The organism is Sutcliffiella halmapala (genome assembly GCF_002019665.1).
In the GTDB taxonomy this organism is placed as follows: Bacteria; Bacillota; Bacilli; order Bacillales; family Bacillaceae_I; genus Sutcliffiella_A; species Sutcliffiella_A halmapala.
Window position 1 is genome coordinate 63,561 of the sequence record NZ_KV917375.1, and the last position, 922,746, is coordinate 986,306.

Sequence of the window (922,746 nt, forward strand, 5' to 3'; positions counted from 1 at the left end):
CTCCACCGAAGCTAGCGCTCCGGCTTCTCAGGCTCCTACCTATCCTGTACAAGCTGTACCAAAATTCAATATCAGGCTACAGTAAAGCTCCACGGGGTCTTTCCGTCCTGTCGCGGGTAACCTGCATCTTCACAGGTACTATAATTTCACCGAGTCTCTGGTTGAGACAGTGCCCAGATCGTTACGCCTTTCGTGCGGGTCGGAACTTACCCGACAAGGAATTTCGCTACCTTAGGACCGTTATAGTTACGGCCGCCGTTTACTGGGGCTTCGGTTCAAAGCTTCGCTTGCGCTAACCTCTCCCCTTAACCTTCCAGCACCGGGCAGGCGTCAGCCCCTATACTTCGCCTTACGGCTTCGCAGAGACCTGTGTTTTTGCTAAACAGTCGCCTGGGCCTATTCACTGCGGCTCTCTCGGGCTTTAACACCCTAACAGAGCACCCCTTCTCCCGAAGTTACGGGGTCATTTTGCCGAGTTCCTTAACCAGAGTTCTCTCGCTCACCTTAGGATTCTCTCCTCGCCTACCTGTGTCGGTTTGCGGTACGGGCACCATACTCCTCGCTAGAGGCTTTTCTTGGCAGTGTGAAATCAGGAACTTCGGTACTATATTTCCCTCGCCATCACAGCTCAGCCTTATATGAGAAGCGGATTTGCCTACTTCTCAGCCTTGCTGCTTGGACGCGCATATCCAACAGCGCGCTTACCCTATCCTTCTGCGTCCCCCCATTGCTCAAACGGAGTGGAGGTGGTACAGGAATATCAACCTGTTATCCATCGCCTACGCCTTTCGGCCTCGGCTTAGGTCCCGACTAACCCTGAGCGGACGAGCCTTCCTCAGGAAACCTTAGGCATTCGGTGGAAGGGATTCTCACCCTTCTTTCGCTACTCATACCGGCATTCTCACTTCTAAGCGCTCCACCAGTCCTTCCGGTCTAGCTTCAACGCCCTTAGAACGCTCTCCTACCACTGTTCAAAGAACAGTCCGCAGCTTCGGTGATACGTTTAGCCCCGGTACATTTTCGGCGCAGAGTCACTCGACCAGTGAGCTATTACGCACTCTTTAAATGGTGGCTGCTTCTAAGCCAACATCCTGGTTGTCTAAGCAACTCCACATCCTTTTCCACTTAACGTATACTTTGGGACCTTAGCTGGCGGTCTGGGCTGTTTCCCTCTTGACTACGGATCTTATCACTCGCAGTCTGACTCCCATAGATAAGTCTTTGGCATTCGGAGTTTGACTGAATTCGGTAATCCGATGAGGACCCCTAGTCCAATCAGTGCTCTACCTCCAAGACTCTAACATATGAGGCTAGCCCTAAAGCTATTTCGGAGAGAACCAGCTATCTCCAGGTTCGATTGGCATTTCACCCCTACCCACACCTCATCCGCTCACTTTTCAACGTGAGTCGGTTCGGGCCTCCATTCAGTGTTACCTGAACTTCACCCTGGACATGGGTAGATCACCTGGTTTCGGGTCTACGACCACGTACTCATTCGCCCTATTCAGACTCGCTTTCGCTACGGCTCCGTCTCATCGACTTAACCTTGCACGGGATCGTAACTCGCCGGTTCATTCTACAAAAGGCACGCTATCACCCATTAACGGGCTCTAACTACTTGTAGGCACACGGTTTCAGGATCTATTTCACTCCCCTTCCGGGGTGCTTTTCACCTTTCCCTCACGGTACTGGTTCACTATCGGTCACTAGGGAGTATTTAGCCTTGGGAGATGGTCCTCCCTGCTTCCGACGGGATTTCTCGTGTCCCGCCGTACTCAGGATCCACTCAGGAGGGAACGAAGTTTCAACTACAGGGTTTTTACCTTCTACGACGGACCTTTCCAGGTCGCTTCATTTACCCCGTTCCTTTGTAACTCCATGTTGAGTGTCCTACAACCCCAAGAGGCAAGCCTCTTGGTTTGGGCTAATTCCGTTTCGCTCGCCGCTACTCAGGAAATCGCATTTGCTTTCTCTTCCTCCGGGTACTAAGATGTTTCAGTTCCCCGGGTCTGCCTTCAGTACCCTATGTATTCAGGTAAAGATACTACTCCATTACGAGTAGTGGGTTTCCCCATTCGGAAATCTCCGGATCAAAGCTTACTTACAGCTCCCCGAAGCATATCGGTGTTAGTCCCGTCCTTCATCGGCTCCTAGTGCCAAGGCATCCACCGTGCGCCCTTAATAACTTAACCGTTGACAAACTTAATTGTCGTGTTTTTCGATAACAGCGATGTTATCTAAAAGAAAATTACTAAGATGAACGATACTTGTGAATGTATCTTGATATTACTTACGTTATCTAGTTTTCAAAGAACATACATAGCGACTGATTTCCATCATATTAAGGAGGAATTTCAGTGCGTATATAATCATTTGAGAGAATGCTCTCTCAAAACTAAACAAAACAAACAGCGTCTTTTTCCTTAGAAAGGAGGTGATCCAGCCGCACCTTCCGATACGGCTACCTTGTTACGACTTCACCCCAATCATCTGTCCCACCTTAGGCGGCTGGCTCCAAAAGGTTACCCCACCGACTTCGGGTGTTACAAACTCTCGTGGTGTGACGGGCGGTGTGTACAAGGCCCGGGAACGTATTCACCGCGGCATGCTGATCCGCGATTACTAGCGATTCCGGCTTCATGCAGGCGAGTTGCAGCCTGCAATCCGAACTGAGAACGGTTTTCTGGGATTGGCTCGACCTCGCGGTTTTGCTGCCCTTTGTACCGTCCATTGTAGCACGTGTGTAGCCCAGGTCATAAGGGGCATGATGATTTGACGTCATCCCCACCTTCCTCCGGTTTGTCACCGGCAGTCACCTTAGAGTGCCCAACTGAATGCTGGCAACTAAGATCAAGGGTTGCGCTCGTTGCGGGACTTAACCCAACATCTCACGACACGAGCTGACGACAACCATGCACCACCTGTCACTCTGTCCCCCGAAGGGGAACGCCCTATCTCTAGGGTTGGCAGAGGATGTCAAGACCTGGTAAGGTTCTTCGCGTTGCTTCGAATTAAACCACATGCTCCACCGCTTGTGCGGGCCCCCGTCAATTCCTTTGAGTTTCAGTCTTGCGACCGTACTCCCCAGGCGGAGTGCTTAATGCGTTAGCTGCAGCACTAAAGGGCGGAAACCCTCTAACACTTAGCACTCATCGTTTACGGCGTGGACTACCAGGGTATCTAATCCTGTTTGCTCCCCACGCTTTCGCGCCTCAGTGTCAGTTACAGACCAGAAAGTCGCCTTCGCCACTGGTGTTCCTCCAAATCTCTACGCATTTCACCGCTACACTTGGAATTCCACTTTCCTCTTCTGCACTCAAGTTCCCCAGTTTCCAATGACCCTCCACGGTTGAGCCGTGGGCTTTCACATCAGACTTAAGAAACCACCTGCGCGCGCTTTACGCCCAATAATTCCGGACAACGCTTGCCACCTACGTATTACCGCGGCTGCTGGCACGTAGTTAGCCGTGGCTTTCTGGTTAGGTACCGTCAAGGTGCGAGCAGTTACTCTCGCACTTGTTCTTCCCTAACAACAGAGCTTTACGACCCGAAGGCCTTCATCACTCACGCGGCGTTGCTCCATCAGACTTTCGTCCATTGTGGAAGATTCCCTACTGCTGCCTCCCGTAGGAGTCTGGGCCGTGTCTCAGTCCCAGTGTGGCCGATCACCCTCTCAGGTCGGCTACGCATCGTTGCCTTGGTGAGCCGTTACCTCACCAACTAGCTAATGCGCCGCGGGCCCATCCATAAGCGATAGCCGAAACCATCTTTCAATAAAGAACCAGGAGGTTCTTTATATTATCCGGTATTAGCTCCGGTTTCCCGAAGTTATCCCAGTCTTAAGGGCAGGTTGCCCACGTGTTACTCACCCGTCCGCCGCTAACTTACAAAAGCAAGCTTTTGTAAGTCCGCTCGACTTGCATGTATTAGGCACGCCGCCAGCGTTCGTCCTGAGCCAGGATCAAACTCTCCAATAAAGAGTTTGAGCATTTGCTCAAAATTTAACTAGCTTGTGTTACTTTTTCGTTCTTTGTTAATCATTATAGATTAACGTGGACGCTGTTGTTTTGTTTAGTTTTCAAAGAACTTTTTTCGTCGTTCTCTCGAAGCGACTTTCTTATAATATCACAGCAACCGAAGCGAGTCAACAACTTTTTTTAATTAAGTTTGTTTTGTTTGTTTCGTTTGCGACAACGTAGACTAATATACCATGTTATTTATAGCTAAGTCAATATAAATAATAAAAAAAATCCCTCTTTTTTCAGAGGAACCTTTTTTGATGAATAAGAAAGTATAAAAACGCACGGTGGATGGTGTGTAAAGTAAGGGTATTGACGTCCAGCTCCACCGCCTAGCCCCTCGAGGTCATAAGTCATTTTTCTACGGAGGTCAAAAAGCAACCTCCTTCGAAAACTATCTTATGCTGGTCGGGACTGAACGAGACGCTTGCGCTTTTGTTCTATTAAATAATGTACATTTGAATGATCACCAGAGCTGCTACTCCAGGGATTCCAAGCACACCGGAAACGGCTGATGTGGCAAAATTTATTGGAATATGGATACCGATAGAATTACCGAAAGCATTTAAGAAAAATAAGAATAACGCACCAATCATAATTTTGACTGCTGTTTGTCCAATAAAGCGAAATGGCTTAAAAGGAGTTCCTACTATTAAAACTAAAAGAATTAATGCTCCTATTACTCCAATAACTATTAACGGCTGCACTTTTACTCCCTCCTCATCTAGCTTGTACCTATTGTAATTGTATGTAGTTTTAACTATTTAAGAACTAGAACTATCCCTATGGCAATATGATGAGAAATAAAAAAAGCAACGCAAGGAAATCCCCCACGCTACTTTACCACCATTCTAGTTCGAACTTCTCTTAATAAGAAGAGATATTTAGCTTCAGCCATTTTCAACTGGCAGATCACTTCTTCTGAAGGTTCTACACTTTTTTCTACAAGATTTTTTTGTTTGGACCAACGATCCTTACACGACTCAGTGATTTCCATAAGTTTGGCATCAAACTGTTTTTTCAAACGGTCTTTTTTACGAAAAAACATAGGTAGAGATAGCCCCTTTTATTAATTATAGTTGGTTAGATTTCTCTTCTTCCTTCAAGTGCTCTAGAAAGAGTTACTTCATCTGCATACTCTAAGTCGCCACCAACAGGAAGACCATGCGCGATACGCGTTATTTTTATTCCTGTTGGTTTCAGGAGTCTTGAGATATACATTGCTGTTGCTTCTCCCTCGATGTTAGGGTTAGTTGCCAGAATAATTTCTTGGACAACACCATCCTGTAATCGTTTAATTAATTCAGGGATTTTGATATCTTCAGGACCGATGCCATCCATTGGAGAGATTGCTCCATGTAAAACATGATAAAGTCCGTTATAATCTTTCATTTTCTCCATAGCAATAACATCTTTTGTTTCTTGAACTACACAAATAACAGTGCGGTCCCTTCGATCATCCTCGCAAACATAGCAAGGATCTTTATCTGTTATATGTCCGCAGACCGAACAGTAAGATAAATTTCTTTTCGCATTAACCAACGCTTTTGCGAAATCCAAAACCGTGTCTTCCTTCATATTTAATATGAAAAATGCCAGACGAGCGGCCGTTTTTGGGCCGATACCTGGCAATTTCATAAAGCTGTCGATCAGCTTTGATATAGGCTCAGGATAGTGCATAAAGGTCCTCCTAGAAAAGTCCTGGCATGTTTAACCCTTTAGTGAATTGACCCATTGTATCGTTCGTTAACTCTTCCATTTTCTTTAGTGCATCGTTAGTTGCAGCAAGTACTAGATCTTGTAACATTTCAATATCTTCTGGATCCACTACTTCTTCTTTAATTTTTACATCAATTATTTCTTTTTGTCCGTTTACGACAACAGTAACCATGCCACCGCCAGCTGAACCTTCAATTGTTTTTTCAGCTAACTCTTCTTGAGCCTTAGCCATATCCTTTTGCATTTTTTGCATTTGTTTCATCATTTTTTGCATGTTACCCATTCCGCCACCACGCATCATAACTCATTCCTCCTAAATTAGATATCCAATTTTTATTCTTTAATTTCTATTAATTCGGGGCCTACCAGTTTCTTCGCTTCTTCTATTAAAGGGTCTTCTTCTTTCTGTTCCCCTTCGTTTTCGTCTTTCTGTCCACGAATGAAATCTTCTCGGATTTGTTGCCATTCTTGATCTGGAACTGCCAGCATATCAAAGGATTTCCCGGTAAGCTCTAGCAAAATTTGCTCCAAATTCTGTTTTACTTGGTCATCTGAAGCCATTTTACAATGAATTTCATACTTAAACTTTAACACAAAAGCTTGATTAGAAGCAGCTACTGGTTCACTATCTGTTAATAACGCGGCATGAGATACTCTATTTTGCGTTCGTAACGTCTCTAATAATTGAGCCCAGCTGCTCTTTATGCTTTCTAAATCTCCTCTTGTCGCTTGCTTAAGTACTTCTTGGATTCGTCCAACAGCTGTTTTAAAACCGTTGCGAGACCCTCCAGTAGAACGAGCAGGGGCTTTAGTTGCAGAGGTTGCCCTACTTCCATCATTCATGTTCCCAGATGATAATTCTTTTACCTTGTTTTCAAGTAAAGTGATTTTTTTCATTAAGATATTTACTTGATCTTGATTAGCCGCTTCTTTAGAAGACCCCTCTAGTTGACAAAGCTTTACAATTGCTACTTCTAAATAGATTCGTGGATGGTTTGTCCACTTCATCTCTTGTTGGCTTTTATTAAGAATATCAATTGTTTCATAAATCGTCTCTGTTGGAATTTCTTCTGCGAACGTTTTAAAGTCTTTATCTACCTGCACTCGATCTAAAATTTTCTCAAGATTTGGTGCAGTTTTGAAAAGCAACATGTCGCGGTAATAGAAAATTAAGTCTTCTAAAAATCTTGCTGGATCTTTTCCGGACTGAAAGACATCATTCAAGGAGTCTAGTGCTTCAGAAACATTTTTGTGATGCAAAGCTTTTACTAAATCTGTCATAAACACTTGCGAGACAGAACCTGTAATAGATAGTGCGTCTTGAATAGTAAGTAGACCGTCACTAAAGGAAATGGCCTGATCCATTAAGCTTAACGCATCACGCATTCCACCCTCTGCCGCTCTTGCAATTACTGCTAATGCCTGTGATTCACTTTCAATACCTTGCGCATGAAGTACGGTCTCTAGTCTACCGACAATTGATTCTGCAGTAATTCTTCTAAAATCAAAACGCTGACAACGCGATATGATAGTAAGTGGAATCTTATGCGGCTCCGTTGTTGCTAAAATAAAGATTACATGTTTTGGAGGCTCTTCTAACGTCTTTAATAACGCATTAAAAGCTCCGATAGAAAGCATATGTACTTCATCTATGATATATACTTTATACTTTACTACGCTTGGTGCATATTTCACCTTGTCGCGAATATCACGAATTTCATCTACCCCATTGTTCGAGGCAGCGTCTATTTCGATTACATCGGAAATAGAACCATCCGTTATACCTTTACAAGATGGACACTCGTTACATGGCTCTGCAACAGGAGCATGTTCACAGTTCACTGTTTTGGCTAATATCTTTGCCGCACTTGTTTTTCCAGTTCCTCTAGGGCCCGAAAACAAATAGGCATGGGAAAACTTCTGTTGAAGTAGGGCGTTTTGTAAGGTTTTGGTTATATGCTCTTGTCCCACAACATCTGCAAATAGCTGCGGTCGAAAAACACGATATAAAGCTTGATATGCCACCAATATGCCCTCCTTCTATCTTATCCTTTCCATTATACCGTAAGAAAGGAGCTAATTTCAAAAGCAAACATAAAAAGCTTGTATTTTATTTTACATGGCTTTTCGTTACATTTTTCTACACAACAAAAAACTCACCCTATCAACTAGAGTGAGTTTGATTGACTATTTATAAACTGCCGTGCACCTTCTGTCGATTAGTAGCCATAAGCGTTACTTAAGCAGTTAGCTCGACCCAGGCAACCCTGCGGCACATGAGAGAGTCCGCTTAATGCTGCTTCCTTCCGGACCTGACATGGTTCACGGGTTCCCATTGCGCAGGACCCAGGTGTCAACACCACTTACTTAAGGCAGACCCTACAGCTTGCTAACCTCGAGAAGGGATTCAGTCTCGCTAGAGCGGATTGCGAGTTCAGGGCACCGCTACCTCCCCACCTAGCACGACAAAATTAAAACCAAATGTTAGGCGTCTTTCATCGACGCATAATTTAGTATACTGGGTAAATGGAAAAATTGCAACCGAAAAACACTGTAAAATTTTAGGGTTCTAACTTAAGTTGTTGTTTACGTTCTTTCTTTTTTTGACGAAGGTTTTTAAAAAAGTCTGTTAGCAAAGCCCCACATTCTTCTTCTAGTACTCCACTCTCAACTTCAGTCTGGTGATTAAAGCGGGAATCATCTAATAAATTCATGAGCGTACCCGCACAACCCGCTTTTGGATCCTTTGCCCCGTATACAACTCGCTGAACACGAGATAAAATAATTGCGCCAGCACACATCGGACAGGGCTCTAACGTGACATATAGAGTTGTATCCTCTAGCCGCCACGTACCTAATTTCTCACACGCCTCATCTATTACTAAAATTTCTGCGTGTGTGATTGATCTTTGTGTCGTCTCTCTCAAATTATGACCCCTTGCAATTACTGCACCATCTTTTACTAAGACTGCCCCAATAGGAACTTCTGCTAAAGCCTCGGCTTTTTTGGCTTCCTCTATTGCTTGTATCATAAACATTTCGTCAGTCGTCGTTTCCATAAAAAAATCCCTTTCCTCTGTATGCTATCTATATTCTAGTCGATAATTCCATACACTAATCTGCATGAGGTGAAAAACAATGGAGCATACTGCATTACTTATTATAGATATTATCAATGATTTTCAATTTAAGCACGGAGAAACATTAGCCCAAAAAACCGCTATTATTTCATCAAATATTTTAAAGTGGAAGAAATATATGCAGAGCAAGAACCTTCCAATCATTTATGTGAATGACCATTATAAACTATGGCAAGCAGATTATAATAAAATTATTGAGAAATGTAATAATCCTTTAAGTGAAAAGATTATTAGGGAGCTCCGCCCGGAAATGGATGATTATTTCCTAATCAAACCGAAACATTCCGCTTTCTTTGGAACAGCCCTTCATACATTACTATCTCAGCTTGAAGTAAAAAATCTAGTTCTCACGGGAATCGCAGGAAATATCTGTGTTCTTTTTACAGCGAATGATGCCTATATGCGAGAACTCCAACTAATTATTCCTAGAGATGCCATCGCTTCTACCGATGAAGAGGATAATGAGTATGCAATTACCATGATGCAGAATGTATTAAAGGCATCCATTGTAACTACAGATGAGTACCTGAACGAGCTATAAGATCCTTGCATGATTCTCCCTCCCTTCTCATACATTTATAAAGGAAATAAATTAGGAGGGACTTTCAATGCAAATTCATGTTGTACAAGAAGGACAAACTATTTATGGGATTGCACAAGCATATGCAACAACCCCTGATGAAATTATAGAAGCAAATGCTTTACCTAATCCAGATGCATTAGTGGTTGGGCAAGCACTTGTTATACCGATAGTTGGCCGATTCTATTATGTCCAACAAGGTGACAGCCTTTGGTCTATAGCAAGAAGGTTTAACACGACCCCTCAAAGACTAGTAGAAATTAATCAACTTAATGTAAATCAACCTTTGCAAATAGGACTAAGACTATATATTCCTCCTCAGCCGAAATATGATGCAGAAATCAATGCTTATATCGAACCTAGAGGCAATGAGGTATCTCCGCAACTCGAACAAAGCGCAAGAAACACAGCACCTTATCTCACCTATTTAGCACCATTTAATTTTCAAATATTAAGGGATGGATCTCTAAAAGAGCCACCTTTAGATACGCTCCCTCAAATCGCCGAGCAGAATGAAGTAACATTAATGATGGTACTTACCAACTTAGAAGATGACGCATTTAGCGACGAGCTCGGCAGAATTATTTTAACGGACATGACGGTTCAAAATAAACTTCTCGATAATATTGTCGCCACAGCTAGAAAGTATAACTTTAAAGATATCCATTTTGACTTAGAGTATTTACGACCAGTGGATAAAGAAGCTTACAACACCTTCTTAAGAAAAGCTCGCGATCGCTTCAAACAAGAAGGTTGGCTTATATCTACAGCCCTCGCACCTAAAACATCCGCTGATCAAGAAGGCAAATGGTATGAAGCTCATGATTACCGAGCTCATGGTGAAATCGTCGACTTTGTCATTATAATGACCTATGAATGGGGATACAGTGGAGGTCCACCAATGGCCGTCTCCCCTATTGGACCTGTAAGAGAAGTGTTGGAATATGCATTAACAGAAATGCCTAGTAACAAAATAATGATGGGGCAAAATCTATATGGATATGACTGGACTCTCCCCTTCACTCCAGGTGGAGAATACGCAAAAGCTATCAGTCCTCAAGCTGCTATCACATTGGCAAGTGACAATAATGTTGCCATTCAATATGATACACAAGCACAAGCTCCTCACTTTGATTACGTCGATGATCAAGGGAAGAGCCATAAAGTTTGGTTTGAAGATGCAAGATCGATTCAAGCTAAATTCGATCTACTAAAAGAATTGAATTTAAGAGGTATTAGTTATTGGAAGCTAGGACTCCCCTTTCCGCAAAACTGGTTACTAATTTATGACAATTTCAACGTAGTCAAAAACCCTACACAACGCATACTAAGAAGGTATTTTTAATTCTTCATGGGGACTGAATTGAATCAGTCTCTTTTTGCTTTAGTAGGATGGAATATACTTTCAAAATTTCTTAAGACACACTTACTTTATCTATGATAAAATGGATATTGTCTGTCAAAAATTAATGATTGCTTCGGTTTAGTAAAGGGGGGCATTTAGATGCAAGCAACGCCATTTATTACAGTGGAAGGTCCAATTGGTGTTGGGAAAACCTCACTTGCAAAGAAAATTGCAGAGGAATTTCACTATCAATTACTGAAAGAAATAGTAGACGAAAATCCTTTCCTCGGAAAATTCTATGAAGATATTGATGAATGGAGTTTTCAAACGGAAATGTTTTTCCTATGTAATAGATACAAACAGCTAGAAGATATAGATCGTCATCACTTACAACACACCACTCCTGTTGTAGCGGATTATCATATTATGAAGAATCTTATCTTCGCTAAGCGTACCTTAAGGGATAAGCAATATGATAAATATTTACAAATATACAACATTCTAACGGCTGATATGCCAAAACCAAATGTCATTATCTATTTACATGCTAGTCTCGATACGTTGTTAAGTAGAATTGAAATGCGTGGAAGAGACATCGAAAAGAAAATCGATCCGCTTTATTTACAGCAGCTCTGTCTCGATTATGAAACAGAAATGGATCGCTTAGAAGCTCAATATCCCGCTTTACCTATATTACGTTTCAATGGAGACGAATTTGATTTTATTCAACGAGAAGATGATCTACAACATATCTTTCAACAATTAAAAGATACATTAAAAAAAGGAGTAATCATTTAATGAATTTACGTGAAAAATACGGCATCCCATCCAATGCAGTCATTACGATTGCAGGAACAGTTGGTGTCGGAAAATCAACTATGACCAACGCATTAGCAACTGCATTAGGTTTTCGTACTTCTTTTGAAAAAGTAGATACAAACCCTTATTTAGATAAATTCTATGCTGATTTTGAAAGATGGAGTTTTCATTTACAAATTTATTTTTTAGCGGAACGCTTTAAAGATCAAAAGAAAATTTTTGAATATGGCGGAGGATTTATTCAAGATCGTTCGATTTACGAGGATACTGGAATCTTTGCCAACATGCACTATGAAAAAGGTACAATGACAAAGGTAGATTATGAAACATATACGAGTTTATTTGAAGCAATGGTAATGACTCCATACTTCCCTCACCCTGACTTGCTCATTTATTTAGAGGGTAGCTTGGATGATATTCTTGGCAGAATTCAAGAACGAGGACGTCCGATGGAGCAGCAAACCCCTATCACCTACTGGGAAGAGATGCACGAGCGTTATGAAAAGTGGATTAATAACTTCCACGCTTGTCCGGTTTTACGTTTAAACATTAATGAATACGATGTTTTGAAGAACTCTGATTCCGTAGAACCTATTATTGAAAAAATATCTCATCATATGAAACAGTCATTATTGCTAAAAAAATAAGCCGCCTATGATAGGCGGCTTATTTATTGTACAGATGACGTCGCTTCATCTATGACAATAAAAAATTCGTTACCTTCTCCAATGTAACGAACAAACTCCAATTTATGCGCTAAAGGTACAATACCTTTTCAGTAATCAATGGAGGAGGAAGAGGGATTCGAACCCCCGCGGGCTTTGACACCCCTGTCGGTTTTCAAGACCGATCCCTTCAGCCAGACTTGGGTATTCCTCCGTATCGACAAAAAATAATATATCATATATCCAAAGAACCTGTCAACGAAATATAAGATAAGGATGGAGGTTTTTTTCTCCACCCTTCTTTTGTTCACTATTTTGTCATACTTTCTTTATTCCCCATATAAGGACGTAACACTTCAGGGATTATAACAGAGCCATCGGCTTGCTGATAGTTTTCAATAATAGCAGCAACTGTTCGACCAATTGCAAGGCCAGATCCATTTAATGTATGCACATGTTCCGGTTTTCCTTTTGGTTCACGACGGAAGCGAATATTGGCACGACGCGCTTGAAAACTCTCAAAATTACTACAAGAAGAAATTTCACGATACGTTTCCGCACTAGGAATCCACACTTCGATATCGAATTTCTTAGCAGCTGTAAAGCCAAGATCTGCAGTACACATGCTAAGAACTCGATAAGGTAAACCAAGCAGTTGAAGAACCTTTTCCGCATTCGCTGTCAGCTTTTCTAGCTCTTCATAAGAATCTTCTGGTTTCACAAATTTCACTAGTTCTACTTTGTTAAACTGATGCTGACGAATTAATCCGCGTGTATCACGTCCAGCAGATCCTGCCTCAGAGCGGAAACATGCGCTAAACGCTGCATAATTAATTGGCAATTGATCTAGACTCAAAATCTCATCTCGGTGCATATTTGTAATCGGAACCTCGGCTGTCGGCACTAAGAAATAATCCTCTTTTTCAATAAGGAACGCATCCTCTTCAAACTTAGGTAACTGTCCAGTTCCAATCATGCTTGCACGATTTACTAAATAAGGTGGTAATACTTCTGTATACCCATGCTCATCTACATGCAAATCTAACATGAAGTTAAATAACGCTCTTTCTAATCGAGCACCTAAACCACGATAGAATACAAAACGGCTTCCTGTTACCTTTCCTGCACGTTCAAAATCTAATATCCCTAACTCATCTGCTAAATCCCAATGAGGTTTTGCCTCAAATTCAAACGTTGGTACTTCTCCCCATTTGCGGATTTCCACGTTATCGTCTTCCGTTTCACCAACAGGAACACTTTCATGAGGAATGTTTGGAATGGATAACAGTAAAAGCTCCAGCTTTTCCTCTACTTCTCTTAATTCATCATCTAACGTCTTTACTTCATCCCCAACTTCTCGCATTTCTTTAATTAACTGATCTGCGTCTTGCTTTTCACGCTTTAATATAGCAATCTGTTGTGATACTTCATTCCGCTTGCTCTTTAATTGCTCTGTTTGTACTAAAAGTTCTCTTCTTCTTGTATCTAGTTCCTCAAAAAGATTAAGATCGGTTAAGTCTTCGCCTCTATGCTGCAGCTTTCCTTTTATTTCTTCAAAATTAGCACGTAATAGTTTTAAATCTAACATCCTGTATTACCTCCTTTTTTTTGAAAACACAAAAAACCCCCGTCCCCTAATAGGGACGAGAGTTAGTATCCCGTGTTGCCACCCTTGTTGAAAAAGACATAGATTGCCTCTTCCCACTTCATTCGATAACGGTAATAATTTTACCGATTTTGACTTACTATACCCATAAAGGTAATTAGGTCAATTGCTCAAGGATGGATTCGCAAGTGCCATACATCGGTTTGCACCAACCACCGATTCTCTGTTAGTATATGCTACCTGTTACTATTTCCCGTCAACGCTTTAGCTATATTTTCTTATTATGCAATAATTTACTACAAGTTTCTCTCACTTGCAATAGTTTTATACACAATTTTATTTAGATTCTTTCACCATATTCACAAAATACTGCGTAATACGATGATCTTCTGTTAATTCTGGATGGAAAGAGCAACCAAGGAATTGGCCTTGTCTTGCCGCTACAATTCGACCGTTGTGCTTGCAAAGTACTTCCACGTCTTCTCCAACTTCCACAATATGTGGAGCACGAATAAAGACACCTACAAAATCATTTGCAATTCCGGCAATCGTTAGCTCAGCTTCAAAGCTATCTACTTGTCTACCGAATGAGTTACGCTCTACCGTTGCATCCATTAATCCTAAATGTGGTTCATCATAGCCTACAATTTGCTTAGCGATTAAAATAAGTCCTGCACAAGTCCCGAAAACAGGTTTGCCACTTGCTCCAAACTCACGTAATGGCTCCATAAAGGAATACTTATCAATCAAACGGCGCATTGTGGTGCTTTCCCCACCAGGAATAATTAATCCATCAATCTCAGCAAGCTGTTCTGCTTTTTTCACTACTATTGCCTCTGCTCCAGATGCTTCAATGGATTTCACATGCTCCCGAACTGCACCTTGAAGTCCCAAGACTCCAACCTTCACCATGATTCAAAACTCCTTTACTTACCAACCACGATCTTGCATGCGATTTTCAGGTAATAATGTAGAAATTTCAATACCTTTCATAGCAGAACCTAATCCTTTAGAAAGGCTAGCAATTAACTCATAATCTTGATAGTGAGTTGTTGCTTCTACAATTGCACGAGCGAATTTAGCAGGGTTATCGGATTTGAAAATACCAGATCCTACGAATACCCCATCAGAACCTAATTGCATCATTAACGCTGCATCTGCAGGAGTTGCTACTCCACCAGCGGCGAAGTTAACTACTGGAAGACGACCAAGACGCTTGATTTCAAGAAGTAATTCGAAAGGAGCTCCGAGTAACTTCGCTTCTGTCATTAATTCATCTTCGTTCATACCTACTACTTTACGAACTTGAGCATTTACTTTACGAATGTGACGAACTGCTTCTACGATATTCCCTGTACCTGGCTCACCTTTTGTACGAAGCATAGAAGCACCTTCACCGATACGACGAGCCGCTTCACCAAGGTCACGACACCCACAAACGAATGGTACTTTATATTGACGTTTGTCTAAATGATATTCTTCATCAGCTGGTGTTAATACTTCACTCTCATCAATATAATCAACACCCATAGCTTCTAGAATACGAGCTTCTACAATATGTCCAATACGAGCTTTTGCCATGACTGGAATAGTAACAGCCTTCATTACTTCTTCCGTGATAGTAGGATCAGCCATACGAGCAACTCCACCCGCTGCACGAATATCAGCAGGAACACGCTCTAAAGCCATTACTGCAACCGCACCAGCTTCCTCTGCGATCTTTGCTTGCTCTGCATTTACAACGTCCATAATGACGCCGCCTTTTTGCATTTCTGCCATTCCGCGTTTTACACGATCAGTACCTGTTAGTGTCATCGAGAATTCCCCCTGTATGTAGACTATTAGAAACACTTAAATAAATGGACCTTAGTCCTTTATGATTTACTTACACGTTCTTTATTTTACATCAATTCCAAAAAAAATCCTAATAAATTTCATTAGATATTATAAAAGTAAAATCATTATACTCCATTACATGCCTACCTTATAATTTTCCGCCAACAAAAGCGCTAGCGCCTCGTTCAGCCCCGACCAGCACAAGGCAAGCACGGCTAGAGGTTGCTTGTTAACCTCTAGATGGGCATGACTTGTGACCTCGAGGGGCAAGGCGCTAGAGCTGGGCGTCACTCCCCTTACTAAAAACACATTCACCGCACGTTTTTATACTTCTTATTCTAAAAAAAGTGCCGAAAGACCCCATATAAAGTTGTCTTTCAAGCACTTATTGTTTACTTCTATGAAAATAATCCTTTTACTGCACTAGATACAGTTGACCATAAATCTGCAAAAAAGCCGCCGATACCACGCATGGTTAAGATAAACCAGTTCGCTTTTTCTACACCCTCTTTTGTAACAAGGTCAGCCTGAGCACCATCTACTTCTTGATCAAACAAGTAGCCAAAATCTTCATTATCTCCAGTGTAATTCACTGTCATATATCCTACTTTTATTCCTTCTTCAAAAGGAGCCGTGATTTCTTTGTCTTCACTTACAATTTTTTCATCAAACACATATAATGGCTCGAAATTCTCTTCCTCACCACGTTTTACTAATACCTTTAATGCTTCATCTGTTTCGACATCTACACTTTTGTCTTTCCCTTTTAATACCTTCAAATTAGAGTTTTCATCAATCTGGTATTTAGCAGGGAAGATTTCTTTCACGGCGTAGTTAGCATAACCATAATCGAATAACTTCCTGGTTTCGTCAAAACGGGCCTCAACATCTGGGTTGCCATTTTCATTTTTCGCATTCATTACCACGGAAATAAAACGCATTCCTTCTCTTTCCACTGTTCCAGTAAAAGAATATCCGGCAAAATCAGTAAAACCTGTTTTGATTCCGTCTACCCCTTCATAGCCTTTAATAAGTGAAGGGACCATCCAGTTCCAGTTAGACATGTCAATTTGATCTTCTGTGCCTTCTCTAAAGGACTTCTTAGGGATACTGGATGTCTCAAGTAGCTCTGGGAAGTCTTTTAATAAGTGATACGCTAATTGTGCTGTCGCACGAGCTGACATCACATTTTCTTCATCCTTTGCCGTACCATCTGGATGCATACCATATAAATCACTGTTATTTAAACCTGTCGAATTTACAAATTTATAATCTTTTAGTCCTAACTCTTCTGCCTTTGCATTCATCATGGAAACGAAGCTTGATTCTGAACCTGCTACCATCTCAGCTAATGCAATCGTCGCTCCATTTGCTGAATAAATTGCCATTGCTTCATAAAGCTCTTTTGCATTATACGTACCATCTCTTCGTAGATGAACATTAGATAAGCTTGTATCCTGAGAAACAGTATGCACATATTCAGTCACATTGTACTGATCATCCCACTCTAATTTACCTTCACTTACAGCTTCAAGGATTAAGTATTCTGACATCATTTTAGTCATACTAGCGATTCCTAATACTGTATCAATATTTTTCTGATAGATGATTTTCCCTGTACTTTGTTCAAGTAATAAGGCTGCTTCCGCATTTATATTTAAATGATCCTTTTCCTCTGCTTGTACATCTTGTATGGAAAAAATCGTAGTTACTAATGTAATGGCTAATAAACTAGCAATAAAACGTTGAATATTTTTTTTGGTCACGATAAATTACCCTCCAGAAACTTTTTCACATAGTCGTTATTTTAACACACTATATACAAAAAAAATAGACAGAGAAAGACTTGTTCTTTCTCTGTCACATCTATGACTAAGCAACTAGAAGATTGTTATGAAATGGAATAGTTGGGAGATTCTTTTGTGATTTGAACATCATGTGGATGACTCTCACGTAGACCCGCACCAGTCATTTTAATAAACTGAGCATTTTCTCTTAAGCTTAATAAATCTTTTGTCCCACAATACCCCATACCAGAACGAAGTCCACCTACAAGTTGATAAATCGTATCCGATACCGGTCCTTTATAAGGAATACGTCCCTCAATACCTTCGGGAACAAATTTCTTATTATCCTCTTGGAAATAACGATCCTTACTTCCTTTTTCCATTGCTCCAACAGAACCCATACCACGATATACTTTAAATCTTCTACCTTGGAATATTTCTGTTTCCCCAGGACTCTCTGTCACACCGCCTAACATGCTTCCAAGCATTACTGCATGTCCACCTGCTGCAATTGCTTTTACGATATCTCCTGAATATTTAATTCCGCCATCTGCAATAATAGAAACACCATGCTTGCGAGCTTCTGTTGCACAATCGTATACCGCTGTTATTTGAGGTACTCCAACCCCTGCTACAACTCGAGTCGTACAAATTGAACCAGGCCCGATTCCCACCTTTACTACATTCGCTCCTGCTTCGATAAGATCTCTTGTCGCTTCAGCAGTAGCAACATTTCCAGCAATAATATTTAACTTAGGGTATAAGCTTCTTAGTTTCTTTACTGTATCCAATACTCCTTGTGAATGGCCATGTGCTGTATCTACGACAATCGCATCCACGCTAGCTCCTACCAACTTCTCTACACGAAGCATGGTATCTCCAGTTACGCCAACAGCCGCTCCTACTAACAATCGGCCTTGTTCATCTTTAGAGGAATTTGGAAACTCAATAACTTTTTCAATATCTTTTATCGTAATTAGACCTTTTAATATGCCTTCATCATCAACTAGAGGGAGTTTTTCAATTTTGTATTTTTGTAATATGCTTTCTGCATCAGCTAAAGTTGTACCAACAGCTGCAGTTACTAAATTGTCTTTTGTCATGACATCGGAAATAGGGATAGAGAAATCCTGAATAAAACGTAAATCGCGGTTAGTAAGAATTCCGACAAGCTTTTGTTCTTCTTTGCTGTTCACAATTGGCACACCTGAAATTCTATACTTGCCCATTAAATGTTCCGCATCAAATACTTGATGCTCTGGTGTTAGGAAAAATGGGTCTGTAATTACGCCTCTCTCAGAACGCTTTACTTTATCCACCTGCTCAGCTTGCTGCTCAATAGACATATTTTTATGGATAATACCTAATCCACCTTGTCTCGCCATTGCAATTGCCATTTCCGCTTCTGTTACAGTATCCATCCCCGCACTGATAATCGGAATGTTTAATTGCAACGTCTCCGTAAGCTTAACCTTTAAATCCACATCTCTCGGTAACACTTCAGATTTAGCTGGTACCAATAATACATCATCAAATGTTAATCCTTCTTTTGCAAATTTACTTTCCCACATGACAAAAATTTCCCCCTTAGATTTCTCGAATATATTTATAGTAGATTATCAACTGGACAAAATACTGTCAAGGATACTTATATAAGTTGGACTTTTCTAAAAATTTAGTTATTAACTAATTCACACAAGGAAGTGGAAGAATACATGACACACTCCAACCTAGAACGATTCCATCCTTTTCAATCTGTAGAAACAGCCCAAAAATTACTAAAAAGCAGTTACCAAAAATTAAATATCAATAATTCCGAACAAAAAAGCTACAATAACGCCTATAGCTTCATTTATTTTATCGAACATGGCCTAACCTACTTACAACAAGCTAAAAAATCACCTCTCTCTATTAAACCTGTCCTTTTATTTTATGGAATGGTTCAATTACTTAAAGCTTGTTTACTCACCGTAGATCCTTTGTATCCTGAATCAACAGCAGTACTTGCACACGGAGTATCAACAAGAAAAAGAAAAAAACAAAGCTATGAATTCATCCAAGACGAAGTGAAAATCCAGAAAAATGGACTATTTTCGCATGTTAGCGACAAAATGTTTCATGTGAAACAAATAGAAGGCACTAAGTATTCCATGCAAGATCTTCTCTTTTCCATCCCAGAGCTTGAACAAAGTATTAAAATAACCAAAAATAAAGTACCTTTTTTTCAAGTTGGACTGACAACTGATTTAATTATTGATATCCCTTATTCTATTTTAGATGACTATAAAATGACAAAGGATAGATTTATCCAATATTTCCAATCTCATACTTCTTACACATATGTAGCAACAAATGACAAACCCCAACACATAACGTTTAGTGGTACAAAGAACAATCATTCCTTAAGTTACTCGCCACTTCTCTATAACCATCAAAATTCTTCACTATCTTTACCAAGAAAAAAGGAATACCTAACTTTCTTACCTGAAATACTAGTGCATTACTTACTGCTTTACAACTTAAGTATGATCTGTCGCTATGAAACTGAATGGTGGGGAGAGCTCCTACATACATTCAATAGCAGCGACCTATCGCTCATAACCGAATTTTTAAATATATCCTCTGAAAAGATTGCTTATTATTTAAATACATTTTTATTGTCGGCTTTTGATTTGGATTAAAGTAAGGAAGAAAATAATTCAAATTCTTATTTAAGAGGGCTGGGTATTGATCATGCCGCTTGTAGTCCTCTTAACCTCCTTATGCCCCGTGTTCCCGGTATCCCCCCCCTTAACCTATGATAGCGTGAAATTCTCTAAAGAAAATCGCCTAATTTCATAGATAGGTTAGACTTAGGCTTTTCTAAAAATGTACTTCTATAATCTACTCCTTAAGTCTTTACTGTCTCTGCAAATCCATGTTTACCTTTCGACTTTGCCCTCACGCCAACACAAAAAAAGACTAGCAGCTTATCAGCACTAATCTTTTCCCTACTCGCCTGGCAACGTCCTACTCTCACACAAGGGGGTAACGCTCAACTATCATCAACTTGTGGAACCCCTGATAAGCCCTCTTCGTCAGCCCGGCCTTGTCCGTTCCTCGTGTACTAGAAGGACGTTTCCGATGGCATGTTCAGTCTGCTATTCATTATTAGAGTCTATTTTTTACTAAAAGCTCTTTTAACAAATTCTCTATCATCTCCTCCTAGCTTCACCTCAATCTTTTTTATTCATCGTTTCCTCATTCCGAACTTCTAATCACCACTGCAACATCCAGACAACACAAAAAAAGACTAGCGCCTCATCAGCACTAATCTTTTCTCTATTTGCCTGGCAACGTCCTACTCTCACAGGGGGACAGCCCCCAACTACCATCGGCGCTGAAGAGCTTAACTTCCGTGTTCGGTATGGGAACGGGTGTGGCCTCTTCGCCATCATTACCAGACATATTAAGTTGAAGGATGTTCCTTCAAAACTAGATAACGTATTTTCATATCAAGATTCACTAGTATCGTTCATTGTTTTTGGGTTAAGTCCTCGATCGATTAGTATTCGTCAGCTGCACATGTCGCCACGCTTCCACCTCGAACCTATCTACCTGATCATCTTTCAGGGATCTTACTAGCCGAAGCTAAAGGAAATCTCATCTTGAGGGGGGCTTCATGCTTAGATGCTTTCAGCACTTATCCCGTCCGCACGTAGCTACCCAGCTATGCCTTTGGCAAGACAACTGGTACACCAGAGGTGCGTCCATCCCGGTCCTCTCGTACTAAGGACAGCTCCTCTCAAATTTCCTGCGCCCACGACGGATAGGGACCGAACTGTCTCACGACGTTCTGAACCCAGCTCGCGTACCGCTTTAATGGGCGAACAGCCCAACCCTTGGGACCGACTACAGCCCCAGGATGCGATGAGCCGACATCGAGGTGCCAAACCTCCCCGTCGATGTGGACTCTTGGGGGAGATAAGCCTGTTATCCCCGGGGTAGCTTTTATCCGTTGAGCGATGGCCCTTCCATGCGGAACCACCGGATCACTAAGCCCGACTTTCGTCCCTGCTCGACTTGTAGGTCTCGCAGTCAAGCTCCCTTGTGCCTTTACACTCTACGAATGATTTCCAACCATTCTGAGGGAACCTTTGGGCGCCTCCGTTACTCTTTAGGAGGCGACCGCCCCAGTCAAACTGCCCACCTGACACTGTCTCCCAGCCCGATAAGGGCTGCGGGTTAGAATTTCAATACAGCCAGGGTAGTATCCCACCGACGCCTCCACCGAAGCTAGCGCTCCGGCTTCTCAGGCTCCTACCTATCCTGTACAAGCTGTACCAAAATTCAATATCAGGCTACAGTAAAGCTCCACGGGGTCTTTCCGTCCTGTCGCGGGTAACCTGCATCTTCACAGGTACTATAATTTCACCGAGTCTCTGGTTGAGACAGTGCCCAGATCGTTACGCCTTTCGTGCGGGTCGGAACTTACCCGACAAGGAATTTCGCTACCTTAGGACCGTTATAGTTACGGCCGCCGTTTACTGGGGCTTCGGTTCAAAGCTTCGCTTGCGCTAACCTCTCCCCTTAACCTTCCAGCACCGGGCAGGCGTCAGCCCCTATACTTCGCCTTACGGCTTCGCAGAGACCTGTGTTTTTGCTAAACAGTCGCCTGGGCCTATTCACTGCGGCTCTCTCGGGCTTTAACACCCTAACAGAGCACCCCTTCTCCCGAAGTTACGGGGTCATTTTGCCGAGTTCCTTAACCAGAGTTCTCTCGCTCACCTTAGGATTCTCTCCTCGCCTACCTGTGTCGGTTTGCGGTACGGGCACCATACTCCTCGCTAGAGGCTTTTCTTGGCAGTGTGAAATCAGGAACTTCGGTACTATATTTCCCTCGCCATCACAGCTCAGCCTTATATGAGAAGCGGATTTGCCTACTTCTCAGCCTTGCTGCTTGGACGCGCATATCCAACAGCGCGCTTACCCTATCCTTCTGCGTCCCCCCATTGCTCAAACGGAGTGGAGGTGGTACAGGAATATCAACCTGTTATCCATCGCCTACGCCTTTCGGCCTCGGCTTAGGTCCCGACTAACCCTGAGCGGACGAGCCTTCCTCAGGAAACCTTAGGCATTCGGTGGAAGGGATTCTCACCCTTCTTTCGCTACTCATACCGGCATTCTCACTTCTAAGCGCTCCACCAGTCCTTCCGGTCTAGCTTCAACGCCCTTAGAACGCTCTCCTACCACTGTTCAAAGAACAGTCCGCAGCTTCGGTGATACGTTTAGCCCCGGTACATTTTCGGCGCAGAGTCACTCGACCAGTGAGCTATTACGCACTCTTTAAATGGTGGCTGCTTCTAAGCCAACATCCTGGTTGTCTAAGCAACTCCACATCCTTTTCCACTTAACGTATACTTTGGGACCTTAGCTGGCGGTCTGGGCTGTTTCCCTCTTGACTACGGATCTTATCACTCGCAGTCTGACTCCCATAGATAAGTCTTTGGCATTCGGAGTTTGACTGAATTCGGTAATCCGATGAGGACCCCTAGTCCAATCAGTGCTCTACCTCCAAGACTCTAACATATGAGGCTAGCCCTAAAGCTATTTCGGAGAGAACCAGCTATCTCCAGGTTCGATTGGCATTTCACCCCTACCCACACCTCATCCGCTCACTTTTCAACGTGAGTCGGTTCGGGCCTCCATTCAGTGTTACCTGAACTTCACCCTGGACATGGGTAGATCACCTGGTTTCGGGTCTACGACCACGTACTCATTCGCCCTATTCAGACTCGCTTTCGCTACGGCTCCGTCTCATCGACTTAACCTTGCACGGGATCGTAACTCGCCGGTTCATTCTACAAAAGGCACGCTATCACCCATTAACGGGCTCTAACTACTTGTAGGCACACGGTTTCAGGATCTATTTCACTCCCCTTCCGGGGTGCTTTTCACCTTTCCCTCACGGTACTGGTTCACTATCGGTCACTAGGGAGTATTTAGCCTTGGGAGATGGTCCTCCCTGCTTCCGACGGGATTTCTCGTGTCCCGCCGTACTCAGGATCCACTCAGGAGGGAACGAAGTTTCAACTACAGGGTTTTTACCTTCTACGACGGACCTTTCCAGGTCGCTTCATTTACCCCGTTCCTTTGTAACTCCATGTTGAGTGTCCTACAACCCCAAGAGGCAAGCCTCTTGGTTTGGGCTAATTCCGTTTCGCTCGCCGCTACTCAGGAAATCGCATTTGCTTTCTCTTCCTCCGGGTACTAAGATGTTTCAGTTCCCCGGGTCTGCCTTCAGTACCCTATGTATTCAGGTAAAGATACTACTCCATTACGAGTAGTGGGTTTCCCCATTCGGAAATCTCCGGATCAAAGCTTACTTACAGCTCCCCGAAGCATATCGGTGTTAGTCCCGTCCTTCATCGGCTCCTAGTGCCAAGGCATCCACCGTGCGCCCTTAATAACTTAACCGTTGACAAACTTAATTGTCGTGTTTTTCGATAACAGCGATGTTATCTAAAAGAAAATTACTAAGATGAACGATACTTGTGAATGTATCTTGATATTACTTACGTTATCTAGTTTTCAAAGAACATACATAGCGACTGATTTCCATCATATTAAGGAGGAATTTCAGTGCGTATATAATCATTTGAGAGAATGCTCTCTCAAAACTAAACAAAACAAACAGCGTCTTTTTCCTTAGAAAGGAGGTGATCCAGCCGCACCTTCCGATACGGCTACCTTGTTACGACTTCACCCCAATCATCTGTCCCACCTTAGGCGGCTGGCTCCAAAAGGTTACCCCACCGACTTCGGGTGTTACAAACTCTCGTGGTGTGACGGGCGGTGTGTACAAGGCCCGGGAACGTATTCACCGCGGCATGCTGATCCGCGATTACTAGCGATTCCGGCTTCATGCAGGCGAGTTGCAGCCTGCAATCCGAACTGAGAACGGTTTTCTGGGATTGGCTCGACCTCGCGGTTTTGCTGCCCTTTGTACCGTCCATTGTAGCACGTGTGTAGCCCAGGTCATAAGGGGCATGATGATTTGACGTCATCCCCACCTTCCTCCGGTTTGTCACCGGCAGTCACCTTAGAGTGCCCAACTGAATGCTGGCAACTAAGATCAAGGGTTGCGCTCGTTGCGGGACTTAACCCAACATCTCACGACACGAGCTGACGACAACCATGCACCACCTGTCACTCTGTCCCCCGAAGGGGAACGCCCTATCTCTAGGGTTGGCAGAGGATGTCAAGACCTGGTAAGGTTCTTCGCGTTGCTTCGAATTAAACCACATGCTCCACCGCTTGTGCGGGCCCCCGTCAATTCCTTTGAGTTTCAGTCTTGCGACCGTACTCCCCAGGCGGAGTGCTTAATGCGTTAGCTGCAGCACTAAAGGGCGGAAACCCTCTAACACTTAGCACTCATCGTTTACGGCGTGGACTACCAGGGTATCTAATCCTGTTTGCTCCCCACGCTTTCGCGCCTCAGTGTCAGTTACAGACCAGAAAGTCGCCTTCGCCACTGGTGTTCCTCCAAATCTCTACGCATTTCACCGCTACACTTGGAATTCCACTTTCCTCTTCTGCACTCAAGTTCCCCAGTTTCCAATGACCCTCCACGGTTGAGCCGTGGGCTTTCACATCAGACTTAAGAAACCACCTGCGCGCGCTTTACGCCCAATAATTCCGGACAACGCTTGCCACCTACGTATTACCGCGGCTGCTGGCACGTAGTTAGCCGTGGCTTTCTGGTTAGGTACCGTCAAGGTGCGAGCAGTTACTCTCGCACTTGTTCTTCCCTAACAACAGAGCTTTACGACCCGAAGGCCTTCATCACTCACGCGGCGTTGCTCCATCAGACTTTCGTCCATTGTGGAAGATTCCCTACTGCTGCCTCCCGTAGGAGTCTGGGCCGTGTCTCAGTCCCAGTGTGGCCGATCACCCTCTCAGGTCGGCTACGCATCGTTGCCTTGGTGAGCCGTTACCTCACCAACTAGCTAATGCGCCGCGGGCCCATCCATAAGCGATAGCCGAAACCATCTTTCAATAAAGAACCAGGAGGTTCTTTATATTATCCGGTATTAGCTCCGGTTTCCCGAAGTTATCCCAGTCTTAAGGGCAGGTTGCCCACGTGTTACTCACCCGTCCGCCGCTAACTTACAAAAGCAAGCTTTTGTAAGTCCGCTCGACTTGCATGTATTAGGCACGCCGCCAGCGTTCGTCCTGAGCCAGGATCAAACTCTCCAATAAAGAGTTTGAGCATTTGCTCAAAATTTAACTAGCTTGTGTTACTTTTTCGTTCTTTGTTAATCATTATAGATTAACGTGGACGCTGTTGTTTTGTTTAGTTTTCAAAGAACTTTTTATTTGAGTTTCGCTAAAAGCGACCTCTTCAATATACCATTATTCATCATTCCGTGTCAACATCTTTTTTAAATTCTTTTTTCGAAGAATGTTAATGTTTTGTTGCTCTTGCTGCTGACTTGATTGATTATAGCACGGGGTTTGTCCCGATGCAATTACTTTTTTAATATATTTTAAAGTTTCTTTTATGTAGGTTTTTTTGGAGGAAACAAAAGGGATTAGAGGACGTATTACGGATGGTGGATCAAGGTCAAGCTACTAAAGTGTTATCTCTTATAAAAACGCCCCCAAGATTAACAGTACCAATCCTAATAGCGACTCCCTCCATTTTAACCCGTCTTCCGAGCAAATTGTGGTGCAAGGTGTGAGACTCCTGCTAAAAGAAGCGTGGTTAGGGATACTCATATAAGCTCCTTGACTACCTTCTTTCTTTTTCCTTTGCTGAGGTCATGCTTTTCCTTTCTTTTAAAATCTATGGCCTCAGACACTCACTCTGAGGTCTTACTTTTCCTTCCTGTCATAGTCATAATCCATGCCCTCAGTCAGACACTCACAAACACCTACACCAGATCTACTAGGAGTAGAAATAGGTAACCTACTCTATTTTCAGGATTCCCTTCAAAATAAAAAAGGTCAGTTACACAAGCTGGTAACATGACCTTTTTTAAATCATATTTAGAAATGCACTTGGTGGAAGAGACTATTTTATAATCTCTTCCACATATAAATCTACTTCTTGGTTTAGCGTAATAAATTGCTCAGTATCCACTATTCTCACCATTGGTCTAGTTGGAGTTCTGGAATCTATGAAGACTACCTCTGCGATTTTTCTATTAGATAATCTCAATTTAGCTCCTACGCTAAATTTACAAACACTATTTGTTAGAGCTTGCACAACCGCTAAGTCATATTTACCGAAAGTTTCATGCTTTAATTGTTCTATTACTTTGAAAGGAGATTGTTTACTACGATATTTTCTTGGAGAAGTCATCGCATGAAAAACATCTGCAACTGCAAGGATCTTTGTATAGTGGTGTATTTTATCTTCAGACAATCCAAAAGGATAGCCACTTTTATCGTATCGTTCGTGATGCTGTAGCACTGCAAGTTTTATTTCATCCTGTATAACTGGCTGTTTACTGACCATCTGGTAACTATAGATAGGATGTTCTTTTATTTGATCGAACTCTTCCTTTTTTAGTACCGCAACATTCTTTATGATTTTCTGATCAATTCGAGACATTCCACAATCCATTAGAAAGCCAGCTATTCCTACTTGAATAATGTCTTTCTTTTTATATCCCAATGACTTAGCGATAGATGCTGCGATGATGGATACGGCTACAGAATGATGGAAGATATACTCTTCTTCATTTGTATAATGATAAACAGTAAATACTTCTTCGGGATAGAGCAGCGATTTTTCAATCATTGGTATGATAGAGTTACGAACTTCTGCATAATCAATTGGTGCTCCAGATAGCCAAGTACGATAGAGCTTTTTATAACTTTGAGTTGCTTTAAAGTACATTTGCAAAAAGGAGTCCTCTCTTCGATTCTCCTCCTTAATAGGTAGAAGTTGCGGATTGAATGGCTGACCATTTGAAAGGAAAGCTTCTATTTCGACTTCATCTATTAAAAAAAGCTCTAAAATTTCTATATGTTGACTAGTAAGGACTGTTCGTTTTGTCATGATTGGTTTAGTAGTAATAGATTTAACTTCCTTCGCTAAAATACACCCTTCCACCAGCTGCTCAGTTTTCACTAACATAAACGCTTTCCTCTCCTTAGTTCTTAATACACAAAGAGGAACACATAGAGTGTTCCTCTTTGAACGTAGACTATTTGTACTTCTTATTCTTCGACCTCATCATTCGAAATTCCTTCTTCTAAATTAGGATCTTCTAATTCTAAGTCGTCTGTTCCTTCTTCTTCTTTATCAACTCTTGCCACTGTAGTTACAAATTCAGTGTCTGCTAAACGAATTAATTTAACACCTTGCGTGTTACGTCCCATTTGCGAAATTCCATCTACAGACATACGAATTAATACACCACTAGCTGTGATAAGCATTAAATCTTCATCTGTTGTGACAGTTTTCACCGCTACAAGTTCTCCGTTTCGCTCGGTGATATTACATGTTTTTATTCCTTTACCACCACGACTTTGAATGCGATATTCCTCAGCAGGAGTTCGTTTGCCATAACCGTTTTTCGTAACAACTAATACATCCAAATCTTCTTCGAGTAATTCCATTCCAACAACTTCATCGTTTTCAGAAATGGTAATTCCTTTTACACCTGTTGCGGTTCTACCCATTGAACGTACATCAGTTTCATGGAAACGAATGAGCATTCCTTTTTTCGTACCAATAATCATTTCCTTTGTTCCATCCGTCATTTTAACGGAGATTAACTCATCGTTATCACGGAGTCCAAGTGCGATTAGACCACCTTTTCGGATGTTTGCAAATTGAGATAATGGTGAACGTTTTGAAATACCATGTTTTGTTGTAAAGAATAAGTACCAATCATCTACAAATTCTTCCACAGGAATAATGGCATTTATCCATTCTCCTTTTTCAACTTCAAGAAGGTTAATAATTGGAATCCCTTTTGCTGTACGACTGTATTCTGGAATTTCATAACCTTTTGCACGGTATACTTTTCCTTTGTTTGTAAAGAATAAAAGCGTATCGTGAGTAGAAGTTGTTAAGAGATGCTCTACAAAATCGTTTTCATTCGTACCCATCCCTTGTACACCACGTCCTCCTCTTCTCTGACTACGGTATGTAGAGAGTGGCAGACGTTTAATGTATCCATTATGCGTTAAGGTAATAACAACGTTTTGGCGCGGAATTAGATCCTCATCCTCGATTGCTTCTAAACCTCCAACCATAATTTCTGTACGACGGTTATCATTAAAGCGTTCTTTAACTTCGATTAACTCTTCACGGATAATTTCTAGTACCTTTTCTTCATCAGCAAGTATTGCTTTTAATTCGGCAATTATCTGCATAAGCCCTTGGTACTCTTCTTCAATTTTCTCACGCTCTAAACCAGTTAAACGCTGTAGGCGCATATCTAAAATGGCCTGAGCTTGTTTTTCTGATAAAGTAAATTCTGTCATTAAACCTTCTCTAGCTATTTCTGCAGTTTGGGAGCTACGGATTAATGTAATAACTGCATCCAAATGATCGAGAGCAATACGTAAGCCTTCTAAAATATGCGCTCTCGCTTCAGCTTTACGCAGCTCAAAAGCAGTACGACGCTTAATTACTATTTTTTGATGCTCTAAGTAATGATATAAACATTGTTTTAGGTTTAAAACTTTTGGCTCGCCGTTCACCAAAGCTAACATATTAATTCCGAAGCTAGTTTGTAAGGATGTTTGTTTGTATAGATTGTTTAATAAGACATTAGCATTGGCATCTTTTTTCACTTCTATCACGATGCGCATTCCATTACGGTCAGACTCATCACGTAGATCCGAGATACCCTCTATTTTCTTATCACGAACAAGATCAGCAATTTTTTCAATTAGTCTTGCTTTATTGACCTGGTATGGTAATTCATGAACAAGGATAACCTCTCTACCATTTGGTTTTTGCTCAATCTCTACAAGGGCACGTATTGTAATGGAACCTCGTCCTGTTTCATATGCACGGCGAATACCACTTCTACCTAGAATTTGCCCTGCTGTTGGAAAGTCTGGACCTGGTATGATTTCCATAAGCTCTGGAATCGTAATATCAGGATCTTTACTTACAGCTAGAACTCCATCAATAATTTCCCCTAGCTGATGGGGTGGAATGTTGGTTGCCATCCCTACAGCGATACCAGAAGCACCATTTACAAGAAGGTTTGGGAATCTCGCCGGAAGCACAACTGGTTCTCTTTCAGAACCATCATAGTTATCTTGATAGTCAATAGTGTCTTTATTAATATCACGTAAAATCTCCATTGAGATCTTGGACATTCTTGCCTCTGTGTAACGCATGGCTGCCGCTGCATCTCCATCGACTGAACCAAAGTTCCCGTGACCATCAATTAGCATGTAACGGAAGTTGAAATCTTGCGCCATACGAACCATCGTGTCATACACCGCTGAATCACCATGTGGGTGATACTTACCGATAACTTCTCCAACGATACGGGCAGACTTTTTATAGGCTTTATCGGCAGTCATTCCTAAATCATTCATCGCATATAGAATACGACGATGAACTGGCTTTAAACCATCACGAACATCTGGAAGTGCACGAGATACGATAACGCTCATTGCATAATCTAGGAAAGACGTTTTCATTTCCTGACTAATATTAATTTCTTTAACTTGAGAGGACCTCTCTGACATAAATATGAACCTCCTTGCGAAATTCAGTTTCTTACTGAATTCGCTCTATGTAACCCACAGGATAAACAAACTACCCAGGCAAACGCGCGACATACAAAAGCTGCTCCCCCTTGGTTAATTACTTCCAAGGGTTAGCATTTCTTTTGATATGTGTTTTAAAAATCATGATTTATATGATCGAATACTATTAAATATCTAGGTTTTTCACATAACGGGCATTATCTTGAATAAAGTTTCTTCTTGGCTCTACTTTATCCCCCATTAGGATTTCGAATGTTTCATCTGCTTCTATCGCATCTTGCAGACTTACCTGAAGCAAAGTTCTTGTTCCTGGATCCATCGTTGTTTCCCATAGCTGCCCAGGATTCATCTCTCCAAGTCCTTTATAACGCTGAATGCCAGCTTTGGGTTGCTCGGACATGGTAGCTAGTACTTCTTCTAATTGACGATCATTGTATGCATATTCTATCTTCTTGCCCTGCTGAACTTTATATAATGGTGGTTGAGCAATATAAATATAGCCATGTTCAATAATTTGACGCATGTAACGATAAAAGAACGTTAATAGGAGTGTACGGATGTGGGCGCCATCGACATCCGCATCTGTCATAATAACAATTTTATGGTAACGGGCTCTGGAGATATCAAATTCTTCACCTATTCCGGTACCTAGCGCCGTTATAATCGCACGAATCTCATTGTTAGAAAGAATTTTATCTAATCTTGCCTTTTCTACATTTATAATTTTTCCACGTAGCGGTAGAATAGCTTGGAAATGGCGGTCACGTCCTTGCTTTGCAGATCCACCAGCCGAGTCTCCCTCTACCACATATAATTCGCTTATAGCCGGATCTTTAGAGGAACAGTCCGCTAATTTCCCAGGTAAACCTGAGATTTCAAGAGCACTTTTTCTTCTAGTTAACTCTCTCGCCTTTTTTGCTGCCATTCTAGCGCGAGAAGCCATTAGACCTTTATCAACGATTTTTCTTGCAGCAGATGGGTTTTCGAGTAAGAAACCTTCGAATTTTTCTGTAAAAACAGAATCGGTAACCGTTCTAGCTTCACTGTTTCCTAGCTTTGTTTTCGTTTGTCCTTCAAATTGAGGATCTGGATGTTTAATAGACACAATCGCAGTTAATCCTTCACGAACATCTTCGCCCGTTAAATTACTATCTGCATCTTTAAATATATTATTTTTCCGTGCATAGTCGTTAATTACTCTCGTAAGGGCTGTTTTGAATCCTGATTCATGTGTTCCACCTTCGTAGGTGCTTATGTTATTTGCAAAAGAGTAAAGGTTGCTTGTATAGCTTTCATTGTACTGTAAAGCTACTTCGATGGAGATTCCATCTCTTTCTCCTTCTACAAACACTACTTCCTCATGAATCACTTCTTTAGTTCGGTTTAAATGCTCTACATATGAAGCAATTCCACCTTCATAATAGTACTCATTTTTCTTACCTTCTTCTCTTTTATCATCAATCGTAATGCGGATACCTCTGTTAAGGAATGCTAATTCACGAAGACGGTGTGCTAATGTGTCGTAATCATATTCTGTAACTTCTGTAAAAATTTCTGTATCCGGTACGAAATGAATGGTGGTTCCTGTAACTTCTGTTTCCCCAATAATTTTCAGGTCTTCTTTCGGAACACCTTTATTAAACTCTTGATAATGAATGCTACCATCACGGTGAACGAAAATTTCAAGTTTTGAGGAAAGTGCGTTTACAACAGAAGCACCTACTCCATGGAGGCCTCCAGAAACTTTATATCCTCCACCGCCAAATTTTCCTCCGGCATGAAGAACTGTCATAATAACCTCTACTGCTGGACGTCCCATTTTCTCATGAATCCCTACTGGAATCCCACGTCCATTGTCTTTAACAGTAATACTATTATCTTGTTCAACAATGACATTGATTTCCGAACAATATCCTGCCAATGCCTCATCGATACTATTATCGACAATTTCCCAAACTAAATGGTGGAGGCCTTTCGCACTTGTAGAGCCAATGTACATACCTGGTCTTTTCCGAACAGCTTCTAATCCTTCGAGTACTTGTATCTGGCTCTCATCATACGTATTTTCTTGCATTTCTTTTTGATCCATCGCCATATCTATCACCTTCACTTTTTATTTCAAAACAGCATTTTCTGCTACAGAGCGATCATCTTAATGCCCTTTCGCTATATCTTAAGAAAAATTTCCTCCAATGAGGTATCCATTCTTTTCTTTAAGGTGGTGGAGGCTAGAGGAGAAAAATATATAATCTCATCTGTGATTACAACTGATTTCACATCATGCTTACTAATGTTTTTGATAGTATTAGTTGCAGCTGTGGGCAAGTTGCTTTGCCAATTTGACTTCAATAACCTTCTGTCTAAGATGGCAATAATATTAGAAGCTCGTACCATGACCTCTTCTCCAATATGCAAATACATGTCATTCACCTCAGTTCAATTTCTTTAAAGAACCAGAGACAACCTCATACGTAGCTGCTTGCTTAAGCGTTTCGTGGTCTATACCATCAACACTTGTTGTTGTTACGAATGTTTGTACTTTGCCTTGTATCGTATTTAACAAGTGGGATTGTCTATAATCATCTAATTCTGATAATACATCATCTAGTAATAAAATGGGGTATTCTCCAATCACCGAATAGATAAGGTCTATTTCTGCCAACTTTAAAGAAAGAGCTGTTGTTCTTTGTTGACCTTGAGATCCAAATGTTTGCACTTCTTTTCCGTTCACTAGAAAGAGTAAGTCATCGCGATGTGGGCCAAATAATGTGACGCCTCTTTCAATTTCTCTATCTTTTATTTTATCAAATTTGTCGTTAAATGCTTCTACCATTTTCGACAAATTTGAGAGTTCTGATACATGCTCAACAGATGGTTTATATATAATAGTCAATTCTTCTAACCCTCTACTAATGCTTTTATGTATCGGCTGCGCCCATTTTTGTAATAATTGTACAAACTCAAGACGTTTTATTGTCACTTTAGCTGCTAATTCTATTAACTGTTCTGTTAACACAAAGAGCATCGTTTCATCTTTTTGTTTTCGAGTTTGAAGTTGTTTTAAATAATGGTTACGCTGTTGCAATACTTTTTGATAACGCGCTAGATCATGCATGTAAATAGGGGAAACTTGACCAAGTTCCATATCAATAAACCGCCTTCTTACTTGAGGACTGCCTTTTACAAGTGTTAAATCCTCTGGAGCAAACATGACGATATTCATATTCCCAATATATTGACTTAGTTTTGATTGTTCTAAATGATTGCTCTTTGCTTTTTTTCCTTTTTTCGAAATAACGAGCTGTAATGGTAACGGTCCTGTTCTCTTATGTATCCTACCTTCTATTTTAGCATACTCTTCCTCCCAACTGATAAGATCTTTATCGTTAGAAGTACGATGAGACTTTGCCATAGCTAGTACATATATGGATTCCATCACATTAGTCTTTCCTTGTGCATTTTCACCCAATATGACATTTACCCCGTTTTCAAAAGTAGTTTCTAAGCTTTGATAGTTGCGGTAATGCCTTAGAGACAACTTTTCAATATACAATACAATTCACCAACTTTAAGAAGAGACAATGATAAAACTACCAAAGCCATCAATTTCAATCACATCTTGATCTCTTAACTTTCTTCCTCTTCTTGAATCGAGCTCACCGTTCACTTTTACCTCATATTCTTGAAGAAACCATTTTGCCATTCCACCTGACTGTATAACATCGGCAAGTTTCAAGAACTGACCGAGCGTAATTATTTCCGTAGAAATTTGAATTTCCTTCATCATGTCTCGCTCACTTTCGTGTAGTCTTTTTTCTTATTGTACTAAAACTTGTTCATATAGAAAAGAAAGCTACCGCGCTATGACGCTAGTAGCTTTCTGAATGAATTGTTGTTCAGGCCATCTATAGTATCGAAAATAATGGTGATTTCTAAATTAATAAGTTCTTACAGGTAAAATTAACTGTAACATAGAATCATCGTGAATGGTGCGTATTAAAAACGGTCTCATAGCTCCAGTAAAGTTTATCAAAATTTCATTACCTTCTAAAGCTTTTAAAGCATCCATCATATATTTTGCACTAAAGGAAATTTTTAATTCCTCTCCCTCTATCGTGTTTCCTTGGACTTGCTCTACTACTTTCCCTACTTCAGGAGAATTGGATGAGATTTCAAGAGAACTTTCTTCTAATGTTGCTAGTTTTACGACATTATTTCTTCCTTCACGTGCAAGTAAAGATGCACGGTCAATAGCTTGTAAAAATTCCTTTGTAGAAACGGTTATTTCTGTTTTACTCTCTGAAGGTATTAAACGAGATGTGTCAGGGTAATTCCCATCAAGTAAACGAGAGAAAAATAAAATGTTTTTGGCTTTAAATAATACTTGGTTTTCCGTGATAACGATGTCTAGCACTTCATTGGAATCATCCAATATTTTGTTTAACTCATTTAAGCTTTTCCCTGGAATTACGACATTACAGGCTAAATTGTTTTCCGCATCAATTTTTGCTTTTCTTAACGCAAGTCTATGACTATCTGTTGCAATACAGATTAATTCATGGTTTTCAAGCTTCCAGTTTACACCTGTCAAGATAGGTCGTGTTTCTGAGGTGGACACCGCAAATACTGTTTGTCGAATAATATTTTTCAATAGGTCTGTTGGCATTCTAAATACACTATCTTCTTCAATTTGTGGAAGATGAGGGTATTCAGCTGCATCTAAGCCATTAAGATTAAATTCTGATTTACCAGAACGAATAAGCGTAACAAACTGATTTTGAACGTCGATTTCCACGGTATCCATTGGTAATTTTTTTATGATCTCACTAAAGAAACGTGCTTGAAGAACAACACTTCCTGGTGATAGTATTTGTACATTTTCTTTATCTTCTTCTTCACAAGGAATAAAAGATTCAATAGAAATATCTGAATCACTACCAGTTAAGGTTACTCCTTCTTCTGTTGCGACAATTTTTATACCGGTTAATATTGGGATCGTTGTACGTGAAGAGACAGCCTTTAATACATCTTGAACACTTTGAACTAGCTTGTCTCGTTGGATAATAAATTTCATCGTGATCCTCCTTTAATTGCAGGTCTTTTTATATATATTTATTAATAAAAGATAGTAGAAGTACTAGTAGGGGCTGTGAATTTGTGGATAAGTGATATTTATCTATGTGACCGTAGTTATTAACATGTGGACAAACTGTTATTAACCATGGTCTAGTTATACACACTATTCACTGCGCTTGTTTATTAATTTTTCAGTTGTTCTGAGATTGCTTGTATTTGTTTTTGTAAACTTGTGTCTGTTTTTACGAGATTAGAGATTTTTTCATGTGCATGAATAACAGTTGTATGGTCTCTTCCTCCAAATTCTTCTCCGATTTTTGGGAGGGAGAAATCTGTAAGTTCTCGAGATAAATACATCGCTATTTGTCTAGGGAACGCAACAGATTTTGTTCGCTTTTTTGCTTTAAAATCTTCTAATTTTACATTATATTCTTCACCGACAGTACGTTGGATATCATGGATGGTAACTACTCTTGGCTTAGAGCTTGGAATAATATCTTTTAAAGCTTCAGCAGCAAGGTCTGCATTGATATCTTTGTTAATTAATGACGAATAGGCTACAACTCGAATAAGCGCACCCTCTAGTTCTCTAATATTGGAATCTATTTGATTCGCGATGTATAGCATTACTTCATTTGGGATATCTAGACCTTCTGCTTTTGCTTTTTTACGTAAAATTGCTATACGTGTTTCCAAGTCAGGAGGTGTAATGTCAGTAATAAGTCCCCATTCAAATCGGGAACGTAAACGATCCTCTAGTGTTGGTATCTCTTTTGGTGGTCGATCACTGGAAATAACAATTTGTTTACTCTCTTCATGTAACGTATTAAATGTATGGAAGAACTCTTCTTGCGTTTGTTCTTTTCCAGCAAGAAATTGAATATCATCGATTAGTAGGACATCTACACTGCGATATTTATTTCGGAAATTTACGGCTTTATTGTCCCTGATGGAATTAATAAATTCGTTCGTAAATTTTTCAGATGACAAATAAACAACTTTTGCTCCAGGATTATGTTCGATTACATAATGGCCAATCGCATGCATTAAGTGAGTTTTTCCTAGTCCAACTCCCCCATATATAAAAAGCGGGTTGTATGCTTTAGCAGGCGCTTCTGCAACAGCTAAAGAAGCCGCATGAGCAAATCTGTTTCCAGAACCGATAACAAACGTATCAAATGTATATTTAGGGTTTAACATATTTTGTGGTATCTCAATTGAATCATCATCTTTTCTGATCTTAGCTGGAGGAGTTTTTAACTCTAAATCCTCATCCGATTGATTTTGAGGAATAATAAATTTAATAGTTAGCTCTTCTCCTGTTATATCAGTAATGGTTTCTCCAATTAAATTGGAATACCTAGATTCAAGCCAGTCTCGAGCAAATTCATTTGGTGCTGTAATAACAAGGTTGTCACCTTGAAGAGAATGGGCTTTTGTAGATTTTAACCATGTTTCAAAGCTAGGTTTACTGATTTTTTTCTCAATTTCATTTAATGCTTTTAGCCACAAATCCGAAATATTTTTCAACTTTTATCCCCCTTTCTCTTTTTCAGGCTATTTTCTTTAATACTTTTGTTATGAGCTATAACGAATGTACCTATTCGATAAATTCCTGAAAAATTATCCTTAATAATTAGAAAAAATGCTATGAAGCAATAAAACTTTGTGTATGAATCACGTACGAAAAACAACATTCAATGGTAAATATTCTTTGAGAAAATAAATAAAGGTGCTTATCTGTACAAGTTTTGTTTAACAAACCTTCTTTAGAAAAACACCTGATGTATGTTTATTCATTCGTATACTGTGCATAACATATAATATAGTAGAAAAGTAGTTTTCGACACATTTTTCAATCTGTGGACAAATACTTACACACAACCTTGAATAACTATCCACATCTTATCCACAATCTGTGGACAACTGTTTTTGTGTTGATAATTAATAAGAGTGAAAACACAACTATAATATCAAATAAAACCTTATGTTGCAATGTATTTTTTAGATTATCCACAATCGACACATCTTGTGGAGAAAAGTTTTCCACAACACAATATACTGTGTAAACCCTGTCGATAACTGTTGTGGATGACGAAAAAACTCGAAAAAAGTTATCAACAATGTACAAAAATTACTAAAAGTGCGTATTCAAAAGAAAAAGAAATCCAAAATTGTCGTTTTCAAAGTTTTGAACTTCCTCTAGAATAAATAGTTAATAACGATAAATTTGCACAAACTACAATAAACCGACTTAGCTACTAATTACTTTGAATGGACAAGCAGATCAACTAATATTTAGAAGCGTATTATATGGAGTAGCGTATTAGTGGGAAGATTAGCTTATTATAGAAGGAGTAAAATACAAACTGTAATTGTAGATTAATTTTCTTGTTAGTTTTTGCTAATAAAAAAGAAAAGGTTGCTTTCAGCGCCAATGGAATTTATACTAACTATTGGGAAGTTGACATTTCGATGGTATATTCTCTATAATTGATAAGACTGTCTGTTAAAAATTTATATTATAGGAAAGCAAGACTTTCCAACGAGAGAAGAAAAACGGCTAGTATGGTCTTTTGGATCCTAGTAGTATAAATTGTTTTTCTATAATTTGAAGGTAATCCTCAGGGAGGTGTCATAGTAATGAAAAGAACGTTTCAACCAAATAAACGTAAACGTAGTAAAGTACACGGTTTCCGCGAGCGTATGAGTTCTGCTAACGGACGTAAAGTACTTGCGCGCCGTCGTCGTAAGGGAAGAAAAGTATTATCCGCATAAGGCCACTGACTGTCAGTGGTCTTTTTTACTATTTTGAACAAGAAAAATTTAGATTTTTGTTATGTTTTCACATTAAATTAGAAAGAATGTGAAAAGGCTCCATTTAGGAAATTGCTGCGATAGGGGGAAACACATGGTGAGAAAAGAACAAAGAATAAAAAAAAATAAAGAGTTTCAACATGTGTTCCAAGGCGGAAAATCTATGGCAAATCGACAATTTGTGATCTACGCACTTGAAAAAAAAGAGCAGCCTCAATTTCGAATTGGGTTGTCTGTAAGTAAAAAGATTGGAAACGCTGTAACTAGGAATCGAATTAAGCGTTTAGTTCGCCAAGCTTTTCTAGAAATGAAAGAGCAGTTACCTGGGTACGTGGATATTGTAGTGATTGCACGGAAGCCGACAGCGGAAATGACATATGAAGAAGTTGAGAAGAGCCTCCATCATGTTATTCGAAAAATTCCAGTCCTTTCGAAAACAAGAGGTAATTAAAGTACTCTCATATACTAGGGATAAAAGTGTAAAAATTTTGTCAGAGTCCTGTCATTTATTCTATTATTAGATTAAAAGTGGTAGGATGTAATAGGAATTATTTTTTTTGTGTAAAAAGGAGGAAAAAGAGGTTGAAAAAACGAATATGGCTACTATTGGGCCTTGTTGGACTTGTAGTCTTACTAACAGGCTGTACGGAAATTAATCAGCCAATTACAAAAGATAGCGAAGGGTTTTGGAATGAGTATATCGTTTACCCACTATCGTGGTTAATTACGTATTTTGCAACATTACTAAATAATGGGTATGGTTTATCCATCATTATTGTAACTTTGCTAATAAGATTTGCTATCTTACCTTTAATGATTAAACAAACTAAGAATACTAAGGCAATGCAAGCAATACAACCAGAAATGAAAGCACTTCGTGAAAAATATAGCTCTAAAGACCAAAAAACACAGCAAAAGCTTCAACAAGAAACAATGGGATTATTCCAAAAGCATGGTGTAAATCCACTAGCAGGATGTTTTCCTTTATTGGTTCAAATGCCAATCTTAATTGGATTTTTCCATGCGATTACTCGTACACGTGAAATTGCAGAACATAATTTCTTATGGTTTGACCTAGGTGAACCAGATCAATTCTTTATTTTACCAGTTGTAGCTGGAATCACGACATTTATTCAGCAAAAGATTATGATGGCAGGGATGGAAAATAACCCTCAAATGGTAATGATGCTTTGGATTATGCCAATCATGATCGTGGTATTTGCGATTAACTTCCCAGCAGCACTTTCTTTATACTGGGTAGTAGGTAATATCTTCATGATTGTTCAAACGTACTTTATTAAAGGACCAGATCTCAGAAAAGCAGCTGCTACTGAATCTGCAGGAGGAACGAAAAAGTGAGAGAAATAACTGCAACTGGTCCATCAGTCGAGGAAGCTGTCCAAACTGCTTTAGCTCAACTAAACACATCAAGAGACCGTGCAGAAATTACTATCGTTGAGGAAGGCAAAAAAGGATTATTCGGACTGTTTGGTGCCAAGCCAAGTATTGTATCAGTCAAGATAAAATATGATCCCATCGAAGAATCGACGAATTTCTTAAAAAAAGTTCTGACAGAAATGAATATTATCGCCGAATTAGAAACAAAAGTGGACGGTAGAAATATTTCTATATCCATTAGCGGAGAGAAAACAGCTTTAATCATTGGAAAAAGAGGACAAACCCTCAACTCTCTTCAATATTTAACGCAAATTGTGGCGAATCGCTATTCCAATCAATATCTTTCCGTAGTAGTAGATGCTGAAGGATATAGAGAAAAAAGGCGTGAAACGCTAGAACAATTGGCGGAAAGATTAGCACAAAAAGCGTTACTAACAAAGCAGGATGTTCATTTGGAGCCGATGCCATCCTTTGAACGAAAAGTGATGCATTCGATAATTTCTGGATACCCAGAAGTTGAAACGTATTCTGTTGGTAAGGAACCGAATCGTTCACTAGTTATTACACCAAAAAAGAAAAAAGTAACGAAATAAGTAAAGAGCATGAAAGCTGTCTTCCAGAAATGGGAGCCAGCTTTTTTTTGCGTAGAGTAAGAACATATAAAAAACGCACGGTGGGTTGTGTGTTTAGTAAGGGGAGTGACGTCCAGCTCCAGCGCTTTTGTTCTATTCAGAAGAAAATTATTTACTTTAAAGGAGATATGTTTCAAAATGCCATGAAGGGAAATGATGAAGAAGAGGTTCAAAGTTTTGTTTGTTGTTATTCACATGTGGATAAGTTAAAATTAAAGGTGGATGTTTAACATTCTGGGAAATTTTTGTGGATAACTGTCGAACGTGAATACTTTAAAAGTCATATAAATTATGCTAACCTTAATTAGTTAATCAATTAGAAAAAATAAGTATAAGTTCGAGAACAAGGGAATTACTTGAAGAGAGATAAGGAAACAACTTTACTTTCTTATATATAGATATTTAATAACCCAAACAGGTGTTGGAGCGAAGCCTACTCATGGAAAGCGAACACCTGGCCCGGAGATCATCAGGGAGTTTGAAAGTGACACTGCATTTTCAAGGTAGACACCAATGCAATGTAAAGAAAAATTACACCATTGATGATGGAAAAGTGGTCCGTCCAGTATCCCCGTCTCTCCTAATGATTGGAGTGCAAGGCGTGAGACTCCTGCGGGAATGCGAGTCGAAGGGAGACCCCACAGGCGTTTTTCGCCGAGGAGGCTCCCGAGGCCGCCCGCGGAAAGCGAACGCCTGGCACGGAAATCATCAGGGAGTTTAACAGGTAACCTTCCTGTTTTCAGGCTAGCCAATGATAAAAAAGAAATGAGGTGAATGACATGTATGAGTTAGATACAATCGCCGCAATCTCAACTCCAATGGGAGAGGGAGCAATTGCTATCGTTCGTTTAAGTGGAGAGGAATCCTTCCAAATTATTGACGAAATATTTGTAAGTGCCTCTAACAAAAAAATGAATGATGTGGCATCTCATACCATTCACTACGGTCATATCGTCGATCCAAAGACGAAGTTAACGGTAGAAGAAGTAATGGTATCTGTTATGAGAGGTCCAAAAACTTTTACAAGAGAAGATGTTATCGAAATAAATTGTCATGGTGGATTAGTTTCAGTGAACAAACTTCTTCAACTTGTATTAAGTAGAGGTGCAAGATTAGCAGAACCAGGTGAGTTTACAAAGCGAGCGTTTCTAAATGGGAGAATTGATCTATCCCAAGCAGAAGCGGTAATGGACTTAATTCGAGCAAAAACAGATCGCGCCATGAACGTAGCACTGGGTCAAATGGAAGGACGCTTATCGAAGTTAATTCAGAAGCTACGTCAAGAAATATTAGAAACGTTAGCACATGTAGAAGTGAATATTGATTATCCAGAATACGATGATGTAGAAGAAATGACACATAAACTTCTTTTAGAAAAAGCATCTTATGTTAAAGAGGAACTAGAAAAACTGTTGCAAACCTCTCATCAAGGAAAAATTCTTAGAGAAGGTTTATCCACTGTCATTATCGGTAGGCCCAATGTTGGGAAGTCCTCCCTATTAAATAGTCTGGTACATGAAAATAAAGCAATTGTGACAGATATTCCAGGGACTACGAGGGATGTTATTGAAGAATATGTGAATGTTCGCGGCGTTCCTTTACGTTTAGTCGATACGGCAGGTATAAGAGAGACGGAGGATATTGTAGAGCGAATCGGGGTGGAACGATCTCGAGAAGTTCTAAAAAAAGCGGATTTAATTCTCCTTGTACTAAATTATAACGAAGTATTATCTCATGAGGATGAGAAATTATTTGATGCAGTGAATGGAATGGATGTCATTGTCATCGTAAATAAGACTGATTTATCACAGCAGATAGATCTTCAAAGAGTACAAGCATTCGCCAAGAATCAACCTGTTATTACAACCTCCTTGAAAGAAGATGAAGGGGTTGATCAGTTAGAAGAAGCCATTTCATCGATGTTTTTCCAAGGGAATTTAGAAGCAGGCGATTTAACGTACGTGTCCAACTCGCGACATATTGGCTTACTAGCTCAAGCACAAAAGACATTAGAAGATGCAATAGAAGGGGTAGAAAGTGGAATACCCATAGATATTGTTCAAATAGATTTAACAAGAACCTGGGAATTACTCGGTGAAATTATCGGAGATGCGGTTCACGAAAGTTTGATTGATCAGTTATTTTCACAATTTTGTTTAGGTAAATAAGATAGGAGGGAACACCATGGAATATCATGCAGGTTCCTATGATGTAATCGTAATCGGTGCGGGTCATGCTGGAGTAGAAGCAGGACTTGCCTCCGCTCGATTAGGAGCAAAGACGCTCATGATCACCATTAATTTAGATATGGTTGCTTTTATGCCATGTAACCCATCTGTAGGTGGGCCGGCAAAAGGTATTGTAGTACGTGAAATTGATGCACTAGGTGGAGAAATGGGAAAAAATATTGATAAAACCCATATCCAAATGCGGATGTTGAATACTGGGAAAGGCCCAGCTGTACGTGCATTACGTGCCCAAGCAGATAAATTTCTTTATCAGCACGAAATGAAGAAAACGATTGAAAATGAACCCAATATCACTTTGCTACAAGGGATGGTCGAAAAATTAATCGTAGAAGACGGTGTCTGTAAAGGCGTTATTACACAAACAGGCGCAATTTATGAGTCGAAAACTGTTGTAATCACAACTGGGACCTTCCTTCGCGGAAGAATTATCATGGGGGATCTTCAATATTTAAGCGGCCCTAACAATCAGCAACCTTCCATTAAGCTGTCTGAGCACTTGGAGGAGTTGGGATTTGATTTAGTTCGCTTTAAAACAGGAACACCACCACGTGTAAATAGTTCCTCAATCGATTACAGCAAGACAGAAATTCAGCCTGGTGATGACACTCCACGGGCATTTTCTTACGAGACAACAGAATATATCACAGACCAATTACCATGTTGGTTAACATATACAAGTCCTGAAACACATGCATTAATTGACGAAAACCTACATCGCTCTCCTATGTATTCTGGGATGATAAAAGGAACAGGACCAAGATATTGTCCTTCTATAGAAGATAAGATCGTTCGTTTTAATGATAAGCCGCGTCATCAAATTTTCTTAGAGCCAGAAGGAAGAAATACACAAGAAGTCTATGTTCAAGGACTTTCGACAAGTTTGCCAGAGGATGTACAGAGAAAAATTCTTTCCACAATACCTGGCTTAGAAAATGTTCAAATGATGAGAGCTGGATATGCCATTGAATATGATGCCATTGTCCCAACTCAGCTCTGGCCGACACTTGAAACAAAGAAAATTCAGAACCTTTATACAGCTGGTCAAATTAATGGTACTTCTGGATATGAAGAGGCAGCTGGTCAGGGAATATTGGCTGGAATTAACGCAGGAAGGCGTGCAACTGGTGAAGATGATCTAATCTTAAGTCGTTCTGATGCTTATATTGGTGTTCTTGTTGATGATCTTGTGACAAAAGGAACGAATGAGCCTTACCGTTTACTAACATCTCGTGCGGAATATCGCTTATTATTGCGTCACGATAATGCAGATCTTCGTTTAACGGACATCGGTTATAAGATTGGATTGATCTCTGAAGAGCGTAATGAAAACTTCCAAAAGAAAAAGCAGAATATCGATGCGGAGAAAGAAAGACTACAAACCATTATCATTAAGCCTACTACTCTTGTGCAAGAAACGATTAAAAATGCAGGTGGAAGTGAATTAAAGGATGGAATTAGAGCGGCTGATTTATTAAAGCGCCCTGAAATGACCTATGACCATATTAGAATTCTTGTTCCAGCTGAACAGGAAATTAGTCCAGATGTTGCAGAACAAGTAGAAATTCAAGTTAAATACGAAGGATATATTCAAAAGTCTTTACAGCAAGTAGATCGTTTGAAAAAAATGGAAAATAAAAAAGTCCCAGAAAACATCGATTACGATGCTATTCATGGATTAGCGAATGAAGCACGTCAAAAGTTGAAGGAAGTTCGCCCTCTATCTGTTGCACAAGCTTCCCGGATTTCTGGTGTAAATCCAGCTGATATTTCTATTCTACTTGTTTACCTTGAGCAGGGGCGTATTGCTAGAGTATCTAATGAGTAAATCGAGAAGATTCAGAAAGGATACGAGCGAATAATGAATAAAGAGCAATTTATTAAACTGTTAGAGGAGAAGGGTATTACCCTTACTCCTTTACAGCTTTCTCAATTTGATACATATTATCGAATGCTAGTAGAGTGGAATGAAAAAATGAATCTCACTGCTATTACAGACGAAGAAGAAGTCTATTTGAAGCATTTTTATGACTCAATTACTGCCTCCTTTTATGTGGATGTGAATAAGGAATTAACACTATGTGATGTTGGAGCGGGTGCCGGCTTCCCTAGCATTCCTCTTAAAATATGCTTTCCAACATTAAAAGTTACAATTGTAGATTCACTTAATAAACGAATTACTTTTCTTCAAGAGCTTGCTAAAGCATTAGAGCTTAAAGAGGTAAATTTTGTCCATGATCGTGCAGAGACATTTGGTCAAAAGGTTGATTATCGAGAAAAGTTTGATTTAGTAACGGCAAGAGCGGTGGCTAGATTATCCGTACTAAGTGAACTCTGCTTACCTTTGGTCAAAGAAGGTGGGTATTTCGTCCCAATGAAAGCTGCCGCTGCCAATGATGAGGTAGAAAAAGGGAAAAAAGCATTACAAATTCTAGGTGGAAAAATAGTAGAAATACATTCATTTCAACTCCCATTAGAAGAAAGTGAAAGAAATATTTTGATTATCCAAAAAGTAAAACCTACACCGAAGAAATACCCGCGTAAACCTGGTACTCCTAATAAATTACCACTCGAATAGGAATGTTTCATGTGAAACATTTTATTGGTTTGAGAAGGATTTAAAGATGTAAACAGCGAAATTAGTTTAAGGGATTCTATCCGTAAGGTGGTGGAACTATGAAATCTCCGTTCTCTCGTTTTTTTGGAATTGGTGAAAAAGAAGAACAGGATTTAGTAGAAAAGTCGAATCATGAAGAGATTAAGCAATTACCAGTACAGGACATTGTTCCTAATAGATATCAACCTCGTACCGTATTTGTAGATGAAAGAATTGAAGAATTATCCTTAACTATTCGAACTCACGGTATTATTCAACCAATCGTCGTTCGCCAGTTTGAGGAAAATAAATTTGAAATTATCGCTGGAGAACGTCGTTGGAGAGCTGTTCAAAAACTTGGATGGGATACAATTCCAGCTATCGTGAAGAACTTCAACGATGCTGAGACCGCGTCAGTTGCTTTAATCGAGAATTTACAAAGAGAAGAGTTATCGGCTATCGAAGAAGCGATTGCTTATTCAAAGCTGTTAGAACTTCATAATTTGACTCAAGAAGCATTAGCACAACGACTTGGAAAAGGGCAATCGACGGTAGCTAATAAGCTACGTTTATTAAAATTGCCATCTGAAATTCAAGATGCTCTACTTCAAAAGAAAATAACGGAGCGCCATGCACGTGCACTTATTCCATTAAAGTTGCCTGAAAAGCAAATGGCTTTATTAGAAGAAATACTTGAAAAGCAACTAAATGTTAAACAAACAGAAGAACGAGTTGTGAGACTACTCGAACAATCTGTTGCAAGACCTAAACCAAAACGCAAAGCATTTAGCAAAGACATGCGGATTGCGATGAACACCATCCGTCAATCACTCACAATGGTAAATGATAGTGGAATCAAACTTGACTCCCAAGAAGAAGAAACCGAAGAATACTATCAATTTACAATTAGAATACCAAAAAAATAAACCAGCAATACCTACCTAAAAGGACTAATCTCGCCACATAACCAATATGGCAGGCTAGTCTTTTTTTCTGATGGCTATCTTTAAACAGGCAGTTTAACTAGTAACCTACTATCCAGTCCAAACTCTGCAGCCAACTCTTTCTACATTATTATCAAAAACAAGTTAACTTTCTGTAAATTCATGATAAAATAAGTGAGAAACGAATAAAAAAGTATGTTCTTTTCTGAAGGCAGGTGACAGCATGGGCAGAATTATTGCTATTGCTAACCAAAAAGGTGGAGTAGGTAAAACAACAACATCTGTTAATTTAGGAGCTTGTTTAGCCTACATTGGTAAAAAGGTACTGCTTGTCGATGTGGATCCACAAGGCAATGCAACAAGTGGAGTAGGCATTGCTAAAGCAGAGGTCGAGCAATGTATTTATGATATTTTAGTAGAAGACGTGGAAGCGAAAAAAGTTATTCTACCAACTAAAGTAGAAAATCTCTCTATTATACCAGCTACGATTCAATTAGCAGGTGCTGAAATAGAGTTAGTTCCTACTATTTCACGGGAAGTTAGACTGAAAAGAGCATTGGATGATGTGAAAAATATGTATGATTACATAATCATAGATTGTCCTCCATCTTTAGGTCTATTAACAATTAATGCATTAACTGCTTCAGACGCTGTCGTTATTCCAGTTCAATGTGAATACTACGCGTTGGAAGGATTAAGTCAGCTATTAAATACCGTAAGATTAGTACAAAAGCACTTGAATACAGAATTAATGATAGATGGCGTTCTTTTAACAATGTTAGATGCTAGAACAAATCTTGGTATTCAAGTAATAGAGGAAGTTAAGAAATACTTCCAAGATAAAGTGTACCGAACAATTATTCCTCGTAATATTCGGTTAAGCGAAGCTCCTAGTCACGGAGAGCCTATTATTATTTATGATCCAAAATCTCGTGGAGCTGAAGTTTATTTAGATTTAGCAAAGGAAGTGGTTACACATGGGTAAAGGATTAGGTAAAGGCATAAACGCTTTGTTTCCTTCCATAGAAGCTTCCAAGGAAGAGATCGTGCAAGAAATTAGTATCAAAGAAATACGTCCAAATCCATATCAGCCTCGCAAATTTTTTGAAAAAGATGCAATAGAGGAACTAAGAGATTCGATTCTTCAGCATGGGATTTTGCAACCAATAATTGTACGAAAAAGTATTAAAGGTTTTGAAATTGTAGTTGGCGAACGTCGCTATCGTGCTGCGAAAGAAGCAAAATTATCTAAGGTTCCAGTTGTAGTACGTGAGTTATCCGAGCAACAAATGATGGAACTAGCTTTACTTGAAAATTTACAGAGGGAAGATCTAACGCCAATTGAAGAAGCGGCTGCATATCAATCCTTAATGGCTAAGCTAGACCTTACTCAAGAACAGCTTGCAAGTAGATTAGGTAAAAGTAGACCACATATTGCGAATCACGTACGCTTACTATCCCTTCCGAAATATATCCAGGAATTGATGAATGAAGGAAAAATTTCGATGGGGCATGGACGAGCTTTACTAGGCTTAAAGAGAAAAGAAAAGCTTAAAGCAGTGATGGAAAAAGTGTTAAACGAACATTTAAATGTTCGTCAATTAGAACAATTTATTCAACATATAAATGAAAATGTTTCACGTGAAACGAAAAAAGAAACTGGGGAAACGGATATCTTTTTAAAAGATCAAGAATCCCATTTAAGAGAAAAATTTGGCACCTCAGTGTTCATTAAGCGTTCTAAAAATAAAGGGAAAATTGAAATAGAGTTTTTCTCTGACGACGATTTAAATAGACTGTTAGAATTGCTAGCTCAATCAGAATGAAAAAAGCAAACCATCCAAATAATTAGATGGTTTGCTTTTTTGAATAAGGAGAAATGAGGACTTTAGGATGGTATTATTAGGGACCCTTGTTAATGGTATATGTATCATTATAGGGACGTTATTAGGGAAGCTTTTTACAAGAATCCCGGAGAAAACCAAGGAAACTGTGATGAAGGTTATTGGATTGGCAGTGTTCTTACTTGGCATACAAATGGGATTTAAGAGTAATGAGTTTTTAATTGTCATTATTAGTTTAGTTTTTGGAGCAGTAATTGGAGAATGGATTGATTTAGATAAAAAGTTAAATAATATCGGCTTGTGGATAGAAAAAAAGGTGGGAACAGGACAACATGGCTCCGTTTCTAGAGGTTTTGTCACAGCGACACTTATTTTTGTGATTGGTGCCATGGCAGTTGTAGGTTCTTTAGATAGTGGTCTTAGAGGTGATCATCAAGTACTTTATACCAAATCTATTATTGATGGTTTTACAAGTATTGTGCTTGCAACCACTTTAGGTATAGGTGTTCTATTTTCAGCGATTCCAGTGATTTTATACCAAGGATCGATTGCTTTATTTGCAACACAAATCGATTCATTTGTTCCTGCTGAATTACTTGAGTTGTTTATATTTGAAATAACCGCAACTGGTGGAGTGATGATTATGGCGATAGGACTAAATATTATAGGAATTACGTCCATACGTGTTGCGAACTTGTTACCAGGATTAATGGTAGCGGCATCATTAGTACTTCTACACTACCTATATTTTTAAAATGGGATTATCCAAATTAATGATTACTGAGTTATCTCTAAAATAGAAAAAAGCGAAAGGACTGAGGAAAAGCATCAGTTCTTTTTTATTTACATTTATTGTAAGTTATTCTTGTGTATGAAGCATGGTGGAATTGTCATTTTCTGCAGATGTGGTTGCCAGAAAATTTTTGCGCTCTAGCGCTAAGTCTAGATCTTTAATAGCATTTGCAACTACATTTGCCATTTTCATTACAAGACTAAGCCTTGTATTTTGGAGAACAAAAAATTCCATAAACCCACTTACATTCACGATACCGGTAAGATGAATATCGCCAACTGGTGGTAAATCCTTCTTTACCCCAGCTCCAGGCATCACTGGACCATTTGCTACGGTTAGTTGCCCCACGCTCTTTAACCTACCTAAACAAGCATCGATTGCAATGATAAACGGATTAAAATGACTGGATTGAATCATGGCTATTTTTTCCGCTAAGTTAACTGCGTGAATAGGCTCATCCAATGTGCCATATACATGAATATGATGAAGCTTCTGATCTTGTAGTTTTGATCCAACTAGCGGCCCTAAAGAATCTCCAGTAGAGCGATCAGTTCCTATACAAACAAACACAATAGGGCGAAATAATGAACTAGAAGGGAGGTTGGATTGTATAGTAAGTGCAATATCCTTATAAGCATTTACCTCATCATGAGCAATGCGAATATTGCCTCCTTTCTTCTCAAAAAAGTTAGATTTAAGATTCATAGGTTCCACTCCTTCTTAATAGTAGTAACAGTATACGACCATTTATTAGAAACTATACGTCCACTTTGCGGTTTATTGATGGTAGGAGGAAAAATGTATGTGGAAAAGCGGATTTCGTTGGATGTTCTTAATATTAGGTACAGTAATTGGAGCAGGTTATGCATCAGGGCGTGAACTTTGGCAATTTTTTGGCGCAGAAAGCGGACTAGCCATTTTATTGTTTACGGTTTTCTTTATAGTTGCCTGTTATGTAATTTTGCAGATTAGCCGAAACGTAAAATCAGAGCATTTCTTTCCAGTTTTAGAGAAGTTAGTAGGCCTTAAAGTTGCTAAAATTTACAACGTAGTGATGATTTTTTATTTATTTACTACGACTGCAATTATGTTGGCCGGAGGAGGAGCTGCCTTACAGATTTTTTCCATTCCCTACTGGGCGGGTATCGCGCTTATTTGTATTTTGTTAATTGTATTGTTCCTCTATGATGTGGAGGGAATGATTACAGTAAATGCCATAATTATTCCTGTAATTGTCCTTGTGCTCGCAGTTGTATTATTCCGAACGGTTCTAATGGATCCTGAATCCATGCCTATAACGAGTCTTCACCAAAGCAATTGGCCAGCAGCTTTCACTTTTACAGCACTAAATATACTTCCGCTTGTTGCTGTTCTTTCCGCAATTGGAAAAGAAGTGAAAACTAAAGGAGAGGTTTTGATAGCAAGTATTGGAAGTGGAGGAATATTAGGAGTCGTGTCGCTTTTTTATAATCAAACGCTTCTAATGGTAGAAAGTAAAATTGAATTCTTTGAAATCCCGCTGTTTGCTATTATCCAAAGTTACCCCTACTATATGATTTTCATCATGACACTCCTTCTTTGGGTTGCTATTTATACGACTGCAGCATCTGGTCTGCTTGGACTTGTCACAAGGTTCAGAGCTAAGGTACGTATCCCGCTATGGGGAGTTTGTACCCTTATGTTACTCTGTATGATTCCATTTACTCTATTTGGTTTCTCGGTTCTTGTAGCAATACTTTACCCGCTATTTGGTCTAATCAATCTATATCTTCTCGTTTGTATTCTTCTATATCCAATAACTAATCGTGAAGGCTGGTAAGAAAAGCGACCGTGTATTACTGTAATAGAAGACAGATAGTGGTAGGGGACGCATTTATGAGGAGAAAAAGGTGTTAGAAATGGAAAAAAAAAATGGAAGATGAGATAATTGCATATATTTCCAAATGACAATATGATAAAGTTGTTAACAAGCTTTTTCTTATTATATTGTGATCATTCCTTGTAAAAGTAAGTGTATATTTCCCGTAAAATAACGCAAAAGGTAAAATTCGTTTAGTTTATATTCCCGGGCCGCCTGCGGAAATCTACAGGGCGTTCAAAGGGGTCACCTTATATTTTCAGGATAGTCAATATTTAAAATAAATTTTCGTGAAAATGGTTCACAAGTTCCTTGCCTACAGATAAAATTTTGATAGATGGGAGTGTACATAATGAGTGATAAAATTTTTGGTTTAAACGATATAGTTGAAATGAAGAAAGGACATCCTTGTGGAGCGAATCAGTGGAAGGTCGTTCGAATGGGCATGGATATTCGGATTAAATGTGAAGGCTGTCAGCACTCAGTGATGATGCCGAGAAAGGAATTTACAAGAAAGATTAAGAAGATTTTGGTAAGAAGTGTAGAAGAATAGTTTCACGTGGAACAGGGAGACAGCTACTATTAGTGGCTGTTTTTTTGTTGGGGATTTTGGATGTCTGTGTAGGAGTTGGAAGGTGAGCGTGGAGAGGCGCTTAAGATTATAGCTAGAGCCAAGTAGTGTTGATGACTCTTTGACTTGGAGGTAGAGCATGGTAATAGTGGGACTTGTCTTTTTTGTGGGTTGTATCTATAATTGTGGGAGATTGAAATATGTGTTAGCGGAAAGTTAGGAGTGGATAAAATGGCTTTAACAGCAGGTATCGTTGGTCTTCCAAACGTAGGGAAATCAACGCTTTTTAATGCGATTACACAAGCGGGGGCAGAGTCTGCCAATTACCCTTTTTGTACGATAGATCCAAATGTAGGGATTGTAGATGTTCCCGATGAGCGTTTGCAGAAATTAACAGAACTAGTAAAACCGAAGAAAACAGTTCCGACTCATTTTGAGTTTACGGATATTGCCGGAATTGTAAAGGGTGCAAGTAAAGGAGAAGGACTTGGTAATAAGTTCTTGTCTCATATTCGTCAAGTAGATGCTATTTGTCATGTAGTGCGTTGTTTTGAAGACGACAATATTACACACGTTTCTGGAAGTGTAAATCCAATTTCAGATATCGAAACAATCAATCTAGAGCTTATTTTAGCCGATTTAGAATCCGTGGATAAGCGTTTAGAGCGTGTAACGAAATTAGCAAAGCAAAAAGATAAAGAAGCAGTTATCGAGCACGAAGTATTAGTAAAAGTGAAAGAAGCGCTTGAGCAAGAGTTACCTGCTCGTACGGTGGAAGTAACAGATGAGCAAGTGAAGTATTTAAAAGGGATGCATTTATTAACAAGTAAGCCGGTATTATATGTTGCGAATGTTGGAGAAGATGATGTTGCGGATACTTCTGACAACGAATTTGTAAAGCAAGTTCGTGAATTTGCTACAAAAGATAATGCTGAGGTTATTACGGTTTGTGCAAAAATTGAGTCTGAAATTGTTGAATTAGATGCAGATGAAAAAGCGATGTTTTTAGAAGAGCTTGGAATTAAAGAGTCTGGATTAGATCAACTTATCCGTACAGCTTATAATCTATTGGGATTAGCGACTTATTTTACAGCTGGAGTGCAAGAAGTACGTGCTTGGACGTTTAAAACCGGCATGAAGGCTCCCCAGTGTGCTGGAGTTATTCATACTGATTTCGAGCGTGGTTTTATCCGAGCGGAAACCGTTTCTTATGAAGATTTATTAACGGCGGGTACGATGGGTGCTGCCAAAGAAGCTGGAAAAGTGCGTTTAGAAGGAAAAGAGTATTTTGTTAAAGATGGAGATGTCATTCATTTCCGTTTTAATGTTTAAGGCTTTGTTGCAAACTGACAAGTATTCTGATATAATCTAAATTTGTGAGTAATGATTATTTATAATTGATTGCTCCTTGCCCATAGAGGGCCGTTTAGACCAAAAGGAGGTGACTGTGATGAACAAGTACGAAATCATGTATATCATCCGTCCAAACATTGAGGAAGACGCAAAGAAAGCTCTTGTAGAACGATTTAACACGATCTTAGCTGATAACGGTGCAGATCTTTCAGAATCAAAAGAGTGGGGCAAACGCCGCTTAGCTTACGAAATCAATGATTTCCGTGACGGTTACTATATGTTAGTAAACGTGGCTTCTGAGCCAGCTGCAGTTCAAGAGTTTGATCGTCTAGCTAAAATTAGCGAAGACATCATCCGTCATATTGTTGTTAAAAAAGAAGAAAAATAATAGTTGTCCTCTTCACGGACGTCGTCTCAAGGAGGAGTGGTTCTGATGTTAAATCGCGTAGTATTAGTTGGTCGCTTAACGAAAGACCCTGAGTTACGCTATACCCCAAGTGGAGTGGCGGTTGCTACTTTTACATTAGCAGTTAATCGTACGTTCCAAAATCAGCAAGGCGAACGCGAAGCTGATTTTATAAACTGTGTTGTTTGGAGAAAACAAGCTGAAAACGCAGCGAACTTCTTGAAAAAAGGAAGCTTAGCAGGTGTGGATGGCAGGTTACAAACGCGCAATTATGAAGGCCAAGATGGAAAACGTGTATACGTAACGGAAGTAGTGGCAGAGGGTGTTCAATTCTTAGAGCCTAAAGGATCAGGTGGTTCTGGCGGATCTGGAAACACGGCTCGTCCTAATCCAAATCAAAATCAAGGCTATGGTTCATCTCCGTTTGGGTACGATCAGAACCAACAACAACGTAGTAATAACAACAACCAAGGTTATACTCGTGTTGATGACGATCCATTCGCGAATGATGGTCAACCTATCGATATTTCAGACGACGATCTTCCGTTCTAATAAGATTGTTGTTTAAAAAATAGGTAAAAAACTATTTTTACTAGCCTTTTGAACACCTTCTAGAAGGAATCGTTTTGATAAAAAACAAAAAATCTATTGCAAAGGAGTGAATAAAATGGCAGGAGGACGTAGAGGTGGACGCAACAAACGTCGTAAGGTTTGTTTCTTCACAGCAAACGGTATCACTAATATCGATTACAAAGAAATCGATGTACTGAAAAAGTTCGTTTCCGAGCGTGGTAAAATTTTACCTCGTCGTGTAACAGGAACTAGTGCGAAATACCAACGTAAATTAACGATCGCTATCAAACGCGCTCGTCAAATGGCATTACTACCATACGTATCTGGTGAGTAATTTCGCTCATATATAATAAAAAAGGAAGGCAGTGAGAGAATATCTTGCTGCCTTCCTTTTTGCTAGTAAAGGAACTAAAAAAACCTTAAGATTTGATTGTAATAGAATCTTAAGGATAAACTATACATATTGTTAAAAAAGTTTTTTTCTGATTGAACGTCACCTATCGTACAACCAGAAGAAGAATATATATAATCATGATATCTTTTCTTATTTAAACGTTTCTTTATAATAGACACTCCTGTTAGTAACAAACCCATGACAGATGCAAATAGACTAAGGTTAATTAATCTTACTATTTTCAGGATAGACACCCATGGAATACAAAGAAAAATTGCACCAGGGTTGATGAAAAAGGGGAATGTTAAGTTTCCTCGTCTCCCCCTGTAGATTGAAGTAGAAGGTGTGAGACTCCTGCGGGAAGTAGCGTTTTGTGGAGACCCCGCAGGCCTAGAAGCCGAGGAGGCTCCACAAGCGCCCCGCGGAAAGCGAACGCCTGGCACGGAAATTTACAGGGCGTTCAAAGGGGACACCTTACTATTTTCAGGGTAGCTTTTAAGAAACGAACTATTACTAAAGTTTTTGTGGAGGTTTGAACCCTTGAAAACCAAAAATATTACAGAAGGAGCAGTATTGCTCGGTGTTTTCATCCTGCTTCTTCTGGTAACACTGTTTATTCCATTTGTAGGACTAGTCACTCTTTGTGGGTTGATTATTCCTTTTGTTATCTATACTATTCGAAATGGCTGGAAATCAGGTCTTTGGTTTATAGTGATAGCAAATTTATTAAGTATGCTTTTTTTTACTCCCGTAATCTTGTTGCTTTGCATACCTGTGAGCACAGCTGGTGTGGTAATGGGATACTTCTTTTCCAAGAATAGCAATCGCTATGCCGTATTAGGTGCAGGTACAGGTGTATACTTACTAAATCTACTATTAGGCTATATAGTAACAATCGTTATATTTAACATTGATATTATGGAAATGGTAAAAGAATCTGCTGAACAGTCCGTAATTTCTGCAGAGTTATTGGCTTCTACCTTAGGGAAACAAAATGCAGAGGAAGCGATGGAGCAAGTACAACAAACTATGGATGGTTTTATTTATTTAATGCCTTCCTTTTTGGTTACGATTGCCTTTGTTTTTGCTTTTATCTCCCAATGGGTATCAGTGATTGTATTAAAAAGATTAAAGATAGAAGTGAATGCTTTCCCTCCATTCCGCGAATTAGTGTTACCAAAGAGTCTATTGTGGTATTACCTAATAGTACTTCTTTTATCGCTTAGTCTTCCGGAAGAAGGAACGACTCTTTATCTTGCTATCGTCAATCTTTCCTTCATTCTCATGCTACTCATGACGATTCAGGGACTATCCTTTCTTTTCTTTATTTGTTATGAGAAAAAGATTCCAAAGGCTATCCCAATCATGGTGTTAATTTTCTCCTTCCTTCTCTCACCATTGCTCTATATAATAAGAATGATAGGAATAATAGATATAGGGTTTAATTTAAGAAAGAGGATAAACAGTAAAAAGTAAATTATTAATTAGGAGCTGAAAAATTTATGCCTAATTATTTTGAAAAACTAAATTTCCGATACCCCTTTTACACTTTATTAGTTATTGCGTTTATTCAGTTTGGGGTTATTATGTTTTTCCAATGGCAAATAGGGCTAGTTAGTTTTCTGCTCCTTGGTGTAGTCGTTTACTTCTATATGAAAGTAGAACAAATAGCTAAGAAGGAAATGGAAGCGTACATATCGACCTTATCGTATCGATTAAAAAAAGTTGGCGAAGAGGCATTAATGGAAATGCCGATTGGAATTATGCTTTATAATGATGAATATCAAATTGAGTGGACCAATCCATTTCTTGCTTCCTGCTTTCACGAGGAGACTTTAGTAGGAAGGTCACTTTATGATGTTGGCGAAAACTTAATTCCGTTGCTTAAACAAGATGTCGAAACTGAGATGATCCCCCTTTACGATAGAAAATATAAAGTGGTCATTAAAAAAGCAGAGCGATTAATTTACTTTTTCGACATTACCGAACAAACACAAATCGAGAAATTATATGAAGATGAGCGCACCGTGCTCGGTATCATCTTTTTAGATAATTATGATGAAGTAACACAAGGAATGGATGACCAAACAAAAAGTACTATTAATAGCCAAGTTACTTCAATCATCAATAAATGGGCGATGGAAAATGGTGTATTCCTAAAGCGAACGTCCATGGAACGATTTATTGTGGTGTTAAATGAGCATATTTTAATACAGCTAGAGAAAAACAAATTCACGTTACTAGATGAAGTTCGTGAACAAACTGCCAAACAGAGTATGCCATTAACTTTAAGTGTCGGAATTGGAACAGGGGTACCTTCACTACCTGAACTCGGACAAATGGCACAATCAAGCTTAGATTTAGCCCTGGGTCGTGGTGGAGATCAAGTGGCAATAAAACAAACAAATGGAAAAGTTCGTTTTTACGGTGGAAAAACCAATCCAATGGAAAAACGTACAAGAGTAAGAGCACGTGTTATTTCTCATGCGTTAAAAGAGCTGATTCACGAAAGTGATAAGGTCATAATTATGGGACATAAATATCCAGATATGGATGCAATCGGAGCTGCTATTGGAATTGCAAAAGTGGCTGAATTAAATCAAAAAGAATCTTATATTGTATTGAATCAAAATGAGATAGATGCTAGTATTCATCGCTTATTAAATGAACTGAAAAGTCATGACGAGCTTTGGGAAAAATTCGTTAGTCCAGAAGAAGCGTATGATATGGCAACAAATGATACATTACTAGTTATCGTAGACACACATAAGCCTTCGCTTGTAATAGAGGAAAAGCTTCTAAATAAGCTAGAAAATGTAGTAGTTATCGATCATCATCGTCGTGGAGAAGATTTTATTGATGATCCTTTATTGGTATACATGGAGCCATATGCTTCTTCTACAGCGGAGCTTGTAACAGAACTCTTACAATACCAGCCTAAGCGTATTAAAATCACTATGCTTGAAGCAACCGCCCTACTTGCTGGTATAATAGTAGATACAAAAAGCTTTACTGTCCGAACAGGGTCGCGGACATTTGATGCGGCATCTTTTCTACGTTCACAGGGAGCGGACACGATTTTAGTGCAAAAGCTTTTAAAAGAAAATCTTGATCGCTTTGTAAAACGAGCAAAACTGATAGAAAGTGCTTATTTGTATCAAGATGGAATTGTCATCGCAAAAGGAAATCCTGAAGATGCATTTGATCAAGTTATGATTGCGCAGGCTGCTGACACATTACTCGCGATGAGTGATATCAATACTTCTTTTGTGATCGCACATAGAAATGGTGATCAGGTAAGCATAAGTGCACGTTCACTAGGAGATATAAATGTTCAAGTAGTGATGGAAAAACTGGGCGGTGGCGGACACTTGACGAATGCCGCGACGCAACTTACGATGACAATAGATGAAGCAGAGAGTAGTCTGAAAGAAATAATAAATGAATACCTAGAGGGAGGTTCCAAAGAATGAGAGTAATATTCTTAAAAGACGTAAAAGGAAAAGGGAAAAAAGGGGAAGTAAAAAACGTAGCAGACGGTTATGCCCATAATTTTCTACTAAAACAAGGCTTGGCGATGGAAGCTTCAAATGGTAACCTTAAGTCATTAGAAGCACAAAAAAATAAAGAAGTAAAAGAAGCAGAGCAAGAGTTAGAGAATGCGAAACAATTAAAAGAAACCTTAGAGAACTTAACAATAGAATTCCAAACAAAGGCTGGAGAAGGTGGTCGTTTGTTTGGTTCCATCACAACGAAACAAGTGGCGGAAGAACTTCAAAAAAAGCATAAAATCAAAATCGATAAACGAAAAATGGAACTGAACGATGCGATTCGTGCTTTAGGCTATACGAATGTACCAGTTAAGTTACATTCAGAGGTAACAGCAACCTTAAAAGTACATGTGACTGAACAAAAATAACACCGTTGCTCGGCATTTGCCGAGTTTTCTTTATGAAGTAAGAATGCTGTGCCCATAGGCTCTGTTAAAGTACAGTTTTGATTAGTGGGTACTTAGCTGTTGATTGGAGCACGAGGTGAAGACTCCTGTGGGAGATAGCGTTTTGTGGAGACCCCGGAGGCGAAGCCGAGGAGGCTCCACAAGCGCCCTCTGGATAAGCGAAGCCTCGTGCGGAAATCAACAGCGGTGTTTAACAAAACCTTTCCATTAAGGTTGTTGCCTTGCTAAGAAAAATCTGTTTTGAATTTTTTGGGTAGGTTATAACTATCTATTTGAAAAAAACTAAAGATAATAGTGTGAAAAAAGCACGTAAGTACAATAAGAAAGAGAGGAGGAAATGTATGAGTGATCTTTTTGCTGACCGTATACCCCCACAAAATATAGATGCAGAACAAGCTGTGTTAGGAGCTATCTTCCTAGAACCCTCGGCTTTAACAACCGCTTCAGAGCTAGTGCTTCCAGACGATTTTTATCGAGCGGCACATCAGAAGATATTTGACTGTATGTTAAATCTTTCCGATCGTGGGGAGCCGGTGGATCTAGTAACTGTTACATCGGAACTTGCTAATCAGAAAATATTAGAGGAAGTCGGCGGTGTCTCCTATTTAAGTGATTTGGCTGGGTCTGTTCCGACCGCTGCAAATATTGAATATTATGCAAAGATAGTAGAAGAAAAATCAATTCTTCGTCGACTCATTCGAACAGCAACAAATATTGCCCAAGATGGCTATTCTAGAGAAGATGAAGTAGCTGGACTTTTGAATGAAGCAGAAAAACAAATCCTTGAAGTGTCCCAACGGAAAAACTCTGGTGTATTTCAAAATATCAAGGATGTATTAGTGAAAACCTATGATAACATCGAAACCCTTCATAATCGTAAAGGGGAAATCACAGGTATTGAAACAGGTTTCACCGAGCTAGATCGTATGACGGCAGGATTTCAGCGAAATGATCTTATCATTATTGCTGCTCGTCCTTCTGTTGGAAAAACGGCCTTTGCTTTAAATATCGCTCAAAATGTTGCGACAAAAGCACGTGAAAATGTTGCTATCTTCAGTTTAGAGATGGGTGCAGAGCAGCTTGTAATGAGGATGTTGTGTGCAGAAGGCAATATTAATGCCCAAAACCTCAGAACAGGTCAGCTAACAGCAGAAGACTGGAGCAAGCTAACAATGGCAATGGGAAGTCTATCTAACGCTGGGATTTACATCGATGACACGCCAGGTATTCGTGTAAGTGAAATACGCTCAAAATGTCGTCGACTAAGACAAGAGAGCGGCCTTGGAATGATTTTGATTGACTATCTACAGCTTATTCAAGGAAGCGGAAGAAATGGCGGAGAGAACCGTCAGCAGGAAGTTTCAGAAATCTCTCGTTCCTTAAAAGCCTTAGCAAGGGAATTGCAAGTGCCAGTTATCGCCCTTTCTCAGCTTTCCCGTGGGGTAGAGCAACGTCAAGACAAACGACCAATGATGTCAGATATTCGTGAATCTGGAAGTATTGAGCAAGATGCAGATATTGTTGGGTTCTTATATCGTGATGATTATTATGACAAGGAAAGTGAAAACAAAAACATTATTGAAATTATTTTAGCCAAGCAACGTAACGGTCCGGTTGGTACTGTTTCACTAGCATTTGTAAAGGAATATAATAAATTTGTGAACTTGGAGCGCAGATTTGATGATGAATCTGTCCCTCCAGGGGCATAATAAAAGGCATCTACGTTGGTAGATGCCTTTGTATGTGGTTTTAGGGTAGTCCGAAACAAAGTGGTACTAGAAATGTTATAGAACAAATATATGAGTGAAAAATCTGTAATATTTACGAACAAATACATTTAGTTTTTGAAAAAACGTTCGTGTTTTGATTGACTTTCTATGCTTCAACTGATAAACTAACTTTGGTTGAAAATAGTAAATAAAAAAGTCTACATATTTAAGTGGAGGTGTACGATCTATGGCATCAGTAGTCGTAGTAGGAACACAATGGGGCGATGAAGGAAAAGGTAAAATTACAGACTTTCTTTCTGAAAACGCAGAATTAATCGCGCGTTACCAAGGTGGAAATAATGCAGGACATACAATTAAATTTAACGGTGAAACTTATAAATTACACTTAATCCCTTCTGGAATTTTCTATAGCGATAAGATTTGTGTGATCGGTAACGGTATGGTTGTTGATCCAAAAGCTTTAATTACCGAGTTAAAATATTTACATGATCGTGGAATTAGCACAGACAATCTACGTATCAGTAATCGTGCTCACGTAATCTTACCTTATCACCTTAAATTAGATGAGGTAGAAGAAGAGCGTAAAGGTGCAAACAAAATAGGTACTACGAAAAAGGGGATCGGTCCAGCATACATGGATAAGGCAGCACGTGTAGGTATTCGTATTGCTGATTTATTGGATCGTGAGCTCTTTGAAGAAAAATTAACACATAACTTAGCAGAGAAAAATCGTCTATTAGAAAAAATGTACGAAGTAGAAGGCTTTAAAATAGAAGATATTTTAGACGAGTACTATGAATATGGTCAACAATTTGCTAAATATGTAACAGATACATCAGTTGTATTAAATGATGCATTAGACGATGGTCGTAGAGTTTTATTTGAAGGTGCACAAGGCGTTATGTTAGATATTGACCAAGGTACGTATCCATTTGTTACATCTTCTAACCCAGTTGCAGGTGGAGTAACAATTGGTTCTGGTGTAGGTCCTTCAAAAATCGATCATGTTGTAGGAGTAGCAAAAGCTTATACTACTCGTGTAGGTGACGGTCCATTCCCAACGGAACTTGATAATGAAATTGGTCATCAAATCCGTGAAGTTGGTAGAGAGTACGGAACAACAACAGGTAGACCACGTCGTGTTGGTTGGTTTGATAGCGTTGTAGTACGTCATGCTCGCCGTGTAAGTGGATTAACAGATCTATCTTTAAACTCTATTGATGTACTTACTGGAATTGAATCGTTAAAAATTTGTGTCGCATATAAATATAAAGGCGAAGTAATGGAAGCATTCCCAGCTAGCCTAAAGGTTCTTGCTGAGTGTGAACCAGTATTCGAAGAAATGCCAGGTTGGACAGAAGACATCACAGGTGTAACAAGCTTAGATGAGTTACCAGAAAATGCACGTCACTACATTGAGCGTGTATCCCAACTTACAGGTATTCCACTATCTATCTTCTCTGTAGGACCAGATCGTTCTCAGACGAACGTAGTAAGAAGCGTATACGCATCCAAATAAAAAAAAACGGGGCTTGTAAGGTGCGATATATTCCATCATATTGCAATGGCCCCTCTACAACTAAAATGGCTTGTTAATATAATAGCAAGCCATTTTTTTATTTTTTGCTGATCGATCGAGATTAGATTAAGGGAGTTACTGGCGGATGGAGAGTATCACCATCTATGGAACCATTCGTTTATTAAAAATGTTGAATAAAGATAAGAGCAATCATCGTAAAGTAAAAGACTCAAAAAAATAAGATGAATTTTATTAAAAAGCTATTGCAAATATATTATATAGTATGCTATTATTAAAAACGTCGTCAAAATAGAATTGCTTCTTCTAATGAAGTAAAGTATAAAGATGCTACAAACTTAATGAAATACTTAAAAATAAGTGCCATTAGCTCAGTAGGTAGAGCATCTGACTTTTAATCAGAGGGTCGAAGGTTCGAATCCTTCATGGCACACCATTTAAGGCCCATTGGTCAAGCGGTTAAGACACCGCCCTTTCACGGCGGTAACACGGGTTCGAATCCCGTATGGGTCACCATTTATCTTAATAAAATATACATAAATATTAGGTCCCGTGGTGTAGCGGTTAACATGCCTGCCTGTCACGCAGGAGATCGCCGGTTCGATCCCGGTCGGGACCGCCATTTATATATATTCTATACTCCTTCATTAGGGATTGGAAAAGAAAAACAATACATACAATGTGGCTCGGTAGCTCAGTTGGTAGAGCACGATCGAGTACGCTACGAAGCGAAACCACAGCGCACAAATTTCGCCTTTTAAAATTTGGGTGATGATGCAAAGAACACAAAAGATTATTATAATAACTAAAATTATGGCTCGGTAGCTCAGTTGGTAGAGCAATGGACTGAAAATCCATGTGTCGGCGGTTCGATTCCGTCCCGAGCCATCCCAAAAGCATCCTACTTTTCAAAAATGAAAAGTAGGATGCTTTTTTCCTGTTATAGAAAGTATAATTTTCACAAAGTTTTTTAACGTTTCCTCGATCCAGTGACTAGTCTCTTAGTTTCTTAACTACAACATCTTCCAGAAAACGGTCTGTTTCTGTACAGGTTTATGCTAACCAACACGAAAAAAACAGAATCAAGTCGAAAAACATAGGAATAATTACCCATCAACCTAACTAAATAAGGAAAATATACTATAATACGCCTAAATATGACAAGAATAATACAATTATGTTACATCTTTTGCTCTAGTATTCTATTTATTTGTAGATATATGGTATGGTATAGGAGTCGAAAAATTTGAGAGAGTATCAATTTACTAGAAGATGATTTAGAAATTGTTCTTTTTCGGGAATGGAATCAGGGGGATATAACCATGATCAGCCAATTAAAGACTATGTATAATACATACACAAAAAAACTAAATATTAAACATAAATTTCAAGATAATCGTTTTTCTGCGTTTGCAAAAAAAGCGCTAATTACAACATTTGTTTCTGGATCGTTATCATTTGGTGCTGTTGCTGCACAGGCAAGTGAAAACTCTTTGTTAGGCACGATCTACCATGTTTACCTAAATGGAGAACGTGTAGGAGCAATAGATGATAAAGATGCTTTAGACAAGGCAATTGCCGCTAAAGTTGAGGCTGTCCAGAAAGACTTTAAAGATTTAGAACTCTCGGTAGGAAATGAGTTATCTGTTTTGCCTGAAAAGGTATTTAGACCTTCCTCTCAAAACAAGGATACAATAGATAAAGTTGTAGATAATCTAGAAGTAAAAGCTAGTGCTTCAGTAATAACTATTAATGGAGAAGCCCTGGTTTTACTAAAAAATGAAGAAGATGCAGAAAAAGTAATAAAGCAACTAACGTTAGAGTTCGTTTCTGAAACGCAGTTGAAAGAATTTGAGCAAAGAAAGCAAATGGATAATGAACCTGAAGCGATTAAAGTTGATCAGTCTCGTATATTAGACGTAAAACTTAAAGAAAAAGTTTCATATTCCGAAAAAAATGTTAACCCTGAGGAAGTAATTTCTGTAAAAGAGGCAGTTAGCCTTTTGAAAAAAGGTGTTAAATCTACAAAAAAATATACAGTTGCTGAAGGAGACGTTCTAGGTGGTATAGCAGAGGCGTATGATTTAACCTCTACTGAACTGTTATCTTTGAACCCTGACCTAGAGGAAGCTTCTTTATTGAAAATCGGAACTACTTTAAATGTTACAGCTCTTAAACCTTTTGTACATGTAATAGTAGAAGAGGAATCTTCTCGAAATGAAGAAGTACCTTTTGCCCAAGAGGTAGAAGAAGATAGAGATTTGCCTAAGGGTGAAACAAAGATTAAGCAACAAGGTGTAAATGGAGAGAAAAATATTCAATCCATTGTGACTAAGGAAAATGGTGTTACTGTGAAAACGGAAGTAACACATGAAGAAGTGGTGAAAGAGCCTGTTGCACACATTGTTGTAAAAGGAACAAAAGTTATCGCTTCTCGAGGAAGTGGGTCTCTTGCATGGCCAGCTGTTGGTGGGTATGTTTCAAGTAAAATGGGACATCGCTGGGGGAAAATGCACAAAGGGATCGATATCGCAAGACCAAGTGATCGTACGATTAAAGCTGCAGATAACGGAGAAATAGAGTTTGCAGGTTGGGATGGCGGATACGGTAACAAAATCATCATCAACCACCAAAATGGGATGAAAACAACCTATGCACACTTAGCTTCAATTGATGTATCTGTTGGTCAAACAGTAGCGCGTGGCTCCAAAATAGGTGTAATGGGAACAACAGGTCAATCCACAGGAATTCACTTACACTTTGAAGTATATCAAAATGGTCAATTAAAAGATCCGATGCAATATCTAAACTAATGATGTTAATCAAACAATCAATGAGAACCTCTAGCACACCTAATAGTAGCTAGAGGTTTTTATTTTTGATGATCTTGGAATTTTTGCTCTGCCTGGGCTGAACAACCGGCGAGCACTTTTCCTATATTAGATGCTTTACTACTCTTTACGTGGTAAAGTATTTAGTATAATGGATTCAGAAAAATTAAATGATACTAATAGATAGCAGTGATAAGGAGCGATTTGAGATGGAAAAGAAAATACTGGTTGTTGATGACGAGAAACCAATTGCAGATATATTAAAATTCAATCTACAAAAAGAGGGTTACGACGTTTATTGTGCTTATGATGGAGAAGAAGCACTAAACAAGGTTGAAGAAGTTCGCCCAGATTTAATTCTATTAGATATCATGCTCCCGCAAAGAGATGGCATGGAGGTTTGTCGTGAGGTTAGAAAGAAATACGAGATGCCGATTATTATGCTAACTGCGAAGGATTCGGAAATAGATAAAGTATTAGGCCTAGAGCTAGGTGCTGATGACTATGTGACAAAACCATTTAGTACACGTGAATTAATTGCGCGAGTAAAGGCTAATTTACGTAGACATCAACAAAAAGGAAATGAAGTAGAGGAATCTTCGGAAATTTCCATTGGAACCTTAGTTATTCATCCTGATGCATATATGGTGACAAAACGAGGAGATATGATTGAGTTAACGCATCGTGAATTTGAATTACTTCATTATTTAGCCAAACACATTGGACAAGTTATGACACGTGAACACTTGCTACAAACTGTGTGGGGCTATGATTATTTTGGTGATGTAAGAACAGTAGATGTGACTGTTCGTCGTCTTCGTGAGAAAATTGAAGACAATCCTAGCCATCCATCTTGGATTGTAACGAGAAGAGGAGTTGGCTATTACCTGCGACAATCTGAGCAGGAATAATACTCATGAAAAAAGTAGGATTCTTTCGATCGATTCACTTAAAGTTTGTATTGATTTATGTCTTATTGATTTTGATTGCGATGCAAATAATTGGTGTGTATTTTGTTAGTAAATTGGAGAGTCAATTAGATAGAAATTTTAAGAGCTCCCTAGAAGAACGAATAAATTTGCTCGCTTATAGCATAGAACAGGAAATGAAGAAGCAACGTGATGATACGACACCAAAAATAGAGGAGGATATCCGAACAGTCTTACAAGACGTTAAGATGGAGGATATTTCCGAGGTCAGAGTAATCAATAGTAAAAGTATGGTGTTAGGAACATCAAACCCTTATAACCAAGCAAGAATGGTGGGAAAAAGGACGACATCTTTGCTAATAAAACGAGCACTTGCCGTCGGTTCCCCCTCAGATAAGATAGAGCTTGATCGAAATACGAGACATCGAATGCGTATAATGGTTGCACCTATAAAAACGAATAATCAAGAAATCATTGGGGCCATTTATTTGGAAGCCTCCATGGAAAACCTCTACAATCAAATGAAACAAATAAACGGGATATTTATGACTGGAACTATTCTTGCATTAGTTGTTACGGCAGTGCTTGGGGTACTACTTGCTCAAACGATTACACGACCAATGTCAGATATGAGAAAACAAGCACTAGAGATGGCAAGGGGTAATTTTTCTCGAAAGGTTAATATTTATGGCGATGATGAAATAGGTCAGTTGGCACTCTCCTTTAATAATCTAACGAAGAAATTGCAGGAAGCACAGGCTACAACAGAAGGAGAACGGAGAAAATTGAGTTCTGTCCTTTCTCATATGACGGATGGGGTTATTGCCACTGATCGAAAAGGCCGTGTTATTCTAATTAATGAACCAGCACTAGGAATGTTGAATGTTTCACGTGAAACAGTCCTACAAAACCCTATTGTGGAGGTTTTAGATATAGGTGAGACCCACACATTTGATAGTTTAATATCGGAGCAAGAGTCGCTAATTTTAGATTTTAGTACTGAAAATAAACCATTAATATTGAGGGCAAGTAACTCTATTATCCAAAAGGAAACAGGATTTATTAATGGGTTAATTACGGTTTTACACGATATTACGGAACTAGAAAAAATAGATCAAGAGAGACGAGAATTTGTTGCCAATGTTTCTCATGAATTAAGAACACCATTAACGACAATGAGAAGTTACTTAGAGGCTTTAGCTGATGGAGCATGGAAAGATGATGATATAGCTCCAAAATTTTTGGATGTTACGCAGACAGAAACAGAGCGAATGATTCGTTTAGTCAATGACTTGCTTCAGCTTTCAAAGATGGATGCGAAGGATTATCGCTTTTATAAAACATCTGTTGATTTTATCGGATTTTTTAATCGAATTATCGATCGATTTGAATTATCTAAATCGCAAAAGGTTATCTTTGTTCGAGATCTACCTAATCAAGAGGTATTCGTTTCCTTAGATGAAGATAAGATTACACAAGTATTAGATAACATTATTTCAAATGCAATGAAATATTCCCCAGAAGGTGGCACTATTACTTTTGCAGTTCACATAGAGGATGCTGCCAAGCAAGTTTTAGTCAGTATTAGTGATGAAGGAGTCGGCATTCCTAAGGCTGATGTCTCGAAAGTATTTGACCGTTTCTATCGAGTAGATAAAGCTCGTACACGAATGCTTGGTGGAACTGGTTTAGGATTGGCCATAGCAAAAGAGATGATTAATGCCCATAATGGGGATATTTGGGCTTCTAGTCAGGAAGGAAAGGGAACGAAAATTTTCTTTACACTTCCAATTACGCAAGATGAACAAGAGGATGAATGGTCATGAAATATGAAAATATAAAATCCTTAATATTAACGATACTCGTCCTAACTAGTTTAGTACTTACATGGAACTTATGGACCTATCAGCCGGCGTTTGACTATACGGGAAATGAAAAGCTACTCAAAGAGGTAAAGATTAGTTCAAAGCAAGAAGTGGGGAATATTATTCGTCCTGCTCAAATGATTTTTCATTATGAAGAAATTCATTATGGTACCACAGATTCGCAGGAAATTTCTCGCTTAGCAAAAGAAATGGAAAAATGGAGTATCTATGATGTGAATGCTACTTCCATGTATATTGAGGAGAAGGATTTTACCTCCTTTATGCATGGAGTAGGGAAAATGGAAATAATATTTCCAGATAAAATTCCACTGCCAACATTACGTTATTTAACAGATTTTAGCGACGAAGAAATTCCTAACCTCACCATTGATCGAATGATGATTGATCTGAATAGTGAAGCAGATAGAGCTGAACCGATTATTTATTTAGTTAATTATCAGGATCGAAGAGTGTATAGTGCAAAAGTTCATAGTATGTCTATTGCCACTTTGAAAAATGTTTTTTACCAAACAGCAGTACGATACAGTGAATACGCTGCAATTAAGGCGGAAGAAAGTCGCTTCATCTTTGTTCCAAAAGATCCGGTAGAAATGATGAAAATGCATTATCTTTCCGATACTATTAATCCAGAGGATTTTAAAGATGCTCTATTCGATGTTCCAAGTGTTGTAACAAAGGATCAAATGACGTCTGGAGAAGTGTATACAGACAGTTCTAGGATAATGAGTGTTGATCGATCGTATTCTCTTTTACAATTTGTAAATACAATAGCGGCCGATATGTCAAATGCAGCGGATTTTAATGTCATCGAACGTAGTATTGAGTTTGTAAATGAACATAGCGGTTGGACAAAAGATAAATTTCTCTTCGCCCATTGGAATCAATCAGAAAGTGCTCATGAATCCGCTATATTTCGATTATATGTAGGAGATTATCCAGTCTTTAATCGAGAGGGATTGACAGAAATAACACAGGTATGGCGGAATAATGAGATGTATAGCTATTCTCGCCCTATTTTTGAATTAGGGGTTCCTATCTATAATGTTCAGCAAAACGTGCTATTACCATCTGCCTCAGAAACAGAACAAGAGTTATTAGCTCTTCCTAACTTTGATATTAAGAAACTCCGAGATATTAAGATTGGGTACGAGTTGAAGAGAGATTTGGCAAATCCCAACCAAGTCGTGTTTATTCTAGAGCCAATCTGGGTTTATCAATACGGTGATAGCTGGAATAAAGTGATATTTTCAGAGAAAGATGAATTAGGGGGAATGTAGGATGGATTGGAGGAAAACAAAAACCATTTTCATTATTACGTTTCTCGTATTAAATATTTTCTTAGGGTACCAAATATACGAAAAAAGTGTAGAAGCTCCTTTAGATTTAATTGCAGAGCCTAAGATAGAAGAGCAATTTGAGGCTGATGAAATAACATACGATAAATTGCCAAAGGAACCAATCAAAGAAAGCTATATAAGTGGGAAAAGTTACAAGTTTACAGTAGAAAACTTAGAGGACTTAGAGAACAAGAATCAAGATGTAGAGATTGTAGATGAAACGATTTTAGTGGGTGCATTTGAGGAGCCAATCGTTATCCCAGAAAATAATACCTCCTCTCGTTTTGCGCAATTTTTAAAAGATCAGATTCTCTTTGGTGATAAATACGAGTTTTGGGGATATAGCGAAGAGGCAAATGAAGTCATTTTTCTACAAAAACATAAAAATAGTCTTATCTATAACAGTAGTAATAGTGGGATGCTGAATTTGATATTAGATGATAAAAATAATATTGTTTCCTACAGACAAACCTTTATTACCGATTTAGAGGACATGGATGAGGCGCAAGAACTAATTAATGCTTTTGAAGCATTAGAAAACATGTATAATATGAATGAGCTAAAGCCTGGTAGTCACGTAACAAAAGTAGAGTTTGGTTATTATACACTTGTGCAGTATACAAACTCACATGTATTAACTCCAACTTGGCATATTGTAGTGAACGGGGAACAAGATTACTTTGTCAATGCATTTGAAGGACAAGTTATAACGAGAAAAGATAACAGAGCAATGGAGTGAAGTGACATGAGCCTGCATTTTAGTGTGCTTGCTAGTGGTAGCACTGGGAATGCAATTTATGTCGCGACAGAGGAGCATTCTTTATTAATTGATGCTGGTTTGAGCGGCAAAAAAATGCAAGAGTTATTTAGTAAAATAGATAAAAAAATAGAACATCTTTCTGGCATCCTTGTAACACACGAGCATAGTGACCATATAAAAGGCCTAGGAGTGTTAGCACGAAAATATAAATTGCCTATATATGCGAATGAAAAAACCTGGAAGGCGATGGATGGGCTGGTTGGTGCCATTCCTACCGATTTGAAATTCACATTTGAAACAGGGTGTGTGAAATCATTTGGTGGACTCGATGTAGAATCGTTCGGGGTTTCTCATGATGCAGCAGAGCCAATGTTTTACGCATTTCACCAAGGGGATAAAAAACTAGTAGTTATAACGGATACTGGGTATGTAAGCGATCGGATGAAGGGCGTTATCTCTAATGCGAATGCCTATGTATTTGAGAGTAATCATGACGTTCAGATGTTGCAAATGGGACATTATCCTTGGAGTATAAAACGGCGAATTTTAAGTGATGTTGGACATGTTTCCAATGAAGATGCTGCCCTTGCAATGGCAGATGTCATGGGAGATCAAACAAAGCGTATTTATTTGGCGCATTTAAGTCAAGATAATAACATGAAAGATTTAGCGAGAATGTCTGTACAACAAACACTTGCGACACGGGGAATTATAACCGGAGAGCAGGTGGAGCTATATGATACAGATCCTAAAGCTCCAACAGCGCTAGCTTTCGTGTAACTATCTTAGGCTTCTAGCGCCTTTCTTTTTGTCTTTTTTGAGGAAAATGCGGTAGTTTGGGTTTGTAGCTTAAGTTGTTCCACGGAAAACAGCCTTTTTGGAAGGAAAGCTTTTTCTAGAAAGGAAGGAAATAAAGTGGGATACTACGACCAGCACGATCAATCAAAAAATTCGCAGCAAAAAAGAAACCGAGGAAAATATTTCTTACCTAGCCTTGTAGGGTTAATACTTGGTGCCTTTCTTATTGTGGTCGCCTTTCCAGCTCTTACAAGAAATGCGGTACCAGATGTCAGTCAACCTACTAATGAACAACGCGAGTTAATTCCCGAACCAGGAGAAGCAGGAACTGCAGAAGTACGCAATATTTCGGTAAATGTTATCTCTGGAGTAACAGAAGCAGTGGATGCAGTAGCAGAAGCGGTTGTTGGTGTTATTAATCTACAACAATCATCATTTTGGAATAATGGTAATGTAGAAACAGATTCAGATGGGGAAGCAGGCACTGGTTCTGGTGTTATTTATAAAAAAGAAAATGGCAAGGCTTACGTAGTCACAAATTTCCACGTAATTGAAGGAGCAAATCAAGTGGAGTTGAGTTTAATTGATGGAACTAGGGTACCAGCAGAGGTACTAGGTGAAGATCCTTTGACCGATTTAGCTGTCCTTGAAATGGAAGATGAACTGGTCACGAAGGTAGCGAACTTTGGCAATTCGGATAATGTTCGGACAGGTGAACCAGTTATTGCGATTGGAAACCCACTGGGGCTTCAATTTTCTGGTTCTGTCACTCAAGGAATTATTTCAGGTACTGACAGAAGTATTCCGGTTGATATTGATCGGGATGGGGTCTTTGACTGGCATGCAGATGTTATGCAAACAGATGCTGCAATAAACCCTGGAAATAGTGGAGGGGCCTTAATCAATATCCAAGGTAAACTAATAGGCATTAATTCGATGAAAATTGCCCAGCAAGAGGTAGAAGGAATTGGACTAGCAATTCCCAGTAATACAGTAATTCCTATCATTAATGACCTTGAGCATTACGGGGAGGTAAGAAGACCATATTTCGGTGTAAGTATTGGTTCTTTATCAGATGTTTCAAGTTATCATTGGCAAGAAACATTAAAACTTCCGGCTAAAGTGAAGGCTGGAGTCTACATCACTGGAGTAACGCCAAACTCCCCTGCTGCAAATGCTGGCTTAAAGGAATACGATGTGATTGTCGAATTAGATGGAGAGCCAATACAAGATGTCATTGAGTTGAGAAAGCATCTTTATAATGAAAAAGAAATTCAAGATAAGATGGAAGTGACATTTTATCGAGGCAAAGACCTAAAGAAGGTTATCGTTACTTTAACAGGAGAATCATCGTAAGTGGGGGAGAAATCTCCCTTTTTTTCTTTGTTGATTTATTAACCTGTGGATAAATGGTATCCTTGTAAGGAAAACATGTGTTTGAAAGGATTGTGGATAGTTTGAAATGTTGTTTAGAGCATATAGAATTAGCAATGGAAATGTACATAGATGAACATGAAGAGGCTCCAATATTAGAAGAAGTACCAGAGGAAGAAAAGTTATCAACAACCTGTGAATTCTGTTCTGAATCCGCAATATATATGGTGGGGAACTAATATTCGCATACTAAATGTGGATAGAAAATGTGGATATGTGGATAACTTTTGTGGATAAACTGTTTGCAAAGCGGGGATTACTGTGAATATCTCAATAATCACAATAGGAAAACTAAAAGAAAAGTACTTAAAGCAAGGAATCGACGAATATTTAAAAAGGCTCAGTGCATATGCCAAGATCGAAGTAATCGAGCTAGCCGATGAAAAAGCACCTGAACAACTTAGTGATGCGGAAATGGAACAAGTGAAGCAAAAAGAAGGCGAACGCATTCTTGCGAAAATTTCTGATGATACGCATGTTATTGCATTAGCTATTGAAGGCAAGCAGCGTTCTTCGGAAGAGTTAGCAAAAGAAATAGATAAGCTTGCTACGTATGGGAAAAGTAAAATTGCCTATGTAATAGGAGGATCGCTTGGATTGAGTAATGAGGTAATGAAGCGCTCGAATGATACCTTGTCCTTTTCGAAGATGACATTTCCCCATCAGCTGATGCGGTTGATTTTGTTGGAGCAGGTGTATCGGGCGTTTCGGATTAATCGGGGGGAACCGTATCATAAGTAAGTGAGGTTTTTGAATAATAAATTACAAGCCAAAGAGTCAGGAATTGTAATAGGCCACCTAATAAAGGTGGTCTTAATTACTTATTTAGCTTGATATTCTTCTAAATTTCAGTTCTATATTTTCCTCCTGAAGGATAATCAACCTGCCCAACTGAAAGGGCTTGGTAATTCCAAAGAATATTAGTAATATGTTGTGCCTGTTCTTTATTACATTGAATTAGAACTGTGACTTCATGGTTTGTACGCTTTTTTTGTGTTTTTACTTTTTTGACTAAATAATATGCGCTTAATCCTATACCAAATCCAATAAACGCACCAATAAGCCCCCAAATAATAGGCCCCCAAGTCAACACAAAACCACTTGATGCTCCAATAACTGAACAGCCAGTTGCCATGGAAATTCCTATTTCAAAAGCACGAGGACTATGCTCTCGAAAATTGTTTTTCTTTGGGTCGTTATCCATGAAAGTGACGAGAATATGCTCTCTTGGGATCGCACTTTTTTCTATTTCTGCTAATGCTTGCTCTAATTCGATTGATTGTTCAAATATGCCGATAATCAACATTGTACGAGCACCTCTTAGGAGAAAATTCGAATTTTACTGTTCTGGTAACGGGCTGAGAGATGCTGTCGCTGTTCGATCCGAAAAAGTTGATTATGTTCAACAGTTGTACGATAGGCATGATAAATGGATCCACCCATAACAGAAGGCATAAATAGCAACCAGTGTGGATGAAGCATAGAAATGGAATCATAGAGGCGGCCATGTAATAGACTTAAGAAAGATTCGTGCATTCTTGACAAGGATAGGTAGACCCACCACCAAAACATTGCATAGAAACCTAGACCAAACCGATGATTGTACAATTGACCTAAACCAGGAAAGAAAAAAGAGTATATCGCTCCTGTAATTGGACTTTTTTTCTCGAGATATTGTATTTCAGATGTGGAAATTTTTAAGCTAATGATGGGCTTATTGTCAGCTCTGGCTAAATGCCAAAGTTTATTTTGGTATAATGCTGACCGGAAACTATCCGCTATCGCAATTAAATAGATAGCAAGATACCCAAAAGCCCATTTAGGTTCCAATACTAATTTAGCTAGTTCAAACTTTCCGCAGAAGGAATAAATCATTGCTTCGTTTATACGAGCTAAAGTATTTATTACTACTTCAAATAATGTTAACAAAGTTGCTCTAATATATTGATTTAGTAAATAATGCCCAAAGCCTGGAAAAATAGCAGACCAACAAGCGACCATATAGGGATTTTGTTGTTTCAGATGTGTAATGCCAAACATATTAATATTTGCAAGTGGACGTCGAACGTGAATAGCCATATTAATACCTTCTTAATAGAGTTTTTCATCTTAGTTTGTTATCCAACATTATTTTTATACAAAGATTAACTAAAATAGGTTAAAGGTACCTATCAACAATCCAGTCGATTTAGGTTTTTCGTACTTCTTGTAAGGCAGTCGCAATCAGACAATAATCAATCGTACTAACTAATGCTAGATTATATACCCAGATAATGATGACAGGAGGAAGGTACTTTCGAATGAATATAAACAATAATAAAAATGTAGAAGATGATAAAATACTAAACCATTCATTCCAATCGAAAGTAACATGGATATCGTTTCGTTTTAGGGAATATCTAGAGGAAAGGAGATGAAAAAGCTGTGTATCATATATTATCATGTTTAATTTCAGGAGAAGCCTCGTCGATGCCAACAGATTGTTCAGGAAGTGATTGGCCGATGGCTGGGTGATGAACTGGACCAGACATCTCTGTCCTTTCTCGAAAAGGAAGCGCTTCGGCTAGCGATTCGAAAAGGAGAAGCCATAACCCCTATAGAAGTCGAGAAGTATTTGAAGCTAAGTGACAAGACGGTAAAAAAAGTAATATCTCAACTAGTCGATAAAAAGATGTTGATTCCCCCATCTGGGATCAAGAGGGTTCGCTCTTATCGGTTGAGAGATCAGATTAAGCGCCCGCTCTAATAAATAGACGGAAAAATTTCGCTTAATTAGTAAATAAAATAAAAAATAGCTTAAATAGACGGAGAGATTCCGCCTATCCATTCGAAAAACGTGAAAATGGGGGATTTTGCTTTGCATAATCGGAAAACCTCCTCTTATTTCCCCTGAAACAAGCTCCATTCTGCATATAACCGAAAAATCTCCGCTTATTTTACTTTCGCTAGTTACTTATTTAAGGATTAGAATTCTTATTGAAAAGAAGTGAGATGGATGGGTTTCATTCTTTTAATTATTCTCAAAAAAATCCAAGAGAACCGTATCATAAATTCTTTAAGTAGAATAGCATTTCTATTACAATTTATTTATAAGCACATATTCTTAAATGAACAAATAATGATATTCTTAATAGGTTGAATGGAATTACTTACAAAAAAATTGTAGATGGTGGCTTTAATGAAAATGGAATCTAGAAATGCATATATATATAATTCACACCAAAGATGTCTTAATAACAAAATGAATCCTTATAATTTTTCGGCTCCTAAAGCAAAATTGCCTAAAAGTGAGTTGGAACAAAAGAAGAAGATGCTTGATGATACCATTTCTGTAGCAAGAACATTTATGACGAAGTTAATAGCTGAATTAGATGGGATAGCTGTTTTAATCGTTATCACTGATCATGAAGGATATATTATAGAGTTGTACGGAGATGAAATGATTAAGGGGCAAATTGAATCATTAGGTTTATCGACCGGAATCAGATTAAAGGAAGAAGAGGCGGGAACGAATAGTATTGAAATGGCATTAAAAATGGGACAATCTGTCCAACTCATTGGGCCAGACCATTTTTTTCATTGTTTACATGAAAGTGCTTGTTTCTCTGTACCCTTTTATTCATTAGGTAAGATAAGCGGGACCATTTCGGTGATGATGGCCGCTCATCATGCAAGCTCTTTCCATTCAGGATTACTCCATTCTGCTGTAGATTCTATCGAACGAGAGGTTAGAGTAAAGCAGCAGAATAAGAAATTACTAGTCTTGAATCAAGTGCTAATGGAAAACAGTCGAAACGGGGTCATTTTGGCCAATGAGGACGGAAAAATAGTTGAAATAAATCCTTTTGCTGAGAAAGTATTATCTTGCAATAAAGAAGAAATATGTAATCGTCAAATTACTGAAGTAGCAGTTATCGGAGGATACATGGGAAATGTTTTGAGAGGTAGTAAAAAGTACGAAGATATAGAAATATCCATATCAAACAAAACGTATTTATTTGACTCATTTCCAATTTATAATGAATCCAACCAAATAAATGGAGTATTTGGCCAGTTTAGAGATATTACAGAAAGACTCGTTTTAGAAAGACAACTTATGCTAAGTGAGAAATTGTCAGCAATAGGAAAAATAAGTGCCGGACTTGCTCATGAGATTAGAAATCCACTTACCTCAATCATAGGTTTATTAGAAGTCTTTAAGGGAAATTTAAGAACAGATAATGACAAGCAAAAAGAATATTTTAGAATCATCTTCAGTGAATTAGAAAGAATAAAAAATCTTGTTCAGCAATTTGTGATGATGGCTAAACCTGATGCAAAAGAAGTCTCAAAATCTAGAGTGAGCATACATGAACTTATTGAAGATATTTTGACGTTAATGGAAAATGATTTTAGAAATAAAAACATAAAGCTTCATTATCAAGTTTTTTATAAAGATAAGATTAATGTAGATAAGGATAAAATCAAGCAAGTTTTTCTAAACATTCTACAAAACTCCTATGATGCCATCGATTTTGATGGCATCATATCCATTGATATCCATCAGAGTCAATCTGATAATGGGATTGAAATTACAATCCAAGATGATGGGTCTGGAATGGATAAAGATACTTTCGAAAAATTATCTACTCCTTTTCATTCAACGAAAAAAAACGGGTTAGGTCTAGGATTATCGATGAGCTATCATATTATTGAGTTGCATAAAGGAAGAATAAAAGTAAAAAGTGAGAAGGGGAAAGGGACAATCTTTACAATATGGTTGCCACAAACTTAAAAATTCAATAAATATGACTTTTTTTATTTTCCAAACATCATTTTTCAAACCCTGTTATTATATGGAAAGGAGTTAACTTTATCACTCCCCTCCTACTTTTTATTTAACAAAAGGGCAGTCATAAATAAAAATTAAATGTAAAGGGAATCCAACATTAAATGAAGGATTCCCTTTTACTATTTAGCGCCTATATTTTTCGATAAAGTACAATAATGAGGTTTTCCGTTTCGTGTTCAACTTCCTTTTAGAGATCGGCAAGAATGGTAAGTTTACGAGTCCAGGTGTCTATTTCAGGGTCCACATTCACTTTTCTATCTCTACGACAACCTCTAGAACTGGAATATAAGTAGTGTCTTTTTGCTTAGTTAAATAGATGATTGAATATCCTAAGAATCCTTCCTTCCATATGTTTCTACAGCTTATACATAATATTATAAATGAAAACCATTCTCATTGTTACTATAATTAGTTATAATGATGATTGTAAATAAGCTAGTTTCAAAGTTTGTAAGGAGAGGACTCGAATAGAATGAAGCGGATTTTATTTATAGAAGATGAGCGACATCTATCGCGGTTTGTCGAGATGGAACTGCGACGTGATGCGATAGATGTGGTTTTGGCATATGATGGGGCGACAGGGCTACATCTTGCACTTGCCGAAGAGTGGGATATTATCTTGCTAGATCTGATGCTACCGAAAATGGATGGGATGGAAGTATGTCGGCAAATTCGTACAGCTAAAAAAACGCCAGTCATTATGCTAACTGCCAGAGATAGCATTAAGGACCGTGTCGCTGGTCTTGATTGCGGTGCAGACGATTATATGCCCAAGCCATTTTCAATTGAAGAACTAAGGGCTCGGATGAGGGTTATTTTTAGAAGAGAAGCAACAGAATCGTCCCAAACCATTCTGACATTTCGAGATTTGTCCCTCAATTTTGATTTGAGAATTGTCAAAAGAGGGGACGAAGAGATTGGGTTAACTAAGCGAGAATTTGATCTGTTGGCAGCACTTATGGAGCATGCTAATCGCATTATGAGTAGAGAGATGCTTCTTGATATAGTTTGGGGCTTTGAAGCAGTAGTTGATACGAATGTTGTGGATGTTTATATTAGATATTTGCGTAATAAAATTGATGAACAGGGAAAAGCCAGCTATATCCAAACTGTACGTGGTATCGGTTATATGATGAAAGCATGATAACTTATACCATGAAGCGGAAATTGTCACGCATACCAATTAAATGGATGCTAACCTTATGGTCGGCTTTCCTCATTTTTGTACTATTTATAGCCTATAATGCGGTGCAATATATTTTTGTTGAGAACTGGATGATTGGCCAAGAGAAAAAGCAGGTGGAACAAAAAATGAATGACATCTTGAATGGGATGTTGGAAAGGGAGGCTGGATTTACCGAAGATGAGTTTCCAAAAATTCGCAGCTATTTAGATAAGCGAAATCAGAATGATCAGATGATTCGTATCATCGATCAACACGGGAATAAGATGATCACAGTATCAGAAGACATCCCTGAAGAGTGGGTTCAACCTGTACATAAAACGAAGACGGAAATTGTTATTGCTGAGGAAGACGGACGCACCCTACTTGTGATGAGGAGCCCGATTACAATCCATACATTTGATGGAACAATAGAGATCGTGAAAAATATGGATCAATTCCAAAAGATGACAGAAGCTTTATTTCGTGTATTCGTCCTTTCCGGAATTGGAGTTGTTGTCCTAAGTGGTTTTGGCGGTGGATTACTCGCATGGCAATTACTAAAGCCTCTTCAGTCAATGGCTAAGACGATGAAGAATGTCGAACGAAAAGGACTGCAAGAACGGATGATAGTCCCTGATAAAGAGGATGAAATCACCACCATAATGAGAATTTTTAACGGCATGATGGATCAAGTTGAGCTTTCTTTTTCTCGACAAAGCCAATTTGTAGAGGATGCTTCGCATGAATTACGGACACCCATAGCCATTATGGATGGACATATGTCCCTTTTACTTAGTTGGGGAAAGGATGATCCTGAAGCATTAGTAGAATCCTTAAACATTTCTTATTATGAGTTAACCCGACTAAAATCACTCGTTCAAGATCTCCTTACTCTCACAAAAATGGAGAAGGATTCGGATGAACCTGATGAGGTTACGTTAAGAGCAGATCGGACGATTCTCCATTTAATTGGACAATGTGAGCAACTTCATCCTCAATTTACGTTTGAAACGGCTTTTATAGGGTTTAAAGATCAGGAGGTATTAATTTCTGAGAGGCATTTGGAGCAACTAATGTTGATTTTGTTGGACAATGCAGTGAAGTATTCTACAATTGGCTCTCCTATACGTGTTACAGGTTCTTTACAAAAAGATAAAGCGGTTTTTGAGGTTACAGATTGGGGAATTGGCATTCCTGAAAAGGACTTGCCATATGTAATGGACCGTTTCTATCGGGTGGAAAAGACGCGTAGTCGAGAGTTGGGTGGAACTGGACTTGGATTAGCAATTGCCAAACGGCTAGTCGATCGCTACAAAGGCTGTATGACTATCCAAAGCAAGGAGGGAGAAGGGACTACAGTGACCATTTCATTTACAAGTCGTCTTCACATTAATAAGCGGGAGGTTGAATCTAATGAAACAGTGGATTAAGAGGGTCTTTCTGGTGGTGATTTCCTCAATCTTATTCCTAATGGTTTATTTATTCTACGAAATGAATCGTGGGGAGAGCTCTGAAGATAAGCAACAAGTTGTCAATGTGTTCACTGCAAGGCACTATCAGATAGACAACGAAATTTTTCGGGAATTTACAAAACAAACAGGCATTCAGGTTAATGAAGTTAAGGGAACAGCAGAAGAACTTGTAGAACGAATGAAGCGGGAAGGGAAAGGTTCGTCTGCAGATCTGTTTATTGCTGTTGACGGAGGTGCGCTTAATTTCGCAAAGCAAAGCGGTGTGCTTCAACCGATCACATCGGAAATTTTTCTACGGAATGTTCCTGAGGAGTGGCGAGACCCAGATAACTATTGGGCAGGTATTGCTACTCGTTCCAGAGTTATCGTGTATGCCAAAGATCGCGTCAACCCAGACCAACTTTCAACTTATGAAGACTTGACAAGTGAGCTGTGGAAAGGAAAGGTTCTTGTTCGTTCTGCCTCGAGCTTATACAATCAGTCTTTGTTAGCCTCATTTATAGAACTATACGGAGAGTCGGAAGCGGAGAAGTGGGCAGAGGGCATTGCTCGTAATCTTTCCCGCGATCCGGAAGGGGGAGATAGGGCACAAGCCAAGGCTATTGCAGCGAAGGTTGGGGATGTTGCAATTATGAATACATACTACATCGGTCAAATGTCGGCTTCACCTGATCCAGAGGAGCGAGAGATTGTGGAGAATCTCGGCGTTTTATTTCCAAATCAGCAGACGACAGGGGCTCATATGAACATTAGTGGGATTGGATTGGCTAAGCATACTCCAAATAAGGATAATGCACTTAAGCTGGCTGAATTTTTAACAAGTAGCGAGGGGCAAACCATGCTCACTCAAGGAAGTTACGAGTTTCCAGTGAATGGTGAAGCCAATATGCCTGAAATGTTGAAGAACTGGAAAAATTTCAAGCAACAGCCAGTTGATATTGCTAGTCTCGGTCGTTTTCACAAGCAGACGAAGGAAATTTTTGAAAGGGTTGGGTGGAAGTAGTAGTTCATTACGTTTTTCAAATAAATTTTATTTTCACATCATTTTCTCATTTTTTGCTGTTAAGATATTTTATAGGTAATAGAAATAATAATGATTCTCATTTTCAACACTCAATGCAAGTATTATTTTTTTGTTTATGATTGAGAATGAAAATTATTATCATATGAAATAACTGAGGAGGAAATGAAAAATGTTCAACAAATGCAGTTCATACTTATTAACTATTTCGCTTTTAATTATAGCGATTCTAGCAGGATGTAGCTCTGGAACTTCGACAACTAGTAATACTGAAGGTGCTAAACCGGAGAAAACCACAGAAACGGCTGAATCTAAACCTACTGAAACTGGCGGAGAGGTTAATATTTATACAGCTCGCCACTACGATGTAGATCAGGAACTGTACGATATGTTTACAGAGGAAACTGGTATTAAGGTAAATGTAGTGGAGGGGAAAGCGCCAGAATTAATTGAGCGCATGAAGCGTGAAGGCGAAAGTACGCCTGCAGACTTGTTCATTACTGTAGATGGCGGTATCTTGAATACAGCTAAAACAGAGGAAATCTTGCAACCAATTGTATCTGAAGTTGTGGACAAACAAGTTCCTACTGAACTGCGAGATAAGGAAAATCAATGGGTTGGGTTATCTACACGTGCTCGTGTAATCGTATACGCTAAGGATCGAGTAGACCCAAGCGAGCTTTCTACTTACGAAGACTTGGCTACAGATAAATGGAAAGGTAAGGTTGCAGTTAGGTCATCAACGAACCTGTACAACCAGTCACTACTTGCTTCGTTTATAGACATCATGGGTGAACAAGAGGCGGAAGTTTGGGCAGAAGCCCTTACTGCAAACCTAGCTCGCGAACCAGAGGGTGGCGATCGAGACCAAGCGAAAGCTATCGCATCAGGTGTAGGTGATGTTGCGCTCATGAATACTTACTATGTTGGGCAACTAGCAACTTCTGCTGAAGCCGAAGAAGTAAAGGTAGCAGAAGGAATTGGTGTGTTTTTCCCAAATCAACAAACGAGTGGCACCCATATCAATATCAGTGGAGCGGGACTCGTCAAGCATAGCCAAAACAAAGATAATGCTATCAAACTGCTGGAGTTTTTAACGGCGGCAAAAGCGCAAACGAAAATTTCACAGGCTAATTTCGAATACCCGGTGAACAGTGATGCGACGCTTCCGGAGTTGTTGGAAAGCTGGGGTACGTTCAAGAGCCAGAACATTGATTTTGCAAAATACGGTGAACTGAATCCGAAAGCCGTGGAAATTGCAAATAAGGTCGGCTGGAAATAGTAGATGAAAATCACTCTGCTTCCAAGGTCAACCAGGAGGCACATTAATGGATGGACAATAACAAGTGTAATTGGGGCAGCAGTTGTATTGCTGCCTATCTTTTATGTGCTTTCAGGTTTGTTCAGTTCTCCTACTGAAAATTGGGCTAATGTCAAACAGTTCTTACTAACCGATTATGTCTTAGGCTCGGCAAAACTAGTGCTTTTCACTGGTTTTTTTGCTGGATCGATCGGAGTAGTGCTTGCTTGGCTTGTTGTAGGTTATACCTTTCCGCTTCGAAACATTTACAAGTGGGCACTTGCCCTTCCGCTTGCCATTCCACCCTATATAGCAGCCTATACTTATAGTTCGATGACGGGATATACCGGCATTATTCAAGCGACACTGCGCAATAAGTTTGATATCGTGTTACCACCGGGTACCATCGAGGTCATGTCGGATCGCGGAGCCATTTTCGTTCTGACTTTATTTTTATTTCCGTACGTTTTCATGCTGACACGTGTTTTTCTAGAGCGTCAAAGTGCATCATTTATTGAAAATGCAAGGCTGCTGGGACATAAGCCTATCTCTGTATTTTTTAGAGTGGTCATTCCTCTTGCTAGACCTGCTATTATAGCTGGTTTCATGTTGGTTGTCTTCGAGGTATTAAGCGATTATGGGGTAGCAAATTATTTTGGTGTGCAGACGGTAACAACTGCCATCTTTCAGATCTGGTTTGGAATGTATGATGTGCAATCGGCTATGAAATTAGCAGCTTGGCTTATGCTCGGCGTTATGGGACTTTTTATACTTGAACGTCTGCTGCGACGAAGCCGGCGGTATGGGAGTACAACAAGAAGAAGCAATATACTTAAGCCACAGCCGCTGAAGGGGGTTGCAGCATGGGGAGCAACCTTTTTTTGTACGATCATTTTTGTGCTTGCTTTCCTTGCTCCAATCATACAATTGATTACGTGGTCAATTCAGCATGGTAGTAACGTATGGCATTCCAACTTTGCTGACTTGATCGTGAATACGTTAAAAGGAGCGGGGATAGGAACTGCAATAATTCTTTTGATCGCACTTTTTTCCTCTAGGGCAGCTCGAATGTTCGACTCTCCTTTTATGCAAGCTCTGACGCGTCTTTTATCGGCTGGATACTCCGTGCCAGGTTCGATTGTGGCGATTGGAGTGTTGGCTGTTTTTATTGCATTGGACGAATGGCTTTCCCCACTTTATAAATTGATGGGCAAAGCAGAAGGTGCTCTTGTGCTCAGTTTGTCTTTAGTGATGTTGATTACCGGCTATTTGATTCGTTTTATGGCTACGGGATATACAGCATTAGAAGCTGGGTACGAAAAAACGCCGCGAGCCTATTCAGAGGTATCTAGAACACTTGGAAGAAGTAGCTTCGTTACTTTCTTCCGGATAGAACTTCCACTAATAAAAGGATCGCTGCTTAGCGGGTTTGTCCTAACCTTTGTGGAAATCATCAAGGAGTTGCCGCTTACTTTGCTGCTTAGGCCTTTTAACTACAACACGTTAGCGACTCAGGCTTATCAATATGCAACGGACGAACGCATATTTGATGCCGCACTTCCATCATTGTTGCTAATACTGATTGGACTAGTTTCTGTATTATTCATACTAAAACCTGAAAGGATATGAGCCTATGTCTTATGTAGTAGTAGATCAATTAACCTTCCGTTTCGCCGGAGGACAGCCAGCAGTGATTGATAAGCTATCATTTACGATATCACGAGGCGAGATTATCGGAGTTCTAGGAGAAAGTGGAAGTGGGAAAAGCACGCTTCTCAGGCTTATAGCAGGACTTGAAATGCCAGAAACCGGAAGCATTGCTATCAATGGCAGCATTTTGGTTGATGATCGCACCTTCATAGAGCCTGAAAAACGAGGTGTTGGTATGGTTTTTCAGGACTATGCTTTATTCCCGAACATGACTATCGCAGATAATATCGTCTTCGGGCTCCATAAATACAAGAAATCTGTGCGTCGCATACGTCTGGAGCAGATGCTGGATCTTGTGCAAATGAGTGAATATGTAAAACGCTATCCACATGAACTAAGCGGCGGACAACAACAACGAGTGGCACTGGCTAGGGCTCTTGCCCCGGAGCCATCTGTGCTTCTAATGGATGAACCATTTAGCAGCTTGGATGCTCACTTGAAAGCGACAATCCGTAGTGAACTTAGACAGATTTTGCAGAAAGCGAATATTACTTGCCTGCTCGTTTCCCATGATCCAGCGGATATTAAGGCGATATGTGATCGTGTCATACATATTAAGGATGATGCGAAGGAAAATTCTATAAAAATGCTAAGTTAAGGTAGGATCTGATCGTTATGTTGAGATTGCAAGCAAGAAACAAAAGCTTATAAAATTCGTGGTAAAGAGCTGGTATTATATCAGCTTTTTTGCTTTTTCCAACCTAAAATAGCAGAAGCAAAAACCTCTTCTCCAAATATTTTCCCTTCCATTAAGCCTTCTAATCTACCTGATCGATTCCGTCTGAAGCGTCCTTTTCTCGATTTTTAATGAAGTTTGAACATTCTCCTATTTTGATTCAGTGTTTCATAAATGGCATTCATTACAAATAATTCTTGTGTGTTCAAATGGGTAATTTGTCGTATAATGTCTATAGTTGTACACCTTCAGTCTTTTTTTGGGTCTATTGTTCTGCTACCATTACACTAGGTTTTTGGGTACTTACTTTTTATGCCTCCAATTAATGAGAATAAATTAATTTTACATACTTTCCCTATTGCACGGGGATGGAGTGAGTGAAATATGTTTTTTCAGTATGATAGTTTAATAGATTAATGAAGAGGATAATAAGCCAAAATTTGAAAAGGGTTGGTTTACAGATGATTCTGAAGTTTAATTACACAGTTATGGGAGGATCTATGTGAAAGTATTGATTCGAATTCTAGCCGTTGCTCTCATAATTATAGTATGCAGTCTTTTTCCCAAGCTTGGGTTTGCCGAAGAGAATGGTCCTCGGGAAGCGAGTGTCGGTCTTTATTTGCTGAATATGGGAAAGTTGGATACGATGAGTGGCACGTTTGATGTTGATTTTTACATTACCATTAAAGACAGTCAGCCAATTAAAGATGATAGCTTTGAATTAATGAACGGCAGAATTTTGCGGTTTGACTTAAATGATGAGTATGTAGAAGATGATGGGACGTATGTGAAAATTTATCGCATCATTGCAGCTCTAACAACAAAAATTGATCTTAAAAATTTTCCATTTGATAAACAAAAATTAGGTATCATGATTGAAAGTACCATTGAGAATACGGAAGATCTTATTTATGTGCCGATCGAGAATGAGACAGGAATGGATGAGTATAATCGGTTCCCAGGATGGAAAATACTTGGGTGGGATACGGAAGTTAATAATCATCATTATGATGTGTTTGACGAAAGTTATTCCCAGTATGTTTTCAATGTAAGTATTTCAAAGATGTGGTTTAACTCCTTTATGAAAACGTTTCTTCCTGTTTTATTTACCGTTTTAATAACATTAGTTATTTTTATCATTGCTCCTGATAAGGTGACGACACGATTGGAAATAATTTGTTCACTTTTGATTGCAATTGCGATGTTTCACATTTCTATTTTCAGCCAACTTCCACCGGTCAGCTATTTGACCGTTGCGGACAAGTTTATGTTTTTAACATACTTTTTTCTATTAATATGTATTTGTGTCAATGTGTATATTTATAAATTGAATAGTAACAAAGAAAACAAGAACGTTATCGCCATTGATAAAAAAATAAGATATGCGCTGTTTGGTCTAGTTCCTCTCACTTATCTATTGTTTTTTGTATTTTTCATCGAGTAGACCAAAACGTTACCAAATGAGGGGTTCTAGTGAAATTTATTATAAGAACGGTTTTATGTGTTTTATTTATGTTTATCTTCCCTTCTATTGTACTTGCAGTGGACCAACAAGAAAGTCCGCGAGAAGTCGGAGTTGGGATATACATTATTAACTATAGTGATGTAGATATTACACAAGGTTACTTTACCGCAGACTTTTATTTAACGCTGAAGGATAAACTACCGATTGAAGATGATAGCTTTGAATTAATGAATGCAGCTGCAATGAGATATGGAGCGCAAAAACAAATTACGTTGATTGAAGATTATCAAGATGATGAGGGAATGTACGTTAAAATTTATCGAATCGTTTCTATTTTTCGATTCACAATGGACCTTACCAAATATCCCTTTGATAGCCAACAGCTTGAAATTCAATTGGAAAGTAAAAAAGAGCCGATTGAGCAAATGATATATGTTCCATTAAAAGAAGAGATAGGAATTGATTCTGATATAAATTTGACAGGCTGGTTAATTCAAGAATGGATGTCTAATGTATTCGTTCATGATTATCCTGTTTTTAATGAACAGTATTCTCAATTTTCACTGACGACTGTTGTTCATAAAAACATGATTAATGCTTTTGTGCGAACGTTTAGCTCTGTCATGTTTATCATTATAGTTTGTTTAGCTAGTTTTTTTCTTGGACCCGAAAAGCTGCATATTCGCTCCAAAATAACGAACGTTGCCCTGATTGTGACTGGAATGTTTTCAAAAAAACTGACAGATCGTATTCCGACTACAGGCTATTTGACTTTTGTAGATAAATATATCCTACTCACTTGTTTTATTTTAATCATTTATATATTTGTGAATGTTTATGTCATGCATTTGCAAAATATCAAAAATCATCAGCGAATTGCTTTAATGCAGGTATATAGCTTACCAGTTCTGTTGATTGTGACCTTGCTTTTATATGCCGGATTATTTTTCTGGTTTTTGTAGCAAATTTTGAGTTGTGAAACTGGCAGAAATGAACGAGGTATCATAAAAAGAATATCAAACCAAAATTCTCAAAAAAAACTTGGCTAATAGAAAGTTGGCCAGGTTTTTTTGAATTCTATTTTCATTTGGAAGGGCATAAAAAAAGAAATAGAAGAGAGACCCTTCTATTTCGCAAACGGAACATTCAATAACTCAGGAACAGTGACAAACTCGTAGCCTTGTTCTTGTAGTGTTGGAATAATTTGGTGGAGTGATTCGATGGTATTTGTACGATCTCCATCCCAATCCGCACCGTCATGCATGAGAATGATCGCTCCTGGATGAACGATGTCTAACACATTTGAAGCGATAACTTCTGGTGGGTCTTCCTGCCAATCCAAAGAATCTACCGACCAGCCAATTACTAAATATTGCATCTCTGCAAGCTTTTCGACTAATTCATTGTATAAGAAACCATATGGGGGTCTGAATAAATGTGTCCGGTAACCAATAATGTCATAAAGAGCATCTTCCGTTCTAGTGACTTCCCGCTCAAGCGTATTGAGGTCAGATTCATCTACCAGGTTAGGGTGGAAGTATGTATGGTTTCCAATCACATGCCCTTCATTTTGAATCCGCGTGACAATTTCAGGATAAGCAACAGCTCTTGAACCTAATAAGAAAAACGTTGCCGGTACATTGTATTCGTTTAATACATCTAATACGTCATTTGTAAAACGTTGGTCTGGACCATCATCAAAAGTTAAAGCAACTCGTTTTTGATCTGTCGAACCTTGTAGGAAAAATACATCTGGATACCGTTGCTGTAAGAGTCTCATATCAACAGGCTGCTGCCGTGATCGCTCTGGATTTTCTGGTCCTCCTCTAAGTTCAGGAAAACCTTTCTTAGGATTATCCCGTTTGTCCTTTTTCCACCATTGCTGCGAGACATCACCTAAGGAAGCATCATTCGCAGAAACAGCCACGATATCTGTCATTTGAAAGCAAAACAAAAGTCCAACCACCAGCGTCCACTTGACTATTCGCCCTTTCATCTATTCATCTCCTTTTTATTTAAAACACATTGTTATTTTTGATAAAAAAGGATAGTTTATTCAAAAAGAAAGAAAATAACCTTCCTTTTTTCCTATACGATTTATGAGGATCTAAGTTCTGAAAAGTAAAGAATTGCTTTCATAATGATTTCACACAAGAGTGACTGAGTGACGTGATCTTTTGCCTCTGTTATGATTCATGTGAGAAAGGGAATAATTACATGTGAAGATTGAAACGTATAAAACAATAGAATTAGAGTAGGTGAAAAGGTTTGACTATGTTAATTATTGCAATCATTTTATTATTCATCGCCTCCAGTTATTTTTCAGGTAGTGAAACAGCGTTGACGGCAACAAATGAGATGAAGCTGCAACTGAAAGCAGCTAATGGGGATAAAAAGGCAGCACGCTTACTCAAGTTAGTTAACAACACGGATGATTTCATTCCAGGTATTTTAATTGCAAACAATGTGCCTAATATTGTGCTTCCTTCATTAGTGACGATTATTGCCCTTGAATATGGTTGGCATATTGGTATCACTACAGCTGTGTTAACGGTTTTAATTATTGTTTTTGCGGAAGTGATGCCTAAGTCGATTGCAGCGGCATTTCCTGAAAGAATTGCTCATCTCGTTTATTATCCAACAGTGATTATTCTCATTATCTTGAAGCCATTCATCTATTTATTAAATCTGTTGACGAGAACAGTTATTAAACTTTTAGGACAAGACCCAGATAATCAAATAACGATTTCTAAGGCAGAGATGAGAGCAATGGTGGATATTGCACATACAGAGGGGACGTTTAAAAATGATGAGATGTACCGCTTAAAGTCGGTCTTAGATTTCAAAAATTTAAATGTAGCTGACGTGTTAAAAACACATCGTGTAGAGATGAAAGCAATCTCGATTGATACGCCTTTTGAGGAAGCACGTGAGTTTTTATTAGCGAATCAGTTCACACGCTACCCTATTTATGATGGGGACGTGGACCATATTGTTGGAGTTTTTCATTCGAAATTTATGTTAACATGGGCAGTTAACCAGGAGAGAAGTATTCAAGACTATGCAGACTTGGACCCATTGTATTTCTACGAATTTAATCCAATTGATGTAGTATTTAAAGAAATGATGAAAGAAAAGAAACATATTGCAATTGTTTTAGATGAACATGGGGGAACAGAAGGCTTAATTACCCATGAGGATTTAATAGAAACAATGATTGGGCAAGATATTGAGGATGAGACAGATATAGGTGATTCATTAATCCACAGTCAGACAGAGACACAAATTATTTGTGATGCAAAGCTGTCATTACATCGATTAAATAATGTCTTTCAAACGGACATTCCAGATGAAGCCGATAATTTGGCAGCGTTTATCATCAACCTGCTAAGTTACTTACCAAAAGCCGGTGAGACGTTTACCTATGAAAACCTAGAATTTAAAGTGCTTGAAATAAATGAAAGAAGAGTCAATCGTGTTGAAATTAATAAGAGGAAGAATTGAATATACAAAAGGGGCTACTCATACAGAATGAGTAGCCCCTTTTAGTGAAGGACAGTAGGAATGTGGTTTATCCACCTATACGAATTTCCACCGTTGTACCGATAGCAACTTTACTAGACAATATAACTCTTCCTCCATGAGCTTCGATGATATCCCTTGAAATTGCCATGCCAAGGCCTGTACCTCGAATGTTATCGGTATTTGTACCCCTGTAGTAGCGTTCGAAGATTTGTTCTAGGTCGTGTGCTGCAATACCTTTTCCATTATCCTCAATTAATATGCTATCTAATGTGACCCGAATAGTTACAGCAATGTTCGCATCATTATGAATGAGCGCATTGTAAACAAAATTTAAAATGGCGCGTTTCATCAGGTGGCGGTCGATATTCCACTTTAAATTCTGGGAAGCACTAATAAAGGAGATTTCATATTTGCCAAATTGAGGATCATTTAATAAGTCAATTACAATTTCTCGTACAAAGCTTTCTAATCGTGTTTCCTGCAATTTTAAGGGCATTTCCTGATTACGTAAGCGGATGGTTAAATTAAAATCATCAAGCAAGTCCTTCATATAAATGGATTGCCGTTCGATGACTTCGGCGTATTCTAAGCGCTCCATTTGTGATACGTCTTGGTCGCATAATAATTCTGCATATCCTTGAATTGAAGCTAGTGGTGTTTTTAAATCATGAGATACATTGCTAATCCATTCGTCCCGCATTTTCTCAAGCTTTAATCGGTCCTTTTCATGTTCCTGCAGTGTTTGGGAGACATCATTTAAATTGGCAAAAACAGGCTTGTAAATGCCTGGTCTTTTCGTTTCCTGTACAGTGAAATTTCGTGTTTTGAGCTGTGTGATTCGGTCAATCAAATTGGAAACTGGTCTTGTCAAGACGGTGCTAAAAAGTAAACCAACAAGCATCGCAATGAGTAAATCAACGATAATGATTGCGAATAAAGACTTGGTTATGTAAGAAAAAATCGATTCGGCATTCAACATGAATACTACACGTTCTTCTTTGGAATCAGGAACGCCGATTAAATAGCTATATGGCTCAAACTCCCCAACAAAATAGGTTACAAACTGATCATCCATATATTTATATTTGTGAACGAGTTCAATTGGACTATAGTGGGTCGACGCATCATTTGGTGCAAGGGCAGATGAAACAACCTGTCCGTTGCTATCTAAAATTTGGATCCACGCACCGAATGATTGTAGTGCTTTAATGCCTTCAGTTGAGACGGAAGGCAGTTCGTTTTCAATTGTTAAATACTTGTGGAAATGGCGGGTAAAGCTCTCACCTGAGTCACTTGATACCTCATCGATTCCACGTGTCTGCTGGTAAAATAGCATGCCAATAAGTATGAAAGTATTGATAAAAATGACAATGAAGACAATGATGAGCACCGATATTAAGTAGCGGGCTGTTAATTTCCATTTCAAATGAATCACCTACCTCGTTATAAATCGATAGCCGAGCCCTTTGACTGTTGTGATAAAGGTTGGTTTGGAAGGGGTATCCTCAATCTTTTCTCGGAGCCGTCTGATATGAACCATTAAAGTATTATCTGCACCATAAAAATCCTCCCCCCAAACCCTCTCAAATAGTGTTTCCTTACTTAAAATACGGTTTGGGTTGCGCATGAAGCACGCCATTAAGCCAACTTCTTTTGCTGTTAGTTCGAGGATCTCCCCATTCTTCATGACTTCGGTTTCTTCATCATTCATTGAAAATGGACCGACTGCTATCGTTTTGGAGGCAATTGTTTGGACAGGTATTTCCATCGTGTAATAGCCAGCGCGCCTAAGTTGGGCTTTAACACGAAAGGCCAATTCTTTTGGGCTGAATGGTTTCGTAATATAGTCGTCACCCCCGATTGCCAATCCTAAGATTTTATCAATCTCATCCGATTTGGCTGATAAAAACATCACAGGAACACGTGATACCTCACGAATCTTCTTGCATAAATCGTAACCCTCGCCATCTGGAAGCATCACATCTAAAATAACGATATTTGGTGAAAATGCTTCAAATTTATCCCATCCTTCCTTTATAGAACCCGCTATCTCTATCTCAGAAAATCCTTCCTTCGTGAGTGCTGTTTTTATTAAATAGCATAAGTCGCTCTCATCATCGACGATTAAAATACATGGCTTGTCCATCTTTCACACATCTTTCCTTTCTCATCTAAGTAGTAGTAGTGCCGCATGTAAATGCACGTTTCTATCAGTATAAAGCAATTGGTAAGAAGTGTTGAACCAAAAATGTCTTTTTAGTATGTCCTCATGTAATAATATTTCGCATTTAAGGATTTTGTAAGATAGGCGTGATTTTGGCGTAAGGTTTGCCCGTTATAGTAAGGACATAAGAAAGAGGTGCTTATGGATGGAACCATTATTAGTTGTAAGAGACGTAGAAAAAATATATGGAAAAGGCTCGAATACGTTTAAGGCGCTCGAACATATTTCATTTGACATTGATCATGGAGAATTTGTTGGTGTCATGGGACCCTCGGGGGCAGGGAAATCGACCTTGTTAAATGTCCTGGCAACCATAGATTCACCGACGAAAGGTGATATTTTAATTGGAAATGATAATATTGCGAAAATGAAGGAGGAGTCACTTTCGGATTTCCGTCGTGATCATCTCGGCTTTATTTTCCAAGACTATAATTTGCTGGATTCATTAACTGTACGTGAAAATATATTATTGCCATTAGCGATAGCGAAAAAGCCTGCAGCTGAAATTAAGGAACAAGTAGAAACTATCGCCCGAACATTTGGTATTTCACCATTGTTAGATAAATATCCATACCAGATATCCGGTGGTCAAAAGCAGCGCACTGCCGCAAGCCGGGCGTTAATTTCAAATCCAAAACTTATTTTTGCGGATGAGCCTACTGGTGCATTAGATTCGAAATCAGCAACTGATTTGCTGGAAAGCCTAAGTAAGTTAAATGAAGAGCATGAAACAACCATCATGATGGTTACGCACGATGCATACGCTGCGAGTTTCTGCCGTCGGATTTTATTTATTAAAGATGGTCAATTATCAAAGGAAATATTCCGCGCAACTAAATCACGCAAGGAATTTTTCAAAATGATTTTAGATGAACTGGCACAAATAGGCGGTGACGTGCATGACGTTATTTGATTTAGCACTGAAAAACATTCGCCGTAACTTAAAAAGCTATTCACTCTATATCGGTACGACGATTTTTTCAATCGTTATTTATTTCACATTTGTGACGTTGAAATATAGTGAGGATATTAGTGCGCTAGCAGAAGCATCAAAACAAATCAGTGGCATAATGAGTGCTTCTTCCTTTGTATTAATGATTTTCGTGGCGATTTTTATTACCTACTCTAATTCATTCTTTATGAAAAAGAGAAAAAAAGAAGTCGCGCTTTATTCTTTGTTAGGTGTTCGCAAACGTTCTATTGGCTTTCTGCTATTTTTTGAAAATATGGTAATCGGATTATTTTCACTAATTGTTGGAGTAGGCCTTGGTTTTTTGTTATCACGAGTTTTATTGACGATTTTAGTGAAATTAATGGGCCTGGACGTTGTTATAGGATTCGCATTTTCAATGGATGCTGTGATCAATACTTTCATGGTTTTCTTTATCATTTTCCTATTCACATCGCTGCAAGGATATCGAGTTATTTATCGGTTCAAGTTAATCGATTTATTCCATGCTGAGAAAAAAGGCGAGGGATTGCCAAGGGCACGTATGATTACCGCCATTTTAGGTGTGACAACTTTAGTAGGTGCCTACTGGCTAGCTTTACAAGACTTATTGACATCAGAAATCTGGCGCATGCTTGGTTTGGCTACGCCGATAGTGATTATTGCACTAACCGTTATTGGCTCAGCATTATTATTCCATAGTGTCCTTGTATACGTTTTATCAGTGATGAAAAAGAAGCAGTTTTGGGCTTGGAAAGGGCTTAACCTACTGACTGCTTCCCAGCTGTTATACCGTATTCGTGGCAATGCTAAAACGCTGACAATCATCGCTATTTTGAGTGCAACAACGATTACAGCAGGTGGTGCTGTATTTGGAGTTTATTATAATGCTGAAAAAAATGTACAAGCATATGCCCCTCACACTTTTATGTGGGAAGGCGCTCCGCAAGACATTAACCCGGATATGATAGAACACGAAGAATCAATAACGAGTAAGATGCTGCGTATTACAGAAGACACTCATGAAATGGAATATGCAGTCATTAACCAATCAACATTTGAGAAACTGGCGAAAAAACTGGAATGGTCGGATATACAAGCTATCAAAGACGGTGAAGTATTGATAATGGATACATTTTATGATGAGCGTTGGTCACAGAAAAAGGAATCTGTAACGATTGCAGATGTTGAATATGAGGTGACGAAATTATATGACAAATCCGTATTTAATACGTTCACACTTGGTGCAAGTGCCATAGTCGTAACGGATGACTTATATAGCAAAATCACAGCAGATGAAAAAATGTATCAAGCTGTTCAAGTAAAAGATTACAAAAATCAACTGGCCTTATCAGAGGAATTAGCGGCTTCAACTTCAATAGACAATTTCTCAAGTGCTACGAAAGACTATAAGGATTCTATCGAGGCTTACGGTTCACTGCTATTTGTCGGAAGCTTTTTAGGGTTAGTCTTTCTAGTGGCAACGGGGAGCATCATCTTCTTCAAAATGATGACAGAAGCAGAGGAAGATAAAGCAAAATATACCGTGCTTCGTAAGATTGGTGTTTCCAAACGAGAAATGAAGCGAACGGTCCGAAATCAAGTTGCAGTAATTTTTACAGCACCACTCGTTTTAGGACTTTTTCACGGAACAGTTGCATTAACAGCTTTCTCTAATTTATTTATGATGGACTTTCTAATTCCAGTCATTCTTTGGATGCTGGCCTATACCGTCATTTACACGATTTATTATTTCATCACAGTACGAAGCTTTAACAAAACAATTAATCAAGATTATCTGGAGGGGTAAATATGAAAAAGTTCTTTATTTTAATAAGCAGTGCCGCAGTTTTATTAGTTGCTGCTATTACTATTTTAGCAACAGTAGATTTTAACCGACTTGGAAAAGACAATGCCTATGTGCAAATTACAACTGAGGGATCAGTGGAAGAGACCAAATTGGATTCTGGTGAAATATTGACACGCTACTGGTACACGTTACCGGCGTATAATGAAGATGGAAGCATAGTTGAAGTTGAGTTTTCTGGCGCAAAAGAGTTGCGCCAAGGTGCATATTTAATGCTCTATTTAAAAAATGGCAATGACGTAACATCGTATGACGAAGTACATTTGAACGATATCCCTAAAAAAGCAAAAGAGAAGATTGAAGAATAGATAGTTGTCCCCATTTCGGCAAAAATCTGTGGTTCATTAATATAGTAACTCTTTAACCTATCCTCTGATTTAGAGAAAAATTGATACAGTAATAATAATACTAGGGAGATATTCAAAACCCTTCATCAAAAGTAGAAGTTGAAAGTAAACTGGCAGAATAGTGTTCAGATGATGTTCCTATTTATTTATTCGTATTTCATCAAACAAAAAAATCCCTACAAGATAAAGTATCTTGTAGGGACTTTTATTAGTTTTCTGCTACTTCTTTACGGTTTTTCTTAAATACCTTCGATAAAACTTCATAAACGATTGGTACAATAACTAATGTCAATAATGTCGAACTAGTTAACCCACCGATTACGGAGATACCAAGACCTTTAGAGATCAAACCGCCTCCGCCTGTACCGATTGCTAATGGCAATAACGCACCGATTGTAGCAATTGCTGTCATTAAGATTGGACGTAAACGGGTAGCACCAGCTTCTAGAATTGCATCACGTAAGCTTAAACCGTCGCGTTCCATATGAATAATACGGTCTACGAGTACGATTGCATTCGTTACGACTATCCCGATTAACATTAATATCCCCATCATAACGGATACAGAGATTGTTTCACCAGCAATTAATAGCCCAACGAACGAACCAATTACTGCAAATGGTAAGGAGAATAGAATGGCAAATGGTGCAACACCTTCACCGAATGTTACAACTAGGATGAAATACACAATGGCAATTGCCGCTAGCATTGCTAAGCCTAATTGTGTAAAAGTTTCAGCCATATCTGCAGCAGCACCAGCAATGTCGATCGTTACACCTGTTGGTAAATCCAATTGATCAATTGCTTTATCTACTTCAGAAGTTGCTTTTGAAATGTCATCATCAATGACTGTTCCTGAAACAGTTGCATAGTATTCACCTTTACTACGTGCAAGTGTATTTAATGTTGTACCTTCTTCAACTGTTACAAGTTCAGAAAGTGGTAATGTTGTACCAAGCGCAGTCGGTACTTGTGTGTTTAAAATATCATCAATAGACTTTGGTTGTTCTGCTTTTTCTTGTTGAACAATTACTTCTAAAGTATTGCCGTCCTTTTCAACTGTGGTTAATACTTCTTGTGTTGTTGTTGGCATTAACATCATGACGATTTGTCCTGTGGTTAAACCATGTTGCATTAATTCATCTTGTTCTACTTTGAATGTGTACTCTACATAAGCATCTTCTGCACTGGAAGAAACGTCTTTTAAACCGTCATTATCGTTCATAACGTTTTCTACCATTTTTACAGTGTCATTTAGTTTATCTAAATCTTCACTGTAGAAGGTGTAGCTAATTTGATCGGTAGCCATCGACATAGAGGAGAAGTTTTGGCTCTTCCATTCACCTGATTGCCCAATATTGAATACGTACTCTTCAATTTCGTCACGAGCTTCTGAGAAATTATCCATTTCAGGGTCAAAGATTAGGTACATTAATGCACCGCCTGCTCCGCCACCCATCATTGCTGACATGGCATCTCCACTGTCTGTAACCGATAATTGAACAATATCGATATCATCATGTTGTAATAACTCTTCTTCTACAACCGCGATGTTTTCTAAAGTTTCTTCATTTAGCTCACCAGCTGCAGGTGTGTACGTTAAGTACATCACTTTTTCTTCTTCACTACCCATGAAACTAAATCCGATTAGTGGTGTTAAGGCCAAACTACCTACTAATAAAGCAACCGAAACGAGGGAAGTGATAATTTTATGGTTAAGGGTCCATTCAAGAATGCCTTTGTACCAGTTGGATAATTTACCAACTTCTTTATGGCTGCTTTCCGTCTTTTCGCCATATAATTTTTTCTTAAATAGGTAGTGAGATAATGCCGGAACGATTGTAACGGCAACAATTAATGAAGCTCCAAGAGCAAACGTCATCGTTAATGCGAATGGCATGAATAGTTCGCCGACCATTCCACCTACGAAGATAAGTGGTGCGAAAACCGCAACCGTTACTAACGTAGACGATAAGATTGGTTTGAACATTTCAATTGTTGCTTCACGAACAAGGGCACGACCTGTTAATTTCTCTTCTTTTAAATGTAGACGTCGATATATATTTTCCACTACTACGATAGAGTCATCAATTACACGCCCTATAGCAACTGTAATCGCACCAAGGGTCATAATATTTAACGTAATATCCATCCAATTTAATAAAAGTAAAGCCATAAAAATCGAAACTGGAATGGAGACTATAGAGATAATCGTTGATTTAATGTCGCGTAAGAATAATAGAATAATTAATATAGCCATTAATCCACCAAATAACGCTTTTTCAATCATCGTTGTAACCGATTGTTCAATAGGTAAACCTTGGTCAAGGGAAATATCGATGATAAGGCCATCAATACTTGCTTTTTCATCCTCAACTAGCTTTTTCACACTATTTACAACATCAACCGTGTTTGCTTGTTGTGCTTTAACAATTTGAATAGCAATAGCGTTTTCACCGTTCGTACGTGAAACCGATTGTACTTTACCAGCTACTTCAACTGTAGCGATCTCGCTAAGTTTCACGAACGGAACTGGATTGTTTTCAGATGGTGTAACAGGGATAAGCATTTCTTTTAGTTCATTAGCTGTCATGAATTTCCCATCAATTGCTACAGCTTGCTCCCCTTCTTCAAACTCATAAAGACCTAATGAAACAGCTAGGTCACTCGCTTGAATCATTTGTTTCACCGTATCTTCTGTTAAACCAAGTTCAGCCATTTTTGCATCATTATAAGTAAGTTGCACTTCTTCAATATGCTGACCTGTGATGGTTGCAGAAGCAATGCCATCAATTTTTTCGATTTTCGGAAGCAAAATTTCCTCGACAGTGGACGTTAATTCCACAATGTCTTCCGTAGTACTACTTACACTAAGTGCAACAACCGGCATCATATTCATGCTGATGGCAGTAATCGTCGGTTCGTGTGCGCCTTCAGGTAATGTCACGCTATCAAGCGCGGATTGTAGCTCACGCTTTGCTTCGGCCATATCGACCCCGTAGTCATATTCGACTTGTAGGCTTGCCATATTCGAATAGGAATTCGAATATACAGATTTAACGCCTTCAAGATTTTCAGCTGCTCTCTCTAGAGGCATGGATACATCTTCCATTACTTGCTCAGGAGTTGCTCCAGGATATACGTCCATTACCATTAAGTAAGGAATTGAAATCTCTGGAATTGTTTCCATATTCATTCTTGTTCCAGAATAAATACCAGAAACGGTGATAATAATTGTTAGCAGCCAGACTGCTAGTTTATTTTTCAAAACAAAATTGACTAAACCCTTCACTATGACACCTTCCTTTATTTGACTAATCAAGTTCATTTCCTTATAATAATGACTACTAGGTCATTTGTCAACGATTTTGCTAGGAGAGGTTATATATGTTAAAAAAGAAAATGATAATGGAAAAAGCGCTAGACTTGTTTGCTAAGCAGGGTTTTGAAGCAACTTCTGTTCAACAAATAACAGATTATTGCGGTATTTCTAAAGGCGCATTCTACTTATCCTTTAAGTCAAAAGATGAATTAATTTTAGGAATAATTGACTATTTCATGGAACAGATAACCTCGGACATTGACTACATAGTCAAAGGCACAAGCGACGAGGAAGATATTTTATATTTGTATTATCACGCGATGTTTGATTCTTTTTATAAACATTCCGATTTTGCTAAGATATTTATCAAAGAGCAAATGCAATCCGTTAATAAGGAACTCATTGGAAAATTTCATTATTATGATAGTTTAATGGATAAAAGCATCTTGGCATTGATTGAACGTTTATATGGTGAAGAGGTTGAGCATATAAAATATGATTTGGTTTATTGTGTTAAAGGATTAGCCAATGTCTATTCAACTTTATTTTTGTTCAATGATGTACCGTTAGATGTGAACTTACTGTCTCGGTCCCTTGTTGAGAAAACAAATATATTAGCAAAGCACACTACCGTCCCATTTGTTTCGCAAGAACATCTCCAAATGTTTCATCAACCAATGACTGAAGAAGTAACAAAAGAAAGCATACTTGAAATGCTAGAACAAATAATTGATGAAATGGAAGAGTCCATTGAAAAAGAATCATTAATCCTCCTAAAAGAGCAGCTACTAGAACGAACCTTAAGTCCTGCCATTGTAAGAGGGTTACTAGAAAATATTAGGAATCACTCTCATTGTAAATGGATTTCTTATTTGTTACGTCAACATTTTGAGATTTAGCAATTGAGTTTCTTGCCAGACTGCCGTGGAAAGCGAACATTTGGCACGGAAATCAACAGGGTGTTTAAAGGTGACACTGTACTTTCAGGGTAACCACTAGCCATGCAATGCAAACCTAGATGATGAAAAAGTGGAGCAGTATCAAGTATCCCCGTCTCCCCTGATGATTGTAGTGCTAGGTGTGAGATACTCGCTTAAAGAAGCGTAGTTCGGGATGCTCATAAAAGCTCCTTGACTACCTTCTTACTTTTTCCTTTGCTAAGGTCATGCTTTTCCTTTCAGTCAAAATCTAAGACCTCGAACACTCACTAACACACCTACACGGGAGACATACGGAGAGTAGAAACAGGTAACCTACTGTATTTTCAGGGTAGCCAATACATATAGAAACTAGATAAATATTCTTTATAGCACGTAGTTAACAAACGTATTAAATTTAAGAAACGAAAAAAAGGCAAGCAAGTACAAAACCTGCTCACCTTTCTTAATTGAAATTATAATAGTGGACGGCTAATCCTTAATAAACCTTATCTCCATTAAAGATAGAGTTTTTCACAATCACATAATCTACATTACGGATAGACTCTAACTTGTTTCCGCCAGCATAAGAAATAGAGGATTGAAGGTCTTGCTCCATTTCAGTCAAAGTGTCTTGTAGGGCACCTTTGTGCTCAACAAACATTTTTTTACCTTCCACATTCTTCTTTTCGCCTTTTTGGAATTCAGAAGCAGAACCAAAGTATTCTTTGTAAAGCTTTCCATCCTTCTCAATGGTTTCGCCAGGAGATTCTTCATGGCCGGCAAATAAAGATCCGATCATCACCATGGAAGCGCCGAAACGAACCGATTTTGCAATGTCACCATTTGTACGGATACCACCATCAGCAATGATTGGCTTGCTAGCTGCTTTGGCACACCAGCGTAGTGCTGCCAATTGCCAGCCACCAGTACCGAAACCTGTTTTAATTTTTGTGATGCATACTTTACCAGGTCCAATTCCTACTTTTGTAGCGTCAGCACCAGCGTGCTCTAATTCTCTTACTGCTTCTGGAGTTCCGACATTGCCGGCAATCACAAAGCTCTCTGGCAAGTGTTGTTTAATATGCTGAATCATCTTGATTACAGCATTAGAATGACCATGAGCAATATCAATCGTAATATAGTCAGGTACAAGCCCCTCTTCTGCTAAATGATGAATAAAGCCATACTCTTCTTCTTTTACTCCAACACTGATGGAGGCAATCAAACCACGAGAATGCATATCTTTTATGAAAGAAATACGTTTCTCAGGTTCAAAGCGATGCATGATATAGAAATAATTATTTTCTGCTAAATAAGTAGCGATATTTTCGTCTATAATTGTTTGCATATTTGCAGGTACTACAGGTAATTTAAATGTATGTTTACCAAATGTTATAGTTGTATCACATTCAGAACGGCTATCTACGATACATTTGGCGGGAATTAATTGAATATCTTCATAATCAAACACGTTATCCAAGGATCAACACTCCTAAAAACGAATATTGTAGTAATTTAATATTAAAAACGTTCGTACATAAGGTAATTTACATTATTTTTATCAGTATGTCAAAGTTTTTTCTATTTATGTGGAAAATTAGTGTGGATTTTTGTTATTTAGGAATAGAGGCTACAGACTATGTTGACATTACTAGAAAATTTTAATAAAATGAATGATATTCAGTCAGTTCGGTAGGAGGTCGTTATCATAGATAAAAAGGAAAAGATTATTCAAGCGGCGATTGAGGTTTTTAAGGAAAAGGGAATTGAAAAAACAAAGATTTCCGATGTCGTTAAAAAAGCCGAGATTGCTCAAGGGACATTTTATTTATATTTTCCCTCTAAATTATCTGTCATGCCTGCAATTGCGGAAAAGATTGTTGTTCAATTTATAAGAAAAATAGAAGAAACTGTAAATGATGAAGGTTCATTAAGCGAACAATTGGTTCAACTAATAGATGCTATTTTTCATGTTACAGGCGAATTTCGCGATGTTTCAGCGCTTGTTTATGCGGGTTTATCATCAACTGAGCATATGAATGAGTGGGAAAAAATTTACCGCCCTCTTTATGAATTAACACAGGGATTACTAGATCAACAAAAAAAACGGGAATTAATTCGCGCTACAGTAGATTCGAATCGAACGGCTAAAATAGTAATTGGTCTTATTGAATCTGCAGCAGAACAAGTATATTTATATGATGCATACGATGCAGAAAACGAGAAACAACAAAAAACGGAATTGTTAACATTTCTAGAGCATGCTTTGCGTTTGTAGAGTATGTTATTTTTAGTAAAAAATGACTGAATGTCAGTCAAAAGGTGGAAGAGTAGAATGAATAAATATTGGATGTATGTAATGCTTACTTGTATATTTGAGATGTTATGGGTTTTTGGTTTTAGTACAGCTGAATCTATTTGGCAGTGGGTGCTTGTCATTTGTGTGATTTTGATTGATTTCTATTTCTTATCCAAAGCCTGTGAAGGATTGCCGACTGGAACGGTTTACGCTATTTTTGCTGCGTTCGGCTCCATTGGTACAGTACTCATGGACTACTTTTTATTTGCTGGAACGATTAACCTTCTTAAATTACTATTTATTGGCGTACTTGTGACTGGAGTGATTGGTTTAAAGATTGCCGATAATCATCAAGAAGAAGGAGTGAAAGCATAATGGGTTGGCTATTTGTTGGGTTAGCAGCTATGAGCGAAATAGTTGGGGTTATCGGCCTAAAGCTGTTTAGTAATGTGAAAAACTTCAGGAATATCGTATTATTTCTCGGCGGCTTTGCTTTGTCATTTGTCTTGCTCTACCAATCCTTTCACTACTTACAATTAAGTGTGGCTTATGCGGTATGGATAGGCTTAGGAACGGCAGGAGCGGTGTTAATCAATATGATGTTCTTTGGCGAATCAAAAAGTATCGGAAGAATAGCAAGCTTAATTCTAATAATTATTGGGGTTGTTGGCTTGAAATCAATCGCATAGCTTTAGTCGAAAGCAAGTGAGGTTGCTAAAAAGTCTAACTTCCCATAACAAGAAAACGCTAGCCGTGTTGCTAGCGTTTTCTTAGAAAAATAGGGAAGTACTTTTCGCTGGTTAAGACAAACTTATTTCTCGCGGTGTATTTCCTTTATCTTTTTTATTGGAGATTAACTGTATGATCAACATTGCTACAAATCCTACAAGTCCAATTGTATCCGTTAGTGTTTCTGGATAGATTAGTAATAAACCTGATAGAACAATAATGATTCTTTCCAGCCAATGAAGTTTTCTATACCAGTACCCAATTAGGCCAGCCCCGATGGCAATCATCCCGATAATGGAAGTGATTAATATCCAAGAGATCTCAGGAATGGTTGTATCAATCATTAATAATTGAGGCTGGAACACAAACATATAAGGAATAATAAACGCAGCAATTGCTAGTTTAGATGCGTTTAACCCTGTTTTGATTGGGTCACCTTTAGATATTCCTGTTGCAGCAAAGGCGGCAAGCGCTACTGGTGGGGTGATATCTGCTACAATTCCGAAGTAAAATACAAACATATGTGCAGCTAAAATCGGAACCGCCACTTCCAGCTGTGAATTTAAAGCAATAATCGCTGGTAGTGCAATCGTTGACGTAATAATGTAATTTGCGGTAGTAGGCGAGCCCATCCCTAAAATAATTGATGCAATCATTGTAAAGAAAAGTGTAAGTAATAATTGGAAATTTGGTGTAGAAGCGATGGAGCTTGCTAAACTGACAAGTCCATTCCCCATCTTTAGCCCTAATCCAGTTTTTGTTACGACACCAACGATGATACCTGCACAGGCTGTAGCAGCAGCGACCCCCAATGCAGTACGAGCACCCGATGTTAAAGCAAAAATAAATTTGCTTGGCGTAATCCTTGTATCTTTTCTAAATAAACTAACGATTACGGTACTTAAAATACCAAGTAGTGCTGTTCTTTCGATACTTACACCTTGAAATAGTAATACTACTATTATCACAATAGGTAGTAATAAATGTATTTTTTTCAGAACATCTCTTTTTCTTGGAATTTCTTCTTTAGGTAATCCTAACAACCCCATTTTCTTCGCTTCAAAATGTGTCATAATCCAAATTCCTGAGAAATAAAGGATCGCTGGAATAGTGGCAGCTTTTGCAATGTCCCAATAAGGGACCCCTGCAAATTCAATCATAAGGAACGCTGCTGCTCCCATGATAGGTGGCATAATTTGACCACCAGTGGAGGCTGCTGCTTCCACCGCACCAGCAAAGTTTCGGTGATAGCCAAGTCTTTTCATTAAAGGAATCGTATAAGATCCAGTTGTTACGGTATTCGCAACGGAGCTCCCTGAAATTGTACCTTGTAAAGCACTTGAAAATATTGCTACCTTTGCTGGTCCACCAATCCGTCTTCCAGCAATGGAGATAGCTAAGTCATTAAAATAGTTTCCGACCCCAGTTTGTACAAGGAAGGCACCAAATAATAGGAACAAGAAAATATATGTAGAAGATACCTGCAATGGTGTACCAAGTATTCCTTCTGTTGTAAAGAACATGGATTGAATCAATTGATTCAAACTAAGCCCTCTGTGTGCCAACATTCCTGGCATATAAGGGCCAAATAAGGCATATCCCATGAAGACCGCTGCGATAATCGTAATAGGGAGACCTACCGCACGTCTAGCAGCCTCTAAAACTAATAGAATGGCCAATCCTCCTATAATTGCTTGTTCTGGAGTGATTCTACCAATTTGCTGTACCATAGTGTCATAGAATACTGGCCAATATCCGCAGACAACGACTGTTAGTAATACAAGAATATAGTCATACCAAGCTATTTTTGTTTTCTTTGTTCCCTTACGAGCGGGAAATAAAAGAAAAATGAGTGTTAAGGCAAAACCTAAATGAACGGTCCTTTGGATATAGGCAGTATATTGGCCAAACATTCCTGTATATAGCTGAAACAAGGAAAATGCTAGTAATAAAACGAAGACTACTTTCGCAGAATATCCAGCTAATTTACGTGTATTGGATTCGGCATCATATTTTTGTAAAAGCTTTTCTTGTTCTTCTGGTGTTAGTTCTTTATGATCCTTTGTGTCACTCATGAATTTTCATTCCTTTCATATATTGCCATAGTGATAGCTTTTCTACTTTAACCTTGTACCAAGATCCTGGTGTAAAATAATCATTAAACGAAATGATTTTTTCTCCCCTTGTTCCCCATAAAAGACGATGTTCGGAGACCGTTTTCCCATTTCGTATATTTATATAGGGGAAAATATTTTGTAAATGCTTAATATGATATTTTCCATCTTCATATACAAATTCAGCGCCTTCTTCCGCGTTAGAAGGCATTCCGATTCCGAACTCTTCATAAATAATTTCATATTGTAAGATTTCATGAGTGTTCAGCACTTGATATTTCTCCACCACATCTGTTAAATGAATGGAATGTTTAAAGATGATTTGGAAATGATCTTCTTCATCTATTGGGAGAAATGCATGGATCTGATTCGTGTTTTTAACATAAAACACTAATGCTGTTTGTATTGGGACAAATAATAGAACGAATAATAGTAAAGTTGAGCAAGAAGCTAAAAGGACTTTCATTCTTCTTTTGGAAATATCGTTCATTTAAATCACCTAAAAACTATCTTTCTATTAAAGGGTTATTAGCAATTGAAAAAGAATGACCGACAGCAATTTTTGATTGACAGTCGGCCCTTCTTCCTACTTATATTAATGCTTTAATCCGTTAGAACGCCTGCTTCTTTAAAGAATTTAGCTGCTCCAGGATGTAAGTCGATACCAATTCCATCTAATGCGGATTCAAGAGTGATATATTCACCCTTAGCATGTGCAATTTTATCCGTATTTTCATAAATAGCTTTTGTGATGTTATAGACTAAATCTTCAGAAAGGCTATCAGTTACGGCTAACATTGCCAGCACAGCAACAGTATGCACTTCATTATCCATTCCATATGTTCCAGCAGCAATGATATCGGAAGCATAGTAAGGATATTTAGCTATTAGAGCATCTACTTTATCTTGAGAAATAGGAACGATACTAACATCAGTCGTAGCGGATAGACCTTCTACTGCTCCCGTAGGTGTACCTGATGTAATAAATGCAGCATCGATATTTCCATCTTGAATGCCACCTGTAGATTCACCAAAATCTAAGTATTGCGCATTAATGTCATCCATCGACATTCCATGAATTTCTAGTATCTGTTCTGCGTTAATATAAGTCCCAGAACCCGGTGCTCCTACAGATACCTTTTTCCCTCTTAAATCTTCCACACTAGTAATTCCAGTTTTTGTTGCTGTAACAATTTGAACAGTTTCTGGATAGAGTGAACCAATTGCCAGCACATTATCTACTTTCTTTCCTTCAAAAGCATTTACACCATCAACTGCATTTGCGATGACATCTGTTTGAACAAATGCGAGTTCAGCATCTCCTTCTTTTAAGGCGATAACATTATCAGCGGATGCATTGGAAGAAATGGCATCTGTGTTAACATCTGCTTCATCGGAAATAATTTGTGCCATGGCACCACCAAGTGGATAATAAGTACCACTTGTCCCACCAGTAAGCATAATTAGGTGTTCAGGATCATCACTACTATTTCCTGAAGTTCCACTGTTTCCACATGCTGCTAGGAACATAGACAATACTAGTAACATGGAAATAGTTAATAAAAAGTTTTGCTTCTTCATCAAATTCCCCCTGTATAAAAAAGTTTGGTTCATTTCCTTATTTTACATATATAAAATTGAATTATCAAATAATTTGTAATTTTAATTCAATTAAACAATTGCAAATGACTAGTTTAAATACGAATATTAAATAATATAAATATCCAAATATTACAATAAAGTAAGAGGTTTCCTTATTTTAGCTCTATTAATTCGTTTGTACGTTCGTGATTCACTCGGAAATCTGTATGTAGAAATTCATTTAATTAATAGGTGAAAAATTTAACTATGTGAAAAACTGTATTTTTTATTGTATAGCGTACGTATGTTTTTTGATGGATACATTCTATTAGTAATCAAACTTAAACAATACCGAATATGTGTAGATAGTGTGGGAGACATCCTAGGCGATTTAGCCAACGAGGACGTAAATTTCATTAATTATTCGAAGTATTTATGGAAAAAAGAAAAAAATCACCTTTTTATAGGTAAATCAGACTGATTTCGACGATTTAATGTGTTAAAGTGAATTTCTATATTATTTAGAAATAACAAATATGATAAGATAACTGATAAATGGTGAAAAGAGGGATGGGCTACAATGGAATTGTTTGCAGAATTAGTAGATGATATAGGTGGAATTGTTTGGGGTCCGTTTACCTTAATTTTAATTGTAGGAACAGGGGTATTTTTAACGTTAAGATTAGGTTTCCTTCAGTTCCGTGATTTACCTTATGCACTTAAATTGACCTTTAGTAAAAGTGATAAAAACAACAAAAATGAAGGGGATATTTCTCACTTCCAATCCTTAATGACTGCAATGGCAGCGACACTTGGAATAGGGAATATGACTGGAGTAGCCTCTGCTATCTTGATGGGAGGAGTAGGGGCCATTTTCTGGATGTGGGTAGCAGCGATTTTTGGGATGGCAACGAAGTATGGAGAAGCGGTTTTAGCTGTTAAATATAGAGTTGTTAATCATAAAGGTGAAATCTCTGGTGGACCGATGTATTACATAGAAAAAGGGCTTGGCTGGAAATGGCTTGCCATATTATTCGCCCTTTTTGGCTTTTTAGCATCGTTTGGAATCGGTAATATGACGCAAGCAAATACGGTGGCAGGCGCGCTCCATGCTAATTTTGAAATCAATCCTTGGTTAACTGGTTTTATCCTTATGGTGCTAACTGGTATTGTTTTACTCGGTGGGATTAAGGCAATTGGACGAGTTACTGCAATCTTTGTACCGTTCATGGCCCTGTTTTATTTAGCAGGTGGTTTTTTAATTATTCTTTTGAATTTAAGTGAAGTTCCGGCAGCTTTTGCTTTAATAGTGAAGGAAGCTTTTAATCCAACAGCTGCTGCTGGTGGAGCGATTGGGATGGCGATTCGATATGGGGTAGCAAGGGGAGTATTCTCTAATGAAGCTGGACTTGGATCAGCGCCTATCGCTGCTGCCGCTGCTAAGACGGATTATCCTAGTAGACAAGCACTTGTATCGATGACTGGTACATTCCTTGACACCATTATTGTTTGTACAGTAACAGGTCTTGCGATTGTGATGAGTGGCATCTATACAAATCACGGAAATGCATCCAGTTTAACTGGAGCTGCATTTGAATCTTTTCTACCTGGAGTCGGGAATTTTATTGTGGTATTTGGGATTATCTTCTTTGCCTATTCCACGATAATTGGTTGGTCTTATTATGGGGAGAAATGCTTCGGTTATATATTCGGAGACAATCGAACGTATATTTTTAAAATTATATTCGTTATGGTAGTTATGGTTGGTGCAGGACTAGAGCTAGAGCTTGTATGGGGAATTGCTGACATTTTTAATGCTTTAATGGCACTGCCTAACTTAATAGCGCTTCTCTTCTTATCCGGTGTGATTGTATCGGAGACGAAGAGATTTAGAGAGGTTCGTAGAAGAGAAATACAAGAAAAGCAACAGCAAAGAGCTAGTTAATTTAATCAAGAAAAACCCCCTTGAGAGATTCACAAGGGGGTTTTTAAATAATAGATTAGTTACCTAAAAATGATTCGATAAAGAACGAAAGCTGAGCTTCGACTGTAATAGGGTCACTGAAGGTAGCAGATCTTGCATCCATTTCGAACACACGACCATTTTTAATAGCAGGTATATTTTTGTATGTTTGCGTTTCTTGGAAAGAGTTATCAGCATCAGGGTATTTACTAAAAATGAGATAATCTCCAGTGAATTCAGGAAGAACCTCTGTCGATATTGCATAGTATCCAGCTTCTAGAGCCATTTCTTCCACTTTTTCAGGCATTTTTAAGCCCATAGCTTGATACAAGACTTCTGTTCCACGTGCCCAGTTATTTCCGAATACATAAATGTCTTTTTCAAAGCTTTCGATAACAGATACCGTAGCATCCTCGCCAATTTTCGCACGAATTTCCTCACCAGCAGCTTCCGCACGGCTTTGGAAATCTTCCACCCAATCTGTCGCTTCTTTTTCTTTATTTAGTAGCTTACCTAATTCAATATGTTGCTCTAAATAATCTAATTTCCCCCATGTGTACGTTACAGTTGGAGCAATTTCTTGCAAACGATCGATATTGTTAATGTTAGATAATCCGATAATTAAATCTGGATCCAATTCAATGATTTTTTCCAGGTTTTCATCGGATACTTCTTCCACATTTGCTAACTCCTGTTCAAAACGAGGATTCATCTTTGACCATACGTCAATCCCCACAATGTTTACTCCTAAATCAATTACGTTTCCAGTAAATCCAGAAAGAAGAATGACGCGTTGTGGATCTGCTGGAACTTCAATAGGTCCAGTTTCAGATTGATAGGTAATAAATTCATCTTTCTTTTCCGTATTACCAGTTGTGTTCTCTTTCTCATTTGTTGCATTGCCGCTACAAGCACTAAGTATAAGGACAAATATAAAAATAAACGGGATAAAGCTTTTTTTCATGATGATTGCTCCTTTAATAGTTATAAAATTGATAATGATTATCATTATTGTCTACATTACTAAATATATGTTTTTCTATCTAGATTGTCAATTGGTTTTTTAGGATGAAAGACATAGAAAAGGCTGACTCTACTTTGTAAAAGTCTCGGTTAAACACTGCTGTTGATTTCCGCGGGGCGCTTGTGGAGCCTTCGCCTAGTGCTCCAATCAACAGCTAGGTACCTAAAAATCAACACTGTACTTTAACAGAGTCTTTATTTTAAACAACATTACAGTAGAAAGAGTTAGCGGGGGGATGACATAGTGTCTTTGAATGATTGACAAATGACATCGTGTCACTTAAGATGAAGGAGAGCCGAAAGTGACACTTTGTCATGGTGTTGTATGAAGCTAGAACACTTAATTTCATATAAAGACCTCTAATAAAAGGAGATTATAAATTAATGAATATGACATTAACAAGTGATGTAAAAGAAATGAAAGCATTGAAAGTGGAGTTAATGCGCTTTATGATGTCTTACAAATTTGCCTTAGATGAAATGAATACGAAGATTGATATATTAAAACAAGAATTTCAATATATTCACGATTATAATCCGATTGAACATGTGAAAAGTCGTCTAAAATCACCAGAAAGCATTTTAAAGAAGGTTCATAATAAAGGATTCGAACTTTCCCTTCCTACAATTAAGGAAAATATTCGGGATATCGCGGGAATCCGAATTAATTGCTCCTTTATTTCAGACATATATGAGCTAAGTAGTATGCTACAAAAGCAGAAAGACATTACAGTAATCGAATGTAAGGATTATATTAAAAATCCGAAACCGAATGGTTACCGCAGTCTTCATTTAATCGTACAAATTCCAGTTTTCTTGTCTGATAGAGAGGATCATATTTATGTAGAAATTCAAATTCGCACGATTGCAATGGATTTCTGGGCTAGCCTAGAACATAAAATCTACTATAAATACAATAAGGAAGTTCCTCAAAAAATGAAAGATGAATTGCTGGAAGCGGCAAACTCGGCAACACTTCTTGATAAGAAAATGGAGGGCATTCATCTTGAAATGAACAAGCTAAAAGAAACGATAAGTATGGAAGAAGACGTACAAGAATTGCTCATTAACAATGAAAGATTTCATCTACCATATGATTTTTTGACCGCAAACTTAGATCCAAATAAAGGGTAGAATTCTATGAAATACAAATAAAAATTGCACCATGGATGATGAAAAAGTGGGTAATGTACGCCTTGTCTCTCCTGTAGATTGAAGTGGAATGTGTGAGACTCCTGAGGGAAGTAGCGTTTTGTGGAGCCCTCCGCAGGAGCGATAGCGATGAGGAGGCTCTCGTAAGGTAAGTCCCGCGGAAAGGGAACACTCTCGCAACGGAAATCAACAGCGGTGTTTAACAGATCAATCCTTTATATTAAGGCTCTCTTTAGGTTAAATTGTTCGTAAATGAAGCTGGGAATTTAATTTATGCCCCAGCCTCTTTACTTCTATGATTTTAACAACCGTTCCGTTCCTTCTTACGTTTCAGGACTCCAAAGCACATCCACAATCTCGCTATTAAAAAGGTTTGTATCAATATTACATGTCTCTGAATCTATGCCATATTGCCAGCCCCAGGCTAACGAGTCTTCTGGTGCCTCCGGTTCGAACTCTGGTGCTTCTGCTTCGGTCGTAATACCGATGTTTGGAGCGGCAGTCCAAATAATATTATTTTCAAGTATCTCGCTATTGTCCTCTGAAGCAGTGATATAAGAATTGGCAAGTTCACTATCAGCGGCAAAAATCCCGTAAATACCCGATTCATACTCTGAGGAAGCCATTGTTTCATACCAACCTAGAATAAATGCCGAATCTACCGGATATTCTGGTTCAATATCAGCAAATATCGCGACACCCTCTGGTATCCCAAGCTCATTAGCAAAACGAATTGCTTCTTCTGCTTGAGCGACACCATTGTCATAGCCTCTTGCATCATTAAAATGATTGTAGATTGGTAAGATATAATCTCCCTCTTCTTGAATTAAGTCGACTTGATTAGATGTAAGGCCATGGGATACACCCTCGCGTTCTCCAAGATAACGACCAAATACAACGGGATCGCCAAAGTTTTCTTTCACACATGCATAGAATTCCTCTGTCGTTTCACTTGCGGAGTCAATTCCCCAAATAATATCGGCTAGGTCATCGGATGAATTACCGTTCTCGTCCTCATTATTTCCGTCGTCATTCCCGTTCCCATTGCCATCGCCATTTTCGTTATTTTGTGTTTCATTTGTCACATTGTTTTGGACATCAATATTGACACTAACACCAAAATTATTGAATAAGTTATTTTCTATACTATGCTTCCCATTGCCGTTCATGTTGTTCTTTATATTATTTTCAAGCTCGCCCGAACTCTCCCCATTCAATTCATTGTCTAATGTATTGGATAGTGTGGTATTGCCATCCCCATCGACATTATTCTCGACAGAGTTGTTAATGTTGCTCGTTGCATCTGATTTAATATCATTGGTGATGGTTGATTCGACTTTGGTCGTGCCGTCTCCATAAATATTGTTTTGAATATTATTTGTTATGTTTATGTTAATGTTGTTGTTACTTTGATTAGAAGCGTTGGTGTTTGCCTCAGTTACAGTATCAGCCTTCGTCAAAGCTGTTTCTGAATTCCCTTCATATAAAAATAGGAAAGAGGTAAAGCCTAAAAGAAGGAAGAGAGAAGCTGCTATTGCGATGAAGGTGTTTTTTCCTAACGTCATTTACTCACACCTTTCATTATTAGATTTTATTTAAAAGGTTTTTTGGAATTCTCGTTATCATATGAGGGAGAGCGGAAATTCGTGACAAAAGAGGGGGATTACTAGAAAGGCATAGGCAGTTCTTGAAAGGAAATATAAAAAGAGCAGGTTCGTAACCTAAGTAGTTCGGTTCAGAGGTAGAAAAATAAAAAGAACAAGTGTTTTAGCATATCAGGTTAAGGATCCCTAGCTGATAAATAGACGGAAAAATTCCGCTTAATTCGTAATTATTATAAAAAAGGCTTAAATAAACGGAGAGATTCCGCCTATTGGCTCGAAAAATGCGAAAATGAGGGATTTTGCGATGCTTAATCGGAAAACCTCCCCTTATTTAGCCCAACACGAGCACTATTCGATATTTAACCGAAAAATCTCCGCCTATTTTACTTCTGTTGGTACCGGCGTTCAAGGACAAGACATCATATTAAAAGGAAGTGAGTTTTCCAAGAACCTCTCCATTTTGATGCACTATAGTTACCCATATCACATATAAGTAAAGTTTTAATCAGGGACGTTCTTAAGTGAAAATTGATTTAGCTTGATATTGACCTTTTGAATTCGGTTTTTCTACTTCACAACCGAACTACTTATTCGTAACCTACTCTTTTTATATAGAAGTCTATGTCAGTGTTAATGCGTTAAGCATTCTTCCGACTTTTTGCATCTAGATACGGTACTAAAACGGCACAGATGATAGAGGTGTAGTAAGGGAGATATTTGATTCCTAACGGCTTTTGGACAAGAATATGTCCTGCTATCCCGATAAAGCTCGATAAGGCAATTCCTAAAATAAATCCAGCGATAATACCTACAATGATTGTAATAAATGTTCTCATATTAATGAGCCCCTTTCATTTTTTTAAGATTTAGTTGTAAGACTTTATATACGTGAAAGCAAGATAACAAGACGAGTAGAACGGCAAGGAGTGGATGAGTAGCCGCTCCCAAAGGTAACTTTCCAGTTATATTTGCGGTAAAATACATAGCGAACATAAGGCTGAGTAATCCAAAGAGATGCCAATATGCCCATCTCGGAAAAGCACCAATCCATGCTAGCAAAAATAATAGTACAGGGATGTTAAATCCAAAATAATGAACAAAATTTACATGGTGTATCCAATGGATTGGCTGGATAAAAAGCGCCATTCCCGCAATAAAAACCTGTGCAATAATACAAAAAGCATAAATACTGGCTAACAGTAGGTAGATACCTCTTGCTAGCGAAATTCGTGAGAAATAATTTTTCATGAAGCTGCCTCCTCTACTTATCTAAAACGTTACCTTTATCATATAGGGGCTTTCTAAATGAACTCTTATGAAATTCTTAAATAATTCTTAAATGGTAAATGGCAAAAAAAATACGAGAGCTCCCATGGCTCTCGTATGATCCTATTTTTTAAAACGATACCCAACACCCCAAATAGTTTCGATGAACGTAGGAGTGGAGGGAGTTTCTTCTATTTTTTCTCGAATCTTTCTAATATGAACGGTAACAGTAGTGACATCTCCAATAGAGTCATATCCCCAAATTCGTTCGAATAGATGGTCCTTACTAAATACTCGGTTAGGGTTCGTGGTTAAAAAAAGGAGTAAATCATATTCTTTTGCCGTAAAAATCTTTTCTTCTCCGTTAAGGAAGACACGTCTAGAATGGCGATCAATCACGAGCCCCTTTATTTGAATTTCCTGTGGTGGTTCACTATCACGATTGATGAGGCGTTGATATCGTGATATATGTGCCTTCACTCGTGCCACTAATTCATTCGGGTTGAAGGGCTTTTCGATATAATCATCAGCCCCTCGGTCAAAGCCGCGAATTTTATCAATATCTTCTTTTCTAGCCGTTACCATTAAAATAGGAATGTCGAGCTCGGCGCGAATTTTCTTACATAGCTCAAACCCATCAATTCCGGGTAGCATTAAATCGAGTAAGATTAAATCATAAGCGTTTGTTAGAGCCTTTTCTAAGCCCTTTTCTCCAGTAGAGGCGATTTCAGCTGTAAAACCATAGACTTCTAAATAGTCCCGTTGTAACTCGGCGATACTTTGTTCATCCTCAATAATTAAGATTTTTTGCATATTATCACCTTTGCCTTATTCTTTTTTTTAGGGTGAAGAAAATACTAGTTCCTTTTCCTAACTCACTTTCAGCCCATATGGAGCCACCGTGTTCTTCAATGATTCGCTTTCCAATGGCTAACCCTAGTCCGCTACCACCAGTTGCCGAATTTCGAGATAAATCCGTTCGATAAAAGCTTTCAAAAATATAAGGCAAAGCCTCTGCTGGGATCCCCTGGCCATTATCTTTTATTTGGACGCAAACCTGATCGGATTCAGCTTTTAAGAAAACATGTATTTCCCGTTGTGATTTGTTCATGTACTTCAAGCTATTTTGCATAATATTGGAGATGACTCGCTTTAACTTTTCACGATCAGCCATGACAATATAAGAATCCTTTTGATCAGCATGGTAGGAAACTTTCCCACCGTCTTCTTCTAAGCTGAAGCTTAATTCTTCGATAAAATCCTGAAAATAAGCGTTTAAATCAACTTCTTCCCATTCAAATGGAACGCGTCCCAAATCTAATTTAGAGTAGAGAAAGAGCTCATCAATTAAATGGTCCATATCGTTCGCTTTTTTATAAATCGTATCCATGTAACGCATTCTTTTTTCAGGGGTATTCGCGATGCCATCTTGGATCCCCTTTACATAACCCTTAATGGAAGTAATGGGTGTTTTAAGGTCGTGGGAGATGCTAGCGATTAATTCCTTCCGATTATCCTCATAATGCCTTTGTAGCTCCCTTGCTTCCTTCAGCTTAAGGCGCATGGCATCAAACGTGTTAGATAGCTGCCCAAGCTCATCCTCTTTTAGCGCTTGGATAGGAGAGTCTAAATTCCCTTCACTAATTTCTTTCGCAGCCTTTGTTAGTTGCTGGACGGGCTTGATGATACTTTTGGAAACGAAGTAGGTAAGCGCACCATTCGTAATCATTAAAGCTAGTAAAAGTATGATGAATCGGATTGTGAGAAACATGTTTAAATCTCGTTCCTCCATATTACCGCCAAATATATGAAAAATAAGAATTCCTAAGAAAATTTCTAACATGAAAAATATAAAAATGGGAATAACAATCATGGCAATATTAGATAAAATTAAACGTTTCTTAATAGACAAGTCTTCACCACCTTTTTTTACTGTATAAATAATTTCTTAAACGAGTCTAAATAAATTATTAACGAATTCTTAAATAAAGACTTTCGTATTTTCTATTAGGTTACACGTTTCCTCAGAAAAATCCAAAAAAGTGAAGGAGAAGAGCCAAGTCTCCATTCGAAAATCACTATTAAAAAAACCCTTGAAGAGACAAAGCCTCTGGCAAGGGTTTTTTATTTTTTTGGCTCTGTTAAAGACCGCTGTTGATTTCCGCACTAGGCTACGCTTTCCGCGGGGCGCTTGTGGAGCCTCCTCGGCTACGCCTGTGGGGTCTCCACAAACCGCTATCTCCCGCAGGAGTCTTCGCCTATTGCTCCAATCAACAGCTAGGTACTTGAAAATCAACGCTGTACTTTAATAGAGCTTATTTCTTTAATAATAAGTAGATAAAGTAAGGGGCGCCGATTAATGCTACCATTATTCCGGCTGCAACTCCTTCTGGCTCCAAAATATTTCTTCCGATCGTATCAGCAACTAGTAGAAGCCATCCACCAATTAAGATGGCGATGGGGATAAAGAGCTGATTTCTTGGCCCTACTAATGCTTTGGCAATATGCGGTGCCATCAATCCGATAAAGGAGATCCCGCCAGTAACAGAAACGGCAGAGGCAGCAAGCGCAACCGCAGTTAACAACAAGGTGAGTCGTTCCCTTTCAATAGACAGCCCGACTCCAACGGATGCTGACTCACTCAGACCAAGAAGGTTTAGACGATTTGCTTTATAGAGTGCAAAAGGAATGAGGAGCACTAACCAAGGGAGGAGCGCCCAAATAAACGGCCAATCTGATCCCCATATATTCCCGGCTAACCATTTGGCGATGAAGTCTACTTTTGCTCGTTCAGCCGACGAAATAAGGACAATCATCAATCCTGATAGGGCCAATGAAAAACCGACCCCAACAAGCACCAATCGAATTGGTTGTAATCCAACTTTTTTATTATAGGAAAATACATATATAAGAATAGCTGTAATTAAAGCACCAATAAAAGCAACAAGTGGGAGCATATAGACAAATGACCCAACTTTAATAGGGAAGTATAGAAAAAATACGGCAATGGCAACCCCTGCTCCAGCGTTAATCCCAATAATACCAGGGTCTGCTAAATCATTTCGCGTAATTCCTTGCAAAATTGCACCAGACAAGGCAAGTGCCATCCCAGCCAATACCGTAATCACGATTCGTGGCAAACGAATGGAAAATAAGACGAATTCTTCTTTGAATGTACCGTGCCCGAATAGGGTAGGTAATAATCGATCATAAGATAAGGAAGAGTAGCCTAGTCCGACACTGATTGTGATAGTAATGAATATGAGTGCTAGTAGTAGACAAAGTATCATGCGTTGTTTTTTTATACGAGCTGGATCGATCATGAGAATGCCTTGCCCCCTTTACGGACGATAATGAGGAAGAACGGTAAACCAATGATCGCCATAATTGCCGCCACAGGTGTTTCATATGGGGCGTTAAGAGTACGGCCAAGTGTATCAGCAAATAACATAAAAGTAGCTCCTACAATAGCAGACATCGGCAAAATAAAACGGTAATCTGTTCCCACAATGGCACGAACGACATGGGGTACCATCAATCCGATAAACGCCATATTTCCTACGAGTGCAACCGATGCACCAGCAAGCAAAATGATCACAACAAATAAAATACTTTTGACGTAGATGGTTTTTTGGCCTAAGCCAACAGCGACCTCTTCACTTAAGCTAAGAATGGTAAGCTGTCTTGATAGATAAAGCGAGATAATAATTCCTACGATAATAAATGGAATGATGATTTGCAATTGTCCCCAGGTTGTCCCTATCATCCCGCCAGCCGTCCACATAGAAACATCCTTAGATATTTTAAAGTAAATCCCCACACCCTCTGCGATTGCAAAAAGGAAGGCAGAGACAGCGGCTCCAGCTAACACGATACGTAGGGGAGAAAATCCGCCCCTTTTCATCGAACCTAACCCAAAAACTAGCGATGCTCCAGCGGCAGCGCCAATAAAGCAAGCAATCATAATACCAAAGTAGTTAATCGAAGGAAGAAACGCCATTGTAATCGCGAGTGCGGCATTAGCCCCAGCAGTTAACCCAAGCAACCCTGGATCTGCTAATGGGTTTCTTGTCATTCCCTGCATAATAGCCCCAGCAACGGATAGAGCAGCTCCTACGAAAATGGCAGCGATTTCACGCGGTAACCGAATTTCACGGATAATATTAATTTTATCACCAGTAGCGTTAGACGTTAAAGCTTGCCATACATCTCGTATCGATGTTTCCGCAGCCCCAAATACCATAGCAACAAAAAACATCCCTAGAAACACAAGGATTCCAGCGCTGAATTTAAATAAAAATGGAACAGTACGTTGAAGATCTTTCGTCATTTGTCTCATCTCTTTTTTCATAGAATAAGAGGGATTCTATGAAAGAATCCCTCGTACATGCATAGAAACGTTGTCTTTCTTCTTTATACATGAGTGCTCCAATTAACTTCTAACTACCTGTAAGTGAATGTATTGGGGAAGGAGTCATCTCTTTTTCATGAGTGTTTTCCCCTTTTAATAAATTATAAGTAATGCACATTGGTTTGTTTGTTCTAGGGTCGCGACCGATTTCCGCATCAATATGAAATACTTGTTTCAATACATCGCGATTGATAACATCCTCACAATCGCCGGCTTTGACAATTTCTCCATCTTTTAATGCGATAATATAATCAGCAAAACGGGCAGCTTGATTTAAATCGTGAAGCACCATCACAATCGTACGCTCTTGCTCTCTATTAAGCTTTTGTAAAAGTTCTAAAACCTCTAGTTGATGGGCCATATCTAAGTATGTAGTAGGCTCATCAAGGAAAATAATTTCTGTTTCCTGTGCTAACGCCATCGCAATCCAGACACGTTGACGTTGACCGCCGGATAAAGCGTCAACAGGACGGAATTTAAAATCCTTTGTCCCTGTTACTTCTAGTGCCCAGTCGATAACTTCATAGTCCTTTTTCGTTAAGCGACCGAAGCCTTTTTGATGGGGGAAACGACCATAGGATACTAATTCTCCAACTGTTAATCCACTTGCACTTTCTGGTGTTTGGGGGAGAATCGCCATTTTCTTAGCGAGAATTTTTGTATTTTCTTTTGATATATCTTGCCCATCAAGCAACACTGAGCCGGATTGATGCGAAATAATACGGGTAATGGCCTTTAATAAAGTGGATTTTCCACAGCCATTCGAACCGATAATAGTAGTAATTTTCTTATCTGGAATTCCGACACTAAGCTCTTTGACTATAAGCTGTTCACCATAGCCGATGTTCAATTCATTAGTATATAGGCGAACCATGTTGTAACCCCCCATTTTTTTCAATAAAAATATATATAAATTAAGTATGATAATGATTATCAGTTTCGCTCCAATTCTACTATAAAACCATCTATTTCTTATGTCAACCATTATTGTGTTGTAAAATTGGCTGAAAAGTCGTATATTTAAGTGAGAATGATAATCACTTGTAACTAATCGACAAGGAGTGGTCGTGAATGGTCGAAAATGAAATTTTGGATGTAACGATAATTGGAGGAGGTCCAGCGGGACTTTACTCTGCTTTTTATAGTGGCTTGCGTGAAATGAAAGCGAAAATTATTGAATTTCAACCACAATTAGGTGGAAAAATACATGTTTACCCAGAGAAAATGATCTGGGATGTTGGTGGGCAAACGCCAATCTCTGGAGCAAAATTAATTGAGCAGCTTGTTCAGCAAGGATTAACGTTCAATCCAGAAGTAGTCCTAAACGAAAAAGTGGAATCGATTACTAAGGGTGAGGATGATATTTTTATTTTACATACCTCTTCTGGACAAAAACATTATTCCAAAACGGTCATTGTAGCAGTAGGAAGTGGCATATTAAATCCGCAAAAGTTAATGATTGAAGGTGCGGAAAGATATGAAGTCTCTAATTTAAACTATACAGTGAAGTCGTTGATGCGATTTAAGGATAAAACGGTCATTATTTCTGGTGGGGGAAATACGGCAATTGATTGGGCAAATGAATTAGAACCGATTGCGAAGAAGGTTTATTTAACTTATCGGAAGGAAGCTTTATCTGGTCACGAAGCTCAAGTTTCTCAGTTGTTAAATAGTTCGGCTGAATGCTTCTTTCAAACATCCATCACAAAATTAATTGCATCATCCAATCAAGAAGTAGTGGAACGGGTGGAGCTTACGAATAATGAAACTGGTGAAGTTCAGCATCTTGAAATAGATGAAGTAATCATCAATCATGGCTATGAACGCGATTCAAGCTTACTTCAACAGAGTAAATTAGATATAGAAATTGAAGAGAATTTTTATATTGCTGGAAATGCGAGCAGTGAGTCGTCGGTCAAAGGATTATACGCTGCTGGGGATATTTTAAAGCATGATGGCAAGCTGCATTTAATAGCAGGAACATTTCAAGATGCAGCCAATGCGGTAAATAAAGCAAAGCAATATATTGAACCGGAAGCGTATAAAATGGGAATGGTATCGTCCCATAACGAAGTCTTTAAAAAGCGTAATCGAGAATTAGTCAAAGAAATGATGAAATAATTATTCCACAGTGGCAAGTTTTTCTGTAATAAAATAAAGGAAAAAAGATGGACCGAAACAATGTGCTTCGGTCCATCTTTTGGAATACTACCATTCTTTCGGTTCATAATTGAGTTCCGAGAATAGCTGTCTTTTTTCTTTTTTGGATAAGTCCCGCCACTGTCCCATTGGCAAGTTGTTGAGCTGAATATTCATGATTCTTGTTCGTTGTAATCGATATACCTCGTAGCCTAGTTCCGCACACATGCGACGAATTTGACGATTTAATCCTTGTGTCAAGGTAATTTGAAAATCAAATTTCGATAGCTGTTCGACTTTACAAGGCAGAGTCTTGGTCCCTAGTATTTTAACCCCTTCTGACATTTGTTTTACAAAATCAGGCGTAATTGGCTTGTCTACTGAGACAATGTACTCTTTCTCATGGTTATGTTCAGGACGTAAAATCTCATTAATAATATCTCCGTCATTTGTAAGTAAAATGAGTCCCTCGGATTCTTTATCTAGTCGCCCGATGTGGGACAAGCGCAAAGGATGATTAACAAGGTCGATAATATTTCCTTTTACACTCTTTTCAGTAGTACTCGTAATGCCTACTGGTTTATTTAAAGCGATATAAACATTATCCCTAGCGATCCGAATCAGTTGACCATTTACAAGCACTTCATCGCCTGGTTCAACTTGACTACCAATTTTCGCAACCCTTCCATTTATCTTTACTCTACCTTCTTCAATCAATTTATCTGCACCACGTCTAGATGCTACTCCGGAATCACTTATAAATTTATTAATTCGCAGCTTAATCACGTCCTTATGGGAATCATTAAATACCACACCAACTTTTAAATTAGAAAAGTTGACTGGGTTATTTGTTTTTATTTTTATATACTAATCATACAATAAATATTTACAAGCTTACAAATAGAGAGGGGAAGGAAAACGAGTGAGTAGTGAGGTAAAGTTATGCTTATTAAAAACAGATGATTTAATAGATAGTTTTCTTCAAAGCTTTAACCGTTATCAGGAGACAAAACATGTATATGTTTATAATGGGAGAAACCTAACCTTACAACAAGAAGAATTTACAGACGAATGGGATGAAGCAAAAAAACGACAAATTGTTGCTCATCTGAGAGAAACAGTGAAGTCTGGGGGAGCAGTTATTAGTGCTAGACAAAATGGAAGGGTAATTGGGTTTTCAGTAATAGAACCTGAGTTTTTTGGTGAAGAAGATGCCTATTTAGAGTTATCCTACCTCCATATATCTGCAGATAATAGAGGACAAGGGATAGGCGAGCAATTATTCAAAAAAACTCTCCAAACCGCAAAGGAAATTGGAGCAATAAAGCTTTACATAGGAGCTCACCCAGCTGTTGAAACGCAAGAATTCTACAAAAAAATGGGTTGCATACCAGCAAAAGAAATAAATAGAATCATCTACAAAAGAGAACCACGCGATATACAATTAGAAGTAACATGTAATGAAATACAGCCATAGAGTCGACAACAACTAAAAACACGTTTAACAGATACCCTGCTATATTCAGTAGAGACATCTGTGCAATGTAAAGAAAATTACAGCTTAGCGGAAGTAAAAAAGAGACTAAGGTTAGGTTCATTAATCGGTATGTTTAACCCGTCTCCCCTGTTGATCGGAGTGCAAGGTGTGAGACTCCTGCGGGAGGAAGGGACAAGGGAGACCCCGCAGGCGAATTTTGCCGAGGAGGCTCCCGGACCGCCCGCGGAAAGCGAACACCTGGCACGGAGATCTACAGGGTGTTTAATGTGCCACCCTTATTTACAGGGTAGTCTTACTATCAGTATGAAAAATCTAGTGAATAGAAATAAAGAAAAACTCATGTAAATTATTCCATAAATTTTGTAGAAACTCAGTATTTATCTACTCTTTTTCGAGCAAAGTAGACACTAGGAAAATATAATCAGGAAAAAATGTTCATCTTTTAAAAACATATATTGAAAATTAAGAGGTTTACGAATATAGTAATGTTAGTAAGGGTTTTCACTTTACTATAAATTATAAAAATTTGGGGGAATAAAGGCATGAAAAAGGGTTTACTTGCTACAATTATTACAGTTATGACTATGATGCTCTTTTTAGTTGGTTGCGGCAGTAACGGCGGCAATGGCGATAAAGCTTCAGATATGAAAATTGGTATGGTTACAGATGCTGGTACAATCGACGATAAATCCTTTAACCAAGGTACTTGGGAAGGTATTTTAGAAGTTAGTGAAGAGCTTGGTCTTGAGAAAAAATACTTAAAGCCAGCTGGAACACTTGAGTCTGATTATATGAAAGAAATTACAAACTTATATGATGCTGATTTCAAATTCATCGTAACACCAGGATTTAAGTTTGAAACTGCAATTTTTGCTGCACAAAGCCAATTTGAAGATGCTAAATTCGTTCTTATTGATGGAACACCACATAATGGAGATTTTAATCCTGTTGTAGGTGAAAACACTGTTTCAATCTTCTTTGCAGAGCATGAGGCTGGCTTCTTAGCTGGTGTCGCAACTGCATTAGAGCTTAAAGATGGTGAAGCTGGATTTATCGGTGGAATGGAAATTCCTCCAGTTCAAAAATTTAACTGGGGCTTCCAACAAGGTCTTGCATATGCAAATGAAAATTTAGGAACAAATGTAACAATGAAAGCTGACAATGTTATTTATCAAGGTACATTTGATGATTTAGCAGCTGGTCAACAAATTGCTGCACAAATGTTTGAGCGTGGAGTAGATGTAATTTTCGCAGCAGCTGGTGGAGTAGGTATTGGTGCTATCAACGAAGCGAAAACTCGTGTAGCTGGTGGAGATAATGTTTGGATCGTTGGAGTAGACGTTGACCAATATGCAGATGGTATTTATGAAGGGGACAAATCAGTAATCCTTACTTCTGCAACTAAGCAAATTGACAAAGCTGCTTCCGATATGGTTAAAGCAGAAAAAGACGGCAAGTTCCCAGGTGGGGACACGTTAATTTTCGATGCGAAAAATGACGGTGTTGGTCTTCCAGAAGAGAACCCGAATCTAAGCGAAGATACAACTGCTAAAGTGAAAGAAATATTTGAACTTATCAAATCTGGAGACGTAACAGTTTCTGGAGAGCAAGGCGATTTAATTAAGTAATTCTGGTTGAAGTGCTGATAACGTAATAAAGAAAAGACGGGTAGTCCCGTCTTTTTTTCTGCCTATTTCAGAGGTCAGTTGTCAGTCTTCTTCACATATAAAGTAACAGCCAATAATTTTGTAAAGGGAGAATCGCTATATGGAATATGTAGTTGAGATGCTCAATATCAGGAAGGAGTTTCCTGGAATAGTTGCTAATGATGATATCACGCTTCGTCTTAAACAAGGTGAGATTCATGCCTTACTTGGGGAGAATGGTGCAGGAAAATCAACACTTATGGCAATCCTTTTCGGTATGTATCAGCCTGATCGAGGCATGATTAAAATTAATGGACAAGAGAAAAAAATTGCCAATCCGAATGTAGCAAATAAGCTTGGAGTAGGCATGGTACATCAGCATTTCAAATTAGTAAGTAATTTTACTGTTACGGAAAACATTGTTCTTGGGATGGAGCAACATAAAAATTATGTACTAGATTTGAAGACAGCTGCAACGAAAATAAAGGACTTATCCAATCAATACGGATTAAACGTAGATCCTTATGCAAAAATCGAGGATATCTCTGTAGGAATGCAACAACGAGTAGAGATTTTAAAGATGCTTTATCGTGATGCAAATGTGCTAATTTTGGACGAACCAACTGCTGTTCTAACACCGCAAGAGATAGATGACCTCGGAAAAATTCTGAAAAATCTAATTGCGGAAGGAAAATCTATAATAATCATTACGCATAAATTAAAAGAAATTAAAGCGATGGCTCATAGATGTACCGTTATTCGTAGAGGAAAAACCATTGGGACTGTAGATGTAGCAGAAACAAGTACAGAAAAAATGGCGGAGATGATGGTAGGAAGAGAAGTTTCCTTTAAGGTGGAGAAGGAAGAAAGTACACCAGGAGATGTCGTGCTAAAACTGGATTCAGTTACGGTGAAGAACGGGAAAGACATTATAGGTTTGAATAATGTGTCTCTTGAACTAAGAGCAGGAGAAATTCTCGGAATTGCTGGAGTCGATGGGAATGGACAATCAGAGCTTGTAGAAAGTATTACAGGACTGCGAAATGTGTATTCAGGGTCTATTATGTTTGAAGGACAAGATATTACTAAATTACCTGTACGTACTAGAATTGCTAAAGGTATTGCCCATATTCCAGAAGACCGTCATAAAAGAGGGTTAGTTCTTGACTACACTATTGAAGAAAATATGGTGCTAGAGTTATATCATCGTAAACCTTTCTCCAAAAATGGTCTCTTGAACTACGCTGCTATTAAAAAGCATGCAGAGAATATTATTAAAAGTTTCGATGTTCGATCTGGAGAGGGTGGCGCATCCATTGCAAGATCTTTATCAGGAGGAAACCAGCAAAAAGCGGTAATTGGACGTGAAATCGAGTTGGATCCAACCTTGCTGATTGCTGTTCAACCTACTCGGGGCCTTGATGTTGGTTCTATTGAATATATTCACAAAAGATTAATTGAACAAAGAGACAAAGGAAAAGCAGTACTTCTTGTTTCTTTAGAATTAGATGAAGTATTAAATGTATCGGATCGCATCGCAATCGTAAACAATGGTGAACTTGTTGGTATCGTAAATGCATCAGAAACCAACGAGAATGAAATTGGGCTTATGATGGCGGGCGTGAAGAAGGAGGAAGAAAAATGAGAAGCGGAATTATCTCGTTACTTGCTGTCCTTTTTGGCTTAATTGCAGGAGCGATATTAATGGCTATCACTGGGAACAACCCGATAGAAGGGTATCGTTATCTTTTTGAAGGTGGATTAAAGAATATTTCACGAACTGGTAACACGCTTGCTACTGCTACACCTTTAATCTTTACAGGACTTTCTGTAGCTTTTGCTTTTAGAACCGGTCTTTTTAATATTGGTGCTGCAGGACAAATGCTTTTTGGTGGTTTTTGTGCGGTTGCAGTTGGCTTAACATTAGATGCGCCTAGACCATTATTACTAACTGTTATGATAATAGTGGCATTTCTTGGTGGAGCACTTTGGGCTTTCGTTCCAGGTCTTTTAAAGGCAAAATTCAATGTGCATGAAGTAGTATCTACTATCATGATGAACTGGATTGCCTATTGGACGGTTTATTATGCGGTACCTGCTTATTTCAAAGGTGAATTTTTGGAAACAGAATCAAAAAAACTTACAGATGCTGCCTCCCTTAGATCGCCTTTTCTTTCAGAGGCATTTGGAGGGTCATATATTAACCTAGGATTATTTGTTGCAGTAATTGCCGTTATTCTTTTTGCGTTCATTATTAATAAAACAACACTTGGTTATGAACTGAAAGCAGTAGGTTTTAACCGTGACGCAGCAGAGTATGCGGGAATTGCGGTAAATCGTAGCATCATTACCTCCATGCTAATTTCAGGTGGTTTAGCAGGTCTTGGTGGGGTTGCTTACTATGCTGGTAATGCAACTAGTATTCAGATTGGTATTTTGCCAACACAAGGTTTTGACGGAATTGCCGTAGCGTTACTAGGAGCAAATACTGGAATTGGTGTACTGTTAGCGGCTGTTTTCTTCGGGCTGTTATATTCAGGTCGCGGCTTTATGAACGCGATGACAGATATTCCACCAGAGATTGCGGATTCTATTATTGCCATTATCATTTACTTTGCTGCTACTAGTATTTTAATTGAGCGTTTAGTACGTTATTTCATTCAAAAAAGAAAAAATAAACAAACCACGATAGCGGAAGATAAGGAGGGGAAATAGTATGTGGACAACGATTCAACAAATAGCGCCGTATGCCATTATTTTTACCATCCCTCTATTAATTACAGCTTTAGGAGCATTATTCAGTGAACGAAGCGGAGTAGTAAACATTGGTTTAGAAGGACTTATGGTAGTAGGTTCTTTTACTGGTGCTCTCGTAATTCTGAAAATGCAGGAATTAATGCCAGGAAATCCAATGGCTATTTGGTTAGGACTTCTTATAGCGATGGTTGCTGGATTATTATTTTCCCTTCTACATGCTTTTGCTAGTATCAACTTAAGTGCGAATCAAATCATTAGTGGTACAGCGATTAATATGATTGCAGGTGCACTTACTGTATTCCTAGCAAGAAACATCACAGGAAGTGGAAATATACGAATTACAAACGGTTTACGACCATTTGATGTACCATTCTTATCGGATATTCCGGTGATTGGGAGTTTGTTATTCACTAGAACATATCCAACTACTTGGCTGATTCTTTTCATTTTAGTAGTTAGTACATTTGTACTTTATAAAACGCCATTTGGTCTACGATTAAGAGCTTGCGGAGAGCATCCACACGCTGCCGAAGCTGCTGGGATTAGTGTAAGAAAGATGCGTTATATTGGGGTTATGATTTCCGGTGCGTTTTCTGGATTAGGTGGTGCGGTTATTATCGTAACATTTGGTGGAGAATTCACAGGTACAGTTGCAGGGTTAGGTTTCTTAGCGCTTGCGTCTTTAATCTTTGGACAGTGGAAACCAATGGGTGTACTTGCTGCGACATTATTCTTCGGTTTTGCAAGTACAATCGCCAATGTATCACAGGTTATTCCTACACTGGCAGTGTTCCCGCCGGTACTCTTAAAGATTTTCCCTTACGTGGTAACTCTAATTGCCTTGATTGTCTTCTCTAAATCATCTCAAGCTCCAAAAGCTGTTGGGGAACCATTTGATTCAGGCAAAAGATAGGTAGCTACTATCATTTAAAAGACATACTTTCATGGTGAAGGTATGTCTTTTTTAGATAGGTGTAAATTCTAAGAATAAGCCTCCTAGGTGCATCAATCATCAGGGGATTCCAAAACATTAAATGATTTATTTTTGGAAAAAACATAAAGTCGAAATCAGTGGTCACGCATTTTAATGTGTACCACTGATTTTTTTATCTCCAAAATAAATGAATGAGGGAATTCTTGAATATATAGTTAATAGTATTAGAAAGGGGGAGTGTTTGATGCCGATTTTAGAAGTTAAGCCAGGTATAGAGCTATATTATGAAGATGAGGGGCAGGGAACACCAGTTATATTTATACACGGGGTATGGATGAGTAGTAAATTTTTCAAGGATCAGATTCCTTATTTTAAAGGTGCACATCGTGCTATCTCGCTGGATTTGAGAGGGCATGGTCGTTCTTCAAAGGTGCAGGAAGGCCATACCATTGAAACATATGCTAGAGACCTACATGCCTTCATAGAGAAGCTAGGTTTAGAGAATGTGATATTAGTTGGATGGTCGATGGGGGCTTTTGTTGTTTGGGAGTACTTGCAGCAGTTTGGAGAGAAAAATGTAAGTGGTACCGTAATTGTGGATGAGTTAGCATCTGATTTTAAGTGGCCAGATTTTCCGATTGGTGCGTTTGATTTAGCAACACTAACCCACTTTATGAGGGAGGTTCAGGTGAACAGAGTGGAATTCTTGAAAGGGTTTCTGCCTCTGATGTTTAAAAATGATTTATCACCGGAAGAGCTACAATGGATGCTAGAAGAAACGACAGGCCTTCCAGTATCAGTAGCTAGTGCGATACTTTTTGATCAATCAGTGGTGGATTACCGGTCGATACTGCCGTCTATCACGGTACCAACCTTACTTTGCTTTGGAAAAGAAGAAAAACTCATTCCAGTTGCAGCGGGCGAACATTTAAGAGACAACATTCCTAACTCAAAGTTAGTACTATTTGAAGATAGCTGTCATTGTCCATTCCTCGAAGAACCACAACGATTCAATCAAGAAGTCAAACGATTTATCGCATCCCTATAATTAATAGAGATAAATAATTCTGCAAAAACCCATTTTCTCTTACAAAGCCTTTGTGAAAAAAGGGCCGGGCACTCAGTCATATTCGTGCCCGGCCCCTACTATTGCTGTTTTAGTACTTTTTCCTTAGAATGAGTATATAAAATATTCTGAAAAGGATGAATTTAATGGATGAACTAAAAGGATTTCCTTATCCATTTAAGGAGGATATTTATCGTTATTCGAATAACTCCACTTTGTTGGGTCAACCAAATTGCATAGAGCTAACAAGCAATTATAGAAAAGAAATACATTTAAAACGGAACCTATTAATTAAACATCCAGAACGCTGTTATCAGTCTCTCCCGCATACAATACCAAGTCAATGGGAAGCAATGTCTTTAATTACGAATCATTTAATTACTTATTTCCCGGAAAAGTTCTCGTTAGTTAAGGATGGAAATAACTGGACCTTCCGTAATTACCCATTAAATGAAGAGTATTGTTTTACCTTTGGTGATAACAAATCTCTTGCAATGGAGCCACTGGATTTCATAGGTAGACATGTACAGGAAGATATAATCATTATGATGCAAAGAGATGGTGATCTCTACTTAGATGCAGGTCAGCTTTGCTTTCCAGCAAATTGGTCTCTAGCCTTTAATTTAGGTATGAACTTCAAGGAGATACATCAGCCAATACCAGGATTTAAAGAAGAAGGATTAGATAATCGAATCCTACAGTTTTTATTACGATTAGAAGACGGTGCTCCTTGGGGAAGAAAAAATTGGTCCCTGATGGCCGGGAGTCGCTTAGATACCTCGTTAGAAACCTTTGATGCTTGGGGCAAGGATAGAAGGAAGGTTACATTCGAAAATGCAGGAGAACTCGTTCGCTTAAGGGTGGAAGTCCAAAAGCTGTTTCGTCTACCTCGGTCAGGATCCATACTATTTACCATTCATACTCATCTACTCCCCTTAGAAAAGTTTGTATTAAACGAAGAGTGGTTAGTGCAGTTTACGAGAATTTTAGAGGAACTCCCCCCTCATATTACAGACTATAAAGGTCTAGCTCTATACAAAAATACAGTATTAGATTACTTGAGAGCTAGATTGAAAGAGAAGGGGATAAAATGATGTTTAGAAAACAAACCGCAACTTACATACCTCATAAACGTCATTATTTATTTTGTCTCGCTAAAAAGAATCAAGAATATTTTGCTGAAATCATTGCCAACGTTAAAGCAAACGAACAAATCTTCGAAACCTTTTATATAAAAGAAAATATTGAAAGCATCTTGGATGTAGAGGACCTAAAAAATTGGTTGGGGAAACAAAAGATGGGTACGTATCTTTACATAGCTGCTTCATGGAATGTACTCAAAGGTTATAAAGATATAGTTGAATCAGTTGGTTTTTCTGATGAAGAAGCACAATATATTGCTGTGGGGAGTACAAACAGGAAAGTATTCTGTTGTCGATGTCATGGCGTTATGGAACTTAAGGTGGAAGAGTTGATTGAAATAAATAATCAAATCACTTGTACTCAATGCGAGCTGAATTTATCTGTTTCTGACCATTATTCAAAACTAAGAGACGCTTACTTAGGGTACCCCACATTTATCTAGGGCGAGGTGGACAGTATTGTTGCAAGAGCAAAGGATTCCAGTAGTAATAAAAGCAATTAGGACAGAATCACCTAAGGTAAAAAGAATAACTTTCACTTCTTTTAATGGCTCTTCTCTACCTGTGTTCAGTGCGGGAGCACATATTAAAACGTTTATAAAGCATAAAGAATCCACATTAGAGAGGTATTATTCTTTAACCAATCATCCAGAAGATACGAGGACGTACGAAATCGCTGTCCGTATAAGCGATGAATCAAATGGAGGATCTTCCTACTGGCATCATACAGCAAGGGAAGGGGAGGTGATAGAAATAGGCTACCCTAAAAACCACTTTCCTTTAAGCTTTAAGGCTAAACATCATGTTTTTTATGGGGCTGGAATAGGTATTACACCGTTCTTATCAATGATGGTGGATTTAATAAAGAGTAGGGGAGGGTCGTTTGAGCTTCATTATGCCGCGAGAAATAAGGAGATGTGTCCTTTCTATTCTTTTATTAAAAAGCAATATCAGAAACAGTGCCACTTTTATTTCTCAGAGGAAGGAAATCGATTACAGAAGGAAACATTATTGGAACATCGAATAGGTACACATGTTTACTTCTGTGGACCTCATACGTTCATTCATGATTTTACAAATGCAGCAAAGAAATATGGCTATCCTCAAACTAGCATTCATAGTGAGCTATTTACTCCTCCTAAGCCGCAAAAAGCAGCAGGTTTTCAGGTGACACTTAGAGACAGTGGTAGGTCTGTTTTAGTTGAAAAGGAAGAAAGTTTATTGGATGTCTTACTATCATTGGGGTTAAACGTCCCCTACTCATGCAAGATAGGTCGTTGCGGTACTTGTGAACTAAACGTGCTGGAAGGAAAAGTAGAACACTATGACCATTTCCTTAGTGAAGAACAGCAGGCATCGCACAAGATTATTTTGTCCTGTGTGTCTCGAGCTAAGGGAGAAAAGCTAGTATTAGATTGTTAGTTATCTTTTTTATAAAAAACTATACTTAAAAGAGGGGAGGAGAGAACCTAAATAACATCCAATTAATTGAAGTTTACAAATCTGTATACAAGTAAACATATTCGTAAACAATTGTATACAATACAGTAAACAAGTATACAAACTCGTTTACAAGTCGCTACATCAACGTGTAAACGAGTTTGTGTTTGTTGTATACAGAAGTGTATACAACGAGTGTAAGTTTACAAAAACGTGTACAATGTTTACACTTTCATTACTTTTTACGAGAAGCATTGAATAGTAGACAATCATTCTGTACTCTTAGAATATACTTACTAGATTTTTTTACTATCTCTGGAAAGAATTCAATGAACAAGGAAAAGAAAGGAAGATGAACATATGACATACTCAAGAATTGCAGCAGTTGACGTTGGTAATGATTCTATTAAAGCTATTTTTGGTCATTTAGACTCGGAACTTAATATCCCAAACGTAGTAGCGAGAGATGTTGAGGACAGACCTGTTATTGGGATTGAAGAGCTTGATAACAAAGAACCATTAGACGGCCTACATGTTCGTCTACATTCTCCCGCACTTAAAGATAATAATGCAATCTATCGAATTGGTAATCTAGCAACAAAGAGTAATAATGCTACTGAGCTAGACCCAGGTAGTAGTAAATCAGAAGAAGATCAGACGCTTGTTATGCTTTTTGCAACATTAGCATTAGATGCAGTTCATGCAAGGAATGAAAAGCACTTTCCACGCAACAAAAATGTTATTGATGCGAATTACACATTAGGAACAGGTTTACCTTTGAGAGAAGTGAAAGAAGGAAAAGACGCTGGCTATCGTTCCAAGTTAATTGGTTCTGTCCATCAAGTAGAATTCTTAATTACACCTAAATACCAAGGGTTAAAAGTAAATATTAAATTTGATGAGGTAAAAGTTTATCCAGAGGGCTTCGCTGCATATATCAATTTAGTGATGGATAATAATGCGAATATCATTAATAAGGATTTAATTGATAAGCGTATTTTAATTCAAGATATTGGCGGTCTATCTACAGATATTGCGGTTATTAAGAATCGTAATGTCGATGATGATAAGGCTCAAGGCTTTAACCTCGGAGTTTCAGAGGCATTAGAACAAATTAGAGAAGAAATTCGCTCTAAACATGGTGTAGAGTTAGATAGTCGTAGGGATGTTGTTGAAATTATTACAAAGAAAAATGATCGCAATCATATTATGGTTCGTGGTAGCAGAACAAGTGTCCATGATATTACGGATCGTATTCTTTTAGACCTTGCGAAAAAGCAGTACCGTCTCTTGAGAAATATTTGGCAGAAAAATTCCCAAACAGAAATTTGCTATTTTGTAGGTGGCGGAGCAACGGTTTTAAAAGACTATTTGAAGACGTTAAACAATAGCTTAGACGGCTACAATATTGATTTCTTTGAGGATGAGAAGGAAAGCATTTGGATGATGGCTAATGCTTACTATAAGTTGATTTCTGACTATAGAAAGAAATCTAGCAAAGAAAAAGAAATGAAAGACCAAAAAGCTGTCAAAGCATAAATAAGGTGATTCTATGAAGAAGACCGGCTCCCTTAATGAGATAAAACGAGGACAAGCCTTATCGTTTCGGATTCCCTCTGATACTCCTGACCACCTGTTAAAGCATTTGCAAAGGTTAAAGGAGACAGAAAGAAGAAATTTCTCTAGTAAAATTGCGGAATTTGTTTTGCAAGGGGTAACGAGCTCAAGTGCTCGGGAAAAAGAAACTATTTCTATACCTTTGCCTAAATCCTTATCCAAAAGTCAAAGAGACTGGTTAAAACATCAACATTCTGAAGCGCTTTTGGGAAGTATTGTCTACCAATTACTCTCGGATCCTGTTCGGGCTACGAGTCTCTTAGCGGCGATGAACAGTAATTCTGTAGATATTGATGAAGCCCTTTACCTCCAAGAAGATATCCCTTCTACTCCAGCCCCAGCTCAACCAGCTGACCAGGCTATATTGGAAGAGGAATCACAGGTAGAGCCCTTCGATGATGACGATCTAGATTCTTTTGACTGGAACAAAGCAGTACAGGAGCAGGCATCAACAGAGGAAGAACCAGAGGAATTAGAAGCAGAAGATGTGGACAAATTGCTCGGAGATTTTTTAGCTCATATGAATAAGTGAAAAAAAGCTGCTATCTAACAGGATAGTAGCTTTTTTAATAATTTCTATTTGTTTTAAACATTATAGTAGTAATAAGCATTCATGCTATAATAAAAAAACAGGAGGTGAAAAACATGGAAGATACGCTAAAATTGATACTTACTGAAATACAGGAACTTCGTGGAGGACAACAAAAACTGGAGAAGAGAATGGGAAATTTAGAAGTAAGCATGGACAATCGAATAGAAACAATGGCAACACAGCAGGAGCGAATGGACAATCAAATGGAAGCATTGGTAAAGGGCCAGGAGCGAATGGACAATCAAATGGACACATTAGTAATGGGACAATGTAGATTGGAAACGAAGTTTGATAACCTAGAAACAAAAATGAGAAGTAGCTTCAAACATCTTGATGAGAAGTTAGATGTACACAAAGAAATAGTTGAAATCGTTTCACAAAAACTACAATAGGTAGATATAAGTATATTAAATAACCTATTTGCTATTTTGACCTCACTCACCAACCCATATGTATGACCCTCAGCATCCATTAAAGAAAATTCATCCAAGTATTGGTATGCGCTTTTTTATACTTCATTCTCCACCATTTCATTATAGACACACATTAAATAACAGTACTAACTTGCGTATATGCCTGTTTCAAATAGGATTATAGGAAGTTTTACTCTGTTACAATCAAAAAACAACATGTATTCTGTAGAAATTAAAAGAAGTTCAATTCGTTTTATGGCCACTAAAATTATGTAATATCCTTATTTCTTTGCATTTCGAATCAATTGTTTAATCTCCAAATAAGATGGTAGTATGAAAAGGATATATATTTTTACGCAAGATAGTTATACCAATATGCAAACGGGTATAAGATAGAATGGACCTAAAAATGAAAAGACCTTCGAACTATATAGCAGAATAGTATATTTTCTATCGAGCGACGATGCTACTAGAACTATTAGATTACTTTTTCTTCTCTTTTACCTTGAGAATTCAGCTATTATCGCTATAGCAAACGGTCATAGGGAAAAATACTCCGATATAATGCCATCCGTGTTTAATTTCGAACGATAAGTAACAATCACAGAGAAAATATAAAATAAGTTGTAATGATTGGTGGGGAAATAATGACAACAGAAAGTAAATTTATAAATAAGTCGTATTTTGAGACGTTTATACTAGATATGGAGACGAAGCATCCAGTTCAAGTACTAGGAGAGGCATTTCTAGCTGAGCAGACAAAAGAGGTTTATGATTTGTCTTTTATTCGCTTTGCACAAGGAGAAGTATATTATCATAGTAAAGACTATGAAAGTGCTATCTTTAAATGGGAAAATATACATAATGAGTTAGAGCCATGGGCGAAAAAAAATATCGCTGATTCCTATTACGAGTTAGGTATGTTAGTAGAGGCAGAGGATATTTACACAAAAATTCAAACGGATAACGATATACTTCGCAGTGAAGTAGCTATGCAGTTATTCTCTCTATACGTGGAAAGAGAAAAACTTGAAAATGCCTATAAAAATCTACGAAAAGCGATTACTATCAACCCTGATTATCCGAATGTAACCGATACAGCTCGTACTTTTTATGAAGAGCAAGAGGACTGGAATCATGCCGTTGAGCTGGCAGTAAATGAAGCGATTCGTACAAAATCACCAGAGTGGTTTGATCGATTAAAGAATTATGTAGAGCAAGAAAGACATACGGAAGGCTTTGCACCAGAGTATTTTGAAGAAGTCCTTATGGTGTTATTAGAGACAGATCAGCATGCATTTGAGGATATTACGGCGGCATTATGGCATAGCTATAGAACGCACCCTCTTTACTTATCTTGGGTTAAGACAATTAATACTGTTTTCTTAACAATGGAGAAAAATAAGTCTGCAGCATGGAACCAAGCCTCAGACCTACATCAGACTACTTATCTTGAGCTAATAGAAGGAAAATATTTAGTAAGAGAATTAGAAGGAATTGTTCCAGATTTATTAAACAACTGGTTAAAGATATCCAATCAATCAAAAGCGCTTTTTGCAGCAGCAGCAGTTATGTCATGGAGTGAGGTATTCCCAACAGCTATCTCAGCAGATACACTTCATGACGCAGAAAATCGAATTTTTCATTATGAACATGACAGTATCCAAGTAAGCTATACAGTTGACTTGTTCAAAACGCTTATTAAATGGGCAAAAAATAATCATTTAGAAGTTTCTCATCAGAAAAAATGGTTATTTTCGCAACTGACTAACCTACATCAAAAACACATTGTCGTTACAGGGACTGCCCAAAACGGTAAAACGTCTTTCCTAAATTCAATATTAGGTGAGAAGTTACTTGGGGAGGAAACTTGTCCTGTTTTCGTTCGTGCTGATGGAGAGTTAATGGAAATGAATGAGATTTCTCATCAAGGAACAAGAGTAATTAATGATCTAACAGACCACCTAGAGGGAGCAATGGTGGAGTTAAAATGGCCATCCGTATTTTTAGAGGACCAACAATACTCGCTCATCAGTACTTCAGAATTTGATGTAACTAAAGTAGAAGGGAATGACACGTTAGATTTTGTTCCATTATCTGATGGGTTACTCTATGTTTTGGACGCCCAAACTCCATTTACAGAAGAAGAGTTACATGTGTTAGTGAAGATAAAAGAGCGTGCTCCAGAAATCCCAGTGCATTTCTTAATAAACAAAATGGATACAGCCTTTCATGCAGCAGAGGCAGAGCAAATTATCGATGAAACGAAAAATAGAATTAATGAATTCTTCCCGGATGCGCGTGTTCATCCATATTCATCTGTACGAGCAGCAAATAAACAACATCCCGGCTTAGCATCGTTTATGGAAGCAAACTTCAAACTACGTAATAAAGCAATTGAAGAGAGACGCACTTCTAAGCTGTTGCAGTTAATCCGCACCACCTTAACCGAATTATTGAATAGCAGAATTGCGATGGAGGATAATTTAGTTGGGAAAGTGACGTTTAACGAAGATATTCAAGGAAGGCTAAACGGATTTATCAACCATCTTCATGACGCTGAGCTTGAGAAAATTCGTGCCATTTCAGAAAACTACCGTGCTGTTACAATCGAAATGAAGCGGGAAGTAAAGAAAATGATTCCGAAGCTCCTTAGAGAGTGCTCTAGTTATGTAAAAGAAGATAGTAATTTTAGTAAGCTTCATCTTGAATTAAATGAAAAAATGAACGAAAAAATAAAAACCTATATGCAGGTTGACCTTCTTCCGAGATTTCGTCAGGAACTTCAGCTATGGATGGACGATTCAAATCGAGAGCTGCTTGATAGCCAGGAATATTTAAAGGAAATGAGTGAAACCTTTAATGCACTCTATCAAGAAGATCGTATGCAATTAGATTGCGACTTTAAAGTAATAGAAGACTGGCGTCGAGATGTAAACCGTATGCTAAGCCGAGCGGAAGTTGAGAAAGAAAATATTCTTAATCGCCCTAATACAACTCAATTCCTACTAAAAAGCGCAGGGCGTCTATTTGGATCTATTCAAACCAATAAGCATGTACTATATAATCAATATAAAAAGTACATTGAAAATGAAAAATTTGAAGATGTAACAGAATCGGTAATAAAAAAGTTTTTCTTAGAATTCAACCTGTTTGAGAAGGCATTAAAAGCGGACATTACGATGTTCTACCAAGCGCCTTTCACAGAATTAAATAAAACGGTAGCAGACACGGAGCTAACCATTCAGCAAGCAAATCAAAAGCTTGACCAAATGAAAACTAGCCCGGAACGCTACTACGACCCGCTCAAATTATTCGAAGTAAGATTACAACAATACGAATTTATGGTAAAAGTGTGCGAAGATAATGCCAACATCCCAACTCACTAAACCATTTTAACCCAATAAAGCAAGCTTCTACCTGATGATTTTCGGTAGAAGCTTTTTTTATAGCTATGTCAAAGCCTATTATTGATTGTAGTAAGGGGGAGATTCCTGCTTAAAGGAGCGTGTTTAGGGATACCCCTAAAAGCCCCTTCACTTCTTTCTTTTTCCTCTGATTGAGCTACTCAGAGGTCATGCTTTTCCTTTCTAACAAAAACCATGATCTCGAACACTCACAAACACCTACAAAGGAGATCTGCGGGGAGTCCACACAGTTAACCTACTCTATTTTCATCGGTGACACCCATGTAAGTCAGATTTACACATGGATAATGAAAAAGTGGAACGTCAAGCATCCCCCGTCTCCCCTGATGATTGTAGTGCAAGGTGTGAGACTCCTGTGGGAAATAGCGTTTTGTGGAGACCCCGCAGGCGCATAGCGCGCCGAGGAGGCTCCACAAGCGCCCCACGGAAAGCGAACGCCTGGCACGGAAATCATCAGGGTGTTCCAAAGGGTTCACCCTATTTCCAGGATAGCCTTATAAATAAAAATACACCTACGTATCCCAAAAACCCATTCAATCTGCACTTCTATAACGTATAAAACCAAACAAAAAAGTAAATGAGTTATAATAAGACAATTAGAAGAAAATAATTTAGTAGAATGGATGAAAATATGCGACAAGAAATCACACTGCGAGTCAAAAATAAATATAGCAAACAATACAAAAATGGCTATCCTTTAATCGTAAAAGAAGCGATAATCAACGGAAAAGACCTAAAAGAAGAAGGTGCACTAGTCAAGTTAGTCGATGAGAAAAATCAATTTCTTGGTAAAGGCTACTATGGGAATCAAAATAAGGGGTATGGCTGGATTGTTACTCAAAAAGAAAAGGAAGACATGGATGTTCCTTTTCTGAAAAATAAGATCCAAAAGGCTATGGAGAAAAGAACCTCACTAATGAAAGATAACGATACAACTGCTTATCGCTTATTTAATGGAGAAGGTGATGGTATCGGTGGATTCACGATTGAATATTTCGAGGGATACCTGGTTATTAACTGGTATAGCAAGGGTATTTATTCCTTTAAAGAAGAGGTATTGGTAGCAATTAGTGAGGCGATAGACTACAAGGGAATATATGAGAAAAAGCGATTTAATACAGATGGGACTTACGTTGATGACAATGATTTTGTAACAGGAGAACAAGCACCCGCTCCTCTATTAATAAAAGAAAATGGAGTGAAATTCGCCGTTTATTTAAATGATGGAGCTATGGTGGGAATTTTCCTTGATCAACGAGAAGTAAGAAAGACGATAAGGGATAAGTATGCAAAAGGAAAAACGGTACTAAATACATTCTCTTATACAGGTGCTTTTTCGGTGTATGCAGCACTGGGTGGGGCTAGTAAAACCACAAGTGTAGACTTGGCAAATCGTAGTCTCCCAAAAACGATCGAGCAGTTTAACGTAAATGGGATTAATGAATTGACTCAATCTATTTTGGTAGAGGAAGTATTCCATTATTTTAAATATGCTAAAAAGAAAAACCTGAAATTTGATATGGTCATCATGGATCCACCAAGCTTTGCGAGATCCAAAAAAGTAACTTTCCGAGCATCTAAGGATTATACAAGTTTAGTCAATGACGCAATCGCAATAACAGAAAAGAACGGCATTATCGTAGCCTCGACCAACTGTAGCACCTTCGGAATGGACAAGTTCAAAGGCTTTATCGACCAAGCGTTCAAAGAAAGCAAACATAAATATAAAATCTTAGAAGAATTCACTTTACCGAGTGACTTTGCTACCATCCCTCAATTTAAAGAAGGCAACTATTTAAAAGTAGTATTCATTCAAAAACTAGGCTAATAGATCAACTAAATCAAAACAAAATTACCCAAGAACCATCCATAAAAAGCAAGGGTCTGGCACCTCACCTCCCCAAACCCAAAAAGAACACTTCTTCCCTAACGAAAGAAGTGTAAAAACAAGGATCTAACCAAGCGGTGCCAGATCCTACTCTCTTGCTCATCTAAGCACTAACTTTCAAATAGTACTTAGGATCCCTTCTGCAAATTATGATACATATACTGATACGATTTCGATTCTTCGATCATTCCCATTTCTAAGTACAGCTTCGTTAACCACTTTATCGAATTAATATTGGTAGGGTTCAACTCTAGCTCCCAGTTAAAACACTCGACTGCATCGTTAAGCTGTTTCATTTGATAATACATTTCTCCAAGTGCATACATTTGATCAGGATCATCTTTAATGGCTGCCATTTTCTTGATTTTTAGCAGGATAGGTGCAGTCGGATACTGTCTGTAGTAGGTTTCCAGCCATTGATGGGTATAGTCTAAGCCTTTTTCTTTTAACAGGATTGGCACGATTACCTGAAACAAAGCTTGAGCTTGTTTAGGAGATATCCCGTCTGATAGGGGAAGATTTAAGGATTCTACGATATTTACATGTGTGGTAAGGTCCATATGAACAACGATTTCCAGAAGATAAGGAAAGTTAGCTATGGAGATTGGTTTCCCATTTTTCGTCAGCAGAAGTAGTGCTTCTTCGTAGCGTTCTTGTTTTTTTAGTAAGGTCAATAGGTCCTTAGATAGTTCATCGTGTTGGGATGTGCGGTGTAAAGCTATATAACTTAAGAAATCCGCTTTTTCGCTATTCGTGTAATCAGTTGGTAAGTGTTCAAGCAATTGTTTATAGTTGGCTTTGTCGTTTGTAGTTGAGTGAATAAGAGCGTGTGTAGATAAACAGAGTAGTTCCGTTATACGCGCTTCTTTGATAAGAATTTTTGAAAGGATGGAGAGGCATTTTTCATCATCTAAATGCTCATAACAATACTGTTCGACATATAAGGGGTCTTTTGTCATAAGAGTAGTGATTTTTGACTGATAAAGAGAATGGTAGGACTGGTACTGAAGCTGTTTAGCCATTTCATTTGCCCATTTGAAAGTAGGATAAAAACGAACAAGTAAGTGAAGAACTTGATAGGTGTGGAGAAGCTGTCCTTCTCGGCGGAATTGGAGTGCGAACTCTTTGATAACCTTCATAATCTTATCTTTCTTCATATAGGAGTCAAAGATGGTCAAGATATTGGCTGCTTCAAGTGGAGAGTATTTCTTTTGTACCTTTTCCCATAGCGGGTTCAGGGACGGGAAGGTGTGTACGCGATTGTTCGTGAGTAAGTGAGATAATAATGGGTGGGTGGGAGTAAGTTTGATCCCTTTTTGCAAAATCGTACTTAATCTAGAGATTCTTTTTATTTTTGTAGTACATTTTCCAGTTAGATAAGAGGTTTTATAAAAAAGTAAATAATAGCATTCTGATAGCTCCGTGTTGAAAGCTTCGATAACCTGAAATCCTTGATATACGTATAGGCTCATCGGTTTTAAGAGTAATTGCTGTTTCTCATGCTGAATGGTTATTATCGTTTCATTTGTCATTTGTTTCCCTCCATTGGTTTAGACCTTGAGTGAGAGATAGCTTCTACCGTAATTGTAACACGAAACGTATCAGAAGGAAAAAGTGAATAATCTTTACAAGGACCAATACGCCAAAATTTTCATATAATAAGGGATGAAACTTGGGTATGTAAGGTGGAATCCGAATGATTAAAGCTCGAATTGGGAGCAAATGGAGGGAATATGAAGGGGAATTGGAAACTTATTTTTCCTCTTTTAGAGATGGAATAATTGGCAATAATCAATTGATGCAAACCCCCTACGGTGAAAAAAAGATTATCTACGCAGACTGGACAGCAAGCGGTCGCTTATATGAGCCAATTGAAAAAAAGATGATAGAGAAAATTGGTCCTTTTATGGCAAATACTCATACAGAATCTAATACAACCAGTTCGTTTATGACGGCAGCCTATAAGAAAGCCAAAGAAATAATTAAACATCATGTTAATGCTAGTCAACAAGATGTCTTAGTAATGGATGGATTTGGTATGACAAGTGTTATGAATAAATTTCAACGTATGCTAGGGTTCCGTGGTCCAGAATCATGGAAAGTAACCTTAAATTTAAATGCAAAAGAGCGTCCGATAGTCTTTATTACACATATGGAGCACCATTCTAATCACACCTCGTGGTTGGAAACAATTGCAGAGGTGGTCATTGTTCCTCCAGATAAAGGAGGATTCGTGAGTCCAAGTAATCTGGAACAACTGTTAAAGAAATTCCATCACAGAAAATGGAAAATCGGCTCATTTACAGCCTGCTCGAATGTAACTGGTATCCTGACGCCATACCATGAATTGGCAAAGATAATGCACCAGCATGGCGGAATTTGTATCGTAGACTTTGCCGCTGCGGCCCCTTATATGACGATTGATATGCATCCAAATAATGACTTGGAAAGATTAGATGCCATCGTCTTTTCCCCGCATAAATTCCTCGGAGGACCAGGCACAAGTGGGGTATTATTATTTGATAGAAATCTATATAAAAATAAGGTGCCAGATCATCCAGGTGGAGGGACCGTTACTTGGACCAATCCCTGGGGCGGGCACGCATATTATGAAGACATCGAAACTCGTGAGGAAGGCGGCACACCGGGTATTCTACAGGCAATCCGCACGGCACTCTGTATAAAAATCAAAGAAAAAATGGGCATTGAGCAAATAATGAAACGAGAAAAGGAGCTAGTTGGCATAATTTTAGAAGAACTTAAGTCTATTCAAAAGGTCCAGGTCTTGGAAGCGGATAAGAAGGAACGGCTAGGAGTGGTCTCCTTTTGTGTGGAAGGGATGCACTATAATTTGGTAGTAAAGTTATTGAATGATCGATATGGCTACCAAGTAAGAGGTGGTTGCTCCTGTGCCGGTACGTATGGGCACTACTTGTTTCATATAAACCAAGAGGGATCTAAGGAAATCACAGACAAAATTTCGGCTGGTGATCTTTCGAAAAAGCCTGGATGGGTAAGGTTCTCTTTGCATCCTACTATGACAAATGCTGAAATATATGACTTTGTCGCTGCGTTGAAGGCGATTGTACTCCATCAAGATAGCTGGAAAAAAGAATATAAGTATTGCGCTAGTTGTAATGATTATTTTTATATAAAACCAGAAGGGCGTAATGTAGATTCCGTGTTTACGGTATAAAAAAGAAGCAGAGGGTAGCTACTGGCTATCCTCTGCTTCCGGTATATTAAGGGGGGGAGTTCACATAGTCTTAATTCCTAAGGAGATTCTAGAGATTAATTAAAAGGCAGTGCTTGCCGTTGTGTCTTTCACAACTAAGATTACCTTACCATGATCAAGCTTTTCTTCAAGCTGCTCTGCTTCAGGGGCAGTAAATCCTAACTCTTCAAATTGGGCACGAAGCTCGTCCCCTTTGCTCCTGAAAACATTCTTTACAAACGTATCTAATCCAACATCGCCAATACCAACTGTGTTAGCATCTGCATTATCTGCTACGCGCTTTGTACGATCAGCATCATGAGCAATGACGTAAATATCATCCTCGTGGACACCTCTAGCTTTTAATTCTTGTACAGCACCTACAGCTTGTTCGTCATTTTGAAATTCTTTATAAATTGGTTTCATCATCTATCGCCTCCTTGGTTATGTAATAAAAATACCCGTATTACAGAAAGTGAAACATACATGGAGAAAAAAATTAAAATTTTTTACCGATCTAGCGAGAGATGCTTTCAGGAGTTTACTCTAAATAATTACTTGGAAATAACAAACACTAGAAAATATCCATCAATAGAAGGAGGACATAGGATGCTTTATGATTGCATGGTAATAGGAGGCGGGATAGCGGGTCTGCAAGCGGCGATACAATTGGGGAGATACCAGTATAAAGTAATTGTGATTGATTCAAATAAGGGCCGCTCCAACCTTTGTCGCTGTTATCATAACCTGCTCGGTTGGCCTGATGGAGTAAGTGGACAAACCTTAAGAGATCTAGGAAAACATCAAGCTGAAAAATTAGGAGTGCTTTTTATTGAGGATACTGTTACTAAAATAAAGCAACAGGATGCATTTTTTTTGGCAAACACTCAAGCATCCAGCATCTATAAAGCAAAGCGTCTCTTACTAGCAACAGGAGTAAAGGACAATATTCCCCCGTTTACCGAACTCTACCCATGTCTTGGGATCAGCATCTTTGTCTGTCCTGACTGCGATGGGTACGAAATAATAAATAAGCATACTTTAGTTATTGGATCAGGAAATGTGGGGGCGAGTATGGCCATTTCTTTAATACACTGGTCTCCAAACATCACATACATAAATCATGGACAGCAATCAATAGATGAGCAGAATCTGGTTCAATTAAAAGAAAAGCAAGTGACTGTTGTTTCAGAAAAGATTAAAAGCGTCCAAGTAGAAGGTTCCAATCTTCATGGAATTACATTAGAAAACGGTCAAACGGTGGAAGCTGCTTTCGGTTTTCTCGCGTTAGGAGGCAACATAGTAAACACGAGTTTAGCCGAACAAATAGGAGTTGAATGTCTACAGAACAAACATATCCAAGTTGATCCCAGAACGAAAATGACAAACATCCCAAACGTGTGGGCAGCAGGGGATATTGTGGCACACTCCGAACAAGTGGCCATTGCGATGGGAGATGGACTCCAAGCAGCAATTTGGATGCATAAAAGCTTGATTGGAGATGGAATCGGGAATTAACTTGAAATAAAAAGGGAAATGGTGCCTGGCACCATTTCCCTTTTTATTACTTTTCTATATTAAGCGTTGTTTTCCGCCCATTCTTCGACGTCCCATACTTTTGTTACCCAGTCTTCGTAGAAGCTTGGTTCGTGGCATACTAGTCCTGTTGTCGAGTAACGCGCTTTATTTTTCGCAATGAAATCCTCTTGCTTTTTAATGAATTCCTTTTGCTTTTCGTACGCATTGATATGCTGCACGAATCGTCTTACCTGGTGTTAAAACGGTATGTTGGTCCAAATATCCGTAATGTACCCCTGAAGTCCATTCCACACGACCAGTATCATACACGATTTCTCCAGTAATAATATTCATTAAGGTTGATTTTCCACCCCCGTTCGTTCCAACTAATCCAACATGTTCCCCTGCAAGTAAAGGCGCAAAGTAACATCTCTAAATAACATACGATCGCCAAAACTATGGCTTAATCCATCTATACTCAATAAACTCATGTAAGTATCCATCCTATCTACTAAAAATATCTATTTTTCATCATACTAAAATATACAAGGAAAGGAAAAGAGAAGTTTCTTCCTGTTTTATTTATTTTTCTAATCTATTTCAACTCTATTTCATATAAAATGGAAAATAGAGAGAAATCGGTGGAGAGGGTGGCGCACCTTTGATGAAAATGAAAAAAGTTACATGGAGTGGATTAATTGTTTTTCTTCTTATAGTCGGTTCGACATTCATCCCAACAGGTTATGACGTGCTGTTCGCTGGAGAACCCATCCCGTTAGATGAAATTGTTCAATATGAGGATGGATATGAATTAGATGGAGAGATTGGAATGACGTATGTTTCTTCTTTAGAAAATGTTGTTTGGCCTTACCTTTTGTTAGGAGTGTTACTTGAAGAGGGGGTGGAAATACAACCTGCCACATCAGAAATCCTTAATATGGACTTAGAAGATTTACATTATCAATATTTAACCATGATGGAACAATCGAAAATTAAGGCTGAATACATAGCGCGCGACTATATGGGAGAAGAACCAGAACTTACGTTAACGGGCTTTTATCCTGTGCATTATATTCCGGATTGGCAATTCAAAGACAAAATAAAGGTAAGTGATATTGTTGTAGGGATAGATGGAATAAAGCTTGAGTCTTTTAATCAAATGGATCAGTTGATTCTAGAAAAGCAACCCAATGAGGAGATTATGTTAACACTGCTTCGAGATGGGAAGGAATTAGATGTATCGGTTCGTACCTATTCTGAAAAAGATTATAACAATAACACCATACTAGGCGTATACCTTGAGCAAGTATTTGAATTAGAAGAAGATGGAAAGATTAAGTTTAATATCGAAGAAGTTGGTGGGCCAAGTGCAGGCTTGATGCTTAGCTTAACTCTGATTGAAAAAATGACAGAGGAATCATTATTAAAAGGTAATAAGGTAGCAGGAACCGGCACGATTGAAATGACGGGAGAAGTAGGTCCCATCGGTGGCGTAAAACAAAAGGTTATAGGGGCAGATAGTGCTGGTTATGATTATTTTCTTGTTCCTGCGGATAATGAATACGGTAATAATGAAGAAATTGCGAAGCGAACAGTGGAAGAGGAAGGACTTTCGATTAAAATTTTCCCGGTTGCTACATTAGATGAGGCAATGGAAATGTTAAAAGGACTGCCTCAGAAGAAATAGGGGAGTTGGGAAGTCGTAACATTTGGCTTCCCAATTTCCATTATTAGGCACTATAAATGGAGGGATAGAATCATTTGTTCTCCAATTTTCCCTACCTTTCTTCTACCCGTATCCTTAAATCCTACCTTCTTATAAAGTCTTTGAGCAGGTTTGTTTTTACCATTTACAGCTAATACAACCTCATTTTTCTCCGGGAAATGTTCGGCAATAAAACCGCTTAACAACTGTAATCCTACCTTAGCATATCCTTTTCCTTGTTCAGAATGATTAATGGAAAAAGCAATTAGTAGCAATGCCTGTTGATTAGGGGTGTATTCAGATACGAGTTCTCCAGTACAAAGAACAAAGAATCCAACAGGCTGAGAATCGTGAGTAATTACGATAGGATTTCGCGAAGTATCTTCCTTTGCCTTACGTACCATTTCATCTGGCATTCCCGTAAATTGGGCTTGCTCCAGAGGTAAAGAAAACTGCATTAAAACAGAATCATAGGATGCATCATATTTATTTAATTTAATTTCACCGATCATCTTCATTCACACCTTTTCCTTAAGCTGATAATGTATTTTTATTTTCCTTGCACATATGACAATAACAGGGAATAAGCTTAATAAACTTATACATATCCAAAATAAATATTGTTGATTTATGGAGATAAAATAATCGAATAAAGCGCCACCGAATATATTCCCTAATGTTCCCCCGATTGCCATTGCTATAGTGGAAAACCCTAAGTAAGCAGCTACTAGGCCGTTAGGGGCGGAACGAACAGATATAGCTTGATAGCTTGGTAATAGTATCATCGTTCCTAGTGAAATACCCATTAAACATAGAAGAATACTGAATAGATTTGGAACGATACTAAGTGGAATAAATAATAGAGCCATACATAAGTACGACAGAAAAAAGATAGACGTGGTTCGTTTCTTCTCTATTAGTTTGATGAAGGGCATTTGAAAAAATATAATCAATATAGTGACAACAGGAAAGATCCAATTGGACGAACCTGTATAGCTATTAGCAACGATTGGTAAGGATAAATATAACTGCTGATGGATGAAATAAAATGGAATCATACCAAAAAAAATGAACATAAACTGCTTATCCTTCATAATGTAAGAGATTTGGGTAAACCATCTGGCATGACCGTCCACTACAGGGATAGAAGGAATCCGTATATAGAATAAACTCATGATCAAAAATAACCCACCTGTTAAGATGGATAAACGATCAAATGGAACGTGATATAAAAACATGCCAAACATAGGTCCTAAAACTGCCCCTGCATTTTCTACCATATTCATGAGACCGTAAGCTTCCTTTTGTTTCTCTGGTGTAGAATAATAGGCAATCGTTGCCCTTAGCGCTGGGCTGAAAAAGGCACCGCCTAACCCACTTAATGCTGCTGAGGCTATTAAAGCTCCTCCATTCGAAGCATATCCCATCCCTATAAAGCCTAGACCTCTTATTACAAAGCCTATAAGAGCCATCGTCTTATACCCTAATCGATCAGCTAATAATCCTCCCCAAATCGCAAGTCCTTGTTGAGCAATTATTCGAATTGCTAGAACTCCACCGATAAAACTAACCGAATATCCCTTTGACTCACTAAAATAGGTAGCTAGATAGGGAATGAATAGATAGAAGGAAAAAGAGGCGATGAAGTCAATGAAAAGGACGCAGTTACGCACATTCCAAAAAGCTAATAATTTTTTAATTGTAAAAGCTACCTCCTTCCGAATAAGCATTACGATTAACTGCCTGTGTACTACTCCCATTCATTCTAAAATAGTTTCATTTATTAATAAAACGAAAAATTATGATATTATTTATTATAAAAATTGATAAATGGGAGAGTGGAGATTTAGTGGAATATGAACAGATGGAAACCTTTTTAACGGTTGCACAAACAAAAAGCTTCTCACGCTCTGCTGAAATCCTTCATGTAGCGCAAACTACTATCTCGGTAAGAATCCAACAACTAGAGCGAAGTGTTGGAAAAAAGCTATTTAATAGAAATACTCGAAGTTTGGAGCTAACAGAGAGTGGTCATGTCCTATTACCGTATGTAGAAAAGGCAATGGAGCTAATAGAAGAAGGAAAAAGTGTCTTAGATTTGGCGAATCGTTTTACAGGGAGACTTCATATTGGGGGATTAAATTCATTATGGAATCAAAGCTTTTCAAAGATTCTTTCAACCTACATAAAAGCTCATCCTGAAGTAGCAATAAAAGTTGTGAACGGTCATACAGATGATATCTACTCCAAACTTAGAGACGGCATCCTCGACATCGGGTTTGTATCCGCACCTCCAACTAACAAATCCTTTGAAGTTATCCCACTATATAGTGAAGGGATTATACTAGCAAAATCTACTTCTTTTGATTTGAAGGGAGAAACGATTAAGTTATCCGCTTGTTCTCATCTTCCATTTATCCACATGGATTGGGGACCACCTTTTTCAGAATGGCTGGAACAAGAAACAGGAGGCATGAAATTTTTAGGAGTAGAGGTGGATTCCTCTAACCTTTTAGTAGAGCTGTTAAAATCAAGTGTAGGTCTTGGATTTGTATTAAAAAGCTTGGCACAAGCATACATCGAGAAAGGAGAATTAGAAGAGGTTCCGTACACAAGTGAACTCCCGTCTCCATTAAAAACTATCTATCTAGCGTATTCTAAACGAAAACAGGATAAGGTAGAAATAGAGCTTTTCGCCACCTTTATGAAAAAAATGCTCCATTATTAGTTGAAACCACCCATTTTTCACGGGTGGTTTCAACATGAATATTATTTATCAAATTTCATTCCTTTTAAAAGGTCCGCAAACGGGTTATTAATAGGTTCCGTTTCTTTTTCTTGTTGTTTTAAATACTTTTGTACTGTACGCTTATCCACTTTTCCACCAGATTCCTTTTTACGTCTCGCTTCAAAAGCAGATAGCTTCTCACGATATCCACATTTACATGTGAAGATTTGACCGTTACCTTCCCCACGAAGCTCCATCTTCTTTTTACATTGAGGGCAGCGGGCGTTAGTGACGCGTGCCACGTTCTTTCTATGACCACATTCACGATCCTGGCAAACAAGCATTTTTCCTTTTTTATTGTTAACCTCAAGCATCGGTTTGCTGCAGTCTGGACAAGATTTCGTCGAGATATTGTCATGTTTATACTTTTTATCACTAGCTTTAATGTCTCGGACAATTTCTTTTGTGTGTTCTTTCATTTCATGAATGAACGCATTTTTATTCAGTTTTCCTTTTGCAATTAACTCGAGCTTTTGCTCCCATTTAGCAGTGGTAACAGGAGACCTTAATTCCTTTGGTACTAAATCTAAAAGTTGTTTCCCTTTAGAGGTGATATAGATTTCCTTCCCACCGCGCTTTTCGATTAAGAAAGAATTAAAGAGCTTATCAATGATATCAGCACGAGTTGCTACTGTACCAAGTCCACCAGTCAATTTTAACGTGTCTACCAGATTTTTATCTGTTGTTTCCATATACTTCGTAGGGTTTTCCATTGCAGATAGTAAAGTAGCCTCTGTAAAGCGTGCAGGTGGCTGTGTTTGTCCGGATGTTTGAACAATTAATTTGGTCTTTAATACATCGCCTTTTTCTAGTTGAGGTAGTAACTGCTCTTTAACATCATCAGTTGAATCCTCATCATCAAAGCGATTATTGTACACTTCTTTCCAACCAGCATGAATAACAGTTTTTCCTTTTGCTACAAACTTTTCGTCCATAATTTTTGCTTGCACGGTTAACTGCTCATATTCAAATGCAGGGAATAGCACTGCTAGGAAACGTTTAACGACAAGGTCATAAATTTTACGTTCTTTATCTGTGAAGGCAGAGATATTTACGTAGCCCTCTGTTGGAATGATGGCATGGTGATCACTTACTTTGCTATCATCTACGAATGCCTTTGAAGCTCTAATAGGCTTATTTAATACTTTATTTGTAAGAGAACGATATTCACCAATACCACACGCTTTTAAACGCTCCGGAAGCGTACTAACGATATCAGTTGATAGATAACGTGAATCTGTTCGAGGATAAGTTAATACTTTATGCTGCTCGTACAGCTTTTGCATAATAGTTAGTGTTTCTTTCGCAGAATAGCCAAAGATTTTATTAGCATCTCGTTGAAGCTCAGTTAAATCGTAAAGGGCAGGTGCAAATGTTTTCTTTGCTTTACGATCAATGGCGATGACGTTTGCATCCTTCCTTCCAAGAGATGAAACAATAGCATCGATTTTTTCTTTATTAAAACTACGACTATTCCCGTTTGAATCTTGCCAAGTTAATTTAAGGCCATCTGTTTGGGCTTCAATGCCATAAAAGGTTTGCGTTTGGAAGCTCTTAATTTCTTCTTCACGTGTTGCAACCATTGCAACTGTTGGGGTTTGAACACGCCCACAATTTAATTGAGCATTAAATTTTGTCGTTAATGCACGAGTTGCATTTAAACCGATATACCAATCTGCCTCCGAACGAGCTACAGCGGAAGCATATAGATTTTCATAAGCTTTACCTGGCTTTAAGTTTTGGAAGCCATCCTTAATAGCTTTATCTGTGACAGAGGAAATCCACAGGCGTTTGATAGGCTTTTGGACGTTTACTTTCTCGATAATCCACCTTGCAACTAACTCGCCCTCTCTCCCTGCATCAGTGGCAATGATGATCTCGTTCACATCACTACGAGTTAACTGTGATTTGACCGCATTAAACTGTTTTCCAGTTTGTTTCATGATAACTAGCTTCATGCGTTCAGGAAGCATAGGTAGGTCTTCAAGATTCCATGTTTTATATTTATGATCATAAACTTCAGGGTCTGCTAAAGTAACTAAATGACCTAGAGCCCATGTAACGATATATTTATCTCCCTCTAAAAAACCATTGCCTTTCTTCGTACACTTCAAAACATTTGCAATGTCCCGTGCAACAGAAGGCTTCTCAGCAAGTACTACACTTTTTGCCATTTGTTCAAACTCCTTTACTAACAATGTACCGTCTAATATACCATAGTTTCCATAGGGAAATTACGTATACTCCGCTATTTTACCAGCTAAACATTTGCCTGATGTCACATTTACAATCTCCCTATTTTTATAAAGACACTCACGAAAAGTAATTTTTTGCACCATGAGAAATGAAATATGAAGCGTTAGATAGTTAACCTTCATTCTCACCGGCTTCCCCTGTAGATTGGAGCTCTATTTTTTCAAAAATCGCGCTAATATGAGAACCTCCTCGATTTACGTGAGAACCTATGTAACTTGTGTGAGAACATCAGCGAGTTTCATGAGAACCTAGCACACTAACGTTAGAACCTCGGGGATCTACATGAGAACCTCGGCTCCTTTCAACCGAAACATTTGTAGGCATTCACCTAAGTCAAACCATCTGCATAGGCTAAAAAGGATAGCTTTATGTTAAATATCCTACCATTGAAGGGGTGTTCTTTTTGGCAGGGAAAGTATTAAATTATTATGCAGGTGGTAATACAGCTCGTGGGTTTTATAGCTTATATGATTCTAATATAGAAGGATTAGATCGAGTTTTTATCTTAAAAGGTGGTCCTGGTACAGGAAAGTCTTCTCTTATTAAGAAGATAGGGAATATCTGGAGTGAAAAGGGCTATGATATTGAGTTTTTACATTGCTCCTCAGATACATCATCAGTAGATGGAGTGATTATTCGTGCTCTTGGAGTAGGGATTGTGGATGGTACAGCACCGCATGTGATTGAACCGAAAGCACCAGGAGCAATTGAGGAATATGTTAATCTAGGTGAAGCGTGGGACTCCGATTTTTTAGCAGAATATAAAGTGGAAATTCTTGAGATGGCAGCGAAAAAAAAGGAAGCGTATCAAGCGGCCTACCACACCTTTGCGAGAGCATTAAAGGTGCATGATGACTGGGAGCGATATTATATCCATAACATGGACTTTGAAGCAGCGAATGAATTAACCAATACACTAATCGATACGTTATTTACAGATAAAAGTGTGAACAGAAAGGCGGATGTACGCCATCGTTTTCTAGGTGCTGCAACGCCAGCTGGTGCAAAGGATTATGTCCCGAATCTGACGGAAGGCTTGACTAATCGCTATTTCATCAAAGGTCGTCCAGGTTCTGGAAAATCAACGATGTTAAAGAAACTAGCAAAAGCATCTGAAGAAAAGGGATTTGACGTAGAGGTTTATCATTGTGGTTTTGATCCTTATAGCTTAGATATGATAATCGTTCGCGAGCTTGGCTTTGCTATTTTCGATAGCACGGCCCCTCATGAATATTTTCCTGACCGTGAAGGGGACGTTATTGTCGATATGTACGAAACTACGATTCGTAGCGGAACGGATGAACGTTATGAAAAAGATATCAAGCTTGTCAAAGAACGCTATACCACTACCATGAAAGATGCAATTGAAAAATTAGCAGAAGCAAAAAACTGGCATGAAAAACTAGAGAAAATCTATGTAAATGCGATGGATTATAGCGTGGTTGATAAATGGGCAGCCACAATTCAAGCAGAAATAGAGAAAATAGCAGAAGCGAAATAAGCTAGGAACACCCAAGCAGCGGAAAAATTGGCTGATTGGGTGTTTTTTATAAATTTTTGGAGAGTAACAGAGAGAGCCTAGCCCGATCAAACAAAAAAGGAGGTGTCCTCATAATAAGGACACCCCAAAGATCCAATATCTACAAATCAACTCGAACCTCTACCCCAAAGTGATCTGACACAATCTCTTTATTTTCCCCGTTAAAAATAACGCGTGATGATGCTACTCTGACAGCCTCACTGCTTAAAATGAGGTCAATGCGTAGGTCCTGTTTATTCTCATCCCAACCGGCAATCTTACCTTTAACCGTTACGCCAGCATCTCTTTCCGTTGCGAGCGTGAAAGTGTCAAAAAGACGTTGCTCCAAAATCAGATATTCGTAGCCTTCCCCACGGATATGAGCGCTATTGTTAAAATCTCCCATTAGAAAATATGGTTCCGATCCTTTCACATGCCTCAGAAGTTGGTCAATCTGATAACGTGCAGGCTCCTCCTCATCGTTCCACCAGCCAAGATGACAAGTATAAAAAGAAAGATCTTTTCCGCCGTACGAAACTGTCACCCCAACAATTTTCCGGGTTTTCCAGTACTCGGTGTCGACACCTTTTGAAACAAAGAAGGAATGAGTTTTTTTAATAGGATGCTTTGTTAAAATAGCAAGTCCCTCTTCATACGTGTCGTACCCCATATGGGCGAAATCCCAGACTAACTGATAGTCTAGGGATCCAAGCTTCTCGAGCTCTTGCTGCAGCACCAAGCCAAAGTTATTCTGCTTTATATTAGCTTGAACGATCCCAGCATTGATGCTTTGACTAACCTCCTGAAGAGCGATGACATCGTATGCTTTTTCCTTGATGGTTTGGGCAAGATGTTGAATTTTCTCCATTTGATTCTCTTCTTGCCAGGAATGGCAATTTAAGGTTAGTAGGTTCATTTTTTACGCTCCTAACAAATCTTGAATATCGGATTTAATGACATCTGCTTTTGGTCCATAAATGGCTTGGACACCTTTATCCTTCACAATTAAGCCAAGTGCCCCATTTTCTTTCCATTTTGCTTCATTCGCAACAAGCGCACGATCTTTCACTGTTACACGAAGACGAGTCATACAAGCATCGACATCCTCAATATTATTCGCTCCACCTAGTAATTCAATAATAGCAGGTGCTAAAGAGTCAGCCTGTACACTTGCAGTAGACCCAGTAGCGCCTTCCTCTTGCTCAATATAATTTCCATTACGACCAGGAGTTGGGAAGTTAAACTTCTTAATCATGAAATTCGCAACAGCAAAGTTTAAACCAAAGAAAACGAGACAAGCAATTACAAAGTTAACAAGGTCTAACCACAATCCAGCTTTTACAATCATTGGTGTCCGAGTCAATAGTTCGATCACACCGAAAGCATGAACACGAATGTCAATCACATCTACAATAGCAAAAGCGAAACCAGTCATAATAGCATAGAGGACATAAAGCACAGGCGCCGCAAACATGAACATGAATTCAATTGGCTCTGTTACCCCTGTTAAAAACACAGCAAGTCCTGCAGATAAAAACATCGATTTGTATTTTTTACGCTTGTCCTTATCGACATTACGGTACATCGCGTAAGCAATCCCAATTAAAGCTGCACATGACAGAATCATTTGTCCTACTTTGAATCGAGCAGGTACGATCTCTTTTAAAAGTGCCTCATAAGATTGAGTATCCCCAGCTGCTAAGAAGTTATTTAAATCCGCAATCCAAGCAAGCCATAACGGATCCTGTCCAGAAACTACCTGTCCTGCACTTCCACCCGTTAAAATTTGATATGTACCACCAAGAGATGTGTAGTTCATTGGTACAGTTAACATATGATGTAAACCAAATGGTAATAATAATCGTTCTAATGCACCGAAAATAAATGGTGCGACAATCGGTGCTGTATCACGAGAAGTCGCAATCCAACGGCCGAAATCATTTAAAAGTCCTTGAATAAAGGGCCATACGAGTGAAAGAACAATCGCAGTGATAACAGACCCACCAATAACCACGAAAGGCACAAAGCGTTTGCCATTAAAGAACGACAAGGAATCAGGTAATTTATTATAGTTGTAAAACTTATTGAAAAGGTTTGCTCCAAGAAAACCAGCGATAATTCCGACAAATACACCCATATTTAACGCAGGGGCACCTAATACGGAAGTGAAATAATCACCAACCACTAGCTCTTGTCCAAATAAAGTAGTGAATGTTGCCTTTGGATCAGCAAGCATCGTATTATTAACACCGAAAATCGCCCCAGTAATGCGATTTATTAATACGAAGGCAATTAACGCAGCAAATGCTCCACCTGCACGTTCCTTTGCCCATGATCCACCAATAGCTACCGCAAATAATATATGAAGATTTGTAATGATGGCCCAACCGATATCTTCCATCACTCTTGCAATCGTTTGCACAAGAACGATATCTCCACCCGTCATGCCAACCAACTTACCTAGAGAAATCATAATACCAGCAGCAGGCATAACAGCCACTACTACTAGCAATGCTTTACCGAATTTTTGCCAGAAATCAAAAGACAAAAAGTTCTTCATTTTAACAACCTTCTTTCTTAATAGTAATCTATAAAACTTGTAAACGAATTCATTTGTATTCGATTTAGTTGCTCAATATGTGCAACCGTTTGCATTTTTCTATTGTATGAGATAATCCTCCACAACGCAAGATAAAAATACACTTTTATATAAAATAAACGCAGTTAACATATTAGTAAAAAGTAGTATATCAAGAAAATTAAATATAGATGAAATAGTCTTACTTTGCTGTATTACCTATACATACCTTGGGAAAAACAGTACACTATGATTCGTACTATTGTATAACAAAGGAGTTTATATATAATGAAAAAATGGATGAGCATATTTATAGCAACTGTACTAAGCATAGGGATATTAACTGGTTGTGGTACAGAAAATAATACTGATACAAAAGATAATGAAACAAACAACGCAAATCAAGAAAATCAAGATATTCCTTTATTGGTTGGATTACAAATGGAAATGATTGATACGATTCGTAAAGATATCAAGCAAGTTACAAACTACGAGGCAACCGGCGATGAAGCATTACAAGAAGAGGCTGTCACAACAAGCAAAAAAATTGCGAATGAGCTCCGTGGAATCGAAATTCCTTCTGAGCTAAGCGATGAATTGCAAGCTGGCATGAAGGATTCTGTAGAACTATTGGCTATCTATTTCGAAGAGCGTGCAGCTGCTTTAACAGCTGATCCAGACTATACAGAAATGGAAGCAGCATTTGCAGCATTTCACAAGAAAATTGGTGCAACATTTGAAAAGGCAGGCTTACATGCACCAAACTTTGAAAAAGATGTTATTTAATAAGGCTCTTTTCGTAAAGATTGTTGTTTTAAGCTGGTAAAAAGTCGGCATTTGGACTTTTTACCGTCATTTTGCTTAGAAAATAGAAGAAAGGCCCTCGATTACATGATGGAAAAGAGCACGATTGCAATGATAATGACGGGTTGATTCTATTTACGAAAAGCAACAAAGTATGCGAAAACTGCCTTTAATAATTATTAGGTTAGAAAGCCACTTACCGAGTTATGGTAGGTGGTTTTTTATTATAGGAAAGTGAATGCAATAATCCGGGAAATAAAAAATGTCAAAGTAGCGGTGTTTAACAGAGTACATAAAAAAAGAAAATACTTAGCAATCCGAAAGACTTGCTGAAATCCAAGTTTCGTGATAGGATTTATCTAAATTAATAGTTAATTTTCTTATCCAGAGAGGTGGAGGGACTGGCCCGATGAAACCCGGCAACCGCACAAATTAGTGTAGGTGCTAACTCCAGCAAGACAAGCGTTCTTGGCAGATAAGCAGATGTTACGGGATACTACTCAAACTTCTTCTTATCGGGGAAGTTTTTTTGTTTATCAGAACAATTCAAAAGAGGGGAAGAATCAGAATGAAGTTTGGTTTTTGGTTACCTATTTTTGGCGGTTGGTTGAGGAATGTTGAGGATGAAAACATGCCCGCAACCTTTGATTATGCAAAAAAAGTGATTCAACAGGCAGAAAAGCTAGGTTATGATACGACATTAATTGCGGAATTATTTTTAAATGATATTAAGGGTCCTGAGGAAGACAGTCTTGATGCTTGGTCGACTGCTGCGGCATTAGCGGCGGTGACAGAGAAAATAGAAATTATGGCGGCGATTCGGCCTGGGTTTCATAATCCGGCGATTGCAGCAAAAGCGGCAGCGAATATCGATCACATTAGTAATGGGCGCTTTACGCTGAATGTGGTTTCTGCTTGGTGGGAAGAAGAGGCAAGACAATATGGCGGAATTTTCACCGAGCATGACGAGCGATATGAGCGAACAAAAGAATTTATTGATGTGCTAAAAGGCCTGTGGAGTGAGGATTCCTTCAGCTATGACGGAAAGTATTATCAGCTAAAGGATACGAAGCTTTTCCCGAAACCAGTGCAACGACCAAATCCAATTCTTTATGCTGGCGGGGAAAGTCCAAAAGGAAAAGAAGTGATTTCTTCCTATTGTGATGCTTATGTCATGCATGGTGGAACAGTAGAAGAGGTATCAGAGAAAATAGCAGATATGAAACAGAGGAGAGTGCAAACAAATAATCCGCCTTTTCAATCCTTTGGGATGGCTGCTTACATCGTTTGTCGTGACTCAGAGGAAGAAGTACAAGAGGAGCTAGCTAGAATTACTAATGTAAAAGAATCAAGTGCATATGCGGGATTCAAGGATTTTACTAGCAAATCGCAGCTGGAGCAACAGATTCAGCTACAAGACTATTCTGTGTCAAATAGAGGACTGCGTCCCAACTTAGTAGGAACTCCGGAAAAGATTGCGGAGAAGATAAAAGAATATGAAGCGGCAGGTGTGGATCTATTGCTTCTCCAATTCTCCCCGCAACTAGAAGAAATGGAGCGTTTTGCAAAGCAAGTTATGCCTCTAGTAAATAGATAGGTGACATGCTTTGCCCACACGTAATGATACATACAAGCATATCCTTTGCTAATAGAGACGCTATAAATGGAGGGAAATCAGATGAAAAAAATATATATCATCCATGAAAATAAAGAGTGGACCACACATTTAACTAATAGATTAGAAGAATTAGAGGTACCTTATGAAGAGTGGCATCTAGACGAAGGAGTGGTGCCTTTATTCGAAGCACCTCCAGAAGGGATTTTTTACAATCGCATGAGTGCCTCATCGCATACAAGAGATCATCGGTTTGCACCTGAGTTGACTGGGGCCGTATTATCATGGCTAGAGTACCATGAACGTAAGGTGTTTAATGGGAGTCGGGCACTTCAATTAGAGCTCAGTAAAGTAAATCAGTATACAGCACTAGAGAAACATGATATCCAAACACCGAAGACTATTGCGGCAGTTGGAAAACCTAATATTCTAGAAGCGGCAAAAAGCTTAGGAGCTAACGCTTTTATTACGAAGCATAATCGTGCAGGAAAAGGATTAGGGGTGCAGCTATTTCATTCGACAGCAAGCTTGGAAGACTATTTATATGGTCCAACCTTTGAAGAGCCGGTGGATGGGATTACTCTTATTCAAGAATATATTGAATCTCCAGAGTCCTATATTACACGATGTGAATTTGTTGGCGGGAAGTTTCTATATGCGGTTCAAGTAGATACATCGGAAGGGTTTGAGCTTTGCCCAGCGGATGCATGTCAAATCGGCGATCTTTTCTGTCCAGTTGGTGAGGAAGTAGCGGAAAAGCCGAAGTTTCAAATTATCGAGGACTTTGCAGATCCAATCATTGAAAAGTACGAAGCCTTCCTTAACACAAACCAAATTCAAGTGGCAGGTATAGAATTTATCCGTAACGCAAAGGGAGAAATCTTCACTTACGACGTAAATACAAACACCAACTACAATGCAGAAGCAGAAAAGCTTGCAGGAAAGTTTGGGATGTTAGAATTGGCGAAGATTTTAAAAAAAGAGTGGAAGAAAGCATAATAAATGGTGCCAGGCCCCGTGAGTGGGGCCTGGCACCATTTGGTATATATTAGAAAAATAAATGCGCCATCATGGCGATAACAGGTAATGTTATTATGGTACGTAAAATAAAGATAATGAACAGATCTTTAAAGGATACAGGTATTTTTGAGCCAAGTAGTACTCCTCCAACTTCGGAAAGGTAGATGAGTTGAGTGACCGATACACTTGCCACTACGAAGCGCGTTAGTTCACTTTCTATTTCAGCACCAATAACAGATGGTAAGAACATATCTGCAAAGCCAACCATTAATGTTTCAGAGGCTTCTTTTGCAAATGGTATTTGTAGTAATTCTAATAATGGAATAAATGGCATTCCGAGCCAAGCGAATAATGGTGTGTTTTCTGCAAGGATTAGTGCAATTGTACCAAAAGCCATAACAATTGGCGCTACTCCCATCCACATATCAAGAACATTCTTTCCACCATCGGTAAAGAACTTTCCTACGTATTTATTTAGTGAAGCACGTTCAATAGCTTTTTTATAGCCCCATCTTAATGGGGAATAACCTTTTGGAACAAGATCTTTATCTTGTTTTTCCTCACCATTAAAATATGTATCGGCCTTCCAGGATAAAGGGGGAATCCTTGGCATAATAATAGCTGCAACCAACCCAGATAATGTGACAGTTGCATAAAATGGTACAAACATTGCTCCTAATCCAACTTGGGAGATAACGATTAGACTAAAGGTAATCGATACAACGGAAAAGGTTGTTCCAATAACAGCGGCTTCTCTCTTTGTATAATATCCTTCTTCATATTGTTTACTAGTTAATAAAACCCCGATGGTCCCGTCCCCAAGCCAAGAAGCTATAGTGTCGATTGAGGATCGACCAGGTAAGGTGAATATAGGTCGCATCACCTTGGTTAGCAAGGCACCAAAAAATTCTAATAATCCAAAGTTTAATAATAAGGGCAAAAATAATCCAGCAAATAAGAATACAGTTAAAAGGATTGGAAGTAGTTCAAATAGTAATAATCCACCAGTAGAATCATCCCAGACGGTTTGTGGGCCTAATTTAAACAAAGTCATAATAGCGAATATCATCGCTAGCACACGAGTAACCGTCCAAAAGAGTGATACATTTAACAAAGAATGGAAAAATCCGCTTTTTGTTGAATGAGCTGGCTTAGCAAGCTTTGTAATTATCGTCGCAATTGCTGTGATGGTTATTATAGCTGTCATGATATAAGGAATACTATTTCCAAGTAACCCTTGCAACGCTTGAGAAAGAATAGCAATAGGAATTGTTATTTCTTCATTATAGGAAATTGGAAACATAAATAAGCCTATCCCAAGTAGAGAGGGAATAATAAATTTTAGTATATCAATCGTACGAAATGATGTCTGAGTTTTCAAAGTAAGATCTCCTTGTGCGTAAATATACAACATTAGTTATTTTAATACAATTCGATTGTTTTTCAAAGGTAGTTATTGGAAAACGAAGATATTCCCTCTTTTTCTTTCCCTAAAACCAGTTAGTTAAAACATAAAAAAGAGATAATAGATTCGCCTCAGTGGGCAAAATCTACTATCTCGATATCTTTACGTTTTCGTAAATCAATATAGTGATCATCGATTCTGATAATAGGTAAGTGTGGTTCATCAGCATGTACAAAAATTATTTCAGCGAGCTGTCCATTATTTAGAATAACCATATCTTGAATATGATTAGAGAGAATACATCGTACAAATGGATAGACAATCGCAGGGTTTAGTCTATTGTAGCTAGCTTCTTGAATTAAAATTTTTGTTGTGACAAATAAATTCTGTTTTGGGCGATAGCTCCTTTCTGAAGAGAGCGCATCATACATATCCGCAACGGAAAGAATTTGGACAAAGTATGGGATTTTTTCATGCTTGAGACGTGTTGGGTACCCACTTCCATCTAATCGTTCATGGTGTAATAAAGCACCTTGGAGGATTAGGGGGTCGATGGATTTATTTATACGTAATAGTTCATAGCCGAATGTCGTGTGTTTCTGGATTTCGTTCCATTCACTCTCCGTCAAGCGGCCAGGCTTGTGTAAGATATTTTTATCAATTAAAAGTTTTCCTACATCATGGAAAAGTCCCATTTGTCCTAGAAGCTTGATTTTCTCTCTATCGAGGCCTAGAATTTTTCCAATGAGAGAGGCATAGAGTCCGACGTTTAAACTATGCGTATAGGTAGAATTATCGTGGTTTTTGACTTGTTGAATATAGCTAATGAAAACAGGATCTTCAAAGAAGCGATCCACCAAGGGAGCGAGCAACTGGTTAATTTCTTCTATAGGCGGTAACTTTTCTTTTTCTAACTTTAAAAAAACAGTTCGAAAAGCATTAACACTGTTTTGGTAGATGGTTTTTACATGCTCAAAATAGTCATTTGAGTGATGAGTAGGTTGTTCGATTAATAACGTGTGGTCAAAGGAATAATTATGTTTTTGCAAACTCTCCACATGTTTTTGAGTTAAAATAGTCCCTTTTTTTAACAAAAGGTTTCCAGATACAGAATAGATGTCGTCTATTAGGATTTTGCCGATATGTCTTGAGGAAATTTTCATAGAGTTCTACCCCGCCTAAACAAAAGTAATGCCTTTATTATAATAGATTGTCCCATTATTTAATAGAAAAATTTACACTTTTCTAAATATTAGCTTAATGTTATCGAGGTATAATAGTTGAAATGGGAAGCAAGATTACTTAGGATAGGGAAAAGAGTTATTTCTACATAAGAGGTGAACGAATTGATAAAGTGTATTGCAATTGATATGGATGGAACGTTGTTAAATAATAATCATGTAGTGAGTGAAGATAATGTAAATGCGCTTAAGATAGCACAAAAAAATGGCGTAGAAGTTGTTATTGCAACAGGGAGATCCTATGCTGAGGCCAAGCCAGTATTAGAAGAAGCGGGGATTGAATGTCCAATTATTTGTGTAAATGGTGCGGAAGTTCGCTCTTTGGAAGGGAAAGTCGTTGCGACCAATCCTTTAAAAAATGAACAGGTGCAGGAGTTAGCTAAAGTTTTAGATAAATATGAGATTTATTTTGAACTTTACACACAAAATGGGACCTTCTCAAAAGATTACGATAAGGCAATAGCGACAATCATGGATATCTTTATGTCAGGAAATCAAAAAAGTGAATACGAGAAAGTGTTAAAGGCTGCCAAAGAAAGAATGGAAGATGGTAGAATTAAGCTAGTGGACAGTTTTGACCACATTTTAAATAATGAAGAAACAGTAGTTTACAAGCTTTTAGCTTTTTCATTAGAAAGTGATAAACTTGAGGCAGCACGAGCAAAATTAGTGGAAATGGGAAATGTTGCCGTTAGTTCTTCGGGAAAAGATAATCTAGAAATTACGAATATAGAAGCGCAAAAGGGAATTGCTCTGACAGTGTTTACAAGTGAGCGAGGTATATCGATGAAAGATACGATGGCCCTTGGCGACAATTATAACGATGTTTCGATGTTTGAACGAGTTGGCAGAGCGGTTGCGATGGGAAATGCATTAGATGGAGTGAAGGCAAAAGCACATCTGGAAACGGACACGAATATCAACAGTGGTGTCGCAAAAGCGGTGTTAGAGGTTTTAAAATAGAGCAAAAAATGAGGTTGCACATGCAGATAGCATACCAAACTGCCAAAACCTTCCAACACTCTCTCGGAAACCAATGATTGAGTAACACATTGTATTTGTTTTATAATAAATTGGTTGTAAGGGAACGGGAAGAAAAGGAGGGCTTATGATGAAGTTTCGTGCTTCTGCAGTGCAATATCAGTTGCATACTATTTCAAGCTTTGAAGAGTTCGCTAATCAAGTAATTCATTATGTGAAGACCGCCGCTGAATTTGATGCGGATTTTGTGTTGTTTCCAGAATTTTTAACGACACAGTTGCTTTCTTTTCCAGTGGATGGAAGGGAGCAGACGATTAAGGATTTACCTTCTTATACTGACCTGTATTATCAGCTATTCAGTGGAATGGCTAGGCAAACAGGGATGCATATTGTTGGTGGAACTCATGTGATAGAACGAGAAGGAAAGCTTTATAATGCCGCACATCTATTTTATCCTGATGGGGCTATTGCAACGCAGACGAAGCTTCATCTAACCCCAACAGAAGTGCAGGAATGGGGCATCACTCCTGGAGAGGACCTGCAGGTTTTTGAAACAGAAAAGGGTACGATTGCCATGCTAACGTGCTATGATATAGAATTTCCGGAAGTAGTCCGACTTGTGAAGGCGATGGGAGCAGATGTGGTATTTTGTCCGTCATGTACCGACGATCGGCATGGCTTTCACCGCGTACGCTATTCCTGTCATGCCAGAACAATCGAAAACCAAGTGTATGTGGTAACTACAGGAACAATAGGATCATTGCCAACCGTGGATTTCATGCGTGGTAACTTTGGTCAGGCTGCAATAATTTCCCCGAACGATGTGCCATTTCCTCCTCGCGGGATTGTGGTAGAAGGGGAACTCAACCAGGATATGATTGTAACGGGTGACCTCGACATTACCTTGTTAGAGAAGGTTCGTCAAAGCGGCTCCGTCACCACTTGGCGAGATCGGCGCTCCGATTTATACCCCGATTGGGAGAAGCTAGTGAAAGAATCAACGAACACAAATCAACGAATGTAAATGGTTTGACAAACACGCTATTCTGATCTACTTTTATAAAAGAAACGATAAAAAATGCAGGATTGTGACTGGTAATGCAGGCAAGACCTAATACGAAACCCAAAACCGGGCGTATTAGGTCTTTTTATTTTTAGCCCATACTAAAACCTATAATTAACAGCAAGTTCAAACAGATCATTCTTATTGTCAGGATTCACACTCTTTTGCAAACCAAATTTGCCATGGATGAGGAAAAAGTGGCCCGTCAAGTATCACTGTCTCCCCTGATGATTGTAGTGAAAGGCGTGAGACTCCTGCGGGAATGCGAGGCTCCCGAGGCCGCCCGCGGAAAGCGAACGCCTGGCACGGAAATCATCAGGGGGTTCGAAGAGGTCACCTTATTTTTCAGGTTAGCTTACAATTAAAACAACTCAAATCTTAGGAGGAAACACATCATGTCATTCTTAAAAAAACTATTCGGAAAAAATGAAACCAAAACAGAAGAGGTATTAGTAGCACCAATCACAGGAAAAGTCATCCCACTAGCAGATGTTCCAGATCCAGTTTTTGCCCAAAAGATGATGGGAGACGGAATTGCAATTGAACCTACAGAAGGAACAGTAGTATCTCCCGTAAATGGAGAAATAGTTCAATTCTTCCCAACAAAACATGCAATTGGAATTAAATCGGAAACAGGTGTAGAAATATTAATTCATGTGGGACTTGAAACAGTTGGCATGAAGGGTGAAGGTTTTGAGGCACTTGTCGAAGTAGGAAACAAAGTGACAGTCGGAACTCCACTTTTAACATTCGATATCGAGCTAATTAAAGAAAAAGCAAAAAGCATTGTGACACCAGTCATTATCACAAATGGTGACATTCTTGAAACCGTGTCAATCCATGAAGTAAGTGACGCGTTCAAAGGTGCTACTGCTCTAGTGAACTGGAAGATTAAAGCTTAATTCATTTCTTCGTTTTTAGTTATGCTTATTATAAGCTTATTCACTTTGTATGGACTTCCATTTTGGTTATAATAAAGGAAACAGTGCGTTATAACTAGGGAGCGACTAGATTGAAAATAAGTAAAGTATTGAATAACAATTCGGTGGTAGTGAAAGAAGATGATCAAGAGAAAATCGTAATGGGGCTTGGTGTCGGCTTTCAAAAAAGGAAAAATGATATGGTAGACCGTAGTAAGATCGAGAAGGTTTTTGTTATGAAGGAAGAGAATGTGAAGTTTCAAGAGCTACTATCCACGCTACCTGAAGCACATATTGAGGTTGCCGAAGAAATTATTAGCTATGCAGAAGGACAACTGAAGGTACCCCTAAGCAATCATATTCATATTTCCTTAACCGACCATTTGAGCTTTGCAATCGAACGTTTGGAGCAAGGCTTTCAGATTCAAAATAAATTGCTCAATGAGATTAGAGTATTATATAAGCCGGAGTTTGAAATTGGACTATGGGCTAAACAACTCATTAAAGAACGTTTAAAGATAGAAATCCCAGATGATGAAGTCGGACACATTGCCTTACATCTACACACAGCTAAAATGGGATCGAAAAGTCTGAAAAATACGATGCAGCTTGCTTCTATTATCAAGGATGCTATCGAAATCATTGAAAGCGAATTTGAGATGAAAATGGAAGAAACAAGCATTTCATATCAGCGACTATTATCTCATCTTAGGTTTGCCGTTAATCATGCTGAACAGGAAGAAGCATTCCACTCGTTGGATCCAGATATGCTACTACTTTTTCAGAAAAAATTCACTCGATCATTCAACTGTGCACAACGAATAGCAGATTACTTATTTACTGAGTACAATATCAAATTTCCAGAATCCGAAGTAGGGTATATAACGCTACATATTCAACGCCTTACTGATAAATAAATTAAGCAAAACAAACCCAAAACTAGAGAGGCCTTAACTCCTCAATTGTTTTGGGTTTTATTATAGATATAATCTAGCCGATGGTTTAAAAGCTAAAGTGAAATCGGCTTAATAAAAAGGCGTATTTAAAGACATACTACAAAAAGAGAAGTCTTCACACTTCTCTTTTTTAAATGGTTTAGGTTGCTTCGTTTTGGGTTGGGAATGTCGAAATTTGTCTAATAGCTACGATTCCTTGGGCGTCCATTTGACCCCAAAAAACACCAATACAGACATTGCTGGTTCTCAAAAACACATCAAGTTTCGTCGTTCTTTCTGGCAAATAAGCCGCAATAATTAGGAGGAAAACAAAGTGGAGGTTGTTATTTTTCTGACACTGACATGGGTGATAGTGGGAACCTTGCTATTTCAGAAAAAAGAATTAGTCTTTATCGAAAATTTAATACTCTTTCTCTTTTTTATGTTTGTAAACAAAAATGTTCTTACGCTGTTAAGCATAAATCTAGAAATGATTGAGTATAGCAAAGAGAAGCACTTATTCATTTGCTTTTTCCTACTGCGAAATATAATTGCTCCCTTTTTAATGCTTATTTTTGTTAATGCGGCTTTTCATAAGTCAATGCTAAGTCGAATAGGCTGGGGCATTTTTATGATAATAGTTGGGCTATTATTTGAAGCACTGGCTATTGAACTAGAAATTCTACATTACAAGAAGTGGTCCTATGGCTGGTCATTTATTCTAGCCATTCTATACTTTGGGACTGCGCTCGGAATTTCAAAGCTTTATCGTCACCTATTACATAAAGAAGGTGTGGTGAAGGTATAAGGATGGAAACCTCTCCAACCATCGTATACGATTACTTTTTTAATGCCAATGAATGGTTTATCCTTATCACTTTAATAGGAGGATTTGGATTAGTTCTCATCTTACCAAAACAATTCCCACTCTCCCACACGCTCCTTTTTTTACTGATTGGGATGAATAGTGGTGTTGTTTTTGATCATACAATAAGCATTCCACCATTTGATTTTTATGATGTGAATGATAGTTCTTACTTTGAACTTTATGACTTTCTCTCGTATATCATGTACGGACCATTTGCTTATTTTTTCTTTTATTTTTATCAGAAATGGAAGATAAAAGGATATTTGACCATGCTGTATATAATCATGTGGTCGATTGTGGCGATGTTTGTCGAGGGGTTAGCTGCTCATTTTGGCGTCTTCCATTACAAAGGCGGCTACATTTTTATTTACTCGTTTCCGTTTTACTTTCTCATACAAAGTCTTACATTATGGCTTTTCACCTATATAATGAAGCAATCGACAGTACCAGCAAAATACTCCTCCTGATTAAAGGAGGAGTATGAATTATTAGAGCAGTAAAAAAGCTAGAGAGATAATAATTCCACTCATAAACAGTACAATCACACAGAAACCCATGATATCCTTTGCTTTTAATCCAGCTATAGCTAAGGCAGGTAATGCCCAGAATGGTTGAATCATATTCGTCCATGCATCGCCCCAAGCAACTGCCATCGCCGTTCTTGCAACTGAAACATCGAGAGCTAGTGCTGCTTCAAGCATTATAGGTGCTTGTACGGCCCATTGACCGCCACCAGAAGGTACAAATATGTTTACGATACCTGCACTAAGAAATGCAAAGAAATGGAAAGTGTGTTCATTAGAAATGTTCACAAAGGCTTCTGACATCACCGCAGCTAAGCCAGAAGCTGTCATCATACCCATGATCCCCGCATAAAACGGAAATTGCACAATAATACCACTAGCTCCCTTCACAGCATTCATCACAGCCTCTAAGAATAGCTTCGGGCGCCAATGGAACAAGATACCTAGAAATAAGAATAAGAAGTTTACAATATCTAAATTTAGTTTAAAGCCGTTATCTGCAAAATAGAAGAATAAAAAGAATAAACCCATACCTGATACAAATAATGATATAATCCAGCTATTTTCTAAGCGCTCAGCTGGAGTTAATGGTGCTTTTTCAATGGTCGCTGCTTGAAAACTAGAAGGGTCCTCTAAAAGAACAGGGTCCACCGTAATGGTCTCGTCCTTTGAGGGCATCATGAAACGATTTAGAAGTGGCAATGTTATAAACAAAGCTGCTATGATAACTACGTTGAATGGTGCAAAGATAGTTTGATCTGTTGGAATAACGCCTATTAAGTTTTCTGTAAAATGGCCATCTGTAGCTATAGTAAGCGGGATGGAACCTGAAAACCCGCCATGCCAAACAACAAACCCGCTGTAAGCGCTTGCAATCAAAAGCCTATAATCGACGTTTTCTACACGTTTTGCTAATTCTTTGGCAAATAACGCCCCAATTACTAATCCAAAGCCCCAGTTAATCCAACTTGCGATAATAGAAACAATAGTTACAATAATAATGGCGGAGCCTGGCGATTTTGCTGTTGATGCAAGCGAACCTAGAAATCTCTTGAAAATTGGACTACTAGCCAGTACGTGACCTGTTACAAGTACAAGTACCATTTGCATGGAGAAAGCTAATAATCCCCAGAATCCGCCACCCCAATACTTGACCATATCTACTGGACCACTGTTTGTAAAAATAAGGCCTAAAGCAAATACAACAAAAGTTAGAATGATGACAAATAAAAATGGGTCAGGTAAATAACGTTGCATGATTCGATTAAAAAAAGAAATAACCTTTTTCATTCACTATACCTCCGTTTACTAATGGTTTGCTAATTCCTTTTCTTTCCTTCAATAGATTTCTCTATCTAACAACCATATTCCTCCTTTCTGATGGCAGACCCCAAAAAATGTACACCTCAAAGTAGGAAGTGCAAAAAAGAGTGAAGCAGTTTGAAGATTTTTATGCGTTTAAAATGGTTCTCTCTGGAAAATTGCGAGCTTACCTGATTTAATAGAAATAAGCATTTCATTTAAGGGGGAATTATTTTGAACACAACGATAGAAACGATTCTAAATCATCGCTCGATCCGTAAATTTGAGGATAAACCTTTATCAAATGAGCAAATAAGAACGATGGTTGAAAGTGCTCAAGCGGCTTCTACTTCTAGCTTTATTCAAGCCTATTCGATTATTGGTGTGAAAGATAAGGATAAGAAGAAAAGGTTAGCAGAGTTGGCTGGTAATCAGTCTTATGTAGAAAACAGTGGTCACTTCTTTATTTTTTGTGCCGATCTTCATCGTCATGCAGTAATCGGAGAGAAAGAACAGACAGATGTAACAATGTCACTTGAAAGTACAGAAAAATTCATTGTTGCTACGATAGATGCAGCCTTGGCCGCTCAAAATGCTTCCATCGCTGCAGAATCCATGGGACTTGGAATTTGTTATATTGGTGGGCTCCGAAACAAAATAGAGGAAGTTACAGAACTATTGGAAATGCCCAAGTACACCATTCCATTGTTTGGACTTGCTGTAGGGTACCCGGCTCAGCAAACAGACATTAAGCCACGATTACCATTCCATCATATATACCATGAAGAGGTATATAACCAGGATCTGGGAAGCTATTCTGAACAGTTAGACGGTTATAACCAAACGATTTCCGATTACTATCAAGCCCGAACGAGCGGAAAACGCACGGACACCTGGACGGGGCAAATGGCAAATATGCTAAAGCAACCAAAACGATTGGGAATGAAAGAATACTTAGAAAATCAAGGCTTGACGAAGAGATAGGACGGCATACAGAGGAAGGACGACCATGTAGTAGTTGTCCTTTTTTAATTTGTATTGGGTGTGGTGGGAGAAGTACGAAGGTCATGAACGAAAAGTCAGAAGCACCATCCCAATCATATTTTTACCCCACTGTCTTATTGAATCGGCCACAAACCAAGCAATGCTGGCTATCTTTTTACTATAATTATCTTTTTAAAAACAGGAGTAAGGGCATAGCCAATCCAAAACCCTAAAGTATTTAACAAGAGGTCATCAATATCCAAGCTACCTCTGCTGGTAATGTATTGTAAAAGCTCAATCGCAGATATCGCAAAGATTGGAACAAGCAAAAGAGACGTGCGACTCTTGGTGCGCCATTTTAGAAGAACACCGAAAGGAATAAATAATCCAATGTTAGCAGCCAAGTTATAAAAGGAAACAAGCCAATTCACCTCGCCAGATAAGAAGAGGGAAATGGTCGAAAAAGGTATGAGGTTGATGGTGTCATATTGCTGCTCATTTGGCCGGAAGAATAGCAAGATTAGCAAAGAGACTGCATAGAGAATCATAAAGATGGAAAGAAGGTTGGCAGAAAGCGTTAAATGATCGTTCCGAATGTATAAATAGATGAGTAAAGTGCAAACGAAAATACACCCAAATAATACAAGTAAAACAATGGGATGGAGATAAGAAGTTAAGGCTTGAAATAAAGGGGTTAATAGTAGAAAGACGAATAGTGAGATAATAGTAGGAACAATAAATTTTTTCATAGTGTTCTCCTTCTTTTGACTAACAAATTGTGTCGATATTCTGGTTGGCTGAGCTGCCAGCAGTACATAAACAAAAAAGCAACCGAGCCATCAGTCAGCTCGGTCACAGAATAATCATTTCTCCTCCGTTGCCTCTAACAAACTCTTCAGCTGCTTTAAGTGCCCGCCGTCCTCTTTTTTGAGGATTTTTCGAATAATCGGCTTCGTAAGCTTCATCACAAGGCCAGTCGTAAAAATATCACCCTTAAACTCTACTGCCGTTCCGCCTTCAACAGCTTGGAAATCATAGTAGTAAACCACCTTCAGTCCGTTCGTTTCACTTTGCACTGCATAGCTTTTATTAGGTGTATACTCTACAAACTCAATAATAGAAGAAGCTTTCCGTCCTCTAATTTCGCGAGTTTCTTTAAAGCGTGATCCCACCTGCGTTGATCCATCTGTGAGCTTTTCAATTTCCACGACATTCTCCATGATCTTTGGAGCGTTCTCCATATTAGCCGTATAAGAGAATACCTCTTCCAGCGGTTTATTAATAATTAATGAATCTTGAATATCTGCCATTGTCTTTTCTCCTTTATCTTAATGGAAGCCTAATTAATTTCTTTAACACCTATTTCAATATCCTATCAAACAATTCCTCTTTTGTAAGTTTAGAAATTCCCAAAACAGGAAATATACACAGTAAGGACAATGAAATCGAAATGGGGAAATGATATGTTAGGATTATTAATTACCATTATTATAGCAATTATAATTGGAATGATCGGAAGTGCGATTGCTCCGGGCGCAATGCCTGGTGGTATTTTAGGAGCTATGGTTGCAGGGTTAGTAGGAGCCTGGATTGGACATGGGCTACTTGGAAAATGGGGACCAGTAATTGCCGACATGGCGATTATCCCAGCGATTATTGGAGCAGCAATCTTCGTATTTTTACTAAGCCTAATTTCAAGAGGAATGAAGAGTGCTACGTAATATCATAAAAATAAAAAGGAGTACGCCTCAATATTAGAGGTGCACTCCTTTTTTATTATTTCGCTTCTAAACGGCGGATACGCTCATTTAAATCTGGGTGAGTAGAGAAGAGGGAGCTCTTTCTTTTACCACTAATTTTGAAAGAAGCGATAGCGGAATCCTGCTCGTCTCTAATTCTGTGTGTATGTGCTTGTAAAGAGCGTAATGCGTGAACCATTTTGTCTTTACCAGCAAGATCTGCGCCACCACGGTCCGCGTGGAACTCACGGTAACGAGAGAAGGCGAACACGACAATACTTCCTAAAATAGAGAACAAAATTTGGAACACAATAATTGCGATGAAGTGAACGATTGGTGCCATTTCTTCTTTTACGAAACGAGAAGCAATAAATGCTGCGATACGTGCTAAGAAGATAACAAATGTATTCACAACACCTTGTAAAAGTGTCATTGTAACCATGTCACCGTTTGCGATATGCGCTACTTCATGGGCGATAACACCCTCAATAGCAGCATCGTCCATTTCTTGTAAAAGTCCAGAAGATACAGCTACTAAAGAGCGGTTCTTAGAAGGACCAGTTGCAAATGCGTTTACTTCTGGAGAATGGTAAATACCAACTTCAGGCATTTTTGTGATACCTGCAGCACGGGACATACGGTGTACCATATCTACGATTTGACGTTCTTGAGAATTCATTGGACCATCTGGATCGATGACTTTCACGTTCATCATTTTCTTTGCCATCCAGCGTGACATTAATAAGGAAATGAAGGAACCAGTGAAACCGATAATAGCACTAAGAAGTAGTAATGGGCCAAACATAATTTGGTCATTTTCAATGTAACCACTAAAGCCGATTAAATTTAAGATGATCGTGATAGTTGTTATAACTAAAATATTCGTTAAAAGAAAAAAGAATATACGCTTTGCCATGTTTCTCCTCCTGATTGTTTTGAGTTCTTATGAACCTATATCTCTTAGTTTTAATTATAGAGGGTTCATTCCCATTTTTCAATGAAAATACCTTGACTATATTTGACGAAAACGAATTTGCATTTTACTATAAGAACATTATTGGACTAGTGATGAGGTGCGATCCTGATGGCAAAAGGGTGGACAAGATTAGAATTAGCGGAGCTTTTAGAAAAATTACTACGGCATGAGATGACCAATGAATGGGAAGAAATTTTGCCTAGAAATTTACAAAATATACATAGGAAAGCTGAATCAGAAGAAGTTGGTTTAACTATGTCTAATATCGTATGGTTCGGAAATCAGCTTGAAAGCGCAGGTTATACAGAGCCTGCATTGAAAAATTGGGTAAAAAGAGAGATTAAAGAATACATTGGTACACCTCAAGTAGGTAAAAAATACTCTATACAGCAGGCCGCCATTCTTTTTATCGTGAAGGACATGAAAGTGTTATTGGACTTTGATGCAATTAGAAGGGTGCTCAAGTCTATTTTTAACAATCCTGTAGATCGAACAGACGATATCATTCATCCATTAAGCTTCTATAAAGCATATGCTTGTCTTTATGAAAACTTGATTGCGCAAACGGAAATGTTATCGGAGGCGCATATAAAGGAAGAAGTGCATGCCTATTTAATGAGTGAATCATCTTTCTCACTCGCAGAAAAACAAAAAATTCTCCGTTCTCTAGTTGTTGCAGTGCTTTCAGTGCGGACCACCTATTTAAAGACATTGGCAAAACGGTATGTGTACGAAGAAAATGGAAAAGACTAAAGAATATTTATCTGTAAGCGCTTCACCTATGGAAGTTAGGTTATAATAGGTTTAAAGCTTGATTCTATCAAGCTTTTTATGGTATTTTCAATTCGAACTATAGCGAACCCAAATCACCTTGAAGAAGGGAAGTTTTTATCATATGGCAAAACAGCAAATCGGTGTAATCGGCCTTGCAGTTATGGGGAAAAACCTTGCAATGAACATTGAAAGCAGAGGCTATTCTATATCTGTATTTAACCGCTCACCAGAGAAAACAGAAGAATTCCTACAAGAAACAGAAGGAAAAAATGTCGTAGGTACATACAGCATTGAAGAATTTGTGCAATCTTTAGAATCACCTCGCAAAATTTTACTAATGGTAAAAGCAGGTGGACCAACAGATGCAACAATTGAATCATTAAAGCCTCATTTAGATAAAGGGGACATCCTAATTGACGGTGGAAATACCCTTTATACAGATACAATTCGACGTAATAAAGAATTGGAAGAGCTTGGCATTCATTTTATTGGAACAGGTGTTTCAGGTGGAGAAGAGGGCGCGTTAAAAGGTCCTTCTATCATGCCAGGTGGTCAGAAAGAAGCTTACGATTTAGTAGAAGATATTTTAAAAGATATCTCTGCAAAAGTAGAAGGCGAACCTTGCTGCACATATATCGGTCCAAATGGTGCGGGTCATTATGTGAAAATGGTACACAACGGCATTGAATATGGGGATATGCAGCTTATTAGTGAAGCATACTTCCTATTGAAAAACGTTCTTGGCTTAACGGCTACAGAATTACATGAAGTATTTGCAGAATGGAACAAAGGCGAGCTAGATAGCTACCTTATCGAAATTACGGCAGATATCTTCACAAAAGTTGATGAAGAAACAGGCAAGCCACTAGTAGACTTAATCCTTGATACAGCTGGACAAAAAGGAACTGGAAAATGGACAAGTAAGAGTGCCTTAGACTTAGGTGTTCCACTTCCAATTATCACGGAATCTGTATTCGCGCGCTTTATTTCTGCAATGAAAGAAGAACGTGTAAAAGCTAGCAGCATGTTAAGTGGACCAGAAGTGAAATTTAACGGTGATAAAGCAGCGTTCATCGAGTCTGTTCGTAAAGGCCTATACATGAGTAAAATCTGCTCGTATGCACAAGGATTTGCGCAACTGAAAGCAGCATCTGAAGACTATAAATGGGATTTAAAATATGGCGAAATCGCGATGATATTCCGTGGAGGATGTATTATCCGTGCCCAATTCCTTCAAAAAATTAAAGAAGCATATGACCGAGAAGCAGGACTATCAAATCTATTATTAGACCCTTACTTCAAGGACATCGTAGAAAACTATCAAGGCGGCCTACGTGAAATCATGACCGTTGCGATTCAAAATGGAGTTCCAGTACCAGCATTCTCAAGCGCCCTAGCTTACTATGACAGCTACCGTTCCGAGACACTACCTGCGAACCTTATCCAAGCACAACGCGACTATTTCGGAGCACACACATACCAACGCACAGACAAAGAAGGCATCTTCCACACAGAATGGATGTCTAAATAAAACCAAAAGCCAATCCAAGGAAAACTTACCTCGGATTGGCTTTTTTGAATTCTCGATAGTCAAAACGTTAAACCATCCACGCTGTTAATTAGAGCAGAAACCTTAACCGAGCAAATCTTGTTAGAGCCTTACAAACAAAATTCGCACAATGGATGATGAAAAAATGGAGCGTCAAGTATCCCCGTCTCCCCTGATGATTGTAGTGCAAGGAGTGAGACTCCTGCGGGAATGCGAGTCGAAGGGAGACCCCACAGGCGATTTTTCGCCGAGGAGGCTCCCGAGGCCGCTCGCGGAAAGCGAACGCCTGGCACGGAAATCATCAGGGTGTTTAAAGGAATCACCTTATTTTGTGGGTAGTCTTAAGCCCCGTCAAAAACATATCTAACTAAACCAAAAATACCAGACTACCCGCAAAATAAAAAGCGAGCAACCTGGTACAATAATTAATTCATATCTAACAAAACAATCCTCGCTGGTGAAGCATCAACGCCAGATAGCTTCAACGGGGCAGCAACCATAATATAGCCGCCTTCCTCAATATCCTTTAAGCGCAAACCCTCAATAATAATAACATTATGACTAAATAAAGTCTTATGTGTCGGATGACCTTCTTGGCTACGCTCAATTCCTAATGCATCAACACCAACCCCACTAATTCCGATTTCCGCTAAGTAAGCTGCCGCATCTTCTGCGACAAAGACAAAGTCAAAGTTGAAATGCTCATCAAAGGAGTTCTTTGTTTTAAATAAGAGAAAGTCATCCTTTTGAATATCAAGATGAGCAATATCCTCTTTTTTAATGCGATCCTCCACAGAAGTTAGGTCGAATACTTTACAAGGTCCAACCAGCTTTTCTAGTGGAAGAGTTTCGATAGTTTCTCCGTTTACAATCATGTGAAGAGGTGCATCCACATGTGTTCCTGTATGAACATCTAGCTCAAGGCGAGTTTCCGTTACATAGCCGTTTGTGTTCGTTGTTAATGCAGGTTGCTTCTCCGGTTTGTCTTTATAAACGGGCATTCCTGTAAAAATAGGGGATGAAATATCATATACTTTCATGTGAAAACTCCTCTCTTATTTCGTTTTATTGTCCAATTTTAGCCGTTAATTCCTTGGTGCTTCAGGTAATCTATTAGTGGGATTTTCTAAAGCAAAAAGAGAAATTAGTTTATACTGGCCACCAATGGAATCCATCTTTTTCAAGCAATTCATCTGCTTTTTTCGGGCCAGTAGATCCGGCTTCGTAGTTCGGGAAGTCGCTTGCTTTCTTGCTTTCCCATGCTTTGGAAACTTGGTCAATAAAGCTCCATGATAGTGCAACCTCATCCCAATGGGTGAAATTCGTCATGTCACCGCGCATAGCATCATAAATGAGACGCTCGTATGCTTCTGGAGTGTTTATGCCATCGATACAATTATTGCTGTAATCAAGTTTGATAGGAGTAGTTGTTATATCTTTACCCGATTTTTTCGCATTTAAATGCAGGGTGATGCCTTCTTCAGGTTGAATATGAATAACAAGAAGGTTCGGGTCGACTTTTTCGCCAAGGTTATAGTAAAGGTTCATTGGAATGTCCTTGAATTGTACGACAATCTTTGTCGACTTAGAGTACATTCTTTTTCCAGTACGGATATAAATCGGAACACCAGCCCAACGGAAGTTGTCGATCACTAGTTTTCCGGCAACAAAGGTTTCAGTATTGGAATCAGGATCCACAGAATTTTCCTCACGATAACCTAAAACAGTATCTTCAGCAATTACGCCTTGACCATATTGGCCACGAACAAAATAGTTCTCTATTTCATCTTGTTCGATTGTGCGTAATGCGCGAAGGACTTTAACTTTTTCGCTTCGAATCTCTTCTGGATTTAGTTTAATCGGTGGTTCCATCGCAAGTAAGGCAACCATTTGTAGCATATGATTTTGTACCATATCACGCAGTGCACCAGAGTTTTCATAATATCGACCGCGATCCTCTACGCCTAATACCTCACTGGATGTAATCTGGATATTAGAGATATAGCGGTTATTCCATAATGGTTCAAAAAGGGCATTAGCAAATCGAATGACTTCGATATTTTGAACCATTTCTTTTCCAAGATAATGATCGATACGATAAATTTCAGACTCATGAAAAGCTTCGCGAATTTCTTCGTTCAATTCTTTTGCAGACGGAAGACTATGTCCAAAAGGTTTTTCGATGACAAGTCGTTTCCAGCCGGCAGTTTCTGTTAGTCCTTCTGCTTTTAAATTGGATGCAATGGTACCGAAGAATTCTGGTGCCATTGCTAAATAGAAGATACGGTTTCCATTAGTTTCATAGTCATGATCCAAGGAACCTAACAAATCTTTCAACTGCTGATAGGAGTTACTGCTTGTCACATCAAATGGGTGATAGTAAAAATGTGAGCTGAACTCCTCGGCATTTCCTTCTCCATTTGCTGCACTACTAACAGATTTAGTGACATTCGCCCGGAATTCTTCATTACTTAGTGGACGGCGTGCGACACCGACGACGGCAAAGTTTTTGGAGATGCTGCCATTTTTATAGAGCCTATAAATGGATGGGTATAGCTTGCGCTGCGCTAAATCTCCTGTTGCTCCAAAAATAACAATTAAGGAAGTTGGATTTTCTTTATTAATCACGGTAAGAACCTCACTTTTATTAACTAGTCTAATCTGATTTGTGTTACAACCAATGGGCTGATTAGGACGAACAATTATGTAAAATAGTAGTATTTTAATTAATAAGTATGGAACATTTAAAAATTAACCTACTCAAGTATTTTATTTTATATAAAAAGACAAAGCATTTCAATGTTTTACGATACCACTATACCATACTAAGTCGGGAAATTTAGAATGTTTGACTCACGGTTAGGGCGAAATATTCGAGGGACAAAAAATTGCTCGTCTGTGTTAAAGTTATGATTGAAATATACGTAGTGGGAGTGGTGTGAAAAATGAACCTGACTTGTGAAACTTGGTCCGCTCTTTTTAAAGCAGAGAGTACCAAGGATTATTTTATAGAATTAAATGAATTTATTCGAAGTGAGTATGCTTCAAAAATAGTATTCCCAGCTAAGGAGGACTTATTTAGTGCTTTTCAAGCAACAGACTATGAAAAGGTCAAGGTAGTCATTCTTGGCCAAGACCCCTATCACGGAGAGGGTCAGGCACATGGGATGAGCTTTTCAGTACAAAAAGGTGTCACGATACCGCCGTCATTAAGAAATATTTATAAAGAATTACATACGGATCTTGGAATAGTTGCTCCAAGCCATGGCTATTTAATGGAATGGGCAAAGGAAGGTGTGCTGTTATTGAATACAGCTTTAACAGTTAGACAAGGGGAACCCAATTCTCATAAAGGAAAGGGTTGGGAGCAGTTTACCGATGCAGTCATCAAAAAATTAAATGAGCGTTCTCAACCTGTAATTTTTATTCTTTGGGGCAAAAATGCAGAACAAAAAGAGCAGCTGATAACCAACTCGCATCATTTTATTTTAAAAAGTCCTCATCCAAGTCCTTTTTCAGCCAATAGAGGTTTTTTCGGAAGCCGACCATTTTCAAAGGTAAATCAAATATTAGCTGATTTAGGCCAGGAAGAAATTAATTGGAAATTAACACCTTAAATGAAGTTTGGGAGTGCACGTCATGAATACATGGAAAAGAAAAATTCATACTATCGTTGAGCATCGCTATTTTGTGAACATAGTAATGAGCGTTATTTTGTTAAACGCAATATTAATTGGAATAGAAACATACCCAGCATTACGAGAAGAGTATTATTCGGTGGTGCACGGGTTTGAAGTGTTCTTTTTATGGTTTTTTACGATTGAAATTATTTTAAGAATGTTGGCTGAAAAGAAGTTTTATCATTTCTTTTATAGTAAGTGGAATCTCTTTGATTTTGTGGTTGTTGGTGGTGTGTTGTTTTTTAGTGGAACGTACTTTATTTCGGCTCTTCGTATATTACGAGTGCTTCGTGTCCTTCGCGCTGTCACGGTTATCCCATCGTTACAACGGTTAGTTACAGCATTTCTGAAGACGATTCCGTCTCTGGGAACAATTATGATGCTGTTAGGATTAGTGTTTTATATTTACGCTGTATTAGGTGTTATGTTCTTTGGTGAGATTTCACCAGAATACTTCGGCTCTTTGCACTTATCGTTTGTAACGCTATTTCAAATCATCACATTAGATTCATGGTCCAGTGGTATATTCCGGCCGATCTTTGCAGAAAGTCCACTATCATGGATTTATTTCATCTCCTTCATTCTAGTAGGAACCTTTATTGTGCTTAACCTAATCGTTGGAGAAATCATCAACAATATCCAAGAAGCAAGAAAAGAAGAACTACAAGAAGAAAAAATAGAAATAACCAAACAAGAGCTATCAAAAATTACCGATGAGATCACCGAACTAAAACAACTGCTCCTCCGTAAAGAAAATCACAAAGGATAACATATTGTAGGTAGATGATTAGAAGAGATTACCAATTGGGGTCAGGCCCCAATTGGTAATCTCTTCATTTTTTTTAGTGTAGTGCTAAAGATACAGGAAATGTTGCCGAAATAATTAAGTAGATAGGAATTTTAAGGGGATTTGTGCAAACGGTTTCACTTATTGGTGTGAATGATGCTTGGGATGATGGAAGGGGTAGAATGATGGGGAGTATGAGAAAAAGATTATTGCTGTTAACCGTATTATTAGCAGTTATCGGGGTAGCTGCTTCATTGGTTATTTGGACGAACAGCATGCAGCTGCAACAAAATGTAAAAGAGATGGATCAAATTTCAGAGCTGAATGAACAGTATTTTGAACTTGTTCAGTCTTACCAGTCGATTTTAACAGATATGTATTTTGTCGTGTCTAATGGCTATTCAAAAAAGCATCTGGAAGTAATCGATCAAAATATACAAGGCACGGAAGAGAAACTGACTAAGTTCGAACCTTATTTTGAAAAACATGAAGAATTAGGTCAGTTAAAACAGTATTTTGTTGTTTCACATGGAACATTGTCGAATCAATATTTACTAATTAGTGATGTATCAAATGCTACCAATATGGATCGGTTAAGGATTCAAACGTCAGAAGAACTAGCTAAGGCTCGCAACCAAATCGAACGAGCAAATGTAGCCGGGATGGAATTTTTACAAGGATTCAATGCCGAAAATAGGCAGGAAGTAAGGAATCAAGTTGCTTCTACTAGCCTTTGGACAGTAGTGGGGCTAATCGTAGTGGTTATTGTTCCAATCATTTCCTTGCTTTTTTTCCGAACGTCCTTTAATCAAGGAGTTAATCAATTGCTAGAACGTGTAGGAGCTTATCAACATGGACAATTTACTTACACAACAAAACGTGCGACAAGAAAAGATGAGTTCGGTCAGGTGGAAAAGGCTCTAACCACAATGGGTCAGAATATCGAGCAACTGATGAACGGTAGCTTAGATGCGAATCAGCGACTACAGGTGGTAATGGAAGACCTGTTGCAAGGGGCCAACCAAAACCTTAATAAATCGGCATTGATCAAAGAGAAATCTATACAGGTTACGGAAAAAGTGGCCATTCAATATGAGGGGACGGCAGCTATTTCTGCAGTTACTGAACAAGCTTCTGCAAGTTCACAAGAAATATACAGTACAGTGGATGAAATGAAGCACAACTTAGCGAATATGGAATCCCTTTCGAAAAAAGGTGCCCACTCCGTTAATCAACTGTTACAAACGATGCAACAATCTTCGAAGGAAACAGAGTCAATTGTTGTTCGTTTTGCGAAAATAAAATCGAGTATCGATGAGGCACAAAGCTTTCTAAAAGGTATAAATGAAATCACAACACAAACAAACTTACTCGCTTTAAATGCCTCAATTGAAGCGGCACGAGCAGGAGAAGCTGGAAAAGGGTTTGCAGTAGTGGCCGATGAAATTCGTAAGCTGTCCGCTCAAACAGATCTATTTTCAAAAGAAATCAATAGTATCACCAGTCTTATTCAAGACGACGCAAATGACGTATTAGTGGAATTTGAAACCTTTAAATCGACCATTGAACAAACAAATGAACAGAATGAGGCTTCTGCCAAGTTATTTCAAGATATTTCCGATAACAGCGGCTCTTTATTAGAACAAGGAACACACATCACTGTGGCTATGCAAGAAATAAGCGGAGGGGTGAATGATATCGTACATGCTGTTAATGAGCTTGTAACCTCATCCTCTGAGCTAACAAAGCAGATGGAAGAAGTAGTGCATGCCGCTGATCACCAAGTAGACGTATCCAACAGTATGAAAGATACCGTAGATGTAGTGAAAGAAACGGCAGAGGATTTAGCCTCCACCATTGAAGCAATTAATCATCGATAAACGGACAGAAACCTGTGATGCATATTAGCTTCACAGGTTTTTTATTTTACCTGAGTCAAGAAGATGGTAAAATAAATGAGGAAAACCGGGAGAGGAAGTGAAAGGATGGAAACAAAGCGGGTTGATTGTATGAAATGTCGTCATTTTTATGTGACATGGGATGCGAAATATCCTAAAGGCTGTCGTGCATTTGGTTTTAAGACAAGTCAGCTCCCATCTTTAGCGGTCTTTCAATCGTCCGGCAGTATTTGTATGAAATTCAGCCAGAAAGCAAAACCGTCTATAAATACAGACAATAAGGGGTACTACTGTTAAGAAGGAGACAATAATGAAAAAGAAGAATTTTTTACCTTGGATTATAGGTATCTCAATACTAGTGAATGCACTTGTTGTGGTTTTATTTTTCCTCCCACAATATGAAGGACTTTCTCATGTGGATCTAACCTTCCTACCAATGATGAATGCAATTTTTAACAGCTTTACCTTTATCTTTTTAGTTTGCGCTCTAATCGCGATATTAAAGAAAAACATCACTATTCACCGCCGCTTTATTTTAGCAGCTTTTACTTCTACAACCTTATTTTTAGTGACGTATGTGACTTACCACTCGTTAACAGAGTCCACTCCTTTTGGAGGAGAAGGCATCATTCGTTCCATTTATTTCTTTATTTTACTCACACACATTGTGTTAGCGGTCGTGATTGTACCCTTAGCACTCTATTCATTGGCAACAGGCTTAAGCATGCAAAAGGAAAAGCATCGCAAAATTGCCCGATGGACGATGCCATTATGGTTATATGTTAGTTTAACGGGCGTTATTGTGTACTTTATGATATCTCCGTATTATTAAGGAGGAAGAAAAGAATGAGCATTACATTAGAGAAAGTTTTGCAACGTTTGCAAGCGGAATTAAATCTTGCACATCAAACAGGAAATCTGCAAAAGAAACGGGAGCATCTGGCTGCGATGAAATCTTTATGTGAGCTAGCGCTAGAAACAGATGACGAATATGAGCAAAAAGCCGTTGCGCCGAGAGTCCAAGCAGCGACTCCTAGCTATCCAATGAACAACTTTGTTCCTCAAGTCCCAATTCAACAACCGATTCAACCAATTACCACGCTCCCCTCTAAGCCAATAAAAGAGGATGAAGCGAACGGCGATTCGATTTTCGACTTCTAGTAGCCAGATCTAATGCTGGATGAGATGGTGAAAAATTGCCCAACAATAATCGAACTTCCGAAAAGTTACCATACTAAATTGTATGATTTGTACTCAAACTAAAAACACCCCAGCAATGGAGGTGTTTTTATATGGTGGGTAGAACAGATGGAACCTTTTTCGGGTTAGTTCCTTTTATAAATGGTCAAATGATTGATACATCGTCAAAGCTAACCCATGATCGCTATGAAGTTTATGTAAATGGTGATTTTGTTGGTCAAAAAACGCTACTAACGACAAGAGAAGACGTCACAAGTGTGAATGAATTTTTGCACACGCAAGGCTATAACGACTTCATTACAAACCTAGATGGCGATCATTATAATATACAAACGACAAAGAAGGAAAGAGAACTTAAGCAAGCGCTCCAAATTTACCTTCATACTCGTTAGAAAAACGCCCAACACCATCGAGGTGGGGCGTTTTTGTGTGATTAATTTCCGGGAAATATAACGTTTCCGAGAACGGGGAAAATATTGCATCACGACTTTTGTGCAACATGGGCTAAGTGTTTTAAGAAAACATGTTGTTCTAACAATGCTTTGTAAGCTTCCTCTAAGTTAACTTCCTTGAAATGAACTATGCCTCCAACTGGAACCTGTACAAGCTTAGAAATATCCGCCGATATCACCGTCCCAATTCTTCGGTAACCACCAGTTGTCTGGCGATCGGCTAATAGCACGATTGGCTGCCCATCATCTGGAACTTGAATACCTCCTAGCGGAATGGCATCGGAGGCAATTCCGTTGCTGTTAGATGCGGAAAGAAATTTTCCACCTTGAAGCCGATATCCCATACGATCGCCTTGGCTAATTTGATAAGGTTGTGAAAAAAAGTATTCTATATCCTTTGGTGTAAAATGCTTTTCATGTGGTCCAGAAATCACGCGAACAGTGACATCTCTTGGATAAGAGAAATTGTGGCGAAGTCCCCTAGAAGAAAGAGGCGCAAATGCGGCTCCAGCAGAAATGATGGTACCCTTTTGAATCCTCTTACCTAGACTTTCCTTGCTATAGAAAGCCTTACTTCCTAATAGAGTCGGCACAGCATAACCGCCTCTTACGGCTAAATAGGCATATACTCCGGCTTTTTGTGCCCCAAATTCAATTTTGTCCCCTTCTTTTACATAGAGTGTTTTCCACATCTCAACTGGTGCTCCATTAATCGTTGGGGAGAGGTCGGCCCCACAAATTGCAATAATCGCGTCTTTTGCGAGGACCGTTAATGAAGGGCCCTGGATAGCAATCTCGATACTAGCTTCTTCTTTTTTATTTCCAACAAGTAGATTGGCAATTTGGCACGCAGAAGAATCCATCGCACCGGAGGCAACAACCCCTTTTGACTGAAAGTGCTTTCGTCCTAAGTCTTGAAAAGAAGTAAGAAGTCCGGTCTTCTCTACTCTAAATAAAGGGAATGTCATAGCGCATACTCCACCTTGGAAATTTGAATTCCTTTATGAAGAAGTTGTCCATGGAGCTGTTGTGCAAAAAGAATCGCTTGTTCATTGTCTCCATGCAGACAAATGGTATCAACATGAAGCTTTACCATTTCTCCGTCAAGTGATGTTACCGTTCCGTGCTCCACCATTTGCAGTACTTGTTGGACCGCTACATCCACATCATGGATAACCGCATTGGGTTGCGTTCTAGCAGTTAACGTTCCATCATTTTGATAAGTACGATCAGCGAATCCTTCAGATGCGGTTTGAAGGCCGAGATCTTCCCCGGCTCGAATGAGCTCACTACCAGCTAATCCGTATAAAATGAGCGAGGGAGCAAAGACTTTGACCGCTCTTGCGATTGCGTAGGCTAAAGTGTAATTAGTCGCAGCCATATTATACATGGCCCCATGTGGCTTTACATGATGAAGTGTTGTCTGATGTGCTTTGCAAAATGCCTCCATTGCCCCAATTTGATAAAGGACAAGGTGAAAGATTTCATCAGGGGTTAGCGGCAGATTTCTCCGGCCGAAACCTTGAATATCTTGAAAGCCAGGATGCGCTCCAATCGCAACTTGGTTTTCTTTAGCAAACTGGACCGTTCGATACATCACCTGTGGATCACCCGCATGAAAACCACAGGCAATATTGGCAGAAGTCAAATAGGGAAGAATCAACTCGTCATTTCCCATCACAAACGACCCAAAACTTTCCCCTAAGTCACAATTCAAATCAATCGTTTTCATCGTTAAAAATCACTTCCTTTTTCCACTCTTGATGACGCTTTATTTTTTCCTGCCACTCGATAAATTCCTGTTCCTTTATTTGTGAAAAGCGAAGCCTATCCCCAGCCTGAAGCAAAAATGGATCTGGGTCCTCATGTGAAAATATAGGGATAGGAGTCCGCCCAATAAGATTCCACCCACCCGGTGATGCAATTGGATAGACACCAGTTTGATCCCCGCCAATACCAACAGCTCCAGCTTCCACCTTACCTCTTGGGGTCGTAAGTCTTGGCGTCTCAAGGGTAGCAGGAAGGCCATTCAAATAAGGGAAGCCTGGCAAAAACCCGAGCATTGTCACCTCATAAGTCCCGCTAGCATGGGTTTTGATAATAGAGTCAATCGTCGTTTTATGTAAATGAGCCATTCGTGAAAGATCAGGACCGTCATACAAGGTTGGCAAAATAACAGTTCTCGAAGAAGTCAGTGTAGGAGCAGTGGACACTTTGGGCAGCAAAGCAAGCAATTGTTTTTTTACAAGAAAATAATTAGTAGTTGGATAATCATAGAAAATGGTAATACTGCTGAGACCAGGTACAATATCTACCACGCCATCGAATAAATGGTCAGACAAAAACGAACAAATAGAACGAATAGCCGGAGCTTCATTCAAAAACTCAATACGTATCGCTTGGTCTCCAAGTGGTTGTAACATATAATTCATAAAGAATCACCCTTACATCAGCTAAATTGTGTTATACATTAAATATGTTCCCGGATTTTTTGAACATTCTTTATAATAAGCTTAAACTAAAGGTTCTGTTAAAGTACAGTGTTGATTTATAGGTACCTAGCTGTTGATTGGAGCACGAGGCGAAGTCCTGCGGGAGGTAGCATTTTGTGGAGACCCCGCAGGCAAAAAAGCCGAGGAGGCTCCACAAGCGCCCCGCGGAAAGCGAAGCCTCGTGCGGAAATCAACAGCGGTGTTTAACAGAGCCAAACTAAAAAAAGAGGATAGGAAAGGTGGATAATGAAATGAATCTTTTTATCATACTAGGAGCAATAAACGCCTTCTTAGCAGTTGCATTAGGGGCATTTGGCGCCCATGGCTTAGAAGGAAAAGTAACAGAAAGAATGCTAGAAATTTGGAAAACAGGAGTCACTTATCAAATGTTCCACGCAGGCGGTCTATTCGTCATCGCCTTCATGATCGATCGCCTCGGCAGCACAGGCCTTCTAACTACAGCCGGCTGGTCCATGTTTATCGGAATCATTTTATTCTCAGGAAGCCTCTACATACTCACCATCTCCGGAGTTAAAATCCTAGGAGCCATCACACCACTAGGTGGATTAGCATTCCTACTTGGGTGGGTATTAGTGATTGTAGCTGCAATTAAAGCATAAGCCATAGCCATATTAAAGCCCATTGATGATGAAAAGGTGGAGTGTTAAGTATCTCCGTCTCCCCCTGTAGATTGAAGTGGAAGGTGTGAGACTCCTGCGGGAGGCTCCACAAGCGCCCCGCGGAAAGCGAACACCTGGCACGGAAATCAACAGGGTGTTCAAAGTTGTTACCGTATTTTCAGGCTAGCTAAACATAAAATAAACACTCCAGAGCGAGGTGAAATGAAAAACTCGCTTTAGAGTGTTTTTTATATAACTAATTAGATACTGAACGAGCCGCTTGCACTTTTCTTGATGTCTAGCACAAGCGGCTAGCTCCTCGAGTCATAAGCCATCTTTTCTGCAGAGGTAAAAATCGACCTCCTCCGAAAAACTTTCTTATGCTTGTCGGAACTGAACGAGCCGCTTCCACTTTTCTCGTTACCTTGGTGAATACTGACTTAACTGTCCTTGCCCTCCAAAATGAGGCTCATAATCTAACTCTTCATCAAATGTCACATAATCAAGATAAACCATTAAAAGTAGATAGCGTTTCCCAGTCTGTGGATCACTCAAAATCAAGTGATCACGTCCTGCCGCCTCAATAATCCCTTTGAAAATCTTCGCATTCCATTCACGATTGTTCTCAAAAGTCATATAGGCTGTTGCTAATTTACCACGGTTTAAACGCAAGATATTTTCTACATAAGATTGCTCTAGCGGTAACATTCCTGGAACATCAGTCGATGGTGTAGCTGCTTGTGTTGGAAAGCTAGGTGTTGGCATACCTGTTTGTTGTCCGGCTACTTGTTGTTGTGGAAATCCCCCAGTAAAACCGTAAGGAAACCCGGCTTGTTGGCCATATGCGCGACTATAGGCTGAGTAAGGATCTCCATACCCCGCAGAATAAGGGTACCCCGTTGCTTGTGAAAATTGTTGACTCATCTGTCATTCCCTCCTCGAAAACGTGTAAGTATTCTTTTTCTCTTTTCTAAAAGGTTCTATAAACCTCTGGACAATTTGCTTCTGTTGGAGAAAAGAAGCAATGTGCTTTAAACTGACCAGAATTTGGCTGATTGTACCACTGTGCCGGGCACGGGCCATCCGGTCGGAAAAACCATAAAGAAAATGTTGCAGGGTCAAAACGCTCCCCCTTAAGAACTCTTCTCGCTAATCTAATTTCTTGCTCTCTTGCACCCTGATAAAAATAACCCTTTTGTGTCGCTTCAAAGCCACCAGGACTTTGATACACCATTCTATCGATACTGGTAATAGTCTTAAAATCTAAGCAATTAGCACGAACACGATTGACTCCAACATTTCCAACCAATAACATACCTAAAACACCTTCGCCCTCAGCCTCAGCTCGCAAAAGCCTAGCTAAAGTCTTTACATCTGCTTCATTGTGCTTTATAACTGCCATTTTCTCACCTCACACCTGCTTTTAAGGCATAGGTCATTCCCTATAGCTACTCACTTATAAGATATTGAGTGGGCAGAAAATGGTGCACCATTTTAACAATAATAATAAATAAATCACACTACTTGATTGTATGAATGTTGGTGGGAGAATATGACTTGGGTTGATTTTGTTTCGGGGTGGTCGGAGGAGGAGGGAATGGCAGTAGGATACAAAATCCCATGAAAAAAGTGCCGACTCCTACTATAAAAGTAGAAATCCGCACCTATAAATGGCTTATTTTAAATTAAACGTATAAGAAAGAGTAAACTTTTTCTTCCTCAAGTAAGTTTCCAACAAAGAATGTACCGAATTCACCAAAACGAGCACTTACTTCGTCAAAACGCATTTCGTATACAAGCTTTTTGAATTGAAGCGCTTCGTCTGCAAATAAAGTAACGCCCCACTCATAATCATCGAATCCAACAGAGCCTGTGATGACTTGTTTTACTTTTCCAGCGTACTGGCGGCCAATCATTCCGTGGCTGCGCATCATGCTGCGACGCTCTTCCATTGGAAGCATATACCAGTTATCCTCACCAACACGACGCTTGTCCATTGGATAGAAACAAACATGCTTCGCTTTTGGTAATTCTGGGTATAGTCTAGCAAGAATTTGCGGATTTTGATATGGATCCTCACCGGCAGGAAGATAGTTGCTTAACTCGACGATGGATACATAAGAATGTACCGGAATCGTGTATTGAGCAAAAGTCGTCTTGTTAAATTCATTTTCAATGTCGTTCAACTCTTCTAAAGTTGGGCGAAGAAGCATCATCATGAAATCTGCTTTTTGACCAACAATCGTGTACAACGCGTGGCTTCCATTCTTCTCTGCTTGCGTGTTGTTCCATTTTTCCACAAGTCCAAGAAATTCATTAATTGCCGTTTGGCGTTCTTCGCTAGAAAGTGTTTTCCAAAGGGACCAGTCTATGGAACGGAAATCATGTAAGCTATACCAACCATCTAATGTTTGAGCTGCTTCACTCATTACAATCACTCCTATATAAGAATTTAATTTATGAATGTACTATGTATTCCTTCTAACTATAACACAGTTTAACCTTATCTTCTTCTTTGTAAAACTGCTAAAATGTGACGAGTTGATGAATAGGATAAGACGGGGCAGATACAATAGTAGGGCTAAGACAGAAGCGCTTTTTTAGAAAATAAAGACTTTTCCTTGAAAGCGATAACAATGACGGGTATTGGTTGCTTTTCATTTTTGTTGAAGTATCCTTATCAGTAGAAGCTAATTAAAGCGAATGAAGGAGAGACTTGCATGAGCGATTTATTTGTAACACTAAAAGAAAAAGTAGCAGGACAAGATATAAAAATAGTTTTCCCAGAAGGAAACGATGAGCGAGTACTAACAGCTGTAGCCCGTTTGGCAGCTGAAAATATGGTGAAGCCAGTTGTTGTGGGAGATCTAGATGAGATAAACGCATTAGCAGACAGCCTACAACTTTCCCTAGATGGCGTGGAAATCTATGATCCAAAAACGTATGAGCACTTGGAAGAGCTAGTAGCATCCTTTGTAGAGCGTCGTAAAGGGAAATCATCTGAAGAGGATGCACGAAAAACTCTGATGAACCCAAACTATTTTGGAACAATGCTTGTGCATGTAAACCGCGCGCAAGGCTTAGTAAGTGGCGCTGCACATTCAACAGCAGATACGGTTCGACCGGCATTACAAATCATTAAAACAAAAGAAGGCGTACGAAAGACTTCTGGAGTATTCATCATGGTCCGTAACGACGAGAAATATGTATTCGCAGATTGCGCAATCAACATTTCTCCTGACAGCAAAGATTTAGCGGAAATTGCTGTGGAAAGTGCAGCAACAGCGAGAATGTTCAACATCGAGCCAAAGGTTGCGATGCTAAGCTTTTCGACAAACGGATCAGCGAAATCTCCTGAAACAGAACGCGTAGTAGAAGCGGCGCGCTTAGCTGCAGAACGTGACCCAGAGCTAGTAGTGGACGGCGAATTCCAATTTGATGCAGCATTTGTTCCATCTGTTGCAGAGAAAAAAGCACCGGATTCCATTATCAAAGGCGACGCAAATGTATTCGTATTCCCAAGCCTAGAAGCAGGAAACATCGGCTACAAAATCGCCCAACGCCTAGGTAACTTCGAAGCAGTAGGACCAATTTTACAAGGCCTCAACAAACCAGTTAATGACCTATCTCGTGGATGTAGCGTAGAAGACGTCTACAAACTAGCCTTAATTACAGCTGGACAAGCGATGAACTAAACCATTATAAGAGGGAAACTACGAGAGATTGATGCGTAGTTTCCTTTTTTGTTTGCTAAGCAACTTTAAGGGGGGAATTAGAGGGCGATTAAGTTGGGGTTATTAGGAAAACCGTGCTAAAAGGAAAATAGTGGACAAATCAAGGCGCCATCGTGCCCTGAAACTTCGAAAAAAGAGAATAGAGGGAACGATCAAGGCGTCATCGTGCCCTGAAACTTCGATAAAATCAAATAGAGGGAACGATCAAGGCGCCATCGTGCCCTGAAACTTCGAAAAAAGAGAATAGAGGGAACGATCAAGGATAAAGTCCATATAATTGTGTAAATAGAAAGGTCACCATCATGACCCGTGGTGTTACAATGTTTTCGACCAAGAAAACTACACGCACGGAGGACATGATGATGACCCAAATCAATATTACTATAAATTTAGAAGATCTCAAAGAGAAAATCGAAAAAAGCGCTTTAGAATCACCTGTAAAAGCATCCCTTTCCCTTATTTTAAATTCTTTGATGGAAAAAGAAAGAGATGAGTACATCAACGCACTCTCTCATGAGAGAACTGAAGAACGCCGATCCTATCGGAATGGGTATTATGAGCGTGAGTTGATTACGGGAGCTGGTTCTCTAAAACTTAGAGTTCCTCGTACACGAGATGGGGAATTTTCTACCACTGTCTTTCAAAAATATGCACGCTGCGAACAGGCTCTTATTCTTTCCATGATTGAAATGGTGGTAAATGGGGTTTCTACACGAAAGGTAACGAAAATTGTAGAAGAGCTGTGTGGGAAAAGTGTGTCTAAATCTCTCGTTTCCAATTTAACCAAAACACTTGATCCTATCATCAACGAATGGAGAAACCGTCCATTAAACACGTTTTACTACCCTTATGTTTACGTGGACGCTCTATATATCAAGGTTCGGGAAAACCAAAAGGTGGTGTCTAAAAGTGTTCATATTGCTTGTGGGGTGAACCAAAACGGGCATAGAGAAATCATTGGCTTGAAAGTTAATCACTCGGAATCCACTGAAAGCTGGTCTAATTTCTTTGAGTACCTAAAATCTAGAGGACTTCAATCTCCTAAAATGGTGATCTCTGATGCCCATGCTGGTTTGGTTTCTTCCATTCAAACATCATTCTTAGGAACCTCTTGGCAGAGATGTGTGGTCCATTTCTTAAGGAACATCATGGACACCCTCCCTAAAAAGACAACAGAAGCTCGACAAGAGCTTAAAGACATGTTTCAGAACTCGGATATCAAACTTGTAAGAGAGATGAAAGCCCGTTTTGTGGAAAAGTACCAAGACACAAAGGGCTTCAGTAAAGCTATTAATAAACTAGAGGATGGGTTTGAGGACGCTATTCAATTTCATTCACAACCAGTTCAACACCATAAGAACCTACGTACCACTAACATGTTAGAACGTGTTAACAGAGAAATACGTAGAAGAGAACGAGTCATTCAGATTTTCCCTAATGAACAATCTGCCAATCGAATCATTGGAGCCGTTTTAATGAATATAGAAGCAGACTGGAATAAGCATAACATCCCCTATCTAAAAGATATCAAGCCTAATTAACCCTAAAAGATAGTGGTTAAGCCTAATTTCAAATTGACATCGAGCCTCTGTGGGCATGATGAAAAGCCAGGAAGCCAGGTTTCTTAAACCTGGCCTGCCCACGCAGGCTATCATGCCCACCTCTCGATGTAAATTCGAAATACGTATCGCTCACCTAATCTTATTTATTGTCTTGTCGAAACTCATTGTTGACACTTTTACACAATAATATGGACTTGACTGATCAAGGCGTCATCGTGCCCTGAAATTTCGATAAAAAGAAATAGAGGGAACGATCAAGGCGTCATCGTGCCCTGAAACTTCGAAAAAAGAGAATAGAGGGAACGATCAAGGCGTCATCGTGCCCTGAAACTTTGATAAAAAGAAATAGAGGGAACGATCAAGGCGTCATCGTTCCCTGAAACTTCGAAAAAAGAAATAGAGGGAACGATCAAGGCGCCATCGTGCCCTGAAACTTCGAAAAAAGAGAATAGAGGGAACGATCAAGGCGCCATCGTGCCCTGAAACTTCGAAAAAAGAGAATAGAGGGAACGATCAAGGCGTCATCGTGCCCTGAAACTTCGATAAAATCAAAAAGAGGGAACGATCGATCCACCATCGTACCCTAAATCAGCAAGAAATAGAAATAGAGGGAAAAATTGAACCGAAACCATGCCCAACCAGCTAAAACCTCACGCCATCCAACAAAGAAACCACTCTATTTACCATTTTTCACAAAAGCAATGTATTTAATTTATTCTAAGCATTCCTCACAACCTTTCCCTCACCCCAAAACTTGTATTATAATGCTTAAAGGAAAAGAAAGTACGGAAACGTAGTAGAGGAGTATGAACGATGACAGAAGCAAATATCGCAGCGGCCAAGCAACTACTGAAACAGCCGAGCTGGCGAATTATAGATCAATCATCCTTAGGGGCAAACTTCCACGCGCTGCAATCCTTTGCGATGGATGATACCTTGTGTACATCTGTTGGAAAAGGAGAGAGCGGTGCGGTATGTCGCACGTGGGTTCATGAGAATACAATCGTGCTTGGCATTCAAGACACGCGTCTCCCACACCTACAAACTGGAATCCAATACCTTGAAAGTGAAGGCTATCAAGTAATTGTCCGGAATTCTGGTGGCTTGGCGGTCGTGCTAGACAATGGCGTGCTCAATGTGTCACTAGTGTTTCCAGAAGGCGAGAAAGCAATCGACATTAATAGAGGTTATGATGCGATGTTTGAATTAACCAAGCATATGTTCAAGGACCTCACAACGGAGATCCAAGCAAAAGAAATAGTGGGTTCTTACTGTCCGGGCAGCTATGACCTTAGCATCGGAGATAAAAAGTTCGCTGGCATTTCACAGCGGAGAATTCGCGGTGGGGTAGCGGTCCAAATTTATCTTTGTATAGATGGAAGCGGTTCCCAGCGTGCCGCGCTGATCGGCGAGTTTTACAAGCGAGCACTTCAAGGGGAACAAACCAAATTTGCCTTTCCAACGATAAACCCAAGTGTCATGGCATCGTTGACAGAACTCACGGGTCAACCCCTAACTATACAAGATGTGATGCTTAGACTTCTGACCTCGCTCAAAGAACTAAGCGGCACCATTTTTGCTAATACCCTCCAAGAGAACGAAAACGAGCTATATTATAACTATTATCAAAGGATAGTAGAGCGAAATGAGAAAGTTTTGTAAAAACAAAGGGTGCCTAACCCCCAGTGTCTAAAGCACTGGGAGTCAGGCACCCCATTATCTATTCCGCCAGCTTCTCCAAATTTCCATTGCGATCCATCATAAACTTAGATGGTACGCGATCTTCCTCATCGAACAGCACGAGCTTACGTGCGCGGTTCATGATTTTCATTAATGTTTCGTAATCTTCTTGAACAGTAAGCTGCTCATCTTGCAGGAGTTGAACACGTTTCTCCAGCTCTTGCGTTTTGCGAGCTAGCTCGGCGTTCTCTTTTACTAATCTCTCATTTTCAAGTTGTAGAGCGCTAGTATGAACGTTTGTGTGTTTCATGGTTTGTAAGAAACCGATAACCTGATCAAGCGATGAAGGGCCGCTAGTAAAGCTAGAATAACTAGGCTGCTTCGCTTTTGTTTCTGCTTCTTTTCGTTCAACTCTTGTTTGTGGTACAGGAGGTTGTTCCTCAATTTGCTCTAGAACATATGGAATGTCCTCTTCCACAATGGATTCCGGTGGACTGTAAAGTAGTTTTTTCGTTGGCTGCCCTAATGCGCGCTGCCTTTGTTTTCTTTGTTTTTTTGCTAGCTGTAGTGCTTTTTCATAATCATGACGGACAACTGCGTTCCAGCGAAATCCACAAGCAGCTGAAGTGCGGTTCAGCTTGTCACCAACCTCTTCAAATGCGTTAAGCTGTGTGCTGCCTTCTCTAACATGTCGCAAAACTGTTTCGGCTAGTAATAAATCATTCTCTTCTGACCATGCGTCTTGACGATATTTCATGGTTAACTCAACTCCCTTTTCTATCTAAGTTCTGTTATTATTTTTGACCAGAAAAAAATATTTATACATATTCATAGAAAAAATTACTAGATTGTTATCTACCGCGATTTAGAGCCACATCATCTAGAAACCAGCTTGCATTGAACAATTTTTACATGTAAAATATCAGTTGCAATTAGAAAAGATAGTGAATGATTTCACGTAAAGTGTCTGTTCAAAAAGGAAAGCATCTTTTGAACACCTCTTACTATAAATTTGACCGCTAGAAAGGGTTGTGTAAGACCATGGCGAATGAATTTCGTATATGCGATGATTGCCAAGCAACCAACATCAAAACGTTAATTCCGAAGCTGAAAAAGGTAGACGAAGAAGCGACGCTGGATGTAGCATGCCAATCATATTGTGGACCAGGGAGAAAGAAGTCGTTTGCCTTCGTAAACAATCGTCCTGTTTCTGCACCAACAGAAGATGAATTAATCGATAAAATAATGAAAAAGCTAAAAAAATAAAAAATCGCCTTCGTATTCGTACAAAGGTGATTTTTTATTCGCCAATTTTACGCTGGGGAAGGCTAAAAGATTAAGAATCTAGACTTTTTACATGAAACCACTCATAAAGAAAAGAAGTTAGGAAAATGGTAGAATGACGAAAAAAAGAGTAGATAGCCATCTGATGGGGTAAAACCAAGATAGACTCGCGATTTTCCAGTACTATCGTCCTTTCCATGTAAAAAAAATACTATATAATAGAATTACTTACAAAATAGTCGAGAGAATAATAAACTACAACGCTTGCTTCAATATTCTTTTTAATAACTGTTTTTCCCATACGCCACATGTAAACGAGGTCAAATAAATATGAGTTATGCTACAGAAAAATTAAGTGAAGAAAAAGTATTTAAAGATCCTGTCCATCGCTATGTGCATGTTCGTGACCGTGTGATATGGGATTTGGTAGGAACGAGAGAGTTCCAACGCTTGCGTAGAATTCGCCAACTAGGTACCACCTATTTAACGTTTCATGGGGCGGAACATAGCCGACTCAATCACTCCTTAGGGGTATATGAAATCGTCCGGAGAATTATTGATGGTGGCTTTGAAGGACGAGCAGATTGGAACCCAAACGACCGCCTGTTATGTTTGTGTGCAGCATTGCTTCACGATCTAGGACACGGGCCTTTTTCCCATTCCTTTGAAAAAGTTTTTCATCTCGATCATGAGGACTTTACACAAGCGATTATTTTAGGTGAAACAGAGGTAAATGCAGTGCTACGTAAAGTGCACAAGGATTTCCCGAAGCATGTTGCTGAAGTGATTGCCAAAACGTATAAAAACAAATTAGTAGTAAGCTTAATCTCTAGCCAAATTGATGCAGATAGAATGGATTATTTGTTACGCGATGCTTATTTTACAGGGGTCAGCTATGGGAATTTTGACATGGAGCGTATCTTGCGAGTGATGCGTCCAAGAGAAGACCAGGTGGTAATTAAATCAAGTGGGATGCATGCGGTCGAGGACTATATTATGAGTCGTTATCAAATGTATTGGCAGGTTTATTTTCACCCTGTAACTCGAAGTGCGGAAGTTATTCTGACGAAAATTCTACACCGCGCAAAGCAACTATACCAAGAAAACTACACATTCAAACATAACCCAATTCACTTTTATTCATTATTTGAAGAGAAGCTTGCGCTTGAAGATTATATAAAATTAGATGAAGCCGTTATTATGTACTACTTCCAAGCATGGGAGGAAGAAGAAGATTCGATATTAAGTGACTTATGTCGACGATTTATGAACAGGAATTTGTTTAAGTATGTCGAATTTAATCCAAATAAGCAGATGATGGACTTATTGGAGTTAATGGGACTATTTAAAAAAGCAGGACTTGATCCAGAGTACTATCTAGTAGTGGATTCCTCCTCTGATCTGCCATACGACTTTTACCGTCCAGGCGAAGAAGAAGAACGACTCCCCATTCATCTATTAATGCCAAATGGGGATATTCGTGAGCTTTCAAGAGAATCAGAGATAGTGGAAGCCATTTCTGGCAAAAGAAGAACGGACCATAAGCTTTATTTTCCACAAGACATCTTAGAGGATCAAACGTCAAAACGATCAATCAAGAAAAAAATTAGAGAGATTTTAGGAATATAGGCAACGGATACACGTTAGGAGATGAAGGGTTTGTTGATCGATCACGCGAAATTAATGAAGGTTTTTGCTTCAGCTGGGGAAGTCATTGGGAGAAAGAAGCTCCAAAAAATGGTGTACATAGCGAAAAAGCTAAACTATCCATTTTATGAAAAGTACAATTTTCACTTTTACGGTCCCTATTCAGAAGAGGTTACCCTGCGAGTAGAAGAGCTTTGCAACCTGGGCTTCTTACATGAACTTAAGGAAAACAAAGGCGGCTACTCCCAATATCGTTACTCCCTCACAGAAACGGGAGCAGAGTTTTTAACCCATTACGATTTAGAGATGCCACACTTGAACGAATGCATGACTGCCATGAACGAACAAAGCTCTCGATTTTTAGAGCTCGTTTCCACCGTATTATTTTTCGATAATCTGCCAAAAGAAGAAGTGCAGGAAAAAGTGTTCACGCTCAAAAGCAAACAGCGTTACACCGAACAAGAAGTGGACGAGGCATACGATTATATTGAAAAGCTGCGTGCGCAGTTAGTGAGCTAGGCCTTGGATGAGGCTTGGCTTTTTTTGTGTGGGGGAATTTCGAGTTCACCAATATCCCATAAAAAAAGTAGCCCCATATTCGGAGCTACCTACCGTTGAATCTTACTGATCACTCAATCGTTTTCCACCAACAGCATAATGGCTTTTTGTCATTTCTTCGATAAAAACGACAATATTGCCTTCAGGAGCACCTGTTGTTTCACTTACGGCAGCTGTAACCTTCTCTACCAATGCTTTCTTTTGTTCTTCTGTGCGACCTTCTAGCATTTTTACAGTAACATATGGCATGTGATGACTCTCCTTTATCTCTTCTAATATTTTCAAAACTCTCATAAGTTATTGTATACTTATTTTAAAAGAACGTATAGAAAAGGGGAAAATGTTTGGAAGGTCTTTTAAGTTTTTTACCTTTTGATTTGGAGCTTGTTCCATATATCGCAATCACACTTATCATTGCTTTTACGCTTCACGAATATGCCCATGCATTTGTAGCGTACAAGTTTGGCGATCCAACCGCTAAAAATCAGGGCAGGTTAACGTTAGCGCCGCATGTACATCTAGATCCGATTGGGACAATCCTTATTTTTATTGCGGGATTTGGGTGGGCTAAACCAGTGCCTGTTAATCGATTTCATTTTAAGCGTCCAAAGCTAGCAGGAATATTGGTATCCTTGGCTGGACCACTTAGCAACTTATTACTTGCCTGCATTGGTTATTTTATCTTCTTTTTTATGTTAGGCTTTGGAATGTTGGATGGATTGTCGGTTACGGTTCGGGAGATAATAGAAACGTTTTTTAGTATATTTACGTATTTAAATGTGTTGCTGTTTATCTTTAATTTACTACCGTTTCCGCCACTTGATGGCTACCGAATTTTAGAGGATCTTGCACCAGCTCATTTTCGGGCAAAAATGACACAACTAGAACCATATGGTGTGTTAATTTTCTTAGTGTTAATTTTTACAAGTCTTGGTGATTATACAATTAGGCCGATTTTGTATGATGTGATACCTTTTGTACAGGGAACACTTATGCAATGGTTTACGGCTCTGTTTTTACATTAAGGTCACTCATTTAAAACCCTGTTGATCTCCGTGCCAGGTGTTCGCTTTCCGCGGGCGGTCCGGGAGCCTCCTCGGCCTAGCGGCCTGCGGGGTCTCCCTTGTCCCTTCCTCCCGCAGGAGTCTCACACCTTGCACTCCGATCAACAGGGGGGACGGGTTTACTATATCGTTAACCAACCTAAGTCTCATTTTCATGATCCACGGTTCAATTTACATATGAATTGCTTGGGGTGGAGATTAACGAATAAGATTAATATGGATTTATGTTAAGTAGTGGCAGGATAATAAGTTATATCTGAAATAGTATTAGATTAAGGGGGAAGTTTTATGGACCAGGAAAAGAAAAAGAAATCTATTGGGTTTAATATTATAAAAAGTGATCCAACAGATGGGCATGGTGGGTTTGGTATTGGGGCGTTAAGTTTGGATAATGTGTCACCTGTATTTGTCGATGTAGAGGGTGGCGAAGCATTTGTTGATATTGGTGCGATGCATGCAAGAAGTTCGGTGGAAAAAGGAATTAAGTTTTTGAAAACTAAAGAGGAAGTACCTAATGGTAAACCATTTTGGCTTGTCTGGGTAACAATCGACCGAAAGCTAGAAGGGCCCTATTATGCAGGGGTGACTGCTTGTGAAATGACAGTGGACCGCTCTATCAGAAGAGGATACAAATCCTTGCCTGAGCATGTGAACAAAATGGACAAATCAATGAAACGTCATATTATGGTAGACCATATGGATGATCGCTCAAAAACTATCTTGCAAAACTATTTAATGACTCATGACAGTGGAATGTGGGAGCGTTCATTAGAAGAATTGAAAAATCAGTTAGCAACGAAATAAAATGTCAATAGGATATCAAAAATAAAGTTGTGACATTTTTTTGAACGTTCCTCGTTACCTACTTGAGTTATTACAGTAAAAAAAGTAAACTTAATCTACATGTGTATAGAACACATGGAAGGCTAGGACACCTTTAACCCCCGAGAGAATTCTTTCGGGGGTTTAAACTTTTTCAGGATATAATTTTTATCACGCTTTATTAGATAAGATTAGTCTTCGCTAGCTTTCCTTTCCTATAACCAAGGTACGATTTTCTTCCACCATTTCTCTACTTTATCCGGAGTAGGTTCTTCCGGCAAACTAGTCTCTTCCTCGACATTTTCTGTATGAGCCATGCAAAATTCTGTTGGTTCGGTTCCTTTTAGATAATACGTCATTCTTGAGACAGGGCAATCTGCAGTTGATAATAAGCCGCTCTGTGGATTCACCTGTACGGCAACGACATTTTCTGTAGGACGAAAGGCAATGACCGATTTATTTTCCAACGCCTTCTCCATAAAGCCTGCCCATATTGTCTTCGCATACTGTTTCTCAGTCCATAATGAAATCGATTGATCGCGATCATAGCCAGTCCAAACAGCACTAACCAACTGGGGAGTGTAGCCGATCATCCAGCTATCAGTCTCCGTCGATCCGGATTTTCCAGCATAAGGACGAGTAAGCTGATCACGAATCGCATTTCCTGTAACAGCCATATAGCCGTTTAACGTAGTATCAAACATGCCAGTCATCATATGGTTCAGTACGAAAGTAACGTCAGGATCTAAAAGCTCCTTGGACTCTCTTTCCCGTTCAAAAAGCACCTCGCCGCGATAATTAACCACCTTTTCGATAAAAACGGGTTTCACTTCGTTTCCACCATTGGCAAAAATACTATAGGCATTCGCCATATCTAGCACGCGAACAGGGGATGTTCCTAATGCAAGCGACGGTACTGGGTTCAGATTTGAAGTAATGCCAAGCTTTTTTGCCTGCTTTGCCAACTCGGTTTTCCCTAATAGTAAATGTGCTTTCACGGCATACACATTATCAGAAAGTGGTAACGCCTGCATCATCGTTAACGTATCGTTCGCATAATAATTGTTAAAATTATGCGGTGTATAGGTAGAACGACCATCGTCTACTTGAAATGTAGTTACCTCACTTCTAAAGCCAGTGGAAGGGGTGAAACCTTGCTCTAATGCACGATAGTATAGAAACGGTTTAAAGGTAGAACCAGGCTGTCTTTCCGCTTGAGTAACGCGATTATAAGGACTTTCTTCATAATTCCGTCCACCTACTAACGCAAGAACCCTTCCAGATTTCGGCTCCATCGACACAAAGCCAACCTGCATGTTGGAGGTAGGGTCGAATGTCGCATCAATTTCTTGTTCAGCAATTGCTTGAAGTTCTGGGTCTAGTGTCGTATAGATGTGCAGCCCACCCATTTCTAACTCTTCCTGTAGCTTTAAGTCATTTTTAATAACAGAACGGACAGCATCTTGGAAGTAAGGGGCCATAAATTCCTTCGGTAAATGCTCGCGGTTGCCATATACTAAGGGGGTTGCTAATGTAAGAGCAACTTCCTCACTCGTAATATTTTTATTGTCCACCATCGACTGAAGTACAGTCTTTTGCCGAGTTAAAGCCCGCTCCTGATCGGCAAAAGGCGAAAAAACACTCGGCCCCTTTGGAATCCCAGCTAACATACTTGCTTCTGCCAAATTTAAATCACGTGCCGGCTTGCCAAAATAATAATAGGACGCGGATTCAACTCCATACGCGCCATGGCCGTAATAAATCGTATTTAAATACCCCTCTAAAATCTCTTCCTTTGTATAATTGGCTTCGATTCGAATAGTGTACAACGCTTCCTCTATTTTTCGCTTCCATGTTTTTTCGTGTTCTAAAAAAAGATTACGGGCATACTGCTGAGAAATGGTACTTGCTCCTTGGACCTTTGCCATCGCCTTAATGTCAGCAAGCAACGCTCCTGCAATCCTTTTCGGATCAAAACCATGGTGTGTAAAAAAGCGCCGATCCTCTACAGCAATCGTTGCATCAATGAGGTGAGGAGAAACATCCTCCACCCCCACCCAATATCGCTTCTCTCCGCTATGTGCCTCCCCGATAATAGACCCATCTTTACTGTAAATGATAGAAGATTGGGTCACGGCAAGAGGAGGCGCCCCTTTTGATTTTGCATAAATCAGCACACCACTAATCACTAGAAACAACAAGATTGCTAGGATAAATAAAATAAAAATAAGCGCACGAACCATTTTTAAAACCTGCTGCAATCTATCATTTGTGATCAATTCCATTTCCACGAGCCCCCTTTATGACAAAAGAATTATATTTAATAGTCCTGAACAATCCATTTTCTATATTTCTACACATACTATTACTTCTCAGTATGAAAACCTTTCCCCCGTTTTAAACATTTTCAAAAAAAATAAAATTTTAACTTGAATTTTTGCTAGATTCATCTATACTTTTTTCTTGTTGTATAAAAATTAATTTATGTTTGCAATTTTTATGGTTAGGGAACGATAAAAGCGAAGATTTAATTGGATAGAAAGCAAAAGGAAGCACTAAATGCAGCCTTACGAATGAGACGAGTTAGGATTTAAAGCAAGAAACTAACAACCTAACGGATCTAATAAAAAACGAAGGGAAGTTGTACAAATGGAATTATGGTACACAGAATATCAAACAAAGAATTTTGGAATTACAGCGAAAATTAAGCGCACTTTACATACAGAACAAACCGAGTTTCAAAAACTAGACATGGTAGAAACAGAAGAATTCGGAAACATGCTCGTATTAGATGGCATGGTTATGACAACACAAAAAGACGAGTTCGTTTACCACGAAATGGTGGCACACGTTCCATTATTCACTCACCCCAACCCAGAGAACGTTTTAGTAGTAGGCGGCGGTGACGGTGGTGTAATTCGTGAAGTATTAAAGCACCCAAGCGTGAAAAAAGCGACACTAGTAGAAATCGATGGCAAAGTAATCGAGTACTCGAAAATCTACCTACCTGAAATCGCAGGCATGCTAGACGACGCACGCGTTGAAGTAAAAGTTGGAGACGGCTTCATGCACATCGCAGAAAGCGAAAACGTATACGACGTAATTATGGTTGACTCCACAGAGCCAGTAGGCCCAGCAGTTAACCTATTCACAAAAGGCTTCTATGCAGGAATCTCAAAAGCGTTAAAAGAAGACGGTGTATTCGTTGCACAAACAGACAATCCTTGGTTCACACCAGAACTAATCACAAACGTACAACGTGACGTACGCGAAATCTTCCCGATTACACGCCTATACATCGCGAACATCCCAACATACCCAAGCGGAATGTGGACATTCACGATCGGATCCAAAAAACACGATCCACTGGAAGTAACAGAAGACCGCTTCCACGAAATCGAAACGAAGTACTACACAAAAGAGCTTCACAAGGCGGCATTTGCATTGCCTAAGTTTGTTGGGGATTTAATTAAGTAAAATAAGTGAAAAAAGCCCAAATGGGGCCTGACCCCATTTGGGTATATATGTAATAAGGGGCCATGCCCCAAAGGAGGAACCTACACATGCGCTTTGACGAAGCATACTCAGGTAACGTATTTATCAAAAGCCATCCAAGCTTTGAAGACAGTCAAGCAGTAATCTATGGAATGCCGATGGATTGGACCGTTAGTTATCGTCCAGGTTCACGTTTCGGTCCTTCTCGTATCCGCGAGGTTTCCATTGGACTTGAGGAATTCAGTCCTTATCTTGATCGTGAGCTGGAAGAAGTGAAATATTTTGATGCTGGAGACATTCCACTACCTTTTGGAAATCCACAAAAAAGCATCGAGATGATCGAGGAGTACATAGATCAGCTTTTAGCGGCAGATAAGTTCCCACTTGGAATGGGTGGCGAACATTTAGTGTCTTGGCCAGTTATTAAAGCGATGCACAAAAAATATCCAGATCTTGCAATTATCCACATGGATGCGCACACAGATCTTCGCGACGATTATGAAGGGGAGCCACTTTCCCACTCCACGCCAATTAAAAAGGCTGCGAACTTAATCGGACCAACTAATGTTTACTCCTTTGGTATCCGCTCTGGAATGAGAGAAGAATTCCAATGGGCCAAGGAAGTAGGCATGCACATTTCGAAATTTGAAGTGCTAGAGCCGTTAAAAGAAATCCTGCCGACACTAGCTGGCCGTCCTGTTTATGTAACAATCGACATCGACGTATTAGATCCAGCACATGCACCTGGTACAGGGACAGTAGATTGCGGAGGCATTACATCTCGTGAGCTTTTAGCTTCTATCCATGAGATTGCACGCTCTGAAGTCAACGTAGTAGGAGCAGATCTAGTAGAAGTAGCACCAATCTATGACCCATCTGAACAAACAGCAAACACAGCAAGCAAACTCATTCGTGAAATGATTCTTGGCTGGGTAAAATAATGACAGAGAGCCTTGTCCATGACGAGTAACAAGTCGTGTGGACGGGGCTCTTTTTAATTATTAGGCTCTGATAAAAGTGAATGTTGATTTTACTGTGTTTGAAAAATAAACGGTAAAATTCCGCTTAAATTTGGAAATACCTATATTTCCTTAAAAATAAAGGAAGTTTTTCCGTTTATATTATCCAAATCCTTGGATTTTATCTTATTTAGAGCAGTTAATCGGAATATCTCCGCTTATATCTGCTTCTTAAGCTTCTCGATATACATTAGTCGGAAATTCTCCGCCTATGAATTCCCATACCTACACGAAAATCAACAATGAACCATAACAGAGGCAATTATTAAGATGAGCGCTTCAATTTCTTCATAAACAAATACCCCTCCTATTGAACTTGCTCCACTACTTGTTTTATACTAGGTAAGTTACAGAAAAGTATAAGCTCGCCAATGGCGTTCACATAAAGGAAGTGTCACGGTTGCATCACAAGCAAAACAACGCGAAAATGCCGATCAAGGTGAAGTTTAAGTCCGAAATTCTTCATGAGCAGGAAACGCAGGTTATGGCTTTTGAATCAAATGGTCAATACTACATAAAAGGTGAAACAGAATACATCGTTTTTTCTGAGGATTATGAAGGCAGAGAAAAGGTCGATGTCATTTATAAAATATCTAATCAAGAGGTTTGGGTCGGTCGTTCTGGCTCAGTGAAAATGAGACAATCATTCCGAGCGGGGGAGCAAACTGCTGGTACCCTTGAGAGTGACTTCGGTAGTTTTCATCTTGACATTGATACTGAAAAAGTTGTGAAAATGCAGGATCCTCAGAAAAACAGAGGCTCCATTCAGCTTCAATATCAACTAAAAGTGCAAGGGCAATTAACCGGGCAATATTTTATTACGATTCACTATGAGGAGGAACAAGCGAAATGAACATAGTAGAACAGGTGCAAGAGCGCTTAAAAACTGAAATTAAAGATGCTGTCATTAAAGCAGGATTGGCAACAGAAGAGCAAATTCCAGATGTAGTGTTAGAAACGCCAAAGGACAAGGCAAATGGGGATTACTCGACAAACATGGCGATGCAATTAGCACGTGTAGCAAAAAAAGCGCCACGAATGATTGCGGAAGAGCTTGTAAAGAATTTTGATCAGTCCAAAGCATCTATTGAAAAAATAGACATCGCTGGACCTGGCTTTATCAACTTTTACATGAACAATTCGTACTTAACAGATTTAATTCCAACTGTTCTTACACAAGGTGCTGATTATGGAAAATCTAATGTGGGTAATGGGGAGAAAATTAACGTCGAGTTTGTATCTGCCAATCCAACAGGAGACTTGCATTTAGGGCATGCCCGTGGAGCTGCAGTAGGTGATTCTCTTTGTAATGTGTTAGAAAAAGCTGGCTATAGTGTGACAAGAGAATACTATATTAATGATGCTGGTAACCAAATAAACAACCTGGCATTATCAGTAGAAGCTCGCTACTTCCAAGCGCTAGGTCAAGAGAAAGCAATGCCAGAAGACGGGTACCATGGAAAAGATATCATTGGAATCGGACAAGCAATTGCCGATGAATATGGCGATCGCTTTGTGCACGAATCAGAAGAGGACCGCCGTAGCTTTTTCCGTGAATACGGTCTTAAATATGAAATGAAAAAGCTTCAACAAGATCTAGAAGAGTTCCGTGTACGTTTTGATGTGTGGTACTCAGAAACATCTTTATACCATAATGGCAAGATTGATGATGCGCTTTCGACGCTTCGTGAAAAAGGCCATATTTATGAAGAAGAAGGTGCGACTTGGTTCCGTTCTATGGAGTTTGGTGATGATAAGAACCGTGTATTAATAAAAAATGATGGCTCTTACACTTATTTAACGCCGGATATTGCTTACCATCAAGATAAGCTAAAGCGCGGGCACGATAAGCTGATCAATATTTGGGGAGCAGACCACCATGGTTATATCCCTCGTATGAAAGCAGCGATCGAGGCGTTAGGCTACGGCAAAGACGCGCTTGAAGTGGAAATAATCCAGCTCGTTCATTTATTCCAAAACGGGGAAAAAATGAAAATGAGTAAGCGTACAGGAAAAGCGGTAACGATGCGTGACCTAATGGAAGAAGTAGGGTTAGATGCTGTTCGTTATTTCTTCGCAATGCGCAGTGGTGACACACACTTAGACTTTGATATGGACTTAGCAGTGTCACAATCTAATGAAAATCCAGTATTCTATGCCCAATACGCACATGCGCGTATTTGCAGCATGCTTCGTCAAGGAGAAGAGCTTGGTTTAACATTAGATGGTGAATTTGCATTAGAGCACATCCATGCAGAAAAAGAAATCGACTTATTGAAAAAACTTGGGGAATACCCACTTGCAGTAGCAGAAGCGGCGCAAAAACGGATTCCACATCGTATCACGAACTATACATTTGAATTATCATCGGCATTACACAGTTTCTACAACGCAGAAAAAGTGTTAGATGCAGACAATATGGAAAAGTCAAAAGCACGTCTCGCACTAATGAAAGCAGTACAAATTACATTGCAGGACGCATTACGCTTAATTGGAGTATCCGCGCCTGAGAAAATGTAATCAGATAGGTTACGATTACCATTTAAGGCTCACTACTTTTATGAGTAGTGAACCTTTTTTTGGTGATACTGAAAAATAAAAGAGATTGAATTCAACAATAAGTGCGTGTTCAAAAATTTATTTTTACCGGACTTTTTGAACATCAGCAACGAAGGAGTTTTTCAACCATGAAAGAAAGTTTATTAGCACTATTAACAGGCCTACTAGTTGGCTTCCTATTTGCCCTATTCCGCCTACCAATCCCAGCACCACCAGTCTTCTCCGGTATCATCGGAATCGTCGGCATCTACCTCGGCTACAGACTATTCATGATCATTTCCCCACTGTTCGGCAGAGCGGTGGAATAAAAGAATGAGGTGCCTGGCCTCAAATGGGTAATTTAACCATTTGGGGCCAGGCACCTTTTCACTTACCATTCAATCATCGCTCCGCCAATGCGCTTTACGCTGCGGAATTTGGCGATTTCTTCGACGAGCTGCAGGGCGGCTTCGTCTTTACGTTTAGCCTCAATCATAAAGTCTACATCTTGCCCAAGACGGACCACGACCTGCAAAAACTCCTGGAGAAACTCCAAGTCCACATAATCGGCATGATGCCTCAGCTTCTTTTCGGAAACAGGGGAGGAGATATGGATTTTTGGAATAATCCCAATCGAGCTCCACGACTCATAAACACGGGGCAATAATTCTTCCCAAGAAGTCTCACTTGGATTAGCAAACTCATGATGGTAGTCAAAAACTAGTGGAATGCCAAGCTTTTCACATAGCGTTAGCGTTTCCTCCGTTGTATATGTCTTATCATCATTCTCCAAAGTCATTCGCTTAAAAACAGGTTCTGGCAATCGCTTAATATTTTCTAAAAAGCGCTCTAACGCCAACTCCTTATTACCATAAGCTCCACCGACATGAATATTAATGGTACTATTCTGTTCTAACTCCATCGCCTTTAACATCTCATAATGATACATCATATTCTCGACTGCATTTTCGGTAATATGCGGCTTATCGCTCGTAAACAAGGTAAACTGATTAGGATGAAAGCTAACCCGCATCCCGTACTGCTTTACCAAATCTCCAATTTCTTTAAATTCCGACCTGAAATGAGAAATAAAATCCCACTTCACCTCAGGATGCGTGGCGAGTGGGACAATGGAAGAGGAGAAGCGAAACACCTTGATATCGTGAGCAATACAATAGTAAATCGTACGCAATGTATTCGTTAAATTTTGCCGAGTGACATCCAGTAGCTTTTCCTGCCTCTCTTCCGTCGATAACTGCTGATAACGCGTAAAGGTGAGCGTTTTGGAAGGAGAAGCATCCCACATATTCCAAACCTGGCCGACAAAGCCAAATCGTATCCTCATCATCGATCCCCCTAGCCTTCAAAATGCTGCTATAAAAGCGGTGAAATTATTTTAGTCAGCTGTTCTTTCCCTTTTTCCAAAAGGGAGCGGTTTTGAATGAACTCCATTGTTAATTTCTCTGAGTTATGAATGTCCTCCATAATTTCTGAGGTAGTCTGTTTAATAAAATTCGTATCAAAAATAAGACAGTTGATTTCATGATTAAGAAAAAGACTGCGCTTATCGAAGTTTGCTGTACCAATATCGCAAACCTTATCATCTATAACAATAACTTTGGCGTGGTAAAAACCTTGATAAAAACGATAGATCTCTGCACCAGCCTCAATCAATGCGGGATAGTAAGGAAAGGCAGCATCGCGAACAAGGGGATGATCTTCTTTTACAGGAACTAAAATCGTTACTTTTATGCCCTTGCTTAGCGTATATAAAAGCTCATCCAACAATTTTTCGCTAGGGATAAAATACGGTGTGCAAATCATAACCGATTTCTGAGCTCTTTTAAGAAGCATTAAAAACGTGTCACTCAAAAACGCTCCGTTTGTAGGAACGATTTGATGTAGACTTTTTCCTTTCGTTAAAGGTGGGAAATACTGAGGTGCAGTGGTAAGGTCTACCCTTGATTCCTCTAACCAATCTTGTAAAAACTGTGATTGAAGATCTTGTACACCTTCACCAAGCATTTTTAAATGGTAATCACGCCATACTCCAAGCTCAGGGTCTTGGCCCAAGTACTCCTTTCCAATATTAAAACCACCAATATAGCCAATTGTCCCATCAACCACGGTTATTTTTCGATGATTCCGTTGATTTAAGCTATAAAAAAAATAGGGAAAAGTAGGAAGATGGCAGTAATAGACCTCGATATTGTTATCTTTTAGCTCCTGAATTTGTTGCTTTTTCACATTTTTCGAGCCCACACGATCTAGAAGCAACCGTACTTCGACACCTTTTCTAGCCTTATCGATGAGAATCGAAAAAAACTCTTTGCTAATATGATCATCCTGCACAATATAAAAGAGAGAATGAATATGATGATCGGCGTTACGCAAATCTTGAAAAAGGTCATTGAAAAGAGCGGAACCATTTGTATATAGAGTCATGTCGCTATGTCTTTTTGGGAATTCTTTTTTGGATACTTTTTTTAAATGATTTTTCCTACCTAACTGAAAGTCAATAATCAGCCAGACAACGATGAGGACAAGCAAAATCCCTATTGATAGTGCAAACGCCATATATACCCCTCCTGCAAAATCTTCCTTCTAGTTTCTACTAAAAATAATTAATTATCCAGACTAAACCAAGAAGCAAGCAGGAGAAAGAGGATAACATGTCTAATAATTGTGAATGGAAGAATTTTTCTAAAAGTTCCGCTTTATTTTTTACAATAGGTGTTGACTGAATGCTCATTCAGAAGATAAGATAGAGTTAAAATAAAGTTCTGAAAATTATATTCTTTCCAAACATTAAAAAGAAGACATGAAAGGAGTGGGGAGATGTGGGGAACGGTTTGTTAATTGCCAACTGGATTTTAACGATAATTGTAACCGCTTACGCAGTATCTTTGTTTGTTTACTTAATCAGAACAAGAATACAATTTATCAAGCTCGGCAAGAAAGTCGAATTTGATAACAAAGTTAAAGAAAGATTAGACAAAGTATGGGTCAACGTGTTTGGCCAGAAGAAACTTTTAAAGGATAAAAAGAGTGGAATCATCCATGTCATGTTTTTCTATGGGTTTTTAATGGTTCAGCTCGGTGCGATTGATTTAATTATTAAAGGGTTATTTCCGAACGCACACTTACCGCTCGGACCGCTCTATCCGGTGTTTACATTTTTTCAAGAGCTTGTAACACTTATGATTTTAGTAGCAGTGGTATGGGCTTTTCACCGCCGTTATGTGGAAAAGCTTGTTCGCCTTAAGAGAGGCTTTAAATCAGGACTTGTCCTCATCTTTATTGGTGGCTTAATGGTTTCTGTATTATTCTCCAACGGGATGGGGTTAATCTGGCATGATCACGGCTTAACCTGGAGTGAGCCAGTTGCTTCGGCAGTTGCTTTCCTTTTCGGCTGGATTAATACAACAGCAGCAATCGTATTGTTCTATATTGGCTGGTGGATTCACTTACTATTCTTACTAGCTTTCTTAGTATATGTACCGCAATCCAAGCATGCCCATTTAATAGCTGGGCCTGCGAATGTATTTTTCCACCGTACAACTAACGCTGGGAAATTAGAAAAGATTGATTTTGAAGATGAAACGCAAGAGTCATTCGGGGTAGGGAAGGTAGAGGATTTCACTCAACTACAGCTGATTGATATGTACGCATGTGTAGAATGTGGTCGTTGTACGAATATGTGTCCAGCAACAGGAACTGGTAAGATGCTGTCGCCAATGGACTTAATTGTGAAAATTCGTGATCACTTAACAGACAAAGGAGCGGCAATCACGTCCAAATCTCCTTGGGTCCCAACCTTCGCCTTTAATAAGACGCAAGGAAATCAGCTTGCATTAGCCGCGGCTGGCAAGGGAGCACAGGAAAGTGCTGCAACCATCGAGTATAGCCCAAGCTTAATTGGCGATGTCATTACGGAAGAGGAAATTTGGGCCTGTACGACCTGTCGTAACTGTGAGGACCAATGCCCAGTAATGAACGAGCATGTCGATAAAATTATTGACCTCCGTCGTTACCTTGTCTTAACAGAAGGGAAAATGGATGCAGATGCGCAGCGTGCGATGACCAACATTGAGCGTCAAGGAAATCCATGGGGCCTAAACCGTAAAGAGCGTGAAAACTGGCGTGAAGTAGCACCAGAAGTGAAAATCCCAACTGTAAAAGAAGTGAAAAAAGCAGGCGAGGAATTTGAATACCTGTTCTGGGTAGGGTCCATGGGATCTTTTGATAATCGCTCACAAAAAATCGCGATATCTTTCGCGAAGCTGTTAAATGAAGCAGGCGTAAAATTTGCGATTTTAGGAAATAAAGAGAAAAACTCTGGCGATACCCCGCGTCGTCTTGGGAATGAATTCCTATTCCAAGAACTTGCCACTTCAAACATTGCGGAATTCGAGAAAAACGAAGTGAAGAAAATAGTGACGATTGATCCGCATGCTTACAATATTTTCAAAAATGAGTATCCAGATTTCGGGTTAGAAGCCGAAGTTCTTCACCATACAGAGCTTTTAGCAGAGCTTGTAAAGACAGGTAAATTAACACCACAACACGAGGTGAACGAAACGATTACCTTCCATGACTCCTGTTATTTAGGAAGATACAACGAAGTATATGAGCCACCGCGTGACATTTTGAAAGCAATACCAGGTGTAACGCTTATCGAAATGAAACGTAACCGTGATACAGGCATGTGCTGTGGAGCGGGTGGAGGACTAATGTGGATGGAAGAGGACACAGGCACACGCGTCAACGTGGCCCGTACCGAACAAGCATTAGAAGTAGCGCCAAGCGTCATCAGCTCTGGCTGTCCATATTGTTTAACAATGCTATCAGACGGCACGAAGGCGAAGGAAGTAGAAGAAGAGGTTGGCACCTACGATGTAGCAGAGCTTCTAGAGAAATCCATCTTTGGTGAAGAAAAGAAAGAATTAGTGTCATAAGAAGATTAGTAGTTTTATAGAAAATAAAGGTGTACGCGATCGAACGACATGATTGCGTACACCAAACTCTTTTAGAAGAACTGAGCGAGCGTTCAGTCACGAAATTGAAAGCGGTTACCTATAAATAAGCGAAAGCTTGCTATAACCCAAATCAAAAGGAGGAATTTTCAAATGGGAAAAACAGTTATCGTCAGCGGAGTTCGTACACCAATTGGTCGTTTTGCTGGGGGATTAAGCACATTAACTGCAGTGGATTTAGGAGCAGTTGCTATTAAAGAAGCATTAACAAGAGCAGATGTTGCAGCTGATTCTGTCGGGGAAGTTATTTTCGGAACAGTGCTTCAAGGTGGTCAAGGGCAAATCCCTTCACGTCAAGCGGCACATAAGGCTGGTCTTCCTTGGAACGTCAAAACAGAAACGATTAATAAAGTATGTGCTTCTGGAATGAGAAGTGTGACCTTAGCAGATATTCTGATCCGTTCTGGTGAAGAGGAAGTGATCGTCGCAGGTGGAATGGAATCGATGAGTAATGCGCCATATATTTTACCAAAAGCAAGATGGGGTTTGCGAATGGGTGATAGCACGGTCAAGGATTTAATGGTTCATGACGGCTTAACATGCACATTTACTGGAGTTCACATGGGAACGTATGGAAATAGCGTGGCGAAGGAAATGGAGATTTCTAGAGAAGATCAGGACGCATGGGCATTTAGAAGTCACCAAAAGGCAATAGAAGCAACAGAAAAAGGAGTTTTTACAGAAGAAATCGTACCAGTAGCGGTGCCTCAACGTAAAGGAGAACCAGTTATCATCAGTAAAGATGAATCACCAAGAAAAGATACAACATTAGAAAAGCTAGCATCCTTAAGACCAGCATTTGATCATGATGGCACGATTACAGCAGGAAATGCCCCTGGAGTTAATGACGGAGCGAGTGCACTTGTTTTAATGAGTGAGGAGCGTGCTAATAAGGAAGGGAAGCAACCAATCGCAACGATTTTAGGTCATGCAACCATTGCGGTAGAAGCAAAGGATTTCCCGAAAACACCAGGGCTTGTAATCACAGAATTGTTAAAGAAAACAGGCACTAAGCTTGAAGATATCGCTCTTTTTGAAATAAATGAGGCATTTGCAGCAGTGGCATTAGCCTCAGCCAATCTTGCAGGACTTGATTTGGAAAAAGTAAATGTGAACGGTGGCGCAGTTGCGTTAGGCCATCCAATTGGCTCGAGTGGTGCACGTATTATCGTATCCTTGATACATGAGCTAAAACGTCGCGGTGGTGGGCTTGGAATAGCCTCGATTTGTAGTGGTGGCGGTCAAGGCGATGCGATTTTAATTCAAGTTTAATAGAGAGAAGAGAAAACAGGAGGACGACATATATGACGATTCAAAAAGTAATGGTAATTGGTGCAGGACAAATGGGATCTGGAATTGCACAGGTTTGTGCAATGGCAGGCTATGACGTATATCTGAACGATTTAAAACAGGAATTCGTCGATCGCGGGATGGCTTCGATTGCAAAAAACTTAACCAGATCCGTTGATAAAGGACGTATGACAGCAGATGAAAAAGAAAAAGTGCTAAGCGGACTTATTGCTACAACTTCTTTAGAGGACGCAAAGCATGTGGACATTGTGATTGAAGCGGCAGTTGAAAATATGGATATTAAGAAAAAAATCTTTGTTGAACTTGATAAATACGCTCCAGAACATGCGATTTTAGCAACGAATACATCCTCTTTACCAATTACAGAAATTGCAGCAGTGACAACAAGACCGGAGAAAGTAATTGGCATGCACTTTATGAATCCAGTCCCTGTTATGAAACTAGTAGAAATTATCCGTGGTCTTCAAACGGCGGATGAAGTATATGGTGCGATTGAAGATATGACGAAAAAATTACAAAAGGTACCAGTAGAAGTAAATGATTTCCCTGGATTTGTTTCAAACCGTGTACTTATGCCAATGATCAATGAAGCGATTTTTACGGTGTATGAGGGAGTGGCAACACCAGAAGCGATTGATGAAGTGATGAAGCTTGGCATGAACCATCCGATGGGGCCATTAACATTAGCTGATTTCATTGGCCTAGATACTTGTCTTTACATTATGGAAACCTTGCATGAAGGCTTTGGAGATGATAAATACCGCCCATGCCCATTGCTTAGAAAATACGTAAAAGCGGGCTGGCTTGGTCGCAAAACCGGCCGTGGATTTTACACATACGAGACATAAATCGACACACAAATGGCAGCACGAAAGGGGTCAACAAAGATGAATTTGCGATTTACAGAAGAACAAGAGATGGTCCGAAAAATGGTTCGAGATTTTGCAGAAACAGAAATTGCACCGTTTGTAGAGAAAATGGAAGAAGAAGGCGTTTTCCCACGGGAGATCTTAACGAAAATGGCAGAGCTCGGGCTAATGGGCATGACGATTCCAGAGGAGTACGGCGGAGCGGGAATGGACTTTCCATCTTATATTATTGCAATTAATGAGCTATCACGAGTAAGTGCAACAGTGGGAGTTATTCTATCTGTTCATACATCGGTTGGAACGAACCCAATTCTTTATTTTGGAACAGAAGAGCAAAAGCAAAAATACGTCACAAAGCTAGCTTCTGGTGAGTACCTAGGTGCTTTCTGTTTAACCGAACCTAGTGCTGGATCTGATGCAGGTAGCTTGAAAACTCGCGCCGTAAAAAAAGACGACCATTACCTGATCAATGGAGCAAAGGTATTTATCACAAATGGTGGCGAAGCAGATACGTATATCGTGTTTGCCTCTACCAATCCTGAGCTTGGAACGAAGGGTGTTTCCGCATTTATCGTAGAAAAGGATACTCCAGGCCTAATTATTGGAAAAGACGAGCACAAAATGGGCTTACACGGCTCTAGAACAGTTCAGTTAACATTTGAAGATGCCAAGGTACCATTTGAAAATCTCCTTGGTCAGGAAGGCGAAGGATTTAAAATTGCGATGGCTAACTTGGATGTTGGTCGGATTGGCATCGCGGCTCAATCACTTGGAATCGCAGAAGCAGCCCTTGGGCATGCGACGGCATATGCCAAGGAACGAGTACAATTTGGCAAGCCAATCGCGCTTCAGCAAGGAGTAGGGTTCAAGCTAGCAGATATGGCGACGGCGGTAGAGGGAGCGAAACTACTAACCTATCGTGCCGCGAACTTACGTGAACTAGGTAAGCCTTGTGGGAAAGAAGCATCGATGGCAAAGCTTTTTGCTTCTCAAACAGCGATGAATGTTGCGATTGAAGCGGTTCAAGTGTTTGGCGGTTATGGCTATACGAAGGACTATCCGGTAGAGCGCTTCTTCCGTGATGCGAAAGTTTGTGAAATTTATGAAGGAACAAGTGAGATACAGCGGGTAGTTATTGGAAAGCATCTATTAAGCAAACATAAATTGGGGGATGGATTAAATGAATTTTTTACTAAGTGAAGAACATGAAATGATCCGTAAAATGGTACGCGATTTTGCCAAGAATGAGGTGGAACCAACAGCAGCAGAGCGTGATGAAGAAGAACGCTTTGATATGGATATCTTTCGCAAAATGGCGGACTTAGGTTTAACAGGTATTCCGTTTCCAGAAGAGTACGGCGGAATCGGCAGTGACTATTTAGCGTATTGTATCGCAGTCGAGGAGCTTTCTCGGGTATGTGCGTCGACAGGTGTAACGTTATCCGCCCATACATCTTTGGCGAGCTGGCCGATCTATAAATACGGAACGGAAGAGCAAAAGCAGAAGTATTTAGTACCACTAGCAAAAGGAACAAGTATTGGTGGTTATGGCTTAACAGAGGCAGGTTCAGGTTCAGATGCAGGCGGAATGAGAACAACAGCGAAGTTAGATGGCGATCATTATGTATTAAATGGGTCCAAGATTTTCATCACAAATGGGGGAATCGCAGACATCTATGTCGTTTTTGCCGTAACTGATCCAGAACATAAGCATAAAGGAACCAGTGCCTTTATCATTGAGAGCAACTTCCCTGGTTTTAGCGTAGGAAAAAAAGAGAAGAAACTAGGCATTCGTTCATCACCTACAACAGAAATCATTTTTGAAGATTGCCGAGTGCCGGTTGAAAACCTACTTGGTGAGGTAGGTGAAGGCTTCAAAGTGGCGATGACCACATTAGATGGCGGTCGTAACGGAATCGCAGCTCAAGCCGTTGGAATTGCTCAAGGTGCCTTAGATGCAGCGGTCGGTTATGCAAAAGAGCGTGTTCAGTTTGGGAAGCCAATTGCTGCGCAACAAGGTGTGAGCTTTAAATTAGCAGATATGGCAACAGCGGTAGAGGCTTCTAGACTTTTAACCTATCAAGCAGCATGGAGAGAGTCAGAGAACTTAAGCTATGGGAAAGAGTCAGCGATGTCGAAGCTTATGGCAGGCGACACTGCAATGAAGGTAACGACCGAGGCTGTGCAAATATTCGGTGGCTATGGCTACACGAAAGATTATCCGGTAGAACGCTATATGAGAGATGCAAAAATTACACAAATTTATGAAGGAACACAAGAAATTCAACGTCTCGTAATCTCCAGAATGCTTACCAAGTAAGTGGGTGGAAAAGGATGAAAAAACGTCAAGTACATGCATCCGTTAAAGATGAAAAGTTAATAGAGAAACGGCGCGATCAAATGATAAAAGGTGCGGTCAGTCTTTTTAAAGAAAAAGGCTTTCACCGCACCACAACCCGTGAAATAGCTAAGGAAGCGGGCTTTAGTATCGGAACACTGTATGAATACATTCGTACGAAAGAAGATGTGCTCTATTTAGTATGTGACCGCATTTATGACCAAGTGGGAGAACGCCTGCAGCAAGAGCTTGATATGAAGCGTGGGAATCTCGAGAGTTTAAAGGCTGCGATTTCCTACTACTTTCGGGTCATGGATGAAATGCAGGATGAAGTATTGGTGATGTATCAGGAGGCAAAATCGCTTTCCAAAGACGCTTTGCCGTATGTGTTAAATAAGGAGTTGGAAATGGTTGCGATGTTTGAGCAAGTTGTTCGCAACTGCCTGGCAGCAGAGGGCATGAAGTTAAAGGAACAAGAAATTCAGCTGATGGCTCATAATATTTTCGTTCAAGGACAAATGTGGGGCTTCCGTCGTTGGGTGCTGCATAAGCACTTTAAGCTGGAGGACTATATCGCAGGCCAGATTGAACTGTTAGTAAACGGACTTACAAAGGGGGAGAACGTGAAGCATGGAAGTAATATATCGTCCAACTAACCATATCCGATTTGTCACAGCTTCAAGTTTATTTGATGGACACGATGCATCCATCAACATCATGAGGCGGATTTTACAAGCAAGTGGAGCAGAGGTTATTCACCTTGGCCATAATCGTTCCGTTGAGGAAATCGTCAATGCAGCTATTCAAGAGGATGTGCAAGGAATTGCCATTTCATCCTACCAAGGCGGGCATGTCGAGTATTTTAAATATATGTTCGATCTTTTAAAAGAAAAGAACGCGTCGCACATTAAGATCTACGGTGGAGGCGGGGGCGTTATCATTCCAAGTGAAATTAAGGAACTTCACGAGTATGGGATTGCTCGCATCTTCTCACCAGAGGACGGACGGGAGCATGGTCTCCAAGGCATGATTAATAGCATGCTCAAGGATTGTGATTTTGTAACTGCCAAAGCCTTGGGCGATGAAGTAGAGCGTTTAACTGCAGATGACCACCAAGCAATTGCCAAGCTCATTACACTTGCTGAGTTACAAGTGACAACGAACGAAGAGGTTGCTGCTACAGCTCTTGCGGCACTTTCAAAGGTAAAAGAAAAGCAAAAAAAGGTACCGGTTCTTGGAATTACAGGTACAGGTGGATCAGGGAAAAGTTCCTTAACAGATGAGTTGATACGCCGCTTTATCAATGAGGTTCCAGATAAAAAGGTAGCAATTCTATCGGTTGACCCAACGAAGCAGAAAACAGGCGGAGCTTTATTAGGTGACCGCATCCGCATGAATGCAATCTTTAATCCAAGAGTGTATATGCGCTCCCTTGCAACGCGTAGTTCTCGCTCAGAACTTTCGTTAGCGATTCAAGATGCCATCGCTGTCGTCAAGGCTGCGGGGTTTGATTTAATTATCGTTGAGACGAGTGGAATAGGGCAGGGGGATGCTGGTATCACGGAAATTTGCGACATCTCGATGTATGTTATGACGAGCGAATTTGGTGCACCGTCCCAGTTAGAAAAAATCGATATGATTGACTATGCTGACCTAATTGTTATCAATAAATACGAGCGAAAAGGCTCAGAAGACGCGAAACGTCAGGTGCAAAAGCAATACCAACGTAGCCGTCTTTTATGGGATATAGAGTTGGATGAGATGCCAGTTTACGGAACGATTGCCAGCCAATTTAATGATTTAGGCACAAACACATTATTTCAAGCGTTATTGGGCTTAATCAACGAAAAAACTGGTGCCAACCATACGACGAACTTGCCAACGACGAAAGATGTCGAAAAGCAAAATGTCATCATCCCGAACGATCGTCGCTACTATTTACGTGAAATAAGTGATACGGTTCGCAACTACCATAAAGATGCGAAAGAGCAGGTGGATCTAGCGCGCAAGCTATTCCAATTAGATGGAGCGATGGAAGCGGCTGCTGGCAAGGAAGAACTTGTTGTCGCTCTTGCGGCTATCCGCCAAGAATATGAAGAAAAGTTAACCAGTGAGTCGCGCAAAATTTTAGCAGGCTGGGCTGAGAAGAGAGAGAAATACTCGGGTGATCAGTTTGTGACGAAAATCCGCGACAAGGAGATCATCACAAAGCTTACAACGAAAAGCTTATCAGGATTGGCGATTCCAAAGGTCGTGCTTCCGAAGTACGTCGATTACGGGGAAATCTTGCAATGGGTGTACAAGGAAAATGTACCTGGAGAGTTCCCATACACAGCAGGGGTCTTTCCATTTAAACGTGAGGGAGAGGATCCAAAGCGTCAATTTGCTGGGGAAGGTACACCAGAAAGAACGAATCGTCGCTTCCACTATTTAAGTAAAGATGATGATGCAAAACGTTTAAGTACCGCCTTTGATTCTGTAACCTTATATGGCGAAGATCCAGCACCACGCCCAGATATTTATGGGAAGGTTGGTAACAGTGGGGTTAGCATTTGTACACTAGATGATATGAAAAAGCTATATGATGGTTTTGATCTTTGTGCACCAAGTACATCGGTGTCCATGACGATCAACGGACCTGCACCTGTTATTTTGGCGATGTTTATGAACACGGCGATTGATCAACAGGTCAAATCGAGAGAAGAAGAGCTTGGTCGTATTTTAACTGTGGAAGAGTACACAGAGGTCCGTGCGAAAACACTGCAAACCGTGCGCGGAACCGTTCAAGCTGATATTTTAAAAGAAGACCAAGGTCAAAACACATGTATCTTCTCAACAGAGTTTGCCCTTCGTGTGATGGGGGATATTCAGCAATATTTTATCGATAAAAAGGTCCGTAACTACTATTCGGTTTCGATTTCTGGCTATCACATTGCAGAAGCTGGCGCAAATCCGATTACACAATTGGCGTTTACACTGGCAAATGGTTTCACTTATGTGGAATACTATTTAAGCCGCGGAATGAACATTGATGATTTTGCACCAAACCTATCCTTCTTCTTCAGCAATGGGTTGGATGCCGAATACACCGTAATTGGCCGTGTAGCAAGACGTATCTGGTCAACGGTCATGAAAAATAAATATAAGGCCAATGAGCGCAGTCAAAAGCTGAAATACCACGTTCAAACGTCAGGTCGCTCTTTGCATGCTCAAGAAATTGACTTTAATGATATTCGTACTACGTTACAAGCATTAATGGCATTACAGGATAACTGTAACTCCTTGCACACGAATGCTTACGACGAGGCGATCACAACACCGACAGAGGAGTCTGTTCGACGCGCTATGGCGATTCAAATGATTATTACAAAAGAACATGGCTTAGCAAAAAATGAAAACCCATTACAGGGCTCATTCATTGCGGAGGAGCTAACAGATCTTGTAGAAGAGGCTGTGCTTCAGGAATTTGAACGCTTAAACGATCGCGGAGGCGTACTAGGTGCGATGGAAACCCAATATCAACGCGGGAAAATCCAAGATGAATCAATGTATTATGAAATGAAAAAGCATACGGGTGAGCTACCAATCATCGGTGTGAACACCTATCAAAATCCAAACCCTCCATCTGAGGATGATCTAAACGACATCGAGCTAGCACGCTCAACAGAAGAGGAAAAAGAAACGCAAATACGTAACCTAACAGCATTCCAAGAGCGCAACAGCGACAAAGTAGAAGAAGCGTTAAACCGCCTAAAGCAAGTTGCCATCAACGGCGAAAACATCTTCGAAGAACTCATGGAAACCGTCAAAATAGCATCACTGGGCCAAATCACCACCGCCCTCTATGAAGTAGGCGGCCAATTCCGCCGTAACATGTAAAGCAACAAACACGACAAAAGGGGCTTGGCCCCTTTTGTTAAAATTAGCCAAAAAACTCCCCGAATCCAAACCACAAAGTATTCGACACCGAACGTTAGATTCCTGCCGGGGCCAGGCACAAAAACGCCCTCATTCAAAAATTTTGTAGAAAGATTTATTTTATGCTGGATTAAACATAGGGGATTTGTTTATAATGAGTGGTATGGATTTTTCTAGAAATCTTTAATATTATTGACTTTTTACATATACAGAAAGGATGTGCAGACCTTGGCATTAGACCATTTAACGGCAGAAGAAGTGAAGGAAATGTCTTTAATTGAAATCACTTATGCATTATTCAAAGACCAAAAACAATCTGTGACATTTGGAGAACTACTTAAGGAAATTAAGAAGCTTACGGGATTTAAAGATGCAGATCTTCGTAGCCAACTATCACAATTTTACACGGACTTAAACATTGACGGCCGTTTTATTTGTATTGGGGAAAACCAATGGGGACTTCGTGCATGGTATCCTTATGATCAAATAGAAGAAGAAACAACTCCTCAGGTGAAAACCAAGAAGAAAAAAGCGAAGAAGGCATCTGATGATGATCTTGACGCAGATGAGTTCGAGGAGCTTGATGAAGAAGAACTTGAGTTTGATGACCTTGACGACTACGAAGAAGATGAAGTTGAGGAAGACGACTTTGACGACGCTGATGAAGACGACGATGAAGATGATGACGAAGAGTTCGAAGAGGATCTTATAGAAGATGAAGACTATGACCTCGAGGATGACGAAGACGAGGACGACGCAGAGGAAGAGGACGACAAGGTTTAAGGTCGCCCACTTTGATTTTTCATTGATGTAAAGAGCCGCTAATCAACGAGCAATTTATAGAAGTGTAGCGAAAAAAGACGCCTTAACCTCCTGTTTCTAGAGGAGAAGGCGTCTTTTTTTGATTTTTACTTTTCGTTATTTTTTCGCTCCTTACCAGCAAGCCTATTGCGCTGATACTATGGGTAAGGGCACTATACTAAACATGCTTCATCGTGTCCTAATTACTTGAAATTAGTGAAAATTGGGTAACGGAAAGCGCCACATCACGCCCTAATAAGCGAACACCTGCAACGGAATTTAACATGCCCCCTACCCATTTTCACGTAGTCATAAAAGACACCTCCCCTAAAAATCCCCCTTGACTTTTTCTCCCCAACTAGGTAGAATCTTTTTTGGGCTCCTTTTAAAAGGACATGAATGATTCGGTATATCAAATACACGCTCCCTTGCTAGAAAACCTAGTAAGAGGAGCGTTTTTTTATTTTATTAGTCATAAAGTAGGCTGAGCCATTACAAAATTTCACGCTGTACCTAAGTTAATTAGGAACAGCTTCATTTTTTAGTAAATGATTTTGGTGTTTTTGACTAATGATAAAAATGTTAAATGCCTCTTAAGAATCAGGGTAGTTATTTAAATAATAGTAAAATACATTAATCGAGGGGGAGACAGCATGACAAAGTATATTTTTGTAACAGGTGGGGTTGTGTCATCTCTAGGTAAAGGGATAACAGCAGCATCATTAGGAAGATTATTAAAAAACCGTGGATTAAACGTGACGATTCAGAAGTTCGATCCATATATTAACGTGGACCCAGGTACGATGAGTCCTTATCAGCATGGGGAAGTATTTGTAACGGACGATGGCGCAGAAACGGATTTAGACTTAGGTCACTACGAGCGTTTCATCGATATCAACCTAAACAAATTCAGCAACGTAACGACTGGAAAAATCTATTCTACAGTTTTGAAAAAAGAGCGTCGTGGTGATTACTTAGGTGGAACAGTTCAAGTAATTCCGCACATCACGAATGAAATTAAAGAACGCGTATTCCGTGCAGGTCGCGAAACAAACGCTGATGTAGTGATCACGGAGATCGGTGGAACAGTAGGGGACATCGAATCTTTACCGTTCTTAGAGGCAATTCGCCAAATCAAGAGTGATATCGGTCGTGACAACGTGATGTATGTACACTGTACGTTAGTACCTTACCTACGTGCGGCTGGTGAGTTGAAAACAAAACCAACACAACATAGTGTAAAAGAGCTTCGTAGCTTAGGTATTCAACCAAACATCATCGTGCTTCGTTCCGAAATGCCGATCTCACAAGACATGAAGGATAAGATTGCTTTATTCTGTGATATCGATGAGAAAGCAGTAATCGAATCCATTGATGCGGATACTTTATATGAAGTTCCTCTAGCTTATCAAGAGCAAAAAATGGACCAAATTGTTTGTGATCATTTGAAGCTTGATACTACAACTGAAGCGGACATGACAGAGTGGACGAAGCTTGTGGATAAAGTGAAAAACCTATCTAACAAAACAACCATTGCATTAGTTGGAAAATATGTAGAGTTACAAGATGCGTACCTTTCCGTAGCAGAAGCGCTTCGCCATGCAGGATATCAGTTTGATTCTGAAATTAAAATCAACTGGGTTAACGCTGAAACGTTAACAGCTGAAAATGTCGACGAGCTTTTAGGTGGTGCAGCTGGAATCATCGTTCCTGGTGGATTCGGTGATCGTGGAGTAGAAGGAAAAATCGAAGCAACTCGCTATGCACGTGTTAACAAAGTTCCATTCTTTGGTATTTGCTTAGGGATGCAACTTGCATCAGTCGAATTTGCGCGTAACGTTCTCGGTTTAGAAGGAGCTCATTCTTCTGAATTAAACCCAGAAACGCCATACCCAATCATCGACTTACTACCAGAACAAAAGGATATTGAAGATTTAGGTGGAACACTTCGCCTTGGTCTATATCCATGTAAATTAATCGACGGTTCTCTTGCTCAAGCAGCATATGAAGAAGGCGTTGTATACGAGCGTCACCGTCACCGTTACGAGTTCAACAACCAATACCGTCAGCAAATGGAAGAGCACGGCTTTATCTTCTCTGGTACAAGCCCAGACGGTCGCTTAATAGAAGTAATCGAGATCAAAGACCATCCTTGGTTCCTAGCATCTCAATTCCACCCGGAGTTCACGTCTAGACCTAACCGTCCACAGCCGTTATTCCGTGACTTCGTACAAGCATCTATAAAGCATGCAGAAGTATTAGCTTAATCTAAAATAAAGAAGGAGCAGACGGTCCGTTTTGATGGACCATTCTACTCCTTCTTTTTCTTTTGGCTCTGTTAAAAAAGTACAGCGGTGTTTAAAAGAGCCATCTCCTCTTATAAAGTCCGGAAGATGCCAAAAGCCGTTTCAGCCATTCGAACTTGTGTGAACTCGCCACTCAAACAAACAATGATCCATCACTATTTTCTGTAAAACAAAGCCATGCTCTTTATAAAAATGAATCAGCTTATCACTTGAAGCAACACAATCTAACCGCATGCATTCAGCATTATCAAGCGACCGAACATGATTTTTTATCCACTCCATGACAAAATCTCCAACACGTTCTCCTTTATGAGTAAGCGAGACGGCGAGCTTATGCAAATAGAATGGAGCACTTCCAACGGTTCCATCGTCCTCTCCCCAAAGCTCAATATCCCACCTATCCTGCTTACTAGAAAGCAGAAAAACGGCAATAATCTCGTCACTGTCTTGAGAAAGTACTTTATAAAATAAGCCAGCCTCTACTTTCGCGACAATTTCGGCGTCTTCCTGTCCGCTTAATAAAAATATCCACTGCTCAGAACCATTTTCCTTTAACCAAAGAGCGCGGTTTTTCAGGATTTTCAAAACAGCAGAACTATCAGAAGCTGTTGCCTGATTAACTCGATATGTTTGAGTAATATCCACTTGAACCTACCTCCAGAAATTATGACTAAAGAGGTGTTTCGACATCCGAAGTGAAAAACCCTCTACAATTCATCCTGTTCTTCTAGAATTTCTTTAATTGTAAAAGCAAGACCGTAATACACATATAAAGCCGTCATGCTGCTTGGGTAGCCAAATCGTACTCCATCATCGCCTGGAATTAACGGCTTTTTCAGCTTCATATCGATATGAACATCTGCTATCGTATCAAGGGACTCAGTCTCATTAGAGCTATCCACCAACGTTGATATGGCGACAATCTCAATGCCAAGCTCCTGCAAAGCTTTCGCTGTACTAACTGCTTCTTCATCGGTCGAAAAACGTGACACAATTAACGCACGATCGATGTTAGTTATGTCATGATAGCTTTCAAGAGAAGAGAGGGGGAGTGCTTTAGGTAGCGGCTCCGCACCTTCCGTCGCTTCCGCTTCTACAGCTTTCATTTCCTTCACGCCATGTATGTAAATCTGACCATCCCCAACAGCGGCCTGGGATAACAAACGAGCACCATCCTCCAACAAAAAATCCTCATTACTCGCTATCCCTTTAAACACACCCTGAAGCTGAGTCGTAAAAATCTTCAACATAACAAAACCTCCTCCATAAAATTACCCTACCATCACTACCATACCCCCAAAAAAAATTCAAATTCGCCACAAAATCGCTCCAACCTCTTGTATAATGGGAGGCATGTACGACATAAGTCGGAAAATTCCTGCGGGGGTCTGGCCCCAAAAAGAAATTTAATTTAAAAATAACCTAAAATTAATAATGGTGAAAAGCAGGAAATAAGACTATTATAGTAGAAATAGGTTGAAGGATGGAAACGGATTTAATTTTTCTATGAAACGAGGTGGAATGATGGGTCAAAAATTGCTAATTGTGGATGACCAGTATGGGATACGCATATTGTTAAATGAGGTATTTCAGAAAGAAGGATATCAGACGTTCCAAGCAGCTAATGGTTACCAAGCATTAGATATTGTAGAAAAACATTCACCTGATTTAGTGCTATTAGACATGAAAATACCTGGTATGGATGGTATTGAAATTTTAAAAAGGTTGAAGGCTATCAACAAAGACATACAAGTCATAATTATGACCGCGTATGGGGAATTGGATATGATTCAGGAATCGAAGGATTTAGGGGCAATCACTCACTTTGCCAAGCCATTCGACATTGATGAAATAAGAGATGCAGTTCGTGAAAATATGCCTCAATCCACCGAAAATTAGTCCAGTTTGTGGCTGGAAATAAAAAATTTATAACTGTTACCGCTTACAATGATAAAGGGGAATACTGGGTAGTTGTAGTTTTCTTTCAGAGTTGGTATGCTAGGTACTGGATAGTATCTTCCGACAAGTTTTACGGTTTGTTTCACTCTCATACATAACTAGTTTTTCAATTGGTCAAGCTAGGTTTGATAAAGGTGAAACTGATACAAAAAGAAGGAATACTCATTAACAGGAACGGAACGTGAAACCTTGCATTCCTCACTCCTTGAGTTTACCATCTTGCAAACGGAAAACTTTTCGGATTTAGTATAATACGGAGGAGGATTTTACAATGCCTTTAGTTTCCATGACAGAAATGTTGAAAAAAGCAAATGCAGAAGGCTATGCAGTAGGTCAGTTTAACTTAAACAACCTAGAATTTACCCAAGCAATTTTACAAGCTGCACAAGCAGAAAATTCACCAGTAATCCTTGGTGTATCAGAAGGCGCAGCTCGTTACATGGGCGGATTCAAAACAATAGTAGCTTTAGTTAAAGCACTAATGGAAGAGTACAAAGTAACAGTACCAGTTGCGATTCACTTAGATCACGGTTCAAGCTTTGAATCTTGTGCAAAAGCGATTCACGCTGGATTTACATCTGTTATGATTGATGCATCTCACCATCCATTTGAGGAGAACATCGAAACGACTACTAAAGTTGTAGAACTAGCACACTTCCACGGAGTTTCTGTTGAAGCAGAACTAGGAGTAGTTGGTGGACAAGAAGACGACGTTATCGCTGACGGCGTAATCTATGCTGACCCTGCTGAGTGTGAAGAGCTTGTTAAACGTACAGGTATTGATTGTCTAGCTCCAGCATTAGGTTCTGTACACGGTCCTTACAAGGGCGAACCGAACCTAGGCTTCAAAGAGATGGAAGACATCAACAACCGTGCTGGCGTTCCTCTAGTACTACACGGTGGAACTGGAATCCCAACGCATGATATCCAAAAAGCAATCTCTTTTGGAACAGCAAAAATTAACGTAAACACAGAAAACCAAATCGCTTCTGCTAGAACAGTTCGCGAAACATTAGCTGCATTACCTGAAGAATACGATCCACGTAAATATTTAGGACCAGCTCGTGACGCGATTAAAGAAACAGTTCAAGGCAAAATGCGTGAATTCGGTTCTTCTAACAAAGCGTAATTAAAATATTTCAACAAGATTTCAACCAACAACAAGGCAACGTTATATGTGCAAAACCGCCAACAAGGGCGGTTTTGTTTATTTACTATATGAAAGCGTAAACACCAAACAATAAGGGAGAGATCACTATGAAATTTTTCATCGACACAGCAAACCTAGAAGAAATCAAAGAAGCGCACGCACTTGGAATCCTTGCGGGAGTAACAACAAACCCAAGTTTAGTAGCAAAAGAAAATATCACATTTGAAGATCGTCTTCGTGAAATCACTTCTTTCGTAACAGGATCCGTAAGTGCGGAAGTAATTGCACTTGATGCAGAAGGAATGATTGAAGAAGGTAAAGCATTAGCTGCCATTGCACCAAACATTACGGTAAAAGTTCCAATGACACCAGATGGTCTAAAAGCAGTAAAAGTATTCTCCGAACTAAACATCAAAACAAATGTTACCCTTATTTTTAATGCAAACCAAGCACTTTTAGCTGCAAGAGCAGGAGCTTCCTACGTATCACCATTCCTAGGTAGACTAGATGATATTGGCCAAAACGGATTAGATTTAGTAGCAACAATTGCTGATATTTTCGCTGTTCACGACATCCCAACAGAAATTATCGCAGCATCAATTCGTCACCCCCTACATATTACAGATGCAGCACTAAAAGGAGCACACATTGCTACAGTTCCTTACAAAGTCATCATGCAACTCTTCGGTCACCCATTAACAGACCAAGGAATCGAAAAATTCCTAGCAGACTGGAACAATCGTCAACAATAAAAAGAGGTATATTTTATAACTTGGCTCTGAAAATTGTTTAACCGTCACCCTGGAAGATGAAAAAAGTATCAAATATGACGATTCCATAAAGAATTTTGCTTTTTCATATAAGTATTCAATAATTTCGTGTAAACTAATAGATAACGAAAATTTTAAGATTGGTAATAATTGTGTATAATGAAAAATAACACACTTGGAAACCAACCTCGCCTTGAAGGGAGACCTATATGGAAAAGTTAAAAATTCTTGGTGGCAATAAATTAAATGGCACAGTACGAGTTAGCGGTGCGAAAAATAGTGCGGTTGCACTTATTCCCGCAACTATTTTAGCAGACTCACCTGTAACAATTGAGGGTTTACCAAAGATATCGGATGTAGAGATTTTAAGCAGTCTACTAGAAGAGATCGGTGGAACGGCATCAATGGACGGGGAAGATTTAACAGTCGACCCTTCTAAAATGATCGCCATGCCTTTACCTAGTGGAAAAGTGAAAATGCTACGAGCTTCCTATTATTTAATGGGAGCGATGCTTGGCAGATTCAAAAAAGCAGTGGTAGGTTTACCAGGTGGATGTCATCTTGGCCCAAGACCAATTGATCAACATATCAAAGGGTTTGAAGCGCTAGGTGCAGAAGTAACAAATGAGCAAGGTGCAATCTATCTGCGCGCAGACGAACTGCGAGGCGCACGTATATATCTAGATGTTGTGAGTGTCGGAGCAACAATCAATATTATGCTTGCAGCAGTTAAAGCAAAAGGTAGAACAATCATTGAAAATGCTGCAAAAGAGCCAGAAATCATTGATGTAGCAACCTTACTAACTAGTATGGGTGCAAAGATTAAAGGTGCAGGTACAGACGTTATTCGAATCGATGGAGTAGATAGCCTTCATGGATGTAAACATACGATTATTCCAGACCGAATCGAAGCGGGTACTTACATGATTATGGCTGCTGCAACTGGTGGCGAAATGATCATCGATAATGTAATCCCGACACACATCGAACCTTTGATCGCAAAGCTTCGTGAAATGGGCGTACGAATTGATATTAATGACAATCAAGATCAAGTGCTTGTAGTTCCAGGAGAAAAGCTGAAAGCAGTGGACGTGAAAACGCTCGTGCATCCAGGCTTCCCAACAGACCTTCAACAGCCAATGACGACCTTACTAACAAAGGCGGAAGGGACAAGCATTGTAACAGATACGATCTACTCAGCACGCTTCAAACACGTTGATGAGCTTCGTCGTATGAATGCCCAAATAAAAGTAGAAGGTCGTTCTGCTATTATTAATGGTCCTGTTCAGCTTCAAGGAGCAAAAGTAAGAGCTAGTGATTTAAGAGCAGGGGCTTCCCTAGTAATTGCAGGTCTCTTAGCGGATGGCCTCACAGAGATTACAGGCCTTGAGCACATAGATAGAGGCTACAGTCATTTAGAAGAAAAACTAAAAGGCTTAGGTGCCACACTATGGCGCGAAGATTTATCAGAAGAAGAAATCGAGCAAATGCAGAACTCCTAACATACGTTTTGAAGTTCCTTTGCTTCGACTTTTCTATAGCTAATTAAGCAGAACTCCTAACAGAGTTCTGTTTTTTTCTATGATTTTTCTTTCACTTTTCGCCAATTGTGATATACTATTAACGAAAAGTATATCACAATGCTACGATTTGCATAAATAAACTTAGCTTATAATAAAAGTGAAAAGTCTTATAGATAGAAAAGGGAGTGGGAGAAATGGAAAGAAGTTTATCCATGGAATTAATTCGAGTAACAGAAGCAGCAGCACTTTCATCAGCACGTTGGATGGGAAGAGGAGACAAAGATAGTGCTGATGGTGCAGCAACCTCTGCGATGCGCGATGTATTTGATACCATCCCGATGAAAGGAACTGTTGTAATCGGAGAAGGTGAAATGGACGAAGCTCCCATGCTCTATATTGGAGAAAAGCTTGGAACTGGCTACGGTCCACGAGTTGACGTGGCAGTTGATCCGCTAGAAGGGACAAGCATTGTTGCATCAGGTGGCTGGAACGCATTGGCCGTTTTAGCTGTAGCAGATCACGGTAACCTTTTACATGCACCAGACATGTATATGGATAAAATCGCTGTAGGTCCAGAAGCTGTTGGCAAAATAGATATCAATGCCTCGGTATTAGATAACTTAAAAGCAGTTGCAGCAGCAAAAAATAAAGATATTGAAGACTTAGTGGCGGTAATTTTAAACAGACCTCGTCATGAGAGAATCATTGCTGAATTAAGAGACGCGGGCGCACGTATTAAGCTAATTGACGATGGAGATGTGGCAGCAGCTATTAATACAGCCTTTGATCACACTGGTGTAGATATTTTATTCGGCTCTGGCGGTGCACCAGAAGGCGTTATCGCAGCAGTTGCTTTAAAATGCTTAGGCGGAGAAATCCAAGGGAAGCTTTTACCTCAAAACGAAGAAGAGCTAATCCGTTGCCGCAAAATGGGAATTGAAAATATTGATGCAGTTCTAAGAATGGAAGACCTTGTTCGTGGTGACGATGCAATTTTTGCTGCTACTGGAGTAACAGATGGTGAGCTACTACGTGGCGTACAATTTAAAGGCACAAATGCTACGACACACTCTGTAGTTATGCGCGCGAAATCCGGTACTGTTCGTTTCATTGATGGACAGCACAATATTAAGAAAAAGCCTAACCTAGTATTTAAACCGTAAACGAAATTTCGTTTACGGTTTTCTAGCATAAGAATCCTTCTTGCTACGTCAAAAAAACTACACGTCCCTCGAATTCTATAGGGAAGGTAACGACATTTCGACAAATAGCGGGGGTATTCTAGAATATTCCCCAGAAAATAAACGCGAAACTCAAAGCTTGTCTATAGAAAAGAGTTGCTTAAAAGCATGAAATGTGGGTAAAATAAAAAATGCTACGCGTATTATGTGTAATTTATCCTTTTCTTCCTAGCGATTCTTCTACAATTTCTTCATAAGGAGAGTTATCCCACAACACAAGGGAGTAAGTCCTCAACCTTCATTCCAATTTATTAGCATTGTAAATAAGGTGTAGGTACTCAACAGCTCCCATCCTTCGAACATAATTTCAGCTTGAATCAGTTTTGGAAGACAAATGAACATTTTTTCTCGAATCACTAAAAATCAGAATAGAGTGGTGTTTTCTTTTTATGGATTTAACAATATCTCACTTAGAAAATTTAAAATTAAAAGAATTATATGAGTTTGCCCGTCAACATAAAGTATCGTACTACAGCAAACTAACAAAAAAAGAACTTATTTTTGCTATTTTAAAAGCACAAGCTGAAAAAGACGGCCTTTTATTCATGGAAGGTGTACTTGAAGTCATTCAATCGGAAGGTTTCGGCTTCTTACGTCCGATCAACTACTCTCCAAGCTCAGAGGATATTTACATTTCAGCATCTCAAATTCGCCGCTTTGACTTAAGAAACGGAGATAAAGTTTCGGGGAAGGTTCGTCCTCCAAAAGAGAACGAGCGTTATTATGGGCTTTTACATGTAGAGGCAGTAAATGGCGATGATCCAGAATCTGCAAAAGAGCGTGTGCATTTCCCAGCTCTAACACCGTTATATCCTGACCGACAAATTGTGCTAGAAACAAAAACCAAAGGTCTTTCTACTCGTATAATGGATTTAATTGCACCAGTTGGATTTGGCCAACGTGGCTTAATTGTTGCTCCTCCAAAAGCTGGTAAAACAATGTTAATAAAAGAAATCGCTAATAGCATTACAACGAACCACCCAGAAGCAGAATTGATTGTTCTTCTAATAGACGAGCGTCCAGAGGAAGTAACTGACATCGAACGTTCTGTTGCAGGAGACGTAGTAAGTTCTACATTTGATGAAGTGCCAGAAAACCACATCAAAGTAGCAGAGCTTGTTTTAGAGCGCGCATTACGTCTTGTAGAGCATAAGCGTGACGTAATCATCTTAATGGATAGTATTACTCGTCTAGCACGTGCCTATAACTTAGTCATTCCACCAAGTGGACGTACCCTTTCTGGTGGTATCGATCCGGCTGCATTCCACCGTCCAAAACGATTCTTTGGTGCTGCGCGTAATATTGAAGAGGGCGGAAGTTTAACAATTCTTGCAACAGCACTTGTTGAGACAGGCTCTCGTATGGATGACGTTATCTATGAAGAGTTCAAAGGTACAGGAAACATGGAATTGCATTTAGACCGTAATTTAGCGGAACGCCGTATCTTCCCAGCAATCGACATCCGTCGCTCAGGTACGCGTAAAGAAGAATTGCTTATTCCTAAGGATCACCTTGATAAGCTATGGGCGATTCGTAAAACGATGTCAGATACGCCAGACTTCGCAGAAAAGCTCTTAAGAAGATTGCGTCAATCAAAATCCAACCAAGAATTCTTTGACATGTTAGACGAAGACCAAAAGGCTGGAACGGGAAAACGATAGGAATTTAAAGGAAAGGACGATGCCGAAATGCGTACCTTCCACTTGTTTTTACACGGTTGGAAATATTTGCGGTAATACTTATTGCAGATAAGCCCAAAAGTAACCTTGCAAAACACGAAATTCCTTGATATAATTTCATCAGTGTGTTTTTATGATAAATGATGTCGAATTTGATTTGGTATCATTTGAATGATAACTCTGTTTCGAAAGACTCAGGGCGAAAAGGAGATGACAAGAATGAAAGCTGGAATTCATCCGGATTATCGTAAAGTTGTATTCATGGACATCAACACTAGTTTCAAATTCATCACAGGTTCTACGATGAAAACAAACGAAACTATCGAATGGGAAGATGGTACTACTTACCCTCTAATCAAAGTTGAGATCTCTTCTGATTCTCACCCATTCTACACTGGACGTCAGAAGCATGCTGCTGCTGATGGACGTGTTGAGCGTTTCAACAAAAAATACGGCCTTAAGTAATAAAGCAAAACAGGCAGGTTATCTTATAGCTTGCCTGTTTTTTTACTTATTTTTACATAAAAGTGCTTATGTTTCCTTCCGAAACTAAGCACTTTTTATACGCTAATAAATAGAAGGGGGAGGCCGTGCATGTACGTAATGAAGCATGCAGGTTGGGTAGAAGCGATTTGTGGCAGCATGTTTTCTGGAAAATCAGAAGAATTAATTCGCCGCATGCGACGCTCCCAATTTGCCAAACAAGCAATTCAAGTATTCAAACCAGCAATTGACAATCGTTACAGCGATGAGGCAGTTGTTTCCCATAATGGTACATCAATCATTGCAGTGCCAGTTCCTACTTCCCAAGCAATCCTCGACCAAGTAGAGGAACAAACAGAAGTGGTAGGCATTGATGAAGTTCAATTTTTCGATGAAAACATTGTAGAAGTGGTTCAAGAGTTGGCAAACAGAGGTTATTGTGTAATTGTAGCAGGACTTGACCAAGATTTTCGCGGAGAGCCATTCGGTAAGATGCCGGAACTACTGGCAATCGCTGAAACGGTAACAAAGCTACAAGCAGTATGTGCTGTTTGTGGATCGCCTGCAAGCCGTACACAACGTTTAATTAACGGTAACCCAGCTTGTTACGATGACCCAATCATTTTAGTCGGCGCTTCTGAATCTTACGAACCTCGCTGTCGTCATCATCATGAAGTCCCTCTAAATGTGTCCGTTTTACAAGAAGTGAAAAAATAACAATCTTTCCTATAATTTGTCCGTAAAAATATAAGCAAAGAGGATACGCTAAAAGCAGGAGGTGTTTGCATGAAACATGCAATCCTGGTTTTAGTAGTATGCTCTTTTTTTGTCTCCGGCTGTACAGCAGAACCTCGTACGAATCAACGTGAAGACATAAATGGGACAAGGCTAATCGGTACACATGGCGATACCGGATTTTACAAGCGCGATTTAGATTCAGAGGACTACAATACAAATCAGAACCCTAATTTCCTCGATTTGACGGAAAATCGCCTCGACTATGGCGATGACCAAGATAAATTCGCCGAAGTAATTACGATGAACAGTGACCTGCAACCTGGCAGGGTTTATATCACAGGCGATACCGCTCGAGTAACCGCCTATCATGACGGCACGCTATCTAAAGAGGAAAAGTCCAAACTTAAAAAGCACTTAGCGAAGAAATTCGTGGACGTCACTCCCCGCTACCGCGTAAAGTTAACAATCAAGGAAAGATAACTTGGTATTGGATTGGCTGGATTTTTTCCAAAGATATAGTTCTGACTAAAAGACGACTTGATTTCCTTTTTGAGGGAGTGAGGCGTCTCTTTTTGATTGAAGTGAGTGTGGGAAATAATAGTCGGGCAATGAAAAATATCAAAAGGTTTGTCAAAAAAGTCAGAAGGTCATCGAAAAACTTTAGAAGGTTGGCGGAAAAAATCAGAAGATCTAGCCAAAAAACTAGAAGCTCGTCCAAAAAAGTCAAAAGCTCCCCCTAATTACCCACCAAAATCCACCAAACTTCCCTCGATTTGATTTTGACGGCTCATCTAACCTATACTATAATTAGAATGTTGTAGGTAGGAACCAAAATATTAGTTGCAGAGTAGTTTTCTGTACACATTACATAGAGGTGAATGCACGTGTTTGATCGTTTGCAGTCTGTAGAGGCACGTTACGATAAATTAACGGAGCTATTGAGTGATCCGGAAGTTATTAGTGATACGAAGAAACTTCGTGAGTATTCGAAGGAACAATCTGATATTCAGGAAACGGTAGAAGTGTATCGTGAATATAAAGATGTAAAAGAGCAATTAGACGGTGCAAAAGCAATGCTTGAGGATAAATTAGATTCGGAAATGCGTGATATGGTGAAAGAGGAAATCTCTGAGCTTGAAACGCAGCAAGAGGAATTGGCAGAGCGTTTACACATTCTTCTTTTACCGAAAGATCCTAATGATGACAAGAACGTTATTATGGAGATTCGTGGAGCAGCTGGTGGAGATGAAGCGGCATTATTTGCGGGTGACTTATATCGAATGTATAGTCGTTATGCGGAATCCCATGGCTGGAAAACGGAAGTGATGGAAGCGGCGTCGACAGGTGTTGGTGGTTATAAGGAAATTATCTTTATGATTACTGGTAAAGGGGCTTATTCTAAGCTGAAGTTTGAAAATGGAGCCCATCGCGTGCAGCGTGTACCAGAAACAGAGTCTGGTGGACGTATCCATACTTCAACTGCAACGGTTGCGGTTTTACCAGAGGCGGAAGAGGTAGAAATTGAAATTCATGATAAAGATATCCGTGTTGATACGTTCGCATCTAGTGGACCAGGTGGACAATCGGTAAATACAACGATGTCGGCGGTTCGTTTAACGCATATTCCAACGAACACGGTAGTATCCTGTCAGGACGAAAAATCTCAAATTAAAAATAAAGAAAAAGCGATGAAGGTTCTTCGCGCACGTGTATATGACAAGTTTCAACGTGAAGTACAAGCTGAGTATGATGCAAATCGTAAGCAAGCTGTTGGTACTGGTGACCGTTCTGAACGTATTCGTACGTACAATTTCCCGCAAAATCGTGTAACGGATCACCGCATTGGCTTAACGATTCAGAAGCTGGACCAGATTTTACAAGGGAAGCTTCAGGAAATCGTGGATGCGTTGATTATGGAAGATCAAGCACTAAGAATGGAACAAATGGAAAAATGATGAAAGCGATGAAAGTATACGAAGCTCTAAACTGGGCTTCGTATTTTTTGAAAAAGAATGAACGTGACGAAAATGCGGGAGAATTATTGTTACGTCATCATATGAAGTTAGACCGTTCACAGCTTTTTAGTAGAATGCAAGAAATGATGCCAATGGATATTCAGAGTTCCTTCGTCTTTAACGTGCATAAGCATGCGGCGGGAATTCCGGTGCAATATATAATGGGAAAAGAAGAGTTTTATGGTCGTAGTTTTTTTGTAAGTGAAGAAGTGCTTATTCCTAGACCGGAAACAGAAGAGTTGGTTGTTGGAGTTCTGGATCGAGTGAAGCGTCACTTTGGTGAGGAACGAACAGAGAAGCTAAGTGTGGTCGATGTTGGGACAGGCAGTGGTGCAATTGCGATTACGTTAGCGTTGGAAAATAAAGACCTCGCTGTGATGGCGACTGATATTGCCGGAGAATCACTAGAGGTTGCGATGGATAATGCGAAGGAACTTGAGGCGGACGTTGAGTTCTTAGAAGGTGATTTGCTGTTGCCTTTTATTGAGCAGGGCATGAAAGTGGATATCGTCGTATCGAACCCACCATATATACCGGAAAAAGACTACGACGATTTGTCCATCGTTGTGAAGGATTTTGAACCGTATCGTGCATTAGTCGGCGGCGTGTCAGGCCTAGAATTTTATGAACGGTTTATGGAAGAGTTGCCGCAAGTGTTAAAAGAACGTGCGCTTGTTGCATTTGAAATCGGAATGGGGCAAGGAGAAGCGGTAAAAGAGTTGCTAGTAAAAACATTTCCTCATGCTAAAGCAGAGGTTGTATTTGATATAAACGGAAAAGATCGTATGGTATTTGCGGAAATTGGGTAAAGATTTATCGGGGGTTGTACAGGTGTTGCCGCTCCATTACCGTGATTAGATAAGAAGCGGCACCTTGCTAGCTGCGACTTTTATCGGAACAAGGTGTTGGAGTGCTGATAATAATCAACTCGAAGATTGAATGCAAGCTTGTTTTTCCAGTGGGTCAGGCGATGGTCAGACCCCTTTTTGTCTTTCCTTCGACATTACGAATAATCGCTTGGCGAATTTTCTCTTGCTGTTCTGTTTTCACTACGTTCATAATTTGAGATAGGTTGGAATCATACGATATTGTGCGGTGATAATGATGGTAAAATACTTTCCCATTCATCCACCTGCCGCCCACTAATATTCCGAAATCAATCGGAATGCTAATATGATTAAAAGCACCCTTGATTTCCCCAATGCGAAATGATTCTATGTTGTACGTAAACGACCTCATATAAGACTTTCTCCCCTTTCCATAAAAATAAAAAAACCGCCTTAATCCAATACCCTCTAAGTTCCAAAAGAAAACCTAAAACTAGTACAATATCAAACTACTAATAAATCACCCAACAACATAATGATGCATCAGCCCGCTTCAACACAAAGTGGAAAACTCCTGCCGGTGCCTGGCCCCAAATTTACGGCACCATCTCTACACAAAACCCGCAATGATATCGAGTACGACGTGAGGTGAGATATTCCTGCTGGAGCCAGGCACCAAAAACAAAAAAACATCTCACTCATATTTTCACTTTTTTTCTCATTTTAGTAGTTTAGGATTTTTGTTTTTTGCCTAGACTGTTTGCTAGAGGGGAGAGTGCTTGGGGATGTTAAAAAAGAATGTAATTAGTTTATATATAGTAGTGATGTTTGTCGGAGCATATATTTCGGTGATTGGGGAACAGGCTTCTGCTGGAGCGGAAGTGAAGAATGGTGCAATGGTGATTCCGGATGAAGCGATTCGCCTTCGAATTCTAGCGAACAGTGATAACGTAGAGGATCAAGAGCTTAAAAGGAAAATTCGTGACAGAGTAAATGAAGAAATAACTGTTTGGGTGGAAGGTCTAACTTCCATGGAAAATGCCCGCGAAGTAATAAAGGGAAATATTGCTGAAATCGAACAAATTGTAGAAGAAGTAATGGTAGAAGAAGGAATCGTTCAAAAGTATAATGTAGACTTTGGGAGAGTAAACTTTCCAACGAAAATGTATGGGAAATTCATCTATCCTGCAGGAGACTATGAAGCAATTTTAATCACTTTAGGAAAAGGAACAGGTGCAAACTGGTGGTGCGTACTTTTCCCGCCACTATGCTTCCTAGACTTCTCAAACGGCGAAGCAACCGCCACACCTTTTGAAGAAGAAGAAGCAGAAACAAAAAAACAAACAAAAACAAATGCATCAGTAAAAACAACAGCAAAAGTCAGTGAATCACCATCAGCAACAGTGCAGGCTCAAGATTTCGTAATTGATGAAGAACCAGAAGAAGTGGAAGTGAAATTCTTTGTAGTAGAGCTTCTATCATCTCTATGGGAAAAAATTGCGAGTTAGTAGTTCTACTTTTTCATCCACCTCAATAGAGTAGTAGTAGAAAAAATACTAGATGAGGTGAAAAAATGAAAAAACTACGCTCCGCCACGAAAGAGGATCTTTGGGCTTTACAGGTCTTTTTAAGACAAGCAAATATTAGTACAATAGGGTTAGAGGAAAAAATAGAGGACTTTATCATCCTTGAAGAAGAGCATGTGGGTATCTGTGGGACAATCGGCATTGAAACAATTGGGCAAGACGGCCTGTTACGCTCCCTTGTGATAGGTCCTTCTGTGAAACAGATGCATCTTCTACAACTGTTCGAACACACGCAGCAACATGCTCGCAGAAAAGAGCTAGATAGATTATATCTCGTTACTAACAAGCATAATTACATACAATTTTTCGAACTTTTAGGATTTCATCCACAAGAGATCCACAATGTACCAACAGAAATTACCGAATCTCCACATTTAAAAGAGATTTTAGCACAGCAGACATGCACATTTATGATTTGCAAGCTATAAAATGTGGATATTAACAAAGTTATCCACCGAACACACAGGCTTTATCCACAATTTGTGGATAAAGCTTGTATAATTTGTACAAGTTCATTATACTTTTGAAAGTAAATCCTTCTATATTCACATGTTAATAGATTTTTAAAAGAGGTAGATAAAATGGAAACGAAAAAGTGGATTGTGGATAACACAGACCCATTCAAAATAAATTATCCACAGCTTAAAGAGGCAGCGGTGCTTTTACACCAGGACCAGGTGGTCGCTTTCCCAACTGAAACGGTCTATGGTTTAGGAGCAAATGCCCTATCGGACCAAGCTGTATTAAGGATTTTTCAAGCAAAGGGACGTCCGAGTGACAACCCCTTAATCGTACATATCACTAAAAAAGAACAACTCACAAGCCTTGTGGATAACTTGCCACAAGCAGCCGAACAGTTAATAGAAGCTTTTTGGCCGGGACCACTTACTCTTGTGCTCCCGAAAAAAGACGGCGTATCTGCATATGTAACCGCAGGCCTTGATACCATTGCGATCCGAATGCCAGATCACCCAGTAGCATTAGCGTTAATGGAGGTAGCTGGCCTTCCACTTGCTGCGCCAAGCGCCAATCTTTCTGGAAAACCAAGCCCTACCACAGCGGCACATGTGGATGAAGATCTAAACGGCAAAATCGCTGGGCTTCTAGATGGCGGATCAACGGGTGTTGGTTTAGAATCAACCGTTGTGGATTGCACCACCAATATACCTGTTATTTTACGTCCAGGTGGTGTGACAAAAGAGCAGCTTGAGGAAGTGGTGGGTCAAGTAGAGGTAGATCCTGCTCTTAAATCGCAAGAGCATGCACCGAAATCTCCTGGTATGAAATATACTCATTACGCGCCGATAGCGCCAGTATTTTTAGTTGATGGTACGATAGACTTTTTCAATGAGATCGTCCATACGGCTAAGAAAGAGCATAAAAAAGTGGGCCTACTCGTGACGGAAGAAACAAAAGCGCTCCTAAATCAGGAAGGTGACGTTGTCCACACCTGTGGAACAAAAAATGATTTATCCACAGTCGCTACCCATTTATATGATGCACTCAGAAGTTTTAACGCAACGGATGTAGATATCATTTATAGTGAAACCTTTCCGAAAGAAGGAGTCGGCGTAGCAATAATGAATCGACTTGAAAAAGCTGCAGGCCATAAAATAATCAAAATGAAGTAAGATTTCCTCGTTTGGAGATCTTGCTTTTTTTGTGTAAGCAAACTAGCTTTTCCCTTCTAATCCCAACTTGTCCTGCATATCTTGAAGTAGACAAGTCCTGGGAGGGGAATGCAGGGATGACGGGGATGCTTGGAGAGTTAATGACGCTTTTATTAATGGCAATTGCACTAGGAATGGATGCTTTTTCTGTAGGACTTGGCATGGGTATGATTAAATTAAGAATGAGGCAAATCTTTTACATAGGAGTAACTATTGGGATTTTTCATGTGTTTATGCCACTAGCTGGGATGCTGATTGGAAAGGCATTGTCCGAACAGTTTGGCTCGATTGCCACATTAGTGGGTGGTCTTTTACTTATCATGCTCGGAGTCCAAATGATGCTATCCTCGTTACAAAAAGAAGAAGGGCCACTCATCACTCCAATCGGTGCTGGTCTTATTGTGTTTGCCCTTAGCGTTAGTTTAGATAGCTTCTCGGTCGGACTTAGCCTTGGGATTTACGGAGCGAAGACACTTTTAACAGTTATCATGTTTGGGGTTGTAAGCATGTTCCTCACCTGGATCGGTTTATTATTTGGGCGAAAACTGCAAGGCTGGTTCGGATCCTATAGCGAAGCACTGGGTGGAAGTATTTTACTCGGATTTGGTTTAAAGCTAATTTTCTTCACTTAAGCAGTGTAGGTATTTTTGCCTAATCGGTTTTTTCTACAAGATGTGTCTATATTTCGTTAAATTTCGGACCTTTTTAAGGTCTTTTTTCATTTAAAAATTAAACCTCACTAAAGGTTGAAGGGAAGTTGCCGAAATAAGAAGAGAAGGCGTTTTTCTTCTCCACCCTTTTGTTTATAATAGGAGAAAAGGAGGAGTTACTGAATGAACATTTTATTTGTATGTACGGGAAATACATGCCGTAGCCCTATGGCAGAAGCAATTTTAATAAGCAAGAAGCTAGCTGGAGTTCAAGTTAGATCTGCAGGTGTGTTTGCAATGTCGGGAAGTGAAGCCTCCTATCAAGCACAAGAAGTGTTAAAAGAAAAAGGAATAATACATGCACATGTTTCCGCTCTGCTCACGGAAGAGTCCGTCGAGTGGGCGAACTATATTTTTACGATGACGAATCAGCATAAGAAATTGGTAGTAGAACGCTATCCGACAGCAGTTGGGAAAACTTTTTCGTTAAAAGAATTCATTGGTGAACACGGCGAGGTGTCAGACCCATTCGGTGGGAGCGTTCATACATACAGAACGACATTTGATGAGCTACAAACCTTGATTGAGTTGGTTGTGAAAAAAATTATATAGAGCAACATATTTTAGGGGGAAGCATGATGGAGGAAAAAAGAAAGTATAAGTTTGGTTTGCGTTTAAAGCTAGTTTTATTTGCCACCATTCTAGCAGCAATCACGTATACAGTAAGTGGATTCTTTATTTATTTTGTCGTGAATTATGTGGAAAGCTTCATGGGTGCTAGTGTATTTACGATACTGACCCTGGTATTAGGAGTAGCATGGTCTGGTATTCTAGCTTTCTTTGCAGCTCGATTTATTACCAAACCTCTTCAACAATTGGAAGTCGCAGCACAAAAAGCCGCAAATGGCGATTTAACAGAAGATTTACCTGTTTCCGAATCACGTGACGAAATTGGTGCTGTTGGTAATGCGTTTAATTTAATGCTACATAATCTACGTGAAATGGTAAAAACCGTGGATCAAAACTTCCAACAAACGAATAAAAAGGTAATGGAAATTTCGGATGTTTCTATGCAGGCATCCTCGCAAGCAGAAAGCATTTCCTTAACGATTGAAGAAATTGCAAAAGGTGCCGAAAGTTCAGCTTCTTCCGTACAAGACACCGCGGAATCTGTAGAAGATGTTATTAAAATTGCCGACGAGGTTCATGAAAAAGCAACGTCCTCCCAAGCACTCTCACAAGAGATGGTCAAAGATCTCGAAGAAAGTAAGGAAGTCATTCACTCCTTGGTATCTGGAATTCAACATCTTGCTGGTGAAAACAAAACATCTCTAGAAGCTGTGGAACGTCTAGAAAAAAATGCAAGAGAAGTAGAAAATATCATTTCACTTGTTGGTGATATCGCAGGCCAAACAAACCTTCTCGCACTTAATGCTTCCATCGAAGCGGCGCGTGCAGGTGAACATGGCCGTGGCTTTGCTGTCGTTGCAGAAGAAGTTCGATCTCTAGCAGACGAAAGTGCCAAAGCGGTAAAGGGTATTTCAGAGCTAATTAAGAATATCCAAGAAGAAGTAAAAAATGTCGTAACGCAAATCACAAGCCAAGTGAAGGCAGCAAATGTGGAAGCTGAAAAAGGAACTGCAACAAACGCGGTAATTGCAGAAATGACCCATTCAGTACTAGAGGTTGCAGAGTCCGTGAAACAAATCGCTAGCCTAGTGGACCGCCAAATGGACAGCATTCGTGTAACAGCTCAACAGTCACAAGAAGTTGCAGCGATAGCCGAAGAAACATCCGCTGGAGCAGAAGAAGTAACCGCAACAACCCAAGAACAAGCAGCCATGATCGCAAATGTGGAAAAAATCTCACTAGAACTAGCGCAACAGGCAAAACAACTGAAAAATACAATATCGAAATTCAAAATCTAATAGAGAAAAAACGATGGAAGCTTGGGAGATGCCGCTCAAGCTTCTATTGCGTTTTTGAGATCCGTATTTTAAAAAAAGCTGAACCTCAAACTAGCTCCTGCCAATGATTTCAACGATTAAACCGAAAATATTACCTAAAAGCTTTTATTTTAATGAGATACCATCTTTTTTTACATGAAAATTTCAAAATCCTCCCGCATAGAGGTTTTGAAAGGGAAATTAGGGTGAAATCGAGGAATTCTAACGCATTTCCGGACTAATCTAGAATCTAAAAGCTTTTAAGTTTATCTAACAGATACCAGAATTTATTTAACACATCCTAAAAGTAATCGAACATTTCCCTATTTTAGTGAGTCATTTCAACCAGCATGCTTAGATTAGAACCTTGTTCGGTGTAAGTAAATAACCAATACGCAAGATTGGATTTTTTTTATGGGCAAGGGTAAGATGTACATATAAGGATATCCAGTTGAAGGGATGAGAAAAATGAGAGTGGCAATTGCATCGGATCACGGTGGAATCAATATCCGTGAGGAAATTAAAGGTTTGTTAAAAGAATTAAATATAGAGTTTGAGGACTTTGGCTGTGAATGTGAAACGTCTGTCGATTACCCAGATTATGCGTTACCAGTGGCAGAGAAGGTTGCTAGTGGCGAGTTCGATCGTGGAATCTTAATTTGCGGAACGGGCATTGGTATGTCGATTGCAGCAAACAAGGTGAACGGCATACGCTGTGCATTGGTTCATGATCTATTCAGCGCAAAAGCAACGCGAGAGCACAATGATAGCAATATCCTAGCGATGGGCGAGCGCGTTATTGGACCGGGCCTAGCGTTAGAAATTGCAAAAGTATGGCTTACCACCGAGTACGAAGGCGGCCGCCATGCAAATCGCGTACAAAAAATTCATGCTATTGAAAAGTAATTAGATGTTAGGGGAGCCCATGGGTGTCAGCGGTAACGAGGACATTTGTGGGTTGCTTTTATATATTCCATCATTTGAAAGGAGAGAGGATTCATGCAGGAAGAATGGAAGGAACAATTAGTACAGGCATTACAGGACCTTCAAGATCAGGCTTCCCTGACAAAAGGTCAACTGTTAGTCATCGGCTGCAGTACAAGCGAAGTAATTGGCGAGAAGATCGGCACAGCGGGAACAGAGGGTGTCGCCGAAACAATGTATTCGGTATTGGCAGATTTCCGGGCACGTACCGGTGTTGAATTAGCGTTCCAATGTTGCGAACACTTGAATCGTGCCCTAGTTGTGGAGCGGGAAACGGCCGAACAGCGCGGCCTTGAACAAGTCACCGTCATCCCTGTTCGGCATGCCGGCGGTGCTATGGCATCCTATGTCTACCATCGGATGAACCAAGCTGTTATGGTCGAGCACATCAGAGCCGACGCTGGCATTGACATCGGCGATACCCTAATCGGCATGCATATCAAACACGTCGCAGTCCCAGTCAGAAGCAAAGTGAAAACCATCGGCGGCGCCCACATCACCATGGCCAAAACAAGACCAAAACTCATCGGCGGCGCAAGAGCCGTATACGAAGCGGTATTTGAAGGGGAATAATAAAAGTGAATTGGTGCCAGTCACCTTTTTAGGCCGTAATCGTGCCCTCTAAACGCAGAAAACGAGTAACGATTAAGCTGTGATCGTGCCCTCTAAACGCCGGAAACGGGAAAACAGGTAACGATCAAGCTGTGATCGTGCCCTCTAAACGTTGAAAACAAGAAAAGAGGTAACGATTAAGCCGTAATCGTGCCCTCTAAACGCCGGAAACGAGAAAACAGGTAACGATCAAGCCGCGATCGTGCCCTCTAAACGCTGAAAACAAGAAAACAGGTAACGATCAAGCCTTGATCGTGCCCTCCAAACGTCCAAAACGAGAAAACAGGTAACGATCAAGCCGCGATTGTGCCCTCTAAACGCCGGAAACGAGAAAACAGGTAACGATCAAGCCGCAATCGTGCCCTCTAAACGCTGAAAACGAGAAAACAGGTAACGATCAAGCCGCGATCGTGCCCTCTAAACGCAGAAAACAAGAAAACAGGTAACGATCAAGCCGCGATCGTGCCCTCTAAACGCCGAAAACAAGAAAACAGGTAACGATCAAGCCCTGATCGTGCCCTCCAAATCCCAAAAACAAGAAAACAGGTAACAATCAAGCCCTGATCGTACCCTCCAACCGCCCTACCGACACACAACCAACCTCCCACCAAAGTCCCGAAAAAATCAAATCCCACTCTCCCCACCACCCCCCTAATCCGAAAGTTTTTCACAGTAAGCGCTACCATTCTTCCTTTTCTGTTTCTATTATGTCGTCTCCATGATAAAATGAATGTGGTAAAGGTTGAAAAGCCGAATGAATAGCAGTTTGATAATAACCATGATGTATATTTCTAAAGGGGGATTCCGAAAGTGAAATTAGCGCAACAGGATCAACTAGTGTTTCAATCAATTCAAGATGAATTAGGTAGACAACGTACAAAAATTGAGCTGATTGCTTCTGAGAACTTTGTAAGCGAAGCCGTTATGGAGGCACAGGGTTCTGTGTTAACAAATAAGTATGCAGAAGGATATCCAGGACGTCGTTATTATGGTGGATGCGAACACGTTGACGTAGCAGAAAACATTGCCCGTGATCGTGCGAAAGAAATTTTCGGAGCCGAGCATGTAAATGTTCAACCACACTCAGGTGCTCAAGCTAATATGGCGGTTTATTTTACTATATTAGAACAAGGTGACACAGTTCTTGGGATGAACCTTTCTCATGGTGGTCATTTAACGCACGGTAGCCCAGTAAACTTTAGTGGAGTTCAATATAATTTCGTTGAGTATGGAGTGGACAAGGACACTCATACTATTAACTATGAAGATGTAGCAGAAAAAGCAAGAACACATAAGCCGAAGCTAATTGTAGCTGGCGCAAGCGCGTACCCACGTGTCATTGATTTTGCGAAATTCCGTGAGATTGCAGACGAAGTTGGCGCGTACTTAATGGTTGACATGGCGCATATCGCTGGATTAGTAGCTGCTGGTTTACATCCAAACCCAGTACCTTATGCTGATTTCGTGACAACTACTACGCATAAGACACTTCGTGGTCCACGTGGTGGAATGATTCTTTGTAAAGAAGAATGGGCGAAGAAGATCGACAAATCTATTTTCCCTGGTATTCAAGGTGGTCCTTTAATGCACGTAATCGCAGCAAAAGCGGTAGCGTTCGGGGAAGCTTTACAACCAGAATTCAATGATTATGCTCAAAAAATCATCGACAACGCACAACGACTTGCAGAAGCATTGAAAAAAGAAGGACTAACACTAGTTTCTGATGGAACGGACAACCATTTACTATTAGTAGATGTGCGCTCTTTATCTATCACAGGTAAAATTGCAGAGAAAGTTCTTGATGAAGTTGGAATCACAGTAAACAAAAATACGATTCCATTTGATCCTGAAAGCCCGTTCGTAACAAGTGGTGTTCGTATTGGAACGGCTGCAGTAACAAGCCGTGGCTTCGGATTAGAGGATATGGATGAGATTGCATCATTAATCGCGTTTACTTTAAAAAACCACGAAGACGAAGTAAAGCTTGAAGAAGCGAAGTCTCGTATCGAAGCACTTTCTGGAAAATATGAATTATATCCGTCTCTTGGATAATGTTTGTGGATGAGGTCTGATGTTAGACCTCTCTTTTTTATGCAAAAAAACATATAATTTACTTGAATCACTTTCGCTTTTTATGTAGAATCAATGGAAGTGTGATTAGGAAGCTAGGTCTTAGTTTTTGGTAAACCAGCTCAAGGCATAACATAAATAAGGATTATAAAGGAGAGATTTCGAATGGCAAAAGTGTACGTATTTGATCATCCATTAATTCAACACAAACTTACATACATCCGAGATAAAAATACTGGTACGAAAGAGTTTCGTGAACTAGTTGATGAAGTAGCAAGTTTAATGGCATTCGAGATTACTCGTGACCTTCCACTTGAGGAAGTAGAAATTGAAACTCCTGTATCAAAGTCAACATCTAATGTACTTGCTGGTAAGAAGCTAGGAATTATCCCAATTCTTCGCGCAGGACTTGGAATGGTAGAGGGGATGCTGAAATTGATTCCAGCTGCAAAAGTTGGACATGTCGGTTTATATCGTGACCCTGAAACATTACAACCAGTTGAATACTATGTAAAATTACCTTCTGACGTAGAAGAAAGAGATTTCATCGTAGTTGATCCAATGCTAGCAACTGGCGGATCCGCAGTAGAAGCAATCAACTCCTTGAAAAAACGTGGGGCAAAAAGTATTAAATTCATGTGCCTTATCGCTTCCCCTGAAGGTGTAGAAGTAGTAAAAGAAGCGCATCCAGACGTAGACATCTACATCGCTGCCCTAGACGAAAAGCTAAACGAAAAAGGCTACATCGTTCCAGGCCTAGGTGACGCTGGCGACCGTCTTTACGGAACTAAATAATAAGGTATTGATGATAGAAGAAGTGCTTTCCAGTTCATGTGGAGAGTGCTTCTTTTTTTGTTGAGGAAATTTTGGTAGATGCATTTTGGTTGGGGCTAGGCACCGATTGGGTATAAATTCCAATCGGTGCCTGGCCCCAAATTCCATTTATAGTAAACCGACAAACCGTGCATATTTCGTTTTGCTTTGTTTAATGCTATTAGGAAGAGGTGAGGGATCGTGAAGTTTGGAAAGGTTTTGATGGTTTTTTGTTTGGTGAGTGGGCTTTATTCCACCACATTATTTACTGTTGCGAGTGCTTCGAAACATTCGAAATTAGATGAGATACATACTTTAGATACTAAATATCCCAAAAGGCCTCCTTTACCTGTTTTTGATTCGCAACAAGGTTCAGACGTCCAGACCGTTATTTTAATAGTGGAAGAATCAGAACAAGAGCGGATCAAGCAAAAAATCCAATCGCATTACCCGACGCTACATATAAAGAGAACGTATACTGCTGTATTTAAGGGGTTTGCCATTAAAGGACCGCTCAAAGATCTCGAAAAGCTCCAACAGGAGGATGGTATCGTAGAAGTTTCACCTGTAACAAGCTACACGCCAACCATTGATGAGAGTGTGCCTTTTATCGGCGGCGAGCAAATGCGAAGCTTCTATGATAACAAGGGAAATCGTCTCACAGGAAAAGGTGTAAAGGTAGGAATCATTGATACAGGGATTGACTACACACATCCGGACCTTAGGAAAAACTATGGGGGCGGTTATGACTTTGTAGATGAAGATGAAGATCCAATGGAGACAAAGAAATCTCAAGGAATGCCGACGCTTCATGGAACCCATGTTGCGGGAATTATCGCAGCAAATGGGCACCTCAAAGGTGTTGCGCCAGAAGCTGAAATCATTGCCTACCGGGTTCTAGGTCCAGGGGGTCATGGGACAAGTGAGCATGTCATTGCAGCAATTGAAAAAGCGATTCATGACAAAGTGGACGTTCTTAACCTTTCGCTTGGTAACACGATAAACGGGCCAGACTGGCCAACAAGTCTTGCGCTCGATAAGGCTGTAGAGCATGGTGTCGTTGCGGTTACCTCCAGTGGGAATTCTGGACCAAATCTCTGGACCGTAGGCTCGCCTGGGACTTCTACACAAGCGATCTCCGTTGGTGCATCCACACCACCACTACACATTGCACATCTTTCGCCAGTCTTGGCCCGGGGTGAAATAGAGATGCTTCCACTCCAAGGGGCGGCACCATGGAAATTTCCCAAAAACAAAGCGATGGAAATGGTATATGTAGGGTTGGGGGAAGATGAAGATTGGCCAGAAGATGTAAAAGGAAAGATTGTCCTTGCGGAACGTGGAAAGATTCCATTTTCTGAAAAAGCTTGGAATGCCAAGGAAAAGGAAGCCGCAGCAGTCGTTATTTACAATAACTTAGCGGGGAATTTTACAGGATCATTAGAAGTAGAAATGGACCTTCCAGTCGTATCTATTTCAAGAGAAGATGGGTTATATTTAAAAAAACAGCTGGATAGAAGATTTTCTCTCGTGCGCACGACCTATATATGGCATAAAGATCTCATCGCAAGCTTTAGTTCAAGGGGGCCAGTCACGCATAATTGGGAAATAAAACCCGATGTGGTTGCTCCAGGTGTAGCCATTGATAGCACGATCCCAAATGGATATTTAGCACTCCAAGGCACAAGTATGGCAGCACCACACGTTGCAGGGGCAAGTGCGCTATTGAAGCAAGCACATCCAGACTGGGCGCCAAATCAAATTAAAGCGGCTCTGATGAATACAACCAAGCCTCTTGTAAACGAAGACGGTGATTCCTATTCTGTATTAGAGCAAGGTACAGGCAGGATTCAGCTCGAAAATGCGGTAAAAACGAATAGTCTCGTTTATCCAGGAACGCTTAACTTTGGAATGCTTGAGAAAAAAGATCCCCGAACCCAAAAAGAAATAGAAGTTGTTGTCGAAAATGTATCGGGCAAAGAAGTGAAATACAAATTTAAAACGCCAAAAGCAAACAAAGGCATTCAATGGAAGGTACCAATTTCCTTCACTCTTTCGCCAAATGAAAAGAAAAAGACAACAATCACACTGGATATTAACCCGAAAATCCAGAAGCCAGGTATGCATGAAGGTAATATAACCGTAGAAGCTGACAACCAAGAGCTCCGATTACCTTTCCTCTATATAATAGAAGAACCCGATTATCCGAGAATTATGGGTTTTCAATTTGGTTATGGTGACCGAGAAGGCGAGTACCAATACGAGGTGTACTTACCTGAGGGGGCAGAGGAATTGGGAATTGCTCTATATGAGGCAGACTCACTCCATTTTATTCAATACTTAGATTGGGAAAGAGACGTTCCACGAGGATTGTTTAAAAAGAAAATTGAAGCCGATAAACTTAAGGTGAAGGGGCTTGTAAAAGCGGTGGTTTTTGCAAAGAAATTGGATAAAGAAGACTCGGTAGAAGCGGACCTTTATTTTGAATAATTTATCGGAATTTGGATGAGTGACAAAAGTCACATAATGTTCACAAAATGCGAACTTTCACCCAATACCATATATGGTAAAATACATGGTATACAACAGTCGAATGAGGAAAACGTTCATCATTTGGCTGTTTTTTTCTGGAGAAAATCTTACCAAGAAAAGTTTGTCGATTTTTTCCGAATAACACATTGACATTGAATAAGTGCTATTGTATGCTTACAAAGGGTATAAAATGATAAGGTTTTCATAAAACTTTTGCAAGTATTTTAACTCATATTTTAGCACCGATTTTTGAGTAAGACCTCAGTATTTTACCGCACGAAAAACGGGGTGTTTTGATGAAAGATAAACGCCGCCCATTCCAAGCAATGGCCTTAATGTCCACGATTCTTTCCTACCTAGTTGGTCCAACCTTAGTCGGATTATTTTCAGGAAGATGGCTGGATGGAAAATTTGGTACTGAACCATTGTTTCTTATCTTAGGACTTCTATTAGGACTAGCATCCGGTGTATACGGAGTATTATACGCAGTCCGCCAATTCTTCTCAGGAGAGTCATAATATGCCTGAATCTAAAGAAATATTCATAAGGCACGCCAAGTACTTCTTGTTTATTAGCGCCTTATCAGTTTTAGGGTGGGGATTAACCCCATTTCCAGAGTGGTTCCTCGGTTATCTAATAGGGATCATCATCAGTTTTTATAATCACTGGCTTTTATATCGAAAAGTCGGAAAGTTTGCCGAAGCAGTCGCCACTGGTGGGCGAGCATATTCGCTAGGTACTTTGTCAAGAATGGCTGCAGCAGTCCTTGGTGTAGTCGTAGCTGTAAGATTTCCAGAGCACGTAAATCTCTACAGTGTCATCATAGGGATTATGACATCCTATATTGTCATTATCATAGATTCATTTGTAATACTCTTTACAAGCAGTGGGGAAGAGAGGTGAGTACTGTTGGATCACAATGCTCCTATAAGGACTATTGAAATATTGGGTGGGAGTTTAAGCTTCAATCTATCTAACATTTTAATGACAATTATTACTGCCATTATTGTGTTCCTGATCGCGGTTTTAGCAACAAAAACGCTTGCAATGAAGCCTACCGGCGCGCAAAACTTCATGGAATGGTTGGTTGATTTCGCAAGAGGAATTATTAGCAGTACAATGGATTTAAAAACAGGCGGAAGATTTCTTGCATTAGCATTAACTCTTTTAATGTATGTGTTCGTTGCAAACATGCTAGGGTTACCTTTCGCAATTGTAGCAGGCGACCATGAATTATGGTGGAAGTCACCTACAGCAGACCCTGTAATTACGTTAAGTCTTGCCGTTATGGTTATTGCCTTAACACATTACTACGGGATTAAGTTAAAAGGCTTCAAAGAATACGGGAAAGATTTCTTCAAACCAATGAGCTTTCTATTCCCACTAAAGATTATAGAAGAATTTGCTAACACTTTAACTCTAGGTCTTCGTTTATATGGAAACATATTTGCGGGTGAGATACTTTTGGGCTTACTTGCTGGACTAGCTGTGAATGGTTATCAAATGGGCTTCTTCTCCGGTATCGTTGGCACGTTAGTAGCCATAGTGCCGATGTTAATATGGCAAGCATTTAGTTTGTTTATCGGAACGATTCAAGCGTTCATTTTTACCATGTTAACAATGGTTTATATGGCACACAAAGTGAGTCATGACCATTAATTTATAAATTTTTAACAAAAAAACAATTTTTTTAATCATAAGGAGGAAACAATCAATGGGTGCATTAGCAGCAGCAATCGCAATTGGTTTAGCAGCATTAGGAGCAGGTTTTGGTAACGGTATGATCGTAAGTAAAACAGTAGAAGGTATCGCTCGTCAACCTGAGCTTAAATCAGCACTTCAAACTACTATGTTCATCGGGGTAGCATTAGTTGAGGCGATTCCTATCATCGCAGTAGTAGTAGCGTTCATGGTAATGGGAACTAACTAATCTATTAGTTATTCAAAAATGGCGAAGTCCGTCTCACTTGAGAACCTTCGCCTTTCCTTTATAAAAAGTATTATTAATAGGTGTAAACAGTATTTACCTTCGTTAATAAATCCAATAAATTATTAGAAAATATCTAGCCGAGGTGCTCCAGATTACTGGAACATCATCTAGCTAGCGCTTTTCTTATGTATTCCTTGAAGGGAGTGAAAGCATTGTATAGCTTAGATCACTTAGTTCTTGGTGCAGGCCTCCTTACTTTAGGAGACGCACTATTCCAAGTTATTACATTCTTAATTTTACTTTTTTTACTTCGAAAATTTGCTTGGGATAAGCTTTTAGGAATAATGAAGCAACGTGAAGATCATATTGCGGGCGAAATCCAATCAGCTGAACGAAGTAATGAAGAAGCAAGAACTCTTGTAGAAGAGCAAAAAGCACTTTTAAAAGAAGCACGTCTTGAAGCACAAGCGCTTGTTGAGGGTGCGAAGAAGATTGCTGAAGATCAAAAAGCAGATATCGTAAGAGCTGCTCAAGAAGAATCAGCACGCTTAAAAGAGTCTGCGAAAAAAGAAATCGTACAAGAAAAAGAACAAGCAGTTGTCGCATTACGCGAGCAAGTTGCATCTCTTTCTGTATTGATCGCTTCTAAAGTAATTGAAAAAGAATTAAACGCACAAGATCAGCAAAAGCTTATCGATGATTATGTGAAACAGGTAGGCGAAGCGCGATGAGCAAAAACGGAGTAGCAAAGCGTTATGCACTCGCTCTTATCGAACTAGCGAAAGAACATAATCTTTATGGTCAATTTGACTTAGAGCTAGCGGAAGTAAGAAAGGTATTCGAAAGCAACCAAGACTTACATCTCGTATTAAGCAATCCGAAAATCCGTAAAGATTCTAAGAAACAAATTATCCAAGAAGCATTTGCAACAGCGTCACCATATATCGTTAATACGCTAAAGCTTTTAATAGATCGTCATCGTCAATCTATCGTACTCGATATGATTGATGAGTATCAAACGCTTTCCAATGAAGCGCGCAACGTGGCAAGCGCTACTGTGTACTCAGTACGTGAGCTATCAGAAGTAGAAAAAAGCACACTTTCATCTGTATTTGCAGCGAAGGTTGGAAAATCTGCTTTAATCATTAACAACTTGGTAGATTCATCTCTAATCGGCGGTGTGAAAATCCGCATCGGTAACCGTATTTTTGATGGTAGTGTTAGTGGGAAATTAGAACGTCTAGGACGTCAACTTACAACGAATAGATAGTAGATAGGGGTGAAATTCATGAGCATCAAAGCTGAAGAAATTAGTGCACTGATAAAAAAGCAAATCGAGAGCTATCAGTCAGAAATCGAAGTTAGCGATGTCGGTACTGTAATCCAAGTTGGGGATGGTATCGCTCGTGCTCATGGTCTCGACAACGTCATGGCTGGAGAGCTAGTTGAATTTTCTAACGGAGTTATGGGTCTTGCTCAAAACTTAGAGGAAAACAACGTCGGTATTATCATTTTAGGACCATACCGTGAAATCCGCGAAGGCGATGAAGTACGTCGTACAGGCCGTATCATGGAGGTACCGGTAGGTGAGCAACTTATCGGTCGTGTAGTAAACCCATTAGGACAACCAGTTGATGGTTTAGGTCCTATTGAAACTGTAAAAACTCGTCCAATCGAAAGTCAAGCTCCTGGTGTAATGGATCGTAAATCCGTTCATGAGCCACTTCAAACAGGTATTAAAGCGATCGATGCGCTTGTACCAATCGGACGTGGACAACGTGAGTTAATCATCGGTGACCGTCAAACAGGTAAAACATCTGTAGCGATTGACACGATTCTTAACCAAAAAGACCAAGACATGGTGTGTATCTATGTTGCAATCGGTCAAAAAGAATCTACTGTTCGTGGAGTAGTAGAAACTTTACGTAAGCATGGTGCACTTGATTACACAATCGTTGTAACAGCATCTGCTTCTCAACCAGCTCCAATGCTATTCTTAGCACCTTACACAGGAGTAACAATGGGTGAGGAATTCATGTATAACGGCAAGCACGTTTTAGTTATCTATGATGACTTAACAAAGCAAGCTTCCGCTTACCGTGAGCTTTCCCTATTACTTAAACGTCCTCCAGGTCGTGAAGCATACCCTGGTGACGTATTCTACCTACACTCTCGTTTACTCGAGCGTGCAGCGAAACTTAGTGATGCAAAAGGCGCAGGATCCCTAACAGCTTTACCTTTCATTGAAACACAAGCTGGTGACGTATCTGCCTACATCCCAACAAACGTAATTTCCATCACTGATGGACAAATATTCTTGCAATCAGATCTATTCTTCTCTGGTGTACGTCCTGCGATCAACGCTGGTTTATCCGTATCCCGTGTAGGTGGATCTGCGCAAACAAAAGCGATGAAGAAGGTATCTGGTACTCTTCGTCTAGACTTAGCATCATACCGTGAGCTAGAGGCGTTCGCGCAATTCGGTTCTGATTTAGATAAAGCAACACAAGCAAAATTAAACCGTGGAGCTCGTACTGTTGAAGTACTAAAGCAAGGTTTAAACAAACCGCTTAAAATGGAAAAACAAGTTGCGATTCTTTATGCACTAACTAAAGGTTACATTGATGATGTACCTGTAGAAGATGTTACTCGCTTTGAAGATGAGTACCTACTTTGGTTAGATCATAACCGCAAAGAACTACTAGAAGAAATCCGCACTACAAACGGATTACCAAGCGACGAGAGCTTCAAAGAAGCAATCCTAGCATTTAAAAAGACTTTCGTAGCTACTGAAAAGTAATAGATTGACACAGCGATAAAGCCGCAGAGAACAGGAGGAACCGGACTAACGTTCGATCCTCCCGTTCGATGGGGCACCTCGCTATGAATAGGGTAAAAAAAGGTGGTGAGAACCTTTGGCATCATTACGCGACATAAAAACGAGAATTACCTCGACGAAGAAAACTAGCCAAATTACAAAAGCAATGCAAATGGTTTCTGCATCGAAACTAAATCGTGCGGAAACAAATGCAAAAGCTTTTGGTCCATATATGGATAAAATTCAAGAGGTTGTTGCAAGTATTGCTTTAGGAAGTACAGATATCACGCATCCAATGCTACAGACCCGTCCGGTTAAACGTACAGGATATATCGTAATCTCTTCTGACCGTGGTCTTGCAGGTGCCTATAACAGTAACATCTTACGTACGGTTCATCAAACCATAAATAAGCGTCACAAGTCTCAGGATGAATACGCAGTAATTGCCATCGGTCGAATTGGCCGCGACTTTTTTAGAAAGCGCAATATCCCTGTGTACTCTGAAATTACTGGCCTCGGAGATCAAGTCTCTTTTTCAGAAATTAAGGACATCGCAAACCGTGCTGTAAGCATGTTTGCTGATGGGACATTTGATGAGCTATACGTGTATTACAACCACTTTGTAAGTGCAATTTCTCAAGAGGTAACAGAAAAGAAACTGCTTCCTCTTACAGACATCGCATCTACATCTAACATTACATCTTATGAGTTTGAGCCTTCCCAAGAAGGTATCTTAGAAGTCTTGCTACCTCAATATGCGGAGAGCTTAATTTACGGAGCATTATTAGATGCAAAAGCAAGTGAGCACGCTGCTCGTATGACAGCGATGCAAAGTGCAACGGACAACGCGAAAGAGCTTATCCGTGGCCTAACACTTTCTTACAACCGTGCTCGTCAAGCAGCGATTACACAAGAAATCACTGAGATCACAGCAGGTGCTTCAGCTCAACAATAGAACGTTATTTGAAAAGTGGATGCGTCTTACTCACCTCGAGGGGGTAAGCGCTGAAACGATTCATATAACCAACATTTAAAATTACAGTTCATGATATAGCAACAAATTAATAGCAAAAGTAAGTTAGGAGGGAATTCGATGAAAGGTCGCGTTACTCAAATCATGGGTCCTGTTGTTGACGTAAAGTTCGACAGTGGACAGCTTCCTGAAATATACAACGCTCTTCATATCAATCATAAAGCGCGTAGCGGAAACGAAGTAGATGTTACTTTAACATTAGAAGTTGCTCTTCACTTAGGAGACAACACAGTTCGTACAATCGCTATGGCTTCTACAGACGGTGTCGTTCGTGGCATGGAAGTAGAAGATTCTGGTCATCCTATTTCTGTACCAGTAGGTGACGTAACACTTGGTCGTGTATTCAACGTATTAGGTGAAAACATTGACTTAGATGCACCAATCCCAGCAGGTTCTCGTCGTGATCCAATTCACAGACAAGCTCCTACATTCGATCAGTTATCTACGGATGTTGAAATCCTTGAAACTGGTATCAAAGTAGTAGACTTACTTGCTCCTTACATCAAGGGGGGTAAGATCGGTCTATTCGGTGGTGCCGGTGTAGGTAAAACGGTATTAATCCAAGAGCTAATCAACAACATCGCACAAGAGCACGGTGGTATCTCCGTATTCGCAGGTGTTGGTGAGCGTACTCGTGAAGGAAATGACCTTTACCACGAGATGACTGACTCTGGTGTTATCAAGAAAACTGCCATGGTATTCGGACAAATGAATGAGCCGCCTGGAGCACGTATGCGTGTTGCCTTAACAGGTCTTACAATGGCTGAATTCTTCCGTGATGACCAAGCACAAGACGTACTATTCTTCATGGACAATATCTTCCGTTTCACACAAGCAGGTTCTGAGGTATCCGCACTATTAGGTCGTATGCCATCTGCCGTTGGTTACCAACCAACACTTGCTACTGAAATGGGTCAATTACAAGAGCGTATCACGTCTACTTCTGTAGGTTCTGTAACATCGATCCAAGCGATCTACGTTCCTGCCGATGACTACACGGATCCAGCTCCAGCAACAACTTTCGCTCACTTAGATGCAACAACTAACCTTGAGCGTAAGCTTTCTGAAATGGGTATTTACCCAGCGGTAGATCCACTAGCTTCTACTTCTCGCGCATTAGCTCCTGAAGTTGTTGGTGACGATCACTACGCAGTAGCTCGTGAAGTACAGGTTACTTTACAACGTTACAAAGAATTACAAGATATCATTGCTATCTTAGGTATGGATGAGTTAACGGATGAAGATAAATTAACAGTTCACCGTGCTCGTCGTATCCAATTCTTCTTATCTCAAAACTTCCACGTAGCGGAGCAGTTCACTGGACAAAAAGGTTCTTACGTTCCTGTTCAAGAAACTGTGAAGGGCTTCAGGGAAATCCTTGATGGCAAATACGACCACCTACCTGAAGATGCATTCCGTCTAGTTGGACGCATCGACGAGGTATTGGAAAAAGCGAAGCAAATGGGTGTAGAAGTTTAATTAAAGGGACCTAGGAGGGAATGAAATGAAGACGTTAAAAGTCAGTGTAGTTACTCCCGATGGCCCGGTTTATGAATCAGACGTAGAGATGGTAGTAGCAAGAGCTCACAGCGGAGAGCTTGGAGTCCTACCTGGACATATTCCTATGGTTGCCCCACTTCAAATCGGTGGCGTTCGCATGAAAAAAAGCGGCGTAACAGAACAAGTGGCTGTCAGTGGAGGATTTCTAGAAGTGCGTCCTGATAAAGTTACGATCCTTGCTCAAACTGCAGAAGCAGCAGAGCGCATCGATCTTACTCGTGCAGAGGAAGCAAAAAAGCGTGCGGAACAAAGACTGCAATCTAAACAAGATGACGTCGACTACCGCCGTGCCGAACTTGCTCTCCAACGTGCAATCAACCGCATCAATGTAGCAAAACGAGGGTAACGCTTACCCATAAATATAGAGAAACCCCTGATCATATATGGTCAGGGGTTTTTTGTATTGTTGTGATGAAAAAGTGATATTTTTAATCAAACCACTATTCTACCGATTTTTTATAACTTTTCCGAGTAATTTTAATCATTTTTTATCTGAAAAGTGATAGTTATGTGCCCTATTTTAAAAATGCTCTTTAACAAATTGGTAGTTAAGTATTTTTCGCTTCTAAAAACAGTCAAGTTACTGGACATTCTCACCGTTCTCGAGTAGGTTCTCACACTTTTCGTTAGTGTTCTCATGTAACTCGGATAGTTTCTCACGCTTCTCCCGAAGGTTCTCACGTAACTCGAATAGGTTCTCATACTTCGCGGATATGATTGGTTTTTATAAATGAAGGTTACAAATCGACAAATAGATCCTTACTTTTATCAAAAAAGTAGTCGTAATAATACTCTTTTATAAAAATGCTCTTTAACAAATTGGTAGTTAAGTACTTTTCACTTCGAAAAACAGCTAAGTTACCGGACGTTCTCACCGTTCTCGAGTAGGTTCTCATGCTTCTCGTCAAGGTTCTCACGCAACTCGGATAGGTTCTCACGGTTCTAGTCAAGGTTCTCACATAACTCGAATAGGTTCTCATACTTCGCAGAAAACATCGGTTTTTATAAATGAAGGCAACAAATCGACAAATAGATCCTTACTTTTATCAAAAAAGTAGTCGTAACAATACTCTTTTATAAAAATGCTCTTTAACAAATTGGTAGTTAAGTACTTTTCACTTCTAAAAACAGCTAAGTTACCGGATGTTCTCACCGTTCTCGAGTAGGTTCTCGTCAAGGTTCTCACGCAACTCGGATAGGTTCTCACGGTTCTAGTCAAGGTTCTCACATAACTCGATTAGGTTCTCATACTTCGCAGAAAACATCGGTTTTTATAAATGAAGGCAACAAATCTACACATAGATCCTTACTTTTATCAAAAAAGTAGTCGTAATAATACTCTTTTATAAAAATGCTCTTTAACAAATTGGTAGTTAAGTACTTTTCACTTCTAAAAACAGCTAAGTTACCGGACGTTCTCACCGTTCTCGAGTAGGTTCTCATGCTTCTCGTCAAGGTTCTCACGCAACTCGGATAGTTTCTCACGCTTCTCCCGAAGGTTCTCACATAACTCGAATAGGTTCTCATATTTCTCCCAAACTGTCTCCTCCAGATCCCGATATCCTCACATACAGCCAAACTATCCATCAACATTAGCGAACCTAACCAAACTCAACCCACCTCCATGACATATTTACCCAACGAATAGTCAGAATAAGGGTTATTGATGTCGACACAGATATTGGTATTTGATATAATTGTTATCGGTTACAAGTTTAAATATTAAGAGCAGTCTGAAAAATATGAGACTTCGGAGGGGGCGGGCATGAATCTACTAAACTTATATCAAAATAACTATTTGATCGTAGTCGTATTCTTAGCTCTAGGGGTTTTACTTCCGGTTGTTGCATTAACAATAGGGAGACTGTTGCGTCCAAACAAACCATCTATTGCAAAGCAAACGACCTATGAAAGTGGTATTGATCCCTTTCATGATTCACGTGTTCAGTTTAATGTACGTTATTACATATTTGCACTGTTATTCGTCATTTTTGATGTAGAAACAGTTTTTCTTTATCCATGGGCAGTGGCATATGAAAAGCTAGGGATTTTTGCATTGGTTGAAATGCTTATTTTCGTAGTGATGCTTCTGATTGGATTAATCTATGCTTGGAAGAAGAAGGTGCTGAAATGGATCTAAATCTAGAGAGTATATCACCAGAAGAAATGGAAGAACTCAAGCAAACGATATTCCTTACAACATTAGAGGAATTAAAAGCATGGGCACGCAGTAACTCTATGTGGCCAATGACTTTTGGACTTGCCTGTTGTGCGATTGAAATGATGGGAGTAGGATCCTCTCATTATGATTTGGATCGTTTTGGTTCCTTTTTCCGTACATCTCCTCGTCAATCCGACTGTATGATCGTTTCAGGAACAGTAACGAAAAAAATGGCACCTGTCTTGAAACGTCTTTATGATCAAATGCCTGAGCCGAAATGGGTTATTGCTATGGGTTCCTGTGCAACCGCGGGTGGACCTTATATCAAATCCTATGCCGTTGTAAAAGGAGTGGACCAGATTGTACCTGTTGATGTGTATATTCCAGGTTGCCCACCAAATCCAGCGGCTCTTATTTATGGAATCAATAAACTAAGAGAAAAAATTCGCCACGAAGCTAAGACAGGGAAGCAGGTGATCTAGTAGTGAGCGAGGAAAAAAGTCTAGAGGAGCAAAAAAGGGAAGCCGCTGCGAAAGCGAAGGCAGCTGCCCTTGCTAAACTAAAAGCGAAGCAAGAACAAGAAGCGACCAAAAACCAAGAAACAAATGGGGAAGCATCTGAAGACGAAGCCAAAGAGTTAGCCAAGAAAAAGGCAGCAGCAGCCGCAAAAGCGAAGGCAGCAGCTCTAGCTAAACTAAAAGCAAAGCAAGAACAAGAAGCGACCACTACTCCAGAAACAAATGGCGAAGCACCCGAAGACGAAGCGAAAGAGCTAGCCAAGAAAAAGGCAGCAGCAGCCGCCAAAGCGAAAGCCGCAGCTCTAGCTAAACAGAAAGCAAAACAGCAACAAGAAGCGACCACTACTTCAGAAACAAATGACGACACAGCCGATGACATGGATTTAGCCAAGAAAAAAGCCGTCGCAGCAGCGAAAGCAAAGGCAGCAGCTGCCGCCAAAGCAAAAGCGGCAGCTCTAGCCAAACAAGGGGAATCCGTCGAAGCTGACACAGGCACTGATGAAAAAGCGAAAGCGATTGCAATCGCCAAGGCGAAAGCCGCGGCCGCAGCAAAGGCAAAAGCAGCAGCCCTAGCCAAACAGAACCGAGACTCGTCAGAACCAACCGCTGGGGACGACGACTTAGCGAAAGAAAAAGCAAAAGCAATTGCCGCCGCGAAAGCGAAAGCCGCAGCTGCAGCAAAGGCAAAAGCCGCCGCAGCATCAAAATCGGGTGGAGCAACAAGTGCCGCAGAAGAAGTTTCAAAAGAGCCTTCACCAAATCAGAAATATTTAGATAAATATGTAAAAGTAATTACGGATCACTTAGGAAAAGACGTCCTAGAAGATTCCTACATTAATAATTTATCCAAAGACGTTCCAACGCTTGTAGCGAAACCAGAGACGTATTTTAAAGTAGCAGAATTCTTGAGATACAATGAACAACTTACCTTTGAATATTTGTCGGAAATGCATGGGACAGATTTTGAGACACATATGGAGATTTATAATCATTTTTACTCCTATAAAAATCGTCAGTCAGTAGCATTGAAGGTGAAAATAGATCGTGATAACCCTGTTATTCCATCGCTACAGCCATTGTGGCAGGGGGCAGATTGGCCGGAGCGTGAGACGTTTGATTTATTGGGAATTCAATTTATCGGACATCCGAATTTAACGCGAATCATGATGCCAGATGATTGGGTTGGATATCCACTGCGAAAAGATTATGAGCCGTACGATGTGGAGGTGTAGCAGATGATTCGCACGGAAGAAATGCTTTTAAATGTAGGACCACAGCATCCTAGTACGCACGGGGTGTTCCGTCTTGTCATTAAGATAGATGGAGAGATTATTAAAGAGGCTACACCTGTCATTGGGTATTTGCATCGTGGAACAGAGAAACTCGCTGAAAACCTGCAATATACACAGATTATTCCGTATACAGACCGGATGGATTATCTTTCTGCGATGACGAATAATTATGTGCTCTGTCATGCAGTAGAAACGATGATGGGCTTAGAGATTCCGGATCGTGCAGAATACCTCAGAATCTTGGCGATGGAGCTTGGACGTGTTGCAAGTCATCTAGTTTGGTATGGTACGTACCTTTTAGATATTGGGGCAGTTAGTCCATTCCTGTATGCGTTTCGTGAGCGTGAAATGATTATTAATCTTTTAAATGAGTTGTCTGGGGCACGCTTAACCTTTAACTATATGCGTGTCGGTGGCGTAAAGTGGGATGCACCAGAGGGCTGGATTGAAAAGGTGGAAGAGTTTGTGCCATATATGCGTGAGCAGCTCAAGGGCTATCACGATCTTGTCACCGGAAACGAAATTTTCATGAGCCGTGTAAAAGGGGTAGGAACTTACACGAAGGAAGATGCTTTAGCCTATTCCTTGAGTGGAGCGAACCTTCGCTGTACCGGTGTAAAATGGGATCTCCGTAAAGATGAGCCATACTCCATCTATGACCGTTTTGACTTTGATGTGCCGACTCGTGAAGGTGGCGATGCTTGGGCCCGCTATCACTGTCGCATGGAGGAGATCGAGGAGTCGCTAAAAATCATTGAACAAGCCGTTGCGCAGTTTCCGAAAGAAGGCGCGATTATGGCGAAGGTGCCAAGAATTATTAAAGCTCCAAAGGGTGAGGCCTATGTTCGAATCGAATCACCACGTGGAGAAATTGGCTGTTATATCGCAAGTGATGGCAAAAAAGAACCGTATCGCTTAAAGTTCCGCCGTCCATCTTTTTATAATCTACAGATCTTACCGAAGCTACTTGAAGGAGAAAACATGGGGAACTTGATTGCTATTTTAGGAGCAATTGATATTGTCCTTGGGGAGGTCGATGGCTAATGATGCAAGATCTATTACATTCGGCACCGTCCTGGACGAATTTTTTCATCTTCTTTGGCTTAGCGACCGCTTTACTTTTAGCCGTCCTAGGCTTCGTAACATACGGAATTCTTGCAGAACGTAAAGTAATGGGTTTCATGCAAGGTCGGATGGGGCCGAACCAGGTTGGGGGTCCATGGGGGCTTTTGCAAACCGTAGCTGACGTACTAAAGCTCTTAATAAAAGAAGATACGATCCCAAAAGAAGCGGATCGACCTTTGTATATTCTTGCACCAGTCATTGCCTTTACACCAGCTTTTTTAGTACTTGCCGTTATCCCGTTTACGGATAAATTCCAGTTTGCCGATATCGGGGTCGGATTATTGTACTACATCGCCATTTCTGGTATTACAACGGTTGGGGTTGTGGCGGCTGGCTGGGCATCCAATAATAAATACTCCCTCTTAGGTGGGATGCGTGCAGCGGCACAGATGATTTCCTATGAAGTACCGCTTGTAATGTCCGTTATCGGGGTCGTCCTGTTAGCAGGAAGCTTAAATCTTAACGATATCGTTGGTGCGCAAGGAGATATCGCTTGGTTTATTTTACTGCAACCTGTTGGATTTATTGTTTTCGTTATCGCATCAGTGGCAGAGTTAAATCGTACGCCATTTGACTTACCAGAAGCTGAGTCAGAACTTGTTGCCGGCTACCATGTTGAATATTCTGGCTTCCGCTGGGCATTTTTCATGCTTGCAGAATACGTGTATCTCTTCGCAATGGCGTCGTTAACAACGGTACTTTTCCTAGGTGGCTGGTTAGCACCGTTTGGATTCCTTGAATTTATCCCAGGAGCCGTTTGGTTCGCCTTGAAATTTAGCGTTGTCGTCTTCGTACTAATCTGGATTCGAGTTACCTTCCCTCGCCTGCGAGCGGACCAACTAATGGAATTCGGCTGGAAAGTACTACTACCAGTAGCACTAGCAAACATCTTCTTCTCAGCAATTATTAAAGAAATCTTCTTTAAATAAAGGCTTTGTTAAACACCGCAGTTGATTTCCGCACAAGGCTTCGCTTTCCGCGGGGCGCTTGTGGAGCCTCCTCGGCTATGCCTGCGGGGTCTCCACAAAACGCTATCTCCCGCAGGAGTCTGCGCCTTGTGCTCCAATCAACAGCTAGGTAACTAAAAATCAACACGGTATTTTAACAGAGAGGCGGTTACACATTTAGAAGAAAAGACTCTGTAAAAGCTTACTGTTGGTCTGAGCTACCCAAGCTGGTAATAAAAGCAGAGAGAAAATCACACCAGTGGCGTTTAAATTAGACACTCATGTAAAGAAATCTTTGCACCATGAAGTATGAAAATGGATCAGTTAAGCATTTGATCTAAACTGGTCCTCATGATGAAAAAGGATCTTCTGTTGAACGTTAAGTTTAACCCGTCCCCCCTGATGATTGGAGTGCAAGGTGTGAGACTCCTGCTTAGAATGCGTGTCGAAGGGAGACCCCGCAGGCGAATTTTTGCCGAGGAGGCTCTCGAGAACCGCCCGCGGAAAGCGAACACCTGGCACGGAAATCATCAGGGAGTTTAACAAGCAACCTACCTATTTTCAAGGTAACCGAAACAAAATGTATCTTAACCAAAAAAATGCCTTTCTTACCTAGCGTAATGGAAGAATAGGGGTGAAGCGAAATGCGCGGTCTTGCAAAAGGTTTGAAATATACCCTACAAAACTTAACAAAGAAAAAAGTAACCTATAACTACCCGAAAGAACCGCTTCCACTGCCGGATCGGTTCCGTGGCATCCAGAAGTTCTACCCGGAAAAGTGTATCGTTTGTAATCAATGTGCCAACATTTGTCCGACAGACTGTATTCAGCTCACAGGGAAAAAACATCCGGATCCTACGAAAAAAGGGAAAATAATTGATACGTATGATATTAACTTTGAGATTTGTATTTTATGTGATTTATGTACAGAGGTTTGTCCGACTGAGGCGATCATTATGACGAATAACTTTGAACTGGCGGAATATAGTAGAGATCGTTTGTTCAAGGATCTGCAGTGGTTGGATGAAAATGATACGAACATCAGAAGGGAGAATAAAGCATGAGTATATCCGGTGAATTTATTGCCTTTTTGGGACTCGCGGTTGCTGCGATTGCCGGTGGCGTGCTCATGCTTAATCTTACAAAGGTCGTGCACATGGTCGTCGCCCTCGTGTTCACCTTTATAAGTATTGCAGGTATTTATGTGATGCTGTCCGCTGAATTCGTTGCTTTTGTGCAAATTCTTATCTACTCGGGTGCGATTACGATCATTATGCTCTTCGGAATTATGCTTACACGTCATAATGATCATTCCGAACCAACAGGCTTGTTAAAAAAGATCCTTGTTGGGTTGGGGGTCGTGGGCTTTGCGGCTGTTGTGTACCTTGGAGTATACAACTTAGATTTAGGGAGCCAGCAAGCAGATTTACATATCAATAATACAGAGCAAATTGGGATAGCGATTTACGCGAAGTATGTGATTCCGTTTGAGTTAACCTCTGTCCTATTACTAGTAGCGCTTGTTGGAGCGATTATTTTAGCAAAACGTGATGATGAAGAAGAGGAGGCGAACAAGGAATGACACAAGTTCCATTATCAGCCTACCTAGTTCTAGCTCTCATTTTATTTTGCATCGGTCTTTATGGGGCACTAACCAAGCGTAATACGGTCATTGTGTTGATCTGTATTGAGCTGATGTTAAATGCAGTGAATATTAACTTAGTTGCTTTTAGTAAATTTGGTATTAACCCGTCGATTACAGGGCAAGTGTTTTCTCTGTTTACCATCACGGTCGCAGCGGCAGAAGCAGCGGTAGGGTTAGCTATTCTGATTGCGCTATATCGCAACCGTCGCACGGTGAATATCGATGAAATGAATTCGTTGAAAAATTAATGTAAATACATGTTCAAAAAGGATTAAAGGGTCTGCGCTGACGAAGAAATTCGCCGACGCTATTATCCCAGACTTTTTGAATATCATCCTAAAAGAATTCACCGGCAACTTGCTTTGACTTTAAACGTGGGTGAAACATGCCACGTAAGAGAAGGGGACTTGATACGATGATGGAAAATGCTTGGATCATCCCGCTTTTTCCGCTGATCTCCTTTATCCTACTTCTGTTAATTGGAAAAAAGTTAAAAGAAACAAGTGCGTATCTCGGGATTGCACTGATCGGATTTTCCTTAATTTTTTCTGTTTTAGCACTGTGGGAACGGTTTTCAGCACCAACCTATAAGGCGACATTCGAATGGCTTCAAATTGGCGATGTTTCCTTAACGGCGGGCTATGAAATAAATCAATTAAATGCCTTGATGCTTGTCGTAGTATCGCTTGTCAGCTTATTAGTACATATTTATTCCAAAGGGTATATGAAATCAGATGAGCGTTTTCACATCTTTTACGCCTACCTTGGGCTCTTTACCTTTGCGATGCTGGCACTTGTGATATCACCGAATCTACTTCAGCTTTATATTTTCTGGGAGCTAGTAGGCGTAGGGTCGTTCTTGCTCATTGGGTTTTATTTTTTCAAAGAAGATGCAAAAGCTGCTGCCAAAAAAGCGTTTATTATGACGCGTATCGGGGATGTCGGATTATTTATCGGGATTATCCTTTTATTTTGGCAGGTTGGAAGCTTTGAATACGATGTGATTTTTGCTGCAGTGGATGAAGGAGTGATTTCCGCGGGCATGCTCACCCTCATTGCCATCCTTATTTTCATTGGAGCGATGGGGAAATCGGGTCAGTTTCCACTTCATTCCTGGTTACCAGATGCAATGGAAGGTCCTACACCAGTTTCTGCCCTCATCCATGCCGCGACAATGGTTGCAGCAGGGGTCTATCTAGTAGCAAGCCTATTCCCGCTATTTAACGCGAGTGAGGCCGCGCTAATGACCGTAGCGATCGTAGGAGCCTTCACGGCAATCTTCGCCGCGTCTATTGGTCTTGTTCAAAAGGATATTAAAAGAATACTAGCCTATTCCACCGTCAGTCAGCTAGGCTTCATGATGCTAGCATTAGGCTCTGCAGGCTATGTTGCAGGGGTGTTTCACTTAACAACACATGCTTTCTTTAAAGCGTTACTATTCCTCGCAGCAGGTAGTGTCATCCATGCCGTTCATAACCAAAATATTGATGAGATGGGCGGACTTTGGAGAAAAATGCGTACAACAGGAATATTGTTCTTAATTGGAACGCTAGCCATTACAGGTGTTCCGTTCTTTTCCGGATTTTTTAGTAAGGAAGAAATTTTAATCGCTGCTTGGGTAAATGGGAATCCATTCTTGTTTGCACTAGCATTAATCGCCGCCTTCTTTACGGCATTCTATATGTTCCGCTTGTTTTTCCTTGTATTCACAGGCGAACCAAGAGGGGATCAGCGTCATGTTCACGAATCATCGTCCTTAATGACGTTACCAATGATCGTACTTGGGGTACTAGCGGTTGTGGCAGGATACATGAACACGCCTTGGTTTGGCCACTTCTTAGGCGACTGGCTAACAGAGGGAACAGAGATGTACGGTCCATCACATATTGAAGGACCAGCGTGGATTATGGTTGCAGCAATCCTAGTATCTGCTGCCGGAATCGGCATTGCCTACTTAATCTACTTCCGCCGTTCCATCGAACGCGAAACCTTCAGCACAGGCGCGCCGCATTTGTATGGCATTTTACGAAACAAATACTTTGTCGATGAGTTTTATAAAATGACCTTTGTCTACGGCTCGCGTGTGATCAGCTTGTTCTTGAAATATATCGAAGAATTTCTCGTACACGGAACGATGAAAGGTGTTGCCTATGCCACACAAACCATCGGTAGATTAGGTGCGAAAATGCAAAACGGACAAACACAAGTATACGGCGCCGTCGCATTTCTTGGTCTAGCAATCTTAATGATTATCTTTGCATTTACAGGGGGGTACTTAGGATGAACAGCTTTTTCTTGTCAATCTTGATTTTCGCCCCTCTATTAGGAATTCTTGCACTACTATTTATCCCAAAAACAAATGAACAGCTGATTAAGCTAGTTGGATTTGTGGCAACACTGCCGTCCTTGATTTTTACGCTTATCGCCTTCTGGCAGTATAAAGCAGGAGCAGGTCTCGAGCAGTTTGCTATAAACGTAGAGTGGATCCGCTTTGGGGGAGAAGCTCCTCTCTTATATGGCACACAGCCATACCAGCCGATTTCCTATGAGCTAGGATTAGATGGTTTCTCGTTAGTAATGATTCTACTAACCGCCGTTCTTTCAACACTAGCGGCAATCGCCTCTATCCATGTAAAAAAAGAATGGAAGGGTTACTTCATCCTTTTCTTACTTTTACAAATTGGAATGCTCGGAGTCTTTGCAGCTGAAAATCTATTACTATTCTTCTTTTTCTTTGAGTTAACACTCATTCCAATGTTCTTCTTAATCGGGAAATGGGGTTATTTTGAAAAAGAAAATGCAGCCTACCGTTTCTTAATCTATAACGGACTTGGCTCAGCAATCTTACTAATTGTATTCGTCATTCTTTTTGCAAAAACAGGAACGATGAACATTGTAGAAATCACGCAACTATTTCAAGCAGGAGACAATGGTCTTTTCCTTGGAGAAATGACAGATGACCTGCGTTTAGGCTTACTTATCGCTCTTTTAGTAGCATTTGGTGTGAAGCTTCCAATCGTACCGCTACATAGCTGGATGCTGAAGGTGCACGTTCAAGCGCCACCATCAATCGTCATGCTACATGCAGGAGTACTTCTGAAAATCGGTGCATACGGGTTAATTCGTTTTGGGGTAGGAATTTTCCCAGAACAATTCGAACAGATGGCCTTCATTCTTGCAATCTTAGGAGTAGTGAACCTTCTATACGGGGCCTTCCTTGCACTAATTCAAACAGATTTCAAAATGGTACTGGCCTACTCCAGTATCTCGCATATGGGAATTGTGCTGATCGGACTTGCTTCCCTAAATGAAGTGGGAATCCAAGGGGCGATTTTCCAAGTTGTCTCACATGGTTTCATCGCGGCATTATTGTTCTTCCTAATCGGCGTGATGTATGAGCGTGTCGGTACAACAGATATCAACAAACTCGGTGGCTTAGCAAAAGTAATGCCATTAACAGCAGGCTTCTTCTTAGTCGGTGCGATGGCGTCCTTAGGCTTACCAGGAATGTCAGGGTTTGTAAGTGAGTTTTTAGCATTTTTAGGATTATTTAAAGAAATGCCGATCGTTGCCGCAGTTGGTACGCTCGGAATTATTTTAACAGCAGCATATCTATTACGAGCTGTGTTAGGCATGACTTTTGGAAAAGTAGCACCATATGGAGAGAAGGTTGTTGATCTTCGCGGTGTTGAATTTATTCCAGTGTTTGCATTGTTGTTCTTTATTGTCTTAATTGGTGTATATCCGAGCGTTCTAGCAGAGCCGCTTCAAGCCACCATCGAAGCCATTATTATAGGGATAGGGGGGTGAAACGGAGATGGATTTAGAAACGCTACTCAGCTTTAAATGGGGGGCTATGGCACCAGAATTCATCATCCTTGGTGTAGCAACCCTTCTCACTCTATTAGATTTATTTTTACCGAAAAAAATAGACCGACGAGTCCTTGGATGGTTCGGTTTTGCAGGAATTCTAGTAGCAATTGGATTTTTAGTCGGCTCATTTTTCGAAGAGGGAGTCACGACGATTCTATACGAAACATACCGACTCGATAGCTTTGCCAAAGCATTTAAACTACTCCTACTAGTCGGAGCGGCCTTTGTCATGCTAATGGCTGTCAGCTATGACCCGAAAGAAAGCTTGAAAGAGTACCGCGGGGAATTTTACTATTTACTTTTAGCGGGACTTCTCGGAACAATGATCATGGCTTCAAGTGGGGATTTAATTACCCTGTTCGTTGGTTTAGAGCTACTTTCGCTATCTTCCTATGTATTAGCAGGATTGCGCAAAAAGAACCAACGCTCCAATGAAGCAGCAATGAAATATGTAATAAATGGTGGGATTGCCACAGCCATTACTTTATTCGGAATGAGTTATGTGTACGGTTTAACCGGCACGACCAACCTAATCGAAATGGCACAAATCCTAAACCAAACACGGGCAAGCGATATGCAGTATCTATTGATGGTAGCCTTCATCATGATGTTCGTCGGGCTTTCCTTTAAGCTCGCAACCGCCCCATTCCATATGTGGGCACCAGACGTCTACCAAGGCGCACCAACACCAGTTACAGCATTCCTAGCAGTTGTGTCGAAAACAGCAGGATTTATCATCGTTGCACGCCTATTCATTACGCTATTCTTAATGACACCGGCACAATCTGGCGAGGTTTCCTTGCTCTTCTCGCTAAAAGAATTCATCGCCATTTTAGCGGTGATATCCATGGTGATCGGAAACACCGTTGCACTGCGCCAGCGTAATGTTAAAAGAATGCTCGCGTATTCTGGGATCGCCCATGCAGGTTACCTACTTGTCGCAATCTCATCGATTAACCTAGTATTTCTATTTGAAACCATGTGGTTCTACTTAGTGGCGTACTTGTTAATGAACATCGGTGCACTAGCGATATTACAAGTTGTGACCAGAAAAAGTGACTCTGAGGATGTCAGCCAGTTTGCAGGTCTGTATCAGCGCTCACCGCTGTTAGCAGTCTTAATGAGCATCTTCCTCCTGTCACTAGCAGGAATTCCAGGAACCGCTGGATTCATCGGGAAATTATCGATCTTTATGGGCGCCATCACAGAGCCATCCAATGCCTACGTCTTGGCATCCGTCCTAATCGCTACAACCGTGATCTCGTATTTCTACTATTTTGGCATCATGACACAAATGTTCTTCCGCCCAGCGGCAGATCAAGAAAAAATCAAAATTCCAGTCGGGATCTGGATTACGATTATTCTATGCGGCGTTGGAACGATTGCATTTGGAATCTTACCTGGCCTTGCAATCGACTTCTTTAACGGACATTTTGATGTGCTATTCGATTTCTTTAACCAGGCAAGTCAATAAAAAGTAACGAATTACGGTTTGTCATGAAAAAGGGGTATATGTTTTAATTAGAAGAAGGAGTTGGGGAGCTCCTTCTTTTTTTTGGTGCTTTTTTGGGGCGAGACCCCCACTACTATAAAGCACTAAAACAATGGTTCCATCAAAGCGAAAATCTTGGGAAAAATCACAGTTGTTATCGTGTCATGAATGAAAAAAATTATACATAAAAAATTTTAAAATGGTTGTGAGAAAGGGGAAAAATATGGTTGATTTTGGTGTACAAGCATTAGTTAGCATCTTGTCCCACCTGCTTTTCATAAGCATTACCTGGTGGGCGCTCCAATGCATTAACTACGAACAATGGATGAAGCCCAACAGAGTCGTGCAAATGCGACTGCTACTCATCCTCGTGACAATAGCAATAGGTGCATCCGTAAGTAATTTCTTTTTAGACTACCTATTCTTGTCACAAAGACTGCCGATGATGTGGTAGAGCTATAAATAGTACTGTGAAACCTGGAAAGGAAGAGCAGTGCATCAGTGGGCTATCTCTGAGGTCATGAAAAACCCGGAAAAGAAAAAGCATGTACCCAGAGTCCACCACTGAGGTCATGAAAAACCAAGAAAAGAAAAAGCACGCACTCGGTCGCCCCGCCTAAGATCATAAAAAAACGAAAACCAAGCTCCCCCTTGCATTTGCTTCATGAAATACTCAAATTCACAAAACAAAAACCAACCTTATTTCGCTATTACCTCTTTTTTTCATATTTATCCAGTATATATATAAACTAGGAAACACCTACAACGAACTACACCCTTCGACAAAAAAGAGAAAAATCCTGCCGGTGCCTGACCCCAAAAAGTGACCCCAAAAATGCAATCCAAATAATGCTAAAAGTAACTCTGAAAACGATAAAATAAGCGCTTTGGCTCGATGAGAAATTTGACGATTATTCCCATGTATGTGAGGCGTGGAGGTGGTAAGAATGGATAGTAAGGAGAGTAGAGCGAAAGGGATGTGGGGGATATGTTTAACGGGAAGGTAATGAGCGGGGAAGCGTGGAGAAAGTACGGACAGAGAGCGGTTTGTGGATTATTCGGTTTGTTAATATGTTTTACAGGGGTAATTCTTGGGAATGAAAGAAGCAGAGCACAATTTCCAAACGAAACTAGTATGGAAATCGTTGATATTGCTCAAGTTTTTCAAGATAAAAAAATTAATATTAAAGAGTGGAAACTTTATTCGAGAAATAACGTCTATAAAATTGGGGATTTAGTAGCTTTTCAAAAAGAGCTAAATGGTTTAAAAAAGAATATGGGCCATTTAAATTGGACTGTGGAAGTGGAAGAGGATCAATGGAAAGCGGTTGGGACTAATTATAACGATTTTCTCAAACAAGAAGAAACACTTCAACTCATCACAACCCACACAAATACTGCCCCAACATCGTACTTATTATATGAGGTCACTGGATATGGTTGGGAAGAAACCTTGGCAAATGAAATTTTAGAGAACTTCCATTCTAATCTTACCAGTATTTCTCAAGGGAACAATGAAATATTTAGTTGTATGATTGGCGAGTTCAGTGATAAAATTGAAGATGGTTTGCAAAATACGACAAATATTTTGTTAAACGCATTTTCAGCACAAGTAATCGAAGAGTTGAATGAAGATACCTTTGTTTCCGTTACAGCATATACTGAAATGTGGAATAATGTTCTTCCGGCACATCATGGAAAGATGAACTTACAAATCGGGTTACGAAAACAAGGATTGGGCGATAAGACTACCGTGATTGTAGGCACCCCAATTATTACTGTTGAATACTAATATATAGAACATAGGACGCGGAGGGGAAAATTTTGGAAAAAATTATCGTCCGCGGCGGACAAAGGTTAAAGGGTACTGTAAAAGTAGAGGGAGCAAAAAATGCAGTACTACCTGTTATCGCCGCAACATTATTAGCTAGCAAAGGCAAATGTGAAATCTTAGATGTACCAGAGCTCTCCGACGTTTATACGATTAATGAGGTTTTGCGTTATTTAAATGCCGATGTTGACTTTGCAAATAATCGTATAATTGTCGATGCAACAAGAGAGCTAAATATAGAAGCACCTTTTGAATATGTAAGAAAAATGCGTGCATCTGTACTTGTAATGGGTTCATTACTTGCACGTAATGGGAAAGCTCAAATTGCTTTACCTGGAGGTTGTGCAATCGGTTCGAGACCAATTGATCAGCATTTAAAAGGCTTTGAAGCAATGGGTGCAAAAGTGAAAGTCGGAAACGGATATATCGATGCTGAGGTAGACGGAAGATTACAAGGCGCGAAGGTATATTTAGATTTCCCAAGTGTTGGAGCTACTGAGAACATTATGATGGCGGCGACGCTAGCAGAAGGAACAACGATTTTAGAGAACGTGGCAAAAGAGCCAGAAATCGTGGATTTAGCGAACTTCTTGAACTCCATGGGAGCAAAGGTTCGTGGAGCGGGTACTGGAACGATTAGAATTGAAGGAGTTTCTGAATTACACGGATCTACGCACAACATTATCCCTGACCGTATTGAAGCAGGTACTTTTATGGTAGCAGCAGCAATCACTGGTGGAGATGTTATTGTTGAAGGTGCAGTGCCAGAACACTCAAGCTCACTTATTGCCAAAATGGAAGAAATGGGCGTTCAATTCCAAGAAGTAGAAAATGGATTACGTGTTATTGGACCAGAAAAGTTAAAGGCAATTGATATTAAAACAATGCCGCACCCTGGATTCCCAACGGATATGCAATCACAGATGATGTCCTTGTTGCTTGCAGCAGAAGGCACTAGTATGATTACGGAAACAGTATTTGAAAACCGCTTCATGCACGTGGAAGAATTCCGTCGTATGAACGGTGACATCAAGATTGAAGGGCGATCCGTTGTGATCAATGGACCATCAAGCCTTCAAGGTGCTGAAGTAGCAGCAACAGACTTACGCGCAGCAGCAGCATTAACCTTAGCGGGATTAATTGCAGACGGCTACACACGCGTAACGGAACTTAAACACTTAGACCGTGGCTACGTCAACTTCCATAACAAACTAGCAGCACTTGGCGCAGACATCGAACGCGTCAACACAGTAGAACAAGAACAAACAGTCATCCTAGAACAAATCAAAGAAGCTTAAACTTCACTATAAAAAGTATTCGACATTGAGGGTCAAACTCCTGCGGGGGTCTGGCCCTTTTTTGACATTTTTTTATGTTTTTTCCCTCCTTTAGTATTATTATATTATTTATTTTTATTCCTATTTTTTTAAGAAAATGTTATTTTTCGTAAATGTAACAGTTTCTAAATAGAAGTAATCTGATAGAAATATTTAATATCTTCTTTAAATGGGGTGCTGAAAAAGGAGCAAGATATTAAGAGGATAACGCTTGAGTTGCCGCAGAAATCCGAGTGGTTTTCCCCCTCCAATTTAAACATCTTCCATATGAATTAACTTCCCAAAACCTGCCCATCTTTTAGTCATAATTGCTTGTCCAGTTCCATAAGAATGAAATAGTAAAGGTATCCAACATCTATTTTATTTTGTTTAATGGAGGCTCGACGCTATGAGAAACTTAAAACCAATCATCGTCCTATCATCTATTCTTTTCGTCATGGTATTAATGGTACCAACATTGTTAGTTATTCCGTTTAGTGATAAATCAAACGGTCAACTAGCGGAAGAACTCCAGAACAAACAGCAGGAACAACCAGACTTGGCGGAATCGCCGATTGATGTGGCGGTGTATCGCACAAAACTAGACTTAGTAGAGAATGTTCCATTAGAGGAATACGTGGTAGGGGTGGTTGCTTCAGAAATGCCAGCAACATTTGAATTAGAGGCATTAAAGGCACAGTCCCTCGCTGCTAGAACTTATATTCTAAGGCATTTATTATCAGAGGAGCGGTTAGGTGCTACAGAAGAATGGGACGTAACTGATACCGTTACGCATCAAGTTTATAAAGGTACGGATGAGCTAAAGGCACAGTGGAAAGAGAATTATGCTAGTAATTTAGCCAAAGTTACTGAAGCGGTAAAAGCAACTGCTGGAAAAGTGCTTACCTATAACAATGAACCGATTGATGCAAGCTTCTTTTCTACAAGCAATGGTAAAACGGAAAACTCTGAAGAATACTGGCAGAATGAAATCCCTTATTTAAGAAGTGTAGAGAGTCCATGGGATATGAACTCAAAAGAATTTCTCGATCATACTTCCTTTACTGTGGGAGCTTTTGAAAGTGAATTAGGGGTAAAACTTGAGGCAAATGGTTCAGTTGGGAAAATAATCTCCCGTACAACTGGTAACCGTGTCGATAAGGTAGAGATAAATGGAAAGCAGCTAACAGGAAGAGAAGTGAGAGATACCTTAAAGCTACGATCAAGTGATTTTACCTGGGAGCGAAAAGGCGACAACATACTTATTACGACAAAAGGCTACGGCCATGGCGTGGGGATGAGCCAATATGGAGCAAATGGAATGGCGCTCGAGGGCAAAAAACACTCCGACATCATCGCTCATTTCTATAAAGACGTACAGATTGGAAATGCAGACCAATATTTAACAAAGCTGACGGCGAAGCAATAGAGTAGATAGAAGCTGGATTCTACAAAAATACCAAAGCTAACGAGAACGAACCAATAAAGCTGCAAACCAAAAAGTTCAAACTCAGATAAAACAAATGAAAGCAGATAGATGAGAGAAAGCCCCACAGTCCATTCGGGATCCGCGAATGAACTGTGGGGCTTCGGTTTTGGGTTGATGTTTTGACAGTGCTTCGACAGCGAATGGAAAACTCCTGCCGGTGCCTGGCCCCAAAATGATCCGCAAAAACCCCCTCACAAAAAATATTTTTCACCCCCATGCATAAAATCCCATCTTTTGAAGGAAAATAAGTTTTTTGAAATTTTTTTCGGAGTTGTGTATATTATTCTCGCTTTCTGTTCAGAATGATTGCTGAGGTGATGATACAATGAGAGAGGAAGAAAAGAAACGGACTTCTCAAAATTCAAATTGGCAGCGTTTAATGAAAAAGCGTTGGGTATTTCCAGCAATCTATCTAGCGAGCGCAGCACTTATTTTGACAGCGGTTTTAATGTTCCAAGCAGGTAATCAAGAAGTAGATCCAATTGATGAAACAGAAGGTCAAGGGCCAACAACGTCTTACAATGATGAAGATGCAGTAGAGGTTAACCGTCCATTAGAAAACTTTAAAATGCCAGTAACAGATGTAAATTCAGTTGTGGTGAAAAAGCAATTCTGGGATGCAGATGCATCGGAGGAAGAGCAAGAGGCTTCATTCGTATACTTCAATGGAATTTACCAACCTAATACAGGTATTGACATTGCAATGAAAAACGAGGAAACGTTTGATGTCGTAGCGGCTCTAAGTGGAACTGTAACTCGTGCTGAAGAAGATTCGCTCTTAGGAAATATCGTAGAAATCGATCATTCAGATGGCGTAAAAACTGTATATCAAGCACTATCTGATGTAACGGTAAAACCTGGTGATGTTGTAGAACAAGGACAAAAAATCGCGAAAGCTGGTACAAGCGAAATGAACAAAGAATTAGTACATGTTCATTTTGAAATTCGTAAAGATTCTGTAGCAGTTAACCCGATTGAGTACTTTAACAAACCAGTGACAGCTCTTCTAGACGAAGAAGGACAAACTTCTGAAGAAAGCAGCAATCCAGCTGGTGAAAAAGAAGAAACTCCAGCTCCAGGTGAAGACAAGCCTGAAGATGGCGAAGAAAAAGAAGACCACGAGGACCACGAAGGTTCTGAAGGGCATGAAGAAGAAAACGTTAGCTATCTAACATAATAGTAAGTTTTAGCAAAATAAAAGAACGACAAATGCTTAATAACTAGAAAAGAGCACCCTCTCAAGACGTAACATAAACCTTGAGAAAGGAGCTCTTTTTTATTTCGCAAAAAAAGCCAGCGACTTCACAAAAAAGCCATAAAAAACATCTGCAAACAGGCATATACCCATGCACAACTGGGTATAATAAAAGTACCGATACAAAGCAACACAACAGCGCAACAAATAGGTGAATGTCTCGACCGCCGAACGAGGGTACCGTTCGGCGGTTTTTTTGTGCCCTTTTATGATGGAGTACGGAAAAAACTTCCTCCACTTCGCTACCAAACCTCGTTAGCCAACCAGATGATCTCCCCAATACAAAAATTCATTTTTCTCCCCATCGTAAGGTCAAATTTTCTATTTTGAAAAAATAAAGAAAATTAAGTATAATAGACAATAATTCGAAATACGAAATAACAGGGGGAACGAATCAAAAATGACTATCGACTATTTAAACAACCCATATCCATCACAACGCAACACCGTTTTCGCAAAAAATGGGATGGTAGCGACTTCTCAGCCACTTGCAGCACAAGCGGGACTCGAAATTCTAAAAAAAGGCGGAAATGCCATCGATGCAGCCATCGCTACGGCAGCCTGCTTGACTGTCGTTGAACCAACATCTAATGGGATTGGTGGAGATGCATTCGCCCTTGTATGGACGAAGGGAGAGCTTCACGGCCTAAACGCAAGCGGCCCAGCCCCACAATCCATTTCTATTGAGGCTGTAAAAGAAAAAGGGCATGATACAATGCCGAAGTTTGGCCTCGTACCAGTAACGGTCCCAGGCGCACCGTCTGCATGGGCAGAGCTCTCCAAAAAGTTTGGTAAACTACCGTTATCGGAAGTTCTTCAGCCTGCCATCGACTATGCAGAAAACGGATATCCAGTGTCCCCAACGCTCGGCAAGTACTGGAAGAATGCCTATAATAGTTATAAAAAATTCTGTACAACAGAAGAATTCACCCACTGGTTTGAAACGTTCGCACCAAACGATCGTGCACCTGAGATCGGAGAAATCTGGTCATCGAAAGGGCATGCAGATACCTTGAGACAAATCGGAGAAACAAATGGGGAAGCCTTTTACAAAGGAGCCATTGCTGAGAAAATTGCCGCATTCAGTAAACAGCATGGCGGGTTTCTTTCTTATGAAGACCTAGCAGCCTACAAAGCCGAATGGGTTCAACCAATCAAGGTCAACTATCGCGGCTATGACGTATGGGAAATCCCACCGAATGGCCAAGGAATCGTCGCCTTGATGGCATTAAATATGCTAAAAGATGACACCTTCACAGAGCGAGATTCACTAGATACCTACCATAAACAAATCGAAGCAATGAAGCTAGCATTTACTGACGCCAAAAAATATGTATCAGATCCAACAACAATGACGCATTCTTCCGAAGAATTACTTTCTGATTCTTTTGCAAAAGAAAGACGGGAACTCATTGGCGAATCAGCACTAACGCCAGAGCCAGGCACTCCACCAAAAGGCGGAACTGTGTATTTAGCAACTGCCGATGGAGAAGGAAACATGGTATCCTTTATTCAGAGTAACTACATGGGCTTCGGTTCAGGTGTCGTTGTCCCAGGAACAGGCATCGGCCTCCAAAACAGAGGACATGACTTCTCGCTAGATCCAGAACACGAAAACGCATTAGCACCAGGGAAGAAAACGTACCATACAATTATCCCTGGCTTCCTAACCAAAGGGACAGAAGCTGTTGGACCATTCGGTGTCATGGGTGGCTACATGCAACCGCAAGGGCATATGCAAGTAGTCATGAACACCATTGACTTCCACCTCAACCCACAAGCCGCACTAGACGCACCAAGGTGGCAGTGGATAGAGGATAAGAAAGTCGTCGTCGAACACCACTTCCCGCAACATCTTGCCCAAGCACTAGCACGAAAAGGACACCAAATCCAAATCACCCTCGACGGAGGCAGCTTTGGTCGTGGCCAAATCATTTGGCGCAACCCCGAAACCGGTGTGTTGAGCGGCGGCACCGAGGCAAGGACTGATGGTGGGATTGCAGCATATTAAGACGGGGAAAATGTATCAAAAGAGGCCTGCCCTCACTGCTAAAAAGTGATGGGGTGAATGAACATAGGGAACACTTTAAATAAAGCTTTAACTATTTACAATGATGAGGATCAGGCCTCCTCATCAAAGGAGGCTACACCATGAAGCAATGGCAACTCTTTTTATCGTTTTTTAGCACAGGCATGCTAGGTTACGGCGGCGGTCCAGCAAGCATCCCCCTTGTACATAAAGAAGTAGTAGTGAAACATAAATGGCTCACAGACGAGGACTTCTCAGATATTCTCGCCTTAGCGAACACCTTGCCAGGGCCAATCAACACGAAGATGGCCGGCTACATCGGCTATCGTGTCGCGGGCTACACCGGGATGCTCAATGCTGTATTGGCATCAATCATCCCAACCATCATTCTAATGATTGTGATACTCACAACCCTCACTAGCTTAAAAGATCAGCCGTGGGTGCAGGGGATGACAAAAGCAGTGTTACCAGTTGTCGGTGTCATGATGGCGGTTCTCACATGGGATTTCATCTCGAAGTCGAAGCAAGGGCTAGGCTGGACAGCGGCAATCATTCTTATCATTGTAAGTCTGCTATTTATCGAATTTTTGAATATCCACCCGGGCATCGTTATCGCTGTTTTACTAGCAGCGGCTATCTTAAAAAAAGATAAACCAAAGCAAGAACAAGAAAAAGGAGGGGGAAAAGCATGATTTACTGGGAGATTTTCCTCGCCTTTTTCATACCAGGTATTCTTGGGTACGGGGGCGGACCCGCGTCCATTCCCCTTGTAGAAAATGAAGTGGTTCATCGTTACAATTGGTTAACCGTTAGCGAGTTTAGTGAAGTCCTGGCACTCGGCAACGCTCTCCCTGGCCCAATTGCAACAAAAATGGCAGGTTATATTGGATATGAGCAAGCAGGTATCCTTGGAGCAGTTGTTGGGGTATTCGCCACTGTAGCTCCATCATTGATTCTGATGATCGGCCTTATGAGCTTATTATACAAATTCCGTAACTCACCAAAAGTAAAGAGAATGTCTAATTACGTTCGTCCAACCATCGCCTTACTACTAGGGGTCATGGCCTATCGCTTCTTCGCCGTATCCTACGAAGGATCAGGAGCCATGCAAACCATCCTATTAATCCTAGCAAGCTACTTCCTCCTAGAAAAATGGAAAATCCACCCCGCCTACGTCATCGGCGGCGCACTAGTCTACGGAGCATTAGTACTGAGTTAACATAACTACAAGGGCCTGGCACTATATGGGAATTAATGCAAATTGGTGCCTGGACCCAAATGTAAATAAACACCAAATGGTGCCAGGCACCACCACCAACCAAAGGAGGCTCCAACAATAATGAAGAAGCTATTATTAACGGGTTTTGTGCCGTTTCTTGAGTTTCCTGTGAATCCGACAGAGGAGATTGTGAAAGAGTTAGAAGGAGAGATTATCGGAGACTACGAAATTATAAGTAGAGTACTTCCTGTAGATTTTCAGGAGTCGGAGCAGCAAATTATCCAACACTTCACGGATATCCAACCGGATGCTGTTATCGCACTTGGACTCGCGGCTGGCCGCACGAACATCACACCCGAGCGCATCGCGATTAACTGCAAAGATGGTGCACCGGACAACAACGGAATCCAATGTGAAGACGAACCTATTGACCAAGAGGGTCCCGACGGTTATTTCTCCACCTTGCCAATCCGTGCAATGGTGAATCTGCTAAACGAACAAGGATACCCGGCGAAAATCTCCAACACCGCTGGTACATACCTATGCAACAACGTCATGTACGCCATCCTGCACACCATCGCGACCCACAAAGACCACAATAAACAAATCAAAGCAGGATTCATCCATATACCAGCTTCCCATTCCTTGGCCATCCAAATGAAAAACAGTCCAGGTAGTTGGTCACAAAAAGACTTAACGGACGCCATACGTCTAGCAATTCAAGCATTATAGCTTTCATCCAATCTATCAACCTAAAATAACGACTTACTTCATTACGTTCTCGCCCAACCATCACCTAAACTCAAGGAGGAAATAATCATGACCTATTCCATCATCGGCTTTGATCCAAAAGAAAAAGAGTGGGGAATTGCGGTTCAATCGAAATTTCTCGGTGTAGGCTCCGTCGTTCCCTGGGCCAAAGCAACAGTAGGAGCAATCGCCACACAATCGTACGCCAACACCACCTATGGCCCACAAGGTCTAAAGCTACTCGAACAAGGAAAATCCGCACAAGAAGTAGTCGACCTGCTTACAGAAGCCGATGAAAACAGAGCTTATCGTCAGTTAGCGGTCATCGATGCAAACGGAAATGCCGCGACCTATACAGGAGAAAAGTGCTATGACTGGGCTGGCGGACAAACCGGGGCATTTTACGCAGCACAAGGAAACATCCTCGTCAGTGAAGATACCGTACTTGCAATGGGAACAACATTTGAAGCGACTGAAGGAACACTCGCCGAACGGCTTCTTCAAGCACTAGCGGCTGGGCAAGAAGCTGGAGGGGATAGCAGAGGACAACAATCTGCAGCCATTTTAGTGGTAAAAGAAAAAGGGGGATACGCCGGCTTTAACGACCGCTATATCGACTTACGTGTAGACGAACACCCACAACCAATCGAAGAACTAATCAGAATCTATCGCCTACAGCAGCTTTATTTTTCCCCCACCAAAAAGGAAAACATCCTTGAAATCACAGGGGAAGTAGAAGATTCCATAAGAATACAACTTATCAAATTAGGCTACTTAACTGAAGCAACAACACTCCACGAAGCACTCACGACCTACCTTCACACAGAAAACTTCGAAGGAAGAGAGCAGGAACAAGGTTACATCGATAAAGAAGTGCTAGCATTCATGACCAAGCAAAAATAGAGCCGGGGAGCGTTTCGTCACAAGGAGCGCTCCATATTTCTTATAATCGAATAAACGCCACAATCAGCTTAACCCAACCAAAAAGCGAAAGCCATAAAGGGACACTTAAAGCTGCTCCACAAACATTTTTTTGCAAATATGTAAGCGATTCGTTCATTTATAAAAAATAGTTCTTCAATATAATCAGAATAAAAATTAGCCCCAAAGAACTAATTATCCCTAATTCAGCAAATCAATTTACATGTAATATTTAGTAAAAACCTATTTAACTAGTAGGAATGCTATTCGATGACACATCTTTTGTACTAGAACAGATTTACTTCCAGCAATGGTTATTAGAAGAAATTAGGTGAATAGAAATAGGAAAAAGTTAGTTGACTTGTACATATACATGTCTCATAATCTAATTATTAGAATTATTATAAAATTCTGTTTTATAACAGAGTAAGTGATTAACAAGAGAGGTCGTGATTTAATTCGCAAAATAAAAGCGCTTACAACACGAAAGAGGTGAAACCCATTGTTCTTCTTTTACGCATTCCTAGTTATCGTAGCTCTATGTATTTTTCTAGCAATCAAAAAACAAAAACCCATCCTACTGTCAGTCCCAATATTCGCACTTGCCATCTACGTCATCATCGAAATCGCCCTAGTCCCAGCACCATTTCTAGACACAGTCAAATTCATCTTCACATTACAATAAAAAACTCGTTAGGTGCCTGACTCCCTTAGGAATCTCGTATCTGGTGTCGAATCCTATCAATTCCTATCCACTAGCACCAAAATTAAAAGGAGGTATCTTCATTTGAGAAAAATCGAAAAATCTGTGGCTGATGTGTATTACCGTGAGAAGACAAGGAATATTATTATCTATCTTGCTATCTGGTTTGTCGTATCCTTTGGGATTGTGCTGTTCGCCGAGTCTTTACAGTTCACAATCTTCGGTGGCTTTCCATTCCACTATTACATGGGAGCTCAAGGATCCATTCTCGTTTTTATCGTTCTATTGTTTGTAAACGCCAAAGTAAGCGATAAAATCGACCAAAAATACGGAATTGACGAAAAAACGAACGAACAATTAAGCTCAGGCAAAACATTGGAGCACTAACCCTAACTCATCGCGAATTTGACGAAGGGGAACAACAGCACTAATAATCATGACGCGTACGACTTAACAGACCATCCTAGCTATCCAACAAAAACCAAACCACACACTCACCCAAGAATCTCAACTTCAAACCATCATGTAATCTCACAAAATTCACAAACAAACCACTCACCCAGACGCAAGGCGCACAACCAAATTAACCTTAGTATCTACACAAAAGGGGGAAGTACAGTTTGGATACACAGTTTCTTGTATCGCTATCATTAATTCTAATCACATTTGCACTATATATCGGAATCGCTATTTTTAACAAAGCGCGTCAAACTTCCGATTTCTATGTAGCGGGACGCGGAGTTCCACCAATTTTCAACGGAATGGCAATCGGAGCGGATTGGATGAGTGCAGCTTCATTCATTGGAATGGCTGGAACAATCATGCTACTTGGCTACGACGGATTAGCCTACATAATGGGCTGGACAGGGGGCTATTTACTCCTAACCTTCCTACTAGCGCCACAACTTCGAAAATCAGGTCGCTATACCGTACCAGAATTTATTGGCGACCGATTCGACAGTCACACTGCACGTGTCATCGCCGCCATCTGTACCATCATCATTAGTTTCACCTACTCCATTGGTCAGCTTTCCGGATCAGGGGTAGTAATCGGCCGCCTTCTTGAAGTAGATGCCAAAATAGGAACCCTTATCGGAGTGGTCCTTATCGCATTCTACGCAGCCTTCGGAGGAATGAAAGGAATCACCTGGACGCAGGTTGCACAATACATAGTATTGATCATTGCCTACCTAATCCCAGTTATCTTCATGTCACTCCAGCTCTCAAACAATCCACTTCCATGGTTATCCTATGGTCAAATTGTTGCCGAGCTAGGGGAGCTCGATCGGCAGTTGGGAGTCTCAGAATATTTCGCACCATTTGAAAACGGCACGAAATGGCAGTTCCTTGCATTAATGTTCACGCTCATGGCCGGAACAGCAGGATTGCCACACGTTATCGTTCGTTTTTACACCGTTTCTACGATGAAAGCAGCACGTTGGTCAGGAGCTTGGGCCCTACTTTTTATCGGCCTTCTATACCTATCAGCACCAGCATACGCAGCGTTCTCCCGCTTTATTTTAATGAAAAATGTAGCAGGTCAACCAATCGATCAGCTACCAGCCTGGACTACTACATGGATTAACACCGGAAAACTCACCATCGCAGATAATAACGGTGACGGCATTCTTCAGTGGAGTGAGCTAATGATTGCAAACGATATTGTCGTAATGGCAACACCGGAAATCGCCAACCTCGGTGCTTTCGTAATCGGTCTAGTAGCAGCAGGGGCGATGGCAGCCGCGCTTTCAACGGCAGGAGGACTCATGATTGCGATTTCTTCCTCCTTTGCCCATGACATTTACTACCGTGTCCTACGTCCGAATTCTACTGACAGCAACCGACTGCTAGTAGGTCGAATTACTATCGTGGCAGCAACCGTACTAGCTGGTATAGTTGCATTGGACCCGCCAGGTGCTATCACCCAAATCGTGGCCTGGGCCTTTGCGCTTGCATCTGGAACGTTTTTCCCGGCTCTTCTATTGGGAGTTTGGTGGAAACGCGCCAACGCACCAGGCGTTATCTCAGGAATGCTAGTTGGTCTCATCGTCACGTTGACCTACATCTTCACGGCAAAATATGGTGGCTTCACGATCTTAGGTATTATTGATACAGGGGCAGGGGTCTTTGGCGCAGCCGCCGCGATCCTAACTATCATCATCGTTTCCCTAAGCACAAAAGCACCATCGCAAAAAATCCAAGATGAAGTTGCCGACCTGCGTTATCCAGAGCAAATGACGTATAAGGATGGGGAAGTTTGGATGAACAAATAATCGATATAACTAGAGGAGTACAAAGTCGGCCAATAGTTATTGTCATTATGCTGAAACGTATGCGAATTGGTCTTCTAATTTGAGCTTAAAAATCAGATAATCGTTGATAGTACAATACAAATAGCAACCCATTCACTATACGAATTAGGTTGCTATTTGTACTCCCAAAAAAAGAGAACCCTTTAACTAAGTAAAGGGTTCCTTTTTAAGCTCGACTAACTAAATAAACCTTTAAAAAACGAGCCGATATTACCAAAAAATCTGCCAATTTTCGTCATGAAAGATTCCTTCGTGCTGTTAGTGTTAACCTCTACTAGTGGTATCTCGGTAGATTCACTGAGGATAACTTCCTCGTTTTCTTCCACTTCCGTATCCACATCTTCAGCCATATCGCTTTTATTTTCTAATAGTAAAGTTAGATGCTCTCGTAATTCATCGAAAAGCTCTGATGCCACTAGCTCTTCATTTTCAAAAAAGAATACTAGCTCTGTGAGAGCGGCTTTACTAAGAAAATCAGGGGAATGGATGGTATCTTCTTCTAAAAACTTCTTTAGGATGTCATAGAGAATAGGGATAGGGAGGTCATTAAACTCCTTTTTCCATTTTAAGAGTACATCCCCATGTTCGTCGATATTAACGATTAACGGTTCGACTTCTATTTCAACTACTTGCTCGACCGGTTCCTCTAGCTCCTCTATTACCTCCACAGGAACTTCAACTGGCGTAGATGGCCTAGGTGGAGTGGGGCTAGGAGTAATAGGTCTATTCGGCTCCGCTGGTGGATTAGGTTTCGGCTCTGCCGGTGGCTGTGGTGTAGGGGGAGGCACAGGTTCAGGCTCGGGCACAGGTTCAGGTTGTGGTTCTGGTTTAGGTTCAGGCGGCTTTGGGGGTTCGGGTGGCTTAGGATTAGCAGGAGGCTCCACTGGCTCATCTTCGTTCATCCAACTGGTTTGTTCCGACTGTGTTACATATGTATGCTCTGGAAGAATGAATCTATCATTATATGTATCATCATATTCCGCTTTTGAATGAAGGGGATGGGCATAAGCTAGTAAACCTATTGTTAAAACTACTGAAATTTTCTTCATCTGCTTCCTCCAAAATTAAGTATTCGCCTTGCAGTTAACTCTATTATATAGATACTTTAGTAAAATTTACATATTTTTTCTAAAAAAATGACAAGAATTACCCAGCCATAAGTACTATTACAGGCTCTTCCTATTTCAATCATTTCAAAAAAATAAGGCAATAGAGAGCCGACATGAACATATACATCTCTCATAATCTAATTGCTGCGATAATCCAAAATGTTATGTAGAAGGTTTACTAAATGAAAAAGAAAGAAGCAATAACATCCTAGTAAGTAAAAGGAGCTATCGTTTCATGCAGCATCCACTTTTTCAGAACCTTGACCCCCTTCAACAAATCGCCATCCTTCAACGTTGTGAGGAGCGTACTTTCGCTCATCATCAAATTCTTTTCAAAGCAAATGAAGCAAGAGTAGGTCTTTATCTGATAAAGTCGGGGACAGTAGAGGTATACCTCCCCAGTAAAACCGCTAATCAGCATGAGGAAGTAATCGAAATCATCAAGCAAGATCAACTTGTCGGTCTCTCCCCTTTCATCGACTTCCTCACGAAGAACCATAATGAAGCAGCCATGGAGGAACCATCCCAACTACAGGTCCGTGCTATTGACGATGTGACCGCGCTTTTCATACCGTTTGAGGTGCTAAAAGAAAGATGGTCGGATCAAACTGTACATGACTACCTGCTCCAAGCCAGTAACATAGGCATGTTCAAAAGTATTAATCTGCTCAACGCAGCCCCCAAGGACAGTTTGTCTAAAATAAAAACCTCTCTCTATTCCACCTTAGACACGATGCTCCAGCAGCAGGTACCAATCCTACTTATTTTAGACGTGATGAACACGTTATTTGACCGATTAATTAAACGTTGCGTTGATCTTGCTATTGAAGAAATGCCTAGCAAACCACCGTCACCATTTTGTTTTTATCTTATGGGTAGTGCCGGGAGAAGGGAGCAGTTTCTCCTCACTGACCAAGATCATTTTCTTGTTTATGAAAAGGGGACAGATCATCAATACTTCAGTGACTTAGCAGATAAAATCGTCACGAACCTAGAACGAGTAGGTTACAAAAAATGCACCGGCAATATGATGGCAAACAACCCTAAATGGCGAGGATCCTTAACAGAATGGGACACCCGTATTAAAGAATGGGCGCTATACACTACTAATGACCGTCTCTTATTAGCGCAAAATTTCTTTTCACATCGTTTGCTATATGGAGACAAAGTAATCCATGAGAGATTCCAAAAAAATATGCAACATTTACTAACTAGAGCGAAAATCCTTCACTTCCGTTTGTCACAACTAGAAAGGGAAAATACCATTCCGACCTTAGAGCAGCCTATTCGCGCCATCTTTCGCCTCCAAAGAAGAACGATTGACATGAAAAAAGAGATCTTATTTCCGTATCATCACAGCCTCCAAATTCTAGCACTAATGAACAACATCATCTATGGCACTCCAATAGAAAAAATCGAGCAACTTTACGCTAAAAAAATCCTTACCAAAAGTTTTCAAAAGGACCTGAAAGCGTCTATTACCACTATTTTAGACTACTATGTGAAAAACCGCTGGAGTCAGTATAAAGCTGGGGAGCCATTAACTTCCACACTTATCCTAACGAACCTTACGACACGCGAAAAGGAAGAGCTTATGTTAAGTGTGCGTCTTATAAAAGAACTACAAAACTATATGCTATCCCACTTTTAGGAGGGAGAGGACATATTTCATTCGCCTTAAACAATATTTCCCGAGCAATTTAGTCGAAAGTCTACCCTTTTCTACATCAATCGACAGATTAGAATTCACCGAAACGATAGGATTCAATATTGCAAAGAGGATAGGCTTCTTGAAATTAGCGTTGTAAAGGTAAAAAAACTTCGAAGTCTATGTCCATCCAAATCGACCTATTTCGCGGGAAATTACCGAGCTAACTAGCCGTCCCGAGCCACCATATCCAACAAGCATCAGAGTTTATCCCAACTTCTTTTGTTTTGAAACCAAGGATCCAGAGGCGCGCTTTATTTTGTCGAGAGAATTATCCTCTAACTTAAACCAGAAGAAAGCTTGAGGGAGTCCCCAAGCTTTCTTCTGGTTTAACCAATTATATAGAAAACGAAAGTTTCTTACGCGCTCCAGGCCAACCACTATCAGCTAACCAAACAGTGACGGTATATTGACCTGGCTTCAAGTCTTTTAACGGAATATCAAAGCTCAACTCATCACCAGCTGCCACCATAATTTCCTCATAAATCATAATAAACATTTTTCCCTCTGAATAATGCTCGACCAACTGCCCATCCCGATACAACACATAATCATAACGCTGCCCGCTACGAAACGTAACCTTCTCAGAAGAAGTCCCCGTATTTTCCACAATAAAATGTAGCATTACCGAATCAGGACCACTACTCGAATAAGAAAGATTAGCCTCCAACCCCATTACATCCCCTCCTATCAAAAAATCTCACCTACCTATCTATATTCCACATAATCAACCAATAACCTTCAATCGTTAAAAACCCCATCCCCAAAACCAAACTTTCCCCACCAGCAAGCCTCGAAAAACAACCAACCTTCATAAACGACCGTTTCTCTTTAGCCACACAAATCACCTAAAAACGATCCTTAACCACCGAAAATTCAAAAAAATACAACAAAACCCTTGTCCCTCTTGACATTTATAGCATAATCCTCGACACAAGCTAATAAACTGATACAAACCAAACATACAAAGAGAGTGTTTGAGGTGAGGGATCGTAGATTGTCTCGAAGAATAAACACCAAACATCCTATTCGTTTTTTATATAGTACAACTGTAGCCACTACGCACTTCGTTACATCGGTTTAAGCGAGTCTCATTTCACACTTCTCAACATCCAATTTAGGGAGGGCGAGTGGTGTGCACGATTACATCAAAGAGAGAACTATCAAGATTGGAAAGTATATCGTGGAGACAAAGAAAACAGTTCGCGTGATAGCGAAGGAATTTGGCGTTTCCAAAAGTACTGTCCATAAAGACCTGACAGAAAGACTTCCGGAGATTAACCCAGACTTAGCAACTGAAGTGAAAACAATCCTTGATTATCATAAATCCATTAGACATTTACGAGGCGGAGAAGCCACGAAAATGAAGTACAAGAAAGAAGAGGAAACTGTAAAATAAACAGGACTATTTGACTCCTTTCATTACTTATGCGACACTTCAATAAATTCGACAAATATATTGAAATTTTGACATGAAATTAATGTTAATTTCACCCTTTATTTTGTAAATTGTGATAGAATAAACAATTAGGACTATAAGTTGTCGGACAACAGTCGCAAAGCATGATGCAAGGAGGAAAAAAGTAAGATGTTTGCTAGGGATATAGGGATTGATTTAGGAACGGCAAACGTTCTCATCCATGTAAAAGGAAAAGGGATCGTTCTAAATGAGCCGTCAGTAGTAGCACTTGACACAAACACTGGAAGAGTATTAGCGGTAGGGGAAGAAGCCCGCAAAATGGTGGGGCGTACTCCAGGGAACATCGTAGCGATGCGACCGCTAAAAGACGGAGTAATCGCAGATTTCGCCGTCACAGAAGCAATGCTTAAACACTTCATCAAGAAACTAAATGTAAGTGGTTTCCTTTCAAAGCCACGCATTCTCATCTGCTGCCCAACGAATATAACATCTGTTGAGCAAAAGGCGATCAGAGAAGCTGCTGAAAAAAGCGGCGGTAAAAAAATCTATTTAGAAGAAGAGCCGAAAGTTGCTGCGATTGGTGCAGGAATGGACATCTTCCAACCAAGTGGAAACATGGTAGTGGATATTGGCGGTGGAACAACCGATGTAGCAGTACTCTCTATGGGAGACATCGTCACCGCCAGCTCCATTAAAATGGCCGGCGACAAATTCGACGCCGAAATTCTTCAGTACATTAAGAAAAAGTACAAGCTATTAATTGGGGAACGCACAGCGGAAAACATCAAAATCTCCATCGCAACCGTTTTCCCAGGCTCACGCAACGAATCAATCGACATTCGCGGACGCGACATGGTAAGTGGACTTCCACAAACCATCACCGTATACTCCGAAGAAATCGAACTAGCATTACGTGAATCCATCCAAGTTATTGTACAAGCAGCAAAAAGCGTCCTAGAACGCACACCACCTGAACTATCAGCTGATATCATCGATCGCGGTGTAATCCTAACAGGCGGTGGCGCACTTCTCCACGGAATGGATCAGCTACTAGCAGAAGAACTTAAAGTTCCTGTACTAATAGCAGAACACCCAATGGACTGCGTAGCAATCGGCACAGGCATTATGCTCGACCACATGGACCGCTTACCAAAAAAAAGCCTAGCTTAACCAAAACAAACAACAAAATTATAAACGTCACACCATACAAAAGAGCGACTCTCCTAAATAATGAGTTGCTCTTTCTTTTACCCAAAAACCAAAATTATTAAACCACCTTTCCATCCCCCACCATAAAAAAGGAATCCCCCATACCCACCGAGAATATAAACAAAGCGCACAACGCACATAAACCGAGAGGAGTCCCCACCATGCTAACAATTAACAACTACCTACAAGACATCACACAAGAACTAACCAACCAAGAACAAACCAACCAAGAACAAACCCTAATTGCCATTCTCAAAACCAAACTGCAACAATCCTTCCATCCAGACGTAAAACAAATCGAATTCACCTTCACCACCGAACCGACTAACCAAGAGCTAACCATCACGCTCTTCAAAATGGATAATGAAGCAAACGAAGTATTTGAAGTAGGAAGTAGTGGCATCGAAGGGGCAGAAGAAATCCTAGAGGATATCTCCTATTACCCCTCACCAGCCGACCAAGAAGAAATCGACCAATTCTACGAACAAAACGACTTGGAACTAGAAGCAAAGGAACAGAAAGCAATCATCACTTGGTTCGAGAAATGCTTTCACAAAGCGGTACCGGTAACATTCACACTACCTGCTTATGCAACTTTTCATGACGCCCAAGAATCACTAAATCTGCATAGTAGCCAATGGATGGATATAGAAGAAAGATGGTCCTTCTAACATACATTCAACAAAAAAAGAGCAACCGGTCGCAATGACCAGTTGCTCTAAATGATTATGCCGAAACAGAAGAAGTAGTAGATGAACTCCTAGTAGTACGAGGCAACTTACCCAAATACAACTTAGATAAAAGCTCGGAATGTCTAATGACCAGACTTACCATCAATGGGATCGTCACACCAATTAACGTATACATAACCAGTCCATATTCTACGTCTATTACTCGTTGCAAAAAGATATTTAAAGGAATATGCAAATACATGATAGTAATGGTGTTCTTTCCTAAATAGCCTATTCTTTCAGAAACCCTTAACTTGGATATCCAATAACATAGTGAACAAATTGTTACAGATATAACGATAGGAATCACCATATCCAATCCGATCTCTCCATACACCTTATATTTCAAATCCTTCTCATGATTAATTATATGGACATAATCTAACCAAACAAAAGCGATAGACAGTGCACCAAATATAATCGGAACATACCAGCGCCTCACCAAGTTAGATAAAAGCCCCTTACTATAGTATCCAATTGCATAATACGATAGAGTAATGAGTGCCACATCAGCATTCCAAGGTACCATTACCCCGTCTAATGCGGTAGCTGCTAAACGATGACCGACTAGATATGCCAATAAAAGAATGATAACTTGAATGCTTAAAGGAAATCGTGAGATAAATCCAAATAGGATTTGTGTAATAAGAAGGCACGTTATAAACCAGAACACGCCGTAAGGTCCAGTAAGAGCTAGACCTCCATAAACAAGCTTCCCTGTATCTGTAAATAAATCGCGAAAACTTAAGCTTAACGCAAATAAGCCAACAGCGATGAGTATACCGTATGAGAAATACGGGACAAGCATAGCCTTCCCCTTCTTCTTCACCCAACCATGAAATTTCTCAGGATGAACAGGCTTAAATAGAAAACCACTTAAAATAAAAAATAGGGGCATGCGAAACCAAGCTAAATAGTCATTAATCACATGGTCGCCTGAATGACCCATTACCACAAAAATAATACTTAATCCCTTTGCGACATCTAGCCAGTTTTCTCTTCGTTGTAGACTCATGATAAATAGCCTCCTTGGTCGCAAGAATCTAAAAGCTATCCTAACACACATCATCAACAGCTAAACCCCAACAAAGAAACTGTAATATAACTTTAAAATACGATTAACATTTGCATTAAAACAGACAACTAGTAACAAGAACAAGTGCAATGATATCCCATTAATAGAAAATATATCCCCTCCCAAAAAAGAGGTGATCTGCTAAGAAATCAACAACTACGTTAGCCAGAGCCATCATCCAAACACAAATCGCACTATGGATAATGAAAAAGTAAAGCGTCGAGTCTCCCCCGTCCCCCCTGTAGATTGTAGTGCAAGGCGTGAGACTCCTGCGGGAATGCGAGTCGAAGGGAGACCCCGCAGGCGCATAGTGCGCCGAGGAGGCTCCCAAGACCGCCCGCGGAAAGCGAACGCCTAGCACGGAAATCTACAGGGTGTTCAAAGGAGTTCCCCTATCTTCAGGATAACCGTCGCAAAAATAAAATCCCTAAAAATTACAACCCAACAAAATACATATATCGACAAATCCAAATTTGTACTATAATAGAAACTAGATAAATATGTACGTAAAACAAACAGAGGTGAAACCTAAATGCTACGTGGACTATACACAGCCACCGCCGGAATGCTATCCCAACAAAGACGCATGGAAATGCTCTCAAACAACCTAGCAAACGCCAACACACCAGGATTCAAAGCAGACCAATCATCCCTTAGAGCGTTCCCAGAACTTCTACTTTCCAGAATGGACCAAACAAGCGTACCGACCAAACAACCACTTAAATTTGCACAAAACCAACAAATAGGTACCTTAAACACAGGCGTTTACCTGCAAGACGTAGCACCTAAATTTACCCAAGGCGACATGCGACCAACAGGGAACGACACAGATCTAGCGATCCTAAACCAAAACCTACCTGAAGGCTCATCCATATTCTTTACCGTGCAACACCCAGATGGCACACCGCGATACACAAGAAACGGTAACTTCACAATGGACCCAGAAGGCTACTTGACGACTAATAACGGACTATATATCTTAGACGAAACCAACAACCGTATCCAAATTAACTCGAACTCATTCAACCTACAACCGGATGGAACGATTCTAGTGAATGAGGTGCCGCAAGCACGTCTAGGCATTACCTTAGCAAACAACGCGAATGATCTAATCCGTGATGGCAACGGTCTATTCCGTGCATCCGAGGGCCAACAATTACAAAACGCCAATGGCAATCCAAACGTAAGCTTCCAAGTCATGCAAGGTCACATTGAACGATCCAATGTCGATACGGCCCAAACGATGAGCGAAATGACTTCTGCTTTCCGTGCTTTCGAAGCTAACCAAAAGATCATCCAAGCCTACGACATGAGCATGCAAAAAGCAGCAAACGAAATTGGTCGAATTAATTAATCTCCCCAAGCGACGGAGGGTAAATAAATGAACAGAATTATGTTAAATGCAACGAACACGATGAACCAACTTCAAAAACAATTAGATCTCATTAGTCATAACGTTGCCAATGTTGATACGATCGGCTATAAAAATCGTTCTGCATCTTTTCAAGAGTTACTTGTCCAACAAGCAAACAACCAACCGTTAAGCCGCTATGAAACGATGCGACAAACACCAGAGGGCATTCGCCTCTCAACCGGTGCGGGATTAAGTCAGACGAAATTGAACTTAACACAAGGTCCTTTAAAGACGACAGAGCGTATGTTAGACTTTGCCCTAACAAAAGAAGATCAGTTTTTTACGGTTCAAGTTACAGAAAATGGGCAAACTAGTACGCAATTCACAAGAAACGGCATATTCTATTTGTCTCCAATCAACAATAATGAAGTGATGCTTGTTACGGGAGAAGGTCATCCTGTCTTAGATGGTAATGGGCAACAAATCATCTTACCCGAGAATATAAAAGACGTGATATTGCAGCCAGGTGGCGTAATTACCGCAGCATTAACCAATGGCAATGCGATTGCACGTGAAATCGGTATTGCCCAAGTAATCCGCCCGCAAATGCTAGAAAGTAGACCAGGCTCCTTATATGCACTGCCAAATGCAGCGGTTGCTAACCCAAATGATATTATAGAGTATGTCCAAGGAGCGAATCGTACATCCGTTGGGATGCAGCAAGGCATGCTTGAGCAATCCAATGTCGATTTATCAGCGGAACTGACAGAATTGACATTAATGCAACGATCATATCAATTCAACGCAAGATCTGTTCAATTTGCCGATCAAATGATGGGGCTCGTGAACGGATTGAAATCATAGGTAAAGGAGAGGTTGCGCAATGGGACAAAAACAGGAAAAACAAGAGAGCTTAACCTTAACAAGGGAAGAATTGCGCAAAGCTCAAAAAAGTAAATTGAAGATAGAAAAAGAGGAAGAGTCAGCAGCCACAAGTGAGGAGAAACCGAAGCGCTTAAAATGGCGTATTCGTTTAATTCCCATTTGGTTACGTTTAATTATTATACTTGCGATTATGGCAGTTGCTTCCCTAGCTGGAGCAATGTTTGGTTACGGCGTTCTTGGTGGCGGTAGCCCGATGGAAGTATTAGATAAGGAAACATGGCAGCATATTTTGGACCTCGTTAAGAAAGACTGAGGAAGTCGACTTGAAGGCTTCCTTTCCAACTGTTGAAAAACGCTCGCATTCTTCGTTACTCGCCATTGTTCAGATGCTCATTCCCACTTAGGTAACTCCGCTCTGCCCAATTGCTCGCGCCTCGACTGACAAACGTTTTCAATCAGTTGGAAAGATTCTTTATAGGATACTTTCCTATAAACGGTTAGGAAGTCATTATATAGGCTTCCTCTTTTTTATGCCTTCATATATAATTGGAAGTAACTATTAGTAGGAGGTCATAAAAATGACATTAGATATTAACCAAATAAAAGAAATTATTCCACATAGATATCCTTTCTTGTTAGTGGACAAGATAATAGAAATTGAAGAAGGACAACGTGCTATTGGAATTAAAAACGTGACAGCTAATGAAGAGTTTTTTCAAGGACACTTCCCAGAGTTTCCTGTTATGCCCGGAGTTCTAATCGTAGAAGCATTAGCGCAAGTTGGAGCAGTTGCGATGCTGAAGAAGGAAGAAAACAAAGGACGTCTTGCTTTTTTTACTGGGATTGATAATTGTCGATTTAAGAAACAAGTCATACCTGGCGACCAATTAAGACTAGAAGTAGAAATGACTCGAGTCCGTGGTAGCATTGGCAAGGGCAAAGGAATTGCAACGGTTGATGGGCAGCTTGTGTGCGAATTAGAAATGATGTTTGCTTTAGGTCAAAAGTCGTAATTTAAAAAAAATTGTTTTTTTATGCAATGTTTCTTGAATAATGGGGAATATAAAAAGGGACCAAGCAAAAAAGTAAAACAAGGTCTTGATTTTTCCCTATTCGAAAGGAGACGGTACGAATGAACAAGTGGTTAATTAGATTATCAGGTACGGCATTAGCAGCAATGTTAATTACAGGTTGTGCAGCAAATGATCAGAATGTTCCTCCACCAGAAGACGAACAGCCTCCGATGGAAGAACCAATGGATCCTGATCTAGAACAAGATGAAAACAATCTTGACCAAGATCTAGAGCAGGATGAGACTGACTTAGAACAAGATGTTGAAGAGGATACTGGAAACGATCAGTAATTATCCTAATAACGGGGGACAGTGTATGCTACTGTCCCTTTTGTTATGCTTCAACCCATTTTAATCCCCAAAGCTTTATGTTTCCTCCATCTGAAGAGAAAACTAAACAAAAAGGAGTTATTTATTATAAGAAGAAACACGTTAACTAATAGGGTGAGAAAATTTTATAGCTGATTTCTTCTTTACTAGGGACTATCCTCATCTTTCTATTGCAATAGTTTTTAAGCTATTGTTTAAAAGATTAGTAGTTTAGAAGTGCAACGCAAAAAAAGAAAGCGCATTCAAAAAAATTCTATGGTCCAAACTATGTGAAAATGTCACAAATTGTAGATATAGCAGGAAATTTTGTATATAATAGGTAATAATGTTTCTGTCAATATTTCTTTATCATTATTTTTGGCTGAATGCAAATATAAGCACAAAGAACTAATCTATTGTAAAAATTTACACTTCATTTCGACTTGATTCGACAAATTCTCCCTGTTACATATCTCAATAGCATATGGTAAGATTGGAAAGGGTTAAAACGTCTTAGAAATGCTACAAAGTTCGACATAGGTAGAAAAACCTATTATCATAAATTTCGACAATTGAAAGCTATGGTTTTAATTATTCGATAAAGGTAAAGTTTCCATACCTTTATAAGGGAACACATAACATAAGTGGGCCCTTTTTGTATGGATTAAAATATCGAAAAAAACTATTAATTATTGGTGGTTAATAATGAAAACACAATTTAATCAATTCCCAAAAACAATAAAGAAAACAATTAGATATATTAATCAAGATGCAACGTATGAACAACTTCAAGCGATAAAGTCTCTTATGGATAAAACCATACAAAATAAATTCCAAAATCTAAAACAAGAAAAAAATTAATGGCAAGGGAGTTGAAAGTATGACCTATAAAAAACGATTGTCCTTCTTAACATTTGTTGATTCACTTATTGTTCTTACCTCAATATATATCGGTTTTTGGATGTTAAATCCTAGCTTTAATGTTTTTCAATCTAAAACATTATTAGCGGCTTCGTTATCACTATTAATCTGGCATCATTTATTTGCCTATATTTATAAGCTTTATAATAAGGCGTGGGAGTATGCTAGTGTAGGAGAGTTACTTTCTATATTAAAAGCCGTTACATATTCTGTTACGATAACAGGACTTCTACAATTAGTAGTGGCTGGAGATATCTTTCTAAGAGTGCTTTTGATTACGTGGATGTTGCACATGCTATTAATAGGTGGTTCTCGGTTTTCTTGGAGATTATATCGTGATACGTTCATGAGACAGAAGAAGGATAAGAAGCGCGCCTTGATTGTTGGGGCAGGTGCTGCCGGAACGATGATTGTTCGCCAGTTGAAGCAGAATACAGAAGCGGATTTAGATCCAATTGCATTTATTGATGATGAACCGAGAAAGCAACGGTTAGATATATATGGCATTCCGGTGTTTGGTGGAAAAGAGGAAATAGTGAATGCAGTGAATACGCTAAAGATAGACAACATTATTATAGCGATTCCTTCTTTAAGCAAAAAAGAACTGAATGAGATTTTTGAAGAATGTAGTAAAACGAAGATTAAACCACATATTATGCCGATGATTGAAGATTTATTAGTTGGGAAATTATCGGTAAATAATTTCCGTGAAGTACAGGTTGAGGATTTATTAGGACGAGAACCTGTTGAACTTGATATGGCAAGTATTTCGGAATCGATTACAGGAAAAACAGTACTAGTGACTGGAGCTGGTGGTTCCATAGGTTCAGAGATTTGCCGTCAAATTTGTAAGTTCTCACCGGAAAAGATTGTACTTGTAGGTCATGGGGAGAACAGTATTTATACGATTGATATGGAATTAAGAAAACAATATAGTGAAGAAATAGAAATTGTTCCTGTAATAGGAGATATTCAAGATCGTGAACGAATGTTTTCTGTAATGGAACAACATCGTCCAGATGTCGTGTATCATGCAGCGGCACATAAACATGTTCCATTAATGGAATATAACCCTGCTGAAGCGGTTAAGAACAATGTAATTGGCACGAGAAATGTAGCAGAAGCTGCTGATACGTTCGGTATTGGAACGTTTGTGTTAGTTTCATCGGATAAGGCTGTTAACCCAACGAATGTAATGGGCTCTACGAAGCGAATCGCGGAAATGGTGATTCAGAATCTCTCAAAACAAAGTAATACAAAGTTTGTTGCGGTTCGATTTGGAAATGTGCTTGGTAGTAGAGGTAGTGTTATTCCTTTGTTTAAAGCACAGATTCAAGCGGGAGGTCCTGTAACGGTTACACATCAAGATATGACTCGTTATTTTATGACAATTCCGGAAGCTTCAAGATTAGTGATTCAAGCTGGAACTCTCGCTAGAGGTGGAGAGATATTTGTGCTTGATATGGGTGAGCCTGTGAAAATTGTCGATCTAGCAAGAAATGTAATTAAGCTTTCTGGTTATTCGGTTAATGAGATTGGAATAGAGTTTTCCGGGATTAGACCTGGTGAAAAGATGTATGAAGAATTGTTGGGCGAGGATGAAGTTCATGGGGAAGCAATATTCCCTAAGATCTTTATTGGGAAGACAACGTTGATTGATATTAATAAGGTAGAACAGTTAGTTAATGCGTATGGGATAATGTCAGCTGATGAAATTCAGGAGTATGTTTTGTCATTAGCTAACAATAGAGAGAAGAAATTATTGCAGGTTGCAAAATAGGATACTTGGAGGAATAAATAGATGAAAAAAGTACGTAAAGCGATTATACCAGCGGCAGGACTAGGAACAAGATTTTTACCAGCAACAAAGGCGATGCCAAAGGAAATGCTTCCGATTGTAGATAAACCAACGATTCAATACATCGTAGAGGAAGCAATTGCCTCTGGTATTGAGGATATAATTATCGTTACTGGTAAAGGGAAAAGAGCGATTGAAGATCATTTTGATAACTCTTTTGAATTAGAGCAAACGTTATTTGAAAAAGAAAAATTTGAACTACTAGAGAAGGTAAAGGAATCTTCAAAAGTAGAAATCCATTATATTCGCCAAAAGGAACCAAAAGGCTTAGGTCATGCAGTATGGTGCGCACGTAAGTTTATTGGGGACGAGCCTTTTGCGGTGCTTTTAGGTGATGATATCGTACAAGCAGACACTCCTTGTTTAAAACAATTAATCAATGAGTACGATAATACCTTATCATCTGTTATCGGAGTTCAAACTGTACCTGATAATGAAACCCATCGTTATGGAATCATTGATCCGTCTCAACAATTTGGTCGCCGTTTCCAAGTAAATCAATTTGTCGAAAAACCGAAGCCAGGTACTGCGCCTTCTAATTTAGCGATTATGGGACGATATGTATTAACTCCTGAAATATTCATGTTTTTAGAGAAGCAAGAAAGAGGTGCTGGTGGAGAGGTTCAGTTGACAGATGCTATTCAAAACCTAAATGAGATTCAGCGTGTGTTCGCTTATGATTTTGAAGGTAAGCGATATGATGTTGGGGAGAAGATTGGATTCGTGAAGACGACGGTGGAGTTTGCGTTGCGAGATGCGGGCCTTAAAGAAGAGTTACTAGGTTTTTTAGAAGAGATGATTAGTGCGAGTAAGGAAAAAGTAGAAGTGTAAAATTAGAAATACAGCATAGCTATTTAATATCCCCGTGAGTATGGAAATGAATGTGTCCTATTCTAGGGGATATCAGCTATTTTGGAGCACTTGAGCTAAAATGGGATTTTGTTTTGATTGTGAGTTTAGTGGATTAGTAGTTTGTTGGATGTACATTTAATTCCAATGAAGTACTAAGCGACTAAAAAATTCTTAATATACTATCAAATTATGAGTTTGTGTAATAAATCAATCTATGGAGTTGGAGTTAATGAATAAAAACTTGCTTATATTTGGTGCTGGTGGCCATGGAAGAGTAGTTAAAGAGACTGCAACTGCTATGGAGTATTTTGATAAAGTTGATTTTCTAGATGATAACTCAGAGTTAGCGATAGGGAAGTGTCAAGATTTTAACAACTATTTGCAAGACTATTCATATGCATTTGTAGCTTTTGGTAACAATGAGCAGCGAATGAAGTGGGCTTTGCAATTAATTCAAGCTGGTTTTCAACTTCCGGTGCTGATTCACCCTGTTGCTTATGTAAGTCCGTTAGCGAAAATAGAAATGGGCTCCATCGTTTGCGCAAAGGCAGTTGTTAATACCAACTCAACCATTGAGAAGTGCTGCATTGTTAGTATAGGTGCATTAGTAGATCACGACAGTTATATTGGTGAAGGCACACATATTAATTCTGGTGCAATTGTAAAAGCGGGAAGCAGTGTTGAAAGACTAAAGAAAGTAGACGCAGGAATGGTCTATTCAAATGAAACAAAATTAAAAGAGTATAGTTTTGAAGTTGGAGTGTGAGAAGAATGTATATGAAGGTAAAAAGGCTAATAGATGTTGTGCTTTCTTTAATAGGGTTGATCGTGCTATCCCCGATTCTTTTAATTCTTATTTTAGGGATTAAAATAGATTCAAGAGGACCTGTGTTGTTTAAGCAAAAGCGTGTTGGTATTAACAAAACACATTTTAATATTTTGAAGTTCCGTACGATGAGAATAGATACGCCAAAGGATACACCAACACATCTATTAGGTAATCCTGAGCAGTATATCACAAAGATGGGTAAGTTTTTGAGAAAGACTTCATTAGATGAACTGCCGCAAATCTGGAACATATTCGTTGGACAGATGAGTATTATTGGCCCAAGACCTGCATTATGGAATCAGTTTGATTTGATTGCAGAACGTGATAAGTTTGGTGCGAATGATGTGCCACCTGGTTTGACTGGTTGGGCGCAGATTAATGGTCGGGATGAACTTCCTATTGAGGTGAAAGCTAAGCTTGATGGGGACTATGTGGAGAAGATTGGTTTAGGAATGGATGTTAAGTGTTTCTTCGGAACTATTGTTAGTGTTGCGAAGAGTGATGGGGTTGTTGAAGGTGGGACAGGTGCAACAGCTGAGAAAGAAATTGCGAGTGGTAAGGAGAATATACCGAAGTGAAAAAAATATTAATCACTGGAATAAACAGCTACGTTGGAAATAGTTTTGGCGAATGGATTAAAAATAATGATAAGTATTCGGTAGATTTTATTAGTTTAAGAGATTGTAAATGGAAAGAAGAGCATTTCGCGGGCTATGATTCTATACTGCATGTTGCTGGAATTGCACATGTCTCATCTGATCCAAAGATGGAAGATTTGTATTATAAAGTGAACCGTGATTTAACAATAGATGTAGCTAAGAAAGCTAAAGCTGAAGGTGTGAAGCAGTTTATTTTCCTAAGTAGTATCATTGTTTACGGTGATAGTAGTAGCGAAAAACGAGTTATTAATAAGGACACTATACCTACACCAAGTAATTTTTATGGAAATAGCAAGCTGCAAGCAGAAGAAGGTATAAAACCTTTAGAAAGTGATGTATTTAAAATAGTTTTAATAAGGCCACCAATGATATATGGAAAGGGTTCTAAAGGCAACTATCAAAAGCTTGCAAAAATAGCAAAGAAAACTCCAGTGTTTCCTGATATTGATAATGAGCGTAGTATGCTTCATATAGACAATTTGTGTGAGTTTATTCGCCTTATGATTGAGAATGAGGAAAGTGGGATGTTTTTTCCGCAAAATAGTGAATATGTGAAGACGAGTGAGATGGTAAGGATGATTGCTGAAGTGCATGGAAAAAAAATGAGGTTTACGAGATTATCTAATGGTATTTTAAAAGTGATGCTAGGAAAAATTGGAATTATTAATAAGGTTTTCGGCAATTTGACTTATGAGATGAGTATAAGTAATTATAGTGAAAAGTATAGAATTAGGGAATTAGAAGAGTCAATTAAGTTGACAGAGGGGAATTAAAGATGTTGGAAGAGAAATACAGTGTACTTATGTCTTTGTATTATAAAGAAAAACCAGATTTCCTGAGATTAAGCATTGATAGCATGCTTTCTCAAACCTTAAAGCCTAATGAAATTATAATTGTAAAAGATGGAAAGTTGACTGAAGAATTAGAAGAAGTAATTGATTTTTATGTTACAAAAGAACCTAACCTATTTACCATTGTGCCTTTAGAAAAGAATATAGGTTTAGGATTAGCACTAAATGAAGGTCTAAAGATTTGTAGAAATGAGTTAGTGGCTAGAATGGATACTGATGATATTTCTCTTGAGAATCGGTGTGAATTACAAGTCAAAGAATTCATGGAAAATGATAAATTATGTATTGTTGGAACTATGACGGATGAATTTTTTGATGATCCAAATAATATTGTCACTTCACGAGTGGTCCCAACAGAACATGAAGATATCTTGAAGTTTTCAAGAAGAAGAAGCCCGTTCAACCACCCTACTGTGATGTACAAGAAATCTGAGGTATTAAGATGCGGTGGATATCATGATGTAAAAAGAAAAGAAGATATCGACTTGTTTGGCAGAATGCTCAATCAAGGATGTATAGCAATGAATATTGACAAGGCACTTTTGCTATTTAGATCGAATGAAGACAATTATTTACGTCGAAAAAGTTGGGACAACTGTAAAAGTTATGTAGCTGTTATATATGATTTTTGGAAAAAGGGGTATTGTGGTACTTTCGACTTATTCGTGGTTGTAATTGGTCAATTAGTTATGTTTTTTTCACCAGTATGGTTTCTAAAATTACTTTCCGATTCCTTTTTGAGAAAAAAAGCAAAATAATAGTTTTGATAGTGTTTGAGAACTAGGTTTTGTGAATGGGTGAATTAGAGATATAGGACTACTAAGTACTAGGTAAAGAGAATAAAAGAGATATCTAAAAGGATGGCTAAAAATGGTTACAAATATGCAAGAAATTCAAGATAAAATCTTAGAGGTAGCGATTTATTTAGATGAATTTTGTAAAGAGCATGAAATAACCTATTATTTAATGGGCGGCTCAGCACTAGGTGCTATACGACACCAAGGTTTTATTCCCTGGGATGATGATTTTGATGTATTTATGACATATGATAACTATAAAAAATTTATAGTTGCGTGTGAAAACTACCTAAATAAGGAACATTATTATTTTCAAAAAGAGAATACTGAAGAATGGCCATTATTTTTTTCGAAAATCAGAATGAATAATACTACTTATATTGAAGAGGATACACAAGGAAGAAATATGCACAAAGGAATTTTTATTGATATTATGTGTCTGAATAATGCCTCTAAGAATGTTATTTATAGGTGCCTTCAGTATGTAGCAGCTAGGTTAATTATAGCAAGAACCTTGGCTATAAGGGGATATACTACAAATAGTAGACTAAAAAAAACAACGATGTTAATTACAAAGTACGTTATAAATAAAACTGTACTGAAGTGGCTATTAAAGATGGTGCGGGGCTTGAATAATAAAGAAACTGGTTTAGTAGGTCACTTTTTTGGTAGGGCAGGATTTAAAAACACATCATTTCGCAAGGAATTTCTAGGGATTCCAAGATATGTTGAATTTTCACAAGAAAAACTTCCAGTCCCTGAAATGGTAGAGGAATATTTAAAAGTGAGATATGGGAATGAATTCATGAGAATGCCTGATCAAAAAACAAGGGATTGTTATCCATCTCATGCGGTTTTTGTAGACACAGAGAAAGATTATAAATACTATGATAGAAGTTATAAAAATAAACTTAAATTATAATGAATATTAATAGAAAAATTTTATGTTAATCATACTATCAAGTTACTTTATTACTATAAGCAATTTTTATCAGAAGGGGTAATGAACTTGAAATTTGAAAATCTAGATATAGAAATAAAAGAAGTTCAAGATATACAACTGGAAATTCTTGTTGAGTTCGACAGAATATGCCGTAAGCACAACATTAATTACCAATTATTCGCTGGTACCCTTTTAGGGTGCATTAGACACAAAGGATTCATACCATGGGATGATGATATTGATATCAGCTTGATGAGGGAAGATTATAATAGGTTTGTAGAAATATGCAAAATTGAGTTAGATTCAAAGTTTTTTATGCAAACTTATGATACAGATAAGAATTATTTTAAACAATCAGGAAAGTTAAGAAAAAATGATACGATTTGTTTGCAAGATACTTATAAAGAATTTGATATGCATCATGGGATTTCTATAAGTTTGATGCCACTAGATAATATTAAACCAGGAACACTTAGTGGCTTTTTTCACAGGAAATTTTTCCAGTTTTTATTTTTCAGTTTAATAAAATTAGACGGTTCAAGATCGTTCAAAAGGTGTATTGGTAGGAAGAGCTATCTAGAAAGAGCTTTAAGAATTAATCTTTTTTTTATGTCAAAGTTAATTTCAAAAAGTTGGACTGATAAATTCCAAACAAGAGTTGCTGGAATGTTTAATAATAAAGAGACAAAGTATGTCACTCATTTAACAAATGGAGCATCTAAAAAAAGGTATAGAGCATATATGATAAAAAAAGATGATTTTAACAAAAGAATAGAAGGTGAGTTTGAAGAGATGTATTTTCCTATACCTCATAATTATGATCAAGTATTATCAAATTTGTATGGTGAATATATGAAGCTTCCCCCAGGTGATCAGCAGAAGCCACATCATGGTGTAATAGAAATTAATCTTGATACGAAAAAAAATTAAAAATCCACATTCCTAAAGACTAAGTAGATAGAATGATTTTCTGAAATATAGGAGGAGTTAAGATGAAAAGACATAAAGTTGGATATACTACAGGTGTTTATGACATGTTTCACGTTGGCCATTTGAATCTATTAAAAAGAGCAAAAGAACAATGCGACTTTTTAATAGTAGGAGTTACATCGGATGAACTAGTATCATATAAAAATAAGAAGGCAATAATACCACATCAAGAAAGAATGGAAATTGTTGAAAGTATTAGTTACGTAGACATGGTTGTACCCCAAATTCATATGGATAAGATGGAAGCTTGGGAAAAGTATAGTTTTGATGTAATGTTTGTTGGTGATGACTGGAAGGGAACAGAAAAGTGGAATAAATTTGAAGATGATTTTCGTAAAGTAGGTGTGGAAATAGTTTATTTCCCATATACTAAAGGGACATCATCTTCAATGTTAAGAGAAGTACTTTCAAAGATTTCAGCTGGAGCAGTTGTTAGTGGTTAATCCTTCAGTAAGTGTAATTCTACCAGTATATAATTCAGCAAAATATTTAGAACGATGTATTTTAAGTGTTTTAAAACAAACATATAAAAATATTGAATTAATAATTATTAATGATGGTTCTACGGATAATAGTGAAAGTATTGCCAAAAAGTATGCTAAACATGACACTAGAGTTAAATATGTTTATCAAGAAAATAGAGGACCGGCATATGCAAGGAATCAAGGGATTTCAATTGCTAGTGGAGAATTTATACAATTTATTGATTCAGATGACTATTTAGAAGAAGGTTCAGTTCAAGCATTGATGGAATATTCAGAGGGTGTAGAACTTGTGATAGCCGGTTACTATAATATTTATAATAGCAATGAAGATAATATAAAGAAGAGTGTATTACCTACTAATATAGGTATATTAACCAAAAAAGAGTTATTAGAATCGTTTGGTGAATTGTTGAAAAAAAAATTATTTCATTATACATGGCATAAACTCTATAAAAAGGATATTTTAAAAAGTGTGAAGTTTAATGAAAAATTAAAAATTGGTGAAGATCTGTTATTAAATCTCGATTATATCAATTTTGTGAATAAAGCATATATAATTAGAGTACCAGTATATAATCATATACGTTTTAATTATACATCTATAACCAAAAGTTACCATAAAAATTTATTTTTAACGAGAAAGCTTATCCATGAAAGATTAGTTTCTTTTCTAAAAAACAATGATATTTACTATGGTAAAAATAAAGATGAGATAGAAGAATTATTTGTTGACAAAATAGTTTCGAGTATTTCAAATTTAAATAAAAAAAGCTCACCATTATCATTTAGAGAAAAATTAGTAGAGATTGATAGTATTATGGATGATACCTCAGTAAGGGAGATTCTATGGCGGTTTAATAAAAGAAGAGTAACCACTAAAATATATGGATACTTATTAGGTAAGAAGATGAGGCTAATACTTCAATACTATTCAATAACTTTATCAAAAATTAATAATTTTCGTTAGAAATTAAAAAGAAACAATGATTGAAAAGAGAGGGAATAGATGAAGAAAATAATGCTTAATGCATACACAAATAGAAATTTAGGTGACGATTTATTTATTAAAGTATTATGTGAGAGATATTTAAATACAGAGTTTGTATTATATGCACCAAAGGAATATAAGGAATTCACTCAAAATTCACCAAATATTAACTTTGTTCGCAGTGATTATAAAATTTATAAAGGAATTAACTTTATTTTAAGAAAGCTTAACGTAAACTACATGTTTACGCGTAACAGTGTTGCTGAAAGGTGTGATGCTGGTATATACATTGGTGGATCGTTATTCATGCAATACAATAATTGGGAAAATAAGTATAAGTTTAAAAAAGGTATGTATATTCCTGGAAAACCATTTTTTCTATTAGGTGCAAATTTTGGACCGTATAAAAGTGATGAATTTTACCTTAAATATAAGTCTCTCTTTTCAAACTTTACAGATATATGTTTTAGGGAGAAATACTCATACAATTTATTCCAAGATTTAGGTAATGTTAGGGTGGCAGACGATATAATATTCCAATTAAAAAAAGACGGAATTGAAGAAAAGAAAAAAGAAAAAAATATTGTAATTTCAGTAATTAAACCCTCCCGAAAGCACATATCTAATCTAGATGAGATATATTATAACAAAATTAAAGATATAGCAATATATTTCATTAATAGAGATTATAATGTGACTCTTATGTCTTTTTGCGAGCCAGAAGGTGATAATGAGGCAGTAGAAAAAATAATAAGTCTCATTCCGTTTGAATATTCAGACAGGATAGCTCGGCATCTGTATGAACTAAATATTGAAGAAACACTAGAAGTTATTTCGAAATCAAGCTTAATAATTGCGACAAGATTTCATGCTATGATATTAGGATGGATTTATAATAGACCTGTGTATCCTATAGCTTATAGTGAAAAAATGACAAATGTGATGGAAGATGTTAATTTTAAAGGTGCGTTTGCAAACCTAGATAATATTTCTGAAACTGATCCAAAAGAGATATTTGAAAGTATGGATAGAAATATAATAGATATTTCAAAACAAATAGTAAACTCAGAAAAACATTTTGCAATATTAGATGAATATCTACTAAATAAGTAAAATAATTAATAGCGATATGGTATGGATCTAGCTAGATTCATGCCATAACGTTTTTAAAGAGTGTATATAAATCATATGTATTTAAATTAGAGCGTATTAAAAATGTTGAGGAGCTTAGATAATTATCGAGACGTTCGATAGAAAAATTTGTGAAAGTTTTTAATATCAAAGAAGGTTATAAAAAATGAAAATAAATCAGCTGAAACTAGGAGTATATTTATCTTATACTTCCATTTTTATTAGTAACATTACAAATTTAGTATTAACTCCATTTATTGTTCGCAATTTAGGCCAATCTGAATATGGTCTTTATGTGTTAATAGGTGCATTTGTAGGTTATATAGCAGTAATGGATTTTGGGTTGGGGAATGCAACAACAAGATTTGTGGCTAAATACAGAGCAGAAAATGACAGTAAATCACAGGAGAATTTCTTAGCATCAACATTTATTATCTATCTATTTATATCAATAATTGTGTTGGGACTTGGGGTAATCCTATATTTAAATTTGGACAATATTTTTGGGGATTCATTAACAATTGATGAAATAAATATTGCAAAAGTGATGTTTATTATATTAATCATTAATTTGGCTTTGACATTGCCAATGAAATCATTTACTGGAATAGTAAATGCCTATGAACATTTTGTTTTCCCTAAATCACTCATAATAACAAGGCTATTAATAAGGGCAATTGTAATAATAATACTATTATCATTAGGTTACAAGGCTATTGCAATTGTTCTTGTAGATGCTATTCTTAATGTAGTAATGATGCTAATTACTATGGCTTATGTTTTTTTTAAGTTAAAAGTCAAAATTTTATTGCACAGTTTAAATTTACAGCTATTTAAAGAAATTACTTCGTATTCTTCTTTAATATTTGTAAGTGTAATCGTAGATCAAATATATTGGAGGATTGGTCATTTAGTACTAGGGATATATGCAGGTACAAGTGAAGTGGCTATCTTTGCAATTGGAATGTTATTTGGTCAGTATTTTATTACTTTTTCTACAGCAATCTCTGGTGTATTCCTACCTAGAATTACAAAAATGGTAGTGAAAAATGCTTCGAGTGAAAAGTTGACTGATTTATTAATAAAAACTGGTAGAATACAATTTTTGGTTTTAGGATTTGCAATTGGAGGTTTCATACTATTTGGGGGAAAATTCATACTATTATGGCTAGGGCCAGGTTATGAATTATCTTGGAGTATTGCCTTAATGGTTGTACTTCCATTAAGTATTGTCCTTACACAAACTATAGGAATCTCAATATTACAAGCTAAAAATATGCATGGTTTTAGAGCGATAACGTATCTATTTATAGCAGTAATCAATTTATTTATTAGTATTTACTTAGCAAAAAGGTTCGGTTCAATTGGAGTTACAGTTGGTACGACATTATCGTTAATATTTGGTAATCTAATAATAATGAATATCTACTACCATTTTAAGGTTAAGTTAAATATTCTGAGGTTTTTCAAAGAATTATTTAATAAGTTATTATTTTCTATTTTACTTTCTATTGTTATAGGAATGCCATTGTTACTACTTACAAGTAATACATGGGGTATACTAATAATTCAAAGTCTAATCTATACAGTAATATATTTTGGTATCATCTGGATTTTTGGAATGAATGATTATGAAAAAAATCTATTTAGGAATGAAGGTATTAAATTAAGAAAAATTGTGTATAGAAGATAATGTAGTTGAGGTAATAATCTTACCGCTAGTATTGTATAGATATAATTTCGTTATTAATAATACTAATAATATTAAATTGTTTTAAAGAAATTTGAAAATGATGAAACTAGATTTTATACTAAAAAACTTACGACGGAATTCATTTTTAAAGTTATTGCTCTATGTGCAGCTGCACGAAACAGAAAGTCTATACGTGCTAAGCGTTTGTTTTTTCGATGACCAAGCTTCACATCGGAAATTTCGTAGTTACAGTCAGTTTTTCACCCTTAATAAGTTAAACCCAGAGATCTTTCAACAGCTATTTCTAGATTTAATCGTTCAAATCCAGATGAAACAAATTATTCAATAATCACTCTATGCCATTAAAAATCATTGGTTCAAGTACTACCTAAACTAAAGAATTGCATATGGGCTGAGTTCCGTTAAACTTAAGCTGGCGTAAAGTTATATTTACACCTAGTATTCATGGAGAAGGAGAAATCTTATTCTGAAAAAGCTGTAGTTACCAATGCGAATGAACATGGTCGATGTCAGTTTGAAATTATGGTAGACGAAAAAGAATGCAAAAACGTTTTTGATCTTGGCAATTAGGGATTCTTTAGTGAGAGCGAATGTGTGATTCATAATCAAATCTTATCTTAATAATCTTGTATTGTTTGTATGTGCTAGTGCAACTTGAATCGAGAAGTTAACACAAAACCTTACAATTTAACCTTTTATAAAAAGCCGCACTTTGGATACCAGTACACATCTAGATTCGAACAATCGAAGGAAAAGCTGTAACATAACGAAGAAACGGTCGTTGTCGTTAAATTTTAAATGTGAATAAAAACCAAATAGACAGAGCAACCTTTATTAGAGGGGTTACTTTTTTGGCTCTGAACCATGAAGGTTAATAGAGTGAATTTTATTTTATATACTCGCGACACTGGTGTATTCTTATAGAGAGTTACAAAATGGTGATTGCTATTTATAATTTATACTTATACTGTTCTACAGATAATACTAATAAAAATTACATTTATGAGAAATTCTTATCTTATAATTGAATACAGATTAATAAAGCGGGAGATTTATAAATGATTCAAAATGATAATATTGATATTGATAATGAAAATCATAGTTATCAAAATATATTAGTTATATTAGTTTTTCTTGCAGGCCTTTTAAATTCTAGGAGTTATTTATTATACATGGGGCTAGGTTCGGTATATAACTTGATAATTCTGTCTTTTTATGTTCTATTGGTTTTTACGGCATTTATATTAACTGTAGATTTTTTAATTAAGAAAAAAGGTCATTCTTATTTAACCTTTCCATACTGGGGAGTTTTAGTTATTGCAGTAATGGTAAAATTCTTAATTCTATTTATTCAGTTTCCCTCTCTGTTTATGCCAGGAAATGTTCATTATGCAGATTTTATGACATTTGCTAGAGGCTTTTTATTGATGATAATTCTAGTTAAAAGTATTAAAAGTATTAAATCTTTAATAAATGTAACTATGGCATTAGGAGTAGGTACATCATTTTCGGTTTTAATACCAATAGTTTTTTTTCCTGAAATGATTGGAACAAGAATTTCAGAGTTAAATGGATTTTTATTTTCGGGTGCATTTTGGAATGCGTCAGTTATTTCTTATATATCAGTTGGATGGTTATTAGTTGCAATATCAGCAATTGAAAAATCAAAGTTAAAAAAACAGATACTTCTAAGTATATTCTTTCTGCTGTTATTTGGAAGTATTTCAGGTCTGTCTCGTGCCGCATTAGTCTCAATAGTAATATCTGCAATAGTTTATTTAATATTAACAAACAAAATTTTTAAATATGTAAAATTCACCGTTGTTATAGCATTAACTTTTTTTGTATTGGCTTATTTTTTTCCAAGCACTCTTGACAACTTAAACTCAAGGCTTGCAGGAGGAGTTAATATAGAAGATGAAGCACGAACCGCTATATGGACAAATTATATAGAAAATATACCTGATTACTGGGTATTTGGACAATTAGAAGGTGATTATAGAAAATACGCTCCGACAGGTCACGGACCACATAATGTGCTTTTAAATTGGCTTGTTCATTTTGGAGTTTTAGCTTTAGTGGGCTTTATAATAATTATAATTGGTATATTGAGAACTATTAAGTCTACTAGGACATATATTTCTAAAACAATGGGCGCAGGTTTATTCGCCTGGTTAATTGCATATTTATCTGTTGCTTTAATAAACGAGACAGGATATGACCAATTAACTGTTTTTGCTACTATCGGAATAATATTATCAATAGATAAGCTGATTAAATTTAAAGGGTTAGATAAAAACCCTTCACAATGTAACTACTAGAGTTTTCAGATAACCTTTAGATTAGAAAAAGTAGAGGTAGGTCAAAAAAAATTAATGGGGTGATTGCTTGAGTAGCTTAAAGAATTTTCAAGAGAAATTTAAAATTTCGGAGATGACGATCTTTGAAACCGAATATTGGATTTGGTCGTTAAGACCGCATCAAGCGACTGTTGGTGCTGGCGTCCTTTCATTAAAAAGGGAGTGTGTAACCTTTGGGGAATTGAAACAAGAAGAGTTTACTGATCTTAGTAATATTATTAAAGTAATAGAAAATACACTCGAGCTAACATTTGGGTATAATGTTATAAATTATTTAATGCTAATGATGGTAGATAAACATGTACATTATCATATTATACCTAGATATGAAAAAGAGATTGAAGTTATAGGTGAGATTTGGCGAGATTTAACTTGGCCGAACTTACCAATTTTGTCTGGGGTTGAATTGGACAAAATTAGAAGTGAAGATTTATTAAGACTTATTAAAGAGAATTTACAAGATGAATAAATTTTAACCTAGATTATTCACTAATCAACACAAAATCCCGCTAAAAAGCTGAATTGTCTGCTTTTTAGCGGGATTCTCTTTTTCACTTAAAAGATGAAAAAGAGAATCCTGCTAAGGTTATTACGACCAATAAGCGGTGGGGACGGTTCTGCTTTCTCATTTTTGCTGGGGGACAGATCACTAGTCCACTTTTATTAGGAGTAAGAAGGAAAAACTTCACCATTCTGTTGAAACTTGTAATTATTCAATAATATTAGTTTATAAATATAGTTAAAATATGGAAGTTGGTAGCTTTAATATAGTAATTGCCGGCACTGGCTATGTTAGTCTATCCAACGCAGTGTTACTAGCACAACATAACGAAATTATCGTCCTTGATCTAATTTAAGAAAAAGTAGATATGATTAATAATAGCAAGGCCCCTATCGTAGATAAGCAGATTGAAGAGTCTTTAGCAACAAAAGAACTAAACTTGTCGGCAAACAACCGATCCTATTAAAGCTTATACAGAAGCTGAGTTTGTTATTATTGCAACACCTACTGATTATGATCCGGAGAAGAACTATTTTAATACGCGTTCGGTAGAAAATGTAATCGATAAGGTTCTTTCTATTAATCCTAATGCGGTAATGGTCATTAAGTCTACTATTCCAGTGGGGTATACGAAAGAGGTAAAAGAAAGGTTCCAAACCGAGAATATCATGTTCTCTCCAGAGTTTTTACGTGAAGGGAAAGCGTTATATGATAATTTATACCCTTCTCGAATCATTGTTGGTGAAAAATCGGAAAGAGCGGAGAAGTTTGCGCAGCTATTAGCTCAGGGGGCCGTGAAAAAGGATATACCTATCCTATTTACCAATTCAACGGAAGCAGAAGCGGTAAAACTGTTTTCAAACACCTACTTAGCAATGCGTGTGGCTTATTTTAATGAATTAGACATGTATGCGGAAATAAACTGTTTGAATACGAAGGATATCATTGAAGGCGTAGGTCTTGATCCTCGAATCGGAGGACATTACAACAATCCATCTTTTGGATACGGCGGCTACTGCCTACCGAAGGACACAAAGCAATTACGCGCGAACTTTGATGGCATCCCCAATAATATTATTGAGTCCATAGTAGTTGCAAACGAAACAAGAAAAGAACACATCACATCCAGAATCATAGCAGCCCAACCCAAAAGAGTAGGAATCTACCGCCTAACCATGAAAACAGACTCCGACAACTTCAGAGCATCCGCCATTCAAGGAATCATGCAAAGGTTAAAGGATGAAGGAGTAAAAGTGGTTATTTATGAACCAGGACTACAAGAAACCCAATTTGATGGGTTTGCTGTAATCCAAGACCTTGCAGAGTTTAAGAAGGCATCAGATTTGATTGTATCTAATAGATTAGATGCTGAGTTAGCTGATGTGGAAGAGAAGGTTTATACGAGGGATTTGTTTAATAGGGATTGATTTGGAATTTATTAAAGCGGCAGGAGAGAATATTCTTCTTGTCGCTTTCTTGTAAAAAAACAAAGTTCAGTAAAGTAGCATGACGGTTCTCACTGCTTCGAAGTGTACAAACTGTCATATATTTTTCCTGAGAGTTTTTAAAGTAGGTGTGGAACTCAAACCTTATCCCTATTGAATTACCTGGTAGTTCGGAAATGCTGAAGATAAAAAATACCTCTCAGAATTATTATTCTGAGAGGCATATTTTATATATAATATTAATTAATCCACAAGTTTACTTGTATTATATTTGTCAGTCTAAGATTGCAGCTAGTACTTCTTGCCAAGAACTTAGCTAAGCTATTACTCGAGAGACTAGCAGTTGTACATAGTTGTCTATAAAAGTCATTTACCATGCAATTTCATTTTGTGGTATTTTGCTTTATCCAACAATTTGTTTTTTAAGTCGTGATCAATACAGTCATTTGCTATCATTAAAAGATAATTCATTCTCCACGCACGAAAGTTCTTAAACATGAGCAAACCACCTTTATAAATTTTTCTATATTGTAGTATATGAATTTTAAGTAGGTGTTAAGAACATATTAAGATTTCACTATGAAAGTTAGTATTGTGTCAGAAAAGAGCCACTGTTCTATTTCTAAAAAACATCCATCGAGGGTTTACCCTCGATGGATGTTTTAGCTATTTGCACCAACCGGTCTTGTATAATTTAAATGCTTCTCCATGCACCGAGTCATCTAGGTCCAAGTCCACATTATCTACTATTTCTAGACAAAAGGTAATCATTTCTCCATGTCATTGTAATGATGAAACTTCTATAGCAGCATACTTTAACCACCAATATTTCAAGGGAGATTTAGTACATATCCCTCGTTAAAATGAAGCTTGTATCTTCCATCCATTGTTGATATAGCTGTTGTCCCAGTTCGTCACGATTGTCATCCATTCCCCCGAAGACTACTTCTTCTATATTGATCATTTTATTTCCAACATCTAGTTTAATATTACTGAAATAGAAACCCCCAACTCCATGTCCCATATAAGCGTATTGATAATAATCCTCGTCCTCAATATATTTAATATTTTCTTTCACAAATACTGTACCGATTTCTTCGCTATTTTTTACCCTAGTAAGCTGCTTATCTTTTATAAAAAAGAGTTCGCCTTTTAATCCGCTCTCATCATCAAGAGAAACTATGCTCAGGATATCTGTTTTTCCATCTAACAGAGTTACAGGATTAAGTGTCATATTAAACATATATGAATCTAATGTGATATTTGTAACCATTACATTTTCCTCATCATTTAGCTGTACAGCTATGCGATAATCGCCAGAGTAGATTTCATCCCCTTGGGTTTCATTTCCCTGAGTCTGGTCAGAAATTCTTTTGTTTTCATTCGAGGAGTAAATAAAAACACGATATTCATCCCCTTTATCAAGTAAAGTATGCTTAAATCTAATGTTTGCGTCTAACTCTTTAACCTTAATGGTCTCATATATTTTTTTATCATTATGCCTTGTTTCTGTCTCACCTGAGTCTGTTATATCTTTAGGTGACATTGCTTCTTCTTGATCTCTAAATTGATCGACTCCTTCATTAAATTTGAATTGGGACTTAATCATCGTTAATGAATTTGTATGTTTTAAAAATATATTTTCTTTTGTTACTTGGAATTGTGAGAAGTCCTTGTTATGTTCATAAGACCATTTTATTTCCTTTGTCTCTTCATCCATCGCTAATATTCTTCTATCGCAATCCTTATAGTAAAGAAGTTTATTTTTAGCATCAAATTGGAAATTTACATACTCTATTGAAGTCTCTTTACTCCAAACTTCCTTTTTCTCATCTAAACTAAATTGATACAGCATGCCATTAACGGAATAATAGAAGGAGTCTTCTGTAAAAGCCGGAGTCGTATAAAACATTCCCTTTAATGGCTCTGACCATAATAAACTGCCACTTTCAGCATGAATAGCTGATAACTTTTTTGCCTCCATATCATCGGTATCACTTAGCAAGTACAATATCCCATCAATTAACTCTATTGTAGATGGCATTGAGGTGATCTGATCAGAAATCCAAACTTCTTCACCAGTCTGTAAATCGATTGCTATGACACGATTCTCTGACCAATCAGTTGCAAACATGATGTTTCCACTCACAATAAAATCAGCTTTGTTTGCATATCCTCTTAGGACATTTAGCGATTCACCTGTTAATGGATTTAAAACATGAAGTTTATTGCTGGGTTCTACAATATATAATTTATCCTCGTGGATAATAGGCTGCGAGGTAGTTGTCTCTTGAGGTCTAAACTTCCAAACCTGGTTCCCCCTTTGGTCTACCCCAAAAACGCCTCCCCCATATGCACCAACGATAATCATATCTTGATAGATGATCGGCTTGTATGGACTCATTGTTCGCGAATCAAAGTTCCATAATGTTTTACCAGTTCCCTGGTCGATTGCATAAAAATACTTATCATCACCACCAAGATATACTGTATGTTCATTAATCAATATCTCTCCTGGATAGCCCTCTAAACCACCATGAAAACTATCCCACTCCCAAACAACCTCTTCATTCTTACATCCCGCTAATAAGAAAAGGAAGAATAAATAATAAGCTATTTTACTAGTAATCCGACATTTTCCCATCTACAAATTATTCCTCTCCACACTCTTTTATTTAACTATAATACTTTGATTTACAAGACTCTAGGGAATTTCCTTTAAAACCTAATTGTGAATTTAAACATTTTTTAGCAGATTAACTTAAGCAAAGAGAGTGCCACAATCCTATTTGATCTAAGCACCGTTTCGTTTTAGAAGTTTCTTTATTTCAAACTATGCAATCTCTTATAATCGTCAACTGATAGGCATTGTATACAAGTACGATTAATACATCCGTTAATAAAGCTTTTATAGTATTAATACCGAATATCCCTTTTACATTTTTAGTATTTATTCTCTTTAAATGGATATATATCCTCCATCTTTATGTAATCTGATCCGTTAAGGTAAATCAATTCAGTAATGGAAGATTATTCACTATTTATAGGTAATTATGGAAGTTTTATGAAATAATTGGTCCTTGTCACCCCTTAGCCCTCTGATAGGTGTTTTTCGGCAAATTCTCTAATTGGTCGAGGTAAGTGAGGAAGGGCGACTTTAACTTGGTGTCCACAGGGACAGGTACCTCGTCCTTTATTTTTAATATTCTCAAAATACCGCTTGTGACGGAAGGAAAGAGCCAGCGGTGCGGAGTTTTGAGTCACCAATTGCGGAAGGAGCGATTTAATTTGGACGGGGGGACTAGTGTGACTACAGCCATACGATTGATCCACCGTTGCCATATTTTTGATTCACGTCTGCCAGGTGTCCACAGCAACCCATTACTCAACGTTTGCGCAGTGGCACTAGAACATGGGAAGATCCACTTTTTCATCGATTTGCCCTCTATAGTGTGTAAAAACAAAATTCCGCACCATAGATAGTTCACGAGAAGTCGGCTCTAGGATTTACTTACCTTAGAGGTGATTTTATGTACAACAATCCAAAGGTGATTGGTCAGAGGGTTCGTCGGGAGCGAAAAACGAAACTAGTAAGACAGCTTGTATTCACTCCTTATCATTCTTCATTAAGGTGTGTTTATGATGAACCAAATTCTATAAAAGTTTCCATTACAATACCCTCGTATCCGCACCAATACCGAATTACTCGAATAGACGAAAACAAAACAGCACGATAGCTGCCTTCTCTCCTACCAGAGTATCCTTTAAAAAATAGTACAATCATGCTTCTCTCACTAATTACTCCTGACGAATTCATCCATGCAAGATCTACTAACTTTGCAAAATGATCTCTTTCATCCATTTATTATCACTTCGAATAATCCACATCGAAAAAAGGAGACCAAAGTCAGGAAATTACCAATGAATACCTTGAATATGCTCCGATTCAAGGTAAATTGAGAAGTTTTATGTTTAAAGTGAATGAAGGCAGTTAGAAGAAAAACAGATCCAGGGAGAATTTCTCCTGAATCTGTTTTCTCTCGTATCTATTTATTTGATAACCTAGTAGCTGATGGTTTGGTTGATTTCTCATTTGATTTACATGTATTTCCATAACGTTTCTGTCCAAAGACTTCCCTCTTTACTGTGGTTGTGCCTCTACCATCCATAGAAGGTGTTCTTGAACCTTTGATATAGCTCTTTTTATTTGTCATACTTTATCTCCTTTTATGGGAAGCGGATATATACCAACTGAAATATTCTTATTTATTTGATTTTCTTGTTTCAGTTCTTCTTTCAATTTTAACATTTCTATTGATTCCTTCGGAAAAAGCATCCCGCTTGACCGTCGTTGTACCTCTTCCAACTAATGAAGGAGGTCTAGTATTTCCTTCCGTGAAGGTGTTTTTTTTACTTGACATATTTAATGACCTCCTCTATAACAAAATAAATAACAAAAATTAAAAATCCCCGTGTTACCAACGTTAAACCTATATCATAAAATTTTGTTTTTTTATCTAAAATAGTTTTGTTTTCATCTACGGCTGACTTATATGTAGCAGCTAGTTCTATTTTGACTGTTTCAACGGGGTCTTGAGCAAAACTTAAAACTACTATATTCGAAAGATCAACTTGCTTATAATCACCACTTTTTATAGCTCTCAAAAAATAGATGATGCCGATTGTAAACAATATAAGGACAGAGAGTCTCAATAAAATAGAATAGATTAGATACCCAGTATCATGAAGAAGCAATTTATTTGATCCTAGGTAAGTCAAATAAGCAACTAAAATCACCCCTCCAAAAGCTAACCCTATATTGGTCTTATTTTCATACTGGATAAAACGGGCTTGTTCTTCAGCATATACTGTTTTAGCTGTATCAAGAATAGCATCACAAGAATCTACATTGTAGTGAGGCTCACTAGGATTAGTCCCATTTTCTATGGGTTGATTCATAATCACACCTACATTTTTACAATTTTTCTTATATTATACTATAAAGTATCACTACTATAAAACAAGAATCAGAAATCTCTGATTCTCTCTATATTTTCAATGTATTCTTTTATTAAGGACCATTCTGTTTGTTCTTGTTTACCCTCAACCTCTGCTCTTTCAATTTCAAAATGAATGGGTAGAAATGTATCTTATTGATGGTAAAAGCAATTACCCAACCTTCATCTCCTTCGTGAAAGTGCTGTATAGAATGACTATCATTTCAGCACTCTACGCTTCTGCTACTCTGTTTTATAGTGTTAAGTTAGAAACTTGTCTTTGCCCATTATCATAAATCATTTCTATCTGAATTTTTTATGTATTATAGATTTGAAGACAAGAGAGTTATCAAAAATATACAACTGAAGAAACTTTTGGTGTCCAAAGGGACAGGCACCGCATCCCTTTATTTATTTAAAGTGTTAAATATTATTTGGAATAAGAAAGCAAGTAAAAACGGATGTGTTGCAATTTCCTCTCATATTTGATTTGCTTTTTTCTCCTCTTTTATTGTAATGTTCCTATCCTGTTTACCGAATCAATGGAAGCAGAAGGGTGTCCACAGGGACATATTCCTCGTCCACTTTTATTAAGGTTAAGAATGAAAAACTTTACCATTCTATTGGAACGTGTACTCATTCAATATTTTTAGTTTAATGAAAAATAGAGTTAAAATAAGGAAGTGGTAGCTTGAAAATAACAATAGCAGGAACTGGCTATGTTGGTCTATCTAACGCAGTGTTACTAGCACAACATAACGAAGTAATCGCCCTTGATCTTATTCAAGAAAAAGTAGATATGATTAATAATAGAAAATCCCCTATCGTGGATAAGGAAATTGAAGAGTTTTTAGCAACCCAAAAACTAAACTTATCGGCAACAACCGATCCGATTATAGGGACACGAGGACAGCACCGTGTCCCTTTATAAAATTAAAGCGTTAAAGGTTATTTAGAATAAGAATGTATTTGGCAATTTAAAAATGCTATAAATGGCAGTATATTTTATGAATGTAAAAAGAGCCAAAATACGCAACAGCAAGAGGTGTAAAACTTGCATATTTTAGGCTCTGAATTTTTATTTTTTATTGTGCTAAAGCCCCCCGTTAGTGTAAGTACAGTTCTTCACAATAAATGTTTAATGTTTATGTCGTGGAATTTCAATGCCTACAATTACTCCTAAAGTGATGACCTGAATGGACCTCGACTAGTCAGTTTTAAAATTGATTAGATACTTATCTTCCTCTTCTAGACCTCTACACATTCTTACTAATCCACGTTTCCAATGAATCTTTTCTTTTTGATACAACATCTATACCTAATAATGAGATATTACTACTAGTACTTTCAGTAATTTTAACAGCTGCCACAGGCTTTCCTAGGCTAATCGCAAATTTGATTTCATCAAGTGCCATTCCAGTATTATTGGCTGGTCGATTTGAACATATAACAACGCTAGCGTATTTAATTTGCTTTTGAATCTGAGGATCAACATTGAATCTCCTATCAACACTATCAAATGGCGAACTACTTGGTACGGAATAATCTCTAACACTGAATTTTGTACGATCTAATAGAGCACTAATATCGCCATAATCATTATTGTTCCAGCGATGTGGAATAAATATATTAATTTTCATTCTTTTCCTCCTCTTATATTCCTAAAATCTAATATCTTTTGATAATTTCCAATAATGTAACCCAAGAGCTGTCAATTTGCAGGCCTTACTCTTCATTGCTGCAAAATACATATGTTCTTCATTTACTGGTTCAACAAGCCCTACACTCTCAAATAGCTGAAGTTCTTTAAACACATTTATATTTTCTTGTTTTGCATGTGGTTCTACAACTTCATGCTCATATTCAAGGCTGTTTGTAAATTCAAATGAAGGATCTAGTTTAAATTCATCACTCGGAGAATCAAAATATTGGCCTAATTTACGTAAACTGCTTTTAGGTACTCTAGGCTCTATATCCCGGACCGAAATAAAATGCGATATATTAGTCTTAAAAACCGGACGTTGTTGCCATGCACCTAAAGATTGATCTATAAATGCATATATCCCAGCTGGTGTAATTTTCCCAGTAATATCAGCTGCACTTCCTCTTAGCCCTTGCAGAAAAAGACTTGTGAAAAGGCCTTGTCCATTGCTTTCCATGGCAACTTCATCTCGCGAACTAGCAGTCATAATCGTAACACCTTCACCCAGTGTAGATTCATTACTTTTTATAACAGGCGACTCACCAAATTTCCCTGAATAACAACAATCTAAAATAATTATCTTATTTTTGCATTTAGAATTATTTGCATACCCTAGAACCTCGCTCATTAGTACACCTAAGTCCTTACCCTTATAATCTGGTGTTACAAGGTGACCATTTTCACTACCATGACCCGAAAAATATAACAACGAAGCATCAGCATCTCCACTAAACAGGCTTTCAAGCAAATCCAAAAACTCAGATTTTGTTTTTACATTAAGTTTCAACGAAACATCAAAATTAGGTGCCCCATCTCCATTTGTTTTTAATAGCTCTGCTAATGCACTAGCATCATTTACACATCCATGTAAAGGTGCATTTGAATATTCGTCAATTCCAATAATCAATGCCTTCTTCAAAATAACACCTCCAATGTATTCTAAAAATAACTTTCCTGATTTTCTTCTGTTAGAGGGGCCGATTAAAACAAATAAATTACCTAATAAGTCTACTAAAGCTCACAAACATAATTATCTTTATCTCTGACCAGTTTAGACTGATATTCTCGATGATCAGCTGGAACGCCATTTGGATATACCTTTCTTAAATCAGTACAATTGGCAAAGAACTCTGCCCCTCCATTAGAAGTAGTCGAACTTGCTTCAGCCCCGCTTTGGCTTCAGCTTCTGCCTTTGCTTTAGCCTCAGCTACACCCTGGTCCTTTTGTTTCTCTTCTTTCTTTGTTTCAGCATTTTCTCTTTGATAGTTGTTTCGTTTGATGAACAAGCTACAAAGAAAACTAATAAAAACGACATAAGTAAGCAAATAGGCTAATTTATTCATAAACTGTCCTCGTTTTGGTGAATATTGTATGAATACCATTACTATTATACTGCTAAAATACTTCGAAAATCTAATAAATTTATATTCTCTATATGATAATCCTTAATGTTATTAACCTAGTTATGGTAAAACTCCTCATTCCATTAATCTGCTTCGTTAGTGCGGGACACGGGGAAAGGCACTACGATCGACCATTTATTGATTTAAAGTAATAAAGTTCATTTGGAAATCATGCAAAGATTAAAGGATGAAGGCATTGAAGTGGTTATTTATGAACCAGGACTACAAGAAGCCAACTTTGATGGATTTGTTGTAATCCAAGACCTTGCCGAATTTAAGAAGGCATCAGATTTGATTGTATCTAATAGATTAGATGCTGAATTGGCTGATGTGGAAGAGAAGGTTTATATGAGGGATTTGTTTAATAGGGATTGATTTAGGAATTATTAAAGTGGCAGGGGGGAGAAGACTATTCTTCTCCCCCCGTGCTTTTCTGTAAATAAACAAAGTCTAGTATGACAGTAAATTTTTATACTACTACTTGATGGTTTATTCTTTAATATTTTTTAACGTTGGAAAGGATAGTGCAGATTAGTTTGATATAAAAAAAATGTGAATTATTGAATTTCAAATAGAAATATATTACTAGGAGTAGACGGTATGGGACTAGGTTTCTTTGATGGATTTAAAATGGGGCTGGACTTACTTTTGTCTATGTTAACAGCTGCAGCGTTATTAACTTTAGGGATAATAATATTTTTTGGTGTTTTCATAATATTTGAATTAATGATGAATGTGCTGAGGAAGCAACAACTCAGAGAGTCAGGTATTTTAGAAGTTGATAAAATGCCAGGCAGGAAGTTTGAAGAATATCTTCAGGCCTTATTAAAAGCAAAAGGCTATTATGTACAATTAACACCAGCAAGTGGCGACTATGGGGCGGACCTAATTTTAACAACAAAAGGTAAGAAAGTTATTATTCAAGCAAAAAGATATAAGAAAAATGTTGGAGTAAAGCTGTACAAGAAATAGCTTCAGAAAAAAGCCATTACAAAGCAGATGAGTGCTGGGTGGTGACTAATAGTTTTTTTACCGAACAAGCTAAAAAACTAGCTAGTTCAAACCAGGTACGGTTGATTGATCGCAAGCATCTAATGAATTGGATGCTAAAGGAAAACAAAGGTGCAAATAAAAAGTTAAGTTAAAAGCTGAAAGAGGAGATGATTATAAGGTTCCACAGAGACAGGTCCCTCGTCCACTTTTAATTATTTTAAGAATGAAAATCCCCCAATGTTGAAAGTTATTATTATTCAATAATATTAGATTAGTAATTATAGAGTGAAAATAAGGAAGTGGGAAATTTGAAAATAGTTATTGCCAACAATGGCCTATTACCCTTCTACATAAAATTAATTACGAGTGGAGAACTGAAAAACAAGTTCAAAACTAAGATATAGGTTTAACATTGGTGAACCCGTATCATAAGTAAATGAGGTTTATAGCCTTAGGCTATTCTTATAGGTGAAAATATCGTATAACAAGTAATGTTGTTTTTATAAAAAATGTCATAATAAAATGATAATTAATTATTAAGTACTGGAAAAATAGTATTTTTTATCGTACTCAAATGAACGAAAAATGCGTGCAAAAAAATATTTTAAAAAGTGAGATAGCGTATGTCATTAGCAAGTGATTTTAATATGTATAAGGATGAAATTGAATTGATACGAGCCCAGAACCTTGTGGAATGTGATTTGTACTCAATAATTGCCTGTATCATCAGAGAAAGAAAACAAGGTAATGAGATTTCTTTAAGAGATGTTTCTGTGCGCAGGAAAACAAATTTTTCTAAACAGTATAGAGGAAAAATGGGATTTCCAGACTTCGTGATACGGACAAGAGATAAAAGCAATGATGCAGATATTCTTGGGGCGGTAGAGGTTAAATATGTGGATGAGGATTTGGATTTAGAAAATCATTTAGAACAGTTAATAGGTCATCTTGATTTCTACAAAAGAGTTATCTACACTAATGGACTCAAATGGCGGTACTGTGTTATAGACGAGTTTCAAGAGAGAAATGTTCTGTGGGAGACTGAGCTTGGAGAAATCCATAATGGAAAAATCTTTTGGAATAAAGACGATAAATGGGCAGAATTATTGGGAAAATTAGATGATATTAAATGGAGTAAGAAAGAGTAGGTTTGTGAATTCCAATTTATATATTACTAAAATAGAGGTTTTTAATAATAAATCACTTTAATGAAAAGATACGGAAAAAATCTATAATAATTAAAGTTTTTTCAAGGTGATTCGTCTCATTTAGATTTATAGAGAGAGAAGTACTAGGAGGATGAAAATGTTTGGTGGTAAGAAAAAGAATATATTAGATGCTAAGTTAAAAGATTCAATCAAAAAAACATTAGAGAAAAAAAGAATTGTTACTAGCGACTGCACATAACAGCCTAGCAGTTCAATCTCATTCAATTTGGAAATCCGGTATTTTAAAATTAATAGCCAAAATAACCAGGTATTCTGGATTAATCCAAACGACCGTTTTGAGATATTTGGAGTCAAAAAAACTTTTCTCGTCTGTAATAATCAAAAATGCAACTATTTACAGAGGGTTTTGTGATACTCATGATAATAATCTCTTTAAAGAGATAGAGAAGGATGAAATTTATGTTGAAAGATCTATTCAAATGTTTTTATATTCGTATAGAGCTTTCTCTTATCAACATGTCCAAGATACTTTGTCATCAGAGGTTTATGAATTATTTGAAGAAGAGGCTACAAAACTATTCAGAATTAAGCAATTGAATGGAAAAGAGATTATAACTATTCGGAAAATGGTTGAAAATACAAAAGAGCATTCAGCAAGAGATAAAAGAATTTTTGATAACACATGTAAAGAATTTCACAATATATTTAGATTGATAGAAGATAAAAAAGACTATACTAATGAGCTAGATATAAAATTTATTTTAAAATCTTACAAAATAAACAAAAAAAATTGAATGTGCATGTTCAGGAATAAGTGCCCCGTTGCTAGATCCTAAGGGAGAAAGAATCATTGGAATTAATACTTGGTTCTTATTTATTAATTTGTTTCCCCAAGATGAGAGCTCTTCATATTTTATATTGGGTTTAATGACGTCTGATGAAAAATATTATTCAGATATTTTGAACTTCTTAGACCAACAATATAAAAATTATGAACTAGAGGAACCGAAAATACATTTTTATTGGCAATGCAAAACTTAGTTGTTAATGGTTCCGAGAATATCGTCTTATCACCTGACCTCTATTATAAGATGAAAAAGGACGATTCTTTAAGTAATCTAGCTAATCAATTCGAAGGAAGTATAGCATCAGATATTAGCAAGCAAAAGTATTATCAAGATATTAGAAAGGATTATGGTTTTTCTTTATTTAGTTGATAAGTAAAGCTTTTGATTAAACCTCATTTAGATACATCACGGTTAACCGTATCACAAGTGATGGTAAATACAAAAAGGGAACTGAAGATAGAGATTGATATAATAAAGAAACTTAGAGGATTCTAATTGATACAATTAAGGCAAGCTTTATTAAAAAGCTTGTTTTTTAATAGTCATTTAGCAACTTTTCCAAATTCTGATTATGATATCATTAAACTTAAGATTTTGTAAATATTGTAGGAGTGAAAAGATGGATAAAACGAAATTACAGTCGGTGTTGAAAGCTTGGCAATTAGTTGAAGCGTTAGCACCAAGTGAAGTTACAGGTAAGGGAGAAGTTCTGGAAAAACGTTACTTCAAAGATAATAAAAATCGAAGCCGAACGCGGTTGGTAGATCTTAATGAAAATCCTTGGAAGATCGATAAAGTAAAAGATAGTAAAAAACATCAAGTTCAATTCCGTTATTACTTAGTGTGTTTCGAGCACCACAAACTTGTCAGTTTTATGCGTGATATTTTTAAAAATCACGATGAGATTATTAATAAGGATAATAAAACTTTATTTGGTCTTTCTTTTTTGGTGGATAGCAATGGGAATTATATAAAAGATTCTATGTTCGTTCCTTTTTTAATGTATGTAATGAAAATCATGGAAGAAACCTCTAATGTACCTTATGGAGAATTAAAGACCCCTTTTTGGAATCAAATGCAATTATTTGAAGAACAAGCACAAACCGTTTTTACTAATGGAGTAACAAAGGAATCATTACTTTTAATTCAACAAGTTTACAAGAATTATTTTCATCAATTAGATAAAACTTCATTAAATTATCTAGAGATTGAAGTAATGAAGGCAGACCAACAATCATTATCAAAGAACTTTAATAGCTTTTATATAAATGACTTAGAACTTATTTTATCAAAAGGAGAGAATGAAACACTCCATCGATTTATCGAAGGAACACCTACTGAAAAATGCTTAGATATAAATGAGAACCGAGAATATATTGAAGAGACTTTACAGCCTATAAACCTACCAGATGGCCGATGGCCGTCACCTGTAGATCACAGATTGTCTTTAATGCAGCAAGTAGCAGTAAATCAAATTTTAAATAAAAATAAAAAAGTTAGTTCTGTGAATGGACCACCAGGAACAGGAAAAACTACGTTATTAAAAGATATTTTTGCAAACATTGTAGTTCAAAGAGCAGAAGAAATGATACAACTTGATAACCCCTCCGAAGCGTTTACAAAAGCAAAAACTATCAATATAGAAGGTTTCTATTATCCGATCTACTTATTGGATTCAAAATTAAGTAGGTATTCAATGGTTGTTGCTTCGAGTAATAATGGTGCAGTAGAAAATATTTCAAAGGATCTTCCTAAATTAGATGAAGTTATTCGACAATCTGATAAAAGTAAGTTTAAAGAATATGAAGAGTTGTATTCTAAAGAGGCAAAGGAATTATCAATGTATCCATCTTCCGCAAAAGATCTTCTAGGTAGCAATGATGATACATGGGGACTTTTTTCAGGAGCTCTTGGAAAATCTGATAATATAGCTACCTATGGTTGGGAATTATATGGTAGTAATAACGATGAAAATGCGTTTCTTAAACAATTGAAACATGACAGTCAACAAGTAAACATAATGGATTGGGAAGATGCAAAAAAGGATTTTAGAGATATTTTAAAAAATGTGCAACAAAAAAAGGAAGATCTTCAAAAATTTCATGATGAATTTAAGAGTATACAAGCTTATACTGATCAACTAAAATCGCTAGAGGATCAATTACTTATACTTAAGCAAGAACAAATAAATGCAGAGAATGAGAAGAAACATTTAGAACACCAAAAGCAATTGACAGAACAACAGATACAATCCCAACCTAAACCATCCGTTTTTGAGAGATTCTTTTGCAAAAAAAACAACAAAAAAAACGAGTTGAAATATGAACTTAATGATATTATCACGCGTTTAAAAGAAGAAGCAAATAAACTACATTTTAAAAGTAAAAATATAAATAAGAATAACAAGACAGTAGAGGAATTAAAAGAGAAAATATCTATTTTTACACAACAGCTAAACTATTATAGTAAGCAAGGACTCATCTTACCCAAGGAAAACTATTGGTCTAATACGAAGCAGGCATACGAGTTTCGGCAATTAAATACTCTTTGGCTTACAGATGAATTAAACTTCAATAGAGGATTATTATTTTTAAAGGCCATGAAAATCCATAAGTTAATTTTGGCCTTTAATTTTGAAGCAATTAAGTCTACTTTGCGCTTATTAATTAACCGTACAAATTTAGATCTTAATGATCAGGATCATAGAGAATATCTAATGAACATGTGGCAAACTATTCATATAATTACCCCTTTGATAAGCACAACCTTTGCAAGCTTTAGTTCTATGTATAAGGGTATAGAGGAAGATTTTATTAATTATTTGTTTATAGATGAGGCAGGACAAGCTAATCCTCAACAATCAGCAGGAGCCATTTGGAGATCTAAAAAAGTGATAGTAGTAGGTGACCCGATTCAAATTGAACCTGTTGTAACAATTGATAAAACAATTTTAGGGGATATTAAGAAGTACTTCAATGTAAATGATAAATATATTGGAATTGGTACTTCAGTTCAAACTTTGGCAGATGCTGCAAATCCATATGGAATGTATAACAGCTATGGTCAAAGAGTTGGAACACCATTATGGGTTCATAGAAGGTGCTTAAATCCAATGTTTTCTATTGCAAACGAAATAGCCTATGATAATAAAATGGTATTAGGCAAAAAGGGACAAGGAAAGGGTGTATGGTTTGACTGTAAAGGTTCAGCTATAAACCGCCAATTTGTTAAAGAGCAAGGAGATTTGGTTGCTGATCATATTATTGAATTATGGAATAAAACTTCAGGTCCACCGAATGCATATATAATCTCTCCTTTTACTGCAGTAAAAGACGGAATTAAAAAGATTCTAAAAGAGAGGTTAAAAAACATGAATATATCTAAAGAAATTATAAATGATTGGCTGAAGAATTCAGTGGGTACTGTTCATACATTTCAAGGAAAAGAAGCTGATATTGTTTATTTAGTAACTGGCACTGATGAAAATAGTGATGGTGCAGCTAACTGGTCTTGTTCTAAGCCCAACTTGATAAATGTAGCTGTTACACGGGCTAAAGAAGAGTTATATGTAATTGGTGATTATAACCGCTTTTCTAAGAAACCTTACTATTCTACTCTTATAGAAAAAATAGTAGAAGTCAAAGATGAAAATGACCGTAAACCTAGTTGTAAATTGAAAGATGAGAATAATAACTCCCTTTTATAATTATAACATTAGCGTATTATGAAAGGTTTTCCATTATTTGAGTTCCCAATTTAAAAACATCATCAAGATATATAATGCTGAACCATACCATACGTAAAAGAGGCTCTAACGAAATATAACAGCACTCTCCAATACGATGGAGAAGTGCTGTTTTGTTATTTGGATGTTTACATGGATGTGTACTGTATGGATTTCGATGATATCGTGTGGAATGGTTATCACTAGAATGCTTATTTTTCCTTTTCTAGATTTTGGGACCTAGTTAGTTCAAAAATTTCCTTTGATTCAAAAAGGTTGATAACCTTGTTCAGCCAAGTGTAGTATTCGATGGCGTATGTGATCTTTTGAAGGTGGTCCTCTGCCTTTTTCACCGTATCTTCATCTTCTGTATTTGAAAGGACTTTTTCAAGATCCCTGAGTGATTTAAGCGAGGCATCAAGGTTCATTTGAGTGCCTTTTCTCCACTGTGTAGAAAAACGGTCAATAAAATTCTGGTACCAATCGTGTTTAACTTGGTACAGGTCTTTCCGTTCTCCCTTTCGCCAGACCTTTTCCACCATATTTAATTCTAATAATGTCCTAACACCAGTGGACATACTAGTTTTGCTCATTTCGAGCTCTTCTTTCAGTTCATCCAATGTCATGGGTCTATTCACAAAATAGAGGGTTCCATAAATGCGCCCGATGGATGGGGAAACTCCGTATAAATGCATGTTTTGCGCCACAGATTCAATGACTCTCTCCCGTGCCTGTGCGACCATTTCTTCGTTATGCATAATACACCTCCATTCTAGTCTCAACAAAAAGAGAACTATGGTAATTCTGTTTTTATTAATCATCTTGATTTATTTTAAGGTTTGAAGTTCTTAAAGTAAAGAGAGTACAAAGTGAGGATATGAGAGCATATCCAATGATATCTAAGAATAAGCTAACATTGAGTGTACAGAATAAACTGTACAGACTGAATTGACTGAATATGAAGGTTTATCCCATTTGTTTCCTACTACTAAAGTCCTGTATGATTTTAGAGTATGTTAGAAAAAACGTTCGGATTCGACAAGAATCGTCATGTGTAAACAAAGTTAGAGGTGGAATTATGGCTGAGAAAAAAATAAGCGTTGAAAACGTTACGAAAGTCTTTGGTAAGTCGCCTCAGCAAGGAGTCAAGCTCCTGAATGAGGGGAAATCAAAGCTAGAGATACTGGAGAAGACCGGGATGACCGTCGGGGTCAATAAAGCGACTTTCGATGTGTACACCGGAGAAATTTTCGTCATCATGGGTTTATCTGGAAGCGGAAAATCCACATTAGTTAGGATGCTAAATCGACTGATCGATCCAACTGATGGGGAAGTCCTCATTAATGGTAAGAACATCGTCAAGCTCAAACCCAATGAGCTGCGGGAAGTTAGAAGGAAGGAATTGAGCATGGTGTTTCAAGGCTTCGCATTATTTCCTCACCGAACTGTTCTCGAAAATACGGAATACGGCCTTGAAATTCAAGGGGCAGAAAAGTCCATAAGAAAGCAGAAGGCAATCGAGTCCTTAGAGCTTGTTGGCCTTAAAGGGTATGAAAATAGCTATCCGAGCGAGCTTAGTGGTGGTATGAAGCAGCGTGTCGGTCTGGCGCGTGCGCTCGCTAACAACCCTGATATTTTGTTGATGGATGAAGCGTTTAGCGCGCTGGATCCATTGATTCGTAAAGATATGCAGAACGAATTGCTTGAGCTTCAGGCAAAGATGGAAAAGACGATCGTATTCATTACCCATGATCTGGATGAGGCGCTGCGAATTGGGGACCGAATTGCCTTGATGAAGGATGGGAACATCGTTCAGATCGGGACACCTGAAGAAATAATGACCAACCCTGCCAATGAATATGTAGAGAGGTTCGTGGAGGATGTCGATCTTTCCAAGGTACTTACTGCAGAACATGTGATGAAACGCCCTGAAATGGTGCGGATCGACCGTGGTCCACGTGTGGCTGTGAAGGTCATGAAAAGTGAAGGGATTTCCCATCTGTTCGTCGTTGATAGCAAGCAAAGGCTTCTTGGCGCTGTCACGATTGAAGGTGCGTCAGCTGCTGTCAAGAACAAGCAGACGCTCGAAGATATCTTGATTACCGAACTAGAAACCTTAAAGCCAGAAACGCTTCTAGTTGATATGTTCGAACAGGTGGCAACAACGACCTTGCCATTACCGGTCGTAACGCAAGAAGGCCGACTTAGGGGAGTTATCGTAAGGGGTGCCGTACTAGGTGCACTTGCAGGACTTGAATCCGGCATGAATGCAAAGGATGAAGGAAATGAGGTGACCAACCTATGACATTTTTTCCGAAACTTCCATTGGCTAATTGGGTGGATAGTGCCGTCAGTTGGATTAAAGGCGTATTTGGCCCATTCTTCGACATAATGTCTGATGCGATAGGCGGAGTTGTTAATTTCTTCGTCATGATTCTAGGATCAATTCCTTCGCTTTTGTTGATTTTAATCTTTGCAGCCTTGGCCTGGTGGATCAGCCGCTGGACAATCGCCGTATTCACAGCTGTTGGTTTATTGTTGATTGATAATCTTGGCTACTGGGATGGAACGATTGATACGCTAGCGCTCGTGTTATCATCCGTCATTATTTCCATTATGATAGGTATTCCAATTGGAATCTGTATTTCACAAAGTGATCGTGCGCAGAAAATCATCACGCCGATCCTTGATTTTATGCAAACGATGCCGGCATTTGTCTATTTGATTCCGGCCATCATCTTCTTTGGAATCGGGGTTGTACCGGGAATTATCGCTTCCGTCATCTTTTCCATGCCTCCGACGATTCGCCTGACAAACCTGGGAATCCGTCAGGTACCGGAAGAGCTTGTTGAAGCTTCCAATGCTTTTGGTTCTACACCAAGCCAAAGATTATTCAAAGTTCAGCTACCATTGGCAACTAACACCATCATGGCTGGAATTAACCAAAGCATCATGCTTGCTTTATCTATGGTTGTTATTGCATCACTTGTAGGTGCACCAGGATTAGGGGCAGATGTATACCGTGCTGTTACCCAATTGAGAGTTGGTGTAGGTTTTGAAGCTGGTCTTGCCATCGTCATCTTGGCAATTATCCTTGACCGGATTTCTCAAAATATAGGAACTAATAAAAAAGCTAATAAAAACTAAGGGGGAAACACAATGAGAAAACTACGTATTGCTGGTTTGGCTTCAATCTTGGCATTATCTGTCGGCTTGGCTGCTTGTGGAAATGATTCAAAGGAGAATGAGACTATCGGTGATGAAGTGGACTACAAAATCACTGGTATCGAGCCTGGTGCCGGTATCATGTCGGCAACCAATACAGCATTAGAAGAGTATGACAATTTGCAGGACTATACACTGGTTGAGTCTTCCTCAGCTGCCATGGCTGCTCAGCTTGATAGTGCCATTCAAAAAGAAGAGCCAATCATCGTAACTGGTTGGACGCCTCACTGGATGTTCGCTAAATATGATCTGAAATACTTAGAAGACCCTAAAGGAATCTTTGGGGAAGCTGAAAAGATTGAAACCTTCACTCGTATTGGATTGAAAGACGATCAGCCAAGTGCATACAAAGTGCTTGATCAATTCCACTGGACCAATGATGATATCGGTGAAGTCATGGTGGCAATCCAAGAAGGAACAGACCCTGCGGAAGCTGCTGAAAAATGGGTGACAGACAATAGTGATAAAGTAGCTGAGTGGACAAAAGATGCAGATCAAGTAAACGATGAAAGTATCTCTCTTTCTTATGTAGCCTGGGATTCTGAAATCGCAAGCACCAATGTTGTTGCAAAAGTATTGGAAAGCATCGGATACAAAGTACAAATGATTCAATTGGATGCGGGTCCAATGTTCACGGCGATTGCAACTGGCGACGCAGATGCAACTGTTGCTGGATGGCTGCCGCTTACCCATAAAGACTATCTTGATCAATACGGAGACGACATGGACCGTCTTGGGCCAAACCTCGAAGGTGCGAAAACAGGACTAGTCGTTCCTTCATATGTAGAAGCGGATTCAATCGAAGATCTAGAGTAACGAGAGCTTGAAGTGTTCATAGGACCTGTCCCTGTGGTCACTAAAAAATCATTATACTATTTTTTAATCTAAGGTGATAAAATGTTACGATTTGATGAAAGAATGCATATGCATGCTGGGTTTTATGAACAAGGTTTAGATTTAGAAGGTGTATTCCTTAAAGTAGATAATAAAGATATTTGGTGTTTATTCTTTAATTTTGAGGATTTCGATATTGTAATAGGTAATAAAAGTAAATATCGTTCAAATAACTGAAGTTGAGCTTACAGATGAAGTTGCTAATAATATTTTTGTTAGTTTTTTAAAATCAGAATCTATTATTTAAAGTAAAGGGGATAACTAGTTTATCCCCTTTACTAGTTTTCTATCGTATATTTTTTATTAGCACTTACCTAACAGGGAGGTGCTCTTTTTTTGTTATCTTAGAAGTAAGGAGCGGGCGGAGGTGAAATCTCATAATCTAGCCCGACCGCAGCTACTGGAATACATTTTATTAATGATACATATAGTGCAATGCTAGTGGAACTCTCTCGTTATCACCTTTATTGCCCCTTTATGATCAATCAAAACTAAAGTGGATATTCTTTATGCAAAAAATAGAATAGATAACAGCTGCTTTGTGAATTTGCTGTTTCATTGTTTGGGAAGAGATCTTTAATTCCAAATGGGTGTAGTTATGGAATTTTAGGATGCAACCATTCTTTTCGTTCGTTTTGATTTTCTTAATATGATGGTAAAAAATCCAAGCACATTCCTCACGATCTGGTGAATGAGTTGGGATGGCGATCATACCGTCCGCTTCAGAAATTAAAATCGGAGTTTTTTGGATATAGTTTAAAAGATATATCGCAGCATCTCGTCGACCGTTATATGATGCACCATAGGTGATACAGCTACGTGAGATAATTTGCTCAGGCCTTTCGCTAGTATAAAAAATACCTTCTTCATCAATAATCATTGTTTGATATTGCGGATGACGATAAGGAACGATGGCGATTGTACTTAAACTAATCATGTAATCATTAATAATATTCATATAATTCTCCTTTGTCTTTCAGAATCTAAATCTCGGATTATTTTTTGTGATGGAACTACTAGATGGTATGTATGGATTGACATAGAGGGTCTGATGCAGAAACAAAGAGCACGCTAATAAAGATGAGAGTTTATTTATTTTCGTCAAGTGCTCAGGATGAGAGGAGCTAAAAATACCATTATCTAGATGTGTATGGATGCTTTTCTACAATTATCTACATTAACAACCCCTTTTTTTATACAATTTATAACAAAAAATGATATAAATTCATTATAATACAAAAATAGGTAAAAAGTAATAAATATTCAGAATTTTTTATAAAAAATACATGTTTTTAAGTTTTTTCTTTTGAAAATGGATATTTTCATTCTATGCTGTTCTTGCAAAGTTTGTTGTTATTGATCATAAAAAAACCAACTTTGCGTGTCGCAGTGTTGGTTTAGCGTTTTATAATTTTATCCAAAAACGGTTTACTACGTTCCCATCTTCTTCTACAAAATCGGAATCGGCTATTCCGATTTTGTAGAAGAATCGTTCGTTTGGAAGCTTCATTTGTATCATCACATATGATGAGAGCTTTATCTATTCCTAGTTTTTTTGCTTCAATCAACGATAGTTCGAGTAATTTCGTTGCATATCCCTTTTTTCTTTCAGATGGTCGAATACCATATCCGATATGACCTCCACTATTCGTTAGTTTTCACACTTACAGTTGTAATAAGATATTAAAAGGCAATCCTTCTTAATAAAAGATTGTTGTAAACGTACTATTATTAATTAGCTTCTTCTATCTGTGCTACTATTACTTTACCATTCTCGTCTAATAAAGGTGTGAGAGCGCATCCTTGCGCACTCCATGAGTATAAATAGTTAACACCTGTTTGACGATCAACCCATATAGATATTAGACTCCCCTGCTGAGAAGTTTGTACCAACTTTTCATCAAACCGTTTATCATTCTTTTTTCTAAACATCATTTATCACTCCTTATGACTACTTTTTCAACTATTTATAACCTAATTTCTCCTACAATCAATAAATAATTCTACTGGTCCATTCATTTCTATCTGTTAGAATTAATTAAGGTATTTTCTTGTTTTTCTCACAGTAGTTAACTATCTAATCCATTTTTCTTGTAAGCATAAACAAAGATAACGAAAGAAACAATCAACCAACCGAAGAGAACACTAATATCAGTTAGGTTCCATTGATATCCAGTCTCAGAATAGATGCTGTTTGCAAAGTTTGTTAACACACCTGTATACGTGTAGTCTAGAATAGCGGACAAATCTTCTTGGAAATGTTTTATTGCAGGTACTGATGTTAAAAGTAATGTAATAGGTAGTGTATATAAAGATGTTTGTGTTTGGTTTTTTGTAAGGATTCCAATAATATAGCCAATTATAAGACTGATCAAGCTAGCTACTGTTGTCATTAACAAGTAACTTCCAAATTGAACCTCTCCAAAAGAGGATCCACTTACAGGAATCATGAGAATATTCACTAGAATCAGGATAAATAATGGAGGAAGAAGAGTCCCAATCAAGTACTCTAAGCCGTTTACAGAAGATGTCATTAGAACTCTTAAAGTGTTTTTTTCCTTTTCTTCTGCTAAAGGTCCACTGCTCATTGAAATACCAGCTATTGCGATGTTAAAAACAATCCCGAAGCTAAGGACAAATGCATTCGTAGAAAAGCTAATTCCTTCCTCATTTACATCTAAATCTGGCATTATATTTTTTATAGCAAATACAAACCCTAATGCAAGAATGGGGCTTAACATCACACTGGTATTACTTAATAACGTCTGAAACTTCATTCCTACGATTGCTTTTATCTTTCTTAATGAAATTTTCAAAGTAATTCCCTCCCCGTCAATTCTATGAAGACTTTTTCTAATGTCGGTTCATTTGAATGAATCGTTACAAGTTCGCCACTCGCCATCCACTGCTTTATTTTTTTTCCTGTTTCATCAGAGTGAGGCAGTGTGAACTCCTTTTCATTCTTTAATAATATCTGATAGCTTTTATTCTGATTATACTTGAGGCTTAATGCTTTAGGAGTTCCATGCTCTACAATGATGCCATCATTTAGTAGAGCCACATGATCACAAAGTTTTGTGGCCTCGTCCATATTATGAGTCGTAAGGAATATAGCTGTGCCACTCTCTTTTAGTTCAGTAAGTAGCTCATGAACGGCTACAGCTGTACTAGGGTCTAAACCGCTAGTAGGCTCATCTAAGAAAAGTACTTTCGGCTGATGCAAAAGAGCTCTTGCTAGTACTAATCGTTGGGTCATTCCCTTCGATAATTTACTGGCAATTTTATCTTTGTGTTCAAATAAACCCACTCTAGTTAGAAGGAAATCGATTCGTTCTTTTCCAATATCTAAAATGTTAGCGAAAAATTTCATATTACTGTAAACGGTCAGCCTTTCATATATTCCGCTATTGTCTGTGACAATTCCCACTTGTTCATAAATACTTTCATTAATTTGTTCAACGGGTTTACCTAAAACCATTGCTCTTCCCGATGTTTGCGCTAATTGTCCAGTCAATATTTTAATGGTCGTTGTTTTTCCTGAACCAGAGGGTCCAAGAAATCCAAATATTTCTCCAGAACGAACTGAAAAGTTAAGATCTTTCAGGGCAGACTCTTTTTTGAACTTCTTCGATAAATGTTCAACGCGAATCACTATTTGCTTTTCCATTTGTTTTTCTCTCCTTATATTTTTAATGAATGTTTAGTTGGACTGAAAAAGTTTGTCTAAGTGTCATTGTCAGTTCATGTTGTCCATCTGTTTTTAGTTTAGAAAAAAACAATAGAAAAGTCGTAAATATCCGGTGAACAGTACTAAAAAAAGCCCAAATGTGAAAAAAAGAGACTGAAATGGACTCATTTCAACCTCAACTGTACCTTAAAACCCTATTAATTGTTTCAATTCTTCCAAACGATTTCGAGAAAGGGGGAGTTTCACATCAGGTTTACCTCTCAAAATTAATGTATAACTATTCTTTGAATAACTAATCAATTCAGACACGCGCTGCAAATTAACTAAATAAGAACGGTGACACCGGAAGAAACCAAACTTTAATAATTTATCTTCTAGCTCATTCATCGTTAAGTCTGTTGGAAAATAATCATCATCTATGCGTATATTACTCACGCTGTTAATACTTTCAATAAAATCAATTTCATCAGGACTGAAAAAAATTGTCTTATCCGCTAGCTTACAAGTCACTTTGAAGACATTGTTTGGCATGAAATTTTCACTCTCATCTTTTTCCTCTGAGGTAGAATCTGTTTCGTTAGTAAGATCTGTTTTTTCTAGTCCACTTAATCGGTTATAGCGATATATCTCGCTGCTTAAAAGTAATAAATCTTCTATCGAATTAGACGTGAATAGTGTGGCAATTTTATTTGTATGAAGATGTTCTACTGCTTTTAAATAAAGTTCAATGCCTTCGCCTGTTAAATTATTGAGTGGATTTTCTATTAATAGAACCTCTGGAGAAAATAGAGACATTCGGAATAAACTAACCCTTTTTTTCTGATCGTCTGTCAAATTCTTGGTTTTGGATCGCCAAACATCCAAAAGAGAAAACGTTGTAATGTAATTTTCTAAAGGGTGAGAAAAACCTGCAATCTTTTTAAAGAAGTTCAAATAGCTTTCAACAGGTAAATTGTCATATAAGCCATCATCTTTAAATTCTGTTACGATCGATTTTGTTTCTCTTTTAATATAACCACTTGAAGGCAGAAGTTCCCCTGATATCAGCTTAAACAGCACTACACTTTCTTCACTAGACATTTTTATCCCAATACGCGATGTATTTTCAATAACTAAATTTATATTTTTCAAAACACTACGATTATCTTCTTGTTTCATCACTTTCTCTAGTGAAATTAATGTCATTCTGCACACACTTTCTTTTTATTATTAAAGTACATTATACGGTGTCCACAGAGACAGGTCCACTGAGCTATTTTTAGGTGTCCACAGTGTCCAGAGGGACAGGTTACCCCGCATTTTAATTTGAATATACTGCAAATTAAACCTGGAGCTTCTTCTGAGCTATGTTCGCGTAATAAATATAGAAAGTCCTGCAAGGCTCACTAACTGTTGGTAATACGATTCATCGTAATCTTTTAAATAAGAGGTCTTGTCCTTTATCGAAGGTACCAGCAAAAGTAAAATAAGCGGAGTTTTTCGGTTAAATGCAGAACGGAGCTTGTTTGGGGATAAATAAGGGGAGTTTTTCCGCTTATGCACAGCAAAATCACCAATTTTTTAATTTTTCGGGTCAATAGACGGAATCTCTCCGTCTATTTTAGCCTTTTTTTATATTAATTACTAATTAAGCGGAATCTTTCCGTCTATTTATCAGTTCAGGTGCTTAATCTGATACCAAGGGGAGACCTCGGGAGACCTCGGGGACAGTCCCTCTGGTATCTTGGGTTATTTTAAAAAATCGTTCGAACCAATAAGACCGTAAACAATCCCTTCATCTCCGACTTCCTGTAAGCTGATCAAGGCTTGAACAGCGGTATTTGCCACTTCTATGTCTTGTAGGCTTGTTCCCCCACTTACACCGATACCTCCGACAATTTTGCCTTCTATGACGAATGGAATTCCTCCGCCCAAGATAGTAATCCTACCTTGATTTGTGGTATTGATACCATATGCATCACCACCCGGAAGCGCAATTTGGGCAATTTGGTTCGTCGGCATCTGCAAAGCGACGCTGGTCCATGCCTTTCCCTGGGATACCTCAATATCGGCAATTCGGGCATTGTCCATTCGATGGAAGGCGATTAAGTTTGCACCTTCATCAACGATTGCGATATCGCAGGAGAGTCCCATATGTCGAGCTTTCTGTTCCGCAATCGAAAGCAATTGTTTGGCTATCTCTAGTGTAAGTTTTACCAATTGATTCACTCCTTGATTTATCAATGCCTCATACTTTCAGATTATCAGGTAACGATTGAACCCCCATTTACGAAAATAACTTGCCCTGACATATATGAAGCATCATCGGAAGCTAGCAGTACATATGCAGGAGCCAATTCAAATGGTTGACCAGGGCGTTTCAATGGCACCTCCGTCCCGAAAGTGGTTACTTCTTCTGCGGTAAATGCAGATGGAATTAACGGAGTCCAGGTCGGCCCAGGGGCTACTGCGTTTACTCGAATACCTTGATCTGCAAGAGAAAGGGATAAAGAACGGGTAAAGGAAACAATAGCTCCTTTGGTAGCAGTATAATCTATCATATTTGCCATACCTGAAAAAGCGGTATCTGAAGTCGTATTAATAATGGAGCCTCCTGCATGAAGATGAGGTAAAGCAGCTTTCGTCATATCAAAAAACGAAATAATATTGGTTTGAAATGTATTCATCAGTTGCTCTCTCGTAATATCCATAATACTTTTTTGATGAAACTGAACACCGTGGTTGTTTACTAGAATATCCAGTCTTCCATAAGCTTTTATCGTTGCCTCTACAACAGCATAGCAGTTTTCTTCCTGTCTTAAATCGATCGAAATAAGTAAACATTGACGACCTAGATTGTTAATGATTTGCTTCGTTTCGGCCGCATCCTGGTGTTCATCAAGATAAGGGATGACCAGGTCGGCGCCTTCCTTGGCAAAAGCTATGGCAACAGCACGACCAATTCCACTGTCTCCGCCGGTAATAATGGCCACCTTATCTTTCAGCTTCTGTCTGCCTACATATGTAGGGTTTTCTGATATAGGACGGGGATTCATTAAATACTCAAAACCTGGATGCCTATTTTGATGCTGCGGTGGAAAGACAACCGGAACATCGTTACACTGCTTCTTCCAACCAATATAAGGATATACGAAATAAGCCATTACAATTTCTCCTCTCAAATTCCATTTCATATTCCAATTTATTCATTTAAAATTGAAAAATACCAAGGGGATACCAAGGATACCACGGGGACAGTCCCTCTGGTATCTAGTGATTAAACTGTTTAGTGAGGAAAAAAGACAATGCGATAAATCGACATTGTCTTTTTATGAGGGAGGGGTGGACTGTGGACTGTCCCTGTGGTCACTCTTTATTTTTAAGTGAGTAACTTACTGCATCGATGATTGTACCCACTAAGATACCTATTGATATCCCCATAGCCAGATTATTAAATGCTGCACCTAATGCAACCCCTAATGTCATTCCTAATGGCAGATAAATTATCTTATATTTATTATTATCATCATTCTTTTGTGACAACTTTAACACCTCTAGTATTTTTTATATTTATGATACCAGGGGGACAGTCCCTCTGGTATCATAGTGAGAAAAAGACAATGCGTTAAATCGACATTGTCTTTTTATGAGGGAGGTGGACCTGTCCCTGTGGTCACCCATTCACAAATCATGTATAACTCGCGGTACTTTAACTCAGCAGTAAGGCTTCCGTTCATTTTTTCCATTAAGCTTTTCGCAATCGGTAAACCTAGACCTGTACCTTTGCCAAAAAGTTAGTAGGACATGGATTTAGAACAATAGCAACAACCTTATTCATTCGGATATAGATTCTGATATGTTTCTACTGTATGTTTAATTAAATCCTTTAAAACATCGGTATCGATATCAGCTAATTTATTAACATAAATACAAGCCTTACTCTTCGTGTGTTTACCAAAGCTTTCTAATAAATTTTCTCTTTCCTCACTTTCTTCGGCCAAATAAAGACTAATTTTCGCCTTTCTTGGTGAAAAACCCACTAAAGGCGCATCTCCTTCATGTCCAGATGCATACTTATAGTGATAGCTACCAAAGCCTATAATACTAGGACCCCACATTTTTGCGTTGTAACCAGTTACCTCTTCAAAAATTTCTAATAACTGATAGGCATCTGCCTTCTTCTTCTCATTTTCCACACTTTCAATAAACTCAATTACACTATTGTCGGTTTCTTTCATCTTCGGTTCATACATATATGTGCACTCCTATTCTCTGATTAACTACATGTTTACATTATTGTCAGCATTCTTACATTCTAGAATAAAAGCCTAATTTCCTGCAAAAGCATCGGGAAGGGTCGAGGGAATCAGACCAAAAATATTCAAACTAGGAAAAAACACCGACTAAATAAATTTAGACGGTGTTTCGTTTTCCATTTACTTGAGCAACTCTTGGGGATTATCTGCAAGGGTCTGAATGGTATTCATAAAAAGAGCTGCATGGTAACCATCACAGACAGCATGATGAACCTGTAATGATAATGGTAAAAATAAATTGTGATTTTCATTAGTAAATTTACCAGCAGTAACTATTGGCAACAAGTAATTTTGGTCATTATTCACGTTTAAGTTAAAACCAGTAAAGGAAGTCCATGGAATCATAGAAATGTTCACTACATTTTCCGGTAGGGGTGTTTTAGGAAACATTTTTCCTGTACCATTGTACAGCTCAGCATCGGAAATATAGTTATCATAAAACTTCTTAAACCCTTCATCTGTATTGGTAGAAATCGCAGAAAACAACTCTGATTTCTGATCAAAGATAGTATACAAAGGAGTTAGCCTATCCCAGTATCCAAACGCTCCATCAGAATTAAAACTCATTCTAAAATTTTTATTTAAATTAACTACACGAGTAACTAAAAAGATGAATACAGGATAGAATTTATATCCTGTTTCTTTTGTCGTATTATATAGTTCAGTAATATCAATGTTTTTGGTGATGCTAAAGCTCGTTTTTTGGTTTAAGAAATGATTAAAAATTTCTTTTCGTTCCCAATTATTTATATCAATTTCATGAAATTCCATCTTCTATACGCCTCCTAAAATTTAAAAACTAGATAATTTCAGGAGGCTAATTTGTCAGCCTTTTTCATGAGTTTCATTCCTTTATTTAGAATAAGGTAATTATAACAAATTAAATACGATTAATACTTATGATTAGATTATTCTATGGGTTCCAGCCAGTGATATTTAAAATAAGAGGAGATTTTCCGGTTAGACTGCAGAATAGAGCACGGTTCGGGGTATATAAGAGGAGATTTTCCGATTAAGTAAAGCAAAAATACCCATTTTCACGTTTTTCGAGTCAATAGTCGGAATCCTTCCGTCTATTTAAGCTATTTTCAGTGCTATTTCTTAATTAAGAGAAATTTCTCCGCTTATTTATCAAACTCGCATTAGCATCTAATGTACTGGTACAACTTAAGGGTGGTTTCATGAAAAAAAGGCTTAGTGATATTTGCATCTCTAAGCCTTTTTGACTGTGAAATATACTGTGAAGTGGTCTGCGATTTACCGTTTTGCACCCCACAAGTAAACCAGTTACTAAAAGAAGAACAGGGTTAACATAAAGTTACTGCTGGATTATCTGAATTAAGTTTCCACATGTATCGTCGAAGACAGCTATTGTATTTTCGCCAATTTTTGTCGGCTCCATAGTAAAGTTCACGCCGTTTTCCGATAATTGTTTGTACTCTTTATGAATATCTGCAACGCCAAACATTGTTGCTGGGATACCCTCAGCAAATATTTTCTTTTGATACTCTTTGGCGGCTGGATGGTTGTTCGGTTCAAGTAAAAGCTCGGTTCCCAATTGATTCTCTGGAGAAACAAGGGCTATCCACCTGAATTCTCCGACGGGAATGTCATGCTTTTTTTCAAAACCCAACTTTTCTGTATAAAACGCCAATGCCTTATCTTGATCTTGTACAAATAAACTGGTTACGATGATTTTCATTCGTTTTTGCCTCCTTCGATATTGATGACGCATGGTACTGTGCTAAAAGTAAAACAACCTACCTATCTGTCAGAAGTTCTGTTCTGATTTTATAAAATTACTCTATCCATCTTTTCAGTAAATTTTTAAGTGGTTCGTTGTTGAAAATAATTACGCGATATTTCCCCTTTCGTTCTGATTTTACGAGTCCCGCATCTTCCAAAATAGCAAGATGTTTAGCTATCGCCTGTCTCGAAATGGAAAGATTGTGATTCATAATAAGACGTGCAGTAAGTTCATACAACGTCATCTCGTTGCGTTCGGATAGTTCGTCTAATATAAGCCGTCGAGTTGAATCGCTAAGTGCTTTAAATATAGTGTCTTTGTCCCAATTCATATATCGAGTATATGCAACTTTTTGGTTGCTGTCAACAATAAGTAACTTTAGGGTTGCTTATTGTTGACAGCTATGGGGACGGTTCTTTTGCTTCTTCAAGAACCATACCTCTTAACGAATTAAAACGAGTCTTACATTGTCCACAGGATAGGTCCACTAAAGAAATGAAAGACCTTCCTAATCGAAGGTCTTTTTGAATATGGGTACTTAATTAATGAAATCAAATATTCCTTGATAACCAAAAGGTAAAACAGAAGCAACTAAAATACCTATAACAATTGAAGAATTTGAAAGAACAATAAATTTCCGAAGTGATAGTTCATTCCTTTTATAAGCGATAATGAAAGCCTTCATCATAAAAAAGACAGTAATAAATATTATAATAGCTGAAAAAATGCTTACTAAAATTACTTCCATTGTGTACCTCCATTCACAAAAATATTTAACTAAATTTTACCACCTAATCGAAATGATAGATACAAAATCTATGAGTATGAGGGACACAGGACTAGGTTCCTCGACCCGTTTTCACAAAGTTATAATGGGAAATTACGAGCTGGGAGGATTTATCGGGCAGAATGAGCGTAGTGGAGGAAGCATATCTTTTGTCAATTTACACAAGTCTTCTGATATTTTGGTGGGATAGAATTTTTAAATTATGCTTAAAAAACAATTTTTAAACAAACGTTTGATTAAATTATATTTTTGTATTGGTTAGGCGAGGTTAAAAGTGGTATGGTAAATATCGACTATTTTCGCACGGTATAGTGAAATAATTATGGGGAAGCAGTTTGGTGGTCAAGTGGTGGAGTTGCATAGACGCTGAAGAAAAGTATTAGCAACTATCTATTAGAACGCAAGGTCCTCCAACTAACTATCAATTGCTTAGCTTGTAGGGAACGGATCGATGATTAACACGAGTCGAGGGACCTGTCCCTGTGACCCTACTCTCAGTTAGAAACGGTTGGTTCCATCACAGTTAATGTATTATTGGTGGCATTCAGATTGACAATCGCTCCTATGGGAATGGCGGCTTTGTATCTGCCGTGTCCGGTAGCAAAGTTGACCATTAGTGGTTTTTCCAACGGCACTAGAAAATAATTAATCAGGTCTGCATATGTGGTGTTATAGGAAACGGGGCAATCTGTACATTGCCCCATGATAATGCCAAGGCTATCATCGAATTTTCCTGCCATGGACAGCTGCGTAAGGTACCGGAGAATCATATTAGTGGGAGCATGGACCTCTTCTAGGAATAGAATTTTTCCTTTTGTATCGATTTCATAAGGGGTACCGAGCGTATTCACGATGGATGTCATATTCCCTCCAACTATTGGACCTGTCACATTTCCAGGCGTGATACCCATGAGCGTTATTTCCGGTGGATTTTGAATGGGCCGTGGTGAAAGGAACGTGGAAGTCGCTGCAAAAAACTGGTTGAAATTATAAGCGGGCGTTTCCAAACGAAAATCAATGAGCATCAGGCTATGAAAAGTAATAAGATCACTAAATTGATACAGGCTGTTCAACAGGACGGTGATGTCACTGTACCCTGAAATGATCTTAGGGTTTTCCCTGATTACATCAAAATCCAAAAAGGGAAGAATGCCCTGAACCCCTGTCCCACCACGTGTCGGTAGAATCATTTTCACATTCGGATTTTCAAACATATCCATGATATCCTCTGCCCTTTTATCTGCAGGTGCAGCCACGATCCCATCAAAAGAATACACATACCTGCCAAAAACAATAGTAAATCCCATGTCTCTCAAAAATTGCACCCTCGCATCTATAATCGTTGCATCAAGAGGACTTCCCGGAGTAACCAAACCAATTGTATCTCCGCTTTGCAGCACTGGTGGTCTATTCGCCATGTTTATTCGCTCCCCCAATTATTCTTCCTGCTTTATTGAATGCATATTATTACTAAATATATGATGGGAAATTTATTTGAGAAGTGTGAGTGACCATAGGGACACTTGTTCTAGGGAACAAACATCTAACATTTCTACAATAGGGTCTCTTATTATTTGGCTGTATTCGCATACTTTGTTGCTTTTCGTAAATAGAATCAACCCGTCATTATCGTTGCAATCGTGCTCTTTTCCATTATGTAATCGAGAGCCTTCTTCTATTTTCTAAGCAAAATGCCGGTAAAAAGTCCAAATGCCGACTTTTCACCAGCTTAAAGCAACAATCTTTACGAAAAGAGCCTATTATTTTTTTCACTGATTTTTGGATAATAATCTATGCTAGTGGGACTGTCACCGTGGCTATCAAACTTCTAATAACCCAAAAGCAACCTACACCATCCTCGGCGGTACAACCGTCGTTAACCAAAAAGTCGCTAACGAAATTGTAAAGTTAATGGAGTAGAAGAAGCAAAGCAGTGGGGGAGGTCCTGTTGCTTTTTGAATTTTTAAAAAATAATAAAATCTATGAAAATAGACTGATTTATTTTTAGGAATATCTGCTATAATATTCTAGTATTTAGCAAATAACCTAAATATAACTAGTTTCGCAATCTTGTATTTTACATGAGAGAAGAGAGGAAGACGTAGGATGCGTTGGAGAAAATGGAGCAAGGCTGTTATACCGTTAGCTATTACAGCAGTAGTAGCAAGCTCACCATTACAAGCACTAGCTTATACTGGAGGAGAAAGAGCTTTAGAAAAGGATTATTTAAGTTTCACCAATCGCTTTAAAAGTATGGCGGAAGAAAACACGAATAAAAACTCCTATCAAAAAGTAAAGGAACAGGCAGCGGTAAGTGACACTACCTATATTGTGAAATATAAGGATAAGGTGTCACCGCAGGAGCATCGAAATGCAGGAGCAACTCTAGTAAAAAGCTATCCGAAACTTGGTTATGATGTTATTAAGGTAAATGCTAAATCGAGCTTATCGAAAACATTAAAAGCATATGAAAAAATGCAGAAGGTTTCGTCTGTTACACCAAGTGTTCTTTATAAAAAGCTAGGGACAGTCGATCCAAAAATAAATGATATGTATCATATTCAACAATTGGATGTGTTAAAAGCACAGAATTTAGTTGGGGACAATAAGGTTCGTGTCGCAGTTATTGATACTGGGATGGACCAAAATCATCCTGAATTAAAGGAGAGAATCATAGATTCAGTAAACATTGTGGATCCGATGAGAAAGCCTGTAGCTGATTTACATGGAACCCATGTAGCCGGGATTATTGCTGCAGAAAAAGGCAATGGAATTGGTGGAGTAGGGATTAACCCTTCAGCAGAAATTATAGCAATCGATGTATTTAACGGGGATATGGGAGCATTTGACTTCGCAATCGCAGAAGGAATTATCTATGCAGTGGATAATGGTGCACAAGTAATTAATATGAGCTTAGGTAGCTTTTATCCTTCCACAATCATTGAAGAAGCAGTAAATTATGCAATTGCCTCTAATGTTGTGGTTGTAGCAGCTGCTGGGAACTCTGGGACAAGCGATAAAGGTTACCCCGCTTCCTATAAAGGAGTAATTAGCGTTGGTGCTACAGATGAAAATAAAGAGCTAACATATTTCTCATCCTACGGTGCTTCGGTGGATATTGTAGCTCCAGGAAGTGACATTTATAACGCAGCTTATACTGGAACGTCTACTTTTATGAACCTGAGTGGAACATCCATGGCTTCTCCGGTGGTCGCTGGTGTCGCTTCTTTATTGTTAGCGAAAAATCCAGATCTTTCACCATATGAAGTAGAATATTTATTGAAAACAACAGCAGATGATCTTGGAGAAAAGGGCTATGATTTAACATACGGGCACGGGTTAGTGAATCCGGTTCAAGCTCTAACAAAGAGTAATACGTCTATCCCTGCTCAGCCTAAGGTAGATGAAGAGGATATCGTAAGTGTTGCAAAAAAATTAACCTTTAATCAAGGGAAAACATCTTCAAGTGGGGCGATTAAACAGCCATACCAACAAGATTTTTATAAGGTTGATGTAAAAGAAGGGGAATTCATCCAAAGTCTCTTAGAGGTTCCAGCTAATTATGATTATGAGCTAGAGTATCGATTCTATCCAACTGGAGAAGCAGATCATGTCGATAACTTCAAGGTGAATTTTGCAGATGTTGGGAATGAAGAAGGATATCTATATGAAGCGTTCATGGATGGAACACTTGTTGTTAGTGTTCAAGATGTAAATGATAACACGGATGTTACACAAAACGCTGATTATACATTATTATTAGAAAAGTTTTCAGAAATTAAGGAAGATACGAACAGCTATGAAAACCCAGTTCAAATCAATACTTTGCCATTCGAATCTAAAGCAAAGGAATTTTTAACGGGAGAATTTGGGGATCAGGATTATTTTGAGTTTGAAGTAGAAGAACTTCAAACTGTCAAAGCAAAGGTTAGTGGAATCCCGAGTGTAGATGTTAGCTTAGCAGTGACGGTTTATGATGAAGAGTACGAAGAAGAATATGTCGTAGATTATAGTAATTTTAATGGACCAGGAAAGGGAGAAACATTAGCTTTTGAAGCGATTCCTGGCTATAAATATAAAGTGGAAGTCGCAAGTTCAATCGGCTATTTTGATGAATTTAGCGGAATATGGTTTGATGGAATAGGTACTCATTCGTCCCATATTGCTTATGACCTTTCCATCGAAGGAAAAGTATTACCAGAAGATTTGGATGGTTTTCCTTATGGGTTGTATGAGTACGAAGAAGAAGTCATAGAAGAAAGACTCAGTTTGAAGGAATATACAACGAAAAGAATGGAACGAAAAGATGCAGAAATAACGCCAATCCTAGAAGATGATTCCGAGGAGTACGAAGAAGATTATTTCTGGGAAACAGCAATACCGTATCAGTTAGGTGATTCTGCTTCAGAATATATTCAATATGGTGATGATATCGATTTATTTAAATTTGAAGTATCAAAAGATGGTATCTATCACCTTGAAGTTTCAGGATCTGACGAAATAACGCCATTTATGGAATTACTGGAATACGATGAATTATTTGGTTGGGCAACTGTTCAGCTTAACTTTGGAATGACGGGCCTAGAGGATTTTATCCAAGCAGGGTTAAAGGGTGGAAAACGTTATATTCTAGCAGTTTATAATGAGCAAATGCGTGCTACATTTGAGCCTTACACTTTACAATCTAAGCTAATCCTTGAAGGTACTCTAGATCAAAATGAATCCAATGATACAGAGGATAGCGCAACTATTCTAAATGGAAATACGATTTCAGGAAATTTTGATATCACCAATGATTTAGATATGTTCTACTTACAACCAGGTGATAAGAATGAGCTATTTGCCTTTTATGTGGATGTAGATAAATCCTTTAAGAAAGATGATTTCCCGAAGGATTATAAGATGACGCCGATTGATCCGATGGTCTACATTGTAGAAGATACAAATGGAGATCAATATTTAGATGAAGAGGAATTCAGCACAATTAGAGTCTTAGATAGAGGCTGGGAGTTTGCAGGGGAGAGTGGTTCCTTCCAGCGTAAGGCAGATGCTGGTTACTTTATCGTTTTAATGAATTATATGTGGGAAATGAATAAAGTACCGGTTTCTACTTATCAATTAATGGCTGGTCCGGTAAATTCAAATGATGAAGATGCTGGAAATGTAGTGAAGAATAATATACCATCTAAGCCACTTTCTCTTACCCAGGTTGGAGATTTTGATTGGGAAGCAACGGGATATCTTAACTATGTAGCAAATGGTCAAGATGTCGATTGGTATCAAATTCCAGCATGGAAGAATAGTGAGCTTGCTATTACATTTAATGTACCTTCAGATATTGATGGGAAAATTCAATTATTTGATAAAAAAGGAAAACTTGTCAAGGAATCTAATTATTACGGACAAGGGGATGCGGAAATTCTCCTCACAACAGGAAAAGAAGCGGGTCCATACTATTTAGCCCTATCAAGTACCGATGGAAATCCAAGCTTAAAGCCCTATCAGGTAGCTATAAAAGCTAAGATGGTACCAGAGAACGGAAAAGTTGAACGAATCTCTGGTTCGACTAGATATGGGACGTCTCTTGCATTCTCTAGTCGTATTCCTGATCAATCATTAGACTATGTATTGCTAGCAAACGGAAATAATTATCCTGATGCATTAGCGGGAGTAGTGTTAAATGATGTATTGAACGGAACTGTATTACTTGTAAGTGATAACGACACCGTTCAAGAAAATGCCCTAAAAGAAGCAAAGCGATTACTTAAGTCAGATGGAAAAATTCTCATCCTTGGTGGCGTTAGTGCGGTTTCCATGAAAGTAGAAAATTCCTTTAAAAAGAACTTTAAAGTAGAGCGAGTTTCAGGGCACAGTAGAACGCACACTTCAATTGAAATAGCGAAAAAAGTATCCAAAAATCCAAAAGAAATTATACTAGTATCAGGATTGAATTTTGCGGATGCATTAACTATTGCACCTTATGCGAGCGATAATCAAATTCCTATTTTGTTGAATTCATCCAGTTCGACATTATCAAAAGAGATAGAAGCATACATTAAGCAGAACAAAGTGAAAAAAGTCACTGTAATTGGTGGAAAAGCAGCAGTTTCTGAGGATGCAGTGAAAAAGTTAAAAGCAGCTGGAGCAACGGATATCACCCGTGTATCTGGACAAACTAGATACTTAACAGCGCTAGAGGTTGCGAAAAAGTACTATCCACAAACATCAGCAGTAGGAATCGCAAATGGAAAAGTGTTCCCTGATGCACTAAGTGGTAGCCATTTCGCAGCCAAAAACAACATGCCAATCGTGTTAGTAGATGGCCAATCCATGGTTAGTGATCTATCAAAATATCTAAAAGAAACAAAAGTACAAAACTACTATATCTATGGAGGACCAAAAGTAGTCGATGGCAATATTGTGAAATAATTATTGGTGGACAGAGGGACTAGGTTCCTCTGTCCACTTTTTGAATTTTCGTAAATCTATGATCTAAACCACCTCTTAAAAAGTTGACGAATTATCAAACATATTTCACGATGCTTTCATTGAGAGCATATCCTTTTTGTGCGTGAGGAGCGTTGAAAGTATTTATTAGGAATCTTTTATCATATACCAGTTAGTCATAAAGATTCTGATCATTTTTTAAAGCACTAATTTTCTTTGTGAGCGGCAGTGCTTTTTTTAGGAAAAATAATCCTATGGTTAGGAGAGCAATATTCATTAATGCACCTGGTAAATTTATATCTACTTTCATAAAAAAACTTGCAATTAGATCTGATAGTAGAAAAAATGCCGGTAAGATAAATATAACTGCTAGTATATACCATATAATGTTAATCCTTTGATAATGCTCTATTTTTGATTTAATATCTGAATAAATAGTAAACTCACCTAGTATGGCTTTTCTTCTAAAATACTGCCATCTGTTAATGGCAGCGATATGTTCAATTTCCATCTCATTCATAAAGCCTAAGTAAGTGTCTTTTTCTGGGATTCTTTCTTCTTTTAAGAATTCAATTCGATATGAAAATTCCCCTGGCTCGCACGCTTTAAAATGATAATAATTATTAGTAATTTCACTAAGTGCATATCCTTGTTTGCACATATTGTTTAGCCAATTCTCTTCCTTTTCATACTCAAGAAAAATATTCTTGAGTATATTACGTTTTACTTTTTTGGTCATCCTTGATCCCCCTCCACCATTTCTAAGCCGTTATAGTATAGTTCTTTCAATCTTTTTATTTCAGATACAAGAGCTTCTTGACCGGCATCCGTTAGAACATATTCTTTTCTTCTAGTGTCATCATTTAAAGAATTGAGTGAAATCCAATTTTTTTTAAGGAGAAGACTAATTGCACCATAAAGCGTTCCAGGGGCAAGGGAAAGTCTGTCATTCGTTAGACTCTTAACATTATTCATAATGCCATAGCCATGAAGTGGTGTTTTTAGGGACAATAAAATATAGTATGTTGATTCTGATAGAGGTGGGTACTGGGAACCTGGCATTAATATCAACTCCAGAATAAAATGATAATAAGTGTATCCCTTGACGTTATATCGATAGACGATATAAGTTGACTATATCCTAAGAGGATATATATTACAATAGGTTAAAATCAGAAAAATAAAAAAACTACCTGTATAGTAAAGTAGCATGCGTTCGCATTATTTTTGAAAAGTCTCTCACTATTGACTTGGGTAACAATGTTTGTGTGCTTGAAAGAATTAAGAGTACTCATCCATTAAGTTCTGCTTTTATCTATTCGTTTGTCTTTTATTTCCGAGCTAAATTATAAATCTTCCATTTCCACATCCTCTGATTGCTTATTCAATAACATATTAGTAAGAAAGATGAATGAAGGAAAAAGATACGAAAACTGTGGAATATTCGATTCTGCAAACTGAAAAGTAACAGCTAAAAATACCATCCCATCCGAAACAGTAAAATTAGTTGATTTCCTCCTCATACCAAATACAATAAACCCTACATATAATAACAAAGCAAGGAGACCATTATAATTTAGCAAACTCAGGAAGGTATTATGTGCCTCGTGATTTTCTGATGGAATCTTCCATATTCCTGAACCAGTGATCAGAGTAGAAAATGATGCTGTACTATTTTCGATATAGGCCAACCAAATTCTGTCTCTAGTTGATAATAGTTCGTATAGTAACGCGTTATCAGCATATGCACTTAGATATATGAAGAGTAATCCGAAGGCAAGTAGTAAGGTGTAAATCATTCTTGGTCGTTTTAATTTCTTAAATAAAAATATAAACAAAGGTAGAGTAGCAAAAGCAGACAAAGTAGTTCTAGCACCGGTTAGATAGAGAAGAATAAATCCTACAATATAGATGAGAGCTTTTGTCATGACTCGCTTCTGTTTTATAAAGAGATAAATGAGAAACGGAGCAACAAATAATCCCCAAGTATTTGAATTTAATACTTCATTTCGTCCAAAATATCCCTTTTCAGTCAAAAACAAAAAGGATATCCCAATAACAAATGCTACAAAGTAATACCGATTTAATACAGTATTTAATACATTGGGTTTTACCAAGAGAAATAGTAAAAGACTTATAATGAAAATTACTAATTGGCTGATGCTTGTCCCCAATACGTAATAATACTTTGGGAGTCCGAAATACATAACCATTAGTAGATTCAATAAAGTAATGGAGAAAATAAAAAGACTGTGCCACTGATTTTTAAAATGCACCTCAATCTTATCCCTAAATAATAATATCCCCATAGCCAAAAAAACAAGATAAAGGACAGGCGAAAGTTTCCAATAAAGTCCCAAAGGGTCACCTGTTACCCCAGTATAGTAGCTGAAAAAAGTAACAGAACTTAATAAAAGCGTTAACAACCAAAGTTTTGCATGTAGATATAGTATTTTATGCATTAATAAACCCTCATTTATTGTAATTAAGTGTACCTCACAACATTTTCTATATAGTATATCCTTCTTAACATTACGAAGCAAAGAACTACATTTTATAACATTTAGTTTATTAAGTAATTATGTTTATATACTAATTGAGAAGATAGGCTATATTTGAATACACTAACCCTTATTAGTTAAATGCCTTGCCCATCGCTAATAAAAGTAAGCTTATCATCTTCTAAATAGTACCCTAATGTATTAAGGCTAAAACTGTAAGGTGGGAAAACACAACCAATTACGCTGATTTTTCATGTGAAAGAACAGACAATGAGATACGCCAGCCAGGAATATATCAAAGTATTGTTGGATCAAGTACCTACCACAACTAAATAAAAGACAAGGCTATCATCTCAACGAAGAGGGGTGATATTTTTTATAGCTAGGTTAATCGAGTAGTAAATCTCTTGAGCCTTCTTATTTGCCTACGTTATTTTCACCAAAAACAGAGTGAAAACAAAAAATAGCTGATGGACTATTAAAGTCAACCAGCTATTTTTTATTTTGGATTAAACCTAGGTGGAGCCCAAATAGCAATTTGATCACCAGGAGCTGCGACTACAAGCCAATCTTCTTCATCAAATTGAACTCCTGCTTGCCAACATTCATAAAAGTCGTGAAAACCATTGACGAAAATTGTGTATCCATTTTCCAAAGTTATAAATAGATACGGAGTTTTTTTATCTAATTTTAAATCTATAAGTTTTTGTCTTCTCATAGTACTTTACAAGGGATAACTAGAAATGGGGGAAGAAAATTGAAGAGTATAAATGTCTTTAAATCAAGAGTAGCATTAATAATAATGATATCTTCGCTTCTCATCACAATTGCCTGTTCAGGCGAATCGGTAAGTTCTTCAGAGGATACCATTAAAATAGGGGTTCTCGCTTCTCTAACTGGACCACTTGAAACCTATGGAAAGCAAACAGTTCTAGGGTTTGAACTTGGACTTCAGTATGCAACAGACGGGACCAATGAAGTTGCTGGAAAAAAGATAGAATTTGTTGTAGAGGATACGGAAACCAAACCTGATGTAGCAGTAAGAAAGGCTATGAAACTATTAGAAGAGGATAAGGTGGATTTTCTAGTCGGATCATCTAGCTCTGGTGATACGCTAGCGGTACTTCCTCTTGCAGAAGAATACGAGAAAATCATGGTAGTGGTGTTTTATGAAGGGGTGGTGGAGAGTGTACCTGTCCCTGTGGTCCCTTGAGCATAAGGGACATGGGACTAGAGGTTCCTCGACCGTTTTCACAAAGTTAAAATGGGAAATTACGCACCGATGAGAAGTTATCGGGGAAGAATGAGTGTAGGACTGGAGCACATTTTTTGTCCTTTTTTCAATTTACACTAGTCTTCTGATATTTTGGTGGTAGGGTGGAATTCTTAAATTATGCTTAAAAAACAATTTTTAAACAAACGTTTGATTAACTTATATTTTTGTATTGGTTAGGCGAGGTTAAAAGTGGTGTGGTAAATATCGACTATTTCCGCATGGTATAGTGAAATAATTACGGGGGAGCAGTTTGGAGGTTTCTTTACGTGCGGAACGAAGCTGCTTTCTTTCTTGTACGTCTTCACATGATTCTATTTTTTGATTCAAGCACTCTATTTTGTCTTCCAACTTTGCGGCAATTTCCGAAAGTTCTTCAGTAGAAAGTGCCTCTGGAGTTTCCCATTTGATTTCGGGGATTTGTTCCACCAAATCGTGGACAGCATAGGCAACATCATTTTCCTGAAGTTTCATTTCTAAATCTAGGGGTAAAATTACTTGATTCATGGTAGAATCTTTAAACATAAGGACACCTCCGTTGGTTATTGTGTGGTAACTTTAATTCTATCAGAGGTTGTCCTTATTTTAATATGTAAAAAGTAACGAAACAAAAAAATATACAAAGAGGCCCGGAAGAACAAGTACTTGTTCTTCCGGGCCTCTTTAGTTTAATTTACTGGGTTTTGTCTTAGCATGTTTTAATCTATTTTTAATTATTAAAAAAGGTTAAATACTCTTGATCGTGACCTACAGTAATATGTGGGATATTATTTTTTTTAAAGTAGTTATAAAAGCTATCTGAATCAATCACTACTTCGTTGAATTCGACATTTTCATTAGTGATAACAAATGGAATTAAATTTGCCCTTTCATAAAACTCGAATGCAAAGTAGAGTTCTTCATCATTAACATAACCATATGTATACTCACTCTTCGGGTAAGAATTTTTATCATCCTCAACTTTTTTTATTGTAACAAACTTTGGAGAAAGTTCCAAAAGGAAATCATTGTAGTATTCTGGAATCAATGCGTATATTATTTTTTTTTCTGGAAATATTCGCTTAATAACTCTTTGGAAATTTTCTTTTGAACAATTTTCTTCCATTTCATATTGATATTGCTTCATAATCCACCTCTATTTAATTGTTTCCCATTTAGGATCAGAAGGATATATTATATGATGCGCTTTGATGTTTGGAATTACATGATAATGAAGTACATCATCTTTGGTACGTTTATTTCCTTCTTTAAATTGATGGTAATCTAGAGCAAAAACGGTTTTATCTTTGCTTTTACTTTTTGTATCAATGATTCCTAAATATCTCCCGTTTTTGGTATTTACGACAAACTTATATCTGTCTAGATCTTTTAATGCCTTATCAACATGTGGTTTAGCGATTTTCCATGCTTTATCAATAGCTTTTGTTCCGACTTTACCTGCTAAAAGTCTAATAGCGGCAGCAGCTAATGGAACCCATTGACCTGTTACTTCATTATCGTCTAGAATAACATCTTGTTCATTAAGAACCAGATACTCCTCCAATTCTCTAAAAACCGGATCATTTAATAGAAACGCATATTCCTCTTCAAAATTTGTTAAATCTACATCAGTAAAATCGGTACCTGACTCTTCAGTTAGTTCTTTTATAAAATGCTCATCTATATCCACATAGTTAACAGACACATCTATATTAGATGCCGATGAATACGAAGGTAAAAGAACTGACAACAACATAATAGAAGCTAAGAAAACACTAAAAAACTTTTTCATATTATTCTCCTTTAATCATATTATTCTAGCATTTTATCTATTTCCAGAACACCACCATTTTGTATTTTATCTAAGTTATAACTATTTTTCAATAGTTTTCCATGAAGTTCTTTCTTTGATAAATCACTATTAAATTCTATAAATAATGCAATAAATCCAGCCATATATGCAGATGCCATAGAGGTTCCACTAGCAATTAAAAAATTACCATCTAATGAATAACTCGAAATTTCCTGTCCTGGTAGTAAAAAGTCTAATTCTTCACCATTGGTAGTACCTTTCCAGATAGCTCCATTCTTATCTATGGCCCCTACTGCTATTACTTTTGAATATTTTGCTGGGTACATAATATCTATGTTATCCTTTAAACCATAGTTACCTACTGATGACACTACAAAAATATTCTTTTTAAGTGCTTTATTAATCGCATTCTCAAGTTTTTTATTTTCTTGAAAGAATCCAAAGGGCATTAGTATAATATCTACGTTCTTTTCAATGGACCAATCAATTGCCTCAATTATATCTTCAATTTTTCCTTTTAAATCTGAAGAAAGTGCTTTTGCTATATAAACATCTGCTTCAGGTGCAATTCCTATATCTTTTCCTGCTATAATCCCATAAATATGAGTACCATGACCATGATCATCTAAATAAGGCTCTTCTGACAATATAAAATTCTTTCCTTCTATTACATTAGTTATTCTGCTATCATCAGATACTCCAGTATCAATAATTGCAATTTTAACACCGTTACCTTTTACCTTGTAGTTTTCATGGATTTTATCAATCTTTAAAAACTCATATCCCCAATTACCATCTAATAATTTTGGCTCTTTAGAGTTCTCTTCATTGATACTTTTACTAAAGAAATAAAATACTATTATTAATAGTATTAAAACAATAATGCCCCACAACCAATATCTCTTCATCATTACCTCCAAAAGCAGTATACTAAATTTTCTCTAAATAATTATATAAAAATTATAGTTAAACAACAATTTTTATATTTTCATTCATTTTCATGGAGTAATTTTATAGTTATTTTATATTTATTAAACATCTTTTTTAAATCTCTATTAAGAACGTAATGAGTTATTTTTTATACTTTATGGTAGTTTCATTATTAAGAGAAGAAAATACTAAGTTAACATACATTTGGAAGAGTTTATTATTCGTTGGATTTTGTGAATTCTAGGGATTTCAACAATTGAAATATTTAACATATTATTACTTAATTTAGCCCTAGCTTTTACTGTATTAGTATTTTTATTTTATTGATATTCTACTTTCTTCAGCGTTCTTAAATAACGAAAGGAAGTAAGGGGATGATTGTATAGATACTTTTTGTTTAATACGTGATTATGTTTTAAGTGAAGATATAGTTTACTATCTGGTTTTTGGTAGTAATGATAACTTAATATGTGAAGAATGTTTAAACACAAAGTAAGTTCTCTGTGCAATAGATGATTGTATGTGTGCAGATACATCTGATGATTTTTTGCCTATGTTACTATGAGTATAATTGTAAGCTAGAATTGAAGGATTAGGATTTTATATATAATCAAAATAGTGATTAGGTTAGGTGACCATATTAGAAACTATCAATTAGAACGCACGGTCTTCCAACTAACTATCATTTGCTTAGCTTGTAGGGAACGGATCGATGTTTAACACGAGTCGAGGAATCTGTCCCTGTGAAGCTGCTCTCAGTTAGAAACGGTAGGTTCCTATTGGTGGCATTCAGATTGACAATCGCTCTTATGGGAATGGCGGTTTTGTATCTGCCGTGTCCAGTAGCAAGGTTGACCATTAGTGGTTTCTCCAACGGCACTAGAAAATAATTAATCAGGTCTGCATAGGTGGTGTTATAAGAAACGGGGCAATCCGTACATTGTCCATGATAATGCCAAGGCTATCATCGAATTTTCCTGCCATAGAAAGCTGCGTAAGGTACCGGAGAATCATATTAGTGGGAGCATGCCTCTTTTAGGAATAGAATTTTTCCTTTTGTATCGATTTCATAAGGGGTACCGAGCGTATTCACGATGGATGTCATATTCCCTCCAACTATGGGACTCGTCACATTTCCAGGAGTGACACCCATGAGCGTCATTTCCGGTGGGTTTTGAATGGGACGTGGTGAAAGGAACGTGGAAGTCGCAGCAAAAAACTGATTGAAATTATAAGCGGGCGTTTCCAACCGAAAATCAATGAGCATCAGGCTATGAAAAGTAATAAGATCACTAAATTGATACAGGCTGTTCAACAGGACGGTGATGTCACTGTACCCTGAAATGATCTTGGGATTTTCCCTGATGACATCAAAATCCAAAAAGGGAAGAATACCCTGAACCCCTGTCCCACCACGTGTCGGTAGAATCATTTTCACATTCGGATTTTCAAACATATCCATGATATCCTCTGCCCTTTTATCTGCAGGTGCAGCCACGATCCCATCAAAAGAATACACATACCTGCCAAAAACAATAGTAAACCCCATGTCTCTCAAAAATTGCACCCTCGCATCTATAATCGTTGCATCAAGAGGACTTCCCGGAGTAACCAAACCAATTGTATCTCCGCTTTGCAGCACTGGTGGTCTATTCGCCATGTTTATTCGCTCCCCCAATTATTCTTCATGCTTTCTTGAACGCACATTATTACTAATATATGATGGGAAATTTATTTGAGAAGTGGAGGGGGGATCCTGTGGTCACTTCATTCTACTATCCTTATAGAAATTTTGATCATATAATTTTCATAGCTATGCACAGATAAGTCGTCTAAAATGCTATCTTCATAGAAATAGTTGTCTAGCATTAAATGGTTTTCTTTAGCATATTCAAGTATTTTTGTGAATAGTGTCCAGAGGTACCTCGTTATTTATTTTAAAAATTCTAAAAATAAAATGTGGAGCTTCTTCTAAGCTGTGGAGCGTAAAGGTGAGTCAGATATCGGATATTCGCTAAACAAAAAAGGACCGGGCGGGGTTTTCCCGGTTTTTCTTATGATTTTTTATAGAAATGATCAAAAATCTTATTTGAGAATGGGATTTTCGAAAGATATTTTTCATTTTTAACTTTATATACGGGAATTCTTAACCGAAATTCGTAATTCACCTTGGATGTGGAGCATTTATTAGATGCTATCTGACACATCTTGAGATTTATCTAACAGATCCTGAATTTTATCTGACGGATCCCGAGATTTATCTAACACTTCCCTGAATTCATCATCTAAGGTGTCCGCAGTGACAGATCCTGTCCCTGATCCTGTGGCTTCTGAAAGATAAAACTCTTTTTCCCGCACAGGATAACATAGATAGACCCCATCATTAAAATCCCAGCCAATATAGTGAAACATAACGTTATAAGGCCGATAGAAACTAAGCCTGTAAAAAAGCCCAGCAACACAATTCTCAACAGAAGGCCGATCGCTCTCAGTAGACCATCCACTCTTCCGATAATTTCATTTGGAATGCGGTCCATCATAAACGCATTTCTGGCCACTCTTGCACCACTATTCCCAATGGCGATAAACAGCATCAGGAATAGATACCCAGGAATCGACATGTAGATGATGAAAGTGATGGCCAGTGTGAAGAGAAGCATGGAGGTTGCAATGATTTTTTCATCCCCGAATTTTCGTGCGGCCATAGGGACAAATACCCCAGCCAGCATGGCACCTAAGCCGTAAATCATCCCTTGGATTCCATAAATATTCCCCTCCACCCTTAAGACATCTGCCAAGTATACCGGGAATAAATAATTCGTAAGCATTACCGTAATAAATGGAAGAGAAGACGCTAGCAGAAAGAGGAACATCGCTGGTTGCTTCATTAAGTAAACGATTGCCGCCGATACTTTTACATTCGATACTTTCGAGGTTCTCGCTACACGATTTCTTGTATAAGGGACTTTTATAAAAAAATAAATGGCAAGTGCATACATACCAACATCCAACAGCAAGATAAAATGCAAATCCCATTTTAACAGGAGGATACTCGCGATTGCTCCGGCAAGCATACTTGATAGCTGCCCCTGAACCTCCATCGTACCATTCAGAACTTTGAACTGATCCCTATGAAACAACTCTTGATTCAGCGCAAACATCGTCGGGAAAAAAATGGTGTAATACAGGCTACCAATCATGTAAATCACAATATAATGCCACAACTCATAGTCCACACCAGTGAAACCGATTATCGAAAAAACGAGCAATACTAGAAGGCTCACCACTTTACTATTTACGATTATTTTCTTACGGGAAAGCTTATCAATCAGGCTTCCTAAATAAGGAGTAAGAATAAAATTGATGATAGTCATGGCGATGGCGACATACCCAAATACCTCATTCCCATTTTGGCTTGATACTAAAAGCCAAGGAATGGCAATCATAGTAATCCCTGTACCTACAGAAGAAGCTATATTTGCAAAAATAATGTAACGAAAACGAGAATCCTTATATAGACTATTCATTTTAGTCTCCCTTTCAACTTTAGATAAACTAATTATAAGTTGAGAGGGAGACAGCTACATTCAGCGAAAGTTTGAACTCTACGTACTTCTTATTAATCAGGGAATTAATGGGGTAACTGCGACGAAAGGTGTATAAGAAACATAGCATCAAGGGCACCAAGGGGACAGTCCCTTTGGTATCATTTCACATCATCCCACTATGTCTCTTGCTCATCGTGACAATCGTTCGAGGTCTTGTTGCTTTGTACCATTGATAACAAAGGATGAAGATAATAACACAGTCAATAGCGTCACCGCCATAGTACATAAGCATCCCACCTATTTCCGCCTGCGGAGTGGGAATACCTGTTGGGGGATGAGTATAAATGTATTTGGATAAAATGCCATGACCGGCTAATGCAAGAGTTAGCACAATTGAACGATAGGCAAAGCTTGTTCGATGTGACACAGGATCGATATAAATCATCGAAAACGTGAAAAGATAACCAGCCAAAAATATATGTAGATGGATTAGTATATGTAAAAGCGCATTTTCATGCATAGCTGCGTACAAGTCCGTCGCATACAGAATCCATAACCCTCCGACATTTAGAACAGAAGCAACAATCGGATCAGTAACAATACGAAAGGGAGTGCTTTTCAACATTCGGGTAAGTCTTCTTGCAAGTGCAACAGGTAGTGTTCGTAATAGAAGCGTGATAGGGGTGGCGAGCACCATGAGAAGTGGAGCAAGCATTCCGAGAAGCAAGTGACTGAACATATGCATGGTGAAATCAGCGTGTGAACGCTGTGCTAAAGGCCCAGCTACTGCCACAATTGCAGCAAAAACCCCCATAATCCAAAAGACTGTGCGGTAATATGGCCAATTTTTGTAGCGACGATTTGAATTAATGACAGCTAGTACATAAAGCACCCGTATGATGACAAATGGCATTGCCAATATGACTTGTGCTCCCATTCCGATAACGTGATGATGTTCATGGTTCATGTGAAACAGGTCCTTCTGCTTGTTGATGTGTCTTTGTTCTAAGGAGAATGATTCCGGCAATAATCATCGCAGCCGCAAGGACATTCCATACGATGTCATATAGCAGAACATTTTCTACATAACGAATCTGATGTAATTGCATAAGCTTATGCTGAATAATTCCATCATATAATTGAAATATACCAGCGCCTAGCAACACACCTCCCCACCATCTCGAAAGGGACCATACATGACGTCTTCTAAGATCTGCTAACATAAACAGTCCGCCAATGGTTGCAAAAAAACTGAATGCGTGAAACAACCCATCAGAGATCAAACCAATGTCCGTTGTGGATTTATCATAAAAATGATGCCAGCGCAAAAACTGATGAAAGACGGTCTCATCCATAAAAGCTATTAACCCAAGCCCGAACAAAATTCCCGACCAGAGATTACGTGTTCTATAATTTGCTTCGTTGTTTCTCTTTTTCATTCTTGGCTCCATGTAACGCTCCCTCTTCATGCGTTTTTCGTTGATTGACATTATTCTCACCAGTAAATTCCATTTTATTCCTTGTGGGGATAGAGGGATCTCGTCCACTTTTTTGATACCAAGATACCAAGGGGACAGTCCCCTTGGTATATAATCCTCACCGAAAAACCCTTGGCACCCTCATAACCCTATAAAACAACGATGCATCTCTACCCATTTGGTTATGTGAGTTGATTTTTGGTAGGAGGCAATTTTGGAATAGTTGGTCGCAGTATCTTGTGGAACCAAATCTCCGATAACATTCGTCATGTGCCTTGCAACAAGCATCTACTTCATTCGTTGGGGCACCTGGCCCCGAACAACCAGGACCACACCATCTATATCCAGGCATGCAGGTACCGGAGTGCGGTCTTCTCGACCTGTTCATCATAATACTTCCTTCTTTCTTGAAATGGATTTACTACTCTTAGATTATGTAATCAAGATAGTAATGGAAGGGCTGCTAACCTAGTAAAAATGCGAAATTATGGAGTGGAGTATATAAAGAAATTAAAGGGTAATGTGGAATGATTAGATTATTGGTAATAAAGGGGATTTTGGATATTTATTTTAACATGATTATAAAGGATAATAGACTAGTAGAAAGCGATTGTTAAAGAAATGATTTTGGTTATGAAGTTTAGGTCAGGAAAAAATGAGAGTAGGGATTATATGTTAATGCATAAAGCAAAAGTCACTTTTAAAAGCCTTATTGTGTATATTGTTTTACTATTTTTATGGCCAATTTTAACTCAGTTGTTAAATGAAAATTTGATGGGAGAGGGACTAATACCAAATGATTACTTCCCTTTTATAATTTGGTTCAGCATATCTGGAGTTCCAATTATTTTAACTACAGCTCTTCCAGTAACCATCTTAGCAGGCTTTGTAACAAAATATCTGGATGGTTTTTTACGTCTTGCTGTTAATTTCCTCATACATATTGGTAGTGCTATTCTTATAAGTCTAGTTCTCTTTAAAGATAATTTGGGATTATTTGCTTTGATAGCAATTGTAGTAGCTGCAATATTTTTTACATTTGATGAATTACCTAATTTTCCTAAAAAGAGAGAGAAGGGCTTATTAATCAGTACACCTTTCATTATTCTTCTCATTATAATGGTGCCAACTTGGATGAATAGCTATCAAGTGTCACAGGAATTAAAAGAAATTGATCAAGATGGATTTCCTATTCCAATAGTGATGATCAATGAGAAAGAAGTGGTCATAGATGATCCTTTAACAGGCTATTCTTCTACAGGAACAGGAGGAGCACATGACATCTTAGAACCTTACATTCTTCCATTGGGAATATTGGAAGATGAGCAGTATGAAGTGTATGACGTTAATGGAGGAGATATCATTTCTCTTTCGTTTGATTCAGAGCCGGATGATTATTCTGCAGAGTTAGTTTACTTAAAGGAAGGAACTATGTTTACAGAAAGAATTTCCGATACTAATAATAAATTTACTGTTCCAGATAACTTGGAGCCACAAGCTATAGCGATTAATATAGTCTGGCCTCGTCATCAAGTATCGTTTCATATAATGGTTAAATGATAGCGATGGATACCAAGGGATACCAAGGGGACAGTCCCCTTGGTATCTTGGTATATGAAGCAGTGGACGGTTCTCACTGCTTCAAAATTCTTCATTAACTAAGTCACTAATGACCCCCATAGTAGCTTTACTACCTTCACGCTGGAAGTATCTTCACTAGTATAAATCCCTTAAATATTTGTCCCTCTCATTTATCTGTTTCAACTTCTCTTATCTTATTCATCACACAAGTATGTCAGCCAAATCACTCTCACCAGACTCCACTGACCTGCATCGCATTACAAAACTATTATATTGACAAACTATTATAAAAAATATACATTTAATGATGTTGATAATCATTATCAAACAAACATCTTATAAGGTAGGGTACACAAATGAATATAAAACGAAAAACCTCATTATTAACGTTAATCATTGCGGCTATGCTTATGCTATCACTAGTTGCTTGTTCGGGTGAGCAATCAAGTTCAACACCCGAATCAACTCCTAATGAAAGTGCTACGGAAAATACCGAAACAACTGATTCACAAGATGAAAATTCTGAATACCCGATCGTGATTAAGCATGCTTTGGGCGAAACGGTAATTGAAAGCAAGCCTGAACGAGTGGCTACCATTCAATGGGCAAATCATGATGTAGTGCTAGCACTTGGTGTTGAGCCTGTAGGCTTCTCAGCGGCAAATTTCGGCGTTCAGGATGACAGTGGACTCCTACCTTGGACAGCGGAAAAGCTTAAGGAACTTGGTATAACGAATCCTAATGTATTCCAAGATACAGACGGCCTTGATTTTGAGGCTATTTCAGATTCAAACCCAGATGTTATTCTTGCAGCATACTCTGGTATCACGCAGGAAGATTACGATATTCTTAGTCAAATTGCTCCAGTTGTGGCTTATCCGACTGCTCCTTGGTCCACGACATGGCGTGAGCAGGTTCTGTTCAATGCAACGGGTATAGGCATGAAAACAGAAGGTGAACAACTTATTAAAGACACGGAGGATATGGTTAACGAAAAGTTAAGTGAATATCCTCAGATTGAAGGGAAAAAAGTAGTTTGGGTTAACTTTTCAGCTAACGATATGTCTCAATTACATATTTATACTCCTATAGACTCTCGCGTCTCTTTCCTACATGAGCTGGGAATGACTTATCCGGAAAGTATTACAGAACAGATTACGGATCCAAACGGTTATTCTTTGAAATTAAGTGCTGAAAATGCTGAGGCTCTAAATGATGCGGATATATTAATTGGCTATGGTAATGATGAGTTGTATCAAGCTATTAAAGCAGATTCATTGCTTGGTAAAATTCCTGCAATCGAAAGAGGTTCTGTTGTATTAATTGACAGCGATACGCCTTTAGTAGCTGCTGGAACTCCAAATCCACTTTCGATTGCTTATACGATTGATGAATACCTGAAATTAATAGGAGAAGCTGCTAACAAAGTAAATGAATAGTACACCGGATTTAAAAAATAAACAGCTAGAGTTGCATATTCCGAAAAACTTTACGAAGGTTCTAGTAATCTGTATTGTTTTGCTCGGAGTATGCATTCTGGCATCTCTTGTTTTAGGCTCTCGTGTGGTGAGTTTAAATGAACTGATAGACGGTTTATTTTACCAAAACGAGGATTCCTACGGTGCAAATGTGGTTCGTAAGAGGATTTCCCGAACGATCTTTAGTCTACTTTGCGGTGCAGCACTCGGAGTAGCTGGAGCACTAATGCAATCTGTCACTCGCAACCCGATTGCAGACCCTAGTATATTAGGAGTTAACACAGGTGCTGCCCTTTTTGTTGTTTGTGGAATTGCATTCTTGAACATAAGCACAGCAACTCAATATATTTGGCTAGCTTTAGCAGGTGCTTCAATTACGGCTGTTTTCGTATTTGGAATAGGTTCGATCGGGCGTGGAGGTGCCACGCCCATTAAGCTTGTGTTGGCAGGGGCCGCCACAACCGCCGCCCTTTCTTCTCTTGTCACGGCAATACTGATTCCACGCGTTTATGTCATGGATCAATTCAGGTTTTGGCAAGTGGGAAGCGTCGGTTCAGCGAGTTGGGAAGCTATTACTCAATTCATCCCTTTTCTGATCGTCGGTATACTGATCGCTTTTGTTACTGCCCCGGCACTTAATGCACTTGCATTAGGAGACGAAGTGGCATCAGGACTTGGTGTTCGAACGGGAGTTCTGAGACTTTTTGCAGCTTTTGGTGGTGTTATCTTGTGCGGAGCGGCTACAGCACTAGCTGGTCCAATTGGATTTGTGGGGCTATTGTCTACTCATGTCATACGTCTTATTCTTGGTCCCGATTTGCGTTTTGTCATCCCTATGTCAGCTATTTCAGGGGCAATCATCTTGACACTATCAGATGTAAGCGGCAGGCTCATCGGTAGCCCTGGAGAACTGGAAGTCGGTGTAGTTACAGCGTTTATCGGAGCTCCAATACTAATCATATTAGCTAAGAAATCGAAAGTGCGGTCATTATGAAAAATCAATCTGTTGAATTTATTATGGCAGGCAGACGTCAAAGGCGCCGGCGTTGGGTAATTATTACCGGCTTACTTACGGTACTTGCTTGCGTTCTTTGCTGTGCCATGCTTTTACTTGGAAGTACCATTTATCCGGTTAAAGAGGTCATCCGAGCACTTTCAGGAGAGCAAATACAAGGTGCCTCTTTTGCGATTAATACGATCCGTCTCCCGAGAATGTTGGCAGGTCTTTTCGCAGGATTTGCTTTCGGTATTGCGGGATACATCTTCCAGACCATGCTGCGTAATCCGCTGGCAAACCCGAACGTAATCGGTATTACTTCTGGTTCAAGTGCTGCAGCAGTTTTTTGCATCACAGTACTTCATGCAAGTGGAGCTGTTGTTTCCATTGCTGCGGTGATTGCTGGGCTTGTTACCGTCGTCATTATGTATATATTGTCCAGGGGCAGGTCATTTTCAATTGGTCGGTTAATCCTGATTGGAATAGGGATACAGGCCATGCTTGACGCAGTCGTATCCTATCTTCTGCTAATGAGTGCTCAACAAGATCTTTCCGCAGCGCTTAGATGGCTGGCGGGTAGTCTCAACGGCTCACAAATGCATGCACTTCCACCTCTTGTTATAACGGTTTTTATCTTTGCACCTATCGTTATCATACTGGGAAGACACCTAAGTATATTGGAGCTTGGAGAACAATCGGCTTCGTCCCTTGGTGTAAGTACGGATAAGACAAGAATTGTGCTTATATTGAGTTCCGTTATCATGATTGCCATTGCCACAGCTACGACGGGCCCAATAGCCTTTGTTTCCTTCCTTGCGGGACCGATTGCGAATAGACTAGTCGGAGTTAGCTTTTCAAACATCATTCCGGCGGGTCTAGTGGGCGTTAACTTGGTTTTAGCGGCAGATTTAATCGGACAATTTGCTTTTGCGTACAGATTCCCTGTGGGTATCATAACTGGATTACTCGGAGCGCCATATCTAATCTACTTGCTAATCCGAATGAATCGAAGGGGAGAATTCTAATGAAACCGACACATACTTTTCAAGCTGACCATGTCGTAACGGGCTATGATAATAATACGGTTATCCAAGGAGTAGACCTTGATATACCTAGTAATAAAATAAGCGTGATTATTGGAGCAAATGGCTGCGGTAAATCTACACTTCTTAAGACTCTATCAAAGCTGATAAAGCCTACATCTGGAATCATCACTCTAGATGGACGGCCGATCAGCAAAATTCCACCAAAGCAATTGGCCCGAGTCTTAGGACTTTTACCGCAATCCCCCATTGTACCAGAAGGAATTACGGTAGCAGATTTAGTTGGACGAGGGAGGTTTCCACATCAATCCTTGCTCAGTGGATGGTCAAAAAAGGATTATGAGGCAGTTGCCGAAGCGATGAGAATTATGGATATAACGGAATTTGCTAACCATAATATTGATGAGCTTTCCGGAGGTCAAAGGCAGCGCGTCTGGATTGCCATGGCTCTGGCACAACAAACCGACATTTTATTCCTCGATGAACCGACAACTTTTCTAGATATCACCTATCAAGTTGAGATTCTTGACTTGCTCACGGACCTTAATCGAAAATACGGTACGACGATTGTCATGGTTCTCCATGATATTAACTTGTCCGCGCGTTATGCTGATCATATTTTTGCGCTTCAAGATGGAAAGCTTGTCGTTGAAGGCGATCCATCAAAGGTTATTACAAGCACAATCGTTAAAGAAATTTTCGGGCTTGATTGTACGGTGATAAAAGATCCAATTTCCGGTTCTCCTTTGGTGATACCGATAGGAAGATATCATAGAGTGGACTGAGGGACATACCTCGTCCACTTTTTTAGGTGTATAGGATATTATATTTGTCTTCGACTTTTGGATATATTTTCAGTACAAGGTTCATTTAAGCCTAGATCCTTAGTTTATATGAAGAGCAAACAATCAGAGTGTAATCGTGCCCTCAAAACCGAAAAATGAGAAAAAGAGGGAACGATCAGAGCGTAATCGTGCCCTCAAAACCGAAAAACGAGAAAAAGAGGGAACGATCAGAGCGTGATCGTGCCCTCAAAACCGAAAAACGAGAAAAAGAGGGAACGATCAGAGCGTAATCGTGCCCTCAAAACCGAAAAACGAGAAAAAGAGGGAACGATCAGAGCGTAATCGTGCCCTCAAAACCGAAAAACGAGAAAGAGAGGGAACGATCAGAGCGTAATCGTGCCCTCGAAAACGAAAAATGAGAAAAAGAGGGAACGATCAAAGCGTAATCTATAAAGGTTAACTCGCGTTCGCGATTTTGTTCTTTTGTTTTAGATTTATTTCCTTAAAAGTAGCTCAAGTAGGCAGATAAGTGCAAATCATCCTCTGCCCGCTCTAATTGATAATTCCACTATTCTGGATTTCCACCTTTACGCTTGGCTCGATTTTTATGGTAGGGTATATTTCCTTCCATGAGACTGATTCTTCCCCTCTGTTTAGGAGTTGCTCCCATGTTTTTGGATGATAGGCGTATAATTTTCTGCCTATGCCAAAACCATCACAGTTGGCCGCTTGGAGTTTTCGAATTATTGTATTTGCCTTCTCTGTAAGATAAATTGATATTTTAGTGTTTAATTCATCCACCTTTTCTTGTGAAAAGATATCATCTTCTGGAAACTCTATCACTCCTACTTGTAGGTTTAAATCCAGATTTACTGTCAGTTCTTCTTCGTCATGAATGGTCATTTTACTTTTGGCATCTAAAACGGCTATGGATATATTATCTTTCACCTCTTGACCATCGTTTAAGACAGGAATGGTATAGAACGTATCCTTTGCTAGCTTATTTATTTGTAAGAGAAACAATGTGGCTTCTTCCGATGTTAATTTTCCACCCATCCTTTTGTCATTGAATAAAGCAAGGCCATCGATATATACTTTATTGTATTTCATCCGAAGTATCGGTACCGTAAAGTCGTATACAGGATCAAATAGGTAGGGTGAAATAACTTGAAGATTCACATCTGGAACAAATGTATTGTCTTCTGCGTTTATAATTAAATCTGAAATGAATTCACCGGTAAGAATATTACCTTTTTTACTCTCGTTGATTATTTCTCCCGCTTCTCCTTCTGTTATCGCAAACTTTGCTACTAATGCAGAAGAAGGATCACGATAAAACACATCTAGGATTGGGTAAATGTCTTTTTTAGCTAAATCTTCGCTTATTAAAACCACTCTATTTTTAGATGCATCCAAATTTTCATGAACACTTCTTTCTATTTTCGTTCTAATATTTCTTGGTGTAGCTCCAACCTCATACAATATCTCCTCGTAAATTTTTTCGGAATCAATGACGGTGAGTGCCAACGTCATTTTCAAGTCCCCTTCATTTGTCTCATCAAATGCAACAGCCTTTATCATAATTCGATCCTTCAGTAATTGCTGATCCCAACAACCAGTTAGTAATAATAATGCTGCAGAAACTGAGATGATGATTAGTTTATAGCTGGCTCTCATTAGATCCCCTCTTCTTACGTTTCATCTTGATGATAGTTAGGATAAAAAAGATGGTAGGTACAGCAGTGACGAACCAAATACTTATTTCTCCCACCAAACTGGACATTTTTGCTATTTTTATTTGATTGGCAGGAATCATTGTTAACAAAAACATGCAAAAACCAACAATCAGAATATAATAGGAGCTCTTTAATTTCTTCCAATGGGAGGATATTAAATGTTCCAGTGTTTCGGCAGCGCAATATAAATAGCTACAAAACGTAGTGATTACCACAATAATCCAAACAGAGAGAAAAAGGAGGTCAACTCGCTCTAACACGATAAACGTATATTCTTTCATCATATATAAAACTGGCTCAGGAACGATCTTCAGTTCCTCTGGACTGTAAAAAACAATATTCGTAATCACGATAAATGTATAGAGCAATGTGACGGTGATATTTGCAAACGTTAAAGTTTTTAACTTTTCTTTACTTGTGCCTTTTGTATAGGAGATAAACATAAAGCATAGTTCAAAACCGAGCATAGCTAAGACGCACTCTTTTGCTCCTTTTACAATCTCCGTTAGGCCATTAATACCGATTGGGAACAAATAAACAAAATGCGCTTCTTTAAAAGCTATTCCCACACAAATGATTAAGACAATAATTAAAATGGATGCTATCACATAGAATTTCGCAACTGCTTGTAAACCGCCTGCAACAAGATAAGAAGATACGAGGATAAATAAACCAATGATGATTAGTTTAGGTGTAAACGTATATACCCACGTTTTCATGACGCTGTTGTATAAGATGAGTATGATCGTACCAATGATAACAAAATAGCCTAAATACAATAATTGTAATAGTGTTCCGAAAAATTTACCGAAATACGACTTTGTTAACACTAAGAGATCGAAGCCATTCGTTAGTTTATCCGTCTTCCATATCAGATACAAAATAACTTGAACAAAAATACCAGCAATAAGGACAGAGATCCAACTATCATTCTTAGAAACAGAATAGACGGAATTTGGTAAGGAAAGGACACCTACTCCAATCTGTGTTTTAACAATTAGAAAATATAATTGGTGGAGGGAAATAGCTTTGTCTTTCACCATCATTTCTCCCTCGATACACTACTAGCTTTTGGGGATTTGTCTCCACCTTTTTTGGAATTATTATGATAGTACATAGGTAGTCGGATAAACGTATCTTTAATTTCTTTTAACTTAAATGGTGCAAATGGGGAGAAATATGGTTTTCCAAATGGCTCTAATCGAACTAAGTGAATGAAAATAACCGCAAAGCCATATATAATTCCCATAAACCCTAAAGTAGCAGCTAGTATCATTAATGGAAAACGGACAACCCTTACTGCCGCACTCATTTCGTGTGTAGGAACAATAAACGACGAGATTGCTGTTAAGGCAACGACAATAATCATTAAATTGGAAACTAGCCCAGCTCTCACAACAGCGTCCCCAATAACAAGCCCCCCAACGATACCGATTGTTTGTCCAATAGGGTTTGGAAGTCGTATACCTGCTTCTCGTAAAAGCTCTAACGTAATTTCTAAAATAAACGCTTCAATGATTGGAGGATAAGGTATTTCCTCGACTGACTTTTTCGCAAGCTGCACTAAGCCTTTCGGTATGACTTCTGCGTGAAAGGAAATGATGGATATATAAATAGCAGGTAAAGAAATGGCGAAAAAAAAGCTTATCAAACGAATAATTCGATAAAAAGACCCTGTTAACCATCTAGAGCTATAATCATCGGGTGACTGATAGAAGGCAAAGAAGGAAACCGGAAGTATAAGTACCCCCGGTGTACCGTTAACCATAACGGCAACCCTTCCATCTAGTATATTTGCTGCAACTCGATCAGGTCTTTCTGTGTGCAAAATTTGAGGAAATGGTGAATAACTGTTCTCCTCCAAAAACTCCTCGATTATTCCAACACTGGTCACATGTTCGATATTTATGTTTTCTATCTTACTTATAACATCCGATAGAAAGTCTTTATCTACTAGATCTCTCATATAGATAATGGCACATTTAGAATTAGATATAGTACCAACACGCCTATACTGGATGGAGAGGTTCGGGTTCGAAATCCGGTTTCTCAATATATTAATATTGCTACTTAAATGTTCGATAAATCCATCATGCGATCCTCTTATTACTCGCTCGTTACTAGGCTCATCTGAACTTCTTGAAATATTCAGCTTTGTATCAAGAATAGATGATTCCTCTAGCCCTGCGATAAATAGGGGAGTATTCCCCTCCATAACTTGTTGAAAAATAGCTTGTTTGTCTACGGTCACATTAAATTCATTTAAAAAATGTAAGGCTTCCCCATTTTCAATATACTCATATAGTTTTAACACCAGTTTATTTAGCTTTTCCTTGTCGACTAGTGGCTCCAAATAGCAAAGAAGCATCCACTTGTTGTGTATTTCCATTTCTTTCACGACAAAATCTTCCGTATGAGAAAATTGACGGAACAATTCCTCCACTAGAGGCGAATACTTCTGAACGTCTATATTCCCTACATCATTTTTAACATTTTCCATATCATTGACCCCAAATAAATAGATTTATAAGGCTCTTTTCGTAAAGCCTGTTGCTTTAAGCTAGTAAAAAGTCGGCATTTGGACTTTTTACCGTCATTTTGCTTCGAAAATAGAAGAAGGTCCTCCATTTCAAAATGGAAAAGAGCACGACTGCAACAATTATGACGGCTTGATTCTATATTACGAAAAGCAACAAAGTATGCGGAGAAGCCATTTATAAATATAGGTTTCATTTATTCAAGGTAAATTATTCATGGTGTCGGTGAAGCAGTGGGGACAGTTCTCGCTGCTTCCAAAGTGTCTGCCATACAGTTCTATTGATAGTGTTTATGTCTTGAGAATCCTTGAGCCACACAGTGGAAAATCCAGTATTAGAAAATAAACTAGCCAAGATTCGCAATTAGCGGATCTTGGCTAGTTTTAAAGGGGCAGCTATTTTTTTGCTTAATGCCCTAATTTCCTTTTCTCTCAATAGTATTCCTCTTGTGCTTTAGGCTTCTCCTTGGACATGAACCAGCCTAGTATACCTATTAATAAAAGGACAGACCAGAATGTGATTTTCCAAAGTGCTCCTTTTGCGAAGCCTTCTGATAGGATGGCCAATTCAGGATGGGCAAGTGCATAAACTCCAAGCTTTACTCCTACCCAACCGACAACGAAGAAAGCGGCAGTTTCTAATCCAGGACGTTTTTCGAGTAATACAACAAAGTATCCTGCAGCGAAACGCATGATCACTAATCCGATAATTCCTCCAGCAAGAATAACGGCGAAGTGTCCACCATCTAAGCCCCCGATTGTCGGTAGGTTTGTGGCGGGAAGCATAACTGCAAGTGCAACAGCTGCTAAAATCGCATCTACAGCAAATGCAATATCAGCAAGCTCTACCTTGATAACGGTCATCCAGAAGCCAGAACCTTTTTTCTCTGTGGCATTTTTCATTAGCTTAGGCTTTAAAACATGCTTTTTCAATAGATGGTACGAAGCAATACCTAATAAATAAAGTGCTCCTATTGCCTGAACCTGCCAAATATGCACAAGATAGGAGATAAGGAATAGAGATCCGAATCGGAACACAAAGGCTCCTGCCAATCCGTAAAATAACGCTTTTTTTCGCTGCTTTTCCGGCAGATGCTTTACCATTGTTGCAATAACGAGGGCGTTATCAGCAGCAAGGATTCCTTCCAAACCAATTAATATAAGTAATACCCAACCGTATTCTAACAATAATCCAATATCCAATTATTTATCTTCCTCCCAATTATTTATGATAATCATGTATTGCTAGATTCATTTAAAATGGTGGTGATGGTAGTTTCAGATTTCTCGGCGGATTGTGGATTTCTAAAGTTGCAATCGACACCACATACAATTTCATGGTCACAAAAAATGTTAACCATACTAATACTTGCTTTCCTAAGAAAAGATCTTTCAATTAAATTCGTTTTCTCCTTTTTAATAAAGTCAAAGTTTAGTAGCTTAAACCAAAATAAGATACATTAGATAACGGTTCTCCTCCTTTAAAATACAAAAAAACCTTTACCAATTTTAGGTAAAGGTTTAGAAATTTAGACATATGTCCCTTTACCATAATGGCAAAGGTCTCGCAAACAACGTGTTAGTTGCCAGTTAAGCCGGTGACAGTAATCATCTATCACGGATTGTCGACATAACTGTAAGCTACTCCCCTTTGGAGTATATAGGCTCATAGTGAGCATAGCATTAACTCTTTTGCTATTGAGAATATCATAATATATTCTATGTTATTCAGCAAGAGAGATGTTTGTTAATTTTTTGTGAACTGGTTGATGATACCAAGGCCAAGGGAGCACCTGTTTACCCGAAATTTGGAAGCAGAGGGAACCTTCCCAGTTGCTTCCTGTTCATAAAATTCCCAAAAAAACAATTCTGAATATTGCGTTTTATTAAAACGTTTTATATAATGAGGTAGAAGTTAATAAAACCGGTTCGATAATAAATGAAATGTTTTGTAAAATAAGTATATTATTACGATTATTCATTGTAGATCCATTTACTTCAGCGTGAATTCTTTGTAATATATAGTAGTAATAGCTTAATATAAACAGGAATAAAAGACTAGGAAATAGAAAATAAAGGTTACAAGTATACTTTTCACTAGGTGTCATCAAACCGGTTCGACACTTAAGGGGAAATCTGGAATAATAATTTCGACCAGTAACTTACGAAAATAGTAGAATTCCATATTTTTAATAGACGGTTAAACCGATTTGATAGAATGTTTCTAAAGGAGAATGGCATGGTCACAATTGATGATGTAGCAAAGCAGGCAGGTGTTTCTAAAAGCACGGTGTCCAATGTATTTAGCAAAAAAAGACCAATAAGCAACGATGTTACAGAGCGCGTTATAAATGTAGCAAAGGAATTGAAATATGTACCGAATCATGTTGCTAGAAGCCTAGCGATGAAAAAAACGATGATTATCGGGCTGAAAATGGCCTCCATCGAAGATTATGAATTGAGTAGCTTTGAAACGAAAGTAATTCAAGGTGTAGTAAAAAAGTGCTCTGAGCATGGATATCGATTATTACTAGATCGCATCTACGAGGATGAAGATTCCTCTCACTTTTCAAAGGAACCCGTCGATGGCGTCATCCTGTTGAATCCAAGGGATGAAGACCCAAGAATTCAGCAGTATAAAAACCTCAATACCCCCTTCGTTTTAATTGGGCGGCCAAATATGGAAGATGTCGATACGAAATATGTTGATAATAACAATATTGATATAGTTAGAGAGGTTGGTGAATTTTTGATTGGCAAGGGTCATCAGCAAATTCTATTCTTAAATGCAGCCCCGGGTATGACTGTTGCGGAGGATAGAAAAGAAGGATTAAGACAGGCTTACGAAAACTATAATCTTGAATTTGTAGAAGAAAATGTTATCTATAACGACATGAAAAAATATAAAAACGCCTCAGAATATGGATATTTAAGCTTGCTTGATGTATATCAGGAAAAGAAATATACAGCTATCATAGCTGACACGGATAGAGTTGCACTTGGGGTAATGCGAGCTGCAAGAGAAAAGGGAATGGATATTCCGAATGATCTTTCTTTAATAGCCTTAAGTAATAATGAAACGTTAGCACTTGATACAACGCCGAAGTTGACTTGTGTGGAACTTTTTCCGGAAAAGCTCGGTGAAGAAGCAGCTGAAGTATTAATTAACACTTTAAAAGACAATCTTGCACCCAGAAAGAGAATGATACCTGCAAAGTTAGTAGTTAGAGATTCGTGTGAAGATATGTAAACCGTCTATTAATAGGTTAGGGGGAATGTATATGGGTAAGCTTATAAATCGTCCTAAGGTAGAGGTGCTAAAAAGAATCATCCAGCAAGAAGAACAGGGACAATATCTTGAGGTTATTTTCCATGTTCCAGACAATACGGAACAAATTAATGTGAAAATGGAAGTGAATAGCGAGGGAAATGCCGCAAACATTATTGATTTAGGGGTGAAGGATCCATTTCGTATTCGTGGCTGGAGTGGTGGAGCTCGTACGGAGTTTTTTATCTCAAAATCAAAAGCGACACCAGGATATTTGCAAGGAGAGATGCCTGTTGGTGAGTGGGCAGTTTTACTAGGCTCTTACCGGGTTGCCCCTGTTGGCTGCGAGGTAACAGTGACGGTGGAATATACACCGCTTACATCTCGTTGGCTGAAGGGTGATCTCCATGTACATAGTGTGCACAGTGACGGAACATATACCCTTAGAGAAAATGCCGCAATTGCTGAAGCTACTGGCTTAGATTTTTTGGGCTTAACAGACCATAATGCATCTAGTCAAAATTATGCCTATCCTCGGGATACAGCTATTCATTTTATTCCAGGGATGGAGTTAACGACTAATAAAGGTCATCTAAACCTGTTTGGCGTAGACGACCCTGTTAAAGATTTTCGAATTACCAATATGGAAGAATTACATAGCTGTTTAAGAGAAACACGTGAGAAGGGTGCCTATATTTCACTAAATCATCCTCACTGTCGAAATACAGGATGGGAGTGGGAATGGGAGTTTGACTATGATTGGGTAGAGGTTTGGAATGGTCCATGGAGAGCTGATAATCAAGATGCTGTAGATTGGTGGCAGGAGCAGCTTGTGAAAGGAAGAAGATTGGTTGCTGTGGGAGGAAGTGATACGCATCGACCAAATCCCCACGTCAAGCATGGTATGCCTACAACTTGGGTGTATGGGAATGAATGTACCACTCCAGGAATATTAGAAGCAATTCACAAGGGACACGTTGTGTTAAGTTATGCTCCTAATGGCCCGTTTATTGAATTAAATTGTGGTACAAGTATGGTTGGGGATGTGTGCAGCGAGAGGGAGCAAGAAGAGGTAACAATGAAGGTAAGTCATACACAGTACGGTGATGTCGTGAAAATCTACTCAAATAAAGGGATTGAACAAGAGCTTTTAATAGAAGAAGGGCAGGATATGTTGGAAGCATCATGGGATATTGCTTCCCGCTCCTTTTACCGAGTTGAGGTATGGCGTTATTTCCATGAAGCGAAGAGTCGTTTAATGGCAGCGCTAAGTAATCCAATCTATTTTAGGTAAATTGAAAGGTTTCGTAGTGCAATCAAGAAGAGGAAGATTACGATGTGAAACCATATGAAGATGTAGGATAAAGTGAGGGAAGGCTTTATGCAATTTGGAGCAATAGAAGCGGGTGGAACAAAGTTTGTTTGTGGAATTGGCGATGAGAATGGAAAGATTTACGAAAGAGTGAGTTTTCCTACAACCACACCTGAAGAAGTGTTGGGGCATGTGACGGAATATTTTAAATCACATGATTTGCAAGCCCTGGGGGTAGGGTCATTCGGACCAATTGATTTAAATCTTCAAAGCCCTAAGTATGGTTATATTACCTCTACGCCCAAGCCATTATGGCAAAATACCAATTTAGTTGGAATGCTACGTGAGCATTTTAATATTCCGATTGGCTTCGATACAGATGTGAATGCTGCTGCTTTAGGTGAATTAAAATGGGGCGCAGCAAGTGGGCTAGATAGCTGTATTTACATGACTGTTGGTACTGGTATTGGAGTTGGCGCAATTGTTGAAGGGAAACGAGTTCATGGGTTAACTCATCCCGAGATGGGGCATATTCTTGTTCGAAAACATCCTAAAGATGAGTTTCTTGGAAATTGCTCATATCATCAAGATTGTCTTGAAGGGATGGCTGCTGGTCCTGCCATTGAAAAAAGATGGGGAAAAAAGGGACAAGAACTAGTAGGTAATGATAGGGTTTGGGAGCTAGAAGGTTACTATCTTGCTCAAGGAATTGCTAACTTCATACTCATTTTATCCCCGCAAAAGGTCATCATTGGCGGGGGAGTAGCAAAACAACTGCAATTATTTCCTCTTATTCGTAATAATGTGCAAGCTGTATTAAATGGTTATATCGAACATCAACAAATACTATCAGCAATAGAAGAGTATATTGTGCCTCCAGGCTTAGGAGATAATGCTGGACTGTGCGGTGCTCTTGCTCTTGCAAATGAAGCCTTTTACCGATCTGATAAATAATCTAATCCTACTAGAGGGTTGATAGTGAAGGTTTGAACTTCAACCCTAGAAGTCTTTTCTATTATTCACAGCTACCCTGTATAAGAATATTGACTATTTTTTGATTATTCAGTATAATTAGTCGCAACATCATGAAACCGGTTCGACGATTGAGTTGAGGTGTTACTGATATTCAAGGCTGGTTTTAAGAGGTATTTACTATAGTCCTATCGGAATTTAGTGTTTTTTTGTAATTTAGGAAAACCGGTTCGATTAAGAGTGACACGGGGACAGTCCCCTTGGTACTCGGTGTTACCAGTTACCAGAGGGACTGTCCCCACGGTAACCCACGGTAACCCACGGTAACCCCCACGGTACCACGAAAGGAGGAGATGCTACCAAAAAGCATCGTGCTACATATTTTCACAATTAAATGTAAGGGGTTACAAAATTTAACGGATAACAAGGGGGATATGATGAAAAAGTTCTTATTTTTACTAATTGCTGCTCTTGTCGTTTTAGCGGGATGTCAATCAAATACTGGAGGATCAGAGAACGAAACAATCGATGTTCAAGCTCCAGATCGTGATTTAGTTGAGGATGGTTTGCCGGCATTTAATGAAAAGGTGGGAGATTTAGCAAAAACTGATTTAGAAATTTGGTTAGCGGCCGATTATGCTAACACTGCACCTATTCAAGATGCTATTAAGGAGTTTCAGGAAGTGTACCCAAATATCTCTGTCAAAACAGTAGGGATTGAGTGGGGAGATATGAGCAACAAAGTGAAATTAGCAGTTTCTAGTGGGGCTGTTCCTGATATGTCCCATGCACATGCGTTTGCAATGGGAGCGCAAGGTCTTGCAGAACCACTTGATGACTTATGGGAAGAGTGGGGCGAAGAGGATCAATTCTTGCCAGGTGGTATAGAGGATACGGTTTGGCAGGGTGTTAAATATGGAATGCCAATCGATATTAATACCACGATCTACTTATATAATAAAAAACTTTTTGAAGAAAACGGGATTTCAGAAGCACCAAAAACGCTAGATGAATTAGTAGAGGTATCCAAAAAGCTGACTGAAAAAGATGGCTCGCGATATGGATTCATTACAAGTGCAAGTGGATGGGGCTTCTTTGGAAATGTCATTGCTGCTGGAACTAACCCATTAAGTTTTGAAGGGGACAATGTTACAGCAAACCTTAATGATCCAAAGATTGTGGAAACGATGAAAAAGTATACAGGCTTAGCAACAGTTGATAAATCATCTCCTGTACCACCACCTCAACAAAGACAGACAGATCATCCTGTAGCGATGTTCGGTTCAGGACGAGCAGCTTCCTTTATTTCTGGTCCATGGGATATTGAAAGAATTAAGAAGGAGTTCCCTGAGGCATACAAGGATTTGGGAACAGCAGTGATGCCTGGTACAGAAAAAGGTTCTGTACTTGGGGGAGGAAGCTTATTCGTGCCGAAGGGCTCTGAAAATAAGGTAGCCTCCTTTGAACTAATGAAATGGTTTGTTTCTGATAAATATGGAATGAGATTGGCGAAGGAGCAAGGTCGCCATCCAGTTAAAGCACATTTATATGAAGATGAATATTATAATGACCCACTACTACAACCATATGTTGAAACGTTAGCAGATGCTGTTCCATACAAGCTAGAAGCATATCCAGAGGCTAACGATGCATGGGGAAAAGCTTTACGTGCCGTGTTTGATGGTGCAGATGCACAAAAAGTTTTAGATGATGCACAAAAGGTTGCGGAAAAGGCAATTGATGCTGCTAATTAATGTTAAGGAAAGAGAATAGTTGAATTTTGAAGGGGTATGTAAGAGGACATACCCTTTCCCTTTAGGGGAGTGAGGATAGTGAAAACAGAAATAGCTACGAGATTTAATCCGCAAAAAAAATCAAATAAAGAGTTACATAAATTAAAAGATTATATAGGGTCTTATCTATTTGTTTTACCCGCACTTAGTTTTTTATTCATATTTTCTATTGCACCTATTATCTATTTAGTCTGGCTAAGCTTTCATGATTATAGTTTACCGAATCCTGCTGTTTTTACAGGTTTAGATAATTTTGCCCGCATGATACAAGACAAGCTATTCATTAAGAGTATTGGAAATACACTTGTCTATACAGTAGGTTCTATGTTTATAGGATTAAGTGGGGCGATTGCGGTCGCCGTACTTCTCAATAGGAAGCTAAAAGGACTGCGATTATTTAAAGTATTTTATTTCTTACCAACTATCACTTCAGAAGTTATTACAGCCATGATATTTTTGTGGGTGTTTGATAATAATTTAGGGATTTTAAACTATTTATTAAAAGTTGCAGGGGTAGTGTCGCCACCGGCTTGGTTGTTACAACCTACTACGGCGATGCTCATACTTATTCTAATCGGAGCATGGAGAGGAACTGCTTATAATATACCGATTTTTCTTGCAGCTCTTCAGGCGGTTCCACAATCCTTATATGAAGCAGCAAGAATAGATGGAGCGAATGGTTGGAAACAATTTATCCACATTACTCTCCCATCAATTACGCATATCTTAGTTTACTGTATGGTCATGTCTGTTATTGGATCGTTTCAGGTAGTAGCTGTTGTAGATATATTAACAAACGGTGGTCCAATGGATAGTACGATGGTAGTTATTAAACACATATGGCAACAGTCATTTGAATTTAACTATGTAGGCTATGGAGCTGCATTATCGCTTGTGTTATTCCCGCTATTGCTAGGTGTAACGTGGCTTCAATTAAGACTATCTAACGGAAAGGACTAACAAGGATGAAAAAGTCTAAAGTCTTAAAAAATTTCATACTATATTTTTTACTATCCTTCGTCTTATTTGTATTTTTAGGTCCCTATGTATGGATGCTAATGACCGCAGTCAAGTCTCAAGGTGAGGTCATGATGTGGCCACCTAAAATAGTTCCCACCGTCTTTCATTGGGAAAACTTTTTAAGAATTTGGCAGGAAACAAATCTACCAAAAGCATTTTTTAATAGTTTTATCGTTTCAACACTAGCAACTATTATCAATGTATTCTTTGCATCTTTAGCAGCCTTTGCCTTTGCTCGCTTAAAGTTTCCAGGCAGAAACAAGTTGTTCTTACTCGTATTAGCAACAATGATGGTTCCATCCGGATTAATGGTTGTTCCGCTATTTTTTATGATGAAAAATGTGCCGTTTGCAGGGCCAGATGGTTGGTTAGATTCCTATGTGGGATTAATACTTCCGTTTGCCGTAACTGGCTTTGCTATTTTCCTAATGAGGCAAAATTTCCTTTCCGTACCGCGGGAGTTAGATGAGCAGGCTACTATTGATGGTTGCTCCAAATTTCAAATTTATTGGAAGGTAATACTTCCGCTTAATAAGCCAGCCATCGCTTTAGTAGCGATTTTTAGCTTTTTAAGTCATTGGAACGAGTATTTATGGCCGCTAACAATTGCAAGATCGCAGGAAATGTACACCATTCAAATTGCCTTAAAGGCGTTCCAAGGGCAATACAATATTGACTGGCCATTAATCATGGCAGGTGCAACGACAGCAGCATTACCAATGATTATTCTGTACTTTATTCTCCAGCCACTCTTTGAACAAGGCTTAGGTGGTCTCGGTTCAGGGGGAAAAGAATCGTAGGGAGCTATTCGTGCAACTTCTATGCAAAAACAAATTATATGTGAGAGGGGATTCTGATGAAATACCATACACTAACTGGATTAATTGACAATAAAATCGTGGAGAAAAAAAGCTCAAGGCTAATCATGGGAACGGCTCATTTAAATCGATTTGAATGCAAAGAGCAACGCTTCGCTATTTTAGATGAATTTATAAAAGTAGGTGGTAATACGTTTGACACGGCCCATCAGTATTTAGATAGTGAAATCTTATTTGGTGAATGGATCGCAGAACGGAATAATCGGAGGAATATTTTAATTCTTTCAAAAGGAGCGCACCCTGATGATGGTGAACCTGGTCCACGCTTAAATCCTTCATCCATAACAAGTGATATTACGGAAAGTCTGATGCGCTTGCGCACAAACTATCTCGATCTCTATGCGCTCCACCGTGATGACGAGAGTGTGGAGGTGGGGCCGATTATTGAAACGTTAAACCAACATATCGAAGCTGGACGAATTCATGCAATTGGGGCATCAAACTGGACACATAAACGAATTCAAGAAGCGAATGATTATGCTGCAAAAGCTGGATTGATTGGATTTACCTTTAATAGTCCGAATTTGAGTCTAGCTTCATGCAATATACCTAGATGGCCAGGTTGTGTATCAGTAGATCGTCCGATGTTGAACTGGCATAAAGGTACACAGTTACCGCTATTATCATGGTCCTCTCAAGCAGGTGGCTTCTTCAGTGGACGTTTTGCACCAGACATACTGGATAACGAAGAGATGGTTAGAGTTTATTATAGTGAAGCAAACTGGGAGCGTTTTGAACGTGCGCGTAAGCTTGCAAAGAAAAAGGGAGCTTCCGCTATTCGAATAGCGTTGGCTTATGTATTAAATCAACCGTTTTTAACTGCAGCAATCATAGGTCCAGAAAAAGTAGAGGAATTGGTTTCATCTGTTGAAGCGTTAAATATTGAACTTACCTCTACTGAAATGAAGTGGCTAAATTTAGAGGATTCTTTTATCGGGAATAAAGCGAGTGAACTCACACCGAATGAAAGGAGCACATAGGGATGAAACATAAATTTGCTGCTCAATTATATACCTTGAGAAATGAAATTAGTACGGACTTTCCAGGGGTATTAAGGGAATTGAAAATAATGGGGTGGGAGGCTGTTCAAATAGATGGACTGTTTGGATATTCTGCCGAAGAAATCGCAGCGGTTCTGCGAGAAACGGGACTCAAAACCGCGGGCATGCATGTTGGCTTAGACAGAATGAATCATGAACTGGACGAGGTATTGCGAGAAAGTAGCCTCTTTCATACAAAGGATATTATTTGTCCTTATCTTGATGAAGATATGAGGAATGTAGAGGGGTACATACAAGCGAAGAGAGACTTAATTGAGATATCTAAGAAAATAACCCCGCAAGGATTCAGAGTTGGGTATCATAATCATGATTTTGAGCTTCTGGAAAAGATAGATGAAGAAATTGCTCTAGATTATATTCTTTCATCTGAATTGGAAGGAACTACCGATATTTATCCTGAAATCGATACCTATTGGGTTAAGAAAGCAGGCATGGATCCTTTAAGCTACATAAGTAAATTTCCCGGCAAAATGCCACTGATCCATTTGAAGGACATGACTAGTGATGGAAAGGAAGATTTCGCTGAAGTAGGCACTGGTTGTATTGATTTTGAACCCATTCTCCAGTGGGGGGAACAAAATGGGGTGGAATGGTATGTGGTGGAACAGGACTTTTGTAAGGGGAACCCATTAGATAGCTTGGAAATTAGTTTAACTAATCTTATTAAAATGACTTCGAAGTAATTTCGTTAAAAAGATATACATTTAAGGGGCGATAACAACATGAAGGAAATAGAAGTGGTCCATGTAATTTTTAAAACCCATCTTGACATCGGTTTTACTGATTTGGCGGAAAATGTGATCAATCAATACATCCATTCTTATATACCAAAGGCCATTGAACTAAGTGAGAAGCTAGCACAGGATGATGGCGACGCGGAATTTGTCTGGACGACAGGATCTTGGTTGATTCATGAATATTTAAAGAGAGCAGATGAAGAACAATCCAAATTAATGGAAGCGGCAATCCACAAAGGATATATCGCATGGCATGGACTGCCTTTCACTACCCATACAGAATTAATGGATAAGAATCTTTTTGATCATGCCTTATCTATCTCTAAAAGGCTTGATGAAAAATACGGCAAAAAGACAATCGCAGCAAAAATGACAGATGTACCAGGGCATACGAAAGCGATGATTCCGCTAATGATGAACAATGGCATCGAATACTTACATTTAGGAGTCAATCCAGCCTCTAAAGTCCCGTCAGTTCCAAGGATTTTTGTTTGGAAAGGTAATGATGGCTCAGAGGTGATTGTTAACTATGCGGATAACTATGGCGATGTCTTAAAGCTAGATGGATTAAATGAGGTAATGGTATTTGCTCATACAGGAGATAATTGTGGCCCGCCATCCATGGAAGATATCATTCAAGAGTTTAATAGTCTAAAAAAACGTTTCCCCAATGCTTTAATTAAAGCTTCTACCATGGATGCTTTTGCGGAAAACCTTTCTTCTATTAAACATACATTACCTGTTGTCTATGAAGAAATTGGGGATACATGGATACACGGGGGCGCAACAGATCCGAAAAAGGTTGCGGAATACCGAGAGCTTTTAAGATTACGTAATAAGTGGATGGACCAAGGTAGATTGGTAGCTTCCAACGAGGAATACCACCAATTTTCCGATTGGTTATTGTTAATTCCAGAACATACATGGGGGCTGGATGAGAAGAAGTATTTAAATGATTATAAGCATTACGCGAAACAGGACCTTAAGGAAGCAAGAACAAGGGACTTCATATCTAGCGACGCCGTTCCAGATAAATATAGTTACATTGGTTCATTTGCAGTTAACGAATTTGACAGCATGTCCGAGCAGTTGTTTTCGACGACTTGGGAGAATCGAAGCTATAGCCTATTCGAAAGCTCCTGGAAAGAACAACGAGGTTATATACAACAGGCCATCGATTCCTTAACAGAAGATAAGCAGCAAGAAGCTAAAGAAGCATTGAAAGCGATAAAGCCAGAAAAAACCGTGGATCGCACTGCAGAAGAAATGAAGGCTGGACTCGCCTATACGCTTGGAAAGTTCCAGATTACCTTTACGAATGACGGCTCTATTATACAAATGGTCGATGAAGATGGAAAAGAGTGGGTAAATCATAAGCGGCCGCTAGGTGTGTTCACCTACGAGTCGTTCGGTATCGAAAATTATCATACATGGTTTGAACAATATGTTGAAAATCTTAGTAGTACGTATCGCTGGTCCGAAGCGGATCAAGGAAAACCGGGGATGGAGCTTCTTCAACCAATTCCAACCCATCAGCAATTTACACCAGCATTACTTTCGTTAAGGAAGCGTTCAAATGATTATTGCGATGCTGTTTATGTGAAGCTACAGCTGCCAAAACATGCCGTAGATACATATGGTGCACCTAGAGAAGTGGAGATCCAATATTCCTTTTATAAAAATCACCCAAGCATCGATGTCGAATTAAATTGGTTTGAAAAGCAAGCTAATCGTCTACCTGAAGCAATTTGGTTTTCCTTTGCGTTAAAGGTAGATAATGCAAACCTTTGGCGGATGGACAAAATGGGAGAAATGATTTCGCCGTTAGAGGTAGTGAAGAATGGGAACCGTAATCTTCATGCCGTTCAATCAGGGCTACATTATCATGGTGCAGATGGAATTGTCGTAATCGAATCAAAGGATGCAGCAATCGTATCCCCTGGGGAGAAACGATTATTACAGCTAGATAATACGTTTGCCTCGCTATCAGAAGGCTTCCACTTTAACTTGTATAACAATGTGTGGGGCACAAACTTCCCGATGTGGTATGAAGACGATGCTAAATTTAGATTCTCGATAAAATTGAATCCTAATAAAAGTGTTTAAGTGATTACTAGAAAGTAAAGGAGAATCCAATATACATGATTACTGTTGGAATGATTGGTGCAGGCAGGATAGGGAAACTACATGTAGATAATTTATTGTTAAATCCTCAAATTAAGATAAAAGCAGTTTCAGATATCGCAACAGAACATTTGAAAACTTGGGCTACAAGTAAATCAATTCCAGTATTAACAACAAACTATGAGGATTTGTTGCAGGACTCGGAAATTGATGCTGTCTTTATTTGTTCACCGACCAATACCCATGCCGAAATCATTGAAAAGGCTGCAATGGCCAAAAAACATATTTTCTGCGAAAAGCCTGTAAGCTTCTCAGTTGAGGAAACGCTAGAAGCATTAAAGGTAGTAGAGGAGGCGGGAGTAAAGCTACAGGTCGGTTTTAACCGTCGTTTTGACCCTAATTTCAAGAAAGTTCAAAATCTTGTTCGGAAAGGGCAAGTGGGTGAGCCTCATATTTTAAAAATAACATCAAGAGATCCTGAGCCACCAAGTTTGGATTATGTACGTTCCTCTGGCGGATTGTTCATGGACATGATGATTCATGATTTTGATATGGCGCGTTATGTGATGGGAAGTGAAATAGTTGAGGTTTCTGCGTATGGCAACGCTCTGATTAATCCAGAGGTTAAAGAGTTGGGAGATATTGATACAGCAATCGTATCCTTGAAATTTGCAAACGGAGCGCTTGGTGTCATTGATAATAGCCGCCAAGCTGTCTATGGCTATGATCAGCGCCTGGAGGTCTTCGGTTCTAAAGGAGTGGTCACTGCTGATAACTGTCGTGCCACAACGGTAGAAGTAGCAACTGTTGAAGGTGTCGTACAGGATAAACCGTTGTATTTTTTCCTAGAACGCTATACACAAGCCTACGCCGAAGAAGTGGCGCAGTTTGTGAGAGCTATACTTGATCATTCTGCTGTCATTTGTAGTGGCAATGATGGCCTTCAGGCAGAACGTATCGCAAGGGCAGCTCAACAATCATATTTAACAGGCAAGCCCGTTAAGATTGAACATGGATTTGTCGTGAATTAGCTTTGTGTGTAAATAGAAGAAATAGGAGGCAGTAACATGAATCCACTTGTATTTAAGGGAAGTCGCTCTATGGATTTTATTGCAATCGGACGTTTATGCATTGATTTAAATGCAAATGAAACGCAACGTCCAATGGAAGAAACGTCTACCTTTACTAAATATGTAGGTGGCTCTCCAGCCAATATCGCAATTGGAGCTTCACGCCTAGGGTTAAAGACTGGGTTTATCGGCAAGGTATCTGATGACCAGATGGGAAGGTTCATTACTAGCTATTTAAAAGAAAATGAGATTAATACAGATAGTATTGTTATTGACCGTACGGGGGCAGTAACAGGTCTAGCTTTTACAGAAATTAAAAGCCCAACGGAATGTAGTATTTTAATGTACCGTGATAATGTAGCTGACTTGAAGCTTGAGCCATCAGAGGTTTCAGAAGATTATATTAAACAATCGAAAGCGCTATTGATTTCTGGAACGGCACTTGCAAAAAGCCCTTCACGGGAAGCGGTATTTTTAACATTGGAGTACGCGAGGAAGCATGATGTCGTTGTGTTTTTTGATTTAGACTATCGCCCGTATACATGGGAAGCTGAAGCAGAAACTGCCGTTTATTATAATCTAGCGGCGGAAAAATCGGATGTCATAATCGGAACGAGAGAAGAGTTCGATATGATGGAGAAATTTTCACCTAGCAACTCTAATGATCAAGTCACAGCGGAAAAATGGTTTTCCTATCATGCCAAAATTGTTGTAATCAAGCATGGTGGCGAAGGTTCCATTGCTTATACGAAAGATGGGGCGTCCCATCGTGGAGGTATTTTTAAATCAAAGGTACTTAAAACCTTTGGAGCGGGTGATTCGTATGCTTCTGCTTTTATTTATGGATTAATGGAAGGGTTAGAGATCTCACAGGCGATGCGCTTAGGTAGTGCTTCTGCTTCTATAGTGATATCTAAGCATAGTTGTTCAGACGCAATGCCTACGATAAATGAAATTCATAGCTTTATGGCAACAGCAGAAGAAATTTTATCAAAAGCTTAATAGATTCATTTCATACAAGCGAACGGAGGAAGTGTGATGAACCATACAACAGTAAAGGTAGTTAAAAATTATATTGGTGGAGAATGGGTAGAGTCCACCTCGACTAAAACAGAGCCTGTCTACAATCCGGCTACAGGTGAAGTGATTGCAGAGGTCGTTCTTTCTACTAAAGAAGATGTGGAAACAGCCGTTCAAATAGCTGAGCAAGCGTTTCACACGTGGTCAAAGGTAGCTGTTCCAAGACGTGCTCGTATTCTCTTTAAATATCAACAATTGCTAGTGGATCATTGGGATGAATTAGCCAAGTTGATAACGATAGAAAATGGGAAGCCTTACAAAGAAGCGTATGGTGAAGTGCAGCGTGGCATTGAGTGTGTGGAATTTGCTGCTGGAGCGCCAACGCTCATGATGGGACGTCAGCTTCCGGATATTGCAACAGATATCGAATCCGGTATGTATCGTTATCCGATTGGAGTGGTGGGAGGTATCACGCCATTCAATTTTCCGATGATGGTACCATGCTGGATGTTCCCGCTTGCGATAGCATGTGGTAATACATTTGTTTTAAAGCCATCAGAACGTACGCCACTATTGGCAGCTCTTCTTGTTGAATTATTTGAAGAAGCTGGCTTGCCTAAAGGAGTACTAAATATTGTGAACGGTGCCCATGAAGTTGTAAATGGACTTATCGAGCATAAGCTGGTAAAGGCGATCTCATTTGTAGGCTCACAACCTGTCGCGGAATATGTTTATAAAAAAGGAGCGGAAAACCTAAAGCGTGTACAAGCATTAGCAGGAGCGAAAAACCACTCCATCGTCTTAAATGATGCGAAGCTTGATGTCGCAGCAACTCAAATTATAGGTGCCGCTTTTGGCTCTGCGGGTGAACGTTGTATGGCAGCATCAGTCGTAACCGTTCAGGAAGAGGTAGCAGATGCCTTAATTGAGAGATTACTAGAAGAAGCAAATAAGCTTCAAATCGGAAATGGGTTAGTAGAAAATGTTTATTTAGGTCCTGTTATCCGTGACGGTCATAAAGAACGCACTCTAGGCTATATCCAACAAGGATTAGAGGAAGGAGCTCGACTAATCCGCGATGGACGTAAGGATGATGCAGTGAATGGCGAAGGGTACTTTGTTGGTCCAACTATTTTTGATGAAGTAACGACAGAGATGAAAATCTGGAAGGATGAAATTTTTGCGCCAGTTTTATCGATTATCCGTGTGAAATCACTAGATGAGGCAATCGATATTGCAAATGAATCTCGTTTTGCGAATGGTGCGTGCATTTATACAGAAAGTGGAGGAAGTGTACGTCAGTTCCGCGAAAACATTCATTCAGGAATGTTAGGCGTAAATGTAGGGGTTCCTGCACCAATGGCCTTTTTCCCATTCTCCGGTTGGAAGGATTCCTTCTACGGTGACCTACATGCAAATGGGATGGACGGAGTAGAATTCTACACAAGAAAGAAAATGCTAACGACACGTTGGTAATAGATGTGGGAAAAAGAGTGGACGGAGTGATATGTGACTGCGCCGTTCCTTCTTTATTTGAAAGGCTTTGTTATTGTTCATTGTTGATTTTCGTGTAGGTATGAGAATACATAGGCGGAGAATTTCCGGCTAATGTATCTAGATGGAGCTTAAGTAGCAGATATAAGCGGAGATATTCCGCTTAAATGCACTAAATAAGAAAAAAACCTAAGATTTGGGTACTAAAAGCGGAAAAAATCCCCTTATTTTTAAAGAAATATGGGTATTTCTCCATTTAAGCGGAATTTCTCCGTTTATTTTCAAACACCATAAAATCAACATTCCGTTATAACAGAGCCATTTGAAAAAACGAGAAAGGTGTGGTTCTATGAAAACCGTAAGAATGACTACTGCGCAAGCTTTAGTGAAATTTTTACATCAACAATATGTAGAATTTGATGGGCAACAGCAAAAGTTTGTTAAAGGTATTTTCACGATATTTGGCCATGGAAATGTAGTAGGGCTTGGTCAAGCGTTAGAGCAAGATACTTTGGACCTTGAAGTATATCAGGGTAGAAGTGAGCAAGGAATGGCCCATGCTGCAGTAGCCTTTGCCAAACAAAAGCATCGCAAACAAATAATGGCTTGTAGCGCTTCCGTTGGTCCTGGCTCTGCCAACATGATAACAGCTGCGGCGACGGCTTCTGCCAATAATATCCCTGTTTTGTTGCTGACTGGTGATGTATTTGCAACAAGACAACCAGATCCGGTGTTACAGCAAATTGAACATACACATAATCTATCAATCTCTACAAATGATGCCTTTCAAGCTGTCAGTAAATATTGGGACCGTATAAATCGTCCGGAGCAGCTTATGACTGCGTTAATCAACGCGTTTCGTGTTTTAACGAACCCAGCAGATACTGGAGCAGTCACGATAGCACTGCCGCAAGATGTACAAGGAGAGGCCTGGGACTTTCCAGATTACTTTTTTAAAAAGCGAGTCCATCGAATTGAGCGGCGATTGCCTACGAGGGAGAGCTTAGCGGAAGCGGCGGCCTTAGTGCAGCGTAAGAAAAAGCCGGTAATCATTTGCGGAGGTGGCGTTCGTTATTCAGAGGCGGCAAAAGCACTGAAGAACTTTTCCGAGGAATTCCATATCCCATTTGGTGAAACGCAGGCTGGAAAAAGTGCCGTGGAATCGCATCATCGTTATAACCTTGGGGGAATTGGTGTAACGGGGAATCTCGCAGCAAATACCATTGCCAAGGATGCTGATCTTGTCATTGGAATTGGAACTCGATTTACCGATTTCACAACAGGCTCTAAGCAATTGTTCCAAAATAAGGATGTCGAGTTTTTAACCATCAATGTTTCCGAATTTCATGCCAATAAACTCGATGCTGTAAGTGTGGTCGCTGATGCAAAGGAAGCATTACAGGCACTTTCTGTTGAATTGAAAAAGGTGGGCTACCAATCAGCTTATACATCTGAAATTGCTGTAGCAAAGGATGCATGGGAAACGGAATTAGCACGCCTACATACTATCTGTTTTACTGAGCAACAAGCTTTCCAGCCAGAAGTGGCAGGTCACCTTGATGAGGTAATACCTGAGTATGTGTCCGCACTTGGCACTCAATTAACACAGACTGAAGTGATTGGAGAAATTAATCATTTACTAGAAGAAGACGCTATTATTATCGGTGCTGCTGGAAGTCTCCCTGGTGATCTTCAACGGATGTGGGTAGCGAAAAGCCCAAATACCTATCACATGGAATATGGTTATTCATGCATGGGTTATGAGGTTTCTGGGGCCCTTGGGGTGAAGCTAGCAGAACCCGACAAAGAAGTATATGCCATGGTTGGGGATGGAAGCTACCAAATGCTCCACTCCGAATTAGTGACAAGTCTTCAAGAGAAAAAGAAAATAAATATCCTCCTTTTTGATAATTCAGGCTTTGGTTGCATTAATAATTTGCAAATGGGAAACGGAATGGGGAGTTTTGGGACGGAATTTCGTTATCGGGACGAAGAAACAGGAAAGATGAATGGGACGATCATGAAAATAGATTATGCCGCTAGTGCAGCTGGTTATGGCGTAAAGACGTATAGCGTCACAACAATTCAGGAACTCCAAGCAGCGATTCAAGACGCTAAAAACCAAACTATTTCCACCTTAATTGATATTAAAGTTTTACCAAAAACGATGACCAATGGCTATGAGTCTTGGTGGCATGTTGGGGTTGCGGAAGTGGCCAACAATCCAAAAGTAAAAGAAGTGTTCGAGGGTAAAGAAAACAATCTTCAAAAGGCAAGACGATACTAACTTTAGTTTACAAAAGGTTTTCAGGCAAGGAATGAGTATAAATTCAGAAAGCTTACTTATTATGTCAAACTATAGAGGGGAGTCGAAGGATGTTTAAGGAAGCTACGATTAAACTTGGTATTGCTCCTATCGCTTGGACAAATGACGATATGCCAGAATTAGGTGGAGAAAATACATTTGAACAATGTATAAGTGAGATGGCATTAGCTGGTTTTTCGGGCAGTGAAGTGGGAAATAAGTATCCTCGCAATATTACTGTTTTAAAAAAGGCTTTGGCACTCAGAAAAATGGAGATTGCAAGCGCATGGTTTAGTACGTATTTGACGACAATGCCTTTGGAAGAGACAGTGGAGCCATTTATTGAGCATCGAGATTTTCTGCACGAAATGGGTGCGAAGGTCATCGTTGTTTCTGAACAAGGACGAAGCATTCAAGGATTAATGGATGTTCCATTATTTAAGAAAAAGCCTGTGTTTTCAGATGCAGAATGGCGAAGACTTGTGGAAGGCTTACACGAACTTGGACAGTTAGCCTTGGAGAAGGACATGGTGATTGTCTACCATCATCATATGGGAACAGGAGTCCAGACAACAGAGGAAATCGAGAAATTAATGGAGCTTAGTGATCCTGCCCTTGTATCCTTGCTCTATGATACTGGTCATCTCGTATTCTCTGGAGAAGATCCAAGCTTTATTTTGAAAAAATACTTACCTCGCATCAAGCATATTCACCTAAAGGATATTCGTAGAGATGTGGTAGAACAAGTTAAAGCGGAAGATCTAAGTTTTTTACAAGCTGTAAAAAGAGGCGCATTTACTGTACCAGGAGATGGTGAAATCGAGTTTGAAGAGGTGTTTACTTTGTTAGCGACCTCTGATTACAAAGGTTGGTTTATAGTGGAGGCGGAGCAGGATCCAGTCCTAGCGAATCCATTTGAATATGCCGTGAAAGCGCGTAGTTATATAAAAGAAAAAAGTGGTCTTTAAATTGCATGCCTTATTAACAATAAGTTTCAATGGGGAGGAAGTACATTGTTTGGTAGATTAGGAGAATTGGAAGAAGGATATAATGTTTTGACGGAAATAAATGGTCCGCACAAAGATATGCTCATGGATATTGGGATTTATAAAATGTCCAGCGGAATCGAAGAAAGCTTACTAGATGGGGAGAAAGAAACAGCTATTCTTTTGTTAGAGGGAAAGGTTCGGTTTGAATGGGAAGGGAATAGTTGCGAGATTGAAAGAAAGTGTGTGTTCAAAGAAGAACCATTCTGCCTACATATCGCGAAAGATGTACATGTGAAAATATTAGCTCTGGATCCTAGTGAAGTACTAATACAAAAAACATATAATGACAACGCGTTTGCCTCGAAGCTCTATACACCTGAAGATAGTCAAAACGTTGTTGCAGGCAAGGACGATTGGGAAGGCACTGCCAAACGTGTGATTCGAACCATTTTCGATTATGAAAATGCGCCATACTCTAACATGGTAATAGGCGAAGTTCTATCCTATCCAGGAAGATGGTCCAGTTATCCACCACATCATCACGAACAACCTGAAGTTTATTACTATCGCTTCGATAAACCTCAAGGGTTTGGATGTGCTATGGTTGGAGAAGACGCACACCGAGTCGTACACAACAGCTACATCACCATCCCTGGTGGCCTCGACCACCCCCAATCAACAGCCCCAGGCTACACCATGTACTTCTGCTGGATGATCCGCCACCATACGCATAACCCCTGGACCGAACGAATAATGGTCGAGGAGCACAAGTGGTTGTTGGGGTGAGTGAGAGGGGGGTGCCTGTCACCACTCGAAATTTGTCGAAAAGGTAGCCACGGGGACTGTCCCCTTGGCTACCACTGTTTTCTTCTCCCCGTTATTTAGGTTATGATAAGCATATAAGTTAGCTATGGAACGGGTGTAAAGAATGAATAGTAGACAAAAAGAATTATTGCGCATATTACTCCTTCATGAGAATGGAGCATTACAAATAAAGGATTTGTCAGAACGGCTGGATTGTGCGGAGAAGACGGTAAGAAATGATTTAGATCGCTTGGAGGAAACGCTCGATCACTATCCGAGTGCTGTCCTTTCGCGCAAGCCAGGCATTGGCATTAACATACAGATTGACGAAGAAGATCGTGAAGCTATTTTTCAAACGCTTTTATCTTCTGAAACGAAGACGACAGAGGAGCGGTTGATTGAAATAGCCTTTCATCTTTTAACGAGCTATAAACCAATTACACTCCAGGATTTTGCAGACCGTTACTATGTGCAAAAAATCGCAATCAAAAAAGATATGGACCTGATTTCGGGATGGCTAGAACGCTTTGAGCTTCAGTTAATCTCAAAACCACGACTAGGTAATGTGATTCAAGGCTCCGAGCTGAAAAAACGGAATGCATTGGCACATTTATCGGACCTTACACGCACAATACCAGCTGAAAGAAATTATGTGCTGGATTTATTTTTGCCGTATGAAATTGCAGCAGTCAGAAAAGCGCTTGTCGAGATGCAGCGGGAATATACAATTTCCTTTACCGATGATGCACTAGAAAGCCTGCTTGTTCATGCACTCATTATGATCAAACGAACAAGGCAGAAGTCCCCGGTATTTGTACATGCCGCCGAACAAGCAAAAGCAAGTGAACGGAAGGAATATACCTACGCAGGTTGGTTCTTTGACCAGATGACAAAGGCCTTTCAGATGAATTTTCCAAGTGAGGAACGAGCTTATTTCACTTGGCATCTCATTAGCGCCAAAAAAACGGAAGAATCTGTGGAGCAGGAGCTCAAGTATGAAGTTGCGGAAACAGACATCGTAAAGTTGCTTGTTAGTAAGCTAGAAAAATTAACGTTATTTCCTTTCCAAACGGATACGATTTTAATTAAGGGACTTGCTATCCATATGCATTCCGTTATCCATCGAATCCAGTATGGGTTTCCTATTAGAAACCCGTTACTTCCTAATATTAAAAAAATGTATCCATACATGTTTAATATGGCGATTTTGACGCTTGAAGAAATAAATTCAACTTTTCATATCGACATTCCAGAGGATGAGGCGGCCTATATCGTACTTCATTTTCAAGCCTCGATTGAAAGATTGGAAAGTAAAAGCAGTGCAAAAAAGAAAGCGCTTATTGTGTGTCATATGGGGATTGGAATGTCGCATCTTCTAGAAGCAAAAATAGAGCAGCAATATCAAGAAATTGATGTAGTAGGCTGTATTGGGAAAGCGGAGATTCCGGACTATGTGAAACAGCATGAGGTGGATTTTATTATCTCAACCGTTCCTCTTGAAAAAGTAAAGCAGGAACATATAGTCGTTTCGCCACTTTTTAGTCAACACGATAAAAAGCAACTGAATTATTTTCTTGAGGAGCTTCAACAAAAAAAGTCGGAATCTTATAATCTAGATCATCTTACTACCTTTCTTCACGAGGAATTTCTCTTTTTCGAAGTGGAAAAAGAACACCGCTATCAAGTCGTCGAAATGCTTGCGATGGCTCTTTATCAAAAGGGCTATGTGGATAAGGAGTTTATCCATAGTGCAGTTAGCAGAGAAAGGTCATCTGCCACAGCGATTGGTGGAAGAGTTGCAATTCCTCACGGGAATCCTGCGATGATTCAAAAGTCTATGATTGCCGTTGCGATGATGAAGGAGCCAATCGAATGGGGGAATGAGCTAGTATCCATTGTTCTCATGCTAGCTATCTCGAAAGAAAATCACCAAAACATGCGAGCGATTATCGGACAAATCGCTAGTCTAAGTGAGTCACCATTCATCGTACAAGACTTACTAGCTAAGAAGAATTTCCAAGACTTTATGCAAGTTTTAACTAAAAAAGGGTAATACATTACGAGTGGGCAGCTAAGCTATAGCTAGCCTGCTCTTTTTTGATTATTGGCTCTGTTAGAGTACCAAGTAAATTTTTTATGTACCTAGCTGTTGATTGGAGCACAAGGCGAAGACTCCTGCGGGAGATAGCGTTTTGTGGAGACCCCGCGGAAAGCGTAGCCTAGTGCGGAAATCAACAGCGGTGTTTGACAGAAGAATCTAATAATCAATTTTTACCGTAACTTCCGGTAAAAGAAAATAATAATAGGGACACCAGGATAGCTTATGATAAAAGAAGAAAGCGTTTACTAAGTAGTTAGGAGGATTTATTTTATGGCAAAGATATTAGCAGTTACTGCTTGCCCGGTAGGTATTGCACATACTTACATGGCTGCTGAAAATTTACAAAAAGCCGCCGAAGCATTAGGCGTCGAAATAAAAGTAGAAACACAAGGCTCGATAGGGGTAGAAAATGGATTAACCGAACAAGACATCGCCGAGGCAGATGGCATCATCATTGCAGCGGACAAAGAAGTTTCGAAAGAACGTTTCGCTGGTAAAAAAGTTATTGTAACTGGTGTTCAAGACGGAATACGTAAGCCGGAAGAATTAATCAAACGTATTCAAAATGGAGATGTTCCTGTTTATAAGGCTGATTCAGCTGCAGCGAGTACTTCAAAAAGTAGTAAGCAAAAAGAAAATCCTATCTATAAGCACTTAATGAGTGGGGTTTCCTATATGGTACCTTTCATCGTCGTAGGGGGATTACTAATAGCGCTCGCGTTAACCCTTGGTGGTGTTCAAACGCCAGGCGGAATTGTTATCCCAGACGATTCCATCTGGAAGCAGGTAGAAAGTCTTGGTGGCACAGCATTCATGTTCATGGTTCCTATATTAGCTGGATTTATTGCGGTTAGTATTGCTGACCGTCCTGGACTTGTACCAGGTATGATCGGTGGATTCATAGCAGCAAATGGTAGCTTTTACGGAAGTGAAGCTGGTGCTGGTTTTATCGGGGGGATAATCGCTGGTTTCTTAGCAGGTTATGTGGCATTAGCGATTAAGAAAATAAAGGTTCCAAAGGCTGTTCAGCCGGTAATGCCGATTATTTTCATTCCAATTTTCTCATCCGTCATTGTTGGACTATTATTCATTTTCGTCATTGGTGCACCAGTTGCACAAGTGTTTGAAACATTAACTGCTTGGCTTGCTGGAATGCAAGGTGGAAGCTCTATCTTCTTAGCGATGATACTTGGAGCTATGATCGCAGTCGACATGGGTGGTCCATTTAATAAAGTAGCCTTTTTATTCGGTTCTGCCATGATTGCAGAAGGAAATTACGCTATCATGGGACCAATCGCTGTTGCAATCTGTATACCTCCAATTGGATTAGGACTTGCAACTTTTATCAACAAACGTAAATTCCGTCAATCAGAGAGAGAAGCTGGAAAAGCATCCTTTACCATGGGGTTATTCGGTATTACAGAAGGAGCTATTCCATTTGCAGCACAAGACCCATTACGTGTTATCCCAAGTATTGTTGTTGGTTCAATGACAGGTTCGGTAATTGCCATGCTAGCAAGTGTAGGCGACAGAGTAGCTCACGGTGGTCCAATCGTTGCGGTGTTAGGTGCAGTGGATAATGTCTTCATGTTCTTTGTAGCTGCTATTATTGGATCTGTCGTGACAGCGTTATTAGTCACTGTTTTGAAAAAAGATGTCGAAGCAGCACCGGTTGCTGTGGGAACTGATGTAAGGGTAGTACCGGAAGCGACAAGCACTATTCAAGATACTACGAAAATAGAAGATGAAACAACCAAAGAAGAAATTACGAAGTTAACGGATATCACAACGGTTGATTTAATGGAAACAAAATTAACTGGTGCGACTAGAGATGAAGTAATCGATGAGCTTATTACAAAACTAGATTCAGCAGGAGTATTAAACTCTAAACAAGAGTTTAAACAAGCGATCCTAAATCGTGAAGGGGAAAGCTCTACTGGTCTTGGGATGAACATCGCAATCCCACATGGAAAGTCAGATGCAGTAAAGCGACCAACAGTAGTGTTCGGAATTAAGCGAGAAGGTGTAGACTGGAAAAGCTTAGACAGATCTTCGGCAAAACTCATTTTCATGATTGCTGTACCAAAACAAGCTGCAGGAGACGCCCACCTCAAAATACTACAAATGCTTTCACGCAAATTAATGGACGAAGACTTTAGAGAAGCATTGTTGAAGGTTAGTACGAGAGAAGAAGCGTTTAGATTGTTGGGTGAGATACGTTAGGGAGAAAAAGTAGCCAGGGAGCCAAGGGGACAGTCCCCTTGGCTACTTTTCTCACAAAATTTCAAATTCAGATCCAGCTATTATTTCATTTAGTATTTCAGCTGGTTGTTTATGGCTAGTGTCGAATAGATGCTTTTCATTACTAGGTGAATGTTCAAGTTGATTTAACAAAAATAATGAACGTTCGATTAAATAGGGGTCTCCTCGCTTATTCAAACGTTCGATTAAGATGTTTGCATCCGCCCGTAAAACGATGTATTTGATCTTGATATTTAAATAGGAAAAATGTTTACAGAACCACTCTAACTCATTTTCTACTACTGTATCGATAATTACATGAAAATCATGCTGAATAAAAGTTTGAGTGAGAGATAGGATGTTCTTCCACATGATTGTTATCTTCTCTTCCCATGGTGGCTCAGACCCATCCTCATACATAGAAAGAAAGTCATCGCCTTTGATGAGGGCGCTTTTCTTAATGCTCCGTGCTAGTTCCTTTGAAAGTGTAGATTTACCGACCCCACAAGGTCCAGAAATGATATATATTGTATTCATGATAATCCCACTACCCCTACTTTCTTTCACTAGTCGACTCTCTTACAATTAACTTCGTAGGCAATAAAATCTCCTGGATCGGGTGATCTTTATTTTCCATTCGCCAACATAGTTGTTCAACGCCTCTTTTACCAAAATAATTTAAATCAATATCCATTGTCGTAATGGTAGGAGTGGAAATTTGAGATAATTGCCCATTGTCAAAGCTACATACGGATACATCTTCTGGTACTTTTATTCCCTTTTGCTGCAATAAAGAAGTTACAAGAAAACCTAGTCCATCATTTACACAAAACCATGCTGTAGGTCGGTTTTGAAGATTATTTAATAGTGAACTAATTTCAGCTTGATTTTCCTGGACATTTGTCTTCATAAAGTCATCCACAGGTTTGAGTTCGTATTTTTTCAAAGCTAGTAAATAACCTTCTAATCTCTCTTGGTAGCTGGGGGAAATGTCCACATCTCCAACGAAAGCTATTTCCTTATGACCTAATTGGATTAAATGTTCCACAGCAGTAAATGCACCGAATCGGTTATTAGTGAGGATAGAATCAGCTTCTAGAGATGGATCATGATGGTCGATTAAAACGGTAGGAATCCCTGTATTAATAACCTTTGATATATATTCCGTACTAATGTGAGATAAGATTAATATCCCATCAATTTCGTGATTTGTTAATAAAGAAGGAAGCGTTAATTTCTCTTTAGTTTCATGATCAATCGATTCAATTAACAAGTTCATCCCACGGTTCCTAAGCTCTTTTTCAACGGTTAAATAGATTTCTCCAAAAAAGCTAGTTAGCGAGAAAGCATAATCTGATGCGATTAATGCGATGTTTCCAGACTGTTTTTTATCTGCTTGTTTTTGGCTTCGGCTATTAGAATAGGAATAACCTAATTCATCGGCTGTGTTTTGTACAAGTCTCCTTGTTTCCTCGCTAACCCCAGGCTTACCCGACAAAGCTTGAGAAACAGAGTTTTTCGAGATAGTTAACCGATCTGCTATATCTTGCATTGTTACTTTCTTTTCCATATTCATTTTCTCCCTCAAACTTTAATTAAATGGTTTATTTAAAAAATGTCGTTTGTCCTTGTTTTGTAATTATATTGTAACGTTACAAATTAAAAAGTACAATAGTGTGTTTGTGTTGAGTATAATATCTAATTTTGAAAATTCCGATTCTAGCGAAATAATGTTTGACTTTACTTTTGTAAGGTGTAATAATTACATTTGTAAGGTAATAAATAACGTTATTAGTTTATTTTTGTAATGTTGTAATGGTATGTATTCATGTTTAAGATTGGAGGTTAGTTAAAAACCAATATTTTAAAACAGAGAATACAAATATTATACTTTTTTTAAAAACTCAATGATAGCGCTATCATCAAGTGGGTATGCTTAGTTGGGACAAATGAAATAGTTGTATAGTTTAAGGATTACTACTTTTATTAAGTTAAATTAGATATTAAACATTGGAGGATTATAAGATGAAATTGAAAAAAGCAGCATCAATCTTATTTGCAGCTTCCCTTACTGTTTCTAGTCTTGCGGCTTGTTCTACTGGTAACAAGGAGCAAACGACTGATACTAAGGATGGAGTAACAACCATTGAATTCTGGGCTGCTCCAAACCCAACTCAACAGGTGTATTGGAAAGAAATAGCGGAAGAGTTTTCGAAAGAAAATCCTGACATCAAAGTTAATGTTAGTCCGATGAAAGAAAGTCCAACATCAGAAGCAGGTATCCAATCTGCGATTGCTGGTGGAAGTGCACCTACAATTTCTGAAAATATTAACCGTGGTTTCGCAGCTCAATTATCTGAAAGCAAAGCACTTGTACCTTTAGATGAGCTAGAGGGCTGGGAAGAAGTAAAACAAAGTCGTAACATGGAAAACACGATGGAAGGTTGGGAATTTGCTGACGGTCATCAATATGTATTACCAATTTACTCTAATGCTATGCTATTTGGTTGGAGATTGGATATTTTAAATGAGCTTGGCTACAATGAACCACCAAAAACATATAGTGAAATGCTTGATGTAGCGAAGAAATTAAAAGCTAAATATCCAGACAAATACTTATGGGCAAAGGCAGATTTGGCAGATCCAACAGCTTGGAAAAGATGGTTCGATTTCTTCATGCTGTATGATGCAGCATCAAGCGGTAACAAGTTTGTAGAAGGAACGGAATTTACGGGAGATCAAAAAGCTGGAGAACAAGTACTTGGACTAATGGATGATCTTCGTAAGGAAAAGGCATTATTAACAAGGGAATCCAAAGATCCATTTGAAAGCGGATTAGGAATCTTTGTCGATGTTGGACCTTGGACAATTCCATACTGGGAAGATAAATTCCCTGAAATGAAATTTAATGAAACTTATGCATTAGCTGTACCGCCGGTTCCAGATGGCATGGATACGGAAAATGTTAACACATTTGCTGATACAAAAGGTTTAGTGGTTTACGCTTCTGCAACGGAAGCACAACAAAATGCAGCGATGGAGTTCATTAAATGGGTGTATGCGAACCCTGATAATGACTTGAAATGGCTTGAAAGAACAAGCTTACCACCTGCGCGTGATGATTTAACAACGAACGATACTTTTAAAGCGTTCTTTGACAATAATCCTGCATTACAGCCATATGCAGCAGCAGTACCAAATGGTATTCCACCAATGGATAATTCAAAATACAATGATATTCAAACCTTTATTGGCCAACATGCTTTCAACCCAGTTGTAAAAGGAGAGAAAGATCCGAAAACTGGATGGAAGGATATGCAAGAAGCGATTGAGGGGGCTCTTAAATAATGAGCACAAAGCAAGAAAGGTTGGGCTGGCTATTTGCCAGTCCTTATCTTATATATGGCATCCTTTTCTTTCTCGTTCCATTAGTTTGGTCGCTGTTTTTATCGGTAACGGACTGGAATCTAATCGCACCAACCTTTACGTTTGTTGGTTTTGAAAATTACATTCAGGCTATCCAAAGCCCGGGTGTACAAAGTGCATTCTTTGTAACTTTTAAATTTATGATTGTATTCATTCCTTTAGTAATTGCATTATCGACTATTGTCGCTTTAATCGTACAAGGATTACCTAGATTTAAGGGTTTGTTTCTAATAGGTTTTTTCCTGCCATATTTAGCATCAGGAGTTGTTTCTTCCCTGATTGTAAAAGGGATTTTATCATACAACAGCCCGATAAATGAGTTCTTGCGTGGCTCCCTTGGTTTGGATATTGATTGGCTAGGAACACCGTTTGCAGCTCTTTTTGTCGTTGCTATGATTATCGCATGGAAGTTCACTGGGTATTATGCGCTAATTCTAACATCAGGTTTTGAAAGCATCAGTAAGGAAGTATATGAAGCCGCGACCATAGATGGAGTGACACCTTGGCAGCGATTTTGGCAGATTACTTTTCCGTTACTTTACCCAGCGTTATTTACTGTATTAATTTTATCAATTGGTGTTACATTTGGGATTTTTACCGAGGTATACCAGTTAACTGGTGGTGGACCGAATTTTGCTACCAATACGTGGCAGATGGAGATTTTCACAAGAGCATTTACGAATCTTCAAGCTGGTTACGCTTCAGCAATAGCTATCATTGCTTCTGTCGTTACATTTATTTCAATTTATATCATCCGAAAACTCTTAGAAATGTGGGGGAAACGAAATGGGTGGAGCTAAGAAAAGCAAATTATTGTTTCGTTACCTAATTGCCGTTGTTCTCTTATTAATCATGATCTTTCCATATATTTATATGGTGCTAAATTCATTTGCTGATTGGGATCAAGTAGATAAAAAGCTAATTCCAACCGCTTACAGCTTGAAATCGTATGAATGGCTGTTAGGTGGAGGAGAAGCACTTATCCCAAGGCCATGGATTAATGCTTTTGTTAACAGCTTTATCGTTTCTGGTGCATCCACCTTTTTAATGATGCTTACAGGGATTATGGTTGCCTATTCGTTGGCGAAAATGCCATTTAAAGGAAAAGATACGGTTAATAACTTTATATTATTTCAAATGTTTTTCCCAGCGATTATTTTATTAATCCCTACATTCCTTATCATTCAAAGAATGGGACTGTATGACACATATTGGGGAATGATCCTACCAAAAGCTCTGAGCTTATGGGCAATATTTATGTATACAAACTTCTTCAAGGCAATACCGGATACCTTTATTGAATCAGCGAGGTTAGACGGAGCGTCAGATTTTCAAATTATGTATAAAATCGTATTGCCGATGTCAAAGTCCATTACGACTGTTATCTTCCTATTCTTATTTATGGAAAGATGGACGGAATTGTTATGGGATATGTTAGTGGTAAATAGTGATGACATGCTGACGCTGAATGTACTATTATCTCAAATGTTCGGCCCTTATGGCGGATACCCAGGACCAATGTACGCAGCATCTGTATTATTAACGCTTCCGATTATTATTATCTTCTTATTTTTTGCGAAGAAATTCCAAGAAGGTATGCAATTTTCACTCAAATAGTTTTCCGAGATTGGAGTTCGTAACCAATGGTTAAATGGTGGAAAGGCTCGACATTTTATGAAATATATATGCCAAGCTTTAAGGATAGTAATGGGGATGGTATTGGTGATTTTTCAGGGATAATCTCTAAACTAGATTATTTAAAAGGCCTTGGAGTTGGTGGAATATGGCTTACTCCGTTTTATCCATCTCCAAAGGTTGATAACGGCTATGACATTTCAAATTATTATGCTATTGATTCTGACTACGGAAAGATGGAGGATTTTGAGTTGTTTATTCGAGAGGCCCATAAGCGTGATCTTCGAGTGATTGCGGATTTGGTCTTGAACCACACATCTTCTGAGCATCCATGGTTCCAACAATCAAAATCTTCAAAGGATAACCCGAAGCGTGATTGGTACATCTGGAGAGACAAGCCGAACAATTGGGAGTCCTTTTTTGGGGGTACTGCCTGGGAATATGATAAAACAACGAATCAATATTATTATCATGCTTTTGCTAAGGAACAGGTCGATTTAAATTGGGCTAATCCAGAAGTAAAATGTGCCATGTTTGATGTAATGAAATTTTGGCTTGAAAAGGGTGTCGATGGCTTTCGGTTAGATGTCATTAATTTTTTAAAAGTCAATGATTTGTTTAGTGATAACCCGTATGAAAACGGGGAACAAACCCATTTATTCGATAAAGACCAAGAAGGCATCTTATCGGTAATTTCGGAAATTGCTGATTTTGTCCATCAGTATCCGGATAAATTTCTTGTAGGAGAAGTCGGTTCTGAGGATTTAGAAATACTTAAGCAATATTCCGGGCTTCGTATGTTAGATGTAGTTTTTAATTTTAATATCGGAAGTATCGGAGAATTTGATGCCAAGACGCTGTTCCAGCAATTAACTGCTACTGAAGATGCTTATAACAAAGAACAAGTTCCTACTCTGTTCTTTTCTAGCCATGATATGTCACGTCATATTTCAAGATTCGGTGGAGATAAGGGACGGGCAAAGCTTATTGCAACTTTGATGCTGATGGCTAAAGGCGTTCCATTCCTCTATTTTGGAGATGAAATTGGAATGCGAGATTGGATAACGGATGATATTTCGAAAATGAAAGACGTACAGGGAATAATGGGTTATCAACTCGCATTACAAGCGGGTAAGTCCCATGAAGAAGCACTTTTATCCGCAAATGAAAAATCAAGAGATAAATCTCGTACACCGATGCAATGGAATGCACAAGCTAATGTCGGTTTCACTGATGGAAAGCCGTGGATCACGATTCCAAAGAATGCAAACCAAGTTACGGTAGAAGAACAGTTGGACAATCCGGCTTCGATGCTTTCCTTTTATAAAAGTCTGCTGAAGCTTAGGAAGAAACACGTAGCTTTACAAGTAGGTAATTACAAATTATTAAGGTTTAAAGATGGAATGATTTATTTCGTACGGACAAACCAAGCTGAAAAAATTGTTGTTGCACTGAATTTTTCAGAACAAGCAGTATCGCTTAAGGTTGAAGAGGGGATGAAACTCCTACTATCGACAAAGCGAACGAGCTTTGAGGGGAAGAATGTGCTTACAGTATTAGCAAATGAAGCAATAATCCTAAAGGGGGATATAAGTAATGACCTTATTAAGGAAGGGTAATACGCAAACATGTGAACAGCTTTTAGCTGAGTTTACGTTGAAGAATAAAACGAGTAATCCTGAAAAAATTGTCTTCTCTGGTTCAGGGGAAAAAGACGTCTATAACATAAGTGCGCCGTTTGAGGATAACGGAGAACTTGTAATTGCCGGCCGTGTAGAATCCCGTGACAGTGAACATTCTAATGTATTCTTTTTTGTAGAGAGAAACGGTGAGTGGTTGCCAAGAGAGGGTGCTCCTGTTCTTGAATTACAGGATCCATTTTTTACTCGAATAGCAGGAGAACTTGTATTAGGAGGAGTTCAAATTTTCCCTCATCCAACTAATGAAGGACAACTTGGCTGGAGAACGGTTTTTTATAAAGGGGAATCGATTTCAGACTTACAGGAGTTTGCGAAAGGTCCTGATGGGATGAAAGATCTTCGTTTAATTGAATTGAAGGATGGCAGTATAGGAGTGTTAACAAGACCCCAAGGGGAAAAAGGTGGAAGAGGAAAAATTGGTTGGACCCGAATTTCCTCGTTATCAGAGCTTACGGTTGATGTGGTCAATGAAGCGCCTATACTTGAAGGCCAGTTCATAGAAGAAGAATGGGGTGGAGCGAATGAGCCCCATCTGTTAGCAAATGGCCTTGTAGGGGTGTTAGGACATGTTGCCTCCTTTGATACGGAAGGTAATCGCCACTACTATCCAATGGTTTTTGCGCTTAATCCTGAAACAGGGAACTTCACTGATATGGAGTTAATTGCAACAAGAAATCAGTTTCTCCCTGGTCCCTCAAAGCGACCTGACTTAGTGGATGTCGTATTCAGTGGTGGGCTACTTCGAAAAATGGATGGCAAAGCAGTTCTATACGCTGGTATTAGCGATGCTGAAGCACAAAAAATTACAATAGAAGATCCGTTTATAAAATATGAAAGAACTAACTTGGAAGAGGAGATAACAGAATGAACGTTTATAGATATGAAGAAAATCCAGTAGTCACTCCTTTTGATGTAAAGCCTCATCGACCTGATTTTGAAGTAATTGGTGCGTTTAATGCCGGAATTGCAAAATATAATAATGAGATTATTATGCTTCTACGTGTTGCGGAACGTCCGCTCAGTGAAGATTCAAATATCGTAAAAGCTCCTATTTATAAGCCAGAAACCAACGAATTAGAGATTTTAGAATTTCGTTTAGATGATCCAATTTATGATTTTGCTGATCCTCGTGTTATCCGAGTTGCTGGTGATCAAAAGGGGTTTAAGTATTTAACTTCTTTATCGTATTTACGAATTGCAAGAAGCAAGGATGGCCATCAGTTTACTATTGATGAAAACCCATTTGTGTACCCTTCAAATGAATTAGAAACCTTTGGGATAGAAGACCCGCGTATTACGCAAATTGAAGATACTTATTACATTTATTTCAGTGCTGTTTCACCAGTTGGGGTTGGGGAATCTATGGTATCTACGAAGGATTTTGTGACAACAGAGCATCATGGCATGATCTTCGCACCTGAAAACAAAGACGTGCTTATCTTCCCAGAAAAAATTAATGGGAAATATTATGCACTTCATCGACCTGTCCCAAAAAGTACTGGTGCACCAGAAATTTGGATTGCAGAATCAACAAACCTCCTACATTGGGGGAATCACAAGCATTTACTAGGATTACGAGAAGGTATGTGGGATAGCGGACGCATGGGCGGGGGCGCTGTACCGATTAAGACCGAAAAAGGTTGGCTAGAGCTTTACCATGGTGCAACTACAGATCACCGATATTGCATGGGAGCAGTGCTGCTAGATTTAGAGGATCCGACAAAAGTGATTGCTCGCTCTGATCAACCTATTCTAGAGCCAGAAGCAGAATATGAAGTAGAAGGTTTCTTTGGGAATGTGGTATTTTCATGCGGAGCTATTGTTGAAGAGGATGTAGTCAAGATGTTTTACGGTGTAGCAGACACATCCATGGCCTGCGCTGAATTAAGCCTAAAAGAAATCTTAGATTCTATGACTTATCTATAAATATAAGGAAAATAAAAGCCAAAATCGTTGTGACTGATTTTGGCCTTTTTTATAGAAATATAGGTTTAGGGAAAACAGTTTTAAAAGGTGGATGACGTTGCGATGAAAATAAATGATAACTGGAAAATCAAACATTTTGATGTGGGGACTACCCCTGACTTAGAGGTGGCAGCTCCAGAATATATTGATTATTTCTGGATGACAGCAACAGTTCCAGGTGATGTTCATTCAAATCTGATTGAACGGAAGTTAATTGAAGATCCCTTTTACGGACACAATGATTTGAAATGTCAGTGGGTAGAAGAGAAGGTATGGTGGTATCGTACCACTTTTGAATTTAATGATGAAGTGACGAAAGACGATAGATATGAGCTAATCTTCGAAGGCTTGGATACGTTTGCTACGGTTTATTTAAATGGGGTGGAGATAGGTTCTACGGAGAACATGTTTATTAGCCACACGTTTGAAGTAGCAAGAGAGTTGAAACAGGGTAAAAATGTTCTAGCGGTTAAGTTTGATCCGGTCCATGTTCATGTGAAGGACAAAGTTCAATACTATTGGTCTGGATTTAGTAAGAAACGAATATGGACTAGGAAGGCTCAAAGTCATTATGGCTGGGATTGGGGGCCACGCTTAGTTGCTTCTGGGATTTGGAAGGATGTTCATCTAGAAAAAAGAACGCTCTCTAAGCGGGATTCTATTTTTGCTAAAACGATATCCATCTCTCCTGAAAAGGCAATGGTTGAGGTCGATGTAGAGACTGTCACATATAGAAAAGAAATGAATTACGAGGCCCGTTTTAATCTTACGGATGGAAGCAAAAGTTTTTCCACTAGTGTAATGGTCCATCAGAATAAAGCGAAAGCCGTATTAGAAGTAGAAGACCCGAAGCTTTGGTGGACACATGATTTAGGTACGCCTCATCTATACCAATTAAGCGTAGAATTATTTGCTGACGGCATGAAGATAGATGAAAAGCAAGAGGATTTTGGGATTAGAACTGTGGAAGTTCAACGCGCTGATGAAGAGGGAAATCACTGTTTTACTTTTGTATTAAATGGAGTAAAGCTGTTTGCAAAAGGTGCTAATTGGATTCCAGTGGATAGTTTTATCGGAGCGGCTCCGGATTCACGTTATAAGCACTTAATTAAGATGTGCAAGGATGCCAATATGAACATGCTTCGTGTATGGGGTGGAGGCATCTATGAAAAAGAGGTCTTTTATGATGAATGTAACAGGCTTGGTATTCTGGTCTGGCAGGATTTCATGTTTTCTTGTGCACTTTATCCAGATTACAACAGGAATTTCATGGCCAATGTCAAAGAAGAGATTATTCATGTTGTAAAAAGGCTACGGAATCACCCTTGCTTGGCTCTTTGGTGTGGAAATAATGAAAATGATTGGTTGTATGAAGCGCTACATTCCTCTGGAGAAATCACCCATCCCTTTTACGGTGAAAAAATCTACCATCAATTAATGCCTGAATTGTTGGAGGAACTCGATCATACTCGTTTGTATTGGCCTAGCTCTCCATTCGGAGGTAATGATCACAACTCAAGAGAAGAGGGAGATTCGCATAATTGGCAGGTTTGGCATGGGAATATAGAGCCGAGATCATTTGGTCAGCCACAAACAGTGAATTATAGCGTAGAAGGTCTTTCTTTTAAAAATTTCAAAAATGACACCACAAAATTCGCGAGTGAATTTGGCATGCATGCTTCTTCAAATCGCTACACATTGGAGAGAAATATTCCAGCGGATCAATTTTTCTGGGGTAGTGAGGAGATGGCATATCGCAATAAAGATATCCATCATCCGAAGGGAATTTTACTAATGCAAGGGTATACAGGTGTTCCGAAGGATTTAAATGAGTACATTGCATTTTCCATGTTAACACAAGCGGAAGGATTGAAATATGGAATAGAGCATTATCGACGTAACAAGCCGCACACAAGTGGTGCTTTGTTTTGGCAGTTAAATGACTGTTGGCCTGGTACAAGCTGGTCTGTCATTGATTATTATTTACTTCCCAAGGCTTCCTATCATTACGCCAAAAAGTTCTTCAGTCCCATTTTACTAACACTTGATCATGATGTTGGAAAAAATATATCTATCTGGGCTGTAAATGATAGATTAGAAGTATATGAAGATGAGATTGAACTAGCTGTTTATCATCTAAATGGCGAAAAAGTATTCTCAAGTTCGTGGAAGGTTTCAATTGAAGCCAATGTATCAAAACAAGTGACAACAGTGTTAGAGCAAGAAGCTCTAGGTGGAGTACAGCCAGATGAAGCAGTAATGGTTATCTGCTCGAAAAATAATAAAACCTATGAAAATTTCTATTATTTCCGCGATCATAAAGATGTAGCATTTGAGGCATGTGAGTTATCGTTCTTGGTAGATAAAGAGAAAAATGAGTTGACCGTATCTACAAATGTACTTGCTCGAATGGTCACGATTGAAATTGATATGGAGCAGCTCGTGCTAGAGGATAATTTCTTTGACTTACTGCCTTCGGAGAGAAAAACTGTTAAATTATATCAAACGGATGGGAAAGAAATCCCTTGGGATACCTTAAGAGTGAAGGCAATTAATAGTCTTGAAGAAAAGGGAGCGATCGCATGAAAGCAGCAGTTTTACAAGGTAAGAAGCATATAGAGGTACTAGAATGGAACACGAATCATCCATCTGCAAAAGAGGTTATTGTTGAGGTGAAGTGTTGTGGGATTTGTGGAACCGATCAGCATATTTACCATGGACAGCCAGGTTCTGCTGAAGTAAGACCGCCGATTGTCCTTGGCCATGAATTGGCTGGAGTAGTTATGGAAGTAGGTTCAGAAGTGTTAACCCTTCAAAAAGGAGATCGGGTATCAATTGATCCTAATATTTACTGCGGGACATGTGAATATTGCCGTAGCAACCGAATGCATTTGTGTAATCACCTTCAAGCTGTTGGGGTAACAAGAGATGGTGGCATGGGTGAACTTTGTTTAGTACCAGAATCAAATTGTTACAAAATTCCAGATGACATGACTTTTGAAGAAGCGGCACTCGTGGAGCCTTTAGGCTGTGTTCTACACGGTATGAGAAAGTTACAATTCTCACCATTAAGTAAAGTGTTGATTATTGGCGGTGGTTTTATCGGACAGTTATTTCTACAATTAGTGAAACAACAAAATGTACATTCTATCATTGTAAGTGAGCCAGCTGAAAATAAGCGAGAGGCTCTATATAAATTAGGTGCTGATGAGGTGATTCAACCGAAATTTGCTGCAAATCTAGTAGCGGATGTTGTGATAGAATGCGTCGGAAGGGAAGAGAGTATGGAACTTGCGATTAAATCAGCAGCAAAGGGCGGACAAGTGTTACTCTTTGGTGTCGCTGCTCCAGAAACTGTAATCTCTGTTTCACCATATGAAATTTTTTTAAAGGAGCTTACCATCAAGGGATCCTTTGTGAATCCATTTACGCACGATGAAGCGATAGCACTAATTTCGAAAAAAGTAATCGATGTCGAATCACTAATATCACATCGATTTACACTCGAGGAACTTCCGAAGGTAATCTCACACTTCCCTGCTCTCAACGTTTCAAAAGCGATTATTAATCATTCGAGAGCTTAGAACAATTTCATGACTTTTACTGGATTACTAGGCTCCTTACTAGCGAAGTGAAATTGAAATATAAGGAGGAAGATGTGCATGCTAGGTGCGATTGAAGCTGGAGGTACTAAATTTGTTTGTGCTGTAGGAGACGAATCAGGAAAGATAATAGAAAAAATTCAAATTCCTACCACAACCCCAAAGGAAACCATGAGCCTGGTAAAAGAATTTTTCATTAAATTCCCGATTAAGGCTATTGGAGTCGGTTCATTTGGTCCTATTGAGGTAAACGAGGAAAGTGCGAAGTATGGATATATTACATCAACACCTAAACCAGGTTGGAGTGATTTTCCAATCGTACAAGAGCTAAAAGCTGCATTTAATGTGCCGGTTGGTTTCAATACAGATGTAAATGCAGCCGCGTTGGGAGAGACAACTTTTGGCGCTGCTAAAGGGTTGGACAGTTGCTTGTATATCACCGTTGGTACAGGCATTGGAGCAGGTGCGATTGTACAAGGAAACTTGCTTCAGGGTCTTTCACATCCAGAAATGGGACATATCCTAGTAAGGAGACATCCAAATGATACGTATGCTGGAAAGTGTCCTTATCATCATGATTGCTTAGAAGGACTTGCTTCGGGCCCCGCAATCGAAGCCCGTTGGGGAGCTAAGGGCGACCAACTTGTAGATAGGGTAGAGGTTTGGGATTTAGAAGGTTACTATCTTGCACAAGCACTAATGCAATATATCTTAATCCTATCTCCCCAAAAAATCATCCTTGGCGGAGGGGTAATGAAACAAAAACAAGTATTTACTGCTATCAACAAATACCTTCCAGAACTACTAAATAAATACGTAACCTTACCCGAACTCACCAATTATATTGTAAGCCCAAAATTAGGCGATAACGCGGGAATCACTGGTGCATTAATGCTTGCTTTAGGTGCCAGTCACTCCTCGTAGTACCATGGTAGTACCATGGGGACAGTCCCTCTGGTAACTTGCCAAGCAAGAGAGCCGCGGGGTCTGTCCCCGTGGCTCTCTTTTTTAATGTAGAAACTAAAGTATTTATGCAAAAAATATAGTACTTCCCAAAGGATAATTGACACGACATATTGCATCATATATGTTTTGTTCATCTGAGGGGTGTTATTTTCGAAAGATTTTGTTATTTTTTGAAAGCGCTTCATTTAAACTCCTGAGATACTATTCGACTTTATGAAATAGAAAGGCGGGTGGGGAAGATACATAGTTTGGCGGTATAGTAGAGCCACGGGGACTGTCCCCATGGTCACTCATGGTCACTAAAAAGTAGGGAGGAAAGCATGTTGAAGAAGAAACGTAATGTATTGTCTCTTTTTATTTTAGCTGTTTTACTTATTTGTATGAATCCCAGTAACGGTTTTGCAGCACAACCGGAATCTTCTTATTGGTATCCAGAAGCTTTATTGAATTGGAGCCCAGAGACTGACCCGCACGCCGAGTTTAATAGAAGCTCTGTTCCACTTGTGGAAAGAGAAGTCCTTTTTAACATAAATGATACGCAACAATCGGAGGCGAAAATTGTTGCATTATCAGCCTTGAATTCTAATACTAGTGGGGTTCCTTCTCAAGGTGGAAGTAACTTTTTTGCTAATACATTTAGCTATTGGCAATACGTAGATATTATGGTGTATTGGGCAGGCTCTGCTGGTGAAGGGATTATTACACCACCAAGTGCAGATGTCATTGATGCTTCCCATAAAAATGGGGTCCCTATTTTAGGGAATGTATTTTTCCCACCAAAAGTTTATGGGGGACAGGATGCTTGGGTCGATCAAATGCTGTCGCAGCGTGATGATGGCTCGTTTCCTGCTGCTGATAAATTGCTTGAAGTAGCAAATTATTATGGATTTGATGGTTGGTTCATTAACCAGGAAACAGAAGGTGGAACAAGGGAAACTGCGGAGAAAATGCAGCAATTTCTCATCTACTTACAAGATAACAAGCCAGAAGGTATGCACATTATGTGGTATGACTCAATGGTTGAGGACGGTAGTATTCGTTGGCAAAACTACTTAACAGACCGCAATAAAATGTTCTTACAAGATGGGGAAACTCGTGTTGCTGACAGCATGTTTTTGAACTTTTGGTGGTGGAATAATAGTCAAGAAAGTTCCCACCAAAAAGCATTAGAGATTAATAGAGATCCATACGATTTATATGCGGGGATCGATATAGAGGCTGAGGGAACAAGTACCAACGTGAGCTGGGACAATTTATTCCCTAAAAATGGTTCTCCGTATACATCATTAGGAATTTATCGTCCAGATTGGGCATTTAAATCTACCGATAACATGGATGATTTTTATAAAAAAGAACAGCAATTGTGGGTAGGGGCTGCCGGGAATCCGAGTAAAACGAATGAGAATCCCGAAAGCTGGAAAGGGATGGCTCACTATTTTACCGAGACCACTGTCATCAATCAGCTCCCATTCGTCACGAATTTCAATACAGGTAGTGGAAAATTCTTTACTATTGACGGACAAGTAAAGTCCACTAACTCTTGGAATAATCGTAGTTTGCAAGATATTCTGCCGACATGGCGTTGGTTAGTAGAAAGTAAAGGCGAGGCACTAAATGTCGATTTCGACTGGGAGGAAGCCTATTATGGCGGTAGTTCGCTAAAGGTTTCAGGTGATCTTTCTAAGAAAAATGCGACTCATGTGAAGCTTTATAAAACGAATCTGCCAATTGATAAAGACACAGAAGTACACGTGACGTATAAAAACTCCGATAAAAATCCCAACATGAAATTAGGAGTTAGCTTTATGGACGACCCAACTTCCTTTGAATTTTTTGATTTGAAGAAAAAAAGTCGAGGGGAATGGACGACAGAAAGCGTTAAGCTAAAGAAATACAAGGGTAAAAATATCGCTACTATTTCGTTATTTTTTGAGAGTGATAAATTAATTGAAGACTACAGCATGCATATTGGAGAGCTAAAAGTTACAAGTAAACATAGTGATAAAAAGTCTCCTAAAAAACCTTCCAATGTAAAGGTGCAAGATATTAGTTTTGATGAGGGGTTATATGCGGATATAGCATTAAAGTGGGATGTTGTAGAAAATGTGAAGCATTATGAAATTTATCGCCATTTAGGAAAAGGTAAAAAGGAATTTGTTGGTGCGATTCCTAATAATGTTTATTACATTTCTGAACTGAGAAGAGACCAAAAAGAGCGTTCAACAAAGCTTGAAGTTGTTTCTGTCAATCATCAACTAGAAAGAAGTAAGACTGGACAAACCGTAACGTTTAACTGGCCTGCTTATCCAAAACCGAAGGCTGATTTTTCAGTGAGCAAGTCTATTGCTGCACCTGGTGAGGAAATTCAATTCTTTAATCAGTCCTCTGAAGCGACGGAAACGGTGGAGTGGCATTTCGAAGGGGCAACACCTTCAACTAGTAAGGAGCTAAACCCTGTTGTTACGTATGAAGAAGAGGGTATATATTCCGTGAAGCTAATTGCCAAAAATAGTGAAGGACAAGATATTCTTCTAAGAGAAGGCTTTATTACTATCTCAGAGGATGCGAGTAATATATCCAATATCGCCTTAAATAAAGCAGCTACAGCTAGTGGGCAATGTGGACCGAGTGAAGCACCGCAATATGCGATAGATGGAAAAGTAACAGATAATAGTAAATGGTGCGCAATTGGAGCGAATAGCTGGCTACAAATTGATTTGGGTGAAGCGTATCAGCTTTCTAGCTTTGTGTTAAAGCATGCCGAAGCAGGGGGAGAGCCTGCAGCGTTTAATACAAGAGCATTTACCATCGAGGTAAGCCAGGATGGAGAGGTATGGGAACCAGCTGTAACAGTTACCAACAATACCGATGCAATCAGTGAACATACCATCCCGTTAACAGAAGCAAGGTATGTGCGCTTAGCTATTCAGCAACCAACCCAAGGTGGAGATCAGGCGACAAGGATATTTGAGTTTGAGGTTTATGGGTTTTAGTTTAGTGTCATTTTTAGTTTCCAGGGGGACAGTCCCTTTGGTAACTTGCCAAGCAAGAGAGCCGCGGGGACTGTCCCCACGGTTCTCTTATTGCCCTTAAACAAAATGATTTTTCTGACTATTAATAATGTTTTATTTTTGATAACATATAAGAAAGCAAGTCCCTCATGTAATAAACCACTTAAAACCTCTGTTTTGTATCTGCATGAACATGCCCATTTCTATGTTTAGTTTCAAAGTAATATTTACTCACTAAATTAGACCAGAGGGACAGTCCCCCTGGCACTGTCACCTCTCTGGCTCGAAAAGGATGATGCTTTTGCCAAGAGAAGCGAGGAAAAAAAGTAGGATGAATACTTATCACTTGATATTTAGAGGAATCAATCGGCAGACGATATTTGAAGAACCGGAGGATGCCTATTTTTTCTTGAGAATCCTTCAATCGTATCAAGAAAAATGCGGATATGAAATTTGGGGATATTGTCTTATGGGAAACCATGTTCATCTTCTTATTAAGGAGGGGGAAGAAGAATGGGGAGTGACGATGAGGCGCATAGGGGCTCGCTTTGTTTATTGGTACAATTTGAAATACGATCGTAGTGGTCATTTATTTCAGGGGAGATTTAAAAGTAAAGCAGTAGAGGATGTGCCGTATTTATTAAATGTACTTAGATATATCCATCAAAATCCGACTGCAGCTGGACTAGTAAAGGAGATATCTCAGTATAAATGGAGTAGCTATTCGGAATACATGAACAAATGTAAGTTGGTAGATAGAGATTTTATTCTAGATATCTTTGATAAGGATCGAGAGAAAGCATTATTTAAATTTATTGAATTTCACCAGAAAAAGAGTGAGGGGGATTTCTTGGAGGCCTATGAAAGAAGAAGGAGGACATCCGATCAAGAAGCTAGAGCTATCATTAAAAGTATTTGTCCTGTTACGTATTGCATTGATCTTCAGAAAATACAAAAGAAAGATGGTCGGGATCAATACTTAAGAGAGTTAAAGCAACAAGGGTTATCTATGAGACAAATTGCAAGACTAACTGGTATAAGTAGGGGTGTGATTACAAAGGCATGAGTGGTGCCCGTTACCCGTTACCACGTTACCAAGGGTTACCAAGGGGGGTTACCAAGGGGACAGTCCCTCTGGTAACTTGCCAAGCAAGAGAGCCACGGGGACTGTCCCCGTGGCATCTATTTGAGTTTGAGGTTTATGGATTTTAATTTAGTGTCATTTTTAAAGTTTTCATGCGTTTATTAAAGGACTTGGGACTAATCTGTTCCAAGTCCTTTTTTTTCTTTATATGATAGAGATAGAGTAAATGTAAGCGATTTCTAAAGATGGAGGAGGACTTACATAATGAATGAATTTCCGAAGGGTTTTTTATGGGGGGCTGCATCTTCTGGGCCACAGCTTGAGGGAGCAGCTGATATCGATGGAAAAGTGAAAACAGTGTGGGATCATTGGTTTGAAACAGAGCCAGATAAATTTTATCAACAGATTGGGCCAAGGGATGTGTCTAATTTTTACTTTCGATATAAAGAAGATATTCAAACAATGAAGGAGCTTGGCTTTAACTCTTATCGAACGTCCATCTCTTGGGCGAGATTATTGCCTGATGGAAAACATGTCAATGAGAAGGCTGTGACCTTTTATCGTGATGTGTTCACTAGGTTAAAAGAAAACGGAGTGAAGCCAATCATTAACCTCTTTCATTTTGATATGCCGTATCATTTTCATGAAAAGGGTGGCTGGGAAAATCGAGATATCATTCATGAGTTTGCTTTTTATGCGAAAACGGCGTTTGACTATTTCGGTGATCTTGTAGAAGAGTGGGTAACCTTCAACGAACCGATTGTGCCGATTGAGATGGGTTTTTTAAACGATAAGCATTTACCAGCAGTAGTTGATATAAAAAGAGCTTTTCAAGCAGGTTTTCATACGATGCTTGCCCATGTTTATGCGGTGAAAGTTTTTAAAGAGAACCAGAATAAAGGGAAAATTGGGATTATTTTAAATTTAACACCTAGCTATCCTCGCAGTGAAAATCCTGCAGATCAAGAGGCGGCTAAATGGGCAGATGTCCTTTTTAACAGGAGCTTTTTAGATCCAGCGGTTCATGGCACCTATCCAAGTGAACTAAAGCAGTTTATCGAAAATGAACAAATCGAGCTTCATTATGAGGATGAAGATTTTGCGTTAATGAAGCAATATACTGTGGATTTTCTAGGGGTTAATTACTACCAGCCTAGAAGAGTGCAAGCAGGTGATAAGGCCTCTAACCAAGATGTATTACAGAAATATTTTATACCGTACCAATGGCCAGAGGCAAAAATGAATCCACATCGCGGCTGGGAGATTTATGAGAAAGGCTTGTACGATATCGCGATTAATATCCGAAATAATTACTCGAATATTCCTTGGTATGTCGCTGAAAATGGCATTGGAGTGGAGGGAGAAGAGCAATTTATTGATAGCTTGGGAGAAGTACAGGATGACTATCGAATTGAGTTCATGACTGATCATCTTCGTTGGCTTCAAAAAGGCATAGCGGAAGGGTCTAATTGTTATGGCTATCATGTATGGACCTTTATCGATAATTGGTCTTGGTTAAATGAATATAAAAACCGATACGGCTTAGTAAGGCTCGATCTAGAGACAATGGAGCGTCATAAAAAGAAAAGCGCGTCTTGGTTTTACGAATTAGCAAAAGGAAATACTCTTCCTGAAAAATGGTGATGGGATGAATTATATTTTAACGATTGATATCGGTGGGACATTTACGAAGCTTGCGTGTATTTCAACATGTGGACAGCTAGTAGAAAAGGAGGAAGCGGATACTCCTCAGCTTTTCGGTGACTTTCTTCAGTTAGTGCAAAGCTTCTATGAAAGGAATTTAACCAACAACCATTGGATTATTGGGATTGCTATCAGTAGCCCTGGAAGTGTAACAAAATCAGGAGAGGTTCTTGGGTATAGCTCTGTCCCATTTATACACGACCAGAATATGAAAGTTTTACTTGAACAACAGTATAAGCTTCCTGTGTTTATCGAGAATGATGCAAACTGTGCGGCACTAGCCGAAATGTGGAATGGGGCAGCAGATGGAATTGATACTTATGCTTGCATCGTTTGTGGGACTGGAATTGGTGGAGCGATTGTTATCAATAAAAAGCTTTATAAAGGTGCAAACCTGCATGGTGGTGAATTTGGTTATGTCATTTTGGGGCATGATTATGGTGGAAAACCAGCGCATTACCAGACATGGAGTGAACTAGGTTCATCGTCCGCTATTACACGAAGATTAAAAGAGGAAGCCCCATATTATGAGAAATGGACTGGTCCGCTAGTGTTTGAAGAGGAAAAAAAAGGTCATCGTGCAGCAGCGAAATCCATTGATACATTTTTTCACACGTTAGCAGTAGGGATATTCAACATTCAATATACGCTTGACCCTGAAAAGATTTTAATCGGTGGGGGAGTAACGAGACAGCCAGCATTTATGGAGGAACTAGCTACTCGATTAGAAGCGATTTATGCTGAAAAACCCTTTGCGACCATTCGACCTAACGTATCGGTATGTCATTATCTCGACCAAGCGCAGTTGTACGGAGCGGCAGTAGGATGGAAGGATCTTTATTGGAAAGGAGAGTCATCATGTTTACCAGAATAGGCAGCTTTTTTACAGAGGCAAGCTTGTGGATTTGGAGAGTTATGCAGCTCAATTTCATCTGGTTGTTTCATATTTTACTAGGAGGAATTGTCCTCGGGCTATTTCCAGCGACAGTTGCGATGTTTGCGACAACGAGAAAATGGCTCAAGGGTGGAATTGACTATCCGATGCTGCAAGAGTATCGGACATATTACAAAGAGAACTTTTGGAAGACCAATGCATTAGGATGGACATATTTATGCATCGGAGGATTTCTAGTCATGGATCTTCTTCTTGTAACCCAAATACAAGGGGTTATTGCACTACTTAGTACGTTTATCCTTGTATTTTTGCTCGTCATCTATGCATTTTCGTTCATGTATTTCTTTTCTTATTACGTACATTTTCAACAGTCCTTCAAGCAGTATCTGATTCAACCATTTATCATTACGCTTATTAGCTTGAAACAAAATCTCTTAATTGCCATTGGTTTACTGATGATAGGTTATTTGATTCAAAAAATGCCAGGTTTAATTCCATTTACGTTAGGGGTCATGCCTGCCTATTGGATAATGAAAATATCAATGAATCGTTATAAAGTGATGCAATATGGCTCAAAGCACGAAATAGTAGGAGGAGAATCATGAAAATAGATAAAACAGCGCATATTATCTCGCACTCTCACTGGGATCGGGAATGGTATATGTCTTTAGAAGAGCATCGGTACTATTTAGTTAAGTTATTTGATGATTTGCTAGAAAAATTAGAAGAGGATCCACATTTTCATAGCTTCCATTTAGATGGTCAAACGATTATGGTAGATGATTATTTACAAGTTCGACCTGAGAAGGAAGAAAAAGTGAAGCAATACATTCGCGAAGGACGCTTAATTGTTGGGCCTTGGTATATTCTACAGGACGCTTTTTTAACAAGCTCTGAGGCAAATGTTAGAAATCTGTTATATGGAATGAAGGATACGAAAAAATTAGGCCAAGACGGGGTAATTGGGTATTTTCCTGATACATTCGGGGTTTATGGGCAAGCTCCACAGCTATTAAAGCAAGCGAATATGGATGTAGCAGCATTCGGTAGAGGGGTTACGCCTACTGGCTTTAACAATCAGGTACATCATAGTGATGACTATTCTTCCCCTTATTCGGAAATGATTTGGGAATCACCTGATGGCTCAAGTGTGCTAGGTATTCTGTTTGCTAACTGGTATTCAAATGGAAACGAAATACCAGAAGACAAGGACGAGGCGAAGCAATTTTGGGAGAAGAAATTAGCAGATGCTGAAAAATTTGCTTCTACATCGCAGTTACTATTTATGAATGGTTGCGATCATCAACCTTTGCAAAAAAACATTGTTGCAGCAATCGAAACAGCGAAGGAAGTATTTCCAAACATTGAGTTTAAACATTCCAGCTTTCAAGAATATATCGAAGAGTTAAAAGCAGAGTTACCAGCGGAGCTTCAAACGATTCGCGGTGAGCTACGTAATCAAAAGACAGATGGCTGGTCAACCCTTGTTAATACAGCGAGTGCTCGTATTTATTTAAAACAGGCGAATGACCGTTGTCAATCGTTGTTAGAGCGTGTGATGGAGCCGATTGGTTTATTAGGAAAGGACCGCAACTTTCATCAAGATTTCTTAGAATATTACTGGAAATTATTAATGGAAAATCACCCACACGATAGTATTTGCGGATGTAGTGTCGATGAAGTGCACCGTGAGATGGAGACAAGGTTTGAGAAAGTAGAAAAAGGTGCAAGGAAATTCATTGAAGAGCAGGCTCGGGAAATAGCACAAACCATTCCTACAAAGCATGAGCAAAGCGATGCTGTCCCTTTAGCAATCTTCCATACTAGCGGGGAAGCTGCTACTCAAGTTATCAAGAAAAAGGTAGCAGTGAAAAAGATTTATTTTAGTGAAATGGACTTTAACGTTATTCCGAACATGTTGAAAAATGAAAACCTGCCACACTTTTATATCGAGCGCCATGACAAAATAAAGCTTTATGCACATGTTAAGGATTTAGGTGTCGCCTTTGGTTATGATTTGCCGAATGATGGGTTTAGAAGACCGTATTATGCGCGAGAAGTAGAAGTCACCTTTTCACTGCAATCGGCAATCCATGTTGGCTATGAAATATGTTACTTAGTTCCAACAAATGAGCCAGCCAGCATCGAGCAGCCAGCCCTAATTTGGAATGAGACGAATGCCAAATTAGAAAATGAAAAAATGACCGTTTCTATTCACGAGAATGGTTCGTATACCATTGTTGATAAACATACTGGAAAAGTATATGACAGCCTTGGAATTTATGAAGATGTAGGGGACATCGGGAATGAATATATGTTCAAAGAAACCGGCGATGGAAAGCGAGAAACGACGGAACACATTTCCTCCTCTTTGAAGCCTATAGAGAATAATGGCTATCGCGCATCGGTAGAAATCTCTTCTTCCTTTTTGGTACCGAAGTCAGCAGATGAGCAACTAAAGGAAGAACGTGAAAATCTCGTCTGGCATCCTAAACGGACGGCAGGAAGAACGGAAGAGAAAGTGCCATTGACGATAAAGACGGTATTAACGTTAGAAAAAGAAGCAAAGGGATTACAAGTAGAAGTTACGATTGAAAATACGGCAAAGGACCATCGACTGCGAGCATTATTTCCTGTAGGTGAAGGAAATACCCAGCACTATGCAGATAGTATCTTTGAAATAGCACAACGATCAAATAAACCAGAACAGCAATGGAAAAACCCAACATTTGATCACCATATGCAGCGATTTGTGAGCCTTGATGATACCGAGTACGGCTTAACAATTGCAACGAAAGGGCTACATGAGTATGAAATCGTTGATAATGGAACGATTGCTATCACCTTGTTAAGAGCCGTCGAAGAACTAGGGGATTGGGGAGTATTCGAAACACCAGAGGCTCAATGCCTAGGAACAAGTAAAGTGCAATTTCTGGTGATTCCTCATAAAGGAAATGTACTAGATTCCAAAGCTTATTTGACAGCCTATCGTTACCCACTAGAACCAACCGTTATCCAAGTAGAACAACACATTGGAAAAGAAGAACAAACGACAAATCTTTTTAGCTGGACTGGCGAAGGACTAGTATTAACAACATCAAAACTAACTCTAGAAGAAAAAGGAATCGCCCTAAGATGGTTTAACCCGACAAAATCAACTATCAAGCTAGAAGTAGAAACAAACGACCAACAAGCTATCTACTTCTCTACCATTCTCGAAGAAAAACGAGAAAAGCTCGGAAAATCAAGCGCAGAACTTATCGTAAAACCAAATGAAATAGTAACACTTCTAATAAAAGAACAAAACTAACTACTAGATAGACTCTATGCAAGGGAATTTGTACCATAAGGAATGAATATTTGCCGCTTTAGCCTATTAACTATTAACCTTAATTATTACCCGCTTCCCCTGTAGATTGGAGTGCAGGGTGTGAGACTCCTGCGGGAGAAGCGTGTTTCGGGAGACCCCACAGGAGCGACAGCGACGAGGAGGCTCCCGGACCGCCCGCGGAAAGCGAACACCCGGAACGGAAATCAACAGGGAGTTTAACAGATAACCAACCTATTTCCTGTGCAGTACAAGACCACCCAAAAAGGAGAATAATCTCATGAGCCAACAATCAAAAGTAATCCCACAATCATTTCAAAAAATCATAAACAAAGTAAAAGAAGCCTATTCCGACGACATAGAAACACAAAAACTATTTGAAAACTGCTTCCTAAACACCTACCAAACAACACTAAAGCAAGATGCAGAAGGAACATTCGTTATCACAGGTGATATCCCTGCCATGTGGCTAAGAGATTCCTCAGCCCAAGTGAGACCGTACTTAATGGTTGCCGCCGAAGATAAAGAAGTAGCACAAATGTTAAAGCAAGTAATCGAGCGTCAATGGAAATATATTTTACTAGACCCTTATGCAAATGCCTTTAACCAAACAGCTAACAACCAAGGTCATCAAAACGATCGAACAGACATGAGCCCTTGGATATGGGAAAGAAAATACGAAATTGATTCTCTCGCATTTCCTATTCAATTAACTTATTTATACTGGAAGGCTACAGGAGATGATTCCATCCTAAATGGCCAGTTAAAAGAAGTGATTGAGACAATTTACCGTGTTTGGCAAGTGGAACAAAACCACGAAGAACAATCTCCGTACTTATTTGAACGTGATGATTGTCGCGTATCGGATACATTACTTCGCGCTGGAAAGGGAGGGTATTCTGTCAAAACGGGAATGACATGGTCCGGATTCCGTCCTAGTGATGATGCATGCTTGTACGGATATTTGATCCCAGCCAATATGTTTGCGGTAGTTGCCTTACAGTATGCCGAAGAAATGCTTGGAAAAATGAATGAGTTAACATTAGCGGAAAAAGTGAAGGAACTTGCGAGTGAAATAAAAGCAGGGATTGAGAAGTACGGAAAAGTGAATCATCCAATCTTTGGTGATATGTATGCATATGAAACAGATGGTGCTGGCAATGTCAATTTGATGGATGATGCGAATGTTCCGAGTCTGTTAGCGATTCCGTATCTTGGATATACAGATGCATCTGACCCTGTCTATGAAAATACGAGAAGTTTTATTTTAAGTCGACATAATCCTTATTACTATGAGGGTGCTGCTGCTGAGGGAATCGGAAGTCCGCACACTCCTGATCACTATATTTGGCATATTGCGCTAGCAATCCAAGGAATGACGGCAACTTCCCAGGAGGAAAAGAAGAAAATCGTAGAGATGTTTAAAAAGACGCATGGTTCTACTTATTACATGCACGAGGGGTTTGATGCAGATCACCCAGAGAACTTTACTCGTTCTTGGTTTGCGTGGGCGAACTCGATGTTTAGTGAGTTTATTTTAAGTGAGATTGGGATGGTTGTACCGGGAAGTCCGTTAGCGCGTTCGTAGATTTTTCTATGAGGGGGAAGGCTAGGTGGTGGCAAAAGATCCACCATCTAGCTGTTTCTGTTTAAAAGTTGAATTAAAGAGGTGGACTATGTTTTATAAAATAGAGAAGATACAAAATCGAATTCACGATTTGGATCGTTTGCGTTATCGTGAGTTACAGCAAGTAGAAGCTTTTCGTATGTATGAGCCAGAAAAAGGCTTGGAGAACAGCCTTCCTGAAATATACTCGGACAAAGTGATGAAGGTGAACGATAATTGGTCTGGAAGAGACCGTTACATGTGGCTTCAGACGACAGTATCTATTCCAAACGAATGGATGGAAAAGAAGGCCGTGTTGTTTTTAGATTTAGGCCGTACCGGTGGTGGGAATAATTCTGGCTTTGAATCTTTATTGTATGTAAATAAGAAGCCTTTTCAGGGAGTCGATTCTAATCACAAAGAGGTTATCCTGCCAACTATTCAAGGAGATTTAGAGATTGATATTCTATTATGGTCAGGTCTTGAGGGGGGAGGAAACCCTTCTGAACAGTATTACCGATTGAAGGAGGCATGGTTTGGCTGGTTGGATGAGGCTGTCGATTCCTTGTATTTTAAAGCTAAAGCAATCTTAGATACGATTAAGAGGCTTGATGTTAATAATCCTAGCTATTCGGAATTAATGGCCGCCATTAACCGAGCTTTTCAAGTGATTGATTGGTCCATACCAGGGAGTGAGGAATTCTACGAATCTACGTATTATGCCCTAGATATACTTGACCAAAACATGAAGGAATTAACGAAAAACACAAGTGTGACGGTTCATACTGTTGGACACTCTCATATTGATTTAGCATGGTTATGGCGTACGAAACATACAAAAGAAAAAGCGAAAAGAACATTCTCAACCGTGTTAAGATTAATGGAATTGTATCCAGATTATATATACTTACAAAGTCAACCACAGCTATATGAGTGGGTGAAGCAAGAAGATCCGGAGTTATTTGAGGCGATAAAGCAAAAAGTGAAGGACGGTCAGTGGGAAGTAGAGGGCTCTATGTGGGTAGAGGCAGATTGTAACATTCCATCAGGAGAATCCTTCGTACGCCAACTATTGTATGGGAAGCAATTTTTTCAAAAGGAATTTAACAAAACAAATCGTACGCTTTGGTTACCAGATGTATTCGGGTATAGCTGGTCACTGCCGCAAATTTTACGTAAATCAGGCATTGATACGTTTATGACGACGAAAATTAGTTGGAACCAATACAATCGTATGCCACATGATACCTTTACATGGCGTGGGATTGACGGGTCGGAAATTTTGACGCATTTTATTACAACACCAGAGCCAGGGAGACCTGAAGATTCATGGTTCTACACCTATAACGGTTTAGTAACTGCTGAAACAGTGAACGGCGTTTGGGAGAAATATCGTGATAAGGATATAAATAAAGATTTGCTATTAGCATACGGATATGGAGATGGTGGTGGAGGTGTTAATAGAGAAATGCTAGAGATGAAACGTCAATTAGACACCATCCCTACATTGCCTAATGTCCAATCTACGAAGGTGGAGGATTATTTCCAGACGTTACATGAGAATGTCAACGAAACGGATCAATATATTCATACTTGGGACGGGGAGCTTTATTTAGAGTATCATCGTGGAACGTATACGAGCCAAGCAAAAATGAAAGAGATGAACAGGAAGCTGGAGTTTGGCTATCATGAAGCGGAATTTGTCTCGTTATGGAATAGTGTCGAAAATGGATGGAGCAACTATCCAGCTGAAGCGATTGAAGAAGGCTGGAAATTAATATTGCTAAACCAATTCCATGATATTATCCCAGGTTCTTCGATAACAGAGGTGTATGAGGATGCCCATAAAGACTATGAAAAAGCGGCGATGATTGGTCAAGAAATCCTACTGAATCAAGAGAAGAAAGTAGTAGAAAACAGTGAGAAGAGTTGGAGTTATGTTTATCCACTTCAATACCAAGCACCGACCATTGTAACCATTCCAGCAGATAAAAGCTCAGTAAATAGCTTCGAGCAAAATGGCAAAGAGCTAATATCTCAGAAAACAGCATCTGGAGACCAACTTATATTAATTGAAGAAACGAAGCCATTCTCCTACGATAGTATTACCTCTTCGTCGGTGGAACGTGGTAATACAAGTGAAGAACTTAGTAATATCGATGTCGATAAACGAATTTGGGAGACACCACATTATTGCTTAAGCTGGAATAGTGAAGGGCAGCTTACGACTATTTTTGATAAAGAAACTGAAAGAGAAGTTTTAAAGCATGGTGCAATTGGAAATGTCTTTAAATTGTATGAAGATAAGCCGCTCGCGCATGATGCTTGGGATATTGATTTATTTTACCAAGAAAAATTCTCTATTATTAATAGCTTAAAAGAATGTAGAATAGTAGATAATGGTCCACTTCGTACAACAGTCCGTTTTACGTGGGATTATCCAAAGGTACAAATTGTTCAAAATGTGCATTGCTATCGTCATACGAAACGAATTGATTTTGAAACAGAAGTAAATTGGGAAGCACGTCAAAAGCTATTAAAAGTTGAATTCCCAGTGGATATTCGTTCGACAGAGGCAATATATGATATTCAATTTGGGAATGTGAAACGTCCAACACATTGGAATACATCGTGGGATATTGCTAGATTTGAATCAGTGGGGCATAAATGGGCAGCTATTACGGAGCCAAATTACGGAATAAGCTTAATGAATAATAGTAAATATGGCTATTCCATAAAAGACAATGTGTTAGCCTTATCATTGCTCAAGGGACCTGTATATCCAGATCCAACTGCAGATATTGGCGTACACCATTTCACTTATTCGATTTATCCATTTAAAGGCACAAGTAAGAAGCATGATGTGGAAAGAGAAGCGACGTACTTGAATGCCCCGATAAGAGTTATTAAAGGAGAAGTAAAAGAGGAATTTAGAACCTCGCTTTTCTCCCTATCCAATGATTGTGTAGTGCTAGATACGGTTAAGAAGGCGGAAGATAGGGATTCAACTATTATTAGACTTCATGAGATGGAAGGTTCTTCAGAGCAAGTAATCATCCAGAGTGCCTACACCATTAAACGTTGGAGAGAAGTTAATTTAATGGAGGATGCAGCGGATCAAGTATTTCACGACACTCCGATAAAGCTTGCCTTTACACCATATGAGATCAAAACATTAGAAATAGAATTTGCTAGATAAACCATGTAACAGGGACAAACGGCTCGTTCGTCTCTGTTACTTTTCCTATATTGGAGTGTGAAAGAAAATGAAAGCGTTTCAAATGCTTAAGAGATTAAGCGGTAAAATGTTTTATCGTGTTTTTTTTACCTACTCAACGATTATTTTTTTAACGATGTCGATTCTTTTTGTCTTTCTATCTGAATACTATTCCAATTTTATTGTTCAAAGAGAGCTGGATAGACAAGAAACAGTCGTGAAAGAAATGCAGTCTGAGATAAAGAAAAAACATCAATTTGTTAATCACGGTGTGCAGCAATTATATCTTGATAAACGCTTAATTGAAGATTTAGCATTTGCGCTTCAGCATGACTATCAAGAATACATCGGATATCGATTAGATAAGTTTTCGAAAAGTGAATCATTTGTCCCATATAATTTTGATCTATTTGTAAAAAATTACTTCTCTAGAGATTCAGAAGTGGTAGCCCTACAAATTCAAAACAATACGATTGGGACAGAATATGTCTTTCTATTTAATCGTAGTCGATGGTACAACAGTAATAATCATCTTTCAAGTAGTGAAACGGAGAACCTTGAAACAGATGAATTTGAGGAAAAAGATTTATATATCGTGGAAGAGAGGATAAATGATCCTGTTTCATTAGAGCGGCTCGGAAATGTATCCGTTTATTTTACCTATGATAATTTAAAACAGTTGCTTTCATTAAGAGAATCGGAAGTGAACGGTTCCTTTCTCATAATGGATGAAAATCTAAATGTATATTTCTCACATGGTGATATCGAAAACGATGTTCTAAAGGAATTAAATTATAGTTCCGTACAAAAAGAGCTTAAGTTAAAGGAACATTACTATGTGCAATCTTCGATAGAGCCTTCGAGTAAATTAATGGTTATAGCAATCATCCCAAAAGGTGAACTAGCACCTTTATTAAAGTATAAATTAACTATTTTTCTCATCATTTTATTTCTAACAACCGTCGCAATTGCTCTTCCTTATTTTTCTTTAAGAGGCTACTCTAAACGTGTAGATGAAATTTTGGAGACGATGAAGGAAGTTCAGGAAGGAAATTTGGAGGCTAGAATTGAAACTTCTAAAATAGGCGATGATTTAACGATTATTTCTACTACTTTTAATGAAACGTTAGAAGAATTAAATGATTATATACATAAAGTCTATCTTTCAAAATTAAAGCAAAAAGAAGCGGAGTTAGCGAATCTTCAAGCCCAAATAAATCCCCATTTTTTGTATAACACTTTAGAAGCAATACGTATGAAATCATTAGCTGAAGGGGGGAGAACATCAGCTAAAATGATTGTTCAGTTAGCTCAACTTTTTCGATATTCCTTGAAGACTGGGGAGCTAGTTACTGTCCAAAATGAATGGAATCATGCTGAGCAGTATATAGAACTATATAAAATAAGATTTCAAAATTATTTAAAGACGGAACTTGTGATGGCTGATAAGCTGCAGCATTATTATGTCCCACCTTTTATACTACAGCCGCTAATCGAAAATTTCTTAATACATGGATTTAAGAGAGATAGTGAGGATAACGAACTTACGGTTTTGGTGTATGAAAAGCAAGAAAAACTTTGGATTGAAATAAAAGATAATGGAAAAGGCATCGAGCGACCACAGTTAGAGGAAATTAAGCAAAGGCTTAGAAAGATGGAAGGCTCCTCTGATTCGATCGGTTTAGGGAATGTTCATCAACGAATTCGGATGAAGTATGGAGAGCCATATGGAGTAGAGATAGAGAGTACACCTGAAATTAACACAACGGTCACCGTTATTCTACCACTTTTGAGTGAGGTGTTATTGGATGATTCGAGTAATGTTAGTAGATGATGAACCGCTTATTTTGGAAGGATTACAATATATCATAGATTGGGAGTCAATCGGTTTTAAGATAGTAGCGACTGCCAAAAATGGATTAGAAGCATTACAACTTGCCCAATCGATTAAATTTGACTTACTTATCACAGATATAAAAATGCCCGAATTAACAGGGCTAGAACTAATCGAGTCTTTAAATAAGTTAGATAAACAGTTTAAATCTATCATTCTTTCTGGTTTTCAAGAGTTTGATCTAATTAAAAAAGGGCTGCAATTAGGGATTGAAAACTACTTATTAAAGCCAATCAATGAGGCGGAGCTTTTATCCTCACTTTTACATGTAAAGGAAAAGATAAATGTTTCAACCTTGCAGGAGGAGTCCTTTTTTGTATTAAGAGACCATTCGATTTGGAGGTGGGTAATGGGGAAGATGGCCTTAGCGGATTTTAAAGAAAGAGTGTCGCTATATCCTCGAACCTCATTGAATCCACCACTATATATGGGTTTATTGAAGCTGGAGCAGGAGGAACAGGATGAATCCTTCCTACATTCGTTACAACAAAAAATAGAAGAAGAAACAAATGTTACTGCTGCTCTTACCCCCTCAGGAGATTTTTTGTTAATGTGGTGCAAGGACTCGCTTCAGGATGATTGGGAAAATGAAAAGGTGCGGTTTCTAGATTTTGTACAGCGTTGTGAATTTCCAGGAGAGCATGTTTGTGTCCTAAGTGATCCTGTGCCATCCTATCATCAAGTAACACGTGTTTACCGAGAGCTAGAGATGACATGTGAGCTTAAATTGTTATTGCCACACAAAGATCATCGAATTGCGGAACAAATGTATCTGAGTAACACTAATTTTAATGAACAAAGTACAGAAACTACTAAATATTTGAATCGCGAATTATTGGAGCTGCTGGCAAATGAACAATACGAAGCCGTAAGAGCGTCTATAAGTAAGATGCTGAGTCAAATCGGGCAGGATAGGCAGATTTTAATCATGAAGGGCGTGTTGTTAGAGTTTTTCTTCCATGTGAAAAATAAATTTTTAATTTTGCTCGATTATCCACAATATGTAGAGATGATCCATCAAATCCTATATATGAGTACTCATGAAGAAGCCATGAACATAGTAGATAAATGTATTGGTATGATAGAAAAAGATTCCAACGATGAAGGTGAGAAATACAGTCCAATCATTTACACTGTATTAAATCATATTCTTAAAAATTATGCGATTGATATGTCTTTAAAAACGTTAGGCCACCAATTTCATATTAACCCTATCTACTTAGGACAATTATTTCAAAAAGAAGTTGGCACCTCCTTTACCAAATATTTAAATAAGCTTAGGATTGATCGGGCAAAAAAACTATTACTCCATTCCCACGAAAAGGCCGGTCATATCGGAAAAAAAGTTGGCTATATCGATGCCACCTATTTTTATAAACAGTTTAAGAAATTTGAAGATATGACTCCATCTGAATGGAGAAAGAATAATAGGCAAGATAGATTGGAAGTCTTCTAAGGAGGGCTTCTTTTTTTAGAATTGAATAGCCCATTTTGGTGATAATCGCGAAAAAGCAGCTATTGCTCATAAAATTGGGATGCTGGCTCAGAAACTGGTCACAACGACTCATTAAATAAGGATACCGGCTCATTAAAAGTCAAATGTCGCTCAGAAACTAGGGGACTCGGCTCATAAACAAAATCTCACTCTAATAAAGAGCTAGAAAACGATGGAATAGTAACAGAAAAGCCCATCATCAAGGGAATAAACGTGCCTGACATTATTTTGTATTTATTTTTACCAGTAAATCTAAGATATCTCAACTATTCCGAATGTAAGGGTTTTCATATAATTGAGTTAAGAGGAAATTGCTTAGGAAGGAGGAAGGGTATGGGACGTATCAAACAATTCGGTAAAAATTTATATGAGAACAGAATATGGCTTCTCATGACATTACCCGGGCTAATTTGGTTAATTGTATTGAAATATATTCCGATGTTTGGCCAAGTTATTGCTTTTAAGGATTTCAGGTTCCATCCTGATGGATTTCTAGCAAGTGTGATTCATAGTGAGTGGATTGGTTTTGAAAACTTTAAATTTTTATTTAGCACAAATGATGCTTTCATTATTACTAGAAATACGGTTTTATACAATCTAGTTTTTATTGTAGTAGGGCTAATTTTAGCGGTAGCAGTAGCGATCATTCTAAGCGAGTTAACAAAACAAAAATTAGCGAAGATTTATCAAACTGGAATGTTATTTCCACACTTTTTATCTTGGGTCGTTGTAAGCTACTTTGTATTTGCGTTTTTAAGTGTAGATAAAGGATTATTTAATAGTGTTTTAGGGCTCTTTGAAATCGACCCTGTTTCATGGTATAACGAACCTGCCTATTGGCCGTACTTCATCGTAGCAGTTAGTCAATGGAAGGGAGTAGGCTTCAGTAGTATTGTTTATTTAGCAGCTATCGTAGGAATTGATCGTACTTATTATGAAGCCGCAATGATTGATGGGGCTAGTAAATGGCAACAAATATGGAATGTTACGATTCCAATGATTATGCCTTTGATTATCATATTAACCATTTTGAATATTGGTAGTATTTTCAGCGCGGATTTCGGCTTATTCTATCAAATCCCGAGAGATTCTGGGCCACTCTATCCTGTTACGAATGTCATTGATACTTATGTGTATCGCGGCCTGATGACGATGGGAGATATTGGGATGAGTACAGCAGCCGGCTTATATCAAGCGACAGTAGGATTTATATTAATTTTAGTAACGAACTATATTGTGAGAAAAATAGATGAAGAAAATGCATTATTTTAATTTTGATTATGGAAGGAGAATAAGGATATGGAAACTCCTCCTAAGGTGGCAGACATCGTCCATGAAAAGCCTATAGGTAAACTAAAAAAGAAAAAAGCGTATAATCCACATGGCTTTTCAGGAAAGACAAGTATATTCATGCACTTTTTATTAGGTACATTTGCCTTTCTATGTATCTTCCCATTTCTCTATGTCATGATCATTTCGCTATCAAGTGAACAGTCATTGTCTTTAAATGGCTATAGTATCATTCCAAGTGAGTGGAGCTTTGAGGCGTATCAATATTTGTGGCAAATGAAATCACAAATCCTACACGCATATGGCGTGACGATTTTTGTAACGGTTGTCGGAACATTTATTAGTGTATCTATTATCGCTATGTACGCTTATGCTATTTCAAGAAAACAATTTAGATATAGAAAACAATTTACCTTTATAGCCTTTTTCACGATGTTATTTAGCGGTGGAATGGTTCCTTTCTATATTGTTATGACACAGTTTCTAGGCTTAAGAAATTCTGTTTGGGCCTTGATCTTACCTTTAGCAGTAAATGCATTTTACATTATCATTATGCGAACATTTTTCCAACGAACCGTACCAGAAGCTATATTAGAATCAGCCCGAATTGATGGTGCTGGGGAGTTAAGAATCTTCTTCACGATTGTCTTACCACTTTCGATTCCTGGAATTGCGACAATCGCGCTTTTTAGTACGTTAGCTTATTGGAATGATTGGTTTAATGCATTATTGTTCATCGATAATCCGAACCTCGTTCCATTACAATCTCTTTTAATGAGAATAGAAAACAACTTAGATTTCATTCGTCAAAATGCAATGTTAACCAACCAAAACAGTTCGATTCTTTCATCAATACCACAAGACTCTGCAAGGATGGCAATGGTCGTAATCGCAACCCTACCCATTGCCTTATCCTATCCATTTTTCCAAAAATACTTCATCAAAGGCCTAACCATCGGCGGAGTAAAAGAATAAACAACTTCTTCAATAAAAGAAAGACCTGTGTAAATGCAGAGGGATTTCTTTTATCATAGGCTCTATTAAAGTACTTAGGTACCTAGCTGTTGATTGGAGCACAAGGCGAAGACTCCTGCGGGAGATAGTGTTTGGTGGAGACCCCCGCAGGCAAAGCCGAGGAGGCTCCACCAACGCCCTCTGGATAAGCGAAGCCTAGTGCGGAAATCAACAGCGGTGTTTAACGGAGTCTTATCATAAAAAACAAAGGGGATGTAACAATGAGAAAGATAGGTTTATTAGCAATTATGATGATGCTCATTGCTTCAGTACTATTAGCGTGCAGTAACGAAAAATCAAGCAATAGTAGTAAATCAAATGACAAGGCAACTACAGATGATCACGTAACATTAGTTTGGTACTTAATCGGTACTCCACAGCAGGATGTTAATGTCGTTATGGAAAAAGTAAATGAGTACACGAAAGAAAAAATTAATACAACAATCGATCTAAGGCTATTAGATTGGGGAGAATTCAATGATAGAATGCAGGTTATCACCACTTCTGGTGAAGAATATGACATTGCGTTCACAAGCTCTTGGGCAAATAATTACTCACTTAATGCAAGAAGGGGAGCATTCCGTGAGTTAAACGATTTAATGGATCAATATGGAAAAGAAATGAAAGAACTAATCGACCCAGCATTTTTAGAAGGTGCTCAAATTGATGGTAAGCTTTTTGCCGTGCCAACCAACAAGGAAGTAGGACAGCAAGCTGTGCTTTCCTTTAACAATGAATTAGTGAAAAAGCATGGATTAGACCTTTCTAAGGTAAATACATTAGAAGATTTAGAACCACTATTAGCTGTCATTAAAGAAAAAGAAGCAAATGTTTCTCCTATCGCAACATTTGATGCATTCTTACCGTTTGATTCTATTTTGCAAGAAGAAATGCCATTTGCTTTCCGACTTGATGGGAATACAGATGAAGTAATTAATAAGTATGAAGAAGAACTAACAATGAAAACGCTTAAAACGATGCATAGCTACTACAAAAAAGGCTATATTCGTCCAGATGCTGCAACAAGTACCGACTCTTGGCCTTTAGAAACAGCGAATTGGTTCGTTCGTAAAGAATTATACCAGCCGTATGCAGAGTCAATCTGGTCTAGATCTGCAGGGTATGAGATCGTGACACGTGCACTTCATGAACCATATGTGTTTAATAACTCTGTAACAGGTTCCATGCAAGCAATTTCAGCAACTTCAAAAAATCCTGAAAGAGCGATGATGTTCTTAAATTTACTGAATTCAGATCCATATTTACGAAATCTAGTGGATAAAGGAATTGAAGACGTTCACTACGAAGAGAATGAAGACGGTACAATTAAAGATCTTCCTGCTCGTGTAGAACAATATAATATGCCAAGCTTTGCTATCGGTAACCAATTAATTTTAAAATTATATGAAGATGATCCAGCAGACAAATGGGATGCTTTCGAAGAATTCAATGAAAGCTCTATCCAATCACCAGTATTAGGGTTCTATTTCGACTCTAACCCAGTTAGAACCGAAATTGCCGCTATTTCTAACGTAACAAGTGAGTTTGGACCAGCATTACTGAAAGGTGCGGTAGATCCAGAAGAATATATACCTGCTTTCAATAAGAAGTTAAAAGAAGCGGGAATGGATAAAGTAATGGAAGAAATGCAAAAGCAATACGATGAGTGGAAAGCAAATCAATAAAGACGTGTAATGTACAAAAAGATTTACAGGGCTACTATCAGAGCTATTGATAGTTAGCAACATCTCAAACTATTTATTTAGAGGGTGCCAAAAAAGGGTTAGCAATCGTCCTTTTAGGACACCCTCTAATTTCATTGGAGGGGCAAGCTTATGCTATACGGTGCAATTGAAGCAGGCGGGACAAAATTTGTTTGTGCAGTAGGAAATAAGGAAGGAAAAATAGTCGACAAAGTTACCATCCCAACTTTAGATCCTGACCAAACAATTCAACAGGTCGATCTATTCTTTAAAAAGTATACATTAAGCTCGCTAGGAATTGGCAGCTTCGGCCCTATCGAGTTAAATGAGAAAAAAGAAACGTATGGTGAAATTTTAAATAGTCCTAAAATATTGTGGAAAAACTTTAACGTCTACCAAGCCTTTAAAGAAAAATATAATATTCCTCTATTTTTAGATACGGATGTTAATGCATCCGCTTTAGGAGAGTATCATTGGGGAGCTGCAAAAGATTCTGAAAGCTGTTTATACATTACAGTAGGTACCGGCATAGGTGCAGGCTATGTGAAAAATGGGGTGACTTTAAAAGGAATGACTCATCCTGAGATGGGGCATATTTACGTACCACGTTATTCACAAGATACTTTTGAAGGCTGTTGCCCCTACCATAAAGGTTGTTTAGAAGGCCTTGCTTCTGGTACGGCAATTGCGGCAAGATACGGCATAAAAGGAAATGAGTTAAAGGATAAGCATGAAGTGTGGGAATTAGAAGCACATTATTTAGCACAGGCGATTGTGAACTACCTATTAATTTTGAGCCCAGAGAAAATTATCCTTGGTGGCGGAGTAATGAAGCAAGACATCCTTTTCCCATTGATTAGAAAGGAAGTTTCTAAGCTATTACAAAACTATATCACAATTGAATCAATGGACGAATATATTGTTCAACCACAGCTAAACGATCAACAAGGGATATTGGGGGCATTGGCTTTGTGTGTTTAGTGGGGTGTCAGTGTTACCAGGGGGACAGTCCCCCTGGTAACTTGCCAAGTAAGATAAGATACCAAGGGGACTGTCCCCTTGGTATAAAATAATGTTTCCATTATCGGAATAAATCTCTCATCCATTGGGATATTAAAATTGGTAACCCAAAATAGGAGATGATGTCCCGTGTATTTTTATAAAGAAGATTTGATTAATATGATTGTCCCTGATAAACCGGACCCGCATGCTGCAAAAGTACTTCAAGAAGCACTAGGTGGTCAGTTTGGCGAAATGCGAACAATGATGCAGTATTCCTTTCAGAGTGCCAATTTTAGAGGGAAAGCCAAACAATATCGCGACCTAATTAGGGGCGTATTTTTGGAAGAACTTAGCCATGTGGAGCTTGTCCAATCAACCATCAATCAGCTACTTAATGATGCTGGTGGAAATATGCCAGGCAACCAAGCAATTGATGGAGCTCCTTTAAATGATGTGATACAAGATGGCGCAAACCCCCATCATTTTATTATTGGAGCGAAAGGATCGCTGCCTGTAGATGCTGGTGGTAATCCTTGGAACGGATCGTGGGTGTATGACCATGGTAATCTTGCTGCAAATCTGTTAAATAACGTGACGCTTGAATCAACAGGCGTATTACAAAAATCGAGAATTTATGAGATGAGCAGTAATAAAGCATTACGTGAAACGATTGCTTTCTTAATGGTCCGTGATAACGCTCATCAAAACGCCTTCGCAAAAGCATTGGAAACATTAGGCGTTAATTGGGGAAAATTATTCCCAATCCCGAATTATGATTTAAATAAATACCCAGAATGCCGCAAATATGTGGATTTGGGCTTTCATAATGCTCAATTCAATTTCAGGCTAGATGACACACGTATAGGTGAAATCTTCCAAGGAACAACACCTAGTAGAAATGGTGGGGAACTATCTGTAACAGAACCACCAAAAGGCTATCCAGTACCAGAAATGCCGGATATGCCTAATGAGCATGCTCCGGGTTTGTATGATTTGGATAATTAGATTTCAATGAAAATTGGTACCAAGGGGGTACCAAGGGGACAGTCCCCTTGGTATCCCCTTGGTATCTTCTTATATTGTTTCGGTGGCAGACCCTCAGTCATCCGATTCCCACTACATAAAATCCTCTAAATGCAAAATGGGAACTTAATGTTCTTAAAAGTAAGCCAAAGGGACTCCTTCATAGTGTGTAGATTACTATTTTCAGAAAATAAAAATGCAAATCATAATGATGTTGATTTAAAGGAAGGTTCGATAAACTCTTTTATAAAGGGATGGGAAGTGCGATTTAATCAAATGTTTGTTTGAAACCTACTAATAATAAATTAGTTTTTTCACTATATTTTTATCTCAAATGAAATGATGCCAAGGGGGCCGTCCCCGCAGCTTTCCTTTTTTGCGTTAATCAAGTAGAATAATAGTAGATAATGAGAATCAATATCAATTAATTCTCTGTTTGAAAGGGAGCTACATGATGATAACTGAAGAAGAGCTAAGCGGATTCAAGGATACGGTGTTTTCATATTCCGATATTACCTATAAGCCTCGTGAGCAAGGGTGGGAAATGACGAGGCGGTATATTGCTGAGCATACGCTTATTTATATAGTAGATGGGAAAGGGAAGTTATGTTGTGATGCAAGAACCTATGTTGTGGAACAAGGGAAGATTTTCTTGTTAGCTCCTGGACAAATAGTAGGTGGAAAAGTGGAGTCTACTGAACCGGTTCGATTTTATATGATTCCCTTTTCCTATCATTCATTAAAAAATGATTCCACAACGTCAAGGGATTTACCTTTTTTAAACGAAGGGGATGTATCGATTAGGGATACGTCACAAATCCTGACTTTGTTAAAACAAATGTATGAAAAGAAGGATAGTCAAGATCCATTGCAACAATGGCATCAACGAATCCTTTTTCAAGAAGTAATCTATACGATCGTATCAGACATCAAAAGGAAAAGAGAAAATGGAGACACTAATTTAGTCATTGAACGTGTTCTGCGATATATTCATGAACATTATATGAAAGAAATTTCGGTCAAAGGGATCGCGGAAATGTTTGGGTTAAGCCCAACGAATTTCTCCAGAATATTTACCAACTATGTGGGTGTCAAACCCACTAATTATATCACTCAGTTACGGATACAAAAGTCAAAGGAATTATTGTATACGAATCAACGTTTAAAAGTCGTCGCTCAAAGTGTAGGTTATCAAGATGAACTTTACTTTAGTCGCATCTTCAAAAAAACGGTCGGTATTTCCCCAACGATTTATGTAAAAAGAACGAATAAAAGAATTGTCACAATAAACCCGAACCTCAATGATTATTTTATTACATTAGGTGTACAACCTGTGGCGACTTATTATTATGAAGGAATAAGCCAAGTAAATGGGCATTTGCCTTATCTGGCAGAGAAAATGGCTGGAACAAAAATCATTGGGAGAGTGGATCAGCCTAATTATGATGCCTTATTAAGGAGCGCTCCAGACTTGATTTTAAATGGCGAAAGACCGACTCATCAGTTGAAAAGTTTAGAGAAGATTGCCCCAACCATCGTCTCGGGTGTAGATGATGATTGGAAATCCTTATTGTTGGAATTCTCACGTTTGATTGATCGAAAGGAACAAGCGTTACTATGGTTAAATGAGTTTGAAGCGAAGGCAAGCAAAGCAAGAAATACATTATCTAAGTTGGTAGAGGACCAAGAAACGGTCATGGTATTGATTGTCACCAAGAAAGGAATACGCATTTATGGTGGGAGAAGACAACTGGGAGTTATTTTATATAAAGAATTAGGTCTAACTCCTCCACCAGGAATACAGTTACATTCTCATTTTGAGTATACAAATCTTGAGCATCTGAAAGCTTTAAATCCGGATCATATTTTCTTATCGACATGGGCAGCGGATTCTTGTGAAGAGGAGATCAAGCTGTTAAAAGCAAGTTACATTTGGAATTGCTTAAAAGCTGTGGAAACGAATCAAGTGTATGAGATTGATCATTGGCTTAATCTACATGCTCCGTTAAAGAACATGATTACAATTGATAGAATAATAGAATGTCTGGGAGAGAGATGAGTTTTGTCCATAAAACGGTAAGATTTTGTCCATTGAGAACGAAAGGGAATCCTATTAAGATAGTAAATGAATATGATTATCAATATCAAGTAAAAAATTTAATAGGATGAACAAAAAGAATCGGGGGTAAAGAGTTTGAAAAAGTGGATGAATATTTTATTGGTTCTGTTCCTTTTGGGTGTGGTCACAGCATGCGGAGCAAAAGATGCAGAACAAGATCAATCAAAAGTAGCAGGGGATGGTGCTTCAGAAGAAAGAGTAGTGCAGCACTTGTTCGGAGAAACGGTTGTTAAAGAAACACCAGAAAAAGTAACTTCCCTTATGCCGGGAATTACCGATTATTTACTTTCGCTTGGCATTACACCATATGCGTCGGTAAGTGCAGGACCAGAAGATGGCGAGTATCCATGGTATTTAAAGGATCGATTACAAGACACTCAAAATATAGGGTGGGCTTTAAATTCCGATATTGAAGTTCTTCTTTCCATTGAACCGGATCTAATTTTAGCTAATGAAGCGTTTGAAAAAGTATATGAAGATTACACGAAAATTGCCCCAACTGTCATTGTAGATGCAAAAGAAGATGAAGAAGGCGTGAAGGATATGCGTCAAACCTTCTTATTTTTAGCGGAAGTATTTGGGGAAAAAGAAAAAGCTCAAGAAATTATTACCGAGTATGATGAGTTAATTGAACAATCGAGAAAAGCGGTTCTTGAATCGATTGGTGAAGAAACGGTGATGTTCTTACGAGTCACATCATCTGAGTTACGTTATTACAGTGCAAAAAATTATGAAGTTCTTTACAAGGATTTGGGCGTACAAGCCCCAGCTCACTTTCCAGACAACGCGTCAACTTTTGAACCACTCTCCTTTGAAATGTTACCGGAGATTGACCCGGATCATATCTTTTTACTAGTAGATAGTGAAGAAAAGTTAGATGAGGTGCAACGAACTCCATTATGGGAACATCTAACGGCTGTTCAAAAGGAACAAGTATATCCAGTTGATTATAGTTTATGGTTCCAAGGGTTTGGACCGATTGCAAATCAATTAATCGTGGAAGATGCCGTCGATAAGTTAACAAAGGATTAGTACTATCCAGTTGGGGATCCTCTAAAATAGTTTTCTGTTCTTACTATCCCGTATCACAAATGGTACGGGATATCTTTTTAGGTCTTTATTAAATGTTAGGGGTGGATGTTGATGGATACGGTGAAAGTTTCGAAGGACTATGCAAGCTTGATTGAAGAAGCGGTAAAATTAGAGGAAGTTCAGGATGTGCAACTATCTCCAGATGGCTCTCAAGTAGCTTTTGTTACGAGCCGTGTCTCACAACGTGCTGGGCATGCATCGAAACATGTGTGGATTGCTAATCGTAATGGAGGAGCCCCTTGTAAAATTGAAACGAGCTTTTCTTTGATACAAGAACCTAGATGGTCACCTGATGGAATGTGTTTAGCGTTACTTGTGAAGGAAAAGGATTGTAAGATTGCTTTTGTTAATAAAGACGGCGAGCAATTGTCTACATTGAAAGTTCCTACAGGGGCAAATAATATAGAATGGTCACCTGATGGTCGCTTCATTAGCTTTCTTTGCTGTGATAGTAAGTTAGAAAACGATACATTTGTGGTAACTAGTCAACGTAAACGCTCGACTCACCTTTATGTGGTAGACAGGGAAACGAATGTTATTCATCAGCTATCAAAAGGAAATAAGCAAATCACTAGATATGCTTGGTCTCCAGATGGCAAGCAGGTCGTCACTTCATCTGTCAGTGAGAATGGAACGAATGCCAAACAGGATTTGACTACTTATCATGTACATAATGGGGAAGAACATTTTCTTGGCAAATCACATGATATGACGATTAAGCTAGCCTGGTCACCGTGTGGGAATTATATTGCTTGGTGTGGACGTGAGCATGAACCAGGTAGTGGGCAACTAGTTATATTCTCCGTTCAAGAAAAAAGACATTTACCTAGAACGATTTGTGCAGACTTTCCAGGAAGTGTGAAATGGATCGACTTTTTACCTGATGGTCGCCTTATTTTTGCTGCCCTTAGCAATTTTCGAGTGGGAATATATACTACAACATTAAGTGGTACTGAAATAGAGGTGCTATTGGATCCGAATGATACAAAGCAAGGCTCCCTTGGAAGTGGAAGCTTCACTACCTTTAACGTTTCATTAAGTGCTGATGGGAGTCAATTTGCGACGTCATGCTCGGGGCCTAAGGAACCTGGGAACGTTGTAGTTGGGGAATTGGGGAAATCTATCAAACGAATCACGGCATTCAATCTACACGTCCAAGACATGGAGCTTGGTGCAACAGAGGAGATTAGTTGGGAAGCGGAAGATGGTTTAACGATGTATGGCCTTTTGATTAAACCAGTTGACTATCGACCAGGAAAAAGTTATCCAACGGTTGTGGAGATTCATGGAGGGCCTCGTCGTTCGTGGTGGGACACATGTTACCTCACGAATTCATGGGCTCAGTTACTGGCTAGTCAAGGCTATATGGTCTTCCTTCCTAATCCAAGAGGAAGCAGTGGTCGAGGGGCAAAATTTGTTCAGGCGAATAATGGGGATTTAGGTGGGAAGGATTTTTCAGATATTATGTCTGGTGTGGATGAAATAATTGCCAAGGGATATGCCGACCCAGACAGGTTAGGAGTAGCTGGTTGGAGTTATGGTGGATATTTAACGTCATGGGCGATCACGCAAACGAATCGCTTTAAGGCAGCGGTGATAGGAGCTGCGATCGTGAATTGGATTAGTTGGAATGGCCAATCCAGTATGGCTCCGTATTGGTCTAGTGTCCACTGGCGTGAACCGTTAATCGCTTATCAAAACGCTGAAAAGCTTATCCAACGGTCACCGATTCATTTTATCGAAAAAGTCCAAACACCTACGCTCATTTTTCACGGAGATAAGGATGGAAAGATACCGAGTACTCAAGCAGATGAATTTTATCAAGGCCTCAAAGCCTTAGGTACACCAGTGGAATATCTCAAATACCCTGGAGAAGGACACGGTATTCACCAGGAACACCATCAAATCGATCAACTAGAACGAATTGTTAAATGGTTCACTCAATATTTATAATAAGATTTTATCAAGTAAAGGAATGGATTTGTTATGAATATAAAAGAAAGTGAAGGGGAAGGTGTGAGGTTTTCAAAAGAGGTGGAGGAAGAGGAGATTACTTCCCGCCCTTTTGTTGCGATACTCATTTTACTTGCTGGAATAGTTGCTCTTATCTTTAGCTTAGGCGCATCGATATCGCTCGGGGCTGCAAATGTTGACCTTAAGACCGTTTGGGATGCCGTCTTTCAATATAATCGCGACCTTTACACCCATCAGATTATCCAAGAGTTACGAATTCCGCGTGCTCTTGCAGCTGGTTTTGTTGGGGCTTTCTTAGCCGTATCTGGTGCGATTATGCAAGGGCTCACACGAAATCCATTGGCATCTCCTTCGATTATGGGCCTTTCCTCAGGCTCTGTTTTTATGATTGTCATCGCGTTTGCTTTTTTTCCACAGACCTCTAATATTGGTCTGATGATATGGTCATTTTTCGGGGCTGGAATGGCTGCAGGTATTGTTTTTATGGTAGGAGCTTTTTCAAAAAGGGGACTATCTCCTGTGAAGCTTGCATTGGCAGGTACAGCAGTTGGGATGATGCTAAGCTCGTTTTCAACGGCGATTTCGATTCATTATAATGTCGCACAAAATGTGAGTTTTTGGTATGCGGGTGGTGTGTCAGGAACCGAGTGGATCAGCATAAAGTTAATCTTTCCGGTTGCGGTGGTCGGGCTTATCATAGCGTTCGTGTTGGCTCCTTCGATTACATTGATGAGTTTAGGAGATGAAGTGGCGAAAGGCTTGGGATTACGGACCGCTTTTGTACGAATAGTCGGGATGCTTGTCGTATTATTATTAACGGGAGCGGCTGTATCTGTTGCAGGAACCATTGGATTTGTTGGACTGGTAATTCCTCATATTTGTCGTTTCTTAGTTGGGGTTGATTACCGTTGGGTTATTCCTTGTTCGGCGGTTTTAGGTGCTCTCTTACTTATTCTCGCTGATATTGGAGCTAGAATGATTAACCCGCCTTTTGAAACGCCAGTCGGTGTGATTACAGCAATGATTGGTGTGCCTTTTTTCCTTTACCTTGCTAGACGTGAAGGGAGAGGTTTGTAATGGAACAACGGAATAAGACAAAGAGAAAACCTTTTATCGTCATGGCTATTCTGTCCATTTTTATTATTTTCGTATTTTTTCTGAGTTTGAATTTGGGCTATATTCGAATGGCTCCTTTAGATGTGATTAGAACGCTTGTTGGTTCAGGAACTGAGCGAGAGTGGTTGATCCTGTTCGACTTTCGATTACCTAGAATGGTGATTGCCTTATTAATTGGAGCAGGCTTGGCGATATCTGGTGCGATTTTGCAAGCAGTCGCGAAAAATGATTTAGCTGATCCCGGAATATTAGGAATCAATACGGGAGCAGGATTTGCAGTTGTATTATTTATCTTTTTCTTTCAAGGCTCAACCGCTTCACTTGGCACATTATCGATTCTCATTATGCCAATGGCGGCTTTTGTAGGAGCGGCTTTTGCGGCTCTTGCCATTTATATCATCGCTTGGAAAAACGGAGTGACACCTGTACGTCTCATTTTAGTCGGAATTGGAGTAAATGCTGCTTTTGGGGCTGCTCTACTCATCTTTCAATTAAAAATGGATCCTCGCGATTTTCTGCAAGCAACGATTTGGCTCTCCGGAAGCATTTGGGGAACGAATTGGAAATTTGTTCTCGCAGTTTTGCCTTGGATTGTCATTCTTATCCCTTATGCTCTATATAAAGCGCGCTATCTAAATGTCTTAAATCTTGGCGACAACGTGGCAGCGGGCTTAGGGTTAGCGGTAGAAAAGGAGCGAAGACGATTATTACTTGTCGCCGTCGCATTAGCAGGTGCCTGTGTCGCCGTTGGTGGTGGAATTGCCTTTTTAGGTCTGGTTGCCCCACACCTAGCTCGCCGAATAGTTGGGTCCAAACACCAAGCTATGTTACCGACAACAGCCTTAATCGGAGCCTTCTTTATGCTATTGGCGGATATGATAGGAAGGAATATCCTTTCCCCCTCTGAAATACCAGTCGGAATTGTTGTCTCCGCGATAGGCGCTCCTTATTTTATTTATTTGTTGATGAAGAGTTAGTGGCGGCAATGGGGAAATCGACTTTCACGCTCAGTGCGTGCGGCACGCTTATCGGCTGGGGGCAATAAATTAAATGAGGTATGCTTGTTTTTTGAAAAAATAGGAATTCTTATTCTTAATTGAATAACCAGTGATAGTTAAAATTAGCGTAGATTTTCCGGTTAAATGCAGAATGGAGCTCGTTTCGGGGTAAATAAGGGGAGGTTTTCCGGTTATGCAAAGTAAAATCTCCCATTTTAGCATTTTTCGAGTTAATAGGCGGAATTTCTCCGTCTATTTAAGCTATTTTTAGTCCTATTTCTTAATTAAGAGAAATTTTTCCGCTTATTTCACTTGTACAATTTACGGGTGGTTTCGTGAAAAAAGAAAGGGCTTAGAGATATGTGCATCTCTAAGCCTTTCTTACGTAAAATATACTGTGAAGTTTCTGTGATTTGGTCTGCGATTTACCGTTTTGCACCTCACAAGTAAACCTGTTAATACTTAGAAAGGTGCTTTTTTTCTTTGTGCAAATTATTTAGCAATTTAAAGTGCGATAGAATCGTGGTCCTATACCTACGTACTTATTAACACTTAGGGAAACTACAACCTACAATTATTAGTAAGATAAACAACACAACGATTAACAAAAAGCCGTGGCCTTGAGAAGGAGCAGGACAACCATATCCATAAGAAGGGGCAGTATAGTAAGGTATTGGGGCATCCATTACACCAGCTACCATAGGTGGTACGTTGGGTGGTACATTTGGGTGTATATTCGGGTGAACATTTACTCCTGCCACCATATTAGGTAGTGCATTAACGTTAGCATACATATTCTCTTTACTTCCTTTCGGTTTGGGATATCTTTATATTGCATTATACTCACCTAGTCGGAAGATGAACCTGTCAACCTAATAAATGGGTTGGTGTCACGGTTTTCGCAAACAATCAATAACGTATTAAATTAACGATAAAATTTATTCAGGTAAAACTGATATTGTGTATTTGATATCGAGCACAAGTTATGATGTACACATATTTTTGGCGTTTTCCCAACGGCGCGACCACTTTGCATCGTTAAGAGCTTATTCAGAGTCGTTGGAGAAACCCTTGTGACGATATTTGATAAGTATGCGGGTTGCCTACTTCCTGGAGACCTTTCTGAATTAAGAAATTCGATGATCTCTTCAGCAGTCATGATGCCAAATCCATGTCCAAAAAACGTCCCATCACTCATAACGACAGCGTTTAATCCTCGAAACCAAGGTTTATTTGGATGAAAGTCAGGATTATTAAAATACACCACATCACCAGATAGATAATGATTTGAATAAAAGGTGTGTAATTGTAGGTCAGGATCCGTATGCCAACTATATAAATAAAGGTTTTGAAACAGGGCATCAAAATAATTTTTTCCAATACTTTTTAACAAGGCATGGTAATAAATGATGACACAAGCTGTTGCACATTCAAATGCATATAGACTGCTGTTCCGATAAATGTCTAAAATGGCATCAGCTGGACTCACATTAGCCTTTAATTGGAACCCTCCAGCATTTGTTAACCTCCAGTATCTATCATTACAACGAGCATACTCGAAGGTCGTAAATTCGGCTTCACTCTCCTCCATCTCCTTTGCGCTTTCCATAATAAATTTCCGAATGGTCAAATCAAATTGAAGTTCATACATAGAAGGAAAGGTAAACAACTCTGCAGAATTGAGCATCTGTCGAAAAACCACATTTTCTTCCCCTCCAAAGTCCATTGAGCTATCCTGTGTAAGAGGCCTTCCAGCTACTTGAATCATGTCATCCCCCGTTTCGTTTTTGGGTCGGAGGGACAGGAACCACGACCCATTTTCTTTCTAACGTTTGGTTGTTACTCTTCGAATCATCAAGCTGATATATGGATCTATATTTATGTATATGAAGGGTAGGGAGGATACTTGCTAGTGGGGTTTGAGGGCAAGGAACTTCGACCCATTTTCTTTTAAGCAAAAATAAAAAAGTGGTTCTCCGATTAGTGATGGAAGTGGAATCTCTCTGCATGGTATGAACCATTATGGGCAAATACATTCATCCTAACTTAGGATGTCCCCTCACAGATATTCTCTTTATGCATTCAATTCCAATAATAGTTCCTACAAGTCCAATTAATGTACTGGCAGATATTATTTTAATTGCATAATAAATCCCTGTGCCAGTAACACAATCAATAACTATAAATTTTTTTATTGTAGATGCCCTGATTGTGTAGAAAACAATTTGATTCTGTTTTCTCCTACTCATATACTCACGCACCTTAGTTTTTTCCTAAATATACGATAATAAAGGATTGTCTTATTCCACTAGCTGAGCAGTTCGTGCCAGTGATGTTCGAGGGACAGAGGGAACCACGTCCCGTATACACTTTAATTGTTAAAGTATGTGTACCCGATTTTTTTTATTTGATAAGAAATGTTTTGCTTCCCCTAAGGATTTCACTTGCATGCTCCCCGCTTTTTTACAGGGAATGGTTAATGGCTTAAAGGTGTTTAAACGAAGAAGCACAAGGTCTCTACCCATCTGCATTTTAAATTAAAGCTCCAAAGCGGGGATAGTTCTGTAATAAGTAAAAAAAGAACGATTTTACAATAAATGCTTTTTTATTAAACACATTATTTCGTAATTTAAAGTGAAAACGGGTAGTGGTTTCTGTCCCCACTACCCGTCCTTTTTCACCAACATATACGCAGTAATCAACGCCGTTACAGGAATGGTTAATGCGACACCAATTCCTGCCACAAGAATGGTTAGCATTTCTGCAACAAAAACTTTAGAATTGATAATCTGTCCAAAGGAGTAGGAGACATCCTTAAACAGGATAAGTAATGCAAGGTATCCACCGAAAAATGCAAAAAATAACGTATTTGTACTCGTTCCTAATATGTCCTTGCCAATACTAATGCCAGAGAGGAATAAATCCTTTCTACTTATGTTTGGATTGTGATAGGATATTTCTCGCATCGGGGACGAAATTGAAATGGCAATATCAACAATGGCACCAATTGTACTTGTGATAATCACTGCAATCGCAAGCTTCATAAAATCGATACCAATATATAGAGAAGAAAACATGCTGAAGTCATCTATCTCTTCTATGCCAAAGCCTTTAATCATCGCACTCTCCGTGACCATCACAATAAAAAATAGTAGAATAACGAAAACTACAATCGTCGAAATAAAGGCGGTTGTCGTTTTTATATTCACTTCGTTTATAAAAAATAAATTAATACAGCTTATCCCTGTACAGGCCAATAAAATTAAAATAATTGGATTGGCATTTGGATCCGTCATAAAAAGAACCGTGAAAAAGAGCACAATAAAGTTGAAAAATAAGGCAATAAAAGACCGTGCTCCTTTTTTTCCACCAATTAGCACCATTAAAATAAATAGGATGATGGTCAACAAAACTAATACATTCATTGTCTAGCCCTCTTCTGATTTATGAAGAAAAGAGTCATATAAATACCGATTGGAATGGTTAATACAATTCCAATTCCTCCTGCAAGAGCACGTGCCAATTCTAATGAAAGATTCATCGTAAACATATAACCCCAGTCCATATCATTTTTCATATACAAAATGATCGTCGGAATGGAACCACTTATATAAACAAAAAACAAAATATTTGTCATCGTTCCCATAATATCTTTTCCAATATCCATGCCTGAAGCCTTAAGTGCTTCAAAGGAAATCTCGTTGTTTTTTTCATATAGTCCGAATATAGAAGATGACATCGTGATCGCAATATCCATAACCGCTCCTAAACTGCCAATCAACACCCCAGCCATAAAAATCGTTTCTGGATTCCGAGTAAGAAACGGCATCTCCTCGTAGCGCAGTCCTTGACTGTCATTTAGCCATATTACTAAATAGGTGATAACTATCAAAACAAACATGGCTAGAAAGGTGGCCGCAATAGCCGCATATGTCTTCTCGTTAAACCCGTTTACTAGCAAAAAGGATATGACGGTAAAGAAAAGAACACTTATCCCGCAGATAAGTACTAAATTCCAATGTGGTCGACTTAAATAAATGTCTAAAGTGTAGGAAATAATCGTAGCGTTAATCCCTAATGTGAGAATCGAATAGAGGCCTTGCCTTCTCCCGACAAGTAGTAGCAATAAAATAAATACCCATGTAACGATCAATATGTACTTATCGCGTTTTACATCTGTTATCGTACCTGTTAATGTGGCATTTTCCTGGTCATTTTGGTGTATTTCTACAAAGATTTCCTGTCCAACCTTAAATGGTTGATCATATGCTCCAGATTTGGAATACTCATTGGTGAAGGTGATAAGACGACCTTTATCTTCCCCATTCATCACTTGGGCTACGATATTCTGTGTGTATAATCTGTCTTCATTCCCATACATGTCTATCGTTTCCTTTGAATCCTTAAGCTCCACTTCCTGAATCTTAGCTATAGGTTGATCATAAAACGAATAATTGTTATATACGAAAACAATTGATGATACGATGCAAATTGCTAAAACAATAAACAACGAAACATTTAAGTATGTGAAATTCCTCTTTTTATTCCTAATAACATTCAAGAAAAAAACCTCCAGGCTAGAAAGGCTAACAGCATTCCTATCCCAATTTATAATCAATGCCTTGCATTTAGCATTAAACCATATGTATGGAATGATTAGCAAGGAGAAGCCTGGGTTCAGTTCAACTCTAATTCCCGCGCTCTAGATTTATCTGTATCCTTTTTTATATAAATTATTTTGTAAAAACATAAATTTAAATCGTATCGATGTCGATTTAAAAACTCTTATCATAAACGCCTATTTTAAAGGATATGAACTTCCATTTAATCAAACGTTTGTTTAAAACATAGCCAAAAATCGATTTTCTACTATATTAATAAGTTGTCCTTCAAGCTCCATAGCAAAAATCCACTGGCATCAACTCGAAGCCAGTGGATTCCTTATATACTAATATCCCTTTTTTGGAAAAATACGAATGTAACCGTCATGAAAATAACGTAATAGACAGCCAAAATGGCTAAAGAAATTGGTAAGGTAATATCCTGCAAGATGGTATCTTGCAGTGCATAAATACCTAAGTCCATATGAGGGAAAATTAAGAACTTTGCCCATGTATATTTTTCAGCTAAAAAGAGGATGATTCCGCCAAGGGTGGAAGAGATAAAAAGGACGAAAATCCCGATTCCTACTGCAAGAGCTTGGCTTTTAAATAAAGTTGATAACATAAAAGCAATTGTCATAGCGATTAATAGGCTTGGGAGAGAGTAAAGCATTTTTAAGAAAAATTGTGTGCCGACAACGGCTTCCTTCTGACCAGTTAGCCCCATCTCGTATATTTTGGCATTGAAATCGCCACTTCCAAACAAAATTAACCCAACAAGATACCCTGAAACGATTAAGACAAGGCAGAGTAACAGAGAATATAAGACTAATGCAATATACTTGGATAGAAGGATTGCCCATCTTTTATGAGGACGGATTAACAATTGTTTAATCGTACCGTCCGAAAACTCCGCTGCTACATTGCCGCTACATATTATAACGGAAAATAACGTAACAAGGACTCCTATCCCAATTACCATACTGTTCATAAAATGCCAGTTGCTTATTGCGCTAGGATTTATATCGTCATTTAAATATTGCTGCTGTTGATCAATCTGACCTTGAATCCAACCTTTTTCTTCTTCGGATACATTTGCTAAATCCTGCTCTAGTCTTTGGATTTCGGCTGTTGTATCCGCGCGCCAATTATCGCTTGGTGCTGGACTTACTTTTTGAAAAATAACTCCTCCAAGGATACAAACTAGTAGGATGATGATCATATAAATCCAGCTAGCTTTTTTGGAGAAAATTTTCATTAATTCATTTTGAACTAACTTAATCATACGCCAACCTCCTTTTTCACGTGATTCGTAATTTCTAAGAAACGGTCTTCGAGAGTAGTTTTTACTAGCGAGATTTCGTATACTAGGATTTCGTTTGTCACGAGTAGTTGATTGGCTCGTGCCACTGCTTCTCGTTCTAGAGCTACACTGAATTGATGTTCATTTAATGCGGTGAAGTTAGCTCCCAATCCATGTTCTTTTAAAATCGTGATTGCAGCTTTTTGATCGTTGACATTAAAAATGACTTCACGAGGCGTATTCTTCGTTTCTGCAACTGTCTCTGTCATTTTTGAAATGTGGATAAGCTTTCCTTTTTCGATAATGGCGAAGCGGTCACACATGAGTTCCATTTCTGAGAGTAAATGGGAAGAAACAAGTACAGAGATTCCTTCTTTTGTAAGTGTGTGAAGATAGTTTCTGAACTCTCTTATTCCTTGTGGGTCAAGACCATTTGTCGGTTCATCTAAAATTAATAAAGACGGCTTATGTAAAAGAGCTTGTGCCACTCCTAAACGCTGGCGCATCCCGAGGGAGTATGTTTTCACCTTTTGGTGAATTGCTTGTTCAAGGTCTACTAGTTTAATGACCTCTTGGACGCGTGAATCGGGTACTTCCTTTGTAGCCATATTGACATAATGCCGTAAATTTTTAAATCCGCTCATATATTTATAGAATTCGGGATTTTCCACAATCGCACCAATTTCACTCATCGCACCTGAAAAATCTTGATCTAGATTGTGTCCGTTAATAATAACCGAACCATTTGTACGATTGATAAGACTGACAATCATTCGGATAATCGTTGTTTTTCCTGCGCCATTTGGACCTAACAACCCAAATATTTCTCCCTTTTCAATGCTAAAGCTGACATTATCTACAATCGTCTTATTTCCGATTTTCTTCGTTAAAGATTGAACCTCAAGAGCATACTGAGACATTAACTTCCCCACCTTCTATATTGATTGATATGGACCACTAAAACTAATACGAATAAGTAGGGAGAAAGTTACAAAAAAAATTGGGTGATGCCTGTCACTCCCACGGGTAGTGGGGACAGGAACCGCGATCCGTGCTGTAAATCTAGAATATCCTAACCGCACGATTTATCTGTATACTTTACACCAATTTCCATAAAATAACCTCAGAGTAAAGAACTAACCAAAACGAAACAATTATTGGAGGCATTTATTTTGGGGCTTTTTAAGGAAACAAAGGAAAACAGCTTAACTTCTGCGGAAGTATCCGCTCTTTGGTTTCAGTATATGGGCGACGGCATGGCAATTTGTGTTTACAAATACTTTCTTAAAATTGTTGAAAAACAAGACATAAAACGCACTTTAGAATTTGCATTACAGTTGGCGGAGAGCCAAATTAAGAAAATCGACGAATTCTTGAAAGCTGCAAATTTCCAAGTCCCAAGAGGGTTTACTGAGAATGATGTAAATCTTCATGCCTCACGTTTGTTTTCTGATCAATTTTTACTTTTTTACTCTAAAATTATGACAATCCATGGATTAACAGCTTATAGCTTAGCTGTTACCAACTCGGAACGAAAAGATATCCAAAATTATTTTTTTGACTGCATGGAAACGGCTAAAGAGTTATTCCAGCAAATAGAAGATTTAGCGAAAAATCAACCAAATTACTCTAGTGTACCAACGATTCCGTCACCTCGCGAGGTGGAGTTTATTGATTCAACGGGAATTATTTCTAATTTAATTGGAGACAAGAGACCACTCAATAGCTCTGAAATCAGCAACCTTTTCTTTAATTCTAAAAAAACGGGATTTATTCGGTCATTAAGCTTGGCGTTTAGTCAGGTGGCTAATCAGGAAGACGTTCGTAATTTTATGTTGAAAAACGTTAAATTAGCAGGGCAAGACGCGGAAAGCTTTGACGCTATACTTGAAGGAGATAATCTACCTATTCCCAAGAGATGGGATGCGGAAATCACCAATTCTACGGTAAGTCCGTTTTCTGACAAATTGATGATGTTTCACGCAGTATTATTAGTAAATGCGGCTCTTTCCTATTATGGTGCAGCATTAGGGTCCAGCTTAAGATCGGACATCATTCTGAACTACTCTAGAGTATTTACCCATGCGATGGAAGCCGGTGCGATTTCTTACAGTATTATGGTGAAACATGGTTGGTTGGAAAAGCAACCGGAAGCGATTGATAGAAAAGCACTGGCGGAGGGTGGAGAAGAATGAGGTGATGGCCAAAGGGACAGGCTTCTTTGGCCAGTGGTGTAGAAAAATTGGGGAAAGTCACGTTTCATAGGTCAAGTTGAGCAGACTTGTTGTCCCTTAATTAATTTTGAGGGGAAGGAGATTGTCATTTTTTTAATAAATTATTTTTAAAAAATATAAAAATAAACCGTAACCATGTCGATTTAAAAACACTCTTCATCAACTCTTACATCAAAGGATGTGAAGTCTATTTTAATCAAACGTTTGTTTAAAGTATATTGAAAAATCGTTTTTCTACTATATGAATAAACCTTAAAATCTACAATATTAATCTCCTATTATAACCCTATGATTATTTTTCCTCGTATCACTTATCCAGAATAGACCAAAAGATGAATCAAGCATTTTATCGTATCCTATAATCGAAAAAGCTTATATAAAGGGTGTGAGAACTCCAGTCTCGTACCCTCAAAATGCAAAAACAGAAATAGAGGGTCTAATTTATAAGTACCATTCCATGAGTGAATACCTTCAATTGAGATGTAATTAAAAGTCACAGTGCTTTTGTTCTTTTTGTCTGAATCATATAAATAAGAAACAAGCATGGAATGTAAACAAATACGAAGTATAAACCTATTTCTGATACGGATGCGCTTAAAAAATCGATTTTTGTTCGATCATCAAATAGAATGCTCGAAATAAGAATGATCGACAGGAGGCCCACAAGAGAAATTCTAGGTTTAATATTAGCTACTTTTTTTAGAATTCTTGTACAGCACCAAATAGGGATACAAGTGGTAGGGATAATTACTAGCAGCCAAATAAAGATAAAAATGAATTCAAATCTTTCGATAAAAGGGATTTCAATGATCTTTGTCATGGTAAGTGTTGGCCAAATGGTGTGCTCTAGCTGACCTTGGCTAAAATATAATATACTACTAATTATGACAAAGAGATATAAAATGGTTGTATATAAGGCAGCCATATTGCTCCAGATAAATGATTTTTTCGGATTTTTAATAAATGGAAAGTAAACTAATATTGCTTCAAAGCCAATAAAGATAATGGAAGACACTTTTGACGATTTTATTATATCGATAAACGAATGATTGAAAACAGGTAGGAGGTAGTTAAACTGGGAGTGTCTAAACGGGTAGTAGAGTGTGAAAAGTAATATGGTAGGTATCACTACTCCAAAAAAACTAAAGCCAGTTATAACTCGAAACCCTCCTGAAACGATATAGTAGATGAGACAAATGAGAACGATGCCTAACTCCCATGTCTTAATGGTAGGGAAAACCCATACTTGCAGAATTTCAATATAGATACGAACCACTGCAGTTGAGAGGATTAAAAAGTATACTACTAAAATGATGGAAAGTGCATTTCCTATGTATGTACCAAAGCAAAACCTATGTATTTCCATTACATCCTTTGTAGGATTACTTAACATCTTATAAAGCATCCATAGAATCACATGAACACTTAATCCAGTTAATAATATGGATATCCATGCGTCTTGTCCTGCATATTTGATTGCGGTTTGCTGGAAATTTAACATGCCTATTCCTTTTTGAGAGGAATGAATCAGAAAGAAGACAAAAAATGAGGAGACTAAATATTGTTCTTGTACTGGTTTTTTCATTAGTTTCCTACTCCTGTCTGAACTATTTTAACACGGACCGATATGTTAAAAGGTAAATTCGGATAGTTTTTGTCAAATTGCTCTTGTGTCCAGTTTCTTTGATTCTCTCGAAAAATTTCTCCTATTCCGACGGGATCTACTTTATTTTCCTGTAATTTTTTTAGCAAGCTATCGAGTTTCTCGGTGAGGTGCTTTTCAATCACGGTTGTCATCACTTGTACATCCTTTTTCTTTGATAAATTGTAACTTTTCGGAAAATCTTTGACTTGTAAATTTACTTCAATATAAAATTCAGCTGTATTATCTTTGAATTTAATCTCATTCTTTCCGTTTAAGATCCTAAAAAATATTTTTTCTTGGTCATCATTTTTTAATTCATACATCCCAGTGACATGTTGATCCTTCAATAGCTTAAAGAATAGCGTTTCTTCGTTAGTTAGCTGTAAAGTTAGCTTGCCATCTTTTAAGATCCCAAGCCCATCCATCGTTATTCTTTCTGGTTCCTCAATCTTTATAATAGGTAAATACACATCCTGGCCTTCCCCATAAAATTGAGATAGCACATAATGAACGTTTGATATAGGAAAATTACCGGTTTCCATATTATTTTCCACTAGGTTAGAGAAGTAATATGGTGGATATTTCATAATTAGAGATAAGACATTCTGAGCATTTTGCCTAGAAATAACTATCCTTGCATTGTTGCTTATAACCGGATCTCTTATTAATGTTCCGATGAGCTCAGATATACCTTGTTTAGCCATATCTTCACTCACTACTAGGGAACGGGTTTGTCCAATTTCTACTGGGATAGTAGATTGGGAGGTAAACTCAAGAAATATGCCATGTGGCGTATCAGACGTAGCTGTAAATAACGATACTGGAGCTTCAGGGGGGACGTCTTGGTATAAATGAAAGGCCGCACTCCCGCTGATTTGATTCCCCTCCACATCATATCCTAGCGATTCAATAAGTTTTATCTCTTCGATACTTCTATCCCGTACGCATCCAGAAAGAACTAATATTGTTGATAATATCCATAGGCAGTATTTCGTCATAGTTTGAGTACCTTCTCACAGAAATTTATTCATTATTATAATCATCTACCACATCTTTATGCTGTTTAACGGTAAATCGCTTTCGAAATAAAGGTCTTAGAAAACTAAATCTGTTATTCGTAATACTTAAGGAGGAACGAATGAAACTATCACTCAAGTTTTCCGCGCGAAAAGGAAAAAGAGGCACTAAATATGGAGTGCCAATCGATTTAAGCCGGAGTAAATGGCTAAGGATAAACGTTACGCCGACCATGATTCCGAATCCACCCCAAAAAGAAGAAAAAAGAATGAGAGGATATCTTACAAAACGAATCGTGCTCGACATCTTGAAAATAGGTGTTGTAAAGGATGCAAGGGCAGAAAGGGAAACAATAATTAATAGAATATTACTAGTAAGAGCTGCTGCTACTGCAGCCTGTCCGATTACAATACCTCCAACTATCCCTAAAGTTTGTCCAATCTTTGTAGGTAACCTGGCACCTGCTTCTCGCAGAAGGTCGATTGTAAATTCCAAAAATAGTGCTTCTATAACAGCTTGAAAGGGCACATTCATTCTCGATTCGATAATAGGCTCCAATAAATCCTTAGGCACCACAGCATAATGATAAGTAATAACAGCCACATAAATAGGAGTCGCTAAAACAGAAAATATCGACCCTACTATTCTAACCAGTCGTAAGAATGACCCTAGAACCCAAGGTAAAAAATAATCCTCAGGTGAAATGAAAAAATCAAATATGTTAGTAGGGCCAGAGATAGCCTGTGGTGAATTATTACTTAAAATAACCACTTTACCGATCGCAAGATTATAAGCAGCCCGATCCACACGCTCCGATGAAGAAAACAAAGGAAAGGGTGTATTGGAATTATCGGTTATAATTTGATCAAGAAACGAACTATCAAATACGACATCAATGTCTAAATCCTGTAATCTTTGCTTAAGCGTATTTATATGTAGTGGATTTGTAATGCCTTCTATGTAAGTAAGCACTACCTTCGTTTTGGATAAAGTTCCGATGGTGAACTCTTCAAAAATTAAATTCTTTGACGTAATTATTTGTCTTAATAAAGAGACGTTTGTATCAATGTCTTCGATAAACCCCATCTTTGAGCCAATAACACTATATTCATTTTCCGCATCATTAAACTCTCGATAACCATTTTTCATTTTTTTTAAATTCACTAAAAGCCCAGCAGCTTTTCTCGTGTTTAGCTGTATAAAGATAAAACCTTGGATGAGATTATCCATAATCTCATCTTGCCTGGCAATCGATTGAACATCCTCAATCGGAATATGTGAAATAAGGCTTGCTAAATCGTTAATATTATTCAAATTCGCTTGAACAGAAGGCAATACATAATCTAGAAATTTTTCATCATCAATGAGGCTTGTATAATACGAAAATTGAATGCAAGTATTTTCATCCTCATTAGATATGGTGAACTGATTAAAATCATAAGACTTCTTTGCTTCGCGAAAAAGCTGACTAAGATCATTTTCTTCTTCTTTAGCATTAACCCTTTGTTCATTCATGACCTAATCACCTACAACTATTATATTTCTCAAGTATTATGAGCTTTACCTAAAAAAGTTATTCTGCTAAAGTGCGGGTGTCTCTAAGAGGACATGTTGGCAATGTTGCCAAGGGGACAGTCCCCGTGGTAACGTGGAACAAGAAACAAGGACCAAGGGGACAGTCCCCGTGGTATCAAAAGGAGCATATCCTATGTTTGAACTTTTAATTACAATGGTAGAGCGATTAGGGGTTATTGTTACGATTGCATTTATTTTAACGAGGCTAACGTTCTTTAGAGGGATGGTGTATCAGGATGAGCTGAATCGTAGGCAGAAGCTGATCGCGATTGTCTTCTTTGGGTTCTTTGGCATTATTGGGACGTATACGGGTCTGAGTATTAGTACCGAGAGCTTGCAGTTTAACCGCTGGGCATCTGACCTTTCAGTGGATGAGGCGATTGCCAATTCACGGGTTATTGGTGTGGTATTAGCGGGGCTTTTGGGTGGCTATAAAGTAGGGATTGGGGCTGGTCTGATAGCCGGCATACATCGCTTTACCTTAGGTGGATTTACAGCCGTTACCTGTGGAGTTGCCTCCATTATCGCGGGTGTGATTGCTGGATTTTTTTATAAAAGAAATAAGCATCTTAACTTGAGGACGGCATTTTTTATTGCAGCACTAGCTGAGGCGGTTCAAATGCTTGTGATATTGTTATTCGCTCGTCCTTTTGATCAAGCGTGGGCATTAGTCAACATTATTGGCATTCCGATGATCGTCGCAAATGGACTTGGATGTGCGCTATTCCTGATGATTATTAAAAGCGTCATTAATGAGGGAGAAAAAGCCGGTGCTGTACAAGCTCAAAAAACACTTCGTATTGCAGATAAGACACTAGCTTATTTACGAAATGGTCTTAATCCAGAGACTGCTAAAGTGGTCTGTTATATTATTCATAATGAGATACACGCCAAAGCTGTTTCAATCACCAATACTAAGGAAATTCTAGCTCATGTTGGACTTGGTTATGACCATCATCGTGCGGAAATGCCGATTCAAACTGAAATTACTTTAGATGCGATTCGTCAGGGAGAAATCATTGTAGCGAATAAAGAATTGATTCATTGTCGAGTCAAGGACTGCCCGCTTGGTGCTGTGGTGATTGCACCGTTAAAGCATAGAGGAGCAACAATCGGAACGTTAAAGTTTTATTATAGTTCTGAAAAGGAAATTACACCGATTGTGATGGAGCTCATCTCTGGCTTAAGTGCTTTATTAAGCAATCAATTAGAAATTGCGGAAGCGGATAAGGCCTATCAGTTGGCTAAAGAAGCAGAAATTAAGGCGCTGCAGGCTCAAATAAGCCCTCATTTTCTTTTTAATACACTGAACACCATTCTTTCTCTAGTTCGCCTCAATCCTGCGAAAGCTAGGAAGCTACTAGTGTCACTATCCCGTTTTTTGCGGCAAAATCTTTCCGTTACAACACAAAGTGTCACGACGCTGGAGCAAGAATTAATGCATGTGAAATCCTATTTAGAAATTGAGGAAACTAGATTTGAAGATAAGCTGAAAATAATTTATCAGATTGATGAAGATACCCTTCTTCAACCGATTCCTCCCCTCACTCTCCAGCCTATCGTAGAAAATGCTGTTAAGCATGGGATGAAGGATAAGGAAGACAATTGCCTTGTGGTCATTTCCATCCGTAAAGAGGGCGATGCAACCTATGTCAAAGTAGAGGATAATGGCACTGGAATGAGTGAGGAGCGTGCGAAGAAAATTAGTATTGCCCCGATTCATTCTGAGATAGGTAGCGGTGTGGCACTTTACAATGTAAATCGTCGACTAACTATTTTATATGGAGAGGAATCAGCTCTACGTATCAAAAGTGAAGTGAATAAAGGAACAGAGATTTCTTTTTCTATTCCAATGATGGAGGTCGGATAAGGTGAAACAGCAAAACAAACAACATCTTAAATGGATGGGTCGTGGTTCCTGTCCCCACGACCCACAGCTGGTGGAGGTCAAAAAATATGGAACAGCCAATTAAAATTCTGGTAGTAGATGATGAGCCATATAGTCGAGATGAACTGAAGCATTTATTAGGATTATTTCCTGCTATTCAAATAGTGGGGGAAGCAGAATCAGGGGAAGCTGCCATTATGAAGGCACTTCAACTTCAGCCAGATGTTGTGTTTCTAGATGTAGAAATGCCGAAAATGGACGGCATGAAAGTGGCAAAAGCATTGATGGAGCTAAAAAAGACACCATTAATTGTGTTTGCGACTGCCTACCCACAATTTGCTTTGGAGGCTTTCCGATATAATGCAACAGACTATTTACTAAAGCCATACGACGAAGAGCAATTACAAGTCACCATCGAACGTATTGAGAAGCATTTCAGTAGTCAAAAGGAACAGAATAGAGGGAATGCAACTGGAAAGCTTGCTGTCGAATGCGATGGAGAGATTATGTATCTTGAACCGAAGGATATTTTTTACATAGTTCGTGAAGATAAGCTTACAAAGCTTGTGACAAAAATGGGGGAGTATGACACGAAAACGATGCTGAAGGAATTAGAAAGCAAGTTAGTAACGTTTGGTTTCTTTCGCATTCATAAAAGCTTTTTGGTCAATCTTCAATATGTCAGCCGCCTCAGCCCTTGGTTCAGTGGAGCTTATAAATTGGAATTGGAAGGAAGAGCAGAAGCGCTTTCCGTGAGTCGAAACTATGTGAAAGAGTTAAGAAGGAAATTAGAGATTTGAAAACATCCACATTCTAATATATCTGTTGCATGTTAGTCCCTATAAAAGGCATCTTAATCTAAAATTTATACCTCTTAGTCTGAAATTCCCCTATGAGACTATTATTTCCTTATACTTGTTTGTAAACGCATACATGTTGATTGAAGAAGGGGGAAAAGAAATGATTACATTTTTATCAGCGATCGTCCTGTTAATTATAGGTTACTTTACGTACGGAAAGTTCGTCGAAAGAGTTTTCGGAGTGAAGGAGGAGCGAGCGACACCAGCTTATGTCAATGCTGATGGTATAGACTATGTGCCAATGAGCACAAAGAAAAACTCGCTCATTCAGTTATTAAATATTGCGGGAACAGGACCAATTTTCGGACCAATTATGGGAGCACTTTACGGGCCTGTTGCCTTTATCTGGATTGTCGTTGGCTGTATTTTTGCTGGTGCTGTTCATGATTACTTAACAGGGATGATCTCCATCCGTAATCGTGGAGCGCATTTACCTGAGCTAGCAACTAAGTTTTTAGGAAAAGCAATGAAGCATGTCGTGAACGCTTTTGCTGTCTTGCTTCTATTATTAGTTGGTACAGTATTTGTATCGACACCTGCAAGTCTTCTTCATGTATTAATGAATGGTAAAGTGGCTTTAGGTATTCTTATTGCTGTTATCTTTATTTATTATATTTTGGCAACGTTATTGCCAGTTGATAAAATAATCGGTCGTCTCTATCCATATTTTGGAGCGATTCTTGTGATTAGTGCTTTAGGAGTAGGAATTGGGTTAATTGTAAAAGGTGCACCGATTCCTGAGCTTTCATTCTCGAATTTCCATCCAGATAATTTACCAATTTTCCCATTAATATTCTTTACGATTACATGTGGAGCACTATCTGGATTTCATGCGACACAAACACCAATCATTTCTCGTACGACTAAAAGCGAAAAGCAAGGACGTAAAATATTCTACGGTATGATGATTGCAGAAGGTATCATTGCCATGATTTGGGCAGCTGCCGCAATGAGTCTTTTCGATGGATATAATGGATTGGGTGATTTACTTGCAGCAGGCGGACCTGGTGCAATTGTGAGCGAAGTTTCTACACTAATGCTTGGAGCAGTTGGCGGAACGCTTGCGGTGCTAGGAGTTGTAGTACTTCCAATTACTTCTGGGGATACAGCTTTCAGAAGTGCACGTATGATCATTGCAGAGTATTTAAACATTGCACAAAAGAAATTTTCAAGTCGTTTATGGATCGCTCTTCCACTATTTGCGATTTCCATAGTGTTAACACAAATCGACTTTAACCTCCTATGGAGATATTTCAGCTGGGCGAACCAAGCAACAGCCGTCATTGCACTATTTGTCGGTGCCATGTATTTATATATTGCAAGAAAGAACTACTGGATTTCACTAGTTCCAGGAACATTCATGCTGTGCATGGTTATCACTTACATTTTAAACGCGCCAATTGGATTCCGTTTACCAATGGATATCGCATGGTACGGCGGATTTATCGGAACTGCCATCCTAGTAGTATTATTCTTCCGAACGGCTAAAAAAGCTCGAGCTAACCAAATTCCACTAGAAGAAGATATCTCTGATTATAATAAAGTAGCTTAATGAAAAACGGGCCGTGGGGCAACCACGACCCGTTTTTTTTTAATATCCGATAAAGCGAAGAGAAGGTTTGGTGTCTATTTTCTCTCCCTACTAATGTAGAAACATTTTACAAAGAGTTTGTAACGATACTAAAAGAGGAATGAAGTAGAGGGGAGTCTGCTTTTTGTAATGAAAAGAAGCCTTTTCTCATCAATGAAATTCGTAATTTACCCTCGATAGGGAGCATTTATTGGTAGTTATATGATGCATACGATTTACCTAACGCATCTTAAATTTCATCTGACAGATCCTGATTTTTACCTAACACATCCCCGAATTCATCTGACTTAATATTAATCTACCTAATAATGAGGTGAAGTAAAATTAAGGAGTCAATCTGCTTGGGTCTGATTATAAATTGAATATTTTAAAAATTTAATATTTTTACAAAGAAAGCGTTTACAAATTAATTCCTATCATTTAACATACTTATTAAGGTCACTAGAAAAAGTAAGTGGAGAATTTATTTGTCACAATACTTAACAACTTGTTTGAATTTAATAAATTTTATGATTATTGTTAGGTGGAAGCTTTAAAAAGCGAATTGGCAGCATGAAAACAGTAGATTTATATAAAAGTTAAGAATCTATCATCATACTTAATAAAGTCACTGGAAAAAGTAAGTTCAGTTTGAGAAAAGAGGTTGTGTAATTATGCAAAAAAAAAGAACAGGAGATCTGAGGTTAATTCAGGAATTAAATCGTTCTATTATTTTGGATACGATCAGGAAGAATGGGCCAATCTCAAGAAGTGAAGTTGCCAAAATAATCAATGTCAGTCCTACAACGGTTACCTCTGCGGTTTCAGAATTAATAAATGAAGGTCTTGTCTTTGAGGATGGGGTAGGCCATTCAAACGGTGGTAGAAAGCCGGTGTTACTCCGCTTTAATCCAAGTTCACATACTATCATAGGTGTTTCCCTTACTAACTCATATATAAAAATCGCCGACATGAATCTTGAGGGAAAGATCCTCAGAAAAGAAATACATCCTACAAATCAGTACCAAGGATATGATATCATTCAGCTCATTTTAGAGAAGGTACAGCTGTTTTTGACAAAAAAACTGGATATCGTGAATTGCCAAGGGATTTCAATTATCACACCAGGTATTGTCGATGCTGAAAAAGGCGTGATTACCTACAATTCCAAATTGAATCTCTATGATATTCCTTTAAAGGAGTTAATGGAAGAAAAAACGAATTTGCCCACCTTTGTAGATAATGACGCCAATGCTTTTGTCTTAGCGGAAAACTATTTCGGTTTGTTTAGCAAATTTAATGACCTAATCTATATCACTATAGGAGATGGTGTTGGCTCTGGATTGATGGTAAATGGCTCTATTTATCGGGGATTTCGCGGTAGCTCTGGGGAACTTGGCCATACGTCCGTTGTTCAAGGTGGCATCAAATGTGAATGTGGAAACAAGGGTTGCCTAGAAAACTATGTGAACTGGCCAGCGATTTATTCAAAGATTGTCTCTGCGATTATGACCAAAGGCAGTGACACTATCATTAAAGATATAGTGTCAAACGATTTAAATAAAATTAAACCAAGCATCTTTGTCCAAGCTGTGAATGAAGGGGATGAATTGGCCCTCGGAATTATGGAAGATGTCGTCAATCATCTAGCTATTGCTATTACGAACACGATGCACTTTTTCAACCCAGAGGTCATTATTTTAAGTGGAGATATTGTCCAAGATAACCCGCTATTTTTAAAGAGTCTGAAAGAACAAGTTACAGAGAAAGTGATAACGGTGTTGAAAGCAGAAGTGAATATTCATAGTACCTCACTTGGATCAGAGTTCGAGCTATTAGGTGCAGCTGCGGGGCTACTTCACTGGAAGTTTAAATTTCAAATAAATTAAAAGAGCTAATATGGATGTTTATGACTTTAAGGGGGGTGAGATTCTGCGTAGAGAAGTCGGAATAATTAAAAAATAATTCTCGTGCAGACACCTAAGATGCTCAATGGAGGATGTGTAGAAGGGTAAGTGTTATACGTTAGTTTCATCACCAATAGGAGGGAAATTATGAAAAAGTTCATTAGTTTTAATGTTATCGTGTTAATGCTTGTATTTTTAGCAGCATGTAGCTCTAGCAGTGGAGGAAGTAAACAGACCCTTGAAGTTGCATTATGGGATGAAAATACGAAAGAAGCAGTAAATGCCTCCATCGCAGCATTTAATGAGAAGCACCCAGACGTTAAGGTCAATGTAACTTACACACCATGGGCGGACTATTGGACAAAGTTGAAAACAAGCATTGGTGGGGGAAGTGGCCCGGATGTCTTTTGGATGAATGGTCCAAACTTTTATCAATATTCTACGCAAGGATTAATTAAAAATCTAGAACCATTTATTGAAGGAGATAATCAATTCTCGAAGGATCTTTATTTTCCAGCGGTCGTCGATCTTTATTCTTTAGACAATAATCTGTATGCGGCACCTTATTTTGTCGACGCAGTTGGTCTTTACTATAATAAGGAATTATTCGATGAAGCTGGTATCCCCTATCCGGATGAAACTTGGACTTGGGAGGATATCGAAAAGGTAGGTTCGCAGCTAACAGATCCTGAAAATGGTGTGTATGGTTATGTGGCGCATGTCGTACAAAGTCAGTCAGGCTATTATAACTTAATGCACCAAGCTGGCGGCTATATTGTTAGTGATGACAAATCAACATCAGGCTTTAATACTCCAGAGGCAAAAGAAGCCTTTACTTTTATTCAAAGCTTAATTGATAAAGGGATTTCTCCATCTGCACAAACGCAAATTGAAACAAAGCCTGAACAGCTATTTATCTCTGGAAAAGTAGCAATGCTACCGAGAATTTCCGTTAGTGCGGCAGAATTTGAAGGAGAATTAGGGGATGCATTAGGAGTTGCATCGTTACCAAAAGGTAAGCAAGACGCGGCCATTGTCCACGGAATTGGATGGGCGATGAACGAAAAGACGAAAGATGAGGATTTAACTTGGGAATTAATTAAAAGTTTGGCGAACGAAGATGGAAATAGAGTCATCGCGGAATCTGGATTCTCTATTCCAGCAATGAAGGAAATAAGTGACGTTTGGAAGGGGTCTCTCCCATCATTAGATTTACAAGTATTTATCGATGCTCAAGAGACAGGGGTTGCCTATCCAGTGTCTAAACGTACTGCAGAGTGGCAGGACGTAGAGATGGCAGAGATTCAACGTGCATTTTTAGGCCAACAGACAATTGATGAAGCCTTGGAGAAGATTGGGACGGCAATGGATAAGATTTTGGAAGAAGAAAAAAATGATTGATTAATAGAGTAATAAGTTATGTCTCTCTCGTTTTCATAAGGCTCTGTTAAAAGACAGCGGTGTTTAACAGAGCCTTTCATCAAGAGGACCGAGCTTTAAAAATACAGCTAATAGAAAGGAGAGGAGCATTTGAATACTGCAGTTACTCCTAAAAGTAGTAAAGCGGTGTTGGTGAAAAGTAAAAAGACACCAAGGCAAAAGGAAGCATTCTGGGCTTATTTATTTATTGCTCCTACCGTTCTCGGACTTTTCGTCTTTTACATGTTTCCGGCAATTGTATCGTTTGCCCTTTCGTTTACAAAATGGAATGGAATTAGTACACCGGAATATGTAGGTCTAGCAAATATTCTTGCTTTGATTCAGGATCCAGACATTATTCGGACCATTATCAATACGGCAGTGTTTACAGCAGTCTCGGTTCCGCTATCCGTTGCTTTAGCGATGCTGATCTCCCTGATGCTTAATCAGAAAATTAAAGGGATGATTGTTTACCGAACACTTTACTTTCTGCCAGTTGTCACGATGCCTGTTGCGGTAGGAATGGTTTGGAAGTGGCTTTACAATACCGAGTACGGTTTAATCAACTATATTTTAGGACTATTTGGACTTCCTCAGCCCTCCTGGTTGTTTAATCCGAATATTGCCTTGATCTCTGTCATTCTCGTATATGTATGGATGACCGTTGGGAATAATGTCATCTTACTCCTTGCGGGGCTTCAAGGTATCTCTCAAACCTATTACGAGGCGGCGCAGATTGATGGCGCTACGAAAATAAAGCAATTTTTCAAAATTACCTTACCTCTTATTACGCCGACTCTGTTCTTCGTTTTTATAACGGGGATGATTAGTTCCTTGCAGGTGTTTGACTTGATTTTCATCATGATTGGGGACAGTACTGCCTTGCTTGAGCCTTTAAGAACGATTGTATATGGGGTATACGAATCAGGCTTCAAGTATTCACAAATGGGAATGGCATCTGCACAAGCTTTCTTACTGTTTCTTGCAATTTTAACCGTCACCATTATGCAGTTCGTTTTTCAGAAAAAGTGGGTTCACTATGACGGTTAAAAAAGGAGTGTTTGAACGATGAAAATAAAAATAGGTAATCATGGTCTACTCATAATCGGAGCTTTTTTAATGGTCGTACCGTTTTTATGGATGGTTTCCACTTCGCTTAAATCATATGGGGAATCGATTCAAGTACCACCAACTATCATTCCTAAGGACTGGAAGTTTGAAAATTATAAGGAAGTATTTGAAAGCGTAAATTTTTTAAAATACTACTTTAATACAATCGCCTTAACGCTTGGTAGAACCTTAGTTCAATTATTTTTATGCTCGCTGGCCGCATTTGCTTTTGCTCGTTTGCGCTTTCCGGGTAAGAACATTATTTTTATCGCGATTTTATCGGTGTTAATGGTTCCGGCTCAAGTTATCTTAATTCCTAACTATGCGATCTTGACTCAACTAGGCTGGATTGATACCTTCTACGCATTAATCGTGCCTGGTATGTTCAGTGCCTTTGGAGTCTTCCTGCTACGACAATTTTTTATGGGGATTCCAAAAGAACTAGACGAGGCGGCAATGATCGATGGTTGTTCTTTCTTTGGAATATATTGGAGAGTTATATTGCCAAATGCAACACCTGCACTAATGGCATTGGGGATCTTCACGATTCTTGCGTCATGGAATGATTTCCTATGGCCGCTTGTAATGACCAATTCAGAGAATATGAGAGTGTTATCTGTTGGAATTGCAGCGTTCCAAGGGCAATACTCCACTAACTATCCATTATTAATGGCTGGAGCTGTCTTGTCTACGATTCCAATGCTCATCATGTTTATCTTTTTACAAAAGCATCTAATTACTGGTATTGCGTTACAAGGTGTTAGACGATAAGGAATTGATGTAGTTTCAACGAATTTCTACGGTGTTTCTTAGGAGGAAATCAAATGACCATTCGACAGGATTTAGCAATCGGTTTGGATTTAGGAGGTACGAAAATACTAGCAGCTCTTATCTCCAGGGACGGCGAAACGGTTAGTGAAATAGAAAATGAGACTTCTAAGCAAAGTAAAGAAGAGGTAACAAATTCTATATTTCACACAATTAATAGATTGCTAGAAAACGCTAAGGTGGATCGAAAGCGAATAAAGGGGATTGGGATTGCTTCAGCAGGTATTATTGACTCGAAGCAAAAAGTCATTAAATTTGCCAGCAATTTAGGGCTAGAAAATTACCCTATCGGAGCATTGCTCGAGTGCCATTACGAGCTTCCTGTTCAATTATGTAATGATGCAAATGCTTCTGCGATAGCCGAGTGGATCTGGGGGGCAGGTAAAGGAAAAGAAAACCTCATTTATATTACGGTAAGCACAGGGGTTGGCGCTGGAATTATCAGTAATGGAAGCTTAGTGACAGGTACGAGCGATAGTGCTGGTGAGTTTGGACATACTTCCATCATGCATCAGGGGATTCGTTGTGAATGTGGGAATCGGGGCTGCTTAGAGAAATATACTTCAGGAACAGCGATTGTTAATACTGCTTATCAGCGCTTATTAACTGGAGAAGAAAGTAGTTTGCAAAAATGGATTTTTGATGGCACTACCATTACAAATAAACACATTGCAGTAGCAGCGTCAGAGGGAGATGCATTTTCTATCAATCTTTTACAGGAAGTTGGCAGAATTCTGGGGACAGGGGTTAACAATTTAATCCATCTATTTAATACAGAAGTCATTGTTTTTGGTGGTGGAGTAATGAATATGTCGTCCTTTATTCTACCGGCTATTAAGGAAACAGTTAGGCAATATGGGATTTTCCACATGGTAAAGGATGTCGCGATTGAGAAAACGATTTTAGGGAAAAGAGGAGGTGTTATGGGAGCTTCTGGTCTATTTTTCACGAATGAATCGACGAAAGAGGATGCTACTACGAATCTTAAGATACTTAGTCATGAAAAATAAACAAAACTAAAGGGAGAGTTGAATGTGATAAATACACTGGTTATTGGTGCTGGAACTATGGGGAGTGTTCATGCGGATGCCTATCAGAAGTTAGAGAATGTCAATTTAGTAGGAATTGTAGATGCGGATTTTGCTAGAGCTTCCACACTTGCAGAAAAAGCAGGAACAAAGGCATTTCACTCGTATGAAGAAGCGGTAGCGGGTCTGGATGTGATTGATGCAGTATCTATTTGCTTACCGACACCTCTTCACAAGGAATTTCTTATTAAAGCAGCTGACGATGGAAAGCATGTGATTTGTGAAAAGCCCCTTGCTCGAACGCTAACGGATGCAAGAGAGATGATTAGCTATTGCCAAGAAAAAAGAGTTAAGCTGTTTGTTGGGCATGTAGTGCGATTCTTCCCAGAATACGTAAAAGCAAAGAAACTAGTAGATGCGGATAAAATAGGAAGCCCTGCTGTCGTTAGAACTTCACGAGGTGGCGCTTTTCCAAATGCGTCAAATGATTGGTACGCTGACTTTCAAACGAGTGGCGGATTAGTTTTAGATTTAATTATTCATGATTTTGATTATTTAAGATGGTGCTTTGGAGATGTGGAGCGCGTTTATGCAAAAAGCAGTAAAGGACGGGTTACCGAGAAAACAGAGTATGCTCTTGTAACGTTACGCTTTAAAAGTGGCGTGATTGCTCATGTTGAAGGAACTTGGGCCCATCAAAGCTTCGCCACCAAATTTGAGTTCGCAGGAAAAGAAGGCATTATTGAATATGATAGTGCGAAAATTAGCCCTGTTGTTTCCAGTCGAAAGCAAAGCGGTGGAGCTGGAGGCGTGGCGGTTCCGGAAAGCCCACTAAAAGAAAGCCCTTATTTAACGGAGCTCAAGCATTTTATCTATTGTATCCAAACCGATGAAAAGCCAATTGTTTCGGCAGAGGATGCCTATAAAGCAATGGAAATTTCGATGGCTGCTTTAGAATCTATTGAAACAGGAAAACCAGTTGTTTTGAATGATAAAAAAGTGAAGGAGGCTATCCAATGAAAGTCGGAATTATAAGTTTTGCTCACGGTCATGCATATGCCTATGCGGAAGCATTAACTAACCTTGCGGGAGTGGAGCTAGTTGGAATTGCAGATGAAGATAAGGCACGAGGTGAGAAGGTAGCTGCTCAATTTAACACGAAGCACTACATAGACTACGAGGCTTTGTTAGATGAGCCCATTGAAGCGGTCGTTATCACCTCGGAAAATAGTAATCATTTTCAGCATGTTGTCGCTGCAGCAAAAAAAGGCAAGCATATTTTATGTGAAAAGCCGATTGCTTCAACTGTCGAGGCGGCTAAAGAGATGATAGCTGTCTGTAAAGAAAACAATGTTCTCTTACAAACCGCTTTTCCGGTTCGCTTCAGTACTCCAGTCATAAAAGCGAAAAAAATAATCGACAGCGGCGAGCTCGGAAATATCATTGCAATTAAAGGAACAAATCGAGGAACCAATCCCGGTGGCTGGTTTGTAGATCGTTCAAAATCTGGCGGTGGAGCCGTTATTGATCATACGGTTCATGTAGTAGATATTATTCGCTGGTATTTGGGAGCGGAGGTAAAGGAAGTATATGCGGAAATCGGCAACCTAACCTCAGACTATGATATTGATGATTGCGGAATTCTTACGATGGAATTTGACAATAATGTCTTCGCAACGCTCGATTGTAGCTGGTCACGTAATCCCAATTATCCAACATGGGGCGATGTTACATTAGAAATCGTCGCGACAAACGGTACCTTAACAGTGGATGCCTTTGCTCAGAAGGTGGATATCTACAATAACGATGGAACGAAGTGGGACTTCTGGGGGGACAACATGAATGACGACCTAGTAGTAGACTTCATTACAAGCGTTCGAGAGGGAAAAACCCCATCCATTACTGGTGAAGACGGCTTAAAAGCACTCGAAGTAGCTATCGCAGCCTATCAGTCCGCAGAAAAGAAGGAACCCGTAGCGACGATTGGGTAGTTTATAAGGGGGACCTGAATAAGAGGGTTTTCTTTTTTAAAAGTTGGCTTTGTTAGTACAACGTTGATTTTTAGTCCCATAAATGTTGATTGGAGGACGAGGCTCCACAAGCGCCTTCTGGATAAGCGGAACCTCGCGCGGAAATCAACAGCGTTGTTCAACAGAACCTAAAAGTAAAAAAGGGGGAAGTCTGTATGTTAAAAGGGATTAACCAATGGTGTTACCCAGTAGGAACGCCTCTGGAAAAAGTATTCGAATATAGCTGTGATGCAGGGTTTGATGCAGTAGAGTTAAACTTAAATCAGGTAGGTGGAATAGGCTTAACAATGGATACAACAGTAGAAGAGGCGAAAAGGATTGTTGAGCTTGCATCCTCCTATCAATTACAGTTGCGGAGCCTTTCCACAGGACTCTTATGGGAGACATCTCTTGTCGATCCAAGTAAAAGTGTACGAGAAAAAGGAAGAAGAGTCGTTGAAAAGCAAATCGAACTAGCTTCTGTAATGGGAATCGATACTATCCTCGTCGTTCCTGGATTAGTTAGTGAAGCTATTTCCTATACGGACTGCTATGAACGAAGTCAGGAGGAATTACGAAAAGTTATTCCTCTTGCGGAAAGATATGATGTTTGTATCGGTATTGAAAATGTCTGGAATAAGTTTCTGCTATCGCCACTCGAAATGGCAAGATATATTGATGAACTACAATCTGAAAAAGTAGGAGCCTATTTTGATGTCGGAAATGTCTTGCAATTCGGCTATCCAGAGCAATGGATTCGTATACTAGGTGATCGAATAAAGAAAGTACATGTAAAAGACTTTAGTACGGCAGTAGGGAATATTAAAGGATTTGTCCCGTTATTAGCCGGTGATGTTAACTGGGTAAAAGTTAATGAAGCACTAGTAGAAATAGGATATGATGACACCCTAACAGCCGAGCTTAGTCCATATGCAATAGATCCGAGAGTGTTGGCAGTGGATACGGCGAGACATTTAGATGTGATAGTGGGGCAGACCCTCGCCGTTGTAAAGGAATAAAGTGAGGGGCTTTTTGCTCCTCGAAGCTTGTCGAAAATAGGTGTGTATGAAGCATTGTGGTTTTCTGTTTTCTGAAGAAAGTATGTACACCGTTCAGCTAGGATTGGCTATGTTGAAGGGGGAGCATTTTATAAATTGGACACAACTTATGTCTTTAACGTTACTGTCAGTCATCCCGATGCTAATTGTCTTTTTATTATTCCAACATTTCTTTATTAAGGGAAGGGAATGGTTAGTTTTCTGAGTCGTGGGTAAGTCATGGGGACAGGAACCATTTAGATAAGTAAAGTGTTTGAAATGAATAACTCAATCGGAAATTTTGCGCGAAACAAAGGCACAACTAGTCGTTAAAACTAGTTGTGTCTTTTTTAATGTTAGAGGTATTCGCTTAACATCTAATCTATTTTATGAGCAAATAAATTAGGTGCGGTTCTTCATTGTGGATGAATAAACAAGATTGTTATATAATGGGATTGTAGTATTTATTTTCATAAATATGGTGTATATTACCTTGGTTCTTCTTTTCTTCTGACTAATGGTATTCTCTTGCAATATAAACAAATGAGAAAATTTTTCTTTTATTTACTTTATTTACGTTTTTTTATTAGCGAACAGGATATATGATAGGTAAATGGATATTTAGAAAACTGTCATTTTTTGTAACGAAAGTTTAATATATTTATTCGAGTTAATTAATTGGAGGAGTTACTTTGAATAGCACTAGAAGTGTCACCATACTAATCCCAGCTTATAATCCAGACAATAAGTTGACAGAATTAGTGAAGAATATCGTAAATGAAGGATTTCAAAAAATACTAATTGTAAATGACGGTAGCAAGCAGGAATGTCAGGATATTTTTGATAGTTTAAAGGATATCAAGGAATGTACCGTTATAGAGCATGAAGTAAATCAGGGGAAAGGCCAGGCGTTAAAAACTGCTTTTTCCTATTTTTTAGATCATTCTGTTGATTCACTTGGGTTAGTAACAGTAGATGCTGATGGACAACATGCCGTTGAGGATATGAAAAAAGTAGCAAAGAGACTGTGTGAACGCCCAGATAGTTTAGTGTTAGGGGTAAGAGACTTTTCTGCAGATGATATACCATTTAGGAGTAGATTTGGGAATATATTAACAAAAGGCGTTGCCCGTTTTGCTTGTGGAATTAACATTTCAGATACACAAACTGGCTTAAGAGGAATTCCTACTCACTTCATCAAAAAGCTGATCCATGTAGGGGGCCAGCGCTATGAATTTGAGATGAATATGTTAATAGAATGTAAGACAAACAATATTAATATTGAAGAAGTAAGTATACAGACTATCTATATTGAAGAGAATGAGTCTTCTCATTTTAATCCAATTATCGATTCTATAAAGATTTATTCTGTATTCTTAAAATTTGCTGTATCTTCTGGTTTGTCCTTTGGATTAGATGTTTTATTATTTGCCTTATTTGTGATGATTCTCAATGGAGTGTTTATTGATACATATATTATATTTGCAACTATCTTCGCCCGAGTGCTATCTGCTTTGTTTAATTTTACAGTCAATCGTAAAGTAGTCTTTAAATCAACCGCACCAAACGCAATAATGAAATATTTCACATTGGCTATTGGACAAATGCTTGCTTCTGCTCTTCTGGTATATCTAACATTTCAATTTATAGGATATGGAGAGGTTGGAATTAAGATTATTGTTGATTTTATGTTGTTTTTAGCAAGTTTTGTCATCCAACGAGAATGGGTGTTTAAGAAAAAGGTAGAGTTAGGTGAAGTACAGTGATTAGTTCACTCTTTTATTTTGGAGTATTATTTCTATCCTTGGCAGGATGGGGAATGCTAGTTTATGAGAGATGGAGAATAAATCCGGCTGTTATCCCAGTATTTGTTTTTTCTGGGATAACTGTCTTCGTTTATGGAGCGGGATTATTAAATATTATGCCATTGATGGTTACACTTATTTTCTTAATAGGATTGCTATTAACCTGCTATTATACTTTTCTTTTTTGGAAGAAGAGGGTGAATTTACTTTCTATTTTTACTCCTTCTACTATAATATTCCTAGCGTCCCTAGTGTTAATCTTGCTATCGTTCCGAGGATTGATTTACTCACATTATGATGATTTTAGTCACTGGGGATTAATAGTAAAAGAAATGTTTCAAGTAAATGGTCTACCCGATGGAAGAACAACTGTGGATTTTAAAAACTATCCTCCTGGTAGTGCTGTGTTTATTTACTTTATACTTTCGATAGTAGGTTATGGAGAAAGCTACGCCTTGATGGCACAAGCATTCTTAATTTCCTCTGCACTCACAGTATTATTTATATTTTCAAAATGGAACAAGATAGGTCATATAGCTATAGCACTTGTGACATCTATAACTCTCTTATCAATTAATGGAATGTACATCTATACGCTCCTTGTCGATGGTTTATTAGGGTTGGTCGCATTAGCAATTACCATCATTGCGTTCTATTATCGTGATGATTGGAGAAAGAGTGTGGCGGTGAACGCCCCAATTCTGATTCTGTTGCTTCTTATAAAGGACAGTGGAAAGTTATTCTTTCTAATTAACATTTGCCTTATTCTTTGGTTTGTTATTAAAAATCAATTCCAGGATAAATCGATTGAGAAAAAACGTTCAAAAGCAATAGCTTTGATATTAATAATTTTAATTATTCTTCCGCTGTCATCCAACTTCCTTTGGGGAAAATACGTGGACAAAGTGTACCAAGAAACTAATTACAATAAATTTGCCATAAACAGTGAGAAACTAATGAATGTTAATAAATCAGAGGAATTTATTCAGAACTTAGGGCCGATGCTGTTGAAATCCTCAACAAATATAGAATCAACAAGCATTAAAAGTTTATTGATCCTTAACGGCTTAGCTTTAGCAACAATCTTATATTTTGCCCTACTACATAGAAAAACTGCGAAGCTACTTATAGCAAGTACGATATTTGTAAATATGTCGTACATTTTCTATATTTTTACGCTTTATTTAATGTATTTATTTTTAATGCCGGAAAATGAAGCAGTGAGATTAGCTGGATTTGGCAGATATCTTGCAACTATTATCATTTACTGTGCAGGTATATTAATGGTAGCCCTTTCTTATGAATGGACAAAAGAAGGTACTACAATGAAAAGAAAGATTGCTCAAGGGATCTGTTTGATTTTATTAGGTTACTTTTTTATCGTTCCTTTAGGCGATAATTTTAAAAATATGATTAGCAATAAACCTAATATGGAAAACTCGATCCGCTGGGGAATTAAAGATCAATATCAACGAATTATTAACGCAAAAGCGAGTGGGTCACATGTTCTTTATTATAGTCCGAAGAGCTTTGACGATAGAGGATATTTAGATTATATTTTAAAATATGAGCAACTAAACAGGCAGTATTCGATTATTCGAAGCATAAACACAGAAGACGAAATTACTGAATTCCAAACAAAATTAGAAGCAGCAGACTACGTAGTAATTGTAAATGAAGACGAACAATCAGAAGTAAATATCTCTGAATATATGTCAGAGAAAAGTAAATATGGTATCTATAAAGTAGTGAAAAATGAAGGGGTAATTAGCTTAGAGGCGTTGGAGTGAGTTGTGGGGACAGGAACCGCAACCCATTTTCAATTTAATTGGATAAAGTGTCTTTTTAAAGAAAACAAAGACGGATTTTTATAGTATTTGGAAAAATATATTTAACAACTTATTTCAAACGGATATGTAGATCGATTTAATCAAACGTTTGTTTAAATTATAGCTCAAAATTGATTTTCTACTATATAAATTAGCCGCGATTCTTGACCCGTGGATGGAAAATTTAGAGAGCGGTTTCCGGTTTGCTTGGGATAGATTGGGAGAATAACTGCTAGTATAGTGCTTCATGATAACGCGCTATGCTCGTGGGGATTAGGGTGGGTAACTATAATGGCTACCCACCTGTCCCAAAATCTATTTTATCTTGAGCTAAGTTGGTAATAAAATTGTTACTTTCATCTAATATACTTCTATGCTACTTGCGAACGCTTGCTGATTGCCTTTAAGATAAACAACTTATCCTGTGAGGTAAGCATTCTCCAACTTTTTACTTTAATCCTCATTACAATCGCTCCTCGATTTTATTTTGTATTTTTTTTGGAATATTTTTAGAAGTAGTTAGTATAAAAATACCTCCACCAACCCCTAAATAAACAACAAAAATTCCAACAATATCCGAGCGTATTTGCAAAGCTTAACAATAAGCAAGTTATTCAACTTTGAGCCAAAAACTGAAAAAGTAAGAAAAATTCGAAAAAAGTCAAAAGGTCAGGGCAGAAACGTTGTAACCCTTTATAAACTCATCAACGATCAAAACTATAGCTGATTTTCTGTTTAGTACAGAAAATAGAATAGATAACGGCTGCTTTTTGGATTTGTTGTCGGATCGTTAGAGAAGAACTCTTCACTTCCAAATCGCTGTAGTTATGAAATTTAATTTGACAGCAAGATTTAGTGGTAGGTTTGATTTCCTTTATATGATGCAATATAATCCAAGTGCAATCATCATGATCCGGTGAATGAGTAGGGATTGCAATGATTCCATCTGCTTCAGAAATTAGGATCGGAGTCTTTTGAATATAGTTTGCAAGATAAATCGCAGCGTCACGTCGTCCATCATACGAAGCACCGTAAGTTAAACAACTCCGAGATATAATCGACCCTGGTTTGTCACTGAAGTAAAAAACACCTTCTAAATCAATAATCATTGTTTGATACTGAGGATGACAATTAGGAACGATGGCAATTGTACTTAAACTAACCGTATAATCATTTAATATATTCATCCGAATTCTCCATCCCTTTTTTGATGTTTTGAAGGGCTCCCCTTCGCCAAGACTTTACCGCTGAAATAGTGGTATTACATTCTATAGCAATTTCCTCCAATCGCTTGCCATAACAAATATAGCCTACGAGCCAAATTTTCTGGTACTTTGTTAGATTTTCCATATAGTACTCTATTTCCTTAAGCTGTTCCTCGATCGAAATTGTAGTATCCGGCAGCGTTTCTTCTAAACCCTCCATCCATGCGAGGTGAGTATTCTGATGTCGACTTTCCTTTTTCAATATATTTAATAGTTTCCCTCTAATTGATGTATAAGCGAAGGCTGTAAAACTACCTTTCTCTTCATTGAATTCCTTCATTGCATGCCATAGTGCAACCGTTGCTTCGTGATAATAGTAGTCGTAGTCATGATAAATATGAAGGGTACGGATAATCTTATGAATCATCGGTTCGTACTGTTGTAGTACTTGTTCATACTCATTCTTCTCAATTTCAATAATCATTTCGCATTTTCCTTAAGAAAGTGCACTTTCCATATTCCGCGGTAAATCCAATGTATATGGAATTTTTGGACATGTCATATAGGTGAATGACTAATACAAGCCAATTGCTAAAGGGGATTTAACCCATTTTTTCTAGTGTAATTAGTAGTTTAGGAGTGGGGCAAGGGGGATAGATACAGTGTTCAGTCTAATTTATCAAAAAGACAAGCAATTGGTCATGAAAAAAACCATCACTTTTTGGTGAGGGCTCTTTTCATGAGTAAGCTATATCTTTTCCAAGGGCAACATTCCACTCGAAAAAGTCAGTTCAGATTTATTTCATTCTCGCCATTTCCTTCAACCAGATCGCTATCTGCAAGGTGATAGCATCGTTTAACTCCTGAGGGTTATAGCCAGTGAGTTCTTTAATCTTTTTGATTCTGTAAACGAGAGAGTTTCGGTGGATATACATTTTTTTTGCACATTCTCCTAAGTTGAGATTGCTGGAGTAAAGTTGCTCAAGTGTTTCAATTAATTTATCTGATAGGTTTCCTAATATTCTTTCGCAAAATAGATGTTTAGTCCGTTCATCGAGTTGGTTTAAAAGTGCTTTTGTTTCTACTTCCGTATAGGTGATGAGTGGTTGTTCATTATTTCCTAAAGATAAGGCGGAGATAGATTCATTATACGAATGGCGAATATGCAATTCTGTTTTAACAACCGATCCTAATCCGATTCGCGGAGATAGTCCTTTTGTTCTCAATTGCTGAAGTACTTTCACTAATTTTTGTTTTGTATTTGTTTCAGAAAGATTAGATGTCAGGATAAATAATTGGTTTACGCTTAAAGAACCAATAAGCTTTTCATTTGGCGTGAAAATATCCTCAACGAGTTGAATTAAATCGCTTTTCTTCAACTCGTTTGCCCCGACTTCCATGATGGATACTTGGAAGGGTGGCTTTAATTTAATGTCGATTAATTCGAGTCTTTGTTCGATTGTTTTAGGATGAATGGTGTCTTTAAGCAAGTCCTCAAAAATTTGGTCTTTTAAACGTTGTTTCCACTCTAACTGCTCCGTTACGAAAGCTTGTTGGATCATCATTTCTGTAATCATTTTTACTAATTCACCGAAGTCCATAATTTCTTTCGGATTTCCGGTAATTCCGATAACACCGATGATTTGTTGTTGAAACTCAATGGGAAGGTTAATGCCTGGAAGCGAGCCGCCCCACTTTTGAGGTTCATTTTCATGAATAATTAAGGTTTTTCCTGTTTTTAATACTTCCATTGCTCCAAAATGTGCTTGGTTGATACGCTTTCGATTTCCAGAAGCAATAATAATTCCTCTTTCATCCATGATGTTTATATTTCGATTAAGCCTTATGGTCGTCTGTTTCACAATCTCTGTTGCCATATGTTGTGTCAGCATATTGGTCACCCTTAATTAGATATATTTATAAGGAGAATGGTGTTCCGTTAATTCAAAACTGAAAAAAGTGCCTATTTGTTAATATTAGACGAAAAATAGACTAAATAATACAGTTATTTTGTTGATTTTGCACGATGAATAAAAATTTCATACTATTATAATGAAGTTTATAAGACAGATTTAAGGTGGGCATATGATGAAAATAGTAATTGCACCAGATTCTTTTAAAGGAAGTTTAACTGCTTTAGAAGTATCTACACTAATCGAATACGGAATAAAGAAAGCGGTTCCAGAGGCAGAGACAGTCTTAGTTCCTGTTGCAGATGGTGGAGAAGGAACAATGGAGAGTTTAGTTGCTGCAACAAACGGTAAAAAAGTGGAAGTGATGGTCAAGGGGCCCTTATTAGAGCCTGTTCAAGCTGCTTATGGAGTGTTAGGTGATGAAGAGACCTGTGTCATTGAAATGGCCAGTGCATCGGGATTAATGTTAGTTGATCTAGAAGAACGAAACCCAATGCTCACTACTACTTTTGGAACAGGGGAATTGCTCAGACAAGCAATGGATGATGGTTACCGAAAATTTATTTTGGCAATAGGTGGAAGCGCTACCAATGATGGTGGTATAGGCATGCTTCAGGCTTTAGGAATGCGCTTTTTAGACTCGAATGGAGCATTAGTTGGGTATGGAGGTGCTGAGGTAGGGCGAATTGTCGAAATAGAAGACGGAGATTTTGATCCGAGGGTTGCAGAGTGTGAATTTTTAATTGCATCGGATGTACAGAATCCATTAATCGGACCTACTGGAGCTTCTTACGTGTTTGGTCCACAAAAAGGTGCAACAACAGAAATGGTTAAACTCCTTGACCAATATTTATCCAATTGGGCGAATTTGGTAGAGAAGAAAACGGGGATTCTTTTACACGATAAGCCAGGCGCAGGTGCGGCAGGAGGAATTGGTGGTGCTTTCCAAGCATTCTTTCCAGCAAGAATGCAAAGAGGGATAGATATTGTCATTGAATATACCGAATTGGAGCAAAAATTAACTGGTGCAACATGTGTCTTTACAGGGGAAGGTCAGATTGATTCTCAAACTGCATCTGGAAAAACACCACTCGGAGTTGCGGAGGCAGCAAAAAAACATGGGATCCCTGTTTTTGTCATTGCTGGTTCTATAGGAGAAGGCATTGATGAGTTGTATAAGCATGGAATAACGAGTGTTCATAGTATTGTAAACGCACCTATGACCCTTCAGCATGCCATAAACAGGTCGAACGAGTTGTTAGAATTTACTGCCGAGCAAGTGATGCGGACGTTTTCAGCAGTGTATCAAAAATAGAAAAAAGGGGGGGATTTTTTGTTATTTTTGATCATAGCAATAGGGGTATTGTTAATTGTTATTGCCACAATGAAATTTAAGGTCCATCCGTTCCTTGCGCTTTTACTAGGAACATTATTTGTTGGATTTGCTTCGGGGATGTCTTATGAGTTAATTGTTGAAAGTATCAATAGCGGATTTGGAAACTTGATGACAAGTATAGGGCTTGTAATCGTCTTCGGTACGATTATTGGTGTCATCTTAGAAAAAGCAGGTGCAGCATACAGGATGGCGGAAGTTGTACTCCGGATTGTTGGACCGAAAAGACCGCAACTCGCAATGAGTTTGATAGGTTATATTGTTTCTATTCCTGTATTCTGTGATTCTGGATTTATCATTTTATCTAGTTTAAGAGAAGCGTTGGCTAAGCGTGCAAAAGTCGCAGTTGCATCGATGTCTGTTGCACTTGCGACCGGTTTGTACGCCACACATACACTTGTTCCACCGACTCCTGGTCCCATTGCGGCTGCAGGGAATATTGGCGCCGATGCATACTTAGGTACGGTTATATTAATTGGTTTAATCGTTGCCATTCCAGCGACAATAGTTGGTTACTTCTGGGCGGTAAAGGTTGCTAGCAAAATTGAAGTGGAAGAGCAGCAAAACGGTGAGAATGATTTTGAATATGATTATGATAAAGTAGTAGCCTCATTTGGTAAAATGCCATCTACGTTCCAAGCTTTTTTACCGATTATTTTACCGATTATGCTCATTGGAATTGGCTCTATTCTTACTGTCTTGGGAGCAGAAGGAAGTATTGCTGCATTTTTCATATTTTTAGGAAAACCTGTTATTGCATTGTTAGTAGGTGTTATTGCTGCACTGCCGTTATTACCTAAATACGATGAAGAAACATTAACGAAATGGATTGGTAAAGCGTTGGCTGATGCGGCACCTATTTTGTTAATTACAGGTGTTGGTGGTTCGTTTGGAACCGTTATTAGAAATTCAGGTGTCGAGGAAATTATTCGAGGCTGGGATATTGGCAGTATCTTCACAGGTGTATTATTCCTACTCGTTCCTTTCATAATAGCCGCAGCATTAAAGACAGCACAAGGCTCTTCAACGACTGCATTAGTTATTACATCATCTTTAATCGCACCAATGCTTCCGGTATTAGGAATTGAAGGAGCTGTTCCTTTAGCTTTAGTTGTAATGGCGATTGGAGCAGGAGCAATGACAGTCAGCCATGTAAATGACAGCTATTTCTGGGTAGTAACACAATTTACTGGAATGAAAGTAACAGATGCTTATAAAGCTCAAACAATGGCTACTTTATTACAAGGGTTAGTTACTATTGTTGTTACGATGATTTTGTGGGTGATTTTGGTTTAGGGATAGATGGGGGTATTCTGAAGGTTTTCCAAGAAATAAAAAGAGCCCGCCCAACACATTTGAATGATGTGTTGGGCGGGCTCTTTGTTAGAAAAATTTAAACTCAATCTAAACTCAAATGCTCCCTTAATACACCTGAAACACGTAAGCGTTCATCTTCTGGTACTTGGAAGTAATAGATTCCACCTATAGTAGCACCTGAACCAGTAATTTGCATGACCTCTAAATCATGTCTCGCTTCTTTATAGTTCTTTTGGATGTCTAACATTTCATTTGTGACCAAGTTTGTTTTAACATTTTCCCCGATAGCACCTAAAATGGAATCAAGGTTTGTTAGTCCAGACAACGATGCACCTTTATTGATAACTGCTTGTACAATCTGTTTTTGACGGTCTGCGCGTCCAAAATCACCTCGTGGATCTTCTTTTCGCATTCTAACAAATGAAAGGGCGGATTTTCCATCTAAAGAGATGTTTCCTTCATTAAAAGTCTGCCCACTTGCTGTAAAAGCAAATTTATTGTTAACTTCTACTCCTCCAACAGCATCTACAATATCTTTAAAGCCCTGCATATTAATTTTCACATAATAGTCAATCGGAATGTCTAGAAAGTTCTCAACCGTAGGAATACTCATTTCAACGCCACCAAAGGCATGTGCGTGATTTATTTTATCTAGGTTTCCACGACCGATAATTTCTGTGCGAGTATCACGTGGAATACTTACCATTTTCATCGATTCTGTATTAGGATTCACTGTTAAAACTATTAAAGAATCAGAGCGACCTCTTTCCGTACTTCCCGTTTCCTTATCGAGTCCAATTAAAAGAACAGAAAATGGCTCCCCATCACTAAATCGTATTTTTTCTGTACGTTTTTCAGAAAAATCACGATCAATAGGTTCATGCATTGTATTCAAGGTTTTATTAACAGAATAAATGGTATAACCAATAAATCCTCCAACTAATAAAAATAAGATAGCAAAAACACTAAGAGTTATCTTGTGCCATTTCTTTAAACGCCTTTTTTCTCTGCTTCGTGTCATTCATATAACTTCCTTTTATTTATAATTTGTTAGAACTTCCTAAATTATATAGTAAATAGGGTGTTAAAACAATTTTTGGGGTAATGAAAAAAAGAATTTCATCCACATGAAGAAATGCAGAAGGATGTTGAAGAGAGGGCAGGTCTTCGGGGGTAAGGGCAGGAAATGATTGAAGAAATTGTGGCAGGTAGAATAAGGAAACTAAAAATAAACAGGGGCTCATCATCCAATCCCCTGTTCAATAGTTACCCCGATTTCCGTCCAAGATAGGCTTCTAAAATTCTCGGATCTTTGATCAATTCTGAAGCTTTACCGTTAGCAATTATTTTACCTGTTTCAAGTACGTATCCATAATCAGCTATTTTTAATGCTTGTCTCGCGTTTTGCTCTACGAGGAGAACCGTTGTGCCTGCTTGATTGATCTCTTTTATGATTTTAAATATGTCTGCAACAATCAGTGGTGCGAGACCCATTGATGGTTCATCTAATAGTAATAGCTTTGGCTTGGAGAGTAATGCTCGTGCGATGGCAAGCATTTGTTGTTGGCCACCGGACAGGGTTCCACCTAACTGTTTGGCTCTTTCTTTTAAAATTGGAAAGCGTTCCATCTCTCGTTCAATATCCGACTGAATTTCCTTATCATTTCTGTGATAGGCACCCATTTCAAGGTTTTCCAGTACGGTCATATTAGCTAAGATCGCTCTGCCCTCTGGAACAAGAGTAATTCCTTTTCTTACAAGCTGGTCTGGTCTAAGTCCTGTCACATCTTCGCCCATAAACTCTACTTTTCCTTGTTTAGGCTTTAGCAAACCAGCGATTGTTTTCATGGTCGTTGTTTTTCCAACTCCATTTGCACCGAGGATCGTCACGATCTTACCTTGCTCTACATGAAGATCGATCTCTTTTACCGCTTGGATTTTTCCGTAATAGGTTGAGACTCCTGATACGTTAAGCATATAAGTCTTCCTCCTCTGAGCCTAGATATGCTTCAATAACTTCAGGGTTGTTCTGAATTTCTTCAGGGGTTCCTTCGGCAATTTTCACACCGAAGTTTAATACAGCGATGCGATCGCAAAGCTTCATGACTAGTGGCATATCATGTTCAATTAACAATACGGTGATCCCTTGGCTTTGAATTTTTTTAATAAGTAAAAACAAATCATTGGTTTCTGTTTCATTCATTCCTGCTGCGGGCTCATCCAAAAGCAAGATTTGCGGGTCACTTGCCAATGCCCTTGCGATTTCTAATCTTCTTTGTTGACCATAGGAGAGATTTTCAGAGGCATATTCACCATAACTCTCTAACCCAACAAACGTGAGTAGTTCCCTAGCCTTTGATTTTATATTTGCTTCTTCCCGCCGCTGTGCTTTCGTTCTAAGAACACTACTCCAAACACCTGCCTTGTTTCGGCAGTGCTCTCCAATCATGACATTTTCAAGTGCAGTTAATTGTGGGAACAGCCTTATATTTTGGAAGGTTCGGCAGATTCCCATTTTGGTAATTATATGTGGTTTAATTCCGTTTAATTTTTCCCCTAAACATACAATGTCACCTGAAGTAGCAGGAAACATCGATGTGATTACATTGAACATCGTTGTTTTTCCGGCCCCATTCGGACCGATTAGTCCAAAAATTTCTCCTTTATTAATGGAAAAGGTAACATCAGATAGGGCTTGAAGTCCTCCAAAACTTTTACATATCTTTGTGATTTGTAGAACCATCTTTCACCCTCCCTTTGATTATTTTTCCTCGTTGCTTGAGCCACGCTAACAGCTTTAAATCTATTAGTCCTTGTGGACGTGTAGCCATCATCACAATCAGGATGAGACCGTAAATCATATAACGATATTCACTGATAAACCTTAAAAACTCTGGCATTGACGTTAAAAATACTGCCCCGAAAATCGGTCCCCAAATGACTTCGCTTCCACCAAACACGGCAAAAATAAGAATTTCAACCGCTCGATGATAGGAAAAATCCGCCGGGCTTATGTAGCCTACTACGTGTGCATACAATGCCCCTGCAAAGCCAGCTAACAAGGCACCTTGGGCAAATGCTAAAATTTTATAATAAGCTACATTAATCCCCATTGATTCTGCAGCCTTTTCATCTAATTTTATGGCAGCAAATGCTCGTCCAACTCGAGAATGATTTTGTCTATGAATAAACCATATGACGATTATCACAATGATTAATAGAAGTAAAAAAATAGACAAGAAAACGAACTGGTTGTTCCTTAATCCGATGCTTGCTGGATTGAAGCCAAGATTCATCAGAGACTGAAGGATTTCTCTCCCTAAATGGGGGATTTGAGATAAACCAACCGCGCCTTTAGTCACTTCTGAATTGATGAAGATGACTCGCAATACCTCACCTAATCCAAGCGTCACAATGGCTAAGTAAACACCCTGTAATCGTAATGTTGGAATCCCTATTAAAATTCCAAATAAACTTGCTAGTAGCGCCCCAGCTATAATCCCAATTAGAATGGGAACATCAAGATTTAGCGTTAAGAGAGACGTGGTATAGGCTCCTATTCCCATAAACCCTGCATTTGCAAGAGAGAGCTGACCTGTTGAAAGGGTGATATAAATACTGATTCCTAGAATGATATTGATGAGTATGAATGAAGCTACTTGTAAGTAATATGGATTGATTAATTCCCCGAGCATGTACTCACCTTCTTACATCCGACATTTTTGAGCCAAAGAGTCCTTGTGGCTTTAATAGAAGAATAATGATAATAGCAATAAATGCAATCGCATCACGGTAACCTGAGTCTCCATATACAACGATAAATGTTTCGGCTAAGCCAAGGATGAGACCTCCTGCCATGGCACCTTTCACATTTCCCATACCGCCAAGAATGATAATAGCTAATCCCTTAAGACCCATGGATAATCCCATTTGAGGAGTTACGGAGTTAAACGCCATGCCGACTAGGATACCAGCGATACCTCCCATTACTGAAGCAATAATGACTGTAGTTGTAATGGTTCTTTTCGTATTTACTCCAAGAATACTTGCTGTTTCTAAGTTTTCTGAAGTAGCACGTAATGCTTTACCTGCTTTAGTTTTTGCTAGCCAAAGCGAGAGTACGATCATCAGTAATACTGAAATGATAAATATCACAATTTGTACCAAATAAACTGTAATCGAGCCTATTTGGATATTGATTTCTGCGAAGGAAGTTCTAAAAGGATGATTTCCTGCACCGAATACGTGATGAGATAAATTTTCTAAAAAGATAGAGACTCCGATCGTACTAATTAATGGAGCTAGATGAGACACGCCCTTCTTATGCCGAAGAGGTCTAAGAGCAAAGCGTTCCAGGAGATAGCCCATTATTGCAGTAACAAGAACCGCGGCTATGAATGCTAGCCAAAGCGGTCCTTTCAAGCTACTTGTAACGAAAACTCCTATAAAAGCTCCAAACATAAATATTTCTCCATGTGCCATGTTAATGATTCCAAGTACCCCAAACACTAATGTAAAGCCAAGGGCAACGATGGCATATATGCTACCAAGTGTTAGACCGTTAATTAATTGTTCAAGAAACAAAACAGCTCACCCACCCTTTTATCTTTCAATTATTTAAATTCCTTGAACTGACCATCCTCAATGACAAGTACAGTCGGTTTCATGACGACATCGCCTTCTTCATCAAATGAAAATTCCCCAAGTACTCCGTCAAAATCCTTGATTTCTGCAAGGGCATCTCGGAGCTTGTCTCGATCGGCTTCGCCTGCATTTTTCAATGCTTCAGCCACTATGTACAAAGCATCATATGCTTGTGCAGCAAATTGGTCAGGCTTTTTACCATAGGCGTTCTCATATTTGCTTACGAAGTCTTTTACTTTAGCGTCATCTTTCTCATCAAACCATGGAGTTGCTACAATAAGACCATTAGAAGCATTACCTGCGATTTTAATAACTTCAGGAGAGTTAAACCCATTCCCGCCTATGAACGGTACATCAATTCCTACTTTTCTTGCCTGATCCATTATGACAGCGCCTTCATTGTATAGAGCAGAGCAAAGAATAAGGTCTGGATTTAATCCTTTAATTTTTGTTAGTACGGCATTGTAGTCAGACTGACCTTTTTGGAACGTCTCAATCGCAACAATTTCAATGCCTTTATCTTCCGCAGTTTTTTTCATCGTATCAAAGCCAGCCTGTGTAAACACATCGTCGTTTCCATAGAGTATAGCTACTTTTTTCGCACTATATTTTGCCACAGCTTTATCAACCGCTTCTGGGATTGCTAAAGATTCTGGAATTGAATTTCTAAACACATATTCTCCAATCTGTGGAATTCCATCAGCGGTTGTGGAAGTCCCGATAATCGGAATACCATTTAAGTCTGATTCAGGTCCAACAACCATCATCTCTGTACTTAAAGTAGGTCCTAAGATTGCTACGATATTCTCTGAGTTCATCAGCTTTTGAGCTGCTGATAAAGCTTGCTCCTGCTTACCAGCTGAATCTTCGATGGAGAGGTTGATTTTAACTTCTCCTTTTTCATTAATCTCTTCTTGTGCAAGCTTAAAGCCATTCGTAATCGCTTCACCGTATGCAGCTCCAGGACCACTGATGTATGAAATAACACCAAGATCAGCGTTAATCACACCATCTTCTCCTACACTATTTTCTTTCGAGGTTCCTGAACTACCACTACAAGCAGATAAAACAAGCAAACTACTTAAGGCTGTCATCCGAAGCATGTTACCTAACTTCTTATTCATTCTCTAACCTCCGTTTTAATTTTTTTTGCTAGTTTACATCCCAAGTATAAGTCGAGCCCCAACCTATTGTAAATATTTTTTACTGAATGTTTAGAATATTAATTCAATAATACGAAATCTACTTTATATACAATAGTGCAATTGTAGGAAAATTCAGTTTTTGTGATTGTGAATCCCCGCTTTACAACTTATAATAAGAAAAAAAGACAAACAGTAATGTCTCCTAATAAACGTTTGTCCATAGAAGGGAAGAAACTATGTCAAATCTACTTTCAAACATTGAAATGCCGTACTCGTATTCTCTACTTGAAAAATTAGCCTCTGAATCTATTGAAATTAATCCTTTTACTTATGTGAATAGCGGTGCAGGTGGTGAGCTTACATTACGAGCAAATGAGAACGCTTTCGAGAACTGGTCTATCGTTCCGACAGTTCTGAATGATGTAAGTGCTCGAGATTCTGCTGTTACTGTTTTAGGGACTGTTTTTCCTTCAGCATTTGGGTTAGCTCCTGTCGGTGTACAGGGAATCTTTCATTCTGAGGGTGAACTTGCATCTGCCCGTGCTGCTGCAAGTCTTGGGGTTCCTTACATAGCAAGTACACTATCAACCTTTTCACTAGAAGAAATTGCAAAAGTATCGGGGGATTCTCCGAAGTGGTTTCAATTATATTGGTCAAAGGATATCGAGATTACATTAAGTATGGTAGATAGAGCGGAGGCCGCTGGTTATTCTGCAATCGTGATAACAGTAGATACGGCACTTTTGGGGAATAGAGAGCGAGATTTGAATAATAACTATTCTCCTTTTATGTTAGGAAAAGGATCGGCTAATTATCTACATGACCCCGTGTTTCAAAGTCGACTTGCCACCGCGACTCATAAGGATGAGTCCGCTACTATTAAGAAAATTATCGATATTATGTTTACGCCTTCCTTATCATGGGATGATCTCCGTACCATAAAAAGTCATACATCTCTTCCTATTTTGATAAAAGGTATCCTTCACGAAGATGATGCTCGCAAAGCACTACATTATGGGGTGGATGGAATCATCGTCTCCAACCATGGAGGGAGACAGCTAGATGGATGTATAGCTTCACTTGAAGCACTGCCCAATGTTGCAGATGCAATCCAAGGTGAGATACCTATATTGATGGATAGTGGGATCAGAAGAGGGGCGGATGTTATAAAAGCAAAAGCGTTAGGAGCCACAGCTGTGCTCATTGGAAGACCGTATATTTACGGGCTAGCAATTGCTGGAGAAAAGGGAGTCAGTCATGTATTAAATAGCTTAAATAAGGATATCGATATTTCTCTAGCACTAACGGGAAAAACGTCCATGGAAATGGTGAATCGCTCAATTTTACGAAGGAACTAGGCGTATGGGGCCAGGCACTGAAGTGCCCCAAAAAACGCCTGATGCTTAGCACTCCTCGAATTTTATCACATGTTAAATGGATAAATAGATTTATTTTAACGTGTAGAGTGATCTTTAAGGATAATATGGTCAAAATACTCTACGGTGCAGCTGATTAAATCATGGCGTTCATTGAAAGAAATGACCACCTGACCTTCAAGTCGGGTGGCTTTTTCATTGGGAATTGACTGCAAAAGAAACGAAATTCTTGAAACGAGTTTAAATAATATTCCCATGAGGTGACAATGTCCGCCAAATCATGTAAAATAATCGGGAGTTTTATCTGGAAGGTGGATGTTTGGCATGTCAACGATTAATAAGATTGCAGAACTAGCAAAAGTATCTCGTACTACGGTGTCCAGAGTGATTAATGATTCTCCGAATGTGAGTGATGCGGCGCGGAGTCGTGTTTTGAAGGTGATTGAGGAGACGGGGTATGTTCCGAGTGAACAGGCAAAATCATTACGTACGAAAAAGACCAAGGTCATCGGTGTCATCCTTCCAAAAATAAGTACGGAAACATCTAGTAAGATAGTGAGTGGGTTGGATGAAGTACTTGCTCCATTTGGCTATCAAATCCTACTAGCTAGTACGAATCTACAAAAAGAAAAAGAAATTGAATTTCTTCATTTATTAAAAGTCCGTCAAGTAGACGGAATCATATTAGTTGCAACCAATGCAGATGAATCACTCGTGAAGGAAATTCTTCAACTAAAGAAGCCGATGGTAGTGATTGGCCAAGAAATTCCCGGGGTTTCGAATGTCCTTTATGGTGACTATCATGCAGCAAGAGACCTCGTTTCGCTGATGATTAATAAAGGTCATAAAAAAATTGCTTTTATTGGTGTGGATGAATCGGATGTTGCTGTTGGAGTAAAGCGAAAAAAAGGCTACTTGGACGTAATGCAAGAAAATAAATTAACCATAGAGGATCAATGGATTCAAAAAGGTATTTTTGATATTGATTCCGGTTATGATGCTATGAAGAAAATTTTGGATAAATCAACGACTATTCCTACTGCAGTGTTTGCTGTAACAGACAGATTAGCGATTGGTGCTATGCAATGTTTGAAAGAAAAGGGCTTTGTTATTCCAGAAGATATTGCAATAACTGGAATCGGTGCTTCAGAACTATCTCAATACGTTACTCCTTCATTAACTACGGTAGATTATTTAAATAAACAGGCTGGACGTGAGGCTGCTAAAATCATTTTGCAGTCAATCCAACAGGAAGAATATAGTATAAATAAAATAAATTTAGAGTATAGACTTATCGAAAGAAATAGTTTATGATGTGAATGTAATCGATTCCAAAGATAGTTTTAAAGAATTGGAATCGATTCCTAATGCATTCTATATTTTTTTATCTTAAAATGTAATCGATTCCAATATTTTTTTATTGAATTTTGGAATCGATTCCGCGAGCAATTTATTTATATAATTCTTAGGAGTGAAATTACATGTCAGAATATCAGAAAATCGCTGAGGATATTATTGATGCTATTGGTGGTAAAGACAATATTTTATCTGCGGCACACTGTGCAACACGTTTACGCATCATGGTCAAAGACAAAGACAAAATTGATCAGGATCGTATAGAAAACATTGAAAAAGTGAAAGGTGCTTTCTTTAACTCAGGCCAATACCAAATCATTTTTGGGACAGGTACGGTTAACCGAGTTTATGAGCAAATTGAAAAGCTTGGAATATCAGCAGTGGCTAAATCGGATCAAGCAAAAGAGGCTGGAAAAAGCGGGAATGCGGTACAACGAGCAATTCGTTCTTTCGGTGACGTCTTCGTTCCAATTATTCCTGTACTAGTTGCGACTGGTTTGTTCATGGGATTACGAGGCCTGGTGATGCAGGAGGAAATTCTTGCTTTCTTTGGAATGACACCAGATGATGTATCACAAAATTTCCTTTTATATACACAAGTTCTTACGGACACCGCGTTTATTTTCTTACCTGCATTAATTGCATGGTCGGCATTTCGTGTATTTGGGGGCACCCCGATTATCGGGCTTATCCTTGGTTTAATGCTTGTTGGACCTGCCCTGCCAAATGCCTGGGGCGTAGCTGGGGGAGAAGTTGATCCCATTATGTTCTTTGGTTTCATCCCAGTTATCGGCTACCAAGGATCTGTAATCCCAGCTTTCATAGCAGGTCTTGTTGGAGCAAAGCTTGAAAAAGCGATCCGTCGCCGTGTTCCAGAAACATTTGATCTAATTTTAACGCCATTTTTAACATTGCTTGTAATGAGTGCTCTTGCACTATTTATGATTGGACCAATCTTCCATATAGTAGAAAATGTGATTTTATCAGGGACGGTAGCCGTTTTGGAATTACCATTGGGAATTAGCGGCCTTCTAATTGGCTTCTTTCATCAAATCATTGTTGTCACTGGAGTTCACCACATTTTCAATCTTCTTGAGATTCAACTTCTTGAAGAGTTTGGCAACAACCCATTTAACGCTATTATTACATGTGCCATTGCCGCTCAAGGTGGAGCAGCTTTAGCTATTGGTTTAAAAACAAAATCGAAAAAATTAAAGGCACTTGCGGTACCATCGGCCTTTTCAGCATTCTTAGGAATAACCGAACCAGCAATTTTCGGGGTAAACTTACGCTATGTAAGACCATTTATAATGGGGCTTATCGGTGGAGCAGCCGGCGGTTTATTCGCTTCTATCGTTGGATTAAAAGCAACAGGAATGGCAATCACGGTTATCCCTGGTACTTTGCTTTACTTAAACGGACAAATCGTTCTTTATCTGTTAGCAAACATCATTTCAATTGGAGTGGCCTTTGCCTTAACTTGGACATTTGGTTATACAAAAAAGCTAAGACAGGAAATTGAGAATAACTAAAAACACAAAACAGGGCAAAGGATTTCTTTGCCTTGTTTTATTCATAAGGAGTTATAACATATGAAAAAAGGAATCATTAGTCTCGGCGAAGCATTAATCGATTTTATTCCGATGGATCAGGAAAACATTGTCTATCAAAAATGCCCTGGAGGAGCACCAGCCAATGTCGCAGTGGGTCTTGCTAAACTAGGAGCAGAATCGATGTTTTTAGGGAAAGTAGGAGAGGACGTTTTAGGTCGGTTTTTAGTTGATACTTTAGCCAGTTATGGTGTCGACCCATCGGCTATCTCCTTAACAAAAGAAGTGAGAACAGGAGCCGTTTTTGTTACCCTTGCAGAAAATGGCGAGCGCAGCTTTGACTTTTATATTAATCCTAGTGCCGACCAATTTTTACAGGAGTCTGAAATCAGGTTTGATTTTTTTGCTGATAAAAAAATACTCCACTTCGGCTCGATTTCGCTAATTAATGAACCGGCTAAAAGTGCAACAAAAAGGGCTGTGAATACAGCAAAAGATATGGGAATGCTAATCTCCTATGATCCGAATTTAAGGCTAAATCTTTGGAAAGATGAGGAAACTGCAAAACGTACAATAATCAGTATGCTGCCGAAAGTGGATGTGCTAAAGGTTTCGGAAGAAGAACTGGAATTCTTGACTGGTGAAAGGGATATGGCGACAGGAATAAGTAATTTAAAGTCATTTAATATTCCTTTAGTAATTGTGACACTTGGTGAGAATGGTAGTATTCTTGCATTTGGAAATGAGACGATTACGGTACCAGCTATGAAGGTCCAAGCGGTCGACACAACTGGGGCGGGTGATGCATACGTTTCGGGGATTCTTTATTGTTTGAACGATTTTACCGAGGATATTTCAAAGCTTTCTATGGAACAAATTCAGTATATGGCGAAGTTCGCTAGTATTGCTGGGGGATTAGCAGCTTCGACAAAAGGTGCAATGAGCGGACTGCCTGACTTGAAAATTGTAACAGAGTATTTGAGCAGAACAGACAACAAGGAGTTGCAGGGATGATGGATTTCCGCACAGACCGTGAAAAGCAATTGATGAAAGAGGCAGAGGCAGTTGTACAAAGGCACTCTCAAGTAGTGAAGGCTGATCCGAATCGGCTTACCTATCATCTTATGCCACCAGTTGGATTACTCAATGATCCAAACGGATTGATTTATTATAAAGGTGTATACCATGTTTTCTTCCAATGGAATCCGTTTGCTACTGAGCATGGGGCGAAATTCTGGGGGCATTACACCACTACTGATTTAGTAACTTGGAAGCTTGAACCGATTGCTCTTGCCCCAAGTGAATGGTTTGAAAAGAATGGCTGCTATTCTGGTAGTGCAATTGAAAAAGATGGGGAAATGTTCCTCTTTTACACCGGAAATGTGAAGGATGAAAATAACAACCGCGAAACCTTTCAGTGTGTTGCTGTTTCAAATGATGGTTTTTCATTTCAGAAAAAAGGACCTGTTGTCACCCTGCCTGAATGTTACACCGCTCATTTTCGAGACCCAAAAGTGTGGGAGAAAAATGGGAAATGGTATATGGTAGTGGGTGCGCAAAGTCTTCATGGAGAAGGTGAAGTGGCGTTGTTTTCTTCATTGGATCTTGAAAACTGGAAATTCCATGGTTCCATAGCTGGATCGAAAATGAATGGTTTGGATGAATTCGGCTATATGTGGGAATGTCCGGATTTATTTTCACTGGATGGAGCGGATGTTCTAATTGTATCTCCGCAAGGACTTAACGCAGATGGTTTTCTTTATAACAATTTATATCAGTCGGGTTACTTTATTGGAAAGTTAGATGAAATAGAAGCGACCTATGAGCATGGCTCATTCACGGAACTAGACCGTGGCTTCGATTTCTATGCCCCACAAACCATGCTAGATGATGAAGGAAGAAGAATTCTAATTGGTTGGATGGGCGTTCCTGAGGAAAATGAGGAAGATCATCCGACAATCCAACACCAGTGGATTCACTGTATGACCTTGCCACGAAAGCTTGAGCTAAAAGAAGGAAAGCTCTATCAGACACCAGTCGAAGAGCTTAAGAAATTACGAAAAGAACAGAGCCTGAATGAAAAAATTGAGGTGTGCTCAGATAAAGTTCAGTTACCCAGCGTAAAGGGAGCAGCTATTGAACTAGTGATTCAGGACATTCAAGGAGAATTCGAAAGCTTTGAAATCTCATTTGGCGATGCATGTCGATTCGTGTACGATGCCAATGAACGTTTGGCAACATTAGAACGAAAGAGGTTTAAGGAAGACTCTTTCGAATCGAGAACATGTAAACTTGACTCTTTAGAAAGCCTGCAAATTTATAAAGACACCTCTTCCATTGAACTATTTTTGAATGAAGGACAGGAAGTATTTAGTGCGAGGGTATTTGGGACTGTAGATGACCAGTCTATTGCCTTTGCTGCTGATGGTGGTGGAAGATTTAAGTTAAGTATTTGGTGCCTGTCTTCCAGCACTATAAAGCGTTAAAGAACTTAATGTCGAAAAGGCCATGCATATTTGTAGGGCCTTTTTGACATGGCAATTTAGAGAAAGTGTAGAGAGTCTATTGTTTCTCTTTAAATAAGCAATTCTTACAATGCTTCTACTTATGTCAGAAAACTGGGACAAGAACCCACCCTCTGCCTTGTTCTAATGGTATACTAGAGATAGAATTATAGATATACGTACATTTCAGCAACATATTGTAGCGAAAGTAGGAGTGACAGGTGACCTTTAAGAAAAAACAATTGATTGGATTAGGAATAACGGTCTTTTTCCTTGTAATATTATTATCTGTGATTCTTTTAATGACCAGTTCCATGAAAGCAAACATGTTGGAAATAGTAGAAGACCGCTACTATAAAGTAAATAAAGCCACAGATATTAGACAGTTATTCTATGAAACGGATAGACAGATATTATTTGTTATTAATAGAAGTGAATCTGATAACATCGAACGAAACCTTGAAAATCTTGAAGAAAATCGCCAGGTAGTTCGAACTCAACTTATTGAGCTTGAGGCAGTATTGGATAAAAATGATACGAAAATACTTATGAGTAAGATGAAGGAAGAATATGCAGCTTATTGGGAAATGGAGCAAGATATCATTACTCAGATTAATGAGGGTGCTACTAATGATCAATTGCAGAGTATCTACTCTAATCATCGGGATAACCGAGAAGCGCTACTTCTGGATATTTCTGAATTTAAATTCTTGCAAGAAAGCTATATGGACGAAATTTTACAAGACGCGAACGAAACCTATCAAAACATGGTTACCTTATTATTTGTGGCTGTAGCTTTCTCCTTGATAGTAATTATTACAACTACACTTTGGGTGGTTCGCAGTACAAACCAACGATTAGACGAAGTGAAAAAAGGTATTACAAATATTGATTATGATAACTTGACTTCCTTACCTAGGTTAAATACTGAAATTAAGGACGAAATAGGCGAGATTTCGAAGGCCTTTAACTCGATGGCTTCCTCTATTGAGTCTTATCATGTGAAAGAAAAGCAGTACACAGAAGAGATTGGAAGACAGAATTGGATCCAGTCGAATTCTGCAGATATTATTAATCTATACCATCGCAACGTTGCGGTCGACTCCCTTGCAGAGAAGTTTATTGCGACCATTGCACCTTTAGTGGATGCAAAGCTTGGAGCATTCTATCTTTTGGATGGAGAAGGAAAAGGTACTTCGTTTAGAAAGATTGCTACTTATGCAGACGGAGCGGAAGATGTGGGTGGAGAAGCGTATAAGCTACGTCAAGGATTAATCGGTCAAAGTGCATGTGATAAAAAATCGATTCTTCTTGAAGATATACCGGATAATTATTCTGTTGTCACAACAGGTCTTGGTACTATTAAACCGAAAAGTATTATTATTGCACCTGTTATCATCAAGGATGAAACTATTGCCGTTATTGAACTGGCAAGTTTAACGACGTTTACGAAAACGCATCTTCAATTGGTAAACAAAGTACTAGAAACACTTGGTATTGCGATTACAAATATTCTTGGCAGGATGGAAGTTGAGAGATTGTTAGCGGAGTCACAGGCTCAAACCGAGGAATTGCAATCACAATCAGAGGAATTACAGGCACAATCGGAAGAACTTCAAACTCAATCTGAAGAATTACGGATGATCAATGAGCAGTTAGAAGAGCGCTCACGTGATGCCGAGCTGAAGTCAGCTGATCTTCAAAAAGCAAAAACAGAACTGGAAGAGAAAGCGAAGCAGCTTCAATTGAGCTCCAAATATAAATCGGAGTTTTTGGCAAATATGTCTCATGAACTTCGTACGCCATTAAATAGTATTCTTTTATTATCAGAAATGCTTGTAGAAGACTCAGAAGATATGCTAACAAAGGAACAAAAGGAATTTGCTCAAGTAATCAATTCTTCTGGACAAGATCTACTAAACTTAATTAATGATATTTTAGATTTATCCAAAGTGGAAGTAAAGAAGCTGGAAGTGATGTTTGGGGAAGTGAACATTGAGGAGTTCGGCAACCGACTAGATCAACAGTTTACTCACATTGCCAAGCATAAAAAGCTTGATTATGAAGTAGTAGTTGGAGAAAATCTTCCAGACGTATTCTATACTGACGAGCAACGCCTGCAACAAATAGTGAAGAATCTCCTATCTAATGCCTTTAAGTTTACGGAACAAGGTACAATTTCTGTAAAGATAGAGAAAGCAGAGAAGAGAGATTTACTAAGGGCGAAACCAGAAGTTCAAGCGGATACTTGGTTGAAAATCTCCGTTTCTGACACTGGAATTGGTATTCCCGATGATAAAATGAGCCTTATTTTTGAAGCGTTCCACCAAGGCGATGGCGCAACCATGCGAAAGTACGGCGGCACTGGCCTCGGATTATCGATTTCCAAGGAATTTTCGCGTTTGTTAGGTGGGGTCGTGCAAGTGGACAGTGAAGAGAAAAAAGGTAGCACCTTTACGTTACTGATTCCAAGTTTACCAAAGGGGATGCCTCAACGCGACGAAGTAGAGGCTGCTTGGCATGAGGTTTCCACCACAAGTGAGAAGAAATTGATGGAAGTAAAAAATAGTGCGTTTGATATTAATCAAACAAAGGAAGTAGCTGCTACAATTCAAACAGAAACTGCCGATATTTCTAATATTCTTAAGGGTAAGACAGTAGTAGTGGTGGATGATGACCATAGAAATGTCTATGCCTTGAATAATGCACTAAATAAAGAAGAGATGAACATTTTGACGGCCGAAAATGGACTGCAATGCTTGGATATTCTACATGAAACAGATCATGTAGACATAATTTTAATGGATATCATGATGCCGATTATGGACGGGTATAAAGCAATAACAACCATACGGAATCTGGAAACACATAAAGATGTTCCAATTATTGCCTTAACTGCCAAAGCAATGAAGGGCGATCGTGAGAAATGTCTGCAAGTTGGAGCGTCTGATTATATCAGCAAACCACTGAAGCTTGATCAGCTTTTATCTGCGATGCGGGTTTGGGTAGCAAATAAATAGGATATACAAGAGAGGGGAACGGTTGCGCATCTATTTATAGAAGTAGCCGTTTCTTTTTGTAATAATAGAGTACACGGAGGACAGGTTATTGTGCACAAGCAAGCAATAGAATTAGAGTTGTTTTTAACGGCAATTTATCGACTATCAGGGTTTGATTTTAGAAAATATATGCAATCATCTATTTTACGACGAGTGGAGAATAGACTCCGTTTGGAAGGATTATCGAATATGAGCCAATTGACGGAAAAAATAATCCATCATGATAGTTATCTTAAGAAGGTTTTAGATGACTTTTCGATAAATGTGACGGAGATGTTCAGAGACCCTTCTTTTTTTCTAACATTCCGCAAGAAGGTTATTCCAAAGTTAAGGGAGTTGCCTGAAATTCGTATCTGGCACGCTGGTTGTTCTTCTGGAGAAGAAGCCTATTCCATGGCGATTCTTTTGGAGGAGGAGGGGCTTGGACATAAAGCGAAAATTTATGCTACTGACATGAATGAGAAGATTTTGGAAAAGGCGGAAAAAGGAATTATCTCGTTTTCCAAAATGCAAGCATATACGACGAATTATATTCAAGCTGGTGGCAAAAATTCATTTTCAGAGTACTATCATACCGACCATCAATTTGCTTATTTTAAAGAAGAACTGTTAAAAAGAATTATTTTTGCCCAGCATAATTTAGTGACAGATCGCTCTTTTAATGAATTCCACGTCATCATTTGTCGAAATGTCCTCATCTACTTTAATATGGATTTGCAAAATAGCGTTTTGAGATTGTTTCAAGAGAGTTTGAGTACGGATGGCTTTTTAGGGCTGGGTAGTAAAGAGGCATTACGTTTAGATGTACATCCTGGAATTGAAGAGTTTGACGGTTGTCAAAAGATTTATCGTAAAAAAGCTGAGATGTAAGGGGTGTAGGTTGCTCCGTTTCTCAGCTTTTTTTTATTTAGAATGCTACCCTGAGTAAAAGGTGATTCCTTTGACACTCTAAAAACGCCAAAACAGGGGAATTGGTGAACGATTAGGAGCTGATCGTGCCCTCAAAACAAGAAAAACGAAAAATCGGGTAACGATGAAGCGCCGATCGTGCCCTCAAAACAAGAAAAACGAAAAATCGGGTAACGATGAAGCGTTGATCGTGCCCTCAAAACAAGAAAAACGAAAAATCGGGTAACGATGAAGCGCCGATCGTGCCCTCAAAACAAGAAAAACGAAAAATCGGGTAACGATGAAGCGTTGATCGTGCCTTCAAAACAAGAAAAACGAAAAATCGGGTAACGATGAAGCGTTGATCGTGCCCTCAAAACAAGAAAAACGAAAAATCGGGTAACGATGAAGCGTTGATCGTGTCCTCAAAACAAGAAAAACGAAAAATCGGATAACGATGAAGCGTTGATCGTGTCCTCAAAACAAGAAAAACGAAAAATCGGATAACGATGAAGCGTTGATCGTGTCCTCAAAACAAGAAAAACGAAAAATCGGGTAACGATGAAGCGTTGATCGTGCCCTCAAAACAAGAAAAACGAAAAATCGGGTAACGATGAAGCGTTGATCGTGCCCTCAAAACAAGAAAAACGAAAAATCGGGTAACAATGAAGCTCCAATCGTACCCCAATAACGCCATAATCGAGAAATTAAGTAAGCAAAACAAGCCCACATACAGGGCTTGTTACTCGCATTACAAAAACAGAAAGGTATTACCCACATTTGTAAGTAGAGCAGGGAGACAAATTGCTAGTTTTCATAACCTACGCACCTGTGGAAATCTCCCTTAACACTATCCTGTTAATCTGGCTTGGCTTGTTCCCCTCAGCCCTCGTCATCTCGCTTGTACAAACACAACACACATATCATCGGCAGCTTCTCCTTGCTGATCAACAGGTAATACAAGATTAATAGGCTCTGGGACGCTTTCGATTTCCCATAGTTTGGATGCGGTCTTAACGAATTGTGGATATTGATTGATGCCAACCTTCTCCATCGTTTCCACGACTCCATCGGTATACAATAGCACCTGCACAGAATTGTTATAGGAAATGGTCGTTTTTTTGATATCTATCTCTTCAAAAAAGCCGACCGCACAAGTACGGTTAGAAAGCTCTATTACCTCTTCTTCATCGACTAAAGCAAAGCCTGCAGGATGCCCGGCATTCACATATTCTAAGGTTTTCTTATCGGTATCTATTACTAGATAGATAGCCGTAAAATAATAGGGAATTTGCTGATTGCGCAGGTTTAGGGTATACATCCAGCGATTCAATTCGCTCATTACTAGCTTAGGATCGGAGCAAGTTCGGATCGAATCTCGGAGTACAGAGGAAATAAACATGCACACTAGGGAAGCGGAAATTCCGTGCCCCATCATATCCAGTAAAATAACCGCATATCTGGAATCATCGATTTTGTACCAATAATACATATCTCCTGCCAATTTATAGGCTGGTATGTAGGAAGCCCTTATCGTCAGGTGATCCTCCTTGATAGGTTCACTTAAAAGGCTGTTTTGAACCTGCATGGAGAGGTCTAATTGATTTCTGATTTTCTCATCATGCTTTTTGTTTTTATCCTTTTCAAGCTTTAGGCGTAATACAACTCTTATACGCGCCAGTAGCTCTGTCTTGTTAATTGGTTTCATTACATAATCGAGCCCACCAGCATCGAGCGCTTCCGCCATTTTGTTGGAATCCTCCAATGCTGTTACAAAAATAATCGGTATGTCTTTTAAGTGAGGAATCCCTTGTAGCATTCTGCAAGCTTCAATTCCGTCGATTTCAGGCATCATGATATCCATTAATATAATATCAACCGGCATCTTTAACGGAACCGGCTTTTCTAAATTCAAGTACTCAAACATCTCTTTCGCAGATGTAAAGGATAAATAATCCTTATAGCCCGCCCTTTTTAAGATATTCTCGATGACAAACAAATTTACTTGATTATCATCCACAATCAAAATGCCCATACATCGTTTCTCCTCTATGTAAACGTAATAATACTGCACGAACTTTATATCCAAGCTTGTTGTAGAACATGCCCTGCTTAAAGGATACATGTAATTATATTGTAGCGTTTTTGGCGATGACTGTCACTTTTCGGAAGTGTATTTCCTCTGCTTCTGAAATAAGGATTAGTGTTTTTTAGCATCCAAACTTTAGGGGATTAGTCTGAAAATAGTTATCCGCTAATGTCTGAACTATGCATTCGACGAAGCAATGTGTTAAAGTTTAGGGGGAATAGAAAAAATATGGTCCGTAATCGGCATACCTACTATTGAAGGGGTGTTGTTTTTGCGTTCAGGAAAAATTTCATTCCGTGTAGCTAGTCGAGAATTGAAAAATTGACTAAGGTTAAAATAGTCTTAATAGAAATAAAAATGGAGATGTGTTTTATCATGAAAATTACAGTTGCAGGTACTGGTTATGTAGGATTATCGAATGCAGTATTATTAGCACAACATAATGAAGTAGTCGCGATCGATATTATTCAAGAAAAAGTAGATATGATCAATAGAAAAGAATCACCAATCGCGGATAAGGAGATAGAGGAATTCTTAACTAAAAAAGAGTTAAATCTTATTGCTACAACAGATAAAAATGTGGCATACCAAGATGCGGAATTTGTTATCATTGCGACACCAACGGATTATGACCCGGAAAAAAATTATTTCAATACAAAATCTGTAGAGAACGTCATTGCGACGGTTTTGGAAATTAAACCAGATGCTGTGATGGTAATTAAATCAACAGTTCCCGTAGGTTTTACAAAAGAGGTCAAAGAAAAATACCAAACAGACAATATTATTTTTTCACCAGAATTTTTGCGTGAAGGACAGGCATTACATGATAACTTATATCCATCAAGAATTATTGTTGGAGAGAGATCCAAGCGTGCGGAAAGGTTTGCTGCTCTTTTAAAAGAAGCTGCCATTAAAAAAGATGTTCCGGTTCTTTTTACTGATTCCACGGAAGCAGAAGCAGTGAAATTATTTTCCAATACTTACTTAGCCCTTCGCGTTGCCTATTTTAATGAGCTTGATACGTATGCTGAATCGAAAGGGCTGGACACCAAACAAATTATTGAAGGTGTAGGTTTAGACCCGCGAATAGGTGACCATTATAATAATCCTTCGTTTGGGTATGGTGGATATTGTCTTCCCAAAGATACGAAACAATTAAGAGCGAACTATGAAGATGTTCCTAATAACATCATTGGAGCAATCGTCGATGCAAATACGACGAGAAAAGATTATATCGCATCCAAAATTTTAGAAAAGAATCCAAAAGTAGTTGGTGTATATCGACTAACGATGAAAACCAATTCTGATAACTTTAGAGCATCATCTATACAGGGTATAATGAAAAGAATTAAATCAAAGGGTGTCGAGGTAGTCATCTATGAACCAGTTCTTCAAGAAGATACTTTTTATAGTTCTAAAGTAATAAAGGATTTAGAGGAATTTAAACGTATTTCCGACATCATCGTTTCCAATAGACTCGATGAAAATTTGGTTGATGTAGAGGATAAGGTGTATACGAGGGATTTGTATAATAGAGATTAAGGTGACAGGCACCACTAGAATTTTGGCTATAGATTCTTTTATTTGAACGTAAAAAAAGCAGGTAGGATGAATGTGTCCTAGCCTGCTCTTTTATTTTAATAACCTTGATTAATTATGGGTGTTTTCATTGGTGTCTTTTTTTCTAAGTTACTTTGTAAAAAGTTGTCTTTTTTGATGACTTCGACGCCGGTAGTCAGTTTGGTTGTATCTGCTAGAAACACCTCTGACAAAATAACCATATCGTTTTTGTTTTGGTGCATAGTTTGAATGTCTCCATGAGTGGATAAGGCACCGATTGGTCTGAAGCTCTGATAATCATATGCAAACATTAACCCGTTTAGTCCAAGGTAAAAGTTCTTAAGAGTATCATCGAATAGCATATCGCTAAACTCGTAGTCTAGTTCGCTATGATAGTTGAGGCTAGACCCTTGGAAAACATAGCCACTATTATTAAAGATATAGTGGCCATCAGGAGAAATTTTGATTTTCGTTCCTAATGGATAATCTCCATGATATGGCGAGTCTCGGTATCCAGTTATGATCCCAGAAGATATTTCATAAAGAAAAATATCCCTTGGAGAGAGCTGGGTGTCAATGGCATAAATTTTATTCTCACTGGAATCTAATTCAATGGAAGTAGACTGATAGATTCCTTTGGATGATAACTCTTTTCCGTTGGAGTTATAGCTTATAAGAGAAGTATGCTGACCAGAACCGCCAGCTACATAGATGAACCCTTCGCTATCGACTACTATATCAAATGGATCCAAGTTAATTTCTAGTTTTTTATCTAGTTTAAATGTGTCGCTATTGATAATGGCAATTGCTCCCTCTTGATACTGATCCCAATAGGAACTATGCTCTCTCTTTAATAATGCAACATATAGCTTATTATTAGCAAAATAGATACTTTCTGGTTTTTCCTTAAATTCTATTGTCTGAACTTTTCCGGTTTCATAATTTAATGCCCGAATTAATTTATCTTTACTATTCGTATAATAAATGATTGGTTTCGTAGGATGAATAGTAGAATCTACAATGTCTTCTTTGATGATTTGACGGAGATCACTATCGACAAAAGCGCTGGAATCCCATACTACATCTGAAGAAACTGCATTTTCCCCACCAATCACAAAAATGTTTTCATAGCGATTTACACTAAAATGCTTTTCCACCTCGGATACTACTTTAGTAGGGTGAGATAAAATGACATTAGCATTTAACACTTTTGATAATCCTGAAGCGGTTACAGCGTCGGGATAATCTTCCTTAGTACTACTAACAGAAGTTCCTCTTACAATAATAGCGCTCTCTGTTAGATTTTTATTCAGTGATTGAATATTAGTATCAAATCTATTTTTTCCGGATATCCGTTTAACTTTAATGCCTTTTTTTGAAAGTTGTGAGGCTACATTATTTCCGATGACCTTATCTCCACCGTAAATGGTCACTTCTTTAATAGTTTTTGGTAATTCTATAGGTATATTTTTATCCGTTGCTAAATAAATTGGAATTCCCTCAATTGCAGAGGTGCTGGAAGCTGAAATAGCGTCTGCAACGGTGTAGCCGTTTACAAGAATTGCTTTTGAATATGTGTCGGTGTTTGCTGTTTTATTGATATTTGCCGCTGTTTCAAATCGGTCTTTACCTGATATCCGTTCTACATTATAACCTTCTTTTTTTATTGATTTTTCAATCTCGATACTAATAGCAGAATTACCACCGAGAAGGAATACTTTACTTACCTCTAATCGTCGCATTTCCCTGATTACATTTTGAGGTAAGGAGTTCGTGTAAGTTAATAGAATAGGGGCTTCTTTTTTTCCAGATAAACTAGCTGCTGCTAATGCATCAGCAGGATTGTCTGCTCTGGCGATAATTAAGGTATCAGATGTATCCCATCCGGCCTCAGAAATCGCAATAGCTGTGGAAATTCTATCATTTCCGGCTATTCGGTAATAATCACTTACTGCCAATGTCTCTTTTGGAAAAAGAAACACTGTAAAAGAAAAGAGCATAACCAACAACATAGACAAAATTTTTCTCATAATTCATTTTTTCCCCCGTTATTCATTTTAAATATATAAGTACTGCTCATAATTATAATCGGGAGGGGAGTGCTTGTCATTACTTTTTGTGACGCTTATAACATGCCGTTAAATGGAAAATGAAAGCGCTCGAAATTTTTAATTTTTCATGTTTTAGGCTCATCTTTGGCTGTTTCTCTCTACTTAATGTTCTTCAGTTATACGCGCCAGAATTGTACTGGTCCATGAGAAATAGTCGTACATATTCACGACATTCTGAAGATAGCGAACTTCTAGATGGGTGAAGTATATCACCGTAAGGCTTATTATTTAAGAATTTAATCACAGCACTAAATGAAGAGTCCGAAATTGCGTCATACCCTGCAATTTCAATGAAGCAAATATTTATTTGGGTCTTTTTAAAATCTACTGTATATACTGAATGAGACATTTGTGCCTGTCACTCCTCGAAGTTTGTACTATTTTGTTGTTAAATACAATTGTACAAAAAAACGTTTCAATATGGAAAGTTAACATAGAAAAGAGACCTTTCCTAATTATAAAATTAGGAAGGTCTCTTCATTAATTGCTCTCAATTAACTAGTACTTTTTGATTACACCTATTAGTTGCTATTATTTTTTCTTTCTCTAGCTGCTTTTTTTCTAGCTTTCTTACTTTGTGTAAGCTCTGTACCAAATTCAGTATCACTACTGGCTTGATTTCCCCCTGTATGAGGTTGATTTCGATTGTTGTTGCGGTTCGTCATTGTGTATCCTCCTTTTATGTAAATGAAAAGTTCCAACAAAATTCGACATTGGAATTCCTTCAAAGTAAGGTTATGTTATTTCTACTTTAAATATTCGCGGGTGCCCGTGATTTGTCGAATTTTGTAATTTTTAAAAAAGGAAAAGCATTTGTAAAAAGGAAATCGAATAATATGTCCTTTTTACCTCCTATCTCAATTATCAAGTATGATGTTCTATTCTTTTTCCATTTGTAGCTCCTGGATACTCCTGGATTTTGTTCATAAAGTGTAATCGTTTTTGTGTCGTATGAATCACTGGATGATTTATCTCAACTTACGCCAAACTTATAGGTACTAGACTCCATCACTCTAACTGTAGCGGTTGCCTCAATCTCTCTAGTTAATGAAGAAGGATTTAAATACGATTACCCCAATAGGGACGAAATGTATCCGTGATTTCCAACACCTATGAATGGAATCTAAAACCAGAGGTCTTGACCCAAATACGAGCATTAAATAAAAATGTCACTCGAATAAGTGGAAGCAACCGTTTTGATACGACTGCTCAAATTATCAACAAGTTCAACATGAACACAGACAGAATTTTCATAGCTAATGGTCATGGCTTTGCTGATGCACTAACAGGCTCCGTCTTAGCAGCAAAAAATAACGCGCCACTGTTACTCGTTAATGGAAACTCTTTGCCAAATGCAACAAGAAGTATAGTGAGACAAAAGCACATCACCAATTACACTATTTTAGGTGGACCAGCAGCAGTAGAACAAAGCGTTATTCAAGAATTAGAAGCAATGTTTAGATAGAAAAATGGGGAGGTGCCTAGCACCTCCTTATTTTTCTAGTTCCATAATCAATTTCGAAGAGGTTCTTCATAGAAGGAGTATTACCAACACATGCGCCCTTGTCAGACTTCTCATTTTGTGAAAGTTTTTATCTTGTGACATAATAAATGTAATTAATGAGGTGAGAGTATGCAGAGGATTATGATTGTGGAGGATGATCCAAAGATTGCGGAGCTATTGCAGTCTTACATAAGTAAATACGGTTTTCAAGTGTCAGTCGTGAAGGATTTTGATAAGGTGATGGACACCTTTTATGAGAATCGACCAGATCTTGTGTTGTTGGATATTAATTTGCCAAGCTATGATGGCTATTATTGGTGCAGACAGATTCGGAAGGAGTCGATTTGTCCGGTTATTTTTATCTCGGCTAGAATTGGCGAGATGGATCAGGTTATGGCTCTCGAAAATGGCGGTGATGACTTTATCACCAAGCCATTTCATGCAGAAATAGTGTTGGCGAAAATTCGGAGTCAGCTGCGGAGAGCATATGGAGAATATGCTACGAAAGCGGAGGAGCGGGTCTTAGAACGTGAAGGACTAAAGCTTTTTCCAGAAAGGCTTGAACTGACCCTTGGCAACAAGATAGCTTCATTATCGAAAAAGGAAGCAGATATCATCGAAAGCTTAATGGAACGCTATCCCAGAGTTGCCGGGCGGGAAGATCTTCTCGAAAAATTGTGGGACGATCAGTCCTATGTAGATGAAAACACATTGAATGTGAATATAACTAGGGTTAGGAAAAAGTTTCAGCAACTTGGCATTTTAAATGCAATAGAAACGGTACGAGGCGCTGGTTATCGATTGCACGTTTCATGGATAAAGGTGGGAGAGGAATGAAGTTATATTTCAAAGAGCATTCCCTATTAATTGCAGTACAGGTGCTGCAATTTTTTGTGATGGTCTCAATTTTCTGGATGGATGGCTATCGCTCTGTTAGTATCGCCCTCTATGCGATATTTCTAGGTATCTTTTTTCTAACCTGCTATCTTTTCTATCACTATTATAGTCGGCGTAAATATTATGAAATGCTAAGCAATCCGCTCGCAAATCTGGATGATTCGTTACAAAAATTGGAGCAAGCCCCTATATCAGAAGCGTTGGACAACCTATTAAAAAGTCAATATAAGCTCTATCAGCAGCAAATTAAAACATTAACGCATCAGCAGGAAGAGCATCTTAAGTTTATGGATCAATGGGTCCATCAGATGAAGACACCACTCTCTGTCATAGAGCTTACGGCACAAAGCTTGGATGAGCCAGATTCCTCTAGTATTCGCGAGGAAACAGAGCGAATGAAGACAGGCTTAAATACGATTCTTTACATGGCGCGCCTTCGTTCCATTGAACAGGATTTTCATATAAAACCAGTTCTTTTAACGAAAATTGTGAATGAAGTTAACGGCGAAAATAAACGTTTTTACATAAGAAATCAAGTGTACCCGAAGCTGGAAGTCGCGAGGGAGAGTATTACGGTGGAAACTGATGAGAAGTGGCTGTTTTTTATGCTTTCCCAGCTCATCAATAATGCGGTTAAGTATTCGAAGGGGAAAAGCAATAACATCATCCTGTCTATTTTTGAACGTGATGGAGAAGCAGTGCTCCAAGTGAAAGACTTTGGAATTGGGATTCCGGAAACCGACAGAAGACGTGTATTTACGCCTTTTTTTACAGGGGGAAATGGTCGGAAATTCCGTGAGTCTACTGGGATGGGACTATACTTGACGAAGGAGGCGGCCAATTATCTCGGGCATAAAGTAGAGCTAGAGTCAGAGGTTGGAGTGGGGACGAGCTTCCGAATCATTTTTTCTCCTACGCAGAACCTTACAACGCTGTAAGGAAAGTGAAAGAATAATCGATAGTTAGCGCTTGAAAGATAAAGGTATACTAATCACAGATCAAATGAATGAAGTTGAAAGGAGATCTTGTGATGTTAAATGTAAAACAGGTGAGTAAAATTTATGAAGGTAAAATTGCATATCGTGCGTTGACAGATATAGATTTAACGATTGAAACGGGTGAATTTGTTGGTATAATGGGGCCGTCTGGAAGTGGAAAAACAACTCTTCTTAATATGATTGCGACGATTGACTCGCCAACTACGGGAGAAATATTAATCAATAACGAAAATCCTCATCGTCTAAAAAAAGATGAATTAGCGAAATTTCGTCGCCGTGAATTAGGCTTTGTTTTTCAGGATTTTAATCTGCTTCATACGTTAACAGTGGAGGAAAATATCGTCCTTCCTTTAACGTTAGACGGAAAAAAAGTAAAGGAAATGAAGGAAAAGGCGAATGCAATCGCGGAGAAGCTAGGGATAACTGAGATTATGCAAAAACGTACGTACGAAATTTCTGGCGGACAGGCCCAACGTGCTGCTGTGGCAAGAGCGATGATTCATACACCGAAGCTGCTGCTTGCTGATGAACCAACAGGAAATCTAGATTCCAAGTCTTCGAAGGATGTAATGGAAATGCTAGAGTCGATTAATCGCAAGGAGCGTACGACGATGATGCTCGTGACGCATGATCCACTAGCGGCAAGCTATTGCAATCGTGTAGTGTTTATCCGAGATGGAAAGTTCTATTCGGAAATTCACCGTGGCGACAATCGACAGGCATTTTTCCAAAAGATAATCGATACACTTTCGTTACTGGGAGGCGATGCACATGACCTTTCGTCAATTCGCGTTTAATAATGTCGTCCGTAACAAAAAGCTATATGCTGCGTATTTTTTAAGCAGTATGTTTACCGTAATGGTGTTTTTTACATTTTCTATTTTTGCTTTTCACCCAGCATTAAGCGGAAGTGAAATGAATCAAAGTGTCGCCCAGGGAATGAATATATCAGCTGGAATCATCTATGTTTTCTCTTTTTTCTTCATTCTCTATTCGATGAGTTCGTTTTTGCAATCTCGAAAAAAAGAATTCGGACTACTGATGATGCAAGGGATGTCGATGCGACAAATTCGTTCGATGGTATTTTTAGAAAATATGATTATTGGCTTTTTCGCGACAATCGGTGGAATTTCTCTTGGCCTCATCTTTGCCAAAGGAATCCTCCTGTTAGCTGAAAATGTACTGATTCTCGATAGTGAGCTCCATTTCTATTTACCGATACAGGCAGTGGGTCTAACCTTTGTTTCTTTTATTGTCCTATTCTTCTTTATATCCTTATTTGTGTCCTATATATTACGCAGTAAAAAGCTGATTGATTTAATGAAGGGGGACAAGAAGTCAAAAGGGGAACCTAAGGCAAATCTCTTCCTCACGCTGACTGCGATTGTTTTGCTTGGTGGGGGTTATGCAGTTGCATTATTGGTTGAGGGAATGGCGGTTCTAGCGGTAATGTTGCCGGTAATTATCGTCGTTACCATTGGAACCTACCTTCTTTTTACACAATTAAGTGTATATATTATCCGCCGTATGAAGGCGAAGGAATCATTCTTCTGGCATAAAACAAATATGATTTTGCTCTCAGATCTTTCATTTCGAATGAAGGATAATGCGCGAACATTTTTCATGGTGGCGATGGTGTCCACGGTTGCTTTTAGTGCAATTGGAACACTTTTTGGGTTTCAAACCTTCCTTACAGCCGGAACTAAAGAGAACAACCCAAACACGTTCACGTACTATGCGTACGATAATGAAGAGCAGGCAGATGTAGCGCTTGTTAATGAAACTTTACAAAAGGAAAATATCAAAGCAAATTCCGAGCAAATGGTCCTTCGTTATTATGAAATTGGACAAGACAGTATTCTCATCGCGAAACAATCGGATTTCAACCGTTTTGCCGAACTTATCGGTGAAGAAAAGGTGGAAGTTGTAGCGGGAGAAGCGAGAGTGGTTGAGTTTGATGGAGTTCCATATGGTCATACGAAGGAGTTAATTGGTCAAACGATCGAGCTTAAGTCTAGTGAAGAATTAAAAGCGAATGACGTGATCTATTCCAAAGCATTGCCAGCAACGGATTCTTATTTTATCGTAGCTGATCAGCATTTTGAAGACCTCCCTGATACAACCTATGAAACAAGCTATCATGCATGGCAGGTTATCGAAGGAAAGGAAAAGGTATTAGAGATTTCAGAAAAGCTGTATGAAGAGCTTGAGTTTAAAATTAGTGCTGTTGAGTATGAGGTATATCAAATTAATAAAGCCTTTGGTGCTATCATGTTTGTCGGGTTATTTATTGGGGTTGTTTTCTTCGTCTCAGCTGGTAGTTTCCTCTATTTCCGACTGTACATGGATTTGGATGAGGACAAGCAGAAATTTAAGTCTATCTCTAAAATGGGCCTTACTACCAAAGAGCTGAAAAAGGTACTCAACAGACAAACCGTGATCCTATTCTTTGCACCAATCATAGTAGCGCTTATCCATGGAGCAGTAGCACTAACCGCCCTCTCCAACATGTTCTACTATGACCTATTCAAAGAATCTGCAATCGTCCTAAGCGTATTCCTTGGGATACAAATTATCTACTTCTTTATTGTGAGGTATTTTTATGGGAAGCAGGTTAGGGAAGCTGTTTAATGGTGACAGGCACTGCTCGAAGTTTGTCGAAACGAATGAAATGACAAGCACCACCTGAGATATGTCGAATGGCATATGGACTCACTGTGTGTTAAGGGTTAGTAACGGGGAGTGTCGGACACTCCCTGTTTTTTGTTAAAATAAGGAGAAAAGCATAGTGGATGGTGTGTATAGTAAGGGTAGTTACGTCCAGCTTCAGTGCCTGAACGATTAGCGCGTAATTGTGCCCTCAACACTGAAAAACGAGAAAAAAGGGAACTATCAGAACGTTATCTATAAGGGTTTCTTGTGAAAATATCATAAAAAATCAAACCTCACGTACTTCAAACCACCTATTACCAATGATAGAATATAACATGATTGAAACGTTTAAATAGACTTAAAACTCATCAAAGAGGGGACGTTAAATGTGGAATAAAAAGCTAGTAATTTATCTATCATGGGGTATAGTTTTTCTCTGGATGGGGACGATTTTTCTTTTGTCAGCTCAACCTGCACAGCAGTCAGCTGGTCTTAGTAATGGGATTACAGCAACTGTTATTGAAACAATCGAAAAAATAATTCCAGATTTATCCGTTAATCAAGATGCATTCAACCATCTAGTTAGAAAGAATGCTCATTTCTTTGCTTATTTTCTTCTCGGTGTTTTAACTTTAAATGCCATACAAAGGAGTGGGATACATGGCTTGAAGAGTGCTTCCTTGGCACTTGGCATTTGTATTCTGTATGCAATTACAGATGAAATTCATCAGCTTTTTGTTCCAGGAAGAAGTGGAGAAATAAGAGATGTGTTGATTGATAGTGCGGGAGCATTTGTTGGGATTGGCGTGTATAGGTTGATAAATTGGAGATGGAGATAAAGTGCCAGGAATACCATTCGAATTTTCGAAATGGTGGCTAAACAACAAATTGGGGTTGTCGGAGTAGGTACAGTGGGGAAGAGTATTCCCCTTAATTTTGAGAGTACAATTGTAGAAGTGATAAATCAGCATAAATGATCCCTTTAATCCCCGTCTTATCAGATGAGGATTATTTTTTTAGATTTATTTATAGTTAATAAGATACTTTTCTTCTATCTACCATCAAGGAAGCTTTATTTTCTGCATTTAATTTACAAACTTACATAATTTTCTTCTCGCAAGCAACAATAATAGCATCTTCTTTAAGGGTGGTCTGTGATATGTTGCATACGAAGGTTTTGTTGACAAGACAAGTGATGCTATTGTTTGTTCTGACAAATGGTTTGTTAAGTCATGTCATGATTATGCCTGCCCTATTAGAGAGTGCAGGAAGGGATTCGTGGGTGAGTGTTCTTTTCTCGGCTATACCATTTACGATTTTTTTGTGGATGATTTATTTTATAAGTAAGAAAACAAACCAGCAAAATATTTATAAATGGTTAAAGGAGAGTATTGGAAAGCCAGCTGCCATCATCATATGTTGGCCGTTGTTACTGTTACTTTTCTTTAATAGCTATGCAACGATGATCGATACGAATATATGGTTAAATTCTTATTTTCTCCCTGATACACCAACCTTAATTACGATTGTGGTTGTACTTGGTGTTTGCCTGATTGCTACACTTGCAGGAATACGCACCCTTAGTATTTTGGCGGGAGTTTTACTGCCACTTGTCATGTTTTTAGGATTTTTCATTATGGGTGCAAATACAGGTGACAAAAATCCTGGATTATTACTTCCGGTGCTAGAGGATGGAATTAAGTATCCATTACAAGGGATGGTGTATGCGTGTAGTGGATTGGTTGAGATTGCGATGCTTCTTTTTGTGCAACACCATTTGGAGGACAAAATAAAGTTCAGAAGCCTTTTACTATTAGGGTTCCTGTTGCTAGGTTTGATGCTCGGTCCATTAACCGGTGCACTAATGGAGTTTGGTCCAATGGAAGCACGCAATCTTAGGTATCCTGCATTTGAGCAGTGGCGCTTGTTGAAATTAGGTGAGTACATTCCTCATTTTGATTTTTTAGGTTTGTTTCAATGGACAAGTGGAGCTCTTATTCGCATTAGTTTTTTTATTTTTATCGTGGCTTCTTTTATAAAAAATAACAAAAAAGTTGTGCTGCTTTTATATGCCATATTGTTTATCGCTGTCCTATATCCACTAAATGGGATTCTGTTTACCCGTTACTTCTTTCAATATTATTTACCTTTCTCACTTGTGATTACGTTTTTACTAATTATGTTATTATTTACACTTGTTTTCTTCCACAATAGAGTAAGGAGTAGAGGAAATGACCAAAAATCGGAGTCGCAAAATAGTTCTAATTCAAGCTAATGCTACCTCATATAAAAAGGTCAAAAAGTCTAAACTAGAAACCATCTACTCTACTGTAAAGGAAAGCGTCGATATTGAGTACAATAGCTTCTTTACAAACCCACTCAAGCGAGTAAAGGTGGAATGGCTTTACTGTAAGACCTTAGTTGACCTGAAATATATTGATGAATTTATTATGCCAAAGGTAAAGAGCGACGATTTTTCACCAACTGAATTTTTAGCAAATGTTCCGTTGTATAAGGAAAAGCTTCAATTCTTTAATGAGGAGACGGTTCTTAGTGAGGTTTTAAACGGAAAGCTTGTGATGGTGGTGAATAACGAGACTTATACACTTCTCATTAGAAAGCTTCCAAACAGAGCACCAGAAGAACCAGTGACAGAACCAACTATTAGAGGACCAAGAGATGGATTTGTAGAGGATGTCTACACGAATATCGCTCTAATTAGAAGACGTTATAAAACAAAAAGCCTGGTCGTAGATACATACGTGCTTGGAAAAAGAAGTAATACGGACGTAGCGATTCTTTACGATAAAGACATTATAAATCCAGAGATTATGAAGGAATTAAAGCGGCGAATAAAAAAAGTAGATGTCGATATTCTTCATACGAATCAATACTTAGAGGAAGCACTTAGCGATCATCCTTTTTCATTACTTCCTTTATTTAATTATACGGCAAGAGCTGATTTTGCAGTGGAATCAATCAATTCGGGCAGATTCGTGATTATAGTTGATGGACTGCCTACAGTATCGATTGCTCCAATTAGTGTTGCACATCTTTTCAAGTCTGCAGAAGATGCTAATATTAATCCCTATTTTGCGACATTTGAGCGGTTGATTAGGTTAGTAGCCTTATTTATTGCAACTTTATTACCTGGATTTTGGTTATCATTGACGGCTTTTAACCTAGATCAAATCCCATACCCTTTTCTAGCCACTATCTCTGTCTCCCGTTACGGTATTCCAATGTCGACCCCGCTTGAGATGTTTATTATGCTCATTTTATTTGAATTATTTAACGAAGCTGGCGTCCGTTTACCAAAGGCAATCGGGCAGACTGTAGCGGTGTTTGGGGGGCTAATTGTAGGGGATGCTGCCATTCGAGCAGGATTGACCTCTCCGACGATGTTGGTCGTTGTTGCGATTACTTTCATTTCCGGCTTTACCTTAGTAAACCAATCTTTTAGTACAGCCATCACCATTATTCGTCTTTCGGTTGTAGCGCTAAGTGCTATATTTGGCATTTTTGGGGTCGTTTTATCATTCTTTCTTATTTCCATCTTCTTAGCAAGTCTTCAATCTTTCGGCGTGCCGTATTTAGCAACTCTCGCTCCGATAAAAAAGAGAGAAGTTCTAAAGTCCTTTTTTCGGCTTCCTTCTCTTTTTTATAACAGCAGGCCTGGTTATCTACAAACAAAGGATTCAACTAGACAGGAGGAATAATCTTGTATTTCAACAAATTAGGAATCATCCTGATTATCACATTTCTCGCCTTTCCTTTATCAGGCTGCTTCGGTTTGAAAAATATTCAAGATTTGACGTACGTTGTGTCGATTGGTGCAGAGTTCTTACCGGAAGAGGAACAATATAAGGTTTATTTACAGGCGCTGGACTTTTCTAATGTAGCCAAACAAGAAGCGGGAAAAGAAACAGGTGAAGCACCAATTTGGCATGGAGAGGCTCAGGGAAACACTTTGAATTTAGCTGTTAGTGACTTGTATCATAGTGCCCAACCACCGCTTTACTTTGGTCATCTCCGTTCCATTATTCTGGGAGATAAGCTTGTGACAACAGACTTAGATAATTTCCTTGCTAACTTAGGAAGAAATAGATCTATCCGGCATAATTCCTATATATTTGCTACACATGATGTCTCGATACACGAGATTTTACAGACGAATGCTCTATTCGAATATCCACCTATTTATACGATTCTCCATAATCCAGAGCAGCTTGGGGACGATAGTCTTTATGTCCATCCGTTTACATTAAGAGAGGTATTGATTAATCTTCGAGAGCCCTATAAAACATTGATGTTGCCCTCCATCGCTATTAATCGGAAGGATTGGCAAAAGAATGATGAAAATTACCCGTTGTTGTATCTGAATGGAGTTTACGTTTTCCATCAAAAAGAATACAAAGGTTATTTACCAGTTGAGGGAATTTCAGGAGTCAGGTGGATTAATGATAGTCACCAAGGTAAGGTTGAACATGTGACAGAGGAAATTAAAGGAGATAAAAAAACACATACCGTTATTCGGACGAACTATCCAGAATTAAAAATTGATGTCGATACATCAGAAGGCTACCCGAAATTTACTTTAACTGCAAAAGCAAAGGTAGAGATACTTGAAGTGTTAAAGGAAATTCCCATTTCTAAGCTTCAAAAACATCTAGAAGAGACCTATCATGACGAGATAATGAATACCTTTAAAAAAGGTCTTGAGCTCGAAGCGGATTTGTACAATCTTGGAACTGAATGGTACCAATACCATCAGGCTCATGTCAAAAAGTTTGAAAAAGAACACGAAAGTAGTTTCTACTTAAATGAGGATTCTATTAAGGAAATAAAGTTTGAAGTGCAGCTGATTCATTCGAATAGCTTGAAGTTTGAGTATTGAAAAAGAGTTATATTCCCGTGAACAATCCATCCTGACTATTTTCATAGTCAGTTTTTTTTTATTTGATAGAAAAAGGACTAATGAATCGCGACATATGTCATGAACTGAAATGACCGAGCATAACTTAAGGATATTAGAACTATTTTAGTCTTTCAAGTAAATATTTTGCGAATTTTTGGTAGGAATTTCAAAAAACAAAAGGAGGAGTAATATGAATATCCGAAAGGCCATCATTCCAGCAGCTGGTTTAGGAACACGTTTTCTTCCAGCAACAAAGGCACAACCTAAAGAAATGTTGCCAATCGTGGACAAGCCTACCATTCAATATATTGTGGAGGAAGCTGTTCAATCTGGAATAGAAGATATCATTATTGTCAGTGGGAGGGGAAAACGAGCAATAGAGGACCATTTTGACAAATCTTATGAACTGGAGGAAACTCTAGCGAAAAAGAGAAAGGTAGCAGAGCTAGAAGCGTTAAAGGAAATTTCCAATCTAGCAAACATTCATTATATTAGACAAGGGGAGCCTTTGGGCTTGGGTCATGCTATCTGGTGTGCTCGGAAATTTATTGGGAATGAGCCGTTTGCAGTCATGCTTGGTGATGACATTGTACATGCAAGTAAGCCGTGCTTAGGGCAAATGATGAATGTTTTTGATAAATATAACGCGTCTGTTGTTGGGGTACAGGGTGTGGCAGAAGCGGAAGTGTCTAAATATGGAATCATTTCTACGAGAGGCTATGATATGGAAAAAAATGTCATGAATGTCGAAGCATTAATTGAGAAACCCAGTATAGAAGCTGCTCCTTCGAAATTCGCCATTATGGGTCGTTATATTTTGCGTCCAGAAATTTTTGCGATTTTGGAAGATTTACCTGCTGGGTCTGGGGGAGAAATACAACTGACAGATGCTATTTCTGTTTTGAGTAGAACGCAAGAAGTATTAGCTTTTCATTTCGAAGGAGATCGATATGACGTTGGAGATAAGTTTGGTTTTATTAAAGCCCAAGTAGATTTTGCTCTGCAGCGGGAAGATTTACGAAAAGAAGTATTAGCTCATTTAAGTGATGTGATGGCACGTTTTGCGGTGAATTGGTAAGGAGCGGTTGTATGGAAGAATACAACTAAAAATAGTATAGAGAAAACGTTGAGGTGGGGGAGACAGTTGACAGTAAAAACTGTAAAGTACAGTAAACTTAAACTCAATATTTCTAGGGATATGGAAATCACAAAAGTATCAAAAGTTAAAAAAACTTATATGCGACCTAGAATTGTGGCGTTTATTCCTGCTCATAATGAAGAGAAATCCATTCGTGATTGTCTAGAGGGATTGAAGGATCAGGTATTACCTGCTGGCGTAGAGATGGATGTTTTTGTTATTGCTGATAACTGTTCAGACCGAACGGAAGAAATAGCGATGATGGCTGGACAGGAGTTAGGATTAATGTTGAAAGTACTTGTCACTAAAAATAACAAGCAAAGAAAGGTAGGGGCTTTAAACAGTGCCTGGAAAACTATTTATGGAGATATACTTAACATTTTTAATTTAGAATTAAGTGAGTATCAACAGATGTATAAAAACTCCGTTAAAGCAATCCTAGGTATGGATGCGGATAGTAGACTCGCTCCCAATGCCTTAAAGGAGCTTTGGGAGGGTTTGATGAGTGCCCGCAACATTGGAGGGGTAATGGCAAAGTATACGATGAGGATGCCGAAAAAGAAAAGCATGCTTTCATTAGATGATCCTCATTATGAAGAAAAAATCGCTAGTGGAGAGTACGGCGGTCCCCTTACACGTTGGTGGACGCATCAACAAAAGCAAGATATGGCAAGCTGGCTACTAAATTTACAGTATCATGGTGGGAGTACGTATGTCCTTGGAGGACAAGCGTCTTTATTTCGACCGGAAGCCATTATGGATATTGTTGAAAAAAATAAATTGGATGCACCTTGGCAAAATGATAGTGATGTAGAGGATATGCTCCTGACATGGCAATTACAAAAAGCTGGCTGGAAAACATTGATTAGTCCAAGTGCGCGTTGCTTTGTTGACGCTATGAGAAATTACCATGCTTTTCGACAACAAAGAAACAAATGGCAAGCAGGCACAGTTGATCTGTTGACTAGTAGAGAGATAGCCATTAAAACGAGACATACTGGCAGGCTTTGGCGATCCCAGCTTAATATGTTTTCTAATTTATCCATACGAATATTTTTTGTCTCGCTTCTTACCCTCTCCTTAGTAACTGCTCAATATAGCTGGTCCTGGATATGGATAACTCCTGTTATTCTAGCATCGATTTTAAATGTCATGTTAGCTGCCAAAACACCCATGCATCGTCCAATCGATGTAATTTTAGCAGCTATATTGATCAGTCCGGAAATATACTTATGGGTCAATCTACGAACCTTTTGTCAAGTTTGGCTGGACAAATTATCTGTTAACAAGAAGGATGGCTGGGCAAACCAGTATAATGCAGAAAGTGGAAAGACCCGTAGTAAATTGGGACTGGGAATCCTTCTTATTTGCTTATCCATCACAACATTAAGTATTATCACTGTCTATCTCAGAGACTACTTTACTAGTCCGGTAGTGCAAGGAGCAGTATTCCCCTATTTAATGATAGGCTGGACAATATTAACCTATCTCACTATCCTTCAATCAATTCAGATGGTGTATCAAATTTGGACACTTCGAGGGAGACATACCGCTTAAGGACAATTTTTATTAAAAAGATAGAATTCCTCTGTATTGGGAGAGATTCTATCTTTTTTGTATGATTCCTTCATTTAATACTATGTCTAATAAATAGACACACTTTCACTTTAAGACTTCTAAGTTAACTTGTTCAGCCGGTAACTAGAATTTTCAGGTGTTTTTCTCCTTTCCAATTATTTCATCTCTAAAAATATTTTTAATGTATTTAGTAGAAATAAATAGAGACATATGTTGAATTGTTCTGTAAAATATTAGTAGTTTGTGAAAAGATGGTATTGATAGAGTGATAACTAGTTTCTTATTTAAATCTAATAATAGCAGAATGATTTTTTTAGCAGATTTACTAATTGTTAAGGAGGAGAAAAGATGAAAAAACGCTTTAGTTATTTTATATTAGTTACTCTTATCATTTTGCTTGGTTTTTCAGAGCAAGTAGAAGCTTCCGAGAGTAGAATTTTAGGTCAAAATCGTTTTGAAACTGCGGTTGAAGTTTCGAAAAAAAGCTGGAATAAAGCAGACACAGTGGTTCTTGCTAGAGGAGATAATTTCGCAGATGCACTAACTAGTTCTCCATTAGCCTTCTCTGTTAATGGGCCGATATTATTAACTAATAGTGAGGCAATTCCATATACAACGCTTCAAGAAATTAAAAGACTACAAGCCAAAAATGTAATTATCGTAGGAGGAACAAATGCTATTACTCCTAAAGTGGAATCCCATTTGAAATCATTAGGAGTAAAGGTAGAGCGTCTTTATGGGAGAGATAGAGTGGAGACGTCTATTGAGGTAGCGAAATACATGAATCCAACACATTCTAATGTGATTGTAGCTAACAAAGATAATTATCCAGATGCATTGGTGATTGCCTCCCATGCAGCTAGAAATACGCTCCCAATTATTTTACTAGATTCTAAGTCAGTAAATAATAAAGATGTCGTAGATTATCTGAAGAGTGTGGAAAATACTTTGGTGATAGGAGGAACGGGCGTATTAGATAATAATGTGCTTAGTAAACTGCCTAACCCTACAAGAATAGCTGGTGCTAGCCGCTATCATACATCGGTAGAAGTTGCAGAACGGTATTTTTCGAATTCTAACGAAATAATGATTGTAACTGGTGAGGATTATGCGGATGCTTTGGCAGGTTCTGTACTTGCAGCGAAGATGAATATTCCTATTATTCTAGTAAAACAAAATAAAGCTGATAATGTAGTAAAGCAATATGTGAAAGAAAAAAAACTGACAAGGTATCTGATAGTTGGTGGAACAAAAGCAGTGGACTCCTCTATATCTAAGAAAATTAATAGCCCTATCATTGATCGTAATAGTGAGTTTATTAGAGTAGTAGATAAGAAAAACCATCTCTCTAAAAACTTTGTACCCAAAAATATGGTCGTACCCAATGTACGTTTCTCTACTACAATTTCAGAACGTAAACACTTGGTAAAAGAAGCTGCAGGGGCTTTGGAAAAAATGTTTAGCGAAGCGGATAAGGCTGGTGTCAAGCTGTACGCACAATCAGGCTATCGTTCCTATTCTACACAAGAATCACTATATCGTAATTATGTTAAACGATATGGAGAGGCAGAGGCTAATCGTTTTAGTGCAAAACCAGGTCAAAGTGAACATCAAACAGCCCTAGCAATGGATGTTACCAGTGCTAGTGTGAATTATGATCTTGTAGAGCGATTTGGTACTACTAAAGAAGGGAAATGGGTTGCAGAACATGCAGCGAGTTTCGGTTTTGTCATCAGCTACCCAAAAGGGAAAGAGCATCTTACAGGTTATATATATGAACCTTGGCATTTGCGTTATGTCGGGGTAGAGCATGCCTTGTTTATGAAAAAAAATGATCTTATTTTGTCACAGTACTTAAATGAATATTAGGACACATGTTTAAGTGGTGTGCAGAAGTAAAAAGGTGTCCATCCATGTTACTAATTAACATGGATGGACACCTTTTTCATTTTGAAACTTTGCTGACTTGCAGCGCAGTATTGTTAGAGAAAACTGTTCCAGAAAAACCCAAAATCATTATAGGAATACTAATAAACGTTTATGCCTAATTTTTTTAACTCTTCTATGGCATGAGTTGCTTTACTTCCAGTTGAAAGATCTAGCTTATTCATAGCGATAAAGAAGTTGATTCCAGGACCAATGGAGCTTCTATTTTGAGCATTTTTCACTAGTGGACTGATATCTTCAATATGATTATAGGTTAAATTTAGTAGACTTAATTTAGTATGGTTTTGTAACACACTAATATCTGTAATACTATCATTTGTCATGCTTAGACGCTCTAAGTTAGTTAATGGTGCTAAAAAGCTAATATCGGATAAACCATTTTGTTGGAAGTGCAGATGTTTTAGCGCACTTAACGTTCCTAACTCTGCAAAACCTTTTTCAAGTGGATTATTATGTAGAGCTAATGATTGTAGATTTTTAAAATTTCCCACAACACTGAAATCCTTAATATTATTGTAACCCAGATTTAAAGATTCTAGTTTTTTAAGCCCTTTTAAGGAACTAATATCACTGATTTCGTTTATATCTACAGATAAATATTCAAGTTTTGATAGGTTGGATAATGGTCGTACATCTGAAATGGAATTTTCCGATAAATCTAAGTCGGAAATATTTACAAGCTTTCCTAAGTTAGAAATATCTTTAATATTTGTATTAGATAAACTCACTGTTTTTAGTTGAGTAAGGTTTTCTAGGAATCTTGTGTTGTTTTTTAAATTAAGATTAGCTAAAAATAGCGTATCTAATTGAGAAAAACTGCTTAATGCTGATAAATCATGTACGTGTTCATGATTATAGTTATAATAAGAACTTAAATCGAGACGTTTAAGCTTCGTTAACCCCTTTAAGGGTGCAAAGTCTGATGCATTTTGTTGTACCTCTAATGAATGTAAATTTTTTGCGTATTGTAGCCCCTCTAAATTTCTTACAAAAAAGTCGTAGTAACGAGTTTGATTTCCGAGGGTCTCCAATTTTAGCATATCTAGACTTGTAATTTCGCGTTCTATATGGACTAACTCAATAGTATCGCCCTTTTCCTTTGCTTCATACGGAATACCGAGTGTATCTGCGACCATCATTTTTAATCCATTATCTTTAAAGTTAACGACGATACCATTTACTTGTTCTATTTTTTCCAGTTCTTTTACTACGGCATTGTTAACTACTGCGTTTCCACCTAGGACAGAAAAAGTAGAAAATTCATTTATAATGGATTGGATAGGAGTAGGAATCCGGTCCGTACTTACTAGGAGGATAGGTGCATTGTTTTTAGCTGCTAATACAGAGCCTGTTAACGCATCAGCGAAATTATTTCCCGTTGCAACATATGCTCTATGATTATCTAGAGGCAGTTTTTCAATAATCGTTTTGGTGGTGGAAAAGCGATCGCTTCCTGCTAATCTAACAGGATTAGCAAACTTTGATGCAACAGTTGAATGAACAACGGCATTCCCGCCAATGATGTATTGCTTTTTACTTTTGTCTGCGATATTCTTTGTAACCGCAGGTAAAGTTTTAACTTCAGTTAGTAGAATAGGAATCCCATTTCGTGAAGCATATGGAGCTACGGCTAGAGCGTCAGGGAAGTTTAAACCATTTGCGATTACCACTTCGTCATGTGGAATTTGCTTTGCAATTAGAGCGGCTGTTTCGTAGCGACCGCTTCCTCCAATACGTTCCACTGATAAATTCATTTTCTTAATTTGCTCAACTACACCCTTTGATATTGCACCTTCTCCTCCAAGGATAATAGCGTGTGTTGCTTTTAATCGTTCTATCTCTTTTTTTGTAACAGCATTTAAACTATTTTTCGATGTTAATAGAATAGGAGCATCATAATAATATGCTAGTGGTCCACCGGCTAATGCATCTGGAAAATTATCTCCACGTGCAATAATGACAGTTTGCGTTACTGCCCAGCCCGCCTTCGAAATTTCCACCGCAGTAGAATAGCGATCTGAACCACTTACTCGTTCGGCAGCTTGAACAAAGGTTGGTATCAACCAAAGTCCGACTAATACAATTAGACTTACCAATACTTTTCTTTTTACCAAGATGTTTCCTCCTCTGTTATAAAAGTCCTATTAAATATTATCATAAATAGGGGAGGTTACCTAGGTGGATTATTGATAGATCGCAGAAAAATTGTTTATAAAATACTGTTCTTGAACTATTTTCTATTTAATATTGCATTATTTTTCACCCATATTACACTTTTAAAATCATTTTACAATTTAAGAGTAAAACCCGTTTATGGCAAATTTGATGTTAGACTGAAACCTGGTAAAAAGGAGGAGCTCATGAGAAATCAGATCACCGAAATTTACTGGATACGGGTGCTTGCTTGTTTAAGTGTAGTATTCATTCATGTGTTGACACGAATTTATAATAATTTCGAACTAAACGAATTTACCAACACCATGTTGAAAACCATCCAAGTATTCTTTATGTTCGCAACGCCAATGTTTGTGATGATATTCGAAGTGGTTTTGGCCAGTGTTTACTCAAAAAACTTACCGAAAAATTTTATTAAAAAACGTTTTCTTTATTTATTGATGCCATTCATAACGGTACCATTTCTATATGGAATCTATTATAAAATTGTTAATCATTTATCTTGGGAAGAATTTAGAATAGCGTTAATAGAAAATATATTACTAGCTACCTGGCATGGATATTTTATTATAATTATTTTGCAGTTTGTAGTGATACATACTGTATATGTTAAATGGCTTCATCATGTTAAAGTTTGGAAAATGCTAGTGATAACATTTATTATAAATGGTGTGTACCTTTATCTAGTGAATTTTCAAATTGAAGCGTTCCCTACTTTTATGCAAAACTGGTTTTCGCTTGTGAGAGTGCCATTTTTCGGGTGGATTTTTTACTTTACTGTTGCTTATTATGTAGGTAGGAACTTGAGGGAAATAAAAAAACACCGTGCATGGGGATTACCATTTTCGGTTATGACGACTATTATTTGTGGTTATACAATATTTCTTGTTTTTAAGACAGGGCTTCTTATAGAGGTGTCTTCTATGAGATTGGATATAATACTTTACACGATTTCATTATTCTTTGTATTTCTGTATACATTTTCTTATATTCAACGAATACCAAAGCTAATCCGCTTTATTAATAATTACTCTTTTCCTATCTATCTATTACATTTCTTAGCATTTAATATTGGTGATTTAATCCTTCCAGAGTTGCCAGTAGGTATATATGGAATTTCTATGTTTATTATGGGGATTTTGTTTTCTGTGTGGATGGCAAAAATCATAAATATCTTACCAATTGGTCAGTTCATTGTTGGTAAGGTGAATAAAGTAGAAAAGGATTGCTTAGGAGAAAAGATAGAGAGACGGCTTCTTAATCGTAGTGCCTGACCCTTACTGCTGTAACGTTTGAAGTCTTGAAAAAATGCTTTGCAGAGGAAAGTCTGCAAAGCATTTTTATGAGATTAGTAATATTAGATTAACAATCTCAAGATAAAACTGTTCTTCTTGAGAAGTAAACACCTACACACCCTAAAATCAATAAAGTGAATCCAATTAGAATATAATTTAAGGTATTTGTGGCAGTAACAGGTAATTTGTTTCCAGTTGTTTTTTTATCAGTAGAGGTCTTATTTTCTTCTGCCTTTTGCTTATCTACTGGTTTCACAGTTGGAGTTTCTTCGCTTTTATTTTCTTCCTCTGTTATATCTTCTTCTCCATCTTCTTCTGGTTTTTCTTTCTCTTCCTCATTTGTATCATAAGCAAGGGTAGTCACACTTATCTCAGTCCAGCCGATCCAAGTGTCTTCCAAATCAAATGCTGCTACTGTAATGTCATAAGTAGTATCGGATGATAAGTAGGAAAATAAATAGTTTTCTTCCTCAATAGTATTTACTAACTCTTGATCTAGAAAGGCGGAGTAATAGGTAACTTCTTCTTCCCCCTCATAAGTCCAATCGATTTCAATGCTATCTTCCGTTACATCAATAACATTTATAGCGATAGGAGAAGAACCATCAAACTCTTCCTGATTTAAAAAGGCATTTACTCCTCTTGCAAGAAGTTGTTCCACAACAGCTAACTCTGAGGTGCCTTCTTCAAATGTTAATCCTTCGATTCCAAAAAGTGAAACCTCGCTAAGGTATTCCAACTTTAGTAGCACTTCAATATCAGTAATTGCTGTGTTATGCAGATATAAATACTCCAAGTCAATCTGTGATTCTAGCGTTGTAATATCAGAGATCGGATTGCCTGACAAGTCTAAATTGTAAATATACATGCCACTGAGAGAATCAATGTTCGTAATACTATTATCTGCAACATTTAAGTAGCCTAAGTACAACAAATCCTTTAAAGGAGATAATTCTTTTACTTGATTTCCAGTTATATCTAGAAATTCTAGATGAGTTGCATGTTCTAGTCCGGTGAGGTCTTTAATATCCATAAATGCTGAAAAGAGAAATTCTAAACGTTCCATATCTGATTGGTAGATAACCCGATCAGGTAAGAATAATGACTGTCTAATCGAGTCTTCTAGCCCAGCATCTGGGATTGAAACTATGTTACCAGATGGAAGAGCTAAGGTAGAGACAGAAGTTGATGCGTCAAAAAGGAACTCTCCTTCTTTACTATACATCTCTACTAAAATTTCATATTCTTTTTCCGCTTCTAAGCCGGAGATAACAAGAAATGTTTCAGTGGTTTCTTCGTATAGCTTGCCATCTAAATATACCTTGTAGTTATACTCTTCTTGACTTTCTTTATTGAACCACCATGATGAAATAATGCTTTCCTCCGAAACACCCTCAGCCCATAGTTCTAAGTATTCTTCGGAAATTTCCCCATCAAAGATATCAATATATACCTCTTTTTCATGCGGTGTATGTAGAACCTGCATGGCAGGAGATCCTTCAGATAGGTCAAGAGGAGATCCAGAAAGGGTAACCTCTATTAAATGAGGTAGTTGTAGTAATCAATATTAGAGATTTGTGTATCATGTAAGTATAAATGTTGCAAATGGTTTAACTGCTCCAAATCCCTTATATTTGTAATTGGATTACTCGATAACCATAGAGTAGATAGGTTACTTAAGCTTTTTAAAGGAGCAATATTAGAAATTTGATTTCCTTCCAAATCTAAATCAGTTAATTTAGTTAGATTAGCTAGTGGCGTGATATCGGTAATCTCATTAAAGTAAAGATAGAGTGTCTCTAAATTCACTGCTCGTTCTAATCCTGCTAAATTTTTGATTTCATAGTCTGCAGCAAACAGAATTGTTAAATTCTTTAAATCACTCTCGTAAAGATCTCTCGTAACACCTAAATGATCTTTAATCGCTTGTGTTAAGTTTGCATCAGGAAATGTTACTATTTATCCAGTTGGGTTAGGAATAGTACTTACCTCTAGAGAACTTTCTAGCAATGGAACATTAGAGGAACTGAATGCTTTTACTGTTACGACATATGTTGTATCGGCATTTAAGTTTGTAAATTTGTAGTCAGCAAATCTTGGTCCACCTGAGGATACTAGGGTTTCATCTAAGTAAAGTTCGTACTTAGCTATTCTTCCTTGAGTTCGATCAACAGAGCCATACCACATAACACTAAAGGGATTTTCACTAATAGACATCGCTTCAAGAATTAAGAGATTCTCCTCAGATTCATCAAGATTTTCCTGAATGAAGCTTTCCTTCTTCACTTCTTGACCGGTTCCACTAGTCTCGATCTTTTCATTTATATCTTCCACTGAAGTAGTTACTTCTTCTACTTGACCGTTCTTTACTAATAAAAAGCTTTGAACCTCATTACTAATTTGAATATCCGTGTTCACTGTTTCCCATAAAAGAGAAACTCCTTCCTCGGTCTGCACTGCTTTCATTAATGATACTACAGCTTGGTCCTTAGAATCTCTGCACACGACACTGGTGGACTTAATAAGGAAAGTAGTAAGGTAGACACAACCACAATATTTAGCCAAAAATGTCTTTTCAAATAAAACCAATCCTCCGATACTATTAAAATGCCTTACCTAACAAGAAGACTATACTCTTAAAGTAGTTTTTAGTGAATTGTCATTATTATAAATATTATATAAAATATGTAAATGTTTTTCTTGACAAAAAAGGTGCCTGTCCCCCGTCGATTTAACGCAACGGGGGGCAGGCACCCTTTAACCTATGCTTCCTTAATTTTGCTTGTCTGGCTTTAACTATTTTTATCAGGTTATTCTTGTATCATTCATAACCATTCGGATTCTCATTTTGCCATTTCCAAGAATCCTTACACATTTCCTCTAATCCTTTTTCTGCAGACCAATTAAGCTCTAACATGGCTTTTTCTGGGGCTGCGTAACATTCTGCGATATCTCCAGGGCGGCGGTCTACAATGCGATAAGGAATCTCTTTGCCAGATGCTTTTTCAAAAGCTTGGACCATTTCCAATACACTGCAGCCTTTACCAGTTCCGAGGTTAAATGCATGAACCCCTGTTGAGGTAGCAGTTTTTTCTAAGGCTTTTAAATGTCCTTTTGCTAAGTCCACTACATGAATATAGTCTCTAACACCTGTCCCATCAATGGTAGCATAATCGTTTCCGAAAACTTGCAGCTGTGGTAGCTTTCCGATTGCTACTTGTGTGATGTAAGGCATCAAGTTGTTCGGTATACCATTTGGATCTTCTCCTATACGACCACTTTCATGGGCTCCAATCGGGTTGAAGTAGCGTAATAATGAAATACTCCATTCCTGATCAGAAATATATAGGTCTCGTAAAATTTCCTCAATCATAAGTTTTGAACGCCCATAAGGATTTGTTGCACTAAGTGGGAATTCTTCTGAAATAGGTACAGTAACAGGCATTCCATAAACAGTAGCAGAAGAACTAAACACGATATTCTTTACACCGTATTTCTTCATTACTTCACAAAGCAACAGAGTACCAGTTATGTTGTTATGATAGTAATATAGCGGCTTTTCAACCGATTCGCCGACTGCCTTCAAGCCAGCAAAATGAATGACAGACTCGATAGAATGTTCGTTAAATACCTTCTCTATCTCCTCTATTTTCAAAAGGTCGGCTTCATAGAATGTAACTTCTTTTCCTGTAATCTCTTGTACTCGTTTTATCGCTTCATATTTACTATTTAAAAAATTATCTAAGACGATGACTTCATAACCTGCATTTAATAACTCTACACAAGTGTGACTGCCAATATAGCCTGCTCCACCAGTAACCAAAATAGCCATAATTATATGGACCTCCTCAATCAAAATACTTCTATATTTTAACATAACTTGATTCTTGATTATAGCCAGCACTATTACTACTTAAATAAGCTCTTTTAAAAAAATGTTGCAGCTATTAATAATAGAAGAGGTCATATTCCTATCACCGTCGAAGGAATATGACCTTTTGTTTTCATGTTGGTGCGGATTTTGAAATTCAATTAATGTAAAATAGTTCCAGTCACCTACTAATAAAGCTTTCCCTGACGATATAGCACAGTCGATAGTTTCATAACCGAATGAATATAGCAGTTCTGCCTGAGTGGCAGAGGATCGCCGAAGTAGGTAGGGAGAATGGTGTCCATGGTTGATTTCATTTTGTTGAGTAGGAGCTGGTACACTTGGTCCTCGGTGTAGAATTGGGTTTCACGCCCCTGCATCCATTCAAAGTAAGAGACGATTACCCCTCCTGCATTTGCAAGTATATCAGGGATGATGATGACTCCTTTGTCGCTTAAATAGCGATCTCCTTCACTAGTGATAGGAGCATTGGCGCCTTCTACAATGATTTTAGCTTTTATTTTATCCATATTATTTTGGTGGATTTGATCTTCCAAAGCTGCAAGGATTAAGACATCCACATCTAGATAAAGGACGTTATTGCGATCTTGTATGACAGCTTTTATGCTGGCTTGTTTAAGTTGTTCCTCCGTCTCTGGGAGATTTCCGTTATTCAGAGCGGTGAAACGTACGAGCCCCGGGATATCTAAACCATCGGAATTATATAAGGTTACGTTACGATCGCTTACGGCAACCACTTTTTTTTGTAGGTGTTGGCACTGGTATGCTTCTAGGGCAGTAACGGAGCCAACGTTTCCGAATCCTTGGATGGCGAGTGTAAGAGGGCGTCCATCGAATTGAAGTGCCGTTTTGGCAAAGGCATTTTCGGTACTTTGAAGGAAGCTTTTTTGTTGTTTAATAAAATCATGAATCATGTAGCGGAAAGTAAAATACACACCTTTTCCTGTCGCATCCCGCCGTCCTAACGAACCACCATTTACTACGCTTTTTCCAGTAAAGCTACCTTTATAAGGCTGACCTGGTCGAATACTTTTATATTCCGCCATCATCCAATCCATCTCACGCTCACCTGAGCCTACATCAGGAGCAGGAATATCTTTATCAGGTCCGATAATGTCACTGAAATATTGCACATATTTTTTACAAATGAGGTGAAGATCTTTGACCGAATAAGAGCGTGGATCGATAATTATTCCACCCTTTCCTCCTCCGTATGGAACGTCATGTAGCGCATTTTTTAATGTCATCAAGGCTGCTAAATTCATTACTTCTTCCTCATTTACGGACTCATGAAATCGAATTCCACCCTTATAAGGTCCTAACGCGTTATTATGCTGGACACGAAAAGCGGGTATTCTAACAACGTTGCCATTTTCTAAGGCAATTCGCAGGAAGGATTTATGAACATGATTTGGGGTGGAAAGAATCGCACCAAGTGAAGTGAAAGCCTGCTCTCTGGCGTCTCCTTGAAGCCCGGGGAGGAAAACGTCATCTTCTAATAAAGCCTTTAATGAATCTTGAACAATTTGTCTCGTTTGATTTGCCATTAGAGGGAACCACTCCGTTTCTATATTTCGCTACTTTGACTGTTTTCTAATAAGTTGAAAATTTTATCTTCTATTATATAGTCTACGTGATTTATGTATAGTCGTGCTTGCGTTCATCTCATTGCATTGGATAGGAAAACAACAATGACGTAGCTATCAAACTATAGAAAGAACCGTATTTTAAAATAGTATAACACACCGAAGTAAGCGTTATCATATCGTAGGATTGTTAACGGCAGAGCAATTTCAAGAAAACCCCAAATGGTACCTGGCACCATTTGGGGTTTTCTTGAAATTTTATTTTATACTACTATTTATATAGTTGATAGTTATTACGGCCACTGTTTTTAACGTTGTAGAGTGCTTGGTCGGCTTTGCGAAAGAGTTCTTTTGTTGTTGTCCCGTTTGTTGGATAGACAGAGATTCCGATGGATGTTGTTGCTTGAAATACATTTCCATCAAGATTGTATGGCTTCTCTAAAGATTCTCGAATCCGGTTGGCAACTTTCAAAACTTGCTCAGTATCTTCCACGTATTTTAGGAGAATAACGAATTCATCTCCACCTAAACGCGCGACAATATCTTCTGATCTCACGCAATCTTTTAATCGATTGGATAAGTGGACTAGCAATAAATCACCAACATCATGGCCAAAGGTGTCATTTATTTCTTTGAACTTGTCACAGTCTAAGAAAAGAAGGGCAAGCTTACCAGTGTCGTTTTGTGCACATGCTATTGCTTTTTCTAGCTCTTGTTCAAGATTACGACGATTAGGTAGATTGGTAAGACTATCATGATAGGCTTGGAAAGTAAGTTTTTCTTGTAGCTGTTTTCTCTCTGAAATAATTCTGCCGGTTAAGATAATCTGATCTAGCGCACCTTCACCTAAAATCGAATTACCATTGACTTCAACCCATATCTCATTTCCAAGATAATCGATATATTTATATTCGATTATCAGTGATTCTTCACTTTTATATAATTGCTCAATAGCTTTTTGTATGAGTTTTTGGTCCTCTTTATGAACGCCATAAACTGGATCTTTGCCTAGGATACTTTCATAGTTTTCACCAAAAATCATACGATAGGAAGGGGAGACATAAGAAATAACGCCGTCCTTATCCAGTACTTTTATTAAATCAGAAGAATGCTCAGTAATTAAACGGAATTTTTCTTCACTATCCTTAAGAGCATGTTCCATCGCTTTTTTCTCGGTAATGTCCTGTGCAATGATATATACTCCAGTTACATCGCCTTTAACAATAATTGGAACTTGTGTGACATAGAAATTTAAAATAGAACCGGAGGCATGAGATACATCCACCTCGTAACTATTTACTTGTCCTTCGATGGCTCGCTGCAGTAGATTATTTTGGAGATCAAGTTGAGCATTCACGAAATCCCCTAAATTTCTTCCGATAATATCTTCTTTTTTAAATCCTGTAAGCGTTTCGCTAGCGTCGTTACATTTTTGGATAACACCATTTGTATCAAGCATCAGTATGGCATTTTTATGGTAAGAGAAGAGTGACTTGTACGCCTCTTTGCTTTCTGCTAATTTTTTTTCTAATTCTACTAAGTGTTCAATATTTCGATAAATCATGGAATGGGCAACAATCTTATTTTGCTCATCGGTAATAGTCGAAAAGCTTACAGATGTGTGAATGGGATCTCCATTTTTTGTTAGCCGAATGGTTTCTAAGTTCGGTATCGTTTTCCCTTGATTTAAAGAAATAAATATCGCATTTGCTTGTGCTTTCAGTTCATTGGGTGTAAATAAAAATTCATACCAATTTCGTCCAACCATTTCTTCATGGGTCCATCCAAAATTAGTGTTAAACGCATCATTTATTTTTAAAATTTTCCCATTTGTATCAAGCACCAACATGGCATCTACAGTGTTAGCCACTAGGGAATGCAGAAAAATGTAATCCTCTGATTTCATCTTAAATTCACTAACATCCCTCGTGATAGCGAGTACGTAGAATTTCTCATCGTCTATTATAGGAGTTAAAGTTGTTTCAGAAGCAGGCATATCAGGTACAAACAGATTTAAATCAATATAATTAATGGATTCCTTTTTTGAGATGCATTCTAGATATTTCATCTCAAGAAGACGGAAGGTAGACTCAGGCAAAACATCTATAAGTTTTTTGCCTACCATTTCTACACCTAATTTTTGCTGTGCAGAACGATTTACCTTTGTATACCATAACGTATTATCTTTCCATTCCACTAAGAATGCCAAATCAACCATTTGTTCAAAGAAAAACTGGAATTTCTCTTCTATCATCATAGGTATCCATCATTTCCTTCTATATTTTTGAAAAATTTGGTGAAATATCTACTATTATTATAAGTTTTTGTTGTAAAATATGCTATAAGAACCATGAAAGAAGATATATTTTCCAATTGCAAAATTTGTAAAAAACTACTATTATAGTACTATTAATTGTAATATTTTAGCGGGAAATAGATTTAATAGGAGGATAGCAGGGTGAAAATACTTAAATGGATAACAAAGGATCAAGCTAAAAAAACTAGTAACCTTGAGCATGAGCATTTACTTGAAGAACATTTTTTTCATTCCATTTTTGATCATCACCCATATCCAGTTGTTTTAATAAATGCAGATGGTGTGATTGTGAGAAGTAATAAACATGTAAAATCACAATATGGTTATAATCAAAAGGAATTACTAGGGGATTTTAAAAAATATATTCCTACTGAAAGTGTAGATCATGTATGGAGTAATTTTCATAAAGTTTTTAAAGGAAAATCCTTAACATTTGAAACGAAAATGATACATAAAAACAAATCAGTCATAGATATTAGCGTTATATGTGTGCCTATTTTAGATAAACATAAAGATTTAGTCGGAATTTATGTGGTTATCCGAAATATCGACAAAGAAATGAAGACAAAGGAAGAATTGAGCTCTGTAAAAACCTATCTAGAATTAATGCAGGAAAGCGCCAAAATAGGTAGTTGGCAATTTGATATTTCTTCAAAAAAGGCATCGTGGTCAAGTGAAGCATTTGATATTCTTGGCATTGAAAATAGTAAACAAAGTTGCTTTAACTTTGAAGCCTTTTTAAGTATGGTACATCCTGATGATGAAGAAATGTTTCGACAACGCCTTAATCAAACTTTTACTAATGCAAAAAATGGTAAGCTAGAACTTCGTTTTATCACCCCAAGTAACAGGATTGTCCATCTTTTCATTTATGCAGATATTGTTTATTCAGATACAGGAGAACCTTCGCACTATCTGGGGACGCTGATGGATATAACGGAAACGAAGAGATTAGAAACGAAACTAAAGGATAAAGAACAAGAAGCGAAGGACGTTTATGATAGCTTAGAACTTGGAATATGGTCCTATAATTATGTTGCCAATGAATTCTTGTTTTTTTCTGATGGTATAGAACGGATAAGTGGTGTGGGGAAAGAAGAGTTTCATCGGAAGGAAAAGGTTTGGAAAGATCTTATTTTAGATGAAGATTTAGCTCAATTTAATGAAAACCAGAAGATAATAGCGAAAGGGAAGCCTGTCGAACAAGAATATCGAATCGTTTCACCTGATGGCGATATTAAATGGGTGAAGGACAGGATTAATCCTATATTCGATGAGAATAATAACGTCATCAGAGTAAATGGATTTGTTACTGATATAACCGAACATAAAATGCTTTTAGAAAAAATAAATTATCTAGCCAACCATGATTATTTAACAGATCTTCCAAACCGGAGAATGTTAAAGGAGGAAATGGACTTTCTAATTCAAAACTATGAAGAAAGTGAACAAAGCTTTGCTGTTCTCTATATTGACTTAGACCGTTTTAAATATATAAATGATACATTGGGTCATCCTGTTGGTGACCTTGTATTAAAGGCAATGGCAGATCGATTATCCTATTATCAGGAAGACGGGCACTTTGTAGCTCGAGTTGGCGGAGATGAATTTATTATTCTCTACCAAGGTGTAGATAAGATTGAAACAATAAAGAGTGTTGCTAAAGAATTGATTCAGCATTTAAGAGAGCCTATTTTTGTGGAGGATTATGAACTATTTCTTACAGCTTGTATTGGCATCAGTGTTTTTCCAATTGATGGTGAAACAGAGGAGACTCTGATGAAGCATGCGGATGTTGCTCTGTATCGTGCAAAAGAGTTAGGGAAAAATTATTTTGAAATATATACTCCTAATATCAATGTAAAAACTTATCAGCAATTTACTATCGAACGAGACATGCACAAGGCATTAAAGGAAAAGCAATTTATTGTTTATTTTCAGCCAAAGGTACATGCTCAAACTTATCAAATTGTTGGTGCAGAAGCGTTAATCCGTTGGGAACATCCGATTTGGGGTCTTCTTTCACCAAGTGAATTCATACCGATTGCAGAAGAAACGGGTATGATTAATGAAATTGGCGATTATGTGATGGAAGTAGTACTAAAACAAATTAACACTTGGACACTAGAAGGCGTGCCACTTGTACCAATATCCATCAATGTATCTCCACAACGATTTTTACGGAAAAATTATTTTCAACAGATAAAGAGAGCGATAGAAAAATATCGGGTAGATCCGACTTTCATTGAGCTAGAAATTACTGAAAGCTCCTTTTTGCATAATCCAGAGTTCGTACTTAGGACGGTAAAGGATCTTAGAAAGCTAGGACTTAAAGTGGCATTAGATGATTTCGGTACTGGCTATTCTTCTATGACAAGACTTGCGGAGCTAGAGATTGACGTATTAAAAGTAGATCGCTCTTTTGTTAAGGATGTAGAGACTAATAGGAAGAATGCAATCATCCTTGAATCCTTATTTATCATCGCAAAAGAGTTAGAAATTGAGGTTGTGGTAGAGGGTGTCGAGACAGAAGGCCAACTCCACTTTATGAAGCAAAAAAATTGTGACATTATTCAAGGGTATATTTTTAGTAAACCAGTGCCAGTCTCCCAATTTACGGATATGCTGGAGATGAGAAAGTTACTGCCTCAGAAAGCGAAGGACATGCGTCCTGCTACTGATCGAAGACAATTCTTTAGAATTGATTTTCCACATCAGCTACGAGGGGAATTAACCATTAAACAAATTAAAGGTAAGGATGTTCAGCTTGGAAAGGCGGGTATCGTGGTGGAGAATATTGGAGTAGGTGGACTACGCTTTATCTCCAACATTCAATTCCCTGTTCGTCCAGACTTAATCATTTCTATTCAAACAACCATCTTGGGAGAAACCAGATCCAATTTAGGAAAAATCGTCTGGAAGGATGAAGGACCTGATGCTTTTTATTACTATGGGGTCGAATTTATCGTAACCGATAATGAACGGGCAGAACTAACTGGTATTCTCAATCGCGTTGCTATTCAGTTGAAGGGTAGCAACATTCTTCCTGGAACTAATGTGGTGAAAGAGGATATGTGGGAGTTTTTAGAGAGATTGAAGGATGAATAGGTGAAAATGGGTGCCCTTGGTAGGGTACCCTTTTTTTGTGTGGAAATTATATAATTCATTTATTTGTGGATAGTTATTCGGTATAAGTTTTTTGAAAGTCTAGTATAGGTCCTTAGTGATATTGGGAACGGGATTTATAGTAGTAATAATTTATAATCGTACCATCAAAGAGCCTGGAAAAAGGGAGAACGATCAGCGTGTAATCGTGCCCTCAAAAACGAAAAAAGAGAAAAAGAGGGAACGATCAGCGTGTGATCGTGCCCTCAAAAATGAAAAAAGAGAAAAAGGGGGAACGATAAGCGTGTAATCGTGCCCTCAAAAACGAAAAAAGAGAAAAAGAGGGAACGATCAACACGTGATCGTGCCCTCAAAAAACGAAAAAAGAGAAAAAGAGGGAACGATCAGCACGTGATCGTGCCCTCAAAAACGAAAAAAGAAAAAAAGAGGTAACGATAAGCGTGTAATCGTGCCCTCAAAAACGAAAAAAGAGAAAAAGAGGTAACGATCAGCGTGTGATCGTTACCTCAAAAACGAATAAAGAGAAAAAGAGGGAACGATCAGCGCGTGATCGTGCCCTCAAAAACGAAAAAAGAGAAAAAGGGGGAACGATCAGGGCGTGATCGTGCCCTCAAAAACGAAAAAAGAGAAAAAGAGGGAACGATCAGCGCGTGATCGTGCCCTCAAAAACGAAAAAAGAGAAAAAGGGGGAACGATCAGGGCGTGATCGTGCCCTCAAAAACGAAAAAAGAGAAAAAGAGGGAACGATCAGCGTGTGATCGTTCCCTCAAAAACGAAAAAAGAGAAAAAGGGGGAACGATCAACACGTGATCGTGCCCTCAAAAAACGAAAAAAGAGAAAAAGAGGTAACGATCAGCACGTGATCGTGCCCTCAAAAACGAAAAAAGAAAAAAAGAGGTAACGATAAGCGTGTAATCGTGCCCTCAAAAACGAAAAAAGAGAAAAATAGGGAACGATCAGCGCGTGATCGTGCCCTCAAAAACGGAAAAAGAGAAAAAGAGGGAACGATCAGGGCGTAATCGTGCCCTCAACACCGAAAAAGAGAGAACGATCAGAACGTAACCTATAAGGATTAACTCGTGCTTGCACTTTTGTTCATGGTGTATTTAAAAAATATTCAGTCAATATAATGCACCTAAACAATCAATTGAGGAGCCCTTAAATAACAAGACGAGCGCATATAATGTAAGAAAGCGGTTACAAAAGGCGGTGGGGATGGGATGGAGACAAAAGTAGAGTCTGGGTTAGGTGAGAGTAATGTGGGCACGAAGGTGAAGATTGTGGATGGCAAGCCTAAGAGAAAGCTGAAGTGGAAGAGTATTTTAGCGTATACTGCGTTTGTTGGACCAGCATTGCTTTTCTTCCTGGTGATTCAGATTGTTCCTTTCCTTATGGGAGTCTACTATTCTTTTACTTCTTGGAATGGTGTTAGCTCTGTAGTGGAATGGGTAGGTTTGGATAACTATAAGAGGATATTTACGAATGATAAGATATTCTATGATTCCTTTTTGTTTACAACAAAATTTATGTTTGCGGCAGTTATTATAAGTAATATTATTGGTTTTGGTTTAGCGTTGTTATTAAACGCAGCATTGAAGACAAAAAATATATTGAGAACGGTATTTTTTATCCCGAATGTTATCGGGGGGTTACTACTAGGGTTTATCTGGCAGTTTATTTTTGTGAGAGGGTTCGCGTCGGTAGGTGAAGCGACGAATCTATCTTTTTTCAAGCTACCATGGCTTGGGGATGAAACAACAGCATTTTGGGGAATTGTGATTGTGTTTGCTTGGCAAATTAGTGGTTATATGATGATCATCTATATTGCTGCGCTACAAGGAGTTGATAACTCCTTACTTGAAGCGGCGAGAATTGATGGCGCTTCCAATTTCACACTTGTCACGAAAATTATTATTCCATTAATTTTACCGGCATTTACGATTTGTTTCTTCTTAACTATATCGATGGCCTTTAAAATATTCGACTTGAACCTTTCGTTAACTGGAGGAGGGCCTTTCAACTCAACACAGTCAGTTGCGATTAATATTTACTCAGAGGCTTTCCAAAATAACCGTTATGGTTTAGGGACAGCGAAGGCGATTATCTTCTTTGTAGTCGTGGCGATATTTACAACGTTCCAAGTAATGGCGACGAAGAAGAGGGAGGTTGAGGCATAATGAATCAAAAATATACGAAGCGGACATTTTTGTTGGAAATTTTCGGAATAGTACTTGGTCTCATTTTCCTCATTCCCTTTTACTTTGTGCTAATTAATTCGGTCAAAAGCTTTAGTGAGATTTTAATTGATGCAGCTGCATTGCCACAGGAGATTCTGTTTGCGAACTACGCAAAGGTGTGGGAAATTATCCAGTTTCCACGAGCATTTTGGAATTCACTCCTGATAACCGTGTTTAGTAATATCGGGATCGTCGTCATTAGCTCGATGGCGGCCTGGAAAATGGTTCGGACACCAGGGAAGTTTAGTAAAATATTATTTATCCTAATCGTTTCTGCAATGGTTATTCCGTTCCAAACGGTAATGATCCCATTGATGAAGCTTGGCGGGACATTAGGTCTGATTAATAGTATTCCTGGGATTGTTATTATGTATTTTGGTTTTGGTGTACCATTATCCTTATTCCTCTACCATGGTTTTGTCAAAACAGTACCACTTGAAATCGAGGAAGCAGCAAGAATTGATGGATGTAGTCAGTTTGGTGTGTTTTGGAGAATAGTTTTTCCATTACTAAAACCAATTACTGTAACAGTTATCATTTTAAACACGCTTTGGATCTGGAATGATTATCTTCTACCATTACTTGTGCTACAAAGTGCGGAATTACGAACAATCCCACTTGCAACAAGCTCATTCTTCGCACAATACACGAAACAGTGGGATATGGGGCTCGCAGCACTTGTATTAGGGATTTCGCCAGTCATTATTTTCTTCTTATTTTTACAAAGGCATATCATTAAGGGGATTGCCGCTGGATCTGTTAAGTAAACTTAGATTCCAAGCTTTACAGAATCAAAAGTTTATATAAAAATTAATCATAATTTCAAGGGGGGCACTACAATGAAACGCTTTATACTTCTTTTACTATCACTGTCACTTGTAGCGGGAATCTTTGCAGGCTGTTCAAGTAATAATTCTTCTAAGGACGACACAGGGAAATCTGGGGATGACGTCGTTACCTTAAACTTTTTCCAATTTAAAGTAGAAATTGCTGATCAATTAGCGGAAATGATTAAAGAATTCGAAGCAGAGCATCCAAACATCAAAGTTAAGCTAGAAACAGTTGGTGGTGGAGCGGATTACGGTGCAGCTTTAAAAGCGAAATTTGCTTCAGGTGAGCATCCGGATATTTTCAACAATGGTGGATTCAAAGAGTTAGAGCTTTGGAAAGAGCATTTAGCTGATCTATCTGATGAGCCTTGGGCAGAGCATGTATTACCAATCGGAAAAGTTCCAATGACAGACGAAGAAGATGGTAAGCTATATGGTATGCCAGTAAACCTTGAGGGTTATGGATTTATTTACAATAAAGACCTTTTCGAACAGGCGGGTATCACAGAGCCTCCAACAACGATTTCTGAATTAAAAGAAGCTGCGAAAAAGCTTGAAGCAGAAGGTATCACGCCATTCTCAGCTGGTTATGGCGAATGGTGGGTTATTGGACAGCATTTACTAAACATCGGGTTTGCTCAGCAGCCTGATCCAGAAGCATTCATCGCTGGTCTTTATGATGGATCTGAAAAAATTGTTGGTAATGCAGAATTAATTAAATTTAAAGAAGTACTAGATACAGAGATTAATTTTGGTAACAGCAATCCATTAACAACGGATTACAATACACAAGTAACACAATTTGCATCAGGAAAAACTGCTATGCTTCAGCAAGGTAACTGGACTGAAAACATGATTTATGAAGTGAACCCTGACATGGACATGGCATTTTTACCGATTCCAATCAGTGATGATGCATCAGCAGATCGCTTACCAGTAGGCGTTCCGAATAACTGGGTATTAAATAAAAACTCCGAGAATTTAGAAGAAGCGAAAACATTCTTAAACTGGATGGTTTCCTCTGAAACTGGACAGCGCTTTATCACAGAAGAGTTCGCCTTCATTCCGGCATTCGATAACATTGAACCAGCTGGCTTAGGTGCACTTGGTCAATCGATTCTTGAATACTCCAAAGAGGACAAAACAATTCCTTGGACTTGGTTCATGTGGCCAGACGGAGCAAATAAAGAATTCGCAGCAACTATCCAAGAATACGCAGCCGGAAGAATCGACTATGACACAGTATTAGAACGATTCCAAAGCACATGGGATAACCTAAAATAACCTCAAAAAAGAAAGCATGTCTATTCATAGGCATGCTTTCTGCTTATACTAAGATTATGTAAAAGCTCATTATTGATTTCGACACGATTGATTGGATTGGAGCGGAAAACGACACCTAAGATTAACAGAAACCCCAATACAAAGAAAAATCGCACCATGGATAATGAAAAAGTGGACCGTCTAGTTTCCCCCGTCTCCCCTGTGGATTGTAGTGCAAGGCGTGAGACTCCTGCGGGAAGTAGCGTTTTGTGGAGACCCCGCAGGCAAAGCCGAGGAGGCTCCACAAGCGCCCCGCGGAAAGCGAACGCCTGGCACGGAAATCCACAGGGCGTTCAAATGGGTCACCTTATATTTTCATGGCAGCTTTACTTACTAAAGATAGATCAAGGCAGAAGGTGGGGGTACAGTATGTTTAAAAAAAGTATTCGAAATAAGCTAATTGTACTACTACTTCTAATCACAATTCTGCCATTTGGCACATCCATCATCATCACCTATTACCATACGAAAGAAGCATTCAAAGACCTAGTCGTACAAGAAAATAGTAATCTCCTTTACCAAGGGAAAATCAATCTTGAAAACTATCTTAATGACCTCAACGGATTAACCCTTTCCCTATATAATAATCCGGATTTTATCAACTTCATGAGATCACCTGATAAAGAAGACAACTATTTAACAATTGGAATCGTAAAAAATGTTCTGCAGTCGATTCTTTATGCTGAAGATAATATCAAGCGGGTCGAAATTTACTTTGCTGAAGATGAACGGAGCATTACGGCTTCAAAACGATCTACTGTTGTATTCTCTAGTCGTATTAATAACTCGGTATTTGAAAATTCTTATCGTCGTGCCCAGCTGAGCCCGTTTAATATGTATTTGGACGGTACTCAAGCACATAAAGGTAAAAATACGTTATATCTCCATCGTGTTTTAACTAATGTCCCTTCCGAAAAAGTGCTAGCTTTTATTACGGTAGAGATAGCATCAGAGCGTATTTTAGAGTTAAGTGAAAACCTCTACAATAAGGAAACAGAGGAATTCTTTATTTTATCCTCCACAGGTGAGTTGGTTTATAGCTCGGATGTGGAAGTGTTTGCCAAGCACGAGCAAGGGGAGCAAAAATGGATAGATGCGGTCATGAAATCTAATGTGGACCATGGTACGATGGAATGGGAGAATGATGAATTTCAAGGAGTTATGATGTACGATCGAACACAGGCTTCCGTTGGGGGCTGGGTGATAGTGAAGCGCGTTCCCTACACGACCTTGTATGAAAATGCCTTTGCTGTAACGAAAATTAATATAATGTTCGGGGTTGTAGGGTTGTGCCTCGTAATCATGGCGACGCTTTTTGTTTCTTTTAAAATAACTTCTCCTATTCGTGTGCTTATGCGGAACATTCAGCAAGTAGAGGAAGGGAATATGAAGGTTCAGTTTCCGTCTCTTGGAACGGATGAAATAGGTATTTTAGGATATCGTTTTAAGCAAATGATGGAGAAAATTAACCAGCTTATTAATCGGGAGTACAAGCTAGAAATTGAAAATAAAACGAACCAATTAAAAGTGCTTCAATCACAGTTAAATCCACATTTTCTCTATAATGCCTTACAGTCGATTGGAACCGTTGCTTTAAAAAATAATGTGCCACAAATTTATACACTTGTGACACATCTTTCGAAAATAATGCGATACGGTATGAATATGGACGAGGATATGGTGCCACTAAAAAAAGAAATTAATTATATGAAAGCCTTTCTTTTACTGCAAAAAGAACGATTTGGCGATCACCTAGAATACGAGTTGGATGTTGAAGATGAGGCGATGAATGTATTAGTGCCAAAAATGATTCTCCAGCCTATTATTGAGAACTACTTTAAGCATGGTTTTGATATCAGAGAAGGAGTAGGAAAACTCAAGGTGGTAGGTAAAATAGAAGAGTCTACGCTTCTTCTTACGATCCGTGATAATGGGGTTGGAGTGACGGATGCACGCTTACGAGAAATTTATCGCTATTTTGAAGAAGGAAATACGCTTAAAGATGAAGAAAGGACTAATATTGGCTTAAAGAATGTCTATGTGCGATTGCAGCTGTACTATGATGGAGCGGCTTCTATGCGATTAGAAAATGATGCAGCTGGTGGGTTCAAGGTTCGGCTCAAGTTACCGATTGGTGCAGGGGGTGAAAGGGATGAAAGCGATCATCATTGACGATGAGAAGCATGTTCGTGAAGGACTGCTCCTCTTGGGTGATTGGAAACAAAATGGAATTGATACCATATTGGAGGCAGAGGATGGAGAAGAAGCCATCGCACTTATCACCGAGCACCGTCCTGAGATTATATTTACCGATATGAGCATGCCAAAGATGGATGGAATTAGTCTTTTAAAGTGGATCGATGCTTCTGGAATAAACAGTATAACTATCGTGGTTAGTGGCTATGATGATTATGCTTTTATGCGCAATGCTATTTATTATAAGAGCTTCGACTATATCTTAAAGCCAATTGATCCTGATATATTGAATGAGACGCTGGAGCGAGCGGTGAATAATTGGAAGGAGTTAGCCCTTGCTAGAAGGTCGTCGGTGGCGTCTGGTGAACCTGGATTGCTATCTTCCCAAAATGAATTGAATAGCATGCAGCAAATTGAAGAATATTTGCGAACCAATTACCAGCAGGAAATCACACTTCAAGAAATTGCGGACCGTTTTTACTTAAGTAGAGAGCATATTTCACGGAAATTCAAACAACAATATCACGAAACCATTACCGACTATATTACGAGAATTCGAATGGAAAAGGCGAAGGAGCTTCTCGCTAAGCCACATGTGAAAATTTACGAAGTAGCCTATCATGTCGGCTATCAAAATGAAAAGTATTTTAGTAAGGTATTTAAAAAATTCACGCGACAGACTCCGAATGAATATCGGAGTACACTCTCAAGATAACGATTAGAAAATGAATAAATGGGGTGCAGGAAGATGGAAAAGTTACGTATGGGGATTATCGGTGTAGGTGGAATTGCGCAAGGTCGTCACATTCCTACTTTTTTAAAATTAGCAGATAAAGTTGTCATCGAAGCGATTAGTGATGTAAATGAAGCAACGGCTAAGCTTGTTGCCGAGAAGTTTGGAATCGAGAAGGTGTATGCACATTATGCGGATATGTTTAGTGAAGTAGACGCAGTCACGATTTGTACACCAAATAAATTTCACGCCGAGATCACGATTGCAGCACTAGATGCGGGCTTACATGTATTTTGCGAAAAACCGATGGCGATGACACCGGATGAATGTGAAAGAATGATTGCTGCTTCTGAAAAGTCAGGCAAGCAATTAGCAATCGCGTATCATTATCGCTTCATGAAGGAATCGATTGCTGCGAAGCGACTGGTCGTGGAAAATGAAATCGGCAAGCCAATCGTCGCTCGTGCGAAAGGAATGCGTCGTCGCAAGGTACCTGGATGGGGCGTATTCACGAACAAAGAACTTCAAGGTGGCGGAAGCTTAATCGATTACGGCTGCCATTTACTAGATTTGTCGTTATGGTTACTTGGAAATCCAAAGCCAATTGAAGTGCTTGGGACTACCTACAACGAGCTAAGCAAGATACCTGGTCAAGTGAATCAATGGGGAAGCTTCGATCATGAGACGTTTGAAGTGGATGACCATGTAACAGCCTACATAAAATTCGAAGGCGGCGCTTCGATGTTATTTGAGACTTCTTGGTCCGCAAACATAAAGGACGACGAGGAAAGTGTTAGTATCTCTGGTATTGACGGGGGTGTCGACCTGTTTCCTTTTAGCTTGAACCAAATGAAACATGGCATGCTATTAAACACAGAAGCAAGTTGGGTTCCAGGCGAAGACGACCCAAGCCTCCCGCAAGCCCTAAACTTCATCAATAGCTGCCTAGGACTAGAAGAACTAATCGTCAAGCCCGAACAAGCCATGCAAGTATCACAAATCATTGATGCTATATACCGTAGTAGTGAAACGGGCGTAAGTATTAAGGTCTAAATTGTGAGTGGTGAGGGAAATGGTGCCAGCACCATTTCTCTTTTTTTAGTAATGAAGCGGGGTAGGGGAGTGTTAGGTTGACATAATGTACGAGGGAGCAGTTAGTTGTTTTGAAATTTTTCATCCTCAGGGTACCACTTAAAGTACTTCGAAATAGTTGCTGTAATATCATGTGTTGGAGGATATTTTATAGGAACAATATTTTCTTGAAAATCCTTTTTTTAAAGTTAATTATTTATAAAAGTATTGAATCACTTATAACTTCTACATTTCCATTTGGGTTTAATCAAACGTTTGTTTAAATTTTGCTATGTTAGTATTTTAATTTTGTGAAAAATGGAGGTTTATGTAAAGGACTTCAATTTTCCAGCGAATTAGCATTATATTCTTTCATGTTCTTGCCTTTAATCTAACAAAAATACTAAACTATAATGCTCAAAGGTTGTCGCGATTTTGATTTTCGAGCTGAATTTATTGATCGTTAATAGTTTCTTGAAAATCCTTTTTTTAAAGTTAATTTTTAAAAAAAGTGCTGAACCACTTGCAACTTCTACATTTCCATTTTGATTTAATCAAACGTTCGTTTAAATTTCGCTATATTAGTATTTTTAATTTGGGGGAGTTGGGGATTTTGTTGAAGAGGTTGATTGTAGGTTTTACTGATACATCTTTATATTCTAGATAGGAATCCCCAAAGGCACTTCTGAGCTGTCTTTTGGGGATTTTTTTACTGAGTAAGAATGTATTTCAGTGTTTCTAGTTGCCATAGCTAGCTTCTTTGGATTTCTTACGCGCTACCCGCATGGAATACGATTGCATTTAGTGCCCGGTCGTTAGCGGATATCTCCATGATATTGGTCTCGCTTGTCTCTATTCGTCTCGCTTTAACCTTATAGGTATATGAACCAGGAGTAAGAATGAAGTCTGTCCATGATAGGTAGACTGTATTCATAAGTGTTTTAATTTCTGTGTCTTGACCTAGTTGTTTTATAGCGGCATAGTTTTCAGTTGTTATTAATGTGTCATTTCTCCATAAGGAAAATTCAGTATGAAAACTATATTCAGAAGCCTCCCCAGTCTTCACAACAGTGCTTATCACGGAATCTAGTTTAACTTTTTCGAGGGGGAGCTTAATCACAACATCTAGTTTCAGCACTTCTACACTAGCATCGGCTGGAATCTCTATGGTTTGTTTTGTTTGGCTAAAATAATATCTAGGCTCCTTACTTTTGGGAGACGTATCACAATTACATGGCACTCGACAGCCGCAACTTTTTCTCCATTCGAAATATAAGGACATGAAAATTCACCTCTTTCTAAATCCTCCATTCACTAAAATATGCAATAAAAAGCTAAGTGTATAGGTTGTCATCCGCAGTTAGCAGGTTAATATAGGGAAAATGGTTCCTAGCCCTATTTTTCAAAATCAGGTGTTTTTCTGTTATACTGTTTTTGATATTATTTGGTTTATTTATTGAATTCGGGGTGGTATATGTGAGTAAGGTTGAGGGTGTAGATGTGATTTTTTTGGAGCCTGTTTTTCAGGAGCGTATTTGGGGAGGAACGAAGCTTGCGACGGAGTTTGGATACGAGATTCCCTCGAATTTGACTGGGGAGTGTTGGGCTGTTTCTGGCCATCCGAATGGACAAAGCATCGTAAAGAATGGTCCATTTGCAGGTAAGTCTCTAGGTGAACTTTATACGGAAAAACATGAGCTTTTCGGTAATCATTCAAGCGATAAGTTTCCGTTATTAACGAAGATTTTAGATGCTAATCAAGATCTTTCTGTACAAGTTCATCCTAACGATGAGTATGCTAATACATATGAGAATGGTGAGCTAGGAAAAACAGAATGTTGGTATGTGATTGATTGTGTAGATGGAGCAGAAATTATTTTTGGGCATACTGCGCAAACGAAAGAAGAGTTTGTCTCGAAGGTTGAAAATGGTGAGTGGGATGAGCTATTAACTCGTGTGAAAGTACAGCCTGGTGATTTCTTTTATGTGCCAAGTGGAACGATTCATGCTTTGTGTGCAGGAGTGTTGATTCTAGAGACGCAGCAAAGCTCGGATACGACATACCGCGTTTATGATTATGATCGTAGAGATAAAGAAGGTAATGAAAGGGAGTTGCATATTGAGAAATCAATTGCTGTATCTACGATTCCTCATGAGAATGTGAATGTTGCTCCAAAAGTAAAGGAATTAGAAGGTGCGACGGTAACAAATTATGTAGAGGAAGAGTATTTCACGGTATATAAATGGAATGTGCAAGCGAATTTTAAAGCGGAACAGAACAAGCATTTCCTCATCGCAAGTGTTATTGAAGGAGAAGGAGAGCTTCTTACGACTGGTGGAAGCTACCAGCTTCAAAAAGGTGATCACTTTATTCTGCCAAGTGGTATTGGGGAATTTGAAGTGAAAGGCAATATTGAAGTAGTGGTGTCTCACCCTTAAAAGTAAATGAGGAAGAAAAAGTAAAACGGGGCCTGGCACCGTTTTACTTTTTTTTCCTTAATTTTTGCATGAGGTAGGATTCGAAGATGATGTCGATTAGAATGAGGAGGGTGGATCTTGCGGTTAGGTCGTAGCCGGCAAATTTTACTCGTTCGACATTGGCACTTAGTGAGGCGCTTACAAGTTTATTTAGCTGGCTGTCTATGGTATTTGTGATGGCTGCTGTGTTGGTGTTATGATATTTTAGTTTTTCGGCAATTTTTAAGATTGTTTGTGTTTCTCCACTCGAAGAAATGAAAATGACGAGATCGTTTCTTCCAACCATATTCGTTAATAGATCGATAATATGTGATTCATATACATAGAAGGTGGGCTTGTTCACTTGCATGAGTAGCTTGCTAAAGTATTCCCCCATCATTTTTGATAATCCGACTGCTACAATAATGACTTTTTCAGCGCGTACGATATGCGAAGTGAGCTCATTAATATCCTCAATCCTCAATTGTCCCAACATCCCATTGATATCTTGGTGGTGACGGCTAATGATATTTTCATCGCTTGGAATATGATCCTCATCCAATGTTTTCAATATGTATTTTAATTCCGTAAATCCTTCGAGACCAAGCTTATGGCACATTCTCACTATGGTAGTGGTACTTACATTGTTCCGTTCAGCAAGCTCTGTTAAAGGCAGATTTTTAGCGGAATCTAAGTGATCTTCAATGTAATAGAGAACGTGCTTTTCAGAGTGGCTTAACGCTGGAACGGAATTGGCAAAACGCTCAATAACTCTTCCCATTATTCTTTCATCCTTTTCTACTAATCGCATTTACTTGCTATTGTACATCAATCCGTACAATTGTACATGGAGTGTACAATAATAGTATGGCTTTGTATGGTAAAACATATATGTAAGCGATTTTAGGAACCGCTTTCAAATTTCCGAGAAGGTGGAATGAGGTGTCATGATGGAACTAAAGATAATGACAGATAAAGATTTGCTCTTTTTTGACAAAGAATGGTCATCAAAAGAACAAGTAATTGAAAGCTTAGTAGATTCTTTATATAAAAATGGCAACATTGATTCGAAAGAAATATTTTTACAGGCAGTATTAGATAGAGAGAAACTTTCTCCTACTGGAATGGAAGCTGGGTTGGCGATTCCTCATGGAAAGTCAAACGTAGTAAAAAAAGCTGCATTTGCAGTAGCGAAGCTGAGAACACCTGTATCCGATTGGGAAAGTATCGATCCTAATAACCAAGTAAAATTAGTATTTTTACTTGCTATTCCTGACACAGAGGCGGGAAGTACCCACTTAAGGTTGTTGTCTGAATTAAGCACTCGTTTAATGAACCCTAATTACTTAAAACGCTTATATGCAGCAGATAATACGGAGAGTTTCCTAGTTGCGCTGGATGAGATAGAGCAGGAAAAAGTATCGGCAACTCCAATTGGGGATGGACCAAAGAAAAAGGTATTAGCGATTACAGCTTGTGCAGCTGGCATTGCCCACACTTATATGGCGGCAGAGGCTTTAGAAAAAGCGGGCCGTGAACTAGGTGTGGAGGTATTAGTGGAAAAGCAAGGCGCGAACGGAATAGAAGATGAGCATTTAGCTGCCCGAATTAAAGAGGCAGACGCTGTAATTTTTGCAACAGATATTGCACCTAAAGGAATGGAGCGCTTCAACGGTTTACCATTTATTCGTACGAAAGTAGCCCAACCATTACGTGAAGCGAAAGCAATGATTACGAAAGTTTTAGAAAATCCAGATGGAACCGTTAACGTAAATGAGGAGGCTTCTGAAACGAAGGAGGAAAAGAAAGGTTTTTTCTCAGAGTTGGCAGCAGCCATTTTGACAGGTATCTCGTATATGATTCCGGTAATCGTTTCTGCAGGGTTGATGATTGGTATTGCAAAATTAGGAGCGATGCCGTTTGGACTAGTCCAAGAAATAAATCAGCTAGAGTATGCCACACACTCTAATCAATTACTCGTGATTCTTCATCATTTAGATAAATTCGGAGGCATGATCTTTAAGTTTATGTATCCAGTGTTTGGTGCCTTTGTCGCGTATGCGTTAGCAAATCGTCCAGGTATAGTGTCAGGTTTTATTGGAGGGGCATTTGCCGCAGGATTACATTTTACCTTCTGGGGTGTCGAAGGTGGAGTAGCTTCTGGCTTTTTAGGAGCGTTAGTTCTAGGTTTAACAGCAGGTTATGTTTCGAAAATAGCAAATGAAAAAATTAAGTTAAATAAAAATTTCCAAGCTATGAAGCCGATGTTACTTATTCCGGCAATTAGTGTGTTGTCCGTATTCTTCATGAACTTTTATTTTGTTGATCCAGTATTTGGGGCTTTAAATGTTTGGTTAACAAATGTAATAGCTGCAGCAGAAAGTTCTGGAGCATTATTCTTATCTTCTATTATTGCAGGAGCAACTGCTTTTGACTTAGGTGGACCAATTAATAAAGCAGCTGGTGCGATTGCAATTGGACTAGCAGCCGATGAAATTTTCCCATTAACCGCACGTGTGCTAGCAATTGTTATCCCACCAATTGGGTTAGGACTAGCAACGGTCATCGATCGTTATGTGGTAGGACGCCGTGTGTTCGAAGCGGATTTACGAGTTGCAGGGAACACTTCTTTGCTTTTAGGATTCATTGCAATTAGTGAAGGTGCGATTCCATTTATGCTTCGTAATCCATTACTAACTATTCCATTAAACATCATGGGAGCAATCTTAGGTGCGTGTACAGCTGTTATCCTTGGGGCAGTTCAATGGTATCCATTACCAGCAATTTGGGGCTGGCCATTAGTAGAAAATGTTTGGGCATATTTAATCGGTTTAGCAGTAGGGGCAGGATTCATTGCTTTCTCTAACATCTTCATCCGTTATGCCTTATTGAAGCGAAAAGAACGAAAAGCAGTAAGCTAAAAGCAATCCAAGTAATTGGAGGGAAACTTCATGACTAAACAAAAGCAAAAGAAAGTATACGTTGTACCACATTCCCACTGGGATCGAGAGTGGTATTTTACCATAGAGGATTCCAATGTACTATTAGTGGAAAATATGGATTATTTAATGGATGTATTAGAAAAAGATGAAGAATATCATGGTTACGTCTTTGATGCTCAAATGTCGATTGTTGATGAGTATTTAAAAATTCGTCCAGAACAGCGCGAGCGTTTACAAAAGCTCGTTGCTGCGAAACGGATTTTTGTTGGGCCTTGGTATACTCAGGCAGATACATTGCTCGTCAATAAAGAGTCTGTGATTCGCAATCTATTGTATGGAACTCGGATGGCAAAAGAAATGGGGCATAGCATGAATGTTGGCTATCTTCCTGATATCTTTGGTCAAAATATGTATCTACCATCAATGTTTGCAGACTTCGGAATTGATTATAGTATTTTACAGCGCGGCATATATACCGACCAGTTGAATGGAGACTTGAATTTCACATGGAAGTCTCCAGATGGAAAAACGGTGAAGGCAAATAATATTTACTTTGGTTATGGTCCTGGGAAGTTCTTGTCCACGGATGAGACATATGTAGAGGAGCGTTTATTGCCTTTGTTAGAGACATTAGGCGATATGAATCAGCGTACAAATAATGTCCTGCTACCAGCTGGTGGAGATCAAGTGTTAGTTCGTGACCATTTTCCTAATACGGTAAAAGAATTAAATGAATTAGATCCGACGCATGAATATGTATTATCTGATTTTGAGGCCTTTATGCAGGAAACGTGGAAAAAGGATGGAGAAGCTTTTGAGAACGTAATAGAAGGTGAGTTAATCGCTTCTCAAAAATCACGTATTCATAATACGATTCGTTCCCAGCGCTACGATTTGAAAAAATTAAACTATGAAGTAGAAAATAAGATTCTATATATTCTAGAACCGTTAGCTGTGCTAGGGAAATCGTTTGGACTGAAATATCCACAAACCTGGCTTGATCAAATGTGGAAAATGCTCTTTGACGTGCATGCCCATGATAGCATCGGTGGTTGTAATTCAGATGATACGAATCGCGACATTATCGTTCGCTTGGAAAAAGTGGAGCGCATAGCCGATGGTTTGATCAACATCATAAAGAAGCAAATGACGAGAGCAATAAGCAAGCAACTCGGTCAAGACAACGTTATTGTATTCTTTAACACAAATGTGAAAGCATACAACGGGTTACTTGAGACGGTTGTGTTCACGAAAGAACCAAGCTTCAGCTTAAGTACAAAAGCGGGTGAAGAACTTGCCTACACCATTCGTTCACAAGAATACCTAAGTGGCGGTAAGCAAATCGTCGTTACAGCGGACGGCGAAAAAGAAGTCGAAGTACCAGGCTATTACCGCACAGAACTCAACGTAAACATCAAAGACCTCCCAGCCATGGGCTACGCTACATTTATTATTGTAGAAAATAGGGGTCAGGCACTGAAGTTATCGTCAACTAGCAACGAGCGTAAGGTTGCTAATGAGTTTTTTGAGGTGAGCTATGAGGGTGGAAAGCTTTTGTTGGATAATAAGGGGGCGATGCAGCGATTGGAAAATTTCTTGCGCTTTGAGAATGTTGCTGATGCAGGGGATTCTTATGATTTTTCGCCATTAAAGGGAGATACTCCGATTTTTATAGAAGAGATGGAGCTTTTGTCTGTTGAGAAGGATAGTCTAGTTGAAAGGATGACTGTGAAATCTACAGTGGAACTTCCTAGTAATTTAGCTTCAAGGACGGTTAACGATACTCCAGAGAGCAATCAAGAAAAATCTAAATTAGAAATCTATACAACCTTTGAACTTCATCAAGGAGAAGCACTTGTGCGTGTGGAACATGAGATCGATAACACATGTGAGGACCATCGAATTCGAGTACTACTAGCTACTGGGATTAAACAAATAGAGCATTCTTATGCGGATCAAGCGTTTAGTATGATTAAGCGCCCTGTCGTGAATCCGTATTTAGAAACTTGGCGTGAAAACAAATTCGCAGAAGCACCAGTACCAATCTATCCATTAGAGAATTTTGTGGCAGTTTCAGAAAAATCAACAACGTTTGCTACTGTTACAAAAGGAATAAAAGAATACGAGGTTCTAACGGAAACGAACGAGCTCGCGCTTACTTTGTTTCGAAGTGTAGGTTTGCTTGGAAAAGATAACCTATTATGGCGACCAGGCCGTGCTTCAGGAATCAATAACAAGGTCGTTCAAACTCCTGATGCGCAATTGAAGAAAAAGATGACGTTTGAGTACGCCATTTCATTGAATGGTGATGCCTTACAAGCAAATGAACTTTTTCAATTAACAGATCAGTATCGAAGCCATTATGACACGTATCAAAATCAAGTTTTAAATACTTTTGAAGAACGATTAGAGCGTTTTGAATTACCACAGCCAATTGAAGAATTACCGGCTTCTACCTCTCTTTTTTCCATTGAACATGAGGAAATATTTGTGAGCACATGTAAGCAGGCATATGAGGGGTCGGGTGTCATCGTGCGCTTTTTTAACCCAACAGAAAAAGAGCAGTATTTTACAGTTATATCTCCCTATTTTAAAGAACAGATTGAAACTAATTTATACGAAGCAGAACTACAAAAGGTAGATGGGGAAATTGCAATTCCAGCCAAAGGATACGTAACCCTTAGACTAGCATAAAGGATGATGTGTTATGACTTTAGAGCGTAATCAGAAAATAGAAGCATTGTTGAAGGAAATTTACGGGGCGAAGTATGAGCAGCAGTATTTACAGGAAATAATCTCGCTAATTGAGACTTGGAAGACGAAGTATTGGAAAACAACCAATCCAGTTTCTGAAGAAAATATCTACCTCATCACATACGGCGATAGCATTTATGAAGCTGGAGTTCCGACCCTTGAAACCTTGCAAAGGTTCTTGAATAACGAGGTTGGGCAAACGATTACAGATGTTCACTTGTTGCCAATGTTCCCGTACACTTCTGATGATGGATTTTCTGTGACTGATTATCGCAAAATTCATCCGGAGTTAGGGGACTGGAACAATCTTAAGACGTTTTCCCGCGATTACCGCTTGATGTACGATTTTGTAGCGAATCACATCTCAAAATCAAGTGATTGGTTTCAGGGGTATTTAGCAGATGAACCCAAATATGCAGAGTATTTTATCCCTCGTGATGACAAATTTGATGCTTCTCAAGTTGTACGACCGCGAACATCTTCACTTTTTCATGAATATGAGAGTGGAAATGGCGTCAAAACTGCTTGGACAACCTTTAGTGAGGATCAAGTAGATGTAAATGTAGCTCATTTTCCTGTACTCAAAGAAATGACGGATATCCTAGTATCCTATGTGTATCAAGGTGGAACAAGCATTCGTTTAGATGCAATTGGGTTTCTATGGAAGGAATCTGGTACCACAAGTATTCACTTGCCGCAAACACATGCGGTGATTAAACTGTGGCGTGTGCTTTTAGAAGAGTTACAACCTCATACGCAAATCATCACGGAAACGAATGTGCCACATCAAGAGAATATTAGTTATTTTGGGGCTGGAACGGATGAAGCGAATATGGTGTATCAATTCTCCCTTCCTCCATTAGTATTGTTTGCTTTTACGACACATGATGCGACGAAGCTCACGAACTGGGCAAAGACAATAGGTAGGGTTTCTGATACTGCGACCTATTTTAATTTCTTGGCTAGTCATGATGGCATCGGAATGCGTCCGACTGAAGGTATATTGTCTGAGGATGAGCGCCAGCTTCTAGCAAATAAGGTGGAAGAAAACGGCGGGAAGATTTCTTACAAAGCTAATCCGGACGGCACACAAACGGTCTATGAGTTGAACATTAATTATTCCGATGCATTGGTGAATAAAGGAGAAGATGTAACAGAGGAGCAGCAAGTTAAAAAGCTACTAGCAGCTCACTCTATCCTATTATCTTGCATGGGTGTACCAGCAATCTACTATCATTCTCTGTTAGGGTCACAGAATGATTATGAAGGCTTAGAGACATCTGGTATTAACCGCCGTATTAATCGTGAAAAGCTAGAGTACAACACGATAGTGGAAGAGTTAAAAACGTGCTCGCGAAGAAGCGCAATTTTCAATGGATTGAAACGGATGATCAATGTAAGGCAGCAGGAGAAAGCATTCTCTCCTTATGCAAACCAAACTGTATTAGAACTTGGTTCGAAAGTATTTGGGCTGAAGCGAGAAAACGAAGAAACCGGTGATACGGTATATTTTGCGGTGAATGTAGACTCACAACCAGTAACAATAAATCTAGGTATAAAAGGAACCAATCTAATAGAAAACAAACAAATCACCGGCGAAATCGAACTCGGCCCATACGAATTTGTTTGGGTGAAATAAGATTAGGGGTCAGTTCTATTTACCTAAAAGTACCAACGGAACTAAAAAAGTTTCGTTGGTATTTTTGTCGTTTCTATTATTCATATAACTCTTTATAAATAATTGCTTTCAAAGCTAATAGTTCTTCTTCTGTTAATTTCTCTTCAAAAGTGCTAGCTAACTCCAATATCTCAGCTTCCGTCATATTGTTTGATGTTTTTGATTGGATAGATTGTATCTCTTGTAAGCTTAATTTTTGGATAATAACTCTTGTAGCTTCTTCACGTGTTTGAAAGGGAAGTTCTTCGAGATTAGCGGTGGCTCCTTCAGATAGATAGGATTTCAATTTAGGGGAGTTGTCAACATATTCTCTTGCTATTGTTAGGTCGTTACTATTAGGTAAGTCTTGTTCAACATACTCAACTGCCTTCTCCTCAATGAATTTAGACACAAGGTAGTAAACACCAGCGCCTAAACCACCAAGAATAATAACAGTGATAAGTAATCTTTTTATCAACTTCATCTCATCACCTTCTCTCTATTAATAACTATATTAAAATAAAACGAGCTGTGCAAATTATAGCCAATATGTTTGCTATTTCGGGTAGAATTATAAATATTGATTTGATATCAGAAAATTCTCTTTAATTTATTTTGTAATTATCCATTAAATCTAGTAAAATTACAAAATACTACTTTTTTCTTGCCATTTTGTAGAAATATAGTAGAATGGATATATAATTTGTAATTAATTAGGCGGTGAATAAAAAGAAAATGAATGATCCTTATAAGAATATCGATAGTCAGGATGAAATCATAAAGGTCCTCCACTATGCTTACCAGCAAGGGATGGAACGTGAGAATATCTCCATGATAGAACTTGTAAACGAAATGAGAGAAAAGCTGCAACAGCTTATAAAATAATAAATAGATTGTCAGAAACGAACGCTTCTAAACTAGTAGGAGTGTTTTTTATGTGTAATTTTTACTAAGTGGTGCCAGGCCAATAATGGGATATAATCCCATTATTGGCCTGGCACCTACATCTTTCGACAATGTATGATAAAATGAGAGTCGCTGCGTTTTTAAGGTACTAATTATGTGTTGGTTTGCAGCTTAGATTATTTAAAAGGTGTAAGGTGATTGGATGATTGGAAGAAATGAGCCGTGTCTTTGTGGAAGCGGTAAGAAATTTAAGAAGTGTTGTGAGAAAAAGCAGGATATGAGTTTTGATCGAGTGTTGGAGTCGGAGTTGTTGGCTCTGCAGATTGATATGATGCGTTTTGCTTATGATAAATATGCTAGAGAGTTAGAAGCGGAATCGACAAAATTCTTACATAAATTTCAACTAGAACAAGAAAAGCAGGAAGCTTATGAAGAGCTTGTTCATTTATGGTATATGTTCACAGTGAAGAGAACGAATAAGTTAACGATTGTAGAAGAGTTTGTGCAAACAAATGAGAGTAAATTCTCTCGACCCCAAGTAAAAGAATGGGCAGAGAAATGGCAATTAGCCTATCCATCAGTTTACAAAGTATCCAATGTTCGTGGAGACTTCTATACGATGGAGGATTATTTTACGAAGGAAAAAGTAAGAATCAAATTTATTGAGCGAGCCGAATCCTTAAGTAAAAATGAATTAGTTGTGGGAATGTTTGTGCCATTCCAGGAAGCAAATGTAGTCTTTATGTCGACATTTGAACGTGGAACACTAGAGGCTATTAAGATTGAAGAGAAGCTCCAGGAGTTATTACAAAATGAACGTATCGCTGCAGATACAGAATACGTGCGTGCCCAGTTCCCGACGCTAGCCGGCGCTGTGATTGAGTTTGAACTAACCGAAAAAGATGTTCAAGAGCTCCCCATGCAAAATGAGGCACAGGAAAAGGTATTAGAGTTATTTGTAAAGGCGGCAGATCAACGTAGGTATCCTGAAAAATTCAAGGAGTTTGCCCATATGCTATGGTCGGTCTACTGTATGAAAGAGAGTCCGGCGATTCGCAATGAGCCTAACTATGCAGCGGCGTTAATTTACTTCTTAGATGTGCATTTTATGCAAGAACAGCTAGAAACCCAAAAAGCACTTGGAGAGGAATTCAATATTTCACCAGGAAGTGTTTCCTCTACCTATCGTAAGCTCGATGAAATATTACAACCAGTCATTCAAACCTTTAAAGAGGACTTTGAAGCGGCATTAAATTAATAAATTATATTAAAGTGCATTGCTAATTTTGGCAAACTATGATGGAGTGGAAATTAACAACCAAAATTAACAGGGGCGCTCTTGTTAGTGATTAATCTTAAAACGGAAGCCATGATTAAAAGTTGCTTCCCCTGTTGATTGGAGTGCAGGGTGTGAGACTCCTGCGGGAATGCGAGTCGAAGGGAGACCCCGCAGGCACCTTTATGCCGAGGGGGCTCCCGAGACCACCCGCGGAAAGCGAACACCTGGCACGGAAATCAACAGGGAGTTTAACAAATAACCCACCTATTTTCAGGCTAACCAACTAATAAGAAAGCTAAAGAGCCCTAAAATACCATTTCGGTATTTTAGGGCTCTTTTTTCTATTTTCTCCTACATATTTCCACTAAAAATTGTCCATGCTAGTAAGAAAAGCAAAGTATCGCTGAGCGACTAGAGAAGGTATGCTTTACTCCTTCAAAAAACATGCTCAAAAACTAGCTATAGAGTATGCAAACTTCAAAAATGTATACTTTCAAAATCAAGTAAAAAGGAATGCGACGAGAAAGAGGAGGCCGTTTTGGATGATGCGTTTTGTTGCAACAATTTGTACGCTAATTTTATTTTTATCAATCATAGGTTCACCGGTAGTGGTGCTTGCTGCTCCCACAGAAAAAGAGGTGGACCAATATTTGAAGGAAATAAGCTGGACAAGACATGATCTCGATACATATTTGAAATTTTACGAGGTAAGTTTGGACGATTTTAAAGATATTGATCATCTTCAGTCGGAGCTAGGTACCCCGATAAATAAGGATAATCTTCATGAAATACTCAATTCTTACAACCTAACGGAAGAGGAACTAGAGATCCTTCTTTCAAGATTTGGTGAAAAGGTACAGGATTATACGTTCTTGGAGGACCTTGAGATTGCAGTTGATTTTTATTTGACACATGAAGATGAAGTAGCGAGAGCAGAGGATTTCCTTGTCTCAGTTGGATTTAAGGCTGAGGAGGCTCGTTTGATTTTTCAGCACATTATCGGCCTTCCGAATGAACATCTTCAAGCAGAGCTTCAATCTTTAGAGCAAAAGCTAGCAGAAGAACCCAACACTGTGGAGAAGATTTTTTCACTTTGGTCTGATTTTATGAATGCTTTTCAAGTTACGGCGAACTTACATATGGAGAATAGGGAGAATAAAGAAACAGTTACCCAAGAACAAATGCTGCAGCCAGGCTGGTTAGAGGGGAAAATCGTCCATCTTGAGCTCTTTAATAATGAAGGGGAACTCTTGGCCACTGCAAAAATGGGTGACCAAATTATCTCGCCTTCCTATGTACAGGAAACCGGTGAAGAGCTCATCAATCTTGGGAAACTAGGAGTAAAATTAAGTAATGAACTTTACCATAATAGAATGCCAAATACAGCATCGATATATGGAATTGGAATGGCTAGCGGTCTGTTTTTAGTAGTGTTAGCTAGTATACTATTTCGGAAAACAGGTGCCTTAAAGAGAGGGTAGTACTATATTATCATGTCTAAATGGAGAATAACATCCATCATCCTTTTTCTGGTCGGGGCCGCTTTGTTTGTCGGAAGCGGTCTTTCTTTTTGGGAAGGATATTCAGCTGTACAAAAATTAGAAAAGAACAAACAACGCTCACAAGAAATCGCTATAGTAGAAAAAGAATTCGAGAGCGGTGATTTAGTTGCAAGTCTATTTATACCAAAGCTAGAAGTGGGCATCCCCATTTATCATGGAGTTTCAGAAGAAGAATTAAAGAAGGGAATTGGCCATGTATCTAACAGTAAATTACCAGGAGAAAAAGGTAATATTGTGCTTTCAGGTCATCGAGATACCGTATTTAAAAGACTTGGAGAACTGGAAATAGGAGATAGTTTGCAAATAGAAATGGCCCAAGAAAGTTATATTTACAAAATAAAAAAAATCAGGATTGTAACAGCAGATGATGATACTGTTCTTGTCCCAAAGCCAAGAGAAACGTTAACGATTACTACTTGTTATCCATTCTGGTTTATCGGCAGTGCACCTGAGCGATATGTCGTGGAGGCAGTACGAATCAATAGTTAAGAGGCTGGGACAAAAGAATATTTGTTAAAGAAAAATCCGAACTATTATGCGAAATTCTAAGTAGAGTTTTGCATTAGTTCGGATTTTTTTGGGGACTCTGTTAAACACCGCTGTTGATTTCCGCCCAAGGCTTCGCTTATCCAGAGGGCGTTTGTGGAGCCTCCTCGGCTTCGCCTGTGGGGTCTCCACAAAACGCTACCTCTAAGCAAGGAGTCTTCGCCTTGTGCTCCAATCAACAGCTAGGTACTCTAAAAATCAAAAGTGTACTTTAAAAGGGCATTTAGATTAAATCGTTCGTAAATAGAGATGGGGATTTAATTAATGTCCCAGCCTCTTACCTTATTTCGACTGTAGGACAGGTTTTTCATTTATTTTTTCTTTAAAAGCTTGAACTAATTCTTCTCCATCATAACCGCTTTGAACGAGACTTTCTAATAGCTTCTCGGGATAGTTGCTATTGCGTCGAAATAGCTCTCCTTCAAAGAGGATGCTCATATGTTCCTCCATAATTGAAACATTCTTAATGATTGCTTGAAAAGAAGCTGGATCATTTGTCGGCTTAGAAATAGTAGCTTGTACATGTACAACCTCTTGATTTTTGTAAATGCCTTCGAATTTTTCTGAATTTGATTTAGGTAAAAGGGCCTCAATCAGCCAATTTTCTTTACCATATTCTCTATTAATAATTAAACCGTCATGTAATTCAAGCTTTTCAACTTTTTCACCGTGTACGATGGATAATGCAACTAGTTTGAACGTTTTCATACATTTTCCTCCAACGGGCATTATTGTTTTGCCTGCATTTATTTTGGTCTTATTATAACATATTGGTCGTGAAAGATACCTCCAATGTTAATCTTTTAAAAATTCTCTGTAAGTATGAAAGTTAGTAATTAACAGTAGAAATTTAATGAAAGTGCCATTTTCTTTTAGGGGAAAAATGGTGTTTTTAGTCGAAAAAGGGTTGTGGAAATTCAATAATCTTCATTTTACCAGTCATTCCAAAACAAGCTATGATAACGATGCAACAAGAAATGGATAAGCAAAGGAGGGAAGAGAAGTGATCAATCAAGTGATTCTAGTGGGACGTTTGACGAAGGATCCAGAGCTAAGGTATACAAGTGAGGGAACAGCACTTGCTAGCTTTCGTTTAGCTGTAAATCGTAACTATAAAAACCAAGACGGTGTTGTGGAAGCTGATTTTGTTTCTTGCACAGTATGGAGAAAGCTTGCGGAAACAACGGCGAATTTTTGTCGAAAAGGAGCGCTTATCGGAATTACAGGAAGAATCCAAACGCGAAAGTATGAAGGGTCAAACGGAGATACCGTCTTTGTAACCGATGTTGTTGCAGATAGTGTGCGGTTTTTAGAAAAGAAGGCTATGGTTGAAAAAGAAAAGTTGCCAGTATAACTGTCTGAACTAGTCCATTATTATTGTGTATGACTTTTATCTAATATGAATTCTTGGTATCAGGTGAAATAAGTAAAGCATTGGGTACCCCTCCCAGCATGCTTTAGACCTTTCTAATAAAAATGGAAACTTGCGAACGGAAACAAGCTACCATTTCTTTTGCTTATCGTGAACGGTAAGCCCTCATAGAATCTTCATAGAGAAAACCAAACCCTCAAAACTCTCCATATTTGGTGCCAGCCTTTTTATGGTTGGCTCTTTTTTTCTGTCTTTTTAGCTTAGTTCGGTAGTGGAGTCACTGAAATCATAAGACGATTTTCCTTCAAAGATATATATCAATCTCTCCCAGAAACTCGTCTTATACCAGTCAGAGCTAAATACATTTTCTCATGCTTTCCCCTTCACTAATAGGCGAAGGACCTCTCCTAATGTCTTCCGTTCTTCTGAATTTAGCTTAGTATACGTATGTAAGCTGCTTTTGAATTTGGGATTTTGCTTAAGGTAATCGACTATCTCCATTAACTCTTCGTCCTGTTCTTGCAAATGATAAAGTCTGTTAAATTCCTTCACATACTCTTCTTGCTCATAATGATTTCCAGTTAAATAGTCGATAGATACTTCGAATATTTTGCAAATGTGTATAAGCGTTTCAATATCAGGGGTTTCCTTCCCGGTTTCCCACTTGCTTATCGTACCTCTTACACGGTTCAATTCATCTGCAAGATCGAGTTGGGTCCAACCTCTTTGCTCACGGAGATATTTTATATTACGAGAAATGATGGATTTCAACATATCATCCTCTCCTTTACTTTTACCGTAAAGGAATAGAAGAGAGTCTTTGGTTCTAAGTAAGAACTATTGAAGTTATGTTCTAAAATAGAACATGTCGAATATTGAAAGAAACAGAGGAAATGGGAGGATAGGAAAGAATACCTATGAATAGTGCTTAGTGATACTTAGTTTCCAAATTTGGAAAAAAATGAAATGGATATTTATACTAGTAAATGAATAAGAGAAAAAAAGGAGTGAGAAGTATGGGAGAATTCCATTTATCTAGTGTTAACTTTCATCCATGTGAATCTGAACAGCAATTAGAAAGGAAGAATTATTTTATTTATATAAAAGAGCCTTCAATTTCTTACTCGAAGAAAGGGTTTGCCTTCTATGATGCATTACAACTAAGTGATAACTCCAAAAAAAGTGATGGAGATTTTTCAGACGTGAAAAGTATTGCAACGAACAATCATCAAGCGATCGAGCTTCACTTCCGTTCAAAGAAGGATAAGCAAATCGTCTCAGTTACTATCCACCTCCCTACCTATCAACTAGAAATAGCCTCCTACATCTGGCAGCATCATCGTAGAGCGTTCCTCAAACTACCTTATCCAGAGCATACGGATGAGCAGCTAGTAATGAATCTCCTACAACGAATCTATATTAAGCACCAAGATAAAATCACCTTTCTATCACTAAATAAAAATAGGTCCTTGGGGGACGGAGCAAAGAAAATGCAGCAAAATAAATAGCGTATAGGATGATTGAAAAAAGGACACACCATTATTACTTAGGTAGAAACGTGGTGATCCTAGATAATGCAAAAAAGAAGAATGTATTATTATTTATTACTAGCAAGTGGATGGACTGTATTATTATTTCATCTATCCTCTATGTCTTATGTGGAACAGGATATAAGACCTTATCTAAAGTTAGTTGTAACCGAAGAAAGCATTCAATCTTGGTTCCGACAAATGGAGTTTTCCTACAATGGGAGTTTGATTAGTGTGGAAAACCTCGGAGGCTTTTCGTTTCTAGAATTTTTGATACGTAAGGGAGCACATCTATTCTTTTATTACATGCTAGGCTTTGTTATTGTTCGATATTTTAGTACTTTCTTAGAAAATAAACCGCTATTAATCTTACTGTTAAGTTGTTCTATGTTGTTGATTATTGCAATGATGGATGAATATTTACAGCATCTTCATCCCGATAGAAGTGGACAATGGATGGATGTTCAGCTTAATTGTTTGGGGGGTGTGATTGGAATAGTGGGTGGTTTTATCACCTCGCTATCCTCTGTCAATACGAAAAAAAGCGCGGACCATTCAATGTGAAAGGTCTCGCGCTTTTAGCGGAGTGTTAATAGCTCCTTTAAATCTTCATTACTTAGTTCGGTAATCCAACCTTCGCTAGTAATTATTTGATTATTCAATGCTTGCTTTGATTCAATCATCGCATCGATTTTTTCTTCCAATGTACCAGTAGCAATAAATTTATGCACATGGACAAAGCGATTTTGGCCGATTCGATAGGCACGGTCTGTCGCTTGATTTTCCACGGCAGGGTTCCACCAACGATCATAGTGAATGACATGATTGGCAGCAGTAAGGTTTAGCCCTGTACCACCGGCTTTTAAAGAAAGTACGAGCACATTAAATTCTCCAGCTTGGAAATCTGTGATGAGCTTATCACGCTCTTTCTTCACAACACTTCCATTTAGAAATCTACCTTTTTCCCCTAAGGATTTTTCAATCGCTTCAATAATCATATTACCCATCGCGATATACTGTGTGAAAATCAGACAGCTTTCATTGCGTAATCGAATTTGTTCAACAAGCTCCACGAGTTTTTCCATTTTTGTTGAACGCATGAGTAAGTTTGGTGGTTCTTCTTCCTTTAAATAAAGGGAAGGATGATCACAAACCTGTTTAAGTTGACCTAGCATTTTCAATACTAAACCTCTTCTTTGGATGCCACCAACTGCCTCTACTTTATCTAAAGTTTCCTTTACAAGCTGCTCATAAATAGACGCCTGCTCTACTGTAAGTGGGCAATATTCCTTTTGTTCCTGCTTCGCTGGTAAATTAAGTGCAACTTGCTCATCTTGTTTCGTCCGACGTAAAAGGAAGGGCTGAATGAGCATTTGTAACTGTTGAATTTTTTGCTTGTCTTGGTCTTTTTCAATCGGCAGGACAAACTGCTTGTGAAAGCCACCTAATGAGCCCAAGTATCCAGGGTTAATAAAATCGAAAAGTGCCCATAGCTCAGAAAGGCGATTTTCCATCGGCGTGCCTGTTAATGCAATATGGTGTTTTCCTTTTAAATTACGAACAGCCTGTGATTGTTTTGTATCTGCATTTTTAATATTTTGTGCTTCATCTAAACAGATGGAACTCCAGTTTATACTAGCTAATTCGTCTTCATCTAAGTGAGAAATTGCATAAGAAGTCAAGACAACATCCGCACCCTTTATAGAATCTCGAAAGTTCTCGCTTTTCGCCCGATTCGATCCGTAGTGGAGCATGACTTGTAAGCTTGGAGCAAATTTCTCGAGCTCCTTTTGCCAGTTACCCAGAACAGATGTCGGACATATAATTAATACCGGTGCACTTTTCGCTTCTCTTTCTTTGCATGCCAAAAAATAGGCAATTAACTGTATCGTTTTTCCGAGCCCCATATCATCGGCAAGACAAGCCCCAAAACCATGCTTACGTAAAAATAGTAGCCACGAAGCTCCCTGCTCTTGATAAGGTCGAAGCTCACCATGAAAGGTAGCGGGAGCTTGAAAAGACGGAAGTGCCTTTCCTTGGTAAAGCTGTTCTAATAAATGCTGTAGTGACCCTGTCAACTCGTAGGTCACGTCACTCATAGAAAAGCTTGAAGTCTCCTCATTCTGCATATCTGAAAAGCTATTTGCAACATTGCTTTTTAATAGGTCTTCCATTCGTATGCCAGTTTCTTCAGCATGCTTCATCATTCGTTTTATTTCTTCGATAAAGCTTGGATCTAAGACAACCCATTCTCCCTTAATTTGAACGAGGCGACGGTTTTGTTCCACCAAAGCTAAAAACTCTTCCTCGGATAGCTCCGTGTTACGAGTGGAAAAACGCCATTCAAAATTAACAAGGGATTGTAAACCAACAAAGGATTGAGCATGCGATCCTTTTTTCGAGCTATTAACTCGCGCTTTTATTTTTAAGCGGGAGTCCTTCACAGCCTGCCACCAGGATGGAAGGTAGATAAAGCTACCAATCTCGAGGAGCTTTTCACTACCATCTACTAAAAAGCGCCATGCGTCTTCTTCCGTTAACGCTTCTCGAATTTGTCCATTAGAAAAGAGCGCAGGAGTTACTTGCTGCCATTTTTTAAAGCTTCGTTCGACTTGGTCATGATACTTTTTATAAGAGGTTGGAAGTTTATCTTTCCCCCAGACATGCAATTTCTCGGACTTTTTATCCTTGAGAAGTGTTTCTAGCTTCCAATCAGCATACTCTTCTTCCGGTTCTAATAACCGTAAACCGACAGTAAATGGTGTGGAGTCTTTCATCCAGCCAATATCCTTTAGCCAATCTTCCTCATCTAAATATATGGAGTGTGAACCTTCATTCGACAGAAGAGTAGGATTATTTGTATAATTCGTCCAATAAGTTCGTAATGTATCTATCTTGTCGTGCTTCATCCAATCCTTGATGATGGAGCTAATCCAATCCTCTATTTTTCCGGTGTAAGAGGGAAGAAGCGGATTTTGCTCAATTAGCTTTACTCCTTCTTCCATTAAAGTAAAAGTAAGTTTACCTTGCTGCCAATCGGCAAAATTAGGCTGAAAAGCTTTTTTATTTAATATAGAAGAAACAGTAGGTGCTAATAGACGATACAGCTCCGATTGGTCACACCATTCTAGCTCTAAAAAAGAATTCTCTGTATTGTTGGCAAATAGCTCTAACGCATCTGCAGGGGATAAAAAAATCCCTGTTTTCCCTTGAAACGAGGCTTCTTGGAAAAAGGAACCGAAAAAAGAGCCTTCATGCCACGTGAATAAAAGCGGAATAAAGCGTGAAGGTGGCAGAACTGATGATTTTAGCTGCACATATAGAAAAAATTGGTTTTGTTCTTTGTCGTATAAAGAATTTGCAGATAATGAATCATTAATCATATGTGAATCTTCCTTTTTTCAGTTCTTCTTGGAAGGAGCGCAATCGCTTTGTACCTTCTTTAATTTGGGTAATATATTGAAGCCAGACATCTTCTAGCTTTTCTTTTTTATATAAAGAATGCAATTTTTTTAAAAGGCTAGTAGCTTCCTTATAAGCCGGTCTGTTTCGCTGTCCGATCGCTTGCTGGATAGCGATATGGTAAAGCGGGAAAAGTGCGTATGGATCGACCTTTTTAATTTCTTTTATTTTATAGGATTCTAATCCGCTCAGCTCAAAGCCCATCCAAAGCTGCAATTCCACCCATTTGCGGAAATTTTTCGTTTCAAACAGATACCATTCATATTCTCCATAGCTATATGGCATTAAATGCTTCATTGCCTCAATATACATCGCATCATGCTTTGTTTCTAACGCATAGTCAGTTAATAGCTTTAATAAGTGCTTCGTAAGCTGACGTTTTCTATCATATGTAGGTTCTGCATGGATATAGTCAGTTACCATGGGCAGGGTAGTTTGAAGCCATATTTCCAGACGATCTTTGGCTTTAGCGCTAGCAAGCGAATGAAGCCAATTAAATACATAAGGAGCATACTGATGCGTGTGATTCTTCACAATTTTTAAGGCCTCATCGTCCTTTTTTTGTAAAAATAGTAAATGTGTTTTGGCCAACTCAGCTTGGAGTGAGCGATTATCTTCTAACTCGATTAGTTCTTTAGACATCCAGTTTCTTCGTTGGAACACATCATTCCAAGTGAACTGATATGCATAAAAAATCTCGCGAATAAATGGCTCTTCTTGCTGCAATAGCATGTTTCGAATTAGTTCTTTGCTTTCCTTCAATAAGGAATCAAGCTGAAAGGCAATCGCACTATGAAACAGTGCTTTAGCTTCCTCCTCGACGATATCGACAAATCGATGAAGCAAATCTACTATATATTGATATGGTTGCGTGGAGTCATAGCTTTTCATAACTTGCTGCATGCAAAAAAGCGAAGCGTGTAATAAGAAAAGCGGACGGACCTCAGCCTTTTTTGGTGCTTGTAAACGTAGCTTCGGAAAAAAGGCGTGTGTAAGCCCAGTTAAATACGTTCTAGTTGACGGAATGCTCCGTTTATATTGGTCATGCTGATATTCAACAAAAGCCAACCAACTAGCAAGGGTAGTATCTGAGTAACTGTCGATTTTTTTATTTTGTAAAAGTAAGGAAGAATCTACACTCGGCTTTGTTGCTTCAGCCTTCCATCTATCAATCAAGGACGCAATTGTCTTCGTTTGTGACCAAAAAGATAAAAAGGTTGCAAGCTGGTGCGTACAAAGGGAAGTAGCACCACATGAACAACGACTTAAATCCTTTAACTCAAGATCAAGTAATATATGACGGTGTCCATTATCCTGAACTTTCCCAGTAATACTAGTACCTTCTACTAAAACATTAATGACATTTCCTTGACGAAAAAGCTGTAATGCTTCTTTTAAGAGCTGACGATTTTTCTCTTCTGACAACGGATATGTATTCACGAGCCAAGTTGCAAACTGTTCCATTATTGTCACCATCCAACATCTGTACTAAACAAATAAAAGGCCTACTTTTCAAATGTAGACCTTGTCATTTACGGTAAAATCTTCTTATTCTATTATAGATTTTTTAACATGGAGTTACAACCTCGCGAACGAATTCGATATTATTCTACATCAAAAGTCTCACGCGCAGATGCCTGAAAATTCTTGTCTGCAAATACAAACTCAATCGTGTACTCTCCAGTGGCAAGTCCAGAAGCCACTTCTTCATAGGAGGCAGAATAAGTGAATTTTTCTCCAGAAGCTAAGACAACCTCTTTTATTGCTTGGGTGTACATCATATCTTCGGAAAGCTTTTTGACCATCTTTCCATTAGAATCGAACACCATGTAATCATATTCTTGACCAGAAGAAAAGGTGATTTCGGCATCTTTTCCAAGGTTATTTTCAACAGTAAAGACAAATTGATTATCGGAGTAATTAATGCTACCAGAAAGATTTTCCTTGTCACTATCTTTTAATTTTTCAATAAGCTCTTTTTTTGCTTTGTCTGCCTCGCTACTATCTTCTTCTATTTCTTCGTCTTCACCACTACCTGTCGTATTTTCTTCTCCATTAGGATTAGTAGTGTTGGAATTATCGGGAGCTGTATTGTTTTGTGTGGTACCACATCCTACTAAAAGAAATAACATTGTGAGTAAAAGTACTATTTGCTTCATTTTTAACCCTCCATATTCATGATTTTGTATAGATAAATTCCTTATTTGTATTCCGCTTATACCTTTGAATGACTAATAGCTTTCTTTGTAAGTATAGACGAAAACTTATATAAAAGGTTACAAGGAGGTATTGAGGGTGGGACAAGTGCCTTATTTTGTAAATTTATGACAGCTTGTGCATATTCTATTAATGTAACGATAAAAAAGAGAATGAGGTGAAATGAATGAAGATTGTGTTAGATGCCGGTCATGGATATAACACATCAGGGAAACGTACACCAGATGGTATGAGAGAATACGAGTTTAATCGAGTAGTGGCCCAATATGCCAGACAAGAACTTTTAAGGTATCAAAATGTGGAAATTTTATTTACCCACTCTGATGATCGAGACGTACCATTACAAGAAAGAACTAATCGAGCTAACAGCTGGGGGGCCAATGCCTTTGTCTCTATTCACGCCAATGCATATGGTGCAGGAGGATGGAATTCCGTACAAGGTATTGAAACGTATACACCAACCGTCGATTCGCCGAATTCCGATCGTCTAGCAAGCTCGGTCCACAGAAAACTGATCCAAGCAACAGGAAGAAGAGATCGTGGTATTAAATCAGAAAACTTCCACGTCCTACGCGAAACCACAATGAGAGCAATCCTCTGTGAATGTGGATTCATGACTCATTACCAAGAAGCACAATTATTAAAAACGGATAGCTACCGTAGAACCTGTGCCCATGCCATTGCAGAAGGAATCGTAGAACATTTTAGCCTAAAGCTAAAACCAACAGCCCCACCGTCTACTGGTATATACAAAGTTCAAGTTGGAGCATTTAAAGCAAAAGAAAATGCCGATAATCTAGCAAAAGAGTTGAATGGAAGAGGGTACAGTACTTTTGTTTACTTGGACCAGGGATTATATAAAGTCCAAGCTGGGGCGTTTGCCCAAAAAGCCAACGCAGATAGCTTAGCTGCTCAACTTCGTAGGCAGGGGTATTCAACATTTATTAATTATGAGTAATGACACATTGGCACCTTTGCAGGGTGCTTTTTTCTTTTATTCCTGAAATATCGACAAAATTTCCATCCTACTAACAAAAAAACAGGAAATTTGTCCTTATTTAGCGAATAGATTAAACACCTGAAGAAATGAATGGAAAGGGAGAAAGTAAAGGTGAAAAAAATCAGTCTTGGACCTAGAACAAAGAGGGTTTTAAATTTTATTTGTTTTGCTTTATCGTTCTTATTATTAATTTATAACATTAGTATTATAGGATTCTTCTATTTAATGGTTACTTATGGTGAGCAAAAGGGTAATTTAATTTATTCTTTAATTAGTGTTTTGGGGATCTTTGTTATTATTATTCCGCTTGTTTTCCGGATGGCTAAACAAAAATTCTATCACTATACTTTAATTGGAACGCATCTAATAGCAGCGTTTTTGCCTTTTGTTATGCAGTTGATGTCTAGGTTGATAGGGAAAGTTCTTTAGTGTAAAACAGGAAATTACTCTTTGTTGAAAAATAATAGGTTGTAGTTTTCTGTTTTTAGGTTAGAATAGTAAGTACGAAACCGTTTGCACTGGAGTTTTTTACATACTTTCTGGTGCAGGCGGTTTTTTTTGTTTTGGGTAACCGTGAAAATAAGGGAAGCACATTAAATTCCCTGTTGATCTCCATGCGAAATATTCACTTTCCAGGGGCTATTGATAGCCTTCTGCGGAAATTCAAGGTTAGGATTAACGGAGATTTGTTTAAAAATTCGGTTCCGTTTGGTGTAAGTCAAAGTAGCGAATGTTAATCTTTCCCTTTATAATAAAAGTTATTAGTGAAAATGGTTAGATAGCATCACCAATACAGACTTTTTCAGCTTCCAATTATGTAAAAGTGGTTAAGATATAAAAGCATGAATAAAGAAATAGAGTTTTCTCCTTCACTTCAGTGTCTTCTTATTAGCTTGCGTCGTAAGACATGGTGTTGGATTAATTTTAAAGGAGAGGTTAAATAGTGAGAAAAGGGATGGTTGTTGCTCTTTTATTTATCCTGGTTGGAGCTTCTTTTATTGGGTATGGTTTGTATGAAAAGTGGACGATGGATCGCAAAACAGAGGCTGCTCTTCAGGATGCGATGGCAATAACAAAAGACAATCAGGATAAAATGGAAAGTCCAAAAAAAGAGCGTCCAACGAAGCCAGAAGATTTTAATCCGGCTATCGGTGATGTTGTGGGAGTTTTACAAATACCTAGATTTGAGGCACAGTTACCTATCGTTGAAGGAACAGATCCAGATGAACTAGAAAAAGGGGTAGGGCACTTTCTTGGTTCCTCTTATCCAGGAGAGCTTGGACAGATTGTATTATCTGGTCATCGTGACACGGTATTCTTGCGCTTAGGTGAGTTAGAATTAGGAGATAAATTTGTTGTATCACTACCATATGGAGACTTTATGTACGAAATATATGATACGAAAATCGTGGACAAGGACGACACTACGATTATTACCTTACAAAAAGAGACCGAAGAATTAATTTTAACTACTTGTTATCCATTTACATTAACTGGTAGAGCGCCTGAGCGATATATAGTGTATGCGAAGCCTGTTTTATAATTACGAAAGGCTGTTTTCGCATACTTGGTTGCTTTTCGTAAATAGAATCAACACGTCATTATCGTTGCAATCGTGCTCTTTTCCATTTTGTAATCGAGGGCCTTCTTCTATTTTCTAAGCAAAATGACGGTAAAAAGTCCAAATACCGACTTTTTACCAGCTTAAAGCAACAATCTTTACGAAAAGACACCTATTTTGGTGTTTTTTTATTGGAATTATAATTCTGTATTTAACAGGTGGCATTTGATAGAAGAAGTGAACAAAAGCTAGATTCGCGAAAATTGGAAAAAGAAACTCCGTATTTTTTGTAAGAAATTGTAGATATATGGGTTTAAGTCTTATATAATATCAATGTATGTCTTTGGAAATAGATATTAAAGTTATTTTAAATAAATTATTTGGAGGTTCAAATGGAAGAGACGATCAGCTTACGAGAGTTATTCCAAACGTTGAAAAAACGTCTTTCTCTCATCATCATTATTACCATAATTGCAACTACTGTTAGTGGAGTAGTAAGTTTTTTCTTACTTACACCAATCTATCAAACATCGACACAGCTTTTAGTTAACCAATCCAGCAATAATGAACAGGCTATGTATAATGTTAATGATATAAGAACAAACCTTGAGTTAATGAATACGTACAATGTCATCATTAAAAGCCCGAGAATTCTTGAGTTAGTACAAGAGGAACTTAATCTAGATCGTTCGGTAAATTCGTTAAATAATCAAATTCAAGTTTCCAGTCAACAGAATTCACAAGTATTATCTATAACAGTACAGGACGAAGAACCAGCGATGGCAGTAAATATTGCGAATACAGTAGCCAATGTATTCCAACGTGAATTGCCTGGAATTATGAACGTAGACAATGTCAGTGTTCTAGCTGCTGCCCAACTTGCAGAAAATCCATCGCCTATTAAACCAAGACCAGCGTTAAATATGGCAATAGCACTAGTCGTTGGATTGATGATGGGTGTAGGATTAGCGTTCCTGTTAGAATATCTAGACAATACGATTAAAACAGAGCAAGATATCGAAAAGTTATTAGAATTACCCGTATTAGGTGCAATTCCTGTTATGACAGATAACGACCAAAAAGGAACAGACATAACAAGAGAAAAGCGCGGTCCTGTAAGGAGTGAGTCAGTTGGCTAAGAAAAAAGCAGCAACATTAATGAGAAGTTTAATTGCGATGACTAATCCGAAATCACCTATTTCGGAACAATATCGTACGATTCGTACAAATATTGAGTTTTCTCAAGTAGATCGCGATATTCGTACACTAATGGTTACGTCAACTGGCCCTGGAGAAGGTAAATCTACAACTGTGGCAAACTTGGCTACAGTATTTGCACAACAAGGGAAACAGGTACTTTTAATTGATGCGGATTTAAGAAAACCTACCGTACATTATACGTTCCGACTACAAAACACAACTGGTCTTACAAATGTTTTAACGAGACAACTTACTCTTAAAGAAGCTATTTTCAAATCAAAGGTTCCTAACTTATATATTCTCCCAAGTGGTCCTATTCCTCCGAATCCGGCTGAATTACTTGGTTCTAAGATGCTCAAGGAACTTTTAGTAGAGTTAAAAGAAGAGTTTGACGTTGTTCTTTTTGATACCCCACCTGTATTAGCAGTAACAGATGCGCAAATTTTGTCTAACCAATGTGATGGGACAATTTTAGTTGTATCTAGCGGGAAAACTGAAAACGAATCAGCATTGAAAGGTAAGGAATTATTAGAGAAAGCGAATGCCAATTTAATTGGGGTTGTTTTAAATAATAAAAAGTTAAAAGAAGGTAATTATTACTACTACTATGGGGAAAAATAGTCGACTTGACTATCTTTCCTTTTTCTTTTTCTATGATACTATTAATATAAAGAAGTTAATAGGTAATATTACCTAAATTTTGGAGGTGTTAGGATGATCGATATTCATTGTCATATTCTGCCTAATTTAGATGATGGGGCAAAGCATTTAACAGAGAGTATAGAAATGGCACATCAAGCTGTATCAGAGGGAATTACCTCCATTATAGCGACTCCTCATCATCAAAATGGAAAATATAATAATACTAAAGAGGAAATCCTGCAATACGTGGAACAGTTAAATGGTATTTTACAAAAAGAAATGATTGATCTTACTATTTTACCAGGACAAGAAACAAGAATATATGGAGAGATATTAGAGGATTATGAACGCGGGGAAATTTTGACCCTTAATAATTCCGACAAATATCTATTTATTGAGTTTCCTTCTAATCATGTTCCAAGGTATACTCAGAAACTACTCTACGATATACAATTACAAGGAATTACGCCCATTATAGTCCATCCAGAGCGAAACAGTGAGATTATCGAAAACCCAGGTATTCTATATGAATTAGTTAAAAAAGGTGCGTGTACTCAAGTTACTGCAACAAGTTTAGTTGGAGGATTTGGGAAGAATATAAAGAAGTTCTCCTTCGAGCTTATTGAGGCAAATTTAACTCATTTCATTGCGTCAGATGCTCATGGATTAAAAACACGTAAATTTAATATGCGGGAAGCATTTGCCTTAGTGGAAAAACAGTTTGGTTTTAATAAGCAATATATGTTCATGGAAAATGCACAGTATCTCGTGAACGGGGAAGGGCTTATGATTGAGCCGCCAGAAAGAATAAAAAAGAAAAAGTTTCTAGGTTTGTTCTAAATAAGTAAAAGGAGGCTACTCGTTATTACTTGTGAGTAGCCTCTTCTTATTTCTTATTTAATGATTGCTAGCAACTGCATCACTATCCATTGCTAAATGCTCTTTAAGCTGATTCGAAAGCTTTAGTCTTTCTTCTTCAGGTACAATATAATAGTAAATGTTTTGTGTGCCATTGCTTATCATTTGTCCAGAACCAGTAATTTGATGCTGGTCGAGTTTATGTCTTGCTTCTTTATAGTTAGATTGAATATCGACCATATCATCAAAACTTAAGTTAGTTCGTACATTATTGCCAAGTATTTGTAGAATATCGTCAAATTTAGTTATAGAAGAGAAGGATGCTCCTTTAGTAATAACGCCTTGGATTATATCTCTCTGACGTTTTTGACGTCCAAAGTCACCACGAGGGTCTTCATAACGCATACGGGAATATGCTAATGCTTTTTTACCGTTGAGGTCTATCATTCCTTTTGTGAAATTGTAACCACCACTACTAAAATCAAGATCATTATCTACGGTTACTCCGCCAACTGCATCTACAATATCTTTGAAACTTTCCATATTTACTTGCAAAAAGTAATCGATTGGAATATCTAAGAAATTTTCTACTGTTGCAATTGACATTTCAGGACCGCCAAAAGCATAGGCGTGGTTTATTTTGTCTTCAAATCCCTTACCAATAATTTCGGTCCTTGTATCGCGAGGGATACTAACCATCTGCATAGACTTATTATTGGGATTGACAGTAAGTACAATCATAGAATCTGAACGACCTCGATCACCAGGTCTCTCATCTACTCCTAGTATCAGGAAAGAAAGCGGGTCTTTTTTCTTGAAATCAATATCTGTAGGACGTTTTTCTGAACTAGTTCGATTTAGAGGGGTATGCATAGATGCGGCAGTATTTTCTAAAGATTTATACACACTAAATGCAAATATCCCGACTCCGATAACGCTAACACTTAAAATAGAAACTAAAATGATAAACCATTTCTTTTTTAACATGAAATCCTCTTCCTTTTTAATTATTGATTTCTATTTATGATTATAGAATTTTATAGGATGTAACACAACAGTTATTAGGTTGTAAAATGTCTGATTTTGTATTTTATATATTTTTTTCACATTTATTTTATGATTATTTTTATGTATTTTTCCGGGGATGTCTTGAAGTTTTGGATAATAATAGTATATTAAATATGAGGTGGTATTAATGAGAATCTTAACGATATTAGTAGCTGTAGGTTGTATTGCAGCTATTATTTACGGAAGCGTGCATTGGCAGCAGAAAATAAAAAATGTTCCATCTGAAGGTGTGATTGCATCTACTAATTTAGAAAGCGATAAAGAGAGGAATGTCGGAGAAACAGTTGCTAGTAGCAAGGGAAATATTGAAGATTATGTAACTTCCTTACCATTAGATATAGCTGAATTCCTAGTAAAAGCTTCTGAAAATCAAGAAAAAGTAGAATTGGTGATAATTGGATCTGGCGCAAGTACTATTGGAGAACGAGTTTGGCCAGCCATTTTTAAAGAAGAAATCGAATCTACATATGGAGAGTTAATCAATGTATCAGTCTATGATATTCCTAATGCAACATCTATAGATGTAATTAACGGGAATTTACATATGGAAGCTATTGATGTAACGCCAGATATTATCATCTTTGAACCATTTATATTAGAAGATAATGGAGTCGTACTTCTTGAGCAAAGGTTGCAACATATTAAGACAATGATTGCAGATATTAAGGAGTTGAATGAAAATGCCTTTTTCTTTCTTCAACCACCACATCCTGTACAAGGGGCAGTCTATTATCCTCTAGAAGTAGAGGAATTGAAAGTTTTAGCTGAGGAAGAAGGTCATACCTTTATTGACCATTGGACTAATTGGCCTGACTATCAAACTGATGAAATAGTAGAATATTTGTTACCTCAAAATAAAGCTCCTAGTGAAAAAGGACATGAGGTATGGGCAGAATATATTGTGAATATATTTATTAATAAAGAAGTAGAATAGGAAAAAAGACTTTCGCACTACTAGTTTTAGTGTGAAAGTCTTTTTTATGTAGGATTTAATATTGAAAAATGCAAATTACCCATGTAAGAAAAACTACTGTGAGTACTCCAATAAAACTGTATGCTGCTATTATTGCTGGTTTAGAGCCATTGGCTAAATATAATAGAAATAATGTTGGTATGAGAAACCAGGGGACTGCTAATAAAATAGCTAATATATAAAATGCAACTATTCCATTATCATATCCAAATTTTATAAGGTAAGCAGGGAGGAACAAAGCTATACTTGAGCAACAAGTAATGATTATTGTTTTAAACCAGTATATTTCAAAGAAGTAAGTATAATTTTCTCTCTTGAAAATAGGTCGTTTTAGTGTAGGAATGAATTTCTTTGCAATTTCCATAATAGATACTCCCCCTAAATATATAATCATTTAATAGTATGCTTAGTAAGATCATCATATTCTACTTTGCTAATACCCGATAATTATTAAATCTAGACTTATATATAATTTTGTATATTTAACTTATAGAGGCTAGCCTTTCTATTTAACTTTTAAGAGGATCTGGTTATTTAACATTTCTGCAATTACTTCCTCTCCGTTTATTAAATATTTCTTTATTACCGGAGAATCATCTAATATAATTCTTAGACTATAGTATTCATTCAAATTAACAATTTGGATGGAAAGTGTGTCACCAGTTTCAGTTATCTCCAGTCGTGGAAAATTGACTTCGCTATGAGGATGAATTGATTGTGCTTTCCAAGCAATAATTGGTGAAGACTGGGATTGGTTACGGTACCAATATAGATGGTATTGCTCGTTAAGTTTTACTATTACGCCATTATCTCCAACTCTTATGGCATCTAAGGTAAGGGCTCCTTCAATGTTGGTAGGGTAGAGGATGTTTGTAAATTGAATCTTCTTCCCCATATATCTCTGTAAAAGCGTGTCTCGTACCATATAGCTATCGTTTGATGGGCCAGGTGTATTAGCAAGAAATAAATCTACTGGTTTTGAAGGTAATCCCAGTATGTTTAACTGCACACCATTATTGTCTTTATTCCAGCTTCCCTTAAACTTTGTTATATAGGGGATTGTTTTTCCATTTGTAAAATAGTCATAATCTATGTCTGCTTTTTTTACTTGATTGGGTGAGTGAAAGGAGAAATTTCCATCGACATGGACAACCCAATCAAATACGTGAGATGGAGAATTCCCTTCTACGTAAAACCAATCTATTGTATAAAGATCGTTTAGCCACAGACTGCGCTCATAAGTTACTCCTGGATAGGCGTCATTAGCAGATGAATGCAGGAGATTAAAATCCTCCGTTTCACTGTAGAGAATTAAATCCCCTGCTGTATCTAATTGGGACTCTCCATTTATAGTGACAGTGTTGTGGCTTATTGTTTGTTTATACCAACTTTCAAATAATGGATGGCTATGTGCAGGCGCCCCGGGATCTGTGGCAAATCTTTCTTCTAGTGCATAAAAGTCAAGATGAAGTTTATCAAAATGACCGTGATAGCCACCATGAAATCCATAATCCATTAATAATGACATCCTAGCATTTCGTAAAATCCCATGACCAAAACTGGAGAAGTTAATAGATTTCTCCATTAAAGGGTTCCTTTCGTATTCAATAGGTCCATAGAACAATCCTGTAAAAGTAGGAGAATCTTGCCTATTTAGAATACTCCCAAATCTAGCATCTTGAAAATAATTACTAGCCAATTCATAAATTTCGACTCCAGATAAAGGTTCTCCGATTAATGTCATTCCATAGATACCACCATTATTATTAGTAGGGACAGTGTGATCAGGATAAGCATATTGAATAGGTGCATCTATCATCTTTTTTAATATTTCACTTTTAAATAATGAATCCTCTGTAAGTCTAGTAGAGTATTCTGCTAACCATGTTAATGGTCGTAAAGCGTATAAATGGTATGCGATAGACCCTTCATGCCAAAAACCGTCCTCTGTTACACTGTTTTCTATGAGGTAGAAAAACCCTTGTTCCCCATTAACTGCATATTCTATCAATTCCTCTTCCTCTAGGAGATAGCCAATCATACCAATAGCTGCAATATGCCATGCTTGCCAATTGGAAGTTCCTTTTTCATTCATCATTAGAGTTTGAGCAGACTCTTTAAAAAATTTGCTTTTTATCATTGTCTTTTCTCGATAGGAAAGAAAGCCACTTTCATTTATAATATCGAAGACTTGAACTAGACTAATTAGGCTGACTGCTTCATCTAGGCTTTGCCAATACAATCTCCCTCCATTACTTTGAAGCGGATATTTGGAATAAACTTCGCTATAACCCACTAATATTTCTCGGGCTTTTTCTCCATATACCGGGTTCTCTGTAATTAAGTATAAATGAGCAAAATTGAAGGCAGCTTGAATAATTTGTTGATGCCTACGATACAACCATCCGTGATCATAGGAATCTCCTATGTAAATATGCTGATCTTGCTCACAAAAATGTTGTTTTGATGAGTTAGGATTATAAAAAAGTGCAGATCCATCCTTGCAAATAAACCAAGAGGGATGGCCACCTCCTTGAGATGGAATGGTAATCTCTTCTGTTAGCCATTTCTCAGCCTGTTCCACTTCCCATTTTAAAAAAGCAGACCATTCTTCATTAGATTTAGCTTTAAGCTGGGCGTTCTTAATTTCCTCTTTATTTAGAATCTTACTAGAAGGTTCAACTTTTCCTAGTGGAGTTTGGTATATGTAATTTATGGAAATGAAGCAACATATTAGGGAAAGTAATATCCCGATTTTTGTAATTTTATTGTATGACGACATTTTAGAAAACCCTCTAATACCATAGATTTATGAGTATTAGTTTACAGAAATTATCTAAATAGAGGAAGAGAAAAAGTATTTTTTTGACAAAAAAATATCTTTTACGCTACTTTGTTACAATATTTTAATATTTATGTCAAGAAATTAGGTGATATAATAGAATTAGAGAAAATTAGACAAAAATATTACATATTACTATGTAACATTTACTAGATTTGGAGTGAAATGGATGTCGAAAAATTTATTATTTTGTAACATAGTAAGAACTATTGTATGTTTAATTCCTGTTTTGTTTTTTTTGCAATTTGCGAATGAGACACTGGCAAGTGAGAAGACAATCAATAGAATCAGTGGAGATAATCGTTATAAAACAGCGGTTGAAGTTTCCAAACAGGGATGGCCTAAGGGAACAAATACGGTTGTAATATCTGTGGGGAACAATTTTCCTGATGCATTAGCAGGAACACCTTTAGCGTACTCTCTCGATGCACCTATTTTGTTAACAGATAGTAATTATGTACCGAAGGAAATTCAAGAAGAAATTAGTAGATTAAAAGCAAGTAAAGCAGTGATTTTAGGTGGAACAGGTGTAGTTACAGAAAAAGTAGAAGTAACACTTGTAACTATGGGATTATCGGTAGAGAGAATTGCTGGAAGAGATCGTTTTGAGACAACTGTTAACATCGCAAATAAATTGCCATCTAAGGATACAGCAATTGTAGCTTATGGAAGAAATTTTCCTGATAGTTTAGCGATCGCATCATATGCAGCTGTAAATGGTTACCCTATTTTCTTAGTAGAGAATAACTCTATCCCACTAGCAGTTAAAAAAGAATTATCTAAGTATTCCAAGACGATAGTCGTTGGAGGAGAAGGGGTTATTAGTAGACAAGTATTTCAACAATTGCCAACCCCAGTTAGAGTTGCCGGTTCTTCTCGTTTTGGAACAGCCGCAACTGTTTCTGAAACACTTCAAAATCCGAAAGATAATGTATACATAGCAACAGGAATGTCATTTGCTGATGCTCTAACAGGTTCAGTGCTGGCAGCAAAGGATAATACATCGATTTTATTAGTAGAGAAAAATTCAGTGCCAAGTGATATTAATAGAGTTATTCAAAATAATACAATCAAGAAATTTGAAATTATAGGTGGCGAAAGTGTTGTATCTGAGAATGTATCAAATGCATTAGTTCGAGATCTCACTAAATTAATTTCCACTGCCAAAAATTATATAGGTACTCCATATGTATGGGGAGGTACAACCCCGAATGGATTTGATTGCAGTGGTTACACGCAATTTGTCTTTAAACAATATGGTATCCATTTACCACGTCAAACATCCGATCAATGGAGCGCTGGAAAATCGATTTCAGCACCGCAAGTTGGGGATCTTGTGTTTTTTGAAACTTATCAAGCTGGCCCATCACATGTAGGTATTTATATTGGGAATAATGAATTTATTCATGCTGGTTCTACTAGAGGTGTAGAAATTACTAGTATGAGTAATAGTTATTGGTCCCCTAGATATTTGGGAGCGAAGAGAGTCATCAATTAATTTCCTTTTATATATAGACGAATTAGTAGACCAAAAAGTTTCAAGGAATCTCATATTTGGGGTTCCTTTTCTTGTTCTATACCCAATATTAAATGAATTTAAACTATACATAACCTTGAATCAATTGTGCTGTGCTAATTTTTAGTAAAACTATTATAGAAGTCATAACAAAAAAGAAGAAAAAAGACTTGAGAAATTGTTCTTTCTCAAGTCTTTTTATCAATCTATTATCTGTTAACTTTAAAGAAATAAGGTGTATCTTCTGAATGAGTATTATATCCTTCTACTCGTATATAGTAGTCGCCTGCAATTAAGTCAATTGTTTGTTCTTTTGTTTCTGCAGCAAATTGACCAGTATCTGTTGAAAAATTCAGAACAGAATTACCACTACTATTATAAATAGTGTATCTCCAAGAAACGTTGTATTGGTTCTTTACCGTAACAGTAACTTGTGATGCGTTATTAAGGCTGAATTTATAATAGTCATGGTCATTATAACTATTTTGAATTGCTCCAGTGTAATTTTGATTCAACACTATTGGAGTAGCTGTTAAAGCAGTGTTATTTAACTCACGTTCAAAGTATTCTCCCATTACGAAGTCGACCGTAAATGTGTAAGGAGTATGATTGGTTTCATTGTTTAGCCCAGAAACTCTTAAATAATATTCACCAGAGGGTAATCCTACTGGAATATTAGTTTCTGAGTTGGAGACACTACTAGTATTAGTGGAGAAATTTTTAATTTCTTGACCATTTGCATTATATAAAATATATCTCCACAATGTATTAGGCTTATTCAATGCTTTAATTTGAATGTTACCTGCCTTTTCAAGTTTGAATTTATAGTAATCTAAATCATCGTATCTATTTTGAATCGATCCCTGATATTTCTTATTAACTGCAATAGTAGTAGCGGTGCCGGTAGAATTATTAAATTCTTTTTCATAAAATTCACTTTCTATAAAACTAGCTTCAAACGAATATTGTTGATGGACAGTGTTATTATTACTAGTATTAATTTTTATATAATAGGTTCCTGCCGGAAGGCCAACATCGACAGTTTGCCAACCTGTAGCATTGGAAGAGGAATCGGTTGACGTCGTTACTAAAGAGTCTCCAGTTTCACTTAAAACGCTAATATTCCAATATGCGTCTGGTTGGTTTTTCATTTTCAATGAAATGTTCCCAGCTTTAGGAAGTGAAAATTTGTAATAATCAAGATCGTTATATCTATTTTGAATACTTCCGTAATTTACTTTGTTCACATTTATCGGTGTTGCAGTAGCTAAAGTATTATTACGTTCCTTTTCATAGTACTCGCTTTTTTCATATTTAACTGAAAATGTGAAAGGGACATTAGTAGAATTACTATTTGCATCTAGTTTGATAAAATATTCTCCTGCTGGAAGTCCGATAGGCACCTCAGTATTCCCGGTAGCATAGGAACTACTATTTGAACTAAAATCTACATAACTAGTCCCATTACGATCAACTAAGGATAAGTTCCAATTTGATCCAGCGATATTACTTAATGAAAGCTTTACGTTTCCAGAATTCGATAAATTGAATTTGTAGAATTTGGAAACACTCCTACTTTCAAAAGAACCTGTATATAATTGGTTCACATTTATAGGTAAAGCATTCTCCAATTTTTCATTTTTAACTAAGCCTTTAATTTCGTTTAATACATTATCGGAAACAGTGGTGGTACCTCCAATTGCTAAAACTTCAGAGAATTTTTTAACGTTTAGTAATTCTTTAATTGGAGTAGGAAGGTTTGTTGGTTCAACTAATAAAATTACTCCATTCTTTTTGGCTGCTAGTACAGATCCAGTCAGCGCATCAGCAAAATTCATACCTGTTGCGGCATAAGCATTGTTTGCATCCATTTGAAATTCTCGAATAACAGCAGCTGCTGTGCTAAAGCGTCCAGAACCAGAAATACGCTTAGCATTTGGCATTTGAGATAAGATTTTATTACTTAATATAGAACTTCCACCTATTACATAGGTCCGTTTCTTACCTTTTAAAGAATCTTTTGTCGAACTAGGAATATCATCTGTACGGCTTAATAAAATTGGTATACCATTTCTAGCTGCATAAGGTGCAATAGCAAGTGCATCAGGGAAATTATGACCGTAGGCTACGATGGCAGTGTCCGTAGTTCCTAATTTTTTTGCAATTTGTGCAGCAGTTTCAAAGCGATCACGACCGCCGATTCTCTCGACTGTTATACCTAAACCTTTAAGTTCATTATCCACTTTAGTGGTGATAACTGCAGTACTTCCAAGAATGACGGCTTTTTTAGCTCCTAAGCGAGTAATCTCCGCCCTAGTCACAGCTCCTAATTCGTCTTTTCTTGATAGTAGAATAGGTGCGTCAAGTTTGTAAGCTAGAGGTCCTCCAGCTAAAGCATCAGGAAAATTTTCTCCTATCGCTAATACAACTGTATCGGCCTTTGACCAACCATTTTTTGAAATTTCAACAGCAGTAGCATACCTATGGCTCCCTGCAATACGATCGGATGCTGCAGATACTTTGGAAAAGTTAAAACTAATTAATAGAAAAAAGATTAAAACAGAAAAAAGTATTTTTTTCAAAAATACCCCTCACTTTCCAAATTTTTATCAAATATAGCATACCGTAACTAAGACTTAATATCTAGTCTTTTTGGCCTACTTTTGACTATGAAACTAAAAAAGTCTAGTTCTATTCTATTGAAATAGAATAGATAGCGATATGTAGCTTAAGAAAAATAACTAGAAAACAATAAATCTAATTTAATGAGAAAGTTCTACTTTGTAACCAAAAGATAATAATTAAAATTTCAAAACATTTAAAAGATACTAAATTGACTTAATTGTTTATTACTTGTAAAATAAGACTGTGTTTTCAATATTTACTAGAAAGAAGGGGGGATAGTAGTTTAGTAGTTTTATGGGCGATACCATTTTCCTATTTATAAATCTGGGGAGGAATTTTTGTTGAGGAATTTACGTAAATTTATGTTTTCTTTCTTTGCGTTCTTACTTGTATTTTCTAATCTACAATTTGTAGTTGGAGCTACTGGTAATGAAGACGCTCAGAGCTCGAACGTTGATCAGGTTCGAGAACTGCTTAAGAAAGAAAGAGAAGCGCAAAAATTTGAGGGATTAGAGCAAGCAACTTTTGCTGCAAATGAGAAAGTAAGAGTAATTGTCGAGGTTTCAGGTGAGACACCTTTAGAGTATGCTACTAAACAAAAAGTATTATATAAAGAATTAGCTGAAAAAACAAAAAAATCCTTATTAAAGGATACTCTTAATAAGCAAAAAAGTGTAAAAGATTCTATTTCTTCTAAAGGAATAAACATTAAATATTTAAACAGCTTTACTACAGCATTTAATGGTTTTTCTGGAGAAGTAGCTTTTGGGGATATTGAAAAAATCGAATCACTATCTGAAGTGACTAGAGTATACTTAGCAAATGAGTATAATCGTCCGGAAGTAGAACCAGACATGGAAACTAGCCATCAGTTTATTCAATCAACAAAGGCTTGGGGCGATGCTCATTTAAAAGGTGAGGGGATGGTTGTATCTGTAATTGATACAGGTGTTGACCCGGATCACCAAGACTTCGTAATAAGTGAAGATACGGAGCCGTACTTAACTGAAAATAATGTAAATTCTATTGTTTCAGAGAATAGTTTAAAGGGGAATTTCTTCACAGAAAAAGTACCTTATGGTTACAACTACTATGATCAAAATAATCAAATCCTAGACTTAGGACCTGGAGCATCCCATCACGGAATGCACGTAGCTGGTACAGTTGCAGCAAATGGTGAGATTTTCGGTGTAGCTCCTGAAGCACAAGTATTAGGAATGAAAGTATTTTCCAATGACCCTAATTATCCTTCCACTTGGTCGGATGTATATTTAGCGGCTATTGATGATTCTATTAAATTAGGCGCTGATGTTCTAAACATGAGTTTAGGCTCAACAGCCTCTTTCTATGACCCAGCAAGTGCTGAGGATCTAGCTATCACACGTGCTGTAGAAAATGGTATTGTGTGTGCCGTATCTGCCGGTAACTCTGGTCACTTTGCATATGGATACAGCAATCCATTCTTCCAAAACCCTGATATCGGTGTTGTGGGAGCACCTGGATTAAACAAAGATACAATCCAAGTTGCAGCTTCTGGTAATGAAGCCTATTTATACGAACATGCTATTTCTTTTGGAGGCCATGACTTCTCCGCTGTTGGTTATGGTATCGATAGTTGGGAAGGCTTAGAAGAAGTAGAATTAGTTAGCCTAGGTAAACTAGGAGGTCCAGAAGATTATGTAGGCGTGGATGTTGAAGGTAAGGTTGTAGTATTACCTCGTGGAACACACACTTTCTTCGATAAAACTAAATTTGCTGCAGAAGCTGGAGCAGCAGGGATTATCGTATATAACCATGATCCAAGTGCACTATTCTTTAATAACCAGGGTGGATGGCATATTCCATTTATGAAAATACAGTATGCTGAAGGTCAAGCTCTTGAGCAAGCTATTGCAGCAGGAAATAATACTTTAAAAGTTGAAGAACTTGAGAGATTTGAAGATATTGAATTTGGTCGTATGACAGATTTCACATCTTGGGGAACAACTCCAAGCTTAGAATTAAAGCCTGAGATTACAGCTCCAGGTGGGAAAATTTATTCTACTCTTCAAAACAACGAGTATGGATTAATGAGTGGTACTTCTATGGCAGCTCCTCATGTTGCTGGGGGTTCTGCATTAGTTCAACAGTACTTATTAAACGATGAAAGATTCGATGAGCTTAATGCAGAAGAAAGAACTAGATTAGCAAAAGTTTTAATAATGAATACTGCAAAAGTAATTGAAGATCTAAATGGGCAACCATTCTCTCCTCGCCGTCAAGGTGCAGGTATGATGCAAATCTTCTCAGCAGTAGATACACCTGTGTATGTTGTGAATAAAGATAATGGGGAAGGTAAAGTAGAATTATTTGATTTTACAAACAAAACATTAAGTTTCACTTTAGTTGCTAATAACCTTACGGATGAAGAAGTAGTATACGAAGTAGATACTTCTGTATTAACGGATACATTCAAAGAAAATGGAGATCTTCCTGAATGGAATGCAGAAATCGCTGGTGATTTTGAAGGTGCAAAAGTTACTGCGCCTGAAACTGTAGCGGTTCCAGCTAATGGAGAAAAGGAATTTACTATAACAGTAGATTTAACAAATGCAAAAATTCCAGGATTTAAAGCAGATGGATCGGAAACAGTGAAAGAATTGGTGGAGAACATCTTCGTAGAAGGTTGGGTAACACTTTCTCATGACATTGAGGCTGATTTAGTAGTTCCATACTTAGGCTTCTATGGAAATTGGGACAACCCAGCAATATTAGATGGACTTTCTGTACTTGATCAAGATAAGTTTTATAATGTTTTACCTGCAGATGCAGTTGATAGTGAAGGGTATTTTGAGACATTCTTCACAGATGAAAATGGTGAAAACTTCTATGCACTAAATCCAGATGGCGATGGTTTGTACGATGGAATCAATCTAGTTCCTGCATTCCTACGTAATGCGCGTGAAATGCAATTTAATGTATTAGATGAAGAAGGAAAAATGCTGCGAAGAATTCTATTACAGAACGATGTTCGTAAAAGCTTCTACAATGCTGGAAGAGGTACTCCTTATTCATACAATGATTCTAGAACATGGGATGGGAAAGTCCGTTCTGAATTAGTAAAAGATGGTAAATATTGGTATGAAATAAAAGCGGTAGTAGATTATGCTAATGCTGATTACCAATCTATCAAGGTTCCAATTTTAGTGGATACTACGGCTCCAGAAGTTTCTGCGACATACGACACAGAAACGGGTAAAGTAGAATGGACTGCGGTAGATGCAGGAATCGGTGTTGAAGAGCTTTATGTATTTGCTAACGATCAGTTAGTTGGTATTTTTGGAGCTGAAGAAACTAGCACTGTTCTAGCTAATCCACCTGCAAAAGCTTTAATTGAAGTATATGCAGTGGACAAAGTATTAAATATCGGTGGGACTACTGTAACAGAAGGCGACACAACAGAGCCTTTACTGTTCATTGGAACTTCTACACCTGAACCATATGGAGCGTATGCTTCTTTACAAGTACCAGTTCAAGGTTATGCTACTGATGATGTAGCTATTGACAAGATTACTATTAACGGTCAAGCTGTACCATTCACATTAAATACTGCAAATAACCGTTATGAGTTCCAAGGTTCTGCAACTTTTGAAAAGGATGGAAAGTTTGATGTAATTGTAACGGCTGTTGATACGGCGGGTAACGAGTTCTCTATCTCTAGAAAAGTATTTATTGATACAACTCACCCTACTATTACAACGGACGTAAAAACTTTTGTTGATCACGATGTTACAGAAGTAGATGCAACATTTACTTTAGCGGATAACTATAGCTATTTATCCTTCTACATCGATGAAACACATGAATACGAATTACCATTTAGAAGTCCAGTAGATATATTAGAACCAGCGTCAGAAATATTTAAGAAGAAATTTAAACTTGAACCTGGTTTAAATAATTTCACATTGAAATTAGAAGATCTTGCTGGAAACACTGTTACGGAAGAACTAAGTATTTACCGTAATGAAGCAGATAGCCGCATTGACCGTTTAGCTGGTCCAGGTCGTTACTCTACTGCAGCAGCGATAAGTCAAGCTGGTTGGGAACAAGCAGATGTTGTAGTTCTTGCTCGTGGTGATAACTATGCAGATGCTTTAGCTGGTATTCCATTAGCTAAGAAGTATGATGCACCATTACTTCTTACAAATACCGATAGCTTAAATGAATATACAAAAGCTGAAATTGAACGTCTAGGTACAAAGAAAGTGGTAATTCTAGGAGCAGAGGCAGCAGTTAATGTTTCTGTAGAAAATGAATTAAAAGATCTTGGCTTAGAAGTACAACGTCTAGCGGGTGCAAGTCGTTATTCTACAGCTGCAGCAATTGCATACGAACTAGCTCCAAATGGTGCTAACGAAGTAGTTGTTGTAAATGGTCAAAACTTCCCTGATGCTTTATCTGTTGCGGCATATGCAGCATCTAAAGGTATGCCAATCTTATTAACAGAATCTAAAGATTTACCAAAAGCTACTAAAGCTGCATTACAAGGTTTAGGGGCAAAGAAATCATTAGTGGTTGGTGGAACTTCTGTTATTACTCCAGATGTAGTAGTAGAATTGCCTAACCCAAGTCGTTTAAATGGTGAGAACCGTTTTGATACGTCAGTAAAAGTAGCAAATCACTTCCACAGTGGCTCTAACCACTATTATGTGGCAACAGGTTATGATTTTGCTGATGCATTAGCTGGTGCAGCACTTGCAGCTAAAAACAATACAGGTATCTTACTAGTAGGTGACCAAGTTCCTTCTTATGTTGAAACATTTGTGAAAGCGAATGTAGATTTAATTACTGTATTTGGTGGAGACAATGCAGTAAGTGCAGAGGTAGTTGCGGGGCTAAATAATCTATTAAAATAAGAAAATATTAAGGAAGGTAGCCGGGTCTAAAATGACTCGGCTACCTTTTTTTATTAGGCTACCCCTTTGAACGCCCTTTTGATCTCCGTGCCAGGTGTGTTTGCTTTCCGGGTTATGGGCTAGTTCCGCTTCTCTATGCAGAGTCTATGGAGTCTATGACTTTCGTTCCAACACATGTTTGGTATAGTCTCAAATATCAGCAATAGGCATAAACAAATCCTTATATAAAAAAATCCCTTCCTCAATAAGAGAAAGGGAAAATTTTTAGTATTTACTCAAAATTATGCTTTGAATGTTGCCTCTGTTTGGTGTAGAAATGATTGTTTCGCCACCGACAAAATAAAATTGTGGAACATTTTTCACATCTTTGGTTAGCCATTGATTAACCGCATGTGGTACATCATCTGTTCTAGTTAAGACGATTGGTGCATTAATTAAAGCGGCGAATGGTGTAGCAGGTAAGGCATCGATGAATTGATGACCATTTGCAAAAACAATTCGCTCAGTTCCAACATTAAAACGTTTAGCTATTTGAATACTTGTTTGGAATCTATCAGTACCAGCTACGCGCTCTACTTGATTCTCTCCTATGCCAAGAGCTTTAAGTTGTTGAACCACTTTAGCTGGTACAGCACTTACATCTCCAATTAAATAGACTTTTGTAATAGAATTCTTATTTTTTTCGAGTACATTTAAACTATGATGTGTTAAACCATCTTTTGCGCTTAATAAAATTGGTGCTTGTTTTGATGCTGCGATCGGACCAACTGATAAAGCATCAGGAGAATTCTCGTCCCCAGTAGCGATAAACACTTCTTTAATTGGACCTATTTCAGTAGCGACTTTAGATGCAGTATCATATCTACCGCTTCCTGAAAGTCTCATAACCTTAGCGCCATTAATAGAACCTAAAGTAGACTCTACTTGTTTAGAAATAGCACTTTCTCCACCAAGAATATAAATAGTGGATGGCTTTAATCGTTTAATATCATTTACTACAGTATCTGGAACTCTATCCCCTAATGTTAATAGTAGGGGGGAATTAAACTTTTTCGCTAGTACACTCCCTGTTAAAGCATCAATAGCGATGTCTCCGCGACCAATAACAACAGTATTAGAAGTTGATGGCCATCCAAAACGAGAGATTGCAGTACTTGTTTGATAACGATCTCCTCCAGCTATATCGTACCGGAAATCATTTAATGCTATTTTCTTTAAATAGCTAGAAGCAACATAAAAAGTTTGTTTGTTGTTATCTAGGAATTGAATAGGGTACCAGCTATGATGAACATTAAAGCTATTTTCAAAGGCTTGGTTCCCAACAACCTTAATGACGTCACCTTTTGATAATCGACTATGTTCAGGACCTCCTGGACTAGTTCTGACTCTCAAATTATCTGTAGTAGATACTAGAATATCCCCATTTTTAAAGTTTTGAAAAGTTCGATGGAACGGACCTGAAACCTGATAATTAGCTTTTCTGAAACGGATAATGTTACTACCTTCATTGTAATAAATATCATTTTTTAATAGATTGATTGGAAATTTTGTAACTGGTACTAAACTTCCTGATGCACCTGATCTATGTTCACCACGGATTATACTTATTATAGTATCTTGGTAAGGCTCAGCTGGCCATGATGGTAAACGATTAGTTATCGTAGGATCATTTACTTTTGAAATACCATTATATGCAAGAATTGCGAAATACCAATGTTCTAGCACTGCTCTATCATATTCATTGATTTTAGGAATTAATAGTGAACTAGAGTTGGCGTAATTCCACTTGCTAACAAGAATTTTTAAGCCCTCTTCAATATTGAATTCAATATCATATTTTAAACGATGTTCTCTTTCAGGAGAAATATTTCTCTCTGATACTTGCATAATACCAATGCCTAGACCGTCATAACCAATTAGAGGTTGACCATTTCTGAATTGAACCCATTTAGATTCTTGCCAAGCAATGGCTTTTACAAGCTCCGGCGGGATATTATATTCTAATGCCTTTTTTGTCAAGATTGCTGCAATATCTTTGTCGGAAGGGTCAGTATTTTGGAACTGAAGAGAATTGTCAGAATCAATGTTCTCATTATCTTTTGTCTCTGACTGTGTTTTCTCTAGTGTATCCTCATTTAGTTTAAAGAAGTCAGTTCCTATTTTTGACGGAATCGCTAGGCTATCTTCTGGAGCATAAATTGGATAGGAGACTTCTATTTTAGCATCTTCGTTAACTAGTAAGCTTCCTTTAACATATTCAATAGATTCATAGATTTTTTCAATAGAATCACCATGAAGTTTTAAAACGAAAAAATTAAGTATATTGTTTGTACCGTCTAATCTTTTTTCCACGATTATATATTGTGCATCTGAATTTGACCAGCTATGGATAGTTGGATAATATCCTGTAAATACTTCATCCTCAAAAAGGACTTGATTGTTCCCTGTAATCTTTAGTGTGGATATTTCAGCATTATTAACTGATAGCTGAAACGAACGTTCTAACTCAATAGAAGTTTCTCCGTTGTCAAATGACTTCGAAAAATGTGTGGATGGGCCATTGGAAAAGGCTGTCGTAGTCATTAAGACTAATAGACAGAAGAGTAAAACACTGTAAAACTTTTTGCTCTTCATTCTGGATAATTTCCTCCTTATAATACTAATTTTTTTTATATGTTAACGTTTCCTTTAAGGAAGCCGTTAATAATGACAATGGTTGTTCGATATGTTTAAATTTTTTTACTAAAAATAGGGTAACTAAAGCTAAAGCAATAGGAGTATTGAAAATCCTTTTAAACATTGGACCTTTTCCAATTATTTGTGCATTCGTTAATCTAGTAGAAACATCAGGCTTTAAGTGATAAACTACTATCTGAGGAAAATAGCTTATTCTATATCCTTGCTTTTTAAGATCGAACAAGAACACATTTTCTTCTCCAGAAGGATATGTAGCCCCAAGACCGAATTTTTCATCAAATTTTATAGCCTCTCTTTTTACTTTCGACAAATTCACAAAGATTTCAATAGAGGACTTGTTAAATAATTTTCTCCAATTAGTTTGGGGAATAGGAGTGTCAGGATATGACTTATAATAATCCTTTTTGGTTGGATCGAAAATTTGAAAACATGTAATATGCTCATTTTTTTTCATCATATAATCATTAACAAATTCAAATGAGTCTTCGGGATACCAACAGTCATCATCTGAGAATGTGACAATGTCGCCTTTTACATATTGCATCCCTACATTTCTGGCAATTGATAATCCCCTTTTATTGATAGGAACGTGGGTATAGGTTAGAGTCGTAGAGGCTAATATAGATTGAATTTTTTCATGGTTGTCTTGGGTTACGACAATTAATTCTACATTTTTATATGTTTGTTTTTCTAAGCTCTCAACTAACCTTTTTATTTCAGCTTCTCTCGTGCCTATGGTTGGAAGTACTACGCTAATCATGTGTTTACCGTCATCCTTACATTAAAGTCTTTTATTTCCATCATATTTATTATAGCATATGGTTGTCGAAAAATAATTAGTTATTATTCCCTGTTTATGAAAAGCATCAGTAATTTTGTAGGAAAAGGTCACATTGTGTTGATTTAATGACACTGTAACATGTGTATAATTACTTTATGGTATAATACAAATGCTTGTTTTGAGGAATAATATACTATTAATGACTAAAAAAAGAGGTGTAGTATCCTATGAAAGTAAAAAAGGCCATTATTCCAGCGGCAGGAATGGGTACCAGGTTTTTGCCTGCTACGAAGGCTCAACCAAAAGAAATGCTACCTATTGTTGATAGACCAACAATTCAATATATTATAGAAGAAGCAATAGACTCAGGAATAGAAGATATTTTAATTGTAACTGGACGTGGTAAAAGAGCGATTGAAGATCATTTTGATAAATCCTTAGAATTAGAAGAGCTATTATTAAAAAAAGGGAAGGAAAAGGAATTAGAGGAAATAAGAAAGATCTCTGAAATGGTGGATATTCACTACATAAGACAAAAAGAGCCAAAAGGTCTGGGTCATGCAATATGGTGTGCAAGAAAATTTATTGGAAATGATCCATTTGCAGTGATGCTGGGCGATGATATTGTTGTATCTGATCCACCCTGTCTCAAGCAATTAATGGATGTCTATGAAGAAAAGAATAGCTCCGTTATTGGTGTACAAGAAGTTAGCGAAGAAGATGTGTCAAAATATGGCGTCATTGACTATTTAGAAAGTGACGTTACTAACGGTCTATACAAAATAAAAAATTTAGTGGAGAAACCACTAAAAGAAGAAGCTCCTTCGAGAATGGCGATAATGGGTAGATATGTATTGTCACCTGCAATCTTAGATATCTTGGGATATATAAAGCCTGGTAGAGGGAATGAAATTCAACTTACAGATGCATTAAGTGAATTAAATAAAATAGAGGCTGTCTATGGCCAGGAGTTCACCGGTAAAAGATATGATATAGGGGATAAATATGGATTCGTACAAGCAACCGTAGAGTTCGCATTAAATCGCGACGATTTAAGTGCCCCATTAAAAAAGTGGTTAAAGGAAATACTAGATGAAAAAAACTAGTATTTTGTAGTAAGAGTAGCGGTATGGAAAGAAAATAAGAGGGGTAGCTTGGTAGGCTTTATCCAATATAATCGATAATCGCTGTATCATCTTAAGAATACTTTAGTGTGCTTAGTTGAAACCTTGTCATTGGCAAGGTTTTGGCTTTTTAATTTAAGTGAATTTTACCTTTGCTTTTAGAAAGGAAGTATTGTCATGTGGCTTGAAATATTATTATGGTTTTTTATTATCTTAACTGTCTACATCTATGTCGGGTACCCGGTATTGTTAAAAATCGTTGCTAAATTTGTGAACAAACCAGTAAAAAGTAATTCAAACTATCTACCCAAGGTAACTTTATTTATTGCTGCTTATAATGAAGAAAAAGTTATTGAGTACAAACTCAAGAACAGTGTTGGACTTGATTATCCAAAGGATCTTTTAGAAATAATCGTTGTATCGGATGATTCAAGTGATCGTACAAATGAAATCGTTCAGAAGTTTGAAGGGAAATATCCCAATATACGACTACATGTTGTTAAGGGGAGAAAAGGCAAAACAGAAGCGCTGAATAAGTCGGTTCCTATTGCAACTGGAGAAATTCTTGTTTTTTCTGATGCTAATTCGATGTACGACAAGGATGCTCTAATGCATCTAATCCCTCATTTTGCTGATGAAGAAATAGGAGGAGTTTGTGGTGAATTAAAGCTTCTAAACTCCGGAGGTTCTGCAATCGGGGAATCGGAGGGAGCGTATTGGAAGTATGAAAAATTCCTTAAAGAAATGGAAACCAAAACAGGTACAGCCATTGTAGCAAATGGATCTATCTATGCATTACGAAAAGAGTTATTCCAGCCGATGAATCCTAATGTGGGAGATGATATGCAAAACCCTTTAATTATCATCAGACAGGGGAAGCGCTTTGTCTATGAGCCACTTGCCATCACAAGAGAGGAAACATCATCTGAAAGTAAGGAAGAATTCGGAAGAAAAGTTCGTATTGTTACGAGAAGCTTTACAGGAATAATGCATTATCGTAAACTTTTAAACCCTTTTATGAATTTTGACTTTTTCTATAAATATATGTCCCATAAATTTTTAAGATGGTTAGTGCCCTATTATCTAATTTTGATTTTACTAATCAACATCTTTTTATTAGATCAACCGCTATATCAAGTATTATTAGGGTTGCAGATTGCATTTTATGGACTTGCCTTTTTAGGTAAGTGGATAAAGTCTAAGATTACTTATATTCCATACTATTTTTGTTTAGTGAATTACGCAGCTTTACTCGGAACATTGCGTGCAATTTCCGGAAAGCGACAAGCTACTTGGAAACCAACTCAACGCTAAAAAAAAAGAAGCCTGCATTTGCAAGTAGTTCGGTTGTGAAGTAGAAAAACCGAATTAACAAGGTCAATATCAAGCTAAATCGCATTCTTTTAGACTAGACACCAATATCACACAGAAAAACGCAGTGGTTTTAGCATCCTCTGCGTTTTTTATCATCTAATGTCCAGTTTTTCAACTAAATTAATTTTTACTTAAGGACATCCCTGTTTAAAACTTTACTTATATGTGATATGGTAACCATCATGCATCAGAATGAGGGTTTCTTGGAAAACTCACTTCTTGTTCTTAATCAAGAACTAACAAGAAGGAAAATAAGGGGAGGTTTTCCGATTAAATACAGAAATGGAGCTCGTTTTGGGGTAAATAAGAGAAGATATTCCGATTAAGCATCGCAAAATCCCCCATTTTCGCATTTTTCGAGTCAATAGGCGGAATTTCTACGTTTATATTAGCGTTTTTGCTTCATAATGACGAATTAAGCGGAAATTTTCCGTCTATTTATCAGCTAGGATCCTTAACCACATCCCCGAACTAACCCTTCATTTCCGTAGATAAATCTACTTATTGATTTCACAATTTGCAACGTTTTTGATAATGCTGACAATAGCTATTGCCCACTTGTTAAAACCTATGCTAAATCTGTTGGTATTTTCCATCCTTGTCCGAACAATAAAAGAAGGAAGCGGATTGATATGCTAATTTGCTTGCTAAAACACTTGTTCTTTTTATTTTTCTACCTCGGAACCTAACTACTTACTGCATTTGCAAGCTTCTTTTTTAGAGCTTTTTAAAGAAGTCTCCCTCTTCAAATGTATGAAGGGGGAAGCTCAACGGTAAGTCGCGGGTAGTTCACTGAATTTCTTTAAGTCTTTCGGCTATTTTGGATGCATTGATTTTCCAAGTATAGTTGTTTTCCATATGAACGCGAGCCTGTCTACCAAGCTCCTGTCGTTTGTTTGGATTTGCTGCAAGCTCTAAGATAGCTTCCTTTAGTTCTTGGTCGCTATTATTTGGGAGTAGTATGCCAGTATCTTCTGTCACTAACTCCTTAATTTGACCATATGGAGGAGCTACAACAGGCTTTCCAGCAGCCATGTATTCAAAAATCTTCAATGGAGAGAAATAGAAATTCTCAATGTTTTTATATGGTGCGATAGTGATATCTAAAAGGTTTAATGCACCAGGGACCTCTTTATGAGGAATAAAGCCAGAAATATGAACAAATTCTTTGATATTTAATGCGTTAATTTCGGCTTCTATTGCTTCGCGCTCATTACCATCACCAATAATAAGTAAACGGATATCTTTATTTTCTTGTAATATTGAAGGTAAGAGTGTAATTAAACGCTGAACACCATGCCAAGATTTTAGACTTCCAAGAAAACCAATAATCGTTTTGTCTTGCCATTTTGAAGCAATCGGCTGGAATCTGTCAGGTGTTTCGATAAATTCCGGATAACGTGTTATATCGACACCATTGGGAATGACTAAGGTTTTTTTGGTATGGTAATCATTTCGATCAAAGTAATCTTTTAATTCTTGTGAAACTACCGTAACCGCGTCTGATTTCTTGAAAATAAGTTTTTCGATAAATCGAGCTAAAGGCTTAATATAGTATTTGTTTTCGATATCTCTCTCGTATACAGCAGAAGCGTTCACTTCATACATAACGGGGATTCGCAGGATTTTTCCAGCAATAATGGCAGAAAAATCATAGATTAAATAACGGTTGATGATAGCATCAGGCTTGTGTTCCTTATAGAGCTTTAATAATCGAATAATACGTAAGATGTTTAATAAAAATGTTTTGAATTCCTTAAGAAAGGCGAATTTGGGCTTTTGAGATGAAATAGAACTAGATTGTATTTTTAAATTCTGTAGTTGTTTTTTTGATTTTAATGAGAGCTCTACTGGTACAATATCATGACCTAATTGTTCCATTGCATGAATAAACTCTTTTGCATGCACTTGAGACCCTTCACCAGAGTTAAACCAAGATAAATATAGTATTTTCATTAAGTTCACTTCTCCTACTATGTGGATGAATGTAGTAAATATATATAAAAGGAAAATGCCTGGTTCCCCTTATAAAATATCCAAATCAAGGTAAGTGTAGGATATTTTACTATAAAAAGAAACCGGGCACAAAATTAAAAGTTACTTCAGGTTTTAATCAGGCAATTTTTTATTAAGCATTAATCCAAATAATACAAACAAGAAGGTCATAGCCTGCAGGTTATACCATACTTCAGATACCATTCCCATTACTAAATATCCAACTAAAATAAGGTTTATTGCTATAGCTAAAGTTTTCCTAGGTCCGGATACAGCAGGTTTTAATAGCATCATTATAGTCTTGAAATAGCCATATAATACAAAGCTTAGAAATACTAACATCCCCACCGCTCCGTATCTAGCAAGAATATACAAATAAGTGTTGTCAGCAAAAGATACAAAATTGCTCCGCATCGGGCCATGACCAATTACTGGTGATTCTAAAAACTCTTCGTAGTTCATAACCCAATAGTCATATCGATTTTTAAAACTGCTGACACTCTCAAGAGATTCCCTAGCTGCATTGTGGCGTTCTTGTTCTTCCATTTCCTCTTTTGAAATATCGGTAGGCTTGTCCTTTGAACGATCTTTTTGATAGGTTGAAAAAATCTGTGTTGCAGCATAATCTAAATAGGCAATTTGAGGAACTAAGGATGCTGCTACTACTAGAAACATAAGTAATACGATTAGACCATTAGCTATTTGTCGTTTCCAAATATGTCGATTTACAATTATGGATAAAATAATCCAGTAGACTACAATTCCACCTACTGCAATAACTGCAGTTCTTGAAGTAGTTAGTAACACGCTAATAAATGTAAGTAATAGCAATGTATAAATGCCAATTCTACGCCATTTTGTTGTCTTCATATAAGTCAAAAGTGCAACCAAAATAGCCGCTACTATAATTAAGAAGGAACCATACATATTAGGATTTAAAAAAGTACTTGGTATACGATGCTGATAAATAATCATATTATAATGGCGCTGACTTATTGTATAGAGTTGACCAATCGTATCATTTACATTGAATAGGTCTAGAAATTGAAGAATTCCGAAAACCTCGAAAGCTGCAACCATCACTAAGAAAGCTTTTAATAGTACTCCCCAAGTTTTTGCTGTAACTTCTTTAGCTAATAGGAAGAAAACAGCATAGCAAGCATAACGATAAAGTTCTAAGAAATCCGTAACTTTCGTTTTGTCAGGAACCGTTATCATTCCGTAAACCGTTGAAATGATAAAAGAAATAGCAGTGATAATTATATACAAAAAAATATAATTGTCTTTCCTTTGTTCTTGCATATAAGAAATGGGATTTTTAATAATTGCAAACTGACTCCATCCAATTAAAAGGAGGGTAGCCAAAAATATTGTAATGAGAGTAAATCCAATAATAGAGTTTTCTCCTAATAATAACCCTGGTGAAGGTTTGAAAATTAAAGCGGCGATAATAACGATAAACCAAATACTTTCTTTCATACCAAATACTTTATTTTCTGTCATAGTAAATCTCCTATGCTTGTCGAATAATGTTTTTCTAAAATCCACCTATATAGGATATCATAAATGTCCTTCCACATAAAGAGGCATAAACCATTAAGTTTTATCTGTCATTCCTACATTTATATTTTAAAATTGATAGATATAGTTGTTTACAGTTTACTAACTAATATTGTAAGTTTATAACAAGAGAAACTAAAATTTGACACGAGGTGAAGGGATGAAAAAATTATCAGGATTAATTAGTATTCTATTGTTTCTTTCTATTCTTCTAAATCCTAGTTTTATTGAGGCGGAAGAAAATAAAGAAAATAAGCGTGTTATTGTAAAATATAACACTTACAAGGACATGCCAAAAGATCTATCGTTTAAAAGTATAAATAAAAACAAGGAAGCGAAAGTTGATGTAATCGAAGTCCCAGCTTCTGAATTGAACGATAGTTTACAAGAATTGGAGAGTCTTCCGCAAGTTGAATATGCAGTAGAAGATATAGAATATGAGTTTTTCGGAGTAAATGATCCATATTATAACGACTATCAGTCAATTGACTTTGATAGGGTGGATGCGAACAAAGCGTGGAATTTATTTAAACCGAAAAAGAGACCTGTAGTTGCTGTGTTAGATTCGGGCGTCCATATTGAACACCCTGATTTAAAAAACCAGATTGTAAAGCCATATAATGTACTACAAAATAATAACAAACCAGTAGATGACGTCGGTCATGGTACACATGTAGCTGGAATAGTAGGGGCTCAAACAAATAATCAGATAGGTATAGCTTCCTTATCAAAAGGTGTGTCTATCATGCCAGTCAAGGTTGGTGATGCCAATCGCTTATGGGCATCTGATATTGCAAAAGGGATCAAGTATGCAGTGGATAACGGGGCGGACATCATTAATCTAAGTTTAGGTGGAGCTTATAACTCCTACGTAGAAGAGATGGTCCAATATGCTTATGATAAAAATGTATTAGTTGTAGCGGCGGCAGGTAACAATGGTTCCTCCTCTTATATGTATCCTGCGGCATATCCAACCGTGTTAAGTGTCGGAGCTATTGATGGATGGACAGATTATCCAGCCCACTTCTCAAACTTCGGTACCTGGGTATCGGTTACAGCTCCAGGGGTGGACATTTTAAGCACATACGGTAAAGATAGATACGAATATATGGATGGAACTAGTATGGCCTCTCCTATGGTAGCTTCATTGGCGGGCTTATTGAAGAATCATGCGCCAGAATTAAATGGCAATCAGCTGCGATATATAACCGAGGTTTCAGCAGAACCGAACCCATTCGACTACGGATGGGAAGTAATTAGTCTGAACGGTCGAATAAACGCAGGATATGCCATGAAAGTTTACAGTGAGGCTGGCCGAATTTTCGGCCCAACATCTGTGGAAACTTCTAATGATATTGCTGGACTCGGGTGGTATAGTGGGGTAAACAATACTACCCTAGAACCAACGGAGAAGCAGTTAAATGATAAAATTATGACTAAGCAGGGTAGCTTTGCTATTCTTGCGAGTAATCAATCATTCCCGGATAGCTTAGCAGCTGGAGCATTGTCCAAGAAACTAGATGCACCAATTGTTTTAACTTTTCCAGATCTACTTAAGGACTCCACAGTAGATACCTTAAGAAAATTCGGTGTATCGAATGTTCTTATTTTAGGAGGAGAAGCAGCAGTATCGAAAAAAGTGTTTGATGGTTTGAGAAGTAAAGGTTTTATGGTAGATCGTTTAAGTGGGACAGATCGTTTCAAGACAGCGGTATCTATTAATGACTATGTAGCTAAAAAAGGAGGAGAAGTTATTGTTGCAAATGCTCGTAACTTCCCTGATGCTTTGTCTGTTTCTAGCTTTGCTGGAAAATATAAAATCCCAGTTGTCTTTGTGGAAAAAGATACGATTCCAACTGATACGAAAAATTTCTTAAAAAAATACAATTTCAGTAAAACAATCATTGTAGGTGGTCCTAATGCGATAACTGAGAAGGTTATGAAGGAACTACCTAATCCTGTACGAGTATCTGGTAATGATCGTTACGATACGAATATTAAAATTATTGAATATTTTAATAAGAATGCTGCAGTTTCTGATTTGATTTTTGCAACAGGAGCAAATTTTCCTGATGCATTAGCAGGAGGTTCTTTAGGTGCAAAGCTTGATTTACCAATAATATTAACTGACAAAACTAAATTGCCAACTGTAACTAAAAATTATATCCAGAAACAAAAAAATAATAGTGAATATTCAACACATATGGTGGTATTAGGTGGAGATGCTGCTATCTCATCACCAGTGTTATGGGAATTAGATGCTTTAGTTTATGATTGGTTTTATCGAGATATTTATTCGAATGGTTATTTTAAGGAATCAAACAAATCTTCCAAGCTTCCTGAAAAACAGGTTGTCGGAGCTCAGTAAACGGAGAGAGATGGGGAGACCCATCTCTTTTTTTTGCCCCATTTTCTAATGGTATTCTCATTTATTTTTTTTCTATTGTGCATTATAGTATATAAGGTATGAGAAGTTATAGGTCAGGAAGGTGTGTTTATATTGTCTGCAATGACAAAACAATTTTTAGGTGGCATGAAATGGACGGGCTTATCCTCCTTAATTGTGACAGTTGTCCAGTTATTACAGTTTGCGATCCTAGCTAGGTTATTATCTCCCACAGACTTTGGTCTTATGGGAATGTTAATGGTCGTTATTATCTTTGCGCAAGTGTTTATGGATATGGGGATAAGTAGTGCACTTGTTTATAAGCAAGAGGTCACTAAAAACCAATTATCGAGCTTATACTGGCTTAATTTACTCGCTGGCGTAGTTGTTTTTATAGTGGTATTAGGGATTTCGCCATTAATTGCTTCTTTTTATAATGAACCGAGATTAACCGAACTTTTAGTATACATAGCGTTTATTTTCTTAATATCTCCTATCGGTCAACAGTTCCAATTTTTACTTCAAAAGGAGCTGAAGTTCAATCAACTGGCAAGAGTAGAAGTATCCTCTATTGTATTTGGAAGCTTTATCGCTGTAGTTTTGGCATTTATGGAATTTGGAGTATGGGCACTAGTTTGGGGACAAATTATTACAGCGATTGTAAAAGCTATCATGTTTTTCATTATAGGGTGGAATACATGGAGACCATCCTTTCATTTTCGTTTTAATGATTTAGACGGCTTTTTGAGTTTTGGGATGTTTCAAATGGGCTCCAGAACAGTTAATTACTTTGCTTCTAATATCGACTATTTGTTAATTGGAAGATTCTTGGGCACGGAAGCGCTAGGTATTTATTCGATAGCTTATCAATTAATCGTCATACCTGTGACGAAGATTAATCCGATAATCACGAAAGTTGCCTTTCCGGTTTTCTCTCTAAACCAGAATGATAATTCGCAAATTGTAAAAGGCTTCTTACAAATGACAAAAATGTTAGCCATTGTGTCTTTCCCGATATTAGTGGGATTAATGGCTACTGCAGAAGTACTAGTACCTGTTGTTTTCGGTGAAAAATGGAATGCTTCCATTCCTGTCATTCAAATCTTATGTATTCTAGGGATACTAAGGGTATTGATGAATCCTAATGGATCAGTTCTGCTTGCTAAGGGAAGGGCGGATTTAGGATTTATATGGGATATGTTTGTTGCCGTCTTTAATGGGATTATAATTTGGTTGGTAGTGAAGGACGGAATTAATGCTGTAGCATTAGCGTACGTAACAGTTAGTTTTGTTAATTTTATACTAGGTAGAAAACTTTTACATTATGTAATTGGATTAACAAATCGTGCGTATTTTGGTACCTTAGCTAAGCCGACTTTAATTAATATTTTGATGGGGTTAATTGTTTATGGAATTTATCGATTAGCTAATATAATGACGATGGATGCAAGTTGGTTTTTATTAGTAGTGTTGGTAGTCTTTGGTATAGGGGTCTATGTAGTTCTGTTTTGGATTATTGACCGTGCAGCAATTACTCAAGTTAAAAATGTTTTACGGAGAAAAAAATAAAAAAGTAGGGTATGGGACAAAACTAAAAAAACTCTTACAAAAGACGAACAATTTAAGTGCCGGCTCTAAAAACCGCTATTGATTTCCGTGCAAGACTTCGCTTTCCGCGGGGTCTCACATTGGCCACTTCTCTAAGCAGGAATCTTCGTCTTGCAATCCAATCAACCGCAGGAGTAGCCTGAAATTTAAACGTATAGTTGAACACATAAAAAAACCCGAACTAATTTGATCTTAAAACTCAAATTAGTTCGGGTTTTTTTTAGACTAAAACTCTTTTGTCCCAGCCTCTTCTTTTTTATATGAAACTCTGAAACTATTTTTTGTTATTGTTATAAAAAGGAACTAACCTAATTACTTGCCTCTAAGTGCTTTTTGAATATATTTTCCTGGAATTGTTCTTCTAATTGCGTTTAATAATGGTTTGCGTTTTCCGATAAGTCCAATAATCTCGGCTGTCAATTGGACTAGGATAAATAGTATCCCGATAATTATTAATGATCCCCATAATGTTGCAGTAGAGAACACGATTGCAGATATACCGAAGATAATACCGATAGCATAGATAATCAATACTGTTGCTCGGTGACTAAATCCCATTGAAAGTAAACAATGGTGTAAATGATGCTTATCTGGAGCAGAAATACTTTGATTGTTGAGCAATCTGCGTATGATTGCAAACAATGTATCAAAGATTGGAATTCCCAAAATTATAATAGGAATTACTAAACTGAATAATGTAACGCTTTTATAAAGACCTAATATAGAAATTACACTAATACAGTAACCTAAGAACAGCGCCCCAGTATCTCCCATAAATATTTTTGCGGGATGGAAGTTAAAGAAAAGAAATCCGAGTGTACTTCCTAATAAAATTACTGTTAAAGCGATAACTAAAACATGATTGTTAATAACTGCCATTGTTAAAATGCTACCTAAAGCAATAGCTGAAACACCACTTGCTAATCCATCAAGTCCATCAATTAAATTAATAGCATTTGTTATACCGACAATCCATAAAATAGCAATGATATATCCGATAAATCCTAACTCCACTCTTTCACTAAAGGGAAGTGTAATGAAATTTATATCAATACCAGAGAATACCACTATACATGCAGCTGCAATTTGGCCAATAAGCTTGGTTTTAGGTGATAAAGCATATTTATCGTCTAATACACCTGTCACGATAATAATTAGCCCACCAATGATGATAGGTAACATATAGGCTGTAGGTGGTTGAAGGTATAATAGACCTGCTACTACTCCTAAAACGATAGCCATACCGCCTAGTCGAGGCATAACTGATTTGTGAACTTTCCTTTTCTCTGGTTGATCAACAAAACCGAATTTAATGGCAAACTTCTTTACAAGAGGAGTGGTAATAATTGTGACGGTAAGTGCAATTATAAACGCGATTATAAAATCTGCTGTTGTGTACATAGTTTCACCTCAAGTGACTAATGTGTATGCTCACTATGTGATAACACATTTTCGTATATTTTCTCTAACTTTTCCGTCTGCTTATCCATGTCAAATAATTCTTGTACTCTACTTATCCCATTAACACTATACTCATGCCAAAGCTGTTCATCACTAAGGAGTCTGTTCATGCTATCGCCTAAATCTTTCCATTCCCCTGGTGTAGATAATAAACCGGATTTCCCATGCTGTATAGCTTCAGGTATGCCACCTGTTTTATAACTTACTACTGGTAAACCCATCGCATTGGCTTCTGCGAATACCATTCCAAAGCCTTCTGATGCACCGGATTCAACTTCAATACTAGGTACACAAAAAATCTTCGCGGCGTTCATCCTTGCTATGACTTCTTCATAAGGAAGCTTGCCTTTAAAACATACATTTTTTATATTAAGTGAAGAAGCTAATGTTTGTAAATGATTTTTTTCTGGACCGTCTCCTACAATTTCTAAATTTACGTTTGGATGTGCATCATTCATTTCGCGAAAAGCACGAAGTAAGTGATCACATCCTTTATTTTTAACCAAACGTCCGACAAAAAGTATGGTATTTTCTCTCTTTATTTTTTCGTTAGGCTGCAGCAAATCCAAATTGATACCAACGTAATGAGTAATTATTTTCTCTTTTGGAAATCCTTTTTGAATAAGTTTTTCCTTGATAAAATCTGATACAGCAATGAATAGGGTGCCTGATTTGATAAGTTGATCCAAGTTACTTGCGTAGAGCCGTGTATTAAATGCCTGTTTCATAAGTTCTTCTCTTTTAATTGTCGCATCGAAACCATGAAAAGTTACAAGTAAAGGGATATTTAATTTTTTTGCAAAGGAACTAGCAATCAATCCGTCTGGTCCAAAATGTGCATGAATAAGGGATGGATTTACCTTTTTCATTCTTGAAACGAGAAAAGGATTCCATCCCCATTTTTTTTGTAAAACTTCACTTATTTTATTTTTAGGATTAGTATCCTTACTGTTTACAATCATTTGTTTCTCTGGTAGAGATAAACCATTTTTAACTTTTTTATACCCAACATAATATGGATTAAACTTCTTCAAACGAAGTGTTTGTTGTTGAATAAATGTCTCGGAAATGGGTAAAAGAGAATCGCGATAAATAATAATATTACTATTGGACATTATATCACCTATTCTGCATTAGTTGAGGTTTAATTATGCTTTAAATGAGCTTTCAGTTCTTGTTGCAGAGCTAACAACTCTTCTTCATCTGGAACAAAATAGTAAATGGAATCATAGTAAGCATCCTCCCCGGTGATGGATAACTTCTCTATTTTAGACGAATTAATGTTAGGATAAGTTCTTTGTAAAGAAAGTCCTCTTGTAAGAGAAATGTTTGTTTCTACGTTTTCACCTACATGTTTCGCAATATCATCTAATTTTAAGAGTGTGGCAGGTGAAACCATGCTATCAATAGCAGCTGTGATAATTTGTTGTTGTCTTTCGTTTCTTCCAAAGTCTCCACGTTTATCTTGTTTACGCATTCGCGCATATGCTAGCGCTTCTTCCCCATTTAATTTCATTTCACCCTCTGTGAAATAAATTCGTTGTCTTGGTCTTCCGTCGCTATCCTCCCAGAAATCAAAGGGCACATCTACCGTAACTCCACCAATTTCGTCTACAATCTTTTTGAAGCCTTCAAAATTAACACTTGCATAATAATCAATTGGAATATCTAAAAAATTCTCTACCGTTTCAATAGTTAAGTCTTTTCCGCCAAAAGCGTAAGCGTGATTAATTTTATCTTCATTTGCTCTGTCAGGAATCTCTACCAACGTATCGCGAGGTATAGACAATAGTTTCATAGATTGATTATCTGGGTTCAATGTCGCTACCATAATGGAATCTGTTCTTCCGATTCCTCCATCAGTGTAGTCTTCAACCCCTGTGATTAAAATAGAAATGGGGTCTTTCGTAATGGTAACTTCTTCATCACGTAGATTTGACTTGTCCCCTCTGTCTAATTCGGTATATGAATGATTAGCCGCTTTTATAGCTGAGAAAAATAAATAGCCTCCATAGCTTAGTCCTAACAGTAAAACTGTTAAGAGAATTACGACAAAAGGTCGGAATCTTCTTTTTTTCTTTTTATATTGTATTCTTGATTTAGTCAATTTTCATTCTCCTTAATATCCCTTTTAAGGGTTTAATAATTCTAGGTATAATGTTTCTCCTTTTTCATTTTTTGATTTTCCGTTGGTTATCTCTACCATCCAAGTGATAAAGGTATCCACCATATTATTTTCTACATATGTTTCAACAATAACTTTATCTAAATAATGGATATTTTTTAATTGGTACTCGGATGCTCTCAATTCATTCTCGACTTTTCCTAATAATGTGTATTCAATAGTAGTATGGATTGTACACATTAATTTCCTTTGGACAATTCCTGTTGAACTTAGTCCATCAGAAGTAGCTTTCCCGTATGCCCTAATTAATCCGCCTGCTCCAAGTTTAATTCCCCCGAAGTAACGGGTAACTACTACTACAGTGTCTTTTAAAGCTTGTTTCTTTAATACCTCAAGCATAGGTACACCAGCAGTACCAGATGGTTCACCGTCGTCATTGGCTTTTTGGATTTGGTCATTTTCTCCTATTATATAGGCAGAACAATTGTGTGTAGCATTCCAGTGTTTCTTTTTGATTTTTTGAATAAAGTCCTGAGCTTCTTCCTCTGTTGTCGCTCTATTTACATAGGTGAGAAACTTTGATTTTTGAATAATTAATTCATGTTCACCGTAACCTTGCACGGTTTTGTATTGAGCTAACAATGAGAAGGACCCCTATCTCTCTAAGTATTTTCTCAATCATTTATAATATAAATGATTGATTTGATATGTGGTCTATCAAAACTATCTTTTTAATTATAAATCGACAAGCTCTTTACATCAAATGTATTTCATTCCAAGTAGAACATTTTAAGAGAAAGTAGTACATTTAAAAGGGATTTAACGGGTTGGTTATACACAACAAGCTTAAATAAGATATAATAAGTAAAGGACAAATTTCGACATTACCCCCACAAAATAAAGGGGGTTTATGAATAATATACCAGATAGTGTCTTGTATATTGTTAGGTATAATGAACTATAACACAAAGAAGTTATACCGATATTCTTTTAAGAATACAAGGTCTTTTGGAGGATGTCCTATGTCTCGGAAAGTTATAAACTCTAAACAATTAGATTTGATAATTGATCAAATGGTGAAAACGGTTCAAGTAAGTAAGGACGAGATTTTTGAAATCGGAGAAAATTCCAGAAAAGAATTTGAATCCCTTGCTGATGAATTAAACACAGTAAAAATCCAAGTTGTGCAACTTATTGAAAAGCAGGATAAACTTGATAAACAAGTTCGAATGGCTAGAAATCGACTATCTGAAGTGAGTAGGCAATTTAAAAAATATTCAGAAGATGAAATAAGAAATGCATATGATCATGCGCATGAATTGCAGCTAGAACTACATACTACCTCGCAAAGTGAAGCACAGTTACGCCATCGGAGGAACGAGATAGAACGAAGGCTGCTCAATCTAGAGGAGACTATTAGCAAGGCTGATAGACTCGCAAGTCAAGTATCTGTCGTATTGAATTATGTGACAAGTGACCTTCAGCAGGTTGGTCAAATGATTGCAGATGCTTCTGAAAAGAGAGAATTTGGATTCAAAATCATGGAAGCGCAAGAAGAGGAACGAAGAAGACTTTCGCGAGAAATACATGATGGTCCGGCTCAAATGTTAGCAAACGTCATGATGCGTTCGGATTTAATTGATCGTACTTTTCGTGAACGTGGTGCAATGGAAGCACTTAGTGAGATTCGTTCCTTAAAGGTAATGGTTCGTTCTGCTCTTTATGAAGTGAGAAGAATTATCTATGATCTTCGGCCTATGGCTCTAGATGATTTAGGATTGATTCCTACTTTAAAAAAATACATCTCGACTATCGAGGAGTACAATAATGGGCAGCCAAGGGTAGAATTTATCCATTTGGGTACGGGGAAAGAACCAAGAATTTCTGCCAACTTAGAAGTAGCTGTATTTCGCTTAGTTCAAGAATCACTACAAAATGCAATTAAACATGCAAAAGCAACACATATCCATGTAAAACTCGAATTAATGCCCACTCATATCACTGTTATCGTTAAAGATGACGGAGTTGGGTTCGATACGACAGAAAAAAAAGAAAAGTCGTTTGGCTTATTAGGAATGAGAGAAAGAGTAGAACTCATTAGTGGCGAATTGAATATACAATCCAAGCCAGGTAATGGCACTACTGTATTTATCAGAATTCCGTTAAGCTAAAGAAGCAATTGGGAGGATGAGAGAAATGGATGTAACAAAAATCGTAATTATTGATGACCATCAGCTTTTCCGTGAAGGAGTAAAACGCATTTTAGATTTTGAAGCTAATTTTCATGTAGTCGCAGAAGGTGACGACGGTGCTGAGGCATTAGCTTTAATGGAAAAACATGATCCAGACGTTTTTATTATGGATATTAATATGCCGAAAATGAATGGGATTGAGGCAACAAGGAAGCTTGTAGAAGCAAATCCGAATGCCAAGGTAATCGTTCTGTCCATCCACGATGATGAGAATTATGTGACCCATGCACTACAAACTGGGGCTTGCGGTTACTTGCTGAAGGAAATGGATGCAGATGCTTTAGTGGAAGCAGTGAAAGTAGTGGCAGAAGGTGGCTCCTATTTACATCCTAAAGTAACGCATAACTTGGTCAGAGAATACCGTCGTCTAACGGAAAGTGGGGCTGGTAATGGTGGTGGTACAGCGACACTTGCTTATAAACAAGTGGAAATACGACGTCCACTTCATCTGTTAACTCGTCGTGAGTGTGAAGTTCTACAGCTTCTAGCAGACGGAAAAAGCAACAAAGCAATTGGGGAAGCGTTGTTTATTAGTGAAAAAACGGTAAAAAACCACGTAAGTAATATCCTTCAAAAAATGAATGTAAATGACCGAACGCAAGCCGTTGTAGTAGCAATTAAAAATGGCTGGGTAGAGGTTCGTTAGTCTTGGAGAGTTTATGGCTCCAAGGCTTTTTCTTTGGCTTTTTGGTGCCAGGCACTAGTCGAATCTTCTCAAATGCCGTCGATTGATTTCTTATTTATTTTTAAACACCGCAGTTGATTTCCGCACGAGGCTTCGCTTTCCGCGGGGCGCTTGTGGAGCCTCCTCGGCTTCGCCTGCGGGGTCTCCACAAAACGCTACCTCCCGCAGGAGTCTTCGCCTCGTGCTCCAATCAACAGCTAGGGGCCAAACCAATACTGTACTTTAACAGAGCCATTTAATAATATTCAAATGGTAATAAAAAGCAAAGAAAGAGTGAAACTTATCACTGTTTCATGTACAATCTAAATAAACGAAGAAATAATTAGTATAAGGATGGTCATAAAAATATGAAAACGGCTATTGTTACAGATAGTACAGCCTACATCTCTGCAGATTTACGCGCAAAGCTTGATATACATATGATTCCTCTGAACGTGATATTCGGAAATGAATCTTACCAAGAAGAGGTTGAAATAAAGATTGATCAGTTTTATGAACAGGTAAAGAATAGCAAGGAATTACCTTCTACTTCACAGCCCGCAATAGGAGAGTTTGTGGAACTATATGAAAAGCTAGCAAAGGATTACGATGCGGTGGTGAGTATTCATCTTTCCAGCGGAATTAGTGGTACTTACCAAGGGGCAGTTGCGGCAGGAGATATGGTCGAAGGAATCGATGTCCATGTTTTTGATTCCGAGATTAGCTGTATGATCCAAGGCTTCTTTGTTTTAGAAGCAGCGGAAATGGCAGCCGAAGGAAAAGGTCCCGAAGAGATTGTATCTCGTTTAATAGAAATCAAGGAATCTGATCGAGCTTACTTTATGGTAGATGATCTTTCGCATCTACAACGTGGTGGTCGTTTAAGCAGTGCCCAAGCTATTATCGGTAGCTTGTTGCAGGTTAAGCCAGTCTTACATTTTGTTGATACAAAAATTGTTCCTTTTGAAAAAATTCGTACCCGCAAAAAAGCGGTGAAACGTATTTTCGATTTGTTTGATGAGGATGCATCGGAACAAGTTGCGATGCGAGCGGTAGTTATTCATGGCAATCGCGAGGCAGAAGCGGCCGAACTAAAGAGAGAGCTAGAATTAAAATATCCACATGTTGAATTTTTCTTGAGCTATTTTGGTCCAGTGATCGGCACACATCTTGGTGAGGGGTCTCTTGGACTTGGATGGTATAAACGTTAATTCATAAACTGAACTTATTTTACTTACTTTTTCAGACACCTTAGGCACTTTTGCTTTTGGTGTCTTTTTTTCATAATTAAAGGAGGTATTTATGCGATTTCAAGAAAAGAACAAGATACTAATTCCAGATATTAAAAGAAAGTTTGATGACTCGCGAAAGATTAGTGATTTTCCGCATTTGCCACATCCATTGATAAAATCTCCTTATTCCTACTCCAGTGAACTGCAACAATTCCTTTCCGGTAAACGGCTTTTACATGATGAATTACCATTTCCTTTTTCCGAAATACAAGAGCATTATGAACAGGGTCATATCTCCTATTCGTATGGTGTGTTAAACGGCCTATGTTATAGATGTGGAAATTCGGCGAAAAGCCTTATGGGGACATTTCAGTGTGCTCGTTGTCAGGGTACTTGTATGTATTGTCGAAAATGTATCATGATGGGGAGAGTGAGTGAATGTACACCACTTATTAGCTGGTGTGGTCCGGAACTTTCCTATGAGAGGAATTCTAATTTGTTGAATTGGAAGGGAACATTATCGAAGGGACAGCAGCAAGCGTCTGATAAAGTCGTCCAATCTGTAAAGGAACGAGCATCCGTCCTAGTATGGGCCGTTTGTGGAGCTGGAAAAACGGAGGTGCTATTTGATGGAATTAGAGCTGCACTCACCGAACGACAACGAGTTTGTATCGCTACTCCTAGAACCGATGTAGTATTAGAACTTTCACCACGACTTCAGCAGGTGTTTCCTTCGACAGAAATTGCGACGCTTTATGGCGGTAGCGAAGACCGCACGAAAAATGCCCCACTTACCATCGCCACCACTCACCAGCTACTTCGTTATTACCACGCCTTTGATACGATTGTTATTGATGAGGTGGATGCCTTCCCATACTCGATGGAGCCGATGCTGCAGCACGCAGCAAATGAAGCGAGGAAAGAAGATGGTACGATTATCTACCTCTCTGCTACCCCCTCTAAAGAAATGCAACGAGATGTCTCTCGCAAAAATCTACCCTGCGTTGTCATCCCAGCTAGATATCATGGAAAGCCCTTGCCTGTACCTACATTTGAATGGTGTGGGAACTGGCGTACGAGCATCACAAAGAATAAGCTCCCGCGAAATGTGAGTGCGTGGATCGCGCGGCATTATAAAGAAAATAAACCGATTTTTCTTTTTGTCCCCAATATTAAGCTGTTAGAAAAAATCGTGGAGTTCTTGAAGATGAGCTATGGTGAGGAGGTGGAGGGTGTGCATTCGAAAGATAAAGAACGAAAAGAGAAAGTCGCTCGTTTCAGAGAAGGAACGGTAAGAATTTTGGTAACGACGACGATTTTAGAGCGTGGCGTCACAGTATCAAATGTACAAGTGGCGGTGCTTGGAGCCGAGGATACGATTTTCACCGAAAGTGCGCTTGTGCAAATTGCCGGAAGAGCGGGAAGAAATGCGAAGTTTGCTACTGGAGAGGTACGGCTTTTTCATTATGGCAAAACCAATGAAATGGTAGCGGCAAGGGATCATATAAAAAGAATGAACTATCGGGCAAAGCATGGAGGATTTTTAAAAGGTGACAGAGATGAATAATTGCTTATTGTGTCATGAGACTATTTCAAACACTTTTGGATGGAGAGAATTTTTAGGGTTGGGGAAAGAAAAGCGGATTTGTACCTCTTGTTCGGTTCAGTTTTCAAGAATAAGTGGTGAAGTTTGCGTAAAGTGTGGTCGTTTGTGGTTGGATGTACCTCTAGAGCATCGACATGATACATCTTGTACAGACTGTGTGAAATGGGAGCAGGATAAAGAGTATAGTGGAGCGCTTAGCTGCAATCGATCTGTTTTTTCATACAACGAGTTCATGAAGGAGGTATTGGCACGTTATAAGTTCCGGGGAGATGCAGTGATTGCCACTATTTTTCAAGATGAGTTACGTCAAGCATTTCAGCATTTTCAAAAAGGGAATTATGTTATTGTTCCAATCCCGTTAAGTGAGGAACGACTCTATGAACGTGGATTTAATCAATCGCTGCTATTGGCCCAACTGCTTCAAGGTGAGATAGTGGAGGTTCTTTGTAAAAAGGAAGCTGAAAAACAATCGAAAAAAGCAAGAATGGAACGAATTGATGCGGAAAATCAATTCTTTGTTTCTAATGAAGAAACCGTGAAAAATAGAAGATTTTTACTCATTGATGATATTTACACAACAGGGACGACGATTAGAATGGCAGCGAAGAGGTTAAAGGAAGCCGGAGCGGGAGAAATATCTTCTTTAACGCTCATACGTAGTTAACATTAGCAGATTTCATACGATATAAAGGATAGAAGATTCAAGTAAAGGGGAGTTTTGTAATGTCTCAACTTGATAATTGCCCAAATTGTGACCAGATTTACATAAGAAATGCATTTCGTGAAGTGTGTGAAAATTGTTATAAACAAGAAGAAAACGATTTTCAACGTGTCTATAAATTTATTCGTCAACGACAAAACAGAACGGCAACGATGGACCAGGTTGTGGAAGGTACTGGAGTGTCTGAAAATCTTATTATAAAGTTTATTCGAAAAAAGCGAATTCAGTTAGCACAATTCCCTCATTTAGGGTATCCCTGTGACAGATGTGGTACATTAATAAGAGAAGAAAAACTCTGTTCAGCTTGTAAAAAAGATATCCAAACTCAACTTTCCAAATTGGACCGTGAAGAGGAAAGACAACGCGCGTTACACGACCAAGCGATAACCTATCACGTTGTAAACAAAAAATTTAAATAAACAATCTGGCATTAGTGCCGATATAACCTATAGAAAATTGATCGAGAAAGAAGGGATAGCAATGAAGATAAATAATATCGGTCCTTCTGGAATAAATCCGTATAAAAACCAAGCGAAACCACCAGTGAAAGCATCGAATGTAGCAAAAGGGGATCAAATTGAGATTTCCAATAAGGCATTAGAGATGCAGGAACGGTCTAAATTTACCGAAATACGTCAAGAAAAGGTAGCCTCACTGAAGATTGCGGTAGAGAATGGAACCTATCAAGTCGATTCCAAAACAACTGCGACAAAGATGATTGATTTTTATTTCAACAAATAAGGAGCGCCTATGTCCATTCCAACTATTATTTCAACCCTTGAACAATTAGCAGCCTTGCACGATTCCTTGTACGAACTAACGACCCGGAAAGCAGAAATCGTGAAAAGCAACAGCATAGAAGATTTACAGGAGCTAACGAAGGAAGAAAAGAAATGCACGACAGCGATCTATCAGCTCGAGCGACAAAGAGCAGAACTTTCTGGCAATAAAACAATTTCTGAGTTGCTCGTGGATGCGAGCGAGAATGAAAAAGCGGCTTTGCTTCAACTTAGAGAACGTTTAACTAATACAATTGAAAGCATTAAGCAGCAAAATGAATTAAATCAACAGCTTTTACAGCAATCACTGCAGTTTGTTTCGATGACGATCAATGCATTAAACCCGGAGCCAAACACAGTGACTTATGAAAAATCAGCGAACATCAAGAAAAATACCAATGCCCCGACGCGATCCATGTTCGATTCAAAGGCTTAGGAGGAAGACCCCATGCGTTCAACATTTCATAGTCTCGAGGTTGCGAGACGAGGTTTAGTAACACAACAAACAGCCCTACAAACAGTCGGCCATAATATCGCAAATGCCAATACTCCTGGATATACAAGACAACGGGTGAATTTTGTACAAACCGAACCGTATCCACCTGCCTCAATGAACCGCCCTCAAATTCCAGGACAGCTCGGAACAGGTGTCCAAGCAGGAAGTATTCAACGTGTGCGGGAGAGCTTTCTAGACATACAATACCGTGGCGAAAACAATAAACTTGGGTATTGGGAATCACGTGCAGATGCGTTGCAAAAGATGGAAGAGATCATGAATGAACCATCTGAAACAGGATTATCGACGACATTAGATCGTTTCTGGCAAGCGTTTCAGGATCTTGCTGTCAACCCAACTAACGCAGGTGCTCGTTCGGTTGTCAGGCAACGTGGACTAGCCGTTGCGGAGACATTTAGCTATTTATCTAATTCGATATCAGCTGTCCAACAAGATATCAAAAATGAGATGAATGTTACGATGAAACAAGTAAATTCACTCACACAGCAAATTAACAACTTGAATAAACAAATCGGCGAAACGGAACCACATGGTTATTTGCCGAATGATTTATATGATGAACGCGACCGCTTAGTTGATGAGCTATCCAAAATTGTCAATATCAAAACCACTCCTGTTGGAAGCGGTGGTAGTTCCCTTGCTATTGCTGATGGAAAAGTGACGATTGATTTAGTGGATCATACTGGTCGTAAAATTGGAACATTAGTAGATGCAACTAGTTTGCGTTCCAATGATATGGCTTTAGAATTTCATCATAATAGCGGTTTAGTCGATGGATTTAAAATCGGGGATGCTAGTTTCGGGATTGATTCGCTGCAGTCATCTGGCAAGTTAAGAGGGTTAATTGATTCTTTTGGATTCATGAACGGACAAAAAGAGATGGGAATCTACCCAGATATGCTTAACCATTTGGATACGATTGCATTTGATTTTATGCAAGAGATTAATCGAGTACACGAATCTGGTTGGAGCATTAGCAGTATGAATGAAGGAGCCCATACCGCATATGAATTTTTCTCATTCACGAATACAGATATAACTTCAGAAAATAAAAAAAATGCCGCAAAGTTTTTTACTGTTTCGCAAGATATTATGCGCTCACTTGATAATATCGCTGCTTCTGGTTATAACCAAGGCATTATCCCGACAGGTAACTTTCAAGGCTATAATGGCAAAGATGCGGTGTCTATTACGCTTCAATCTACAGTAGATGCGAATGGTGTACAGCAATTTACTTACACGGTTTACGATATGACACAATCTCCTAAGCAAGAGATGAAAATGTCAGCTGGCTTTTCGGATCTATCAGAACTAGCGGCTACTCTGTCGGAAGAATTTGTAGACGAAAATGTTAATCCTTCTGTAGCATTTGACATGAAGTTAGTGCGCGTAGCTGACGTTTCTAACGGCAAAACAATTACGATTGATTTTCCTCAAAAAGGGGAAGTAGCAGGTCGAGTTGGAGACGGAAGCAATGCAGTGGCTCTTGCAGAGGTTAAATCTCGTGCCTTGCAACTGAATGGAGTATCGACGACATTCCAAGATTATTATGAAAGTGTTATTGGTGGACTAGCGGTAGATGCTCAGGAGGCAAACCGATTAGCCTATAATAGTGAAACATTAAAATTATCGGTCGATCAACGCCGTCAATCCGTTAGTGGTGTGTCCTTAGATGAAGAAATGACCAATATGATTCAATTCCAGCATGCCTATAATGCCTCAGCGCGAATGATTTCATTAGCTGACGAGCTTTTAGATAAAATTATTAACGGCATGGGCATTGGCGGAAGGTAGGAGAGTTAAATGAGAATTACACAAAGTATGCTAAGTCAAAACTCTTTACGCCATATAAGCAATAGCTACGGCAAAATGGGGAAACTCATGGACCAGCTGGCAACTGGAAAAAAGATTTCCAGACCATCTGACGACCCAGTAGTGGCGATGAAGGGAATGTACTATCGTACAAATCTAACCGAGCTCGAGCAATATAAACGGAATTTAAGCGAATCGTATGCTTGGATGGAGAATTCAGAGGCCTCATTGGATCACGTACAAAGCTTGATGCATCGGGCGAGTGAATTGATGATTCAAGGCTCGAATGATACTGCTTCCCCATCAGACCGTCAAGCTATTGCAAAGGAAATTGAACAGCTCAAGGAAGACTTTGTTCAAGTAGCCAATACGCAAGTTGCTGGTCGGTATATTTTTAATGGAACAGCGATTGATAAGCCCAGAATAACAGACTCCAGTAATCCTGAATCTGTTAGTACGGAAAACTTGCCATTTGAGATAGAAGTATCACGTGGCATAAAGCTTCAGTCCAATATTAATCCAGATAATGTCTTTAGCAAAGAAATGCTGGAGATGTGGAACGGTATTCAAACTGCGTTAGAAACAAGTGATACAGAGAGCTTAAAGGATTTAATGGGGCGGTTTGAGAAACAGGGAGATATTATCTCAGCCGAACGCTCAGAGCTTGGAGCCCGTTATAATCGCTTAGAGTTAGTGGATGATCGTATTGCTTATCAAGAGGTTGTGGCAACACGGATTCTTTCAGATAACGAAGACGCGGATATTGAGCGAGTAATCACGGAGCTAACGAGCCAGGAAAGTGTCCACCGTGCTTCATTAGGAGTAGGGGCACGAATTATCCAACCATCATTATTAGACTTTTTACGCTAAAAGAAACTGTCTTAGAGCTGTCTGTATAACAGACTTTTAAGACAGTTTTTTTCTGAAAAAGGAGAGGATTTAACAATGCTTTTTCCTCAAATTAGATTGGAGTCATCCTTTGCGCAGACGGAATTAACGATAAATAAACCAAAACAGGAAATTAAACAACCGAAAGCGGATTTAGACATTCAGCAGCCAAAGGCAGAACTGGCGATGCAACGCACTCCCGCACGTCTCACAATCGATCAAACGCAAGCTCGAGCGGACATGGATTTAAAGCATATCTCTCGTAGGATAGAGGAAGCAGCTCAGCGTGGATACCAAGACTGGCTGGAAGGGTTAGCTCGAGTTGCGCAAGATGGTAACGAACTGATGCGGATTGAAAACGGTGGCGGAGCAATTACGAGACAGGCAAAGCGCAATAGTGAAGGTCCACCTGATAGCTTTAATATTGGATGGATTCCGTCGCATTTTAGTGTGAAAATTGATTATGAACCAGGTAGAGTCGATATTAATGTGAAAGAAAATATGCCTGTCATTCACGTTCAGCAAAATAAACCTATTCTTGACTATACCCCTGGATCAGCAAAAGTCCAGCTTGCAAAATATCAATCGCTACAAATTGACTTTGAAAACCTCCGTTATGTCGGAGTTGGATATGAACAAAAAATATAAGGGTGTGAAACGATGAAAATTGAAACGAAATATCATGGAGCACTAGTGATAACAGACCAAGATGTAATTTCCTTTCCAAATGGCTTGCCAGGATTTCAAGAGGAAAAACATTTTGTGGTGATTCCCTTTTCAGAGGAAGGCATGTTTCAAATATTGCAAAGCATCAACACTCCGCAGCTAGGATTTGTCATGACAAATCCATTCGCCTTTTTTCCAGATTATGATTTTGAATTGGAGTATCAGGCTATCGAAGTATTAAAAGTAAATACTCCAGAGGATGTCGAAGTGTATTCAATCTTAACGGTTCAAGATCCCTTTAACAAAACAACGGCAAACCTCCAAGCCCCTATAGTGATTAATAAAGCAAGTAAACTTGGGAAACAACTGATTTTAACGGGTACAAGCTATTTAACAAAGCATCAGCTATTCGATAAAGTGGAAGCAAAATAGAAAGGAGGAGACGGAATGTTAGTATTAACGCGTAAAACAGAGGAAGCAATAAAAATTGGCGACGACATCGAAATTAAAGTAATCGCAGTCAGTGGCGATCAAGTTAAGCTAGGCATCGAAGCACCAAAGCATGTGGAAATCCACCGCAAAGAAATCTATCTTTCCATCCAAGAAGAAAACAACGCAGCGTCTCACTCCTCGTTCGATTTGCTTCAAGCACTATCGAATCAACTAAAAAAATAAAAAAAATATAAAATTTCCTCCTTCCCCTATTAAACGTTTGTCGAGACTGGTCGATATAAAAAATGTAAGCAAATAGAAACAAAAGGCGGCCGACTTTTGACCTGTTTGTAAAATCTAATTCCGACCACACAAGGACGTGGGAGTCGGTGACAATTCAAGGAGGAAAATTAAAATGAGAATTAATCACAATATTGCTGCTTTAAACACGCACAGACAATTAAATTCTGCTACTACTGGGCAAGCAAAATCTATGGAGAAATTGGCTTCAGGAATGCGTATTAATAAAGCAGGAGATGACGCTGCTGGATTAGCAATTTCTGAAAAAATGCGTGGGCAAATTCGAGGTTTAGAGCAAGCTTCTAGAAATGCTCAAGATGGTATTTCTTTAATCCAAACAGCTGAAGGCGCATTAAATGAAACACATGATATATTACAACGTATGCGTGAATTGGCAGTACAAGGATCAAACGATACTAATGTTACTAAAGACCGTGATGCAATTGCAGCTGAATTAACACAGTTGCAAACGGAAATTACTCGGATTGCCGATGAAACAGAATTCAATACACAGAAGTTACTTCAAGCGACTGCTTCTTACAATTTTCAAGTAGGTGCAAATTCAGGTCAAACAATTTCTTTGGAAATTAAAACCATGACTTCCACTGCTTTAGGTTTGACAACTACAAATCTTGCAGTAGGTACTACTACAGAAGCAAATAATGCTATTACTAAAATCAATGATGCTATTGAAACTGTTTCGACAGAACGCTCTAAATTAGGTGCGCACCAAAATCGTTTAGAACATACAATAAATAACTTGAACACTGGATCAGAGAATTTAACAGCTGCTGAATCTCGTGTAAGAGATGTTGATATGGCAAAAGAGATGATGACTCAAACTAAAAATTCTATTCTATCTCAAGCTGCTCAAGCTATGCTCGCGCAAGCTAATCAACAGCCTCAAGGAGTTCTTCAACTTCTTCGTTAATTTAATAAAGAAAAAGAGGCAACTTTTAAGTTGTCTTCTTTTTATATAAAGGGATGATATTGTGAATTTACCACGAGATATATTACAACAAGAGATAGTATCTAAGATTGAGATACTATCTTCAAAAGATAATCTTCCAATATTCGAGATAGATGGATATATTACTAATAGTAAGTATAACCCTATTAATGAGGCGATAAAACTAGCGCAATTAAATTTCAAAAAAAATCATATTCATGTTTTATTAGGCATAGGTGCTGGTTATATAGCTAAAGAGTTGTTTTTGAAATTAAGTGAAAATGAAGTTTTGTTAATTATTGAACCTAATGTCGAACTATTTAAAAAGTTGATTAAAGTTCAAGATTTACAATATTTAATCGATGATAAAAAGGTAACCGTGATCACAGGATTGAATTTTGAGTATTTTGAAGAATATTTGAGTGTAAATGTAGTCAAATTCAATAATAGATTACAACTAATTGTATCCCCTAATTACGAAAAAATATATCCATCCTATTCTAAACAAGTTTTGATGACAACTAAAGATATACTACTATTACAAGTTGTAAATAAGAATACTATGAAAAGATTTTTTGGGAGTTGGCAAGAAAATTTTATAGAAAATCTTTATCATGTTTTTACCGCTAACCCTTTTTCACATCTTAGGAAAAGGTTGAATTGTCCAGTTGTTATTACTGCTGGGGGACCTTCCTTGATTAAGCATATGCAATTAATTAAGGAACGTAGAAACCAGATGTTTTTACTTTGTGCAGGATCAACAATTAATTCATTGCTAGCAAATAATATTATCCCAGATGCCATTGTATCTATAGATGGTGGGTATGAAAATTACAAACACTTTGAGAACTTAAGTTACTTGGAGGTTCCTCTACTATTCTCCCCTAAATTACACAAAGATATCTTAAAGATATATAAAGGCAAGAAAATACTTTTTACTGATAAAGCAGAATCACGCAATAACAAACTGATAGATGAAATTGTTGATTATCAAATCGGCGAAGTCTATGGAGGACCTTCCGTTGCTAATTATTGTTTAGATATAGCTGTTCAATTAACGACTGGTCCTATTTGTATGATTGGGCAGGACTTAGCTTATACAAATAATACGACACATGCAGAAGGAAACAAGAACTATTCTGTTATTAATGAACATTCAATTGAAGAGCGAATGCTATTTAAAGTAGCTGGTTATGATGGTGGAGATGTACTAACTGATTATCCTTTATTTTCTATGAAGAAGGCTTTTGAGGAGTACTGTAAGCATGCCTTAAAAGATAGCAATCAGATTTTTAATTGCACCGAAGGTGGTGCGAAAATTGAAGGAATCGAAAATATCTTATTTTCAAACTTTGTGAATAATTATTGTAACAAAGATTTATCAAAAGAAGTTGGTAAGGTATTGAATGAAACTAGAATAGAAAAGACAAAAGAACAATGGGATAATCTTTTTAATGTGATATCAGATGAAAAGAGAAAGAGTAAAAAGGTAATGATACTTTGTAAGGAATCATTGGAGGTATTATCTAAAATAGACAAAGAAACACCGAGTTTTAACTTTAAAATAATTAAACAACTAGATAAATTTGATAGAAAACTTAAAGTACTTCTTAAAAACGAATTCTTATTTTATTTATTCGGAGAAGTTTCTTTTAATATAAATAATTATTATCTTGAGCAAGAGAATGAAACAGAAGAGGAATTACAAAAGAGAATCTATTTAAAATCTTGTGCATTATATGAAGGGATTCATTTTGTCTCCAATGAGTCGATTGCTTGGTTTGAAAAATTATTAGAAAAGATAAGTAGTGAAAAACAAAAGGGTGAATTAAATGAATAAAGAGTTAATAATAGATAATGTGGAATTTCTAAATAATTATATTCCGAAACTAATGAATGCTATTGATGAGGTAGTTGGTTACCTGATAACAAATAATGAGACACAGTCTTTGAAAATACTTCAAAGTTTAATGGAAGGATTGGATTGGACAATTAGATCTATCAGTAGTTTAAGGGAGCTTGGTTATGTTGAGAATTTGAACATAGATGAAATGAATCAATTCCTTATTGAAACGGAACAAGCTTTTAGAAGAAAGGACTATGTTTTATTAGGAGATTTGTTGCAATATGAAATTGCAAGAATTTTGGATAATTGGCTAAAGAAAATAGAAAGTATCGATGGTGATCTGATTTGAATTTTGAGTTAGTAAACACTCGAACGAAACCCACTATTAAAGGTAGGATAGGGAATGAAATTTTTTATTTACACAGTAAATATAATCCGTTAGTTGAAGCAGAAAGATGGGCTAGTGGAATAGATAAGAAAAAAAAACAGGCTGAATTAATGATAATTGGTATGGGAGCTGGTCATCATATAAGGGCCTTATTAAATGAAGTCCAGGTGCAAAAAATTAATATTTATGATTTTAATGATGTTTTTTCAAGTTGGATAAAGAAATCTGGACTTATAGATGATTTAATTTTAAGTGAAAAGGTTGAGTATCATTCGATTAAAACTCCTAAAGATTTGGGGGAATTTGCATTATCTTTAAATGAAAATATGATTGTTTATGAGCCAGCTTTAAAAATATTTTCTGTGGAGTTTGAAGTAATAAAAAATAAAATCGAGAATTATATTATTCAAGAACGAACTATTATAGATCAAAAAGATCAATTTTTTCAAAACTTTGTTTCAAATCTAAAGATAAAAGATCCAGGTATAACAAAATATAGAGGAATAAATAAAACTTCAATGATTTTAGTGTCAGCCGGACCTTCTTTAACGAAGCAATTACCAACATTGAAGAAAGCATATTTAAGCAAACGGTATGTAATTGGTGTAGTTGGTACAGCATTTAAACCTTTAATGAATTATGGTATAGTTCCCAATTTTGTAATGATTTCCGACCCTAAAGATGAAATAGTTGAACAATTCCAAGGGTATGAGACTGAGTCTACAAGTTTATTTTATTTAAGTACAGCTAATCGACATGCTGTTTCAAGTTTCAAAGGGTCACGTTATATTGTATGGCAAGAAGGGTTTCAACTTTCTGAAGAAGAGGCTGCTAAAAGAGGAGAGCCATTAGTAAAAACAGGCGGATCTGTTGCAACGTGTTTATTAGACTTAATGATTGTGTTTGGAGCTAACAAAATTGCGTTAGTTGGTCAAGATTTAGCTTTTACAGATGGAAAAAGTCATGCAGAACATACTCATGCGTTAAGAGATATTACACAACCCGCGTTTCTAAGGGAAATACCAAATTATTATCAAAATGGCTCTGTTTATACCTCAAGGAATTTATCAGTTTATTTAGCTTGGTTTGAAAAATATGTTGCTGGAAAGAATAGTATTGAATTTTGGAATTGCACTGAAGGTGGGGCGTATATAGAGGGCTGGAATCATCGTCCTTTTAATGAATTTTAGAAATGAAATTATTCGTTTGGAAAATCTTATATAATAGGGATGGTATGTAGTGAATTTACAAGGCAAAGTAGTATTAGTTACAGGTGGTACAGGTTCGTTCGGGAAAAAATTCGTATTAAGAGCTCTAGAAAACGGAGTAAAGAAAATTATCATTTTCAGCCGTGATGAGCTTAAGCAATATGAAATGGCACAAGAATACACTGACAAAAGGGTAAGATTTTTTATCGGAGATGTCAGAGATAAAGATCGGCTTTATCGAGCGTTTGATGGTGTAGATATAGTCATTCACGCTGCAGCTATGAAGCATGTTGGTGCATGTGAATATAATCCGTTTGAAGCAGTTAAAACAAATATTAATGGGGCGCAAAATATTATCGAAGCGGCAATTGATCGTAACGTTAAAAGAGTAATTGCTCTTAGCACAGATAAAGCAGCAAGCCCAATCAACCTTTATGGTGCAACAAAACTTGCTTCTGACAAGCTTTTTGTTGCTGCTAACTCGTATGCAGGAGATAAAGAAACAAGATTTTCAGTCGTAAGATACGGTAACGTTGTTGGGAGCCGAGGAAGTGTAGTACCATTCTTTAAAAAGATGAGTGCAACCGGAAAATTACCGATAACAGATGAAAGAATGACAAGATTTTGGATTACTTTAGATCAAGGAGTGAAGTTTGTACTCGATAGTTTAGAGAGAATGCAAGGTGGAGAAATTTTTGTACCAAAAATTCCAAGTATGAGAGTTATAGACTTAGCAGTAGCTATTGCTCCAGAATGTGAAATGGAAAACGTAGGTATTCGTCCGGGAGAAAAACTGCATGAAGCGATGATTACGGAAGATGACGCTAGACGTACATTGGAGTTTGATTCTTATTATGTAATCCAACCAGAATTCCAATGGTGGTCGGATGAACTTAAACATGAAGGAAAAGAATTAGAAGAGGGATTTAAGTATACGAGTGATTTGAATAAAGAGTGGCTAACAGTCGAGGAATTGCGCTTATTAGCAGGAGAAATGTAGTCATTGATTGCATTTCTTTTTTTAGGAGGACAAAATGAAGAAAGAAGATTCAATAGAACAAATAAGAAGTTCTTATTTACCATATGGCAGACAATGGATTGATGAAGAAGATATTGCAGCTGTTATAAAAGCTTTAAAAGGGGATTATTTAACAACTGGTCCTTATATTCAACTTTTTGAGCAAAAAATTGCAGACTATGTTGGTGCACAATATGCTGTATCGTTTTCAAATGGAACGGCAGCTCTTCATGGGGCGTGCTTTGCAGCAGGGATTGGAAAAGGTGATGAGGTTATTACCACACCAATGACATTTGCAGCGAGCGCCAATTGTGTTTTATATCAAGGAGGGAAAGTTGTATTTGCAGATATTGATTACCAAACATATAATATTGATCCAGTAGAAATAGAAAAAAAGATAACAAATAAAACAAAAGCAATTATTCCAGTGAATTTTACAGGACAGCCAGTTGATTTAGATAGAATTTTTAAGGTGGCTGAAAAATATAACCTTATAGTAATTGAAGATGCAGCTCATGCGATTGGTGCAGAATATAAAGGTAAGAAAATTGGTTCATTAAGTGATATGACAATGTTCAGTTTCCATCCAGTTAAGCACATAACTTCAGGTGAGGGAGGGGTAATTACTACTAATAATAAAGAATATTATGATAAACTCATTCAATTCCGTTCACATGGTATTACACGTGAACCTAGTAAGCTAAACGAAAATCATGGTCCATGGTATTACGAAATGCAATTTCTTGGTTATAATTATCGGTTGACAGATATTCAGGCAGCGCTTGGATGCAGTCAAATGAACAAGCTGGATATGTTTGTTGGTAAACGTAATGAAATTGTATCAAAATACAACGAAGCATTTAAGAGTGTACATCAAATTACAATTCCTTTTCAAAGTCCAGAGGTTCAATCAAGTTGGCATTTATATATTATTCGACTACACTTAGATGAAATAAATGTTGGAAGAAAGGAGATTTTTGAATCTCTACAGAAACAAAATATTGGAGTGAATGTTCATTATATTCCAATTCACTTGTTGCCATATTACCAACAGCTCGGATATGAAAAAGGCTCAATGCCAAATGCAGAACAACTTTACGAAGAGATTATTTCATTACCATTATTTCCAGCGATGACAGAGCAGGATGTTAAGGATGTCATAACGATAGTTAAAAGAACTATAGAAAAATATGCAAAATAAAAGAAGGTGATTCGTTGAAAGTAGCAGCTATTATTCAGGCGCGTATGGGATCTTCACGGTTACCGGGGAAAATTTTAAAAACCATTAATGGTAAAACATTGCTTGAATACCAGATAGAGAGGGTAAGACAGGCAAAAGCGATTAATCAAATTATTATTGCAACGACTGTAAAAGAAAGCGAAGAACCAATACTTAAATTGTGTAAAGAAATGAAAATCGAATACTATCGCGGTTCAGAGGAGGATGTCTTATCGCGTTATTATGAAACAGCACAAAAATTTGGAGTAGATGTAATCGTAAGATTAACTTCGGATTGCCCGATCATAGATCCGGAAGTAATTGATAAAGTAGTAAATTATTATATAGACAACCGAAAAGAGGTTGACTACGTTTCAAATACTTTAGAAAGAACATATCCGCGAGGTATGGATACAGAAGTATTTTCTTTTAAAGCCTTAAAAAAAGCCTATAATGAAGCTATTCTCCCTTGGGAAAAGGAACATGTAACAGCTTACTTTTACAACAACCCAAATTTTTTTATTCTTCGAGGGATCAAGAGCGATCAAGACTACCAAAGCTATCGATGGACAGTTGATACGGAAGAAGATTTTCAATTGATTCGAAACATTCTATGTGAACTTTATAATATAAAAAAGCATTTTTTATTAAAGGATATAGTGGATATATTAAGCGACCATCCAGAGTGGAGTAAAATTAATGCCCATATTGAACAAAAGAAGCAGTAAGGTGTGAGTTCAAAATGAATATCATTATTAGGACAGATTCTTCCCTTGAAATCGGAACTGGTCATGTAATGCGTTGTATAACTTTGGCAAAACAACTTAAAAGAGAAAATGCGGATATCACGTTTATATGTAGGGATTTTCCAGGAAGTAGTCATGCATTTATTGAGAGCGAAGGTTTTAATGTCCATACTCTAGTTTCACATGATAATCAAAATCAATTGCAATGGATAAAGGATAATTGGGATCAAGATGCCGAAGAAACCGAAATGCTATTAAATAAAATAAATAAAAAAATTGACTTACTTATTGTCGATCATTACGGAATTGATGTAAGGTGGGAGAGTCGGTTAAGGTCATTTGTTGATAATATTATGGTAATCGATGATCTAGCAGACCGTATTCATGAATGTGATTTAATACTCGATCAAAATAGTAATAAACAGGATCGTTATAACTTATTGGTGCCAAATTCTTGCATTCAATTGTTGGGACTCAACTATGTCCTCTTGAGAGATGAATTTTTAACCATTGATGTACGAAAGATTCAACGTGATGGTAGCATATCTACCATACTGGTTTTTTTCGGTGGAACGGATCCAACGGGGGAAACAATTAAAACGATTCAGTCCATTAAAGAACTGGGTCTTGTTGATATAGAGTTTAATATAGTAGTGGGATCAGCAAATCCCAATAAAGAGCTTATTCAGGAGATGTGCAAAAAAATCCCAAATACATTTTTTTACTGCCAAGTAAATAATATGGCCGATTTGATGGTGAAAGCAGATCTTGCAATTGGAGCAGGAGGAACAGCATCATGGGAACGGTGCTACCTTGGCTTGCCAACTATCATAATATGTGTAGCTCCTAATCAAAAAGAAGTAACAAATGCCATTGAAGCAAAAGGTGCAGCGATTAACTTAGGTACCAGTGAGGAAGTGACAGTTAAGAGAATTAATAAAGCGATTAAAGATTTATATGATAACCCTAAAAATGTTAACAAAATGATCCGAAGTTGTTTGGATATAGTTAGACCAAAAGAAGTAAAAAGAGGAATGGTAGTAAAGACTATTATGGAGTTACTCAAATGAATGTTTTTAAACGGGCAGAGTTAAGAGATATTAGAGAAAATGATTTAGAAAAAATATTACAATGGCGTAATCAGAAATCTATTAGAAAATTTATGTATAATAGTAATATCATTTCAATGGACGAGCATACACAATGGTTTTTAAAGATAAAAAATAGCAAAATTGCACAATCTAAAATCTTTTATTATAACCAAGTCCCATGTGGTATTCTAAATATTATTGAAATTGATTACATTAACAATAAATGTAAATGGGGTTTTTATATTGGACCGAATAATGCCTTAAAGGGGATGGGTACTATTTTGGGTTTTGTATCTTTAAATTATATTTTTAATGAATTATCAATTAGAAAATTGTCAGCTGAAGTTTTAAGTATAAATAAAAAAAGTGCTATCTTTCACCAAAAGTTAGGATTCGTTCGAGAAGGAAAGCTTCGTAAGAATATCATAAAAGACGGTGAATATATAGATGTTTTATTATATGGTTTGCTTGAAGAAGAATGGAAGGAACACTCGGAGAAAATTAAAAAGAGGATTGAAGGAAGGTATATATGAAAACAATTGACATCGGAGGAGTTAAAATTGGCCAGTATAATAAACCATTTATTATTGCTGAAATGTCAGGTAATCATAATCAATCTTTAACTCGAGCATTAGAAATAGTTGAAGCAGTCGCTAAAACAGGTGCAAGTGCACTGAAAATTCAAACCTACACTGCTGATACAATGACTCTAAATATTGAAAACCCTGATTTTAAAATTAATGACGGGAGTAGTTTATGGAATGGAAGAAACCTATACCAATTATACCAACAAGCATATACTCCATGGGAATGGCATAAACCAATTTTTGATAGAACACGAGAGCTTGGTATGATTCCATTTAGTACACCGTTTGATGAAACTGCTGTGGATTTTTTAGAAGAGCTAGATGTACCTCTTTATAAAATTGCTTCATTTGAAAATACTGATATTCCGTTAATTAAGAAAGTAGCTGCGACTGGAAAACCGATGATTATTTCTACAGGGATGGCAACAGTTGCTGAACTAGATGAACTTGTTCGTACTGCTAGAGAAGCAGGATGTGATGATCTAATTCTATTAAAATGTACGAGTACTTATCCGGCTAATCCTGAAAATACTAATATCTCAACTATTCCAAATATGAGAGAGCTTTTTGATGTACAAGTAGGTCTTTCGGATCATACAATGGGGACTGGAGTTGCTGTAGCAAGTGTGGCCTTAGGAGCAACAGTAATTGAAAAACACTTCACTCTTTCACGTGAAGATGGTGGTGTAGATTCTTCCTTTTCGATGGAACCAGACGAAATGCGCTCTCTTGTAATTGAGACAGAGCGCGCTTGGCAAGCAATAGGCAGGATAACGTATGGACCAACTGAAAATGAGAAAGCTTCTATAAAGTTTAGAAGATCAATCTATATAACCAAGAATCTAAGAGCTGGGGAAGAGTTGACAGAAGAAAACATGCGAGTTATTCGACCTGGATACGGTATGAAGCCTAAATACTATGAAGAGTTGCTTGGTAAAAAGGTGAAGGTGAAAGTAAGTGCAGGAACACCAATGACACTGGATTTAATTTAGTTTTATTAATCGTTTTGATGAGAATTCCTTTGGATTTTTGATTTATTAAGGTGCTAGTCTTTAATCAATTCAAATGTGACTATTGTCTATGAGCTTAAGTCAAGGACAACTGAAGCAACAAGCTTCCATTTTAAACGCTAAGTAAGATATGGGAGGATGTGGAATAAAAAGGGGGAACACTTTATAAACTACTAGCTTCCACGAATGTATCAGCCATCCAGTACGGCGCGCAGCCTCATTGGGAGCGTTGATTTTAAATTATAGGTTAAACATTCTGAAGTAGCCAAGTAGAGGCTACTTTTTTCGTTAAAAGCTTTGTTTGAGGGTGGCCCCCTGTTGATTGGAGTGTAAGGTGTTGCGACTACCGCGGAACTGATAGCCTGGAACGGAGCCAATCAGAGAGTGTAGAGACATTTACTATTTTTAGTTACATAAACTATCAACTATTCTAAGTTAGAACAAACTTCTCAAATTTTCCTTCACTTTCCCTTTTTTCCTCCGATAATAATACTAGAATATACATTTGTCGGAGGGGAACCCCATGAACATTTCCCAGGTTGGTACCAACATAGACAATTCAGCTAGAATTAAAGTGAAAAGCACTGAAACAAATAAAGTTGATTACTCTATTGAAGAAGCAAAGCAGTTATCTCCTGTTAAGAGTAAAGAGAGCATTATACGTATTGTAGAAGGGATGAATGAATTGATTACTCCCCTCAATGTCTCTGTAAGATTTGAATTTCATGAGGAATTAAATGAGTATTTCGTCAAAGTTGTGGACGCTTTAACAGACGAGGTCATCCGCGAAGTTCCTCCCAAAAAGTTTTTAGATATGTATGCAGCAATGACAGAGTATATGGGATTATTTGTTGATAAAAAGATTTAGGTGGTGAATCAATTGCGGATAAGTGGTTTTGCAAGTGGTATGGATATAGACAATATGGTGAAGGAATTGATGAAGGCAGAACGGATGCCGATGAATAAATTAACGCAACAGAAGCAATTGCTCGAGTGGAAACGCGATGATTATCGAGATTTAAATAGGTTGTTAACTGATTTTCGAAATCTTTCTTTTGATATGACTCTGCAGAGAACATACTCTCAGAAGAAGGTTAGTTCCACTAATCCAATGGTATCGGCGACTGCCTCTTCTACAGCGGCAAATGCCACATATACGATTTCAGATGTGAAGGTTGCTACTGCTTACTCTATATCTTCAATTGGATTTTCAAAAACGGACGAACAAGATCCTCCGAAGAGTTTACTGGATCCTTCAAAAAGTATATGGGAACAAAAAGACCTTTTTGAAAAATGGGGTACTACACCAGAGGATTCTACATTTACGATAACAACTTATAATGCAAGTGGTCAGCCAATCGAAGATACGTTTACTCTTAATGCAAGTACAACGATGAATGATCTAATGTCGAAGATTAGTTCGTCGAATATAGGTGTCACGGCGTTTTATGATGAAACCACTGGCGAATTAATGCTTACTAGAAAAGAAGCAGGATCATTAGTAGGTGAAGACGGAGCTATAATTAAATTTACAGGACCTTTTTTAACAGATGTGCTGGAGTTGGACAAAGGGAAAGAAGTAGGTGGTTCCCAAGCAGAGCTCACGATCAACGGTGTAACAACGACGCGTCCAACAAATAGCTTCTCTGTCAACGGTGTAAACTTCACATTAAACGGTGACATGGAAGGGCAAACAGCAGTAGTATCCATTGGAGCCGACACGAACAGTACTTTTGACGCAATAAAAAATTATGTAGAAAAATATAACGAGCTCATTACTCGAATTAATGAAAAAACGGCTCAACCGGTTTATCGCGACTTTAAACCATTATCTGTTGAAGAACGTGAATCCCTTTCAGAAAAGCAAATTGAGCAGTGGGAAGAGAAGGCAAGAAGCGGGCTGCTTCGAAATGATTCCATCCTTTCCTCAGGATTAAGTCAAATGCGGATGAACTTTTATGAGCCTGTATCCGGTGGTGGGGCGTTTAATCAGTTAGCCAAGATTGGTATTTCGACAGGAGCCAACTATCTCGATAAAGGAAAGCTCATTATTGATGAGGACAAACTAAGAGATGCGATTGAAAAGGATCCTACATCGGTGATGAATTTATTTACAGCTAATGGTGACGATAAATCTTCGCAAGGATTGGCAAGAAGATTACGTGAATCTATAGGGACGACGATTCAACAAATAGAAGCACGCGCAGGGAATAGTACAAGAACGAATCAGCAATTTACTTTAGGTCGCGAGCTACTGAATATGGATAAGCGAATCTCTACCTTTGAGGTGCGTCTGCAGCAAAAAGAGGCGCGCTACTGGCGTCAATTTACTGCAATGGAGAAGGCAATCAACATCGCTAATCAACAGTCAGTGTCTATAATGAGTCAATTTTATAATAACTAACGTTTATCAATAAAAGGAGTGTCCCATCATGGCAATCTATAACCCCTATCAAGCCTATCAGCAAAATTCGGTTGCAACCGCTTCTCCTGGTGAGCTGACATTAATGCTTTATAATGGATGCTTAAAGTTTATGAGGCTTGCTAAAAAGGGAATCGAAGAGAAAAATGTGGAAGTGAAAAATACAAATCTTCTTAAAGCACAAAAGATCATTCAAGAGCTAATGGTAACGTTAAACACGAATCTTGCCGTTTCGAAGTCAATGTTAGCGATGTACGACTACATGAACCGTCGTTTGATTGATGCGAATATAAAAAACGATGTCTCAATCATTGAAGAAGTGGAAGTCCACATGACAGAATTCCGCGACACATGGAAGCAGGTTATCCAAACGAATAGACAGAAAACATTTTCGCAAGGTGGTCAAGCGTAATGGCAGTTGTTGAGGATTTGCATCGGGTAACGACCCATCTACTTACTATGCTAGAGGAAGAGTTTCCTGCTGAGGACAAGCGCGATCCCTTTATTGAAGAAGTCGAGAAGCTTCTGCAAATTCGCGAATCGTTGCTGCAAAGGCTTGCTCCTCCTTTTACGGAAGCGGAGATAGAGCTTGGTAAAAAGGTAGCGCAGGCAAGCCAACTGATTCCAGTGAAGCTTGAAGCATTTCAAAAGCAATTAAAACAAGAATGGAGTCATATGCAACATTCGAAAAAGACAGCGAAGGCCTACGAAAAGGCTTATGCTGGTGTTTCGATTGATGGGATGTATTATGACAAAAGGAATTAGGTGTTTCGTATCTTGCGTTTAAAAGAAGAAGAGTTTATGGTGTTACAGCAATATAATGATTTGTTAGAGACGTTAGAAGAAGCCTTCACTTACTTGTGTAAGAAGGCGGATGTACATATCGATACAAGCCAACAGGTGAAGCAGGACAGTTATTTAGCGATTGCAAGGCTCGTGGAAACGCATGTGAAGCTGGCTGATTGGTTTCATGATAAGGAAGAAGCGCTACAGATCATCGCAGAGTTTGAACGGATTATCGATGAATTAGAGGTACTGGGTCATTTTGATAAGAGTCATATACCAGAACAGGTTACATTCTCTACTTATGTCTTACCAGTATTTGAAGAATGGAAAATAAATATGCAAAAACAGCTCATGCCTTTTCTGGCACATTAACTCTCTGGGAATTTCGGAGAGTTTTTTTAATTGGAAGAAAGTTTTACCAAAGACATGCATATACTTGTTTCACCCCCACTGCGACGCCTGTTTTAAGTAGTTCACAAATTCTTAACATTTCTTTTACGTTTAAGCAGGAATTGTGTTGGGTATTGTAGAAATATGTTTACATAGCTTTTAAATAAGCTTAACCTTTCTAAAATATAGAAAGGGATTGTAGACCATTGTTTGGAAGCTAGTAATCCAAACAGTAACAAAAGGAGGAGTTCGTTTATGAAGTACAACGTTCGCGGTGAAAACATTGAGGTAACTCCAGCAATTCGAGATTATGTTGAAAATAAACTCGGAAAGATTGAGCGCTATTTTGACTCAACAGAAAATGCAGAATGCAAAGTGAATTTAAAAGTCTACAACAACCAACAAAAAATTGAAGTCACCATTCCCATGACAGGCCTAGTCCTACGTGCAGAGGAAAGTCATGATGACCTATATGCAGCGATAGACCTTGTCTTAGATAAATTAGAGCGACAAATTCGAAAACATAAAACAAAAGTAAACCGCAAATTACGTGATACTGGCTCTCCAAAATACTTATTTAATGAAGTAATCGATAATGTCGCCACTTCCCATGTAGCTGTGGAGGACGAAGAGGATGAAGAAGATTTAGTCAGAACAAAGCGCTATAATCTAAAGCCGATGGACAGTGAAGAAGCGATTCTTCAAATGAATCTATTAGGGCATAACTTCTTCGTATTCCTAAACGCAGCGACAAACGAGACAAATGTCGTGTATAAGCGTAACGATGGAAAATATGGATTGATTGAATCTTATTGAACTGAAGGGACCCTATGATGGGGTCCCTTTTAAAATGTGAAGGATTGACAATCATAATAGTAGGGATAAAGTCGCCCTTCACTTATACCGTAATAAGTTGTACCGCAACCCAATAAGTGTTAAAATTTAAATTATTATTATGTGCTATTAGACTATAGGTACAGAGGAGCGTTCTTATGCTTGGTTTACTAAATAAAGTGTTTGATATGAATAAGCGTCAATTGAAACGTCTAGACAAAATGGCGGATCAAATAGATTCCCTTAGCGCGGATATGGCAAAGCTTTCTGATGAGCAACTACGCGAGAAAACGGAAGAATTCAAAGCTCGCTATCAAAAGGGTGAAAGTGTTGATAGCATGCTGACAGAAGCTTTTGCTGTTGTTCGTGAAGCAGCGAAACGCGTGTTAGGTCTTTATCCTTATAAAGTTCAATTAATGGGTGGTATTTCCTTACATGAGGGGAATATTTCTGAGATGAAAACTGGGGAAGGTAAAACATTAACTTCCACACTTCCAGTTTATTTAAATGCGATTACTGGTAAGGGTGTTCACGTTGTAACCGTGAATGAATACTTAGTAACTCGTGATGCAACCGAAATGGGACAACTTTATGAGTTCCTTGGTTTAACGGTGGGGCTTAACTTAAATGGGCTTTCTCGTGAAGAAAAAATAGAAGCGTATAAAGCAGATATTACATATGGAACGAATAATGAATTTGGTTTTGACTACCTACGAGACAACATGGTGTTATACAAAGAACAAATGACACAACGTCCACTTCACTATGCGGTAATCGATGAAGTTGATTCCATTTTAATCGATGAGGCGCGTACACCACTTATTATTTCTGGAAGTGCGCAGAAATCTGCTTCATTATATATTCAAGCAAATGCCTTTGCTCGCACGCTTGTGCTCGATACCGATTATACCTATGATGTGAAAACGAAGGGTGTTCAATTAACGGAAGATGGGATTACAAGAGCAGAGAAGGCTTTTGGGATTGAGAACCTTTTTGATATTACGCATGTTTCATTAAACCATCATATTAATCAGGCATTAAAAGCACATGTTACGATGCACAATGATGTGGATTATGTAGTGGAAGAAGGCGAAGTTGTCATTGTTGACCAATTTACCGGTCGTCTAATGAAAGGACGTCGTTACTCTGATGGACTTCACCAAGCTATTGAAGCAAAAGAAGGCCTTGATATTCAGAATGAAAGCATGACCCTTGCGACGATTACGTTCCAGAACTATTTCCGGATGTATGAAAAGCTTGCGGGGATGACTGGTACGGCGAAAACGGAGGAAGAGGAATTCCGTAACATCTATAATATGAGTGTTGTTGCAATTCCAACTAACCAAGATATCGTTCGTGATGACCGTGCAGATCTTATTTATAAAAGTATTGAAGGTAAATTCAATGCCGTTGCAGATGATATCACAGAGCGCCATAAGATTGGCCAACCTGTGCTTGTCGGTACGGTTGCAATTGAAACTTCTGAAGTGATTTCCCGTCTTTTAACAAAGCGTGGAATTAAGCATAATGTCTTGAATGCGAAAAACCATGCTCGTGAAGCAGATATTATTTTAGACGCTGGTCAAAAAGGTGCTGTTACGATTGCGACAAACATGGCTGGTCGTGGTACAGATATCAAACTTGGCGAAGGCGTTAAAGAGGTCGGCGGTCTTGCGGTAATCGGTACGGAGCGTCATGAATCTCGTCGTATTGATAATCAGCTTCGTGGACGTTCTGGTCGTCAAGGAGACCCAGGGGTAACGCAATTCTATCTATCCATGGAAGATGAATTAATGCGTCGCTTCGGCTCTGATAATATGAAAAATATGATGGAGCGCCTTGGGATGGATGATACCCAGCCGATCCAAAGTAAAATGGTATCTCGTGCGGTTGAATCTGCTCAAAAACGTGTTGAGGGTAATAACTTTGATGCGCGTAAACAGCTCTTACAGTATGATGATGTGCTTCGTCAACAGCGTGAAGTGATTTACACGCAACGTTTCGAAGTATTGGATTCTGAGAACCTACGTGAAGTAGTAGAGAGAATGTTAACTTCTGCTATTCATCGTCAAGTTGGGTTATATACACCGAAAGAGGACCTTCCAGAAGAATGGAATCTTCAAGGAATCGTCGACTATGTCGAAGCGAATCTTCTTGATGAGGGCGTTGTAACGGTTAATGACTTCCGTGGGAAAGAACCAGAGGAAATGGCCGAGTTAATCATCGGAAAAGCGAAGGTCCGTTATGATGAGAAAGAGCAAGAGCTATCTCCTGAACAAATGCGTGAGTTCGAGAAAGTTGTCGTGCTACGTGCGGTGGATAGTAAGTGGATGGATCATATCGATGCAATGGATCAATTGCGTCAAGGAATCCATTTACGCGCGTATGGTCAAATTGATCCGCTTCGTGAGTATCAATTTGAAGGATTTGCAATGTTTGAAACGATGATCGCTGCGATTGAGGATGATGTAGCGAAATACGTGATGAAGGCGCAAATTCGCAACAACTTACAACGTGAAGAGGTAGCAAAAGGCCAAGCTGTGGTACCAAAAGAAAGCGGCGGCGAGCCACCAAAGAAAAAGCCAGTCAAAAAAGTAATGGAAGTTGGCCGTAATGATGCATGCATTTGCGGTAGTGGAAAAAAATATAAAAATTGCTGCGGAAAATAATTTCTGTACGATTTTGTTAATGGTGGAGCTGAATTTCGGCTCCACTTTTTGTGCGATTAGGGTTATCCTGGTTGCACCTGCTTTTTTATTTTCATAAAATAAGCTAGAATAGACTATTAGTTGCGAAAAAATTATGAGGTGAACTAGATGGAATTAGTAGAAATTCGTCACGAGTTAGAAAAAATGGCTAAGCGATTAGTTGAGTTTAGGGGGTCTCTTTGACTTAGAGGCCAAAGAAAGACGTATTGCTGAATTAGATAACGAAATGGCCAACCCGGAATTTTGGAATGACCAAAATGCGGCACAAGTTGTTATCAATGAGGCGAATACACTGAAAGATCCTGTAGGTCAATTTCATGAACTAAGTGAGAACTATGAAAACCTACAATTGACATACGATTTGTTAAAAGAAGAAGCGGATGCTGAATTACAAGCCGAGCTGGCTGGTGAAGTGAAAAGCGTCACAAATGATTTCAATAATTTTGAACTTCAACTACTACTTAGTGGTGAACACGATAAAAATAATGCGATCCTTGAGCTTCATCCAGGTGCAGGTGGTACGGAATCACAGGACTGGGGTTCCTTGCTATTAAGAATGTACACGCGCTGGGCTGAGCGAAAAGGCTTTAAAGTAGAAACGCTCGATTATTTACCTGGAGATGAAGCTGGGATTAAAAGTGTTACCTTGCTCATTAAAGGCCACAATGCTTATGGGTACTTAAAAGCGGAAAAGGGCGTGCACCGTCTTGTTCGTATTTCCCCATTCGACTCATCCGGCCGTCGTCATACGTCTTTCGTATCATGTGAGATAATGCCAGAATTTGATGATGAGATTGAAATTGACATTCGAACAGAGGATTTGAAAGTCGATACGTACCGTGCAAGTGGAGCGGGTGGTCAGCATATTAACACGACTGATTCCGCTGTACGTATTACACATTTACCAACCAATGTCGTCGTTACATGTCAAACGGAACGTTCGCAAATCAAGAACCGTGACCGTGCCATGAAAATGTTACAAGCAAAGCTTTATCAAAGAAGACTTGATGAGCAGCAAGCAGAACTAGACGAAATCCGTGGCGAGCAAAAAGAAATCGGTTGGGGAAGCCAAATACGTTCCTACGTATTCCACCCATACTCCATGGTGAAAGATCACCGTACCAACACAGAAGTTGGTAACACCCAAGCCGTAATGGATGGCGACCTAGACCCATTCATTGATGCATATTTGCGATCACGATTATAAGAACTGGTTGAAGAGGGGGCCAGGCACCAATTGGAGAATTCGTCCAATTGGTGCCTGGCCTTCGGTGTTTATTGTCTTAAAAGTTTGCTCTTTTTTATTAAATTGTGAAGTCTTAGGTGGGAATCGCTGCATAGCATAATAGGGTTGATTTTTATTCCTAGGGCGGATTTTGCAGGGAAAGTAGGCACTCTCTTGTTCTTGGATTTTGAACTTCTGAAATTTTTGGCAGACCTTTTGAGTTACTTTCGAGAGCTTCTGACATTTTTCGAGAACCTTCTGTTTTTTTTCCGAGAGCTTCTGACATTTTTCACAAACCTTCTGAAATTTTTGATTTCCCCTCTTATTTCCCAAGTTTGATTGACTGACGCATCTTAGCGAATGCGTCAGTCAATCAAACGCTACGCCCCCTCGATTCTAACTTCACCCTAAAAAGAAATAGTGTCTATTGTCCAAAATCACACCCCCTCATAGAATCCCCTCCAATTACAAACACTACCAATATAAAACCATCTATTTAATGCTTTACCACGTTATACCAACGCCATTTACACCGGTACTTGCACATGCTATACTCTTGCTCGTTGTGTAAAATTTTTATATAGGTAAATTCTTGGAGGGACAAGCATTGAAACATAAACATAGGAATGGCTATCAAGTAAATCCAGTGTATCAGCGAGTAAAAGAATATACATATGTCGTGTTAGGGTCAACGATTGTTGCCTTAGCTTTTAATCTATTTTTACTACCAAACCGAGTTGCGTCAGGTGGAGTTAGTGGAATCAGTACCATATTGGACTCTGTTCTTGGTTGGGAACCGGGAATTGTGCAACTATGCTTTAATATTCCCTTATTCTTTCTAGGAGTATTTCTTTTGGGGAAACAGTTCGGGCTCAAAACATTGGTGGGGACGATTACGCTACCGTTAATTGTTTTGTGGACAAGAGATTTTGCTCCGGCAACTGTTAATCCGATGTTAGGAAGTATCTTCGGTGGAATCGGGGTAGGATTAGGTTTGGGATTAGTGTTCCGTGGACGAGCATCTACCGGAGGAACCGATTTAGCAGCGCAAATTATTCATAAATATACCGGTCTTTCATTAGGAACATGTGTAGCACTTATTGATGGATTAATCGTGCTAGCAGCCGCAATCGTTTTTGATTTTGAACTTGGAATGTATGCATTAATTGGTTTATTTGTAACTAGCAAAACGATTGATTATGTGCAAGTAGGTCTTGGATATTCCAAAATGGCGATTGTCATAACCCAGAAAGAAGAAGAAGTAAGGCAAGCAATTCTTACAAAAATTGATCGTGGCGTAACGAAGCTTTCCGCAACAGGTGGTTACACGGAGGATGAACGACCGGTCCTGATGTGTGTGGTCGATCAGACTGAATTCACAAAATTGAAACAAGTGGTTCGAAGCATTGATGCCTCTGCATTTGTGGTTGTAATGAACGCATCAGAGGTTCTCGGTGAGGGTTTTAAAAGAGAATAGAATGGTTATAATAAGGTGGAAGTTGGTATATTTTACTTCTATTTTAGGGGGACTTTAAAATGAAAAAGTATTTAGTTGCATGTCTATTTGGACTATCACTACTAATGTTAGCTGCATGTGGTGGTGGAGAAGAAAATAATACAGCTACGGATGCACCAATCGAGCAAGGTGCAACAGCAGAAGCGGAAAAGCTTTTTAAACAAAGCTGTGCAAGCTGTCATGGCGGTAATCTAGAAGGCGGATTTGGTCCGAAACTTGAACAAGTCGGAAATAAATACTCAGCAGCTGAAATTGAGGATATTATTTTGAACGGTCAAGGAAAGATGCAGGGCGGACTATTAAAAGGTGAAGAAGCATCAACTGTTGCTTCTTGGTTGGCTGAACATAAATAATAAACGAGAGCTCCTGCGGAAATGTGGGAGTTCTTTTATTTTTCTTCCTAAAACGAATAATTATCAACTCCAAATTCAGTGTCAAAACTCCTAAGCGAAATCTCCTCATTTCACAATAACTTTTTAAAAAGTTAATTTGTATAAAAGCTTTTAAAAGTCTCTCTTTTCATCTAGCCTTAATTCCTTTATCGAACTTATTTTTTTCGACAAACGTAGGAAAGGAATCTATTAAAAGGTAATAAATTACTACATTACCAACTGTATCTTCCAATTGAAAAGAAACTGTAATAATTAAAACTCTAATTTTGTCGAAATAGATGGTATAATGAAAAAGTGAATTTATGCGGAAATTTATGATAAATATACATATTTAATGGTGGAAGTAAGTTTCCCCTCGTATTGGAGTTATATTTATTTAAATTTCTTCCTTGCCAATATTCGAATAATGGGAAGGCACTTTATTCAAATATTCTAACCCGCAGGTGATTAAATGATAGAAATGCAAGACGTCTATAAAAAATATCCTAACGGTGTTCAAGCCGTTGATGGAATAAATATAAATATTAAAACAGGTGAATTCGTATATGTAGTAGGACCTAGTGGTGCTGGTAAATCAACGTTTATTAAAATGATGTACCGTGAAGAAAAACCAACAAGCGGTTCGATTATTATAGATGGTATAAATTTATCGAAGTTAAAAGAAAGCAAGGTTCCAATTTTAAGAAGAAACATCGGAGTCGTTTTCCAAGACTTTAAGCTTCTCCCGCAACTAACGGTGTATGAGAATGTAGCATTTGCCTTAGAAGTAATTGAAGAAAATCCTAAAAATATCAAAAAGAGAGTCATGGAAGTTTTAGATTTAGTAAAACTTAAACATAAAGCAAGACATCTTCCTAATGAACTTTCTGGGGGAGAGCAACAGCGAATCTCGATCGCACGTTCCATTGTTAACAACCCGAAAGTAATGATCGCTGATGAGCCAACAGGGAATCTCGACCCAGATACATCTTGGGAGATTATGAGTATTTTCGAAGCGATTAATGAAAAAGGTACAACTATCTTGATGGCGACGCATAACCGTGAAATTGTAAATACGATTAAAAAGAGAGTAATTGCAATTGAGCATGGAAAGATTGTGCGAGACCAAGCAGAGGGGGATTATGGATATGAAGCCTAGAACTCTTTTGCGCCATTTTAGAGAAAGTTTTAAAAGCTTAGCACGAAACGGTTGGATGACCTTTGCATCTGTTAGTGCAGTTACCGTAACATTATTGTTAGTTGGTGTATTCCTTGTCCTGATGATGAACCTCAACAACGTGGCATCAGAAATTGAAAATGATGTCGAAATACGTGTTCATATAGATTTGACAGCGACAGAAGAAGATCAAGCTGTTCTTAGAAAAGAGATTGAAGGCATTCCAGAAGTGCAAACGATTGACTTCTCCTCTAAAGACGCAGAATTAAAAGGTTTAGTAGATAGCTTTGGTGAGGATGGCGGTGCATTTGAGCTGTTTGAACAAAACAATCCACTTTATGATGTGTTTATTGTAAAAACAGCGAATCCAACTGACACGATTAAAACGGCTAAAGCAATAGAAGAGCTAGGGAATGCACATAAGGTAATTTATGGTGCAGAATTAGTAGAGAGATTATTTAAAGTGTTTGAGATTGCTAGAAACGTCGGACTTGCTTTAATACTTGGTTTAGTCTTCACAGCAATGTTCCTTATTTCAAATACCATTAAAATCACTATTTTTGCCAGAAGAAAAGAAATTGAAATTATGAAGTTAGTTGGGGCAACAAACGGATTTGTCCGTTGGCCATTTTTCTTAGAAGGACTTTGGTTAGGCGTGTTAGGTTCACTCGTGCCTATCGGAATAATTCTAACGTCCTACTATTATCTAATAGATTTAGTACAACCGAGGATTCAAGGAACTTTTTATGAATTACTTCCTTTCTATCCATTTGCTTTCCAGGTTATTGGAATATTGATATCAATTGGTGCTTTCATTGGAATGTGGGGAAGCATGATGTCTGTTCGTAAGTTCTTACGAGTTTAATAGAGTACGATATATATAATATCTACCCAAAAAAATGAAAAATATGATAGGGATAAACAGAAAAGTCCCTATCTGTACATAAGAATTTAGGGGGAAACAGGGAATGAGAAGAAAGATTGGTACAGTTGCTATTGCTGCGGTTATAGGATTTTCAGGATTTTTCTCTACTAGTTTTTCAGACACAGCTTCCGCAAATTTGCAGGAAAAACTAAATGAGGTTCAAAATGAAAAATCTTCAAATGAATCAACAAGAAATGAGAAAAAAAATGAAGTGAATAATCTGCAAGCTGAACAAAATAGATTAGCTGCAGAAGTAAAGCAATTAGACTTAGCAGTAGCAGAAACGAAAGCGAAAATCAGCGCTAAAAAAGAAGAAATTGATGGAACAAGACAAGATATCACTAAGCTACAAGAAGAAATAGTGGTATTAAAAGAACGTATTGAAAAAAGAAATGAGCTTCTAAAAGATCGCGCTCGCTCTTTCCAACAAGGTGGAGGAGCTGTTAACTACCTAGATGTATTGCTAGGAGCACAAAGCTTTGGAGATTTCATAGACCGTGTTGGTGCGGTTGCTACGATTGTACAAGCAGACCGTGATATTTTACAAGCTCATCAAGATGACTTACAGCTGTTAGAAGAAAAAGAATTAGAGCTACGTGAAAAACTAGCTTCTCTTGAGCAACAGCTTACAGATTTAGAAGGAATGGAAGTCAAATTAAAGCAACAAATTGCTGAAAAAGATAAACTAATGGCAGAATTAAAGAAAAAAGAGTCTGAAACAATGCATGAAATTCATGAGCTTGAGAATGAAGCTACAGTATTAGCAGCTCAAGAACAAGCAATAAAAGCGGAGATTAAGGCCGCAGAAGAACGAAAGAAACGTGAAGAAGAGGAACGTCGTCAACGTGAGGAAGACGAGCGTCGTAGAGCAGCAGAAGCTAAAGCTGCAGCAGAGGCTGCAAAAGCCGCAGGAAAGCCTGCCCCGCCAACTCATGTAACTTCACCTCCACCACCAGTTTCATCTGGTAACTGGACACGCCCAGCTACTGGAAGTGTAACATCTGGATTCGGAACTCGTTGGGGTTCTAACCACTTTGGTATTGATATTGGTAAAAATGGCAGAACAGGAGATGTTCCTGTTGTAGCCGCTGCTAGTGGAACGGTGTTTCAATCTTTCTATTCTAGCTCTTATGGAAACGTAGTGTTTATCACTCACTATATGGATGGACAAACATGGACTACTGTTTATGCTCATTTAGAGAGAGCTGGAGTTCCAGCTGGTACTTCAGTATCGAAAGGGCAACAAATTGGAATCATGGGTAACACTGGGTTTTCTACTGGACCACATTTACACTTTGAACTACACAGAGGTTCTTGGAACGGTTCTAAATCAAACGCTGTGAATCCAGCTTCTTATATTAATTTCTAAAATAATAATGATGGGATATTAATACACAACCTTTTCCGAGATATGTGAGGGGGTTGTGTTTTTTTGCTTTTTGGTTTTATACGATATGGTGCTATTTAGGGGAGGTTTTGTTTTTCCTAGTGCCCAATTTTATTGAATCGAAAAACTAGGGAACGAAAGGAGCCCTCGATTTCCGCCCCTCCCAAATCCACAACAATATAAACCCCATCCCATCAAACACCCACTCTCCCCCAGAAAAGAACAATTACATCAAATAACAAACTCCTGCTCATACTAACGATGGGAGGAAGAGTGACATATGATAAAAATTTTGTTAGCTAGTCTATTATTATTGGCTCCTCAATCTGTCGAGTCGCCTGACAATTACTTAACGATAACTCAACATGGGCAGAAGATTATCACGATGAACCGTGAGGATTTCATGATGCCACTTCCAGGGACACCGTTGATTAATGAGGAAAAATATGAGCAATTTATTGAAACAATAGATACAAAAGTGTACCAGGAACCTCAAAATGCGATGATAAATGATTTAGGAGGAATCGCTAAAGAACAAGTAGGTTACAGATTAGATAGACAGTTGTTTAGGGAATATTTTTATAAGTATTTTTTTAGTAATGGACCTTCAGAGGTGGAAGCACCACTGATGGAAATATATCCAAAGGTTGATAGTGAGCTGCTTTCTCAAATTCGCGTACAACAAATCGGGCAATATGCCACTTATTTTAATTCTTATAATAAAAGTCGTTCTCATAATATTTTTCTTGCTGCTCAAGCAGTAGATAATCATGTTGTTTTCCCAAATGAGACATTTTCGTTCAACAAAGTTGTTGGCAAAAGGACGACAGAAAGGGGTTATCTGCGGGCTCCAATTATTGTAAGTGGGGAATTAGCGGAAGGTGTCGGCGGAGGGATTTGTCAGGTGTCATCCACATTGTTTAATGCTGTGGATCGTGCAGGGCTGAAAATTGTTGAGCGCTACTCCCATAGTAGGAAGGTTCCATATGTACCACCAAGACGGGATGCTACGGTAAGCTGGTATGGACCTGACTTTCGTTTTCAAAACCAATACAATCAACCGATTTTGATTCGTGCCAAACGATATGGTGGCATGATGGTAGTGAAACTTTATTCCTCTGATGTCATCAATTATGAGCCAAAGGTAGTTCCTAATGCCCCATCGGAGTTACCAAAAGAAATTCATATAGAGCACGAAATACATCGTTCACTAAGAATTGAACCATCATTTTTAAAGTAGCTTGGATGGACTAAAGTATTTATGTATATTCTTTGATAAAAAATGCACATAAAAAGTACAAGCATCACATATACTGTAACTAAACAAAAGGCATTACACTTTCAAAGTGTAATGCCTTTTACTGCAACGTAGCTTACCTTATAGGCGAATGACTACTTCATAACAGTCGACTTACATAAGTGTTTTTATTTCCAACCATGCATGGCTGTGATACAATTGCGTCATATATTATTCGTTCGGTATAGGGTAGATGGATGAGGAGGAGCTTTCATGAATCGCAAAGTCGTCACATTATTAATGATAGTCTCAATTTTAGTTGGTGCAGGGGGCATGTATGCGGGAATACAATGGTTCGGTTCTAGTCAGGCTGCCGCTGTTCCTTCTCAGCAAACGGAAAATGGTGCTATCAAACAACAAGAAACACCGAAAGAAAGCGCAAAAGATATTCAAGCACATATGGACAAAATTCAACAAGCATATGAGTTAATCTCTTCTAGATATGTAGAAGAAATGGTATCAGACAAGCTAATTGAAGGTGCAATCCAAGGTATGGTCAATACATTGGAGGATCCTTATTCAGTTTATATGGATAAAGAAACGGCAGAGCAATTTAATCAATCTTTAGAGTCTTCATTTGAAGGAATTGGTGCAGAGGTTGGGATGCAAAATGGTAAGGTAACGATTGTTTCTCCTTTCCGTGGATCACCTGCAGAAAAAGCTGGTTTGCAACCAAACGATCAAATTTTAAAAGTGGATGAAGAAGATATTGAAGGACTTGATTTATATCAAGCAGTTTTGAAAATTCGCGGTGAAAAAGGCAGTGTCGTAAAGCTACAAATCCAAAGACCAGGGGTACAGGAGCCATTTATGGTAGATGTGACCCGCGACACAATTCCGATTGAAACGGTTTATTCAGAAACGTATGATTTTGAAAATAAGAAAGTCGGATATATTCAAATTACATCTTTCTCACAAGATACCGGTGAGGACTTCAAGAAACAATTAGCAGAGCTTGAAGAACAGAACATTGAAGGTTTAGTAATAGATGTCCGTGGCAATCCTGGTGGACTATTAGAGCAGGTGCAAATGATTTCTTCAGAATTAATTACGAAAGAAAAGCCATATGTTCAAATTGAAGAGCGTAATGGGGAAAAACAACGTTTCTTCTCTTCTATATCGGAGAAAAAACCTTATCCAATCATCACATTGATTGACAAGGGGAGTGCATCTGCCTCAGAAATTTTGGCAGGAGCATTAAAAGAGGCAGGAAATTATGAAGTTGTCGGGGATGCGTCGTTCGGTAAAGGTACCGTGCAACAGGCAGTTCCGATGGGTGACGGTAGTAACTTGAAGCTTACCTTGTATAAATGGTTAACTCCTGATGGAAATTGGATTCATGAAAAAGGAGTAGAACCTACGATTCCAGTGAAACAACCAGATTTCTTCTATGCCAATCCAATTAACCTAGAGGAAAATGAACAGCTCGCTTTTGACACGAATAGTGAAAAAGTAAAAAATGTTCAGCTTATGCTAAAAGGATTAGGCTTTGATCCTGGTCGTGAGGATGGCTACTATAGTAAGGAAACAGAAAATGCCGTGAAGTCTTTCCAAGCAGATAATGATTTATCTGCTACAGGTAAAATTGATGGATCCACTGCAGAACTTATCCAAAGCAAGCTACTTGAGGCAGTACGCTCAGAAAAGAACGACGTACAACTTCAAGAAGCATTGAAAAACCTATTTAAATAAATTTTTCGGGGTCGGCTTCTCATATGGTGAGGGTCGGCCCCTTTGTGTTAAAATAAAGGAAATATGTTTTATTAGATGATAGGCGGTGATTCGATGATAGAATCATGGTTATTGGAGTTACTAAAGGGTGTAGGACGATTATTTATTCATCCCGTTTTTTATGTAACCTTAGCCCTTGCAGTAGTATTAGGATATTTTCGAGTAAAACGAGAACGGCATGATTTTCACATACGAATAGAGTACGGTCTTACAGAGTTTCAAAAAGCATGTAAGACGCTTGTTTTAGGACTAGTATTGTCTTTTGTCACGGTAGGATTAGGACTTATTCTTCCGTTTGGTACGATATTTTTAATTAGTTTAGTGACTGTTTTCTTTGCACTATTTATCAAGCCGCGTTGGCTTTCGACAGGGTATATAGTTGGTTTTTCTCTCCTTCTAGCGGTGCTACTTCCAAAGTGGACAACAGGCATAGAGAGTGTAGATAGTTTATTTAGTAGCATTGGAGAGACTCATTTACCTTCTTTGGCAATATTAATGGGATTATTAATGATCGTGGAAGGGATACTTGTTTCTAAGCAAGCATCCATACAAACGTCTCCTCAGCTAGCAAAAAGCAAAAGAGGTTTACCGGTCGGATCCCATATAGCACAGCGGGTCTGGGTGCTGCCATTATTTTTATTTGTTCCAGGAGAAGGATTAAGCACTACTTTTGAATGGTGGCCTGTCCTCCAAATGGGAGAACAATCTTTATCCTTATGGCTCGTTCCCTTTGGAATGGGATTTTATCAAAGAATCAAAGCAAGCCTACCAAGGGAAACAGTCGCCATTACTGGGCGCCAGCTTTCTGCATTAGGTGCATTGATTCTCTGCCTAGCAATCTCGAGTGTTTGGTGGGAAGTAATTGCGATTATCGCAGCTGTCATCGCCGTATTTGCAAGAGAATGGATCCACTACTTAGTTCGTGTTCATGATGACAAGAATCAACCTATTTTCGTTCAACGTGATGAAGGTCTGATTATTTTAGGTGTTATTCCAGAAAGCCCAGCTGGAAAAATGAATCTTCTAATCGGAGAAATCATTGTAAAAGTAAATGGCCAATCTGTCTCCACAGTAGAAGGCTTCTATGAGGCGCTTCAGCACAATCGTGCGTTCTGTAAACTCCAGGTGGTAGATGATAATGGAGAAGCTCGTTTCGCACAATGCGCCATCTATGAAGGTGATCACCATGAATTAGGACTGTTATTCGTTCAGGACGGGAAGAAATGGAAGCGGACGGTGGCGGGGTAATCTTATGGTACAGATAGAAATGAAGTAAGACTTAAAAGGAAGCACTTTAATTACAACGAGCAGGCGTACTTATTATATAAGTGCGTCTTTTTGCTGTATCTAAGTAGAACCCGATTAGTCAGAACGCATTACCCTTCCTATTTTTCGTTACAAATGTAACTACTAGTCAAGGTTGTGCAGTGTCATAATAAACGCAGATGCTAGTAATGAAAGATACATCGGGAGGAATAAAAATGACCATTGCACATATGGAAAATATAGTGAAGCGATACGGTTCTCAACGAGTTTTAGATCATATTGATCTTACGATTGAACAAGGGGAAATTGTAGGATTATTGGGTCCGAATGGTGCAGGGAAAACGACACTGATCCATTCGTTGGCTGGCCTAATACGTGTCGATTCTGGGGAAATAACTTTATTTAATCAGCAGTTAACAGATCACATACAGGAGATTAAGAAAAATATTGGATTAGTTACTCAAGATATTACGGTGTTTGAGGATTTGACTGCAAGAGAAAACCTGGAGTTCTTTGGCGGGATTTATGGGTTGAAAGGTGCTTTACTGAAACAAAGGGTAGATGAAACGCTGGAGTTTGTCGGACTTAAAGAACAAGCTAAAAAGCTACCTACGAAATTTTCAGGTGGAATGAAGAGACGTTTGAATATTGCATGTGCACTCGTCCATAAACCGAAATTTCTTATTATGGATGAGCCAACTGTAGGGATAGACCCTCAATCAAGGAATCATATTTTGGAATCAGTAAGGGAATTACAGCGCCAAGGAACGACCGTTCTTTATACGACGCATTATATGGAGGAAGTACAGTCCATTGCTTCGCGTGTGGTTATTATGGATCAAGGTCATGTTATTGCCCAAGGGACGCTTGATGAGCTTGTTGAAAATCTCCAGCATGAGGAGAAGATTGTGTTAGAAGTAGCAGCAGAGCCTACAGAAGCGGTTCTTGAGAAGCTACGTAACCTTGATGGGGTAAAAAAGGTTGTGCAGGACGGACTAAAACTGCAAATTATTTCAAGCACGGGAGCGGGTAACCTAGACAGAGTACTTTCTATCGTAAAAGATACCGGTGGTGTTCGTTCTGTTAGTGCAGAAAAGCCTACATTGGAGGATGTTTTCTTAACGCTTACTGGAAAAAGTCTTCGTGACGGGGAGGAGGGCTAGTATGATTAGAGCGCTACGCTTTCCGTTGCTCCGAATGCTTCGCAGCTATTTAGGACTTATTCTTTTGCTTGTGCTGCCCCTTTGTTTGATTTCCGTTTTAGGATTGATATCAAGCCATGTCCCAGGTGAAGGAGGAGGAGAAGCGATATCGGGGATGACTTGGCTTTCGGTTAGCTTTATGATTAGCTTCCAGCTTTTTGGTGGGTCGTATACGATGGCATATATGAAAGAAGATTTTTTTACACCTCGGAAGTGGCGAATGTATTCTCTTCCAATCAAGCCAGTCACGTATGCCTTTACCATATTAGTAGCGAGTGTGTTATTTAATGCAGCACAAGGGATGGTTATCGTGTTTTTTACAAAATTGGTATATGGAGTGAACTGGGGGAATCTTGGTTGGGTGTTGCTCATTATCATTGTTGTGTCCATTTTATCTCAACTAGTTTGCCTCATTTTCGTACTTTCTGTGAAAAATTACAAAATAGCGGAAAGACTATCAGAGGTATATGGCATCGGTTCTATTATTTTGGCAGGGATGATGTTTAGCCTTCCTAAGTCAGGCTTCTTCGATTTCATGTCGACCTATGGCAATCCAGTCTCACTTGGACAAAATGCCATCTTTGGAATGATTAGTGGCGAGGGGATGGACAAAGCTTTTCTTAGTCTAGGGATATTACTGATTGCGACACTTCTAGTAGCCTTCGGGGCAATTTTTGTGGGAAGGAGAAAGCTAGCATGACCATCTTTACTTTTGCGTTAAAGCGTAGTTTTCGAAGTAAAAGCAATCTCATCTTTCTTCTTCTCCTTCCAATCATTTGTATTTTATTGCCTACTCAGGAGTGGCAGCCCCTTCCATTAGGTTTTCAATATTATGGGATCATCCTTTTGTTTAGCGCTTCCAGAGTTGTCGTGTCGATTATGCAAGACCGTGCGACAGGTGTTCTGCTCCGAATTGGCGTGTCTCCCGTTACGCATTTTCACTACCTTTTCCAAAGTCTACTCGCTTATTCCCTCATTTTAATTGGGCAAAGTGCATTAGTGGTTTTTGGAGGAAGGCTCGTGCATGGTGAAGTAATCAAGGAGCCGTTGTTATTATTTGTTGTCTATGCCATTTTTTCATTGACGGCAGTGGCTTTTTGCTTAGCGTGGAATTCTCTCTATCGTAATAAGGAAACTGCTCTTCTTCTTTTAATGAATGTCATTATTCTCATGGCGATGCTTGGTGGAGTGATGTGGCCAATGGAGATTATGCCAGAATTTCTCCAACGAACTGCGATGCTTTTACCAACGTATTGGCTAGTAGAGGCAGTACGTACAATTATCTATGAAGAAGGGACAAGGGCGTTATTGTTTCCAGTAAGTGTTATCCTTTTGTTCACGATTGCTTTTTTATTATTAGGAAGCAAAAGAAGATTAGTATAGAAGAAAAGGTTACGATAAAATAGACGGTAGGTATAGACAGGGAAGAAAGGGAGAGGTGGAGGCGCCGATGAAGGACCATTCGAACGAAATATGGAACCCTAAAACAAGCACACTACTTTGGCGGGTCCTCGGATTACTACTACTCAGCTTATTTTGGCTTACTAGTCAAAGTAGTGAGTTTGGAGTAATCCTTCTCCTATTTTTAGCAGTGATGGCATTGGCGCGCTGGCGCTTTTCCTTGCCAGGATGGACGGTTCTAATTGACCAAGCGGCATGCTTGATGATGCTGTTTTCTTGGGAAGATGCTTGGTTAGCCTTAAGTCTCCCAATTTTTGAAGCCTTTCGTAGTGGCAAGAAAAGGTATCTTATCCCCTCTCTTATCGCGCTTTTATTTTATGCAGAACTCTCGATTGCCCTTATCAGCCTTTCCGTTCTAGCGGCCTTTTCTGGATTAGTCATTCGCAGTTGGGAACAGCAGATGGAGCAATATCGATTAGAAGTAGATCGTGAACGGCGAACTCGTTATGAGCTGGAGGTATTAAAAAGGGAGTTGTTGTTGGCTAACGCAAAAGCGGCACGTACAGCAGAGCTAACGGAACGGAATCGCATCTCTCAGGAATTACACGACCATGTGGGCCATGAATTAACCGGGGCAACGCTTGCACTCCAGGCTTTTGAACAATTATGGGAAGAAAACGATCCTCAGGCAAAAGACTTCTTCGGGCAATTAAAGGAACGGCTTTTTAAAAGTACCCAGGACTTGCGGGAGACCGTGCATAATATGAAGCCAGTGAAGCCGTTGGGAATTGATGTACTAGAAGAGGTTTGTCGTGCCTTTACAGCCTATCCGATTGATTTCAAGGTGTACGGAAATACCGAAAAAATCCCTGTTTATTTATGGAGTATTTTAGAGCCATGTCTGAAAGAAACCCTTACAAATGTAAGTAGGCATGCAAATGCGACTAAAGTAGAGGTATCATTAGATGTGAGCGAAAGTATCGTGCGACTTGCTGTTTATAATGATGGGGAAACAAGCGGGACGCTCACCAGTGGAGGAGTCGGCTTACGAAATTTACGGCAACGAGCAAAATCAGTCGGAGGAAGTGTCGCCTTTCATACAAAGGACGGCTTCCAGTTTGTTTGTGTCCTGCCGATTGAAGATGCAAGGTGATAGGTTAGAATGATTGTATGAGAATAAGAGAGGTGAGTGGACGATGAAAATCCTAATTGTTGATGATGATCCGTTAATATGTCAAAGTCTTCAAGTATTACTCTCTCGTGAAAAGGATATGCTCGTCATTGGAACGGCCAAGAACGGAGCTGAGGCTTTAGAGAAGTGCGAGCAGGAGCTTCCGGACGCCATCCTGATGGATATTCGTATGCCGGTGATGGATGGAATCCAAGCAACGCGCGAAATAAAAAAGCGCTGGCCCCATGTCGGGATTATGATGCTAACGACTTTTGAGGACGAAAAAAATATTCGCTTAGCTCTTTTGGCAGGAGCAAAAGGCTATTTACTGAAATCTGCACAAGTCTCTACGATGGCAGAACATTTACGAGCATTAAATGCAGGTTCCTCCGTATTGGATGCAAATGTCTTAAAAACACTAACCCAACCTGAAAAACAAGATCTCAGTGAATTGACACCTCGAGAAAAAGATATATTGGAATTAGTAGCCCAGGGCTGTTCTAACCGTGAAATAGCTGAACAATTATTTCTCAGTGAGGGGACAATACGTAATACACTTTCCATTATTTTAGAAAAACTTGAGGTGAGAGACCGAACCCAATTAGCGATTTATTACTGGAAAAACAGATAGGATGGCACGAAAAAGCGAGGATGGTGCCCCGAAAATACAAAATGAGGTACTCAATAGAGATTATTGAGTACCTCAAGTCTATTCGTGCTAAATGTTATACTAGCTCAACTAATATGTTTGATAGTTATAAGATTTGCTTTTATATTTACCTCTAAAAACTACTCTTCGAAAAACAACTTTTCTACTTTCTCTTTACCTTAAATCCTTTTCACTGAAATAGCCGCCCGTACTTTTTGTAGTGCTTCTTTTCCGGTTTCCTTTTTTGCCATTAATACATTTACATAAATAGCGTCAATCATGGCTAGCTGTGCAATACGTGATGCTAAGGCTTCTGAACGATAATCGGTTTCTTCCGAGACAGTATAAAGAGGGATATCAACCAGTTGACTTAATGGAGATTTTGCAAAGTTCGTAATCCCGATGGTTGTGACATCGCTTTCTTTTACTACTTCTAAAATATGCATCATATCTTTTGATGCACCAGTGTGCGAAATAATTATGGCTACATCGTCTTTGGTTAATTGGCTAGCTGACATTAGCTGCATATGTGTGTCAGATTGAACACTTACCGAAATCCCCGTTCGAATTAATTTATGGTAAGCATCAAGGGCGATGACATTCGATCCGCCGCTGCCAAATAACTCTACTTTTCTAGCGCCTAAAATTGTCTGTATTCCTCTTTTAAAAGATGGCTCATCTAAGATCTTCAATGTATCTTCTAATGTTTTTATATTGGAACGAAATACTTTCTCTGCAACGGTTTTTTCATTATCATGTTCTAAAATGTTTTCGTGGATATCTTGGATTGGTTCGACGATTTCCCTAGCAAGTGCGATTTTCATGGCTTGGTAGCCTTTAAAGCCAATGCGCTGACAGAAACGAAAAACAGTAGAATCAGCAACTCCAAGATCATCGGCCACTTGGTTTATTGTACTATTCACGATTTTTTGTGGATTATTGAGGATATAGTCTGCTATGACGCTCTCTTTCCCTTTAAACTGTGGGTAGTGAGAACGAATTCGCATCATGCAATATTGTGTTTCCTGAATGTTCATGGTGCGACCTCCGAGTATAAGTCTTCTTAACTATCATAATATGTTTTGAAAAAAAATGAAAATATTTTTTGATAACGCTTGCAAAATGTGAAATATTTTTTCATAATAGGAACATAACAAAAAATATTTTTCTTTTTCTTGGAGGACTTACTATGAAACTAGCAATGATAGGTTTAGGGAAGATGGGATATAATCTTACACTTAATCTGATAGATAATAAACATGAGGTCGTAGCTTTTGATGTAAATGATGAAAACGTACACAAAAGTGAGCAGTATGGTGCAATACCTGCCTATTCGATTGAAGAGGCTATTTCAAAATTAGAATCTCCAAAGGTTATTTGGATGATGGTACCAGCTGGAGAGATTACAGAGCAGGTTTTAAGCGAGATTAGTAGATACGTCACAGAAGGTGACATTGTCATTGATGGTGGGAATTCTAATTATAAAGATACGCTTAAACGTGCTAAATCATTAGAAGTTAAAGGTGTATCCTACCTTGATGTTGGAACAAGTGGTGGAATGGATGGCGCGAGAAACGGTGCATGTACGATGATCGGTGGCAATCCAGAAGCATTTAACCATGTAGAGCAACTTTTCCAAGATATTTGTGTGGAAAACGGTTACCACTATGCTGGAAAATCTGGAAGCGGTCATTTCTTAAAGATGGTACATAATGGCGTGGAATACGGTATGATGCAATCTATTGCAGAAGGCTTTGATATTTTAGATAAAAGTGATTTTGATTTTGACTACGAAAAAGTTGCTAAGGTATGGAATAATGGTTCAGTTGTTCGCTCGTGGTTAATGGAGTTAACAGAGAGTGCTTTTAGTAAAGATGCAAATCTTGAAGCAATTAAAGGCGTGATGCATTCGTCTGGAGAAGGTAAATGGACAGTGGAGACGGCGTTGGATGTACAAGCAGCTGCACCTGTTATCGCATTATCACTTATGATGCGCTATCGTTCTTTAGAGGCTGATACGTTTTCTGGAAAAGTTGTTGCGGCATTACGAAATGAATTCGGTGGCCATGCTGTCGAGAAAAACTAAGAAGGTCTAGAATTAGGAGGAAAACATTATGTCAGCTTCAACATTAATAATTGTTGCGATTGCAGGGATATTTACACTATTATATTTAGTTATTCGCTCTAAGCTTCATGCATTTGTCGCACTTTTACTTGTAAGTTTACTTGTGGGAATTGCCGCAGGGATGCCTTTAAATGATGTTCTGCAATCTGTTCAAAATGGAATGGGTGGAACTCTTGGCTTCGTAGCAGTAGTAGTTGGATTAGGTGCTATGTTTGGTAAAATGTTAGAGGTTTCTGGCGGAGCAGAGCGTCTTGCTCAAACGCTTATGAAAAGATTCGGCGAAGACCGCTCTCAATGGGCTCTTGGTATTACAGGGTTTTTAGTAGCTATTCCCGTCTTCTTTGATGTTGGGTTTATTATTTTAGTTCCAATTATTTATGGATTAGCAAAGAAAACAGGGAAATCCTTACTGCATTATGGGATTCCATTGCTTGCAGGATTAGCGGTAACTCATAGCTTCATACCGCCAACACCAGGACCAATTGCTGTTGCAGAGTTGATTGGGGCGGATCTTGGTTGGGTTATCCTATTTGGTGTTATTGCAGGTATTCCGGCCATGATTATTGCTGGGCCAATTTTCGGTAAATACATCGCCAAAAAAATTCATGTAACAGTACCAGCTTATATGGAATTTGAAGAAAAAGAATATGATAAAGATTTACCTGGTTTTGGTTTGATTTCTGCAATTATTTTAGTACCATTAGTGTTAATTTTGATGAATACGCTCTCGACAGTACTACTTCCCGAAGATAGCTGGATTCGAGCAATTACAACGTTTGTCGGGCATCCATTTGTCGCATTAACGATTGCAACATTATTGACCTTCTTCTTCTTAGGAACAAAACGTGGTTATTCGAAGCAAGAAGTACATGACATCGCAACAAAAGCTTTAGAGCCAGCTGGGATTATTATTCTAGTAACGGGTGCAGGTGGAGTGTTTAAACAAGTACTAATGGATTCTGGTGTTGGAGAAGTATTAGGTGATATGATGGCTACATCTCCACTACCTCCAATCGTGCTTGCCTTTTTAATAGCTGCAATAGTTCGCGTTGCTCAAGGATCTGCAACAGTTGCAATGGTAACTGCAGCAGGACTTATTACCCCAGTAATCGGAATTATGGATTTAGAAGGTCCGATACTTGGATTAATCGTTATTTCAATTGCCTCAGGGGCAACGGTTCTTTCTCACGTGAACGATTCTGGTTTCTGGTTAGTGAACAGATATTTCGGTTTAGACGTAAAAGACACATTAAAATCATGGACAGTAATGGAAACAATTATTGGGCTAGTTGGTTTCACCACAGCTCTTATACTTGCATTAATTATCGGTTAAATGAATTAGAGTGCCTATCACAGGCGCTCTTTCCTTGGTTTCAGTGGCATAAAGGAGGAAAACATATTGACTACATACATGCTAGGCGTTGACATAGGAACAACAAGTACAAAAGCGGTTTTATTTACCAAAAGGGGCCAGGTGCACAGCCAATTTATGGTAGAATACCCTCTGCTTACACCGGTATTAGGGGCAGCGGAACAGGATCCAGAGGAGATTTTTCAGGCGGTTGTGACTTCGATACGTGAAGCCGTTCAGCTTGGTAATATTGAGGTGAAGGATCTGTCGTTAGTGAGCTTTAGTGCAGCGATGCATAGTGTAATTGCGATTGATGAAACAGGAGCTCCGTTAACTAAAAGCATTACATGGGCTGATCAGCGCAGTGAAAAATGGGCAAAGAAATTAAAGGAAGAGTGGAATGGTCATGAGATTTATTTACGTACCGGAACTCCTATCCATCCGATGTCCCCACTTGCAAAGCTCATTTGGTTAAGAAATGAAAATCCAGACGTTTTTGAGAAAGCATCGAAGTTTATTTCTATTAAAGAGTATGTGTTCCACAAGCTTTTTGGAGAATATGTGGTAGATTACTCAATTGCTTCGGCAACAGGGTTGCTTAATCTGGAAAAACTAACATGGGATGAAGAAGCACTAACGATCGCGGGCGTTTCCCCGGATAAACTTTCAAGAATCGTTCCAACGACTGAAATTTTAACAGGCTTGAAGGAGGAATGGGCGCAGAAACTCGGTATTCCAACAGACGTTCCATTTGTCATTGGTGCGAATGATGGCGTGCTTTCGAACCTAGGAGTAAATGCAGTTCAACCTGGAGTTGTCGCTTTAACGATTGGCACAAGCGGCGCAATTAGAACGGTGATTGACAAACCTGTTACCGATCCGAAAGGTCGAACGTTCTGTTATGCGTTGACAGAAAACCATTGGGTAATTGGTGGACCGGTGAACAATGGTGGAATGATCATGCGCTGGCTCCGCGACGAGCTTTGTCAAGAAGAGGTCGAAGAAGCAGGGCTAACTAGTTTAGATCCGTATGATGTTATCACGAACAAAATTTCGCAGGTGAAACCAGGTGCAGAAGGCGTGATTTTCCATCCTTATTTAACTGGGGAACGTGCTCCTATCTGGAACGGCAACGCACGAGGATCCTTCTTCGGTCTCGGAATTCATCATAAAAAAGAACATATGATGCGCGCTGTTTTAGAGGGAATTAACTTAAATCTTTATACGGTTCTCTTAGCATTAGAAGAAATCATTGGGATTCCAGAAAAAATCCACGCAACAGGCGGATTCGCACGCTCGGAAATTTGGTGTCAAATGTTATCCAATATTTTCAATCAAAAGGTAAGTATTCCTGAGAGTGTGGAAAGTTCTTGTTTAGGAGCGGCAGTTTTGGGTTTATATGCCTTAGGAGAAATTGATTCCTTTGACGTTATGGCAGATATGGTTGGTTCGACTAAGAGCTATGCCCCTGAAAGCGATGAAGTCGAGGTATACAGAGAGCTTACTCCTATCTACATTCGATTAAGTCGTCTATTCCAACAAGAATACGACGAAATCGTGAAGTTTCAGCAAAGATAAACGTTGCTAGCGAGCACAAGGATTGGATATTAACCGCGGCATTTAACAGGCTCCAAATAAAAAAACGACATTCTCTCTATCCATACAGTAGTGAGATTGTCGTTCTTTTTTGTGTAATTGATTTAATTTTTCTTTCTTTGTCTTCGTAACTTTTGTTGTTAAATTAGCTAATGCGTATGTGCCACGCCCGTTTTCAGGGTTTCTTTTTCCTTCTCTTGCAAGCTTTTCACGTAACTTTTTTGCCTTACTCTTTGCCATTATTATCACTCCTAACATATATTTACAAAGAGTATACATGATTTATCGCCAATTGGAAATAGGTTTTCGGTGGATTGCTATGTTTTATTCGTACGTCTTTCTGCTATAATATCGTTATTGTGTAATTTTTGAGAGGTAGGGTCCAAAACATTGAAAAATGAACTTTTAAATAAAGAAATAGACCGTAGAAGAACGTTTGCGATTATTTCGCATCCCGATGCCGGGAAAACAACCTTAACGGAGAAGCTACTTTTATTCGGTAATGTTATCCGTTCTGCCGGTACAGTTAAAGGAAAAAAATCCGGAAAATTCGCGACATCGGATTGGATGGAAATTGAGAAAAAGCGTGGAATTTCCGTTACTTCCAGTGTCATGAGCTTTGAATACATGGATAGACATATTAATATTCTCGATACGCCCGGGCATGAAGATTTCAGTGAAGATACGTATCGTACCTTAACAGCTGTAGATAGCGCTGTGATGATTATTGACTGTACAAAAGGGGTAGAGCCTCAGACAATAAAATTATTTAAAGTCTGTCGTATGAGAGGCATTCCGATTTTCACATTTATCAATAAGCTAGATCGTGAAGGAAAAGAGCCATTGGCGTTGCTTGAGGAAATTGAAGAAGTGCTTGGCATTGAATCGTATGCGATGAACTGGCCTGTTGGTATGGGAAAACGCTTCTTAGGTGTATATGACCGTTATAATGAAGTGTTTATCCGCTATCAAGGGAAGGATGAAGAGGACCGCATACCTTTTAAAGAGTTAGAAGGAGTAGAAGAGATTGCGACCCATCCTACTTTTATTCAAGCGAAGGAAGACTTCGAGCTTTTAGAAGAAGCTGGAAATGATTTTTCGATTGAAAAAGTAAAAAATGGTTTACAAACTCCTGTTTTCTTCGGAAGTGCCATCTCCAATTTTGGCGTTGAAATGTTCTTCCGTACTTTCTTAGATTTAGCGAGTGAACCACAGCCAAGGCAAACTGTTGAAGAAAAAATCGAACCACAGGATGCAAAATTCTCTGGATTTATTTTCAAGATTCAAGCTAATATGAATCCTGCACACCGAGATCGCTTAGCTTTCTTACGCATTTGTTCAGGTGTGTTTGAGCGTGGAATGACGGTAACAGTGAGTCGTACGAACAAAGCGATTAAGCTAACTCAATCCCAACAATTTCTTGCTTCTGATCGTGAAACAGTAGACCATGCATATCCTGGAGATATCATTGGGATATATGATCCAGGTGTCTATCAAATTGGGGATTCCTTATATGATGGCAACCAAAAGGTAGAGTTTGATGAAATTCCAACGTTTGCGCCAGAACTTTTTGTAAAAGTTGAGGCCAAGAACGTTATGAAAGGTAAGCAGTTCGGAAAAGGAATCACTCAGCTTGTACAAGAAGGTGCGATCCAGTTATTCCGCCAATATGGCACAGACGCCTACATTCTAGGAGCAGTAGGTCAACTTCAACTAGACGTATTCGAATACCGTATGAAAGGTGAATACAACGTGGAAGTAGTCTACAATATGATTGGCTCGAAAATCCCACGTTGGTTAGAAAGCCAGCAAGTGGACACCAATCTATTCGACTCTCGTAATATGTTAGTAAAAGATCGTAACAATAACTATGTTGCTTTATTCGATAATGATTTCTCTTTACGTTGGTTCCAAGATAAAAATCCGAAAATCGGCTTAATTGATATTATGGCGAACGAGGAATAAACGTAACATTCTGAGCCCATGCAGCAATGCATGGGCTTTTTGGCATAAAAAACTGTAGACAAATTGCTCATTTACCTTAAAATTATCTGGAAATTACCGATAGAAAATAAAAAGGGGTGACAGTTGGGGGGGCAATCAAGTGATTAATTATACATCTATGGGAGAAAAAGCAAAATGGGAAGGTTTATATCAAATTAGACACTATGTTGTAGGCAGCATGACCCTATTAAAGCTTAGTGGTAAAGATGTAAAAACTGGTAGAACACCGATTTACTTGGAGCAGCTAAATGGAGAAAAGCTTCGATTTGTTAGTAGAGTTCTTTTACCAAAAGATAAGGAAATATTGCTAGGATTACGCTTTTCTATTACTGAGAATCTAATGGAATTCAAGGCGCATATAGTCGGTGTGATCTCAAATGAAAAAAAGAAGCAATATACCTATCTTGTAGAATTCGACATTGATAATGAGGAAAAGCGAGTGAATATACTCTCATTTGTGAATAAAATTCAGTTGGCAAATAAGCAGAAGAAATTGAGGAATGTTACTCAGATTGCTATTGAGATTGAATAGGCTGAGAAGCTAATGCCACCTTAAGCGGGTGGTTCTTTTTTGTGTGTGGAGAATGAAGAGATTCGGGGAAAAGTATTCAGCAAGTACCTGAAAATGGGACAGAAATAGATCCAGTAGATTAACCACTAAAAAAACTGCTATACTAAAAGTATATCGAGAGAATTGTGTTTAGATAGGAAAGAGGTTTTAAGATTGTTGGTGAAGCTATTATTAGCGATATTTCTACCTGCACTACTTGTGGTACTGTTCACCCGAGTGACGTATAGCTTGTATGTGGGAACAGGCTTGACTATTGCGTTGTTCATTGGCTCTATCATAAAAGGGTATACCGAAGAATGGTACATTATTTTAATAGATGCTATTTCGATCGGGATAGGTTTTTTATATGCGAGAAGAATGGTGAGGAAATTTCGTTAAGACTAATAAAGTATTAAAAGAAGAGGAGGTAGGCTCTAGTTAGAGTTTACCTCCTTTTTGGCAGTTTTGACTGCTTTACGGTATGTTTCAACCGCTGCTTTTTCCTCTGCTGTTGTTTCTTCTAAATGACCCGGACGCACAACCCATAGTGGATCCTTACCAAAGGTTTCTCCATATCCTATTAAGATACCTGAGAAAGTAATCGTATCTCCTACCTTAATCGGTTCGGAAGGTCCTTCAATGAAGGTCAAGAGGATAGTCGGAAGGAGCGGTTCTTGTAACTCGTACGTTTTATCATCCTCGATTCGAACGACGGTCGCAGTCCAGCGAACAGCCTTGTCTTTGTTTTCCTTAATAAAGTCATGGACATATACCCCATTTATTTCACTGTATGTTAGTTCTTGATCAGGCTTGGTAAGCGCTTCTTCATCTAGATAATCTAAGGAGAGCTGCTCTGTCGGAATAGTACTAGAATTACATCCCACTAAGAGACATACCCCCAAAATAATAGATATTACTGCAAATTTATTCATCATAATCTCCCTCAAACAGGTTTCCAAAACAAACTACATGATAACAATAACATAATAGAACAAACCAATTAGCGCAATAACTGACCAATCGAGGACACTAAAAGACGAAATCCGAGGAGAAATACTAGAAACCAACAAGAGCGGGTATACCCTATTACATGGGGGCAGAAAATCCTTCTGGTGCCTGTCCCCAAAGCGTAATTTAATTTTGCTGTAACAACTATATTATATTACAAAAAAGTCGAATGTAAGTTCGTATTTTTGTTGTTTTAGGTGTTGTTTGTGGTAGAATATTGTTAGATAGAGATGAACGGAAATGGAGGCTTTAGGGAATGGAACAGTTTGAGTTAGTGTCAGGTTATAAGCCTGGCGGGGACCAGCCGGAGGCAATTCGCCAGATAGTGGAAGGGTTGAATGCAGGAAAAAGGCATCAAACACTGCTTGGGGCAACAGGAACAGGAAAAACCTTTACTATTTCTAATGTTATTCAACAAGTTAAAAAACCAACATTAATTATCGCCCATAACAAAACATTAGCAGGGCAATTATATAGTGAGTTTAAAGAATTCTTTCCGAACAATGCTGTTGAATACTTTGTTAGTTACTATGATTACTATCAACCAGAGGCCTATGTTCCTTCTACTGATACGTTCATAGAAAAGGATTCCAGCATAAACGATGAAATTGATAAGCTTCGTCACTCGGCAACAGCATCCCTTTTTGAGCGAGAAGATGTTATTATCATCGCCAGTGTTTCATGTATCTATGGATTAGGTTCTCCAGAAGAATACCGAGACTTGGTCGTTTCCCTCCGTACTGGAATGGAAAAAGAGCGTAATGAATTATTACGTAATCTTGTTGACGTTCAATATGCACGTAATGATATTGATTTCCGTCGTGGAACGTTCCGAGTTCGTGGAGATGTCGTGGAAATTTTCCCTGCCTCTCGTGATGAGCATTGTATCCGCGTGGAGTTCTTTGGTGATGAAATTGATCGTATCCGAGAAGTAGATGCGCTAACTGGTGAAATCCTTCGCGATCGTAATCATGTTTCCATTTTCCCAGCTTCCCACTTCGTTACCCGTGAAGAAAAGATGAAAAAAGCAATCGTAAACATAGAAGCAGAATTGGAAGAGAGACTAGTAGAACTTCGTGAAAATGGAAAGTTACTAGAGGCACAGCGATTAGAACAACGTACACGCTATGACCTGGAAATGATGGCAGAAATGGGCTTTTGCTCAGGTATTGAAAACTACTCCCGCCATTTAACGCTAAGGCCTTCTGGCTCAACTCCATACACATTAATAGATTTCTTTCCAAAGGATTTTTTACTTGTAGTCGATGAGTCCCATGTTACACTCCCGCAAGTAAGGGGGATGTTCAATGGCGACCAAGCAAGAAAGCAAGTGCTTGTGGATCACGGCTTCCGTTTGCCATCATCCAAGGACAATCGTCCGTTAAGATTTGAAGAGTTTGAAGAAAAAACAAGTCAAATTGTCTATGTTTCTGCAACCCCTGGACCTTATGAAATCGAACGTACACCGAAAATGATCGAGCAGATTATCCGTCCGACGGGTCTTCTAGATCCAACGATTGAGGTTCGTCCAATTAAAGGGCAAATCGATGACTTAATTGACGAGATTCATAAACGAGTAGAGGTAAATGAAAGAGTATTAGTAACGACGCTAACGAAAAAAATGTCTGAGGATTTAACGGATTATTTAAAAGAACTCGGCATTAAAGTAGCTTACTTGCATTCTGAAATTAAAACACTAGAGCGAATTGAAATTATTCGGGAGCTTCGTCTAGGAAAGCATGATGTCTTAATTGGGATTAACCTTTTAAGAGAAGGATTAGATATCCCAGAAGTGTCGCTCGTCACGATTTTAGACGCAGACAAGGAAGGCTTTCTTCGTTCAGAGCGCGCTTTAATTCAAACGATTGGTCGTGCAGCGCGTAACTCCAACGGAAAAGTTATTATGTATGCGGATAAAATAACAAAATCAATGGATATTGCCATAAATGAGACGAAACGTCGCCGTGAAATTCAAGAAGCGCATAATCTCCAACATGGAATCACACCAACTACCATCCAAAAGAAGGTTCGAGACGTTATTCGTGCTACTTTTGCTGCGGAAGATCAAGGGGAATATGAGACAAAAACAATTGTAAGACCAAAAACAAAAAAAGAACGAGAAAAGCTCATAGAAGGCATGGAGCAGGAGATGAGGGATGCGGCAAAGGGACTCGATTTCGAGAGAGCAGCCGAGCTTCGTGATCTCATCTTAGAGCTAAAAGCGGAAGGATGACGAAAGAATGGCAATGGACAAGATTGTAGTGAAAGGGGCCAGAGCCCATAATTTAAAAAATATTGATGTGACGATTCCTCGTGATAAATTGGTTGTCTTAACAGGATTATCAGGATCGGGGAAGTCGTCCCTTGCTTTTGATACGATTTATGCAGAAGGACAACGCAGATATGTCGAATCGTTATCTGCATATGCACGTCAATTTTTAGGACAAATGGATAAACCGGATGTAGATGCGATAGAGGGCCTCTCGCCTGCTATCTCCATTGACCAAAAAACAACAAGCCGTAATCCGCGTTCTACCGTTGGAACAGTGACTGAAATTTATGATTATCTTCGGTTACTATTTGCTCGCGTTGGTCGACCAACATGTCCAAAGCATGGCATTGAAATTTCATCACAAACCATTGAGCAAATGGTGGATAGAATCTTAGAGTACCCAGAGCGCACGAAGCTACAGATTCTAGCACCAGTTGTACAAGGACGTAAAGGGACACATGTGAAAACATTAGAGGACATTAAGAAGCAAGGCTATGTCCGTGTTCGAGTGAATGGCGAGATGTTAGAAATTACAGATGAGATTGAACTAGAAAAAAATAAAAAGCATTCCATTGAGGTAGTAATCGATCGAATCGTCGTTAAGGATGGAGTTGCAACGCGCCTATCTGATTCATTGGAAAGTGCATTAAGATTAGGAGACGGTAAGGTAATTGTTGATGTAATGGGAGAAGAGGAATTACTTTTTAGTGAGCATCATGCTTGTCCACAATGTGGATTTTCCATTGGGGAACTAGAGCCGAAAATGTTTTCGTTTAATAGTCCCTACGGTGCCTGCCAAAAATGTGATGGGTTAGGAACAAAGCTAGAGGTGGATATTGATCTGGTCATACCGAACAGACAGCTTTCTTTAAATCAGCATGCACTTGCGCCTTGGGAGCCTTCGAGTTCACAATATTATCCACAGATGCTTAAAGCGGTTTGTAACCATTATGGAATCGATATGGATCTACCAGTAAGTGAGATTTCGCCATCTTTATTAGACAAAATCCTTTATGGAAGCGGCAAGGATGAAATTTACTTCCGTTATGAAAATGACTTTGGGCAGGTTCGTGAAAGTAATATTCGCTTCGAAGGTGTTATTCCTAATGTAGAGCGTCGCTATAAAGAAACGAGTTCTGACTACATTCGAGAGCAAATGGAAAAATATATGGCTCAGCAGCCATGTCCAGCTTGTAAAGGGAATCGCTTAAGAATAGAGAGCTTATCCGTTCTAATCAATAATCGTCATATTGGTATTATCACGAATTTCTCTATTGTAGAGGCATTACAATTCTTTGAAAATATTGACCTAACAGAAAAAGAAACGAAAATCGCCAAGATGATTTTACGTGAAATCATTGAGCGATTAGGGTTCTTAAATAATGTTGGTCTAGATTATCTAACACTTAGTCGTGCGGCCGGAACTCTCTCTGGAGGAGAGGCACAACGTATTCGTCTTGCCACGCAAATAGGTTCTCGTCTGACCGGTGTCCTTTATATCCTAGATGAACCTTCCATCGGTCTGCACCAACGTGACAATGATCGTCTTATTCAGACGTTAAAAAACATGCGGGAGATTGGGAATACACTAATAGTCGTAGAGCATGATGAAGACACGATGATGGCGGCAGATTATTTAATTGATATTGGTCCTGGTGCAGGTGTGCATGGAGGAGAAATCGTTTCAGCTGGTACGCCTGAAGAAGTGATGAACGACCCAGGATCCCTAACAGGACAATATCTTTCTGGGAAAAAGTTCATCCCATTGCCATCGGAAAGAAAAATTGTGAAGGACCGTTTTCTAGAAATAATCGGTGCCAATGAAAACAACTTGAGCAATGTATCAGTAAAAATCCCGCTTGGTTGTTTTGTGGCAGTAACAGGTGTATCTGGATCTGGGAAAAGTACGTTAATAAATGAAATTCTCCATAAAGCTTTGGCACAGCGATTACATAATGCCAAAACAAAGCCAGGAGAGCACAAACAAATTAAAGGAATCGAGCATCTTGATAAGGTAATTGATATAGATCAGTCGCCAATAGGTAGAACACCGCGATCTAATCCGGCAACCTATACAGGGGTGTTTGATGATATTCGTGATGTATTCGCCTCTACTAATGAGGCAAAAGTACGTGGGTATAAGAAGGGACGTTTCAGCTTTAATGTGAAGGGCGGACGTTGTGAAGCTTGTCGCGGAGATGGAATTATTAAAATTGAGATGCATTTTCTACCCGATGTATATGTCCCTTGTGAGATTTGTCATGGGAAGCGCTATAACCGTGAAACATTAGAGATTCAGTATAAAGGGAAAAACATTGCAGATATTTTGGGAATGACGGTTGAAGATGCAGTAAGCTTCTTTGAAAATATTCCTAAAATTAAGCGTAAACTTCAAACGGTGTTTGATGTGGGGCTTGGTTACATCACATTAGGGCAACCAGCTACAACCCTGTCAGGTGGAGAGGCGCAACGTGTAAAGCTAGCTTCTGAGTTACATCGTCGCTCAACCGGCCGATCACTCTATATCCTTGATGAGCCAACAACAGGCTTACATGTAGACGATATTGCAAGACTGCTCAAAGTCTTACAGCGCTTAGTTGAAGAAAACGGAGATACCGTTCTTGTTATTGAACATAATCTTGATGTCATTAAAGCTGTCGATTATATGATTGATTTAGGACCAGAGGGTGGCGATAAAGGCGGATCCATTATTGCAACTGGAACACCTGAAGAGGTTATCGAAGTAGAAGCATCCTATACAGGACAATACCTACGACCGGTACTTCTCCGTGATCGCGACCGAATGGATCAACGAGTGCGTGAAGTAGAAACAGTAAGCAAAGGGTAGACACTCATGCAATGTAAAGAAAATCGCATCATAAGATGATGAAAAAGTGGAGCGTCAAATAATCCCGTCTCCCCTGTAGATTGTAGTGCAAGGCGTGAGACTCCTGCGGGAAGTAGCGTTTTGTGGAGACCCCGCAGGCCTGCCGAGGAGGCTCCACAAGCGCCCCGCGGAAAGCGAACGCCTGGTACGGAAATCTACAGGGCGTTCAAAGGGGTCAACTTATGTATAAAGCCAGATTAAAAATAATAAAAGGGCTGGAAGCTTTAGGATATAACCGTAATCCCGTAGCTTCCAGCCCTTTCTATTTATTTCAAATGCAATTGGACAAGTAGAAAAGTAGGGACATAAAACTATTCCTTCGCCTGCTCTTCCTCTACCTTCTTCTTAATTATACCCTGTAAAAACCGTACATCCATTTCATACGTCTTCTCTTTAAAGCGTATCTCCCCAGTATTTTCATTAAGCTTCCCTTTCAAATGAAAAGAAGCACTCTCTATAATATATTCCTTTGTTGTCTCGTCATAATGAAAATCAGCTTTATCTATCTCTTTTGTGACTACAGGTCTAATTGTATTTTCGACATAGCTAGTAGAGGATTCAGTGAAATCAGGACTGAGTATGCCAAAATACACTAATCCTACTAAAATAATCCCTACAATTACAAGCTTGGAAATTACACTTTTCAAGAAGGGAATCACCACAAATAGCACAACCAACACAATAATAATGGTCAGCAAATGATCCATCAAAAAATCTAACATTCTGCACGCTCCTTCCATCCTACAAACTACCCCTATTATACCACGCCAAAGGTCAGACCCCAAAGACCACCATACTTGTCTTAGCCAACATAAGCCTCAAGACGTATGACATGGATTATAGAAATCATGCTGGGGTCTGACTTCAAAAATAAACTTTTATGTCACAATAGATGTAGAGTTAAGTTTGAGTATTTATTCCAACATAGGTGAAACTTTTTGGGTGGGGTATACGTAGTAGTAGGTAGATCGTTTTTGGTAGGTGGGTTGTTGGAAGAGGAAGGTGGTTGTGGTTATGGGAAAGAATAGTAAGTTGATTTCGGCGATTTGTTATCTTAGTTTGTTTTTTGCGCCGTTTCTACTGCCGCTTGTTGTCTATTTTATTGTAGATGAGGAGGAAGTGAAGCGCCATGCAGCAGCTTCGTTTATATCGCATCTTATTCCGGCGATTGTCGCACCCGTTTTTGCCATCGGACTTGTATTTTTCAATGCTTCGCTACCATGGTTAATTGCTAGTATCATTGTAGGAGTTATTCTTGTCATAGGCACAATTATTTGGAATATTGTTAGAGGAATTCAGTTATTAAGGGAATCATAATGTTTGCATTGGAAAACTATCCAAAACAGCAAATTAATATGGATAAATAATAAGGGGGAAGTGCAATGGTAGAGCGTAAAAGAATTTTAAAGTTAGTGGAAGAAGGCAAACTTACTGCAGAAGAAGCTATTATTTTATTGGAGAGTTTAGAGAAGAATAATCCAGCAAGTGATCTTCAAAAAGATGAAATTGTTTCAGAACTAACAAAAGATGCGAAGGCGTCTCAAGAGGCGGAAGATAATATCTTTGCTGCCCTGTCGACAAAAGTTCTTTCGAAGTCAAATAACCAAGAGCAGGATAAGTGGAAAAAAGACCATTCGCATTCCTATAGCAAACAGGCTTCCTCCTTTAAAAATAATATTTTAGACTTTGTGGGGAGTGCGCTCCAAAAGATTAAGGATTTAGATTTGGACTTTAACTTTGGACCATCCACTTCCATTAATCATATTTTTCAACAATCGGATGTGTATATGAAGGATATTGATTTAGATGTCGCCAATGGTAACGTGAAGATCCTTCCTTGGAAAGAAAATGATGTGAGAATTGAATGTGAAGCAAAGGTGTATGAAGTAAACTCACAAGATGAGGCAAGAAGAGCATTTTTGAACGAGGTGTTATTCTCGATTGATTCTGGAAAGCTACGTTTTTCTGTACAAAAGAAACAAATCAAAGTGAATGCCACAGTTTTCATTCCAGAGGCGGAATACAATAACCTGAATGTTCGCATGTTTAACGGACGTATTGAAGGGGAAGGGTTACATGTAACGACGATGTATATGAAATCGGCAAATGGCTCCATCACGTTACAAAATACATCGAGCTCCCATGTAGAAGTAGAAACAGCAAATGGCCATATTAAGCTACATGATTGCAATAGCAGAGAGTTAGAAGCTGAAACAATCAATGGAATGGTAACAGTTAAAGGCGATATTGAAAAGTTGGATATCCAAAGCTTTAACGGGAATGTTATTGGAGAACTAACCGGAGATTCGGTACGTTCTGTTATGGCGAAAACCAAAACGGGAAGTGTGGATCTATTTTTACCAACTACGAACTCCGTTGAGGCGGAATTAAAAACCAACTTAGGTAGCTTTACTTGTGAGTTGCCGGGTATGGATGTGGTAGAAGAAAAAAATGAAGTAGTACAAAAATCGCTACATTTTAAAGCGAAAAAAGAAGATGCACCACTAACGCATATCTTCGCAGAAACGACAACAGGATCTATTCTAATTAAACCGTACGAGGTGAAATAAATTGAAAAAATTAATCCGTTCAAAAAATGATCGTAAACTTGCAGGGGTCCTTGCAGGGCTAGCGAGTTACATGGGGATTGACGCGACTTTATTGCGTGTTATCTTCATTATTCTTTTGTTCCCAACAGGCTTTGTTCCACTGATCATTACGTACTTTGTTCTTGTATTTGTAATGCCGAATGATGAGAACGAAATCCGATCATGAGATGGGCAGCAAGCATATTAGTAAATGCACTTGTTTTAATTGTAGTTGCTGGTTACTTCGACTCCTTTCAGCTTAGTGGAGTCGGAGCGGCAATTATCGCAAGTCTCATTCTTTCCGTGCTTAATGTTATCGTAAAACCTATTCTCGTTCTGTTAACCTTGCCAGTCACTTTATTGTCGTTAGGGCTGTTTTTGTTCGTCATTAATGCTATAACCTTACAGCTTACTGCATATTTAATGGGAGATGCCTTTAATATAGATGGTTTTGGGACTGCGATTCTAGCAGCAATCGTGATATCGTTGCTAAACCTTCTTATTCAGAAGGCCATTGTGGAACCGTTGCAACAAAAAAAATAATGAAAATAACGAAAGCGCGGGATTCTCTATTCCGTGCTTTTTTATTTGCTTTCGTGTGATAATTCTCCATACTTAATAAAACAGTTAAAAAGTGCTAAAATGAGTACAGGTTGTTTATTACATATGAAAAGTTTGGGTTGTTTACTTATTTAAGGAGGTTTTGGCAATGCCAAAAGTTCGGACGAAAGATTTAATAGAGAAGTTTAATTTTGAGTTAATCGCAGGCGAGGAAGGCGTAAATCGTCCCATCGCAACAAGTGATATATCCCGACCAGGAATAGAAATTGCCGGATATTTTACTTATTATCCTGCAGAAAGAATTCAATTACTAGGAAAAACAGAACTGTCTTTTCTTGAGCGACTTACTCCAGCTGAGAAAAAGGAACGAATGGATCAGCTTTGTACGGATATTACCCCAGGAATTCTTATTTCACGTGAAATGGAGGTTCCACAGGAGTTAATGGAAGCAGCAGAACGAGAAAGTGTGCCACTTATGCGCTCCTCCATGAAAACGACGAGGCTTTCCAGTCGCTTAACGAATTATTTAGAAGGAAAGCTTGCTCCGACAACAGCGGTTCATGGTGTACTTGTGGATATTTATGGATTGGGTGTATTAATCACTGGGAAAAGTGGTGTCGGAAAAAGTGAAACAGCGCTTGAACTTGTAAAAAGAGGACATCGTCTCGTTGCGGATGATTGTGTGGAAATTCGCCAAGAAGATACTGATACACTTATCGGAAATTCTCCGGAATTAATTGAGCATTTATTAGAAATTCGCGGGCTAGGGATTATCAATGTTATGACACTATTCGGAGCCGGTGCAGTAAGAAGCTATAAGCGCATTACCCTCGTAATCAATTTAGAGCTTTGGGACAAAAACAAGCAATATGATCGACTAGGCCTTGAGGAAGAGAAAATGAAAATTATCGATACGGAAGTGACAAAGTTAACCGTTCCGGTTCGTCCAGGGCGAAACTTAGCCGTTATTATTGAAGTAGCAGCCATGAATTACCGCTTGAAAAGAATGGGAATGAATGCGGCCGAGCAGTTTTCTAATCGTTTGTCGGGTGTCATTGATGAAGGGGAACATGAAGATATTTAATAGTGCGGGAGTGTGGAAAACATGTTGATAGGTAACATTCAGCCGTTAAGCCCAATACTAATCGATTGGCCAATCACCATTTACTGGTATGGCGCAATTATTGGTACAGGTGCTTTGCTTGGTCTTTGGATTGCCATGAGAGAATCCGAAAGACGAGGATTGAATAAAGATATATTTGTTGATTTAGTGTTATTTGCGATTCCAATTGCCATCATTTGCGCACGACTCTACTACGTAATCTTTCAATGGGATTACTATGGTGCTAACCCTGGAGAAATCATAAAAATCTGGGAAGGTGGACTGGCAATTCACGGTGGCTTAATTGGAGCCATTACTACTGGAGTAGTATTTGCGAAAATACGAGGAATTTCATTCTGGAAGCTTGCAGATATTGGTGCCCCAAGTATTATTTTAGGTCAGGCGATTGGACGCTGGGGTAATTTTATGAACCAAGAAGCACATGGTGGAGAAGTGACGAGGTCGTTTCTAGAAGGTCTGTACTTACCACAGTTTATCATTGATCAGATGTACATAAATGGAGCGTATTATCATCCAACCTTCCTTTATGAATCGATTTGGAATTTAGTTGGCTTTGGTCTTCTATTATTACTGCGTCGCGTGAATTTACGTCGAGGCGAGCTTTTCTTAAGCTATGTCATCTGGTATTCAGTAGGTCGTTACTTTATCGAAGGCTTACGAACAGATAGTTTAATGATAGCTGATTTATTTCGAGTAGCTCAGGTTATCTCCATCGTGCTAGTACTTTTAGCAATTGTATTAATTGTCGTACGTCGAATGAAGGGGCTTGCTGACAAACGGTATTTAGACACAGCTTCATAAAAATAGAGAAGAAAAACTTGCCTCCGCATAAGGAACGGAAGGGCTTGACAAGAGGAGAGGAGAGCCTTGCTCCAAATACTAAAACGAGGTTTGATGGTAGGTCTACAAACGACCTGGACTTTAGGGAAAGTAATTTTTCCGGTAACACTTATTGTTGGAATTTTGCAGCACACACCTATTTTACAGTACATCATTCAGGCTATTGCTCCGTTAATGGGGATATTCGGACTTTCAGGCGAAGCAGCCATTCCGCTTGTCATTGGGAATTTTTTAAATCTATACGCCGCAATTGGTGCGATACTAACGCTAGATTTAACAGTCAAAGAAGTATTTATTTTAGCGGTGATGCTGTCGTTTTCGCATAATTTATTAGTGGAATCGACGGTTGCGGCAAAAGTAGGATTGAAAATTTGGATTATCCTCCTTGTGCGGTTAGGACTGGCATTTATATCTGGAATTATCATTAACTTAGCGTGGAGCGGCGGTCAGGAAAGTGCACAATATGGCCTGATAACAAAGTCAGATACGATCGTGGAAGGCTTTTTCCCAATCCTACTTGATGCTGTTCAACGTGGACTTATGGGGATTGTACAACTCGCAATCATTGTTATCCCGTTAATGGTGGTCGTGCAGTTTTTAAAGGAGCTTGGTTGGCTTGCAGTCTTTTCAAAATGGATGGCTCCATTTACTAAAGTACTTGGAATGAAGGAAAATACTTCAACGACGATGGCAGCCGGGTTATTATTTGGCCTTGCATATGGGGCGGGTGTTATGATTCAAGCAGTAAAAGAGGATAATGTTAGTAAGAAGGATTTAACATTGGCCTTTATCTTTTTAGTTGCTTGTCACGCAGTCGTAGAGGACACCCTCATCTTTATCCCATTAGGAATTCCGGTGTGGCCATTGCTTTTGATACGACTCTTTACCGCCATATTGTTAACGATTGTAGTTGCCTTCGTATGGAAACGAATCGAAGTTTCAAAGAGAAAGGAAGCATCTTATGAGCATTAATACTTTATTGTTTGATTTAGATGGAACATTAATAGATACGAATGATTTAATTATTGAATCCTTTTTACACACGCTTAATTATTACTACCCTGAGCAATATAAACGAGATGATGTCTTAACATTCATTGGTCCGCCACTTTATGATTCATTTGTAAAGCTGGATAAGGACCGAGTGGAAGAAATGGTGACCCATTATCGTGCCTTTAATATGTCGAAGCATGATGAATTGGTTAGGGAGTTTGAAGGTGTGTATGACACGGTAAAGCTCCTTCATGAAAAGGGAGTAAAGCTAGGGATCGTTACGACTAAAATGCGTCAAACTGTTATCATGGGTCTGCGTTTAACGGGGTTAGATAAATTTTTTGATGTGGTGGTTTGCTTAGATGATGTGAAAAATGCGAAGCCAGATCCTGAACCAGTTCAGCTAGCCCTTCAACAGCTAGGCTCATCCCCTGAGGAAGCAATTATGGTGGGGGATAATTACCACGATATTTTGTCTGGGAAAAATGCTGGCACGAAAACAGCAGCAGTGAGCTGGACGATAAAAGGGGTGGAGTACCTTCAACAGTTTAATCCGGATTATGTGCTTACCCATATGGAAGACCTCCTTCCGTTAGTTGGAGTGAGCAAGGGTGAGTAGGAGGACGACCCGCTTTCCTGTAGAAGGGGCCAACTCCCTTTGGCATGTGTATAAGACAGTGCCTTTTCTAAAAGTTGTGAAGAATTTTGCTGTCATCCAAGTGGCAAGATACACACCATTTCTGGGAATGAAAAATTGGTTATATCGAACTTTCCTACGAATGAAGATAGGGGATCAAACATCCTTTGCTTTGATGGTAATGCTAGATGTGATGTTCCCAGAAAAAATAAGCGTCGGTCGTAATACGGTTATCGGCTACAACACCACGATCCTTGCCCATGAATATTTAGTGAAAGAATACCGTTTAGGCGATGTGGAGATTGGTAGCGAGGTTATGATCGGTGCGAACACCACGATTCTTCCAGGGGTCATCATTGGCGATGGTGCCATTGTTTCAGCCGGTACACTTGTCCACAAAGACGTTCCACCGGGTGTATTTGTCGGTGGGAATCCGATGCGTGTTATCTACACGAAAGAAGAAATGCAAGAGCGAATGAAAATGTAAGCAAGGGACACCTTATCTGAATGGATAGGGTGTCTTTTTTAGTTGAAGTAAATTGATGTAGGGAGTCATTGAAGGTTCAATGGCTTCTAGCCATGGGGTAAATGATTTAGGAAAGTGGCTGGGGCTCAGAAAAGTGGAAACAGGACTCAGAAAATTGCCCCGAGTCTAGAAAAGTGAGAAATCGGCTAGAATCTCGCCCAAATCCCCCACTGATACCTGATTAATTTTAATGAAAACACGTTTGCTCATTTAACTTCTACTTGACCATCCCTACTCAATTTGTTAACATATTACCATATTAGCGAACTAAAGGATTCGGAATTTTTGTTCATTAATTTCAGCAAAAAGGCGGGCTACTATATGGCAAAACTTTTTATGTTTGAAAAACCATTAGGGATGCGGGATACGCTTCCTTCCTTATATGAAGCAAAGAAACAAGTAAAAAATACAATGACGTCGGAAATTAACCAATGGGGCTATCAGTTTATGGAGACGCCAACATTAGAATATTACGAAACGGTGGGCGATGCGTCAGCAATTTTAGATCAACAGCTTTTTAAACTTCTGGATCAGCAAGGGCATACGCTTGTATTACGACCAGATATGACAGCACCAATTGCAAGGGTTGCGGCTTCAAGCTTAGTCGATGATGGCTATCCGAGGCGTCTCGCTTACTCTGCAAATGTATTTCGTGCACAGCAAAATGAAGCCGGACGGCCGGCGGAGTTTGAGCAAATAGGTGTCGAGTGCATTGGCGATCGTTCGATAAGTGCTGATGCTGAGATGATCGCACTGATGGTCTCACTTTTGAAAGAGGTTGGTCTATCCACCTTTACCATTGCGATTGGTCATGTAGGTTTTCTGGAAAAAGTTTTCCTCGATATTGTTGGTAATACAGAACGTGCCGCGATCTTGCGTCGATATTTATATGAAAAAAATTATGTTGGTTACAGAGAGCATGTCAAAAGTTTGTCGTTATCCTCGATTGATAAGAAGCGTTTGCTCACTATTTTAACGTTACGTGGAGATGCTTCTCGGATTCAACTTGCGAAAGAGGTACTGGATGGGGATGCTGGGAAAAAGGCAATTGAGGAGCTTGAGCAGCTTTGGACGATGCTTGAGGCATACGGAGTAGAGGATTTTGTGAAAGTTGATTTCAACATCGTAAGTCATATGAGCTATTATACAGGGATTGTTTTTGAAGCATATGCCGGGAATATTGGGTTTCCGATTGGAAATGGAGGGCGCTATGATCAGTTATTTCAAAAATTTAATCGAGATAAGTCAGCGACAGGATTTGGTATTCATCTAGATCGACTGTTGGAGGCTAAGGAAATAAAAAAGCTAACCGTTCCGATACATGGCGTTCTTTTTAGCCAGGAGCGTAAGGAAGAAGCCATTAGTTTTGCGAGGTTAAAAAGAAAAGACGGGGCAAGAGTTGTGTTGCAGGACATAAGTGGTGTCGAAAATCTTGATGCATGTACAGGCTCCTTTAATGAAGTAACGTTTTTTCTTGGAATGGCTAGAAAGGAGAACGGTTCATGAATGTGTTAACCATTGCGATGCCAAAAGGAAGAATCTTTGAAGAGGCAGCAGCTCTTTTAGTGAAAGCCGGGTACGATATTCCAGCAGATTTAGACGATACGAGAAAACTGATTATCGATGTGCCTTCAGAAAACATGCGCTTTATTTTAGCAAAACCGATGGATGTGACAACTTATGTGGAGCATGGTGTGGCGGATGTCGGGATTGCCGGCAAGGACGTGATGTTAGAAGAAGAACGTGATGTATATGAAGTGCTCGATTTAAAGATAAGTCATTGTTACTTAGCGGTTGCAGGAATACCAGGTTCTGTAATGAAGGATGTATCTCCAAAGATAGCCACGAAATATCCAGGGATTGCCTCGCGGTATTTTCGTGAGCAAGGGGAGCAAGTGGAAATTGTGAAATTGAACGGCTCGATTGAGCTTGCTCCTTTAATTGGCTTATCAGACCGTATTGTGGATATTGTATCCACAGGTAGAACGCTAAAGGAGAACGGACTAGTAGAATTTGAGCGAATTGTGGATATCACGTCTCGTTTAATTGTGAATCCTGTGAGTTATCGTTTGAAGGACCAACAAATTGATGAACTTGTGGATAGATTGGCGGCAGTTGTAGAGGAGTTGTAGGGTGTTGAAAATAATGAAGGTAGAGAACACAGTATCATTGCTGAGATCGCTTGATCAAGGGACCGAAGCCCAACGAGTAGCAGTGGGTGAGGTGCTGGCGGCTGTAAAAAAACAAGGAGATCAAGCGCTATTTAGTTATACAGAAAAGTGGGATGGTGCAAAAATTGCGAATTTACGTGTAACGAAAGAAGAAATCATCGAGGCTTATGAAGAGTTACCTGTTTCAATGATTACGATTATCCAAGAAGCAGCGGCGAATATTCGAGACTATCATGAAAAGCAAGTAAAGCAATCATGGTTATCCACAAGGGAGGATGGCACGATTCTAGGACAAAAAGTAACGGCTCTTGAAGCAGTTGGTGTCTATGTTCCTGGTGGAAAAGCTGCCTATCCGTCCTCTGTTCTGATGAATGTTATCCCGGCTCAGGTGGCTGGTGTGGAGCGTATTGCGATGGTATCGCCACCTGCGAAGGATGGTACATTGCCAGCAGGTGTGCTTGTAGCAGCAGATATTCTTGGCGTGAATGAAATCTATAAAGTAGGTGGAGCGCAGGCAGTTGGTGCACTAGCTTATGGTACGGAAACGATTCAGCCTGTGGATAAGATCGTGGGGCCAGGAAATATTTATGTCGCACTTGCGAAAAAAGATGTGTATGGACTTGTGGATATCGATAGTATTGCTGGACCAAGTGAAATCGTGGTATTGGCGGATGAAACCGCAATTGCAAGTGAAGTTGCAGCTGATTTATTGTCACAAGCCGAGCATGATGAGCGTGCTTCAAGCATCTTGGTCACGACATCGAATGAGCTAGCAGAAGCGGTAGCGATTGAAGTGGAAAAACAGCTAACAGACTTACCGCGAGAAGGAATTGCGCGGGCTTCTATTCAAGAGTATGGTGCCATTTATGTAGCAGATTCTATCGAGGAAGCGTTACGTGTCGTCAATGAGCTTGCTCCAGAACATTTGGAGGTACTAACGAAGGAGCCGATGAGTCTTTTACCTTTTATAAAGCATGCAGGGGCTATTTTCTTAGGTAGATATAGTTCCGAACCTGTTGGGGATTATTTTGCGGGACCTAATCATGTGTTACCCACAAATGGGACTGCACGCTTCTCCAGTGGATTATCTGTGGATGAATTTGTGAAAAAGTCAAGTATTATCATGTATAGTCAACAGGCATTGCAAGAAAATGTGGATAAGATTGCAGCGTTTGCAAGATTAGAAGGGTTAGAAGCACATGCTCGAGCCGTAGAAGCTAGATTTAAAGTAGAGGAGAATTCCAATGACGAGAACAGCAAGTATTGAACGGAATACAAAGGAAACGCAAATACAGTTAGCTTTTACGATAGATGGCGAGGGAGCGGTGACACTTGAAACACCGGTACCTTTTATGACACATATGCTTGATTTATTCACAAAGCATGGTCAATTCAATCTTGATTTGCAAGCAAATGGGGATGTGGATATCGATGACCATCACACAACTGAAGACATTGGAATCTGTCTTGGTCAAGCTCTAAAAGATGCCCTTGGGGATAAAATGGGGATAAAACGTTATGGAAGTGCGTTTGTCCCCATGGATGAGGCACTTGCACAAGTGGTTGTGGATTTGAGCAATCGTCCACATTTAGAAATGAGAGCTGAGTTTCCGAGTCAAAAGGTTGGAACGTTTGATACGGAGTTAGTACATGAGTTTTTATGGAAACTGGCACTCGAAGCTCGAATGAATTTACATGTTATTGTCCATTACGGAAGCAATACGCACCACATTATTGAAGCGATTTTTAAAGCATTAGGCCGCGCCTTAGACGAAGCGACAACGATTGATCAGCGTGTAAAAGGAGTGCCATCCACGAAAGGACTGTTATAGAATGATTGGCATCATCGATTATGGGATGGGGAATTTATATAGTGTGAGTAAAGCGTTAGAACGAATGGGTGTATCGTACATCGTTTCTAATAGTCGTGAGGTTTTAGTTGGGTGTGATGGTTTGATTCTTCCAGGAGTCGGTTCATTCCGAGATGCAATGGCTATTTTAAAAGAAACTGAGCTGGACGTTTTTATAAAAGAAGAAGTGAGTCAAGGGAAGCCGTTGCTTGGGATATGTTTAGGGATGCAGCTATTGTACGAGGAAAGTGACGAGAACGGGGTAACAGAAGGTTTGGCTTTATTGAAAGGAAAAGTGATGCGTTTTTCTGGTATTAAAGAGTCGGGAGAACGCTATAAAGTGCCGCATATGGGCTGGAATAAGCTTAACTTTCATCAGAAATCCTCCTTAGTAGAGGGGTTGGATGAGGATTTCGTTTATTTTGTTCATTCCTATTATGTGACGTCTTTTACAGAAGAAGAGTTGTTGGCTAGTAGTGTCTATGATGTACAAGTGCCTGCGGTTGTCGGAAGAGGAAATGTTTTTGGAACGCAATTTCATCCGGAAAAAAGCAGTGAAGTTGGCATCGCAATCTTACAGAATTTTATCAGCTTAGTAGAAGAAGGGGAGCGATAGTATGGCATTTACCATTTATCCAGCTATTGATATGCGGAACGGCAAATGCGTTCGATTGGTGCAAGGTGATTATAGTAAAGAAACGGTGTATGGTAATTCCCCTTTTGAGATGGCAAAAAGCTTTGCCGAGCAGGGGGCAGAGTGGATACATATGGTTGACCTTGATGGGGCGAAAGCTGGTGCTCCAGTAAATGATTCGTTCGTTTTGCAGGTTGCACAAGAATTGTCAGTAAAAGTGCAAATCGGCGGAGGGATCCGAAGTGCTCAAGATGTGGATTACTATCTATCTCGAGGTGTGGATCGAGTTATTTTGGGAAGTGCAGCAATTAACAATCCTGAGTTTGTGAGGGAGATGCTAAAGCGTTATGGGGAAAAAATTGCGATCGGACTAGATGCTAAGGACGGGTATGTGGCAACAGAGGGTTGGGTCGAAACCTCTACTGTGGAAGCTACGGTATTAGGTCGTGAGCTTGCTGAGGCTGGAGCAAGGACGTTTATTTTTACTGATATCGCTACAGATGGGATGTTGTCAGGTCCGAATGTACAGGCAACGGTGGAATTGGCTCGTGTGACAGGAGCAGCGGTCATTGCATCTGGAGGAGTCAGCTCTATGGAGGATTTGCAGGTGTTACAGGAGTATGCAGGTCAGGGAGTATCCGGGGCGATAGTTGGAAAGGCGATTTATACGGATAAAATATCGCTGGCAAGTGCTTTAAAAGAGGTGAATTAACAAGATGCTGACTAAACGAATTATTCCGTGCTTAGATGTAAAAGAGGGCAGAGTGGTGAAGGGTGTTCAGTTTGTTGAGTTAAAAGATGCTGGGGATCCTGTAGAATTAGCAGCTTTTTATGATGAAGAGGGAGCAGATGAGCTCGTATTTCTTGATATTTCCGCCTCACATGAAGGTCGAGAAACGATGGTTGAGGTGGTCGAGCAGGTTGCCGGAAAGCTCGCGATTCCTTTTACCGTGGGCGGTGGAATTAACACAGTTGAGGATATGAAACGTTTGTTACGTGCAGGTGCAGATAAGGTGTCGTTAAATACAGCAGCATTACTAAACCCTAATTTAGTAAAGGTTGGCGCAGATTATTTCGGCTCGCAATGTATCGTGGTGGCCATTGATGCGAAGTTTGATGCTGAGCTTGGAAGTTGGCGTGTTTATACTCATGGAGGTCGGCGTGAAACGGATTGGGAAGTAGTAGCGTGGGCGAAGGAAGCAGTCCGCCTTGGAGCAGGCGAGATCCTGTTAACAAGTATGGATAGTGACGGGGAGAAAAAGGGCTTTAATCTTGCTTTAACGAAAGCAGTTAGCGCTGCTGTTACCGTTCCTGTTATTGCATCAGGAGGAGCAGGAGAAGCAGCTCACTTTTTGGATGCTTTTGAGGAGGGGAAGGCTGATGCGGCACTTGCAGCATCGATTTTCCATTATAAAGAGACATCGGTAAGGGAAGTTAAATCGTTTTTAAAAGAAAAGGGGGTCCTTGTTCGATGAGTGTTGAGGTTAAGATAGAGTCCGTTCGTTTTGATGAGAAAGGGCTTGTCCCTTGTATTGTACAGGATGTCGCGAGCCGAGAAGTATTAACGCTTGCCTATATGAACGAGGAATCGCTCGTTAAAACGGTGGAAACCCGTGAAACGTGGTTTTGGAGCCGATCGCGTGCAGAGCTTTGGCATAAAGGGGCGACGTCTGGAAATACCCAAAAGGTTGTGGAATTGCGCTATGACTGTGACCAGGATGCATTACTGGTCCTTGTTGAGCCGAGTGGTCCTGCTTGTCATAAAGGAGAAGATACCTGTTTTCATGAGGTCGTGCTTGAAAGTTCAGGCACAAGTAATTTAAGTGAGTCGCCTTTGGAGATTTTGAGTAAGTTAGAACGTTTGATAGAAGCAAGACAAATAGAAATGCCAGAAGGATCTTATACAACATACCTGTTTGAGAAGGGTGTGGATAAGATTTTGAAGAAGATTGGGGAAGAGGCTTCCGAGGTTATTATTGCAGCGAAGAACCGTGATAAAGAAGAACTTACGTGGGAAGTTGCGGATTTATATTTTCATGTGCTGGTACTTTTGCGAGAGCAAGGTGTGAGTTTGGAGGAAGTGCTTGCTGTTTTAGCGGTGCGGCATACGAGGCAGAGGGAAGAATAAGAGGTGAGTGTTTTTCTAGTGGGGTAGTTGTGCTAGGGAGGCACTTTTTTTTGTGGAATTGGGTAATTTGGTTTTTGGTAATTATGTTTTTAGGGGTTTTTATTTCCCATCTGTTCGTGGCAAGTTGAGTTGTGTTATACTACGAACGGTAAGTATGATTTGATGGAGGCTATAATGGGAAAGAATCCGAATTTAAAGAAGGAAGTTACTAAGGTGATCCCATTTGCGCAGAATGGGGATTATTTTTATCAAAAGGGAATCCGCGCTTATCGCAAGCGGGATTTATATAAAGCAAGAAGATGGTTGCAGCGTGCCGAGGAGATGAAGCCGAGTGATGCTTCGATCATGTGCCAGCTTGCGATTGTATTAACAGAGCTTGGGGATTATCAACGTTCGAATGAGTTATTGAAAGAAATCGTTGAGACGCTTGAGCCAGATATGAATGATTGTCATTATTTTTTGGCGAATAACTTTGCCTATCTCGGGCTGTTTCAGGAGTCAAGAAAGCATGCTGAAGAATATTTAACCATGGAGCCTGATGGAGAATTTGTAGAGGATACAGAGGATCTATTAGATTTACTTGAAATAGAAACAGATGATTCTGAGGATTATGCCTTAGGACAGGATCATTTGATTGTAATGCAGGAACAGGCACGGAATTTTCTTGAGGGTGGCCAATTAGATGAAGCATTAGAGCTCTTGGAAGAAATTATTGAGGAGTATCCACAATTTTGGTCTGCTTACAATAATTTAGCTCTTGCTTATTTCTATAAAGGTAATCTTATAAAAGCTCGTGATGTTCTTGAAGAAGTGCTCGATAAAAATCCTGGCAATCTTCACGCGTTATGTAATCTGCTGGTGTTTTACTACTATGAAAATAATCAAGCTGATATGGCTGTGCTTGCAGCAAGGTTGGAAAAAGTAACACCAATCCTCGTTGAACACCGCTATAAGTTAGGTGCAACATTTGGTTTGATTGGTCGTCATGATCTAGCTTATAAATGGTTACGCTCCTTGCAACGGAACGGTTTTCAAGGTGATGGTACTTTCTTTTTCTGGTTAGCGAATGCGGCTTATCGGACAGATCGTCTGACAGTTGCGGAACAGGCTTGGGCGAAAGTGCTGGAAATGAGTCCTGAAAAAGCGGGAACGGAGCCATGGAACCATGCAAATGAAGTGGACGCTGAATTGGAAGAGGCAGACCAGCTTTATAAAATCTTTGGTCTAAGTTTCTCGAAAAAGACGACCATCAAAAATGTGTTGGATCAGCCATATGCTAGTTCAAATGTTCGAGAGTTTGCGATGTTCACCTTGTTAAAGAAAAAAGAGGTTCCACTTAACATTTCAACTGGCTACGATATTGCGTTCCAACTGAAAGAAAAAGCTACAGATCAAGCGGTTAAAGAGTGGTTTGTCCTTTTCTCAAAAGCACTGAAGGAATCGCACATGTTTTCAAATGCATTGGCTTGGGCAGGCGCTTTTGGCTATGTCTGGAGCAAAAACAATGGCTACGCAGTTACACAAAAGACCATAGCAGAACAATACAATATCTCGATGAGTACGCTGCGAAAATATGTGAAACAAGTAGAAGAACTTATGGTAGCTGTGGCTAAACCATAACAAGAAGCTAAGACAAAAACCTGTCTTGGCTTTTTTGTTATGGTTTTTTTACTTTCTTAAGACTGTCCGTGGAAGGCGAAGTTATTGATTTTCCTAATTTAAGATTGCGAAGGCTGCAACACTCACTTTGAGAACATGGATTTCGTAACTATTCAAATCGCTGTCCTCAACCAAGCAATAATTCCATCCATTTGAGCAAAATGTTGGACGAATAACTGGTCTGTTATATAGGATAGTAACTGGGAATACTTTTACTAGATGGATTCCATCATACACAAATCAAAAATCTTAAAACAGGACGAAGATATAATGTCCTTTCATTAAAATAGCGACGGAAAGTCTTTAAAGGAGTGGACAACATGACAGAAGAGAAAATTTATGATGTTGTAATTATCGGAGCAGGACCGGCTGGAATGACGGCAGCGGTGTACACCTCTCGTGCAAATTTAAGTACGTTAATGATTGAGCGTGGAATGCCAGGTGGACAAATGGCGAACACGGAGGAAGTTGAGAACTATCCTGGGTTCGATCACATCTTAGGGCCAGAACTATCAACTAAAATGTTTGATCACGCGAAAAAATTCGGTGCAGAATATGCATACGGAGATGTTAAAGAAATAGTTGATGGCAAAGAATATAAAACAGTGAACGCTGGAAGTAAGTCTTATAAAGCACGTACTGTGATTATTTCAAGTGGAGCAGAATATAAGAAGATTGGTGTACCTGGTGAGAAAGAACTTGGCGGACGTGGTGTTTCTTACTGTGCGGTATGTGATGGAGCATTCTTTAAAGGGAAAGAGTTAGTGGTCGTAGGTGGAGGAGATTCTGCAGTAGAAGAAGGAGTATACTTAACTCGCTTCGCTTCTAAAGTAACAATTGTGCATCGCCGTGATGAACTTCGTGCGCAAAAAATCCTTCAACAACGTGCATTTGACAATGAAAAAATTGATTTCATTTGGAGCCATACTGTAAAAGAAGTTAATGAAAAGGACGGGAAAGTGGGAAGTGTTACGCTAGTTAACACGAAGGATGGAGAAGAAAAAGAATTCCAAGCAGATGGTGTCTTCATTTATGTGGGAATGCTTCCTCTTACAAAACCATTCTTAAGCTTAGGTATTACTAATGATATGGGGTATATTGAAACAAACGAACTTATGGAAACACGTGTACCTGGAATCTTTGCAGCTGGTGATATTCGCGAGAAAACATTACGTCAAATTGTCACAGCTACAGGAGACGGAAGTATTGCTGCACAAAGTGCTCAGCATTATGTGGAAGAGCTAATGGAAGAGTTAAAGGTTCAAGAAGCGGAAAAAATCTAAGAGACTTGTTGAGCTTGTGGGTATTTTGACTTATTTTGTCGAAACATCCTCTTAATCAAATCGTAACTATGCTTTAACGTTGTTGTAACAGCATTGAAATAATAATCAGTTATTATAAAAGTAGTAATTGACCCCCTTTTATAAATATAGTTGACGGCACGGGTTCCCTTTTTCCCGTGTCCTTTTTTTATGCTCTTTTTTAACTGTTTGGCAGGAATTCTTACATGCTTGTTCTATAACGTTATCATGATATGCTATACTACAATTAGTAAAGCGTTTACATATGGATTGTGGAATCGATACCTGTTTTATTTTAGATTACATTTTGCACCTTAGACAAAGTTTTCTAGATAAGTTCAGTAATTTGTAGAACTTTACTGTGTCTTATTCAAGCTTTTTACAGTAGAATAGAAATGATACACTTGGCTAGTTTTATTTTTCGGATAGTTGCAAGACAGCTAAGAGATTGAGGTGGTAATAGTCATGCAAAGGGTAACGAATTGTGTGGTAGTACGTGATAATAAGGTGCTTTTATTACAAAAACCTAGACGTGGCTGGTGGGTAGCACCTGGCGGTAAAATGGAGCACGGGGAATCAGTTAAAGATTCAGTAATCCGAGAATATCGCGAAGAAACAGGCATATATTTAAAAAATCCTACCCTCAAGGGTGTTTTTACATTTGTGATAAAAGAAGGAAATGAGATTGTTTCAGAATGGATGATGTTCACATTTTTGGCTACAGAGTATGATGGTCAAAATGTGAAGGAGTCTGAAGAAGGAACAATTGAATGGCATAAAACCGAAGACATTGCAGGATTGCCAATGGCTCCGGGAGATTTTCATATATTAGATTACTTAATAAAAGGATCTGGAATGATATTCGGTACGTTTACGTATACTCCTGATTTTGAGTTATTATCTTACCGTCTTGATCCTAATTAGCAAAGGAGAAGAAGCGACATGAGTACAGGTACTGGCAGTGATGTGGAATTAGTCATTATTACTGGAATGAGTGGAGCTGGTAAAACAGTTGCCATTCAAAGTTTAGAGGATTTGGGCTTTTTCTGTGTGGACAATCTTCCTCCGACGCTACTTCCTAAGTTTTTAGAGTTGATGGAAGAATCAGGGAACAAGATGAATAAAGTAGCGCTAGTGATGGATTTAAGAGGTCGCGAGTTCTTTGACAGTTTATTTGAGGCGCTTGACGACATATCTGAGTTATCTTGGGTTACGCCGCAAATTTTATTTTTAGATGCTAAAGATACTGTTCTCGTTAGTCGTTATAAAGAAACAAGAAGATCTCATCCATTAGCAAAGACAGGCTTACCACTTGAGGGTATTGAGCATGAGCGTGAGTTGTTAGAAGAGCTAAAAGGACGTGCGCAACTAATTCTTGATACTTCCAACTTAAAGCCGCGAGAGCTAAGAGAGAAAATCCTCAAACAATTTGCAACGCACTCCAAACAAACTTTCAAGGTGAACGTTCTTTCCTTCGGATTTAAGTATGGGATTCCAATTGATGCAGATTTAGTTTTTGATGTACGCTTTTTACCAAACCCGCATTATATAGATCATATGAGACCGATGACTGGTTTAGATGAAGAAGTTTCATCTTATGTGTTAAAATGGTCCGAAACACAGAAATTTGTTGAAAAATTGACTGACTTATTAAGCTTCATGCTTCCTTATTATAAGCGAGAAGGGAAAAGCCAGCTAGTTATTGCGATAGGTTGTACAGGTGGCCAACATCGCTCGGTCACTTTGGCAGAGTACTTTGCAAAGCATTATAAGGATGAATATGACACGCTCATTACACATCGAGATATTGAAAGACGAAAGGATAAGCGCTGATGAAACGTCAAAAACTTCCGAAAATCGTCATTCTCGGTGGGGGAACAGGACTTCCTGTCTTACTCCGAGGCCTAAAACATTATGATGTGGATATAACTGCTATTGTAACAGTAGCGGATGATGGCGGTAGCTCCGGAAGATTACGTGATGAGTTGCACATTCCACCTCCAGGAGATGTTCGCAATGTATTAGCTGCTTTATCTGATGTCGAGCCTTTAATAGAAGATCTTTTTCAGCATCGCTTTAAATCAGGAAATGGCTTATCTGGTCATTCGCTTGGGAATCTATTATTAGCTGCGATGACAACGATAACGGGCGACTTTGTTCATGCGATTCGTGAAATGAGCAAGGTGCTAAATGTGAGAGGGAAGGTATTGCCAGCAGCGAATCAAAGTGTTGTCTTGCATGCTGAAATGGAGGATAGCACCATCATCTCTGGTGAATCGAAAATCCCTATTTACGGAAAGAAAATAAAGCGAGTTTTTCTTTCTCCAGAAAACGTGGAGCCTTTGCAGGAATCAGTAGAAGAAATCAAAAAGGCTGATTTAATTATTGTAGGGCCGGGAAGCTTATATACCAGCATTCTACCCAATCTGTTAGTACCGAAAATTGGAGAAGCTGTTTGTCAATCCAAAGCGAAAAAAGTATATATTTGTAATGTCATGACACAGGCTGGCGAAACCTTGCATTACACCGCAAGTGACCATGTAAGAGCCTTGTATGATCATCTGGATTGTCGCTTTATGGACACGATCTTAGTCAATGAAGAGGACATTCCGGAAGAGATAAAGGTCCGTTACAAAAAAGAATACGCTACTCCTGTTGTATACGATATTGCTGCTTTGTCCGATTTAGGATTAGAGATTGTCCATGACAAAATTATCCGATATGAAGATGGGTATATTAGACATGACACGCAAAAAGTTGCAGCATTGTTGTACTCTATGATAAATATTAAAGACTAGAAAAAATGCAAACGGATGCAAATTTCAGGTGGTTAGAGATGAGGCTTTATTAAAAACTTCTCATCGCTTCCCCATAACATTTCTATTCACTGGGGGGTGATCAATCGTGTCCTATGCTTCCGAAACCAAAAAAGAGTTAACAACGATTGAGATAAAAGATTGTTGTGTCAAAGCTGAACTTGCAGCACTCATTCGAATGAACGGTACCTTATCCTTTTCCAATCGAAAATTGATTCTCGACATTCAAACGGAAAACGCTGCCATAGCAAGAAGAATCTATACGTTAACGAAGAAAATCTATGATGTTCGAGTAGAGCTTTTAGTACGAAAGAAAATGCGTTTGAAAAAAAATAACGTGTACATTGTTCGATATGCCGAGCAAGCACATTATATTTTAGACGAGTTAAAGATTTTAAAGGATGGCTTCACATTTGTGCGGGACATTTCACCTGAACTAATTGCTAAAAAATGTTGTAAACGCTCCTATTTAAGAGGTGCCTTTCTAGCAGGTGGGTCTGTAAACAATCCAGAAACGTCATCCTATCATTTAGAAATTTTTTCGCTCTACCATGAACACAACGAATCTTTATGTGAACTAATGAATATGTTTCACCTAAACAGTAAAACGCTTGAACGTAAGAAAGGGTTTATCACTTATTTAAAAGAGGCTGAAAAGATTGCCGAATTTTTAAGCATTATTGGTGCCCATCAAGCATTATTGAAATTCGAAGATATCCGCATCGTACGAGACATGAGAAATTCCGTTAATCGCCTTGTCAATTGTGAAACAGCGAACTTAAACAAAACAATCGGTGCTGCAATTAGACAGGTCGATAATATTCGTTTTATCGATCGTACAGTGGGGCTTCATATATTACCAGATAAATTAAGAGAAATTGCTGAGCTTCGCGTTAACTACCAAGACGTCACCTTAAAGGAGCTTGGGGAAATGGTTTCAAGCGGCACCATCAGTAAGTCAGGAATTAATCATCGCCTTCGCAAAATTGATGAGATTGCCGATAAGCTGCGTGCAGGAGAAACAGTTCAATAATAATATAGAGAAATAGAGGAGGAATTGTAATGGTACAAAAACAAGTAGATGTTCGATTGAAAACAGGATTACAAGCACGCCCTGCAGCACTATTCGTACAAGAAGCAAACCGCTTCTCAGCCGATGTTTTTCTAGAAAAAGACGGCAAAAAGGTAAATGCTAAAAGTATCATGGGTCTCATGAGCTTAGCGATCGGATCTGGCACAACCATCACCTTAATCGCAGATGGCCACGACGAAAACGACGCAATCGCAGCACTAACCACATACGTCCAACAAGAAAACTAAGGAGAGGGGATGCCACGCTTACAGAGCCGGTATCCTTTTTTTTGTTTATATTGAAATAACAATTTTAAAAGTTAATCCAAAATCAAACTTCGCAAAGCCAAGGTACACCTGAATTATGAAAATACGTTAATCAAACGTTTGTTTAAAAAATACTATATCTAGATATAAAATCACTTAAACCAACTCTCAGCTGAAAACACAAAAATCCCGCCTGACTATTAGTCAGGCGGGATTTTATAAGTGTTCTTAGCTATTTTTAATTACTTTATCAATTAATCCATATTCTAGTGCTCTTTCTGCTGTCATGAAGTTGTCGCGGTCTGTGTCGCGTGCGATTACTTCGATTGGCTGACCAGTGTTTTCAGAAAGGATTGTGTTTAGCTTATCGCGTAAGAATAGGATGCGTTTTGCTGCGATCTCGATTTCTGTCGCTTGTCCTTGCGCTCCACCAAGTGGTTGGTGAATCATGACTTCACTGCTAGGTAAAGCAAAGCGTTTGCCTTTTGCACCTGCAGATAATAGGAATGCTCCCATGGAAGCTGCCATTCCAACACACATTGTACTTACGTTTGGCTTAATGAAATTCATTGTATCGTAGATTGCCATACCTGCTGTAATAGAACCACCTGGGCTATTAATGTAAAGCGAGATATCCTTCTCTGGGTCTTCGGCAGCTAAGAATAGTAGCTGAGCGACAATTGAGTTTGCCACATTATCATCAATTGCACTACCAAGCAAAATAATGCGGTCTTTTAATAATCGGGAATAAATGTCATACGCACGCTCTCCGCGGCTAGTTTGTTCAATAACTGTAGGAATTAAGTTCATCTCACTTTTCCTCCTTATGATTAGGTAATAAATGAAGATAGGTTTTATGTATTAGATTCTGTAACTACTAATGTGTTACAAGTTTCATTATAGACCTATCATCCATTAATAAGTATTTCAAAATCTTTATGTACTTTTATCATACATATAAGGTCAATAATGGTCAAATAAAAACTATCGCAAATAACCCTATTTTTCTCCATGTAATAATCATATCCACTCCTGTGAAAATTAAACTTGTTTTTTTGTTCTTTCTTGTATAAAAAAGAGGCTAGCTTTAAAAGAAGGGTAGTACATTGAACACCCTGTAGATTTCCGTGCCAGGCGTTCGCTTTCCGCGGAGCGCTTGTGGAGCCTCCTCGTCGCTGGCGCTCCTGCGGGGTCTCCCGAAACACGCTTCTCCCGCAGGAGTCTCACACCCTGCACTCCAATCTACAGGGGAGACGAGTTTAACATAGCGTTCAACTTTTTCATTATCCATGGTGCAATTATTCTTTGCATGAAAGGTCAAAAATTAAATTCACTTTGTATATTTTGGAAAACTTTGGCGCAAAGTAACGGGAGTTAATTTTTACCAAAGAAGGGTGTTGTGTTGGATGGAGCAGAATCAAGAACAGAATGAAATGCATGTAGGTACTTCTGTGGAGGGTGCTGGTGGGGCTTTTGATCGGCGTTTTGCTGCAGGGGAAACGGAAGAAACATTAACAACTAGACAGGGGCATCCGGTAACTGATAATCAGAATACGAGAACAGTAGGCAATCGGGGACCAACTGTATTAGAGAACTATGATTTTCTAGAAAAAATTACTCATTTTGATAGGGAGAGAGTGCCGGAGCGGGTGGTTCATGCTAGGGGTGCTGGGGCGCATGGATATTTTGAGGCCTATGGGAAAGCTGGGGATGAACCGGTTGAAAAATATACTAGAGCTAAGGTACTGTCAGGAGCAGGGAAACAAACTCCTGTTTTTGTACGCTTTTCTTCTGTGATTCATGGGGGGCATTCTCCTGAAACTTTACGTGATCCACGTGGGTTTGCGGTTAAATTTTATACGGAAGATGGAAATTGGGATTTGGTTGGGAATAACTTAAAGATTTTTTTTATTCGAGATCCTTTAAAGTTTCCAGACCTTGTCCATGCTTTTAAGCCTGATCCTGTAACTAATCGGCAAGATGGAGAAAGAATCTTTGATTTTATCTCGAATACTCCAGAGGCCATGCATATGATCACTTTTTTATTTTCGCCTTGGGGTATTCCTGCCAACTACCGTGAAATGCAAGGATCTGGCGTTAATACGTATAAATGGGTGAACAAGGATGGGAAAGCATGGTTGGTTAAATATCATTGGGAGCCGAAACAAGGTATCAAAAATTTAACCCAGGCAGATGCAGAAGAAATTCAAGGGAAGAACTTTAATCATGCAACTCAGGATTTGTATGAGGCGATCGAAAAAGAAAATTATCCAGAGTGGGAATTCTGTGTTCAGTTGATGGAGGACGGGGAGCACCCAGAGCTAGATTTCGATCCTTTAGATCCGACAAAATTGTGGCCTGAGGAGCAATTTCCGTTCCTACCAGTAGGTAAAATGGTATTGAATAAAAATCCAGAGAACTATTTTGCAGAGGTAGAACAGGCTGCTTTCGGAACGGGCGTGCTGGTGGACGGCTTAGATTTTTCGGATGACAAGCTGTTACAAGGAAGAACGTTTTCCTATTCTGATACACAACGCCATCGAGTAGGTACCAATTATTTGCAACTTCCGATTAATGCCCCGAAAAAGCATGTAGCGACGAACCAGCGTGACGGACAAATGACGATGCATGTCGATTTAGCGCCAGGACAAAACCCACATGTTAATTATGAGCCATCGACCCTTGGAGGCCTGAAGGAAGCTAAGCCTCAAGGGAAAGAGCATCGACCGCGTGTAGAGGGAGAAGTAACTCGTGAAGCGATTGACCGGAAAAATGATTACCAACAGGCTGGAGAAAGATACCGAATTTTTGAAGATTGGGAGCGCGATGAGCTAATCCGTAATCTTGTGGCAACCTTAAAGCCAGCGGATTCCAGAATTCAGCAAAAAATGGTGGAGCATTTTACAAAATGTGATGAGGAGTATGGGCGTCGTGTTGCAGAGGGATTAGGTATAACTGTAGGAGCAGGTAATACTGAATTTGCAGCCGAGGTTGCACCGAGTTCAGGTGTATTTCCACAAAGTGGTGGGTCGCCGATGGGAAGCGCTAAGGCAGCGGATGCAGTGCAAGAAGCAGAAGAAAAGGGACATGACGCAGACCCGTATTAAATGAAATTAAAGAAAGAACTCCTGACATATTCGGGAGTTCTTTCTAATTGCATAAAAATGTTACTGCTAAACTAAATAATCTAAAACTTGCCCAATTGTAAAAATAAGAAAAACTAAAATTATCGCTAATATAAACCAAGAAAATAAATGTTTTTTCCCACGAATGATGGATATTGAAAAATAGAACAAGACGCTAATAAAGGTAAGGAAGATTAGTACATTGATTAAATAGAAAAAGGCTTCCACCCACTTATGAATTCTATTAGTTTAATCTAATATTAACACAACGATTGGTTAGTATTATAGAATCGTGGAATAAAATGAAAGTATGCATCGTTTCGTATATTACTTGTTTTTTGGCTTGCTTGTATAATTACAACAAGCTATAATAGCGTATGGACACAATAATTTTTCGATTTGCGCTCGTAGCTCAGCGGATAGAGCGGTGGTTTCCGGTACCGCGTCATGCGGGGGTTCGATTCCCTCCGAGCGCGCCAAATTTAAATGATAGTTTTACTAATATACATAATAGGCCTCTTTCTCAATTGAGATTGGGGTCTTTTTTTATTTAAAAAGTTGATTTTTGAAAACGTAATACTTTTGTAACATTTTTTCGTCATTTTTTTGCATTGCCGCCTTAAAGCGGGAGTATATATGTAGGGGGAGGCACCTCTTCCAACATTTTTCGATTTAATAAATCAAGATTCTCATGTACAATAAGGATGCGCTTACATGAGGGTGATTTCGGTTGGCCAGCGAATATTATTTGTATGTATTTGGGTGTTAGCGTCCGGTATCTGACAAGGATAGGTGGGATTACGGACGGTTGCACTCGGATAAATGACCGGAGGGAGAATGAATTATGAAGCAAACTGTTGGTTTGTATCAAGAGCAGACGCTCAAGCTAGCTATGACGCAAGAGTTAAAGCAAGCAATTACATTATTACAGTATTCTTCACTGGAATTAGTCGATTTTTTACAAGAACAATCGTTAGAAAATCCTCTTTTGGAGCTGAAAGAATGGGAAACGCCGAGAGAGCTTGCTTCCTCTCGTGTTCGCCGTTTGAAACAAAGGAAAAATGGATCTAAGCAAGCTATTTCGATCGAAAATTTTAGTAAATACGGAGAAACACTTCACAATCATATTAATCAACAATTAGTAGACAGTTCTTTACCTTTAAAGGAGCAGCAGTTAGTTAAGCGTGTCGTTGATTTTGTGGATGAAAATGGTTATATCCAAGAAGATCTATCCGTTATTTCTGAGCAGCTAAAGGCATCTACCCAGAGAGTAGAAAATGCCCTGAATACTATCCAAAGCTTAGAACCAGCAGGACTCGGTGCAAGAAATTTAAAGGAATGTTTGTTGCTACAATTGAAGCGACTTCCAGAACGCATGCCTTTAGCAGAGAAAATATTGACTGAGGACTTTATACTCTTTGCAGAAAAAGCGTGGAAAACTTTAGCGAAAAAGCATGAAATAAGCTTACAGGATATTCAAGCTGTCCATAATGAGATTGTGAAATTAAACCCACGACCAGGGAGTAAATATGAGACGAGTGAAAAACCAAAATATATTATTCCGGATTTAATCGTGCAACAATTACACAATCAATTTGTCGTTTCCTTAAATGAAGATATTGTGCCACAAATCTCGATAAACAAAGAGTATAAGTTAAAGTTGCAACAAAAAAACGAAGTAGCAGCCTATCTTCAGGACAAATTCCAGCAATGCGAATGGATAGTAAAAAGCATGGAGCACCGAAAACATACGCTTGTGAAGGTGATGGAGGAAATCGTTGCTGCTCAGCAAAGCTTTTTCTTTAATGGTGCCTCATTTTTGAAACCGTTAACACTAAGGGACATTGCAGATCGTCTAAACGTTCACGAGTCAACTGTGAGCCGTGCAACAAAAGAAAAATACGTTCAAACACCATACGGGCTATTTGAATTAAAATACTTTTTTAGTCAAAGCTTGTCAGGAGCATATGACGAGGAAAAATCGACCAAGCAAGTACAACAGCTAGTAGAAGAATTAATTAAAGCGGAGGATAAACAAAAACCTTTATCTGATCAGCAGCTGACAAACCTGTTACAAAAGCAGTATCATATTGCTATCTCAAGAAGAACTGTTGCGAAGTATCGAGATTTATTGAATATTCCAAGTTCTGCAATGAGAAAGCGCTATGACTAGAAAGGTAGATGTAAAGTGAAGCTAGTATTTTACACAAAAGTGGATTGTTCCCTTTGTGAGAAGGCAAAAAAAGTCTTAAACGATCTACAAAATGAGATGGATTTTACCATAGAAGAAGTGGATATTTACCAGGACGATGTACTTTTAGAGAAATATCAGATTATGATTCCGGTAGTGGAACTTGAGGAAGAAATGCTTGGATATGGAATCATACACAAAGAAGAGATAAGAAAACGCTTACTTAAAAAAATCCGCTAAAGCCTAGTTGCATAAGGGTTTCACCTTTGTTACAATCAAATTGTAGCAGGGGTGATTTTTTTTACCGCTACTGGGACATAATATGTCTTAGCGGGACGTATTTAGTCCAATTAGGTAGAATACACCTTGAAGGGGAAGCTATAATGAAGCAGATTATTGAAGTACAAAAGAAATTGTTACCTGATGTTCTCTCCATTATGCAGAAACGATATGAAATATTGAGATACATAAGGTTGATGCAGCCAATTGGAAGAAGAAGCTTGTCAGGTAGTCTTGGTTTAAGTGAACGAGTGCTAAGAAGTGAAGTAGACTTTCTTAAAGTTCAGAACCTGATAAATGTTAGTGTTGCCGGCATGACATTAACCCAAGAAGGTTCCAGTCTTATAAAAAGCCTTGAAGAAATCATGAAAGAAGTTTCAGGTTTAAAGCTACTAGAAGCGGGAATAGAAGAAAAGTTAGGAATAACAAAGGTTGTCGTCGTTCCAGGTGACAGTGACCTATCCCCTTGGGTAAAAAAAGAAATGGGTCGAGCTTGTGTTACTACCATGAGAGAACGATTCCATGACGAAAATATCATTGCAGTTGCTGGCGGAACAACTATTTCCTCGGTTGCTGAAATGATGAAACCGGACGCGAAAAACCGCAAGTTATTATTTGTCCCTGCTCGAGGTGGGCTTGGAGAAAAGGTTCAAAACCAGGCAAACTCCATCTGTGCCACAATGGCCGAGAAGGCAACAGGCAACTATCGATTGCTGCATATCCCGGATCAGCTTAGCCATGAGTCGTACCAATCAATGATTGAAGAACCCTCTATAAAAGAAGTGATCTCGCTAATCAAAAATTCTAGTATGGTTATTCATGGGATTGGAGACGCTAAAACAATGGCAGAGCGCCGTAAAACTGCGCATGAAGATATGTTGAAAATTGAGAATGCAAATGCCGTTGCAGAAGCGTTTGGTTACTATTTTAATCAAGCTGGAGATGTCGTACATAAAGTACAAACCGTCGGAATGCAACTCGCAGATCTGGAAAAAATAGAATCTGTGATTGCAGTAGCTGGTGGTGCATCAAAAGCGAAAGCTATTCGAGCGTATCTAAAGAAAGCCCCCCATACCATCCTCATCACAGATGAAGGGGCAGCAAAAGAGTTAATTAGGGAGTAAAACCCCTTAATAAAAGGCTATGTTAAAGCTTATGGTAGATATTTAACTACCCCAAGCTGTTAATTGGAGCAATAGGCGAAGACTCCTGCGGGAGATAGCGTTTTGTGGAGACCCCGCAGGAGCGTCAGCGACGAGGAGGCTCCACAAGCGCCCCGCGGAAAGCGAAGCCTAGTGCGGAAATCAACAGCGACGTTTAACAGAGCCAATATAATATAAACAAAGTTCTTTTATATACTAAGGAGGAAAAAACAATGGCAGTAAAAATTGGTATTAACGGATTTGGTCGTATTGGACGTAACGTATTTCGTGCAGCTTTAAATAACTCTGAGGTAGAAGTAGTAGCAGTTAACGACTTAACAGACGCTAACATGTTAGCTCACCTTTTAAAGTATGACAGCATTCACGGCAAATTAAATGCAGACGTGAAAGTAGACGGTGACAACCTAGTTGTTGACGGCAAAACAATCAAAGTAACAGCTGAGCGTGACCCAGCGAAATTATCTTGGGGTGAGCTTGGAGCAGAAATAGTAGTTGAGTCTACTGGTTTCTTCACAAAACGTTCTGACGCTGCGAAACACTTAGAAGCTGGAGCGAAAAAAGTAATCATCTCTGCACCTGCATCTGATGAAGATATCACAATCGTAATGGGTGTTAACGAAGACAAGTACGATGCAGCTAACCACAACGTTATCTCTAACGCATCTTGTACAACAAACTGTTTAGCTCCATTTGCAAAAGTATTAAACGACAACTTTGGTATCAAACGTGGAATGATGACAACTGTTCACTCTTACACAAATGACCAACAAATCTTAGACTTACCACATAAAGATTACCGTCGTGCTCGTGCGGCAGCTGAAAACATCATCCCAACTACTACTGGAGCTGCAAAAGCAGTATCTCTAGTATTACCTGAATTAAAAGGTAAATTGAACGGTGGAGCAATGCGTGTTCCAACTCCAAACGTTTCATTAGTAGACTTAGTTGCTGAGCTTGACAAAGACGTAACGGCTGAAGAAGTAAATGCAGCATTCAAAGCAGCTGCTGAAGGTGACTTAAAAGGAATTCTTGGATACTCTGAAGAGCCACTAGTATCGGGTGACTATAATGGTAACCCTGAATCTTCTACAATCGATGCGCTTTCTACAATGGTAATGGAAGGCAGCATGGTAAAAGTAATCTCTTGGTACGATAACGAGAGCGGCTACTCTCACCGTGTAGTAGACCTAGCGAAATTCATCGCTTCTAAAGGGCTATAATAACTATCATTCAATAAGGTTCAAATCCAAGGGATAGCTTGTAGGATTTAACCCACCTTACAATATTACTTTCATTAAACTGACAAGCAATTTATAATAAGGAATGTGAAGTAGAGGGGGATAGGGGAACATACCCCTCCCTCTTTTCTCATGTTTTACAAAAGGATTAGTTTTTCCTAATAAAGGAGGCCGTTTTAAGATGAACAAAAAAAGTATTCGTGACATCGACGTAAAAGGAAAGCGCGTGTTTTGCCGTGTCGACTTCAACGTACCAATGAAAGATGGCGCAGTAACGGACGACACTCGTATTCGTGCTGCATTACCTACGATTCAGCATTTAGTAGATCAAGGTGCCAAGGTGTTACTTGCTAGCCATTTAGGTCGACCAAAAGGCCAAGTAGTAGAAGAGCTACGTTTAAATGCAGTGGCAACTCGCTTACAAGAGCTTTTAGGAAAAACTGTTACAAAAGTAGATGAAGCTTACGGAGATACAGTAAAAACAGCTGTTGCAGAACTAGCTGAAGGCGATGTTCTTTTACTAGAAAATGTTCGCTTCTACCCTGGTGAAGAAAAGAACGATCCAGAGCTTGCGAAAGCATTTGCTGAACTTGCAGATGTGTATGTGAACGACGCTTTTGGTGCTGCTCACCGTGCACATGCTTCAACGGAAGGAATTGCTCAGCACATTCCAGCTGTTGCAGGTCTTTTAATGGAAAAGGAATTAGAAGTATTAGGCAAAGCACTTTCTAACCCTGATCGTCCATTCACAGCAATCATTGGTGGAGCAAAGGTAAAAGATAAAATCGGTGTGATTGAAAATCTATTAAATAAAGTAGATAACATTATCATCGGTGGTGGACTTGCTTACACATTCATCAAGGCAAAAGGCTACGACGTTGGAAAGTCCCTTCTTGAAGAGGATAAAATTGACTTAGCTAAATCGTTTATGGAACAAGCAAAAGAAAAAGGCGTAAACTTCTATGTTCCTGTGGACGTAGTCGTTGCGGATGACTTCTCGAACGATGCAAATACAAAGGTTGTACCTATTGAAGAAATTCCAAGTGACTGGGAAGGCTTAGATGCTGGACCAAAATCACGCGAGATCTATGCGGACGTTATTAAAAACTCCAAGCTTGTTATTTGGAATGGCCCAATGGGAGTATTTGAATTAGATGCATTTGCTGGTGGAACAAAAGCAGTAGGACAAGCATTAGCAGAAGCAACCGATACATACTCTGTCATTGGTGGAGGAGACTCAGCGGCTGCGGTTGAAAAGTTCAATCTGGCAGACAAAATGAGCCATATCTCAACTGGTGGTGGCGCGTCGCTAGAATTCATGGAAGGCAAAGAGCTTCCAGGAGTAGTGGCGTTAAACGATAAGTAAAAATGAAAGTGGCAGTGTCTAATTACATTCCATCTAATTAGGCGCTGGAACTTGAATATATCGACCAATCCTAACTTGAAAGGAAGGATACCATGCGTAAACCAATTATTGCAGGTAACTGGAAAATGCACAAAGTACTTTCTGAAGCAACGAGCTTTGTAGAGGAAGTAAAAGGACTTGTTCCATCAACAGACAAAGTAGATGCAGTAGTATGTGCACCTGCCCTATTTTTAGAGCGACTTGTAACAAATGTGGAAGGCAAAGATTTAAAAATCGGTGCACAAAACATGCACTTTGAAGATAGCGGAGCTTTTACAGGTGAAACAAGCCCTGAAGCGCTAAAAGACTTAGGTGTGACATATGTCGTATTAGGTCACTCTGAGCGTCGTGAAATGTTTGCTGAAACAGACGAAACAGTAAACAAGAAAGTATTAGCTTCCTTCAAACATGGTTTACTTCCAATTGTTTGTTGCGGGGAAACGTTAGAAGAGCGTGAAGCAGGAAGTACTAATGATATCGTTGGCGAGCAAGTGAAAAAAGCTTTAACAGGCTTAACTGCAGACCAAGTGAAAACAGTTGTTGTAGCATATGAGCCAATCTGGGCAATCGGTACAGGTAAATCCTCGACAGCAGAGGATGCAAATGAGACATGCGCGTACATTCGTACTGTTATCGCATCTGAATTTGATCAAGCATCAGCAGACGCTGTTCGTATTCAATATGGTGGTAGCGTAAAACCGACAAACATCGCAGAATACATGGCTCAATCAGATATTGATGGAGCGCTTGTTGGCGGTGCAAGTCTAGAAGCACAATCTTTCCTACAGCTTTTGGAGGCAGGTAAGAATGAGTAAAAAGCCAGTAGCATTAATCATCTTAGACGGTTTTGCATTACGTGGAGAAACAATGGGTAATGCCGTTGCGCAAGCAAAAAAACCAAACTTTGATCATTTTTGGAATTCTTACCCTCATGCGCAACTAGTTGCTAGTGGGGAGCAGGTTGGTCTACCTGAAGGACAAATGGGTAACTCAGAGGTTGGCCATTTGAACATCGGAGCAGGTCGTGTCGTGTATCAAAGCTTAACTCGTGTCAATGTTGCTATTCGTGAAGGCGAATTCTTTGAAAATGAAACCTTTTTAAATGCAATCCATCATGCAAAAGAAAAAGGTACGAATCTTCATATTTTTGGTCTTCTTTCAGACGGTGGCGTTCATAGCCATATTCAACATCTTTTTGCGCTATTAAGACTAGCAAAAAAAGAAGGGCTAGATCGAGTATATATTCATGGCTTCCTAGATGGTCGTGATGTTGGACCACAAACTGCACCTAAGTATGTGGAACAATTAAATGAAGAATTACAAACACTTGGTATTGGTGAAATTGCAACGATTTCTGGTCGTTACTATTCAATGGATCGTGACAAGCGTTGGGACCGTGTTGAAAAATCATACCGTGCGATGGTGTATGGAGAAGGGCCTACTTACTCTAATGCCGTGGAATGTGTAAATGATTCTTATAACAACGGAATCTTTGATGAGTTTGTTCTTCCATCTGTCATGACAAAAGAAGATGGAAGTCCTGTAGCCACTATCCAAGATGAAGATGCGGTTATTTTCTATAATTTCCGCCCAGACCGAGCGATTCAAATATCTAATACGTTCACAAACAAGGATTTCCGTTCCTTTGACCGTGGACCAAAACACCCGAACAATCTACAATTTGTCTGTTTTACACACTTTAGTGAAACAGTCGACGGATATGTTGCATTTAAACCTGTTGGAATGGATAATACTTTAGGTGAAGTACTATCTCAAAACGGCTTAAGGCAATTACGTATTGCCGAAACAGAAAAATATCCACATGTTACCTTCTTTATGAGTGGCGGTCGTGAGGAAGCCTATCCAGGTGAGGAAAGAATTTTAATCAATTCCCCTAAAGTGGCAACCTATGACCTTCAACCAGAAATGAGCGCTTATGAAGTAACAAGTGCACTAGTTGCTGAAATTGAAGCAGAAAAACATGATGCAATTATCTTAAACTTCGCAAACCCTGATATGGTAGGGCACTCCGGAATGCTCGAACCAACAATTAAGGCTGTAGAAGTAACAGACGAATGCTTAGGAAAAGTAGTAAATGCGATTCTTGCAAAAGGTGGAGTAGCCATCATTACAGCAGATCACGGAAATGCCGATGAAGTCGTCACGACAGAAGGTAACCCAATGACTGCCCATACAACAAACCCTGTACCAGTGATCGTAACGCGCAAAGGTGCAGAGCTTCGTCAAGATGGAATACTTGGTGATCTTGCCCCAACAGTGTTAGACTTACTTGGAGTGGACAAACCAATTGAAATGACAGGTACATCTTTAATAAAGGGCTAAGTTAGAGCGCATTATTGATATTTAACTAACCCTAGCTGGTGATTGGAGCACAAGGCGAAGACTCCTGCGGGAGATAGCGTTTTGTGGAGACCCCACACCACAGGAGCGCCAGCGACGAGGAGGCTCCACAAGCGCCCCGCGGAAAGCGAAGCCTTGTGCGGAAATCAACAGCGGCGTATAACAGTGCCGAAAAATAAATTTTTTAAATTAAAAGGAGCGAAATAACCATGCCAATTATCTCTGATATTTATGCACGCGAAGTCTTAGACTCCCGCGGTAACCCAACAATCGAAGTAGAAGTTTACACAGAATCCGGTGCTTTCGGACGCGCTTTAGTTCCAAGTGGCGCATCTACTGGTGAATACGAAGCAGTTGAACTACGTGACGGTGACAAATCTCGTTACTTAGGAAAAGGTGTTCTTACAGCAGTTGACAACGTAAACGAAATCATTGCACCTGAATTAGTAGGTTTATTCGATGTACTTGAGCAAGTAGCAATCGACGAAGCTTTAATCGACCTTGACGGTACAGAAAACAAAGGGAAACTAGGAGCAAACGCAATCCTTGGTGTATCCATGGCAGTAGCTCGTGCAGCAGCTGACTTCCTAGAAGTTCCTTTATACCAATACTTAGGCGGATTCAACGCAAAAACTCTTCCAGTACCAATGATGAACATCATCAACGGTGGAGAGCACGCGGACAACAACGTAGACGTTCAAGAATTCATGGTTATGCCTGTTGGAGCAGAAGACTTCAAAGAAGCACTGCGTATGGGAGCTGAAATTTTCCACGCGTTAAAATCAGTATTAAGTGCAAAAGGCTTAAACACAGCTGTAGGTGACGAAGGCGGATTCGCTCCTAACCTAGGATCTAACGAAGAAGCACTTCAAACAATTATCGAAGCAATCGAAAAAGCTGGCTACACTCCTGGTGAGCAAGTAATGCTTGCAATGGACGTTGCAGCATCTGAGCTTTTCAATAAAGAAGACGGCAAGTACCACCTTTCTGGAGAAGGTAAAGTATTAACTTCTGAAGAAATGGTATCTTTCTACGAAGAGCTTGTATCTAAATACCCAATCATCTCTATTGAAGATGGATTAGACGAAAACGACTGGGATGGCCACAAGCTATTAACAGAGCGTATCGGAGGCAAGGTTCAACTAGTAGGAGACGATCTTTTCGTAACAAACACGAAAAAATTAGCGGAAGGTATCGAACGCAAAATCGGTAACTCCATCCTAATCAAAGTAAACCAAATCGGTACACTTACAGAAACCTTCGAAGCAATCGAAATGGCAAAACGTGCAGGTTACACAGCAGTAATCTCTCATCGTTCTGGTGAAACAGAAGACAGCACAATCGCTGACCTAGCTGTAGCAACAAACGCTGGCCAAATCAAAACAGGTGCACCATCCCGTACAGACCGTGTAGCGAAATACAACCAACTTCTTCGCATCGAAGACCAACTTGGTGATACAGCTCGCTACGACGGCTTACGTTCATTCTACAACCTGAAAAAATAATTTATCAAAAGAACCTAACCGATTAATTTCGGCGGGTTCTTTTTTTCTAAAATACCAAAAAACAACCCCCAAAAACCTACTTCCACCCCCTCAAAAACCCACCACACTCCCTTGCTTTTCCTCTTGTCCACCTTGTCATTTTGTGGTACATTTAATATAATCACATATGTGCGTTTCGCAGGAGGTGTAGTTACATGACATTATTTTTAACTATTCTACTAATTATCGTAGCACTAGCTCTTATTACAGTTGTTTTACTTCAATCAGGTAAAAGTGCAGGTCTTTCAGGAGCAATCTCCGGTGGAGCAGAAACACTTTTCGGAAAACAAAAAGCGCGTGGTCTAGACCTAATTCTACACCGTACAACAGTTGTTCTTTCCGTGTTATTCTTCATCCTAACACTGACTATTGCGTATTTTGCTTAATTAAATAAACCCACTTTCTTAGTTTCGTATCTATGAAGGTGTACGAAAAAACAGTGCAATTCGTCAATGAATTAGCACTGTTTTTTGTTGATTTCCTTATCTTTACAAGCTTAATATTAAAATTTATCCTTCATTAACGGAGATAATAGTGCTGGAACAAGATATTCATCTTCTTTTGCCATTTCTTTTAGACAGCTATTGCAAATCGCCCCACTACCTAAAAAAGGATGACCGTATTTCTTTAAGATATCTTGAGTGAAAATATCATTACTATCCGTCCGAATAATTTCAAATCCCCGCCTTAAAATCGTTGGAATTCCGACTTGGCAACCAATACAAGCCTTTACCAATTTGAGTTTACTCCCCTCATTTATAGTGTACGATCCCCGCTAGGTCAAAACTCATCTTCAACAAAATGCTTCGTTAATTAATTAAGTTTATGTCGTAATAGCAGCACTGTTCACTTAATGAAAATAAAAAATAGTGTAGCATACGAAAGCCCTCGTTAAAGCCCGCTGTTGATTTCCGCATTAGGCTTCGCTTTCCGCGGGGCGCTTGTGGAGCCTCCTCGGCTTTGCCTGTGGGGGTCTCCACAAAACGCTATCTCCCGCAGGAGTCTGCGCCTATTGCTCCAATCAACAGCTAAGGACTTGAAAATTAATTGACTTTAAAAGACCATACGAAAAAAGCCTTGGTTACTCACTAACCAAAGCTGCCTTCCACTATACTTATTTTATGATTGGAAAAGATACTGTCACATCTGTTCCGATTCCTTCTTTACTTTTGAACGAAATCGTTCCCTCGTATTTTTTCACAATATTAAAGCAAATCATTAGTCCTAGACCTGTGCCTTTACTTTTTAAGGAGTAGAAAGGTGTACCAATTGTTTGTAATTGCTCCTCTGTCATTCCTAAACCGTGATCCTTAACTATTATCTTTACATTGTGTTGATCCTTCTTCACTTTAACTTCAATGGTGTCTCCATGCTTGGATGATTCAATAGCATTTTTGAAAATATTTACGAAAAGTTGTTTGAATTCAAGTAAGCTGCATGTTACGGTACAATCTTCTTCCACCACTAAACTGATCTGAATCCTATCCATCAGTGCATACGTATTTAGCAAGTCCATGACAGTATGGAGTGCTTCTTTTACATTTACTACTTCATGTTCAACCTCACTTGGTTTTGCTAACATTAAAAAATCAGAAATTACTCTTTCAGCAGTATTTAATTCTTCTAACATTAAATGATAATGTTTTCTTTTCTCAATAGGCTGATCCTCACTGTAAAGTTGCAAAAATCCTTTGACTACGGTTATAGGGTTTCTAATTTCATGTGCAACTGCCGCCGCAAGCTGTCCGGTAGTCTTCAAACGTTCGCTCTCCTGGATTTGCTTGTAATACAACTTTTGATTCTCAATTCGTTTTTGAAGTTGTAGAAAAATAAATAAGAGCATAACCTGGCAGGCTAAAAAGTTAACCGCATACCCAGGAAGGTCTTTATATAACAAATAAAACTGCGCTCCTTTATCAACGAAAGCTACATAGCCCATAAAGGATAAAACCACTGTAATATTTCCGTATAATGAAAAATAGAACAGTCGTTTATTGAAGAATAGAATCGCAATGCCAGGAATGAAACAAATAATCAATAATGGAGATAAGGAAAATGGGTATAACATAAACATTAGATAAAAATAGAATGCCAACATAATCGTTAAAGTAGTTCGAATGAAAGCAGTCTTCTTATTAGGATAAATCCATATTAATACAGCAATAATTACAAAATTTACTGCGTGTATATAGATGGAAAGCGTTAGTTGTTCTTGGTCTATGAACGAATAAAGCAATCCTAAGAACATTAATAAGATACCGGCACTCGTTACAATGCGATAAAGTTTTATATCTGGTAAATCACTTTTCATTAAACAAACATCCTCGAAAATAAATTATATGTATATAATACTAAATATTAGGGAAGATAGTAATCTATTCTTTTTCCAATACTACCTTGAAAATAATATAGGTTACTTGTTGAACTCCCTGTAGATCTCCGTTGCAGGTGTTCGCTTTCCGCGGGGCGCTTGTGGAGCCTCCTCGTCGCTGACGCTCCTGCGGGGTCTCCACAAAACGCTATATCCCGCAGGAATCTCATACCTTCCACTTCAATCTACAGGGGCGGCGGGGAATATACTATGTTCACTTTTACATTATCCTTATTGCAATTTTCTTTGAATAGAAGTCTATTTGAATACACATAAAAAAGCCTTGGTCATTTGTTGACCAAGGCTAATTCGTTCTCGGATTGTTTTGTTTCTTGGAGGAAGTTCCTAATTTCACTAACAGATATTCCATACTCTCTGGCTTGTTCCATCAATTCTACCCATTCTTGGTCTAGTTCATTGTTCAAGTTCTGCTTCCTCCTTATTTTTCATCGCCTGTTTTTTCTGACCTTGCCATTTCTGAAATTCCATGTACTCCTTAAAATGAATGAAATCTTCCTTACTCATTCCCTCTGCAATAGCCTTTTGTACTAGTCTCTTCCACTCATCATCAAGTGTATGTTTCTGCTGTTTTTTTAATTCTGCAGCGGAAACTCCATTCAATATGTACTCCAAATCTGTTTCAAGTGTAGTGGAGATCTTGTTTAAAAACTGTAAAGAGGGATTGGTCTGAAGATTTCTCTCAAGGTAACTTAAGTAGGACTTAGAAACTCCAGCTAAATCAGCCAACTCACTTAAAGAATACCCCTTATTCAAACGTAATTTCTTCAGCCGCTCACCAAGCATCATCTACCCCTTCTTTTAATATGACATACGTTCATTATATAGCACAATTAATTCTTTATAAAAAACGAAATATTAAGAAAATTGGAGCAAATGGAAGGTTATTCAACATAACTGTTCTTAATTGAGATAATTCGGACTAATTTGCCGTTTTTCAAAGCGCACTAGGTGTTTTATACTACGTATTGTAGAGTTCGTTAAAAAGAACACTCAGAAAACTAAAGGAAAACGGGGAGGAATCAGAAATGAGTCTTAAAAAGAAATTAGGTTTAGGAATTGCATCAGCTGCACTAGGAATATCACTAGTCGCAGGAGGTACATATGCGTACTTTAGTGACACGGCAACACAAGCAAATACGTTTGCATCTGGGACAATTATTTTAGATGTTGACCCAACCGTACAAGTTCCTATGGAGAACTTAAAGCCCGGAGATTGGATGCCAAGATCATTCGAGCTTCAAAATAATGGAACTTTGGATATGAAATATGTGGATCTAACTACAAGCTATACTGTAACAAAGAATGGTGAAAATGTTAGTAATGCTTTAGCTAACAAATATGCAGAACAACTTTATGTTCAGTTCTTAAAGAACACAACTGGGGATGAAGATTACGAAGTATTGTTTGAAGTGTCATTAAAGGATTTACGTGATTTAACTCCAGAAGATTTAGCTACTAAAGTAAATATTGAAGAAATCATGTTACAAGAAGGGTATAGGGACTGGCAGTGGATTATTTGGCCACTATTTGGCTATTGGGTAACGGTAGATCCAGTATTTGGTGAAGTACCAGAAGAAATTACAGGTATTAAAGCTGGTGAAACTGCTGACTTTGCTGTCCAATTCCGATTCAACGACACTGGTTCAGCTCAAAACGACCTTCAAGATTTAGATTTAGATCTTACTTGGACATTCGAAGGATTCCAAACTGATGGTGAAGAAAGATAAGCTAGCTTTTACGGGAAAGGTGAGTATACCTCACCTTTCTTACCATTTTTTATTTCTTATCATGAATCTATAAAGTCAATTGTATATTCATGATAAGAAATAAAAGCTTCAATTAAGGAGGTACAAAATTGAGATATTCTCGTCTAAATAAATTCAGAGAAAAACATAAGAGCTTAGTAATTGTTCTACAGATTTGTGTGATTTATTATGTTTCTTTAATTTCTTTATCATTACTAACTTCTGGTACCTTAGCTTATTTTAGTGATTCTAGTAAAGCGAATACTGTTATTTCAACAGCGCCAGATTGGTGGGATAAAAGTAAACTCGTCTTTCCTGATAAAGGGACACAGGTAGTGCTTAGTTGCCCACCAATTGAAATATCGGTAGGAATAAAAAATGAAGGCTTGTCCATGTCCCAACCTACGGAATATGAAGTGTTTTATGCTAAATTAACTACAAATGGAAATCCAAGTAAGTATGGGGATAAAATTGCAGAAGACCAGATTTATCCTATTAAAGAAGGAAAAACCTCTACTCTTACTTTTAGTGCAGAAGAAGAAGGCTGGTATGTATTTAAAGCTTTACAACGACCGGGTTTTGAGAATGACTATGAAGATCGAAAAGAGATTTGGAGTGAGAAGGTAAAAGTACAATGTAAAGAAGATAAAAAAGTAGAGGAAGAAGTTAAAGGTATTGAAGAGGAAGTAGAAGTGATAGAAGAGGATACAGATAAAGACCAAGGTGAAGTCGATGAAGAAGTAAAAGAGGAGGATGAAGTTGAAGAGCAACCAATTGAGTCAGAACCTCCATCAGATGAAGAACCTATAGAAGAAGATAAAGAAGATGAGAATGCTGAAACGAATGAAATTAACTCAAGTATTAAAACTAAAAAAGAGGATGAAACAGAATCAGAAACTGATGAGGTTGAAAGTTCTCAAGGAGGAGAGTAAGTGATGAAAAAAACATTTAAAACAATTGGAAAGATAGCTAGTGGGGTTATTACGTTTACTCTATTTTTAGCACTTATTTTCATGGTGGTCATTGTTATATCTTCAAAAGCATCAGGTGGAGAACCGCAAGTATTCGGTTATCAATTAAAGACCGTTCTCTCTGGATCAATGGAGCCCGATATTAAAACAGGATCCATTATAGCCGTGAAACCTGGTGGAGATATGACTCGTTTTAAAGAGGGGGATGTCATTACCTTTCAAGAAACGAAAGAAAAATTAATCACACATAGAATTGTTGAAATAATTAACAGTGGGGAGCATGTCATGTATGCAACAAAAGGGGATAATAATGCTTCCGCAGACTCGAGTCCAGTATTGTCTGAAAATGTAGTTGCTCAATATACTGGTTTTACCGTACCATATGCTGGATACTTCACTGATTTCGCTACATCAAAAAATGGAAGTCTACTATTGTTAATCTTACCAGGTATATTACTATTAATTTATTCAGGGTTTACAATATGGAGAGCTTTAGCAGATATTGAAAAAAATATAAAGACCTCTTCACCTACTATTGATGAAACAACTACTCCAATAAAATAAAATAAAATAAAGTGAAGTAAGGATTAACTCTTTACTTTTACCTTCTTAGGAAGGAGGGATAACATGAGGTATAACAAGCTTTTTTTATCGATCACCATTGTGACACTAGTATTTTACTCGGTATTCTTTGTTTCTCTTAATAGCGCTGTAGCATCCACCGAAACTACGAAAGAAATCGATATTATGACGACACCAGAGAGCATCTTGTTTGATGTAACCAATATGAAGCCTGGGGATTGGGCGGAGCGAACGTTAGTCATAACGAATAAAGGAAAGAAAGATATTAGTTATCTTACATCTGCAAAGCTTACTTCAGGTTCTAAAAAGCTATATAATGAACTATCACTCTCAATTTCCGATAAAGACGGAGAAATATTTAATGGTAAACTAGCTGGCTTTAATAAGCTTGCGCCGAGGGAAATAAAAACTTCAGCTCAAGAGGAGCTAATCTTTACTGTGACATTCCCTCCTGAATTAGGTAATGATTTTCAAGGCTTAGCAAGTGAAGTAGAATTTAAATTTTATGCCGAGGGAACCTTAGGAGGACTTATTCCAGCTGAAAATGGAATTAAATTACCTAATACCGCAACTGATACTCTGAATTTTATTATTATTGGCGGGATTTTGCTCATGATTGGAATTATAGTGGTGTTCATTTTCAGGAAGAAAAGAGCAGGAATTGATTAAGTGTTTGAATAGATCCAGATTCATGAAATTCATTTTCTGTGGGATCTATTTTTTTGAAAACAAAATACAATTAATTACCAAGAACGGAATGATTGTTAAGAAAGCTTGTGTAATTTATTTTCTTCAGAAGTGCGCGTTTGATGAATTCACGCTTCTAATCTTTGTAACGGTATTTACCTCAGGAGTAGTTATCTGTCTTGTTTCTCATTTTAATCAGGATAAATTGCTAATAGTGTCTTTGGAGGGATAATCAATGTATAAGAAAATATGTCCAACATGCAGTCAAAAATCTTTTAGTAGTTGTGAGAGATATGACTGGGAATGTCCAGTATGTACGGCGGATTTGTCTTTTCAGAATGCTAGCATATTACAACATAGACATATTGCAAAAGAGTATCCTGCAAAAAGGCAACTTTCTATGTTCCTAAAAGGTTATAAAATAAACCAACAAGCATAAAAAATAAGCGCTGTAGCCCAGCGCTTATTTTTTATTATCTTGATTTATCTTCCACTTATTAAACTCAAGGAATTCTCGGAATTGATCTTTTGTTACTCCAGAATTCATTGCTTCTGTTACTAGTGTAGCCCATTCTCTATCCATATTTTCATTGTTTGTATTTTCGTCTTCATCATGCAGAAGGGTATTCACCGATACACCTAATACAGTAGAAATTTTCTCTAAAAACTGTACTGATGGATTGGATTGAAGGTTGCGTTCGATGGAGCTTAGGTAGGATTTTGCGACTCCGGCCCGCTCTGCTAGTTCTGACATGGATAATTTTCGTTGTTCTCTATATTTTTTAATTCGTTCACCAATCATGGTTTTCACCTTCCTATCATGCATTATTATAGCATATAACGAAGGGTTTGTTTGATATTTAGAACAAAATTACATGATTATTCTATAAATTAGAGATTTTGATGTATGGGCGGTGTAAAACTATGTAGAAATTCTCTAATTTCTTCTGAACTAATCCCCATGTTTAAGGCATCACTAATTAGTTCGACCCACTCTTTGTCTAAATTTTCTGTTAAATTAACTGATACTTTCTCCATCCTTTTCCCTCCTAAAATACTTCGGTATTTCAGGCAGCCCAGCCATCATAATAGTGAAAAGTTTCCTTCATTATTTTAGATCTGTTGACTTTGCGTCCTTGTTTTTCAACAAGTTTGCCTTTGACTGTTGTTCTATACAACTTTGGTATTGCTACCATTGACCTTATTATTACATAATTTATTATAATTTAACTATTAATGAAATGTTGCAGATAAATGTCGAACGTATAAAATTATTTTTATAAAATTTTTTAAGGAATAATTACCTAGTATTAAAAGGAAGAGTACTTTGAATTGATATAATTGAAATAATAAAATGCGAAAAAAAATACTGTATTTTTTTTGTGAGAAATAACTATTTTTGTCGAGTTTTCCTTAAAGAAGCATATTTAATAAAAATAAAACATCGTTATTTAATGAAAAAGATTGAAATATTTTGATTCAGGCCATTCAATCGCAGGAATAAGAGGACAAACAAGCTTTTCTCCCTCCCATTATGGTAAAATGTTCTTTCTAGACCAATTGTAACTGTTTTTTTAATAAGGGATGCATACTATAGATAATAATAGAAGGAAAGGATGTTCTTATGAATGTGAAATTGCCAAAGCCGTTTACGTTTGAAGGGGGAGAGCGTGCGGTTCTGATGTTACATGGATTTACAGGGAATTCTGCGGATGTGCGGATGATGGGACGTTATTTAGAGAAGAGAGGTTATACTTGCCATGCACCACAATATAAAGGACATGGTGTTCCGCCAGAAGAATTAGTACATACGGGTCCTGAAGATTGGTGGAAAGATGTGATGGAGGCTTACCAATTCTTGAAGGATCGTGGTCATGAAAGCATTGCGGTTGTTGGGCTTTCGCTTGGAGGCGTATTTTCTCTGAAATTGGGTTACACTGTTCCTGTCAAGGGTATTGTGCCTATGTGTGCGCCTATGTATATCAAGAGTGAAGAAATTATGTACCGTGGTGTGTTGGAGTATGCAAGAGAATGGAAGAAGCGTGAAGGGAAATCGCCTGATCAAATCGAACAAGAGATGAAAGAGTTCGAAAAATCACCAATGGGAACGTTGAAGGCTCTGCAAGGATTAATCGCTGACGTACGTAATAATGTCGATATGATTTATTCCCCAACGTTTGTGGTACAAGCTAGACATGACAATATGATTAACACAGATAGTGCGAACATTATCTATAATGAAGTCGAATCGGATCAGAAAGAAATTAAGTGGTATGAAGAGTCTGGTCATGTGATTACACTGGATAAAGAGCGGGACCAGCTACATGAAGACGTCCTTGAGTTTTTGGAGTCGTTGGATTGGTAACATACTAAGAAAAAATGAAATAGAGGAGGTATATATATGGAAGAAATAATTCAACAGCATATAGACAAGCTATTGTCTTATATGAAGGAAGAAGCGTATAAGCCGTTGACTACTCAAGAGTTAGAGGCGGCTTTCGGTATCAAGGATTCAGAGGAGTTTAAAGACTTTGTGAAGGCGTTAGTCTCCATGGAGGATCAAGGGTTAGTAGTTCGCACTCGTAGTAATCGCTATGGCCTTCCTGAGAAAATGAATTTAATTAAGGGTAAGGTGATTGGTCATTCCAAGGGATTTGCCTTTGTTATGCCTGAGGAAGCGGATATGGATGATGTTTTCATTCCACCTACTGAGTTAAATAATGCGATGCATGGAGATATCGTGCTAGTGCGGATCAACCGAAGTGCTGAAGGGGGATCTCGTCAAGAAGGAACTATTATTCGGATTGTCGAGCGCGGAGTGAAGGAAATTGTAGGTACATATACCGAGAGCAAAAACTTTGGCTTTGTTATCCCAGATGATAAAAAAGTAGCGAACGACATTTTCATCCCGAAAAGTGCAACGAACGGAGCAGTAGAGGGACATAAAGTAGTCGTGAAGTTAGTAACGTATCCTGAAGGTCGTCTAAGTGCGGAGGGAGAAGTTATTCGCATTCTTGGACATAAAAATGATCCAGGTGTCGACATTCTCTCTGTTATTCATAAGCATGGACTTCCACAAGAGTTTCCAAAGGAAGTGCTGGACCAAGCAAATGCTGCGCCAGATGAAATTGATGAAAAAGACCTTGTTGGAAGGCGCGATCTTCGAGATCAAGTAATTGTTACGATTGATGGAGCAGATGCAAAGGACCTTGATGATGCTGTAACGGTTACGAAGCTAGATAACGGGAACTATAAGCTTGGAGTTCATATTGCAGATGTAACTCATTATGTTACAGAGGGATCACCACTTGATAATGAAGCACAGGATCGTGGGACAAGTGTGTATTTAGTAGATCGAGTTATTCCGATGCTGCCACATCGTTTATCCAATGGGATCTGTTCCTTAAATCCAAAGGTTAATCGGTTAACGATGTCATGTGAGATGGAGTTAAATAACACTGGTGAAGTTGTGAAACACGAAATATTCCATAGTGTAATTAAAACGACGGAACGCATGACGTATACTGATGTAAATAAAATTTTGGTTGATAAGGAAGAGGAACTCCTAAACCGATATGAACCTTTAGTTCCAATGTTTCAGTTAATGGAAGAACTTGCAGCCATCCTTCGTAAAAAGCGGATGACACGTGGAGCGATTGATTTTGATTTTAAAGAGTCCAAGGTTTTAGTAGATGAAGACGGGAAGCCTACTGATGTTGTATTGAGAGAACGTTCCGTTGCCGAGAAACTAATTGAAGAATTCATGTTAGTTGCCAACGAAACAGTTGCTGAGCATTTCCACTGGATGAACGTACCCTTCATTTACCGCGTCCATGAGGATCCAAAGGAAGAGAAGTTACAGCGGTTCTTTGAATTCATCACTAACTTTGGATATGTTGTAAAAGGGAAAGGGAATGAGATTCATCCACGCGCCCTGCAAGAAGTAATTGAGGCGGTTCAAGGTAAGCCAGAGGAAATGGTTGTTTCTACTGTCATGCTTCGTTCGATGAAGCAAGCGAAATATGATGAAGAGAGCTTAGGGCACTTTGGACTTTCTACAGAGTTCTATACGCATTTCACTTCACCAATTCGTCGTTATCCGGATTTAATTGTCCATCGACTCATTCGAACGTATTTGATTCAAAAGAAGATTGACAATGTGACACAGGAAAAATGGAGTGAAAAGCTTCCTGAAATAGCGGAGCATTCCTCGAATATGGAGCGTCGGGCGGTAGATGCTGAACGAGAAACAGATGATCTGAAAAAGTCTGAATACATGCTTGATAAAATTGGCGAAGAATATGATGGGATTATTAGTTCTGTTACTAACTTTGGGATGTTTGTCGAGTTGCCAAATACGATTGAAGGACTTGTGCATGTCAGCTATCTAACAGATGATTATTATCGTTATGATGAGCGGAACTACGCAATGATTGGAGAAAGAACCGCGAAAGTCTACCGTATTGGCGATGAAATTACGGTCCGTGTCGTTAACGTTAATAAAGATGAACGATCGATTGATTTTGAAGTTGTAGGGATGAAAGGTACTCGCCGTCCAGACACGAAAACAGCTCCTCGTGTAATTCAAAGTGATCGAAAAAGACCAGCCAAAGGTCGTAGCCAGAAGCGTAAGCAAGAAAGCGATATTAATGACTATACATTTGAAATCGGTTGGAGCACTCAAGGTAAAAGTAAAGGTGAGGGTGCAAGTACAGGTGCAGGTACAGATAAGAAAAAGAAGAAACCGAAGCAATTTTTTGAGAATGCACCAAAACAGAAACGAACAAAGAAGAAAAAGAAATAACTGCACGAGAAAGAGAGCTACCACATAAGCTCTCTTTTCTTGTAGAAGTCACGTAGATTTGGTAAAATATTCACTACCGCTAAAAGGGGGAGAACGCAATGCCAAAAGGGGAAGGCAAAGTAATCAGCCAAAATAAAAAAGCCAATCATGACTATTCTATTGAACAAACCTATGAAACTGGAATGGTCTTGCAAGGTACAGAAATTAAATCATTGCGAGCAGGACGCGCGAATTTAAAGGATTCTTTTGCACGAGTCCAAAATGGAGAGGTATTTCTTCATAACTTGCATATCAGTCCCTATGAACAAGGAAACCGCTATAACCATGAACCCTTACGTACACGAAAGCTATTACTTCATCGTAAGCAAATTAATCAATTAATCGGCTTAACGAAAGAAGAAGGGTATACGTTAGTTCCACTCAAAATCTACCTTAAAAATGGATATGCGAAGCTTTTAATCGGACTAGGTAAAGGGAAAAAGAAGTATGATAAACGAGAAGATTTGAAAAAGAAAGAAGCAAAACGTGATATTGAACGAGCTTTCCGCGAGCGTCAGAAGGAATAGTTTAGAGTAATTTACAATACCTTACAATTGCAAAGTTGTGTGGATATGCTATAATAAGGTTGTCGCTGAAAGTTAGTGACACTTTGATAATTGAATAGCTAACTTGTTTAGCTCATTATCTTTCCCGTTAACACCTCGATACTTTGTTGATTTAAACTTCAACAAGGTTATGATTTTGGCAAAGGAGAAGCGAAGAGATTCAACGCTTATCATTTGACCTCATTCACCGAGGGGACGTTACGGATTCGACAGGGATAGTTCGAGCTTGGGTTGCGAGTCGAGGGGATCGTCCTCGTTAAAACGTCAAAGCCAATTATAACTGGCAAAGAAAACAACAACTTCGCTTTAGCTGCTTAACAACAGACTATAGCGGTTCCTCCCTCCATCGCCCATGTGGTAGGATCAGGGACTCACTCTAAGTGGGCTACGCTGGAGATCACCGTCTGAGGTCAATGGAAGAGAATAATCAGACTAGCTGCTATGATGCCAGTTGATAGGCGGAATAGTTAGCGAACCACTAATATATCAACTACACTCGTAGACGCTTAAGTGGCGATGTTTCTGGACGTGGGTTCGATTAATTATTAGTCGCCTTGTGTGGTAACATACAAGTGAAAATCTGGCTTTATCGGTGAAACCTAAGTCGCATAATATTGCGATAAGGCAATGCCGAGCGGTATGTGGAGTAATCCAACAGCCGTGTATCGACTCATAGGTTGCCGTGACTTTGCGGTAATACTAGGATGCGGAATTCCTGCCTATTCGGCGGTAAAATAATGTTTCGCATAATACGCCAGAGGACCTTATTGTAAGGTTCAAGATATAGTCAGTGCCATGACGAAAGCATGGAATTGCACGTCCCACCGTCTCCATATTGTATTCCTTTAAAAGACCACATTTTGTGGTCTTTTTTGCATTTAGTTGAAAAATTCCTCCTAAAATACAAAAATAACGCTCGTAGCTGAGCGTTATTTTTCTAAGCAAAGCTTTTACTTCGCCATTGGCAACTCATAGCTTTTTTTTTCTGATTTAGTCCATAGAGTTTCTAATTCCTCCAGCGATCTGCCTTTTGTTTCAGGAATGAATTTCCAGACAAACAGTGCGGAGAGAATACTCATGATTGCATAAAAGGAATAGGTTACTCCTCCGCTATACTCCATCATCATAGGATAGGTTGATGAAATGAAATAGTTAGCTGTCCATTGCGCTGCAACTGCAATTGCTATAGCCTGTCCCCGAATTTTATTTGGAAAGATCTCTGAAAGTAAGACCCAAACAACTGGTCCCCATGACATCATAAAGGAAGCGGTATAGATAATAATGAAAATTAATGTACCGACACCAATCACATTTGAAAAAGCCATGCCTGCTACACCAAACATTCCAATTGCCATTCCTAGGGAACCAATGATTAATAAAGGCTTTCGGCCAAATTTATCAACAGTGAGGATGGCAATAACAGTGAAGATAACATTTACTAATCCCATAATTATCGTTTGGAACATAGAAGCATCTCTTGCTGCACCTAAGCTTTCAAATATACGTGGTGCATAATAGAGTGCGACGTTGATTCCGACAAATTGCTGGAAAATAGACAAGAGAATACCAATAAAGATGATTTTTTTGCCAAATGAAAATAGTTTCCCAGTTCCTTGTCCGTGTTTACCTTGATAGGATTTTTTTATTTCAAGCATGGTAGCTTTAGCGAGTTTTTTATCATAAAGCTTCGAAAGTATATGAAGCGCTTTCTTATCTTGGTTCGTTGATAAAAGATACCTTGGTGTTTCAGGTACCGCAAATAATAAAATTAAGAATAGAAGTGCTGGAATCGCTTCTGATAGGAACATATAGCGCCAGCCAATATCATTGATCCATTCGACTGCTTGTCCTTTTGAAATCCCCCAGTTTACAAAATAAACGACCAGCATTCCAAAGATAATAGCAAATTGATTGAGGGAGACTAAACGTCCTCTTATTGAAGGAGGTGCAATCTCTCCAATATACATAGGGGAAACGGCAGAGGCCAATCCGACGCCAATACCGCCGATAATTCTGTATAGGTTAAATGTAATTAATAATGCAATGGTTGGATCCCCTTTAGTGAAGAATAAAAATTCAGGATAAGCGGAACCGAGAGATGAAACGAAGAAAAGAAGCGCTGCAATTATAAGCGTTGGTTTTCTTCCGAATCTGTTAGAACAATATCCTGATAATAGACCACCTATAATACAACCAATCAAAGCACTTGAAACGGTTAATCCATGTACGAGAGATGAAAGGTTTAAATTATCTGCAAAATAAGCCTGGAGTGCGCCTTCAGCTCCTGATATAACTGCTGTATCATAGCCAAATAATAAACCTCCTAGAGTTGCCACTAATGTAATTAACAAAATGTAAGCTTTATTATTCATCATTATTTTAGAGTAGAGACTTTATCCCTCTCTTTTCACTCTCCTTCCCCTATTTGAAAACGCTTTATTGACATTATACACCCAAAAACTTAGTTAGTACAGTGAACAAACTAAGTTTTTGTTTTTTTGAAATAATTATTTATTAACAGAAAAACTTTCTTTATGAAGAGATATGATTTAAATCTATTAAAAACATGAATCATTTTACCTAATTCTAATTGACAATGATTCTCGATTTGGGGTAAGATTAAACCGTATTAAAGGAAAAGCTTTACAAGTGTCGAGAGGGGGATAAGGTGTGTAGCGTTTTATCCAAATTCAGGTTGACGTCGCAAATTTTCTGTAATGGAAGATTATTTTTTTATCATTCAATTGAGAATGATAATCACATTCATATTTAATGAATGTTTTTATTTTGACTTTAATTGAGAATGATAATCGTTATTTATTTAGTTTGTTATTATCATTATATTTTTTTGACTTTTTTAATTGATAATAATAATCAGTATCGTTATGAGGGAGGAAGTGTAAGTGAAAAAAAAGCTAGGAACCTATTTATTACTTGGAGTCTTATTGGTGAGTTTGTTTAGTTTGACCATTACTCCAAGTGAAGCATATGGATCAACAGAACTTGCGGATGGTACATATACCATTAATTATACAGTGTTGCATTCAGATAATGATTCAGCTTCGATTGCAAATGATTATTGGGAAAAACCTGCAAAGATTACTGTAAATAATGGGAAAATGACGATGCAAATGACAATCAATCATAGCTCTTGGGTGAAAGAATTTAAAGTAGCGAATAATGGTGGATTTTCAGATGTTAGCGTGATTAGTACTGATAGTGCAGCTGATAAACGAGTTGTTCAATTCCCTGTTAGTAATTTAGCTAGCCCACTAGTTTCAAAGATTCATGTAACAGTAGCGGATATTAATTACGATCATGGTTATACGATTCGTTTTTCTTTTGATACCAACAGCATTAAAACAGTAAGTCTTGCTGGGGGTACAACTAATTCTTCTAATGAAAATTCATCGAATGCTACATCATCAAATGGTTCCAATTCATCATCAGACCAACAAACAAGTGGAAATTCTTCCAAAACAACTACTACGGAGAATCCAGAAACAAGTGATACTGCAATGATCTCTGTATTTGTTTTATTACTTGTCGTTTCTGGTGCCTTTTTAGTGAAAAGAATGAAGGTACAAGGTGAATAAGCTTCTAGCAAAATCCGAAAGGGGAAAGAAATTTGTGAAAAAGAAATGGCCAAAAGCACTAACGATTTTATCAATATGGATGATCTTGTTATCTACTTTTCTACCATCTATTGCTGCTGCAAACGAGAATAGTAGTTTAGCAAATGGAGAATATACGATTGGTTTTACTGTGTTAAAGGATGGAACGGAAGATAAATCCGTTATGGATGATTATACAGAAAAGCCAGCAAAGCTTTTTGTTGAAAATGAGAAGCTTTTTGTGGAATTAACGTTGAAAAATAGTGATTGGATAAAAACTTTTCAAACGAAGCAAAATGGAGCTTTTGTAGATGCAACGGTTGTATCAGAGGATACCGCTGCTGATAAACGCGTCGTTCGTTTTCCAGTGGAAGATTTATCTGGAAAACTGGATGCGTATACACATGTTGTCATTCCTATGTTGAATTATGACAGCAAATATACGGTTCAATTTAAATTTCATCCAGAAAGTCTGACAGAGGTTAACGTAGAAGAACCTATTGAGGAACCAACAGAGCCAGAAGAACCGGTAAATCCAGAAGAGCCAACAGAACCAGAAGCACCTGTATTAGGAGATGGTACATACACCATTGGTTTGAACGCGCTTCATGCAACAGAGGATAAGGCATCATCTATGCAGAGTTACTTAGGAAATCCAGCAACATTAGAAGTGAAAGCTGGTAAAACGTATGTACTCTTGCCAATAGTTGAAAAGCCAGGAAACTTTATCACGGATATTCGCTTACAAGACAACGGAGAATTCCATAGTGGAGAAGTCATCAGTGAAGACGAAGCGGCTTTAACTCGTGTCGTGAAATATGAAGTATCTAATATTGCTTCTGTGATCAATGCAGAAGTAGATATGTATGTACCTGCGGCTAACTACCGAAACACGCAAAAATTCCGTATCGCATTTGACGTAGAAAGTATTACAGCGGTTGAGGAAGAGCCAACAGAACCAACCGAGCCAGAAACTCCAGTATTAGAACTAGAAGATGGCTTATATACAATTGAATTGAATGCCCTTCATGCAACTGAAGATAAAGCATCATCTATGCAAGGCTATTTAGGAAATCCGGCAACATTAGAAGTGAAGGATGGCAAAACAAATGTCTCTTTAACAATTAAAGAGAAGGCAGGCCAGTTTATTACGGATTTACGCTTAAAAAACAACGGCGAGTTTGAAAGTGGAGAAGTCATCAGTGAAGATGAGGCTACCCTAACTCGTGTCGTGAAGTATCAAGTATCGGATATTGTATCTGTGATAAATGCAGAAGTAGATATGTATGTCCCAGCAGCTAATTACCGCAACACGCAAAAGTTCCGTATCGCATTTGATATCGAAAGTATTACTGCTGTTGAGGAAGAGCCAACAGAACCAACCGAGCCAGAAACTCCAGTATTAGAACTAGAAGATGGACTATATACAATTGAATTGAATGCCCTACATGCAACAGAAGACAAAGCATCATCTATGCAAGGCTATTTAGGAAATCCGGCAACATTAGAAGTGAAGGATGGCAAAACAAATGTCTCTTTAACAATTAAAGAGAAGGCAGGCCAGTTTATCACGGATGTACGCTTAGAAAACAACGGCGAGTTTGATAGTGGTGAAGTCATCAGCGAAGATGAAGCTGCCCTAACCCGTGTCGTGAAATATGAATTATCGGATATTACTTCTGTTATTAAAGCAGAGGTAGATATGTATGTCCCAGCAGCAAACTATAGCAATACGCAGAAATTCCGTATCGCATTTGATATTGAAAGTATTACTGCAGTTGAGGAAGAGGAAGAACCAACAGAACCAGAAGTGCCCGTTGATCCAGAAGAGCCAACAGAACCTGGGGAAGACCCTGAAATCGCAATTGGTACATACACCATTGATTTCAATGTCTTAAAAGATGGCTCAGCAGATACGTCCGTAATGGATGGGTATACAGCAAAGCCAGCACTTTTAACTGTAGAAGAAGCTGTAAAATATGTGGATCTTACATTAAAAAACAGCGATTGGATTCAACTTTTCCAAACGAAACAAAATGGAGCATTTATTGATGCAGAGGTTGTTTCAGAAGATGCAGAAACAAACACGAAAGTGGTACGTTTCCCAGTAGAAAATATCGAAGCTAAGCTTGATGCGTATACACATGTAGTAATTCCTGCATTAAACTATAACAATTATTATACAGTTCAGCTTTCATTCGATGCTTCAAGCTTAAAAGCGGTGGAAGAGGAGACGGAAGAACCGACATCACCAGAATTAGTGGATGGGATGTATAACATCGAATTTAATGCGTTACATGCTACAGAAGACAAAGCTTCTACTATGCAAGGCTACTTAGGAAATCCTGCATTATTAGAAGTAAAAGAAGGCAAAACATCTGTTTCTCTAACAATAAAAGAGAAAGCAGGCCAATTTTTAACTGATGTTCGTCTAGAAAACGACGGTGAACTCCATAGTGGTGAGGTTATTAGTGAAGATGAAGCAACCCTAACTCGTGTCGTGAAATACGAGGTGTCTAATATTGCTTCAATTATTAATGCTGAAGTAGATATGTATGTTCCAGCTGCGAACTACAGAAATACGCAAAAATTCCGTATCGCCTTTGATGTGGACAGCATTTCAGAGTTGGAGGAGCAACCAGAACAACCAACCGAACCAGAAGTAACTCCACCAACAGTAGTAGAGAAAGACGGTAAGAAATCGCTTGTGATTCAGGATGTAAAGAACTTTACGTACAATGAAGCAAAGAAAACGTATGAGTTAGTCTACTCTGGTGTATCAGCATTCGAAATTAACTCAGATATAATTAAACAGCTTCATACTGATGCGAAATTGTCGCTTTCCATTGGTGAAAATGTAACAGCTATTTTCCCAGTTACTCTATTTAAAGATAAAGTAAAAAGTGGAGAAACTATTACATTTACATTCGATGAAGAAAAGGCAATGGCTGGTGCAATAAGTAAACTTTACGATTTTACTGTGAAAATTGGTGAACAAGAAATAACTGAATTTGCTCAACCGGTAACTTTGGTGTTTGCAGTTGATACACAGCTAGTGAAAAACTGGAAGAATGTAAAGGTTATTTATGTTAATGAGTCCGGTGAGAAAGCAGAAGTTATTAAACCGGGCAACATTAATCAAGATAAAGGTACAGTAACAGCCGATGTTTCGCATTTTAGTGTGTATGGTGTGTTTGAAATCGAAGCAGAGGAAGAAACTCCAGAAAATGGTTTAGCAGATGGTACGTACACCATTGATTTTTCTGTCTTGAAAAATAAGACAAACGAGTTATCAGTGATGGACGACTATACAGAAAAACCAGCAACATTAGTTGTAGAAAACGGAAAACACTACATTGATTTGACACTGAAAAATAGCGATTGGATTAAGCAGTTCCAAGTGGAACAAAATGGAACGCTGATGAATGCGGAAGTCGTTTCAGTTGACGAATCTGCAAACAAACGAGTTGTACGTTTTGAAATGGCTGATTTAGCAACGAAGCTGAATGCTTATACTCATGTGGTGATACCAGCAATCAATTACGACAACTACTATGATGTTCAATTCCAATTTGATTTAGATAGTATTAAGGATCAAGATGGAAATGAGATCCCAAATCCGAATCCAAATCCAAATCCAAATCCGGGAACAGAGCAACCAGATAATGGATCAGATAAAGATAACGACTCTGATAAAAATGAGAATGAAAAGCCAACAGATAAAGAAGATGACTTAAACTATGACCGTGATTCTGACAAGAATGAAAATGACAAGTCATCTACGCCTAAGAAAAATGAAGTAAAGAACGCTAATACTGCCGATACGGCGATGATAGGTCTTTTATTAGCATTGTTAATGGGATCCTCATTATGGTTAATTCGTAAGTACCGTTTTGGAACATTGTAAAGAATAGCTTGATTAAATAGTCTTGATACACGCTTTATAGGTGGTGTATCAAGACTTCCTTTACTTTTTGGAAAAATAGAATGTTAGATTAGTATAGCTGTTAATAGATCGGAAGGAGGCGTTTTCAAGCTCCATGAAAAAATTAATTAGTACACATATTATGGCAATCCTATTTATTCTTTTAGTCGGATGTTCAGCAAATGAAACAAAAAGTGAAAAGAAAGAAGCTGCTGAGCAAAATGAAGTAGCTGTGGAAGAAGAGCTAAGGCTTGTGTCGACAACGGTTGCCGCAACGGAAATTTTTGATGCGCTAGAACTTGACCTTGTTGGGATTCCGACAAGCTATAAGGATATTCCGAAGCGTTATGAAGGAGTACAGGAGGTTGGGAATCCAATGAGTCCTGATATGGAGCTCGTAAAATCACTAGCACCAACTGATGTTTTCTCAGTTACTACCCTACAGACCGATTTAGAGGAAGTGTTTGAGAGAGTTAACCTTGATGCTACGTTTCTTAATTTTCAAAGCTTAGATAGTATGTTAGAAGAGATTCGTAGATTAGGAGAAAACTATGATCGAGAAAAGCTCGCAAATGAGCTTGTTCATTCGATACAATCACAGCTGGAGAAGATAGAATCAGACGTTGCTGAAAGGGGAGCACCTACTGTTTTAATTTTGCTCGGTGTGCCGGGAAGCTATCTTGTTGCGACAGAGCATTCCTATATTGGAGATCTGGTGAAGCGTGCCGGAGGAATCAATATTGTCCAAGGTGAAGAGGTCGAATATTTAGCTTCTAATACAGAATATTTACAGCAAGCAAATCCAGATGTCATTTTAAGAGCTGCCCATGGGATGCCTGAGGACGTTATTAAAATGTTCGACGAAAAGTTCCAAACAAATGATATTTGGAAGCATTTTAATGCAGTTAAAAATGATCGTGTGTACGATTTAGAGGAAGAACTATTCCCCACTACCGGAAATCTGTCTGTTGTGGAAGCAATGGATGAATTGGTGAAAATGCTGTATCCGTAATACCACTATTAACTGAAGGAAAGGTTCATACGATGAAAAAGAAAGTGATTAGTTTTACCGTTGTCATTCTTTTGTTAATCTTTGTTGCAGGGTATTCAGCTGTAACAGGTAGTATAAAAGTAAGTATTGGCGAGCTAATTCAAGGGCTCATAAGTGGAACAAATGAGGAAGTTCAGGTTGTAAAAGACTTACGTTTACCCCGCATCATTATTGCAATGTTTGCTGGAGCTGCGCTTGCTGTCTCTGGTGCCCTATTGCAAGCCGTTATGCGAAATCCATTGGCTGATGCTGGGATTATAGGAATTTCATCCGGTGCTGGCTTTACATCAATTCTGGCTGTTAGTTTCTTCCCGACATTATATTTTTGGTCGCCGTTATTTGCGTTTATTGGGGGCGCAATAGCTTGTTTTCTTGTGTATAGCTTATCTTGGAGATCTGGGTTAAGTCCGATTCGTTTAATATTAGTTGGTGTGGCCATTAATGCTGTATTCAGTGGTTTGAGTGATACATTTAATTATAGAGGAAGTTATACGGTGACAAGTATTAGTCCAACAACGACCTCGACGTTAGCCATGAAAACGTGGCGAGACGTAGAAATCATGACGACATTTGGCTCTATCGGCTTAATTCTCGCCTTCTTGCTTTTTGCATCCTGTAATCTCCTTGTTTTACAAGATAAAACAGCACGAAATTTAGGCGTTTCCGTAGCGCGCTCTCGTTTATTCGTCTCTGCAATAGCAGTGTTATTAGCGGCGGTTTCAACAGCAATTGCCGGATTGATTGCCTTTATCGGGTTACTTATTCCCCATATATCACGGCAACTCGTTGGCTCCGATTATAAAGTGCTACTACCATTCACTGCATTATCGGGTGCATTGTTGCTATTGCTCGCTGATACGCTAGGAAGGTCGATTATTGCCCCAAATGAAATTCCAGCATCGATTATAATGTCCATTATCGGTGGGCCATTTCTCATCTTTTTGTTAAGAAGGAGTGACAAAGTGAATGGAAATTAGTAAGGTAACTTTTTCTTATAATCAAAAGAAGACGCATTTAAAGGAAGTTTCCACGACCATTCAAAATGGAAAGATCACGACGATTATTGGACCAAATGGGTCTGGAAAATCCACCTTATTAAATGTCATGTCAAACAATTTGGTTCCACAAAGTGGCGAAGTTATTATCGATGGAAAAATGATTCAAATGTATTCTGCAAAAGAGTTCGCGAAAAAGCTTGCGGTAGTGCATCAGCACAATGAGGCTCCTTCTGACATGACTGTGGAAAAGCTAATTAGCTATGGGCGGATACCACATAAACGTATATTTAAAGGGAAAAGTGCAGAGGACGAGGCAGCAATTGAATGGGCCATTACCTGTACGAATTTACTCGATAAACGGCATGCTACTTTAGACGAGCTTTCTGGTGGGGAACGACAACGAGTGTGGATTGCCATGTCTCTAGCGCAAAAAACGCCGATTCTCTTTTTAGATGAACCCACTACTTATTTAGATATGTATCATCAATTCGAGATTCTAGAGCTTGTAAAAGGCTTAAATCAACAGCATAATGTGACGATTGTAATGGTATTACATGACTTGAATCAAGCCATTCGCTATAGTGATTATTTACTAGTAATGAAGCAGGGGGAGCTTATTATGGATGGAAGACCAGAGGACATCATCCATGACAAGTCGGTAAAAGAGATCTATGGTGTCAATGTCCTAGTAAAAAAAGAAGAGGCAAGCGGCTTATATGTCGTTCCAGTAGGGATTTAACGGCAAATGATTTGTGAGGATAGGATCTGGTAGAATGAAACCAACAAACGAGAATAATAGAAAAAAAGCGGGAAAAAATCTTGTTTTTCAACGTTTTATGACGATAATTTGTATCGCTGTCTTTAGCTACTCCTCTTATAAGTTAAGTGTCATTTTCTTCGAATACTATGAAAATAGAAAAGTATTGGAGGAAATTCAGGAGGTATACGTTTCAGAAGTAGACGTAATGGACGAAAGCGATCCAGGGAAAGTAAGAGATTCTTTTCAACCATTGCTAGCTATTAATGAGGATATTGTCGCATGGATTACCATTGATGATACTAGAATTGATTATCCCATTTTACAGGCTGAAGATAATGATTACTACTTAACTCTGAACTATCTCCATGAACAATCACGCGCAGGCTCCATATTCATGGATTTTCGGAATGATATATTGAACCGTGATCGACATACGATACTCTATGGTCATCGCATGAAGGATGGCACCATGTTCGGAAATTTGCGCAAGTATCTAACCCAAGACTTTTATGAGGAACATCCAACCTTCTCCTATGATACCCTTTATAAAAGCTATGAAGTAGAGATTTTTTCCGTATATGTAACGACCACAGATTTCTATTATATAGAAACTGAATTTGAACATGATAACGACTATGCGAACTTCATAAAAGAACTACAAGCACGCTCGGTATTCGATTCTCCAGTGTCGGTTTCAGCAGAGGATCAAATCATTACCCTCTCAACCTGCGACTACCAAATAGATCGAAATAAAGGACGCCTTGTCGTCCACGGGAAACTAACGCCGCGCTCTTCTTAACCTATCTAGCCGTATCCACTTAGACATTTGGTGGGAGCGGCTTTTTTTGTTGGGGAGGGAGAGGTGAATTGCTCATAGTTGTAGGGAATACAGCTTTACGAGAGCAAATTGCTGTTAAACGAGGGGGGAAATTGGTTATTCGCGAGTAAATGCTGTAATCAGCAAGTGTCCCGGTCGCTAAATGACTGGAATTCGCCCAAAATGAAGGTGCATTCGTCTGAAATCCGCTAACACTCATCCGAAAAGGAGCTGGATTCGTCTGAAATCAACTAACACACATACGAAATGGAGATGGATATGACCGAAATCCACTAACACTCATCCGAAAAGGAGATGGATTCGTCCAAAATCCGCTAACATTCGTCCAAAATGGAGCTGGATTCGTCCAATATCCAGTAACATTCGTCCGAAAAGGGGATGGATTCGACCGAAATCCACCAACATTCGTCCAAAATGGCAGCACCCCACCCTATAATCATGTAATTAAACTAAAAAAAGCACCTGGCCCCATTTGGTTATTATAACCAAATGGGGCCAGGTACCTAATATTATTGCGCTTGCACCTCAAGGTCTTGTTCTGCAGCTTGTAGCGGGTTTCTTGTTACTAGTACGTCGTAGAAGGCGATTTTGTTGTCGATGATATATTCAGGTATTTCGCGTTTGGAATGTGATGCTTTGAAGGCGTCGCTTTTTGTCCAGTTGGTGAAGTCTTCTTTTGAATTCCAGCGAGTAACGACTGTTACTTCATCGTATTCACGGGTGTTTTGTGTAATCATTACTTCTAGGCCTAGGAAGCCGTCCATGAATTCAACCTTTCCAACTTTGTTGAAACGCTCAATTAATTTTTCCCCATTGCCTTTTGTAATTTTAGAAGTGTTTGTTACGATTACCATCATTTTTTCCCCCTTATAATTTGTTTGTGTTAGTAAAATTTATAAATAAACAGTGTATCTGTGGTGAAATAGGTTATAGTGCTTGCTTATACTTAGAGATAGATCGACTGCGTTTAGCGGGTACAATCAAGGGATAGTCATCCTCGTATATTACTTTTGCTTCAATATGATAGATCTCTTTTAAAAATGAAGCAGTGAGTACTTCTTTAGGAGAACCGGTTGTGACAATTTGCCCGTTTTTCATTGCAATTAAATAATCACAGTAAGCAGCAGCTTGTTGTAGTTCATGTAGAACCATTACAACGGTTATGTCGTGCTGCTGATTAATCTCTTCAAGCAACTCCATCACATCGAGCTGATGGGCGATATCTAAATAAGTAGTTGGTTCATCAAGAAGAAGTATAGTTGATTTTTGTGCAAGGGCTAAGGCAATTCGAACTTTTTGTTGTTCACCTCCTGACAAAGTATAAAACATTCGATTTTCATGTTTTTTCGTTCCTGTTATGCTCATTGCCCAGTCAATCACTTCTTTGTCGTCCATATTTGAACGTGGATCAAATATTTTTTTATAAGGTGCACGACCATAGGATATAAGTTCATGAATCGTCAAGTTGGGAAGAGCTTGTTTGGATTGCGGCATCATTGCTAATGTTTTAGCAATTTCTTTTGGCTTATACTCCTTAGTTGATTTGTTTTCTATACGAACGTCACCTTCGTCTTGTTGGACTAAACGCGAAATGATCTTAAGTAGGGTAGATTTTCCTGATCCATTTGGCCCGACAATGGCTGTTATTTTACCTTTTGGGATATCAACTCCTACATTATTTAAATGAAAGGAGCCAACATGTAAGCTGAGTTGTTCGGTTTCGATTGCATTTACCATCACATCAACCCCCGTTTTTTTATCAAGTAGAGAAAGAATGGTGCACCGAGTACGGCAAGTAAAATACCAACTGGTAGCTCAATAGGGTCAAACCATGAGCGTGCAATTGTATCAGCGAGAACAACTAGAATCGCCCCCCCAATTGCGGATAATGGCAATAGGTACCGATAATCTTCCCCGATTAAAATTCGTATCGCATGTGGGACAACAAGTCCTACAAAGCCGATTAATCCCGCGACACTCACTGCTGTACCAGCTAAAAAAGCGGCGAGTGAAATAAGTAAAAAACGTTGAAGCTCAACTCTTTGACCTAGTAGTTTAGCAGAATCATCTCCTAATAGAAGGAGATTAGCAGGTTTTATGGCAAATAGAGAGAGTAGTAACCCTGCTATGGCATATGGCGCCATAAATTCTAGGTGATACCAACTTCTTCCGTTTAGTCCGCCAGCAAGCCAAGGGATTATAGACTGAACACGATCACTGTAAATGACCATAATCCCACTTTGTATAGCACCTAGCAGGGCATTAATCGCGACTCCAGCTAAAATAATTTTCAGTGGGGAAGCTCCTTTATCCCATGCAAGTATATAAATGATCATTGCTGTTAAAAAAGCACCGATAAATGCGGAAATCGGAAGTAAATAACTAAACTGAGGGAGGATGAGCATTGTTGCACTGGCCATTAATCCCCCACCAGCAGTGACCCCTATAATAGCTGGATCTGCTAATGGATTTTTCATAACACCCTGTAATAATCCCCCAGCAACAGCTAAGCAAGCACCGACTAATAAGCCGATCAGGACACGTGGGAGTCGTAAATCTAAAATGATTGTTTGATAGACGGATTGGTCATGGCCAAAAAGAACTTTCCAAATTTCTTTAAAGGTAATGGGAACAGATCCGTAAGTAATTCCGAAAAAAATTACAAGTAGAAGAAGGATTGGTGACAAAATTATTATCAGCTTTCTTCTTATTGATCGTTGCTCTATATTCATGATTCCTCATTCACCGCTTGAAACAATTCAACCAATAAATCAAGGGCTTCTATTACTTTTGTTCCAGGGTTCGTTCCAAATAAATTAGATGGTAGGACTTCCACACGCCCTTCTTTCACTGCATCCAATTGATTCCAAGCTGCATTTTGTTCCATTTCCTTCATAAATCCGACTTTTACTTCTTCAGGGTTACCATGGCTCATGAGTAATATGTATTGTGGATTGGCTTCCACGATACGTTCTGTGTTCATTTGTGCATATTGTGGGTAAGCTTCTAAACTAGGAAAATTGCTAGCTATGTTTTCAGCCCCAGCCAGTTCTAAAAGATTTCCACTTAAAGAATTTGGTAAGGCAGCCATATAAGTACCTGGTGCTCCGTAGACGAGAAGTACACGGACTTTTTCCTTAGAAGCAGTATTTTTTACATCTGTAATTTTTTGGTCAATTGTTGAGATAATTTCAATAGCTTTATCTTGCTTTTGCAGCATGTTACCAAAGAGTTCAACCTGTGCTTTAATATCCTCAACGGATTGAGCATGTGTTAAAACCATTTGAGATCCAAGACTTTGAATCGTTGGTACATCTTTACTATTCATTTGTACATTACCTAGCACAACATCAGGTCTCACTAATGTAAGCTTCTCTAAATCTATCTCGTGAGTTGTACCAATTTGCTCCACATCTTTGGCTTCTGGAATAGCAATTTCATCTGTTGAGTTTGGTCGACCAACAAGCTCTCCACCTAATGCATAAATAATATCCATATCCCCATTACTTAAGGCAGCAATTCGTTCTGGAACGCTCGGAAACGTAATTATTTGATCAGCTAAGTCAGTAATGGAATAGTGATTCTCACCTTGCTGTTTACCAATATTCTCTACATCAGAGGATGATTCACTACAGCCTGTAATTAATAATAATATTGCAAATATTGTAAGTAGTATTTTCTTCATAAATCCCCCTAATTCACCAACAAACTAAATGATAATGAATATCAATATCATATTAAATGATAATGATTTTCATTATTAAAGTCAAGTAAATATGGAAAAATTTTTTATCAGATTAGACCAAATGTCCCAGGTTGCTATCTTGATAGAAATCGTTGACTATTTCTAACTTCTAATACAAAGATTATGAATCTAACTTTGTATTAGAAATATTGAGGAAGCAGAGAAAAAAATCATGTCTTGATTATTCAATCTCGAACGTGATAGGATTTAAATAGTAAGACAATTCAATAGCATTAACTAGGGGTGTCCAATAAGTTGGGCTGAGAGAAAGACGCGATGAAGTCTTTTAACCCTTCGGACCTGATCTGGCTCATACCAGCGTAGGGAAGTTGACTCTTAAGCAAAGTCTATTTTGACTACTTCTACATAGTATAAGCCGGGCCCATTTTATTTGGACTCGGCTTTTATTTGTACTCCCCTATACTTTTCATGTACCTTGATCTCGTCCTTTATCTATAAAAATTAAAGGAGAGAGAATGATGACTTCAACAATTCAGAAAAACCTATCAATTATGTCAAGCTTTTCAGGTAGTAAGAAAGTCTATATGAAAGGATCTCGCAAGGATCTACAAGTTCCAATGCGAGAAATTAACTTATCTAAAACCACTGGTGTATTTGGAGAAGAAGAAAACGCTCCCGTCCGTGTTTATGATACGAGTGGCCCCTATACAGACCCTAATTACTCAGTCGACTTAACAAAAGGTCTTCCATCAATTCGAGAAAAATGGATTATGGAGCGGAATGATGTAGAGACATATGTTGGTCGTAAAATAAAAGTCGAGGATAATGGTTATAAAGATGATTTGGATCCACGCGTTAAGTATAATGAATTCCCCTATTTAAATCATCAACCGATTCGTGCGAAAAAAGGAAAAAACGTAACACAGCTGCATTATGCAAGAAAAGGAATTATTACTCCTGAAATGGAATTTGTCGCGATCAGAGAGCAGGTTGATCCTGAGTTTGTTCGTAATGAAATTGCTAGTGGACGAGCAATTATTCCTAGCAATATCAACCACCCGGAGACAGAACCCATGATTATCGGACGCAATTTCCATGTGAAAATTAATGCGAATATTGGGAATTCTGCAGTCACTTCATCGATTGAGGATGAAGTGGAGAAGATGACTTGGGCCATACGCTGGGGTGCCGATAATATTATGGACCTCTCTACTGGAAAAGATATTCATAAAACACGTGAATGGATTATTCGCAACTCCCCAGTCCCTGTAGGAACAGTACCAATCTATCAGGCTCTTGAAAAAGTAAATGGAATAGCGGAAGATTTAACCTGGGAAGTTTACCGGGATACGTTGATAGAGCAGGCAGAACAAGGAGTTGATTATTTCACGATCCATGCTGGAGTTCTCATGCGTTATGTTCCGTTAACAGCTAAGCGTGTAACTGGTATTGTATCTCGGGGTGGCTCTATTATGGCACAGTGGTGCTTATATCATCATCAGGAAAATTTTCTCTATACACATTTTGAGGATATATGCGAGATTATGAAAACGTACGATATTTCTTTTTCGTTAGGCGATGGACTGAGACCAGGTTCAATTGCTGATGCTAATGATGAGGCTCAGTTTGCTGAACTAGAAACATTAGGTGAATTAACACAAGTCGCATGGGCGCATGATGTACAAGTGATGGTGGAGGGACCCGGGCATGTACCAATGCATTTAATTAAAGAGAACATGGATAAACAACTCGAGTTATGTAAGGAAGCCCCTTTCTATACACTTGGGCCATTAACAACCGATATTGCACCTGGCTATGATCATATCACCTCTGCCATCGGGGCAGCGATGATTGGCTGGTATGGAACAGCAATGCTTTGCTATGTCACGCCTAAAGAGCATCTTGGCTTACCTAATAAAGAGGATGTACGAACTGGAGTTATTACGTACAAAATTGCTGCTCATGCAGCGGACTTGGCAAAAGGACATCCGGGGGCACAAAAAAGAGATGATGCACTCTCAAAGGCTCGGTTTGAATTTCGTTGGAGGGATCAATTCAATTTATCACTTGATCCTGAACGAGCGATTGCTTACCATGATGAAACCCTTCCTGCTGAGGGAGCGAAGACTGCTCACTTTTGCTCGATGTGTGGTCCGAAGTTTTGTAGCATGAGGATTTCTCAAGATATTCGAGACTATGCAAAAGAGCATAAACTTGATACAAAAGGTGCCATTGAACAAGGGATGAAAGAGAAAGCAAGACAGTTTCAAGATGGCGGTAGTAACCTTTATCGATAATAGAGGAGTGATACCAATGATTGAACAACTTCAGCAAGAAATAAATGAACTTCATGCACGTGTGAAGATACTACAACAACACATTGAAGAACTACAACAAACATGTGACCACCATTTTTGTGGGGACTCCTACTTTGTAAAATGTACAAAATGCCATAAAATCGAAGTACTTTATTATTAGGGGAATAAATGAGTAAATCTAGCATAATTGTTATAGAGTGATTTGTATTGTTATTTTTTCCATTTAAGTATTATATTAAGAAAAATCTCTTGTTTTTCCAAAGAGGGGTATGCTAAAATTTTGAATTGTATGAGAGTTTGCCATTCATATTTTGATAGGAATACTTAAGATTTTATTCTGTGGCATAAACATATAATACGAGGAGGAAATAGTTTGAAACGTACTGGGGAGATAGCTTTAGCAATTATAGGTGTTGTATTAAGTGGGTTCTTTGCAATTGGTGGAGTAATCGTTAATGTATTTATGAGTGATCCAGAAATTCAAGAGGAATTAGGTCAAGAATTAATAAATGATCCTAATATGGCAGATATTGATGCTGGTGCAATTCTGGGATTAATAGAATCCGTAGGACCATTCCTAATAATACTAGGAATTATTACCGTTGTATTAGGACTAGTTGGGATTTTTACTATTAAAGGGAATAAAAAACCAGTCTTAGCTGGAATCATGTTTATTCTTGCAGCTCTAGTTATCGGAGTAGGAACAATTGGATTCGGTTTTCTTCCAGCTATTCTTTTCTTAATTGCTGGAATCATGAGTTTTGTTCGTAAGCCAAAGGTTTCTTCTGAAATCCTATAAAAAATAAATGTAAGTATAAGTCTCCGGACGAATAGTGAATTTGATGGAAGTTGTACCTGAAGAATTAGGTGCAGCTTCTTTTTTGTGGTTGTTAGCCCTTTTAAACACCGCCGTTGATTGGAGTACGAGTCTTCTCCTCGTGCTCCAATCAACAGCTAGGAACCTAAATATTAATCCTACACTTTAACAGGGTCATAAAAACAATACAACTTGAGGCTTAGTGAAAAATATATCCCACGACTATCCAAATTTAACTTGTTTTATGTGATGATAGAGACAGATGTTAGTTGGATGCTCAATAGAGAGAGTACGTTGTTTTTTTTGGAGAGGAGAATTATAAATGGAAGTATATATTATTCTTACTGATACGGGATCCATGCTTACAAGGATGATTAAAATGTTTACAAAGGATTCTTATAATCATGCATCAATCGCTTTTAACAAAGAATTAGACTCACCTTATAGTTTTGGTAGAAAAAAAATGAACAATCCATTTATCGGAGGGTTTGTAAAAGAAAATTTAACAGACAGGATCTTTCAGCAAGCACCATGTGCGATTTATAGCCGAAAGGTTTCAGCGAATGAGTACGAACGTATGCTAGCACTAGTCCAAGCTATTGAAAGCCAGCAGCATACTTATAAATACAATTTCATTGGATTGTTCGGCTTCGTTTTTAATAGGCAGATTGAACGAAAGAACGCTTTTTTCTGCTCGGAATTTGTTGCGACAGTTTTAAATAATGGTGGGATTAAAGTGAATAGGAAGCCAGCTAGTCTAGTAAAACCTACTGAATTAATTGAATGTGAGGAATTTCGTTTAATCTATGAAGGGCAGCTTGATTCTTTCTTAAGCAATCAAGGCAAAATGCAGGAAGTGGTTCATTCAAAAAATAAAGCTATTCGTAATCGATTTCAGCAACTAAATTCTAAGTATTTGAAAAAGGTGATGTCGATAGCGGGGTAAAGTGGATAGACAAATAGCTTAGTGCCTATGGATGGAAAGAATACTGTGTCCCTCTTCGTGAAGTTTTTAAGCCTCTGCACAGATTACAGCCTACCTTTACAAGTCCTCTTACAGAATCCATCGCCTTTTAATACTGCCAAGTAAAAGATAAGTATTTTCCGTGAATGAAAGAACTAATACTAACAAAGGACATGCCAATATAAATCGGCATGTCCTTTGTTTCGATATAAAGGGAAATGTAATGTTATGAAAAAAATATTGATGTTAAGAACATAATACTGTATGATACATAGTATACAACATATAGTAAAAAACAAAGCCAATTTTGTAGTAAATGAGGTGAAAGAATGAGTAATTTACTAAATTCCTTAACGACAGAGTTAAGAAGAGGAACCTTGACCTTAGCTGTACTAAGCCAATTACAATCTCCACAATACGGTTATTCCCTTGTCCAGCGATTAGAAAGCAGTGGCATTACGATTGAACAAAGCACCTTATATCCATTACTTCGTCGGTTGGAAAAACAAGAGCTAGTAACGAGTAGTTGGGATACAACAGAGAGTAGGCCGCGGAAATATTATATATTGAGTGATTACGGTAAAGAAATTTTCGAGAGTTTGAAAGAAGAATGGGAAAAAACTTCCCAAGAACTTAGTTTTTTATTAAAAGGAGGAGATAGTAATGAACCTAATTGAGTTATATATTCAAGAAGTAACAAGAAGGCTTCCAGAAAAAAATCGTGAAGATATAGCACTTGAGCTTCGTTCGACTATTGAAGATATGCTACCAGATGATTATTCGGAGCAAGATGTAAAAACTGCACTTGTGCAACTAGGGAATCCCGCTAGTCTTGCAAGTGGATATCTAGATAAACCAAGATACCTCATCGGCCCTCAATATTTTGATGTGTATGTTAGTCTAATAAAAATGATTTTGCCAATAGCTATGATCATCGCTTTTATTTCTATAGTAGCAGATGCCATTATTACTTATGATGGTGTAGCGATCCTCAATGTTATCTTGCACGCAATTGGTGGAGGAATATGGTGGATGTTGAGTACGATGATTCAAGTTTTATTTTGGATAACCGTGACTTTCGCTATTTTAGAACGAACGGATCAATCTAAAAATCATTTTTCGCCATTACTTGGTTTAAAGGAATGGACTCCAGATGATTTGAAAGAAATTAAATATATTCCAAAGGAAAAGGCAATTCCTAAAGGCGAAGTATTTTTTAGCCTTATATGGACAGCGATATGGGCTACGGTTTATTTTAATGCGGCACATTTAATTGGTGTGTATCAAAAGGGACAAGGAGGACTAGAATTTGTAACTCCAACCTTTAATCAAGAGGTGTTGCATTCTTATTGGCTCTTGGTGGTAATAGTAATTGGGCTTGAGGTAATCACTGCGATTTGTAAGCAGGTAAAAGCTCAATGGACGATGGGAATAGCGATTCTTAATGCTGTCCTGCAAGTAGTATCATCGATTGTTTTTATTGTCATTATTAGTAATGATCAGTTAATCAACGAATCATTTATTAGGTTCCAAAATGAATTGTTTAATACCACATCTGACGCATGGCTTGGTTGGGTATACGCTGTGGCTGTCTTTACTTTCTTATTATTTGCGGTAATAGAAATTTATAGAGGATTCCGTAAAGCCCTTGCTTATAAAGGTTTGAAGTAAGATTGTAGCTTAAGGGTTTTACTTTACTAATATAAGAGGAGAGTTATATGAAATTTAATAATAAAGTGGTAATTGTTACTGGTGCAGCTAATGGAATTGGAAAAGGTATTGCAATGGAATATGCAAGAAGAGGGGCGAAGGTAGTCCTAGCAGATTTAGAGAAATTAACGGGAATAGCAGTTGAGAAAGAAATTGAAGCAATGGGCGGCAAAGCTCTTTTCATTCAAACCGATGTAAGGAAAGAATTAGATATTGTAAATCTGATTAACGAAACGATTCACCAATTTCAAAAGATCGATGTGTTAATTAATAATGCTGGGAAAACTAAATTCACTTCTCTTTATGAACTAACTTTAGAAGACTGGGATGATGTAATTCAAACAAATCTTAGAAGTGTGTTTTTGTGTGCAAGGGAAGCGGCGAAGCATATGAGGCAAAATAAAAATGGTGGCTCTATTGTCAATATTGCTTCGACTCGTGCAGCGATGTCAGAACCTAACTCAGAAGCGTATGCTGCTTCAAAAGGTGGTATTGTCGCACTTACCCATGCACTTGCAGCGTCTCTAAGTGAGGATGAAATAAAGGTTAATGCAATCTCCCCAGGCTGGATTGAAACCGGGGATTACTCAGAATTAAGAGAGCAGGATCATAAACAACATCTCGCAAATAGAGTGGGAAAACCTGCAGATATCGCGAAAGCCTGCTTGTATTTAACGGATAGTGATAATGATTTTGTTACAGGAATTAATCTAGTGGTAGATGGTGGGATGACGAGAAAAATGATATATGAGGAATAGCATGTGGAAAAGAAGCTTACCGAGGTAGTAAAAGGTAGCTTCTTTTTTTATTAATGTTTTCTTATTGGTTTAAATATTTAATTAATAGAAGTTGCAACCGTATACAAAAAGGACTATAATCAAATCATCGAAACGTTTCAATTGGCGTTAATCTTTTTATAGTGTTTATTATCCAAGTGATTTTTCTATGTTTTTTGGTAAAGGATAATAGTAGACAATTCAAAAGAACAGTAGTTCAAAAAAATTAAGGGGGAGATTGTTATTATGAAGAAAACATCTTTAGTATTTCTTATCATTTCAGTATTATCATTTTCTTTACTATTAGCTGGGTGTGGTGGAAGTGACAAGGACACTCTAACAGTATGGGCAATGGGAGAAGAAGGAAAGCGGCTAGCTGAACTAACAAAGAAGTTTGAGGAAGAAAATCCTGATATTAAAGTAAGCGTTCAAGCGATTCCTTGGGATCAAGCACATGATAAGCTATTAACTGCTGTAGCATCTAAAAAAGGTCCTGATGTATTGCAACTTGGGACAACTTGGGTGTCTGAGTTTGCTGACGCAGGAGCATTGCTAGATTTAACACCACATTTAGAAGAATATCCTGATTTTGCTCCTGAGAATTACTTTAGTGGAGCTGCCGATACCATGCAATTTGAAGATAAAATTGTTGGTATTCCTTGGTATGTAGAAACTAGGTTGTTATACTATCGTACAGATTTACTTGAGGAAGTTGGATATAGTGAACCACCTGCAACGTGGGAAGAGTTAACGGATGCTGCGACAAAATTATCTAATCGTGGCGATGAGTATTTTGGTCTTGATATTGATCAAAATGATAAAATTGTTCCATTTATTTTTGCATGGCAAAACGGGTTTGACGTAAATGAAGAGACTGGAGAGCTTAATCTTGATAGTCCAGAATTTACGGAGGCAATTGAGTATTATCATAGCTTTTTCAGAGATGGTTTAAGTACTACACGTAAGGGAATGGACATTGTTCAAACGTTTAAAGACGGTGTAAAGCCAATGTTTTTAAGTGGACCATGGATGATAAATATTCTAAATGATCAAGCACCTGACTTAGATGGTCAATGGTCTGTGGCTGTTTTACCAGGGAAAGAAACGAATACATCTAGTATTGGTGGAGCAACTTTCTCTATTTTCCACAATTCAAGTAAAGTGGACGAAGCACTTGAATTTATCTCCTATATAAATGAAGTAGATACACAATTAGAATGGTTAGAGCTTTCTAACACACTGCCTTCTCGTGTAGAAGCGTGGGAAGACCCAGTGTTAAAAGATAATCCTATGTTAGCTACTTTTGGTGAGCAGTTGGAGAATACTAAGGGTTCACCGCAAATTCCTGAATGGGAAGCAATTGGCCAAGAATTAATCAATTCACTTGAAAGAATTAATGTTGGTGGAGCAGATGTTGATGAAGAATTAGCGGCATTTAGAGAGAAAGTAAAAGGCATTATGGAACAGTAAATTTAATTTCACACAAGTTTAGAATGGAGTGCCAAGTATAGTGAACTAGGGCCTTAGGAAGAACAATTTGGTTCCCATATTCGTTATACTTGTACTCTTTTTTTAAAAATTGATGTGATGCGATTATAGTTAGGTGGGATATTGTGGGCAATGTATTGAGAAGTGCATTAAAAAACAGACATCCATATATGTTTATAGCACCTGCTTTGCTTATTCTAATTGTTTTTAGTATTATTCCTATCTTTATTGCTTTTGGGATAAGCTTTACTAATTTAAATCTAAAGGGATTGGCAGACTGGTCTTCTATTAATTTTATTGGCTTAGATAATTATAGTAAATTGTTGAGTGATACATTATTTCACAAGTCCTTATTTAATACACTTTTTTATGTAGTGTTGGGTGTACCGCTTGTAATCTTCTTTTCCCTTGGTATTGCGCTCCTTTTAAATTATGGGAAAAATAAGATTTTCACAGTCTTTCGTGCTGTTTATTATATGCCATCCATAACTAATATTATTGCGGTTGCAGTTGTTTGGGGCTATTTATACAATACGGAATACGGTTTATTTAATTATCTTTTATCTCTGTTATCGATGGATAAAGTACCATGGCTAGAGGAACCAACCTTGGCGAAGATCTCATTAGTGGTGCTTGCTGTTTGGAAGGGAATCGGTATCAATATGATTATTTTCTTAGCGGCTCTGCAAGGGATTCCGAAATCATATTATGAGGCAGCAGAAATGGATGGAGCAAATAGGTGGCACGTCCTTTTCAATATCACGATACCGTTGCTTAGATATGCAACATTTTTCGTAACAGTCACAACCTTGATTGGTTGGCTTCAGTTCTTCGAGGAGCCGTTTGTTATGACGAATGGTGGTCCATTAGATGGGACTATTTCGATGGCTTTATTTATTTATAAAAATGGATTCCAGAATAGTCAGTTTGGCTATGCAGCAGCAGGATCGTTTGTATTATTTTTGATCATTATTACTGTAACGTTGATTCAATTTAAGCTAAGAAAATCTGATACAGAATACTAATTGTGACCTAATTTAAGAGGTATCGGAGTTGATAAAGATGGCAACAAATACGGCTAAAGCCAAAATAGAGCGATCTATTGTGACTCTATTATTGATAGTAGGTGGAATAATTATTTCCATTCCATTTATCTGGATGATTTCAAGTTCTTTTAAGCCAGAGAGTGAAGTATTAATGGTACCACCTACTCTATTTCCTGAAAATCCAACCTTAGCCAACTTTGTTAAGCTTTTTGAAAGCATGAATTTTGGCATTTACTTACGAAACACAATCATTATTGTTTTATTGTCTTTTGTAGGTCTTTTGTTAAATGCGATGGCAGGCTATGGGTTTGCGAAATTTCAATTTAAGGGAAGAGAGAAATTTTTCTACGTTATTTTAGCTACGATGATGATTCCAGGACAAGTAACGATGATCCCAGTTTATTTATTGCTTAATGAGATGGGATTAACGAATACGATGGCTGGGATTGTGCTTCCAGGACTTGCAGCTGCCTTCAGTATCTTTTTGTTTAGGCAGTTTATGACGACTATACCAACTGATTTGATTGAAGCAGCAAGACTTGATGGAGCAGGAGAATTTTATATCTTCTTCCGCTTAATTATTCCCATTGCGAAGCCAATCTTTGCGGTTCAAGGAATACTTACCTTTATTGGGGCATGGAATAGCTTCCTCTGGCCATTAATCATCGCAAATGACGAAAGTCTTTATACGTTGTCGGTAGGACTAGCGCTCTTACAAGGACAATATGCGAATAACTTTGCCTTACAAATGGCAGGGGCTGCATTTATGGTTGTACCAATCATCATTATCTTTTCACTATTCCAGAAATATATTGTCGAAGGATTTACGATGTCTGGGTTAAAGTAGGCTTATATTTAGGTGTCTCCGAGTTCAAATGGAGGCACCTACTTTGATTTTGTACTGTAATAAGTAAAAAATAAAAAGGGGAGTTTATAATTGGCACTTATACAATGTAACTTTTTCTCAGAGGCGCTACAGTGTTCGACATCCATGACCGTAATTCTGCCACAAACGACCACACATATTGGAGTTGAGTCAAAGTCCTTCGAACAACAAAAGCATCCGACCTTGTATTTATTACATGGACTTTCCGATGATCATACTATTTGGACACGTTTTACTTCTATCGAAAGGTATGTGGCTCCTTTAGGGCTTGCGGTTGTGATGCCATCAGCAGGAAGAAGCTTCTATACAGATATGGAAAATGGCTATGATTATTATACATATGTGAGCGAGGAGCTACCGCAGATTGCTCGTTCATTTTTCCAATTATCCGATAAAAGAGAGGATAATTATGTAGCAGGTTTATCTATGGGAGGTTACGGAGCTTTGAAGGTCGCCATGAGGAATCCCGAAAAATTTGCAGCAGGAGCTAGTCTTTCAGGTTCTGTTGATATTGTAGATAGGATTTCTGCCTTTCCACGAGATTTCCAGCATATCTTTGGCGATAGACCAATTAAGGACAGTGATGATGACCTATTTTATTTAGCAGAAAAGCTAGCGAAGAGTGAGGGGCCAAAGCCGCGGCTCTATCAGTGTTGCGGAACTGAGGATCATAATTATAACGCAAATATTCGTTTCAGAGATCACCTTGCGAAACTATCTTTAGATAGTACCTTTGAGGAGGGGCCGGGTGCCCATGAATGGGGTTATTGGGATCAGCATATTCAACCGGTATTGAAGTTTTTGCATCAACGATAAAAGAAAGAGAGGAATGCTCTAGTAAAACGGAGCATTCCTCTTTTTTCGGTTTGAAAGCTCGAGATGGTATCTATAATCTGAAAGAAACGAAATCTATGCCCTCAGAGTGAGTGTAGAAGCCTTCAAAACCTCTATTTAGGAAAATTAAGGAACCCCCACCCCCATGCCCCACCTTTCCTCCGACAGGAGTCTCAAACCTTGCACCCCGATCCAATCAAAAGCGGGAGCAAGGCAATCATGGCTTAATTAAGTTAATATTAAGCTTGAAATTTTTCAGGGCGATAGCGGCGTTCTAATCGATCGGCTGCAGCATGGCGTTCTTGTTTGCGCAGCTTTGTTAGGTAATTATCTAAGGCGTCGCCACGTGTGTGGAATGGTCCGCCTTCATGGATAACTGCCCACATTGGATCTATTGGTGAATCGGAGGAAATCATCTGCTCGGCTACCCATTGATCCAATAAAAGTAAGCCTTTCGCAACTATTTCTGGTCGGTCCTCTGCAAGGTTAGTCGTTTCGTGTGGATCGTTTTCAATATCAAAAAGCATGAGTTCAGGGTATTCTTTCAGTCCATCATGATAGGTGCGAATTAACATCCAATTATCAAAACGAGCGGAGCGCTGACAACTCCAGGCGTTTTGGCTTACAACTAGATAAGGACGACCGGCAGATTTACCTTCGGTTAAGGCTGGTAGGAAGCTCTTTCCATCCCATTTGTTGCTCGGTTGACTGCCTACTAATTCTGTAAAAGTAGGACCAAAATCAATTTGGTAGTGGAAATCTTCATCTACATGTCCTTGTTTGATTCCAGGACCAGCAATAATACATGGAATTCGACTTGTTATATGATCTGCTGTTTGATGGTCACCGTAAACATTGAGTTCACCTTGGTTTTCGCCGTGATCTGCCGAAATGATAATAATCGTCTCATCTAGGATTCCTTGCTCTTCCAATGTTTGAATGATCTTTCCGACATGATCATCAACATGACGAATCGCCGTGTCATAGCCATCAATCCAATCTTTAAAATCCGCTCGACTCGCAATCTCATGAGGAAGGCCGGCCCATTGATTACCTCTAGGAAGGTCACGGATACTCATCGGTCCATAGCTTTCTCGCTGCTGGGCAATAATTTCCTTCGTTAACCATTCTGGAGCTGGATCGTTCTTGAAAGGATTACCATATTCCTCAGGAGTTCGGTAAGGTGTATGAGGATCCCAGAAATTCAGATATAAGAACCAGTCTTCTTTTTCTTTTCCACGATCTTTAATCCAACGTAAAGCTTCTACTGATACATCACCTGCAGTTTCACCCGCGTGTTTTCCTGTATCATATGTTTCTAAAAAGCCTTGTTGAACATGCCATGCAGCATGACGACCTGGGAAGGGGCTAATCATGGCTGTATGTAATCCTTTAAATCGTAGCTTATCCACCCAAGCTTGATATTCTGTGTGGTGAAAGTTGAAAGGACGATCTGCTCCTATTGGACGCATGTCTGCTTGCACTCCTCCGTGGTTAACTACACCGGTATGAATTCCGTATTTTGAACTAAATAAAGCAGTTCGAGAAGGAGCACATGGAGCATCAGACGCGTAGTAGTTAGTAAAGCGAACACCGCGCTCTGCCAAGCCATCAATATTTGGGGATGTTTCGCGATGGTATCCATAACAGCCTAAGTGATCTGGACGTAAAGAATCGATATCAATATATAAAATTTTCATCTTACTAGCCTGCCTTTCTTAGTGAAGGTAATTGGGTTTTTATATTAATTTAATGTTTTAATTAATTATATATGTATATTTGGCTGGATTCAATGATAATTTAGGAGGAAGGTGTGAGGGTGGGAGCGCTCAAGATTGGAGCCTGACCCTTGCGGAGTGTTGGTTAGGCTAGGAAAAGTAGTGGGGGCGTGCTGTTTTTAGGATGGTGTTGGTTTTATAGGTTTAAGTTGAGAGTTGTTTTGGTAATTAATTTTTTAGTTTTGGAGTTGATATCTTTTGATGTTTCCTATATGTAGTTATGTAGAAAAATAATTCTTGTGTTGTAGAGGGAATAAATTATAATGTTAGATAAATTCAATTAATTAATCAAATTGAATGGTTTGGTAGGGGAATATTTTAATAGGGGATGAGGGAAGTAGATGCCGATTATTGAAACGGTACCGAAGTGCATCGATAAAAGTGAAACGTTTTTATTTTTTGCCAAGGCGGATATCGATGAGGGTGGTAATTTTTCTGAAAGGTGGCTTGCGGTGGTAGAGGATCGAGTATTGGTTTATGGGGATAGTGGTGTGCTTGTGCATGAATTGTTTCTTTATGGGATAACTGGTGCTAGGATTGATTCTTATGTCGGGGGCGGTTCTTTACTTGTAGATACGGTGGATGGTGGGGTTGTGCTTGTTCGTTTTTCTGCTGCGTTAACGAGTAAATTTTCTATTGCTGTGAAGGTGATTGAAAATCTAGTGAAAAATGAGGAATTGCCCGTCTTGTCTAAGAATGATTTGCCAAGACAGTGCCCGAGCTGCCAAAGACCACTTCAGGAGGGGACTAATACTTGCTCTATTTGCGTGGATAAGAAAAAGGTAGTGGGACGTTTGTTATCTTATACACGTCCATATCGGATGAAAATGGTTCTTGCAATGGTAATGTTAATTTTTGCTACTTTGTTAGAGCTTGCACCGCCATACATAACGAAGATTATTGTTGATGATGTGTTAGGACCAAAGGATGTTGGGGGAGCGCTTTTGATTTTAGTTGCTGCTTTGGGGGCAACCAGTATTGTACTAGCGTTGATGCAGATTGTAAGAGGTGTTCTTGGAGTTTGGATTGGAAGTAAAATCATGGCGGATATTCGAAGAGAAACGTATCAATCTTTGATGCGGCTTTCGTTAAGTTATTTTGATCGTCGTCAGACTTCACAATTTATTGGTAGGGTTAATAGCGATGTGGAAGATACGAGGCAGTTTTTGACGGATGGCGTTTTATGGGTGGTAGGTCAAGCGATGATGCTTCTTGCCATTATGGTGATGATGTTTAGTCTTGATTGGAAGTTAACATTGCTTGCTCTTTTGCCGACTCCTTTCATCTTATTATTTTCTGTGATAATTTGGCCAAGGATTCATCAAATGTGGTATAAGCAATGGCAGGCTATTAATCGATTAAATATGACGGTAGGAGATACGCTTCAGGGAATTAGGGTTGTGAAGGCTTTTGGACAGGAAAAGCAGGAACAGTCCCGTTACATGAAGGGCAATCAAACGGTCATGAAGCAAACCATTCGGACAGATGGAATGTGGCAAGGTGTTTTCCCGATTTTTTCTTTTATAACAGGCGCTGGTCTACTGCTTGTTTGGTATTTTGGAGGAATGTCGGTAATTAGTGATGATCTGAGCTTAGGTACACTTATGGCGTTTATTGCATATTTAGGTATGTTCTTTGGACCGTTGCAGTGGTATAACCAAATGATTACTTGGGTGAGCCGCGCGATTGGTTCAGCAAATCGTATTTTTGAAATAATGGATACTCCATCAGAAGTTCCAACTAGCAGCAAGGCGGTAACTATTAAAGATATAAAAGGAAAAGTAGAGTTAAAGAATGTCACGTTTGGATATGAAAAACATAGTCCCGTTATTAAGGATATGAACCTTGTGGTGGAATCAGGTGAGATGATTGGACTAGTTGGGCATTCTGGCGCTGGAAAATCAACCTTGATTAATCTAATAAGCCGTTTTTATGATCCAACAGAAGGTACGATTTCCATAGATGGAATAGATTTGCGGAATCTTAAGCAGGAGGACCTTCATAAACAGATTGGAGTGGTGTTGCAGGAAACATTTTTATTTGATGGAACGATCTCGGAAAATATTGCGTATTCCAATCAAGATGCTACTCCTGACGAAATTATGAGAGCAGCTAAGATTGCAAATGCTCATGAATTTATTGTCAAAATGGTAGATGGCTATGAAACACAGGTAGGAGAGAGAGGTCAACGATTGTCTGGGGGGCAAAAACAACGGATTGCCATTGCACGTGCGATTCTCCATGATCCTCGGATTTTAATTTTAGATGAAGCTACTGCATCTGTGGATACGGAAACGGAGCAAAAAATTCAGGAAGCCGTTAGTAGACTTGTTCAAGGAAGAACGACTTTCGCGATTGCACATCGACTATCAACCTTGCGTAATGCTAATAGATTAGTAGTTGTGGATAAAGGGCAAATTGCTGAAATCGGAACTCATGAAGAATTACTCGTTCAAAAAGGTATTTATTATAAATTGGTAGAGGCCCAAAAAGAGATGTCGCAAATAAAAGGAGTAGATGTAGGGTGAGTGATATTTTTGAGATTACGTATATCAATCCAAAAGAAGCATTCTTTTATCGTACCGAGGGCGGCATGCTGGTAGTAGAAATGGCGCAGGTAAGTTATCCAGAGGTCATCATTCGCCGTACGTATCCGATGTCTAGGCCCTATGAGTATTTATCAGTATGGACGAAAGATGATAAAGAGCTAGGAGTAATTCGACATTTGGATGAACTTGATGAAAGTAGTAAACATGAAATAGCAGTTGAGCTAAAGCTACGCTATGTCATTCCAATTGTTACGCATATTCATTCCATTAAAGAAGAGCCAGGAATTTGGTCCATTAAAGTAAAAACAGATCGTGGGGAGCTTGAACTTCTCATGAGAAACATCCATGAACATATTCAATTAATCGATTCGAATAGAATAATAATCACAGATATGGAAGGCAAGCGTTGTGAAATTGAAGATATTCAATCTCTTGATCAGTCAAGCCAAAAACAATTAAGAAAAATAATCTAGTTAGTCCAACCTGCTGTAAATTATAATCTTTTACTCATTTAAAACTAATTGACAGTAAACTTTTTAGCGGATAATATGTAGACAAAATAAATTTAATGAATTAATCAATCTATTTTTCATTTAGATTAGGAGGCAGTTTTAATGATTACATTGACTGGATTTGCGGATGAAATCTCTCCAGAGTTAGACGTTCAATTAGATGTCCTTGAATCACTTGGTATGAAGCATTTGGAGTTACGTAGTGTGTGGGGGAAAAATGTTGCTCATTTTAATAAGGAGGAACTAAAGCTTATAAAAGAAACCTTAGATGCTAGAGGCTTCTCGGTATCAGCCATTGGTTCACCAATTGGAAAAATTGGAATTCTTGATGATTTTGAGAAACATAAGTTAGATTTTGAGCGGGTTATTAAGACGGCTCATTATCTTAATACTTCTTATATTAGGATTTTTTCTTTCTTTATTCCAGAAGGTGAGAACCCAACGGATTACAGAGAAGAAGTATTGAGCAGAATGAAGGAGCTAGTTAAGGTAGCGGAAGTAGAAAAGGTTGTTCTCTTACATGAAAATGAAAAGGATATCTATGGAGACAATGCAGAGCGTTGTGTAGAAATATTAGAATACTGTGATTCTCCAAATCTACGAGCAGCTTTTGACCCAGCAAATTTTGTGCAATGTGGGGTAAAACCATTTACAGAGGCTTATCCGTTACTTGAAAAATATATTGAATACATGCATGTAAAAGATGCACTCTTTACTGATGGAGAAGTTGTTCCAGCGGGTAATGGGGATGGAGAAATGAAAGAAACTTATCAAGCGTTACGCCTGAAAGAATACAAAGGGTTTGCGTCACTGGAACCTCATTTGGCCGCTGCGGGTCCTTTTTCTGGATTTAGTGGACCAGACCTTTTCGGCCTAGCTTCAAGAAGTTTTAAAGAGTTACTTTCAGAATTGGAAATAAAAGTTAAGTAACGATAATCAAAGGAGGAGATTAGTTATGATAAATGAGTTGCGTTTTGGCATTATCGGTTGTGGTTCCATTAGTCATACACATGCAGAACAAATCGGTTTAATAAATGGGGCGAAATTGGTAGCGGTTGCAGATGTTGAGGAGGATAGAGCGAAAAGTTTAGCGGAGCGATATGAAGCGGATTGGTATGCCGATTATCACGAAATGCTAAAAAGAGAGGATATCGATATCATTAATATTCTTACACCGAGTGGGATGCATGCGGATATGGCAATTGCAGCTGCTCAAGCTGGTAAGCATGTAATTACTGAAAAGCCGATGGATGTTTCTTTAGATAAAGCACATGAAATGATTCAAGTGTGTAAGGATGCAGGGGTGAAGCTCGCTGTTATTTCACAACACCGATTTGATACTTCTACTGTGAAAGTGAAAGAGAAAGTAGAAAGCGGGAAGTTCGGGAACATGATTCTTGGGGAATGTGCTGTAAATTGGTACCGTACGCAGGAATACTATGATAGTGGAGAATGGCGTGGAACGTGGGCGCTTGATGGAGGCGGAGCATTAATGAACCAATCCATTCATACAATCGATTTACTGCAATATTTAATGGGACCAGTAGAAAGTGTATTTGCAAGAAAGGCCACTTTAGCACATGAACGAATGGAAGTGGAAGATGTTGCAGTTGCTACCGTATCTTTTAAAAATGGTGCATTAGGAACAATCGTTGGAACAACAAGTGCTTTTCCTGGATTAAGTTCTAGGCTTGAGGTGTTTGGAACAAAAGGCTCTGCGGTCATCGAAAATGATCAATTAACTCATCACTATGAAAAAACAACAGATAGTAAAGGTGAATGGTATGGCGGAGGTAAGGTAGAGAATTTGGCTAGCCAATCTGAAGAGGCTTCAAATGGAACGGGTTCAAGCGATCCAACCGCAATATTTGGTGGTGCACATCGCATACAAATAGAAGATATGATACAGGCGGTACTAGAAAATAGAGAACCACTTGTAAATGGTGAGGAAGGCCTTAAACCATTAGAAGTTATTTTAGCTATCTATGAATCTGCACGAACTGGAAAGTCTGTTTCGTTATAAGGAGGGGGCTAATCAATGTTGAATTTCGCCATAGTAGGAGCAGGTAGTATTGCTCCTAATTATGCAGAAGCTATTCGCCTTCATAAGGAGACCACTTTGGCCGCTGTTTGTGATAATAATCCAAAGGTGAAAGATGGCTTTGTCAAAACAAATAGTGTGCAGAAGTATTATCAAAACTATCAAGATTTGCTACAAGACTCATCCATCGATGTACTCTGTATTTGTACACCAAGCGGTATGCATGCAGAGATGGCGATCGAAGCAATAAAAGCCGGAAAGCATATAATCATTGAGAAACCTATTGCCTTAACATTAGAGGAGGCAGATAGAGTGATTAATGCTGCCGAAAAATATGGTGTTAAAGCAACTGTTGCTTTTCAAAAGCGTTTCAATCCAGCAGTTATTCAAACAAAACAGAAAGTGGACAATGGAAGCTTTGGGAAAATGATACATGCCAATACAACAGTTCGCTGGTACCGCGATCAAAGCTATTATAATCAGGATCAATGGAGAGGTACTGCCTCGATGGATGGGGGTGCCTTGATGAATCAGTGCATTCATAACATTGATTTACTTAGGTGGATGATGGGGCCAGTCAAAAAGATAGTGGGATTTACTACTACAAGGCGTCATCAAATCGAAATGGAGGATGTAGGTGTTTCCATTCTTGAATTTGAAAGTGGAGCATTGGGAGTGATAGAAGGATCTACAGCCATATATCCTATTGATTTAGAAGCCTCTATCAGTATTTTTGGAGAAAAAGGCACTGCTATTGTTGGTGGGAAGTACGTAAATGAATTAAAGGAATGGCAGTTCAGACATGAGGAAGAAGCACCATTCAAAGAGACAAACAAAACTAACGATTCCCAATCAGAAATGATTCATGGAGAAGGTCATTATCCTATAATACAAGACATGGTTAGTGCTATTAAAGAAGACAAATCACCAGCTATTTCTCTTCAGGATGGGAGAAATGCGCTAGAAATTATTTTAGCAATTTACGAATCCTCGACAACCGGTAATATTATCTATATCAACTAGATTGATGGAAGATATTCTTACAAAAATCGAATCGGTTCTATAAAATGGAAATGCATTATTTTACTTATCCTATATAGAGTTTTCCATATTTATCATGTATATTTCCTATATTATAGAGGTTGAATTGAATTATCTGACAAATTGGCTATAAATATATTTTATTTGAAAAATTAAATTGTAATCGGTTTCACGCTGAAGTATAATAAATTTATTGAAACGTATCAATGAAATAATAGTATTGAAAATATAGTAATCTCATAAAAGAACGAAAGTGTTTTTTATTTTTTGAAGAAAAATTGAAACGTTTCGATTTAATTCGTTAAAGGGGTGATTCTCCTCATTTATTTGTGAATAATTGCTCGAGTCAAGGTAGTTTGCTGGTGTTTTTGGACAAGCTTCGTGAGTTATAAGGTCTAAGGCTCTCTAAAAGAGTTTTAATCTATACAAAAAAATAAGGGGTGTTTTTTATGAAAATGTTAAAGCCTTGGTTAGCTATTTTAACAATTATTGTGTTTCTAATCGGTTGTAGCAAGGATACTGCAACAAATACTTCAAAAGATGAAGTGAAAGAAGAAGGAAATAAAGACGCTGTAACGATTACTTTCGCAAGTTGGGCTCTAGGTACAGAAGAAGAGAGAAACCTAGAAAGAATCATGATCGAAGAATTCCAAGCTCAATACCCACACATTACGGTTGAGATTGATGAGTCTATCTCAGGTGACTGGAATGATGCGTTATCCGCAGCAGCAAGTGCGAATGCAATGCCAGACGTATTTATGCTAGCTCAAATTCCTACTGGTTTAGCGAATGATTGGTTATTAGACCTTAATGAATTAACGGAGAATGACGAAGATTTCGCTCAAATTCCTGAGGTTGTTCGCGATTCTGCAACCTTTGAAGACACTGTGGTTGCTTTACCTAAAGGACAAAACTTCTTAGGTTACTTCGTAAATAAAGACTTATACAACCAAGCGAACTTAAATGTTCCTGAGCATGGTTTTGCAATTGAAGAGTTTGTTAACTCAGTTAGACAAATTACAAACCTTAATAATGGAGTAGTTGGTATCAGTAATCCTCACTCTATTCCAGATTGGTACCCAGCAGCAGCAAATGAAAACATTGGATGGTTTACATTCAGTGATGAAGAATATCACTTAGACAGCAACGAATTTATTAATGGAATTAACTTAGCGAATAATATTGTTTCGAACAACTATTCCTTTGACTCTTTAACGGATGATCAACAAGCTAGCTTCAACGGTGAAAATGACGGCGAAGTTTGGGCAGCTGGTGGAACTGGTTTAAGATGGGATGGAACATGGGCAATCCCGAACTATACGGAAAATCTAGAATTCGATTGGGACTTTATCGGAATTCCTGGTGGAAGAACGGTTATTGTTAATGATTACATGGGAATCTCTAAATCTACGAAACACGCAGAAGAAGCATATCTTTTTGCAAAATATATGTCCTTTGGTAAAGAAGGTTATATGAGACGTTTAGAAGTTGCAGTAGAAGAAGATAAAGTTGTAAACGGTTTACCAGCATCTGCTGATCCAGAAGTATTAGATGCTTACTTTGAAATTCAAGATTTACCAGGATTACGTATCGCGTATGAAAACTTAGAAAATGGTATTATCGAGCCAGTTAAAACAGTTCCTGGTTATGTACAATCTAGATGGGAAGCGCCTACTGGAGTGGCAGTTGGAGAATCTCCAAATGCAAACATCTCTGAATTACTTGGTGCAAGTATTAGAGGCGAAATCAAGATTGAAGATTATATTTCTCAAATCAATGAATTAGCAAACCAAAAGTATCAAGAAGGTAAAGAAGCGATTGGTCAATAATACTAGAAACTGTTGAGGGGGATAAATGATATGAAACGTAAGATTTTGTTCTGGCCGTTATTACTATTTCTATTGATTCCAACCTCTATCGCTTTTGCTGATAAAGAGAATTCTCCTGAGCAAGTGGCCGAACAAGTCATTGAACCAAGCTATCTTTATATCCTAAAACAGTGGAAAGAAGTGGGCATTAACAGCACGTCTCTATTTGAGCGTGCTGTTAATCCCACTGATTTTTTGTCCGTTCCTGAAAATGATTTACTCCCTTTAAATGAAAGTAAAGGGTATGGAGATCAAGTATTCGTTTGGAAAGATCAAAAATCTATCACTATTGAAGTGGATGTAGAAGAAGAAGGGCTCTATGAACTTGGGTTTGATTATTTTCCTTTGGGAGAAGGAATTGTGCCTATTGAAGGCTCTGTTGAAGTAAATGGAAGTTATCAATATTTTGAAAGTCGTCGCATTATTTTTCCAAAAGACTGGAGAAGTGCTACTACGACCTTCGACCAGGATCGTTTTGGGGATGAAATTATCCCAGATCAGATTCCAATTGAAGAATGGCATTATGTGAAAGCAGAAGATTCTAGTTATCTACACAGTCGTCCGTTAAAGTTCCATTTAGAAAAAGGAACAAACACCATTACGCTTTCCAATATAAGAGGAGAAATGCTTCTTGGAAACATTTATGTAAACAGTGTGGGAACGATACCTTCTTATGAAGAATACTTAGAATTAAACAAAGGTAAAAAAATCGAGGATGCACTAGTAACGGTGGAAGCAGAGCATCCGCTAAAGAAAAACAGCTCCTTTATACGACCTGTTAACCAGCAAAATGCCTCTGTTGTCCCATACAAAAGAGATCAACGCCTTTTGAATGTAATTGGTGGAGAATCTTGGGAAACAAGTGGTCAAAGTGCTAGCTGGGAAATAGAGGTAGAAGAAGAGGGTTATTATCAAATCTCCTCAAAAGTCCTACAACAAAAGCAAACTAGTTTTCCAGTATTTAGAACGATTATGGTAAATGGTGCTGTTCCCTTTGAAGAAGTTGAGACGTATACATTTCAACAAGAAAAGAAATGGAAAAACGAAACGTTCAGTGATGAAAGTGGAGAACCATATTTATTCTACTTAAATAAAGGCAGTAACATTCTTACACTTAAGGTGGATGCTTCCCCAGTTAATCGAGTGCTTTTTGAAATAAACGAAGTAATGAAAGGCATCGAACAGCTTTCTTTATCGATTAAGCAATTAACTGGAAATAGCCAAGATCGTTCTCGCGGTTGGAGAATCACTGAATACTTACCAGATATTGAAGAACGATTATTAAATTGGGCTACTACTCTAGAGAAAGAAAGTGATTATTTACTAGAGTTAAGTGATGGGCAGGAAGCGGTCGAAGTAGTTTCCTTGCAGATTGCCGTAGAAAGGCTTCGAAGCTTAGCAGAGTCTCCTGATGAAATACCATCTCGTTTAACGCAATTATCGGAAGGTTCAAGTTCGGTCGCGCAGTTACTTGGAAATGCAACATTAGAATTGAAAAAACAGCCATTATTTATGGATCGAATATATATTCACGGTGACGTTGAGCTACCAGATGCAGAGCTTGGCATTTTCGCCAAAACAAAAGAGTCTGTCCTGAAATTCTTCCACTCCTTTAAATCGAACACACTTGCAACCACAGGTGTAGATGACGATGTAGTGGATGTATGGGTAAACAGACCACGACAATATGTAGAACTGATGCAAAACATGGTCGATCAAAACTTCACTCCGAAAACAGGAATTGAAGTAAGGTTTTCTATTATGCCATCCGAGCAAAAGCTAATCCTTGCGAATGCGGCAAATAGTCAGCCAGATCTTTCACTTGGTATTAGTAACTGGCTTCCATATGAGCTTGCGATTCGAGGAGCTGCTTATGATTTAAGACAGTTTGATGATTTCAATGAGCAAATAAAGCATTTTTCTCCAGGAGCATTTTTACCTTTAATGATTGATGATGAGGTTTATGCGCTACCTGAGACGCAAGATTTCTTTGTTCAATATTATCGTAAAGATATTCTAGGCGCACTAGATATTCCAGTTCCAGATACTTGGGATGATATAGTAAATATTTTACCTGAATTACAGCGATTTGGACTGAACTACTATACACCAATTGCTGGAGCCGTCGCCTTTAAACCATTCCAAGCAACCTCTCCATATATTTATCAACATCAAGGTGATTTATATAAAGAGGATGGAATGGGAACGGTTATTGATAGCGATGAGGCAGTAAAAGGAATTCAGTTTATGACGGATCTCAATACGATTTATAGCACACCGCTTCAAGTGCCAAACTTTTATAACCATTTTAGATACTCCACATTGCCAATTGGTATTTCCAGCTTCCAAACGTATGTTGAGTTGACAGCGGCAGCACCTGAAATTTCAGGCTGGTGGGACATTGCGCTACATCCTGGTGTCCGACAAGAGGATGGTTCTATCTCAAGATGGGCAACTGGTTCTGGACAATCAGGAATGATTTTTAATGGTAGCCAAAATAAAGATGAGGCATGGGAAGTATTAAAGTGGTGGATGTCTACGGAAACACAAACTGATTTTGCCACTACTTTACAAATTATGTATGGTCCATCGTATATGTGGAATACGGCGAATTTGGATTCTTTTGCCAATTTACCTTGGCCAGAAGAGCATAAAGCAATTATTTTAGAGCAATGGGAACAGTTAAGAGAGGTTCCGAAAACACCTTATACCTATATGGTAGAGAGGGAGATTAGTAATGTGTGGAACCGTGTGGTATTTGGCGGGGATAATACACGTTCAGCAATTGACGATGCCGTTATTACGATAGATCGCGAAATGCGACGGAAAATGGAGGAGTTCGGTTACATGAAGGATGGAGTCATGGTGAAACCGTATCGAATTCCTACAATCGAACAAGTGGAAAGTTGGGTTGAAGAAAATGATGAGTAGACTTCAAAAGCATGCAAGTACATCCGTGTTCCTTGCGCCATATATTATCTTTTTCTTTACGTTTATTATCATTCCAGTAGTCGTTGCGATTTTTCTATCCTTTACTTATTTTAACGCGATCGAAATGCCGACCTTTATCGGATTAGCTAACTATGTTAGTGTCCTGACGCAAGATGAGGTATTCATGCAGAAAGTACTACCGAACACCTTAACCTTCGCTGTAATTGTTGGACCAGGAGGCTATATTCTATCCTTTTTACTAGCATGGATGCTAGCGCAAATTTCCAGAGTGCCACGAACTGTTTTAGCCCTTATCATCTATTCACCATCGATGACAGCAGGAATCGCGATGGCGGTTGTTTGGACGATCATCTTTAGTGGAGATCAAACCGGATATTTAAACAGTCTTCTCATTACGATGGGTGTTCTTTTTGAACCAATTCAGTTTCTGCAGTCCCCAGATCACTTAATGGCTATCATGATTGTCGTTACCCTTTGGGGAAGTATGGGTGTTGGATTTTTAGCGATGTTATCTGGTGTACTCAATATTAATAAAGAAATATATGAAGCAGGTTATATCGATGGAATAAAAAATAGATTCCAAGAGATTATCTATATTACGATTCCTTCAATGAAGCCACAAATGTTATTTGGAGCAGTAATGGCGGTTGTTGGTACGTTTCAGGCGGGGGCCATCGGGGTAGCACTTTCAGGTGCCAACCCTACACCTCAATACGCTGGACAATTAATGGTCAACCATTTAGAAGACTATGGTTTTATCCGTTATGAAATGGGATATGCAGCTGCAATTTCTGTTCTATTATTACTTTTTGTCTATATTTTCTCGAAGATTGCTTGGCGTTTATTCGGAGAGAAGGACTAGATTGCCAAACTTACCAAGGCTTTTTTCGCAAAAGATGCTGTGTATTCCATGTATAAGTAGAATTTTAAGGCTATGCCGAACCCGTCCCCCCTGTAGATTGGAGCGGATGGCACTTGACTCCTCTGCGGGAGATAGCGTTTTGTGGAGACCCCGCAGGAGCGCTTCTCGTCGAGGAGGCTCCACAAGCGCCCCGGGGAATCTTGTGCCAGGAGCAGAAATTGAAAGGGAGTTCAACAGTGCTCTATCTTTTTTCAGGTTAGCCATTTTTAAAAATCTGATGAAGCAAATATCTAAACGAAAAAAGCCTCTACTAATCTTCAGATGTAAGGAGTGAACGACGTGTCGGCATTTCATGGATCGAAAATAAATCCAGATCGATTTCACCGGAGCCAGATAAAGTTTTATCTTTTTCTCATTCCGTTAGCTGTCTTTATGGCAATGCCCATAGTATTTGTCTTTTCTCATGCCTTTAAGCCAATAGATGAGCTCTTTGCCTATCCACCTCGCTTCTTCGTGCAAAAGCCAACATTTCAGAACTTTATTGATTTGATGAATAATACGAGTGCCTCGGGTGTACCGATGTCTCGCTACTTATTTAACAGTATTGCGATAACGTTACTTGTGGTGTTGTTAACAGTACTTATTAGTACGATGGCTGGATATGCACTATCAAAGAAACGATTCCGATTAAAGAAAACAATTTTTGAAATCAATACGCTTGCCTTAATGTTTGTGTCAGCAGCAGTAGTAATTCCAAGGTATTTACTTATTGAGAAGGTGGGACTACTTGATACATTTGTCGTACACATATTCCCTTTGATTGCGATGCCAATTGGGTTATTCCTCGTTAAGCAGTTTATTGATCAAATACCGAATGAATTGATTGAAGCAGCACAAATGGATGGCGCAACAGACTATCAGATTTTCGGAAAAATCATTATTCCATTAGTAAAGCCAGCGATAGCGACGATTGCGATTCTGTCCTTCCAGCTTGTGTGGAATAATACCGAAACATCGACCTTATTTGTTAATGATGAGAACTTAAAAACGTTCGCATTCTATATGTCCACGTTGACTGCTACAACTGGCAATACAGTAGCCGGACAAGGGATGGCAGCGGCTGCATCCTTAATTATGTTTATTCCAAACTTAATTATCTTTATTATCTTACAAAGTCAAGTTATGAATACGATGGCTCATTCCGGTATCAAGTAAGAGTTGTTTTCGCATACTTTATTGCTTTTCGCAAATAAAATCTGCCCGTCATAATCGTTGCAATCGTGTTCTTTTCCAGCATGTAATCGACGGCCTTTCTTCTATTTCGTAAGCAAAATGACGATAAAAAGTCCAAATGCCGACTTTTTACCAGCTTAAAGAAACAATTTTAACGAAAAGAGCCTAAGTAAAAGAGGGAGGAAAGAAAATGAAGCGACTCTTCATCGGCTTAATATGTGTTTGGTTACTGATACTATTTCCAGCACAATCCTCTGCTTCGCTTTCTGTTCCTTACAAAACAGAGACGTTATCATCAGATTGGGATATTATTGAAACGCAAACTGCTTATATCCCAGTTGGTCTCTTTGGAAGTAACAGTGAGATCGTAAACCCAGAAGATATTTACATTGATGAAAATAACAATGTGTATGTAGCGGATTCAGGAACGAAAAAAGTCACGAAATTCGATGAAAATGGGAAGAAGCTTTTAGAAGTAGGAGCTGGAGACCTACAGCAGCCTACGGGAGTATTTGTCGATCATAATCAAGAAATATATGTAGCGGATTATGCAAGTGAAAAGGTTTTTCGCTTTTCTCCAACAGGGGAAAAAATCCAAGAATATGGCCGACCAGAATCTCCATTGTTTGGGACAAGATCTCCTTATAAACCACAAAAACTAACGGTAGATAAGCGTGGGAATCTTTATATTATTGGAGAAGGCTCAACAAACGGAATTATTCAAATAGGTCAAGATGGCACATTCTTAGGATTCTTTGGTTCGAATCGCACACAATCCTCACTAATGTCCGTCATCCAAGATGCCCTTACGACTGACAGACAACGAGCTAGCATGTTTTTAAAGGTGCCACCAGCCCCTACAAATATTGCTATTGATAATAAAGGGTTAGTGTATACGATTACTGCAGGAACAAAGTTTGAAGTAATTAGAAAGTTAAATATTGCTGGAAGCAATATTTTATATTCCGGTATATCCGATTCTACTAATTTACGTGATATCACTATTGGGCCACTTGGAAATTTCTTTGTTATCGAAAACAATGGTCGTATTTATGAGTATGATAACTACGGTAACTTAATCTTCGTATTCGGTGGTAGGGATGATGGAACGAACCGCTTAGGTTTATTTCGGGATCCATCCGGTATTAGTGTCGATAATTTAGGGCGTATCTTTGTTTCAGACAGGGAACGAGGTACGATTCAATTACTAGAACCGACTGCTTTTGCGGAAATGATGCACGGTGGGCTTTCCTTATTTGCCGATGGTCATTATGTGGAAAGTGGGAAGTATTGGAGTGAAGTCCTTCGGTTGAATTCGTCGATTGGACTTGCTCATTATGCAATGGGAGAATCGTACTACAAACAACAGGAATATGAAAAGGCACTTAATTCCTTTGAACATGTAGGAGATACGTATGGGTACTCTAACTCGTTCTGGGAAATCCGAAATGTTTGGATGCAAGAAAACTTAAGCTATGTATTTGCCATTCTGATTGGTCTGTTTGCGATTCGCGCTTCTGTGTTGTACGTCGATAAAAAGAAAGGCATCTTACAACCAGCTAGAAACCGTTGGAAGGCCATTAAGGGACGTCAACTAATAAGCGAGCTGCTATTTTTATTTAAATTTTTGAAACAACCAGTAGATAGCTTCTATTATGTAAAGCGAATCAAGAAGGTATCGGTTCTTTCGGCAACCATCCTGTATTTGGTGTTGTTCGTCGAATATATCATCATGAAATACTTTACAGGCTTTATTTTTAGAGGGTTTAATGCAGATCAGATAAATATAGCACTAGAACTAGCGACACTATTTTTACCAATTTTACTCTTTATCATTGCGAACTATTTAGTTAGTACGATCAATGACGGGGAAGGTAAGTTTCAGGATATTTACATTGGTACTATTTACTCGTTAGCACCTTTCTTAGTGTTTATTATACCGATTACGTTATTGTCCAATGTGTTAACGTTAAATGAAGCATTTCTTTACACCTTCTCCATGCAAGTAATGGTTGGTTGGTCGCTCATTATTTTGTTCATCATGGTAAAAGAAATCCATGCATTCGGATTTTTTGAAACGGTTCGAAATGTATTAGTTACGATTTTCTGTATGATTATTATCGTACTAGTTTGCTTTATCATTTACGTGTTATTAGATCAAGTGGTTGACTTTATCACAGCGATCATTCAGGAGGTGATTCTCCGTGTATAAGAAGATATTTTTATTGTTACTTATTGCTCTGCTCCCGATTCATGTTATCGCGGACTCATTAACAGATAGAGACGAGCTTGCCGACATTGAAATAGAGTCAGAACTTGGAGAGGAAACGCTTCGCTTTGATTCCAATCAATTTACGGAAACTGAAAAAGCAAACAAGCCTTTACCAGAGGGGTCGTTTGATGGATTTGAAAAGGTAACAGAAAACGCGGAATTAGCTCTTTATGTAGATAGAGAGTCACTTGCGTTAAAAATTCTTAATAAACACACAGGTTATGTGTGGAATTCAGGGATTGACGAGCCAGAAAATTATCGACTTAATAACTCATGGGTAGAGATGGTGCAATCTGCCATTACGATTGAATATTTAGATCGACGAGGTAATCCTAAAACAGAAAGCATTCTGACGGCAAACTCTACACCAGACATAAAGCTTGAGGAAAACGGCTTTACTGCGAATATTGCGTTTAAGAATTCAAGTATTGACGTACAGTTAACAGTAACGTTAGAAGAAGATGATGTTATCATTCACGTTCCAGAAGCTGGTGTCGAAGATGGGACGTTCAATAAAATTGTCTCGATGAAGGTATATCCATTCCTTGGTGCAGTAAATGAAGCGGATATTAGCGGCTATTTATTTATCCCGGATGGAAGCGGAGCCTTAATGAGATTTGAAAAAAATCCGTTTGTTTCGGATACTCCTTTTATCGGAGCTATATATGGCACGGATGAAGGGTTCACTCGTAATGTGAACAATGAAGATAGCTTTACGTATCCAACACAAGCCATTTCTGTACCAGTGTATGGAGCCGTTCATGGTGTAAAAGAGAATGGTTTTATCACCGCTATTGAAGAAGGGCAAAGCTATGGAACGATTCTTGCTTATCCTTCAGGGGCATCGACAGATTTCTTCTGGGTTACCTCTGAATACCAATATCGCTTTAATTATTATCAGCCAACAAGTAAAACCATGGGTGGCTTTAATGTTTACCAAGAGGAAAAGAACTCCTTTGACATTAAGCAGCGCGTCATGTTCTTAGCGGATGAGGAAGCGGATTATGTTGGAATGGCAAAGCGTTATCAACAATTGCTAGTCGATAATGGCGAGCTTACGAAAACAGAAGATTCCGTAGATGTTCGCTTGGAATTCCTTGGTGGAGAAACAAAAAAGGGATTGTTTTGGGATTCTGTGCTTCCAATGACAGAGGTTAGCCAAATTCCAGGGTATGTAGAAGAATTACAAAAGAACGATGTAGAAAACATGCATGTTGTTTACCGAGGTTACACAAAAGGTGGATTAACAGGCACGTTACCGCAAAAATTTCCGCTCGAAAGGAAATTAGGTAGTAAAGCTGATTATGAGGATACGATGAATCAGCTAGAGGAAAAGGATATCCCATTTTACTTCTACTCTGATTTTACGAAGGCTTATGATGGAGCATCAGGGTTCTCTGGTAGTAAAGACGTTGCGAAGAAGATAAATGCGCAGCCGATGACTAGAAACGAATACGGAAAAATGAGCTATTATTTAAGCCCACAAAAATCGTTAGAATTTGCTAAAAAGGATAGTAAGGACTTTATTAAACACGGAATTTCTAATATCGCTTTAGATACGACGGGTTATAAGTTATTCTCTGATTTTAATAGAGGGATGTCTTCCTCTAGAAATGAAATGACAGAAACATATAAAGAGATCTTCCAGCTATATCAAGACGAAGTAGGAGGTTTATCCTTCTATCGTCCTAATAATTACGCTTGGGAATACATGGATCGTTATCTTGATATGCCGATGTACTCTTCTAACTATATGTTTGTAACAGACACAGTGCCGTTTCTGCAAATTGTGTTAAAAGGATACACGCCATATTATGCGAGCTTTTCTAATTTCTCTCATAACCCGAAAGAAGAAGTGCTACGAATGATCGAATTCGGTGCTTATCCTTCGTTCTATTTAACAACAGAGCCTGCTCAGCTGTTACTTAAGACACCATCAAGAGGGTTGTATACTTCGGAGTTTGATGTGTGGAAGGATGCAATAGCAGGACATTATCAGTCCGTAAAAGAAGGGCTTGGCCAAGTAGAGGGCATGACAATAGAAGATCGCATTGTTCATGCAAAAGGGGTTGTCGAAGTGTTGTATGAAAACGGCGTTTCGATCTTAGTGAATTACACTGAATCCCCATACACTGTTAAAGGTGTGGAAGTACAAGCAACATCATTTGAAGTATTAGAAGGGGGGAGATAAGCATGAAGCAGCTATCCATGAAATCAAAGAATACACTTACAGGCTTAATGTTTGTCTCACCATGGATTGTCGGATTTCTGATTTTCACAGCATACCCCCTGTTCTATTCTTTATACTTGAGCTTTCAACAAGTCAAAATTACGACACAAGGGATTCAAACAAAATTTGTTAAGTTTGATAACTTTGAATATGCGTTTGCAGTGGATGCACTTTTCACTCAAAAGCTTATGACATTTGTACAGGAACTAGTCTTATCGGTCCCAATCATCATTGTATTCTCGTTAATTATTGCGATATTACTGAACCAACCAATTAAATTCAGAAACTTTTTTAGAATGATATTCTTTCTTCCGGTTATCATTGCGAGTGGTCCAGTAATTAATGAATTGATCGCTCAGGGTGTAACGACTATTCCTTCTATTAAAGAATACGCGATTTTTGAATCAATGCTTTCATCCGATGGATTTTTCAGTACGATTTTACTTTATCTCATGGATAATCTCATTATTATCCTTTGGTTTTCTGGTGTACAATTCCTAATCTTTTTAGCAGCCTTACAAAAAATTGATCAACAAGTATATGAGGCTGCAAAAATTGATGGAGCATCAAACTGGGAGTGCTTCTGGAAAGTAACATTACCAAGTATTTTCCCAATGATTGTGGTAAATACCGTATATACAATTGTAATGTTCTCAATCTTTTCGTTAAATCCAGTTATTGGACATATCCAGAGTAATATGTTTCAAATCGATACTGGCTTTGGCTATGCCTCTGCCCTATCATGGATTTATTTCTTACTTATTGCTGTAGCACTCGCAATAACGGTTGGTTTTCTAACGTTTAGAGGTAAGAAAAATTATGCGTAGAGGAGGTTAGATAATGGCTAGCTGGTTGTTTACGAATCGAAAAAAAAGAGGAAATCCTTACGCAACACGGCTCAAAAAAATGGCTTTTGGAGTAAAAGGAAATGATGGCTTCTTATATAAGCTATTTATCTATGGTTTGCTTATTGGTATCGGCTTCGTTTACCTGTATCCGTTGTTATATATGGTGTCCTATAGTTTAAAAAGCTTAGACGATATTTTAAACCCTTTAGTGAATTGGATTCCAACGCAACTGTATCTTGATAACTATGAATCAGCCTATTCAGTGCTCAAGTTTTTCCCGACCTTGCTGCAAACCTTTTATGTGACAGCATTACCGGCTGTTGTACAAACAGCGGTCTGTGCAGTAATTGGTTACGGTTTTGCTCGGTTTGATTTTCCATTTAAAAGAACGATGTTTGTCCTAGTGTTATCAACCTTTATCATACCGCCACAAGTAACGGTCATCCCTCGTTATGTATTTTTTAACGAGTTGGGGATACTAGGTAGCATCCAGTCGTTTTTGTTCCCAGCATTACTAGGTCAAGGGATCAATAGTGCGATATTCATTTTAATCTTTTATCAATTCTTCAAAATGTTACCCAAGGCACTAGAGGAAGCAGCACAATTAGATGGAGCTGGTTATTTACGCATCTTTCTAACGATTGCCCTTCCAATGGCAGCCCCAGCGATTATTATTTCGTTCCTTTTCTCATTCGTGTGGTATTGGAATGAAACGTATTTAGCAGCTATTTATTTTGGAAATTCTCTCACTACATTGCCGTTGGAGTTGCAGAAGTTTGTGGCAACGTATCAGCAAATGTTCCCTCAGAATACGGATGGAGGGGAAATTAACGAAGGGATTAAAATGGCAGGGACTGTTATGACGATTCTACCATTGCTCCTTGTCTATTTAATCACTCAACGTTGGTTTGTTGAAGGTGTAGATCGATCCGGTATTGCCGGAGAGTAACAGAGAGGTTACACGATGCCCTATTTCTGTATGGATAGGGTATCTGTTTAAAATATATAGAAACGTTTCGATAAAGTATGATAAAATTACACATAATGATTAACAAACAAAGGAATTAATCCATAAAAACGTTTCAAGTGGTGTAAATCAAGGAGGGAATCATAATGGAGAAAAATATGAATGCGCTATTAGAACAAATGACTTTAGATGAAAAGATTGCGCAATTGGTTCAATTAGCTACTTTTTTCTATAAAGGTGCAGCAGGAGACGGTGAAATAACTGGCCCGATGGCGGATCTTGGAATTGACCAGGATGTAGTCATCAATAGTGGTTCTGTACTCGGTGCATCCGGTGCGAATGAAGTTCGAAATATCCAAAAAGAGCATTTAGCAGAAAATCGATTAGGTATTCCTTTGCTCATTATGGCTGATATAGTTCACGGTTTTAAAACCATTTTCCCTGTTCCTTTAGCAATCGGTTGCTCATGGGATATGGAGCTAGCGGAAAAAAGTGCAGAAATAGCTGCAAAAGAAGCAGCAGTTTCTGGTGTTCATGTATCTTTCGCTCCAATGGTGGACTTAGTAAGAGACCCACGTTGGGGAAGAGTGATGGAGTCTACGGGGGAAGATCCATATTTAAACAGTCTTTTTGCGAGAGCATTTGTTCGTGGTTTTCAAGGAAATGATCTAACAAATGATCAACACCGTGTTGCTGCTTGTGTAAAGCATTTTGCCGCATATGGTGCTCCAGAAGGCGGAAGAGATTATAACACGGTCAATATGTCAGAAAGACAGCTTAGAGAATCGTATTTGCCAGCCTATAAAGCGGCTCTTGATGAAGGTTGCGAAATGGTGATGACTGCCTTTAATACAGTTGATGGTATTCCTGCAACTGGAAATAAAAAGCTAATGAGAGATCTTTTAAGAGATGAGTGGGGCTTTGACGGCGTTTTAATTTCTGATTGGGGAGCGGTCAAGGAGCAAATCTTTCATGGTGTAGCTGCAGACGAGAGAGAATCGGCATTAAAATCGATAGTAGCTGGAGTCGACATTGAAATGATGACATCTTGCTATCCGAAGCACTTAAAGGAGCTTGTGGAAAGTGGAGAAGTTTCCGAGGAGATTATTGATGAGTCCGTACTCCGCATCTTAGCGTTAAAAGAGAAGCTTGGACTATTTGAAAATCCTTATCGCGGAGCTGATGAGGAATTAGAAAATCAAGTCATTATGTCAGAAGAGCACCGAAAAGCATCTCGTGAGTTAGCTGCAAAATCTTGTGTACTTTTAAAAAATGAGGGTGTCTTGCCGCTTCAAAAAGAACAAAAGGTGGCACTTGTTGGTCCATTTGCAAAGAGTGGAGATATTTTAGGTCCATGGTCTTGGCACGGCTCTAAAGAGGAAGCTGTCCAGCTTCATGAAGGCTTCAAAATGAAAATGGATGCTACGAACTTAACCATTGCGGAAGGCTCAGATATTGAAACAGTAACAGAAGAACAAGTGCAGGAAGCAATGAAGGCTGCAAAAGAAGCGGACGTTATCGTTTTAGCTTTAGGTGAGAGATCGAGTATGAGCGGGGAAGCGTGTTGTCGCGCTGACATTCGATTACCAGAAGCGCAAATCCAATTAATCAGCAAATTAAAAGAGTTACAAAAGCCAATGGTCGCTGTTTTATTTAATGGTAGACCACTTGATTTACATGGTGTTATTGATCAGGTTGACGCTGTTTTAGAAGCTTGGTATCCAGGAACTGAAGGTGGAGCAGCTGTCGCAGATTTATTATTCGGGGATGTTAATCCTTCTGGAAAGTTAACAATGTCCTTCCCATTTTCAGTAGGACAAATACCTGTTTATTACAATAGCTTTAATACCGGAAGACCAAACCGACCTGATGCACCGAACCATTATGTATCTAAATACTTGGATATCCCAAATGAACCACTATTGCCATTTGGCTTTGGACTAAGCTATACAAATTTCACCTATAGTGAGATGACTTTAACTCAAACAATTATAACGCCAAACGAGCCAATTACAGTATCAGTGAAGGTTACCAATGCTGGTGACACGGCAGGAGAAGAGATTGTACAGCTATATATTCATGATATTTCAGGTGAAATTGTTCGCCCTCTAAAAGAACTTAAAGGATATAGTAAGGTTTGGTTACAGCCTGGGGAAACAAAAGAAATATTCTTTACGATAACAGAAGAACAGCTACGTTACTATCATTCGGATTTGCAATTTACAAGTGACAACGGAGAATTCCATGTAATGATAGGGCCAAACAGTAAGGAGCTATCAGCGCTTACATTTGAATTAGCAAAATAGAGAAACCTAGGAGGAAAACCATGCAAACTCAAACAACAAGTACAGCTAAAATAAATATACAAGCAGGAAATTTTCGTTTTACCTTCCTAAACAGCGGAGATATTTTTGAAGCTACACATAAAGAAATCATGATTAATCAGTGGATGTCTAATCCCGTAGATGGCGCACTTAATAATCTATATTTGCGCTTACATCGTCAGGATGGAATAAAGGTATTTCCTCTTTTAGGAGTGCATTCAACTAGCAATGTAAGCCATTCTGATTCTCATATGGTGTGGGAAGGAACTGTTGAGAACGTTTCCTACGAGGTTGTATTTACATTGTCAGAAAAGGGTATCTGGTTCTGGGATGTTACGGTTGATGGACAAGGTGAAGTAGTGGATCTTGTTTATGGTCAAGATGTAGGAATTGGGAGTAAAGGGTTAATTCGTTCCAACGAGTCTTACTTAGCTCAATACATTGATCACACTGTATTTGAAGATGAGAAGAATGGATATATTGTATGTTCTCGTCAAAACCAACCACAACCAGGAGGATTTCCATATTTACAACAAGGTTCTCTAACAAAATCAGTAGGTTATTCTACAGATGGGTACCAATTCTTTGGTTTATCTTATAAAGAAACAAACCAACCTGAAGTATTAACGAAGGAAACACTAGCTAATGAAATCTACCAATACGAATTTGCCTACACTGCATTACAATCAGAACGTGTAGAGTTAACTGGCAAACATCAATTTGTCTTTTACGGTTTATTTAAAGAAAATCAAGCGACTGCCGTTACTACTTTAGAACATACAGAAGAAGTGCAGCAAGCATGGGAACAAGAGATGCCGCATACAGCAACTGCATTACTCTCTTTAGAAAAAGTAAGCATGCATCCTTCTTTCAAAGGAACACTTGCTGGAACATCGATGACGAAAGAGGAGCTTGATTCCTATTTTCCTAACCGTCATCAAGAAGAGTGGGATGGTGATACATTGCTTTCCTTCTTTACCCAAACGCATGAGCATGTTGTGTTAAAAGAAAAAGAGCAGCATGTAGAACGTCCGCATGGTCATATTATTATGACAGGTAACAATGACAAGATGACAGAAAATGTCTTAACATCAACTTCCTATATGTATGGAATTTTCAATTGTCAGCTTGTTGTTGGTAACACGTCTTTCAATAAAATGATAACGAATGCACGTAATGCCTTAAATGTCATGAAAACATCCGGTCAACGGATTTACTTAGAAGTAGACGGGACTTATCAATTGCTAACGATGCCATCTCTATTTGAAATTGGCTTCAATTATGCACGTTGGTTCTACAAGACAGCAGATGATATGATCGTCATTACGAATTATACGGTAGTGAACTCTCCAGAGGTACAATTGCATGTTCGTTCTGATAAAGGAAAACAATATCGTTATCTTGTAACAAACCAAGTTTCCATGAACAATAATGAACTAGAAGTTCCTTTTGTGATGAAAAATGAAGGTAATACGCTATCATTTTTTGCAGACAAAAGTTCTGATAGTGCGAACACGTATCCAGACCTTTCTTATAAAGTCGCTGTTGAAGGTACGTCCTTTACCGTAGATAACGAAACAAAACTCGTTGCAAATGCTACACCAAATTCTGCTTCGTTAGTCGTGTTAGAAATGGGTGCAACTAGCGAGTGGACAATGACGATACAAGGATTGCTTTATGGAGAAGAGATTCCTCTTGTAAAACGTGACGCTGCTACCGAAATAGAGAGCTATCGCGCATTTTTCCAAAATGTAATGAATGGCTTCAAGCTTACGCAAAACAATGAAAGCACCGAAGAGCTAGAGAAAGTAAATGCATTAGCATGGTGGTACACACACAATATGCTTGTTCACTATTCCGTACCACACGGCTTAGAGCAATATGGTGGAGCAGCATGGGGAACGCGTGATGTATGTCAGGGACCAACGGAATATTTCATGGCAACTCAAAAATATGATAGTGTAAAAGAAATTATTAAGAAGGTTTATTCTCACCAATACGAGGATACCGGGAACTGGCCGCAATGGTTCATGTTTGATAAATATTTCCGTATCCAACATGATGAGAGCCATGGTGATATTATCGTTTGGCCATTAAAAGTATTAGGTGATTATTTAACTATTACGAATGACTATAGTATTTTACAAGAAAAAGTACCCTACACTATTCGTGGGGCTTACCAGCTTACCGAAAACACAGCAACTGTTTACGAGCATGCGAAAAAAGAAATCCAATTTATTAAAGATCATTTCTTACACGATACGCACCTTTCTTCTTATGGTGATGGAGATTGGGACGATACGCTTCAGCCTGCAAATGCACAGTTAAAGCAGTACATGGTAAGTAGTTGGACGGTTTCCTTAACGTATCAAGTGTTGAACACTCTATCGAAAGCATTAGAAGAGGTTGATACAAAGGAAGCGGAAGAATTACGCGGCTTAGCAGAAGGAATTGAGAAAGACTTTAATCAATATATGTTAGGTTCTGAAGTAATCCCTGGATTTGTTTACATGGAGGAGCCAGGTAAACCAGAATTAATGGTTCATCCTGAGGACACGAAAACTGGTATTCATTATCGCTTACTTCCAATGACAAGAAGTATGATCAGCGAACTTTTAACACCTGAGCAAGCAGAATCACATTATAATGTCATTAAAGAAAAGCTATTTTGCCCAGATGGAGTAAGACTGATGAACCGTCCAGCAAATTACGCTGGTGGTGTTAGCACTCATTTCAAACGTGCAGAACAAGCAGCTAACTTTGGTCGTGAAATTGGTTTACAATACGTGCATGCACATATCCGTTTCGTTGAAGCAATGGCGAAAATCGGCAAAACAGATGAAGTATGGAATGGTTTAAATGTGATTAATCCAATTGGCATCCAACAAGCAGTACCAAATGCAGAAAGACGCCAAAGCAATGCCTATTTTAGTAGCTCGGACGGGAAATTCAATACCCGCTACGAAGCGCAAGAGCGTTTCGATGAGCTTCGTCAAGGAACAGTGCAGGTTAAAGGCGGATGGAGAATCTATTCAAGCGGTCCTGGAATCTACATGAACCAACTGATATCTAATTGCTTAGGTATTCGCAAACATGGAGGCGATCTAGTCATTGATCCAGTCCTTCCAGAAAAATTAAATGGGCTAACGTTTGAGTTTAATTTTAATGGCCATGACATCAGCTTTGTTTATCACTTAAATCAAGCAGATAAAAAGGTAGAGATTAATGGTCAAGCTGTAGAGGGGACGCCGCTTACTAATAGATATCGTCAAGGTGGTTTTACTATTAGTAAACAGCAGCTGGAGAGCGTGTTAAACGAAGGGAAAAATGTAATCGAAATTTTTATATAAAAAAAGTAAGTGCGGCGATCGATTTGGTCGTCGCATTTATTAATAGGTAGAGGTGTTATAAGCGATGGAAAAAGTAAAAGTAGGAATAATCGGAACAGGAACAATTAGTGGGATCTATTTAGAAGCACCGGAGAAATTTTCTATTTTAGATATCGTAGCAGTAGCAGATATTGATAAAGAAAAAGCTCACGAAAAAGCTGTGCAGTACAAAATTGATAAGGTGTATACTGTTGAAGAAATGCTACAAGATCCAGAGATTGAAATTGTTATAAACTTAACGATTCCCAAAGCTCATGCTGAAGTAACACTTGCTGCGTTGGAAGCTGGCAAACATGTATTTGTAGAAAAGCCATTAACGATTGAAGTGGAAGAGGGAAAAAGAATCCTTGAAAAAGCGCGGGAAAAGGGTCTAAGAGTCGGTTGTGCGCCGGACACATTTCTAGGTGGTGCTCTCCAAACTTGCCGTAAGCTTATTGATGACGGCTGGATTGGGCAACCGATTGCCGCAACTGGTTTTATGTTAGGAGCAGGTCCCGAGGCTTGGCATCCGAACCCTGATTTTTATTATCAAAAAGGTGGAGGACCTATGTTTGATATGGGACCATATTATCTCACAGCATTCATTCATTTAATGGGTCCAATCAAAAAGGTTTCAGGTTCTGCTATTATTCCTTCTCCAGAAAGAATGGTTACAAGAGCAGAAGATTTCGGTCGAATGATTTCAGTTGAAACTCCTACCCATGTTACTGGGATTCTTGATTTTGAAAACGGAGCGGTTGCAACACTCATAACGAGCTTTGATGTAATGGGGGGAACTCAGCTTCCTAGTATGGAGATTTATGGAACTCTTGGGACACTTAGTGTTCCAGACCCAAATTATTTTGGAGGAACTATTTCCATTAGAAGAGCAGGAGATGCAGAGTTTACAACAGTTCCATTAGCATATGGATATAGTGAAAATAGCCGTGGAATAGGTGTAGCAGATATGGCTTATGCAATTAGAAACAATCGTCCACATCGTGCTAGTGGAGAGTTAGCTTTACAGGTTCTTGAAACAATGCACGCCATCCACCGTTCTTCCATTGAAGGAAAACATATTTCTATTGAAAATGCATGCACCCGTCCAGAAGCTTTTCCAATTGGTTTTTCAAAAGAAAGACAAGACCTTCTAAATAATTAACTCAAAAAAAGGAAAAATTGGAATTTGTAAGCATAATTGTTGATTCTTGAAAGTGTTTACATTATGCTAGAATTAGTGCCGTGAAACGTTTCAAATTACCTTTAATGGTGTAGAATAAAGGAAGAAAAACTTTCGTAGTTCCACACTAGTTCCGATTAGTGTGGAACTACGATTTTCTACTAGCTGTGGGTTTATCAATGAAACAGGCTTAATTAGAACAATGGAGATGTGAAAAAGATGGCACCAACTATAAAGGACGTTGCAAAACTTGCAGGTGTGGCAGTTTCGACAGCTTCATATGCACTTAATAATGTGAATAAAGTTAGCCCAGCAACGATGAAAAAAGTGCAAGAGGCTGCCCGTGAACTAAACTATCTAAAGAATGGTTTTGCATCTGATTTAAAACGAACAAAAACCAATACAATAGCTTTAATTTTAAGTGATCTATCTGGTCCCTTTTATTCAGAATTAATTAAAGGGGTACAAGAAGTAACCATGACGAATGGATATGACCTTATTGCATGTAGTTCAGTAGGTGGTGCACAATCAACCGCTGTGAAATTTTTAAAGGAAAAAAGAGTGGATGGCGCAATTATTTTAGCTCATAACATCACTGATGATATTATTTTAGAATCAGCAAGAGAAGGATTTCCAATCGTCGTGCTAGACCGAAAAATAGAAAACGAGTTTGTATACCAAGTTGAAGTAGATAATATTCATGGCGGCTACTTGGCTACAGAATATTTAATTAATAAGGGACATCGTGAGATAGCGTTTGTAAGTGGGCCTTTTAATTCTTATGATAATGAAATGAGATATATAGGCTATATGGATGCATTAAAAGAACATAATATTACCTATCAATCCAAATGGAAAGTGTTTGGTGATTTCACTCGTGAAAGTGGATATCGTGCAACCAAAATGTTAATTGCGCAGCGAGAATTACCTCAAGCAATATTTTATGCAAATGATGAAATGGCTTTAGGTGGATTACAGGCGTTTAAAGAGAACAAAATCAGTGTTCCAGATGATATCTCCATTATTGGATACGATGATATTCAGCTTTCTGAATATGTGACACCTTCCTTGACTACTATAAGACAACCAAAGTATGAAGCAGGAGCTTTAGCTGTTCATGTTGTGTTTCAAGTGCTATCGAAGGAAAAAGTGGAGAAGTCCTTTAAACTATCGACAGAATTAATCGAACGAAATTCAGTGAAATATTAAAAGTAGAAGGTTTTCTTTCTTTTTTGTTTGCTTTCAAGGTAGACGGAGGGGGAAGGGAGCCTTTTTTGTGTTTGCTTTTTGATTTTGTGTTAGGTGTTCTTTTTGAGGTTTTATTTTGGCGGAAGAAAAAGTCGGAATTTTTATGTTTAGTTCGGAGTTAAACATTGAAAACGCTTTAATATCCAATTATAATGTAGAGGTAGTAGAAGTACTGAAACGTTTCATGGAAAGCGATGTGGAAACGTTCCCATATTTAATAGCAATTTAATCGTTTTGAAAAAATAGAGTCAGTTTTTAATTTGAAAGGGGCAGATGAGACATGATAAAAGTTACTGTTTGGAATGAGAATCGTCATGAGAAAACGAATGAAAAAGTAAGAGAGGTTTATCCTGAAGGAATTCACGGAGCGATTGCTGCTTTTTTACAAGAAAATGGACATGAAGTAGGAACTGCTACATTAGATGAAGCAGAGCATGGCTTAACTGAAGAAGTGTTAGATAATACAGATGTTCTTGTTTGGTGGGGACATGTAGCACATGATGAAGTTAGTGATGAGATTGTTACTCGTGTAAAAAATAGAGTATTAGATGGCATGGGATTAATCGTGTTGCATTCCGGTCATTTCTCTAAAATCTTTAAAACATTAATGGGTACTACTTGTGACTTGAAGTGGAGAGAGGCAGACGAGAAGGAACGTCTTTGGGTTGTATCTCCTGGCCACCCGATCGTTGAGGGAATTGGCGAGCATATCGATATTGAAAGAGAAGAAATGTATGGCGAGCATTTTGATATTCCAGATCCAGATGAGCTTGTTTTAATTAGTTGGTTTGAGGGTGGAGAAGTGTTCCGTAGTGGATGTACATATAAACGCGGAAAAGGAAAGATCTTTTACTTCCGACCAGGACATGAAACGTATCCAACATATTACCATGAAAAAGTTCAGCGAGTTATTAGCAATGCAGTAAATTGGGCCAAACCAACAGAAAGTGGACATGTTTATTACGGAAACGCAAAACCATTAGAAGAAATTAAGAGCAAGTAATTTAGGGGGATTTACGAATGAAAAAGTTACGTGTTGGGGTTGTAGGATGTGGCAGCATCGCGAAATACCGTCATTTACCAGAATACCATGCAAATAAAAACGTCGAAATTGTGGCTTTATGTGACGTGGTAAAGGAGCGGGCGGATCAAGCTTCTGAGCAGTACGGCGGAAAGACATATGAGAGTTATAAAGAAATGATAGACAGTGAAGAGTTAGATATTGTTAGTGTTTGCACACCAAACTATTTACACGCACCTGTTTCCATTTATGCATCAAATGCTGGAGTAAATGTCCTTTGTGAAAAGCCGATGGCGACTTCTAAGGAAGAAGCGGATGAGATGATTGCGGCAGCAAAGGCAGCTGGCAAAAAACTGATGATTGCACACAATCAACGTTTCGTTCCTTCCCATCAAAAAGCAAGAAAGCTTATTGAAAGTGGAGAGGTCGGAAAAATTTACAGCTTTAGAACAGCATTTGGCCACCCTGGACCTGAAGGCTGGAGTGTCGATGGAAAAGATAGCTGGTTCTTCCGTAAAGAAGAAGCATTTATTGGCGCAATGGGCGATTTAGGTGTTCATAAATCGGACCTTCTACGTTACTTACTAGGAGAAGAAATTGTCGAGGTTGGGGCATTTATTGAAACATCTGCGAAAGAAAACACAGATGTTGATGATACAGCTGTTTGTGTGTTAAAAACCGAAAGTGGTATTGTTGGAACACTTGCTGCAAGCTGGTCTTATAAGAGAGAGGATAACTCTACGATCATCTACGCAGAAAAAGCAGTACTTCGTTTAGAAGATGACCCAACGCATTCTTTAGTAGTGCAATATACAACTGGAGAAACAGTTCGTTATGAACTAGGGAAAATTCAAAGCAACGATAGCGGCGGCCAAACAGGTTCACAAGTTATTGACCATTTTGTCGCTAGTATTATCGAAAATACAGAAGTACTAGTAGATGGTAACGAAGGGAAGAACTCTTTGTTAGTAATATTAGGTGCTCTGGAGTCCAACGAGACAAAGCAGATTGTTAATCTTAAAGAAGAGCTAAACTAGAACTATTCATACAGGAGAGTGAGTAAGAATGAAACTTGGTGTATTTACCGTTCTTTTTGCAAATAAATCATTTACTGAAATGCTTGATTATGTAAAAAATGCAGGGCTGGACGCAGTAGAAATAGGTACAGGATGCTATCCGGGTAACAATCACTGTCCATTAGATACGTTGCTAGAAGACGAAAGTGATCGAAATGTTTATATGGAGGAAATCCATTCTCGTGGCTTACAAGTAAGTGCTTTTAGTTGTCATGGTAATCCGATTTCTCCAGATAAGAAGTTTGCACAAGAATCACATGAAACCCTTTTAAAAACAATTGATCTTGCGCATTTAACTGGTGTTCCAGTTGTAAACTGTTTTTCAGGAGTACCTGGAGATCATGAAGAGGCAAAAGCGCCGAACTGGCCAGTTGCTCCGTGGCCAAATGAATTCGCGGATGTTTTAAAATGGCAATGGGAAGAAAAGCTTGTCCCTTACTGGAAAGAGGTAGGGAAATATGCGGAAGAGCGTAACGTGAAAATAGGCTTAGAGCTTCATGGCGGATTTCTCGTTCACACTCCTCACACATTATTAAAGCTAAGAGAATTAACCTCTGATGCAATTGGAGCAAACTTAGATCCAAGTCATCTTTGGTGGCAAGGAATTGATCCAGTAGCAGCGATCAAAATTCTAGGATCAAAAGGTGCGATTCACCATTTCCATGCAAAGGATACATACATTGACCAAGACAATGTTAATATGTATGGTCTGACAGATATGCAACCATATGGAGAAATTCAAAAGCGAGCATGGAGTTTCCGTTCCGTTGGGTGTGGACACAGTGTGCAGGAATGGTCTGATATGATGAGTGCTCTTCGTACATACGGCTATGATTACGTGGTGAGTATTGAACATGAAGATCCAATCATGTCGATTGAAGAAGGGTTTGCACGTGCGGTAACTAACTTACAATCCGTACTAATTAAAGAACAGCCATCTGAGATGTGGTGGGTGTAAGAGTATAAGTGTTAACTGAAAGGAGTTAGTAAAATACTGCTCCTTTTGGTTAACATTTTATTGAATATAAGGTAAAATAAATACTAAGTTTCAATTGATTAAAATACTTAATTAATTAAAGAGTGATGACTAGGGGGAGGAAGAAGAAATGGCAGAATTAAAGCTTGGCATTATTGGAGCAGGAAATATTTTTAGATATGTACATGCACCGGCATGGGTTGAAAATAAAGATGTAGAAATTGTTGCGGTTTGTGATGTTGACCGTGAAAAAGCAGAGGCTGTTGCAAAGGAATTTAATATTCCACATGTGTATACAGACTATAAAGATGTACTAGCTCATGAGGAAATTAACATTGTGGATATTTGTACACCTAATCTTTATCATTCAGAGTATTCCGTTGCTGCATTAGAGGCTGGAAAGCATGTTTTATGTGAAAAACCAGATGCAGTTAGTCCAGAAGAAGCACAAAGAATGGCTGACACAGCGGAGCGCACCGGCAAGACGTTAATGGTGATGCGAAATAATCGTTTCAGCGCACCAGCACAATACATGAAGAAAGTTGTTGCAAACGGGCATATGGGTGAAGTATACACTGGTCGTTGTGGCTGGATTCGTAGAAGAGGTATTCCAGGTAAAGGTGGCTGGTTCACGACAAAAGAATTATCTGGTGGTGGCCCACTAATTGATCTTGGTGTTCACTTTATTGATCTAGCAATCTGGATTATGGGTAACCCTAAACCTGTCTCAGTAGTTGGTTCTACCTACACGAAATTTGCAGATACCGACCTTGCAGATTCTGTTCACAGTCAATTTGGTACAAAGCAAGCAGGCGGAACCTTTGATGTGGAGGATTTAGCAACAGGCTTTATCCGCTTTGATAATGGAGCAAGCCTTCAAATTGAATTTAGCTGGGCTTCTAATATTGAAGAAGAAGTGAACTTCTATGAGTTACGCGGAACAAAAGCGGGAGCAAGCTTTAAAAATGGCAAGCTAAAAATCTTTACAGAGGTAGAAGAAAAGCTTTGGAATGTAGACCCTGAAATTCGTAATCACGAGACAGGTGATCATGCAAACAATATCAATCACTTTGTTGATGTTGTTCAAGGTAGAGCCGAGGCAATTTTCACACCAGATCAAGGCGTTGATATGATCAAAATTCTAGATGCTATCTATAAGTCTGCTGAAACAGGACATGAAGTAAGATTATAAAATGGGAGGTTCGCTTTCAATGAAGCATAAAATTGCAGCACAACTATATACGGTTCGTGATTTATTAGAGAAAGACTTTCCAGGTGTACTGAAAGAGTTAAAGGAAATGGGCTATGCAGGAGTGCAAATTTCTGGTCTGTTTGGCAATGACCCAAAAGAAATTGCTGCCGTTATGACGGAGTTAGGACTTGGAACAGCAGGAATGCATATCGATCTTGATAGCTTCCGTAACGAGCTTCCTAGAGTTCTAGAAGAAGCAGAAATCTTTCAAACGAAAGACTTAATTTTACCTTATTTAGTAGAAGAAGATCGAAATGCAGAGAGCTATATTGCCTTAAAAGCAGAGCTTAATGAGATTGCTAGCAAGCTTCAAGAAGATGGCTACCGAATTAGCTATCATAATCATGACTTTGAATTTGAAACAGAGATTGATGGACAAAATGCTTTAGATTATTTACTGGAACCAACAGAGGATAACTTACTATTAGCCGAATTAGACGTGTACTGGGTAAAAAAGGGTGACAAAGAGATTATTAGCTTCTTAGAGCCATACGCGAATAGAATGCCGATTATTCATTTAAAGGACATGGCTAACAACGAGGAAAAATCCTTTGCAGAGGTTGGAACTGGCTCGATTGATTTTTCACCTATTTTGCGATGGGGTGAACAAAACGGAATTGAATGGTATGCAGTGGAACAGGATGTGTGCCCAGGAAACCCGCTAGATAGCTTGAGAGTGAGTATTACGAATCTGCATAAAATAATTGATAATATGTAATAAAGTAAGATGAGGTAATGCCCTCTAAAAGTTTGTTGGACTTTTGGAGGGCTTTTTCAACTGAAAAATCTTCATTTCCCAATAGTTGATGACCATTTTTATCAAAAAAAGGACCAAACCGCTTTTTATAGCGGCTGGCCTCAAAACTACAACTATTAAGCAAATCGTACAACTAGCTTGTCATCAACCTTCGCATGCTTTTTAGAGGTGACAATGGTTTTAACCCCATGCTTTTCCAATACGTAATCGTCACTTTCTAGTACATTACGCTCCGTTTCCAGAGAAATAGTATCCGCGTTTTGCGTTAATCTAAACTCAAACGCATCTTTTGCTACTTGCATTATTTCAGCTGTTGAATAAACGATCTTAACCTCATGGTATGTCACATTAACAGGTAACATCACGCCATCCTTACTTTGTAATGTAAGGCGACGGCCTTCCAATAGAGCTGCTCCGTTATGAGAGAGGTGAATGTCTTTATCAAAACCATCTAAGTTCAATAAATGAATAAAGCGCTCATCACCAGCGGAAACCGATGTAGAGAAAATACCATGGTATTCACAATCATGAGTTAGGCCAGGTTTAGCTCCTAGATTTTCGAGTGCTTTTTGGAACAACTCAAGATCGCAGCGATAGGCAGTTGCCAAGACGATCGCTCTTCCTTTGCCAACCTTCACATCAAATCCACATACATCTTCCGTTTCTGTCACACGCATGATTGCATCTACATTTTCCCCAATCTCAAAGCTTTGCGTGAAGTAAGTGCGGATTTCTGGACGTGGTGCTGCCCAACCATCAGCAGTTAAAGACATGTGGTGACCGTGTTTATTAAATTTAACCTCACCAGGTGTTACATTTAGTGCATCTGCAAGTGCTTGGAATGGCTTGCCTTCCATATCAAAAGTAGGAACTTCTCCGTAAAGTAAGATGCCTCCACCATTTTGCAAATAGGTTACTAATTTCTTCTGAACGCCCCTGTCCATGTATCTAGCAGAAGGTATGATAATAGAAGGAGTCGTTTTCGGATCCAGTTCTTTATTTTGAATATCGACAGACCCAAAACGATAGCTTGCTAGAAGAATGGCTCTTGCCATGATCTCCCAAGCACCAGCGCCACGATGCATCGTAATATTATCGATAATCTCCTTCATTTTCGTGCTAGAAGGGTAGCGGTATTCAGTCATATAGTAATCTGGAATGAAAGCAAATGATACAGCATCGCGTTCTTCATCCATTGAAGCAAGCTTGTCCGACACAGCCATCATCGTTTTAATGGAGCGAGCCATTCTAGGGAATGTGTAGTTTAATTTCCCTTCAGGATTTACTGGAGCAGCAAATCCATGGCGTTCTCCAGTCGAAGCAATTCGACCATTTCCGTCTCCGCGAGCTTCATCGATATGATAGTTATAGCCGCCTGTAAACAAGTAATAATTGATAAGGCGATTACCTTGTGCTACACACATACGGGTTTTGAAATCCGCTGCTGAAACATCATATCGTCCACCATATGTTTCGCCAAAATTGCCATCTCCACAGTTAAATTCAACGGAAGTTAAAGGTTGATCAGGATTATGCACGGCATCCATAAATCCGTTAATCAAATATAAGTCTTGGAAGGTAGCGACATCTAAATCACCAAAATAAATATCGGAACCTGAAAGATATCCTTCATCTTGCGTATAGGATTCATAAAGTTGACTAATTCCAATAGGGTAAGTTAAGCCGCGTCCCCCACCTGTACCGTGGATATTAACAATGAATGGGATGTCCTTTACTCCATATTCTTCTGCATAATCACGTAACACTGCAACATAACGAGCAAAGCGATTTCTCATGTAATGGCCAAGATCTCGTAATAACTCTGCTGCATATTCCTCAGATGGAGAACGGAAGCTAGCGACACGAACCTCTGGGTCAGTTAAATCAAATGGATAGCGAGTAGCCAATGTACTAGAATCATATTTTTCAACAAGCCAGCCTGCAAAATCCTCGATAACATTTTCAGTTAAATCAGGGCAATTACTTACCCATGAAAGCATCCCAATCTCATTATCTAGCTGAACGCCAATGATATTCCCTTTATTAGTATGCAAGCGTGGTGCAACAACGCCCATAATTGCTTGATACCATTTTTTCGTTTCTGCTAAAAATCCTGGTGCTAAGTAATCGATCGTTGGTGTTGTCGCATCGTTGCCATCCCAGCCAACTGGAATAATTTCAGGATGCTTTTCGTACACCCAATAGGGAATACCTTCGTTTTTCATCTCTGCCATTATGAATGGACCAGGTCGTACGAAGAAGTAAAGACCATTTTCCTCACACAAATCAATAAAACCGCCTAGATCTAACTCCGGACGAGTATGTCCATCTAAATCAATTTGCCCCTCTATAGGCTCATGGCATAACCACGGAACATAAGTAGCAACTGCATTACAGCCAGCATCTTTTAGTTTATCAATACGATCTTGCCAATCTTTGCGTTCTAAGCGGTAATAATGGATTTCTCCACACATAATTAACATAGGTTTGCCATCAATCACAATTTGTTTATTTTTAATCTCAATCATAATTTCGCCATCCCCTTACTATTTTTTTGCTTTATTTATAGAAAATCTCAAAATTAACATGGTGTTTAACAGGTACCTACTTATTTTCAGAGAAGCCACCCATGAAAAAAATTGCCGTATGCGGGATGAAAAAGAGACCTAAATTGGTTAAACGTTATGTTTAACCCGTCTCCCCTGTAGATTGTAGTGCAAGGCGTGAGACTCCTGCGGGAATGCGAGTCGAAGGGAGACCCCACAGGCGCATAGTGCGCCGAGGAGGCTCCCAAGACCGCCCGCGGAAAGTGAACGCCTGGCACGGAAATCTACAGGGCCTTAGCCCTTTTAAAAGTAAAACATCACTTATAAAATAGCGCTTTCAAAAATGGCGTTGAAACGTTTCGTTATTTAATGATATAGTAAATAACAATTAACTCCCTAATAAATAAAGTATTCAGATAGATAATTACAGAGTAATAGTATCATAATTGAATTATTGTTGAAACGTTTTTATTGGAATTTATCATATAGAGAATGAAAAATATTATTAATAAAAGGAGGTCAAGTGATGGCTGGAGTATGTTTAACTTCTGATTATGGAAATATTGGCGTGATGTGGAAAACAGTATCAGAAGCTTGTAATCTAGCATGTGATTATTGCTATTACAGTAGATGCGGTGGAATGCCAGGAAAAATAGAGCGGATTGAGGATGAGGTACTCGAAAAATTTATTAAGGAATATATGGCCATTTCAAATGGTGTAGCTAAATTTGCATGGCAGGGCGGCGAACCTTTACTTGCTGGTTTAGACTTTTTCAAAAGAGTCGTGGAACTCCAAGCTAAATACGCACCACCAAATACGATGATAAGTAATTCTTTACAAACGAATGCAACGCTTGTGAATGAGGAGTGGGCACAATTTTTTAAAGAATATAATTTTCTTATAGGAGTAAGTCTCGATGGGTCGAAAGAAATAAATGATGGCAGACGTGTAACAGGCTCAGGTGCTGGGAGCTTTGATCGAGTCATGCGAGGAATTAATCATCTAAGAAAAGCTGAAGTGGATTTTAATATTCTTACAGTGATACACGAGAGTAATGTGAACAAAGCAAAAGAGCTTATGGCGTTTTATGAGCAAGAGAATTTTAAATTTGTTCAGTTTATTCCATGTATGGATTTTCGTGCGCAGGAAACAGATAAATCAGGGGTGTACTTAATTAGTCCTGAAGAATATGGGGAATTCCTTTGTCAGGCGTTTGATGCATGGTATAACGATGGGAACCCTACCACATCTGTTCGTTTTTTTGATAATATGTTAAATGTTTATGTTCATCGTGAAGCGGAGTTATGTATTCATTGCAAATCCTGTCCGAAAACATTAATCCTTGAGCAAAACGGGGATGCCTATCCTTGCGATTTTTTTATCGATGATCGCTATAAGTTAGGAAATGTTGGAACAAACAGTTTAGAGGAAATTTTAAATAGTCCTGTTTATACTGAATTTCTTAGCCTCAAACCAAATTTACCGGACAAATGTCAAAGCTGCCGCTATATCGATTTATGTCATGGAGGCTGTCCACGTAATCGAACATGGAGTCAAGGGGAAGATGAAACACTAGTGGATGTGGACTATTTCTGTGATAGTTACATGCAAATTTATGAGTACGCACATAAGAAAATGGAGATTGTAGCGCAAAATGTGAAAGCACGCTGGTTGCAAGAATATATAGGTGCCGGCTTAAAGATGCCCAACAGAAATGGTACCTGTATATGTGGCAGTACCAAGAAATTCAAGAAATGCTGTGAACCATTACTAGCAGTGACAGATTCAAAATAAAAGCATCGGGTATGTTCTCCCGGTGCTTTTTTGTGTAAAAAAGTTGAAAATAGATAATAAAAAATGATACTATTGTTTTATAAATAAATTTAATGAATTAATCAATTATAATCAAGAGAGATTAGAGGTGAAAATTAGATGAGTTTACGAATAGGAATCGTAGGAACTGGGCGAACAATTGGTGTGGCGACAGATCATCTTAAAGGTATTCAAGCAGTCCCACAATGGGAGTTAACAGCTATTTATGATATTGTTCAGGAGCATGCAGAACGTTGGGTCGAAAAAAATAATCTCTCGAAGGATATTATCTGTCTAAGTTTAACTGACCTTTTTGATAAGGTAGATGCCGTATCGATTTGTACCGACAATTTATCCCATGGAATGATTGCAAGAGAAGCTTTTAAGCGAAAATTGCCAGTACTCTGTGAGAAACCACTTTCGATTAATTATTACGAATCAAAACTATTAGCCGATGAAGCAGAAGCAGCAGGAATCGTGAATTATATGGGAATGCAGTATCGCTATCACCCCTATGCTCAAGTAATCAAGGAATTAATTCAAGCAGATGAGCTTGGAGAAGTCTTTTCATATCGTCATAAGCTCGGCGGGTCTAGAATCGGGAATCCAAATGTAGGGTTGGAATGGCGAATGAAAAAAGAAACGTCAGGACCTGGAGCGGTAGCAGATTTTGGCATTCATCAAGTGGACCTCATTTCCTATTTTCTGCAAGAAATTTGTGGAGAAATCAAAAATGTTCAAGCAGAATTAGGGACTTTTATTCCGTATCGCCAAACAGAGCATGACATTGGAGCAGTAACCAATGATGATCTCGCTGTTATTATTTTGAGACTAGAGAACGGAGCGCTTTGTACGTTGAATAATTCTCGTTTACTACCATCAGAAGGAGATGGACTTGAGATTGTTGGTACAAAAGGTGCCGTTTCTATGAATTCTCACGGCGAGATCTTTTTTAGAAAAAGAGTAGAGGGTGGAGCTTGGGCCTCTGAATGTACGCAACTGAAAATTCAAGAAAGACATCGATTTTCTGGCTTAGCAAGAGGCAAGCAATATACCGAATTTTATGAAGCAATTGTACAAGGAGCACCTTACGAACTATCTTTCGAATATGGAGCAAAAGCAGCAAAGGTTATCGAAGCAGCAGTCTTATCCAGTGGAATAGGTAAAAGGGTGAGTATTTCAGAGATCTAGAAAAAACAAATTGCGAGGAGAATGAAAATGGAGAAACCATTAGTAACTGACAACCATATAAAACTGGCACCACTGTTCCATCCAGAGGAAGGGAAGGTCGTCATTTCCCCACTTGGAAAAGAAACGGGCTATTGGGCAGGTGCTCCCACTGTTTTATTCGATGAGAAGGATCAAACCTTTTATTTATACTATCGTTTGAGAAATCCTCGTGGCCATGGTGAAAATGAACGTGGTTTTGAGGTTAGAATTGCGAGCAGTAAGGACGGCGAAAACTTTATTGATGTGTGGAGCATGCATAAAAAGCAATTGAATTCTAGTTCGATTGAGCGTTCTGCGCTTGTGAAAGTAAACGATAATCTGTATCGCCTATATATTAGTTATGTAGATTCTGCAGATAATCGCTGGAGAATTGATGTGATAGAAGCCAATTCCCCTACTTCATTTGATGTTACTAAACGCCAAAAGGTATTAAAGGCATCTGACCAGGCTGGAGTAGAAGGTGTGAAGGATCCTTACGTGGTGAAGCATGGTGACTTGTATTATATGTATTTTGTTTATGCAAAAGGGATTAAGCAGGCAGAAGCAGAAGGAATGCATGAAACTGGTGATGTTCATAACACAGGTTTAGCTGTTGCACCAACTGGTCTAGCTATAAGTAAAGATGGTATCAAGTTTGAATGGACAGATACAGTATTACCAGTGAGTGAGTCTGGATGGGATCAGTATCAATCTCGCCTAACTTCCATTATACCTTTTGAAGGAGCGTACACGGTTTTATGGGATGGAAGTGTAGGCGTGGAGCAGAATTATGAAGAGAAGTTAGCATTGGCTATAACGTTTGACTTAAAGACCTTTGCCAAAATCAATATAGAAGGCCCAGTCTTGGAAACTGTTTTGAAGAAGGCAGTACGTTATGTTGATGCGATTATTCACGAGGGGCAAATATGGTATTATTATGAATATACAAGAGAAGATGGAGCGCACGAGCTTCGTTTATGTAAAGTAGGATTATAAAAGGCAATATACTTGGCAAGTTAGGCTTTTTCTAACTCCAAAGTAGCTCAGGTGAAGGGAGTGTTCACCTAGCCATTACATCCAATTTTTTTTATGGGTGCCGTATCTTGCTTACACTAGTCTGACGAGTGAAGGCGCCTGGGCTACAATTAAAAAGGAGATAAGAAGAATGTCATTTATTGGTCAAAATACATTAAGAACAAAGCAACTAAATAGAACGTTAGTTTTTCAAACCTTGTTACGATTAGAGGCGCCAACAAGACAGGAAATAGCCTCTTTTACTAAGCTAACGCCAGCAACCATTACGAATATCATTAGCGAGTTAATAGAAGAAGGTTTTGTCGTAGAGCTAGGAAACGGTGTGAGTGAACAAAAAAGGGCTGGCCGCAAAACAGTTGTGCTTGGATTAAATGAAAATTCAAGTAAGATTGCTGGAGTCCATATTCGGAGCGACCGAGTGGAAATAGGAATTGTGACGTTAAGAGGAACAGTGTTAAAGTCGACAAGCTTTCCTATCCCACCAAAGATAAAGCAAGATGATTTTCTTCAACTATTAAAAACGAAGTTACAAAGCTTTTTGCAACAAAATAAAACCATTCCTATTTCTTGCATAGGAGTCGGATCAGTTGGACTTGTGGACTATGAGAATGGAAGAATTTTAGAAGCAGAGCATTTAGGTTGGGAAAATGTTGACCTAGTTGCAGAGTTATCTACCACTTTTCAGCTTCCGGTATTTTTAGATCATCATGTACGTGGTATGACATTAGCAGAGAAGATGTTCGGCTCATGTAAAAATCAATCTGACTTTTTAAGTGTCTATATTGGTCAAGGAATAGGTGCGGGACTATTTTTGAAAGACCAGCTTTACCGCAGTGAAATGACAGGTGCAGGTGAGCTCGGTCATATGACTTTTCAACCTGAAGGTGTGGACTGCTGGTGTGGAAATAAGGGGTGCTTAGAGCGCTACGCGTCTGAAGGAGCCATCAAGAATGAATTGAAGGTAGATTCCACGTTGAAGGTAATCGAAGCTTGTCAAAATGGTGAGAAAGAGGCCATTCAAACCCTCCGTACAGCAGGAAAAAGAATTGCTATTGTCCTTGCTTCCTTCCTTAATATGTTTCATGTCCAAAAAATTGTGATTGGTGGGGAGCTTGCGCATCAAGACCTACCGCTTTTGAATGAAATTAGAGAGGTCGCTAATTCACGTTCCTTTTTGGCTAAAAAAAGAAAAGTAGAAGTAGTAACAACTGTCTTAGGGGAGCAGCAAGGAATCATTGGCGCAGCAAGTGTAGCGTTATTAGATGGAGTGTTCACTGCCACTAAATAATGAAAAATAAGGTTGCTTTTACTAAATTCATTTGTGATTCAAATACGATGTATAACAAGAATCTATGCGAAAATGAGTGATGAATAGATGAGACTCGGTTATTTAACCAATTCGCTTGTTCACCATGGCGTAACAGATATCGATAAAATAGTAGAGTGGTCATTGGAGCAAGGATTTGGTTCCCTAGAAATTGGACCAAATATTCCTTTTGATCATCTAGAAAGAGTCATTCGTGAAGGACAAATAGAGATTGCAGCTTTAACTTATTGTCGCAATTTTTTGAGTGAGGATGAAAGAATTGCTCAAGAACATCGAAAAGAATTAATGACTCGCATCCAAAAGGCGGGGGAGCTCGGGATACCGACTGTTGTCACTTCAACAGGAATATCGCCAAATGCGACAGGTGATAAATACGATGGCTATGACGCCATTCGTTCCAAGCCTGAATATAGCCTAGATCGAGTTGTTTCCTTTTTTGAAGAGGTAATTGTCGTAGCTGAGGAGGCAAATGTGAAGATTGCATTTGAGAATTGTCCCTTGATGGGAAATATTGCGATTTCACCTGAACTGTGGCATGTTTTATTTGAACGGCTTGGTTCGGAAAAGGTCGGTTTGGCCTATGATCCGTCGCATCTGATGTGGCAATTTATTGATCCATATCTACCTATAAAAGAATTCGGAAATCGCATTTTTCATGTGCATGCAAAGGATACAGAGATAAATATAGAACGATTGAAGAGAGTCGGATTCCTTACTGATTATAGTTGGTGGAGGTATCGCCTGCCCGGTCTTGGAGAGCTTAATTGGACTAAATTCATTTCAGAATTAAGGGAAGTCGGCTATAGCGGGGTTATTAGCATTGAACATGAAGATCCGGTATGGGGTGGTGACTTGGTGAAAACGAAGCAGGGCTTATTAATTGCCAAGCAATATCTAGAGAGTGTACCTGGGTTAATAGAACGGTAGTATTAATAGTAAGTCAGAATTCCAAGAATGTGGATTCTGCCTTTTTTTTCTGAAGGCTCTGTTAAAGTCCAGTGTTGATTTTTAGGTACATAGCTGTTGATTGGAGCACAAGGCGAAGACTCCTGCGGGAGATAGCGTTTTGTGGAGACCCCGCAGGAGCGCCAGCGACGAGGAGGCTCCACAAGCGCCCCGCGGAAAGCGAAGCCTTGTGCGGAAATCAACAGCTGTCTTTAACAGACCCTTTCTGAAAAAAGTCAGAAGGATGGCCGGAAAATTCAAAACCACAGTGAGAAAAGTTAGAAACTCGCAATTACGAAAACTAGGAATTGTGAAAGTAAGAGTTCCTTTATCTTTTATTTAGATGGAGAGTCTCTATGTTGTTTTTGAAATTCCTTCAAGGCGGAAATAATTTGTTCTTCAAAAGCTTCTGAGATCAACTCCACGCCATATTGATAAGAAGGATACACTTTTTTCTGCCAAACAATTTTTCCGATTAATGAAAGCTCTTGATTTCCAATTGTAATCTGTAAGGTCAACTCAATATCTTTGTTAGATGGGATATTTAAAGAACTTTGCATTCTCAAGCCGCTTGGACTAATATCCAACATCTTCCCTTCCCCTTCAGAAGAAGAAGCACTCTTGCCATCTATTCGGCTAATAAAAAAATTCATATCAACTGGAACCCCAAACTCATACCGAAAGGGCTCATTACGCTTATACTTCATATCGAAGCCTCCATAAAAAATCAACATACACATCTTAATACAAAATAACAAAAACCCTTCTACATGTAAATCAAAATCCCTGCTGGTGCCTGGCCCCATTGTAAATTATTTATCGCATGGAAAATTAAGGTGATTGTTTTGTGCGAATCTCTTATTTGCGATGGTTTACTCATGTATAATGGTAGTAGTGATTATGGAGAGTGAAAAAGAGGTAGCATTTATGTGGGATATTTTTTTGTTTTTATTTGTGGTTGTGCCCGTGGTTCATCTTATTCACGAATTGGGACATGTTCTTGTTGCAAAAATATATAACGTTACACAACCGAAAATTGTGCTAGGAATGGGTCCTGAATTATTTCGTTTCACCCTTTTTGGAATCAATCTTAACGTGAATTACATAGTGTTTCTAGGCGGTTATTCTACTACTACTAACGAGAAGGACGAGGAATTATCGGCTGGAAAAGTAGCTTTCATTTCTTTAGGTGGCCCACTTTTCAACATTGTGTCTATTATATTGATGCTTCCATTTTTAGCTAATCAACCGCTTATAATGGTGAATATGTTCTTCTTCTTTAGCTGTTGGATAGGATTCGTTAATTTAATCCCTTTTAAAATTGGTGAAAAGAAATCAGATGGTTGGCAAGTAATAACTTCCTTATATAATCTAGCCAAATCTAAATTAGTTTAGGAGGATACATGAATGAAATATTTTATTATAACAGGTGCTTCGAAGGGACTTGGAGAAGCAACTGTTCAGCATTTATTACAGGAAAATCATCATTTGATTTGTATCGCTAGAACTGAAAATGAGCAGCTTGTGCAAGAAGCTCATGAAAGTGGAGTAGAATTACGATTTATTCATGAGGACTTGAGTAAGTATGACAGAGTAACGGAAATGGTTCGAGATGTTTTACATTCTATTGAAATGGAAGATGTAGAAGAAATCTATTTTATTAATAATGCAGGAATGGTAGATCCAATAAAACCTGCTGGTAAAGCAGAAGAATCTCTTGTTACCAAGAGTATTCATTTAAACCTATTAACACCGATGCTCGTAACGAATGAATTCCTGCGGATCACAGAATCCTGGCCATGTAAAAAGGTAATGGTGAATATTAGCTCTGGAGCAGCGAATCGGCCTGTTTTTGGATGGAATACCTATGGAACAACAAAGGCAGGGCTTGATATGTTTACAAAATCCGTGGGACTTGAGCAGCAATTTGCAACATATCCTACGACACTTCTTGCTTTTTCACCGGGAATAATGGATACGGACATGCAAGGAATCATTCGACAAACGAATAAAGAGGACTTTACAAGTGTAGATGTATTCAAAAACTATCATGAAAAAGGAGAGCTGCGTTCGCCTTCTTTTGTCGCAGATAAAATGCTAGGTTTAATACTATCTGATCAAATTGAAAATGGTAGAGTGTATGATATTAAAGAGTTTATTTAAAGAAAGAATAGGCAGACATTTTTGAATCTATTTCATAAAATAATAGAAAAAAGAGATAGCCGCAGCTATCTCTTTTGGAGTAAGAACTATTTAATCAATCTAAAAAGAATTTCTCGATATCGTCTAGCATCATGTTTGCTGCAAGTACGCCACCTGCAGTGTTCCATATAGGGTCACTTACTTCGTGAACATTTCCAGCTTTAACCACTTCTAAGTTTTGGAATAAAGGATCTTTTAGCCATTCTTCCTTCACTTTGCTTGCTTCCCCATCACCAGTTTCATAAGAGAAATGGAATAAGATATCTCCATCCATTGCAGGGATTCTTTCTTTAGTTGTATTCATTTCAGCAAAATCATCTACGTCTTGTGATTCAGGTCTAGCAAATCCTAGTTGTTCAAGAATAACACCTGAGAAGGAATCTTTATGGTAAATACGAACATCACCAGCAGTGAAGCGTACCATAGAAACCTCTTGTTCCAACTTATCTCCTAGCTCTTCGCTAATACCTTTAATACGTGCATCATATTCAGCGATTACTTTCTCGCCTTCTTCTACTTTATTTAAAGCTTTTGCATATAATTCAAAGTTTTCTTTCCAGTTTCCTCTTAACGCTTCAGCAAAAACCGTAGGTGCGATTGCGTTTAATTGCTCGTACACATCTTCTTGACGGATCTTATTTCCGATAATTAGATCTGGTTGTAGAGCAGCGATTACTTCTAAGTTAACGGCACTTTCTGTACCAACAACTTCTACGCCTTCCATCTGATCAGCGATATGCTCGTACCATGGATCACCTAACCAAGATTGAACCGCTCCAACAGGAGTAATTCCCATTGCAAGAAGTGCTTCAGTTCCTTCATTTGTTAAAATAACTACTTTCTTAGGAGTACCTTCAATTGTAGCTGTACCCATTGCGTGTTCTACCGTATAAGAAGTTTCTTCCGTTGGAGCATCTCCAGCGCCATCTTCATCCTTGCTTGCATTATTGTTCCCATTATTGCTAGAACATGCTGCTAAAACTAAGGATGTGATGATGCTTAATAGAAATAATGTAAATAGCTTTTTATTTTTCAACATAATATGTAGCCCCCGTCAAATCTTGATAATGATTTTCATTTACACATTTGATAGTACTGTTCTTGATTATTATTGTCAATATTTTTCTGAGAATGATTTTCAAAGTCATTGACACAATGCGTCTATTCTCCTAAACTTAAATTGGGTAAAAAAAAAGGATATATAGATAGAAGGTACACAGATATGTTACTACGTACAACAAGCCAAAAAGCAGTAGGTTTATTAATAGGATTCTTTCTATTATTTCTTTGCTTCGTTGCAAGCATTATATATGGTTATACCGATACTAGCCTCTCATTAGCAATCGATGCATTTCGAAACTTCGATGGATCGAACGAACATATCATCGTGCAATCTGTTCGTTTACCACGTGCAGTAGTTGCTGCGATTGTGGGAGCAAGCTTGGCAGTGTCAGGATTGTGGATGCAAGCATTAACAAAGAATCCACTCGCTTCACCTGGGATATTCGGAATCAACGCAGGAGCAAGCTTTTTCGTCGTAATAGCTGTTTCCTTTTTTTCCGTTACTTCCTTACAAACATATACATGGTTAGCATTTTTAGGAGCAGCGGTTGCAGCTTTCGCCGTATATTTTATTGGTTCTATTGGTCGAGAGGGTTTGACTCCAATGAAACTTACCCTTGCAGGGGCTGCTTTTGCAGCAATGTTTTCCTCGCTTACACAAGGGTTTTTAGTAGTAAACGAAACTGCATTGGATCAAGTGTTATTTTGGCTAGCAGGATCCGTACAAGGTCGTAAGCTTGATATCGTATATGCGGTACTTCCTTATATTGCAGTTGCTGGAATAGGATCCTTATTTATAGGAAGAAAAATGAACCTGCTCGCAATGGGAGACGATGTTGCGACTAGTTTAGGTGTAAAAACAGGGCTATTAAAACTGACTGCCGCTATCATTATCATCCTATTAGCAGGTGGAGCAGTTGCGATTGCAGGTCCAATTGTATTCATAGGGATTGTCATTCCCCATTTAGCTAGATTCTTTGTAGGAACCGATCATCGCTGGTTGGCACCATACTGTAGTATTTTAGGCGCAATGCTCTTACTGGTTGCAGATATTGGAGCGCGTTATGTAATCATGCCACAGGAAGTACCTGTTGGTGTAATGACGGCAATCATTGGGACTCCATTCTTCATTTATATTGCACGTAGGGGGTTCCATGGGAAATGAGAAAATATAGAACGCTCCGACTAGGGAAAGAAACTATTTCCTTTTTTGTAGAAAAAAAATCAATACTTACTATCATCGGGTTAGCATTATCAGTTGTTACTTTATTCATTTTAAGCACTGGTATGGGGGATATGAAAATCTCTCCATGGAATGTCGTTAAGGTATTCATGGGAAATGGCGATCAAATGGAAACATTAGTGGTTCAATCCTTCCGTCTACCGCGAATAATTATTGCACTATTAGTTGGGATGTCACTTGCAGTTGCTGGTGCGATATTGCAAGGCATAATTCGTAACCCACTGGCATCTCCTGATATTATAGGATTAACGGGTGGGGCTTCTACTGCGGTTGTTTTATTTTTAGCGCTTTTTAGCGATAGCAATAATTCTTTAACAGTTAGTATTCAGTGGCTACCATTGAGCGCATTTATTGGTGCAACAGCCATCGCAATTATTGTTTATACTTTATCTTGGAAAAACGGCTTGTCTCCTGTGCGCCTTGTTTTAATTGGGATTGGGATATCAACTTTGATGCAAGCTTTAACCACTTTATTCATGGTGCTTGGTCCAATTTACCGAGCAAGCCAAGCAAATATTTGGATTACTGGAACAGTATACGGCTCCAACTGGAGTCATGTGAAAATATTATTACCTTGGACCTTGATCCTACTAATTGTCAGCTTCATGGTAGTGCGTCATCTTAACATTCAAGAGCTTGGGGACGAAATAGCTACAGGTGTAGGGGGAGCTGTTCATAAGCATCGAGTTGGTCTGTTATTCTTAAGTACTGCCTTAACTGGTGGAGCGGTTGCTTTTGCTGGAGGAATTGGGTTTGTTGGATTAATGGCTCCCCATATTGCGAGACGGCTTGTAGGCTCCTCATTCGGAGTGCTGATACCAACCTCAGCATTTATTGGAGCATTTCTCGTTATGCTTGCGGACTTAATTGGTCGAACATTATTCTCTCCATTAGAAATACCAGCAGGCGTATTTACAGCTTCAATTGGCGCACCATACTTTATATATCTGCTTTATAAAACGAGAAACACTTGACGAAAGGTGGAAGTAAAATGAACGCATTAGAAACTCAATCTTTAACACTATCCTATGGTGATTCCATTATAATTGAGGAATTAGATTTAAAGATCCCAAAAGGGGAAATTACCGTTTTCATCGGAGGAAATGGTTGCGGAAAATCCACCCTACTTCGTTCGTTAGCTCGTTTATTAAAGCCTAAAGATGGCAATGTACTTTTAGAAGGAAAAGCAATCTCTGAACAATCGACTAAAGAAATCGCGAAGCAACTCGCAATTTTACCACAGGGACCAACTGCACCGGAAGGCTTATCTGTTCTTCAATTAGTAAAGCAAGGCAGATATCCTTATCAATCTTGGTTAAAGCAGTGGTCAAAGCATGACGAAAAAGTAGTGAGGGATTCTTTAAAAGCTACAGGAATGGAAGAATTGGCAGAAAGAACAGTTGATTCCCTTTCTGGTGGTCAGCGCCAACGTGCCTGGATTGCGATGACCCTTGCACAAGAAACGGATGTCATTTTATTAGATGAGCCAACTACTTACCTAGATTTAACCCATCAAATTGAAATTCTAGATTTACTTTTTGAATTAAATGAAAAAGAAAATCGCACGATTATTATGGTGTTGCATGATTTAAATCTAGCGTGTCGCTACGCGCATCATATTGTAGCAATACGTGACAAACAAATTTATGCACAAGGTAAGCCAGAAGAAGTTATAAACTGTTCCCTGGTAAAAAACGTGTTTGATATGAACTGCCAAGTAACGACAGATCCACTCTTTGGTACTCCATTATGTATTCCTCATGGTAGAGGAAGATGTATCGTACCTAATATTGAAGGGTTGAGGGCATGAGTGTAAGTTCAGTATTAACGAAGGATGAATTAAGTTTTTTGCAGGAAAACGGACGTTTTGCCGTTGGAGCGGATTTCAAGGGAGAGACTGTTCAACTTTCAGCCTTAATTGAAAACGGAACTCTAGATTATTTGAAGAGTATTCAAGCTGCTCTGCATGCCGAGAAAAACGATGTGACAGGCTCTTTGTTAATGAAGAGACTAGCTTTTCTTGCTGTGAATTGTTTATTTAGTATGACGGCTTTTAATAAGGCAATAGATGTGAAACCGGAAAACATTTGGATCGATTCAACTGTAAATAATGACATTTGGCTGCCTAAAATTCGTTTTAAGGAGCTGAAAGTTGTAGAAGCACCTTCAGAAAATCGTGAGGCGTGGAGGAAAGAGATTTTTGTTCAACTTTTTCAAGAAGTTTATGCTCCTTTAATTGAACAATTAAAGAAAGACGCGAAGGTTTCTAGACAAACATTATGGGAAAACGTAATGCTATATATTTATTGGTTATATGAAACGGTTCTTCCAAAATTGGAGCAATCTACATATTTGGAAGAGGACTTTCAATCGCTTCTTAAGGCATCCCCGCATATGTTTGAGATGAAGCGCAACCCTGCTAGCCAGTTTTATAAGGAAAAGACATTCGTTCAAAAGCACCAAGCGGAAATTAGAGTCCGAACGACCTGTTGTTTCTATTATCGGGCCAATGATGCAGGGGCACATTGCTCTACCTGTCCACTTGATTGCAAATAAGTTGTAAAGGGGCGGATCTTCGTTGAATGAAAAATTAGAGCAACAACTAGATGGCTTGTTAGAAAAATATACCGAACTTCTATTAGGTGATGGACCAGAAACGCAAAAGGACAAAGTAAAGGCCTGGATCCTATATACGTATATCGCCAAATCAATGCCACCGCTAGTCAAACATTGGAACGAGCAATATCCAGATGCCAAGCAAGACATGATGACCTTAATTAAGGAAATTAAAGAATTGAATAATGCACACCGTGCCAAGAACATAGGGCAAAAAAAATAAGGTAGGAGAGGCTTTCTAAAAGAGGAAGGTCTTTTTTTTTGTGGACTTTGCGTGTGGGGATAGCTTTGTGTGGCTTAGAAAGAGTGAGGTTGCTCAGAAAAGAGAGGAATCGGCTCATAACCAGAAGAAACCGGCTCAGAAAAGAAGGGAATCGACTCATAACCAGTACGAAGTGGCTTAGAAAGAAGGGAACCTGCTCATAACAATATAAAAAAGTAGCGGAATCGTCCTCATACCGCTACTTTCCAGAGAAAAGCACCAACTACTGCATCATACCGTTATTACCGTATGGGAATTGAGCGGTATAGCCTTGAAATTGTTGGTATTCCTGTTGCAGTTTTTGTTGATCAGCTTGTTCTAAGCTATACCAACCTTTTTGGAACATTAAATTGTAGAGCTCACGCTGACAATTCTGTGTTTCATTAAATATGGCCAGTAAATCGGTGTAGATATATTGATTACTTGCTTCATTTAATGCCGTGCTGTAGGATGCTGTCATGTATTTTTCAGTTGCTAACATATCGTTTATAAAATCACGATCATTCATTTGTGGTGTTTTAGCAACAGGTGACTCTGGATTTTGGATTTTTGATTGATTCATTTAACTATCCCTCCTTTATTGAAGCGGTGGTTGCTGTTGCATTTGATTTTGGCCCTGAACATGCGATAACACTTTTTGATAATGGCGTTGATGCATTTGTCCAGCTTTTTCGATAGCTTGAATAACTTCTTGATCCTGACATTGTCCGGCAAAGAAATGTGCTTTTTTCATCGCGAGCAAATTCCAAGAAAGCATATCTGCAAAATATAATGAGTCTTTTGTTGTCACAACCTTTGGAGGCTGTGGATAATAGCCTGATTGCTGCGCCGTGTTTTGCTGCTGTTGCTGTTGTTGTTGCATACAACGACCTCCTGAATTTAAAATCTCAATTGTAGAATGTCCTAAATGGTACAAACTATGTATCCGAAAGAAGGTTGTAGTTCAGCCAGAATGCATGAAAATTAAAAAACGACAAATTTAATGATTTAACGACAAATAACTTGTATTCAAATATTTGAAAAGGTGATAAAATTAGGTTTGAGATTTTGATTTATCTAACGTGAAAGCGTTTAAATATTTTCAGAAAATAATAAAAAGCGGGCAGCTAAGTTACTTTATATAGAGAGAACATCTAGAAGCGTGGGAGGAACAACATCATGGAACAAGTAATGAAAAATACTTTCTTGTTTTTATCAAAAAATAAAACGTTGACGAAAATGGCGCGAAGATATGGATTGCGTTTTGGTGCAGGACGTTTTGTAGCAGGGGAGCGTATTGATCAAGCCGTTAAAAGTATACATGAGCTAAATGCAAAGAACTTATGTGTAACGATCGATTATTTAGGAGAATTTATTGATACAGAGCGTGAAGCAAATGAAATGGCGGACAACTCCATCGAAGCGATTCGTGCTATTGGAACAGAGAAATTAGATTCTCAACTTTCTCTAAAGATGACATCAATGGGTCTAGATATTTCGGATGAAATCGTTATGAACAATATGCGTAGAATTTTAGATGCTGCCAAAGAATATGGTGTCTTTGTTACAATTGACATGGAAGACTATACTCGTTGTGAGAAAACAATTGAAATCTTCAAGCGTTTAAGAGAAGAATATGATAATGTAGGAACTGTTATTCAAGCCTATCTATATCGTACAATTTCAGATATTGAAGACTTAAACCAATACAGTCCAAATCTACGTCTTGTTAAAGGTGCGTATAAAGAGTCACCTGAAGTAGCGTTTCCAGAGAAAAAAGATGTAGATGATAACTTTAAAAAAATCATCGAAATGCATCTTTTAAACGGGAACTATACAGCGGTAGCGACACATGATGATGCAATGATTGAATATACAAAAGAACTTGTAAAAAAGCATAATATTCCTAATGACCAATTTGAATTCCAGATGCTTTACGGAATCCGCACGGAGCGTCAATTAGAGCTTGTTAAAGAAGGTTATAAAATGCGTGTCTACGTCCCATACGGTACGGACTGGTACGGATATTTTATGCGCCGTTTAGCAGAACGCCCGGCAAACGTGGCTTTTGTTTTAAAAGGGATGCTTAAGAAATAAACCATTTGATAAATGGATGAAGTTTAAATGGAAAAAGAGGGAGCGCTTTGCGTTTGCTCTTTTTTTGTTGCTGGATTTTTGGGGTTTGATAATGGTTAGAGTGGTTCTTTTTTATTTTTGGTAGGGTGGCTGTTGGTCGTTGCGCCACCCTATATTTAAGAATTAATCTTGCATATTGTGTTTGCCGTATTGCTGATTGTTGCTAGTCTTTTTTCCGCTATAGTCCATTTCAACTGTTGGACCAGCGTTACCCTTTACGCTTGCAGCACTTTTCGCTGCTTGAGAAGGTTGTTTTTTCATTTTTGCCATTACTTTTCACCTCCGTTCACTTGTGTTATTTTTACCTGTAAAGTAAATGAAATACAGTGTATGTATGGAAAATAAAGTGGAATTTCTTATTTATATATTGCGAAAATTCTTTAAATACTTTATAGTTAAAATTAAGAGAACTCTTGAAAAGGAGATATTTTTTTGCGATAAAAATGAATGAGTATTCATTCAAAAACCAAGAGTTATATTTTAAATTCTACTATCAAGGGGGAGGAAGAATGAAACAAAGTATTAAAAAGGCTGCTGTAATTGGATCTGGTGTAATGGGGTCTGGAATTGCAGCACATTTAGCAAACGTTGGAATTCCTACAATCTTGTTAGATATAGTTCCTAACAAATTATCGAGTGAAGAAGAAAAGAAAGGCTTATCACTCTCTGATAAAGCGATAAGAAATAAGTTTACTAACTCAGCATTACAAAAGCTGTTGAAGCAAAAGCCAGCTCCGCTTACAACAAAGTCAAACCTTGGACTAATTGAAGCAGGGAATTTAGAGGATGACATAGCGCGTATTGCGGAATGTGATTGGGTTATTGAAGTAATTGTAGAAAATCTTGAAATTAAAAAGCAATTGTTTGAAAAAGTAGATGCACACCGCAAGCCGGGAAGTATTATTAGTTCAAACACTTCTGGTATCTCCATTGAGGCGATGGCAGAGGGACGTTCGGAAGATTTTAAAAAGAATTTTCTTGGTACACATTTTTTCAATCCACCACGCTATTTAAAACTATTGGAAGTAATTCCTACTAAAGATACAGATTATAATGTGGTTAATTTTATCAAACAATTTGGCGAGGATGTTCTTGGGAAAGGAATCGTACTTGCTAAAGATACGCCAAACTTCATCGCTAATAGAATTGGAACATACGGCTTATTAGTAACGCTAAAGCAAATGCTTGAGGGTGGATACAGTGTCGGAGAAGTAGATTCTGTTACAGGACCTGCAATTGGTCGCCCAAAAAGTGCGACATTCCGTACATTAGATGTAGTAGGACTAGATACATTTATTCATGTTGCCAACAATGTATTTGAAAAAGTAGAAGGTGCGGAAAAGGATGTTTTCCAAGTACCTGATTTTATGAGAAAAATGCAGGCTAACGGCTGGCTTGGTAGCAAGTCAGGTCAAGGCTTCTATCTTAAACAAGGAAAAGAGATCCTTGAGCTTAATGCCGAAACATTTGAATACGAGCCTAGAAAGAAGCTGAAAACCCAAGCGCTTGAACTAAGCAAGCAAGCAAAAGGTTATAGCAACAAAATGAAAGCGCTTGTATATGCAGATGATCGTGCAGGGAATTTATTGTGGAGTATTCTAGCGCCAGTACTTAGCTATTCAGCGGAACTTCTTGGAGAAATTGCGGATGACATCGTTGCAATCGATCAAGCGATGAAATGGGGCTTTGGCTGGGAGTATGGGCCATTTGAAACTTGGGATGCAATCGGTTTAGAAGAGTCTGTGATGAAAATGAAGGAAGATGGAATCCTAGTTCCGAAATGGGTGGATGAGCTACTTGCTTCTGGACAGCGCTCTTTCTACCAAAAAGAAAACAGCATCACATCGTTCTATAGCAATGGAAGTTATCAAGCACTTGAAGTGAACGAAAAAGTCATTCATTTGAAAACGTTAAAAGAATCAACCGGTGTAATTAAAAAGAATTCAGGTGCAAGCCTTATCGACCTTGGAGATGACATTGCACTGTTAGAATTCAACTCACCTAACAATGCAATTGGCTTAGATATTATTCAAATGGTAAATTACGCAATTGAAGAAGTGGATAAAAATTATAAGGGTCTAGTCATCGGAAATCAAGGAAAGAACTTCTGTGTTGGTGCAAACCTTGCGATGATTTTGATGGAAGCTCAAGACGATAATTATTTTGAAATTGATATGGTAGTAAAGCATTTCCAACAAGCGATGATGAAAATCAAATATAGTTCGAAGCCGGTCGTTGCTGCTCCTTTTGGCATGACATTAGGTGGCGGAACCGAAATATGTTTACCTACTAGTCAGCTTCAAGCTTCTAGCGAAACATATATGGGCTTAGTGGAAGTTGGAGTTGGGCTTATACCTGGTGGTGGAGGAAATAAAGAGCTTTACATCAAGCATTTAAATAGTATGCCAGAAGGATTAGATTATGACCTTCAGAAGGTTGCGAACAAAGTGTTTGAGCAAATTGCAACAGCAAAAGTATCAACCTCTGCAGCCGAAGCAAAAGATTTACACTTACTGAACAATAGGGACCAAATTAGCTTTAATGGAGATCATCTTATTCATGACGCGAAGCAAGCGGCACTTCATTTATTTGAAAGTGGATACACAGCACCTGTTCGTAAGAAGGTTCCAGTGGTTGGGGAAACAGGCTATGCAACGCTCATGTTAGGTGCATATAACATGCTTTACTCTGGCTTTATCTCCGAGCATGATATGAAAATCGCTAAAAAGTTAGCCCATGTTATTGCAGGTGGAAATGTGCCATTTGGAACGGAAGTAGATGAGCAGTACTTGTTAGATTTAGAACGCGAAGCATTTTTAAGTCTAGTAGGGGAAGCGAAATCCCAACAACGGATGCAGCATATGCTTGTTAAGGGTAAGCCTTTACGTAATTAATTTTACTAGAATAATAAAATCCTAGAAAAGCGAGGGGAGCACTTTGAAAGAAGCAGTTATTGTTGCTGGTGCAAGAACACCAGTAGGGAGAGCGAAAAAAGGATCATTAGCTACAGTTCGACCAGACGATCTGGGAGCATTAGTGGTAAAAGAAACCTTAAGAAGAGCTGGCAATTATGATGGCCCGATTGATGACCTTATTTTTGGTTGTGCGATGCCAGAAGCAGAGCAAGGATTGAACATGGCAAGAAATATCGGTGGCTTAGCAGGACTTCCTTCTAGTGTACCTGCGATCACGATTAATAGATATTGTTCATCAGGTCTTCAAACGATTGCCTATGCAGCAGAACGGATTATGCTTGGGCACTCAGAATCCATTATTGCTGGTGGAGCTGAATCGATGAGTATGGTGCCGATGACAGGACATACGGTACGTCCGAATGCAAGGCTTGTCGATTCCGCGCCAGAATACTATATGGGGATGGGACATACAGCAGAACAGGTTGCTTCCAAGTATGGAATAAGTCGTGAGGATCAAGATGCGTTTGCTGTCAGAAGTCATGAGCGAGCAGCAAGAGCGATTCAAGAGGGTAAATTTTCTGATGAAATTGTTCCTGTAGATGTGGCTGTTAGAAGAGTAGGAGCGAATAACAAAATAGAAGAATCGAGCTTTACCTTTAGCCAAGATGAAGGGGTCCGTCCAGGTACAACGCTTGACGTTTTAGGAAAGCTACGTCCTGCATTTAATGTAAAAGGCTCTGTAACAGCAGGGAATTCCTCACAAACAAGTGATGGAGCAGCGTCAGTCTTAGTGATGGAAAGAGAACGAGCAGAAGCATTGGGTTTAAAACCAATCGCGAAATTCCGCTCCTTTGCTGTAGGAGGAGTTCCACCAGAAGTAATGGGAATTGGCCCAGTTGTAGCGATACCAAAAGCCTTAAAATTGGCTGGTCTAGAGCTTTCAGATATCGGACTTTTAGAACTCAATGAGGCATTTGCTTCACAAGCAATTCAAGTTATGCGAGAGCTTGGACTCGATGAAAATAAAGTCAATGTGAATGGTGGAGCGATCGCTCTAGGTCACCCGCTAGGTTGTACAGGATCTAAATTAACACTTACACTGCTTCATGAAATGAAACGACGCAATGAACAATTTGGGGTTGTCAGCATGTGTATCGGCGGCGGAATGGGAGCAGCCGGAGTATTTGAGTTATTAGCATAAAATTACACCCTGGATGATGAAAAGTGGACGTATTGTATTATTTGTCGCCCCTGATGATCGTAGTGGAAGGTGTGAGGCTCCACAAGCGCCCCGCGGAAAGCGAACACCTGCAGCGGAGATTGTCAGGGTGTTTACCAAGTAACCAATCTATTTTCAGGGTAGCCAAAATAATGAGAACTAAAAAAGGAGGAAAATAAAATGTCAAAAGGGTTAGAAAATATTATCAAGGGTGGTAGCTTTCTTATTGACGATGTACTGGCTGAAAAAGTATTTACGCCAGAGGATTTTACGGATGAGCATAAATTAATTGCCAAAACGACCGAGGATTTTGTTGTAAACGAAGTAGTTCCAAATCTTGAGGAGATTGAACATCATAATTTCGATATCTCAGTAAAACTTTTAAAAGAAGCTGGGGAATTAGGACTTCTAGGAGCAGATGTGCAAGAGGAGTACGGCGGATTAGGCTTAGATAAAATAAGTTCCTCTCTTATTACAGAGAAATTTTCTAGAGCAGGTGGCTTCTCCTTATCTTACGGTGCACATGTAGGGATCGGCTCCTTACCAATTGTGTTATTCGGAAATGAAGACCAAAAGCAAACATACTTACCAAAGCTTGCATCTGGTGAATTATTAGCTGCATATGCTCTAACTGAGCCTGGTTCGGGTTCCGATGCACTTGGAGCAAAAACGACGGCAAAATTAAATAACGAAGGCACGCACTATATTTTAAACGGGGAAAAACAATGGATTACAAACGCAGGCTTTGCTGATGTATTTGTTGTTTATGCAAAAGTTGATGGAGAGCATTTTTCTGCCTTTATCGTAGAGCGCGATTATGAGGGAGTATCCACAGGTCCAGAAGAAAAGAAAATGGGGATTAAAGGCTCTTCCACTCGTACACTAGTATTAGAAGATGCAAAGGTTCCGAAAGCGAACTTGCTAGGTGAGATTGGGCGCGGTCACGTTATTGCCTTTAATATTTTAAATATTGGTCGTTATAAGCTAGCTGTGGGAACAGTTGGCGGATCGAAACGTGGCATTGAGCTAGCGGCACAATATGCCAACCAACGTCAGCAGTTCAAAACACCAATTGCGAAGTTCTCCCTTATTCAAGAGAAGCTTGCGAATATGGCGACAAAAACCTATGCGACAGAAAGCTCCGTTTATCGCACAGTTGGCCTATTTGAAGATAGTATGGGACGCCTTACGAAAGAGGAAGAGAATGATCCAAACGCCGTCGCTAAGGCTGTGGCAGAATATGCGATTGAGTGTTCTTTAAACAAAGTATTTGGTTCCGAAACATTAGATTATGTCGTGGATGAAGCAGTTCAAATCCATGGTGGATACGGCTTTATGGCGGAATACGAAGTGGAAAGAATGTACCGTGACTCCCGTATTAATCGTATTTTCGAAGGAACAAATGAAATCAATCGCTTATTAGTGCCTGGCACTTTTTTACGAAAAGCACTAAAAGGAGAGCTGCCATTAATTCAAAAGGCACAAAGCCTCCAGGAAGAATTAATGATGCTAATGCCTGAAGAAGTGGGCGATGGAGTATTAGAGCAAGAGAAATATTTAGTAAAGAATGCGAAGAAAATCGCGATTCTTATGACAGGATTAGTTGCGCAAAAGTACGGAAAAGCACTAGAAAGAGAGCAGGAGCTCCTTGTAAACATCGCGGATATTATTAGCAATGTCTACTCCATGGAATCAGCTGTACTTCGTGCGGAAAAAGCAATTGCCAAATCTGGAGAAGAGAAAAACAAGTTAAAGGTTCTTTACACACAAGTATTTTGCCAAGAAGCCTTTAATCAAATTGAAGCAGATGCAAAAGAAACGCTTGTTGCGGCTGAGCATGGCGATACACTTCGCATGATGATCTCTGCCTTACGCAAGTTCACGCGTCATACGCCAATCAATGTTATTGCGAAAAAGCGTGAAATTGCGGCAGCAGTCTTAGATGCACAAAAGTATGTGGTATAAGGATAGATAGAAATAAAAACCAGACTTCTAGCAACTAGGAGTCTGGTTTTTGTTTAAAGAATTATTTTTTGTATTATAATTATCTAGCTTGGCCTCTTTGCCTGCTAGCTCATTGAGAGATTATTTTTGTAATAACTCTTCCAGAAAGTCTGAAATAGAAGGAAGGATTAATTTCTCGACACTTAGTTTTACAGCATTGGTAGAGGATGGAAGTGCGTAAATTGCGCGTGCTTCTTTACATCCAGCGGTGGCTCTACTAAACATTGTACTTGTTCTTAATTCTCCATAGCTTAAAAAACGTAAAAGCTCTCCAAAACCAGTCATTTCTTTTTCAAGAATACTTGTCACAGCTTCGTATGCAACATCTCTTGAGGTAAAGCCTGTTCCTCCCGTTAATATAATAGCTTGGATAGTTGGGTTTGTGCACCAAGTTTCAATTTGTTCCACAATCTCTTCTTCGTTGCATTTTACACTCTTGAAATCTGTAATAATATGGTCATTGGCTTGCAGGATATTTATGATTGTCCTCCCACTTGACTCTGATTTATCTGTCCCGTTGTCACTTACAGCTAATACAGCAAAGCGTATTTGAGTGAATTGATTAGTTGGTAAAATAAATAAAACCTCTTTTCAAAAAAATTCTACTTACACAGTAGCAAAAAGTGGAGCGCTTAATCTGTGATTTATGTCACAGATTAAGAGCTATAGAAATGATTTAATAAAAAAGAGTTCTAAATGAGGACAAATTAAAAAGCAGAACGCGATTGGTCCTGCTCTTTAATCAATTCGACACAAATCAATCGGACAATTTTCACAATTGATTTCTAGTTTTAAGAATTCAAGATTGTGAATCGTTATTTTCCCTTTTGCTATCGTTAAAATATTACGTTTCTTTAAGTCGCTTAACATGCGGTTCACTACTTCACGAGAAGATCCGCAATAGTTTGCTAAATCTTGGTTAGTTAATGGGGTGTTAATCAATATGCCGTTCTCTTTCATTACTCCATAGCTGTTGGTCATTCGAATTAGTGTAGAATAAAGTGCTCCTTTTTTTCCATTTAACACAAGGTCTCGAAACTTAGTTTGTGTTCTTCGAAATTGCAGACCCATCCATTTCATAAAAACTAAAGCAAGTTGACTGTTTTCGGAAAGCCTTTGTTCGAGGAGTTCTTTCTCAATAACGAGTACTTGGGCGTTTTCAACCACTTTAGCATTTTGCATATAAAGAGCTCCAGCACAAAACAAACTTAACTCTCCGATAATATCATCTTTACTACAAAGTCTTAATGTTAACTCTTGACCATCAGGGGTAATTTTACTCATCTGAATTTTTCCAGTTATTATGACAAAAAGCGCAGTTGCTTCGGATCCCTCCTGGTATAAATAGGAACCTTTTTTGACTTCTAACTTTGTTTTAAAGGAAGAGAACAAAAAATCTTTCAGTTCTTTTTCTATCTTATCTGTCACAAGAGTTCCCCCTTTAATCAATAGCAACAAGTGAATATTACTATTTAAATGAATGCTTTTTCTTTATGGATAGATTCCCTTATTGTAACTATTAAAGGTAAAAAAAGCTATGGTAGGAGGCTATAAGTGAGTCTGATAATGAAACTATTTCGTAGTGGAAATTCTCGTATGCAGGCTATGTAGCGCTTTGGGAAATAAGTAGGATACTCTGAAAAATTATTTTCGACGAACACTACTAGGCAACGGTCATATCTTTATACACCTCTCTTCATATTAAAAAAGAAATAATCAAATAACGTCGAATAATAAAAAATATTGTGTTGAAAATTAGGAGTAAGTCTTCTAATTGTGCTACAATATATGAGTAAATTCTTGTATGTAAGGTGGTGCAAAACGTAATGAATGTGACATTTTACTGGTATCCGAAATGCGGCACTTGCAGGAATGCAAAAAAATGGTTAGAAACTCATGATGTAGCGCTAGAAGCAGTACATATTGTCGACAATCCGCCATCACGCACAGAACTAGAAGAACTGTATAAGAAAAGCGGACTCGAACTCAAGAAATTCTTTAACACAAGTGGTATGAAATATCGTGAGCTTGGATTAAAGGATAAAATCAAAACCGCCTCGGAAGAAGAGTTGCTAGATATATTAGCAACGGATGGAATGCTCATTAAGCGCCCGATTACAACCGATGGCAACAAAGTAACAGTAGGATTTAATGAAAGCCTTTTTGAAGAAACTTGGAAATAAGAAAAGCTCCTTATCAAACGCAAATAGCGCTCGGAGCTTCAAAATAATTTCACTTTAATGGAGGTAATGAATGATGAACACACCAAAAGAATTACGCTATTCCGAAGAACATGAATGGGTAAAAGTAGAAGGCGAAAAAGTACGAATTGGTATCACAGATTTTGCACAATCTGAGCTAGGAGATATCGTATTCGTTGAACTACCTGAAGTTGGAGATGAAATTTCAGCAGATGAGCCATTTGGAAGCGTCGAATCTGTAAAAACGGTATCTGAACTTTACGCACCAATTAGTGGAAAAGTTGTCGAAGTAAATGAAGATTTAAGTGATAGCCCTGAATTTGTAAACGAATCTCCATACGAAAAAGCATGGATGATCGTTGTTGAACTTTCAGATGCTGGTGAAGTGGACAAGTTAATGACTGCTGATCAGTATGTGGAAATGACAAAAGAAGACTAATAACAATTAGACATTTAGGACACCCTAACTATAGATAAAACAAACGCTTATAAAGGGTGATTTCTAATGACTTTAGAAAATAAACGTTTAGATATAACTGACAGAGTAGTAGGTAAACTTGCTGATCAAGGCTTTAATTTGTATGTTGAAAAAGAACCAATTGGACAAGTGACTTTTTCTGAACAAGGTAATCAGTATACACTAAAGTCAGGTTATGAATCTCAGGGAAGTCGTATTTTTCAACAAGTTCAGGTTCCATCTGAAAAAGATGCTAAATATGTAGATTGCGACGATGAAAATGGATGGTGTTAGCCATCGGTGGGGTTGGGACTTTTAAAAGTTCCGCCCCTTTTTTCTATTTACACAACTCTTTTTTTGAAAATAGTCATATTAAAAGGTGAACTTTGGCGCTATGTAGAATATGAATAGTATAAAGATATTATGCTTTATACACTTTTTAAGAACAGGTGATGGGTATGGAAATAATCGATGTGGATAAAATCATCATTGTCGAGGGAAAATCGGATAAGAAAAGAATTCAACAAATTATCAACGAGCCCGTTCATATCATTTGTACGAATGGAACAATTAGTGTGACAAGATTAGATGAATTAATGGAAGACATTTTTGATAAAGAAGTGTATATATTAGTAGACGCGGATGACTCGGGGGACAAATTACGAAGATTATTCAAGCGTGAATTTCCTGAAGCGGAGCATCTCTATATCGATCGAATGTATCGTGAAGTTGCATCCGCACCATATCACCATATCGCAACGGTATTATTAAGTGCGAATATTGATATAAATACAGAATACCTACAATAGGATACGAATCCTGAGGATGAGGAAATGAAGGATTGGACCAAGAATCAATTATTAGAGGAAATAGATAAAAATCAAATATCTGTTATCTATTTTTATACGCCAATGTGTGGAACGTGCCAAGTTGCAAAAAGGATGCTCGAAGTAACAAAAGAACTGTATCCAAAGTTTCATTACGGGATGCTTGATGTTAACTATATTCAGGAGATTGCTATGAAGTGGGAAATAGAAAGTGTTCCGTGTTTGATGATTTTTCAAAGCGGACAAATTCTCGAAAAAATATATGCTTTTCACTCTGTCGAGCACCTTTTTCAACTGTTTCATCATATACAAAGTCAGACAACTAAAACACCTTAAAAAGGTGTTTTTTTGTTGGAATTATTTTTATTGTATTGAATCTCCCTTCTTAAAATACAGCTGCAAACGGACTAATCATACTAAACATATTTGAAGAATAATTTTTCTCTTGTCATTTTTCTGAAAAAAGAGTAAATTTATTTAGGGATACGAAACAAAAATAAGGGGAATTTTATGAAAAACTTAAAATGGCTCAGGTCATTTAGACACTATAATCGTAATATTAAACTGCTTTTTCTAGTTAATATCTTAACTCAAATCGGGTTAGGAATTTTTATGATAGTTTACAACTTTTATATTAGAGAATTAGGCTATGCGGAAACAGTAAATGGAAGCATGATTGCGATGGCTTCTTTAGCTGCTGCTATTATTTTAATTCCAGCTGGAATTCTTAGTGATAAATTGGGTAGAAGGAAAATGATGATTTATGGAGTAGTATTTACAGGGGTATTTATGCTTCTTCGTAGTACGCTTGAACTTCACTCCTTACTCTTGATTAGTTCGTTTATTTCAGGTATATCGATGGCGTTTTTACAAGTCACAGCAGTTCCTTGGCTAGCAGAAAACTCTACTCAATCCCAACGTGTTAAACTTTTTAGCTATCATTTTGCGGTGATGATGGGTGCTAATGTTATCGGTAATTTACTAGGTGGAACCTTAACAGATGCATTTTTATACTTGGTAGGATTAAGTCCCGTTTGGAGTGTTAGGTTAACTTTAATAATCGGAAGTTTTATTTTCGTTTTGGGCGTTTTCCCACTTTTGAAAACGGTAGAAACACCGCGAAAGAAAGAGAAAGAAACCTTCTCTTTGAAAGGGTTATTCCGAGCAATGCCATCAGGACAATTAAAGTTAATTATCATATTTGGAGTTGCCCAAATATTGATAGGTTTTGGTTCGGGATTAGTGATTCCTTATCTTAATCTCTACTTTGCTGATCGTTTTCATATCTCAAACTCAAGCATTGGAATAGTTTTGTCTCTTGGGCAAGCTGTTACAGCGGTTGCGATGATTGTTGGACCAGCAGTGGTAAGAAGAGTGGGAGAAGTTCGTGCTGTAGTGATTCTGCAACTACTATCCCTTCCATTTATGTTTATTACCGCATTTACGCATAGTTTTTGGTTAGCTGCTCTTGGATTTTTATTTCGTCAAGCATTAATGAATGCAGCAAATCCTATAATTTCTTCAATGATGATGGAAAAAGTTGATGATTCGTTGAAGGGGTTTGCAAACTCAATTAGTCAGATGGTCTTTTCATTAGGATGGGCTAGCATGGGACCAGTTTCGATGTCTATTGTGTTACTTTATGGAGAATATTGGGGGTATGGTATTGTATTTTCGTTAACAGCAGTGCTTTATTTGACAAGTTCTGTTTATTTTTATTTCGCATTTAGAGAAAAATCGACGACAAGTTATCAAAAATCAATTGCTGAATCATCATAGAATGACATATTTCTCGGGAAATGAAGACAATCAGCAAAATTTCGCGATTTTTGTTTCTTCATACAAGCAGGATTTCTCCTTTTTTGCATGAATGTGTTAAGTAGATAAAGGGGGGCTAACCGTGATGAAAACTATTCTAGAAGGATTTCTGGATAGAGTGAAAGACAAGTCGCATGTTTTGGAAATATTGCCTGCATATACGATTAAATGTTGCTTAAAAAGTGAGGAAGAAAGCTCTTTTTTTGTATTAAGTCGGGGTAGAATTGAAATGGTTGAGAGTGTCGATTCGATGGATATCAAAATTGAAGGGCCTGCTCATCTAATTTCAGATCTTTTAACTGGTTCAACAAAACTTACTCATGAAAAAATAGTGTTTCGTGGGAGTTTTCGTCAATGGTTACTAGTGGATTCTCTTTTAACATTAATGAAAAAAGCGTCATAATACGATTCTAATACTAGAAAGGGAAATCGCCGATATATGGAGAAGTACAGCAAAAATAACTAAAGTATTAGCAGTCAACGAGCGGAGTGGTAAGCATGTATTATTTTATAGTGAACAAAACCTCAGGTAACGGAAAAGGGTGGAGGGTTTGGGGGAATGTTGAAAATCTTTTGAAGAAGAGAAGCATTTCCTATAAGGTAGTTTTTACAGAGGGATCAGATCGGGATGCAGATTTAGTAGAAAGTATATCACCATTTGAATTGAAAGCAATTATTGTGGTTGGGGGAGACGGTACTATTCACGGAGTAGCTAATAGCTTAGTGCACAAGAAAATTCCGTTGGGAATAATTCCAGCTGGCTCTGGCAATGATTTTGCAAGGAGTTTACAAATCCCTATGAATTATGTGGAAGCATTAGAAAGAATTTTAGTAGGTTCTATTAAAGAGATAGACATTGGTAAAGTTGGTGAAGAATACTATATTACCATTGCTGGTATTGGATTCGATGGGAAGGTAGCGCAAGTGACAAACGAATCAAAGTCCAAGAAGCTACTTAATAAACTTAATTTAGGAAGTCTAGCATATGTGTATAGTTTAATTAAGGTGTTATTTACATATAAACCAACAACCGTCAAACTAAAGATAGATAGAGTAGAGAAAATCTATCATGATGTTTGGATGATCTCAGTAGCAAATCTACCCTTTTATGGGGGAGGAATAAAGATTTGTCCGGATGCAAAAGCAGATGACGGGTTGTTAGACTTGTGTATTGTACATGGTGTAGGCAGATGGGAGTTATTGTTGGTCTTTCCTAGAGCTTTTTCAGGGAGTCATATTACCCATAGAAATGTCACGATACAAAAAGGCAAAGACATCATATTGGAGCCTTACGATGAATTAACCATTCAGTGTGATGGCGAGATTATCAAACAGCAGAGGATTGCTTTAACGATAGAAGAAAAGGCATTATTTATATTATAATTTTTTTGTTTGACAGGTACCAAGGACCATGATACGATTACATTCGTTAATAATAAATAATCTGATTTACCCAAATACTTAACTTTATATGTTTATCTCTTATCGAGAGAGGTGGAGGGACGTGCCCGATGAAACCCGGCAACCGTCAACAAGTAATTGTTGAAATGGTGCCAATTCACACAAAGCATAATAATTGCTTTGATAGATGAGAGGAAGGACTTTTATCTATATAATCCTTTCTGCTCATTTGCGCAGGAAGGATTTTTTGTTTGCTATAAAGTTTTAATTATTCTCAGTTTTTCTGGTAAATAGAGGTTGGAATAGTCAATCGTTTTTTCGATTGTTGGGTAAGCTAAGGGTTAGGATTGAGAGAAGGAAGGTGTACGTATGATCTCTTTACAAGGTGTAAAAAAAGTTTTCCAAACGAAAAATGGAAAAGTTACAGCTGTAGATGATATAGATTTGTCCATTAACCAAGGAGAGATCTTTGGAATTATAGGATATAGTGGTGCGGGAAAAAGTACGTTAATTCGAATGCTTAATGGACTTGAAACACCATCAAGCGGTGATGTTGATGTAGCAGGTCGCAATCTTGCTACAATTAAAGGAAAAGAATTACGAGCGGCGCGTCAAGAAATTAGCATGATTTTTCAGCATTTTAATTTGCTTTGGTCGAGAACGGTTAAAGAAAATATTGCGTTCCCCTTAGAAATTGCTGGTATTAAACAGGAAGAAAGAAATAAGAGAGTGGCAGAATTAGTCAAGCTTGTAGGATTAGAAGGTCGCGAAGATTCTTATCCGGCACAATTAAGTGGTGGTCAAAAGCAGAGAGTCGGGATTGCAAGAGCATTAGCAAATAATCCGAAAGTTTTATTATGTGATGAAGCGACATCGGCACTTGATCCACAAACGACAGACTCCATTCTAGAACTTCTTGTTGATATAAATAAACGCTTGAAACTAACGATTGTGCTCATTACACATGAAATGCATGTTATTCGTAAAATTTGTCACCGTGTTGCTGTCATGGAAGACGGGAAAATTGTGGAGCAAGGTAATGTGTTAGAGGTTTTCCGTAAACCAGAACAACCCATTACGAAGCGTTTTGTGAAACAAGTAACGGTGCCAGAAGAAACACTGGAAACAATCGAACATCTTTTAGCGGATTTTCCAAAGGGGCGAGTGATACAGCTTACATTCGTTGGAGCATCTGCGGAGCAACCAATTATTATGAACTTAATTCGCAAATTTGCGATTGACGTGAATATTCTACAGGGGAAAATTTCGCAAACCCAAAATGGTGCATATGGATCATTATTTCTGCACTTAGATGGTGAAGACTTAGAAATTGAACAAGCGCTAGCATACATTCGTGAGCAGCAAGTGGAGTTGGAGGTGATGACGAATGTTTGAGCGCGTTAATTGGGATAATGTTTGGAAAGCAACCGAAGAAACACTTTACATGAGTAGCATCTCTGTCGTTATTACGTTTATTTTAGGAATTATTTTAGGTCTTTTATTATTCTTAACTGCTAAAGGGAATATCTGGGAAAACAAACTGATTAATGGAATTGTAGCAGCGGTCGTTAATATCTTTCGTTCCATACCATTTGTCATTTTAATTGTATTATTAATTCCTTTTACAAGAACACTTCTAGGCACGATTATCGGTGCAGATGCAGCATTGCCAGCACTAATCATCGGTGCAGCACCATTCTATGCACGGATGGTTGAAATTGCATTGCGAGAAATTGATAAAGGTGTCATCGAGGCAGCCCGGTCAATGGGGGCGAAAACGTCTGAAATCATCTGGAAGGTTTTACTTCCGGAATCGATGCCAGCGTTAGTATCTGGAATTACAGTGACAGCAATCGCAATTGTGAGTTATACAGCAATGGCCGGTTTTGTTGGCGCAGGTGGATTAGGAAACCTTGCTTTCTTAGATGGTTTTCAACGAAATAATTGGGAAGTAACCTTTGTATGTACCATCGTAATTTTAATTATCGTGTTTGTTATCCAATTTATTGGTGACTATATAACAGCTAAATTAGACAAAAGATAAGGGAGAGGGATTACAGATGAAAAAATTAGTCAGCTTTGCAGTTATTTCTTTATTAGTGCTTGTTCTAGCAGCTTGCGGTTCAAGTGGAAATGGGTCAGATGGTAAAGGCATTAAAGAAGGTAAATTAGTAGTAGGAGCTTCCAATGTTCCACATGCAGAAATTTTAGAAGAAGCAGCTGCTCTATTAAAGGAAAAAGGTATTGAGCTAGAAATTCAAAGGTTTTCGGACTATATCATTCCGAACCAGGCTTTAAGAGACAAAGATTTAGATGCAAACTATTTTCAACATCAACCTTATTTAGAATCTCAAATCGCGGATAATGACTATGATTTTGAAAGTGCTGGTGGTGTTCATATCGAGCCAATCGGTGTGTACTCTCAAAAATATGCTAGCTTAGAAGAGCTTCCAGAAAAAGCAGAAATTTTAATGAGTAATTCAATTGCCGATCACGGACGTATTTTATCCATGCTTCAAGAAAAAGGTTTAATCACGTTGAAAGAGGGCGTCGAGCCTATCGCAGCTACAGTTAATGATATTGAAGAGAACCCGAAAGACTTACAGTTCAACACTCAGTTTGAAGCAGCATTTTTACCACAAGCTTATCTAAATGGTGATGGAGATGCAGTTTTAATTAATGGTAACTATGCACTTGGAGCAGATATCGATCCTGCCAAGGAAGCGATTGAGTTAGAATCACCAGAGAATAACCCTTATGTAAACTTAGTTGTTATTCGTTCAGAGGATAAAGGAAATGAGCAAATTAAAGCATTAGTAGAAGTTCTTCAATCAGAAGAAATCAGAGCATTTATTGAAGAAAAATATCAAGGTACAGTTATCCCAGCTGCTGGTGAGTAATTATAGAAGTAAAGCGTCCTATTATGGGGCGCTTTTTATTTTTGTTTGCCACTTTTTCATAGGTTCTGGAAGAGCGATGAATGGTTTTGCGGAGCTTCTGACAATTTTGGGGAAGCTTTTGATAAATTTCCGTAAGCTTCTGACAAATTTGGAGCAGCTTTTGATAAAATTCCGTGAGCTTCTGACAATTTTAGAAAACCTTTTGACATTTTGTATTTCCCTCAAGTATTTCCCGACTTTTCTTCTAATCCCCCAGCATCTAGTCTGTGCTTTGTTCTTCCAAACATAAAGGACACCACGATGCAGAAGCATATAGTAGGTATTTGCTGTTTAGTATTTATCACCTTAGGCAGATGCCCAATTACGAGAGCTGACCCTTTCAAATGGCTCCTTTTGAAGGTTGGGTATATTACCCAATGTTGTTATGATTATTAGTGTGTTTAAAGTAAATACTCTAAAGGGTATCTGTATAACTAGATACAGAATTAAACACATATAAATAGGAAGGGAATGGTTTATTATCCATCATCAAGTACAGGTGAAGTACACTGGTAACATGGAAAAGGCAATGTTTCAAGCTTATGGGTTCGGGTATGAGGAATACACAAGACAACTTTCAAAACGTCTAGAGGTTGAAAAGCTTCGAGAAGAGGAATACCAAAAAAGCTTGGATTTAGTTGCAGAATTAGACCGTAGATTCCACACTTAAAAACTTACTAACAAATTTGCTTTTTAGAACTTACTTATAATAGCCATTGATTACTAATAAAAAGGGGCTAGCACCAGACTCATTAAGATGAGAATGCTGCAAGCCTCTTTTTATTTTTGGATCTGTTAAAGTACAACGGTGTTGCATAGACACTCATACAAAGAAATTATTACACCATGAAGTATGTAAATAGATCAGTTAAACGTTACATCTAAACTGGCCACCCCTGGTGATTGAAGTGGAAGGCGTGAGACTCCTGCGGGAAGTAGCGTTTTGTGGAGACCCCGCAGGCAAAGCCGAGGAGGCTCCATAAGCGCCCCGCGGAAAGCGAACACCTGCAACGGAAATCTACAGGGAGTTTAAAAAGCAACCTATCTTTTTCAGGATAGCCTTATTTTTTATCCTAATGTTGTTCAATAAAAGGGCATTATAAAATAATTCCCAGAAAATTAGACTTTTTAACAATAAGTTCGATATAATTTGAGGGTGTGTCAGACAAATCGGAAAAGGTTGCTAACACTTTCTATTTGTTATAAGATTGTAATGAGAATAAAGTGAGAATTATAACAAGAATGTGTTTTCATACATGAGCACAAGTACATTGGAGGTATTGAGGAATGGGTTCAACTTTAACAATTAAAGATTTACATGTTTCTATTAATGATAAAGAGATTTTAAAGGGTGTAAATCTTGAAGTAAAAGGCGGAGAGATTCACGCGATCATGGGTCCTAACGGAACAGGGAAGTCAACGCTTTCAGCTGCAATCATGGGTCACCCGAAATATGAAGTAACAAGTGGTAGCATCTCATTTGATGGTGAAGATGTGTTAGAAATGGAAGTAGACGAGCGTGCAAAGGTTGGTTTATTTCTTGCAATGCAATATCCAAGTGAGATTAGTGGCGTAACAAATGCTGATTTCCTACGTTCTGCTATCAATGCTCGTCGCGAAGAAGGCGATGAAATTTCTTTAATGAAGTTTATCCGTAAAATGGACAAAAGCATGGACTTCTTAGAAATGGATCAAGCTATGGCACAACGTTATTTAAACGAAGGTTTCTCCGGTGGAGAGAAAAAGCGTAATGAAATTTTACAATTAATGATGATCGAGCCTAAGATTGCTATCTTAGACGAAATTGATTCTGGTTTAGATATAGATGCTTTAAAGGTTGTTTCTAAAGGAATCAATGAAATGCGTAGCGATGACTTTGGTTGCTTAATTATCACTCACTACCAACGTCTATTAAACTACATCACACCTGACCATGTTCACGTAATGATGCAAGGTCGTATTGTAAAATCTGGTGGAAAAGAATTAGCACAACGCCTTGAAGCAGAAGGTTATGATTGGATTAAGCAAGAATTAGGTATTGAAGACGAAACAGTCGGGCAAGAAGCGTAAGCAAGGAGGATAATCATGACGTTAGAGACAAAATTACCGTTTGATCAAGACTACCTCAGCAACTACTCTAAAGAATTAGGGGAGCCTCAGTGGTTGTCGGATCTTCGCTTACAAGCTCTTGCATTGGCAGAAGAACTGCCTTTACCAAAGCCTGATAAAACGAAGATTACGAAATGGAATTTCACTCAATTCCAAAAACATACTGTAGAGACTTCTATTACTTCAGTAGAGCAATTACCGGAAGAGGTAAAAGCGCTAGTAGATGTTGAGAATATATACGTTCAAGTAGACAACACACCTGTAGTTGCTTCATTAAAAGAAGAATTAACTGCACAAGGTGTTATTTTCACGGATATTTTAACTGCTGCAAAAGACCATAGTGATCTTGTACAAAAGTACTTCATGAAAGATGGAGTAAAAGTAGATGAGCACAAATTAACGGCGTTACACGCTGCATTAATGAATGGCGGAGCATTTTTGTATATTCCTAAAAATGTAGTGATTGAAGATCCAATTCAAGCTATTTATGTTCACGATAAAGCTGAAGCTATTTTTAATCACGTATTAATAGTAGCGGAAGATAATAGTGCTGTTACGTATGTGGAGAATTATCTTTCTACTACAGACGGAGAAGGTTCTATTTTCAACATCGTTACCGAAGTTATCGCTAATGCTAACTCAAAGGTACTATACGGGACAGTAGATCATCTAGGTAAAGGTGTAACAACTTATGTAAATCGTCGCGGAGTTGTTGGACGCGATGCAACACTTGAGTGGGCACTTGGACTGATGAACGATGGCGATACGATTTCAGAGAATATTACTCATTTAATCGGTGACGGTTCTACTGGAGATACAAAATCGGTAGTAGTAGGTCGTGGAGTACAAAAGCAAAATTTCACGACAATGGTTGTTCATCATGGTAAAAACTCTGAGGGTCAAATCTTAAAGCATGGTGTTATGAAGGATAGTGCAAGTTCAGTATTTAACGGAATTGGGAAGATTGAGCATGGAGCTTCAAAATCTAATGCAGAACAAGAATCCCGTGTGTTAATGCTTAGCGAAAAAGCTCGTGGAGATGCGAATCCAATTCTTTTAATCGATGAGGATGATGTAACTGCAGGACACGCTGCATCTGCAGGCCGTGTGGATCCACTACAGCTTTATTATATAATGAGTCGTGGTATCTCTAAGAAGGAAGCAGAGCGCTTAGTTATTCACGGGTTCTTAGCTCCAGTTGTTAATCAATTACCGATCGAAAAGGTGAAAAACCTCTTGATTGATGTAATTGAAAGGAAAGTAAAATAATGAATATCCAGGAGATTCGTCAGCAGTTTCCTATTTTACACCAAGAGGTTAATGGGCATCCGCTTGTATACCTAGATAGTGCTGCTACTTCTCAAAAACCGTTAGCGGTTATTGAGGCGTTAGAAAAGTATTATAAAGGCTACAACTCTAATGTTCACCGAGGAGTACATACCCTTGGAACAAGAGCGACGGATGGATATGAGGGAGCAAGAGATAAAGTGAAAAACTTTATTAATGCTTCGTTCAGAGAAGAAATTATTTTCACTCGCGGTACTACAACTGCGCTTAATCTTGTAGCATCTAGCTATGCACGTGCCAATCTAAATGAGGGCGACGAAATAGTTATCACCTACATGGAGCATCATAGTAATATCATTCCATGGCAGCAAGCGGCAAAAGCTACAGGAGCAACATTGAAATATATTCCACTGACAGAAGATGGCTCTATTTCTTTAAAAGATGTAGAAGAAACGGTTACTTCAAACACGAAAATTGTTTCCGTGATGCAAGTTTCCAATGTATTAGGTGCCATCAATCCAATTAAAGAAATCGCTGCAATTGCTCATAAAAATGGCGCAATTATGGTGGTGGATGGCGCTCAAAGTACGCCACATATGAAGGTGGATGTACAGGACTTAGATTGCGACTTCTTTGCATTATCTGGTCATAAAATGGGTGCCCCAACTGGAATTGGTGCTCTTTACGGGAAGAAGCATCTGTTAGAGAACATGGAACCAATTGAATTTGGTGGAGAAATGATTGATTTTGTTGGCCTGCAGGATTCCACATGGAAGGAACTTCCTTGGAAATTTGAGGGCGGCACTCCTATTATTGCAGGTGCGATTGGACTTGGGGCTGCGATTGATTTTCTAGAGCAAATTGGGATGGAAAATATTTTAGCTCATGAGCACAAGCTTGCCACCTATGCAATAGACCGCATGTCTGAAATTGAAGGTATTACGATTTATGGTCCGAAGAAGCGTGCAGGAGTTGTAACATTTAATATAGATGATGTACATCCACATGATGTCGCTACGGTGCTAGATGCAGAAGGTATTGCTGTTCGTGCAGGACACCATTGTGCACAGCCTTTAATGAAGTATCTAAATGTATCTTCTACCGCTCGTGCAAGTTTTTACCTGTATAATACGGAAGAAGAAATTGATAAGCTAGTAGCATCATTAGTGAAAACAAAGGAGTACTTTAGCAATGTCTTTTAATAATTTAGATACTCTTTATCGTCAAGTGATTATGGACCATTATAAAAACCCTCGTAATAAGGGCCAGCTTGAAGAAGAAAGTATTACGATTGATATGAATAATCCAACCTGTGGAGACCGTATCCATCTAACCTTGAAGCTAGAGGATGGAAAAGTTGCTGCTGCGAAATTTGATGGCGAGGGCTGCTCTATTTCAATGGCATCAGCTTCAATGATGACACAGGCAGTAAAAGGATTAGAAGTGGAAAAAGCATTAGAGCTTTCACAAATTTTTTATGATATGATGCTTGGTAAAGAATATGATGATGAGAATTTAGATTTAGGGGATATTGAAGCACTTCAAGGAGTTGCTAAATTCCCGGCTCGTATAAAATGTGCGACCCTCGCTTGGAAAGCAATGGAAAAGGGAGTTAAATCTGAATAAGCTATAAAGGATTAGGGAGCTTTAGGAATAGTAAATGATTTCTAAAGCTCACCTCTTGAATGGAGGGAATAAGAAAATGGCAAAAAAAATGCCTGAAATCGGCGATTACAAGTATGGCTTTAAGGATAAGGATGTTTCTATTTTCCGTTCTGGTCGTGGACTTACGAAAGAAATCGTAGAAGAAATTTCTCGTATGAAATCAGAGCCTCAATGGATGTTAGATTTCCGTCTTAAATCGTTAGAGCAATTCTATAACATGCCTATGCCTCAATGGGGTGGCGACTTAAATAGCTTAAACTTTGATGAGATTACGTACTACGTAAAACCATCTGAAAAGTCAGAGCGTTCTTGGGATGAAGTACCTGAAGAAATCAAACAAACATTTGATAAATTAGGTATTCCTGAAGCAGAACAAAAATATTTAGCTGGTGTATCTGCACAGTATGAGTCTGAGGTTGTTTACCACAACATGCAAGAAGACTTAGAAGACTTAGGTGTTGTTTTTAAGGATACAGACACAGCGTTAAAAGAAAATGAAGATATCTTCCGTGAGCACTTCGCGAAAGTTATCCCGCCTACTGACAACAAGTTCTCAGCATTGAACTCTGCAGTATGGTCTGGTGGTTCTTTCATCTATGTTCCTAAAGGTATTAAAGTGGAAACTCCACTTCAAGCATACTTCCGTATTAACTCAGAAAACATGGGTCAATTCGAACGTACGCTAATCATTGTAGACGAAGGCGCACATGTACACTATGTAGAAGGCTGTACAGCACCTGTTTACACAACGAACTCCTTACACAGTGCGGTAGTAGAAATCATCATTAAGAAGGATGCTTACTGCCGTTACACGACGATTCAAAACTGGGCAAACAACGTTTACAATCTAGTTACAAAGCGTGCAGTGTGTGAAGCGAATGCAACGATGGAATGGATTGATGGTAACATCGGTTCCAAATTAACGATGAAATACCCAGCTGTTATCCTTAAAGGAGAAGGCGCTCGTGGTATGACACTTTCCATCGCATTAGCTGGAAAAGGTCAACATCAAGATGCAGGTGCGAAAATGATTCACTTAGCACCAAACACATCTTCTACGATTGTTTCTAAGTCTATCTCTAAACAAGGTGGAAAAGTAACATACCGTGGAATCGTTCATTTTGGTAAAAGAGCTACAGGTGCTCGTTCTAACATCGAGTGTGACACACTAATCATGGATAACCAATCTACTTCTGATACAATTCCTTACAACGAAGTGTTCAACGATAATGTATCCCTTGAGCATGAAGCAAAGGTATCGAAAGTATCTGAAGAGCAATTGTTCTATCTAATGAGCCGTGGTCTTTCAGAAGAAGAAGCAACAGAAATGATCGTAATGGGCTTCATCGAGCCATTCACGAAAGAACTTCCGATGGAATATGCGGTTGAGATGAATAGATTGATCAAGTTCGAAATGGAAGGGTCTATCGGTTAATATAGACCTTGAATTAAAAAAGGTAGCAAACGGTGTAAATATGTTTGCTACCTTTTTTGTATGTTTTTTTGGGGGGAGAATAGTGCAATTACACCACGTTTTCCTCGACCTCTCCGGTATTCTCCTTCTGTTTTTCCAAATAATCACTCACCTTCAAGCTAGTATAAATAAAGCCTGCTGCGATGAATGCCGAAAAGACCCAGCCGTTTACTTTCATAAAGAATAGGATTCTATCGTAGCCTTGAACACCATACACGCCGATTAAATATTGCTTTAAACCAGCAGAGAAAAAACTGCGTACAGCGAATATGGCCGTTACAATATAAAATGCTGGTAATAACGCTTTTTGCTGGTACAAACGTAAGCTATTTTCTCGTTTATGCCCTTGGAGATAGGCGATATCAACCGCGAAGTAGAGTGCAATTGGTTTTCTGATTATCATCGTAACTATAAAAAATGAACCAAAAACCATTCCGACGTAAACAGAATTTTGGAGCATCGTAAATGCGGAGCCTGATAAAATATCGACAACTGTACTAATTAAAAGGGTCGACAATAGAAACATCCCCGTTATATTAAATTGTTTTTCTAGCCCAAATCGTACAATCGTATAGAGAAATCCAGGAGCAGTGGATAGGAGAATGGCATAATAGTCTCCTAAGGGTGCTTGTCCATATTTCCAAATGACATAAGGCATCACTAAGTAAAATAATAAATCAAATAAGACAATTTTGTTTTTCATTTATTTTCCTCCACTTTTTTTATAATTTCCAAACTGAAAATACATGGGTATTTGTTGAACACTCTGTTGATCTCTGTTGCAGGTGGCAGCGATTGTGGGTTACGGGCGCCCGCTATAATAAAAAGAGGTAGGCTCAGAAAAAGTACATTTTAAAGAATAAGCATCATCTCAAGTATTTCTTTTGAGAACACGAAAATCGAAATGCAGGAAAAGGAAAGCCTCTAAAGCCCGTTTGAGAACACGAATATCGAAAAACAGGAAAAGGAAAGCGCCAAAAGCCCGTTTGTGAACACGAAAATCGAAAAACAGGAAAAGGAAAGCGCCAAAAGCTCGTTTGTGAACACGAAAATCGAAAAACAGGAAAAGGAAAGCGCCAAAAGCCCGTTTGTGAACACGAAAATCGAAAAACAGAAAAAGGAAAGCCTCTAAAGGATAAAGTCCATATAATTGTGTAAATAGAAAGGTCACCATCATGACCCGTGGTGTTACAATGTTTTCGACCAAGAAAACTACACGCACGGAGGACATGATGATGACCCAAATCAATATTACTATAAATTTAGAAGATCTCAAAGAGAAAATCGAAAAAAGCGCTTTAGAATCACCTGTAAAAGCATCCCTTTCCCTTATTTTAAATTCTTTGATGGAAAAAGAAAGAGATGAGTACATCAACGCACTCTCTCATGAGAGAACTGAAGAACGCCGATCCTATCGGAATGGGTATTATGAGCGTGAGTTGATTACGGGAGCTGGTTCTCTAAAACTTAGAGTTCCTCGTACACGAGATGGGGAATTTTCTACCACTGTCTTTCAAAAATATGCACGCTGCGAACAGGCTCTTATTCTTTCCATGATTGAAATGGTGGTAAATGGGGTTTCTACACGAAAGGTAACGAAAATTGTAGAAGAGCTGTGTGGGAAAAGTGTGTCTAAATCTCTCGTTTCCAATTTAACCAAAACACTTGATCCTATCATCAACGAATGGAGAAACCGTCCATTAAACACGTTTTACTACCCTTATGTTTACGTGGACGCTCTATATATCAAGGTTCGGGAAAACCAAAAGGTGGTGTCTAAAAGTGTTCATATTGCTTGTGGGGTGAACCAAAACGGGCATAGAGAAATCATTGGCTTGAAAGTTAATCACTCGGAATCCACTGAAAGCTGGTCTAATTTCTTTGAGTACCTAAAATCTAGAGGACTTCAATCTCCTAAAATGGTGATCTCTGATGCCCATGCTGGTTTGGTTTCTTCCATTCAAACATCATTCTTAGGAACCTCTTGGCAGAGATGTGTGGTCCATTTCTTAAGGAACATCATGGACACCCTCCCTAAAAAGACAACAGAAGCTCGACAAGAGCTTAAAGACATGTTTCAGAACTCGGATATCAAACTTGTAAGAGAGATGAAAGCCCGTTTTGTGGAAAAGTACCAAGACACAAAGGGCTTCAGTAAAGCTATTAATAAACTAGAGGATGGGTTTGAGGACGCTATTCAATTTCATTCACAACCAGTTCAACACCATAAGAACCTACGTACCACTAACATGTTAGAACGTGTTAACAGAGAAATACGTAGAAGAGAACGAGTCATTCAGATTTTCCCTAATGAACAATCTGCCAATCGAATCATTGGAGCCGTTTTAATGAATATAGAAGCAGACTGGAATAAGCATAACATCCCCTATCTAAAAGATATCAAGCCTAATTAACCCTAAAAGATAGTGGTTAAGCCTAATTTCAAATTGACATCGAGCCTCTGTGGGCATGATGAAAAGCCAGGAAGCCAGGTTTCTTAAACCTGGCCTGCCCACGCAGGCTATCATGCCCACCTCTCGATGTAAATTCGAAATACGTATCGCTCACCTAATCTTATTTATTGTCTTGTCGAAACTCATTGTTGACACTTTTACACAATAATATGGACTTGACTCTCTAAAGCCCGTTTGTGAACACGAAAATCGAAAAACAGAAAAAGGAAAGCCTCTAAAGCCCGTTTGTGAACACGAAAATCGAAAAATAGGAAAAGAAAAGCTCCAAAAGCCCGTTTGTGAACACGAAAATCGAAAAATAGGAAAAGGAAAGCCTCTAAAGCCCGTTTGTGAACACGAAAATCGAAAAATAGGAAAAGGAAAGCGCCAAAAGCTCGTTTGTGAACACGAAAATCGAAATGCAGGAAAAGGAAAGCGCCAAAAGCCCGTTTGTGAACACGAAAAGCGAAAAACAGGAAAAGGAAAGCCTCTAAAGCCCGTTTGTGAACACGAAAAGCGAAAAACAGGAAAAGGAAAGCGCCAAAAGCTCGTTTGTGAACACGAATATCGAAAAATAGGAAAAGGAAAGCGCCAAAAGCCCGTTTGTGAACACGAAAACACCAAAAAGGCAAAAAGTAGGCACCTAAAAGCCCCTCTGACTACACATAAATACAAAAGTAAGCTACTTTAATTGTACCAATTACTCCCAAGTAAAACACGTTAAATTTTAAACGATTATGCCGATTATGATAAAATAAAAAAAATGAGGTGAAACGGATGATATATATTGGTGTAACTGGATGGGGAGATCATGATTCGCTTTATACTACTGGTGTTGCTGCTAGAAATAAGTTGAAAGAATATGCGGCAAATTTTCCGATCGTAGAGGTAGATTCTTCTTTCTATGCAATTCCAAATAGACAACATATAGAAAAGTGGGTCGCCGATACGCCCTCTTCTTTTAAATTTATTGTAAAGGCCTATCAAGGGATGACAGGGCATCAACGTGGAGAAATTCCTTATGAATCCAAAGAAGCGATGTTTGCTGCGTTTAAGCATTCTATCGAACCTTTTGAAGAGTCTAATAAGCTAGCGATGGTTCTATTTCAATTTCCGCCATGGTTTGATTGCACGAAAGGAAATGTAAGCTATTTACGCTGGTGTAAAGAGAGAATGGCAAATACCCCGGTAGCTTTAGAGTTTCGCAATCAAACCTGGTTTTCTAAAAATTTACGAGAAAAAACACTCATGTTTATGGAGCAGGAAGGCTGGATACATTGTATTTGTGATGAGCCGCAAACGCGCACTGGATCGATTCCGACCGTTTTGCATCCAACAAATAAAGAAAGTACTTTAGTTCGTTTACATGGGCGCAATGTCCATGCCTGGTCACAGCCTGTTTTTGGGAAGGATTGGAGAGAAGTCCGTTATTTGTATGATTACAACGAGCAAGAATTAATCGAGTGGAAGCGAAATTTAGAGAAGCTGAAACACGAGACAAAGGATATTTACTTTTTATTTAACAATAATTCTGGTGGACATGCTGCAGGTAACGCTAAGCGTATGATAGAAATGCTAGGTTTAGAATACGGTGGCTTAGCGCCAAAACAACTAGACCTATTTTAGAAAAAGAGGAGAGAAAGAGCGCGTGCATATTCGAATTTTACATACTAATGATATACATAGCCATTTTGAGACGTACCCGAAACTAGCAACATTTTTAAAAGACAGTGATAAAAATGTTCCTTCTGTATTAGTAGATATTGGGGATAATATGGACCGATTTCACTCAATTACGGAGGCAACTAATGGAAGGGCGAATACAGCGCTTCTTAATTATTTACAGTACGATTTTGCAACGATTGGCAATAATGAAGGGATTACGTTGGCTTATCAGGAATTGACAGAGCTTTATCAGGAAGCAGAATTTTCGGTTCTCGTTGCAAATTTGTTCGAACAGAATGGGAATTACCCAGAATGGATTAAACCCTATGCATACAAAGAAATAGAAGGTTTAAAGGTATGCTTCATAGGGGTTACTGTTTTTTATCAAAAATTTTATCAATTATTAGGCTGGAAGCTAGAAGAACCTTTTCAGGTGCTAGAAGAAATTTTACCTGAAATTGTAAAGGAAGCAGATGCTGTAGTAGTTCTCTCCCATCTTGGGATTACGGATGATGAAGAGATGGCAAGAAGGTTTCCTGCTATCGATGTTATTCTAGGTGGTCATACCCATCATGTTTTGCCAGAAGGGAAATGGATAGGGAATACGCTTTTATGTGGGGCCGGTAAGTATGGGGAGTATATCGGACAGGTAGATCTTTCTTTTAATCAGGAGAAGAAAATTCTACAAAAATCTGCAAGCTTACATTCTTTACGGCCGATAAAAGCTTGTCCATCACTACAAAGCAAGATAGAAGAAATCCAGCATGAAGCATCGGCTGTATTGCGAAATAATGTAGCAATCATAAATAGGCCTCTGAAGGTAAGCTGGTTTGAGGATTCTCCATTCCCAGATCTTTTAGCAGAGGCGTTAAAGGAATGGTGTGATGCTGATATTGGTATGGTTAATGCAGGTGTATTATTAGAGTCTATTGAAGCGGGAGAGGTAACGAAAGAAGATTTGCATCGAATTTGTCCACATCCGATTAATCCATGTCGTGTTTCGTTAACTGGAGAAGAGCTTAAAGAAGTCATTCAGCAAGCAGTTCAGCCAGAAATGGAAAAGTTGCGTATAAAAGGTATTGGGTTCCGAGGAAAGGTGATGGGGAAAATGGCATTTAGTGGATTGGGGCTCGAAACAGAAGTCCACTCGGATGGAAGTGTTCAGGTCGTAACGGTCTTCGTTAATGGACGTGATATTTTGCCACATGAAATCATTTCAATTGGAACGATCGATATGTTTACTTTTGGAGGTATGTATCCGAGTATTATGCGGGCTAAAGATAAGAAGTTTTATATGCCTGAGCTTCTTCGAGATGTTTTGGCGGGAAAAATTGCTCGCTTATAACATTAAGTAATAAACCCATTTTTTACACGCTTTTCTTTCCTTGACATAAATTGATAGAGGAAGGGAGCGTGACAAATATCTATGATTGAAATGACGCCTATAACCATTAATGGAGTTAATTTTACTGCTGTCACAGTTAGATTGCCAAAGACTAATTTTCTAGCTGTAACTAGTGATAAAGGGTATATCATGTGTGGAGCCCTTGATGTTGCCTTATTAAATGAAAAGCTGAGAGATCGTCGAATCATTGCTGGGCGAGCGGTCGGTGTTCGTACGATTGAGCAATTAATAGAGGCCCCTTTAGAGTCGGTTACGTATGAAGCGGAAAGTCTAGGTATAACTGTCGGGATGGCTGGCAAGGATGCCTTGTTAAAAATGATATAAAAACGACTAACAGTTTAAGGGCTGTTAGACTCTCAATAAAGGAGACCTCTTAATGGGGTCTCTTTTGGCGTTCCCCAAAACACACTTAAGTGGATAGAAATTCTTACTTCCAATCATTCATTGATAAATTTTTATAAAAATTTCATTATTATTGAAGTTTTCTTTCTTTCTTTTTACTATAATAGGAAATATATAGATTTTGTCGAAATATGAAGATAGGAGACACTATGAGATTATTACCCACGAAGTCAATGAAGCCGGGAATGAAGCTAGCTAAAACTATCTATAATGATCAAGGCAGACCCTTAATAAGTGAAGGAATACCTGTAACAGCAAGAATGATTTCGCGCTTGCAGCAATTAAACGTTACCTATGTTTATATAGAGGACGCACGAACAAAAGATATCTATGTTCCGACTTTGATTTCAGATAAAGTGAGGAAGAAGGCAATCTCAACCATTACAGATACTTTTAAACTACTTGAGAGTGAGAAAAAACTTAGTAAATGGTTTGTGATGGATCAATCATCTAAAGAGTTGAAACGATTGATCAACCATCTTTTAACAGATATGAAGTCGAGTGAGGAAGTAGCAACTCTTTTAACAGATGTTTATATCCATGATAATTATGTATTTACACACTCTTTAAATGTGACATTATATGCCCTTTCTATTGGACTGAAATTAGGACTACCTCAAAAAGACCTAGAAATTCTAGGGTTAGGAGGTATGCTTCATGATATTGGCAAGATGCAAATTCCGGCAGAGATTTTGCATAAGCCTGGAAAGCTGACAAGCGAAGAGTTTATTGAGATGAAAAAGCATACCACCTATGGTTACGATGTTTTGCGTAACATGCATACTATTCCATTGTTAGTAGCTCATTGTGCCTTTCAGCATCATGAGAGACTGAATGGTAGTGGGTATCCTAGAGGGGTCAAAAAAGATGATATTCATATTTTTGCGAAAATTCTTGCTGTGGCTGATGTATTTGATGCTGTAACCTCACATCGAATCTATCGAAATGCGATGTTGCCCCATGAAGGGCTAGAATTACTCTATGCAGGCTCAGAATCACTTTATGAGCCTGCTATTATTGAAGCATTTAGAAAATCTGTGGCTATATATCCGTTTGGCTTAACCGTAACGCTTAATGATGGGAGAAAGGGGCTAGTTGTTGGGCAAAATAAAGACTTAACAGAACGTCCAATTATACGAATCATAGAAGTAGAAGGTAGTGAGATAGAGACCCCATATGATGTGAATTTAAAGGACTACCTAGATATAAGTATTGTGGATTGTGAAAAGCAGGATAGTATGTCAGCGGTTAGCTAGATTCGAAGTTTACAAATATTTCTTTTGTCCTAGAGTAATAAGTATGTTATAGTGAAACAATAAAATTATATACTTCCCTTATCATACGATGAGGTAGAGGATGCATAGCATAAGAGTAATACTACTGGAGGGTGACACCATTGATAGTAGGAGAAAGGATGCTGTGCCGAAGCGAAATGAGTCGTCAAGCTTATTTTGCTGGGGTTATCTTGAATAAGGATAACACTGCCATTATGACCGGTACGGACGGGTTTGTAATGGAGGGCTACTGATCGGATGGAGGATAACATACATTACGCATACAAAAGTAATGATAGTTATTTTCTATCATTACTTTTTATTATGTTTTCTTTCAGAGCCCTCCTTATTGTAGCCGTTTGAATTGGTCAAACATATTACAATTTTCTTGGGGGTTTTTTTGTATGGAAGGAACAATTTATTCATTGATTCCTCCAGTGCTTGCAATTCTAATGGTTATTTTAACTAGAAGAGTATTGCTTTCACTTGGAGTAGGTATTCTAGCAGCTGCATTATTATTAGCGGACTTTAACCCTTTAACGATGCTTGTGTTAGTATGGGATACTGTAGTAGCAAACCTTTATTCAATAGAAGATAAAGAATTGAACTTATGGAACATTTATATTTTGCTATTTTTAATCATATTAGGAATTATCACTGCTTTCATTTCTATTACTGGTGGTAGCGGTGCATTTGGAGAATGGGCACAAAAAAGAGTGAAATCAAGAAGGGGCTCTAAACTCTTGACTGCATTCTTAGGTATTATTATCTTTATAGATGATTATTTTAACGCTTTAGCAGTGGGACAAGTGAGTAGACCACTCACAGACAGACATAAAGTTTCTCGTGCGAAATTGGCGTACTTAATAGATTCAACTTCTGCTCCAATCTGTGTCATTTCACCTATTTCAAGTTGGGGAGCAGTCATTATAGGAACAATTGGTACGGAAGTATTGTTAAAGCAAGGTATTGCAAACATCTCTGCTTTTAGTGCTTTTATGCAAATTATTCCGATGAACTTATATGTGTTTTCCGCATTACTCATGGTGTTTTTAGTGAGTTATTTCAATTTCAATATTGGACCAATGAAAAAACATGAGGATCGTGCGATGAAAACGGGGCAATTGTATGATCCTGAAAAAGAAGTACCTGGTGAGCTTTCTGAGGATCTTCCTACAAGCTCAAAGGGGAAAATCGGAAATCTTATATGGCCAATTGTTTCTCTATTTGCTGGTGTGATTGGTGCGATGTTCTGGACAGGTTACACAGCTATCGATGGTGAAGTAACATTGTTAGCTATATTCGAAAACACAGATCCTTCTGCATCGTTATTCTACGGTGGTGTCTTTGCATTATTGGTTTCTTTCTTCTTCTTATACCGTCAGATTTCTCTTGGTGGTATTAAAGGAAACGTCGTAGGAAAAGGTGTTGCAGCTGGAGCGAAATCGATGCTTCCTGCCATTTATATTTTATTTTTTGCTTGGACAATCGGAGGATTAATCGGTGAATTGGGAACTGGAGACTATCTAGCTAGTATCGTTACAGCAGCTAATTTGAACGTGGCATATTTGCCAGTAATTATCTTTATCATTGCTGGATTAACGGCGTTTGCTACTGGTACTTCGTGGGGGACGTTTGGACTCTTACTTCCTATTGCTGGCCAGATTGCTGTAGCAACAGATGTTACAATCCTCTTACCAGCATTAGCAGCAGTTCTAGCGGGTGCAGTATTTGGTGATCATTGTTCACCGATTTCTGATACAACTATCCTGTCCTCTACAGGAGCTGGTTGTAATCATATTGACCATGTAATTACACAGTTACCGTATGCCCTTATTAGTGCAGGTGTAACGATTATCGGGTATATTGTACTAGGTTTAACTGGAAGCACTGTACTTGGATTACTAGTTGTTCTAGTAGCATTTATTATTATTGCATTTAGTTCTAAGGCTATTAAAACAGCATAAGTTATCATTTATTACCTTGAATAATACTTTTTAAATAAAGTAAAAACACATTTCCTGAACCTGCATTCTATTAATGTAGCTAGGGAAATGTGTTTTTTTGTAATTTTAAAAAATAATAAAACTAATATTTATGCATGATAGAATGCTTATTTAATAAAGTTTTTAAATGTGTTTTTCTTATATTGTGTATAAATATTCAATATTAAGATTTGTAAAAGTTAGTTCTAAAGTATAAAGGAAAATATTGTTTTGACATAGTCATAAAGTCTAGTTATACTATGTATAAATTATCATAAATAGTCAGAAAAAATAAAACATTTGGACTCTTTTAACTATTGATTGGTAATTTAATGAGTTCAACTAGGGAGGATATTTAGAATGGAAAATCGACCGCAATGGGGGACAAGAGCAGGGTTTATTTTAGCGGCGTGTGGATCGGCCATTGGTTTAGGAAACATATGGCGATTTCCTGCAGTTGCATATGAGAATGGAGGAGGAGCATTCTTCTTACCATACTTATTCGCCCTTCTAACAGCTGGTATACCGCTATTAATTCTTGAATTTACATTAGGACATAAGTATCGTGGATCTGCTCCGCTGACTTATGCAAGATTAAGCAAAAAGTATGAGTGGCTTGGTTGGTGGCAAGTTGGTATTGCATTTATTATTTCTACATATTATTCGGTTATTATAGCTTGGGCCATGTCTTACTCTGTATTCTCATTTAATTTAAGTTGGGGCGAAGATACAGTTGGTTTCTTAGTCACTGATTATTTACAACTTGCAGCTCCAGGCGAATTTGGTAGTTTAGTGCCATCAGTACTAATTCCACTAGTACTTGTTTGGGTTATTACATTAGGAGTTTTATTTAAAGGTATTAAAAAGGGAATTGAAGTTGCAAACAAAATTTTTATTCCAGCCCTAGTTATTATCTTCTTAATCATTGTGGTACGCGCCTTAACTTTAGATGGCGCAGTAGATGGATTAAATGCTTTCTTTAAACCAGATTGGAGCGCAATTTCAAGCGGAAAAGTATGGGTAGCTGCTTACGGTCAAATTTTCTTCAGTTTATCGATAGCGTTTGCAATTATGGTAACGTATTCAAGTTACTTGCCGAAAAAGTCAGATATTACTAACAATGCATTTATTACTGGCTTTAGTAACTCTGGTTTTGAATTACTTGCTGGTATCGGTGTATTTAGTATTTTAGGATTTATGGCTGCTCAACAAGGAGTAGGTGTCGATGAAGTAGTAAAGGGTGGGGTTGCATTAGCTTTCATGGTTTTCCCACAAATTATTAATGAATTTCCAGCGTTTAATCAGTTGTTTGGATTTTTATTCTTCGGCTCTTTAGTGCTAGCAGGTTTATCTTCTTTAATTTCGATTGTAGAAACTTATGTAGCTGGTATTCAAGATAAATTCAATGTATCCCGTACAAAGGCGGTTGCATTGGGTGGTGGACTTTCTGCTCTATTATCTTTAGTATTTGCAACTCAAGGTGGTTTAAACTTACTAGACGTAGCAGATTACTTCATTAACCATTTCGGAATTGCCCTTGCAGGATTAGTGCAAATTGTGGTGGTAGTATGGTTAACGAAAAACTTGAAAACACTTCAAGACCATACGAATGCTGTATCTGATATAAAGTTAACAGGTATTCTTGGGGCTTGGTGGAAAGTGTCTCTAGCATTTATTACACCGCTAGTATTAGGTTATATGATGTTCGACTTAATCCGTTTAAATATTCTTGAAGTTTACGGAGCTGGAGACGGATATTCTAGATTATTCACGATTCAATATGGCGTTATTGTTGCAGTCTTAGCACTTGTATTTGGAATAGTATTCTCCTTAATTAAGTGGAAGAAAGATGTTTTAGAAATACCTTCATCCTCAGCAAAGGAGGTCAATAAATAATGGATTCTAGTGCATTAGTAATGATGATTCTTGGTATTGGTATCATATGGGGTGGCCTTGCTGCAAGCATATGGTGGGCGGTTAAAAAGAGTAAGCAACAAGCTTAGTTATATAAAAAAGAAAGCTGTTAGCGATATAATTTCGCCGACAGCTTTCTTTTTTACTATAATATCTTTCTTGCGAAGGAGAAACTACCTCCTAGAGAAAGATACCTTATTTTACCGTTGCCTCCGATCTCCTCGTTCCCATGATTTCAAATGAGGAAATGGATCGAACGACCATTCTGTATATCCATTGTCCTTATACATTCCGTAATGTAAGTGGGGGGGGAATTTCCCAGCGGTACCAGGAGGGCCATAACCAGAACTACCAACGGAGCCAATTAACTGTCCAGGCTCTACTACTTGCCCAACCTCTAAATCTTTCGCAAAACCGTTAAGGTGAGCAAAATAGTGATAGGTGTTATTAATATCACGAATGCCTAAACGCCAGCCACCGAACTTATTCCAACCTTTAATTTCGATAATTCCGTAGCAAGTAGAACGGACAGGAACACCGTAGCTTGCAAAAATGTCTGTACCTTCATGCATTCTTCTGCCGCCCCAACCTCTAGCATCTCCCCATGTATTTTTATAGCTGAAGTTAGAGCGAATTGGTAATGGAAATGCATGTTTATCTAGTTGGAGTGTCTTGTATGTTTTATATAATTTTAAGTGCCCCATAATAAGGCCAACTGTTTTATCACGTTGATAATAATCCCACAGCGCAATTTTTAAATTTTCTTTATCTGTTCCATAAGATTGAAGATAGGTAGCAAATGTGTATAATACGTCTTCATCATTCGTGGAATCAGCGATCCCGTCCCCATCACCATCCAATCCGATACCACTAAAGAATTGAATGCTAGTTGGATTTGTATCTTTTGGATTAGGATTTAATGGACCAGCCCATGTTTCTGGTTTGTAATAGATCCCAATAACACCAGTTGCTTTTGGTATATCTCGTCGGACTCTTCTTACATTTCGTTCATACTGATCCACCGCAGCAAAATAGTACCAAGGTATCTGTGTAACAGATTGCATTTTCGTATATAACTCATTTCTTTTTTCGTAAATTTGCTCGTTTGTTAAATTATCAATAGGAGCTGCAGATGTCGTATCAGGGAGATAACTTATAATTAAAATAACGCATAGTAGTAGTCTAATCACTCTTTTTTCTCCTTTCCGAACTTAGTAAGAACGTTGCAGTTAGAATTCTTTGCCTAGTGTTAGTTTGGTGTATTTTCCATATTTAATAATTACTAATTCATGGAAGTAGTGAAGTCGAAGTTTTTGGACTTGTTTCTTTAGAGGATGTTTGGTAAAGTGACATGTGAGAAACATGTCATTTCCCCTATGGGTTTAATAAGAATTTATTAATAGCGACTTTTGAAAAAAGACAAGTTGGAGTTGATCATATGGTGAAAAAAGAGGACTACATAAGAAAACCGGATTGGCTGAAGATTAAGTTAAACACAAACGAAAATTACACTGGTTTAAAAAAATTAATGAGAGAACGTAATTTAAATACAGTATGTGAAGAAGCGAAATGTCCAAACATTCATGAATGTTGGGCTGTAAGACGTACAGCGACGTTTATGATTTTAGGTGCGATCTGTACACGTGCATGTCGTTTCTGTGCGGTGAAAACTGGTTTGCCTACGGAGTTAGATCACCAAGAACCAGAACGTGTTGCAGAATCTGTTAAATTAATGAATTTAAAGCATGCTGTTATTACTGCAGTAGCTCGTGATGACTTAAAAGACGGTGGTGCAGCTATATTTGCTGAAACAGTTAGAGCTGTTCGCCGCGAAAACCCTTTCACAACGATTGAAGTCCTTCCTTCTGATATGGGAGGAGTATATGAGAATTTAAAAATGTTAATGGATGCGAAACCAGATATTTTAAATCACAATATTGAGACCGTACGCTCATTAACACCACGCGTGCGTGCTAGAGCTACGTACGATCGTTCTTTAGAGTTCTTAAAACGTGCGAAAGAAATGCAACCAGAGATCCCAACTAAATCCAGCTTGATGATTGGACTTGGTGAAACAAAAGAAGAAATCATTGAAACAATGGACGATCTTCGTGCTCACGATGTTAATATCATGACAATTGGCCAGTATTTACAGCCATCTAAAAAGCATATTAAAGTGCAGAAATATTACCATCCAGATGAGTTCGAGGAATTACGTAAAATCGCAATGACAAAAGGATTCAATCATGTCGAAGCAGGTCCATTAGTGCGCTCTTCTTATCATGCAGATGAACAAGTAAACGAAGCAGCAAAAGCAAGACAAGCTCAAGCGTAAAAAATGGAAAAAGGGGTCTTGCCCCTTTTTCCATTTTTTTTAGTTCTTTCTCATATTTTTTCTGTGTTCACTATATTCATTCTCCAGATCTTCGTTTTTTTCGCCTTTTCCTTCACCGTTTCCGTTTTCACCTTTGGTTAGGTCATTTCCTTGTGGAGACTGTAGCATTTCGTCAATAGTGTTTTCTAGAATTTCATCCACATTTGGACTTGAAACTGTTAACATTCTGAAACGTTCAATTTCTGCAATCATTCGTGGATTATCAGAAACATAAACATGATAGAATCTAGGGACAACGGATAATGCAGATTTGCTAACTTGGTTTGCTACTTCTTTACGGTTCTCACTACTTGTTTTATAAGCAATAAGTACTTCTTCATCAGTAACTAGCGTAGCAACATCCTCTACATTCGGCATTTGCACAAGCATTTTTGAAATAACGTTCGCTACTTCATCATAGTCCACAGCAGCAATATTTTCGTTATGTCGCTGTGAATTCTTTACAGGTGAAGCTTGCTCTCGCACATAGCCAAATTTACCTTGTCCATGGTTCTGGCCATCTCGCTCATCATACATGTTGTACAGATTGTTATCTGTTTTCGTGTTTAACGCTCGACCTTGCCTATCGACGATTTCACTACGTGCCTGACGTTCATTTGGAGTTGTATCAAATTGGCAAGCTGTTGTAAATGAAGCGGATAACCCCAAAATACCGATTATAGCTAAAGTTTTCTTCAATGGTAACACCCCCTTATCTATAGGATGACCTTTAAGAATTATTTTTGTCTTAGAAATTGATGGAGAATGGTCTATAATGTAAGTAAGAGATGAAATGGAGGATCGGAACATGATTTGTATAGGTAATCATTGCTATGAGTTAATTGAGGAAGGAAGAGACGGTTTTAATGAAGAAGCTTTCAAAAGCCGATACATTGATGTGTTAAATAAGTACGATTACATCGTGGGAGATTGGGGCTATAATCAATTACGCTTACGTGGGTTTTTTGAGGATCAGAATCAAAAATCAACGCACGATACAAAAATAAGTACATTACCCGATTACATTTATGAATATTGTAATTTTGGTTGTGCATTCTTTGTCTTAAAAAAGGTGAAAAAAGCTTGATGCAAAAAGCCCTACTAGCAGTAAAGGTTCTCTGTTAGTGGGCTTTATTGCGTTTTGTTACCTTACTCATCTTTATTTTCGTGTGTGGGATCTGCTCCAGGAAATTGTCTCGGAAGATCATTATGAAGAGCCTTGTTTTCATAGTTAAATGCACTATAATAATGCTGTCCCTCTTTCCAAGGTGTACTCTTATTTTCAACAGGAGTGTCTTTCCCTCGTGGTGAACCGTAAGGACCTTCTGGTAACGTCTCGGGAAATAAATGATTTTGCATGTTTTCTACATTAGTGAAATCACTATATTGCTCCTTATCCTTTTCACTCAACATTATTCAACCCCTTCTTATGCAGTTTTCCTTAGCTTTTCCTACATATCGGGGATTATTTATTTCTGTTGTGTTTAAACGACTTCATACAGGAACGAGCGTAATTCCTCTGCTTCGTCTTCCGGCAGTTGATAAGCATGTTCAATATAGCCTGGTTCATCTAAGTCGTCACTACCGATAATAGCAAAGCGATTACTTTGAATGTTGAGAACAAGGCTTTTACCATAGTAACGATCCGATTTAACAATGGCTAAATCAAAACGAGTATGTTCCCCCATGAAACTGATAAAACGCGTTTTCGTTTCTACTGTATCATCATAAAGAAAAAATCTCTCTCCCATTTGTATTTCCTCCTAAAATATAGCTATTGAATGTACTTTTTCTAGTATAACAAATACAAAAGCTTTCTTGTTAGAAGATATGGCAAACCTCCCTGGAAAATGGGACAAATTACATTTCTGTGATAAAATAAAGTAAAATAACTTTTAAAATATAGGAACTCTAAAGATGTAAAACACGTTTACATATGATCGAAGAATAAAGTGGATTTTACATCCATTCACATAATATTTTGTAGCTAAAGGGGATTTTTAGGTATGTACTTTGTGGATCGTGAGAAAATTGAGCAAATCTTAGTTTATATTGAAGAGAATTTGAAGTGTTACCAAGATCACTCATCTTGGAATACTGTTGTAGAACGTAAAGCACTTGAGCGTATTGTTCAATCAACTATTGAAGGAATATTGGATGTTGGGAATGCTATGATTGATGGATTTATAATGCGAGATCCTGGGAGTTATGAAGACATTATTGATATATTAGAGGATGAAAAAGTGGTTACATCTGACATAGCGGAGCAATTAAAGCGATTAATTCGTCTTCGGAAAACGTTAGTTCAGGAGTACTTAGATCTTCAGCATAATGAGTTGAAAGGAAACTTAGATGAAACGAAGGTAGCTGTTTCTGTGTTCTGTGTTTCTGTGCGACATTATTTAGAAAATGAATTAGGTCCAGTATCTGCATTTAAAAATTAGGCTACCCTGATAAGATTAGCACTCACATTAAACATCCTGTTGATCTCCGTGCCAGGTTGTTCGCTTATCCAGAGGGCGGTCCGGGAGCCTCCTCGGCCTAGCGGCCTGCGGGGTCTCCCTTGTCCCTTCCTCCCGCAGGAGTCTCACACCTTGCACTCCGATCAACAGGGGGGACGGGTTTAAACATAACGTTTAACGGAACTTAGTCTCTTTTTTTCATCAACCATGGTGCAATTTTTCTTTGCATTGCATGGGTGTCAACTTTGAAAATATAAGGTGCCCCCATTGAACGCTTTTACATGAAAAAGGAAATATGCTAATATTAACAAATTAAACGGGATTATAGGTGGAGTGAGAAATAGATGAAGAAGTATCAAGGTTATTTAATTGATTTAGATGGAACTATGTATCGTGGAAAAGAGAAAATTGAAGAGGCAAGTGAGTTTGTAAAGCATCTTTTTGAGAAAAAGATTCCTTACTTATTTGTTACGAATAATTCCTCAAGAACTCCGCAGCAGGTAGCGCAAAAGCTTAGAGATTTTGGAATACCTTCGACGGATGAACAAGTTTTTACAACAAGTAATGCTACAGCGAATTATATATATGATTATAAACCAGACGCAAAGATTTATGTGATTGGAGAAGAGGGAATTCGCACGGCCCTTACCGAAAAAGGCTTCGAAATAGTCGAGGAACATGCAGATGTTGTGGTAAGTGGCATCGATCGAGCGATTTCATACGAGAAGCTGGCACTCGGGGCGATTAACATTCGTAATGGCGCAAGATTTATCTCAACAAATGGTGATATTGCTATTCCAACTGAACGAGGATTATTACCTGGAAATGGCTCATTGACCTCCGTGCTGACTGTTTCGACGGAAACGCAACCAACCTTCATTGGTAAACCAGAAAAAGTAATTATGGAACAAGCTTTAAAAGTGTTAGGTGTACCGAGAGAAGAAACCCTGATGGTTGGAGATAATTATCATACCGATATTAAAGCAGGTATGAATGCTGGAATGGATACCCTTCTTGTCCACACAGGTGTTACAACAAGAGCTCATTTAGAAACATATCCGGAGCAACCAACGTATACAGTGAATTCTTTAGAGGAATGGATTCAATATCTTTAAGAAAAAGTGCCAGGCTTTTTGTGCCTGGCACTTTTTTTTATTCTGTATTAGCCGCCCTATGTGCTAAGCGGCTTGAGGCTGCAGCGGCAATTGCTCCCACTATGTCATCGAGGAAGGTATGAACTTTACCTGAATTTTTATCGTTAAGGGTCCCTAAAATGCCAGGTTTTTGCTTGTCTATATATCCGTAATTTGTGAAACCGATTGATCCATAGACGTTTACAATGGATAAGGCTAGAACTTCATCAACTCCATACAATCCCTCATCTTTACGAAGGATACGTAAAAGCGGCTCTTGTATTTGTCCTTGTTCTGCCAAAATATCAAGCTCTATCCCAGTAAGAATGGTATTTTGTACTTCACGCTTGGAAAGTACACGATCGATGTTTTCTAAGCACTCGGATTTCTCTAATGCTGGGTGATATTTTGATTGCAGAAAATACACTAAGTCTGCAATGTCATCCATTGTCACCCCTCGCTCTTCTAAGAGTGTTCTTGCTTTTCTTTCGACTTCATCCATATCCTTGAAATTTTTCATGAGCTCACCCGTCTTTTATAATATAGTCGCAAATGTTGTAACGAATTTTTCCCATTAAATAGTCTTATTAATACATAGGCTCTGTTAAAGTTATAGTGATAATTTTTAGGTTACTCTAGCTGTTGATTGGAGCACGAGGCAAAGACTCCTGCGGAAATCAACAGCGGTGTTTAACAGAACCAATACTAAAGATAAATAATAAATACATCTTTACAGTGCCCACATTTTCTTAATTTATATACATAATTAGTTAATACATGGAACTCATTCTTGTTGTTGGGAGCGAAATGGCTTTCTTATTGTTAAATGCAACATCTTAACAAGTTTTCTTTCCTCTACTCATATATTTGGTACTAGAGGGAAGGAGGAGCAAAATTGAAACAGATAATCTATGAACAATATGAGTTAAGGGTGGAAAGAAAGCAAAAGGTTCGACATTATGATGCTTTTTGGGCAAACCGAGTGCTGTACATATTAGTACCGGTTGGTCATTTTGAGGAAGCGGAGATAGAAGAGTTACAAAAGTTAAGTGACTATATGATACGCGCTCATCAAGATATTTATGTTAGTTCTTTTGTGAAAAATAAAAGTGAATCTTACACAACCGAAATAGAAGGAAGAAAAATGGCACTTTTTCGCATGCCCTATGATTATAGCTCAAGGAAATTAGTGGTCGGTAAGGAATTGGCTTTGTTTCATAGTAACGGGAGAGGCTTTCCCGCAAAGGTAACCTCCATCAACCGCATTGGTCAGTGGAAAAGTTTATGGGTAAAAAGAATAGACCAAATGGAACACTTTTTTCGAGAAAAAATAAGAAGTAATCCAGTGGATATGTTTGATACATTATTTGTAGAATCTTTTCCTTATTATTTAGGATTAACAGAAAACGCTATTCAATATTTAGTGGATACCGAATTAGACGATAGCCCAATGGTCAATGATGCTGCTACACTTTGTCATCATCGATTCACCAATTTAACTTGGCAACAATCACAGTGGATGAAGCTGCCAACAGATTGGATTTTCGATCATGCTTCGAGAGATATTTCAGAATGGATTCGAGCAGAATGTAGGAAAGGAAAAGATATGAATACGATACAAATCCAAACTTTTATGAAGGATTATGAAGAAGTATCTCCTCTATCTAGTTTTTCCTGGAGATTGTTATATGCCCGACTTGTATTTCCAGTTCATTATTTTGAGTGTGTGGAAGATTATTACACAAGCGGTCCAATTGCTGATAAAAAATGGCATGAAGAACGATTACGAGGTATCTTGAATGCCTCCACGACATACGAACAAATCTTAGGAAACTTCTATGATCTTGTCGGAGTACCAGCTAAAACTTATGGAATTCCTATATTGGAATGGGTTAAGAAATAAAGATATTTTATGGGTAATTCTCTATATAGGTATGTAAGAAAAGGGGAAACAGTGATAAAATATCTAGTAATCGTAGCAATAGATAACCCTTACTTACTGCAAGGAGTGTAGCAAATGTCCAAGCCATATGTATTTATTACTAGAAAGATTTCCGAGGAAGTTCTAGCCCCTTTAATGGAAATAGCAGAAGTTCATAGTTGGAATAGCGAAAGCGAAGCAGTCCCCCGTGAAGTATTATTAAAAGAAGCAAATAAAGCAGATGCTTTATTAACAATGTTATCAGATTCCGTGGATCAAGCATTACTAACACAAGCGCCGAATTTAAAGGTAATCGCAAATTTAGCGGTTGGATTTGATAATATCGATGTAAAGGTTGCTACTGAACAAGGAATAGCAGTATGTAATACACCAGATGTTCTGACAGAAACGACTGCAGATCTTACATTCGGATTAATGTTAGCTACTGCGAGAAGATTAACGGAAGCGGAAACCTATGTAAAAGAAGGAAATTGGCAAAGTTGGAGTCCTTACCTTTTAGCAGGATCAGACGTTCACCATAAAACGATTGGAATTGTTGGTATGGGGAAGATCGGTCAAGCCGTTGCAAGACGTGCGAAAGGCTTTGGAATGGAGATACTTTACCATAATAGAAGTAGGAATGATGTTGCGGAAAATGAACTAGGAGCAATGTATTGCTCATTTGACGAGCTATTGACGGAAGCAGATTATGTTGTTTGCCTGACTCCATTAACGGAGGAAACGAAGCACCTTTTTGATGCTGATGCCTTTAAGCGTATGAAGCCCTCTAGCATCTTTGTCAATGTCGGAAGAGGGCAGGTAGTGGATGAAACGGCATTGATAGATGCGCTCTCCAAGAAAGAAATTGCTGGAGCAGGATTAGATGTGTTTTATCAAGAACCAATTGGAGCTGATCATCCACTGTTAAAATTGCCTCAAGTAGTTGCTCTACCACATATCGGTAGTGCAAGCGTGGAGACGAGAACGATAATGATGGAACTGTGTCGCGATAATATTATTGCGGTGCTAAATGATAAAAGACCCAAGACTTTAGTGAATCGGGAGTGGGGAAGATAACTCTATACAGTTGTACTAACTGAAATTATCTAGCCCGCATTAAGAATAAAGCTTAGTATACGAAAAGCCATGAATCTCTTCAACAAGAGTTTCATGGCTTTTCAAATGTTATTAATCTATAGGCTATGTTTAAACACCGTCCTTAAACAAAGCCAATCTTTAAAATGCGCCAGAACCACCGCCGCCTCCACCAGCACCGGCTCCTCCTCCTGAGAAGGAGCTAGATCCACTTTGAGTGGCTGTATTGCTTGCAGTGGAAAAGCCAGGGGAAGCAATGCTAGCTAATAGGATAAGTGTCGTTATATTGATACCAGAAAAGGAAGTCGATTGAGCATGATCTACCGGCTTTTGGAAAATTGAAACCAGCTTTTCATTTTTCTTTTGCATCTTTTTCTCGTTTAAACCTAACGCATAGATGAAGGCACGCATTTTTTCATCTTCTGTCCACAAGTCCCAATCATCCTGAGAAAGGGAAGGAAAGTTCTTTTTAAGTAAAGACCATTCAAGAAAAACCCTTGCTCCTGTTTCTGTTCGAGGCCTATACGAAATGGCGTAAATGATAACTGTTAAGAATAGAACAATTGTAAAGAAGAATGATACAAATAATCCGTATACTGGGAAAAAGAAAAGAAACGGGATAAGAATTAAGCTAGAGAAGCCTATTAACATTCGATAGGTCGTTTTCTTTTCATAAAGCTCACGTTCGTTTACTTCTTTTGTAATTGCTTGAACCCACATAGATTGATACTTTGTAAATTTGGTATGATTTTTCTTATTCTTCATATATTCGTCCAAATTTTTAAAGCTAAATTCATTATCCGCACCTATTTCATCGAACAACCACTTAATTAAGATATCTTGATGTGTTTCTGTGACGTTGCGATTGATTAGTTGAAAACTATTGTTAGAAAGTTTTTTTACATAACCTAGCCTAACTAAATCAAGCAATGCAGCCGCAATAGCTTGGGGTGGAAGGTGGTAATTGGTAAATAAAATGGTTGCAGGTAAACTCATGTATTGCTTAGGAGTACCAGTGACACCTGCAAGTTCTTGAAGTATCCTCCGCTTTAAACTTCTAGCTTTGATCCATGTAAAAGTCATAAGAATCCCTAAAATAATTGCAAACACAGGTAATAATATACTGGAAATAGTAGAAAGCAATTCACGATTTTCTTCTCTATTCAAAGCCGTTGCGATACCCTTTTCCTGCTCTTGTAAAATTGCCTTCTCCATTAGTTTCTCAGAGGCTAGTGGCGCAGAGCTAAAAAGCTGGGAAGGATAGACAACTCGAATATCTCCATTTTCTTTTTTGGAGACATAGCCAAAGTCAAAATGAACAATTCCCTCGGAAGCTATAGTTTCCTTTCCGAAGGCTTCATCATAACCAAAAGCAATTACCTTATCGGATGCTTGTGGAGGATGAATCGTTATGGACAGATTTTCATAGTCCGATTTATTACTTTTATCAAAAAACGGCCAGTAGAATTCGGAGACATCTGGATAAACATCGACACCGTTAACGATAGTATATCGAATGGTTACTGTGATTGTTTCATCTTCTCCTGAACGATAAATGCGGTAGAGCGTTTTATCTTTTTCTATTTTTAATATATTCTCGTTTTCTGAAGCTTCCAATTGAATAATTTCCGTTCCAGTTTTGGGAATTAACTCCCTTGTAATTCCATTAAACTCGCCATTAAATTGATAGGTATGAGTTTCTTCGATTTTAACATTCCCATTTTCTTGTAAGTAAGCGTTAATATGCACATTTGTAATAGAGAATTCTACTGCCGAAGCTTGAGTGGGAAGCAGAAAGAATAACGTCAATAGTAACGTAGGAATAAACCATTTTAACTTCATACAAAACACCTCTTTCTACTATGTAATACGAAACCTTAGCAAAAAAGTTTCAATAATCACCTTCTCTTTAGAATTCCCCAAAAAATTATTTCTTACAGCGCCAATATAGTAAACGCTTACAACTGAAACACAAGAAAAAAACCTCTTGTCATGAGCTTCAAACCAACCTATAATGTCCATTATAGAAGAACAAATGTATTTTTAGAGAATACAGTGGGGCTGGAACCCAAAATAAGGAGTGATTGTTTGTGAAGGTGATTTCCGTTGGGCTACTTGGTTTGGGGACTGTTGGTTGTGGTGTAGTGAAGATTGTAGAGAACCATCAAGATAAGTTGATGCATCAAGTAGGCTGTCCGGTAGAGGTAAGAAAGGCGTTAGTGAAAGATTTACATAAGGAGCGGATGGTGGATATAAACCCAGAGCTATTAACCCTACATGCAGAAGAGGTACTAGATGATCCGGCGATAGATGTTGTCATCGAGGTGATGGGAGGAGTGGAGGAGGCCAGACATTATATTTTACGGGCCTTGAAGAATCGGAAGCATGTAGTAACGGCTAATAAAGATTTAATGGCGGTTCATGGTTCGGAGCTCCTCGCAACTGCTGCAGAATATAATTGTGATTTATTTTACGAGGCAAGTGTCGCAGGAGGAATTCCAATTTTAAGGAGCTTAGTAGATGGTCTTGCTTCAGATCGAATTACCAAAATGATGGGGATTGTTAACGGTACAACCAATTTCATCCTTACAAAAATGAACAATGAGGGTTCATCTTATGAGGAGGTTTTACAAAAAGCACAAGCTCTTGGCTTTGCAGAAGCAGATCCCACATCAGACGTAGAGGGAATTGATGCTGCTAGAAAGATGGCAATCCTTGCTACACTTGGCTTTTCTATGAATATAGAATTAAAAGATGTACAGGTAAGGGGCATCTCTTCTATTACGGAAGAAGATTTGGAATATAGCAAAAAGCTCGGATATACAATGAAACTAATTGGTATTGCTGATCGCGATAAAGAAAAAGTAGAAGTCAGTGTAGGACCTACTTTATTGCCACAGGCACACCCATTAGCTAGTGTACAGAATGAATATAATGCAGTATATGTCTATGGTGAGGCTGTAGGAGAAACGATGTTTTATGGGCCTGGGGCAGGTAGTCTTCCGACAGCTACTGCGGTAGTATCTGACCTTGTTGGGGTTATGAAAAATATGAGGCTTGGAGTAAATGGTAAAAGCATGGTTACTCCTCAATTTAGCAAGACGCTAAAAGAAAAGGATGAAATATTCGCAAAGCATTTTCTCAGAGTTCATGTAAAGGATGAGGTAGGTGTACTCTCTCATATTACGAATCTCTTTTCTAACAAGGGAGTGAGCTTCGAAAAAATCTTACAACTGCCATTAAGGGAAGAAGCATTAGCAGAGGTTGTAGTAGTTACCCATCATGCATCCTTACAAAAATATGAAAATCTTCTAGAAGAACTAGCAAGCATGTCAATGGTCAAAGAAATTAAAAGCAGCTACCGTGTGGAGGGAGAAGTGGCAGTATGAGATGGAACGGTTTAGTAGAAAAGTATAGCAAATTTCTTCCTGTCAGTGAAAAAACACCGAATGTGACACTTCAAGAGGGGCATACACCTCTTTTGTTTTTAGAAAATCTCTCTAACCAATTAGGCATAGAACTGCATGCGAAAGTAGAAGGTGCCAATCCAACAGGTTCCTTTAAAGATAGAGGAATGGCATTAGCAGTAGCAAAAGCAAAGGAAGAAGGAAGTACAACAATTGTCTGTGCATCAACTGGAAATACCTCGGCCTCTGCGGCTGCTTATGCTGCTAGAGCTGGCTTGAAATGTATCGTAGTAATTCCAGAAGGAAAAATTGCTCAGGGCAAATTAGCACAAGCAGTTATGTATGGAGCGGAAATTTATTCTTTAGAGGGAAATTTTGACGAAGCGTTGAGCTTAGTTCGAAGACTCTCAGAAGAACTCCCAATCACATTAGTGAATTCTCTTAATCCTTACCGTATTGAAGGACAAAAAACGGCTGCATTCGAAGTGTGTGACCAGCTAGGAAGAGCACCAGATGTGCTCGCTTTACCTGTTGGAAATGCTGGTAATATTACAGCATATTGGCGAGGGTTTCAGGAGTATCATAAGCATTTTCAAACTGGATTACCACAAATGCGAGGCTTTGAAGCCGAAGGAGCGGCGGCGATCGTTCAGAATCGCGTAATTTCTAACCCCGAAACGATAGCAACTGCGATTCGAATTGGCAACCCAGCAAGCTGGGAGCATGCGGTTCGTGCGGAAAAAGAATCGAAGGGAAAAATAGATTTCGTAACAGATGATGAAATGGTAAATGCTTATCAATTGCTAGCTAAAACAGAAGGAGTTTTTGCAGAGCCAGCCTCTTGTGCATCGATTGCTGGTGTCCTAAAACACTTACAAAGTGGGGAAATAGCGAAGGGAAAAAGAGTAGTTGCTGTTCTAACGGGAAATGGTCTAAAGGATCCAGTCACTGCGACAGAACATGCAAATGTTGAGGTTCGGTACATTGCGGGTTATAACCAATTAATGCAATCCTTCGATGGAGTATCGATATGAAGGAGTATAAAAGTGGTTATGTGATTAAGGTACCTGGTAGTTCAGCTAACTTAGGACCAGGCTTTGATTCTATTGGTCTTGCTGTAACGAAATATGTCACCCTATTTGTGCAATATGCCGAAAATTGGAGATTTACGAGCGTACCTCCGCTTTTAATTAGTGAGGAGGATAATATTTTACTTACGGTTTGCTCTGAATTGCAAAAGCTTTGGAATGTAGAAGCTCCCCCAGCACATGTGCATATTATGAGTGAAATCCCGCTTGCTCGTGGCCTCGGAAGTAGTGCCGCTGCGATTGTTGGAGCTATTGAAATCATGAATATCCTTTGTGATAAGAAACTTTCTCCAGACGAGAAACTTCAACTAGCAGCACGTTTTGAAGGCCATGCAGATAATGTAGCCGCCTCTCTATATGGAGGACTAGTTGTTTCAACCTACAAAAATGGTCAATGGGAATATGTGAAATTGCCAGTCACAGATCTGGAAATGGTAGTGGTAGTTCCTGATTTTGAAGGAAAAACAAAGGACGCTAGACAGCTGTTGCCTGATAAACTTTCTTTTAAAGAAGCGGTATTAGGCAGTAGCCATGCAAATGTATTACTAGGTGGGTTGTTTATGAAGGATTGGAAGCTAGTAGGAAAAATGATGGAAAGTGATGTCTTTCATGAGCCTTATCGCCAAAAGTTATTTCCCAAACTTCCTCAGTTACGTGAAGCTGCCAAGAGAGCTGGATCGTTTGGCGTAACTATAAGTGGTGCAGGTCCCACTGTTATTTGCTTTTGTGAGCGAGGAAAAGGAAGAACGGTACAGAATGAGTTAAGCTCAGAATTTCCAGAATACAAGGTCGAGCTCTTAGAAATTAGTCAGGTCGGTAGTGAAGTTCATTCCAATATTTATTGTTGTGTATAAGTATATAAAAAAACGGGATTGGCTTTTCGCCTTTCCCGGTTTTTCTAATTGGAGCTGACAATGCCAGGCTCCACATTTCTAATTAAAATACTTGTTCTACTTCGATAATACCTGGTACTTCTTCTAATAATGCACGCTCAATTCCAGCTTTTAGCGTAATAGTAGAACTTGGGCAAGAACCACAAGCGCCTAATAGACGTAGCTTTACAATTCCATCCTCAACATCTACAAGCTCACAATCTCCACCGTCACGAAGCAGAAATGGACGTAATTTATCTAAAACTTCCTGTACTTGCTCATTAATTTCTGGGTTAGACATTTTTTTAGCTCCTTTCCTTACATACTTATATTATAAAGGGAAATTTATAAAAAATCTATTGCCTTGCTTTGGGTGTTTTTAGGAAATTATAAATTAAATTATGAAAAAGAAAGCGTTTTACGATAAAATAAAAGAAAATGCGAGAAATAGAGGTGCAACTATGTCAACAAATCCGGTGGAAATAACAATCTACGGTACTGAGGTGCTTTGTCCAAGCTGTGTAAACCTGCCTTCATCAAAGGAAACATATGAGTGGTTACAAGCAGCGGTTTCTAGAAAATATCCAAACCAGCCATTTACTATCTCTTATATAGATATTTTCAATCCTGAAAATTGTGAGGAGAAAAAAAAGGAATTTGCAATTCGAGTAGTGGAAGAAGACATGTTTTATCCAGTTGTCGTCATTAATGGTGAAATTGTTGGAGAGGGAAACCCTAAACTAAAAGCAGTATATGCAGAAATGGAAAAGTACGGATATGTAGCTTCATAAATCCGTACCATGGGGATGAAAAAAGAAATGATAAGTAGAAAGGAGGCTGTCCACATTTGGACAGCCTCCTCTATATACTTTTCTATTTAGTTACCCATTATGATACTTATACCTCATAAAATATTATCAAAACCCTTCGATACCAAGGTTTAACACCCTGTTTCTAAGTTAATTCTTAATAAAACCCAACATTAACCCAACACTTTAAAAGCTTTTCTATTTTTAAAGCATATTATTGAGGATTTTCGATAATCCATCATCAACTTGTGATTGCATCTTTTTTGTTACATGGGTATAAATTTGTGTAGTGATTTTTCCATCGGCATGTCCCAGTCGCTTCATGATCGCCGGCAGAGATGCTTTAGCTTCGGCTAGCATCGATGTATGCGTATGCCTGAAAATGTGTGGGTGTAACTTCTTATTAAAAGTAACCCATTTTTCATACCTTTTCAATCTGTAATGCACAAATCTTGGCGATAGAGGAAATCCATTATCTCTGGTAAATACAAAACCAGCATCATGCCATTGATCTCTCATCGCCATTTTTCTTTCTTTTTGTCGTTTACTCAGTTTTTTTAACATATCTATTATCTTTGGATCAATAGAAATAGTTCTAATGGATTTTTCAGTTTTTGGAGTTAATAATTGATATTCGTCCATTTTTCCATCTATATTATAGATAGTTTTAGATATGGAAATCTCATTGCTAAAGAAAATAATATCACTTTCTTTTAACGCGCATACTTCTCCTATCCTCATACCACTGAAAGATAAGAGGTAGAACATTTCAAGGTCATTAAATAAACCACGTTCTTCTACCATAGTTAGGAATTCTTTTAATTCACTGTGTTCCAGATATTTTTCTTCTACCTCATTATTCTCAATTTCTTCTATAGTAAGTATCTTTTTTGGAATAACTGCAAAATCGGCAGGTGATTCTTTAATTATGTTGTTAATAATGGCGTGCAAGAATATTTTTTTGGCGCAAGTGTGAGCATTAACGATGGTATTTCTTGAGTATCCATCGTTTTGCATGCTGATAATTACTTTTTGATACATTGCTCTAGATATTTTACTTACTCCGATGTGAGCAATGTATTTTCCAAAACGCTTCACATGGTAAACTTGCGATCTATGGGCACTTATTTTTAAATTCCTTTTATTTGCTTCGAGCCAAAAAGAAGCGAGTTCCGCAAATGTTATTTTTGAGGTTTTTCCAGTAAGAAGGCCATAATCTTCTATTTCATTCAACTTCTTTTCTAAATTGGCCTTTGCTTCTTTTTTTGTTTTCCCTCGGGCAGACACTTGGCGTCTTCTTCCACTCACAGGATCCTTCAATGTGTCTGATAAGGCCTCTATTGTCTTCCCTTTTTTTAATTTAACTTCCCTGAAGTGCATTCAATTACCACTCCCGATATTTTGTTTTTTTCGAAGATATCAACAATAAAATAGAATATACGTTCGGTTTTTAGTGTTTAAGAAAAGCCCACAAATGTGCGCTTTTCATATTAATTAGACATTATATGTACATGTTCTTGTTGAAATTAGTTACTCACAAGCCCAACCATCTTTATCTCTATCCATTTTCTTTTGATAAGCTGGATGAGAACTAGGTACACCGGCTGGATATGTTTTTCTTAGTTCGGTACAGTTCTGGAAGTATTCTGTCCCTCCAGAAGAGGTAGTTTCATTGGAAGTATTTGTGGTACCGGAAGAGCCAGAACTATTGCTGCTAGTATTTGAACTCGTATTAGATGAACTTGATGTTGTATTATTAGTTGATGCTGTAGCTGGAGGAGCAGCTTTACTTGCAAGTTGACTTTCTAAGCTACTGATTTTTTCTTCTAACGATTTATTCTTCTCTTCTAATTCAGAAATTTGTTTATGTAGTGTCTCTTTTTCTGTTTCGAAATTGGTGGATTGATTTTTCATATCCGCCATTGCTTTTTCGTTATTCTCTTTCTCAGCAGTTAACGTCTCGATGTCAGTGGTTAGCTTGTCGTTTGTCTTCTTTAGAGCCTCTACTTGAGATGAGATTTCTTTGTTCTTAGTATGTAGTTCAGTATTCTCAGTTTTCAACTCTTCATTTTCAACTGTTGCTGTTTTAAGCTGTTCTTGGGAAACGTCATCAGGAGGAGTGAACATGAAAAGCAGCGTCAAGCTTCCAATTAATAATGAAAAGTAAATCTTATTTGAAAATTTTCTTTCTTTATTTTTAATCTTGTTAATGAAATGAAAAGCTAGATAAATAAATGAAACGAGAAGTAATAGAACACCCAAGTCAAACATTAATAATTGCCCCCAATAGGTTGAATTTTTACAAACCTAACAATTCTTGTTTTTTCTTTTCAAACTCTTCCTGCGTAATCACCCCCTCATCTAGGAGTTTTTTGAATTTGGATATTTCGTCTGCTACACTTTGAGTAAGAATATCATTTGTAGATTCTATATTTGCAATGGGAAAAGCGCTGATTTCTTGTAATTTATCTTGATCACAGTGGATATGTAATAATATTTTTCTTTTAGTCTCTTTTTCTAGTAATGTAATGATTGCTTTGGAGTTGTCTTTCTTTTTACCCCCAACAGCAGCTCCGACTACAGCACCTACTCCTCCAGTTAGAACCCCACCTACTATTGCGCCAGCAGCAGCCTTACCTACGTTTCGTGTAGAAGACTCTCCCCAATCCACTCCCATAAAGTAATAAGTTTTATCAGTTCCAAAAGTAACTTCGCCTTCCTCATTAACTTCCTTCATCGTAATGTTTTTTGCATTAATGGCAAAAATTTGATTAGCTCCACTTATAACAGATAGTTTTACTTGTTTTTTTAATAGGTCATTAAACCCTTCTTTTAACCACCTTTTAAAACCCATGTTCTTATTCCTCCTTATTAGTAATAATGTAATGTGTAAAAAGTACTATTAATAAAATAAAAAAATGGGATTTAATAAATCCACTCAATACTTCCTAATTTTCCTTTGACCATTCCAAATCCATCTACTTGACGGTCAAATATAAGTCGTAACCTGTAATGAGCAAATTCTTCCGATACTACAAAGTAGTCTGCGATATCCGAAATCATTACAGCTTCTTCTTCAGCTGCAGAATAAGCGTTTTTTAGAAACTTGTTAGGCATAAGTAAATAGGCGGCCATTCGTTTAGCTTGTGCTTCAGTTTTTGCTATTAAACTATCATTAGAAGAGATTTGTGAAATGTGATGTGAATAACAATGACAAAACTCCTCAGCAAGAATTACCTTTTTTTCTAACGGGTCTAGATTAGGAAGTAGATATATTACACCACGTCGACCTTTTTCTTTTGGAAAAGACATAGCTTTTATTCCACCATTGATTTCTCCGTCAAAAAAATGCATGTCCAAAGGCTTTATCTTTACACCGTATTTCCAACATATCTGGTACATGTCAATTTCATCTGGATTGGAAAAATTAAAGTTGGACAGAACTTTATTAGCTCGTTCTTCCCAGCAATCAGAAATTGAGGATTGAAGTAATTTACTTAGATGCATAATTTTCACAGTCCTTGGTTAAATAAAAACCGCCAGTAAATAGGCAGTAATTATTAATCTTCGATAATATCATTATGCTCGTCGTCTTCATTCATATCCATTTTGATGACTTCCCACATTTTGATAAGCTGTTTAATTTTTTTCTCGGGTGCATTTGCTAGTTCATGGAACAATACAGGATGCTTTTTTATTTCATCGAGTACTTTTAAATCTTCAGGAGAGAGTAACACTTTGTCTGTAACTTTGTAGAGTGTAATATCTTCCTTAAGATATCCAGCATTCTTCATTAACTCGTCATAAGGATAACTATAGGCATTAGATATAAGCTCCAAAGTTTCCGGTGTTGGTTTTACCGGTTTACCAGATCTCTTATCAAATCCCTTTTCTATGGTGTCTAAATATGTATGGCTAATACCAATTTTTTTAGAGGCGTCTCTTAAAGACTCTTTACCTCTAAGATTTTTAATTAAATCTCCTAATTTCTCCATTTTTCATCACCTGTAATACATACTTTACATTATTGTAAATCAAAAATAAATAAATTTGTTGTAAATCATGCTTGACGGTTGTGTTATCCATGTGTTACATTATATTCAAGGAGGTGTTATACATGAATAACAGACTAAGAGATATAAGATCAGCTGTCGGGATGTCTGTATCAGAGTTAGCCCGTAGAGCTAAAACTACCCGTCAAACAATTACCAATATAGAGTTACATGGCCAGGAGCCATCCGGGGTTTTGTTACTTGATATTGCTTCAGCGTTGAATAAGGATCCTAGAGATATTTTTTTTACTAGTGATGTTATACAAGGTTTACAAAAATCAAGCACCGCATAGGAGGTGTTTCTCTTGCCGGAAACCACGATAACTTTCGATCAATTAGAATCCGAGTTTCTTAAGGGGCGACTAGAGAAATTAATTAAGTCTGCTTATGAACAAGGAGTAGAAGATGCTAGAAAAACGTTTAGTTATCCAGAAGTTCTAACGAAAGACCATCTTGTAAAGGTTTTTCAAGTTGAGAAATCTACAGTAAATAAAATTATTGCCATTCCCACGTTTCCTAAATTGAAGGATGTTCGCGCGAGATACCCCAGAGAGCAAGTATTTAGTTGGATATCTAGTAATTCAACGTGGGTGGATAAAAATACAAATTACTTTAATAGGGAGGTTATCTAATTGAGCAAAATCCCAGCCTATTTACTTAACGATCGCTATTGGCGCGGTACCATTCATTTGTTTCAGAATCACTATAAGCTTAATCAGGTATTTAACACGAAATATTTCGATTTAAAAGAAGGAACGATAAAGGTCGGATCCTTAAGAAAAATAGCTGGTCCTTGGTCACAAAGTGAGAAATTCGCGTTGAAACTAGCACTTCACTTATTCAACGAGCGTCACAAAGTTAATTTAGGCGACATGGACTATCTGGATGATTCTAATAAAAAGCTTTGTTTAGAAGCAATTAAATTACGCTACATGTAATTGCTTCACCTTTTTTAGAGAGACAAGCCCTAAGGGAGGAATAAGGATGAAACATCTACAACCTATTGAAATTAATGGTCAACGTTTACTGAACACAGCGCACCTTGCAGAATCATTTGGAACGGACACCAAAATCATTAATAGAAACTTTCAAAGAAATGCAGAAAGATACATTCAAGGTAAACACTACTATGCTTTAACTGGGGAAGAGTTAAAGGCATTTAAAGGGTCACGTCAAATTGACGACAGCCTAAAATTCACATCTGTTTTGTACCTTTGGACTGAAAAAGGCGCTTGGTTGCACGCCAAGTCATTAAATACTGATTTAGCTTGGGATGCTTACGAAATGTTAGTAGATGAATACTACCACATTAGGGAAAACAAAGTCGTTCCTCTGTCAAAAGACAAAGCCCTTGTCACAGTATTGAGGACCACTGCAGACCTGGTAGAAGGTCATGAGTCCATTGTCAAAGAACAGGAAGAACTTAAAAAGCTTATCACGCATGTTAATCACAAAGTCGAACAGCAAATCACGCTAGATCACGGAGAGCAACGTCGATTACAAAAAGGTGTGGCTCACAAAGTCTATCAATGTACTGCTGATAAAAAAGAAGCTGCTAGATTGTTTAAAGAACTCTATCGAGAAATAAAAGATAGATTCGGAGTTGCAAGCTATAAAGACGTAAAACGAAAAGAGCTCCAGTCAGCGTTGAGATACATAGAAAACTGGATCCCTCGGAAAGTTTCATAGGTAGCGCCGAAACAACCTAGTTCCTTCATATATAAATTTTAATAGTTCTTTAGTGGAAAATCTGACCAATATTTGCACATGTGCAGTTATTGCACAGGGAGGAGGTGATTTCGATGTCATTCGGAAAAATCCTCCGCCAATTGAGAGTTAAAGCGGGATTCAGTCAAGAAGAGTTAGCAGAGCAGATATTCTTATCTCGAAGTGCTGTATCAAGACTTGAAAACGACAACTTAGAATTGAAATTAGCAGATGCCATTAGATGGTTTCAAGCCACAAGAGCACCAGAGGCAGTAGCAGCAATGTTATGCGGGGTAGATGTAAATACATTAATTCAAGCTTTATCTATGTTGGCAGGGGGGATAATTACATGGCCATAAAAACAGGGGAGTTTCTCCAAAAAGATGTGCAGAACGCTTTGCTCGAATATAAAGCAGCCAAAGCTTGTATATGTAGGATGGAAGAAAAATTAACTGCTGGAGATTTAAAAGAAGCAAAGCTTACTGCAGTAGATTACTTAAATTCATTAACGGAACTCGAAAGGTTACAAAGTAGGAAAGAGAACTACGATCGCCTAGAACGAACAGTTGAAGAGTTGACTAGTCGTGGAATTGATATAGCGATGGTAACAAGATGCATTTCATAGAGAGGGAGGGACAAGCATTGAAAATTCAAGTAAAGCATTGGTTAGCACTTACAAATTTCGAAAAGCAGGTTTTATTAAAAATCGAAACAAAAAAAGCAGCAAGCTAATAGGGTTAGCTCACTGCTCAACTACTAATACGAACAACTTAATTTTAACATACACACGTATGTTCGGCAATGTTTTGTCTTGCCGTCTTGGCTAGGAGGGTTGAATGTAGAGATCCCCCTCGATACGACCTTCCTTCCTGGTCAAGACAGTGCGACAAAGCACTAGAAAGGAGTCGCTATGTTAAATCTAAATAAAAATGGCGCGTGCTGGAACACGAGCCATAACTGGTGATTACATAAATTAACTTGTCTTTATATTACCGTAATCACCTCAATATTTCAATTAGGAGGAGAGATATTCATGATCGAACTAGTATTTAGCGGTAACAAATTCGACCAACAACGCTTAGCAAAGTCTGGTGGTCAAATCTTAATTAAGCCTAATGGGCTCCCAGTATTTCAATTCAAATCTAAGGATCAATTCAATAAATATTTTGAACTGGGCAAGAAGGGAGCTACTGCTTGATGAAAAGAATCTTATTGTTGGGATTAAAGTTGAAAAATTTCAAAGGTGTTGAATCTTTCTCCTTTGACCTTCGAGGAGAAAACGCAAAAGCGTTCGGTGATAACGGAACTGGTAAAACAACCTTAAAAGATGCTTTTGATTGGTTGCTTTTTGATAAAGATAGTCAAAACAAAAAGGATTTTTCTATTAAAACCATAAAGGATGGCAAAGTGCTACATGGTCTAGAACATGAGGTAGAGGCAACCTTCCTAGTGGATGACGTAGAGTTAACCCTTCGTAAAATCTATTCTGAGAAATGGACAAAAAAACGTGGAAGTGCAGAGAAACTTTTTTCAGGCCACACTACGGATTATTACATCGATGAGGTTCCATCTAAAAAGAAAGAATATACCGACAAGGTAGTAAGTCTTGTTGATGAGGAGTTATTCAAATTACTTACGAGTCCCACGTATTTTAACGAGCAAATCCATTGGCAGAAGCGTAGAGCGACTTTGTTGGAAATCTGCGGAGACATAACGGAAGAAGAAGTGATTGCATCCAATAAGGAATTAGCAAAGCTCCCTGTCATCTTACAGGGACGTACAATCGAAAATCACCGCAAAGTAATCGCTGCTAAACGTTCTGAGATTAACGAAAAGAGGGAAGATATCCCCATTAGAATCGATGAAGTTAAGCGTAACCTTCCTGACTTGGAGGGGTTAAATAAACAAGAGTTAGAGGCTCAAATTGCAAAATTAACCTCTGAGATTGATGAGAAACAGGATCTTATTAGCAACATCCGTAACGGCAATGCCATTTCTCTAAAACAACGAGAAATCCAAGAAATAGAACTGGAGCTTCTAGAGATTAAACAAGCTCACGAAGCTGGTTCTAAGGATGATCTGTATATGTTGAAGGCGCAAATTCAGGAGGAGACTTCTAATATATCTTTGCTCGAATCCAAGCAGTCGAACCTAAGACAGCAGAAGCGATTTAACGATGACAATATTGACTCTTTAGATAAGAGGCTACAAAAATTACGCGTTGAATGGGCTGAGGTTAATGACCAGGAGTTTGTACACAACGACGAATGCGAGTGCCCTACATGCGGTCAGGAGCTCCCAAAAGAACAAGTATCTGCTACCAGAGAAAAGGCTTTAGCTCAATTCAATTTAAGTAAAAGTAGAATGCTAGAAAACATCGATACTGCTGGAAAAAGAGAAAAAGGAAGCAAGGAAGAGTTGCTAGAAAAAAATGAAAAGCTAGCAAAAGAGTACGAGTTGATTGGCAAACAAATCGTTGAAAAGCAAGAACGTTTAGAGAAGCTGAATGAACAGCTGAAAGTCATTGAAAGTACTGTTATAGACATCATGGATAATCCATCCTATGCGACAAAACTTCAAGAAAAATTCGATAAAACAAGCGAATTAGACAAATTTCGACTATCTGCGCGAACTGAAATTCAAGAAGTAGAAGAAGAGATTCGACAACTTAAAATCACTCGAGTAAATCTACAGGCAGATATAGCGAAGTTTTCGGTAGTAGATCAATCGGAAAAACGTATTGAAGAACTAATGGATCAAGAGAAGCACCTAGCTGCCGAGTTTGAAAAGCTGGAGCAGGAGCTCTATCTAACAGAAGAGTTCATTCGTACTAAAGTGAACCTTCTAGAAGAGAAGATTAACTCCAAATTCAAATATGCTCGCTTTAAATTATTTGATCAACAAATCAACGGTGGCCTTTTAGAAACATGTGAGACTTTGTACAACGGTGTTCCGTATTCAACTGGATTAAACAACGGTCATCGTATTGTAGTCGGATTAGATATCATTTCAACGTTATCCGAACACTATGGAATCTCGCCAGTCATCTTTATCGATAACGCCGAGTCGATCACAGAAGCAAGTCTTCCTAAAATGGATAGCCAAATCATTCAACTGATTAAGCCACCAAGTTTCGAAGAGCTGGATAAGTCAGCGCAGGACGCACTTATTAAAGAGAGTGGTAGCTATGAAACGGCAGCGAAAGCATGGAATGAAAAGAACAGTAGGTTAAGAGTGGAGTATCCAAATAGGGAGGCTATCTTGTGCCACTAGACATCTCCTTCACTATCGAAATTAATGGGCTTCCGACTAGGAAATTCTATGATTCCTACCCAACGGAGAAACAAATTGAACAAGCTATTAGGGATATGTTTCCGCAGGGACGTATCTATGATCAGTACGCAGATGACTATATTTATCCCATTGCACAAGTCAAGAAGCTTTATAAGTTGAGAGATACGGAGGAGATTAAATGAGTAATCAAAATCAATTATCCATCATCCAGAAAGATATTACGGACGATGTAAACAGGAGCTTAACAAGGTTGCAGGACGACGGTTTAGTCCTGCCTCCTAATTACAATGCGAGCAACGCTTTAAAGAGTGCTTTTTTCAAACTGCGGGAAGTGAAAGATAAGGCTGGTAAGCCTGCGGTAGAAGTTTGTACCAGAGAATCGATTGCTAACTCTCTACTAGATATGGTTGTCCAAGGTTTAAGCCCAGCTAAAACGCAGTGCTATTTCATCGTTTATGGGAACCAACTACAACTTAATCGTTCTTATTTTGGTACACAGGCAGTACTTAAACGCCTTACTAATGTTAAGGATATCTGGGCAAATGTGATATTTGATGGTGATGTGTTCGATTACGAAGTTGCAGGTGGTCGTGAAAAATTATTAAAGCATGAAACAAAATTTCCGAATCGAGATAACGATATTTTAGGAGCTTATGCAGTGGTCAAAACCAGCGAAGATGAGGAACTACTGACAGTTATGACCAAGAAAGAGATTAATGCAGCATGGGGGCAATCGAAAACACAACAGTCGGTACACAAGAAATTCCCTCAGGAAATGGCGAAACGTACGGTTATCAATCGTGCTGCAAAAGCTTTCATTAACACATCAGATGATAGTGATCTACTAGTCGATGCAATCAATAAATCGACAGAAAATGAGTATGAAGATGAGCGAAAAGAGATTAATCCAGAGTACGCTGCACAAAAGGAAATTGAAGAAAAGGCTAATCAAGAAGTAATTGATATTGAAAGAAGTGAACATTTGAAAAAGCAACCAGAAATCATTGACGTTCCGAAAGACAAGGAAGAAGTTCATCAGGGGACGCAAAACCAGGATTCTGCAGGTCCTAGCTGGTGATTGGGGGGAGACAATCTTCCCCTTGAAAACAAAAGGAGTGTTGAATATTGGCTTTAAGAAAAATAGAGATATCCTTTGGACAAAACTTTGGCTTATTAACAGTCATTAAAGAAGTTGATTCTGTTATTTACAAAAAACGAAAAAAACGAATGATTTTATGCAAATGTGAATGTGGGCAAGAAACAACAGTTCGCCTTGAATATCTAAGAAATGAACACACAAAATCTTGTGGTTGCGCATCTGTTAAAGCTTTGATTAAACACAGAAAAACACACGGATTAACCGGAACAAGATTACACGGTATCTGGAACGGTATGAAGGGACGCTGTTACAACAAGAACAGAAAATCTTACAAAGATTATGGTGCAAAAGGGGTAAGAGTTTGTGATGAATGGCATGATTTTGAAACTTTCTATGTATGGGCAATCAACAACGGCTATGAGGAGCATTTGACAATTGAAAGAAAAGACCCTTTTGGGAATTATGAACCAGCTAATTGTGAGTGGATTCCTAAAGCAGAGCAAGCAAAGAATAAGCGGATCCATGCGGTGAAAGTTGATGATTGAATTCAAGACACATGCTAGCAGTAGCAAAGGAAATCTTTATACCGTTACTGATGGTAAAACTAAGCTAATGATAGAGTGCGGCCTTTCCTACAAAGAAATTCAACGTGCCCTTAACTTTAAAATTTCAGAGATAGAAGGGTGCTTACTCAGTCACAATCACGGCGACCACGCAAGGGGAGTTAAGGATATCATGAAGGCAGGAATCGATGTTTATACATCCCTCGGAACCATGAATGCGTTAAAGGTCGCTAGCCATCGATTCAAAGAAATAAAGGCTCTGGAACAATTTCGAATCGGTACCTGGACTATTTTACCTTTTGATATTCAACATGATACAGAGGATCCTCTTGGCTTCTTGTTGGCAAATGAGGATGATGAAAAATTACTTTTCGTTACTGACACGTATTACGTTAAATACAAGTTTGAGGGCGTAAACATACTCGCTGTGGAGTGTAACTACTCCATGGAGATACTTAATCAAAACATACTGGAAGGATTCGTGCCAGCTGTTATGAAGAAGCGTCTAATACGTTCCCATTTTAGCCTAGAAAACGTAAAAGAGTTCTTAAAGGCAAATGATTTATCGAAGGTGCAAGAGATCTGGTTGCTACATTTGAGCGACAGTAACAGCAACGCAGAGCTCTTTAAAGAGGAAATCATGGCATTAACTGGTCGTAGAGTCTATGTCCCATAACATGCAAATGCAAGTCTCTATCCCTCAATGCTATGTCTGGATGACGGAGGGTATGCCGAATAGAGCAGAGTTATTTAAACGATATGTAAAAGGCTATGTAACTGTCTATTTTTATGGTTACGAGCTAGTGAAGATCAATGGAATGCAAGCAATTATTAAACCGATAGATAGTTAATAATCCACAAGAGGAGGGATGATGATGGATGGCTGATGTACAACTAGAGAAAGGCTATTTAAGGCTTGCAACAGAGCTGATGAACGAAATCATTAGGAGAGATTTTTCAAAGAGGCAGCTGGCTGTCCTGCATTTCATCATCCGTCTTTCGTATGGCTGCCACCGAAAAGATTGTTTCATAGAAAAATATAATTTCTTTGAAACTGCCGGAATCAACAAGGTTGATATTAAGAAAGAATTAAAGTTTTTGAGGGAATGCGGAGTCATAAATTGGGATGAAAAAGACATGATTTTTTCCATAAATAAGGATTATGATAAGTGGCAAATTACTCCTTCAAAGGGATTTGACAAGGACAGATTTGACCAAATAATCCACCAAAATTTGAGAAAAAAAGTTAGTGAAACACTAACTAATCAAGGTGGAGAAGTTAGTAAAACACTAACTGACTTAGAAAACCTAGTTAGTAAAACACTAACTAATTTAGGGGTAAAAGTTAGTAAATTACTAACTTCGGAGTTAGTAAAACACTTACTGCAAGACCTCGGAAACACTTGGGAGAGTAAGAGCGAAGAGGTCCTTAAAGATAGTATTAAAGATATTTATTTAAAGATAAAAGAGATAGATGATGATAAGGATGATGATAAGATGCCACAAAATTATTTCATTGAATATGAAAAAGCTTTTGGTTATCCTCCTGCTTTATTGATAGCTGATTTTACTCACTGGATTGATAGTGACGAAAGTCAATTCACGGAACCGGAGGAAATCATCATCGAGGTGATTCACAGGGCAAAAAAACAAATCCCTAAAAACCCTGCAAAGTATATAGCAAAAATTCTTAATGACTTACACAACTTGGAGCTCTATAGCTTGGAAGCAGTAAAAGCTTATAACAAAAAGTTTGATGAAAAATTAGCTAATGGAGGGGCCAACAATGGAGCAAAAGTTCACCAGTATCGCAGAGGTGATGTCCGATCTACAGAAAAAAGCAATGATTCGATCACAGGAGGTCAGGTCGGAAGACTTGGGAAGAGAAAGTCAATATGATTGCCCTTCTTGTAAAGATAAGGGCTTTATCCTAAAAAGCGTTCCTGAATTAGAAGGTGATGGTACCCCTAAGTTATGGGCGTCCGGACTGCCGAAGAAGATAGAAACGTTAATCGATTGTGTTTGCGCTAAGAAAAGACAATCGGATCACCTCATGAAATTCAGTGAAATAACCAATGAGTTTAAAAGCATGACCTTCTCTAGCTTTAACGTAGCGGACAAGCATGAATTGGTCCAAGACGCTTATCAATGCGCCATCGATTACTACAAAGATTTCGATAGGATCCGTAAGGCAAGATGTAACAGCATTAGCTTACTGGGGCAACCAGGTTCAGGAAAGACGCATTTACTAACTGCACTTGCTAACAACCTAATTCAGAAAAAGCAAGTCAGTGTCTTGTATTTCCCCTTCGTCGAAGGATTCAATGACCTGAAGGACGATTTCAACCTGTTAGAAGAAAAGCTCACGAAAATGAAAAGAGTGGGCGTGCTCTTCATAGATGACTTATTCAAAGGTCGCGATTATCCAACACCGTTTCAGTTGGAGCAGATGTTTGCGGTAATTAATTATCGCTACCTTAATCACCGGCCAATCATGATGTCATCGGAAAAAACGGTAGACGAGCTCTGCGACATCGATGAAGCACTAGGCACACGAATCTATCAAATGTGCCAGGACTATACAGTAGTCATCAAAGGAGATCGCAAGCAGCTAAATCATAGATTAGTAGGAGCACCAAGCTAGAAAGGAGAGCAACATGAGTACATTGCTAAGGCAGAAAAGAGAAGAACGGAAGAAATACTTAATCGACCAGCTTATGAAATATGGATACTTCAAAACCAACAAGGGGAAGCAACTCTATGAATTAAATCTATCAGATTTGGAACGGATTCATATCAGAGTAAAATGCGAGATTGGTAGAGAGCTAACGAGGGAGGAATACAAGTGATTTGTCCGATTTGTAACAGACCGCTAAAGAGCAAGAAGAGTATCGAGAGGGGTATTGGTCCAGTTTGTGCTAAGAAGGAGCAGGAGCGAGAAAATGAGCCTCCTGAGGGGCAGTTATCTTTTACAGAAGAAACGGTCCTAGTAATCAAATAATTTGAGAGAGGTAGAAACTATGAGTCTAGACAAAATGCTAGAAATGCAAAAGCAGTTGGATGACCGCATTATCGCAGAAAAAGGAATCGTCTGGACGGAGGAAGAACGTTTCCGCAACACATTAGTAGCCTTGGATGTGGAACTATCAGAATTCGCGAACGAGGGACGTTGGTTTAAAGTTTGGAGCGATGATCAAGAGCCAAGATTAGAAGTTGAGTGTCATGCTTGCAAAGGATTAGGAGAGTTTCATCATCAAGTCTTTTCTGGCAACGAGCATGTAGATGACCGAGTTGATATTTGCACTTATTGCAGTGGAACAGGCATACAAAAAAGACCTCTCCTAGAAGAATTTGTTGATGTAGTACATTTCTTTCTCTCGCTTGCTAATCAAAAAGGGTGGAGCGAGTTGCTATACTTCGCTGAAGAAGCTCTAGAGGATTTTCGTGAAAATGCATTCGATGGTGGATTGAACATGGTGTATCTAGAATTAAAAAATCGTCTGGGTGTGCTTGGGGTAGAGCATGATGAAAAAAAATATGTTCCTTTCTTAGATTGGAGTAAACATCAGTTTAACTTTAGGACCGCGTGGTACATCTTTATCTCAATAGGTTTGGTTGAGTATGATTTCACCTTCAAGCAAATCGAGGAAGCGTACTTCGTTAAAAACAAAACGAATCACGAGCGCCAAGATAATGGCTATTAAACTAACGATTTCAGTGGAGCCAATGGGAGCTGTCAGAATGACTGGTAGAGGGAAGTTTGTTAAGCCTAATGCCCAGCGATACCTTTACTACAAAAGCGTTCTTCAGTGGCACGCAAAACAACAGCTGAAGGAAAAGAAACTCCTTGGTGGTCCAATCGCAGTAGAGATATGGTTTATCATGCCAATCCCGAAAAGTTGGAGTAAGAAAAAGCAAGCTGCAGTAGTTGGAGAGTACCATATCAAAAAGCCTGATGCTGATAATTTAGTAAAGGGTGTTTTCGACTCCCTTAACAAAATAGCCTGGCACGATGATAACCAAGTAGCCAAGGTAACGGCAATTAAATTATACGGAGAGGTTCCTGGCATCGAAATTATGATAAAGGAGTTGGCAGTTTGTCAAACGTCATAATCGCTGACGATCGCCCCGAGTGGATGAAGAAAGAAGACAGGGAGATGGCGTGCCAGACACGTTGCTCCCGTTATAAACAGTGCTCTAGTCGCTTCGGAACAGACTGCAAGAAGTTAGGTGGCACTGAAATACCCAAGATACGCCAAGAAAGAAGGCGAGGTAATGCTACAAGGAATCTGCGTCAATCCAGTAAACACGGAGGTCATCAATAAGGGAGAGAAGTACTTCCTCTTTCCTAACGGACCCGATCATTACTACGTTTCTAAATTTCCTAATCCAGGTGCTCACAGAGGATGCTTCCTTGCTGAAAGCTTTGAAGTTATAGACAACGAGGTTGAACTACATAAGGACAAGCTCTATCGAGCGAAACTGATCTATCGAGGTACTGGATATAGCCAAGTGGAATTCAAACATTATTATTTAAAGCTCAACGTTACACTTTGTTTCTTCTACGACGATGTGGAATGTACTAGTTTTCGAGGGTCGTTCCCTCAAAAGTGGTTCACAGATATCGTAGAGGTTGATTCAGAGGCGGATAACGAAGCCGTAGAAGAGCTTACGAGTATCGACCTTGAAGAGATACCAATTGAACCAGAATCAACGGAATTTGAGCAATTAAGCCTATTTTGAGAGGACGTGAGTGTATGTCACAGGATAACTCACAACTAGATTGGCAGAAACGTGTGTTAAGAGAAGAAATGCTAGAATCGGAGACTTTCAATGAGCTTAGAAAAAATATCACTGATCGAATTAATCAAACTATGCCACGAAGAAAACGAAGAAGCGCTGGAAGAATGGAAAAGACGGTGGTTAGCCGATTTTCCTAATATGGGGAGGGTGGAGCAATGAACGTAGAAGTATCAGTTTTTATCGATCAAAAGAAATTTCGAAAAGGTGATTGGGTTCGTATCTCACAGGCTATAGGAGATACCAATCCTAAAGCTATAGGAACCATTGGGTTTATAACTGATGTAAATATCGAGGATGAAGAAGCAAGTGTCATGTTCTTAAAACATGGTAGCGGAAAATCTATTAAAAGACTGGAATGGATGTATCTTGAGGAATTGTCTATAGTTCCTCCAACTTTGGAAGAAGAAGATCTACACGCTCTAATCGATATGGCGCTCGACACGAACGATAAAGAGTGGTTTCAAGAATTAACGGATATGTTGCCAAAGGAGTTGGTTGGCTGGTGAAGCAAACAATGCAGCTAAAAGCAGAACAGTATATGGCTATGGCAGTCGGTATGTACCAAAATGAAGGGCTTTCGAAAACAGAAATAACAGCCATCTGCAACGGATACTTTGAATCGTTTAAGCGCGATAAGAAGGCGCAGAAGCTTTATAGCACTGCTAAGGAAAGGGATCCAGGGTACGAAGTTCAGGGGAATGTGATTAGCGCTAGTTTTGGTAGAAAGTGAAACATTATGCACGAATAAAAAAGAAAAGAGGAGAAAAAATGGACTTAAATTTAATCGTAAACAACACTTTATCAGAGTTGAAACAAGATGGTTATGTAGAAAAAATCGTTAAGAAACAAATTGAAGAAACCATACAGGATATCGTTAAGGATTCATTTAAAAGTTGGAGTGATTTTGGAAAGGGATTAAAGCAGCAGGTTCAAGATCAAATGAAATTCAATTTAGATCGATTGGACATACCTTCTTATAACCAAGTCATTCTAAACGTCATAAAAACCGAGTTAGAGAAAGCTGTTCACGAAGAGGGAGTCAAACGTATACAAGAAAGCATCCAAGAAATTTTGGGTACTTCAGAAGAGGAATACAACTTATCAAAATTGATAATGGAAATCGTAAAAGATGATTGCGAATTAAACGAATTAAGTTATGACGAATATCAAGAAATAACAGTAATCGTAGAGGATAAATACGGTTCAAAATATGTGTATATTGATCCAGAGGCAGATAAGGATTGGTACGCATGTAAATATCAAATTACTCTTGATAAAGAAGATTCAACAGTACGTAGAGTTGAGATAGGAGATAAAAGCTTCGAAAACAAAGTAATAATGGGCGGATTGTACGGAGCAGATGCTACCCTATTCAAGATGTGGACTCGCAAAGCCAAATTAGTTATTGATAGATATGAAACAAGCTTCACAAACCCAGAATACGATTGAGGATCTATTAGATGAAAACAAGATACAATCTAGAATTTCAGCACTATAAAGGGATTAAGCTCCAGCTAATTAATAGGGGTGGATACAGAAAACAAAAGGCAAAACGCTACACCCTAGGGGGAACCAATCAAAACGTATGGATTCCAAACAAACATCTTATGGAAGATGGAACGATAAAGGAAGGCGAAGATCTTGATTATGTGTTCAGAAAAGCACAAAGACAATTAGTATTGGCTGGATATACTGGCCCAATCATTGGGATTAAGAGAACATCCACAGGTTTTGTTCCGAATTAGCACATAAAGGATATTATCCTGCTTATAGTAGATACTGCGTTTGAGGTGATAAGGATGAATCTAATCCTAAAAAGTGAAGTTATAAGAATGAAACAAAAGCTAATCGATGTGGTGATGGATATTCAATCTGGCGAATGCCAGAGAGACCCGTTGCAACTAGGCGAAAAGATAGAAGAAGTAATTAAGCTACTGGATGACATAGAGCCAAAATAAAAAACCTCCGAATAAATTCAGAGGTTATAGCCAGAATCTCTTCCAGCCTCGACAAGGTAATTATATCACATAGGAGGGGTTCTGGTGGTTAAAACAAACGCAGTAATAGATCTTACCAACAACAAAAAGTTATATGTGATTAAAGACGGTAGATTAATAGAGCACGACCTTCCTGATTATGGTGAGATTTCAGTTGTTGTTCTCGGTGGGAAGGTTGATCGCCTGGAGACTACTGTGAAAACAAAGCTGTAATTATGTATATTCAATCGAACAAGGCAGCTCGGTAGGCGTAGGACTTGGATGTATGCTGACCTTGTTCTTACTTTAAAGTATTTGTTTAGACAAGTTTAATTACACTGAATAAAAATCGACATTTTTCGTCATCACTTTTAAGGGAAGAGGGAGCTTGATGCAGTTAGATTTATTTCGAGAAATAATAGTCGATAATTTTGCTGGCGGTGGTGGAGCTTCTACAGGGATTGAAATGGCTACTGGATTATCGGTTGATATTGCTATCAACCATGACCCAGCTGCTATCGCTATGCACAAGGTGAATCATCCAGATACAGAGCATTATTGTGAGTCTGTGTGGGATGTTGATCCAAAAGAAGTGGTCAAAGGCAGAAAAGTAGGTCTATGTTGGTTATCTCCCGATTGCAAGCATTTTTCAAAAGCTAAGGGTGGAAAGCCGGTAAATAAAATGGTAAGAGGTCTAGCTTGGATAGCTATAAATTGGGCGATTAAAGTAAGGCCGAGAGTCATCATGCTAGAAAACGTGGAAGAGTTTAAAACCTGGGGTCCATTAATGCTAAACAAAAAAGGTGAGTGGGTACCAGATCCAGATAAAAAAGGGATGACCTTTCAATCATTCGTTAAATCGTTCGAAGCGCTTGGCTACAACGTGGATTATAAAGAGCTGAAGGCGTGCGATTACGGTACCCCAACTAGTAGAAAACGATTTTTCTTGGTTGCTAGATGCGATAGTCGTCCGATTGTATGGCCAGAACCAACACATGGTACAGGAAAACAACCATATAGAACTGCAGCAGAAATTATTGATTGGAAATTAGATGTTCCGAGTATCTTTACAAGAAAAATCCCACTTAAAGAAAATAGCCTAATTCGTATTGGGCGAGGTATTAAAAAGTTTGTTATTGATACGAACAATCCGTATATCGTGAAAGATAGTGCCTACTTTCTGAGTCACTATTACACGCATCAAGGAGAAGAGGTACGAGGTAGTAGTTTAAGAGAACCGATCCCCACAATCCCGACTGCTAATCGATTTGGGTTAGTCAAAGCAACCCTAAAAGAGGATTTGAAGTTAGATAACCAGGATGAAAAGGTATATGCCTTTTTGACCAAATATTATGGTTCAGATGTGGGTCAGAGTTTGAATGTTCCTCTTCATACCATCACAACAAAAGATCGGTTTGGTCTTGTGACGGTAAGCGGGAAAGGTCATGCAATAGCAGACGTTGGAATAAGGATGCTGCAACCTCATGAATTGTTCAAGGGGCAAGGGTTCCCGATAACATACATTATCAATCGTGATTATAAAGGTAAGAGCTACCCGAAAACGGAACAAGTTGCACGATGCGGAAATTCAGTACCTCCACCATTCGCAGATGCATTGGTAAGAGCAAATCTTCCTGAAATGTGTTCAAACGAAAATAACAGATACAAGGTGGCTGCTTCGGGTTAAACAAGAAACGGAACAAGGCAGCTCGCTTAGTGTGGTAGGACTTGGATGTATGCTGACCTTGTTCTTAAGCTAAGTATTTGTATAGACAAGTTTAATTACACTGAATATAAATCGACATATTTCGATAACGCTCTCCTTTTTGACCTCAAAGGCGAAGCCTAATACGGAAATCAAAAGCGTTGTTTTTTAATGTGGTATTTCTAGAATTTCGATCTGACTATATCCACTTCTTGCAGATAATAAAGGATAGGCTTGTCTTTCATTAGAATGTCCTGCTAATAGAAAGTCTTTATTTGTAGTATCATATGCTGAAACAATCATTAAATGAGTAGGTACGACAGCTAATCCTGCTACACCTTTATAAAGGACTACGACATCACCCTTATAAATATTTTTATTATAAATGGTTTTGTGATTAGCTCTATAGTACTCACTACTGAATCTATGAACATTAGATTTAGGTCTCCAATAATTACTAAACTGTTGAACGCTTATCCATGGGCTTGGATCAGTTAAACTCCAACTATGGTTTAATTGAGCTGCACTATCAATTACCCAATATGTAGAATTTTTTTTAGAAATAGTCCAATTTCCAGCCTTTGCTTTACCACCTCCTACATGCATAGCTTGAGATACAAAATTTGTGCAGTCGGTTCCAAACTTCCCAGTGAATTTAGGGTAGTTTGTACTATATTTATTGTAATTGTTGTATGCCCAATTTCCAGCCCCGGTACCATTATAAGTAGATGCAACGCTAAATTCTCCAGCATTTGTATCTACTTCTGCTATTTCATTAATGAATTCTTGAATTACTTCTTCATTTTCATCTGGGCCTAAAACATATCTATTCAAGTATCCATATAGTAATTCCCTATTGCTATCTTCTTGTATTGTATGATAAATATCTTTGATTAAATACATTACTAATATTTTATCTGATCTATCAATGGATAGAACTTTATCTTTTACTTTTTCATCTGTAGTAATATCGCTTAGAAAATCAGCAACTTTAATATCTTCTTGATAGTAATGTTCTAAGGTATGAATAAGAATATTTTCCTCAACTTCAGGATCCACTAGCGGTTCAGACTCATTGAGTGATAATGGTGAAGATGTTGATAAAGCCTTAGAACTTGTTCTTTCATCATAAAGGGCTTTGATATAAGGATTGTTAGTAATATTACTTTCGGCATTTACTTCATGGGTTGGTATTATAGAAAGAGATGATAATAATAAAACAATAGATAAAAAATAAGTACAAAATTTCTTCATATGCGTGCTCACTCCTATTAATCTATTTATCTATTAATCTTGCAATTTATATTTTGCAAGTAAATACAAAAAAATACAAAATACCTCCTTTAAATACAATATATATAATAAAAGGTAAAAATTGTAGTATTTTTATTCGACAAAAAATGCAATCTCCCACAGAGGTTAAATTTTATGATATTATTTAGAAAAAAATATGGTTTCAAGAAGGAGAATTATGAAAAATATTATCACTTTTATTATCATATTGGTGTTATTATCAGCATGCAGTAGTGTAACGAAGAGTGAACCTTATACTTTATCAAATAAAGACAAGGAAATTATTAATTCATATTTAGAATCAAACTTAGTTAATCCGATAAAAGAAGGAAAAATTATAAGTGTATATGATGTTTTGGGTAGTGATAGGAACCGTAACGAAATCTATATATGGACAATAATAGAAGAAGCCTATATTAAGGGTGAGAGTGTTAAGCGAACGTCAGGGTTATCCCAACCTTTAGTATTAATAATGGAAGAAAACGGAAATATAATTGTTAAAGAGCATAAAGCTCCTAGAGATGGCACAAAATTTAATAGTGATATAGATGGTCTTTTTCCTAAAGATGTCAGAGAAAAGATTACTAATTATAATCAAAGAAACCTACAGGAACAATTAGATGAAAAGATTAATTTGATGTATCAATAATCTAAATTAAGATATTTATATGTTAAGCCTAACCAAGATCTGGAGGGCACTGGACAAGCAGTTTTTACTGTTTGTCTAGTGCCCTCTTTTTGTTTTCTATCTTTAATACAAAGGGGATATGGGGATGAATCGGAGTTTGAGGGATCAATTAAAGAAATGGGAGAAGCAGCACGGAGAACAGAAGAGAGGAATTAAACCACCAACGAAAGAGAAACTGTCTGACAGGGATTTGTGGGAGCTTATGGGGGCTAATGGTCCAAGGTATGTAAGAAAAAGAGGCGGGGCATACACACAACGATAGGAGGAGAATATCTATGCCGAACTGGGCCGACAAATTAATTCAAGAATACTCAGATGGTAAAAAGGATTTAAAAAATTTAAGGAATAAATTATACAATAATAATCCAGAGAGTGAGACCGATAGGAAGTTAATTAGTGATATGATCGACGACACTGAATTTGTAATCCAGTGGCTTGAGACAGGCCGTCAGCCAGGTTTAATGAGAGGTGTAGATAAACGCTCAATTTACCAGAAAAGGTATTTAGAAAGCATGGATATTCTTCCTGACATTACAGATCAATTAGACGATATAAATGACAGAAAGCTATATATTCCTCAAGAACAAAAGAAAGCGTTGATAAGTATTCTTTCGTCTTTTTCTCTAAGGGAAAGGCAATGTTATATACTCCATGTTGCTCAAGGGATGAGCATGCAAGAGATAGCAGATGAGTTCGGATTGAAGAAGCGAACAGTGCAGCAGTACATTGAGCGAGCGAGAAAAAAAGTGGAGCAAAGAGTTTCATGACGTACGTTTTGACGTACGAAGGTTACATTAGTAGAAGAGAGGTTTCGCTCTATTTAGTTAGATAATATTACAAACTTTAACGGATTAAGAATTGCACAAGACCTGATAGTTTTAGGAAATAATTTTTTCCCTTAAGATGTTTAATATATAACCGATATTATATAAAAAGCTATTTCTAAAAGGGGATAAATAATGCAGACAAGAGATATATTTATTGAATTTAACAAAAGAGACAGAGACGAGATAAAGTCGAGATGGAAGAATGCTCGAATGGCATGTGACAAATGGTTAACTACAACAATTAACGAAAATGTAAAAAGTAATGAAAGGGCATTGATAATTGGTGCAGGAGGTTGCTTGGATTTTTCTCTAGGTGATTTTGTTGATAAATTCCAAAGTGTTACATTAGTAGATTTGGATAAAAAGTCTATGAAAGAAGCGGTCGAAGAGTTAACTGAAGAACAACGGGGTAAGATATTAATTGTAGAAGATGATATAACAGGGATAGTTGAAACAAAAATTAATGAACTAAGAAATGTATTCGTTGAAATGGGCGTAGAAAAGCTATGTAAAGAAGTTGAAAAGTTTAGGGATGGGATTCCAACCAAGTTTAAGAATTCGAAAAGTCTTCAAGTACCAAAGGATTCAAAGTATGATTTTGTTTTTGTGAATAGTATTACAACGCAGTTATTTATGCCTGTTTTTATGATTGGTGTATTTTCTACTGATGAAATTAAAGATGAATATATAAATAAAATTAATCACATCGGTAAAACCACTAACCAACGTTTGCTAATTTCACTATTTAGAACAATTCATTCTGCATTGAATAAAGGGGGAGTCGTGGCAATTTCTTCTGATACATTTGAATTTAACCAAAATAACAGTGAGTATTTTTTAAAAAATTATGGGAGTCTAGAAATTATAAGTATTGCTTATATGAAGAACGAGAAATTGATTAAAGACCTACAGAAGATTCAAATTATAGGTGGTCTGCCTTTTGTCCGAGATGCAATTAATAAAGCAAATGGTTTTAAGCTAATTGAATATATAGCAACTTGGTTTTGGGCCTTTAATGAGAAACAAAAATATACAGTAGTGGGTTTTTCATATAAAAAAAATTGAGCATCCTTCGGGGTGCTTTTTTCTATGCCCAAAACAAACACAAAATACTGGAGGTGGCAGGTGATGTAAGATGGCTGAAAAGTATGTGTTGGCTGAGAAGGATTATGTCAAAGGGATGAAATACAAGGACATCGCAGAAAAATATGAAGTGTCCATTAACACGGTAAAGTCATGGAAGAAACGATATGGTTGGAACCGAGATAGGGGTGCACCCAAAGAAAAAGGTGTGCACACAAAAAAGAGGGGCGCACCTAAGGGGAATATCAACGCAAAAGGCAATCGTGGAGGAGCAGCACCGAAAGGAAACTCCAACGCAGTAACCCATGGCTTCTTCTCGAAATTCCTTCCTCCTGAAACGCTCGAGATCATGGAGCAAATGAATGAACGCTCTCCTGCTGATTTAATATGGGACCAGATACTAATACAGTATGCTGCTATTATTCGAGCTCAGAAGGTTATGTTTGTGACAAGCAAAAACGAAATGATTAAAGAGCTCAAGAAAGCAAAGTTTGAGTATCATGAAATCCCTAAAGCTCAAGGTGGCGGCGTGGAAAAGAATGTTACTGAGGAAGAATACGAGTTCCAGTTCGCCTGGGACCGCCAAGCTACATTCCTTAATGCTCAATCAAGAGCAATGAGCGAACTACGAAGTTTAATTAAACAGTTTGACGAAATGGCACATATTGATGATGAGCGCAGGTTGAAGCTGGAAGGTATGAGGCTTGGTATTGAGAAAACGAAAGCCGATATCGACAAGGTAAAAGCAGATACCACTAATGAAAACACAGGTGGAAAAACCGTCATCGTTACAAACGAAGATGAAATGCGCCGTGTGCTAGCTGAAAGAAAGAAGCGTGAACGTAATGAAGACGATTGATTTCAACATCGTCAACGTTCTGGACATGATTAATGTTAACTTCTATGATTTGTGGCTAGCAGAAGAATCGCACATTGTTGCGAAAGGCGGCCGTTCTTCTATGAAGTCCTCTGTTATTAGTTTGAGACTAGTAACAGACTTTCTTAATGATCCTAACGGCAATGTTGTCTGCCTTAGAAAAGTCGGTAAATATTTATCTACGTCCATTTATGAGCAAATTAAATGGGCCATCTATATGTTGAAGGTAGAGGATGAATTCACTTTCGGAAAGAGTCCTTTAATAATTAAGCATAAGGCTACTAACACTGCTTTCTACTTCTATGGTTGTGACGATCCGATGAAGCTTAAGTCAGCCAAAATTGCCAAAGGATATGTAATGGCTCTTTGGTTTGAGGAAGCAGCAGAGTTTGCTGGAGTCGAGGATATAGATATTGTAGAGGATACATTCATTCGTCAGGAGATTGAAGGAAAAGAGGTTAAAGTCTATTTTTCCTACAACCCTCCAAGAAACCCTTACAGCTGGATTAATGAATGGTTGGATGGCAAAGCAGGGGATGATGATTATTTCATTCATCACTCTACTTACATGGATGACGAAAAAGGCTTCCTTTCTGAGCAAATGGTTAGGAAGATTCACAAGTACAAAGAGACGGATCCAGATTATCACGATTGGATGTATGGCGGTAAGGTCATTGGGCTTGGAGACATGGTTTACAACATGAACCATTTCCAGAAGTTGGATAGCTTACCTTATAATGATGACATTTTGATGGTTGATACTGCTACAGATACAGGGCATCAGGTCTCTGCAACGACTCACTTGGCGCTTGCTTTTACTAAAAAGAGGGATGTTATCTTATTGGATACCTGGTACTACAGTCCTGAAAACAAGGTTATTAAGAAGGCTCCTAGTGAGCTTTCGAAAGAATATAAGGACTGGCTAGAGAAAACACGAAAAGAGTACAGAAGGCCAATTGATATGATGACCATTGATAGTGCGGAGGGTGCTTTACGAAATCAAATTTATAAAGACCATCATCTAGTGCTACATCCGGTAGCTAAGAAAAAGAAAGTAGACATGATTGATAACGTCCACGACTTACTCGCTCAGGGTAGGTTTTTTTATTTGGACACACCTAACAATCAGATATTTATTCAAGAGCACAGAAAGTATCAGTGGGATAAAGATTCGTTGAAAACGGATGATCCAAAAGTGATTAAGGTAGACGATCATACATGTGATGCTTTTCAGTATTACGTGAATGACAATTTACAAAAGCTTAGATTGAAATTCTAGGAGGTTACTAAATGGCTAAATATCGAAAAAAACCAGTGGTGATTGAGGCTTTTCAGTGGATAGAGCAAAAGGAAGATCCCCAATGGATTGTTGATGCTATTGAAAAAGGTAACGTTTACTTTATTAATAATGAGCCAAATAGACGACTTTTAGCTATCGAAACGTTAGAAGGCACTATGTACGCGAGCCGTGGTGATTTTGTTATTAAGGGTGTACAAGGAGAGATTTACCCATGTAAGCCAGAAATATTTGAAGCTACTTACGAAAAGGTTGATTAGGCGGTGATGAAATGTTTCAATCACTCATTAGCAAGATAAAGGGGGTGTTGCAGAAAATGGGGCTGATTAAGAATATCAAATCAGTATCTGATGTTAAGAGCATTCCTATTGATGACCAATTCTATAAGGATATTGACCAATGGAAGGCGCTCTATCAGGGCTATTTCAGCGAGTTTCATGATGTTCACTACCAAACTATCAACGGAAAGAAAAAACGTCGCAGAGCCACGTTAAACATGCCGAAAGTGTTGTCGCAAGAGATGGCGACTTTAATCTTTAATGAGCGTTGTGAGATTAACATTTCAGATAAGGCCCTATCGGAAAATATCCAAAGTATTGTCAAACACAATAAATTCATTTCGAAGTTTCAGGACTATCTGGAATTCCAGTTTGCTCTTGGAGGAATGGTTATTAAGCCGTATGTAGCAGATGGAAAAATCAAACTTTCTTACGTTACAGCAGATTGCTTTATTCCAGTCGGTTGGGACAATCAAGGTGTTCATGAAGCGGTTTTCCCTAATGAGATCCGCAAGGGTGATAAGAAATACACTCACTTGGAATGGCATTTGTGGGAAGGTAAGGAATACATCATTAAAAATGAGCTATATATGGCTGAAAAAACAACTACTGATCTCGGCCAGAAAGTTCCTCTTGCAACGTTGTTTCCTGACTTAGAGGAAGAGGTACGAATCAATGGGTTTAAACGCTCTGGCTTTGTGTACTTCAAACCGAACCTAGCTAACCACATTGATATGCAGAGTCCGTTGGGTGTATCAATATTTTCTTCAGCACTAGACACCCTTAAGACACTCGACATTGCTTATGATAGCTTTCAAAGAGAGTTTGCTTTAGGTAAGAGAAGAATTATCGTGCCTGCTTCAGCTATTCGAATGGTAATTGACGAAAACGGTCTTCCCCAACGTTACTTTGACGCAGATGATGAAGTGTATCAGGCAATGGGTTCTGGCGATATGGATGATAATAAAATCCAGGACAATACTGTAGAGCTACGAGTGGAGGAACACATATCTGCCATTAACTCTCTGCTTAATCTATTAGCCATGCAGACAGGGTTTAGCAGTGGTGCTTTTGCATTTGACGGCAAGAGTATGAAAACCGCCACGGAAGTAGTTTCCGAGAACAGTAAGACCTTCCGCACAAAGCAATCGCATGAAAATGTTATTGAAGCTGGTTTAACCGAACTCATTGAAGTGATTGTGCAGCTGGCAGAACTATATGAATTGTTTAGTGGTCCAAATGAATGGGAAACGACAGTCACGTTTGACGATTCCATTGCTGAAGATCAGACTGCCGAGATAAACAAACAAATTCAATTAGTTTCTAATCGTCTTCAATCTAGGAAGAAAGCAATCATGAGAATACATGGATTGTCTGAAGAAGAGGCAATTCTTTTACTCGAGGAGATTGTACAGGAAAATCAAACAGCAACTGCAGAAGCAGTGGATCTTTTCGGCTTTGGTAATCGAGATGATGATGATTGAACCCACTAAAAAGCCAACAACTCTCCATGGCCACTGTAGAGGTTTTCCTAGCTATTGAAGATCAAATGCTCATAAATATCGCCAAGCAGCTTAAAAGACATAATAGTTTGTTTGTGGCAGAGGGTATTCAATCTTGGCAGACTTTACAGCTACAGGAATTGGGGAGTATAACTCAAAACAATATAATAACAATTGCTAAAAGAAGTGGACTAGCAATTGATGAAGTAACGAAGATGCTTGAAGAAGTAGGTTATTCTGCAGTATCAGGAGTGGACAGGTCGTTACAAGAAGCGATACGGCAAGGAGCTGTAATTAAACCTCCGCAACCTTCTACGGGAAGTATAAATAAAATTTTATCCGCGTATCAAAGGCGAGCAAGAAATAGTTTTAATTTAATTGGTACTACAATGTTGAAACAATCACAACAATCATATATAGACATATTAAATCAGACCACTGGCAAGGTGTTGACTGGAACAATTACACCACAGCAAGCTTTGAGAGAAGCTGCTAGTAAACTAGCTGATAAAGGAATTCCTGCATTAGTTGATAAAGCAGGAAGGCAATGGTCTACTGAAGCTTATGTAAACATGGTTACTCGTTCTATAAGTAATGATGTCTCCAACGAAATGCAGGATGCCAGAATGGAAGAACATGGTGTGGACTTGTTTGAAGTTTCTAGTTATCCGGGTGCTCGTCCTAAATGCTTTGAAGACCAAGGCAAGATTTATAGTTTAAGTGGAAATCATCCTGATTATCCATCGATAGAAGAGACCAGTTATGGTGAAGCAGATGGATTATTTGGTGTTAATTGCTCTCACATTAAATATCCGTTTGTTGAGGGAGTTTCTATCCAGCGTAATTTTCCTTATGACGCAGAAGAGAACAAACTCATCTATAAACAAAGTCAACAGCAGAGATATTTGGAACGAGAAATACGTAAATCAAAGCGAGAGTTAAATATGATGGGTGCGATAGGGGATAAAGAGGGAATTGAGCTTGCTAAATATAAAGTGAAAGAAAAGCAAGCTAATCTAAGGAAGTTCATTAAAGATACTGGAAGAACCAGACGTCGTGATCGCGAGCAGCTAGCAATTAATAATCCGAATGTAGGTGGAGGAAAGCTTCCGACAAATCAAAATAGCTCGAACAGTAGCAAAGTAAAACCTATAGGAAACCCTATGGATAGGTTTACGAAAGTAAGTGGTAATGGGGAATATTAATGGTGGTGGAGGAAAATAAAGTGAGAGGCTTGTATATTCATTATTCTTATAGGAATAATGTGACTTTGCTCCGTCTCTGTATAGTAAAATAGTCGTATTAAACGATAAGAGGAAGATGAGTAATGAACCACATTGGGTATTATGACGCTGTAGAAATATTAGGTTCCTTTAATGACAAACTTAATGAAATTCTAGAATTATTTAAGGGCCTTAAAGAATCCTCGGTTAACCCTTATGAACAAATAAGATTGATAAAAGAAAAGCTAAGGAACTATAAATCAGATATTGTTCTGGCTGTTAAATTGTTTACTAAAAATGATACAAATGAATATACACAAGACTATTTGCTCCCAGCTTTAAGTATTGCCCATGGTTTTTTGAGAGAACTAGGTGTGAATAGAGTGACGTTAAACAGCTACAATACTATTAATTCAATTCTGTTAAAGGTAAAGCATTATATCCAGCGCTACTATAATAATTTAATTAAAATCTAGCATCCTTAAAGGGTGCTTTTTCTTTTGCCTTTTATTCGGATAGGCGTTAAAGAAACGAAAGAAATCACCCAGTAGGGAGGAATTATTGTGATTAACAAATTGATGATGCAGGTTGTTTTACTTTGGAATTTAATGTTTGGTCAAAAGGTCGATCAGTCGCCTAAAAGAACTGAAGGAAAGTTATTACCGTTACAATTGCAGTTTTTCGCTGGGGGTGGAGAAGGTGATCCGCCACCTGTAGATCCACCGGGAGGAAATGAACCACCAGGTAACGACCCTCCGCCAACTGACCCACCAAAGACTTTTACGCAGGATGAATTAAACAATATCGCGGCAAAGGAAGCAAAAAAGGCACAAGAAAAGCTACTTAAGCAACTAGGTGTTGATGACTTCGCCAACGCAAAGGATGGAATGGCCAAGTTTAAAGAATGGCAGGAATCACAGAAAACAGAAGCGCAAAAGCAGGCTGAGAGATTAAAAGAGTTAGAGACTAACTTTTCGTCTACCAGCGAGGAAAACGGCATGCTAAAAGCACAAATCAGTGCTATGAAGGTTGGCGTTTTAGCTGAATCTATTGAGGACGTTGTAACACTTGCTAAAACAATGGTTAGTGAAGATTTGGATATGGATGCTGCCATCGCGAAGGTAGTAGAAAAGTATCCTCATTTTGCACAAATGAAGCAGGAAGAAGAACCAGGAGAAGTGAAGAAACCTTCTTTTTCTACTGGACAACATCAAAAGCAACAAACGTCTGAGCTAGATGCTTGGATGGAAGCATTTAAAAACTAGTCAACCCCTAAGCCCCTCAAGTGACGGGCTTTTTATTATGACCAAAAAGGAGAGAATAAACCATGGCATCAGTAAACTATGCTCAACAGTATTTACAAGCTTTACAACAACGTTTTACAAAAGGACTAAGTTTTAACGTATTATACAACTCACCTAACAACAAAAACATCAAATGGGTTAATGCTAAAACGATTCAAATTCCACTTATCTCTGTAGGAGGATTTGTCGACGTTAATCGTGATGTTGTGGGTAACTTTACCCGACGTGCTGACAACGATTGGGAGACTAAAACTTTACAACATGATCGTGAATTCAGGACTCTAATTGATCCGCAGGATGTAGATGAATCGAACCTTGCTCTTACAATCGCGAATATCACTCGTGTATTTAATGACGAAGAAAAGATTCCTGAAATGGACAAGTATATGGCTTCTAAGTTGTATTCCGAATACCTGGAGTATGGAGGAGATCCAGTAGAAGTGCAATTAACCGAGGAAAATGTCCTTAGTGTGTATGATGACATGATGGAACAAATGGATGAAGCAGAAGTGCCACAAGAAGACCGTATCCTTTACGCTACTCCAGCAGTTAAGAAAATCCTTAAGAATGCTGATAAAATTCAACGTACATTAGAAGCTCGCGGAGCAGATGCAGCTATTAACCGAAATGTACGATCTCTAGAAGAGGTAACTATTGTTACTGTACCTTCTAGCCGAATGAAAACAGTCTACAACTTTACTGATGGAGCAATCGCAGATTCGTCTGCTAAACAAATCAGCATGCTTTTAATCCATCCTGATGCATTATTATCGCCTCAGAAATATGACTTTGTTAGCTTGGATGCACCTTCTGCAGGTAGTGGTGGAAAATGGTTGTATTATGAGCGCAAATATTGGGATGTATTTGCAATTGAAAAGAAAGTACCTGGTATCCAAATTTGCGTTATGCCTGATGGAGTCGAAGAAGATTAATCACCCGAAAAGAGTTTTTCTCTTTTCGGATATGGGAGGTAAAGAAGTATGTCGAATGGATTGAAAATGAAGAAGAACAATCGGATTTTATATGTGGAACAGGGACGTGCTAAAGTGCTTTTAGCACAGGGGTATGATCAAGTTGATGAAAAAGGAAACATTGTTAAACGAGCAACAGGTGGGCGCTCTGTATCATTACCTGAGTACAATAAAGCTCTTGAAAGAATTAAAGAATTAGAGAATAACCCTGCTGATAAAGAGCTGGAAGAAGCTAAGAAAGAAATCAAAGCCTTAAAATCAGAGAATACAAAGTTGAAAAAGTCACTGGATGAAAAGAAGAGTGAGTAATCATGGCCTATATCGACTATGAATACTATTCTGCCAATTACAAAGGGACGTTAGTAGAAGTGGACCAGTTTGAAAGATTTGCAGAGCGAGCGAGTGATGTTGTTGATCAAGTCACTAGGTATGTACTGAAAAATATTGAGTTCGAGAGACTAGCTCAATTTATTCAGGATCAAGTTAAAAAAGCAACCGCAGCGCAAATTGAATTTTATGTGATTAACGGTGGGGATGCAGAAATAAATGCTGGGGCTGATTTTTCGAATTTTAGTCTAGGTAAGTTTCAGTACAGTAAAGGTGGAAGGTCACGGAATATTCAAGCTGATAGGATTTCTCCTTCTCTTTGGACGTATCTTGCTCCGACAGGTTTACTGTATGGAGGAGTGGACGTGATTCAAAGTTGATTATTCGCCCAATTCCCAAGCGCTTATTGATTCATACAATCGAATACGAGGAATTTGTAAGAGATGGCTCGTTTGGTGATGAACACGCACCAGTGGAGACCATCTCTTTTGTGTTGGTGCAGCCTAAGTCTGAATTAAAGCGAGATTCCAATGGTGAAGAGGTGCAAACAAAAGGGACTATCTTTTTGGATGCAGTGAACACGCCAAAATTTAAACCTTTAAAGGAAAAGTCGAAGATAAGATTTAAAGGCACGGATTACCGCGTTATTGCTTGCGAAGCACTTTATGCATTGAATCCTGATGTACCACATCATTATGAAGTGAGTGTTGTTTAATGAGCGTAAAAGTAAAGGTTGATCTATCAAAAGTCGCACCTACTGTCGCAACTGCTACAGTGGCAGCACAACCTATTATCGATCAACAAGTGTTAAACGATAGTAATTTCTATGCACCAGAGGATACAACTGAATTAAAAAACAGCGCAGTTCGCTCATCTCTAATTGGAAAAGGTCGTATCATTTGGAAAACACCTTATGCTAGAAGGTGGTATTATAGCAGTCCTATAAGAGGATTTTCCAAAGATAAAAACCCTAATGCTCAGGCTGCTTGGTTTCATAAGGCACAGGCCGTTCACGGCAAAGAGTGGGAGCAGGTAGCTCAGAAGGCGGTGAAAGCAGGTCTATGAGTGCTGAGAATATGGATTTTTTAGAGAATCTAGTTAATACGTTGGATAGTCAGGGGTATTATGCGAAAGTTGTCTCTCCTGTTTTAGCAAGTGGGAATAGTATTGCAGTAATGACCATGCCTAGTAACGATTATGATCATTATTTTGATGGGTCTTATAGGCAAGGTTTTGCCTTCCAGGTACTAACAAAGCACGAACATCAGCTTACGGCATATCACGCGCTTTTGAGTATCACCAATTTTTTGAAGAAGGTACCTGATATTGCTAGCAATAATGGCAGTTATCAATTTGAAGAAATGAAAATCTCAACCAGTCCTAATGGACTTGGAAAAGACGATAAGCACCATCTTTTCGCCGCACAATTCAGTGCGGCTTTATTTATTGAAAATAAGGAGTGATTTAGATGCCAGAAGAAACAGGCTTTTTAATGAACTATAAGAATAAATATTCCATTGATACTACTGGAGGTTCGGAGTCGCCGGTATGGGCTCCCTTAGCAGCTGGTATTAATAATGTCGAACCAGATTTTGCAGATGAAACGGATGACACAGCATATTTCGATGGCGAAGGGTTTTCGAATGAGGATGTGACTGGACTTAAAGCCTCCTTGTCGGTTTCAGGTCATCGTAAGTTAGGTGATGCAGCACAGGATTATATTGCCGGACTTGTTTTTAAGGTAGGAGAAGGAAGAAAAACGCAACTGAAATGGGAGCAACCAGGTGGAAAAACTATTACTGGATCAGTGACTATCTCTAATATCAAAACCACTGGTGGAGATGCTAATACTAAGGGAACATTCGAATTCACAGCCACGTTTAATGGTAAGCCAACAGTAACACCAACGCCCTAATGTTCCCGAAGACCCTGACGGTGAGGGAGACGAGGAAGAAGAGGATTAATAATACTTTGGAGGGATAAACCTTATATGGCGATTAAAATTCAGATTAATAAATCGGTAGAAGAATTTGATATAGCAGGAACTATCTATGAAATGGATATGAGCGATGAGGCTTTAAAAAAATACCGCAAAGAATGGGAAACATTTAACCTACAAGTTGCGGCATTAGAAAAGCTTCCAAATGATGAAGCAGCAGAACAAAAGGCAAAAGAGTTATTTATACAAGTATACGATCTATTTTTGGGACAAGGCTCCTTTGAAAAAATCTTTAATGCAACCGGCAAATCAAGCTGGTTAATGATTGATATTTTAAAGCAGATGATGGATGTCGTTAACATCAAATACACATCTTTAAAGGCTGAAAAGAAACAACAATATACGAAGCAAAAAAATCGTCACAACCACCGTAAGTAGGTGGTGAGGTGTTCACGTTAACTGAGAGATTAGAAGAAGAGATTGAGATTGATGGAGAAATCTATCCTCTTAGTCTCTTTTTTGATGTCGTTTTACGTTTTTATGACCTCATGGATGATGAGGAACTAGTTGATGAGGAAAAAATTGAAATAGCGTTTGAAATGTTCGTGGATACGGAAGAAGAGTTTGATTTCGAGACGATGTTTCATTCCGTACAAGCGATTGTTACCACCTTCATTCAGCCTAAAGAAGACGAAGACTCAAATAATGTAGGTTCCGGTAAAAAGCTATATGACCTAAAACAGGACGCTGAGTATATCTACGCTTCGTTTATGCAAGAGTATGGAATTGACCTGCTAGATCAGCAAGGTATTTTACGTTGGGAGAAATTCAAAGCCCTCCTTTCCGGACTAAGAGACAAGACCAAGTTTAAAGAAGTTGTCGGTATTCGTGCGACAGAGTTACCTTCCGGAAAAGGTATGGAAGATGAACGTAAACGGATCCGTGAGTTACAACGAATTTATGCTTTGAAGAAATCTCATAACGAGCAAGAAGCAGAGCTCGATGCCATGTTTAACGCCTTAGTAGCAGGAAGTAGGTGATGTTAAATGTCAGATGGCAGAGTTGAGATAGACGTCCATTTGAATGATAAGGACGTTAAAAAGCAAGTTGATAAGTTAGATAAGGATTTTAATAAATTAGGCAAAACCATGCCTAAAAGCTTTGATAAGAGCGCAAAAGAAGTTCAAAAACGAACCCGTGTAATGACCGGGGATGTTAGAAACGTTTTGGCAAAGTCTGAGAATGATGCTCTAAAGAGTGCGACGAACTTCGGTAGAAACTTGACTGTACCACTAGGACGTTCAAGTGAAGCGATTATTAAAGAGTTTCAACGGACTGGCCAAGGAATCTCCCAACCCATAGTAAGAGCAAGCTTAGAAAGCACTACTGCCTTTAAAAACATGGGGAATATGGGTAAAACAATGTCTGGCCGGATATTGGATGGCTACTCGCGTTTAGCTGGTGGAGCTAGCAGTTTTGCTACTGCAGCTATGACCTCTGCAGGTAATGTAAACAGAGCACTGCAGGGTATCAGTCCTACAGTGATTAAAGTATCAGATACCATTGGAAGTTCTGTCCAAAGAGGGATAACGGCACCCTTTCAGTCTGCTATTGGAGTGGTGCAACAATATGGAACATTAATAGGTATCCTTAGCGGGGCGTCTTTAATTAGTTCAGGTATCAATCGTTTATCAGCTATCGAAGATGCGAGAATAGCCCTGAAAGTCATGTTAGGTGATATTACTAAAGTAGACAAGTTTATGGAGGATGTGCTTGCATTTGCAAAGACAACTCCATTTGCTTTTCCGCAGTTAGCAACTGCAGCTAAAAATATGGTCGCCTTTGGGATGGATACGGAAAAGGTAATACCGACTCTCCAAGCGATTGGGGATGCAGCTGCAGCAAGTGGTAAAGGAGCAGAAGGATTAGACCAAATCACCGCAGCGTTTGGTGATATGCAGTTATCCGGAAAGCTCTCGTTAGACCAAGTAAACCGCCTTACAGCCAATGGTGTTAACGCTCTAGCTATCTTGGCCAACAAGTCAGAGATGTCTATTGATGACATGAGAAAAGCTATTTCCTCTGGTGCGATTGACTCTAAAGAAGCAATCGACATGCTAGTTGACGGTATCCAAAACGGGACCAATGGGATAGCAGGAGAAACCAAGAAAATGGTCGGCGTGATGGAGGAGATGAAAGACTCCTGGCGCGGATCTGTGGATAGTTTAAAGTCATCTATCAGTTCGACTATGGCGACAATCATGGAGCCAGCAATGCCTCATATTCGAAAGTTTATGGGTTGGTTTGGAGATCAATTCAAAAAGCTTCCCGATGTAATTAACGGGACGGTAAAAATGCTTAAGCCTGCATTTGATCAATTGCTTCCTGTATTTAAAGAAGTGGGAACTGCAATCTCTCAAACTATTATTCCAGCTATAAAGAATATGATTCCAATAGTAGAACCCGTAATAGCAGCGATAGTCCTAGCATTTAAAGCTTTAGGTGAAATAATCGTTAACGTAGTGGCTCCTGCGTTTAAAGTAGTTGGTGATTTTGCGAAAGAAAACACTACACTGCTACAAGCCCTGGTGGTTGGAATTATGGCGGCAGTGAGTACAATTTACCTTCTAGGTAAAACAATTGCCGTGATAAATACTGTAAAAGCTGCATTACTAGCATTTAAATCAGCAACTACCGTAATTAAAGGATTAAGAGCCGCAATGATAGCTCTAAACATGTCTTTTCTTGCAAATCCAATAGTACTTATAATCGGGTTAATTGTCGCAGCTATAGCAGCAGCGGCTTTTTTAATTTATAAGTACTGGGATGAGATAAAAGCGTTCTTTATCGATACCTGGGAAATCATCAAAGTAGCATCATTAGCGGTCTGGGAAGCGCTGAAAATAGCGTGGGCTGCAACGGTAGAGTGGTTTAAGGGATTGTGGCAAACCGTTGCTGTTTTCTTTTCCGATTTGTGGATTTCAATCGTGTCGATATGGAACTTCTTTATTGCTAGAATCAAAGAAATCTTTGCACCATTAATTGAATTTTTTATGAGTGTGTGGACCAACATATCCCAAACAGCCATGAATATTTGGAATAACTTTATTACCATGGTATCAACAATATGGGAAAACTTAGTTACGATTGGTAGTGCCTATTGGGACTTGCTAAAGAACGTCATTCTTGGAGCTGTTCTACTAATAATAGATTTGGTAACAGGAGATTTTAAGGGATTCGCTATTCACTTGTCTCAGATCTGGACAAATATTAAAGAGGCCGGAAAGAAAATATGGGACTCTTTGGTTAATATCATAAAGGCATTAATCACAGGATTTATAAGTGTTGCAGTTAACTTGTGGAATGGGTTAAAGAACCATTTTGTAATTGTAACGACCACTATCAGTAAAACCTTGTCTAGTATTTGGCAGGGTTTAAAAAGTAGCATTGTATCAATTATTTCAAGTCTTGCCATTTGGGCAGTTACGACCTGGAACAACTTAAAAACATCTGTGATAAACGTCATAAAGAATTTAATAACTGATGCTATCAACAATTGGAATTCCTTGAAAAACAAAACAAAAGAAATCATTCTACAAGTGGCAGGTTTTATCGTTGATCCACTCGGAGATATCGATTTAAAACAAATTGGGAAAGACATTATACAAGGATTAATAACTGGAATTGTCAGCAAGGTTAAAGCAGTATCGGATGCGATAAAAGAAGTAACTGGTGCCATTACAGGTAAAATCAAGAGCATTTTACAAATTAAATCACCCTCACAATGGATGAGGGATCAGGTCGGAAAAATGATGATGGACGGCTGGACAATCGGTATTGATCGTGAAAAATCATCAATCCTCGATAAATCAGAAGAAGCCACCGAATGGATGAAACCGAAGATTCCTGTTGTAAGTAAGTTTGTGGAAAGCATTAAAGGAAGAGGTCCATCTTTCAAACATGTTGTTCCAGATAGTGCGGTAAAGGGTCATTCCAACACTAACTTTAAACGACAAACAAGCGAACAAGATTCATCGATAAGTAAACTAGTAAATGCAATTGAAAGACTAGCTTCAAGGCCAATAAAAGTTGGAATTGATGGACATGAATTTATCGATGCAACAATTGATGGATTTGAGACTGCATTACAATTTAAACAGGCGAGGAAGGACTTGTTTTAGGGGGTGATTATTTGAGAATTTATTTTAATGGGGTAACAAAAAGTTATGTCCGTGCGTTAAGGGGCATTGAAAGACCTTCCTGGGCCCCTATTGAACATGAAATTATAGAAGTTACTGGTCGAAGTGGTGGTATTACTACTGCTAAAAAGAAATTAGTAAGAGTTATTTATGTACCAATCGAGGTAAGAGGAGTAGATTCTTTTAATCTACAAAAAGCTAAGGAGGACTTGGCTGCTTGGCTGATTAAGGACAATCCATGCCCTTTAGTTTTTCCAGATGAACCGGATCGAGTATATTTTGCTGAGGTAACTGGAGAATTAAACCTAGAAGAAATTTTGGAGCGAGGAAAAGGTATCCTTACTTTTATTTGTACGGATCCTTATAAGTATGGGACTACCAATAATTACGAAAAGCCAGCAACAACCGGCGATGTCAATACACTAGTGATGCGTAATCCAGGCACGGTTGAATCTTATCCAGAGTTTACTTTTATCGCTAAGAAGCAAATGACCTTTTTGGATATTATAGCTGAGGATGCTTACATGAGGATTGGTCGTCCTGTATCTGTGGAGGAGACAATTGTTAACCCTGCAGAGTTGATTCTAGAGGATTCCATGAGCACTTTAGTAGGATGGACCACTGCATCACAAATAGATGGAGGGGTTAGAGCTGGTAGTTTTCAGGCTAACAGCGAAGGTTTTAGTGTTAGTAGCTTCGGCTCTGGCTCGAACTGGCATGGTCCTTCTCTACAAAAATCTATTTCTCAAACACTAAAAAACTTTCAAGTAGAGATGGTTTGCTCTATCTATTCCAATAGCGTAAGAGATGTAGGAAGAATCGAGTTGTATCTAGTAGATCCAAGCGGTAATCATATTGGAAAACTATCGATGAAAGATGTGTTACAAGGTGATATTAGGAACGACACTGAGGTTAGAATTGGACAATTAGTAACTGGAACATATCTATTAAACGGAACGCCTGAGGATAATCTCTGGCGTTCTTTTTATGGGCTTTTACGTCTTACAAGGATTGATGGTGTGTGGAGTGCTTATGTCGCTAAGATTGATGGTAAACATGTAGGACCTATGCAGGCTACTCACATTGATACGTTGATTAATACGGATTTAGCTGCGTTACAAGTCCACATTGGAGTGAATGGTACTGCAAGTCCGTCCGTCATGAAGATTCATAAATTAAAAGTTTTTAAGCGAAACGTCATAACGGAAAACGTTGTGCCAATCATCGCTAATGCTGGAGACGAGATAACCATTAATCATAAGACAAACGAGATAAGAATCAACGGCGAGGACATGAAAAAGCGCAAGGATTTTGGAGGGAGATTCTTTCCTTTAAAGCCAGGTGATAATGCGCTTGTGATATCGCCAGGTGATGCAGTAGATATAAATTCAAAAGTAAGGGGGGCTTACCATTAGTCAGATACATTTTTTAGACCATCAAACAGACGAGATATTAGATGTACTCGAGAACAAAATTGGAGCCCCCACCTTTTGGCATGATGATCACAAAGAGAGCATAAAGAATGAGGAAACATTTGATTTTACCATGTCTGCTGATGTGTCTGCAGCTGCTCATGCATCCAAACGAAATCGAGTGATTATCCCAGATGACGATGGTCTTTTAAGAGAGTTTATTATTTTACAATCTCATCAATTTAGCAATAGAACAAAGAAAGTAAAAACGATAGCTTCTTACACAGAATTACGAAAGCAAAAGCTAATTGTGCCAACTGTCCTAGATTCACAAACCGTAAACACATCCATGGATTGGGGATTAGACGGTACTGAGTGGCAAAGAGGTATCACCGAATACGCTGGTATTCGAAAGGTAAATATCGATACACACAAAGATGCTTTTCAGGTCTTAAAGCAATTAGCTAGTTTATTTGATTTAGAGCTTCGTTTTAGAGTGGAGCACGACGGTAATCAAATTATTGGCCGTTATGTGGACATGGTAAAAAAGCGCGGTGAGGACACCAAAAAGGAAATTGAATTAGGTAAGGATCTCATAGGAGTAGAACGTATCGAGCAACAAGATATCGTTACTGCTCTTATTGTATTGGGACCAGAAAGAGATGATGGTACCAGATTAACCGTCACTGTGGAAGATGAAGATGCTCGCCAACGTTGGGGTAGAAAAGGAAAACATCTGTGGGCTTACTACGAACCACAAACGGAAGAAGAGGATATTACCATAGAGCGCCTTACTCAATTAGGTAGACAACAACTCGACAAGATGATTAACACTGCAGTTGAGTATATCGTTACAGTTGTGGCTCTTGAGCACATTTTTGGTCTTTCTCACGAAAAGGTAAGGCTTGGAGATAACAATCGAGTAAAAGATACGTCCTTTAGTCCTCCACTTTATTTGGATGCTAGGATCATAGAGTTACGTAGGTCCATCTCGGATAAAACTAAGCGCAATTATGTCTTAGGTGACTTTATCGAGTATTCGGAAGAAGACATCATGAAGACGTTTAAGCAGTTGCAGATTCTTTACGGTACCAGAGTCATTAAAAGTCCCACGGAACCATCCAATCCAAAACAAGGCATGATATGGATTGATACTAGCGGACCACTAAATGTCATGTACACATGGAATTCTGCCACAAAAAGTTGGGAGAAAAATACTCCAACGTCTGCTGAAGAAGTTGGTGCTTATGATAAAGAGACCGTGGATCAAAAGGATGAGAGTGTTTACCAGGACTCCACGATCTATGCGGACCAGGTATCTGAAAATGCTAAGGAAGAAGCTATCCAGACTGCCCAAGAGTTTACAGAGTCAATTAAGCAAAGGATAGAAGAGGAATTACGAATTACTGCCGAATTAACCGAGGTAGCTATTGCTCAAGCCGAAAGAGATGCAAAGGAATTTACAGAAGGTTTAGCAACGCAATTGGAGATTGAAGTGAAGGCACACGCGAACGCGGTAGCTATAACAGAAGCATTGGCAGCTAAGGAAGCTGCTGAATTTGTAGCAAAAGCCTTTGCCACCACTCAAGCGGAGTTAAAAGCAAACGAAGCAAAGCAAGTTGCCATAAATGCAGCGGCTTTGGATGCTAAACAAAAAGCGGATGCGGCTGAACTTGCAGCAAAGAACTTTGCAGCTTCCCAAATAACAAATGCAGAGAATAATGCTAAGGCACATGCAGAGAGCCAAGCACAGGCGGCTAAAGTCGCAGCACAAGTTTTTACAGAATCTTATGCTGAAAAAGCTATGCACGTAGGAAATTCTGCACCACCCGATACCACTAAATTTTGGCTAGATACTTCTACAACCGTAGCCGTATTGAAAAAATACGTAAGTGGTTCATGGAAAAAGGCAACTCCTACTGCAGCAAGTGAGGTAGGGGCAGAAACGCCAACAGGTGCACAGACAAAGGCTAATACTGCCCAAGCAAATGCTATTAGTGCAGCAGCAGCGGATGCCTTAGCAAAAGCAAATAAAGCATTCGCAGATGCTAAAACTCACGCGGATAGTGTTGCATCTAGCGCAGAGCAAGCAGCTAAGACTCACTCTAATAACGTATCTTCTATCGTAGAAGCGGCAGCAAAGGCACATGCAGATGCAGTTGCAGCATCGGCTATCAGTACAGCAGCTATTGATGCTTTAAATAAAGCAAATATTGCAAAGGCAGAAGCGATAGCAACGGCAAAGACGGAAGCCCAAGCCTTAGCTAATGCGGCGAAATCAGCAGCAGAGGCGGCGGCTAAGACTCATACTGACAGTGTTTCAGCTACAGTCGAAGCAACGGCGAAAGCTTACGCGGAACAACAGGCGCAGGCTAGCGTGGGTGAATTGGAAATCGGTGTACGGAACTATTTACTTCAATCAAAAGAAGAAAAGTCCACAAATAATTTATTACATTACGAGATAAACAGGGGTGAGATGGAACAGTTTGTTGGCTCACAGTTTACTATCTCTTTCCTTGTTAAAGCCAATAACGGAAGTCGTAACGTAGACTTTTACTTACGAGACAGTGCGGCAATTAGTGGTACTCAATCTGGACGATTTTTAATAGGTGGGGTATACGAGTTAGTAACCTTTACGTTCACCCTACCTAACACCAAAAACCTCAACCCCTTAACTTTTAGCGTCCGAAGTAATTCTACGATAAATGTAGGAATGACAGGTACAAGCGTGACGGTTAAGAACGTTAAACTAGAAAAAGGGACGAAAGCAACGGACTACGACGAAGCACCAGAAGACGTCCAAGAATACGCAAGCGACGCCTCTAATCTCATTAAAGGTATTCTTGCAGCGGAGCGTTTATACGGGACTACGATTGATGGAAATCAAGCGAATATTATCAACGTCAACGCAGGTAATGTTAATACGGGGACGCTTAATGCTTCTTTAGTTTCTGTTATAAATCTTAATGCAAGTAACATTACAACTGGGACGCTCAATGCTTCTCGTATTGCAGCTAATAGCATTACGTCTACTCACATTAATGTAACTAACTTGGCTGCTATTAGCGCCAATCTTGGAACTGTAACGGCTGGAACTATCAATGCGTCTCAAGTCACCATCACAAACCTGAATGCAAGTAATATTACATCTGGTACATTGAGCGCTTCTAGAATCGGCGCCAACACAATTACTTCCACACATATTAACGTTACTAATCTTGCGGCGATCAGCGCGAACTTGGGTACGGTAACGGCAGGGACGATTAACGCATCTCAAGTCACAATTACTAATTTAAATGCGAGTAATATTACGACGGGTACGTTAAGCGCGGCAAGAGTTCGTATAGGTGCAGGTACTACTTTCGATAATGGGTACGACCCGTCTAAAATAGAAGTATATTCCTTACGTGCTCGCGCTTATTCTCAAAGAAATACACCCGACACTAAACCTACTGGAATTATTAATGAAAATGGAGTAGACATAACGGGACTAAATGGACATACGGGTAATGATAGGTCTTACACGCTTGCGGTTTACGATAGAAATACACGCAACTGGATAAGTTCTACTCGTTATGATGTGTACACATCACCAGCCAACGCAACGGCTTTAGCAGAAGCGCTTAATGCGTTAGATAGAACTAAACTAGTAATATTAATAGGAGCACATGCGCCTAGAGAAAACAGAACAACAAACGGACTTCCAGAAGCAATCTATAGATGTGGAGGTTCTAAGGAAATTTTCGAGGACACGAACTGGACAGGACAACCCTGCTACATTCTAGTAGGTATTCCGGGTATGGGTGAAGGTTCGGGGAAAGAAGTATTCGTAGAAGCGTCCGTTGGAGTTATAGAAGAACAACTAATAATAAGTAACGGCGAAGTGGCATTTGGCGCCAAAACTATAAACTCGTATGCATTAGCAAGTAACGCAAATAATTTAGTCACCGGTTGGAAATACGGTAACACCACGCTAATAGACGGCGGTAACATCTACGCAAATACCGTTACAGCTAATGCAATCAACGTAGCTAATCTCGCAGCTATATCAGCTAATCTAGGCTCTATTACGGCAGGTACTATTGACGCTTCTAAAGTCTCGATAAACAATCTATCAGCGAGCATTATCCAAACAGGTATACTCGATGCTTCACTAGTTACGGTAAATAAGCTTAATGCGAGTAACATTACGACAGGTACTTTAAGTGCGGACAGGCTTGCGGCTAACTCCATTACGACTACTCATATTAATGTCACTAATTTAGCTTCTATTTCTGCAAATTTAGGGACGATTACAGCAGGAACGATTAACGCAGCTACTGTTACTATTAACAATCTAAATGCTACTAATATCACTAGCGGAACGCTTAATGCGGCTAGAATTGGAGCAAATACCATAACAAGTACCCACATTAATGTCACAAACTTGGCTGCTATTAGCGCCAATCTCGGAACCGTTACTGCAGGTACGATCAATGCGTCTCAAGTCACCATCACAAACCTAAATGCAAGTAATATATCAACTGGGACGTTAAGCGCAGATAGACTTGCGGCTAATTCCATTACAAGCACCCATATTACTGTTAGTAATCTAGCATCAATCAGCGCCAATCTAGGTACAGTAACTGCAGGTACGATTAATGCGTCACAAGTTACCATTACAAACCTTAATGCTAGTAATATATCAACTGGCACACTTAATGCTGCCAGAATCGCTGCCAATACGATTACGAGTACGCATATTAGCGTAACTAACCTTGCAGCAATTAGCGCAAACCTTGGGACCATAACAGCAGGGACTTTACGTACTGTGACTCTTGATGCAGCAACAGGAACTTTTAGTGGTTCTTTGGAATCAAGATATATAGATGTCCGTAATCCTAATTTCAGTCAAACTGGCGCACCACAATTACGCTTTCAATCGGGTGTAAATACAACGCATGACAGTAATATTGTCATACAACCGACTAATGACGGCACAGGTCTTAACATGTGGAAAACAAATACTACATTCGGCAATCTGTTGCCAATCACCCTGAAGCTATATAGCGGTACTTTAGAATCGAACAATGTTGAAACATTTACATCAAAGAGTGATAGAGTACAAGGACGTTCCGTAGCGGATAGATTTAATCTAGGTACTGGAAATGTACAAGTGGATGCAGCGTCTAACAATCTACAATTCTTAGTACCAAACCAATTCTCTATTAGCATCGAGGGCACTCAAGCAATCTATGCCGACCGAAACGTCGCTGCTGGTTGGTCACGATTTAAAGTCGGTCGTGTATTCCTAAAAGGTTCAGACCCTTCCACATCAGCACAAGTGTTAGAGGTGCGTAACAACGCGGATAACGGATGGACAGAGATAAAAGCCTTATCCTTTACTCCAATGTCTAATTTAGAACTAAAGAAAAATGTAGAGCATTACCAAGAGGATGCTCTGCATGAGGTATTAACAACCCCGGTATTTAAATACAATTACCTGAATGATGTTGATGGTCTGGACCGTAAAAAGGTCGGTATTGCAGTACAATATGCGCCAGTAGATATAGTGGATATACAGGGAAAGGGAATAGATTTATACGGAATGACTTCCTTGCTGTGGAGAGCATTCCAGCAGCATGTAGAGCAACAAAATGCAAAGATTAAACAATTAGAAGAAGAAATTGAATTACTAAAATCAGCTTAGCAGACTAGGAGATACCTGGTCTGCTTTTATTATGGGAGGAAAAGAACATGATAGTAAAAATCAAGTATGAATACGTTGGAGAATTAACCGACTTTTTATTTAATTTATCTTTGAAAGGAAAGAAATCTCGTCATCGCACACGCTTAGTTAACCTTTTGCTAGATAAGCATAAACAAATTGCAGAGGAAGAAATGGCTATCATCAAAGAGTTTGCTGGAACGGATAAAGACGGAGAGCCGAAACGTAAAGAGAATGGAAATCTCGACATCAAAAATGTGAAGGAATTCAAAAAGCAACAAGAGGAATTATTTAGAGAAGAATTTGTGATTGAAGGTGGTGATCACCACGGAATGCTCAAGACCGTAAAAGAGATTATCTTTGATTACGACGAAGAAATTAGCGGCAGACAAGCTGTAGTGTATGACCATCTATACGAAGCTTTTGAAAATGCAAATGAAAAGGAAGGGGAGTAATCTTATGAAACTAAAAATCCAAATCACATCTGTTAATCCGAGATATACGCCAGAGGGAGAGCTAGAAAACGTCCAAGTACACTTTATTAGCCATGATGATTCCAGGACTATCAACATTAATGGATACCTACCTTTGTCACCTGAAGAGTACCAGGGGAACGAATCTTTAACTGCACTTGGCACAATTGTAAAAGAAAATCTAGCAGATAGATTAACTGCAGAATAAATAGAAGGAGCTCACAGTCAATGGCTGTGGGCTTTTATTATGGGGAGGAAGAACCTGCGAAGTAGCAAAAAATTTAATTAGATAAATATAGAATTATTTGTAGGAATTTCCTCCTATTTGTCGAATAACATTAAGACTGAGGGTGAAAAGAGGGGGAGCAATATGAGTTACTTAATTTTTATTGATACGAATGTTGTGCATAACGATTTTTTCTTTAAAAGTAGTGCTATAAAGAAATTATTGAAGTTTACTAACCACGAGCCAATTACACTTTGCATTACTGAATTTAACTATCACGAAATTTTAAAAAAATATAGAGATAACGTCCGGCCGGTTCTAAAAGAAATCAGAGCAGTTAGGAACAGCGTAAGCAAAAAAATAGAAGAATTAGGGATAGAAAACACACTTGATCTTAACTTGGAGATGTTAAGAGCTGAAAAGCATGTTGAAAGATATAGACAATTCTTAGATAAGACTATCGAAGATAATCTCATACAAATAGTTGGCTATCCAACTGGAGAAAATGTTGTAAGCCATATTTCAGAGAAATACTTCAATGGAATTAAACCTTTTGGAGAGAATAAATTATCTTTTCAAGATGCTATATTTTGGCAAAGTATTGTTGAATATTGCGAAAAAGAAAATCCAGAGACAATAGTATTCATTTCAAATAATACTAAAGATTTTGCCGATATGAGTAAACAAAAAATTCATGAAGACCTAGTAGATGATATTAGCGGACTTCTTTTTTACAATTCAGTTGGGTCATTTCTTGAACATGAAGAAGATAATCTACATGAATACTTCATTGATAATTATGAATACGATAAAAACCTGTTAGAAAAAGAATTAATAAACTATTTTGACGGAAATTCTTCATTGTATTATACGATTAATGACCTTCTAATGAATTCCCAGTTTGAAGGAGAATATTTTAGCGGGTGGGGAACCGACGGTTATATTAATGGGATGGACTTCGAGATACTTGAAGTAACTTTGGATATAGAAGAGAACGAATTGCTAATTTCATTTGGTGTAGAATTAGATGTTAGTTTTAGTATAGAGACAATAGATCCAACTTTCGAAAGAGGTGATATTGGAGATGGAATGATCTCGGAAAGTAGCAATGCACAAATTTATCTAACTGGAGACATAACATATTCTCTTGACGAAGTTGAAATGACCGATTATGTAGAGAAAGAAATAGATTTTCTGTAGCATCTATCTCAAGTTAAGAAGTAAGAACTTGAAAAACACTAAAAGATAAAATGAGAGCCCACAGATTATTCTGTGGGCTCTCATTGTTAGGGGGTCAAAGCCATTGGAGGCGACGAACATGAATCACTATGATAAAGACATTGTTGAAATGAAGGGTGATATTAAAACCCTTCAAAAAGAAATGGTTGAAGTGAAAAGCAAAGGTTTTATACATGATGAGCAAATCAACTCCATTAATCGTTCTCTAGATAAGATAGAAGACAATACGAGATGGATTAGACGGACCATCACAGGAGCTCTTATTACAGCGATTTGCACCGGAATAATCGGTGGGGCAATCGCTATTTTTTATGCCGTTTTACAACAATAAAGGAGGAAAAAATATGAAAAACTTTGACAAAGGTACTGTCATTCGGACGGTGCTTCTTTTTATTGCGCTAATTAACCAAACATTAATCATGGTAGGCAAGCCTGTGCTCCCAATTGAGGATGGACAAGTCACAAGCCTTATAGAAGCCGCATACTATATAGTGTCCCTACTCTTTACTATTGTTACTGCATTGATCGCCTGGTTTAAAAATAACTATATTACATCAAAAGGCGATCAGCAGAAGGAAGCTCTACAAGCACAAGGCTTATTAAAAACTAAAAGTAAGAGCCTAAAATAGAAAGGTGGACAAGACTTATGAAGATAGTCATTGATGCAGGGCATGGTCCACAAACAGCCGGGAAAAGGTCTCCAGATAACACCATGCTCGAATTTCATTTTAATAGTGTAGTAGCTAGTTATGTTACCCAAGAGTTATTGACCTATGAAAATGTGCAAGTGCTGCATACGCATGAGAGTAATCGTGACGTTCCATTAACGGAGCGTACGAATAAGGCTAATGCCTGGAACGCTGATGTGTTAGTTTCCATCCACGCGAACGCCTATGGCAGTGGTGGGTTTAATAACGTAAGAGGGATTGAGACGTTTAGCTGGAACGGTAACTCACCAAATGGGGATAGACTTGCAGCAGAGATCCAGAAACAAATGATGTCTTTTACCAAACATCCTAAAAACAGAGGTCACAAAAGAGCTGATTTCCACATGCTTCGGGAATTTAATCGCGCAGCAGCCTTGGTCGAATGTGGCTTCATGACAAATCAGGAGGATCTAGCATTACTAAAGTCAGATGCATACCGAAGAACATGCGCTCGTGCTATTGTGGCTGGCATAGTTGCTTACGGTAATTTAAAAAAGAAACCAATTACAATACCGGTACCACCTAAACCTGTACCACCAAAGGAGGAACCATTTATGTTAAATCAAGCTATTGTAATCAACTCATTTGCTGATTACCCAAATGCAGAAGCATTAGCCAACCGTTTAAATTGTCCAATCTTCACTCGTAACGTAGCATGGGGCAAGCAAGTAGCCAAAGAATTATTTGTAGTCGGAGGAACAACCGATGATTTAAAGGCAGATAAATTTGTAGTTTTGTCTGGAAGAGATCGCTTCGAGACTGCAGCCAATGTTAAAAATTATTTAGGGTAAGAAATGTAGAAAATTGTAATTTGTAGGAAGGTTTTTCCTCTGATTAGTAGAAGTATTTCCTTATAAAATCTAATTAGAGGAGTGAGTAAATGAAGATTCAATGCGGATATTGTCACAAACCATTGCAAGAGACAGATTATCTGGTTATGGACACTTTCAATGGATTAAAACACGTAAGCTGTTACACTGGGATTTTAGCGATAAAAGATAAAGGTCCATTTTGGTATTTGAAAAATAAGTATTATTTTTTAAATGATTTATAAAAAAAGAGCCCTCAAAATATGAGGGCTTATTAATAGTTATTACATTATCATGGTTATCTTTTAGTTGTTTTAATTTAACTATTTGACCTTTTTTGGAATTTGAAGACTTCCAAATACAGCATAGGAAAAACCATTAGTACGAATATTACGAAACTAATTATATGTCCTAAAATATTTTTGTCAGTGGCTACGTATTTAGAAAGAATATAGACTACGGTAGTTGCGATTGCAAAATAAATAAGATACCTTAGATACTTCAACTTGATTTCCCCTTCATTATTTAGTTATATCTATCCAATCATTATTCGGGTACCAATCTAGTAAGTCAATAGAATGAGCAATACCATAACCAAAATCAAGGTAATTAAGGGCGAAAGTTACAGCACTGCTCATAACAGTAGCAATAGCTACACCTCTTACTTGTTTAATTTGTAATTTTAAGGCGGCTGCTGTAGCTACTCTTGATAATTCTTTATGTGCTACATTTTTTCCTTTCTTTTTTATAAAATTCTTAATAGCAGAAAATCCGCCACCAACAACTCCACCAACAAGAGTATTAATTGCGGCAGCAGTAAAATAAACACCAACTCTAACTTTCCCTTTTTTCTGGTTAGAAGCATGTACTTTTTCTGCCCCAAAAACAAATTTGTTAATACTTGTAAATACAACGCTGCTTTCTGATTCAACTTTTTCTATATAATTCTCAATTAATTCCTCTTGGGCAGCTTCAAGATCGCTGAATGTTTCTGATGAACTATCAAACAAGTTTATTAGGGATTCTTCTAATAATTCAACCTCTTCAGTACCGGAAGTGGCTGCTACTTCTTGAATAATCTTTAAAAAAGTTTCTTTTTCATCATCATCCATATTGAAAATATCCAAATTTTCTACAGCAGCTTCGAAATCAAAGTCATCACGTAATATTTCTTCATTAAACTCATCGAAACCCTCTTCTACATTAATTCCTAATTCTATAAGTTCACTTTCGGTCAATCTTTCAAACTCTGTAATAGTAATTCCGTCTAACTGAGATTCCCCACCAAAGAAATGAGAATCAAAATCTTCTGTAGGATTAGATGAATTTGCAAGAGCAAAAAAGGGTTGTCCAATTGTAGAAAATAGAAAGATAAAAATAGTAAAAATAATTATTTTTGGTGCAAGTTTGTTTTTCATATTATTATTCCTCTCTATAATTGTTTTTTTAATCCGAATTATCTTCGCTTTGGAAATATACTATTATTTATTGATTATGTAACTTTAGGAAAATATTAGTATATTTATTTAAAGTATAAGTACAAATCCCTTTATAAAGTTTCTTCCTCCTTAAAATAGTTAATTTAACCTAGGCAAAAAGCTCTTTTTTATAACATTTTATTCCTTATTTGTTAATTAACAATTAGTAGACTACCATATAATTGAATACTTTAGCATTGAATATTCCTAGAAGAATATAATTATTTTGAACTATTATTAAAAATAATCAACGTACAGCAAAAGTAAGGCAGTATCAGTGTTGCATTTCCCTCCATTTCATTTGAATGCCCGAGCAAATGGACAGAATGAACATGTTCTAGTTTAAGATTTACGTAATGCTGGGTATCCAACATTTCATAGATAACTACAATGGTACAGCAGCACAAAACACCCAATTACTAAAAAAGTTACGTTGGTACAAATAAGCCCTTCTTGATCGAGAGGGGTATTTGTCTATCTTAATCTATTGTGGAATTGATTCAAATTCTTCTATTGGTAAAATGGTATTAATGTTATATAATTACATAGATAAATTGGACTAAAAACGATTTTTATAGATTAGATATTGATAAAAACCTAGAGGAAGGAGATATATTTTGGAAATTTATTGTGATGAAAGTAGGCCGGAAGCTTTTGCGAGGGCTCAAAATAGAAATATGGATATAAATCAAGATAAATATATGCTAATAGGTGGCGTTTGGTTGCCAGATGAAGATAGAGAGAGATTTAAAAAACTGATAAAAAAATTAAAGAAGAAACATGATGTAAACGGCGAGATAAAATGGAAAAATGTATCACCTTCTAAATTGGAGTTTTATTTAGAACTTATCGATTTATTTTTCGATAATTATTCTATTCGATTTAGATGTATTGTAGTCGACAGCCGAAAGGTTAATTTTGAAAAATATCATAACAATGATAATGAATTAGGGTTCTATAAATTTTATTATCAATTATTACTTCATTGGTTAGAGCCAGGCAGTAATTATAAAATATTTTTAGACTATAAAAGAAATAAGGATATGGATAGATTGCCTGCATTAAAAAGAAGTCTTATTAGAAATAGTAGTGCTTACATCGAAAATGTACAGGCTATTGATTCTAATAATTCTTTATTAATACAAGTTGCAGATGTATTAATAGGTGCGGTTGGATATCAATTCCACGGTTATTGTACTAGCGAATCAAAGTTATCTGTAATTAGTAGGGTTGAATCATATATTGGACATCCAATACAAGGGACTTATCAATCTGAAAGAAAATTTAATATTTTTGAGATAAATTTATTATGACTATTAACGCTAATGTTTCTCTATATTCCGAATTATTAATTTTGGGTGGGGAATCGGATTATAGAGGAATTTACCATAAAGAATATTGTAATGTAGATATTTATACTCACGATGGATTTAAAGTGAGTTTTCCTCCGAATCAATTTGATCATGCTTTTTTTAAGAATCAATCTAGAAGAAAAAAAGATAAAAGTATTTTTTGCGCTGATAGATCGAAAAGAATATTATGGATAAAAAAAGTATTGTCAGATGCATCATTAACTTATTACGCTGGATGGGATTCGAAAAAGAGAAAATATGATCAAGATAGAAGAGTAACACTCATTACACCGGATAATTATGTTGTTGTGCTTCGTATTAAAAGCAGACAAGCAATGACTGCGAGTTTTGTTACGGCATATCTAATAGATGATCCCGATGTAGAAAGAAAAATTAAAAGTAGTCCGTTATGGGTGTTATAAAACTTAACTAAAAGGTAATAATGGTTGACAAAAGGTAATTTTAAGTTTATATTATGCATATAATAACATTGTCCTTTACTTACAGTCTAGGATCTACAAAGGTTTCTATCGCTGAACCCGTAATCAGCGTAACAAAAGACGCTCTTTAACAAGAGGGTCTTTTTGTTTTATTATAATTTGTCTGTTATGTTATTTGCTGGGGATATACTAAAATAAGTAACGCCTCTCACGTGAGAAGGGTTTTCCTATATAACACCTAAGTCTTTTTATACTCCCACGGTTTATCACCCATTGTACGCCATTCCTCACCGTTAGTAATACATAATAAAATCCACGTTATCCTCCTATAAAATAAAGAGCCTCCATTAAGGAAGCTCTTACTTGTGTATTTAATTTGGTACTATATATTGTGGGAAATCTTGATAAAGAACTATCCACATTCCGTTGCTAGTCTCCCCTAATTTCCTCACACTAGTTCCTTTTGGAATAAGATGTGCTTTATACGCATTATCTACTGTGGATCTATGATAGCCTTGTGTATCTTTTGTTATTGTAATATTTACAGGTGAAATAGTATTTACTTGGTTAGCAGCAGTCCATCCGTAATCAGTAGTTCCTCTTTTTATATGAAAATATAATGTTCCATTAACCCATTGTTGCTTATTGACAACCATATACCATTGATCGTATTTATTTAATGCTTCGATATATTTTGCTGGGTCATTACCTGCTTCTCTGTAAAGCCCCCATTGTGGGTTTGTTACGTGAATTGCATGGTAAATAGGTTCTACCCCCGTATTTTTAGGTGGAGGGTTCTTTAAAATCCATTGTGGGAAGTTATTATAGTTAACTAAATACATAGTGCTGTTTTCTCTTATTATTCTAACTTCTGCATCAGCTGGTATAGTATGAACTTTATATCTATCATCTACAATTGCTCTATCATATCCTTGTGATTCGTGCTGTACAGTATGCCAGACAGGAGTAATAGTACTTACTTGACTAGCCGCAGTCCATCCATAGTCAGTTGTACCTCTAATTATATGATAAAACAAAGTACCGTTAACCCATTGTTGTTTATTAACAACCATGTACCATTGGTCATAATTTTTTAAAGACTCAATATATTTACTTGAATCGTTTCCTGCTTCTCTGTAAAGCCCCCATTGTGGGTTTGTAACTTGAATTACATGATATATAGACTCAGGATTAGTATTTTTGGGAGGAGTAGGTGATAAATCTTTTCCAAAGTAATCATAAGGATTTATTGCAACTCCACTATTTCTATTTCCTTTAAATAATTCAAAGTGTAAATGGATTCCGGTAGCTCCAGTAACTCTTCCGGAATTCCCCATCTCGCCGATTTTTTGCCCCTGTGTTACACGTTGACCTACTGTAACATTAATAGAATCATAGAGATGAGCATATACGGATTCATAAGCTTGTCCATTTATTTCGTGTTGGATATATACGACATTTCCTAACCCGCCGTTACAATAATCTGTTCTTGGTCCACAACCTCCAGAAGCTCTAGTTACTATACCAGATGCACTTGCCTTGATAGTTGAACGAATTGGTTCTTTATAAATATCAATTCCTCTATGAGCTGGAGGATTGAATCCTTGAGTAAGTGTACCCTCTGCAGGAACGATAAAAGTGGCAGCTGCCAAAGATACATTTGGAAAAAAACTGATAAAGGTAAATGTGATAAAGCTAAATACTACAATAAACCTCATTTTCTTGAAAAACAACTTAATTTCCCCCTACTAAATTATTATTTTGCAAAAATAGCACTTTTTGATATTAACACGAAATATTACAAATATTTTAAAAAAATTACAAAATAGGTAGAAAGTATTACTTGATTTTTTTTATGAAATTAAAATATGACGAATTGAAAATAGTTTTAGACCTTAGGTTTATCCAATGTTAATCTGTTTTTTTTAGATATCCCTATTCGATTTGATTTCCCCATAAATTCTCCACAGTTTCGCTTAACACCCTCGCAATCCGAATAGCCGATGGCAAAGAAGGCATAGATTCCCCCCTAACAATTTGACTATATGCTCCTTTTGTAAGCTTGGCTTTTTCAGCAACAAAAGATTGTTTGATACCTGTCTCATTGTGGATCTTCTTTAATTTAGTTTCCATTCATTATCACCTCACATTTTAAAGTTCTATAAAAATAATGTTTGTCCTCTAAACTTTTTTGTATTAGGACAAACCTCACTTTTCATACCCTTTACTATTCAGCAAAATATTCGCTGCAGTATACGTATACAGAGGTCGCTTGAAATGACTGTATATGTATAGTGATACGACAGATGAAAATCCAGTTATATCAACATGCAAACCCTCTGTATTGTTGTCGTTTATCATGCAACTATTTATTACTAAATAATAAAAAGGGGTGAAGAAATGCTGTTTGAAATCATCACAACATCTTTCGCTGCTGGGTTAGTCGGATTAAGTTATTTGAAAACTTCTGAACTAGATGATGGAGAGAAGATTAAAAAAATTACTTTGAATTGTGGACTCTGCGTAAAGGAAGGGAGCGAAATCAAATCTATTCAGCTATATAGAAAGAAAAAGCATGACTGGGGAAAGGAGTATGTCTATCGCATACCGTTAGGATTGTCTTTTAATGATTTCGAAAAGAAGATTGATCATTTAAGGGATGGATTAAACAATCGAAAGGGAGTTATTGACTTACAGGCGCTTCAGAATCTTAATTTTAAGGAAGGGTTGATTAATCAGATAAAGGGATTATTTGAGAATAGATACATTTCTGATAAAGATATTGTGCTCCATTTTGATGGGATGCTACACATTAAGGTTTTAGATCGAAATATGCCTACTAGAATCAACTTTGAAGAGACAATGCTAGATCAATGCAAGGAATGGGAAGTAATTTTAGGAGAAACAAGGTACGGATTTATTAATCACGACATGGAACGTGGACATATAACTTTAGCTGGGGCAACTAGGAAAGGAAAAACAGTTTACTTGAAGCTTTTAATCACCAATTTACTTAATAATCAACCAGAAAATACAAGGCTTACCCTTATCGATTTAAAAGGGGGCTTAGCATTTACACGATTTAAGAATGTAAAACAAGTAGAGAATGTGGCCACAAACTTAGATGAAGCTTTACTTGCTCTGTTGAATGTAAAAAAAGAAATGGAAAATATGAAGGAGTGGATGGACAAAAATGGATGCGAAGACATTAAAGAAGCTGGGGTTGATACTCGACATTTCGTTATTATTGATGAAGCAGCACAAATCTCGCCACAAATCCTCACCGGCAAAGAAGAGAAGGAAAAAGCCCGTAAGTGTGAAGAAGCGCTCTCGGAAATAGCAAGAATCGGTGCTGGATTAGGTTATAGACTAGTGTATTGTAGTCAATATCCTACTGCTGATGTCATGAATAAACAGATTAAGCAAAATTGCGATACGGTAATCACTTATAAGTTAAGGGATGCTATAGCCTCAAGAGTGGTGCTAGATGAGGCGGGAGCAGAAAAACTAAGTGTGGTTGGCCGTGCAATTTATAAAACTCCTGATGGAGTACAGATTGTACAAACGCCTTTTATTCATAATAAACAAATTGAAAAATTGTTGACTCCTCACATAGTGATCAAACCACGAAAGGAGGAATCTACAATTGAAAAATCAGAAGAGACTAGAAGAAATACTTTTAAGCTTGAAGAAATGTGATTACCTATCGAGAGAGCAACTGCAACGAATGCACCGATTAGGGCAAGACCGTAACGCCCAGCGAGTGTTAAGTAATATGGCTGAGTATATAGCTCATTTCCATGAACACAAAAAGAAAATATACTATTTGAATGCTGCTGGCCGGGAAATGGTTCAAGCTGAAAAAGTCCGAAAAAAAACACCACAGGTGAATCATTATTTAATGCGTAACGATTTATACATTTGCCTTGGGCGACCATCCACATGGAAAAATGAAGTCAAAATATCCGTAAACAACATCTCCCTCATATCAGATGCCGTATATATCTACAACAAACTCCACCAATTTATTGAGATTGATTATAAGCAGTCCATGGCGAAAAATATTAAAAAAATCAAAAAATACAGAAAGTTATCCACATACAATCCACAATTCTCATTGGTATGGGTGACCACAACTGCCTTTAGAATGAAAAAACTGGAGAAGCTATGCGAAGGTTTGCAAGGCAAAGTCTATCTTTGGGAGGATTTAAGATGAGAACTCAAACTATGTCGATTAACGAATTTATGTCTGGCAGCTATAAGGAAAAGAAAAAAAGAAAGTATGGCAAGGTCGTACAAAAGGTAGCTACTTCCATAGCGATTCCGTTAATCGCTGCTAAGCCAGTTTTTGCTTCTGCTCCCGAAGCTATACCAGTTGGAGCTACACAATTTATAGGTGAGAAAACATTAGAAGTAATTGCTCATGCTCTGGATCCACTTGTGGATTTAATGGTAGCACTTAGTTTCCCTGTGTGTTCGGTTATAATAGTAGGTTCTTGCTTTTTCTTCATGTTGGGAAAAAGCGAGAGAGGGTGGTCAGGAATTCAAAACGCTGGATTAGGTTATGTGCTTATTCAAATTATGCCTATGTTATTAATGGTATTAAAGGAGATTGGGAATGCGATTTAAATTATTACCAAACTTCACGCCAGGATTTATGGGAGACCTTGGGGGAAATTACAACAGGCTCTTTGAAACCCAACGAAAACCCAACAAAAAAAGTGCATTTCAATAAAAATGAATGCACTTTTGAGTAAAAAATACTTCTATGAATGTTGTCATATAAGTATTTTATGAAATTGTGGATAAGTAAAGGGAAGATTACCCATTATGATACTTATACATCCAAAGAATCCCTGATTTTAATAATCGAGCCACTCTACCAGTTAGCGGGCGATCATTAACTAATCCGAAGCCATGCTTCTTCCCAAGGGATCCAAGCACCCCTTTTAGTTTGATTGGAGGGAAGCTTTCTGGTGGGGCTTCACCATTCCAACGCTTTACTAAAACCTGTACAATTTGTTCAGCTTGTCCCTCAGCCAGTTGTGCACTAGGAGCATGAGGTAAGCTAGCACAGTCTCCAACTACGTAAATATGGTCGTAGCCTGGAATGTTATGCTGTTTCGTTAGTATGACACGACCTTGATTATCTTTTTCCACATCTAAATCACGTACAACTTTGTTTGGTTGGATACCGGCTGTCCAAACAATAACATCACAGTGAACAGGTTCGTCATGATTATAGAGCGTATTTGCTTCTACCTGAGTAATGTTGGAGCCATTTATTACTTCTACACCGTGCGTTTCAAACCAGTTTTGAACGTACTTGCTCAATCTTTCTGGAAAGCTTGATAGAATAATATTTCCACGATCAAATAGTTTAATCGTTAAGTCAGGACGACTTTCATGAAGCTCACTAGCAATTTCCACTCCGCTCAAACCACCACCAACAATGGCGACAACTTTATTCGCTGCTAAGTCATTTAAAGCCTGGTAAGCTTTTCTTGAATTATTGATGGACTGAATACTAAATGTGTGCTCTTTTGCACCAGGAACATTGTGATATTTATCTTCACAGCCAAGTCCGATAATTAGATCATCAAAGGAAAGTGTGCTTTGATCCATAAAATGAATCGTCTTACCTTCCATATCTACATTTGTGACTTCACCATACTTTACTGAAAGTTTGTGATGTTCTGGGAATGTTACGCGTACATGATGATCCGAGATTGTTCCAGCAGCGAGTGCGTAAAATTCTGTTTTTAAACTGTGATACGGAACTCTGTCGACTAATACAATTTCCGTATCTTCTGGTAACTGGTTTGGAAGAAGGCGCTGTAGGACACGCATTCCTCCATATCCTCCGCCAAGTACAACAAGTTTTTTCATAGCAGCCAAACTCCTTTTTAAGCTAGTAAAAAATATCATTTTTAATGAAGATATCTATTGAAAATTTGTAATTTCTAGTAATATAGAAAAAATATGTGAAAAAAAGCACATAGGATAACCCAATTGCGCTTTCATACCTGAATGCGTATAACACGTTTAATTAAAATATCATTAAAAGTATATCGGAATTATGACAAAATAACAACATTCTTTCATAAAATACTTAGGGTGAGTTAGTGACGAAAATACGGGAATATAGCGTGCTATTATAACAAAGTAGAGAAGGTATGAATTATAGTGCCCCCGTAGGTATACTTCTGAAAAAACACTTTAATCACTTTGCATTTTTGTAAACATTACCTAATAGCAAATAATTGACGATAAGAGAAAAAAAAGGTAGCATGAAGGTGCAATAGAGGGGTGAAAAAGTTGAAGCCAATCATAGAGTTTTGTATAAGTAATTTAGCGAGTGGATCTCAAAAAGCGAGAGAAGTACTTGAAAAGGATCCTAACTTAGATATAGTAGAATATGGTTGTTTGGGGTATTGTGGAAAATGTTTCGACTCTTTATTTGCATTAGTAAATGGAGATGTGGTCAACGGCAGCACGCCTGAACAATTGGTAGAAAACATCTATCAATATTTAGATGAGAATCCAATGTTTTAAAAAATCAGCACAAACTCAATGTGCTGATTTTTTTATGAAGAAATTTGCATTTTCTTTTGATTGTTTCTAATGTCGTACCAGCGATCTTTAGCTTTCTCAACAAGTATTTTGGTGGTTTCTTTATCCTTATGCTGTATAACAAGTTGCAAAAACCGAATAGCTTGACGACTGTTGTCTAAGCGCGAGTGAAGATCACCTATTAAATAGAGCAACTTGATTTCTGTCATGCTAGTCCGTTCAAAATCCCCATTAGAATAAGAACGTTCTAACTCGTCAGCCGCAAGTTTTAGAAAACGTTTTTCCTGTACTTCATTTATTTCAACCGTACGATAAATCCATGCTAGTCTCAAATATAATCCCGACATCACAATAGAAGCTTCTTTTTTTATTATTCCAGAATAAATTCCTAATTTATATGTGTTAATAGCAGTATCAACAGATCTTAATTGTCCGTAATTTTTCTTTTGCCAATGTTTTTGGATTTTTGATTTGATTGTTGCTTTTGTATCAGCTGGAAAATAATCACTAAATTCATCGGTGGTGGAATATCCACAATGAGGACAAACACTAACATAGTAAAGCAATGGATTTGTATCAATTGATAAATATGTAGAACAAAAATCAGTATCATGTGTTAAAGGTCGAACGAAGCGTGATTTAATCTTTTTAGTTGTATAGTCCTGTTCACAAATTGTACATGTTTGTTTACGATCAAAAAATCGCTCCATTACGAACACATCCTTTTGAAAAGATATTGCAATTATAATACAAAAGCACTACAAGAGGAAGAAAACTGAATCAAAAATGAAACTTTATACCTAATGCAGAGAGATAATTGAGTGATATCTCTATACATTATTTTATTAATAGAGGGTATTTTATTAAGGTAGAGTCAATAGAAATGGACGTTTTCAGCATGTTGTAACTTATTTACAAAAAAAAGTTCTTTTAAACGCTTTCATTTCGTAGTAAAGTGTTTAAGTAATAGTTAGATGTCTGACGACGAACAACTTGAAGAAATTACTAATAGAGGTGAAATTTATGAATAATATCCTTTGGGGATTAATGGGGATTGCAGTGATCTTTGCCATTGCATTTCTACTTTCAGAGAACAAACGTAAGATCAAAATTCGTACAATTTTAGGTGGACTTGCTATCCAATTACTTTTTGCGTTTATTGTACTTAAATGGGAAGCTGGTCGACAGGGCTTTCTTTGGCTGACAAATAAAGTTCAAAATATAATTGGCTATGCAAATGAAGGGATTGGCTTCTTGTTCGGGCCTGTTTTAGGGACACCTGGTGGAGAAACGACAGGTTTCATATTTGCTTTCCATGTGTTAACAATCATTATCTTCTTCTCAGCATTAATATCCGTTTTATATTATTTAGGTATTATGCAAATCGTTATTCAATTTATTGGTGGTGGTTTGGCGAAGCTTTTAGGTACAAGTAAAGCAGAATCTTTGTCTGCTTCGGCGAACATTTTCGTAGGACAAACAGAAGCACCACTTGTTATTCGTCCTTATATTGCTAACATGACAAAATCAGAGCTTTTCGCAGTCATGACAGGTGGACTAGCTTCAGTTGCTGGTTCTGTATTATTCGGTTATGCAGCACTCGGCATTCCTTTAGAATATCTTTTAGCTGCGAGCTTCATGGCAGCACCAGGTGGATTAATCATGGCTAAAATGATGATACCTGAAACGGAAGAACCAAAAGTAATGACAAAAGCTGAAATCGATGCCGGCGATGATGAAAAGCCAACGAATGTTATCGATGCTGCTGCTCGTGGTGCTTCTGATGGATTAAAACTTGCGTTAAATGTTGGTGCGATGTTATTGGCATTTATCGCGTTGATCTCTCTTCTTAACGGAATGTTAGGTGGAATTGGTGGTTGGTTTGGAGCTGAAAACTTCTCACTTGATTTCGTCTTAGGTTACTTATTTGCTCCAATTGCATTTATAATGGGTATTCCTTGGAGTGAAGCAGTTGCTGCCGGGAATCTTATTGGTCAAAAGCTAGTGTTAAATGAATTTGTTGCATACACAACTTTCGCTGGACAAATTGACATGTTTAGCAACAAGTCAATTGCAATTATTTCCTTCGCACTATGTGGATTCGCAAACCTTTCATCTTTGGCTATCCTGTTAGGTGGACTTGGAAGCTTAGCACCAAGCCGCCGTCCGGATATTGCAAGATTAGGATTCCGTGCTATCATAGCAGGTACATTATCGAACTTCTTAAGTGCAGCAATTGCTGGTATGTTTTTATTATAAGAATTAGAAAAAGAAGCGCACTTGCCATACGGCAGATGCGCTTCTTTTTTTTTCGATTTCTTCTTGCTGAAAAATATCCTTATAAACCAAGAAAAACTCAAGTTATCATGTTCCTTCCGGGAAACAAATGATACTTGAGTTTTTCATATAAAACGGGGGATGTTTCTATTGTGTTCTATTCTTTATGTAATTATACTTGAAAGAAATAATAATTTTGCTGGGGGATATGTAAAAGATGCGCTCCTTTCTATTTACGAAGATGCATGGATTAGGAAATAATTATATATATGTGAATATGTTTGAAGAAAAGATTCCAGAAAATGAACTTTCAGATATTGCGATAAAAGTGGCCAATGTTTATACAGGCATTGGGTCTGATGGCTTAATTTTAATATGCCCATCCGAAGTTGCCCCTGTAAAGATGAGGATCTTTAATAATGATGGCTCGGAAGGGAAAAACTGTGGCAACGGACTGCGTTGTGTCGCGAAATATGCTTATGAGCATGAAATAGTAAAGGAAGAAACCTTTCTTATTGAAACATTATCTGGCTTAGTAGAAGCGGCCGTTGATGTAGAAGATGGCAAAGTAAATACTGTTACAGTTGATATGGGGTTACCACGCTTAAGTACGGAAGAAATTCCAATTCTTGTCGAGCAAAAAAATCAATTGGTGGATGAGCCATTTCAAGTTGGGGAAACGACTTATCATATAACGACTGTATCGATGGGAAATCCCCATGTTATTTTTTATCTAGATGATATAAAAGAAGCACCACTTACAACACTCGGTCCTATTGTAGAAAAAGATCCACGTTTTCCAGAAGGAGTAAATGTTGAGTTCGTTGAAGTAGTATCTGATGATGAACTGCATTTTCGAGTATGGGAGCGAGGCTCAGGCATCACGCAAGCATGTGGAACAGGAGCATGTGCGGCTGTAGTTGCTTCCGTATTAAACAATAAAACTGCTCGGAACAAAGAAACAATCGTCCATTTAGCTGGCGGCGATTTATTTATAACATGGACGGATCAAGGCTCTGTGAAAATGCGAGGACCAGCTGAAACAATTTGTGCCGGTACTTTTTATTACAACTAACACGTAAGATATAATCTCGCGCATATACTAGTAAAAAGCAGTAATATTGAGAGCTGCTCATTTAATAGGTATAATAGAAAGAAGAAGGATGGAAATTCTTTAGGAGGTGTATAATAATGAGCGAAATTATTACAATTACAGAAGCAGCGGCTTTTCAAATAAAAGATATGATGAAAGAACATGGCGGGGAATCCGTATTTCTCCGTGTTGGAGTAAAAGGCGGAGGCTGTAGCGGGCTTTCCTATGGAATGGGCTTTGAAGAAGAAAAAGGCGAAAAAGATATCGAGCTAGTTCAGCACGGTATTCCAATCCTTATCGACGAGGAAAGCAAGCCAATCCTACAAGATGTGAAAATTGATTTCAAACAATCCATGATGGGCGGCGGCTTCACCATCGACAACCCGAACGCGATTGCGAATTGTGGCTGTGGATCGTCTTTCCGTACGGCAACAGAAGCAGGAAAGCCGGAAGATTGTTAACAAATAAAATATAAAAGAAAAAAGTACGCCTCCACAATATGGAAGCGTGCTTTTGTTTATCATTCTACTTTCATTGATTTCCAGCGGTAAAAGAAACAGCCACCAAGTACTAGCACTAGTCCGACAGATCCAACGACTAGGTTTTGAGTGGATGGAGAGTTGGCTGAGGTATCTCCCTTTTTAGTAGGGGTGCTTCCTTCACCTAGCTCCTTTATATCCTCTTGGGCGTATGATAACTCTGCAGTTCTTGTGCAAAGATACGTAGTATAGTTTCCGTCTTCTAGATAGGCATAAATGATGTATTCTTTTCCTACCTCAAAGTCAATGCCACAGCTGGCTGAATCGTTAGCAGTGTAGACTGTGACTTCCGTTGCATCAATTCCTTTCCATGACTCTTTCACATTAATCTTTGCTTCTACCGTGCTATTATATTTTCCTTTAATTCCTGTGACTTCTCCTGTAAAAACAGCATCAGATTTGTCTAATTCCTGAGAAGGTGAACCAGGTGGTAGGCAGGAACAAGCGAAACTAGTTGAAGCGAATGGAAGCGAGAAAAGAGTAAGGAGGAAGAATAAGATGAGCACTTTTATGCTTTTCATTATTTGTCACCTCATTTATTTTTTCGGTCAATCTCTTTGACGTAGTGGAGGGGATGGAAGTTACAGGAATGGGGAGTATATTTTTGTTAACGACTTATTTTGAAAATAGGTGGGGTGTGGGGTACTTGTTAGACTCCCTGTTGATTTCTGTTGCAGGTGTTTGCGAGAAGACTGAGGACATGGATTTTGGAAGAAAAGAAAAGCATGCCCCAAAAGTGGCGTTAGGTTACATGGATTTTGGAAGAAGGGAAAAGCATGCCCCCAAAGTGGCGTTAGGTTACATGGATTTTGGAAGAAGAGAAAAGCATGCCCCCAAAGTGGCGTTAGGATACATGGATTTTGGAAGAAGGGAAAAGCATGCCCAGTCAAGTCCATATTATTGTGTAAAAGTGTCAACAATGAGTTTCGACAAGACAATAAATAAGATTAGGTGAGCGATACGTATTTCGAATTTACATCGAGAGGTGGGCATGATAGCCTGCGTGGGCAGGCCAGGTTTAAGAAACCTGGCTTCCTGGCTTTTCATCATGCCCACAGAGGCTCGATGTCAATTTGAAATTAGGCTTAACCACTATCTTTTAGGGTTAATTAGGCTTGATATCTTTTAGATAGGGGATGTTATGCTTATTCCAGTCTGCTTCTATATTCATTAAAACGGCTCCAATGATTCGATTGGCAGATTGTTCATTAGGGAAAATCTGAATGACTCGTTCTCTTCTACGTATTTCTCTGTTAACACGTTCTAACATGTTAGTGGTACGTAGGTTCTTATGGTGTTGAACTGGTTGTGAATGAAATTGAATAGCGTCCTCAAACCCATCCTCTAGTTTATTAATAGCTTTACTGAAGCCCTTTGTGTCTTGGTACTTTTCCACAAAACGGGCTTTCATCTCTCTTACAAGTTTGATATCCGAGTTCTGAAACATGTCTTTAAGCTCTTGTCGAGCTTCTGTTGTCTTTTTAGGGAGGGTGTCCATGATGTTCCTTAAGAAATGGACCACACATCTCTGCCAAGAGGTTCCTAAGAATGATGTTTGAATGGAAGAAACCAAACCAGCATGGGCATCAGAGATCACCATTTTAGGAGATTGAAGTCCTCTAGATTTTAGGTACTCAAAGAAATTAGACCAGCTTTCAGTGGATTCCGAGTGATTAACTTTCAAGCCAATGATTTCTCTATGCCCGTTTTGGTTCACCCCACAAGCAATATGAACACTTTTAGACACCACCTTTTGGTTTTCCCGAACCTTGATATATAGAGCGTCCACGTAAACATAAGGGTAGTAAAACGTGTTTAATGGACGGTTTCTCCATTCGTTGATGATAGGATCAAGTGTTTTGGTTAAATTGGAAACGAGAGATTTAGACACACTTTTCCCACACAGCTCTTCTACAATTTTCGTTACCTTTCGTGTAGAAACCCCATTTACCACCATTTCAATCATGGAAAGAATAAGAGCCTGTTCGCAGCGTGCATATTTTTGAAAGACAGTGGTAGAAAATTCCCCATCTCGTGTACGAGGAACTCTAAGTTTTAGAGAACCAGCTCCCGTAATCAACTCACGCTCATAATACCCATTCCGATAGGATCGGCGTTCTTCAGTTCTCTCATGAGAGAGTGCGTTGATGTACTCATCTCTTTCTTTTTCCATCAAAGAATTTAAAATAAGGGAAAGGGATGCTTTTACAGGTGATTCTAAAGCGCTTTTTTCGATTTTCTCTTTGAGATCTTCTAAATTTATAGTAATATTGATTTGGGTCATCATCATGTCCTCCGTGCGTGTAGTTTTCTTGGTCGAAAACATTGTAACACCACGGGTCATGATGGTGACCTTTCTATTTACACAATTATATGGACTTTATCGCATGCCCCCAAAGTGGAGTTAGGGTACACGGATTTTGGAAGAAGGGAAAAGCATGCCTCCAAAGTGGCGTTAGGTTACATGGATTTTGGAAGAAGGGAAAAGCATGCTCCCAAAGTGGCGTTAGGGTACATGGATTTTGGAAGAAAGGAAAAGCATGCCCCAAAAGTGGCGTTAGGATACATGGATTTTGGAAGAAGGGAAAAGCATGCCCCCAAAGTGGCGTTAGGATACATGGATTTTGGAAGAAGGGAAAAGCATGCCCCCAAAGTGGAGTTAGGGGACACGGATTTTGGAAGAAAGGAAAAGCATGCCCCCAAAGTGGCGTTAGGATACATGGATTTTGGAAGAAGAGAAAAGCATGCTCCCAAAGTGGCGTTAGGATACATGGATTTTGGAAGAAGGGAAAAGCATGCCCCCAAAGTGGCGTTAGGATACATGGATTTTGGAAGAAGAGAAAAGCATGCTCCCAAAGTGGCGTTAGGATACATGGATTTTGGAAGAAGGGAAAAGCATGCCCCCAAAGTGGAGTTAGGATACATGGATTTTGGAAGAAAAGAAAAGCATGCCCCCAAAGTGGCGTTAGGTTACATGGATTTTGGAAGAAAAGAAAAGCATGCCCCCAAAGTGGCGTTAGGTTACATGGATTTTGGAAGAAGGGAAAAGCATGCCCCCAAAGTGGAGTTAGGGTACATGGATTTTGGAAGAAGGGAAAAGCATGACCATAATCCCCCTCAGCACCTTCATAGTAGGGACTAATGCATACAAAAAGCCAACCCTGATACTATCTAGGGTTGGCTTTTATCCAATTAATTAGAACAAACTAGTGCTATGAAGCGGTTGTACTTTAGCTTTTGGATCGATGTAGGATTTTGCGTTGTTTACGGCAGTTGGAGCTTCGCCAAAGCCACACGCAATTAGTTTTACTTTTCCGTCGTAGGTACAAATGTCGCCAGCAGCGTAGATGCCTGGGATATTTGTTTCCATTTTGGAATTTACGACGATGGAGTTTTTCTCGATTTCAAGGCCCCAGTCTTTAATTGGTCCAAGAGAAGAGACGAAGCCATAGTTGACGATGACATCATCGACATCAAGAACTTCTCTTTCTTCTGTTTTTACCTTTTCTAAGATAACTTGATTAATGGCATTAGCATCTCCCACTAATTCATAAGGTACGTATGGTGTTTTTACTTCTACTTTTGAGTTCATTAAGTTTTCGACACTGTGCTCATGTGCGCGGAACTTGTCTCGACGGTGAACGAGCGTGACTTTTTCAGCGATAGGCTCAAGCATTAGTGCCCAGTCTACTGCGGAATCCCCGCCGCCAAATACAACGACTTTTTTGCCAGCAAATTTGTTCATATCATCTACGAAGTAGTGGATGTTTTTATTTTCGTATTCTACGGCTTTTTCAAGCTCTAGGCGTCGTGGTTGGAAAGCACCGTTTCCAGCAGTGATGATGATTGCTTTGGAATAGTGAGTTTCTTTATCCGTCGTAATTTTGAAGGTTCCGTCGCCCATTTTTTCTAAAGTTTGAACAGATTGTTCTAAGCTAATCGTTGGTTCGAACTTAGCCATTTGCTCTTTTAGATTGTTTATTAGCTCTTGTGCACGAATTTTCGGAAAACCAGCAATATCATATATGTACTTTTCCGGATATAAAGCAGATAGTTGTCCGCCAAGTTGTGGTAGACTTTCAATAATTTTGACACTTGCTTGCCTCATTCCTCCGTAGAAAGCAGTGAATAAGCCTGTTGGTCCTCCACCAATAATGGTGATATCATATACTTTTTGTTCTTCAGTCATCGCTGTCTATCCCCCTAAACATTGATATAACTTTCTTCCTTTATCATAGCACAATTTTCAAATAATATCTTTTCTCATAATGATAATAGCTGTCACAGTCATGGAAAAATGCTGTAATATACTATTAAGAAGGTTGTTTATAAGAATATGAAGTAACTATACTTATTTAAATTTTCTAAAGGTTTCAAAACAATCATTTAGTCTTGAAAAAAGTCAAGAAAAAGAATATGATGTTAAATAGGCAATTATATTTTATGTGACAAATTACGCACTTTTTCGCCGTTCTTATTCGTGAAGTGTTTCACAAAGATTTTCTTCTTATTTTTCAAATAAAAGTAATCCTTTAAGTGGATAGTAAGAATAGGTATAGTGAAATTTGTCAGCGTCTTCATTTTTTTCTTATATTTTATAAAAAATTATGTATAAAGGTGGATGTGATTCGTTTGAAAAAGCCAAGTATAGTTATTTTAGGTGCAGGATATGGTGGATTAATGACGGCAGTACGTCTTCAAAAATTAGTAGGTGTAAATGAAGCAGAGATTACACTTATCAATAAAAATGATTACCATTATGAGTCAACATGGTTACATGAAGCATCAGCAGGTACTTTAGCAGCAGATCGTACACGTTACAAAGTTTCTGATGTTATTGATAAGAGCAAAGTACACTTCTTACATGATACTGTAACAGGAATCAACAGAGAAGCAAAGACGGTTTCCTTAACTAAAGGTGGCGAAATCTCTTACGATTATTTAGTCGTTGGTCTTGGTTATGAAGCAGAAACATTTGGAATTAAAGGATTAAAAGAACATGCTTTCACGATTGCTAACTTAAATGTTGCGCGTAAAATTAGAGAGCATATCGAATATCAGTTTGCTACGTACAACACTGAGTTAAAACGTCGTGATGACCGCTTAACAATCGTTGTTGGTGGAGCAGGATTTACTGGAATTGAATTCTTGGGTGAATTAGTAAATCGTGTCCCTGAGCTTTGCAGTGAGTTTGATGTACCACATGAAAAAGTCCGCGTAGTTTGTGTAGAGGCTGCTCCAACTGTGCTTCCTGGTTTTGACCCTGAGCTTGTAGAGTATGCAGTAGGTACTTTAGAGCGTAAAGGTGTCGAGTTCAAAATTGGTACGGCAATTAAAGAAGCAACAGAAGAAGGAATCATCGTTGCAAAAGACGAGCAAGTGGAAGAAATTAAGGCTGGCACAGTAGTTTGGGCTGCTGGTGTTCGTGGAAACCACTTAGTAGAAGATTCTGGATTCGAAAACATGCGTGGACGTGTGAAAGTAGATCCTTACTTACGCGCACCAGGTCATGAAGATGTATTCATCGTTGGAGACTGTTCTTTAATCATTAACGAAGAAATTAACCGTCCATACCCACCAACTGCACAAATTGCGATGCAGCAAGGGGAAGTATGTGCGAAAAACTTGGCTGTTCTAGTTCGTGGCCAAGGTGAATTACAAACCTTCACTCCTGACTTAAAAGGAACAGTTTGTTCTTTAGGAGAAGATGATGCGATTGGCGTAGTATTTGGTCGTAAAATCGTAGGCTCAAAAGCTTCTTTCATGAAGAAGATGGTTGATAACCGTGCTTTATACATGATTGGTGGAGCAGGTCTTGTAATGAAAAAAGGAAAATTTAATGTTCTTTAAGATATAAGTTATGAAAAGCTACTCTTTTATAAAAAAAGGGTAGCTTTTCTTTTTCTTGCACAAATTTGCTGATAACATAGAAGGTAGTAGAGAACCAAGGGGGATATTCTATGACAAAAAGAGGAAATGTTTGGCTTGGAGTTGCGGGAGTGGTTATATCTGAAGAAGGAAACTGGTTGGTGGTCAAAAAGCGATATGGGGGATTAAAAGGGAAATGGTCGTTTCCAGCTGGGTTTGTAGATGCAAACGAAACAGTAGACGAAGCAGTTAAACGAGAGATTCTTGAAGAGACAGGGATTGAGGTTAGTGTAGAAGGGATAATGGGGGTTCGTACAGGAGTTATTAAAGAAAAAATCAGTGATAATATGATTATTTTTCTTTGTAAACCATTACATTCAGAGGTTGTTTTTCAACAAAGTGAGCTTTCCGATGCTGCATTTAAAACAGTGGAAGAACTCGAGCAGGATCCAGATACTTCTTTGCTTATCCATTACTGTATGAAACAAGCGGAATATTCTCTATTAAAGGGATCCAGCCCTATGAATCCTGGAGATATTTTTGGATATAGCTCGTATAAATTATTTTTCTAATAATTCCGAAAATTTAAGAGAAAAAGAGTAAATTATAGATTTAATATGATGTATTCGCTTACATAACCTAATTTCGCCTATTTCGTCCCTTTTCATAATTCTTGAACGATGTTATATTATCAGAAAATTAAATTAAATTAAGCTTTCTGTTAAAGACAAAACATCTGGAGGGATAAGGAATGAAAAAACAACTGCAAACAGAGAACAGGGATTGTGTTTATTGTTCAGGTAAAGGGTATTTTCAGCTTTTATTAGGCGGATCAGAAACTTGCTCATGCTGTGGAGGTAGTGGTAGAAAATCTTAAAAGAAGGCTGTTTTCGCATACTTTGTTGCTTTTCGTAAATAGAATCAACCCGTCATTATCGTTGCAATCGTGCTCTTTTCCATTATGTAATCGAGAGCCTTCTTCTATTTTCTAAGCAAAATGACGGTAAAAAGTCCAAATGCCGACTTTTCACCAGCTTAAAGCAACAATCTTTACGAAAAGAGCCTAAAATAAAGATGGCAAGTAGCCTGTAGGAAGTAATTCCAACAGGCTACTCTCCTTTGCTTAGGAACAAAGGAGGTAATTCCTCACGAAGAGCGACATAATCCTGACAAAAGTGGACAAATTTTTTTATCTGTTCTTCAAAATTAATTGACTCGAAACACCCCATTCAGTACACTTAGAAAAGATGTGTATTGGAGGTGTTTGGTATGAATATACCAATTTTACTTATTTCCGTAGTACTATTTTTTGTGTTATTTTTTGGAATTGGATTCCTTCTAAATATGTTATTACGTATGTCATGGATAATGGCTATTATTTATCCAATTGTTTGTGTTTGGATTATCGGACAAGATGATGTGAAGCTTATGGATTTTTTCACGAAACCAGGAGTAGCATTTTCAACGTTAGGATCAGAGATAGCTTCCTTACAAGTAGCGGATATAACTATTTTAATTAGCGGTTTTACAGGAGCAATTTGTTCTGGAATTGTTATAAGAATGCTTAGGAAAAATGGATATCAAATGTTCTAATCAAAATCGGCATATGTCGATTTTTTTTGTGGAAAAATTTAATAGTTTATTAACATTTAATGGAAAAATAACGTGTTTACTAGATAAATCACTCTCAAAAGGAATATTTCTTTGCAAAATAGGGAAGAAATATCTTGTGAGAGGAGTGATTGTATCACATGAAGACGGCGAAAACGATATGCCGAAGGATGGTTACTGGAATTTTATTTACGTTAGCCTTATTAGTAACCTTTCAATCTTTGTCTGGGGTAGAAGCTACGACATTACAGAAATGGCTCAAAGACAATGAGGTATATGCCTTAGGAGAAGAGGATTCACTCGACGATAATAATAACTTTTTTAAAAAGATTGGTCTTGGTTGGAAAAAGTTGAATTTTGCTTCTGCAACTCCAACAATTGTGTCATCGGAAGAAGCAGTGGAAACACCTGCAACATTAGAGGATTCTGTCGACTGGAATCAGTATCAAACCCATTCTGTATTGGCAACCGGATATACAGCAGGCTATGAATCAACAGGAAAAGCCTCTAACGATCCGGGGTATGGGATTACATATTCAGGGTTAAAAGTACGGAGAGATCTTTATTCTACAATTGCAGCCGATATAAATGTTTTCCCTATAGGAACTATTCTGTTTATCCCTGGTTATGGGTATGGAGTAGTGGCTGATATAGGTGGCGCAATTAAAGGGAATAAAATAGATTTATATTATGAAACAGTAGAAGATGTATTCACCCAATGGGGCAAGAAAAACTTGGAAGTATATATCGTCAAAAAAGGTAATGGAAAGATAACGGAAGAAGAGTTAACGTCATTAAATGAAGAAGAGGGTATGCAAGTATTTCGTCAACAATTTATCAAGGATAATAAGAGATAACAGGTTAAGGAAAGCAGTAAAGCAGCTTGAAGAAGATGGCTAATTTCTAATAACTACTATTTCAATTTTAATAAAAGGTCGATACTATCACTTAATAGCGATAATATCGACCTTTTCACTATGTTAATAAAGGATCAGTGGAAATGGCTTGCGGATAAACCTCAGGATGCAATTGGTGGGCAATTTTTTGTAAGCCTGCTAATAATCTAGGAGAAGGTCTGCAAAATAAGTTCTCTTCTAATACCAATATATTATCCGATTGAACAGCTGTAACGTCTGCCCAATCTGGCCGTTTTTTAATGTGCTTTGGTTTCATCTTAGCTTCTTTTACCCCTACCCAAATCATACAAATAACATCAGGGTTTCTTTCCTTTACTTCTTGCCAATCGGTTTGATAGTTTGCGACTTGTTTATCAGAGAAAATATTAGTCGCTCCTGCAAGTACACTTATTTCAGTTAACCAATTTATATTGCCTGGTGTAAATACAGGCTTTGGCCACCATTCCCAATAGATTTGAGGGACGGAAGTGATGGTAGCTGCTAATTCACTATAGCTATTTATCATGGTTCTCATAGAGGATGCAACTTGTCTTGCACGCTCGTTTGTATTGGTTAACTTACCAAGTTTGAGAAGGTCATCTTGAATGTCTTGTAAAGATTGTGGATTTAGCACAATATGGGGAATTTTTCTTTCTTGTAAAGCTTCTATATTTCGCTCCATACCAGGTACGCTCAAGCTTGCTAGGACTAGATCAGGATTTAAAGTCGCTACTTTATCCATATCTATCTGGAGATCTGGACCTAGTTTAGGTAAGTGACCGATCTCTTCTGGCCAATCGGAAAAATCATCCACACCTACAAGCTCATCGGTCAGTTGGAGGTAGTGGAGAAGTTCTGTGTTACTTGGACATAATGAAATAAGCCGCATATTGAATCACCTACCTACCAAATTTCTGTGAAATAATGAAGGGCTAGTGTTAGTAAAATCCCAGTTAAGCCACCAAAGAATACTTCTATTGGTTTATGACCTAACAGTTCTTTCAAGTCCTTTGCCTTCTCTTGCTCATTCATTTGTGGCCATTTCTTTGTTTCTTCGACAAATCGGTTGAAGTCACCGACTAATTTGTTTAATACGGTCGCCTGCTCACCAGCATGCCTTCTTACACCCGTTGCATCAAACATAACAATAATAGCAAAAACGGCAGCAACGGAGAAAATAGGAGATGCTAATCCGACTTCAAGCGCAACAGCAGTAGCAAGTGCTGTAACAGCAGCAGAGTGAGAACTAGGCATCCCACCTGTACTTGTAAGGAGTGACCAATCAATTCTTCTTGTGGCAATAAACTGAATGGGGACTTTCACAAATTGTGCAAAACCAATTGCAGCTAGTGCGGCCCATAGAGGGAAATTTGAAAATAATTCCATGTTTCTTAAACGCCCTTTCTATGTTGTACTTTATCATTGCTTTTTTGAAAATTCTTATCCTATTACTATACCCCTTTCTAACATGATGTAGCACTTTTGTTAGGAGGGTTTCTTACATAAATTTACGGTGAGAAATCATTAATTGTTTAAGTAAGTAGATTCTTGCTTAAGGTATTTTGTTGAATGAGCAGTTTCTACTATTCTTATTATTATGAATCATTTTAATTTGTTTGTTAAGATAAAAAAAGGACAAATTTATAAAAGGGGATAAATAATGGTAATATACCCAGAAGAATACTATGAATTCTTTGTTTCTTTTAATGAGGGAGATTATTATACTTGTCATGATTTGTTGGAAGAGATCTGGATGACAGACAAAGAAAATTATTTTTTGAAAGGCTTATTGCAAATGACAGTTGCTATTTATCACTATGAATATGGAAATGTAAAGGGTGCGAGATTGATGATGCAGGCTGGATATGTTTACATTCAAAAATACCGTCCTAAATTTTGGGGTGTAAATCTAGAAATGGTGAATGAGTTTATCGAGAGATGTTTAGTTATCTTGCCAAAAGAGATAGATCGTGTCCCATACGAAGAAGTTCCTCAATTGCCCAATTTACCTACATTAATTCTTCTACTAGAAGATGATTAGAAACTCGAAATATATTTTGTTATTCGATATAATAGAATTAGAATATGTTGGAGGTGCTTTAGAATGTTCAAAGTTCAAAATCATAAGGATTTCACTGAGCAACAAGCAGCAATTATTATAGGAATATCTGAAAAAAATAAAAAAGTAGAAGGTTTATTAGGGGAACTTGATGAACAATTAGCAGGACAAATTACTGAATTATTGAAAGAGGGGGATATATCCCCAAAGAAAAATAAAATTGTCAAAATACATACGTTTGGAAAAACTTCTTTTAAAAGAATTTTTGTCGTGGGCTTAGGCAGAGAAGAGAAGCTGAATTTTGAAGAAATACGCAAGGTTTTTGGAAGAGTGAGTAAAACAATCCAAGAATCAAAACTAAGTAGTATAGCAGTTGCTTTAGATACTTTTGTGACAGATTCCACAGATGTGTTAGATGTCGCTCATGCTTTAGGAGAAGCGATTCCTTTAGCTACATATATCTATGACGGGTATAAAAAGAAATCAAATGAGCCTGAGATTAAGTTAGAAGAAGTAACGGTTATTACTGACACAGACATAGAAGAGGTACAAGCAAGTCTACAAGTTGGATTTCAATTCGGTACTGGAACAAACTCAGCACGTACTCTCGTGAATTTGCCAGGTAATATGCTAACTGCTACTGATATGGCAAACTATGCTGCTGAATTAGCTTCTAAATATGGTTTTGAGCTGGAAATCTTAGAAAAAGAGGATATGGAAAAGCTTGGGATGGGTGCATTGTTAGCTGTTAATAAAGGCTCAGTGGAACCTCCAAAGATGATTGTCCTTAAGTATCAGGGAAAAGAAGAATGGACCGATGTCATTGGATTAGTAGGGAAAGGGATTACATTTGATACTGGTGGTTATTCTATTAAACCAAAATATGGAATTGTAGGCATGAAGTCAGATATGGGTGGAGCGGCATCAGTTCTTGGTGCGATGGAAGTAATCGGTGAATTAAAGCCTGAACAAAACGTCGTGGCCGTCATTGCTTCAACGGACAATATGATAAATGGAAATGCCTTTAAACCAGATGATGTTATCACATCAATGAGTGGCAAGACGATTGAAATTCTGAACACAGATGCAGAGGGACGTTTAGTTTTAGCTGATGCTATTACGTATGCAAAACATCATGGCGCAAACTATTTAGTAGATGTGGCAACCTTAACTGGTGGTGTAATTATTGCATTAGGTAACCATACAACAGGAGCTTTGACAAACAATGAAGCTTTATTTGAACAAATATTAGAAGCTTCCCATGAAGCTGGTGAAGAAATGTGGAGACTTCCTATTTTTGAACATGCAAAAGAGAGAGTCCGAAATAGTAAAGTTGCCGATTTAAATAATTCACCTGGTCGAGATGGTCATGCTATCTTTGCTGCTGCATTTATTGGTGAATTTGCTGAGGATACACCATGGGTACATTTAGATATTGCGGGAACTGCTACTGCTAAATCAAATTATGACTTAGGGCCAGCTGGTGGTACGGGCGTAATGGTTCGTACGCTTGTAACCTTTGTTTTACGATTCGGTGAGACAGAAGAAGTATAAGAAATTTTGAAGAATAACGTGCCTAGTTGGGTGCGTTATTTTTTTTGTCTGTGGAGGGTGATTTTTTCAATGTTGGGAGGGTGTTGGTAATTTCATGTTTTGTTTTGGCGTGTATTTTTGGGGATTTTGGTTTTGCATTGACAAATACTGCGAGTCTATGCTATTTTTATGACATGCTTTTTTACTCTAACTCTCTAATAGTTTAATATAGTAAAGTGTTTTTGGTAGTATTGTAGAAGAAAGGTAGGAAATTGTCATGAATGCCGTTATTATTGCTGTGTTAGTTATGCTTTTATTAAGTTTACTTAGAATAAATGTTGTATTGTCTTTGGTTATAGGAGCCTTTGCTGGTGGAATTGTAGGAGGCTTAGGGGTCGAGACAACGATTAATGCTTTTACTGCAGGTTTGGGTGGAAATGCTGCTGTTGCTTTAAGTTACGCATTGCTCGGGGCGTTCGCCGTCGCTTTATCCAAAACAGGCTTACCTGATGCTTTAGTAGAAGGTGCGTTGAAAGTAGTTGGATCTAAGGGAGATTCTCTTAAAAAAGGATTCTCTAAAGTACTTATTTTATTCATTATCTTAACTGTTTCTATTATGTCCCAAAACGTCATACCTGTTCATATTGCATTTATACCGATTTTAATACCACCTCTATTAAAGGTATTAAATGAGTTAGAAATTGATCGTAGGCTTACTGCAACAATTATTACGTTTGGATTAACTGCCCCTTATATGTTATTACCGGTAGGGTTTGGGGGGATATTTCATGATATTCTTAAAACAAATATGGCAGAGAGTGGTCTTGAAGTTGGAACAGAATCTATTCCTTTCGCAATGCTCATCCCAACCTCTGGAATGGTCGTTGGTTTACTAGTGGCAATATTTTTTAGTTATCGTAAACCACGCATTTATAAACAACAAGATATAGCGGGGCAAGTAACTGCTAGCTATACAAAAAAATCGCTAATCTTGGCAATAATTGCGGTCGTGTCTTCTCTAGGTTCTCAATTATACTTAACGGAAGTTGTTGGTGTGCAAGGGATGATTTACGGCTCCTTAGTCGGAATTATTGTTTTGTATGCTGGTGGAGCTATGAAATATAGTGAGTCAGACATTATCTTAACTTCTGGGATGAGATTAATGGCATTCATCGGGTTCGTGATGATTGCGGCTTCTGGTTTTGCTAGTGTATTAAGAGAAACTGGTCACATTGAAACACTCGTTGCTTCTTCATCACATTGGATTGGTTCTAACCAACTCCTTGGTGCATTTGCGATGCTTATGGTTGGGTTACTAATTACAATGGGAATAGGATCTTCATTTTCCACTGTGCCTATCATTACAGCAATATTTGTTCCACTCTGTTTGGAGCTTGGCTTTAGCCCATTAGCAACCATTTCTATTATTGGCACAGCTGCTGCCATTGGAGATGCTGGGTCACCTGCTTCTGATAGTACACTTGGTCCTACTGCAGGTTTAAATGCAGATGGTCAACACAATCACATCTGGGATACGTGTGTACCAACCTTTATTCACTACAATATTCCACTTATTATCTTCGGTTGCATTGCTGCAATGGTGTTATAAAATAAGGGTGAGTTAAACAACTACGCTGTTGATTTCCGCACGAGGCTGCGCTTTCCGCGGGGCGCTTGTGGAGCATCCTCGGCTATGCGCCTGTGGGGTCTCCACAAAGCGCTACCTTCCCGGCAGGAGTCTTCGCCTCGTGCTCCAATCAACAGCTGGTTACCTAAAAACCAACAACGCACTAAACTGAGTCTAAAATAATAAGAGCCAGGTACCTTAATTTTCGGTAGTATCTGGCTCTTTTTTCTATGCTATTCTGCGTGTATTAGCTAGTTTAGTAGTTTTGTTGAGGGTATGGTATAGTCTAGGGGCAATCAATGCGCAAAGGATAGTGAAGACAAGATCCTTCACTGAGAACCAAGCCATAATACCCCAAGCAGCTAGGTAGCTCATAGTTCCTTCTAATACATAATTAACGATGAAATACATATAAGTTGTTCCAATAAAATAAATAAGAATAATTCCAACAAAAGAAGCAGACATAAAGGTTTTTAGCCCAGGATTTGCTTGTCGCTCTACGATTAATCCGACCACAAATGCGGTAACAATATAAGAAAGAAGAAAACCACCTGAAGCCCCAAGTACAGAGCCCATCCCTGATCCGAATTGAGCAAACACAGGAGCTCCTGCTACTCCAACTAATAAGTAAACGAACATAGATATAGCGCCAAGCCGTGACCCTAGTAGAATCCCCGCTAAAACGCAGAAAAATGGTTGCATAGATAAAGGAATACCTGCTACTTCGAGAAATGGAAGCCAAGAAGTAATATTTGCTCCAATTGCCATTAGTGCAACGAACATCGCTGCATATGTAATGTCGAGTGTCTTAAGTGAACGCTTCATAATGTAAACCCCTTTGCGTGATGTAGTTAACAATGAAATGATAATCTATGAACCTCTTGTCTGTCAACATAATTTTATGTATGGTTAACAATACAACAGTTGAATCCTGCCTTTATCCTGTATAAAATAAGAAGGACATTATAATAGGAGGCTAGCTTAACTGTGAAAATTAGAAAAGCTCATTTAGAAAGCGCTACATACAGTGTTTATATACATGAAAACAAGAAGGAAGAACAAACGCTTGTTGCTATTCCCGCAATTAAATGGTCGACCATCATTCCTTATGAAGAGGAGAACATACCACTTACTGTACGATTAGAAGAGGAGTTTCAGTTTTCTTTAGAAGGAGAAGAAGAAAAAGCCCAGCATTTAGCGTTAAAACTTGTGCAGTGGGTACGAGAAATGTAAAAGGACATCCTTCGCTTAAGCTGCGAAGGATGTTTTTCTTCTTGTACAAAAATTCTTTTGTTGCTAATGTAAAAATAGGGAGGGATTAGGGATGCCACATTTAAAAAATAAACTAGTAATCGTTACCGGAGCAAGTCGCTTAGAAGGAATAGGAGCGGCGATTTGTAGAGAACTAGCGGACGCGGGCTATCATATATTTTTCACCTTTTGGACGGAATATGATCGAGAAATGCCTTGGAAGATCGAACAAGACGAACCCTTGCAGTTGAAAAGTGAATTGTTGAAGAAGGGTGTTAGTGTAGCAAGTATGGAACTAGACTTGTCCCGTAGTGATGCAGCCGAACAGTTGATGCTGGCAGTTCAATCACAACTAGGTACTCCTGATATCTTAATAAATAATGCAGCTTATTCCACTACGAACGATTTTTCAGATTTAACGGCTGAAGAGTTAGATAAACATTATATGGTGAATATTCGAGCAACGACACTATTAAGTATTCATTTTGCGCGCATTTTCAACAAGCAATCAGGTGGAAGAATTGTCAATTTAACATCAGGGCAGTCTCAAGGACCGATGCCTGGTGAATTAGCTTATGCAACGACTAAAGGGGCGGTTGACGCTTTTACGCTTACGCTCTCAGCTGAGCTAGCACCGCTCGGGATAACGGTCAATGCAATTAATCCAGGACCCACTGATACTGGATGGATGACAGATGCTATCAAGAAAAAACTACAACCTATGTTTCCTTTTGGACGAGTAGGAGAACCGCGAGATGTGGCGAAGACAATTGCGTTTTTAGTAAGTGAACAGGCGGATTGGATTACAGGCCAGGTGATTCATTCAGAAGGAGGATTTAGAAGGTAGAGGTACTCTATAGAAGATAGTAAAAAAAGCGAGTTTCACCATTGAAACTCGCTTCCACACTATAAAAACAACTATTAATTAAACATAAATTGCTTCGTACGAAATTTTACATTCATGACTATGCCCATCGCAATCATATTAGTGAGCAAGGCACTACCACCGTAACTCATAAAAGGAAGCGCTAATCCTGTGATTGGCATAAGACCGAGCGTCATACCAATATTTTGGAAAATTTGGAATGCTAATAGACCAACTACTCCAGTAACTAAGTAGGTTCCAAAAGGATTATCACAACTGATTGCAATAATGATTAATCGATAAATCATGATGAAATAGATGGAAATAACTAGGGTAGCTCCTACAAAACCAAATTCTTCTCCAATTAGTGCAAAGATAAAGTCTGTTTGTACTTCAGGGATTCGTCCACTTTGAGACTGAACACCCTCTAATAGTCCACGACCTGAAACTTGTCCAGCACCAATTCCTTTTAAGGCTTCCGTTAATTGAAACCCATAGGAGGAGGCGTATTCTTCTCTACTAAGCCAACCGTATATCCGTTCTAATTGATGGGGTTTAATAAACTTAGAGAATAGCTCGAACTGGTGGTTATGCAAATAAACCAACGTCGCTAATCCGGAGATTATGCCGCCTATCATAACTGAGAGCACCTTCCAAGATGTCCCACTAATAAAGATCATAGTGACCATAATTGCACCAATTACAAGTGCCGTCCCAAGGTCAGGTTGTTTTAAGATTAATAAAAATGGGGGAAGTGAGTAGGCAATAATTTTAATCACGACCGTGAGTGGTGGTTTATTTTCTAACTCATGCTTCTCTTTCGTCCATTTATAAATTACTCCTGCAAGAACTAACAGTAAGAATATTTTCATAAACTCGGAAGGTTGTAGCAAGAAACCACCAAGATTAATCCAACGCTGTGATCCATTTCGTACAGTTCCGAAAAATTCAACAGCAACCAATAGAAGGAGGCCGACCGAATAAAAAGGAAGTGCTAAGTTTTCTAACAACTCATAATCAAAAAACATGATTGCAATCATGATTCCAATTCCAAGTATGTACCATATAATCTGCCGTTTTACAAAATAATAAGGGTCATTGGCAAAATACTGACCAGATGCACTATATACTGCTACTAAACTAATAATAAATAGTAAAAACAGCAGAAATAACAATGTATAATCAACACGATTATACTCTAACTTGTTATTTTCTGTCCCCATGATGTTTGTGTCTCCTCTCGAGCTTCTCTAGCTAAATTCGCATGTTTCGATAAATGAACCAAGATTCCCGTAGCAAAGATTGTTATGAGTAATGATGAGCCACCATAACTAATGAAAGGTAAAGTAATCCCTGTTATTGGTAAAACTCCACTAACTGCTCCTGCGTTAAAAAACACTTGGCTACAAATTTGAAAGGTAATTCCAAAAGCAAGGAGCTTACCAAAAGGCTCTTTTATCGCAACCCCAATTTGAACGCCTCGAATTAGTACAATAGAATAGAGTAAAAATAAAAATAAAACTCCAAGTATTCCAAGCTCTTCTGAAATGACTGCAAGGATAAAATCAGTTTGAGCTTCTGGTAAATATCCAAGTTTATGAATCCCTTGCCCCAAGCCTCTACCAAGTAGGCCTGCATCGCCAATCGCAATAAAGGAATTGACTAATTGAAAGCCTGTATCCTGTGCGTCTGCAAAGGGATCAATAAACGAAGTGATTCGTTCTAAACGGTAGCTAGCGGTTGTTGCTAATGTCCCTACGATAATAGCTGCAGCCGATCCTAACAATAGAATATGTTTAAACTTAGCACCTGAGCAGATAAGAATTGCTCCACAAGCAACCAGAATAGAAGTTGCTGTGCCGAGGTCTGGCTGCATCATAATTAAGAAAAATATAAATGCTAATACACCTAAAGGAGGTAGGACTCCTTTTACAAACTGATTTATATAAGGTTGTTTTCTTGCATAGACTCTTGCAAAATAAATAATCATTACTAATTTTGCTATTTCTGAAGGCTGAAAGAGAAAACCACCCAATTTAATCCATCTTCTCGATCCATTTACAACTTCTCCAATAAAAGGGATCATTACTAAAAATAACAGAAAAATAATGCCACCAACCATTAAAGGTGTTAATTTATCATATAGTTTGTAAGGAGTTATGATGGCTGCGATAAAAATAGGGATTCCTAAATAAATCCAAGTTAGCTGTCTTTTGAAAAAATAAGCAGAATCGCCGTATTCATCTATCCCCAACAGCATACCCGCACTATAAATCATAACTAATCCATAAATGCATAACAACACAATAGCCGTTATCAAAACCCAATCTAACTTCTTAAAATGTGTAATCATTTTATTAACTCCTTTAAAAACAAAAAGAATCTCCCAAAATAATTATACAATACAAGCCCATTACAAAGATATTGGGAATATGTGAAAAGTATATTACAACTTGAAATGTGGAACCGGCTCGTTCAGCTCCGACAAGCATAAGACAGTTTCCGCAGGAGGTCATGAACTTGGACCTCTGGAGGAAAATGACTTATGACTCGAGGAGCTAGCCGGTGGAGCTAGACCCCCCGAAATGTGGAACCGGCAGAACTAGCCCCCCGATAATCGGAGCCGCCTCCCTCTTAAACAAAAAAAGAAGCTAATATCCGTTAGCTTCTTAGATGATAATGTTTACGAATAAAAAAGGTATCTTCCATTGTAGGTAGAGTGAGTGTGAAATGTGGCGCTGGTTGCTCGTGTGAGGCGCATCTCACTATTAACTTATTCCGCATACGCCCTGCATAAACGATAAGATGTTTGTTGGAGAAGTCATCATACTTCTCATCCTGTATCTCGCCGGTCCACACATTAGTAGGTAGGTTTTGTTTCCACCATTCTTTTCTCTTGTGAAAAAGTATCTTTCCTTGATACATCCAAAGCACAGAGTTGCAGACATTCTCCCATTCATTAAGCTCATGTGTTGCAACTAGAATTACACATTGAGAAGAGAGTGATGATACATAGTTTAACAAACATTTACGTTCATGAATATCTAAGTAATTGAGTGGTTCATCTAAAAAGATATACTGTGGTTTCCCCAAGAAAGCCTGAGCTAAGGCTAGTCTTTGTTGCATACCTTGTGAAAGCTTTTTAATCTTTTGGTTCGAAACATCATTTAGATGAAAAATTTTAAATAATTTCTTGGTTTGCAGTTGGGCAAAGCTTTTAGCTATGCCTTTAAGCTGGGACATATACATCATTAATTTTAAGGGTGTAAAGTCTTGATACAACTCTAAGCCCGTAGGAACAAAGCCTATCTTACTTCTAACTAGAGCAAGGTTTGTATCTATTGTATCATTATCATAATAGATACCTCCACTAAGAGGCTTCTTGGCTGTAGATAATAAATGAAGCAAGGTAGACTTCCCAGATCCATTGTTACCTACTAAAATGGTAATTCCTTTATCCAACGTTAGTTCCTCTATTGAAAGGGAAAATTTCTTGTAGTTCCAATGCACGTCTTTTACGGTAATCATTTTGTCTTACCCCTTTATTGGTGGATCGATTGTAGCACGAAGCTTTTTCTAAATGCCTGGTATAAAAGCAGAGCACCAAGAATAAAGAAAGCCCCTTGTATTCCAGCTATATGAATATACGAAATAGTAAAATGATGACTAATATCCATATATAACGCTTCCGCTATAATAATTGCAATCCAAGTTACAATTCCCATGCTTAGCCCAATTTTAACTCCTTTGTTCATCATGCAAAAAGCAAACAATCCAAAGATAAACAAGGCAGGTGCAATCCAATGTAACAGAAATGGTAGTAAATAAAACTGATCCATTGTAAAGCTAAGATAAACGGAGCTCACTACACCAAAAATGATATTCATCGCAAAGATGATAATCATTCTACTTAAAATTAACAACGCAGGTGGGAATGGTGTAATGCCCTCTATTGTACGCATTTGCTTGTTCCAAGACTGGTACGTATAGAATATTCCAACCAACATGGATAAAGGAATAGCAAACAAATAGAAAATCGGTGCATTAGATACATGTACGTTAGAAGTATATAAAGTGAGCATGATAAAAATAATGGAACTTGCAATCCAGAAATGCCATTGATAAAAAGAAATCTGAGACTTAAATTGTGAGATTAGTGAAGGGTGTTTAAGCGACTCATAATTGATTTCCAGTTCCTCGTCTTCTGAGATTTGGCTAAAAGCAGGCTGCAGTGCTGCAATTAAAGCTTTCGTGTCCTGACTAGATGGCGTTTTGACTACATAGGAAGAGAACATGTCCTTCATCTCATCTTCTAGTTGATAAAGCTCTTGGTCGTTCTGTTGTTCCTTCATGATTATCCGCCTCCTTTTCCAATTCTTTAGACAATACCCCTTTTAATTTCTTTAAGGCATGGAATAAGTTAGATTTCACAGTTCCTAATGGAATATCTAGAATCTCGGCTATTTCCTTAAGCTTCATGTCCTGATAAAATCTGAGTGTTACGATTTGCTGTTGTGATTCTGATAGTGTGTTAAGGGAAGCTAGCACTTCTTTTCTTGTTTCTTGTCTTTCATATATTTCAATAACGGATGATTGTTGATCCACGGTAACTGGCATTTCATCTTTTGCAGTTCCTTCTGAGCGATATTGAGCGCTGCGCCAATAATCCCGACATAAATTTGAAGCAACCCGATATAGCCAAGCCTTTGGATAAGTAGGGATTTTTTTTTGCTGTAGTTGTTTTAGCAGTCTGATAAAGGTTTCTTGCACAATATCTTCTGCCTTTTTTTGATCTTTCAATAGTCTTTCAATGTATTGATGAATGGGCGCGTGGTACCGATGTATAAAGGCTTCGAATGCCGCTTGATCTCCATTGGCCATTTGTTCGAGTAGCTGTTCATCGCTTATCAAAGTTGTCCCCCCCTTAAAGTGTTTCTTCCTGATTCTCTATTGAGTTGTTCCATTTTTCTAGCCATTCCCAATAATGATAGGATGTCTTTTTATTCGTGTTTATATCATTTAATACATCATGCAAAAGTAGTTTCATTTGTTCGATATTGCCCTTAGCGATTTCTTTTGCCACCATATAGACAATTTTTTCATCCATTGGCAAATCTGCTCTCTCTAGAAAACAGTCAATATCTTCAACTGCTGTCGTGTTTTGAGCGGAACAGTCATTATAACTTAAAGTCGCTAAATTCCAATAATTAGTTCCGTTGAAATTTGCGAAATCTTCCCAATCATATTGGAAAAACTCTATATACGTTATGAGTAAAAAAGCTTGTGTAATCGAATGTAGGACAGAATTATTATAATGATAATAAGTCTCTAAGTTTGAACCCAAAATGGCATCTTTAATAATCTCGGCTTTAATGTTAATAAAAGCATTATCTATAAATTCATTGTTCGAATTGATAATACGACTGAACTTCTCATCGATAAAAATCGAATTGTCCACCCTAGTAAAGTCGTACATTTCTAAATTAGTATATTGAAGAGAAGGAAGAAACACGAGCTTATTAGTAAAATCATTTGTCAGTGGAACCCATGTATTTAAATATTGAAAAACGTCTTGTAAGTTCGCCATCTCTGCTTGTAGATTTTCAACATAGGGCCCTCGACTAATTAGACTAAAGGGAAGATCATCTTTTACCTCCACTAAATCTGGTAGTGAAAACAATGTGATTCCTTGTGTATGAGTACTTTCTAACACTTGTGTCCCATCATGTAATTGATTCGTTGTATCATGTGTTCCGAAAATTTGCTGGTCAAACCCTTTTAGCGTAATCGAAAATTCAGTTTTAGGAATGAGTTCTTGCCAATAAGAAGATCGTTGAATATGATTGAAAAAAATATAATCATCATACGCTTGAATATATTGATCAAATATCGGTATATTTCCGATTACTGGATACCAAGCAATGTATGAGGGGAGAAATATATTATCATTATCTATAAAAGCAAAGTTGCGTTCAGATGAATATACGTATCCCCATTCGTTGAGTAACCCTTTGTAACTAACTTGTAAAGTATTTATTGGCTCTTGTTCCAAACGTTGCAGAAAAATTTTATGCTGCTCTCTTCGAAAATCTACTGCTTTTCCATTCCATGTTATAGTATCAATCTCAAATGTTGGATACAGTATAAATGTTAATTCATCCTTCTCAAATGCTGGTATTTCAAGAGAGGAGTGGACCGAAATAGTAGAATTCCCAGTGCGTTCCATTTCAATACGGTGTTTTTTTACATCTAAATGATAGAATGTGGTTTCGTCTGGAAAGTGCACGAAAGAAGCCTCTTTTAATTTTTCATAGTGCGTCATCCTATTTATCCATAAGTTACTATAAGGGATGATAGATGATACCGTAAGAAGAAGGATAGCAATAACACTGATCCATGCTTTTTTAGTGTGCGAAGAAAGCCGGCTTGTTGTTGTTTTCAAGATCGTAAAACAAATAAGAAGTAAGCTGAAAAAAACAACGAATAGTCGAGATAGCCACACTTCTTGTTGCTCCATGGAAAATGCCCAGCCTTCTGAGTGAGCAGAATTCAGAAAAAACTGATTTAAATGGAAGGTTTTTAAATAGTACAATTGATATCGTTGAATAATAAATCCTTCGATAAAAAACGTTCCAAACATCCACGCACAAAAGGAAATAATATACACAACTCTATTCGGTATCCAAATGGCAAGAATCATTCCTAGCGCAGTAGATACAAAGTAAGAGCACTGGCTTTGTATCGCGAAATTTATGCCATAGTCAAATATAAAAGAGGTAGTATGCCCTTTTAATTGTCCGAATGTGAAAAACGATAAAGTAAAGATTGCGGTAAATAAAAAACTATAAAGATTTATCGCAAGAAATTTTGCCGAAATAATGGCTAGAGAAGAGGTTGGCAATGAGTTTGTCCAGTCTAACATTACTGTTTGTTTCTCTCTTCTGATAGCTAACACGCTTGCTAAAATAATGACCCCTAATGATAGGGTGTGACCGACAGAAAGAAATTCAGAAGCATTTTGATAAAAAAATTGGATCCCCTGATAATAGCTCTGATTGGTAAACCAAATGTAAATGCTAATTAAATAAATAATTGGAGCTATAATAAATAACCAATTTTTAAAAATAAAAGTTAATTCTAATTGCAAATGTTTAAAAAATCTTATCATGAAAGTCCTCCAAGAAGAGCAAGGTATCCATCTTCCAATGTAGCTTTGTCTAATGTTGCCCCATAAAATGGCTTTTCATCAGACAAAATCCGAGCCTTCACATAGTCTCCATGCTGCTCGATGCTAAGTATGATTTCATTTTTGAAATGAGTAATATGAGTGGCAGGCACTTCTCCATGCCAAACCTTACCTTCTGCTTCTTCCTTTAAATCTTCTACAGTACCATCCAAAATTAGCCTTCCCTCTTTTAGGACCCCTATCTCATAACAACTGCTTTCAATATCGGTTACAACATGGGTGGAAAGTAAAATACATTTATCTCTTCCTTCTTTTGAAAGAAGATTTCGAAAGCGTAATCTTTCTTCAGGATCAAGACCAACAGTAGGCTCATCCAAAATAACGACACAAGGTTTGGCTATAAACGCTTGAGCAATTCCAAGACGCTGCTTCATTCCATGGGAAAATGTTTTAATTTTATCTTTTGCTTTATGCTGTAAGTTTACTTCCTCTAACCAATGAGATATTTCTTCTTTTCTTGCATTTTTGTTATTTAACCCTTTCATCACTGCAACATAATCTAACACTTCTATTGGAGTAAGTTGTGGATATACATGGAAATGCTGAGGCAAGTATCCAATATGCTTTCGAATTTTTTCTGGATTAGAAACTAATGATACAGAATTGAGCACTACGTCACCGTTTGAAGGCTCTAATAAGGTAGCGAGTATTCGCATCAGCGTAGTTTTACCAGCCCCGTTAGGACCAAGTAGTCCGAAGATCCCATTAGAAATAGTTAGATTAAGGGCATGGAGGGCTTTGGATTCTTTATATTCTTTTGAAAGGTTTTGTATTTGAATCATGATGAATCCTTCTTTCTGCTTGAAAACATGTGTGCTTTCATAATTATAACGAAATGAATAAGAAAAGGTTTAATTTTTAAAGGGAAAAGTATCGAGGGGATTACTGCCAAAACTTGTCTACTATTATTTTAAGGTGAGGAGGATGAAAAATTGTGTTAATAGGTACAACTAGTTGCATCGTGGCTATTCTTTTTGAATAAGGGGTAGTTGACACTTCAACTTAGGCCTTCCACCTCAACGTAATCGTTAAATGACAGCAATCTGCTCCATCCACAGATGATGCTAGCTTTAAATTTATGCCATCTGGGTTGTAATCCACTTCGACCCCAGAGTGAACACCGGTAGATTTCAATAGCTGTTCAACTTTATCCTTTTGTCCTTCCTGTGCAGCACTCATTACCTCTGTTGCGAACTCTTTAGAATGAGAAAGCTTTTGAAGAATGACGCTAGCCTCTTTCATTAATTGTTGCATGGCACCGGCAGATTCTGTAAAAAACGTAGAATCAACTGGGGGATATGGACGATACATATGTTCATGGTGGCTATACATAGCTGGATAAATAGGAAAGTAGCTGTTTCTTGGATAATAATGTGGTTGCGGGTATTGATGATAAAACATGGAAATCCCTCCATAATCGATTTTTTTCTGACACTATAACACTACAATATGTGAAAAAATCGATTTGGAGAGTTGTCAAACTCAAACAGTTATCGTTTCCCCTTACCGTTAAGTTGTCTTAATACAAGTCTCTCCCATATTTTCCAAGGGAGTAGGTGCTTCACAAATAGAGAAAGTTTTACCCCTTTTCCAACAGTATAACGAAGCGAGGGAGTTTTGTTAGAAGTTGCAATAGAAACTACTAGATTAGCAACTAGAAATGGATCACCATAACGCTGGCTTTCAGCTAGCATTCTCTCGTTCATACTTGAAAACAAAGACTTGTATGGCGAATTTGGATGACCCGCCTTTTTCGATAGATAAGTACCACTGGACCAAATATTTGTCTGAAACGAACCTGGTTCGATAAGGATGACATCTATACCAAAGGATTTAACCTCTAGTCGTAAACTTTCACTATAACCTTCTAATGCATGCTTAGAGGAAGCATAAGGGGAAAGGGCAGGAAATCCTATTAAACCACTGATTGAACTTATATTAATGATTCTTCCAAAACCCTGACTTCTCATTAAAGGAAGGACCGCATTAGTGACACGAATAACTCCGAAAAAGTTCGTGTCAAACTGCATTTTATACTCAGAGATAGTGAGCTCTTCCGTAAAGCCAGCTACCGCAAAACCTGCATTGTTTATGAGGATATCGATACGATTGATTTTCCTTAAAAAGACTTGAAATTGCACGATTGATTGCTCATCTGTCACATCCAATAATACAAAAGATAGTCTCTTTAGTTGTTCTTCAGATAAACCGTCTAGCACAATACTTTTTTTGTCTTCATTCCTAACTGTGGCGATTACTTGATACCCTTCTTGCAAAAATCTTTTTGTAAAAGCTTTACCAAACCCTCCAGATGCACCTGTGATGAGAACTGTTTTATGGGTCATACACTTTTCCCCTTTCAATCAAAATAGAGTGTCTATTATATGTAACTAGACTGTAAATTTGGCCCACCCAAAAACGTTATAGTATTAAATCTTGTACGACTCTCATAGAGTAGAACAACTAGAAATAATGAAAAGATGGGGGGCGTATGGTCATACAAAATCGAAAAATGCTTGTCCAAGGAACAGCGAAAAAAGATGTGCAGCCAGATATTGCATATATTCAATTAGGCGTTGTTACGTCTAGTCCTAATGTCCAGGAAGCGCAAGAAGAAAATAGAGTAAAGGCGAATCAATTGGTTCAAGCCTTATTGCAAATGGGGATTCCGCAAAACGATGTAGAAACCGCCTCTTATACATCCTTCCCAAGATACACAGATCAAGCAGGTAGTCCTGTTTTAACCTCTTATGAGGTGCGTCACATATTTCGGATTACAATAAGGGATATCACCGAAGTGGGTTCTGTCATAGATGCGGCTTTCGAAAATGGAGCGAATATTACTGAAAGTCTGTCTTTTGAAGTTTCTACCTATGACAAAATATACCGTCATGTGCTACAGCTTGCTGTTCTAAATGGCTACCAGAAGGCATGTGCTATTGCGGGTACACTTCAAGTGCATTTGCACCCAGTTCCTATAAAAGTGGAGGAAGTAACACAACAAACGTTTTTTGGACCGAGATACACGACCTTTGCGATGCAGGAAAAAGCAAGCACTCCTATTGAGCCCAAAGAAATTACAATAACCGCAACGGTGAATTTGGAGTATATGTACTAACATGTAAAACAGACCGTATCCTTTTTCATGTTATGGACATGAAAGGGCGGTCTGTTTTTCCGCTAATCGAACGTAAATGATTATTCCTATTATAGGTGATATCTAGAGATTGGCTCAACTAATATCACAATAAAATCTTGTAATTTATTTCGCGATGGTTCGAACTACATGTTGTCATCTAAGGAGGAGGAAGAAATGGAGTGGGATTGGGCATACGTATTTTCAATATTATTATTCTTTTCTGTATACTTCATGGCTGCAGTAGTATTATTAAGGAAGAACTAGAATTAGGAGGAGAAAAAGGTGGAGCTTAAAGATACACTAATTGATGCATTAGGAATAGAAATTGTGGAATTATCAGAAGAGAGAGCCGTTGCAACGATGCCAGTTGACAAGCGTACACATCAACCTTTTGGTTTACTGCATGGGGGAGCATCTGTTGCCTTAGCTGAAACGATAGCAAGTATAGGAACCTTTAACTTAATTGATAAAGAAACTGAAATTTGTGTAGGGCTAGAAATTAACGCCAACCATCTGAAGGGGAAAAGGGATGGTTTGGTAACAGCGATTGGAACGGTTCTCCATAGAGGGAAGACCACGATGGTCTGGGACATAAAAATAGTGGATGAAAATGCAACACTCATATGTGTTTCACGCTGTACGATGGCAATTTTAAAGAAGCGATAAATTCAACAAAACGCTAGGAAAGCTTAATTGGCTTTCCTAGCGTTTTGTTTTATCTTTTATTAAGGCTATTTTCGTAAAGATTGTTGCTTTAAGCTGGTGAAAAGTCGGCATTTGGACTTTTTACCGTCATTTTGCTTAGAAAATAGAAGAAGGCTCTCGATTACATAATGGAAAAGAGCACGATTGCAACAATAATGACGGGTTGATTCTATTTACGAAAAGCAACAAAGTATGCGAAAACAGCCTTTATTAAAGAATTATTTTGTTTTTTGAGTGCAAATGCTTTAAGCTTTCTCTTTCACTAAGTGGTGCTAATTTATTCTTGCCCCTGACAATCGAGATATACTAAGTTTCGACCGTTTTCTTCGTTCCTTCTTGATGTGTGATGCTATATAGCAACAATAACCCAGAACATAAGAAGATAAAGCTAGTCACATAGAATACAGTCGATATACCATAAAAACTAGAAATAATTCCACCCATCGCAGGTCCAATAACATTACCAAGAAAGCGGAAGCTTACATTGTAGCCATGGACCTCTCCTTGCATGGAAAGAGGTGCCGCTGTTCGAATGTAGGCTGTCATACATGGAATTAATCCCCCTACTACCATCCCAAAAAGAAAACGAAACAGTACAAGTTGCCATAAGGATGTAGCAAGTGCTTGTGGAATGAAGAGTAAGGAACTTAAGAACATTAAGAGGACAATTACTTTTTCGTGCCCAATCTTATCCCCAAGTTTTCCCCAATTTCGCGAGACTAGTAAATTACCAAACCCTGTTGCCGAAAAGGCAAATCCTGCAAGTAAAGCTAGATTAGCTGCTCCGGTTAATTCATTTACATAGAGTGCTAGTAGAGGTTGGATACTAAAATTGGCGGCTTGAATAAGTAACGATAAAAACATTATTTTTAAAAGCATTGGCTTATGAACAATATATGCTATTACTTCTTTTCGCGTATAGTGCTTTTCCTTGCTATCTAATGGTTCTACTTTCTTTTCCTTGATTCCGAATGCTACGAGTATAACGGCAAAGTAAATAATCCCTGCTGTAATAAAAAAGGTATAGGTAAAACCAAAGGAGTCTGCTAACATTCCACCAAGCAAAGGACCTAATAAACCTCCGGTAACGGTCCCGGTTTGTAAGGTGCCCAGCGTTTTTCCAGCGATTTCTTTTGATGTTTGGGCGGAAATTAACGCCATTGAAGTTGGAATGAAACCAGTTGCAAGTCCCATAAACATTCTTAAGATAAAGAGTTCATGGACGCTGCTAACAAAGCTCATTAGTAGGATACTAGTTGCTATTCCTGTGCCAGTTAGTATCAAAATTGGTTTATAGCCATACTTATCCCCAATTCGTCCCCAGATTGGTGAAACGAGAAATGCTGTAAGAAAGGTAATACCAAAAATAAAACCAGACCAGCGTTGAACGTAGGAATCGGAGTAATTCCCGAACGTATCGATGAATAAAGATAGAAAGGGGAGAATCATTGTCGCACTCGCAGCAACGAAAAAGTTCGCAAACCACATGATGAACATGTTTCGTCCTGACTTTGAAATTATACTCACCTTCTTTAGAAATTTCGATTTATAAATATTTCGTATAACTAAATAATAACGCAATAGGTGAAAAAATCAACAGGCAGGCATCAATACAAACGCATATTTTTGAAAATTAAATCAATTAGAGTACTTAAAACAGTAACCATCGTGATATAATAAAGTAATAAAATTCTGAAAATTAAGAGAAGGGAGGGTATATATGAGTCTTCCTCCATTATTTTTATTTATTGATTTTGAATTTACGATGCCTGAAAACAAGCATTATCCCCGAAACTTTTTTCCTGAAATAATTGAGGCAGGAATTGTAGCGGTCGAACATGACCAGATTATTCAGCAATACTCTGCTTATATACAACCCAAAGCATTTCCTACTTTAACAGATCGTTGCAGATCCTTTTTAAGTATCAGTCAGAAGAATGTGGATGAAGGAGTCAGTTTTTTTGAACTAATCAACGTTTTGGAGTCATTTGAAGCGCATCAAAGAGGCTCAGTCATAACGTGGGGTAATATGGACATGAGAGTGTTAAAGAATAACTGTGATTACCACGGATTATCTTTTCCGCTACCATGTAAGCAAATCGATCTATCTATGGAATATAAACGATTCTTTGGTGATCAGAATCAAACGGGATTATGGAAAGCGGTACAAGAATATGGGAAAGAAGGAACTGGGAAACATCATCGGGCTTTAGACGATGCACTTACCACCTATAATATTTTTCGTTTAGTGGAAAAGGATAAAAGCTATTTAGCAAGACCTAAACCAACAACGATAGGTGACAGAATCGATTTATCCAAAATAATGAATAAGTTCGCCTTATAACAAGCCAAATCACCTACAAAGTGATTTGGCTTTTGTGTGTCCACTTAAATTTTGTATTCTTTCTCTAATATCTCGAGATTTTCTAGGCACTTCTTCGCCCAAACACTTGAATCATCCTGAAGGGATTGCTTAGAATTTTCTAATGCAATTCTTAAGGATTCTTTATAATCCATTACTTCCCCCTCATATATTTTGGCCATATTTTTGGGAATATTAGTTTGTTCGCGAAAAGCCAGTGCGCGTCTTTCGTGGAACAATGGCACATCTACTTCCTTTGGTGCATGTAAGTCTCCTTGTTGTGGGTGTTTTAAAACTGCTTTTACCTTTACTAAATAGTGCATCGGACGAACATCTGTCACCTCTCCAATGTATTTTCCAGTTTTATAGATACCTGTTACAATCGTTCCTACAATTATTTCATCCATCGATAGTCCCCTTTCTCGTGTAAAAAGATGATTTTTCCTTTTGTTTCTAGTAATATCTTCTTTAAAGAATAGAATATGGAGTGTGAAGAACTTTGAAGAAGATATGGCTTTTAATGGTGGCTCTCCTACTTATTGTATCAGGTTGTGGCCAAGGAACAACTAACAATGATGCAGTAGAAGAGGATCAAGAAGGTTCTGGTCAAGTTACAAATCAGGATGAATTAGCAAGCGAAGTAGAAATTGAAACGTCAAAAGGGAAAATTGTAGTGAAGTTATTTCCAGAAGCTGCACCTAAAGCAGTAGAAAACTTTGTTACCCATGCAGAGAACGGCTATTATGATGGCTTAATCTTTCACCGAGTCATTCAGGATTTTATGATTCAAACTGGTGATCCCCAAGGTACAGGTATAGGGGGAGAGAGCATCTGGGGCGAGCCTTTCGAGGATGAGTTTGATCCAACTGCTCTTCACATAAATGGTGCACTTTCAATGGCTAATTCAGGACCTAATACAAATGGTAGTCAATTTTTCATTGTACAAGCCTCTGAGGTTACAGAGGATATGATTTCTCAGATGGAACAAGCGAAGTTTCCTCAAGAAACCATTGATTTATATAAAGAACATGGTGGAACCCCATGGCTTGACTATAAACATACTGTGTTTGGACAAGTTATTGAGGGCATGGAAATTGTAAATGCTATTGCTGAAGTAGAGGTAGACGAATCAGCGAAACCAGCAGAAGACATCGTAATCGAAAGTATGAAGGTTAACCAATAATAGTCGCTTTATTTCATCTGAGAAATAGATTTTGCTATAATTAACATGGTTACATTTAGAAAGGTTGTGTTGCAATCATGTTAACGTCATTTGTGTTACAGTTGTTTCTCTATTTTCCAGAGGATAAAACTGAATATATTCCAGCAGTTTTTAGTTTTGCGGTGTTTTTAATTGCTGCCATTGTCTTATTTCGAGTGATCATTAAAGTATCGAATAAAGAATCACAAGAAGCGAAGGAACTAGAGGATCGATTAAAACGAGATAAAATAATAAAAGAATAAGTATATGTAGAGGTGAATCCAATCGGATTGACCTCTTTTTTTTGAAACAAGATAAATACTTTTCCTCCTCTACGGAGAAACTGAGTATAAAGGAAATAAAGGAGGATCGTATGCGCAGACTAACATTGAGCTTAAGTTTACTTCTAATATTCGTCTTAAGCGGCTGTATGGAAGAGAATATAACGGCTTTAGATGTGGAAATATTTAATGCAACAGGTGATAGTTTAGGAGTAGCGAAGGTTTCGGAGGATCCTAATGGCGTTAAAGTGGAGCTCAATTTAGAGGGGCTACCGCCTGGGGAGCATGGAGTACATATACATGAAGCAGGACTTTGTGAAGCACCGGACTTTAAAACGGCGGGGAATCACTTTAACCCAGATGATAAAGAGCATGGACTGCTTCATCCAGAAGGGGCACATGTGGGAGATCTACCGAATATTATTGTAGATGAAGATGGAACTGTAGTCGCAGAGCTTATGGCACCTGCTGCTACATTGAAAGAGGGGAAGACTTCTCTTTTTGGAAAAGACGGAACTGCCATTATTATTTCAGAAAATCCTGACGATGGAATGACCCAACCTTCTGGGGAATCCGGAGAGAGGATTGCGTGTGGTGTTATCTCGAAAGAGGTCGCTGAAAAGAAAGAAGCGGTAGAAGAACCAGTGGATGAAGCAGAAAAAGAATAACGGGAAAATAAATGATTCTATTTGACTAAGGCACACAGGTATAATTCTGTGTGCTTTTTTGTATATATAAAAAACCTTGAAGATTACAGTATTTTTGCTGTAGTAATCCTTTTATGCTTGTCGGAGCTGAACGAGCCGCTTCCACTTTTCTTGTTGTATTATTAAAGAAATATTCGTAATGTTATTGACATAGTTTGTACTTTTGGGATAATTTTAAATTTATAGATAAACTTCATTATGGTAAAGTGTTTTGTTAAGATAGGGAAGCACGTAATATTTTTTGCTTAAGTAATTTGTTTTTTTTCTACTTACAAAGTAAAGCGGGGTTAGTTTACAACGAGCTGTAGATTAAAAGGGGGTAACATCTTTGGAGATACTACTAATACGACATGGTCAGTCGGAAGCAGACCTTATAAATGTGCATGAAGGTAGAGCTGATTATCCATTAACTGAACTTGGTAAAGAGCAAGCCAAGAGGTTAGCCTGTCGATTAAACGAACACTGTCCTCCCGACATCATTTGGACGAGTACATTAAAAAGAGCTTCAGAAACGGCAACTATTTTAGCTGATGAAGTTGGCTGTATGTTAATGAACGAGCCGAATTTAATGGAATATAACAATGGCGTGTTGGCTGGTACGCCGAAAGAAACTGTTGCAAGTAAGTACTCAAACCCAGCTGAAGGTAGAAAGCCGCATGAACGAGTGCAGAATGGTGAATCGGAACTTGAATTTCGGATGAGGGCTGAAATTGTTTTCTCTAAGATTTTGGCAGAAAGCTATTGTGTTGCCAGAATAGCAATCGTATCTCATGGAGGAATGATTTCAAACCTTTTAAAGGCGTTTTTACAATTACCAGTAACAGCAAATGTTAGCTTTTATACAGGTGATACTGGCATGCATTTGTTAAGAAAGAATGGGGAAAAGCATGTCCTAGTTTCCATGAACAATACGGAACATCTAATTAAGGTGTAAAAATGGGTTGTGCAATCATAGCATAACCCATTTTTCCTTATGAAGTAAGAAGGTATTACGATTAAAAACTTGGAAGTTGAACGAGCTGACTTATCTTTTCTTATGAAAAGGCGATTTTCAAACGCTTTAATCCCTCTATTAGTGTTTCTCTAGGGCAAGCAACGTTCATACGGACAAATCCATCGCCTTCAGGTCCGAATTTCTTTCCGAAATCAAGGGCAAGTTTTCCCTTCTTTAATAGTAACTCTTTTAGTTCATTATCACTAATCCCTAGGTGCCTACAGTCTATCCATAGTAAATAACTTCCTTCAGGCTTGCTGACGCATAAAGCGGGAAGTTCTTCTTGAATAAATGCAATGGCTGTGTCCATGTTAACTTCTATATAAGATAATACTTGATCTAACCATGGTTCTCCAAAACGATAAGCAGCTTCCATTGCGACAATGGCAAAGGCGTTTAGTGTAAAATGCCCTTGCTTCATTTGGAATAAGTTTATCTTTTCACGAATCTCCTTATTTGGAATAAGCATTACAGCGGCTTGTAATCCAGCGATATTAAAAGTTTTAGTAGGTGCCATACATGTAATACTCATTTGTGCGAATGTATCAGAGATTGAAGCGTAAGGGGTATAGTTATGTCCCGTGAGTACATGATCGCCATGAATTTCATCGGATACAACCTTTATGTTATGCTTCACGCAAATATCTCCTAGCTTCTTTAGCTCTTCCTTCGTCCATACAGTTCCACCAGGGTTATGAGGGTTACAAAGAAGGAGCAGCTTCACATCCTCATCAATCTGGCTTTCAAAATTAGCCCAATCCATATGATAACGACCGTTTTCAAAATGTAAAGGACTAGTCACCAATCTTCTATCATTCCAATTAATCATGTCAAAGAACGGATAGTAAACAGGTGAAAAAATCATTACTTTATCATTTGGTTGGGTTAAAGCTTGTATGGCAACACTCAAGGCCGGAACGACACCTGAAATATAAGTGAACCACTCAGGGAGTACGTCCCATTTATGACGTCTTTTTATCCATGCTTGTACTGCTTCCGAATTGGAGGAGGGGACACTAGTGTATCCATAAATTCCGTGTTTTATCTTTTCAATTAATGCATCGTTAACTACTTGAGGAGCTGTAAAATCCATATCAGCAATCCACATCGGAAGTACGTCCTTACACCCGAAAAATTTATTCGTTTCATCCCATTTTATACTAGAAGTCCCGGTTCTTTTTATAAGTTGATCTAAATTATATGTATTCATATGCTTATATCCCCCTTTACTTCTTATATCTTAGAAAATATGTTTAAACTTGTCCAATACACATAAAGATAGTGTAAAAATCGGTTTACCACGTTAAAATGACAAACACTCAACATTTATTTGCAAAAGAGTTATAATAAAAAAATCAATGAGAAGTAAGAAAGCAAGGTGGATGGAAATGAAACCAAGCATCAATGTAAGGTTGATGGAGAACCTATTGCAATGGGATCCATTAGGATATGGCGTAGACGCATATGATACAGAATGTGTAGATGTTGTACAAGCTGTTTACGAACTGGATGATATAACTAATTTAGCGAAAAAAATACAAGCAATTTATGAGTTTTCATTCGAAGAAAACATTCCTCTTTCTCAATGTAAAGAAAAAGCGCTAGAATTATTAGAAATCAAGAATGAGGACTCTTCCTGTTCCTTGTAAAAGAGAAAAGCATCATGCTTCTCTCTTTTATTTTTTTCCGAAGAGACTCACCGATAGTCCGCGAAAAGCAAACATCTGGTACGGAAATCAGAGGGTGTTCAAAGGCGACACTCTATTTTCAAGGTAGCCATTAATTTTAATAAGATGTCTGTACAAAATTTAAAATATTATCACGAACATGCTCAGGTTTTTCTTCTGGTAAGAGGTGTCCAGTTTTTTTATAGGTAATTAAATCTGAATTTGGTAAATCCTTGTTTAACCTTCGTCCTATTGCTACTGGTACTACCTTATCTTCTTCGCCCCAAATAAGAAGACTTGGCGTTTCAATTTTTTTCAAAATATCAGTAGCTAAGTCGCCTTCACGGTCTCTGATCATTCTCGTTAGGGCATGGAAAATTTGATCATCATAAAATGGTTTGGTATAGCCTTCAATCATCTCGTCGTCAATGAGAGAATGATCATACACCACATTGAGCAAATTATGAAGCGGCCCTTGTTTAGCTAACTTATATTTAAGATATAGATAAAAATAAGGCATTTTGGAAGAATAAATAATAGATGGCGGCAATCTTTTTAAATAACCAGAACTACAAAGTAAAACGACTTTTTCTACTAGTTCAGGCTTTTGATTGCTGACATTTAGTGCAATTTGCCCACCCATCGAATGCCCAATGAGCACAGTCCTGCGAATTTCTAGTTTTTTCAACAATGCTATTACCACTTTTGCTAGGTTTTCGTAAGAATAAACAAATTTCTTCGACTTTTCACTTTTACCAAACGGTGGCAAGTCAATCGCAAGAATAGTATATTCCTTTGTGAGCAAGGGAATAAGCCTTCTAAAGCTAAAGGAAGAAGACAGAAATCCATGTATCATGACAAGTGTCGGTTTCGTGGTAATGTTCGTATTAGAGTCATGATAAAACTCGTAGAATACATTAATTCCGTTTATATTTTCTGTGAAATAATTGCTTCTCATCTTCCAACACTCCAACAATATTTAATACTGGTATTTTAACCTCTCAAATTTTTTTCAAACATGTGTAATTATGTTAATAATTTTTGTAAAATAACAGTAACAATAGCCAAAGGATTATTTGTTATAATGAGACATTGTCTTTAGAAGGAGCTGGAGTTAAAACAATGCAACTTACAGAAAAAGAATTAGATTTGCTACAAATTATTGAAGATAACGGAAGAATAAGTGTGGAAGTCCTTGCAAAAATGGTGAGTTTAACAGAAGAGGATACCACGAAAATTCTTCAACAATTAGAGGAACAAAAAGTTATTGTCGAATATGGTGCCATTATAGATTGGCGCAAAGTAGATAACTTTGAGGGAGTAACAGCAATGATTGATGTAAAAGTAACTCCAAAAAGGGATGTTGGATTTGATGAAATAGCTAAAAATATATATCGTTTCCCAGAGGTGAAAGCGGTATATTTAATGTCAGGTGCCTATGATTTATCAGTTGTGGTGGAAGGTAAATCTCTGACTCAAGTTGCGAATTTCGTTTCGGAAAGGCTCTCGACATTAGATTCTGTAATTTCTACTACTACACATTTTATTATGAAAAAATATAAACATGATGGAACGATCTTTGATCAAGGAGAAGATGATCGCCGAATTGTGGTGTCACCATGAAAAACAGAGTAGCGGTTCATGTGGAAAATTTACAACCATCTGGTATCCGACGTTTTTTTGATTTAGCGGCCAATATGGAGGGAGTTATTTCATTAGGTGTAGGAGAACCAGACTTCGTTACATCGTGGGGTGTACGAGAAGCATGTATTACTTCCTTACAAAATGGTTATACCTCTTATACGGCCAATGCTGGTTTACTGGAGCTTCGAGTAGGGATTAGTAAATACTTAAAGCAACAATTCGACGTTACATATAGTGCAACCACAGATATTATTGTAACGGTTGGAGCGAGCCAAGCTTTAGATTTAGCTATTCGCGCAATTGTTGACCCAGGTGATGAAGTAATTGTGATTGAACCTAGCTTTGTTTCTTATGCTCCGTTAATTGAATTAGTTGGAGGGAGAGCCGTTCGCGTTGGAGCTGATGCCCAAAATGGTTTTTCGATACTTATGGATGATTTGGAAAGTGCTATAACAGATAGAACAAAAGCCATTCTCCTTTGCTTCCCTAATAATCCAACAGGTACGATGTTAAGCAAAGAACAATTATTAGAAATTAGTTATTTAGTGGAAAAGTATGATTTGCTTGTATTGTCTGATGAAATTTATGCAGAGCTTTGCTTTGACACAAGTTTCACAAGCTTTCCTACTTTGCCAATGATGAAAGAGCGAACAATTCTAATCTCGGGCTTCTCAAAAGGTTTTGCTATGACAGGTTGGCGATTAGGCTTTGTAGCAGGTCCGACGGATATTATCGAGGCGATGTTGAAAATCCATCAATATGCGATGATGTGTGCCTCTACAATGGCTCAATACGGGGCAATAGAAGCATTGAAAAATGGCCGAAATGATATTGAAGAAATGAAAAAGAGTTATCGTAGAAGAAGAAATTATTTTGTTTCATCTTTAAATGAAATCGGCTTACCTTGTCATCTTCCGGGTGGAGCATTCTATGCATTTCCTTCCATCCAACTTACGGGCTTAAGTTCTCAAGAATTTGCGGAACAACTTTTAATGGAAGAAAAGGTTGCGGTTGTACCTGGAGATGTATTTGGTGCGAGTGGTGAAGGATACGTCAGATGCTCCTATGCATCAAGTATGGAGCATCTTCAAGAAGCAATTAAAAGAATGGAACGCTTTGTGAAAAAATATCGCTAAGTATAGTTGATTTAAACAGAAAAAAAGAGGGCCAAATCCACCGTGGATTTGGCCCTTAAAAAGGGGGAATACTAGAAAGCCTTGATACTTTTATTATTCCCGAAAGTTAATAAGATAAACATATTTTGAAAATTCTTTTATATTATCAGTTAAAAGTTTATTACTTGTATTTTTTTTCATAAAGAACTTGCATAACCTTTAAGAAATCTTCATCAGAGAATTCCTTTGCTTTACGAAGGATTAATTTTGCTCGTTTTATCCCAACTTCTTGAATTAATTGTTCTAGTTCATGGTCCAATCCATGTGTATTAGTTTGGTTGATTGATTCTAATAATTCCGAAGCTGGAACGTCAAGTACTGTTGAAATCTTTAAAATTGTTTGTACATCGGGTACATGTTGGCCGCTTTCATACTTCTCAATTGTTGCCGTCCCTACTCGCAATTTTAATGCTAGCTCATTTGTTGTCAGATTTGCACGTTCACGATATTGACGAATATTTTCTCCAATATTTTTCATCTTAATCGCTCCTTATTTTCCTGTTTTATATCTTCATCATAGCACTCTTTTATTGGTAAAAGTTTGAACAATTATTGTTTTTTTCACGACATTTAATTTTAAGTATTTCTCTAATATATACACATAAAAAAGAATATAGTTGTGTTGATTTTGGATATATACGAAGAAATCCACGAATAATAAAATGACGGAAAGAAAAATGAAAAAGTATTTTTTGAAAAAAAGTAAAAAGTGTGGTATAATTTTTTATTGCGTTCAATGTGTATAAAAATTAAACTATTTAGGAGTGTTTTCATGTCTGATAAATTTGCATTAGGTAGTGTTTTAACAGGAAAAGTAACAGGTATTCAACCTTACGGTGCGTTCGTAGCACTTGACGAAGAAACGCAAGGACTTGTTCATATTTCCGAAATTACTCACGGTTATGTGAAAGATGTTAACGAACATTTAAAAATGGGCGATGAAGTTCAAGTAAAGGTTCTTTCTGTTGACGCTAAGTCTGGAAAAATCAGCTTATCTATCAAAGCTACTCAAGAAGCACCTGCAGAAGCTCCAGCAGCAGCTGCACCAAGAAAACCTAAAAAGCGCCAAGCGACTGTAGTGAAAAACCATACAGAAACACCAGTAGGCGGCTTTAACACTTTAAAAGACAAATTAGAAGAGTGGATTGAGCAATCTAACCGCGAAGATCTAATTAAAAAATAATAAAGATTTAAATGAGACACCTACATTTTGTGGGTGTTTTTTTTGTGTGGTTTTGGGGTTGGTTCTTTGGATGTTATTTGGGGGATGTTGTTTTCATAAAGAAACCGCCTCTTTTGTATTGGGAAGAGGCGGCGTGAGGTTTTGTTATCTGGTTGTTCTTGGCTCTATTTCTCTCTCGTGTTGTTCTGATGGTATGAAGAGTAGACCAAGGTTGATGAGGCCTGCGATTCCTACTAGACCGTATATAATCCGAGATAGGGCTGCACCTTGTCCACCAAAGATCGCTGCTACTAAGTCGAATTGGAAGAAGCCGATTAGCCCCCAATTTATTGCACCAATAATGGTTAATACTAAAGCAATACGTTGAATTGTGCTCATAACATTCCCTCCTTGAGAATATAAGTGCTTCCTTTATATAATTTGTAAGTATGAAAAAAATATTCATAAACGATGTAAAAATGTTAGAAGCTAGCATAGATATCAAGCTAATTCTTTGCAAGGGATGGATAAATCAGCCATAATCAGTGAAAAAGGGAGGGGTTTAATCATGGAAAATTTCACGTTTTATAATCCAACTAAATTGATTTTTGGAACAGGGCAACTTGGGGTGCTTCCACAAGAAATGGAGAAGTACGGGAAGAATGTACTGCTTGTATATGGTGGAGGAAGCATCAAAAAGAGTGGTCTTTATACGGAAGTGGTAGATGTTTTACATAAAGCTGGAGCGACAATTACAGAACTATCGGGCGTAGAACCGAATCCCCGTCTAACTACAGTAAAAAAAGGGGTTCAATTATGCCGTGAAAATAGCATTGATTTCATCTTAGCGGTTGGTGGAGGAAGTGTTATTGATTGCACGAAGGCGATTGCTGCAGGCGCGAAATATTCAGGGGATGTTTGGGATATTGTGCTTAGAAAGCATATTGCAACGGAGGCAATTCCATTTGGAACGGTCTTAACTTTAGCAGCTACAGGGTCGGAGATGAATTCAGGATCCGTTATTACAAACTGGGAAACACAAGAAAAGTATGGATGGGGTAGTCCAGTTACATTTCCGCAATTTTCTATCCTGGATCCTAAGAACACATTTACGGTTCCGTTAGACCACACCGTATACGGTATTGTTGACATGATGTCCCATGTGCTTGAACAATACTTTCATCAACCCACTAATGCACCATTGCAAGATAGAATGTGTGAGTCCGTATTACTAACAGTGATGGAGGCAGCGCCTAAATTGTTAGAAGACCTTGAAAGTTACGAGCATCGCGAAACCATTCTTTACAATGGAACGATTGCTTTAAATGGAATGCTTCAAATGGGTTATCGAGGAGATTGGGCAACACATGGTATTGAGCATGCAGTCTCTGCAATTTATGACATTCCTCATGCTGGTGGTTTAGCTATTCTCTTCCCGAACTGGATGATGCATGCATTAGATGAGAATGTCGAACGCTTTAAGCAGTTAGCCGTTCGCGTGTTTGGCGTGCAAGACACAGGTACTGAGGATCGTGAAGTAGCGCTTGAAGGTATAAGAAGGCTTCGCGAGTTTTGGACCAGCCTAGGGGCACCTACGCGTTTAGCTGATTATACAATAGATGACACCCATATTGAAAAAATGGCTGAACATGTCATGTCTAGAGGTCCTGTAGGGAATTTTAAATCACTATCTTATGAAGATGTAAAAGCTATTTTGATAGCATCATTATAAAAGGCTTATGAAAAGAGGCATATAAAAAAACAGCTAACGAATTTCGCGTTAGCTGTTTTTCATTTCTTGAACCGTCTTTGGTTTTTCTTTTGTTTTTAAATCATCTTGAACTGAGTTCTTCCAAAGAGGAACTTTGGAATAGTAAGCAGCTCTCGTTACTAAGTGTCCTGCTACAGGTCCAGTAATAAATACGAAAACGATTCCTAACACGACTCTTGCACTAAAATAGTTATCGGCAAACCAAAAATATAACAAAGTAGCTAATAGTACTAAGAGAACACCAAGCGTGGCGCTTTTGGAGGCTGCATGGCTGCGACAATAAATATCTGGAAGGCGTAATAGCCCTAATGTTGTAACTAAGCTTAGGAGAGAACCTAATAAGACAATCAACCCGATAAAAATACTAATTGTTTCGGTCATATTCGATTATCTCTCCTTTCTGTAAAAACTTAGAAAATGCAACTGTTCCTACAAATGCAATAACCCCAATGAGAAGGATGACTTCAAGGAAAGCATCAGTTCTAAGCATAATAGATGTGATGGCTGTAATAGCAATCAAATTTATCCCAATTGAATCAAGCGCTAATACACGATCCGGAATGGATGGCCCCTTGATGACTCGATAGACAAGACCTAATGAAGAGATAGAAAAAAACAATAAACTAATAGTAAGTAAAGTATCTAAAGGAGTCTCAAACATTTATCTTGTCACCTCCATAATCGCCTTTTCAAAGCTATTTTTTATATCCATCACAGCTTGATCGACATCTGGAATATTGATGGCATGGATGTATAGTACTTTATTATCATCGGAGATATCCATCACTACCGTTCCAGGGGTTAAGGTAATCAAAAGGGAAAGTAAAGTAATTTCCCAGTCGCTTTTTAACTCGGTGGGCATCGCAAAAATGCCGGGTTTAATATCTAATTTCGGACGTAATATATCTCGAATAACTTGAATGTTAGCTAAAAGTAATTCTCTTAAGAAAAGATAAAATAGCTTTCCTATTGCTATTATTCTTTCAAAATAAAATCGGCCAGGAATGAAGCGGCGCATCATAAAAATGATCACTACCCCCCAGAAATAACCGACAAAGAAAGAGGGGAAGCTCCAATCATTTTTTAGAAACATCCAGGTGAGTGCAATAATTATATTAATTAAAATTTGAAAAGCCATTAGAAACTACTCCTTTAAAACTGCTTGGATATAGATGGAAGGATCCATCAGTGTTTCTGCTGCCTGCCATACATATGGATAAACAAATTCGGCTCCTAAACCAAGGAAGGCAGAAATTGCGATAAGTATGACAGATGGATAAATGAGTCCTTTAGTTGAACCTTTTTCCTCTGCTTCAGAGAGTACTTCCTCTTTGAAGAAGCAATTCATAAAAATTTTCATGACGGATAAAAGTACTAGTAAACTAGATAGCAACATGATCGCTACAAATACATAATGTCCGCCACTTAGTCCACCATCCACTAACATCACTTTCCCTACAAATCCACTCAATGGAGGAATACCAGCGAGTGCTAGGGATGCGGTGAAAAACAGCCAGCCTAATAAAGGATGGCGTTTAATCATCCCGCCCATTTGTTTAATCTTATCTGTACCAGTGACAACGAACATTGCTCCAGCTAACAAGAATAACGCGCCTTTTATTACCATGTCGTGAATTAGATAATAAATGGCACCGGCATATCCAGTTTCAGTTGCCATCGCTAGTCCGTAAATGATGACTCCTATTGCTGTCACAATATTGTATATCAATATTTTTTTTACATCCCAATAAGCCATTGCGCCAATCGCTCCAACCAAAATGGTGATTCCCGCTAATACAGCGATAATCAGATGGGTAATTTCTGGTTCGTGATAGAAAATTAGCGTAAAGATGCGGAAAATAGCGTAAAC

General features: G+C 38.4%; 836 protein-coding genes, 6 tRNA genes, 5 rRNA genes, 2 other RNA genes, 9 pseudogenes, 5 riboswitches and 1 other annotated feature (2 of these 864 running past the window's edge). Of the genes and pseudogenes, 612 read left to right on the plus strand and 246 right to left on the minus strand.

The window, feature by feature from the left end; genetic code table 11:
- The 9 genes from BK580_RS00325 to tadA form a co-directional block, all read right to left on the minus strand.
- Nucleotides 1–2,192, minus strand: a 23S ribosomal RNA gene (locus tag BK580_RS00325) (it extends 740 nt beyond the left edge of the window).
- 235 nt (nucleotides 2,193–2,427) lie between these two features.
- Nucleotides 2,428–3,977 (minus strand): 16S ribosomal RNA (locus tag BK580_RS00330).
- Together the 16S and 23S rRNA genes form the textbook arrangement of a ribosomal RNA operon.
- A 485-nt stretch (nucleotides 3,978–4,462) precedes the next feature.
- On the minus strand, nucleotides 4,463–4,726 hold the full coding sequence (locus BK580_RS00335) for a pro-sigmaK processing inhibitor BofA family protein (RefSeq protein WP_078378414.1): 264 nt from the start codon (nucleotides 4,724–4,726) through the stop codon (nucleotides 4,463–4,465).
- Between the two features lie 128 nt (nucleotides 4,727–4,854).
- Nucleotides 4,855–5,067, minus strand: coding sequence for a YaaL family protein (locus BK580_RS00340; protein ID WP_078378415.1), 213 nt, complete (start codon nucleotides 5,065–5,067; stop codon nucleotides 4,855–4,857).
- 35 nt (nucleotides 5,068–5,102) lie between these two features.
- Nucleotides 5,103–5,699 carry a recombination mediator RecR gene (gene recR, locus BK580_RS00345; protein ID WP_078378416.1) on the minus strand — a complete coding sequence of 199 codons (597 nt, stop codon included), beginning with the start codon at nucleotides 5,697–5,699 and terminating at the stop codon, nucleotides 5,103–5,105.
- Between the two features lie 10 nt (nucleotides 5,700–5,709).
- Complete coding sequence (locus tag BK580_RS00350) at nucleotides 5,710–6,036, minus strand: YbaB/EbfC family nucleoid-associated protein (protein WP_078382591.1); 327 nt, start codon at nucleotides 6,034–6,036, stop codon at nucleotides 5,710–5,712.
- A gap of 35 nt (nucleotides 6,037–6,071) precedes the next feature.
- A complete protein-coding gene (gene dnaX / locus BK580_RS00355) occupies nucleotides 6,072–7,763 on the minus strand; it encodes a DNA polymerase III subunit gamma/tau (RefSeq protein ID WP_078378417.1) in 1,692 nt (563 codons plus the stop codon).
- A 176-nt stretch (nucleotides 7,764–7,939) separates the two neighbouring features.
- Nucleotides 7,940–8,204: signal recognition particle sRNA large type (ffs, locus tag BK580_RS00360), an RNA gene on the minus strand.
- Between the two features lie 95 nt (nucleotides 8,205–8,299).
- A complete protein-coding gene (tadA, locus tag BK580_RS00365; protein ID WP_078378418.1) occupies nucleotides 8,300–8,797 on the minus strand; it encodes a tRNA adenosine(34) deaminase TadA in 498 nt (165 codons plus the stop codon).
- Nucleotides 8,798–8,876: 79 nt separating this feature from the next.
- On the opposite strand from tadA, the gene BK580_RS00370 reads away from it, so the two are divergent.
- The 4 genes from BK580_RS00370 to BK580_RS00385 all read left to right on the plus strand — a co-directional run bounded on the left by BK580_RS00370 (nucleotide 8,877) and on the right by BK580_RS00385 (nucleotide 12,269).
- A complete protein-coding gene (locus BK580_RS00370) occupies nucleotides 8,877–9,419 on the plus strand; it encodes a cysteine hydrolase family protein (protein WP_078378419.1) in 543 nt (180 codons plus the stop codon).
- Nucleotides 9,420–9,486: 67 nt separating this feature from the next.
- Nucleotides 9,487–10,803, plus strand: coding sequence for a glycoside hydrolase family 18 protein (locus tag BK580_RS00375; RefSeq protein WP_078378420.1), 1,317 nt, complete (start codon nucleotides 9,487–9,489; stop codon nucleotides 10,801–10,803).
- A gap of 159 nt (nucleotides 10,804–10,962) precedes the next feature.
- Entirely contained in the window at nucleotides 10,963–11,601 is a 639-nt protein-coding gene (locus BK580_RS00380) for a deoxynucleoside kinase (protein ID WP_078378421.1), read from the plus strand.
- The gene (locus BK580_RS00385) at nucleotides 11,601–12,269 is read left to right on the plus strand and encodes a deoxynucleoside kinase (RefSeq protein WP_078378422.1); all 669 of its coding nucleotides are present in this window, start codon (nucleotides 11,601–11,603) and stop codon (nucleotides 12,267–12,269) included. The genes BK580_RS00380 and BK580_RS00385 overlap by 1 nt, the downstream gene beginning before the upstream one ends.
- A gap of 139 nt (nucleotides 12,270–12,408) precedes the next feature.
- Here the strand turns inward: BK580_RS00385 and BK580_RS00390 are convergent.
- The 6 genes from BK580_RS00390 to guaB all read right to left on the minus strand — a co-directional run bounded on the left by BK580_RS00390 (nucleotide 12,409) and on the right by guaB (nucleotide 19,087).
- Nucleotides 12,409–12,501: transfer RNA gene (locus BK580_RS00390), tRNA-Ser, on the minus strand.
- A gap of 96 nt (nucleotides 12,502–12,597) precedes the next feature.
- Nucleotides 12,598–13,875 carry a serine--tRNA ligase gene (gene serS, locus BK580_RS00395; RefSeq protein WP_078378423.1) on the minus strand — a complete coding sequence of 426 codons (1,278 nt, stop codon included), beginning with the start codon at nucleotides 13,873–13,875 and terminating at the stop codon, nucleotides 12,598–12,600.
- A 48-nt stretch (nucleotides 13,876–13,923) separates the two neighbouring features.
- Nucleotides 13,924–14,162: a binding site (T-box leader), on the minus strand.
- Nucleotides 14,163–14,229: 67 nt separating this feature from the next.
- Nucleotides 14,230–14,805, minus strand: coding sequence for a pyridoxal 5'-phosphate synthase glutaminase subunit PdxT (gene pdxT / locus BK580_RS00400; protein WP_078378424.1), 576 nt, complete (start codon nucleotides 14,803–14,805; stop codon nucleotides 14,230–14,232).
- A gap of 18 nt (nucleotides 14,806–14,823) precedes the next feature.
- Nucleotides 14,824–15,708, minus strand: a complete 885-nt coding sequence (pdxS, locus tag BK580_RS00405) for a pyridoxal 5'-phosphate synthase lyase subunit PdxS (protein ID WP_078378425.1) — start codon at nucleotides 15,706–15,708, stop codon at nucleotides 14,824–14,826.
- 419 nt (nucleotides 15,709–16,127) lie between these two features.
- A complete protein-coding gene (locus BK580_RS00410; RefSeq protein ID WP_235863969.1) occupies nucleotides 16,128–17,495 on the minus strand; it encodes a D-alanyl-D-alanine carboxypeptidase family protein in 1,368 nt (455 codons plus the stop codon).
- Nucleotides 17,496–17,620: 125 nt separating this feature from the next.
- The gene (gene guaB / locus BK580_RS00415) at nucleotides 17,621–19,087 is read right to left on the minus strand and encodes an IMP dehydrogenase (protein WP_078378427.1); all 1,467 of its coding nucleotides are present in this window, start codon (nucleotides 19,085–19,087) and stop codon (nucleotides 17,621–17,623) included.
- Between the two features lie 144 nt (nucleotides 19,088–19,231).
- Here guaB and BK580_RS00420 point away from each other — a divergent pair, with 144 nt between their 5' ends.
- The gene (locus tag BK580_RS00420) at nucleotides 19,232–20,197 is read left to right on the plus strand and encodes a YaaC family protein (RefSeq protein ID WP_078378428.1); all 966 of its coding nucleotides are present in this window, start codon (nucleotides 19,232–19,234) and stop codon (nucleotides 20,195–20,197) included.
- A 646-nt stretch (nucleotides 20,198–20,843) separates the two neighbouring features.
- On the opposite strand, the gene rrf is transcribed toward BK580_RS00420, so the two are convergent.
- From rrf to dnaA, 11 genes are all read right to left on the minus strand, one after another.
- Nucleotides 20,844–20,960 (minus strand): 5S ribosomal RNA (rrf, locus tag BK580_RS00425).
- Between the two features lie 80 nt (nucleotides 20,961–21,040).
- Nucleotides 21,041–23,972, minus strand: a 23S ribosomal RNA gene (locus BK580_RS00430).
- 235 nt (nucleotides 23,973–24,207) lie between these two features.
- Nucleotides 24,208–25,757: ribosomal RNA gene (locus BK580_RS00435) — 16S ribosomal RNA — on the minus strand.
- 814 nt (nucleotides 25,758–26,571) lie between these two features.
- A complete protein-coding gene (locus BK580_RS00440) occupies nucleotides 26,572–27,642 on the minus strand; it encodes an HD-GYP domain-containing protein (RefSeq protein WP_078378429.1) in 1,071 nt (356 codons plus the stop codon).
- A gap of 83 nt (nucleotides 27,643–27,725) precedes the next feature.
- Entirely contained in the window at nucleotides 27,726–30,227 is a 2,502-nt protein-coding gene (gene gyrA, locus BK580_RS00445) for a DNA gyrase subunit A (RefSeq protein WP_078378430.1), read from the minus strand.
- Between the two features lie 187 nt (nucleotides 30,228–30,414).
- Complete coding sequence (gyrB, locus tag BK580_RS00450) at nucleotides 30,415–32,337, minus strand: DNA topoisomerase (ATP-hydrolyzing) subunit B (protein WP_078382592.1); 1,923 nt, start codon at nucleotides 32,335–32,337, stop codon at nucleotides 30,415–30,417.
- 77 nt (nucleotides 32,338–32,414) lie between these two features.
- Nucleotides 32,415–32,669 carry an extracellular matrix regulator RemB gene (remB, locus tag BK580_RS00455; RefSeq protein WP_078378431.1) on the minus strand — a complete coding sequence of 85 codons (255 nt, stop codon included), beginning with the start codon at nucleotides 32,667–32,669 and terminating at the stop codon, nucleotides 32,415–32,417.
- A gap of 10 nt (nucleotides 32,670–32,679) precedes the next feature.
- On the minus strand, nucleotides 32,680–33,801 hold the full coding sequence (gene recF / locus BK580_RS00460) for a DNA replication/repair protein RecF (RefSeq protein WP_078378432.1): 1,122 nt from the start codon (nucleotides 33,799–33,801) through the stop codon (nucleotides 32,680–32,682).
- 15 nt (nucleotides 33,802–33,816) lie between these two features.
- Nucleotides 33,817–34,035 (minus strand): S4 domain-containing protein YaaA, encoded by a 219-nt coding sequence (yaaA, locus tag BK580_RS00465; RefSeq protein WP_078378433.1) that lies wholly within the window; start codon nucleotides 34,033–34,035, stop codon nucleotides 33,817–33,819.
- A 150-nt stretch (nucleotides 34,036–34,185) separates the two neighbouring features.
- Nucleotides 34,186–35,322 (minus strand): DNA polymerase III subunit beta, encoded by a 1,137-nt coding sequence (dnaN, locus tag BK580_RS00470; RefSeq protein ID WP_078378434.1) that lies wholly within the window; start codon nucleotides 35,320–35,322, stop codon nucleotides 34,186–34,188.
- Nucleotides 35,323–35,507: 185 nt separating this feature from the next.
- A complete protein-coding gene (dnaA, locus tag BK580_RS00475; RefSeq protein ID WP_078378435.1) occupies nucleotides 35,508–36,854 on the minus strand; it encodes a chromosomal replication initiator protein DnaA in 1,347 nt (448 codons plus the stop codon).
- A 1,113-nt stretch (nucleotides 36,855–37,967) separates the two neighbouring features.
- Here dnaA and rpmH point away from each other — a divergent pair.
- From rpmH to BK580_RS00540, 12 genes are all read left to right on the plus strand, one after another.
- Complete coding sequence (gene rpmH, locus BK580_RS00480; RefSeq protein ID WP_078378436.1) at nucleotides 37,968–38,102, plus strand: 50S ribosomal protein L34; 135 nt, start codon at nucleotides 37,968–37,970, stop codon at nucleotides 38,100–38,102.
- 136 nt (nucleotides 38,103–38,238) lie between these two features.
- Complete coding sequence (gene rnpA / locus BK580_RS00485; protein ID WP_139364959.1) at nucleotides 38,239–38,592, plus strand: ribonuclease P protein component; 354 nt, start codon at nucleotides 38,239–38,241, stop codon at nucleotides 38,590–38,592.
- Nucleotides 38,593–38,723: 131 nt separating this feature from the next.
- Nucleotides 38,724–39,500 (plus strand): YidC family membrane integrase SpoIIIJ, encoded by a 777-nt coding sequence (gene spoIIIJ, locus BK580_RS00490; RefSeq protein WP_078378438.1) that lies wholly within the window; start codon nucleotides 38,724–38,726, stop codon nucleotides 39,498–39,500.
- Nucleotides 39,497–40,132, plus strand: a complete 636-nt coding sequence (gene jag, locus BK580_RS00495) for an RNA-binding cell elongation regulator Jag/EloR (RefSeq protein ID WP_078378439.1) — start codon at nucleotides 39,497–39,499, stop codon at nucleotides 40,130–40,132. Before spoIIIJ ends, jag begins: the two co-directional genes overlap by 4 nt.
- Nucleotides 40,133–40,179: 47 nt before the next feature.
- On the plus strand, nucleotides 40,180–40,401 hold the full coding sequence (locus tag BK580_RS00500; protein WP_139364811.1) for a hypothetical protein: 222 nt from the start codon (nucleotides 40,180–40,182) through the stop codon (nucleotides 40,399–40,401).
- A 549-nt stretch (nucleotides 40,402–40,950) separates the two neighbouring features.
- Nucleotides 40,951–42,339 carry a tRNA uridine-5-carboxymethylaminomethyl(34) synthesis GTPase MnmE gene (gene mnmE / locus BK580_RS00510; RefSeq protein ID WP_078378442.1) on the plus strand — a complete coding sequence of 463 codons (1,389 nt, stop codon included), beginning with the start codon at nucleotides 40,951–40,953 and terminating at the stop codon, nucleotides 42,337–42,339.
- A gap of 16 nt (nucleotides 42,340–42,355) precedes the next feature.
- Nucleotides 42,356–44,245 (plus strand): tRNA uridine-5-carboxymethylaminomethyl(34) synthesis enzyme MnmG, encoded by a 1,890-nt coding sequence (mnmG, locus tag BK580_RS00515; RefSeq protein ID WP_078378443.1) that lies wholly within the window; start codon nucleotides 42,356–42,358, stop codon nucleotides 44,243–44,245.
- Between the two features lie 33 nt (nucleotides 44,246–44,278).
- Nucleotides 44,279–44,995 (plus strand): 16S rRNA (guanine(527)-N(7))-methyltransferase RsmG, encoded by a 717-nt coding sequence (gene rsmG, locus BK580_RS00520; RefSeq protein ID WP_078378444.1) that lies wholly within the window; start codon nucleotides 44,279–44,281, stop codon nucleotides 44,993–44,995.
- Between the two features lie 98 nt (nucleotides 44,996–45,093).
- Nucleotides 45,094–45,939, plus strand: coding sequence for a nucleoid occlusion protein (gene noc, locus BK580_RS00525; RefSeq protein WP_078378445.1), 846 nt, complete (start codon nucleotides 45,094–45,096; stop codon nucleotides 45,937–45,939).
- A gap of 241 nt (nucleotides 45,940–46,180) precedes the next feature.
- Entirely contained in the window at nucleotides 46,181–46,942 is a 762-nt protein-coding gene (locus tag BK580_RS00530; protein ID WP_078378446.1) for a ParA family protein, read from the plus strand.
- Complete coding sequence (locus BK580_RS00535; RefSeq protein WP_078378447.1) at nucleotides 46,935–47,783, plus strand: ParB/RepB/Spo0J family partition protein; 849 nt, start codon at nucleotides 46,935–46,937, stop codon at nucleotides 47,781–47,783. The genes BK580_RS00530 and BK580_RS00535 overlap by 8 nt, the downstream gene beginning before the upstream one ends.
- Nucleotides 47,784–47,850: 67 nt before the next feature.
- On the plus strand, nucleotides 47,851–48,555 hold the full coding sequence (locus BK580_RS00540) for a DUF554 domain-containing protein (RefSeq protein WP_078378448.1): 705 nt from the start codon (nucleotides 47,851–47,853) through the stop codon (nucleotides 48,553–48,555).
- A 105-nt stretch (nucleotides 48,556–48,660) separates the two neighbouring features.
- Here BK580_RS00540 and yyaC read toward each other — a convergent pair whose 3' ends face one another.
- Nucleotides 48,661–49,299, minus strand: a complete 639-nt coding sequence (gene yyaC / locus BK580_RS00545) for a spore protease YyaC (RefSeq protein WP_078378449.1) — start codon at nucleotides 49,297–49,299, stop codon at nucleotides 48,661–48,663.
- 97 nt (nucleotides 49,300–49,396) lie between these two features.
- Here yyaC and BK580_RS00550 point away from each other — a divergent pair, with 97 nt between their 5' ends.
- The 24 genes from BK580_RS00550 (at nucleotide 49,397) to rlmH (ending at nucleotide 71,690) form a co-directional block, all read left to right on the plus strand.
- A complete protein-coding gene (locus BK580_RS00550) occupies nucleotides 49,397–50,413 on the plus strand; it encodes a YkvI family membrane protein (RefSeq protein ID WP_078378450.1) in 1,017 nt (338 codons plus the stop codon).
- Nucleotides 50,414–50,804: 391 nt separating this feature from the next.
- On the plus strand, nucleotides 50,805–51,005 hold the full coding sequence (locus tag BK580_RS00555; protein ID WP_078378451.1) for a DUF951 domain-containing protein: 201 nt from the start codon (nucleotides 50,805–50,807) through the stop codon (nucleotides 51,003–51,005).
- Between the two features lie 249 nt (nucleotides 51,006–51,254).
- Nucleotides 51,255–52,355, plus strand: a complete 1,101-nt coding sequence (gene ychF, locus BK580_RS00560) for a redox-regulated ATPase YchF (protein WP_078378452.1) — start codon at nucleotides 51,255–51,257, stop codon at nucleotides 52,353–52,355.
- A 118-nt stretch (nucleotides 52,356–52,473) separates the two neighbouring features.
- Nucleotides 52,474–52,764 (plus strand): 30S ribosomal protein S6, encoded by a 291-nt coding sequence (gene rpsF / locus BK580_RS00565; protein WP_078378453.1) that lies wholly within the window; start codon nucleotides 52,474–52,476, stop codon nucleotides 52,762–52,764.
- A gap of 45 nt (nucleotides 52,765–52,809) precedes the next feature.
- The gene (gene ssb / locus BK580_RS00570) at nucleotides 52,810–53,334 is read left to right on the plus strand and encodes a single-stranded DNA-binding protein (protein ID WP_078378454.1); all 525 of its coding nucleotides are present in this window, start codon (nucleotides 52,810–52,812) and stop codon (nucleotides 53,332–53,334) included.
- A gap of 115 nt (nucleotides 53,335–53,449) precedes the next feature.
- Entirely contained in the window at nucleotides 53,450–53,689 is a 240-nt protein-coding gene (rpsR, locus tag BK580_RS00575; RefSeq protein ID WP_078378455.1) for a 30S ribosomal protein S18, read from the plus strand.
- 600 nt (nucleotides 53,690–54,289) lie between these two features.
- Nucleotides 54,290–55,225, plus strand: a complete 936-nt coding sequence (locus BK580_RS00580; RefSeq protein ID WP_169864720.1) for a YybS family protein — start codon at nucleotides 54,290–54,292, stop codon at nucleotides 55,223–55,225.
- A 26-nt stretch (nucleotides 55,226–55,251) separates the two neighbouring features.
- Nucleotides 55,252–57,222, plus strand: coding sequence for a DHH family phosphoesterase (locus BK580_RS00585; RefSeq protein WP_078378457.1), 1,971 nt, complete (start codon nucleotides 55,252–55,254; stop codon nucleotides 57,220–57,222).
- Nucleotides 57,219–57,668: a 50S ribosomal protein L9 gene (gene rplI / locus BK580_RS00590; protein WP_078378458.1), complete on the plus strand. Its 450-nt coding sequence runs from the start codon at nucleotides 57,219–57,221 to the stop codon at nucleotides 57,666–57,668. Before BK580_RS00585 ends, rplI begins: the two co-directional genes overlap by 4 nt.
- A gap of 380 nt (nucleotides 57,669–58,048) precedes the next feature.
- Nucleotides 58,049–59,416, plus strand: a complete 1,368-nt coding sequence (dnaB, locus tag BK580_RS00595; protein ID WP_078378459.1) for a replicative DNA helicase — start codon at nucleotides 58,049–58,051, stop codon at nucleotides 59,414–59,416.
- Nucleotides 59,417–59,663: 247 nt separating this feature from the next.
- Nucleotides 59,664–60,956 (plus strand): adenylosuccinate synthase, encoded by a 1,293-nt coding sequence (locus BK580_RS00600; RefSeq protein ID WP_078378460.1) that lies wholly within the window; start codon nucleotides 59,664–59,666, stop codon nucleotides 60,954–60,956.
- A 378-nt stretch (nucleotides 60,957–61,334) separates the two neighbouring features.
- A tRNA-Lys gene (locus tag BK580_RS00605) sits at nucleotides 61,335–61,410 on the plus strand.
- A 5-nt stretch (nucleotides 61,411–61,415) separates the two neighbouring features.
- Nucleotides 61,416–61,490 (plus strand) — tRNA-Glu (locus BK580_RS00610).
- 30 nt (nucleotides 61,491–61,520) lie between these two features.
- Nucleotides 61,521–61,596: transfer RNA gene (locus BK580_RS00615), tRNA-Asp, on the plus strand.
- A 193-nt stretch (nucleotides 61,597–61,789) separates the two neighbouring features.
- Nucleotides 61,790–61,862 (plus strand) — tRNA-Phe (locus BK580_RS00620).
- A 434-nt stretch (nucleotides 61,863–62,296) separates the two neighbouring features.
- Nucleotides 62,297–63,787 (plus strand): peptidoglycan DD-metalloendopeptidase family protein, encoded by a 1,491-nt coding sequence (locus BK580_RS00625; RefSeq protein ID WP_078378461.1) that lies wholly within the window; start codon nucleotides 62,297–62,299, stop codon nucleotides 63,785–63,787.
- Between the two features lie 227 nt (nucleotides 63,788–64,014).
- On the plus strand, nucleotides 64,015–64,716 hold the full coding sequence (yycF, locus tag BK580_RS00630; protein ID WP_078378462.1) for a response regulator YycF: 702 nt from the start codon (nucleotides 64,015–64,017) through the stop codon (nucleotides 64,714–64,716).
- Between the two features lie 5 nt (nucleotides 64,717–64,721).
- Complete coding sequence (gene walK, locus BK580_RS00635) at nucleotides 64,722–66,560, plus strand: cell wall metabolism sensor histidine kinase WalK (RefSeq protein ID WP_078378463.1); 1,839 nt, start codon at nucleotides 64,722–64,724, stop codon at nucleotides 66,558–66,560.
- Nucleotides 66,557–67,897, plus strand: coding sequence for a YycH family regulatory protein (locus tag BK580_RS00640; RefSeq protein ID WP_169864723.1), 1,341 nt, complete (start codon nucleotides 66,557–66,559; stop codon nucleotides 67,895–67,897). Before walK ends, BK580_RS00640 begins: the two co-directional genes overlap by 4 nt.
- 1 nt (nucleotide 67,898) lies before the next feature.
- Nucleotides 67,899–68,696, plus strand: coding sequence for a two-component system regulatory protein YycI (locus BK580_RS00645; protein WP_078378465.1), 798 nt, complete (start codon nucleotides 67,899–67,901; stop codon nucleotides 68,694–68,696).
- A 6-nt stretch (nucleotides 68,697–68,702) separates the two neighbouring features.
- Complete coding sequence (locus tag BK580_RS00650; RefSeq protein ID WP_078378466.1) at nucleotides 68,703–69,497, plus strand: MBL fold metallo-hydrolase; 795 nt, start codon at nucleotides 68,703–68,705, stop codon at nucleotides 69,495–69,497.
- 135 nt (nucleotides 69,498–69,632) lie between these two features.
- Nucleotides 69,633–70,871: a S1C family serine protease gene (locus BK580_RS00655; protein ID WP_078378467.1), complete on the plus strand. Its 1,239-nt coding sequence runs from the start codon at nucleotides 69,633–69,635 to the stop codon at nucleotides 70,869–70,871.
- Between the two features lie 77 nt (nucleotides 70,872–70,948).
- The gene (locus tag BK580_RS00660) at nucleotides 70,949–71,128 is read left to right on the plus strand and encodes a CxxH/CxxC protein (RefSeq protein WP_235863970.1); all 180 of its coding nucleotides are present in this window, start codon (nucleotides 70,949–70,951) and stop codon (nucleotides 71,126–71,128) included.
- 82 nt (nucleotides 71,129–71,210) lie between these two features.
- Nucleotides 71,211–71,690, plus strand: a complete 480-nt coding sequence (rlmH, locus tag BK580_RS00665) for a 23S rRNA (pseudouridine(1915)-N(3))-methyltransferase RlmH (RefSeq protein ID WP_078378468.1) — start codon at nucleotides 71,211–71,213, stop codon at nucleotides 71,688–71,690.
- Nucleotides 71,691–71,790: 100 nt separating this feature from the next.
- Here rlmH and BK580_RS00670 read toward each other — a convergent pair whose 3' ends face one another.
- Both BK580_RS00670 and BK580_RS00675 read right to left on the minus strand, forming a co-directional pair.
- A complete protein-coding gene (locus BK580_RS00670) occupies nucleotides 71,791–72,255 on the minus strand; it encodes a hypothetical protein (RefSeq protein WP_078378469.1) in 465 nt (154 codons plus the stop codon).
- Nucleotides 72,256–72,269: 14 nt separating this feature from the next.
- Nucleotides 72,270–73,028 carry a DUF5683 domain-containing protein gene (locus BK580_RS00675; protein WP_078378470.1) on the minus strand — a complete coding sequence of 253 codons (759 nt, stop codon included), beginning with the start codon at nucleotides 73,026–73,028 and terminating at the stop codon, nucleotides 72,270–72,272.
- Between the two features lie 1,099 nt (nucleotides 73,029–74,127).
- Here BK580_RS00675 and BK580_RS00685 point away from each other — a divergent pair.
- The 9 genes from BK580_RS00685 to BK580_RS00725 all read left to right on the plus strand — a co-directional run bounded on the left by BK580_RS00685 (nucleotide 74,128) and on the right by BK580_RS00725 (nucleotide 85,551).
- Nucleotides 74,128–75,723 carry an ATP-binding protein gene (locus BK580_RS00685; protein WP_235863971.1) on the plus strand — a complete coding sequence of 532 codons (1,596 nt, stop codon included), beginning with the start codon at nucleotides 74,128–74,130 and terminating at the stop codon, nucleotides 75,721–75,723.
- Between the two features lie 529 nt (nucleotides 75,724–76,252).
- Nucleotides 76,253–76,924: a response regulator transcription factor gene (locus BK580_RS00690; RefSeq protein ID WP_078378471.1), complete on the plus strand. Its 672-nt coding sequence runs from the start codon at nucleotides 76,253–76,255 to the stop codon at nucleotides 76,922–76,924.
- The gene (locus tag BK580_RS00695) at nucleotides 76,921–78,375 is read left to right on the plus strand and encodes a HAMP domain-containing sensor histidine kinase (RefSeq protein ID WP_235863972.1); all 1,455 of its coding nucleotides are present in this window, start codon (nucleotides 76,921–76,923) and stop codon (nucleotides 78,373–78,375) included. Before BK580_RS00690 ends, BK580_RS00695 begins: the two co-directional genes overlap by 4 nt.
- Before the next feature lie 13 nt (nucleotides 78,376–78,388).
- Nucleotides 78,389–79,420 (plus strand): extracellular solute-binding protein, encoded by a 1,032-nt coding sequence (locus BK580_RS00700; RefSeq protein ID WP_235863973.1) that lies wholly within the window; start codon nucleotides 78,389–78,391, stop codon nucleotides 79,418–79,420.
- Between the two features lie 190 nt (nucleotides 79,421–79,610).
- Nucleotides 79,611–80,720, plus strand: a complete 1,110-nt coding sequence (locus tag BK580_RS00705; protein WP_078378473.1) for a Fe(3+) ABC transporter substrate-binding protein — start codon at nucleotides 79,611–79,613, stop codon at nucleotides 80,718–80,720.
- Between the two features lie 87 nt (nucleotides 80,721–80,807).
- Nucleotides 80,808–82,367: an ABC transporter permease gene (locus BK580_RS00710; protein WP_328589033.1), complete on the plus strand. Its 1,560-nt coding sequence runs from the start codon at nucleotides 80,808–80,810 to the stop codon at nucleotides 82,365–82,367.
- Between the two features lie 4 nt (nucleotides 82,368–82,371).
- Entirely contained in the window at nucleotides 82,372–83,046 is a 675-nt protein-coding gene (locus BK580_RS00715; RefSeq protein ID WP_078378475.1) for an ABC transporter ATP-binding protein, read from the plus strand.
- A gap of 580 nt (nucleotides 83,047–83,626) precedes the next feature.
- Nucleotides 83,627–84,568 carry a ligand-gated ion channel gene (locus BK580_RS00720; protein ID WP_078378476.1) on the plus strand — a complete coding sequence of 314 codons (942 nt, stop codon included), beginning with the start codon at nucleotides 83,627–83,629 and terminating at the stop codon, nucleotides 84,566–84,568.
- A 29-nt stretch (nucleotides 84,569–84,597) separates the two neighbouring features.
- Entirely contained in the window at nucleotides 84,598–85,551 is a 954-nt protein-coding gene (locus BK580_RS00725) for a hypothetical protein (RefSeq protein WP_078378477.1), read from the plus strand.
- A gap of 164 nt (nucleotides 85,552–85,715) precedes the next feature.
- On the opposite strand, the gene BK580_RS00730 is transcribed toward BK580_RS00725, so the two are convergent.
- Complete coding sequence (locus BK580_RS00730) at nucleotides 85,716–86,585, minus strand: polysaccharide deacetylase family protein (RefSeq protein ID WP_078378478.1); 870 nt, start codon at nucleotides 86,583–86,585, stop codon at nucleotides 85,716–85,718.
- 278 nt (nucleotides 86,586–86,863) lie between these two features.
- Here BK580_RS00730 and BK580_RS00735 point away from each other — a divergent pair, with 278 nt between their 5' ends.
- Nucleotides 86,864–88,093 carry a hemolysin family protein gene (locus tag BK580_RS00735; protein WP_078378479.1) on the plus strand — a complete coding sequence of 410 codons (1,230 nt, stop codon included), beginning with the start codon at nucleotides 86,864–86,866 and terminating at the stop codon, nucleotides 88,091–88,093.
- A 67-nt stretch (nucleotides 88,094–88,160) separates the two neighbouring features.
- Here the strand turns inward: BK580_RS00735 and BK580_RS00740 are convergent, their stop codons facing one another.
- Both BK580_RS00740 and BK580_RS00745 read right to left on the minus strand, forming a co-directional pair.
- Nucleotides 88,161–89,540, minus strand: a complete 1,380-nt coding sequence (locus tag BK580_RS00740; RefSeq protein WP_078378480.1) for a sensor histidine kinase — start codon at nucleotides 89,538–89,540, stop codon at nucleotides 88,161–88,163.
- A 9-nt stretch (nucleotides 89,541–89,549) separates the two neighbouring features.
- Nucleotides 89,550–90,260, minus strand: a complete 711-nt coding sequence (locus BK580_RS00745; protein ID WP_078378481.1) for a response regulator transcription factor — start codon at nucleotides 90,258–90,260, stop codon at nucleotides 89,550–89,552.
- Between the two features lie 223 nt (nucleotides 90,261–90,483).
- Here BK580_RS00745 and BK580_RS00750 point away from each other — a divergent pair, with 223 nt between their 5' ends.
- From BK580_RS00750 to BK580_RS00760, 3 genes are read left to right on the plus strand one after another with little or no spacing between them, the layout of a single operon-like run.
- The gene (locus BK580_RS00750) at nucleotides 90,484–91,251 is read left to right on the plus strand and encodes an ABC transporter ATP-binding protein (RefSeq protein WP_078378482.1); all 768 of its coding nucleotides are present in this window, start codon (nucleotides 90,484–90,486) and stop codon (nucleotides 91,249–91,251) included.
- Nucleotides 91,238–93,097 carry an FtsX-like permease family protein gene (locus tag BK580_RS00755; protein ID WP_078378483.1) on the plus strand — a complete coding sequence of 620 codons (1,860 nt, stop codon included), beginning with the start codon at nucleotides 91,238–91,240 and terminating at the stop codon, nucleotides 93,095–93,097. The genes BK580_RS00750 and BK580_RS00755 overlap by 14 nt, the downstream gene beginning before the upstream one ends.
- 2 nt (nucleotides 93,098–93,099) lie before the next feature.
- Nucleotides 93,100–93,462, plus strand: a complete 363-nt coding sequence (locus BK580_RS00760; RefSeq protein ID WP_078378484.1) for a YxeA family protein — start codon at nucleotides 93,100–93,102, stop codon at nucleotides 93,460–93,462.
- Nucleotides 93,463–93,709: 247 nt separating this feature from the next.
- On the opposite strand, the gene BK580_RS00765 is transcribed toward BK580_RS00760, so the two are convergent.
- The gene (locus BK580_RS00765; RefSeq protein WP_078378485.1) at nucleotides 93,710–96,793 is read right to left on the minus strand and encodes an efflux RND transporter permease subunit; all 3,084 of its coding nucleotides are present in this window, start codon (nucleotides 96,791–96,793) and stop codon (nucleotides 93,710–93,712) included.
- A 95-nt stretch (nucleotides 96,794–96,888) separates the two neighbouring features.
- Between BK580_RS00765 and BK580_RS00770 the strand changes: the two genes are divergently transcribed.
- On the plus strand, nucleotides 96,889–97,722 hold the full coding sequence (locus tag BK580_RS00770) for a TetR/AcrR family transcriptional regulator (protein ID WP_078378486.1): 834 nt from the start codon (nucleotides 96,889–96,891) through the stop codon (nucleotides 97,720–97,722).
- A gap of 517 nt (nucleotides 97,723–98,239) precedes the next feature.
- Here the strand turns inward: BK580_RS00770 and guaC are convergent.
- On the minus strand, nucleotides 98,240–99,223 hold the full coding sequence (gene guaC / locus BK580_RS00775; protein ID WP_078378487.1) for a GMP reductase: 984 nt from the start codon (nucleotides 99,221–99,223) through the stop codon (nucleotides 98,240–98,242).
- A 225-nt stretch (nucleotides 99,224–99,448) separates the two neighbouring features.
- On the opposite strand from guaC, the gene BK580_RS00780 reads away from it, so the two are divergent.
- Genes BK580_RS00780 through BK580_RS00790 form a run of 3 tightly spaced genes read left to right on the plus strand, consistent with a single transcriptional unit; the run spans nucleotide 99,449 to nucleotide 100,731 of the window.
- Nucleotides 99,449–100,021 (plus strand): TetR/AcrR family transcriptional regulator, encoded by a 573-nt coding sequence (locus BK580_RS00780; RefSeq protein WP_211279067.1) that lies wholly within the window; start codon nucleotides 99,449–99,451, stop codon nucleotides 100,019–100,021.
- A gap of 57 nt (nucleotides 100,022–100,078) precedes the next feature.
- Nucleotides 100,079–100,417 (plus strand): DMT family transporter, encoded by a 339-nt coding sequence (locus BK580_RS00785; protein WP_078378489.1) that lies wholly within the window; start codon nucleotides 100,079–100,081, stop codon nucleotides 100,415–100,417.
- The gene (locus tag BK580_RS00790) at nucleotides 100,417–100,731 is read left to right on the plus strand and encodes a DMT family transporter (RefSeq protein WP_078378490.1); all 315 of its coding nucleotides are present in this window, start codon (nucleotides 100,417–100,419) and stop codon (nucleotides 100,729–100,731) included. Before BK580_RS00785 ends, BK580_RS00790 begins: the two co-directional genes overlap by 1 nt.
- Before the next feature lie 111 nt (nucleotides 100,732–100,842).
- Here the strand turns inward: BK580_RS00790 and BK580_RS00795 are convergent, their stop codons facing one another.
- The 3 genes from BK580_RS00795 to BK580_RS00805 all read right to left on the minus strand — a co-directional run bounded on the left by BK580_RS00795 (nucleotide 100,843) and on the right by BK580_RS00805 (nucleotide 104,466).
- The gene (locus BK580_RS00795) at nucleotides 100,843–102,846 is read right to left on the minus strand and encodes a TRAP transporter permease (protein WP_078378491.1); all 2,004 of its coding nucleotides are present in this window, start codon (nucleotides 102,844–102,846) and stop codon (nucleotides 100,843–100,845) included.
- Entirely contained in the window at nucleotides 102,839–103,375 is a 537-nt protein-coding gene (locus tag BK580_RS00800) for a DUF1850 domain-containing protein (protein ID WP_078378492.1), read from the minus strand. The genes BK580_RS00795 and BK580_RS00800 overlap by 8 nt, the downstream gene beginning before the upstream one ends.
- Before the next feature lie 113 nt (nucleotides 103,376–103,488).
- A complete protein-coding gene (locus tag BK580_RS00805) occupies nucleotides 103,489–104,466 on the minus strand; it encodes a TAXI family TRAP transporter solute-binding subunit (RefSeq protein ID WP_078378493.1) in 978 nt (325 codons plus the stop codon).
- Between the two features lie 580 nt (nucleotides 104,467–105,046).
- Between BK580_RS00805 and BK580_RS00810 the strand changes: the two genes are divergently transcribed.
- Nucleotides 105,047–106,411, plus strand: a complete 1,365-nt coding sequence (locus BK580_RS00810; RefSeq protein ID WP_078378494.1) for an alanine/glycine:cation symporter family protein — start codon at nucleotides 105,047–105,049, stop codon at nucleotides 106,409–106,411.
- Nucleotides 106,412–106,466: 55 nt separating this feature from the next.
- Here the strand turns inward: BK580_RS00810 and BK580_RS00815 are convergent, their stop codons facing one another.
- Nucleotides 106,467–107,393, minus strand: a complete 927-nt coding sequence (locus BK580_RS00815; RefSeq protein WP_078378495.1) for an iron-hydroxamate ABC transporter substrate-binding protein — start codon at nucleotides 107,391–107,393, stop codon at nucleotides 106,467–106,469.
- Between the two features lie 443 nt (nucleotides 107,394–107,836).
- Between BK580_RS00815 and BK580_RS00820 the strand changes: the two genes are divergently transcribed.
- Nucleotides 107,837–108,586 carry a GTP pyrophosphokinase gene (locus BK580_RS00820; RefSeq protein ID WP_078378496.1) on the plus strand — a complete coding sequence of 250 codons (750 nt, stop codon included), beginning with the start codon at nucleotides 107,837–107,839 and terminating at the stop codon, nucleotides 108,584–108,586.
- Nucleotides 108,587–108,927: 341 nt separating this feature from the next.
- Here the strand turns inward: BK580_RS00820 and BK580_RS00825 are convergent, their stop codons facing one another.
- The 8 genes from BK580_RS00825 to BK580_RS00860 form a co-directional block, all read right to left on the minus strand.
- The gene (locus tag BK580_RS00825) at nucleotides 108,928–110,169 is read right to left on the minus strand and encodes a glycoside hydrolase domain-containing protein (protein ID WP_078378497.1); all 1,242 of its coding nucleotides are present in this window, start codon (nucleotides 110,167–110,169) and stop codon (nucleotides 108,928–108,930) included.
- A gap of 677 nt (nucleotides 110,170–110,846) precedes the next feature.
- Nucleotides 110,847–111,044, minus strand: coding sequence for a DUF5957 family protein (locus BK580_RS00830; RefSeq protein WP_078378498.1), 198 nt, complete (start codon nucleotides 111,042–111,044; stop codon nucleotides 110,847–110,849).
- A 1-nt stretch (nucleotide 111,045) separates the two neighbouring features.
- The gene (locus tag BK580_RS00835) at nucleotides 111,046–111,456 is read right to left on the minus strand and encodes a DUF6220 domain-containing protein (protein WP_078378499.1); all 411 of its coding nucleotides are present in this window, start codon (nucleotides 111,454–111,456) and stop codon (nucleotides 111,046–111,048) included.
- 141 nt (nucleotides 111,457–111,597) lie between these two features.
- Nucleotides 111,598–112,287: a response regulator transcription factor gene (locus tag BK580_RS00840; RefSeq protein WP_078378500.1), complete on the minus strand. Its 690-nt coding sequence runs from the start codon at nucleotides 112,285–112,287 to the stop codon at nucleotides 111,598–111,600.
- A gap of 4 nt (nucleotides 112,288–112,291) precedes the next feature.
- Nucleotides 112,292–113,386 carry a sensor histidine kinase gene (locus BK580_RS00845; RefSeq protein ID WP_078378501.1) on the minus strand — a complete coding sequence of 365 codons (1,095 nt, stop codon included), beginning with the start codon at nucleotides 113,384–113,386 and terminating at the stop codon, nucleotides 112,292–112,294.
- A gap of 403 nt (nucleotides 113,387–113,789) precedes the next feature.
- Nucleotides 113,790–114,797, minus strand: a complete 1,008-nt coding sequence (locus tag BK580_RS00850; RefSeq protein ID WP_078378502.1) for a FecCD family ABC transporter permease — start codon at nucleotides 114,795–114,797, stop codon at nucleotides 113,790–113,792.
- Entirely contained in the window at nucleotides 114,794–115,804 is a 1,011-nt protein-coding gene (locus BK580_RS00855; protein ID WP_078378503.1) for a FecCD family ABC transporter permease, read from the minus strand. The genes BK580_RS00850 and BK580_RS00855 overlap by 4 nt, the downstream gene beginning before the upstream one ends.
- A 109-nt stretch (nucleotides 115,805–115,913) precedes the next feature.
- A complete protein-coding gene (locus BK580_RS00860; protein WP_078378504.1) occupies nucleotides 115,914–116,759 on the minus strand; it encodes an ABC transporter ATP-binding protein in 846 nt (281 codons plus the stop codon).
- A 197-nt stretch (nucleotides 116,760–116,956) separates the two neighbouring features.
- Here BK580_RS00860 and BK580_RS00865 point away from each other — a divergent pair, with 197 nt between their 5' ends.
- Nucleotides 116,957–118,006, plus strand: coding sequence for an NAD(P)/FAD-dependent oxidoreductase (locus tag BK580_RS00865; protein ID WP_078378505.1), 1,050 nt, complete (start codon nucleotides 116,957–116,959; stop codon nucleotides 118,004–118,006).
- Nucleotides 118,007–118,093: 87 nt separating this feature from the next.
- Here the strand turns inward: BK580_RS00865 and rluF are convergent, their stop codons facing one another.
- Nucleotides 118,094–118,810, minus strand: coding sequence for a 23S rRNA pseudouridine(2604) synthase RluF (gene rluF / locus BK580_RS00870; RefSeq protein WP_211278985.1), 717 nt, complete (start codon nucleotides 118,808–118,810; stop codon nucleotides 118,094–118,096).
- A gap of 136 nt (nucleotides 118,811–118,946) precedes the next feature.
- On the opposite strand from rluF, the gene BK580_RS00875 reads away from it, so the two are divergent.
- The 14 genes from BK580_RS00875 (at nucleotide 118,947) to BK580_RS00945 (ending at nucleotide 136,385) form a co-directional block, all read left to right on the plus strand.
- Complete coding sequence (locus BK580_RS00875) at nucleotides 118,947–119,501, plus strand: GNAT family N-acetyltransferase (RefSeq protein ID WP_078378506.1); 555 nt, start codon at nucleotides 118,947–118,949, stop codon at nucleotides 119,499–119,501.
- Nucleotides 119,502–120,064: 563 nt separating this feature from the next.
- Nucleotides 120,065–121,150, plus strand: coding sequence for a BMP family lipoprotein (locus BK580_RS00885; RefSeq protein WP_078378508.1), 1,086 nt, complete (start codon nucleotides 120,065–120,067; stop codon nucleotides 121,148–121,150).
- Nucleotides 121,151–121,289: 139 nt separating this feature from the next.
- The gene (locus BK580_RS00890; RefSeq protein WP_078378509.1) at nucleotides 121,290–122,813 is read left to right on the plus strand and encodes an ABC transporter ATP-binding protein; all 1,524 of its coding nucleotides are present in this window, start codon (nucleotides 121,290–121,292) and stop codon (nucleotides 122,811–122,813) included.
- On the plus strand, nucleotides 122,810–123,883 hold the full coding sequence (locus BK580_RS00895; RefSeq protein WP_078378510.1) for an ABC transporter permease: 1,074 nt from the start codon (nucleotides 122,810–122,812) through the stop codon (nucleotides 123,881–123,883). The genes BK580_RS00890 and BK580_RS00895 overlap by 4 nt, the downstream gene beginning before the upstream one ends.
- A 1-nt stretch (nucleotide 123,884) precedes the next feature.
- Nucleotides 123,885–124,838: an ABC transporter permease gene (locus tag BK580_RS00900; RefSeq protein WP_078378511.1), complete on the plus strand. Its 954-nt coding sequence runs from the start codon at nucleotides 123,885–123,887 to the stop codon at nucleotides 124,836–124,838.
- A 265-nt stretch (nucleotides 124,839–125,103) separates the two neighbouring features.
- Nucleotides 125,104–125,907 carry an alpha/beta fold hydrolase gene (locus tag BK580_RS00905; protein ID WP_078378512.1) on the plus strand — a complete coding sequence of 268 codons (804 nt, stop codon included), beginning with the start codon at nucleotides 125,104–125,106 and terminating at the stop codon, nucleotides 125,905–125,907.
- A gap of 164 nt (nucleotides 125,908–126,071) precedes the next feature.
- Entirely contained in the window at nucleotides 126,072–127,019 is a 948-nt protein-coding gene (locus tag BK580_RS00910; RefSeq protein ID WP_235863974.1) for a heme-dependent oxidative N-demethylase family protein, read from the plus strand.
- Entirely contained in the window at nucleotides 127,016–127,510 is a 495-nt protein-coding gene (locus tag BK580_RS00915; RefSeq protein WP_139364813.1) for a dimethylamine monooxygenase subunit DmmA family protein, read from the plus strand. The genes BK580_RS00910 and BK580_RS00915 overlap by 4 nt, the downstream gene beginning before the upstream one ends.
- Nucleotides 127,511–127,526: 16 nt before the next feature.
- Entirely contained in the window at nucleotides 127,527–128,489 is a 963-nt protein-coding gene (locus BK580_RS00920; protein ID WP_235863975.1) for a PDR/VanB family oxidoreductase, read from the plus strand.
- A 378-nt stretch (nucleotides 128,490–128,867) separates the two neighbouring features.
- A complete protein-coding gene (locus BK580_RS00925) occupies nucleotides 128,868–130,046 on the plus strand; it encodes a ParM/StbA family protein (protein WP_078378516.1) in 1,179 nt (392 codons plus the stop codon).
- 13 nt (nucleotides 130,047–130,059) lie between these two features.
- A complete protein-coding gene (locus BK580_RS00930; RefSeq protein ID WP_078378517.1) occupies nucleotides 130,060–130,656 on the plus strand; it encodes a hypothetical protein in 597 nt (198 codons plus the stop codon).
- A gap of 113 nt (nucleotides 130,657–130,769) precedes the next feature.
- Nucleotides 130,770–131,108 carry a hypothetical protein gene (locus tag BK580_RS00935; RefSeq protein ID WP_078378518.1) on the plus strand — a complete coding sequence of 113 codons (339 nt, stop codon included), beginning with the start codon at nucleotides 130,770–130,772 and terminating at the stop codon, nucleotides 131,106–131,108.
- Nucleotides 131,109–131,776: 668 nt separating this feature from the next.
- Complete coding sequence (locus BK580_RS00940; RefSeq protein WP_078378519.1) at nucleotides 131,777–134,518, plus strand: hypothetical protein; 2,742 nt, start codon at nucleotides 131,777–131,779, stop codon at nucleotides 134,516–134,518.
- Nucleotides 134,519–135,188: 670 nt separating this feature from the next.
- Nucleotides 135,189–136,385: a class I SAM-dependent rRNA methyltransferase gene (locus BK580_RS00945; RefSeq protein ID WP_078378520.1), complete on the plus strand. Its 1,197-nt coding sequence runs from the start codon at nucleotides 135,189–135,191 to the stop codon at nucleotides 136,383–136,385.
- 188 nt (nucleotides 136,386–136,573) lie between these two features.
- Here the strand turns inward: BK580_RS00945 and BK580_RS00950 are convergent, their stop codons facing one another.
- The gene (locus tag BK580_RS00950; protein ID WP_078378521.1) at nucleotides 136,574–137,977 is read right to left on the minus strand and encodes a tetratricopeptide repeat protein; all 1,404 of its coding nucleotides are present in this window, start codon (nucleotides 137,975–137,977) and stop codon (nucleotides 136,574–136,576) included.
- A 164-nt stretch (nucleotides 137,978–138,141) separates the two neighbouring features.
- Here BK580_RS00950 and BK580_RS00955 point away from each other — a divergent pair, with 164 nt between their 5' ends.
- Entirely contained in the window at nucleotides 138,142–139,641 is a 1,500-nt protein-coding gene (locus BK580_RS00955; protein WP_078378522.1) for an aminotransferase class V-fold PLP-dependent enzyme, read from the plus strand.
- Between the two features lie 99 nt (nucleotides 139,642–139,740).
- On the opposite strand, the gene BK580_RS00960 is transcribed toward BK580_RS00955, so the two are convergent.
- Entirely contained in the window at nucleotides 139,741–140,085 is a 345-nt protein-coding gene (locus tag BK580_RS00960) for a YflT domain-containing protein (RefSeq protein WP_078382597.1), read from the minus strand.
- Nucleotides 140,086–140,268: 183 nt separating this feature from the next.
- On the opposite strand from BK580_RS00960, the gene BK580_RS00965 reads away from it, so the two are divergent.
- The gene (locus BK580_RS00965) at nucleotides 140,269–141,177 is read left to right on the plus strand and encodes an NAD(P)/FAD-dependent oxidoreductase (protein WP_078378523.1); all 909 of its coding nucleotides are present in this window, start codon (nucleotides 140,269–140,271) and stop codon (nucleotides 141,175–141,177) included.
- A gap of 59 nt (nucleotides 141,178–141,236) precedes the next feature.
- Here BK580_RS00965 and BK580_RS23235 read toward each other — a convergent pair whose 3' ends face one another.
- Together BK580_RS23235 and BK580_RS00970 are read right to left on the minus strand one after the other, a co-directional pair.
- Nucleotides 141,237–141,416, minus strand: coding sequence for a hypothetical protein (locus BK580_RS23235; protein WP_139364814.1), 180 nt, complete (start codon nucleotides 141,414–141,416; stop codon nucleotides 141,237–141,239).
- Nucleotides 141,415–141,668: pseudogene (locus BK580_RS00970) on the minus strand (ATP-binding cassette domain-containing protein); the annotation flags it as partial. The gene BK580_RS23235 and the pseudogene BK580_RS00970, both read right to left, overlap by 2 nt.
- Before the next feature lie 173 nt (nucleotides 141,669–141,841).
- On the opposite strand from BK580_RS00970, the gene BK580_RS00975 reads away from it, so the two are divergent.
- Nucleotides 141,842–142,864, plus strand: coding sequence for a S16 family serine protease (locus BK580_RS00975; RefSeq protein ID WP_078378524.1), 1,023 nt, complete (start codon nucleotides 141,842–141,844; stop codon nucleotides 142,862–142,864).
- 50 nt (nucleotides 142,865–142,914) lie between these two features.
- Here the strand turns inward: BK580_RS00975 and BK580_RS00980 are convergent, their stop codons facing one another.
- Both BK580_RS00980 and BK580_RS00985 read right to left on the minus strand, forming a co-directional pair.
- The gene (locus BK580_RS00980) at nucleotides 142,915–143,400 is read right to left on the minus strand and encodes a GNAT family N-acetyltransferase (protein ID WP_078378525.1); all 486 of its coding nucleotides are present in this window, start codon (nucleotides 143,398–143,400) and stop codon (nucleotides 142,915–142,917) included.
- Nucleotides 143,401–144,612, minus strand: coding sequence for an MFS transporter (locus tag BK580_RS00985; RefSeq protein ID WP_169864726.1), 1,212 nt, complete (start codon nucleotides 144,610–144,612; stop codon nucleotides 143,401–143,403).
- 119 nt (nucleotides 144,613–144,731) lie between these two features.
- On the opposite strand from BK580_RS00985, the gene BK580_RS00990 reads away from it, so the two are divergent.
- Entirely contained in the window at nucleotides 144,732–145,610 is an 879-nt protein-coding gene (locus BK580_RS00990) for a LysR family transcriptional regulator (RefSeq protein ID WP_169864731.1), read from the plus strand.
- A gap of 41 nt (nucleotides 145,611–145,651) precedes the next feature.
- Here BK580_RS00990 and BK580_RS00995 read toward each other — a convergent pair whose 3' ends face one another.
- Nucleotides 145,652–147,844 (minus strand): DNA topoisomerase III, encoded by a 2,193-nt coding sequence (locus BK580_RS00995; RefSeq protein ID WP_078378528.1) that lies wholly within the window; start codon nucleotides 147,842–147,844, stop codon nucleotides 145,652–145,654.
- Nucleotides 147,845–148,329: 485 nt separating this feature from the next.
- Between BK580_RS00995 and BK580_RS01000 the strand changes: the two genes are divergently transcribed.
- Nucleotides 148,330–149,427 (plus strand): PRK06851 family protein, encoded by a 1,098-nt coding sequence (locus BK580_RS01000; protein WP_078378529.1) that lies wholly within the window; start codon nucleotides 148,330–148,332, stop codon nucleotides 149,425–149,427.
- A gap of 139 nt (nucleotides 149,428–149,566) precedes the next feature.
- Here BK580_RS01000 and BK580_RS01005 read toward each other — a convergent pair whose 3' ends face one another.
- Complete coding sequence (locus tag BK580_RS01005; protein ID WP_078378530.1) at nucleotides 149,567–150,361, minus strand: endonuclease/exonuclease/phosphatase family protein; 795 nt, start codon at nucleotides 150,359–150,361, stop codon at nucleotides 149,567–149,569.
- 3 nt (nucleotides 150,362–150,364) lie between these two features.
- Nucleotides 150,365–152,005, minus strand: coding sequence for a PTS transporter subunit IIBC (locus BK580_RS01010; protein WP_078378531.1), 1,641 nt, complete (start codon nucleotides 152,003–152,005; stop codon nucleotides 150,365–150,367).
- A gap of 306 nt (nucleotides 152,006–152,311) precedes the next feature.
- Here BK580_RS01010 and BK580_RS01015 point away from each other — a divergent pair, with 306 nt between their 5' ends.
- From BK580_RS01015 to BK580_RS01025, 3 genes are all read left to right on the plus strand, one after another.
- Nucleotides 152,312–152,809 (plus strand): hypothetical protein, encoded by a 498-nt coding sequence (locus BK580_RS01015; RefSeq protein WP_078378532.1) that lies wholly within the window; start codon nucleotides 152,312–152,314, stop codon nucleotides 152,807–152,809.
- A 395-nt stretch (nucleotides 152,810–153,204) separates the two neighbouring features.
- Nucleotides 153,205–153,309, plus strand: a riboswitch (SAM riboswitch).
- 86 nt (nucleotides 153,310–153,395) lie between these two features.
- Complete coding sequence (locus BK580_RS01020) at nucleotides 153,396–154,424, plus strand: LLM class flavin-dependent oxidoreductase (RefSeq protein ID WP_078378533.1); 1,029 nt, start codon at nucleotides 153,396–153,398, stop codon at nucleotides 154,422–154,424.
- Nucleotides 154,425–154,505: 81 nt separating this feature from the next.
- Nucleotides 154,506–155,441: an ATP-grasp domain-containing protein gene (locus tag BK580_RS01025; protein WP_078378534.1), complete on the plus strand. Its 936-nt coding sequence runs from the start codon at nucleotides 154,506–154,508 to the stop codon at nucleotides 155,439–155,441.
- 49 nt (nucleotides 155,442–155,490) lie between these two features.
- Here the strand turns inward: BK580_RS01025 and BK580_RS01030 are convergent, their stop codons facing one another.
- Nucleotides 155,491–156,876 (minus strand): YjiH family protein, encoded by a 1,386-nt coding sequence (locus BK580_RS01030; protein WP_078378535.1) that lies wholly within the window; start codon nucleotides 156,874–156,876, stop codon nucleotides 155,491–155,493.
- A gap of 122 nt (nucleotides 156,877–156,998) precedes the next feature.
- Nucleotides 156,999–158,030, minus strand: a complete 1,032-nt coding sequence (locus BK580_RS01035; RefSeq protein ID WP_078378536.1) for an HD-GYP domain-containing protein — start codon at nucleotides 158,028–158,030, stop codon at nucleotides 156,999–157,001.
- Between the two features lie 174 nt (nucleotides 158,031–158,204).
- Here BK580_RS01035 and BK580_RS01040 point away from each other — a divergent pair, with 174 nt between their 5' ends.
- From BK580_RS01040 to BK580_RS01070, 6 genes are all read left to right on the plus strand, one after another.
- Nucleotides 158,205–159,071, plus strand: a complete 867-nt coding sequence (locus tag BK580_RS01040) for a Cof-type HAD-IIB family hydrolase (protein ID WP_235863976.1) — start codon at nucleotides 158,205–158,207, stop codon at nucleotides 159,069–159,071.
- A 148-nt stretch (nucleotides 159,072–159,219) separates the two neighbouring features.
- Nucleotides 159,220–160,113: a carbon-nitrogen hydrolase family protein gene (locus BK580_RS01045; protein ID WP_078378538.1), complete on the plus strand. Its 894-nt coding sequence runs from the start codon at nucleotides 159,220–159,222 to the stop codon at nucleotides 160,111–160,113.
- 434 nt (nucleotides 160,114–160,547) lie between these two features.
- Nucleotides 160,548–161,054 carry a PTS sugar transporter subunit IIA gene (locus BK580_RS01055; RefSeq protein ID WP_078378540.1) on the plus strand — a complete coding sequence of 169 codons (507 nt, stop codon included), beginning with the start codon at nucleotides 160,548–160,550 and terminating at the stop codon, nucleotides 161,052–161,054.
- A 110-nt stretch (nucleotides 161,055–161,164) separates the two neighbouring features.
- Nucleotides 161,165–161,989, plus strand: coding sequence for a PRD domain-containing protein (locus tag BK580_RS01060; RefSeq protein ID WP_078378541.1), 825 nt, complete (start codon nucleotides 161,165–161,167; stop codon nucleotides 161,987–161,989).
- Between the two features lie 352 nt (nucleotides 161,990–162,341).
- The gene (locus BK580_RS01065) at nucleotides 162,342–162,815 is read left to right on the plus strand and encodes a CBO0543 family protein (RefSeq protein WP_078378542.1); all 474 of its coding nucleotides are present in this window, start codon (nucleotides 162,342–162,344) and stop codon (nucleotides 162,813–162,815) included.
- 2 nt (nucleotides 162,816–162,817) lie between these two features.
- Nucleotides 162,818–163,342, plus strand: a complete 525-nt coding sequence (locus BK580_RS01070; protein ID WP_078378543.1) for a hypothetical protein — start codon at nucleotides 162,818–162,820, stop codon at nucleotides 163,340–163,342.
- A 21-nt stretch (nucleotides 163,343–163,363) separates the two neighbouring features.
- Here BK580_RS01070 and BK580_RS01075 read toward each other — a convergent pair whose 3' ends face one another.
- Complete coding sequence (locus tag BK580_RS01075; RefSeq protein WP_078378544.1) at nucleotides 163,364–164,689, minus strand: short-chain fatty acid transporter; 1,326 nt, start codon at nucleotides 164,687–164,689, stop codon at nucleotides 163,364–163,366.
- A gap of 246 nt (nucleotides 164,690–164,935) precedes the next feature.
- Here BK580_RS01075 and nfsA point away from each other — a divergent pair, with 246 nt between their 5' ends.
- Nucleotides 164,936–165,685 carry an oxygen-insensitive NADPH nitroreductase gene (gene nfsA, locus BK580_RS01080; RefSeq protein WP_078378545.1) on the plus strand — a complete coding sequence of 250 codons (750 nt, stop codon included), beginning with the start codon at nucleotides 164,936–164,938 and terminating at the stop codon, nucleotides 165,683–165,685.
- Between the two features lie 167 nt (nucleotides 165,686–165,852).
- On the opposite strand, the gene BK580_RS01085 is transcribed toward nfsA, so the two are convergent.
- Nucleotides 165,853–166,434 carry a VanZ family protein gene (locus tag BK580_RS01085; RefSeq protein ID WP_078378546.1) on the minus strand — a complete coding sequence of 194 codons (582 nt, stop codon included), beginning with the start codon at nucleotides 166,432–166,434 and terminating at the stop codon, nucleotides 165,853–165,855.
- Nucleotides 166,435–166,548: 114 nt separating this feature from the next.
- The gene (locus BK580_RS01090; RefSeq protein WP_078378547.1) at nucleotides 166,549–166,995 is read right to left on the minus strand and encodes an SRPBCC family protein; all 447 of its coding nucleotides are present in this window, start codon (nucleotides 166,993–166,995) and stop codon (nucleotides 166,549–166,551) included.
- 153 nt (nucleotides 166,996–167,148) lie between these two features.
- Between BK580_RS01090 and BK580_RS01095 the strand changes: the two genes are divergently transcribed.
- Entirely contained in the window at nucleotides 167,149–167,406 is a 258-nt protein-coding gene (locus tag BK580_RS01095; RefSeq protein ID WP_078378548.1) for a GlsB/YeaQ/YmgE family stress response membrane protein, read from the plus strand.
- Between the two features lie 55 nt (nucleotides 167,407–167,461).
- On the opposite strand, the gene htpX is transcribed toward BK580_RS01095, so the two are convergent.
- Entirely contained in the window at nucleotides 167,462–168,340 is an 879-nt protein-coding gene (gene htpX / locus BK580_RS01100; RefSeq protein ID WP_078378549.1) for a protease HtpX, read from the minus strand.
- A gap of 168 nt (nucleotides 168,341–168,508) precedes the next feature.
- Between htpX and BK580_RS01105 the strand changes: the two genes are divergently transcribed.
- Nucleotides 168,509–169,153 carry a DUF1836 domain-containing protein gene (locus tag BK580_RS01105; protein ID WP_078378550.1) on the plus strand — a complete coding sequence of 215 codons (645 nt, stop codon included), beginning with the start codon at nucleotides 168,509–168,511 and terminating at the stop codon, nucleotides 169,151–169,153.
- A 142-nt stretch (nucleotides 169,154–169,295) separates the two neighbouring features.
- On the plus strand, nucleotides 169,296–170,705 hold the full coding sequence (gene gndA / locus BK580_RS01110; RefSeq protein ID WP_078378551.1) for an NADP-dependent phosphogluconate dehydrogenase: 1,410 nt from the start codon (nucleotides 169,296–169,298) through the stop codon (nucleotides 170,703–170,705).
- 443 nt (nucleotides 170,706–171,148) lie between these two features.
- On the opposite strand, the gene BK580_RS01115 is transcribed toward gndA, so the two are convergent.
- Both BK580_RS01115 and zwf read right to left on the minus strand, forming a co-directional pair.
- Nucleotides 171,149–171,763, minus strand: coding sequence for a cyclase family protein (locus BK580_RS01115; RefSeq protein WP_078378552.1), 615 nt, complete (start codon nucleotides 171,761–171,763; stop codon nucleotides 171,149–171,151).
- Nucleotides 171,764–171,872: 109 nt separating this feature from the next.
- Complete coding sequence (gene zwf / locus BK580_RS01120; RefSeq protein WP_078382598.1) at nucleotides 171,873–173,348, minus strand: glucose-6-phosphate dehydrogenase; 1,476 nt, start codon at nucleotides 173,346–173,348, stop codon at nucleotides 171,873–171,875.
- A 320-nt stretch (nucleotides 173,349–173,668) separates the two neighbouring features.
- Between zwf and BK580_RS01125 the strand changes: the two genes are divergently transcribed.
- The 7 genes from BK580_RS01125 to BK580_RS01155 all read left to right on the plus strand — a co-directional run bounded on the left by BK580_RS01125 (nucleotide 173,669) and on the right by BK580_RS01155 (nucleotide 178,680).
- Nucleotides 173,669–174,340 carry a uracil-DNA glycosylase gene (locus BK580_RS01125; RefSeq protein ID WP_078378553.1) on the plus strand — a complete coding sequence of 224 codons (672 nt, stop codon included), beginning with the start codon at nucleotides 173,669–173,671 and terminating at the stop codon, nucleotides 174,338–174,340.
- Nucleotides 174,341–174,362: 22 nt separating this feature from the next.
- Nucleotides 174,363–175,172 (plus strand): ion transporter, encoded by an 810-nt coding sequence (locus BK580_RS01130; RefSeq protein WP_078378554.1) that lies wholly within the window; start codon nucleotides 174,363–174,365, stop codon nucleotides 175,170–175,172.
- Between the two features lie 143 nt (nucleotides 175,173–175,315).
- Nucleotides 175,316–177,070, plus strand: a complete 1,755-nt coding sequence (locus BK580_RS01135) for a methyl-accepting chemotaxis protein (RefSeq protein WP_078378555.1) — start codon at nucleotides 175,316–175,318, stop codon at nucleotides 177,068–177,070.
- A gap of 105 nt (nucleotides 177,071–177,175) precedes the next feature.
- A complete protein-coding gene (locus BK580_RS01140; RefSeq protein WP_078378556.1) occupies nucleotides 177,176–177,385 on the plus strand; it encodes a hypothetical protein in 210 nt (69 codons plus the stop codon).
- Nucleotides 177,386–177,398: 13 nt separating this feature from the next.
- On the plus strand, nucleotides 177,399–177,920 hold the full coding sequence (locus BK580_RS01145) for a DUF420 domain-containing protein (protein ID WP_078378557.1): 522 nt from the start codon (nucleotides 177,399–177,401) through the stop codon (nucleotides 177,918–177,920).
- Between the two features lie 14 nt (nucleotides 177,921–177,934).
- The gene (locus tag BK580_RS01150) at nucleotides 177,935–178,249 is read left to right on the plus strand and encodes a YwdI family protein (RefSeq protein WP_078378558.1); all 315 of its coding nucleotides are present in this window, start codon (nucleotides 177,935–177,937) and stop codon (nucleotides 178,247–178,249) included.
- 131 nt (nucleotides 178,250–178,380) lie between these two features.
- Complete coding sequence (locus tag BK580_RS01155; protein WP_078378559.1) at nucleotides 178,381–178,680, plus strand: hypothetical protein; 300 nt, start codon at nucleotides 178,381–178,383, stop codon at nucleotides 178,678–178,680.
- 89 nt (nucleotides 178,681–178,769) lie between these two features.
- On the opposite strand, the gene BK580_RS01160 is transcribed toward BK580_RS01155, so the two are convergent.
- Genes BK580_RS01160 through pxpB form a run of 3 tightly spaced genes read right to left on the minus strand, consistent with a single transcriptional unit; the run spans nucleotide 178,770 to nucleotide 181,172 of the window.
- On the minus strand, nucleotides 178,770–179,708 hold the full coding sequence (locus tag BK580_RS01160; protein ID WP_078378560.1) for a 5-oxoprolinase subunit C family protein: 939 nt from the start codon (nucleotides 179,706–179,708) through the stop codon (nucleotides 178,770–178,772).
- Entirely contained in the window at nucleotides 179,705–180,472 is a 768-nt protein-coding gene (locus BK580_RS01165) for a 5-oxoprolinase subunit PxpA (RefSeq protein WP_078378561.1), read from the minus strand. The genes BK580_RS01160 and BK580_RS01165 overlap by 4 nt, the downstream gene beginning before the upstream one ends.
- Complete coding sequence (gene pxpB / locus BK580_RS01170; RefSeq protein ID WP_078378562.1) at nucleotides 180,459–181,172, minus strand: 5-oxoprolinase subunit PxpB; 714 nt, start codon at nucleotides 181,170–181,172, stop codon at nucleotides 180,459–180,461. The genes BK580_RS01165 and pxpB overlap by 14 nt, the downstream gene beginning before the upstream one ends.
- A gap of 311 nt (nucleotides 181,173–181,483) precedes the next feature.
- Here pxpB and BK580_RS01175 point away from each other — a divergent pair, with 311 nt between their 5' ends.
- Nucleotides 181,484–181,852, plus strand: a complete 369-nt coding sequence (locus BK580_RS01175; RefSeq protein ID WP_078382599.1) for a DUF423 domain-containing protein — start codon at nucleotides 181,484–181,486, stop codon at nucleotides 181,850–181,852.
- Nucleotides 181,853–182,272: 420 nt separating this feature from the next.
- On the opposite strand, the gene gerQ is transcribed toward BK580_RS01175, so the two are convergent.
- The 3 genes from gerQ to hemQ form a co-directional block, all read right to left on the minus strand.
- Nucleotides 182,273–182,776 (minus strand): spore coat protein GerQ, encoded by a 504-nt coding sequence (gerQ, locus tag BK580_RS01180; protein ID WP_078378563.1) that lies wholly within the window; start codon nucleotides 182,774–182,776, stop codon nucleotides 182,273–182,275.
- A gap of 46 nt (nucleotides 182,777–182,822) precedes the next feature.
- Nucleotides 182,823–183,254: a cell wall hydrolase gene (locus tag BK580_RS01185; RefSeq protein ID WP_078378564.1), complete on the minus strand. Its 432-nt coding sequence runs from the start codon at nucleotides 183,252–183,254 to the stop codon at nucleotides 182,823–182,825.
- A gap of 283 nt (nucleotides 183,255–183,537) precedes the next feature.
- Nucleotides 183,538–184,281: a hydrogen peroxide-dependent heme synthase gene (gene hemQ, locus BK580_RS01190; protein WP_078378565.1), complete on the minus strand. Its 744-nt coding sequence runs from the start codon at nucleotides 184,279–184,281 to the stop codon at nucleotides 183,538–183,540.
- A gap of 291 nt (nucleotides 184,282–184,572) precedes the next feature.
- Between hemQ and pta the strand changes: the two genes are divergently transcribed.
- The 3 genes from pta (at nucleotide 184,573) to BK580_RS01210 (ending at nucleotide 188,810) form a co-directional block, all read left to right on the plus strand.
- Nucleotides 184,573–185,547, plus strand: a complete 975-nt coding sequence (gene pta / locus BK580_RS01195) for a phosphate acetyltransferase (RefSeq protein WP_078378566.1) — start codon at nucleotides 184,573–184,575, stop codon at nucleotides 185,545–185,547.
- Nucleotides 185,548–185,948: 401 nt separating this feature from the next.
- Nucleotides 185,949–187,127, plus strand: coding sequence for an IS256 family transposase (locus tag BK580_RS01200; RefSeq protein WP_078378567.1), 1,179 nt, complete (start codon nucleotides 185,949–185,951; stop codon nucleotides 187,125–187,127).
- Between the two features lie 849 nt (nucleotides 187,128–187,976).
- Nucleotides 187,977–188,810 (plus strand): octanoyl-[GcvH]:protein N-octanoyltransferase, encoded by an 834-nt coding sequence (locus BK580_RS01210; protein ID WP_408055252.1) that lies wholly within the window; start codon nucleotides 187,977–187,979, stop codon nucleotides 188,808–188,810.
- Nucleotides 188,811–188,868: 58 nt separating this feature from the next.
- On the opposite strand, the gene BK580_RS01215 is transcribed toward BK580_RS01210, so the two are convergent.
- Nucleotides 188,869–189,585, minus strand: a complete 717-nt coding sequence (locus BK580_RS01215) for an RsfA family transcriptional regulator (RefSeq protein WP_078378570.1) — start codon at nucleotides 189,583–189,585, stop codon at nucleotides 188,869–188,871.
- Between the two features lie 284 nt (nucleotides 189,586–189,869).
- Between BK580_RS01215 and BK580_RS01220 the strand changes: the two genes are divergently transcribed.
- The 3 genes from BK580_RS01220 (at nucleotide 189,870) to BK580_RS01230 (ending at nucleotide 192,278) form a co-directional block, all read left to right on the plus strand.
- Nucleotides 189,870–190,094, plus strand: a complete 225-nt coding sequence (locus tag BK580_RS01220; protein ID WP_078378571.1) for a YuzB family protein — start codon at nucleotides 189,870–189,872, stop codon at nucleotides 190,092–190,094.
- Between the two features lie 348 nt (nucleotides 190,095–190,442).
- Nucleotides 190,443–191,741 carry an HD domain-containing protein gene (locus BK580_RS01225; protein ID WP_078378572.1) on the plus strand — a complete coding sequence of 433 codons (1,299 nt, stop codon included), beginning with the start codon at nucleotides 190,443–190,445 and terminating at the stop codon, nucleotides 191,739–191,741.
- 30 nt (nucleotides 191,742–191,771) lie between these two features.
- A complete protein-coding gene (locus BK580_RS01230) occupies nucleotides 191,772–192,278 on the plus strand; it encodes a YwgA family protein (protein WP_139364816.1) in 507 nt (168 codons plus the stop codon).
- A gap of 102 nt (nucleotides 192,279–192,380) precedes the next feature.
- Here the strand turns inward: BK580_RS01230 and BK580_RS01235 are convergent, their stop codons facing one another.
- Complete coding sequence (locus BK580_RS01235) at nucleotides 192,381–192,611, minus strand: 2-hydroxymuconate tautomerase (RefSeq protein WP_078378574.1); 231 nt, start codon at nucleotides 192,609–192,611, stop codon at nucleotides 192,381–192,383.
- A gap of 50 nt (nucleotides 192,612–192,661) precedes the next feature.
- On the opposite strand from BK580_RS01235, the gene BK580_RS01240 reads away from it, so the two are divergent.
- Both BK580_RS01240 and BK580_RS01245 read left to right on the plus strand, forming a co-directional pair.
- Nucleotides 192,662–193,342 carry a site-2 protease family protein gene (locus tag BK580_RS01240; protein ID WP_078378575.1) on the plus strand — a complete coding sequence of 227 codons (681 nt, stop codon included), beginning with the start codon at nucleotides 192,662–192,664 and terminating at the stop codon, nucleotides 193,340–193,342.
- A gap of 327 nt (nucleotides 193,343–193,669) precedes the next feature.
- Nucleotides 193,670–194,185, plus strand: coding sequence for a YwhD family protein (locus BK580_RS01245; protein WP_078378576.1), 516 nt, complete (start codon nucleotides 193,670–193,672; stop codon nucleotides 194,183–194,185).
- Between the two features lie 233 nt (nucleotides 194,186–194,418).
- Here BK580_RS01245 and BK580_RS01250 read toward each other — a convergent pair whose 3' ends face one another.
- On the minus strand, nucleotides 194,419–196,488 hold the full coding sequence (locus tag BK580_RS01250) for a transglycosylase domain-containing protein (protein ID WP_078378577.1): 2,070 nt from the start codon (nucleotides 196,486–196,488) through the stop codon (nucleotides 194,419–194,421).
- Nucleotides 196,489–196,852: 364 nt separating this feature from the next.
- On the opposite strand from BK580_RS01250, the gene speE reads away from it, so the two are divergent.
- The 5 genes from speE to BK580_RS01275 all read left to right on the plus strand — a co-directional run bounded on the left by speE (nucleotide 196,853) and on the right by BK580_RS01275 (nucleotide 201,584).
- Nucleotides 196,853–197,680 (plus strand): spermidine synthase, encoded by an 828-nt coding sequence (gene speE, locus BK580_RS01255; protein WP_078378578.1) that lies wholly within the window; start codon nucleotides 196,853–196,855, stop codon nucleotides 197,678–197,680.
- A gap of 86 nt (nucleotides 197,681–197,766) precedes the next feature.
- Nucleotides 197,767–198,639, plus strand: coding sequence for an agmatinase (gene speB, locus BK580_RS01260; RefSeq protein WP_078378579.1), 873 nt, complete (start codon nucleotides 197,767–197,769; stop codon nucleotides 198,637–198,639).
- A 478-nt stretch (nucleotides 198,640–199,117) separates the two neighbouring features.
- The gene (locus tag BK580_RS01265) at nucleotides 199,118–199,570 is read left to right on the plus strand and encodes a YwiB family protein (RefSeq protein ID WP_078378580.1); all 453 of its coding nucleotides are present in this window, start codon (nucleotides 199,118–199,120) and stop codon (nucleotides 199,568–199,570) included.
- Nucleotides 199,567–201,237, plus strand: coding sequence for an arginine--tRNA ligase (gene argS, locus BK580_RS01270; protein ID WP_078378581.1), 1,671 nt, complete (start codon nucleotides 199,567–199,569; stop codon nucleotides 201,235–201,237). Before BK580_RS01265 ends, argS begins: the two co-directional genes overlap by 4 nt.
- 167 nt (nucleotides 201,238–201,404) lie before the next feature.
- The gene (locus BK580_RS01275) at nucleotides 201,405–201,584 is read left to right on the plus strand and encodes a XapX domain-containing protein (RefSeq protein WP_078378582.1); all 180 of its coding nucleotides are present in this window, start codon (nucleotides 201,405–201,407) and stop codon (nucleotides 201,582–201,584) included.
- A gap of 62 nt (nucleotides 201,585–201,646) precedes the next feature.
- Here BK580_RS01275 and uvsE read toward each other — a convergent pair whose 3' ends face one another.
- On the minus strand, nucleotides 201,647–202,600 hold the full coding sequence (gene uvsE / locus BK580_RS01280; protein WP_078378583.1) for a UV DNA damage repair endonuclease UvsE: 954 nt from the start codon (nucleotides 202,598–202,600) through the stop codon (nucleotides 201,647–201,649).
- Nucleotides 202,601–202,629: 29 nt separating this feature from the next.
- On the minus strand, nucleotides 202,630–203,832 hold the full coding sequence (cls, locus tag BK580_RS01285; RefSeq protein WP_078378584.1) for a cardiolipin synthase: 1,203 nt from the start codon (nucleotides 203,830–203,832) through the stop codon (nucleotides 202,630–202,632).
- Between the two features lie 263 nt (nucleotides 203,833–204,095).
- Between cls and BK580_RS01290 the strand changes: the two genes are divergently transcribed.
- From BK580_RS01290 to BK580_RS01330, 9 genes are all read left to right on the plus strand, one after another.
- Entirely contained in the window at nucleotides 204,096–206,213 is a 2,118-nt protein-coding gene (locus BK580_RS01290; protein WP_078378585.1) for a (Fe-S)-binding protein, read from the plus strand.
- Between the two features lie 171 nt (nucleotides 206,214–206,384).
- The gene (locus tag BK580_RS01295; protein ID WP_078378586.1) at nucleotides 206,385–207,563 is read left to right on the plus strand and encodes an acetyl-CoA C-acetyltransferase; all 1,179 of its coding nucleotides are present in this window, start codon (nucleotides 206,385–206,387) and stop codon (nucleotides 207,561–207,563) included.
- 32 nt (nucleotides 207,564–207,595) lie between these two features.
- Entirely contained in the window at nucleotides 207,596–208,450 is an 855-nt protein-coding gene (locus BK580_RS01300; protein WP_078378587.1) for a 3-hydroxybutyryl-CoA dehydrogenase, read from the plus strand.
- A 39-nt stretch (nucleotides 208,451–208,489) separates the two neighbouring features.
- Entirely contained in the window at nucleotides 208,490–209,671 is a 1,182-nt protein-coding gene (locus BK580_RS01305) for an acyl-CoA dehydrogenase (RefSeq protein ID WP_078378588.1), read from the plus strand.
- Nucleotides 209,652–210,791 (plus strand): acyl-CoA dehydrogenase, encoded by a 1,140-nt coding sequence (locus BK580_RS01310; RefSeq protein ID WP_078378589.1) that lies wholly within the window; start codon nucleotides 209,652–209,654, stop codon nucleotides 210,789–210,791. The genes BK580_RS01305 and BK580_RS01310 overlap by 20 nt, the downstream gene beginning before the upstream one ends.
- Before the next feature lie 14 nt (nucleotides 210,792–210,805).
- Complete coding sequence (locus BK580_RS01315) at nucleotides 210,806–211,465, plus strand: TetR/AcrR family transcriptional regulator (RefSeq protein ID WP_078378590.1); 660 nt, start codon at nucleotides 210,806–210,808, stop codon at nucleotides 211,463–211,465.
- Nucleotides 211,440–214,688 carry a fused isobutyryl-CoA mutase/GTPase IcmF gene (gene icmF, locus BK580_RS01320; RefSeq protein ID WP_078378591.1) on the plus strand — a complete coding sequence of 1,083 codons (3,249 nt, stop codon included), beginning with the start codon at nucleotides 211,440–211,442 and terminating at the stop codon, nucleotides 214,686–214,688. The genes BK580_RS01315 and icmF overlap by 26 nt, the downstream gene beginning before the upstream one ends.
- 267 nt (nucleotides 214,689–214,955) lie before the next feature.
- A complete protein-coding gene (gene rpoE, locus BK580_RS01325) occupies nucleotides 214,956–215,510 on the plus strand; it encodes a DNA-directed RNA polymerase subunit delta (RefSeq protein ID WP_139364817.1) in 555 nt (184 codons plus the stop codon).
- Between the two features lie 671 nt (nucleotides 215,511–216,181).
- Entirely contained in the window at nucleotides 216,182–217,795 is a 1,614-nt protein-coding gene (locus tag BK580_RS01330; protein ID WP_078378592.1) for a CTP synthase, read from the plus strand.
- Nucleotides 217,796–217,936: 141 nt separating this feature from the next.
- Here the strand turns inward: BK580_RS01330 and BK580_RS01335 are convergent, their stop codons facing one another.
- The gene (locus tag BK580_RS01335) at nucleotides 217,937–218,479 is read right to left on the minus strand and encodes a GNAT family N-acetyltransferase (protein ID WP_078378593.1); all 543 of its coding nucleotides are present in this window, start codon (nucleotides 218,477–218,479) and stop codon (nucleotides 217,937–217,939) included.
- Nucleotides 218,480–218,541: 62 nt separating this feature from the next.
- Nucleotides 218,542–219,084: a DUF2529 domain-containing protein gene (locus BK580_RS01340; RefSeq protein ID WP_078378594.1), complete on the minus strand. Its 543-nt coding sequence runs from the start codon at nucleotides 219,082–219,084 to the stop codon at nucleotides 218,542–218,544.
- A 271-nt stretch (nucleotides 219,085–219,355) separates the two neighbouring features.
- Between BK580_RS01340 and BK580_RS01345 the strand changes: the two genes are divergently transcribed.
- The 11 genes from BK580_RS01345 to prmC all read left to right on the plus strand — a co-directional run bounded on the left by BK580_RS01345 (nucleotide 219,356) and on the right by prmC (nucleotide 230,201).
- On the plus strand, nucleotides 219,356–219,733 hold the full coding sequence (locus tag BK580_RS01345; protein ID WP_139364818.1) for a response regulator: 378 nt from the start codon (nucleotides 219,356–219,358) through the stop codon (nucleotides 219,731–219,733).
- 331 nt (nucleotides 219,734–220,064) lie between these two features.
- Nucleotides 220,065–220,922 (plus strand): class II fructose-bisphosphate aldolase, encoded by an 858-nt coding sequence (locus BK580_RS01350; protein ID WP_078378596.1) that lies wholly within the window; start codon nucleotides 220,065–220,067, stop codon nucleotides 220,920–220,922.
- A gap of 128 nt (nucleotides 220,923–221,050) precedes the next feature.
- Nucleotides 221,051–221,695 (plus strand): fructose-6-phosphate aldolase, encoded by a 645-nt coding sequence (gene fsa / locus BK580_RS01355; protein ID WP_078378597.1) that lies wholly within the window; start codon nucleotides 221,051–221,053, stop codon nucleotides 221,693–221,695.
- Between the two features lie 227 nt (nucleotides 221,696–221,922).
- Nucleotides 221,923–223,215, plus strand: coding sequence for a UDP-N-acetylglucosamine 1-carboxyvinyltransferase (locus tag BK580_RS01360; protein ID WP_078378598.1), 1,293 nt, complete (start codon nucleotides 221,923–221,925; stop codon nucleotides 223,213–223,215).
- Nucleotides 223,216–223,430: 215 nt separating this feature from the next.
- A complete protein-coding gene (glpX, locus tag BK580_RS01365) occupies nucleotides 223,431–224,399 on the plus strand; it encodes a class II fructose-bisphosphatase (RefSeq protein WP_078378599.1) in 969 nt (322 codons plus the stop codon).
- Between the two features lie 467 nt (nucleotides 224,400–224,866).
- A complete protein-coding gene (rho, locus tag BK580_RS01370; RefSeq protein ID WP_078378600.1) occupies nucleotides 224,867–226,138 on the plus strand; it encodes a transcription termination factor Rho in 1,272 nt (423 codons plus the stop codon).
- Between the two features lie 237 nt (nucleotides 226,139–226,375).
- The gene (locus tag BK580_RS01375; protein WP_010200435.1) at nucleotides 226,376–226,621 is read left to right on the plus strand and encodes a type B 50S ribosomal protein L31; all 246 of its coding nucleotides are present in this window, start codon (nucleotides 226,376–226,378) and stop codon (nucleotides 226,619–226,621) included.
- Between the two features lie 129 nt (nucleotides 226,622–226,750).
- Nucleotides 226,751–227,356: a thymidine kinase gene (locus tag BK580_RS01380; protein WP_078378601.1), complete on the plus strand. Its 606-nt coding sequence runs from the start codon at nucleotides 226,751–226,753 to the stop codon at nucleotides 227,354–227,356.
- A 69-nt stretch (nucleotides 227,357–227,425) separates the two neighbouring features.
- Nucleotides 227,426–227,857, plus strand: coding sequence for a hypothetical protein (locus BK580_RS01385; protein WP_078378602.1), 432 nt, complete (start codon nucleotides 227,426–227,428; stop codon nucleotides 227,855–227,857).
- 404 nt (nucleotides 227,858–228,261) lie between these two features.
- Complete coding sequence (gene prfA / locus BK580_RS01395) at nucleotides 228,262–229,332, plus strand: peptide chain release factor 1 (RefSeq protein WP_169864734.1); 1,071 nt, start codon at nucleotides 228,262–228,264, stop codon at nucleotides 229,330–229,332.
- 8 nt (nucleotides 229,333–229,340) lie between these two features.
- Complete coding sequence (prmC, locus tag BK580_RS01400; RefSeq protein ID WP_078382601.1) at nucleotides 229,341–230,201, plus strand: peptide chain release factor N(5)-glutamine methyltransferase; 861 nt, start codon at nucleotides 229,341–229,343, stop codon at nucleotides 230,199–230,201.
- 154 nt (nucleotides 230,202–230,355) lie between these two features.
- On the opposite strand, the gene BK580_RS01405 is transcribed toward prmC, so the two are convergent.
- Nucleotides 230,356–230,631, minus strand: coding sequence for a hypothetical protein (locus BK580_RS01405; RefSeq protein ID WP_078378605.1), 276 nt, complete (start codon nucleotides 230,629–230,631; stop codon nucleotides 230,356–230,358).
- Nucleotides 230,632–231,004: 373 nt separating this feature from the next.
- On the opposite strand from BK580_RS01405, the gene spoIIR reads away from it, so the two are divergent.
- The 44 genes from spoIIR (at nucleotide 231,005) to BK580_RS01635 (ending at nucleotide 277,262) form a co-directional block, all read left to right on the plus strand.
- Entirely contained in the window at nucleotides 231,005–231,727 is a 723-nt protein-coding gene (spoIIR, locus tag BK580_RS01410; RefSeq protein WP_078382602.1) for a stage II sporulation protein R, read from the plus strand.
- A gap of 65 nt (nucleotides 231,728–231,792) precedes the next feature.
- Nucleotides 231,793–232,233: a GNAT family N-acetyltransferase gene (locus BK580_RS01415; RefSeq protein ID WP_078378606.1), complete on the plus strand. Its 441-nt coding sequence runs from the start codon at nucleotides 231,793–231,795 to the stop codon at nucleotides 232,231–232,233.
- Nucleotides 232,234–232,386: 153 nt separating this feature from the next.
- Nucleotides 232,387–233,436 carry an L-threonylcarbamoyladenylate synthase gene (locus BK580_RS01420; RefSeq protein ID WP_078378607.1) on the plus strand — a complete coding sequence of 350 codons (1,050 nt, stop codon included), beginning with the start codon at nucleotides 232,387–232,389 and terminating at the stop codon, nucleotides 233,434–233,436.
- Between the two features lie 116 nt (nucleotides 233,437–233,552).
- Nucleotides 233,553–234,107: a manganese efflux pump MntP gene (locus BK580_RS01425; protein WP_078382603.1), complete on the plus strand. Its 555-nt coding sequence runs from the start codon at nucleotides 233,553–233,555 to the stop codon at nucleotides 234,105–234,107.
- Between the two features lie 201 nt (nucleotides 234,108–234,308).
- Nucleotides 234,309–234,737, plus strand: coding sequence for a low molecular weight protein arginine phosphatase (locus BK580_RS01430; RefSeq protein ID WP_078378608.1), 429 nt, complete (start codon nucleotides 234,309–234,311; stop codon nucleotides 234,735–234,737).
- Nucleotides 234,738–234,763: 26 nt separating this feature from the next.
- A complete protein-coding gene (locus tag BK580_RS01435; RefSeq protein ID WP_078378609.1) occupies nucleotides 234,764–236,053 on the plus strand; it encodes a methyl-accepting chemotaxis protein in 1,290 nt (429 codons plus the stop codon).
- Between the two features lie 486 nt (nucleotides 236,054–236,539).
- Nucleotides 236,540–236,977 (plus strand): ribose 5-phosphate isomerase B, encoded by a 438-nt coding sequence (gene rpiB / locus BK580_RS01440; protein ID WP_078378610.1) that lies wholly within the window; start codon nucleotides 236,540–236,542, stop codon nucleotides 236,975–236,977.
- 93 nt (nucleotides 236,978–237,070) lie between these two features.
- Nucleotides 237,071–237,628 (plus strand): TIGR01440 family protein, encoded by a 558-nt coding sequence (locus tag BK580_RS01445; RefSeq protein WP_078378611.1) that lies wholly within the window; start codon nucleotides 237,071–237,073, stop codon nucleotides 237,626–237,628.
- An 849-nt stretch (nucleotides 237,629–238,477) separates the two neighbouring features.
- Nucleotides 238,478–239,719 carry a serine hydroxymethyltransferase gene (locus BK580_RS01455; RefSeq protein ID WP_078378613.1) on the plus strand — a complete coding sequence of 414 codons (1,242 nt, stop codon included), beginning with the start codon at nucleotides 238,478–238,480 and terminating at the stop codon, nucleotides 239,717–239,719.
- 183 nt (nucleotides 239,720–239,902) lie between these two features.
- Nucleotides 239,903–240,532, plus strand: coding sequence for a uracil phosphoribosyltransferase (gene upp, locus BK580_RS01460; RefSeq protein WP_078378614.1), 630 nt, complete (start codon nucleotides 239,903–239,905; stop codon nucleotides 240,530–240,532).
- Nucleotides 240,533–240,751: 219 nt separating this feature from the next.
- Nucleotides 240,752–243,040, plus strand: a complete 2,289-nt coding sequence (locus BK580_RS01465) for a S8 family serine peptidase (RefSeq protein WP_078378615.1) — start codon at nucleotides 240,752–240,754, stop codon at nucleotides 243,038–243,040.
- A 338-nt stretch (nucleotides 243,041–243,378) separates the two neighbouring features.
- Nucleotides 243,379–243,600, plus strand: a complete 222-nt coding sequence (locus BK580_RS01470; protein ID WP_078378616.1) for an AtpZ/AtpI family protein — start codon at nucleotides 243,379–243,381, stop codon at nucleotides 243,598–243,600.
- A gap of 1 nt (nucleotide 243,601) precedes the next feature.
- Complete coding sequence (locus BK580_RS01475) at nucleotides 243,602–243,985, plus strand: ATP synthase subunit I (RefSeq protein WP_078378617.1); 384 nt, start codon at nucleotides 243,602–243,604, stop codon at nucleotides 243,983–243,985.
- Nucleotides 243,986–243,991: 6 nt separating this feature from the next.
- Nucleotides 243,992–244,741 carry a F0F1 ATP synthase subunit A gene (gene atpB / locus BK580_RS01480; protein WP_078378618.1) on the plus strand — a complete coding sequence of 250 codons (750 nt, stop codon included), beginning with the start codon at nucleotides 243,992–243,994 and terminating at the stop codon, nucleotides 244,739–244,741.
- 55 nt (nucleotides 244,742–244,796) lie between these two features.
- Complete coding sequence (gene atpE / locus BK580_RS01485; protein ID WP_078378619.1) at nucleotides 244,797–245,012, plus strand: F0F1 ATP synthase subunit C; 216 nt, start codon at nucleotides 244,797–244,799, stop codon at nucleotides 245,010–245,012.
- Between the two features lie 185 nt (nucleotides 245,013–245,197).
- The gene (gene atpF / locus BK580_RS01490) at nucleotides 245,198–245,743 is read left to right on the plus strand and encodes a F0F1 ATP synthase subunit B (RefSeq protein ID WP_078378620.1); all 546 of its coding nucleotides are present in this window, start codon (nucleotides 245,198–245,200) and stop codon (nucleotides 245,741–245,743) included.
- Nucleotides 245,740–246,282 carry a F0F1 ATP synthase subunit delta gene (locus tag BK580_RS01495; RefSeq protein ID WP_078378621.1) on the plus strand — a complete coding sequence of 181 codons (543 nt, stop codon included), beginning with the start codon at nucleotides 245,740–245,742 and terminating at the stop codon, nucleotides 246,280–246,282. The genes atpF and BK580_RS01495 overlap by 4 nt, the downstream gene beginning before the upstream one ends.
- 18 nt (nucleotides 246,283–246,300) lie before the next feature.
- The gene (atpA, locus tag BK580_RS01500) at nucleotides 246,301–247,812 is read left to right on the plus strand and encodes a F0F1 ATP synthase subunit alpha (RefSeq protein WP_078378622.1); all 1,512 of its coding nucleotides are present in this window, start codon (nucleotides 246,301–246,303) and stop codon (nucleotides 247,810–247,812) included.
- Nucleotides 247,813–247,927: 115 nt separating this feature from the next.
- Nucleotides 247,928–248,785: a F0F1 ATP synthase subunit gamma gene (locus BK580_RS01505; protein ID WP_078378623.1), complete on the plus strand. Its 858-nt coding sequence runs from the start codon at nucleotides 247,928–247,930 to the stop codon at nucleotides 248,783–248,785.
- A 138-nt stretch (nucleotides 248,786–248,923) separates the two neighbouring features.
- Nucleotides 248,924–250,342, plus strand: a complete 1,419-nt coding sequence (gene atpD / locus BK580_RS01510) for a F0F1 ATP synthase subunit beta (RefSeq protein WP_078378624.1) — start codon at nucleotides 248,924–248,926, stop codon at nucleotides 250,340–250,342.
- 25 nt (nucleotides 250,343–250,367) lie between these two features.
- Nucleotides 250,368–250,769 (plus strand): F0F1 ATP synthase subunit epsilon, encoded by a 402-nt coding sequence (locus tag BK580_RS01515; RefSeq protein ID WP_078378625.1) that lies wholly within the window; start codon nucleotides 250,368–250,370, stop codon nucleotides 250,767–250,769.
- Nucleotides 250,770–252,188: 1,419 nt separating this feature from the next.
- Nucleotides 252,189–252,563 carry an NADH-quinone oxidoreductase subunit A gene (locus BK580_RS01520; RefSeq protein WP_078378626.1) on the plus strand — a complete coding sequence of 125 codons (375 nt, stop codon included), beginning with the start codon at nucleotides 252,189–252,191 and terminating at the stop codon, nucleotides 252,561–252,563.
- A complete protein-coding gene (locus BK580_RS01525) occupies nucleotides 252,554–253,066 on the plus strand; it encodes a NuoB/complex I 20 kDa subunit family protein (protein WP_078378627.1) in 513 nt (170 codons plus the stop codon). The genes BK580_RS01520 and BK580_RS01525 overlap by 10 nt, the downstream gene beginning before the upstream one ends.
- 2 nt (nucleotides 253,067–253,068) lie before the next feature.
- A complete protein-coding gene (locus BK580_RS01530) occupies nucleotides 253,069–254,334 on the plus strand; it encodes an NADH-quinone oxidoreductase subunit C (RefSeq protein ID WP_078378628.1) in 1,266 nt (421 codons plus the stop codon).
- 3 nt (nucleotides 254,335–254,337) lie between these two features.
- Entirely contained in the window at nucleotides 254,338–255,438 is a 1,101-nt protein-coding gene (locus BK580_RS01535; protein ID WP_078378629.1) for an NADH-quinone oxidoreductase subunit D, read from the plus strand.
- The gene (nuoH, locus tag BK580_RS01540; RefSeq protein WP_078378630.1) at nucleotides 255,438–256,448 is read left to right on the plus strand and encodes an NADH-quinone oxidoreductase subunit NuoH; all 1,011 of its coding nucleotides are present in this window, start codon (nucleotides 255,438–255,440) and stop codon (nucleotides 256,446–256,448) included. Before BK580_RS01535 ends, nuoH begins: the two co-directional genes overlap by 1 nt.
- A 662-nt stretch (nucleotides 256,449–257,110) precedes the next feature.
- Nucleotides 257,111–257,530, plus strand: a complete 420-nt coding sequence (nuoI, locus tag BK580_RS01545) for an NADH-quinone oxidoreductase subunit NuoI (protein WP_078378631.1) — start codon at nucleotides 257,111–257,113, stop codon at nucleotides 257,528–257,530.
- On the plus strand, nucleotides 257,527–258,048 hold the full coding sequence (locus tag BK580_RS01550; protein ID WP_078378632.1) for an NADH-quinone oxidoreductase subunit J: 522 nt from the start codon (nucleotides 257,527–257,529) through the stop codon (nucleotides 258,046–258,048). The genes nuoI and BK580_RS01550 overlap by 4 nt, the downstream gene beginning before the upstream one ends.
- On the plus strand, nucleotides 258,045–258,359 hold the full coding sequence (gene nuoK, locus BK580_RS01555) for an NADH-quinone oxidoreductase subunit NuoK (protein WP_078378633.1): 315 nt from the start codon (nucleotides 258,045–258,047) through the stop codon (nucleotides 258,357–258,359). Before BK580_RS01550 ends, nuoK begins: the two co-directional genes overlap by 4 nt.
- A 167-nt stretch (nucleotides 258,360–258,526) precedes the next feature.
- Nucleotides 258,527–260,395, plus strand: a complete 1,869-nt coding sequence (nuoL, locus tag BK580_RS01560; RefSeq protein WP_078378634.1) for an NADH-quinone oxidoreductase subunit L — start codon at nucleotides 258,527–258,529, stop codon at nucleotides 260,393–260,395.
- A complete protein-coding gene (locus tag BK580_RS01565; protein WP_078378635.1) occupies nucleotides 260,392–261,921 on the plus strand; it encodes an NADH-quinone oxidoreductase subunit M in 1,530 nt (509 codons plus the stop codon). Before nuoL ends, BK580_RS01565 begins: the two co-directional genes overlap by 4 nt.
- 7 nt (nucleotides 261,922–261,928) lie before the next feature.
- Entirely contained in the window at nucleotides 261,929–263,458 is a 1,530-nt protein-coding gene (gene nuoN, locus BK580_RS01570; RefSeq protein ID WP_078378636.1) for an NADH-quinone oxidoreductase subunit NuoN, read from the plus strand.
- Between the two features lie 241 nt (nucleotides 263,459–263,699).
- Nucleotides 263,700–263,930, plus strand: coding sequence for a DUF1146 family protein (locus BK580_RS01575; RefSeq protein ID WP_078378637.1), 231 nt, complete (start codon nucleotides 263,700–263,702; stop codon nucleotides 263,928–263,930).
- Between the two features lie 534 nt (nucleotides 263,931–264,464).
- Nucleotides 264,465–265,268 (plus strand): YwmB family TATA-box binding protein, encoded by an 804-nt coding sequence (locus BK580_RS01580; RefSeq protein ID WP_078378638.1) that lies wholly within the window; start codon nucleotides 264,465–264,467, stop codon nucleotides 265,266–265,268.
- 32 nt (nucleotides 265,269–265,300) lie between these two features.
- On the plus strand, nucleotides 265,301–266,605 hold the full coding sequence (murA, locus tag BK580_RS01585) for a UDP-N-acetylglucosamine 1-carboxyvinyltransferase (protein ID WP_078378639.1): 1,305 nt from the start codon (nucleotides 265,301–265,303) through the stop codon (nucleotides 266,603–266,605).
- A gap of 427 nt (nucleotides 266,606–267,032) precedes the next feature.
- Nucleotides 267,033–268,052 (plus strand): stage II sporulation protein D, encoded by a 1,020-nt coding sequence (spoIID, locus tag BK580_RS01590; RefSeq protein ID WP_078378640.1) that lies wholly within the window; start codon nucleotides 267,033–267,035, stop codon nucleotides 268,050–268,052.
- A 385-nt stretch (nucleotides 268,053–268,437) separates the two neighbouring features.
- Complete coding sequence (locus BK580_RS01595) at nucleotides 268,438–269,289, plus strand: stage II sporulation protein SpoIIQ (RefSeq protein ID WP_078378641.1); 852 nt, start codon at nucleotides 268,438–268,440, stop codon at nucleotides 269,287–269,289.
- A gap of 478 nt (nucleotides 269,290–269,767) precedes the next feature.
- The gene (locus tag BK580_RS01600; RefSeq protein WP_211278987.1) at nucleotides 269,768–271,378 is read left to right on the plus strand and encodes a gamma-glutamyltransferase family protein; all 1,611 of its coding nucleotides are present in this window, start codon (nucleotides 269,768–269,770) and stop codon (nucleotides 271,376–271,378) included.
- Nucleotides 271,379–271,518: 140 nt separating this feature from the next.
- Nucleotides 271,519–272,088, plus strand: coding sequence for a chromate transporter (locus tag BK580_RS01605; RefSeq protein WP_078378642.1), 570 nt, complete (start codon nucleotides 271,519–271,521; stop codon nucleotides 272,086–272,088).
- Entirely contained in the window at nucleotides 272,085–272,615 is a 531-nt protein-coding gene (locus tag BK580_RS01610; protein WP_078378643.1) for a chromate transporter, read from the plus strand. The genes BK580_RS01605 and BK580_RS01610 overlap by 4 nt, the downstream gene beginning before the upstream one ends.
- Before the next feature lie 120 nt (nucleotides 272,616–272,735).
- Complete coding sequence (pcp, locus tag BK580_RS01615) at nucleotides 272,736–273,347, plus strand: pyroglutamyl-peptidase I (protein WP_078378644.1); 612 nt, start codon at nucleotides 272,736–272,738, stop codon at nucleotides 273,345–273,347.
- Between the two features lie 87 nt (nucleotides 273,348–273,434).
- Nucleotides 273,435–274,268, plus strand: a complete 834-nt coding sequence (locus tag BK580_RS01620) for a DUF1028 domain-containing protein (RefSeq protein ID WP_078378645.1) — start codon at nucleotides 273,435–273,437, stop codon at nucleotides 274,266–274,268.
- A gap of 805 nt (nucleotides 274,269–275,073) precedes the next feature.
- A complete protein-coding gene (locus BK580_RS01630) occupies nucleotides 275,074–275,376 on the plus strand; it encodes a DUF4212 domain-containing protein (RefSeq protein WP_078378647.1) in 303 nt (100 codons plus the stop codon).
- A gap of 233 nt (nucleotides 275,377–275,609) precedes the next feature.
- Nucleotides 275,610–277,262, plus strand: a complete 1,653-nt coding sequence (locus tag BK580_RS01635) for a sodium:solute symporter family protein (protein ID WP_078378648.1) — start codon at nucleotides 275,610–275,612, stop codon at nucleotides 277,260–277,262.
- Nucleotides 277,263–277,477: 215 nt separating this feature from the next.
- On the opposite strand, the gene BK580_RS01640 is transcribed toward BK580_RS01635, so the two are convergent.
- Nucleotides 277,478–278,350: a hypothetical protein gene (locus BK580_RS01640; protein WP_078378649.1), complete on the minus strand. Its 873-nt coding sequence runs from the start codon at nucleotides 278,348–278,350 to the stop codon at nucleotides 277,478–277,480.
- Nucleotides 278,351–278,645: 295 nt separating this feature from the next.
- On the opposite strand from BK580_RS01640, the gene BK580_RS01645 reads away from it, so the two are divergent.
- Nucleotides 278,646–280,061 carry a DUF294 nucleotidyltransferase-like domain-containing protein gene (locus tag BK580_RS01645; protein WP_078378650.1) on the plus strand — a complete coding sequence of 472 codons (1,416 nt, stop codon included), beginning with the start codon at nucleotides 278,646–278,648 and terminating at the stop codon, nucleotides 280,059–280,061.
- Between the two features lie 394 nt (nucleotides 280,062–280,455).
- On the opposite strand, the gene BK580_RS01650 is transcribed toward BK580_RS01645, so the two are convergent.
- A complete protein-coding gene (locus tag BK580_RS01650) occupies nucleotides 280,456–280,794 on the minus strand; it encodes a BsuPI-related putative proteinase inhibitor (protein WP_078378651.1) in 339 nt (112 codons plus the stop codon).
- Nucleotides 280,795–281,253: 459 nt separating this feature from the next.
- Between BK580_RS01650 and spoIIID the strand changes: the two genes are divergently transcribed.
- From spoIIID to BK580_RS01665, 3 genes are all read left to right on the plus strand, one after another.
- Nucleotides 281,254–281,517, plus strand: a complete 264-nt coding sequence (gene spoIIID / locus BK580_RS01655) for a sporulation transcriptional regulator SpoIIID (RefSeq protein WP_078378652.1) — start codon at nucleotides 281,254–281,256, stop codon at nucleotides 281,515–281,517.
- A gap of 189 nt (nucleotides 281,518–281,706) precedes the next feature.
- Entirely contained in the window at nucleotides 281,707–282,708 is a 1,002-nt protein-coding gene (mreB, locus tag BK580_RS01660; RefSeq protein ID WP_078378653.1) for a rod shape-determining protein, read from the plus strand.
- Nucleotides 282,709–282,908: 200 nt separating this feature from the next.
- Nucleotides 282,909–283,418 (plus strand): hypothetical protein, encoded by a 510-nt coding sequence (locus BK580_RS01665; RefSeq protein WP_078378654.1) that lies wholly within the window; start codon nucleotides 282,909–282,911, stop codon nucleotides 283,416–283,418.
- Between the two features lie 55 nt (nucleotides 283,419–283,473).
- Here BK580_RS01665 and BK580_RS01670 read toward each other — a convergent pair whose 3' ends face one another.
- On the minus strand, nucleotides 283,474–284,493 hold the full coding sequence (locus BK580_RS01670) for an acyltransferase family protein (RefSeq protein ID WP_169864738.1): 1,020 nt from the start codon (nucleotides 284,491–284,493) through the stop codon (nucleotides 283,474–283,476).
- 592 nt (nucleotides 284,494–285,085) lie between these two features.
- Here BK580_RS01670 and BK580_RS01675 point away from each other — a divergent pair.
- From BK580_RS01675 to BK580_RS01775, 22 genes and pseudogenes are all read left to right on the plus strand, one after another.
- Nucleotides 285,086–285,907 (plus strand): flagellar hook-basal body protein, encoded by an 822-nt coding sequence (locus tag BK580_RS01675; protein WP_078378656.1) that lies wholly within the window; start codon nucleotides 285,086–285,088, stop codon nucleotides 285,905–285,907.
- Nucleotides 285,908–285,934: 27 nt separating this feature from the next.
- Nucleotides 285,935–286,771 carry a flagellar hook-basal body protein gene (locus BK580_RS01680; protein ID WP_078378657.1) on the plus strand — a complete coding sequence of 279 codons (837 nt, stop codon included), beginning with the start codon at nucleotides 285,935–285,937 and terminating at the stop codon, nucleotides 286,769–286,771.
- A gap of 19 nt (nucleotides 286,772–286,790) precedes the next feature.
- A complete protein-coding gene (locus BK580_RS01685; protein WP_078378658.1) occupies nucleotides 286,791–287,105 on the plus strand; it encodes a DNA-directed RNA polymerase subunit beta in 315 nt (104 codons plus the stop codon).
- A gap of 265 nt (nucleotides 287,106–287,370) precedes the next feature.
- Nucleotides 287,371–287,805 carry a 3-hydroxyacyl-ACP dehydratase FabZ gene (gene fabZ / locus BK580_RS01690; RefSeq protein ID WP_078378659.1) on the plus strand — a complete coding sequence of 145 codons (435 nt, stop codon included), beginning with the start codon at nucleotides 287,371–287,373 and terminating at the stop codon, nucleotides 287,803–287,805.
- 119 nt (nucleotides 287,806–287,924) lie between these two features.
- On the plus strand, nucleotides 287,925–288,155 hold the full coding sequence (locus BK580_RS01695; protein WP_078378660.1) for a hypothetical protein: 231 nt from the start codon (nucleotides 287,925–287,927) through the stop codon (nucleotides 288,153–288,155).
- 723 nt (nucleotides 288,156–288,878) lie between these two features.
- Nucleotides 288,879–289,034 (plus strand): hypothetical protein, encoded by a 156-nt coding sequence (locus BK580_RS23450; protein WP_169864741.1) that lies wholly within the window; start codon nucleotides 288,879–288,881, stop codon nucleotides 289,032–289,034.
- Nucleotides 289,035–289,053: 19 nt separating this feature from the next.
- Nucleotides 289,054–290,874, plus strand: coding sequence for a polysaccharide biosynthesis protein (locus BK580_RS01700; RefSeq protein ID WP_078378661.1), 1,821 nt, complete (start codon nucleotides 289,054–289,056; stop codon nucleotides 290,872–290,874).
- Nucleotides 290,875–290,895: 21 nt separating this feature from the next.
- On the plus strand, nucleotides 290,896–291,783 hold the full coding sequence (gene galU, locus BK580_RS01705) for a UTP--glucose-1-phosphate uridylyltransferase GalU (RefSeq protein ID WP_078378662.1): 888 nt from the start codon (nucleotides 290,896–290,898) through the stop codon (nucleotides 291,781–291,783).
- Between the two features lie 250 nt (nucleotides 291,784–292,033).
- Nucleotides 292,034–292,570, plus strand: coding sequence for a PglD-related sugar-binding protein (locus BK580_RS01710; RefSeq protein ID WP_078378663.1), 537 nt, complete (start codon nucleotides 292,034–292,036; stop codon nucleotides 292,568–292,570).
- A gap of 5 nt (nucleotides 292,571–292,575) precedes the next feature.
- Complete coding sequence (locus BK580_RS01715; RefSeq protein WP_078378664.1) at nucleotides 292,576–293,211, plus strand: sugar transferase; 636 nt, start codon at nucleotides 292,576–292,578, stop codon at nucleotides 293,209–293,211.
- Nucleotides 293,208–294,065 (plus strand): NAD-dependent epimerase/dehydratase family protein, encoded by an 858-nt coding sequence (locus BK580_RS01720; RefSeq protein WP_078378665.1) that lies wholly within the window; start codon nucleotides 293,208–293,210, stop codon nucleotides 294,063–294,065. Before BK580_RS01715 ends, BK580_RS01720 begins: the two co-directional genes overlap by 4 nt.
- Nucleotides 294,066–294,067: 2 nt before the next feature.
- Entirely contained in the window at nucleotides 294,068–294,901 is an 834-nt protein-coding gene (locus BK580_RS01725) for a glycosyltransferase (RefSeq protein ID WP_078378666.1), read from the plus strand.
- A 112-nt stretch (nucleotides 294,902–295,013) separates the two neighbouring features.
- Nucleotides 295,014–295,862 (plus strand): LicD family protein, encoded by an 849-nt coding sequence (locus BK580_RS01730; protein WP_078378667.1) that lies wholly within the window; start codon nucleotides 295,014–295,016, stop codon nucleotides 295,860–295,862.
- An 87-nt stretch (nucleotides 295,863–295,949) separates the two neighbouring features.
- Nucleotides 295,950–296,813, plus strand: coding sequence for a LicD family protein (locus BK580_RS01735; protein ID WP_169864744.1), 864 nt, complete (start codon nucleotides 295,950–295,952; stop codon nucleotides 296,811–296,813).
- 62 nt (nucleotides 296,814–296,875) lie between these two features.
- Nucleotides 296,876–297,316, plus strand: coding sequence for an FAD synthase family protein (locus BK580_RS01740; RefSeq protein ID WP_078378669.1), 441 nt, complete (start codon nucleotides 296,876–296,878; stop codon nucleotides 297,314–297,316).
- Nucleotides 297,309–298,325: a glycosyltransferase family 2 protein gene (locus tag BK580_RS01745; RefSeq protein WP_169864746.1), complete on the plus strand. Its 1,017-nt coding sequence runs from the start codon at nucleotides 297,309–297,311 to the stop codon at nucleotides 298,323–298,325. The genes BK580_RS01740 and BK580_RS01745 overlap by 8 nt, the downstream gene beginning before the upstream one ends.
- A 39-nt stretch (nucleotides 298,326–298,364) precedes the next feature.
- On the plus strand, nucleotides 298,365–299,459 hold the full coding sequence (locus tag BK580_RS01750; protein ID WP_078378671.1) for a polysaccharide pyruvyl transferase family protein: 1,095 nt from the start codon (nucleotides 298,365–298,367) through the stop codon (nucleotides 299,457–299,459).
- A 184-nt stretch (nucleotides 299,460–299,643) separates the two neighbouring features.
- Nucleotides 299,644–301,170 carry an oligosaccharide flippase family protein gene (locus BK580_RS01755; protein WP_078378672.1) on the plus strand — a complete coding sequence of 509 codons (1,527 nt, stop codon included), beginning with the start codon at nucleotides 299,644–299,646 and terminating at the stop codon, nucleotides 301,168–301,170.
- A 97-nt stretch (nucleotides 301,171–301,267) separates the two neighbouring features.
- Nucleotides 301,268–301,519 carry a hypothetical protein gene (locus BK580_RS24135; RefSeq protein WP_235863978.1) on the plus strand — a complete coding sequence of 84 codons (252 nt, stop codon included), beginning with the start codon at nucleotides 301,268–301,270 and terminating at the stop codon, nucleotides 301,517–301,519.
- Between the two features lie 730 nt (nucleotides 301,520–302,249).
- Nucleotides 302,250–303,512 (plus strand): O-antigen ligase family protein, encoded by a 1,263-nt coding sequence (locus tag BK580_RS01765; RefSeq protein ID WP_078378673.1) that lies wholly within the window; start codon nucleotides 302,250–302,252, stop codon nucleotides 303,510–303,512.
- A gap of 67 nt (nucleotides 303,513–303,579) precedes the next feature.
- Entirely contained in the window at nucleotides 303,580–304,020 is a 441-nt protein-coding gene (locus BK580_RS01770; RefSeq protein ID WP_078378674.1) for an HIT family protein, read from the plus strand.
- A 277-nt stretch (nucleotides 304,021–304,297) separates the two neighbouring features.
- Nucleotides 304,298–305,480, plus strand: a pseudogene (locus BK580_RS01775) (nucleotide sugar dehydrogenase).
- A gap of 384 nt (nucleotides 305,481–305,864) precedes the next feature.
- Here BK580_RS01775 and BK580_RS24000 read toward each other — a convergent pair.
- The 6 genes from BK580_RS24000 to BK580_RS01790 all read right to left on the minus strand — a co-directional run bounded on the left by BK580_RS24000 (nucleotide 305,865) and on the right by BK580_RS01790 (nucleotide 310,457).
- Nucleotides 305,865–305,996: a hypothetical protein gene (locus tag BK580_RS24000; RefSeq protein WP_268877355.1), complete on the minus strand. Its 132-nt coding sequence runs from the start codon at nucleotides 305,994–305,996 to the stop codon at nucleotides 305,865–305,867.
- Between the two features lie 343 nt (nucleotides 305,997–306,339).
- Nucleotides 306,340–308,142, minus strand: coding sequence for an outer membrane protein assembly factor BamB family protein (locus tag BK580_RS01780; RefSeq protein ID WP_078378675.1), 1,803 nt, complete (start codon nucleotides 308,140–308,142; stop codon nucleotides 306,340–306,342).
- A gap of 993 nt (nucleotides 308,143–309,135) precedes the next feature.
- Nucleotides 309,136–309,360 carry a hypothetical protein gene (locus BK580_RS01785; RefSeq protein WP_078378676.1) on the minus strand — a complete coding sequence of 75 codons (225 nt, stop codon included), beginning with the start codon at nucleotides 309,358–309,360 and terminating at the stop codon, nucleotides 309,136–309,138.
- A 184-nt stretch (nucleotides 309,361–309,544) separates the two neighbouring features.
- The gene (locus tag BK580_RS23455) at nucleotides 309,545–309,712 is read right to left on the minus strand and encodes a hypothetical protein (RefSeq protein ID WP_169864749.1); all 168 of its coding nucleotides are present in this window, start codon (nucleotides 309,710–309,712) and stop codon (nucleotides 309,545–309,547) included.
- A gap of 48 nt (nucleotides 309,713–309,760) precedes the next feature.
- The gene (locus tag BK580_RS23460) at nucleotides 309,761–309,919 is read right to left on the minus strand and encodes a hypothetical protein (protein ID WP_169864752.1); all 159 of its coding nucleotides are present in this window, start codon (nucleotides 309,917–309,919) and stop codon (nucleotides 309,761–309,763) included.
- The gene (locus BK580_RS01790) at nucleotides 309,909–310,457 is read right to left on the minus strand and encodes a hypothetical protein (protein WP_078378677.1); all 549 of its coding nucleotides are present in this window, start codon (nucleotides 310,455–310,457) and stop codon (nucleotides 309,909–309,911) included. The genes BK580_RS23460 and BK580_RS01790 overlap by 11 nt, the downstream gene beginning before the upstream one ends.
- A gap of 729 nt (nucleotides 310,458–311,186) precedes the next feature.
- On the opposite strand from BK580_RS01790, the pseudogene BK580_RS01795 reads away from it, so the two are divergent.
- Nucleotides 311,187–311,384: pseudogene (locus tag BK580_RS01795) on the plus strand (UDP-glucose 6-dehydrogenase); the annotation flags it as partial.
- A gap of 367 nt (nucleotides 311,385–311,751) precedes the next feature.
- Here the strand turns inward: BK580_RS01795 and BK580_RS01800 are convergent.
- From BK580_RS01800 to BK580_RS01815, 4 genes and pseudogenes are all read right to left on the minus strand, one after another.
- Nucleotides 311,752–312,135, minus strand: a complete 384-nt coding sequence (locus BK580_RS01800) for a hypothetical protein (RefSeq protein ID WP_078378678.1) — start codon at nucleotides 312,133–312,135, stop codon at nucleotides 311,752–311,754.
- Between the two features lie 21 nt (nucleotides 312,136–312,156).
- A complete protein-coding gene (locus tag BK580_RS01805) occupies nucleotides 312,157–313,116 on the minus strand; it encodes a caspase family protein (protein ID WP_211278989.1) in 960 nt (319 codons plus the stop codon).
- A 92-nt stretch (nucleotides 313,117–313,208) separates the two neighbouring features.
- Nucleotides 313,209–313,271, minus strand: a pseudogene (locus BK580_RS24090) (hypothetical protein); the annotation flags it as partial.
- Nucleotides 313,272–313,300: 29 nt separating this feature from the next.
- Nucleotides 313,301–313,540: a hypothetical protein gene (locus BK580_RS01815; protein WP_078378680.1), complete on the minus strand. Its 240-nt coding sequence runs from the start codon at nucleotides 313,538–313,540 to the stop codon at nucleotides 313,301–313,303.
- 231 nt (nucleotides 313,541–313,771) lie between these two features.
- Here BK580_RS01815 and BK580_RS01820 point away from each other — a divergent pair, with 231 nt between their 5' ends.
- The 6 genes and pseudogenes from BK580_RS01820 to BK580_RS01850 all read left to right on the plus strand — a co-directional run bounded on the left by BK580_RS01820 (nucleotide 313,772) and on the right by BK580_RS01850 (nucleotide 320,316).
- Entirely contained in the window at nucleotides 313,772–313,975 is a 204-nt protein-coding gene (locus BK580_RS01820) for a hypothetical protein (protein ID WP_078378681.1), read from the plus strand.
- A gap of 411 nt (nucleotides 313,976–314,386) precedes the next feature.
- Nucleotides 314,387–314,745 (plus strand): annotated as a pseudogene (locus BK580_RS01825) (restriction endonuclease).
- 471 nt (nucleotides 314,746–315,216) lie between these two features.
- Nucleotides 315,217–315,741, plus strand: a complete 525-nt coding sequence (locus tag BK580_RS01830) for a hypothetical protein (protein ID WP_078378682.1) — start codon at nucleotides 315,217–315,219, stop codon at nucleotides 315,739–315,741.
- Between the two features lie 236 nt (nucleotides 315,742–315,977).
- Nucleotides 315,978–316,556 carry a hypothetical protein gene (locus BK580_RS01835; protein ID WP_078378683.1) on the plus strand — a complete coding sequence of 193 codons (579 nt, stop codon included), beginning with the start codon at nucleotides 315,978–315,980 and terminating at the stop codon, nucleotides 316,554–316,556.
- Between the two features lie 228 nt (nucleotides 316,557–316,784).
- Nucleotides 316,785–316,979 (plus strand): hypothetical protein, encoded by a 195-nt coding sequence (locus BK580_RS01845; RefSeq protein WP_139364820.1) that lies wholly within the window; start codon nucleotides 316,785–316,787, stop codon nucleotides 316,977–316,979.
- Nucleotides 316,980–317,229: 250 nt separating this feature from the next.
- On the plus strand, nucleotides 317,230–320,316 hold the full coding sequence (locus tag BK580_RS01850) for a DEAD/DEAH box helicase (protein WP_078378686.1): 3,087 nt from the start codon (nucleotides 317,230–317,232) through the stop codon (nucleotides 320,314–320,316).
- A 230-nt stretch (nucleotides 320,317–320,546) separates the two neighbouring features.
- Here the strand turns inward: BK580_RS01850 and BK580_RS01855 are convergent, their stop codons facing one another.
- Nucleotides 320,547–321,092 carry a GbsR/MarR family transcriptional regulator gene (locus tag BK580_RS01855; RefSeq protein ID WP_078378687.1) on the minus strand — a complete coding sequence of 182 codons (546 nt, stop codon included), beginning with the start codon at nucleotides 321,090–321,092 and terminating at the stop codon, nucleotides 320,547–320,549.
- Nucleotides 321,093–321,412: 320 nt separating this feature from the next.
- Between BK580_RS01855 and proV the strand changes: the two genes are divergently transcribed.
- The 4 genes from proV to BK580_RS01875 all read left to right on the plus strand — a co-directional run bounded on the left by proV (nucleotide 321,413) and on the right by BK580_RS01875 (nucleotide 324,630).
- Nucleotides 321,413–322,639, plus strand: coding sequence for a glycine betaine/L-proline ABC transporter ATP-binding protein ProV (proV, locus tag BK580_RS01860; RefSeq protein ID WP_078378688.1), 1,227 nt, complete (start codon nucleotides 321,413–321,415; stop codon nucleotides 322,637–322,639).
- Nucleotides 322,636–323,481 (plus strand): ABC transporter permease, encoded by an 846-nt coding sequence (locus BK580_RS01865; protein ID WP_078378689.1) that lies wholly within the window; start codon nucleotides 322,636–322,638, stop codon nucleotides 323,479–323,481. The genes proV and BK580_RS01865 overlap by 4 nt, the downstream gene beginning before the upstream one ends.
- Nucleotides 323,482–323,493: 12 nt before the next feature.
- Nucleotides 323,494–324,375, plus strand: a complete 882-nt coding sequence (locus tag BK580_RS01870) for a glycine betaine ABC transporter substrate-binding protein (RefSeq protein ID WP_078378690.1) — start codon at nucleotides 323,494–323,496, stop codon at nucleotides 324,373–324,375.
- A gap of 81 nt (nucleotides 324,376–324,456) precedes the next feature.
- Nucleotides 324,457–324,630 carry a DUF3986 family protein gene (locus tag BK580_RS01875; protein ID WP_078378691.1) on the plus strand — a complete coding sequence of 58 codons (174 nt, stop codon included), beginning with the start codon at nucleotides 324,457–324,459 and terminating at the stop codon, nucleotides 324,628–324,630.
- A 304-nt stretch (nucleotides 324,631–324,934) separates the two neighbouring features.
- Here BK580_RS01875 and BK580_RS01880 read toward each other — a convergent pair whose 3' ends face one another.
- From BK580_RS01880 to BK580_RS01945, 15 genes and pseudogenes are all read right to left on the minus strand, one after another.
- Nucleotides 324,935–325,411, minus strand: a complete 477-nt coding sequence (locus BK580_RS01880; RefSeq protein ID WP_078378692.1) for a competence protein ComK — start codon at nucleotides 325,409–325,411, stop codon at nucleotides 324,935–324,937.
- A 447-nt stretch (nucleotides 325,412–325,858) separates the two neighbouring features.
- Nucleotides 325,859–326,108: pseudogene (locus BK580_RS01885) on the minus strand (GNAT family N-acetyltransferase); the annotation flags it as partial.
- Nucleotides 326,109–326,184: 76 nt separating this feature from the next.
- Nucleotides 326,185–326,388: a DUF6440 family protein gene (locus tag BK580_RS01890; RefSeq protein WP_235863979.1), complete on the minus strand. Its 204-nt coding sequence runs from the start codon at nucleotides 326,386–326,388 to the stop codon at nucleotides 326,185–326,187.
- 134 nt (nucleotides 326,389–326,522) lie between these two features.
- A complete protein-coding gene (locus BK580_RS01895) occupies nucleotides 326,523–327,269 on the minus strand; it encodes an ABC transporter permease subunit (RefSeq protein ID WP_078378694.1) in 747 nt (248 codons plus the stop codon).
- Nucleotides 327,266–328,120 carry an ABC transporter ATP-binding protein gene (locus tag BK580_RS01900; protein ID WP_078378695.1) on the minus strand — a complete coding sequence of 285 codons (855 nt, stop codon included), beginning with the start codon at nucleotides 328,118–328,120 and terminating at the stop codon, nucleotides 327,266–327,268. The genes BK580_RS01895 and BK580_RS01900 overlap by 4 nt, the downstream gene beginning before the upstream one ends.
- 207 nt (nucleotides 328,121–328,327) lie before the next feature.
- Nucleotides 328,328–329,326 carry a LytTR family transcriptional regulator DNA-binding domain-containing protein gene (locus tag BK580_RS01905; RefSeq protein ID WP_078378696.1) on the minus strand — a complete coding sequence of 333 codons (999 nt, stop codon included), beginning with the start codon at nucleotides 329,324–329,326 and terminating at the stop codon, nucleotides 328,328–328,330.
- A 543-nt stretch (nucleotides 329,327–329,869) separates the two neighbouring features.
- Entirely contained in the window at nucleotides 329,870–330,340 is a 471-nt protein-coding gene (locus tag BK580_RS01910) for a GlcG/HbpS family heme-binding protein (protein WP_078378697.1), read from the minus strand.
- A gap of 44 nt (nucleotides 330,341–330,384) precedes the next feature.
- The gene (locus tag BK580_RS01915; protein WP_078378698.1) at nucleotides 330,385–331,284 is read right to left on the minus strand and encodes an SDR family oxidoreductase; all 900 of its coding nucleotides are present in this window, start codon (nucleotides 331,282–331,284) and stop codon (nucleotides 330,385–330,387) included.
- Between the two features lie 202 nt (nucleotides 331,285–331,486).
- Nucleotides 331,487–331,663, minus strand: a complete 177-nt coding sequence (locus BK580_RS23465) for a glycine zipper domain-containing protein (protein ID WP_169864710.1) — start codon at nucleotides 331,661–331,663, stop codon at nucleotides 331,487–331,489.
- A 287-nt stretch (nucleotides 331,664–331,950) separates the two neighbouring features.
- A complete protein-coding gene (locus tag BK580_RS01920; protein ID WP_078378699.1) occupies nucleotides 331,951–332,373 on the minus strand; it encodes a DUF1801 domain-containing protein in 423 nt (140 codons plus the stop codon).
- Between the two features lie 183 nt (nucleotides 332,374–332,556).
- A complete protein-coding gene (gene catA / locus BK580_RS01925; protein WP_078378700.1) occupies nucleotides 332,557–333,207 on the minus strand; it encodes a type A chloramphenicol O-acetyltransferase in 651 nt (216 codons plus the stop codon).
- Between the two features lie 547 nt (nucleotides 333,208–333,754).
- Nucleotides 333,755–334,138: a VOC family protein gene (locus BK580_RS01930; RefSeq protein ID WP_078378701.1), complete on the minus strand. Its 384-nt coding sequence runs from the start codon at nucleotides 334,136–334,138 to the stop codon at nucleotides 333,755–333,757.
- 97 nt (nucleotides 334,139–334,235) lie between these two features.
- A complete protein-coding gene (locus tag BK580_RS01935; protein ID WP_078378702.1) occupies nucleotides 334,236–334,514 on the minus strand; it encodes an ArsR/SmtB family transcription factor in 279 nt (92 codons plus the stop codon).
- Between the two features lie 207 nt (nucleotides 334,515–334,721).
- Nucleotides 334,722–334,931, minus strand: a complete 210-nt coding sequence (locus BK580_RS01940; protein WP_078378703.1) for a hypothetical protein — start codon at nucleotides 334,929–334,931, stop codon at nucleotides 334,722–334,724.
- A 533-nt stretch (nucleotides 334,932–335,464) separates the two neighbouring features.
- Entirely contained in the window at nucleotides 335,465–336,388 is a 924-nt protein-coding gene (locus BK580_RS01945) for a S66 peptidase family protein (protein WP_078378704.1), read from the minus strand.
- A 688-nt stretch (nucleotides 336,389–337,076) separates the two neighbouring features.
- Here BK580_RS01945 and BK580_RS01950 point away from each other — a divergent pair.
- Nucleotides 337,077–341,399, plus strand: a complete 4,323-nt coding sequence (locus BK580_RS01950) for a S8 family serine peptidase (protein ID WP_078378705.1) — start codon at nucleotides 337,077–337,079, stop codon at nucleotides 341,397–341,399.
- A gap of 190 nt (nucleotides 341,400–341,589) precedes the next feature.
- On the opposite strand, the gene BK580_RS01955 is transcribed toward BK580_RS01950, so the two are convergent.
- The 4 genes and pseudogenes from BK580_RS01955 to BK580_RS23855 form a co-directional block, all read right to left on the minus strand.
- Nucleotides 341,590–342,156 (minus strand): DUF2812 domain-containing protein, encoded by a 567-nt coding sequence (locus BK580_RS01955; RefSeq protein ID WP_078378706.1) that lies wholly within the window; start codon nucleotides 342,154–342,156, stop codon nucleotides 341,590–341,592.
- On the minus strand, nucleotides 342,153–342,479 hold the full coding sequence (locus BK580_RS01960) for a PadR family transcriptional regulator (protein ID WP_078378707.1): 327 nt from the start codon (nucleotides 342,477–342,479) through the stop codon (nucleotides 342,153–342,155). Before BK580_RS01960 ends, BK580_RS01955 begins: the two co-directional genes overlap by 4 nt.
- A gap of 284 nt (nucleotides 342,480–342,763) precedes the next feature.
- The gene (locus BK580_RS01965; RefSeq protein WP_078378708.1) at nucleotides 342,764–343,879 is read right to left on the minus strand and encodes a hypothetical protein; all 1,116 of its coding nucleotides are present in this window, start codon (nucleotides 343,877–343,879) and stop codon (nucleotides 342,764–342,766) included.
- A gap of 538 nt (nucleotides 343,880–344,417) precedes the next feature.
- Nucleotides 344,418–344,636 (minus strand): annotated as a pseudogene (locus BK580_RS23855) (hypothetical protein); the annotation flags it as partial.
- Between the two features lie 84 nt (nucleotides 344,637–344,720).
- Here BK580_RS23855 and BK580_RS01975 point away from each other — a divergent pair.
- Nucleotides 344,721–345,131, plus strand: coding sequence for an ABC transporter substrate-binding protein (locus BK580_RS01975; RefSeq protein WP_078382605.1), 411 nt, complete (start codon nucleotides 344,721–344,723; stop codon nucleotides 345,129–345,131).
- Between the two features lie 246 nt (nucleotides 345,132–345,377).
- Here the strand turns inward: BK580_RS01975 and BK580_RS01980 are convergent, their stop codons facing one another.
- From BK580_RS01980 to BK580_RS23860, 9 genes and pseudogenes are all read right to left on the minus strand, one after another.
- Nucleotides 345,378–345,716, minus strand: a complete 339-nt coding sequence (locus BK580_RS01980; RefSeq protein ID WP_078378710.1) for a hypothetical protein — start codon at nucleotides 345,714–345,716, stop codon at nucleotides 345,378–345,380.
- A gap of 184 nt (nucleotides 345,717–345,900) precedes the next feature.
- Nucleotides 345,901–346,317 carry a hypothetical protein gene (locus tag BK580_RS01985; protein ID WP_078378711.1) on the minus strand — a complete coding sequence of 139 codons (417 nt, stop codon included), beginning with the start codon at nucleotides 346,315–346,317 and terminating at the stop codon, nucleotides 345,901–345,903.
- 9 nt (nucleotides 346,318–346,326) lie between these two features.
- Nucleotides 346,327–346,962, minus strand: coding sequence for a hypothetical protein (locus tag BK580_RS01990; protein WP_078378712.1), 636 nt, complete (start codon nucleotides 346,960–346,962; stop codon nucleotides 346,327–346,329).
- A 20-nt stretch (nucleotides 346,963–346,982) separates the two neighbouring features.
- Nucleotides 346,983–347,894: a S8 family serine peptidase gene (locus BK580_RS01995; RefSeq protein WP_078378713.1), complete on the minus strand. Its 912-nt coding sequence runs from the start codon at nucleotides 347,892–347,894 to the stop codon at nucleotides 346,983–346,985.
- Between the two features lie 701 nt (nucleotides 347,895–348,595).
- Nucleotides 348,596–349,573 (minus strand): annotated as a pseudogene (locus BK580_RS02000) (S66 peptidase family protein).
- Nucleotides 349,574–350,198: 625 nt separating this feature from the next.
- Nucleotides 350,199–351,440, minus strand: coding sequence for an MFS transporter (locus BK580_RS02005; RefSeq protein WP_078378714.1), 1,242 nt, complete (start codon nucleotides 351,438–351,440; stop codon nucleotides 350,199–350,201).
- A 184-nt stretch (nucleotides 351,441–351,624) separates the two neighbouring features.
- Complete coding sequence (locus BK580_RS02010) at nucleotides 351,625–352,428, minus strand: cytochrome c oxidase assembly protein (RefSeq protein WP_078378715.1); 804 nt, start codon at nucleotides 352,426–352,428, stop codon at nucleotides 351,625–351,627.
- Nucleotides 352,418–352,912: a DUF2243 domain-containing protein gene (locus tag BK580_RS02015; protein WP_078378716.1), complete on the minus strand. Its 495-nt coding sequence runs from the start codon at nucleotides 352,910–352,912 to the stop codon at nucleotides 352,418–352,420. The genes BK580_RS02010 and BK580_RS02015 overlap by 11 nt, the downstream gene beginning before the upstream one ends.
- Nucleotides 352,913–353,057: 145 nt before the next feature.
- Complete coding sequence (locus BK580_RS23860) at nucleotides 353,058–353,330, minus strand: Parvovirus coat protein VP1-like protein (protein WP_328589034.1); 273 nt, start codon at nucleotides 353,328–353,330, stop codon at nucleotides 353,058–353,060.
- 287 nt (nucleotides 353,331–353,617) lie between these two features.
- On the opposite strand from BK580_RS23860, the gene BK580_RS02025 reads away from it, so the two are divergent.
- From BK580_RS02025 to BK580_RS02045, 5 genes are all read left to right on the plus strand, one after another.
- Nucleotides 353,618–354,499, plus strand: coding sequence for a hypothetical protein (locus tag BK580_RS02025; RefSeq protein ID WP_139364821.1), 882 nt, complete (start codon nucleotides 353,618–353,620; stop codon nucleotides 354,497–354,499).
- Between the two features lie 377 nt (nucleotides 354,500–354,876).
- A complete protein-coding gene (locus tag BK580_RS02030) occupies nucleotides 354,877–355,959 on the plus strand; it encodes an iron-siderophore ABC transporter substrate-binding protein (protein WP_078378719.1) in 1,083 nt (360 codons plus the stop codon).
- Entirely contained in the window at nucleotides 355,952–356,992 is a 1,041-nt protein-coding gene (locus tag BK580_RS02035) for a FecCD family ABC transporter permease (RefSeq protein ID WP_078378720.1), read from the plus strand. The genes BK580_RS02030 and BK580_RS02035 overlap by 8 nt, the downstream gene beginning before the upstream one ends.
- Nucleotides 356,989–358,020 carry a FecCD family ABC transporter permease gene (locus tag BK580_RS02040; protein ID WP_078378721.1) on the plus strand — a complete coding sequence of 344 codons (1,032 nt, stop codon included), beginning with the start codon at nucleotides 356,989–356,991 and terminating at the stop codon, nucleotides 358,018–358,020. The genes BK580_RS02035 and BK580_RS02040 overlap by 4 nt, the downstream gene beginning before the upstream one ends.
- Nucleotides 358,020–358,823 (plus strand): ABC transporter ATP-binding protein, encoded by an 804-nt coding sequence (locus BK580_RS02045; protein WP_078378722.1) that lies wholly within the window; start codon nucleotides 358,020–358,022, stop codon nucleotides 358,821–358,823. The genes BK580_RS02040 and BK580_RS02045 overlap by 1 nt, the downstream gene beginning before the upstream one ends.
- A gap of 552 nt (nucleotides 358,824–359,375) precedes the next feature.
- Here BK580_RS02045 and BK580_RS02050 read toward each other — a convergent pair.
- The 4 genes from BK580_RS02050 to BK580_RS02065 all read right to left on the minus strand — a co-directional run bounded on the left by BK580_RS02050 (nucleotide 359,376) and on the right by BK580_RS02065 (nucleotide 364,298).
- Complete coding sequence (locus BK580_RS02050) at nucleotides 359,376–360,500, minus strand: Ger(x)C family spore germination protein (RefSeq protein ID WP_078378723.1); 1,125 nt, start codon at nucleotides 360,498–360,500, stop codon at nucleotides 359,376–359,378.
- Nucleotides 360,484–361,605 (minus strand): GerAB/ArcD/ProY family transporter, encoded by a 1,122-nt coding sequence (locus tag BK580_RS02055; RefSeq protein WP_078378724.1) that lies wholly within the window; start codon nucleotides 361,603–361,605, stop codon nucleotides 360,484–360,486. Before BK580_RS02055 ends, BK580_RS02050 begins: the two co-directional genes overlap by 17 nt.
- A complete protein-coding gene (locus BK580_RS02060; protein ID WP_078378725.1) occupies nucleotides 361,602–363,059 on the minus strand; it encodes a spore germination protein in 1,458 nt (485 codons plus the stop codon). The genes BK580_RS02055 and BK580_RS02060 overlap by 4 nt, the downstream gene beginning before the upstream one ends.
- Before the next feature lie 468 nt (nucleotides 363,060–363,527).
- Nucleotides 363,528–364,298 (minus strand): TerC family protein, encoded by a 771-nt coding sequence (locus tag BK580_RS02065; RefSeq protein ID WP_078378726.1) that lies wholly within the window; start codon nucleotides 364,296–364,298, stop codon nucleotides 363,528–363,530.
- Nucleotides 364,299–365,334: 1,036 nt separating this feature from the next.
- Here BK580_RS02065 and BK580_RS02070 point away from each other — a divergent pair.
- The 17 genes from BK580_RS02070 (at nucleotide 365,335) to BK580_RS02150 (ending at nucleotide 388,266) form a co-directional block, all read left to right on the plus strand.
- Entirely contained in the window at nucleotides 365,335–366,345 is a 1,011-nt protein-coding gene (locus tag BK580_RS02070) for a LacI family DNA-binding transcriptional regulator (protein WP_078378727.1), read from the plus strand.
- A 31-nt stretch (nucleotides 366,346–366,376) separates the two neighbouring features.
- Nucleotides 366,377–367,657 carry a CehA/McbA family metallohydrolase gene (locus tag BK580_RS02075; protein WP_078378728.1) on the plus strand — a complete coding sequence of 427 codons (1,281 nt, stop codon included), beginning with the start codon at nucleotides 366,377–366,379 and terminating at the stop codon, nucleotides 367,655–367,657.
- 87 nt (nucleotides 367,658–367,744) lie between these two features.
- Complete coding sequence (locus BK580_RS02080; protein WP_078378729.1) at nucleotides 367,745–368,629, plus strand: ROK family protein; 885 nt, start codon at nucleotides 367,745–367,747, stop codon at nucleotides 368,627–368,629.
- Nucleotides 368,630–369,000: 371 nt separating this feature from the next.
- The gene (locus tag BK580_RS02085) at nucleotides 369,001–370,401 is read left to right on the plus strand and encodes an extracellular solute-binding protein (protein WP_078378730.1); all 1,401 of its coding nucleotides are present in this window, start codon (nucleotides 369,001–369,003) and stop codon (nucleotides 370,399–370,401) included.
- Between the two features lie 78 nt (nucleotides 370,402–370,479).
- Nucleotides 370,480–371,400: a carbohydrate ABC transporter permease gene (locus BK580_RS02090; RefSeq protein ID WP_078378731.1), complete on the plus strand. Its 921-nt coding sequence runs from the start codon at nucleotides 370,480–370,482 to the stop codon at nucleotides 371,398–371,400.
- 5 nt (nucleotides 371,401–371,405) lie between these two features.
- Complete coding sequence (locus BK580_RS02095; RefSeq protein WP_078378732.1) at nucleotides 371,406–372,260, plus strand: carbohydrate ABC transporter permease; 855 nt, start codon at nucleotides 371,406–371,408, stop codon at nucleotides 372,258–372,260.
- Between the two features lie 56 nt (nucleotides 372,261–372,316).
- On the plus strand, nucleotides 372,317–373,318 hold the full coding sequence (locus BK580_RS02100) for an aldo/keto reductase (RefSeq protein ID WP_078378733.1): 1,002 nt from the start codon (nucleotides 372,317–372,319) through the stop codon (nucleotides 373,316–373,318).
- 2 nt (nucleotides 373,319–373,320) lie between these two features.
- Nucleotides 373,321–374,082, plus strand: a complete 762-nt coding sequence (locus BK580_RS02105; protein WP_078378734.1) for a sugar phosphate isomerase/epimerase family protein — start codon at nucleotides 373,321–373,323, stop codon at nucleotides 374,080–374,082.
- Between the two features lie 39 nt (nucleotides 374,083–374,121).
- On the plus strand, nucleotides 374,122–376,242 hold the full coding sequence (locus BK580_RS02110; RefSeq protein WP_078378735.1) for a DUF5054 domain-containing protein: 2,121 nt from the start codon (nucleotides 374,122–374,124) through the stop codon (nucleotides 376,240–376,242).
- A gap of 35 nt (nucleotides 376,243–376,277) precedes the next feature.
- Complete coding sequence (gene iolG / locus BK580_RS02115) at nucleotides 376,278–377,291, plus strand: inositol 2-dehydrogenase (protein WP_408055232.1); 1,014 nt, start codon at nucleotides 376,278–376,280, stop codon at nucleotides 377,289–377,291.
- Between the two features lie 36 nt (nucleotides 377,292–377,327).
- Nucleotides 377,328–378,332: a 5-dehydro-2-deoxygluconokinase gene (iolC, locus tag BK580_RS02120; protein ID WP_078378737.1), complete on the plus strand. Its 1,005-nt coding sequence runs from the start codon at nucleotides 377,328–377,330 to the stop codon at nucleotides 378,330–378,332.
- Nucleotides 378,333–378,368: 36 nt separating this feature from the next.
- Complete coding sequence (locus tag BK580_RS02125; RefSeq protein WP_078378738.1) at nucleotides 378,369–379,826, plus strand: CoA-acylating methylmalonate-semialdehyde dehydrogenase; 1,458 nt, start codon at nucleotides 378,369–378,371, stop codon at nucleotides 379,824–379,826.
- Nucleotides 379,827–380,193: 367 nt separating this feature from the next.
- Nucleotides 380,194–382,131, plus strand: a complete 1,938-nt coding sequence (gene iolD, locus BK580_RS02130) for a 3D-(3,5/4)-trihydroxycyclohexane-1,2-dione acylhydrolase (decyclizing) (RefSeq protein WP_078378739.1) — start codon at nucleotides 380,194–380,196, stop codon at nucleotides 382,129–382,131.
- A gap of 89 nt (nucleotides 382,132–382,220) precedes the next feature.
- Nucleotides 382,221–383,117: a myo-inosose-2 dehydratase gene (gene iolE / locus BK580_RS02135; protein WP_078378740.1), complete on the plus strand. Its 897-nt coding sequence runs from the start codon at nucleotides 382,221–382,223 to the stop codon at nucleotides 383,115–383,117.
- Nucleotides 383,118–383,162: 45 nt separating this feature from the next.
- Nucleotides 383,163–383,924, plus strand: a complete 762-nt coding sequence (locus BK580_RS02140; RefSeq protein ID WP_078378741.1) for a 5-deoxy-glucuronate isomerase — start codon at nucleotides 383,163–383,165, stop codon at nucleotides 383,922–383,924.
- A 142-nt stretch (nucleotides 383,925–384,066) separates the two neighbouring features.
- A complete protein-coding gene (locus BK580_RS02145; protein ID WP_078378742.1) occupies nucleotides 384,067–385,995 on the plus strand; it encodes a BglG family transcription antiterminator in 1,929 nt (642 codons plus the stop codon).
- A gap of 318 nt (nucleotides 385,996–386,313) precedes the next feature.
- Complete coding sequence (locus BK580_RS02150; protein WP_078378743.1) at nucleotides 386,314–388,266, plus strand: PTS fructose transporter subunit IIABC; 1,953 nt, start codon at nucleotides 386,314–386,316, stop codon at nucleotides 388,264–388,266.
- A gap of 51 nt (nucleotides 388,267–388,317) precedes the next feature.
- Here BK580_RS02150 and BK580_RS02155 read toward each other — a convergent pair whose 3' ends face one another.
- Nucleotides 388,318–388,821: an AAA family ATPase gene (locus BK580_RS02155; RefSeq protein ID WP_078382606.1), complete on the minus strand. Its 504-nt coding sequence runs from the start codon at nucleotides 388,819–388,821 to the stop codon at nucleotides 388,318–388,320.
- Between the two features lie 16 nt (nucleotides 388,822–388,837).
- Nucleotides 388,838–389,854, minus strand: coding sequence for a substrate-binding domain-containing protein (locus BK580_RS02160; protein ID WP_078378744.1), 1,017 nt, complete (start codon nucleotides 389,852–389,854; stop codon nucleotides 388,838–388,840).
- 455 nt (nucleotides 389,855–390,309) lie between these two features.
- On the opposite strand from BK580_RS02160, the gene BK580_RS02165 reads away from it, so the two are divergent.
- The 29 genes from BK580_RS02165 to BK580_RS02310 all read left to right on the plus strand — a co-directional run bounded on the left by BK580_RS02165 (nucleotide 390,310) and on the right by BK580_RS02310 (nucleotide 433,122).
- Nucleotides 390,310–391,632, plus strand: a complete 1,323-nt coding sequence (locus BK580_RS02165) for an ABC transporter substrate-binding protein (RefSeq protein ID WP_139364822.1) — start codon at nucleotides 390,310–390,312, stop codon at nucleotides 391,630–391,632.
- Nucleotides 391,632–392,510 carry a carbohydrate ABC transporter permease gene (locus tag BK580_RS02170; protein WP_078378745.1) on the plus strand — a complete coding sequence of 293 codons (879 nt, stop codon included), beginning with the start codon at nucleotides 391,632–391,634 and terminating at the stop codon, nucleotides 392,508–392,510. The genes BK580_RS02165 and BK580_RS02170 overlap by 1 nt, the downstream gene beginning before the upstream one ends.
- Entirely contained in the window at nucleotides 392,497–393,327 is an 831-nt protein-coding gene (locus tag BK580_RS02175) for a carbohydrate ABC transporter permease (protein WP_078378746.1), read from the plus strand. Before BK580_RS02170 ends, BK580_RS02175 begins: the two co-directional genes overlap by 14 nt.
- Before the next feature lie 26 nt (nucleotides 393,328–393,353).
- A complete protein-coding gene (locus BK580_RS02180) occupies nucleotides 393,354–394,964 on the plus strand; it encodes a glycoside hydrolase family 13 protein (RefSeq protein ID WP_078378747.1) in 1,611 nt (536 codons plus the stop codon).
- A complete protein-coding gene (locus BK580_RS02185; RefSeq protein ID WP_078378748.1) occupies nucleotides 394,942–395,913 on the plus strand; it encodes an MTP-1 family protein in 972 nt (323 codons plus the stop codon). The genes BK580_RS02180 and BK580_RS02185 overlap by 23 nt, the downstream gene beginning before the upstream one ends.
- Nucleotides 395,910–396,971, plus strand: coding sequence for a BtaManbiosPhlase (locus BK580_RS02190; RefSeq protein WP_078378749.1), 1,062 nt, complete (start codon nucleotides 395,910–395,912; stop codon nucleotides 396,969–396,971). Before BK580_RS02185 ends, BK580_RS02190 begins: the two co-directional genes overlap by 4 nt.
- 102 nt (nucleotides 396,972–397,073) lie before the next feature.
- Nucleotides 397,074–399,596, plus strand: a complete 2,523-nt coding sequence (locus tag BK580_RS02195) for a beta-mannosidase (RefSeq protein WP_078378750.1) — start codon at nucleotides 397,074–397,076, stop codon at nucleotides 399,594–399,596.
- Entirely contained in the window at nucleotides 399,593–400,594 is a 1,002-nt protein-coding gene (locus BK580_RS02200) for a zinc-dependent alcohol dehydrogenase family protein (RefSeq protein ID WP_078378751.1), read from the plus strand. Before BK580_RS02195 ends, BK580_RS02200 begins: the two co-directional genes overlap by 4 nt.
- 78 nt (nucleotides 400,595–400,672) lie before the next feature.
- Nucleotides 400,673–401,536, plus strand: a complete 864-nt coding sequence (locus BK580_RS02205) for an ROK family protein (protein ID WP_078378752.1) — start codon at nucleotides 400,673–400,675, stop codon at nucleotides 401,534–401,536.
- Between the two features lie 362 nt (nucleotides 401,537–401,898).
- Nucleotides 401,899–404,571 (plus strand): endo-beta-N-acetylglucosaminidase, encoded by a 2,673-nt coding sequence (locus BK580_RS02215; protein ID WP_139364823.1) that lies wholly within the window; start codon nucleotides 401,899–401,901, stop codon nucleotides 404,569–404,571.
- A gap of 349 nt (nucleotides 404,572–404,920) precedes the next feature.
- A complete protein-coding gene (locus BK580_RS02220; RefSeq protein ID WP_235863980.1) occupies nucleotides 404,921–405,655 on the plus strand; it encodes a transposase in 735 nt (244 codons plus the stop codon).
- A gap of 279 nt (nucleotides 405,656–405,934) precedes the next feature.
- Nucleotides 405,935–407,317, plus strand: coding sequence for a glycoside hydrolase family 1 protein (locus BK580_RS02225; protein WP_328589087.1), 1,383 nt, complete (start codon nucleotides 405,935–405,937; stop codon nucleotides 407,315–407,317).
- Nucleotides 407,318–407,321: 4 nt separating this feature from the next.
- The gene (locus BK580_RS02230) at nucleotides 407,322–408,251 is read left to right on the plus strand and encodes an ROK family protein (protein WP_078378756.1); all 930 of its coding nucleotides are present in this window, start codon (nucleotides 407,322–407,324) and stop codon (nucleotides 408,249–408,251) included.
- Nucleotides 408,236–408,877 carry a YesL family protein gene (locus tag BK580_RS02235; RefSeq protein ID WP_169864755.1) on the plus strand — a complete coding sequence of 214 codons (642 nt, stop codon included), beginning with the start codon at nucleotides 408,236–408,238 and terminating at the stop codon, nucleotides 408,875–408,877. The genes BK580_RS02230 and BK580_RS02235 overlap by 16 nt, the downstream gene beginning before the upstream one ends.
- Entirely contained in the window at nucleotides 408,874–411,582 is a 2,709-nt protein-coding gene (locus BK580_RS02240; protein WP_078378757.1) for an alpha-mannosidase, read from the plus strand. Before BK580_RS02235 ends, BK580_RS02240 begins: the two co-directional genes overlap by 4 nt.
- Nucleotides 411,583–411,880: 298 nt before the next feature.
- Nucleotides 411,881–413,188, plus strand: coding sequence for a glycoside hydrolase family 125 protein (locus BK580_RS02245; protein ID WP_078378758.1), 1,308 nt, complete (start codon nucleotides 411,881–411,883; stop codon nucleotides 413,186–413,188).
- Nucleotides 413,189–413,213: 25 nt separating this feature from the next.
- The gene (locus BK580_RS02250) at nucleotides 413,214–416,405 is read left to right on the plus strand and encodes an alpha-mannosidase (protein WP_235863981.1); all 3,192 of its coding nucleotides are present in this window, start codon (nucleotides 413,214–413,216) and stop codon (nucleotides 416,403–416,405) included.
- A gap of 67 nt (nucleotides 416,406–416,472) precedes the next feature.
- Nucleotides 416,473–418,257, plus strand: a complete 1,785-nt coding sequence (locus BK580_RS02255) for a sensor histidine kinase (RefSeq protein ID WP_078378759.1) — start codon at nucleotides 416,473–416,475, stop codon at nucleotides 418,255–418,257.
- Nucleotides 418,232–419,773 carry a response regulator transcription factor gene (locus tag BK580_RS02260; protein WP_078378760.1) on the plus strand — a complete coding sequence of 514 codons (1,542 nt, stop codon included), beginning with the start codon at nucleotides 418,232–418,234 and terminating at the stop codon, nucleotides 419,771–419,773. Before BK580_RS02255 ends, BK580_RS02260 begins: the two co-directional genes overlap by 26 nt.
- Before the next feature lie 372 nt (nucleotides 419,774–420,145).
- On the plus strand, nucleotides 420,146–421,084 hold the full coding sequence (locus BK580_RS02265; protein ID WP_078378761.1) for an ABC transporter permease: 939 nt from the start codon (nucleotides 420,146–420,148) through the stop codon (nucleotides 421,082–421,084).
- Between the two features lie 27 nt (nucleotides 421,085–421,111).
- The gene (locus tag BK580_RS02270; protein WP_078378762.1) at nucleotides 421,112–422,077 is read left to right on the plus strand and encodes a carbohydrate ABC transporter permease; all 966 of its coding nucleotides are present in this window, start codon (nucleotides 421,112–421,114) and stop codon (nucleotides 422,075–422,077) included.
- 260 nt (nucleotides 422,078–422,337) lie between these two features.
- Nucleotides 422,338–423,801, plus strand: coding sequence for an ABC transporter substrate-binding protein (locus tag BK580_RS02275; RefSeq protein ID WP_078378763.1), 1,464 nt, complete (start codon nucleotides 422,338–422,340; stop codon nucleotides 423,799–423,801).
- Nucleotides 423,802–423,951: 150 nt separating this feature from the next.
- Complete coding sequence (locus BK580_RS02280) at nucleotides 423,952–424,800, plus strand: ROK family protein (protein ID WP_078378764.1); 849 nt, start codon at nucleotides 423,952–423,954, stop codon at nucleotides 424,798–424,800.
- Nucleotides 424,801–424,968: 168 nt separating this feature from the next.
- Nucleotides 424,969–425,826 (plus strand): manganese catalase family protein, encoded by an 858-nt coding sequence (locus BK580_RS02285; RefSeq protein ID WP_078378765.1) that lies wholly within the window; start codon nucleotides 424,969–424,971, stop codon nucleotides 425,824–425,826.
- A 469-nt stretch (nucleotides 425,827–426,295) separates the two neighbouring features.
- Nucleotides 426,296–427,903: an AraC family transcriptional regulator gene (locus tag BK580_RS02290; protein ID WP_078378766.1), complete on the plus strand. Its 1,608-nt coding sequence runs from the start codon at nucleotides 426,296–426,298 to the stop codon at nucleotides 427,901–427,903.
- Nucleotides 427,904–428,038: 135 nt separating this feature from the next.
- On the plus strand, nucleotides 428,039–428,995 hold the full coding sequence (locus BK580_RS02295) for an ABC transporter substrate-binding protein (protein ID WP_078378767.1): 957 nt from the start codon (nucleotides 428,039–428,041) through the stop codon (nucleotides 428,993–428,995).
- Nucleotides 428,996–429,106: 111 nt separating this feature from the next.
- Nucleotides 429,107–431,008, plus strand: coding sequence for a S9 family peptidase (locus tag BK580_RS02300; RefSeq protein WP_169864758.1), 1,902 nt, complete (start codon nucleotides 429,107–429,109; stop codon nucleotides 431,006–431,008).
- Nucleotides 431,009–431,041: 33 nt separating this feature from the next.
- Entirely contained in the window at nucleotides 431,042–432,106 is a 1,065-nt protein-coding gene (locus BK580_RS02305; protein WP_078378769.1) for a FecCD family ABC transporter permease, read from the plus strand.
- A complete protein-coding gene (locus BK580_RS02310) occupies nucleotides 432,106–433,122 on the plus strand; it encodes a FecCD family ABC transporter permease (protein ID WP_078378770.1) in 1,017 nt (338 codons plus the stop codon). Before BK580_RS02305 ends, BK580_RS02310 begins: the two co-directional genes overlap by 1 nt.
- Nucleotides 433,123–433,688: 566 nt before the next feature.
- Here the strand turns inward: BK580_RS02310 and BK580_RS24095 are convergent.
- From BK580_RS24095 to BK580_RS02350, 7 genes are all read right to left on the minus strand, one after another.
- A complete protein-coding gene (locus BK580_RS24095) occupies nucleotides 433,689–433,937 on the minus strand; it encodes a YjcZ family sporulation protein (protein ID WP_078378771.1) in 249 nt (82 codons plus the stop codon).
- 131 nt (nucleotides 433,938–434,068) lie between these two features.
- Nucleotides 434,069–434,911, minus strand: coding sequence for a protein-glutamine gamma-glutamyltransferase (locus BK580_RS02320; RefSeq protein WP_078378772.1), 843 nt, complete (start codon nucleotides 434,909–434,911; stop codon nucleotides 434,069–434,071).
- A 268-nt stretch (nucleotides 434,912–435,179) separates the two neighbouring features.
- A complete protein-coding gene (locus BK580_RS02330; RefSeq protein ID WP_078378774.1) occupies nucleotides 435,180–435,392 on the minus strand; it encodes a hypothetical protein in 213 nt (70 codons plus the stop codon).
- 414 nt (nucleotides 435,393–435,806) lie between these two features.
- Nucleotides 435,807–436,568 carry a YibE/F family protein gene (locus tag BK580_RS02335; protein WP_078378775.1) on the minus strand — a complete coding sequence of 254 codons (762 nt, stop codon included), beginning with the start codon at nucleotides 436,566–436,568 and terminating at the stop codon, nucleotides 435,807–435,809.
- The gene (locus tag BK580_RS02340; RefSeq protein WP_078378776.1) at nucleotides 436,565–437,704 is read right to left on the minus strand and encodes a YibE/F family protein; all 1,140 of its coding nucleotides are present in this window, start codon (nucleotides 437,702–437,704) and stop codon (nucleotides 436,565–436,567) included. Before BK580_RS02340 ends, BK580_RS02335 begins: the two co-directional genes overlap by 4 nt.
- A gap of 380 nt (nucleotides 437,705–438,084) precedes the next feature.
- Entirely contained in the window at nucleotides 438,085–439,029 is a 945-nt protein-coding gene (locus BK580_RS02345; RefSeq protein WP_078378777.1) for an ABC transporter permease, read from the minus strand.
- The gene (locus BK580_RS02350; protein WP_078378778.1) at nucleotides 439,026–439,967 is read right to left on the minus strand and encodes an ABC transporter ATP-binding protein; all 942 of its coding nucleotides are present in this window, start codon (nucleotides 439,965–439,967) and stop codon (nucleotides 439,026–439,028) included. The genes BK580_RS02345 and BK580_RS02350 overlap by 4 nt, the downstream gene beginning before the upstream one ends.
- A gap of 252 nt (nucleotides 439,968–440,219) precedes the next feature.
- Between BK580_RS02350 and BK580_RS02355 the strand changes: the two genes are divergently transcribed.
- Nucleotides 440,220–441,242 (plus strand): DUF3231 family protein, encoded by a 1,023-nt coding sequence (locus BK580_RS02355; RefSeq protein WP_078378779.1) that lies wholly within the window; start codon nucleotides 440,220–440,222, stop codon nucleotides 441,240–441,242.
- Nucleotides 441,243–441,774: 532 nt separating this feature from the next.
- On the opposite strand, the gene BK580_RS02360 is transcribed toward BK580_RS02355, so the two are convergent.
- Genes BK580_RS02360 through BK580_RS02370 form a run of 3 tightly spaced genes read right to left on the minus strand, consistent with a single transcriptional unit; the run spans nucleotide 441,775 to nucleotide 445,458 of the window.
- Entirely contained in the window at nucleotides 441,775–442,866 is a 1,092-nt protein-coding gene (locus tag BK580_RS02360) for a GerAB/ArcD/ProY family transporter (protein ID WP_078378780.1), read from the minus strand.
- On the minus strand, nucleotides 442,866–443,924 hold the full coding sequence (locus tag BK580_RS02365) for a Ger(x)C family spore germination protein (protein ID WP_078378781.1): 1,059 nt from the start codon (nucleotides 443,922–443,924) through the stop codon (nucleotides 442,866–442,868). Before BK580_RS02365 ends, BK580_RS02360 begins: the two co-directional genes overlap by 1 nt.
- Before the next feature lie 25 nt (nucleotides 443,925–443,949).
- Nucleotides 443,950–445,458 (minus strand): spore germination protein, encoded by a 1,509-nt coding sequence (locus BK580_RS02370; RefSeq protein WP_078378782.1) that lies wholly within the window; start codon nucleotides 445,456–445,458, stop codon nucleotides 443,950–443,952.
- A 193-nt stretch (nucleotides 445,459–445,651) separates the two neighbouring features.
- Between BK580_RS02370 and BK580_RS02375 the strand changes: the two genes are divergently transcribed.
- The 13 genes from BK580_RS02375 (at nucleotide 445,652) to BK580_RS02435 (ending at nucleotide 462,769) form a co-directional block, all read left to right on the plus strand.
- The gene (locus tag BK580_RS02375; protein ID WP_078382611.1) at nucleotides 445,652–447,388 is read left to right on the plus strand and encodes a sensor histidine kinase; all 1,737 of its coding nucleotides are present in this window, start codon (nucleotides 445,652–445,654) and stop codon (nucleotides 447,386–447,388) included.
- Between the two features lie 86 nt (nucleotides 447,389–447,474).
- The gene (locus tag BK580_RS02380; RefSeq protein ID WP_078378783.1) at nucleotides 447,475–448,206 is read left to right on the plus strand and encodes a LytR/AlgR family response regulator transcription factor; all 732 of its coding nucleotides are present in this window, start codon (nucleotides 447,475–447,477) and stop codon (nucleotides 448,204–448,206) included.
- A gap of 160 nt (nucleotides 448,207–448,366) precedes the next feature.
- Nucleotides 448,367–449,818: a carbon starvation CstA family protein gene (locus BK580_RS02385; protein WP_078378784.1), complete on the plus strand. Its 1,452-nt coding sequence runs from the start codon at nucleotides 448,367–448,369 to the stop codon at nucleotides 449,816–449,818.
- A 692-nt stretch (nucleotides 449,819–450,510) separates the two neighbouring features.
- Nucleotides 450,511–451,725, plus strand: coding sequence for an ROK family transcriptional regulator (locus BK580_RS02390; protein WP_078378785.1), 1,215 nt, complete (start codon nucleotides 450,511–450,513; stop codon nucleotides 451,723–451,725).
- Between the two features lie 165 nt (nucleotides 451,726–451,890).
- Nucleotides 451,891–453,144, plus strand: a complete 1,254-nt coding sequence (locus BK580_RS02395) for an ABC transporter substrate-binding protein (protein WP_078378786.1) — start codon at nucleotides 451,891–451,893, stop codon at nucleotides 453,142–453,144.
- Between the two features lie 129 nt (nucleotides 453,145–453,273).
- Entirely contained in the window at nucleotides 453,274–454,212 is a 939-nt protein-coding gene (locus BK580_RS02400) for a carbohydrate ABC transporter permease (RefSeq protein WP_235863982.1), read from the plus strand.
- 18 nt (nucleotides 454,213–454,230) lie between these two features.
- Nucleotides 454,231–455,043: a carbohydrate ABC transporter permease gene (locus BK580_RS02405; RefSeq protein WP_078378787.1), complete on the plus strand. Its 813-nt coding sequence runs from the start codon at nucleotides 454,231–454,233 to the stop codon at nucleotides 455,041–455,043.
- Between the two features lie 53 nt (nucleotides 455,044–455,096).
- Complete coding sequence (locus tag BK580_RS02410; RefSeq protein WP_078378788.1) at nucleotides 455,097–456,110, plus strand: ROK family protein; 1,014 nt, start codon at nucleotides 455,097–455,099, stop codon at nucleotides 456,108–456,110.
- Nucleotides 456,111–456,134: 24 nt separating this feature from the next.
- Nucleotides 456,135–457,148 (plus strand): Gfo/Idh/MocA family protein, encoded by a 1,014-nt coding sequence (locus BK580_RS02415; protein WP_078378789.1) that lies wholly within the window; start codon nucleotides 456,135–456,137, stop codon nucleotides 457,146–457,148.
- Nucleotides 457,145–458,119 (plus strand): Gfo/Idh/MocA family protein, encoded by a 975-nt coding sequence (locus tag BK580_RS02420; RefSeq protein WP_078378790.1) that lies wholly within the window; start codon nucleotides 457,145–457,147, stop codon nucleotides 458,117–458,119. Before BK580_RS02415 ends, BK580_RS02420 begins: the two co-directional genes overlap by 4 nt.
- Before the next feature lie 194 nt (nucleotides 458,120–458,313).
- Complete coding sequence (locus tag BK580_RS02425) at nucleotides 458,314–459,156, plus strand: sugar phosphate isomerase/epimerase family protein (protein WP_078378791.1); 843 nt, start codon at nucleotides 458,314–458,316, stop codon at nucleotides 459,154–459,156.
- Between the two features lie 710 nt (nucleotides 459,157–459,866).
- Nucleotides 459,867–460,940: a bifunctional glycosyltransferase family 2/GtrA family protein gene (locus tag BK580_RS02430; RefSeq protein WP_078378792.1), complete on the plus strand. Its 1,074-nt coding sequence runs from the start codon at nucleotides 459,867–459,869 to the stop codon at nucleotides 460,938–460,940.
- Nucleotides 460,937–462,769, plus strand: a complete 1,833-nt coding sequence (locus BK580_RS02435) for a hypothetical protein (RefSeq protein WP_078378793.1) — start codon at nucleotides 460,937–460,939, stop codon at nucleotides 462,767–462,769. The genes BK580_RS02430 and BK580_RS02435 overlap by 4 nt, the downstream gene beginning before the upstream one ends.
- 743 nt (nucleotides 462,770–463,512) lie before the next feature.
- Here the strand turns inward: BK580_RS02435 and BK580_RS02440 are convergent.
- The 3 genes from BK580_RS02440 to BK580_RS02450 all read right to left on the minus strand — a co-directional run bounded on the left by BK580_RS02440 (nucleotide 463,513) and on the right by BK580_RS02450 (nucleotide 465,905).
- Complete coding sequence (locus tag BK580_RS02440; RefSeq protein ID WP_078378794.1) at nucleotides 463,513–463,995, minus strand: competence protein ComK; 483 nt, start codon at nucleotides 463,993–463,995, stop codon at nucleotides 463,513–463,515.
- The gene (locus tag BK580_RS02445) at nucleotides 463,979–464,497 is read right to left on the minus strand and encodes a sigma-70 family RNA polymerase sigma factor (protein ID WP_078378795.1); all 519 of its coding nucleotides are present in this window, start codon (nucleotides 464,495–464,497) and stop codon (nucleotides 463,979–463,981) included. The genes BK580_RS02440 and BK580_RS02445 overlap by 17 nt, the downstream gene beginning before the upstream one ends.
- 313 nt (nucleotides 464,498–464,810) lie before the next feature.
- Entirely contained in the window at nucleotides 464,811–465,905 is a 1,095-nt protein-coding gene (locus tag BK580_RS02450; RefSeq protein WP_078378796.1) for a CdaR family transcriptional regulator, read from the minus strand.
- Between the two features lie 196 nt (nucleotides 465,906–466,101).
- On the opposite strand from BK580_RS02450, the gene BK580_RS02455 reads away from it, so the two are divergent.
- Both BK580_RS02455 and BK580_RS02460 read left to right on the plus strand, forming a co-directional pair.
- A complete protein-coding gene (locus BK580_RS02455) occupies nucleotides 466,102–467,241 on the plus strand; it encodes a glycerate kinase (protein ID WP_078378797.1) in 1,140 nt (379 codons plus the stop codon).
- An 18-nt stretch (nucleotides 467,242–467,259) separates the two neighbouring features.
- Nucleotides 467,260–468,615, plus strand: a complete 1,356-nt coding sequence (locus BK580_RS02460; protein WP_078378798.1) for a GntP family permease — start codon at nucleotides 467,260–467,262, stop codon at nucleotides 468,613–468,615.
- Between the two features lie 103 nt (nucleotides 468,616–468,718).
- Here BK580_RS02460 and BK580_RS02465 read toward each other — a convergent pair whose 3' ends face one another.
- The 6 genes from BK580_RS02465 to BK580_RS02495 form a co-directional block, all read right to left on the minus strand.
- Entirely contained in the window at nucleotides 468,719–469,657 is a 939-nt protein-coding gene (locus BK580_RS02465) for an LCP family glycopolymer transferase (RefSeq protein WP_078378799.1), read from the minus strand.
- A gap of 245 nt (nucleotides 469,658–469,902) precedes the next feature.
- Nucleotides 469,903–470,613 carry an ABC transporter ATP-binding protein gene (locus BK580_RS02475; protein WP_078378801.1) on the minus strand — a complete coding sequence of 237 codons (711 nt, stop codon included), beginning with the start codon at nucleotides 470,611–470,613 and terminating at the stop codon, nucleotides 469,903–469,905.
- Nucleotides 470,606–471,379: an ABC transporter ATP-binding protein gene (locus BK580_RS02480; RefSeq protein ID WP_078378802.1), complete on the minus strand. Its 774-nt coding sequence runs from the start codon at nucleotides 471,377–471,379 to the stop codon at nucleotides 470,606–470,608. Before BK580_RS02480 ends, BK580_RS02475 begins: the two co-directional genes overlap by 8 nt.
- Nucleotides 471,351–472,331: a branched-chain amino acid ABC transporter permease gene (locus BK580_RS02485; RefSeq protein WP_078378803.1), complete on the minus strand. Its 981-nt coding sequence runs from the start codon at nucleotides 472,329–472,331 to the stop codon at nucleotides 471,351–471,353. The genes BK580_RS02480 and BK580_RS02485 overlap by 29 nt, the downstream gene beginning before the upstream one ends.
- Before the next feature lie 4 nt (nucleotides 472,332–472,335).
- A complete protein-coding gene (locus BK580_RS02490; protein WP_078378804.1) occupies nucleotides 472,336–473,220 on the minus strand; it encodes a branched-chain amino acid ABC transporter permease in 885 nt (294 codons plus the stop codon).
- Nucleotides 473,221–473,249: 29 nt separating this feature from the next.
- Nucleotides 473,250–474,404 (minus strand): ABC transporter substrate-binding protein, encoded by a 1,155-nt coding sequence (locus BK580_RS02495; protein WP_078378805.1) that lies wholly within the window; start codon nucleotides 474,402–474,404, stop codon nucleotides 473,250–473,252.
- Between the two features lie 257 nt (nucleotides 474,405–474,661).
- On the opposite strand from BK580_RS02495, the gene BK580_RS02500 reads away from it, so the two are divergent.
- The 7 genes from BK580_RS02500 (at nucleotide 474,662) to BK580_RS02530 (ending at nucleotide 485,140) form a co-directional block, all read left to right on the plus strand.
- A complete protein-coding gene (locus tag BK580_RS02500; protein WP_078378806.1) occupies nucleotides 474,662–475,783 on the plus strand; it encodes an alpha-hydroxy-acid oxidizing protein in 1,122 nt (373 codons plus the stop codon).
- A 342-nt stretch (nucleotides 475,784–476,125) separates the two neighbouring features.
- Entirely contained in the window at nucleotides 476,126–477,115 is a 990-nt protein-coding gene (locus BK580_RS02505; protein ID WP_078378807.1) for a LacI family DNA-binding transcriptional regulator, read from the plus strand.
- A 167-nt stretch (nucleotides 477,116–477,282) separates the two neighbouring features.
- Nucleotides 477,283–478,689 (plus strand): sucrose-specific PTS transporter subunit IIBC, encoded by a 1,407-nt coding sequence (locus BK580_RS02510; protein ID WP_078378808.1) that lies wholly within the window; start codon nucleotides 477,283–477,285, stop codon nucleotides 478,687–478,689.
- Between the two features lie 60 nt (nucleotides 478,690–478,749).
- Nucleotides 478,750–479,721, plus strand: coding sequence for an aminoimidazole riboside kinase (locus BK580_RS02515; RefSeq protein ID WP_078378809.1), 972 nt, complete (start codon nucleotides 478,750–478,752; stop codon nucleotides 479,719–479,721).
- Complete coding sequence (locus BK580_RS02520; RefSeq protein WP_408055233.1) at nucleotides 479,718–481,193, plus strand: glycoside hydrolase family 32 protein; 1,476 nt, start codon at nucleotides 479,718–479,720, stop codon at nucleotides 481,191–481,193. Before BK580_RS02515 ends, BK580_RS02520 begins: the two co-directional genes overlap by 4 nt.
- Nucleotides 481,194–481,432: 239 nt before the next feature.
- A complete protein-coding gene (locus BK580_RS02525) occupies nucleotides 481,433–484,231 on the plus strand; it encodes an ATP-binding protein (RefSeq protein ID WP_078378810.1) in 2,799 nt (932 codons plus the stop codon).
- A 90-nt stretch (nucleotides 484,232–484,321) separates the two neighbouring features.
- Nucleotides 484,322–485,140, plus strand: a complete 819-nt coding sequence (locus BK580_RS02530) for a CheR family methyltransferase (RefSeq protein ID WP_078378811.1) — start codon at nucleotides 484,322–484,324, stop codon at nucleotides 485,138–485,140.
- A 910-nt stretch (nucleotides 485,141–486,050) separates the two neighbouring features.
- Here the strand turns inward: BK580_RS02530 and BK580_RS02535 are convergent.
- Nucleotides 486,051–487,193, minus strand: coding sequence for a SpoIIE family protein phosphatase (locus BK580_RS02535; RefSeq protein ID WP_078378812.1), 1,143 nt, complete (start codon nucleotides 487,191–487,193; stop codon nucleotides 486,051–486,053).
- A 429-nt stretch (nucleotides 487,194–487,622) separates the two neighbouring features.
- On the opposite strand from BK580_RS02535, the gene BK580_RS02540 reads away from it, so the two are divergent.
- Nucleotides 487,623–488,789 carry a nucleotide sugar dehydrogenase gene (locus BK580_RS02540; RefSeq protein ID WP_078378813.1) on the plus strand — a complete coding sequence of 389 codons (1,167 nt, stop codon included), beginning with the start codon at nucleotides 487,623–487,625 and terminating at the stop codon, nucleotides 488,787–488,789.
- 95 nt (nucleotides 488,790–488,884) lie between these two features.
- Here the strand turns inward: BK580_RS02540 and BK580_RS02545 are convergent, their stop codons facing one another.
- The 3 genes from BK580_RS02545 to BK580_RS23470 form a co-directional block, all read right to left on the minus strand.
- Nucleotides 488,885–490,837 carry a cell wall-binding repeat-containing protein gene (locus BK580_RS02545; RefSeq protein ID WP_078378814.1) on the minus strand — a complete coding sequence of 651 codons (1,953 nt, stop codon included), beginning with the start codon at nucleotides 490,835–490,837 and terminating at the stop codon, nucleotides 488,885–488,887.
- Nucleotides 490,838–491,030: 193 nt separating this feature from the next.
- Nucleotides 491,031–491,267 (minus strand): hypothetical protein, encoded by a 237-nt coding sequence (locus tag BK580_RS02550; RefSeq protein ID WP_078378815.1) that lies wholly within the window; start codon nucleotides 491,265–491,267, stop codon nucleotides 491,031–491,033.
- A gap of 172 nt (nucleotides 491,268–491,439) precedes the next feature.
- Nucleotides 491,440–491,583, minus strand: a complete 144-nt coding sequence (locus BK580_RS23470; protein ID WP_169864761.1) for a hypothetical protein — start codon at nucleotides 491,581–491,583, stop codon at nucleotides 491,440–491,442.
- Between the two features lie 473 nt (nucleotides 491,584–492,056).
- Here BK580_RS23470 and BK580_RS02555 point away from each other — a divergent pair, with 473 nt between their 5' ends.
- The 12 genes from BK580_RS02555 (at nucleotide 492,057) to BK580_RS02610 (ending at nucleotide 506,472) form a co-directional block, all read left to right on the plus strand.
- Nucleotides 492,057–492,383, plus strand: a complete 327-nt coding sequence (locus BK580_RS02555; RefSeq protein WP_169864764.1) for a cell wall-binding repeat-containing protein — start codon at nucleotides 492,057–492,059, stop codon at nucleotides 492,381–492,383.
- Between the two features lie 168 nt (nucleotides 492,384–492,551).
- Complete coding sequence (locus BK580_RS02560) at nucleotides 492,552–493,259, plus strand: response regulator transcription factor (RefSeq protein WP_078378817.1); 708 nt, start codon at nucleotides 492,552–492,554, stop codon at nucleotides 493,257–493,259.
- Nucleotides 493,256–494,257, plus strand: a complete 1,002-nt coding sequence (locus BK580_RS02565; RefSeq protein WP_078378818.1) for a sensor histidine kinase — start codon at nucleotides 493,256–493,258, stop codon at nucleotides 494,255–494,257. The genes BK580_RS02560 and BK580_RS02565 overlap by 4 nt, the downstream gene beginning before the upstream one ends.
- Nucleotides 494,258–494,349: 92 nt before the next feature.
- The gene (locus tag BK580_RS02570; protein ID WP_078378819.1) at nucleotides 494,350–495,114 is read left to right on the plus strand and encodes an ABC transporter ATP-binding protein; all 765 of its coding nucleotides are present in this window, start codon (nucleotides 494,350–494,352) and stop codon (nucleotides 495,112–495,114) included.
- A complete protein-coding gene (locus tag BK580_RS02575) occupies nucleotides 495,089–496,948 on the plus strand; it encodes an ABC transporter permease (protein ID WP_078378820.1) in 1,860 nt (619 codons plus the stop codon). Before BK580_RS02570 ends, BK580_RS02575 begins: the two co-directional genes overlap by 26 nt.
- Nucleotides 496,949–497,355: 407 nt before the next feature.
- A complete protein-coding gene (locus BK580_RS02580) occupies nucleotides 497,356–497,808 on the plus strand; it encodes a VanZ family protein (protein ID WP_078378821.1) in 453 nt (150 codons plus the stop codon).
- A 320-nt stretch (nucleotides 497,809–498,128) separates the two neighbouring features.
- The gene (locus BK580_RS02585) at nucleotides 498,129–499,244 is read left to right on the plus strand and encodes a GerAB/ArcD/ProY family transporter (RefSeq protein WP_078378822.1); all 1,116 of its coding nucleotides are present in this window, start codon (nucleotides 498,129–498,131) and stop codon (nucleotides 499,242–499,244) included.
- Complete coding sequence (locus BK580_RS02590; protein WP_078378823.1) at nucleotides 499,201–500,688, plus strand: spore germination protein; 1,488 nt, start codon at nucleotides 499,201–499,203, stop codon at nucleotides 500,686–500,688. The genes BK580_RS02585 and BK580_RS02590 overlap by 44 nt, the downstream gene beginning before the upstream one ends.
- Nucleotides 500,689–500,690: 2 nt before the next feature.
- Complete coding sequence (locus BK580_RS02595; RefSeq protein ID WP_169864767.1) at nucleotides 500,691–501,866, plus strand: Ger(x)C family spore germination protein; 1,176 nt, start codon at nucleotides 500,691–500,693, stop codon at nucleotides 501,864–501,866.
- Nucleotides 501,867–502,077: 211 nt separating this feature from the next.
- Nucleotides 502,078–502,965, plus strand: a complete 888-nt coding sequence (gene galU, locus BK580_RS02600) for a UTP--glucose-1-phosphate uridylyltransferase GalU (RefSeq protein ID WP_078378825.1) — start codon at nucleotides 502,078–502,080, stop codon at nucleotides 502,963–502,965.
- A gap of 120 nt (nucleotides 502,966–503,085) precedes the next feature.
- The gene (locus tag BK580_RS02605; RefSeq protein WP_235864102.1) at nucleotides 503,086–504,582 is read left to right on the plus strand and encodes a glycosyltransferase family 2 protein; all 1,497 of its coding nucleotides are present in this window, start codon (nucleotides 503,086–503,088) and stop codon (nucleotides 504,580–504,582) included.
- A 369-nt stretch (nucleotides 504,583–504,951) separates the two neighbouring features.
- A complete protein-coding gene (locus BK580_RS02610; RefSeq protein ID WP_078378826.1) occupies nucleotides 504,952–506,472 on the plus strand; it encodes a cell wall-binding repeat-containing protein in 1,521 nt (506 codons plus the stop codon).
- Between the two features lie 158 nt (nucleotides 506,473–506,630).
- On the opposite strand, the gene BK580_RS02615 is transcribed toward BK580_RS02610, so the two are convergent.
- Complete coding sequence (locus BK580_RS02615; protein ID WP_078378827.1) at nucleotides 506,631–508,664, minus strand: cell wall-binding repeat-containing protein; 2,034 nt, start codon at nucleotides 508,662–508,664, stop codon at nucleotides 506,631–506,633.
- Between the two features lie 246 nt (nucleotides 508,665–508,910).
- On the opposite strand from BK580_RS02615, the gene BK580_RS02620 reads away from it, so the two are divergent.
- Nucleotides 508,911–509,999 carry an acyltransferase family protein gene (locus tag BK580_RS02620; RefSeq protein WP_078378828.1) on the plus strand — a complete coding sequence of 363 codons (1,089 nt, stop codon included), beginning with the start codon at nucleotides 508,911–508,913 and terminating at the stop codon, nucleotides 509,997–509,999.
- Between the two features lie 97 nt (nucleotides 510,000–510,096).
- On the opposite strand, the gene BK580_RS02625 is transcribed toward BK580_RS02620, so the two are convergent.
- From BK580_RS02625 to BK580_RS02650, 6 genes are all read right to left on the minus strand, one after another.
- Complete coding sequence (locus BK580_RS02625) at nucleotides 510,097–511,506, minus strand: leucine-rich repeat domain-containing protein (protein ID WP_078378829.1); 1,410 nt, start codon at nucleotides 511,504–511,506, stop codon at nucleotides 510,097–510,099.
- A 53-nt stretch (nucleotides 511,507–511,559) separates the two neighbouring features.
- Nucleotides 511,560–511,829, minus strand: a complete 270-nt coding sequence (locus tag BK580_RS23255; protein ID WP_139364824.1) for a leucine-rich repeat domain-containing protein — start codon at nucleotides 511,827–511,829, stop codon at nucleotides 511,560–511,562.
- 150 nt (nucleotides 511,830–511,979) lie between these two features.
- Complete coding sequence (locus tag BK580_RS02635) at nucleotides 511,980–512,486, minus strand: fibronectin type III domain-containing protein (protein ID WP_139364825.1); 507 nt, start codon at nucleotides 512,484–512,486, stop codon at nucleotides 511,980–511,982.
- Between the two features lie 355 nt (nucleotides 512,487–512,841).
- Entirely contained in the window at nucleotides 512,842–513,852 is a 1,011-nt protein-coding gene (gene galE / locus BK580_RS02640; RefSeq protein WP_078378832.1) for a UDP-glucose 4-epimerase GalE, read from the minus strand.
- Nucleotides 513,853–514,079: 227 nt separating this feature from the next.
- The gene (locus BK580_RS02645; RefSeq protein ID WP_078378833.1) at nucleotides 514,080–515,459 is read right to left on the minus strand and encodes a Glu/Leu/Phe/Val family dehydrogenase; all 1,380 of its coding nucleotides are present in this window, start codon (nucleotides 515,457–515,459) and stop codon (nucleotides 514,080–514,082) included.
- A gap of 310 nt (nucleotides 515,460–515,769) precedes the next feature.
- Nucleotides 515,770–517,755: a PAS domain S-box protein gene (locus BK580_RS02650; protein WP_078378834.1), complete on the minus strand. Its 1,986-nt coding sequence runs from the start codon at nucleotides 517,753–517,755 to the stop codon at nucleotides 515,770–515,772.
- A 201-nt stretch (nucleotides 517,756–517,956) separates the two neighbouring features.
- On the opposite strand from BK580_RS02650, the gene BK580_RS02655 reads away from it, so the two are divergent.
- From BK580_RS02655 to BK580_RS02685, 7 genes are all read left to right on the plus strand, one after another.
- Nucleotides 517,957–520,923, plus strand: a complete 2,967-nt coding sequence (locus BK580_RS02655) for an EAL domain-containing protein (RefSeq protein WP_078378835.1) — start codon at nucleotides 517,957–517,959, stop codon at nucleotides 520,921–520,923.
- A 1,238-nt stretch (nucleotides 520,924–522,161) separates the two neighbouring features.
- Nucleotides 522,162–523,118 (plus strand): carbohydrate ABC transporter permease, encoded by a 957-nt coding sequence (locus tag BK580_RS02660; RefSeq protein ID WP_078378836.1) that lies wholly within the window; start codon nucleotides 522,162–522,164, stop codon nucleotides 523,116–523,118.
- Nucleotides 523,118–523,945 carry a carbohydrate ABC transporter permease gene (locus BK580_RS02665; RefSeq protein WP_078378837.1) on the plus strand — a complete coding sequence of 276 codons (828 nt, stop codon included), beginning with the start codon at nucleotides 523,118–523,120 and terminating at the stop codon, nucleotides 523,943–523,945. The genes BK580_RS02660 and BK580_RS02665 overlap by 1 nt, the downstream gene beginning before the upstream one ends.
- A 72-nt stretch (nucleotides 523,946–524,017) precedes the next feature.
- Complete coding sequence (locus BK580_RS02670; RefSeq protein WP_078378838.1) at nucleotides 524,018–525,292, plus strand: ABC transporter substrate-binding protein; 1,275 nt, start codon at nucleotides 524,018–524,020, stop codon at nucleotides 525,290–525,292.
- A gap of 408 nt (nucleotides 525,293–525,700) precedes the next feature.
- Nucleotides 525,701–527,503 (plus strand): sensor histidine kinase, encoded by a 1,803-nt coding sequence (locus tag BK580_RS02675; RefSeq protein ID WP_078378839.1) that lies wholly within the window; start codon nucleotides 525,701–525,703, stop codon nucleotides 527,501–527,503.
- Nucleotides 527,484–528,242, plus strand: a complete 759-nt coding sequence (locus tag BK580_RS02680; RefSeq protein ID WP_078378840.1) for a response regulator transcription factor — start codon at nucleotides 527,484–527,486, stop codon at nucleotides 528,240–528,242. Before BK580_RS02675 ends, BK580_RS02680 begins: the two co-directional genes overlap by 20 nt.
- A gap of 33 nt (nucleotides 528,243–528,275) precedes the next feature.
- Nucleotides 528,276–529,313, plus strand: a complete 1,038-nt coding sequence (locus BK580_RS02685; protein ID WP_078378841.1) for a Gfo/Idh/MocA family protein — start codon at nucleotides 528,276–528,278, stop codon at nucleotides 529,311–529,313.
- A gap of 787 nt (nucleotides 529,314–530,100) precedes the next feature.
- Here the strand turns inward: BK580_RS02685 and BK580_RS02690 are convergent.
- Complete coding sequence (locus BK580_RS02690; protein ID WP_078378842.1) at nucleotides 530,101–530,613, minus strand: hypothetical protein; 513 nt, start codon at nucleotides 530,611–530,613, stop codon at nucleotides 530,101–530,103.
- Between the two features lie 194 nt (nucleotides 530,614–530,807).
- Here BK580_RS02690 and manA point away from each other — a divergent pair, with 194 nt between their 5' ends.
- Complete coding sequence (gene manA, locus BK580_RS02695) at nucleotides 530,808–531,770, plus strand: mannose-6-phosphate isomerase, class I (RefSeq protein WP_078378843.1); 963 nt, start codon at nucleotides 530,808–530,810, stop codon at nucleotides 531,768–531,770.
- 43 nt (nucleotides 531,771–531,813) lie between these two features.
- Here manA and BK580_RS02700 read toward each other — a convergent pair whose 3' ends face one another.
- Nucleotides 531,814–532,569 (minus strand): MurR/RpiR family transcriptional regulator, encoded by a 756-nt coding sequence (locus BK580_RS02700; protein WP_078378844.1) that lies wholly within the window; start codon nucleotides 532,567–532,569, stop codon nucleotides 531,814–531,816.
- Between the two features lie 169 nt (nucleotides 532,570–532,738).
- On the opposite strand from BK580_RS02700, the gene BK580_RS02705 reads away from it, so the two are divergent.
- Genes BK580_RS02705 through BK580_RS02715 form a run of 3 tightly spaced genes read left to right on the plus strand, consistent with a single transcriptional unit; the run spans nucleotide 532,739 to nucleotide 539,123 of the window.
- Nucleotides 532,739–534,709: a fructose-specific PTS transporter subunit EIIC gene (locus BK580_RS02705; RefSeq protein ID WP_078382615.1), complete on the plus strand. Its 1,971-nt coding sequence runs from the start codon at nucleotides 532,739–532,741 to the stop codon at nucleotides 534,707–534,709.
- A 30-nt stretch (nucleotides 534,710–534,739) separates the two neighbouring features.
- Nucleotides 534,740–537,424: a glycoside hydrolase family 38 N-terminal domain-containing protein gene (locus BK580_RS02710; protein ID WP_078378845.1), complete on the plus strand. Its 2,685-nt coding sequence runs from the start codon at nucleotides 534,740–534,742 to the stop codon at nucleotides 537,422–537,424.
- A 13-nt stretch (nucleotides 537,425–537,437) separates the two neighbouring features.
- The gene (locus BK580_RS02715; RefSeq protein WP_078378846.1) at nucleotides 537,438–539,123 is read left to right on the plus strand and encodes an alpha-amylase family glycosyl hydrolase; all 1,686 of its coding nucleotides are present in this window, start codon (nucleotides 537,438–537,440) and stop codon (nucleotides 539,121–539,123) included.
- Nucleotides 539,124–539,199: 76 nt separating this feature from the next.
- On the opposite strand, the gene BK580_RS02720 is transcribed toward BK580_RS02715, so the two are convergent.
- Nucleotides 539,200–539,625 carry a hypothetical protein gene (locus tag BK580_RS02720; RefSeq protein WP_078378847.1) on the minus strand — a complete coding sequence of 142 codons (426 nt, stop codon included), beginning with the start codon at nucleotides 539,623–539,625 and terminating at the stop codon, nucleotides 539,200–539,202.
- Between the two features lie 251 nt (nucleotides 539,626–539,876).
- On the opposite strand from BK580_RS02720, the gene BK580_RS23475 reads away from it, so the two are divergent.
- The 4 genes from BK580_RS23475 (at nucleotide 539,877) to BK580_RS02735 (ending at nucleotide 543,377) form a co-directional block, all read left to right on the plus strand.
- Nucleotides 539,877–540,026: a YwzD family small protein gene (locus BK580_RS23475; protein WP_169864770.1), complete on the plus strand. Its 150-nt coding sequence runs from the start codon at nucleotides 539,877–539,879 to the stop codon at nucleotides 540,024–540,026.
- Between the two features lie 223 nt (nucleotides 540,027–540,249).
- Entirely contained in the window at nucleotides 540,250–541,305 is a 1,056-nt protein-coding gene (locus BK580_RS02725; protein ID WP_078378848.1) for an SEC-C metal-binding domain-containing protein, read from the plus strand.
- Between the two features lie 563 nt (nucleotides 541,306–541,868).
- On the plus strand, nucleotides 541,869–542,807 hold the full coding sequence (locus BK580_RS02730) for a processed acidic surface protein (protein ID WP_169864773.1): 939 nt from the start codon (nucleotides 541,869–541,871) through the stop codon (nucleotides 542,805–542,807).
- 12 nt (nucleotides 542,808–542,819) lie between these two features.
- Entirely contained in the window at nucleotides 542,820–543,377 is a 558-nt protein-coding gene (locus tag BK580_RS02735) for a class D sortase (RefSeq protein ID WP_078378850.1), read from the plus strand.
- 339 nt (nucleotides 543,378–543,716) lie between these two features.
- On the opposite strand, the gene BK580_RS02740 is transcribed toward BK580_RS02735, so the two are convergent.
- The gene (locus tag BK580_RS02740) at nucleotides 543,717–544,142 is read right to left on the minus strand and encodes a YwpF family protein (protein ID WP_169864776.1); all 426 of its coding nucleotides are present in this window, start codon (nucleotides 544,140–544,142) and stop codon (nucleotides 543,717–543,719) included.
- 295 nt (nucleotides 544,143–544,437) lie between these two features.
- Between BK580_RS02740 and ssb (BK580_RS02745) the strand changes: the two genes are divergently transcribed.
- A complete protein-coding gene (ssb, locus tag BK580_RS02745) occupies nucleotides 544,438–544,788 on the plus strand; it encodes a single-stranded DNA-binding protein (RefSeq protein ID WP_078378852.1) in 351 nt (116 codons plus the stop codon).
- A gap of 387 nt (nucleotides 544,789–545,175) precedes the next feature.
- Here the strand turns inward: ssb (BK580_RS02745) and BK580_RS02750 are convergent, their stop codons facing one another.
- A complete protein-coding gene (locus BK580_RS02750; RefSeq protein WP_078378853.1) occupies nucleotides 545,176–545,580 on the minus strand; it encodes a helix-turn-helix domain-containing protein in 405 nt (134 codons plus the stop codon).
- 242 nt (nucleotides 545,581–545,822) lie between these two features.
- Here BK580_RS02750 and BK580_RS02755 point away from each other — a divergent pair, with 242 nt between their 5' ends.
- Both BK580_RS02755 and BK580_RS02760 read left to right on the plus strand, forming a co-directional pair.
- Entirely contained in the window at nucleotides 545,823–546,314 is a 492-nt protein-coding gene (locus BK580_RS02755; protein WP_078378854.1) for a hypothetical protein, read from the plus strand.
- Between the two features lie 66 nt (nucleotides 546,315–546,380).
- A complete protein-coding gene (locus BK580_RS02760) occupies nucleotides 546,381–546,899 on the plus strand; it encodes a VanZ family protein (protein ID WP_078378855.1) in 519 nt (172 codons plus the stop codon).
- Between the two features lie 14 nt (nucleotides 546,900–546,913).
- On the opposite strand, the gene BK580_RS02765 is transcribed toward BK580_RS02760, so the two are convergent.
- From BK580_RS02765 to BK580_RS02775, 3 genes are all read right to left on the minus strand, one after another.
- Nucleotides 546,914–549,718, minus strand: a complete 2,805-nt coding sequence (locus tag BK580_RS02765; protein ID WP_078378856.1) for a DEAD/DEAH box helicase — start codon at nucleotides 549,716–549,718, stop codon at nucleotides 546,914–546,916.
- The gene (locus tag BK580_RS02770) at nucleotides 549,711–551,261 is read right to left on the minus strand and encodes a hypothetical protein (protein WP_078378857.1); all 1,551 of its coding nucleotides are present in this window, start codon (nucleotides 551,259–551,261) and stop codon (nucleotides 549,711–549,713) included. The genes BK580_RS02765 and BK580_RS02770 overlap by 8 nt, the downstream gene beginning before the upstream one ends.
- A gap of 140 nt (nucleotides 551,262–551,401) precedes the next feature.
- Nucleotides 551,402–551,956 (minus strand): BsuPI-related putative proteinase inhibitor, encoded by a 555-nt coding sequence (locus BK580_RS02775; RefSeq protein WP_078378858.1) that lies wholly within the window; start codon nucleotides 551,954–551,956, stop codon nucleotides 551,402–551,404.
- 224 nt (nucleotides 551,957–552,180) lie between these two features.
- Here BK580_RS02775 and BK580_RS02780 point away from each other — a divergent pair, with 224 nt between their 5' ends.
- The 6 genes from BK580_RS02780 (at nucleotide 552,181) to BK580_RS02805 (ending at nucleotide 557,257) form a co-directional block, all read left to right on the plus strand.
- Nucleotides 552,181–552,972: an N-acetylmuramoyl-L-alanine amidase gene (locus BK580_RS02780; protein WP_078378859.1), complete on the plus strand. Its 792-nt coding sequence runs from the start codon at nucleotides 552,181–552,183 to the stop codon at nucleotides 552,970–552,972.
- Nucleotides 552,973–553,125: 153 nt separating this feature from the next.
- Nucleotides 553,126–553,443: a hypothetical protein gene (locus BK580_RS02785; protein WP_078378860.1), complete on the plus strand. Its 318-nt coding sequence runs from the start codon at nucleotides 553,126–553,128 to the stop codon at nucleotides 553,441–553,443.
- Nucleotides 553,444–553,957: 514 nt separating this feature from the next.
- Nucleotides 553,958–554,557, plus strand: coding sequence for a class D sortase (locus tag BK580_RS02790; protein WP_328589035.1), 600 nt, complete (start codon nucleotides 553,958–553,960; stop codon nucleotides 554,555–554,557).
- A gap of 410 nt (nucleotides 554,558–554,967) precedes the next feature.
- Entirely contained in the window at nucleotides 554,968–555,714 is a 747-nt protein-coding gene (locus BK580_RS02795) for a YveK family protein (RefSeq protein ID WP_078378861.1), read from the plus strand.
- Nucleotides 555,707–556,396, plus strand: coding sequence for a CpsD/CapB family tyrosine-protein kinase (locus tag BK580_RS02800; protein ID WP_078378862.1), 690 nt, complete (start codon nucleotides 555,707–555,709; stop codon nucleotides 556,394–556,396). The genes BK580_RS02795 and BK580_RS02800 overlap by 8 nt, the downstream gene beginning before the upstream one ends.
- Nucleotides 556,397–556,489: 93 nt before the next feature.
- Complete coding sequence (locus BK580_RS02805; RefSeq protein WP_078378863.1) at nucleotides 556,490–557,257, plus strand: tyrosine-protein phosphatase; 768 nt, start codon at nucleotides 556,490–556,492, stop codon at nucleotides 557,255–557,257.
- A gap of 57 nt (nucleotides 557,258–557,314) precedes the next feature.
- Here BK580_RS02805 and tagU read toward each other — a convergent pair whose 3' ends face one another.
- Nucleotides 557,315–558,262, minus strand: a complete 948-nt coding sequence (gene tagU, locus BK580_RS02810) for a polyisoprenyl-teichoic acid--peptidoglycan teichoic acid transferase TagU (protein ID WP_078378864.1) — start codon at nucleotides 558,260–558,262, stop codon at nucleotides 557,315–557,317.
- Between the two features lie 208 nt (nucleotides 558,263–558,470).
- On the opposite strand from tagU, the gene BK580_RS02815 reads away from it, so the two are divergent.
- Nucleotides 558,471–559,277: an SGNH/GDSL hydrolase family protein gene (locus BK580_RS02815; protein ID WP_078378865.1), complete on the plus strand. Its 807-nt coding sequence runs from the start codon at nucleotides 558,471–558,473 to the stop codon at nucleotides 559,275–559,277.
- 55 nt (nucleotides 559,278–559,332) lie between these two features.
- Here the strand turns inward: BK580_RS02815 and BK580_RS02820 are convergent, their stop codons facing one another.
- Together BK580_RS02820 and BK580_RS02825 are read right to left on the minus strand one after the other, a co-directional pair.
- The gene (locus BK580_RS02820; RefSeq protein WP_078378866.1) at nucleotides 559,333–559,680 is read right to left on the minus strand and encodes a hypothetical protein; all 348 of its coding nucleotides are present in this window, start codon (nucleotides 559,678–559,680) and stop codon (nucleotides 559,333–559,335) included.
- Nucleotides 559,681–559,821: 141 nt separating this feature from the next.
- Nucleotides 559,822–562,098, minus strand: coding sequence for a heparinase II/III family protein (locus tag BK580_RS02825; RefSeq protein WP_078378867.1), 2,277 nt, complete (start codon nucleotides 562,096–562,098; stop codon nucleotides 559,822–559,824).
- A 229-nt stretch (nucleotides 562,099–562,327) separates the two neighbouring features.
- Between BK580_RS02825 and BK580_RS02830 the strand changes: the two genes are divergently transcribed.
- Nucleotides 562,328–563,656, plus strand: coding sequence for a cell wall-binding repeat-containing protein (locus BK580_RS02830; RefSeq protein ID WP_078378868.1), 1,329 nt, complete (start codon nucleotides 562,328–562,330; stop codon nucleotides 563,654–563,656).
- 227 nt (nucleotides 563,657–563,883) lie between these two features.
- Here BK580_RS02830 and BK580_RS02835 read toward each other — a convergent pair whose 3' ends face one another.
- Complete coding sequence (locus tag BK580_RS02835; RefSeq protein ID WP_078378869.1) at nucleotides 563,884–566,256, minus strand: cell wall-binding repeat-containing protein; 2,373 nt, start codon at nucleotides 566,254–566,256, stop codon at nucleotides 563,884–563,886.
- 384 nt (nucleotides 566,257–566,640) lie between these two features.
- On the opposite strand from BK580_RS02835, the gene BK580_RS02840 reads away from it, so the two are divergent.
- On the plus strand, nucleotides 566,641–571,194 hold the full coding sequence (locus tag BK580_RS02840) for a cell wall-binding repeat-containing protein (RefSeq protein ID WP_235863984.1): 4,554 nt from the start codon (nucleotides 566,641–566,643) through the stop codon (nucleotides 571,192–571,194).
- Between the two features lie 264 nt (nucleotides 571,195–571,458).
- Here the strand turns inward: BK580_RS02840 and BK580_RS02845 are convergent, their stop codons facing one another.
- Nucleotides 571,459–573,828 carry a cell wall-binding repeat-containing protein gene (locus BK580_RS02845; RefSeq protein WP_078378870.1) on the minus strand — a complete coding sequence of 790 codons (2,370 nt, stop codon included), beginning with the start codon at nucleotides 573,826–573,828 and terminating at the stop codon, nucleotides 571,459–571,461.
- Nucleotides 573,829–573,853: 25 nt separating this feature from the next.
- Nucleotides 573,854–574,651 (minus strand): glycosyltransferase family 2 protein, encoded by a 798-nt coding sequence (locus BK580_RS02850; RefSeq protein ID WP_078378871.1) that lies wholly within the window; start codon nucleotides 574,649–574,651, stop codon nucleotides 573,854–573,856.
- A 248-nt stretch (nucleotides 574,652–574,899) separates the two neighbouring features.
- Between BK580_RS02850 and galU (BK580_RS02855) the strand changes: the two genes are divergently transcribed.
- Nucleotides 574,900–575,778: a UTP--glucose-1-phosphate uridylyltransferase GalU gene (gene galU, locus BK580_RS02855; protein ID WP_078378872.1), complete on the plus strand. Its 879-nt coding sequence runs from the start codon at nucleotides 574,900–574,902 to the stop codon at nucleotides 575,776–575,778.
- A 195-nt stretch (nucleotides 575,779–575,973) separates the two neighbouring features.
- Nucleotides 575,974–577,110: a glycosyltransferase family 2 protein gene (locus BK580_RS02860; RefSeq protein WP_078378873.1), complete on the plus strand. Its 1,137-nt coding sequence runs from the start codon at nucleotides 575,974–575,976 to the stop codon at nucleotides 577,108–577,110.
- Nucleotides 577,111–577,959: 849 nt separating this feature from the next.
- Here BK580_RS02860 and BK580_RS02865 read toward each other — a convergent pair.
- Entirely contained in the window at nucleotides 577,960–579,126 is a 1,167-nt protein-coding gene (locus BK580_RS02865) for a glycosyltransferase (protein WP_078378874.1), read from the minus strand.
- A 153-nt stretch (nucleotides 579,127–579,279) separates the two neighbouring features.
- On the minus strand, nucleotides 579,280–580,668 hold the full coding sequence (locus BK580_RS02870; protein WP_078378875.1) for an O-antigen ligase family protein: 1,389 nt from the start codon (nucleotides 580,666–580,668) through the stop codon (nucleotides 579,280–579,282).
- Between the two features lie 217 nt (nucleotides 580,669–580,885).
- Between BK580_RS02870 and BK580_RS02875 the strand changes: the two genes are divergently transcribed.
- Nucleotides 580,886–583,093 carry a S8 family serine peptidase gene (locus BK580_RS02875; protein WP_139364827.1) on the plus strand — a complete coding sequence of 736 codons (2,208 nt, stop codon included), beginning with the start codon at nucleotides 580,886–580,888 and terminating at the stop codon, nucleotides 583,091–583,093.
- 141 nt (nucleotides 583,094–583,234) lie between these two features.
- Nucleotides 583,235–584,680 carry a teichuronic acid biosynthesis protein TuaB gene (tuaB, locus tag BK580_RS02880; protein WP_235864103.1) on the plus strand — a complete coding sequence of 482 codons (1,446 nt, stop codon included), beginning with the start codon at nucleotides 583,235–583,237 and terminating at the stop codon, nucleotides 584,678–584,680.
- A gap of 351 nt (nucleotides 584,681–585,031) precedes the next feature.
- On the opposite strand, the gene BK580_RS02885 is transcribed toward tuaB, so the two are convergent.
- The 4 genes from BK580_RS02885 to BK580_RS02900 are packed head-to-tail and all read right to left on the minus strand — an operon-like array spanning nucleotide 585,032 to nucleotide 588,947.
- The gene (locus tag BK580_RS02885) at nucleotides 585,032–586,120 is read right to left on the minus strand and encodes a glycosyltransferase family 4 protein (RefSeq protein WP_078378878.1); all 1,089 of its coding nucleotides are present in this window, start codon (nucleotides 586,118–586,120) and stop codon (nucleotides 585,032–585,034) included.
- A gap of 17 nt (nucleotides 586,121–586,137) precedes the next feature.
- Nucleotides 586,138–587,295 (minus strand): glycosyltransferase, encoded by a 1,158-nt coding sequence (locus tag BK580_RS02890; protein ID WP_078378879.1) that lies wholly within the window; start codon nucleotides 587,293–587,295, stop codon nucleotides 586,138–586,140.
- Between the two features lie 29 nt (nucleotides 587,296–587,324).
- Nucleotides 587,325–588,287 carry an LCP family protein gene (locus BK580_RS02895; RefSeq protein WP_078378880.1) on the minus strand — a complete coding sequence of 321 codons (963 nt, stop codon included), beginning with the start codon at nucleotides 588,285–588,287 and terminating at the stop codon, nucleotides 587,325–587,327.
- Between the two features lie 24 nt (nucleotides 588,288–588,311).
- Entirely contained in the window at nucleotides 588,312–588,947 is a 636-nt protein-coding gene (locus BK580_RS02900; protein ID WP_078378881.1) for a YigZ family protein, read from the minus strand.
- Nucleotides 588,948–589,327: 380 nt separating this feature from the next.
- Between BK580_RS02900 and BK580_RS02905 the strand changes: the two genes are divergently transcribed.
- The 44 genes from BK580_RS02905 to BK580_RS03125 all read left to right on the plus strand — a co-directional run bounded on the left by BK580_RS02905 (nucleotide 589,328) and on the right by BK580_RS03125 (nucleotide 632,676).
- Nucleotides 589,328–590,476, plus strand: coding sequence for a sensor histidine kinase (locus BK580_RS02905; RefSeq protein ID WP_078378882.1), 1,149 nt, complete (start codon nucleotides 589,328–589,330; stop codon nucleotides 590,474–590,476).
- A 25-nt stretch (nucleotides 590,477–590,501) separates the two neighbouring features.
- Nucleotides 590,502–591,203, plus strand: coding sequence for a response regulator (locus BK580_RS02910; RefSeq protein ID WP_078378883.1), 702 nt, complete (start codon nucleotides 590,502–590,504; stop codon nucleotides 591,201–591,203).
- 386 nt (nucleotides 591,204–591,589) lie between these two features.
- Nucleotides 591,590–592,432: a DegV family protein gene (locus BK580_RS02915; protein WP_078378884.1), complete on the plus strand. Its 843-nt coding sequence runs from the start codon at nucleotides 591,590–591,592 to the stop codon at nucleotides 592,430–592,432.
- A 91-nt stretch (nucleotides 592,433–592,523) separates the two neighbouring features.
- The gene (locus BK580_RS02920; RefSeq protein WP_078378885.1) at nucleotides 592,524–594,020 is read left to right on the plus strand and encodes an ATP-dependent helicase ComFA; all 1,497 of its coding nucleotides are present in this window, start codon (nucleotides 592,524–592,526) and stop codon (nucleotides 594,018–594,020) included.
- Complete coding sequence (locus BK580_RS02925) at nucleotides 594,013–594,723, plus strand: ComFC family protein (protein ID WP_139364966.1); 711 nt, start codon at nucleotides 594,013–594,015, stop codon at nucleotides 594,721–594,723. Before BK580_RS02920 ends, BK580_RS02925 begins: the two co-directional genes overlap by 8 nt.
- Before the next feature lie 59 nt (nucleotides 594,724–594,782).
- The gene (locus BK580_RS02930; protein ID WP_078378887.1) at nucleotides 594,783–595,199 is read left to right on the plus strand and encodes a TIGR03826 family flagellar region protein; all 417 of its coding nucleotides are present in this window, start codon (nucleotides 594,783–594,785) and stop codon (nucleotides 595,197–595,199) included.
- A 61-nt stretch (nucleotides 595,200–595,260) separates the two neighbouring features.
- Entirely contained in the window at nucleotides 595,261–595,521 is a 261-nt protein-coding gene (gene flgM, locus BK580_RS02935; RefSeq protein WP_078378888.1) for a flagellar biosynthesis anti-sigma factor FlgM, read from the plus strand.
- A 9-nt stretch (nucleotides 595,522–595,530) separates the two neighbouring features.
- Nucleotides 595,531–595,995: a flagellar protein FlgN gene (locus BK580_RS02940; protein WP_078378889.1), complete on the plus strand. Its 465-nt coding sequence runs from the start codon at nucleotides 595,531–595,533 to the stop codon at nucleotides 595,993–595,995.
- A gap of 12 nt (nucleotides 595,996–596,007) precedes the next feature.
- Nucleotides 596,008–597,870: a flagellar hook-associated protein FlgK gene (gene flgK, locus BK580_RS02945; protein ID WP_078378890.1), complete on the plus strand. Its 1,863-nt coding sequence runs from the start codon at nucleotides 596,008–596,010 to the stop codon at nucleotides 597,868–597,870.
- A gap of 9 nt (nucleotides 597,871–597,879) precedes the next feature.
- Nucleotides 597,880–598,758, plus strand: coding sequence for a flagellar hook-associated protein FlgL (flgL, locus tag BK580_RS02950; RefSeq protein ID WP_078378891.1), 879 nt, complete (start codon nucleotides 597,880–597,882; stop codon nucleotides 598,756–598,758).
- Between the two features lie 75 nt (nucleotides 598,759–598,833).
- The gene (locus BK580_RS02955) at nucleotides 598,834–599,424 is read left to right on the plus strand and encodes a DUF6470 family protein (protein ID WP_078378892.1); all 591 of its coding nucleotides are present in this window, start codon (nucleotides 598,834–598,836) and stop codon (nucleotides 599,422–599,424) included.
- Nucleotides 599,425–599,436: 12 nt separating this feature from the next.
- A complete protein-coding gene (fliW, locus tag BK580_RS02960) occupies nucleotides 599,437–599,874 on the plus strand; it encodes a flagellar assembly protein FliW (RefSeq protein WP_078378893.1) in 438 nt (145 codons plus the stop codon).
- 15 nt (nucleotides 599,875–599,889) lie between these two features.
- A complete protein-coding gene (gene csrA, locus BK580_RS02965; protein ID WP_078378894.1) occupies nucleotides 599,890–600,117 on the plus strand; it encodes a carbon storage regulator CsrA in 228 nt (75 codons plus the stop codon).
- A 172-nt stretch (nucleotides 600,118–600,289) separates the two neighbouring features.
- A complete protein-coding gene (locus BK580_RS02970; protein WP_078378895.1) occupies nucleotides 600,290–601,105 on the plus strand; it encodes a flagellin N-terminal helical domain-containing protein in 816 nt (271 codons plus the stop codon).
- 61 nt (nucleotides 601,106–601,166) lie between these two features.
- On the plus strand, nucleotides 601,167–602,963 hold the full coding sequence (locus BK580_RS02975) for a motility associated factor glycosyltransferase family protein (protein ID WP_078378896.1): 1,797 nt from the start codon (nucleotides 601,167–601,169) through the stop codon (nucleotides 602,961–602,963).
- Nucleotides 602,956–603,318: a DUF8042 domain-containing protein gene (locus BK580_RS02980; RefSeq protein ID WP_078378897.1), complete on the plus strand. Its 363-nt coding sequence runs from the start codon at nucleotides 602,956–602,958 to the stop codon at nucleotides 603,316–603,318. Before BK580_RS02975 ends, BK580_RS02980 begins: the two co-directional genes overlap by 8 nt.
- Nucleotides 603,315–604,547, plus strand: a complete 1,233-nt coding sequence (locus tag BK580_RS02985) for a motility associated factor glycosyltransferase family protein (RefSeq protein WP_078378898.1) — start codon at nucleotides 603,315–603,317, stop codon at nucleotides 604,545–604,547. Before BK580_RS02980 ends, BK580_RS02985 begins: the two co-directional genes overlap by 4 nt.
- A gap of 49 nt (nucleotides 604,548–604,596) precedes the next feature.
- The gene (pseB, locus tag BK580_RS02990) at nucleotides 604,597–605,565 is read left to right on the plus strand and encodes a UDP-N-acetylglucosamine 4,6-dehydratase (inverting) (RefSeq protein WP_078378899.1); all 969 of its coding nucleotides are present in this window, start codon (nucleotides 604,597–604,599) and stop codon (nucleotides 605,563–605,565) included.
- A 34-nt stretch (nucleotides 605,566–605,599) separates the two neighbouring features.
- Nucleotides 605,600–606,784, plus strand: coding sequence for a UDP-4-amino-4,6-dideoxy-N-acetyl-beta-L-altrosamine transaminase (gene pseC / locus BK580_RS02995; protein WP_078378900.1), 1,185 nt, complete (start codon nucleotides 605,600–605,602; stop codon nucleotides 606,782–606,784).
- Between the two features lie 14 nt (nucleotides 606,785–606,798).
- Nucleotides 606,799–607,530, plus strand: coding sequence for a cytidylyltransferase domain-containing protein (locus BK580_RS03000; protein ID WP_078378901.1), 732 nt, complete (start codon nucleotides 606,799–606,801; stop codon nucleotides 607,528–607,530).
- 14 nt (nucleotides 607,531–607,544) lie between these two features.
- A complete protein-coding gene (gene pseG / locus BK580_RS03005; RefSeq protein ID WP_078378902.1) occupies nucleotides 607,545–608,618 on the plus strand; it encodes a UDP-2,4-diacetamido-2,4,6-trideoxy-beta-L-altropyranose hydrolase in 1,074 nt (357 codons plus the stop codon).
- The gene (gene pseH, locus BK580_RS03010; RefSeq protein WP_078378903.1) at nucleotides 608,615–609,172 is read left to right on the plus strand and encodes a UDP-4-amino-4,6-dideoxy-N-acetyl-beta-L-altrosamine N-acetyltransferase; all 558 of its coding nucleotides are present in this window, start codon (nucleotides 608,615–608,617) and stop codon (nucleotides 609,170–609,172) included. The genes pseG and pseH overlap by 4 nt, the downstream gene beginning before the upstream one ends.
- Nucleotides 609,169–610,218 carry a pseudaminic acid synthase gene (gene pseI, locus BK580_RS03015; protein ID WP_078378904.1) on the plus strand — a complete coding sequence of 350 codons (1,050 nt, stop codon included), beginning with the start codon at nucleotides 609,169–609,171 and terminating at the stop codon, nucleotides 610,216–610,218. The genes pseH and pseI overlap by 4 nt, the downstream gene beginning before the upstream one ends.
- 541 nt (nucleotides 610,219–610,759) lie before the next feature.
- Entirely contained in the window at nucleotides 610,760–611,104 is a 345-nt protein-coding gene (gene flaG / locus BK580_RS03020) for a flagellar protein FlaG (RefSeq protein WP_078378905.1), read from the plus strand.
- 12 nt (nucleotides 611,105–611,116) lie between these two features.
- The gene (locus BK580_RS03025) at nucleotides 611,117–612,640 is read left to right on the plus strand and encodes a flagellar hook-associated protein 2 (RefSeq protein ID WP_078378906.1); all 1,524 of its coding nucleotides are present in this window, start codon (nucleotides 611,117–611,119) and stop codon (nucleotides 612,638–612,640) included.
- A gap of 28 nt (nucleotides 612,641–612,668) precedes the next feature.
- Entirely contained in the window at nucleotides 612,669–613,070 is a 402-nt protein-coding gene (fliS, locus tag BK580_RS03030) for a flagellar export chaperone FliS (protein WP_078378907.1), read from the plus strand.
- Nucleotides 613,070–613,423 (plus strand): flagellar protein FliT, encoded by a 354-nt coding sequence (locus tag BK580_RS03035; RefSeq protein ID WP_078378908.1) that lies wholly within the window; start codon nucleotides 613,070–613,072, stop codon nucleotides 613,421–613,423. Before fliS ends, BK580_RS03035 begins: the two co-directional genes overlap by 1 nt.
- Before the next feature lie 12 nt (nucleotides 613,424–613,435).
- Nucleotides 613,436–613,816 (plus strand): DUF8042 domain-containing protein, encoded by a 381-nt coding sequence (locus tag BK580_RS03040; RefSeq protein WP_078378909.1) that lies wholly within the window; start codon nucleotides 613,436–613,438, stop codon nucleotides 613,814–613,816.
- A gap of 273 nt (nucleotides 613,817–614,089) precedes the next feature.
- The gene (gene hpf / locus BK580_RS03045; protein ID WP_078378910.1) at nucleotides 614,090–614,650 is read left to right on the plus strand and encodes a ribosome hibernation-promoting factor, HPF/YfiA family; all 561 of its coding nucleotides are present in this window, start codon (nucleotides 614,090–614,092) and stop codon (nucleotides 614,648–614,650) included.
- 176 nt (nucleotides 614,651–614,826) lie between these two features.
- Nucleotides 614,827–617,337, plus strand: coding sequence for a preprotein translocase subunit SecA (gene secA / locus BK580_RS03050; protein WP_078378911.1), 2,511 nt, complete (start codon nucleotides 614,827–614,829; stop codon nucleotides 617,335–617,337).
- 147 nt (nucleotides 617,338–617,484) lie between these two features.
- Nucleotides 617,485–618,583, plus strand: a protein-coding gene (prfB, locus tag BK580_RS03055; protein ID WP_235863985.1) for a peptide chain release factor 2 whose coding sequence is annotated in 2 segments (ribosomal slippage) — nucleotides 617,485–617,547 and nucleotides 617,549–618,583 — 1,098 coding nt in all. Because the reading frame shifts where the segments join, the coding sequence is not laid out codon by codon here.
- A gap of 664 nt (nucleotides 618,584–619,247) precedes the next feature.
- Nucleotides 619,248–620,078, plus strand: coding sequence for a YitT family protein (locus BK580_RS03065; RefSeq protein ID WP_408055253.1), 831 nt, complete (start codon nucleotides 619,248–619,250; stop codon nucleotides 620,076–620,078).
- A gap of 59 nt (nucleotides 620,079–620,137) precedes the next feature.
- Complete coding sequence (gene cccB, locus BK580_RS03070) at nucleotides 620,138–620,470, plus strand: cytochrome c551 (protein WP_078378914.1); 333 nt, start codon at nucleotides 620,138–620,140, stop codon at nucleotides 620,468–620,470.
- A 490-nt stretch (nucleotides 620,471–620,960) separates the two neighbouring features.
- Complete coding sequence (ftsE, locus tag BK580_RS03075) at nucleotides 620,961–621,647, plus strand: cell division ATP-binding protein FtsE (RefSeq protein ID WP_078378915.1); 687 nt, start codon at nucleotides 620,961–620,963, stop codon at nucleotides 621,645–621,647.
- Nucleotides 621,637–622,530: a permease-like cell division protein FtsX gene (gene ftsX, locus BK580_RS03080; RefSeq protein WP_078378916.1), complete on the plus strand. Its 894-nt coding sequence runs from the start codon at nucleotides 621,637–621,639 to the stop codon at nucleotides 622,528–622,530. The genes ftsE and ftsX overlap by 11 nt, the downstream gene beginning before the upstream one ends.
- Nucleotides 622,531–622,633: 103 nt before the next feature.
- Nucleotides 622,634–623,959, plus strand: a complete 1,326-nt coding sequence (locus BK580_RS03085) for a murein hydrolase activator EnvC family protein (protein ID WP_078378917.1) — start codon at nucleotides 622,634–622,636, stop codon at nucleotides 623,957–623,959.
- 298 nt (nucleotides 623,960–624,257) lie between these two features.
- The gene (locus tag BK580_RS03090; protein WP_078378918.1) at nucleotides 624,258–625,217 is read left to right on the plus strand and encodes a VanW family protein; all 960 of its coding nucleotides are present in this window, start codon (nucleotides 624,258–624,260) and stop codon (nucleotides 625,215–625,217) included.
- Nucleotides 625,218–625,487: 270 nt separating this feature from the next.
- The gene (locus BK580_RS03095; RefSeq protein ID WP_078378919.1) at nucleotides 625,488–626,966 is read left to right on the plus strand and encodes a S41 family peptidase; all 1,479 of its coding nucleotides are present in this window, start codon (nucleotides 625,488–625,490) and stop codon (nucleotides 626,964–626,966) included.
- Nucleotides 626,967–627,059: 93 nt separating this feature from the next.
- Nucleotides 627,060–628,253, plus strand: coding sequence for a PDZ domain-containing protein (locus BK580_RS03100; protein WP_078378920.1), 1,194 nt, complete (start codon nucleotides 627,060–627,062; stop codon nucleotides 628,251–628,253).
- A gap of 233 nt (nucleotides 628,254–628,486) precedes the next feature.
- Entirely contained in the window at nucleotides 628,487–629,434 is a 948-nt protein-coding gene (locus tag BK580_RS03105) for an ABC transporter ATP-binding protein (protein ID WP_078378921.1), read from the plus strand.
- A 1-nt stretch (nucleotide 629,435) separates the two neighbouring features.
- Entirely contained in the window at nucleotides 629,436–630,173 is a 738-nt protein-coding gene (locus BK580_RS03110) for an ABC transporter permease (RefSeq protein ID WP_078378922.1), read from the plus strand.
- Nucleotides 630,170–630,856, plus strand: coding sequence for an ABC transporter permease (locus BK580_RS03115; protein ID WP_078378923.1), 687 nt, complete (start codon nucleotides 630,170–630,172; stop codon nucleotides 630,854–630,856). The genes BK580_RS03110 and BK580_RS03115 overlap by 4 nt, the downstream gene beginning before the upstream one ends.
- A gap of 67 nt (nucleotides 630,857–630,923) precedes the next feature.
- A complete protein-coding gene (locus BK580_RS03120; protein ID WP_078378924.1) occupies nucleotides 630,924–632,027 on the plus strand; it encodes a sensor histidine kinase in 1,104 nt (367 codons plus the stop codon).
- Nucleotides 632,028–632,070: 43 nt separating this feature from the next.
- Nucleotides 632,071–632,676 carry a response regulator transcription factor gene (locus BK580_RS03125; protein WP_078378925.1) on the plus strand — a complete coding sequence of 202 codons (606 nt, stop codon included), beginning with the start codon at nucleotides 632,071–632,073 and terminating at the stop codon, nucleotides 632,674–632,676.
- Nucleotides 632,677–632,873: 197 nt separating this feature from the next.
- Here the strand turns inward: BK580_RS03125 and BK580_RS03130 are convergent, their stop codons facing one another.
- A complete protein-coding gene (locus BK580_RS03130) occupies nucleotides 632,874–633,731 on the minus strand; it encodes a MurR/RpiR family transcriptional regulator (protein ID WP_078378926.1) in 858 nt (285 codons plus the stop codon).
- A gap of 152 nt (nucleotides 633,732–633,883) precedes the next feature.
- On the opposite strand from BK580_RS03130, the gene gnd reads away from it, so the two are divergent.
- The 3 genes from gnd (at nucleotide 633,884) to gntK (ending at nucleotide 637,748) form a co-directional block, all read left to right on the plus strand.
- The gene (gnd, locus tag BK580_RS03135) at nucleotides 633,884–634,780 is read left to right on the plus strand and encodes a phosphogluconate dehydrogenase (NAD(+)-dependent, decarboxylating) (protein WP_078378927.1); all 897 of its coding nucleotides are present in this window, start codon (nucleotides 633,884–633,886) and stop codon (nucleotides 634,778–634,780) included.
- Between the two features lie 28 nt (nucleotides 634,781–634,808).
- On the plus strand, nucleotides 634,809–636,152 hold the full coding sequence (locus BK580_RS03140) for a GntP family permease (RefSeq protein WP_078378928.1): 1,344 nt from the start codon (nucleotides 634,809–634,811) through the stop codon (nucleotides 636,150–636,152).
- A gap of 78 nt (nucleotides 636,153–636,230) precedes the next feature.
- Nucleotides 636,231–637,748, plus strand: a complete 1,518-nt coding sequence (gene gntK, locus BK580_RS03145; protein ID WP_078382619.1) for a gluconokinase — start codon at nucleotides 636,231–636,233, stop codon at nucleotides 637,746–637,748.
- Between the two features lie 42 nt (nucleotides 637,749–637,790).
- Here the strand turns inward: gntK and BK580_RS03150 are convergent, their stop codons facing one another.
- Nucleotides 637,791–638,006, minus strand: coding sequence for a hypothetical protein (locus BK580_RS03150; RefSeq protein ID WP_078378929.1), 216 nt, complete (start codon nucleotides 638,004–638,006; stop codon nucleotides 637,791–637,793).
- Between the two features lie 150 nt (nucleotides 638,007–638,156).
- On the opposite strand from BK580_RS03150, the gene BK580_RS03155 reads away from it, so the two are divergent.
- The 3 genes from BK580_RS03155 to BK580_RS03165 all read left to right on the plus strand — a co-directional run bounded on the left by BK580_RS03155 (nucleotide 638,157) and on the right by BK580_RS03165 (nucleotide 640,719).
- Nucleotides 638,157–639,731, plus strand: coding sequence for a peptide chain release factor 3 (locus BK580_RS03155; protein WP_078378930.1), 1,575 nt, complete (start codon nucleotides 638,157–638,159; stop codon nucleotides 639,729–639,731).
- A gap of 139 nt (nucleotides 639,732–639,870) precedes the next feature.
- Nucleotides 639,871–640,302 carry a hypothetical protein gene (locus BK580_RS03160; protein WP_078378931.1) on the plus strand — a complete coding sequence of 144 codons (432 nt, stop codon included), beginning with the start codon at nucleotides 639,871–639,873 and terminating at the stop codon, nucleotides 640,300–640,302.
- Nucleotides 640,303–640,500: 198 nt separating this feature from the next.
- Entirely contained in the window at nucleotides 640,501–640,719 is a 219-nt protein-coding gene (locus BK580_RS03165; RefSeq protein ID WP_139364967.1) for a DUF2198 family protein, read from the plus strand.
- A gap of 35 nt (nucleotides 640,720–640,754) precedes the next feature.
- On the opposite strand, the gene BK580_RS03170 is transcribed toward BK580_RS03165, so the two are convergent.
- Nucleotides 640,755–641,255 carry a hypothetical protein gene (locus BK580_RS03170; protein ID WP_139364829.1) on the minus strand — a complete coding sequence of 167 codons (501 nt, stop codon included), beginning with the start codon at nucleotides 641,253–641,255 and terminating at the stop codon, nucleotides 640,755–640,757.
- A 329-nt stretch (nucleotides 641,256–641,584) separates the two neighbouring features.
- Here BK580_RS03170 and uvrB point away from each other — a divergent pair, with 329 nt between their 5' ends.
- Together uvrB and uvrA are read left to right on the plus strand one after the other, a co-directional pair.
- The gene (gene uvrB / locus BK580_RS03175; RefSeq protein WP_078378934.1) at nucleotides 641,585–643,561 is read left to right on the plus strand and encodes an excinuclease ABC subunit UvrB; all 1,977 of its coding nucleotides are present in this window, start codon (nucleotides 641,585–641,587) and stop codon (nucleotides 643,559–643,561) included.
- 7 nt (nucleotides 643,562–643,568) lie between these two features.
- Nucleotides 643,569–646,448 carry an excinuclease ABC subunit UvrA gene (uvrA, locus tag BK580_RS03180; RefSeq protein ID WP_078378935.1) on the plus strand — a complete coding sequence of 960 codons (2,880 nt, stop codon included), beginning with the start codon at nucleotides 643,569–643,571 and terminating at the stop codon, nucleotides 646,446–646,448.
- A 350-nt stretch (nucleotides 646,449–646,798) separates the two neighbouring features.
- Here the strand turns inward: uvrA and BK580_RS03190 are convergent, their stop codons facing one another.
- Nucleotides 646,799–647,209 carry a hypothetical protein gene (locus tag BK580_RS03190; protein ID WP_078378937.1) on the minus strand — a complete coding sequence of 137 codons (411 nt, stop codon included), beginning with the start codon at nucleotides 647,207–647,209 and terminating at the stop codon, nucleotides 646,799–646,801.
- Nucleotides 647,210–647,501: 292 nt separating this feature from the next.
- Between BK580_RS03190 and BK580_RS03195 the strand changes: the two genes are divergently transcribed.
- The 24 genes from BK580_RS03195 to BK580_RS03310 all read left to right on the plus strand — a co-directional run bounded on the left by BK580_RS03195 (nucleotide 647,502) and on the right by BK580_RS03310 (nucleotide 667,634).
- Entirely contained in the window at nucleotides 647,502–647,804 is a 303-nt protein-coding gene (locus BK580_RS03195) for a magnetosome magnetite crystal formation protein family (protein WP_078378938.1), read from the plus strand.
- A gap of 65 nt (nucleotides 647,805–647,869) precedes the next feature.
- Nucleotides 647,870–649,057, plus strand: a complete 1,188-nt coding sequence (locus tag BK580_RS03200) for a DUF4097 family beta strand repeat-containing protein (RefSeq protein ID WP_078378939.1) — start codon at nucleotides 647,870–647,872, stop codon at nucleotides 649,055–649,057.
- Between the two features lies 1 nt (nucleotide 649,058).
- Complete coding sequence (locus tag BK580_RS03205; RefSeq protein ID WP_078378940.1) at nucleotides 649,059–649,262, plus strand: PspC domain-containing protein; 204 nt, start codon at nucleotides 649,059–649,061, stop codon at nucleotides 649,260–649,262.
- Complete coding sequence (locus BK580_RS03210) at nucleotides 649,256–649,618, plus strand: phage holin family protein (protein ID WP_169865234.1); 363 nt, start codon at nucleotides 649,256–649,258, stop codon at nucleotides 649,616–649,618. The genes BK580_RS03205 and BK580_RS03210 overlap by 7 nt, the downstream gene beginning before the upstream one ends.
- A gap of 166 nt (nucleotides 649,619–649,784) precedes the next feature.
- Nucleotides 649,785–650,720, plus strand: a complete 936-nt coding sequence (hprK, locus tag BK580_RS03215) for an HPr(Ser) kinase/phosphatase (protein WP_078378942.1) — start codon at nucleotides 649,785–649,787, stop codon at nucleotides 650,718–650,720.
- 21 nt (nucleotides 650,721–650,741) lie between these two features.
- The gene (lgt, locus tag BK580_RS03220; protein ID WP_078378943.1) at nucleotides 650,742–651,560 is read left to right on the plus strand and encodes a prolipoprotein diacylglyceryl transferase; all 819 of its coding nucleotides are present in this window, start codon (nucleotides 650,742–650,744) and stop codon (nucleotides 651,558–651,560) included.
- Nucleotides 651,561–651,653: 93 nt separating this feature from the next.
- Complete coding sequence (locus BK580_RS03225) at nucleotides 651,654–652,571, plus strand: nucleoside recognition domain-containing protein (protein ID WP_078382620.1); 918 nt, start codon at nucleotides 651,654–651,656, stop codon at nucleotides 652,569–652,571.
- The gene (ppaX, locus tag BK580_RS03230; protein WP_078378944.1) at nucleotides 652,561–653,211 is read left to right on the plus strand and encodes a pyrophosphatase PpaX; all 651 of its coding nucleotides are present in this window, start codon (nucleotides 652,561–652,563) and stop codon (nucleotides 653,209–653,211) included. Before BK580_RS03225 ends, ppaX begins: the two co-directional genes overlap by 11 nt.
- The gene (locus BK580_RS03235; protein WP_078378945.1) at nucleotides 653,204–653,716 is read left to right on the plus strand and encodes an acyltransferase; all 513 of its coding nucleotides are present in this window, start codon (nucleotides 653,204–653,206) and stop codon (nucleotides 653,714–653,716) included. Before ppaX ends, BK580_RS03235 begins: the two co-directional genes overlap by 8 nt.
- Before the next feature lie 360 nt (nucleotides 653,717–654,076).
- The gene (locus BK580_RS03240) at nucleotides 654,077–655,261 is read left to right on the plus strand and encodes an ATP phosphoribosyltransferase regulatory subunit (RefSeq protein ID WP_078378946.1); all 1,185 of its coding nucleotides are present in this window, start codon (nucleotides 654,077–654,079) and stop codon (nucleotides 655,259–655,261) included.
- Entirely contained in the window at nucleotides 655,258–655,887 is a 630-nt protein-coding gene (hisG, locus tag BK580_RS03245; RefSeq protein ID WP_078378947.1) for an ATP phosphoribosyltransferase, read from the plus strand. The genes BK580_RS03240 and hisG overlap by 4 nt, the downstream gene beginning before the upstream one ends.
- A gap of 4 nt (nucleotides 655,888–655,891) precedes the next feature.
- Nucleotides 655,892–657,193 carry a histidinol dehydrogenase gene (gene hisD / locus BK580_RS03250; protein ID WP_078382621.1) on the plus strand — a complete coding sequence of 434 codons (1,302 nt, stop codon included), beginning with the start codon at nucleotides 655,892–655,894 and terminating at the stop codon, nucleotides 657,191–657,193.
- On the plus strand, nucleotides 657,171–657,758 hold the full coding sequence (hisB, locus tag BK580_RS03255; RefSeq protein WP_078378948.1) for an imidazoleglycerol-phosphate dehydratase HisB: 588 nt from the start codon (nucleotides 657,171–657,173) through the stop codon (nucleotides 657,756–657,758). Before hisD ends, hisB begins: the two co-directional genes overlap by 23 nt.
- 1 nt (nucleotide 657,759) lies before the next feature.
- The gene (gene hisH, locus BK580_RS03260) at nucleotides 657,760–658,392 is read left to right on the plus strand and encodes an imidazole glycerol phosphate synthase subunit HisH (RefSeq protein WP_078378949.1); all 633 of its coding nucleotides are present in this window, start codon (nucleotides 657,760–657,762) and stop codon (nucleotides 658,390–658,392) included.
- 1 nt (nucleotide 658,393) lies between these two features.
- Entirely contained in the window at nucleotides 658,394–659,122 is a 729-nt protein-coding gene (gene hisA / locus BK580_RS03265; protein ID WP_078378950.1) for a 1-(5-phosphoribosyl)-5-[(5-phosphoribosylamino)methylideneamino]imidazole-4-carboxamide isomerase, read from the plus strand.
- Nucleotides 659,123–659,126: 4 nt separating this feature from the next.
- Nucleotides 659,127–659,885, plus strand: a complete 759-nt coding sequence (gene hisF, locus BK580_RS03270; protein ID WP_078378951.1) for an imidazole glycerol phosphate synthase subunit HisF — start codon at nucleotides 659,127–659,129, stop codon at nucleotides 659,883–659,885.
- Complete coding sequence (gene hisIE / locus BK580_RS03275; RefSeq protein WP_078378952.1) at nucleotides 659,882–660,538, plus strand: bifunctional phosphoribosyl-AMP cyclohydrolase/phosphoribosyl-ATP diphosphatase HisIE; 657 nt, start codon at nucleotides 659,882–659,884, stop codon at nucleotides 660,536–660,538. Before hisF ends, hisIE begins: the two co-directional genes overlap by 4 nt.
- A 174-nt stretch (nucleotides 660,539–660,712) precedes the next feature.
- Nucleotides 660,713–662,158: a tetratricopeptide repeat protein gene (locus tag BK580_RS03280; protein WP_169864779.1), complete on the plus strand. Its 1,446-nt coding sequence runs from the start codon at nucleotides 660,713–660,715 to the stop codon at nucleotides 662,156–662,158.
- Nucleotides 662,159–662,517: 359 nt separating this feature from the next.
- On the plus strand, nucleotides 662,518–663,480 hold the full coding sequence (gene trxB, locus BK580_RS03285) for a thioredoxin-disulfide reductase (RefSeq protein ID WP_078378954.1): 963 nt from the start codon (nucleotides 662,518–662,520) through the stop codon (nucleotides 663,478–663,480).
- 483 nt (nucleotides 663,481–663,963) lie between these two features.
- The gene (locus tag BK580_RS03290; RefSeq protein WP_078378955.1) at nucleotides 663,964–664,422 is read left to right on the plus strand and encodes an 8-oxo-dGTP diphosphatase; all 459 of its coding nucleotides are present in this window, start codon (nucleotides 663,964–663,966) and stop codon (nucleotides 664,420–664,422) included.
- An 18-nt stretch (nucleotides 664,423–664,440) separates the two neighbouring features.
- Entirely contained in the window at nucleotides 664,441–665,331 is an 891-nt protein-coding gene (gene rapZ / locus BK580_RS03295; RefSeq protein WP_078378956.1) for an RNase adapter RapZ, read from the plus strand.
- A complete protein-coding gene (locus BK580_RS03300) occupies nucleotides 665,331–666,296 on the plus strand; it encodes a gluconeogenesis factor YvcK family protein (RefSeq protein WP_078378957.1) in 966 nt (321 codons plus the stop codon). Before rapZ ends, BK580_RS03300 begins: the two co-directional genes overlap by 1 nt.
- Nucleotides 666,297–666,402: 106 nt before the next feature.
- Nucleotides 666,403–667,347 (plus strand): DNA-binding protein WhiA, encoded by a 945-nt coding sequence (whiA, locus tag BK580_RS03305; protein WP_078378958.1) that lies wholly within the window; start codon nucleotides 666,403–666,405, stop codon nucleotides 667,345–667,347.
- Between the two features lie 29 nt (nucleotides 667,348–667,376).
- Nucleotides 667,377–667,634 (plus strand): HPr family phosphocarrier protein, encoded by a 258-nt coding sequence (locus tag BK580_RS03310; protein ID WP_078378959.1) that lies wholly within the window; start codon nucleotides 667,377–667,379, stop codon nucleotides 667,632–667,634.
- Between the two features lie 246 nt (nucleotides 667,635–667,880).
- Here BK580_RS03310 and clpP read toward each other — a convergent pair whose 3' ends face one another.
- Nucleotides 667,881–668,462, minus strand: a complete 582-nt coding sequence (gene clpP / locus BK580_RS03315) for an ATP-dependent Clp endopeptidase proteolytic subunit ClpP (RefSeq protein WP_078378961.1) — start codon at nucleotides 668,460–668,462, stop codon at nucleotides 667,881–667,883.
- A 623-nt stretch (nucleotides 668,463–669,085) separates the two neighbouring features.
- On the opposite strand from clpP, the pseudogene BK580_RS03325 reads away from it, so the two are divergent.
- The 11 genes and pseudogenes from BK580_RS03325 to secG form a co-directional block, all read left to right on the plus strand.
- Nucleotides 669,086–670,600: pseudogene (locus BK580_RS03325) on the plus strand (catalase); the annotation flags it as partial.
- 578 nt (nucleotides 670,601–671,178) lie between these two features.
- Nucleotides 671,179–671,256, plus strand: a tRNA-Arg gene (locus BK580_RS03330).
- Nucleotides 671,257–671,669: 413 nt separating this feature from the next.
- Nucleotides 671,670–672,950, plus strand: a complete 1,281-nt coding sequence (gene rpoN, locus BK580_RS03335) for an RNA polymerase factor sigma-54 (protein ID WP_408055254.1) — start codon at nucleotides 671,670–671,672, stop codon at nucleotides 672,948–672,950.
- 15 nt (nucleotides 672,951–672,965) lie between these two features.
- The gene (locus BK580_RS03340; protein ID WP_078378969.1) at nucleotides 672,966–673,208 is read left to right on the plus strand and encodes a glutaredoxin family protein; all 243 of its coding nucleotides are present in this window, start codon (nucleotides 672,966–672,968) and stop codon (nucleotides 673,206–673,208) included.
- A 143-nt stretch (nucleotides 673,209–673,351) separates the two neighbouring features.
- Nucleotides 673,352–674,371, plus strand: a complete 1,020-nt coding sequence (locus BK580_RS03345; RefSeq protein ID WP_078378971.1) for a sugar-binding transcriptional regulator — start codon at nucleotides 673,352–673,354, stop codon at nucleotides 674,369–674,371.
- A 251-nt stretch (nucleotides 674,372–674,622) separates the two neighbouring features.
- Entirely contained in the window at nucleotides 674,623–675,630 is a 1,008-nt protein-coding gene (gene gap, locus BK580_RS03350; protein ID WP_078378972.1) for a type I glyceraldehyde-3-phosphate dehydrogenase, read from the plus strand.
- Between the two features lie 199 nt (nucleotides 675,631–675,829).
- Nucleotides 675,830–677,014, plus strand: a complete 1,185-nt coding sequence (locus tag BK580_RS03355; protein WP_078378973.1) for a phosphoglycerate kinase — start codon at nucleotides 675,830–675,832, stop codon at nucleotides 677,012–677,014.
- Nucleotides 677,015–677,106: 92 nt separating this feature from the next.
- Nucleotides 677,107–677,868: a triose-phosphate isomerase gene (gene tpiA / locus BK580_RS03360; RefSeq protein WP_078378974.1), complete on the plus strand. Its 762-nt coding sequence runs from the start codon at nucleotides 677,107–677,109 to the stop codon at nucleotides 677,866–677,868.
- Nucleotides 677,861–679,396 (plus strand): 2,3-bisphosphoglycerate-independent phosphoglycerate mutase, encoded by a 1,536-nt coding sequence (gene gpmI, locus BK580_RS03365; protein ID WP_078378976.1) that lies wholly within the window; start codon nucleotides 677,861–677,863, stop codon nucleotides 679,394–679,396. The genes tpiA and gpmI overlap by 8 nt, the downstream gene beginning before the upstream one ends.
- A gap of 227 nt (nucleotides 679,397–679,623) precedes the next feature.
- Nucleotides 679,624–680,919, plus strand: a complete 1,296-nt coding sequence (gene eno / locus BK580_RS03370) for a phosphopyruvate hydratase (RefSeq protein WP_078378978.1) — start codon at nucleotides 679,624–679,626, stop codon at nucleotides 680,917–680,919.
- Nucleotides 680,920–681,113: 194 nt separating this feature from the next.
- A complete protein-coding gene (gene secG, locus BK580_RS03375; protein WP_078378980.1) occupies nucleotides 681,114–681,344 on the plus strand; it encodes a preprotein translocase subunit SecG in 231 nt (76 codons plus the stop codon).
- A 116-nt stretch (nucleotides 681,345–681,460) separates the two neighbouring features.
- Here secG and BK580_RS03380 read toward each other — a convergent pair whose 3' ends face one another.
- The 4 genes from BK580_RS03380 to BK580_RS03395 form a co-directional block, all read right to left on the minus strand.
- Entirely contained in the window at nucleotides 681,461–681,694 is a 234-nt protein-coding gene (locus BK580_RS03380; protein ID WP_078378982.1) for a hypothetical protein, read from the minus strand.
- 378 nt (nucleotides 681,695–682,072) lie between these two features.
- On the minus strand, nucleotides 682,073–683,269 hold the full coding sequence (locus BK580_RS03385; RefSeq protein ID WP_078378983.1) for a sensor histidine kinase: 1,197 nt from the start codon (nucleotides 683,267–683,269) through the stop codon (nucleotides 682,073–682,075).
- Between the two features lie 347 nt (nucleotides 683,270–683,616).
- Nucleotides 683,617–683,754: an anti-repressor SinI family protein gene (locus BK580_RS03390; RefSeq protein WP_078378984.1), complete on the minus strand. Its 138-nt coding sequence runs from the start codon at nucleotides 683,752–683,754 to the stop codon at nucleotides 683,617–683,619.
- Nucleotides 683,744–684,133, minus strand: a complete 390-nt coding sequence (locus BK580_RS03395; RefSeq protein WP_078378986.1) for an XRE family transcriptional regulator — start codon at nucleotides 684,131–684,133, stop codon at nucleotides 683,744–683,746. The genes BK580_RS03390 and BK580_RS03395 overlap by 11 nt, the downstream gene beginning before the upstream one ends.
- 242 nt (nucleotides 684,134–684,375) lie before the next feature.
- Between BK580_RS03395 and BK580_RS03400 the strand changes: the two genes are divergently transcribed.
- The 4 genes from BK580_RS03400 to BK580_RS03415 all read left to right on the plus strand — a co-directional run bounded on the left by BK580_RS03400 (nucleotide 684,376) and on the right by BK580_RS03415 (nucleotide 687,317).
- A complete protein-coding gene (locus BK580_RS03400) occupies nucleotides 684,376–685,077 on the plus strand; it encodes a TasA family protein (RefSeq protein WP_078378988.1) in 702 nt (233 codons plus the stop codon).
- A 128-nt stretch (nucleotides 685,078–685,205) separates the two neighbouring features.
- The gene (tapA, locus tag BK580_RS03405; RefSeq protein WP_078378989.1) at nucleotides 685,206–686,027 is read left to right on the plus strand and encodes an amyloid fiber anchoring/assembly protein TapA; all 822 of its coding nucleotides are present in this window, start codon (nucleotides 685,206–685,208) and stop codon (nucleotides 686,025–686,027) included.
- Nucleotides 686,028–686,030: 3 nt separating this feature from the next.
- Nucleotides 686,031–686,630 (plus strand): signal peptidase I SipW, encoded by a 600-nt coding sequence (gene sipW, locus BK580_RS03410; protein ID WP_078382622.1) that lies wholly within the window; start codon nucleotides 686,031–686,033, stop codon nucleotides 686,628–686,630.
- Between the two features lie 63 nt (nucleotides 686,631–686,693).
- Nucleotides 686,694–687,317 (plus strand): TasA family protein, encoded by a 624-nt coding sequence (locus BK580_RS03415; protein WP_078378991.1) that lies wholly within the window; start codon nucleotides 686,694–686,696, stop codon nucleotides 687,315–687,317.
- A 481-nt stretch (nucleotides 687,318–687,798) separates the two neighbouring features.
- On the opposite strand, the gene BK580_RS03430 is transcribed toward BK580_RS03415, so the two are convergent.
- Nucleotides 687,799–688,161: a helix-turn-helix domain-containing protein gene (locus tag BK580_RS03430; protein ID WP_328589036.1), complete on the minus strand. Its 363-nt coding sequence runs from the start codon at nucleotides 688,159–688,161 to the stop codon at nucleotides 687,799–687,801.
- A 65-nt stretch (nucleotides 688,162–688,226) separates the two neighbouring features.
- Nucleotides 688,227–688,373, minus strand: a complete 147-nt coding sequence (locus tag BK580_RS03435) for an anti-repressor SinI family protein (protein WP_078378999.1) — start codon at nucleotides 688,371–688,373, stop codon at nucleotides 688,227–688,229.
- A 29-nt stretch (nucleotides 688,374–688,402) separates the two neighbouring features.
- Nucleotides 688,403–688,502, minus strand: a riboswitch (cyclic di-GMP riboswitch).
- A 457-nt stretch (nucleotides 688,503–688,959) separates the two neighbouring features.
- On the opposite strand from BK580_RS03435, the gene BK580_RS03440 reads away from it, so the two are divergent.
- From BK580_RS03440 to ssrA, 4 genes are all read left to right on the plus strand, one after another.
- Complete coding sequence (locus tag BK580_RS03440) at nucleotides 688,960–689,700, plus strand: alpha/beta hydrolase (protein ID WP_078379000.1); 741 nt, start codon at nucleotides 688,960–688,962, stop codon at nucleotides 689,698–689,700.
- Nucleotides 689,701–689,736: 36 nt separating this feature from the next.
- Nucleotides 689,737–692,139, plus strand: a complete 2,403-nt coding sequence (gene rnr, locus BK580_RS03445) for a ribonuclease R (protein WP_078379001.1) — start codon at nucleotides 689,737–689,739, stop codon at nucleotides 692,137–692,139.
- Nucleotides 692,140–692,237: 98 nt separating this feature from the next.
- A complete protein-coding gene (gene smpB / locus BK580_RS03450; protein ID WP_078379003.1) occupies nucleotides 692,238–692,705 on the plus strand; it encodes an SsrA-binding protein SmpB in 468 nt (155 codons plus the stop codon).
- Nucleotides 692,706–692,943: 238 nt separating this feature from the next.
- Nucleotides 692,944–693,285, plus strand: a transfer-messenger RNA (tmRNA) gene (ssrA, locus tag BK580_RS03455).
- A 409-nt stretch (nucleotides 693,286–693,694) separates the two neighbouring features.
- Here the strand turns inward: ssrA and xylE are convergent.
- A complete protein-coding gene (gene xylE / locus BK580_RS03460; protein ID WP_078379004.1) occupies nucleotides 693,695–695,119 on the minus strand; it encodes a D-xylose transporter XylE in 1,425 nt (474 codons plus the stop codon).
- A 528-nt stretch (nucleotides 695,120–695,647) separates the two neighbouring features.
- On the opposite strand from xylE, the gene isdC reads away from it, so the two are divergent.
- From isdC to srtB, 6 genes are all read left to right on the plus strand, one after another.
- Entirely contained in the window at nucleotides 695,648–696,340 is a 693-nt protein-coding gene (gene isdC, locus BK580_RS03465) for a heme uptake protein IsdC (RefSeq protein ID WP_078379007.1), read from the plus strand.
- Between the two features lie 34 nt (nucleotides 696,341–696,374).
- Entirely contained in the window at nucleotides 696,375–700,265 is a 3,891-nt protein-coding gene (locus BK580_RS03470) for an NEAT domain-containing protein (protein WP_139364832.1), read from the plus strand.
- A gap of 133 nt (nucleotides 700,266–700,398) precedes the next feature.
- On the plus strand, nucleotides 700,399–701,295 hold the full coding sequence (gene isdE, locus BK580_RS03475; RefSeq protein ID WP_078379010.1) for a heme ABC transporter substrate-binding protein IsdE: 897 nt from the start codon (nucleotides 700,399–700,401) through the stop codon (nucleotides 701,293–701,295).
- A 32-nt stretch (nucleotides 701,296–701,327) separates the two neighbouring features.
- Nucleotides 701,328–702,311, plus strand: coding sequence for a FecCD family ABC transporter permease (locus tag BK580_RS03480; protein ID WP_078379011.1), 984 nt, complete (start codon nucleotides 701,328–701,330; stop codon nucleotides 702,309–702,311).
- Nucleotides 702,301–703,071 (plus strand): ABC transporter ATP-binding protein, encoded by a 771-nt coding sequence (locus tag BK580_RS03485; protein WP_078379013.1) that lies wholly within the window; start codon nucleotides 702,301–702,303, stop codon nucleotides 703,069–703,071. The genes BK580_RS03480 and BK580_RS03485 overlap by 11 nt, the downstream gene beginning before the upstream one ends.
- 34 nt (nucleotides 703,072–703,105) lie before the next feature.
- Nucleotides 703,106–703,891, plus strand: coding sequence for a class B sortase (srtB, locus tag BK580_RS03490; RefSeq protein WP_078379015.1), 786 nt, complete (start codon nucleotides 703,106–703,108; stop codon nucleotides 703,889–703,891).
- A gap of 548 nt (nucleotides 703,892–704,439) precedes the next feature.
- Here the strand turns inward: srtB and isdG are convergent.
- The 4 genes from isdG to BK580_RS03510 form a co-directional block, all read right to left on the minus strand.
- Nucleotides 704,440–704,784, minus strand: coding sequence for a heme oxygenase (gene isdG, locus BK580_RS03495; protein WP_078379017.1), 345 nt, complete (start codon nucleotides 704,782–704,784; stop codon nucleotides 704,440–704,442).
- A 73-nt stretch (nucleotides 704,785–704,857) separates the two neighbouring features.
- The gene (locus BK580_RS03500) at nucleotides 704,858–705,667 is read right to left on the minus strand and encodes an ABC transporter ATP-binding protein (protein ID WP_078379018.1); all 810 of its coding nucleotides are present in this window, start codon (nucleotides 705,665–705,667) and stop codon (nucleotides 704,858–704,860) included.
- Nucleotides 705,667–706,662 carry a FecCD family ABC transporter permease gene (locus BK580_RS03505; protein ID WP_078379019.1) on the minus strand — a complete coding sequence of 332 codons (996 nt, stop codon included), beginning with the start codon at nucleotides 706,660–706,662 and terminating at the stop codon, nucleotides 705,667–705,669. The genes BK580_RS03500 and BK580_RS03505 overlap by 1 nt, the downstream gene beginning before the upstream one ends.
- The gene (locus tag BK580_RS03510) at nucleotides 706,659–707,615 is read right to left on the minus strand and encodes an ABC transporter substrate-binding protein (protein WP_078379020.1); all 957 of its coding nucleotides are present in this window, start codon (nucleotides 707,613–707,615) and stop codon (nucleotides 706,659–706,661) included. Before BK580_RS03510 ends, BK580_RS03505 begins: the two co-directional genes overlap by 4 nt.
- Before the next feature lie 289 nt (nucleotides 707,616–707,904).
- A riboswitch (TPP riboswitch) is annotated at nucleotides 707,905–708,019 on the plus strand.
- 135 nt (nucleotides 708,020–708,154) lie between these two features.
- Here BK580_RS03510 and thiC point away from each other — a divergent pair.
- The 11 genes from thiC (at nucleotide 708,155) to BK580_RS03565 (ending at nucleotide 718,457) form a co-directional block, all read left to right on the plus strand.
- Nucleotides 708,155–709,933 carry a phosphomethylpyrimidine synthase ThiC gene (gene thiC, locus BK580_RS03515; protein ID WP_328589088.1) on the plus strand — a complete coding sequence of 593 codons (1,779 nt, stop codon included), beginning with the start codon at nucleotides 708,155–708,157 and terminating at the stop codon, nucleotides 709,931–709,933.
- A gap of 16 nt (nucleotides 709,934–709,949) precedes the next feature.
- Nucleotides 709,950–710,114, plus strand: coding sequence for a serine protease (locus BK580_RS03520; RefSeq protein WP_078379022.1), 165 nt, complete (start codon nucleotides 709,950–709,952; stop codon nucleotides 710,112–710,114).
- A gap of 213 nt (nucleotides 710,115–710,327) precedes the next feature.
- A complete protein-coding gene (locus tag BK580_RS03525) occupies nucleotides 710,328–710,753 on the plus strand; it encodes a DUF4064 domain-containing protein (RefSeq protein ID WP_078379023.1) in 426 nt (141 codons plus the stop codon).
- A gap of 340 nt (nucleotides 710,754–711,093) precedes the next feature.
- A complete protein-coding gene (locus BK580_RS03530) occupies nucleotides 711,094–711,717 on the plus strand; it encodes a hypothetical protein (RefSeq protein ID WP_139364833.1) in 624 nt (207 codons plus the stop codon).
- 347 nt (nucleotides 711,718–712,064) lie between these two features.
- Nucleotides 712,065–712,412: a PadR family transcriptional regulator gene (locus BK580_RS03535; protein WP_078379024.1), complete on the plus strand. Its 348-nt coding sequence runs from the start codon at nucleotides 712,065–712,067 to the stop codon at nucleotides 712,410–712,412.
- The gene (locus BK580_RS03540) at nucleotides 712,399–713,406 is read left to right on the plus strand and encodes an HAAS signaling domain-containing protein (RefSeq protein ID WP_078379025.1); all 1,008 of its coding nucleotides are present in this window, start codon (nucleotides 712,399–712,401) and stop codon (nucleotides 713,404–713,406) included. Before BK580_RS03535 ends, BK580_RS03540 begins: the two co-directional genes overlap by 14 nt.
- 47 nt (nucleotides 713,407–713,453) lie before the next feature.
- Nucleotides 713,454–714,203, plus strand: coding sequence for a glucose 1-dehydrogenase (locus BK580_RS03545; RefSeq protein ID WP_078379026.1), 750 nt, complete (start codon nucleotides 713,454–713,456; stop codon nucleotides 714,201–714,203).
- Between the two features lie 264 nt (nucleotides 714,204–714,467).
- On the plus strand, nucleotides 714,468–715,691 hold the full coding sequence (locus tag BK580_RS03550; protein WP_078379027.1) for a sugar ABC transporter substrate-binding protein: 1,224 nt from the start codon (nucleotides 714,468–714,470) through the stop codon (nucleotides 715,689–715,691).
- 188 nt (nucleotides 715,692–715,879) lie between these two features.
- On the plus strand, nucleotides 715,880–716,734 hold the full coding sequence (locus BK580_RS03555) for a carbohydrate ABC transporter permease (RefSeq protein WP_078382623.1): 855 nt from the start codon (nucleotides 715,880–715,882) through the stop codon (nucleotides 716,732–716,734).
- Between the two features lie 37 nt (nucleotides 716,735–716,771).
- Entirely contained in the window at nucleotides 716,772–717,602 is an 831-nt protein-coding gene (locus tag BK580_RS03560; protein ID WP_078379028.1) for a carbohydrate ABC transporter permease, read from the plus strand.
- 90 nt (nucleotides 717,603–717,692) lie between these two features.
- Nucleotides 717,693–718,457 (plus strand): alpha/beta hydrolase, encoded by a 765-nt coding sequence (locus tag BK580_RS03565; RefSeq protein ID WP_078379029.1) that lies wholly within the window; start codon nucleotides 717,693–717,695, stop codon nucleotides 718,455–718,457.
- A gap of 257 nt (nucleotides 718,458–718,714) precedes the next feature.
- On the opposite strand, the gene BK580_RS03570 is transcribed toward BK580_RS03565, so the two are convergent.
- The gene (locus BK580_RS03570; RefSeq protein ID WP_078379031.1) at nucleotides 718,715–720,175 is read right to left on the minus strand and encodes a sulfatase family protein; all 1,461 of its coding nucleotides are present in this window, start codon (nucleotides 720,173–720,175) and stop codon (nucleotides 718,715–718,717) included.
- 419 nt (nucleotides 720,176–720,594) lie between these two features.
- Between BK580_RS03570 and BK580_RS03575 the strand changes: the two genes are divergently transcribed.
- The 23 genes from BK580_RS03575 to BK580_RS03685 all read left to right on the plus strand — a co-directional run bounded on the left by BK580_RS03575 (nucleotide 720,595) and on the right by BK580_RS03685 (nucleotide 752,791).
- Entirely contained in the window at nucleotides 720,595–722,781 is a 2,187-nt protein-coding gene (locus BK580_RS03575; protein ID WP_078379032.1) for an ABC transporter ATP-binding protein, read from the plus strand.
- On the plus strand, nucleotides 722,778–723,275 hold the full coding sequence (locus BK580_RS03580; protein WP_078379034.1) for a DUF1854 domain-containing protein: 498 nt from the start codon (nucleotides 722,778–722,780) through the stop codon (nucleotides 723,273–723,275). Before BK580_RS03575 ends, BK580_RS03580 begins: the two co-directional genes overlap by 4 nt.
- A 141-nt stretch (nucleotides 723,276–723,416) precedes the next feature.
- Nucleotides 723,417–724,244: a sugar phosphate isomerase/epimerase family protein gene (locus BK580_RS03585; protein WP_078379036.1), complete on the plus strand. Its 828-nt coding sequence runs from the start codon at nucleotides 723,417–723,419 to the stop codon at nucleotides 724,242–724,244.
- Between the two features lie 25 nt (nucleotides 724,245–724,269).
- Complete coding sequence (locus BK580_RS03590) at nucleotides 724,270–725,337, plus strand: Gfo/Idh/MocA family protein (RefSeq protein WP_211278992.1); 1,068 nt, start codon at nucleotides 724,270–724,272, stop codon at nucleotides 725,335–725,337.
- Between the two features lie 15 nt (nucleotides 725,338–725,352).
- Complete coding sequence (locus BK580_RS03595) at nucleotides 725,353–726,378, plus strand: Gfo/Idh/MocA family protein (protein WP_078379037.1); 1,026 nt, start codon at nucleotides 725,353–725,355, stop codon at nucleotides 726,376–726,378.
- A 467-nt stretch (nucleotides 726,379–726,845) separates the two neighbouring features.
- Nucleotides 726,846–728,225, plus strand: coding sequence for an ABC transporter substrate-binding protein (locus BK580_RS03600; RefSeq protein WP_078379038.1), 1,380 nt, complete (start codon nucleotides 726,846–726,848; stop codon nucleotides 728,223–728,225).
- A 30-nt stretch (nucleotides 728,226–728,255) separates the two neighbouring features.
- Entirely contained in the window at nucleotides 728,256–731,195 is a 2,940-nt protein-coding gene (locus tag BK580_RS03605; RefSeq protein WP_235863987.1) for an extracellular solute-binding protein, read from the plus strand.
- A complete protein-coding gene (locus BK580_RS03610; RefSeq protein WP_139364968.1) occupies nucleotides 731,185–732,078 on the plus strand; it encodes a carbohydrate ABC transporter permease in 894 nt (297 codons plus the stop codon). Before BK580_RS03605 ends, BK580_RS03610 begins: the two co-directional genes overlap by 11 nt.
- A gap of 339 nt (nucleotides 732,079–732,417) precedes the next feature.
- Nucleotides 732,418–733,293, plus strand: coding sequence for a carbohydrate ABC transporter permease (locus BK580_RS03620; RefSeq protein ID WP_078379040.1), 876 nt, complete (start codon nucleotides 732,418–732,420; stop codon nucleotides 733,291–733,293).
- Nucleotides 733,294–733,501: 208 nt separating this feature from the next.
- Nucleotides 733,502–735,523 carry an SMP-30/gluconolactonase/LRE family protein gene (locus BK580_RS03625; RefSeq protein WP_078379041.1) on the plus strand — a complete coding sequence of 674 codons (2,022 nt, stop codon included), beginning with the start codon at nucleotides 733,502–733,504 and terminating at the stop codon, nucleotides 735,521–735,523.
- On the plus strand, nucleotides 735,516–737,774 hold the full coding sequence (locus tag BK580_RS03630; RefSeq protein ID WP_078379042.1) for a DUF5696 domain-containing protein: 2,259 nt from the start codon (nucleotides 735,516–735,518) through the stop codon (nucleotides 737,772–737,774). Before BK580_RS03625 ends, BK580_RS03630 begins: the two co-directional genes overlap by 8 nt.
- A gap of 2 nt (nucleotides 737,775–737,776) precedes the next feature.
- Nucleotides 737,777–738,640 (plus strand): carbohydrate ABC transporter permease, encoded by an 864-nt coding sequence (locus BK580_RS03635; protein ID WP_078379043.1) that lies wholly within the window; start codon nucleotides 737,777–737,779, stop codon nucleotides 738,638–738,640.
- Nucleotides 738,641–738,653: 13 nt separating this feature from the next.
- Entirely contained in the window at nucleotides 738,654–739,610 is a 957-nt protein-coding gene (locus BK580_RS03640; RefSeq protein WP_078379044.1) for a carbohydrate ABC transporter permease, read from the plus strand.
- 164 nt (nucleotides 739,611–739,774) lie between these two features.
- Nucleotides 739,775–741,934, plus strand: coding sequence for a glycoside hydrolase family 3 N-terminal domain-containing protein (locus BK580_RS03645; RefSeq protein ID WP_211278994.1), 2,160 nt, complete (start codon nucleotides 739,775–739,777; stop codon nucleotides 741,932–741,934).
- A gap of 20 nt (nucleotides 741,935–741,954) precedes the next feature.
- Nucleotides 741,955–745,302 (plus strand): GH36-type glycosyl hydrolase domain-containing protein, encoded by a 3,348-nt coding sequence (locus tag BK580_RS03650; RefSeq protein WP_078379046.1) that lies wholly within the window; start codon nucleotides 741,955–741,957, stop codon nucleotides 745,300–745,302.
- Between the two features lie 64 nt (nucleotides 745,303–745,366).
- Nucleotides 745,367–746,482 (plus strand): Gfo/Idh/MocA family protein, encoded by a 1,116-nt coding sequence (locus BK580_RS03655; RefSeq protein WP_078379047.1) that lies wholly within the window; start codon nucleotides 745,367–745,369, stop codon nucleotides 746,480–746,482.
- 237 nt (nucleotides 746,483–746,719) lie between these two features.
- Nucleotides 746,720–747,709: a LacI family DNA-binding transcriptional regulator gene (locus tag BK580_RS03660; RefSeq protein ID WP_078379048.1), complete on the plus strand. Its 990-nt coding sequence runs from the start codon at nucleotides 746,720–746,722 to the stop codon at nucleotides 747,707–747,709.
- Between the two features lie 115 nt (nucleotides 747,710–747,824).
- A complete protein-coding gene (locus BK580_RS23480; RefSeq protein WP_169864782.1) occupies nucleotides 747,825–747,977 on the plus strand; it encodes a hypothetical protein in 153 nt (50 codons plus the stop codon).
- Nucleotides 747,978–748,028: 51 nt separating this feature from the next.
- Entirely contained in the window at nucleotides 748,029–748,751 is a 723-nt protein-coding gene (locus BK580_RS03665) for a ThuA domain-containing protein (protein WP_078379049.1), read from the plus strand.
- Nucleotides 748,752–748,768: 17 nt separating this feature from the next.
- Nucleotides 748,769–749,806, plus strand: coding sequence for a Gfo/Idh/MocA family protein (locus BK580_RS03670; protein ID WP_078379050.1), 1,038 nt, complete (start codon nucleotides 748,769–748,771; stop codon nucleotides 749,804–749,806).
- 28 nt (nucleotides 749,807–749,834) lie between these two features.
- Entirely contained in the window at nucleotides 749,835–750,803 is a 969-nt protein-coding gene (locus BK580_RS03675; RefSeq protein WP_078379051.1) for a sugar phosphate isomerase/epimerase family protein, read from the plus strand.
- A gap of 148 nt (nucleotides 750,804–750,951) precedes the next feature.
- Nucleotides 750,952–752,013: a Gfo/Idh/MocA family protein gene (locus BK580_RS03680; RefSeq protein ID WP_078379052.1), complete on the plus strand. Its 1,062-nt coding sequence runs from the start codon at nucleotides 750,952–750,954 to the stop codon at nucleotides 752,011–752,013.
- Nucleotides 752,014–752,032: 19 nt separating this feature from the next.
- Nucleotides 752,033–752,791: a sugar phosphate isomerase/epimerase family protein gene (locus BK580_RS03685; RefSeq protein WP_078379053.1), complete on the plus strand. Its 759-nt coding sequence runs from the start codon at nucleotides 752,033–752,035 to the stop codon at nucleotides 752,789–752,791.
- 155 nt (nucleotides 752,792–752,946) lie between these two features.
- Here BK580_RS03685 and BK580_RS03690 read toward each other — a convergent pair whose 3' ends face one another.
- The gene (locus BK580_RS03690; protein ID WP_078379054.1) at nucleotides 752,947–755,358 is read right to left on the minus strand and encodes a beta-galactosidase; all 2,412 of its coding nucleotides are present in this window, start codon (nucleotides 755,356–755,358) and stop codon (nucleotides 752,947–752,949) included.
- Nucleotides 755,359–755,902: 544 nt separating this feature from the next.
- Here BK580_RS03690 and BK580_RS03695 point away from each other — a divergent pair.
- The 5 genes from BK580_RS03695 (at nucleotide 755,903) to BK580_RS03715 (ending at nucleotide 761,687) form a co-directional block, all read left to right on the plus strand.
- The gene (locus BK580_RS03695) at nucleotides 755,903–757,171 is read left to right on the plus strand and encodes an anaerobic sulfatase maturase (RefSeq protein ID WP_078379055.1); all 1,269 of its coding nucleotides are present in this window, start codon (nucleotides 755,903–755,905) and stop codon (nucleotides 757,169–757,171) included.
- Between the two features lie 138 nt (nucleotides 757,172–757,309).
- Nucleotides 757,310–758,380 (plus strand): Gfo/Idh/MocA family protein, encoded by a 1,071-nt coding sequence (locus BK580_RS03700; RefSeq protein ID WP_078379056.1) that lies wholly within the window; start codon nucleotides 757,310–757,312, stop codon nucleotides 758,378–758,380.
- A gap of 27 nt (nucleotides 758,381–758,407) precedes the next feature.
- On the plus strand, nucleotides 758,408–759,394 hold the full coding sequence (locus tag BK580_RS03705) for a glycoside hydrolase family protein (RefSeq protein ID WP_078379057.1): 987 nt from the start codon (nucleotides 758,408–758,410) through the stop codon (nucleotides 759,392–759,394).
- Between the two features lie 169 nt (nucleotides 759,395–759,563).
- Nucleotides 759,564–760,721, plus strand: coding sequence for an ROK family transcriptional regulator (locus BK580_RS03710; protein ID WP_078379058.1), 1,158 nt, complete (start codon nucleotides 759,564–759,566; stop codon nucleotides 760,719–760,721).
- Between the two features lie 87 nt (nucleotides 760,722–760,808).
- A complete protein-coding gene (locus tag BK580_RS03715; RefSeq protein ID WP_078379059.1) occupies nucleotides 760,809–761,687 on the plus strand; it encodes a sugar phosphate isomerase/epimerase family protein in 879 nt (292 codons plus the stop codon).
- 353 nt (nucleotides 761,688–762,040) lie between these two features.
- Here the strand turns inward: BK580_RS03715 and BK580_RS03725 are convergent, their stop codons facing one another.
- On the minus strand, nucleotides 762,041–762,412 hold the full coding sequence (locus tag BK580_RS03725) for a PilZ domain-containing protein (RefSeq protein ID WP_169864787.1): 372 nt from the start codon (nucleotides 762,410–762,412) through the stop codon (nucleotides 762,041–762,043).
- 220 nt (nucleotides 762,413–762,632) lie between these two features.
- Here BK580_RS03725 and BK580_RS03730 point away from each other — a divergent pair, with 220 nt between their 5' ends.
- Complete coding sequence (locus tag BK580_RS03730) at nucleotides 762,633–763,100, plus strand: site-2 protease family protein (protein ID WP_169864790.1); 468 nt, start codon at nucleotides 762,633–762,635, stop codon at nucleotides 763,098–763,100.
- A 12-nt stretch (nucleotides 763,101–763,112) separates the two neighbouring features.
- On the plus strand, nucleotides 763,113–763,868 hold the full coding sequence (locus BK580_RS03735; protein ID WP_078379063.1) for a (S)-benzoin forming benzil reductase: 756 nt from the start codon (nucleotides 763,113–763,115) through the stop codon (nucleotides 763,866–763,868).
- A 94-nt stretch (nucleotides 763,869–763,962) separates the two neighbouring features.
- On the opposite strand, the gene BK580_RS03740 is transcribed toward BK580_RS03735, so the two are convergent.
- The gene (locus BK580_RS03740) at nucleotides 763,963–764,946 is read right to left on the minus strand and encodes an ABC transporter substrate-binding protein (protein ID WP_078379064.1); all 984 of its coding nucleotides are present in this window, start codon (nucleotides 764,944–764,946) and stop codon (nucleotides 763,963–763,965) included.
- 183 nt (nucleotides 764,947–765,129) lie between these two features.
- Here BK580_RS03740 and BK580_RS03745 point away from each other — a divergent pair, with 183 nt between their 5' ends.
- Genes BK580_RS03745 through BK580_RS03765 form a run of 5 tightly spaced genes read left to right on the plus strand, consistent with a single transcriptional unit; the run spans nucleotide 765,130 to nucleotide 769,051 of the window.
- Nucleotides 765,130–766,134, plus strand: coding sequence for a FecCD family ABC transporter permease (locus BK580_RS03745; protein ID WP_078379065.1), 1,005 nt, complete (start codon nucleotides 765,130–765,132; stop codon nucleotides 766,132–766,134).
- Nucleotides 766,131–767,186 carry a FecCD family ABC transporter permease gene (locus BK580_RS03750; RefSeq protein ID WP_078379066.1) on the plus strand — a complete coding sequence of 352 codons (1,056 nt, stop codon included), beginning with the start codon at nucleotides 766,131–766,133 and terminating at the stop codon, nucleotides 767,184–767,186. Before BK580_RS03745 ends, BK580_RS03750 begins: the two co-directional genes overlap by 4 nt.
- A gap of 17 nt (nucleotides 767,187–767,203) precedes the next feature.
- Nucleotides 767,204–768,022, plus strand: coding sequence for an ABC transporter ATP-binding protein (locus tag BK580_RS03755; protein WP_078379067.1), 819 nt, complete (start codon nucleotides 767,204–767,206; stop codon nucleotides 768,020–768,022).
- The gene (locus BK580_RS03760; RefSeq protein ID WP_078379068.1) at nucleotides 768,019–768,768 is read left to right on the plus strand and encodes an IucA/IucC family C-terminal-domain containing protein; all 750 of its coding nucleotides are present in this window, start codon (nucleotides 768,019–768,021) and stop codon (nucleotides 768,766–768,768) included. The genes BK580_RS03755 and BK580_RS03760 overlap by 4 nt, the downstream gene beginning before the upstream one ends.
- Nucleotides 768,769–768,790: 22 nt before the next feature.
- The gene (locus BK580_RS03765; protein ID WP_078379069.1) at nucleotides 768,791–769,051 is read left to right on the plus strand and encodes a YusU family protein; all 261 of its coding nucleotides are present in this window, start codon (nucleotides 768,791–768,793) and stop codon (nucleotides 769,049–769,051) included.
- A gap of 262 nt (nucleotides 769,052–769,313) precedes the next feature.
- Here the strand turns inward: BK580_RS03765 and BK580_RS03770 are convergent, their stop codons facing one another.
- Both BK580_RS03770 and BK580_RS03775 read right to left on the minus strand, forming a co-directional pair.
- A complete protein-coding gene (locus BK580_RS03770) occupies nucleotides 769,314–769,652 on the minus strand; it encodes a spore coat protein (protein ID WP_078379070.1) in 339 nt (112 codons plus the stop codon).
- Nucleotides 769,653–769,667: 15 nt separating this feature from the next.
- Nucleotides 769,668–769,952, minus strand: coding sequence for a hypothetical protein (locus tag BK580_RS03775; RefSeq protein ID WP_078379071.1), 285 nt, complete (start codon nucleotides 769,950–769,952; stop codon nucleotides 769,668–769,670).
- A 296-nt stretch (nucleotides 769,953–770,248) separates the two neighbouring features.
- On the opposite strand from BK580_RS03775, the gene BK580_RS03780 reads away from it, so the two are divergent.
- A complete protein-coding gene (locus tag BK580_RS03780; protein WP_078379072.1) occupies nucleotides 770,249–771,166 on the plus strand; it encodes a proline dehydrogenase family protein in 918 nt (305 codons plus the stop codon).
- Between the two features lie 162 nt (nucleotides 771,167–771,328).
- On the opposite strand, the gene BK580_RS03785 is transcribed toward BK580_RS03780, so the two are convergent.
- Nucleotides 771,329–771,475, minus strand: a complete 147-nt coding sequence (locus BK580_RS03785) for a YuzL family protein (RefSeq protein ID WP_078379073.1) — start codon at nucleotides 771,473–771,475, stop codon at nucleotides 771,329–771,331.
- Nucleotides 771,476–771,714: 239 nt separating this feature from the next.
- On the opposite strand from BK580_RS03785, the gene BK580_RS03790 reads away from it, so the two are divergent.
- From BK580_RS03790 to BK580_RS03800, 3 genes are all read left to right on the plus strand, one after another.
- The gene (locus BK580_RS03790) at nucleotides 771,715–774,099 is read left to right on the plus strand and encodes a 3-hydroxyacyl-CoA dehydrogenase/enoyl-CoA hydratase family protein (RefSeq protein ID WP_078379074.1); all 2,385 of its coding nucleotides are present in this window, start codon (nucleotides 771,715–771,717) and stop codon (nucleotides 774,097–774,099) included.
- Between the two features lie 43 nt (nucleotides 774,100–774,142).
- Nucleotides 774,143–775,321, plus strand: coding sequence for an acetyl-CoA C-acetyltransferase (locus tag BK580_RS03795; protein ID WP_078379075.1), 1,179 nt, complete (start codon nucleotides 774,143–774,145; stop codon nucleotides 775,319–775,321).
- Between the two features lie 198 nt (nucleotides 775,322–775,519).
- Nucleotides 775,520–777,304 carry an acyl-CoA dehydrogenase family protein gene (locus BK580_RS03800; protein ID WP_078379076.1) on the plus strand — a complete coding sequence of 595 codons (1,785 nt, stop codon included), beginning with the start codon at nucleotides 775,520–775,522 and terminating at the stop codon, nucleotides 777,302–777,304.
- A gap of 120 nt (nucleotides 777,305–777,424) precedes the next feature.
- On the opposite strand, the gene BK580_RS03805 is transcribed toward BK580_RS03800, so the two are convergent.
- Together BK580_RS03805 and BK580_RS03810 are read right to left on the minus strand one after the other, a co-directional pair.
- Nucleotides 777,425–777,919: a MogA/MoaB family molybdenum cofactor biosynthesis protein gene (locus BK580_RS03805; RefSeq protein WP_078379077.1), complete on the minus strand. Its 495-nt coding sequence runs from the start codon at nucleotides 777,917–777,919 to the stop codon at nucleotides 777,425–777,427.
- 162 nt (nucleotides 777,920–778,081) lie between these two features.
- On the minus strand, nucleotides 778,082–778,771 hold the full coding sequence (locus BK580_RS03810) for a Crp/Fnr family transcriptional regulator (RefSeq protein WP_078379078.1): 690 nt from the start codon (nucleotides 778,769–778,771) through the stop codon (nucleotides 778,082–778,084).
- A 398-nt stretch (nucleotides 778,772–779,169) separates the two neighbouring features.
- Here BK580_RS03810 and BK580_RS03815 point away from each other — a divergent pair, with 398 nt between their 5' ends.
- The 17 genes from BK580_RS03815 to sufB all read left to right on the plus strand — a co-directional run bounded on the left by BK580_RS03815 (nucleotide 779,170) and on the right by sufB (nucleotide 793,482).
- The gene (locus BK580_RS03815; RefSeq protein WP_078379079.1) at nucleotides 779,170–779,526 is read left to right on the plus strand and encodes an arsenate reductase family protein; all 357 of its coding nucleotides are present in this window, start codon (nucleotides 779,170–779,172) and stop codon (nucleotides 779,524–779,526) included.
- 73 nt (nucleotides 779,527–779,599) lie between these two features.
- The gene (gene gcvH, locus BK580_RS03820; protein ID WP_078382627.1) at nucleotides 779,600–779,983 is read left to right on the plus strand and encodes a glycine cleavage system protein GcvH; all 384 of its coding nucleotides are present in this window, start codon (nucleotides 779,600–779,602) and stop codon (nucleotides 779,981–779,983) included.
- 66 nt (nucleotides 779,984–780,049) lie between these two features.
- A complete protein-coding gene (locus BK580_RS03825; RefSeq protein ID WP_078379080.1) occupies nucleotides 780,050–780,295 on the plus strand; it encodes a YusG family protein in 246 nt (81 codons plus the stop codon).
- Between the two features lie 164 nt (nucleotides 780,296–780,459).
- The gene (locus BK580_RS03830; protein WP_078379081.1) at nucleotides 780,460–780,810 is read left to right on the plus strand and encodes a toprim domain-containing protein; all 351 of its coding nucleotides are present in this window, start codon (nucleotides 780,460–780,462) and stop codon (nucleotides 780,808–780,810) included.
- A 24-nt stretch (nucleotides 780,811–780,834) separates the two neighbouring features.
- Entirely contained in the window at nucleotides 780,835–781,164 is a 330-nt protein-coding gene (locus BK580_RS03835) for a thioredoxin family protein (RefSeq protein WP_078379082.1), read from the plus strand.
- Nucleotides 781,165–781,338: 174 nt separating this feature from the next.
- On the plus strand, nucleotides 781,339–782,607 hold the full coding sequence (locus BK580_RS03840) for an MFS transporter (protein ID WP_078379083.1): 1,269 nt from the start codon (nucleotides 781,339–781,341) through the stop codon (nucleotides 782,605–782,607).
- A 121-nt stretch (nucleotides 782,608–782,728) separates the two neighbouring features.
- Nucleotides 782,729–783,049 (plus strand): hypothetical protein, encoded by a 321-nt coding sequence (locus BK580_RS03845; protein ID WP_078379084.1) that lies wholly within the window; start codon nucleotides 782,729–782,731, stop codon nucleotides 783,047–783,049.
- Between the two features lie 95 nt (nucleotides 783,050–783,144).
- Nucleotides 783,145–784,029: a diacylglycerol/lipid kinase family protein gene (locus tag BK580_RS03850; protein WP_078379085.1), complete on the plus strand. Its 885-nt coding sequence runs from the start codon at nucleotides 783,145–783,147 to the stop codon at nucleotides 784,027–784,029.
- Between the two features lie 96 nt (nucleotides 784,030–784,125).
- A riboswitch (SAM riboswitch) is annotated at nucleotides 784,126–784,241 on the plus strand.
- Between the two features lie 175 nt (nucleotides 784,242–784,416).
- Entirely contained in the window at nucleotides 784,417–785,442 is a 1,026-nt protein-coding gene (locus tag BK580_RS03855) for a methionine ABC transporter ATP-binding protein (protein WP_078379086.1), read from the plus strand.
- On the plus strand, nucleotides 785,435–786,091 hold the full coding sequence (locus tag BK580_RS03860; protein WP_078379087.1) for a methionine ABC transporter permease: 657 nt from the start codon (nucleotides 785,435–785,437) through the stop codon (nucleotides 786,089–786,091). Before BK580_RS03855 ends, BK580_RS03860 begins: the two co-directional genes overlap by 8 nt.
- Before the next feature lie 16 nt (nucleotides 786,092–786,107).
- Nucleotides 786,108–786,947, plus strand: a complete 840-nt coding sequence (locus tag BK580_RS03865; protein ID WP_078379088.1) for a MetQ/NlpA family ABC transporter substrate-binding protein — start codon at nucleotides 786,108–786,110, stop codon at nucleotides 786,945–786,947.
- 556 nt (nucleotides 786,948–787,503) lie between these two features.
- On the plus strand, nucleotides 787,504–787,656 hold the full coding sequence (locus BK580_RS23485) for a YuzK family famiily protein (RefSeq protein ID WP_169864792.1): 153 nt from the start codon (nucleotides 787,504–787,506) through the stop codon (nucleotides 787,654–787,656).
- Nucleotides 787,657–788,273: 617 nt separating this feature from the next.
- Nucleotides 788,274–789,056: a Fe-S cluster assembly ATPase SufC gene (sufC, locus tag BK580_RS03870; protein WP_078379089.1), complete on the plus strand. Its 783-nt coding sequence runs from the start codon at nucleotides 788,274–788,276 to the stop codon at nucleotides 789,054–789,056.
- Nucleotides 789,057–789,071: 15 nt separating this feature from the next.
- Complete coding sequence (gene sufD, locus BK580_RS03875) at nucleotides 789,072–790,364, plus strand: Fe-S cluster assembly protein SufD (protein ID WP_078379090.1); 1,293 nt, start codon at nucleotides 789,072–789,074, stop codon at nucleotides 790,362–790,364.
- Nucleotides 790,364–791,584: a cysteine desulfurase gene (locus BK580_RS03880; RefSeq protein WP_078379091.1), complete on the plus strand. Its 1,221-nt coding sequence runs from the start codon at nucleotides 790,364–790,366 to the stop codon at nucleotides 791,582–791,584. The genes sufD and BK580_RS03880 overlap by 1 nt, the downstream gene beginning before the upstream one ends.
- Nucleotides 791,574–792,008, plus strand: coding sequence for a Fe-S cluster assembly sulfur transfer protein SufU (gene sufU, locus BK580_RS03885; protein ID WP_078379092.1), 435 nt, complete (start codon nucleotides 791,574–791,576; stop codon nucleotides 792,006–792,008). Before BK580_RS03880 ends, sufU begins: the two co-directional genes overlap by 11 nt.
- A gap of 76 nt (nucleotides 792,009–792,084) precedes the next feature.
- Entirely contained in the window at nucleotides 792,085–793,482 is a 1,398-nt protein-coding gene (gene sufB / locus BK580_RS03890; RefSeq protein ID WP_078379093.1) for a Fe-S cluster assembly protein SufB, read from the plus strand.
- 88 nt (nucleotides 793,483–793,570) lie between these two features.
- Here the strand turns inward: sufB and BK580_RS03895 are convergent, their stop codons facing one another.
- Complete coding sequence (locus tag BK580_RS03895; RefSeq protein WP_078379094.1) at nucleotides 793,571–794,224, minus strand: VC0807 family protein; 654 nt, start codon at nucleotides 794,222–794,224, stop codon at nucleotides 793,571–793,573.
- A 532-nt stretch (nucleotides 794,225–794,756) separates the two neighbouring features.
- On the opposite strand from BK580_RS03895, the gene BK580_RS03905 reads away from it, so the two are divergent.
- A complete protein-coding gene (locus BK580_RS03905) occupies nucleotides 794,757–795,935 on the plus strand; it encodes an IS256 family transposase (protein WP_078378567.1) in 1,179 nt (392 codons plus the stop codon).
- 197 nt (nucleotides 795,936–796,132) lie between these two features.
- On the opposite strand, the gene BK580_RS03910 is transcribed toward BK580_RS03905, so the two are convergent.
- The gene (locus tag BK580_RS03910; protein ID WP_078379096.1) at nucleotides 796,133–796,606 is read right to left on the minus strand and encodes a hypothetical protein; all 474 of its coding nucleotides are present in this window, start codon (nucleotides 796,604–796,606) and stop codon (nucleotides 796,133–796,135) included.
- 145 nt (nucleotides 796,607–796,751) lie between these two features.
- Between BK580_RS03910 and BK580_RS03915 the strand changes: the two genes are divergently transcribed.
- From BK580_RS03915 to BK580_RS23270, 7 genes are all read left to right on the plus strand, one after another.
- The gene (locus BK580_RS03915) at nucleotides 796,752–797,600 is read left to right on the plus strand and encodes a DUF72 domain-containing protein (protein WP_078379097.1); all 849 of its coding nucleotides are present in this window, start codon (nucleotides 796,752–796,754) and stop codon (nucleotides 797,598–797,600) included.
- Between the two features lie 22 nt (nucleotides 797,601–797,622).
- Nucleotides 797,623–798,984: a bifunctional metallophosphatase/5'-nucleotidase gene (locus tag BK580_RS03920; protein ID WP_078379098.1), complete on the plus strand. Its 1,362-nt coding sequence runs from the start codon at nucleotides 797,623–797,625 to the stop codon at nucleotides 798,982–798,984.
- 81 nt (nucleotides 798,985–799,065) lie between these two features.
- Nucleotides 799,066–799,368, plus strand: a complete 303-nt coding sequence (locus BK580_RS03925) for a YunC family protein (RefSeq protein ID WP_078379099.1) — start codon at nucleotides 799,066–799,068, stop codon at nucleotides 799,366–799,368.
- A 227-nt stretch (nucleotides 799,369–799,595) separates the two neighbouring features.
- Entirely contained in the window at nucleotides 799,596–800,702 is a 1,107-nt protein-coding gene (locus BK580_RS03930; RefSeq protein WP_078379100.1) for an HD-GYP domain-containing protein, read from the plus strand.
- Nucleotides 800,703–800,788: 86 nt separating this feature from the next.
- Nucleotides 800,789–800,978: riboswitch (Lysine riboswitch) on the plus strand.
- Between the two features lie 146 nt (nucleotides 800,979–801,124).
- The gene (locus BK580_RS03935) at nucleotides 801,125–802,687 is read left to right on the plus strand and encodes a Na+/H+ antiporter NhaC family protein (protein ID WP_078379101.1); all 1,563 of its coding nucleotides are present in this window, start codon (nucleotides 801,125–801,127) and stop codon (nucleotides 802,685–802,687) included.
- Nucleotides 802,688–803,065: 378 nt separating this feature from the next.
- The gene (locus BK580_RS03940; RefSeq protein ID WP_078379102.1) at nucleotides 803,066–804,601 is read left to right on the plus strand and encodes a sodium-dependent transporter; all 1,536 of its coding nucleotides are present in this window, start codon (nucleotides 803,066–803,068) and stop codon (nucleotides 804,599–804,601) included.
- Nucleotides 804,601–804,708 (plus strand): methionine/alanine import family NSS transporter small subunit, encoded by a 108-nt coding sequence (locus BK580_RS23270; RefSeq protein ID WP_139364835.1) that lies wholly within the window; start codon nucleotides 804,601–804,603, stop codon nucleotides 804,706–804,708. Before BK580_RS03940 ends, BK580_RS23270 begins: the two co-directional genes overlap by 1 nt.
- A gap of 111 nt (nucleotides 804,709–804,819) precedes the next feature.
- Here the strand turns inward: BK580_RS23270 and BK580_RS03945 are convergent, their stop codons facing one another.
- The gene (locus tag BK580_RS03945; protein WP_328589089.1) at nucleotides 804,820–805,776 is read right to left on the minus strand and encodes a M23 family metallopeptidase; all 957 of its coding nucleotides are present in this window, start codon (nucleotides 805,774–805,776) and stop codon (nucleotides 804,820–804,822) included.
- A gap of 281 nt (nucleotides 805,777–806,057) precedes the next feature.
- On the opposite strand from BK580_RS03945, the gene lipA reads away from it, so the two are divergent.
- Nucleotides 806,058–806,954, plus strand: coding sequence for a lipoyl synthase (gene lipA, locus BK580_RS03950; RefSeq protein WP_078379103.1), 897 nt, complete (start codon nucleotides 806,058–806,060; stop codon nucleotides 806,952–806,954).
- 39 nt (nucleotides 806,955–806,993) lie between these two features.
- Here the strand turns inward: lipA and BK580_RS03955 are convergent, their stop codons facing one another.
- On the minus strand, nucleotides 806,994–807,692 hold the full coding sequence (locus tag BK580_RS03955) for a YhcN/YlaJ family sporulation lipoprotein (RefSeq protein ID WP_169864795.1): 699 nt from the start codon (nucleotides 807,690–807,692) through the stop codon (nucleotides 806,994–806,996).
- Nucleotides 807,693–807,801: 109 nt separating this feature from the next.
- Between BK580_RS03955 and BK580_RS03960 the strand changes: the two genes are divergently transcribed.
- On the plus strand, nucleotides 807,802–808,080 hold the full coding sequence (locus BK580_RS03960) for a YutD family protein (protein WP_078379105.1): 279 nt from the start codon (nucleotides 807,802–807,804) through the stop codon (nucleotides 808,078–808,080).
- A gap of 62 nt (nucleotides 808,081–808,142) precedes the next feature.
- Here the strand turns inward: BK580_RS03960 and BK580_RS03965 are convergent, their stop codons facing one another.
- Together BK580_RS03965 and BK580_RS03970 are read right to left on the minus strand one after the other, a co-directional pair.
- Entirely contained in the window at nucleotides 808,143–808,406 is a 264-nt protein-coding gene (locus BK580_RS03965; protein ID WP_211278996.1) for a cytosolic protein, read from the minus strand.
- A gap of 71 nt (nucleotides 808,407–808,477) precedes the next feature.
- On the minus strand, nucleotides 808,478–808,744 hold the full coding sequence (locus tag BK580_RS03970) for a DUF3055 domain-containing protein (protein WP_078379106.1): 267 nt from the start codon (nucleotides 808,742–808,744) through the stop codon (nucleotides 808,478–808,480).
- Between the two features lie 255 nt (nucleotides 808,745–808,999).
- Between BK580_RS03970 and BK580_RS03975 the strand changes: the two genes are divergently transcribed.
- Together BK580_RS03975 and BK580_RS03980 are read left to right on the plus strand one after the other, a co-directional pair.
- The gene (locus BK580_RS03975) at nucleotides 809,000–809,437 is read left to right on the plus strand and encodes a DUF86 domain-containing protein (RefSeq protein ID WP_078379107.1); all 438 of its coding nucleotides are present in this window, start codon (nucleotides 809,000–809,002) and stop codon (nucleotides 809,435–809,437) included.
- A 362-nt stretch (nucleotides 809,438–809,799) separates the two neighbouring features.
- Nucleotides 809,800–810,570, plus strand: a complete 771-nt coding sequence (locus BK580_RS03980) for a TIGR01457 family HAD-type hydrolase (protein ID WP_078379108.1) — start codon at nucleotides 809,800–809,802, stop codon at nucleotides 810,568–810,570.
- A gap of 37 nt (nucleotides 810,571–810,607) precedes the next feature.
- Here BK580_RS03980 and BK580_RS03985 read toward each other — a convergent pair whose 3' ends face one another.
- Nucleotides 810,608–811,108, minus strand: a complete 501-nt coding sequence (locus tag BK580_RS03985; protein WP_078379109.1) for a phosphatidylglycerophosphatase A family protein — start codon at nucleotides 811,106–811,108, stop codon at nucleotides 810,608–810,610.
- Between the two features lie 375 nt (nucleotides 811,109–811,483).
- Here BK580_RS03985 and yutH point away from each other — a divergent pair, with 375 nt between their 5' ends.
- Nucleotides 811,484–812,491 carry a spore coat putative kinase YutH gene (yutH, locus tag BK580_RS03990; RefSeq protein WP_078379110.1) on the plus strand — a complete coding sequence of 336 codons (1,008 nt, stop codon included), beginning with the start codon at nucleotides 811,484–811,486 and terminating at the stop codon, nucleotides 812,489–812,491.
- 114 nt (nucleotides 812,492–812,605) lie between these two features.
- Nucleotides 812,606–813,586, plus strand: a complete 981-nt coding sequence (locus BK580_RS03995) for a 2-hydroxyacid dehydrogenase (RefSeq protein ID WP_078379111.1) — start codon at nucleotides 812,606–812,608, stop codon at nucleotides 813,584–813,586.
- A 159-nt stretch (nucleotides 813,587–813,745) separates the two neighbouring features.
- Here the strand turns inward: BK580_RS03995 and BK580_RS04000 are convergent, their stop codons facing one another.
- Nucleotides 813,746–815,446, minus strand: coding sequence for a DUF2207 domain-containing protein (locus BK580_RS04000; RefSeq protein WP_078379112.1), 1,701 nt, complete (start codon nucleotides 815,444–815,446; stop codon nucleotides 813,746–813,748).
- A 248-nt stretch (nucleotides 815,447–815,694) separates the two neighbouring features.
- Between BK580_RS04000 and BK580_RS04005 the strand changes: the two genes are divergently transcribed.
- From BK580_RS04005 to thrB, 3 genes are read left to right on the plus strand one after another with little or no spacing between them, the layout of a single operon-like run.
- Nucleotides 815,695–816,993: a homoserine dehydrogenase gene (locus BK580_RS04005; protein WP_078379113.1), complete on the plus strand. Its 1,299-nt coding sequence runs from the start codon at nucleotides 815,695–815,697 to the stop codon at nucleotides 816,991–816,993.
- A complete protein-coding gene (gene thrC, locus BK580_RS04010; protein WP_078379114.1) occupies nucleotides 816,990–818,045 on the plus strand; it encodes a threonine synthase in 1,056 nt (351 codons plus the stop codon). The genes BK580_RS04005 and thrC overlap by 4 nt, the downstream gene beginning before the upstream one ends.
- Nucleotides 818,042–818,953, plus strand: a complete 912-nt coding sequence (gene thrB, locus BK580_RS04015) for a homoserine kinase (RefSeq protein ID WP_078379115.1) — start codon at nucleotides 818,042–818,044, stop codon at nucleotides 818,951–818,953. The genes thrC and thrB overlap by 4 nt, the downstream gene beginning before the upstream one ends.
- Nucleotides 818,954–819,035: 82 nt before the next feature.
- Here thrB and BK580_RS04020 read toward each other — a convergent pair whose 3' ends face one another.
- A complete protein-coding gene (locus tag BK580_RS04020; RefSeq protein WP_078379116.1) occupies nucleotides 819,036–819,272 on the minus strand; it encodes a NifU family protein in 237 nt (78 codons plus the stop codon).
- A gap of 160 nt (nucleotides 819,273–819,432) precedes the next feature.
- Here BK580_RS04020 and BK580_RS04025 point away from each other — a divergent pair, with 160 nt between their 5' ends.
- Nucleotides 819,433–819,762: a YuzD family protein gene (locus tag BK580_RS04025; protein WP_078382630.1), complete on the plus strand. Its 330-nt coding sequence runs from the start codon at nucleotides 819,433–819,435 to the stop codon at nucleotides 819,760–819,762.
- A 222-nt stretch (nucleotides 819,763–819,984) separates the two neighbouring features.
- Here the strand turns inward: BK580_RS04025 and BK580_RS04030 are convergent, their stop codons facing one another.
- The 5 genes from BK580_RS04030 to BK580_RS23275 all read right to left on the minus strand — a co-directional run bounded on the left by BK580_RS04030 (nucleotide 819,985) and on the right by BK580_RS23275 (nucleotide 823,775).
- Nucleotides 819,985–821,160 (minus strand): tyrosine-type recombinase/integrase, encoded by a 1,176-nt coding sequence (locus tag BK580_RS04030; protein ID WP_078379117.1) that lies wholly within the window; start codon nucleotides 821,158–821,160, stop codon nucleotides 819,985–819,987.
- A gap of 150 nt (nucleotides 821,161–821,310) precedes the next feature.
- Nucleotides 821,311–822,051, minus strand: coding sequence for an excalibur calcium-binding domain-containing protein (locus tag BK580_RS24140; RefSeq protein WP_078379118.1), 741 nt, complete (start codon nucleotides 822,049–822,051; stop codon nucleotides 821,311–821,313).
- 28 nt (nucleotides 822,052–822,079) lie between these two features.
- Nucleotides 822,080–822,634, minus strand: a complete 555-nt coding sequence (locus BK580_RS23870; protein ID WP_078379119.1) for an SHOCT domain-containing protein — start codon at nucleotides 822,632–822,634, stop codon at nucleotides 822,080–822,082.
- Nucleotides 822,635–822,705: 71 nt separating this feature from the next.
- A complete protein-coding gene (locus BK580_RS04045; RefSeq protein ID WP_078379120.1) occupies nucleotides 822,706–823,287 on the minus strand; it encodes an ImmA/IrrE family metallo-endopeptidase in 582 nt (193 codons plus the stop codon).
- 53 nt (nucleotides 823,288–823,340) lie between these two features.
- Nucleotides 823,341–823,775: a helix-turn-helix domain-containing protein gene (locus BK580_RS23275; protein ID WP_139364836.1), complete on the minus strand. Its 435-nt coding sequence runs from the start codon at nucleotides 823,773–823,775 to the stop codon at nucleotides 823,341–823,343.
- 122 nt (nucleotides 823,776–823,897) lie between these two features.
- Here BK580_RS23275 and BK580_RS04055 point away from each other — a divergent pair, with 122 nt between their 5' ends.
- From BK580_RS04055 to BK580_RS04175, 28 genes are all read left to right on the plus strand, one after another.
- A complete protein-coding gene (locus BK580_RS04055; protein ID WP_235863988.1) occupies nucleotides 823,898–824,125 on the plus strand; it encodes a helix-turn-helix transcriptional regulator in 228 nt (75 codons plus the stop codon).
- A 12-nt stretch (nucleotides 824,126–824,137) separates the two neighbouring features.
- Entirely contained in the window at nucleotides 824,138–824,464 is a 327-nt protein-coding gene (locus BK580_RS04060; protein ID WP_235863989.1) for a hypothetical protein, read from the plus strand.
- On the plus strand, nucleotides 824,465–824,770 hold the full coding sequence (locus BK580_RS04065) for a hypothetical protein (RefSeq protein ID WP_078379122.1): 306 nt from the start codon (nucleotides 824,465–824,467) through the stop codon (nucleotides 824,768–824,770).
- 46 nt (nucleotides 824,771–824,816) lie between these two features.
- A complete protein-coding gene (locus tag BK580_RS04070; RefSeq protein ID WP_078379123.1) occupies nucleotides 824,817–825,521 on the plus strand; it encodes an ORF6N domain-containing protein in 705 nt (234 codons plus the stop codon).
- A 113-nt stretch (nucleotides 825,522–825,634) separates the two neighbouring features.
- A complete protein-coding gene (locus BK580_RS04075) occupies nucleotides 825,635–825,898 on the plus strand; it encodes a helix-turn-helix domain-containing protein (RefSeq protein WP_078379124.1) in 264 nt (87 codons plus the stop codon).
- A complete protein-coding gene (locus tag BK580_RS04080; RefSeq protein ID WP_078379125.1) occupies nucleotides 825,889–826,164 on the plus strand; it encodes a hypothetical protein in 276 nt (91 codons plus the stop codon). Before BK580_RS04075 ends, BK580_RS04080 begins: the two co-directional genes overlap by 10 nt.
- 408 nt (nucleotides 826,165–826,572) lie before the next feature.
- Nucleotides 826,573–826,737: a hypothetical protein gene (locus tag BK580_RS23490; RefSeq protein ID WP_169864798.1), complete on the plus strand. Its 165-nt coding sequence runs from the start codon at nucleotides 826,573–826,575 to the stop codon at nucleotides 826,735–826,737.
- Nucleotides 826,737–828,812 (plus strand): AAA family ATPase, encoded by a 2,076-nt coding sequence (locus BK580_RS04085; protein ID WP_078379126.1) that lies wholly within the window; start codon nucleotides 826,737–826,739, stop codon nucleotides 828,810–828,812. The genes BK580_RS23490 and BK580_RS04085 overlap by 1 nt, the downstream gene beginning before the upstream one ends.
- Nucleotides 828,803–829,015 carry a hypothetical protein gene (locus BK580_RS04090; RefSeq protein WP_078379127.1) on the plus strand — a complete coding sequence of 71 codons (213 nt, stop codon included), beginning with the start codon at nucleotides 828,803–828,805 and terminating at the stop codon, nucleotides 829,013–829,015. Before BK580_RS04085 ends, BK580_RS04090 begins: the two co-directional genes overlap by 10 nt.
- Nucleotides 829,012–829,911 carry a recombinase RecT gene (locus BK580_RS04095; RefSeq protein WP_078379128.1) on the plus strand — a complete coding sequence of 300 codons (900 nt, stop codon included), beginning with the start codon at nucleotides 829,012–829,014 and terminating at the stop codon, nucleotides 829,909–829,911. The genes BK580_RS04090 and BK580_RS04095 overlap by 4 nt, the downstream gene beginning before the upstream one ends.
- Nucleotides 829,912–829,958: 47 nt before the next feature.
- The gene (locus BK580_RS04100) at nucleotides 829,959–830,477 is read left to right on the plus strand and encodes a hypothetical protein (protein WP_078379129.1); all 519 of its coding nucleotides are present in this window, start codon (nucleotides 829,959–829,961) and stop codon (nucleotides 830,475–830,477) included.
- Entirely contained in the window at nucleotides 830,470–831,171 is a 702-nt protein-coding gene (locus tag BK580_RS04105; RefSeq protein ID WP_078379130.1) for an MBL fold metallo-hydrolase, read from the plus strand. The genes BK580_RS04100 and BK580_RS04105 overlap by 8 nt, the downstream gene beginning before the upstream one ends.
- A gap of 52 nt (nucleotides 831,172–831,223) precedes the next feature.
- A complete protein-coding gene (locus BK580_RS24005) occupies nucleotides 831,224–831,346 on the plus strand; it encodes a hypothetical protein (RefSeq protein ID WP_268877363.1) in 123 nt (40 codons plus the stop codon).
- A gap of 28 nt (nucleotides 831,347–831,374) precedes the next feature.
- Entirely contained in the window at nucleotides 831,375–832,394 is a 1,020-nt protein-coding gene (locus BK580_RS04115; protein WP_078379132.1) for a replication protein, read from the plus strand.
- Complete coding sequence (locus BK580_RS04120) at nucleotides 832,315–833,139, plus strand: ATP-binding protein (protein ID WP_078382632.1); 825 nt, start codon at nucleotides 832,315–832,317, stop codon at nucleotides 833,137–833,139. The genes BK580_RS04115 and BK580_RS04120 overlap by 80 nt, the downstream gene beginning before the upstream one ends.
- Nucleotides 833,140–833,152: 13 nt before the next feature.
- Entirely contained in the window at nucleotides 833,153–833,344 is a 192-nt protein-coding gene (gene fbpA / locus BK580_RS04125) for a Fur-regulated basic protein FbpA (RefSeq protein WP_078379133.1), read from the plus strand.
- Nucleotides 833,341–833,496 carry a DUF6011 domain-containing protein gene (locus tag BK580_RS23495; RefSeq protein WP_169864801.1) on the plus strand — a complete coding sequence of 52 codons (156 nt, stop codon included), beginning with the start codon at nucleotides 833,341–833,343 and terminating at the stop codon, nucleotides 833,494–833,496. The genes fbpA and BK580_RS23495 overlap by 4 nt, the downstream gene beginning before the upstream one ends.
- Before the next feature lie 19 nt (nucleotides 833,497–833,515).
- Nucleotides 833,516–834,199 (plus strand): dUTP diphosphatase, encoded by a 684-nt coding sequence (locus BK580_RS04130; RefSeq protein ID WP_078379134.1) that lies wholly within the window; start codon nucleotides 833,516–833,518, stop codon nucleotides 834,197–834,199.
- Entirely contained in the window at nucleotides 834,189–834,608 is a 420-nt protein-coding gene (locus BK580_RS04135) for a RusA family crossover junction endodeoxyribonuclease (RefSeq protein WP_078379135.1), read from the plus strand. The genes BK580_RS04130 and BK580_RS04135 overlap by 11 nt, the downstream gene beginning before the upstream one ends.
- 162 nt (nucleotides 834,609–834,770) lie before the next feature.
- On the plus strand, nucleotides 834,771–835,238 hold the full coding sequence (locus BK580_RS04145) for a hypothetical protein (protein ID WP_078379137.1): 468 nt from the start codon (nucleotides 834,771–834,773) through the stop codon (nucleotides 835,236–835,238).
- Between the two features lie 14 nt (nucleotides 835,239–835,252).
- Nucleotides 835,253–835,435, plus strand: a complete 183-nt coding sequence (locus BK580_RS23280) for a hypothetical protein (RefSeq protein WP_139364837.1) — start codon at nucleotides 835,253–835,255, stop codon at nucleotides 835,433–835,435.
- Between the two features lie 18 nt (nucleotides 835,436–835,453).
- Nucleotides 835,454–835,804, plus strand: a complete 351-nt coding sequence (locus BK580_RS04150) for an IDEAL domain-containing protein (protein ID WP_078379138.1) — start codon at nucleotides 835,454–835,456, stop codon at nucleotides 835,802–835,804.
- On the plus strand, nucleotides 835,801–836,028 hold the full coding sequence (locus BK580_RS04155) for a hypothetical protein (RefSeq protein ID WP_078379139.1): 228 nt from the start codon (nucleotides 835,801–835,803) through the stop codon (nucleotides 836,026–836,028). The genes BK580_RS04150 and BK580_RS04155 overlap by 4 nt, the downstream gene beginning before the upstream one ends.
- Before the next feature lie 38 nt (nucleotides 836,029–836,066).
- The gene (locus tag BK580_RS04160) at nucleotides 836,067–836,747 is read left to right on the plus strand and encodes a hypothetical protein (RefSeq protein ID WP_078379140.1); all 681 of its coding nucleotides are present in this window, start codon (nucleotides 836,067–836,069) and stop codon (nucleotides 836,745–836,747) included.
- Between the two features lie 11 nt (nucleotides 836,748–836,758).
- Complete coding sequence (locus BK580_RS04165) at nucleotides 836,759–837,043, plus strand: hypothetical protein (RefSeq protein WP_078379141.1); 285 nt, start codon at nucleotides 836,759–836,761, stop codon at nucleotides 837,041–837,043.
- Nucleotides 837,044–837,097: 54 nt separating this feature from the next.
- Nucleotides 837,098–837,256, plus strand: coding sequence for a hypothetical protein (locus BK580_RS23500; RefSeq protein WP_169864803.1), 159 nt, complete (start codon nucleotides 837,098–837,100; stop codon nucleotides 837,254–837,256).
- A gap of 84 nt (nucleotides 837,257–837,340) precedes the next feature.
- Nucleotides 837,341–837,508: a DUF3954 domain-containing protein gene (locus BK580_RS04170; protein WP_078379142.1), complete on the plus strand. Its 168-nt coding sequence runs from the start codon at nucleotides 837,341–837,343 to the stop codon at nucleotides 837,506–837,508.
- A gap of 157 nt (nucleotides 837,509–837,665) precedes the next feature.
- Entirely contained in the window at nucleotides 837,666–838,961 is a 1,296-nt protein-coding gene (locus BK580_RS04175) for a DNA cytosine methyltransferase (RefSeq protein WP_078379143.1), read from the plus strand.
- Between the two features lie 186 nt (nucleotides 838,962–839,147).
- Here the strand turns inward: BK580_RS04175 and BK580_RS04180 are convergent, their stop codons facing one another.
- Nucleotides 839,148–840,233, minus strand: coding sequence for an amidase domain-containing protein (locus tag BK580_RS04180; RefSeq protein ID WP_078379144.1), 1,086 nt, complete (start codon nucleotides 840,231–840,233; stop codon nucleotides 839,148–839,150).
- Nucleotides 840,234–840,450: 217 nt separating this feature from the next.
- On the opposite strand from BK580_RS04180, the gene BK580_RS04185 reads away from it, so the two are divergent.
- The 29 genes from BK580_RS04185 (at nucleotide 840,451) to BK580_RS04315 (ending at nucleotide 867,342) form a co-directional block, all read left to right on the plus strand.
- Nucleotides 840,451–840,921 (plus strand): hypothetical protein, encoded by a 471-nt coding sequence (locus BK580_RS04185; RefSeq protein ID WP_078379145.1) that lies wholly within the window; start codon nucleotides 840,451–840,453, stop codon nucleotides 840,919–840,921.
- A 124-nt stretch (nucleotides 840,922–841,045) separates the two neighbouring features.
- Nucleotides 841,046–841,222 carry a hypothetical protein gene (locus tag BK580_RS23505; RefSeq protein ID WP_169864805.1) on the plus strand — a complete coding sequence of 59 codons (177 nt, stop codon included), beginning with the start codon at nucleotides 841,046–841,048 and terminating at the stop codon, nucleotides 841,220–841,222.
- Nucleotides 841,223–841,235: 13 nt separating this feature from the next.
- Nucleotides 841,236–841,727, plus strand: coding sequence for a sigma-70 family RNA polymerase sigma factor (locus BK580_RS04190; protein WP_078379146.1), 492 nt, complete (start codon nucleotides 841,236–841,238; stop codon nucleotides 841,725–841,727).
- Between the two features lie 192 nt (nucleotides 841,728–841,919).
- A complete protein-coding gene (locus tag BK580_RS04195; protein WP_078379147.1) occupies nucleotides 841,920–842,852 on the plus strand; it encodes a hypothetical protein in 933 nt (310 codons plus the stop codon).
- Between the two features lie 70 nt (nucleotides 842,853–842,922).
- Nucleotides 842,923–843,729 carry a phage terminase small subunit gene (terS, locus tag BK580_RS04200; protein ID WP_078379148.1) on the plus strand — a complete coding sequence of 269 codons (807 nt, stop codon included), beginning with the start codon at nucleotides 842,923–842,925 and terminating at the stop codon, nucleotides 843,727–843,729.
- Complete coding sequence (locus BK580_RS04205; RefSeq protein ID WP_078379149.1) at nucleotides 843,716–845,026, plus strand: PBSX family phage terminase large subunit; 1,311 nt, start codon at nucleotides 843,716–843,718, stop codon at nucleotides 845,024–845,026. Before terS ends, BK580_RS04205 begins: the two co-directional genes overlap by 14 nt.
- Nucleotides 845,027–845,037: 11 nt before the next feature.
- Nucleotides 845,038–845,304 carry a hypothetical protein gene (locus BK580_RS04210; protein ID WP_078379150.1) on the plus strand — a complete coding sequence of 89 codons (267 nt, stop codon included), beginning with the start codon at nucleotides 845,038–845,040 and terminating at the stop codon, nucleotides 845,302–845,304.
- 11 nt (nucleotides 845,305–845,315) lie between these two features.
- Entirely contained in the window at nucleotides 845,316–846,806 is a 1,491-nt protein-coding gene (locus BK580_RS04215; protein ID WP_078379151.1) for a phage portal protein, read from the plus strand.
- Nucleotides 846,803–848,029: a phage minor capsid protein gene (locus BK580_RS04220; RefSeq protein ID WP_078379152.1), complete on the plus strand. Its 1,227-nt coding sequence runs from the start codon at nucleotides 846,803–846,805 to the stop codon at nucleotides 848,027–848,029. Before BK580_RS04215 ends, BK580_RS04220 begins: the two co-directional genes overlap by 4 nt.
- A gap of 122 nt (nucleotides 848,030–848,151) precedes the next feature.
- Nucleotides 848,152–848,523, plus strand: coding sequence for a hypothetical protein (locus BK580_RS04225; protein ID WP_078379153.1), 372 nt, complete (start codon nucleotides 848,152–848,154; stop codon nucleotides 848,521–848,523).
- 87 nt (nucleotides 848,524–848,610) lie between these two features.
- Complete coding sequence (locus BK580_RS04230) at nucleotides 848,611–849,312, plus strand: hypothetical protein (RefSeq protein ID WP_235863991.1); 702 nt, start codon at nucleotides 848,611–848,613, stop codon at nucleotides 849,310–849,312.
- A 62-nt stretch (nucleotides 849,313–849,374) separates the two neighbouring features.
- Nucleotides 849,375–850,283, plus strand: a complete 909-nt coding sequence (locus BK580_RS04235; RefSeq protein WP_078379154.1) for a capsid protein — start codon at nucleotides 849,375–849,377, stop codon at nucleotides 850,281–850,283.
- A 48-nt stretch (nucleotides 850,284–850,331) separates the two neighbouring features.
- The gene (locus BK580_RS04240) at nucleotides 850,332–850,631 is read left to right on the plus strand and encodes a hypothetical protein (RefSeq protein WP_078379155.1); all 300 of its coding nucleotides are present in this window, start codon (nucleotides 850,332–850,334) and stop codon (nucleotides 850,629–850,631) included.
- 2 nt (nucleotides 850,632–850,633) lie between these two features.
- Complete coding sequence (locus tag BK580_RS23285; RefSeq protein WP_139364838.1) at nucleotides 850,634–851,029, plus strand: head-tail connector protein; 396 nt, start codon at nucleotides 850,634–850,636, stop codon at nucleotides 851,027–851,029.
- Nucleotides 851,026–851,364 carry a putative minor capsid protein gene (locus tag BK580_RS04245; protein ID WP_169864807.1) on the plus strand — a complete coding sequence of 113 codons (339 nt, stop codon included), beginning with the start codon at nucleotides 851,026–851,028 and terminating at the stop codon, nucleotides 851,362–851,364. Before BK580_RS23285 ends, BK580_RS04245 begins: the two co-directional genes overlap by 4 nt.
- A complete protein-coding gene (locus tag BK580_RS04250) occupies nucleotides 851,364–851,714 on the plus strand; it encodes a minor capsid protein (RefSeq protein WP_078379157.1) in 351 nt (116 codons plus the stop codon). The genes BK580_RS04245 and BK580_RS04250 overlap by 1 nt, the downstream gene beginning before the upstream one ends.
- The gene (locus BK580_RS04255) at nucleotides 851,711–852,112 is read left to right on the plus strand and encodes a hypothetical protein (protein ID WP_078379158.1); all 402 of its coding nucleotides are present in this window, start codon (nucleotides 851,711–851,713) and stop codon (nucleotides 852,110–852,112) included. Before BK580_RS04250 ends, BK580_RS04255 begins: the two co-directional genes overlap by 4 nt.
- 5 nt (nucleotides 852,113–852,117) lie before the next feature.
- Entirely contained in the window at nucleotides 852,118–852,564 is a 447-nt protein-coding gene (locus BK580_RS04260; RefSeq protein WP_078379159.1) for a phage tail tube protein, read from the plus strand.
- 75 nt (nucleotides 852,565–852,639) lie between these two features.
- Nucleotides 852,640–853,026, plus strand: a complete 387-nt coding sequence (locus BK580_RS04265) for a hypothetical protein (protein ID WP_078379160.1) — start codon at nucleotides 852,640–852,642, stop codon at nucleotides 853,024–853,026.
- 8 nt (nucleotides 853,027–853,034) lie between these two features.
- Nucleotides 853,035–853,628, plus strand: a complete 594-nt coding sequence (locus BK580_RS04270) for a Gp15 family bacteriophage protein (protein WP_078379161.1) — start codon at nucleotides 853,035–853,037, stop codon at nucleotides 853,626–853,628.
- A gap of 6 nt (nucleotides 853,629–853,634) precedes the next feature.
- A complete protein-coding gene (locus tag BK580_RS04275; protein WP_078379162.1) occupies nucleotides 853,635–856,769 on the plus strand; it encodes a tape measure protein in 3,135 nt (1,044 codons plus the stop codon).
- An 11-nt stretch (nucleotides 856,770–856,780) separates the two neighbouring features.
- Complete coding sequence (locus BK580_RS04280; RefSeq protein ID WP_078379163.1) at nucleotides 856,781–858,202, plus strand: distal tail protein Dit; 1,422 nt, start codon at nucleotides 856,781–856,783, stop codon at nucleotides 858,200–858,202.
- A 100-nt stretch (nucleotides 858,203–858,302) separates the two neighbouring features.
- Nucleotides 858,303–863,888 (plus strand): phage tail spike protein, encoded by a 5,586-nt coding sequence (locus BK580_RS04285; protein WP_268877449.1) that lies wholly within the window; start codon nucleotides 858,303–858,305, stop codon nucleotides 863,886–863,888.
- Between the two features lie 47 nt (nucleotides 863,889–863,935).
- The gene (locus BK580_RS04290) at nucleotides 863,936–864,361 is read left to right on the plus strand and encodes a DUF1617 family protein (RefSeq protein ID WP_078379165.1); all 426 of its coding nucleotides are present in this window, start codon (nucleotides 863,936–863,938) and stop codon (nucleotides 864,359–864,361) included.
- Between the two features lie 4 nt (nucleotides 864,362–864,365).
- Nucleotides 864,366–864,587 (plus strand): hypothetical protein, encoded by a 222-nt coding sequence (locus tag BK580_RS04295; RefSeq protein ID WP_078379166.1) that lies wholly within the window; start codon nucleotides 864,366–864,368, stop codon nucleotides 864,585–864,587.
- A gap of 162 nt (nucleotides 864,588–864,749) precedes the next feature.
- The gene (locus BK580_RS04300; protein ID WP_078379167.1) at nucleotides 864,750–865,805 is read left to right on the plus strand and encodes a PIN domain-containing protein; all 1,056 of its coding nucleotides are present in this window, start codon (nucleotides 864,750–864,752) and stop codon (nucleotides 865,803–865,805) included.
- Between the two features lie 118 nt (nucleotides 865,806–865,923).
- The gene (locus BK580_RS04305) at nucleotides 865,924–866,175 is read left to right on the plus strand and encodes a hemolysin XhlA family protein (RefSeq protein ID WP_078379168.1); all 252 of its coding nucleotides are present in this window, start codon (nucleotides 865,924–865,926) and stop codon (nucleotides 866,173–866,175) included.
- Nucleotides 866,176–866,188: 13 nt separating this feature from the next.
- On the plus strand, nucleotides 866,189–866,473 hold the full coding sequence (locus tag BK580_RS04310; protein ID WP_078379169.1) for a phage holin: 285 nt from the start codon (nucleotides 866,189–866,191) through the stop codon (nucleotides 866,471–866,473).
- 17 nt (nucleotides 866,474–866,490) lie between these two features.
- Entirely contained in the window at nucleotides 866,491–867,342 is an 852-nt protein-coding gene (locus tag BK580_RS04315) for an N-acetylmuramoyl-L-alanine amidase family protein (RefSeq protein WP_078379170.1), read from the plus strand.
- 539 nt (nucleotides 867,343–867,881) lie between these two features.
- Here the strand turns inward: BK580_RS04315 and BK580_RS04325 are convergent.
- Nucleotides 867,882–868,778 (minus strand): hypothetical protein, encoded by an 897-nt coding sequence (locus BK580_RS04325; protein ID WP_078379172.1) that lies wholly within the window; start codon nucleotides 868,776–868,778, stop codon nucleotides 867,882–867,884.
- Between the two features lie 677 nt (nucleotides 868,779–869,455).
- Here BK580_RS04325 and BK580_RS04330 point away from each other — a divergent pair.
- Both BK580_RS04330 and BK580_RS04335 read left to right on the plus strand, forming a co-directional pair.
- Nucleotides 869,456–870,151: a DUF3800 domain-containing protein gene (locus tag BK580_RS04330; RefSeq protein WP_169864810.1), complete on the plus strand. Its 696-nt coding sequence runs from the start codon at nucleotides 869,456–869,458 to the stop codon at nucleotides 870,149–870,151.
- Complete coding sequence (locus tag BK580_RS04335) at nucleotides 870,148–870,612, plus strand: hypothetical protein (protein WP_078379174.1); 465 nt, start codon at nucleotides 870,148–870,150, stop codon at nucleotides 870,610–870,612. The genes BK580_RS04330 and BK580_RS04335 overlap by 4 nt, the downstream gene beginning before the upstream one ends.
- Before the next feature lie 389 nt (nucleotides 870,613–871,001).
- On the opposite strand, the gene BK580_RS24010 is transcribed toward BK580_RS04335, so the two are convergent.
- Complete coding sequence (locus tag BK580_RS24010) at nucleotides 871,002–872,363, minus strand: M23 family metallopeptidase (protein ID WP_078379175.1); 1,362 nt, start codon at nucleotides 872,361–872,363, stop codon at nucleotides 871,002–871,004.
- A gap of 202 nt (nucleotides 872,364–872,565) precedes the next feature.
- Nucleotides 872,566–872,763: a helix-turn-helix transcriptional regulator gene (locus tag BK580_RS04345; RefSeq protein ID WP_078379176.1), complete on the minus strand. Its 198-nt coding sequence runs from the start codon at nucleotides 872,761–872,763 to the stop codon at nucleotides 872,566–872,568.
- Between the two features lie 267 nt (nucleotides 872,764–873,030).
- Between BK580_RS04345 and BK580_RS04350 the strand changes: the two genes are divergently transcribed.
- From BK580_RS04350 to BK580_RS04360, 3 genes are read left to right on the plus strand one after another with little or no spacing between them, the layout of a single operon-like run.
- Nucleotides 873,031–874,329, plus strand: coding sequence for an FtsK/SpoIIIE domain-containing protein (locus tag BK580_RS04350; RefSeq protein ID WP_078379177.1), 1,299 nt, complete (start codon nucleotides 873,031–873,033; stop codon nucleotides 874,327–874,329).
- The gene (locus BK580_RS04355) at nucleotides 874,277–874,846 is read left to right on the plus strand and encodes a replication-relaxation family protein (RefSeq protein ID WP_078379178.1); all 570 of its coding nucleotides are present in this window, start codon (nucleotides 874,277–874,279) and stop codon (nucleotides 874,844–874,846) included. Before BK580_RS04350 ends, BK580_RS04355 begins: the two co-directional genes overlap by 53 nt.
- Nucleotides 874,843–875,259 (plus strand): hypothetical protein, encoded by a 417-nt coding sequence (locus BK580_RS04360; protein WP_078379179.1) that lies wholly within the window; start codon nucleotides 874,843–874,845, stop codon nucleotides 875,257–875,259. The genes BK580_RS04355 and BK580_RS04360 overlap by 4 nt, the downstream gene beginning before the upstream one ends.
- A 192-nt stretch (nucleotides 875,260–875,451) precedes the next feature.
- Here the strand turns inward: BK580_RS04360 and BK580_RS04365 are convergent, their stop codons facing one another.
- The gene (locus BK580_RS04365; protein ID WP_078379180.1) at nucleotides 875,452–876,519 is read right to left on the minus strand and encodes an NAD(P)/FAD-dependent oxidoreductase; all 1,068 of its coding nucleotides are present in this window, start codon (nucleotides 876,517–876,519) and stop codon (nucleotides 875,452–875,454) included.
- 429 nt (nucleotides 876,520–876,948) lie between these two features.
- Between BK580_RS04365 and BK580_RS04370 the strand changes: the two genes are divergently transcribed.
- The gene (locus tag BK580_RS04370) at nucleotides 876,949–877,185 is read left to right on the plus strand and encodes a YuzB family protein (protein ID WP_078379181.1); all 237 of its coding nucleotides are present in this window, start codon (nucleotides 876,949–876,951) and stop codon (nucleotides 877,183–877,185) included.
- A 32-nt stretch (nucleotides 877,186–877,217) separates the two neighbouring features.
- Here BK580_RS04370 and BK580_RS04375 read toward each other — a convergent pair whose 3' ends face one another.
- The gene (locus BK580_RS04375) at nucleotides 877,218–877,913 is read right to left on the minus strand and encodes a DUF2225 domain-containing protein (protein WP_078379182.1); all 696 of its coding nucleotides are present in this window, start codon (nucleotides 877,911–877,913) and stop codon (nucleotides 877,218–877,220) included.
- Nucleotides 877,914–878,226: 313 nt separating this feature from the next.
- Here BK580_RS04375 and BK580_RS04380 point away from each other — a divergent pair, with 313 nt between their 5' ends.
- The 3 genes from BK580_RS04380 (at nucleotide 878,227) to BK580_RS04390 (ending at nucleotide 881,034) form a co-directional block, all read left to right on the plus strand.
- Nucleotides 878,227–879,462 (plus strand): NupC/NupG family nucleoside CNT transporter, encoded by a 1,236-nt coding sequence (locus BK580_RS04380; RefSeq protein ID WP_078379183.1) that lies wholly within the window; start codon nucleotides 878,227–878,229, stop codon nucleotides 879,460–879,462.
- 235 nt (nucleotides 879,463–879,697) lie between these two features.
- A complete protein-coding gene (gene dapF, locus BK580_RS04385; protein WP_078379184.1) occupies nucleotides 879,698–880,555 on the plus strand; it encodes a diaminopimelate epimerase in 858 nt (285 codons plus the stop codon).
- A 116-nt stretch (nucleotides 880,556–880,671) separates the two neighbouring features.
- Nucleotides 880,672–881,034: a HesB/IscA family protein gene (locus BK580_RS04390; RefSeq protein ID WP_078379185.1), complete on the plus strand. Its 363-nt coding sequence runs from the start codon at nucleotides 880,672–880,674 to the stop codon at nucleotides 881,032–881,034.
- A 59-nt stretch (nucleotides 881,035–881,093) separates the two neighbouring features.
- Here BK580_RS04390 and BK580_RS04395 read toward each other — a convergent pair whose 3' ends face one another.
- Entirely contained in the window at nucleotides 881,094–881,633 is a 540-nt protein-coding gene (locus tag BK580_RS04395) for a hypothetical protein (RefSeq protein ID WP_078379186.1), read from the minus strand.
- A 53-nt stretch (nucleotides 881,634–881,686) separates the two neighbouring features.
- Between BK580_RS04395 and BK580_RS04400 the strand changes: the two genes are divergently transcribed.
- Nucleotides 881,687–882,067 carry a hypothetical protein gene (locus BK580_RS04400; protein ID WP_078379187.1) on the plus strand — a complete coding sequence of 127 codons (381 nt, stop codon included), beginning with the start codon at nucleotides 881,687–881,689 and terminating at the stop codon, nucleotides 882,065–882,067.
- A 150-nt stretch (nucleotides 882,068–882,217) separates the two neighbouring features.
- Here BK580_RS04400 and BK580_RS04405 read toward each other — a convergent pair whose 3' ends face one another.
- Entirely contained in the window at nucleotides 882,218–883,396 is a 1,179-nt protein-coding gene (locus BK580_RS04405; RefSeq protein WP_078378567.1) for an IS256 family transposase, read from the minus strand.
- A gap of 114 nt (nucleotides 883,397–883,510) precedes the next feature.
- On the opposite strand from BK580_RS04405, the gene BK580_RS04410 reads away from it, so the two are divergent.
- Entirely contained in the window at nucleotides 883,511–884,254 is a 744-nt protein-coding gene (locus BK580_RS04410) for a hypothetical protein (protein ID WP_139364839.1), read from the plus strand.
- 54 nt (nucleotides 884,255–884,308) lie between these two features.
- On the opposite strand, the gene BK580_RS04415 is transcribed toward BK580_RS04410, so the two are convergent.
- Nucleotides 884,309–885,301 (minus strand): NAD(P)/FAD-dependent oxidoreductase, encoded by a 993-nt coding sequence (locus BK580_RS04415; RefSeq protein ID WP_078379189.1) that lies wholly within the window; start codon nucleotides 885,299–885,301, stop codon nucleotides 884,309–884,311.
- Between the two features lie 434 nt (nucleotides 885,302–885,735).
- Between BK580_RS04415 and BK580_RS04420 the strand changes: the two genes are divergently transcribed.
- The 5 genes from BK580_RS04420 to BK580_RS04435 all read left to right on the plus strand — a co-directional run bounded on the left by BK580_RS04420 (nucleotide 885,736) and on the right by BK580_RS04435 (nucleotide 889,448).
- A complete protein-coding gene (locus tag BK580_RS04420) occupies nucleotides 885,736–886,962 on the plus strand; it encodes an NAD(P)/FAD-dependent oxidoreductase (RefSeq protein ID WP_169864813.1) in 1,227 nt (408 codons plus the stop codon).
- 110 nt (nucleotides 886,963–887,072) lie between these two features.
- Complete coding sequence (locus tag BK580_RS04425) at nucleotides 887,073–887,552, plus strand: NUDIX domain-containing protein (RefSeq protein WP_078379191.1); 480 nt, start codon at nucleotides 887,073–887,075, stop codon at nucleotides 887,550–887,552.
- 179 nt (nucleotides 887,553–887,731) lie between these two features.
- Nucleotides 887,732–887,857, plus strand: coding sequence for a YuiA family protein (locus BK580_RS23510; protein ID WP_169864815.1), 126 nt, complete (start codon nucleotides 887,732–887,734; stop codon nucleotides 887,855–887,857).
- A 392-nt stretch (nucleotides 887,858–888,249) separates the two neighbouring features.
- Nucleotides 888,250–888,573: a YuiB family protein gene (locus BK580_RS04430; protein WP_078379192.1), complete on the plus strand. Its 324-nt coding sequence runs from the start codon at nucleotides 888,250–888,252 to the stop codon at nucleotides 888,571–888,573.
- 158 nt (nucleotides 888,574–888,731) lie between these two features.
- Nucleotides 888,732–889,448, plus strand: a complete 717-nt coding sequence (locus BK580_RS04435; protein ID WP_078379193.1) for a 3D domain-containing protein — start codon at nucleotides 888,732–888,734, stop codon at nucleotides 889,446–889,448.
- Nucleotides 889,449–889,566: 118 nt separating this feature from the next.
- On the opposite strand, the gene BK580_RS04440 is transcribed toward BK580_RS04435, so the two are convergent.
- A complete protein-coding gene (locus BK580_RS04440) occupies nucleotides 889,567–890,376 on the minus strand; it encodes a cobalamin-binding protein (RefSeq protein WP_078379194.1) in 810 nt (269 codons plus the stop codon).
- 14 nt (nucleotides 890,377–890,390) lie between these two features.
- Nucleotides 890,391–890,873: a divergent PAP2 family protein gene (locus BK580_RS04445; RefSeq protein ID WP_078379195.1), complete on the minus strand. Its 483-nt coding sequence runs from the start codon at nucleotides 890,871–890,873 to the stop codon at nucleotides 890,391–890,393.
- A 274-nt stretch (nucleotides 890,874–891,147) separates the two neighbouring features.
- Here BK580_RS04445 and BK580_RS04450 point away from each other — a divergent pair, with 274 nt between their 5' ends.
- The 3 genes from BK580_RS04450 to BK580_RS04460 all read left to right on the plus strand — a co-directional run bounded on the left by BK580_RS04450 (nucleotide 891,148) and on the right by BK580_RS04460 (nucleotide 894,688).
- The gene (locus tag BK580_RS04450) at nucleotides 891,148–891,528 is read left to right on the plus strand and encodes a DUF309 domain-containing protein (protein ID WP_078379196.1); all 381 of its coding nucleotides are present in this window, start codon (nucleotides 891,148–891,150) and stop codon (nucleotides 891,526–891,528) included.
- A gap of 63 nt (nucleotides 891,529–891,591) precedes the next feature.
- Nucleotides 891,592–893,100 carry a leucyl aminopeptidase gene (locus BK580_RS04455; RefSeq protein WP_078379197.1) on the plus strand — a complete coding sequence of 503 codons (1,509 nt, stop codon included), beginning with the start codon at nucleotides 891,592–891,594 and terminating at the stop codon, nucleotides 893,098–893,100.
- A gap of 256 nt (nucleotides 893,101–893,356) precedes the next feature.
- Nucleotides 893,357–894,688, plus strand: a complete 1,332-nt coding sequence (locus BK580_RS04460) for a Na+/H+ antiporter family protein (RefSeq protein WP_078379198.1) — start codon at nucleotides 893,357–893,359, stop codon at nucleotides 894,686–894,688.
- A gap of 246 nt (nucleotides 894,689–894,934) precedes the next feature.
- Here the strand turns inward: BK580_RS04460 and BK580_RS04465 are convergent, their stop codons facing one another.
- On the minus strand, nucleotides 894,935–895,531 hold the full coding sequence (locus BK580_RS04465; RefSeq protein ID WP_078379199.1) for a biotin transporter BioY: 597 nt from the start codon (nucleotides 895,529–895,531) through the stop codon (nucleotides 894,935–894,937).
- A gap of 162 nt (nucleotides 895,532–895,693) precedes the next feature.
- On the opposite strand from BK580_RS04465, the gene BK580_RS04470 reads away from it, so the two are divergent.
- Nucleotides 895,694–895,939 (plus strand): YueH family protein, encoded by a 246-nt coding sequence (locus BK580_RS04470; RefSeq protein WP_078379200.1) that lies wholly within the window; start codon nucleotides 895,694–895,696, stop codon nucleotides 895,937–895,939.
- Nucleotides 895,940–896,030: 91 nt separating this feature from the next.
- Nucleotides 896,031–896,804 (plus strand): SDR family oxidoreductase, encoded by a 774-nt coding sequence (locus BK580_RS04475; protein ID WP_078379201.1) that lies wholly within the window; start codon nucleotides 896,031–896,033, stop codon nucleotides 896,802–896,804.
- Nucleotides 896,805–896,878: 74 nt separating this feature from the next.
- Here the strand turns inward: BK580_RS04475 and rodA are convergent, their stop codons facing one another.
- The 9 genes from rodA to BK580_RS04520 form a co-directional block, all read right to left on the minus strand.
- Nucleotides 896,879–898,045 (minus strand): rod shape-determining protein RodA, encoded by a 1,167-nt coding sequence (rodA, locus tag BK580_RS04480; RefSeq protein ID WP_078379202.1) that lies wholly within the window; start codon nucleotides 898,043–898,045, stop codon nucleotides 896,879–896,881.
- A complete protein-coding gene (gene ftsW, locus BK580_RS04485) occupies nucleotides 898,021–899,175 on the minus strand; it encodes a putative lipid II flippase FtsW (protein ID WP_078379203.1) in 1,155 nt (384 codons plus the stop codon). The genes rodA and ftsW overlap by 25 nt, the downstream gene beginning before the upstream one ends.
- A 308-nt stretch (nucleotides 899,176–899,483) precedes the next feature.
- Nucleotides 899,484–900,350 (minus strand): ATP-binding cassette domain-containing protein, encoded by an 867-nt coding sequence (locus tag BK580_RS04490; RefSeq protein WP_078379204.1) that lies wholly within the window; start codon nucleotides 900,348–900,350, stop codon nucleotides 899,484–899,486.
- Between the two features lie 14 nt (nucleotides 900,351–900,364).
- Nucleotides 900,365–901,174 (minus strand): hypothetical protein, encoded by an 810-nt coding sequence (locus tag BK580_RS04495; RefSeq protein WP_078379205.1) that lies wholly within the window; start codon nucleotides 901,172–901,174, stop codon nucleotides 900,365–900,367.
- Nucleotides 901,128–901,733 carry an RNA polymerase sigma factor gene (locus BK580_RS04500; protein WP_078379206.1) on the minus strand — a complete coding sequence of 202 codons (606 nt, stop codon included), beginning with the start codon at nucleotides 901,731–901,733 and terminating at the stop codon, nucleotides 901,128–901,130. Before BK580_RS04500 ends, BK580_RS04495 begins: the two co-directional genes overlap by 47 nt.
- A gap of 13 nt (nucleotides 901,734–901,746) precedes the next feature.
- On the minus strand, nucleotides 901,747–903,990 hold the full coding sequence (locus BK580_RS04505; protein WP_078379207.1) for an ABC-2 family transporter permease: 2,244 nt from the start codon (nucleotides 903,988–903,990) through the stop codon (nucleotides 901,747–901,749).
- Nucleotides 903,987–904,850, minus strand: coding sequence for an ABC transporter ATP-binding protein (locus BK580_RS04510; RefSeq protein ID WP_078379208.1), 864 nt, complete (start codon nucleotides 904,848–904,850; stop codon nucleotides 903,987–903,989). The genes BK580_RS04505 and BK580_RS04510 overlap by 4 nt, the downstream gene beginning before the upstream one ends.
- A gap of 220 nt (nucleotides 904,851–905,070) precedes the next feature.
- Nucleotides 905,071–905,469 (minus strand): YuzC family spore coat inner layer protein, encoded by a 399-nt coding sequence (locus tag BK580_RS04515; protein WP_078379209.1) that lies wholly within the window; start codon nucleotides 905,467–905,469, stop codon nucleotides 905,071–905,073.
- Nucleotides 905,470–905,558: 89 nt separating this feature from the next.
- Nucleotides 905,559–906,413: an SDR family oxidoreductase gene (locus tag BK580_RS04520; RefSeq protein ID WP_078379210.1), complete on the minus strand. Its 855-nt coding sequence runs from the start codon at nucleotides 906,411–906,413 to the stop codon at nucleotides 905,559–905,561.
- 146 nt (nucleotides 906,414–906,559) lie between these two features.
- Here BK580_RS04520 and BK580_RS04525 point away from each other — a divergent pair, with 146 nt between their 5' ends.
- On the plus strand, nucleotides 906,560–907,186 hold the full coding sequence (locus BK580_RS04525; RefSeq protein WP_078379211.1) for an SIMPL domain-containing protein: 627 nt from the start codon (nucleotides 906,560–906,562) through the stop codon (nucleotides 907,184–907,186).
- Between the two features lie 303 nt (nucleotides 907,187–907,489).
- Nucleotides 907,490–907,873 carry a hotdog fold thioesterase gene (locus BK580_RS04530; RefSeq protein WP_078379212.1) on the plus strand — a complete coding sequence of 128 codons (384 nt, stop codon included), beginning with the start codon at nucleotides 907,490–907,492 and terminating at the stop codon, nucleotides 907,871–907,873.
- 345 nt (nucleotides 907,874–908,218) lie between these two features.
- Here BK580_RS04530 and BK580_RS04535 read toward each other — a convergent pair whose 3' ends face one another.
- Nucleotides 908,219–909,409: an MFS transporter gene (locus BK580_RS04535; protein ID WP_169864818.1), complete on the minus strand. Its 1,191-nt coding sequence runs from the start codon at nucleotides 909,407–909,409 to the stop codon at nucleotides 908,219–908,221.
- Nucleotides 909,410–909,632: 223 nt separating this feature from the next.
- Here BK580_RS04535 and kapD point away from each other — a divergent pair, with 223 nt between their 5' ends.
- Nucleotides 909,633–910,256: a 3'-5' exonuclease KapD gene (gene kapD, locus BK580_RS04540; protein WP_078379213.1), complete on the plus strand. Its 624-nt coding sequence runs from the start codon at nucleotides 909,633–909,635 to the stop codon at nucleotides 910,254–910,256.
- A 44-nt stretch (nucleotides 910,257–910,300) separates the two neighbouring features.
- On the opposite strand, the gene BK580_RS04545 is transcribed toward kapD, so the two are convergent.
- On the minus strand, nucleotides 910,301–910,681 hold the full coding sequence (locus tag BK580_RS04545) for a kinase-associated lipoprotein KapB (RefSeq protein WP_078379214.1): 381 nt from the start codon (nucleotides 910,679–910,681) through the stop codon (nucleotides 910,301–910,303).
- A 92-nt stretch (nucleotides 910,682–910,773) separates the two neighbouring features.
- Here BK580_RS04545 and BK580_RS04550 point away from each other — a divergent pair, with 92 nt between their 5' ends.
- The 4 genes from BK580_RS04550 to BK580_RS04565 all read left to right on the plus strand — a co-directional run bounded on the left by BK580_RS04550 (nucleotide 910,774) and on the right by BK580_RS04565 (nucleotide 913,397).
- Nucleotides 910,774–911,457: a peptidylprolyl isomerase gene (locus BK580_RS04550; RefSeq protein WP_235863992.1), complete on the plus strand. Its 684-nt coding sequence runs from the start codon at nucleotides 910,774–910,776 to the stop codon at nucleotides 911,455–911,457.
- A 77-nt stretch (nucleotides 911,458–911,534) separates the two neighbouring features.
- Nucleotides 911,535–911,738 (plus strand): hypothetical protein, encoded by a 204-nt coding sequence (locus tag BK580_RS04555; RefSeq protein WP_078379215.1) that lies wholly within the window; start codon nucleotides 911,535–911,537, stop codon nucleotides 911,736–911,738.
- Nucleotides 911,739–911,848: 110 nt separating this feature from the next.
- Nucleotides 911,849–912,424 (plus strand): superoxide dismutase family protein, encoded by a 576-nt coding sequence (locus BK580_RS04560; RefSeq protein ID WP_078379216.1) that lies wholly within the window; start codon nucleotides 911,849–911,851, stop codon nucleotides 912,422–912,424.
- Nucleotides 912,425–912,791: 367 nt separating this feature from the next.
- Nucleotides 912,792–913,397, plus strand: a complete 606-nt coding sequence (locus BK580_RS04565; protein ID WP_078379217.1) for a histidine phosphatase family protein — start codon at nucleotides 912,792–912,794, stop codon at nucleotides 913,395–913,397.
- 100 nt (nucleotides 913,398–913,497) lie between these two features.
- Here BK580_RS04565 and BK580_RS04570 read toward each other — a convergent pair whose 3' ends face one another.
- Complete coding sequence (locus BK580_RS04570; RefSeq protein WP_078379218.1) at nucleotides 913,498–914,667, minus strand: MalY/PatB family protein; 1,170 nt, start codon at nucleotides 914,665–914,667, stop codon at nucleotides 913,498–913,500.
- Nucleotides 914,668–914,845: 178 nt separating this feature from the next.
- Between BK580_RS04570 and BK580_RS04575 the strand changes: the two genes are divergently transcribed.
- Nucleotides 914,846–915,106, plus strand: coding sequence for a DUF1871 family protein (locus BK580_RS04575; protein ID WP_408055234.1), 261 nt, complete (start codon nucleotides 914,846–914,848; stop codon nucleotides 915,104–915,106).
- A gap of 136 nt (nucleotides 915,107–915,242) precedes the next feature.
- On the opposite strand, the gene BK580_RS04580 is transcribed toward BK580_RS04575, so the two are convergent.
- The gene (locus BK580_RS04580) at nucleotides 915,243–916,082 is read right to left on the minus strand and encodes an alpha/beta fold hydrolase (protein WP_078379220.1); all 840 of its coding nucleotides are present in this window, start codon (nucleotides 916,080–916,082) and stop codon (nucleotides 915,243–915,245) included.
- 164 nt (nucleotides 916,083–916,246) lie between these two features.
- Here BK580_RS04580 and BK580_RS04585 point away from each other — a divergent pair, with 164 nt between their 5' ends.
- Together BK580_RS04585 and BK580_RS04590 are read left to right on the plus strand one after the other, a co-directional pair.
- The gene (locus BK580_RS04585) at nucleotides 916,247–916,747 is read left to right on the plus strand and encodes an Lrp/AsnC family transcriptional regulator (protein WP_078379221.1); all 501 of its coding nucleotides are present in this window, start codon (nucleotides 916,247–916,249) and stop codon (nucleotides 916,745–916,747) included.
- A complete protein-coding gene (locus BK580_RS04590; RefSeq protein ID WP_078379222.1) occupies nucleotides 916,744–917,904 on the plus strand; it encodes an aminotransferase in 1,161 nt (386 codons plus the stop codon). The genes BK580_RS04585 and BK580_RS04590 overlap by 4 nt, the downstream gene beginning before the upstream one ends.
- 160 nt (nucleotides 917,905–918,064) lie before the next feature.
- Here BK580_RS04590 and BK580_RS04595 read toward each other — a convergent pair whose 3' ends face one another.
- Nucleotides 918,065–918,421: a helix-turn-helix domain-containing protein gene (locus BK580_RS04595; RefSeq protein WP_078379223.1), complete on the minus strand. Its 357-nt coding sequence runs from the start codon at nucleotides 918,419–918,421 to the stop codon at nucleotides 918,065–918,067.
- A gap of 294 nt (nucleotides 918,422–918,715) precedes the next feature.
- On the opposite strand from BK580_RS04595, the gene yugI reads away from it, so the two are divergent.
- Complete coding sequence (yugI, locus tag BK580_RS04600; RefSeq protein ID WP_078379224.1) at nucleotides 918,716–919,126, plus strand: S1 domain-containing post-transcriptional regulator GSP13; 411 nt, start codon at nucleotides 918,716–918,718, stop codon at nucleotides 919,124–919,126.
- Nucleotides 919,127–919,270: 144 nt separating this feature from the next.
- On the opposite strand, the gene BK580_RS04605 is transcribed toward yugI, so the two are convergent.
- Entirely contained in the window at nucleotides 919,271–919,504 is a 234-nt protein-coding gene (locus tag BK580_RS04605; protein ID WP_078379225.1) for a DUF378 domain-containing protein, read from the minus strand.
- Between the two features lie 169 nt (nucleotides 919,505–919,673).
- Between BK580_RS04605 and BK580_RS04610 the strand changes: the two genes are divergently transcribed.
- On the plus strand, nucleotides 919,674–920,837 hold the full coding sequence (locus tag BK580_RS04610) for an iron-containing alcohol dehydrogenase (protein WP_078379226.1): 1,164 nt from the start codon (nucleotides 919,674–919,676) through the stop codon (nucleotides 920,835–920,837).
- Nucleotides 920,838–920,885: 48 nt separating this feature from the next.
- Here BK580_RS04610 and mnhG read toward each other — a convergent pair whose 3' ends face one another.
- The 4 genes in view from mnhG to BK580_RS04630 are tightly spaced (at most 6 nt apart) and all read right to left on the minus strand, a layout consistent with a single transcriptional unit that may run on beyond the window.
- The gene (gene mnhG / locus BK580_RS04615) at nucleotides 920,886–921,257 is read right to left on the minus strand and encodes a monovalent cation/H(+) antiporter subunit G (protein ID WP_078379227.1); all 372 of its coding nucleotides are present in this window, start codon (nucleotides 921,255–921,257) and stop codon (nucleotides 920,886–920,888) included.
- The gene (locus BK580_RS04620; RefSeq protein WP_078379228.1) at nucleotides 921,241–921,537 is read right to left on the minus strand and encodes a Na(+)/H(+) antiporter subunit F1; all 297 of its coding nucleotides are present in this window, start codon (nucleotides 921,535–921,537) and stop codon (nucleotides 921,241–921,243) included. Before BK580_RS04620 ends, mnhG begins: the two co-directional genes overlap by 17 nt.
- Nucleotides 921,538–922,014, minus strand: coding sequence for a Na+/H+ antiporter subunit E (locus BK580_RS04625; RefSeq protein WP_078379229.1), 477 nt, complete (start codon nucleotides 922,012–922,014; stop codon nucleotides 921,538–921,540).
- A 6-nt stretch (nucleotides 922,015–922,020) separates the two neighbouring features.
- On the minus strand, nucleotides 922,021–922,746 hold the 3' end of the coding sequence (locus BK580_RS04630) for a Na+/H+ antiporter subunit D (RefSeq protein WP_078379230.1). Its footprint extends 756 nt past the window's final position; the window shows 726 of its 1,482 coding nt (coding positions 757–1,482); the start codon falls outside the window, past its right edge; the stop codon is at nucleotides 922,021–922,023.

Coding starts and splice junctions, on each gene's coding strand:
- BK580_RS01015 (WP_078378532.1), top strand. CDS start 152,312: ATGAAAAAATGGATGAGCATATTTATAGCAACTGTACTAAGCATAGGG.
- BK580_RS01360 (WP_078378598.1), top strand. CDS start 221,923: ATGGAAAAGTTAAAAATTCTTGGTGGCAATAAATTAAATGGCACAGTA.
- thrB (WP_078379115.1), top strand. CDS start 818,042: ATGAAGGAGTATAAAAGTGGTTATGTGATTAAGGTACCTGGTAGTTCA.
- BK580_RS03830 (WP_078379081.1), top strand. CDS start 780,460: ATGGAAATAATCGATGTGGATAAAATCATCATTGTCGAGGGAAAATCG.
- BK580_RS04465 (WP_078379199.1), bottom strand. CDS start 895,531: ATGAAGCGTTCACTTAAGACACTCGACATTACATATGCAGCGATGTTC.
- BK580_RS02025 (WP_139364821.1), top strand. CDS start 353,618: ATGCATAAAGCAAAAGTCACTTTTAAAAGCCTTATTGTGTATATTGTT.
- BK580_RS01575 (WP_078378637.1), top strand. CDS start 263,700: ATGGTTGATTTTGGTGTACAAGCATTAGTTAGCATCTTGTCCCACCTG.
- BK580_RS03780 (WP_078379072.1), top strand. CDS start 770,249: ATGGAACAAGTAATGAAAAATACTTTCTTGTTTTTATCAAAAAATAAA.
- BK580_RS01980 (WP_078378710.1), bottom strand. CDS start 345,716: ATGTTTAAAGATTCTACCATGAATCAAGTAATTTTACCCCTAGATTTA.
- BK580_RS01940 (WP_078378703.1), bottom strand. CDS start 334,931: ATGGAAGTAATTTTAGTAAGCATTTTTTCAGCTATTATAATATTTATT.
- BK580_RS23285 (WP_139364838.1), top strand. CDS start 850,634: ATGGCCTATATCGACTATGAATACTATTCTGCCAATTACAAAGGGACG.
- BK580_RS03110 (WP_078378922.1), top strand. CDS start 629,436: ATGATTAGAGCGCTACGCTTTCCGTTGCTCCGAATGCTTCGCAGCTAT.
- BK580_RS02335 (WP_078378775.1), bottom strand. CDS start 436,568: ATGAATGTATTAGTTTTGTTGACCATCATCCTATTTATTTTAATGGTG.
- BK580_RS03585 (WP_078379036.1), top strand. CDS start 723,417: ATGATTACATTGACTGGATTTGCGGATGAAATCTCTCCAGAGTTAGAC.
- BK580_RS01150 (WP_078378558.1), top strand. CDS start 177,935: ATGAGCATTACATTAGAGAAAGTTTTGCAACGTTTGCAAGCGGAATTA.
- BK580_RS04585 (WP_078379221.1), top strand. CDS start 916,247: ATGCAACTTACAGAAAAAGAATTAGATTTGCTACAAATTATTGAAGAT.
- atpE (WP_078378619.1), top strand. CDS start 244,797: ATGGGTGCATTAGCAGCAGCAATCGCAATTGGTTTAGCAGCATTAGGA.
- BK580_RS03625 (WP_078379041.1), top strand. CDS start 733,502: ATGAAGCGACTCTTCATCGGCTTAATATGTGTTTGGTTACTGATACTA.
- galU (WP_078378872.1), top strand. CDS start 574,900: ATGAAAGTAAAAAAGGCCATTATTCCAGCGGCAGGAATGGGTACCAGG.
- BK580_RS02740 (WP_169864776.1), bottom strand. CDS start 544,142: ATGAAAACGTTCAAACTAGTTGCATTATCCATCGTACACGGTGAAAAA.
- hisIE (WP_078378952.1), top strand. CDS start 659,882: ATGAGTGTTGAGGTTAAGATAGAGTCCGTTCGTTTTGATGAGAAAGGG.
- BK580_RS04150 (WP_078379138.1), top strand. CDS start 835,454: ATGAACGTAGAAGTATCAGTTTTTATCGATCAAAAGAAATTTCGAAAA.
- BK580_RS01550 (WP_078378632.1), top strand. CDS start 257,527: ATGAGTATATCCGGTGAATTTATTGCCTTTTTGGGACTCGCGGTTGCT.
- BK580_RS03855 (WP_078379086.1), top strand. CDS start 784,417: ATGATCTCTTTACAAGGTGTAAAAAAAGTTTTCCAAACGAAAAATGGA.
- BK580_RS04300 (WP_078379167.1), top strand. CDS start 864,750: ATGAGTTACTTAATTTTTATTGATACGAATGTTGTGCATAACGATTTT.
- BK580_RS03435 (WP_078378999.1), bottom strand. CDS start 688,373: ATGGAGAAAGTATCAGTTAATTTAACAGAAAATTTAGACAAAGAGTGG.
- BK580_RS02280 (WP_078378764.1), top strand. CDS start 423,952: ATGCTATACGGTGCAATTGAAGCAGGCGGGACAAAATTTGTTTGTGCA.
- BK580_RS01605 (WP_078378642.1), top strand. CDS start 271,519: ATGAAGCAATGGCAACTCTTTTTATCGTTTTTTAGCACAGGCATGCTA.
- cccB (WP_078378914.1), top strand. CDS start 620,138: ATGAAAAAGTATTTAGTTGCATGTCTATTTGGACTATCACTACTAATG.
- BK580_RS03635 (WP_078379043.1), top strand. CDS start 737,777: ATGAAGCAGCTATCCATGAAATCAAAGAATACACTTACAGGCTTAATG.
- BK580_RS03650 (WP_078379046.1), top strand. CDS start 741,955: ATGCAAACTCAAACAACAAGTACAGCTAAAATAAATATACAAGCAGGA.
- rnr (WP_078379001.1), top strand. CDS start 689,737: ATGGAAGAAATAATTCAACAGCATATAGACAAGCTATTGTCTTATATG.
- pdxS (WP_078378425.1), bottom strand. CDS start 15,708: ATGACACTAACAGGTACTGATCGTGTAAAACGCGGAATGGCAGAAATG.
- thiC (WP_328589088.1), top strand. CDS start 708,155: ATGACTTCAACAATTCAGAAAAACCTATCAATTATGTCAAGCTTTTCA.
- BK580_RS01185 (WP_078378564.1), bottom strand. CDS start 183,254: ATGGCAGTTATAAAGCACAATGAAGCAGATGTAAAGACTTTAGCTAGG.
- BK580_RS01650 (WP_078378651.1), bottom strand. CDS start 280,794: ATGGGGTTGGAGGCTAATCTTTCTTATTCGAGTAGTGGTCCTGATTCG.
- serS (WP_078378423.1), bottom strand. CDS start 13,875: ATGTTAGATTTAAAACTATTACGTGCTAATTTTGAAGAAATAAAAGGA.
- BK580_RS02155 (WP_078382606.1), bottom strand. CDS start 388,821: ATGAATACAATATATATCATTTCTGGACCTTGTGGGGTCGGTAAATCT.
- BK580_RS03785 (WP_078379073.1), bottom strand. CDS start 771,475: ATGGCAAAAATGAAAAAACAACCTTCTCAAGCAGCGAAAAGTGCTGCA.
- BK580_RS01715 (WP_078378664.1), top strand. CDS start 292,576: ATGTATATGAAGGTAAAAAGGCTAATAGATGTTGTGCTTTCTTTAATA.
- secG (WP_078378980.1), top strand. CDS start 681,114: ATGACATTATTTTTAACTATTCTACTAATTATCGTAGCACTAGCTCTT.
- BK580_RS02780 (WP_078378859.1), top strand. CDS start 552,181: ATGAAGATTGTGTTAGATGCCGGTCATGGATATAACACATCAGGGAAA.
- BK580_RS04260 (WP_078379159.1), top strand. CDS start 852,118: ATGCCAGAAGAAACAGGCTTTTTAATGAACTATAAGAATAAATATTCC.
- BK580_RS00760 (WP_078378484.1), top strand. CDS start 93,100: ATGAAAAAGTTCTTTATTTTAATAAGCAGTGCCGCAGTTTTATTAGTT.
- BK580_RS04185 (WP_078379145.1), top strand. CDS start 840,451: ATGAAAAATATTATCACTTTTATTATCATATTGGTGTTATTATCAGCA.
- BK580_RS02310 (WP_078378770.1), top strand. CDS start 432,106: ATGGAACAACGGAATAAGACAAAGAGAAAACCTTTTATCGTCATGGCT.
- BK580_RS03510 (WP_078379020.1), bottom strand. CDS start 707,615: ATGAAGAAAATACTACTTACAATATTTGCAATATTATTATTAATTACA.
- BK580_RS02375 (WP_078382611.1), top strand. CDS start 445,652: ATGTTTGAACTTTTAATTACAATGGTAGAGCGATTAGGGGTTATTGTT.
- BK580_RS00950 (WP_078378521.1), bottom strand. CDS start 137,977: ATGACAAATGAAACGATAATAACCATTCAGCATGAGAAACAGCAATTA.
- gpmI (WP_078378976.1), top strand. CDS start 677,861: ATGAGTAAAAAGCCAGTAGCATTAATCATCTTAGACGGTTTTGCATTA.
- BK580_RS01085 (WP_078378546.1), bottom strand. CDS start 166,434: ATGAAAAAATTTATTGTTCCTACTATTATCTCACTATTCGTCTTTCTA.
- BK580_RS02195 (WP_078378750.1), top strand. CDS start 397,074: ATGAAAATAAATGATAACTGGAAAATCAAACATTTTGATGTGGGGACT.
- yycF (WP_078378462.1), top strand. CDS start 64,015: ATGGAAAAGAAAATACTGGTTGTTGATGACGAGAAACCAATTGCAGAT.
- BK580_RS23860 (WP_328589034.1), bottom strand. CDS start 353,330: ATGATGAACAGGTCGAGAAGACCGCACTCCGGTACCTGCATGCCTGGA.
- BK580_RS01520 (WP_078378626.1), top strand. CDS start 252,189: ATGAATCTACTAAACTTATATCAAAATAACTATTTGATCGTAGTCGTA.
- BK580_RS02925 (WP_139364966.1), top strand. CDS start 594,013: ATGAATAATTGCTTATTGTGTCATGAGACTATTTCAAACACTTTTGGA.
- BK580_RS02265 (WP_078378761.1), top strand. CDS start 420,146: ATGGGACGTATCAAACAATTCGGTAAAAATTTATATGAGAACAGAATA.
- BK580_RS00795 (WP_078378491.1), bottom strand. CDS start 102,846: ATGAGTGACACAAAGGATCATAAAGAACTAACACCAGAAGAACAAGAA.
- BK580_RS00825 (WP_078378497.1), bottom strand. CDS start 110,169: ATGACGTTAGGAAAAAACACCTTCATCGCAATAGCAGCTTCTCTCTTC.
- BK580_RS01700 (WP_078378661.1), top strand. CDS start 289,054: ATGACCTATAAAAAACGATTGTCCTTCTTAACATTTGTTGATTCACTT.
- galU (WP_078378825.1), top strand. CDS start 502,078: ATGAATATCCGAAAGGCCATCATTCCAGCAGCTGGTTTAGGAACACGT.
- BK580_RS03345 (WP_078378971.1), top strand. CDS start 673,352: ATGAAGCAGATTATTGAAGTACAAAAGAAATTGTTACCTGATGTTCTC.
- BK580_RS02520 (WP_408055233.1), top strand. CDS start 479,718: ATGATGGATTTCCGCACAGACCGTGAAAAGCAATTGATGAAAGAGGCA.
- gap (WP_078378972.1), top strand. CDS start 674,623: ATGGCAGTAAAAATTGGTATTAACGGATTTGGTCGTATTGGACGTAAC.
- BK580_RS01145 (WP_078378557.1), top strand. CDS start 177,399: ATGAAAAAGAAGAATTTTTTACCTTGGATTATAGGTATCTCAATACTA.
- BK580_RS04025 (WP_078382630.1), top strand. CDS start 819,433: ATGTCAACAAATCCGGTGGAAATAACAATCTACGGTACTGAGGTGCTT.
- BK580_RS02915 (WP_078378884.1), top strand. CDS start 591,590: ATGAAAACGGCTATTGTTACAGATAGTACAGCCTACATCTCTGCAGAT.
- BK580_RS02675 (WP_078378839.1), top strand. CDS start 525,701: ATGTTTAAAAAAAGTATTCGAAATAAGCTAATTGTACTACTACTTCTA.
- BK580_RS02465 (WP_078378799.1), bottom strand. CDS start 469,657: ATGACACGAAGCAGAGAAAAAAGGCGTTTAAAGAAATGGCACAAGATA.
- tpiA (WP_078378974.1), top strand. CDS start 677,107: ATGCGTAAACCAATTATTGCAGGTAACTGGAAAATGCACAAAGTACTT.
- BK580_RS01680 (WP_078378657.1), top strand. CDS start 285,935: ATGAACAGAATTATGTTAAATGCAACGAACACGATGAACCAACTTCAA.
- terS (WP_078379148.1), top strand. CDS start 842,923: ATGGCTGAAAAGTATGTGTTGGCTGAGAAGGATTATGTCAAAGGGATG.
- BK580_RS03745 (WP_078379065.1), top strand. CDS start 765,130: ATGTTACTACGTACAACAAGCCAAAAAGCAGTAGGTTTATTAATAGGA.
- BK580_RS01420 (WP_078378607.1), top strand. CDS start 232,387: ATGGAAACGAAAAAGTGGATTGTGGATAACACAGACCCATTCAAAATA.
- BK580_RS03540 (WP_078379025.1), top strand. CDS start 712,399: ATGAACCTAATTGAGTTATATATTCAAGAAGTAACAAGAAGGCTTCCA.
- BK580_RS02540 (WP_078378813.1), top strand. CDS start 487,623: ATGAAAATTACAGTTGCAGGTACTGGTTATGTAGGATTATCGAATGCA.
- BK580_RS01790 (WP_078378677.1), bottom strand. CDS start 310,457: ATGAATCAACCCATAGAAAATGGGACTAATCCTAGTGAGCCTCACTAC.
- BK580_RS02445 (WP_078378795.1), bottom strand. CDS start 464,497: ATGATTATTGAAATTGAGAAGAATGAGTATGAACAAGTACTACAACAG.
- BK580_RS01955 (WP_078378706.1), bottom strand. CDS start 342,156: ATGACCAAAAAAGTAAAACGTAATATACTCAAGAATATTTTTCTTGAG.
- prmC (WP_078382601.1), top strand. CDS start 229,341: ATGAAAGTATACGAAGCTCTAAACTGGGCTTCGTATTTTTTGAAAAAG.
- BK580_RS04545 (WP_078379214.1), bottom strand. CDS start 910,681: ATGGATGAAATAATTGTAGGAACGATTGTAACAGGTATCTATAAAACT.
- BK580_RS00535 (WP_078378447.1), top strand. CDS start 46,935: ATGGGTAAAGGATTAGGTAAAGGCATAAACGCTTTGTTTCCTTCCATA.
- iolC (WP_078378737.1), top strand. CDS start 377,328: ATGAATCCACTTGTATTTAAGGGAAGTCGCTCTATGGATTTTATTGCA.
- BK580_RS02485 (WP_078378803.1), bottom strand. CDS start 472,331: ATGCTCGGGGAATTAATCAATCCATATTACTTACAAGTAGCTTCATTC.
- BK580_RS01950 (WP_078378705.1), top strand. CDS start 337,077: ATGCGTTGGAGAAAATGGAGCAAGGCTGTTATACCGTTAGCTATTACA.
- BK580_RS02085 (WP_078378730.1), top strand. CDS start 369,001: ATGCTACCAAAAAGCATCGTGCTACATATTTTCACAATTAAATGTAAG.
- iolE (WP_078378740.1), top strand. CDS start 382,221: ATGTTTAAGGAAGCTACGATTAAACTTGGTATTGCTCCTATCGCTTGG.
- rho (WP_078378600.1), top strand. CDS start 224,867: ATGGATTTAACAATATCTCACTTAGAAAATTTAAAATTAAAAGAATTA.
- BK580_RS04135 (WP_078379135.1), top strand. CDS start 834,189: ATGGCTATTAAACTAACGATTTCAGTGGAGCCAATGGGAGCTGTCAGA.
- BK580_RS04350 (WP_078379177.1), top strand. CDS start 873,031: ATGCTGTTTGAAATCATCACAACATCTTTCGCTGCTGGGTTAGTCGGA.
- BK580_RS04595 (WP_078379223.1), bottom strand. CDS start 918,421: ATGAAAAATATTGGAGAAAATATTCGTCAATATCGTGAACGTGCAAAT.
- BK580_RS04290 (WP_078379165.1), top strand. CDS start 863,936: ATGATAGTAAAAATCAAGTATGAATACGTTGGAGAATTAACCGACTTT.
- BK580_RS03750 (WP_078379066.1), top strand. CDS start 766,131: ATGAGAAAATATAGAACGCTCCGACTAGGGAAAGAAACTATTTCCTTT.
- sufC (WP_078379089.1), top strand. CDS start 788,274: ATGGGTTCAACTTTAACAATTAAAGATTTACATGTTTCTATTAATGAT.
- srtB (WP_078379015.1), top strand. CDS start 703,106: ATGAAACCAACAAACGAGAATAATAGAAAAAAAGCGGGAAAAAATCTT.
- BK580_RS00900 (WP_078378511.1), top strand. CDS start 123,885: ATGTGGACAACGATTCAACAAATAGCGCCGTATGCCATTATTTTTACC.
- iolG (WP_408055232.1), top strand. CDS start 376,278: ATGATTACTGTTGGAATGATTGGTGCAGGCAGGATAGGGAAACTACAT.
- BK580_RS00890 (WP_078378509.1), top strand. CDS start 121,290: ATGGAATATGTAGTTGAGATGCTCAATATCAGGAAGGAGTTTCCTGGA.
- sufD (WP_078379090.1), top strand. CDS start 789,072: ATGACGTTAGAGACAAAATTACCGTTTGATCAAGACTACCTCAGCAAC.
- BK580_RS02005 (WP_078378714.1), bottom strand. CDS start 351,440: ATGAATAGTCTATATAAGGATTCTCGTTTTCGTTACATTATTTTTGCA.
- BK580_RS01405 (WP_078378605.1), bottom strand. CDS start 230,631: ATGAGGTCGTTTACGTACAACATAGAATCATTTCGCATTGGGGAAATC.
- BK580_RS02050 (WP_078378723.1), bottom strand. CDS start 360,500: ATGAGAGCCAGCTATAAACTAATCATCATCTCAGTTTCTGCAGCATTA.
- mreB (WP_078378653.1), top strand. CDS start 281,707: ATGTTTGCTAGGGATATAGGGATTGATTTAGGAACGGCAAACGTTCTC.
- BK580_RS02660 (WP_078378836.1), top strand. CDS start 522,162: ATGGAGACAAAAGTAGAGTCTGGGTTAGGTGAGAGTAATGTGGGCACG.
- BK580_RS03140 (WP_078378928.1), top strand. CDS start 634,809: ATGTCAGCTTCAACATTAATAATTGTTGCGATTGCAGGGATATTTACA.
- BK580_RS00675 (WP_078378470.1), bottom strand. CDS start 73,028: ATGGCTATTCACGTTCGACGTCCACTTGCAAATATTAATATGTTTGGC.
- secA (WP_078378911.1), top strand. CDS start 614,827: ATGCTTGGTTTACTAAATAAAGTGTTTGATATGAATAAGCGTCAATTG.
- BK580_RS02440 (WP_078378794.1), bottom strand. CDS start 463,995: ATGAATATATTAAATGATTATACGGTTAGTTTAAGTACAATTGCCATC.
- remB (WP_078378431.1), bottom strand. CDS start 32,669: ATGTATTTGCATATTGGAGAAGAGGTCATGGTACGAGCTTCTAATATT.
- BK580_RS02220 (WP_235863980.1), top strand. CDS start 404,921: ATGAATACTTATCACTTGATATTTAGAGGAATCAATCGGCAGACGATA.
- BK580_RS03715 (WP_078379059.1), top strand. CDS start 760,809: ATGAGACTCGGTTATTTAACCAATTCGCTTGTTCACCATGGCGTAACA.
- BK580_RS03915 (WP_078379097.1), top strand. CDS start 796,752: ATGATATATATTGGTGTAACTGGATGGGGAGATCATGATTCGCTTTAT.
- BK580_RS02665 (WP_078378837.1), top strand. CDS start 523,118: ATGAATCAAAAATATACGAAGCGGACATTTTTGTTGGAAATTTTCGGA.
- BK580_RS00840 (WP_078378500.1), bottom strand. CDS start 112,287: ATGCAAAAAATCTTAATTATTGAGGATGAACAAAGTATCGCCGAGTTA.
- BK580_RS01430 (WP_078378608.1), top strand. CDS start 234,309: ATGAACATTTTATTTGTATGTACGGGAAATACATGCCGTAGCCCTATG.
- BK580_RS02930 (WP_078378887.1), top strand. CDS start 594,783: ATGTCTCAACTTGATAATTGCCCAAATTGTGACCAGATTTACATAAGA.
- BK580_RS03280 (WP_169864779.1), top strand. CDS start 660,713: ATGGGAAAGAATCCGAATTTAAAGAAGGAAGTTACTAAGGTGATCCCA.
- BK580_RS01090 (WP_078378547.1), bottom strand. CDS start 166,995: ATGGCAGATATTCAAGATTCATTAATTATTAATAAACCGCTGGAAGAG.
- BK580_RS00955 (WP_078378522.1), top strand. CDS start 138,142: ATGATTAAAGCTCGAATTGGGAGCAAATGGAGGGAATATGAAGGGGAA.
- BK580_RS01200 (WP_078378567.1), top strand. CDS start 185,949: ATGACCCAAATCAATATTACTATAAATTTAGAAGATCTCAAAGAGAAA.
- ppaX (WP_078378944.1), top strand. CDS start 652,561: ATGAGCATTAATACTTTATTGTTTGATTTAGATGGAACATTAATAGAT.
- BK580_RS03545 (WP_078379026.1), top strand. CDS start 713,454: ATGAAATTTAATAATAAAGTGGTAATTGTTACTGGTGCAGCTAATGGA.
- BK580_RS04055 (WP_235863988.1), top strand. CDS start 823,898: ATGAATAACAGACTAAGAGATATAAGATCAGCTGTCGGGATGTCTGTA.
- BK580_RS01985 (WP_078378711.1), bottom strand. CDS start 346,317: ATGAAGCAATATCAATATGAAATGGAAGAAAATTGTTCAAAAGAAAAT.
- BK580_RS02680 (WP_078378840.1), top strand. CDS start 527,484: ATGAAAGCGATCATCATTGACGATGAGAAGCATGTTCGTGAAGGACTG.
- BK580_RS01130 (WP_078378554.1), top strand. CDS start 174,363: ATGAATACATGGAAAAGAAAAATTCATACTATCGTTGAGCATCGCTAT.
- BK580_RS23270 (WP_139364835.1), top strand. CDS start 804,601: ATGGATTCTAGTGCATTAGTAATGATGATTCTTGGTATTGGTATCATA.
- BK580_RS02275 (WP_078378763.1), top strand. CDS start 422,338: ATGAGAAAGATAGGTTTATTAGCAATTATGATGATGCTCATTGCTTCA.
- BK580_RS01215 (WP_078378570.1), bottom strand. CDS start 189,585: ATGAAATATCGTCAAGACGCATGGTCAGAAGAGAATGATTTATTACTA.
- BK580_RS02650 (WP_078378834.1), bottom strand. CDS start 517,755: ATGATGATAGAAGAGAAATTCCAGTTTTTCTTTGAACAAATGGTTGAT.
- BK580_RS01220 (WP_078378571.1), top strand. CDS start 189,870: ATGGCGAATGAATTTCGTATATGCGATGATTGCCAAGCAACCAACATC.
- BK580_RS04375 (WP_078379182.1), bottom strand. CDS start 877,913: ATGGAGCGATTTTTTGATCGTAAACAAACATGTACAATTTGTGAACAG.
- BK580_RS02905 (WP_078378882.1), top strand. CDS start 589,328: ATGTCTCGGAAAGTTATAAACTCTAAACAATTAGATTTGATAATTGAT.
- BK580_RS01935 (WP_078378702.1), bottom strand. CDS start 334,514: ATGAATTGGGACAAAGACACTATATTTAAAGCACTTAGCGATTCAACT.
- BK580_RS01380 (WP_078378601.1), top strand. CDS start 226,751: ATGTACGTAATGAAGCATGCAGGTTGGGTAGAAGCGATTTGTGGCAGC.
- BK580_RS00690 (WP_078378471.1), top strand. CDS start 76,253: ATGAAGCGGATTTTATTTATAGAAGATGAGCGACATCTATCGCGGTTT.
- BK580_RS03905 (WP_078378567.1), top strand. CDS start 794,757: ATGACCCAAATCAATATTACTATAAATTTAGAAGATCTCAAAGAGAAA.
- BK580_RS03930 (WP_078379100.1), top strand. CDS start 799,596: ATGAGATTATTACCCACGAAGTCAATGAAGCCGGGAATGAAGCTAGCT.
- BK580_RS02610 (WP_078378826.1), top strand. CDS start 504,952: ATGAAAAAACGCTTTAGTTATTTTATATTAGTTACTCTTATCATTTTG.
- BK580_RS23470 (WP_169864761.1), bottom strand. CDS start 491,583: ATGACGAACCGCAACAACAATCGAAATCAACCTCATACAGGGGGAAAT.
- isdE (WP_078379010.1), top strand. CDS start 700,399: ATGAAAAAATTAATTAGTACACATATTATGGCAATCCTATTTATTCTT.
- BK580_RS01475 (WP_078378617.1), top strand. CDS start 243,602: ATGCCTGAATCTAAAGAAATATTCATAAGGCACGCCAAGTACTTCTTG.
- BK580_RS04070 (WP_078379123.1), top strand. CDS start 824,817: ATGAAACATCTACAACCTATTGAAATTAATGGTCAACGTTTACTGAAC.
- BK580_RS01525 (WP_078378627.1), top strand. CDS start 252,554: ATGGATCTAAATCTAGAGAGTATATCACCAGAAGAAATGGAAGAACTC.
- BK580_RS01645 (WP_078378650.1), top strand. CDS start 278,646: ATGCAGCATCCACTTTTTCAGAACCTTGACCCCCTTCAACAAATCGCC.
- BK580_RS02260 (WP_078378760.1), top strand. CDS start 418,232: ATGATTCGAGTAATGTTAGTAGATGATGAACCGCTTATTTTGGAAGGA.
- ftsW (WP_078379203.1), bottom strand. CDS start 899,175: ATGATTACACATTTTAAGAAGTTAGATTGGGTTTTGATAACGGCTATT.
- BK580_RS04095 (WP_078379128.1), top strand. CDS start 829,012: ATGAGTAATCAAAATCAATTATCCATCATCCAGAAAGATATTACGGAC.
- BK580_RS02385 (WP_078378784.1), top strand. CDS start 448,367: ATGATTACATTTTTATCAGCGATCGTCCTGTTAATTATAGGTTACTTT.
- BK580_RS02100 (WP_078378733.1), top strand. CDS start 372,317: ATGAAATACCATACACTAACTGGATTAATTGACAATAAAATCGTGGAG.
- BK580_RS04180 (WP_078379144.1), bottom strand. CDS start 840,233: ATGAAGAAATTTTGTACTTATTTTTTATCTATTGTTTTATTATTATCA.
- BK580_RS00930 (WP_078378517.1), top strand. CDS start 130,060: ATGAAGAAGACCGGCTCCCTTAATGAGATAAAACGAGGACAAGCCTTA.
- BK580_RS03200 (WP_078378939.1), top strand. CDS start 647,870: ATGGTAGAGCGTAAAAGAATTTTAAAGTTAGTGGAAGAAGGCAAACTT.
- BK580_RS01600 (WP_211278987.1), top strand. CDS start 269,768: ATGACTATCGACTATTTAAACAACCCATATCCATCACAACGCAACACC.
- BK580_RS02360 (WP_078378780.1), bottom strand. CDS start 442,866: ATGAAAAAACCAGTACAAGAACAATATTTAGTCTCCTCATTTTTTGTC.
- xylE (WP_078379004.1), bottom strand. CDS start 695,119: ATGATGAATAATAAAGCTTACATTTTGTTAATTACATTAGTGGCAACT.
- BK580_RS02410 (WP_078378788.1), top strand. CDS start 455,097: ATGACCATTCGACAGGATTTAGCAATCGGTTTGGATTTAGGAGGTACG.
- BK580_RS02685 (WP_078378841.1), top strand. CDS start 528,276: ATGGAAAAGTTACGTATGGGGATTATCGGTGTAGGTGGAATTGCGCAA.
- rpiB (WP_078378610.1), top strand. CDS start 236,540: ATGAGAGTGGCAATTGCATCGGATCACGGTGGAATCAATATCCGTGAG.
- BK580_RS02215 (WP_139364823.1), top strand. CDS start 401,899: ATGTTGAAGAAGAAACGTAATGTATTGTCTCTTTTTATTTTAGCTGTT.
- gyrB (WP_078382592.1), bottom strand. CDS start 32,337: ATGGATCAAAAAGAAATGCAAGAAAATACGTATGATGAGAGCCAGATA.
- BK580_RS01850 (WP_078378686.1), top strand. CDS start 317,230: ATGGATAAAACGAAATTACAGTCGGTGTTGAAAGCTTGGCAATTAGTT.
- gntK (WP_078382619.1), top strand. CDS start 636,231: ATGCTAGGCGTTGACATAGGAACAACAAGTACAAAAGCGGTTTTATTT.
- BK580_RS00895 (WP_078378510.1), top strand. CDS start 122,810: ATGAGAAGCGGAATTATCTCGTTACTTGCTGTCCTTTTTGGCTTAATT.
- csrA (WP_078378894.1), top strand. CDS start 599,890: ATGTTAGTATTAACGCGTAAAACAGAGGAAGCAATAAAAATTGGCGAC.
- yugI (WP_078379224.1), top strand. CDS start 918,716: ATGTCTGATAAATTTGCATTAGGTAGTGTTTTAACAGGAAAAGTAACA.
- BK580_RS03560 (WP_078379028.1), top strand. CDS start 716,772: ATGGCAACAAATACGGCTAAAGCCAAAATAGAGCGATCTATTGTGACT.
- BK580_RS04175 (WP_078379143.1), top strand. CDS start 837,666: ATGCAGTTAGATTTATTTCGAGAAATAATAGTCGATAATTTTGCTGGC.
- BK580_RS02760 (WP_078378855.1), top strand. CDS start 546,381: ATGCAAAAAAGAAGAATGTATTATTATTTATTACTAGCAAGTGGATGG.
- BK580_RS04510 (WP_078379208.1), bottom strand. CDS start 904,850: ATGATTCAAATACAAAACCTTTCAAAAGAATATAAAGAATCCAAAGCC.
- BK580_RS02730 (WP_169864773.1), top strand. CDS start 541,869: ATGATGCGTTTTGTTGCAACAATTTGTACGCTAATTTTATTTTTATCA.
- BK580_RS03035 (WP_078378908.1), top strand. CDS start 613,070: ATGGCAGTTGTTGAGGATTTGCATCGGGTAACGACCCATCTACTTACT.
- BK580_RS00995 (WP_078378528.1), bottom strand. CDS start 147,844: ATGGCAAAAAGTGTAGTACTTGCTGAGAAGCCTTCTGTTGCACGGGAC.
- BK580_RS01870 (WP_078378690.1), top strand. CDS start 323,494: ATGAGAAAACTACGTATTGCTGGTTTGGCTTCAATCTTGGCATTATCT.
- BK580_RS01685 (WP_078378658.1), top strand. CDS start 286,791: ATGGGACAAAAACAGGAAAAACAAGAGAGCTTAACCTTAACAAGGGAA.
- BK580_RS01750 (WP_078378671.1), top strand. CDS start 298,365: ATGAAGAAAATAATGCTTAATGCATACACAAATAGAAATTTAGGTGAC.
- BK580_RS02805 (WP_078378863.1), top strand. CDS start 556,490: ATGATCGATATTCATTGTCATATTCTGCCTAATTTAGATGATGGGGCA.
- BK580_RS01035 (WP_078378536.1), bottom strand. CDS start 158,030: ATGAAAATTTCCTCAAGACATATCGGCAAAATCCTAATAGACGACATC.
- BK580_RS02475 (WP_078378801.1), bottom strand. CDS start 470,613: ATGCTTAACGTATCAGGAGTCTCAACCTATTACGGAAAAATCCAAGCG.
- BK580_RS00935 (WP_078378518.1), top strand. CDS start 130,770: ATGGAAGATACGCTAAAATTGATACTTACTGAAATACAGGAACTTCGT.
- BK580_RS04240 (WP_078379155.1), top strand. CDS start 850,332: ATGTCGAATGGATTGAAAATGAAGAAGAACAATCGGATTTTATATGTG.
- rodA (WP_078379202.1), bottom strand. CDS start 898,045: ATGGGGACAGAAAATAACAAGTTAGAGTATAATCGTGTTGATTATACA.
- BK580_RS03825 (WP_078379080.1), top strand. CDS start 780,050: ATGACTTTAGAAAATAAACGTTTAGATATAACTGACAGAGTAGTAGGT.
- BK580_RS03600 (WP_078379038.1), top strand. CDS start 726,846: ATGAAAATGTTAAAGCCTTGGTTAGCTATTTTAACAATTATTGTGTTT.
- BK580_RS02235 (WP_169864755.1), top strand. CDS start 408,236: ATGTTTACCAGAATAGGCAGCTTTTTTACAGAGGCAAGCTTGTGGATT.
- BK580_RS02845 (WP_078378870.1), bottom strand. CDS start 573,828: ATGAAGAGCAAAAAGTTTTACAGTGTTTTACTCTTCTGTCTATTAGTC.
- pdxT (WP_078378424.1), bottom strand. CDS start 14,805: ATGGTGAAGGTTGGAGTCTTGGGACTTCAAGGTGCAGTTCGGGAGCAT.
- BK580_RS02055 (WP_078378724.1), bottom strand. CDS start 361,605: ATGATGGTGAAAGACAAAGCTATTTCCCTCCACCAATTATATTTTCTA.
- BK580_RS00860 (WP_078378504.1), bottom strand. CDS start 116,759: ATGGTTCGCCTATATACTAATGAATTGAACATCGGCTATGGTGAACAG.
- BK580_RS03130 (WP_078378926.1), bottom strand. CDS start 633,731: ATGAACATTCAGGAAACACAATATTGCATGATGCGAATTCGTTCTCAC.
- BK580_RS01140 (WP_078378556.1), top strand. CDS start 177,176: ATGGAAACAAAGCGGGTTGATTGTATGAAATGTCGTCATTTTTATGTG.
- BK580_RS00770 (WP_078378486.1), top strand. CDS start 96,889: ATGTTAAAAAAGAAAATGATAATGGAAAAAGCGCTAGACTTGTTTGCT.
- BK580_RS01900 (WP_078378695.1), bottom strand. CDS start 328,120: ATGGAAAAGCAAATAGTGATTCGCGTTGAACATTTATCGAAGAAGTTC.
- BK580_RS01155 (WP_078378559.1), top strand. CDS start 178,381: ATGGTGGGTAGAACAGATGGAACCTTTTTCGGGTTAGTTCCTTTTATA.
- BK580_RS04315 (WP_078379170.1), top strand. CDS start 866,491: ATGAAGATAGTCATTGATGCAGGGCATGGTCCACAAACAGCCGGGAAA.
- BK580_RS01580 (WP_078378638.1), top strand. CDS start 264,465: ATGTTTAACGGGAAGGTAATGAGCGGGGAAGCGTGGAGAAAGTACGGA.
- BK580_RS02510 (WP_078378808.1), top strand. CDS start 477,283: ATGTCAGAATATCAGAAAATCGCTGAGGATATTATTGATGCTATTGGT.
- BK580_RS03440 (WP_078379000.1), top strand. CDS start 688,960: ATGAATGTGAAATTGCCAAAGCCGTTTACGTTTGAAGGGGGAGAGCGT.
- BK580_RS00830 (WP_078378498.1), bottom strand. CDS start 111,044: ATGAGAACATTTATTACAATCATTGTAGGTATTATCGCTGGATTTATT.
- smpB (WP_078379003.1), top strand. CDS start 692,238: ATGCCAAAAGGGGAAGGCAAAGTAATCAGCCAAAATAAAAAAGCCAAT.
- flgM (WP_078378888.1), top strand. CDS start 595,261: ATGAAGATAAATAATATCGGTCCTTCTGGAATAAATCCGTATAAAAAC.
- BK580_RS04430 (WP_078379192.1), top strand. CDS start 888,250: ATGAATATACCAATTTTACTTATTTCCGTAGTACTATTTTTTGTGTTA.
- BK580_RS03085 (WP_078378917.1), top strand. CDS start 622,634: ATGAGAAGAAAGATTGGTACAGTTGCTATTGCTGCGGTTATAGGATTT.
- BK580_RS01620 (WP_078378645.1), top strand. CDS start 273,435: ATGACCTATTCCATCATCGGCTTTGATCCAAAAGAAAAAGAGTGGGGA.
- BK580_RS03735 (WP_078379063.1), top strand. CDS start 763,113: ATGAAATATTTTATTATAACAGGTGCTTCGAAGGGACTTGGAGAAGCA.
- BK580_RS02015 (WP_078378716.1), bottom strand. CDS start 352,912: ATGGAGCCAAGAATGAAAAAGAGAAACAACGAAGCAAATTATAGAACA.
- BK580_RS00910 (WP_235863974.1), top strand. CDS start 126,072: ATGGATGAACTAAAAGGATTTCCTTATCCATTTAAGGAGGATATTTAT.
- BK580_RS03240 (WP_078378946.1), top strand. CDS start 654,077: ATGGCAAAACTTTTTATGTTTGAAAAACCATTAGGGATGCGGGATACG.
- BK580_RS02920 (WP_078378885.1), top strand. CDS start 592,524: ATGCGATTTCAAGAAAAGAACAAGATACTAATTCCAGATATTAAAAGA.
- BK580_RS02565 (WP_078378818.1), top strand. CDS start 493,256: ATGAAGTTATATTTCAAAGAGCATTCCCTATTAATTGCAGTACAGGTG.
- BK580_RS01755 (WP_078378672.1), top strand. CDS start 299,644: ATGAAAATAAATCAGCTGAAACTAGGAGTATATTTATCTTATACTTCC.
- BK580_RS04455 (WP_078379197.1), top strand. CDS start 891,592: ATGTTCAAAGTTCAAAATCATAAGGATTTCACTGAGCAACAAGCAGCA.
- BK580_RS03395 (WP_078378986.1), bottom strand. CDS start 684,133: ATGCTTGGTGAGCGGCTGAAGAAATTACGTTTGAATAAGGGGTATTCT.
- BK580_RS03980 (WP_078379108.1), top strand. CDS start 809,800: ATGAAGAAGTATCAAGGTTATTTAATTGATTTAGATGGAACTATGTAT.
- BK580_RS04575 (WP_408055234.1), top strand. CDS start 914,846: ATGAAACCAAGCATCAATGTAAGGTTGATGGAGAACCTATTGCAATGG.
- BK580_RS04235 (WP_078379154.1), top strand. CDS start 849,375: ATGGCATCAGTAAACTATGCTCAACAGTATTTACAAGCTTTACAACAA.
- BK580_RS03485 (WP_078379013.1), top strand. CDS start 702,301: ATGGAAATTAGTAAGGTAACTTTTTCTTATAATCAAAAGAAGACGCAT.
- BK580_RS01595 (WP_078378641.1), top strand. CDS start 268,438: ATGAGAGAGGAAGAAAAGAAACGGACTTCTCAAAATTCAAATTGGCAG.
- BK580_RS03760 (WP_078379068.1), top strand. CDS start 768,019: ATGAGTGTAAGTTCAGTATTAACGAAGGATGAATTAAGTTTTTTGCAG.
- BK580_RS01330 (WP_078378592.1), top strand. CDS start 216,182: ATGACAAAGTATATTTTTGTAACAGGTGGGGTTGTGTCATCTCTAGGT.
- BK580_RS02380 (WP_078378783.1), top strand. CDS start 447,475: ATGGAACAGCCAATTAAAATTCTGGTAGTAGATGATGAGCCATATAGT.
- uvsE (WP_078378583.1), bottom strand. CDS start 202,600: ATGAGGATACGATTTGGCTTTGTCGGCCAGGTTTGGAATATGTGGGAT.
- tuaB (WP_235864103.1), top strand. CDS start 583,235: ATGACAAAACAATTTTTAGGTGGCATGAAATGGACGGGCTTATCCTCC.
- BK580_RS03225 (WP_078382620.1), top strand. CDS start 651,654: ATGGTAGGTCTACAAACGACCTGGACTTTAGGGAAAGTAATTTTTCCG.
- BK580_RS00555 (WP_078378451.1), top strand. CDS start 50,805: ATGAGTGATAAAATTTTTGGTTTAAACGATATAGTTGAAATGAAGAAA.
- BK580_RS02875 (WP_139364827.1), top strand. CDS start 580,886: ATGAAAAAATTATCAGGATTAATTAGTATTCTATTGTTTCTTTCTATT.
- BK580_RS01515 (WP_078378625.1), top strand. CDS start 250,368: ATGAAGACGTTAAAAGTCAGTGTAGTTACTCCCGATGGCCCGGTTTAT.
- BK580_RS02620 (WP_078378828.1), top strand. CDS start 508,911: ATGAGAAATCAGATCACCGAAATTTACTGGATACGGGTGCTTGCTTGT.
- BK580_RS00975 (WP_078378524.1), top strand. CDS start 141,842: ATGAAAATGAAAAAAGTTACATGGAGTGGATTAATTGTTTTTCTTCTT.
- atpA (WP_078378622.1), top strand. CDS start 246,301: ATGAGCATCAAAGCTGAAGAAATTAGTGCACTGATAAAAAAGCAAATC.
- BK580_RS02175 (WP_078378746.1), top strand. CDS start 392,497: ATGGGTGGAGCTAAGAAAAGCAAATTATTGTTTCGTTACCTAATTGCC.
- BK580_RS02825 (WP_078378867.1), bottom strand. CDS start 562,098: ATGTCGTCATACAATAAAATTACAAAAATCGGGATATTACTTTCCCTA.
- BK580_RS02725 (WP_078378848.1), top strand. CDS start 540,250: ATGATTGGAAGAAATGAGCCGTGTCTTTGTGGAAGCGGTAAGAAATTT.
- BK580_RS00885 (WP_078378508.1), top strand. CDS start 120,065: ATGAAAAAGGGTTTACTTGCTACAATTATTACAGTTATGACTATGATG.
- BK580_RS01300 (WP_078378587.1), top strand. CDS start 207,596: ATGACGATTCAAAAAGTAATGGTAATTGGTGCAGGACAAATGGGATCT.
- BK580_RS01730 (WP_078378667.1), top strand. CDS start 295,014: ATGGTTACAAATATGCAAGAAATTCAAGATAAAATCTTAGAGGTAGCG.
- BK580_RS00350 (WP_078382591.1), bottom strand. CDS start 6,036: ATGCGTGGTGGCGGAATGGGTAACATGCAAAAAATGATGAAACAAATG.
- hprK (WP_078378942.1), top strand. CDS start 649,785: ATGCCAAAAGTTCGGACGAAAGATTTAATAGAGAAGTTTAATTTTGAG.
- BK580_RS02370 (WP_078378782.1), bottom strand. CDS start 445,458: ATGAATGAACAAAGGGTTAATGCTAAAGAAGAAGAAAATGATCTTAGT.
- BK580_RS04145 (WP_078379137.1), top strand. CDS start 834,771: ATGCTACAAGGAATCTGCGTCAATCCAGTAAACACGGAGGTCATCAAT.
- BK580_RS03570 (WP_078379031.1), bottom strand. CDS start 720,175: ATGAAAATTTTATATATTGATATCGATTCTTTACGTCCAGATCACTTA.
- BK580_RS02080 (WP_078378729.1), top strand. CDS start 367,745: ATGCAATTTGGAGCAATAGAAGCGGGTGGAACAAAGTTTGTTTGTGGA.
- ftsE (WP_078378915.1), top strand. CDS start 620,961: ATGATAGAAATGCAAGACGTCTATAAAAAATATCCTAACGGTGTTCAA.
- BK580_RS01785 (WP_078378676.1), bottom strand. CDS start 309,360: ATGGATGAAAGAGATCATTTTGCAAAGTTAGTAGATCTTGCATGGATG.
- BK580_RS02255 (WP_078378759.1), top strand. CDS start 416,473: ATGAAAGCGTTTCAAATGCTTAAGAGATTAAGCGGTAAAATGTTTTAT.
- BK580_RS03860 (WP_078379087.1), top strand. CDS start 785,435: ATGTTTGAGCGCGTTAATTGGGATAATGTTTGGAAAGCAACCGAAGAA.
- BK580_RS01345 (WP_139364818.1), top strand. CDS start 219,356: ATGATGGGTCAAAAATTGCTAATTGTGGATGACCAGTATGGGATACGC.
- BK580_RS03965 (WP_211278996.1), bottom strand. CDS start 808,406: ATGTTGAGTGAAAAGGATAAGGAGCAATATAGTGATTTCACTAATGTA.
- BK580_RS00715 (WP_078378475.1), top strand. CDS start 82,372: ATGTCTTATGTAGTAGTAGATCAATTAACCTTCCGTTTCGCCGGAGGA.
- BK580_RS02405 (WP_078378787.1), top strand. CDS start 454,231: ATGAAAATAAAAATAGGTAATCATGGTCTACTCATAATCGGAGCTTTT.
- gnd (WP_078378927.1), top strand. CDS start 633,884: ATGAAACTAGCAATGATAGGTTTAGGGAAGATGGGATATAATCTTACA.
- trxB (WP_078378954.1), top strand. CDS start 662,518: ATGACAGAAGAGAAAATTTATGATGTTGTAATTATCGGAGCAGGACCG.
- BK580_RS02590 (WP_078378823.1), top strand. CDS start 499,201: ATGACCAAAAATCGGAGTCGCAAAATAGTTCTAATTCAAGCTAATGCT.
- BK580_RS04295 (WP_078379166.1), top strand. CDS start 864,366: ATGAAACTAAAAATCCAAATCACATCTGTTAATCCGAGATATACGCCA.
- BK580_RS00750 (WP_078378482.1), top strand. CDS start 90,484: ATGGAACCATTATTAGTTGTAAGAGACGTAGAAAAAATATATGGAAAA.
- BK580_RS04555 (WP_078379215.1), top strand. CDS start 911,535: ATGTTAACGTCATTTGTGTTACAGTTGTTTCTCTATTTTCCAGAGGAT.
- BK580_RS03940 (WP_078379102.1), top strand. CDS start 803,066: ATGGAAAATCGACCGCAATGGGGGACAAGAGCAGGGTTTATTTTAGCG.
- BK580_RS02705 (WP_078382615.1), top strand. CDS start 532,739: ATGGAACTAAAGATAATGACAGATAAAGATTTGCTCTTTTTTGACAAA.
- rpmH (WP_078378436.1), top strand. CDS start 37,968: ATGAAAAGAACGTTTCAACCAAATAAACGTAAACGTAGTAAAGTACAC.
- BK580_RS00645 (WP_078378465.1), top strand. CDS start 67,899: ATGGATTGGAGGAAAACAAAAACCATTTTCATTATTACGTTTCTCGTA.
- argS (WP_078378581.1), top strand. CDS start 199,567: ATGAACATAGTAGAACAGGTGCAAGAGCGCTTAAAAACTGAAATTAAA.
- BK580_RS00585 (WP_078378457.1), top strand. CDS start 55,252: ATGCCTAATTATTTTGAAAAACTAAATTTCCGATACCCCTTTTACACT.
- BK580_RS02815 (WP_078378865.1), top strand. CDS start 558,471: ATGAGAATCTTAACGATATTAGTAGCTGTAGGTTGTATTGCAGCTATT.
- BK580_RS00670 (WP_078378469.1), bottom strand. CDS start 72,255: ATGTTGATTATCGGCATATTTGAACAATCAATCGAATTAGAGCAAGCA.
- BK580_RS00625 (WP_078378461.1), top strand. CDS start 62,297: ATGATCAGCCAATTAAAGACTATGTATAATACATACACAAAAAAACTA.
- BK580_RS02625 (WP_078378829.1), bottom strand. CDS start 511,506: ATGCAGGTTCTACATACACCGCATGAAAAAGAGGTATATATTGATATC.
- BK580_RS03740 (WP_078379064.1), bottom strand. CDS start 764,946: ATGTTGAAAAATAAAAAGCTATTTACATTATTTCTATTAAGCATCATC.
- BK580_RS04590 (WP_078379222.1), top strand. CDS start 916,744: ATGAAAAACAGAGTAGCGGTTCATGTGGAAAATTTACAACCATCTGGT.
- BK580_RS04275 (WP_078379162.1), top strand. CDS start 853,635: ATGTCAGATGGCAGAGTTGAGATAGACGTCCATTTGAATGATAAGGAC.
- BK580_RS03550 (WP_078379027.1), top strand. CDS start 714,468: ATGAAGAAAACATCTTTAGTATTTCTTATCATTTCAGTATTATCATTT.
- BK580_RS00375 (WP_078378420.1), top strand. CDS start 9,487: ATGCAAATTCATGTTGTACAAGAAGGACAAACTATTTATGGGATTGCA.
- BK580_RS02075 (WP_078378728.1), top strand. CDS start 366,377: ATGGGTAAGCTTATAAATCGTCCTAAGGTAGAGGTGCTAAAAAGAATC.
- BK580_RS02885 (WP_078378878.1), bottom strand. CDS start 586,120: ATGTACACAACAGCAGATTTTATAATCGCGTTTATAATTGCACTTACC.
- htpX (WP_078378549.1), bottom strand. CDS start 168,340: ATGGCAAAGCGTATATTCTTTTTTCTTTTAACGAATATTTTAGTTATA.
- BK580_RS00915 (WP_139364813.1), top strand. CDS start 127,016: ATGATGTTTAGAAAACAAACCGCAACTTACATACCTCATAAACGTCAT.
- BK580_RS01020 (WP_078378533.1), top strand. CDS start 153,396: ATGAAGTTTGGTTTTTGGTTACCTATTTTTGGCGGTTGGTTGAGGAAT.
- BK580_RS04335 (WP_078379174.1), top strand. CDS start 870,148: ATGACTATTAACGCTAATGTTTCTCTATATTCCGAATTATTAATTTTG.
- BK580_RS02105 (WP_078378734.1), top strand. CDS start 373,321: ATGAAACATAAATTTGCTGCTCAATTATATACCTTGAGAAATGAAATT.
- uvrA (WP_078378935.1), top strand. CDS start 643,569: ATGGCAATGGACAAGATTGTAGTGAAAGGGGCCAGAGCCCATAATTTA.
- galE (WP_078378832.1), bottom strand. CDS start 513,852: ATGGCTATTTTGGTTACTGGTGGAGCAGGCTATATTGGCAGTCACACT.
- tadA (WP_078378418.1), bottom strand. CDS start 8,797: ATGGAAACGACGACTGACGAAATGTTTATGATACAAGCAATAGAGGAA.
- BK580_RS00785 (WP_078378489.1), top strand. CDS start 100,079: ATGAATAAATATTGGATGTATGTAATGCTTACTTGTATATTTGAGATG.
- BK580_RS02365 (WP_078378781.1), bottom strand. CDS start 443,924: ATGACGAAATACTGCCTATGGATATTATCAACAATATTAGTTCTTTCT.
- BK580_RS03670 (WP_078379050.1), top strand. CDS start 748,769: ATGAAAAAGTTACGTGTTGGGGTTGTAGGATGTGGCAGCATCGCGAAA.
- BK580_RS02190 (WP_078378749.1), top strand. CDS start 395,910: ATGAACGTTTATAGATATGAAGAAAATCCAGTAGTCACTCCTTTTGAT.
- BK580_RS02980 (WP_078378897.1), top strand. CDS start 602,956: ATGAATAAAGAGTTAATAATAGATAATGTGGAATTTCTAAATAATTAT.
- BK580_RS00820 (WP_078378496.1), top strand. CDS start 107,837: ATGAATATGACATTAACAAGTGATGTAAAAGAAATGAAAGCATTGAAA.
- BK580_RS00800 (WP_078378492.1), bottom strand. CDS start 103,375: ATGAACGATATTTCCAAAAGAAGAATGAAAGTCCTTTTAGCTTCTTGC.
- flaG (WP_078378905.1), top strand. CDS start 610,760: ATGAACATTTCCCAGGTTGGTACCAACATAGACAATTCAGCTAGAATT.
- BK580_RS00925 (WP_078378516.1), top strand. CDS start 128,868: ATGACATACTCAAGAATTGCAGCAGTTGACGTTGGTAATGATTCTATT.
- BK580_RS24005 (WP_268877363.1), top strand. CDS start 831,224: ATGCCGAATAGAGCAGAGTTATTTAAACGATATGTAAAAGGCTATGTA.
- BK580_RS01010 (WP_078378531.1), bottom strand. CDS start 152,005: ATGAAGAACTTTTTGTCTTTTGATTTCTGGCAAAAATTCGGTAAAGCA.
- BK580_RS01670 (WP_169864738.1), bottom strand. CDS start 284,493: ATGAGTCTACAACGAAGAGAAAACTGGCTAGATGTCGCAAAGGGATTA.
- ftsX (WP_078378916.1), top strand. CDS start 621,637: ATGAAGCCTAGAACTCTTTTGCGCCATTTTAGAGAAAGTTTTAAAAGC.
- BK580_RS02060 (WP_078378725.1), bottom strand. CDS start 363,059: ATGGAAAATGTTAAAAATGATGTAGGGAATATAGACGTTCAGAAGTAT.
- BK580_RS02545 (WP_078378814.1), bottom strand. CDS start 490,837: ATGAGAAAAATTTTGTCTATGTTGTTGGTTATGCTCTTTTCTTTTACA.
- BK580_RS00650 (WP_078378466.1), top strand. CDS start 68,703: ATGAGCCTGCATTTTAGTGTGCTTGCTAGTGGTAGCACTGGGAATGCA.
- BK580_RS02125 (WP_078378738.1), top strand. CDS start 378,369: ATGAACCATACAACAGTAAAGGTAGTTAAAAATTATATTGGTGGAGAA.
- BK580_RS01305 (WP_078378588.1), top strand. CDS start 208,490: ATGAATTTGCGATTTACAGAAGAACAAGAGATGGTCCGAAAAATGGTT.
- hisH (WP_078378949.1), top strand. CDS start 657,760: ATGATTGGCATCATCGATTATGGGATGGGGAATTTATATAGTGTGAGT.
- BK580_RS02860 (WP_078378873.1), top strand. CDS start 575,974: ATGTGGCTTGAAATATTATTATGGTTTTTTATTATCTTAACTGTCTAC.
- nuoL (WP_078378634.1), top strand. CDS start 258,527: ATGATGGAAAATGCTTGGATCATCCCGCTTTTTCCGCTGATCTCCTTT.
- BK580_RS01415 (WP_078378606.1), top strand. CDS start 231,793: ATGAAAAAACTACGCTCCGCCACGAAAGAGGATCTTTGGGCTTTACAG.
- BK580_RS01930 (WP_078378701.1), bottom strand. CDS start 334,138: ATGAAAATCATCGTAACCAGTTTATTTGTACAAGATCAAGATAAGGCA.
- BK580_RS00550 (WP_078378450.1), top strand. CDS start 49,397: ATGTGGAAAAGCGGATTTCGTTGGATGTTCTTAATATTAGGTACAGTA.
- BK580_RS23505 (WP_169864805.1), top strand. CDS start 841,046: ATGAATCGGAGTTTGAGGGATCAATTAAAGAAATGGGAGAAGCAGCAC.
- BK580_RS01245 (WP_078378576.1), top strand. CDS start 193,670: ATGGACCAGGAAAAGAAAAAGAAATCTATTGGGTTTAATATTATAAAA.
- BK580_RS01105 (WP_078378550.1), top strand. CDS start 168,509: ATGGCAAAAGGGTGGACAAGATTAGAATTAGCGGAGCTTTTAGAAAAA.
- BK580_RS01725 (WP_078378666.1), top strand. CDS start 294,068: ATGTTGGAAGAGAAATACAGTGTACTTATGTCTTTGTATTATAAAGAA.
- spoIID (WP_078378640.1), top strand. CDS start 267,033: ATGAGAAACTTAAAACCAATCATCGTCCTATCATCTATTCTTTTCGTC.
- BK580_RS23475 (WP_169864770.1), top strand. CDS start 539,877: ATGAATGATCCTTATAAGAATATCGATAGTCAGGATGAAATCATAAAG.
- BK580_RS03690 (WP_078379054.1), bottom strand. CDS start 755,358: ATGATTGAGATTAAAAATAAACAAATTGTGATTGATGGCAAACCTATG.
- BK580_RS03430 (WP_328589036.1), bottom strand. CDS start 688,161: ATGCATGATAGGAAGGTGAAAACCATGATTGGTGAACGAATTAAAAAA.
- BK580_RS00735 (WP_078378479.1), top strand. CDS start 86,864: ATGTTAATTATTGCAATCATTTTATTATTCATCGCCTCCAGTTATTTT.
- BK580_RS04525 (WP_078379211.1), top strand. CDS start 906,560: ATGGTCATACAAAATCGAAAAATGCTTGTCCAAGGAACAGCGAAAAAA.
- BK580_RS00985 (WP_169864726.1), bottom strand. CDS start 144,612: ATGCTTATTCGGAAGGAGGTAGCTTTTACAATTAAAAAATTATTAGCT.
- BK580_RS01340 (WP_078378594.1), bottom strand. CDS start 219,084: ATGTTGAAGATTTTTACGACTCAGCTTCAGGGTGTGTTTAAAGGGATA.
- BK580_RS02165 (WP_139364822.1), top strand. CDS start 390,310: ATGAAATTGAAAAAAGCAGCATCAATCTTATTTGCAGCTTCCCTTACT.
- BK580_RS02270 (WP_078378762.1), top strand. CDS start 421,112: ATGGAAACTCCTCCTAAGGTGGCAGACATCGTCCATGAAAAGCCTATA.
- BK580_RS03880 (WP_078379091.1), top strand. CDS start 790,364: ATGAATATCCAGGAGATTCGTCAGCAGTTTCCTATTTTACACCAAGAG.
- BK580_RS03660 (WP_078379048.1), top strand. CDS start 746,720: ATGGCACCAACTATAAAGGACGTTGCAAAACTTGCAGGTGTGGCAGTT.
- BK580_RS02570 (WP_078378819.1), top strand. CDS start 494,350: ATGTTAAATGTAAAACAGGTGAGTAAAATTTATGAAGGTAAAATTGCA.
- sufB (WP_078379093.1), top strand. CDS start 792,085: ATGGCAAAAAAAATGCCTGAAATCGGCGATTACAAGTATGGCTTTAAG.
- BK580_RS00380 (WP_078378421.1), top strand. CDS start 10,963: ATGCAAGCAACGCCATTTATTACAGTGGAAGGTCCAATTGGTGTTGGG.
- fliS (WP_078378907.1), top strand. CDS start 612,669: ATGGCAATCTATAACCCCTATCAAGCCTATCAGCAAAATTCGGTTGCA.
- BK580_RS03675 (WP_078379051.1), top strand. CDS start 749,835: ATGAAACTTGGTGTATTTACCGTTCTTTTTGCAAATAAATCATTTACT.
- BK580_RS03190 (WP_078378937.1), bottom strand. CDS start 647,209: ATGTTAGATTTTTTGATGGATCATTTGCTGACCATTATTATTGTGTTG.
- BK580_RS03605 (WP_235863987.1), top strand. CDS start 728,256: ATGAAACGTAAGATTTTGTTCTGGCCGTTATTACTATTTCTATTGATT.
- BK580_RS00385 (WP_078378422.1), top strand. CDS start 11,601: ATGAATTTACGTGAAAAATACGGCATCCCATCCAATGCAGTCATTACG.
- BK580_RS00420 (WP_078378428.1), top strand. CDS start 19,232: ATGACACACTCCAACCTAGAACGATTCCATCCTTTTCAATCTGTAGAA.
- rsmG (WP_078378444.1), top strand. CDS start 44,279: ATGAATAAAGAGCAATTTATTAAACTGTTAGAGGAGAAGGGTATTACC.
- nuoK (WP_078378633.1), top strand. CDS start 258,045: ATGACACAAGTTCCATTATCAGCCTACCTAGTTCTAGCTCTCATTTTA.
- BK580_RS03105 (WP_078378921.1), top strand. CDS start 628,487: ATGACCATTGCACATATGGAAAATATAGTGAAGCGATACGGTTCTCAA.
- hisF (WP_078378951.1), top strand. CDS start 659,127: ATGCTGACTAAACGAATTATTCCGTGCTTAGATGTAAAAGAGGGCAGA.
- glpX (WP_078378599.1), top strand. CDS start 223,431: ATGGAAAGAAGTTTATCCATGGAATTAATTCGAGTAACAGAAGCAGCA.
- BK580_RS02755 (WP_078378854.1), top strand. CDS start 545,823: ATGGGAGAATTCCATTTATCTAGTGTTAACTTTCATCCATGTGAATCT.
- BK580_RS03935 (WP_078379101.1), top strand. CDS start 801,125: ATGGAAGGAACAATTTATTCATTGATTCCTCCAGTGCTTGCAATTCTA.
- BK580_RS00980 (WP_078378525.1), bottom strand. CDS start 143,400: ATGAAGATGATCGGTGAAATTAAATTAAATAAATATGATGCATCCTAT.
- BK580_RS03170 (WP_139364829.1), bottom strand. CDS start 641,255: ATGATGAATAAATTTGCAGTAATATCTATTATTTTGGGGGTATGTCTC.
- BK580_RS04080 (WP_078379125.1), top strand. CDS start 825,889: ATGGCCATAAAAACAGGGGAGTTTCTCCAAAAAGATGTGCAGAACGCT.
- BK580_RS03480 (WP_078379011.1), top strand. CDS start 701,328: ATGAAAAAGAAAGTGATTAGTTTTACCGTTGTCATTCTTTTGTTAATC.
- BK580_RS01070 (WP_078378543.1), top strand. CDS start 162,818: ATGGAAACCTCTCCAACCATCGTATACGATTACTTTTTTAATGCCAAT.
- BK580_RS04030 (WP_078379117.1), bottom strand. CDS start 821,160: ATGCACTTCAGGGAAGTTAAATTAAAAAAAGGGAAGACAATAGAGGCC.
- dnaN (WP_078378434.1), bottom strand. CDS start 35,322: ATGAAATTTATTATCCAACGAGACAAGCTAGTTCAAAGTGTTCAAGAT.
- BK580_RS00370 (WP_078378419.1), top strand. CDS start 8,877: ATGGAGCATACTGCATTACTTATTATAGATATTATCAATGATTTTCAA.
- nuoI (WP_078378631.1), top strand. CDS start 257,111: ATGCGCGGTCTTGCAAAAGGTTTGAAATATACCCTACAAAACTTAACA.
- BK580_RS02670 (WP_078378838.1), top strand. CDS start 524,018: ATGAAACGCTTTATACTTCTTTTACTATCACTGTCACTTGTAGCGGGA.
- BK580_RS02535 (WP_078378812.1), bottom strand. CDS start 487,193: ATGGGCATTTTGATTGTGGATGATAATCAAGTAAATTTGTTTGTCATC.
- BK580_RS03995 (WP_078379111.1), top strand. CDS start 812,606: ATGTCCAAGCCATATGTATTTATTACTAGAAAGATTTCCGAGGAAGTT.
- BK580_RS01350 (WP_078378596.1), top strand. CDS start 220,065: ATGCCTTTAGTTTCCATGACAGAAATGTTGAAAAAAGCAAATGCAGAA.
- BK580_RS01695 (WP_078378660.1), top strand. CDS start 287,925: ATGAACAAGTGGTTAATTAGATTATCAGGTACGGCATTAGCAGCAATG.
- mnmG (WP_078378443.1), top strand. CDS start 42,356: ATGGAATATCATGCAGGTTCCTATGATGTAATCGTAATCGGTGCGGGT.
- BK580_RS00865 (WP_078378505.1), top strand. CDS start 116,957: ATGGTCGAAAATGAAATTTTGGATGTAACGATAATTGGAGGAGGTCCA.
- cls (WP_078378584.1), bottom strand. CDS start 203,832: ATGGCGTTTGCACTATCAATAGGGATTTTGCTTGTCCTCATCGTTGTC.
- BK580_RS03730 (WP_169864790.1), top strand. CDS start 762,633: ATGTGGGATATTTTTTTGTTTTTATTTGTGGTTGTGCCCGTGGTTCAT.
- speE (WP_078378578.1), top strand. CDS start 196,853: ATGGAATTATGGTACACAGAATATCAAACAAAGAATTTTGGAATTACA.
- pxpB (WP_078378562.1), bottom strand. CDS start 181,172: ATGAATTATATGTTACAACCACTTGGAGACCAAGCGATACGTATTGAG.
- BK580_RS04535 (WP_169864818.1), bottom strand. CDS start 909,409: ATGTTCATCATGTGGTTTGCGAACTTTTTCGTTGCTGCGAGTGCGACA.
- BK580_RS02700 (WP_078378844.1), bottom strand. CDS start 532,569: ATGGGAAGAGTTATTGAGCGTTTTGCCAATTCCGTTCCAGCGTTAAGC.
- lipA (WP_078379103.1), top strand. CDS start 806,058: ATGGTGAAAAAAGAGGACTACATAAGAAAACCGGATTGGCTGAAGATT.
- BK580_RS00835 (WP_078378499.1), bottom strand. CDS start 111,456: ATGAAAAATTATTTCTCACGAATTTCGCTAGCAAGAGGTATCTACCTA.
- BK580_RS04325 (WP_078379172.1), bottom strand. CDS start 868,778: ATGAAAAACAAACTTGCACCAAAAATAATTATTTTTACTATTTTTATC.
- rpsF (WP_078378453.1), top strand. CDS start 52,474: ATGAACAAGTACGAAATCATGTATATCATCCGTCCAAACATTGAGGAA.
- gerQ (WP_078378563.1), bottom strand. CDS start 182,776: ATGAGTCAACAATTTTCACAAGCAACGGGGTACCCTTATTCTGCGGGG.
- BK580_RS03850 (WP_078379085.1), top strand. CDS start 783,145: ATGTATTATTTTATAGTGAACAAAACCTCAGGTAACGGAAAAGGGTGG.
- BK580_RS23275 (WP_139364836.1), bottom strand. CDS start 823,775: ATGGAGAAATTAGGAGATTTAATTAAAAATCTTAGAGGTAAAGAGTCT.
- BK580_RS02180 (WP_078378747.1), top strand. CDS start 393,354: ATGGTTAAATGGTGGAAAGGCTCGACATTTTATGAAATATATATGCCA.
- BK580_RS03970 (WP_078379106.1), bottom strand. CDS start 808,744: ATGGGAGAGAGATTTTTTCTTTATGATGATACAGTAGAAACGAAAACG.
- ssb (WP_078378454.1), top strand. CDS start 52,810: ATGTTAAATCGCGTAGTATTAGTTGGTCGCTTAACGAAAGACCCTGAG.
- BK580_RS00440 (WP_078378429.1), bottom strand. CDS start 27,642: ATGTTAGTGAAAACTGAGCAGCTGGTGGAAGGGTGTATTTTAGCGAAG.
- BK580_RS03125 (WP_078378925.1), top strand. CDS start 632,071: ATGAAAATCCTAATTGTTGATGATGATCCGTTAATATGTCAAAGTCTT.
- BK580_RS01125 (WP_078378553.1), top strand. CDS start 173,669: ATGAACCTGACTTGTGAAACTTGGTCCGCTCTTTTTAAAGCAGAGAGT.
- BK580_RS03710 (WP_078379058.1), top strand. CDS start 759,564: ATGTCATTTATTGGTCAAAATACATTAAGAACAAAGCAACTAAATAGA.
- BK580_RS02425 (WP_078378791.1), top strand. CDS start 458,314: ATGTTAAAAGGGATTAACCAATGGTGTTACCCAGTAGGAACGCCTCTG.
- BK580_RS04105 (WP_078379130.1), top strand. CDS start 830,470: ATGATTGAATTCAAGACACATGCTAGCAGTAGCAAAGGAAATCTTTAT.
- BK580_RS02040 (WP_078378721.1), top strand. CDS start 356,989: ATGAAAAATCAATCTGTTGAATTTATTATGGCAGGCAGACGTCAAAGG.
- BK580_RS03100 (WP_078378920.1), top strand. CDS start 627,060: ATGATAGAATCATGGTTATTGGAGTTACTAAAGGGTGTAGGACGATTA.
- BK580_RS03575 (WP_078379032.1), top strand. CDS start 720,595: ATGCCGATTATTGAAACGGTACCGAAGTGCATCGATAAAAGTGAAACG.
- BK580_RS04210 (WP_078379150.1), top strand. CDS start 845,038: ATGGCTAAATATCGAAAAAAACCAGTGGTGATTGAGGCTTTTCAGTGG.
- BK580_RS01945 (WP_078378704.1), bottom strand. CDS start 336,388: ATGGCGAATAGACCACCAGTGCTGCAAAGCGGAGATACAATTGGTTTG.
- BK580_RS04255 (WP_078379158.1), top strand. CDS start 851,711: ATGAGTGCTGAGAATATGGATTTTTTAGAGAATCTAGTTAATACGTTG.
- BK580_RS00600 (WP_078378460.1), top strand. CDS start 59,664: ATGGCATCAGTAGTCGTAGTAGGAACACAATGGGGCGATGAAGGAAAA.
- hisB (WP_078378948.1), top strand. CDS start 657,171: ATGACGAGAACAGCAAGTATTGAACGGAATACAAAGGAAACGCAAATA.
- BK580_RS02505 (WP_078378807.1), top strand. CDS start 476,126: ATGTCAACGATTAATAAGATTGCAGAACTAGCAAAAGTATCTCGTACT.
- BK580_RS02160 (WP_078378744.1), bottom strand. CDS start 389,854: ATGGAAAAGAAAGTAACAATGCAAGATATAGCAGATCGGTTAACTATC.
- BK580_RS03655 (WP_078379047.1), top strand. CDS start 745,367: ATGGAAAAAGTAAAAGTAGGAATAATCGGAACAGGAACAATTAGTGGG.
- fsa (WP_078378597.1), top strand. CDS start 221,051: ATGAAATTTTTCATCGACACAGCAAACCTAGAAGAAATCAAAGAAGCG.
- yaaA (WP_078378433.1), bottom strand. CDS start 34,035: ATGATGAAGGAAATTCAAATTTCTACGGAAATAATTACGCTCGGTCAG.
- BK580_RS02305 (WP_078378769.1), top strand. CDS start 431,042: ATGAATATAAAAGAAAGTGAAGGGGAAGGTGTGAGGTTTTCAAAAGAG.
- BK580_RS01115 (WP_078378552.1), bottom strand. CDS start 171,763: ATGAAAGTATATGATATTTCATCCCCTATTTTTACAGGAATGCCCGTT.
- BK580_RS01915 (WP_078378698.1), bottom strand. CDS start 331,284: ATGGCTTATTTCGTATATCCTTATATTGGTTGGAAGAAGCAGTGTAAC.
- BK580_RS02605 (WP_235864102.1), top strand. CDS start 503,086: ATGGAAATCACAAAAGTATCAAAAGTTAAAAAAACTTATATGCGACCT.
- BK580_RS02035 (WP_078378720.1), top strand. CDS start 355,952: ATGAATAGTACACCGGATTTAAAAAATAAACAGCTAGAGTTGCATATT.
- BK580_RS04460 (WP_078379198.1), top strand. CDS start 893,357: ATGAATGCCGTTATTATTGCTGTGTTAGTTATGCTTTTATTAAGTTTA.
- fliW (WP_078378893.1), top strand. CDS start 599,437: ATGAAAATTGAAACGAAATATCATGGAGCACTAGTGATAACAGACCAA.
- BK580_RS02350 (WP_078378778.1), bottom strand. CDS start 439,967: ATGTCTCAGTATGCTCTTGAGGTTCAATCTTTAACGAAGAAAATCGGA.
- BK580_RS04250 (WP_078379157.1), top strand. CDS start 851,364: ATGAGCGTAAAAGTAAAGGTTGATCTATCAAAAGTCGCACCTACTGTC.
- BK580_RS04215 (WP_078379151.1), top strand. CDS start 845,316: ATGTTTCAATCACTCATTAGCAAGATAAAGGGGGTGTTGCAGAAAATG.
- BK580_RS00810 (WP_078378494.1), top strand. CDS start 105,047: ATGGAATTGTTTGCAGAATTAGTAGATGATATAGGTGGAATTGTTTGG.
- BK580_RS02110 (WP_078378735.1), top strand. CDS start 374,122: ATGAAGGAAATAGAAGTGGTCCATGTAATTTTTAAAACCCATCTTGAC.
- BK580_RS04405 (WP_078378567.1), bottom strand. CDS start 883,396: ATGACCCAAATCAATATTACTATAAATTTAGAAGATCTCAAAGAGAAA.
- yyaC (WP_078378449.1), bottom strand. CDS start 49,299: ATGAATCTTAAATCTAACTTTTTTGAGAAGAAAGGAGGCAATATTCGC.
- BK580_RS00730 (WP_078378478.1), bottom strand. CDS start 86,585: ATGAAAGGGCGAATAGTCAAGTGGACGCTGGTGGTTGGACTTTTGTTT.
- BK580_RS02390 (WP_078378785.1), top strand. CDS start 450,511: ATGCAAAAAAAAAGAACAGGAGATCTGAGGTTAATTCAGGAATTAAAT.
- BK580_RS04045 (WP_078379120.1), bottom strand. CDS start 823,287: ATGCATCTAAGTAAATTACTTCAATCCTCAATTTCTGATTGCTGGGAA.
- BK580_RS02170 (WP_078378745.1), top strand. CDS start 391,632: ATGAGCACAAAGCAAGAAAGGTTGGGCTGGCTATTTGCCAGTCCTTAT.
- BK580_RS00540 (WP_078378448.1), top strand. CDS start 47,851: ATGGTATTATTAGGGACCCTTGTTAATGGTATATGTATCATTATAGGG.
- uvrB (WP_078378934.1), top strand. CDS start 641,585: ATGGAACAGTTTGAGTTAGTGTCAGGTTATAAGCCTGGCGGGGACCAG.
- BK580_RS02455 (WP_078378797.1), top strand. CDS start 466,102: ATGAAAATAGTAATTGCACCAGATTCTTTTAAAGGAAGTTTAACTGCT.
- BK580_RS00855 (WP_078378503.1), bottom strand. CDS start 115,804: ATGACGAAAGATCTTCAACGTACTGTTCCATTTTTATTTAAATTCAGC.
- BK580_RS04265 (WP_078379160.1), top strand. CDS start 852,640: ATGGCGATTAAAATTCAGATTAATAAATCGGTAGAAGAATTTGATATA.
- BK580_RS04560 (WP_078379216.1), top strand. CDS start 911,849: ATGCGCAGACTAACATTGAGCTTAAGTTTACTTCTAATATTCGTCTTA.
- walK (WP_078378463.1), top strand. CDS start 64,722: ATGAAAAAAGTAGGATTCTTTCGATCGATTCACTTAAAGTTTGTATTG.
- BK580_RS02010 (WP_078378715.1), bottom strand. CDS start 352,428: ATGAACCATGAACATCATCACGTTATCGGAATGGGAGCACAAGTCATA.
- BK580_RS02585 (WP_078378822.1), top strand. CDS start 498,129: ATGTTGCATACGAAGGTTTTGTTGACAAGACAAGTGATGCTATTGTTT.
- BK580_RS04160 (WP_078379140.1), top strand. CDS start 836,067: ATGGACTTAAATTTAATCGTAAACAACACTTTATCAGAGTTGAAACAA.
- BK580_RS01470 (WP_078378616.1), top strand. CDS start 243,379: ATGAAAGATAAACGCCGCCCATTCCAAGCAATGGCCTTAATGTCCACG.
- BK580_RS03840 (WP_078379083.1), top strand. CDS start 781,339: ATGAAAAACTTAAAATGGCTCAGGTCATTTAGACACTATAATCGTAAT.
- sufU (WP_078379092.1), top strand. CDS start 791,574: ATGTCTTTTAATAATTTAGATACTCTTTATCGTCAAGTGATTATGGAC.
- BK580_RS03610 (WP_139364968.1), top strand. CDS start 731,185: ATGATGAGTAGACTTCAAAAGCATGCAAGTACATCCGTGTTCCTTGCG.
- BK580_RS03590 (WP_211278992.1), top strand. CDS start 724,270: ATGATAAATGAGTTGCGTTTTGGCATTATCGGTTGTGGTTCCATTAGT.
- BK580_RS02795 (WP_078378861.1), top strand. CDS start 554,968: ATGGAAGAGACGATCAGCTTACGAGAGTTATTCCAAACGTTGAAAAAA.
- BK580_RS01780 (WP_078378675.1), bottom strand. CDS start 308,142: ATGGGAAAATGTCGGATTACTAGTAAAATAGCTTATTATTTATTCTTC.
- dapF (WP_078379184.1), top strand. CDS start 879,698: ATGCGCTCCTTTCTATTTACGAAGATGCATGGATTAGGAAATAATTAT.
- BK580_RS02720 (WP_078378847.1), bottom strand. CDS start 539,625: ATGAAGTTGATAAAAAGATTACTTATCACTGTTATTATTCTTGGTGGT.
- BK580_RS24135 (WP_235863978.1), top strand. CDS start 301,268: ATGATGAAACTAGATTTTATACTAAAAAACTTACGACGGAATTCATTT.
- BK580_RS03115 (WP_078378923.1), top strand. CDS start 630,170: ATGACCATCTTTACTTTTGCGTTAAAGCGTAGTTTTCGAAGTAAAAGC.
- BK580_RS01225 (WP_078378572.1), top strand. CDS start 190,443: ATGAGTTATGCTACAGAAAAATTAAGTGAAGAAAAAGTATTTAAAGAT.
- BK580_RS23450 (WP_169864741.1), top strand. CDS start 288,879: ATGAAAACACAATTTAATCAATTCCCAAAAACAATAAAGAAAACAATT.
- BK580_RS02495 (WP_078378805.1), bottom strand. CDS start 474,404: ATGAATAAGAAGTTAGGTAACATGCTTCGGATGACAGCCTTAAGTAGT.
- pseC (WP_078378900.1), top strand. CDS start 605,600: ATGAAGAAAGAAGATTCAATAGAACAAATAAGAAGTTCTTATTTACCA.
- BK580_RS02890 (WP_078378879.1), bottom strand. CDS start 587,295: ATGTCCAATAGTAATATTATTATTTATCGCGATTCTCTTTTACCCATT.
- proV (WP_078378688.1), top strand. CDS start 321,413: ATGGCTGAGAAAAAAATAAGCGTTGAAAACGTTACGAAAGTCTTTGGT.
- rpoN (WP_408055254.1), top strand. CDS start 671,670: ATGACGCAAGAGTTAAAGCAAGCAATTACATTATTACAGTATTCTTCA.
- BK580_RS03865 (WP_078379088.1), top strand. CDS start 786,108: ATGAAAAAATTAGTCAGCTTTGCAGTTATTTCTTTATTAGTGCTTGTT.
- mnhG (WP_078379227.1), bottom strand. CDS start 921,257: ATGACCGAAACAATTAGTATTTTTATCGGGTTGATTGTCTTATTAGGT.
- upp (WP_078378614.1), top strand. CDS start 239,903: ATGGCAAAAGTGTACGTATTTGATCATCCATTAATTCAACACAAACTT.
- BK580_RS03500 (WP_078379018.1), bottom strand. CDS start 705,667: ATGGTAAATGCAATCGAAACCGAACAACTCAGCTTACATGTTGGCTCC.
- BK580_RS04190 (WP_078379146.1), top strand. CDS start 841,236: ATGCCGAACTGGGCCGACAAATTAATTCAAGAATACTCAGATGGTAAA.
- BK580_RS03680 (WP_078379052.1), top strand. CDS start 750,952: ATGGCAGAATTAAAGCTTGGCATTATTGGAGCAGGAAATATTTTTAGA.
- BK580_RS03595 (WP_078379037.1), top strand. CDS start 725,353: ATGTTGAATTTCGCCATAGTAGGAGCAGGTAGTATTGCTCCTAATTAT.
- BK580_RS03700 (WP_078379056.1), top strand. CDS start 757,310: ATGAGTTTACGAATAGGAATCGTAGGAACTGGGCGAACAATTGGTGTG.
- BK580_RS01250 (WP_078378577.1), bottom strand. CDS start 196,488: ATGGAATTGATCACAAATGATAGATTGCAGCAGGTTTTAAAAATGGTT.
- isdG (WP_078379017.1), bottom strand. CDS start 704,784: ATGGTAATCGTAACAAACACTTCTAAAATTACAAAAGGCAATGGGGAA.
- BK580_RS00960 (WP_078382597.1), bottom strand. CDS start 140,085: ATGAAACCAATTTATAAAGAATTTCAAAATGACGAACAAGCTGTAGGT.
- BK580_RS04310 (WP_078379169.1), top strand. CDS start 866,189: ATGAAAAACTTTGACAAAGGTACTGTCATTCGGACGGTGCTTCTTTTT.
- BK580_RS01310 (WP_078378589.1), top strand. CDS start 209,652: ATGAATTTTTTACTAAGTGAAGAACATGAAATGATCCGTAAAATGGTA.
- BK580_RS00705 (WP_078378473.1), top strand. CDS start 79,611: ATGTTCAACAAATGCAGTTCATACTTATTAACTATTTCGCTTTTAATT.
- BK580_RS00905 (WP_078378512.1), top strand. CDS start 125,104: ATGCCGATTTTAGAAGTTAAGCCAGGTATAGAGCTATATTATGAAGAT.
- BK580_RS01045 (WP_078378538.1), top strand. CDS start 159,220: ATGAAGTTTCGTGCTTCTGCAGTGCAATATCAGTTGCATACTATTTCA.
- BK580_RS00965 (WP_078378523.1), top strand. CDS start 140,269: ATGCTTTATGATTGCATGGTAATAGGAGGCGGGATAGCGGGTCTGCAA.
- BK580_RS03120 (WP_078378924.1), top strand. CDS start 630,924: ATGAAGGACCATTCGAACGAAATATGGAACCCTAAAACAAGCACACTA.
- speB (WP_078378579.1), top strand. CDS start 197,767: ATGCGCTTTGACGAAGCATACTCAGGTAACGTATTTATCAAAAGCCAT.
- nuoN (WP_078378636.1), top strand. CDS start 261,929: ATGGATTTAGAAACGCTACTCAGCTTTAAATGGGGGGCTATGGCACCA.
- BK580_RS02750 (WP_078378853.1), bottom strand. CDS start 545,580: ATGTTGAAATCCATCATTTCTCGTAATATAAAATATCTCCGTGAGCAA.
- BK580_RS04085 (WP_078379126.1), top strand. CDS start 826,737: ATGAAAAGAATCTTATTGTTGGGATTAAAGTTGAAAAATTTCAAAGGT.
- BK580_RS03555 (WP_078382623.1), top strand. CDS start 715,880: ATGTTTATAGCACCTGCTTTGCTTATTCTAATTGTTTTTAGTATTATT.
- BK580_RS04425 (WP_078379191.1), top strand. CDS start 887,073: ATGACAAAAAGAGGAAATGTTTGGCTTGGAGTTGCGGGAGTGGTTATA.
- BK580_RS03290 (WP_078378955.1), top strand. CDS start 663,964: ATGCAAAGGGTAACGAATTGTGTGGTAGTACGTGATAATAAGGTGCTT.
- BK580_RS01175 (WP_078382599.1), top strand. CDS start 181,484: ATGAATCTTTTTATCATACTAGGAGCAATAAACGCCTTCTTAGCAGTT.
- BK580_RS03960 (WP_078379105.1), top strand. CDS start 807,802: ATGATTTGTATAGGTAATCATTGCTATGAGTTAATTGAGGAAGGAAGA.
- BK580_RS04515 (WP_078379209.1), bottom strand. CDS start 905,469: ATGTTTTATCATCAATACCCGCAACCACATTATTATCCAAGAAACAGC.
- ychF (WP_078378452.1), top strand. CDS start 51,255: ATGGCTTTAACAGCAGGTATCGTTGGTCTTCCAAACGTAGGGAAATCA.
- kapD (WP_078379213.1), top strand. CDS start 909,633: ATGAGTCTTCCTCCATTATTTTTATTTATTGATTTTGAATTTACGATG.
- BK580_RS23280 (WP_139364837.1), top strand. CDS start 835,253: ATGTCACAGGATAACTCACAACTAGATTGGCAGAAACGTGTGTTAAGA.
- BK580_RS01960 (WP_078378707.1), bottom strand. CDS start 342,479: ATGCCAGGTTCCCAGTACCCACCTCTATCAGAATCAACATACTATATT.
- BK580_RS03925 (WP_078379099.1), top strand. CDS start 799,066: ATGATTGAAATGACGCCTATAACCATTAATGGAGTTAATTTTACTGCT.
- BK580_RS01710 (WP_078378663.1), top strand. CDS start 292,034: ATGAATAAAAACTTGCTTATATTTGGTGCTGGTGGCCATGGAAGAGTA.
- atpD (WP_078378624.1), top strand. CDS start 248,924: ATGAAAGGTCGCGTTACTCAAATCATGGGTCCTGTTGTTGACGTAAAG.
- BK580_RS01865 (WP_078378689.1), top strand. CDS start 322,636: ATGACATTTTTTCCGAAACTTCCATTGGCTAATTGGGTGGATAGTGCC.
- BK580_RS01435 (WP_078378609.1), top strand. CDS start 234,764: ATGGAGGAAAAAAGAAAGTATAAGTTTGGTTTGCGTTTAAAGCTAGTT.
- BK580_RS04570 (WP_078379218.1), bottom strand. CDS start 914,667: ATGAATACATATAATTTAGATCAACTTATAAAAAGAACCGGGACTTCT.
- BK580_RS01165 (WP_078378561.1), bottom strand. CDS start 180,472: ATGAAAACGATTGATTTGAATTGTGACTTAGGGGAAAGTTTTGGGTCG.
- BK580_RS01740 (WP_078378669.1), top strand. CDS start 296,876: ATGAAAAGACATAAAGTTGGATATACTACAGGTGTTTATGACATGTTT.
- BK580_RS03150 (WP_078378929.1), bottom strand. CDS start 638,006: ATGGCAAAGAGTAAGGCAAAAAAGTTACGTGAAAAGCTTGCAAGAGAA.
- atpF (WP_078378620.1), top strand. CDS start 245,198: ATGTATTCCTTGAAGGGAGTGAAAGCATTGTATAGCTTAGATCACTTA.
- BK580_RS01030 (WP_078378535.1), bottom strand. CDS start 156,876: ATGTTGTATATTTACGCACAAGGAGATCTTACTTTGAAAACTCAGACA.
- BK580_RS23510 (WP_169864815.1), top strand. CDS start 887,732: ATGAAAAAACAACTGCAAACAGAGAACAGGGATTGTGTTTATTGTTCA.
- BK580_RS01160 (WP_078378560.1), bottom strand. CDS start 179,708: ATGACATTCCCTTTATTTAGAGTAGAGAAGACCGGACTTCTTACTTCT.
- BK580_RS04505 (WP_078379207.1), bottom strand. CDS start 903,990: ATGATAAGATTTTTTAAACATTTGCAATTAGAATTAACTTTTATTTTT.
- BK580_RS04475 (WP_078379201.1), top strand. CDS start 896,031: ATGCCACATTTAAAAAATAAACTAGTAATCGTTACCGGAGCAAGTCGC.
- BK580_RS00530 (WP_078378446.1), top strand. CDS start 46,181: ATGGGCAGAATTATTGCTATTGCTAACCAAAAAGGTGGAGTAGGTAAA.
- BK580_RS01025 (WP_078378534.1), top strand. CDS start 154,506: ATGAAAAAAATATATATCATCCATGAAAATAAAGAGTGGACCACACAT.
- BK580_RS02550 (WP_078378815.1), bottom strand. CDS start 491,267: ATGTCTCATTCAGTATATACAGTAGATTTTAAAAAGACCCAAATAAAT.
- BK580_RS02030 (WP_078378719.1), top strand. CDS start 354,877: ATGAATATAAAACGAAAAACCTCATTATTAACGTTAATCATTGCGGCT.
- BK580_RS01875 (WP_078378691.1), top strand. CDS start 324,457: ATGTTACGATTTGATGAAAGAATGCATATGCATGCTGGGTTTTATGAA.
- BK580_RS03790 (WP_078379074.1), top strand. CDS start 771,715: ATGAAACAAAGTATTAAAAAGGCTGCTGTAATTGGATCTGGTGTAATG.
- BK580_RS04345 (WP_078379176.1), bottom strand. CDS start 872,763: ATGGAAACTAAATTAAAGAAGATCCACAATGAGACAGGTATCAAACAA.
- BK580_RS02500 (WP_078378806.1), top strand. CDS start 474,662: ATGTCAAATCTACTTTCAAACATTGAAATGCCGTACTCGTATTCTCTA.
- noc (WP_078378445.1), top strand. CDS start 45,094: ATGAAATCTCCGTTCTCTCGTTTTTTTGGAATTGGTGAAAAAGAAGAA.
- BK580_RS03310 (WP_078378959.1), top strand. CDS start 667,377: ATGGTACAAAAACAAGTAGATGTTCGATTGAAAACAGGATTACAAGCA.
- BK580_RS01495 (WP_078378621.1), top strand. CDS start 245,740: ATGAGCAAAAACGGAGTAGCAAAGCGTTATGCACTCGCTCTTATCGAA.
- BK580_RS01765 (WP_078378673.1), top strand. CDS start 302,250: ATGATTCAAAATGATAATATTGATATTGATAATGAAAATCATAGTTAT.
- BK580_RS02450 (WP_078378796.1), bottom strand. CDS start 465,905: ATGCTGACACAACATATGGCAACAGAGATTGTGAAACAGACGACCATA.
- thrC (WP_078379114.1), top strand. CDS start 816,990: ATGAGATGGAACGGTTTAGTAGAAAAGTATAGCAAATTTCTTCCTGTC.
- hisG (WP_078378947.1), top strand. CDS start 655,258: ATGAATGTGTTAACCATTGCGATGCCAAAAGGAAGAATCTTTGAAGAG.
- BK580_RS01995 (WP_078378713.1), bottom strand. CDS start 347,894: ATGATGAAGAGATATTGGTTGTGGGGCATTATTGTTTTAATACTATTA.
- BK580_RS02245 (WP_078378758.1), top strand. CDS start 411,881: ATGAGCCAACAATCAAAAGTAATCCCACAATCATTTCAAAAAATCATA.
- BK580_RS23500 (WP_169864803.1), top strand. CDS start 837,098: ATGAATCTAATCCTAAAAAGTGAAGTTATAAGAATGAAACAAAAGCTA.
- BK580_RS04365 (WP_078379180.1), bottom strand. CDS start 876,519: ATGAAAAAACTTGTTGTACTTGGCGGAGGATATGGAGGAATGCGTGTC.
- BK580_RS04400 (WP_078379187.1), top strand. CDS start 881,687: ATGGAAGTTACAGGAATGGGGAGTATATTTTTGTTAACGACTTATTTT.
- BK580_RS01675 (WP_078378656.1), top strand. CDS start 285,086: ATGCTACGTGGACTATACACAGCCACCGCCGGAATGCTATCCCAACAA.
- BK580_RS24140 (WP_078379118.1), bottom strand. CDS start 822,051: ATGTTTGACTTGGGTGTTCTATTACTTCTCGTTTCATTTATTTATCTA.
- BK580_RS02320 (WP_078378772.1), bottom strand. CDS start 434,911: ATGATTCAAGTAGCTGGAAGGCCTCTTACACAGGATAGCTCAATGGAC.
- BK580_RS04445 (WP_078379195.1), bottom strand. CDS start 890,873: ATGGAATTATTTTCAAATTTCCCTCTATGGGCCGCACTAGCTGCAATT.
- pseG (WP_078378902.1), top strand. CDS start 607,545: ATGAATATCATTATTAGGACAGATTCTTCCCTTGAAATCGGAACTGGT.
- BK580_RS03800 (WP_078379076.1), top strand. CDS start 775,520: ATGTCAAAAGGGTTAGAAAATATTATCAAGGGTGGTAGCTTTCTTATT.
- BK580_RS02330 (WP_078378774.1), bottom strand. CDS start 435,392: ATGAGTAGGAGAAAACAGAATCAAATTGTTTTCTACACAATCAGGGCA.
- BK580_RS03770 (WP_078379070.1), bottom strand. CDS start 769,652: ATGAATCAATCAAAAATCCAAAATCCAGAGTCACCTGTTGCTAAAACA.
- flgL (WP_078378891.1), top strand. CDS start 597,880: ATGAGAATTACACAAAGTATGCTAAGTCAAAACTCTTTACGCCATATA.
- gcvH (WP_078382627.1), top strand. CDS start 779,600: ATGAACACACCAAAAGAATTACGCTATTCCGAAGAACATGAATGGGTA.
- BK580_RS04605 (WP_078379225.1), bottom strand. CDS start 919,504: ATGAGCACAATTCAACGTATTGCTTTAGTATTAACCATTATTGGTGCA.
- pcp (WP_078378644.1), top strand. CDS start 272,736: ATGAAGAAGCTATTATTAACGGGTTTTGTGCCGTTTCTTGAGTTTCCT.
- BK580_RS01975 (WP_078382605.1), top strand. CDS start 344,721: ATGATATCTTCGCTTCTCATCACAATTGCCTGTTCAGGCGAATCGGTA.
- BK580_RS02715 (WP_078378846.1), top strand. CDS start 537,438: ATGACTTTAGAGCGTAATCAGAAAATAGAAGCATTGTTGAAGGAAATT.
- BK580_RS01315 (WP_078378590.1), top strand. CDS start 210,806: ATGAAAAAACGTCAAGTACATGCATCCGTTAAAGATGAAAAGTTAATA.
- BK580_RS03705 (WP_078379057.1), top strand. CDS start 758,408: ATGGAGAAACCATTAGTAACTGACAACCATATAAAACTGGCACCACTG.
- BK580_RS02150 (WP_078378743.1), top strand. CDS start 386,314: ATGGCAAAGATATTAGCAGTTACTGCTTGCCCGGTAGGTATTGCACAT.
- clpP (WP_078378961.1), bottom strand. CDS start 668,462: ATGAACTTAATTCCTACAGTTATTGAACAAACTAGCCGCGGAGAGCGT.
- fbpA (WP_078379133.1), top strand. CDS start 833,153: ATGAGTACATTGCTAAGGCAGAAAAGAGAAGAACGGAAGAAATACTTA.
- BK580_RS23490 (WP_169864798.1), top strand. CDS start 826,573: ATGATCGAACTAGTATTTAGCGGTAACAAATTCGACCAACAACGCTTA.
- BK580_RS04495 (WP_078379205.1), bottom strand. CDS start 901,174: ATGAAGGAACAACAGAACGACCAAGAGCTTTATCAACTAGAAGATGAG.
- BK580_RS03775 (WP_078379071.1), bottom strand. CDS start 769,952: ATGCAACAACAACAGCAACAGCAGCAAAACACGGCGCAGCAATCAGGC.
- dnaB (WP_078378459.1), top strand. CDS start 58,049: ATGAGTGATCTTTTTGCTGACCGTATACCCCCACAAAATATAGATGCA.
- BK580_RS03815 (WP_078379079.1), top strand. CDS start 779,170: ATGAATGTGACATTTTACTGGTATCCGAAATGCGGCACTTGCAGGAAT.
- BK580_RS04450 (WP_078379196.1), top strand. CDS start 891,148: ATGGTAATATACCCAGAAGAATACTATGAATTCTTTGTTTCTTTTAAT.
- BK580_RS02710 (WP_078378845.1), top strand. CDS start 534,740: ATGACTAAACAAAAGCAAAAGAAAGTATACGTTGTACCACATTCCCAC.
- BK580_RS02955 (WP_078378892.1), top strand. CDS start 598,834: ATGCTTTTTCCTCAAATTAGATTGGAGTCATCCTTTGCGCAGACGGAA.
- BK580_RS04000 (WP_078379112.1), bottom strand. CDS start 815,446: ATGAAGTTAAAATGGTTTATTCCTACGTTACTATTGACGTTATTCTTT.
- BK580_RS01965 (WP_078378708.1), bottom strand. CDS start 343,879: ATGCATAAAATACTATATCTACATGCAAAACTTTGGTTGTTAACGCTT.
- sipW (WP_078382622.1), top strand. CDS start 686,031: ATGAAAAAAACATTTAAAACAATTGGAAAGATAGCTAGTGGGGTTATT.
- BK580_RS01855 (WP_078378687.1), bottom strand. CDS start 321,092: ATGCATAACGAAGAAATGGTCGCACAGGCACGGGAGAGAGTCATTGAA.
- BK580_RS00745 (WP_078378481.1), bottom strand. CDS start 90,260: ATGGACAAGCCATGTATTTTAATCGTCGATGATGAGAGCGACTTATGC.
- eno (WP_078378978.1), top strand. CDS start 679,624: ATGCCAATTATCTCTGATATTTATGCACGCGAAGTCTTAGACTCCCGC.
- BK580_RS01920 (WP_078378699.1), bottom strand. CDS start 332,373: ATGTATGAACCGAAGATGAAAGAAACCGACAATAGTGTAATTGAGTTT.
- BK580_RS00790 (WP_078378490.1), top strand. CDS start 100,417: ATGGGTTGGCTATTTGTTGGGTTAGCAGCTATGAGCGAAATAGTTGGG.
- BK580_RS03095 (WP_078378919.1), top strand. CDS start 625,488: ATGAATCGCAAAGTCGTCACATTATTAATGATAGTCTCAATTTTAGTT.
- guaB (WP_078378427.1), bottom strand. CDS start 19,087: ATGTGGGAAAGTAAATTTGCAAAAGAAGGATTAACATTTGATGATGTA.
- BK580_RS04415 (WP_078379189.1), bottom strand. CDS start 885,301: ATGACTGAAGAACAAAAAGTATATGATATCACCATTATTGGTGGAGGA.
- rpsR (WP_078378455.1), top strand. CDS start 53,450: ATGGCAGGAGGACGTAGAGGTGGACGCAACAAACGTCGTAAGGTTTGT.
- BK580_RS01565 (WP_078378635.1), top strand. CDS start 260,392: ATGAACAGCTTTTTCTTGTCAATCTTGATTTTCGCCCCTCTATTAGGA.
- BK580_RS02820 (WP_078378866.1), bottom strand. CDS start 559,680: ATGGAAATTGCAAAGAAATTCATTCCTACACTAAAACGACCTATTTTC.
- BK580_RS03355 (WP_078378973.1), top strand. CDS start 675,830: ATGAACAAAAAAAGTATTCGTGACATCGACGTAAAAGGAAAGCGCGTG.
- BK580_RS01610 (WP_078378643.1), top strand. CDS start 272,085: ATGATTTACTGGGAGATTTTCCTCGCCTTTTTCATACCAGGTATTCTT.
- BK580_RS23485 (WP_169864792.1), top strand. CDS start 787,504: ATGGAAAAGGCAATGTTTCAAGCTTATGGGTTCGGGTATGAGGAATAC.
- BK580_RS01445 (WP_078378611.1), top strand. CDS start 237,071: ATGCAGGAAGAATGGAAGGAACAATTAGTACAGGCATTACAGGACCTT.
- BK580_RS00850 (WP_078378502.1), bottom strand. CDS start 114,797: ATGATCGATCCAGCTCGTATAAAAAAACAACGCATGATACTTTGTCTA.
- BK580_RS01890 (WP_235863979.1), bottom strand. CDS start 326,388: ATGATGTTTAGAAAAAAGAATGATAAACGGTTTGATGAAAAGTTGGTA.
- recR (WP_078378416.1), bottom strand. CDS start 5,699: ATGCACTATCCTGAGCCTATATCAAAGCTGATCGACAGCTTTATGAAA.
- BK580_RS02910 (WP_078378883.1), top strand. CDS start 590,502: ATGGATGTAACAAAAATCGTAATTATTGATGACCATCAGCTTTTCCGT.
- BK580_RS01640 (WP_078378649.1), bottom strand. CDS start 278,350: ATGAAGAAAATTTCAGTAGTTTTAACAATAGGTTTACTAGCTTATGCC.
- BK580_RS02420 (WP_078378790.1), top strand. CDS start 457,145: ATGAAAGTCGGAATTATAAGTTTTGCTCACGGTCATGCATATGCCTAT.
- BK580_RS01385 (WP_078378602.1), top strand. CDS start 227,426: ATGAAACATGCAATCCTGGTTTTAGTAGTATGCTCTTTTTTTGTCTCC.
- BK580_RS02830 (WP_078378868.1), top strand. CDS start 562,328: ATGTCGAAAAATTTATTATTTTGTAACATAGTAAGAACTATTGTATGT.
- tagU (WP_078378864.1), bottom strand. CDS start 558,262: ATGTTAAAAAAGAAATGGTTTATCATTTTAGTTTCTATTTTAAGTGTT.
- BK580_RS03415 (WP_078378991.1), top strand. CDS start 686,694: ATGAGGTATAACAAGCTTTTTTTATCGATCACCATTGTGACACTAGTA.
- BK580_RS01235 (WP_078378574.1), bottom strand. CDS start 192,611: ATGAGAGTTTTGAAAATATTAGAAGAGATAAAGGAGAGTCATCACATG.
- BK580_RS01275 (WP_078378582.1), top strand. CDS start 201,405: ATGAAAGAAAGTTTATTAGCACTATTAACAGGCCTACTAGTTGGCTTC.
- BK580_RS04360 (WP_078379179.1), top strand. CDS start 874,843: ATGAGAACTCAAACTATGTCGATTAACGAATTTATGTCTGGCAGCTAT.
- BK580_RS02645 (WP_078378833.1), bottom strand. CDS start 515,459: ATGGCAAATCAAACGAGACAAATTGTTCAAGATTCATTAAAGGCTTTA.
- rapZ (WP_078378956.1), top strand. CDS start 664,441: ATGAGTACAGGTACTGGCAGTGATGTGGAATTAGTCATTATTACTGGA.
- BK580_RS04620 (WP_078379228.1), bottom strand. CDS start 921,537: ATGTTTGAGACTCCTTTAGATACTTTACTTACTATTAGTTTATTGTTT.
- BK580_RS03195 (WP_078378938.1), top strand. CDS start 647,502: ATGGGAAAGAATAGTAAGTTGATTTCGGCGATTTGTTATCTTAGTTTG.
- BK580_RS02095 (WP_078378732.1), top strand. CDS start 371,406: ATGAAAAAGTCTAAAGTCTTAAAAAATTTCATACTATATTTTTTACTA.
- BK580_RS03835 (WP_078379082.1), top strand. CDS start 780,835: ATGAAGGATTGGACCAAGAATCAATTATTAGAGGAAATAGATAAAAAT.
- BK580_RS00805 (WP_078378493.1), bottom strand. CDS start 104,466: ATGAAGAAGCAAAACTTTTTATTAACTATTTCCATGTTACTAGTATTG.
- nuoH (WP_078378630.1), top strand. CDS start 255,438: ATGATGCAAGATCTATTACATTCGGCACCGTCCTGGACGAATTTTTTC.
- BK580_RS01055 (WP_078378540.1), top strand. CDS start 160,548: ATGTCATTCTTAAAAAAACTATTCGGAAAAAATGAAACCAAAACAGAA.
- BK580_RS04490 (WP_078379204.1), bottom strand. CDS start 900,350: ATGATTACCGTAAAAGACGTGCATTGGAACTACAAGAAATTTTCCCTT.
- BK580_RS04435 (WP_078379193.1), top strand. CDS start 888,732: ATGAAGACGGCGAAAACGATATGCCGAAGGATGGTTACTGGAATTTTA.
- BK580_RS04115 (WP_078379132.1), top strand. CDS start 831,375: ATGGCTGATGTACAACTAGAGAAAGGCTATTTAAGGCTTGCAACAGAG.
- BK580_RS03665 (WP_078379049.1), top strand. CDS start 748,029: ATGATAAAAGTTACTGTTTGGAATGAGAATCGTCATGAGAAAACGAAT.
- BK580_RS24000 (WP_268877355.1), bottom strand. CDS start 305,996: ATGTTTAAGAACTTTCGTGCGTGGAGAATGAATTATCTTTTAATGATA.
- BK580_RS04225 (WP_078379153.1), top strand. CDS start 848,152: ATGAACCACATTGGGTATTATGACGCTGTAGAAATATTAGGTTCCTTT.
- pta (WP_078378566.1), top strand. CDS start 184,573: ATGAGCGATTTATTTGTAACACTAAAAGAAAAAGTAGCAGGACAAGAT.
- BK580_RS04195 (WP_078379147.1), top strand. CDS start 841,920: ATGCAGACAAGAGATATATTTATTGAATTTAACAAAAGAGACAGAGAC.
- BK580_RS04390 (WP_078379185.1), top strand. CDS start 880,672: ATGAGCGAAATTATTACAATTACAGAAGCAGCGGCTTTTCAAATAAAA.
- BK580_RS03505 (WP_078379019.1), bottom strand. CDS start 706,662: ATGAATATAGAGCAACGATCAATAAGAAGAAAGCTGATAATAATTTTG.
- BK580_RS04625 (WP_078379229.1), bottom strand. CDS start 922,014: ATGGCTTTTCAAATTTTAATTAATATAATTATTGCACTCACCTGGATG.
- pseH (WP_078378903.1), top strand. CDS start 608,615: ATGAATGTTTTTAAACGGGCAGAGTTAAGAGATATTAGAGAAAATGAT.
- BK580_RS01075 (WP_078378544.1), bottom strand. CDS start 164,689: ATGAAAAAGGTTATTTCTTTTTTTAATCGAATCATGCAACGTTATTTA.
- fabZ (WP_078378659.1), top strand. CDS start 287,371: ATGACATTAGATATTAACCAAATAAAAGAAATTATTCCACATAGATAT.
- BK580_RS03975 (WP_078379107.1), top strand. CDS start 809,000: ATGTACTTTGTGGATCGTGAGAAAATTGAGCAAATCTTAGTTTATATT.
- BK580_RS01535 (WP_078378629.1), top strand. CDS start 254,338: ATGATTCGCACGGAAGAAATGCTTTTAAATGTAGGACCACAGCATCCT.
- gyrA (WP_078378430.1), bottom strand. CDS start 30,227: ATGTCAGAGAGGTCCTCTCAAGTTAAAGAAATTAATATTAGTCAGGAA.
- BK580_RS02940 (WP_078378889.1), top strand. CDS start 595,531: ATGTCCATTCCAACTATTATTTCAACCCTTGAACAATTAGCAGCCTTG.
- spoIIR (WP_078382602.1), top strand. CDS start 231,005: ATGTTAAAAAAGAATGTAATTAGTTTATATATAGTAGTGATGTTTGTC.
- BK580_RS02850 (WP_078378871.1), bottom strand. CDS start 574,651: ATGATTAGCGTAGTACTTCCAACCATAGGCACGAGAGAAGCTGAAATA.
- BK580_RS02395 (WP_078378786.1), top strand. CDS start 451,891: ATGAAAAAGTTCATTAGTTTTAATGTTATCGTGTTAATGCTTGTATTT.
- icmF (WP_078378591.1), top strand. CDS start 211,440: ATGGAAGTAATATATCGTCCAACTAACCATATCCGATTTGTCACAGCT.
- BK580_RS03985 (WP_078379109.1), bottom strand. CDS start 811,108: ATGAAAAATTTCAAGGATATGGATGAAGTCGAAAGAAAAGCAAGAACA.
- BK580_RS04130 (WP_078379134.1), top strand. CDS start 833,516: ATGAGTCTAGACAAAATGCTAGAAATGCAAAAGCAGTTGGATGACCGC.
- BK580_RS00815 (WP_078378495.1), bottom strand. CDS start 107,393: ATGAAAAAAAGCTTTATCCCGTTTATTTTTATATTTGTCCTTATACTT.
- BK580_RS00695 (WP_235863972.1), top strand. CDS start 76,921: ATGATAACTTATACCATGAAGCGGAAATTGTCACGCATACCAATTAAA.
- BK580_RS23870 (WP_078379119.1), bottom strand. CDS start 822,634: ATGGGTTTTAAAAGGTGGTTAAAAGAAGGGTTTAATGACCTATTAAAA.
- BK580_RS01095 (WP_078378548.1), top strand. CDS start 167,149: ATGTTAGGATTATTAATTACCATTATTATAGCAATTATAATTGGAATG.
- BK580_RS02560 (WP_078378817.1), top strand. CDS start 492,552: ATGCAGAGGATTATGATTGTGGAGGATGATCCAAAGATTGCGGAGCTA.
- BK580_RS02145 (WP_078378742.1), top strand. CDS start 384,067: ATGAATAGTAGACAAAAAGAATTATTGCGCATATTACTCCTTCATGAG.
- BK580_RS04075 (WP_078379124.1), top strand. CDS start 825,635: ATGTCATTCGGAAAAATCCTCCGCCAATTGAGAGTTAAAGCGGGATTC.
- BK580_RS02515 (WP_078378809.1), top strand. CDS start 478,750: ATGAAAAAAGGAATCATTAGTCTCGGCGAAGCATTAATCGATTTTATT.
- BK580_RS04020 (WP_078379116.1), bottom strand. CDS start 819,272: ATGTCTAACCCAGAAATTAATGAGCAAGTACAGGAAGTTTTAGATAAA.
- BK580_RS04380 (WP_078379183.1), top strand. CDS start 878,227: ATGAATAATATCCTTTGGGGATTAATGGGGATTGCAGTGATCTTTGCC.
- BK580_RS04395 (WP_078379186.1), bottom strand. CDS start 881,633: ATGAAAAGCATAAAAGTGCTCATCTTATTCTTCCTCCTTACTCTTTTC.
- hisA (WP_078378950.1), top strand. CDS start 658,394: ATGGCATTTACCATTTATCCAGCTATTGATATGCGGAACGGCAAATGC.
- BK580_RS02870 (WP_078378875.1), bottom strand. CDS start 580,668: ATGACAGAAAATAAAGTATTTGGTATGAAAGAAAGTATTTGGTTTATC.
- BK580_RS03520 (WP_078379022.1), top strand. CDS start 709,950: ATGATTGAACAACTTCAGCAAGAAATAAATGAACTTCATGCACGTGTG.
- BK580_RS00945 (WP_078378520.1), top strand. CDS start 135,189: ATGCGACAAGAAATCACACTGCGAGTCAAAAATAAATATAGCAAACAA.
- BK580_RS01815 (WP_078378680.1), bottom strand. CDS start 313,540: ATGAATAAATTAGCCTATTTGCTTACTTATGTCGTTTTTATTAGTTTT.
- BK580_RS03530 (WP_139364833.1), top strand. CDS start 711,094: ATGGAAGTATATATTATTCTTACTGATACGGGATCCATGCTTACAAGG.
- iolD (WP_078378739.1), top strand. CDS start 380,194: ATGAAAACCGTAAGAATGACTACTGCGCAAGCTTTAGTGAAATTTTTA.
- BK580_RS03685 (WP_078379053.1), top strand. CDS start 752,033: ATGAAGCATAAAATTGCAGCACAACTATATACGGTTCGTGATTTATTA.
- BK580_RS00685 (WP_235863971.1), top strand. CDS start 74,128: ATGAAAATGGAATCTAGAAATGCATATATATATAATTCACACCAAAGA.
- BK580_RS04165 (WP_078379141.1), top strand. CDS start 836,759: ATGAAAACAAGATACAATCTAGAATTTCAGCACTATAAAGGGATTAAG.
- BK580_RS01820 (WP_078378681.1), top strand. CDS start 313,772: ATGCAAAGATTAAAGGATGAAGGCATTGAAGTGGTTATTTATGAACCA.
- BK580_RS01005 (WP_078378530.1), bottom strand. CDS start 150,361: ATGAACCTACTAACCTTAAATTGCCATTCCTGGCAAGAAGAGAATCAA.
- BK580_RS00755 (WP_078378483.1), top strand. CDS start 91,238: ATGACGTTATTTGATTTAGCACTGAAAAACATTCGCCGTAACTTAAAA.
- BK580_RS01295 (WP_078378586.1), top strand. CDS start 206,385: ATGGGAAAAACAGTTATCGTCAGCGGAGTTCGTACACCAATTGGTCGT.
- BK580_RS00640 (WP_169864723.1), top strand. CDS start 66,557: ATGAAATATGAAAATATAAAATCCTTAATATTAACGATACTCGTCCTA.
- rplI (WP_078378458.1), top strand. CDS start 57,219: ATGAGAGTAATATTCTTAAAAGACGTAAAAGGAAAAGGGAAAAAAGGG.
- catA (WP_078378700.1), bottom strand. CDS start 333,207: ATGGAATTTCATGAAATTGATATAAATAATTGGGAACGAAAAGAAATT.
- BK580_RS23460 (WP_169864752.1), bottom strand. CDS start 309,919: ATGTCAAGTAAAAAAAACACCTTCACGGAAGGAAATACTAGACCTCCT.
- BK580_RS01990 (WP_078378712.1), bottom strand. CDS start 346,962: ATGAAAAAGTTTTTTAGTGTTTTCTTAGCTTCTATTATGTTGTTGTCA.
- BK580_RS24095 (WP_078378771.1), bottom strand. CDS start 433,937: ATGTATGCTAACGTTAATGCACTACCTAATATGGTGGCAGGAGTAAAT.
- BK580_RS03385 (WP_078378983.1), bottom strand. CDS start 683,269: ATGAAAAGTGATTTACCAGATATAAAACTTTATCGCATTGTAACGAGT.
- flgK (WP_078378890.1), top strand. CDS start 596,008: ATGCGTTCAACATTTCATAGTCTCGAGGTTGCGAGACGAGGTTTAGTA.
- BK580_RS02580 (WP_078378821.1), top strand. CDS start 497,356: ATGTGGAATAAAAAGCTAGTAATTTATCTATCATGGGGTATAGTTTTT.
- BK580_RS02205 (WP_078378752.1), top strand. CDS start 400,673: ATGCTAGGTGCGATTGAAGCTGGAGGTACTAAATTTGTTTGTGCTGTA.
- BK580_RS01830 (WP_078378682.1), top strand. CDS start 315,217: ATGTCATTAGCAAGTGATTTTAATATGTATAAGGATGAAATTGAATTG.
- BK580_RS04440 (WP_078379194.1), bottom strand. CDS start 890,376: ATGCGGCTTATTTCATTATGTCCAAGTAACACAGAACTTCTCCACTAC.
- BK580_RS01425 (WP_078382603.1), top strand. CDS start 233,553: ATGACGGGGATGCTTGGAGAGTTAATGACGCTTTTATTAATGGCAATT.
- BK580_RS02865 (WP_078378874.1), bottom strand. CDS start 579,126: ATGAAAATACTATATTTATCTTGGTTTAACTCTGGTGAAGGGTCTCAA.
- BK580_RS04520 (WP_078379210.1), bottom strand. CDS start 906,413: ATGACCCATAAAACAGTTCTCATCACAGGTGCATCTGGAGGGTTTGGT.
- hemQ (WP_078378565.1), bottom strand. CDS start 184,281: ATGAGTGAAGCAGCTCAAACATTAGATGGTTGGTATAGCTTACATGAT.
- BK580_RS03090 (WP_078378918.1), top strand. CDS start 624,258: ATGATAAAAATTTTGTTAGCTAGTCTATTATTATTGGCTCCTCAATCT.
- BK580_RS02970 (WP_078378895.1), top strand. CDS start 600,290: ATGAGAATTAATCACAATATTGCTGCTTTAAACACGCACAGACAATTA.
- BK580_RS01905 (WP_078378696.1), bottom strand. CDS start 329,326: ATGACATTAATTTCACTAGAGAAAGTGATGAAACAAGAAGATAATCGT.
- BK580_RS03300 (WP_078378957.1), top strand. CDS start 665,331: ATGAAACGTCAAAAACTTCCGAAAATCGTCATTCTCGGTGGGGGAACA.
- BK580_RS02775 (WP_078378858.1), bottom strand. CDS start 551,956: ATGAAGCAAATAGTACTTTTACTCACAATGTTATTTCTTTTAGTAGGA.
- BK580_RS02240 (WP_078378757.1), top strand. CDS start 408,874: ATGAAAATAGATAAAACAGCGCATATTATCTCGCACTCTCACTGGGAT.
- BK580_RS03400 (WP_078378988.1), top strand. CDS start 684,376: ATGAGTCTTAAAAAGAAATTAGGTTTAGGAATTGCATCAGCTGCACTA.
- BK580_RS03695 (WP_078379055.1), top strand. CDS start 755,903: ATGGCTGGAGTATGTTTAACTTCTGATTATGGAAATATTGGCGTGATG.
- BK580_RS01880 (WP_078378692.1), bottom strand. CDS start 325,411: ATGAATATTATTAATGATTACATGATTAGTTTAAGTACAATCGCCATC.
- BK580_RS00340 (WP_078378415.1), bottom strand. CDS start 5,067: ATGTTTTTTCGTAAAAAAGACCGTTTGAAAAAACAGTTTGATGCCAAA.
- BK580_RS03535 (WP_078379024.1), top strand. CDS start 712,065: ATGAGTAATTTACTAAATTCCTTAACGACAGAGTTAAGAAGAGGAACC.
- BK580_RS02480 (WP_078378802.1), bottom strand. CDS start 471,379: ATGGTTCTACAAATCACAAAGATATGTAAAAGTTTTGGAGGACTTCAA.
- lgt (WP_078378943.1), top strand. CDS start 650,742: ATGTTGATAGGTAACATTCAGCCGTTAAGCCCAATACTAATCGATTGG.
- BK580_RS02070 (WP_078378727.1), top strand. CDS start 365,335: ATGGTCACAATTGATGATGTAGCAAAGCAGGCAGGTGTTTCTAAAAGC.
- BK580_RS02045 (WP_078378722.1), top strand. CDS start 358,020: ATGAAACCGACACATACTTTTCAAGCTGACCATGTCGTAACGGGCTAT.
- BK580_RS02635 (WP_139364825.1), bottom strand. CDS start 512,486: ATGAAAGCAGTGCAGACCGAGGAAGGAGTTTCTCTTTTATGGGAAACA.
- BK580_RS02345 (WP_078378777.1), bottom strand. CDS start 439,029: ATGATTAAGTTAGTTCAAAATGAATTAATGAAAATTTTCTCCAAAAAA.
- BK580_RS02185 (WP_078378748.1), top strand. CDS start 394,942: ATGACCTTATTAAGGAAGGGTAATACGCAAACATGTGAACAGCTTTTA.
- BK580_RS03755 (WP_078379067.1), top strand. CDS start 767,204: ATGAACGCATTAGAAACTCAATCTTTAACACTATCCTATGGTGATTCC.
- BK580_RS03645 (WP_211278994.1), top strand. CDS start 739,775: ATGGAGAAAAATATGAATGCGCTATTAGAACAAATGACTTTAGATGAA.
- BK580_RS01665 (WP_078378654.1), top strand. CDS start 282,909: ATGCTAACAATTAACAACTACCTACAAGACATCACACAAGAACTAACC.
- mnmE (WP_078378442.1), top strand. CDS start 40,951: ATGTATGAGTTAGATACAATCGCCGCAATCTCAACTCCAATGGGAGAG.
- galU (WP_078378662.1), top strand. CDS start 290,896: ATGAAAAAAGTACGTAAAGCGATTATACCAGCGGCAGGACTAGGAACA.
- BK580_RS00940 (WP_078378519.1), top strand. CDS start 131,777: ATGACAACAGAAAGTAAATTTATAAATAAGTCGTATTTTGAGACGTTT.
- BK580_RS02765 (WP_078378856.1), bottom strand. CDS start 549,718: ATGATTAATGATTCATTATCTGCAAATTCTTTATACGACAAAGAACAA.
- BK580_RS04205 (WP_078379149.1), top strand. CDS start 843,716: ATGAAGACGATTGATTTCAACATCGTCAACGTTCTGGACATGATTAAT.
- BK580_RS01800 (WP_078378678.1), bottom strand. CDS start 312,135: ATGAAAATTAATATATTTATTCCACATCGCTGGAACAATAATGATTAT.
- BK580_RS23455 (WP_169864749.1), bottom strand. CDS start 309,712: ATGACAAATAAAAAGAGCTATATCAAAGGTTCAAGAACACCTTCTATG.
- BK580_RS02770 (WP_078378857.1), bottom strand. CDS start 551,261: ATGGAACAGTTTGCAACTTGGCTCGTGAATACATATCCGTTGTCAGAA.
- BK580_RS02690 (WP_078378842.1), bottom strand. CDS start 530,613: ATGTCCTTATATTTCGAATGGAGAAAAAGTTGCGGCTGTCGAGTGCCA.
- BK580_RS02575 (WP_078378820.1), top strand. CDS start 495,089: ATGACCTTTCGTCAATTCGCGTTTAATAATGTCGTCCGTAACAAAAAG.
- BK580_RS04610 (WP_078379226.1), top strand. CDS start 919,674: ATGGAAAATTTCACGTTTTATAATCCAACTAAATTGATTTTTGGAACA.
- BK580_RS02200 (WP_078378751.1), top strand. CDS start 399,593: ATGAAAGCAGCAGTTTTACAAGGTAAGAAGCATATAGAGGTACTAGAA.
- BK580_RS02230 (WP_078378756.1), top strand. CDS start 407,322: ATGAATTATATTTTAACGATTGATATCGGTGGGACATTTACGAAGCTT.
- BK580_RS02735 (WP_078378850.1), top strand. CDS start 542,820: ATGTCTAAATGGAGAATAACATCCATCATCCTTTTTCTGGTCGGGGCC.
- BK580_RS04120 (WP_078382632.1), top strand. CDS start 832,315: ATGTCCGATCTACAGAAAAAAGCAATGATTCGATCACAGGAGGTCAGG.
- BK580_RS03895 (WP_078379094.1), bottom strand. CDS start 794,224: ATGAAAAACAAAATTGTCTTATTTGATTTATTATTTTACTTAGTGATG.
- BK580_RS04580 (WP_078379220.1), bottom strand. CDS start 916,082: ATGAGAAGCAATTATTTCACAGAAAATATAAACGGAATTAATGTATTC.
- BK580_RS03640 (WP_078379044.1), top strand. CDS start 738,654: ATGGCTAGCTGGTTGTTTACGAATCGAAAAAAAAGAGGAAATCCTTAC.
- BK580_RS02290 (WP_078378766.1), top strand. CDS start 426,296: ATGATGATAACTGAAGAAGAGCTAAGCGGATTCAAGGATACGGTGTTT.
- BK580_RS01375 (WP_010200435.1), top strand. CDS start 226,376: ATGAAAGCTGGAATTCATCCGGATTATCGTAAAGTTGTATTCATGGAC.
- hpf (WP_078378910.1), top strand. CDS start 614,090: ATGAAGTACAACGTTCGCGGTGAAAACATTGAGGTAACTCCAGCAATT.
- gndA (WP_078378551.1), top strand. CDS start 169,296: ATGGCAAAACAGCAAATCGGTGTAATCGGCCTTGCAGTTATGGGGAAA.
- BK580_RS04305 (WP_078379168.1), top strand. CDS start 865,924: ATGAATCACTATGATAAAGACATTGTTGAAATGAAGGGTGATATTAAA.
- pseI (WP_078378904.1), top strand. CDS start 609,169: ATGAAAACAATTGACATCGGAGGAGTTAAAATTGGCCAGTATAATAAA.
- BK580_RS02300 (WP_169864758.1), top strand. CDS start 429,107: ATGGATACGGTGAAAGTTTCGAAGGACTATGCAAGCTTGATTGAAGAA.
- BK580_RS03725 (WP_169864787.1), bottom strand. CDS start 762,412: ATGAAGTATAAGCGTAATGAGCCCTTTCGGTATGAGTTTGGGGTTCCA.